General features: G+C 48.5%; 758 protein-coding genes, 8 tRNA genes, 17 pseudogenes and 8 riboswitches (1 of these 791 only partly in view). Of the genes and pseudogenes, 434 read left to right on the plus strand and 349 right to left on the minus strand.

Annotation, left to right across the window (positions count from 1 at the left end):
* On the minus strand, window positions 1-779 hold the 5' end (the start) of the coding sequence (locus FCL45_RS10165; RefSeq protein ID WP_136796321.1) for a cytochrome ubiquinol oxidase subunit I. 781 nt of this gene lie to the left of the window's left edge; only the first 779 of its 1,560 coding nucleotides appear in the window; it begins with the start codon at window positions 777-779; its stop codon lies beyond the left edge, outside the window.
* Window positions 780-1,879: 1,100 nt separating this feature from the next.
* Here FCL45_RS10165 and fusA point away from each other — a divergent pair.
* The 4 genes from fusA (at window position 1,880) to FCL45_RS10185 (ending at window position 5,875) form a co-directional block, all read left to right on the plus strand.
* Window positions 1,880-3,961: an elongation factor G gene (gene fusA, locus FCL45_RS10170; protein ID WP_136796322.1), complete on the plus strand. Its 2,082-nt coding sequence runs from the start codon at window positions 1,880-1,882 to the stop codon at window positions 3,959-3,961.
* Window positions 3,962-4,082: 121 nt separating this feature from the next.
* Window positions 4,083-4,778 (plus strand): P-loop NTPase family protein, encoded by a 696-nt coding sequence (locus tag FCL45_RS10175; RefSeq protein WP_136796323.1) that lies wholly within the window; start codon window positions 4,083-4,085, stop codon window positions 4,776-4,778.
* 98 nt (window positions 4,779-4,876) lie between these two features.
* A complete protein-coding gene (gene hisA / locus FCL45_RS10180; RefSeq protein ID WP_136796324.1) occupies window positions 4,877-5,653 on the plus strand; it encodes a phosphoribosylformimino-5-aminoimidazole carboxamide ribotide isomerase in 777 nt (258 codons plus the stop codon).
* A 48-nt stretch (window positions 5,654-5,701) separates the two neighbouring features.
* On the plus strand, window positions 5,702-5,875 hold the full coding sequence (locus FCL45_RS10185; protein WP_153305540.1) for a hypothetical protein: 174 nt from the start codon (window positions 5,702-5,704) through the stop codon (window positions 5,873-5,875).
* 87 nt (window positions 5,876-5,962) lie between these two features.
* On the opposite strand, the gene FCL45_RS10190 is transcribed toward FCL45_RS10185, so the two are convergent.
* Complete coding sequence (locus tag FCL45_RS10190) at window positions 5,963-6,793, minus strand: ribonuclease H-like domain-containing protein (protein ID WP_136796325.1); 831 nt, start codon at window positions 6,791-6,793, stop codon at window positions 5,963-5,965.
* Between the two features lie 88 nt (window positions 6,794-6,881).
* Window positions 6,882-8,702 (minus strand): DEAD/DEAH box helicase, encoded by a 1,821-nt coding sequence (locus tag FCL45_RS10195; protein WP_136796326.1) that lies wholly within the window; start codon window positions 8,700-8,702, stop codon window positions 6,882-6,884.
* A gap of 648 nt (window positions 8,703-9,350) precedes the next feature.
* Here FCL45_RS10195 and FCL45_RS10200 point away from each other — a divergent pair.
* The 11 genes from FCL45_RS10200 to FCL45_RS10250 all read left to right on the plus strand — a co-directional run bounded on the left by FCL45_RS10200 (window position 9,351) and on the right by FCL45_RS10250 (window position 18,860).
* Window positions 9,351-10,382 carry a DUF2157 domain-containing protein gene (locus tag FCL45_RS10200; RefSeq protein WP_136796327.1) on the plus strand — a complete coding sequence of 344 codons (1,032 nt, stop codon included), beginning with the start codon at window positions 9,351-9,353 and terminating at the stop codon, window positions 10,380-10,382.
* Window positions 10,383-10,459: 77 nt separating this feature from the next.
* Window positions 10,460-10,870 (plus strand): NUDIX hydrolase, encoded by a 411-nt coding sequence (locus tag FCL45_RS10205; protein WP_136796328.1) that lies wholly within the window; start codon window positions 10,460-10,462, stop codon window positions 10,868-10,870.
* A 129-nt stretch (window positions 10,871-10,999) separates the two neighbouring features.
* Window positions 11,000-11,434: a GNAT family N-acetyltransferase gene (locus FCL45_RS10210; protein ID WP_167495694.1), complete on the plus strand. Its 435-nt coding sequence runs from the start codon at window positions 11,000-11,002 to the stop codon at window positions 11,432-11,434.
* A gap of 2 nt (window positions 11,435-11,436) precedes the next feature.
* Entirely contained in the window at window positions 11,437-12,003 is a 567-nt protein-coding gene (locus tag FCL45_RS10215) for a GNAT family N-acetyltransferase (RefSeq protein WP_136796330.1), read from the plus strand.
* Window positions 12,003-12,662: a class I SAM-dependent methyltransferase gene (locus FCL45_RS10220; RefSeq protein ID WP_217907712.1), complete on the plus strand. Its 660-nt coding sequence runs from the start codon at window positions 12,003-12,005 to the stop codon at window positions 12,660-12,662. The genes FCL45_RS10215 and FCL45_RS10220 overlap by 1 nt, the downstream gene beginning before the upstream one ends.
* Before the next feature lie 657 nt (window positions 12,663-13,319).
* Window positions 13,320-14,048: an SDR family NAD(P)-dependent oxidoreductase gene (locus FCL45_RS10225; protein WP_136796331.1), complete on the plus strand. Its 729-nt coding sequence runs from the start codon at window positions 13,320-13,322 to the stop codon at window positions 14,046-14,048.
* A gap of 128 nt (window positions 14,049-14,176) precedes the next feature.
* Window positions 14,177-14,632 (plus strand): nuclear transport factor 2 family protein, encoded by a 456-nt coding sequence (locus FCL45_RS10230; RefSeq protein WP_136796332.1) that lies wholly within the window; start codon window positions 14,177-14,179, stop codon window positions 14,630-14,632.
* Window positions 14,633-15,085: 453 nt separating this feature from the next.
* A complete protein-coding gene (pfkB, locus tag FCL45_RS10235; RefSeq protein WP_136796333.1) occupies window positions 15,086-16,030 on the plus strand; it encodes a 1-phosphofructokinase in 945 nt (314 codons plus the stop codon).
* Window positions 16,031-16,446: 416 nt separating this feature from the next.
* The gene (locus FCL45_RS10240) at window positions 16,447-17,427 is read left to right on the plus strand and encodes a class II fructose-bisphosphate aldolase (RefSeq protein ID WP_136796334.1); all 981 of its coding nucleotides are present in this window, start codon (window positions 16,447-16,449) and stop codon (window positions 17,425-17,427) included.
* Between the two features lie 231 nt (window positions 17,428-17,658).
* Entirely contained in the window at window positions 17,659-18,003 is a 345-nt protein-coding gene (locus FCL45_RS10245; protein WP_136796335.1) for a hypothetical protein, read from the plus strand.
* 116 nt (window positions 18,004-18,119) lie between these two features.
* Complete coding sequence (locus tag FCL45_RS10250) at window positions 18,120-18,860, plus strand: metallophosphoesterase family protein (protein ID WP_167495695.1); 741 nt, start codon at window positions 18,120-18,122, stop codon at window positions 18,858-18,860.
* 13 nt (window positions 18,861-18,873) lie between these two features.
* Here the strand turns inward: FCL45_RS10250 and arfB are convergent, their stop codons facing one another.
* The gene (arfB, locus tag FCL45_RS10255; protein WP_136796337.1) at window positions 18,874-19,290 is read right to left on the minus strand and encodes an alternative ribosome rescue aminoacyl-tRNA hydrolase ArfB; all 417 of its coding nucleotides are present in this window, start codon (window positions 19,288-19,290) and stop codon (window positions 18,874-18,876) included.
* 190 nt (window positions 19,291-19,480) lie between these two features.
* Between arfB and FCL45_RS10260 the strand changes: the two genes are divergently transcribed.
* The gene (locus tag FCL45_RS10260; protein WP_136796338.1) at window positions 19,481-20,686 is read left to right on the plus strand and encodes a S1C family serine protease; all 1,206 of its coding nucleotides are present in this window, start codon (window positions 19,481-19,483) and stop codon (window positions 20,684-20,686) included.
* A gap of 230 nt (window positions 20,687-20,916) precedes the next feature.
* Here the strand turns inward: FCL45_RS10260 and pyk are convergent, their stop codons facing one another.
* A complete protein-coding gene (pyk, locus tag FCL45_RS10265; protein WP_136796339.1) occupies window positions 20,917-22,671 on the minus strand; it encodes a pyruvate kinase in 1,755 nt (584 codons plus the stop codon).
* A 312-nt stretch (window positions 22,672-22,983) separates the two neighbouring features.
* The gene (locus FCL45_RS10270; RefSeq protein WP_136796340.1) at window positions 22,984-23,493 is read right to left on the minus strand and encodes a GNAT family N-acetyltransferase; all 510 of its coding nucleotides are present in this window, start codon (window positions 23,491-23,493) and stop codon (window positions 22,984-22,986) included.
* Window positions 23,494-23,943: 450 nt separating this feature from the next.
* Between FCL45_RS10270 and FCL45_RS10275 the strand changes: the two genes are divergently transcribed.
* Window positions 23,944-24,372: an FKBP-type peptidyl-prolyl cis-trans isomerase gene (locus tag FCL45_RS10275; RefSeq protein WP_136796341.1), complete on the plus strand. Its 429-nt coding sequence runs from the start codon at window positions 23,944-23,946 to the stop codon at window positions 24,370-24,372.
* A gap of 51 nt (window positions 24,373-24,423) precedes the next feature.
* Here FCL45_RS10275 and FCL45_RS10280 read toward each other — a convergent pair whose 3' ends face one another.
* Entirely contained in the window at window positions 24,424-25,986 is a 1,563-nt protein-coding gene (locus FCL45_RS10280) for a B12-binding domain-containing radical SAM protein (RefSeq protein WP_217907713.1), read from the minus strand.
* A 342-nt stretch (window positions 25,987-26,328) separates the two neighbouring features.
* On the opposite strand from FCL45_RS10280, the gene FCL45_RS10285 reads away from it, so the two are divergent.
* The 9 genes from FCL45_RS10285 to FCL45_RS10325 all read left to right on the plus strand — a co-directional run bounded on the left by FCL45_RS10285 (window position 26,329) and on the right by FCL45_RS10325 (window position 35,338).
* Complete coding sequence (locus FCL45_RS10285) at window positions 26,329-26,769, plus strand: sensor histidine kinase (protein ID WP_136796342.1); 441 nt, start codon at window positions 26,329-26,331, stop codon at window positions 26,767-26,769.
* A gap of 646 nt (window positions 26,770-27,415) precedes the next feature.
* Entirely contained in the window at window positions 27,416-28,297 is an 882-nt protein-coding gene (locus FCL45_RS10290) for a Tim44 domain-containing protein (RefSeq protein WP_228721472.1), read from the plus strand.
* Window positions 28,298-28,350: 53 nt separating this feature from the next.
* Window positions 28,351-28,995 (plus strand): pyridoxamine 5'-phosphate oxidase, encoded by a 645-nt coding sequence (pdxH, locus tag FCL45_RS10295; protein ID WP_136796344.1) that lies wholly within the window; start codon window positions 28,351-28,353, stop codon window positions 28,993-28,995.
* A gap of 635 nt (window positions 28,996-29,630) precedes the next feature.
* Window positions 29,631-30,257, plus strand: coding sequence for a LysE family translocator (locus FCL45_RS10300; protein ID WP_136796345.1), 627 nt, complete (start codon window positions 29,631-29,633; stop codon window positions 30,255-30,257).
* A gap of 259 nt (window positions 30,258-30,516) precedes the next feature.
* Window positions 30,517-30,936 (plus strand): DUF6144 family protein, encoded by a 420-nt coding sequence (locus FCL45_RS10305; protein ID WP_136796346.1) that lies wholly within the window; start codon window positions 30,517-30,519, stop codon window positions 30,934-30,936.
* 338 nt (window positions 30,937-31,274) lie between these two features.
* Window positions 31,275-31,604, plus strand: a complete 330-nt coding sequence (locus tag FCL45_RS10310; RefSeq protein ID WP_136796347.1) for a DMT family transporter — start codon at window positions 31,275-31,277, stop codon at window positions 31,602-31,604.
* A 549-nt stretch (window positions 31,605-32,153) separates the two neighbouring features.
* Window positions 32,154-32,966 carry an epoxyqueuosine reductase gene (locus tag FCL45_RS10315; RefSeq protein WP_136796348.1) on the plus strand — a complete coding sequence of 271 codons (813 nt, stop codon included), beginning with the start codon at window positions 32,154-32,156 and terminating at the stop codon, window positions 32,964-32,966.
* A 247-nt stretch (window positions 32,967-33,213) separates the two neighbouring features.
* The gene (locus FCL45_RS10320) at window positions 33,214-33,396 is read left to right on the plus strand and encodes a hypothetical protein (RefSeq protein WP_176360028.1); all 183 of its coding nucleotides are present in this window, start codon (window positions 33,214-33,216) and stop codon (window positions 33,394-33,396) included.
* Window positions 33,397-33,853: 457 nt separating this feature from the next.
* Window positions 33,854-35,338 (plus strand): sigma-54 interaction domain-containing protein, encoded by a 1,485-nt coding sequence (locus FCL45_RS10325; RefSeq protein WP_136796349.1) that lies wholly within the window; start codon window positions 33,854-33,856, stop codon window positions 35,336-35,338.
* Between the two features lie 126 nt (window positions 35,339-35,464).
* Here the strand turns inward: FCL45_RS10325 and FCL45_RS10330 are convergent, their stop codons facing one another.
* The 16 genes from FCL45_RS10330 to FCL45_RS10405 all read right to left on the minus strand — a co-directional run bounded on the left by FCL45_RS10330 (window position 35,465) and on the right by FCL45_RS10405 (window position 55,213).
* The gene (locus tag FCL45_RS10330; RefSeq protein ID WP_136796350.1) at window positions 35,465-36,850 is read right to left on the minus strand and encodes a sodium/glutamate symporter; all 1,386 of its coding nucleotides are present in this window, start codon (window positions 36,848-36,850) and stop codon (window positions 35,465-35,467) included.
* Window positions 36,851-37,435: 585 nt separating this feature from the next.
* Complete coding sequence (locus FCL45_RS10335) at window positions 37,436-38,647, minus strand: L-serine ammonia-lyase (RefSeq protein ID WP_136796351.1); 1,212 nt, start codon at window positions 38,645-38,647, stop codon at window positions 37,436-37,438.
* A 139-nt stretch (window positions 38,648-38,786) separates the two neighbouring features.
* Entirely contained in the window at window positions 38,787-40,664 is a 1,878-nt protein-coding gene (locus tag FCL45_RS10340) for an aldehyde ferredoxin oxidoreductase family protein (protein ID WP_136796352.1), read from the minus strand.
* A gap of 1 nt (window position 40,665) precedes the next feature.
* On the minus strand, window positions 40,666-40,944 hold the full coding sequence (locus tag FCL45_RS10345) for a hypothetical protein (RefSeq protein WP_136796353.1): 279 nt from the start codon (window positions 40,942-40,944) through the stop codon (window positions 40,666-40,668).
* 2 nt (window positions 40,945-40,946) lie between these two features.
* Window positions 40,947-41,663 carry a HesA/MoeB/ThiF family protein gene (locus tag FCL45_RS10350; RefSeq protein ID WP_136796354.1) on the minus strand — a complete coding sequence of 239 codons (717 nt, stop codon included), beginning with the start codon at window positions 41,661-41,663 and terminating at the stop codon, window positions 40,947-40,949.
* A gap of 6 nt (window positions 41,664-41,669) precedes the next feature.
* Window positions 41,670-42,821 carry an epoxide hydrolase family protein gene (locus FCL45_RS10355; protein WP_136796355.1) on the minus strand — a complete coding sequence of 384 codons (1,152 nt, stop codon included), beginning with the start codon at window positions 42,819-42,821 and terminating at the stop codon, window positions 41,670-41,672.
* A gap of 133 nt (window positions 42,822-42,954) precedes the next feature.
* On the minus strand, window positions 42,955-44,340 hold the full coding sequence (locus FCL45_RS10360) for a sodium/glutamate symporter (RefSeq protein WP_136796356.1): 1,386 nt from the start codon (window positions 44,338-44,340) through the stop codon (window positions 42,955-42,957).
* A 446-nt stretch (window positions 44,341-44,786) separates the two neighbouring features.
* Window positions 44,787-45,962, minus strand: coding sequence for an RtcB family protein (locus tag FCL45_RS10365; protein WP_136796357.1), 1,176 nt, complete (start codon window positions 45,960-45,962; stop codon window positions 44,787-44,789).
* 12 nt (window positions 45,963-45,974) lie between these two features.
* A complete protein-coding gene (locus FCL45_RS10370; RefSeq protein WP_136796358.1) occupies window positions 45,975-47,450 on the minus strand; it encodes a GTPase/DUF3482 domain-containing protein in 1,476 nt (491 codons plus the stop codon).
* Window positions 47,450-49,066, minus strand: a complete 1,617-nt coding sequence (locus tag FCL45_RS10375) for a DUF2868 domain-containing protein (protein ID WP_136796359.1) — start codon at window positions 49,064-49,066, stop codon at window positions 47,450-47,452. The genes FCL45_RS10370 and FCL45_RS10375 overlap by 1 nt, the downstream gene beginning before the upstream one ends.
* Before the next feature lie 179 nt (window positions 49,067-49,245).
* Window positions 49,246-50,412, minus strand: coding sequence for an ABC transporter ATP-binding protein (locus FCL45_RS10380; protein ID WP_136796360.1), 1,167 nt, complete (start codon window positions 50,410-50,412; stop codon window positions 49,246-49,248).
* A 4-nt stretch (window positions 50,413-50,416) separates the two neighbouring features.
* The gene (locus tag FCL45_RS10385; protein ID WP_136796361.1) at window positions 50,417-51,259 is read right to left on the minus strand and encodes a carbohydrate ABC transporter permease; all 843 of its coding nucleotides are present in this window, start codon (window positions 51,257-51,259) and stop codon (window positions 50,417-50,419) included.
* Window positions 51,256-52,191 carry a carbohydrate ABC transporter permease gene (locus FCL45_RS10390; RefSeq protein ID WP_136796362.1) on the minus strand — a complete coding sequence of 312 codons (936 nt, stop codon included), beginning with the start codon at window positions 52,189-52,191 and terminating at the stop codon, window positions 51,256-51,258. The genes FCL45_RS10385 and FCL45_RS10390 overlap by 4 nt, the downstream gene beginning before the upstream one ends.
* A gap of 65 nt (window positions 52,192-52,256) precedes the next feature.
* Complete coding sequence (locus tag FCL45_RS10395) at window positions 52,257-53,552, minus strand: sugar ABC transporter substrate-binding protein (RefSeq protein WP_167495696.1); 1,296 nt, start codon at window positions 53,550-53,552, stop codon at window positions 52,257-52,259.
* A gap of 181 nt (window positions 53,553-53,733) precedes the next feature.
* The gene (locus FCL45_RS10400) at window positions 53,734-54,375 is read right to left on the minus strand and encodes an RluA family pseudouridine synthase (protein WP_136796364.1); all 642 of its coding nucleotides are present in this window, start codon (window positions 54,373-54,375) and stop codon (window positions 53,734-53,736) included.
* Window positions 54,362-55,213 (minus strand): hypothetical protein, encoded by an 852-nt coding sequence (locus FCL45_RS10405; protein WP_176360029.1) that lies wholly within the window; start codon window positions 55,211-55,213, stop codon window positions 54,362-54,364. The genes FCL45_RS10400 and FCL45_RS10405 overlap by 14 nt, the downstream gene beginning before the upstream one ends.
* A 147-nt stretch (window positions 55,214-55,360) precedes the next feature.
* Here FCL45_RS10405 and FCL45_RS10410 point away from each other — a divergent pair, with 147 nt between their 5' ends.
* Window positions 55,361-56,368, plus strand: a complete 1,008-nt coding sequence (locus FCL45_RS10410) for a serine/threonine protein kinase (RefSeq protein WP_136796366.1) — start codon at window positions 55,361-55,363, stop codon at window positions 56,366-56,368.
* A 50-nt stretch (window positions 56,369-56,418) separates the two neighbouring features.
* On the opposite strand, the gene FCL45_RS10415 is transcribed toward FCL45_RS10410, so the two are convergent.
* Entirely contained in the window at window positions 56,419-57,225 is an 807-nt protein-coding gene (locus FCL45_RS10415; RefSeq protein WP_136796367.1) for a spermidine synthase, read from the minus strand.
* 204 nt (window positions 57,226-57,429) lie between these two features.
* Here FCL45_RS10415 and FCL45_RS10420 point away from each other — a divergent pair, with 204 nt between their 5' ends.
* Window positions 57,430-57,831, plus strand: coding sequence for a response regulator (locus FCL45_RS10420; RefSeq protein ID WP_136796368.1), 402 nt, complete (start codon window positions 57,430-57,432; stop codon window positions 57,829-57,831).
* A gap of 74 nt (window positions 57,832-57,905) precedes the next feature.
* On the opposite strand, the gene FCL45_RS10425 is transcribed toward FCL45_RS10420, so the two are convergent.
* Window positions 57,906-59,315 (minus strand): MATE family efflux transporter, encoded by a 1,410-nt coding sequence (locus tag FCL45_RS10425; protein WP_136796369.1) that lies wholly within the window; start codon window positions 59,313-59,315, stop codon window positions 57,906-57,908.
* Window positions 59,316-59,545: 230 nt separating this feature from the next.
* Here FCL45_RS10425 and FCL45_RS10430 point away from each other — a divergent pair, with 230 nt between their 5' ends.
* Genes FCL45_RS10430 through FCL45_RS10440 form a run of 3 tightly spaced genes read left to right on the plus strand, consistent with a single transcriptional unit; the run spans window position 59,546 to window position 61,542 of the window.
* Complete coding sequence (locus tag FCL45_RS10430; protein WP_136796370.1) at window positions 59,546-60,487, plus strand: nitroreductase family protein; 942 nt, start codon at window positions 59,546-59,548, stop codon at window positions 60,485-60,487.
* A gap of 30 nt (window positions 60,488-60,517) precedes the next feature.
* Window positions 60,518-61,090: a pentapeptide repeat-containing protein gene (locus FCL45_RS10435; RefSeq protein WP_136796371.1), complete on the plus strand. Its 573-nt coding sequence runs from the start codon at window positions 60,518-60,520 to the stop codon at window positions 61,088-61,090.
* 47 nt (window positions 61,091-61,137) lie between these two features.
* Window positions 61,138-61,542, plus strand: coding sequence for a RapZ C-terminal domain-containing protein (locus tag FCL45_RS10440; RefSeq protein ID WP_136796372.1), 405 nt, complete (start codon window positions 61,138-61,140; stop codon window positions 61,540-61,542).
* A gap of 104 nt (window positions 61,543-61,646) precedes the next feature.
* On the opposite strand, the gene FCL45_RS10445 is transcribed toward FCL45_RS10440, so the two are convergent.
* Window positions 61,647-61,928 carry a hypothetical protein gene (locus tag FCL45_RS10445; protein WP_176360030.1) on the minus strand — a complete coding sequence of 94 codons (282 nt, stop codon included), beginning with the start codon at window positions 61,926-61,928 and terminating at the stop codon, window positions 61,647-61,649.
* 255 nt (window positions 61,929-62,183) lie between these two features.
* Window positions 62,184-63,053, minus strand: coding sequence for a GGDEF domain-containing protein (locus FCL45_RS10450; protein ID WP_136796374.1), 870 nt, complete (start codon window positions 63,051-63,053; stop codon window positions 62,184-62,186).
* Window positions 63,054-63,667: 614 nt separating this feature from the next.
* On the opposite strand from FCL45_RS10450, the gene FCL45_RS10455 reads away from it, so the two are divergent.
* Window positions 63,668-64,084 carry a Spy/CpxP family protein refolding chaperone gene (locus FCL45_RS10455; protein WP_136796375.1) on the plus strand — a complete coding sequence of 139 codons (417 nt, stop codon included), beginning with the start codon at window positions 63,668-63,670 and terminating at the stop codon, window positions 64,082-64,084.
* 116 nt (window positions 64,085-64,200) lie between these two features.
* Here FCL45_RS10455 and FCL45_RS10460 read toward each other — a convergent pair whose 3' ends face one another.
* A complete protein-coding gene (locus FCL45_RS10460; protein ID WP_136796376.1) occupies window positions 64,201-65,367 on the minus strand; it encodes an aldo/keto reductase in 1,167 nt (388 codons plus the stop codon).
* A 236-nt stretch (window positions 65,368-65,603) separates the two neighbouring features.
* Between FCL45_RS10460 and gloB the strand changes: the two genes are divergently transcribed.
* From gloB to FCL45_RS10485, 5 genes are all read left to right on the plus strand, one after another.
* Window positions 65,604-66,410 carry a hydroxyacylglutathione hydrolase gene (gene gloB, locus FCL45_RS10465; RefSeq protein ID WP_176360031.1) on the plus strand — a complete coding sequence of 269 codons (807 nt, stop codon included), beginning with the start codon at window positions 65,604-65,606 and terminating at the stop codon, window positions 66,408-66,410.
* Window positions 66,411-66,631: 221 nt separating this feature from the next.
* Window positions 66,632-67,603 carry an ABC transporter substrate-binding protein gene (locus tag FCL45_RS10470; RefSeq protein WP_136796378.1) on the plus strand — a complete coding sequence of 324 codons (972 nt, stop codon included), beginning with the start codon at window positions 66,632-66,634 and terminating at the stop codon, window positions 67,601-67,603.
* 16 nt (window positions 67,604-67,619) lie between these two features.
* Window positions 67,620-68,507: an ABC transporter permease gene (locus FCL45_RS10475; protein ID WP_136796379.1), complete on the plus strand. Its 888-nt coding sequence runs from the start codon at window positions 67,620-67,622 to the stop codon at window positions 68,505-68,507.
* Complete coding sequence (locus FCL45_RS10480) at window positions 68,504-69,298, plus strand: ABC transporter ATP-binding protein (protein WP_136796380.1); 795 nt, start codon at window positions 68,504-68,506, stop codon at window positions 69,296-69,298. The genes FCL45_RS10475 and FCL45_RS10480 overlap by 4 nt, the downstream gene beginning before the upstream one ends.
* Before the next feature lie 406 nt (window positions 69,299-69,704).
* Window positions 69,705-70,253, plus strand: coding sequence for a YehS family protein (locus FCL45_RS10485; protein ID WP_136796381.1), 549 nt, complete (start codon window positions 69,705-69,707; stop codon window positions 70,251-70,253).
* A gap of 142 nt (window positions 70,254-70,395) precedes the next feature.
* Here the strand turns inward: FCL45_RS10485 and FCL45_RS10490 are convergent.
* The 4 genes from FCL45_RS10490 to FCL45_RS10505 form a co-directional block, all read right to left on the minus strand.
* Window positions 70,396-70,470 (minus strand) — tRNA-Gly (locus FCL45_RS10490).
* A 195-nt stretch (window positions 70,471-70,665) separates the two neighbouring features.
* Window positions 70,666-70,740: transfer RNA gene (locus tag FCL45_RS10495), tRNA-Gly, on the minus strand.
* Window positions 70,741-71,030: 290 nt separating this feature from the next.
* Window positions 71,031-71,540: a DUF6653 family protein gene (locus FCL45_RS10500; protein ID WP_136796382.1), complete on the minus strand. Its 510-nt coding sequence runs from the start codon at window positions 71,538-71,540 to the stop codon at window positions 71,031-71,033.
* 62 nt (window positions 71,541-71,602) lie between these two features.
* Window positions 71,603-71,890 carry a DUF1330 domain-containing protein gene (locus FCL45_RS10505; RefSeq protein ID WP_136796383.1) on the minus strand — a complete coding sequence of 96 codons (288 nt, stop codon included), beginning with the start codon at window positions 71,888-71,890 and terminating at the stop codon, window positions 71,603-71,605.
* A gap of 158 nt (window positions 71,891-72,048) precedes the next feature.
* Here FCL45_RS10505 and FCL45_RS10510 point away from each other — a divergent pair, with 158 nt between their 5' ends.
* Entirely contained in the window at window positions 72,049-72,495 is a 447-nt protein-coding gene (locus FCL45_RS10510) for a hypothetical protein (RefSeq protein WP_176360032.1), read from the plus strand.
* A 132-nt stretch (window positions 72,496-72,627) separates the two neighbouring features.
* Here the strand turns inward: FCL45_RS10510 and FCL45_RS10515 are convergent, their stop codons facing one another.
* Window positions 72,628-73,851 carry an ATP-binding protein gene (locus tag FCL45_RS10515; RefSeq protein WP_136796385.1) on the minus strand — a complete coding sequence of 408 codons (1,224 nt, stop codon included), beginning with the start codon at window positions 73,849-73,851 and terminating at the stop codon, window positions 72,628-72,630.
* Window positions 73,852-73,877: 26 nt separating this feature from the next.
* Entirely contained in the window at window positions 73,878-74,246 is a 369-nt protein-coding gene (locus FCL45_RS10520; protein WP_167495698.1) for a response regulator, read from the minus strand.
* A gap of 1,366 nt (window positions 74,247-75,612) precedes the next feature.
* On the opposite strand from FCL45_RS10520, the gene FCL45_RS10525 reads away from it, so the two are divergent.
* Together FCL45_RS10525 and FCL45_RS10530 are read left to right on the plus strand one after the other, a co-directional pair.
* Complete coding sequence (locus tag FCL45_RS10525; RefSeq protein ID WP_136796387.1) at window positions 75,613-77,274, plus strand: ABC transporter substrate-binding protein; 1,662 nt, start codon at window positions 75,613-75,615, stop codon at window positions 77,272-77,274.
* A gap of 26 nt (window positions 77,275-77,300) precedes the next feature.
* A complete protein-coding gene (locus tag FCL45_RS10530) occupies window positions 77,301-79,226 on the plus strand; it encodes an ATP-binding protein (protein ID WP_228721473.1) in 1,926 nt (641 codons plus the stop codon).
* Between the two features lie 55 nt (window positions 79,227-79,281).
* Here FCL45_RS10530 and FCL45_RS10535 read toward each other — a convergent pair whose 3' ends face one another.
* Window positions 79,282-80,679, minus strand: coding sequence for a sigma-54-dependent transcriptional regulator (locus FCL45_RS10535; protein ID WP_136796388.1), 1,398 nt, complete (start codon window positions 80,677-80,679; stop codon window positions 79,282-79,284).
* 676 nt (window positions 80,680-81,355) lie between these two features.
* Here FCL45_RS10535 and FCL45_RS10540 point away from each other — a divergent pair.
* Genes FCL45_RS10540 through FCL45_RS10550 form a run of 3 tightly spaced genes read left to right on the plus strand, consistent with a single transcriptional unit; the run spans window position 81,356 to window position 83,491 of the window.
* The gene (locus FCL45_RS10540; RefSeq protein ID WP_136796389.1) at window positions 81,356-81,802 is read left to right on the plus strand and encodes a YqaA family protein; all 447 of its coding nucleotides are present in this window, start codon (window positions 81,356-81,358) and stop codon (window positions 81,800-81,802) included.
* 53 nt (window positions 81,803-81,855) lie between these two features.
* On the plus strand, window positions 81,856-82,974 hold the full coding sequence (locus FCL45_RS10545; protein ID WP_136796390.1) for an NADH:flavin oxidoreductase: 1,119 nt from the start codon (window positions 81,856-81,858) through the stop codon (window positions 82,972-82,974).
* Window positions 82,964-83,491, plus strand: coding sequence for a hypothetical protein (locus FCL45_RS10550; RefSeq protein ID WP_136796391.1), 528 nt, complete (start codon window positions 82,964-82,966; stop codon window positions 83,489-83,491). Before FCL45_RS10545 ends, FCL45_RS10550 begins: the two co-directional genes overlap by 11 nt.
* A 1-nt stretch (window position 83,492) precedes the next feature.
* Here FCL45_RS10550 and FCL45_RS10555 read toward each other — a convergent pair whose 3' ends face one another.
* The 3 genes and pseudogenes from FCL45_RS10555 to FCL45_RS25255 form a co-directional block, all read right to left on the minus strand.
* Window positions 83,493-84,905 carry an MFS transporter gene (locus FCL45_RS10555; RefSeq protein ID WP_136796392.1) on the minus strand — a complete coding sequence of 471 codons (1,413 nt, stop codon included), beginning with the start codon at window positions 84,903-84,905 and terminating at the stop codon, window positions 83,493-83,495.
* Window positions 84,898-85,350 (minus strand): MarR family winged helix-turn-helix transcriptional regulator, encoded by a 453-nt coding sequence (locus FCL45_RS10560; protein ID WP_136796393.1) that lies wholly within the window; start codon window positions 85,348-85,350, stop codon window positions 84,898-84,900. Before FCL45_RS10560 ends, FCL45_RS10555 begins: the two co-directional genes overlap by 8 nt.
* A 17-nt stretch (window positions 85,351-85,367) precedes the next feature.
* Window positions 85,368-85,598 (minus strand): annotated as a pseudogene (locus FCL45_RS25255) (L-lactate permease); the annotation flags it as partial.
* A 713-nt stretch (window positions 85,599-86,311) separates the two neighbouring features.
* On the opposite strand from FCL45_RS25255, the gene FCL45_RS10570 reads away from it, so the two are divergent.
* Window positions 86,312-87,730: a B-box zinc finger protein gene (locus FCL45_RS10570; RefSeq protein WP_167495699.1), complete on the plus strand. Its 1,419-nt coding sequence runs from the start codon at window positions 86,312-86,314 to the stop codon at window positions 87,728-87,730.
* Window positions 87,731-87,850: 120 nt separating this feature from the next.
* Here FCL45_RS10570 and FCL45_RS10575 read toward each other — a convergent pair whose 3' ends face one another.
* The 3 genes from FCL45_RS10575 to FCL45_RS10585 form a co-directional block, all read right to left on the minus strand.
* On the minus strand, window positions 87,851-89,329 hold the full coding sequence (locus FCL45_RS10575) for a rhomboid family intramembrane serine protease (protein WP_136796395.1): 1,479 nt from the start codon (window positions 89,327-89,329) through the stop codon (window positions 87,851-87,853).
* 164 nt (window positions 89,330-89,493) lie between these two features.
* On the minus strand, window positions 89,494-90,537 hold the full coding sequence (locus FCL45_RS10580; protein WP_136796396.1) for an aldose epimerase family protein: 1,044 nt from the start codon (window positions 90,535-90,537) through the stop codon (window positions 89,494-89,496).
* Between the two features lie 23 nt (window positions 90,538-90,560).
* Entirely contained in the window at window positions 90,561-90,992 is a 432-nt protein-coding gene (locus FCL45_RS10585; RefSeq protein WP_136796397.1) for an FGGY-family carbohydrate kinase, read from the minus strand.
* Window positions 90,993-91,406: 414 nt separating this feature from the next.
* Between FCL45_RS10585 and FCL45_RS10590 the strand changes: the two genes are divergently transcribed.
* Entirely contained in the window at window positions 91,407-93,989 is a 2,583-nt protein-coding gene (locus FCL45_RS10590) for a hybrid sensor histidine kinase/response regulator (RefSeq protein ID WP_167495700.1), read from the plus strand.
* A 32-nt stretch (window positions 93,990-94,021) separates the two neighbouring features.
* Here the strand turns inward: FCL45_RS10590 and FCL45_RS10595 are convergent, their stop codons facing one another.
* The 4 genes from FCL45_RS10595 to FCL45_RS10610 form a co-directional block, all read right to left on the minus strand.
* Entirely contained in the window at window positions 94,022-94,486 is a 465-nt protein-coding gene (locus FCL45_RS10595) for an alpha/beta fold hydrolase (RefSeq protein ID WP_136796399.1), read from the minus strand.
* 12 nt (window positions 94,487-94,498) lie between these two features.
* Complete coding sequence (locus FCL45_RS10600; RefSeq protein WP_228721474.1) at window positions 94,499-97,600, minus strand: efflux RND transporter permease subunit; 3,102 nt, start codon at window positions 97,598-97,600, stop codon at window positions 94,499-94,501.
* Between the two features lie 13 nt (window positions 97,601-97,613).
* Window positions 97,614-98,987 carry an efflux RND transporter periplasmic adaptor subunit gene (locus FCL45_RS10605; RefSeq protein ID WP_136796401.1) on the minus strand — a complete coding sequence of 458 codons (1,374 nt, stop codon included), beginning with the start codon at window positions 98,985-98,987 and terminating at the stop codon, window positions 97,614-97,616.
* Between the two features lie 101 nt (window positions 98,988-99,088).
* Window positions 99,089-99,697 carry a TetR/AcrR family transcriptional regulator gene (locus FCL45_RS10610; RefSeq protein WP_136796402.1) on the minus strand — a complete coding sequence of 203 codons (609 nt, stop codon included), beginning with the start codon at window positions 99,695-99,697 and terminating at the stop codon, window positions 99,089-99,091.
* Between the two features lie 169 nt (window positions 99,698-99,866).
* On the opposite strand from FCL45_RS10610, the gene FCL45_RS10615 reads away from it, so the two are divergent.
* Window positions 99,867-100,310, plus strand: a complete 444-nt coding sequence (locus FCL45_RS10615; protein WP_136796403.1) for a PPC domain-containing DNA-binding protein — start codon at window positions 99,867-99,869, stop codon at window positions 100,308-100,310.
* Between the two features lie 107 nt (window positions 100,311-100,417).
* Here the strand turns inward: FCL45_RS10615 and FCL45_RS10620 are convergent, their stop codons facing one another.
* Both FCL45_RS10620 and FCL45_RS10625 read right to left on the minus strand, forming a co-directional pair.
* Window positions 100,418-100,807, minus strand: a complete 390-nt coding sequence (locus FCL45_RS10620; protein ID WP_136796404.1) for a CTP synthase — start codon at window positions 100,805-100,807, stop codon at window positions 100,418-100,420.
* A gap of 33 nt (window positions 100,808-100,840) precedes the next feature.
* On the minus strand, window positions 100,841-101,125 hold the full coding sequence (locus FCL45_RS10625) for a CTP synthase (RefSeq protein WP_136796405.1): 285 nt from the start codon (window positions 101,123-101,125) through the stop codon (window positions 100,841-100,843).
* Between the two features lie 89 nt (window positions 101,126-101,214).
* Between FCL45_RS10625 and FCL45_RS10630 the strand changes: the two genes are divergently transcribed.
* The 5 genes from FCL45_RS10630 to FCL45_RS10650 all read left to right on the plus strand — a co-directional run bounded on the left by FCL45_RS10630 (window position 101,215) and on the right by FCL45_RS10650 (window position 105,493).
* Window positions 101,215-101,430 (plus strand): hypothetical protein, encoded by a 216-nt coding sequence (locus FCL45_RS10630; protein ID WP_136796406.1) that lies wholly within the window; start codon window positions 101,215-101,217, stop codon window positions 101,428-101,430.
* Between the two features lie 33 nt (window positions 101,431-101,463).
* Window positions 101,464-102,528, plus strand: a complete 1,065-nt coding sequence (ada, locus tag FCL45_RS10635) for a bifunctional DNA-binding transcriptional regulator/O6-methylguanine-DNA methyltransferase Ada (RefSeq protein ID WP_217907714.1) — start codon at window positions 101,464-101,466, stop codon at window positions 102,526-102,528.
* Between the two features lie 31 nt (window positions 102,529-102,559).
* On the plus strand, window positions 102,560-103,132 hold the full coding sequence (locus FCL45_RS10640; protein WP_136796408.1) for a TetR/AcrR family transcriptional regulator: 573 nt from the start codon (window positions 102,560-102,562) through the stop codon (window positions 103,130-103,132).
* Between the two features lie 101 nt (window positions 103,133-103,233).
* Window positions 103,234-104,355 carry an MBL fold metallo-hydrolase gene (locus tag FCL45_RS10645; protein WP_217907715.1) on the plus strand — a complete coding sequence of 374 codons (1,122 nt, stop codon included), beginning with the start codon at window positions 103,234-103,236 and terminating at the stop codon, window positions 104,353-104,355.
* Between the two features lie 334 nt (window positions 104,356-104,689).
* Window positions 104,690-105,493 (plus strand): aldo-keto reductase family protein, encoded by an 804-nt coding sequence (locus FCL45_RS10650; protein ID WP_136796409.1) that lies wholly within the window; start codon window positions 104,690-104,692, stop codon window positions 105,491-105,493.
* A gap of 17 nt (window positions 105,494-105,510) precedes the next feature.
* Here FCL45_RS10650 and FCL45_RS10655 read toward each other — a convergent pair whose 3' ends face one another.
* Complete coding sequence (locus FCL45_RS10655; protein ID WP_136796410.1) at window positions 105,511-107,160, minus strand: tetratricopeptide repeat protein; 1,650 nt, start codon at window positions 107,158-107,160, stop codon at window positions 105,511-105,513.
* A gap of 446 nt (window positions 107,161-107,606) precedes the next feature.
* Between FCL45_RS10655 and FCL45_RS10660 the strand changes: the two genes are divergently transcribed.
* Window positions 107,607-108,143: a hypothetical protein gene (locus FCL45_RS10660; protein ID WP_136796411.1), complete on the plus strand. Its 537-nt coding sequence runs from the start codon at window positions 107,607-107,609 to the stop codon at window positions 108,141-108,143.
* Here the strand turns inward: FCL45_RS10660 and FCL45_RS10665 are convergent.
* Window positions 108,127-110,103, minus strand: coding sequence for a PAS domain-containing hybrid sensor histidine kinase/response regulator (locus FCL45_RS10665; protein WP_167495701.1), 1,977 nt, complete (start codon window positions 110,101-110,103; stop codon window positions 108,127-108,129). The genes FCL45_RS10660 and FCL45_RS10665 overlap by 17 nt on opposite strands.
* Window positions 110,104-110,414: 311 nt before the next feature.
* Between FCL45_RS10665 and FCL45_RS10670 the strand changes: the two genes are divergently transcribed.
* From FCL45_RS10670 to FCL45_RS10685, 4 genes are all read left to right on the plus strand, one after another.
* A complete protein-coding gene (locus tag FCL45_RS10670) occupies window positions 110,415-110,906 on the plus strand; it encodes a hypothetical protein (protein ID WP_136796413.1) in 492 nt (163 codons plus the stop codon).
* Between the two features lie 330 nt (window positions 110,907-111,236).
* Window positions 111,237-111,806 carry an RNA polymerase sigma factor gene (locus FCL45_RS10675; RefSeq protein ID WP_228721498.1) on the plus strand — a complete coding sequence of 190 codons (570 nt, stop codon included), beginning with the start codon at window positions 111,237-111,239 and terminating at the stop codon, window positions 111,804-111,806.
* A gap of 4 nt (window positions 111,807-111,810) precedes the next feature.
* Entirely contained in the window at window positions 111,811-112,137 is a 327-nt protein-coding gene (locus FCL45_RS10680; RefSeq protein WP_136796415.1) for a hypothetical protein, read from the plus strand.
* 17 nt (window positions 112,138-112,154) lie between these two features.
* Window positions 112,155-112,529: a hypothetical protein gene (locus FCL45_RS10685; protein ID WP_136796416.1), complete on the plus strand. Its 375-nt coding sequence runs from the start codon at window positions 112,155-112,157 to the stop codon at window positions 112,527-112,529.
* Between the two features lie 23 nt (window positions 112,530-112,552).
* Here the strand turns inward: FCL45_RS10685 and FCL45_RS10690 are convergent, their stop codons facing one another.
* The 3 genes from FCL45_RS10690 to FCL45_RS10700 are packed head-to-tail and all read right to left on the minus strand — an operon-like array spanning window position 112,553 to window position 116,650.
* Window positions 112,553-113,335: a hypothetical protein gene (locus FCL45_RS10690; protein WP_136796417.1), complete on the minus strand. Its 783-nt coding sequence runs from the start codon at window positions 113,333-113,335 to the stop codon at window positions 112,553-112,555.
* Complete coding sequence (locus tag FCL45_RS10695; RefSeq protein WP_136796418.1) at window positions 113,313-115,028, minus strand: alkaline phosphatase family protein; 1,716 nt, start codon at window positions 115,026-115,028, stop codon at window positions 113,313-113,315. Before FCL45_RS10695 ends, FCL45_RS10690 begins: the two co-directional genes overlap by 23 nt.
* Window positions 115,029-115,084: 56 nt before the next feature.
* Complete coding sequence (locus FCL45_RS10700; RefSeq protein ID WP_136796419.1) at window positions 115,085-116,650, minus strand: arylsulfatase; 1,566 nt, start codon at window positions 116,648-116,650, stop codon at window positions 115,085-115,087.
* A gap of 249 nt (window positions 116,651-116,899) precedes the next feature.
* On the opposite strand from FCL45_RS10700, the gene FCL45_RS10705 reads away from it, so the two are divergent.
* From FCL45_RS10705 to FCL45_RS10750, 10 genes are all read left to right on the plus strand, one after another.
* Window positions 116,900-118,210 carry a cytochrome b N-terminal domain-containing protein gene (locus FCL45_RS10705; protein ID WP_167495702.1) on the plus strand — a complete coding sequence of 437 codons (1,311 nt, stop codon included), beginning with the start codon at window positions 116,900-116,902 and terminating at the stop codon, window positions 118,208-118,210.
* 12 nt (window positions 118,211-118,222) lie between these two features.
* Entirely contained in the window at window positions 118,223-118,747 is a 525-nt protein-coding gene (locus FCL45_RS10710) for a QcrA and Rieske domain-containing protein (protein WP_136796421.1), read from the plus strand.
* Between the two features lies 1 nt (window position 118,748).
* On the plus strand, window positions 118,749-121,046 hold the full coding sequence (locus tag FCL45_RS25260; protein ID WP_136796422.1) for a tetratricopeptide repeat protein: 2,298 nt from the start codon (window positions 118,749-118,751) through the stop codon (window positions 121,044-121,046).
* 298 nt (window positions 121,047-121,344) lie between these two features.
* Window positions 121,345-122,976: a cation:proton antiporter family protein gene (locus FCL45_RS10720; RefSeq protein ID WP_136796423.1), complete on the plus strand. Its 1,632-nt coding sequence runs from the start codon at window positions 121,345-121,347 to the stop codon at window positions 122,974-122,976.
* A gap of 663 nt (window positions 122,977-123,639) precedes the next feature.
* Complete coding sequence (locus tag FCL45_RS10725; protein WP_136796424.1) at window positions 123,640-124,272, plus strand: hypothetical protein; 633 nt, start codon at window positions 123,640-123,642, stop codon at window positions 124,270-124,272.
* 93 nt (window positions 124,273-124,365) lie between these two features.
* On the plus strand, window positions 124,366-124,881 hold the full coding sequence (locus FCL45_RS10730; protein WP_136796425.1) for a DUF6155 family protein: 516 nt from the start codon (window positions 124,366-124,368) through the stop codon (window positions 124,879-124,881).
* A gap of 101 nt (window positions 124,882-124,982) precedes the next feature.
* Window positions 124,983-125,438 (plus strand): NUDIX domain-containing protein, encoded by a 456-nt coding sequence (locus FCL45_RS10735; protein WP_136796426.1) that lies wholly within the window; start codon window positions 124,983-124,985, stop codon window positions 125,436-125,438.
* Between the two features lie 507 nt (window positions 125,439-125,945).
* Window positions 125,946-126,476 (plus strand): diheme cytochrome c, encoded by a 531-nt coding sequence (locus tag FCL45_RS10740; protein WP_228721475.1) that lies wholly within the window; start codon window positions 125,946-125,948, stop codon window positions 126,474-126,476.
* Window positions 126,477-126,567: 91 nt separating this feature from the next.
* A complete protein-coding gene (locus FCL45_RS10745; protein ID WP_136796427.1) occupies window positions 126,568-126,918 on the plus strand; it encodes a DHCW motif cupin fold protein in 351 nt (116 codons plus the stop codon).
* Window positions 126,919-127,002: 84 nt separating this feature from the next.
* The gene (locus tag FCL45_RS10750) at window positions 127,003-127,389 is read left to right on the plus strand and encodes a hypothetical protein (protein ID WP_136796428.1); all 387 of its coding nucleotides are present in this window, start codon (window positions 127,003-127,005) and stop codon (window positions 127,387-127,389) included.
* Window positions 127,390-127,642: 253 nt separating this feature from the next.
* Here the strand turns inward: FCL45_RS10750 and FCL45_RS10755 are convergent, their stop codons facing one another.
* Window positions 127,643-128,695: an IS91 family transposase gene (locus FCL45_RS10755; protein ID WP_176360015.1), complete on the minus strand. Its 1,053-nt coding sequence runs from the start codon at window positions 128,693-128,695 to the stop codon at window positions 127,643-127,645.
* Window positions 128,685-129,601, minus strand: a pseudogene (locus tag FCL45_RS25085) (tyrosine-type recombinase/integrase). Before FCL45_RS25085 ends, FCL45_RS10755 begins: the two are co-directional and overlap by 11 nt.
* A 601-nt stretch (window positions 129,602-130,202) precedes the next feature.
* Between FCL45_RS25085 and FCL45_RS10770 the strand changes: the two are divergent.
* The gene (locus FCL45_RS10770) at window positions 130,203-131,666 is read left to right on the plus strand and encodes an amidohydrolase family protein (RefSeq protein WP_176360033.1); all 1,464 of its coding nucleotides are present in this window, start codon (window positions 130,203-130,205) and stop codon (window positions 131,664-131,666) included.
* 573 nt (window positions 131,667-132,239) lie between these two features.
* Window positions 132,240-132,824 carry a class I SAM-dependent methyltransferase gene (locus tag FCL45_RS10775; RefSeq protein WP_136800019.1) on the plus strand — a complete coding sequence of 195 codons (585 nt, stop codon included), beginning with the start codon at window positions 132,240-132,242 and terminating at the stop codon, window positions 132,822-132,824.
* 261 nt (window positions 132,825-133,085) lie between these two features.
* On the opposite strand, the gene FCL45_RS10780 is transcribed toward FCL45_RS10775, so the two are convergent.
* Window positions 133,086-134,222, minus strand: coding sequence for an IS4 family transposase (locus FCL45_RS10780; RefSeq protein ID WP_176359988.1), 1,137 nt, complete (start codon window positions 134,220-134,222; stop codon window positions 133,086-133,088).
* Between the two features lie 113 nt (window positions 134,223-134,335).
* On the opposite strand from FCL45_RS10780, the gene FCL45_RS10785 reads away from it, so the two are divergent.
* The 8 genes from FCL45_RS10785 (at window position 134,336) to FCL45_RS10820 (ending at window position 142,202) form a co-directional block, all read left to right on the plus strand.
* Window positions 134,336-134,737: a GNAT family N-acetyltransferase gene (locus tag FCL45_RS10785; protein ID WP_136799387.1), complete on the plus strand. Its 402-nt coding sequence runs from the start codon at window positions 134,336-134,338 to the stop codon at window positions 134,735-134,737.
* Window positions 134,738-134,809: 72 nt separating this feature from the next.
* The gene (locus FCL45_RS10790) at window positions 134,810-135,355 is read left to right on the plus strand and encodes a hypothetical protein (RefSeq protein ID WP_136799386.1); all 546 of its coding nucleotides are present in this window, start codon (window positions 134,810-134,812) and stop codon (window positions 135,353-135,355) included.
* A gap of 98 nt (window positions 135,356-135,453) precedes the next feature.
* Window positions 135,454-136,083: a pentapeptide repeat-containing protein gene (locus FCL45_RS10795; RefSeq protein WP_136799385.1), complete on the plus strand. Its 630-nt coding sequence runs from the start codon at window positions 135,454-135,456 to the stop codon at window positions 136,081-136,083.
* Between the two features lie 93 nt (window positions 136,084-136,176).
* Complete coding sequence (locus FCL45_RS10800; protein WP_136799384.1) at window positions 136,177-137,193, plus strand: glycoside hydrolase family 3 N-terminal domain-containing protein; 1,017 nt, start codon at window positions 136,177-136,179, stop codon at window positions 137,191-137,193.
* Window positions 137,194-137,347: 154 nt separating this feature from the next.
* Window positions 137,348-137,803, plus strand: coding sequence for a DUF1499 domain-containing protein (locus tag FCL45_RS10805; protein ID WP_228721476.1), 456 nt, complete (start codon window positions 137,348-137,350; stop codon window positions 137,801-137,803).
* Between the two features lie 691 nt (window positions 137,804-138,494).
* Window positions 138,495-139,229 (plus strand): class I SAM-dependent methyltransferase, encoded by a 735-nt coding sequence (locus tag FCL45_RS10810; RefSeq protein ID WP_136799382.1) that lies wholly within the window; start codon window positions 138,495-138,497, stop codon window positions 139,227-139,229.
* Window positions 139,230-139,265: 36 nt separating this feature from the next.
* A complete protein-coding gene (locus FCL45_RS10815) occupies window positions 139,266-140,276 on the plus strand; it encodes a potassium channel family protein (RefSeq protein ID WP_136799381.1) in 1,011 nt (336 codons plus the stop codon).
* Between the two features lie 237 nt (window positions 140,277-140,513).
* Window positions 140,514-142,202 (plus strand): SpoIIE family protein phosphatase, encoded by a 1,689-nt coding sequence (locus tag FCL45_RS10820; RefSeq protein WP_136799380.1) that lies wholly within the window; start codon window positions 140,514-140,516, stop codon window positions 142,200-142,202.
* 129 nt (window positions 142,203-142,331) lie between these two features.
* Here the strand turns inward: FCL45_RS10820 and FCL45_RS10825 are convergent, their stop codons facing one another.
* Both FCL45_RS10825 and FCL45_RS10830 read right to left on the minus strand, forming a co-directional pair.
* Entirely contained in the window at window positions 142,332-142,949 is a 618-nt protein-coding gene (locus FCL45_RS10825; protein ID WP_136799379.1) for a flavodoxin family protein, read from the minus strand.
* Window positions 142,950-143,031: 82 nt separating this feature from the next.
* Window positions 143,032-144,006 (minus strand): GlxA family transcriptional regulator, encoded by a 975-nt coding sequence (locus tag FCL45_RS10830; protein ID WP_136799378.1) that lies wholly within the window; start codon window positions 144,004-144,006, stop codon window positions 143,032-143,034.
* 210 nt (window positions 144,007-144,216) lie between these two features.
* Here FCL45_RS10830 and FCL45_RS10835 point away from each other — a divergent pair, with 210 nt between their 5' ends.
* On the plus strand, window positions 144,217-144,768 hold the full coding sequence (locus tag FCL45_RS10835) for a cysteine hydrolase family protein (protein WP_136799377.1): 552 nt from the start codon (window positions 144,217-144,219) through the stop codon (window positions 144,766-144,768).
* Window positions 144,769-145,764: 996 nt separating this feature from the next.
* Window positions 145,765-147,507: an SLC13 family permease gene (locus tag FCL45_RS10840; protein WP_136799376.1), complete on the plus strand. Its 1,743-nt coding sequence runs from the start codon at window positions 145,765-145,767 to the stop codon at window positions 147,505-147,507.
* 118 nt (window positions 147,508-147,625) lie between these two features.
* On the opposite strand, the gene FCL45_RS10845 is transcribed toward FCL45_RS10840, so the two are convergent.
* Window positions 147,626-148,771, minus strand: a complete 1,146-nt coding sequence (locus tag FCL45_RS10845) for a hypothetical protein (protein ID WP_136799375.1) — start codon at window positions 148,769-148,771, stop codon at window positions 147,626-147,628.
* A gap of 9 nt (window positions 148,772-148,780) precedes the next feature.
* Window positions 148,781-150,190, minus strand: a complete 1,410-nt coding sequence (locus tag FCL45_RS10850) for a TIGR01777 family oxidoreductase (protein WP_228721477.1) — start codon at window positions 150,188-150,190, stop codon at window positions 148,781-148,783.
* Between the two features lie 338 nt (window positions 150,191-150,528).
* Here FCL45_RS10850 and FCL45_RS10855 point away from each other — a divergent pair, with 338 nt between their 5' ends.
* The 3 genes from FCL45_RS10855 to FCL45_RS10865 all read left to right on the plus strand — a co-directional run bounded on the left by FCL45_RS10855 (window position 150,529) and on the right by FCL45_RS10865 (window position 153,543).
* Window positions 150,529-152,226: an FAD-dependent oxidoreductase gene (locus FCL45_RS10855; RefSeq protein WP_136799374.1), complete on the plus strand. Its 1,698-nt coding sequence runs from the start codon at window positions 150,529-150,531 to the stop codon at window positions 152,224-152,226.
* A gap of 64 nt (window positions 152,227-152,290) precedes the next feature.
* Window positions 152,291-152,707 carry a PaaI family thioesterase gene (locus FCL45_RS10860; RefSeq protein ID WP_136799389.1) on the plus strand — a complete coding sequence of 139 codons (417 nt, stop codon included), beginning with the start codon at window positions 152,291-152,293 and terminating at the stop codon, window positions 152,705-152,707.
* Window positions 152,704-153,543 carry an MBL fold metallo-hydrolase gene (locus FCL45_RS10865; RefSeq protein ID WP_167495884.1) on the plus strand — a complete coding sequence of 280 codons (840 nt, stop codon included), beginning with the start codon at window positions 152,704-152,706 and terminating at the stop codon, window positions 153,541-153,543. The genes FCL45_RS10860 and FCL45_RS10865 overlap by 4 nt, the downstream gene beginning before the upstream one ends.
* 146 nt (window positions 153,544-153,689) lie before the next feature.
* Here the strand turns inward: FCL45_RS10865 and FCL45_RS10870 are convergent, their stop codons facing one another.
* Entirely contained in the window at window positions 153,690-153,926 is a 237-nt protein-coding gene (locus tag FCL45_RS10870) for a hypothetical protein (RefSeq protein ID WP_176360034.1), read from the minus strand.
* Window positions 153,927-154,838: 912 nt separating this feature from the next.
* Between FCL45_RS10870 and FCL45_RS10875 the strand changes: the two genes are divergently transcribed.
* Window positions 154,839-155,411 (plus strand): methyltransferase family protein, encoded by a 573-nt coding sequence (locus tag FCL45_RS10875; protein ID WP_217907717.1) that lies wholly within the window; start codon window positions 154,839-154,841, stop codon window positions 155,409-155,411.
* Window positions 155,412-155,542: 131 nt separating this feature from the next.
* On the opposite strand, the gene FCL45_RS10880 is transcribed toward FCL45_RS10875, so the two are convergent.
* Complete coding sequence (locus FCL45_RS10880) at window positions 155,543-155,698, minus strand: transposase (RefSeq protein WP_136799371.1); 156 nt, start codon at window positions 155,696-155,698, stop codon at window positions 155,543-155,545.
* Window positions 155,699-155,993: 295 nt separating this feature from the next.
* On the minus strand, window positions 155,994-156,482 hold the full coding sequence (locus tag FCL45_RS10885; protein ID WP_136799370.1) for an LEA/WHy family protein: 489 nt from the start codon (window positions 156,480-156,482) through the stop codon (window positions 155,994-155,996).
* Window positions 156,483-157,200: 718 nt separating this feature from the next.
* Here FCL45_RS10885 and FCL45_RS10890 point away from each other — a divergent pair.
* The 5 genes from FCL45_RS10890 to FCL45_RS10910 are packed head-to-tail and all read left to right on the plus strand — an operon-like array spanning window position 157,201 to window position 163,778.
* Complete coding sequence (locus tag FCL45_RS10890) at window positions 157,201-158,388, plus strand: isovaleryl-CoA dehydrogenase (RefSeq protein WP_136799369.1); 1,188 nt, start codon at window positions 157,201-157,203, stop codon at window positions 158,386-158,388.
* Window positions 158,389-158,429: 41 nt separating this feature from the next.
* A complete protein-coding gene (locus FCL45_RS10895) occupies window positions 158,430-160,013 on the plus strand; it encodes a carboxyl transferase domain-containing protein (protein ID WP_136799368.1) in 1,584 nt (527 codons plus the stop codon).
* Between the two features lie 55 nt (window positions 160,014-160,068).
* On the plus strand, window positions 160,069-160,851 hold the full coding sequence (locus tag FCL45_RS10900; protein ID WP_136799367.1) for an enoyl-CoA hydratase-related protein: 783 nt from the start codon (window positions 160,069-160,071) through the stop codon (window positions 160,849-160,851).
* A gap of 10 nt (window positions 160,852-160,861) precedes the next feature.
* Window positions 160,862-162,889 carry an acetyl/propionyl/methylcrotonyl-CoA carboxylase subunit alpha gene (locus FCL45_RS10905; protein ID WP_136799366.1) on the plus strand — a complete coding sequence of 676 codons (2,028 nt, stop codon included), beginning with the start codon at window positions 160,862-160,864 and terminating at the stop codon, window positions 162,887-162,889.
* Window positions 162,876-163,778: a hydroxymethylglutaryl-CoA lyase gene (locus FCL45_RS10910; protein WP_136799365.1), complete on the plus strand. Its 903-nt coding sequence runs from the start codon at window positions 162,876-162,878 to the stop codon at window positions 163,776-163,778. Before FCL45_RS10905 ends, FCL45_RS10910 begins: the two co-directional genes overlap by 14 nt.
* A 328-nt stretch (window positions 163,779-164,106) precedes the next feature.
* Here the strand turns inward: FCL45_RS10910 and FCL45_RS10915 are convergent, their stop codons facing one another.
* Window positions 164,107-165,027, minus strand: coding sequence for a carbohydrate kinase family protein (locus tag FCL45_RS10915; protein ID WP_136799364.1), 921 nt, complete (start codon window positions 165,025-165,027; stop codon window positions 164,107-164,109).
* Window positions 165,028-165,339: 312 nt separating this feature from the next.
* Between FCL45_RS10915 and FCL45_RS10920 the strand changes: the two genes are divergently transcribed.
* Together FCL45_RS10920 and FCL45_RS24875 are read left to right on the plus strand one after the other, a co-directional pair.
* Window positions 165,340-165,498 (plus strand): hypothetical protein, encoded by a 159-nt coding sequence (locus FCL45_RS10920; RefSeq protein WP_153305566.1) that lies wholly within the window; start codon window positions 165,340-165,342, stop codon window positions 165,496-165,498.
* Between the two features lie 68 nt (window positions 165,499-165,566).
* Window positions 165,567-165,698: a hypothetical protein gene (locus tag FCL45_RS24875; protein WP_267314016.1), complete on the plus strand. Its 132-nt coding sequence runs from the start codon at window positions 165,567-165,569 to the stop codon at window positions 165,696-165,698.
* A 64-nt stretch (window positions 165,699-165,762) separates the two neighbouring features.
* Here the strand turns inward: FCL45_RS24875 and FCL45_RS10925 are convergent, their stop codons facing one another.
* Window positions 165,763-165,936: a hypothetical protein gene (locus FCL45_RS10925; RefSeq protein WP_153305565.1), complete on the minus strand. Its 174-nt coding sequence runs from the start codon at window positions 165,934-165,936 to the stop codon at window positions 165,763-165,765.
* Between the two features lie 146 nt (window positions 165,937-166,082).
* Here FCL45_RS10925 and FCL45_RS10930 point away from each other — a divergent pair, with 146 nt between their 5' ends.
* Both FCL45_RS10930 and FCL45_RS10935 read left to right on the plus strand, forming a co-directional pair.
* Window positions 166,083-167,273 (plus strand): ABC transporter substrate-binding protein, encoded by a 1,191-nt coding sequence (locus FCL45_RS10930; protein ID WP_136799363.1) that lies wholly within the window; start codon window positions 166,083-166,085, stop codon window positions 167,271-167,273.
* Between the two features lie 41 nt (window positions 167,274-167,314).
* On the plus strand, window positions 167,315-170,557 hold the full coding sequence (locus FCL45_RS10935) for an ATP-binding protein (RefSeq protein ID WP_136799362.1): 3,243 nt from the start codon (window positions 167,315-167,317) through the stop codon (window positions 170,555-170,557).
* Window positions 170,558-170,823: 266 nt separating this feature from the next.
* Here the strand turns inward: FCL45_RS10935 and FCL45_RS10940 are convergent, their stop codons facing one another.
* Both FCL45_RS10940 and FCL45_RS25265 read right to left on the minus strand, forming a co-directional pair.
* Window positions 170,824-171,690, minus strand: coding sequence for an NAD(P)-dependent oxidoreductase (locus FCL45_RS10940; protein ID WP_136799361.1), 867 nt, complete (start codon window positions 171,688-171,690; stop codon window positions 170,824-170,826).
* A gap of 573 nt (window positions 171,691-172,263) precedes the next feature.
* Window positions 172,264-172,419 carry an NAD(P)-binding domain-containing protein gene (locus tag FCL45_RS25265; RefSeq protein ID WP_228721478.1) on the minus strand — a complete coding sequence of 52 codons (156 nt, stop codon included), beginning with the start codon at window positions 172,417-172,419 and terminating at the stop codon, window positions 172,264-172,266.
* A 417-nt stretch (window positions 172,420-172,836) separates the two neighbouring features.
* Here FCL45_RS25265 and FCL45_RS10950 point away from each other — a divergent pair, with 417 nt between their 5' ends.
* Together FCL45_RS10950 and FCL45_RS10955 are read left to right on the plus strand one after the other, a co-directional pair.
* Entirely contained in the window at window positions 172,837-177,696 is a 4,860-nt protein-coding gene (locus FCL45_RS10950) for an RHS repeat-associated core domain-containing protein (protein WP_136799360.1), read from the plus strand.
* Window positions 177,697-177,844: 148 nt separating this feature from the next.
* Window positions 177,845-178,189 (plus strand): hypothetical protein, encoded by a 345-nt coding sequence (locus FCL45_RS10955; RefSeq protein ID WP_136799359.1) that lies wholly within the window; start codon window positions 177,845-177,847, stop codon window positions 178,187-178,189.
* Between the two features lie 51 nt (window positions 178,190-178,240).
* Here the strand turns inward: FCL45_RS10955 and FCL45_RS10960 are convergent, their stop codons facing one another.
* Window positions 178,241-178,972 (minus strand): IS30 family transposase, encoded by a 732-nt coding sequence (locus tag FCL45_RS10960; RefSeq protein ID WP_167495883.1) that lies wholly within the window; start codon window positions 178,970-178,972, stop codon window positions 178,241-178,243.
* 44 nt (window positions 178,973-179,016) lie between these two features.
* Here FCL45_RS10960 and FCL45_RS10965 point away from each other — a divergent pair, with 44 nt between their 5' ends.
* The 3 genes from FCL45_RS10965 (at window position 179,017) to FCL45_RS10975 (ending at window position 181,813) form a co-directional block, all read left to right on the plus strand.
* Window positions 179,017-179,715 (plus strand): transposase, encoded by a 699-nt coding sequence (locus tag FCL45_RS10965; RefSeq protein WP_136799357.1) that lies wholly within the window; start codon window positions 179,017-179,019, stop codon window positions 179,713-179,715.
* Between the two features lie 89 nt (window positions 179,716-179,804).
* The gene (locus FCL45_RS10970) at window positions 179,805-181,289 is read left to right on the plus strand and encodes an IS4 family transposase (RefSeq protein ID WP_136799356.1); all 1,485 of its coding nucleotides are present in this window, start codon (window positions 179,805-179,807) and stop codon (window positions 181,287-181,289) included.
* A gap of 32 nt (window positions 181,290-181,321) precedes the next feature.
* Complete coding sequence (locus FCL45_RS10975; protein ID WP_136799355.1) at window positions 181,322-181,813, plus strand: CIA30 family protein; 492 nt, start codon at window positions 181,322-181,324, stop codon at window positions 181,811-181,813.
* Window positions 181,814-181,848: 35 nt separating this feature from the next.
* On the opposite strand, the gene FCL45_RS10980 is transcribed toward FCL45_RS10975, so the two are convergent.
* The 3 genes from FCL45_RS10980 to FCL45_RS10990 all read right to left on the minus strand — a co-directional run bounded on the left by FCL45_RS10980 (window position 181,849) and on the right by FCL45_RS10990 (window position 186,258).
* Window positions 181,849-183,363: a multiheme c-type cytochrome gene (locus FCL45_RS10980; protein WP_136799354.1), complete on the minus strand. Its 1,515-nt coding sequence runs from the start codon at window positions 183,361-183,363 to the stop codon at window positions 181,849-181,851.
* 215 nt (window positions 183,364-183,578) lie between these two features.
* On the minus strand, window positions 183,579-184,490 hold the full coding sequence (locus FCL45_RS10985) for an alpha/beta hydrolase (RefSeq protein ID WP_167495882.1): 912 nt from the start codon (window positions 184,488-184,490) through the stop codon (window positions 183,579-183,581).
* A gap of 307 nt (window positions 184,491-184,797) precedes the next feature.
* Window positions 184,798-186,258 carry a SpoIIE family protein phosphatase gene (locus tag FCL45_RS10990; RefSeq protein ID WP_136799352.1) on the minus strand — a complete coding sequence of 487 codons (1,461 nt, stop codon included), beginning with the start codon at window positions 186,256-186,258 and terminating at the stop codon, window positions 184,798-184,800.
* A 609-nt stretch (window positions 186,259-186,867) separates the two neighbouring features.
* On the opposite strand from FCL45_RS10990, the gene FCL45_RS10995 reads away from it, so the two are divergent.
* The 3 genes from FCL45_RS10995 (at window position 186,868) to FCL45_RS11005 (ending at window position 190,114) form a co-directional block, all read left to right on the plus strand.
* Window positions 186,868-187,242, plus strand: a complete 375-nt coding sequence (locus FCL45_RS10995) for a DUF2237 family protein (protein ID WP_136799351.1) — start codon at window positions 186,868-186,870, stop codon at window positions 187,240-187,242.
* 476 nt (window positions 187,243-187,718) lie between these two features.
* Window positions 187,719-189,173, plus strand: coding sequence for an IS4 family transposase (locus FCL45_RS11000; protein WP_217907577.1), 1,455 nt, complete (start codon window positions 187,719-187,721; stop codon window positions 189,171-189,173).
* 95 nt (window positions 189,174-189,268) lie between these two features.
* Window positions 189,269-190,114, plus strand: coding sequence for a hypothetical protein (locus tag FCL45_RS11005; protein ID WP_136796909.1), 846 nt, complete (start codon window positions 189,269-189,271; stop codon window positions 190,112-190,114).
* Between the two features lie 87 nt (window positions 190,115-190,201).
* On the opposite strand, the gene FCL45_RS11010 is transcribed toward FCL45_RS11005, so the two are convergent.
* The 8 genes from FCL45_RS11010 to FCL45_RS11045 all read right to left on the minus strand — a co-directional run bounded on the left by FCL45_RS11010 (window position 190,202) and on the right by FCL45_RS11045 (window position 201,150).
* Window positions 190,202-190,588: a diacylglycerol kinase gene (locus FCL45_RS11010; protein WP_136796908.1), complete on the minus strand. Its 387-nt coding sequence runs from the start codon at window positions 190,586-190,588 to the stop codon at window positions 190,202-190,204.
* Window positions 190,589-190,609: 21 nt separating this feature from the next.
* Window positions 190,610-191,086 carry a phosphatase PAP2 family protein gene (locus FCL45_RS11015; RefSeq protein WP_136796907.1) on the minus strand — a complete coding sequence of 159 codons (477 nt, stop codon included), beginning with the start codon at window positions 191,084-191,086 and terminating at the stop codon, window positions 190,610-190,612.
* Between the two features lie 334 nt (window positions 191,087-191,420).
* Entirely contained in the window at window positions 191,421-192,842 is a 1,422-nt protein-coding gene (locus tag FCL45_RS11020) for an FAD-dependent oxidoreductase (protein ID WP_136796906.1), read from the minus strand.
* A gap of 49 nt (window positions 192,843-192,891) precedes the next feature.
* Complete coding sequence (gene gltB, locus FCL45_RS11025) at window positions 192,892-197,343, minus strand: glutamate synthase large subunit (protein ID WP_136796905.1); 4,452 nt, start codon at window positions 197,341-197,343, stop codon at window positions 192,892-192,894.
* Window positions 197,344-197,970: 627 nt separating this feature from the next.
* Entirely contained in the window at window positions 197,971-198,498 is a 528-nt protein-coding gene (locus FCL45_RS11030) for a hypothetical protein (RefSeq protein ID WP_136796904.1), read from the minus strand.
* 577 nt (window positions 198,499-199,075) lie between these two features.
* Window positions 199,076-200,182, minus strand: a complete 1,107-nt coding sequence (locus tag FCL45_RS11035) for an NADH:flavin oxidoreductase (RefSeq protein WP_136796903.1) — start codon at window positions 200,180-200,182, stop codon at window positions 199,076-199,078.
* 81 nt (window positions 200,183-200,263) lie between these two features.
* A complete protein-coding gene (locus FCL45_RS11040; RefSeq protein ID WP_136796902.1) occupies window positions 200,264-200,773 on the minus strand; it encodes a nitroreductase family protein in 510 nt (169 codons plus the stop codon).
* 77 nt (window positions 200,774-200,850) lie between these two features.
* A complete protein-coding gene (locus FCL45_RS11045) occupies window positions 200,851-201,150 on the minus strand; it encodes a putative quinol monooxygenase (protein WP_136796901.1) in 300 nt (99 codons plus the stop codon).
* 390 nt (window positions 201,151-201,540) lie between these two features.
* On the opposite strand from FCL45_RS11045, the gene FCL45_RS11050 reads away from it, so the two are divergent.
* Entirely contained in the window at window positions 201,541-201,795 is a 255-nt protein-coding gene (locus tag FCL45_RS11050; protein WP_136796900.1) for a hypothetical protein, read from the plus strand.
* A gap of 98 nt (window positions 201,796-201,893) precedes the next feature.
* On the opposite strand, the gene FCL45_RS11055 is transcribed toward FCL45_RS11050, so the two are convergent.
* The 11 genes from FCL45_RS11055 to FCL45_RS11105 form a co-directional block, all read right to left on the minus strand.
* Complete coding sequence (locus tag FCL45_RS11055) at window positions 201,894-202,559, minus strand: amino acid ABC transporter permease (RefSeq protein WP_136796920.1); 666 nt, start codon at window positions 202,557-202,559, stop codon at window positions 201,894-201,896.
* Window positions 202,559-203,323, minus strand: a complete 765-nt coding sequence (locus FCL45_RS11060; protein WP_136796899.1) for an amino acid ABC transporter ATP-binding protein — start codon at window positions 203,321-203,323, stop codon at window positions 202,559-202,561. Before FCL45_RS11060 ends, FCL45_RS11055 begins: the two co-directional genes overlap by 1 nt.
* Window positions 203,324-203,325: 2 nt before the next feature.
* Window positions 203,326-204,003 carry an amino acid ABC transporter permease gene (locus FCL45_RS11065; RefSeq protein WP_136796919.1) on the minus strand — a complete coding sequence of 226 codons (678 nt, stop codon included), beginning with the start codon at window positions 204,001-204,003 and terminating at the stop codon, window positions 203,326-203,328.
* Between the two features lie 111 nt (window positions 204,004-204,114).
* A complete protein-coding gene (locus FCL45_RS11070) occupies window positions 204,115-204,867 on the minus strand; it encodes an ABC transporter substrate-binding protein (RefSeq protein WP_136796898.1) in 753 nt (250 codons plus the stop codon).
* 259 nt (window positions 204,868-205,126) lie between these two features.
* Window positions 205,127-205,480: a hypothetical protein gene (locus FCL45_RS11075; protein WP_176360036.1), complete on the minus strand. Its 354-nt coding sequence runs from the start codon at window positions 205,478-205,480 to the stop codon at window positions 205,127-205,129.
* Between the two features lie 216 nt (window positions 205,481-205,696).
* Window positions 205,697-206,098 (minus strand): putative zinc-binding protein, encoded by a 402-nt coding sequence (locus FCL45_RS11080; RefSeq protein WP_136796897.1) that lies wholly within the window; start codon window positions 206,096-206,098, stop codon window positions 205,697-205,699.
* Window positions 206,099-206,111: 13 nt separating this feature from the next.
* Window positions 206,112-206,342: a thioredoxin family protein gene (locus FCL45_RS11085; protein WP_136796896.1), complete on the minus strand. Its 231-nt coding sequence runs from the start codon at window positions 206,340-206,342 to the stop codon at window positions 206,112-206,114.
* A 21-nt stretch (window positions 206,343-206,363) separates the two neighbouring features.
* Window positions 206,364-207,665: a permease gene (locus FCL45_RS11090; RefSeq protein WP_136796895.1), complete on the minus strand. Its 1,302-nt coding sequence runs from the start codon at window positions 207,663-207,665 to the stop codon at window positions 206,364-206,366.
* 58 nt (window positions 207,666-207,723) lie between these two features.
* On the minus strand, window positions 207,724-208,044 hold the full coding sequence (locus tag FCL45_RS11095) for an ArsR/SmtB family transcription factor (protein ID WP_136796894.1): 321 nt from the start codon (window positions 208,042-208,044) through the stop codon (window positions 207,724-207,726).
* Window positions 208,045-208,267: 223 nt separating this feature from the next.
* Window positions 208,268-209,662, minus strand: coding sequence for an MFS transporter (locus FCL45_RS11100; protein WP_136796893.1), 1,395 nt, complete (start codon window positions 209,660-209,662; stop codon window positions 208,268-208,270).
* A 97-nt stretch (window positions 209,663-209,759) separates the two neighbouring features.
* A complete protein-coding gene (locus FCL45_RS11105; protein ID WP_136796892.1) occupies window positions 209,760-210,206 on the minus strand; it encodes a MarR family winged helix-turn-helix transcriptional regulator in 447 nt (148 codons plus the stop codon).
* A 269-nt stretch (window positions 210,207-210,475) separates the two neighbouring features.
* On the opposite strand from FCL45_RS11105, the gene FCL45_RS11110 reads away from it, so the two are divergent.
* The 3 genes from FCL45_RS11110 to FCL45_RS11120 all read left to right on the plus strand — a co-directional run bounded on the left by FCL45_RS11110 (window position 210,476) and on the right by FCL45_RS11120 (window position 213,764).
* On the plus strand, window positions 210,476-211,402 hold the full coding sequence (locus tag FCL45_RS11110) for an RluA family pseudouridine synthase (protein ID WP_217907719.1): 927 nt from the start codon (window positions 210,476-210,478) through the stop codon (window positions 211,400-211,402).
* A gap of 50 nt (window positions 211,403-211,452) precedes the next feature.
* Window positions 211,453-212,886 (plus strand): DEAD/DEAH box helicase, encoded by a 1,434-nt coding sequence (locus FCL45_RS11115; protein WP_136796891.1) that lies wholly within the window; start codon window positions 211,453-211,455, stop codon window positions 212,884-212,886.
* 200 nt (window positions 212,887-213,086) lie between these two features.
* Window positions 213,087-213,764 carry a polyamine aminopropyltransferase gene (locus FCL45_RS11120; protein WP_136796890.1) on the plus strand — a complete coding sequence of 226 codons (678 nt, stop codon included), beginning with the start codon at window positions 213,087-213,089 and terminating at the stop codon, window positions 213,762-213,764.
* 184 nt (window positions 213,765-213,948) lie between these two features.
* On the opposite strand, the gene FCL45_RS11125 is transcribed toward FCL45_RS11120, so the two are convergent.
* From FCL45_RS11125 to FCL45_RS11135, 3 genes are all read right to left on the minus strand, one after another.
* Window positions 213,949-214,455 carry an NUDIX hydrolase gene (locus FCL45_RS11125; RefSeq protein ID WP_136796889.1) on the minus strand — a complete coding sequence of 169 codons (507 nt, stop codon included), beginning with the start codon at window positions 214,453-214,455 and terminating at the stop codon, window positions 213,949-213,951.
* Between the two features lie 34 nt (window positions 214,456-214,489).
* Entirely contained in the window at window positions 214,490-215,368 is an 879-nt protein-coding gene (locus tag FCL45_RS11130; protein WP_136796888.1) for a DMT family transporter, read from the minus strand.
* Window positions 215,369-215,684: 316 nt separating this feature from the next.
* The gene (locus FCL45_RS11135; protein WP_136796887.1) at window positions 215,685-215,936 is read right to left on the minus strand and encodes a Trp family transcriptional regulator; all 252 of its coding nucleotides are present in this window, start codon (window positions 215,934-215,936) and stop codon (window positions 215,685-215,687) included.
* Between the two features lie 126 nt (window positions 215,937-216,062).
* Between FCL45_RS11135 and FCL45_RS11140 the strand changes: the two genes are divergently transcribed.
* The 7 genes from FCL45_RS11140 (at window position 216,063) to FCL45_RS11170 (ending at window position 224,507) form a co-directional block, all read left to right on the plus strand.
* Window positions 216,063-216,923: a branched-chain amino acid ABC transporter permease gene (locus FCL45_RS11140; RefSeq protein ID WP_136796886.1), complete on the plus strand. Its 861-nt coding sequence runs from the start codon at window positions 216,063-216,065 to the stop codon at window positions 216,921-216,923.
* 146 nt (window positions 216,924-217,069) lie between these two features.
* Window positions 217,070-218,890 (plus strand): thiamine pyrophosphate-dependent enzyme, encoded by a 1,821-nt coding sequence (locus FCL45_RS11145; protein WP_136796885.1) that lies wholly within the window; start codon window positions 217,070-217,072, stop codon window positions 218,888-218,890.
* On the plus strand, window positions 218,887-219,387 hold the full coding sequence (locus tag FCL45_RS11150) for a 2-oxoacid:acceptor oxidoreductase family protein (protein ID WP_136796884.1): 501 nt from the start codon (window positions 218,887-218,889) through the stop codon (window positions 219,385-219,387). Before FCL45_RS11145 ends, FCL45_RS11150 begins: the two co-directional genes overlap by 4 nt.
* A gap of 2 nt (window positions 219,388-219,389) precedes the next feature.
* Window positions 219,390-220,478, plus strand: a complete 1,089-nt coding sequence (locus FCL45_RS11155) for a branched-chain amino acid ABC transporter permease (protein ID WP_136796883.1) — start codon at window positions 219,390-219,392, stop codon at window positions 220,476-220,478.
* Window positions 220,465-221,229, plus strand: coding sequence for an ABC transporter ATP-binding protein (locus FCL45_RS11160; protein ID WP_136796882.1), 765 nt, complete (start codon window positions 220,465-220,467; stop codon window positions 221,227-221,229). Before FCL45_RS11155 ends, FCL45_RS11160 begins: the two co-directional genes overlap by 14 nt.
* Entirely contained in the window at window positions 221,229-223,325 is a 2,097-nt protein-coding gene (locus tag FCL45_RS25005; RefSeq protein ID WP_167495733.1) for an ATP-binding cassette domain-containing protein, read from the plus strand. The genes FCL45_RS11160 and FCL45_RS25005 overlap by 1 nt, the downstream gene beginning before the upstream one ends.
* 30 nt (window positions 223,326-223,355) lie before the next feature.
* Complete coding sequence (locus tag FCL45_RS11170) at window positions 223,356-224,507, plus strand: ABC transporter substrate-binding protein (RefSeq protein ID WP_136796881.1); 1,152 nt, start codon at window positions 223,356-223,358, stop codon at window positions 224,505-224,507.
* A 76-nt stretch (window positions 224,508-224,583) separates the two neighbouring features.
* On the opposite strand, the gene FCL45_RS11175 is transcribed toward FCL45_RS11170, so the two are convergent.
* Window positions 224,584-226,464 carry a sodium:solute symporter family protein gene (locus FCL45_RS11175; protein WP_136796880.1) on the minus strand — a complete coding sequence of 627 codons (1,881 nt, stop codon included), beginning with the start codon at window positions 226,462-226,464 and terminating at the stop codon, window positions 224,584-224,586.
* 137 nt (window positions 226,465-226,601) lie between these two features.
* Window positions 226,602-226,818, minus strand: a riboswitch (cobalamin riboswitch).
* A 500-nt stretch (window positions 226,819-227,318) separates the two neighbouring features.
* On the opposite strand from FCL45_RS11175, the gene FCL45_RS11180 reads away from it, so the two are divergent.
* Both FCL45_RS11180 and FCL45_RS11185 read left to right on the plus strand, forming a co-directional pair.
* The gene (locus FCL45_RS11180; RefSeq protein ID WP_167495732.1) at window positions 227,319-228,368 is read left to right on the plus strand and encodes an ABC transporter substrate-binding protein; all 1,050 of its coding nucleotides are present in this window, start codon (window positions 227,319-227,321) and stop codon (window positions 228,366-228,368) included.
* A complete protein-coding gene (locus tag FCL45_RS11185) occupies window positions 228,365-231,334 on the plus strand; it encodes an ATP-binding protein (protein ID WP_136796878.1) in 2,970 nt (989 codons plus the stop codon). The genes FCL45_RS11180 and FCL45_RS11185 overlap by 4 nt, the downstream gene beginning before the upstream one ends.
* 27 nt (window positions 231,335-231,361) lie before the next feature.
* On the opposite strand, the gene FCL45_RS11190 is transcribed toward FCL45_RS11185, so the two are convergent.
* Both FCL45_RS11190 and FCL45_RS11195 read right to left on the minus strand, forming a co-directional pair.
* Window positions 231,362-231,721 (minus strand): hypothetical protein, encoded by a 360-nt coding sequence (locus tag FCL45_RS11190; protein ID WP_136796877.1) that lies wholly within the window; start codon window positions 231,719-231,721, stop codon window positions 231,362-231,364.
* A 161-nt stretch (window positions 231,722-231,882) separates the two neighbouring features.
* On the minus strand, window positions 231,883-232,926 hold the full coding sequence (locus FCL45_RS11195; protein WP_136796876.1) for a YeiH family protein: 1,044 nt from the start codon (window positions 232,924-232,926) through the stop codon (window positions 231,883-231,885).
* A 130-nt stretch (window positions 232,927-233,056) separates the two neighbouring features.
* Between FCL45_RS11195 and FCL45_RS11200 the strand changes: the two genes are divergently transcribed.
* The 6 genes from FCL45_RS11200 (at window position 233,057) to pepT (ending at window position 241,090) form a co-directional block, all read left to right on the plus strand.
* Window positions 233,057-233,974 (plus strand): LysR family transcriptional regulator, encoded by a 918-nt coding sequence (locus tag FCL45_RS11200; protein ID WP_136796875.1) that lies wholly within the window; start codon window positions 233,057-233,059, stop codon window positions 233,972-233,974.
* Between the two features lie 140 nt (window positions 233,975-234,114).
* Window positions 234,115-235,548 (plus strand): alkaline phosphatase, encoded by a 1,434-nt coding sequence (locus FCL45_RS11205; RefSeq protein WP_136796874.1) that lies wholly within the window; start codon window positions 234,115-234,117, stop codon window positions 235,546-235,548.
* A 107-nt stretch (window positions 235,549-235,655) separates the two neighbouring features.
* On the plus strand, window positions 235,656-236,846 hold the full coding sequence (locus FCL45_RS11210; protein ID WP_167495731.1) for a YibE/F family protein: 1,191 nt from the start codon (window positions 235,656-235,658) through the stop codon (window positions 236,844-236,846).
* A gap of 185 nt (window positions 236,847-237,031) precedes the next feature.
* A riboswitch (molybdenum cofactor riboswitch) is annotated at window positions 237,032-237,165 on the plus strand.
* Window positions 237,155-238,174, plus strand: a complete 1,020-nt coding sequence (gene moaA, locus FCL45_RS11215; RefSeq protein ID WP_136796872.1) for a GTP 3',8-cyclase MoaA — start codon at window positions 237,155-237,157, stop codon at window positions 238,172-238,174. (Overlaps the previous riboswitch by 11 nt.)
* A gap of 67 nt (window positions 238,175-238,241) precedes the next feature.
* On the plus strand, window positions 238,242-239,450 hold the full coding sequence (locus tag FCL45_RS11220) for a molybdopterin molybdotransferase MoeA (RefSeq protein ID WP_136796871.1): 1,209 nt from the start codon (window positions 238,242-238,244) through the stop codon (window positions 239,448-239,450).
* Between the two features lie 377 nt (window positions 239,451-239,827).
* The gene (pepT, locus tag FCL45_RS11225) at window positions 239,828-241,090 is read left to right on the plus strand and encodes a peptidase T (protein ID WP_136796870.1); all 1,263 of its coding nucleotides are present in this window, start codon (window positions 239,828-239,830) and stop codon (window positions 241,088-241,090) included.
* Between the two features lie 483 nt (window positions 241,091-241,573).
* Here pepT and FCL45_RS11230 read toward each other — a convergent pair whose 3' ends face one another.
* From FCL45_RS11230 to FCL45_RS11240, 3 genes are all read right to left on the minus strand, one after another.
* Entirely contained in the window at window positions 241,574-243,190 is a 1,617-nt protein-coding gene (locus FCL45_RS11230; protein WP_136796869.1) for an ABC-F family ATP-binding cassette domain-containing protein, read from the minus strand.
* Between the two features lie 190 nt (window positions 243,191-243,380).
* Window positions 243,381-245,000: an ABC-F family ATP-binding cassette domain-containing protein gene (locus FCL45_RS11235; RefSeq protein ID WP_136796868.1), complete on the minus strand. Its 1,620-nt coding sequence runs from the start codon at window positions 244,998-245,000 to the stop codon at window positions 243,381-243,383.
* Window positions 245,001-245,766: 766 nt separating this feature from the next.
* Window positions 245,767-248,865, minus strand: a complete 3,099-nt coding sequence (locus tag FCL45_RS11240; RefSeq protein WP_136796867.1) for a methylmalonyl-CoA mutase family protein — start codon at window positions 248,863-248,865, stop codon at window positions 245,767-245,769.
* 92 nt (window positions 248,866-248,957) lie between these two features.
* Here FCL45_RS11240 and FCL45_RS11245 point away from each other — a divergent pair, with 92 nt between their 5' ends.
* Window positions 248,958-249,434, plus strand: a complete 477-nt coding sequence (locus tag FCL45_RS11245) for a PaaI family thioesterase (protein WP_136796866.1) — start codon at window positions 248,958-248,960, stop codon at window positions 249,432-249,434.
* A gap of 11 nt (window positions 249,435-249,445) precedes the next feature.
* On the opposite strand, the gene FCL45_RS11250 is transcribed toward FCL45_RS11245, so the two are convergent.
* The 5 genes from FCL45_RS11250 to pdhA all read right to left on the minus strand — a co-directional run bounded on the left by FCL45_RS11250 (window position 249,446) and on the right by pdhA (window position 255,552).
* Window positions 249,446-250,558, minus strand: coding sequence for a Glu/Leu/Phe/Val family dehydrogenase (locus FCL45_RS11250; RefSeq protein ID WP_136796865.1), 1,113 nt, complete (start codon window positions 250,556-250,558; stop codon window positions 249,446-249,448).
* Window positions 250,559-250,629: 71 nt separating this feature from the next.
* Window positions 250,630-252,051 (minus strand): dihydrolipoyl dehydrogenase, encoded by a 1,422-nt coding sequence (lpdA, locus tag FCL45_RS11255; RefSeq protein ID WP_136796864.1) that lies wholly within the window; start codon window positions 252,049-252,051, stop codon window positions 250,630-250,632.
* 9 nt (window positions 252,052-252,060) lie between these two features.
* Window positions 252,061-253,389, minus strand: a complete 1,329-nt coding sequence (locus FCL45_RS11260; RefSeq protein WP_136796863.1) for a dihydrolipoamide acetyltransferase family protein — start codon at window positions 253,387-253,389, stop codon at window positions 252,061-252,063.
* Between the two features lie 71 nt (window positions 253,390-253,460).
* Window positions 253,461-254,438, minus strand: a complete 978-nt coding sequence (locus FCL45_RS11265) for an alpha-ketoacid dehydrogenase subunit beta (RefSeq protein ID WP_136796862.1) — start codon at window positions 254,436-254,438, stop codon at window positions 253,461-253,463.
* Complete coding sequence (gene pdhA / locus FCL45_RS11270; protein WP_136796861.1) at window positions 254,431-255,552, minus strand: pyruvate dehydrogenase (acetyl-transferring) E1 component subunit alpha; 1,122 nt, start codon at window positions 255,550-255,552, stop codon at window positions 254,431-254,433. Before pdhA ends, FCL45_RS11265 begins: the two co-directional genes overlap by 8 nt.
* 774 nt (window positions 255,553-256,326) lie before the next feature.
* Between pdhA and FCL45_RS11275 the strand changes: the two genes are divergently transcribed.
* The 10 genes from FCL45_RS11275 to FCL45_RS11320 all read left to right on the plus strand — a co-directional run bounded on the left by FCL45_RS11275 (window position 256,327) and on the right by FCL45_RS11320 (window position 267,248).
* Complete coding sequence (locus tag FCL45_RS11275) at window positions 256,327-258,228, plus strand: hybrid sensor histidine kinase/response regulator (protein WP_136796860.1); 1,902 nt, start codon at window positions 256,327-256,329, stop codon at window positions 258,226-258,228.
* Window positions 258,229-258,669: 441 nt separating this feature from the next.
* Window positions 258,670-259,533 carry a carboxylate/amino acid/amine transporter gene (locus tag FCL45_RS11280; protein ID WP_136796859.1) on the plus strand — a complete coding sequence of 288 codons (864 nt, stop codon included), beginning with the start codon at window positions 258,670-258,672 and terminating at the stop codon, window positions 259,531-259,533.
* A 311-nt stretch (window positions 259,534-259,844) separates the two neighbouring features.
* Complete coding sequence (locus tag FCL45_RS11285; RefSeq protein WP_136796858.1) at window positions 259,845-261,272, plus strand: carbon starvation CstA family protein; 1,428 nt, start codon at window positions 259,845-259,847, stop codon at window positions 261,270-261,272.
* Between the two features lie 73 nt (window positions 261,273-261,345).
* Window positions 261,346-261,777: a hypothetical protein gene (locus tag FCL45_RS11290; RefSeq protein ID WP_136796857.1), complete on the plus strand. Its 432-nt coding sequence runs from the start codon at window positions 261,346-261,348 to the stop codon at window positions 261,775-261,777.
* A gap of 449 nt (window positions 261,778-262,226) precedes the next feature.
* Window positions 262,227-263,252 (plus strand): phosphate ABC transporter substrate-binding protein PstS, encoded by a 1,026-nt coding sequence (gene pstS, locus FCL45_RS11295; RefSeq protein ID WP_136796856.1) that lies wholly within the window; start codon window positions 262,227-262,229, stop codon window positions 263,250-263,252.
* Between the two features lie 69 nt (window positions 263,253-263,321).
* Window positions 263,322-264,293 carry a phosphate ABC transporter permease subunit PstC gene (pstC, locus tag FCL45_RS11300; RefSeq protein ID WP_136796855.1) on the plus strand — a complete coding sequence of 324 codons (972 nt, stop codon included), beginning with the start codon at window positions 263,322-263,324 and terminating at the stop codon, window positions 264,291-264,293.
* Entirely contained in the window at window positions 264,290-265,171 is an 882-nt protein-coding gene (pstA, locus tag FCL45_RS11305) for a phosphate ABC transporter permease PstA (protein WP_136796854.1), read from the plus strand. The genes pstC and pstA overlap by 4 nt, the downstream gene beginning before the upstream one ends.
* Window positions 265,172-265,206: 35 nt before the next feature.
* Window positions 265,207-266,028, plus strand: a complete 822-nt coding sequence (pstB, locus tag FCL45_RS11310) for a phosphate ABC transporter ATP-binding protein PstB (protein ID WP_136796853.1) — start codon at window positions 265,207-265,209, stop codon at window positions 266,026-266,028.
* Between the two features lie 117 nt (window positions 266,029-266,145).
* Window positions 266,146-266,820, plus strand: coding sequence for a hypothetical protein (locus tag FCL45_RS11315; protein ID WP_136796852.1), 675 nt, complete (start codon window positions 266,146-266,148; stop codon window positions 266,818-266,820).
* A gap of 161 nt (window positions 266,821-266,981) precedes the next feature.
* Window positions 266,982-267,248, plus strand: a complete 267-nt coding sequence (locus FCL45_RS11320; RefSeq protein ID WP_136796851.1) for a hypothetical protein — start codon at window positions 266,982-266,984, stop codon at window positions 267,246-267,248.
* 43 nt (window positions 267,249-267,291) lie between these two features.
* Here FCL45_RS11320 and FCL45_RS11325 read toward each other — a convergent pair whose 3' ends face one another.
* The 9 genes from FCL45_RS11325 to FCL45_RS11365 all read right to left on the minus strand — a co-directional run bounded on the left by FCL45_RS11325 (window position 267,292) and on the right by FCL45_RS11365 (window position 274,278).
* Complete coding sequence (locus FCL45_RS11325) at window positions 267,292-267,438, minus strand: hypothetical protein (RefSeq protein WP_153305543.1); 147 nt, start codon at window positions 267,436-267,438, stop codon at window positions 267,292-267,294.
* Window positions 267,439-267,456: 18 nt separating this feature from the next.
* Window positions 267,457-267,750: a hypothetical protein gene (locus FCL45_RS11330; protein WP_136796850.1), complete on the minus strand. Its 294-nt coding sequence runs from the start codon at window positions 267,748-267,750 to the stop codon at window positions 267,457-267,459.
* Window positions 267,751-268,566: 816 nt separating this feature from the next.
* Window positions 268,567-268,974 (minus strand): hypothetical protein, encoded by a 408-nt coding sequence (locus tag FCL45_RS11335; RefSeq protein ID WP_136796849.1) that lies wholly within the window; start codon window positions 268,972-268,974, stop codon window positions 268,567-268,569.
* Window positions 268,975-269,521: 547 nt separating this feature from the next.
* Window positions 269,522-269,929, minus strand: coding sequence for a putative zinc-binding protein (locus FCL45_RS11340; RefSeq protein WP_136796848.1), 408 nt, complete (start codon window positions 269,927-269,929; stop codon window positions 269,522-269,524).
* A 74-nt stretch (window positions 269,930-270,003) separates the two neighbouring features.
* Window positions 270,004-270,510 (minus strand): hypothetical protein, encoded by a 507-nt coding sequence (locus FCL45_RS11345; RefSeq protein WP_136796847.1) that lies wholly within the window; start codon window positions 270,508-270,510, stop codon window positions 270,004-270,006.
* On the minus strand, window positions 270,494-270,886 hold the full coding sequence (locus tag FCL45_RS11350; protein WP_136796846.1) for a hypothetical protein: 393 nt from the start codon (window positions 270,884-270,886) through the stop codon (window positions 270,494-270,496). The genes FCL45_RS11345 and FCL45_RS11350 overlap by 17 nt, the downstream gene beginning before the upstream one ends.
* A 269-nt stretch (window positions 270,887-271,155) precedes the next feature.
* Entirely contained in the window at window positions 271,156-271,782 is a 627-nt protein-coding gene (locus FCL45_RS11355) for a nucleotidyltransferase family protein (protein ID WP_136796845.1), read from the minus strand.
* A 25-nt stretch (window positions 271,783-271,807) separates the two neighbouring features.
* Window positions 271,808-273,955 (minus strand): xanthine dehydrogenase family protein molybdopterin-binding subunit, encoded by a 2,148-nt coding sequence (locus FCL45_RS11360; protein WP_136796844.1) that lies wholly within the window; start codon window positions 273,953-273,955, stop codon window positions 271,808-271,810.
* A gap of 2 nt (window positions 273,956-273,957) precedes the next feature.
* Window positions 273,958-274,278, minus strand: a complete 321-nt coding sequence (locus FCL45_RS11365; RefSeq protein WP_217907720.1) for a (2Fe-2S)-binding protein — start codon at window positions 274,276-274,278, stop codon at window positions 273,958-273,960.
* A gap of 864 nt (window positions 274,279-275,142) precedes the next feature.
* On the opposite strand from FCL45_RS11365, the gene FCL45_RS11370 reads away from it, so the two are divergent.
* The 7 genes and pseudogenes from FCL45_RS11370 (at window position 275,143) to FCL45_RS11400 (ending at window position 283,065) form a co-directional block, all read left to right on the plus strand.
* Window positions 275,143-275,352 (plus strand): twin-arginine translocation signal domain-containing protein, encoded by a 210-nt coding sequence (locus FCL45_RS11370; protein WP_136796843.1) that lies wholly within the window; start codon window positions 275,143-275,145, stop codon window positions 275,350-275,352.
* 57 nt (window positions 275,353-275,409) lie between these two features.
* Window positions 275,410-278,226 (plus strand): formate dehydrogenase subunit alpha, encoded by a 2,817-nt coding sequence (locus FCL45_RS24880; RefSeq protein ID WP_136796842.1) that lies wholly within the window; start codon window positions 275,410-275,412, stop codon window positions 278,224-278,226.
* Between the two features lie 36 nt (window positions 278,227-278,262).
* Window positions 278,263-278,850: pseudogene (gene fdh3B, locus FCL45_RS11380) on the plus strand (formate dehydrogenase FDH3 subunit beta).
* A gap of 107 nt (window positions 278,851-278,957) precedes the next feature.
* A complete protein-coding gene (locus FCL45_RS11385) occupies window positions 278,958-279,833 on the plus strand; it encodes a formate dehydrogenase subunit gamma (protein ID WP_136796841.1) in 876 nt (291 codons plus the stop codon).
* Between the two features lie 295 nt (window positions 279,834-280,128).
* Window positions 280,129-281,088 carry a hypothetical protein gene (locus FCL45_RS11390; protein WP_136796840.1) on the plus strand — a complete coding sequence of 320 codons (960 nt, stop codon included), beginning with the start codon at window positions 280,129-280,131 and terminating at the stop codon, window positions 281,086-281,088.
* A gap of 108 nt (window positions 281,089-281,196) precedes the next feature.
* Window positions 281,197-282,093: a DUF808 domain-containing protein gene (locus FCL45_RS11395; RefSeq protein WP_136796839.1), complete on the plus strand. Its 897-nt coding sequence runs from the start codon at window positions 281,197-281,199 to the stop codon at window positions 282,091-282,093.
* Between the two features lie 216 nt (window positions 282,094-282,309).
* Complete coding sequence (locus FCL45_RS11400) at window positions 282,310-283,065, plus strand: glycosyltransferase (RefSeq protein ID WP_136796838.1); 756 nt, start codon at window positions 282,310-282,312, stop codon at window positions 283,063-283,065.
* Between the two features lie 405 nt (window positions 283,066-283,470).
* Here the strand turns inward: FCL45_RS11400 and FCL45_RS11405 are convergent, their stop codons facing one another.
* Window positions 283,471-283,731, minus strand: a complete 261-nt coding sequence (locus tag FCL45_RS11405; RefSeq protein WP_136796837.1) for a hypothetical protein — start codon at window positions 283,729-283,731, stop codon at window positions 283,471-283,473.
* A gap of 513 nt (window positions 283,732-284,244) precedes the next feature.
* On the opposite strand from FCL45_RS11405, the gene FCL45_RS24560 reads away from it, so the two are divergent.
* Together FCL45_RS24560 and FCL45_RS11415 are read left to right on the plus strand one after the other, a co-directional pair.
* On the plus strand, window positions 284,245-284,793 hold the full coding sequence (locus FCL45_RS24560; RefSeq protein ID WP_228721501.1) for a coenzyme F420 hydrogenase/dehydrogenase beta subunit N-terminal domain-containing protein: 549 nt from the start codon (window positions 284,245-284,247) through the stop codon (window positions 284,791-284,793).
* Window positions 284,794-285,366: 573 nt separating this feature from the next.
* A complete protein-coding gene (locus FCL45_RS11415; protein ID WP_136796835.1) occupies window positions 285,367-286,362 on the plus strand; it encodes a hypothetical protein in 996 nt (331 codons plus the stop codon).
* Window positions 286,363-286,485: 123 nt separating this feature from the next.
* On the opposite strand, the gene FCL45_RS11420 is transcribed toward FCL45_RS11415, so the two are convergent.
* The 3 genes from FCL45_RS11420 to FCL45_RS11430 all read right to left on the minus strand — a co-directional run bounded on the left by FCL45_RS11420 (window position 286,486) and on the right by FCL45_RS11430 (window position 287,519).
* Window positions 286,486-286,560 (minus strand) — tRNA-Gly (locus tag FCL45_RS11420).
* Window positions 286,561-286,894: 334 nt separating this feature from the next.
* Window positions 286,895-287,098, minus strand: coding sequence for a cold-shock protein (locus FCL45_RS11425; protein WP_136796834.1), 204 nt, complete (start codon window positions 287,096-287,098; stop codon window positions 286,895-286,897).
* Window positions 287,099-287,255: 157 nt separating this feature from the next.
* A complete protein-coding gene (locus FCL45_RS11430) occupies window positions 287,256-287,519 on the minus strand; it encodes an RNA recognition motif domain-containing protein (RefSeq protein ID WP_136796833.1) in 264 nt (87 codons plus the stop codon).
* 475 nt (window positions 287,520-287,994) lie between these two features.
* Window positions 287,995-288,086: riboswitch (TPP riboswitch) on the plus strand.
* A gap of 172 nt (window positions 288,087-288,258) precedes the next feature.
* Between FCL45_RS11430 and thiM the strand changes: the two genes are divergently transcribed.
* From thiM to FCL45_RS11460, 6 genes are read left to right on the plus strand one after another with little or no spacing between them, the layout of a single operon-like run.
* Window positions 288,259-289,071 (plus strand): hydroxyethylthiazole kinase, encoded by an 813-nt coding sequence (gene thiM, locus FCL45_RS11435; protein WP_136796832.1) that lies wholly within the window; start codon window positions 288,259-288,261, stop codon window positions 289,069-289,071.
* A gap of 40 nt (window positions 289,072-289,111) precedes the next feature.
* On the plus strand, window positions 289,112-289,750 hold the full coding sequence (gene thiE / locus FCL45_RS11440; protein ID WP_136796831.1) for a thiamine phosphate synthase: 639 nt from the start codon (window positions 289,112-289,114) through the stop codon (window positions 289,748-289,750).
* Between the two features lie 2 nt (window positions 289,751-289,752).
* Window positions 289,753-290,508, plus strand: a complete 756-nt coding sequence (locus FCL45_RS11445; RefSeq protein ID WP_136796830.1) for an ABC transporter ATP-binding protein — start codon at window positions 289,753-289,755, stop codon at window positions 290,506-290,508.
* Window positions 290,505-291,254: an ABC transporter permease gene (locus FCL45_RS11450; RefSeq protein ID WP_136796829.1), complete on the plus strand. Its 750-nt coding sequence runs from the start codon at window positions 290,505-290,507 to the stop codon at window positions 291,252-291,254. Before FCL45_RS11445 ends, FCL45_RS11450 begins: the two co-directional genes overlap by 4 nt.
* Window positions 291,241-292,200, plus strand: a complete 960-nt coding sequence (locus FCL45_RS11455) for an ABC transporter substrate-binding protein (protein ID WP_176360037.1) — start codon at window positions 291,241-291,243, stop codon at window positions 292,198-292,200. The genes FCL45_RS11450 and FCL45_RS11455 overlap by 14 nt, the downstream gene beginning before the upstream one ends.
* Window positions 292,172-292,495: a hypothetical protein gene (locus FCL45_RS11460; protein ID WP_136796828.1), complete on the plus strand. Its 324-nt coding sequence runs from the start codon at window positions 292,172-292,174 to the stop codon at window positions 292,493-292,495. The genes FCL45_RS11455 and FCL45_RS11460 overlap by 29 nt, the downstream gene beginning before the upstream one ends.
* A gap of 128 nt (window positions 292,496-292,623) precedes the next feature.
* Here the strand turns inward: FCL45_RS11460 and FCL45_RS11465 are convergent, their stop codons facing one another.
* Window positions 292,624-293,082, minus strand: coding sequence for an Hsp20/alpha crystallin family protein (locus FCL45_RS11465; RefSeq protein WP_136796827.1), 459 nt, complete (start codon window positions 293,080-293,082; stop codon window positions 292,624-292,626).
* Between the two features lie 388 nt (window positions 293,083-293,470).
* On the opposite strand from FCL45_RS11465, the gene FCL45_RS11470 reads away from it, so the two are divergent.
* The 3 genes from FCL45_RS11470 (at window position 293,471) to FCL45_RS11480 (ending at window position 297,274) form a co-directional block, all read left to right on the plus strand.
* Entirely contained in the window at window positions 293,471-293,896 is a 426-nt protein-coding gene (locus FCL45_RS11470) for a hypothetical protein (RefSeq protein WP_136796826.1), read from the plus strand.
* A gap of 385 nt (window positions 293,897-294,281) precedes the next feature.
* Window positions 294,282-294,776, plus strand: coding sequence for a GNAT family N-acetyltransferase (locus FCL45_RS11475; RefSeq protein WP_136796825.1), 495 nt, complete (start codon window positions 294,282-294,284; stop codon window positions 294,774-294,776).
* Window positions 294,777-294,865: 89 nt separating this feature from the next.
* The gene (locus tag FCL45_RS11480) at window positions 294,866-297,274 is read left to right on the plus strand and encodes a fatty acid cis/trans isomerase (RefSeq protein ID WP_136796824.1); all 2,409 of its coding nucleotides are present in this window, start codon (window positions 294,866-294,868) and stop codon (window positions 297,272-297,274) included.
* Between the two features lie 37 nt (window positions 297,275-297,311).
* On the opposite strand, the gene FCL45_RS11485 is transcribed toward FCL45_RS11480, so the two are convergent.
* From FCL45_RS11485 to FCL45_RS11505, 5 genes are all read right to left on the minus strand, one after another.
* Window positions 297,312-297,590, minus strand: coding sequence for a GGDEF domain-containing protein (locus FCL45_RS11485; RefSeq protein WP_136796915.1), 279 nt, complete (start codon window positions 297,588-297,590; stop codon window positions 297,312-297,314).
* Window positions 297,590-299,056 carry a TolC family protein gene (locus FCL45_RS11490; RefSeq protein WP_136796823.1) on the minus strand — a complete coding sequence of 489 codons (1,467 nt, stop codon included), beginning with the start codon at window positions 299,054-299,056 and terminating at the stop codon, window positions 297,590-297,592. The genes FCL45_RS11485 and FCL45_RS11490 overlap by 1 nt, the downstream gene beginning before the upstream one ends.
* Complete coding sequence (locus FCL45_RS11495) at window positions 299,053-302,391, minus strand: efflux RND transporter permease subunit (RefSeq protein WP_136796822.1); 3,339 nt, start codon at window positions 302,389-302,391, stop codon at window positions 299,053-299,055. The genes FCL45_RS11490 and FCL45_RS11495 overlap by 4 nt, the downstream gene beginning before the upstream one ends.
* The gene (locus tag FCL45_RS11500) at window positions 302,388-303,539 is read right to left on the minus strand and encodes an efflux RND transporter periplasmic adaptor subunit (protein WP_136796821.1); all 1,152 of its coding nucleotides are present in this window, start codon (window positions 303,537-303,539) and stop codon (window positions 302,388-302,390) included. Before FCL45_RS11500 ends, FCL45_RS11495 begins: the two co-directional genes overlap by 4 nt.
* Window positions 303,540-303,629: 90 nt before the next feature.
* Window positions 303,630-304,250, minus strand: coding sequence for a TetR/AcrR family transcriptional regulator (locus FCL45_RS11505; protein ID WP_136796820.1), 621 nt, complete (start codon window positions 304,248-304,250; stop codon window positions 303,630-303,632).
* A gap of 315 nt (window positions 304,251-304,565) precedes the next feature.
* Here FCL45_RS11505 and FCL45_RS11510 point away from each other — a divergent pair, with 315 nt between their 5' ends.
* Together FCL45_RS11510 and rarD are read left to right on the plus strand one after the other, a co-directional pair.
* Window positions 304,566-305,321 (plus strand): cytochrome c biogenesis CcdA family protein, encoded by a 756-nt coding sequence (locus tag FCL45_RS11510; protein WP_136796819.1) that lies wholly within the window; start codon window positions 304,566-304,568, stop codon window positions 305,319-305,321.
* A gap of 93 nt (window positions 305,322-305,414) precedes the next feature.
* Window positions 305,415-306,314 carry an EamA family transporter RarD gene (rarD, locus tag FCL45_RS11515; RefSeq protein ID WP_136796818.1) on the plus strand — a complete coding sequence of 300 codons (900 nt, stop codon included), beginning with the start codon at window positions 305,415-305,417 and terminating at the stop codon, window positions 306,312-306,314.
* Window positions 306,315-306,339: 25 nt separating this feature from the next.
* Here the strand turns inward: rarD and FCL45_RS11520 are convergent, their stop codons facing one another.
* The gene (locus FCL45_RS11520) at window positions 306,340-306,708 is read right to left on the minus strand and encodes a response regulator (protein ID WP_167495730.1); all 369 of its coding nucleotides are present in this window, start codon (window positions 306,706-306,708) and stop codon (window positions 306,340-306,342) included.
* 167 nt (window positions 306,709-306,875) lie between these two features.
* Between FCL45_RS11520 and FCL45_RS11525 the strand changes: the two genes are divergently transcribed.
* The gene (locus tag FCL45_RS11525; protein WP_136796816.1) at window positions 306,876-308,303 is read left to right on the plus strand and encodes an aminotransferase-like domain-containing protein; all 1,428 of its coding nucleotides are present in this window, start codon (window positions 306,876-306,878) and stop codon (window positions 308,301-308,303) included.
* Between the two features lie 40 nt (window positions 308,304-308,343).
* On the opposite strand, the gene FCL45_RS11530 is transcribed toward FCL45_RS11525, so the two are convergent.
* Window positions 308,344-309,030, minus strand: a complete 687-nt coding sequence (locus tag FCL45_RS11530) for a D-lyxose/D-mannose family sugar isomerase (protein WP_136796815.1) — start codon at window positions 309,028-309,030, stop codon at window positions 308,344-308,346.
* A gap of 323 nt (window positions 309,031-309,353) precedes the next feature.
* Between FCL45_RS11530 and FCL45_RS11535 the strand changes: the two genes are divergently transcribed.
* The 8 genes from FCL45_RS11535 to FCL45_RS11570 all read left to right on the plus strand — a co-directional run bounded on the left by FCL45_RS11535 (window position 309,354) and on the right by FCL45_RS11570 (window position 318,441).
* The gene (locus tag FCL45_RS11535) at window positions 309,354-310,409 is read left to right on the plus strand and encodes a UDP-glucose--hexose-1-phosphate uridylyltransferase (RefSeq protein WP_136796814.1); all 1,056 of its coding nucleotides are present in this window, start codon (window positions 309,354-309,356) and stop codon (window positions 310,407-310,409) included.
* The gene (locus tag FCL45_RS11540; protein WP_217907721.1) at window positions 310,406-311,737 is read left to right on the plus strand and encodes a galactokinase; all 1,332 of its coding nucleotides are present in this window, start codon (window positions 310,406-310,408) and stop codon (window positions 311,735-311,737) included. The genes FCL45_RS11535 and FCL45_RS11540 overlap by 4 nt, the downstream gene beginning before the upstream one ends.
* A complete protein-coding gene (locus tag FCL45_RS11545) occupies window positions 311,730-312,740 on the plus strand; it encodes a LacI family DNA-binding transcriptional regulator (RefSeq protein ID WP_136796813.1) in 1,011 nt (336 codons plus the stop codon). The genes FCL45_RS11540 and FCL45_RS11545 overlap by 8 nt, the downstream gene beginning before the upstream one ends.
* Before the next feature lie 49 nt (window positions 312,741-312,789).
* On the plus strand, window positions 312,790-313,878 hold the full coding sequence (locus FCL45_RS11550) for an ABC transporter ATP-binding protein (protein ID WP_136796812.1): 1,089 nt from the start codon (window positions 312,790-312,792) through the stop codon (window positions 313,876-313,878).
* 128 nt (window positions 313,879-314,006) lie between these two features.
* Window positions 314,007-315,224 carry an ABC transporter substrate-binding protein gene (locus FCL45_RS11555; RefSeq protein ID WP_420811232.1) on the plus strand — a complete coding sequence of 406 codons (1,218 nt, stop codon included), beginning with the start codon at window positions 314,007-314,009 and terminating at the stop codon, window positions 315,222-315,224.
* A 200-nt stretch (window positions 315,225-315,424) separates the two neighbouring features.
* Window positions 315,425-316,534, plus strand: coding sequence for a carbohydrate ABC transporter permease (locus tag FCL45_RS11560; RefSeq protein ID WP_136796810.1), 1,110 nt, complete (start codon window positions 315,425-315,427; stop codon window positions 316,532-316,534).
* Window positions 316,534-317,358 (plus strand): carbohydrate ABC transporter permease, encoded by an 825-nt coding sequence (locus FCL45_RS11565; protein WP_136796809.1) that lies wholly within the window; start codon window positions 316,534-316,536, stop codon window positions 317,356-317,358. Before FCL45_RS11560 ends, FCL45_RS11565 begins: the two co-directional genes overlap by 1 nt.
* Window positions 317,359-317,946: 588 nt before the next feature.
* Window positions 317,947-318,441: an acyltransferase gene (locus FCL45_RS11570; protein WP_136796808.1), complete on the plus strand. Its 495-nt coding sequence runs from the start codon at window positions 317,947-317,949 to the stop codon at window positions 318,439-318,441.
* A gap of 86 nt (window positions 318,442-318,527) precedes the next feature.
* Here FCL45_RS11570 and FCL45_RS11575 read toward each other — a convergent pair whose 3' ends face one another.
* On the minus strand, window positions 318,528-320,663 hold the full coding sequence (locus FCL45_RS11575) for a Tex family protein (RefSeq protein WP_136796807.1): 2,136 nt from the start codon (window positions 320,661-320,663) through the stop codon (window positions 318,528-318,530).
* Window positions 320,664-320,878: 215 nt separating this feature from the next.
* On the opposite strand from FCL45_RS11575, the gene FCL45_RS11580 reads away from it, so the two are divergent.
* Window positions 320,879-321,346: an FHA domain-containing protein gene (locus FCL45_RS11580; RefSeq protein WP_136796806.1), complete on the plus strand. Its 468-nt coding sequence runs from the start codon at window positions 320,879-320,881 to the stop codon at window positions 321,344-321,346.
* Here the strand turns inward: FCL45_RS11580 and folP are convergent.
* From folP to carA, 4 genes are all read right to left on the minus strand, one after another.
* Window positions 321,327-322,133: a dihydropteroate synthase gene (folP, locus tag FCL45_RS11585; protein ID WP_136796805.1), complete on the minus strand. Its 807-nt coding sequence runs from the start codon at window positions 322,131-322,133 to the stop codon at window positions 321,327-321,329. The two genes, FCL45_RS11580 and folP, sit on opposite strands and share 20 nt — an antisense overlap.
* 46 nt (window positions 322,134-322,179) lie before the next feature.
* Entirely contained in the window at window positions 322,180-324,228 is a 2,049-nt protein-coding gene (ftsH, locus tag FCL45_RS11590; protein WP_136796804.1) for an ATP-dependent zinc metalloprotease FtsH, read from the minus strand.
* Window positions 324,229-324,387: 159 nt separating this feature from the next.
* On the minus strand, window positions 324,388-327,600 hold the full coding sequence (gene carB / locus FCL45_RS11595) for a carbamoyl-phosphate synthase large subunit (RefSeq protein WP_136796803.1): 3,213 nt from the start codon (window positions 327,598-327,600) through the stop codon (window positions 324,388-324,390).
* 61 nt (window positions 327,601-327,661) lie between these two features.
* Window positions 327,662-328,792 carry a glutamine-hydrolyzing carbamoyl-phosphate synthase small subunit gene (gene carA, locus FCL45_RS11600; protein ID WP_136796802.1) on the minus strand — a complete coding sequence of 377 codons (1,131 nt, stop codon included), beginning with the start codon at window positions 328,790-328,792 and terminating at the stop codon, window positions 327,662-327,664.
* 400 nt (window positions 328,793-329,192) lie between these two features.
* On the opposite strand from carA, the gene FCL45_RS11605 reads away from it, so the two are divergent.
* Window positions 329,193-329,936 (plus strand): SDR family oxidoreductase, encoded by a 744-nt coding sequence (locus FCL45_RS11605; RefSeq protein WP_136796801.1) that lies wholly within the window; start codon window positions 329,193-329,195, stop codon window positions 329,934-329,936.
* A gap of 417 nt (window positions 329,937-330,353) precedes the next feature.
* Here FCL45_RS11605 and FCL45_RS11610 read toward each other — a convergent pair whose 3' ends face one another.
* The 7 genes from FCL45_RS11610 to FCL45_RS11640 form a co-directional block, all read right to left on the minus strand.
* Entirely contained in the window at window positions 330,354-330,902 is a 549-nt protein-coding gene (locus FCL45_RS11610; protein ID WP_136796913.1) for a hypothetical protein, read from the minus strand.
* 103 nt (window positions 330,903-331,005) lie between these two features.
* Window positions 331,006-331,980: a tRNA 5-methoxyuridine(34)/uridine 5-oxyacetic acid(34) synthase CmoB gene (cmoB, locus tag FCL45_RS11615; protein ID WP_228721482.1), complete on the minus strand. Its 975-nt coding sequence runs from the start codon at window positions 331,978-331,980 to the stop codon at window positions 331,006-331,008.
* A 24-nt stretch (window positions 331,981-332,004) separates the two neighbouring features.
* Window positions 332,005-332,742, minus strand: coding sequence for a carboxy-S-adenosyl-L-methionine synthase CmoA (gene cmoA / locus FCL45_RS11620; protein WP_136796799.1), 738 nt, complete (start codon window positions 332,740-332,742; stop codon window positions 332,005-332,007).
* A gap of 70 nt (window positions 332,743-332,812) precedes the next feature.
* On the minus strand, window positions 332,813-333,184 hold the full coding sequence (locus FCL45_RS11625) for a YdbL family probable chaperone protein (RefSeq protein ID WP_136796798.1): 372 nt from the start codon (window positions 333,182-333,184) through the stop codon (window positions 332,813-332,815).
* 36 nt (window positions 333,185-333,220) lie between these two features.
* Window positions 333,221-333,418 (minus strand): YnbE family lipoprotein, encoded by a 198-nt coding sequence (locus FCL45_RS11630; RefSeq protein ID WP_136796797.1) that lies wholly within the window; start codon window positions 333,416-333,418, stop codon window positions 333,221-333,223.
* A complete protein-coding gene (locus FCL45_RS11635) occupies window positions 333,418-335,877 on the minus strand; it encodes an intermembrane phospholipid transport protein YdbH family protein (protein WP_136796796.1) in 2,460 nt (819 codons plus the stop codon). Before FCL45_RS11635 ends, FCL45_RS11630 begins: the two co-directional genes overlap by 1 nt.
* Before the next feature lie 258 nt (window positions 335,878-336,135).
* Window positions 336,136-336,396 (minus strand): hypothetical protein, encoded by a 261-nt coding sequence (locus tag FCL45_RS11640; RefSeq protein WP_136796795.1) that lies wholly within the window; start codon window positions 336,394-336,396, stop codon window positions 336,136-336,138.
* Between the two features lie 477 nt (window positions 336,397-336,873).
* On the opposite strand from FCL45_RS11640, the gene FCL45_RS11645 reads away from it, so the two are divergent.
* Together FCL45_RS11645 and FCL45_RS11650 are read left to right on the plus strand one after the other, a co-directional pair.
* Window positions 336,874-337,527, plus strand: a complete 654-nt coding sequence (locus tag FCL45_RS11645) for a hypothetical protein (protein WP_136796794.1) — start codon at window positions 336,874-336,876, stop codon at window positions 337,525-337,527.
* A gap of 288 nt (window positions 337,528-337,815) precedes the next feature.
* Window positions 337,816-338,736: a biotin--[acetyl-CoA-carboxylase] ligase gene (locus FCL45_RS11650; RefSeq protein WP_136796793.1), complete on the plus strand. Its 921-nt coding sequence runs from the start codon at window positions 337,816-337,818 to the stop codon at window positions 338,734-338,736.
* A gap of 100 nt (window positions 338,737-338,836) precedes the next feature.
* Here FCL45_RS11650 and recO read toward each other — a convergent pair whose 3' ends face one another.
* Genes recO through FCL45_RS11665 form a run of 3 tightly spaced genes read right to left on the minus strand, consistent with a single transcriptional unit; the run spans window position 338,837 to window position 341,367 of the window.
* On the minus strand, window positions 338,837-339,637 hold the full coding sequence (gene recO / locus FCL45_RS11655) for a DNA repair protein RecO (RefSeq protein ID WP_136796792.1): 801 nt from the start codon (window positions 339,635-339,637) through the stop codon (window positions 338,837-338,839).
* Window positions 339,638-339,664: 27 nt separating this feature from the next.
* Window positions 339,665-340,294 (minus strand): helix-turn-helix domain-containing protein, encoded by a 630-nt coding sequence (locus FCL45_RS11660; RefSeq protein WP_136796791.1) that lies wholly within the window; start codon window positions 340,292-340,294, stop codon window positions 339,665-339,667.
* Between the two features lie 41 nt (window positions 340,295-340,335).
* Complete coding sequence (locus FCL45_RS11665) at window positions 340,336-341,367, minus strand: peptidylprolyl isomerase (protein WP_136796790.1); 1,032 nt, start codon at window positions 341,365-341,367, stop codon at window positions 340,336-340,338.
* Window positions 341,368-341,713: 346 nt separating this feature from the next.
* Between FCL45_RS11665 and FCL45_RS11670 the strand changes: the two genes are divergently transcribed.
* From FCL45_RS11670 to FCL45_RS11705, 8 genes are all read left to right on the plus strand, one after another.
* Entirely contained in the window at window positions 341,714-342,217 is a 504-nt protein-coding gene (locus FCL45_RS11670; protein WP_136796789.1) for a TlpA disulfide reductase family protein, read from the plus strand.
* A 156-nt stretch (window positions 342,218-342,373) separates the two neighbouring features.
* Complete coding sequence (extJ, locus tag FCL45_RS11675; RefSeq protein WP_136796788.1) at window positions 342,374-342,580, plus strand: selenite/tellurite reduction operon protein ExtJ; 207 nt, start codon at window positions 342,374-342,376, stop codon at window positions 342,578-342,580.
* A gap of 126 nt (window positions 342,581-342,706) precedes the next feature.
* A complete protein-coding gene (locus FCL45_RS11680) occupies window positions 342,707-343,513 on the plus strand; it encodes an undecaprenyl-diphosphate phosphatase (RefSeq protein ID WP_167495729.1) in 807 nt (268 codons plus the stop codon).
* A 42-nt stretch (window positions 343,514-343,555) separates the two neighbouring features.
* The gene (locus FCL45_RS11685; protein WP_136796786.1) at window positions 343,556-344,248 is read left to right on the plus strand and encodes a class I SAM-dependent methyltransferase; all 693 of its coding nucleotides are present in this window, start codon (window positions 343,556-343,558) and stop codon (window positions 344,246-344,248) included.
* 190 nt (window positions 344,249-344,438) lie between these two features.
* Window positions 344,439-345,140 carry a precorrin-2 dehydrogenase/sirohydrochlorin ferrochelatase family protein gene (locus FCL45_RS11690; RefSeq protein ID WP_136796785.1) on the plus strand — a complete coding sequence of 234 codons (702 nt, stop codon included), beginning with the start codon at window positions 344,439-344,441 and terminating at the stop codon, window positions 345,138-345,140.
* A gap of 63 nt (window positions 345,141-345,203) precedes the next feature.
* The gene (ccsA, locus tag FCL45_RS11695) at window positions 345,204-346,016 is read left to right on the plus strand and encodes a cytochrome c biogenesis protein CcsA (RefSeq protein WP_136796784.1); all 813 of its coding nucleotides are present in this window, start codon (window positions 345,204-345,206) and stop codon (window positions 346,014-346,016) included.
* Window positions 346,017-346,020: 4 nt separating this feature from the next.
* Window positions 346,021-347,307, plus strand: coding sequence for a glutamyl-tRNA reductase (gene hemA / locus FCL45_RS11700; RefSeq protein WP_136796783.1), 1,287 nt, complete (start codon window positions 346,021-346,023; stop codon window positions 347,305-347,307).
* Complete coding sequence (locus FCL45_RS11705) at window positions 347,304-347,804, plus strand: hypothetical protein (RefSeq protein WP_136796782.1); 501 nt, start codon at window positions 347,304-347,306, stop codon at window positions 347,802-347,804. Before hemA ends, FCL45_RS11705 begins: the two co-directional genes overlap by 4 nt.
* Before the next feature lie 60 nt (window positions 347,805-347,864).
* On the opposite strand, the gene FCL45_RS11710 is transcribed toward FCL45_RS11705, so the two are convergent.
* Window positions 347,865-348,167, minus strand: coding sequence for a nucleotide pyrophosphohydrolase (locus FCL45_RS11710; RefSeq protein WP_136796781.1), 303 nt, complete (start codon window positions 348,165-348,167; stop codon window positions 347,865-347,867).
* 119 nt (window positions 348,168-348,286) lie between these two features.
* On the opposite strand from FCL45_RS11710, the gene FCL45_RS11715 reads away from it, so the two are divergent.
* The 8 genes from FCL45_RS11715 (at window position 348,287) to FCL45_RS11750 (ending at window position 357,127) form a co-directional block, all read left to right on the plus strand.
* Complete coding sequence (locus FCL45_RS11715) at window positions 348,287-350,395, plus strand: carboxy terminal-processing peptidase (RefSeq protein WP_228721483.1); 2,109 nt, start codon at window positions 348,287-348,289, stop codon at window positions 350,393-350,395.
* 224 nt (window positions 350,396-350,619) lie between these two features.
* Entirely contained in the window at window positions 350,620-351,153 is a 534-nt protein-coding gene (locus FCL45_RS11720) for an RsbRD N-terminal domain-containing protein (protein ID WP_136796780.1), read from the plus strand.
* Window positions 351,154-351,238: 85 nt separating this feature from the next.
* Window positions 351,239-352,261 (plus strand): sulfate reduction electron transfer complex DsrMKJOP subunit DsrM, encoded by a 1,023-nt coding sequence (gene dsrM, locus FCL45_RS11725; RefSeq protein WP_136796779.1) that lies wholly within the window; start codon window positions 351,239-351,241, stop codon window positions 352,259-352,261.
* 37 nt (window positions 352,262-352,298) lie between these two features.
* Entirely contained in the window at window positions 352,299-353,933 is a 1,635-nt protein-coding gene (gene dsrK, locus FCL45_RS11730; protein WP_136796778.1) for a sulfate reduction electron transfer complex DsrMKJOP subunit DsrK, read from the plus strand.
* Window positions 353,934-353,964: 31 nt separating this feature from the next.
* Window positions 353,965-354,366, plus strand: coding sequence for a sulfate reduction electron transfer complex DsrMKJOP subunit DsrJ (dsrJ, locus tag FCL45_RS11735; protein ID WP_136796777.1), 402 nt, complete (start codon window positions 353,965-353,967; stop codon window positions 354,364-354,366).
* Complete coding sequence (gene dsrO / locus FCL45_RS11740; RefSeq protein WP_136796776.1) at window positions 354,366-355,178, plus strand: sulfate reduction electron transfer complex DsrMKJOP subunit DsrO; 813 nt, start codon at window positions 354,366-354,368, stop codon at window positions 355,176-355,178. The genes dsrJ and dsrO overlap by 1 nt, the downstream gene beginning before the upstream one ends.
* A gap of 7 nt (window positions 355,179-355,185) precedes the next feature.
* Window positions 355,186-356,364: a sulfate reduction electron transfer complex DsrMKJOP subunit DsrP gene (gene dsrP, locus FCL45_RS11745; RefSeq protein ID WP_136796775.1), complete on the plus strand. Its 1,179-nt coding sequence runs from the start codon at window positions 355,186-355,188 to the stop codon at window positions 356,362-356,364.
* 121 nt (window positions 356,365-356,485) lie between these two features.
* The gene (locus FCL45_RS11750; RefSeq protein ID WP_136796774.1) at window positions 356,486-357,127 is read left to right on the plus strand and encodes a flavodoxin family protein; all 642 of its coding nucleotides are present in this window, start codon (window positions 356,486-356,488) and stop codon (window positions 357,125-357,127) included.
* Window positions 357,128-357,227: 100 nt separating this feature from the next.
* Here the strand turns inward: FCL45_RS11750 and FCL45_RS11755 are convergent, their stop codons facing one another.
* On the minus strand, window positions 357,228-358,022 hold the full coding sequence (locus tag FCL45_RS11755; protein ID WP_136796773.1) for a prepilin peptidase: 795 nt from the start codon (window positions 358,020-358,022) through the stop codon (window positions 357,228-357,230).
* A 64-nt stretch (window positions 358,023-358,086) separates the two neighbouring features.
* Here FCL45_RS11755 and FCL45_RS11760 point away from each other — a divergent pair, with 64 nt between their 5' ends.
* From FCL45_RS11760 to aroA, 5 genes are read left to right on the plus strand one after another with little or no spacing between them, the layout of a single operon-like run.
* A complete protein-coding gene (locus FCL45_RS11760) occupies window positions 358,087-358,878 on the plus strand; it encodes a dihydroorotate dehydrogenase electron transfer subunit (RefSeq protein WP_136796772.1) in 792 nt (263 codons plus the stop codon).
* Window positions 358,866-359,825, plus strand: a complete 960-nt coding sequence (locus FCL45_RS11765; RefSeq protein ID WP_136796771.1) for a dihydroorotate dehydrogenase — start codon at window positions 358,866-358,868, stop codon at window positions 359,823-359,825. Before FCL45_RS11760 ends, FCL45_RS11765 begins: the two co-directional genes overlap by 13 nt.
* 33 nt (window positions 359,826-359,858) lie before the next feature.
* Window positions 359,859-360,578, plus strand: a complete 720-nt coding sequence (gene aroD / locus FCL45_RS11770; protein WP_228721484.1) for a type I 3-dehydroquinate dehydratase — start codon at window positions 359,859-359,861, stop codon at window positions 360,576-360,578.
* Between the two features lie 45 nt (window positions 360,579-360,623).
* Window positions 360,624-361,469: a shikimate dehydrogenase gene (locus FCL45_RS11775; RefSeq protein WP_136796770.1), complete on the plus strand. Its 846-nt coding sequence runs from the start codon at window positions 360,624-360,626 to the stop codon at window positions 361,467-361,469.
* 58 nt (window positions 361,470-361,527) lie between these two features.
* Window positions 361,528-362,799, plus strand: coding sequence for a 3-phosphoshikimate 1-carboxyvinyltransferase (gene aroA / locus FCL45_RS11780; RefSeq protein WP_136796769.1), 1,272 nt, complete (start codon window positions 361,528-361,530; stop codon window positions 362,797-362,799).
* Window positions 362,800-362,879: 80 nt separating this feature from the next.
* Here aroA and FCL45_RS11785 read toward each other — a convergent pair whose 3' ends face one another.
* The 5 genes from FCL45_RS11785 to FCL45_RS11805 are packed head-to-tail and all read right to left on the minus strand — an operon-like array spanning window position 362,880 to window position 369,487.
* Entirely contained in the window at window positions 362,880-363,719 is an 840-nt protein-coding gene (locus tag FCL45_RS11785) for an SAM hydrolase/SAM-dependent halogenase family protein (RefSeq protein ID WP_136796768.1), read from the minus strand.
* A 27-nt stretch (window positions 363,720-363,746) separates the two neighbouring features.
* The gene (gene mltA, locus FCL45_RS11790; protein ID WP_136796767.1) at window positions 363,747-364,985 is read right to left on the minus strand and encodes a murein transglycosylase A; all 1,239 of its coding nucleotides are present in this window, start codon (window positions 364,983-364,985) and stop codon (window positions 363,747-363,749) included.
* A gap of 13 nt (window positions 364,986-364,998) precedes the next feature.
* The gene (locus tag FCL45_RS11795; RefSeq protein ID WP_136796766.1) at window positions 364,999-366,138 is read right to left on the minus strand and encodes a lytic murein transglycosylase; all 1,140 of its coding nucleotides are present in this window, start codon (window positions 366,136-366,138) and stop codon (window positions 364,999-365,001) included.
* A 13-nt stretch (window positions 366,139-366,151) separates the two neighbouring features.
* On the minus strand, window positions 366,152-367,114 hold the full coding sequence (locus FCL45_RS11800) for a DHH family phosphoesterase (protein ID WP_136796765.1): 963 nt from the start codon (window positions 367,112-367,114) through the stop codon (window positions 366,152-366,154).
* Between the two features lie 33 nt (window positions 367,115-367,147).
* Complete coding sequence (locus FCL45_RS11805; protein WP_167495727.1) at window positions 367,148-369,487, minus strand: LPS-assembly protein LptD; 2,340 nt, start codon at window positions 369,485-369,487, stop codon at window positions 367,148-367,150.
* Window positions 369,488-370,343: 856 nt separating this feature from the next.
* Between FCL45_RS11805 and FCL45_RS11810 the strand changes: the two genes are divergently transcribed.
* Together FCL45_RS11810 and FCL45_RS11815 are read left to right on the plus strand one after the other, a co-directional pair.
* The gene (locus FCL45_RS11810) at window positions 370,344-373,094 is read left to right on the plus strand and encodes an Rne/Rng family ribonuclease (protein WP_136796763.1); all 2,751 of its coding nucleotides are present in this window, start codon (window positions 370,344-370,346) and stop codon (window positions 373,092-373,094) included.
* Window positions 373,095-373,134: 40 nt separating this feature from the next.
* A tRNA-Arg gene (locus FCL45_RS11815) sits at window positions 373,135-373,211 on the plus strand.
* A gap of 151 nt (window positions 373,212-373,362) precedes the next feature.
* Here FCL45_RS11815 and FCL45_RS11820 read toward each other — a convergent pair.
* Window positions 373,363-374,538 (minus strand): ISL3 family transposase, encoded by a 1,176-nt coding sequence (locus tag FCL45_RS11820; protein ID WP_176360038.1) that lies wholly within the window; start codon window positions 374,536-374,538, stop codon window positions 373,363-373,365.
* 269 nt (window positions 374,539-374,807) lie between these two features.
* Here FCL45_RS11820 and FCL45_RS11825 point away from each other — a divergent pair, with 269 nt between their 5' ends.
* The 3 genes and pseudogenes from FCL45_RS11825 to FCL45_RS25270 form a co-directional block, all read left to right on the plus strand.
* Window positions 374,808-375,116, plus strand: coding sequence for a helix-turn-helix transcriptional regulator (locus FCL45_RS11825; protein ID WP_136796438.1), 309 nt, complete (start codon window positions 374,808-374,810; stop codon window positions 375,114-375,116).
* 65 nt (window positions 375,117-375,181) lie between these two features.
* Window positions 375,182-375,319, plus strand: coding sequence for a hypothetical protein (locus FCL45_RS11830; RefSeq protein ID WP_153305541.1), 138 nt, complete (start codon window positions 375,182-375,184; stop codon window positions 375,317-375,319).
* 15 nt (window positions 375,320-375,334) lie between these two features.
* Window positions 375,335-375,865 (plus strand): annotated as a pseudogene (locus FCL45_RS25270) (bifunctional DNA primase/polymerase); the annotation flags it as partial.
* Between the two features lie 648 nt (window positions 375,866-376,513).
* Window positions 376,514-376,589: riboswitch (cyclic di-GMP riboswitch) on the plus strand.
* 64 nt (window positions 376,590-376,653) lie between these two features.
* Here the strand turns inward: FCL45_RS25270 and FCL45_RS11840 are convergent.
* Entirely contained in the window at window positions 376,654-376,860 is a 207-nt protein-coding gene (locus tag FCL45_RS11840; RefSeq protein ID WP_136796439.1) for a hypothetical protein, read from the minus strand.
* 256 nt (window positions 376,861-377,116) lie between these two features.
* A pseudogene (gene tnpA / locus FCL45_RS25275) lies at window positions 377,117-377,355 on the minus strand (IS200/IS605 family transposase); the annotation flags it as partial.
* Between the two features lie 20 nt (window positions 377,356-377,375).
* Between tnpA and FCL45_RS24360 the strand changes: the two are divergent.
* The 25 genes and pseudogenes from FCL45_RS24360 to FCL45_RS11965 all read left to right on the plus strand — a co-directional run bounded on the left by FCL45_RS24360 (window position 377,376) and on the right by FCL45_RS11965 (window position 410,518).
* The gene (locus tag FCL45_RS24360) at window positions 377,376-380,069 is read left to right on the plus strand and encodes a PKD domain-containing protein (protein WP_136796440.1); all 2,694 of its coding nucleotides are present in this window, start codon (window positions 377,376-377,378) and stop codon (window positions 380,067-380,069) included.
* Window positions 380,070-380,404: 335 nt separating this feature from the next.
* A pseudogene (locus FCL45_RS11855) lies at window positions 380,405-381,570 on the plus strand (IS3 family transposase).
* Window positions 381,571-382,156: 586 nt separating this feature from the next.
* Window positions 382,157-383,863 carry a sigma-54 dependent transcriptional regulator gene (locus FCL45_RS11860; protein WP_136796441.1) on the plus strand — a complete coding sequence of 569 codons (1,707 nt, stop codon included), beginning with the start codon at window positions 382,157-382,159 and terminating at the stop codon, window positions 383,861-383,863.
* Between the two features lie 401 nt (window positions 383,864-384,264).
* Window positions 384,265-386,130 carry a hypothetical protein gene (locus FCL45_RS11865; protein WP_136796442.1) on the plus strand — a complete coding sequence of 622 codons (1,866 nt, stop codon included), beginning with the start codon at window positions 384,265-384,267 and terminating at the stop codon, window positions 386,128-386,130.
* A 212-nt stretch (window positions 386,131-386,342) separates the two neighbouring features.
* Complete coding sequence (locus FCL45_RS11870; RefSeq protein ID WP_167495704.1) at window positions 386,343-390,017, plus strand: carboxypeptidase regulatory-like domain-containing protein; 3,675 nt, start codon at window positions 386,343-386,345, stop codon at window positions 390,015-390,017.
* Between the two features lie 241 nt (window positions 390,018-390,258).
* Window positions 390,259-390,843, plus strand: a complete 585-nt coding sequence (locus FCL45_RS11875) for an ester cyclase (protein ID WP_167495705.1) — start codon at window positions 390,259-390,261, stop codon at window positions 390,841-390,843.
* 312 nt (window positions 390,844-391,155) lie between these two features.
* Window positions 391,156-392,622, plus strand: a complete 1,467-nt coding sequence (locus tag FCL45_RS11880) for an amidohydrolase family protein (protein WP_136796445.1) — start codon at window positions 391,156-391,158, stop codon at window positions 392,620-392,622.
* A 311-nt stretch (window positions 392,623-392,933) separates the two neighbouring features.
* Window positions 392,934-393,077 (plus strand): annotated as a pseudogene (locus tag FCL45_RS25280) (IS30 family transposase); the annotation flags it as partial.
* A 131-nt stretch (window positions 393,078-393,208) separates the two neighbouring features.
* Window positions 393,209-393,490, plus strand: a complete 282-nt coding sequence (locus FCL45_RS25285; RefSeq protein ID WP_167495706.1) for a phosphatase PAP2 family protein — start codon at window positions 393,209-393,211, stop codon at window positions 393,488-393,490.
* Window positions 393,491-393,824: 334 nt separating this feature from the next.
* Window positions 393,825-395,174, plus strand: a complete 1,350-nt coding sequence (locus FCL45_RS11890) for a sulfurtransferase (protein WP_228721485.1) — start codon at window positions 393,825-393,827, stop codon at window positions 395,172-395,174.
* Window positions 395,171-395,575 carry a hypothetical protein gene (locus FCL45_RS11895; protein ID WP_136796446.1) on the plus strand — a complete coding sequence of 135 codons (405 nt, stop codon included), beginning with the start codon at window positions 395,171-395,173 and terminating at the stop codon, window positions 395,573-395,575. The genes FCL45_RS11890 and FCL45_RS11895 overlap by 4 nt, the downstream gene beginning before the upstream one ends.
* 742 nt (window positions 395,576-396,317) lie before the next feature.
* Window positions 396,318-397,691 carry an AAA family ATPase gene (locus tag FCL45_RS11900; protein ID WP_136796447.1) on the plus strand — a complete coding sequence of 458 codons (1,374 nt, stop codon included), beginning with the start codon at window positions 396,318-396,320 and terminating at the stop codon, window positions 397,689-397,691.
* Between the two features lie 257 nt (window positions 397,692-397,948).
* On the plus strand, window positions 397,949-398,134 hold the full coding sequence (locus FCL45_RS11905; RefSeq protein ID WP_167495707.1) for a Flp family type IVb pilin: 186 nt from the start codon (window positions 397,949-397,951) through the stop codon (window positions 398,132-398,134).
* A gap of 76 nt (window positions 398,135-398,210) precedes the next feature.
* On the plus strand, window positions 398,211-398,801 hold the full coding sequence (locus FCL45_RS11910; protein ID WP_136796448.1) for an A24 family peptidase: 591 nt from the start codon (window positions 398,211-398,213) through the stop codon (window positions 398,799-398,801).
* Between the two features lie 51 nt (window positions 398,802-398,852).
* On the plus strand, window positions 398,853-399,722 hold the full coding sequence (gene cpaB / locus FCL45_RS11915) for a Flp pilus assembly protein CpaB (protein ID WP_136796449.1): 870 nt from the start codon (window positions 398,853-398,855) through the stop codon (window positions 399,720-399,722).
* Window positions 399,723-399,738: 16 nt separating this feature from the next.
* The gene (locus FCL45_RS11920; RefSeq protein ID WP_136796450.1) at window positions 399,739-401,199 is read left to right on the plus strand and encodes a type II and III secretion system protein family protein; all 1,461 of its coding nucleotides are present in this window, start codon (window positions 399,739-399,741) and stop codon (window positions 401,197-401,199) included.
* Between the two features lie 58 nt (window positions 401,200-401,257).
* Window positions 401,258-401,542, plus strand: coding sequence for a hypothetical protein (locus FCL45_RS11925; protein WP_136796451.1), 285 nt, complete (start codon window positions 401,258-401,260; stop codon window positions 401,540-401,542).
* 25 nt (window positions 401,543-401,567) lie between these two features.
* On the plus strand, window positions 401,568-402,041 hold the full coding sequence (locus FCL45_RS11930) for a TadE/TadG family type IV pilus assembly protein (RefSeq protein ID WP_217907723.1): 474 nt from the start codon (window positions 401,568-401,570) through the stop codon (window positions 402,039-402,041).
* A gap of 18 nt (window positions 402,042-402,059) precedes the next feature.
* Complete coding sequence (locus FCL45_RS11935; protein ID WP_136796453.1) at window positions 402,060-403,343, plus strand: pilus assembly protein TadG-related protein; 1,284 nt, start codon at window positions 402,060-402,062, stop codon at window positions 403,341-403,343.
* A gap of 63 nt (window positions 403,344-403,406) precedes the next feature.
* Window positions 403,407-404,570 carry a CpaE/TadZ family protein gene (locus FCL45_RS11940; protein ID WP_136796454.1) on the plus strand — a complete coding sequence of 388 codons (1,164 nt, stop codon included), beginning with the start codon at window positions 403,407-403,409 and terminating at the stop codon, window positions 404,568-404,570.
* A 27-nt stretch (window positions 404,571-404,597) separates the two neighbouring features.
* A complete protein-coding gene (locus FCL45_RS11945) occupies window positions 404,598-405,983 on the plus strand; it encodes a TadA family conjugal transfer-associated ATPase (protein WP_136796455.1) in 1,386 nt (461 codons plus the stop codon).
* Window positions 405,984-405,986: 3 nt separating this feature from the next.
* Window positions 405,987-406,946 carry a type II secretion system F family protein gene (locus FCL45_RS11950; protein ID WP_136796456.1) on the plus strand — a complete coding sequence of 320 codons (960 nt, stop codon included), beginning with the start codon at window positions 405,987-405,989 and terminating at the stop codon, window positions 406,944-406,946.
* Window positions 406,947-407,003: 57 nt separating this feature from the next.
* Window positions 407,004-407,966 carry a type II secretion system F family protein gene (locus FCL45_RS11955; protein ID WP_136796457.1) on the plus strand — a complete coding sequence of 321 codons (963 nt, stop codon included), beginning with the start codon at window positions 407,004-407,006 and terminating at the stop codon, window positions 407,964-407,966.
* A 4-nt stretch (window positions 407,967-407,970) separates the two neighbouring features.
* Window positions 407,971-409,503, plus strand: coding sequence for a LytR C-terminal domain-containing protein (locus FCL45_RS11960; RefSeq protein WP_136796458.1), 1,533 nt, complete (start codon window positions 407,971-407,973; stop codon window positions 409,501-409,503).
* A gap of 13 nt (window positions 409,504-409,516) precedes the next feature.
* A complete protein-coding gene (locus tag FCL45_RS11965) occupies window positions 409,517-410,518 on the plus strand; it encodes a tetratricopeptide repeat protein (RefSeq protein WP_136796459.1) in 1,002 nt (333 codons plus the stop codon).
* 210 nt (window positions 410,519-410,728) lie between these two features.
* Here FCL45_RS11965 and FCL45_RS11970 read toward each other — a convergent pair whose 3' ends face one another.
* Window positions 410,729-411,133, minus strand: a complete 405-nt coding sequence (locus FCL45_RS11970) for a hypothetical protein (protein WP_136796460.1) — start codon at window positions 411,131-411,133, stop codon at window positions 410,729-410,731.
* A gap of 218 nt (window positions 411,134-411,351) precedes the next feature.
* On the opposite strand from FCL45_RS11970, the gene FCL45_RS11975 reads away from it, so the two are divergent.
* Window positions 411,352-413,277, plus strand: a complete 1,926-nt coding sequence (locus FCL45_RS11975; RefSeq protein ID WP_136796461.1) for a lysylphosphatidylglycerol synthase transmembrane domain-containing protein — start codon at window positions 411,352-411,354, stop codon at window positions 413,275-413,277.
* An 86-nt stretch (window positions 413,278-413,363) separates the two neighbouring features.
* Here the strand turns inward: FCL45_RS11975 and FCL45_RS11980 are convergent, their stop codons facing one another.
* Complete coding sequence (locus FCL45_RS11980) at window positions 413,364-414,203, minus strand: general secretion pathway protein GspB (RefSeq protein WP_136796462.1); 840 nt, start codon at window positions 414,201-414,203, stop codon at window positions 413,364-413,366.
* Window positions 414,204-414,209: 6 nt separating this feature from the next.
* Entirely contained in the window at window positions 414,210-415,559 is a 1,350-nt protein-coding gene (locus FCL45_RS11985; protein WP_136796463.1) for an AAA family ATPase, read from the minus strand.
* Window positions 415,560-415,797: 238 nt separating this feature from the next.
* On the opposite strand from FCL45_RS11985, the gene gspF reads away from it, so the two are divergent.
* The 16 genes from gspF (at window position 415,798) to FCL45_RS12065 (ending at window position 434,813) form a co-directional block, all read left to right on the plus strand.
* Window positions 415,798-417,021: a type II secretion system inner membrane protein GspF gene (gene gspF, locus FCL45_RS11990; protein ID WP_136796464.1), complete on the plus strand. Its 1,224-nt coding sequence runs from the start codon at window positions 415,798-415,800 to the stop codon at window positions 417,019-417,021.
* A gap of 167 nt (window positions 417,022-417,188) precedes the next feature.
* Window positions 417,189-419,318 (plus strand): delta-60 repeat domain-containing protein, encoded by a 2,130-nt coding sequence (locus FCL45_RS11995; protein ID WP_136796465.1) that lies wholly within the window; start codon window positions 417,189-417,191, stop codon window positions 419,316-419,318.
* Window positions 419,319-419,323: 5 nt separating this feature from the next.
* On the plus strand, window positions 419,324-419,788 hold the full coding sequence (gspG, locus tag FCL45_RS12000) for a type II secretion system major pseudopilin GspG (RefSeq protein WP_275942954.1): 465 nt from the start codon (window positions 419,324-419,326) through the stop codon (window positions 419,786-419,788).
* A gap of 51 nt (window positions 419,789-419,839) precedes the next feature.
* On the plus strand, window positions 419,840-420,364 hold the full coding sequence (locus FCL45_RS12005) for a prepilin-type N-terminal cleavage/methylation domain-containing protein (RefSeq protein WP_167495708.1): 525 nt from the start codon (window positions 419,840-419,842) through the stop codon (window positions 420,362-420,364).
* Entirely contained in the window at window positions 420,351-420,797 is a 447-nt protein-coding gene (locus FCL45_RS12010; RefSeq protein WP_136796467.1) for a type IV pilus modification PilV family protein, read from the plus strand. The genes FCL45_RS12005 and FCL45_RS12010 overlap by 14 nt, the downstream gene beginning before the upstream one ends.
* A complete protein-coding gene (locus tag FCL45_RS12015; protein ID WP_136796468.1) occupies window positions 420,794-421,507 on the plus strand; it encodes a PulJ/GspJ family protein in 714 nt (237 codons plus the stop codon). Before FCL45_RS12010 ends, FCL45_RS12015 begins: the two co-directional genes overlap by 4 nt.
* A complete protein-coding gene (gspK, locus tag FCL45_RS12020) occupies window positions 421,507-422,514 on the plus strand; it encodes a type II secretion system minor pseudopilin GspK (protein WP_136796469.1) in 1,008 nt (335 codons plus the stop codon). Before FCL45_RS12015 ends, gspK begins: the two co-directional genes overlap by 1 nt.
* Window positions 422,515-422,566: 52 nt before the next feature.
* Window positions 422,567-424,045 (plus strand): type II secretion system protein GspL, encoded by a 1,479-nt coding sequence (locus FCL45_RS12025; RefSeq protein ID WP_136796470.1) that lies wholly within the window; start codon window positions 422,567-422,569, stop codon window positions 424,043-424,045.
* 34 nt (window positions 424,046-424,079) lie between these two features.
* Entirely contained in the window at window positions 424,080-424,634 is a 555-nt protein-coding gene (gspM, locus tag FCL45_RS12030) for a type II secretion system protein GspM (protein ID WP_167495709.1), read from the plus strand.
* Between the two features lie 2 nt (window positions 424,635-424,636).
* Window positions 424,637-425,539 carry a type II secretion system protein GspN gene (gspN, locus tag FCL45_RS12035; protein WP_136796472.1) on the plus strand — a complete coding sequence of 301 codons (903 nt, stop codon included), beginning with the start codon at window positions 424,637-424,639 and terminating at the stop codon, window positions 425,537-425,539.
* A gap of 6 nt (window positions 425,540-425,545) precedes the next feature.
* Window positions 425,546-426,388: a type II secretion system protein N gene (locus FCL45_RS12040; RefSeq protein WP_136796473.1), complete on the plus strand. Its 843-nt coding sequence runs from the start codon at window positions 425,546-425,548 to the stop codon at window positions 426,386-426,388.
* Window positions 426,389-426,508: 120 nt separating this feature from the next.
* A complete protein-coding gene (gspD, locus tag FCL45_RS12045) occupies window positions 426,509-428,809 on the plus strand; it encodes a type II secretion system secretin GspD (RefSeq protein ID WP_136796474.1) in 2,301 nt (766 codons plus the stop codon).
* Window positions 428,810-428,858: 49 nt separating this feature from the next.
* Window positions 428,859-430,544 carry a type II secretion system ATPase GspE gene (gspE, locus tag FCL45_RS12050; protein ID WP_136796475.1) on the plus strand — a complete coding sequence of 562 codons (1,686 nt, stop codon included), beginning with the start codon at window positions 428,859-428,861 and terminating at the stop codon, window positions 430,542-430,544.
* A 12-nt stretch (window positions 430,545-430,556) separates the two neighbouring features.
* Window positions 430,557-431,219 carry a C1orf50 family protein gene (locus tag FCL45_RS12055; protein ID WP_167495710.1) on the plus strand — a complete coding sequence of 221 codons (663 nt, stop codon included), beginning with the start codon at window positions 430,557-430,559 and terminating at the stop codon, window positions 431,217-431,219.
* Window positions 431,220-431,832: 613 nt separating this feature from the next.
* Complete coding sequence (gene gloA2, locus FCL45_RS12060) at window positions 431,833-432,234, plus strand: SMU1112c/YaeR family gloxylase I-like metalloprotein (RefSeq protein ID WP_136796477.1); 402 nt, start codon at window positions 431,833-431,835, stop codon at window positions 432,232-432,234.
* 197 nt (window positions 432,235-432,431) lie between these two features.
* Window positions 432,432-434,813: a sucrose synthase gene (locus tag FCL45_RS12065; RefSeq protein ID WP_136796478.1), complete on the plus strand. Its 2,382-nt coding sequence runs from the start codon at window positions 432,432-432,434 to the stop codon at window positions 434,811-434,813.
* A gap of 191 nt (window positions 434,814-435,004) precedes the next feature.
* Here FCL45_RS12065 and FCL45_RS12070 read toward each other — a convergent pair whose 3' ends face one another.
* The 8 genes from FCL45_RS12070 to FCL45_RS12105 all read right to left on the minus strand — a co-directional run bounded on the left by FCL45_RS12070 (window position 435,005) and on the right by FCL45_RS12105 (window position 444,571).
* Window positions 435,005-437,200: an HAD-IIB family hydrolase gene (locus FCL45_RS12070; RefSeq protein WP_136796479.1), complete on the minus strand. Its 2,196-nt coding sequence runs from the start codon at window positions 437,198-437,200 to the stop codon at window positions 435,005-435,007.
* Window positions 437,201-437,589: 389 nt separating this feature from the next.
* Complete coding sequence (locus FCL45_RS12075) at window positions 437,590-438,483, minus strand: selenium metabolism-associated LysR family transcriptional regulator (protein WP_228721502.1); 894 nt, start codon at window positions 438,481-438,483, stop codon at window positions 437,590-437,592.
* Between the two features lie 258 nt (window positions 438,484-438,741).
* Window positions 438,742-439,659, minus strand: a complete 918-nt coding sequence (cysK, locus tag FCL45_RS12080) for a cysteine synthase A (RefSeq protein WP_136796481.1) — start codon at window positions 439,657-439,659, stop codon at window positions 438,742-438,744.
* Window positions 439,660-439,686: 27 nt separating this feature from the next.
* Window positions 439,687-440,667, minus strand: a complete 981-nt coding sequence (locus FCL45_RS12085; protein WP_136796482.1) for a serine O-acetyltransferase — start codon at window positions 440,665-440,667, stop codon at window positions 439,687-439,689.
* Window positions 440,668-440,775: 108 nt separating this feature from the next.
* Window positions 440,776-441,402 (minus strand): methionine biosynthesis protein MetW, encoded by a 627-nt coding sequence (gene metW, locus FCL45_RS12090; protein WP_176360040.1) that lies wholly within the window; start codon window positions 441,400-441,402, stop codon window positions 440,776-440,778.
* Entirely contained in the window at window positions 441,389-442,462 is a 1,074-nt protein-coding gene (gene metX, locus FCL45_RS12095) for a homoserine O-acetyltransferase MetX (protein ID WP_267314023.1), read from the minus strand. The genes metW and metX overlap by 14 nt, the downstream gene beginning before the upstream one ends.
* A gap of 125 nt (window positions 442,463-442,587) precedes the next feature.
* Window positions 442,588-443,868 carry an O-acetylhomoserine aminocarboxypropyltransferase/cysteine synthase family protein gene (locus FCL45_RS12100; protein WP_136796483.1) on the minus strand — a complete coding sequence of 427 codons (1,281 nt, stop codon included), beginning with the start codon at window positions 443,866-443,868 and terminating at the stop codon, window positions 442,588-442,590.
* 115 nt (window positions 443,869-443,983) lie between these two features.
* Window positions 443,984-444,571 (minus strand): tetratricopeptide repeat protein, encoded by a 588-nt coding sequence (locus FCL45_RS12105; RefSeq protein WP_136796484.1) that lies wholly within the window; start codon window positions 444,569-444,571, stop codon window positions 443,984-443,986.
* Window positions 444,572-444,809: 238 nt separating this feature from the next.
* Here FCL45_RS12105 and FCL45_RS12110 point away from each other — a divergent pair, with 238 nt between their 5' ends.
* Entirely contained in the window at window positions 444,810-447,308 is a 2,499-nt protein-coding gene (locus FCL45_RS12110; protein WP_136796485.1) for a glycogen/starch/alpha-glucan phosphorylase, read from the plus strand.
* 186 nt (window positions 447,309-447,494) lie between these two features.
* On the opposite strand, the gene FCL45_RS12115 is transcribed toward FCL45_RS12110, so the two are convergent.
* The 4 genes from FCL45_RS12115 to FCL45_RS12130 form a co-directional block, all read right to left on the minus strand.
* The gene (locus FCL45_RS12115; RefSeq protein WP_136796486.1) at window positions 447,495-447,965 is read right to left on the minus strand and encodes a phosphate-starvation-inducible PsiE family protein; all 471 of its coding nucleotides are present in this window, start codon (window positions 447,963-447,965) and stop codon (window positions 447,495-447,497) included.
* A gap of 4 nt (window positions 447,966-447,969) precedes the next feature.
* The gene (locus tag FCL45_RS12120; RefSeq protein ID WP_136796487.1) at window positions 447,970-448,902 is read right to left on the minus strand and encodes a universal stress protein; all 933 of its coding nucleotides are present in this window, start codon (window positions 448,900-448,902) and stop codon (window positions 447,970-447,972) included.
* Between the two features lie 303 nt (window positions 448,903-449,205).
* Window positions 449,206-449,281 (minus strand) — tRNA-Cys (locus FCL45_RS12125).
* Between the two features lie 343 nt (window positions 449,282-449,624).
* A tRNA-Cys gene (locus FCL45_RS12130) sits at window positions 449,625-449,700 on the minus strand.
* 59 nt (window positions 449,701-449,759) lie between these two features.
* On the opposite strand from FCL45_RS12130, the gene rnc reads away from it, so the two are divergent.
* From rnc to FCL45_RS12170, 8 genes are all read left to right on the plus strand, one after another.
* Entirely contained in the window at window positions 449,760-450,488 is a 729-nt protein-coding gene (gene rnc / locus FCL45_RS12135) for a ribonuclease III (protein ID WP_136796488.1), read from the plus strand.
* A 6-nt stretch (window positions 450,489-450,494) separates the two neighbouring features.
* Entirely contained in the window at window positions 450,495-451,529 is a 1,035-nt protein-coding gene (locus FCL45_RS12140) for an elongator complex protein 3 (RefSeq protein ID WP_136796489.1), read from the plus strand.
* The gene (locus FCL45_RS12145) at window positions 451,516-453,495 is read left to right on the plus strand and encodes an ABC-F family ATP-binding cassette domain-containing protein (RefSeq protein ID WP_136796490.1); all 1,980 of its coding nucleotides are present in this window, start codon (window positions 451,516-451,518) and stop codon (window positions 453,493-453,495) included. The genes FCL45_RS12140 and FCL45_RS12145 overlap by 14 nt, the downstream gene beginning before the upstream one ends.
* Before the next feature lie 155 nt (window positions 453,496-453,650).
* A complete protein-coding gene (locus tag FCL45_RS12150; protein WP_136796491.1) occupies window positions 453,651-454,196 on the plus strand; it encodes a hypothetical protein in 546 nt (181 codons plus the stop codon).
* 143 nt (window positions 454,197-454,339) lie between these two features.
* A complete protein-coding gene (locus FCL45_RS12155) occupies window positions 454,340-454,801 on the plus strand; it encodes a DUF2318 domain-containing protein (protein WP_136796492.1) in 462 nt (153 codons plus the stop codon).
* A 9-nt stretch (window positions 454,802-454,810) separates the two neighbouring features.
* Window positions 454,811-456,001 carry an ABC transporter permease gene (locus FCL45_RS12160; protein WP_136796493.1) on the plus strand — a complete coding sequence of 397 codons (1,191 nt, stop codon included), beginning with the start codon at window positions 454,811-454,813 and terminating at the stop codon, window positions 455,999-456,001.
* A gap of 12 nt (window positions 456,002-456,013) precedes the next feature.
* On the plus strand, window positions 456,014-456,691 hold the full coding sequence (locus tag FCL45_RS12165; protein WP_136796589.1) for an ABC transporter ATP-binding protein: 678 nt from the start codon (window positions 456,014-456,016) through the stop codon (window positions 456,689-456,691).
* A 402-nt stretch (window positions 456,692-457,093) separates the two neighbouring features.
* Complete coding sequence (locus FCL45_RS12170) at window positions 457,094-457,843, plus strand: rubredoxin-like domain-containing protein (RefSeq protein ID WP_275942928.1); 750 nt, start codon at window positions 457,094-457,096, stop codon at window positions 457,841-457,843.
* A gap of 88 nt (window positions 457,844-457,931) precedes the next feature.
* On the opposite strand, the gene FCL45_RS12175 is transcribed toward FCL45_RS12170, so the two are convergent.
* The 5 genes from FCL45_RS12175 to FCL45_RS12195 all read right to left on the minus strand — a co-directional run bounded on the left by FCL45_RS12175 (window position 457,932) and on the right by FCL45_RS12195 (window position 463,395).
* The gene (locus tag FCL45_RS12175; protein ID WP_136796494.1) at window positions 457,932-459,197 is read right to left on the minus strand and encodes an NAD(P)/FAD-dependent oxidoreductase; all 1,266 of its coding nucleotides are present in this window, start codon (window positions 459,195-459,197) and stop codon (window positions 457,932-457,934) included.
* A 47-nt stretch (window positions 459,198-459,244) separates the two neighbouring features.
* The gene (locus FCL45_RS12180) at window positions 459,245-460,258 is read right to left on the minus strand and encodes an ADP-ribosylglycohydrolase family protein (protein WP_136796495.1); all 1,014 of its coding nucleotides are present in this window, start codon (window positions 460,256-460,258) and stop codon (window positions 459,245-459,247) included.
* A gap of 61 nt (window positions 460,259-460,319) precedes the next feature.
* On the minus strand, window positions 460,320-461,528 hold the full coding sequence (gene gltS / locus FCL45_RS12185) for a sodium/glutamate symporter (RefSeq protein ID WP_136796496.1): 1,209 nt from the start codon (window positions 461,526-461,528) through the stop codon (window positions 460,320-460,322).
* A 285-nt stretch (window positions 461,529-461,813) separates the two neighbouring features.
* Window positions 461,814-461,999 (minus strand): hypothetical protein, encoded by a 186-nt coding sequence (locus FCL45_RS12190; protein ID WP_136796497.1) that lies wholly within the window; start codon window positions 461,997-461,999, stop codon window positions 461,814-461,816.
* A 268-nt stretch (window positions 462,000-462,267) separates the two neighbouring features.
* Entirely contained in the window at window positions 462,268-463,395 is a 1,128-nt protein-coding gene (locus FCL45_RS12195) for a M20 family metallopeptidase (protein WP_167495711.1), read from the minus strand.
* A gap of 339 nt (window positions 463,396-463,734) precedes the next feature.
* On the opposite strand from FCL45_RS12195, the gene FCL45_RS12200 reads away from it, so the two are divergent.
* The 4 genes from FCL45_RS12200 to FCL45_RS12215 are packed head-to-tail and all read left to right on the plus strand — an operon-like array spanning window position 463,735 to window position 468,018.
* Window positions 463,735-464,889, plus strand: coding sequence for an efflux RND transporter periplasmic adaptor subunit (locus FCL45_RS12200; RefSeq protein WP_136796499.1), 1,155 nt, complete (start codon window positions 463,735-463,737; stop codon window positions 464,887-464,889).
* 16 nt (window positions 464,890-464,905) lie between these two features.
* Window positions 464,906-465,589: an ABC transporter ATP-binding protein gene (locus FCL45_RS12205; protein ID WP_136796500.1), complete on the plus strand. Its 684-nt coding sequence runs from the start codon at window positions 464,906-464,908 to the stop codon at window positions 465,587-465,589.
* A gap of 21 nt (window positions 465,590-465,610) precedes the next feature.
* The gene (locus FCL45_RS12210) at window positions 465,611-466,816 is read left to right on the plus strand and encodes an ABC transporter permease (protein WP_228721316.1); all 1,206 of its coding nucleotides are present in this window, start codon (window positions 465,611-465,613) and stop codon (window positions 466,814-466,816) included.
* 2 nt (window positions 466,817-466,818) lie between these two features.
* On the plus strand, window positions 466,819-468,018 hold the full coding sequence (locus tag FCL45_RS12215; RefSeq protein ID WP_136796501.1) for an ABC transporter permease: 1,200 nt from the start codon (window positions 466,819-466,821) through the stop codon (window positions 468,016-468,018).
* A 224-nt stretch (window positions 468,019-468,242) separates the two neighbouring features.
* Here the strand turns inward: FCL45_RS12215 and extKL are convergent, their stop codons facing one another.
* Together extKL and FCL45_RS25290 are read right to left on the minus strand one after the other, a co-directional pair.
* Window positions 468,243-469,481 (minus strand): multiheme c-type cytochrome (seleno)protein ExtKL, encoded by a 1,239-nt coding sequence (gene extKL / locus FCL45_RS12225; protein WP_248595812.1) that lies wholly within the window; start codon window positions 469,479-469,481, stop codon window positions 468,243-468,245.
* 547 nt (window positions 469,482-470,028) lie between these two features.
* Window positions 470,029-470,205, minus strand: a complete 177-nt coding sequence (locus FCL45_RS25290; protein WP_420811233.1) for a S8 family serine peptidase — start codon at window positions 470,203-470,205, stop codon at window positions 470,029-470,031.
* A gap of 558 nt (window positions 470,206-470,763) precedes the next feature.
* Here FCL45_RS25290 and FCL45_RS12235 point away from each other — a divergent pair.
* The 3 genes from FCL45_RS12235 to cls all read left to right on the plus strand — a co-directional run bounded on the left by FCL45_RS12235 (window position 470,764) and on the right by cls (window position 473,538).
* Window positions 470,764-471,243, plus strand: coding sequence for a DUF1566 domain-containing protein (locus tag FCL45_RS12235; RefSeq protein WP_136796504.1), 480 nt, complete (start codon window positions 470,764-470,766; stop codon window positions 471,241-471,243).
* 27 nt (window positions 471,244-471,270) lie between these two features.
* Window positions 471,271-471,777 (plus strand): rhodanese-like domain-containing protein, encoded by a 507-nt coding sequence (locus FCL45_RS12240; RefSeq protein WP_136796505.1) that lies wholly within the window; start codon window positions 471,271-471,273, stop codon window positions 471,775-471,777.
* A gap of 309 nt (window positions 471,778-472,086) precedes the next feature.
* Window positions 472,087-473,538, plus strand: a complete 1,452-nt coding sequence (gene cls / locus FCL45_RS12245; RefSeq protein ID WP_136796506.1) for a cardiolipin synthase — start codon at window positions 472,087-472,089, stop codon at window positions 473,536-473,538.
* A gap of 43 nt (window positions 473,539-473,581) precedes the next feature.
* Here the strand turns inward: cls and argA are convergent, their stop codons facing one another.
* Together argA and FCL45_RS12255 are read right to left on the minus strand one after the other, a co-directional pair.
* Window positions 473,582-474,901, minus strand: coding sequence for an amino-acid N-acetyltransferase (argA, locus tag FCL45_RS12250; RefSeq protein ID WP_136796507.1), 1,320 nt, complete (start codon window positions 474,899-474,901; stop codon window positions 473,582-473,584).
* 219 nt (window positions 474,902-475,120) lie between these two features.
* A complete protein-coding gene (locus FCL45_RS12255) occupies window positions 475,121-475,792 on the minus strand; it encodes a CBS and ACT domain-containing protein (RefSeq protein ID WP_136796508.1) in 672 nt (223 codons plus the stop codon).
* A 432-nt stretch (window positions 475,793-476,224) separates the two neighbouring features.
* Here FCL45_RS12255 and iorA point away from each other — a divergent pair, with 432 nt between their 5' ends.
* From iorA to FCL45_RS12280, 5 genes are all read left to right on the plus strand, one after another.
* Window positions 476,225-478,006 (plus strand): indolepyruvate ferredoxin oxidoreductase subunit alpha, encoded by a 1,782-nt coding sequence (gene iorA / locus FCL45_RS12260; protein WP_136796593.1) that lies wholly within the window; start codon window positions 476,225-476,227, stop codon window positions 478,004-478,006.
* Window positions 478,006-478,587, plus strand: coding sequence for an indolepyruvate oxidoreductase subunit beta (locus FCL45_RS12265; RefSeq protein WP_136796509.1), 582 nt, complete (start codon window positions 478,006-478,008; stop codon window positions 478,585-478,587). Before iorA ends, FCL45_RS12265 begins: the two co-directional genes overlap by 1 nt.
* A 21-nt stretch (window positions 478,588-478,608) precedes the next feature.
* A complete protein-coding gene (locus tag FCL45_RS12270) occupies window positions 478,609-479,919 on the plus strand; it encodes a phenylacetate--CoA ligase family protein (protein ID WP_136796510.1) in 1,311 nt (436 codons plus the stop codon).
* Window positions 479,920-479,933: 14 nt separating this feature from the next.
* Entirely contained in the window at window positions 479,934-480,365 is a 432-nt protein-coding gene (locus FCL45_RS12275; RefSeq protein ID WP_136796594.1) for an ACT domain-containing protein, read from the plus strand.
* 112 nt (window positions 480,366-480,477) lie between these two features.
* A complete protein-coding gene (locus tag FCL45_RS12280; RefSeq protein WP_136796511.1) occupies window positions 480,478-481,776 on the plus strand; it encodes a phenylacetate--CoA ligase family protein in 1,299 nt (432 codons plus the stop codon).
* A gap of 160 nt (window positions 481,777-481,936) precedes the next feature.
* On the opposite strand, the gene FCL45_RS12285 is transcribed toward FCL45_RS12280, so the two are convergent.
* Window positions 481,937-482,752 (minus strand): ZIP family metal transporter, encoded by an 816-nt coding sequence (locus FCL45_RS12285; protein WP_136796512.1) that lies wholly within the window; start codon window positions 482,750-482,752, stop codon window positions 481,937-481,939.
* A 364-nt stretch (window positions 482,753-483,116) separates the two neighbouring features.
* Here FCL45_RS12285 and FCL45_RS12290 point away from each other — a divergent pair, with 364 nt between their 5' ends.
* The 3 genes from FCL45_RS12290 to FCL45_RS12300 are packed head-to-tail and all read left to right on the plus strand — an operon-like array spanning window position 483,117 to window position 485,965.
* Window positions 483,117-483,578: an ATP-dependent zinc protease family protein gene (locus tag FCL45_RS12290; protein ID WP_136796513.1), complete on the plus strand. Its 462-nt coding sequence runs from the start codon at window positions 483,117-483,119 to the stop codon at window positions 483,576-483,578.
* Between the two features lie 46 nt (window positions 483,579-483,624).
* On the plus strand, window positions 483,625-484,893 hold the full coding sequence (locus FCL45_RS12295; RefSeq protein WP_136796514.1) for a RimK family alpha-L-glutamate ligase: 1,269 nt from the start codon (window positions 483,625-483,627) through the stop codon (window positions 484,891-484,893).
* Window positions 484,883-485,965 (plus strand): succinylglutamate desuccinylase/aspartoacylase family protein, encoded by a 1,083-nt coding sequence (locus tag FCL45_RS12300; protein ID WP_228721319.1) that lies wholly within the window; start codon window positions 484,883-484,885, stop codon window positions 485,963-485,965. The genes FCL45_RS12295 and FCL45_RS12300 overlap by 11 nt, the downstream gene beginning before the upstream one ends.
* A 73-nt stretch (window positions 485,966-486,038) precedes the next feature.
* Here FCL45_RS12300 and mgtE read toward each other — a convergent pair whose 3' ends face one another.
* A complete protein-coding gene (gene mgtE, locus FCL45_RS12305) occupies window positions 486,039-487,403 on the minus strand; it encodes a magnesium transporter (protein WP_136796515.1) in 1,365 nt (454 codons plus the stop codon).
* A gap of 795 nt (window positions 487,404-488,198) precedes the next feature.
* Between mgtE and FCL45_RS12310 the strand changes: the two genes are divergently transcribed.
* The 3 genes from FCL45_RS12310 to FCL45_RS12320 all read left to right on the plus strand — a co-directional run bounded on the left by FCL45_RS12310 (window position 488,199) and on the right by FCL45_RS12320 (window position 491,623).
* Window positions 488,199-489,173, plus strand: coding sequence for a DmsE family decaheme c-type cytochrome (locus FCL45_RS12310; protein WP_136796516.1), 975 nt, complete (start codon window positions 488,199-488,201; stop codon window positions 489,171-489,173).
* 13 nt (window positions 489,174-489,186) lie between these two features.
* Window positions 489,187-491,079, plus strand: a complete 1,893-nt coding sequence (locus FCL45_RS12315) for an MtrB/PioB family outer membrane beta-barrel protein (protein ID WP_167495713.1) — start codon at window positions 489,187-489,189, stop codon at window positions 491,077-491,079.
* Between the two features lie 187 nt (window positions 491,080-491,266).
* Window positions 491,267-491,623, plus strand: coding sequence for a GTPase (locus FCL45_RS12320; protein ID WP_136796518.1), 357 nt, complete (start codon window positions 491,267-491,269; stop codon window positions 491,621-491,623).
* A 54-nt stretch (window positions 491,624-491,677) separates the two neighbouring features.
* On the opposite strand, the gene FCL45_RS12325 is transcribed toward FCL45_RS12320, so the two are convergent.
* The 4 genes from FCL45_RS12325 to FCL45_RS12340 form a co-directional block, all read right to left on the minus strand.
* A complete protein-coding gene (locus FCL45_RS12325) occupies window positions 491,678-492,106 on the minus strand; it encodes a universal stress protein (RefSeq protein ID WP_136796519.1) in 429 nt (142 codons plus the stop codon).
* Window positions 492,107-492,188: 82 nt separating this feature from the next.
* Window positions 492,189-493,475, minus strand: coding sequence for a TRAP transporter large permease (locus FCL45_RS12330; RefSeq protein ID WP_136796520.1), 1,287 nt, complete (start codon window positions 493,473-493,475; stop codon window positions 492,189-492,191).
* A 2-nt stretch (window positions 493,476-493,477) separates the two neighbouring features.
* Window positions 493,478-493,987: a TRAP transporter small permease gene (locus FCL45_RS12335; protein ID WP_136796521.1), complete on the minus strand. Its 510-nt coding sequence runs from the start codon at window positions 493,985-493,987 to the stop codon at window positions 493,478-493,480.
* A 202-nt stretch (window positions 493,988-494,189) separates the two neighbouring features.
* Window positions 494,190-495,227, minus strand: coding sequence for a TRAP transporter substrate-binding protein (locus FCL45_RS12340; protein WP_136796522.1), 1,038 nt, complete (start codon window positions 495,225-495,227; stop codon window positions 494,190-494,192).
* A 363-nt stretch (window positions 495,228-495,590) separates the two neighbouring features.
* Between FCL45_RS12340 and FCL45_RS12345 the strand changes: the two genes are divergently transcribed.
* From FCL45_RS12345 to FCL45_RS12365, 5 genes are all read left to right on the plus strand, one after another.
* On the plus strand, window positions 495,591-496,634 hold the full coding sequence (locus FCL45_RS12345) for a TRAP transporter substrate-binding protein (RefSeq protein WP_136796523.1): 1,044 nt from the start codon (window positions 495,591-495,593) through the stop codon (window positions 496,632-496,634).
* A 213-nt stretch (window positions 496,635-496,847) separates the two neighbouring features.
* Window positions 496,848-497,546, plus strand: a complete 699-nt coding sequence (gene rph, locus FCL45_RS12350; protein WP_136796524.1) for a ribonuclease PH — start codon at window positions 496,848-496,850, stop codon at window positions 497,544-497,546.
* Between the two features lie 350 nt (window positions 497,547-497,896).
* A complete protein-coding gene (locus FCL45_RS12355; RefSeq protein ID WP_136796525.1) occupies window positions 497,897-498,481 on the plus strand; it encodes a pyridoxamine 5'-phosphate oxidase family protein in 585 nt (194 codons plus the stop codon).
* An 81-nt stretch (window positions 498,482-498,562) separates the two neighbouring features.
* Window positions 498,563-501,286 (plus strand): DUF2339 domain-containing protein, encoded by a 2,724-nt coding sequence (locus tag FCL45_RS12360; RefSeq protein ID WP_136796526.1) that lies wholly within the window; start codon window positions 498,563-498,565, stop codon window positions 501,284-501,286.
* Window positions 501,287-502,094: 808 nt separating this feature from the next.
* A complete protein-coding gene (locus FCL45_RS12365) occupies window positions 502,095-502,985 on the plus strand; it encodes a phospholipase A (RefSeq protein ID WP_167495714.1) in 891 nt (296 codons plus the stop codon).
* A 136-nt stretch (window positions 502,986-503,121) separates the two neighbouring features.
* On the opposite strand, the gene FCL45_RS12370 is transcribed toward FCL45_RS12365, so the two are convergent.
* The 8 genes from FCL45_RS12370 to FCL45_RS12405 all read right to left on the minus strand — a co-directional run bounded on the left by FCL45_RS12370 (window position 503,122) and on the right by FCL45_RS12405 (window position 512,046).
* Window positions 503,122-503,724 (minus strand): lipid-binding SYLF domain-containing protein, encoded by a 603-nt coding sequence (locus tag FCL45_RS12370; RefSeq protein WP_136796528.1) that lies wholly within the window; start codon window positions 503,722-503,724, stop codon window positions 503,122-503,124.
* Between the two features lie 369 nt (window positions 503,725-504,093).
* Window positions 504,094-504,780, minus strand: coding sequence for a hypothetical protein (locus FCL45_RS12375; protein ID WP_136796529.1), 687 nt, complete (start codon window positions 504,778-504,780; stop codon window positions 504,094-504,096).
* A 199-nt stretch (window positions 504,781-504,979) separates the two neighbouring features.
* On the minus strand, window positions 504,980-505,651 hold the full coding sequence (locus FCL45_RS12380) for a hypothetical protein (protein WP_136796530.1): 672 nt from the start codon (window positions 505,649-505,651) through the stop codon (window positions 504,980-504,982).
* Window positions 505,652-506,223: 572 nt separating this feature from the next.
* Window positions 506,224-507,570: a sodium-dependent transporter gene (locus FCL45_RS12385; protein WP_136796531.1), complete on the minus strand. Its 1,347-nt coding sequence runs from the start codon at window positions 507,568-507,570 to the stop codon at window positions 506,224-506,226.
* A 354-nt stretch (window positions 507,571-507,924) separates the two neighbouring features.
* On the minus strand, window positions 507,925-509,160 hold the full coding sequence (locus FCL45_RS12390; RefSeq protein ID WP_136796532.1) for a BaiN/RdsA family NAD(P)/FAD-dependent oxidoreductase: 1,236 nt from the start codon (window positions 509,158-509,160) through the stop codon (window positions 507,925-507,927).
* Window positions 509,161-509,186: 26 nt separating this feature from the next.
* Window positions 509,187-509,804: an HD domain-containing protein gene (locus FCL45_RS12395; protein ID WP_228721320.1), complete on the minus strand. Its 618-nt coding sequence runs from the start codon at window positions 509,802-509,804 to the stop codon at window positions 509,187-509,189.
* A gap of 69 nt (window positions 509,805-509,873) precedes the next feature.
* Complete coding sequence (gene hemE / locus FCL45_RS12400) at window positions 509,874-510,893, minus strand: uroporphyrinogen decarboxylase (protein WP_136796533.1); 1,020 nt, start codon at window positions 510,891-510,893, stop codon at window positions 509,874-509,876.
* Window positions 510,894-510,981: 88 nt separating this feature from the next.
* Window positions 510,982-512,046, minus strand: coding sequence for a radical SAM/SPASM domain-containing protein (locus FCL45_RS12405; protein WP_136796534.1), 1,065 nt, complete (start codon window positions 512,044-512,046; stop codon window positions 510,982-510,984).
* Window positions 512,047-512,472: 426 nt separating this feature from the next.
* Between FCL45_RS12405 and hisD the strand changes: the two genes are divergently transcribed.
* The 5 genes from hisD to FCL45_RS12430 all read left to right on the plus strand — a co-directional run bounded on the left by hisD (window position 512,473) and on the right by FCL45_RS12430 (window position 519,398).
* Window positions 512,473-513,777: a histidinol dehydrogenase gene (gene hisD / locus FCL45_RS12410; RefSeq protein WP_136796535.1), complete on the plus strand. Its 1,305-nt coding sequence runs from the start codon at window positions 512,473-512,475 to the stop codon at window positions 513,775-513,777.
* Between the two features lie 49 nt (window positions 513,778-513,826).
* Complete coding sequence (gene rsmG, locus FCL45_RS12415; protein ID WP_136796536.1) at window positions 513,827-514,507, plus strand: 16S rRNA (guanine(527)-N(7))-methyltransferase RsmG; 681 nt, start codon at window positions 513,827-513,829, stop codon at window positions 514,505-514,507.
* 120 nt (window positions 514,508-514,627) lie between these two features.
* Window positions 514,628-515,701, plus strand: a complete 1,074-nt coding sequence (gene leuB, locus FCL45_RS12420; protein ID WP_136796537.1) for a 3-isopropylmalate dehydrogenase — start codon at window positions 514,628-514,630, stop codon at window positions 515,699-515,701.
* A gap of 23 nt (window positions 515,702-515,724) precedes the next feature.
* Window positions 515,725-516,657: a ribose-phosphate diphosphokinase gene (locus FCL45_RS12425; RefSeq protein ID WP_136796538.1), complete on the plus strand. Its 933-nt coding sequence runs from the start codon at window positions 515,725-515,727 to the stop codon at window positions 516,655-516,657.
* 107 nt (window positions 516,658-516,764) lie between these two features.
* Window positions 516,765-519,398 (plus strand): sigma 54-interacting transcriptional regulator, encoded by a 2,634-nt coding sequence (locus FCL45_RS12430; protein WP_136796539.1) that lies wholly within the window; start codon window positions 516,765-516,767, stop codon window positions 519,396-519,398.
* Between the two features lie 7 nt (window positions 519,399-519,405).
* Here the strand turns inward: FCL45_RS12430 and FCL45_RS12435 are convergent, their stop codons facing one another.
* Complete coding sequence (locus tag FCL45_RS12435) at window positions 519,406-520,308, minus strand: ADP-ribosylglycohydrolase family protein (RefSeq protein ID WP_136796540.1); 903 nt, start codon at window positions 520,306-520,308, stop codon at window positions 519,406-519,408.
* 280 nt (window positions 520,309-520,588) lie between these two features.
* On the opposite strand from FCL45_RS12435, the gene FCL45_RS12440 reads away from it, so the two are divergent.
* Complete coding sequence (locus FCL45_RS12440; RefSeq protein ID WP_136796541.1) at window positions 520,589-522,631, plus strand: AsmA family protein; 2,043 nt, start codon at window positions 520,589-520,591, stop codon at window positions 522,629-522,631.
* A gap of 230 nt (window positions 522,632-522,861) precedes the next feature.
* On the opposite strand, the gene FCL45_RS12445 is transcribed toward FCL45_RS12440, so the two are convergent.
* The 5 genes from FCL45_RS12445 to FCL45_RS12465 all read right to left on the minus strand — a co-directional run bounded on the left by FCL45_RS12445 (window position 522,862) and on the right by FCL45_RS12465 (window position 529,758).
* Window positions 522,862-524,442, minus strand: a complete 1,581-nt coding sequence (locus FCL45_RS12445; protein ID WP_136796542.1) for a phospholipase D family protein — start codon at window positions 524,440-524,442, stop codon at window positions 522,862-522,864.
* 264 nt (window positions 524,443-524,706) lie between these two features.
* Window positions 524,707-525,381, minus strand: a complete 675-nt coding sequence (locus FCL45_RS12450) for an ABC transporter ATP-binding protein (RefSeq protein ID WP_136796543.1) — start codon at window positions 525,379-525,381, stop codon at window positions 524,707-524,709.
* Window positions 525,378-526,604: a lipoprotein-releasing ABC transporter permease subunit gene (locus tag FCL45_RS12455; RefSeq protein ID WP_136796544.1), complete on the minus strand. Its 1,227-nt coding sequence runs from the start codon at window positions 526,602-526,604 to the stop codon at window positions 525,378-525,380. Before FCL45_RS12455 ends, FCL45_RS12450 begins: the two co-directional genes overlap by 4 nt.
* Window position 526,605: 1 nt before the next feature.
* Window positions 526,606-528,141 carry a lysine--tRNA ligase gene (lysS, locus tag FCL45_RS12460; protein ID WP_136796545.1) on the minus strand — a complete coding sequence of 512 codons (1,536 nt, stop codon included), beginning with the start codon at window positions 528,139-528,141 and terminating at the stop codon, window positions 526,606-526,608.
* Between the two features lie 285 nt (window positions 528,142-528,426).
* Window positions 528,427-529,758: a class I SAM-dependent RNA methyltransferase gene (locus FCL45_RS12465; RefSeq protein ID WP_136796546.1), complete on the minus strand. Its 1,332-nt coding sequence runs from the start codon at window positions 529,756-529,758 to the stop codon at window positions 528,427-528,429.
* Between the two features lie 124 nt (window positions 529,759-529,882).
* On the opposite strand from FCL45_RS12465, the gene FCL45_RS12470 reads away from it, so the two are divergent.
* Together FCL45_RS12470 and FCL45_RS12475 are read left to right on the plus strand one after the other, a co-directional pair.
* On the plus strand, window positions 529,883-531,622 hold the full coding sequence (locus tag FCL45_RS12470) for an autotransporter assembly complex protein TamA (RefSeq protein WP_136796547.1): 1,740 nt from the start codon (window positions 529,883-529,885) through the stop codon (window positions 531,620-531,622).
* Complete coding sequence (locus FCL45_RS12475; protein WP_136796548.1) at window positions 531,619-535,443, plus strand: translocation/assembly module TamB domain-containing protein; 3,825 nt, start codon at window positions 531,619-531,621, stop codon at window positions 535,441-535,443. Before FCL45_RS12470 ends, FCL45_RS12475 begins: the two co-directional genes overlap by 4 nt.
* 103 nt (window positions 535,444-535,546) lie before the next feature.
* Here the strand turns inward: FCL45_RS12475 and FCL45_RS12480 are convergent, their stop codons facing one another.
* Complete coding sequence (locus tag FCL45_RS12480; protein WP_136796549.1) at window positions 535,547-536,044, minus strand: asparaginase; 498 nt, start codon at window positions 536,042-536,044, stop codon at window positions 535,547-535,549.
* 267 nt (window positions 536,045-536,311) lie between these two features.
* Between FCL45_RS12480 and FCL45_RS12485 the strand changes: the two genes are divergently transcribed.
* Window positions 536,312-537,655, plus strand: a complete 1,344-nt coding sequence (locus FCL45_RS12485; protein WP_136796597.1) for a sigma-54-dependent transcriptional regulator — start codon at window positions 536,312-536,314, stop codon at window positions 537,653-537,655.
* 44 nt (window positions 537,656-537,699) lie between these two features.
* Here FCL45_RS12485 and FCL45_RS12490 read toward each other — a convergent pair whose 3' ends face one another.
* Window positions 537,700-538,170 (minus strand): hypothetical protein, encoded by a 471-nt coding sequence (locus FCL45_RS12490; protein ID WP_136796550.1) that lies wholly within the window; start codon window positions 538,168-538,170, stop codon window positions 537,700-537,702.
* Window positions 538,171-538,553: 383 nt separating this feature from the next.
* On the opposite strand from FCL45_RS12490, the gene FCL45_RS12495 reads away from it, so the two are divergent.
* The 7 genes from FCL45_RS12495 to FCL45_RS12525 all read left to right on the plus strand — a co-directional run bounded on the left by FCL45_RS12495 (window position 538,554) and on the right by FCL45_RS12525 (window position 546,265).
* Window positions 538,554-539,153: a nucleotide exchange factor GrpE gene (locus FCL45_RS12495; RefSeq protein WP_136796551.1), complete on the plus strand. Its 600-nt coding sequence runs from the start codon at window positions 538,554-538,556 to the stop codon at window positions 539,151-539,153.
* A 174-nt stretch (window positions 539,154-539,327) separates the two neighbouring features.
* Entirely contained in the window at window positions 539,328-541,256 is a 1,929-nt protein-coding gene (gene dnaK, locus FCL45_RS12500; protein WP_136796552.1) for a molecular chaperone DnaK, read from the plus strand.
* Between the two features lie 157 nt (window positions 541,257-541,413).
* A complete protein-coding gene (trpS, locus tag FCL45_RS12505; RefSeq protein WP_136796553.1) occupies window positions 541,414-542,379 on the plus strand; it encodes a tryptophan--tRNA ligase in 966 nt (321 codons plus the stop codon).
* Between the two features lie 194 nt (window positions 542,380-542,573).
* A complete protein-coding gene (locus FCL45_RS12510) occupies window positions 542,574-543,152 on the plus strand; it encodes an HDIG domain-containing metalloprotein (protein WP_136796554.1) in 579 nt (192 codons plus the stop codon).
* A 222-nt stretch (window positions 543,153-543,374) separates the two neighbouring features.
* Window positions 543,375-543,572, plus strand: coding sequence for a helix-turn-helix domain-containing protein (locus tag FCL45_RS12515; protein WP_136796555.1), 198 nt, complete (start codon window positions 543,375-543,377; stop codon window positions 543,570-543,572).
* 51 nt (window positions 543,573-543,623) lie between these two features.
* Window positions 543,624-545,123, plus strand: a complete 1,500-nt coding sequence (locus FCL45_RS12520) for a carboxypeptidase M32 (RefSeq protein ID WP_136796556.1) — start codon at window positions 543,624-543,626, stop codon at window positions 545,121-545,123.
* Between the two features lie 158 nt (window positions 545,124-545,281).
* Entirely contained in the window at window positions 545,282-546,265 is a 984-nt protein-coding gene (locus FCL45_RS12525) for a phosphotransferase (protein WP_136796557.1), read from the plus strand.
* Window positions 546,266-546,510: 245 nt separating this feature from the next.
* On the opposite strand, the gene FCL45_RS12530 is transcribed toward FCL45_RS12525, so the two are convergent.
* Together FCL45_RS12530 and FCL45_RS12535 are read right to left on the minus strand one after the other, a co-directional pair.
* Complete coding sequence (locus tag FCL45_RS12530; RefSeq protein ID WP_136796558.1) at window positions 546,511-547,218, minus strand: cytochrome c biogenesis CcdA family protein; 708 nt, start codon at window positions 547,216-547,218, stop codon at window positions 546,511-546,513.
* Window positions 547,219-547,222: 4 nt separating this feature from the next.
* Window positions 547,223-547,621, minus strand: coding sequence for a thioredoxin family protein (locus tag FCL45_RS12535; RefSeq protein WP_228721321.1), 399 nt, complete (start codon window positions 547,619-547,621; stop codon window positions 547,223-547,225).
* Window positions 547,622-547,726: 105 nt separating this feature from the next.
* Between FCL45_RS12535 and FCL45_RS12540 the strand changes: the two are divergent.
* Window positions 547,727-547,836: pseudogene (locus FCL45_RS12540) on the plus strand (endonuclease); the annotation flags it as partial.
* Between the two features lie 458 nt (window positions 547,837-548,294).
* On the opposite strand, the gene FCL45_RS12545 reads toward FCL45_RS12540, so the two are convergent.
* From FCL45_RS12545 to FCL45_RS12570, 6 genes are all read right to left on the minus strand, one after another.
* The gene (locus FCL45_RS12545) at window positions 548,295-549,014 is read right to left on the minus strand and encodes a methyltransferase family protein (RefSeq protein ID WP_136796561.1); all 720 of its coding nucleotides are present in this window, start codon (window positions 549,012-549,014) and stop codon (window positions 548,295-548,297) included.
* 112 nt (window positions 549,015-549,126) lie between these two features.
* The gene (locus FCL45_RS12550) at window positions 549,127-549,522 is read right to left on the minus strand and encodes a PAS domain-containing protein (RefSeq protein ID WP_136796562.1); all 396 of its coding nucleotides are present in this window, start codon (window positions 549,520-549,522) and stop codon (window positions 549,127-549,129) included.
* 551 nt (window positions 549,523-550,073) lie between these two features.
* Entirely contained in the window at window positions 550,074-551,021 is a 948-nt protein-coding gene (locus FCL45_RS12555; RefSeq protein ID WP_176360041.1) for an IS1595 family transposase, read from the minus strand.
* Between the two features lie 243 nt (window positions 551,022-551,264).
* Window positions 551,265-552,725 (minus strand): Na+/H+ antiporter NhaC, encoded by a 1,461-nt coding sequence (gene nhaC, locus FCL45_RS12560; RefSeq protein ID WP_136796564.1) that lies wholly within the window; start codon window positions 552,723-552,725, stop codon window positions 551,265-551,267.
* Between the two features lie 26 nt (window positions 552,726-552,751).
* The gene (locus FCL45_RS12565) at window positions 552,752-553,462 is read right to left on the minus strand and encodes an aspartate/glutamate racemase family protein (RefSeq protein ID WP_136796565.1); all 711 of its coding nucleotides are present in this window, start codon (window positions 553,460-553,462) and stop codon (window positions 552,752-552,754) included.
* Between the two features lie 72 nt (window positions 553,463-553,534).
* Window positions 553,535-554,764: a saccharopine dehydrogenase family protein gene (locus FCL45_RS12570; RefSeq protein ID WP_136796566.1), complete on the minus strand. Its 1,230-nt coding sequence runs from the start codon at window positions 554,762-554,764 to the stop codon at window positions 553,535-553,537.
* A gap of 313 nt (window positions 554,765-555,077) precedes the next feature.
* On the opposite strand from FCL45_RS12570, the gene FCL45_RS12575 reads away from it, so the two are divergent.
* Window positions 555,078-555,743 carry a GntR family transcriptional regulator gene (locus FCL45_RS12575; protein WP_136796567.1) on the plus strand — a complete coding sequence of 222 codons (666 nt, stop codon included), beginning with the start codon at window positions 555,078-555,080 and terminating at the stop codon, window positions 555,741-555,743.
* Between the two features lie 224 nt (window positions 555,744-555,967).
* Here FCL45_RS12575 and FCL45_RS25295 read toward each other — a convergent pair whose 3' ends face one another.
* Window positions 555,968-556,399 (minus strand): tyrosine-type recombinase/integrase, encoded by a 432-nt coding sequence (locus tag FCL45_RS25295; protein ID WP_420811217.1) that lies wholly within the window; start codon window positions 556,397-556,399, stop codon window positions 555,968-555,970.
* Between the two features lie 856 nt (window positions 556,400-557,255).
* Window positions 557,256-558,233, minus strand: coding sequence for a hypothetical protein (locus FCL45_RS12585; protein ID WP_176360042.1), 978 nt, complete (start codon window positions 558,231-558,233; stop codon window positions 557,256-557,258).
* Between the two features lie 823 nt (window positions 558,234-559,056).
* Window positions 559,057-559,135: riboswitch (ZMP/ZTP riboswitch) on the plus strand.
* 53 nt (window positions 559,136-559,188) lie between these two features.
* On the opposite strand from FCL45_RS12585, the gene pflB reads away from it, so the two are divergent.
* Together pflB and pflA are read left to right on the plus strand one after the other, a co-directional pair.
* Window positions 559,189-561,411, plus strand: a complete 2,223-nt coding sequence (pflB, locus tag FCL45_RS12590) for a formate C-acetyltransferase (protein WP_136796570.1) — start codon at window positions 559,189-559,191, stop codon at window positions 561,409-561,411.
* A gap of 4 nt (window positions 561,412-561,415) precedes the next feature.
* Window positions 561,416-562,117, plus strand: a complete 702-nt coding sequence (gene pflA, locus FCL45_RS12595) for a pyruvate formate-lyase-activating protein (RefSeq protein WP_136796571.1) — start codon at window positions 561,416-561,418, stop codon at window positions 562,115-562,117.
* A 227-nt stretch (window positions 562,118-562,344) separates the two neighbouring features.
* Here pflA and pruA read toward each other — a convergent pair whose 3' ends face one another.
* The 4 genes and pseudogenes from pruA to purE form a co-directional block, all read right to left on the minus strand.
* On the minus strand, window positions 562,345-563,985 hold the full coding sequence (pruA, locus tag FCL45_RS12600) for an L-glutamate gamma-semialdehyde dehydrogenase (RefSeq protein ID WP_136796572.1): 1,641 nt from the start codon (window positions 563,983-563,985) through the stop codon (window positions 562,345-562,347).
* A 619-nt stretch (window positions 563,986-564,604) separates the two neighbouring features.
* Window positions 564,605-564,883 (minus strand): annotated as a pseudogene (locus FCL45_RS12605) (transposase); the annotation flags it as partial.
* Between the two features lie 414 nt (window positions 564,884-565,297).
* Window positions 565,298-565,894, minus strand: a complete 597-nt coding sequence (locus FCL45_RS12610; protein WP_136796574.1) for a carbonic anhydrase — start codon at window positions 565,892-565,894, stop codon at window positions 565,298-565,300.
* 113 nt (window positions 565,895-566,007) lie between these two features.
* Window positions 566,008-566,550 carry a 5-(carboxyamino)imidazole ribonucleotide mutase gene (purE, locus tag FCL45_RS12615; protein ID WP_136796575.1) on the minus strand — a complete coding sequence of 181 codons (543 nt, stop codon included), beginning with the start codon at window positions 566,548-566,550 and terminating at the stop codon, window positions 566,008-566,010.
* A 503-nt stretch (window positions 566,551-567,053) separates the two neighbouring features.
* On the opposite strand from purE, the gene nhaR reads away from it, so the two are divergent.
* The 3 genes from nhaR to FCL45_RS12630 all read left to right on the plus strand — a co-directional run bounded on the left by nhaR (window position 567,054) and on the right by FCL45_RS12630 (window position 570,482).
* A complete protein-coding gene (gene nhaR, locus FCL45_RS12620) occupies window positions 567,054-568,061 on the plus strand; it encodes a transcriptional activator NhaR (protein ID WP_228721322.1) in 1,008 nt (335 codons plus the stop codon).
* A 228-nt stretch (window positions 568,062-568,289) separates the two neighbouring features.
* Complete coding sequence (locus FCL45_RS12625; protein WP_420811234.1) at window positions 568,290-569,093, plus strand: transposase; 804 nt, start codon at window positions 568,290-568,292, stop codon at window positions 569,091-569,093.
* Between the two features lie 513 nt (window positions 569,094-569,606).
* Window positions 569,607-570,482, plus strand: coding sequence for a substrate-binding domain-containing protein (locus tag FCL45_RS12630; protein WP_136796577.1), 876 nt, complete (start codon window positions 569,607-569,609; stop codon window positions 570,480-570,482).
* Window positions 570,483-570,793: 311 nt separating this feature from the next.
* On the opposite strand, the pseudogene FCL45_RS25300 reads toward FCL45_RS12630, so the two are convergent.
* Window positions 570,794-570,931 (minus strand): annotated as a pseudogene (locus FCL45_RS25300) (IS91 family transposase); the annotation flags it as partial.
* A gap of 123 nt (window positions 570,932-571,054) precedes the next feature.
* Between FCL45_RS25300 and FCL45_RS12635 the strand changes: the two are divergent.
* From FCL45_RS12635 to FCL45_RS12645, 3 genes are all read left to right on the plus strand, one after another.
* Window positions 571,055-571,858, plus strand: a complete 804-nt coding sequence (locus FCL45_RS12635; protein ID WP_217907576.1) for a transposase — start codon at window positions 571,055-571,057, stop codon at window positions 571,856-571,858.
* Between the two features lies 1 nt (window position 571,859).
* On the plus strand, window positions 571,860-572,048 hold the full coding sequence (locus tag FCL45_RS12640) for a hypothetical protein (protein ID WP_136796578.1): 189 nt from the start codon (window positions 571,860-571,862) through the stop codon (window positions 572,046-572,048).
* Window positions 572,049-572,114: 66 nt separating this feature from the next.
* Window positions 572,115-573,020 (plus strand): cation diffusion facilitator family transporter, encoded by a 906-nt coding sequence (locus FCL45_RS12645; RefSeq protein ID WP_136796579.1) that lies wholly within the window; start codon window positions 572,115-572,117, stop codon window positions 573,018-573,020.
* A 151-nt stretch (window positions 573,021-573,171) separates the two neighbouring features.
* Here FCL45_RS12645 and FCL45_RS12650 read toward each other — a convergent pair whose 3' ends face one another.
* Window positions 573,172-574,545, minus strand: a complete 1,374-nt coding sequence (locus tag FCL45_RS12650) for an integron integrase (RefSeq protein ID WP_136796580.1) — start codon at window positions 574,543-574,545, stop codon at window positions 573,172-573,174.
* Window positions 574,546-574,766: 221 nt separating this feature from the next.
* Between FCL45_RS12650 and FCL45_RS12655 the strand changes: the two genes are divergently transcribed.
* Window positions 574,767-575,099, plus strand: coding sequence for a putative signal transducing protein (locus FCL45_RS12655; RefSeq protein WP_176360043.1), 333 nt, complete (start codon window positions 574,767-574,769; stop codon window positions 575,097-575,099).
* 244 nt (window positions 575,100-575,343) lie between these two features.
* Here FCL45_RS12655 and FCL45_RS12660 read toward each other — a convergent pair whose 3' ends face one another.
* Window positions 575,344-576,396: an IS91 family transposase gene (locus FCL45_RS12660; RefSeq protein ID WP_176360015.1), complete on the minus strand. Its 1,053-nt coding sequence runs from the start codon at window positions 576,394-576,396 to the stop codon at window positions 575,344-575,346.
* A pseudogene (locus FCL45_RS25095) lies at window positions 576,386-577,302 on the minus strand (tyrosine-type recombinase/integrase). Before FCL45_RS25095 ends, FCL45_RS12660 begins: the two are co-directional and overlap by 11 nt.
* A gap of 245 nt (window positions 577,303-577,547) precedes the next feature.
* On the opposite strand from FCL45_RS25095, the gene FCL45_RS12675 reads away from it, so the two are divergent.
* From FCL45_RS12675 to FCL45_RS12700, 6 genes are all read left to right on the plus strand, one after another.
* Window positions 577,548-579,098 carry a transposase gene (locus tag FCL45_RS12675; RefSeq protein WP_176360014.1) on the plus strand — a complete coding sequence of 517 codons (1,551 nt, stop codon included), beginning with the start codon at window positions 577,548-577,550 and terminating at the stop codon, window positions 579,096-579,098.
* A 263-nt stretch (window positions 579,099-579,361) separates the two neighbouring features.
* On the plus strand, window positions 579,362-584,476 hold the full coding sequence (locus FCL45_RS12680; protein WP_136799979.1) for a P-loop NTPase family protein: 5,115 nt from the start codon (window positions 579,362-579,364) through the stop codon (window positions 584,474-584,476).
* 121 nt (window positions 584,477-584,597) lie between these two features.
* Window positions 584,598-584,972, plus strand: a complete 375-nt coding sequence (locus tag FCL45_RS12685; RefSeq protein ID WP_136799978.1) for a hypothetical protein — start codon at window positions 584,598-584,600, stop codon at window positions 584,970-584,972.
* Between the two features lie 723 nt (window positions 584,973-585,695).
* Entirely contained in the window at window positions 585,696-587,246 is a 1,551-nt protein-coding gene (locus FCL45_RS12690) for a transposase (protein WP_176360014.1), read from the plus strand.
* 212 nt (window positions 587,247-587,458) lie between these two features.
* Window positions 587,459-588,400, plus strand: coding sequence for a hypothetical protein (locus FCL45_RS12695; protein ID WP_136800043.1), 942 nt, complete (start codon window positions 587,459-587,461; stop codon window positions 588,398-588,400).
* 330 nt (window positions 588,401-588,730) lie between these two features.
* Complete coding sequence (locus tag FCL45_RS12700) at window positions 588,731-590,185, plus strand: IS4 family transposase (protein WP_217907577.1); 1,455 nt, start codon at window positions 588,731-588,733, stop codon at window positions 590,183-590,185.
* Window positions 590,186-590,646: 461 nt separating this feature from the next.
* Here the strand turns inward: FCL45_RS12700 and FCL45_RS12705 are convergent, their stop codons facing one another.
* On the minus strand, window positions 590,647-591,075 hold the full coding sequence (locus tag FCL45_RS12705; RefSeq protein WP_136797909.1) for an FKBP-type peptidyl-prolyl cis-trans isomerase: 429 nt from the start codon (window positions 591,073-591,075) through the stop codon (window positions 590,647-590,649).
* A gap of 498 nt (window positions 591,076-591,573) precedes the next feature.
* Window positions 591,574-592,734: an MFS transporter gene (locus FCL45_RS12710; RefSeq protein ID WP_136797908.1), complete on the minus strand. Its 1,161-nt coding sequence runs from the start codon at window positions 592,732-592,734 to the stop codon at window positions 591,574-591,576.
* A gap of 569 nt (window positions 592,735-593,303) precedes the next feature.
* On the opposite strand from FCL45_RS12710, the gene FCL45_RS12715 reads away from it, so the two are divergent.
* From FCL45_RS12715 to FCL45_RS12745, 7 genes are all read left to right on the plus strand, one after another.
* Window positions 593,304-594,887, plus strand: a complete 1,584-nt coding sequence (locus FCL45_RS12715; RefSeq protein WP_136797907.1) for an ABC transporter substrate-binding protein — start codon at window positions 593,304-593,306, stop codon at window positions 594,885-594,887.
* Window positions 594,888-595,127: 240 nt separating this feature from the next.
* Window positions 595,128-596,105 carry an ABC transporter permease gene (locus FCL45_RS12720; RefSeq protein ID WP_136797912.1) on the plus strand — a complete coding sequence of 326 codons (978 nt, stop codon included), beginning with the start codon at window positions 595,128-595,130 and terminating at the stop codon, window positions 596,103-596,105.
* A 16-nt stretch (window positions 596,106-596,121) separates the two neighbouring features.
* Complete coding sequence (gene nikC / locus FCL45_RS12725; RefSeq protein ID WP_136797906.1) at window positions 596,122-597,042, plus strand: nickel transporter permease; 921 nt, start codon at window positions 596,122-596,124, stop codon at window positions 597,040-597,042.
* A 67-nt stretch (window positions 597,043-597,109) separates the two neighbouring features.
* Entirely contained in the window at window positions 597,110-597,985 is an 876-nt protein-coding gene (locus FCL45_RS12730) for an ABC transporter ATP-binding protein (protein ID WP_136797905.1), read from the plus strand.
* A complete protein-coding gene (locus tag FCL45_RS12735) occupies window positions 597,972-598,745 on the plus strand; it encodes an ABC transporter ATP-binding protein (RefSeq protein WP_136797904.1) in 774 nt (257 codons plus the stop codon). The genes FCL45_RS12730 and FCL45_RS12735 overlap by 14 nt, the downstream gene beginning before the upstream one ends.
* A 29-nt stretch (window positions 598,746-598,774) precedes the next feature.
* Window positions 598,775-599,566, plus strand: a complete 792-nt coding sequence (locus FCL45_RS12740; protein ID WP_136797903.1) for a C40 family peptidase — start codon at window positions 598,775-598,777, stop codon at window positions 599,564-599,566.
* 47 nt (window positions 599,567-599,613) lie between these two features.
* The gene (locus tag FCL45_RS12745; protein ID WP_136797902.1) at window positions 599,614-600,411 is read left to right on the plus strand and encodes a M55 family metallopeptidase; all 798 of its coding nucleotides are present in this window, start codon (window positions 599,614-599,616) and stop codon (window positions 600,409-600,411) included.
* A gap of 47 nt (window positions 600,412-600,458) precedes the next feature.
* Here the strand turns inward: FCL45_RS12745 and FCL45_RS12750 are convergent, their stop codons facing one another.
* From FCL45_RS12750 to FCL45_RS12760, 3 genes are all read right to left on the minus strand, one after another.
* Complete coding sequence (locus FCL45_RS12750) at window positions 600,459-601,022, minus strand: hypothetical protein (protein ID WP_136797901.1); 564 nt, start codon at window positions 601,020-601,022, stop codon at window positions 600,459-600,461.
* Window positions 601,023-601,231: 209 nt separating this feature from the next.
* Entirely contained in the window at window positions 601,232-601,780 is a 549-nt protein-coding gene (locus tag FCL45_RS12755; protein ID WP_136797900.1) for a DUF2878 domain-containing protein, read from the minus strand.
* A gap of 16 nt (window positions 601,781-601,796) precedes the next feature.
* Window positions 601,797-602,345, minus strand: a complete 549-nt coding sequence (locus FCL45_RS12760) for a chalcone isomerase family protein (RefSeq protein WP_136797899.1) — start codon at window positions 602,343-602,345, stop codon at window positions 601,797-601,799.
* 357 nt (window positions 602,346-602,702) lie between these two features.
* Between FCL45_RS12760 and FCL45_RS12765 the strand changes: the two genes are divergently transcribed.
* Window positions 602,703-603,470, plus strand: a complete 768-nt coding sequence (locus FCL45_RS12765; protein ID WP_136797898.1) for a DUF169 domain-containing protein — start codon at window positions 602,703-602,705, stop codon at window positions 603,468-603,470.
* 96 nt (window positions 603,471-603,566) lie between these two features.
* Here the strand turns inward: FCL45_RS12765 and FCL45_RS12770 are convergent, their stop codons facing one another.
* Window positions 603,567-604,532 (minus strand): peptidylprolyl isomerase, encoded by a 966-nt coding sequence (locus tag FCL45_RS12770; RefSeq protein ID WP_228721323.1) that lies wholly within the window; start codon window positions 604,530-604,532, stop codon window positions 603,567-603,569.
* A 390-nt stretch (window positions 604,533-604,922) separates the two neighbouring features.
* On the opposite strand from FCL45_RS12770, the gene FCL45_RS12775 reads away from it, so the two are divergent.
* Window positions 604,923-606,107 carry a 3-deoxy-D-manno-octulosonic acid transferase gene (locus FCL45_RS12775; RefSeq protein WP_167495789.1) on the plus strand — a complete coding sequence of 395 codons (1,185 nt, stop codon included), beginning with the start codon at window positions 604,923-604,925 and terminating at the stop codon, window positions 606,105-606,107.
* A 30-nt stretch (window positions 606,108-606,137) separates the two neighbouring features.
* Here FCL45_RS12775 and FCL45_RS12780 read toward each other — a convergent pair whose 3' ends face one another.
* Window positions 606,138-609,269 (minus strand): ChaN family lipoprotein, encoded by a 3,132-nt coding sequence (locus FCL45_RS12780; RefSeq protein ID WP_136797895.1) that lies wholly within the window; start codon window positions 609,267-609,269, stop codon window positions 606,138-606,140.
* 131 nt (window positions 609,270-609,400) lie between these two features.
* Between FCL45_RS12780 and FCL45_RS12785 the strand changes: the two genes are divergently transcribed.
* Together FCL45_RS12785 and FCL45_RS12790 are read left to right on the plus strand one after the other, a co-directional pair.
* Window positions 609,401-611,146 carry a B12-binding domain-containing radical SAM protein gene (locus tag FCL45_RS12785; RefSeq protein ID WP_136797894.1) on the plus strand — a complete coding sequence of 582 codons (1,746 nt, stop codon included), beginning with the start codon at window positions 609,401-609,403 and terminating at the stop codon, window positions 611,144-611,146.
* 140 nt (window positions 611,147-611,286) lie between these two features.
* Window positions 611,287-612,468, plus strand: coding sequence for a 3-phosphoglycerate dehydrogenase family protein (locus FCL45_RS12790; RefSeq protein WP_228721324.1), 1,182 nt, complete (start codon window positions 611,287-611,289; stop codon window positions 612,466-612,468).
* Between the two features lie 227 nt (window positions 612,469-612,695).
* Here the strand turns inward: FCL45_RS12790 and FCL45_RS12795 are convergent, their stop codons facing one another.
* Complete coding sequence (locus FCL45_RS12795; RefSeq protein ID WP_136797892.1) at window positions 612,696-612,962, minus strand: hypothetical protein; 267 nt, start codon at window positions 612,960-612,962, stop codon at window positions 612,696-612,698.
* Between FCL45_RS12795 and FCL45_RS12800 the strand changes: the two genes are divergently transcribed.
* From FCL45_RS12800 to FCL45_RS12825, 6 genes are all read left to right on the plus strand, one after another.
* The gene (locus tag FCL45_RS12800; protein ID WP_136797891.1) at window positions 612,961-613,902 is read left to right on the plus strand and encodes a DUF362 domain-containing protein; all 942 of its coding nucleotides are present in this window, start codon (window positions 612,961-612,963) and stop codon (window positions 613,900-613,902) included. The two genes, FCL45_RS12795 and FCL45_RS12800, sit on opposite strands and share 2 nt — an antisense overlap.
* Before the next feature lie 58 nt (window positions 613,903-613,960).
* On the plus strand, window positions 613,961-614,713 hold the full coding sequence (gene fabL, locus FCL45_RS12805) for an enoyl-[acyl-carrier-protein] reductase FabL (protein ID WP_136797890.1): 753 nt from the start codon (window positions 613,961-613,963) through the stop codon (window positions 614,711-614,713).
* A gap of 122 nt (window positions 614,714-614,835) precedes the next feature.
* Window positions 614,836-615,435, plus strand: coding sequence for a Maf family protein (locus FCL45_RS12810; RefSeq protein ID WP_136797889.1), 600 nt, complete (start codon window positions 614,836-614,838; stop codon window positions 615,433-615,435).
* Window positions 615,436-615,831: 396 nt separating this feature from the next.
* Window positions 615,832-619,224, plus strand: a complete 3,393-nt coding sequence (locus tag FCL45_RS12815) for a cyclic nucleotide-binding domain-containing protein (RefSeq protein WP_136797888.1) — start codon at window positions 615,832-615,834, stop codon at window positions 619,222-619,224.
* Between the two features lie 38 nt (window positions 619,225-619,262).
* Window positions 619,263-621,050 carry a DnaB-like helicase C-terminal domain-containing protein gene (locus FCL45_RS12820; protein ID WP_136797887.1) on the plus strand — a complete coding sequence of 596 codons (1,788 nt, stop codon included), beginning with the start codon at window positions 619,263-619,265 and terminating at the stop codon, window positions 621,048-621,050.
* A 282-nt stretch (window positions 621,051-621,332) separates the two neighbouring features.
* Window positions 621,333-621,671, plus strand: a complete 339-nt coding sequence (locus FCL45_RS12825) for an EAL domain-containing protein (protein ID WP_136797886.1) — start codon at window positions 621,333-621,335, stop codon at window positions 621,669-621,671.
* Window positions 621,672-621,700: 29 nt separating this feature from the next.
* Here FCL45_RS12825 and trmFO read toward each other — a convergent pair whose 3' ends face one another.
* The 3 genes from trmFO to mutL all read right to left on the minus strand — a co-directional run bounded on the left by trmFO (window position 621,701) and on the right by mutL (window position 625,649).
* Entirely contained in the window at window positions 621,701-623,017 is a 1,317-nt protein-coding gene (gene trmFO, locus FCL45_RS12830) for a methylenetetrahydrofolate--tRNA-(uracil(54)-C(5))-methyltransferase (FADH(2)-oxidizing) TrmFO (protein WP_136797885.1), read from the minus strand.
* Window positions 623,018-623,094: 77 nt separating this feature from the next.
* Entirely contained in the window at window positions 623,095-623,664 is a 570-nt protein-coding gene (locus FCL45_RS12835) for a 3D domain-containing protein (RefSeq protein WP_136797884.1), read from the minus strand.
* Complete coding sequence (mutL, locus tag FCL45_RS12840) at window positions 623,646-625,649, minus strand: DNA mismatch repair endonuclease MutL (RefSeq protein ID WP_136797883.1); 2,004 nt, start codon at window positions 625,647-625,649, stop codon at window positions 623,646-623,648. Before mutL ends, FCL45_RS12835 begins: the two co-directional genes overlap by 19 nt.
* 253 nt (window positions 625,650-625,902) lie before the next feature.
* On the opposite strand from mutL, the gene FCL45_RS12845 reads away from it, so the two are divergent.
* Window positions 625,903-627,639, plus strand: coding sequence for a penicillin-binding protein 1A (locus tag FCL45_RS12845; RefSeq protein WP_136797882.1), 1,737 nt, complete (start codon window positions 625,903-625,905; stop codon window positions 627,637-627,639).
* A 112-nt stretch (window positions 627,640-627,751) separates the two neighbouring features.
* Here FCL45_RS12845 and FCL45_RS12850 read toward each other — a convergent pair whose 3' ends face one another.
* The 3 genes from FCL45_RS12850 to FCL45_RS12860 all read right to left on the minus strand — a co-directional run bounded on the left by FCL45_RS12850 (window position 627,752) and on the right by FCL45_RS12860 (window position 632,214).
* Window positions 627,752-629,017 (minus strand): inorganic phosphate transporter, encoded by a 1,266-nt coding sequence (locus tag FCL45_RS12850; RefSeq protein ID WP_136797881.1) that lies wholly within the window; start codon window positions 629,015-629,017, stop codon window positions 627,752-627,754.
* Window positions 629,018-629,026: 9 nt separating this feature from the next.
* Window positions 629,027-629,713, minus strand: a complete 687-nt coding sequence (locus FCL45_RS12855; protein WP_136797880.1) for a TIGR00153 family protein — start codon at window positions 629,711-629,713, stop codon at window positions 629,027-629,029.
* Between the two features lie 425 nt (window positions 629,714-630,138).
* Window positions 630,139-632,214, minus strand: a complete 2,076-nt coding sequence (locus FCL45_RS12860; RefSeq protein WP_136797879.1) for a metallophosphoesterase — start codon at window positions 632,212-632,214, stop codon at window positions 630,139-630,141.
* 358 nt (window positions 632,215-632,572) lie between these two features.
* Between FCL45_RS12860 and FCL45_RS12865 the strand changes: the two genes are divergently transcribed.
* The gene (locus FCL45_RS12865) at window positions 632,573-633,079 is read left to right on the plus strand and encodes a methylated-DNA--[protein]-cysteine S-methyltransferase (protein ID WP_136797878.1); all 507 of its coding nucleotides are present in this window, start codon (window positions 632,573-632,575) and stop codon (window positions 633,077-633,079) included.
* Window positions 633,080-633,147: 68 nt separating this feature from the next.
* On the opposite strand, the gene FCL45_RS12870 is transcribed toward FCL45_RS12865, so the two are convergent.
* The 10 genes from FCL45_RS12870 to FCL45_RS12915 all read right to left on the minus strand — a co-directional run bounded on the left by FCL45_RS12870 (window position 633,148) and on the right by FCL45_RS12915 (window position 646,279).
* Window positions 633,148-635,505 (minus strand): FAD-dependent oxidoreductase, encoded by a 2,358-nt coding sequence (locus FCL45_RS12870; RefSeq protein WP_136797877.1) that lies wholly within the window; start codon window positions 635,503-635,505, stop codon window positions 633,148-633,150.
* A 67-nt stretch (window positions 635,506-635,572) separates the two neighbouring features.
* Window positions 635,573-637,213, minus strand: coding sequence for an FMN-binding glutamate synthase family protein (locus tag FCL45_RS12875; RefSeq protein ID WP_136797876.1), 1,641 nt, complete (start codon window positions 637,211-637,213; stop codon window positions 635,573-635,575).
* The gene (locus FCL45_RS12880) at window positions 637,171-638,313 is read right to left on the minus strand and encodes a class II glutamine amidotransferase (protein ID WP_136797875.1); all 1,143 of its coding nucleotides are present in this window, start codon (window positions 638,311-638,313) and stop codon (window positions 637,171-637,173) included. Before FCL45_RS12880 ends, FCL45_RS12875 begins: the two co-directional genes overlap by 43 nt.
* A gap of 667 nt (window positions 638,314-638,980) precedes the next feature.
* Window positions 638,981-639,226 (minus strand): twin-arginine translocase TatA/TatE family subunit, encoded by a 246-nt coding sequence (gene tatA / locus FCL45_RS12885; protein ID WP_136797874.1) that lies wholly within the window; start codon window positions 639,224-639,226, stop codon window positions 638,981-638,983.
* 60 nt (window positions 639,227-639,286) lie between these two features.
* Window positions 639,287-639,481 (minus strand): twin-arginine translocase TatA/TatE family subunit, encoded by a 195-nt coding sequence (locus FCL45_RS12890; RefSeq protein WP_136797873.1) that lies wholly within the window; start codon window positions 639,479-639,481, stop codon window positions 639,287-639,289.
* 154 nt (window positions 639,482-639,635) lie between these two features.
* Window positions 639,636-640,949 carry an amidohydrolase family protein gene (locus tag FCL45_RS12895; RefSeq protein ID WP_136797872.1) on the minus strand — a complete coding sequence of 438 codons (1,314 nt, stop codon included), beginning with the start codon at window positions 640,947-640,949 and terminating at the stop codon, window positions 639,636-639,638.
* Window positions 640,950-641,067: 118 nt separating this feature from the next.
* Entirely contained in the window at window positions 641,068-641,922 is an 855-nt protein-coding gene (locus FCL45_RS12900; RefSeq protein WP_136797871.1) for a purine-nucleoside phosphorylase, read from the minus strand.
* Window positions 641,915-643,312, minus strand: coding sequence for a threonine synthase (gene thrC / locus FCL45_RS12905; protein ID WP_136797870.1), 1,398 nt, complete (start codon window positions 643,310-643,312; stop codon window positions 641,915-641,917). The genes FCL45_RS12900 and thrC overlap by 8 nt, the downstream gene beginning before the upstream one ends.
* Window positions 643,313-643,410: 98 nt before the next feature.
* Complete coding sequence (gene rsfS, locus FCL45_RS12910) at window positions 643,411-643,788, minus strand: ribosome silencing factor (protein WP_136797869.1); 378 nt, start codon at window positions 643,786-643,788, stop codon at window positions 643,411-643,413.
* Between the two features lie 40 nt (window positions 643,789-643,828).
* On the minus strand, window positions 643,829-646,279 hold the full coding sequence (locus FCL45_RS12915) for a DNA topoisomerase III (protein WP_136797868.1): 2,451 nt from the start codon (window positions 646,277-646,279) through the stop codon (window positions 643,829-643,831).
* A 773-nt stretch (window positions 646,280-647,052) separates the two neighbouring features.
* On the opposite strand from FCL45_RS12915, the gene FCL45_RS12920 reads away from it, so the two are divergent.
* From FCL45_RS12920 to FCL45_RS12970, 11 genes are all read left to right on the plus strand, one after another.
* Window positions 647,053-647,508 carry a ribosome maturation factor RimP gene (locus FCL45_RS12920; protein WP_136797867.1) on the plus strand — a complete coding sequence of 152 codons (456 nt, stop codon included), beginning with the start codon at window positions 647,053-647,055 and terminating at the stop codon, window positions 647,506-647,508.
* 90 nt (window positions 647,509-647,598) lie between these two features.
* Entirely contained in the window at window positions 647,599-649,026 is a 1,428-nt protein-coding gene (gene nusA, locus FCL45_RS12925; RefSeq protein WP_136797866.1) for a transcription termination factor NusA, read from the plus strand.
* A complete protein-coding gene (locus FCL45_RS25305; protein WP_136797911.1) occupies window positions 648,938-649,246 on the plus strand; it encodes a YlxR family protein in 309 nt (102 codons plus the stop codon). Before nusA ends, FCL45_RS25305 begins: the two co-directional genes overlap by 89 nt.
* A 102-nt stretch (window positions 649,247-649,348) precedes the next feature.
* Window positions 649,349-652,294, plus strand: a complete 2,946-nt coding sequence (gene infB / locus FCL45_RS12935; RefSeq protein WP_136797865.1) for a translation initiation factor IF-2 — start codon at window positions 649,349-649,351, stop codon at window positions 652,292-652,294.
* Window positions 652,295-652,307: 13 nt separating this feature from the next.
* Complete coding sequence (gene rbfA, locus FCL45_RS12940) at window positions 652,308-652,727, plus strand: 30S ribosome-binding factor RbfA (protein ID WP_136797864.1); 420 nt, start codon at window positions 652,308-652,310, stop codon at window positions 652,725-652,727.
* Window positions 652,696-653,712 (plus strand): DHH family phosphoesterase, encoded by a 1,017-nt coding sequence (locus FCL45_RS12945; RefSeq protein ID WP_136797863.1) that lies wholly within the window; start codon window positions 652,696-652,698, stop codon window positions 653,710-653,712. Before rbfA ends, FCL45_RS12945 begins: the two co-directional genes overlap by 32 nt.
* A gap of 23 nt (window positions 653,713-653,735) precedes the next feature.
* Entirely contained in the window at window positions 653,736-654,473 is a 738-nt protein-coding gene (gene truB / locus FCL45_RS12950; protein ID WP_228721325.1) for a tRNA pseudouridine(55) synthase TruB, read from the plus strand.
* A gap of 211 nt (window positions 654,474-654,684) precedes the next feature.
* A complete protein-coding gene (gene rpsO / locus FCL45_RS12955) occupies window positions 654,685-654,954 on the plus strand; it encodes a 30S ribosomal protein S15 (RefSeq protein WP_136797861.1) in 270 nt (89 codons plus the stop codon).
* Window positions 654,955-655,151: 197 nt separating this feature from the next.
* A complete protein-coding gene (gene pnp, locus FCL45_RS12960; protein ID WP_136797860.1) occupies window positions 655,152-657,230 on the plus strand; it encodes a polyribonucleotide nucleotidyltransferase in 2,079 nt (692 codons plus the stop codon).
* Window positions 657,231-657,318: 88 nt separating this feature from the next.
* Window positions 657,319-657,801, plus strand: a complete 483-nt coding sequence (dut, locus tag FCL45_RS12965; protein ID WP_136797859.1) for a dUTP diphosphatase — start codon at window positions 657,319-657,321, stop codon at window positions 657,799-657,801.
* A 1-nt stretch (window position 657,802) separates the two neighbouring features.
* Window positions 657,803-658,570: an MBL fold metallo-hydrolase gene (locus FCL45_RS12970; protein WP_136797858.1), complete on the plus strand. Its 768-nt coding sequence runs from the start codon at window positions 657,803-657,805 to the stop codon at window positions 658,568-658,570.
* 396 nt (window positions 658,571-658,966) lie between these two features.
* Here FCL45_RS12970 and yhbY read toward each other — a convergent pair whose 3' ends face one another.
* From yhbY to FCL45_RS12985, 3 genes are all read right to left on the minus strand, one after another.
* Window positions 658,967-659,302, minus strand: coding sequence for a ribosome assembly RNA-binding protein YhbY (yhbY, locus tag FCL45_RS12975; protein ID WP_136797857.1), 336 nt, complete (start codon window positions 659,300-659,302; stop codon window positions 658,967-658,969).
* 57 nt (window positions 659,303-659,359) lie between these two features.
* Complete coding sequence (locus FCL45_RS12980) at window positions 659,360-660,556, minus strand: TraB/GumN family protein (RefSeq protein WP_136797856.1); 1,197 nt, start codon at window positions 660,554-660,556, stop codon at window positions 659,360-659,362.
* A gap of 188 nt (window positions 660,557-660,744) precedes the next feature.
* The gene (locus FCL45_RS12985) at window positions 660,745-662,430 is read right to left on the minus strand and encodes a LysM peptidoglycan-binding domain-containing protein (RefSeq protein ID WP_167495787.1); all 1,686 of its coding nucleotides are present in this window, start codon (window positions 662,428-662,430) and stop codon (window positions 660,745-660,747) included.
* A 294-nt stretch (window positions 662,431-662,724) separates the two neighbouring features.
* On the opposite strand from FCL45_RS12985, the gene FCL45_RS12990 reads away from it, so the two are divergent.
* The 3 genes from FCL45_RS12990 to FCL45_RS13000 all read left to right on the plus strand — a co-directional run bounded on the left by FCL45_RS12990 (window position 662,725) and on the right by FCL45_RS13000 (window position 670,744).
* Complete coding sequence (locus tag FCL45_RS12990) at window positions 662,725-666,096, plus strand: transglycosylase domain-containing protein (protein WP_136797854.1); 3,372 nt, start codon at window positions 662,725-662,727, stop codon at window positions 666,094-666,096.
* Between the two features lie 338 nt (window positions 666,097-666,434).
* Window positions 666,435-668,276 carry a tetratricopeptide repeat protein gene (locus FCL45_RS12995; protein ID WP_136797853.1) on the plus strand — a complete coding sequence of 614 codons (1,842 nt, stop codon included), beginning with the start codon at window positions 666,435-666,437 and terminating at the stop codon, window positions 668,274-668,276.
* A gap of 194 nt (window positions 668,277-668,470) precedes the next feature.
* Window positions 668,471-670,744: a GspE/PulE family protein gene (locus tag FCL45_RS13000; RefSeq protein WP_136797852.1), complete on the plus strand. Its 2,274-nt coding sequence runs from the start codon at window positions 668,471-668,473 to the stop codon at window positions 670,742-670,744.
* Window positions 670,745-670,870: 126 nt separating this feature from the next.
* Here the strand turns inward: FCL45_RS13000 and FCL45_RS13005 are convergent, their stop codons facing one another.
* The 8 genes from FCL45_RS13005 to FCL45_RS13040 form a co-directional block, all read right to left on the minus strand.
* On the minus strand, window positions 670,871-671,404 hold the full coding sequence (locus FCL45_RS13005) for a DUF309 domain-containing protein (protein ID WP_136797851.1): 534 nt from the start codon (window positions 671,402-671,404) through the stop codon (window positions 670,871-670,873).
* 104 nt (window positions 671,405-671,508) lie between these two features.
* Window positions 671,509-674,730 (minus strand): efflux RND transporter permease subunit, encoded by a 3,222-nt coding sequence (locus FCL45_RS13010; protein ID WP_136797850.1) that lies wholly within the window; start codon window positions 674,728-674,730, stop codon window positions 671,509-671,511.
* 52 nt (window positions 674,731-674,782) lie between these two features.
* Window positions 674,783-675,823 (minus strand): efflux RND transporter periplasmic adaptor subunit, encoded by a 1,041-nt coding sequence (locus FCL45_RS13015; protein ID WP_167495786.1) that lies wholly within the window; start codon window positions 675,821-675,823, stop codon window positions 674,783-674,785.
* A 10-nt stretch (window positions 675,824-675,833) separates the two neighbouring features.
* A complete protein-coding gene (locus FCL45_RS13020) occupies window positions 675,834-677,219 on the minus strand; it encodes a TolC family protein (protein WP_136797848.1) in 1,386 nt (461 codons plus the stop codon).
* A 386-nt stretch (window positions 677,220-677,605) separates the two neighbouring features.
* The gene (locus tag FCL45_RS13025; RefSeq protein WP_136797847.1) at window positions 677,606-678,037 is read right to left on the minus strand and encodes a response regulator; all 432 of its coding nucleotides are present in this window, start codon (window positions 678,035-678,037) and stop codon (window positions 677,606-677,608) included.
* Between the two features lie 59 nt (window positions 678,038-678,096).
* Window positions 678,097-679,308 carry an MFS transporter gene (locus FCL45_RS13030; protein ID WP_136797846.1) on the minus strand — a complete coding sequence of 404 codons (1,212 nt, stop codon included), beginning with the start codon at window positions 679,306-679,308 and terminating at the stop codon, window positions 678,097-678,099.
* 423 nt (window positions 679,309-679,731) lie between these two features.
* On the minus strand, window positions 679,732-680,982 hold the full coding sequence (locus FCL45_RS13035; RefSeq protein WP_136797845.1) for a serine hydroxymethyltransferase: 1,251 nt from the start codon (window positions 680,980-680,982) through the stop codon (window positions 679,732-679,734).
* 479 nt (window positions 680,983-681,461) lie between these two features.
* A complete protein-coding gene (locus tag FCL45_RS13040; RefSeq protein WP_136797844.1) occupies window positions 681,462-684,092 on the minus strand; it encodes a cation-translocating P-type ATPase in 2,631 nt (876 codons plus the stop codon).
* 374 nt (window positions 684,093-684,466) lie between these two features.
* Here FCL45_RS13040 and FCL45_RS13045 point away from each other — a divergent pair, with 374 nt between their 5' ends.
* On the plus strand, window positions 684,467-684,781 hold the full coding sequence (locus FCL45_RS13045; protein WP_136797843.1) for an MTH1187 family thiamine-binding protein: 315 nt from the start codon (window positions 684,467-684,469) through the stop codon (window positions 684,779-684,781).
* A gap of 5 nt (window positions 684,782-684,786) precedes the next feature.
* Here the strand turns inward: FCL45_RS13045 and FCL45_RS13050 are convergent, their stop codons facing one another.
* Complete coding sequence (locus FCL45_RS13050) at window positions 684,787-685,188, minus strand: YkgJ family cysteine cluster protein (protein WP_136797842.1); 402 nt, start codon at window positions 685,186-685,188, stop codon at window positions 684,787-684,789.
* A gap of 494 nt (window positions 685,189-685,682) precedes the next feature.
* On the opposite strand from FCL45_RS13050, the gene FCL45_RS13055 reads away from it, so the two are divergent.
* From FCL45_RS13055 to FCL45_RS13080, 6 genes are all read left to right on the plus strand, one after another.
* Window positions 685,683-686,687 (plus strand): extracellular solute-binding protein, encoded by a 1,005-nt coding sequence (locus tag FCL45_RS13055; protein ID WP_136797841.1) that lies wholly within the window; start codon window positions 685,683-685,685, stop codon window positions 686,685-686,687.
* Between the two features lie 209 nt (window positions 686,688-686,896).
* The gene (locus FCL45_RS13060; RefSeq protein WP_136797840.1) at window positions 686,897-687,676 is read left to right on the plus strand and encodes a TatD family hydrolase; all 780 of its coding nucleotides are present in this window, start codon (window positions 686,897-686,899) and stop codon (window positions 687,674-687,676) included.
* Between the two features lie 343 nt (window positions 687,677-688,019).
* On the plus strand, window positions 688,020-688,385 hold the full coding sequence (locus tag FCL45_RS13065; protein WP_136797839.1) for a hypothetical protein: 366 nt from the start codon (window positions 688,020-688,022) through the stop codon (window positions 688,383-688,385).
* Window positions 688,386-688,706: 321 nt separating this feature from the next.
* On the plus strand, window positions 688,707-689,942 hold the full coding sequence (locus FCL45_RS13070; RefSeq protein ID WP_136797838.1) for a HEAT repeat domain-containing protein: 1,236 nt from the start codon (window positions 688,707-688,709) through the stop codon (window positions 689,940-689,942).
* A gap of 391 nt (window positions 689,943-690,333) precedes the next feature.
* Window positions 690,334-691,719: a glycerate kinase type-2 family protein gene (locus tag FCL45_RS13075; RefSeq protein ID WP_136797837.1), complete on the plus strand. Its 1,386-nt coding sequence runs from the start codon at window positions 690,334-690,336 to the stop codon at window positions 691,717-691,719.
* Window positions 691,720-691,751: 32 nt separating this feature from the next.
* A complete protein-coding gene (locus tag FCL45_RS13080) occupies window positions 691,752-693,782 on the plus strand; it encodes a molybdopterin-containing oxidoreductase family protein (RefSeq protein WP_136797836.1) in 2,031 nt (676 codons plus the stop codon).
* Between the two features lie 293 nt (window positions 693,783-694,075).
* Here FCL45_RS13080 and FCL45_RS13085 read toward each other — a convergent pair whose 3' ends face one another.
* Entirely contained in the window at window positions 694,076-695,083 is a 1,008-nt protein-coding gene (locus tag FCL45_RS13085; protein WP_136797835.1) for a LysR family transcriptional regulator, read from the minus strand.
* A 126-nt stretch (window positions 695,084-695,209) separates the two neighbouring features.
* Between FCL45_RS13085 and FCL45_RS13090 the strand changes: the two genes are divergently transcribed.
* The 5 genes from FCL45_RS13090 to FCL45_RS13110 all read left to right on the plus strand — a co-directional run bounded on the left by FCL45_RS13090 (window position 695,210) and on the right by FCL45_RS13110 (window position 698,714).
* Complete coding sequence (locus tag FCL45_RS13090; RefSeq protein ID WP_136797834.1) at window positions 695,210-695,755, plus strand: GNAT family N-acetyltransferase; 546 nt, start codon at window positions 695,210-695,212, stop codon at window positions 695,753-695,755.
* A gap of 374 nt (window positions 695,756-696,129) precedes the next feature.
* The gene (locus FCL45_RS13095; protein ID WP_136797833.1) at window positions 696,130-696,726 is read left to right on the plus strand and encodes a MarC family protein; all 597 of its coding nucleotides are present in this window, start codon (window positions 696,130-696,132) and stop codon (window positions 696,724-696,726) included.
* Between the two features lie 113 nt (window positions 696,727-696,839).
* Window positions 696,840-697,406, plus strand: coding sequence for an NUDIX hydrolase (locus FCL45_RS13100; RefSeq protein WP_136797832.1), 567 nt, complete (start codon window positions 696,840-696,842; stop codon window positions 697,404-697,406).
* 330 nt (window positions 697,407-697,736) lie between these two features.
* The gene (locus FCL45_RS13105; RefSeq protein WP_167495785.1) at window positions 697,737-698,069 is read left to right on the plus strand and encodes a cupin domain-containing protein; all 333 of its coding nucleotides are present in this window, start codon (window positions 697,737-697,739) and stop codon (window positions 698,067-698,069) included.
* A gap of 168 nt (window positions 698,070-698,237) precedes the next feature.
* Window positions 698,238-698,714: a hypothetical protein gene (locus FCL45_RS13110; protein ID WP_136797830.1), complete on the plus strand. Its 477-nt coding sequence runs from the start codon at window positions 698,238-698,240 to the stop codon at window positions 698,712-698,714.
* A gap of 25 nt (window positions 698,715-698,739) precedes the next feature.
* Here FCL45_RS13110 and FCL45_RS13115 read toward each other — a convergent pair whose 3' ends face one another.
* Window positions 698,740-700,422, minus strand: a complete 1,683-nt coding sequence (locus FCL45_RS13115; RefSeq protein ID WP_136797829.1) for an AMP-binding protein — start codon at window positions 700,420-700,422, stop codon at window positions 698,740-698,742.
* A gap of 279 nt (window positions 700,423-700,701) precedes the next feature.
* Here FCL45_RS13115 and FCL45_RS13120 point away from each other — a divergent pair, with 279 nt between their 5' ends.
* The 3 genes from FCL45_RS13120 (at window position 700,702) to FCL45_RS13130 (ending at window position 702,647) form a co-directional block, all read left to right on the plus strand.
* Window positions 700,702-700,854, plus strand: coding sequence for a hypothetical protein (locus tag FCL45_RS13120; protein ID WP_176360044.1), 153 nt, complete (start codon window positions 700,702-700,704; stop codon window positions 700,852-700,854).
* Between the two features lie 310 nt (window positions 700,855-701,164).
* Window positions 701,165-701,953 carry a deoxyribonuclease V gene (gene nfi, locus FCL45_RS13125; protein WP_217907579.1) on the plus strand — a complete coding sequence of 263 codons (789 nt, stop codon included), beginning with the start codon at window positions 701,165-701,167 and terminating at the stop codon, window positions 701,951-701,953.
* Between the two features lie 157 nt (window positions 701,954-702,110).
* Window positions 702,111-702,647 (plus strand): DUF2062 domain-containing protein, encoded by a 537-nt coding sequence (locus FCL45_RS13130; RefSeq protein WP_167495784.1) that lies wholly within the window; start codon window positions 702,111-702,113, stop codon window positions 702,645-702,647.
* A gap of 47 nt (window positions 702,648-702,694) precedes the next feature.
* On the opposite strand, the gene FCL45_RS13135 is transcribed toward FCL45_RS13130, so the two are convergent.
* The 11 genes and pseudogenes from FCL45_RS13135 to FCL45_RS13185 form a co-directional block, all read right to left on the minus strand.
* On the minus strand, window positions 702,695-704,209 hold the full coding sequence (locus tag FCL45_RS13135) for a hybrid sensor histidine kinase/response regulator (RefSeq protein WP_136797827.1): 1,515 nt from the start codon (window positions 704,207-704,209) through the stop codon (window positions 702,695-702,697).
* Between the two features lie 216 nt (window positions 704,210-704,425).
* Complete coding sequence (locus FCL45_RS13140) at window positions 704,426-704,812, minus strand: response regulator (RefSeq protein WP_136797826.1); 387 nt, start codon at window positions 704,810-704,812, stop codon at window positions 704,426-704,428.
* Window positions 704,813-705,046: 234 nt separating this feature from the next.
* Window positions 705,047-705,973, minus strand: coding sequence for a methylenetetrahydrofolate reductase (locus FCL45_RS13145; RefSeq protein ID WP_136797825.1), 927 nt, complete (start codon window positions 705,971-705,973; stop codon window positions 705,047-705,049).
* The gene (locus FCL45_RS13150) at window positions 705,970-706,638 is read right to left on the minus strand and encodes a methylenetetrahydrofolate reductase C-terminal domain-containing protein (protein WP_136797824.1); all 669 of its coding nucleotides are present in this window, start codon (window positions 706,636-706,638) and stop codon (window positions 705,970-705,972) included. Before FCL45_RS13150 ends, FCL45_RS13145 begins: the two co-directional genes overlap by 4 nt.
* A 3-nt stretch (window positions 706,639-706,641) precedes the next feature.
* Window positions 706,642-707,154 carry a hydrogenase iron-sulfur subunit gene (locus FCL45_RS13155; protein ID WP_136797823.1) on the minus strand — a complete coding sequence of 171 codons (513 nt, stop codon included), beginning with the start codon at window positions 707,152-707,154 and terminating at the stop codon, window positions 706,642-706,644.
* The gene (locus FCL45_RS13160) at window positions 707,151-710,765 is read right to left on the minus strand and encodes a 4Fe-4S binding protein (RefSeq protein ID WP_476700517.1); all 3,615 of its coding nucleotides are present in this window, start codon (window positions 710,763-710,765) and stop codon (window positions 707,151-707,153) included. The genes FCL45_RS13155 and FCL45_RS13160 overlap by 4 nt, the downstream gene beginning before the upstream one ends.
* Before the next feature lie 113 nt (window positions 710,766-710,878).
* Window positions 710,879-711,781 (minus strand): CoB--CoM heterodisulfide reductase iron-sulfur subunit B family protein, encoded by a 903-nt coding sequence (locus FCL45_RS13165; RefSeq protein WP_136797821.1) that lies wholly within the window; start codon window positions 711,779-711,781, stop codon window positions 710,879-710,881.
* Entirely contained in the window at window positions 711,778-712,341 is a 564-nt protein-coding gene (locus FCL45_RS13170; RefSeq protein ID WP_136797820.1) for a 4Fe-4S dicluster domain-containing protein, read from the minus strand. The genes FCL45_RS13165 and FCL45_RS13170 overlap by 4 nt, the downstream gene beginning before the upstream one ends.
* Window positions 712,313-713,941 (minus strand): ATP-binding protein, encoded by a 1,629-nt coding sequence (locus tag FCL45_RS13175; protein ID WP_136797819.1) that lies wholly within the window; start codon window positions 713,939-713,941, stop codon window positions 712,313-712,315. Before FCL45_RS13175 ends, FCL45_RS13170 begins: the two co-directional genes overlap by 29 nt.
* A 17-nt stretch (window positions 713,942-713,958) precedes the next feature.
* Window positions 713,959-714,834, minus strand: a complete 876-nt coding sequence (locus FCL45_RS13180) for a methylenetetrahydrofolate reductase (RefSeq protein WP_136797818.1) — start codon at window positions 714,832-714,834, stop codon at window positions 713,959-713,961.
* A gap of 666 nt (window positions 714,835-715,500) precedes the next feature.
* Window positions 715,501-716,534 (minus strand): annotated as a pseudogene (locus FCL45_RS13185) (IS3 family transposase); the annotation flags it as partial.
* Between the two features lie 66 nt (window positions 716,535-716,600).
* Here FCL45_RS13185 and FCL45_RS13195 point away from each other — a divergent pair.
* The 3 genes and pseudogenes from FCL45_RS13195 to FCL45_RS13205 all read left to right on the plus strand — a co-directional run.
* Window positions 716,601-717,577 (plus strand): annotated as a pseudogene (locus tag FCL45_RS13195) (IS3 family transposase); the annotation flags it as partial.
* Between the two features lie 213 nt (window positions 717,578-717,790).
* Window positions 717,791-718,849 (plus strand): IS110 family RNA-guided transposase, encoded by a 1,059-nt coding sequence (locus FCL45_RS13200; RefSeq protein WP_136800040.1) that lies wholly within the window; start codon window positions 717,791-717,793, stop codon window positions 718,847-718,849.
* 12 nt (window positions 718,850-718,861) lie between these two features.
* Window positions 718,862-719,065, plus strand: a pseudogene (locus FCL45_RS13205) (IS3 family transposase); the annotation flags it as partial.
* A 27-nt stretch (window positions 719,066-719,092) separates the two neighbouring features.
* On the opposite strand, the gene FCL45_RS13210 reads toward FCL45_RS13205, so the two are convergent.
* Window positions 719,093-719,239 (minus strand): transposase, encoded by a 147-nt coding sequence (locus FCL45_RS13210; RefSeq protein WP_176360045.1) that lies wholly within the window; start codon window positions 719,237-719,239, stop codon window positions 719,093-719,095.
* Between the two features lie 611 nt (window positions 719,240-719,850).
* Between FCL45_RS13210 and FCL45_RS13215 the strand changes: the two genes are divergently transcribed.
* The 9 genes and pseudogenes from FCL45_RS13215 to gshAB all read left to right on the plus strand — a co-directional run bounded on the left by FCL45_RS13215 (window position 719,851) and on the right by gshAB (window position 729,648).
* Entirely contained in the window at window positions 719,851-720,120 is a 270-nt protein-coding gene (locus FCL45_RS13215; protein ID WP_136796007.1) for a hypothetical protein, read from the plus strand.
* 100 nt (window positions 720,121-720,220) lie between these two features.
* Window positions 720,221-720,613 carry a hypothetical protein gene (locus FCL45_RS13220; RefSeq protein WP_176360046.1) on the plus strand — a complete coding sequence of 131 codons (393 nt, stop codon included), beginning with the start codon at window positions 720,221-720,223 and terminating at the stop codon, window positions 720,611-720,613.
* Window positions 720,614-720,713: 100 nt separating this feature from the next.
* Window positions 720,714-721,349 carry a class I SAM-dependent methyltransferase gene (locus tag FCL45_RS13225; RefSeq protein ID WP_136796005.1) on the plus strand — a complete coding sequence of 212 codons (636 nt, stop codon included), beginning with the start codon at window positions 720,714-720,716 and terminating at the stop codon, window positions 721,347-721,349.
* Window positions 721,350-722,653: 1,304 nt separating this feature from the next.
* A complete protein-coding gene (locus FCL45_RS13235; RefSeq protein WP_136796004.1) occupies window positions 722,654-723,175 on the plus strand; it encodes a hypothetical protein in 522 nt (173 codons plus the stop codon).
* A 226-nt stretch (window positions 723,176-723,401) separates the two neighbouring features.
* Window positions 723,402-724,013, plus strand: a pseudogene (locus FCL45_RS25310) (transposase); the annotation flags it as partial.
* 250 nt (window positions 724,014-724,263) lie between these two features.
* Entirely contained in the window at window positions 724,264-724,386 is a 123-nt protein-coding gene (locus tag FCL45_RS13250; RefSeq protein ID WP_167495672.1) for an RNA repair domain-containing protein, read from the plus strand.
* 547 nt (window positions 724,387-724,933) lie between these two features.
* A riboswitch (cyclic di-GMP riboswitch) is annotated at window positions 724,934-725,031 on the plus strand.
* Between the two features lie 93 nt (window positions 725,032-725,124).
* Complete coding sequence (locus FCL45_RS13255; RefSeq protein WP_136796000.1) at window positions 725,125-725,466, plus strand: multicopper oxidase domain-containing protein; 342 nt, start codon at window positions 725,125-725,127, stop codon at window positions 725,464-725,466.
* 530 nt (window positions 725,467-725,996) lie between these two features.
* Window positions 725,997-727,349 (plus strand): MATE family efflux transporter, encoded by a 1,353-nt coding sequence (locus tag FCL45_RS13260; RefSeq protein WP_136795999.1) that lies wholly within the window; start codon window positions 725,997-725,999, stop codon window positions 727,347-727,349.
* Between the two features lie 31 nt (window positions 727,350-727,380).
* On the plus strand, window positions 727,381-729,648 hold the full coding sequence (gene gshAB, locus FCL45_RS13265; RefSeq protein ID WP_167495671.1) for a bifunctional glutamate--cysteine ligase GshA/glutathione synthetase GshB: 2,268 nt from the start codon (window positions 727,381-727,383) through the stop codon (window positions 729,646-729,648).
* 161 nt (window positions 729,649-729,809) lie between these two features.
* On the opposite strand, the gene fdhF is transcribed toward gshAB, so the two are convergent.
* From fdhF to FCL45_RS13320, 9 genes are all read right to left on the minus strand, one after another.
* A complete protein-coding gene (gene fdhF / locus FCL45_RS13270) occupies window positions 729,810-731,849 on the minus strand; it encodes a formate dehydrogenase subunit alpha (protein ID WP_136795997.1) in 2,040 nt (679 codons plus the stop codon).
* Window positions 731,850-731,930: 81 nt separating this feature from the next.
* Complete coding sequence (locus FCL45_RS13275; RefSeq protein WP_136795996.1) at window positions 731,931-732,722, minus strand: 4Fe-4S binding protein; 792 nt, start codon at window positions 732,720-732,722, stop codon at window positions 731,931-731,933.
* 4 nt (window positions 732,723-732,726) lie between these two features.
* Window positions 732,727-733,182 (minus strand): hydrogenase iron-sulfur subunit, encoded by a 456-nt coding sequence (locus tag FCL45_RS24585; protein WP_267313990.1) that lies wholly within the window; start codon window positions 733,180-733,182, stop codon window positions 732,727-732,729.
* 153 nt (window positions 733,183-733,335) lie between these two features.
* Window positions 733,336-735,009: a CoB--CoM heterodisulfide reductase iron-sulfur subunit A family protein gene (locus FCL45_RS13290; RefSeq protein ID WP_136795993.1), complete on the minus strand. Its 1,674-nt coding sequence runs from the start codon at window positions 735,007-735,009 to the stop codon at window positions 733,336-733,338.
* Window positions 735,010-735,026: 17 nt separating this feature from the next.
* Entirely contained in the window at window positions 735,027-736,559 is a 1,533-nt protein-coding gene (locus FCL45_RS13295; RefSeq protein ID WP_420811218.1) for a 4Fe-4S binding protein, read from the minus strand.
* 196 nt (window positions 736,560-736,755) lie between these two features.
* Window positions 736,756-737,175 (minus strand): hydrogenase iron-sulfur subunit, encoded by a 420-nt coding sequence (locus FCL45_RS13305; protein ID WP_176360047.1) that lies wholly within the window; start codon window positions 737,173-737,175, stop codon window positions 736,756-736,758.
* 21 nt (window positions 737,176-737,196) lie between these two features.
* On the minus strand, window positions 737,197-740,250 hold the full coding sequence (locus tag FCL45_RS13310; RefSeq protein ID WP_153305538.1) for an FAD-dependent oxidoreductase: 3,054 nt from the start codon (window positions 740,248-740,250) through the stop codon (window positions 737,197-737,199).
* A gap of 1 nt (window position 740,251) precedes the next feature.
* Window positions 740,252-741,376, minus strand: coding sequence for a (Fe-S)-binding protein (locus FCL45_RS13315; protein WP_136795987.1), 1,125 nt, complete (start codon window positions 741,374-741,376; stop codon window positions 740,252-740,254).
* Between the two features lie 116 nt (window positions 741,377-741,492).
* Complete coding sequence (locus FCL45_RS13320; RefSeq protein WP_136795986.1) at window positions 741,493-742,809, minus strand: (Fe-S)-binding protein; 1,317 nt, start codon at window positions 742,807-742,809, stop codon at window positions 741,493-741,495.
* 742 nt (window positions 742,810-743,551) lie between these two features.
* Here FCL45_RS13320 and FCL45_RS13325 point away from each other — a divergent pair.
* The 5 genes from FCL45_RS13325 (at window position 743,552) to FCL45_RS13345 (ending at window position 747,742) form a co-directional block, all read left to right on the plus strand.
* Complete coding sequence (locus FCL45_RS13325; RefSeq protein ID WP_136795985.1) at window positions 743,552-743,941, plus strand: hypothetical protein; 390 nt, start codon at window positions 743,552-743,554, stop codon at window positions 743,939-743,941.
* 11 nt (window positions 743,942-743,952) lie between these two features.
* Window positions 743,953-744,660, plus strand: a complete 708-nt coding sequence (dfsP, locus tag FCL45_RS13330) for a DUF166 family (seleno)protein DfsP (RefSeq protein ID WP_275942931.1) — start codon at window positions 743,953-743,955, stop codon at window positions 744,658-744,660.
* 218 nt (window positions 744,661-744,878) lie between these two features.
* Window positions 744,879-746,165, plus strand: a complete 1,287-nt coding sequence (locus tag FCL45_RS13335) for a citrate synthase (RefSeq protein WP_136795984.1) — start codon at window positions 744,879-744,881, stop codon at window positions 746,163-746,165.
* 317 nt (window positions 746,166-746,482) lie between these two features.
* Window positions 746,483-746,866, plus strand: coding sequence for a VOC family protein (locus FCL45_RS13340; protein ID WP_136795983.1), 384 nt, complete (start codon window positions 746,483-746,485; stop codon window positions 746,864-746,866).
* Window positions 746,867-746,944: 78 nt separating this feature from the next.
* Complete coding sequence (locus FCL45_RS13345; protein WP_136795982.1) at window positions 746,945-747,742, plus strand: DUF3786 domain-containing protein; 798 nt, start codon at window positions 746,945-746,947, stop codon at window positions 747,740-747,742.
* Window positions 747,743-747,748: 6 nt separating this feature from the next.
* Here FCL45_RS13345 and FCL45_RS13350 read toward each other — a convergent pair whose 3' ends face one another.
* The gene (locus tag FCL45_RS13350) at window positions 747,749-749,257 is read right to left on the minus strand and encodes a response regulator (protein WP_136795981.1); all 1,509 of its coding nucleotides are present in this window, start codon (window positions 749,255-749,257) and stop codon (window positions 747,749-747,751) included.
* A gap of 587 nt (window positions 749,258-749,844) precedes the next feature.
* Between FCL45_RS13350 and FCL45_RS13355 the strand changes: the two genes are divergently transcribed.
* The 4 genes from FCL45_RS13355 (at window position 749,845) to FCL45_RS13375 (ending at window position 755,136) form a co-directional block, all read left to right on the plus strand.
* Complete coding sequence (locus tag FCL45_RS13355) at window positions 749,845-752,880, plus strand: FAD-dependent oxidoreductase (protein ID WP_228721326.1); 3,036 nt, start codon at window positions 749,845-749,847, stop codon at window positions 752,878-752,880.
* 81 nt (window positions 752,881-752,961) lie between these two features.
* Window positions 752,962-753,435, plus strand: coding sequence for a hydrogenase iron-sulfur subunit (locus FCL45_RS24590; protein ID WP_228721506.1), 474 nt, complete (start codon window positions 752,962-752,964; stop codon window positions 753,433-753,435).
* 127 nt (window positions 753,436-753,562) lie between these two features.
* Entirely contained in the window at window positions 753,563-754,201 is a 639-nt protein-coding gene (locus FCL45_RS13370; protein WP_228721327.1) for a methylenetetrahydrofolate reductase C-terminal domain-containing protein, read from the plus strand.
* A gap of 2 nt (window positions 754,202-754,203) precedes the next feature.
* Window positions 754,204-755,136, plus strand: coding sequence for a methylenetetrahydrofolate reductase (locus FCL45_RS13375; RefSeq protein WP_136795978.1), 933 nt, complete (start codon window positions 754,204-754,206; stop codon window positions 755,134-755,136).
* Window positions 755,137-755,261: 125 nt separating this feature from the next.
* On the opposite strand, the gene FCL45_RS13380 is transcribed toward FCL45_RS13375, so the two are convergent.
* Window positions 755,262-755,516, minus strand: a complete 255-nt coding sequence (locus FCL45_RS13380; RefSeq protein WP_136795977.1) for a DUF8180 domain-containing protein — start codon at window positions 755,514-755,516, stop codon at window positions 755,262-755,264.
* A gap of 193 nt (window positions 755,517-755,709) precedes the next feature.
* Window positions 755,710-755,904 carry a CooT family nickel-binding protein gene (locus tag FCL45_RS13385; RefSeq protein ID WP_136795976.1) on the minus strand — a complete coding sequence of 65 codons (195 nt, stop codon included), beginning with the start codon at window positions 755,902-755,904 and terminating at the stop codon, window positions 755,710-755,712.
* A 605-nt stretch (window positions 755,905-756,509) separates the two neighbouring features.
* Between FCL45_RS13385 and FCL45_RS13390 the strand changes: the two genes are divergently transcribed.
* Window positions 756,510-758,285: a formate--tetrahydrofolate ligase gene (locus FCL45_RS13390; RefSeq protein ID WP_136795975.1), complete on the plus strand. Its 1,776-nt coding sequence runs from the start codon at window positions 756,510-756,512 to the stop codon at window positions 758,283-758,285.
* Window positions 758,286-758,402: 117 nt separating this feature from the next.
* On the plus strand, window positions 758,403-759,296 hold the full coding sequence (gene folD / locus FCL45_RS13395) for a bifunctional methylenetetrahydrofolate dehydrogenase/methenyltetrahydrofolate cyclohydrolase FolD (RefSeq protein WP_136795974.1): 894 nt from the start codon (window positions 758,403-758,405) through the stop codon (window positions 759,294-759,296).
* A gap of 209 nt (window positions 759,297-759,505) precedes the next feature.
* On the opposite strand, the gene FCL45_RS13400 is transcribed toward folD, so the two are convergent.
* The 13 genes and pseudogenes from FCL45_RS13400 to FCL45_RS13460 form a co-directional block, all read right to left on the minus strand.
* Complete coding sequence (locus FCL45_RS13400; RefSeq protein WP_136795973.1) at window positions 759,506-760,204, minus strand: rhodanese-like domain-containing protein; 699 nt, start codon at window positions 760,202-760,204, stop codon at window positions 759,506-759,508.
* 72 nt (window positions 760,205-760,276) lie between these two features.
* Window positions 760,277-760,867, minus strand: coding sequence for a rhodanese-like domain-containing protein (locus FCL45_RS13405; protein WP_136795972.1), 591 nt, complete (start codon window positions 760,865-760,867; stop codon window positions 760,277-760,279).
* 398 nt (window positions 760,868-761,265) lie between these two features.
* A complete protein-coding gene (locus FCL45_RS13410; RefSeq protein ID WP_136795971.1) occupies window positions 761,266-762,207 on the minus strand; it encodes a cation diffusion facilitator family transporter in 942 nt (313 codons plus the stop codon).
* A 323-nt stretch (window positions 762,208-762,530) separates the two neighbouring features.
* A complete protein-coding gene (locus FCL45_RS13415; protein ID WP_136795970.1) occupies window positions 762,531-763,280 on the minus strand; it encodes a LutC/YkgG family protein in 750 nt (249 codons plus the stop codon).
* A complete protein-coding gene (locus tag FCL45_RS13420) occupies window positions 763,277-764,722 on the minus strand; it encodes a LutB/LldF family L-lactate oxidation iron-sulfur protein (protein ID WP_136795969.1) in 1,446 nt (481 codons plus the stop codon). Before FCL45_RS13420 ends, FCL45_RS13415 begins: the two co-directional genes overlap by 4 nt.
* Complete coding sequence (locus FCL45_RS13425) at window positions 764,719-765,477, minus strand: (Fe-S)-binding protein (protein WP_136795968.1); 759 nt, start codon at window positions 765,475-765,477, stop codon at window positions 764,719-764,721. Before FCL45_RS13425 ends, FCL45_RS13420 begins: the two co-directional genes overlap by 4 nt.
* A gap of 298 nt (window positions 765,478-765,775) precedes the next feature.
* The gene (locus tag FCL45_RS13430; protein WP_136795967.1) at window positions 765,776-766,783 is read right to left on the minus strand and encodes an asparaginase; all 1,008 of its coding nucleotides are present in this window, start codon (window positions 766,781-766,783) and stop codon (window positions 765,776-765,778) included.
* Window positions 766,784-767,206: 423 nt separating this feature from the next.
* A complete protein-coding gene (gene ovoA, locus FCL45_RS13435; protein ID WP_136795966.1) occupies window positions 767,207-769,312 on the minus strand; it encodes a 5-histidylcysteine sulfoxide synthase in 2,106 nt (701 codons plus the stop codon).
* A 180-nt stretch (window positions 769,313-769,492) separates the two neighbouring features.
* Window positions 769,493-770,710, minus strand: a pseudogene (locus FCL45_RS24595) (PQQ-dependent sugar dehydrogenase).
* 22 nt (window positions 770,711-770,732) lie between these two features.
* The gene (locus FCL45_RS13445; RefSeq protein ID WP_136795965.1) at window positions 770,733-771,179 is read right to left on the minus strand and encodes a superoxide dismutase [Ni]; all 447 of its coding nucleotides are present in this window, start codon (window positions 771,177-771,179) and stop codon (window positions 770,733-770,735) included.
* 102 nt (window positions 771,180-771,281) lie between these two features.
* Entirely contained in the window at window positions 771,282-771,785 is a 504-nt protein-coding gene (locus tag FCL45_RS13450) for a signal peptidase II (RefSeq protein ID WP_136795964.1), read from the minus strand.
* 50 nt (window positions 771,786-771,835) lie between these two features.
* The gene (locus tag FCL45_RS13455; protein ID WP_153305537.1) at window positions 771,836-772,006 is read right to left on the minus strand and encodes a hypothetical protein; all 171 of its coding nucleotides are present in this window, start codon (window positions 772,004-772,006) and stop codon (window positions 771,836-771,838) included.
* A 78-nt stretch (window positions 772,007-772,084) separates the two neighbouring features.
* Complete coding sequence (locus FCL45_RS13460; RefSeq protein WP_136795963.1) at window positions 772,085-772,477, minus strand: YkgJ family cysteine cluster protein; 393 nt, start codon at window positions 772,475-772,477, stop codon at window positions 772,085-772,087.
* Between the two features lie 214 nt (window positions 772,478-772,691).
* Here FCL45_RS13460 and FCL45_RS13465 point away from each other — a divergent pair, with 214 nt between their 5' ends.
* Window positions 772,692-773,528, plus strand: coding sequence for an alpha/beta hydrolase (locus FCL45_RS13465; protein WP_167495668.1), 837 nt, complete (start codon window positions 772,692-772,694; stop codon window positions 773,526-773,528).
* 25 nt (window positions 773,529-773,553) lie between these two features.
* Here the strand turns inward: FCL45_RS13465 and hgcB are convergent, their stop codons facing one another.
* Both hgcB and hgcA read right to left on the minus strand, forming a co-directional pair.
* Window positions 773,554-773,847, minus strand: coding sequence for a mercury methylation ferredoxin HgcB (hgcB, locus tag FCL45_RS13470; protein WP_136795961.1), 294 nt, complete (start codon window positions 773,845-773,847; stop codon window positions 773,554-773,556).
* Window positions 773,848-773,875: 28 nt separating this feature from the next.
* Complete coding sequence (hgcA, locus tag FCL45_RS13475; RefSeq protein ID WP_250697407.1) at window positions 773,876-775,048, minus strand: mercury methylation corrinoid protein HgcA; 1,173 nt, start codon at window positions 775,046-775,048, stop codon at window positions 773,876-773,878.
* Between the two features lie 375 nt (window positions 775,049-775,423).
* On the opposite strand from hgcA, the gene FCL45_RS13480 reads away from it, so the two are divergent.
* Complete coding sequence (locus FCL45_RS13480; protein WP_228721329.1) at window positions 775,424-777,121, plus strand: bifunctional sulfate adenylyltransferase/adenylylsulfate kinase; 1,698 nt, start codon at window positions 775,424-775,426, stop codon at window positions 777,119-777,121.
* A 20-nt stretch (window positions 777,122-777,141) separates the two neighbouring features.
* On the opposite strand, the gene FCL45_RS13485 is transcribed toward FCL45_RS13480, so the two are convergent.
* Window positions 777,142-778,455 (minus strand): hypothetical protein, encoded by a 1,314-nt coding sequence (locus FCL45_RS13485; protein ID WP_136795958.1) that lies wholly within the window; start codon window positions 778,453-778,455, stop codon window positions 777,142-777,144.
* Between the two features lie 326 nt (window positions 778,456-778,781).
* On the opposite strand from FCL45_RS13485, the gene FCL45_RS13490 reads away from it, so the two are divergent.
* A complete protein-coding gene (locus tag FCL45_RS13490; protein ID WP_136795957.1) occupies window positions 778,782-779,849 on the plus strand; it encodes an iron-containing alcohol dehydrogenase family protein in 1,068 nt (355 codons plus the stop codon).
* 162 nt (window positions 779,850-780,011) lie between these two features.
* Here FCL45_RS13490 and FCL45_RS13495 read toward each other — a convergent pair whose 3' ends face one another.
* The 8 genes from FCL45_RS13495 to FCL45_RS13530 all read right to left on the minus strand — a co-directional run bounded on the left by FCL45_RS13495 (window position 780,012) and on the right by FCL45_RS13530 (window position 792,785).
* Window positions 780,012-780,377, minus strand: coding sequence for a response regulator (locus tag FCL45_RS13495; protein ID WP_136795956.1), 366 nt, complete (start codon window positions 780,375-780,377; stop codon window positions 780,012-780,014).
* A gap of 188 nt (window positions 780,378-780,565) precedes the next feature.
* Window positions 780,566-781,054 (minus strand): hypothetical protein, encoded by a 489-nt coding sequence (locus tag FCL45_RS13500; protein ID WP_136795955.1) that lies wholly within the window; start codon window positions 781,052-781,054, stop codon window positions 780,566-780,568.
* 32 nt (window positions 781,055-781,086) lie between these two features.
* Window positions 781,087-785,142, minus strand: coding sequence for a hybrid sensor histidine kinase/response regulator (locus tag FCL45_RS13505; protein WP_136795954.1), 4,056 nt, complete (start codon window positions 785,140-785,142; stop codon window positions 781,087-781,089).
* Between the two features lie 86 nt (window positions 785,143-785,228).
* Window positions 785,229-785,783 carry a chemotaxis protein CheW gene (locus FCL45_RS13510; RefSeq protein WP_136795953.1) on the minus strand — a complete coding sequence of 185 codons (555 nt, stop codon included), beginning with the start codon at window positions 785,781-785,783 and terminating at the stop codon, window positions 785,229-785,231.
* Between the two features lie 39 nt (window positions 785,784-785,822).
* Window positions 785,823-787,670 carry a response regulator gene (locus FCL45_RS13515; protein WP_136795952.1) on the minus strand — a complete coding sequence of 616 codons (1,848 nt, stop codon included), beginning with the start codon at window positions 787,668-787,670 and terminating at the stop codon, window positions 785,823-785,825.
* 192 nt (window positions 787,671-787,862) lie between these two features.
* Window positions 787,863-789,032, minus strand: a complete 1,170-nt coding sequence (locus tag FCL45_RS13520) for an ABC transporter substrate-binding protein (protein ID WP_136795951.1) — start codon at window positions 789,030-789,032, stop codon at window positions 787,863-787,865.
* A gap of 347 nt (window positions 789,033-789,379) precedes the next feature.
* Entirely contained in the window at window positions 789,380-790,549 is a 1,170-nt protein-coding gene (locus tag FCL45_RS13525) for an ABC transporter substrate-binding protein (protein WP_167495667.1), read from the minus strand.
* 73 nt (window positions 790,550-790,622) lie between these two features.
* Window positions 790,623-792,785: a methyl-accepting chemotaxis protein gene (locus tag FCL45_RS13530; RefSeq protein ID WP_136795949.1), complete on the minus strand. Its 2,163-nt coding sequence runs from the start codon at window positions 792,783-792,785 to the stop codon at window positions 790,623-790,625.
* A gap of 937 nt (window positions 792,786-793,722) precedes the next feature.
* Between FCL45_RS13530 and mutY the strand changes: the two genes are divergently transcribed.
* Window positions 793,723-794,835: an A/G-specific adenine glycosylase gene (mutY, locus tag FCL45_RS13535; RefSeq protein ID WP_136795948.1), complete on the plus strand. Its 1,113-nt coding sequence runs from the start codon at window positions 793,723-793,725 to the stop codon at window positions 794,833-794,835.
* Between the two features lie 173 nt (window positions 794,836-795,008).
* Here the strand turns inward: mutY and FCL45_RS13540 are convergent, their stop codons facing one another.
* The 6 genes from FCL45_RS13540 to FCL45_RS13565 form a co-directional block, all read right to left on the minus strand.
* Window positions 795,009-796,469, minus strand: a complete 1,461-nt coding sequence (locus FCL45_RS13540) for an exodeoxyribonuclease III (RefSeq protein ID WP_136795947.1) — start codon at window positions 796,467-796,469, stop codon at window positions 795,009-795,011.
* Window positions 796,470-796,507: 38 nt separating this feature from the next.
* On the minus strand, window positions 796,508-797,065 hold the full coding sequence (locus FCL45_RS13545; RefSeq protein WP_136795946.1) for a YcbK family protein: 558 nt from the start codon (window positions 797,063-797,065) through the stop codon (window positions 796,508-796,510).
* Between the two features lie 38 nt (window positions 797,066-797,103).
* On the minus strand, window positions 797,104-798,795 hold the full coding sequence (locus FCL45_RS13550; RefSeq protein ID WP_136795945.1) for a L,D-transpeptidase family protein: 1,692 nt from the start codon (window positions 798,793-798,795) through the stop codon (window positions 797,104-797,106).
* A gap of 268 nt (window positions 798,796-799,063) precedes the next feature.
* On the minus strand, window positions 799,064-800,323 hold the full coding sequence (locus FCL45_RS13555) for a diaminopimelate decarboxylase (protein ID WP_136795944.1): 1,260 nt from the start codon (window positions 800,321-800,323) through the stop codon (window positions 799,064-799,066).
* Window positions 800,324-800,366: 43 nt separating this feature from the next.
* Window positions 800,367-800,822, minus strand: coding sequence for an Lrp/AsnC family transcriptional regulator (locus tag FCL45_RS13560; protein ID WP_176360048.1), 456 nt, complete (start codon window positions 800,820-800,822; stop codon window positions 800,367-800,369).
* A gap of 189 nt (window positions 800,823-801,011) precedes the next feature.
* Window positions 801,012-802,346: a multiheme c-type cytochrome gene (locus tag FCL45_RS13565; protein WP_136795943.1), complete on the minus strand. Its 1,335-nt coding sequence runs from the start codon at window positions 802,344-802,346 to the stop codon at window positions 801,012-801,014.
* Between the two features lie 262 nt (window positions 802,347-802,608).
* Here FCL45_RS13565 and FCL45_RS13570 point away from each other — a divergent pair, with 262 nt between their 5' ends.
* From FCL45_RS13570 to FCL45_RS13580, 3 genes are all read left to right on the plus strand, one after another.
* A complete protein-coding gene (locus FCL45_RS13570) occupies window positions 802,609-803,472 on the plus strand; it encodes a PfkB family carbohydrate kinase (RefSeq protein WP_136795942.1) in 864 nt (287 codons plus the stop codon).
* Window positions 803,473-803,611: 139 nt separating this feature from the next.
* Window positions 803,612-804,319, plus strand: coding sequence for an N-acyl homoserine lactonase family protein (locus FCL45_RS13575; RefSeq protein ID WP_136795941.1), 708 nt, complete (start codon window positions 803,612-803,614; stop codon window positions 804,317-804,319).
* Between the two features lie 302 nt (window positions 804,320-804,621).
* Complete coding sequence (locus FCL45_RS13580) at window positions 804,622-806,916, plus strand: glycosyltransferase (RefSeq protein ID WP_136795940.1); 2,295 nt, start codon at window positions 804,622-804,624, stop codon at window positions 806,914-806,916.
* A 6-nt stretch (window positions 806,917-806,922) separates the two neighbouring features.
* Here the strand turns inward: FCL45_RS13580 and FCL45_RS13585 are convergent, their stop codons facing one another.
* Together FCL45_RS13585 and FCL45_RS13590 are read right to left on the minus strand one after the other, a co-directional pair.
* Window positions 806,923-808,305 carry a class II fumarate hydratase gene (locus FCL45_RS13585; RefSeq protein ID WP_136795939.1) on the minus strand — a complete coding sequence of 461 codons (1,383 nt, stop codon included), beginning with the start codon at window positions 808,303-808,305 and terminating at the stop codon, window positions 806,923-806,925.
* Window positions 808,306-808,548: 243 nt separating this feature from the next.
* Window positions 808,549-808,923 (minus strand): desulfoferrodoxin, encoded by a 375-nt coding sequence (locus FCL45_RS13590; RefSeq protein ID WP_136795938.1) that lies wholly within the window; start codon window positions 808,921-808,923, stop codon window positions 808,549-808,551.
* A gap of 310 nt (window positions 808,924-809,233) precedes the next feature.
* On the opposite strand from FCL45_RS13590, the gene FCL45_RS13595 reads away from it, so the two are divergent.
* The 10 genes and pseudogenes from FCL45_RS13595 to FCL45_RS13640 all read left to right on the plus strand — a co-directional run.
* On the plus strand, window positions 809,234-810,355 hold the full coding sequence (locus tag FCL45_RS13595; RefSeq protein ID WP_136795937.1) for an NAD(P)/FAD-dependent oxidoreductase: 1,122 nt from the start codon (window positions 809,234-809,236) through the stop codon (window positions 810,353-810,355).
* Window positions 810,356-810,672: 317 nt separating this feature from the next.
* Entirely contained in the window at window positions 810,673-811,212 is a 540-nt protein-coding gene (locus FCL45_RS13600; protein ID WP_136795936.1) for a DOMON domain-containing protein, read from the plus strand.
* 19 nt (window positions 811,213-811,231) lie between these two features.
* Complete coding sequence (locus FCL45_RS13605) at window positions 811,232-812,050, plus strand: SCO family protein (protein ID WP_136795935.1); 819 nt, start codon at window positions 811,232-811,234, stop codon at window positions 812,048-812,050.
* Window positions 812,051-812,086: 36 nt separating this feature from the next.
* A complete protein-coding gene (locus FCL45_RS13610; RefSeq protein ID WP_136795934.1) occupies window positions 812,087-813,736 on the plus strand; it encodes a cytochrome c oxidase subunit I in 1,650 nt (549 codons plus the stop codon).
* A gap of 17 nt (window positions 813,737-813,753) precedes the next feature.
* On the plus strand, window positions 813,754-814,350 hold the full coding sequence (locus FCL45_RS13615) for a cytochrome c oxidase subunit 3 family protein (RefSeq protein ID WP_136795933.1): 597 nt from the start codon (window positions 813,754-813,756) through the stop codon (window positions 814,348-814,350).
* Between the two features lie 27 nt (window positions 814,351-814,377).
* Window positions 814,378-814,668, plus strand: coding sequence for a cytochrome C oxidase subunit IV family protein (locus tag FCL45_RS13620; protein WP_136795932.1), 291 nt, complete (start codon window positions 814,378-814,380; stop codon window positions 814,666-814,668).
* A 12-nt stretch (window positions 814,669-814,680) separates the two neighbouring features.
* A complete protein-coding gene (gene coxB, locus FCL45_RS13625) occupies window positions 814,681-815,277 on the plus strand; it encodes a cytochrome c oxidase subunit II (RefSeq protein ID WP_136795931.1) in 597 nt (198 codons plus the stop codon).
* A complete protein-coding gene (locus tag FCL45_RS13630) occupies window positions 815,270-816,166 on the plus strand; it encodes a UbiA family prenyltransferase (protein ID WP_136795930.1) in 897 nt (298 codons plus the stop codon). Before coxB ends, FCL45_RS13630 begins: the two co-directional genes overlap by 8 nt.
* Window positions 816,167-816,778: 612 nt before the next feature.
* Complete coding sequence (locus FCL45_RS13635) at window positions 816,779-817,288, plus strand: ferritin (RefSeq protein WP_136795929.1); 510 nt, start codon at window positions 816,779-816,781, stop codon at window positions 817,286-817,288.
* Between the two features lie 167 nt (window positions 817,289-817,455).
* Window positions 817,456-817,746 (plus strand): annotated as a pseudogene (locus tag FCL45_RS13640) (hypothetical protein); the annotation flags it as partial.
* Between the two features lie 255 nt (window positions 817,747-818,001).
* Here FCL45_RS13640 and FCL45_RS13645 read toward each other — a convergent pair.
* From FCL45_RS13645 to mnmA, 6 genes are all read right to left on the minus strand, one after another.
* Complete coding sequence (locus FCL45_RS13645) at window positions 818,002-818,163, minus strand: rubredoxin (RefSeq protein ID WP_136795927.1); 162 nt, start codon at window positions 818,161-818,163, stop codon at window positions 818,002-818,004.
* 254 nt (window positions 818,164-818,417) lie between these two features.
* On the minus strand, window positions 818,418-819,815 hold the full coding sequence (locus tag FCL45_RS13650; protein WP_136795926.1) for an NAD(P)/FAD-dependent oxidoreductase: 1,398 nt from the start codon (window positions 819,813-819,815) through the stop codon (window positions 818,418-818,420).
* Between the two features lie 213 nt (window positions 819,816-820,028).
* The gene (gene recA, locus FCL45_RS13655; protein ID WP_136795925.1) at window positions 820,029-821,087 is read right to left on the minus strand and encodes a recombinase RecA; all 1,059 of its coding nucleotides are present in this window, start codon (window positions 821,085-821,087) and stop codon (window positions 820,029-820,031) included.
* A gap of 345 nt (window positions 821,088-821,432) precedes the next feature.
* Window positions 821,433-822,671 (minus strand): competence/damage-inducible protein A, encoded by a 1,239-nt coding sequence (locus FCL45_RS13660; RefSeq protein ID WP_136795924.1) that lies wholly within the window; start codon window positions 822,669-822,671, stop codon window positions 821,433-821,435.
* The gene (gene mtaB / locus FCL45_RS13665) at window positions 822,643-823,986 is read right to left on the minus strand and encodes a tRNA (N(6)-L-threonylcarbamoyladenosine(37)-C(2))-methylthiotransferase MtaB (RefSeq protein ID WP_136795923.1); all 1,344 of its coding nucleotides are present in this window, start codon (window positions 823,984-823,986) and stop codon (window positions 822,643-822,645) included. The genes FCL45_RS13660 and mtaB overlap by 29 nt, the downstream gene beginning before the upstream one ends.
* A 41-nt stretch (window positions 823,987-824,027) precedes the next feature.
* Window positions 824,028-825,056 (minus strand): tRNA 2-thiouridine(34) synthase MnmA, encoded by a 1,029-nt coding sequence (mnmA, locus tag FCL45_RS13670; RefSeq protein ID WP_167495666.1) that lies wholly within the window; start codon window positions 825,054-825,056, stop codon window positions 824,028-824,030.
* Between the two features lie 183 nt (window positions 825,057-825,239).
* On the opposite strand from mnmA, the gene FCL45_RS13675 reads away from it, so the two are divergent.
* From FCL45_RS13675 to FCL45_RS13690, 4 genes are all read left to right on the plus strand, one after another.
* Window positions 825,240-826,439: a peptidase U32 family protein gene (locus FCL45_RS13675; protein ID WP_228721330.1), complete on the plus strand. Its 1,200-nt coding sequence runs from the start codon at window positions 825,240-825,242 to the stop codon at window positions 826,437-826,439.
* A 336-nt stretch (window positions 826,440-826,775) separates the two neighbouring features.
* Window positions 826,776-828,392, plus strand: coding sequence for a fumarate hydratase (locus FCL45_RS13680; protein ID WP_136795920.1), 1,617 nt, complete (start codon window positions 826,776-826,778; stop codon window positions 828,390-828,392).
* Window positions 828,393-828,776: 384 nt separating this feature from the next.
* Window positions 828,777-830,663, plus strand: a complete 1,887-nt coding sequence (locus FCL45_RS13685) for a hypothetical protein (protein WP_136795919.1) — start codon at window positions 828,777-828,779, stop codon at window positions 830,661-830,663.
* Window positions 830,664-831,102: 439 nt separating this feature from the next.
* The gene (locus tag FCL45_RS13690; protein ID WP_136795918.1) at window positions 831,103-832,344 is read left to right on the plus strand and encodes an aminotransferase class I/II-fold pyridoxal phosphate-dependent enzyme; all 1,242 of its coding nucleotides are present in this window, start codon (window positions 831,103-831,105) and stop codon (window positions 832,342-832,344) included.
* Between the two features lie 65 nt (window positions 832,345-832,409).
* Here the strand turns inward: FCL45_RS13690 and FCL45_RS13695 are convergent, their stop codons facing one another.
* A complete protein-coding gene (locus FCL45_RS13695) occupies window positions 832,410-834,212 on the minus strand; it encodes an HD domain-containing phosphohydrolase (protein WP_136795917.1) in 1,803 nt (600 codons plus the stop codon).
* A gap of 334 nt (window positions 834,213-834,546) precedes the next feature.
* Here FCL45_RS13695 and FCL45_RS13700 point away from each other — a divergent pair, with 334 nt between their 5' ends.
* A complete protein-coding gene (locus FCL45_RS13700) occupies window positions 834,547-835,059 on the plus strand; it encodes a hypothetical protein (protein ID WP_136795916.1) in 513 nt (170 codons plus the stop codon).
* Window positions 835,060-835,150: 91 nt separating this feature from the next.
* On the opposite strand, the gene FCL45_RS13705 is transcribed toward FCL45_RS13700, so the two are convergent.
* The gene (locus FCL45_RS13705) at window positions 835,151-836,029 is read right to left on the minus strand and encodes a HesA/MoeB/ThiF family protein (RefSeq protein WP_167495665.1); all 879 of its coding nucleotides are present in this window, start codon (window positions 836,027-836,029) and stop codon (window positions 835,151-835,153) included.
* A 245-nt stretch (window positions 836,030-836,274) separates the two neighbouring features.
* Complete coding sequence (locus FCL45_RS13710) at window positions 836,275-836,841, minus strand: YajG family lipoprotein (protein WP_167495664.1); 567 nt, start codon at window positions 836,839-836,841, stop codon at window positions 836,275-836,277.
* A gap of 301 nt (window positions 836,842-837,142) precedes the next feature.
* Between FCL45_RS13710 and FCL45_RS13715 the strand changes: the two genes are divergently transcribed.
* Window positions 837,143-838,099 carry a DnaJ C-terminal domain-containing protein gene (locus FCL45_RS13715; protein ID WP_136795913.1) on the plus strand — a complete coding sequence of 319 codons (957 nt, stop codon included), beginning with the start codon at window positions 837,143-837,145 and terminating at the stop codon, window positions 838,097-838,099.
* A gap of 1 nt (window position 838,100) precedes the next feature.
* A complete protein-coding gene (locus FCL45_RS13720) occupies window positions 838,101-838,454 on the plus strand; it encodes a chaperone modulator CbpM (RefSeq protein WP_136795912.1) in 354 nt (117 codons plus the stop codon).
* Between the two features lie 289 nt (window positions 838,455-838,743).
* On the opposite strand, the gene FCL45_RS13725 is transcribed toward FCL45_RS13720, so the two are convergent.
* The 3 genes from FCL45_RS13725 to FCL45_RS24890 all read right to left on the minus strand — a co-directional run bounded on the left by FCL45_RS13725 (window position 838,744) and on the right by FCL45_RS24890 (window position 841,145).
* A complete protein-coding gene (locus FCL45_RS13725; protein ID WP_136795911.1) occupies window positions 838,744-839,334 on the minus strand; it encodes a 5-formyltetrahydrofolate cyclo-ligase in 591 nt (196 codons plus the stop codon).
* 53 nt (window positions 839,335-839,387) lie between these two features.
* On the minus strand, window positions 839,388-840,662 hold the full coding sequence (locus FCL45_RS13730; RefSeq protein ID WP_228721331.1) for a radical SAM protein: 1,275 nt from the start codon (window positions 840,660-840,662) through the stop codon (window positions 839,388-839,390).
* Between the two features lie 360 nt (window positions 840,663-841,022).
* The gene (locus tag FCL45_RS24890) at window positions 841,023-841,145 is read right to left on the minus strand and encodes a hypothetical protein (RefSeq protein WP_267313991.1); all 123 of its coding nucleotides are present in this window, start codon (window positions 841,143-841,145) and stop codon (window positions 841,023-841,025) included.
* A gap of 176 nt (window positions 841,146-841,321) precedes the next feature.
* Between FCL45_RS24890 and FCL45_RS13735 the strand changes: the two genes are divergently transcribed.
* The 4 genes from FCL45_RS13735 to FCL45_RS13750 all read left to right on the plus strand — a co-directional run bounded on the left by FCL45_RS13735 (window position 841,322) and on the right by FCL45_RS13750 (window position 847,065).
* Window positions 841,322-841,795, plus strand: a complete 474-nt coding sequence (locus FCL45_RS13735) for a cytochrome P460 family protein (protein ID WP_136795909.1) — start codon at window positions 841,322-841,324, stop codon at window positions 841,793-841,795.
* A 1,590-nt stretch (window positions 841,796-843,385) separates the two neighbouring features.
* Complete coding sequence (locus FCL45_RS13740; RefSeq protein WP_136795908.1) at window positions 843,386-845,965, plus strand: amino acid permease; 2,580 nt, start codon at window positions 843,386-843,388, stop codon at window positions 845,963-845,965.
* Window positions 845,966-846,185: 220 nt separating this feature from the next.
* Window positions 846,186-846,527 (plus strand): TraR/DksA family transcriptional regulator, encoded by a 342-nt coding sequence (locus FCL45_RS13745; protein WP_136795907.1) that lies wholly within the window; start codon window positions 846,186-846,188, stop codon window positions 846,525-846,527.
* Window positions 846,511-847,065, plus strand: a complete 555-nt coding sequence (locus FCL45_RS13750) for a molybdopterin-guanine dinucleotide biosynthesis protein B (protein WP_136795906.1) — start codon at window positions 846,511-846,513, stop codon at window positions 847,063-847,065. The genes FCL45_RS13745 and FCL45_RS13750 overlap by 17 nt, the downstream gene beginning before the upstream one ends.
* A 91-nt stretch (window positions 847,066-847,156) precedes the next feature.
* On the opposite strand, the gene FCL45_RS13755 is transcribed toward FCL45_RS13750, so the two are convergent.
* Window positions 847,157-847,411 (minus strand): hypothetical protein, encoded by a 255-nt coding sequence (locus FCL45_RS13755; RefSeq protein ID WP_136795905.1) that lies wholly within the window; start codon window positions 847,409-847,411, stop codon window positions 847,157-847,159.
* Between the two features lie 237 nt (window positions 847,412-847,648).
* Window positions 847,649-847,758: riboswitch (TPP riboswitch) on the plus strand.
* Between the two features lie 126 nt (window positions 847,759-847,884).
* On the opposite strand from FCL45_RS13755, the gene FCL45_RS13760 reads away from it, so the two are divergent.
* From FCL45_RS13760 to metC, 9 genes are all read left to right on the plus strand, one after another.
* A complete protein-coding gene (locus tag FCL45_RS13760) occupies window positions 847,885-848,934 on the plus strand; it encodes a thiamine ABC transporter substrate-binding protein (RefSeq protein WP_136795904.1) in 1,050 nt (349 codons plus the stop codon).
* 293 nt (window positions 848,935-849,227) lie between these two features.
* A complete protein-coding gene (locus FCL45_RS13765; RefSeq protein WP_228721332.1) occupies window positions 849,228-850,943 on the plus strand; it encodes an ABC transporter permease in 1,716 nt (571 codons plus the stop codon).
* 51 nt (window positions 850,944-850,994) lie between these two features.
* Entirely contained in the window at window positions 850,995-852,059 is a 1,065-nt protein-coding gene (locus FCL45_RS13770) for an ABC transporter ATP-binding protein (protein WP_136795903.1), read from the plus strand.
* Between the two features lie 41 nt (window positions 852,060-852,100).
* Window positions 852,101-852,760, plus strand: a complete 660-nt coding sequence (locus FCL45_RS13775; RefSeq protein WP_136795902.1) for a thiamine diphosphokinase — start codon at window positions 852,101-852,103, stop codon at window positions 852,758-852,760.
* A gap of 114 nt (window positions 852,761-852,874) precedes the next feature.
* Window positions 852,875-853,321, plus strand: a complete 447-nt coding sequence (locus FCL45_RS13780; protein ID WP_136795901.1) for a GNAT family N-acetyltransferase — start codon at window positions 852,875-852,877, stop codon at window positions 853,319-853,321.
* Window positions 853,322-853,421: 100 nt separating this feature from the next.
* Window positions 853,422-854,099, plus strand: coding sequence for a DUF1847 domain-containing protein (locus FCL45_RS13785; protein ID WP_136795900.1), 678 nt, complete (start codon window positions 853,422-853,424; stop codon window positions 854,097-854,099).
* 569 nt (window positions 854,100-854,668) lie between these two features.
* Window positions 854,669-854,872 (plus strand): DUF6485 family protein, encoded by a 204-nt coding sequence (locus FCL45_RS25315; RefSeq protein WP_136796016.1) that lies wholly within the window; start codon window positions 854,669-854,671, stop codon window positions 854,870-854,872.
* A gap of 211 nt (window positions 854,873-855,083) precedes the next feature.
* Window positions 855,084-855,545 (plus strand): YbhB/YbcL family Raf kinase inhibitor-like protein, encoded by a 462-nt coding sequence (locus FCL45_RS13790; protein WP_217907581.1) that lies wholly within the window; start codon window positions 855,084-855,086, stop codon window positions 855,543-855,545.
* A 42-nt stretch (window positions 855,546-855,587) separates the two neighbouring features.
* Entirely contained in the window at window positions 855,588-856,817 is a 1,230-nt protein-coding gene (metC, locus tag FCL45_RS13795) for a cystathionine beta-lyase (protein ID WP_217907582.1), read from the plus strand.
* A gap of 747 nt (window positions 856,818-857,564) precedes the next feature.
* Here metC and FCL45_RS13800 read toward each other — a convergent pair.
* From FCL45_RS13800 to FCL45_RS13810, 3 genes are all read right to left on the minus strand, one after another.
* Window positions 857,565-858,614 (minus strand): TRAP transporter substrate-binding protein, encoded by a 1,050-nt coding sequence (locus FCL45_RS13800; RefSeq protein WP_167495663.1) that lies wholly within the window; start codon window positions 858,612-858,614, stop codon window positions 857,565-857,567.
* Window positions 858,615-858,756: 142 nt separating this feature from the next.
* Complete coding sequence (locus FCL45_RS13805) at window positions 858,757-860,073, minus strand: TRAP transporter large permease (RefSeq protein ID WP_136795898.1); 1,317 nt, start codon at window positions 860,071-860,073, stop codon at window positions 858,757-858,759.
* A gap of 30 nt (window positions 860,074-860,103) precedes the next feature.
* Entirely contained in the window at window positions 860,104-860,571 is a 468-nt protein-coding gene (locus tag FCL45_RS13810; protein ID WP_167495662.1) for a TRAP transporter small permease subunit, read from the minus strand.
* A 385-nt stretch (window positions 860,572-860,956) separates the two neighbouring features.
* Here FCL45_RS13810 and FCL45_RS13815 point away from each other — a divergent pair, with 385 nt between their 5' ends.
* Together FCL45_RS13815 and FCL45_RS13820 are read left to right on the plus strand one after the other, a co-directional pair.
* Window positions 860,957-861,688, plus strand: coding sequence for a winged helix-turn-helix domain-containing protein (locus FCL45_RS13815; RefSeq protein ID WP_136795896.1), 732 nt, complete (start codon window positions 860,957-860,959; stop codon window positions 861,686-861,688).
* A gap of 72 nt (window positions 861,689-861,760) precedes the next feature.
* A complete protein-coding gene (locus FCL45_RS13820; protein WP_136795895.1) occupies window positions 861,761-863,278 on the plus strand; it encodes a sensor histidine kinase in 1,518 nt (505 codons plus the stop codon).
* Here the strand turns inward: FCL45_RS13820 and FCL45_RS13825 are convergent.
* Window positions 863,259-863,984, minus strand: coding sequence for a substrate-binding periplasmic protein (locus FCL45_RS13825; RefSeq protein WP_167495661.1), 726 nt, complete (start codon window positions 863,982-863,984; stop codon window positions 863,259-863,261). The genes FCL45_RS13820 and FCL45_RS13825 overlap by 20 nt on opposite strands.
* A gap of 939 nt (window positions 863,985-864,923) precedes the next feature.
* A tRNA-Glu gene (locus FCL45_RS13830) sits at window positions 864,924-864,999 on the minus strand.
* Window positions 865,000-865,366: 367 nt separating this feature from the next.
* Here FCL45_RS13830 and FCL45_RS24605 point away from each other — a divergent pair.
* The 3 genes from FCL45_RS24605 to FCL45_RS13840 are packed head-to-tail and all read left to right on the plus strand — an operon-like array spanning window position 865,367 to window position 866,847.
* On the plus strand, window positions 865,367-865,819 hold the full coding sequence (locus FCL45_RS24605; protein ID WP_228721333.1) for an MBL fold metallo-hydrolase: 453 nt from the start codon (window positions 865,367-865,369) through the stop codon (window positions 865,817-865,819).
* Window position 865,820: 1 nt separating this feature from the next.
* Entirely contained in the window at window positions 865,821-866,357 is a 537-nt protein-coding gene (locus FCL45_RS24610; RefSeq protein ID WP_228721334.1) for an MBL fold metallo-hydrolase, read from the plus strand.
* A complete protein-coding gene (locus FCL45_RS13840; protein WP_136795893.1) occupies window positions 866,338-866,847 on the plus strand; it encodes a hypothetical protein in 510 nt (169 codons plus the stop codon). The genes FCL45_RS24610 and FCL45_RS13840 overlap by 20 nt, the downstream gene beginning before the upstream one ends.
* 118 nt (window positions 866,848-866,965) lie before the next feature.
* On the opposite strand, the gene FCL45_RS13845 is transcribed toward FCL45_RS13840, so the two are convergent.
* A tRNA-Glu gene (locus FCL45_RS13845) sits at window positions 866,966-867,041 on the minus strand.
* Between the two features lie 81 nt (window positions 867,042-867,122).
* Window positions 867,123-868,697 carry a 4-alpha-glucanotransferase gene (malQ, locus tag FCL45_RS13850; RefSeq protein WP_136795892.1) on the minus strand — a complete coding sequence of 525 codons (1,575 nt, stop codon included), beginning with the start codon at window positions 868,695-868,697 and terminating at the stop codon, window positions 867,123-867,125.
* Window positions 868,698-869,147: 450 nt separating this feature from the next.
* Between malQ and FCL45_RS13855 the strand changes: the two genes are divergently transcribed.
* The 8 genes from FCL45_RS13855 (at window position 869,148) to FCL45_RS13890 (ending at window position 877,115) form a co-directional block, all read left to right on the plus strand.
* Window positions 869,148-870,482 (plus strand): sigma-70 family RNA polymerase sigma factor, encoded by a 1,335-nt coding sequence (locus FCL45_RS13855; protein WP_136795891.1) that lies wholly within the window; start codon window positions 869,148-869,150, stop codon window positions 870,480-870,482.
* Between the two features lie 59 nt (window positions 870,483-870,541).
* Window positions 870,542-871,639, plus strand: coding sequence for an aminofutalosine synthase MqnE (mqnE, locus tag FCL45_RS13860; protein ID WP_136795890.1), 1,098 nt, complete (start codon window positions 870,542-870,544; stop codon window positions 871,637-871,639).
* A 59-nt stretch (window positions 871,640-871,698) separates the two neighbouring features.
* Entirely contained in the window at window positions 871,699-872,766 is a 1,068-nt protein-coding gene (mqnC, locus tag FCL45_RS13865) for a cyclic dehypoxanthinyl futalosine synthase (protein ID WP_136795889.1), read from the plus strand.
* Window positions 872,767-872,904: 138 nt separating this feature from the next.
* Window positions 872,905-873,753 carry a menaquinone biosynthetic enzyme MqnA/MqnD family protein gene (locus FCL45_RS13870; protein ID WP_136795888.1) on the plus strand — a complete coding sequence of 283 codons (849 nt, stop codon included), beginning with the start codon at window positions 872,905-872,907 and terminating at the stop codon, window positions 873,751-873,753.
* 54 nt (window positions 873,754-873,807) lie between these two features.
* Entirely contained in the window at window positions 873,808-874,383 is a 576-nt protein-coding gene (locus FCL45_RS13875; protein WP_136795887.1) for a UbiX family flavin prenyltransferase, read from the plus strand.
* Window positions 874,383-875,243, plus strand: a complete 861-nt coding sequence (locus FCL45_RS13880) for a UbiA-like polyprenyltransferase (RefSeq protein WP_136795886.1) — start codon at window positions 874,383-874,385, stop codon at window positions 875,241-875,243. The genes FCL45_RS13875 and FCL45_RS13880 overlap by 1 nt, the downstream gene beginning before the upstream one ends.
* Window position 875,244: 1 nt before the next feature.
* Entirely contained in the window at window positions 875,245-876,102 is an 858-nt protein-coding gene (locus tag FCL45_RS13885; RefSeq protein ID WP_167495660.1) for a DUF3108 domain-containing protein, read from the plus strand.
* A gap of 119 nt (window positions 876,103-876,221) precedes the next feature.
* On the plus strand, window positions 876,222-877,115 hold the full coding sequence (locus FCL45_RS13890) for a phosphoribosylaminoimidazolesuccinocarboxamide synthase (protein ID WP_136795884.1): 894 nt from the start codon (window positions 876,222-876,224) through the stop codon (window positions 877,113-877,115).
* A gap of 86 nt (window positions 877,116-877,201) precedes the next feature.
* Here FCL45_RS13890 and FCL45_RS13895 read toward each other — a convergent pair whose 3' ends face one another.
* The 4 genes from FCL45_RS13895 to FCL45_RS13910 all read right to left on the minus strand — a co-directional run bounded on the left by FCL45_RS13895 (window position 877,202) and on the right by FCL45_RS13910 (window position 880,534).
* Window positions 877,202-878,107, minus strand: a complete 906-nt coding sequence (locus tag FCL45_RS13895; RefSeq protein WP_136795883.1) for a TIGR01777 family oxidoreductase — start codon at window positions 878,105-878,107, stop codon at window positions 877,202-877,204.
* A gap of 1 nt (window position 878,108) precedes the next feature.
* Window positions 878,109-878,522 (minus strand): nitrous oxide-stimulated promoter family protein, encoded by a 414-nt coding sequence (locus tag FCL45_RS13900; protein ID WP_136795882.1) that lies wholly within the window; start codon window positions 878,520-878,522, stop codon window positions 878,109-878,111.
* A gap of 199 nt (window positions 878,523-878,721) precedes the next feature.
* A complete protein-coding gene (locus FCL45_RS13905; protein ID WP_136795881.1) occupies window positions 878,722-879,237 on the minus strand; it encodes a shikimate kinase in 516 nt (171 codons plus the stop codon).
* A 139-nt stretch (window positions 879,238-879,376) separates the two neighbouring features.
* On the minus strand, window positions 879,377-880,534 hold the full coding sequence (locus FCL45_RS13910; RefSeq protein WP_136795880.1) for an MFS transporter: 1,158 nt from the start codon (window positions 880,532-880,534) through the stop codon (window positions 879,377-879,379).
* Between the two features lie 411 nt (window positions 880,535-880,945).
* On the opposite strand from FCL45_RS13910, the gene FCL45_RS13915 reads away from it, so the two are divergent.
* The 3 genes from FCL45_RS13915 to FCL45_RS13925 are packed head-to-tail and all read left to right on the plus strand — an operon-like array spanning window position 880,946 to window position 883,120.
* On the plus strand, window positions 880,946-881,278 hold the full coding sequence (locus FCL45_RS13915) for a hypothetical protein (protein ID WP_136795879.1): 333 nt from the start codon (window positions 880,946-880,948) through the stop codon (window positions 881,276-881,278).
* 11 nt (window positions 881,279-881,289) lie between these two features.
* On the plus strand, window positions 881,290-882,363 hold the full coding sequence (locus FCL45_RS13920) for a DUF4388 domain-containing protein (RefSeq protein ID WP_136795878.1): 1,074 nt from the start codon (window positions 881,290-881,292) through the stop codon (window positions 882,361-882,363).
* Window positions 882,364-882,418: 55 nt separating this feature from the next.
* A complete protein-coding gene (locus FCL45_RS13925) occupies window positions 882,419-883,120 on the plus strand; it encodes a DVU0298 family protein (RefSeq protein WP_136795877.1) in 702 nt (233 codons plus the stop codon).
* Window positions 883,121-883,153: 33 nt separating this feature from the next.
* On the opposite strand, the gene FCL45_RS13930 is transcribed toward FCL45_RS13925, so the two are convergent.
* Together FCL45_RS13930 and FCL45_RS13935 are read right to left on the minus strand one after the other, a co-directional pair.
* Window positions 883,154-883,537: a hypothetical protein gene (locus tag FCL45_RS13930; protein WP_136795876.1), complete on the minus strand. Its 384-nt coding sequence runs from the start codon at window positions 883,535-883,537 to the stop codon at window positions 883,154-883,156.
* 388 nt (window positions 883,538-883,925) lie between these two features.
* Entirely contained in the window at window positions 883,926-884,753 is an 828-nt protein-coding gene (locus tag FCL45_RS13935) for an SDR family NAD(P)-dependent oxidoreductase (protein ID WP_136795875.1), read from the minus strand.
* Between the two features lie 561 nt (window positions 884,754-885,314).
* Here FCL45_RS13935 and FCL45_RS13940 point away from each other — a divergent pair.
* Window positions 885,315-888,191: a M16 family metallopeptidase gene (locus FCL45_RS13940; protein ID WP_167495659.1), complete on the plus strand. Its 2,877-nt coding sequence runs from the start codon at window positions 885,315-885,317 to the stop codon at window positions 888,189-888,191.
* Window positions 888,192-888,297: 106 nt separating this feature from the next.
* Here FCL45_RS13940 and FCL45_RS13945 read toward each other — a convergent pair whose 3' ends face one another.
* From FCL45_RS13945 to dinB, 8 genes are all read right to left on the minus strand, one after another.
* Entirely contained in the window at window positions 888,298-889,218 is a 921-nt protein-coding gene (locus FCL45_RS13945) for a universal stress protein (protein WP_136795873.1), read from the minus strand.
* A gap of 141 nt (window positions 889,219-889,359) precedes the next feature.
* The gene (gene cobI, locus FCL45_RS13950; protein ID WP_136795872.1) at window positions 889,360-890,124 is read right to left on the minus strand and encodes a precorrin-2 C(20)-methyltransferase; all 765 of its coding nucleotides are present in this window, start codon (window positions 890,122-890,124) and stop codon (window positions 889,360-889,362) included.
* A gap of 11 nt (window positions 890,125-890,135) precedes the next feature.
* Window positions 890,136-891,131, minus strand: coding sequence for an ABC transporter substrate-binding protein (locus FCL45_RS13955; protein WP_228721335.1), 996 nt, complete (start codon window positions 891,129-891,131; stop codon window positions 890,136-890,138).
* Window positions 891,121-891,921, minus strand: coding sequence for an ABC transporter ATP-binding protein (locus tag FCL45_RS13960; RefSeq protein WP_136795871.1), 801 nt, complete (start codon window positions 891,919-891,921; stop codon window positions 891,121-891,123). The genes FCL45_RS13955 and FCL45_RS13960 overlap by 11 nt, the downstream gene beginning before the upstream one ends.
* Complete coding sequence (locus FCL45_RS13965; protein WP_136795870.1) at window positions 891,914-892,951, minus strand: FecCD family ABC transporter permease; 1,038 nt, start codon at window positions 892,949-892,951, stop codon at window positions 891,914-891,916. Before FCL45_RS13965 ends, FCL45_RS13960 begins: the two co-directional genes overlap by 8 nt.
* 228 nt (window positions 892,952-893,179) lie before the next feature.
* A riboswitch (cobalamin riboswitch) is annotated at window positions 893,180-893,384 on the minus strand.
* Between the two features lie 422 nt (window positions 893,385-893,806).
* The gene (locus FCL45_RS13970) at window positions 893,807-894,778 is read right to left on the minus strand and encodes a hypothetical protein (RefSeq protein WP_167495658.1); all 972 of its coding nucleotides are present in this window, start codon (window positions 894,776-894,778) and stop codon (window positions 893,807-893,809) included.
* 88 nt (window positions 894,779-894,866) lie between these two features.
* Window positions 894,867-896,708 (minus strand): signal peptide peptidase SppA, encoded by a 1,842-nt coding sequence (gene sppA / locus FCL45_RS13975; RefSeq protein ID WP_136795869.1) that lies wholly within the window; start codon window positions 896,706-896,708, stop codon window positions 894,867-894,869.
* Window positions 896,709-896,808: 100 nt separating this feature from the next.
* Complete coding sequence (gene dinB / locus FCL45_RS13980; RefSeq protein WP_136795868.1) at window positions 896,809-897,912, minus strand: DNA polymerase IV; 1,104 nt, start codon at window positions 897,910-897,912, stop codon at window positions 896,809-896,811.
* Between the two features lie 250 nt (window positions 897,913-898,162).
* Between dinB and FCL45_RS13985 the strand changes: the two genes are divergently transcribed.
* Both FCL45_RS13985 and FCL45_RS13990 read left to right on the plus strand, forming a co-directional pair.
* Window positions 898,163-898,825, plus strand: coding sequence for a Crp/Fnr family transcriptional regulator (locus tag FCL45_RS13985; RefSeq protein ID WP_136795867.1), 663 nt, complete (start codon window positions 898,163-898,165; stop codon window positions 898,823-898,825).
* Complete coding sequence (locus tag FCL45_RS13990; RefSeq protein ID WP_153305536.1) at window positions 898,822-899,118, plus strand: hypothetical protein; 297 nt, start codon at window positions 898,822-898,824, stop codon at window positions 899,116-899,118. Before FCL45_RS13985 ends, FCL45_RS13990 begins: the two co-directional genes overlap by 4 nt.
* On the opposite strand, the gene FCL45_RS13995 is transcribed toward FCL45_RS13990, so the two are convergent.
* Together FCL45_RS13995 and FCL45_RS25320 are read right to left on the minus strand one after the other, a co-directional pair.
* Window positions 899,115-899,423 carry a hypothetical protein gene (locus FCL45_RS13995; RefSeq protein ID WP_136795865.1) on the minus strand — a complete coding sequence of 103 codons (309 nt, stop codon included), beginning with the start codon at window positions 899,421-899,423 and terminating at the stop codon, window positions 899,115-899,117. The genes FCL45_RS13990 and FCL45_RS13995 overlap by 4 nt on opposite strands.
* 13 nt (window positions 899,424-899,436) lie before the next feature.
* On the minus strand, window positions 899,437-899,685 hold the full coding sequence (locus tag FCL45_RS25320; protein WP_420811235.1) for a hypothetical protein: 249 nt from the start codon (window positions 899,683-899,685) through the stop codon (window positions 899,437-899,439).
* Between FCL45_RS25320 and FCL45_RS24615 the strand changes: the two genes are divergently transcribed.
* Window positions 899,573-899,830: a hypothetical protein gene (locus FCL45_RS24615; RefSeq protein ID WP_136795864.1), complete on the plus strand. Its 258-nt coding sequence runs from the start codon at window positions 899,573-899,575 to the stop codon at window positions 899,828-899,830. The genes FCL45_RS25320 and FCL45_RS24615 overlap by 113 nt on opposite strands.
* A gap of 61 nt (window positions 899,831-899,891) precedes the next feature.
* Here the strand turns inward: FCL45_RS24615 and FCL45_RS14005 are convergent, their stop codons facing one another.
* Window positions 899,892-900,035, minus strand: coding sequence for a hypothetical protein (locus tag FCL45_RS14005; protein WP_153305535.1), 144 nt, complete (start codon window positions 900,033-900,035; stop codon window positions 899,892-899,894).
* 316 nt (window positions 900,036-900,351) lie between these two features.
* On the opposite strand from FCL45_RS14005, the gene FCL45_RS14010 reads away from it, so the two are divergent.
* Together FCL45_RS14010 and FCL45_RS14015 are read left to right on the plus strand one after the other, a co-directional pair.
* Window positions 900,352-901,221, plus strand: a complete 870-nt coding sequence (locus FCL45_RS14010) for a PHP domain-containing protein (protein ID WP_136795863.1) — start codon at window positions 900,352-900,354, stop codon at window positions 901,219-901,221.
* A gap of 25 nt (window positions 901,222-901,246) precedes the next feature.
* On the plus strand, window positions 901,247-902,635 hold the full coding sequence (locus tag FCL45_RS14015; RefSeq protein ID WP_136795862.1) for a sigma-54-dependent transcriptional regulator: 1,389 nt from the start codon (window positions 901,247-901,249) through the stop codon (window positions 902,633-902,635).
* Window positions 902,636-902,734: 99 nt separating this feature from the next.
* Here the strand turns inward: FCL45_RS14015 and FCL45_RS14020 are convergent, their stop codons facing one another.
* Window positions 902,735-903,604, minus strand: coding sequence for an NAD(+)/NADH kinase (locus FCL45_RS14020; RefSeq protein WP_136795861.1), 870 nt, complete (start codon window positions 903,602-903,604; stop codon window positions 902,735-902,737).
* Between the two features lie 258 nt (window positions 903,605-903,862).
* Between FCL45_RS14020 and FCL45_RS14025 the strand changes: the two genes are divergently transcribed.
* The gene (locus FCL45_RS14025) at window positions 903,863-904,048 is read left to right on the plus strand and encodes a Trm112 family protein (RefSeq protein ID WP_136795860.1); all 186 of its coding nucleotides are present in this window, start codon (window positions 903,863-903,865) and stop codon (window positions 904,046-904,048) included.
* Window positions 904,049-904,130: 82 nt separating this feature from the next.
* Here FCL45_RS14025 and ppsA read toward each other — a convergent pair whose 3' ends face one another.
* Entirely contained in the window at window positions 904,131-906,584 is a 2,454-nt protein-coding gene (gene ppsA, locus FCL45_RS14030) for a phosphoenolpyruvate synthase (protein ID WP_136795859.1), read from the minus strand.
* Between the two features lie 332 nt (window positions 906,585-906,916).
* Here ppsA and FCL45_RS14035 point away from each other — a divergent pair, with 332 nt between their 5' ends.
* The 7 genes from FCL45_RS14035 to FCL45_RS24620 all read left to right on the plus strand — a co-directional run bounded on the left by FCL45_RS14035 (window position 906,917) and on the right by FCL45_RS24620 (window position 918,510).
* Complete coding sequence (locus FCL45_RS14035; protein WP_136795858.1) at window positions 906,917-908,653, plus strand: phosphohexomutase domain-containing protein; 1,737 nt, start codon at window positions 906,917-906,919, stop codon at window positions 908,651-908,653.
* A gap of 140 nt (window positions 908,654-908,793) precedes the next feature.
* A complete protein-coding gene (gene nifU / locus FCL45_RS14040) occupies window positions 908,794-909,630 on the plus strand; it encodes a Fe-S cluster assembly protein NifU (RefSeq protein WP_136795857.1) in 837 nt (278 codons plus the stop codon).
* Entirely contained in the window at window positions 909,630-910,820 is a 1,191-nt protein-coding gene (nifS, locus tag FCL45_RS14045) for a cysteine desulfurase NifS (protein WP_136795856.1), read from the plus strand. Before nifU ends, nifS begins: the two co-directional genes overlap by 1 nt.
* Complete coding sequence (locus FCL45_RS14050; protein WP_136795855.1) at window positions 910,817-911,743, plus strand: FAD-dependent thymidylate synthase; 927 nt, start codon at window positions 910,817-910,819, stop codon at window positions 911,741-911,743. The genes nifS and FCL45_RS14050 overlap by 4 nt, the downstream gene beginning before the upstream one ends.
* A gap of 733 nt (window positions 911,744-912,476) precedes the next feature.
* Window positions 912,477-914,678: a type IV-A pilus assembly ATPase PilB gene (gene pilB / locus FCL45_RS14055; protein ID WP_228721336.1), complete on the plus strand. Its 2,202-nt coding sequence runs from the start codon at window positions 912,477-912,479 to the stop codon at window positions 914,676-914,678.
* A gap of 110 nt (window positions 914,679-914,788) precedes the next feature.
* On the plus strand, window positions 914,789-915,730 hold the full coding sequence (locus FCL45_RS14060; RefSeq protein ID WP_167495657.1) for a mitochondrial fission ELM1 family protein: 942 nt from the start codon (window positions 914,789-914,791) through the stop codon (window positions 915,728-915,730).
* Window positions 915,731-916,179: 449 nt separating this feature from the next.
* On the plus strand, window positions 916,180-918,510 hold the full coding sequence (locus FCL45_RS24620) for a glycosyltransferase family 4 protein (protein WP_228721337.1): 2,331 nt from the start codon (window positions 916,180-916,182) through the stop codon (window positions 918,508-918,510).
* Window positions 918,511-918,622: 112 nt separating this feature from the next.
* Here the strand turns inward: FCL45_RS24620 and FCL45_RS14075 are convergent, their stop codons facing one another.
* From FCL45_RS14075 to glgB, 3 genes are all read right to left on the minus strand, one after another.
* On the minus strand, window positions 918,623-919,282 hold the full coding sequence (locus FCL45_RS14075; RefSeq protein WP_136795852.1) for a DUF4126 domain-containing protein: 660 nt from the start codon (window positions 919,280-919,282) through the stop codon (window positions 918,623-918,625).
* A 70-nt stretch (window positions 919,283-919,352) separates the two neighbouring features.
* A complete protein-coding gene (locus tag FCL45_RS14080) occupies window positions 919,353-919,541 on the minus strand; it encodes a hypothetical protein (protein ID WP_136795851.1) in 189 nt (62 codons plus the stop codon).
* Window positions 919,519-921,774: a 1,4-alpha-glucan branching protein GlgB gene (gene glgB, locus FCL45_RS14085; protein WP_136795850.1), complete on the minus strand. Its 2,256-nt coding sequence runs from the start codon at window positions 921,772-921,774 to the stop codon at window positions 919,519-919,521. The genes FCL45_RS14080 and glgB overlap by 23 nt, the downstream gene beginning before the upstream one ends.
* Before the next feature lie 349 nt (window positions 921,775-922,123).
* On the opposite strand from glgB, the gene FCL45_RS14090 reads away from it, so the two are divergent.
* Complete coding sequence (locus FCL45_RS14090; RefSeq protein ID WP_136795849.1) at window positions 922,124-922,699, plus strand: YqgE/AlgH family protein; 576 nt, start codon at window positions 922,124-922,126, stop codon at window positions 922,697-922,699.
* The last annotated feature ends 47 nt before the right edge of the window (window positions 922,700-922,746 follow it).

Genomic DNA, 922,746 nt, shown 5'->3' on the forward strand with positions numbered 1-922,746 from the left:
TGACCATTTATTCCCAGACCCAATGAGGCGATAAATGCAAGGACCAAAGCGCCATTAAAGGATTGCTTGGCGAATTGCTGGTGGCGATTTTTCAGGAGGTAGTAAGCAGAGACCGAGAGCACGAAGAACGCGCCGACAGCAGCTGCCCCAAGTAAGGTGTGGCTGAGCCGTTGTACCGTGGTGGGGTTAAAGACCAGATCCCAGAAATTGACTATTTCAGCCCTGCGCTGAACGACTCCATCAACCACCCAGGGAGCGAGGCTGGTTGTACCGTCGGTCAGGGTCTGTTCGCGCATGATCTCCACGATATGATGTCCGGCGGGTGTCTGCTGCCAACTGTTGGCCACGATGATCCAGATGGCCGAGAAGGTAGAGCCGAGCGCGACCATGTACACACTGAAGAGATAAAAGCCCCGCTTCACTCTTTCCCTGCCGAAAGCGACAATGGCAAGAAAGCCGGACTCCAGAAAGAACGCAAAGATTCCCTCCGCGGCAAGGGCGCTGCCGAAGACATCCCCGACAAAACGTGAGTAGGTGGCCCAGTTGGTGCCGAACTGAAACTCCATGACAATGCCACTGGCGACGCCGATGGCAAAGTTCAGGATGAAGATCCTGGTCCAGAACTGGCAGGCCACCGCGAATGATTTGTCCTTGCTGAGGTAGTTTCTCGTTTCCAGGTAGGCCAGAATGATGCCCAGACCGATGGTCAGGGGGGGGAAGATGTAATGGAACATTATCGTGAAGGCAAACTGTAGTCGCGAAAGTAGAACAACATCCATAAATGAACCTCCCAAAGACTGAGCTGTCGGAGTTTGACTCTATTGACTGACGCATTACGACGAGAATTGCCATTGTGGATATAGCAATCCTATCGTAAAAAAAACATGAAAACAAATGGATCATGCAGGGAAAGAAGGACGTTGGGGGAGTTCATGGCTTACATGAGATAAACGCTGTCAGAAGCGGTGTAGTGAATACGGTGCAGGCAATTATCTTTTTAGCTGAAAAGAGGCATTGCCTCGCATCTCCATGAGGCGACGAGGGTAGTCTTTTCTTGATGGCCTCACCAGCTGTCTACGCATTGGCATCTACAGAAAAAACTCTGAATGCTTGCTAGATGTAATAGGGGAAAAAGGAATAACTCATATATCCAGTTATCTGATTCTTAGAGATATTTTACGATTATTATCCCTGTCTTGCTGGTTGTGCAAAGAATATGTGCACATTGAAGAACGAACCAATTGATAGCAGGGGAAGAATTTCGTGCGTATTTTTCTTGATGTCAACGAGTCCAGTGCTTACCTGATAACACAAACATCGTGCCCGGGGGGGTATGGAACTAATCGCTCTAAATCCGATGGTTATTTGCCATGCAAATCTCCGGGAGGATGAAAACGCAAGGCGATTTTAATTTTAACCTGATATTTGAAGAGTTTTGTTTGTGACGTTCTGGAGTTCCAATTTTTCTGGTGTATAGAACGTGAGTGAAAAACAGCGTCAAAGATCACAGGCGAACGTTTTTTTGTAGCAATTATGTCATGTCTTGTGTAATGTGCGCGGTTTTCTGAAGAGCTTTTCGGTTGTCAGGCGAACAGCATGCCTGTTGAAGTGAAGTTCCCAGAGTTTTGAATGTTTCTCAGAGTGTCAGGATTAACGACCTGGTTTTGCTTGGGAGACCGTAGTTTATAGGGAACCGCAAGCCTGACGGGAACATGCGGGGCGATGCTTACAGTGTTCAATTCCTGACCTTGATACGTAGCATATCAGTCGAATAGGGAGTTGCAGAGTGCTGTAGCTCCTTATTTTTTTTCATTACCCAAATGACAGACAGTGGGGCCGGAACCATTCCGGTGTGCAGAGTTGGTAGAGGATAGCAGCCATGAGAGATTTATCAAAAGTACGTAATATTGGTATCAGTGCCCATATCGATTCGGGTAAAACTACCCTGACCGAGCGTATTCTGTTTTACACAGACAGAATTCACGCAATTCACGAGGTTCGCGGCAAAGATGGTGTCGGCGCTAAGATGGACTCCATGGAACTGGAGAAAGAGCGTGGTATTACCATTCAGTCCGCAGCGACGTATTGTTCCTGGAAAGATCTCGATATCAATATTATCGATACCCCAGGCCACGTTGACTTTACCGTAGAGGTTGAGCGTGCACTGCGTGTTCTTGACGGTGCGATTCTGGTTCTCTGCTCCGTTGGTGGTGTACAGTCCCAGTCCATTACCGTTAACCGCCAGATGACCCGCTACAACGTTCCGCGCATCGCTTTCATTAATAAGTGTGACCGTACTGGTGCCAACCCTGCGAAAGTAACCCAGCAGCTCCAGGAGAAGCTTGAGCTGAACGCGCACATGCTGCAGATGCCGATTGGCCTCGAGAACGACCTTGAAGGTGTTATCGACCTGATCACCATGAAGGCAATCTACTTCGATGGCGACAATGGTGAGATAATCCGCGAGGAAGAGATCCCTGCCGATATGCTCGACGAAGCTCAGGAGAGACGTGAGTCTCTGCTCGAAGAGATCTCCATGTTCTCCGAAGAGCTGATGGAAGCACTGCTGGAAGAAGGTGAAGTAGATACGCAGCTCATCTGGGATGCCGTACGAAAAGGTACTCTTGCGCTTGAGTTCACCCCGGTTCTCATGGGTTCTGCTTACAAGAACAAAGGTGTTCAGAAGCTTCTGGATGCGGTAGAACTCTTCCTGCCAGGACCAAAAGACGTTGTCAATATGGCCCTCGACCTGAAAAATGAAGAGGAAGAATTTGCGGTAACCAACGATCCTGCAGACCCGCTGATCGCCCTGGCGTTCAAACTGGAAGACGGTCGCTACGGTCAGCTCACCTATATCCGTACCTATCAGGGTACGCTGAACAAAGGTGACACCGTAATCAACACCCGTACCGGTAAAAAAGTGAAGATCGGTCGTCTCTGCCGCATGCACTCCGACGAGATGGAAGAGATCGATTCATGTGGTTCCGGTGACATCGTGGCGCTGTTCGGTATTGACTGTGCTTCAGGCGACACCTTCTGTGCTGAAGCCGTTTCCGCATCCATGACCTCCATGCACATTCCTGAGCCGGTTATTTCTCTGGCGATTATCCCGGTTGATAACAAGGCCCAGGTTAACATGTCCAAGGCGCTCAACCGCTTCACCAAAGAAGATCCAACTTTCCGCTCTTTCGTGGACAAGGAGACCGGTGAGACCATTATCTCCGGTATGGGTGAGCTTCACCTTGAAGTGTACACCGAGCGCATGAAGCGTGAGTACAAGGCAGAGGTTGAGGTTGGTGCTCCGCAGGTTGCATATCGTGAGGCGATCTCCCAGCGTGCAGAGTTCAACTACACCCACAAGAAGCAGACTGGTGGTTCCGGTCAGTTTGGTCGTGTTGCTGGTTTCCTCGAGCCGCTTGAGGACGAAGAGTACGAATTTGTTGATTCCATCGTGGGTGGTGTTATTCCACGTGAGTTTATCAGTTCCTGTGATAAAGGTTTCAAGAAGGCGATCGCTAAAGGTTCTCTTATCGGTGCTCCTATCACCGGTGTCAAGGTTACTATCAACGATGGTGCCTTCCATGCGGTTGACTCCTCCGACGTTGCCTTCCAGCTCGCTTCCGTAGGTGCTTTCAAAGAAGGTTATATGAAGGCGAAGCCGCAGATCCTCGAGCCGATCATGAAGGTTGCTGTTGAAGGTCCTTCCGAGTTCCAGGGTGGTATCATGGGTTCCATCAACCAGCGCCGTGGTATGATTATCGGTTCTATGGAAGAAGGTCTCTATACCGTAATCGAGGCAGAGGTGCCGTTGTCGGAGATGTTTGGTTACTCAACCGTTCTTCGCTCCCTTACCCAGGGTAAAGCGGAGTTCACCATGGAATTTGCAAGCTTCAAGCCTGTGCCGAAGACTGTTAGTGAAGAACTGATCAAAGCTTTTCAGGAAGAGAAGAAGAACGGTTGATTCTAAATCAATAACCGTTTAGATATAAAAGATATCGGGAGCATCGAATGGACTCCCGGTATGTTTTAAGCTGCATGAGAAGACGTGCACACGCAACCACGAAATATGACGAGGTGATTTCATGGCGAGCAATGATTTGGTAGTGAACAACCCTCTCAAGGCTATCGGCCTTGAAGAGAAGGCGAAGAGCGGAAGCAAAAGTATGGGCCTGGTTATGTCCCGCGCTGGTTTGGGCAAAACCGCAGTGTTGGTCCAGTTTGCACTCGACTGCATGCTGCTTGGTAACAAAGTTCTGCACATATCCATTGGTGAGACAGTGGATAAAACCAGAGCCTGGTATGATGATATTCTCTCCCTCATTGCTGATGGTGAGAAGCTTGAAGATCTCCCGGCCGTAATGCAGAACAGAATGATCATGACCTTCAAGGAGAGCTCTTTCTCCAAAGCGGTACTGGAAGAGCGCCTGGACGATCTGGTAGAGCAGGATATTTACAAGCCGGAGTGTCTGATCATCGATGGGTTTGACTTTGCTTCAGCTGATCGTGCTACAGTGGAGGAAATGCGCAGCTTCATGGAACAGCGTGGACTGAAAATGATCTGGTTCTCAGCTATTCGTCATCGCGATGACGAGAGATTGAGTTCCGATGGTGTTCCTGCTCCGTGTCACGAGATCGACGATCTGTTCGACACTGTTCTGGTAATCAATCCAGCCGGTGAAGAAATGAATCTCGACATCGTGAAATGCGATGAGTGCACAGTTGATCCCGGTACTTCTTTGAAGCTCGACCCTTCTACCATGCTTATTCAGAAGGTATAAGAGCTGGAGTCGTCATCGACTTTGCAGTAGAACCATAGTAAATGGAAACGGGATGTCCGCTTGTCGGGTATCCCGTTTTTTTGTTTTTGAGGGACAGTATGAAATTCAGACCATGTATTGACCTGCATAACGGCACGGTGAAACAGATTGTCGGCTCCTCACTCAGTGATAGTCAGCCAGGTGAACTGAAAACCAACTTCACTGCGGAAAAGCCATCCTCGTATTATGCCGAGATGTATAAACGGGATAATCTCACTGGAGGGCATATAATCAAATTGGGCCCTGGTAACGATGAGGCAGCGCGTGAGGCCTTGGCAGCCTGGCCCGGGGGAATGCAGATCGGTGGGGGAATTACCGCCGACAATGCTGCCCAGTGGCTTGATTTTGGGGCAAGTCATGTGATCGTTACTTCATATGTCTTCTCAGCTGGTGAAATTGATCGGGAACGGTTGCAGAAGCTCTATGCAACTGTCGGACGTGAACGGCTGGTTCTCGATCTCAGTTGCCGGAGAAGAGGTGATGAGTATTTCATTGTTACTGATCGTTGGCAGAAGTTTACTGATGTGATCATAAGTAAAGAAGTTCTGGAAGATCTGGCTGGATACTGTGACGAGTTTCTGATTCACGCCGCAGATGTGGAAGGGAAATGCTCCGGAATAGAAAAGGTGCTGGTGGAAAAGCTGGGTGAGTGGTGTCCCATTCCAGTAACATACGCCGGTGGAGTCCGGGATTTGACCGATTTGCAGGCCATCCGTGATCTGAGCAGTGGTCGCCTTGACGTTACAGTGGGCAGTGCGCTTGATATTTTTGGCGGTACCACCCTCAGCTACAGTGATGCAGTGCAATTCTGCAGAAAGGGAGAATCTGCAGCGTAGCATTGGTGATCTACGCTGCTTCATTGGCGATTCAGACATTCTTACGGAATGATTACAAACGAGAGATGCCTGAATCTTGACCTACTGATTTTCTTTATCTACAATGCCCCGGATCGCACAGATGATGAGCTGGATGTGATGGGAAGAGAATATTGTGAGCCGGGGAAGTACGGTGAGACAGAAGTTATGATCGCCGTCGAAGGCAGGTTGCTGACCGTTTAGCGGGACGGGGCAGCGCAAAAAAACGATTGCGCGGTCTTATCAAAATATGCAGCTGATTCACCTGAAGCGCTATGGTGGTGTCTGCACTTACAGGGTGTATCGTCTTTTAATCCGCTCCACGCAGGTGAGATCCGCCTGAAATGGCAGGGGTGGTGCCAGGGCATGGGGCAGTTTCAGCTCTTTCGCGAAAGGAGTCTGGGAAATATTCCTGTTGTAGGCCTCTATCATCAACTGCTCAAGGTTTACCGTATCTTCTATATTATAGGCCAAGAGAGTCTCGAGAGCCGATTCGTCATTATAGCTTTTATATTCCCGCCAGAGCAGAACCGCAAAGTAGCCGTCTACTCCTTCCAGGCCACCTCGGTCTATCCCTAACATTTTTTCACAGCCTTTCAGGCCGCCCTTGAAGCCGAGCCGGGCAAGCACATATCGGAGATCTATCTGGGCGTGATCTAAGGTGATCTTGAAATATCTTTCCAGAAACGGGATATCGAATGATTTGCCGTTGTAGCTGACCAGTACCTTGTAATTCCAGATATCATTCAGGAAATCATCGAGGTTGCGGCCGTTGACATAGTATTTGACCTCCGCACCATCATAGAGGGCGATGGTGGTAAGGTCGGCATCTTCGGCAAGACCGGTGGTTTCTATATCGATATAGGCAGTCTGGTGCCGGTATTGCGGAAATATGCGCCAGACTTCATGGGAAGCCAGTCTTTCGGTAAAAAAAGACGGGTCGGTGTCGAGGGCCTCATCGGAGTTCTCGAGGAGGCTTATAATCTCATTTCTGCTGCTGTTTGGCAGGCGAACAGGTGCAGGTTCCTGCCACTGGTCCCAACTTGTCACTCCAGCTTCCCAGAGTTTTTTTTCCGTGGCCGGGCCGATACCCGGGATGTGACAAAATGTATTTTGCAGCATTTCTGAGAATGTGATTGAAACAGCGAGCAGAGTTATAATGCTCTGCTCGCCGTAGGATTATCTGTTTTCTCCTATACAGGAGAGAGGATCATGCCGCTTTTGAACGTGAGCTATTGCTCTTGGCAAGACTCTTCTGGCGAGGGCCCTTTTTGAAGTTGTTTCTGCGGGGCTTGTCACTGCGTGTCTTGCGGCCGTCGTTGCCAAAATTGTCACCATCCGGCTGGTCGTCAGCTATTCTGGTTCGCATCAGGCGGCCATTCACGCGGACATTCTGCAACATGCGCAGGACCGGTTTTGGCATGCCATTGGGCAGGTCAACGGTGCTGTAATCCTCAAAAATGGAAATGCGACCGATATATTCACTGCTGATATCCGCTTCGTTGGCTATGGCGCCAACAATATTGGCAGGGCGAACACCGTGGACTTCTCCAACTTCTATGCGGTACCTGTCGAAACCATCCTGGGAGTTGTGGTTCTCGTGTTTTTTGCCACGAACTTTCCTGTCGCTGCGTTTGCCACGCTCCTGCTCACCATATTGATCTCTGGAATTTTTGCGAGGCGCAGGCTTGGGAAGATCTTTCAACAGCAGTGGAGTTTTGCCCTGGGCGATTTTGGCCAGTGCTGCAGCAACATCTTCAGCAGAGGTTTCAGTCTCCTGGCAATATTCACTGATCAGCTGGGAGAAAAAATCGCAGTTACCTGAAAGGGTTTCTGTGATTCTGTTCTTATAGGCCGCAATACGTTTCTGGTTAATCTCCTTAACCGATGGCAGCTCTATCTGCTCAATACGTTTTCTGGATGCACGCTCAATGGATTTGAGCATGGATCGCTCACGTGGGGTCAGAAACAGGATGGCTTTACCTTCACGACCAGCTCTGCCGGTTCTGCCGATACGGTGGATATATGCCTCGGCATCGAAGGGGACATCGTAATTGACGACGTGACTTACCCGTTCTACATCCAGGCCACGTGCGGCAACATCGGTGGCTACCAGAATATCGAGCTTACCGGACTTCAGCTGCTCGACGGTACGTACTCGCTGGCTTTGCGCGATATCTCCGTTCAGGGCTGCGCATGAGTAGCCAAGATCACTGAGTTGTTCTGCAAGCTCAACAGTTTGCATTTTGGTACGAACAAAGATCAGCATCCCTTCAAATTCTTCAATTTCAAGGATTCGGTTCAGCGCTTCCTTTTTGAGCTGAAAATTTTTCACGATCAGGTACTGCTGGCTGATGGTGGAAGCGGTTGCCGTCTTATTCTGGATTGTAATTTCAATTGGCTCATTCAGATGAGTAACCGCAATGCGCCTGATGGAAGGCGGCATGGTAGCGGAGAAAAGAGCAATTTGCCGCTCTTTCGGTGCCTGGTCCAGGATCCACTCAACGTCTTCCAGAAAGCCCATCTTGAGCATTTCATCAGCTTCATCAAGTACAATGGATTCGATAGTGGAAAGGTCGAGGCTGCCCCGGCGAATATGGTCCATAACCCGGCCTGGTGTACCGACAACTACATGTACACCGCGGTCCAGCTGTTGAAGCTGGCCGACGTAGTCCTGGCCACCATAGATTGGCAGTACCCGCAACTGTTTCATGTTGGTGCCATACTGCTTAAAAGAATCACTGACCTGAATAGCCAGTTCGCGGGTGGGAGCTAAAACCAGCACCTTGGGCCTGGCCTTTTTGACGGGCTGAATCCGACTCAGCAGCGGCAGGGCGAATGCCGCAGTTTTACCGGTTCCGGTCTGGGCTTGGCCGACAACATCTTTTCCGGCCAGGACATGGGGAATCATCTTGGATTGAATTGGAGTCGGCTCGGTATAACCTGCGCTGTCAAGTGCGCGGAGAAGTGGTTCGGTGAGACCGAGTTCACGGAAATCTTGCGGCATTATGGTAAGAAAATCGTTAGACATGGTACATCCTATGCTGTTGTATTGATTCCTTCTGGAGAGGCGTTTGACGTCATCTACTCGGGAAATGATGGCGGTATCACTGAAGGCAAGGAAAACTATCTCTGCCTGTTATCGCTTAATCGGGGAACTCCCCACCGCCGCTCAGTGCCTCTCCAGATTTCTCAGCATGTCCATGGCTGATCTTGCTAAGCGCCGCTTAGTTATAGTTAGGTAATGTTCTTAATACCCGTTGTATAACGTTCGCGCTTTATACTGGTCCGACACTCACATAAAAACCCTTCTATCTAACAGCTATCCGTAGTATCTGCAATGCTTTTCTTTCAGGCAACGGATAGCCTCCGAAAATATTGTGCAAAAAAACAAGGATAACTGCTCAACACTTTTGACATTTATTGAAAAGATGCTGAATTCTGTTTAAATCAGTACCCATTTAAAATAGTTTCAATACCATATTCTGCAAAATAAAGTGTCCGGTAAAATGAAAAATGGCAGAAATCGATTATGAGTAACGCTGATGGAATAGATGATATCACACAATGAGCAATTATGGCGGGCCGTCGTGCACTCTTCTGAAGCTGAACTTTCTGCAAAGGCTTGAGTGATGTCGTCCATGAGTTCTCTGAATCCTAAGGAAAGTCTGGTGGGGCGATGAAATTGAACAGGAAAAAATTACAGGAGGCGGTGGGCGCTGAGATTCTCTCCAACGAGCAGGCGGACAGACTCTGGAGCTTTTTAGAAAAACATCCCACCGCCGGGCCCCGCTTTGACTTTACCCATGTCCTCTATTATATGGGAGGGCTGACCGCTATCGGCGCAATGACCGTTTTCATGACTCTCGGCTGGGAGAATTTCGGTGGTTGGGGAATATTCGGTATCTCCATGGCGTATGCTGTGTTCGGCGTGATCATGGCCAACATGTTCAGGTCAAGAGGATATCATGTGCCTGCAGCGATCTGTGCAACCTTTACCGTGGCGATGACTCCGCTGGCAATTTACGGTCTGCAACAGGCCATGGGATGGTGGCCTGATTCAACACAGTACCAGGATTACCATCGCTATATCCGTTATCACTGGTTGTATATGGAATTCGGTACATTGGTGGTCGGGGCCGTAATGGCCTATGTCTATCGCTACCCGTTTCTGCAGATGGTTATCGCTGCAACACTCTGGTATCTTTCAATGGATCTGGCTGCAATGATCGCCGGCGGCAGGCCGGACAGGGAGTTGCGTGCCAATGTCTCCATGTGGTTCGGCCTGGCCAATATTCTTTTTGCCTTCTATGTTGATTTTCGATCAAGGAAGTCTGCAGATTATTCATTCTGGCTGTACCTCGCCGGAGTACTGGCTTTTTGGGGTGGCATGACCTCTCTTGATTCCAGCAGTGAAGTTTCGCGTTTTTTCTATTTCGTCATTAACCTGTTAATGATCGGTTTCGGGGTATTGATCTCAAGGCGTGTTTTTGTGATATTTGGTGGAATTGGGTGTTCTTTTTATTTGGGACACCTCGCTTTCAGCGTATTCAAGGCGAGTTGGTTGTTTCCCATTGCATTGGCGGCGATCGGTTTTGTTATTATTTATCTCGGAGTGCTATGGCAGAAAAATGAGAAGAAAATGACCGCAACGATGCGATCGTATCTGCCTGATTCGTTGAAAGAGATGCTTGATAATCGATCGGCCTGAAAGTGAGTGTTTTCGAATCAAAAACGCTGTAAAGCTGAATGCAGCATAAGCTCTGATTGTGGTTGAGATTACAGGATATGCCGAAATTGCTTCATAAAGCTGCCGGGATAATTATTCAGGACAATTCGCTGCTGGTGCTTCGTTCCCTGGGGAAAACTCTTTTCTTTGCACCTGGCGGCAAGCTGGAGCGGCACGAGACTCCGCGACAAGCTCTGGTACGGGAGCTCTCTGAAGAAATCTCGATAGAGGTGGATGAGGCCAAATTGAGATTTTTTTCCACATTTACCGCTCCCGCAGCGGGTCTGGAAGAAATTACTCTCTGCATGGACGTGTTCGTTGTTCAGTGTTATGAAGGTCTGATATCGCCCCGAAATGAGATTGCCGAGTGCTGCTGGATTAACTCCGGGAATATAGATAGCATCGAGATCGGTTCAATTTTTCGTGATCAGGTTTTTCCGCGACTGCTCTCGGCCGGGCAGGTTCAATAATCGGCTTATGGACCAGCACGAAACGGTGTTGTCGCTTCGATATATGATTTTGAACCATTAGATGTAATGACAGATAAACCAGACATCTTTCTATTTGCAGATTTTGCGCAGGTCCCGCTGAGAAGTGGTATGAGCTTTTCAACACGGGTCGCGCGAGCAGATGATTTCGCTTTTCTGGACGCGCTCTATAGCGACAATATGAAGGGCTATGTGGAGCGGGTGGGCACCTGGGACCCGGATATGTTTCGGGGGAATTTCGAACCGTCCGCTATTGAATTGATAGAGGTGCAGGGGGATAGAGCGGGTTTTTTCAAGCTGGTACCTGAGCGGGATTCTATCTACCTCGCGGAATTGCAGGTGGGCAAAAAATACCAGGAGAACGGAATTGGAAGTTCGATCCTGGAAAAGCTTATTGACTATGCCGGTAAAAAGGAGAACCTCATCACCCTGAAGGTGATTCGTGGCAATCCTGCGGAATTTCTCTATTTGAGGTACGGCTTCAGAACCTATAAAAAGACGGGTCTCCATTTGCACCTGAGCCTCAACCCGTCAAGAAAACTCTAATAATGAACAGGGCGCCGGTGATTGGAGAAAAAATTGCGAAATGTTGTCTTGCAAATGATAAGCGCTGCCGGGAAGAGTCGATGAAAGTGAACATCCGAATACGACAGGCTACTCCCGAGGATCACCAACGTATTGTCGAAGTGATGCGGCAATGGTGGGATGGTCGTGACCTGAGTTCAGGCCTGCTGAAAATATTTTTCCATCATTTTCAGGAAACATGTTTTGTAGCTGAGAATAGTGATACCCTGGTAGGTTTTCTGGTCGGCTTTTTCTCCCAGTCAAAGCCCGAAGAAGCATATATACATTTTGCAGGGGTAGCGCCCGAATACCGCAGGCAGGGTGTTGGCCGGGCATTATATCGGAGATATTATACTGTCTGCCAGAGGCATGGCAAAACTGTCGTCACCTCCTGTACTTCTCCCGTCAACCTGCAGTCCATTGCGTACCACCAGCGTATGGGGTTTACTCTGGTTGAGGGGAATGGGGAAGTGGACGGGTTCCCTGTATTTACTGATTATCTTCGCCCGAACGACCCCAAGGTCCTGTTCAGGTTGGAGATTACCGACTAATGGATGATTACTTGATGGCTGATCGTTTGGTATGCCGCCTTTGCGGTGCTGATGAGGTAACGTTTTTCCATGCTGATGACACTCGGGAGTATTACAGGTGTCGAGAATGTAAACTGGTGTTTGTGCCTCAACAGTTCTGGCTGAGTGCAAAAAAAGAGAAGGCCGAATATGATCTTCATCAAAACAGTGAAGATGATAGCGGGTACAGAAAATTTCTTTCCCGTCTGAGTGGCCCTGTAATCAGCCGCCTCAACGCTGGAGCACACGGTCTGGATTTTGGCTGCGGACCGGGCTCGCCTCTCGCGAAACTATTTGCAGAGCAAGGGTTTTCTGTAGAGCTCTACGATCCTCTCTATCGCAATGAACCGTCACTGCTGGAAAAGCAGTATGATTTTATCTGTGCGACTGAGGTGGCAGAGCATTTCAAGGAGCCTGGTAAAGAATTTCAGTCACTGTTTGGTATGCTCAAGCATGGTGGTCTGCTCGGTATCATGACAAAGCGGGTACTGGGACTGCAAGCTTTCCGAAACTGGCATTATATTCGTGATTCAACCCATGTCAGCTTTTTCAGTGAAGAAACATTTGATTACCTGGCCAACCAGTATAACGCCGAGTTGAGTGTTGAAGGTAATGATGTTGTTCTGTTTAACAGGCAATGAGAGAGCACATGAGAGATTCCGGCCCGTTGCCTCTCAATCTATTGGTGTTGTTGCTGAAATGTTTTTGCCGCGAAGCGGATATTCATAATTTGGGGTAGAAAAAAAGAGAGTTGCTCCATCGGGTTTCATTAACACGTCGTATTCTAAGATCAGTAACCTTGGATGCTTTTAGCAGCGTGGTTGGTTTTCAAAACAGGCCAAAGAAGAGTGCAATTTAATGAAGGCCTTGTCTATAAAAGAATAAATGCTTGTTGTGGAGGGCGGATGTTGCGTAACATGTCGCTTTTACCACTAAAAAAAGATACGTGCAGTCGATTCTTGTTGCAAAGAAAAGCCTAACATGAGAAATTAAGCAATAATAGAAGAAACTGGCAGATTACCGTTTTCTGTGAATTCTATATAAAGACCAGCCTGTTGTGGTATGAGGCTGCCACGTACTGAAGGCCTTGGAACTCTTCGAAATCTAAAATCTAAAGCAGATTGATGACTGGCCGGGGTTTTGGTCTGAACTCCCTGCCTGCACTGTTTTATCATAATACGCTATAATAGAAGACGAAGTACATGCCGACACATTCTTATTGAGTGCTTCCATGCCATACGGATCATCGGGAAAAAGAGCGGTGCCCGATGTTGTGCAACATCTGAGGAGAGCTATATATGGAAAGGCGTGTGGTAATCTATGGTGGTTCGGGTGGTATAGGTTCAGCGACGGCGCGTCTGCTTAGCCAACAGGGCTGCGTGGTACATCTTGTTGGCCGCAATATTGCGCGATTATCGTCGATAGCTGAAGAGCTCGGTGCAGGTTATACGGTAGGCGATATAGAGCAAAGCGAAACATTCAGCCAGGTGCAGCAGGATTTCTCAGCCCCATGGGATGGCCTGGTGTACTCCATAGGAACGATTAATCTTATGAGTCTTCGCAGGCTGACCCGGGAGCATTTTATTAAGGATTTTCAGGTGAACTGTATAGGTGCAGCCATGGCTGTGCAGACCGGACTAGCTGCTTTGAAAAAAAGTGAACATGGTGCATCGGTGGTTCTCTACTCGAGTGTAGCTGCGAGGCAGGGCTTTGCCTTTCACGCTTCTGTGGGAATGGCGAAAGGTGCCATCAATGGTCTGACTCTGGCTCTGGCAGCAGAATTGGCACCTCGCGTCCGTGTTAACGCCATTGCCCCTTCAATTGTCAGGACCTCTTTGTCTGAACCTCTTCTCGTCAATGAAAAGATGGTGGAAACTATATCGCAGATGCATGCGATGAAGAGGCTTGGGTCAGCTGAGGATATTGCAGGATTGACGGGGTACTTGCTCTCTGCAGATTCCGGCTGGATAACCGGGCAGATTTTCGGTGTGGATGGTGGAAGATCCACGGTCAGACCGTCCGGTTGAGTATTGGAAAAATCATAATATTTTAACACTGCAGTAAACTTCAGGGTAGAGACTCGCAATAGAAGCTTTGTTGGGAGATTGTCAGGTGGTAACCCACTTTGTACTGAAATTCAACTCGGAGTGGTATTATGTCTTCTGTCGCACAACGACATCGACGTGGTGGCCCGGATACCAGAAATTATGGTGGGCGAAGGATAAAGGCCGGCGAAAAACAGGCCATGGTGGAGCGGTATGTCTATGCGTACAATGCCTTTGATATAGATACCATGCTTTCTTTGCTGCATCCGGCTGTTGAATTCCAGAATATCTCAAATGGTCAGGTGACCGTTCAGACCAAGGGGATTGACGAGTTCCATGCCCTCGCTTTGCAGGGCAAGACATTGTTTTCTTCAAGAAAACAGACAATTATGCACTATGCTGAAAAGAACAATAGTGCCACCATAGAGGTTGTATATGCCGGGGTTCTGGCAATAGACCTCCCGGAAGGCCTGAAAGCCGGTGAAACACTAAATCTTTCAGGCAAGTCGGAGTTCACGTTTCGTGATGGAAAAATTTATAGCCTGACTGACATTGTTCTTGATTAGCTGCCGACCGTCTTCTCCCTGCCAGATCACTCATTTTAGATTTTCTATCTTCCGAAATTCCAGTTTTTATCATTATCAGAGACAAGTTTAAGCAGAAGGTTCGGCTTGGTATTCAGCCATTCCGTCGGCCTCTTTTGCTTACAGGTGGCTCAAAGGCTCGCGATTCCGTTGACATGGTACATTAAGGAGTTAGCATATTTTTGTAGCCTTTGAGTATTTTCTGTGCAAATTGCAGGAAACTTTTGACCACAAAAGTTGGTGACTTGGCTCAACGGGCGCTGGAAGTCTGCCGGGTTAAGCCCTTTATCAATTTCCCGTTATGCTTTCTAAACTGCTCAACCCGGCATTATCGAGAGGACAGTTGTGAAAAAAAGTTAAATACTGCGACAGGCTTTCAGGGTATCGAAATGGTGCCGAAGGGCACCGTCTTTTTTTCTATTTGAGGGTGGGGTAATGAAAACACGATCAGTTCTCACGGTTACGCTCAATCCCGCAATTGATCAGACTATCTACATTGATGATTTTGCAATAAGTAAAGTGAATCGGGTACGTGATCAAAGGGAGGATGCCGGAGGTAAAGGAGTTAATGTTGCCGGATTTCTTGCCGATTACGGCATGCATGTGACCGCAACGGGTTTCCTTGGCACAGGTAATTCCCTTATTTTCAGTCAGTATTTTTCCGGCAAGGGTATACAGGATAAGTTCTTTCGTCTTAAGGGGCACACCCGAACAGGAATCAAGATAGCTGATCTGAAAAACAGAACTACCACCAATATTAATTTCCCGGGAATCGGTCCGGGGAGCGGAGATATGACCGATCTGTACGATTTGATTCGGGAGGTTGGTGCTGATTATGCATGGGCAGTGTTAGCCGGAAGTGTCCCCGAAGGTATTCCGCTTGATTGTTACGCAAACCTGATAAAGGATTTGAAGAATGTCGGTGTGAAAGTCGCCCTGGACGCAAGTGGTGAAAGTTATCGTCAAGGCCTGAAAGAAATCCCGAATCTTATTAAGCCAAATCTGGCGGAGTTGGAAGAATATTGCGGTACCACTTTAAAGTCGAAAGAGCAGGTAATTAGTGCCGGGCAGAAATTGTTGACCGAGGGAATTGAGACGGTGATCGTTTCCATGGGAGAGGAGGGTGCTCTATTTTTTGAAGGCGAGGACGTCATTCACACCATTGGAGAGAAAGTGACTGTTGAATCAACTGCCGGGGCCGGTGATGCAATGGTCAGCGGCATGATTGCGGGAAAGATTGACCAGAAATCCTTTGCTGATTGTGCACGGTTAGCAACAGCCTTTTCTGTGTTAGCGGTTACTACTGTTGGTGCAGGTATTGAGTCTATGAGTGATTTACATAAGATCGAAAAGACCATTAAGGTTATGGGAAGAAACTAAAGGTTACTGCATGTTACCCGGTTAAGACCGGTACCCGGCATGTGGTTGCGTCAGCTCAGGAACTTGATTGGCAGTTGGTAATTGTGTTTATCTTGAAAAAACTTACAGATAAAGTGAGGCAGTACATGGTTGCCCGACTTGAAGAGATGATTTGCGGTATTATTTTCTCTGATACCATGTAATCACTGCATGATAGAACAATGGTAGTTGTCACTATTGCAGATTTTTGCAATAAAATGGAAAAATGATAGCCTGGAGCTGCGTAAGGGGAGGGAGTGGCTCAAACCAAACATCCTGCTGTGTATTACATTGGACTTCTAATCGGTACTAGCCTGCAATTAAAAGGTATTCTGAATTTTCAGTAAAATGCTCATGAGGGCTCTGAGCTAATCCTCCACCTTTAGAGGGAAGATACTATGCCTAAGTTGATCGCTTATACAGAACTTGGTCTGGTGAACACCAGGAAAATGTTTCAGGATGCAATGAAAGGGCAATATGCAGTTCCTGCCTATAACTTTAACAATATGGAACAGCTACAGGCCATTATCACGGCCTGTGCCGAGTCCAACTCGCCGGTAATACTTCAGGTATCGGGAAGTGCAAGAAAATATGCCAACCCGGTTTTTCTACCCTGCATGGTGAAAGGAGCAGTCGAAATGGCCAGGGAAATGGGCAGCACTATCCCTGTAGCCCTGCATCTGGATCATGGCAGCAGCCTTGAGCTGGCAAAGGAGTGTATTGATAGCGGGTTCTCTTCGGTAATGATTGATGCTTCACATCACTCGTTTGAGGAAAACATTCGTCTCACTGCTGATGTCGTCAAATATGCCCATGAGCGTGATGTCACGGTAGAGGCTGAACTCGGTGTGCTGGCCGGTGTTGAGGATGAGGTTTCCCATGAAGTTTCCAGTTATACCCAGCCGGACGAGGTAGAGGAATTTGTCGAGAAGAGTGGGGCTGACAGTCTGGCCATCTCCATTGGCACCTCTCATGGCGCCTACAAATTCAAGTTGAAGCCGGGTGAACCTCCGCCAACTTTGCGATTCGATATTCTGGAGGAGATCGAACGTCGTCTCCCCGGCTATCCGATCGTGCTGCACGGCGCATCATCTGTTACTCCGGAGCATGTGAAGATGATAAATACCTACGGCGGCAAGATGGATAGCGCGGTGGGGATTCCAGCCGAGCAGTTGCGTCGTGCAGCCAAGTCAGCAGTTTGCAAAATTAATATCGACAGTGACGGCAGACTCGCGATGACAGCAATAATACGAAAAATTTTTGCTGAAAATCCAGGAGAATTCGATCCACGAAAATATCTGGGGCCTGCCCGCGATGAGTTAATATCACTCATTAAAGATAAAAACACCAATGTGCTGGGCAGTGCCGGTAACGGCTAACTCTTTTTCATGGCCATTATGGCGGAATTTCACCTGCTGCCCATCAGCATTGTAAAGTGAGGCGCAGCTGTGGTGAAGATTATTCATTCCTCGAATGAGTAATCCGGCTATCCTGCCTTGAAGAATTTGTGAAAAAATCTCAAGTTATGTACTATATGCAGCAGTGTGGCCGGGACGTTGGCTGAACAACGTCCCGGCTTTTTTTGTAATGTTATCATTATAGAGGTGTATATGAGAAAAATTATCGTAATCCTGGCATGTTTGCTGGCAGCAGGCCCGGCATTCGCGGGGAAAGATCACGGCAAGCACAATGGTAAAGCTCTGCCGCCAGGACTTCAGAAAAAGGTTGAGCGCGGTGATGACTTGCCTCCCGGTTGGCAGAAGAAGCTTACCAGGGGGTCGATTATGGGGGATGAGTACTATTCCCGGTCGGTGGTGATTCCTCGTACCTCACCAGAATATGTTCCTTATAAAACCCCGGGGACGGAGTTACTCAAAATTCAGGATAATATTTATAGAATCAAACGGGATACCAGAGAGATCGTTGATATTGTCACCGGCAAGGGAGGCCACTGATCGCCTGATCAGGCAATCAGTACAATTCCCTGCGGGCAAATTTGAAATTGAGCCCAAGCTTTTATAGCTGTGGATTCCTTAGGGGGGAAGCCCGCTGCCGGCTCAGGAGAATGGATGTGAGAATTGGAGTATTGTCGGATATTCATAGTAATGTTTTTGCGCTGGAGTCGGTGCTGGAAGATCTTCAACATAGAGATGTCGATGCCATAGTCGACCTCGGAGACATTGTCTACGGCCCCATCGCTCCCCGGGCAACCTGTGAGCTTTTGCAGGAGCAGTCGATAAAGCATGTGCAGGGTAATCAGGACCGTATGCTCCATGAAGTAAAAGATCCTGAAATAGCAAACAATCCTACCCTGCAGCTGATGCTTGACGAGCTGTCAACAGACCAGTTGACCTGGCTGAAGGCATTACCCTATGACCTGTATTTGGAAGATGATGTGTATCTCTGTCACGGTTCTCCGCGAAGTGATACGGATTATCTGTTAGAAGATATATCCGGTGGAACCCCGAGGGTAAAAGAAGATAGCGCAATTTTGAAGATGCTGGGCAATGTTACAGCACCGCTTATCCTCTGCGGGCATACCCACGTGCCCCGTATCGTCGAACTCTCCACCGGTCAGATCGTTGTAAATGCAGGCAGTGTTGGGCTTCCGGCCTACAGGGATGACCTCCCTGAAGTTTATCGGATGGAGAATTTTTCCCATCATGCAAACTATTCTATAGTTGATAAACGTTCCGTCGGCTGGTGTATTGAGCAGATTCGCGTGCCGTATGACTTCGGCAGAGCACTGGAGATGGTCCGCAGCAATCAGCGCGAGAATTGGGTGAGATTGCTGGAGGAGGGGAGAGCCTGATAGGTCTTCTCGTTTATTCTATCTTTTTCCGCAGTTTTTTTACCTGACTGTGTTTTGTCTTGCTTTCAAGCCGACGTTTATGGGCAGCCTTGCTTGGCTTGGTTGGTTTGCGTTTCTTGTGCACCACTGTTGCCTGGCGGATGAATTCTGCCAACCGGTTTAAGGCATCTTCTCTGTTTTTTTCCAGGCTTCTGAATTGCTGAGCTTTGATGATTAACGCGCCGTCTGAAGTGATGCGCTTGTCGGGCAGGGCTATCAGTCGTTCTTTGATATGTTGTGGTAATGATGAGCCGTAAATGTCAAATCGCAGATGTACGGCGCTCGATACCTTGTTGACATTCTGGCCCCCTGCACCTTGAGCCCTGATTGCGGTAAACTCCACCTCGTTTTCGGGCAGTGAGAGAGAGGGGGTAATTTGTAATCTTGCCATGATGTTATCCCTGACTAATAGTAATGTTAGACGCGATGTTGATATAATTCTTTGGATTTGCTATGTTTTTTTTGAAGGCCATTTTGGGGAAAAGTGGTTGCGAGGTCAAGAGAAGAAGGTATTCTACACGATCCTGACATAAAATCTTCTCTAAATCTTTATTAAATATAGTTCATTATCGGGGGAAATAATGGAGAATGGCAATATTCGGTGTCCCAAGTGCACGCATGAACAGGACGGCGGTACCGAATGTGAGGTGTGTGGAGTTATTTTTGCACGCTATCAACAGATTCTGGCCAGAAAAGCCAAAGCACTCGAAGAGCAGCGGGCCAGACAGGAAGAACTGGCGCAAAAAAGTAAAGGTGCTGGTAAGGGGCCGCTCATTGCGATAACCGTGCTGATGTTGGTCGTCCTGACTGCCGGTGCCACGTACTATCTTGTCCGACCCGATTCCCCGACCCCGTCAGGCGAGCAACTCGCCAATGTGGTTCCTGAGCAAAAGATAACAGAGGCTGAGCAGAAATTGCCGGTTCCGGCTGCGGCTGAATCGAGTCGAAATTCGGAAAATCAGTCAAACTCGGCTCCGGGACAGGATACCAGGCAATTGAGAGCAAGCGGTGGCACTATCGAGCAGGCAAGAAGAGCTACGGTATCCATTGAAACCCCCTGGGGGACAGGCTCTGGTTTTTTTATCAACGACAACTATATAGTTACCAACCGTCATGTTATTGAGCTCGATCAGAATCAGCTTGCCGAGTTTCGCAGAAAAGTGGAGGCAACCCGCGATCTGGTCGAACTGGAGAAGAAAAAACTTGGTGACTATCGGGCCGAGATGAAACGTCTACCCCAGGGAGCAACCCGCAGCCAGCTCGCGATTATCATTAAAGAGAGTGAACGGGAGCTGAATAAGGTGCTCCCCCGGTTGCAGGAAGCGGAAGAACGGCTCAGCAGAATGGAAGATAGCCTGCTGCCGTCTGATATCAAGATCATCCTTGCCGACGGCGCCAGTCATTCTGCCAATTACCTGATGGTAAGTGAAAAGCACGACCTGGCGATTATGTCTCTTTATGTCAAAGATACGCCATATCTTAAACGGGCACCCAAGAACGTTCCAATCCAGCAGGGGGACAAGGTTTTCACCATTGGCAGCCCGGTAGGGCTGAGGAATACCGTCACCTCCGGAGTTTTTTCCGGTTACAGGAAAGATGGTGCCAGCGGCAAGGTCTTTCTGCAGACCGACGCTCCGATCAACCCCGGCAACAGCGGCGGCCCTCTGATCGATGAGCGTGGCTATGTCCATGGGGTGAACACCATGATAATTAAGGATACCGAAGGCATAGGTTTTGCGATTCCGATTGCGACGGTTTTCGAGGAGTTCGGTTCATCGATCTATTGAACGCAGGGCTCTGTTGAACGTCTCTTCAGAACTCTCTTCTGCTCAGCTATCGTTTGCTTCAGCGAGCATTTTGCTGAGAAACAAGAGAAACCGAGACACATCAATGCATTGGGATGATTCTAGTTTATTTTAATAGGGCAAAGCAATCCTGAGGAATTGGGGCCAGGAGAAAGCGCGACAGGCTCGAAGCCATGTACTTCGTGCCTGTCGTTTCATTGGATGGGATGGGACTATTTACCGCGTAGACTGCCGTAGCATATCTGACCGGTTGAACCATCGATCGTCACGGTCTGGTCATTTTCAAACAGCTTGGTGGCATTGGTCACGTTGCAGATAACCGGTATCCCCAGTTCACGCCCAATAATGGCAGCATGAGAGGTAAGACCGGCTTGCTCGGCAATTATGCCGCGAACAGAGGTAAGTTTATCCAGCATCGAATGATCGGTCCCCTCTAAAACGACAATGGATTCCTTTGGCAGGTTGTTCCAGTCTTCTTCCGATTCGATGATGCGCACCGTACCATCGGTGATTGCAGAACCGATACCCTGACCAGTAAAGCAGACATCAGCGACAGTATGTACTTTCAGCATATTGGTCGTGCCTATGGTTTGAATGGGGAGGCCTGCGGTAATGACTACCAGGTCTCCGTTTTTAATCAGCTGCGCCTGGGTGGAAGCGTGAATGGACATATCCAGCTGTTCGTCCATATTCGATGCGGGAGCGCAGAGTAAAGGCACTACGCCGCGAATCAGCTGAAGCTGGCGAATTGCGTCTTTGCTGGGGCTTGCTGCAATAATAGGAGCTTTGGGGCGATATCTTGCCACCATCCTGGCGGTGGAACCTGAAGTGGTGGTAGCGATTATAGCTGCGGCTTCAAGATCGGCGGCGGTGGCGCAACTGGCGTAAGAAATGGCGTCGGTCACTACCGGTCGACGGTGTCTCAGCCCTGCGGCAAGAATCTCCTCGTAGTTCAGCGAAGATTCAGCTATCTGCGCACAGCGGGTAAGAAAATTTAAAGCATCGATGGGGTTCTTGCCCACAGCGGTTTCGGCGGAGAGCATTACCGCATCAGTGCCGTCAAAGATGGCGTTGGTCACATCGCTTGCTTCGGCCCTGGTGGGGGTGGGATTGGTGATCATCGACTCCAGCATCTGAGTGGCAGTGATAACCGGTTTGCCGGCGAAATTGGCAGCGCGAATAAGCATTTTCTGGATAACCGGAACTTCCTCGGCCGGCATCTCAACTCCGAGATCGCCACGGGCCACCATCAACCCATCGGCAGCGTTAATAATTTCGTCGATGTTTTCCACGCCCTGGCGGTTCTCGATTTTCGCGATAATCGCCTGGCGGCCACCATTGTCTTCGATGATTTTTCGTACCGCCCAGACATCGTCTGCCTGGCGCACAAAAGAGGCGGCTATAAAATCGACACCCTGCTTCACACCGAAGGCGATGTCCTCTTCGTCTTTTTGCGATAATGAAGGCAGGTTGACCTGCATGTCCGGCAGAGCCACACGTTTTCTGCTGGAGAGGGAGCCGCCCACCAGCACTCTGGTGTAGACGTCATCACCTTCTATGTGCATAACTTCAAGTGCCATCTTACCATCATCGAGCAGTACTTTGCAGCCGACTTCAACGTCACTGGCAAAACCGGTATAGTTTACACCTATACGCTCTTTGCTTGCGTCCTCCGGTTTTATCATGGTCCCGTTGAGGATCAGCTCCTGGCCCGGGATCAGGCCGATATTTCCATCAAGCTCCTGCACCCTCATCTCAGGGCCGCGCGTATCGAGCAGGATAGCTGTGTCGGCATCCGCCTCTCTACGAGCCTCCTTGACCACGGCGATCAGGCGCTCATGGCTTTCACGATCGCCATGGGAGAGGTTGATGCGGGCGACATTCATGCCGGCTTTGATAAAGTTCACCAGCTGATCGACAGACTGGCTCTGGGGCCCCAGGGTGGCAATAATCTTGGTCTTGTTCATGGTGATGTCACTTACACTTTATAAAACAGGTGAAAAAGCTGAGCTCTTTGAGAGTAGCGTGCACTTAATTGAATCGTCAAAACTCTTTTGCTATAAGAAACTTCATTTCAAACATGATTACTACAGTGGTTACAAAAGAAAAAGAAGAAAAATAACAAAGCAAAACAGATGAGTTCAGCTGATGAAGGGCTTCAGGATTACTGATGTGCGTGGCTCCGGTAAACGGCTGTCAGATAATGATCCGACTCAGGTTGTTTATCGATTCTCTACAACATGTTAGCAGAGAAAAAGGGCATGTATGTTCAGTGTACACTAGGCCCGGTGGGCAGTGACCTTTTTTTCGTAGCAGTAAAATCTGCCTTTTCGAAATTTCACCATACCGGCTCTATGATAGCCAAGCCTTTCATAGAGAATCAGTGCCCTTGGGTTGTTGGCAAACGCGTCGAGGCGGATTGTGTCATAGCCGTTTTTAGCAGCCATGGCCTCGGCGTGATGCATCAGCTTTGTGGCAAAGCCTCTGGACTGGCAGTTGGGGGAGACGGTGAGGCGATGGATGACAAGTACCCGGCCGCTATTGCGCCAGGCCACTTCACTGTACTCCGGTGCCTCTTGCCTGTTGATCGTGATAAAGCCGCAAATCGTGCCATGGCGGCTTGTGACGTACATCTCCTGTTGCCGGATGTCGGTTTCCAGGATCTCCCTGTCCGGGTAAATCTCGTCCCACTGATCGATGTTATGGGCTCTCATGTGCTGTATAGCGTCTTGCACAATTGCCTCTATCACAGGATAATCGAAAAGCTTGGCAGGTCGTATGGTGTTCACCCTGAAGTTTGTCCTTTGTTGCAGAGCCTGCAGGTTAGCCCCGGCATCTTGTTCAAATCGATGGAATTGTTGGCTAATGTAAACCTAGCGCAAAAATAGCTTTGGGCAACCATTTATCTCACCAACCCTGGACAAAGGCGGAAAATAATGAAAATCTGTCGGAATAGTCAGGATTCACACAGAACTTGAATGGATTTTGTGCTGTGCTATAGTGCCAGTTCATCGGTTACATGACCTGTGCAGCTCATTCTCGGGGATTGGGGGATATTCGCAATGCCTGTGAGAAATACGGGTGAAAGGTGATAATCGGTGCATCAGGTAAAGGGCGGAGATATTTTTCGAGTCAGATGGAGCAATCAGGAAATTAATGATTAATATCTGGCTTCAATCGTGAATGTAAAACCGTTTACTCAGTGCGATATTTATACATTATTAAAACAAGGAGCAGTGATGCAGCAGGTAAAAAATGGTGACACAGTAAAAGTACATTACACAGGTACTCTTGAAGATGGTTCAGTTTTTGATAGCTCAGAGGGACACGATCCACTTGAATTCACAGTAGGCAGCGGCCAGGTTATTGCTGGTTTTGATAACGCTGTGACCGGAATGGCTATCGGTGAGAAGAAGAGTGTATTTATTCCATGCGCAGAGGCTTACGGTGAAGCAAACTCTGACCTGGTGATGACTGTTCCCCAGGAGCAGGTACCACCCGATCTGAAGCCTGAAGTTGGTATGCTTCTCGAGGTTGGTGGTGCAAATGGTGAAGTGCTTAGAGTTACAGTGGTTGAAGTTTCTGAAGAGGTCATCATCCTCGATGCCAATCCACCGCTGGCAGGAAAAGATCTTACCTTTGCTCTGGAACTGGTCTCTATAGGCTAGAACGGTACCAAAGTTATCAAACCCGGTACGAACCATCGTCACCGGGTTTTTTTATGCCTTGTATCCCATCAATTGGTTATGAAACAGTGCGGCGTGGTTTGATGTGAAAAGGGTCGGATCATTCTGTAATATCCGTAGCAGCTTTGGGTCCCGCCTGAATTCATTGTCGAGGAACCTGCGTATCTCTTTACGGGCCCAACCTCTCGGGTGTTTGAAATCGCTGTAGATTGAAAGATCGCCCTCATAAAATTTCTGAATGTCCAGATCTTTAAGCTGGGGACTGCCAAGGGGAAGGTTAAATATTGCCAGATTGAGAAAGGTAATCTCTTTATGGAACTCGCTGGTAAATGCCATGGTCTGCCGCGCTTCGGCCAGCGACTCACCAGGAGTGCCGAACAATAGGTATACATAGGTCATGATTCCAGCCTGGTGCAGGGCGGGAAGCACTTTGCGCACCAGTTGCAGATCAATCCCCTTTTCCATTTCATTAAGTACATCCTGACTGCCCGATTCAAGACCAAGTTTCAACATTAAGCAGCCGGAGGCCCTTAATCTCCTGCAAAAGTCAACGTCTGCAAGTTGTTTTGTGAAGCGTACGAAACCGTACCACGGAACAGGCGTCCCGTTACGGTCTGTCGGCGGTGTATCTGCCAGACCCTTCAGGACCGCAGGGCTGACTGCGTTGTCCAGAAAATGAATCAGGCTCGGTGAGGTTTGCTCAGAGAGTTGTTGTACTTCCTGCAGCACGGTTGCACAGGTAACGGGGTGATACGGATTTTGCTCGCTGGTTTCAGGACAGAACAGACATTTCCTCCAGAAACAGCCGGTAGAAGTTGCATAGGGCAGTACAAATCCCGGAGATAGATAACGGTAATCTAAAAAATCACTGTAATCAGGGCAAAATCTTGCGTGTTGCGAGTTGAGGCCGAGCAATTCCGGTAGCAGATTTTCACCCGGTCCCGCTACCATATTATCTACTAAACCACTAAAAAGGTTCTGCCCATTTTGATTGTGTGGGCTTTGCAGCCAGGTGGTGACGAGTCCGCCGCCCAGAATAATCCGTATGCCCGGGTAGTGCTCCCGTAGATAACCGATGATGGCAAAACTACAGAGTGCCTGGCTGAGAAAGTTCAGTGAGATTCCGACACTCTCTATTGAATGTTGTTCAATGAGCGAGGCGAGCCTTTTAGAGAAAAACGGGTAGTAGAGGTTTTTGCGATAATCTGCTGCAGCCTGAATAAGCTCTTCACTCTTTAAAGGAGAAAGATTCTTTTCACCGTAATTGGCCAGACTGACATTTGCCCCGCATGCTTTGCCGGCGTTATCGATCAACTTGTTTATGTCGGTAACGGCTCTGGCATATTTGGAAAGATTGTCGTAGGTGGCCGGGTTGTTGAGCGCCTCAAGATTGCGTTGGCGGTTTTTTGCTGCCCGTTTGCTCCATGTGTCTGTGGCGGGATGGGCTTGTTCCAGAAGATAGTGCACTCCCTCTATGTTAAGGTCACATAGAGTGCAGTTGCACCCCCTCGCCCTGAGAGCGGATGCGAGCAGAGGTAATCCTGCAGGAGGTTCAGAAGGCTTGGCCTGGGGAGGGTGCAGAAGGAGTATGTTCATTGATAATGATCAGCTGATAAAAATTATCCTCATGCGAGGCGGTTGAGCGTGAGCCTGATAACGTAACCATTTTTCATGTTATGCAACAGTGATCCGACAGGAGTGGTGGATTGGTAGCGGTTGATATAGGTATCACGGCAGTTGCATATCGGCAAGAAAATAGCTCAATCCTGTTATTACAAAAAAACAAATGTTGTGAAATCATGCAGCAATTGACATTGGGAATCGATGAGCAGTATGTTTTTGCTAGGCTTTTGTGGGCGGGAATGTCAATGTTGAGACGGGGGAGAGCAGGAACAGGAGCAGGAGTGGTAAAAGCTGATAGAAGTCTTTGCTGCCAGAATGGCCCATGACCTGAATAATATAATTTCGGCAATTATCGACTATACGGATCTGAGCCTCACCTCGGAAAATCTGCCTCAAAATAACAAAAGCAATCTCCTGCAACTGCAGAAAGTATCCAGGTCCGCCTGCTATTTCATTAACAATATCGGCTTAATCAGTAGCAGAGGAATAGCAGCCCGCTGTATGTGTATGGATCCTCTTATCAGTGCGTCCCTCGAAACAATTCAAAAGAATTTCCCACCCAATATCGACATGGTAATCTCGGCACCGGAGAGGCTGGATAAGGTCAATATCGAGCCGACCCTCCTCGATCTGCTATTGGTGCAACTCTGTAAAAATGCGGTACAGGCGATTGAGAATAGTAATGGGGTTTTGCATGTAAAATATGAAAGAAAGACAGCAGGCAGTGGACCAGCCCTGAAAGTAATTGGTTCGTAGCAGACATATATGCAACTGAGTATTGCAGATACGAGGTAGGCATTCCGGCGGAGGTATTGCTCTATATTTATGCACCCTACATCACAACGAGGCGCCATGGAGAGGGCAAGGGGTTCGGTCTTTCCATCGTAAAAGGTAGTGTTATTGGCTGTGTGTGGGGAGGGATTTAGTGGACAGCCAGCCAGGCAAAGGGAGTTGTTTCAGTCTCTGCTTTCCCTGTTACCAGTTCAAGGTAAAGCTGTTATCGGTGTCGTTATGCTGGGCTGCCTGGAACTGGTATTGCGTTGTTCTGCAAAAGTAATGTGCCATCTCATCATATTCCCGACGCTCTTGCTCCCCGGTAATTTGTGCTTATACTACAACTGGTTCCAGCAGCTTATGTGTTTGGTTATACCAAGACCCGAAAAGCACTTTCGCAGGCAGTCTGCAACCCTTGTAAACTTCGATTTTGCATGACAAGTCGTCCACCTCCTGATAAGTTCCCCTGCAGGATGTGCCGCGGGTTTTACTGGATCTGGCGAAGCCCGCTGAAACGAATTTAAACATAAACTGAAAAAAACAAATTAAAAATATGGTTAATTTTCACAAGAGATTTGTTCCGGTTCTCCTGGTGCTTTTTGGATGTTTCATCCTGGGAGGAGGACTGATGGTCGACACGGCTGAGGCCAGGTCGAAAATTGGTGGTAAATCGTTCCGTTCTGCGCCGAAATCAGCCCCGGTTCAGCAGAGAACACCTGCACAGAATACCCAAGGTCAGCAGAGCGGTTCATTTGGCAAAGGTCTTGCCGGTGGTCTGCTTGGTGGTGCGCTTGGCGGTATGTTGTTTGGATCTATGTTCGGTATGGGTGGCAGTGGTATGGGTATCCTGCCGATGCTGCTTCTGGCGGGTGGCGGATATTTTCTCTACCGCAGGTTCAAGAGTTCGCAGCAGGCTGGAGGCGCTGGATATCAGCAACAGGGCGGAGGCGGTTTGGGAGGCTTCCCCGGCAGCGGTCAGCAGGGCGGAGCCTTTGGTCAGACCGGAGGCGCTGGGGGGATGACGGACATACCACCGCCACCGCCAGGATCACCGATGGCGGTGGAAGCGGGACTTGATGAGATTCGTCAGAGCGATCGCAATTTTGATGCTGCGCATTTTAAAGAAGTTGCCTCTGATGTGTTCTTTCAGGTTCAGGCTGGCTGGATGCGTCGGGATGTTGCCTCGTACCGTCATCTGCTTGGAGAGCAACTGGCGGGCGAGTATGAGCAGCATTTTGAGGAAATGAAGGGTAACGGAATTATTAACAAGCTCGAATCCATTGCTATTCGCAAGATTGAGATTGTTGACGCAGGTTGTACCGGTACCGAAGATTTTATTACCGTTCTGTTCACAGCAAACCTGCTTGATTATAAAGTTGATGAGAAGACAGGCGATGTGGTTGAAGGCAGCAATAGCCAACCTGTCAAATTTGCTGAAGAGTGGACTTGGGCCCGGCCAATCAATACCGAGGATTGGAAGCTTGAAGGCATAAAAATAGCGGATGAGTAGCATAAACCGGCACCACAAGCCGGTAGCTTTTCCCAGTATTTGAGGAATATTACGTGGATTTAAGTCAGTTTCGCAGGGAGTATTTGAAAGGTGGTTTGAGCCGCTCTGATCTGGAACGCGATCCCCAGAAGCAGTTCAGCCTCTGGTTTGAGCAGGCGCGTAAGACCAGTGTTGCAGATCCAACGGCAATGATTCTGGCCACTGTAGGACCAAACGGCCAGCCAAGTCAGCGTACGGTATTGCTGAAGTATTACGATGACCAGGGTTATGTGTTCTTCACTAATTTTGAGAGCCGTAAAGCCCGCGAGATTGCGCAGAATCAGAAAGTGAGTCTTCTTTTTGTCTGGCTCGAGCTTGAGCGTCAGGTGCAGATCAACGGTATAGCAGAGCGTATCTCTACCGCAGAATCGGCAAAGTATTTTATGACCAGGCCCAAAGAGAGCCAGATCGCTGCCTGGGTTTCCAGCCAGAGTCATAAGCTCTCTTCCAGACAGATCCTTTTGCAGAAGTTCCAGGAGATGAAACATAAGATAGGCGAAGGCAAGGTGCCCTTGCCATCATTCTGGGGAGGTTATAGGGTAAAGCCTGAAGAAATTGAGTTCTGGCAGGGTCGCAAGAGCCGCCTCCATGATCGATTTCTTTATACCCATTCCAGTGAGTCTGAGTCAGGCTGGAAGCTCGAAAGACTTCAGCCCTGATCCGCGCGTAAGTATATTTTCGCAAAAAGAGCCATCCTGATTTGGGGTGGCTCTTTTTTTGTATAGGCTTTTTGTCACGAGGGAAGGAATACGTTGAAAGTGAATGGGGGACAGGATACCTCACCCTTCGTCTTCCGCCTCGTAAACTGCCTTTTTCCGCCGTTTTTATTGCCGGGTAAGTATGATAAAAAATTATCAATATAAAATTCCATTTCAACTAGCTGAAAGTCTGGATATTATTTTAGACTGTGTGAAGGAAGTTCCACAGTGGAATCTCGTAATTTTAGAGGAGCAAGCCGGTGTTGTGGAATGGAAACAGAAGGTATGGCCAAGGCTGGGAGTAACTAAAATCAGGGCGTATCTCAGAGAGCCAAGACCCCGGGACACTTTGGTTACTCTATATATCAATCGGCCATTCATGTTGGCTGATCCATTTAAAACCTGCGATAGAACGTTTGAGACACTGGAAGCAAAGCTCAACGACAAAATCAATACGCTGAAAGAATGCCGATAACCGGCCCATTAGGCCATCTGTGAAATGATCAAGTCAACTCAAGGGTAGATTGGCAGTCTCCTTTTTAATAATAACTGAACGAGCCAAGCAAGGACCAAACTGATTTAACGGAGGAGATGTAATGGAACTGTGGATAACATTCGCCCTGGCCAGTACCTTGATCCTGGTAATTCCGGGACCAACCATAATCCTGGTGATTACTCAATCTGTATCCTGTGGCAGGAGATCGGTGGTGCCCTTGGTGATAGGAGTGTTGTTGGGCGACTTCACGGCAATGACCATGTCTCTGTTGGGCTTAGGGGCTATTATGACCACTTCAGCTGCAGTTTTCACCTTCTTTAAATGGGTTGGCGCTCTCTATCTCTTTTATCTCGGTTTCAAGATGTTGAAGTCAAAACCAGCGGAATATGATGATGAAAAAACTTATGGCGAGAACCTGGAGACATCACATTCGCTTTTTAGAAGTTCGTTTATCGTCACAGCCTTGAATCCTAAAAGTATTGCCTTTTTTGTTGCGTTCCTCCCTCAGTTTATCAGTCCTGATAAGCCCATCGTGGCGCAATCGTTTGTTTTGGGAAGCACCTTTCTCATACTGGCAACAATAAATGCGGCGATTTATGCAATATTTGCCAGTCAGCTCAAAGAAAAGATCAGAAGAGAGTCAGTGCAGAGATGGTTTAATCGTTGCGGCGGCAGTGCCCTGATTGGGGCTGGTGTTATTACAGCCAGTATGAAGCAGTCCACTTAGCCCTCATATTTCATGAAAATCAACCGTCAGACTCCAGTGAGTGTTATAACCCTCAAGTCTCCCGGTCGGCAGACTGTCTCAACATGATAAATATTTGGGGTAGAGCGCTCGATGTCTGTTATGTAGCTGTTCTGTGATTTCAATTTCAGAACGATGAAACCAGACCTGTTTACAAAATTGAGCTTTGTTGCGCCTGGATGGCGGAACTCAGGATTGGTGTTGACGTTCACTGCACGAACCCGCAATCAAGATAAATACAATGGAATGTATGCATACCTGGATTAAAGAATTACTCACCAGCCTGGATGACCTGGTTGATGAAAAAACAAAACAAAAGGTTCTGGAAAGGTGCGGGGAGAAATGCCCCTTCAGTCACATGCCTGATGAGCAACTCATGGACCTGCGAAAAAAGGCAGCTGATGAGCAGGAATTTCTGAACCAATTAAGTGATCAATGGCGTTTAACAAAAGAGGATGGGCAATACTACGTGGTGTTTGATCAATGTTACTGTCCTCTGGTAAATAAAGACATCAAGGAGGCTTCACAAACAATGTGCTACTGCACATTGGGCAATCTGAAGCGCAAATTTTCCATCAGTCTCGGCCGAACGATTGAAGTTGAAATGAGAAAAACGGTCCTGGCAGGAGACGATGAGTGTAGATTTAGAGTTTTGATATAAAGCCCATCAACGGCCATGGCCGAAAGTGTGCATTGAGCAAAATTTCTATTGGTGCAGTAGCAGTTGTACATTATGGCGCATAGCATTCTACCCGAATACATATATCCTGAATAACTTCAGGAAGATCTTGGCACCCTTCCGGATTGGTGTTGTTGCGGCGCCCACATCCAGCCAGGTTATGCTGCAGATAACCACCTCCCAAAACACTTGAAGATTGGATGCAGATCTGGCAGGATGCTGCTCCGAATTGGAACAGGTCTGGCATATTCATATCCGGAAGAGGTGACTGCCAGATCAGGAAAGATCAACGTCTAATAAATGAAATTTACACAAACACAATGACATATGTCTACCTTGCATTGGCGATAACCTTCGAGGTTATTGCCACAAGTGCCTTAAAAGCATCAGAAGAATTTACCAGAGTAATCCCCAGTATAATAGTCGTTGTCGGTTATGGATTGGCGTTCTATCTGTTGAGTTTGGTTTTGAGAACCATGCCTGTCGGAGTAGCTTATGCGCTGTGGTGTGGTCTTGGTGTGGTGTTGGTATCCCTGGTGAGTATGGTTGTTTATAAGCAATCACTCGATATGCCTGCGGTTATCGGTATGGCTGTAATTGTTCTCGGGGTAGTTATCATCAATGTTTTTTCTAAAACAGTGAGTCATTAAGTAAAATAGCTCAATATCTCAATATACCTCGCCCAAACAGCTGCCATCTTCCGCTTGATATCCTACCAGTTTTTGCTCGGCTTCAGGGGGAATCAGATCTGGATTGAGCTTTTCAACTCTTACCCGACTTCCTGACTGGTAACCGGCAGTGTTTGGAAAAATGCTCAGTCTGGAGCACGTGAAATTCATAGGCAGAATAATATTACCTGAAGAAGACCCTGGATTTTGACACATAGTGTCCGGTAACAGAATCGTGTCATGGCACACCCCACCATCTGGTCGCTTCGATGAAGTGAAGCACCTCCCTCTTGAATGAACCATCCGAATAAAATAGAAACACGGCCAATCTTCTCTTTCAGCCCGGCTGGCCACCACGTGGCACATTGTTTGCAACTGATATACCGAGGATCATGTTGGGTACGAGGATTGGAATGTAAAGGTTTTGATTTGATCGGTCAGCCTGATGCGAGCCTTGTCCGTTGGGGTGAGAACTGGTTGAGAGTTTTTTTTTCACATTTTCATTTTTAATGAAAAGAGAGGATGTGATTTGTGCGAAGTGGTACCCAAAGAGCAGTGGGCATAACGGAAAGGGCCAAGGTTTTTGGTGCTGATTTAGCGGGGATTGTAAGTCTCGAAGATTTGATCCATTCCCCTGCCTATCTGCTGGCCCCTAAGCTGGGATTTTTCGCTAACAGGAACAAAGATAAAGAAAGGGAAATACGGCGAGATTTGCCCTGCTGGCTGGTTGAAGCAAAGTCCGCAATTGTAATAGCTGTCCGGCACCCCGAGTATGAACCTCAGCTGGATTGGTGGAGTTCCCAAAACGGTTCAGTGGGAAATACCGAAGGAAACGTGATTCTGATGAGGATCATGGCAAAGTTGGCAGACTGGCTGGAAATCGAGCAGGGGATTCGATGCTTCAAAGTCCCATACAATGTCGAACGGGGTGGAGTTTTCATGAAAGATACCGCAGTACTTGGCGGGCTCGGCTGCATTGGCAAAAACAACCTTCTGCTAACACCTGAATTTGGTCCCAGAGTGCGACTGCGGGCAATGTTGTTGTCTGTAGACTTGCCCTCAACAGGTACGATGAACTTTGTCCCGTGCGAAAAGTGTGAAGAACTTTGCCGTAAAGCGTGTCCGCAAAAAGCATTTGCCAAACAGGTGTATTCTCCGGATGAGTTTGGTATTAAAACCCTGCCAGGTCAAAGCGGTATGTATAACCGGGTACGCTGCAATAACGAAATGGTGAGGAATGAGTCTGAAGCTGAAATCGTTACCAGTGAGGACGACACTGGAAGAAGGGAACTCGTGAAATATTGTCGGCTATGTGAATTGGTTTGTCCTGTAGGTACTCAATAGGGCAGCATCTTATGAGCGGATGGTTGCCTGTAGCACATCGTGCAGTTTTACGCGTAACCCGCGATGTGACCGGTTATGGGGAATGGTTCAATACTCATTGTGGTGATAATTGCGGCACAGGTTGGTAAAAGATCTGTCTATGCTGATATTGTCTCCATCGCGTTTTTTTTCTGGAATTTGAGCTGAAACTGTTTGTAGTTGATCTGCTACCCGGCATCTCGGCCAGTACAGTCGCTGCAATTCTCACGTGTATATCCTGCTCTCTGGTTTAAACCGCGGCAGCCATAACGGCCCATCGAATATTGGTGAGAGAGATCGATTCAGTGGCTGGCAAAGCGGTATAATTCTCTCCGATGAAGAGATGAAGGCGAAAAAGGCGAATGAGAGGGACGTTCCCTTAATTGCTGATGTGTTTTCGCTGCTCCTCTAATCAAGTATTGACGGACGGTGTTAATGCTCAGCCTGCTGTACCGGTATTGGCCAGTGCCGGTTCATCCCTGGTCCGGAAATGTCATGTGTTTGCCGTGCTCCCGGCTAAAAAATAGTTTTCTACTGTTAACTCCCTATGACACCGAACTTTTGAGGGAAATTGTTCTGCTGTCATCGGAAATTATCCCTACAACAAGGATCAGTTTTCTTCTGTCCTTTACGAAGTGGAGAAATTTGGTATTTTGCTTCCAAAACAAATATGAAACCTCTGTTTCATAATTGCATGAAACAAGCTTTTTGAGTTGGAGTGTATGATACTTGACGAACACAACCTGTCGCGCTTCTGATGCTTTTGTTCGTTCCTTCAAAATTTGCTGAACCTATTCTGTGTGTCAATGTTACAGGGCTGACCTGCGGGGAATAACTTTTTTAAACATAGAAGTTGTAATAGATACCTCATGATTGAAAAGAAATATGAAGTAGATGATTTCAAAGAAAAGTATGGTCATCTCTTCGGTCATTTAGATAGTATCTTCAACGTGTTGCATGAAGGTGTTTGTGTAAGTAACGCGGAAGGGGTAATTATCAAGATGAATCCCATGTATGAAAGGCTTTCCGGCCTTGCCCCCGAAGCGTTACTTGGCAAAAAGGTTAGTTATCTGAATAGCAAAGATGGGGTCTTTGATGAAGCGGAACCAAATGCTGAACAGGTAGAAAAACAGGAAGGCATTTTCATGGGGGCTGTCAGTCCTCTCATTCTCAAGTCAAAACGGCCTGCAAATTCCATTCAGACGACCACAGGGGGAAGGAAGAATCTTCTCCATGGTTATCCCCTACTGAGCAGTGAAGGGGAAATTGAACTTATTATCACCTTTATTCGTGATATCAGCCACCTCACACTGTTCAAAGAGCAGATGGCCACGCATAAGGATATTCTCTCTGCTTTTCAAAGTACTTCGTCGAATGTCTATACCGATCAACAGGCTGATCCATCTCTGATTATTGAAAGTCCAAAGATGAAAAAGGTCCTGGGGCAGGTGGATAAGATCGGAAAAACCGACGCAACAGTACTCATCCTGGGTGCGACAGGAGTAGGTAAAGGGGTCGTGGCCCGCCAGATTCACTCACGGAGCAAAAGGGCGGACAAGGTGTTCTTTTATGCCGATTGTACCACTATTCCCGATAGTCTTGTTGAGTCGGAACTTTTTGGCTATGCGCCTGGTGCCTTTTCAGGAGCAAATCGTGAAGGGAAAAAGGGCTATTTTGAAATGGCTAACAATGGCACAATCTTTCTCGATGAGATAGGTGAGCTATCGCCTCCGATGCAGGCGAAATTATTACGTGTCATTGAAGATCAGGAAATTATGCAGGTTGGCAGCAGCAGCCCTAAAAAAGTTAATGTTCGTATAATTGCAGCTACCAATGTTGATCTGGAAGATGCTGTCGCCAAGGGTAATTTCAGGCAGGATCTCTATTACCGCCTCCATGTGAGCGTTGTGAAAATTCCACAGTTGCGTGACCGGGTTGAGGATATTCTGCCGCTCGTGTCCCGATTTGTGCAAAGCTATAATAGCAAGTACAAAAAGAAAATAGCTTTTTCAGAGCAGGCCTTGATCTTGTTTCTGAACCACAGTTGGCCGGGGAATGTTCGTGAATTACAGAACCTTGTTCAAGGTATTATAATTGCACACGAAACTGATGTCGTGGAGCCTGAAGATCTGCCGACCTTGCTGGGTAGAGAGAACATTCGATCCAGTTGTCGTAAGTCGGTGTTGACCCAGGCGACCCATTCGGGCCAATCTTTGAAAGATATTGTCAACGCATTTGAGTACGAGATCCTTCAGCATGCGATGCTTGAGCATGGGTCAATGACTAAGGTTGCCAAACTGTTCAAATTGAATCGCTCTACTGTGTCGAGAAAGCTTCAGGGTGGCAAAAACTAGTCTGAATCTCTCATCCTTTTTGACTTTCCATACGTAAAATATCTTTCACGGCAAAGCCGGTGCTCTGCCATGAAAGATCCCGCTTGGCTTATCTGAAAAGTATCTTCAGCCACAAACTGTGGCAAGTTACCATACGCGTTTTTTGACGAAGCGGAGCGCAAAAAGAGCTATTGGCATTGCGATAAGATAGGCAATGAACACCGGAAGCATGAAAGATCCCTCTGTTGGCACAAAGGGAAGATTCAGGTAGATGATCTGCACAATTGGGAGAATGAACACGTTCATTATTGCAAGCTCAACTGCAGCCGGAGATTTGAAGTCGGGGTCGACGATGCGAAGTAACAGAATACCTGATGCCACTGTACCGGTGTAACAACCGAGGATTGCAAGCCCGCGTTCGAACCCATATTCAGGCATACGACGTGCAAAATACATAATTACAAGATAGGTTAAGAAACCTGCTGCCAAGACAGTAATGATGAATGGCACAAGGATTGTCTGAATATCACTCATGGAAATACCCATGAATACGGCGCAGATCATGTAATCAATAGTGCTGCTGGTGATGCGGCGAGTGCTAGCTGGGTCGAGAATGTGAATGCAATTGATCTTGTCGAGCACCTTGCGAGTGATAAGGCCTGTGATCATACCCCAGGTATAGAGAAGACCAAATCCAAGCCCGCTCACACCTTTTGGCAAAGTGAGCGACCAAGCGAGGGCAAACATGTAGCCGACTGCATAAAGAGCCGCCATAACAGCAATGTGAAAGGCGAAGTTATCAATATTTGCAGGGTGGGTAGTGCTGTTTGCGCAGTTCTCAGACTCACCTTTGGCCATCATGCCTTTACGTAATGATTCGGGCAGGGCGGCTACGGTCTTTTCAGAAACCCACCCATTTTTGATACCGCGATTGGCAAGTGGAATACCAAAACAGATGGCACAGAGAAAGCCCATAGCGCCAAAGGCCAGGCCAACACTGCTTGCCCCCTGGATACCGTATTCACTCTCCCAGATAGTACCAAAAGCGTGTGCGGCACCTGGTGATTGAGAAAAGCCGGAGCCAATGAGATAACCGAAACCTGTAAAGAAGTCTCCGCCAATAACAAGCTTGTAGAGTTCAAACACGGTCTTTCCGGTGATGCCCTGGATTGCATAAACCATGCAGTAAATAAGCGCCATCCACAGGGCACCGCTACGCAGCCAGTTGGTGCCTGCTTCACTGGTCTTTGATTTTGCCTGTTGCATCAGGCCGATTCCTACAAAGCCGAATGCAAAAAGATGATAGACAAGAACACCAAAAACCTTTGAAGGAATAATCACCCAGCCCTCAGCGGTAGGCATGCCGATAAGACCTGTGTTCATCAGGACAAAACCGATAAGACCACCGATCAGTGCCGAAGGGATAAGTCTTTTTTGCAGGAATGAAATTTTCGCACGCAGGTAGGATCCTAAGACCAGCAATATACTGATCCAGATGAACGCTCCTACATATGGGTAAAATGTAGCTGACATAAGGTTTTTCTCTCTTTTACAGGTAGGGGCTTAGGGGGCCTGCGCTCTCACTGCAGAATGCAATAATCAGTTGGTAAAATTGTGTCGTTTTACAAAAGCTGCTTTTAGACACGAGCGTGTAACTGACTGGAAGTAGCAATAAAAATGCCATGTTAGCTGGTAGATGTGAGCGACTCGTTGTTAAGGGGTTGAAAATGAGAGAAAAAACTTGGTTTATTGAGATCAGGTCAAGTGCAGTAGAAAGGTGACGTCTTAGACCTCTTGCAGAGTTGCACAAGGGTGCTTTGTTTATCGTGCTAATAGTACGTAAAAGATACCGACAGGTGCAAAAGGCACAGGGGTGCAGAAAAGCACTGTTGAGAGAAATTGTCAACAAGTAGCAGTGAGGAGAACTATTTTTTCAAGATATGAGCATCAACGGGCGGTACATGTCGGTGAATGCGTCAGCTGTAATTTGCTGAAAATCTGAAAGGGGACGGTGTGACTATGACTGATCAAGCCGGAGTGGAGGCGGTGAGAGGTGCCTGCATACTCGACACGACTCGAAATACCCTTTTACTGAGTCGTGTCGATAAAGCTGTGTGGTTATCCCTGGCTCTTTTTTACATAGGATGCGGCAAGTCCGCCAAGGGAAGTCTCACGATAGAGTGAAAGCATGTCATGGCCGGTCTTCTGCATGGTTTCAACGACCTTGTCAAATGAGATAAGGTGGTTGCCATCAGTGAGCAGGGCATAGTCTGCGCAAGCAATGGCTTTTACTGCAGCAAAAGCATTTCTTTCAATGCACGGGACCTGAACAAGCCCTAATACAGGGTCGCAGGTGAGACCAAGATGGTGTTCAAGGGCCATTTCCGCAGCATATTCAATTTGTCGTGGTGAGCCACCCATAAGTTGAGCAGCAGCAGCTGCCGCCATGGCACAGGCAACACCCACTTCACCCTGGCAGCCAACTTCTGCGCCGGAGATCGAAGCGTTCTCTTTAACCAGGTTGCCTATAATACCCGCGGTGGCAAGAGCATTGAGAATGGACCTGTTGCTGTGGCCCTTATCATAAGAGTAATAGTAGAGCACGCTAGGCATAATTCCGCATGAGCCACAGGTCGGTGCGGTAACCACATAGCCGCCATCCGCATTCTCTTCCGAAACAGCAAGAGCATATCCGGAGAGAAGGCCACTGCGGGCCTCAATGTCTTTCAGCCTTCTGGCCTGAACCATGAAATCTCTGGCTTTTCTGGGCAGATTCAGGCCACCGTGAAGTACGCCTTCCTTCTTTAAACCGTTATTGATGCTGGTCTGCATCTTTCGCCAGATATCGCCAAGATAATCGTTTATAAAACCATCTTCTTCCACTTCGTCAACCAGTTGCCATAATGGTCTTCCTGTGCTTGCCGCCCACTGAAGAACTTCTTCCATTGATTTTTGGCTGTAAATATGGGGTTGCTCACTGACCGAATCGTTTTCACTACGCAGTTCACCGCCGCCTATGCTGTAGGTAGTCCACTCTTCTATAAGCTGTCCCTGGCCATCAAGCGCTTCAAGCTTCATGCCGTTGGGGTGAAAAGGAAGTTCTTCTTCGTGCCAGACCAGCTCGCAGGGAGAGGGTGCGAGACCGTCTATGATGGCCTTATCTGTGAGGTGACCGACTCCGGTGAGACTGAGGCTGCCATAGAGATGGACTCTATAACTCATAGCTTCGGGAGTTCTGGCTTTGAATCGTTTCGCGGCGTTATTGGGGCCAATGGTATGACTGGAAGAAGGTCCCATACCATAGCGATAAAGATATTTGAGTGATTGCACTTGCACACCTCGTGTTTGCGTGTAACAGCTCGATAGATAGCCTGATTTGCCAGCGGTGAAACCCTTGCTGGCAAATCAGGCTGTATTACCGCTTATGACAAACAGGATAGTTCGTCAGTGAGCATACTGCTCAGTGTTATTAATAGATGTCCAGACCGAGTTCAGCAATTTTTTCAGGGCTTGGGGTGCCTGTTGCAACATCCCAGCCGCAGGCTGCGTAATAGCTGTCGAGCAGCTTGGAGTAATCACTGATAACGCATTTTTCTTCATCTTTGTATGTACCGAATTCCGGAACGGAAAGAACTCTTTTCGGCAGCATATCATCTTCACGGCCAAGGCCTTCACGCATATTGAACATGCGCTGAAGATTATGGACACGCTCACCAACCTGAAGAAGCTCTGCTGCATCCATGTCCCAACCAGTGGTCTCTGCAACCAGCAGCGCCCAGTCTTCAGGGTTGATACCTGCATAGCTCATGAATTTACAGGTGCAGAGAACGTCCGGCAGAATCATTGCCCGCTGCAGCAGTGCGCAGTCCTCGCCTTTGCCTTCTTCGTCCCAGCGATCGATGGTTTCAGGGTCACGGGCGCCATGCGCTTTCATGCCCCAGTCGAGCTTACCCCGATCAAAGGCCATGCCTTCGAGCGGATGCATGTGGCACATACCACGGTTACCTGTGCCGTAGGCGATACCGAGAAGCTTGCCGGAGCGTGGATCATGGGCCGGGCCTTCGAGACCTTTAACATGAATCGCGAACTCTCTGGTGGCTTCACCAAGGGTTTCTGATGCATTACGAACACCGTTTGCGAGAATGTCGCCAAAACCTTCTCTGAAGGTCATCATCTTCAAGAGAACAGGCAGGGCTGAAGCGTTACCCCAGGTCAGATCGAGACCATCGACATCATCTGAAGTGATGATGCCCTTCTCGTAACATTCCATGGCAAAAGCAATCATGGCACCGGCAGAGATGCTGTCAATACCCCACTTATTACAAAGATAATCACAATGTACGGCGGCATCCATGTTTTTGTTGAGAACAAATGATGTGAACACACTGATGCTTTCATATTCGCCACCCTCATGAACAGGGGTCTTGAACTCACCTTCTTTTACTTCACAGACACGGCCACAACCAATAGGGCAACCGGTGTAACAGCGTTTGGAGCTAACGAGATTCTGCTCTTGAAAGTGGTCGAAAAGGCGTGCGCCTTCGCCCCAACTGTTGGAGCGCCAGTTCTGAGATGGCCAGTCACCGTCTTCATCGTTGGCAGGCATGTCGCCAATGGTACCGAATTCGTTGAAGCCACCACAAATTTCATTGCTGCGAACAGTCTTCATGGTCGCCTTGCTGGCGTCACGAAAACCTGCCTTGTTGGCAGATTCAGGCTGACTACCACCTGCAACCGAGATAGCGAGAAGGTTTTTCGCGCCCATAACAGCGCCACCACCATTACGTCCGGCAGCCCTGTCCCGGGACATGATGGCAGCAAAGAGAACTTTCTCCTCACCGGCCTGACCAATGCACATAACGCTTGGTTTCTTGCCGTTAAAGCTTTCATTCTCTTCAAGAAAGTCGGTCTTCTCATACACATCTTTACCAACCAGTGCAGATGCGTCTTCAAGTCGCGGAGTGCCGTCAGCAATGGCAAGGTAAAGAGGTGAGTCTGATGCACCTTCAACGATGATATGGTCAAAGCCTGCGCGGCGCAGATCCGGTCCAAAGTTACCACCACATCGGGATTCACCCCAGGCACCGGTTGCCGGTGACTTGAAGCAGACCATGATGGAGCCTCCACCTGCAACGGTATTGCAGGTAACCGGGCTGGTTGCGAATACAATTTTATTGTCAGGGCCGAGGGGATCTACGCCGGCTTTTACTTCATTGTAGAGTACTTCCGCACCAAAACCGGCTCCACCGAGGAACTTACGTGCTTTTTCCACATTCAGCGGCTCTATGTCACATTGTCTGGTGCTGAGGTTGACCCGCAGTACCTGTCCAGAATATCCGTTGGCCATTTTAGCCTCCTATAAGAAATCTTTTTAATTCTACTACCTGCCCCTCATGCAAGAGGGTGGTATCCTTTTTCAATACTCCGTTTTCAGAGCGAAGAATAACCGGACCCCGGGGCCTGCTTTTTTCGTTGTTCCATACGGCAGGCGATATCTCAGCCCCGGCAACGCGGCCGATTTCCTCGTACAGATCGGAGAGTTGCGCTCCCTCCTTGAGTTTGACTTCAAACTCAAGGGCCGGGAAAAACCTCTCCATGTTGGAGTGTATGTGTATTGTGATTTTCATGGTTAACCCTCCTCACTACAGGCGATACAGTTGTTGACCTGCTCAAACTCAAAGTTCTCCATAGTGCAGTTCAGCCCGTCAAAGACAACGAACCGGTTTGTGCAGAGTTCACCGGATCTGGTGAGGTATTTAACCACTTCGGTAGCCTGTAATCCTGCCACGATAGCTACAGAACTCCCTAGCGAAGGCGGCGGAGTGTCGCCAGCTTTATCGCTTTCTGATACAGGACAGATCGGGCATGCAGTTTTACCGGGTATAAAGGTGGATATTTGTCCCATCAGCCCTTCAACTGCGCCATGGATGAGCGGGATGCCATGCCGGCTGGCAGCAGCGATCAGCTCAATTCTGCTGGCCAGATTGTCAAGACAATCAACGATGATATCGGGCTGGTATCGCGATATCATCTCGTCATTGTAGAGCTCGCACAACGCAACTATGTCAGTATCGGGGTTGATCTTCTGCAGTCGTTCTGAGGCGATATCGACTTTGTTGCAACCAATCTCATCTTCGCGATATAAGGTCTGACGATTGAGATTGGACATGGCAATAGTGTCATGATCGCAGAGAATGAGCCTGCCCACTCCAGCCATGGTCAGATTGGTGGCAACGTTTGTTCCCAATCCGCCGACCCCAGCGATGAGGGCGGTTGCGTCTTGCAGTGCAGTCTGATCAAAATTCGGTGTTAAACCGCGTTGACGGCTGTATCTCTCTTTTATCACGTCGTCTTAGCGTAAAGTCCGGGCGAATAAAACTATGTCGTTTAAAAGCAACTCTGGCTCTTCAAGGGAAGAGAAGTGCCCACCTCTAGGCATCTTGGTCCATCTGGTAATATTGTAAAGACGCTCGGCGTAGGAGCGTGGCGGCCATGGAAAGCTCTCAGCAGGAAACATCGCTGCAGCAGTTGGAACTTCAACACGAGGACGCTCTTTGGTGCCAAGAATACGGCCACCTTCCTCGCGTCGGCCATAGTAAATCCAGGTGGAGGTGTTAAAACTTCTGGTCGCCAGATACACCATGATATTGGTGAGCATACCGTCTTTGGAATGGGCACTTTCCACATCGTCGTTTTCAAGATCTGACCAGGCGTGAAATTTCTCAACAATCCAGGCGGCAACACCGACAGGACTATCCATCATGGCGTAGCTGAGGGTCTGTGGCTTGGTGGCCTGCTGGGTGCGGTAACCATCCTGTAAAACAACGCGCGGGCTGGTTTCACACTCGTGCGCCCACGCTTCTTCTTCCGGCGTCTGAGGGCCGTCAATGTGACGCATGGTCGGAAAACAGATATGGATACCATCGCAGTGTGCACCATGATCGTAACCGAGCCAGCTGGAGATCGCGGAACCCCAGTCAGCGCCGTGGGCAACATAGTTCTGGTAGCCAAGCACATCAACCATCAGGCTGTTGAGTACAGCAGCAATTTTGCGCGGCCCATAAGGCCGTGGTGGCCTTCCGGAGAAGCCGAAACCAGGCAGAGATGGAACGATGACATCAAAGGCGTCTGCGACATCGCCACCGAAACGCTCCGGGTGGGCAAGACGCTCGATAATCTCGACACTTTCAACAAACGATCCCGGCCAGCCATGGCTGATAAGCAGCGGGGTAGGGTTATCGCCACTACCTTTCTCGACGATGAAGTGCATATCGATGCCGTCAACAGGAGCTTTGAAATGGGAGAATTGGTTTATCGCTGCTTCCTGTTTTTTCCAGTCATACTCTTCAAGCCAATAAGAACACAGCTCTTTCATATAACCCAGATTGGTGCCATAATCCCAACCAGCCTCATCCGGCATTTCGTGCCAGGAGTAGTCGGCGACTTTTTTTCTGATATTGTCCAGGGTCTCTTGTGGAATATCTATGGTAAATGGCTTCATCATTATGTTCCTTTAAAAATCCTTTAGAGCGGTGTTTTCACAGCGCTCTAAAGGTAATTAGATAGTAATGTATTGAAATATTAGTATCTGTAGATCAGGGCTCGGTGCCCGCGGACCATGTATATGTTCAATCTTGTTACCAGATACGTTGTTTGACGAAGCGCAGGGTGTAGAGCGCAATCGGCATCAAAATCAGGTAGGCAACAAATATCGGCAGCATCATTGAACCCTCTGATGGAACAAAAGGAAGGTTCAGGTAGACTATCTGAATGATAGGCAGAATGAAAACATTCATAATCGCGAGTTCAACTGCAGCAGGGGATTTGAACTCAGGATCAACAATACGAAGAAGCAGCATACCCGAGGCGACGGTGCCGGTGTAGCAACCAAGTATCGCCAGGCCACGCTCAAAGCCATATTCCGGCATACGGCGGGCAAAGTACATGATGGCGAGGTAGGTCAGGGAACCGGCAACTATGACAGTGATGATGAATGGCACCAGGATCGCCTGAATATCACTCATCGAGATACCCAGAAATACGGCACAAATCATATAATCGATAGTGGAGCTGGTAATACGACGGGTGGTAGCCGGGTCGAGGATATGAATGTTGCCGATTTTATCCAGCGTCTTACGGGTGATGATACCAGCGATCATCGACCAGGTGTAGAGCAGCCCAAAGCCAAGGCCACTGACTCCCGGTGGAAAATTGACTGACCATGCAAGGGCAAACATGTAACCAACAGCATAGAGAGCTGCCATTACTGCAATATGAAAGGCGAAGTTATCAATATTCGCAGGGTGCGTGGTTGTGTTGGCACAATTTTCAGACTCGCCTTTGCCCATCATACCTTTACGCAGGGATTCAGGAAGGGTGGCAGCAGTTTTTTCAGAAATCCAGCCGTTTTTGATACCGCGGTTGGCAAGTGGAATACCAAAACAGATAGCGCAGAGAAAGCCCATGGCGCCGAAGGCGAGACCAACACTGCTGGCACCTACTATACCGTACTCACCTTCCCAGATGGTACCGAAGGCGTGAGCAGCGCCAGGGGACTGGGAAAATCCGGAGCCGATGAGGTAACCGAACCCTGTAAAGAAATCTCCACCAACAACCAGCCTGTACAGTTCGAATACAGTTTTACCGGTAAGGGACTGAATTGCGTATACCAGGCAGTAGATGAGTGCCATCCACAGAGCACCGCTACGTAGCCAACTCGTACCTTCATCACTGGTAGTGGATTTACTCTGCTGCATAAGGCCAATACCGACAAAACCAAAGGCAAAGAGATGGAAAACAAGAACGCCGAAGACGGAAGGAACGATAGTTATCCAGCCTTCTGCAGTAGGCATACCGATGAGTCCTGTGTTCATCAGGATGAAACCGATGATACCGCCAATCAGCGCTGATGGGATGAGCCCTTTTTGCAGGAAAGGGATTTTGGCACGTAAAAAGGCACCTAAAACTAGCAGAATACTGATCCAGATAAACGCACCCACATATGGGTAAAATGTAGCTGACATGAGACACTCCTCTTTTGTTCAGGTCGATTCAGCAACCCTAATTTAAAAAAAATGCAACTAACTATTCCTCGGCCTTTCCAGAAGACACTTATCTGGCGGAGGCGACGTATCTTGCCGCTAGATAGCAATTAAAGTGCCATTGAGGTGCATGAGTTGAGTCTTGGGGGTTAAATGTCTGTAAGTACGAGTTAAAAATTGAGTAGTTGCAAGGGGGGGATGCATTTGGGAATTATGGCAACAACACAACGTGCAAAAAAGCACAGGGTGGTTTGGCTAAGTGAGCGATTGTGCGAATAAAGGCAAAGGGTGAGAGAAATGCACAGGGGGTGCAAAAAAGCACGGGGTGCGGAACTGCACAGAGAGGTTTAGATTAATAGTAATAATTTCAAATCATTGCAGGGGCTATCCGGTTGGAAGTTTTGGCGCAAGGACCGTGAAATATTGAGTTAACCTTTAATTACAGCCAATGGTTGCAACCTGGTTTCTGTTTCGATGAGATCTTGCTGCTGGGAAATGACTTCCTCAATATCTTTATATGCTCCTGCGGCCTCGTCGAGATCGCGTTTACTGCGAATGGTGTGGAGGATATTCTGCCTGTCCAGTCGCTTGACCTCCTCCGCGAGGTCAAGGCTTTTCTGGGCCTGCTTTCTACCGAGCCTTCGACCGGCACCATGGGAGCAGGAAGAGAGGCTATCGGGGTTTCCTCTGCCGCTGACTATATAACTGGATGTCCCCTGTGACCCGGGGATGATGCCGGTTTCACCGGCTCCGGCCCGTGTCGCCCCCTTGCGGTGGACGATGACCTCCTGACCGAAATGTTGCTCGAAAGCAGCGTAATTATGAGCTACATTGATCATTCCAGAGAAATGCACCGGCGGACAAAACTGTTGCATTACGTCGATGACCCGTTCCATCATCAGTCGTCTGTTACATAATGCAAAATCCACACAGTATCTCATTTCAGCAAGATAGAGCCGGCCCTGGGGGGAGTCGATGGGCAGGAAAGAAAGTTGCCAGTTCGGGGGCACGATCATACCCTGCTGCTTGTTGTATTCGATAGCCAGTTTGTTGTAATGATTGGCCACCTGGTAGCCGATATTTCTGCTGCCCGAGTGGATCATTAACCAGATATAACCATCATCACCTTTCTGGATCTCTATAAAATGATTGCCTCCACCGAGAGTGCCGACCTGGCACCTGCCGCTACTATATTCCCTCGAAACGATTGGCAGATCGCGCAGGGTCATTCCCCCGGGAGGTTTGGGCATATAGTGAGGAGGCTGGGCCTTTTTATGGTGCTTGAAGCCGAGCGGCACCTGCTGCCTGATACCGGCCAGAATGTTTTTCAGTTCTTTCCTGCCGATGTTATGCAGTGAAGTTTGTACTGCACACATACCACAGCCGATATCGACTCCGACAGCGTTTGGAATAATGATATCCTTGGTGGCTGCGACACCCCCGATTGGCATGCCATAGCCAACATGGGCATCCGGCATGATGGCGACATGGCCCACCAGCCCGGGGTGATTGGCAAGGTTTTTGGCTTGTTGCAGAGTGTCGGTATCGATATCCGGAAGCCAGAGCTTGATCGGTTTTGCTTCGGTGGTGATTGTCTGTTCCATAATAAGATTCATCTACTTAATGGCGTGGTTATCACCGTCGCTGTTAGAGATGCGCATCATTTCACTTTTGAGAATTTGTGAGAGCTTCAGACCATGTTCGGCAATATTGTTTTTCTCGCCGGTCACGGCAGAAAACCATGCCTTGCAGACACGTACATTCTCAGCCGGCCAGGCAGTGGTGAAGCCTTCTGAACCGGCTGTTTCCGGTACGGCCAGATCACGCGATTGCTGCGGTGACTGATAGTCCCGACGCCCATGGGCCCAGTTGATGGTGTGTTGGTAAAAGAGCAGAGCCCTGTTGATGAGTATGAGCATCAGGCTGATATTGGTGGCAGGCCCGATTTTCAGCTGTTCACCACCCAGATTGAGGCCGAGAACATTTTTTATTTTACTCAATTTTTTGCCACCGGCAAGTGCACCGATGGCACCTGCCGCACTTCCCAGGCCGGTAAATACCCCGAAGGAGAGTCCGGCTGCCAGTATATCGAGTTTGGCTCCGACCACGGCTCCACCAACGGCACCGGCGATAGCGACCTGTTTCTTACTCATCCCCAGCAGGTGCCAGGTCTTCTCGCTGAAAAGATCTTCGTTTAAGATGGAGTGCGGTGGTAATTGGTAGTTGAAAATATTGTGTTTGAACAGGGCGCGAATCTGTTCGTGGGCTTTGCGTTCCTTGCTGGCGATGGAACTGCGGTACTTGTGCAGCAATTTTTGCTGGGCTAGATTCTGGTCTTCAGTTTTTTCACCAAGCCCGGCGGAGACAGAGTAATTGAGGCACTCGGTCAGCAAATCAAGCAGGATATCCACTGTCGCTTCAGTTCGTGCTTCCCAGTCTCTGCGAAAAGCACGGACCACTCCATCCAGGGTTGGCTGCCAGTCTTGATCAATAGATTTCAGTGCTTCAAACAGCAGGATGCGTTCTGCATACGTGGCGCGGTGGGCGTTGAAGACCCGGTTGGAGTTAAAGTTTTTGCGAAACTCGTTCTTCCAGTTGTCGAGCTGGCTGAAATCGTCGTTCTTGCAATTGATGATGGCCATGCGCGGCCTGCCGGTGAGGCGGAGGATCTCCATTTCTGCTCTGTCCACATTGCGCACCGGCCGGGAGCCATCAACCACATAAATAATGCCGGCTCCCCGCTCAACCGGTAGCAACAGCTCGATATCGTCTCGAAGTTCGGGGACATCTTTGAATTGCGCCCGGAAATCACGTACGGCGTCACTGCTGACAGCAGCGATCTTACGCATCTCTGCCACCACCCGCAAAGGGTTTTGAAAGCCTGGAGTGTCGGTAAAGCGAAGGAGTTCCCGCCCGTCGATCACCACAGGAAAGGTCCTGCACTGAGTGGTCTCGCCAGGAATTGCGCTGACCCGTACAGAATCATCTTCGGCAAGGGTGGAAAGCACCGAAGATTTGCCCTCGTTCGGGTGACCGAGCAGGGCGATTTCCGGTGCTGCAAGAGAATTTGAACTATTTGTTTTATCAGTCATTATTCCTCAATCAGCGGCCGGATTTCCATATACGGGTCGCCCAGGGTATCGAGTTTTTGCTGCCACACTTTGAGACTGAGTTCGTCGCTCACTGGCGTGAAAATCGAGGTGGTGTCCGGCTTGCCGGTTAATCGGATCGTTATGGGCAGGGAACCGACTGCGCCACGCATTTCTTTTAAATAGCTTAAAAAGCTCACCAGTGGTGGCATCCATGCTTCTTGTATAATAGTGATTCCGGCAGAATCGGCCCACTCTGATTGGTGGAATTTTTTCAACAGTTGCTGGTCTTTTTCGTAATCGGCCATAAAGCGATGGGTGTCAGCTATGGTGAGGCCTTCCTGCTCCAGAATGTGAGCCAGTTGCTGCCTATCACAAGAATCATGAATTTCATCTGGCAGCAGTAAAGTAGTTGGTTGCAGATCTTGAGGTTCCTGCCTGGGAACCTCAAGATCTGCAGGTTCGATTGCGTGTGTAGCTGTGAATGCATCAGACTCAGGTCCGGCCTGGGTGCGTACCACCGGGGTTTTCATGCGTCGCACTATCTGTCGAGCTGACGGGGTATCGAATTTGAGGCGTTTTGCAGCACGTTGGGCGGAGAATTTACCCCAGGCATAAAACAGCAGTCGGGTAAACAGCCCGTAGAAAAGAACCGAAAGCAGCAAAAATGGCCACCATGATACCAGATCTGGTGTCTGCAGGTTAACGATACCTTCCTTCAAAACTATGCGGCTGCCTTCTATTTCGCTGAGACCGGGATGCCCGATCGGGGCCGGGAGAAACCAGGACCAGGGGAGAGCCAGCCAACTTATGAAATTATAGAGAGACTGGGCAGAAAACTGCAAGGTGGACTGCCAGCCGAAAGCGATATCGCTGACTGCAATTTTCAGCATGGTTGCTGCCAGCAGCCCGAAATTGAAGCATATTCCGAAAAGCTGTACGACCAGAAACAGAGGCCAGTAGAATATACCCCTGTAGATGCTGTCTGTGGCTTGAATTCTGCCAAGTGCGGCCTGCATGGCAAGGCGTTTTTCAGCGTCCATTTCCTGTTCATTGCGGCGCAGCAGCCAACCACCCAGACGGGCAACGGCTGTAGCAACAAACTGAAAGGATAGGGTATTTGACAGCTTAGCGCTTCTCTTCCCCAGTTTGGCAAATAATCCCCGCGAAAGTAGAAGCAGGCTCATTACCAGCTGGCTGAATACGAAGACAACCAGAAAATTCAGTACATTTATTGGGGTAGAACCGGAATAGCCAAAAAAAGCAAAGCCTGCTGAGCTGCCGATAAAAAGCCCGAGAAGTATAAGCAGAATCCGCAGCAGTCCATGGGCCTCCGCAGCGTAATTCCCAGGTAGAATTGTATCTGCGGGCGACGTTTTTCGACGGGCATCCAGCCAAAACTTTAACAGAGCGGGGGGATCGGTTTGTTCGGTTAATCCGCCTGGCTCATCGTTGGTCTTGGCCTGCTGCAAATATATTTCACGGTCCCGTTTTTGCAGTTCTTCGGTACGGACTTTGACGTCACGCTGCAAAAAGTACTCAAGGTCGATGATATCCTGATAATTCCAATTGCTTTTCATGGCACAACTATACCAGAAGCGAAGGGCTATTCCATCCATCTTCTTCACCCATTGGCCTGTTGGATGATAGGTTCTTACTGGCGGGTGTGGCTGGCACCTATCATTTCACTCCTTCAGTTTTCTTGCAATATCGGCCGGTGGTGTGTCGTTTTATTTCGGCCCGGCAACGTTTTTACCCCGAATTGTAACCAGCATGCCAACGGTAACTCAATAGAATTTCAGGAGAGTGATGAATGCTCGGGATGTGATTCAAGTCGCACGCCCTGCAGGTTAAAGAGGTGCAGCTGTGTCAGATCCGGTGCCAGGAGGATCTTTTCCGGTAGCTGGTGGAGATTGCCTGGCAGTCGGGCGGCCATGACGTGTTGCTGAAGGGTCTCGGTTGGCTCGGCGACGGTGCTCTTCGGTGAAGAGAAGTAGAGAAGGGTTTCATGCCCGAGGAGTTCACGACCGGTTATGGTGATCTCAACCTGACCGGTTGCGGCCTCTGTCATTTTGGGCAACCGAAACGACTCCGGCCGCAGCCCGCAGATAAGAGCATCACCCGGCTGCATTCCTGCCGGGTCAAGTACCTTGTTTAATTGGCGTGGTAAGGGGAGCACGGTGCTGTTCCAGTAAATCCCAGGTAGGCCATCTGCCGTACGCCCAAGATGAGTCTGGAACAGGTTCATGCCGGGAGTGCCTATGAAATCTGCCACAAAAATATTGGCCGGGCGGTTATAGAGTGTCGCGGGGCTGGCGACCTGCTGGAGTTCCCCTCCGCTGAGTATGGCCACCCGATGGCCGAGTGTCATGGCTTCGACCTGATCATGGGTGACGTAGAGGGTGGTGGTGCCCATGTTCTGCTGCAGCGAAACAATATCACGCCGTATCTGTACCCTGAGTTTGGCGTCGAGGTTTGAGAGCGGCTCATCCATCAGAAAAACCGTGGGCTCACGAACAATAGCCCTGCCCATGGCAACCCTTTGACTCTGGCCGCCCGAAAGTTGAGCGGGTTTACGGTTCATCAACTCACCAAGCGATAATATTCTCTCGGCCTCTACAACTCTTTTCCGTATCTGGTCCCGGTCATACCCTCGTACCTTAAGCGGAAATTCAAGATTTTTCCGAACGTTCATATGCGGATAGAGCGAGTAGTTCTGAAAAACCATGGCGACGTTTCGCTCCTGGGGCGTCTGTTCGTTGACGCGCTGCCCATTTATACATACCTCTCCGCTGCTGCATTGCTCAAGGCCTGCCAAAAGGCGCAAGGCTGTGGATTTACCGCAGCCTGACGGCCCCACCAGCACCATAAACTCACCATCCCTGATGGTGAGTGAAAAATCATTCAAGGCACAGGTGTCGGGCTCGAATATCTTTGTTACCTCTTTGAATTCAACCCTGGACATGGGTTTACCCTTTAATTCCAGTGGCTGCCACGCCACGCACAAACCAGCCCTGGAACAGGAGAAAAACAACAAGTACCGGCAGTACCATCATTACGCTGAAGGCGAAGATATCTCCCCATTGCAGAGGGGGCAGGGTATAAAACATTGCAATGCCAAGCGGTAGCGGTCGTACTTTCTCACCGCTGGTCACCATTAAAGGCCAGAGGAAAACGGACCAGTGCGAGAGAAAGGTAAGAATGGCTACGGTGGCGAAAACCGGTTTGGAATTTGGCAGAATGATGGCGAAAAATGTCCTGAAAACTCCAGCCCCGTCAATATAGGCGGACTCTTCAAACTCACGGGGCAGTTCAAGGAAAAAGGTGTAGAAGAGGTAGATGGAAAAAGCGTTGGCCACGAAAGGGAGAATCTGCACCAGGTAGGTGTCGCGCCAGCCGAGCATGGTGACCTGGTAAAAGAGCGGCACGGCGATGGCTTCCAGCGGGATGATCATGATTGCGGTCACGGCAGCAAAGAGCAGCTTTCGGCCTCTGAAGCGGAGTCTGGCAAAGGCATAGCCTGCCATGGAGTTGATGGCAAGCCCCACCACTACCACTGTGGTTGTGATATAGAGTGAGTTCAGGCAATATCGCAGGAAGTCGGCACGCCTGAAGACATCACGATAGTTTTGCAGACTGGCCCCGGTGGGCCGGAAAGCGAGCAGGGACCCTGATTCAATCAATACCTTATCATCGGGTTTCAGGCTGCCGATCAGCATTACCAGCAGCGGGGAGATAAAGACGGTGGCGCTGATACCAAGTACAATTATCACGCTATAGCGAAGCAGTAGATGAGTTGTCTTTCTTTTCATGAATTATGCTCTCCCGATCCGGATTTATTAGCCAGGGTACTGCGCCGAACCAGATAGCGCTGCATGAGCGTGAGCAGCAACACGATGAGAAAAAGTATCACGGTCATTGCAGATCCTTTTGCTATTTGTAAACGCACAAAGGCGGTCTGCACTGCTTCATACATAACGGTGGTTGAACCGTCGTTGGGTCCACCTCTGGTCATCACCTGTACCTGATCGAAGAGCCGGAAGGAGAGAATGGTGGTGACCAGGATCACGAACAACAGGGTATTACGGAGCATGGGTAAGGTGATGCGGAAAAGCTGCTGCAGCCGATTGGCTCCATCGACTGCGGCTGCTTCGTAAAGGTTTTGGGGTATAGCCTGAAGTCCGGCCAGGATAATGATCATCTGGAAGCCGACGCCCTGCCAGATTGAGGTGAGCATTATTGAGGGCAGGGCGAGATATGGGTCTCGCAGAAAATTTTTTGGTTGCCAGTGACCGAAAGTGACATATTCCAGAAAGCTGTTCAGCATCCCGTCCGGACCCGGTGCCAGGATAAGCACCCAGATTACAGCCACCAGCGAGAGTGGGAAAATCACCGGCATGAAAAAGAGTGTCCTGAAGACTGCCATACCGCGAAGCGGGGTGTTCAGCATCAGGGCCAGCAACAGGGCGCAGATGGTCTGCAGGGGAACAACCACTGCGGCAAAGAGGCTATTGTTGATAATAGCCTGTCGGAAGGTGGGGTCGGAGAGGATTCGCTGATACTGACGCAGGCCAACAAATTCTGATGGTACTGGTGAGCCGAGCCGCACGTTGGTCAGTGACAGGATAATTGCCAGCACGAACGGCAGCAGCACGAAAATGGTAAGCCCGGTGAGTGCCGGAGCTGTAAAAAAAAATGTGCTGAATGTTACCGCCCGACCAGAGGGCGGAGGTGGTTTTTTCATGGTTGTTACGCAAAAAACGCTCCAGGAAGCATAGTGCGAAGTGAAGCACCTCCATTGCGGCGAGTCTACTTTATGACAGACTTGTATCCCGTATCCTCAATGTCTTCGTCTATCAGCTTCGCTGCCCGGTCCAGGGTATCCTGTATTGGTGCCTTGTTGATGATTTTCATAAAGCTGCTCTGAAAGGTTGAAGAGATTATCGGGTACGCGGGGGTACGTGGTCGCGGAACTGAGTAGCCTTCCAGTAGCTGCTCGGAAAAGAGGTGAAGTGGTCCGTCCGGGCCATAGAGATCTGATTTGGCGATGGCGTCTTTGGTGGCCGGGACAGCACCATTACCATTAGCCATGGCGAGAACCTGGTCCGTTTCCAGTAGAAAACTTAAAAAGTCAATCGCTGCATCCGGGTTACTGCAGGCTTTGGTGATGCCCCAATTCCACGAGCCCTGACCGGTTTTGCTGCCGCTGCCGAAATCGGGGAGGGGAACAATGGCGAGTTTTTCACCAAGCGCTTTGGAGTAGCGGTCGTATTCCCAGTGGCCAACCCAGGAGATTGCCACTCTGCCAGTGGTAAAGGCGGCATCGTCGGTGTTGTAGTCCACCAATTCCTGCGCTACCCAGTTTTGTATATACTTCAGGGCAGTCACTGCAGAGTCGCTGTTCAGTACGCCGGTGGCGAACATGGTCTCCCGGTTTATCAGGTCGGCTCCGGCAGACTGCAGAACAGGGGAGAAGGCATAGCTGTACCACTCTCCGCTATAGTTCAGCTTAAGATCAAGCACTGCACCGTCCGGGTCTTCATCAGAGAGTCTGGTCAGGATGGTGTTGAACTCATCAATGGTCCAGGCATCGCCGGCCGAGGTTGGGATCCTGGCATTAATGGCCTCGAGCATGTCTTTATTGACATAAAGTCCCAACCCCGAGTCAAAAGTCGCCACAGAATACAGGCTGCCCTGGTAGGTTCCCTGGGCGATGATGGAGGGGAGCAGGTCCTCTTTGATTTTTTGCGGGATATAGTCGTCGAGGGGGAGCAGGTGGTTCTGCCAGACATAGTTGTAAAGGTACGGGCCGTCAAACTCGAGTACATCCGGCAAATCGTCAGCCATTGCTGCGGCCTGGATCTGGGCATTGTAGTCGCGTTCGGGAATAAAGGTGAGGTTCACTTCCACCGTTTTCCGACTTTCGTTGAAACGGATAACCTGCTCCTGAATAATCTCGCGTTCGGCTTCCTGCCCGGCATGGAACCACACATCAAGGGTGGTTTTCCCGGCTGAGGTCGACTCCATTTCAGCAGGATTGCCGCTGAGCGCGCACATGATAACCACCAGTGCCTGAAGTTTCTGAGAGGGGAGCGCACTAAGCATGATCTCTTCTCCGTTACAGCATATATCCAAGAAAGATAATTTGTGATCTTTTTGCTTGTCAGGCTGATGCTCCATCGTAACATAATAATTTGATAAGGGTCAAATTGTACCTGCACATGATATGTGCGTCGACAGCCCTGAGAATGGGCGAATGAGGGAGAGAGGCTGCTCTCTTCTGATTTCAGAAGGGTGGTGTTGAGGTGTAGCTCAATCGTTCTCCGGAAACGGGGTGGATAAAGCTGAGCATACTGGCATGGAGCAGCATTCGGTCGCCATCAACGCCCCTGCCGTAAAGACTGTCACCAACTATTGGAAAACCAAGGCCAAGTTCATGGGCAGCATGGATTCTGAGCTGGTGAGTACGGCCGGTAAGGGGGATGAAATGCACCCGACTGCGGTTATTCTCATGGCCAATCAGGCTCCAGCGCGTGGTACCCATTTTACCATGAACAGGGTCATACATCTGCAGGGGGCGGTTGTCCAGGTCCACCCTGAAGGCAAGCTCGATTTCACCGGATTCATGTTGGATCTCTCCATCCAGCAGCGCTGTATATTCCTTGTCGACCAGTCGCTGTTCAAACTGCCGGTTGAGATGTCGGTGCGCTTCCCGGGTAATAGCGACAACCATCAGGCCGGAGGTGTACATGTCGAGCCTGTGTACCGATGGTTGCTCGATCATTTCCGGATAGATCTGCCGCAACCGGCTGGTGACGCAATCCTGCTTATCGGCGCCGCGGCCGGGCACGGACAGCAGCCCGCCGGGCTTGTTGATCACCACCAGTTGCTGGTCTTCATCGACTATTTCTATATCACCGTATATCATTGCCACCTGTATAGGCCTTGTTCGCTGCTCTTTCACCTTTATCACTTTCCTGCGCTCCGCAGAGCAGGTAGCCGAGTATCGGCTGGCACTTTTCCCTGCATGAAGGATAAAAGCGGCCATGATGGCGGGTATTGGATTTATTATCAAGTCCCCAGTAAAATTCCGCGATGGAAACCGGGGTCAGCCGCATTCGGGCCGCGTGGTTAAGTAATTTCGGCGCGCAGCAGTCACCAGTGCCGGTGGGGATACCGTTTTCACCTGCATAGGCTTTGCTGAGGCTGACAACCTGATCACGAAAATTGTGAAGTTGATACAGCCCATGAAGATCCTTCATCAACTGGCGGGACATGCTCCGTCTCATCTGGCGGAGTGTGCGCCACTCTTCTGAACCGTGTTCCAGCCCCTCCATCTGCGTTCCAAGTGCCTTTATCTGCCGCTCAACCGGGTTGTTGGTGTTTTTGAATTCAGTCAGATCAAACAGGGGAGGTGCCCAGCCGGCTACGCTCCACTTGCCATTGTACTGGCCTGAAAAGGCACGAATAATGACGGTTGTACCCTCGGTGTCAAGGCATTCGAGTACCCCGAACATCTTGCCCCGTGCTCTACCGAAAAGGTAGTCGGTGGAGAGCTGCCTCTCGGCTCTGCCCGTTACTGTTGATTCTTTGTCGAAGTCAAGATCGATGGTTTCATTCTGCTGAAAATGGTGTATCAATTCCTGGCAATGGTACTGTGCTCTGCCCATGGGAAGACCATGAATCACTTTACATTTCCGGCAATATCCGGATGTGGCGACAATCCCATTCTCCTGAAGAGGCAGCTGGTGCGCTGGTGGTGGCATGTATTTTTCAGGGACCTGGGGCATTACGATTTACCGGTGATAAAGGTAACGATGTGTTAATCTACTGTTTGGGAAATACCATATAACATAGATTAATCTTTCCGGTGATCAATAAAAAAACAACAGCCGGTGCAGGCTGGGAGCGATATGCAGATAACTCAATATGAAGACCACATTTTTCACGATCTGGGCCCTGACCTGGTGCTCGGCCTGGTTGAGAAACATCTCGGTGTTGAACTGACCAACCTGTTTCGTCCACTCAATAGCTATATTAACAGGGTCTACGAGCTTGAGCAGGATAATGGCAATGGTCTGGTGGTGAAGTTCTATCGTCCCGGTCGCTGGTCCACCGAAGCGCTCAAAGAGGAACATGAGTTCCTGGCTGAGCTTGCAACGGAGGAAATTCCGGTTATCGCTCCGCTGCCGCTGAAAAATGGCGAGACCCTTGGTAATCACGAAGGTGCGAATTTTGCAGTGTTTCCAAAGCGTGGCGGCCGCAGTGTCGATGAATTTGATGACGAGCAGTGGCTGCAGCTTGGCAGGCTGCTTGGTCGTGTTCACGCTATTGGAGAGAGAAAACAGTCACGTAGTCGGCCTATTATGTCTCCCACTGAATCCACCAGACAGCAGCTCAATTATCTACTTGCTTCCGGACAGGTGCCGCCCGAAACACAACCTGCTCTGAAGCGGGTTATTGAGGAAATTATCGTTGAGATAGAGCCGGTATTTGAAGGAGTCCAGCCTATCCGTATTCATGGTGACTGTCATTTTGCCAACTTTATCTACAGGCCGGGAGAGTCGTTTTACCTGATAGACTTCGATGACATGGTCATGGGCCCGCCGGTGCAGGATATCTGGATGCTGTTACCGGGAACCCTCGAAGATGCTTTCGTCGAGATGGATCTTCTTCTTGAAGGGTATGAAACCTTCCGACGTTTCGACCGTCGCTCTTTCAGGATGATCGAGCCGCTCAGAGCCATGCGATTTGTTCATTATATGGCCTGGTGCGCCCATCAGGTGGCAGCAGACGGTATGACCCGGGTGGTGGATGACTTTGGCACCCATGCCTACTGGTCGAAAGAGATCGCCGATCTCCATGATCAACTGGAACGCATAAGAGAAGGGGCAGCAGACAACATCGGGAATATGTTGTGATACCAATTGTAAGAAATGAAGAGAGGAGTTAGGGGAGAGGGGAGTGGATGTCAGAGGTATCGCAGAAACCAGCGTAAGCGTGCTGGCAGTTTCATGTTTTTTCTGATTGCCAGCTTGCCGATGGTGTTGAATTCTATCTGGTATTTCTCCTGGAGGTTTCTGGACTGTGCTTTTCCGGGCAATAACCGGTGCCAGGCAATTGGCTTGTGCAGCATATTGGCGATAACATTGCCCCTGTAAGGTATCGGCAGCAGGTAGTTGTGTGGGAAGCTACTCTGCAGCCCCCTGATTACGTTTGAAATGACAGTCTTTTTGTTGTGCCAGATATTGAAGCTGGCCACGCCATCCGGGTGTAATCTGTCACTGCAGAGCGTGAAAAATGAAGCTTCATAGATTCCTGTGGCCATGCCCTCTTCATCGAAAGCGTCAATGAGGATGAGATCATACGGTAAAGGTGAAGGGGGCGAGGCCAGAAACTCCCTGCCGTCGCAACAATGAATGGCCACCCGGTCACATTCCTTTACCTCAAAAAAATCCTCGGCGATCTCGATAATCCGTTTCGAGTGGTCAACGCAATCAATATGGCAATCAGGGAAATGATGGCGCAGGAAATGTATGAGTGAGCCAGCGCCAAGGCCTATGATCAGTACCCGGCGAAGTTCCGGGAGCAGCAATAGCGCCGAGACCATGTAGCGTGTATAGACCAGTGCAAGCCGCTCCGGTTCGTTGTGCAGCATCTGAGACTGCAGGTACTTCCCACCGAAATAGAGAAAGCGGCTTTCCCTGGTGTCAAAGATCTCCACCAGACGGGGCCCGAGAAGCTCCCTGTGGATTTTATGTTTGATGTTCAGGTCCATGAATTTTAGCAAACTCCTGCTTCTGGCAGCTTACCATATTTCATCTAACCTAGAAAAAACCGGCCTGCTGCAAAGGCTGGATAGATCGAATTTCTGCTCTGTTTCAAGCTAATTTTATTGACTGGAATCAAATACATCTGGCATAGTATCCCTGCTGCTTTTTCTCCGGGGGAGAAGAGTGGAAAATAGTGGGAGAATATTGAATTGTCGAATATAAGCACCAAAGGTAAAGTCCTCATTCTGGATGATGAGGAGATGGTTGGAGAGATAACCTGTCACATGTTGAGTTACCTTGGCTACCAGGCAACCCTGGTTGAGGAAGGTGAACTGGCAGTCACAGAATATCAGCAGAAGTTCCGCGACGGTGAACCATACGATCTGGTCATAATGGACCTGATGGTTCCGGCAGGGATGGGAGGCAAAGAAGCTACCCGGGAAATCCTGGCCATTAATCCCGCAGCACGGGTCATTGTTTCCAGCGGACTCGGCACAGATCCCGTGATGACCGATTATGCTGATTACGGTTTCGCCGGCACACTCAATAAACCGTTCAACCTGGATATCCTGCAGAGTTCATTGGAAATGTTCAGCACATTTTCAGCCTGATCGCCAATGAGTTACGATGTAAATTTCAAACTTCTGCAATTCATTATGGCGGATTGAGCCGGATGCATTCAGGCTCAATCCGTTTTTTTATGTCGTGCTTCTTTTTCAATGACCAGCATATGTTGCCATTTCCCGGTGAGATATCGCCCGGCAGAGAGTAGAAACAGGGCTACTACAAACAGCAGGACACAGGACCAGGCTCCGGTAATTCCCATACCGAACCTGGTGATGCCGAGATAGACGGGCAGCACCAGGCAGACCAGGGAAGAAATCCCCACACTCACCATAATAAAACGGGTATCGCCCGCACCTTTCAAAACTCCGCTAAACACCATATAGAGCGCGTCCAGCAGCAGGTAGATGGAGATAATCTTTAACAGGGCCGCTCCTGTCGTCATGATGGCAGCCACAGACTCCGTGTCCCGCTCACCATGGATGAAGGGGCTCAGCACCTGTTCAGGGAAGAAGATAAAGAGCAGATCAATGAACAGAATGTAGAGCATTAAAAGATGAATCGATGACCAGATTGCCCTCTTGGCGAGGATTGGTTTTCCCTTGCCCAGCGCCTGGCCCACCATGATGCTCACCCCATGACTGACGCCCATGGACGGCATAAAGGCCACAGCATTGATGGAAAGTACGATGTTGGTGGCGGCGAGTTCAAGAGTGCCTATGCGGCCCACCAGGAGAATAAAGAGAGTAAAGGCAAGGATGTCGAGGGTGAACTGCAACGAGCCTGGAATACCATAGTGCAAAAGCCTTTTAAACAGCTTTGTATTGAGTCTGTAGCCGCTGAAAATCCCGAATCTGCAATTGTCTTTTCTGAAGAAAATCAGTGCGGCCAGAATCAGCGCATTGACTCCCCAGGCAAGTACAGTGGCGATACCTGCGCCGGTGATACCCATCTCAGGCAATCCCCAACGGCCATAAATGAGTGCGTAATTGAGCGGAATATTGAGAAGGACGGCGGCAAAGGTTATCAACATCACCGGCCGGGTGATGCCCCGGCCGGTAAAAAATGTTCCCAGAGTGTTTGCGGCCACCTGCAGGACAGCGCCCTTGCAGAGTATGGAAAAATAGATCTCCTCAAGTTCGCGTACCGCCGGTTCATGTCCGGCCAGGGCGAATATCGGTTGGGTGGCGAAGAGCGCCAGCAGCCAGAAAACCAGGCCTGAAAAGAGGGTAAAGTAAATGCCTTGCCAGAGTACTTTGCCGATTCTGTCATTTGCACCGCTGCCGTAATACTGGGCGATGAACACGCCGGCGTAGCTGCCCACGCCCCCAAAGAAAGCGATGAACAGAAATGCAGTAATACCAGCGGGGACTGCGGCGGAAATTGCCTCTATACTGTAATTGCTTAAAAAGGCGCGGTCGGTGAACTCCATTACCGTGGTGGCAGACATACCCAGCACCAGCGGCAGGCACACTTTGATCACTTCGCTGTAATTATATCGGCGCTTCCAGTGCCGCAGGATGTTATGCATTATCTATCGCCTCAACGGTGTTCCGCTGTTTACGAAAAGTAGTGAAATGGCAGCCCTCTGTTTGAGCAAGTGGCGTAACCATGGAAACTTGTTAATAGTTCGCAGGGTGGGTATTGTGTACCATATAATTTTTATTGGCAAGCGCTTAACCCGAATACATCAATTTCCGGCAAAATACTCATGGGAAATCCGGGTTGACAGAATTTATTACGACTTTCCGACAGAGGATAATGAAAAATCCTGTAAACATAGACAGTGTAGTTATTAATGGCGAGGTATGCACGGGTTGTGCTCTCTGTGTAGATGTCTGCCCGCATCGGTTGCTGGCGTTGAAGAAGGGGAAGGCCGTATTTGACAACGGGCAGGACCAGGATTGTATGGAATGCGGCCATTGTGCGGCCATATGCCCGTTGGAGGCGGTAAGCGTTGAAGGTGTGTCGGCCATCCTTGATTTCCAGACATTTCCTGAGAAGCTGAAGGTTTTGAAGCCCGAGGAATGCGATTGCTCCTCTCTGGTGCAGTTGATGCGTTCGCGGAGATCGTGTCGAAAGTATACCAGCCAGCCTGTGGAAACGGCCCTGTTGGAAGATCTGGTGAAGATTGGTATCACCGCTCCATCCGGCACCAACAGTCAGTCGTGGGATTTTGTTATTTTACCGACGCGGGCAGATGTGGAAGCACTCGGTAACCTGACCGCAGACTTTTATCGCAAACTCAACTCCCAGGCGGCCAACCCGTTATACCGTCTGCTGGCAAAGTTTTTTGCCAATGATGCTCTTAACCGATATTACCAAAATTATTACCAGTCGGTTGCAGAAGCGCTTCGGGAGTGGGATGAAGATGGTGTGGATCGCCTCTTCCACGGGGCAACTGCGGCGATTGTGGTGACTGGTAGAAAAGATGCGAGTTGCCCTGCCGAAGATGCGCTGCTGGCCACCCAGAATATTCTTCTCGCTGCCCATACCATGGGGTTAGGGAGTTGCCTGATCGGTTTTGCAGTGGAGGCTGTCAAGAGGAGCACATCTGCCAGGGCTGCGCTTGCTATGGCAGGTAATGAAGAGATCTACAGCGTAATCGCTCTTGGCTATCCGGCGGTGACATTTCGTCAGGTAGCAGGTCGAAAAGAAGTTCAACCGCGGGTGCTTCATCTGGCGGGGGCGCTTGTCCGGTAGAGTCAAATCGCAGGGAGCGGTGAAAGAAGGATGGGTGAGTTGTACTTTGAAGAAGAGTTTTTTGAGAAACGGGACTTTACCAGCACCCGGCTGAAAAAGGGTACATATGAATATTGCACCTTTGTGGAATGTGATTTTTCAGCTACAGACCTGATGGGTATGAAGTTCATGGAGTGTGAATTTGAAAGGTGTAATCTGAGCATGGTGAAGCTGGCAGGTACCGTGCTGAGAGATGTCAAATTCAAAGGGAGCAAGCTCCTCGGGGTGCAGTTCGAGAGATGTAGCGATCTGTTACTCTCTGTTATGTTTGATAATTGTATACTCAGTCACGCTTCATTTTTTAACCTCAACCTGAGAAAAACAGTATTCAGTCACTCTAACCTTCAGGAGGTAGATTTTTCTCAGGCTGATTTAACAGAGGCGGTCTTTACCAGTTGTGATCTTGCCGATGCCATTTTTAACAGGACAAACCTTGAGAAAGCTGATCTTGCCACATCATGGAATTACCTGATAGATCCTGACGAGAATCGAATACGAAAAGCACGGCTCAGTATAGCCGGAGCACTGGGTATGTTGATGAAATATGATATTGAAATCAGCTGATATAAAAAAAATTGTAATCACACGTTTAAAATAGAAGAGGCGAGCGCATGGGTGGGGAGAGCACGACTGAAGAGTTTGAGCTGACCATTTTTTCATTTGGGTTCAAGTATGGTTCACCGGGGGACGATGCCACCATGGTCTGGGATGTGCGGTTTCTCCCTAACCCGTACTGGCAAAAAGCAATGCGAGACCGCAACGGTTTGGAAAAAGATGTCGCCAGCTTTGTGCTCGAGAGTGTATCCGGTAGTTCTTTTTTTGAAAAATTATTGCCGATGATTGAATTTCTGATTGAGCAGAACAGGCAGGCAGGCAAGGCCGAAATGAAAGTAGCAATTGGTTGCACCGGCGGCCATCACAGATCGGTTGCAGTGGTGGAGAGACTCGCGGAGGAATTGGCTGGCGAAAAACTTTTAAAATTGCACGTTTACCACCGGGATATCAAAAAAGAGTAACCAGCGTAATCGGCTGCTGTGAAAAGAGTACGCCTGGCCGAATGTTCCTTGGATATCCGGTTCGTTTCCGAGTAGCCCTTGTAATCCTGTCGATGTAGCTAGGGCTAAGGGAGACTGATTGCACCCAGCGTGATGATGCTCAAAATAGCACCGAGCACCAGACCAACAAGAAAGAGCGTCGCCAGAAGTATATAGACAATACATCTGAATGAAAGCCTGGTCATTGCCCGAATGGTTCCGAATAACAGGGAAAGGCTCAAACTCACTATTGTGACGACAAAGGCGATGAGCCAGGTGAAGAGTGATACAGTTGCCGTGCTCAGCAGTGCTGTGATGGATGGGCGGTGTGTAACGTGCTGCATTGCAATTGAATTAGCTTTGTTCATTCTGTAAGTTATAGGTAATCCGTTATATTTTAATAGAACAATTGTGTCGTACGTACATTTGCAACATGAAATGCAAAATGCGGTCCAGTTTCAGAGAGTTAGAGTGTTTGATGTGGGGTAGTTTTTTATGTGGCTGATAAGGCGTGGTAAAAACGCCTGTGGGGGGTGTGTTCGCTGGGCGAAATAGTAGGGCACTGCCTGATAATCCCCACAAATATGCACAATAGAGTGTAAAAAATTTCGATATTGTGTGTTTTACGCAACAGTTGTCCGGGAATCTTCGGACTCTACGTTTATCTGCAGTGAACTCCAGGCGATGGCGGTATTTCGCCCCACAGCCTTGGCGTGATAGAGCGCTTTGTCTGCTTTTTCCACCAGCTGTTCGACGCTGTCGCCGGGGCTATACTGTGCTACACCGATTGAGGTTGTAACTCGTAAGGGGATTGAGGTATTCAGTCCTTCAAGAAAGCTGTTCCTAATGCGCTCTGCAAAGCCCAGAGCCTTTTTCTCATCAGTATCAGGCAACAGGATGATGAACTCTTCACCTTCCCAGCGGGCCAGGTTGTCGTATGGTCGGCAGTTTTGTACCAGATGCTCCGCCGCTACACTGAGAATTTCGGCTCCAACCTGGTGTCCGAACCTGTCATTGATAGACTTGAAATGATCTAGATCGATAAAGACGAGTGAAAGCGGTGTTCTTTTACGCCTGTTACGGGCGAGTTCTTCTGAGAAATTCTCAAGAAAATAGCGTCTGTTACTAATACCGGTGAGCGGATCGAGGATTGCTTTCCTGTTTAGAATTTCAACCTTTTCCAGTACTTTTCTTGATTTCTCCTGGTATAAGGTGCCGATTATGCCGAACAGCCAGCCTGAGAGGAGTGGCGGGATAAGCTGCAGCCAATATTCCGGTTGCATGGCGAGCAAGGAAGATAGAGTTCCGCTTGGCGCTGCGGAATCAACAACCTGGTGAGTACTGTGAAAGAGAACAAGAGCAAGCGGTATAGGGAGCGCAACTGCTATTCCAAGCGGAATGAAATAGTTTTTTAACGGGTTGTAACTCTGGGCGCACAAGGCTGCGGCAAGAATTTTTTTGGTATACTTGCGCAGGTTGTCTTGCATCGTCATGTTTTTTTGAATGTATTTTCAGATTATCTGCCTGCTATCGCCTGGCATCCTGCTTTAAAATTTGCTTGCCTTCGCAACAAGGTGAAAAGCTGTTTCTTGTGCAAGGAAAAATACCGTTACCTGGTCAGTTAATCAAATTTAAAGAGTAATTACTTAATCTGATAGTTTCTTGGTCTTGCGAAATGTGCATATACCTTTCTTATAACGTATTGTATCTAATAAAGAAATACCATTGCAGAATGGCCTTACGTTGTTTTTGAGTAAATATATCATGTACATATCATTTTAATTCTTTCTGTGTGCGCGGCTTTGTCTGCCGTGGGAGGAAATAGGCTGGAAGTCTGTTTGTATTTCAACCATATGACCGGAAAAAAAGTATTCACCAGCCGGATGCGGGTGGGTAATAATTATACAGCAGCAAGGGGCTGGCAGACTGGCACGGATAGTGTTTTGAATTATAAACAACAATATATTAGTTAGTTAGTCTCTTTATGGTCGATGTGGCACATGACTTGCTTTATATTCTGCAAGAAGTGAAAAGGCAATGTCAAGCCAGTTGATCGCATTATGCATCAACTGAGAGAAAGACAAATTATGTTGCAAGGAGTCAGGTTATGAAAAAGAAAATAATTGCAGCGGTTCTGGTATCCGGGTTGGCAGTTTCTACAGTGGCAATGGCAGGTTGGGGTCGAGGTGGTGGAAATCCGGCTGGTTGTTACTGTGGTCAGCAGGGCGGTTACTATCAGCAGTTAGATCCAGCCACTCAAGAGAAGCTTGATGCTTTCTACAACGATACCGCAGATCTCCGCAAACAGATGGTCATGAAGCAGGCAGAGCATCGTGCGCTGCTTAACAGTGATAACCCCGATCCCGCGGCGGCGAGCAAACTGGCAGGCGAGCTTTTTGATCTGCGCACCAGTATAACAGAAAAAGCCGAGGCTGCCGGAGTTGACCAGTACGTAGGACCACGAGGCCCTAGAGGCGGCGGAATGGGCAGAGGCATGATGGGCGGTGGTGGCAACCGCTTCTAAATTCAGCAGATAAGCATTCTTTCTTCTCCTCCCTTAAAACCCCCAGGTGACCCTCCCTTCACCTGGGGGGTTTTGTTTTCAGCCATGATGTTCATATGGGGAGTTCAGGTAGGTTCTCACCCGTTTTTGAGAAGTGCATGAGCATTATGCAGCTGTTCAAGAAACAACTCGGTTATTGCGGGATATTTTTGCTGGATTTCCTCAAAATTAACAGCTTTGATAAATGAGGCATCATTACCCTGAACCCAGGCACTGCCATTGTTCAGCATCCCATAGCGTGTGCGGGAAAATTCCTCTAAATCCCAGCCGCGGCGCAGGTTGTAGAGCCAATGGATAAAGCGCAGATTGATTGTGCCCGGGCAGTTTTTCCAATGGGGCAGTTCATCCCAGTTCGCTTCAGGGCGTCTATGACCGGTTTTCTCTACCATTCTTTCTTCAAGTTTTCGGATGATATCGAGCACCAGTGGTGTCCGCTCAGTGGTGTCCGCTGCCTTGAGATGTTCGTCGAAATCGCTTGTTCTGCTCGCGCCTACACTGATACTGGTGACCCCTGGCTGGCTGAGGCAATAGCTGTCATTGAACAGAATAGGTGAGATTGGTTCACAGAGCGTTTTTAGCGTCTCAGGCGGGTTGTACAGCATACCACCCTTGTCGGTTGGGCTGATGATGTAGACTCCCAGGTCGCGTTTGGCCGCGCGCTCTATAGCTGGCTGATTAACGTTATAAATATAGTACCAGTGCAGGTTGACGAAATCGAAGCCGCCGTCTTGCTCATGGTTGATAGCCTCCAGGATAACGTCAAGCGGGCCATGGCCGGAAAAGCCAATATGCAGGGCTTTTCCCTGTTGCTGCAGCTTCCTGGCTGCAGCAAGGCAGCCGCCTGGCCGGCAGCTTTGCCAGAGTGACTGGTGGTCGTTTATGCCGTGGATGGCAAGCAACTCGACATGGTTCACCTGGAGTCTCGCTAGGGAGTCGTGGAAGTTGGCCGTAAATTCTTCCGGGTCATCTGTGGGGCCGATCTTGGTCTGCAGAATATATTTGTCACGTTGAAATTTCGGCAAAACCAGACCCAATTGTCTCTCCGACGAGCCATACCCGCGGGCTGTCTCGAAATGGTTTATGCCATGGGAGAGTGCAGTGCGGACAATAGATTCAAGTGTTGTAGTAGAGTCTTCTGGTATCTGGTTGCAATTTGTGTCTGTCCAGCTGTGCATTGAGCGCATGCAGCCAAAACTTATGACCGGCATTTGTAGCTCTGTCTTGCCAAAACGTCTGTAGCGCATTGTCTTTCCTTGCAGTATTTCAGGTGAATAACGGTACTGCCTGTTGTCCCTTGATCCTGTATAGTTGGTAATATCAGCCTCAGTAAATTATGCAGGGTACGTAGCTGAAGGTGTTTTTCCACAGGGGACGAATATTGATTATCAGATTTTCAGGCTATTGATAGCCCATGACTATAACCAAAAATCGTCAAAGGGCAAAAGAAACTGCTCCAGGCTCAAGGGGGACCAGCGTACCAATGACTTCAGACAATGTAATTGAAAGCGATGAAATGAAGGTCAGAACTATCTGCTGTGGTTATGATAATTTCAGTTATCTGGTGATCTGCAAGGCAACGGGTGAGGCGGCGGTAATTGACCCTACAGAGGCCTATCCAGTCTGGCGGGAGGTTGAGGCGAGTGGGGTACGGTTGGTCGCGGCACTCTGCACCCATCATCACAATGATCATATAGCAGGGCTGGAAGATTTGCTGGCTGAGCAACCCGGGCTTGCCGTTTACGGTTTTGAGAATGAGGCATTGCGTATTGCACATTTGACAAGGCAATTAAAAGACGGCGACAGCCTCACCATAGGCAAACTGAGTGGCAGGGCTCTGCATACGCCCGGGCATACTACCGGCAGTATCTGTTATCTGTTCGGTGACAGGCTCTTCACAGGTGACACTCTGTTCGGTGGCGGTTGTGGCCGCCTTTTTGAAGGTACAGCCGAACAGATGTACGTTTCGCTCAATAACGTAATCGGTGCATTGCCTGATGACACGCTGCTCTACTTCGGCCATGAATACACGGAGCAGAATCTGAGGTTCGCAGCCCAGGTTGAGCAATCTAACCGGGAGATAACCAGGCGCCTTGAAGGAGTGCAGCAGGCCAAAATCTCCGGCCGGCATTCGACTCCCTCATCACTTGGGACTGAAAAAGCGACCAATCCTTTTTTGCGTTGCAAAAGTGATGCGATTCGCAAACCGTTTTCGGAGGCTGGTTCAACTGCATCGGGAGCAGAAATTTTTTCCCTGCTCAGAACCATGCGGAATAGCTTTAAAGGCTGATGTATCAGCGCGTGAATACATGTTTTGTTGCGGTAAATTGGGCTTTTGTCAGCGATTGTGAAAAGATTTTGGGTAAATGGAACATTGCCAAAAAGACAATAATGGTATAGATCTTCGGCGTTAAAAACATCATCGTCAATGGCAGAGAAAGTTGTGATTGTCGAGGATGTTTTCCGGATATTTACGGCAGATTTTTATGATTACCTGACGGAGGAGAAGATATGAAGCGGATTATGTTCGCGGCCCTGGCCATGGTTGCCATATGCGGCCTTGCGGCGCAGAGTGTCAGCGCCCAGACCTACACAATTTCAGTTAACCAGTTTGTTGAGCATCCAGCTCTGGACGCGGTATTGAAGGGTTTTCAGGATTACCTGAAAGAAAATAATATTGATGTGGAATACAACGTTCATAATGCTCAGGCCAATATGGGAACTGCAACCCAGATCGCCCAGCAGATGATCGGCGAAAATCCTGATCTCCTTATGGCAATTGCTACCCCTTCTGCCCAGGCTGTTGCTCAGGCGAATGCCAAGGCTCCTGAGAACATGAAACGACCATATCTTTTCACCGCGGTTACCGATCCGGTTGCAGCTGGTCTGGTAAAAGATATTGAGCATCCGGGCGGATTGACCACCGGTGTTTCCGATCTGCTGCCGCTCGATAAGCATATCGAGATGGTTCTCACCTATATGCCGAACCTGAAAAAGCTCGGTATCCTCTACAACGCAGGTGAGGCAAACTCCAAGGCCAATGTGGCAGGCATCAAGGAACTTGGCGAGAAGATGGGTTTTGAGGTGGTTGAAGCAACTGCCGCCAAGACCGCAGATGTCTACCAGGCTGCAAAAAGTCTGATAGGCAAGGTTGACGCGATATTCATCCCGACTGACAATACTATTATCTCGGCACTTGAGTCTGTGTTGAAAATTGGTATTCAGAACAAGCTGCCCATCTTCTGTGCTGACACCGACTCTGTTGAGCGTGGTGCGATTGCGGCCATGGGCTTTGATTACTACAAGCATGGCTACCAGACAGGTGCTGTTGCCCAGCGTATCCTCGGCGGTGAGAAGCCGGCCGACATCCCGGTGGAGTTCCAGAAAGATCTCCAGCTGCACATCAATACGAAAGCTTCCGCACAGATGGGTGTAACCCCACCTGAGGCACTGCTGCAGAAAGCGACCAAGATTTACGAATAGTGAGCGGTACTGAAATATGACAATTTATGCAGCACTTGGTGCCGTAGAGCAGGGACTGGTCTACGGCATCATGGTTATCGGGGTATACCTGACTTTCAGGATTCTCGATTTCCCTGATTTGACTGTTGATGGCAGCCTGCCGCTGGGGGCCTCTATCTCAGCGGTGGCTATCACCAGTGGCCTGAACCCTTACCTGTCTCTGCTTCTGGCAGTGGCAGGCGGTTTTCTGGCCGGTATGATTACCGCAGTCTTGAATACCAAGTTCAAGATTTTGCATCTGCTGGCTTCTATCCTCACCATGATTGCCCTCTACTCGATCAATATCCGCATCATGAGCGGGCCGAATGTGGCCCTGCTTGGTGCCGATACCGTTTTTGATCCGGTAATTGCCATGGGGGTTCCTTCTCAATACGCAGGAATTCTGGTCTTCGGGCTGTTTGCCGTGTTGGTTGTGAGCTTTATCGTCTGGTTCCTCGGCACCGAGCTGGGGCAGGCTGTACTGGCAACGGGCGACAATCCCCAGATGATCACCAGTCTTGGTGTAAACACCCATACCATCATCATCCTCGGTGTCGGCATGTCAAATGCCCTGGTGGCGCTTTCCGGTGCCCTGGTGGCCCAGAATCAGGGTGCGGCTGATGTGGGGATGGGTATTGGTACCATTATCGCCGGCCTGGCCTCGGTTATCATTGGTGAGACGGTATTTGGTTGCAAAACCATCCTGCGTGCGTTTATTGCGGCCCTGCTTGGCTCTGTGCTGTATCGACTGGTGATTGCCATGGCACTCGGCGTCGAGTTTGGTTCATTTAAGTTCAATCCCAGTGATCTCAACCTTATTACCGCTCTGCTGGTAATTTGTGCGTTGATTACCCCCCAAATCAAGAAGAGACTTATCGAGCGGTGATTTCCTTACAAAACATTCAGAAATACTTCCATAAGGGGAGTGTCAACGAGGTATTTGCCCTCAACAACATCAATCTTGAGATTGAAGAGGGTGATTTTATCACGGTGATTGGTTCCAACGGTGCGGGAAAGTCGACGCTTTTAAACTGTATTGCCGGTTCTTTTTTTCCTGACTCAGGCTCCATCACCATTAACAACTCCGACGTGACCGCTTGGCCCGAATATAAGCGGGCAAAGTTTATTTCCCGTGTTTTTCAGGATCCACTGCTCGGTACCTGTCCTTCTGCCACCATTATGCAGAATATGGCGCTGGCAGTTCGCCGTGGCATGAAACGTGGCCTGGCACCGGGAGTGAAAAAGAAAGATAAGGTGATGTTTCGCGAACAACTCGCCCATCTTGGCCTCGGCCTTGAAGAGAGATTGTTGGATACAGTTGGCCTGCTCTCGGGTGGCCAGCGCCAGGCGCTGACCATGCTGATGGCCACCATGATCAGGCCGGACGTGCTGTTGCTCGATGAGCATATTGCCGCCCTCGACCCGAAAACCGCCAATCAGATCCTCAACCTGACCCGGGATATCGTGCGTGAGCAGAACCTCACCACCCTGATGATTACCCACAATATGAAACACGCCATCGGCTTCGGCAACAGGCTGATCATGCTGCATCAGGGCAGAATAATTCTCGACCTTAAAGGCAAGGAGAAGGAGAATCTTACCGTTAAGGATCTGCTTACCAAATTTTACCAGTCGCAGGGGGAGGAGCTGGCTAACGACTCTCTCCTCCTCGGGTAAATCTGCAGCGAGTCGATCAGGCCGCTCTTCTTCGTCGCTTTTGAGACCCACACACTAAAAGTGTAGTGGATCTCAAGTTTCTAGCTGGGAGGCGCTTTTTCAGGGCTGCTTTGCATATCGTGGTACAGCCCCTGTATTGATTTTATCCCCGTTCGGTGCGTATAACTAAAAGAGCACCTGACGGGGATTTTTTTATGCTTTGTGGGTGAAGATGATCTATTTTCATAAAATCGGTGCAAGTGATTATCGTTGCGGCTATAGTGTGCTGCCTGAAATTGGGATGAGAACTTTGAAATAACGCACACAGGCCGGCTTAACCATTTTGGGTTGGAACGGTGAGTGCTGATAAATAAAGAGTATTACGCACCAGGATTGGTGCGGCAGCTTGTGAAGACCGGAGGTAATTGTGGATAATAACGATGTATTACGGCGTGTACGCTATATACTTGATCTTGAAGATGACAAAATGATAGCGACCTTTGCGGCAGCTGATTGCAGGGTGTCGCGGACGCGTCTCAGCAACTGGCTCAAACGGGATGATGATCCTGCCTTCAAGCATATAGATGACAAGCATCTTGCAATTTTCCTCAATGGTCTGATCACCAGGATTCGCGGCAAGCGTGAGGGGGAGCAACCTGCTCCGGAGGACCGCCTCGACAACAATATTATCCTCAGAAAGCTGAAAATTGCCTTTGACTTGCGCGATGATGAAATTCTTGAGATTGTCGCACTGGCTGGTTTTGCCTTGGGTAAATCGGAATTGAGCGCTTTTTTCAGGAGCAGGGGACACAAGAATTACCGGGCCTGCAAGGATCAGATTCTCCGCTATTTCCTGCTCGGACTCCAGGCTAAGTATCGTGATAATGTACTCAAGCGGGTCAAAGAGGCGGAGAAACAGAAACGTCAGGGGGTCAAGTTGCCATCCGGAGTGATGGTGCGACGCAAGAACGGATAATCCCCGGTTTCTGACTGGATACCCAGGGATTTTGAACCGCTGATCGGCTTGGGCCGGTTGGCGGTTTTTTTTTTGAAGTGAGGAGTGATGAGGGCAAGGCAAAAAAAAACGGTCTTCAAAAAATGAAGACCGTTTTTATATATGGAGCGGGAAACGAGATTCGAACTCGCGACGTCAACCTTGGCAAGGTTGCACTCTACCACTGAGTTATTCCCGCAAATGCGCTACTGGAGAAGGACTATTTACCAAAACCCTTGTTTGAAGTCAAGCTTCTATTTTAAGAATTTCGGTACCTGATATACTCAGGTTACGTAGTCATTCTATTGGCCGGTTTGATCCGGCCTTGTGTTTGCAATCAGCATTTTGAGAGAAAAAAGCGACTTCCAAAAATTTGAAAGCCGCTTTTTATATATGGAGCGGGAAACGAGATTCGAACTCGCGACGTCAACCTTGGCAAGGTTGCACTCTACCACTGAGTTATTCCCGCAAATGCTGCGCTGCAGTGAGGCGATTATTTACCAAAAGCGGTGGAGAGGGTCAACACCTTTTTTGCTCTTTTTTAGATTTTTTCAGGGTGATTTTTCGATGTGACGGAAATTGCGTCGAAAAGTCAATTGTCGCATAAATCACCATGCAATAGCGGATGATACCTGACCTTTCTCCCTGTGATATAACCTCGTCCTTCTAATTTTGTTCCCCATCGCCTCTACAGCAGGTTACCTGCAAATTCGAGTTGTTAAAAATCGTATCTTTTCTTTTATTCGGCTGAAATCACGTTCAAGGTTTCAACCACTCCCTGAACTCCGGTTCTGTATCTTTCATATCTTCGTAAATCCAGACCATGCGGTCGACAAACCAGGCCTTGGGGTAGATGGTTACCATGTTGCCGAGGGCTATCAGCAGTAGTTGGTTGGTATACAGTCCGTATATGAGAGCAGGTAACCCCAGCCCGGCGAGCGCTGAAAGGATATAGGCCATCCGGATATGATGGCCGGGGATTGTCAGTTTTTTGCGTCTGAGAAAAATTCTCTCTCCAAATGTACCCTTTGAGGCCCAATTATTGGTTGAGCTTGGCGGTGGAAAGGCTCTGGGGTTGTACCATATCCAGAATAATGAGAGGGAAATTGGAATGAGCGACCAGAGTCCGAGATACTCACGCGACCAAATTGCCAGCGACAGCAGCGGCAGGCAACTGAAGCGGGTGTAGACACTCATCGGGTTCGAATGTCTTGCCCAGGCTTTCTCATCCATTGTCATCAGTTTCTCTGCCGACTTAAACATATTCATTCAGTTCCGGTTGATCTGTCGGGGTGGGGGCGCTGGTTGTCGTATTAAAGGATAGTCAATACTTACCCTTCAAGAATAAAAAGCGTACATTCAGCATTATCTAGACGCATTTGCTTTACCGGTGCATATTCCTCTGAATCAATAAAGGCACGGGCACTTTCCACATCAGGAAATTCGACGATTACAATACGGGTAGGGCTCCAGAGTTCGCTCTGGTGGATCTCCATGGCTCCGCCACGAGCCCGGTAAACACCGCCGAATTTCTCGACGATGGGCCTGGCAAGCTTCTTGTACTCTTCGTAGGCTTCAGGGTTGTTGATTTTGGTGTCAACCACTAAAAATGCGCTCATAGTTCCTCCGTAAGAAGTAAGATAATGCGATTATATGGTACTATTCTCCATCCGATAGCGTTTGAGTTATTGGAGTTTTGTATTACAAGGCAAGATCTTCGTTGACCACTATTACTTTTATTCTGCCTTTTGGATAAGATTTATCTTTTATCGTCAACATGTTGCAGATTCGATCCGGACTTTTGCAGTTATGGCAGCGGCCGATTTTAACACAGGGCGAAGAACAGCCACACATTATTTTGAATGGCCTCATTCCTCACCCCCTCGATGAGGCGTATATCCCTGACCAACTCACTTCAGAGGGCTGCAACGGCCTTCTGGTAGGCATCGCTGTTGTGGTGAGCCAATGCAGCTTCAAAGTTCACCAACTCGACAATTATCGTTCGTTCTTCAATAGCACATTCCAGAAGAGGGGCGGGGGAGTATCAGGTGATCAGGATAGATGGCCGAAAGAATGGAACAGAAAAAACAGAAAAGTAACTCGATTCGATCTGGATAACCTTAACCAGCCAGGTGCTAAAAGAGAAAAGAGATTTATAAAGCCATATGCAATCCAGATCTCTCTAAACGATCTGCTGGTTAAGATGTTTCCTGAGTATATGTAACAAAACCCATCAGAAAAATTTAGGATGCTATTTTCTTCGACAATTCAAGTTAAGTAACCGCTCCTGGAAAAAAGTAGAGGTCTCAGTCAAGTTGATATAGGAAGACATAGTATCGGATATCTTCTACACCACTCAGAGACTCACGCAATTGACAAGAGAATCCTCTATCAGAGGCAGGTATACAGTGAAGCTAGATCCTTTGCCAACCTCGCTTTGAACAGAAATGTTTCCCCCTTGATCCTGGATAATCTGGTTGATCAAAGCCAAGCCCAACCCGGTTCCGCCATTTTTGCGCTTGGTTGTAAAGTACGGATCAAAAATCCGCTCCATATCAGCCTCCTCAATACCATCACCGTTATCACTCACCGTTAGGCAGAAGTAGTCTCCTAATAGCGATTTCACCTGTTCAACGTGTTTTGTCCGTTCAATTCGCGCCCGGGTTAAGCTGATGTGAACGACGCCTTTTCGGCCCCTCATGGCGTCCGCCGCATTCAAGCATAAATTCATCAGTATCTGATAGAGCTTAGTGGGCTCCAGCTGAATCCTTTCATTGTCAATGTTAATTTCCTGACAAAGTTTGATGTTTGGTGGCAGAGCCGCCTGAATAAATTCCAACACCTCCCTCATGAGAGGTGTTAGCATGACAGGCTTATTATTGTTTTCGCCAGTACGACTGAAGGAGAGTATCTGTGCCACAAGGTCTTTTGCTCGACCTGAAGCCTTTAAAGCCTGGCTGAGATTTGCACGTATATTTGGTGTCATATGTTTGTCAACCATCGACATCTGCAGACAACCATTGATAACGAAGAGAACATTATTAAAATCGTGAGCAATACCGCTGGCCAGGTTACCCAAGGCTTCCATTTTATGAGCTTGCTGTAACCTTTCCATCAGGTACTGGTTCTTCTCTTCCAGGCTTCGATTCAACTCAATCAACTGATCGGCTTCGCTGGCTTGCCGGCTGATAACACCGCCGCCATTTCTCAAGGTATAATCGTCAACTGCTGTCTTGATAATCCGCTTCAACTCCATCTCATCCCAGGGTTTAAAGATAAGGTTGTAGATGTGCCCCTTGTTGACAGCATTCAGGATTATGTTCATCTCCTGGTAAGCGGTCATGAGGATGCGGATGGTAGCTGGCCACTGATGTTTTATCTTCTCCAGGAAATCGGTGCCGCACATTTCAGGCATGCGATGATCTGAGACAACTACGGCGAAATCAATTTCATCCATGAGTTTCAATGCTTCCTGTGGTGTTTTGCACGTCAAGCAGCCATAAGGTTCATCAGAAAAAGTCCACTCCAGAGCGTCGAGTATTGATGAGTCGTCGTCAACGAACAGTATATTGCTTTGCATGGTTATCTGTTTCTCTTACTTTCTCATTAGTGCAGTACAACAGCGGCAATATCTTCCACTTCGTCCACATCAAGGGGTTTTTGCAGGTATTTGTAAACACCGTATTCGTAGGCCAGCTCTTGGTATTGTTCCTGCGGTAATGCGGTAACGACGACGATGACAGTCGATAACTTCCTCGCTGCCAGAGTTTTCAACAGTTCCAAACCATTCATCCGCGGCATTTTTAAATCCAGGAACATCAGGCAAGGCTGGTGCCGATCCAGATATTCCAATGCATCGACACCGTTGTTCACCATATGCAGTGGATAGTCATCGCCCAGCATGGCATCGAAAGAATCCAAAATACCTTGGTCATCGTCTACGACAAAGATCGACTCGTTTTGTATTGTTTCCATCTCATACTCCAATTTTATAACTCTGATTGCGTCAAGGTACTCAGGCATGACGGCCCTGAAATCACTTTGTAAACAGCTGCACTGCTACGACTGGAATTTTGCAAATATGGTGCCAACACAATTGACAGCATAATCAGCAAAGCACGGATGGATCTTTAAAGAGACCTGGCTTGAAATGTTATTTCAGTATTCTAGTACCTTATATCTTGTTCGTTGCACTAACTCAGCCGATCAAATTCGTCCAAATCCAGCCTACCTCCAAAAAGAAACCGGTCCATCGGTCCTTATTCACTGCACATATTTATGTGCACAGCACAGCAATGTGTGCATATTGCGTTTATCGACGCTAATTCAGAATCTTAAGCACGCATCTCTTCGATGACTCACACTACTGTGTTCAATCTCCCAAATCTGTCGAAACTTTGGCATTACATAACAATAACACTCATATACAGGCACTTGTCTTGATGTTCGGGGGCGGGAGCAATTGGCATGGACATTGCTTTAATGAGATGCAAAGACGAGAAATTCCATTCTTGAGTTCGAATGGGGAATACCTGATAACAACAGTTGCATCAAGAAAACTCAGAAAGAGGAAATGAAAATGAAAAAAGTAATGATCCAGCTCTTTATCGTTAGTGTTGCAGTTACCAGCTATGCCTTACCTCTTTTAGCATGTGGAGGAGCAGGACCCTGATTTGAGATAGAATTATCTTAGAGATTTTTGTAACCACCGTGATTTTTGCTCGGAGCAGGCTGTGAATCATAATAAGCCTTCGACAACATGGTCCCTTGCCGCCTGGGTCAACATTATTGGCCTGGGCGGGGCAGGGAAGGGTGCAGAATTAGCAGCTGGACCTTGTGCCTGATGTTTTGATGTCGCGTCTTCGTTGTTGGAAAGGAATCTGCAGTGGTTTAGTGACGAGACCCCTTTGTTTAACCAATTAATGGTGTGACAAATGCGGTAGTAACCTTCAAGCTACCTCGCCCAGAATGGGCTCTTCATGAACTTGTCCCCTCTGTCCCATAGATTTGTTGTAGATGCTGTATATCCATCCATATCTTGAAGTCGTAGGCATATTCAAATCTACGCATATCACCCTCCAATTCCAATGGTCCCAGAAAAGAATGATTCTCCAAGGGGCAATGTTAGTGGATAGCTCGAGACTGTTTCTTCGAGTCTGAACCAAGGTGGCAATCCCAATCGACTATGACTGACGAATGAAACAGGGATTGAAGGATTCGTGTTTTTTATGCCAACCGAACCCGGGATACTACTTTTTACCATCAGTCACATAAAGCTATTACATAACTGACTATTATCTGATATCCTACTTCCCTATTTATTATTGAGGGAGGAGGTTAGATGGGTTCGTACCGATTAGTAAGGCTGATGTTGATCTGCATTGGCTTCTCTGTTCTTTTTTTTACCAGTTCATGTGAGCAGCCAATTGAAAAGGCAGGAACTATAAATACTTCCAGCCAAGGCGAAAAAAAGGCCACAAAAGGGGGGGGCTACCATGTCCCATTACCTAATAGTCCAACAACTCTTGACCCCGCTTATGTGCAGGATCAATATGGTACAGCGGTAGTCCAGCAACTTTTTGACGGCTTGGTTCGCTTCGACCCTTATCTCCTGGTACTTCCCGCACTAGCTGAGACCTGGCAGGTGGAAGAAAAAGGTAAGAGCTACAGATTCACACTTCAGAAAAATGCCCATTTCCATAATGGGGATAAAGTGACTGCAGAGGATGTTATCTTCTCTCTTAGCCGTCTCTTACGAGTTACTCCTTCCCCTGCGACGTTACCCCACCTACTCAAAATACGAGGCGCTAAAGCATATCACGACCACCAGACTGAGGTGGTAGCCGGTTTACAGGCAATTGATGATCACACCGTATTAATACAGCTGGAAGAGCCGCATGCACCATTTCTCACAGCTTTAGGCATGTACCAGGCCAAAATTGTACCCAAAACAGAAGTACTGAAATCAGAAGAGGATTTTGGTCGAAATCCGGTGGGTAGCGGACCATTTCGATTTGTGACATGGGAGCCGGACAATCGTATTCAGTTGGAACGCTTTCCAGACTATTTTGCAGGGGAGGCCCTGCTTGATGAAGTGGAGTATAAGATTTACCCTGGGGTGGGGATTAATCAGATTCTAGCTGATTTTCAAAAAGGTGAACTCGACGAAATGCTTGTTTTTGGCAATATACGTAACGAGTTGTCTTCGCTGAAAGATCTCCAGTGGTTTCATCGGCCAGCCCTGAGTTTGCTCTTCTATGGTCTGAATGTTGATCACCCCAATTTGGACAATCCTGAATTGCGCCGGAAACTTTCTGCGGCTATCGATCGTGAGAAATTACAGAATGAGGTCTATGGAGGCCAGTTCGAACCGGCTGAAAGAATCCTGCCACCCGGGATGCCTGGGGTAAGTCGGGAAGATAATCGGGTGGGCTCCGTTGCAAACGGGGCAGTTGGCTTGATGCTCAGTAACACAGCCTTGGAAGAGGGAAATAGTGATGTTCTCTCTGTTGAGATTGTTTCTGCTTCGAAATCCGCCTTTGCTCAGGCTGAGTTGAATTATGTCCGTCAAGTCTGGGCTGAGTTGGGAATCGACTTAACGATAAAATACATTACAGACTGGTCTCGGTTTGAGGCGTATATTAATTCTGATAAGGTGCAGATTTATCGTTATGCCTGGTTTGCCGATATGCCGGATCCAGACAGTTTTTTCTATCCGCTTTTCGCATCCAGTTCTCCTGCAAACTTCATGGGATTCAAGGATGAAAAGGTAAACCGCCTGCTTTTGTCTGCTCGAGGAGAGAGCGACCCCGCTGAACGAACAGTGATGTACCGTGAAATAGAGGAGTTGATAATGGAATCTACGCCTATTATTCCATTAATTTATCTGAGCGTTGACCGGGTTTATACTTCCCATGTTCAGGGCGCTCGACCCAGTGCTTTGGGAGCTCATTACATGCCTCTGCATCGAGTCTGGATAAAGAACGATACGCCAACTCAGTAGTTATATGTTCGGGCAGCTTTAATATCATGCATAACTGGCCACTCCAGCTACGACTGTTCCGCAAACCCCGCTTTATTCCGCTTAGGTATCGAGTTGTTCTGGCCAGTGCCGGCATGCTTATTCTGCTGCTTGGAGTTCTCCTTCTCACACTGGTGTGGTTTCAGAATCGCAATATCCGTCATCAGCTGGAGCAACGCGGAAAAGCTATTGCGCAAAGTCTTGTGGCCACCTCTACCAAGGCACTGCTCAATTACGACTATATAACCCTCGAACAATTCGCCAATCGGGCGGCTCAAGACCCAAATATCCTCTACGTTGTTGTACATGACAAAGAGCACCGTGTAGCTGGTTTTAGTAATCGGCCAGAACTTCAGGGGCAAAAGTTAACCGATGCGATCAGCCTCGATGCAGTTGCTACCACCTTCCCGCTGGTCCAAAGATTTGAGGAGGGGTTCGGCTCACAGCCTGGGCTGGATGTGGCCCTGCCTGTTTTTCTGCCGGATTCGACGAACCGATGGGGAACTATACGGGTCGGGTTATCCCTGACGTCCATGTATCGACAAATACGCCAGACGATCTGGATAATTGCAGGAATCGGCATGGTAGCATTGTTTACAGGAACCATAATATCCGTGCTGGGCGCCCAGCGGGTGACCCGGTCATTGGGTGAACTGGTATGGGCCACCAAGGATGTTGCCGAGGGGAATTTCACTTATAAGGTAGGTGTTAAAACCGGAGATGAAGTTGAAGTGCTGGCAGCCAATTTTGCTGTAATGACCAGGGAAATCCTGGAACACCAGGAAAGGCAGGGGGAGCAGCTTAAAGAGATACAGCGACTCCAGGACTACACTGAAAAATTGATGATTACCATGGCCGATGGTCTGTTGTCGGTGGATATGAAAGGGACTGTTGTAACCATTAATCCTGCGGCCAGGACGCTCCTGGGACTCTCGTCCATCAATGGGGTTGAGGGAAAAAACATTGCAGCCATCCTCGGTGAATCCTGCCGGCTTGTTTCGCTGGTGCAGAAGATCATTCATCAGTCGGCCGCAGTTGCTCACCGGGAGATTGAAATTACAAAAGAGCCAGAAAGTCAAACAATCCTGGTTGGTTCCAGTATTCTCCATGGTGACCAGGGACAACCCCTCGAGATTATTCTGAACCTGCACGACATCACCGAGCTCAAGAAACTTGAAGCCCGTATTCGCCAATCAGAGCGGTTGGCAGGATTAGGCACATTAGCTGCAGGTATGGCCCATGAGATCAGGAATCCGCTATCAGCCATCAAGACATTTGTTCAATTGCTTCCCCGTAAGGTCGACAAACCCGGATTTCTGGAGAAATTCAATCGAACGGTTCCCAGGGAGACAGAGCGGATAAACTTCCTGGTTGATGAACTCCTGGAACTCTCTCGATTGCCCAGGTATGAATTCGCTGCAACCAATATCAACGGATTATTGAGACAGGCAATTGATACAACGGAAGAAGAGTTACAGCGCTGCAATATTGAATACCAGCAGGACCTGCAAGATAACCTGCCCCCTGTACAGGCCGATTCGAACCAACTTATTAAAGCGTTTAACAATTTGATTCGAAATGCGATCCAGGCTATGCCCACCGGAGGTCAATTGACAGTCAGAACATTTATTGCCGAATCAACCGATTCGGGAAAAGGGGCAAGCGGAAACACAGACAGTAAGGTCGTGATCATTTTCCAGGATACTGGCCAGGGGATAGCCTCGAAGGAACTCAAGCAGATTTTCAATCCATTTTTTACCACCAAAGACGCCGGTACCGGCCTTGGACTGGCTATAACACATAAGGTGGTTACCGAACATGGGGGGCTGATCGAAGCGGAAAGTAAAAAGGAACAAGGCACCATGTTCACCATCCAGCTGCCCCTGGATGATACGATCTCTGTTCAGGCAGTATCCAGTCTGGAATTGATATAGGTATTTCCATGCTGCCGGATGATACAGTTTACGCCCGTATACCAGCACCATCTCTTTAGTTGCGGGGCCGGATATTCAGGGTTTTCATCTTTTGGATAAGGGTATTTCTATGGATTTTCAGCAGCCGCGCAGCCTCGGTCTGGTTCCAGTTACATTTTCGCAGCGCCTGCATTATATAACTCAGTTCGAAAGAGTGGCGGGCTTGTAATAACCCGATATTGCTTCCTTCAGGCCCTGGCAAATTATGCACGGTCTCTTCGTGAAAAAGGACGTCATAAGGTAGGTCTCCCTGGTCTATCCTGGTATCATCCGTCCCTAAGACCACCATACGCTCGATCAGATTTTCCAGTTCGCGGATATTTCCCGGCCAGGGATATGTTTCTAAAACCGCCATGGCCTCTGTTGTTATAGCTTTTATATTCTTATTCAATTTTCGGTTGAATTTTGCCAGGAAGTATTGTGCCAAGAGAGACACATCTCCTTCGCGATGACGCAATGGAGGCACATTAATGGGAATCACATTCAGCCGGAAAAAGAGATCTTCGCGGAATGTACCTTCACGGACCATGTCTTCCAGTTTGGTGTTGGTGGCTGCAAGGATTCGCACATCCACCTTTATTACCCTGTGTCCTCCAACACGTGTAAATTCACGCTCCTGTAAGACTCGTAACAACTGGGCCTGAAATTCACTTCTGAGCGAGGAAATCTCATCCAGCAACAAGGTTCCACCATTGGCAAATTCAAACTTGCCAGGGGCACGGTGATGCGCACCTGTGAATGCGCCTTTTTCATGACCGAACAATTCGCTCTCAATCAACTCCGAAGGAATTGAAGCACAATTCAAGGCCACGAAGGGTTTCTGAACTCGCTCGCTGGCGTTATGGATTGCCCTGGCAATCAATTCCTTTCCAGTGCCACTTTCACCTGTAATCAGTACATTACTCGAAGTTCCCGCCACCTTCTTGATAGTCTGGAAAACCTCCTGCATCTGTTTAGACTGACTTATGATTTGCGACTGTTCAGAGCGCTCCGCCATTTCGGAGCGCAGAAAGGATACCTCCTGTTCGAGATATCGCTTCTGCAAGGCACGATCAACCCTGGTGAGAATGGTTTCCGGGTCAAAAGGTTTGGTGAGATAGTCGTAAGCACCTTTTTGAATAGCGGAAGTCGCTTCCAACGCCCGATCGATGGCCGACACAATAATCACATCAAGAGACTTGTCGTGACTCTTAATCTTCTCGAGGGCTTCAATGCCACTCATTTTGGGCATCGACATGTCGAGCAGCACGAGGTCGAATTCCTCTTTTTGGATGACAGCCAGAGCTTTCTGCCCGTCTTCGACACAGACCACTTGATAGTCATCTTCAAGAATAGCTTCAAGAGACTCTCGTGCACCTGCTTCGTCATCGACGACAAGCAGCCTGGCTTTTTTAGGAAAATCTATAGAAGTCATGAAAATATCAAACCAGATAACAGGTAAAGCATAATGTTGAGCTCAGCAGCCCCAGGGCCATATAAAAAAATATAAGTAAATATTACGTAAATATACCTAGTAACTGTTGGTTATGCCAGCCCTTTGCTGCCAGCTATGTGATAACCCATTTTCTGACATGAAGCACTCTTTGGCTCAATCTGCACAAACCTTAGCTGAATTGCAAGTTGAACTTCTTCCTGAAGATCCTGAAAATCCTGAGACACCTCTTCGAGGAAAATGTCAGATAGGGTTGAACCCTGCTATCCAGATCCGTCAGGGATGATCACGATTTCTTGCCTTATAATTGTTTGGTTACGTTGCTGCCGTATCATCCCGGAGTCTGTAATGACTCCTTGTCCGGGCGTTAACAGGTTTGGGACGCGGCCTCTTGCATTGCACTTCTGAAATGAAGGCTATATATTAGCGGCCTTTTCCATGAGTGTGTCGGACGGAGCCATTTCCCCCATCGCTTCTTTATCAGATAAAAAAAATCATGATTTCAGGTGGGCGAGCACAATGTGGCTCTGCTTAAAGAGTGCAATTTCGGCAAGCCGGTGGGGTGTTGTCACCGGCGATACGATATTCTTTGGTCCTTCGTGCCGGGAAATTGTATATCAATATAGAAGTTATCCCCCTATCTACAGGTTTAAATATTATGGAGTTTTTAGCTCAATACGGTTATCTCGGTTTGTTTTCCTCTGCGTTTCTTGCTGCGACTCTTTTACCGTTAAGTTCAGAGGTTGTACTCTCAGTGCTGCTGTACAACGAACTGAGTCCGATGTTGCTGGTAATAGTCGCTACCCTGGGCAATGTCCTGGGTTCTGTGGTGAATTACGGCATGGGGCTGGGTGGTGGGAAACTCTATAAAAAGAAATTTTCCACCGCCTCGGAAAAGGAGGTAAATGCTGCACTTTCAAGGTTTGAGAAATACGGGACCTACTCGCTGCTCTTTGCCTGGGTGCCGGGAATAGGTGACCCGTTGACCGTCGCAGCAGGTGTTTTACGGGTGAATTTCATACTGTTTTTGCTGCTGGTCACCGCGGGTAAACTTGGGCGTTATATTGTTCTGTCGTATTTAGTACTGAAAAATATGCCATCATAATTCGGGTGTTATGATAAAATAACTCCTGAATTCAACACATAGGGATCTAAGCCATGAAAACACTCTTTGACAAAACGACTATTGGCACGATGACCTTGAAAAACAGGCTCTGGCGATCGGCTACCTGGGAGAATATGGCAGACGAGAAAGGGCATCTCACTGATCGGTTGCGTACTGTTTATCGAGGTCTTGCCCAGGGCGGTATTGGTACTATCATCACCGGTTACGCCTTTGTGCTGGAGGATGAACAACCAAATCCGGGCATGATGGGTATTTATGATGACAGCTTTATTTCTGAATATAAGGAATTAACAACAGAAGTTCAGGCCGAAGGGGCGAATATCGTCATGCAGATCGTCTATGGTGGTTCGAGCACCGGTTTCAACATTGGTGAGCGGGATATCATGGGGCCTTCTGCTGTGGCCAATCCATCGCGGGGCGTCGTACCCAGAGAGATGACCCGCGATGATATCGTCAGGGTGGTTGAAGCATTTGCCCAGGCAGCGCGCAGGTGCAAAGCGGCAGGTTTTGACGGAGTGCAGATTCACGGAGCCCACGGCTATCTGCTCAGTCAGTTTCTCTCACCCTATTTTAACCGCAGAAAGGACGAATACGGCGGTGAGATCCATAACAGGGCCAGGATAATATACGAAACCCTTGAGGCGGTTCGAGCTACTGTGGGGCTTGATTATCCGGTATTTATCAAGATGCACTGTACAGATCACTGGGACAGTAACGGTTTGAGTGTCGAGGACAGCCTGCAGGTGGCGCTTGAGCTACAGCGACGTGGAATCACCGGAATCGAGTTCAGCGGCGGCAACCCGGATGCTGATAACTATCCCGGTAAAGCACCGATCCGTAATAAGATTATCGCTGAAGAAAAACAGTCCTACTTTGCCATAGAGACGGCTCAGATTGCCGAAAAGCTGGTTGTCCCAGTGATTTCTGTCGGCGGGCATCGCAGCCCTACGAAGATGAAAGAGTTGTTGAACACCACCTCAATCAACTATTTTGCCATGTCCAGAACTTTGCTGAGTGAACCGGACCTGCCAAATCGCTGGCAGCGGGGGGATTTTAGCCGGCCACGGTGTGTTTCCTGCGGCAAGTGCTGGGATGCGGCTGGCAACATCTGTATTCTCGATAGGAAAAAAAACGACTCCGATGATGATTAAAGCGATGCGGGTAATGGTGCTGCTGGTGCTGTTGCTCTGTTCCGGTTGTATTGGTCAGCGGGAGCAGCAACTGGAGGGGGAATTTCTGTTCGAGAATACGGGGCTGGTGCTGCAGCTCCCCGAAAATTGGCAGGCTGTGGTTATTCCAGGCTCCGAATGGCCGCTGCTGGCTACAGAGATCGATTATGGTATACGTCCCAATATCCGCTTGCTTCGATACTCCAGCGATCCCTCCCTGACCAGTGACGTTGAGTCTTTTTTGGCTCAGGAGCAGAAGGCAGATTCCTCCTACCGAGTAGTGACAGAGGAAAATTTCCCGGTAGAAGGCTTTCTCTCGGGGCTGAAGGTTACGGCAAAAAGAAAGAATTCGGATAACATCCCGATAATACATTTCAGCTATATTCTGCGGGGGGAGCAGGGAAGTTATATCCTCTATGCGACCTGTGCCGAACCGGGCCTGGTTGGGCTCGAACCGTTGTTTGACGGTATTATCCGTTCGGCACAGATCAAAATGTAGCCTAGTGCTTTTCAGGACCGATAAGGTTTACCCGAAAAAGTGATAGCCCGATTCCCACCACACTCATAACTGCGAAGGTGGTCATGCAGACGTGCATGGACTTGAGGTATACGAGATAGTTGTCGCCGGTGATGGGCGCATCTCCCATGAAAAGTGCAATAACAGAGGTATTGATGACGGTGCCGGCCAATATACCTCCGGTGCGCATGGTGCCGGAGATGCTTGCTGCGGTTCCATAATGACGTGGTCCGACGCAACCCATCACCACTTTCAGGTTGGGTGAGGCAAAAATGCCGAAACCAACCCCCAACAGGCTCATGATGACCACGATAGTGGCAAAGTGTGTGGTCTCGTTCATGAGCAGTGTGCCAAAGAGTCCGACAGCGCAGATCGTCATACCAATAGTAGCGACTTTTCGGGGAGAGTAGATATCTGCCCAACGGCCGGCAATGGGAGAAAAGATAGCCAGCAGGCAGGGTGTTATCATGATGACCAACCCTGCCTGCTGGGCGCTGAGACCTTTTACATATTGCAGGTAAAGAATAATCAAAAACATCACCCCGAACGAAGCCCCGTAATTGATCAGGGTAGCGATATTGGTGAGTGTGAAGGTCTTGTTTTCCACCAGTAGCCGGACATCGAAGAGCGCATTGGTTTTGTTCGCCTCCCATTTCAGGAAGAGGCCGAGCCCGACAAGGCCGGCAATGGCTATCAGCCACGCAAAACTGATATCATTCATCTGGGTGGCACCGAAGATAACCAGGGACAATGAGGCGATATAGACCATACTGCCGCTCCAGCCAAATTTTTCTCCCCTGGCGTCTGCCCATTCCCCTTTGAATCGTACCAGCGTTAAAATCAGCACGATCATCTGCAGCGGCACCATAAGAAAGAACAACCATCGCCAACCGAGCTGAGTGGTTATGGTGCCGGCCATGGATGGCCCGGCCGCCAGGCCAAAATAGGCAAAGCCAGCGACAATTCCCAATGCCCGACCCCGGCGCTCGGGCGGAAAGACGGCGGTGAGAATGGCGAGGCTGGTGGCGTTGATCATTGCGGCTGACACGCCCTGCAAAAAACGGAAGAAAATAAATATTTCGGTATTTGGCACAAATCCTATGGCCAGAGTCGAGATGATGGCCATGACGATGCCAAGATTGAAGATCAGCTTTCTGCCGTGGATATCGGCAAACCGTCCCAGGGGGATCATCAGCACCGCCAGGGCGAAGATATAGCTCAGCTGGATCAGGCTGAGCTGGGTGGCGCTTGCCCCGAACTCCTTGCCGATTGCCGGTAAGGCGATGCCGACAGATGAGGCCATCATCGGTGTTATGAACTGCACGCATGAGACGACAAAAAGCACCAGGGAGGCTGATACAGCATCGGCTGCCGGTTTGCTCGCTGTATTATTCATGGAGAGCCTCCTTGGCGTTGGCGATCATGCGGTCCATCTGAGCCAGGATGGTGGTGCATTCCTCTTCGGAAAAACCTTTCATAAAAATTTTGAGCGATTTTTCAAATGAGAGCAGCAGTGTATTGGTAATTTCCGTTGCTTTAGGAGTGGCGCTGACGAGATTTTGCCGTCGGTTTTCAGGATTGGCTCTGCGAGTCAGGTAACCGTGCTGCTCGAGTTGGTTAATGGTTCTGGCCGTGGGGCCCTTGTCTATGGCAAGAGCCTTGGCAAGGTACTCCTGCGTTACGGGTTCGTTCTCAAAGGTCAGCTTGGCGAGAAAGGGAAACCAGCTCGGCTGGATGCCTGCGGCCAGGATATCTGCCCTGCACATGCTCATCTGCAGCCTGTGCAGCATGGCAAACCTGTGTCCAAAAAGGGTTATTGGCGGGAATGGATGTTGGTTCATATTTGTAGCCTGTAAAATTATAGTTGCCAAAGCAACAGTTGTTGCGGCAACAATAGTGTGTGGGTATCGAAAGTCAAGGACAGAATATCTGGCCGGTGCAGAATTACAGTGGGAATAATCTGACCTTCCTTACCGACGAGGTTGACCACAGAAGCGGCAGCCACCACGTTGACCACACAGATCATATTGCCGGCGTTTAAACTGATAATTTGCAAGGCGAGAATTAGCTGGTAGTCAGGCTGGAGGTGCTGGGCTGTTACTAGCTACAGGTTGGCAAACATCCTGTTGGAAAAGTCGCGCTGCCGGCAATAAAGGAACCCAGCGCACCGACGAAAGGGGCAAATTATGGGCCAGGAGTAGGCAAAAGTTTCCGCAGCGAGCTGTCCTAATTCATGAGGCACACTGTCAAGGCCGAAACTGTTGAGATTTGAGTTGAGAAATATGCAAACCATGGGAACCGAGGCCGCGAGCACTATGACTGTGGCCTTCAGGGATCAAAGCGGCGAGCTGTCCTAATCCGACGCCCCAGAAAAAATAGGCTGTAAGCGCGTGAGCAAAAGACCCATCGGCCGAGCCCTGGCCGCAGGTAAACGCAGCAGAACCAGTAACACGAGTACTGCTATTACCGGAGTAACGGTTCTGAGGAGTTGAAGAAGTGTCATGATGGCAAACCATTGTGAGAGGTGAAGTCAGCGTGATCCTGAATGAGAACAAGCAAAAGGCAAGTATCAATGGCAACGGGAAAAAGGGCAGCAGAAATTCCTTTGTGCCGAACACTACAGGGAGGGGGCTTGATGGAGCTGCGCGGCTAGCTGAAAACTTGAGCATGTCTTATAACTATACGAAATTAGTCTTAAAAATGTTGGAAGTGGAGCCCCGTTGCGGTAAGGTGGTTATGTAATAAATGTCCGGATGTATAGTAGCTGTACTCATCAAGTCTGCAGTCTTCGGGAGCCCGGTTATGTCCTTGGAATGTTCGTTGCACCGTGCGCGTCCAGCGCACTTTGTATGTTATGAATGTGGAACTTCCCTGTGTGATGAGTGTGTTTCCACTCGCGTCTCTCAGGGTTATGGCGGCAAGGAGAAAAACTATTTTTGTCCGGCATGCGATTCGCAAGTTCAGCTGGCTGGTCTTGGCAATGTCATGGTGCCATTCTGGCACCGGCTCAGTTCTGTATTCCTGTACCCCTTTCAGTTGGTGCCGCTTATTCTGACCGCAGTACTGTCACTGCTGGCAGCGGTTTTCCCAACAAATATTCTCGTAAGTCTCGGGGTATGGGTAATCATGATGAAGTATGCCTATGCCGTGCTGATCGAAACCGGGCGAGGTTCACTCAATGCTCCGGACGTAAGCGTGGAACTGATCAATCAGGATGTGATGCAGGTGCTGAAACAGTATCTGGTCTTTGCGCTGCTGGGGGGCAGCATTGGCTTCGTCGCAAGCCATTCGGTTATGGCGGCAATATTCCTGGGGGTGCTGGCGATAGCCTGTCTCCCAATGATACTGATGCTGCTGGTCTCGATCAACTCGGTGCTGCAGGCGTTGAACCCAATGCTTTTTGTGCCGATAATTTTTCGGATAGGTTGGCCATATCTCTTGATGTATCTCTTCCTGGCTTTTTTCATGGCAGCCCCAGCCGCTTTTTTTGCATATTTGCCGGTGGAGGTTATGCCCCCGCTACTCTATGCCTTTGTGATCAGCTTTGTTTCCCAGTGCTACACGATAATGAGCTATCACTTAATGGGGTATGTGTTGCTGCAGTATCATGATCGCATCGGCTATGTTGTAGATTATGAGTTTTTCATTGAGAATCAGGGTGGAAGGGCTAAACGAAAGCCTAAGAGCGCCGAGGAAGATCTGAAGACCGGCCTGTCAATTCTTGTTAAAAATGGCAAATACAGGGAGGCGCTGGATAAGCTGCTCCCATTTGTGAAACAGAAAGACCCGGACTGGGAACTTTCAGAAAAGTTCTATCAGCTATTGAATATGTCGGGAGAGCAGGATAAGGCGTTACGCTATTCTGTACGCCATTTCGAGGTGCTGGTTAAGAATAATCGTAAAAAACAGGCGACTGAGCTATTTCCAAAAATCACTGCAAGTCCTACCGCTCCGCCAGCTGCCGGAAGTGTCTTTGCCATGGCTGGCTGGTGCGAAGAGATGAACGATTTCAAATCCGCCTTGAATGGCTATGTCTATTTCACCAAACATTTCAAGAACGACCCGCTTCTGCCAGAGGTCTATTTCAAGCTGGCGATGCTCCTCCATGAAAAGGGGCGAAAGAGCGACAAGGCCAGGCAGATTCTCAGAGGAATCATTAAGGCATTCCCAGGCCATGACCTCACTCCAAAAGCTATGCAATATTTGAAAGCGGTTGGTTGACATTGCAAAATATATCAGACCCTTTCTGCGATTTTTTCCAGTTAAAGGCCTGCAACACCTGCCGTAATTATAGGTGAAGTGCGTAGCAGTCCAGCCCGTATTTTCCAGGAAATATCCGGGCTAGTTGGGCTGCTCTCCAAAGCCGGGACTGCGCAGCCGGGTCCTGGCCTGTAATGCTTCATCGCTGCCAGGATATTTGTGTATGAGTGCCTTGAGGCACTGGCTTGCCTCTATACTTCTGTTGTCGTGTAAAAGGCCTTCTGCCAGGGTGAGAAGGTAGTGAGGCAGGCCCGGGCAATCTGGATTTTTTCTAAAGAGGGTGGAAATAAGCGGGGCTGCCTTGCGGTATTCTCTGACTTTGAGGTAAAGACGGCTGGCGTGCTCTATTGTTTCGAGTTGCAGGCGTGGCTGGGAGGCAGTTTGGGTGTAGTCTTCTAATATTTCCAGAAAATCTTCTGGCGGTTTGGGGATAAGCGCTCGAAGTATGCATCGGGCGCTTTCATGAAACTGCTCGCTGTTTGGGCGGCTCTTGTCGACCGAGTAGAGCTGGCGGAGTACCATCAGATTGTCTGGAGCGAGCTCCAGGGCTTTGGCAAAGGCAGCTCTTGCCTTGGGCAGGTCAAGTTTTTCGAGGTAATCGAGTCCTTCATCCAGGTACTTGTCCAGGGCGTTTTGGGTTGTCTGGGGAGTGAAGAGTGCCTCGATCTGTTCTGTACGGAGCAGCTTATAGGCCGTGCCTATGAGCAAACCGGAGAGCAGGCCGCCGATATGGGCGACATAGGCGACGTTGCTTTCAGTATTGAGAGAGAGTTGAAAAAATTCTTTGAGCAGCCAGAAGGGGAAGAGCGCCAGCGCCGGAACCATGGCGTAGTTGAAATAAAAGCCCAGTGAATAGAAAATACGAATTTTACGCATGCCAAAAATGACCCCGTAACTTCCCATCAGGCCGGAGATGGCTCCAGATGCTCCGACCAGAGGGCCGCTTGCCGTGGGGTAAACAATTCCGAAAAGCACACTGGCGCATACGCCTGTGATCAGGTACAGACCAAGAAAAAGGGAAGGTCCCAGGGCAACCTCAAGGATAGCGCCTACCAGGTAGAGAAACACCATGTTGCCCAGGAGATGCATGAAGCCGCCGTGCAGAAATATGCAGCTGAACAGGCCGGTGACGTTGTTTTTTCGCGGTGAATATCCGTACTTGATGATAGCGGCTGATCCAAGGATTTCCTCGAAACGATTACGTTTGTCGCGCCACTGCTGATAACTCGGACTCTCCAGAGTGATGATCTGATCCTGTTCGAGGAGTATGGCAAACTGGTCATCCTGCAGCATTTGCCTGGCCAGCCTTTCTTTTCCTTCTTCTGTCTCGGGGAAGGCAATCTCTTCGGGTGTACCTTTTTTCTGTAAAAAATCGCCATAAGCCTGCACTTCGATATCAACGAGCCGGGACTGCTCGTAATATTGGTAGGCCCTGTTGTAGATGGAGCTATCACCAGCTTGAAGGGTGAAGAGAATCAGCGTGTTGATGACGATAAGCAGAATACAGATCCAGGGTACGTTTGTGCTATTACTTCTGGTGAAGACCGGTACAACAAGCATAGTGAGGCCTCGCTTATGGAGTTAACAACCGGATGAATGTAATCGCTACTCAGGGGGTGATGTGATGATATCAGATAATAGTCTGTTATAACAGTGTAAAATTGTGATTTTGTGGTGGCGACAGGTGGCCGGTGGCAGGTGGCGAAGGTGGTACGAGGGGGCTGTCAGTCGACAGAAAAGAGGTAGGAGGTTGTTGCCTTATACTGTTTTTCCGCGGGAAGAATAGCCTCTGGGAAATGGTCGTGATTGACCGCGTCAGGGAAGTTTTGTGTCTCCAGGCAGAGACCTGCGCCGGGGGTGTAAGACTGACCGCCTTTGCCATGTTGTGGTGCCAGCGAGGAACTGTCATACAGTTGCAGACCCGGTTGGTTGGTAATAATCTTCATGGTGCGGCCGGAGGCGGGATCGTGCAGGATAGCCGCTGGATTCTGCTCGCTCATTGGTGTGTTCAAGACGTAATTGCAATCAAAGCCGCCTGCGATACCCGCCTCCGACAGGGCTTTGTGCCGGTTTGCCATGGTATCGATATCACGGAAATCGTAAGGAGTGCCGGCAACGGGAACAATTTGGCCGGTGGGAATGAGTCTCTCATCAGTTTCAGTTCGACTATCACTGTTGATCTGAAGTCGATGGTTGCCGATTGAACCGGAGCCATGGCCTGCCAGATTGAAATAGCTGTGTTGAACGATGTTGACCGGTGTGGCCATATCGGTTGTTGCGTGTGCTTCGAAAGTAAGACTGTTCCGGTCGAGTCTATAGATTATGGTCACATCGAGGTTGCCGGGGTAGCCTCCTTCCAGATGCGGGGAGACTCGGTGAAGTCTGACGCAGAGGGTGTCGGCCTCTCGATACGCTTCGCTCTGGTAATGCTGGCGGTCGAATCCCGAGAAACCGCCATGCAGATGGTTCAGGCCGTCATTCTGGTCGAGTTGATAGCGGTTACCGTTAAGAATATAACGGCCATCAGCGATGCGATTGCCATATCTACCGACAACAGCGCCGATGTATCCGGTATTTTTCAGGTATCCCTTCAGGTTATCGAAACCCAGTACAACATCGGCCGAGCCCTGTCGTCCAGGCAGATGGAGCTGGGTGATGATACACCCGTAATCGAGAATGTGTACCTGTATCCCTTTGGCATTGTCGAGGGTATACTCATGGACGTCTGTTCCTTCACTGCTCCCGAAATTGCGGCACTCGATGGACATGGCTTTCTCTTGCGGTTTACTTGCTATCTGTTCAGCGGTTTGAGCTGCTCTTCAAGTTGCAGATACCGATGGTAAATTTTACGGTAGACCAATACCATATCCGGCTGGGGTTCGCACCTGCTTGATTTATCGAGTTTGACATGCTGGTTACATATTGCGATGAGTGAGGTTTTATCGGAATTGTTGGTGGTGGCATTAATATAACACCACATGGCCTGGAAGACAGCATTAAGAGCACCAGCCTCGGTTGTGACCGGAGAGACCACCGGCTGGTTAAAAATGTCCGCGACCACCTGCCGCCAGACTAAACTCTCCGCTTCACCACCAACCAGCCGAATTTCATCTGGCTTTAATCCATTTCTCTCCATCCCCTCAGCGCCATAGCGGAGGACCATGGTTGCCCCTTCTATGGCGGCGCGACAGATGTTTTCCACCTTTAAGTTGGTTGTGGTCATCCCATGCAGGGCGAATTGTGCCGTAGGGCTGATCCTGCTCGATGAGGGGAGGCAGGGTAGTGGTCAGTCTACAGCAAGGGTCGATTGCATCGAGCACTTATATTCCCTCCTCAGCCTGGCATGCCTGGCTGAAATTGCAGCTGATCCACGCCTGTGCTACACTGTAAACAGGCAGAGCAGCTGTTTCTTATCTTTACAGATTATCGTCCTTCGCCTCGACTTCGGCTGATATCGTATACGGCAGCTGCTCTATTTCCTTAACCTTCGTATTGTAAAAACTTTATGCCGGCTCGCTCTCACCTGCATTGGTGCAACATCACCAGTGTACGTCACGGCTGCTTCGCGCTGTTGATCATACTTTTGGGGATCTCCTTTGCCTTGTCGCAGCAATCAACGCCGGAGTCTTCGTCTGATGTGAACAAGGATGATGAAATTCGCAGGGTTTTATTTATCAGCTCGTATCATCCTGGCTTTCCTACTTTTTTCAGGCAGATTGACGGGTTGCGTTCTGTTTTCTCAAAAGTCGGGTACATACGGCTCGATGTGGAATTCATGGATAGCAAGCGATTTGGTGAGTCATTCGGTCGTCAGCATATTCTTGAGATCTTATCTAAAAAGCTCGAAACAATACCCCGTTATGATCTGATAATGGTAGCCGATGATAACGCCTTGAGTTTTGCGCTTGATTATCAGGTTCAGCTATTCAATGAGATCCCCATAGTGTTTTTTGGCATAAATAATTACAAGAAAGCCATACAGTTGAACAGCAATCTGCTGGTAACCGGCGTTGTTGAGGCAGTTTCCATGGATGAGACTATCAGGCTCATGTTGAAGCTGAGACCTAAGGCCAGGGAAATTGTGGCAATAGTCGATTCAACACCGAGTGGTTTAGCAGACCTTGAACATTTCAAGTCAATGAAAGACCTTTTCCCAGATCTCGATTTTCGTAAATTATCCCTTGCCGACCATACTTTTGCTGAGCTTGGAAATCTGCTTGAGGGAATTGATGAAACAAGCGCGGTCTTGTTGCTCTCGGCGTACATTGATAAAGAGGGGAATCGCCTGACATTTGCAAGAAGCCTGCAGGGGCTTCTTGAACATCTCCATCAGCCATTGTTTCACCTCTGGTATCACGGTATTGGTGATGGCATTATCGGCGGCAAGGTTATCAGTCATATGGAGCAGGGTCGGGTGGCTGCAGAAATTGTGGTGGAAATTTTCGAAGGCAGAGACATTGCCGGCATACCTGTCGTTGCCGAGAGTCCGAATAAGTTTGTTCTCGATCACAATGTGATGGAACGTTATGGAATCAGCGAGCAGTTATTGCCCGAGGGTACGGTTGTGGTAAATCTGCCGTTGTCCTTTTACCGTCAACACAAACAGTTGGTATGGGTTGCTGTGACATTATGCTTAGTACAGAGTGTAATTATCCTGCTGCTGATTTATTCAATACACCGTAGAAAAATTGCCGAGGAGAAACTTCGGGAGAGCGAAGAACGTTACTATGCACTTTTTGCTAAAAATCATTCCGTAATGGTTCTGACCGATCCTGAGACTGTGACTATTGTTGACGCCAATCCCGCGGCCTGTCTTTATTACGGCTATGACAAGGATGACTTGATCGGGAAGAAGGTCAGCGAGATTAATATATTGCCGGAAGATGAACTTAAGGAAGTTATGACAGGGCTGGCCACCCAGAAGAAAAAACAGCTGGTATTCAAGCATCGCCTTGCCAGTGGAGAAATCCGTGATGTGGAGGTGTTTACCGGTCCGATTCCTTTGAAAGGGCGGCAGGTTCTGTGTTCCATAATTCACGATATTACCGATCGGAAACAACTGGAGGAGAAGCTCCTGCAATCCCAGAAGTTGGAGGCGATCGGCACATTGGCAGGTGGCATCGCACATGATTTCAATAATATTCTGGCCTCGATCATGGGGTATGCAGAGTTGGCAAAGGTGGAGCAATTTCCAGGAAGTGAAGTGGATGAATATCTGCAGAATGTCCTGACCGCCAGTGAGAGGGCCAGGGAACTCATCGCTCAGATTCTCGCCTACGGCAGGCAGGATATTGGCAAAAAAACTCCAATCTCAATGAGGCTGGTTGTGGAGGAGTCATTGAGGTTGCTCAGGGTATCTTTGCCTGCCATGGTAAAGATTGAATCGGATATCTGTGCTGAGGAGTGTACGGTGGATGCCAACGTAAGTAAGCTCCACCAGATGGTGCTTAATCTTTGCACCAATGCGGCCCATGCTATGGAAAAGAGCGGGGGGACGTTGTCGGTGGTGCTGCAAAAAGTACATCTGCAGCGTGGTGATTTGAAAGATACTCCTGATCTGCAGCCAGGAGAATATGTGCGATTATCAGTGCGAGATACCGGGGTCGGGATTGATCCGGAAATTCGCTCCAGAATTTTCGATCCATATTTTACTACCAGGTCAGGTCGAAAAGGCTCTGGTTTGGGCTTAGCGGTGGTAACTGGAATTGTGCAGAGTATACAAGGGTATATCACGGTGGACAGCAAACAGGGGGAGGGGGCCCAATTTGATGTATATCTTCCTATTTGCGACAGGGCCATTGCTGTTTTCGAAGGGACGGAGCCGGAACAGATTACAGGTCATGAACGGGTGCTGGTTGTGGATGACGAACCGGCGCTTATCCATATCCTGAAGCAGAAGCTCTCACGGCTGGGCTATTCAGTGACTGGAGCCAACAGCGGTGATGAAGCCTGGCAACTATTCGAGGAAGACCCGCAGGCTTTCGACATCGTTTTGACGGACCATGCCATGCCCGGAATCAGCGGTGAAGTACTGGCCCGCAGAATGAAGGAACTGAGAGCTGATATTCCGGTTGTGATACTTTCAGGCTATAGTACAAAGTTGGAACTTGTCTGTGATGAGCCGTTTATAGACGCGATTCTGGATAAACAGGTGGATGACCAGGTACTTGGTTCAACCCTCAGGCAACTGCTTGATAAATACGCCTCTGCAGTTCGCTGACTTTTTCCGGTAGAAGTATGTGCATAATTGTCTCAGCCTATATATTTCTGCCAGTCGATTTTCTGGAATGTGCCGTGCAGCATATGGTCGTCATCAACCACTTCTATCTCCAGATTGCGAAAGGTACTTTCGGCAGCCGGGAGTACCAGCGCCGGAGGGCAGACATCATCTTTATCCCCGACCACCAATAGGGTTGGAACATCAATCTTGGTTTCCGGCGGAGTGAACTCAAAGTTCAGTGCCGGAGCCAGCAGCACCAGCTGTTTGACCCTGTGGGGAGATGAGCAGGCGTAGGCAGTGGCCATCAACCCCCCAAAGCTTGAGCCGATAAATGTCAGGTCGTTTTCAACCCCACACAATACCGCGAGCTGGTCCAGCCGTTCTCTAAGGCTGCCAGAGAAATCCGGGCATTGCACCTGGGGGAAACGGTTGGCGAAATACCTTCCTTTGGTGCCTTTGCCGGATGAATCGAGTCCGTGGAGAAAAAATGTGGTCATATCGTTTCAGTCTCAATGTTTGCGTAACAGGTTGAAATCGTCAAAAACAGAGTAGATCGCCGGGATTACCAGTAATACCAATACAGTGGTCATAAGTAACCCGAAGACCAGCGAGCAGGCAAGCGGAATGAGAATCTGGGCTTGCATGGAGCGCTCTGCCAGCAGTGGCAACAGTCCCATGATGGTGGTGGCAGAGGTGAGCAGCACAGCGCGGAAACGGTCACGACTGGCGAGCTTGGCCGCGTCAGTAGCAGATTCGCCACGATCCATGTGGTTACGGATAAAGGTCACCAGCAGTATTGAGTCGTTGACCACAATTCCTGCCAGTGAAATAAAACCCATAATGGATGGCATCACCAGATCGAGGCCAAGCAACAAGTGGCCCCAGATAACCCCGATCAGCGCAAATGGTATCAGTATCATGACGATGATTGGCTCAAGATAGCTTTTAAACTGCAGGCTCAAGACAATGAAGACACCGAACAGACCGATGATAAATGCTTTTTTAAAGCCTTGCATGGCCGCGCCGCGTTCTTTCTCCTGGCCTTCGGCTATCACCGTGATGTCGGGAAATTGCTGTTTGAGCCGGGGAAGGAAATTCTTGCTGGTATGGTCAATGATTTCCTTGGCGTTTGCCAGGTTTACATCAACATCGCCCGTTATGGTGACGGTCCGCATGGAGTTGATCAGGTTGATGCTGGCGTAACCGCGGTCCTGACTCACGGTGGCCACCGATTGCAGGGGAACCCGTTTGCCATCCGGGCTGATCAGGTGAAACTGAGAGAGATCGGTGATAAAGTCCCTGTCACCGCTGTCCAGTCGTACCATTACCTCATACGATTCTCCGCCATACTGGATTTCGTTGGCCACGCCTCCGTAAAAAGCGGCTCGTAACTGGCTGGCTGCCGTCCTGGCGGTGAAACCCATGGCCAATGCTCCTTTATTGAGTTCTATCCTGAACTCAGGCTTGCCGGGCCGCAGGTTATCGTCGAGATCGACAACACCATCGTAACCATTCAACCAGTCCATGAGCTGGACCGATGCAAGTTTCAGTCGGCCAAGATCCCGGCCCTGCAGCAGCAACTCGATGGCGAGACCACCCGGGCCTATGCTGGGCTCTTTATAGGCGATGTTGATGATGTCCGGTATCTCCCCGACATATTCACGCCAGAGGCTGGTGATCTCATCAATTGTGGTGTTGCGTTCTTCAGCGCTGAGCAGGTCAAGCGAGACGGTTGCCACATGGGGCCCATTTTCACCAGCGTCTTCATTGGTGTTAAATAGTACAGTGTAGTTTTTAACCAGTTCATTGTGCTCAGGTTGATCAGGAGTCAACTCCCTGTTAAGTCGCTGAACAGCGTTAACCACCGTGTCCACCACCTGTTCGGTGCGGTTCAGTGAGGTGCCCTGGGGCATGAGAATCCTGGCTTGCAGCACATCGCCCTCAGTTTCCGGGAATGCTTTGATTTTGAGGTGACCTCCTGCAATCATGGACAGGGAGAGAAGGAATATAAAGATCACGAAGCCAAGGGAGAGATAGCGCCACTCCACCACAAAATCGACAGCCCTGCCCAGAACGTTTTCGCGAACTCTCTCTATCTGGCCGTCAAACCTGGCCCTGAATTTTGATTTCGCTTTCGGGTTGTAATCTTTCAGTGAATGGGCGAGGTGGCTTGGCAGGATGCAGAACGCCTCGACAATACTGACCGTCAGGGTCACTATCAGCACCACCGGAATAGCGTAAAGGACCTTGCCGATATCCCCCTCCATCGCAAGTGCCAGCGCTCCAAAAACAAAAAGAGTAGTAAGAAAAGAAGAAAGAACACCTGCGGCAACTTCCGCCACACCGTCAATGGTGGCTTCCAGCGCATTTTTGCCCTTCTCCAGGTGGGCGGCCACATTTTCGGCGATGACGATAGCATCATCCATCAGGATGCCGATGGCGATCAATAAGCCGACCATGGAGAGCATATTGAAGGAGAAGCCGATCTGTTTCATGATGAAAAAGGTCATGCAGAAAGAGACCGGGAGCCCCATAGCTACCCAGAACGACATACGGATATTGAAAAACAGCCAGAGGGTAAGAAAAACGAGAAACAACCCCTGAAGGCCATTCACGGTCAGCATCTGCAATCTGTCCCGGACTATCTCAGAGATGTTCTGGGTGATGTTGAAGGTAACGTCAGGCGGGGCTATACTCCGTTCCACCTCCAGAAACTCTTCGATCTGGTCCATGATATCCAGTGCGTCTTCCGATTTGTTTTTGCTCACCTGCAAGAGCCCGGCCCGGTGCCCGTTGAAGCGGATGGTATTTTCCCTATCCTCAAAACGATCGGTAATTGCGGCGATTTCCCTGAGCAGAATTTCGCCGCCCAGAGGGTTCGAGGCGACGACCAGCTTTCCAAGTTGCTGGGGGGTGCGTCGTTCTTCCGTAAAACGGATCAGATAATCGGTCTGATTGGTCTCGATGGTCCCGGCTGGCAGATCTATGGACTGATTGCGGATAATGGATTCGATATCGCTGATGGATAAACCGAGACGCATCAGCTGGTAGGCTGGAACCTCAACCAGCAACTGGTGGTCGGAAAACCCAAGAAGCTCAACCTGGCTGACCAGAGGCAGCTGTTTGATTTTGGCTTTAAGCTGCTCACAGTACAGTTTCAGATGAGACTCGCTCATGGGGCCGGTGACAGCGATAGAGAGCACCAGATCGGTTCGATTCAGCCGTTTGACGATAACGTCTTCAACTTCGTCCGGAAAGTTTGAGATGGCGTCTACTTCTGTTTTGATATCGTTGAGAAACTCTGTTGTATCAGCACCGTCACGCATCTCGAGGATGACCGTCGCCATCCCTTCACTGGCTTTAGAGGTGACTTTTACCAGGTTCGATATACCCTCGACGGCCTCTTCAATACGCTGACACACAGCCGATTCGATATCTTCAGCGGTAGCCCCGGGATAGACTGCGGTGACCGATACCTCTGTTGAGGTATAGTCGGGAAAGGTCTCGCGGCGGATATCGCCCATGGATAGTAAGCCAAGCAGCAGAAAAAGAGCCATCAGCAGGTTGGCTGCAGTGGGGTGAGCTGCGAGAGGAGCCAGCCATGATTTCATGAAAGTCATCTGCTCAGCTCCTGTCCGCAGCGATATTCAGCGCCTGGATTTTGTCGTTCAGCTCGCTGTCGACCATTGGCTTGACCAGCATGCCTTCAATTACCGGAACCAGGTCGGTGGTGATAACCGTTACCGTGTCACTGAGGCCCTGGCTGATTATGGCCAGATCGCCCATGACCATCTCAACCTCAACTTTTTGTCGCTGCAGCCTGCCTTCACCATTGACGGTATTGATAAAGCCGTCATGAATTGCCTGAAACGGCACCACATATCTGTCGCTCCGCGAGCTGCCCTGCAGCTCAACTTCTGCGTAGAGATTCGGCACCAGCGGTGGACGCCTGGAGGGGATTATTTTTTCATACGGCTGCTGGACTGAAACAAAAATGGTAATAGCGCCGGTAGTAATATCCACAGAGTCGCTGGTACGCATGAACCGGGCAGGCCACTCCGCTTCCCGACTAAAGAGCGGGACACGTACAGTGGCAGATATGCCTATCATTTCACGGATGGCGTCCATGCCTGATTTGGCAGCTTCAAGCGGTGATTTTTCGCCAACTTCGGGAGAGAGCAGATTGGAAAAGGAGGTGGGGGAAAGCTGGACGGGGATTTCCACCTCAGAAACGTTGACTGCTTTCAACAGGATAGCCCCAGCAGGGGTGAACTGATTGAGCTCGATGTTCACCTCAGAGATCCTGCAGTCAAATGGGGCGCGAATCACTGTTTTTTCTATATCCAGCCGCCGTTCAGACAGACTCGAAACATCAGACTCCTTTCTGGCCAGCAAGGCGTTTTTCTGGGAGGGGATGAGTTGCAGGTTGTTCAGCAGATTGTCCACACTGGTCTGCTGGATCAGCAGGTTCTTCTCTTCCTGGTCCAGCTCCGAGGCGGAGATGAAGCCATCTGCAAAGAGCGTACGTTTTCTCTCAAGCTCCTGCTTGGTCAGCTGCAACTTCTGTCTCTCAATTTCGAGGAGCTTTTCAGTATTGATGCGCTGCTGCTCCAGTTCCTTGAGCTGTGCCTCCAGATTCATGATGGAAGCTACGCTCCTGCTTTCGGCAAGTCCGTAGCTCTGGGGGTCAATCCGGACCAGCAGCTCGCCCTTGGTGACAAAGGTCCCTTTGTTCAGCTCAGGGTGAATTTCCACGATCTTACCGCTCACCTCCGGAAGAGCTTCCCAGGTATCAGTTGGTTGTACATAGCCGTAACCTGTGACTTTCGGAACTATGGTCATCGGCATGGCGGTTACCACGCTGACGGCACGGCGCTGCTCAGCCCGCTCCGGCCTGGTTGGCCCCTGTTTGTTGATGACCATATTGGCAATAACGATTACCCCGGCAATGATGGGTATAAAGAACAGGAGTTTCTTGGAAAGCTTGGGCTTTTTCATCTGCTGGCCTCGTCAGGGACTGTCGTGTAAGATCTGGTGATTATAATTGCGACGTTAGATTCTGTTCGGAGTGTATGCTCCGCAATAAACGCTGGTTTCTATCATCTTCGTATTGCTTCCCAGCACGAGTAGGTAATAATTTCTATGCGGTCTTCGCTTAATTCCATAAAGCCCTGGGCGGCATTTTTCAACATGAACGACATCGGTCCCATTGAGAGGGCAACCAGATACTGTATCGGTAAATCTTTTAATATTTCAAGTTGCGTACCCTTCACCAGGATAGCGTTCAAGGGGAAAAAAATTGGTTGTATATCTGGGTTCACCATGACGGTTTCAAGAACTTTTTTCCGGTAGGCTATGCCCAGCGGGGAATTGAGATACTGTTCGAGAAACTGGTGGTGGATCTGTAAGTTTTTGCCTGCACTCAGGAAGTCAGTACAAAAGCGGATGAACTGGGCATGAACGGAGGATTCTGGGTTGTAGTTCCTGCGCGCAGATCCGAAGATCTTTCGGGCCGAGTAGAGTGCCGCGACCTGGATAAGATCATCCTTGTTCTTGAAATGACGATAGATAGATCCCTCACCTGCCTTGGCATTTCCGGCAATCCTGGCTGTTGTGGTACGGGCAAAACCTTCCTGTGCCAGAGTGGATATGGTGGCTTCAATAATGGCTTTTTTTTTGGGTGACCAGCTTTCCGGCTGTTTGTCCATGGTGATCGCTCTGGGTTGTTGTGAGTAAATACTCCGTAATACTAGGGCTGGTAATGCTTGATGTCAACTGGTATTTTTGCTGTAACAATTTGTAGTTGTTACAAGGGGCTTGCCCTGAATAAACGAACAGGAATCAGCAAATGGCAGCAACAAGTCAAGCGAGGAAGGTATGAAATACAGTGTAGCAACACAGGGCAGAGTTTTTGTGCTCCGCCTTGAAGATGGGGAAATAGTACATGAAGTGATCGAGAAGTTCGCGACAGACCAGAAAATCGAGGCCGCATCACTTATCATTTTAGGTGGCGCAGATGATGGCAGTAAACTGGTGGTTGGTCCGAAAGAAGATCGTGGTGTCCCTGTGGAGGCGATGAAAACAGAGCTTACCAATGTTCATGAGGTAACGGGCACCGGTACCCTGTTTCGAGACGAGAATGGCGTACCGCTGCTGCATATGCATCTCGCCTGCGGCCGGGAGAACAGGACCACCACAGGTTGCATCCGCGAAGGGGTAAAGGTGTGGCAGGTGATGGAGGTGGTAATTCATGAGCTGGTGGGGAGTAGCGCCAAGAGAGTTCTGGAAGAGCCGCTGGGTTTTAAGTTGTTGCAGCCGTAGTGTTCAGTTCTCTTCCAGCAATTCATCACTTTTTCTACAGTGAGTTATTAAAGCTCGCTGTAGAAAATTTCGAATCTGAAATTGCCTGGAATGGTAAAGATTATAAATTACTTACCCTGACAGGCTTTAAAAAAACGATAGATAACGGGGTGGGGATGCTCTGGTGCTGAATTCAACTGTGGCTGAAAAAGCATGGCCAGGAAAAAAGGGTGATCGGTAATTTCAATAATTCTTGTCTCGCCGTCGGGGTTGCGACCTGAGAGGAGCATGTCGCTTGCGGTGAGATGATTTTTATATTGGCTGTTGAGGCTATAGCTGCAATTGAATTTTTCGCTGATAGTGGCCGTGGTGTAGATATCCCGGGCAAGTGACTCAGGTGCCAGCAAAATTTCCTGACATTCAGCTGTCAGCGAGCAGGACATAGGAGTGATCATCTGGTTGAAGAACTGTTTCACCTCGTCCCTGTTTTTGGGTGCGGCAAGTTTCAGCACGTGCAAGGCATACTCTACCAGAGCATGCTGGAAGCCGCTTCAGGTACCAAGGTAGGGGATGTTCTGCTCTCTGGCAGCCCTGATGGCGTTGATCATGCCCAGCGAACTGTCATGGTCTCCGGGTGCACCCCATAAACCGGAATAGCTCTGCAAGGCCGTGCACGATTCGTCGGTCTCCAGTTTTCTGGTGGGCAGCCAACATATCTCAAAATCACCAGATGTCAGCTCTGCGGCATGAATAAGGGCATTGTTTGTCGCCAGGTGAGAAGGGCGTGTTGCATCGAAATCGCCAATTATCCCAATTTGTATCTTCAGCGCACTCATTTTTCACCTGCCGTTTTCTGACAATGAAGTATTCAAATGTAAAAAAAGGATAGTAAACAAATTGTTATGTTTTGTCAGCAAGGGGATAGTTGTCAGAAGCGATGTATGTTTTGGGCCTCATTGAAGCCGATCAGGCAGATATCGCGGGAAAAGTGTGGAACATTCCAGAATGCACGGTGGATTTTAGATTGCAAAGCAAGATTCAGAGTGTTTCTTCGGCTGGTCAATTTATAGTAAAGAAAAGTTCGAAAGATGGCTCGCGCAACATAACGATGGTGATAGTGTATGAGCATGAAAATGAATAGGGGTATGAATAGCGTTCGATCTGGAGAAGAGCTGTGAAGAAGCCTGAGATTCTGGATCAGTCTCTGTGTTGGCACGCTGTTCTCAGCCGTACAGATAATGGTGACGGCAGTTTTTATTATGGTGTGAAAACCACTGGTATATATTGCCGCCCAGGCTGTTCGTCGCGCTTGCCGAAGCGGGAAAATGTCGAATTTTTCCCAAGTTGTGAAGAAGCTGAGGCGAAGGGGTATCGTGCCTGTAAAAAATGCCGGCCGACCGAGCTCGGTAAAGAGCATTACCTGAAGGAAAAAATAGTGACTGCCTGCCGCATCATTGAGAGCAGCAGTGAACATATCAAACTCGCCGACCTGGCGGCAGAGGTGGGGCTCAGTCCGTATCATTTTCATCGGCTATTCAAGAAATATCTGGGAGTGACACCGAAACAGTATTCGATGTACAGACAGTCGGTACGGTTTGGTGACCATGTGAAAAGTTCCGGGTCTGTCACCGAGGCAATTTATGAGGCCGGTTTCGGCTCCAATAGCGTTGCCTATCAGAAAAGGAATAGAAAGCTTGGGATGAAGCCGAAGATCCTGAAGAAAGGGGGAGAGGGGCTGACTATTCGTTATGGAATCAGCTCATGCTATCTGGGCGCAATAATTGTAGCAACCACCGGGAGGGGTGTTTGTGCCATTGAATTTGCGGATGATCCGGAGGACTTACCCACTCTCGTTCAGGCGCGTTTTCCCAAGGCGAAACTTATGGAAGGCGGGGGCGATTTTGTTGAGCTCCTGGAGATGGTTGTACGCAGCATAGAGGTGCCGCAGCAAGCGCACAATATTCCGCTCGAGATTCAGGGGACGGCGTTCCAGCTCCAGGTCTGGGAAGTGGTAGGCAGCATAAATTGCGGCCAAACACTCACCTACACCGAAGTTGCCGAACGCATGGGCAAACCTCAGGCGGCCCGTGCCGTAGCCTCCGCCATTGCAGCAAATTCCTTGGCAGTGGTTATCCCATGTCACAGGGTGGTGGGAAAGGATGGCAGACTTGCCGGATATCGTTGGGGAATTGAACGAAAACAGCAATTACTTGCAAAAGAGCGCACGGAAGAAACTTGACATAAGTGAATGATCGTTTATTTTATCCGCCATGAGAACGCGAGATGATAAAAAACAGGAGGCGCTCTTCCTGGCTACTATCAAGGTAGTGAACGAGATCGGCTTTGCCGCAAGTTCTGTATCGAAGATTGCCAAAGAGGCCGGTGTATCTCCGGCAACCCTCTATATATACTTTAAAAACAAAGAAGATCTGCTTGTCTCGACCTATCTTGAGATCAAGCAAGGCATGGGGGTGGCAATGCTGGAGGGGTTTGATGAACGTGATCCTGTCCACGATATCTTTCACCGTATCTGGCGTAATACATTCGCTTACGTTGCTGAAAATGCCGAAGAGTTTCATTATGCCGAGCAGTTCTCCAATTCACCGTTCAGTGACCGCATAGACATGGCGCAGATTCAAAAATATTTTGAACCGCTGTTCCGGGTTGTTCGTCGTGGTGTCGAAGAGAAAATTCTTAAAGATGTAGATATGGATATGATTGCAGTGTTCCTTATCTATCCCATCATGGCATTGGCAAACCCCAGGCATTGCAAAGGGTTTGAAGTGACAGAAGACAATATTGAAACGGCTTTTCGAATGGCCTGGGATGCCTTGAGGTTGTAAGGTACCGGGTACAGGGGTTGTAGGGATGTGTGAGGAACCACCGCACGGTAGAGTTCTTTTAAACTGAAAATAAATGATTGTTCATTAATGAAAGAATGCAGATGAGCTATAAGACTATAATTGGCGCTCTAGTGGTGTTGGGCGCCATGTTTACAGGAGCATGTATCATGCAGGAACATAAAGCAAACGCATCAGACAAGATGACAAATGATAATGATACCGAGGTATCCACTTTAGCTTTAAAGGAGTATCCGAAAATGCTCTGGAAATTCTTTTTTGAAAGAGGGGAGAAATTTCCCGAAGGTGTACTGCCGCAAAAGCAGCTCAATTTTTCTGAAATGTTTCAGGAAGAAGGAAGTAAAGGAGTCTTGAAGGCTGCCTGGCTTGGTCACTCGACCATGTTAATCAATATAGACGGTTTTTCGGTGTTGACTGATCCGGTCTTTGAGGAAAAAGTCTCGCTGGTCGGCCCGAGCCGTTTTAACGGAGAGCTACCTCTCGATCCTGATTATATTCCGGCTGTTGATGTGGTCCTCATATCACATAACCACTATGATCACCTGAATAAATATTCAGTCAGGAAAGTGGCCGACAAGGCCGGTATGTTTGTTGTACCTCTTGGAGTTGGCAAGAAGTTGATTCAATGGGGAGTACCTGCTGAAAAGGTGTTCGAGCTGAATTGGTGGCAGGAGGTGCAAACCTTTCAGGGATTAGAAATTATAGCAACTCCCAGCCAGCATTTCTCTGGCAGGGGATTGTTTGACAGAAACAAAACCCTTTGGTCTTCCTTTGTGATCAGGACGGAAAACCATTCTGTATTCTTCAGTGGAGACAGCGGGTATTTCGAGGGATTTAAGCAGATTGGTGAGAAGTACGGGCCGTTTGATGTCACTTTTCTGGAGTGTGGGGCGTATGACGAACGCTGGAAAAATGTGCATATGATGCCAGAAGAGACCGTGCAGGCGTTTTTTGATCTCGGCGGTAAAGTGTTACAACCGGTTCATTGGGCGACATTCAACCTCTCCCTGCATCCATGGTATGAACCGATCGAACGGGTCACCAGTGAAGCCTGGAAGAAAAGTGTGCACGTTTCAGCGCCAATCATAGGCGGAATAGTTGATTATCAGCAACCGATAGTCACCAAATTCTGGTGGCACCAGGCCATGGAGGAGAGCAGGTTGAAAAACAGTGAGCCGCAACTTGCAGCAGAGTTTGAAAACTAGGAGTTTATAGCACCGAGCAGGTTTTGTGAGACTCGATGTAATCGAAAAAAGAACCATCTGATTACCCATAATTTACAGCTTGAAAAGGTGAGAAGGGAAAGAGAGGTGCAAGGCGTGCCAGATAGGGAAGTTACCCTCCTGAACTCGATTCATTATATCGAGTTGCCGGGGCCAGACGCGGCTCTCTCCTCTTCATGACCTTCTGCCTTTCATGGGAGCCTGGTTTGATCTGGCATGGGGCGCATTCCGGTGTCAGAATGTGCTACCATGAAATCGAATCATCCAGATTAGCCGCAACGATCAGTCAAAAAACTCTTCAAAACCAGAGGACAGTATGGATCTCAACGAAAAGAGAAGTCTGGGCAAAACCGGACTCCTGGTTGGCCGGTTAGGTGTCGCCAGCGGGTATGGTGCCAGTGCAGAGGCATATGAGATGGCTTTTGAGCGGGGGTGCAATTATTTTTACTGGAGTTCACCGCGCAAGCCGGGCATGGGCGAGGCGATTCGCAATATCTGCCGCCAGGGGAAGCGTGATGAGCTGGTGATCGTTTTGCAGAGCTATTCCCGCTCGGCCCGTCTTATGGAGTATTTTTTCACCAAGGGCTTGAAAGATATCGGGTTGGATTCTGTAGATGTACTGCTGCTCGGTTGGCACAACAGTGCCCCCTGGGAACGGATAATGGCGCGAGCCAGACAGATGCAGGCAAAAGGCATGTTTCGCCATTTGGCACTATCGGGCCATAATCGCGGACTGTTTCCGGAACTGGCCAGCCAAGGCAGTTTCGATCTCTTTCACCTGCGCTACAATGCAGCACACCGTGGAGCGGAAAGAGAAATATTTGCCAAACTCGACCCCCAGCAGCGGCCGGGGCTGGTGAGTTACACCGCGACCCGTTGGGGGCACCTGATCAACCCGAAGAAGGTGCCGCCAGGCGAAGCTCCGCTTACCTCCAGTGACTGTTACCGTTTTGTGCTGACCAACCCGGCGGTGGATGTCTGTATGTGCGGGCCAGCCGATGTGGGGGAGATGGCTGCGGCATTGCACACCCTGGATGCCGGCCCATTGGATGAAACCGAGATGGCCCGGGTGAAGAGTATCGGTGATTATGTCCATCAGCACTCGGGGAAATTCTGGTAAGCATCTCCATAATGAGATTATTTCAGGAAATTAGAGGCGTTACGGAACTCCTGCCTGTCGGAGGAGGAGGCATTTTGTAGCGCCATCACTTTACGGTAATACTCCCCGGCAGCTTCTTTATCTCCGGCCATTTCCGCTGAGCGGGCAGCGCCATGCAGACTCCTGAGCCTGTTGACGGAGATGTCCAGAGCGCTCTCATATGCATGTCTGGCCTCATCATAGCGTTGCAGGGTGAACAGCATGTCCCCCAATAACTCCCGGGCGGGAAGAACCGACCCGGGAGTAACCGGATGTTTGTCGACTGAATCCTCAAGATCAGCCGCCCTGGTCATCAATTCGAGAGCCTGCTCCTGGTCGCCATCAGCTAAGGTTATCCAGGCGGCCACACTGTTACGCTGGCTATCAACCAGCACCGCCCAGTAGTTCTCTTTGGCAGCTATGGTTTTCTGATGGCAGTTTTCCAGCTCAGCAAGACTTTCGTGAGCAGCATCCAGGTCACCGCTACGTGCGGCACCGACACCTCTGGAGAAATAGGTTATCGCTTCAAACCAGGGATAGTTTTCCCAGGGAAAAGTTGTGTGGTGCCGCAGTGGAAGGTCGGCTGCCTGCTGCCAGTTCTCCTGCTCCATGGGGATTCGGGCCTGGGCGGCAGCTATGGCGTAGGCAGAGGCAAAACTGTCTTGAATTGTTTCGACCTCAAGCAGGAGTTCAAGGGCCTCGGCAGCTTTTGCCTCATCGCCAAGCTGCATATAACCGTAGACCAAATAATCGATGGCGTGGGCGAAATGCAGTGAAGTTGCCTCTCCCACGGGCTGATTCCAAGCAACTTCGGCTGAGCGAATATTCCAGTTGATTACGTCCTCCCATGAACCGAGTCGCACAAAAATATGCGTTGGCATATGCAGGGCATGTGGAATATCAGGGGCGATGGCACCATATCCCCGCGCGACCAGAAGTGCTTTCTGAGCCAGCAACGGGTTATCGTAGGCATGTATCAGGTAATGATAGCCAGCAGGGTGTAAGGGCTTGTCGCGATTGATTTTCTCCAGGATAGCCCCTGCCTGCTGATGGTTGGTGAAGGTCTTGTCGGCCTTGGGGGCTGTTGCCAGGAGTGCAAGCGCATTAAACGCAGCAGCATCGATATCATCCGGGTAGTTTTCAGCCAGTTCCGCCTGGGCTGCAGCCCATTTTTCGAGTCGTTCGGGATGGGGCCTGTTATGCCAGTCGTCGTAGTAACTTTTTATTGCCTGGATGTAGTACTTTTCACGTTCATTTTCAGGTTTCAGACTTTCGGCAAGCAGCACAGCTCCCTCTCCCTTTCTCAACTCATCCTCTTTCGGTGGAGCCCAGAGAGGGTGCAGATGGGTCATGGCAATTCCCCATTGCAGCATGGCGCAGTCAGGGTGGTCGGCGGCAAGAGAGCTGAGCAGTTCCCGTGATTGAGCGTACATCATGTGATGCAGCATGGCCACCCCGCGGTTGAATGATGTTTGTACTACAGGTCCGCAGGATATAGGAAAATCAACCGTGCCAACAGATCGGTTTACAGATGACTCAACCGGGTTTGAACTACTTGTGTTTGCGGGGAGTTCCGACAAAGCAGTCGAAGCACCAGCCAGCAGGAAAGAGACAATCATAACAAAATGTATTACCTGAATGCGATTCATTACCCGTCCTCCCGGAGAAAAATGACCGTACTGCCTTGTTGTCTAATGAAAGCCTTTCAACAGGCAACTGGGAATATCTATGAATGTAAGACTGCGGAGGGAAAATTCCAGAATACTGTTTGGGCAATAGCCAGCGAAGAGACATTGCAGCAAGACTGGGAACAATTGACCTGATTTGGGAGATACGGTTGAGTAAAAAATACGCACCCGACAGGGCTACCTGATGAATGATTTTCGTTGCATATACCCCCCACAAGTGAGATGCGCGGAGCGCAGCGTACAGTATTGCAATGAGATAAAAAAAATATGATGTGTCTGCAATAAATTGGTGTGCCATTTGCTATGGAAGTGATGCGTAACGCCCATATCTGTTGATAGAATCTCCCGGTTACGCGGATCGGTCATTAATCACAGAAAAATACTATTATTTTGGAGTTATAAATTTTATGGAGAGAAAAACATTTTCATACAGTCAGTATCTGCGTTCTTTACACAGGGATATCGGTTATTTCGTTATTGGTCTGACGGTGATCTTTACCCTGAGCGGACTGCTGCTGGTGTTCCGCGATACAGCTTTCTTGAAGTATCCCTCAGTGGTAAAAAAGGATCTGCAGACAGAAATGGGCACAGGTGAAGTGCAGTCTGCTCTTAAGCTGAAGCGGGTAACGGTTGTGGATACTGAAGGCGAAACCTACCGGATTGTATCGGGGAATGAGCAAATAGGAATCTACGATCTGGTATCCGGAAAAGCCGAGTACACGACCTACACCTATCCGATTCTTGTCAATAAACTAAATATGTTGCACAAAGCAACTTTCGCCAGTGCACATTCCTTTCTGGCTATTATTTATGGAATACTCCTACTTTTTCTGGCGCTGTCACCACTGTGCTTCCATAGGCCCGGCAGCAGATTGTTTCGGCGCTCGCTCACGTATCTCGGCGGCGGTCTGGTTTTCGCGGTGGCGGCTATTGCACTGGTGTAGGTGAACTGTTGATTGCCCTGCTTAAAGCCCGTTTGAGGGTTTCAGGGTCGATGGGTTTGGCGAGATAGTCATTCATCCCCGAGGCAAGAAATAATTCCCTATCTCCATCCATGGCATATGCGGTCATGGCAAGAATCGGAATATTGGCAAATGGCTTGAAATCATTATGTTGACGAATAAGGTGGGTGACTTCAACACCATTTTTGCCGGGCATCTGGATATCGATGATAAGCAGGTCAAAATCCTTTTCAGCCTGTAAAACCTGCAGCATTTCGTTGCCGTTGCTTACGGAGCGGACCTGATGCCCCATTTTATTCAACATGGTCCGGACCAGAACTCTGCTGATGGGGTCATCCTCGGCAAGCAGTATCTGCAGGTTGTCTGGTGTGGCAGGGATCTGCCCCACTTGTTTGTCCTCAAACTGGATTTTTGTGGCGGATTCAAATGGAATACTGAGGGAAATTGTAGTACCTCTGCCTTTCTCGCTTGAGATAGCCATGTTGCCGCCAAGCAGGGAGGTGAGCTGTTTGCAGATTGACAAGCCCAGTCCGGCTCCCTGGTGTTGTCTGGTAAGGCTGTTGTCTGCCTGGACAAAAGGGGTGAACAGGGTGGTAAGAGCCTCATCGTCTATACCGATTCCCGTATCTTGAATACAGAAAAAAGCTCGAATGCAATCGGGGGTTGGGGTGGTGATGGCAGATACTTCAACCCGTACTATTCCTGTTCTGGTGAATTTCAGGCTGTTGCCAATCAGGTTGGTGAGTATCTGTTGCAGGCGTATGACGTCGCCTATGAGAAAGTGGGGAAGGTTATCATCAATGCTGACCTGGAGCACAACATCTTTTTCGTAAAACGCTGGGGCGAAGAGTTGCTCTATACCGTAAATGGCCTCTCTGCTGTCAAAGCCCACAGGCTGTATTTTCAGCATTCCCGCCTCAACCTTTGAGAGGTCGAGTATATCACCAAGAAGGCGGGTCAGTCGCTCTGAGGCTATGAGGGCATTGCTGATATATTGCTCATGGCTGCTGGAGAGAGATTCAGCTTGTATGAGTTTCAGCATGCCGATAATGCCATTTAAAGGAGTGCGGATTTCATGACTCATGTTGGCCAAAAACTCAGATTTATACCGGTTGGCTTTCTCTGCTTCCAGCTTGGCCTGAACAAGTTGCTGTTCAGCCTGTTTACGATCCGTAATATCTCTTAAGGCGGTGAAACGAAGCCGTCTGCCCTCATCGCAATTTTTTGCCATACGGGCCTGGATTTCACATGGAAAGACAGAACCGTCTTTTCGAAGTGCAGTCACCTCATACGGGCTCTCGTTACATTCGCGCATCATCACCGCGACCCTTTCTCTGTCATCAGGATGGATCCACTCAATGCCTTTGCGCCCACATGCCTCTTCATCAGAATAGCCAAACATTTTCCTGGCAGCATTATTCTGGCTGATGCATATGCCGTTTTCTGAAATGAAGATCGCTTCAAAGGTGGCATTGTTAAGTAGCCGGTAGTGCTCGTTTATTGTAACTAGTTGTGAAAGAGATTCATATTGTTCCGTTACATCGTCTAAAGCACAAAGAACAGCTTCCGGCTTGGTCTCTGGAGAGCTTTTAATAGGGAAGCAGGAGATATTTACCCAGAGCGTCTCTTTTTGAGAGTTTGAAATTTGGTATCGTTGTTTGAAGAGTGGCTCGCCCGTGGTGAGGCAGCTTCGATGGGGATAATCAGCGATATCCAGATGTGTTCCGTCAGCCGTCATTAATTTGAGGCTACTGACATGGTGAGCAGTTTCAGCTTCAGGATTGAGAATGAAGAGAGTTTTTGCAGCAGCATTCAGGTGCTGGATGAGGTTGTCTCTGGAGATAAGCAGCAACCCGGCCTCAACACTGTCCCAAAGCAAACTGCTGGTAGTGCTTATGCCCACTTTGCCGTCTTTAAAAGTATAATTAAGGAGGTTTTGCATATTATACGAGGGACTTCCTGTCTGGCTGGGAGACGTCTGCTCTGTATTTGCATCGGAATGTTTCATCAAAACTTTGCTGTAACCATGATTCATAAAGAGGATTGATACAATACTATTTACCCAGCATAACGATGTGGTGCAACGTAAATCAATGTGAAAACATAGTGTTAATGGTGCCGGTTGTACACCTTCCCCGATGGTGGGTGGTGTGGGTCTGTAAAATACAGCAATTTTTCTGTAACGACTTCAATTATTTCGGCGAATATAGAAGGTGAGAGATTGTATTTTATGACCCATTATGGAGAAGGGTGTTGACGAAAGAACAAAAAAGTACGAGCTCTGTAGATGAGGGGCAGCATTGCAGGCACGGCAGATTCAGGGTACAGGTGCAAGCCTGGGTGAGAGAATTTAGCCTCTGCCTGTTTCCTGCCTTACTGATAATCGTTTTATCTGCAGACAGTCTGCAAGAAGCGGACGCCAACGGCGCTTCAGTGTATGCTGATGGCTCTATTGGGACAGGACTATCTCTAGACGAAATTGTGAGGAGCTTAGGCAGGGAACTCAAGCTGACGGAAACCGAAATGGTGCACCTGGGCCGTGCTCTCGAAAACGCCAGGTTACAGTTGTCGCGCCTGAATCAGGCCAGCGTTGTTGACGTATATGGTGATCCGGCCGGATTTTTGACTCAGCAGCAGCGTATAATCGAAGAGAGTCTGGAAGGCACTGCGGAATTTCTCAGCAAAAAGCAGTATCATAAGCTCAGGGTGGAGATTGCCTTTTTGTTAAATAATTGGCAACGTTAACGGGTGCTTAAACTGTAGTTTGAAAAAAAATCTAAAAAAATTTAAAAAAGTGTAACCGGCAAGGCGTCTCGTGCGATTAAGAGAGTAAGTGAATAGATGCCGGATAGACGCGTTGGGCTCCCAGGCTTTCGTACCCCCTCCCCAACCCTCCTCTCTCCAAACGGAACCCGGGAGTCCAACATGTTTACCTCCAAAAATACCGGCAACCATGACTTGAGTTCTTGAGTTGTCTATGTTGCCTCAGGTCAGGAGCCTGGTCAAGCGGGGATAGGTATCAAAAGAATCGATAATATAACAGAACCGCCGGATGATATTGTCATAGAGAATATCCTGTCGGGTGATACAGAGCAGTTTCAGGCCCTCCTGGAGCGTTACCAGGCATATGTCTTCGCAATTGTGAGAAAATATGTGCCGCCGCAACTCGTGGAAGATGTGGCTCAAGAGGTGTTTCTTAAACTTTTCCGTTCGCTTGCCCTTTATCAGCCTCAGGGGGCCGGGCATGGAACAACCGGGAGTTTCAAGAGCTGGCTGGCGACTATAACAGTTAGAACAAGCTATGACGCGCTTCGAAAGACGTACAGGTCTTCAGAGGTGACGATAAGTGAGTTGGCAGACAATCACGCACAATGGCTCGATTCACTTCTTTCTACTTCTTCCCTCGAAGACTTTACCAGACACAGCCAGGCCAGAGAGGCAAAAGAAATTGTAGATCGGGTGATGACCAGGTTGAGTCCCGAGGACCAGATGGTTGTACGGCTGGTTCATTTTGAAGGGAACAGTACTGCTCAGGCAGCAGAAATCCTGGGTTGGTCCACCGCTAATGTTAAGATCAGGACGTTTCGGGCTCGTACTAAGCTGCAGAAACTGATTGGAAACCTGCTGCGCGAAAATGAAAGGTGACGTGATGAACAGTAGAGAGAAAGAAGATATTAAAAAGCTTGAAGAAGTATTTAAAACTGTTCACCTGCAGCAGAACGATGATGCGGTTCAGCCAACTTTGCGCTGGCAAAATAGTGTAATGCGAGAGGTTCGGCATATTGCCGCCCCTGGGCGAACCGATGTGCAGCGCTCTTCTCTCTTCTGGCCGTTGGCCCAGCTCGCCGCCGCAGTCGCAATTGTCCTGGGGGTAGCTTTTATCACCGATCAATCGCTGACCACCCTTGATATGGCCGTTTACGACTCGGAGATCTCAAGTAAAAATAATAGCTTGGTATCCTATTACTCTTTCTGACACACCGACGGTTAATTATGAAAAATGTTCGAATCGTTGCCACGCTTCTGGTTGTTTTCACTGTCGGTGCCGCCAGCGGTGCCCTGGGGACTCGCTCAATACTGCTTGAGCGTTTCAGGTTGATTCAGGCAGGTCCGACAGAAAAGCATGTGGAATTACTTATGAAGCGTTTTGATCAGAAACTTGCTTTGACGGAAACACAGGAGCAGCAATTGAGAGCGGTCCTGGTTTCAGCCATGGAACAAATCCATGTTGTCAGGCAGCAGGTTGATCCGCAGATTAAGGAGATAATCGCAGAGAGCAATAAGGAAGTCATGACTATCCTTGATGAAGAGCAGGATGAAATATTTCTGCGATTGCTCAAAAATAAATTTAAAGATGTCCAGATGTGAATCTGGAACCGGGTTCACTTGGGCTAAAAGGCAAACGTTACCCCGAGCAGGGGGCCTTCTGTCGATAAATCATAGACGTAGCCATCTTCTTCATAGTCGGCCTCGAAGTAACGGTAGGCCAGATCCAGAATGATGAGGTCGCTGACTCTGTAACGAATTGCCGCTGTCCCCTGCCAGGTGAAATCGGAACCGACACCAAATCCTCCCATGTCAGCACGAAGTATCATCCCCCACTTTTCGTTGAGAGGGTATTGAAAATTCACTCCAACGATCGGGTCTACCCAGGTATCACCAATATCTGTGCCGGCACTTCTTCCCATCGCTCCGATAATGTCAATCTCGGTATTCGCGTCAATGAGGCGGAAGCCTGCGAACACGTCGAAATACTTCCATCTCTCCGGCTTATAGAACAGTGCCGTGGTCCAGGCGGTTTCAGACACCTCAAGCTCGGCCCGGGCCGCATTGACTGTGGTGCCGGTGGAAACCGTCATATGTACGAAATCCATTCTGATTCCCCAGGGACCCTTTTGGGCCTGGCCGTTCACGAGTAATGCCATGTCCAGGTTTTCAAGGATATCACTGAAGCTCAGATCGACGTCGGCGATGAGATCGACCCCGGTACCGCGAACATTTTTGACTCCTGTCCGGCCATCTTTCCCGACGGCCCAGAGGTATGGGCTGACTTCGAACTGCCACTCATCGGGGCTCCCGGCATGGCAAAGAGTGGGCATTACCAAAATAACAACGCGATAGCTACGGGTATCCTGGTCATGTGCTCTCCTCTCAATCACTGATATTTTCTTCACATACCTCTTTTAAAACTGAGCCATCGGCAGAAGACGGTGGCTTGATATGAAGACAATTCGCAAGTGTTCTCGCTATATCCACCGGGTGGATTAACCGGGAGACGGTTTTTGCCTTTATGCCGTTGCCTGCAAAAACAACCGGTACAAAAAGGTCATAGTTGTATGGGGAACCGTGCATGGCTGCTAAAGGTGTTGTTTCTTCAGAGACCAGATGATGATAGGGTTGCTGAATAATATAGATGTCGCCCGATCTTCCCTGATAGAAATTGTTGCGCACCAGCTGGTCGAATCTGCTGTTGATGAATCGCTGCCGCTGCAGGGCAGAGGAGGAGAGGGCTGCAGCTATGCCGGGAATTTTTGTCATCTCTTCGGCTATGGTGAATTCGACTTCCTGCCGATCCAATCCTTTGTCAGCTATGACCTGGTGGTTGAGATAGATATAGGGATGGTAATAGAGTTCGATCAACTCCTTCCCCAGGCCAAATTTTTGCTGGAGTCCGGCCATGATTTCGTCGGTGCTGACACGTTCAGGAGACATGCGCCTGGTCTGCATTCCCAACTGAGCCATTACCTCCGGGGCTTCAGGGTTTCCATGGTCGGCACTCAGCACGATAAGGGTCTTATCAAGACCTATTACCTTGTCTACCTCTGTAATAAGCGTTGCGAGAGTACGGTCGAGCCGGTAGAGGTTATCTTCACTTTCCAGGCTTGCAGGGCCGAAAATATGACTCACATAATCGGTTGAAGAGAAGCTGACTGCAAGGTAGTCACAGACCTGATCACGGCCGATTTGTTCCTGTTCTATGAGGGTTTGGACAAAATCGAGAGTGAGCTCATCCCCCACCGGGCTGAGGGTGAGAAAGGTATAGAAATATTTTCGGTCATCACCATAATTATGGGGAAAGGTGCGGCCGAACCCCTTGATATCGATCTCAAAAGACCTGTCATCGGCATCGGCCTGCATATATCTGGCCTGGGGCTGACTCAACTCCCAGCTGGTGTTCAACAGCTTATCTGCCTTATACTCATTGTTCCAACTCTTCACCCAGCCCGGATAGGCGTCGTAATAGTAGGTAGAGCTGATGAATTCGCCTGACTTTTTATTGAACCAGAAAGCTTTTCCACCGTGGCCAGCCAGTGGCACGGCGCCGCGGTCTTTTACTGATACCGCGAAAACCTTTGCCTGGCCGGCGGTGGCGAGCAGTAATTCATCGCTGAACGTTGAGCAGGGAATCGCCCTGGCCGAACGTCCCTCACTGCGGGCGGCGCGTTGAGTGGGGTCGATTTCGGTCTTCTTGTCGATGAAGCTTTTATCGCCGACCACGGAATACTCCGCATCTTCGATGTTGTAATGAAGTTGGCCTGATTCGCGGTCCAGCCAGATATTACCAATCATGCCGTGTTCGGCAGGCTGGGCACCTGTGGCCAGGGTTGCGTGTCCGACAATGGTTTCCGTATTCGAGTGTTGATAATATGCGTTGGTGAACCAGATGCCGTTTTCATAAAAGTACCTGAATCCGCCTGGTGGAAGTGCATCCATAAAGCGGAGCGGCATATCTCCGCGAAGACCATCAATGGTTATCTGTAATACCAGTCGCGGCTGTTGCTGCACGGCCGGAGCGGTTCCGCAACAGAACGAACATGCCAAAAAAGAGCTAAGCAAGGTGATCAGCCGGATCTTTGGGGGAATCATTGTTCAGGCTCAATAGAAAATAAGGCCGGGATAATCCCGGCCTGTTGTGTGTGTGTTTATCTCGCTCCGGCAGGTTGAGTCAATGTTTCCATAACCTGATTCAGGCTGAAACTGGCGGCTTTCTGCCTGGGAGGATATTCCTTGAACGTCTGCAGAAAATCACCGACATAAACTTGGGCTGGCACCAGCAGGAATACGCGGTCAATAACCCAGTCATAGTAGGTGTTGGAGGTCTTCTGGGAACGTTCGTACGGATCGCGGCGCAGATTAAAGATCAATGGCACCCGTAAAGGCACAAATGGCTCAGCCCAGGCCTGGAGGGTCGCTTCAACCCGTTGCTCCATGAATATGATCTTCCAGTCATCATAGCGAAGAGCGGTGAGATCGCCGTCGTCCGAGAAATAGAAGATCTCACGGCGTGGAGCCTTCTCCTCCTGGCCGGTCAGGTAGGGGAGAAAATTGTAGCCATCAAGGTGAACCTTGAAATTCTTGTCGCCTGCGACGTGCCCTTTCAGTAGCTGATCTTTGACATCGGGATTGCCGGCGGCGGCCACGAAGGTGGGCAGCCAGTCCATATGGTGCATTATATCGTTGGAGATCGAACCAGGCTCGATTTTGCCAGGCCAGCGGATCATGGCTGGAACGCGCCAGCCACCTTCCCAGTTGGTGTTTTTCTCACCGCGAAATGGTGTTGCGGCCGCATCGGGCCAGGTGTTGTAATGGGGGCCGTTATCGGTGGAGTAGAAAACGATGGTATTGTCGGCAATGCCAAGTTCGTCGATCTTGTCCAGTAATTTACCAACGTGCATGTCGTGCTCCACCATGCCGTCGCTATATTCATCCTGCCCTGAGATCCCGCGTAATTCTTCTTTTACGTGGGTACGGAAATGCATGCGGGTGCCATTCCACCAGAGGAAAAACGGGGTATCCGAGCTGGCTTGGCGTTCCATGAAATCCAGGGCCGCCGCGACGGTCTCATCATCCACGGTCTCCATCCGCTTTTTGGTCAGGGGACCGGTGTCTTCGATTCTGCCGTCGGCGAAGGATTTTATTACACCGCGCGGGCCAAAACGTTTTCTAAACTCAGGATTCTTGGGATAGTCTTCGTTTTCCGGCTCTTCTTCCGCGTTGAGATGATAAAGATTGCCGAGGAACTCATCGAAACCATGGGCCGTCGGCAGATGCTCGTCGCGGTCACCCAGGTGGTTTTTACCAAACTGGCCTGTGGCATAGCCGAGAGGCTTGAGCAATTCGGCAATAGTCGGATCTTCTGCTGCCAATCCCTCTTTGGCACCGGGGAGCCCGACTTTGCTGAGACCTGTGCGAAATACTGACTGGCCGGTGATGAAAGAAGACCGGCCTGCAGTACAACTCTGCTCACCGTAGTAATCGGTGAAGAGCATGCCTTCATCGGCAATTCTGTCGATATTCGGCGTACGATACCCCATCATTCCCCTGGAGTAGGCTGAGACATTTGTCTGGCCAATATCATCCCCCCATATGACAATGATATTCGGTTTATCCGCACCTGCCGCGAGCGTTGAGAACGCTGTCAGAACGCCAAAGCAAACAGCCGCAGAAACAATTGTTTTCAAATGTGAAAAGTGTATACCACTACCCATAGCCTCCTCCTTGGAAAGAACACCTTGAGATATGGTGCGCTGGTTAGATAATATTCAGCTGTAATCTGATAGCTGGCCGAATGCCTTCAGGCCTTGATTGGTCGGGAGTTACAGGAAAGAAATAGACCAGTTTCAGGATAGTTCAGAGAATTCTGGAAATCAAGGAAGTGTTGACGGTTTAGAGGTGTTAGGTTACGCTGGTTTGACAGTTTATAAATGATTATCTCGCTCTAGCTAGGGAGGGGACTGTTGACGGCCGGAAGCAGGGAAAAGCAGGTGACTGATGGCGTGCTGAGCCAGTTCGTACTTCATCTGCATCCGAAGAGGGTGCCTGAAGAGACGCTGCGATTTACGCTGAGCTTCGGCCTGGGGGGAATCAGCCTGACCCTCCTGGTCCTGCTGGGTATATCAGGCGCAATGCAGCTGATGAGTTATGAACCGACCGTTCAGCATGCCCATGACACGGTGCGGGCCATGTATGGGGACAGCAACATTTCGGGCTGGTTTCGTAATATCCACTACTGGTCCTCCAATCTGCTGATAGTGAGTATGGGGTTGCATCTGTTGCGGGTGCTCTGTACCGATGCACTTACCGGGGGCAGGCGCCTTAACTGGGTGGTGGGTACATTCATGTTGCTGCTGGTATTGCTGATCTGCTTTACCGGTTACCTGTTGCCATGGAGCCAGCTCTCATATTGGGCTGTTACTATTTTCATCAATATGGCCGGTTATATCCCTGTGGTCGGCGAAGTACTTACCGCTCCCTTCCGGACAGGCGGTACGGCCGTTGAGGTCGGGCAAGGTACGCTCAGTACCTTTTTTGTGCTGCATACGGGCTGGTTGCCGCTGACGCTCAGTGCTCTGGTACTCCTCCATATCTGGCTTATCCGCAAGGCAGGCGGACTGGTAACCAAAGATGCAGAATCCCGGAATAGACGTGTTGCTGTCAAACCTGCTCTTATAGTGCGGGAGGCCGCTGTGGGGTTGGTGGCTACCGCCCTGATTTTTCTGCTGGCATCATTTTTCGATGCGCCCGCAGGCGAGCCGGCGATGGTTGGGGTGAGCCCGAATCCTGTGAAAGCGGCCTGGTATTTTATGGGCGTCCAGGAGATGCTGATTCATTTTCGTCCGGTATTTGCGGTATGTGTTTTTCCGGCCCTGACGTGTATCGCCTTCATCAGTCTGCCGTTCTGGCAACAAAGGCTTGAATCACCCGGAACCTGGTTTGGAGGACGACGTGGCCGAAAACTGGCCCTGGTCGCCGCCATAGGAGGTGCTTTTGCTGCCACGATTCTTGTTGCTTATGATGCAATCGGGGGGCTGGACGGCAACGGTACTGAAGTACCGGCAATGGCTCTGGTCAGCCGAGGCTGGTTCTCCTTGGTTTTACTCGGTGTTGGGCTTGGGGCCGGTTTCCTTCTGCTTACCCGGAAGAAGCACTACTTGAAAGGCGAAGTAATTCTCGCCGCCTGGATGGCTGTTTTCGCCTGGATGGTGACGTTGACGATAACCGGTATCTGGTTCAGGGGTCCCGGTATGCAATTACTCTTTCCCAGTTGATACGGTAACCATATGAGTAAACGCCAGGGTGCTGAGGCTGCGACAGGAGAAGTTACTGGGCGCAGGAAGTTTTTAAACCGGATCTGGACTTTTCTGGCGGCTCTTGCCTGCCTGGAGTTCGGTTGGCTGTCTGTGCGGCTGGTGCGTTCAGCCGGGCAAAAACGAATGGAAGAAGGTAAGGCGGATTTCATCCGGGTAGGGCGTGTGGAAGATTTCTCACCAAACACTGTTACGGCGATTCCGCAGGGACAGTTTTATCTGGTTTGTCTGGAAGGCGAAGACTTTCGCGCCCTTTCGAGGCTCTGTACACATCTTGGCTGTGCAACGCTCTGGGACCAGGAGACAGAGCGCTTTATCTGCCCTTGCCACGGTTCATCATTTGATATAACCGGCAAAGTACTCACCCCACCTGCCTTGAAAGGTTTGAGTTCCCACCCGTTACGAATTGCAAATGGAGAGATTCTGGTGAACCGGGCGATTTCGGTACCGGCCCCATCAGCGGAGCCAGCTACCAGCAACGGAACTGTGAGGGGTTAACATGGCTCACCGCAATTCAGCTGACAGAACACTGGGCTGGGAGATGACGGCTCTTGCGGCGTTCTGTTTACTATTGCTCACTCCTTTTATCTATCTCTGGCGGATGCAGGCGAATGTGCCGGTGCACTCTGCGTCGGAACCCGAATTTGTCGGCACCAGAACATGCGGGGAATGCCATCTGGAACAACACCGCAAATGGCAGGGATCGGATCACGACAAGGCAATGGCCCCAGCCACACCGGAGACCGTGCTTGGCGATTTCGCTGATACCGTTTTCACAGACCCCTATACCGGCAAGAAGAGTCGTTTTTTCAGGCGGGACAACAACTATTTCATAGAGACCGAAGATGTGGCGGACCAAAAGGGTGTGTACCAGGTGGCCTATACCTTCGGCCATTACCCTCTGCAGCAATACCTGATCCCCATGCCAGGAGGCAGAATGCAATGTTTCAATATCGCCTGGGATGTGGATCAAAAACGCTGGTATCGCCTGCCGCCCTACGAAGTAGATGGGGTTGATGACTGGTTGCACTGGACCGGAAGCGGTCAGAACTGGAATGGTATGTGTGCAGAATGTCACTCAACCAGGTTAAAGAAAAATTATGATCCGCAGAAAAACAGCTACTCCACCAGCTGGTTTGAGATAAACGTTGGCTGCGAAGCGTGTCACGGGCCAGGCTCAGAGCATGTGAAGTGGGCCAGGCAACCGGCTTTGGGGCGATCTCAGGAGGGTGCAGGTTTAGTGATTGAGGGAGATGAGGCCTTGCGGGAGCGGCAGATCTCTCTTTGTGCGCCTTGTCATGCCAGGCGATATCAACTTGGCGATAATCAGCACGATGGGGTCGATCCTCTGGATATGATGGTGCCCGCGTTGCTCACCGAAGAACTTTACTATCCTGATGGCCAGATCAAAGAGGAAGTTTATGTCTACGGGTCGTTCATCCAGTCAAAAATGTATTTGCGGGGAGTGCGTTGTAATGATTGCCATGACTCGCATTCGCTGCAGACACACCGGCAGGGAAATGAACTCTGCACCCAGTGTCATCGCCGTCAGGATTACGATACTCCCGGCCACCACTTCCACAACAAAACGCACGAGGGAAAACCGAGTAAAGGGTATCTCTGCGTCAGCTGCCATATGAGCGGTCGCGTCTATATGGGTATAGATTATCGGCCCGATCACAGCTTGAGAGTCCCGCGGCCTGATCTGAGCATATCAATCAAGACCCCCAACAGTTGCTCCACTTCAGCGTGCCATGGAGACAAGTCGCTTGACTGGGTGAACGAGAAGTACGGAATATGGTATGGGCAGCAGAACAGGCCCCACTACGGTGAAGCCATAGAAGCTGGCAGAGCCAGAAAACCAGAGGGGCTGGAGCAACTGAAAGATGTGGCTGAAGACACGCTGCTTCCACCTATAGTGCGAGCCACGGCAATATCTCTTCTGGCGAACTATCCGGGGCAGGGGATTGAGTCGACCATCGTCAAGGCTCTGGAGAGTAACGAAGGTCTGCTTCGGCACGCCGCTCTGCGAACTTTTGAGCGGTCCGACACAGACAGAATCAGGGCTCTGGTCGCCCCCAAGCTCTACGACCCGTCGCGGGCAGTGCGCCTTGAGGCGGCGGCGCGGCTGGCGGCTGTCCCTGGTGAAAGTCTTCGCCAAGAGGATCGCGCAGTATTTCAGGAGACGTTGTCTGAGTACAGGCAATCACTGGCATATAATGCAGATTTTGCCAGCCAACGGCATAACGAAGGGAACCTGGAGTGGGAGCTGGGCGACGAGGAAAAAGCGGCCCGCAGTTATCTGGCAGCGTTGAAGATAGATGATCGCTTTATCCCGGCCAAGGTGAATCTGGCAATGTTGTATAACCGGCAGGGCAATAACCGGGATGCTATTGAATTGCTGCAGGAGGTGTTAACGGATCGGCCGACAATGTATGAAGTTCACTATTCCCTCGGGCTGCTGTTATCGGAATTGAACCGGTATGACGAGGCAGTAGTTTATTTGCAGCAAGCGGCCGAGGGCATGCCTGGCTATTCGAGGGTGCGCTACAACTTTAGCCTGGCGCTGTTCAAGCTGCAGCGCTGGCAACAGGGCGCAAATGTGTTGCGTGAACTGGTATTACAAAACCCGGAGGTTAGTGAGTATTTCGTTACACTGGTCAATCTGTACCTCAACTTTGGTATGGGGCCTCAGGCTGAGCAGCTGGCCTATGACGTTCTGAAAATCATGCCTGATCATCCGGGGGCAAAAGATCTGCTCAAGGCAATGCGGCAGAACAGGAAGCCTCAGAGGTAACGCAACGAGCTACGGTTCAAAGAAAAGAGGAAGGTATCTGATGGGTGTGATCAGGTGCAGCGATGCCTGTGCATGTGATGAACCATCATAGAGAGATGATTTACGGTGGTGACTCCAGCCACTGGCCTGGTATCAATCTGTATGATGATGTCATAGCAGAGGAGCGGAAATGGTTGAAGTGGGATCAGAAATATGACATTGTGTCAGGGTTATTCCAGTTGCCGTCAGCCTGTTTCAGGGCGTTGTCCTGCGGCAATCAACACTCTTATCAGATAACTCTAGTCTTTCAGCATAAATTATGGACCCAATTATTCTTACCGTAGCCTTTACTTTAGGCTATCTCGCCCACAGGGCAAGCCTGCCGCCGATGATAGGCTTTCTGCTTGCCGGGCTTGGCCTCAATTTGCTGGGCTACACCACAGACCCTATTCTGGCACAAATTGCCGAGTTCGGTGTAACCCTGCTGCTTTTCACCATTGGTCTCAAACTCGATATCAAGAACCTGTTCAAGCCGGAAGTATGGGCTGGCGCATCGATCCATATGGTGCTCACCACGGCACTCTTCGGTCTTCTACTCTTTCTGCTAAGTCATAGCGGACTTCAGTTTTTCCTGGGCCTTGATATGACCACGGCAATGCTCGTGGCCTTTGGTCTCAGCTTTTCATCCACAGTTTTTGCCGTGAAAGTGCTTGAAGGAAATGGCCGGATGGATTCGCTGAACGGCCGTACCGCTATTGGTATACTCATTATTCAGGACCTGATAGCCGTTGTCTTTCTTACTATCTCGGCTGGCAAAATGCCGTCTCCGTATGCGATCCTGGTCCTGGCAGCACTTCCTTTGGCAAGGGCACTGATTTTTCGGATGATGGACAGGGTAGGCCATGGCGAACTGCAGCTAGCCCTGGGGATGTTCCTCACCTTTGTGGTGGGTGCCGCCTTGTTTGATCTGGTCGGCTTGAAGGCAGATCTGGGAGCACTGATAATGGGTGTGCTGGTGGCGCCTCATAAGCGGGCCAAGGAACTTGCTAATTCGCTTTTGAGTGTGAAAGAGCTGATGCTCATCGCATTCTTTATCGATATCGGCCTTGCCGGGTTGCCGGGCTGGTCTGGATTCATGGCATCGGTGGTGCTGGTGCTTATGCTTCCCTTGAAAATGGCACTCTACTTTTTCATTCTTAGTCGCTTCAAACTCAGCGCCCGCAGTTCGTTCAAATCGACCATGAATCTCTCAAACTATTCAGAATTTGGTCTGATAGTCTGCTACATGGCGGTTTCGACCGGAATGCTCGATAAACAGTGGCTGGTGGTTATGGCCATTGCCCTCTCTCTTTCTTTTGTTGCGGCATCTCCCCTCAACAAATTCGGTGATCGTATTTACGAGCGTTTTGGAGATCTCCTGAAAAAGTTTGAGAGTAAGGAGAGGCATCCTGAAGAGAAGCCTGTTCCTGTTGGCGATTGGCGGATAGCGATCGTTGGTATGGGGCGAATCGGTTCCGGCGCTTATGATGTGTTTCGTAAACAGTATGGTGATGTTGTGGTCGGCCTCGACTACGATCCTGCCAGTGTTGCACAGCAGAAGGAGGAGGGCAGACAGGTACTACTGGGTGATGTTACAGACCCGGATTACTGGCACAGGTTACCAAGGGGGAAATCGAAACTGAAAATGGTAATCCTGGCCATGCCCTGCATGGATGCAAAACTCTATGTCACCAGCGTACTGAAAAAAAATAACTTTCCCGGAACCATCGCTTCCGTTGCCATGTTTGATGACGAGATAAACACACTCCTGGAAGCGGGGGTTGATACGGCTTTTAATGTGTACACAGAGGCTGGTGCCGGATTAGCTAACCACATTAAAGAAAATATAACGCTTGAAGACGGAATGTTCAGTCCGGTTGTCTCTTCTGTTTCACCGAAAAGCGTAAAGTAGGATTATGCCCTTGCCTACCAACCGGTACTCAGAAAAGGCTGGTTAGCAACCAGGAGTGAGAGGGCAAGTGCATAGGCCGTGTACGTTACGTTAGTATGCTCAATATAGCTTATGTGTCTGCTGCAATTCATTAGAGAGAATTGTAATGATCACCGATTCTGGTGTCGACTCACTCCTTGCTTATCTCTCTCATCTCACCGATCTCAAGTCTCGGATTTGTGAAAATCAAATATGTTTTCTGAAGTTGTGGTTTCTCTTTCTGTAAAAGGAAAATCTGTTTAGAGAGAAACTATACTGGCAGAAATTTCGAAAAAAATATTCCCAAAACGTTACAGGGATTCTGAACCATTTGTAATGCTACTCCCGATTCAAACGGCATATACGATTTACCCGCATTTATAAGCTACCAACTCAAATAATAAAACGACAACGTGTCGATGCGGCGATGGGGCTGTATATGGTGTAGTTCAAGCGTAGTACTCTAGATGTAAGATTTGGCGGGCCTAACGTTTATTGGGGTTGCGTAATATACCCATACTCCTATATCACGGTTATTTGCGTATTATAGGAACTCGATAGTTTAACCTGATTATCGCTTGCAACTTGAATTTCAATGGCCTACTATGCGTAAAGCAGTGTTATTTTAGTGACATAGGATAGTTTTTGCGCAAGCTCCAAAATGCCATACCACGCTGTGGAGCTACCCGTTGTGGTACTCCATTTTTGAATGAATTGGATAATACTCCGCAAAAAGGGAGTACTCCTATATTACACGTTATGATTACAAAAAAAATCATTACGATATCTCCTAAGAATAAGTATGCTTTGTGGTCAATATTGGCGATAATATATACAGCTATATTACATTATGCAATTAGACCAAAAATATCCTTTGAATGGATACAAAGCCTGCCTCTTTACATATTGGTCCCTTCTGTAATTCTGGCTTTTATTGGTCTGATGGCAATATCAGCCTATGCTTCAATGTACAGGCCAATTGTACCTGGACCACCAAACTGGCGAGAACCAGACATTTCTGGCTCATTGACAGTAGAGTTATCTATAAACGGTTTCCTAGTGTTTGCCTTATGGTTATCGAAAATAATTATCTTTGCTACATTACTATATTTTTACTTTGATTTAACAGTTGATACCTATATCGAAAACTTTGATTGTCTGTTAGGTGGTGGTTGTCAGTTAGATCGTTATGATAGAAGTATAATATTGGTTCCAGTCATAATGTTAACGCTAATATTTATTTATCTAGGCCTAAGAGTATACGATAAGCTTAAATAATAAATGGAAAATATATCATAACCAAGCGTTCGTAGGGACGCGCAAAAGGCGCGCGCCCCACAACTTCACGTTGTGCTTAAAAAACAAACTTACATGAAAGTTTCCGATCTAAAGAAAAAGCTGGATGCTAAAACAAAAGAAGATCTTATAAAAGATGTTCTTGATTTATTCAAAAAAAATCAGTTTGTCAAAGATTACTATATTGAAAAAGAATCGGACAATCAAAAATCTCCGGTATTTTTGAAACACAAAGAAATAATTGAAAAGGAATTTTTCCCAGAAAGAGGTGACGGTAAAGCAAGGCTATCAGTTGCTAAAAAAGCTATATCAGAATTCAAAAATATTTCTACCAACAACGTGCTTATAGCCGATTTAATGATATTTTATGTTGAAACTGGTGTCAATTATACTAATGAATTTGGTGATATAAATGAAAATTTTTATCTAAGCATGGAAAACATGTATGAACAAGCACTGAAATTCATCGTTGCAAATAAATTATCAAGCAATTTCCAAGATCGTTGCTTGGAAATTGTAGAAGGCACAGTAAATATTGGTTGGGGTTTTCATGACCAAATATCGTTTCTATATGAAAGTTGTTTTGGCTAATTAGCAGAAACCATAATGATCTGATATAAAATAAAAAATAAATTGCACAACAAGAAGTAGAAAAGGACGCGAAAAAGGCGCGCCCCCCTCAACTCAACGCTATGCCTAAAAAGATGAAATTTCATTATTTAGTAAGGGGAATCACCTTCATAAATGGCAAAGTTCTGTTAGTTCGTCATTTAGGTGCCTCAAATACATTTTTACCTGGAGGGCACATCAGCATCGGCGAAAAAGCCGAGACCGCCCTGGCAAGAGAAATTGAAGAAGAAATTGGAAACAAAGCCATTGTTCAACGCTTTATTGGAGCAGTCGAGTGCACTTGGGAAGAAAACAACCAGAACAACCATGAAATAAATTTAGTTTTTGAAGTTGCAATTCCGGACATTGACTCAATTACTCCAGCACACTCAAATGAAAATCATTTAGAGTTCTACTGGGTGGAGCCTAAAGAATTGAAGACATACAACCTACAACCGTATCCTCTAGTGAAATGCATTATGGATTGGAAGGATAATTATAACGGCTTTTGGGGTACAACAATGAACCAAAGGTCATAACGAATCATTCCACATGGTTTCGCAAACACCACGAAACCAGTGAATTCAACGTCATGCGAAGAAATAAACTATTTTGAAGAATAAAGGGTACATAAGCCTAGTTTTTTCATTCGTTACTGGTATGATAATATGGTGGTTTTCACCAATAGCTAGCGGTAGTTTAGAACCTTGGGATTCAGATTCAATTTATTATATTATTTCTTTGCTAATCTCCGGCATACTATTAGGCTATTTCTTCCCGACAAAAACTCTAATTATTTATTCAGGTATCTTGCTAGGTCAAATCTTCTATATACTTGTGTTCTTGCCAAGTGGCCCATTACTATCAATTGGAATATTTTACCTTGTAAGTTATACATTATTGGCATTGCTAAGCGCTTTTGGTACTTCTAAAATTTTGAACTAATATTAAACGCATAACCAACCGTTCCCAGGAACGCGCAAAAGGTGCGCCCTTGAACTAAACGATATGTGAATTTTAAAAATATCTCATTTGTGGAGGGCAAAATGAATACCAAATTCAATCTTATGCAATTGCTCGCTAATCCCTTCATCATTGCTGCATTCTGTTTGTCGCCTGCATATGCAGACGACAAACAGAAAGAAAAATATGAACGTGAATCATTCTCCGCTATTACGAATGAAACCTATAAGCAAGAATGTGGTGCCTGTCATTTCAATTATCAACCAGGTTTGCTTGCTTCAGCATCTTGGGAAAAACTAATTAATACTTTACCGTTCCATTTTGATGAAGACGTTTCAATAGATGAAAAATCAGTAAATGAAATTGAAAAATACTTAATAGAAAATTCAGCAGAGAATTCTACATCAAAAAGAGCCAGAAAAATATTACATAGCCTTAAAGGCCAAGTTCCTCTTAGAATATCAGAAACTCCATATATTAAAGAAAAACATCATGAATTGAACTTATCCGTTTTTGACAGGCCTTCAATCGGCTCACGATCAAATTGTATAGCTTGTCATACAACGGCCGAACAAGGTGACTACGACGATGATAATGTAAAAATACCAAAATAAAACACATGTCAAATCGTTCCAAGTGACAGCAAATAGCCGCGGCTCCTCAATTCCACGTTATAGAAATCAAATCTCTTCTAGATTGATAAAAATGAATGATAAAAACATCCCATTTCAAACTATAGATTGGTCAAAAATTCCTAAGACTGAACATAAAGGTGAAACCGGTGTTGCATATTGGCAAACCCTCCAATTCGATGGTTTACGAATAAGAATTGTTGAATATTCTGCTGGCTACGTTGCCGACCATTGGTGCCAAAAAGGTCACATAGTTCATTGCCTTGAAGGTGAAGTTACAAATGAACAAGAAGAAGGTATTAGTTCAGTATTAACTTCAGGTATGTCGTATGTTGTATCAGATGATTTGAGCTCTCATCGTTCTGTAACAAAAAATGGTGTAAAACTAATGATAATCGACGGTGATTTTCTCCAGCTTAAATAAAAAAAATTATTATAACAGGGAGTTAGATGCGAAGTCGCTGAAGCTCGCCGGTTATGTCCACGTTAGCTTCCAAGGAAGTCCCCAATGCTACTCAAAACATTAATTGTCGGATTATTAATCGCTATAGGTGAAGTAGTAAACGGAAATTTTAGAGTAAGATATCTACATAAGAAGTATGGCGTAAAACGTGCTAAAAAAATAAGTTTTCTTTCTGGGATTATAATTATTTACTCTATTTGTTGGTTTACCCTGTCTTGGGTGGAGCCAACTAATTATGTTGATTGTCTTATAATTGGGTCTGTTTGGTTAGTTATTATGATCTCATTAGATATTCTTTTTGGGAAATATGTATTTAAAATTAAATGGCATAAAATAATTGATGATTTTAACATAATGAAAGGGAATTTGCTCGGAGTTGGGATGGTGTTCTTGTTTATTTGTCCAACTATTGTTTTTTTGTTTATTAAATGATCAAGCTAACGAATAAGGATAGATTGTGATCGCAAAGCGATCCACAATCTTATCCGTGGTTGAACAAGCCCGGCTTTTCTCCTAAGGAAATATCTTTTGAAAGTAATTACCCTGGAAGGGGGCCTTGAATTCTAGCTGTAATTATAGAGCATAGTTATCCCTTCACCTGACAAGGTGTGAAAGAAACAGATTGTTTTCATAGACTGCATTACCTCCTGCTGAATTTATGTGAGAGCAGCGTCCAGGCTAATCATTATCCTGATCTGCCGTAGTCGAATCGAAAGCGTATCACCAGCATAGCCGCCTTGCATTTTGGGCAGGAATACTTTGGCCTTTGCCGCTGTTTTGGCACTATTGGGGTAAAGACATGCAGTATAAGCTGAATGAGGGTTCTGATTTTTCTGGCATTGGCGTGCAGAAAACCGTAATCCCGCACGCGTCTGAAGCCTCTCGGCAGGACATGCTTGACCAGGATGTTCAGGAAATCCTCTGCTTTTACTGTGGAATATCTTAGCTCATCAGTCCTACTGTCACGGTACTTGAAAGTGACATTTCCGTTGTGACTTGCCACAATATTTTTCTCGCTGATGACGCCTCGATAGAGATATCTGGCCAGATATTTCAGGGCCGGGAAGCCATTGCCCACGCATTCACAATGGGCAACCCACTTTTCAGGCAGATTTTGAGGCAGGGACAGGCCTGTTGATTTCAGCATGTCGAGGAATTTGCCGCGGAAGGTTTTGGCCAGGGCAAATCCATTGAAGAGATAGTCATTTTTCACCTTTCTCCACTTGCCGAATCGTTTATCTATACCGCCGCCAGGGATGAGTACATGAATGTGGGGGTGAAACGAGAGGTCTCGCGCGTGGGTGTGCAGGATCATGGTCATGCCGATCTCCGCTCCAAGATGTTTTGGGTTCGCAGCAAAGGATCTAAGGACTTCAGCGACGCATTTGAACATCAGGGAATAGACAGTTTTCTGGTGCCCGTATGCCAGGTATCGCAGTTCATATGGTAAGGTAAAGGTGGCCAGGAAGTAGGGGACCGGCATGAGCTTCGCCTGCTGTTTATCAAGCCAGGAACTGGTCTGGTGATTGAGGCAGGTTGGGCAGTGGCGGTTGCCGCACGAGAGGGGGCGCCATTCTCCATGCTGGCAATCAGGGCATCGTGCATAGAGTTCGCCAGATTGAGGGGTTCGACACTGCTGTATGTCCCTCAAAGCCCTCAGTTGCTCTGGGATGGCATTGCCGCCATGACGAATCATGTACAGGTCGAAGTATTTGTTGATGAGTGATTTAATGTCCATGTTGCTTCCTCGTTGGGTTCAGCTCCATGGAATTGATCAGCTCGTTTATGGTGGCAATGCTATCCTTTTCCGCGGTGTAGGTGAGCTGGGCGTAACGGGCAGTGGTTGTGGGGCTTGAATGCCCGAGAAGTTCCTGGATGTGGCGAAGGCTTAAACCCGCTTCGAGGAGGTGGGTGGCAAAGCTGTGTCTGAGGGAGTGGATGGAGACTTTTTTTTAATGTTACAGGCTGCAACCACCGCTTTCATGGCCTGCTGGGTGGAACCGATGTTCATGTGAGAGGTTGCCCTGATGATGGTTTCAGCAGAGCCTCTATAGTTTGGGAAAAGCAGCTTGGGATGGCGATGATCCTGCCAGAGAATGCGTAATGCCTTCAGGGTTCGATCAGGCAGTGGAACCAGACGATCTTTATGTCCTTTGCCTCTGCGGATATGTACCCGTCTGCGATTGGCATCGATATCTCCGATCTGTAAAGAAAGTGCTTCCTGTAAACGCAACCCCATGGAGTAAGTAGTAAAGAGAAAGACCCGGTAACGGAGTTTGCGCGTGTTGTGAACAAGTAAGGCAACTTCTTCTCTAGTAAGGATATCCGGGATTGTTTTCACAGTTGGTGGCTTGACGATATTGAGCCATTGCCAGTCCTGCTCCAGGACGTGCTTCCAGAAGAACATCAGGCCGAGCCTGTCGAGCTTTACCGTACTCCAGGAATAGTTTTCTACCAGACGGGTAAAATAATCTTCGAGCTGCTCCACCGACAGTTGATCTGGGCAACAATCAAAATGTTCGGTAAGACGACGAACAGCCCGGGCATAGGCGCTGATAGTTGCCTGACTCTTGCCTTGAAGCGTAAGCTTTTTCAGGTGCCGATCGTAAAGGATTTCAAAACGTTTGGAATCTTTTGCCTTCATGGTATACTCCTTTTTCTGTAAGTGTCCGGAATTGGACTCTTTACTGAAGTATACTCAAGACCTCTGCCGCGTAGCGGCTTCGTTCAACCAGGCGGTCAACACGGCCTCGATGAAGCTCACCGGTTACCTTCACGCTAGCTACAATGGATTATCTGCACTGAACATAGAGAGTTTGTGGCAACAGGTAGCAAACTACATTCCACCAGCATCATAAATTCAAATACTGACCACATAATTAAATAGTTATAATAGCATTATTCGACGTTACTTTTAGATATAAAGCCCCTGTTGTGTGGTAAAATATATAGATTGTCTTATCAGACCGGGTGGTTCACCTAGCATGGCAGAGAGCGATAACTGCCAAAGGAGAATAAATTTTGATCCAACAACTTTATAGGTTTTTTCTCTCGTTGTTTTTTTTCTTTGCAGCGAGCTCTCTGTCTTTAGCCCAAAACTACGATCTTGTTATTTTGAACGGCCGTGTAATGGATCCAGAGAGCATGTATGATTCAGTCGCCAACGTGGGTATAAAAAACGGCCGGATAGAAGTCATCACAAAGGATAAAATAACTGGTGCCGAAAAGATCGACGCAAAGGGCCCGTGGTTGCTCCCGGTTTTATTGATACCCATGTCCATGGCTCAGATCCCTTCACCATTAAGATGGTTTTGCGGGATGGGGTGACCACGGCCATGGATCTTGAGGCCGGTGCGTGTCATGTGGGTGACTGGTATGAACAAAAGGCCAAAGGAGGATGGCAGGTCAATTATGGCACAACATCCAGCCATGCGTTGAACCGAATGATTGTACATGATCCGGAAACTGCCATTGACGAGCCCGTAGATATGGCCAACGCGGCCGATTGCATGCATGTCGCAGGTGAAGACGGCGTTGCGGGCTGGGCCATGACCAAGGACACTATCGAAACCATGAACAAGGTGTCACGCCTGCTTGATGAAGACATGCGGCAGGGGGCCCTTGGTCTTGCCGCGGTTCCTGCCTACATGGCCCGGGGATTGACAACCTATGCATTATTCGAGGGCCAGCGCGCGGCATCCCGCTATGGACGTCTTACGGCCGTGCATACCCGTTTTCACCTTTCGTCCGAGCCGCCCACGGAAGCCGCCCTCGGCTTTGACGAAGTATTTACCAATGCATTTCTTCTCGATGCGCCGCTGCTGGTGCAACATAACAATGATTACGGATGGTGGGAAATAGAAGAAAAACTTCAGCTCGTCCGCGCCAGGGGCCTTAACATGTGGTCCGAGCATTATCCATACGCTTCAGGAGGAACAGTTATTTCTGCAGATTTTCTCCGTCCTGAAGTATGGGAAGATATTCAGGGCAATCGTTACGAGGAAACCATCTTTGATCCCCAAACGGACAGCTTTTTCACTCGCGAGACTTTTAAGAAGACTGTTGCCAATGATCCCAGCCGGAACATCGTGATATTTATGCCATGGCGTGAGGAATGGATCCAGTATTGGCTCACCATGCCACACATGGCAGTGGCAAGTGATGGCCTGCCCGGACATGACGCAAACGGGAATCTTCTGCCAATGAACGCGGATTATTCGGAATATGCAGGCAATCCACGCACGGCCGGCACGCATGCCAAGACCTTGCGCCTGGGGCGGGAGCAGGGTGTGCCCCTGATGTTTCAACTTTCACAACTCAGCTACTGGCCGGCCCTCCATCTCGGCGACACTGGGCTCCAGGCCATGAAGGACAGGGGGCGCGTTCAGGTGGGCAAGATTGCCGACCTGACACTTTTCAACCCTGATAAGGTTACTGACAATGCCACTTTTACGGCAGGTGAAAACGGCCTTCCCTCCACAGGCATTCCCTATGTGATTGTAAACGGCGCTGTTGTCGTGAAAAAGTCCAAAGTGCTCGTGGACGTGAAGCCGGGCCTGCCTATACGGTTTCCCGTGGAAGAAAACAGTCGGTTCGAGCCGGTAACCGTGAAACGATGGATCAACGAGAAAACCATTGCACCTTTTGAAAATCACGTGGAGGATGCTTGTGGAATGAGTGAGATTATCAATGACAATGAACTCAAATAATATTTCATAGAAATTAAATATATATCCTCGATCCGTGATGGTTGATTAATAACCAGCTAGCCAAGCGTTAAACACCGCTCCACCACGTTCCGCTCGGACTCGCTCAAGCTCGCGTGTGCCACGAAACTTTAAAAGGGAAGGGGAGGTAGGCCTCCCCCCCCCCGATTTCGGGTTGCAGGACCTGGAATCAAACCGCCTGAAGTTGCTGTGGCAAAGAGCCATGGTAGTGAGCGTGTAGGAAAAGGCAGGAGGTAAACCTGTCAGGTGTGCTTCAGGAAGATGAACGAGAGTGAACCACCGTTGAGGTGTCGAAATCAGCGTTGACAGATGTCATCAAAACCAGTGTTTCGCGAGCTGAACTGTGATAAGTGTGGAAGTAACCTGCTCACTGACCAGGTGGTGACCGGCACAGAGGTGGCATGATCCTGTTGCAGGCTTTTTTAAGGAACGTGGGAACCTGTCGTTCTGATGTTAAGGGAAAAATCCAAGATGAACTGGGTCGTCTCAAGCGCAACTATGTGTAAACGATGTATTGACATAGTTGTAAACGATGAAGTGCACTAAAAAAAAATAATGACAACTCGATATAGAAATAGTTTTTCAGGTAAAGGTGTGTTTCCACCTAAGTATGCTTTTACTCTCTTAATTCCCTTCCGTAACTTATTTCTGTCTCCCAAAAAGTTGATCCAAAGATTAGATATAAGCGGAGACCAAAATATATTAGAGATAGGTCCAGGTCCTGGCTATTTCAGTTCTCATGTTGCAAAAAAACTGGAAAGCGGTAGGCTTGTCTTGATAGATATTCAACAAGAAATGTTGGATATGTCAAAAAAACGACTCGATAAAAAAGGAATTACTAATGTAGATTACAAGTTAACTGATGGCTACTGCCTTGATCTGGAAAGCAACCTTTTTGATAGAGTATTTATGGTAACAGTCTTAGGTGAGGTTGACAATAAAGACACATATTTAAAGGAGATTTATAGGGTTTTAAAAGAAGGGGGAATTTTGTCGATCTCAGAGTTAGTTGGAGATCCCGACAAGATTAGTGTTGAGGATCTTAAATCTTTAGTTGCAAAATATGGTTTTACAGTATTTCAAGTTTTTGGAAACAAGTATAACTACACTATCAATTTCAGGAAGATAACTGAAAAATAATTTAACAAGCCGTCCAGGGGACGCGCAAAAAGCGTGCGGCCCTGAACTCAACTATATGCCAGATAATAATAAAATACCTCCTATTGAGACAAATAGACTTATACTGAAGAGTATGAGCATTCCTTTACTTCGTATGATTAATGAAGGAAATTATGAGAAGGCCCAACAGCTTTCCGGATTTGTAATACCTCCTGGTTTACCAATGCCGAATAGAATATGGCTCAATAGAAGACTTGAGATGATTGCACTGCTGTCTCATAGTTAATTCCACAATGCAAGTTGTGGCGAAAATTGTGTTTTTCCTGGTTTGTCAGGCGGCTTTAACAAGTCAGCCAACGGTCTTCTTTCAAAAATGTTCAATTGCAATAGCCTGAGCAGTTGCGTGAGCGATCCTTTGAATTTGGCCATGAATTTAAAATACGACAGCATTAGATAGACACAGAGGGCAATCCATAGCTGTGTAAGTACTGCGTTTTCAGATGTTCCAAGAAACGTCTTCACTTTTAGTTGTTGCTTGATCCACTTAAAGAACAGTTCGATTTGCCAGCGTTCTTTATAAATTGCAGCAACCTCTGATGCTTTGAGTTTCCTCGAATTTGTCACAAACTGATACTCAATGCCCGTTTCTGGATCAACATAGATAATCCGTCGAAAAGTGAACTGATATCCTGGAATTTTTATCTTTTGGTCTTCAAGAACATCAGGAGAATCGGGTTTACGTCGGTTGCCGTAGCGATAGACTTTTGCATTACTTTTAAGCCGTGTTACGAACGTTATTTTGCGTTTGTCGAGGGTCTCGTACCAAGTGTAATCGGTGAACCCTCGGTCAAAAACTACACAAGAACCGGCAGGCAGGTTAAGAGATCGTGCCCATTCGATTTCATGTTTTTTGCCCTCCGTCATATCCATGAAGACTGGAAGATAGCCACTTGCATCAAGGCCAAAATGCAATTTCATGGCACCCTTGGTTTTGCGGTAGTTAGCCCACGGAAACACTGAGAGACAGAGATTGACCATCGTTGCATCGAGTAAATAAATTTTACCCTTGAACTTGAACCTATGCTTCGGAGCATTCGCCTGGCACTTATGCAAAAGCTGAAAGAACATGGCTTTGAAAGTCTCATAAGGCTGTTGCTCATTGACACGAGCCAAGGTGGCCCGACTAGTTGGCCTCATACCCAAATGATACAAACGAGACTTTTGAACGGCCAGGTTGCTGACTAAGTCACGAAGGCTCTTTCTGGAAGTGAGTTGGGCTATAGTCATGGCGAGAAACTGGCTCCATCTGTTGAAGGAGCGAAACTTTTGTCCATGATGATGCTTTCTTGCCAGTTTCTCAAAATCATGTCTTGGGAAAAATGAAGCAATCTGATTTAGGATTGTGCTAGAATGAGCCATGGCTCGGATCTCCTTGTTATTATATTGTTTTTCGCAAATTCACTATAACACAAGAAGCTCTCCGAGCCTTTATTTATCCGTAATCACGTTATTATTTGTGAGACAGCAGTGAGATGATTGAGCGAGATAGCAGTCAGCAAAAGTGGATGTACCGAGCAATTCTCCAAAAGAATGATAATAGAATGGTTGGGCACATAAGCTTTCATCACAAAGCACCAGACCCGGATCTTTTGGAAATTTCTGAATTAGCGGTCGAATTGGGATATACAATAGACCCAGAATACAGAAGAAGAGGGATTGCTAAGGAAAGTGCCATTGCGATGATGGAGTGGGCTAACTATGAATCGAATGTAAGAACTTTTATACTAACCATCAGTCCTGCAAACTACCCCTCTATTAAATTGGCTGAAGCAATGAACTTCAAAATAATTGGAGAGCATATCGACGAAATCGATGGGTTGGAATACACGATGAGGGGTGAAATAGAAGATGTTTTAAGAACAAAGCACGCATAATATGGCGTTTCACTCGGACTCGCTGAAACTCTTCGGTGAGTTAAACCTTAAAAGTTTGTAGTTGAATAAAAAATGTCTATAACCAATAGTTGGAATCCAAGTGAATATATATCGTTAGCTGCTTTAGTGGTTGCAACTATGTCTTTGCTGTATAGTTTTTCAGCCGGTAGAAAACAACATAAGTTTAATTCAAAATTAGCACACTATCAGAACATGCAAGAATTCTATGCTTTATTAAACAAGGTTGTAGGTACTAAAAATAAAGCTGATGTAAATATAAAACAAGCAATAGGTATTAACAAGAAAGCAATCGAATCGATTAAGCTATACAAAAAAATTGTAACGGATGAGCACTATATGGGGCAAGAGTTTTCTGATCTTGAGGAATTTGAAACAATTCTTGAAGAAAGGAGAGCTAAGGTGGATGAATGGGATGAAACAATAAGCTCTATGTGGAAATATCAAGAAGCGGATCAGCAAATATGGCAAGCATTAAATCAATTGAATTCGGTTTTAAATGCAGAGATTACTCAAATAGCACCACTGCTTCTAGAGCTAGAAAATAAAAAAAATACTCTATTAGATTCATATGATAAAATTGAGAAATTAATTAAATAAGCCACAAAAAAAACAATCGTTTAACCAATCGTTCGCAGGGACGTGTAAAGGCCCTGTGCACCACCACTCCATTTTAGAAAGTAAAGAAAGAAAATAGTGTGGTCTTAGTAAAATCATCTTTAACCATGTATATGAAAAAAGACAGTCCTGATATATTGGATTATGAAATGTTCGAAGACGAAATGTTTTTGGATATCAACTTGCCACAACACACTAAATTTGTTGAGGTAGAGTTTTGTGACTGTAAATTTGTAAACTGTAAATTGTCCAAAGTGAATTTCTTTAATTGCAGGTTTGAGCGTTGTAGCTTTACAAATTGCGATTTAAACTCAATTTCAGTAAAACATACTGTTTTTGATGATGTCCTCTTTGAGGAATCAAAACTAACAGGAATTCAGTGGGCTGAAACTGGCATACCTCTAGATGTAATATTTAGACAATGTTCATTGGATTACTGTAGTTTTATCAATGTGGATCTGAAAGGCACAGAAATTACCAATTGTAAAGTGAAAGAGGCTGATTTTTCTGAAGCAAATTTGTCCAGAGCGGATTGTCGCCACTCTGATTTTACCGGAACCAGATTTGTTAATACAAATTTGGAATATACTGATTTGTCTGATGCATTCAACTATTCGATTCATCCAGGCGCCAATAAACTTAAGAAAACGGTATTTTCTTCACCCGATGTTTTGTCGCTATTAGATGTGTATGATATTGTAATTAAATAATACTGCTAACCAGGCAACAAGTACTGGCCCGCAAGAGCATGCGGCCGAGTTCTCTCAATGTTAGCGATTGAAAATTAAATTTCAGTAGAAATTATGATATTTACAAATAAACAAAACGCACATGCTGTTATCTTCCCAGCATTTAGTTGCCTTTCGTTGAGCGATTCTGTTAAAGAGTTTTTATCAGAAGGAGGTTGCTCAATTTTAGTGGGTGAAACCCGTGAAGAGTATGTTTCCAGGCAGGTCTCAATTGAACGGAAATTATTAGAGACTCCAGAAACCGTACTTTGTTTTAATAACGAGGCCAAATCATTTTCAAAACAAATAATAATAGCTGTAGATCAAGAGATTTCTGGAATATGTAGACTACACGATTTAGTTGAACCATTCCCTTCTATAGAAGAACTTCAAACCATACATCTTTCTGATTTCGAGCATTTATCATCAAAAATCGCAACAGCAGCAAAAAAACTAGGTTTTAATTGTTTTCTGGGGCCAATATTAGACATAGTATCTGGCATCAACCCATGGTTACTAGGAAGGACATGGACAACTGATCCAATACGACTTTCCGATATCTCATCAGCTTTTATCAGAGGGATCCAATCTAGTCATGTTGCTGCTGCAGCAAAGCACTTTCCAGGATATTCGACTATCGAATTAGACCCTGCAATTGAGTCTGAAGCAATAATGGATGGCTCTTTAGAATCAATTCAAGCAGGTTACATCCCTTTTGAGGATGCTATCAAAAATAATGTTGAGATTATCATGACTGGTCCAGCTATAATTGAAACATTAGATCCTAACCTTCCGGCATCGCTATCGCCTAAAATTATACAAACCCTTAAATCAGGACTGGGATTCCAAGGTCTTATATTATCAGATGATTTAGATTCTAAGGCAACCTTGAGAAACAAAACCATTAGTAGTGTTGCTATAGATGCATTGAATGCAGGTTCTGATCTACTCCTTGTAGCTGATACAGGTAGCCAGATTCAAGATGTTGTAAATTCAATAATCCAGGCTGTAAACTCAGGTACCTTATCTGAACGCCGACTATACGAAGCAGCTGAGAAAGTTCGTACAGTGGCAGCTAAATACTCAACATAGATATTGACGCTAACCAACCGTACCATCACTCCACTGCGTTTCGCGGACTCGCTGAAATTGAATGGCGAAATTTAAGTTTAAAAAAAACAGGTGCATGCATTGAATCAATGTACTGTCATTCAATCCTATCCAGTAAATATGAGGAATAAGAATAGTGAAAAAAATAATCACTGTTGTTCTAGCCACCTTTTTGTTACTTGCAGGATGTACAGGGTCATCACCTGAATTAGGTCTTGAAAATGGTTACCTGAAGAAATGCCCTGACAAACCTAATTGTGTGAACAGTCAGGTAAATGATAAAGAACATTTTATTAAGCCAATTCTTGTTACGAGTACTCAGATTGACACAAAAAAGCATATCTTGCAAATACTCAGGGAGTCAAAGAGGACAGAGGTCAAGGATGTTGGAAACGACTACATTCGAGCAGAGGTATCCTCCGCGGTCTTTCGTTTCATAGATGATGTTGAATTTTATTTTCCTGAGACTCAATCAAAAGAAATGCTCATACACGTTAGGTCGGCTTCCAGGCTAGGCTATTATGATTTCGGTGTAAACCGAAAACGAGTAGAGGATATTCGTAATAAACTTTCGAGTTATACAAGTAATTGAAATAGTACCTTGTTACTCCTAAACTTCAATTTCAAGTAGTGATGGGAGCGGGGAAACTCGAAATATTATAGCAAGACGATCCTTTATCTGAAAATATATCAAAAGCATGTTTACCCATTATACTCAGCACTGCAATTGAATTTTTGATCAGGAGTTTGATCTAACTTTCTTGTCTATTGCAGAAGATAAGTTTATCTACACAGGGCTATGTAAAACTAACAGGCCTCACCGTATGGCCTGGAAAAAAAACTGTCTCCCCACTTGATTGCTAGGCTTGAGGGGGGCAGTTTGACAGGACCTGTCCCATGAAGACGCAATACTTCAAGTAAGAGTGAATTATTGCGCTTGCATTAGCCATTCAATTTAATCTATTCATCCAGCCTTCCTCAGCGTAATAGCCTCATCGGTTTCCTGCTGCGTTAGAGAAGCACAACCTGATGGTTGGCATTTATCACCTTCGCCGATGGAACGTTTGGTCATAGAGGGTGCTCAGAAATTGATCATAAGAGACTGGTTCAGTTGAAATTGATCAGCCCTGAGATCAGAAGATGAAAGTCGGGCTATCTCTCTGTTCTTTCCATTCATTGTCTGTTACAGTTGTGCCTCAATTACATACTTATATAAGTGGCGGACCAAGGTTGGTACGCTAACCTTGCCATATGTCACGTTATTATCAGATGGTTTAAAAAAGATGCAGAAATTGATTAGCGCAACCAATAATGATCCGCTGGGTGCGATGATGCTGGCGTATCTAGATGGTACAACCAGTGTTTCTCTTGAGGTTGAGTCAACTACTCTTGAGATGTCCACCATGACTGGTAAGGTGATGTTTCGTGACTATGAAGAGATGGACGAACTCGAAAAAAAAGCACTTTCTCTTTGCAAGGGCAAGGTGCTTGATGTTGGGGCAGGCAGTGGCAGTCACAGCCTTTTTTTGCAGCAGCATGGGATTGCGGTTGATGCTATAGATATCTCACCAGGTGCGGTGGAGGTGATACAGCGGCGTGGTGTGAAAAGCGTCGCGCACACTGATTTGTACTCGATAGAAAAAGGTGAATATCAGACGCTACTTTTTCTGATGAATGGGTTGGGGCTGTGCGGCACTCTTGAAGGGTTGCGTACTATGCTTTGTCATGCGGCAACCATTATTACAGAAGGTGGTCAGATCATTGCTGACTCGACAGATCTCAGCAGTCTCTATGCGGAGGTCGATGAGGAATTTCGTTTCGAAGATGATGTGTATTACGGAGAGACAGAATTTGTTATGCGCTTCGGCTCTATTGTCTCCGAACCATTTCCCTGGCTGTATGTCGATTTTGCAACTTTACTTGAGGTAGCAGAAGGGTGTGGTTTAGGCTGCGAAAAGCTGTTGTTTTTAGACGATAATCGTTATCTTGTCCGATTGTCTAGGAACTCAAGGGCATAAAATCTGGTTGGTTAGGGGATTGATCCGGGAAGGTCTATGAAAATCAAACTACTGCGGTTATACGAGTTCCTATATCGGGAAAATGTACTGAAACTATTAGCTGTAATTGGCATCATTGTGCTGGTGAGCGGTTACCTTATCTCCAGTTTTGAGCCTTCGATCTCTTTTGCAGGTGGAGTCTGGTGGAGCGTGGTCACCCTGACTACTGTGGGTTACGGTGATATCTCGCCTACTACTTTAGAGGGCAGGGTACTGGCAGTAATAATAATGTTTTTTGGCATCGGTCTGCTTGGTGTGCTGAGCGCCAGCCTTGCTTCGATGCTCATCAATATGCGAATACGGGAGAACAAGGGCATGCAGACCTCTAAAGTGAGCGGGCACATCATCATTTGCGAGTGGAACCACAGAGCGAAAACGGTCTTGCAGGAACTGCGCACGGATTCTGCGACATCGCAGCAGCCTATAGTGCTGATAGCCGATATCGAGGAGAAACCTGTTGATGATCCGAAACTTATCTTCATCCGAGGTGTGGTAAATGAAGAAAGCCTGGGCAAGGCGAATCTGGCCGAAGCTGATACCATCATCATTTTAGGTGATGACTCCATAGAACCTACGGCCCGCGATGCCAAGGTTGTTTTGACCACTTTAACAGTAGAGTCCATCAATCCTGAGGTCTACAGTGTGGTGGAACTGGCGGACAAAGCCAACAAACCCCATTGCCAGAGGGCCAACGCGGATGAAATTATTATCGGCAGCGAGCTGAACAGCCACCTGATAGCCAGTGCCGCAAGCGATCACGGTATAAGCCAGATTGTTTCGGAACTTTTGAGCAGTCGCTACGGTAATGAACTATTTTCGATGCAGTTGCCCCGGGAATTTATCAATAAAACTTTTCTGGATGTTTTCATCACCATGAAAAAGGAACACAACACTACGGTTTTCGGAGTTCAGAAGGGCAAAGGGGGAGAGGTGGTATCGAACCCTGCGGGTGACTGTGTGCTGGCTGAAGGTGATTATCTGCTGGTGATTTCAAAAGACAGAAAATAGCCAGGTTTACTGTTGCCTGGTCAACCAGTTCAAGACCCGTTCGCGGCTGCTTATCTATATTTTGACCCAAATAAGGTTCAATCCGCAAAAGGTGTTTGAGCCGATGCGCTCTGCCAGCTGTGACTATTGACACCATCATGCATTGTGCTCTGTCCTGTCACGACATATTATAATATCTGGAATTGAGGAGCCATTTGTCTCTGGTACAGTATTTTCAAACTCCAGCATTGATAAAATATGGGCGAGCACGAAGAGAAGTCGCGGGAAGAACTCATTCATGAGATACAGCAGCTGCAGGCAAAGGCCGACAGCGCAGAGTTGTTGCATCAGAGGCTGAAAAAAGCTGAGGCCGATCTGTTCTTTTTCAAGCAGAGTTGTGAAGAGCGGAACAGGGCTCTGGCGCTTGAGTGTGAAGAGCACGAAAAAGTTTCCGATGAGTTGAGGATGGCCAAGCTGATTGTGGAGCGGAGCCCTGTCATATTGTTTCGGCGAAGTGCAGGCGAAGATGCACAGCTGCAATATATTTCTGAGAACATTCAGCAGTTCGGGTATTCTCCCCAGGATTTTTTTGATAATACACTGACATTTGGCGATATCGTCCACCCGGATGACAGGGAGCGGGTGGAAAAAGAACTCATTGCCCTGGCGGAAGCGAACATTGAAGAGTACAGCCAGAGATATCGCTGTATAACCAGGAGCGGTGAGATTCGCTGGGTGGAGGATAAAACCTCTGTGGTGCGGGATGAAAATGGCAACAAAACCCACCATCAGGGAGTGCTCTATGATATCACGGCGCGGACTCTGGCAACCCGGGAGTTGAAGAAAAGTGAGGAGAAACATCGGCGGATTGTCGAAACCGCAGCAGAAGGTTTTGTGCTGGTCGATGATGAGCAGACAATCATTGATGTGAACCAGGCATATTGCAACCTTTTCGGCTATAGCCGCCAGGAGCTGATCGGAAAAAATACAGCTGATCTGGCAAGTAAAGATTTCAGGGATTTTCTCGAGCACAACCGTGGAACGTTAATGAAACAGGAGTTTCGCGTAATCGAGGGGGCAGGGGCCAGGAAGGACGGAAGCTCTGTGCCGATACTCATCCATGGCAATGTGCTGCGGGACGACCAGGGTAAAATGATCGGCAATATGGCGTTTGTCACCGACATGACCGAGCATAAAAAGGCGCTGATGCTCGCTGGTGAAGTGCAGAAAAGTCTGCTGCCCCAGGAGAAACCAGTGGTGAATGGCCTGGATGTGGCCGGTCGCAATGTTTCCTGTGATGAGATCGGTGGTGATTATTATGATTTTATCTGGCATCCGGGTTCAGGCCGTGATCCGTTCAGCGTTGTGGTTGGAGATATTTCCGGTCATGGCGTAGATTCGGCGTTGCTGATGACCACAGCCCGCGCGTTTTTACGAATGCGTGCCTCCCAACCGGGAACCATATCTGAGATCGTTTCTGCCATGAACAGTCACCTGGCGAAGGATGTGCTTGAATCCGGCAGGTTCATGACCCTGTTTTATCTTTGCATAGATCGGGGCAAAAGGCAGATAGATTGGGTCAGGGCCGGGCATGATCCAGCCATCCTGTATGATGCTCAGAAAGACAGGTTCGAGGAACTGAAGGGAAACGGCATCGCACTCGGGGTTATGGATGATATCAGCTACGAGGAACATCATCGGCTCGGCCTGGAAAATGGTCAGATCATCGCGGTTGGCACAGATGGTATCTGGGAGTCTTTCAACACTGAAGGTGAAATGTTCGGTAGGGAAAGGCTGAAAGCAATTCTCAAGGACAATGCACACCGGAGTGCTTCAGAGATTCTGAACACTGTCTACGACGAGGTGGCCAGATTCTCTCTCGGGGTTAAAACCGAAGACGATATTACCCTGGTAATTATCAAGGTGGAAGGGCTTGCCGACAGTTAATTCCTTTTCAACCCAAAACAGAGCATTCCCTCTAGCTCTTCATTGCCCGGACAATCTTCTTCTCAGGTAAAACTTGTTCGAGCGTCCAGAATCAGAGGGAAGCCCTGTGTATTACAGGTGAGCAATGGGTCAGGATTCAAAATCATCAGTAGCTTTCGGGTATTCTGACAGTTTTGGTTTGATGGCCCTGCCCAGCCAGTCTATCGCTTTACCAAGGTGGTGCATGTTGGCAACACCTTCAGCGTCATCTTTTGCTTCTCCCTTTTCCAGCCCGAAGCAGAAATTCCAATAAGTTGAGCCGGGGATGATCATCTGGGACATCTGGAACATGTGATTTATGCTGTCATAGACGTGGATTGCTCCTCCTCGCCGGACAGCCACCACCGCCGAACCTATTTTACCGGCGAAGGTGTGTCCATTTGCATAGGCGACATATCCGGCTCGGTCGGTCAGTGATTTCAGGTCTGAAGCAACAGCGGCGAAATAGGTGGGTGAACCTATTATTATGGCGTCCGCTTCCACCATTTTCAGATATATCTCGTTGAATTTGTCCTTTTTCTGGATGCAGCTGTTATCCTGGGTTTCAAAGCACTTGTTGCAGGCGATGCAGCCGCGGATAGCGGTGCCGCCTACCTTGACCATTTCGGTCTTCCAGCCAGCCTGGTCCAGCTGAGTGAGAACTTCCTGCAGCGCAAATTCGGTATTACCGCCTTTACGGGGACTTCCATTGACAGCTATGGCGTACATAGGTTTCTCCTTGAGTTGATAGGGGAAAAGGTGCTGAAGAGACTGCTTCAGCTTGGATTGTAGCTGTCTTCGAAATGGACTGTCAAACAGAGAGGGCAAAACGTTTACGGTAGGCTGTGGGGGTGAGGCCGGTATGGAGCTTGAACAGGCGACGAAATGAACTGGTGTCTTCGTAACCTACCTCACAGGTAATGATCTCAACGGGTTCTGTCGTTTTTTCCAGCAGGCGGCGGGCAGCTTCTATCCTGGTGGACTGCAGATATTCGGTGGGGGTGTCGCCGGTGGCTTTTTTAAACCGACGTAGAAAGGTCCGTTCACTCAGGGCAACCATGCTGGCCAGACGGGCGATTCTGACCGGCTCCCGAAAATTATTTTCCAGCCATCGCTGGGCAGTAAGGATCTCCCGGTCTTTGTGGTTTTTCGGCAGGCTGTAGCTGCAGTAGGGCAGTTGAACTTCCCTGGCTCCGTCGATCAGAAATGTGCTGGAGACAGCGCCGGCCAGCTCTACAGAGCCGAATCTGCGGACCAGATGCAGACAGAGATCAAGGTAGGCGGTAACCCCGCCGGCCGTAATGACATCACCTTCATCAACCAGCATTTTTTCCGCCTTGAGCTGAATATCGGGAAAGCGAGTTCTGAAATTGTCTGCCAGGGCCCAGTGGGTGGTGGCCTTACGACCGTCAAGAATGCCGGCTTCTGCTGCAAGGAATGCACCGGCGCAGACTGTGGCAATGCAGCATCCGCCGGCGTGCTGAATTTTCAGGAGCTCGCAGATCTCTCTTCTATGCTCGACCTGCCCCATATCACCATAAAGAGCAGGGACTATAAGAATGTCATATTGTTCTCCTGCTTCCATTGAGGCGGTGGCGGAAAGGCTCAGACCGCCAAAGGCTGTTACCGGTGCCCCATGTGGGCTAATGATACTGAGTTCAGCGAACGGCTTTGTATTACCATGGATTTCCTGCCATTTCAGTGAGCTGACCGCAAAAATATCGAAAGATCCGGTTACGCTGGAATGAACACAGTTTTCAAGGGCAAGAATTGCTATTTTAAGCATGTCGTGTCGGTCCTTAGTAGATGGGGGGAAGAGAGGTTGGGGTAAAGCTAGTCTATGTTGTGTCGTATTTCACTCTCTTTATGTCGAATCAGACACTTTCTGAATGTGACAAGTTGTTCTACATTTTCTGACAGATTGGCAGACAGGAGTCTGTCGCCAGGATAGCCATGCATCATTTAGAGAAGCAAAAAATCAGAGAAAGGGCAAATTATGAAGAATAGAGCATTACTTATCATCGATGTGCAAAACGACTATTTTACGGGTGGGAAAATGGTCTTACCGGGTGCAGAGCAAGCTGCGGAAAATATCAGCAGAATACTCGAAAGATTTCGTGCTAACGATCTTCAGGTGGTGCATGTTCGACACCACTCACAAGGGGAGGGCGCGAGTTTTTTCATACCGGAGACCCCGGGGGCAGGGTTTTTTAAGAGTGTACAACCCGTGACCGGGGAAGAAGTGATAACAAAGAATTTCCCCAACTCATTTAAGCAGACAGAACTGCAGGAGTATCTCAAGGGGCAGGGAATCACGGAACTGGTGATAACAGGAATGATGGCTTTCATGTGTGTTGATGCCACAGTCAGGGCCGCCAGGGATCTGGATTATAGTTGTACACTGGTGCATGACTGTACCGCGACCCCGCCGACAGAGTTTGGGGGAATCGCTTGCAGTTCAGAACAGGCAAAATCGGTGATTATGGCAGCCCTGTCATATTTGAGTGTTCGGGTGGTTGCCACCGAGCAAATTCTGGACGAGTTGTAAGATAGGGTTCTGACCTGGCAGGAGGAGTTGATTATGAAGTTTTCGAGCGGGCGTTGATCGGGTTTAAAGCCGATATTGCCGATATGGACTCGGGGTGGAGCATGTCTTGATATGGGTGGGCTTGTTCAGATACCTGGGGAGGATTTTCTTTGTTCAGAGCCTCCAGGTGGCTCTGAATCGTTGTTCGATTTCCCGGAAAGGGTTGTTCACCGAACTGGCGAAGATGTGCCTGACAGAAAAAGTGATCACTTTGAAGGATGGTGAAACTCTGAGCTTGCAAGGTTAAAGTTCTCTCTGGAAGCAGAGCGTTTCTAGTTTACGTTATATGTCGGGCTCATCGGTGAGGTGCGGGTTGAGATAAAATTATCTCAACCCGTTTTTTTGTCTCAGCTTTACAGGGAGTTCAAGTGATACGGCTGAAATGCCCAGCTGCTCAGGGTTGTAGCAGGGCAAGAGATAAAGCAAATGCTTGAATAGCTGACGGCAAATTGGCGCTAGGGTATGAATTTGTTCAAAAAACCAATTGACTCGTTGGAATGGTATGCTACTTTGTATCAAATATCCTGAATGTTTCTTTCAAGATTACTGTTCCTGGCGCAACATCTCTCTTAACGTAAACGGATGGAAAATCCATCATACCAATATTGGGACTGTTTTGTTGGGTTGGTAAGTGCATGTTAACATGAGTACATTCCTGATTATTACGACAATGTAGTGATGAAATATTTCAAAGAGTTGCTTAAATCATCTTGATTTGTTAACAACTCAGTAATGAATGATGAGTCATTCATAAAGTCGTGTAATTCTATTTGTATTGTCGGTTTGTTTAGTAGATTCCAGTGGGCACTGGGGTAATGATAATAGACCAAATTCATCTATTTGACAGGGGGGCATCAGTAGCAGCCAGGATATGTAGCATTATGTAGTGCATCCATGTTTTGCGTGAGGAGCAATGCATTGGGTGCTGAGTTGCCTAATTATGGAGGAGGACTGACTATGTCATTAGCAGTTTGGGATCGTTTATGGCAGATGCATTATGAAACAAAAGCTCTTGTGCTATTTAGGCCACGGGAAATCGTCAAGCACTTTTCGCGCGACCATGTCGTCGAAAACAGAGCTGTGCATGATGACGATCCATCGATAGAACGCCTTAACGAGGCACCTGCAGAACACAGCCGTCGTTTAAAAACAGGCCCTGACGGCGTAAAAGAAGAAGAACCGAAGGAATATACCAATCGGCAGAAATTCGGACTCGCCCTTGGACCGTTACTCTTTTTCCTGATGCTGATACTGCCTGCTCCCGGTGGAATGGAGCCTGTAGCCCAGAAAATGGCGGCGGTCGCCTGTCTGATGGCAACCTGGTGGATGACTGAGGCAATTCCCATTCCGGCAACCAGCCTTATACCGATTGCGTTTTTTCCATTCATGGGAATCATGGGAACCAAGGCTGCGGCTGCACCTTATGCAAGCCACCTGATCTTTCTTTTCATGGGTGGTTTTATCATCGCACTTTCCATGCAGCGCTGGAACCTGCATCGTCGCATAGCAATGAACATCGTACGGGTTGTGGGTTTTTCTCCCGGTAGGCTCATTTTCGGTTTCATGGCCGCGACCGCCGTGCTTTCGGCGTTTGTCTCCAATACCGCTACCACGGTTATGATGATGCCCATTGGTCTGGCCATTATCCACCATGTAATTGCTGAAGGCAAAAAAGAGGGGCTGGATTCTGAGATCGATTTCTCTCCCGAAAAGTTTGCCTTTGGTCTGAACCTGATGCTGGGCATCGCCTATGCGGCCTCCATCGGCGGTATCGCCACTTTGATTGGTACTCCGCCGAATACCGTTCTGGCTGGTTACCTCAATAAAACCTATGGTTATGAGATAACATTTGCCAGCTGGATGATGGTTGGTGTTCCTCTGGTAATAGTTTTACTGCCACTCTGCTGGCTTTGGCTTATTCGTGTCGCCAACCCGATGAAACTTAAGCGTGTGCCGGGTGGACGTGACCTGATCGACCGGGAACTTGAAGAGATGGGTTCCATGAACCCTGGCGAGCGCTGGACTGCAGTGGTGTTCCTGCTCACAGCTTTGGGCTGGATATTTAGAAAGCAGTTGGGATTTCTCTTTCCTGACCCGAAGATGGTGACTGACGCAGCCATCGCCATGATCGGTGCGCTGGTACTTTTTACCATTCCGCTCAATCTGAAACGTAACGAATTCGTCATGAACTGGACCTGGGCATCCAAACTGCCATGGGGTGTTCTGATTCTCTTTGGTGGCGGCCTGGCACTTGCTGCAGGTTTCAAAGTAACCGGTCTTGCTGCCTGGATCGGTGGTCAGGTAGGTTTGTTGGAAGCGGCACCGATCTTCGTTCTGGTGCTGGCAGTGGCGACGCTCATTATTTTTCTCACTGAGCTCACCTCAAACACCGCGACCTCTGCCATGGTTATGCCGATCCTCTCTGCAATCGCCATCGGTTTAGGGCAGAACCCATTGCTGCTGGTTGTTCCGGCTGCCATTGCCGCATCCTGTGCCTTTATGCTGCCGGTTGCTACTCCGCCGAACGCCATCGTCTTTGGTTCCGGTTATGTTTCGATTCCGCAGATGGTTAAATCCGGTTTCGGGCTGAATATTCTTGGTATTATTATCACCGTAGCCCTGACCTTTTTGCTTGTTATACCTCTGTTTGGCATAGATATCGGTGTCGTGCCCGAATGGGCGTTAAGCGCAGCTAAGTAATTCATTAGCGAAGATATCCCGCTGTATGAAAAAGGCAGCCTTTGCGAAACCGCAAAGGCTGCCTTTTGTATTTGTGCTTTAAGAGCCAGCTTGGGTGGCAGGGTTTGGGCAAGTCCGGTTACTTTTTCTCCGCTGCGGCAAGGACCTCATCTTCAATGGTCACCAGACGGGAATCTGCCGGGCCGCTGTTAAAGAGCAGGGTCTGCAGCAGAAAGGCATAGGCAATAACTGCCGCCAGCGCTGCCAGTGGCACAAAATAGCCAAGAGGGCAGAGGATAAGCACCGTCAGCCAATGGAGGATAATAACCTTCTGAGAGTGAAGACGAATCGGGAAGTCAGCGTGCCTGCTGATCACGGCCAGGCCGCTCAGGTTCCAGCCGTAGAGTGCGGTGAAGGCGTGCAGGCGAAGTAGGGGCTGGGTCTGTTGCGGATCGTAGTCTGCTGAAAAGGCCCAAAGGATGTAAGTGATGCCGGTGATTGAGGTTATCAGCAGAAAAAAGATTCCTGAGGTGAGAAAGGTTTTTTGCTGCAGGCGGATTCCCTGGTGGTAATAGAGATAGAGCACCAGGGTGACTGCCAGAAAGAGCGTCGTGGCAATCATCACCTGCGGTACAAACCACTTGGCCAGGATAAAGAGAAAAAAGACTATTACCCCGAGATTTATGGTCCAGAATAATGCCTCTTTGATGTGAATGGTAACCTCTACCTCATGCTTTTTCATCAAAGAGAAAATAACAGACATACTGATCAGGGATACCGGGAAGGAGAAGCCGAGGAAGAAGGTGTCGAGCTTGAGCTTTTCGAGGTAGAACCATTTCGCGTAGATCTCGTTGAAGATCACAAAACTGGAGATGAACAGGGCAAGCGACAGGCAGAGCAGTGCAGCCTGATGGAACTTGCGGGCAACATCCTCTCTCGAGGAGAAGAGGTCCTTGGGGAAAATCGACCCGAAATGGACAAGACGTACGCGCTCAACCAGTACCCCGAGAATAAGGGGGATAATCAGGGTTGGCAGATACCATTCAAGAAAACTGAACAGGGCAAAACAGATTGAGAGTACGAAAAAGGTGCGGGCTGTCCTGCTGAGATTTTTTTTGTCTTCGGTGTAGTAGAGAAGCAGGGTGCCGCCACTGCAGAGATTGAAAAGAAATATGTGCAGTCGCTCGAAATTGAGTTGTTCTTTCGGGATGAAGTGATGAAAAAAGCCGAAGGCAAGGGCTATCGTCATCAGGACCATAAAGGTGATTTTGAGTTGCCGGCTCAAGGTGTTACCTCAAAGTTGGTTGAAATGATCAGCAGGCGCTACGGTTTTGCCAAGCAGCACCCTCAGCGCCGTTTCAAGGTCGGGATGACGGAATTCAAAGCCTGTATCAATGAGTTTCTGTGCAGACGCCCGACAACCGGACAATACAATCTCATTGGCCATCTGTCCATGCAGAATCTGTAGCATTTTTGAGGGAATAGGCACCAGGAGCGGACGATGTACTACCCGGGCCAGTGTTGCCATGAGTTCCCGGTTGGTAACCGGATTCGGGGCAACAATGTTTACCGCTCCGGATACCTCTTCGGTTACCAGGCAATGGAGCATGGCGGCGACCATGTCATCCACACTCATCCAGCTCACATATTGCTCACCGCTGCCAAAGTAGCGAATAAAACCGATAGCACGGCTGACCAGCAGACGTTGCAGGGCGCCTCCCCTTGGTGTGAGACCCACTCCAAAACGCATGAACACGGTGCGAATACCGGCATCTCTCACCGGCCAGGTCGATTTCTCCCAAACCTCACAGACACTGGAAACAAAATCATCTCCCGCCGGTTGGCCTTCATCAATGATTGTATCATGACAGTTGCCATAATAGCCCACGGCTGAGGCAGAGAGGAATACTCTGGGGGGGACCGGGAGGGCGGCTACCGTTTGGGCCAGCAGTTCGGTACCGAGAATCCTGCTCTCCACCACTCTGCGTTGCTGCGCCTCACTCCAGCGGCCGACCCCGATGTATTCACCAGCAAGATGGATGACAGCATCTATTTCGGGAATGTCTGCCGGATTCAATGTTGAATTTTGCGGGTCCCAGAAAATTTCGTGCTTGCCGGGTGAGGGCTTGCGCCGGACCAGGGTCCAGACCTGATGGCCGCCGGTCGTCAGCAGGGGGATCAGGGCGGAACCCAAGACCCCGCTGGCCCCGGAGATGAGAATTCGCAAGGGCTTTCGACTGTATTTGCTGTGCAGCTTCAAGTCAGCGCGAAGTACATGCTCCCGGTGGGAAAAGATTCTCCCGAGCATTTTCTGAACTTGTTTCTCCGCGATGGCGGGCAGGTATTTCTGTGCCGGCAAGGCGAAAGTAATCGAGTCATCAAGCCGGGAACCATGTGCTGTACTGCTGAAACGATGGGTATGTGAGAATGTCGCAAAGGGGCCTTTATGTTGAATATCCCGAAACATGACTCCTGGGGTTTCGGCAATGTGACGGGCTTCCCAGGGAATGGTGAAGGGGCCGAATTTGAGGTGCATCAGTACCTTGCCGCCGGGAGCTATGGAGCCTTCTTTTCTGATGACCTCAGAGCCGTCCCAGGGGGGAAGCAGCCTTTCAAGTGCCCCGGGGCGACTATGGTAATCATAAAGTTCTTTTACGGTGCAGGGGAAGTCGGCACTGTAGTGAAATTCTTTCAGCGTACTCACTCTATCTCCTTTACTTGAGGTCGAAATTCATTTTTATCGTAACTATTCTGGATTACATGGATTTTTGATATATCAATAGTGGTAATCATTATTAAAAGTTTTGCCAGACAGGTTTTCACGAACCATTGAATATAAGTGCAGGTTACAGCAAGGTTTCGGATAGAGAAAGGTATGGGTAATTACCCATTGACAATCAGGTACATTAGAGCGATTATGCGACTGTTGTGTGTATATGAACATATCACTTTGTAGTAATGTCTTATTTTCGGCAATGCCCGAGATGGTGCTCATGTTGAGATTCGGGTAGGCCTGGAGAATATCAGCAGCAAGGAGATCCCATGCAAAACAGTAAGATAGTGGTAATCGGTGGTTCGGCGGCAGGTGCAAAAGCAGCGGCTAAGGCAAGACGTCTTGATCAACAGGCGGAGATAACAATTGTCCAGAAAGATCCGGATCTTTCCATGGCGAGTTGTGGCTATCCCTATTACATCGGCGGCACCTTTGATGAACGGAACCAGCTGCTGGCTACTCCGACAGGTGTGGTCCGTAATCCTGATTTTTTCTATAAGACCAAAAGAATAAATGCGCTGGTTAACACTGAATGTACCGCAATTGATCGTAATGAAAAAAAAGTGACGTGCCGCAATCTCGAGACGGGCGAAGAAACAACTCTTGCGTACGACAAGTTGGTTGTGGCAACAGGCGCCAGTGCGGCTGTTCTGCCGGTGCCGGGGCGTGAGCTTGACGGTGTCAGCACGCTGGTTTCCATGCAGGATACAGACAGAATCCATGATCTCTGTGCTTCGGGTACCGTAACAGAGGCGGTGGTGATTGGTGGTGGCCTGATTGGTGTTGAGGCATGCGAGGCTCTGGTTGCAAAGGGTGTGAAGGTGACCCTGGTAGAGATGGAAAAGCAGGTGCTGACATTTCTCGATGCACAGTTTGCCGGGTTGGTGGCCAACCACATGAAGGCGAAGTCGGTGAGCGTGCGTCTCGGCATGAGGCTGGAGCGCTGTCTGGGTGAAGATGGACGCCTGGCCGGTGTTGAACTGGCCAATGGCGAGGTTCTCCCCTGTCAGCTTGCCGTTGTCGCTGCAGGTGTACGGCCCAATATTGGCCTGGCGGAGGCAGCGGGGCTGGAGATCGGTGAGAGCCGGGCAATTGCGGTCAATGAATATATGCAGACTTCCGATGCTGATATTTATGCAGCCGGAGATTGTGTGGAGTGTGTGAACAGTGTTACCGGCAAAAAGGTGTACGCGCCCATGGGAGATCTGGCAAATCTGCAGGGCAGGGTGCTGGGCGAAAATCTGATTGAAGGCAATGTGGTAAAATTTGGCGGTACCCAGCAGACCGCTATCTGCAAAGTCTTCGATTTTGTGGCAGGTGCCACAGGTTTGAGTGAGAAAGCTGCGATCGCGGCTGGCCTCACAGATTTTGAAACGGTGGTCAATGCCAGCCCGGATAAGCCAGGTTTTATGGGGGCCAAATTGCTGGTGAGCAAAATACTGGTGGAAAAATCCTCCCAGAAAATTCTCGGCTATCAGTGTGTCGGTTCCGGTGATGTTTCCCGTCAGATAGCTACTGCCGCCATGGCCATTAAAGGCAGACTGACCTTGGATGACCTCAACTGTGCCGACCTGCCGTATGCACCACCATTTTCCCTGGCAATCGATCACTTTATCGCTTCGGCCCACATCATCTCGAACAAGTTGAAAGGTCGCATCAAAACTGTCACGGCCGAAGAGGTGTATAAACGAGTTCAGGAGGGGAATCCGCCATTTTTTATCGACGGAAGAGGGCCGGACGAGCATGAAGTGTTGCGCCTGGGGATAGGTGAGAAGTATATTCCCTTGGGCATGCTGCGTAATGTTCTTGGTGAGTTACCGCAAGAAAAGGATACGGAGATCGTCTGTTTCTGCAAAATATCCCTGCGGGGTTATGAAACTGCGCTTATCCTTGAGGCAAATGGCTATACCAATGTTAAAGTGATGGAAGGTGGCATCATGGCATGGCCATATTCCAGAGAAAAGTGACGGTCGCTGGTGAGTGAGTCGGATTGACCGTACAAGATAATCAGAAGGGGACTGTACAGTGACAATGATGGATGACGGAAAAGTTCTTGGCGGACATGATAACTGCATTATCTGCGGCAGGAACAATCCGTTTTCACTTGGTTTGAAGTTTCAGCAGGCAGGAGCCAATACCGTGGAGGCTACCTTCACGGGCGGACCCCATCTGCAGGGATATGAAGGGATTCTGCACGGAGGAGTAATCTCTGCCGTACTCGATTCCGCCATGGCGCATTGCCTGCTGGTACAGGATGTCAAGGCGGTTACGGGGGATCTGCGGGTGCGGTTTCTGCATGCCATTCCCTGTACCAGTCGAGTAAATATCCGTGCCTGGCTCACCTGTGCAGTCTCCAGCCTCTACGAACTGAAAGCGGAAGCCCGGGTTGATGGCAAACTTGTGGCCCGAGCCAAAGCCAAATTCATGAAAAAAGAAGGTGTCAAGTGAGTATCGCAAATGAGGTCAGTACCCTGACCGTTGTGGTCAATAATGTGGCAGCCGATGGTCTGACTGCCGAGCACGGTTATGCTTTGCACGTTGCAACCCCCCAGGGAAATATTTTGCTGGATACCGGCCAGAAGAGCCTGATGGATAATCTGCAGACTCTGCAAATTTCACCGGAGAAAATAGATAAACTTGTACTCAGTCACGGCCATTATGACCACAGCGGCGGCGTTGCCGATCTTTTAGCAGCCAACAGAGGTGCGGAAATCTACCTGCACTCCGCAGCATTTGAACCACGGTATGCGTGGGATGGCAAAAAGAGTGAATCTGTAAGGATGCCACTGCCGGATATGAACGCGGTAATGCATCACAAGGATGACAAAACCCACTGGTTAACCAGGCCAATGGAACTGCTGCCCGGCGTGGGAGTGACGGGGCCTATTCCCAGGAAGAATGAGTTTGAAGATACCGGTGGCGAGTTTTATCTCGACCCTGATGGCACTGATGTCGATTCAATAAAAGATGATATCGCTCTCTGGATCAGGACACCTGAAGGTCTGGTGGTCTGTATCGGCTGCTGCCATTCTGGATTGATCAATACCCTTGATCACATTGTTGCAGTCACGGGAGAGAAGCGTATACGCACCATCATCGGCGGTATGCACCTTCTGCACGCCACCAGCACGCGCCTTCGGAGGACTGTGGCCGAGTTGAAAAAATTTTCAATTGGCAGCATCATTGCCTGCCACTGCAGCGGTGAAACAGCAGTTGAATTTTTGCAGAACGAGCTTGAGGCGGAGGTTGTTACCGGTTATGCCGGTCTTACTTTTGCTGTTTAAGTGTGACAACTCCAGTCAGGTGAAAAATGGGGTTGGGCTTTTGGCCTAGCCCCATTTTTGCTTTGTGTGAGTGGATTTTCATGCCTCGCGAGTAGATTGCTCAATGTTGAGCCGTTTAATTCGAATTTCTCCCTAGCCCGAATTCCTTATTGAATACATTGCAGAAAGAGCTGAATTGCTTTTTCTGCCTGGCGTATCTGCAGAGCCTTTTGTTTTTTTGAAGTGAGCTTTTGCAGAAATGGCGGGATACTCAATCGTGATTTTGCTTTGTGGTTATATTTGTCACAATAATCAAGAAAGAAGCGCATCCATTTCTGTAATGCAAATTGTTCGTTTGGAGAAATACCACGCTGCTGTAAGAATCGCTTATAAGCATCACGCATTTCGTTTGATACATAAAGCACGATATCAACACTTTGAGTGGAGTGAAGGGAGAAGATCATGTTTTGAAGATTATACAGAATGACAACCCGGCACCTTGAAGGCGTGCTGTCAATAAAGTATATTTTTTAGAGTACTTAGGGGAACTGGTGTGGAGGCAAATAATGTGGTATTGGGGAATGTGAAGGGAGCCTTCACCCGGGCTAACTCCGAATTTTACGAGTTAACCAGTTCTACAGAATAACTTGTTATGAACTTAGAGCGAAGGTTAGGTGTTGCCTGAAACACCGTCGTCCGGGAACTCGATTCCCCCTGCCAGTCGTTTAGTGATAAACTGTCTTATTAGGCTTTTGGGAGCAGCACGTTGTATGTTGGTTACTCGTCTTTGAGTTGCGTAGCCTTCTGCTGTCGATTAACTCACCTGGTGGTTTCGCAGATTAAGGGCAATGGTTCTTTTGTCTGTCAGGTTCGGTGGGGGCAGCCAATGCAGTTGGTCGTTTGGAAAAGCGGCTACGACATCGAAAAAAGAACGGACGCAGACAGGCTAGCGCCCAAGTCAGGACCGTCGACCCAGATGCATTTCATATCAAACCGCACCAAGCGACCGGACTCCTCGGCATTTTGGGTATCAATCGGTTTTGGTGTTTACCGTAATCAATTTTGCACCGGCGCAAACGGGCGCATGTGCTTAGCGTTGGGCGATGAAAATTAATTCTTGATAATTATTGGATAATGAAAATCAACAAATTTAATCTGCATAGCAAAATAAGGTATCGATCATAGTTAACGAAAAGTCGGTAATTAAAATTGAACCATCCCAATGGTTCAGTATAATCATCATTCACCTTTCCATACCCATAATTCTATTGGTTTGCGGATGGGATTTCAGTTGGTGGCAAGCGTGGGTCTTTTTTGTGCTGATCGTTACGGCTGGCATAGGGGGACGCATATGGGCAGAATATAGACATCCGGGGATTCTGGCTGAACGGTCTCAGTGCTTTAAGGCTCAAGATGTAAAGTCCTGGGATAAAGTAATTGGCCCATTGATGGCGTGGAGCCTATCATTTCCGCTTGTCATAGTAGCAGGCCTCGATCACCATTTCGCATGGTCTCTTCTCTTCCCGATCTGGATGAATTTACTCGGCTTTGTTCTGGTAACATTTGGATATGCCTTCGCCGCATGGGCCTTGATTGAGAATCGCTTCTTTAGCAGTTTGGTGCGTATCCAGAAAGATCGAGAACATAAAGTGTGCAATAGCGGTCCTTATAGAATTGTACGGCATCCGGGCTACGCAGGGAATATTTTGGCACTTCCAGGTATTGTTCTCGCTCTCGGTTCAGTGTGGACATTGATTCCAGTGGTCATAGCCATAATAATTGCCGTGATAAGAACGGAATTAGAGGACAGAACACTGCAAGCAGAATTGAAAGGTTACAAAGAATATGTAAAACGGGTGCGATATAGATTGATTCCTGGAATATATTAAAATCTGATTACCACCAATCCTCAGCAAGCCTGAGTTGGCGCTCTGGAATCGGGACAGTTGGTGACGCATGATAAATAAGAGTTTGCAATAAACGTTGAAGATCAAAACGACGATTAAAGCGATAACAGAATTCAGTCAAGTATCGTTTTCCCTTCAGCATCTCGCCCACGCTTTCCACCAGAGTGCTTCGCCCCCCAATAGACATCATCGACTTGTACAAAATCTCCGAGGCGTTTTGAATCGTCAGAAAACTTCATAACCATCTGGATCTTAAGCTTAATACGCATGGCAGCTGTTTGCGAAATACCAAGAAAACAAACTGACACCTGATTGAAAGTGAATGTCGCTTCGTTTAGCCATATCAGAGCCCCTGTTGAGTTTCGTGGAGTATGACATGGCCGGGGGATCATATAGTGACCACCCATGAAAAAAATGTGTCAGGCTGAGCTTTAGTGGTAAGCAGATAATCTTTAATATTACAATAGTTGTGTTCGCGAGATCAATTATCTGTAAACGATAAAGTGACATTGTTAAAAACATGAAGTGAGCTCAATAAAAACACTCGATTGGGATGGAGATCCATCAATTCAAATCGATTTTGCCGCTCGACTCAAAAGGCAGCTTATGTGAGAAACCGCTCATTTTCACATTGACCGTGCCTGACAGCTTGTAATTCACATCTTCAAATTGGGCCTCTTTTTTAGAGGCCGATTTCACCATACTTATGGCTGAGCCCACCATGTCGATAACAGAGGCGTAAACTTCCACCGGCACCAGTGCCGTACCGTATGGGGGAATAGTCTGTTGGGCGCCTTGCAGGCCAGAGGCGAACTTGCGGCCGTCCAGTTCCATCTCGCAACTGAGCCCTTCTATATCCAGTGGCTTCTCGTTGGGGTTTTGTACCCTGAGTTGCACAAGAAAAACAGTTTCAAAGCTGCGAATTTCACTCACCTGAACGTCAGCGAGGGTAACCTCAGGCGACTCGAGTGAGGTGAGGGCGCAACCGGCTATAAAAAGAAAATAAGTGAACAGAAAAATGAAAGGTATGGCAGCCCGGGATATGTTTTTCATAATATTTTATCAGGTTGTATTTATGGAGAGTGATAGTGATTAACTGGTACTACCCTTCTTTTCTTATCTTATTCAGGTGTTATGATAAGATCGTTTACCCGTTTTGGGGCAATTCGCGTCAAAAAAAAAATTGATGGCTGGAAATCGTGCCAAGTATTGTGCTGAAATTTCAAGAATGACAAGGTCAGACTCTGCTATCGCCGTGACGGTTTATTTTCTCCTCCTGTCAAAGTAGGCCATTTCCTTTAAAATCTCACTCTCTTTCAGTATCGTCAGAAGGTTCATTTCTTTATCATCGGTCCCTGCATCAAGATGGTATGAACCGTCCAGGAGGTTCTATATCTATCGGACCATTTTCGGGTATATCGAGCAGGCTGAAGAGCTTATGGTGGTAACCACTGACAAAGTCTCTGGATTCGACAGGATGAATCAGGACCGTTTTTTGTGTAAAGATACGGTTTCGAACGTGAACTTTGAGGTACGTTTTGTCTAACAGAGCCGACTCGATAATGAAATTGTACGTGAGAGTATTAGTGTAGGCAAGCGGGATTGCAGGTAGCGTACCGGAATGTCGATTGAAGAGGGCCTGCCATTCGCGAAGTGAAGACGAAAGCAGCCCCGGTTTTTATCTCAAGTTTTTCCTGTGATATACTGATTTGGAGCCTGAAAAAACACGAAATTAACGTATTGGCAATTTCCTCCATTCAGGGAGTTGAGTATGACACCTGCCGCTACATCTGCTGCCAGCCTGATCGGGCTGGATTTTGGTCTCGGTGATACCGTAAATTTGCTTCGGGAATCGGTGCGGTCCTTTGTTGCCGAAGAAATTGCTCCCATTGCTGCGGAAATTGACCGGGAAGATCGTTTCCCAGATGAACTCTGGCAGAAGATGGGTGGTCTCGGGCTCTTGGGTATTACTGCTCCGGAGCAATTTGGCGGGGCGGCAATGGGGTACCTGGAACATGTGGTAGCCATGGAAGAGATCAGTCGCGGTTCCGGTTCGGTGGGGCTTGCCTATGGGGCTCACTCTAATCTGTGTGTTAACCAGCTTTGTTTAAACGGCAGTGCTGCCCAGAAAGATAAGTATCTGCCTCGCCTGGTCAGCGGCGAGCACATCGGGGCGCTGGCCATGAGTGAGGCCGGATCGGGTTCTGATGTGATCAGCATGCAGCTGCGGGCCGAGAAAAAGGGCGATCGTTTTATTTTGAACGGCACCAAGATGTGGATCACCAACGGGCCCATCGCCGATGTGCTGCTGGTCTATGCCAAAACGTCACCTGAGAAAATGCAACGAGGAATTTCCACTTTTATCATCGAAAAGGGCATGGTCGGCTTCTCCACCGGCCCAAAGCTGGATAAGCTGGGCATGCGCGGCTCGCCCACCTGTGAGTTAATCTTCAACGACTGTGAAGTGCCTGCCGGCAATCTGCTGGGGGAAGAGGATGGCGGCGTGAAAGTACTGATGAGCGGGCTCGATTCGGAAAGGTTGGTACTTGCAGCAGGTCCATTGGGGCTTATGGCCGCCTGTATGGATACCGTCATTCCATATATCCACGAACGAAAACAGTTTGGTCGGTCCATTGGCGAGTTTCAGCTGATGCAGGGCAAGATCGCCGACATGTACTCGACATGGAACGCCTGCCGGGCCTATGTGTATAGTGTCGCACGGGCAGCAGACCGGGGCGCGGGGATCAGAAAAGAAGGTGCCAGTGTTATCCTTTACTGCGCTGAGAGAGCGACCAGACTTGCCCTTGAGACCATCCAGGTGCTGGGGGGGAATGGGTATATCAATGAATATCCTGCAGGCCGTTTTTTACGGGATGCAAAGCTCTACGAGATAGGCGCCGGTACCAGTGAGATACGGCGAATGCTTATCGGCCGGGAGATTTTTAGGGAAACAGGCTGAGAAATCGGCTGATACCTTTACATATTTGACCACAGGTGCAGATGAAAACCTTGCGCTCTGCCATACGCACTGATTCAGATGAGTTTGGCGCTAACAAAACGGCGATGGATGCCCTTGTGGCTGATCTGCGTGAAAAGGTGACGCTGATTCGGCTTGGCGGTGGTGAGCAAGCGCGCAAAAAGCATCTCGATCGAAACAAGCTGTTGGTGCGGAAGCGAATTGAAATCATGCTCGATGCCGGTTCACCTTTTCTCGAACTCTCCCAGTTTGCCGCCTGGAACATGTATGGTGGCGACATTGCCGCCGCTGGTATCGTCACAGGCATTGGCAATGTCTCCGGCCAGCAGTGCATGATAGTGGCCAACGACGCAACGGTCAAAGGCGGCACCTATTTCCCGATGACTGTCAAAAAGCATCTCCGTGCCCAGCAAATAGCCGCACAGAATAATCTGCCCTGTATTTATCTGGTCGATTCCGGTGGAGCCTACCTGCCGGAGCAGGACCGGGTCTTTCCCGACCGCGATCATTTTGGCAGAATTTTTTATAACCAGGCCATTATGTCTTCGAAGGGAATTGCCCAGATTGCGGTGGTCATGGGTTCATGCACTGCCGGCGGAGCCTATATCCCGGCCATGGCTGACGAGTCTGTCATAGTGCGCAAGCAAGGCACAATCTTTCTCGGCGGCCCGCCACTGGTCAAGGCTGCCACCGGTGAGGTTATCAGTGCGGAAGACCTGGGTGGGGCAGACGTTCATTGCAGGGAGTCGGGGGTGACGGATCATTATGCGGAAAACGATCACCATGCGTTGCTGCTGGCGAAAAAGATAGTTGCCACGCTAAACCGGACCAAGGGGACGAGCCTTGCGATAAGAGAGCCGGTAGCGCCTTGCTACGATCCGGCTGAACTTTCCGGTGTTGTTCCTGAAAACCTGAGAACGCCATACGATGTGCGGGAAGTGCTCTGCAGGTTGGTGGATGGCTCGTTTTTTGACGAGTTCAAGGCCCTGTTCGGTACGACCCTGGTTTGTGGGTTCGCACATATCATGGGTTACCCGGTGGGCATTATCGCCAATAACGGGGTGTTGTTTTCTGAGTCGGCAGAGAAAGGCTGTCACTTTATCGAATTGTGTGCGAATCGGCAGATACCGATTGTTTTCCTGCAGAATATCAGCGGCTTCATGGTGGGTGGCAAGTATGAGCAGGGTGGCATTGCCAAGCATGGTGCGAAAATGGTTATGGCCACTTCCTGCGCGGCGGTTCCCAAATTTACGGTGATAATCGGTGGCAGTTTCGGGGCGGGAAATTACGCCATGTGTGGCCGTGCCTATGATCCTCGATTTGTCTGGAGCTGGCCAAACAGCAGGATCTCGGTGATGGGTGGTGAACAGGCTGCAAATGTGCTGGCGGAGGTTGGCATGTCACGATCAGAAGAAGACCTGAAAAGGTTTAAACAAGAGATACGGGATCAGTATGAGTCTCAGGGGCATCCCTACTATGCCAGCGGGCGACTCTGGGATGATGGCATAATTGAACCTGCGGATACCAGGATGGTTTTGGGATTGTCGATTTCAGCAAGTCTCAATGCACCGATCGAGCAGACCCGGTTCGGCGTCTTTCGCATGTAAAGGTGTTGCTGACAACATCCGCGTATCACGCTTACAGTGAAGAAGTTGGTGCTATATGACAGATATTATATCGAAAAGAGATGGTCGCGGAGTAGCGACCCTTACTTTGAACAGGCCCGGCAAGCATAACGCTTTCGATGACGAATTGCTTTCTGCCCTGCTCACGGAATTGAGTGCCTGCAGAGACGATGAGCAGGTTCGGGTGATAGTGCTCGCAGCAGCCGGAAAGAGCTTTTGCGCCGGTGCGGACTTGAACTGGATGAAGCGCATGGCGGGGTATAGTGCTGAAGAAAATTACCGTGATGCCAGAGCCATGGCCTGGTTTTATCAGGAGTTGTCAACTATTGCCAAGCCGACCATTGCCCGGGTTCAGGGGGCAACCTTTGGCGGTGGCCTGGGGTTGCTGGCAGCCTGTGACATCGTTGTGGCGGCGGAGGATGCGGTCTTCGGCCTTACCGAGGTGAAAATAGGTCTGATTCCGGCGGTGATCTCCCCTTATATACGTAAAGCCATCGGTCATCGTCAGGCGTTGCGTTATTCGATAACCGGTGAGCGTTTTGGTGCCGAAGAAGCGCTGCGACTCGGTCTGGTGCATAAAGTTGTTGCCGGCTCTGAGTTGGATCATGCGGTGGAGATGTTGTGCCGGGAGTTGCTTGAAAACGGGCCTGCCGCCATGGCTGCAGTCAAGAGCCTGCTCTATGGAGCCAATGAGGATGACCTGCAGAAAGAGGGACAATTCACCTCCGGCTGCATTGCGGAGGTACGGGTCTCGCCGGAAGGCAGGGAAGGGGTGGCCGCTTTTCTGGAGAAGAAAAAAGCATCCTGGAGAATGGACTGAAAAGGCAGATATGTTCAATAAAATTCTGGTAGCAAACCGAGGTGAAATCGCCTGCAGGATAATCCGCACCGCCAGTAAGCTGGGTATCGCCACGGTTGCGGTCTATTCCGAGGCCGATAGAAATTCCCTGCACACCAGACTGGCGGATGAAGCCTTTTGCCTCGGGCCCCCTCCGGCGGTACAGAGTTACCTGAACATAGGGGCTATTATCGAGGTGGCCATAAAGAGCGGTGCCGAGGCAATTCACCCCGGTTACGGTTTCCTCTCAGAGAATCCCGAGTTTGCCCGAAGGTGTGTTGATGCGGGGCTGATCTTTGTCGGCCCACCAGCTGATGTCATTGAAGCCATGGGCATCAAGAGCAGGGCCAAAGAGCTCATGGAGCAGGCAGGTATTCCGGTTATTCCCGGTGGATATATCAGCGCCATGAGTAAAAGCGAGAGAAGCCAACTGGCCGAATCCATAGGCTACCCGCTGCTGATCAAGGCCGATCTGGGAGGGGGCGGTAAAGGTATCCGGCTGGTGACAGGAACGCAGGATCTAGAAGAAGCCGTGGCTGCAGCTGGCAGGGAAGCGGCCAGCGCTTTCGGTGATGCCAGTCTGCTGCTTGAAAAAAATGTCACCAACGCCCGCCACATAGAGGTTCAGGTTTTTCGCGACAGCCATGGCAACTGTCTGCATCTGTTTGAACGGGATTGCTCCATGCAGCGCAGGCATCAGAAAATAGTCGAGGAAGCTCCCGCACCTGGGCTTGAGGTAAAGGTCAGGGATGGTCTGCACCAGGCGGCGGTAAAAGCTGCTGACTCAATAGGGTATTTGGGGGCGGGAACTGTCGAGTTTCTGGTGAGTAACGACGATCATTTCTTTTTTCTTGAGATCAATACCCGCCTGCAGGTTGAGCATCCTGTCACTGAGATGATTACCGGCCTGGATCTGGTGGAGTGGCAGTTACTGGTTGCTGCCGGTGAATCGTTGCCCCTGCTGCAGCAGGAGGTGCAGTGCAATGGTCACGCGGTCGAAGTGAGGATTTACGCCGAAGACCCGGAGCGGAACTTTATGCCTTCATCTGGGAGGATACGCTATCTTGATGAACCAAGCCCGACGGGTAGCCTTCGAATAGACAGTGGAATTACTATCGATAACCTGATAACTCCCAATTATGATCCAATCCTGGTCAAATTGATCAGCCACGGTCCGAATCGTGATGAAGCGTTGAAAACCCTGGTCGCCGGGATGCGCAGCTATAGACTTGCCGGTTTGACCACCAACCTGAATTTTTTGCAGAGACTGCTGGCAAGCGAAACCTTCAAGGCCGCACAGCACACCACCCGGACCATTGACAATGATCTGGAGCAATCTCTTGCCATCGATAGTGTCAATCTCGAGACCGCGGCCCTGGCAGGGCTGTACCGATTTCTGGACAACCGGGAGAGTCTCAGATCGGCAGTCAGCTCGACACCAGATCCTTTCTCTCCTTGGAGCGGCGGCAGCTGTTTCAGGCTGAACCACGAGAATATCTTTCATTGCAGGTTTGGCAGGGGGGAGGAAATTCTGGAAATTGAAGTGACTGAAGATCCACTGGGTATACAGGTCAAAATCGAGGATACAATTTTCTGTTTTAGCGACCTCATGTTGTCGGGGCAGATGCTTCAATGCAGGCAGGATGGCAGAAATAGAACATTGCAATGTCATCGGGACGGCCATCACCTGACCTTGTTTGTAGATGGCAGAACAGAAATATTCGCCACGCTTACTGAAAATGATTGGATTTCTGCACTGTCGGGTGCTGCAGATTCGTTGCGGGCACCGATTCCCGGTAATATTACCGAGATTTTTGTGGCAGATGAAACCGAGGTGAAAAAGGGTGAACCGATTCTTGTAATGGAGGCGATGAAGATGGAGTATGTCATTAGAGCCCCGGCTGATGGCAGAGTGGTTGCTGTGCTCTTTGCCAAAGGCGATTCCGTGCAGGAGCGCCAGCGATTGGCACAATTTGAAGCCTATGCAGAAACTGAGGAGGAATCCGATGAATCTTCCTGAACGGGTGAAGATCGTAGAGGTCTCGCCGAGAGACGGTTTACAGAACGAAGAACTCACGGTGCAGACTTCTGCAAAACTGGAATATATAGATCATCTTGTTGCGGCGGGTTTGCCGGTGGTGGAGGCAACCAGCTGGGTGCCTGCCGATCACATTCCCCAATTGGCAGATCACGCTGAGGTGATCGCAGGCCTGAAATCACAATCGCAACCATCGCAAATGGTGGTGTTGGTGCCAAACTTGTATGGTGCCAGAAAGGCGATTGCGGCCGGGGCCGCCTATCTCAGTATTATGGCCTCCGCCTCTGAGCGGTTTTCTGAAAAAAATAATAACTGCACCATTCGTGAGGGGCTGGAGCGGTGTGCCGAGATAGCGAAGTTTGCCAAGTCAGAGGGGGTGCCGGTACGCGGCTATGTATCATGCACCCTTGGTTGCCCGTATGAGGGGGAGGTGGCCCTCTCCAGAGTGGTTGAAGTTACAGGGGAATTATACTCACTGGGGTGTGAGGAAATAGCGCTTTCCGACACCATCGGTGTTGGCACGCCGGGTAAGGTGGAACAGATGATTCGGGCCGTGTGCCGAGAAGTCCCTGTGCATCATCTGGCCGTGCATTTTCATGATAGCTACGGCCAGGCGCTGGCCAATATTTACGCGGCACTGCAACTTGGGGTGCAGACTGTAGACAGCTCTGTGGCCGGGCTTGGCGGCTGCCCCTATGCGCACGGTGCGACCGGGAATGTGGCCACTGAAGATCTGATCTATATGCTGAACGGATTGGGTATTGAGACCGGGGTTGATCTCAGTCAATTGGTTGAGGCGGGGCGCTATATCTGCTGGGTGTTGCAGAAGACCACCAATTCGAAAGTGGCGAGGGTGTTGTTGCAGGAGTGAGTCGTCGCTGGTTTTTAATTGCTATAGCGCACCTGTCGTAAGACCGGTGCGCTATATGGTGACTTGGACAGAGCGGCCCCTGTTAGCCCGGATATTTCACGGGTCTGGCGGATTCATGTGCAAGGCATCAAGGGTGAAGCTGTAGCAATTTACCGCAAGCCCTTGATAACGCCGCACATGAGTCTGTCAGACACGCCCGAAGGGTGAAACGTCAGACTCTGATCACGGGTACAAACTGTACCCTGAAAATAGAGGTGCTGTTAGTTCCAAGTAGCCGATACAACTTAGTAAAATGCCATTGACTCAAACATTTCATGAAATATTCGGGTTAGAAGGTTTGCTCTCTTAAGGCAAACTCTTCTTCGGTAAAACTGTATACCTGGGTTCCGTGCTTTTCCACTGCAAAAGAAGCGCAAATGGAACCAAGTCTGGCACTTTCTGCAAGGTCAAGCCCTTTGGCAAGCCCGAACAGCAACGCACCGCGGAAAGCGTCGCCACAGCCGGTGGGGTCGACAACCTGTGCGGGAGTGGCTGCTGCGATCGCAGTTTCTGTTCCGTTTACAAGCAGTTGGGAGCCGTGCTCTCCGAAAGTGATGATGGTAGCCTGGGGGAGGGCCAGCAACTCCTCACGGGTTTTGTTGGTCTTATTCTTGATCATGTCAAATTCATAATCGTTGACGATGAGCAGAAAAGCATCGGTGATGGCTTCAATCAGGTCCTCGGCCTGGAGTACAGGCAATGCCTGGCCTGGGTCAAAGATGCAGCGAATACCGCGTTCCATACAGGCACGGGGGTAATTGATCATATCTTCCAGATTGCCGGGTGAAGCGATGACAATGGTGTTTTCACTATCGAGCGCGTCAAAGTCCAGATCTGAAGAATGTTTCATAGCGCCCGGGTTGAATCCGGTAATCTGATTATCCGCCTTGTCGGTGGTAATATACGCACCAGCGGTGAACTCCTCGTCGATCACCTTAATACCATCTGCAGGGATGCGGTTTTCTTCCAGCCATTTGAAATAACGATGGTAATCATGGCCAATGGTAGCGGAGACATGGGCCTGCGCGCCCATAAGTCTCAGGGCGTAGGCAATATTCCCGGCTGTGCCGCCGAAATGCTCTGTTACACCATCTACCTGGAAGCAGACATTGAGCATGTGGATTTTATCTGGAAGAATGTGGTCGGCAAAGTACTCCGGAAAGGCCATGATTCGGTCATAGGCCATGGAGCCGGAAATGATGATGTTCATGTGATCCTCTATATCTCTTGGGGATAATTATCTAAAGTGCTGTTTCATTCAAAACCATTACGGCGGGTAGTATAATTTGCAGCCTGCTTTGAGGCAAAGCATTTTTATTTTATCACCTGCGGCACTTCGGCTGGCCGGCCTGGATCTACCTGAAAAAATATAATCATCATTGCAGATGATCTCTCTATGTGACAGGCTTGTGGTGCACGGTAATGAAGTTCGGATGCCCGTGGGTCTGTTGCCTGGTATGCGCGGCGGTTGATCCGCTGCACTGTTGATCCGCACACTTATAATCAAGAACAGCTGATAATTATGGGAGCGGTTGTCGCTTGGGGATTGGCAGGTTTTTTTCTACTGGTTGCTGTTGTCCTTCTGATTCTGATGCAAAAGAGTCGGGGTGATTTGAAAAATAACCTTGAAGAAGTTACCACGCTTCGAGGGAGCTACGATGAGATGAGCAGTAAACTTTAAGTATACCTGCTCAACTTAAAGAAAAGACAACGGATCTGGAAGCGTTGCAAAATGAGTTTGATGAAAGGATGGATAAGGTTGTCCAGTCGTCGATTCAGAAAATCGAATATGCAGAGCAGGTGAAAGAAGAGGCCATTCAGGTCGCACAGGATAATCTGGAGGCTGCAACAGAGATCCATGCGCTGTTAAAGGAAAAATAGGGACTTATTACCAGTTTGCAGGAGCCGGTTGCCACCTGACCGTGCTACGTGTCATCAGGCAATCTCAGGTAAGAGATGGATTGCAGCGCTGCGGCGTTTTTTGTGCTCGTTTCGGGCGATCTCCCTCATGCACTAAAGTCAATTTCAGAACTTCCTGACCAAGGAAGGTTTCTGTCTTTTTGTCGTATTTCTGCAAAATATCATTGATATTTTCAGTTTCACATCCGATTTTTTTCATTTCTATTTTCACCGCTACCCTTTACAATCATCTGCAGTTCTTTCGTTACGTCATTCTTCCTGATCCCGGTGATTTGTATCCCGGTGAGACAGAAGGGGGATTTCGAAATAAACGTTACGACAGTCGAATGAGTCGGAGGAGGGTAGATGTTGCGCCGAAACGCATGGGTGTTGGTGTGTGTGTTGTTCTACACTGTTGCGCCGCAGTGGTCGCATTTTGCCGCAACGGCCAACATCGCAGAGACTCCAGCTCAGACTGATCAGACTATCCCTGTTGCCGCTATTTTTTCACGTACCGGTTTTGCCGCTGTTCATAATACCTTGCTTATAGAAGTTACCAAAATGACGGTCGATCAGATCAATCAGCGAGGTGGCGTGTTGGGAAAGCAGCTTGAGCTGCTGCTGCTTGATAACGCTTCGACACCTATAGGTTCGAAAAAGGCCGCACTGAAGGCTATCGAACTCGGGGCAGTTGCAGTGATCGGTGCCCATTGGAGTTCGCACTCTCTTGCCATGGCTCCGACCTTGCAGAAAGCCGGTATACCCATGATCAGCCCTGCCTCCACACATCCTGAAGTTACCCTTGGCCGGGATTATGTGTTTCGGGCCTGTTTTATGGATGTCATGCAGGGAGAAGCCATGGCGCGCTTTGCAACCAGCAATCTTGGTCTGGAATCAGTGGTGATTCTTAGAAATGTAGATGAGGTGTATTGCACTAAACTGGCCGATTTTTTTCTCTACGCATTTTTAAATCAAGGCGGCGAGGTCCTTTACGATGCTTCCTATCGTGGCTTAGCCACAGATTTTTCCGAGATCATCAGCGAAATATTAGAATTGCAACCTGACGCTGTGTATATACCCGGCTACACCAGGGATACTGCACTGTTTATGAAGCAGGCTCGAAAACAGGGGGTTAAAGCTATCTTTCTGGGTGGTGATGGTTGGGACATGCTCGAAAGGCTCATTGCTGATGCGGTGGAAGGCAGCTATCAGACCGTTCACTGGCACCCCGACGTACCGTATCGGGTCAATAGTGATTTTAAGGAGTTGTACAAAGAAAACACCGGCAATGAGTTGAACAGTTTTACCGCTCCTCTTGCTTATGACTCTGTAAATATGTTGGCTACGGCAATTGAGAAGGCGGGGGAGGCTGATCCTGTCAAAATACGTGACGCCCTGGCAACCATGCAGGATTTTGAAGGGGCCACCGGAACATGGTCTTTTGATGAACAGGGAAATCCCAAGGGGAAGAAGGTTATAATCGCCACCTATAGAAATGGCGAAATTCAGTTTTTGGATGTCGTAGAGCCTTATGTTGTGCCGGGAGAACTTGAATAAGTTGTTCCCGGGGACTGGATTCTTTTATTGCATGTGAGGATATGAGGAAACCGACAATTTCACTGAGGTTGCCACTTAAAATCAACCTGGCAATGATCTCGACTATGCTGGCTATTGCATTGGTCTTCCTGGCTTTTGTCTATCCGCTTGAGGGGAGAAGAACAAAAGATCAGATCGGGCGAGTTCAAGTATTGCTGGAGACTATATATCAACAGCGAAAAGACGATTTTGCCAATGCCTTCTTCTCAGATCAGCACCTGATAATGGTGCTGACTATTCAGGAGATCAGTAAAACGGTCGAGGAGATAGATAATGTCTGTATTTATCTCGGTGAAGGGGCGGTGCAATATTGCACAGGTAAAAATCAAGGTCCTCCGGATGAGTTGAGTCGTCTGGCGTCAGGCAGCACTACCGCCTTTATGGAATATGATGTAGATGATCAGCATATGGCAGGTTTTCTCGGTGCGATAGATGTGATTGGTGAACGGGCTGGTTACCTTGCTATCTACTACGATCTCACCGATATCAAGAGTGAAAATTTTCGCATGATGTTTATCTTCGGAGGGCTGTTTCTATTGGGGCTGGGCGGAGTTATCCTGCTTTTGAACCTGTTCTTGTTCAACTCAATTATCAGGCCATTAGAATATCTGGGCGAAGGTATTCGGCGGGTGGCAGACGGTGATCTTGGTAAAACTGTCCCCCTGCTGGGCAATGACGAAATCTGCAACATCGGAAAGTCGTTCAATAATATGTCGAGAAGACTGTTAAGCAGCCGTGTAGAGCTTGACCGGCACCAACTGCACCTGGCTGATCTGGTGCGGGATCGTACCGATGAACTGCAGTCGGCAAAGGATCAGGCTGAACAGGCCAGGGAAAAACTGCGTGAGCAATGGGATCTGCTGATGACGGTTATGGAGACCATTCCCAATCCGCTATTTTATAAAGATCTCAAGGGGAGATACGTCGGTTGCAACTTGGCCTTTGAAGAGTTTATGGGGAAGACCAGAGAGGCCATTATCGGCAAAACAGCGGCTGATATTAACACCACGGGTTATGAGGCGTACACAAGAGCTATGGACCGCGATCTGTATGCGAAAGGCGGAACCCAGAGCTATCAGCGCCATATCATGCGTGGGGACGGAGAGCTTCGGGATGTAACGTTTTCCAAAGCTGCTCTCACAGGGCCGACCGGTGAGGTCATGGGGATCGTCGGCATCATGTCTGATATCACCGAGCTTGTTCGCGCGCGCGAAGAGGCGGAACTTGCCAGCAGGGCCAAGAGTCAGTTTCTGGCTAACATGAGCCACGAAATACGTACGCCTATGAATGGCGTGATCGGTATGACCACTTTGCTGAAAGACACTCATCTCGATGCCAGGCAAAACGTATTTGTAGAAACCATTGAGGCGAGTGGCAACTCTTTGCTGCGGGTTATCAATGACATCCTTGACTATTCCAAGATCGAGGCAGGTAAACTTGATTTGCAAAAGAGAGAGTTTGCCCCCCGCGCGCTGGCTGATAGTTGCATAGATCTGTTGCGGATTGATGCGGAACAAAAAAATCTCGAATTGATCTTCGAGGTAAACCCCAATGTGCCTGTTACGGTCATCTCTGATAAAGACCGGCTCCAGCAGATTCTGCTCAACCTGGCCGGAAATGCCATCAAGTTTACCGAGCGGGGAGAAGTGGCGGTGGTAGTTGAGATGGTGAGCCGGATTGGTGATGATGCCGTCATCAGCTTTCTGGTCAGGGATACCGGTATCGGCATTGCCGAAGCACAGCAGGAGAAGCTTTTTGAGAGTTTTGCCCAACTGGATGGATCGTATACCCGCAAGTATGGTGGCACCGGGCTTGGTCTGGCAATTTCAAAGCAGCTGGTGGAGTTGCTCGGCGGAAATATCAGCGTTAAAAGTGAGGTTGGTAAAGGCAGTGAATTCAGTTTTATGCTGAAACTGAAGGCGCAGCAGTCAGAGGCACAAAAGACTGCGGTTTACAGCCTGAATGGACATCGTATTGTGGTCGGTGTGGCAAATGATTCACTGTATTCGATGCTGGCGGGATATTTTTCGGGCCATGGTGCCGAAATTGAGCGATATGTCCCCGGGTCTGGTTCATCATTGAAGGCGGCATCTGATCGGGAAACTCCTGTAGTTCTTTTTATAGAGGCGGAGTTCTATTTTGCTGAAAAGTTCTCGCTGGCGGAGGTTTTTGGGAAAAATGGTGCAAAGGAATTGAACTCTATATTTCTCATAGATTCCGTGAAATCGGTTGAGAGGGAGCTGGATGACCAAATTTCAGGAAAGATGTTCAATCCTGTTAAGCAGGCAGACCTGAAACGTGTTGTGAGGGTGCTGAATGGGAAGGAGCAGGGGCCGGTAGCGGATGCTCCAGAGGCGGTAAACATGGGTGGGAAAAAAGGTGGCGGCAAATTGGACCGAATCCTTCTGGTTGAAGATAACAATATCAATGTTCAGGTGACCGTTGGTATCCTGAATAAAATCGGCTATCGGCAGGTTGAAGTTGCAATGAACGGTAAGCAGGCCCTGGAGATGCAGGCGGCAAAAACATATGATCTGGTGCTGATGGATTTATCCATGCCGGAACTGGATGGTTTCGAAACCACCAGAATTATCCGCAACGGCACTCATGGTGTGCTCAACTGTGAAATACCCATAATTGCCTTGACCGCTCATGCGATGCAGGGAGACAGGGAACGATGTATCGCGGCAGGCATGAATGGCTATCTGGTTAAGCCGTTGGATGCAGGGGAACTCGAACACGAGCTTGAAACAGCCTTTCCGGAAATGGTATCGACCCCAGTTGAACAGCAGGCGCAAACCATCCATTCGACAGTTTCGAGGAAAGAACCATTGATTATAAATCATGAGGAACTGTTTACCCGATTGATGGATGACCAGGAACTCATTCAACTGGTATTGCGTGAATCTTTGCGGGAACTCCCAAAACAATTGGACGAATTTAAAGTAGTAATGGAAGAGGGTGATGCTGGCCAGATCAGCAAGCAGGCACACAAAATGAAAGGAGCAGCAATGAATTTGGGGGCTGAGCCTCTCTTTCAAATCATGCGAACTATGGAAAAAATGGGTGAAGATGGCGACCTTGCCAGCCTGAGAAGGCTCGCTTCCGTGGCGACAACCACCACCGGTGAAGCTGTGAATGAGATAGCACGTCTATTAGATCAGCTGCTAGAGCAGGAAGCAGCGGGAGCAGGTCCGGCTGCTGCTGATCTGCCTGACGAGGAGCAGGAAGAGCTGGTAGCCTAAAAGAGGGTGGATTATGTTCTTTTTTGCATAGTCCTGCTTCGCTCATGCACCGGTCTAGCTCTTTTTTATTGAAAGAGGGTAATGACCTCAGGTGTGTGAACGAAGTGAGACTACGATATCAGCCACATTGCTCCGCGTAATTTTCTGCTGATGCTTTGCCTATTTGCTTGGTGAAAAGGCAATACCCTGACATAACCGTGGTGGTAAAATTCCGGTTGTTACCGCCGAAGGCTTCTTCTTAGGTACAGTTCTGTTCCCAATTGTTGTCAATCTTTCTTGATTACCTTAAAAGATGCAGAGAAGTCTTCCTCAGCATACCCTTTCTGCCTGGCTTTTATATAGATGCTGTTAGCGGCACTGGCGGTAAACAGTGGTTGGTCATGCTCGTCACCAAGCAGCAGCGCCAAACGCATATCTTTTTGCATATGTTTCAGCGGAAAGGCCGGACTGAAGTTGCCATTGGCCATCTGGGGACCTTTCAACTGAAACATCGGGTTGTTGATGGCTCCCTGGGCCAGCACATCGATAATGTCGCTCATTTCAAGCCCAACCTTATCACCCAGAGCCAAACCTTCACCAAAGGCGGTCATCATCGAACCCATGATCATGTTGATCACCAGCTTCATCTGCGCGCCCTGGCCGATTTGATCGAAATAAAATGATTTTTTACCCATCACATCAAGCGCCGGCTGGGCATCGTCAAAAAGGGCTTTATCGCCGGAACATAAGAAAACCAGGGTGCCGTCTTCGGCTGGCTTCTTACTGCCGGAGACCGGTGCTTCTAAAAACCGGCCGCCTTTATCCTGTATTGCCTTGGCAATCTTGCCTGAAGTCTCCGGATCGACTGTAGATACATCCACATACGATTTACCGGCAGTGATACCTGCCAATACTCCTCCTGCGTCAAAACAGAGCGCTTCTGCCGCTGCCGGGTCCGACACCATGGCAAAGGTGATATCAGAGGCAGCAACGACTTCTGCGGGGGTCTGATACTGCACCGCACCCTGACCGACAAGCGGGGCGCATCTCGATCCTGTCCTGTTCCATACATTCACTGCAAAGCCGGCCTTGAGTAAATTCTCGACCATTGCTTTTCCCATAATGCCGATTCCTAGAAAGCCGTAGGTTGTCATGAGGTGTATCTCCAAAAGTGTTCATGAAATTATGTGGCGTTCGCGTGGATACTGTTGTGGAATTCCAGATGTATACTTAACAAAATATAGGGTAAGCCATGGTTAAAGATGTGCAATTAGTTTCTTTAACATTTGCTGTAAGTTGATGAACGGCCTTCTAAGCCAGAGGTAGCAGGTTCGAATCCTGTCGGGCGTACCAGATATGACAGGAGCTTAGCGATTGCGCTAATGGGCTGTTTTTGTTTGAGGTGTGTACAGGGTAACCTTTGGCCAACTTTTACATGCAATTACCTGTAATGCCGCAGGTAAGTTGAGAAAGTGTTGCAGGGGGGAGAATTTTCGAACTCTGGATGAGGTTATTATTGGCCGAAGGTGGTTGGGTCTTGTTCGAGGGCTTGGATGCTTTGGCAGGATTTGAGTTCGAGTTCTTTGGTTTCCTGCAGGTGAAGCAGGTGAAGCAGGTGATAAGGTGTTGTTCGCCTGCTGTCATGACGGCTTCGAAGAGGTTGGCGATTATGCCTGGCCAGGTTCCTTCTAAGGCTTTCCAGCGGACGGTGTAGTCTGGAGGTGAATTCAAATTGCAAGTGCACCCTGACTGACAAGAGGTGTTTGACTCGATTCCGTCCTGTTCCATTCACTCCCTGAAAAGCCGGCCTTGTGTAAATTCTCGACCATTGCCTTTCCCATAATGTCAATTCCTAGAAAGCCGTAGGATTTTATTTTATTCACCAATGAATTAAGGGGCGATTTTACATACGTTGGTTATGCGCGGTAGAGTTAATATTTGAAATAACTGATTAGAATATAAATAAAGTATTTAATAATGTATTTTCATGGTTGTTTGGTGTATATCGAAATGTTTTATATGATACTACATTGTGCCTTTTTAATCTTTTGTTGTTCTGGGGTAAAAATAATATTTTTTGCTAAAATAGGGAGTGAAATATCTGATGAAATATAAGGTAAAATTTGTATTTCAGGTCTGATATTCCAGTGTTTCCCCATTGTCGATTGATATTTCAGTCTATCATTATGTGTGTTAGGTATTTGATTTCACCTAACTTTTCACATAGTTAATATGTTGACAAATCAGTGTGTTAAGGTTTGATTCCTCCTTTGAGGAAGTGGCGGGATGTACAGTGCAATTTGAAATGGTTTTCATTGAATGATGCATATATTCATAGGCTGCTGAAAAATCTGGGGGGATTTTTGATGAAGCGTTGGCTTGTAATTATTCTTGTGTGCATTGGTGTTGCTCTATCTTTTGTTTCTCTTTCTTATGCAGAAGAAGGTTCCGATGACCCAGGTGGCGGAGGTGAATGCCAAGGTGGTTCTCATGGTTGTGATGGAGGTGATGATGGTCCTTCACCACAGGAAGAGGCAGATTCCGAGGCGGCAAGCCACAACGCTGCAGCTAACGCGGCCCAAGATGCAGCAGAGAGTGCTCGCGCAGAGATGGATAGTGCCCGAAACGAGTTAGAAAGTGCAGCTCGTGCAACTAGTAGAAGCTATTCAGATGCAGCTCAGGCACGGGATTCCGTAAGTAGAAACAACGATGATAGTGGAAATGCACTAGGAAACGCTAATAACAATGTTAACAGTGCCGAAGGATTAGAAGAACAACAAGCAGAGGCAGCGGCGGGAACCAACGCAGCAGCGGAGAAAGATAACACTGCTACTCAGGGTCCCCAAGTAAATTGCCCTGTGGTTGTTGCAAGTGGTATAGAATGTTTTAGAACAATAGATTTTTCTTATAAAGCTTTAAACGAGCAAATTCTTGTTCAAAGAACCTATCGTAGTAACCTCAACGAAAAAGAATCTTCGTTTGGCCTTGGGTGGGCTTTTAATTATGATACAAAGCTCGTGGTCGGCAGAAAACCATTTATCAAAGACAGAGAGATCCTTACTGCAAATCTGAATGAAGAGACGATAGAGCTGCAGGCCCTGGTTAACGAAAAACTCGAATCTAGTTCTCTTCTTCTTCAGTCCATAGAGGTGTCTGTTGCCGATGCTCATCTCCACGCATCAAAAGTAAAAGAGTTAGAAGCGAAGATTGCTGCTCTGGCACAAATAATTGAAGAGAAAAGTGCAATTGCTCAGGCTGCAGCTGATGCCGCAACAGCCGCCGCATCAAGAGGTACAAGTAAAGGCCGGGCCAGTGCGGCGAGTGCCAGAGCCATCGCAGCTGAGACTCAGCTTGAATCTGATTTGGCATTGGCTGATGCGGTGAGAGCTGCAGAGGCCGTTGAAACAGCAGAACAAGAAGTTGCAGCTACGGAGCAGGCATTTCAGGAGAGTTCTGATCTTGTTGAGCAGATAACTCAAAAAAAGATTCTTGTAGACCATGCGGCTGCAAGAATTGCAGCCCATGCGGTAGAGGCTGAAGCAGAGGCTCGCCTTGAAGAAAAACTCTTTCCCAATGACCCTTACCCGACAGACCCTTCGGTCTATTTCGGTAGAGGCTTTGTTAAGGTCATTGAGGCGGACAGTACTCCGGTCCTGTTTCAGGAGCAGGAAGAGGGCGTTTATCTACCTGTATCTGACAACAGCAGCTATACTTCGACTGTTTATCATAAGCCAAATGGTTATTCTCTTATTACCCAACATGGATACGAAACTTTTTACGCAAAGACCGGCACTGGGGTAACCGAGTTGGCATCAATGGTTGATACCAACGGTAACACCACCCATTTTGAACGTATAGGAGACAGCTTTACTATTACAGATCCTGTTGGTAGGAAAACTGTTGCTACATATAACCGCAATGACCATATTCAGCAGATTGTTGATCCGCAGGGTAACTTATACGCGTATGCCTATGAAAATGATCTGTTAACACGTTACATCGATCCTCTGGGCTATGTATGGAAGTATGGCTATGATGAGAACAATCGTTTGATCTCACGCGCAGATCCGCAAGGAAATGTCTATCAATACGCATATGATGAAAATGGCCGAGTAGTCCAGGAAATCGATAAGGCCGGGTATGTAATATCGTATGACTATGATCCGGACAATCAAGTAACCGTCGAAACAGACAGAAAAGGCAATCAGCGGTATTTTTATTATAACGATGCTCACCGACTTGAGCGACTTGTCCAGCCAGATGGCGCAACGATCTTTTTTACTTATGATGAAAGGAACAATGTTTCCTCAAAAACTGATGAAAACGGCATAACTACCTACCTGACCTATAACGAGTTCAATGATGTAATTTCAGTGACAGATGGTTTGGGCGGTGTCACCAACATTACTTATGAGCAGAAGTTTAATAAAGTAGCTTCCGTTACCGATCCGCTGGGTAGGACTCGTTATTTTGATTACGATATTCATGGTAATCTGACCACTATCACGCATCCAGACGGGGCCACTCGCTCAATTGTTTATGACGCTCAGGGGCTACCAGTCAGTGTCATTGATGAAAACGGTAATCCAACCGAATTATTTTATGATATGTATGGCCAGCTCAGTGATGTTAGAAATCCTGATGGAACGGCAAAATCATTGATGGCTGATATCTTGGGCCGCATTACATCGGCAACTGATGAAAACGGTAATACCACTCAGTATCAGTACAATCCCGTAGGAAAGGTAGTGAGGGCTGTTGATCCGCTTGGAGCTGAAACCCTCATTGAATATGATTCGCGCAGGAAAATAATCAAGAGAACCAATGCCAAAGGGCAAAGCTATCTCTATTCGTATACTGCCCGAGGTAATCTTGCTCAGATCACGGACCCGATGGGGTATAGCGAATACCGCGAGTATGATGAGAGTGAAAAATTAAGCATGCTGACATATCCCAACGGTACTGGTGTTGCCTACGCATATGACAGCAGGGAAAATTTAGTTGCAGAAACCACTCTTCCTAGCAACAGGGAAACCCTCTATTTCTACGATGACAAGAAACAGAAAATCGCTGTTAATGATGCTAATGGCAATACCACATCCTATGTCTATGATTCCCTAGGGCGTAAAGTCTCCACCAATGATGCGGAAGGCAATACAATAACCTCCGTCTACGATGCAGTCGGCAATCTGCTTGAACTGATAGATGCCAACGGTAACCCGATCAACTATGAATATGACAGTCGTGATAGGCTCGTTTATGAAACCGATGCCATCGGTAATGTTACCGCTTATCAGTATGATGGTGTTGGCAATGTTATCTCAAAGGTGAAACCTGACGGCAGCGCTATCAATAACAGTTACGATGCACGCAGTCGCCTTATGCAGGTGAGTTACCCGGATGGTACCACTAAAGAGTACGGTTACGATGGAGTTGGCAATATGACCTATATTGCCAACCAGGAGACCGAAGAAGTACGAGAGTATGATCCGCTTGGCCGTCTCCTGCTTACATCTGACGCATATAACGGCCAGATCGACTATGAGTACGACATTCTCGGTAATCGGGTTCGCATGGTAGACCCGGACAACGGTGTTATGCAGTATAGGTATGATGTAAATAATCGTCTCACCAGTTTTATTGATCCCGAAGGCAAGAAAACAACCTATCAGTATGACTCCATGGGGCGTGTTGTTTCCAAGACAATGCCGAATGGTGTCACTACCGAAAAGGTATATGACGATGAAAACCGTCTGGTGCGCATAGAATCATACAGCAGAAAAAATGGGGTAATATCGTCCTTTGCATACACGCATGATGCGGTAGGTAACAGAACATCAGTTCAGGAAGAGGATGCTGGTGTTACAACCTATGAGTATGACAATATTTACCAGTTGACCAAAGTCAATTATCCGCTGCGTGAAGGCATTGTAATTGCGGGTCCCAAAAATGCTGGTTCAGAAAAAGGTAAGGGCAAGAAAATCGGTCAAACTAGTGAAGAATATCTTACTTTCGAAAGCTTTCTGTACGATCCGGCCGGTAATCGCCTGAGTATGACTAATGATGTTGAAACGATCAGCTATCAACATAATGCCGCAAACCAGATGGTGCGGGCGGGTGAGACGCTGTTCAGTTATGACGCCAATGGAAATCGTATAAGTGAAACCACAGGAGAAGGAGCGACCTATTTCTCCTATACCTATGACGATATGCTGGCACAGGTGGATAATCCTGATGGTGAATCAACAGCATATGGATATGATGCCTTGAGTCGTCGGATATACAAAGTCGATCAAGAAGGTGATACCACGTCATACCTCTATGACGGGTTGGAGGTGTTGCAGGAGGTTTCCGGGCAAAACAGTCAGAAGATTACCGCATATTATCGAGCTAATGGCCAGATAATCACCAGGCAGGAGTATAATGTTTCGCAGGGCTACAATGGTGCTTACCAGAATCGCCCTGAAGGGTTGCAGATATTTTATACCTATGATGCGCTGGGGAGTCTGGCATCAATTTCCAAGCATAACGGGCAACTGGAGAGTAGATATCGTTACAGTGTGTATGGTAGTTTGTTGCAGGGTGATATGTCTGATAATGTTTATGGTTTTACAGGGAAACGGTTTGATGTTGAGAACGGGACATATCATTTTCACTTCAGGCAGTATGATCCGGTGAATGGGGTTTGGACCACGAAGGATCCCATTGGGGTGTTTGGTGGGGTGAATTTGTATGGGTATTTGGGGAATGATCCGGTTAATTGGATTGATTGGTTGGGGTTGCATAGTTTTGAGGACCAGCCGCAAGGAGCTACAGCTATAACATCTTGTCACGCTTCGGAGAGAGGGGAAACTCCAAGGGCGACATTCGGTGTTTCGGGTACCATAGCTACTGCAACAACAAGTATAGATCAAACTTCTGGGATGACTGATAGTCATTCAACTTCTCATGCTGGATGGTCAGTTGATGTAACTATTGGAGAAAAGGGTACTACAGAGGCAGGCGTTGGTGCCAGGCACATTGGTGTTGGTGCTAATTTTGATAAAGAAGGGAACTTGGTAGGTGTGTCAGGACATGCGGGTTACTCTTGGCCCCCATCATTAGTTTACGGTTCTGTTTCATCTGAAGAAGAACCCTCTGCGAAGGAAGGGTGTGAATAGATATTATTGAGAAATTCCGAGATTACCCGACATTGGCCTAAAGAATACATGTCCCAAATTAAGCCAGATAGCTATTCCAAAAGCCCTACAATGCCGGGTAGTCGGAATTTATCTTAAAAATTGATAAAACAATATATAGGTTATGAGTTTGCAACCGAATAAAAAAAATAGTGGCTCAGGTTCGCCCAAACAAACATTTTTAATTGAAACCACATGTATCTTATCGGTGGCTATATTGTATTTTGTCATTGATAAATTTTTTTTGAGTAATATTGAGGATATTGATTTAAGAAAATGGGTTGGTGCTAGTGTCTTTTTCGCGACTTTGGGGCTTTTACATATTCTTGGGAGCAATGTTCTGAGTTATTTGTACGGGTTGCAGGCAAAGATTGGTCCTGCGATAATAGCCGAACCCAAAAGTCTTAAACTTATTGGATGGATAGTTTTTGTTTTTAGTCTGCTCTTGTTGTTACTTTTATTATCTTATGAGTAAATCTGATTACCCCTAAAGCTCAGCACGTAAAAAATCATTGGTGAGGTGAATTCAAATTGCAAGTGCACCACGCACCTCTTTCCAGAACACTTCATATGGAGTCTGGTAATTGAGACATTTACGTGGCCGATGATTTATTCTCTTTACGGCTTTTGCTATTTCAACTTCAGTAATGCTTCGGAAGTCAGATCCTTTAGGAAAATACTGCCGCAATAGCCCATTGGTGTTTTCATTAGCACCACGTTGCCAAGGTGCATGTGGCTTGGCAAAATACACATCGAGACAAGCATTTTTCTCCAGCAGCTTATACTGGGCAAACTCTGTCCCGTTATCAACAGTTAACGTCTTACGTGCTTTGCGGGGAATATGGCTCAATGCATTTGTGGTTTGCTTCGCTAACCTAGCTGCCTGTTTATCTTGTAATTTCGTTGCCACTAAGTACCGACTTTTACGCTCAACTAGCGTGACGATAAGCCCACTGCTTTTTTGCCCTTCCATTGTATCACCTTCCCAGTCGCCTAGGCGCTGACGGCTTTCTACGATTGGTGGCCTTTGGGTAATGCATTTCCGGTCAGAAAAGCGTCGGCCGGATCCATACCGTTTTTGCCTACGCCGTTTTTTTCGTCCTCTTCTCAGGTTACGGTGGAGTTGTCCACCTGAGTTGGCCTCCAGGTAGATCCAGCGATAGATAGACTCGTGACTGATACGCATCTGCTGATCGTCATGGTAATCAATGCGAATTCGTTGAGAAATTGCCTCAGAAGCAAATAGGGGACAGACCACGTTTTTATCCGTGATTTATCCACGGAATGTGTTAAAAATAACTTATGCCAAGAAGACCACGAATCATACTTCCCGGAACGCCTCTTCATATCATACAGCGTGGCAATAATCGACAAGCCTGCTTCTTCGCTGATGAAGATTATGTTATTTATCTCGATTGGCTGTATGAGTACGCTCGCCAGTCGGGTTGTGCCATTCACGCTTATGTGCTGATGAGCAATCATGTCCACCTTTTGCTGACGCTAAAGCGAAAAGAGAGTGCTGGCAATCTCATGAAGTTACTGGGACAGCGTTATGTGCAGTATATTAATCGAACGTATAAACGCAGTGGTACGCTATGGGAAGGGCGCTTCAGATCAAGCGTTATTCAACAAAATAACTATTTTCTTGTTTGCCAGCGCTATATTGAGATGAACCCAGTGCGTGCAGGAATGGTCAAAAATCCTGTTGAATACAGGTGGTCCAGTTATGGAGTAAATGGGCAGGGTGATTCGTCCAAATTGATAAAGCAGCACCAGATTTATAAAGAACTGGGGCAGGATGCTCAGGAACGTCAATTGGCTTACAGAGAGTTATTCCGTCATGAGTTGGAGCCTGGCGACATCGATAAAATTCGCAAAGCGACCAACGGGAACTTTGTCCTTGGCTCAAGTTGTTTTCAGGAGGAAATCGAAACGATGCTTGGTCGTCGCGTTACCCCTGGCCGGCCAGGCCGTCCTAGAAAACGGATTAGCAAATCCTAAAACGTGGTCTGTCTCGAATGGCGCTAGTTTAAGCCCCTTTTTTAGCTCTATCTTGCTGATAATACACATGTGATTTGGTATAATAGCAGATGGAAAAATCACATCTTGCAAAACCAACACTACCAGGTTTTTACTTACCAAGGCGAGGTCGTAGACCTCACTCCCCCCAAAAAGTTCTAGCTGATAAAATCAACTCAATTAAGCAAAAATCGTTGAAGCAAATTGGGGAGATTTTTAATGGGTATTTTCCTGCCCATCTCTTAAAGCAGGACGTTTCTGGGCCAATGAGTCGGAAGCGATTCTTTACTAAAGAAAACACATTCTGGGCTTTTTTCGGGCAAGTATTAGATGCTGATGGAGGATGTAAAGAGGTTGTCAGAAAACTTCAATCGTATGCGTCTGTAAATTCACTCCAAATCCCTTCATCGTCCTCTGCTTCATACTGCACCGCCAGGAAAAAATTGAGTGAAAATATGTTGTTTGACATTTTTACTCATACAACAACATGGGCGGAACAAGAATCTACTGATATCGTTCTCAATCATCGCCGTATCATTGTTGTCGATGGAACAGGTGTCAGCATGCCAGACACCGTAGAAAATCAGCAGTGCTGGCCACAACCTGCGATGCAAAAATTAGGTTGTGGTTTCCCTGTAGCCCGTATTTGTGCATGCTTCTCACTCAATAGTGGAGCTTTACTCAGCTATGAAATCGGGAATAAAAAAAATCATGAATTACCGCTGTTACGTAAGCAATGGTCCACGTTCAAAAATGGAGACATTTTCTTAGCTGACAAAGGGTTTTACAGTTACTACGATCTCACAAAATTTCTTAATAAAGGGGTAGATAGCATTGTAGCTGTTGCTCGTAGAAAGCCTGCAACTAAATCCAATTGCATCAAAGAATTGGGTCCAGATGATTTGCTTATCGCCTGGAGTAGACCGACTTTTAACAAAAATCTCTCATATTCAAAAGAAACCTGGCAAGCGCTCCCACAAAAGATCTTTCTGCGACAAATACGAATTCGTGTAGATCAGCCTGGTTTCAGATCGAAAGAAATTTATATAGTTACCACTCTGTTGGATTCGGAAGTCTATTCAAAAGATGAACTCGCAGCAGCCTATCTCAAGCGGTGGGAGGTTGAACTCTTCTTCCGAGATATCAAAACAACAATGGGTTTTGACATACTTCGTTGCCGAACTCCTGAAATGGTAAGGAAAGAAGTTCTCATGCATTTTATAGCTTATAATTGCCTGAGAAGAATGATGCATGAATCCGCATCCAAGCAAAATAGTGAGTTGCGTGAAATTAGCTTTAAAGGAACTCTTCAGGCAGTCAGAAATTGGGAGCCAAGATTAACCAGTAAGAATCTCACCAACAAAGAACGATTTCGAATTATCAAAGATCTCATGACTGCAGTGGTAAGCAATAGAATCTCAATACGCCCTGGGCGAAGCGAACCGAGATGCAAAAAGCGAAGACCAAAACCATTCCAGCTAATGACTAAGCCCAGGGCCATTATGAGAGAGATTCCACACAGGAGTAAATATGTTGCTAAAAAGGGCTTAAACTAGCGCCATTCTGGTCTGTCTCCTATTTACTATTTATTTTCGACTTTGAAAATCCGGCTGACCTGCAGGATTGGCGGGTGGTGAATGACGGCGTGATGGGCGGATTATCGCGGGGTGAAAATATCAGAACCGACTCGGGCACCGCTGTGTTCCGGGGAACCCTCTCGCTGGAGAACAACGGTGGGTTCTCCTCGACCCGCACCCTGCCCCGTCCCCACAGACTGGATGGTTATGACGGCATCGTCCTGCGTGTCCGGGGCGACGGCAACACCTATCAGTTCAGGCTGCGGCTCGACTCCAGTTTCGACGGCGTAGCCTATCGCTACACGTTCCAGACTGAAGCCGACACGTGGGTGATGGTGGAGGTTCCTTTCAGCGAGTGCGTTCCTGTCTTCAGAGGACGCATGTTGAGCGGCGTGGACCCAGTCTCACCAGGGAAGATCCAGCAGATCGGCTTTCTCATTTCTGAAAAACAGGCTGGACCATTCAGGCTCGAGGTTGACCTGATCAGCGCCTACCGGCGCTGATCACCATATCGGCCCGCCTTCATGGGCTGGTCACTTCACTTTTCGACCTCTTCTTTCTCCTCCAGGGCGCGATACAGCTTCAGTTGATCCAGCAGCTTTCTGAGCTGTTCGGTGGTCTGGTAGCGTCCGTTGGCAAAGACGGCATAATCGCCGCCGCCGGCCATGGCTGAGGCGAACCGGCTGGAATTGGCATAGAAGAGCCAGATGGTCGTCCACATTCTCTCGGTTTGTTCATCGAAGATGTTCTCGCCCTGGGGCAACCCCTTCTCGAAACCGCCGGCCCAAATATCGCTCAGTATCTTGGTTGCCTGATAGGTCATGCGGTTGGTGGTATGTATCGTGTTGTCGAGCCGCTTAAAGTGGTTTTCCACCCACTGGGTGGAGTGGCAGGTGAGACATACCGCCTTCATCCTGTTGTTGTTTTCCAGCTGCTGCTCTTTGCTGAGCACGAATTCGGCAACCGGTTCACCGTTCAGTTCCACGGCCAGCGGCAGCCCTTGTGAATTCACAACCTTTTCCAGGTTCGCATCGATCGGGTGCGGGTGGGCATACGGCACACCGAAAAGACGCCAGCTGAGCCGATCGTTGTACTGATGGGTCCGTTCGGCGATGACCTCTCCCTCGGGCGAGACCAGCAGGCTGGCATGGCAGGCTGCACAGGTGGGCGCAGTGAAGTCGGTGCCCACCCGCCAGGGAACTTCGGTAAAATTGAAGTCGCTCATTTTCGCTTGGTAGATATTGCCGTGTTTACTGACCTCGTAGACTTTATATGCCGGCACGTCGGGCCCTTTGTGGCATTCCGAACAGGTTGACGGTTTTCGGGCGATTTCGATGGAAAACGAGTGCCTGGTGTGACAGGATGAACAGGCTCCCAGGCTGCCGTCGGGGTTTATGCGGCCGACGCCCTGATTGGGCCAGCCCTCGAGGTCGGGAAATTCGAGTTCACCATAGTCGGTATCCCGGGTAACGAGCCCCTTGACTTCCACTTTGGTCCCGTGACAATAGAGGCAGGACTCGTATTCGGTGAGCATGTCGCCCTCGCCTATGGTCAGTTGCCCCTTCTCGTAGGTGTAATGATTGTTCACCACCTTGGTGAAATCCTGGTAGAGCGTATTGTCGACCAGGTTGCCGTAGGCGTGTGCCATGATATTCCTGCCGTACTGCTCGGCCTCGACGCTGTGACAGGTGGCACAGTCGGCCGAGCTGACGATCACGTTGATTCTGTAGCCGTTGTGCTCGAAGGCGTCGCTGTGCTCCTCGGTCCGGAGGCTGTGACACTCGTAGCAGCCCACCACCACCCGCTGAAGCTCGTCAGGGGTGTCGGGGGAAGAGACGCGGCGCTCCAGATCCGGTTTGGTCAGCCCTTGGGCAGGAGACACCCTGCTGTGCCGGCTGGCCTGCCAGGACGAAACCAGCCCCGGATGGAGCTCGGAGTGGCAGCCCAGGCAATCTTCGGTTTCATCGCTGAGCTTGAGGTCCTCGCCATAGAGATTCAAACTGATCAGACAGATAAAAACAGCTGTGACGAACTGGATCATGCGTTTCATCATTTCCTCCTGATGTTGCAGCCACCAGACTCCGGTTCAGACCCTCATGACACCACTTTTCATCACGCAGAAACCTGGCATACCTATTTTATCACGCGTTGTTTACCTACCTTAGAGTAGCATCAAAGTAGCCTCAAAAAGTACAACAAAGATCCTGCCGGACAGAGATGTGCAGCAGGTCAGAGGTACACGCCGCGGTGCTGAATGGTTCAATCGGCTCAGGTCTGTTCCCGAATGAACCGCTCAAGACAGGGGAGGACTCCGGGGGCCAGATGGGTAAACGGCTCGGAAAGTCCCAGCACGATGTCGAAGTGATCAACACCCTCAAGCTCGAGGCGCGTCACCCTGCCGTTCTGATCATCCACCCGCTCCTGCAGGAGCTGGGAGTGAAGAGGCAGAACCACATTGTCATCGGTGCCGTGCAAAAGAAGCAGCGGCGGCGCATCGCCGCGGGCATAGGTTATCGGTCTGGAGATTTCCGGGGGGTGGGCCGTGGCAAATATCGCTCTGAAGCGCCGAAAATTTTCAGGTTCAAAGGCATAGGGCCCGGCCAGTCCGATCATGCCGCTGATGGTGCGCTCGGATATGCCCTCCTGTTCCAGGTAGCGGTTATCGAGAGCCAGCAGCGCTGCCAGATGCGCCCCGGCCGAATGGCCGATCAGCACGATGCCGTTTGCCGATTCGGCGATATTGTCCTTTACCCAGGCCACGGATGCTGCTCCGTCTTCGATGAAGACTGGGAACTGCACCTCCGGGTAGAGCCTGTAATCGGGTATGACGGTCACATACCCGCGTGAGCTCAGGGCCTGGCCGACAAACCGATATTTTTGCCGATCCCCGCGCAGCCAGCTGCCCCCGTAAAAGAAGACCAGTACCGGTTTCTGGGGGGTACGGACCTCGGGGTAGTAGACATCGAGTTTCTGGCGTTCCAGCGGACCATAGCCGATAGCCCCGTCGAGGACGAAGCCGTCATCGGGGGCGATGGTGTTCACCATACTAAGCGGCGAACAGCCCCCCAGAAAAAAAAGCAGCATCACCAGCAGGGCGAGACAGACAGAATGAACAACCCGGCGTGCAGGGGAAGGGCTGGGCCCCTCAAGAGCCCGCTGATGTCGAGATCCACAATTCATAAACTTCATTATAAGCAGTTTTGAGCCTTGATCGACCCGGCTTTCAATCAATTCTGAGCGGTGGTTCCAGGCCGATTACCGTTTGGCCATCGACTTCTCAAAGGTTCAGTTCGGGCTCTTTTCCCAAGGATCCGCTGCGGTATCTGTATCGTTTTCATGCGACTGATAGCATAGCCTGGACACTGTATGGCAAGGTAAAAAATGTTAATTCGTGCCAGCCACCTCCGTTGCAGAAAGCTCTGGGGAGTAAAAAGGGGACAATACTTATCATGGATGTCCCCGATTTATTCTCAGCAGGCCAGCCGGACTATCCTATCTTTATGACCACCAGAGTGATGTCATCCTCCTGGGGAAGCCCGTCACGAAACCGTTCCACCTCAAGAACCACCTCTTGCTGAATTTCCCTGGCTGATCTGCTCGAGTTATGCTCAATCAGCTCCCGCAGCCGTTTTTTACCGAACAGGAGGTTTTGCCTGTTCATGGTTTCATGAATGCCGTCAGTGCCGATGACTACTATATCGCCTTCACTGAGGTTCTGCTCGACCTGGTTCTCAAACCTGAAATCGGCATCCACTCCGAGTACCAGCCCCTTGCCCCCCAGCTCTGTGAACTGGCCGGTTTCTCTCCGGTAATATACAGCCGGTTCGTGCCCCGCCCGGACCCATCGTATAACTTTGCTTGCTTGATCGATCTCCAGGAAGAACATGGTGGTGAAAACACCACTGATAGCACAGTCCTTGGTAAGGTTTTTGTTAACGGTGGCAAGTAGATCAGCGGGATTGGTGTACGTCTGGATAGCCGAGACCATATAAGCCCGGACGCTGGTCATCAGCATCGCAGCCCCGACACCGTGGCCGCATACATCGGCCACCGCGACACCAAACTTCTCATCGGGGAGCAGGAAGTAATCGTAATAATCCCCCCCAGTCTGATCACAGTAAAGAGAGAATCCGCTGATATCATATCCCTTAAGATACGGGCTCTTCACTGGCAACAGGTTTTGCTGCACCTCCTCGGCGAGCCGCAGAGCGCTCATCAACTCGAAGCGGTGCCTGAGCCCGTCGATCATATGGTTGGTATGGCCGGCAATCACCCCGAACTCATCTCTGGTGGCCACCGCCACCTTGCGGCTGAGATCTCCTCTTTGCACCTGCTCCAGGACATTGGTCTGGTTTTTGAACAGCAGCTTGAGGTTTCTGGAGTAGGAGACGATCAGGTTAGTGACCAGAATCAGCAATGCTCCAATAATAAACAATATCTCATAGATAACTGACAGTTTCGCATCCATGATAGCATCAGGATCCTTGGATGTCTCTGTGAGCCACTCCACATCACGCACAAATACCAGCACGAGTACTATCCCAACCAGCACGGTGGTGATTACGGCCACCAGAGCGTATTTTCTGCTCAACGAAAAAAATCTGGTAGGTATCGGGATCTCCTGGTTTTCTTCCATGGCTTCCAGAATTCCCTTTCGTTCTGTAGCCAAGGAGGAATCAAGACCGATAAAAAAACCGGCGATGAAGCAACCGATAAAAAGGGAGAGCAGGCTGTAGATCGGTAAACCCAGCACCAGAAGAAAGTAGAGATTGGTAAGAAGTGCCGCCCCGAGGCAGATGCCGAAGTCGAGGATAAAGGCCCTGGCTGGTCGGTGAATATGGCTTGCACCAGCTAGGAAATGCTTTACCATTGGCCCCCTGATTAGGAGCAGGGGCAAAAAACCTAAACCGATCACCGTCCCCAGCCGCACGGGGGACAAGGTTGCCATGAACGGTCAGACCTGACCGCCATAATAGGTCAGGGCCAGAATTGCAAAGAAGTAGTTCACCGCAATTTTCATAGGCTGCTTCAAAAGCTGAATGCGTTTTGTGAAAATATCCGTCTATTTTTTGATTAGTTTCAATAAGTAATCATCAACAACCCTAACTCATCACTGGCTCAATTACAATACGAGTAGGAAGTTACCGAGTCATGAGACAAGAGGCCAGCACATTGGCGACCCTCTTTTACAAGAGTTCTCTGCCAAGAACATTATTCCACTGCAACCTGACGACACTTTGTGCTGCATTTCTGCAATTACAACCTCAGCAATACAGCGAAGGAGTCGTGCAGTTCAATAACAGAATTAAATTTATAGACTCTACCCGGCCATGAAAAGAGGCTATCTTCGACTAATGTGAGTAAAATTATTTTCACAGCCCAAAGAGGCAATAGCGACCAAACCTTCTGGGGAATTAAATTGTTTTCACTTGCCTTGAGCTCAAAACATACATAGCATCTATCTGAAATTGCGAATAACAATGAAGATGCAGCAGTTTTGCTCTGATGATACCTGCGACAAAATTCACCTGCCAACCTGTCCCGGAAAGGATTTGCCATGACAGCACATAAGAACGTATTAGGGGTACCGCTCGAAACCTGCAGCCTTGATCCTCTGACAGGCTTTAGCCGAGAGGGAGACTGCAAAGTAACAGAAGAGGATATTGGAGTTCATGCCGTGTGTGTGGTGGTATCAGAGGAGTTTCTCAGCTTTTCAAAGGATATGGGGAATGACCTCAGCACACCGATACCGATGTTCGGTTTTAAAGGATTGAAACCTGGGGATCGCTGGTGCCTTTGTGCCTCGAGGTGGAAAGAAGCCCTTGATCATGGAATCGCCCCATCTGTTGATCTCATGGCGACCCATGAGTCCGCACTTGAGTATGTAGGCCTTGAGGATCTCCTGCGTCACTCTTTAGGCAAAGATCATTAGATGAGGAGTTCAGCCATAATCTTGTGAGAGGATGTCCCCGATTTGTTCAATATTATCAATTGTGGTGTAGAAGAATGAATGAAAAAAACATTGGCATTTTCTTAGTCTTGTAAGTGTGTTGTGTGTTATGTCTTATGGTTATCGTGTGACCTATTATTGGTCAAATGATGATTTGACAAGAGCCTTGTTTAGTTTTGCTGTTATGTTTGGGTTCATTTATGTTTTTTTTCATTCACTTTCAAAATCAAAAAAATAACTTTGCAAAAATAAAAGGGATCAGAGTGAGGCTCTCTAATTAATCTGTCCGTTTTATTGAGGGAGCCTCAGGCCAGGCCGTCCTAGAAAAACGAATTAGTAAAGTCTAAAACATGGTTTGTCCCGAATGGCGCTAGTTTAAGCGTGTTTTATAGGTGAAAAGCAACTGAATATATTGGCAAAAATTGGTATAATTTGCTATGCGAAACCAACACCAAATCATGCCAATGTTGCCCGGTTTTCACCTTCCCAAACGAGGTAGAAAACCTCATAGCCAACAACAAAAATTTGCTCGAAAAATCACTTCCCTCAGACAGAACTCTTTTAAACAGATAGGAGAGATTTTTGGGCAATTCATTCCCACGAAATTGCTCAAACAGGATCCTTCGGGAAAGATGAGCAGACGACGTTTGTTTACCAAGGAAAACACTTTTTGGTCCTTCTTAGGCCAAGTCCTTGATGCAGACGGTGGATGTAGAGAAGCTGTAAAAAAGTTGCAATCATATGCATCTAACCACGGCCTTCGGCTTCCATCATCATCTACCGCTTCATATTGCTGTGCACGTAAGAAATTAGATGAAAATCTGCTTGTTGAGGTGTTTCAACATACTGCTAAATGGTCCGGAGCACGACGTGCATCTCATTCATTAAATGATCGCCAGGTAATTGTTGTTGATGGGACAGGTGTTACAATGGCGGATACAGCAGAAAATCAAGAGCTTTGGCCACAGTCATCGAACCAGAAACCAGGATGCGGCTTCCCCTCAGCACGAATATGCGCATACTTTTCATTGCAAACCGGAACAATGCTCAGCTATGCCATCGGTAATAAAAAGAGTAACGAACTTCCATTGTTCCGTAAGCAGTGGTCCACCTTTGAGGCTGGTGATATCTTTCTTGGTGATAAAGGTTTTTGTAGTTACTTCGATTTAGCCGAGCTGAAAAAACGCTGTGTTGATAGTGTGATAACACTTGCTCGTAGAAAACCAGTCGGTAGGAAAAACTGCATTAAAGAATTCGCTCCTGATGATCTACTGATTGAATGGAAAAAACCAGTATACAGGGAAATGGTGTCGTATTCGCGGAAAACCTGGGAGGACCTTCCCGACAAACTCGTTATGAGACAAATCAAAGTAAAGGTGACTCAATCAGGGTTTAGAACAAAAGAATTTCATATTGTTACCACGCTAATCGATCAAGATCAGTACCTGAAAGACGAAATTGCAGCGTTATACCTTAAGCGTTGGGATGTCGAACTTTTCTTTCGTGATATCAAGACAACGATGGGATTTGATATCCTCCGGTGCCAATCGCCTGAAATGATAAAGAAAGAAATTTTAATGTACTTCATAGCGTACAACTGCATCCGGCGCATAATGTTACAAGCGACACAGCTGGTAGACATTGATATCCGGTCTATCAGTTTCAAAGGAAGTCTACAGGCTATTAGAAGTTGGGAACCACGGTTGGGGTCCTCTAGGTTGAGCACAAATGAAAGACAAAACATGCTCTCAGATTTATCCTTTGTCGTGGCTCGTTGCAAAGTTTTCGACAGGCCTGGACGAAGCGATCCGCGGTGTCTTAAGCGAAGACCAAAACCTTATCAGTTACTCAACAAACCTAGAAGTGAAATGGTCGAAATACAGCATCGGAGCAGATATGAAAAAAAGGCTTAAACTAGCGCCATTCTGGTTTGTCCCCTATTTCTTCGCTTCGGAACAAGGAGCACGCAATCAGAAAAAATCACGCCTCAATTGTTTTGCTGGCGCTTGTGGCCTTAGTCGCCATCGCGGTGGAGTCGCAATCGAAAGACGCCGAACGAAGCGAAGATTGGGTGTACATCCAAAACGCTGAGTTGCGCGTTGGACTGTTACGCTCTCATGGCGGCGCTATAGGGTACCTTTCTGACCGAAACTCTAGATTCAACGCTCTCAACCACGACGATCACGGCAGGTTAATCCAACAGTCGTATTACGGTGACAAAGACGGCTCACGTTGGGGTGACAAGCCGTGGCGTTATAATCCTGTGCAAGGCGGCGACTCCAAAGGCAAGGCTGCAAAACTCGTGAATTTCAAAGCCACGGGTACAACCGCATATGCCAAAACCGTCCCGCGCCATTGGGCATCTGGCCAATTGCTGGAAGATTGCACGATGGAACAGTGGGTCGAGCTGGACGGGCCTATTGTTCGAGTGCGCTTCAAATTCACTTACAACGGTTTGAAATCGCATAAACCTTGGTATCAAGAGATGCCAGCAGTGTTCGTTTCACCAAAATTATCCACGCTCGTCACCTACACTGGACAAAAACCGTGGACCGGTTCAGCATTGACGCGAAAGAAACCTGGCTGGCCCAACGAGCATGTCGCTCTTTCTGAAAGCTGGGCCGCCTTTGTTGATGAGTATGGAAACGGGATCGGTGTCTATGTGCCCGGCACGACAGAAGCGACAGCGTATCGGTTCAAGGGTGGCTCTGGCACCGACTGTTCGTATATCGCGCCATTGCGAACGTTCGCGCTCACCCCAGAACTGTCGTTCTCGTATTCCGCATATTTCACACTCGGTAACGTAGACACGATTCGCGATCGTTTCGCGCGGTTGCAAGCGCAAACAAAATAAGGCATAACAAGAAGTTAGTAGGTATGGGCAGGTTGAAATTCCCCCGGTTGTTGGTATTTGCATAACTGTTTCTCAGGCCGCAGTGATTTAAAACAAAAAACGCAAGATTCGGTAACTTTCTATCACCAGTATCACCGCCCAGAAAAAAATACATATCCCGGCGGCGGCAGCTGAAATATCTTTTATCACTTTGACCTTATGACTTTCCTTTGTTGTGATGAAGTCGCAAAGAGCTTCTATGGCGCTGTTGAACAGCTCTGCCATCAGCATCATGGTGGTTGCTGCAGCAAGAAGGAGAAAATCTATCCACTGGCGGAAAAAGAAAAAGGTGGAGAGGACAATCGCCGAGAGTACCAGTTTGTAGGTAACACTAAAGTCATAACGAACAGCATATTTCAATCCAGAAAGCACGACTCGCACTTTTTGCAGCGGATGATAGCCACCATCATCACTCTTTGAAAATTTATTTTTCATTCTTCACCTCGTTTTTGAGCATTATGCCTCAAAGAAGATCAAGATCCGGTGCAAAATAAATAGCCAGCCGATGCCCAACAGGCCTCCAGCAATAACATCCGACACATAATGAACCTGGAGATAAATCCTCGAATACCCAACAATAACAGCAAGAGTGATTAGGGCCAGCCAAAGTGGCAACACCATATGGGCAGGCATCTGCTTACTGAAGGTGATCCCACAGGCAATGGTAAAGGCGAAAATCTGGGCAGTGTGGGCGCTTGGGAAAGAGAAATCCGAGGGCATATCGACCAGAAGCCCTTCCGCCGGGGGGCGTGGCCTGGCAAAAAAAAGTTTGAGCGAATGGGAGAGGAAAGAGCTGCCGCAAAGCCCCCCAATAATGAGGAATACATCAACAATACCGTTTCTTTGCACGACAAGCAGGCCGAGTACTGCAGCAACCGGCAGGAGAATGATCAGGGAACCACACCAGGTCACGGTTTTGAAAAAGATATCCATCTCACCTCCGGGATTACTCTTGAAAGCTAACGGGAACTCGCCGGATTAAAGTGGTTTTCACCATCCATAGTGATTGCCAGCTTTAATGCTGGCGATGTCAACTGTATGTTTTCTTGCAATTTCCACTACGGTCTTAAATGTCAGCAAAATTCGAAACACCCTTGCTGCCTCACGGCAGGAATATTACGCGAGGTGCCTGGAGTGGGGGGGACGTTTGTCAGGGAATCAAGCGAGCCAGTAACAAAAGCGGACATCCATGAACGTATTATTAGTCTCCTTTAGTTTCGGTCGTCCTGCTGAACATTCCTCTGACATAGCGTAAGAATGACAATAATCAGACTGGCAGTCCAAGCCAGGCCATTATCCCTTCAGCAGCACATCGTCCCTCGTAGATGGCTGTAACCGCCAAATCTGAGCCACGCACGGCATCACCACCTGCAAAAACCTTGGGATTGTTGGTTTGGAAAGGATAGTCACCGTGCTCCGGCGCAATAATGAGCCGATAATCGCTCAGCGACACACCCTGGTCTTCGAGCCATGGCGGTGGGGAAGGCCGGTAGCCAAAAGCCATAATGACCGCATCTGCCGGCAGCACCTGCTGGGTTCCGTTGACCGGTTCCGGTCTTCGTCTGCCCTGCTCATCCGCCTCGCCGAGCCTGGTGGTGATCACCTCAACTCCGCATACCCGGCCATTGCTCCCGGCCTGGATGCTAAGCGGCTGCAGATTCCACTTAAATTCCACCCCTTCATCCCGCGCATTTTGCACTTCCCGGGCCGAGCCGGGCATGTTGCGCTCGTCCCGCCTATAGGCGCATACCACCGAACTCGCCCCCTGCCTGACGGCAGTTCGCACGCAATCCATGGCTGTGTCACCGCCGCCAAGCACCACGACCCGCTGCCCGGCAAAATCCGTGTATGGGTGTTCAGGCCGCGAAATCCCCAGCAACCGGTCCGTGGAGGCGATAAGGTAGGGGAGGGCCGCATACACCCCATCGACATCCTCACCCGAAAAGCCACCTCGGATATCAGTATAGGTGCCGATCCCGACAAAGACTGCATCATAATCGCCCAGCAGCTGCTCAAACTCCACATCTTTACCGATCTCAACCGCGAGCCTGAATTCAATACCCATTTCGGTGAATATCTCGCGACGTAGCCGCATCACCTCCTTATCGAGCTTGAAGGGAGGGATACCAAAGGTGAGGAGTCCGCCGATTTCAGGATTACGGTCGAAGACCACTGGCGCGACACCGTTTCTGACCAGGACATCGGCGCAGGCCAAACCCGCAGGACCAGCCCCCACCACCGCGACCTTCAGGTCATGTTTTTTCACCTTGCTGAGATCCGGCCTCCAACCCGCGGCGAATGCTGTATCGACAATATGTTTCTCGATCGCGCCGATAGTCACCGCCCCGAAATCAGGATTCAGGGTACAGGCACCTTCGCACAACCGGTCCTGGGGGCAGACCCTGCCACAGACCTCAGGCAGGCTGTTGGTCTGATGGCAGAGCTCTGCTGCCTCCATAATGCGTCCCTCGTTGGCCAGCTTGAGCCACTCGGGGATAAAATTGTGCACAGGGCACTTCCATTGGCAGTAGGGATTACCGCACTCGATACAGCGATCAGCCTGCATTTTCAGCTGGGTATTACGAAACTTTTGATAGATCTCATCAAACGTCTCCCGGCACTTATCTATTCTGTGTTTGGGCGGGTCAACCCGGTCCACCTCAAGAAACTGATACAGATTCTGGTTCATAATTATCTCCGCTTTTGCAGAATCCCGGCTCCATCGCCTCTGATGCCTGTCAATGGGTATTGGCCAGCATCTCCACAGGCGAGGTGCCCCGATGCCCCAGCAGGGTCTCCAGGTTACTGGTCTTTGGCTTTACCAGCCGAAAAAGTGGCGCGAATTTATCGAAATCGCTTAAAATCTCTTCAGCCTTGAGACTAGCGGTCTCACGCTGGTGGTGGCTGATGATCCCGCGTAAATGCTCAAGCAGGATCTCGTGTTCAGTCAGCTCCAGCACTTCGACCAGCTCCAAATTGGTGCGGCCGGAAAACCTACCGTCCTGGTCGAGCACGTACGCGAAGCCTCCGGTCATGCCTGCCCCGAAATTTACCCCGGTAGAGCCGAGGATGGTCACCACCCCGCCGGTCATGTACTCGCAACCGTTATCGCCGATACCTTCAACAACCGCTCTTGCCCCGGAATTACGTACCGCGAACCGCTCACCGGCACGGCCGGCGGCATAGAGCCTGCCGCCGGTGGCGCCGTAGAGGCAGGTGTTGCCGATGATGGACGCCTCATTGGAAGCATATGCTACACCGACAGGTGGTCTGATGACCAGTTTGCCACCTGCCATGCCCTTGCCGACATAATCATTGGCGTCCCCGTTGAGCACCATATTGAGCCCCCCAGCGTTCCACGCCCCAAAGCTCTGGCCGGCGGTGCCGGTAAATGTGAGCTTCAGCGCCGCATGTTCCATGCCTATATTGCCGTGGTGCATGGCGATCAGCCCTGAGAGCCTCGCCCCAACCGATCGATCGGTATTGCGGATCTGATACCTGCCTCGTCCCCCCCGTTGCTCGAGCACAGCCTCCTCATGCTCTTCGGCCAGCCGCAGGTTGAGATTGCCCGGATCGTCCGGGATGTTGAGTTCACTGTTATAAAGCGCCACGCCTTTGCTGCCGCTTGGCGGGGTGATAATGTCGACGAGCGTTATCCGCCGCTGCTTCGGTGTTTGCCCATCCAACTCCCGGAGCAGGTCGGTCCTGCCAATGAGGTCCACCAGCCGACTGATCCCCAGCTCAGCCATGATCTCCCGGGTCTCACGTACCAGAAAGCGGAAATAATGCATCACCATCTCGGGGAGTCCTGAAAAATATTCCCGCCGCAGGGTCTCGTCTTGGGTAGCCACCCCGGTCGCGCAGTTATTGAGGTGACAGATACGCAGGTACTTGCAGCCAAGGGCAATCAGCGGTGCGGTACCAAAACCGAAGCTCTCTGCCCCGAGTACAGCGGCCTTGACGATATCCAGTCCCGACTTCAAACCTCCGTCCACCTGTAGCCGCACCTTGTGACGCAAACCATTTTCCACCAGTGCCTGCTGGGTCTCGGCCAGACCGATCTCCCAGGGGCTGCCGGCATATTTTACCGAGGTGAGCGGACTTGCGCCCGTGCCCCCGTCATAGCCGGAAATGGTGATGAGATCGGCATAGGCCTTGGCCACCCCGGTGGCGATGGTGCCCACCCCAGGCTCACTCACCAGTTTGACGCTGACCAGGGCATCCGGGTTGACCTGTTTGAGGTCAAAGATAAGCTGGGCCAGATCCTCAATGGAGTAGATATCATGATGAGGTGGTGGTGAAATAAGGGTTACTCCGGGAATGGAATACCGAAGCCCGGCAATCTGTTCGGTCACCTTGTGCCCCGGCAACTGACCGCCCTCACCGGGTTTTGCGCCCTGGGCCATCTTAATCTGAATAACATCGGCGTTTACCAGATAATGCGGAGTCACGCCGAACCTGCCGGATGCAACCTGCTTGATTCGCGACATCCGCTCTGTTCCGAACCGGCCTGGATCCTCACCGCCTTCACCGCTGTTGGAAAATCCACCGAGGCGGTTCATAGCAATGGCCAGGGCCTCGTGAGCTTCCCGGCTCAAGGCTCCGATGGACATCGCGGCAGAATCAAACCGCGGGAAAAAGTTCTCCTCCGGTTCGACTTCATCAAGCGCAATGGCGCCGGCGCCCCCCTCCACCTGCAACAGATCGCGCAAGCTTGATATCGGCCGGCTATTGACTAACTTACAATAGCTGCGATATTCTCCGTAATCACCCGAGCGCACCGCCCTTTGCAGGGTATGCACCACATCAGGATTGAAGGCATGGTACTCGCCCCCGTACACGTATTTCACCAACCCGCCAGGGGGCAGCGGCCGATGTGGAGCCAGCCAGCCGTAGCGGGAACGGGCTAGCTGTTCCTTATGAAAATCAATGAAATTGGCTCCTCCTATCCTGCTGGCAGTTCCGCGAAAGCAGAAGTCCACCACACTTTCGCCGAGGCCGACCGCCTCAAAAAGCTGGGAGCTGCGATAGGAGGCGATGGTGGATATCCCCATCTTGGAGATAATCTTCAACAGTCCGGTGTTGATCCCCCTCAAATAATTATCGATTACCTCGGAATGATCGAGTGCGATGACTCCCGTTGTCGATAGCGACTTCAGGGTGGCAAAGGCCAGCCAGGGATGGATCGCAGTGGCCCCATAGCCCAACAGAACAGCAAATTGATGCGGATCCCGTACACTGCCGGTATCAACAATTATATTGGTGTCACAACGCAGATGATTTTCAATCAGGGCCTGCTGTACAGCCCCCACCGCCATCGCCGCCGGAATGGGCAGGGTTCCTTCCCGGCATTCACGGTCGGACAGCACGATCAACACGATGCCATTTCTGGCACTGGCCAGAACCCGGTCACACAACTCGTGCAATGCCAGCTCAAGGCTTGTGTCTTCGCTGTAATTCAGGTCGATCACCTCATGGCGGTAATACTCCTCCTCCAGCCCCAGAAGCTGCCGATAACTGATGTCGGTCAGAATCGGTGAGTCGAACTGGACCCGGTGCGCATGCCCACGGGTCTCGTTAAACACATTCTGCTCACGGCCAACGCAGGTGGTCAGGGACATCACATGGCTCTCGCGCAACGGATCAATCGGCGGGTTGGTCACCTGGGCAAATTTCTGGCGAAAGTAGTCATAGAGACTTCTATCCCGGCTGGAGAGCACCGCCATGGGGGTGTCATCCCCCATGGAGGCCATCGCCTCCTTAGCCGTCTCCCCCAGCACCCGGATAACCTGCTCGATCTCTTCCCGGCTGTAACCAAAAATTTTCTGGAAAGCCAGCAACTCTTCAGGTTCCACCAAGTCTTCCAGCTGTTCTTCGATACCAGCCGTAAGTCTGGCGCAGCAGGCGGTCAGCCACTTCTTATACGGGTGCTGTGATTTTAGCTCCCGGTCGATATCCCAGCTGGTCCAGCGCCGGCCTGTGTGGGTATCGATGACAAAGAGCTCCCCGGGCCCGACTCTGCCCTTTTCAACCACCTCGTCAGGGTCATAGTCCCAGATCCCCACTTCCGAAGCCAGGGTAATGAGTTTATCCCTGGTCACCACATATCGCGCCGGCCTGAGGCCATTGCGGTCAAGCCCGCAGGCGGCAAAACGGCCATCACTCATGACTATCCCTGCAGGTCCGTCCCAGGGCTCCATATGCATGGAGTTGAAGTCGTAAAACGCCCGCAGGTCCTCATCCATATCGGGGTGATTCTGCCAGGCAGGCGGGATCAGCAGCCTGAAGGCCCGAAACAGGCCCATGCCACCTGCCAGGAACAGTTCCAGCATATTGTCCAGCGCCGAAGAGTCTGAACCATACTCATTGACAAAGGGGGCCGCCTCCTGCAGGTCGGGCAAAAGTGGTGAACGGAATTTGTAGCTGCGGGCCCTGGCCCATTGCCGGTTGCCGGTTATGGTATTGATCTCGCCATTATGGGCCAGGAAGCGAAAGGGCTGGGCCAACTCCCATCGGGGCAGGGTATTGGTGGAAAAGCGCTGGTGAAACAAACAGATGGATGACTGCATCCGGAGATCAGCCAGATCCGGGAAGAATTTCGCCAAATCCACCGGGCGGCAGAGCCCCTTGTAAACCACAACCAGGTTGGAGAGGCTGACCACGTAGAATGACGGGTCGTCAGCCAGTAGCTTCTCCACCCGGCGGCGAACCATGTAGAGCCGCCGTTCCAGGTCCGTAGCCCCCCAGGCAAAGGGCGCATTGATGATCACCTGCACAATTCTCGGCATTGTCTCAACCGCCAACCGCCCCAGTACCTCTGGGTCAACCGGCACCTCGCGCCACCCCACCACCGTGAGCGTCTCCCGGGCGAGCTCCACATCAAGTACCTGTTGTGCGTGTGAGGCTGCGGCCGGGTCCTGGCTCAGAAACAGCATGCCGACCCCATATCGGTTGCCCAGTTGCCAGTTGTTCTCTGCGGCCACCGCCTTGAAAAACGAATCCGGTTTCTGCAGCAACAGCCCGCAGCCGTCTCCGGTTCTGCCGTCAGCGGCGATCCCGCCGCGATGTGCCATTCTGGCAAGCGAATGAATCCCGGTTCTTATGATCCGGTGACTCGGCTCTCCTTCCATGTGGGCGATCAGTCCGAACCCGCAACTGTCTTTTGGCTGGTCACGGTCATAGATTGCCATTTTTCTCCTCCATGGTCATACTTGAGCGAAATTTTCCGGTTCCCACCTTGTGGCTGTTATAATGATCATTCTCCAACAGATTATCAGACTTGCCAGACCGAGAACAATCGTATTCTGCATATGCTCCGTTGCTCAGCGTGCAATGGCCACTTTCATAGTGCCTCAATAACCTGAGGCCTCTGCCCACAGCCGGCCTGTCAGAACGAAATATCGCCGTAGTAGATACAAAGAAGACTGCTGATTATTCTGAATTGAAACGGCAGGGGAATCGCGTCCGTGTTCAAGAGCGCTGGCGATACAACAAAGAGCTTAAGTAAATCGAGTTACTCTACCGGAGAAGAAGGTAAGGGTGTGGATGTGATTGCTCAAAAGGTGGCGCAATTGTTGGATATGGATGTCCATGAGATCTGGCAATCTGGTACGTATAAACGGTTGGTAACGGCCCGCTGCTTGCGCTCTTTTTGAGCCGTGCGGGAAAGGGGAGAGAGCATGGCTTCAATGGGTCGACGGCTGGGGATTTCAACTGTTGCAGTAAGTAAGTCTATTGCCAGAGGTGAGAAAATTTGAGAAGAGCCAATCCCTGAAACCTTCACTTTGAAAGATATGTATAAAACTTGAATGTACCAATTAGTCCTGGCTGGCTTCAGTCTTTCTGAATTCGTCCATTTTACTCTTGTACCCTTCAGCATCTCCGTATTTCAGAAATTTCTGGTATCTTGAGTGAGGGTCTTTGGTTTTTTTGGCATGCTTGATCGGACACCAGTATTCCTCAGTTTTTGAACCAATTTCCAATGCATAGGCAAGGAGTCCGTTGGCGTAGCCGCAGTACATGCAGTTCACTTTTTCGACAAGATTGAGGTAGGCAAGGTGTTGTCTGTCAATTATGACATATTCCTTTCTGGCAACTTTCGTTATCTGGTAAACAGGAAAACAGAAAACCTGGTAGAGGGTCAGGAATACGTCCAGCAAGATAAGCGGAACGAGAAGTGAATAGATGACCGGAGTGGTCAGGACAAACATCAAATGTGATTCGCGAAAATAACGGTAGAGATTCTTTTTAAAGGTTTTCTGAGTGGCTAGGGCACTTTTCTGAAAACGAACCTTACCCTGATCTATGGGTGTATCGAAATCGTTCCTGAATTTCGCGTAACTCATTATCCAGTTCAAATGATAACTCCCTTTCCAACTCTTTTATTCGCAAGATAAGATCGTCTATTCGTCTCTTCATAGCACCTCGATAAAAAAGTTGAAAACCATATTGGTGTCACAGTTAATCTGCTATTAGATAACCCGTCTTGGGTAATCGGCTGGAAACTGTATGGTATCGGAAACCAGCTGGAGCGTGAACCGGTGTAAAGGTCCACCATCTTCCTGAACCAGCTTTCATGCAAAGCTGGTTCAGTTTGTCATGTTTTTCCTGCCATGGTTGAAACTCCAACTTGGCCCGGATACCTTGAGAACCCGGTAATATTGAAACTATATCATGTATTGTGTACACGAGACACGTGAGGTGCATACATCGCAGTTAATTATGATGTCTTTGCTGGGTATTATACCTTGGGTTGGTAGTCTGTCTTTGGTGTTGGCTGGAATGCAGGATGTCGCCGGGAAAAGTTTTTCCCTCAAAGTGGATGCTCAGGTCAGTGTATGACTGTTGTGGTATATGTTGAGTTTGATCCCCGCAAGCCATTCCATGGGAATTACAGCGTGCGGAGATCAAAATGACTTCTATTTACTCCTCGTTCTTCCTGTCCAGGATGCACATATTTTTATCTTTTCCCCAGCATCGATTGCAGGATACGCACCGGGGACGGTCGTTGGACCCTTGCTGCCATTTATTGGGAAGATCCGGCTCAGAAAGCAACGTTCTTGAAAATGAGAAATACTTGATCGGTGTTGATCCAAGGATGTTTTCAAGAACCGCAACGCTGCGGTTTCCGCCCACCAGAATGACTGGGACCTCGACTGCCTCCGCTATCATAGCTGCCGGTTCACGGAAATAGGACTGATTGTTCTCATTGATGATTTTGGGTTTAATGGGCAGGGTCGATGGATCTTTGGATAGATGACCGCCTGAAAGTTCGAGAGCGGTGATGCCGCGGGCTTCCAGCTCCTTGGCAACAAGAACGCTTTCTTCAGGAGTTAGCCCCTGAGCTCCCCATTCATCCGTAGAGTGGATCTTGATGAGTACCGGATATTCAGGTCCCACTTCTTTTCTGATGGCATCGAGTACTTCATAGATAATCCGCGCCCGGTTTTCAATGGGGCCGCCATATTCGTCGGTGCGTCTGTTGAAATACGGGGTCAGGAATTGGCTGAGCAAATACCCATGTGCGCCATGGATTTGAAATCCGTCGAATCCGGCGGCCTTGGCCCTGCGGGCTGCCTGGGCATAAGAATCTATCAATGCCATGATATCCTCGTGGCTCATGGGCTCGGGAGTGACCTTGAATACAGGATGTTCTACGGCTGATGGCCCCCAGATGAGTCTGCCTTCGGGTTTGAAGTCGGTCTGGGATCCGCCGTAGCAGCCTTGCAGAACGATATTAGCGCCAAGTTCGTGTATCCTGTCTGTAAAGGTTTTGTATTCGGCAATGAAGGAATCATCGTAGATGCCCATCATACCCGCATTGGGCTGCTCCTCCTCACGGATGAACGCATAGCCGGTGATGATTGTTCCCACACCTCCTCTCGCGAGATCTTCATAGACCGCCTGAAGTTCAGGGGTCATGTGTCCTGTATCATCGGCCATTTTTTCCCATGTGGCTGAGCGCCATAGCCGGTTTTTGAGTGTCATGGGGCCGAGGGTGGTTGTTTCAAAAAGAGATGGTACTGCCATTGTGTACTCCGTGTTAATTATGCTGTGTAGATGCCCGTCAACTATTGGACGGTGTGGTCTAAAAAATGTCTTGCTGGATTTTTACCATGTCTCCTGATGCACACGGTCAACTTTGTACCGACTTACAGTCGTGGGGTGTTGGTCCGGTTGTCCGATAACAATATATCCCAGAGGAATAACATGCTCCGGAAGCTTGAAGAGTTGGTTGAATCCCTCTTCTCGATCTTTCAGAGGATGGATGCCGGTCCAGACTGCACCCAGGCCAAGATCATGCACAGTCAGCAGAATGTTCTGAATCGCGGCTGAGCAGTCTTGAACCCAGAAGCCAGCGTGTTTTTCAAGGCTCAGGTCGCCGCAGACGAGAATACCCACGGGAGCCTTATCTGACATAGCCGCATAGGGATTGATATCTTTGAGTTTGCCTTGAATTTCCTTGTTCCTGACAACGATAAATTGCCAAGGCTGCTGATTGCCGGCGCTGGGGGCCATCATGGCGGCCTCCAGAATGGTATTGATCTGTTCGTCCGTCACAGGCGCGTCGGTGTATTTGCGGATGCTTCGTCTTGTCAAAATTGCTTCAGGTACGTTCATTCGTTTTACCTTATTGATTGTAGGGGGAATGGTTGCTCGTCAAGAACTCAACAAAAAACACTTTTGGCCGCGAAACTTTACATTGGTGTGTCAATTCCGGACCAGGTTGTCACTTCGCCTGAGACCAGCATGTCCGCGATTTTTTCCTGTAGGGCAGTCAGTGTGGGGGCGCTGGCATGAATATCAAGAGCCTCTTTGCTTTCCCATATTTCATAAAACAAAAAGGTGGACGTGTGGTCAGTGCACTTATGCAGGTCGTAGCGGAGACAGCCTTTTTCACTGCGCACTCTGGAGACAACCGCGGCAAGTTCATGTTCCAGGGATTTTTCCATGCCAGGTTTGGCTTTCAATGTCGCGGTAACATAGACGGTATTCATCGTAGGTATCCTTTTGAAAAAAGTTTTTTTGGGAGACTTAGGCGCAGGTTCATCATCCACGATCTCTGTTGGTGCATGATCATCTACCAACCAAGTACCTGACTGTAAGAGCTCAATGGCTTTTTCTAGATCGGTTACAGATATTCCATTATGGGAAATGCTTTTGGGTTGGCCTTTTTATCTCTTAGTCTTAGGGGCGTTCTATTGGTGTTTGAAACGGTTACATAATAACTATCAGGAATAATGGTACAAGAAGGCACAATTGCGTAAGATACGAACCATTTGGTATGAATTGCCAGAAATAGGGGATTGCCGGAGGATTATTTTTTAATCTTTTTTCTGAATCCCCTTAATCTTCAGCTTGAAAGGGTAAAGAGAGAGGCGTGAGGTGTGTCTGGCAAGTACCGGGCCTTGGCCCGCACATTGATGGAATCCGTCGACCGCTTTGCCTTTGTGGGAGAAATCGCTCGTTACCTGCGAAAACTTAACGGTCCTGGGTGCCAGGGCAGAGTGTACGGCTTTGAAAATATAGCTGAGGCGTGCGATTTTCTGCGAAACGAGGTAATAGCGGATGAGCTGAGCTATGCAAAATCTGCCAAGAATGAGCACCTGGAGAGGGTGTGTACAGCCAGATCCATGACATGAGCTGTTTAAAAAACCTCTGTTTAAAAGAAGTCAGCTGCAACCTCTGCAAGAAAAATGGCTGTACCTCGCTTGGTTCAACGTAACAACACCGGCTCGCGTTACTTACCGAAGCCAGGCACATAGAGGCGTTGCTCCAGTTTTTTCAACAGGAACATGGCCGCGCTCACCAGCGCCAGGTAATACAGACCGATGATTGCGAACACTTCGGTGAACCGAAAATATTCAGTGGCAATGGTCTTGCCCTCGCCGGTCAGTTCCATGCAGGTGACGACATAGGCCAGCGATGAATATTTGATGAGGTAGATGATCTCGTTGCCGCAGCCGTGCAGGGAACGCCTGAACGCCTGGGGAATGATAATCCAGAAGATGGTCTGGAAGTTGGTAAAGCCAAGGGCCTGGGCACCGAAGTACTGACCGCGTTTAATTGACAGCAGAGCTCCGCGCACATATTCGGACTGGTACGCACCGGAGCAGAGCATAAAGCTGATTACTGCCGCAGCATAGGGGCTGAGGTAGATGCCGATGTTGGGCAGGCCGAAGTAGAGGATGAAGAGCTGTACTACCAGCGGTGTGCCGCGAAAGAGGGCGGCATAAAAGTCACCGAGTCGACGAACGGTTTTGCTGCCGAAAGAGCGTAAGGTGCCGGCGGCGATACCGATAGCTACCCCACTCAGGGCGGAGGGGATAATCAGCGCCACACTCATCACCAGGCCGCGGTTGAGGGCAGTGATCAGCTCCTGATAAAATGGTGAGAGTTCCACGATCAACTCTCCATTTGGGCGGTGTCGCTCAACATCTCGCAGAACGCACGGGTTCTCGACTCACGGCCCGGGGCAAGCAGTTCGGAAGGGGCACCATGTTCGATAATGCGGCCTGCCTCCATGAAAAGAATCTCGTTGGCCAGCGAGGAGATAAGTCCCATCTGGTGGGTGGCCAGAATCATGGTCATGCCTTTAGCGGCCAGATTCCTGATAACGGCCACAACCTCACCGATCAGCTCGGGATCGAGCGCGGAGGTAGGCTCGTCCAGGAGCAGGATCTTCGGGTCCATGGCCAGAGCCCTGGCAATGGCCACCCGCTGGCGCTGGCCGCCTGAGAGTTCTGCGGGGTAAAGATGCACTTTGTCCCCAAGGCCCACCTGGGTAAGCTCGCTCATGGCACGTTCATGTGCCTCTTTTTTGCTGACCTTTTTAACTTTCCTGAGCGACACGGTAATGTTGGCCAGCGAGGTGAGATGGTCAAACAGGTTGAAATCCTGAAAAATCATGCCGACCTGCTGGCGCAGCTCGCAGAGTGATTTTTTGTTGGCAAGATCTACCTCGTCGCCAAAGAGGCGGATGGTGCCGCTGTCCGGCTGCACCAGGCAGTTGATGCACTGCAGCAGGGTCGATTTGCCGCCGCCGGAAGGCCCAATCAGCACCTTTATTTCACCTGTGACCATCTGCAGACTGATATCGCGCAGGATGGTGGTGCCGTTAAAGCTCTTATTGAGGTTTTCGACCTCAAGGATAGGAGCGGAGAGTGTCATGATTACATTCCTTCTTGTGCATAACCGGGGATTCTGTACCGTTTCTCGAGTCGAGCGAGCAGCATGACTCCGGCCCAGGTCAGGATAAAGTAGATGATACCGGCGGTGATATAGAGTGGCAGATGTTGGTAGGTGCGAGAGGCGACGAACTGGGTTCGGGCCATAATTTCAGGGGCACCGATAACGAAGGCTAGGGCCGAATCTTTCAGTACGATGGAAAACTCGTTGGACCAGGCCGGGATCGAGACCCGCAGAACCTGGGGTAACACGATGCTGGTGATTGCCTGGCGCTCACTCATACCGAGGGCACAGGCCGCCTTGAACTGGCCTTTGGGCAAGGAGAGTATGGCGCCTTTGAAGATATTGGCCTGATAGGCTCCGGTGGTCATGCCGAGTACCAGGGCTACAGCCACCATGGCGCTGAAGTTGAAACCCAGCCAAGTGAAGAGACCGAAATAAAAGAGAAAGAGTAGTACCAGGAGCGGTACGCCGCGAAAGAACCAGATATAAAACCCGAAGATTGCGCGGGTGGCCTTGTTGCCAAAAACGATACCGACAGCCATGGTAAGCCCCAGGACAAGACCGATCAGCATGGCGGCGGTGACGATGGCCACCGTAATAAACGCTCCCTGCATCAGGTAGGGAAGCGATTCAGTAAGTATATTGATATATTCGAGCATGGTCATGCCATATGCAGGCTGTGACGGCGCGCATCAGAGGAATCCAGGGTCCCGGCCGCTTACTTGCAAGCGACCGGGACCGATTTTAAAACCGGTTCTAACAGTGCACCATTACTTGTTGAGGCCGTATTTCTGAATGAGCTCAGCCCACTCTGGTGAGTCCATCAGTTTTTCCAGGGCTGCGTTCACTTTCTCAAGCAGTTCGGTGTCGTCTTTACGGACAGCATAACCGAAGGATTCGCCGTGCATACCGAACTGGCCGACGATCTGAACGTCTTTCTTGGCGACAGCGTCTTTGGCTGGAGCGTCGTTCATGGCAGCTGCGGAGATGCGGCCGTTCAAGGTATCCTCAACCGCCAGGGGGGAGGAGTTATAGTAACGAAGTTCATAGTTCCAGCCGTTTTTCGCTTTTTCGTCCTTGAGCCACTTTGCCTCAGGGGTGCCCTGCTGTACACCGATAATCTTGTTACCGTTCAACAATTCGTCGATGGTGAGGGCGGAGCCCTTCTTGGTGACCATGACGTTTTCGATTTTCCAGTAAGGGATGGTGAAATTTACCATCTTCTCACGCTTTTCGGTAATGGACATGCCGGAGGCGATGATATCTATTTTCTTGGTGAGCAGGCTGGTGATAATGCCGTCCCACTCGGTGGGTTGGTGGGTTACCTCCATGCCGAGCTCGGCGGCGATCCACTCCATCGCCTCTACATCAAAACCGCTCGGGGTACCGGTCTTGTCGACATAGGCAAAGGGAGGGAAGTTGGCATCGATGCCGTTAGTGATTTTGGTAGCGCTGAAAACATTGCCGCCTGTGAGCGTAAGTGCCACAAGAATGGCCAGAACTGCAAGGTTTTTCCGAAACATTGTATTTCCTCTGATTATATGGGGCTGGCGAAAGACCGCTTCAGCCGTTGTCGCGGACTGCCGGAGTTTTGGTGAATCTCAGGCGGTCCAGAGTCTGCAGGAGAGGTGTATAAAGAAAATAGTTCGTAATGTCAATCTGGAAAGGGATGAGTGGAGGAATGAAGCACTATTTTTTTCCGGCAGATTATCCAGTGGTTAGCGAGGATCTCTGAAGGTGTTGTTGCAGAGAGGCTCTCAGAACGCCATCGGGGAGGTTGATTCAGATACGAATAACTGACAAGGGGTGTGAAAAAGGCCTGTGCAGATGTTCTTTCGAGAAATTGCCCCCAACACTGAGAACGACAAGTATAAAGAGCATCGCCGGGAAAAGGATTTGAAAAAAGTGCACCGGTGCTATGAGCCCGCCCTCGGTCACTGTTGCAGCAGCGCCCGCCACCAAAAGCACGTTGAGTATATCAGCACCGATGACATTACGTACCGCAGTCTCCTGGACGGCCGGAATCATAGCCCGGGAAGCGACGAGGATCAGACCAAGGGCAAGAATAAACCGTGAGGTGCCGATAAGCCCTGGTGTACAGTCCGGTTCCTCAAAACTCTCTTTACCAAAGTCCACATCCCCCTAAACCAGAGAACCGAAAGCCCCAGGTAGGCCAGGAGAAGGAACAGGAACACAACACCCAGGCCCTGTAGCATTCACGTTTGTGAGTGCTACAGGCTTTTTTGCCTTCCTGGGGCGAGTGGTTTACTCAAGGGGTTGGTAGAGCGAAATCAGGCTGCTACGAAGTTGATGAGCACCTAAAATCTTAATCTGGCTCCCTCTGTTACAACCCTATTTACTGCTGAGCATTGATGCGGCATGTTGGGCAACCTGGTGGATGGCCGATTCGGTTATCTCAGTTGCTCCCTTGGTGTACCCGAGATCATCAAGGCAAAGGTGTGTAACTTGTGAAAAGCCCGCTTCCTGCATGGATTTCAGGCCACAATGGAGTTTGCAGCCATCGATTGCCAGGATACCGCTGGCTGCTTCTGCCGATTTGAGCAGACCAGTGACCCTGCCGCCTATGCCGGCGAGGCACGACATCTTACCGTGCCCCTCACGGCTCAGCTTTCTCGCGACCCTGTCACTGAGTTCTCCCACATCTGCAGAACCGGAACATGCATAAACCAATTTTGGTGCGATACCGTTACTGGTGCTGCAACTGCATTTACAATCAGTCTGCGGGGTACTCATTGGCTTTCCTCCTTTAGCTGAGCATAGTTTTAATTTCATCAACCGTAGGAACCTTTCCAACCACCTTCACTTCTCCTTCAATGGCGATGGCCGGAGTCATCATTACCCCAAAGCCCATCATTACATTGAAATCGGAAATTTTTTCTATCTCGTACTCAATCCCCAGCGCTTCAGCGGCCGCTTTGGCATTATCAGCGACCTGCTGGCATTTTGTGCATCCTGGACCAAAAACCTGAATTTTCATAATGTTACCTCATTGTTGTATTTATGCGAAAAATGACCCGAAGATCAGGCCGCTCAATGTTGCCATGGTGATGACAAGTGCAACAAAAACCGCTGTCTTTTTAGTGCCCATTACACTGCGGATGACCAGCATATTGGGCAGGCTGAGTGCCGGGCCCGCAAGCAGCAGCGCCAGCGCCGGGCCTTTGCCCATGCCGCTGCCAATCAACCCCTGGAGAATAGGTACCTCTGTCAGGGTGGCAAAGTACATGAACGCCCCGGCAAACGAGGCGAAAAAGTTTGCCCTGAGGGAATTGCCGCCAACTGCGGCAGCTACCCATTCGGAAGGGATCAGTCCTTCATTGCCGACACGGCCAAGCAGGGCACCGGCAATGAGCACACCGATCAGCAGGAGTGGCAGTATCTGTTTGGCAAAATCCCATGAAGAAGAGAACCATTTCCCTAATTCGCCGTTATCCATACTGGTGATGAGTGACAAGCCGATAAACCCTGCTGTGAAGGCGAGTGCCGGATGGTCGGGGGCAGCAAATGCCAAGAGAGCAACTACGGAGGTTACCAGTGCTATTTTCCAGGTACGTACCCCGAACCAGCGCACAAGGATTGCGGCAAAGAGCAGGCCGAAGCCTGAGGTAATGAGCCATTTGATGTTATACAAGAATGCCCACAATCCATCTGCTGCCTGCGGTTTACCCCAATTAGCGAAAACCAGTATGCCGACCATGGAAAAAAAGTAGAGTGCGTTTTGCCATAACGGCCGGACATTTTCGTCTGCCATCATTGCAATAGGAACTGCGGGTTTGTTTTCTTCTTCATTGCGGAAGAAAAATGCCATGAGCAATCCGATAATGATGCTGAAGACCACCGCACCCACACCTCGTGCAATCCCCATGGTCGGGCCGAGAACGGTGGCGGTCAGAACAATGGCAAGTACATTGATGGCAGGCCCGGAATAGAGAAACGCGGTGGCAGGGCCAAGACCGGCTCCCATCTTGTAAATACCTGCAAAGAGCGGCAGGATGGTGCAGGAACAAACGGCCAGGATGGTCCCGGAAACAGATGCGACCCCGTAAGCAAGCACCTTGTTGGCCTCAGCGCCCAGATATTTCATAACGGAGGACTGACTGACAAAGACACCGATCGCACCCGCTATGAAGAAAGCGGGAACAAGGCAGAGAAGAACATGCTCCTGCGCATACCATTTGACCAGGTGGAATGCCTCGAGCATAGCGTTGTCAAAGCGGGGGTACCCCACTGGCAGGAAATAACATCCAAGAAAAACGGCTATGATCCAGACCAGATACTTCCATTCAACTTTCCAGTTCATTGTTCATCCTTACGAATTGTCACTTGGCAAAATAACCAAATGATTGCGAAAAAAAATTTCAGCCCAGGAGTCCATTCCTCTCTTCGATGCCTGCCTGGATAACCGCTTCCACGCAGGGCATAAAGTTCAGGATGCATGGAACCTTGAGTCTGTAGTAGACCATCTTGCCCCGTTTTTCATCTGCAACCACACCGGCCTGCTTGAGTACGGAGAGATGTTTGGAAATGGTAGAAAAATCTGCATCGATGGTTTCTGCGAGTTCGCAAACGCATTTTTCTCCATCGGCGAGCTGCTCGGCCATCCAGAGCCTGGTCGGATGCCCCAGGGCTTTTAATACATTGGCTTTCGCCTCAATCAATGCTCGTTGTTTACCTTTCATAGTATTACCTCACTGGGTCATATGGTAAAATGGCCAAGTGAGGTTGTCAACAAAAAAATGTATGTTACCTGCTTCTTATCAGCACTCATGCTCAGTTTCACTACACGAGGCGTGAGGCCCCAAAGGGGGAGGGCAACAGCTTACAGCTCAGGAGTAGCGTCATTGTGGTCTTGATTAATGTCATACCCTGTGAGTTCGTTAAAGTGAGCCTGCTGTAACATGCTCACATTTTACCAGCAGGTTTTTTGAATCTCCCGACAGAGCACAGCACACCAAGGCAGCTTATACCTGCGAAACATGCCATTCCCCATTGCATACTGTTCATGAATGGTTCATGGGTATCGGCTCGCAGCAGCGAGTGTCCCATAAAGTGCTCCACCAGAAAAGTTGAAATTGCCATGCTGACCAGCATGCCGAGGTTACGCATGATGGCGGTGAGACTCGATGCCATACCGTATCTCTCTTTCGGCACCGAATTCATGATCAAGGTGGTGTTTGGTGATGAAAACAGAGCAAAGCCCAGGCCCATAATGATAAAAACGATAATTATAAAGCTGAGTGAGCTGTTCGCCTCTATCCGCGTTGCCATAAAAAGTGATAGAGCGCAAAGCCCCATGCCAACGGTGGCGAGCTTTCCCGGGTAAATACGGTCGGCAAGCTTACCGGCACTGGGGGAGAGGATGCACTGAATAAGGGTCTGTATCATCAGCAGCAAACCTGCATTTTGCGGTGACAGTCCTTTTATACTCTGCAGGTAAAGGCTGAAGAAAAAGATAATGCCGAAACTTGCGGCGTAGTTGAGTAATGCTGCCAAGGCGCTCAAGCTCAGAGACCTGTTTGAGAGCAGGAAGTTGACGGGGAGGACAGGGGAGGAGACCCGGCGCTCAATTATGATGAATAGGCCAGCTCCGATGACACCGCTTATCATCAGTAGAGTTGCCCAGTCCCCAACCCATTCTTTTCCTGTAATGCTCACTGTCAGGCATGAGATGACCAGAGCAAAGAGCAGGCTCCCTGTGAAATCAAATCTCTGGGTTCTATCTCCCCACCATTCACCGCGTAATACTGCTATACTCAGGCAGAGTCCAACGATACCGAAAGCTGCAGTAAACCAGAATAGGAATTGCCAGTTGAAATAATCGACCAGAAAGCCACCTAAAGCAGGCCCGGCTGACAATCCGGCATAAACGAAGGCTATAATTATTCCCATGCTTCTTCCCCTCTTTTCGGGAGGAATAACCGAGGAAAGAATGGCAAAAGAAGCTGTGGTAATTAGAGCGGTAGCCATTCCCTGGATAAATCTCAGGATGAGAAAGATTGTTATATCAGGGCTGAAGGTAATGATTATGGAGGTACAGCAAAAACCAATAATGCCGCTCAAAAATATTTTTTTCCGGCCATAAAGGTCGGAGAGTTGACCGGATGGCAGCAACAGACAGCCAAGGCCGAGAATATAGAGCATGGCTGCCAGGCTGAGTTGAAAAGTGGATGCCTGGTAATATTCACCGATAGCGGGCAGGGCGACGTTTACTCCAGCGGCCATGAAAGGGGTGATAAACTGGACGATACAAATAATAAGAAGAATCAGGTTATGATTTTTTTGCCGGGTGTCATTCATTACTGCGATCTCGGAAGGCTTTAAAAGGTAACTGTGTTATGGCAGGGTTGGGTAGAGTAGCGTGACAGATCTGCCGAAAGCGTTTAATGCATTGTGTCTATTGCGTTTTTTGGTAATAGTGAATTTGATTATGGAGTGCTTTGGCAAGAAGTTTGGTGAACTGCTGACATTCCTGTTGGCTCAAACCATCAAGGGAGCGCTGGTTACTCTCGCTCAGCATCTGCCAGAACTCAGCCTCTTTTGAAAGAGCGTGTTCAGTGGGGAAGACCTGTTTTTTTCTGCGATTAGCAGGATCTGTCTTTCGCACAATGAAGTCAGATTCTTCCAGCTTACTGAGTTGACGCGCTGTTGCCGCTTTATCAATATAGTGGATAGCTGAAATTTCGTCCTGGTTTATGCCCGGGCTCTTGAAAATGGAGGCCATAAAGGGGATTTGGCTCCCGGTTAAGCCCAAAGTCCGGGCCAGGGGTTCAATGTTGGTTCGGCTCAGTCGAAAGAGCATTGCGATGTAAAAGCCGAATGGTTGTTTGTCGATGTATTTCATAACCTTCCCAGGATTGTCTGGTCAACAGTTGACCTGTCAACGATAGTGCTATGGCCGTCAAAAAACAAGATTCTTTTTAAGAAAAGTACAGGTATCATCGATTCTGTGCGATCAGACAATGGGTTACCGGTTATAGTTGTTTTTCAGGCTCTCTGTAATCAGATGTGGAAATAGTTAGGACTTTGGCCGCAAAAAAGGTAGATTGCCGACGCCCTGCACATGCATGATAGTATGAGCGACACGTTGACCAGACCCTATCTTTCGAGAGTATGATGAAAAAGACCAGAACACGAACCCGGCCAGAGAAAAAGACAAAAAAATCCGACACTTTTACTGTTACCAGCCAAGGTCCGCTGCTTGAAAGCCTTGTTACCGCCTTTCCCGGTAAAAGTCGTAAACTCCTCAAAGCGGTTTTGCGTGATAGTCAGATAAAGGTAAATAACAGAACAGTTACCCAGTTCGACCATCCCTTAAAGCCAGGCCAGGTGGTAGAGGTGAGCTGGGACAAATCGTCTCCGCAGAAGCGTCCTCACGGACTCAACATAATCTTTGAGGATGATGATATTATCGTCGTCAACAAACCTGCGGGTTTGCTCACCGTCGCAACAGACAAGGAAAAGCGTAAAACCGCTTATTCTCTGCTCAGTGAATATGTGAAAACTGAAGATCCTGATAATAAAATTTTCATAGTCCACCGGATTGACAGGGAAACATCAGGCCTGCTGCTTTTTGCCAAGAACGAAAAAATAAAGCTCAAGATTCAGGAAACATGGATCTCGACTATCAAGGAGCGTACCTATATAGCCGCTGTAGAAGGTGAAGTTAAACGTGAAAGCGGAACAATCACCTCCTACCTGAATGAAAGTAAAGCCTTTATCGTCTACTCTTCACAAAATCCGCGAGTAGGCAAGAAAGCTGTCACCCATTATAAGACGCTCAAAAGTAACAAAGATTTCTCTCTGCTGCAGGTGAATCTCGAAACCGGCAGAAAACATCAGATTCGTGTGCACATGCAGGATATCGGACACCCGGTTGTTGGCGATATAAAGTATGGTTCTAGAATAAAACCTATCGGACGTCTCGGCCTGCACGCCCAGGGACTTGTTTTCACCCATCCGAAAACCAATGAACTGTGCAGTTTTGAGACAGGGATCCCGGAAAAATTCAATCAACTCTTCAAGCAGAATCAGAAATAGCCTGTTCATATCCCCGACCAGCTGTCTCTAATGCGATTTGTATAAATTTTATGTCATTTTCTTCACTAGAGCTCTCTGAGCCTCTTCTTCGTGCTATTGATGAACAGGGTTACACGACACCGACCCCAGTTCAGAATAAGGCCATTCCAGCTGTTCTTTCAGGCAGGGATGTTATGGCCGCTGCCCAGACCGGTACCGGTAAAACTGCAGGTTTTACGCTGCCGATCATGCAACTGTTAGCCACCGGGCCAGGTGTGCGATCGAACCACATTCGCGCATTGATACTGGTTCCCACCCGCGAACTTGCCATGCAGGTTGGTGAAGCTCTTGCCGACTACGGCAGATATCTGCCGCTGAGCAGCGCTGTTGTGTACGGCGGCGCAAAAATTAATCCGCAGATGATGAGACTGCGCCGCGGTATTGACATTCTTGTCGCCACACCCGGCCGCCTGCTCGATCTTTATCGCCAGAATGCGGTGAAGTTTGATCAGCTTCAGGTACTGGTTCTGGATGAAGCGGATAAGATGCTCAACCTCGGCTTTAAAGATGAGATTGATGAAATCCTCGCGCTGTTACCACGAAGACGACAGAATCTTTTGTTCTCAGCGACCTTTTCAGCAGAAATCCGGGCGCTCTCCACAACACTTCTCCACCGCCCGGTTCAGATAGAAGTCAACCAGCGTAATTCAGCGGCCAAGAGTGTCAAACAGTGGTTGATCGAGGTCGACAAGAGCAAAAAGCCCGATCTGCTCTGCCATCTCCTGCAAAACAATGACTGGGATCAGGTACTGGCATTCAGCCGGACTAAAAAAGGCGCTGATCAATTGGTCAGAAAACTCACGGGGAAAGGTGTTTCCGCCCTGGCGATTCATGGTGATAAAAGCCAGGGAGCGCGTAACCGGGCTCTTGCTGATTTTAAAGATGGGTCAATCCGTGTTCTGGTAGCCACGGATATTGCCTCGCGAGGTATTGATATCACGGAACTCAGTTGTGTTATCAATGTCGATCTGCCGAAGGTGGCCGAAGACTATGTTCATCGCGTCGGTCGTACCGGTCGTGCTGGTAAAGAAGGTGTTGCGATATCTCTGGTCAGTGCCGATGAAGTCCAGCTTCTTACCGCAATCGAGACCCTTATTCGCCAACTCCTGACCCGTGAGGTTACAACCGGCTTTGTTCCCCACCACGGTGTCCCTCTGACCCATTTGCAGCAACCGAAGCCTAAAAAGCCCAAAAAACCGAAAAAGCAGGGTGTAAAGAGTCAGGCCCAGAATCAAAAGGGCAGTTCCGCAAAAAGCGGAGGGAGCCGGGAAAACAGTTCCGAAAAAGAAAACCCGCGGCAACGAGGCAGGGCAGCACGGGGGGCGGGGAGCCCGCAGGGCAAATCAGGGGGGAGACGAAACAGTAAATCCCAGGATGAGGTCACAATAGCCAAATCCTGCAAGCCCGGTTCAGGTAGGCGTAACACGCGAAGGAAAAAACGGTGATAAATGAGTGGCAGTCAGTTTGACTGCTCCAGACCCCGATTTCTCAGGAACATTTTTTCAAAAGGCTAATCAACCTCAGCAATTGCTAGTCCGGAACAGATACGTCGCCAGAATGTTACACGTGCGTTGTGGAAATCTGATTATCACGCACTCATCTGCTCAACTGTCCGTACAGCAAGGTGGGCAGTATAAAGGATATTATGAAACCCTGGGTAACACTTGATCGAGCCCGAATTCCCGATGAAGAGGGCGAGCTCATCTTAAGAAAGCGTGACACGGAATACTCAATCCGTACTGAAACCACTGAATTGATGAACAGCCGCCTCCACGGCTCTGAAGAGGCTCTGGCCAGGCTTGCCTGTGAGCGCCTTTCGTATCAAAGGGATGTGAACATCCTTATCGGCGGTCTTGGCATGGGATACACGCTTGGAGCAGCACTTGAAAATTCCGGCCCGGATGCCCACCTGACCGTTGCAGAATTTGTACCGGCAGTGATCAGCTGGAACCGTGAATTTCTCGGCCACCTTGCAGGGTTTCCGCTTAATGATCCCAGGGTGGCTGTTTGGCAGGGAGATGTCGTTCAGGCAATCAAGAGTAAGAAATCCGCCTGGAACGCGATACTACTCGATGTGGACAACGGCCCCGATGGACTTACCCGTGAGGCGAATGATCAACTCTATGGTCTGCCGGGTCTACATGCCGCCTTTGCAGCGCTCAGGCCCGGTGGTATTCTCGCTGTCTGGTCCTATGCGCCAGACGATGGTTTTACCCGACGTCTGAAAAAATGCCGATTTCGCACAGAAGTTGTCACAGCTCACGCCAACAGCTCCGGCAAGGGTCGCAAACATACTATCTGGCTTGCTGTAAAACCGGGCTAAGAGGATGTCCGGCAATGGCTTTCCCCCAAATTCTGCGGAATTTTCAAAAAATAATGCTCGCAATATCAAGCATATGAATTTGCTTGATATTTCTTCGATATCTCGAATTGTGAAAAAAATGCATATCTGACAGGATTCCGGCTCACTATTCTGATGAATCTTCCTGTAATGAAGAAGGCGGGATTCAAATGAAATCGATTTCTTCATCCCGTAACCGATGAATTATCTCGATTCCATCCGGGGTAACAGGTTCCTTTTTACTGATTTCGAGGATCTGGCTGAGAGAATGAAACTCCCCGTATTCAATTTCCTCTGCCTGAAGGGTGAACGGTCCTTCATGGCGACACCAATATATTCGCCCCCAGACACGGTTGTCCTCCCGGTCATAGAAGTGGTCGAATAGAACGTTGAGGGGAGCGGTGATGCCAAGTTCCTCAAAAAGTTCCCTTCTGGCAGAATCTTCATACGATTCTCCTGCCTGCACCACGCCTCCTGCCGCAACACTCCAGTAACCGGGGTAGATATCCTTGGTCAAGGTACGTTTCTGGAGAAAAAGTTCGTCCGCTCTGTTGAGCACCAGGATGTAGCATGCCCGATGAATAAGCTTCTGTGCCCGCATAATTGAGCGTGGTACCGCATCAATGGGAATGTTGTTTGAATCAACGATCTGTACTATTTCTTCTTGTGTCATCTCGGTGTGTTGTCGAAAGTATTTTTGAAAATGGCTATATTCTCGTCTTGAGCCTGCTCATAAGTCGGTCAACATTTACCGAAACCAGCAGAATACCAAGCAGGGTTATCGTACCCCCGACAATAAGCTTCCAGCCGATCTCATCCCCAAACCACCAGATACCGAATATTGAAGCAAGAACCGGAGCCAGAAGTAACAGCGGTGTCACTATCGAAACAGGGTAACGGCCAAGGAGATAGTAGACGATGCCGTGCCCGAGAACAGATGCGCCGATGGCTGAATAGAGCGGAGACCATAACTGAATAATTTCGAGATCTGCCAAGGTCTGCAGTTGGCCGGATTCAAATATCAAACTGAGCAGCAACAAAGAAGGCGCAGCGATTGCGGCGATCCACGCCTGCAATTTAAAAACACCCATATTGGGAAACTGGCGCATCATGATGGTGGCCACGGCCATTGCAAAGGCAGCTCCCATTACCCAGAGAACCGCATCCAGATGACTGAAAACTATGGGGTCAAAACCGATTACCAGTATTCCGATGAAAGCTATAAAAATAGCCACAACTCGTATCGCGGAGAAGCTCTCTTTTAAAAAAATGGCGGCGAGGATAGCGGAAAACGGCACATAGAGCTGGGTGGTAATGGCTACTGAGGCGATGTTGCCGCCTGCGTTCAGGCCGATAAACATCATGCTGAAATGAATAACACCCAGCAGAAAAGCGACCTTTAGAAGGGGTTTCATGTGGCCGGGTGCGGGCCGTAGCCAGGGCAGCATGATCAAAAGCAGGAAAAAAAAGCGGATACTGGTGAAAAAGAGGGGCTGAAAGGTGAGCGTCCCTATTTTGCCGGCAATAAAATTAAAGCCCCAGGCACAGTTGGCTACCAGGGCGAGTGCTAAGTGAATGACGCTCATATCTTTTGATTACAATTCAGTATGTGGTTAACGGACGGGATACTCTAAGCAGGTTTTCTGTTCTACATCAACCCGTAACCGTATAGCCACACTAAACTGCATGACAGGGAAAAAGAATTGGGTAGCGCATCATGTCAACTGACGCACTCTCAGGCTTGCATGCATTTTTATTTTGATTCCAGAATGTTCCGGAGGCGCTGGCGTGTGGTTCTCCGGTAACTTCTGACCTGCCACTTGCTGACAGGGCAAAGAGGGGAAGCTGCGATGTGTCAGCTGCTCCCCTTCATCGTATTCACCAGTCAGGAACAGTTTTTCCTTATTTTTCCCGACTCTTCTTTAAAGCATTCGAACCACGTGTCACCGTGGCGATGCCCACGCCAAGCTCTTCGGCGATCTTGCGTTGCGGGATTCCTTTTTTCAACATTTTTATTATTTGCAGCCGGTTAACTATTTCGTCCAACTCGCTTGCAGTTAGCAGTTCGTTGAGGGACTGCTCCATCTCTTCGGGATTCTTCTTGGCCAGCAAATAATTGACTAAACTTGAAATGTTCTTTATTTTTGTATCCATGTACTAGTACGATAGTGCAAATTTGGTTTGGGTAAAGCTATTTTTTGTCGTGTTTGCCCTAAAGCCCTGTGGTACAGAGGCTGAACACACGGCGATAGTGTTGTTATGTAGGAGCCTGTTTGCTGTATGTTTGCCGATCTACTGCAATATACCTTTTCAGGGCTGACAAGTGGCGCAATTTATGCGCTGATAGCTCTGGGTTTCTGTGTGGTCAATAATACCATGAAGATCGTCAATTTCGTACAGGTGGATTTTGTGACCCTGGGTGGAATGTTGATGTTCTCATGTCTCTTTGGTGCCGGATTGCCTATGATTCCAGGCATTTTTCTTGCTGTGGCCGGAGTGGCATTAGTGGCGATGATTGTGGAACGCTTCGGGCTTCGGCCTGCGAGATCGAACCATCATCTGGTACTGATCTTTCTCACCGTGGGGCTTTCCATAATATTGCGGGGAATCATCAAGTTGATCTGGGGCACGAACCGGATGGCTCTGCCGCCTTTGACACCTGATGTGCCTATCGCTTTTATGGGGGCGAGCCTTTTGCCCCAGGCGCTCTGGGTGATGGTGCTAACCATTGGCGCGATCAGTCTGCTCACCTGGTTTTTCTATCGAACATCGCTCGGATTGTCAATGCGGGCTGTTGCTTCCAACCCCACAGCGGCCGCTGTAGTTGGTATCCCGGCCGGTCGAATCCGTCTGACCAGTTACGCCATTGCCGGTGCTTTGGGTGGTCTGGCGGGTGTACTTGTCACACCGATTACCACCCTCAATTACGATGTTGGGGTGCTGCTGGGGTTAAAAGGTTTTGCTGCGGCCATCCTGGGCGGTTTCGGCTCATTTCCCGGGGCAATTGTGGGAGGTCTCTGTCTTGGTCTGCTAGAGTCCCTTTCAGCCGGCTATCTTTCCAGCGCCTATAAGGATGTGGTGGCTTTTGTGGTGTTGTTGCTGGTGCTTTTTGTGCGGCCTAAGGGATTGTTTGGAGAGTGACTGTAAGGGGAACTGCAGGTTGGATGTTGGACGTGGGACGTTGGACGTGGGATGTGGGAACTGAGAGTTGGGTTATAGAGATAAATACAGCGTTTCAGGCTAGTCGCTGAAGATGTGGCGTGTGGCATTAGACAATAGAGGAGAGTATGACAACTGAATTATTGATGGGTAATGATGCCATTGGCCGCGGGCTGATAGAGGCTGGTTGCCAGGTTGCGGCGGCGTACCCCGGAACACCTTCTACTGAGATTTTACAGTCGGTGATCAATAGGCGGGATGAAGCTGTCGATCCACTGCATGTGGAGTGGTCGGTAAATGAGAAGATCGCTTTTGAAGTGGCGCTGGCGGCAAGTTACACCGGCAAGCGTTCTGCAGCGGTAATGAAGCAGGTTGGCCTCAATGTTGCGGCCGACCCCTTTATGCGCACCGCCTATCTCGGTGTGAAAGGCGGCATGCTCACCATTGTGGCTGATGACCCTGGCCCCCATAGCTCCCAGAACGAGCAGGATACCAGATTATTCTGTCTGCAGGGCAGGGTGCCGGTGCTTGACCCGTCGAGCCCGGCCGAGGCCAAGGCGATGGTTGAACCAGCTTTTGCCTTATCTGAAAAATATGAGATGAATGTGGTTCTCAGGCCAACGACGAGGGTCTGCCATTCTCGCCAAAGTGTTGCGCTTACAACTCCTTTGGGGCCTGATCGAAAATCGGAATTCGTACCGGATACCGGCCGGTTTTGTGCCACACCAGCGTTTTTGCCGGGGCTTCATAAAGCACTGAATGCAAAACTGGAGCAGATAGCCAAAGAGCCTGACTGGCAGCCGAAAATGGTAGAGGGGGACGGCAGTAATAAAGGTTTGGCCCTGGTAGCTTCCGGTATCGCCTATGCGAACCTGGTCGATCTGCTGGCAGAACTCGAACTGACTGGTACTGTCGATCTGTATCAGGTGTTGATGCCATACCCGCTGAACCCGGATTTCATTGATACGCTGCAAAACTCGTATACAAAAGTCCTGGTACTGGAAGAGACCTACCCGGTGATTGAGATGCAACTTGCTCACCCGGGGGCTGCAGGCAAACTGAGTGGTGCGGTCCCGAAGGAAGGGGAGTTGACTCCTGATGTCCTGTACACCGCACTGGCAGATTTTCTCGGCTTGGAGAGGCAGCAAAACGAAGCTGTACAGGCACGTGGTCAGCGTCCGTCACTCTGCCCGGGGTGCCCGCATCGAGCCGCGTTTTACTCTATCAAGAAAACCTTCCCCGATGGCATCTTTCCCTCCGATATCGGCTGTTACACCCTCGGCATGAATCTCGAGGCGGTACATACCGTCCATTGCATGGGGGCCTGTATCAGCCAGGGGGCCGGGTTTTATCAGGCGTACCGGCAGGATGGTGGAGCAACACCGACTGTGGTGGTGACCATTGGCGACTCAACCTTCTTCCATGCAGGAATCCCGGCGCTTATCAATGCTGTAGTACAGGATGCGCGCATTATCGTGGTGATTCTCGATAATGCCACCACAGCCATGACCGGTGGTCAGCCGGTACCGCATATGGGGATTGCTGCAGGTGGCAGGAAGACCAAGGCAATTGCCATCATGCCGTTAGTGAAGGCCGCCGGGGTTGAATTCATTGAAAGTTGCGACCCATATCACCAGGCACGTTTCGAAGAACTGCTGCGTAAGGCGGATGAACATACTCGTCATGAAAATGGTGGAGTGGCGGTGCTGATTGCAAAGCATGGCTGCCTGATGGACCCGGCGGTACGAAAAGCGCAGGAGGCTGCACCGGTGCAAATCACCGAAGATTGCCTGGGGTGTGGTCAGTGCGTTGAGATCTTTGAGTGTCCAGCACTTTCCATGGACAAGGAAAATGAGACAGCCCGGGTGGATGGGGATCGCTGTCATGGTTGCGGCACCTGTATCGCAGTTTGCCCGGCCCAGGCCATTGTAGAGGGGGGAATGATATGAAGCAGCAGATAGTGGTAAGCGGAATCGGTGGCCAGGGCGTGCTCTTTCTTACCCGGGTGATTGCCCAGGTTGCCGTGGACCAGGGAATACCTGTATTGACCTCAGAGAGCCACGGTATGGCCCAGCGTGGCGGTACCGTGCTCTCGACCCTGAAGATCGGTAATTTCGCAGCTCCCTTGATCCGCACAGGGCAGGCCGATGTGGCGCTGTTTCTCTGGGATGCCAATTTACCGGTGCATCAGCCGTTGATGAAAGAGGGAGGTGCACTTTTCATAAATTCCAATACTGAAGGGGTTGGCGAGCGTATCGACGCTTCGGCTATAGCCAGGGAAATGGGTAAGGCGGTACTCTCAAACCTGGTGCTGCTGGGCAGGGCAGTCAACAGTAACGCCCTGTTCTGTACGGAGGGGCAGTGTCTTGAGGCTATCGAAAAACTTGCCCCACCAAAGTTTGTAGAGCAGAACCTGCAGGCATTTCAGGCCGGGCTGAGAAACTGAGTATGTCGGCTAGAGAAAAACTATTTTACTCTGTCTATCAGCACCGAACCGGGCTGACTGTCTTGCTGGTATCTGCGGTATTACTGGTTTACCCGCTTTTTGAGGACAATCCCTATACACTGGGTATTTCCAACCTGATCGCCATTAACGTCATCGTGGTGTTGGGGCTCAACCTGTTTATTGGCTATGCGGGCCAGATTTCGCTGGGGCATGCCGCGTTTTTCGGGCTTGGTGCCTACGGATCTGCCATCGCCACCACCACTTTTGGCATATCACCCTGGCCTGCCATGTTGCTGGTGGCAACGGTTGTTGGCCTGATGGCACTGGTGCTGGGTATTCCTATATTGCGGCTCTCAGGTCATTATCTGGCCATGGCCACGCTCGGCTTTAATTTTACGGTGCACGCGGTTTTTCTGGAGTGGGATGAGCTCACCGGCGGGCCCAGCGGTTTCTACGGCATCCCTTATCTTGGTTTTGGTGATTTTCGTTTTGATGATGAGGTGCGGCTTCATTATTTGCTCTGGGGCTGCGCCATACTCTGTCTGCTGCTCTGCCTGAATCTGGTTCGAAGCGGTGTTGGCCGTGGCTTTGCAGCATTGGCTGAGGATGAGACCGCCGCCGCGGCGCTTGGAGTCGATACCCGTAGCGCCAAGGTGAAAGTGTTTGTGCTGTCAGCGGTGATGGCCTCGTTTGCAGGTTCACTCTTTGCCCACTGTTACTCGTTTATCAGCCCGGACTCGTTTGGCATTTTCACCTCTACAGATATGGTCATCATGGTGGTTGTCGGCGGTATGGGCTCTATATGGGGGTCTCTCTTGGGAGCCGGGTTGATCACCATCCTTCCGGAGTTCATGGACATATTCGAAACCTATAAGGATTTCGTGCACGGTGCGATTCTGGTGCTGGTGCTGATGTTTCTGCCCCAGGGGCTGGTAAGCGGTATCGCTCATGAGTTCAGGGTGAGAATGACTTTGCGAAAACATGCAAAAGACCAGGCAGCCGGGAAGAAGGTGGAACACAACACTCAATTGAAAAACAGTGATATGTCCCGGAGCATTTATAAGGAGGGGCAGAAAAATGTTGCAGCTTGATGGTCTCTCAAAAAACTTTGGCGGCCTGCCTGCCCTGTCTCAAGTCTCGTTTACGGTGCCTGAGGCAAAATTAACAGCGCTGATCGGTCCCAACGGAGCAGGGAAATCGACCCTGATACATTGCATAACAGGGGTGTTGCCCTCATCCGGTGGCTCTATTTTTTTCAAAGACCAGGAGATTACAGGATTATCGGCTCACCAGATCAGTCAACTGGGGATAAGCCGCACCTTCCAGAATCTGAGGCTCTTTCCCAGGCTGGATGTACTGAACAATGTGCTGACGGGTCTGACCAACCAGGGCGGAACCTCAATGCTGATGGCCATGCTGCGACTGCCGTATCTCAGGCATCGTGAGCGACAGTTGAAACTCAAGGCGCTGGAAGCGCTGGATCGCTTCGAGCTCGGCGAAAAGGCGAGCTGGCCTGCTGAGGTGTTGGCCTATGGAGATAAAAAGCGGGTGGAATTGGCCCGGGCAATAGTCGGTAAACCCGATTTGTTACTTCTCGATGAACCGGTGGCTGGGCTGAACAGCCAGGAAACGGCCGCAGTGGGTGAACAGCTGAAAATGCTTCGACGCAAAGGCCACACCATCCTGCTGGTGGAGCACGATATGGAACTGGTGATGGATATCGCCGATCAGGTGGTGGTGCTGGACAGCGGTCGCTGCATTGCAATCGGTACCCCTGAAGAGGTGCGGAAAAATCCACTGGTGCTGGAAGCGTACCTGGGGAAAATGGAGGCCACTGCATAATGACGCCGATGTTGAAAATAGAAAATCTCACAGCTCACTATGGTGCAGCCCAGGCACTTTTCGGGGTTGATCTCGATGTTGCAGCGGGCGAGACCGTCTCGCTGGTTGGTGCCAATGGTGCCGGTAAGTCAACGCTGCTTAAATGTCTGCTCGGCCTGGAGAAGCCCACCGGTGGCCGGATACTGCTGGATGGTGAGGATATCACCAGAACCGGCCCTGCCAGGATGGTACGACTCGGTGTCAGCCTTTCTCCTGAAGGTCGCGAGGTCTTTGCCGAGCTTTCAGTGCTCGAGAACCTTCGGCTCGGAGCGGTTCCTCTAAAGCTCTCCCGCAGGGAAGAAGAGCGACGGCTGGCAGGGGTGTTTGATCGGTTTGCCAAGCTTTACGAGCGAAGGGAACAGAGCGCAGGCACACTGTCCGGCGGTGAGCAGCAGATGCTCGCCATGGGCCGAGCGTTGATGGCGAAACCGCGGTTGTTGTTGCTGGATGAGCCAAGCCTGGGATTGGCACCGCTTATCGTCGATGACATTTTCGCCATAATCCGCCAACTCGCACGTGCAGGTACCACCATTCTGCTGGTGGAGCAGAATGCAGCACGGGCACTGTCGTCTTCTGACAAGGCCTACCTGCTGGCCAACGGAAAAGTAGTTGAGCAGGGAGAAAGCGCCGCGCTGCTCAATGATCCCGCTCTACGCTCTGCATTCTTAGGAGCGGCAAGTGATGAAAAGCCTGCAGCCAGCCGTCTTGGGGCTGCGGGTCTGACTAATATACGTTTGGAGAAACCCGCAATGCATACCAGAAATTTTATGCCTGACTTTGCCGGCAGGGAGGAACTCGAGGCCCATCAGCTGAAAGGGTTGAAGTGGACCGTTTCCCACGCCTACGAGGGTTCGGCCCATTATCGAAAAGCATTTGAAGAGGCCGGGGTGACGCCGGCCGATATTGAAAGCCTTGCCGACCTGCAGAAACTCCCCTTTACCACGGCCGACGATCTGCGTGATGGCTACCCGTTTCCGCTCCGTTCGGTGCCGTTCGAGCAGCTGGTACGGGTTCATGCCAGTTCCGGCACCACCGGTAAACGCAAGGTGCTTTGTTATACGCAAAAAGATCTCGATGACTGGATCTACTTTTTTGCCCGCTGCTATCAGATGGCGGGCGTGACGCCTCTGGACAGGGTGCAGATTGCTGTTGGTTATGGTGTCTGGACCGCTGGTATGGGTTTTCAGTTGGGGGCAGAAAAAATAGGTGCTTTGGCAGTTCCAATCGGGCCTGGCAATATCGATATGCAGATTCAGTTTCTGCTCGATTTCCAGTCGACTGTATTTTGTTCGACGGCATCCATGGCTCTGCTCATGGCCGAAGAGATCCATAAACGGGGTATTGCCGACAAGATCGCGGTGAATAGGATTATTTACGGTTCAGAGCGCTCCAGCCGCTCCATGCGACAGAAGATCTCTGACCTTTTTGGGGGTGCAGAGCTGTTTGATATTACGGGGTTAACCGAGTTGTATGGGCCTGGTACCGGGATAGAGTGCTCCGATCACGACTGCATTCACTACTGGGGTGACTATTATCTGCTGGAAATTCTTGATCCGCAGACACTGCAACCAGTGGTTGACGGTGAATGGGGTGAGATGGTCATTACCACCCTCTGCAAGGAGGGATCACCTCTCATTCGCTATCGAACCAGAGATATCACCAGAAAGATACCGGGGGCATGTACCTGCGGTTCTGTCCTGCCACGTCATTCACGTATCAGGGGGCGGTCCGACGATACCATCAAGTTTCGAGGGGTGAATATTTACCCCTCCGGCATCGACACTATCCTGTCGGCGGTGCCCGGATTGGGTTCGGAGTACCAGATCCATCTGCGACGGGACGACTCGGGCCGTGATCACATGAATCTGGTGGTAGAGCGGGCTGAAGGGGTAGGGAATATACGTGTTCATGACCTCATTCAGGAAGTGGTCCATCAGGTTAAAAAGCAGTTGCTGGTTTCGGTAAAGGTAGAGGTAACGGAATATGGTGGTTTGCCGCGCTCGGAGCGGAAGAGTCAGCGCGTGTTCGACAATAGAATACAGGATGAAATCGTCTGATAAACACAATTGAGAAAGAGGGGAACGAGTATGAAACGATTACTGGCAGCATTGACCATGATACCGTTGCTGGCCCCCGCGGCTTTTGCCACGGAGACCATCAAGCTCGGTGCGTTTTTCGATCTTTCCGGCCGGGCGGCTTTTATCGGAACGCCGACGAAGCTGGTCGCCGAGATGGTGGTGGAGAAAATAAACGGAGAAGGCGGTATTAACGGCAAAAAGCTGGAGCTGATCATTGCCGATACCGAGGCTAACCCGGCTAAAACTGCCTCCATTGCCAAGAAATTCATCCACAAAGAGAATGTGGTTGCCATTATCGGTCCAACCCTGACCGATACAGGTATGAATGTAAAAAAGGTTGTGGATAAGGGCCAGACCCCGATCTTTATGACCGTTGGCGGTGATCCGGTGATTATGGGTGGTAAGTTCGGCCCATATAAGTACGTTTTTAAGTCACCACAGCGTTCAAGTATCGCCGTAGGACGACTCTTTAATTATTTGCAGGAAAAAGGGCTGAGCAAAATCGCGCTACTTTCAGCCGCAGATGGTTTTGGTAAAGATGGTGCCCGCTGGATGGATAAACTGGCTGCAGAATATGGAATCGAGATCGTTGCCCGCGAATCGTTCGGTACCCGGGACACTGACATGACCGCCCAGTTGACCAAGGTGAAGAATGCTCAACCACAAGCCATTGTTGCCTGGACAATCGGCCCGGCAGGCTCCATTATTGCCAAAAACAAGGCACAGTTAGGTATTGAACTTCCACTTTTTCAGTGTCATGGTCTGCCTGATCCCAAGTATATCGAGCTTGCCGGCAGCGCCAGTGAAGGAGACCGGATGCCTGCCACCAAGCTGATGGTGGTGGACGAACTGCCGGATAGTGACCCGCAGAAAGCCATTATTCAGGAATTTGTAACTCTTTATAAAGAAAAAGGGTACGATACACAGTTCCCGATCAACACGCACTCCGGTTACGCCTGGGACGCTATTATGATGGTGGCAAACGCGATTGAAAAGGTGGGTACCGATCGAGAGGCGATTCGGGCTGAGATTGAAGGGACGAAAAACTATATTGGTATCTCAGGTATCTATAATATTACCGAAGAAGACCATAACGGACTGGGAGTGGACTCCATGGTCATGGTGCAGGTGAAAAATGGTCAGTTTGTAATGGCCAGATAACCTGCGATTCTCTTCGAGTTAAAAAAATGCCCCGGTCGCATATGCGGCTCGGGGCATTTTTTTTGTATGGCCCTGTTTAATGAGGTGCTTCTGCACTTTGCATGATTTCATCGTACGCACGTGCCAGCTCACGTTTCAGCTCATGGACCGGCCTACCGTAGCCTTCAATCTCAAGGTAACCTTTCTGCACAGTTTCCCCGCAGGTGAAAGAGACGCAGGATTGGATCTCGGCTTCCGTACATCTCCGTATCGAATCCTGACCAGAGAAAACGATCCAGTGGGCAAAGCCCTGTGGAATGAGATTTACAATGCTCTGCCAGGTAAGATCCCGGGGCAGAATGACCTGGGCGCGAAGGTAAATCTGGTCCTCCTCGACGCGTTCAGTAATAGTCATTTCACGGGGGAAGACCGGCTCAGGGAAATTGTTTTGAGGGGCTGCTGCTGCCAATACTTTACCCTCATCGGCAAAAAATGGTGCCAGCCTGAATGTCGGCGATGGAGCGGTAACGAGAGATACACCAACATAAACGAGTCCACTGACAGCCATGGCGACTATAACGCCATGTCCCATCAGGATTGGATGCACAGCCTCAAGTGCGGGTGGCGCTCCGGGCAGGGTGTTGAACAGATCATAGGCTACAAAAGCGCACTGACTTAAAAAGCCGGTGCACATGGAAGCCCCTGCTCCTGCTGCGGTTCCTCCTTTCCAGTACATACCTCCCATCAACGCGAAAAAATATGAGGCACTGGCTATGAAGGTGGCGATATGGATGGCGTCGATAATCGAGTCAATCAGAAAAGAGCCAATGGTGGCGCAGGCGATGATAAGGAGCACACTCAGCCTGTTGACCAGCATCATTTCACTCATCGATGCTGCGGGATGGAAGAGTCGTTGATATATATCACGGGCCACGCATGAGGCACCAGACGCAGCAAAAGTGTCGGCGCAGGACATGGCAGCAGCAGCAAGCGCTACAGCGCAGAGGGCCACGATAATATCTGAATAGTTCTGACTGACGATGAAATGCAAAAGAGCAGGCTCTGCCTGGGCCATTCCCATGGGAAAGCCGGCCGCGGCAATATCAGGATAGATGTTTCTCAGGCCCAGAGCTATGAAGGCACAGCCTCCGAAAACAAGAGTGACCAATAAAGAGCCGAAGAGCATGCCGTTGCGTGCTGACCGGGAGTCTCTTGCTGCCCATACTTTCTGCCAGGGGTCTTGTTCAGTTATCCAGCCGGGGATGATGGCAACGCTAAAGATGAGTACCATAGGCAACCCGATTGAGAGTGGGTTCCACCAGTCCGCACCTGTGGTTGTAACCATGGTTGATATCGCCTGGCTGCTGGTTTCAGCGCCATTGCCCATGACCAGGACCGAGAAAATCAGCACGAAGAATGACAGGCAGAGAAACTGCACAGTATCGGAGGCAATGACCGCAGACAGGCCACCCAGAGTAACATAGACCGCGACGGATAATCCTACTATCAATGCAGCCTGCAGGTTGGATATGCCATAAAAGATTTGCAGCACCATGGCAAAGCCCTTGATGTCGGCCACGGCAAAGAGGATCATTACCACGATGATGATCATAGCCACAGGAGTGCGGATAAATGAACCATAGCGGATTTCCAGCAGTTCGGGCTGGGTCATGGCTGGGATTGATCTGATCTTTTTGACCAGAAGAGCGATAATCAGGAGTGCGATAATATTTGGGGCCACAAATCCCCAGACAGAGCCCATGCCAAGAAGGATAAAAAAGCCGATAACCGCCAGCATGGCTCCGGCGGTCAGCCAGGATGCGGCTGCGGAAAAACCAATGGAGAACGTTCCGGCGCTCTTGCCGGCCAATAGAAAATCCCTCACGGTTTTTTGCCTCCGGTTAAAGTAGTAACCCGTGGCGATGAGGAAAAAAATGTAGGCTCCAAAAAGAACCAGAAATATCGAATAGCTGCTCATACTCCCTCCCGGCAACCGAGGGCGACGCTCAATACTGTTATCAGACGCCGCGATGCTGTTGCCAATCTGGTGCCGGAGGGAGATAGAAAAATCCCCGAACCGACAAGTGTCAGCCCGGGGATTTACCATCTCTCCGAGAACAATAGGCTTGGCTGGCAGATATTCTGACTCGTGGATCACCCTACTTACCGCACCTTCCCGTACCGTTTACCCGATTTCAACCTGAAATTACAGCACAGTGGTATATGCGGTGTTCGTCCTCACTCACAGCGGCGGGTCCGTTCCGGAATTACACCGGATTCCCTGCGGGAACTGACCAATGGTTGATCAGCTACCCGGATCATTTAAAGATCACCAGTAAGCATTTGTAGTGTTTGTTGCTAAGCCCTTGATTCTGATTATTATGTTTCCGGAACCCGGCCTATTTATCCTGCAGAAATAGTGTATAAAAAAAAAATAGTCAAGCCGGTTTGTTGCCTGATATGTTAAAGGATTAATTGAACTCTTCGGGGATTATAGTCATCTTTATTACGGGCGCTGCCGGGTTATGGGAAAATGGTATCGTCGATTTTTGGAAAAAAATAGTGTTTTCAGGGTTTTGATAGATTTTTTTCAGGAGATGCTGATAAGGAGAAAGGGACCATGTTTCTGTTGTTGACTGCTGGGGAGTAGTTTACATTCAACTCCAGTTTGTCGATAAAAGCTGCGATGACAGTCTGATGTGGCAATGGTTTCGTGTAGGTAGGCTTCTCTTTTATTTAAATGAGTAGAGCGTTATGATCTCTGTATATGGGCATAAGGTTTTGTCAGGATTGAGAAAAAAAGCAAATGTAAGTTTGGTGTGTTCCCTTTGGGTGCTGGTACTTTTTTTGCCGCATGAGGGGGCCGCTCAACTCTCAGCATCTTCTCTGGCGATAAAGAAACTCTTTATCGTCCACAGTTATGAAGCGGGGCACCTCTGCGGTCAGCCCCAGCATGACGGTGCAATAGCGGGCCTGGCCAGATCAGGCTGGATTGTGGATGAAAATCTGGTTGTGCGCACCTATTATATGGATACCAAGCGTACCAATAATAGGCCAGCTCTTATTCAGCAGCAGGCAATGCTGGCCATGCAGGAAATAGAGCAATATCAGCCTGATGTTGTTCTCACCCTTGACGACAACGCGTTTAAGACTATTGCTCTTTCACCTAGGATGAAAAACCGGATCTTTGTCTTCAGCGGGATGAACGCTCAGCCGGAAGAATATAACCTCCGACTTAACTTTATGGTTAGCCGCGAAAAGCCAGGTGGCAGGATTACCGGTGTGTATGAAAAGCTTTATTTCTTTGAAGCGGTGCGAGTGATGTCGATCATGCATGGATATAACAAAATTCTGGTGCTGGAGGACCTTTCGCCGACAGGTAAGGCTATTTCCCGGCAGGTTGATCTTGAGTTGTCCTTGCCTGGAGATCAGTCGGAGCGAAACGTTGTCGGCGAGGTGGCCAGGAAAAAAGTTCATTCCTGGGAAGAGTTTCAGGAAATTATTGCCGAGGTAAACGATGATCCGGAGATTGGTGCAATATATCTGGGCACGCTGTTACTCCACGATAGTGCCGGGGAGACCTATGCTGCAGAGGAAATTATCGATTATTATATATCCCATTCTAAAAAACCTGCCATAGCCTTGAATTATGCCTTCATCAAGCAGGGATTGTATGGTGGTGCGACTGTCGACTTTTTTGCCATGGGCAAGCTTGCGGGGGAGAAAGTTGCGAGAATCTTGAGCGGAGTGGAAGCCGGTGTGCTGCCCATCGAAGATGCACCAAGAGTGGCGCTGGTCTTCAACCTTCAACGGGCTGAATCGCTTGGTTTGGAGATTCCTTCAGATATCCTGATGGCGGCGGACGAGGTATTCAGAAAGTGATACGAGAATTGCAATCCTCTGGATTGGGCTCCAGAAAAGCGTCAACCCTGGTCACATGGACAATTATCGGTCTGGTAATCGTCTCTATTGTCGCTGTCTACGGGATTCTGTATTTCAGTTTTGCAAAAAGTCTCACCAGTGAGTTCGAAGACCGGGTTGCTGCAGAGGCAGGCAAGGCCGGGCTTGCTATCGATAATCGTCTCAACAGGGTCAAGACCCGTTTAAAAGCTCTGTCGCTTGATAATACCGTGCGCGTAACCCTGATGCTTGGAGCCACCAGACAGCTGGATGAGTATCTGCGGGAAGTCTACTCATATGATAATGAACTGCATTTTGTTGTTCAGGACAATGACGGCAATACCTACAGGGCCTTTGAGGAAAACTACTGTGCTGTACCCTTTAAAAAAGTTTTTACCAAACCTGCCGGCAGCTTCGGTATTGTAGATATTCTGGAAAAGGGCGAGGTGCTCATAAGCTATCATCTTCCGGTGATGCGACAGAGGAAAAAAATTGGTGCGGCGGCAGCGGTGTATCATCTGCAACGTGATATTTTTCTCAAAAATATCATCCAGAATCTGAAGGACCAGCAGTTGGTCATGGTGAGAGACGGTGTGGTCTGGGATGCCCTGAATGGCAAGGTCACTGACTTTACAGTTCAGTCGATGCAGGGGGCAGAGAACTTCATCGGGGCACATTATCTCGATGATGGTGACCATGTTGCGATGTCGATCAGCCATTTGCCGGGGCTGTTTTTCGTCTCCAGTCTTGATCAGCTGGAACAGGCCAAAGCAAAGGTCATCCTGAGTTTTTTGCTGACCGGGATAGCCCTGACGATAATTGCCCTCGTCGTCTCACGTTTACTGAGTTACATCCTGGTTCAGCCCATGCAGAAGCTCTCCTCGCTGGCGTTGAAGATCTCTGAAGGGAAGGGCGGGTTCTCAGAAGAGATCGGCCATACGGGTATCGTGGAAGTCGAGCAGTTGAAAGACTCTCTGAATCGGATGGTCAACTATCTCCAGCAGGCCAGGGAAAGTGAGCGTTATCAGACCCTTTTTGAGGGTGTAGCGGACATGGTTTTTATCCACAACCTTCATGGGGAACTGGTTGAGTTAAACGGGGTGACGTTGAAAATGCTGGGTTACTCCCGCGAGACCCTGCTCAAGAAAAATTTCCGGGAACTGGTCCCCGAATCTGAGCGTGACGCCATTGATGAAACGTTCGGACAGATCCTTCCTCTTCAAAGTGAGTTGTTTTTTACCACCAGGCTGTTGGATCAAAATAATTTGGCAATAGACGTGGAGTGTCATGCCAGGCGCATACAATATAACGGTCAGGATGTGGTGCTCAATGTGGTCAGGGATATTTCTGCCCGGGTCAGAGCGGTTAAGGCGCTGAACGAGTCGCAGCAGAGACTGCTGACTGTTATGGATAGTATTCATGCCACGATTTATGTCGCCGATCTCGATACCCATGAAATTCTGTTCATGAACAGACAAATGAAGCAATCCTATGGTGAGAATTTAGAGGGCCGCAAATGCTACCAGGTCACCCGCCGCTTATCGGAGCCCTGTAAGCACTGTACCAGCAGTGCCCTGAGAAAAATGCACGATGATGGTAAACGGGAAATTATCTGGGAGGGGCAGAACCCGATAAGCAACATCTGGTATGTCAATTATGACCGCATCGTCAACTGGATTGATGGACGTGAAGTGAAGATGCAGATTTCATTTAACATTACGCAAATGAAAGAGCTTGAAATCAAGCGTGCACAGGCTGAACAGCAACTGCGTCGCAGCCAGAAGATGGAGGCAATCGGTGCTGTTGCCGGTGGTGTGGCCCATGACCTGAATAATATTCTCACAGGCGTGGTGAGTTATCCTGATTTGCTACTGATGGATATGCCCGAAGACAGCCCCATGCGCAGCGTGGTAATGACTATTCGGGAGACAGGGCTGAAGGCTGCGGCAATTGTTCAGGACCTGCTGACACTCTCCAGGCGAAGTGTGGTACGAAATAAGGTTGTCAACATCAATGACATCATCAGGAATTATCTGAATAGCCCTGAACATCAAAATCTGCTTCAGGAGTTTTCAGAGGTCAGGATTGAACTTGATCTGAAGCCGGATTTGCTGAACATTCTGGGTTCTACAGTTCATCTTGCCAAAACGGTAATGAACCTCATCTTTAACGCCGCGGAGGCGATTGAAGGGCCAGGGACAATCAGCATTTCCACTCACATGGAGACAATCAACGGTAGGAGCCTTTCGTCAACAGTTGAGCCCGGCGAATATGTAGTGCTTGTTGTCTCGGATGATGGCTGCGGTATTGATAAGGATGACAAAGAACGAATATTTGAACCGTTTTTCAGCAAAAAAACGATGGGCAGAAGCGGAACCGGGCTCGGTATGGCAGTGGTGTGGGGGACTGTAGAGGATCATGAGGGCCATATCGACCTGACTTCCACTCCGGGCGACGGTTCGACCTTTACCCTCTACTTTCCTGTGACCAGAAAAGAACTGTTACAGGAGCAGCTCCTTGTAGCGCGGGAAGAGTTTACCGGTAAAGGTGAAACCATCCTGGTGGTGGACGACCTGCTGGAGCAGAGGGAGATCGTTTCCATGATGTTTTCCCAACTTGGCTATACTGTGAAAACCGCCGGCAGCGGAGAAGAGGCGATAGAATATCTGCAGACCAGCAAGGTTGATCTGGTAATGCTGGATATGATAATGGAAAATGGTTTGAATGGCTTGGAAACCTATCGTGAGATCCTTAAACTCCACCCGTTCCAGAAAGCGATAGTCGCCAGCGGTTACACAGAAACCGATCAGGTGAAAGAGGTCATTCGCCTGGGTGCTGGCTGTTATATCAGGAAACCGTATCTTTTTGAGGAGATTGCCTCGGCGGTAAAAGCGGAACTGGCCAAGGAGTCGTCGGAACTGTTGTTGAGTTCAGGTGAGGTGAATTAGCCCCGAATATCTCATGAGAAACCCAGGTTAGCATTCACGGGTCTGGTAAAGAACCCAGATCGAATATGCTCCGAAGGCTGTGCCGAACGGGATATTGGTAAGGTTCAGGAGCGAAAATATCCACAACAGACTTCTTGCCCAACGCGTATTTATGGTAAAACCGCGCGCGACAAGGATATGCAGTACCCCGAAGAGTACCAGCGGGATAAGCACCACCGCACCGGTGGGCGAAGCCGCAGTTGCAGATGCAAAACCAGAATTGCCTTGATTGAAGAAGGCGGTTGTTCCCATCACCAGAAAAGCGACAGCACCGATCAGGTAAAGAACACCAAGAACTTTCAGGATAAAACAGACTATGCGTACATGCTTTCCGGCATTGGCCGCCATCTGATCTCCATTGGCCGAAAATATTGGCGGGCCGATTCTGTTACGGCCTCCCTTAATTTGTACCTACTGCAATTCTATGTAAAAAAGTTTCTTTCTTGCAAACAATTCCTTCCGTATTGCGGTTCTCAGGGTTGTAACTCAATTTTTGTGGGATATTCTGCCTAAAGCCAGTTGGTGAAGAACATCGTTGCCAGGTAACCGAAGCCGAATAACCAGACAAAAAGGATAGCAGCCAGATAAATAGGGGCAGGACCGACTTTTTTGAGTTTGCTGAAGCTGGTCTCCATGCCCAGGGCACACATGGTCATGGTGAGCAGGAATATATCCAGATTATTGATGAAATCAACCATTCTTACCGACAGCAGGTTGAGTGAGTTAAAGCCCACAACGGCGAGAAATATCACGGCGAACCAGGGAATTGCAAAACCTGTACTGCCATCTTGAGCGTTGGCGTTTTTTCTGGTGAAAATCAGGCCAACGATAATCAACACCGGTGCCAACATGAGCACCCGGATCATCTTGGTAATGATAGCGTTACTGCCTGCCGTGGTCGAGATATCACTTCCAGCCGCTACTGCATGGGCTACCTCATGGATTGTGCCACCGACAAACATTCCGTAGGTCTTTTCGTCCATCCCCAGCAGCCCGCTTTTGTAGAGAAATGGCATCAGAAACATGGCTATGGTGCCGAAAACAACAACTGTAGCCACTGCAATACCACTCTTATGGGATTTGGATTTCAATACCGGCTCAGCCGCAAGGATCGCTGCAGCCCCACAGATCGAACTGCCGATGGTGGTGAGAAAAGCGGTGTCCCTATCCATCTTGAGCAGGCGAGTACCGGTGAAATAACCGAGCAGCAGCGTGGAAACAATCATGGTGCCTGAAAGGGCTATGCCTGGAAGACCTACGGCAAGGATGTCCTGAAAAGTAAGGCGGAACCCATACAACACAATGGCAAAACGAAGGAGAGGTCTGGTGGAAAAGGTGATTCCTGGCAGCCAGGTGGTTGGCATATGTGAGCGCAGGGTATTCCCGTAGGCGGTCCCGAGCAGAATGCCGATGATCAGGGGACTGAGACCAAGGGTGATTATCAGTGAATGTTGTGAAATAAGGGTTGCTGACATGGCGAAAAGGGCCACAAACCACAACCCGTTCAACGTCTGTGCCGAAGGGAGTTGTGATGATCGTAGTGATAACTGCATGATAGTACTCCATGGTTATTGAAATGTTGACCGCAATATAGAGGAGGAGTATGGTTCAGTCAAATTGATAGTTTTTTGCTATTGGCTAAAATGAATTTAATCAAGCCGATTCTCTTATAAGGTGGCATATATGGATATCACTCTCAGGCAGGCGGAATTGTTTCTGGCTCTGGTACGCACCGGTAAAATCCAGAGTGTGGCGCATGAATTCTATCTGACACAATCGGCTGTTTCCACAGCCATCAAGCGATTTGAAGAGGCGGTAGGGGTTCCGCTTTTCGATAGGGCTCATAAGAAGATAACCGTGAACAGCAATGGTCAGGTACTGGCAGAAGAGTTGACACCGGTGTTGAAGCGATTCCAAGATGTCACCTTGATGTTTAAAACCGATTGCATCTCGGGCAGACTCGAAATCGGTGCCAGCCAGACAATGGCAGATTATCTCTTCCCCCAGATGCTGTATGATTTTCAGCTTCGTCACCCTAAGGCACTGATCTCAATTAAAACCGGTAACTCCAGTGAGGTGGTTCACGAGGTGGAAGCTGGAATGGTGCCAGTCGGTTTTATTGAAGGAGAGGTGTTGAGCAGGACTTTAGATATCACCCGTATTGGTTCTGAAGAATTGGTGGTGGTTACTTCAGACAAAGAATTCGCAGGGGCAAAACAGTATACTATCGACGAACTGCTTGATTACCGCTGGGTTTTGCGTGAGAGCGGCTCAGGAACGAGAGAGGCCTTTTTACATCAGCTCAAGGAAAAGGGACAGCAGCTGAATCTCTTTATGGAACTGGATCAGATAGAATCGATCAAGAACGTCTTACGCAACCCCGGCACCCTGAGTTGTCTCTCCCAGCATGCGGTAATGCGGGAAATGGCGCGTGGGGCGCTGTATCCTGTACAGGTCTCAGGGCAACGTTTTATGCGGAATTTATACCGGGTGATGCATCCTCGACAGTCGGTAACGCTTTTGATGCAAGCAGTTTTCGAAGAGGTGGAGGCGGCAATTACAGGAACCGGGCACATGTCGGTTGATAGTGAAAAATCATAACACAATGTCACTAAGTGGTATTGTGTTGATATTAAACGAAATATAATAGTTCGCTAACAGAAATACGGTTCATTGCTGATGGTTGATAGAGGTTTTTGTTGAGACAAGTAAAACCACAAATCCATTCAGGAGAATAAACAATGCAAGGAATCAAGAAAACCGTTGGCCTGTGTATGGTGGCTCTGTTCATTTCCGCACCGGCCATTGGCGCAGAGCAGCCCAAGTATGTCTTTTATATGATTGGTGATGGCCTCGGTGCTTCCCAACGGCAGTTCAGCGAGTTTTTTGTTCGCGAGAAAGAGCAGGACAACAGTAAAGAGTTACTGATGAATACCTTTGAGGTGGCGGGTCTGAACAGTACCTATGCTGCCGATACCCTGATTACCGATTCTGCAGCTGCAGGCACCGCGCTCGCTTCCGGTGTCAAGACCAATAAAGGGGTTATCGGTAAGGATGCCAAAGGCAATGATGTGAAAACCCTGGTTGAAGCTGCCGAGCTTGAGGGTATGGCAACCGGTATCATCACCACCACCCGCCTCACCCACGCTACTCCGGCTGCGTTCGCCGCACATAATATCTCCAGAAACAATGAGAACGAGATCGCCGAAGACTACCTGAAGAGTGGTGTGGACTTCCTGGCGGGAGGAGGTATCCGCCATTTCATTCCGAAAAGTATGAAGATCGAAAACGGTGATGCCATTGGCAAGACTATCAAGTCCAAGCGTAAAGATGAGAAAAATCTGGTAGCAGCCTTTCACCAGTCCGGCTATAGCACCTTCATCGGCATGGAAGGGGCCAAAGCATTCGGTGCGACTGATTTTACCAAGGAAGAAAAGGTGGTGGCGCTTTTCACGTACACCCACATGCCGTATGAGATTGAGCGAATAAACACGTACAGCGCGGTTCCATCACTGGCTGAGATGACTCAGGCCGGTATCGAGGTTCTGCAAAAGGATAACGATGGCTTTTTCATGATGGTTGAGGGCGGTCGTATTGACCACGCTGCCCATGCCAATGATCCCACCGGTGTTATCTACGATACCATTGCATTTGATGAAGCTATAAAGGTTGCCTATGATTTTTACCAGCAGCATCCGAAAGAGACCCTGATCGTCGTTGTTGGCGATCATGAGACCGGCGGCATGGGGCTTGGTATGGATTCAAAAGGATATAAGCTGGACATGAGCCAGTTGCTCGCCACCAGGATCAGCGTGGAGGATACTCTGGCCTATGGTAAAGGACAGTATAAAGGTGACAAGGCTGCATACCTCGCTTTTTTGAAAAATGAGTTTGGCCTCGACAACCTGAACGAGAGTGAGGCGGCCAGGCTTGAGCGGGCCATGACTGATGCCGATGCAGGGCAAACCTCAGGCTATTACAAAGTGAATCCGGCGGCCCTTACTGCGGCGCACATCCTCTCCGAGCGCGCCAACATCAACTGGACCACCACTATCCATACCGCAACCATGATTCCGATGTCTGCCACCGGTGTAGAGGCCCAGCGCTTTGCAGGCTTTAAGGATAACACTGAGATCGCCGATACCATGGCCGATTTGTTGAATTTCACTCTGTAATGAGCCGTAGGCTGTTTTGATCACCCGGTTGTTCTGTTTGTATGCACTGGAAAAGGCCTGCTTCCAATCGGAGCGGGCTTTTTTCGTTTTTCCTCTCTGGATGCAATATGTATAAAAAGCTTGGTTCACATCTGCTTCTGCTGGTTGTAATAGTATCTGTAATTGTTGCTTATTATTCATGGTCTGGTGTCTCTGTTCCAATGAATGCTGAGGTGGAGGAGGTGCGGGCAGAAGTTCTTCTTGTAGACAATTCGGAGGTTCGTTCTTCAGGTCTGTCCCACATCGGTTATCAGGAACTTGAGGTCACGCTGCTTGAAGGGAATTTCGCAGGAGAAAGTGTTTCAGCAACCAATAGTCTGGTAGGGCAGAGCGATATCGAGAACATATTTAAACCAGGTGATGAGATTATCGTTGCTGTGATTTTGGAGGAGGGTGGCATTGCCCATGTCAAGGCAGTTGATCTCTACAGGCAGGATGCTCTTTTGCTGTTGTTTGGTATTTTTGTGTTGGCCCTCCTGTTGTATGCCGGAGTGGTCGGCATAAAGGCGCTGCTCTCCTTTATGTTCACTGTTCTCATCATCTGGGAAGTGCTGGTGCAGCGGATTCTGGCTGGTCACGACCCGCTTATGACGACAACTCTCACCCTGGTGCTTTTATCGGCGGTTATTATTTTTCTGGTAGCCGGGTTGAACAGAAGAGGGGCCACTGCCTTTATCGGTACTATCTGCGGGCTCTGTGTCACCTTGTTGGTGACCTGGCTTTTCTGCAACAGGGTGGGGCTGTTTGGTATGACCCAACCCTATGTGAACGCATTAGTTTTCAGCGGCTACTACCAGCTCGATATCAGAGAAATTTTCTATTCGGCGATTATTTTAGGAGCTTCCGGGGCGTGTATGGACATCGCTATGGATATTGCGGCTTCCATGGATGAGGTAAAGCTGAAAAAGCCTGAGATAACTGCCTGGGAACTGGTTCAATCAGGCTTCAATGTTGGTCGCCATGTAATCGGTACCATGGCAACCACCTTGTTGCTGGCGTACTCGGGTGGGTACCTGACTTTGCTGATGATTTTCCAGGTGAAAGAGCCAAGCATCATGCGCATGCTGAATTTGAAGATCGTCGCAGCTGAGATTATGCGCACGCTGGTTGGTTCTATCGGTCTGGTGTTGGTCGCGCCAATCACGGCGTTGGTTGGGGGCCTGATTATTTCCGGATATTTTACCAAGAGGGTACGGCTTCTCTCTTCGGGTCGACAGGAGCATATTGCGTCGGAGTCCAGGGTGAACCACAAGATCTAGTCTTATAGGCAGCATGTTATATTTACAATTTGCTAACTGACTTGCGTTGATAACCTGGCTGTCAGATTAGGGGAGTATAACCTTTTCGTGAAATTGTTCTGTACTGGCCTTGCAATGTCTTATCTTTTTATGTAAATGTACTGCAGGTAAAGGCTATAGAGCGAGAGGCTCTGTAGAGCGCCTGAAATTACATATAACTCCGAGCTGAAAGGCCTAAATTTCCGTGCTTAAATGCGGAAGAACGGCCTGATGCCGATAGGGTTGCGTTGGAAACGATGTTGCCTTCCGAAATTTGAAAAGGAGTCTGCATGAATGCACGAACCTGCCAAAGCTGTTCCACCGATATTTCGCCATTAATTGATTCATTCGGGCGTAAAGTTACCTATCTCCGTCTCTCAATCACCGATCGATGTAACCTGCGTTGCCGCTATTGCATGCCGGAAGACGGGGTTAATGTGCTTGACCATAAATCGATACTTTCCTACGAGGAGATGGAGCGTCTCTCGAGGATTTTCGTAAGTCTGGGGGTCAATAAAATCCGGATTACCGGCGGTGAACCTTTTGTTCGCAAAGGGTGTCTGGAGTTTATGGAGCGTCTCAAAGAGCAGAGCCCCGGCTTGAGTCTTCACCTGACCACCAACGGTGTTGCAGTCGGGCCGTATTTGCAGGGCTTGAAAGAGTTAGGCATAAAAGGCATTAACCTGAGCCTTGATACACTTGATGCCGAGCGCTTCAAAGAGATTACCCGCCGCGACAAGCTGGAAAAAGTGCTGGCTGTGTTTCACGAAATCCTCAGGCTTGAACTGCCCCTGAAAGTGAATGCCGTTGTTCAGGAAGATACCGGTGATGATGAGTTGCTCCGCATGGCGCAGTTGGTTAAGGATTATCCGGTGGCGATGCGTTTCATCGAGCTGATGCCTTTTTCCGGCGCTGAAGAACATCACGTTATCGAGATGTCCCAGACTCTTGAGTCGCGACTGTTCAAACTCTTCCCAGGGCTCACCGAGCTTTCCTCAAAACATGTTGAGACCGCCCGAAAATTCTCACTGCCCGGTTATGCCGGAACCCTGGGAATCATCGAGGGTGAATCCCGAAAATTCTGTGCCACCTGTAATAAACTTAGAGTGACCTCGAGCGGCATGATGAAAAACTGCCTCTACGACCAGGGAGCATTGAACCTGCGCGATCTGTTGCGGGCCACTCCCGATGACTCAGAAGTTGCCGGTGAAATTCGTAAAGCGGTGAGCAAAAAACTGAAGAACGGCATGGAGGCTGCCAAGCTCAACGGGAATAGCAGCGAAGATTCCATGGCCTCCATTGGTGGTTGAGAATTTAACGCCATTCACCAAAAGCACGTAGTTACCGCGGACAAGCTTAACCTTTTGAGGATGATCTATGATATCGGTACCTGAGGCTCTTTCACTGCTCCGTGAAAACCTTCCAGAACCCAAAGTGGTATATGTGCCAGTAGAGGAAGCACTGGGACGCAGGTTGGCAGAAGACATAACTTCCCCCGAACCATCTCCAAGGTATACCAGTTCTGCCATGGACGGCTATGCTGCGCGTTGGCAGGATGTTCAGAATGTAAGCGAGTTGAATCCCGCACGTCTTACGCTTGCTGGTGAAAGCCGGGCTGGTGTGCCCTATGAGGGTGTGGTAGCCATTGGCGAGGCTGTGCGAATCAGCACCGGTGCGATGCTGCCCGATGGCGCGGATACTGTTATCAGGGTCGAGGATACCAATGAACAGGGCGATGTCGTTCAGATTATGGCATGCAGAAAACAGGGGCAGGACGTCCGCTATGCCGGTGAAGAGTTCGTTGCCGGGACAGTGATTATGGCCCATGGTCTGGTTGTTACCGCCAGGCAGGTTGCCCTGTTGTCGGCGGTTGGTGCTCATCAGGTGCCAGTATATGATACGCCCCGTGTCTCACTCTTTATCACCGGTACCGAACTTGCTCACCATGGGGATGGTGATATCAAACCCTATCAGGTTCGTGACTCGAACGCGCCGATGCTGAAATGCGCCGTGCGTGAAGCTGGTGGCACCCTGGTGAATTGCATGCACGTAGAAGATGACCTGGAAACCACTGTCGATTCGATGGCAGAAGCCCTGGAACATAAAAGTGATATTATTCTTTGTTCCGGTGGTGTTTCGGTGGGCAGGCATGATCATGTTAAAGAGGCGGCAGAACGTGTGGGCTTTCAACAACTGTTCTGGAAAATACGGCAAAAGCCGGGAAAGCCTCTTTTTGTCGCTAAAAAAGGGCGGACCCTGTTGTTTGGCCTGCCGGGTAATCCGGTGTCGGCCTTTATGTGCTTCCAGAATTACGTGATTCCCAGTCTGGCCGCTTTGCAGGGTGTCGATTATCTGAAGAAATCTCTTTCAGCACGTGCCGAGGTGGCCATAGAAAACAGCGGCAGCCGTACCGATTTCATCCGGGTAACAATCCGGGATGAGCCCAATACTGTCCCCACCGTAAAACCTATCCCGCAGCAGGGCTCCCATATGCTGACCTCCATTGTCAAAGCCGATGGCTATATTGTGGTAGAGCCAAAAACAACCTTGCAACCGGATGACTTAATTGAAGTGTTCAGGTTCTGATATCTGATTGCTTGCCGCAAGGGTTGGCGCATTCAGCCAGCTCTTGCAATGAGTAATTCCCTCCGTATTTTTCTTGCCCGCTGTATTAACCTGTGCTCCTCGTCACAGCCGCGAAAATGCAACTCGGACGTGAGATCTTCAATAAGCTCCGTGATCTCTGCCAGGAATTCTGTATTTACGTTTTTCCCGTTGTTTACCGTTTCAGTCATAGCGTAGTTTTTGTAGTCTTGAAGATAGGGTCAGAATTGAAACAGGGGCGTCAGTGATTCCTGATCGTTTCCGCTTTTTTATCTGAATACGTTATACTGTCAATTTATTGAATATACCTTCTTTTCTTAAAACATAGTTTTTGAACCCTATGGTTCAAGGAGAAAAATATGCCAGAGGTTACTCTTGATATTCCAGTCGCAGAGCTGGTTGACCGTTTTTGCCGCTATGTTGCCGTCGACACCCAGGCGGCGGTAGAGTCTGAGACCTATCCATCAACCTTCAAGCAGCTGGACCTCTGTCGCATACTGGTGGCGGAGTTGTATGAAATGGGGATAACAGACGCCAGAATGACTAAACCTGGCTACGTGATAGCTACCGTACCAGCCAACAGTGTTAAGAAGGTGCCGACCATAGGCCTTATCGCCCATGTTGACACTTCACCCGATGTGAGTGGGAAGAACGTGAAGCCGGTTATCCATGAAAATTATTCCGGCGGGGACATTGTGTTGCCGGGTGATGCGACTCAGGTGATTAGGGCGGATGAAACACCGGAACTGGGAGCATGCATCGGAGATGACATAATCACTTCAGACGGTACTACCTTATTGGGGGCAGATGATAAGGCGGGGGTGGCAGAGATCATGACAGCGATTCGTTACCTGGTCGATCATCCGGAGCTTGCTCATGGCCCGATCCGCATCGCCTTTACCGTGGATGAAGAGGTGGGCACCGGCACCAAGCATTTTGATGTGAAAAAGTTCGCTGCCGACTACGCCTACACCATTGACGGTTCAACCGCGGGGGAGGTGGAGGATGAAACTTTTTCAGCAGATTCGGTGACGGTGACTTTTCAGGGTGTCAATATTCATCCCGGTTATGCCAAGGGCAAGATGCTCAACTCCACAACCGTTGCCGCGGAGTTTATCAGTTTCCTCCCAAGGGAGATGACTCCGGAGACAACTGAAGACCGTGAAGGCTTTATGCATCTGCATAGTATGGAGGGAACGGTCAATACGACTGTGCTGAAATATCTGATTCGTGATTTTACCCTGGAAGGATTGTTGCGAAAAGAGACGCTGATGCAGGAGACACTGCGGGCTCTGAAAGCAAAGTACCCTGCTCTTGACTATACGTTTGAGGTTGAGGAGAGTTACAGGAACATGAAATACGTGCTTGATCAGTACCCCAGGGTGACCGAATATTGCTGCGAAGCGATTCGCCGTTGCGGGCTCACTCCCAGGCAGGGGCTGATTCGTGGCGGCACGGATGGTGCGAGGCTTTCTGAAATGGGCTTGCCGACCCCGAATATTTTCACAGGCGGCCACAACTTTCACTCAAAGACCGAGTGGATTTCGGTACAGGATATGACCAGGGCGGTGGAGACTATTGTCCATCTGGCCATGATCTGGGAAGAAAAGTCGAATTCATGAGTTGATACGGCCAGCTATTCGGCGTCGTATCGACTCATGAATTTCCCGGGCAGTGTCAACTGTACCTTACAACTGAAGAAGATGGCGCTATATGGACTGTACCCCAAGGGCATTTCTTTCAGGGCACCTTCGGTGAGTATATTGTCGAAAAAAATGGGAGGATTGGGCTTATGGCAATGCCTGAGCATCAACTCATTTTTTTTTTATTACGACAATATACTGATGAGGAATTCGGGTCGCTTGGATTTCTCATCAGTTCAGGCAGTGTCAGGTTCGAAGTTTTTGGTAGTAAGCTATAGTCGTTTATGCTTACTGCCACAAACTGAAGAAGATGGCACTGTATGGACTGTACCCCAAGGGCATTTCTTTCAGGGTACCCTCGGTGAGTATATTGTCGAAAAAATGGGAGAATTAGACTTAGGCAATGCCTGAGCATCAACTCCTTTTTCTTTATTACGACAATATACTCATGAGGAATTCAAGCTAGTTGCGAAACTGCTCCTGTTGCTCCTGCACTCCAGCGTCCTTCAGGTATTCGTCATAGGGCAGCATCTTATCGATGACGCCGCCTGGCAGAATCTCAATGATGCGGTCTGCAACAGTGGCCATCAGCGCATGGTCATGGGAGGAGAAGAGGATAATCTCCGGGAAGGCCTTCAGGCCGTTGTTGAGCGCTGTGATTGATTCAAGATCGAGATGGTTTGTGGGCTCATCCAGAATCAGGGCGTTGGCGTCGGAGAGCATCATCCTCGACAGCATGCAGCGTACTTTCTCGCCACCGGAGAGCACGCTGGTCTTTTTCATAGCCTCATCGCCGGAGAAGAGCATCTTGCCGAGAAAACCACGGGCAAAGCTCTCACCTTCCGTGACAGGGGTGTACTCGCTCAACCAGTCGACCAGAGTTTTATCGGACTGAAAAAAACTTCTGTTTTCCTTAGGGAAATAGGAAGTACTCATAGTGAGACCCCAGCGGAAACTGCCGCTGTCCGGTTCGAGTTCTCCTGCCAGTATCTGAAAGAGGGTAGTGATCGCGACGTTGTTGGTACCGACAAAGCCGATCTTCTGGCCCTTATTGACCTCCATGGAAAAGTTGTCCAGCACCTTTACACCGTCGATGGTCTTGCTCAGGTCTTTTACTTCCAGAATAACATCGCCACAGGTTCTGCCCGCTTTAAACAAAATATACGGGTATTTGCGGGATGAAGCCGGCAGGTCTTCCATTTCAAGCTTGTCGAGCAGCTTCTTTCTGGAAGTCGCTTGCCTGGCTTTTGAGGCGTTGGAGGAGAAGCGGGCGATGAACTCTTTCAAATCCTTGGCTTTGGCATCTGCTTTACGGCTTGCGTCCTGGCGCTGCTGCTGGAGCAGTTCACTGGCCTGGTACCAGAAATCGTAGTTACCAACGTAAACTCTGATCTGGCCGTAATCGATATCCGCCATATGGGTACAGACCTGATTGAGGAAATGACGATCATGGGAAACGATAATGACTGTGTTCTGAAATCTTTCCAGAAAACCTTCCAGCCAGACAATGGATTTGCGGTCGAGGTTGTTGGTAGGTTCGTCGAGCAGCAGGATGTCGGGGTTACCGAATAGAGCCTGGGCCAGCAGCACCCGTACCTTTTCACCAGCTTCCAGTTCTTTCATCTTTTTGTCGCGCAGATCTTCGTTGATACCAAGACCACTCAGCAGGGTTGCCGCCTCGGATTCAACTTCGTAGCCGTTCATCTCAGCGAACTCTGCTTCCAGTTCTCCGCTGCGGATACCGTCTGCCTCAGTAAATTCGGTCTTTGCGTAAAGAGCCTCTCGCTCAGCCATAACTTCGTGCAGGCGGGCGTGAGCCATAAGCACGGTTTCAGCCACTGTGGATTCGTCGTAAGCGAACTGATCCTGGGCGAGCATGGCAATACGCTGTTTGGCACCTACGAACACTTCACCGTGGTCCGGGTCCATCTGGCCGGCCAGGATCTTTAAGAACGTTGATTTTCCGGCACCATTGGCACCGATGAGGCCGTAGCAGTTACCAGGGGTGAACTTGATATTGACGTCTTTGAAAATGACGCGTTTACCATAAGACAGGGCAATATTTGAAGCATGTATCATTAGGTTTTCTCGCAAAAAAAGAGCAGTCGTGGCGGAGCACGATTGCTCAGGATAATGGTTTGTCGCAGGAAGAAAGAAATTTTTCTTTAACCTGGATTTCTCATGGGCATTTATTAGAAAGTTTTGCTGGTGTCATTTCTTTCAATGAATGTCTGTTACTGACTGAAGAAGTGCTCATAAGAGATTCGGGTTATTCGTTGGTCTGGCGCAGATAATAATCATAGTCACCTTCATAAGCCCGCATTTCTCCGTGGTCAATCTCGAAAACGCGGTTCACCAGTGAGCGCAGGAAATGGCGGTCATGGCTGACCAGGATGACGGTACCTGCAAATTTCTGCAGTGCCTCCAGCAGAACTTCGCGGGAGAGAATGTCAAGGTGGTTGGTGGGCTCATCAAGTACCAGGAAGTTGAGTGGTCTTGCCAGCAGGCGGGCCAGGACAACCCTGCTTTTCTCACCGCCGGAGAGATTAGCGATACGTTTGTCCACATCGTCTCCCTGAAAAAGAAACGCTGCCAGCAGGTTACGGATAACTCCGATATTTTCCAGTGGCAGTACTTCCTGCACAGATTCAAATACGGTGTGGGTCGGATGGAGAACGTCCATGGAGTGCTGGCTGAAGTAGCCAGTGGTAACCCCGGCGCCCATAACCACCTCGCCGGAAGTCGGTTCGGTCTGGCCGGTGATGACTTTCAACAGGGTTGACTTACCGGCACCGTTTACACCGACGAGAGCTATTTTCTCCAACCGGCGGACGGTACCCGAAAGCCCGCTGAAAACCGGTTTGATCTCATTGTTGACCGTGGTCCACTCTTTGGCGAGATCTCTGAGGTGCATCACATCGTCCCCGCTGCGGGGGGGGATGGGAAAGTCGAACTTCATCACCTTCTGTTCGGGAGGCAGTTCTATGCGTTCAATTTTTTCCAGCTTCTTGATGCGTGATTGCACCTGGGCAGCGTGTGAGACACGGGCGGCAAATCTGGCGATGAAATCTTCTTCTTTGGCCAGCATTTCCTGTTGGCGACGATAACTTGCCAGCAACTGTTCGCGGCGGATTTCCCGCTCACGCAGATAGAAATCATAGTCACCGCTATAGGTGGTGGCCTGGCCGTTGGCAATTTCGATGATACGGTTGACCACGCGGTTCATGAAATCACGGTCATGGCAGGTCATCAGCAGGGCGCCTTTGTAATCAGTTGCCAGCCACTCTTCCAGCCAGAGGATCGATTCGATATCCAGATGGTTGGTAGGCTCATCAAGCAGCAGTACGTCCGGATTGATGGTAAGAATTTTCGCCAGGGCGATACGCATCTTCCAGCCACCACTGTAAGTCTCAACAGGCAGACTGAAATCCTGTTCTCCAAAACCGAGCCCGGAGAGGACTGCTTTGGCACGGGAATCGAGATCGTAGCCGCCGCGGTGCTCAAACATCTCCGTGATTACCCCGTAGCGTTCCAGCAGATCCGCGAGTGCGTCGTCGTCCATGGGTTCGGCCATCTGCGCTTCCATTTCCCGCATCTGGCGGCCCATAGCAACCACTTCACCGGCACCGCTCATGACCTCTTCCAGTACGGTGCAGCCACTCATTTCGCCGACACTCTGCGAGAAGTAACCGATAACCGTTTTCTTTGAACAGGAAATATCGCCCTTATCCGGTTCTTCTTCACCGGTAATGAGTCGAAATACTGAAGTCTTTCCTGCACCGTTCGGGCCGACGAGGCCGGTGCGGGTCTGGGGTAGAATCTGCAGGCTGGCATCTCGAAAGAGGATCTGCGAACCGAACTGTTTATAGATATTATTCAGGTGTACCATTGAGTGCTATCAAGCTGGGGTTAGTCGGCACATTTCATAAAAAATGGCAGCGAATCTCCTGGATTATCTCTTAACCAAAGGACCTGGCTGTCTCAGCTTATGGAATATGCGGATGGGCAAAAAATGCGACGGAAACTACCACAGGAGGGCCATGGGTGCAAGGCTTATCTTGGAGGTTTATCTCTCGAATGCTCCGTTGAAATCGTGGCGGCAGGATGGGCCAGGAAAAGGTGTCGGACTGCAACAGGGAGAATACCCGTTAGCCCATTGGCAAGGCATGGGGCTCCCTGTTGGCAGGAGAGACCTTTTTAAGATTTGAATCTATTGGCTCTTTTGGACTATCCGAACAGTATGGAGGCACAGACAGAGTGTGCCAGGCATGCAATGCTCAGAAACAAAAAGGTGAGATGAATAAAATGTTTCGGTTTCATGACAACCCTCCCCAAGGCGGCGACTCCGACCTCCTTTTCAGGTGGGTACCATGAAAGCCTGAAAACGACTTTTTATGCTACGCCAGGTCGGAATCTATGACGAACTGCTTTTCCACTTTTCTCATTTACTCTCTTAATTCCAGATGTTCCGGATATTGTGATTGTACCGCTATAGTTTGTTCTGTCAATACGTGATTTACAGCACATTATTTATTCAGACTCTATGGTTATACACCATCAATCGCCATCCGGAAGCGGAGTTGAAACGGTAGCTGGTGGTGATACAAAATATGGTAGTATCACTGATCTGAAAAATTAGTTTCAATTACCGATGGTTATACCATTTTTCGATAGCTGCCACCGGCTTTCCTGAGGCATCGGGTGATTTCACCGAGTGTGGCGTGGCGCACGGTGTGCAGTAATTCACTAAAAATATTGCCGCCGGACAGGGCTACGTGTTCCAGTCGCTGCAAATATTCACCGCTTTGGTCTTTATGCTCTTGTCTGAAGGCGCGGGTCCGACGAATCTGGCGTTCCCAATCGGCCTTGGTGGGGCGGATCAGTTCCGCCTGTTCCGGAACCGCCGCTTCATTTTTCACCGGCTGAATATAGGTGTTGAAACCGATAATTTTCCGTGGTGGCGGCTCGTCTTCATTTGGTGGGTATTTCTCCCACTCATAACGGGCAGAGCTCTCGGCGATGGAATTGCGCTGGTAGCCCATCTCTGTGGCTGGGCCGACACCGCCGAGCTGGTCGATGCGCTCCAGTTCCTGCAGTACTTTTTCCTGTAATTGACTGGTTACAGCACGTAGGCTGTATGAGCCTGAGAGCAGGTTCTGGATCAAAAAGGCTTCTGCCTCTTCACTCAGATAGTTCGGGATAAGTGTTGCCTGCCGAACAAATTTTTCACTGGGTGTGGTCATCGGCTCGTCGGCGGAATCGACATGCAGGGAGTTGGTGTTGTTCAACAGGCCCATGTAGGCATGGTAGGTTTGACGGATGGGGTTGAGGGTATCCCACTCCGCCGCCTGCAGGGCGCGGCCCGAGGTTTGCGTATGAAACTTGAATCTCTGGCTGCGGTCATCTGCCTGGTAACGGTCACGCATGGCGATAGCCCATATGCGCCTGCATACAGGGCCGTATGCCAGCCATTCGGCCTCATGGGAGACACGGAAGAAGAAACTGAGACTGGGGGCAAAGGCATCAACTGCCATACCGCGCTTGAGAAAGTATTCAACGTAAGTGAAACCATTTGCCAGGGTGAAGGCCAGTTCCTGGGCCGGTGTTGCCCCGGCTTCGCCGATATGATATCCGGAGATCGACATCGAATAATACGAGTTGATCTTCTTTTCTATGAAGTGGCTCTGGATATCGCCAAGCATTTTCAGGGAGAAGTCTGTCTGAAAGATACACTCGTTCTGAGCCTGAACCTCTTTTAAGATGTCAGCCTGAACGGTGCCCCGCAGATTCCGGCACGTTTGATTAAAGAAGGTGTCGCGTTCTTTTTCCGACATTGGAGCGCCTCGCTTTACCTCCTCACGTTCCTGTTCGAGTTCTCCCGCGGCAACAAAATACATGGCAAGAATTACAGGGGCTGGGCCGTTGATTGTGAGCGAGGTGGATATCTTTCTGATATCGAAGCCTTTTAAGATTAGTTTCATATCCTCATAGCTGTCGACGGAGACTCCACCTTCTCCTATTTTGCCCATTGAACTGGGGTCGCTGTCACTGTCATCTCCATAGAGGGTGATACCGTCGAAAGCAATTGACAAACGGGGGGTGGCGACGCCCCGGTTAAGCAGGTGGAGCCTCTGGTTGGTCTCTTCTGGGCCGCGTAGACCTGCAAACTGGCGGGTTGTTTCGCCTGCTGTGGGCAGACGATAGGGATAGATGCCAGTACCGTAAGGGAAGGAACCGGGCAAACCTTCTTCGAGCAGAAAGCGAAGGCTTTCCACCAGGTCCTGCGGGTCCGGCAGGGCGACCATTGGCAAATTGAAATCATTAGCTGAACTGGAAGCGCTGGTCATACCGAATTTATGCATTGCCGCAGCTGAGGTCTCTTGCCATTGTCCGGGCCAGTTTTCGAGTAGCTCCCGGCAAAAGGGGTCGAGATTGTCAGGATTGTGCGGGTCTTGACGCAGCAATGACAGCTGGTCCCGGGCCCATTGGTCATAGTCACGTACGGTCTTTACAACCTCGGCAAGGTAATTTCGGCGTCCGTAGGGGACCAGCTCCATCTTTTTGGCATGCTCAAAGATGTTGACCGGGGCGAATTCCGGGGCCTGCCATCCCAGCCGCTCGCAGAGTGCAGCGAAAAAATGGTCCATCCCCTTATCCCGGTGCATTTTGGCCAACACCCCAAAGAGCTTTTTGCTACGATCAGCCGGGGGGAACATCATGCCGATTTCCTGGTAGGCAGCTTCTGAGCCCGCCAGGTCAATCTTGTTGAGTACAACCATATCCGCTTCCTGGAGCATCTGGTCCTTAGCAAGCTGCAGGGCGCTGCCATACTCTCTGGTTTTGACACAGATCGTGAGATCAGGAGCCAGAAGCTTAAGATCCAACCCCGCCTGGCCAACTCCCGGAGTCTCGATGATCACCAGGTCGTAGCCCTCCCGAATGCAGAGTTGCGCCATTTGAGGCAAGGCGCAATTCTGCGAAATATAACCATTGCCGGTGGAAAGAGAGCGCATGAATATATTGGGATCATAGATGTAATTCATACGCACCCGATCGGCTAAAAATGCCGATGTTCCCTCTGCACTTACGGTGGTCGGGTCATTGGCAAGAATCGCAACCCGTTTTCCCGGCAGTTGATCTCTGAAGCGAAAAATCAGCTCGTCGATAAGAGTTGATTTCCCGGCTCCACCATCACCGGTAATGACTATTACTTTGGCGTTTGTGGGGGTGCTGATCTGGCGTCCGCCAGTATGTGCAGCACTCCTGCCGGAAAGATCGGCCAGGGAGATCGCAACCGGTAAAGGCGGGTTTGAAGGTGCATAGAATTCTTCGAGATTTCGGTCAATTGTCTGTACAATATCATCACTGACCTCAGTCAGTGATATTCCTTGTCTGTATATATTCGAGATACCCTCAGTTTTCAGGATGTGTGCTTCTTCTTCAGTGATTGTGGCGCCTCCCCCACCAAAGATACAGACCGGTCGGCAGCATCGCTTTTGGACTTCTATCGCGAGATGTTGGAAAAATTGCATATGACCGCCGTTATAAGAAGCAATTGCAATGCCGTGTACATCTTCCTGGACTGCCGCTGTGCAGATATCTTCGGCGGCCATGTTGAAACCAGTATAGATAATCTCGACTTCCCGCGGGTGTTGTAAAAGGGCGCGGTTAATGGCAAGGATCGAGGCGTCGTGACCATCGTAATGGGCAACAGCGGTGAGAATTCTGATCGGTGATTTAGGTTTTGGACACATGGCAATTCTCAATTATTTTCATTGCTTTTCTAATAGTTAGGGGAGTATTCTCTCTTGGTGTCGCTTTCTTTAAACTCGTTTCAGGAGGCGTTATGGCCGATAAATCATTTCAGGATTATTATCCGGAATCCCTGCAGCATTGTTACGGTTGCGGTCCCAAAAACCCCAACGGGTTGCAGATACGAAGCTTTTGGGAAGGGGAGGAATCAGTGGCACGATTTTCCCCCCGTGAGTACCATCTCGCTTTTCCAGGTTATGTCTATGGCGGTCTCATTGCCTCACTGGTTGACTGTCACTGTATAGGTACCGCAGCAGCCGCTGCATACCGGCAAGAGGGAAGGGAACCTGGCACCCTGCCTGCCTTTAGGTATGTGACCGGTTCACTGCAGGTAGACTACCTGGCCCCGACGCCTCTGGGAGGAGAGTTGATTATCAGGGCCAGGGTGGAAGAAATTCAAGGGAGAAAGACAATCGTCAGTGCCAAAGTTATAGCCGAAGGTCAGGTTACCGCCAAAGGCCGGGTCGTTGCAGTGCGTATGCCCGAACATCTTCAGCCTGATGATATGTAATATTTGTATTATCAGATAATAGACCAGCGTCTGGTGGCCATGATTTTCAAGAGCCTTTCCCTGGCGAACTCATCGGCTGCCATCCTCAGAGGAATAGAGCGCTCTTTTGAGCGCATCAGGATCTCTCTGGTATTTGACCTGAGGGTATGCTTGATCCTTTCCATGGCCTGTAACTCACCTGCACCCCGATATTCGGTGGCGGCGCAGATCACCCCGCCTGCGTTGACGATGAAATCAGGCAGGCAGAAGACACCTTTCTGGTGAAGATAGCGTTCGGCCTTTTCTGTACAGGGAATATTTGCCCCTTGCGCAACGATCCTGGTCTGCATGAGGCTGACGTTGTTGTCGTTGATCACATCCGGGCGTGCGGCGGGTATCCAGATATCGCAGGTTATTGCCAGCAACTCTTCGGGGTGTATAGATTCTGCCTGGGAATACTGCAGTACTCCTTTTCCCCTGTCTTTCAATGCACCAAGGGTTTTAATATCGATACCTTTAGGATTGGTTATCGCCCCTCCCGAATCGGAGACACCGACCATCACAGCACCTTTTTCTGCCAGAAACTGGGCAGCATGCCGCCCTACAGCGCCATATCCCTGAACCACAAATGTGGCGCCGTCAAGTTCCAGTCCGCAATGTTCGGCGGTGACATCAATCGCATGGAAAAGACCCCAGCCAGTGGCTCCAATCTGATCGAGCGGGATACCGCCCAACTCAGCCGGTTTACCGACAACACGGGGTTCTTCATCGTGGATCCAGGCCATGCACTCTTCGTTTGTACCCATGTCCGGTGCCAGCACGTATTCTTTGATATCACGGAGACTGTTTGCCAGAGCACGCATTATCACTTCTTTCTTTGTTTTGTCCATCTTGGGGTCGCCATAGATCACAACCTTGCCACCACCGTGAGGTAGACCTGCCGAAATGTTTTTCAGGGTCATGGCTCTTGCCAGTCGGAAGCATTCTTCGACGCTCACATCCTCAGCCATGCGGATACCACCGATGGATGGGCCCGCTGCCACATTGTCTACCACCAAAATCGCTTTCAACCCTGACTTGGGCTCATAGACATGGAGAATCTTGGCAGGTCCCAATTCATCTGCAAATCGAATAAGTTCATCCATATAATCACCTCCGACAGACTCCTGGCCAGGGATAAGGATTATGATCCCTGATTGCTCATGAAAAATATTGGTTACGTGCGCTTCTTGGGCAACATGTGGGTCGGGCTGCCCTGGAAGATCTCCGCTGCTTCGCCCTCTGTTTCGCTTAGTGTAGGGTGTGGGTGCAGGCTCAAGGCCAAATCTTCGGCCAGTGCGCCCATTTCGATGGCCAGCACTCCCTCTGAGATGAGCCCCTCGGTGTCACGCCCGGTGATGCCGACACCTAAAATTCTGCCATCCTCAGGGTTGGCCAGAATTTTGGTTACGCCGTCGGTGGTGCCCATGGTGTGGGCCCGACCCGAGTATTTCCAGGGGAATTTTTCCACTGAAACGGTTATGTTTTCAGCTTTGGCCTGTTCTTCGGTGAGACCGCACCAGGCTATCTGCGGGTCGGTGTAGACCACGGCCGGGATGGCGCGGACATCGAAAGAAGAGTTGATGCCGGCGATGACTTCTGCCGCGATACGACCCTCCCGCGTTGCGGTATGGGCCAGCATCATGCCGCCGGCTACATCGCCGACCGCGAAGATATTTTTCTCGGCAGTGCGTTGCTGATCATCAACCTGGATATAGCCACGATCATCCACCACTACCGCAGTGTGCTCCAGACCCAGGTCCTGTGAGACAGGTTTTCTGCCAATGGCAACCAGCACCCGGTCAAATTGCCGTGCCTCTTCACCTTCGGGAGTGACGAAGCGAACCGCTACATGGTCGTCATGTTCTGTAAGCTCTGTTATTCTGGTTTTGAGGTGAATTTCGCCGAACAGCCTGGTGAGTTGCTTGTGGAGAGGGGCCACCAGGTCAGCATCCACCCCGGGAAGCAGGCGATCCTGCAATTCGGCCAGGCTGACCTGACTGCCCAGAGCCGCGTAGACGGTACCCAGCTCCAGACCGACATAGCCGCCGCCAATGATGAACAACTCCTCCGGAATATCGTTGAGGGCAAGAGCTCCTGCTGAGCTCATTATCCTGCTGCCTGGGGTTGTGCCTGGAAAGTCGATGGGAACTGAGCCGGTGGCGATTATGCAGTGGTTAAAACTGATCCGGCTAACCTCAGCACCCTCTAATTTAATGGAATTGGCATTTTCAAAACGGGCGGTGCCGGTGACAAGCTGCACTCCGCGTTTGTCGCTGAGACCGATCAGACCGCTGACCATGTTTTCGATAACCTGATTCTTCCAGCCCCGCATGGCCGTAAGATCTATCTCCGGTTCAGCGAATCTGACTCCCATGGAGGCTGCGCGTCTGGCATCAAGAATGAGCTCTGCCAGAAATAAGAAGGTCTTGGAGGGAATGCAACCATGGTGCAGACACACTCCACCAGGTTCGGGCCTGGGATCGATCATCGCCACATCGAGGCCGAGGTCTGCTGCGCGAAAGGCTGCACCGTAGCCGCCAGGGCCATTGCCGATGATCGCCACATCTACCTTCATCTCCATATCGCCCATTACCATATGCGGCTCCTATATCATCGAAATGAGAAGTTCGTCGGGATCTTCCAGAGCTTTTATGATTACCTGCATAAAGCGTATGGCGTCGGCTCCGTCTGCCACACGATGGTCAAAGCAGAGCACAATGGGCATTTGCAGGCGCGGTACGATCTGCATTTTACCGCCCTCGGTGATTACCGCTGGTTGCATCCTGCTCTGGCCAAGGCCGAGAATTGCAATTTCCGGATAGTTGATGATTGCCGAGAAATGGCTGCCGCCTATGGCCCCTGCGTTGGTAATGGTGAAGGAGCCGCCGATTAACTCCTCCCGGCCCGACTTTCGTTCACGTGCCCTGTTGATCGCTTCGTGCAGCTCAACAGATAACTCCTTGATGCTCTTTCGGTCGACATCGCGTATCACCGGTACCATCAGACCATGCTCCGTATCCACCGCCACACCGATATGAAAATATTTTTTGATGATGATCTCCTGTTTAGGCAGATCAAGGCTGGCGTTGAAGTGGGGATAGGCTTTCAGGGCTGTTGCAACGGCTTTTAAAGCGAAAACGGTCATGGTCAATCTGCCGCCGTTGGCCCGGATTATATCTTTATGACGCTGTCGGAATTCTTCCAGGCGGGTAATGTCCACGATGTCCTGGCAATTGACATGGGGGATCTGTGACCAGGATGCGGACATGCGGATGGCGGTTGCGCGACGAATGGACCGGAACGGTTGGCGTTCAACCTCCCCGAATTGGCTGAAGTCCGGCAGTGGTTCAACGGGCAGAAATGAGGCGCAGTGCTCGGATGCTGTCTGGAGAACCATTTTATTCTGGTCCAAATTGACCGATCCACCGGATTGAGCAAAATTACGGACATCTTCTGCAGTGACAATACCATTGGGCCCGGTGGGGGATACCTGATGCAGATCGACCCCAAGCTCTCGGGCCAGCCTCCTGGTGGATGGGGCGGCCGGAACCGGTCGGTCGGGAGGGTGCTGCACTGTTGCCTGACGTTCCCGGGCTTCAGCCCTGGTGTCAGCGGCAGGTTCGCGAGCCGGCTCAGCCCCCTGCACAGCTTCCTGTTCAACGCTTATCTTTGCTGGCTCTGCCTCGTCGGTTGCTGCTGATCCGTCAAAGGTGATGAGAATATCCCCGACTTTGGCGATTTCCCCCTGTGTGACATGAATTTCCGTTACCGTACCGGTGGTGGGAGAGGGGATTTCAACCGCGGCTTTATCTGTTTCAACTTCAAGGATGAGATCTCCTTCCGCAACCTTCTGACCCTCTGTTACGGCCACGGCAAGAATCTCCGCTTCATGAACTCCTTCGCCCAGATCAGGCAACCGAAATGATGAGGTCATATGTGCTCCAGACTTTGCCCGCATTTCCCATGGGCAGCTTTGGTAGAATTCGGCCCAAAGGGAACTGCAGGTTAGTTGTTCAATGTGGCCCGAGCAGCCGCAAGGATTCGCTGTACATCGGGCATATATGCTTTTTCGCGACTGAAGTAGGGGATGATGATGTCGTAACCGGTAACACGTACAAGCGGTGCTTCGAGGTAATAAAATGCTCCTTCCATCAAACGGCTGATGATCTCGGCGCCAGCCCCGAAACTTTGGGGGGCTTCATGCACGATTACCCCATGGCCGGTCTTTTTGATCGACTCGATCATAACAGAGTCATCAAGCGGCGAAATTGTCAGCAGATCGATAACCTCCGCGCTGATGCCAAGTTTCTCTAGTTCCTTGGCGGCCTCCATTGCAGGCGGAATCATTGCCCCGTAGGCGATCATGGTCAGGTCATCGCCTTCCCTGATACACTGCGAACGCCCGATTTCCATGGATTCTTCTTGCTCGGGAACTTCCTCGCGAAAAGCACGGTAAAGGGCTTTGGGCTCATAAAAAATGACAGGGTCCGGATCACGGATTGCCGCAACCAGCAAGGCCCTGGCATTGCGGGGACCGGATGGGATCACCATCTTCAGGCCCGGGGTATGCGCCCAGTAGGCTTCGCGGCTTTCTGAGTGGTGCTCCAGGGCCCGTACGCCGCCGCCATACGGTGCACGCATGACCATTGGTACGTTGAGTCTGCCCTGGCTGCGCCAGCGCATTCTGGCGGCATGATTTTCGATCTGATGAAAGTTCTGGTAGGCAAAGCCGGAAAACTGTATTTCACAGACGGGTTTCAGGCCGTAGACTGCCATACCGATCGCCATTCCGGCTATGGCTGCTTCGGCCAGCGGGGTGTCTATCACTCTTTCGGGACCAAAATCATCAATGAGCGTGTCCGTCACCCGGAAGACACCGCCATCGGGGCCGACATCCTGGCCCAGGATGAGTACGCTGTCGTCTTTGGCCATTTCCTGCCTCAGCGCCAGGTTGAGGGCCTGTACCATCGTCATTTTAGCCATTATGTTCACCTTCTCGCCTGTTCCCGGTTTTAAGAGAGTTCAGGTATCGTAACACTTCCTCTTTTTGTCTGGTTATGTGTGGAGGCAGTTTTTCGAAGAGGTGGTCGAACATGTCGAGTGGGTCGGGGGGGGCAGCCATCTGTTGTTCAGCTTTATGGATCGCCGTCTGTATCCGGTCCAGCACCAGCGATTCGATTTCCTCGCAGTTGGTGTCGTTGAGTATGTTTTTCTGTTGCAGATATTTTTCAAAGCGGCTTAGCGGGCATTTCAATTTCCATTTCTCCACTTCCTCGTCCGAACGGTAGCGGCTGGGATCATCTGCGGTAGTGTGCATCATCACTCGGTAGGTGACGCATTCGATCAGGGTGGGCCCCCCGCCATTGCGCGCCCGTTGAACCGCTTCCTGCGTTGCGACATAGACGGCGAGAATATCGTTGCCATCAACCTGTATACCTGGCATTCCGTAGGCCAGTGCCTTCTGGGCAATGGTTTCGGAGCGGGTCTGTTGCTTGAGTGGAATAGAGATGGCCCACTGGTTGTTCTGGCAGATAAACACCACCGGTACCTGATACACGGCAGCACAGTTCAGGCCTTCGTGGAAGTCACCCTCAGAGGTGGCGCCATCCCCGAAATAGGTCATGACGATCTCACCATTCTTTCTGTACTTTGCCCCGTAGCCAATGCCCGTCGCATGGAGAATTTGTGAACCGACCGGCACAGACATGGGCATATCCTTCTGCTGTTCCGGGATAATGGTGCCTTCGTTAAAGCCGTTATAATAAAGCAAAACGCTCTCCAGTGACCTGCCGCGCCAGATTTCCGCCGCAGTTTCCCGGAAGGCAGGAACCAGCCAATCGCTCTCCTTGAGATGTATGATCGAACCCATCTGGGCAGCTTCCTGTCCCTTAATGGGGGGGAATGTGCCAATTCTTCCCTGTCGTTGCAGATCGAGCATCCTCTCATCAAAACGTCGACCAAGCAGCATGGCCCTGTAAAGTTCCAGCAGGGTGTCTTGTGAAATTTCAGGCTCAAGATCGGTATCGACTTCTCCATGCTCATTGAGTACTGAAAGATGTTCTATTGTTTCGGTAAGGGTTATTGCTGTGCGTGGCATGGCAGCTCCGGAATCAGGAGGTTGTTTTTTATATAATCGGACGGGTAAACAGATGGTCCGGGGAGTCTGAAAAATCACCCTAAGTGTCTGTATATTAAACGATCCTAACTGAAGTATACCTAAGGTTAGAAGAATAGCAAATTGGCCTGCAGAAAAGGCCGGATATGGTGTGGCCGGCTCTCAGAAGTGCGCTTGTAACTTTTTTAGATTGGGAATTTATAAATGTTTTATGGCTAATTGGGAATAATTACTGTGATTTTAGGTGCTACCATAAAAAGCCATGTAAAAATTCATTGAAAAATCCTCAGATGATGGTATCACATCTCTGGGGGGGAAATTGAGCGGATTTGCTTAACGTATTAGATTTATTGGAAAAATGCTTTAGATCAGGGGCGCATTTGCTCCGGTGTCGGAGCTGTCGCGTTATAGGGAACACTTAGGGGAAATCAGGCTTGGAACTGGTGGATGCAACCTGGGCGAATGGAACAGGGTGTTTCCGCGCGTTTTCAGCTTTCAGGTATGATTTCTACTATAAACCCAAGTGTACGATTCTTACCTGGCAGCAGGCAGGAATGTGAGTAGGCAGGATAAGATCAACCATTTTAAAACTACACTGAAACACATGCAAATTACCCCCCACCCAGTCAGCACTGTTTCTTTTGGCATTGCGATGTACTCCAGCAGGTTCCTGCCGGAAAAGGCTTCTGTGCTTTGCAGAAATATTGCAGGATTTATTGTAGCTTCCGATGAAAATGGATCCTCGGGAGATGTTGCATGACTGCAGTTCAAATTTTACTGGTGGATGCTGAAGCCCGTTTTATTGAGATGCTGCAGCCTATCCTGGAGCACCATGGCTACGCCTGTGAAAAGGCAGTTACCGGTGCAGAGGCAATTCACCTGCTAAAATCCAGATCATTCGACCTGGCGTTGCTCGATATAGATCTGCCGGATATTTCAGGCTGTGAGGTGGCTAAATATATTGCTGACACCTGCCCACAGACAATTGCGATCATGCTCACCGGCGGTGGCACTGTTCAGGAAGCGGTACAGGCCATGAAGCTTGGCGCTTATGACTTCCTGCATAAACCATTGAACCATGAACTTCTCTTGCAGACCCTGGAAAAGGCGGTTGAGCATAATCGCCTGAAGACCGAACTCCAAAACAGTGAATACCGTTTCAGGGTACTGGCCGAAGGTGCCTGGGAAGGGATCGTCATCCATAAAGAAGGGAAAATCGTTGAGGCAAACAGACCGTTTCACCAGATGTTCGGTTTTGATACCGAAGAGTCGCTCAAGGGGGTTGACGTTGCACGCTTGCTGCAGCCTGAGTTTGGAGGAAAGCTCCCCACCTGCCCGGACGAAAGGGCAGAAGGAGTGTGTGCGGTCACGATGTGCAGACCTGATGGCAGGGAACTGCCGGTGGAGGCGAAAGCACTGGAAATCGTTTACCAGGAGCAGCCAATGCAGGTCTGGGTGCTGCGGGACATGACCCGGCGGTTGCAGGTCGAGCAGGAAAAACTTGAGTTGCAGAGTAAACTTGCAGCGGCTGAAAAACTTAACGCCCTTGGTCTCATGGCCGGTTCCGTCGCCCATGATCTGAACAATATCCTGACAGGAGTGGTGAGTTATCCTGATTTGCTGCTGCGGCAGATGGATAACAGCAATCCGTTTTATTCTCAGATAGAGAAGATCCGCGAAGCGGGGAAGAGAGCAGCCGCAGTGGTATCCGATCTTATGACCATAACCCGTGGCCGCAATCAGCCGAAAAGCATCCAGAATCCCAATGCACTCATAAAGAACTACCTCGAGTCACTGGAACACACGGAGCGACTCACCCATTTTCCAGGTGCGGAGGTGAAGACCAGCTTGCATCCGGAGGTGGCGAATCTGTGCTGCTCTCCACAACACCTCCATAAGCTGTTGCTTAACCTGATCGGCAATGCTCTTGAGGCTATTGGCCCGGAAGGTACTGTAAAAGTGAGTACCGATAATTGCTCAGTCAAACATCCCCTGCACAATTCGCCGGGGTCTGTGGGAAGCTCATTTGTTAAATTGACGGTTGCCGATGATGGACCTGGAATAAGTGACGAAGACCTCGTACAGATATTTGATCCTTTCTACTCGACCAAGTTCATGGGCAAAAGCGGTACAGGTCTCGGTTTGTCTGTGGTGTGGAATATCGTACAGGATCATGGTGGCTGGATCGAGGTGCATAACACACATCCCGGCGCGAGGTTTGATGTTTACCTGCCGGCTTCGGCAGAGAGTGTACGCGAGGTCTCGGTTATTGGCGGCTCGGTGAAATCGAGAAGAGGAGAGCGGATTCTGGTCGTTGATGATCAAGTCGAGCAGAACGAGATCTTTGAAGCTGCCCTGGGGAAACTTGGTTATACCACTCACTCGCTTACCAGTGGTGAAGCCGCTATAAAGTTTTTGCGGGAGAACAGGGTTGACCTGTTGATGATCGATATACTTATGGGGAAGGGCCTCAATGGGCGCGAGACCCTGGAGGTTATCCTCAAGGAGTGGCCGGAACAGAAAGTCATTGTAGTGAGTGGTTATGCCCGACAGGAGGAGTTTCTGAAATGCAGGGAACTTGGGGTTAACGTCTTTCTCGAAAAACCAGTAACCCTGGCGGATATGGACAGTGCAGTGAGCACCGTGTTGAACTCATAGCCTCCGGAGTACGCTCACAAGGTTTCTTGCTGCAACTTCTTTTTCCGACTCCCCATAATCTTCAGCCTGAAAAGGTGAGCAGAGAGGAGAAAGGCGTGGGAGGCAACTGACGCCATCCTTGATTTATTGAGCATATCGGGTTGTTGGTACGAGCTTTTTAGCTCTCAACTGAGTTTTAGTGGGAGGCAGATTCTTTCTTCTTAAGTTTCCTTGAACATGAATGAAAATGGAAACGTCTTGACCTGGATGGTGGTAGCCTCGTATAAATGAGAACTGCCCTGCACGAGACAGAGTGGGATACGGCGTTTGGGCTATTGGGCTATGGGAGAGATGGAACAATAAAAGATCTTTTGAAACTTTTAGCTGCAGCAGCCTGATCTTAAGTAAGGGAGAAGTATGCTGCCATAAAGAGAGTTTCAGCCATGTAATCGGGAGAATGTTATGGTTTATCTGGTTGGCATCACCTGTCTGTGGGCGTTTTCATTCAGTCTTATCGGTGTTTACCTGGCAGGCCAGGTTGACTCATACTTTGCGGTGTTGACCCGTGTATTTCTGGCTGCCCTGGTTTTCCTGCCTATGCTGCGCAGAATCCCCGTACATCTTGCAACGAAATTTATGGCCCTTGGTGCAGTGCAGCTCGGGCTCATGTACATATTTTACTACAAGTCCTTCTTGCTGTTATCTGTTCCTGAAGTACTTGTTTTCACCATTCTCACACCGGTGTATGTCACCCTTATCTACGATCTCATGCAAGGGCGGTTCAGCTACCGCTATCTGGTCAGCGCTGTGATGGCCGTGATCGGCGCTGCGATTATTCGCTACAACGCGGTTGGTTCCGAGGTCTTGCTGGGTTTTCTGGTTGTACAGGGGGCAAATCTCTGTTTTGCGCTAGGCCAGGTCGGCTATAAGGTGGTTTTGGAGAGAAACAAGCTTGATCTGCCCCAGCGAGCCGTGTTCGGATATTTCTATCTCGGGGCTTTGATTGTGGCAGGTTGTTCCTGGATGATTTTCGGCAACCCGGGAAAATTGCCTGTCACAACAACGCAGTGGGGAATACTGGTTTACCTCGGAATCGTTGCCTCTGGACTCGGCTATTTTCTCTGGAACAAGGGCGCCACCATGGTGGATGCAGGAGTACTGGCGATAATGAACAATGCGCTGGTACCGGCAGGCCTCATGGTTAATCTGCTGATCTGGAACCGGGAGGCGGATCTGTTGCGGTTGAGTCTTGGTGGTGGAGTGCTGCTACTTTCCCTGTTTTTCCACAAGTATTGGGCAAACCGAAATATCTCACGTGCTTTTTAATATTGCAGGTAAAGCTGGTACGTTCTCATGAACTATTCGAGTGAAAGGAAGACAGCCAGAAATTGCCCGACCTGCTGAAATGCCCCTGTCAACCGGCACCTTTGACCGGTTCACCGTCTTAAAACAGCCCGTCCTGGAATATTCTCACCGGGACGGGCTGTTACGCCATTAAAAATAAAAAATCAATAGACGCCACATAAGGTCATCCTTATGATAGGATTTAGGTGGGGAACTGTTACACTGCCCTCTGCAGATCTGATACGTATTGCCTCCTTAATCCTCTTGCTAAACGCCTTACCTGAGTTGAGGTTATGATAATATTTTTTGCGAGCGTTGCCGCGCTTATAATTGGCTATCTGGTTTACGGGGCGGTTATTGACAGGATTTTTGGTGCGGATCCAAACAGAAAAACCCCGGCAGAAACGATGCAGGATGGGGTCGATTATCTCGAGCTTCCGCCCTGGAAGATCTTTCTTATTCAACTCTTGAACATAGCTGGTTTAGGCCCGATTTTCGGCCCAATTCTGGGGGCGTTGTATGGGCCTGTGGCGTTGGTCTGGATTGTGCTGGGAGCAATCTTCGCCGGTGCTGTACACGATTACTTTTCCGGCATGCTCTCGGTTCGTTATAACGGACAAAGTGTGCCGGATGTAGTGGGGCAAAATCTCGGAATGCTTTTCAAGCAGTTCATGCGTGGTTTCTCTGTGATTCTCCTGATTTTGGTTGGGGTGGTATTTTTTCTCGCGCCTGCGGAATTGTTACAGAATCTGACCGGCATTGACGTGAAGATTTTGGTCGGTATCATCCTGGCATATTATTTTATGGCGACAATTCTTCCCATCGACAAGATAATTGGCAGAGTGTACCCCATTTTCGGCGCCATACTGATCTTTATGGCGGTTGGTCTTATGACTATGCTGATAGCCAAAGGATATGATTTTTATCCGCAGAGAACGCTGGTAAACGTCAATCCGCAAAATCTGCCACTCTGGCCGCTGATGTTCATAACGATTGCCTGTGGGGCGGTGAGTGGATTTCATGCCACCCAGTCACCTCTCATGGCCCGTTGCCTGCCGAATGAAAAATATGGCCGTAGCGTCTTCTACGGTTCGATGATTGCCGAGGGAGTTATCGCTCTGATCTGGTGTACACTGGCCATTTCATTTTTTCATACCCCGGAAATGTTGAACAAGGTTCTCGGAGAAGGTGGTCCGGGGCTGGTGGTCAATCAGGTTTCCACAACTCTGCTTGGTCCATTTGGCGGGGTATTGGCCATTATCGGTGTTGTGCTGTTGCCTATCACCTCAGGAGATACTGCTTTTCGCAGTGCCCGGCTGATATTAGCCGATACGTTCAAACTCTCCCAGGTTGAACCGGTCAAACGCCTGTTGATAGCGGTACCGCTTTTTGCTGTGGGTTTTCTTATTTCGTTGTCAGAGTATGGACTTATCTGGCGCTATTTCGGCTGGGCCAACCAGACTTTGGCAACAGTGGTTCTCTGGGCGGCCGCCATGTATCTCCTGAAGCACGGTAAACTGCATTGGGTGGCAAGTCTTCCGGCAACGTTCATGACGGTTGTTGTCGTCACTTTTCTTGCAAACTCCGGGATAGGATTTGGCTTGCCCATGAACGTCTCTACTTCAATAGGTCTGGGAGTGGCGTTCGTGATTGTTGTGGCCTTTTTCAATAAAGCGAGGACGCTTCGTATCCAGGGAAAGGAGTTTGGCGAACCGCAATAAAATTCAGTTTTGATCACGACAGGCGCCTGCTCCTTGCTCCGTGTGTATCTACAGACCGTAAAGGGTGGCTGGGATGAAGAAAGGTCGTACATTTTTTCTTTTGCTGTGGCTTACATTTTGTCTGCCTATGTCTGGATTCGCTAATGATTACGCCGGGCAGTGGCTGGGAACTATTAGAGAGTCGATCAACATGTGCGAAGGTTTGGGGAAGGCGGAACCAGGCGATTATAAGCTGACAATAATCCAGCAAGGGCCCGATATAACCATCATGGATAATGTTCAACAGAAGCCCTATACCGGGGTGATCCGGCCGGAGCAGCCGCTTGAAGCGTTTGTTCAGGGAACGTATGTGGAACACGGGGGCTATATAAGCGAGCTTGTTACTATCCAGTTTACCGATGAGGGCAGGGGGGAAGGTGAGTCTGTCTGGCGGTGGTCGGATGGGTACCATGGTTGCGGTGGACGATTTTCATTTGTTCTGACCAGGATAAGACCATATAAGTAAATGATTTTCTGTGAAAAAAGTGATTGTGAAGGGGGCTCCGGGCGTTGAATGGTGCACCAGTTGTAACTGGGGCAAGGAAAAATAATTTGTCCCGATATTTTATTTGATGAGTGAAGAACTTGTTCTGGCGGCAAATTTAACGAAAAACTCATAATTGGAGACTGGCTACGATGCACGTGTTGGTAACTATCCCTTCTGGTGAGGAAAAGTGTCTTAATGAAATTGTAACAAATGTAACGATATGACGCTTGTAGTGGAGTGGTATGTGGGTTAGTTAATGCCTTGAGATAGTTATAAAAAATATGATTTCAAGCTGTCGTGATCGGGTGCGTCAGCGCTGTTGTTTGCGGAAGCCGGGGTTACTTGTTTTTTTACTAACGAACGTATATTCATCTCGTCGACAGAGTGATCTATCTCGAACACATTCGTAAACAAGGAGAACAGCTATAATGAAGAAAATATTGTTGTGCGCAATTGCAACTTTTTGCCTGCTTAGCGTGTCCACAGTTCAATCAGCACTTGCCAATACCCGCCTCGTAGGTTCAGGGGCCAGTTTCCCCGCGCCTTTGTACTCAATCTGGTTTCAGCAGTTCAGCAGAGCGAATTCCGATATTCAGGTGAACTATCAGTCCAAAGGCTCTGGTGCAGGTATCCGTGATTTCCAGAACGGTGTTGTCGATTTTGCGGCAAGTGACGCCGCTATGTCAGAAGAAGAGATTGCTGCGGTTGAAGGCGGTGTACAGCTTCTGCCCATGACTGCAGGTGAGGTTGTGCTTGCTTACAACCTGCAGGGTGTTGCGGAACTCAAGCTTCCCCGTGAAGTGTATCCTGCGATTTTCCTTGGCCAGATAAAAAAGTGGAACGACCCTAAGATCGCTGAAGCAAACCCGGGAGTTACTCTGCCGGATCTTGACATCACCGTGGTAACACGCGCTGACAGCTCTGGTACTACGTACGTTTTTACCAAGCATCTGAGCACCATTAACGAAGAATTCAGCAATGGGCCGGGTACTGGTAAAGCAATAAATTGGCCAAATGATGTTAAATTGGTCCGTTCACCGAAAAATGACGGTGTTACTGCGACCATTAAGCAGACCCCGGGTGCCATCGGGTACATTGAGATGGGGTTTGCACGTATGGCCCGGCTCGCCATGGCGGTGCTTCAGAACAAAGAGGGTGAGTATGTGAAGGCTGGTAAAGAGGGTGGTATGAAAGCCCTGGCCAGTGTTGAAATCCCGGAAGACATGATCGTATGGGCTTCCGATCCTGCCGGCAAGGACTCGTATCCAATAGTTACCTACACCTGGATGGTTTTCCACAAGAAATACGATGATCCGAAAAAAGCAGATGCTCTTCGCAGGATGGTAGAATACTGCCTCGACGAAGGCCAGAAAGTATCTGACAGAGCAGGCTATATCGAGTTGCCGGCAAACGTAGTTGAGCGTGTCCGCGAAGCTTCTAAAAATATCCAGTAAATATTTTCCTGGATACTTGTCAGTGTACCACCTGAGGCGGGCAAACCCGCCTCGTGGAGTTTAAGAGAAATGCCCCACCACACAGACCCGAATACCGCTGAAGCGGGCTCTTTGTCGCGACCACCGTCAAAGGGAGACATATTATTTGATACATCATTTCGATGGATGACCCTGGCATTTACCTGGGCAACCATTTTTTTGCTTGGATACATCGTCTTTAAAATCGGTGGACAGGCATTGCCGGCGATCAGCCAATATGGCTTTAAATTTCTCACCACTACCACCTGGGATGTGAATGCCGGCCAATTCGGCATTCTGCCGGAAATATGGGGAACTCTCTACAGTTCGTTTCTTGCCCTTATTTTCGGTGGATTCTTCGGGGTGAGCATTGCAATTTTTGTCACCCAGGATTTTTTGCCGAAAAGCGTGGAACTGGTCCTGAAAAACCTGATTGAGTTACTTGCAGCGATTCCGAGTGTTGTTTACGGCCTATGGGGCATTTATGTCCTGATTCCAATTGCCAGGCCTGTGGCAGAAGTTCTGCACAGCACATTCGGCTGGGTTCCGTTTTTCTCAACCAGCTTGAGTGGACCGGGCATGTTCCCGGCGGCGATAGTACTTTCCATCATGATTTTACCGACTGTTGCCGCCATATCGCAGGATGCGCTCAGGTCGGTCCCGCTCAAGACCAAAGAAGCAGCTTTCGGTATGGGGACCACGCGCTGGGAGGCAATACTGCGCGTGATGTTGCCCACCGCCTCCGGCGGTATCTTCGGTGCCCTGGTGCTTGGCTTCGGTCGCGCACTTGGGGAGACCATGGCGCTGGCTATGCTGGTTGGTAACTCAAACCAGATCAGCCTCTCTGTATTTGCACCTGCCAACACTCTAGCTGCATTGCTGGCCTTGAACTTTCCCGAAGCCGGACCGCACGAGGCCGCGGTTCTCATGTATGCCGCCTGCGTGCTGCTGCTGATTACCCTGCTGGTGAATATTGCCGGTGCGGCCCTGATCTCTTTCATGGGGCCGGGAGGTAGGAAATGAGTGACATGAAAAAGCAGGACATCTTACCCAACCTTGAACGTCAGCCCTTTGAACCGCGTGCTCTGAAGTCCATCGTGCTCAGTACCATTACCGTAATTTGTGCGCTGATAGCGATTGTGCCGCTGTTCTCGGTACTGGTGATGCTGCTTTACAAGGGCGGCAAGAGGCTGAATTTAGAGGTGTTCTACTCGTTGCCACCAACGGCTTTTGATCTGGGCGGCGGTTTTGGCAATGCCATCCTGGGCACCCTGTTTATGGTTGGTGTCGGTGCTCTGATCAGCATGCCGTTCGGTGTTCTGGCGGCAATATTCCTGGCTGAACTGGGTTCGCACAGCACGGTCGCCAAGGTGGCGAGATTCTGCGCCAAGACCATGACCGGTCTGCCATCGATCCTGGCCGGTGTTTTTGCCTATGCGGCCGTTGTTCTCGTCATGGGTTCATACTCTGCCTGGGCTGGTGGTATTGCGCTGTCACTGCTGATGATTCCAGTCGTGATGCTGACTACTGAAGAGGCGATCAAGATGGTGCCGAATCCGATGAGAGAGGCAGCATTCGGCATGGGATGTACCCAGGCTCAATCGATGACCAAGGTTATTTTGCCGGTGGCCCTGCCAAGTATTATTACTGGTGTGGTACTTGCCGTGGCACGAGCTGCAGGTGAAACCGCACCGCTGCTTTTCACAGCGCTTTTCAGTGATTACTGGCTACGGGCCAATGAGCCGACAGCGTCCCTCGCGGTACTCATTTACAATTACTCGGGTATGCCGTTCGAAAATCAGATCGAGCTTGCCTGGGCAGCATCGCTGGTGTTGGTGCTGCTTGTTTTTGTATTGAATATGATCAGCCGTGCCATTGGCCGGCGTACAAGAATTAAATAGAGAATTCAATCCGCAGAAAAAGAAATCGTTGAATTATGAATCAAAAACAGACCACAAATACTGGTGATGCTCCAGAGCTTTCAGGCAACATAGTGCTCGATTGCCAGGCTGAAAAAATATTTTACGGTGATTTTCTTGCTGTGCGCAACAGCCACGTACCGATTCGCAAAAATCAGGTGACGGGTTTTATCGGCCCGTCAGGTTGTGGCAAGAGCACGGTGCTCAAGAGTATCAACCGCATGAACGACCTTATTCCGGGCTTCCAGTTCCACGGCAAGGTGCAGTTTCACGGCGTGAATATCTACGACAAAAAGGTTGATCCGGTTTCTGTTCGCAGGAATATCGGTATGGTATTCCAGCAGCCGAACCCGTTTGCCATGTCCATTTATGAAAATGTAGCTTTTGGTCTGCGTCTTAGCAGATTCAAAGGAGATATGGATGAGCAGGTGGCAAAAGCTCTCAAGGGTGCTGCGTTGTGGGATGAGGTGAAAAATAAACTCAAAAGCAATGGCCTTGCCTTATCCGGTGGCCAGCAGCAGCGTCTCTGCATTGCCCGGGCAATTGCCACCGAACCGCAGGTTCTGCTCATGGATGAGCCATGCTCCGCACTTGATCCGATTGCCACCAGACAGATCGAGGAGTTGATGCATGATTTGAAAAAGCGTTTTACGGTTGCTATCGTGACCCACAACATGCAGCAGGCCCAGCGTGTTGCCGATCAAACAGCCTTTTTCGCGGTGGATATTTCCCATGGAGGCCGAACCGGTTACCTGGTGGAGATGCGGCCCACCATGGAGCTGTTTGAAGATCCGAAAGAAGAGTTAACCAAAGAGTACCTCCACGGTGAATTCTCCTAATGGTAGGGAGGACGATGATATGAGATTGCAATTGCAATTGTTTTGTGCAAATTTCACCACCATTCTATTGGTCGTGTTTCATATCGAAAAAAGTGGTGCGGAACTCAGTGAATAACGATGCCAAAAGATAAGTTTCGACTTAATCTCGAAGAGATAGAATGGTCTCTGCGAAACGTTCAGGAAAATTTTGCCAAAATTAATGATACTCTTCTGATGCGCCGTGAGGTGCTGGAGGATGTTATCCTTGAGAACATGCTGGCCGGGTACATATATCTGGATAAGCACCTGACAAAAGGTTCGAGTTTGCTGAACAAACACGAATTGAATCATCTGCTGGAACTCAATCACATTGTTCTCTGTGGTCCGGATCCCAAACAGAGAAAGGATTTCGGACATCATATCAAAGTAACCACCGAGCGTTTTTATAATCAGGATAAATGCAGTATCGGGCTTATCAAAAAATGGGCAAAAAAGCATAAGGATGACTCCCCCTGGATTCAGGCGGCGGGAGTCTATGTAATGCTTATCAGTCAGCCACAGCTCTTCCTTGAAGGGAATCATAGGACGGGGGCATTACTTATGAGTCACATCCTGGTTCGAAACGGTCTTCCACCTTTTGTGCTGACGGTTGACAATGCAAAACCCTATTTCGACCCATCGACACTGGCCAAGCAGACGAACAAAGATTTTCTGGGCGTCTACTATAAGCTGCCTAAAGTTAAACGAAACTTTTGCACTTTTCTGGAAGCTCAGGCGAATTTCGATTTTTTAAACACTAAAATAAAGAAATAAAAACGTTAAGTGCCGCTCATGGGCCGGTAAGAATACTGTTTCAGTTTTTTTTGTATTTCCTGGCGTGACCTGGTTCTCTTCATCTTAGGATATGCGTCGTGGTATAATTGAGTGATAGGCATGACTGCTATCATGGTTTGAACTCAAACGGGAGGTGGATTATGGCTGTATCATCTGATTTTGAAAAACTATTTGAGCGTCTAAAAACAGAAAGAGACAACTTGAAACTCAAACTTCACCTCGGCTCTATGGAGGTGCGTGAGGAGTTTGATGAGGCAGAAAAGAAGTGGCAGCAGCTGAAAAGCAAGGCAGCAAATGTCACAGACGAGGCAGCGGAGACCTCGGAAGAATATCTCGATAAGGCCAAAGTTGTCGGTAATGAATTAAAAGAGGCTTATAAGAGGATCAGCGAGCGCCTGTCAAAATAAATGTTCGATGTATAAAATAGCCCAACGCTCAAAGCGGGTTGTGTCAGGGCTGCAACGAGAGCAGGGTGCAGGAGATATCGGTTGCCTCATTTCGGGTTTTCCTATCCTGAAGTGGGGCATAATTTTTCAGGGTAAGAAATGGTTGTGGTGCGTTGTGCGTTCTGCGCTGTAGCACCTTTTCGCGCGGCATGCCCTCCAACACATAGGTTTACCTGTAATAATCCACCCAGCTAAAGAATATGCTATCCGCGTCGCTGAATGCTTTTCTTGCCAGGCAGACATCAAAATACTTCCCGTTCTGGTCAATGCCGCTCCTGATTTCCAACTCGTCTATCTGAAAAATCCTGTCTGCAGCCGTAAATGTGAAGTCTTCGAGGTTGTTGAGGCGGAGGTGGATGATTGTTTTGGCGGGCCAGCTCCCGTAAGCTTTAGTGATTGAAGCTCTGCCGATTCCGGATTTGGAGAAAACTTCAAAAATAACATCGGAGGCGGTACTTTTCATTTCAATCTGCGCTGGCAGAGAATGAAGAGAACGTGTCTCAAACTGAATGTCCTGTACTTGAGAAGTGCAAGCACCAATTGTAAATAGTAGTGCAAGTGCGCAACCGATGAAGGTGCGTTGAAGAAAGCGAAGCGGGCCAGTATCTGGATTGGTCATGAGTATCTTTCAGCTATCAGCGTATCAAAGTGACGAAAAGTTGAGTTTGAGCCTTGCCTGATCATCAGTTCAGGTGGGGAATGAACTCTTTGAATATAAAGAACCGGTGAGGGTTGGGCAATTGTAATCAGCATTGAAACTCAGACGGGAGAAATCAGGGAGGCTGCATGAAAAGATATTATCATAACCTCCCTGAATTAATTTCAACTAAAGGCGATCACACAGAACGGGATTCTCCCTGTAAAAGCCATCTACCGAAGCCTTGCTCCAGTTGCCGCCGCCGGTGTGGATAGGGGAGACGGTGATTTTCAGTACGTGGCAAACACCTTCAGCATTTTGTACTCCTGCTGTGAAAATTGCTTCCTGCTTCTGGGGTTCACCGGTAAGTGAATGGTTCTCCTGATTCCACGATCTACTTGTCTGGTATGGTGCGGGCTTGATGTTATTCAGGTATTCATGTTTTTCCGCTAAATGCTGCTTTTCGGCAGTTGTTTCCAGCTTGTCATATGCCAGCAGGATAGCGTCCAGGGCTTACAGTACACCGGGCGCGTCATGAAATTCCTGCCTCCATTCATCTGAAATCGGCTTCATTTCGCTGGAGTTGCGAAGCTCATGCCATTATGCCATTGAGCGAGGTGAGCCTCAGAGAGATAGAACTGCCTACGAAACCGTTCCAGATCTCGCCACTTTCATGGTTTCCTGGCGTGCTGTTTCGCTCTTTTCAAGGTTATTCACCGCCTCTCCCATGAGCGTGTCAAGTATCACTAGATAGTGACTCAGATCGTAATAGGCAATGTTTTGTTCGAGGTTGATGACAGCATTGTTCAATCTCTTGGCAGCCCGGTTTACGTTGACGTCATAGCTGTATTTCTTGATCTCGGTGTAGAGATCGACCAGGATTTTTTGCACGTTGTTCAGGCGGTAACCGTGCCTTTTCTCAATGGGTGTCACATCTTCAAAAACCAACACCGGGATGAGTTCTCCCTCCATTTTTTCGCTGAGTGTCTGGGGCATTGAGGTGAGTTGGGAAGTGTGAGGGATAATGTCAATTGCCAGTTGTCTGTTCATCGCGTTTTGCAATTTTCTGGCGCAGCGGTTGATCTGGCCTCATGGCTGCGTGTACCTTGATTGACCAAGCTGTTTGTCGAATTGCTGGTAAAAGCGGGTGAGAGATTCCTTAGTTTTGTTCTCATGTTTGCCCGCGACGGTAAACGATGCTGAACTTAGCAGTATAGCACTTGAAAAAGCCAAAAATCTTCAAAGAGATGTGGTTTTCATTAGGGATGATTTCTGAACTGGTACTATTGAGAGAGGGGGGGCATATGAGTTACCATCGTATCTCCATCTGCCTGGGATGATGTACTGTAGAAGTTATAATATAGCTAAATTAATCAAATTTTTTATGTGATTTTATGGCACGCTTGAAATAGCAGGGGAATGGGAACTTGTAAATATAAAGCAGGCTGTGCAGGTCAAATATCTTAATATTTCGTTGTGAATTCGTTTTGTTAGGTCTGATATGGCTACTTTGGCCAGGGACTGTCAGGATGGTCGGTAGGAGTGACGCAGCGAAAGATGAAGAGAGTTTAATTGAGCAGGGACAGCATAAAAAGCACTAACAGCAACAACCAGGAATCATGGGAATTGTCATGGTGACTAAAGTGGCCTCTGCCACGATACCATCCTTTGCCAGGATAAGCGCTTCGGCAAAGTTTTCCTGTAGATCGTTATCATCGATTCCCAGATCTGAGAGGACCAGATGGAAATCAGTCTGGAGACCGGTCTGTTCAGCGTACCTTGCTCCACATCTACGTTCGCAGCCATCTACAATTATGGTTGGTGGCATTTCAGGACCGTTTGCCTCTGTCTTTTGGCAGAGCGCAATGTGCTCAGTGTTGAGCCAGCGTCCCTCTTTTTCGAGAACCAATTCCTGGGTTGCAGCAACGGTAAGCCTGCCTGCGTTCGATGGACCACGGCAAGGTAAGATGTAGAGTATTTCTTTCTTCGGGTACGTTTTATCCATGGTAAAAATGGTTTTTCGATTTCACATCAGGCTTTTGGCATCGTTGGTGCTGGTAGTAGAGAATTCCGGGCATTTTATTTTTCCAGACCATGCGTTCTTCGGACTCTCTCTATTCGGCGACATATGGTGTTGCTGTTGTCAAATTGATACTGTTCTACTTCAACCTCAAGACCATCTCCGGGGTTGAACACATTCTGCAGGGCATAGAGGCGGCCGTTTCCCTCAAATGCAATGTGACAGCCCGTAGAAATCCGGACGGTCTTAATACCGGAAACTGATGGGATGTAGCGGTTGAGAATATCCCTGGGAAGCAATTTGATTTCTGTTAATTCATCCCGGTGCTGTGTAAGGATATCAATTCTGGCCTGGGTTGCAATCAGGGCATTTTCCCTGTTGATTGGATGGATCGGCAATAGGGAAAAGAGTGGTACCATGACGAAATCGGATTGGGTACGCTTTCTGTGTATATCGAGCACTACTTTGGCGAGGAGCGCGTCCCGTGCATCCATATCCTGGAGTTCTCCCTTCTTCCCCCAGAGGTAACCTATGATTTTTTTGCACTGCTCAACTAATCCGCTCATCTTTTCTGTAAGTTGAAGGTGGTTGAGAAGCGGTGACCATCTGATAGATTTCCAGTAGAAGGATTATGATATATAACGCAGAAAGTACGAGAACCAGAAGGCCGAAAATAATAGGGTAGAGATGAGGTTCAAATAATAACTGACATAGATAACTGATGAAAATAGTCAATCCCGCTAGCTCAATAAGAGTGAAAAAATAATAACCGGACGGTGTGGATACAGATTGTTCTTTTGCGTATACCAGAATGAATGGAATAGCAAAAAACAGTAGAGGTATTGTGGTGGCACTGTCCGTATCGTTGCTGCTTTTGCCCAACGGTACAAGAATAAAGGCGATAAATAATGCTGCCACAACAACCTTGATTGATTTCAGCATAGTATCTCTAACCCCCCCAGGTCATAGGCTGAACCATCTGAAATTGCAACGGTGCAACACGCTATGCAAGCTGCATAGAGTAATAATTGGTTGTGTAAAAAACCAATGAAGTCAATTGATTAACATTATTTTAGTTGTTGGTGCAAGTGTTGCTTGCCACGATTTAAAATTACGACTCGACCATTTTCACAGATCTGCGTACTCGTTTGCCGGAACAATCATTTTTTACTATAATCGGGTAAATCCAGGAGGAAGGTAATGGTGAAGAATTACATTGAAGTCATTTTTTTTAAAAAAGTCTGCAGAAACGGTTTACGCAGATGCAATACGTCTTCTCTGGTGTCTGCATCAATTGTTATAAACTGATCTTCCACAGGCACCGCAAGGGCTTTATCTGTATATCTTCGCAGCAGGCCACGCATGCCATCTTGACCATCATAGTTGAGAATCTCGGGTATGAGCTTCGCTGAGATAAGTGGAGGATGTCCTCTCCTGCCGAGGAACTGTGGGTAGTAGATGAGACGGGAGGCATCATTATCTCTGGCATGTAGCAGCTTTTTAAGAGTTGCTGGATGAACCAGAGGAATATCGACCGGCAACAAAAAAAATGCGCCACAATCTTTAGGCTCTTTGACTCCGCACTGGATTGAAGAGAACATGCCATCCTGAAAATTATCATTATAAACAGGGCGAGAGGAGGTTTGGGCAATAATAGGCGTAAGCTCCTGGCTCCGATTACCGACCACGGTAACGCTGGGGATATCCAGATTTTCAAATAGAGTGATGGCATGTTCGATCAACCGTTTGTCTCCCACCCGTAGAAGGGGTTTGAATCCCTTCATTCGGGTAGAAAGACCTGCGGCAAGAATAAGTGCTCCGGATTTATGGTTTGTCATAGGTCCTATTGCCTTGGAAATACTGTTACGTTTTTTTGAGTAAGTCGGTTTTAAATGTTAGATCCCGGAGCATTACGCCTGTAGCTTTGAAGACTGCATTGGCAACGGCCGGAGCCAGGGGAGGTACGGGCAGTTCACCGGTGCCGCCGACGGGGTGAACACGTTGGACAATATGCACCTCAATCTCCGGTACCTCAGCCATGGTCAGGATCGGATAGTCATCATAGTTGGAGGTAATTACGCCTCCACCTGAAAATTCGACCTCTTCATGGAAAGCTGCGCTGAGGGCCATGATTGCTCCGCCTTTCATCTGAGCTTTGATAGCATTGGGAAATACTGCAAGCCCACAGTCGATAACCGCAACCAGCTTGTGTACCGTGATCCCGCCACTGTCCTCATCAACAGAGACCTCCGCCATACAGCCTGAAGATGAGCCAAAACATTCTGCGATGGCGACACCCCGACTCCTGCCGACTGGCACAGTGTCAGCCCAGCCGGATTTGTCAGCAAGAAGCTGTAGCACGCGGTAAGGTCTTGAATCTTTTTCCATCAGGCTGAGACGAAACTCCACCGGATCTTTGTTTGCCTTGGCGGCAAGTTCATCCATCATTGTCTCGACACTGAAGGTGGTGTAGGAGTAGCCAACCGAGCGCCAGAAACCGACCGGGATGAGCAGGTCAGTCATGACATATTCCACATGCCGGTTTGGCAATTTGTAGACCATGTCTGGAATCCCCTGTACAGCGGTTGAGTCAACGCCGTTTTTTACAGACTGGGGTGCGAAGCGGCTCATTAATGACGGTGCGACAACTTTCTGGATCCAGGCGATGGACATTCCCTCTTTATCCAGACCGGCTTTGATCGTGGTGGCTGCGCCTGGGCGAAAATAGTCATTGGTGAAATCATCTTCTCTTGTCCACATCACTTTGACAGGGTGACCGACTATTTTGGAGAGGGTAACACTATCTTCAACCGGATCTGGTTCGCTGCGTAGTCCGAAACCGTCACCTGCTGGAGTTGTCATAATTTCAACTTTGTTATCCGGGAGCCCGGTGATTTTTGCTGCCATCATCTGGGCCATAGTCTGCCCCTGGGTGGGAACCCATACCCGGCAGCGGTCCTTTTCCACATGGGCGGTACAGTTGATAGGCTCAAGAGCTGCGTGGGCAAGGTATGGAAAAGTGTAATCTCCGTCGACAGTGACGTCGGCCTCAGTCATTGCTTTGGCGGCATCCCCTGTTTCTTCGGCCACTGCGCCTTGTTTGGTAAGGCCCTCTTGAAGGCTCCTTTTGATGGTCCCGGAATCAAGATCGGGCATTGTGCCTGGTGTCCATTGAATATTCAACTTTTCACGGCTCAGCATGGCAGCCCAGGTATTTTCGGCGCAGACTCCGACTCTGTTTGCGAATCGCACCACCTTGATTACTCCGGTCACCGAGTTGGCCACCTCCTCGTCATAAGATTCCGGTTCTGCGCCAAATCGTGGGGGGCGAGAAACACAGGCGATACACATATCCGGTTGAAACTGGTAGATCCCGAATTTCGTTTTGCCAGCGACTTTATCAGGGATATCAAATCGCTCTTTATCGGAGCCGATGAGACGGTAGTCTTCAGGGGCCTTCAGGGCAGGTTTTTCAGGGAAGGGAAGTGTTTGAGCAGCATCAATCAGCTGCCCATAGCTGATGGTGTGCCCGTCAGGGTGAATAACTGTACTTTCCCTGGTGGAAAGTTTTGCCGGAGCTATATCCCACTTCTTTGCGGCAGCTTCAAGCAACATCTGTCTGGCACCAGCCCCTGCCTTTCTAAACATATCCCAGCGATGACGAATACCGGTGCTGCCACCGGTTACCTGCATGCCCCAGTACGGATCTTTGAAGTCTTCTCCGGCAAGTGCCATTTTGGGCTGGACCTTTTGCCAGTCAGCATCAAGCTCTTCTGCTATTATCAAGGATATACCGGTATGAGTGCCTTGGCCGAGGTTGGTCTGGCCTATCCAGACCGTGACTGTATCGTCGGTGGCGATTTCAACGAAGGCGTGGGGTGTGAAATGCGATATTTCCCTGGCCATGGCTGGGCTGACCCGGAGCAGCAGACAGTCTCCGGGAAGAGCCGAGGCTGCAATTACCAGACTGCTTTTCTTTAAAAATGCACGTCGAGTGAGTTTGCTGGTCATAATCAGCCTCCTTGTTTTTTGCTCAAGTCAGCTGCCATATGAATGGCTTCTTTTATCCTCGGATGAGACCCACACCGGCAGTAGACATCATCCATCTGTTCATTGATCTGCTGGTCAGTGGGGCTGGGCTGCCGGGAGAGAAAATCGACAGTCTGCAGCATGATACCAGGCTGACAGTAACCGCATTGCGGCACCTGCTTTTCCAGCCAGGCGAGTTTGACAGGGTGCTCATCCGCGAGTCCCTCGATTGTGATAATCTCACTGTCTTTTGCGTCTTCCAGGGTGATTGAGCAGGACCGTATGGCTTCACCATCTAAAAGCACGGTACAAACTCCACAGAGAGCTATCCCACAGGTATATTTCACGCTGGTGATACCAAGAGTGTCGCGGAACACCTATAGAAGCGGGGTTTTCGGGTCTGCTTCTACTTGCTGGAGCGTACCATTGACCTGTAACGAAATCATGATTTCTCCAAATTGTGTGAGCTTGAGTAGCTTAAAAGAGAATAGTGGCAGGTTGAAATGAAAGAGTAAGAGAGCGTAGTTCTCTAATCGTTATCGTATACCCGGCATCTCCATGTCAAATGAGTTTTGCAAGAAGTGGTTCCGCCTTTAGGACCACCACGTGCTGCTTTTAAGTTTGCAGCCCTTCGTTCCGGTGCTCTTCCCCCTCTCCTCACCGGGAGCGGATTCAGCCGGTTTCCCTTTGTCGAAAGTAGTATGGGCTCATCAGGTGTTGCATCTGATAAGCTTTTATGTGGCTTCACGCCGTTGAGCCTCTTTTCGCTGATAATGTAGCATTGAAGGTGGTTTTGAGCAGTTCACATAGGCCAAGGATGCTCAATAGGCGATTTCAATCTGTGTCACGTTAAAGACAGGTCAAGGCAGATTATGAAATTTTCCAGATGATATCGAATACTCTGCGATGTCTGGAAAGGGGTTTTGGATTCCTGGTGCGGAATTATCGGTGCCGCAAAGAGGATGCATGGCTGGAGAGCCTATAAACACAAAGGTAACACTGCATTTGAAAGTCTGTTGTTTCTTGTTGATCTTATACTTGTCTGCTACCATTGAGCTAAGCTCACCGCAAATGTACTCCTATAACTTTCAACTGATTTCCTGCACTGCCTGATCGCAGATATTGGCAGTGTTTCATACCGTTTCAGACCAGTCTTGCAGGAGGAAATAATGAACGAAGTCAAAAAGGAACGGCGGTCATTTCTGAAACATGCTCTGGCGGGAACCGTTGCTGCTACTGCTCTGGCCGCAACGGGTGGAAAGTCTAAAGCACAAAACTATCCGGGTGAAGGAGGTGCAGAAGGCCCCGGCAAGCATCCGGAAATACTTTACAGGGAGACTGAAGAGTTCAGGGAATATTACAAAAAACTCTATTCCTGATTGTTTACTTTAAAGTCCATTTGTTGACAGAAATTATCAGCCAGGGAGACATTGACAATGGTTAGAAAATTGACCAGGAAAGTCGCTCGGGCAGACAGCTCTTCCGTCAGCCCAGGCAGCCCAGGAAAACGTGTAACGCTGAACCCGAAACTGGCCAGACGCTCGTTTCTGAAATTGTCAGCTGCAACTGCGGCACTGAGTGGTGCCGCTCTCACCAGCAAGTTGATCCGGCCGGCCTCTGCCGAATCTGCCGCTAACTCCCCATACGAGGGCTCGAAGAAAGTACGGACAATCTGCAGTTATTGTGCTGTAGGCTGTGGTGTTACCGCCGAAGTACATAACGGTGTATGGGTCCGTCAGGAGATTGCCCGGGATCACCCCATTTCCAGGGGGGCTCACTGTTGTAAGGGGGCAGGGGCTATCGAGATGGTCAACGGCGACAAGAGGCTGAAGAATCCTATGAAAAGGGTGAACGGTAAGTGGAAAACCCTTTCATGGGATGAAGCTCTTGATGAGATCAGCAGCAAGCTCCTCGATATTCGTGAGAAAGACGGTCCTGATGCCTTACATTTTAACGGATCGGCCAAGGTTTCCAACGAGATGGCGTATCTGCAGAGAAAATTTGCCGCTTTCTGGGGTTCTAATAACATTGACCACCAGGCTCGAATATGACACTCCACAACGGTGGCAGGTGTCGCCAATACCTGGGGTTATGGAGCAATGACCAACAGCCTGAACGACATGCGGCATGCGAAATGTCTCTTGTTTGTTGGTTCAAATGCCGCTGAAGCTCATCCCATTGCAATGCAGCATATTCTGTATGCCAAAGAAAGAAATAATGCCCCTGTTATCGTGGTTGATCCACGCCGCACCAAGCTGGCAGCCAAGGCTACCGACTATCTCCGCATTCGTCCGGGTACCGATACAGCCCTGATAATGGGGTTGGTCAATGTTATTATCGCTAATGGCTGGGAGGACAAGGAATTTATACGCACCAGAGTCGCAGGCTACGAGGAGATGAAGGAGGTCGCAGCGCATTATACTCCGGAGGTGGTGGAGGATATTACAGGTGTTCCGGCAGAAGAAGTAACACGGGTGGCGCGGCTCCTTGCCCGCAACAGGCCGGGTAGTCTGACCTGGTGTCTGGGTGGGACTCAGCACTCGATCGGATCATCCATGACCCGTTCATTTTCTATACTGCAGTTGATACTGGGTAACATGGGTAAATCTGGCGGTGGTACGAACATTTTCCGTGGCCATGACAATGTGCAGGGCGCAACGGATATGTGTGTGCTCCCGGATAATCTGCCGGCGTATTACGGTCTCAGTGATACTTCATGGCAGCACTGGTGCAGGGTGTGGGATGTCGATTATGATTACATCGTTTCTAAATTCCCCGCCAAAGAGTGGATGAACAAAAGGGGGTTCACACTCTCAAGGTGGTATGACGGTGTTTTAGCCGATGGGGACAAGATTCATCAGGACACTCCCATAAAGGCACTTTTGCAGTGGGGGTGCGGCTCAAACTCAAACTCACAATATGCCAGGGTCAAGAAGGCATATGATACCCTGGAACTCCTGGTCATCGTTGACCTCTTTCCCACCATGGGGGCGGTGCTTGGTGAAAAGGATAACGTCTATCTGCTGCCGGCTGCCTCCCAGTATGAGACCAGCGGCAGTGTAACCTCGACCTCCCGGCAGCTCCAGTGGCGCAATAAAGTGGTCGATCCTGTCCATAACTGTCGCGATGATTATACGATCATGGCTGGTCTGGTGGAGCGCCTCGGTTTTGCAGATGAATTTTACAAAAACATCAAAGAGATTCCGGAAGATGTCACCAGAGAGCTGAACAAGGGGGCCCTGACCATTGGTTATAACGGCCAGACTCCGGAACGGCTGAAAAAACACTCTGAGAATTGGCATAGCTTCGATATCGATACCCTGGAGGCCATTGGCGGTCCCTGTGACGGGGAATACTATGGCCTGCCGTGGCCCTGCTGGACCGAGGAGCATCCCGGTACACCTATTCTCTATGATATCAGTAAACCCGTAGCACGAGGCGGGTTACCATTTAGAAATCGTTTCGGCCTGGAGAAGACGTATGATTCAAGCGGCCGAACCGAAAATCAGCTTGCCGCGGCCGGCGTCTTTAACCCGGGTTGTGAAGTGAGAGGCGGCTATCCTGAGTTCTCAGAAGTGGTAGCGGGCACCAACTGGAAGACTGATATTTCCCAGAAGACCATCAAGGAAGCGATCAGGAGGGGCATGGCGCCATTCGGCAATGCCCGCGCCCGCTGTGTGGTCTGGGATTTCCCGGATCAGGTACCTATCCATCGTGAGCCGCTGCATTCGCCACGACCTGACCTGATCAAAAAGTATCCAACCTATGAGGATAAGCCAAATCATTTCAGGATAGATACCCGCTATGCCAGTGAGCAGAAACCTGAGATTGTCGAGAAATTTCCATATGTGTTGACCACGGGGCGTGTGGTTGAGCATATGGGGGCAGGTGCAGAGAGCCGCTCGAACAAATATCTCTCGGAACTGCAGCCGGAAATGTATGCTGAAATCCATCCACGGCTGGCCGGTAATCTCGGCATACGCGATGGCAAGATGATGTGGATCGAGTCATATGAAGGCAGCAGGATCAAGGTAAAAGCCCTGTATACCGAGCGGGTCGACGAAAATACCATCTTTATGCCGTTTCACTTTGGTGGCCTCTTTATGGGTGAGTCGCTGCTGGATAAATATCCGGAAGGGAATGAACCAATTATCATTGGTGAACCGGCGAATCTGGTTGTTGGCTATGGGTACGACATCATAACCCAGATTCAGTCCACAAAGGATGGGCTTTGTAATGTTACCAAAGCATAGGTGCAGCTGGCCTGGGTAAACATTGGAGGAAGAACAATGGCAACAATGAAGTTCTTATGTGACGTCGATCGCTGTATAGATTGCGGCGGCTGTGTTGTGGCCTGCAAGGAAGGGCACCATATTCCGGTTGGCATCAACAGGCGCCGGGTAATTACCCTGGATTCGGGGAAACCTGGTGAGAAATCAATTTCGGTCTCCTGCATGCATTGAGCTGATGCGCCTTGCATCGCTGTGTGTCCGGTGGACGCCATCTACGAACGTGAAGACGGAATTGTACTGGTAAGCAAACCAACGTGCATTGGTTGCGGATACTGCTTCATGGCCTGTCCTTTTGGTGCCCCGCAGTTTCCTGAAGGTGCAGTGTTCGGTGCCCGGGGAGCTATGGACAAGTGCACCTTTTGTGCCGGCGGGCCTGAAGAGACCTTCAGCAAGAAAGAAGAAAAACTCTACGGGCAGAACCGCATTGCCGAAGGTAAGCCGCCACTCTGCTCTGCCATGTGCGCGACCATGGCCCTGTTGGCAGGAGACGCTGATATCGTTGCGGATGTGTATCGGGAACGTGTCTTCAAACGCGGTTCCGGTGCAAATGCCTGGGGCTGGGACAGGGCCTATAAAAGAAAATAATTGAGAACAGCAGAACGTAATACTTTGTAACCTGGCGTGGAAAGATATTTGGTGCCGGGCTCTGGATGTGAGATGGAACCCGGCTGAATGAATGGAGGGAGTCTCTTATGCGACGCGCCATTTCAATATCGACCCTGGTCGTGGGTGTTCTAATGATCAGTTTTGTCCTGGGAACGAAAATTTCCGGCGCTAATCCCCTGGCGGTTCTGTTTCCAGGCTCATCAGCAGATTATTTCAGGGAACTGATGAAATATATTGCCGGGGACTGGCAGCAGTACGGGGCCTTGTTTACCAATGTCATACTCGATATTCTGCGCTATGTGTTTTTTGCGGTAATCACCTTGGTTCCCCTGGCGTTTCTGGGGCACTACCTGCTGGTTGGGCCGATGGAATTTCCCCATGAGCCGAAAGTGCTGATCTTTCCTCCCCTGTGCCGTAAGATTCATATGGTGGCTGCGGTTACTTTCAGTATTCTGACTATTACCGGTTTGCTCATAATTTTCGGAAGCTTTCTGGGAGGAGGCTTCTTTATTCGCATTTGCCGTTATTTTCATATTGGGGCGGCGATTATTTTCACAGTTACTGCCCCAATGATGTTTGCTGTCTGGATAAAGGATATGATGCCGGCACTGCATGACCTGAAATGGGTAATTATCATGGGTGGGTACCTGAGCAAGGACAAGAAACCGGTCCCGGCAGGGAAGTTCAATGCAGGCCAGAAGATGTGGTTCTGGGGTTCCACTGTCGGTGGCGTGGTAATGGCGTATACCGGGTATATAATCTGGTCATTCGGGGCAAGCCTTGATACGGTTCGCATCTACACGCTTATTCACAACGTTCTCGGCGCGTTCTTGATATCTGTTTTTCTAACTCATCTTTACATGACGATTTTTGCCATCAAGGGGGCTGTGCATTCAATTACTACAGGTTACAGATCCAAGGCCGAGCTCGATTTATTGCATAGCTTGTATAAGTATGAATAGTACGGTTACGATTGCAATCCTCCTCTGATTCACTGCCTGTCCAGTTTACAGGCAGTGTGCTCATTTAAGCTTCCCATAGCGCGAATTTCGCATGAGTATTTTGTCGAAATGGAGAAAAAGCATCTGATTTTAGGACATTATTGTAATGTTGACCTTGGACTTTTTCGAGCAGAATGCTCATCGAAGATTACGCCGCCTGAACTGCTGAGAAAGCCGGGTTGGCATAAAGGCGATCTTTCGTAGTTAGTGTAGAGGTAATGCTGTTTTCTGTAGGCGCTGGCTGGGAGGTGACGAAATGAACCCACTGAACAGGTTGCTACAAGGTTTCCAGAAAAAACGAGAAGAACGGGAGAGTCTCGAAACAACCATTGAAGAGATCGTCGACATTGCTGATCCATCTATACGGAGGGCTGGCCATTATCAACGGCTGTTACGGCAACCGGTGCAGGAAGCGTCCTCATACTGTGCAGAGATAATAGGGAAAATACCGGGCCCTGTCAGATTGAGTAAGCAAAGCTATAGCAGTGAACCCGAGATTCGTGCTCTTTTTGCCAAGGCTGAAGATGTGGAGGTGCTGCTTAAAAACAGCCCCGATGTAGAGGTTCTCAGAAGAAGCGGTTTCCGGGGGGATGCAATAGGACTGCTCACCATGGATAAAGAGGAAAAAACGGTGTTTGGCCATGAAAAGCATGGTGAGCTAATTCAGCGGGACGTGGTTCAGCATACTGTAAATTTTTCAGGTCATAGAATCGTTTCACCATCACCGGACCTCGACCAGGCTCGGGCGGGAATGGTGCATCGCGGTCTTGAAGTGCTGGCAACTGTCGCCATGGAAAACATAACCAACCTTCGCGCAGAAATATCTGACCTCAGACAGAAACGGGACTATCTGGCTGGCTTCATCCAGATCCTGAATGGGAGAAGCAACCTGCACTCCCGATTCGCAACTCCCGACCCTGAAATGTTGGAGGAGCTTGAAAAGGCAAAAACATCCAAGGCAAAAGTTGAGGCTGAGTTAGAAAAACGACTTGAGGATTTAAGTTACCCGAAAGATGCATTAAGGCATCTGAGTGATGTGATGCTGAAACCTTCTTCCTCACTTACTATGGGGAGTATCACGTTACGTTTAAATTGGATGAATGTCCGGGTTGATGAAAAAAGCGAGGAAGGGAGCAATGCAATCACATTGGCAGAAATCAGCTTGGCAGAGAGACTGCACCGTTATGGGATTTTTGTTGTTTTACACGTGGAATAGTGGCAAGCTGAGTATGAAAATGATATAAAATCAATACCTTGTGATGCAGTTTGGGCATAGTCTGAAAACTGTTGAGCAGTTGGCTTAAAATTACGCAATGAGACTGGAATGACAGGTGGAATTTTTGCAATACTGGATGATATAGCGCTGCTGCTCGATGATGCGGCGGTGATGAGCAAAGTAGCTGCCAAAAAAACGGCAGGGATACTTGGCGATGATCTCGCGGTAAATGCTGAAAAAGCAACGGGGTTTAAAGCGTCACGGGAGTTGCCGGTGATCTGGGCCATTACCCGTGGCTCAATTATTAACAAACTGGTGATCTTGCCGCTGGCGTTTTTACTCAGTGCATATGCCTCCTGGCTTATTGTTCCTATCCTGCTTTTAGGTGGCATTTATCTGAGCTACGAAGGTATGGAAAAGGTTTATCATTACATTTTTCATAGGCAAGATGAAAGTCACAAGCCAGCCGCGGAACAGGTTGAAGACAAGGCGAAATTACTGGAAATTGAAAAAGCAAAAATCAGTTCGGCGGTTCGAACTGACTTCATTCTCTCCATCGAGATCATCATGATCGCTCTGGGGACGGTGATGGACCAGTCGATTGTACTTCAGATATTCGTGGTGAGTTTTATCGCCTTACTGGCAACAGTTGGCGTGTATGGGATTGTTGCTTTGCTGGTTCGGATGGATGATGTTGGTTTTTACCTCATCAAACGTGCCGCTGCCATGAAGGGAATGTTGAAAAAAATGATATCCTCAACAGGGTCACTGCTCGTTGTTTCACTGCCACGCATTATTCGTGCACTCGCTGTGATAGGCACAGTGGCGATGCTGTTGGTGGGGGGCGGCATGTTCACCCACAATGTAGAGTTGATACATCATTACCTGCAGGCTGTGCCGGGATTTTTCGCAAATCTGGTCATTGGTGTCCTGGTTGGCAGTGTGGCACTTGTGATACAGCTGGGAGTAGGGAAAATCCGTAAAAGGGTTAGGAAAACCAACTGATATGCGCTCAATGGCACTCTCTTTTCTCATCAATAATCCCCAATATTATAAGCTGATATTCAGCTTTGTGAAAGGTGGCCGCGATGACCAATAATTGGTTGAAATGGATCTGTTAATTGGGTAGCTTTGGTGGATGGTCCTTCATCGTTGATGAAGAGAACGATTTCGTCAAATTCATCTCAAATTAAAAGGCATTGCAACCTTTATGGAGGTTTCGTGGAACCGGTTAATGTCATTTGTATGAAATGGGGGGACAAGTTCGGAGTAGAGTATGTCAATAACCTCTACAATATGGTGAAACGAAATATTACCCTGCCTTTCCGTTTTATCTGCTTTACAGAGATGTCGGATGGAATAGTCGATGGCGTGGAAGTACTGCCGCTGCCGGACTTCAAAGAACCACCAGCCGAATATCAGAAAAAATGTCAGTGTTGGCGAAAGCTGGCTCTGTTTGGTAAGGAATATCAGGATATCAAAGGCAAGATCTTGATGCTTGACCTTGATGTGGTCATAATTGACAACATTGACAGCTTTTTCAGCTACTCAGATAGACTTGCCATGCCGGAGAACTGGTCCCAGCCGGGGCGAAATATAGGGCAGGGTTCGGTAATCTGCTATGAAATGGGACAATACCCGGAGTTGCTTGCACAGTGGGTCAGCAATCAGGCGGACGTTTATCAAAACTATGAAACTGAGCAGGTTTATCTCACTCAAGCCTTAGGCGCAGGGAATTTTGACTGGTTCCCGGAAGAATGGTGTCGAAGTTTTAAAGATCACTGTATGCCCGGAGGCATCCTGAACAGTTTTGTTACGCCCACACACATTCCAGACGGCGCCAAGATCATTGTTTTTCACGGTAATCCCAATCCGCCTGAGGCCATAGCCGGTGAATGGGGAATACCCGTTCCCTGGTACAAGAAATGGTATAAGACCGTCAAGCCCACTGCCTGGCTATCAGACTATTGGTGTTGAAGAAGCTTTTATTCGAGTTCATAATATCCCCCTTTGGGAGGATTCTTTTCTAACAGACGGGTGCGCTTCTTGCCGTCCTGCATGTGTCCTGTGAAGCTTAATTATATAAAGCCGCCCTGAAGGAATGACTGCTCAGGGGCGGCTTAGCCCGATTTTTCACGAACATTTTGTCAAAAAACTATTCAAACTAAGCAATTGAAAGGCCGAAAAAAATATTTCGTCGGTAGTTTTTTTGGCAAAATGTTCGCCGGAGGTAAGTCCATGCGGTACCAGCTTCTTCATTGTTTTGGCAATAATTAGAGTTAACTGGAGTTTCCTGCCAAAACTACGAACCTGACACCGCCTGTACTGATGAGAAATCCGGGTTCGTTGTCCCCTGGTAATGCCGAGAAAGTAATTGTCGCCTTACTGGGCTGTATTGTCTTCTGCAGCGGGTGCAGGGACATCCTCGACCATTTCACATTGCCATCCCCAACTCTCCTGCTTTTGGGCAAACTCTGCTGCCTTGCCTTCACAGTAGCCCTCGGTATTCTGTGCCCGCCACAAACCCTGGAGAGATTCATCCTCTTTCTGGTACGTCACTTCGCAGGGAACATTGCTTCCCTGAATATCATATACCACCGTGATGAGGCGTTCTTTACCATCTTTGGTGCAGACATATGTCATTGCACTTGCTGTGGTAACAAAAAAAATCATACAAACTGAGCCCAAGAGCAAAACGAGTGTTTTTTTCATAACGTGTCCCTTCCATAAATTGTTGTTGAGTGTTGTCCTCGAACTTGCGGTGAAATAAAAAAAGTTCAGATTTGCCATAGTGTAGCCGAGAAAAGGGTAAAAATACTAGTAAAATTAATGTATTTGTCCGTTTTTATTCAATTTTGTCACAGTGTTGAATCGTCATCTTGAGGCAATGACTTAACTTGATAGGTCTGTTGCGAAAAGTGGAGCAAGGAAAACGTATCGTCACTCAGTGGGTGACACGTTTCCTGAACTAAGCAGCTCATGGAAGAGTATAACAAATTGTAAGAGTAACATTGAGACTGCTCTATATGTGTGGTAGGATGTCAAATTGTCAGTGAATAAAGTGAAAATCAACGAAGGCCGCCACCCAAACTCTACAGGTTGCAGATCACTTAATGAACAATAACTGCCAGGTTTCCACCGAATCACCCTCTCTATATAGCTTTTACAGAAAAGGATCTTTGTACCCGTTGTGGAACCTGTGTTGGTGTATGTCCCAATGGTGCTTTGAGCCTCGATAAGGACAACTATCCTGAAATCGATCTCGACAATTGCGTACAATGTGGACTTTGTGCCAAGGTTTGTGCGGGCGGCAGTGTAAATTTTGCAGAACTGTCTGAGATAACCTTTGGCCATAAAGAAGCAACTATAGATTTTGACAGCCATTTTCTGCAGTCGACTATTGGTTATGCGACCGATGAAAAACTCAGGACCGGTGGAGCCAGTGGCGGCGTAGTATCCGCCCTCTTGTGGAACATGCAGAAAGAGGGAACGATTGATGGTTGTATCGTTACCAGGATGAGTCGCGAAAATCCATGCCGCGGGGAATTATATATCGCGAAAGGTTACGATGAGATACGGCAGAGCCAGCAGTCAAAATATGTTGTAACCCCGGTTAATTCATTGTTGGCAAAATTACGCAATTTAACGGGTCGCTATGCTATTGTCGCCTTGCCCTGTCAGGTGCATGGCCTCCGGCTGCTTTAGCGTGAAGTTCCGGCCTTGTTTAAAAAAAATAATGTAATTATTGGGCTACATTGCGCTACCACCCTGGAACCCAGTTGCGACAGAAAGGCTCCTCAAACTGTCTCTGCGGAAAAAATAAAGGAAAGGATAGATTCCTTGCTTATGAAGCTGGGGAAAAAGAAAGTAGTTCGTTTACCTTTATGGAAATTCCTGTCTTCTGATTTTAGGGTGCCCTTGATCCGTATCAGACAGTCTTTAAAACGGCGACGCTTCAAGCTTTTGTAAGCCGGGTGTGAAGGGAAGCTGCCGGGTGCTATCGGGTATGAAGGATTGGTGACTTTTCTGATTCTGTTGATAGTGGTGCATAAGAGACGTACTTGTCTAATATTCGGTAATAGCATGGAAATGGATCAGTTTTCGCTACGCCAAATGCAGGGAGGCAGGGAGACTGGGATACGGTTGTAGTTTTTATGGCTCACGATTCTTTTTGAGCCCGGGTATATCACGCTCTCAAATCAGTTCGATCGCTTGTCATATCATTTTAAATACTGCTGGAGAGTTATTGTAAAACATCTCAAGAACCGGGGGGATTAAATGATTAAAGAATGGTCAGAAAGACGTGTGCTGCTCGCAATCTACATGCTGGTGCCAGTAATCACTGTAATGGCCCTGGAGCGGGTGGTATTCGCGAATGATAATGATGAAAACAGTGCACCTGTTTTTTTGCCTGAAGTCAGCATTGGTTTGGGGTATCGAAACGACCAACTTTCTTTTACCATAGCTGGTTTTGAGGGCACTCCAAACGTTCTGTCAGAGCTGGAGTGGGATTCTGTGGAGAGCATGGTTCTGACCGGTGATGTGCGTTGGTGTACTGAAACCCAAATATATTTCCGTGCACATGCTTCAATTGGCACAATTTATTCCGGTGACAGTCGCGATTCGGATTACGAGGGCGATAACAGGACAATGGAATATTCACGTTCCTATGCAGATACAGACGACGGTTCAGTTTTTGATGGGAGTTTCGGGTTGGGCTATAGCTTTGATGTAGCTCTTCAGGAACCAGGGACGTATTGGCGCTTCATCCCGGTGATTGGCTACGCATTCCACACCCAGGAGTTTGAAATGACCAATGGCTATCAGGAGCTATACATTGATGAGGATGGAATCAGTTGGCCCCCAGGACCGTTTGACGGGCTGGACAGCAGTTACGACAGTGACTGGAGCGGGCCCTGGATCGGAATAGAGCTGGAATGGAGACCAGCTGTAAAGCACAGTCTTATAGTCGGGTTTGAATATAGCTGGCTTGATTATGAGGCTGACGCGACCTGGAACCTGAGAGAAGATTTGATGCAGCCGACAAGCTTCGAGCATGATGCGGATGGCAGCGGTGTCAGTCTCAATGCTGAATATCGATATGACGTTACCATGAACTGGTATCTGGGACTTCAATTCTATTACTACAACATGAGTACTGATTCGGGGACAAAAACAACCTATGCGGCCGATGGCACAATTTACAAAAGCAAATTCAACGGGGCGGATTGGGAGTCTTACTCTGCTTTAGTTAAGATGGGATACTATTTTTAGTTCCGGGTGAATAAGATTGTAGATTGCAGGGTAGAGAAACATCTATCGTTTCCGTTGCATCGGCTGCTGAATTTATTTTAAACAAAAAAGGCTTACGAATAGATCGTAAGCCTTTGGCAATTCTGGAGCGGGAAACGGGGGTCGAACCCGCGGCCTTCAGCTTGGGAAGCTGACACTCTACCACTGAGTTATTCCCGCAAGAAAGTTGAAGAAGTATAAAGTTCTTGTTTGGGGTTGTCAACTAAGACGTTGTGGTAGTTTTTGTATGAAATTCGGCAGGGTCGGCAATTACCAGGTAAAGTGGATCAGAACGACGTATTTCGTTTGCTAATGCTGAGGCTGATCTTGTATTTGAACTGCAGGAAATATCAAAACCGGGTGAATCTTAGGTCTCTAAGCTAAGAACTGGTTTCTTCTGGAATAACAGGAAGGCTGCTCTGAAAGACGGGAAACAGTAAGTTACTTCGAGGTATATCAAATCACTACAGTGTCAAAGGAGTTGGCTGTTCTGCAGCCAACCCCCTCTGGCAGTTTATTTGATCTTAACTACATTCTGGGCTGAAGGGCCTTTAGGGCCTTCAGTGACCTCAAAACTCACGCGCTCGCCTTCTGCGAGTGATTTGAAGCCGGTAGTCTGAATTGCGGAGTGATGAACAAAGACATCCTTTCCACCATCCTGCTCGATAAATCCAAATCCCTTGGCATCATTAAACCACTTAACTGTTCCTTCAACCATTGTGACAACTCCTGTGTTAGTGTGGGGCGAAACTGCCCCGTTTTCCAAACTCGATATTCTCTTTTCCAGGATATCGAGTCATAACCCGCTTCACGGGTTAATTCTGCACTGATATTTCTGCTATTTATTCAAAAAGCAGTACCGTATGATAACGGCTTTATCTGCGTTTCTTTCCTTTTTTCTGAGGTTTGGCTTCACGGCAAACGAGTTGACGGTGCTTATACTCGTGTCTGTTGAGATCTTCCATGGCTTTATGTCCCTCGCTTCGAGACCCCATTTCAATAAAGGCAAAGCCTTTTGATCGTCCGCTGAAGTGGTCAGTCACAAGGTTTGCGTTGACGACTTCTCCGTATTGGGTAAATAGAGCTAATACCTCGCTCTCGCTGATATCATAGGGCAGGTTGCCTATAAAGAGCTTCACTCAGGATCTCCTGTTTGCTGTGACCAGCGGCGAAATGTTGTCGGCAACAAAATGCGATAGGGCCGCAAGTAAGGTGTCGAGAACCACGAAGCGTGATCTTGATTTATAGAATGAGGGTGTCAGAATCCAGGCCATACCGGTAAGCTGATAGTCCCCATGAGAAAGCTATTGCTGCTGCCACTGGTGAAATTTTCAGGTGTCCATGAATGTGTCGGGCAGTATCGGGTGGGAGGGATTAAACCCGCGATTTTCGGCCTGGAAGAAACACGATTTCGACGCTGTATAATTTCAGCAGAATACATTAAGAAATATAGATGTCTCCTTAGATATTGTCAACGGATAAGTCATGTTAGGTGTTTGGGGTTGCTGCATGAGTGCCACAGGTTGCAGGGAGTAATAACGCAAATGTTGTGAGTAGTTTCGCTGTCAACCAACCATTTGACATTCCATTTATGATATTCTATAAATGTTCAATATAATTTGCAAGGGGTGGCTGATAAGCCTGAGATGATACCCTTTGAACCTGATCTGGTTAACGCCAGCGTAGGGATGCACGGATGATTGTTGTATTCATATCAGATTCTTCATCGGTTTTCGGCTGAGCAATCCCGCTCAGACATCTCTTTTTCTGTTGCCTCCTGTTTTCATTTTACGTGCCTGTAAACACCAGATTGTCATGGGCGTTTGCTGTGCAGATATTGCCAGCTCCAACGGCAATAATTTACCGAGGAGGGAACCAATGTCCCGGACCAGCACTCCAGCTGAACGTGCAGCAGAAAACTTGCAGAAAGTTCGAGCTAATAATCCGCTTATTCATAATATCACCAATTTTGTGGTGATGAATTCAACAGCCAATGTGCTTCTGGCGGCAGGGGCGTCGCCTGTCATGGCCCATGCCGAAAATGAGGTTGAGGAGATGGCCGGCTTTGCCGGAGCGTTAGTACTCAATATTGGCACCCTGACTGATGCCTGGGTCGATTCAATGGTGAAGGCCGGCAGGAAAGCGTCCGAATTGGGCACTCCAATAGTGCTTGATCCGGTTGGCTCGGGTGCAACTGCACTTCGTACTGCTGCCGCCAAACGAATTATTGCTGATACGCAGGTAACCGTGATCCGCGGTAACGCTTCAGAGGTACTGTCATTGCGTGATGCAGATTCTAAAACACGAGGTGTCGATGCGCTTCATTCCGTGGAAGATGCGGCAGGCGTTGCAGGGATTCTTGCCGGGGAGCTTGGAGTTACCCTGGCAGTTACCGGACCGGTGGATCTTGTTACCGATGGCATGCGGGTGCTTCGCGTTGAAAACGGGCATAAGCTGATGCCTTATGTAACGGGCACCGGCTGTGCGGCAACAACCATAGTTGGTGCTTTCAATGCGGTAGACGATGATCCGGTCATGGCTACCGCCACAGCTTTGGCCTATTTCGGTCTGGCTGGAGAAATGGCAGGTGAAATATCCAAAGGACCGGGAAGCTTCATGGTCAACCTTCTTGACAGTCTCTACACAATTACGCCGGAAGATCTCCGCACAGGCTGTCGTATTTGTCCATGAACAAATTCGAGTCTTGCAGCATTGGGAAAGGAAGCACTTTATGAAGCTGAACTATTCAGTCTACCTGGTTACAGACCGGGAGATGGCCGGAGAGTGTAATCTGGCAGATATCGTGGTTGCTGCAGTCAGCGGTGGAGTAAGTTGCGTGCAGATAAGGGAGAAGAATCTGCCCACACGCCGATTTGTGGAGGAGGCAAGGGGGCTGGTCGAACATCTCAGGCCGCTTGGAATCCCGCTCATTGTCAACGACCGCGTGGATGTCGCACTTGCATGCGATGCAGACGGTGTGCATCTCGGCCAGAATGACATGCATATAAAGGATGCCCGTTCTTTGCTGGGAGGCCAGAAGATAATAGGTATATCGGCGGAATCCCTGGCTGACGCCAGGCGGGCAGAGCTGGAAGGTGCTGATTATATCGGCATCAGCCCGGTCTTTGCCACAGCCACTAAAGCAGATATTGCCAAGCCTCTTGGTCTGGGAGGGGTTCGAATAATCCGTGACAACGTACAACTGCCTCTGGTGGGCATTGGTGGGATCTCTGCTGCCAATGCAGCCGATGTCATTCAGCACGGCGCAGATGGTGTGGCGGTGGTTTCGGCGATCATTGCTGCTGAAAGTCCGGAGGCTTCGGCCCGTGAGCTATTACAGCAGGTGACTTCAGCAAAAAGGATCGTTTAAGTATGCAAGAGTTTCATTTGCAAAGTTGTACCACTCCGCCTGCTATTCATTTTGACTCGATTTCCCTGTCGTTTGATGGAGAGTTATTGTTCAGCGATTTCAGTGCCACAATTGGGGCCGGTAGTTGTACCTGCCTGCTCGGTCCTAGCGGTTGCGGCAAGTCGACATTGTTGAAAATTGTATCAGGTAATCCAGACCTCAGTTACAGCGGGCGGGTTCACTTTAATGGCGTCGAAAATCCGGGGATCAGTTGGATGGCGCAGAGTGATTTGTTGCTCCCATGGCTGTCGGTGCAGGATAATGTGCTTCTTGGAGCCAGGTTGCGCTCTGAAATAACCCCGGAGTTGCATGAAATGGCGGGACACCTTCTGGATGAAGCGGGTCTTGCCGATCAGGGTGAGAAACTACCCGCCGAACTGTCTGGTGGTATGCGACAACGTGTGGCGTTGCTCAGAACCCTGTTGGAAGACAGGCCGGTAATCTTGATGGACGAGCCATTTTCGGCTCTTGATGCCCAGACCCGTTTGAAGCTACAGAATCTTGCTGCCAGACTCACCAGGGGGAAAACCGTATTGATGGTCACCCATGATCCAATGGAGGCTATGCGTCTTGGTGACAAAGTGATGGTTTTGCGCGGACGGCCTGCAGGGCTTGTCGCCTCTATTGAAATGGATGGAGCAACACCGAGAAATCCTGAGGACGGTCAGGTTCAGCAGGGGTATGTGAAGTTGTTGAAGTTGCTTATGGAGGAGATATGAGAATCCTGCGCCCGGTTATTCTTGCTGCAGGACTTTTGCTCCTCTGGCAATTGGTGGTGGTGCTCAGCGGAGTGCCGAAGTTCATCCTGCCCGGGCCGATTCCTGTTGCCAGGGCGGTCGTAACGCACTGGTCAAGTCTGCAGGGCCATTTGCTCACAACTTTCAGCGAAATAGTGCTGGGGCTGATTATCGGAACCGTCCTTGGCAGCATATGTGCACTCACCATGTTTCTGCAGCCCCTGGTAAAACGCTGGCTTTTACCTGTACTCGTGGTGAGCCAGGCTATTCCGGTCTTTGCCCTGGCACCTCTTCTGGTGCTCTGGCTTGGTTATGGTATGGCGTCTAAAGTCGCCATGGCTGTTCTGATTATTTTCTTTCCGGTCACATCGTCGTTGTATTATGGGATGCAGCGTACGAACCGGGAGCTTCTTGAATTGGCGCGTATTATGGGAGCCCGGCCGCTCGCTGTACTGCGCTGGATTGTGATTCCTTCAGCTTTACCGGCCTTTGGTTCAGGCTTAAGGGTTGCGACCGCTGTTGCCCCGATAGGTGCGGTGGTTGGTGAGTGGGTCGGTTCAAGTTCAGGGCTGGGGTACTATATGTTGCATGCCAATGCCAGAATGCAGGTCGATGTGATGTTTGCCGCACTGCTGATTCTCGCTTTGGTGTCACTCGGTCTCTATTTCATTGTGGACAAGTTTGTTGTGTATATTCTTTTTTGGGAGAAAACAGATGGAAGTGTTTAAAAAAATACGTAATACCCTGGCGGCATTGACTGTTGCCGCAATCATTTTCCCGGCTCAGGCTATGGCCGCCGAGAAGGTGACGGTGCTGTTGGACTGGTTTGTTAACCCTGATCACGCCCCGCTCTATGTGGCACTTGAGAAGGGGTACTTTGCGGAAAAAGGTCTTGAAGTCGAGCTTATCGCGCCAGCGAACCCTAACGACCCTGCCAAGCTGGTTGCAGCCGGTAAAGCAGATATTGCCGTATCATACCAGCATCAACACCATATGCAGGTCGAACAGGGATTGCCGCTGGTCCGTATTGCAACTTTAGTGGCGACTCCGCTGAACTCACTGGTCGTCCTGGAGGATGGGCCGATCAAAACCATCGCGGATTTAAAGGGCAAGACCATCGGCTATTCCGTTGGCGGGTTCGAAACCGTGCTGCTGAAAGTAATGCTGGAAAAAGAGGGATTGACGCTTGATGACGTAAAGCTGATCAACGTCAATTTTTCCCTTTCTCCTTCCTTGTTCACCGGTCAGGCCGATGCGGTTATCGGTGCTTTTCGAAACTTTGAATTGAACCAGATGGATATTGAAAAGCGTCCTGGCAGACCATTTTTCGTTGAGGAGAACGGTATTCCGGCCTACGACGAGTTGATTCTTGTGGCGAATAAAAACAGTCTTGCCGAGCCAAAGTTGAGAAAATTTGTCGATGCAGTGGAGATGGGGGTACAGTACCTGGTCAATCATCCTGATGAGAGCTGGCAGCTTTTCATCAAAGGGGACCGCAAAGATCTCAATGATGAACTAAACCGCCGGGCCTGGGTAGATACTCTTCCTCGTTTTGCTCTCCGTCCCGGAGCACTTGATAGTAAGCGTTACCGGGTGTTTGGTGAATTTTTAAAGGAGCAGGGAGTAGTCTCTTCGGTCCCTGAGCTTGAAAAAATTGCTGTTGAATTGCAGTAGCACTTTTAAACCGGGCTTGCCGCCTCGTGGTGAAGCCCGGTTTTTGTCTGATTTTCCCACCCGAATTTTTCCTGTCAGCTTCCCCAAAGGTCATCTTGAAATGAGTGCATATTTCGGCGCGCCGCTAATCTTTGCCGGTACGTTGCATGGGGGGATCTGTCTTACTAAAAAAGGTAAGGGCGCTGCCTTTACCGTTTGGAAATCGTTCAGGATAATGAAAGAGTGGCGCGGTATACATTTTGACCCGCGGGTGTTAGATGCTTTTTTCCAGGTACAGGCGGAATTTTGCATATAAAAGATTTGTATGTCGATCATGAGTTTGAGCAGTAAAAAAGGCGAAGCTGCCTGAGGGCAGCCCCGCCTTGAGGAGGAGGGAGTAAAATGAAGCAGAGTCTTTTTTACAACCTGTGGTATTGATCTCTATCAGTTAATAGTGATCTGCTTAGGCTGTTGTTCTTCCGGTTTCGGAATTTCAAGTTTCAAAATTCCATTTTCATATTTTGCCACTACCTTGTCGGCGTCGATATCGAAAGGCAGGCTGAAGCTGCGCTCGAATTTGCCGTATGAGCGTTCTCTTCTGTAGCGGTTTTCTTCTGTGACGTTCTCGTTGACCTTACGCTCATAGCCGAGAGTGAGGTGTTTACCTTTCACATCGAGTTTTATGTCTTCTTTCGGGACTCCCGCCATTTCGGCCTCCACATGAATCACGCCTTCCTGTTCGTAAACATCAACATGCAGCTGGTTGTGCTGACGGGCGGTATTGCCGGTGATATTGAAAGTCGGGCCGAAAAAGTCACCGAAGAATCCGTCGAAAAAACGATCAATGTCAGTGTTTGGACGAACCACACGATTTCTTCCATGATTGTAACGTACGATGTTCATAATGTTCTCCTTTAGTATTGCCCTTGTCTCTTCATGTTCAACGTTCTTTTACGAGACAAGCAGTTTTGCTGGTTGCCATTGAGACACCATGTTTGGTTATTATTGGCTTTACCTCTGTACGTGAAATGGTAATAATAAAAATGTAGCTGTCAATAAGCTAATGTTACTTTTTATACACTGTCATAAAAGTAACATTCAAATATGAGAGGATTGCTGTCGGGGTAGAGTTGTGAGAAGAAAGAATACATCAATAATATTAGAGATAACAGACGAATCAGCCTTGGGGATGAGAGGGCGGCAATCAGTCCGGACAACCTTCAAACTGTCTGAGAGAGCGATTACCGCTTTATCCATTTTGGCTGGACAGATGGGAATTAAGCAGAAATCATTGTTTGATCATCTTATGGATGACATCCATGCGCTCAAAACCATTGCCCGCGAGTTTGAAAATTTTCCGGAAAAAGACCGAAGAGTCACCAAAACATTTGTGATCTCAAGGAAAACTCTTGAGATACTTGAGGCAATTTCAGTCCAGTACAATACTCCACGTGACGCCCTTGTTGAATTTTCGATACAGCGGATTCTTCCATTGGTTGAGCGTGAAAAAGCAAGACACAGAAAACGGGTGGAAATTGAAACACATCTTGCTGAACATGTGCGGCAGAGTGCACGTCTGCTTCGGGATGCTGTTGAAGCACTTGGAGAAGAAGACCCGATTGTGCAGGAGATGTACTCGATGCTGCGCAGTAACGACCTGATATATAAACGCATCCGGGCCTATGTGGAAAAAGGCAAAAAAATAGAGGAATTTTAGCTCCTTTACCATTGAGGGGATATGAGTCAGGGGGGAGATGTATAGTTCGGTTTTAGTGGTAATCAGCGTCTCACCCGGCTCGCCAGGTTAAATTTGGAGCCGAGCAGAATTGTAATGAGAAGAGCCCAATACAATTTTGATAGTTGGAAAAATTTATTTTTTTTTGCTGTGCATACCCATCTGAAATGCGTGACCTGAAAGCACTGTTGGCTGGGAGTGTTGTTATCACAGGTATTTATTGAATAATTCGCTTGGTGAAAATCGAAGATCATGTAATGTGAGGGGGATTGAAGTCGTTAGAAATGAACGAAAGGTGTTGAAATTACATAATTATTTCGTAATATATGCCGGTGTCGCATTACGAAGTTTCACTGGGGGGAAGAACGTGATACGGAAGGCTCGGCAGGGTGAACACACCACACTCACATCAATATCTTTTCATTCCAAGTCTCATTGGGAATATCCTGAAAGTTATATGCAGGTCTGGCAGGATGAATTAACTATCACGCCGGAATACCTGGAAAGTCATCTGGTCTACGTGTTTGAGGAGGATGGGCGAGTGGTCGCCTACTATTCTCTGGTTGAACTGCTCTATGATCAGGAGTTTTCCTGTGTGACCCTGCAGCAGGGAGTATGGCTCGATCACATGTTTGTGCTGCCCTGTAAAATGGGGCAGGGGATCGGTCGGGAGCTGTTTGAGCATTGCCTCGCTGTTTTAAAACATAACGGTTCGGAATCTCTCTTGGTCCTTGCTGATCCCAACGCTGCCGGTTTTTACGAGAAAATGGGTTGCACTTATGTCGAAGATTATCCTTCGACCATTGAGGGGCGTACCACCCCGCATCTTGAGTACCGGCTTACTGCGGTTGAACCAGCATAACTCTCTCTACTGATAAAAAATCATATTTATAACAGGGCAACGCGAACAGCCAGCCTGAATACATCCATATCAAGCTTAAGAGGTCGGTAATGAGAGTAGTTGTGCTCGCGGTACTGTGTCTTGTCGTGCTCACCGGGTGTGTGGTGGAGCAATCCGGGGAGGCTGTGGTGGTTCGAACCCCGGAGAGAAGTGTTGACTATCTTAACAAGATTAAGCCTATCCTCGATAATCGCTGTGTGGTGTGCCACAGCTGCTACAACTCTCCCTGCCAGCTCAAACTGAGTTCCTGGGACGGACTGGATCGCGGTGCCAGCAAGGAGGCGGTATACAATTCCAAACGTCTCTGGTCCATGGAGCCTACGCGTCTCTTCACAGATGCGCAGACCACCGCCGAATGGCGGGAGAAGGGTTTTCACAGCGTCACCGAGAGCAGCGCGGAAAGTGGGGAAAATAACTTCCCTCTGCTGAAGATTCTGGCTCATAAGCGTGATAACCCTGATAGCGCCTGTACAACAGATTATGAAGATCCCAGAAATTCCTATAAGCCCGAGGAAGATGAGCTCAGCTGCGCCGCCACTTCCATCGAGATGGATGAGTATCTAAAGAAACACCCGAATCGTGGCATGCCCTATGGCTTTCCGCCTCTAGAGAAAGACGAATTCCAGTTAATCAGTGACTGGCTCACCGCTGGCGGCCAGGGGCCAACAGAAAATGAGCATGCTCGTCGGGCAGCGATTGCGGAAGCGGATCTGGAGAATGTCGATAAATGGGAGGTGTTTTTCAACGAGCAGGACCCAAAGCATCGGATGACTGCCCGCTACCTCTACGAACATCTGTTTCTGGCCCATATCTATTTCAATGATAATGGAAATTTCTATGAATTAGTTCGCTCATACACTCCACCGGGTACGCCTGTCAGCGTGATACCCACCGTTCGACCGTATGATGACCCTGAAGTGGATCAGTTTTATTATCGGTTCAGGAAAATCTACTCCACCATTGTCCACAAGACGCATATGGTTTTCGAGCTGGGTGACGAGCAGTATGAGCAGTACCACAAATTGTTCATCAAGCCCCGTTGGCTGCGTGAACCGCACTGGGTTGGCTTTAATAAAAAACAAAGCGCAAACCCGTTCGAAGTCTTTGAGCAGATTCCGCCCGAGTCGCGTTACAGGTTTCTGCTGGATAACAGTCACTACATAATCATGACCTTCATCCGCGGCCCGGTCTGCAAAGGGCAGGTGGCGCTGAATGTGGTGCGGGATCATTTCTGGTTGTTGTTCATGGATCCGGAATATGATCTTTCGGTGCAGCAACCGGGTTTTCTGCATGATCACCTCAAGCTCACCAGAATTCCTACAGAGCAGGGGAGTTTTTTCAGTATTTTCAAGTGGTACATGATTCCGCGTTATGAACGTTACGCAGCCAGGTATGTAAGCGCAAGGCAGGATTATTATAATAAGAATTATGGAAATCGCGGTATTGGCTATGAGGCGATCTGGCCGGGGGATGACCAGGACGACAGCCCCGTGCTTACCGTATTCAGGCATTTTAACAGTGCCTCGGTCAGTAAGGGAGCGCTGGGTGATTTGCCCCGTACCATCTGGGTGTTTGACTACCCGCTACTGGAACGGGTTTATTATGCACTGGTGGCCGGATTTGATGTATATGGTTCCGTTGGACATCAGTTGGCTGTCCGGCTCTATATGGATAAGCTTCGTCAGGAGGGGGAGACTTACTTTCTCGATTTTCTGCCTGAAGAACAGCGGCCGAAGCTGATGGCAGACTGGTATGGCGGAATGAGTTTAAAAAAGCTGAAGTATACGCCATCGCTCATGCCGGCCGTTATCGATTTTGAATCTGAGAATCCAAAACGTGAGTTTGTTGAGCATGTTGTTCAAGATCGTATAAATCCGGCAACGGGAATAGCCTTTGACGAAAATTATCGGCAAGAGGGCGAAGATTACCCACCGCTGCCAACAACGTACACTTCGGAAGACGATTATATCCAGGGATTCAAAGCGGTATCTGCCTCGGGAACTTCATTTTTTAAATATGTGAAGGATCATAACGCTAATCTGGCGATGGTACGGATTCGGGTTTCGGAGAACCGTGATGAGGTTGTCAGCATGGTAATTAACCGCTGGCACGATGATGTCCGCACCCTGAGCCACGAAGCTGATAAGCTCAATCCTTCGAAAGATACGGCTGATTTTATTCGCGGTTATATCGGTTCCTACCCAAATTATTTCTTTGATGTGACGCTGGCTGATCTACCTGATTTCTTAAAGACTCTGGAAGATTATGACCACAGTGAAGCAGCAATCAGAAAATTGTTGAAGTATGGTGTGAACCGGGCAGATGCGGATTTCTGGAAAGAGTATGATTGGTTTCAGGAAGATTTTTTGCAGAGTGATCCGTTGCGGGCCGGGCTTTTTGACCTGAACCGTTATTACCACCTGGCGGTAAAACGACCTGATGATCTGAAAGGCCGCTGATTTGTAAAAAGCTCAAAACAGCTCTGATAACGTACTGTTAGGGCTGTTGTGTCCCGGTCGGTTCAACACGATTGCGACCATTCTGTTTGGCACTGTAGAGTGCTTTGTCGGCCGCTTTTATCAATTGGTCCTGATTATTGAAATCACTTGTCCAGGTTGCCACGCCTGCACTGATGGTAACATCGCTAGTAGTGCCATCGCTTAACTTGATTTCATGTTCTTCAACCGTCGCTTCTGTTGCAGTCCGAGATGGGCATCCAGTCGGTGATGACCATCTCGGGCTTCTCCTCGCGGGCCATTCAGTGCACCTATCTATTAGTTTGTCCGACCTTCTTCATGGTCAAAGGAGATGAGCCCCTGGATTCGATCCAGCTCTGCAAGTGCCTGGGCATAAATCACATGGGTCTGGTTCTCCTGGCTGAGAGCGTTTGAGTAGGCTTCCTGGGCGATGAGCACATCAAGGGTCGTTGAACGCCCGGCATCAAATTTAGCCTGCTCGGCCTCAAGGCGCTTTCTGGTGGCCAGACTGGTTTTGCGTGTCGCCTCAATGGCCTTGATTGCCAGGCGGACATCACGCACTGTGGTTCGTACTTCACGTATTACCTGAAGTTTCAGCAGTTCCAGGGAGGTTCTGGCCTGGGAATGAAAGGCTCTGGCCTGTTGCATGGCTCCTTCTGCGGCTGAGTTATCGAGCGGAAAGGTGAGGTTGAGGCCAACCAGCCACTGGGCATCACCATCGTCAAAACTGTTGTCAACAGCGCTACCATAACTATCATCCGTACCACCATATCCGAGACTTCCCACCAGATCGAGCTCGGGACGAAGGTCATCTTGGGCGACTTTTTCCCGCAGTCGGGCAGCATCCACATCAATCTGAGCTGCTTTTATATCCGGCCTGTTGTTCAAGGCATTATCGAGGATAATTTCCGCCGTCAGGGAGACCGGTTCAGTGTTAGGCGTGTCGACAGGGGTATATGAACTGTACCAGTCATCACTGTTTAAAAGCAGTTTTAGCTCATCATCGGCCACACCGATTGCCCTTTCGGCAGCGATGAGCTGCTCTTCTCTCAAGGCAACTTCCGATTGAGGCTGAAAAAGTTCCACCGGAGCGAGCTTGCCTGCGGCAATTTTGGCTTTTGTCTCCTCAAGCAGTTTTTCAGCCAGGGTGAGGGAGAACTGTTTAACTTCGATATCCTGTCTTGCGAAGACCAGAGTCCAGTAGCCGCTTTTTACCTGGGCCGCTAGATCAGCCGCCAGGCTGTTAACCTGAAAGGTCTCTGCCTCCAGGTCTCTTTCTGCGGCTTGAACAGGTGCCAGCTGGATTTCCTGACCCCAGCCCCGCAGTAAGGGTTGAGTGAGGCCGAGGGAGAGGCCTGAACTGAACATCGGGCTGAGGGTCTGTTCATCTAAATCTGTGTCGAAGCGGTTATTGTTCCAGCCAAGCTGCACTTCGGTACCCGTGGTGAACCGTTTGATAAGAGAGATATCCAGGTTCGCATCTTCTTCAACTTCGGCGCTTCCTGGGAAAATAGGGGTACGCTCACTCCTGGCCACATCTGCTTCACCAGTGATGAACTTGTCGAACCTGCTGCCGGCAATGCCGACGGCACCCGCGGCAGCCTTGACGTTCTCTTTTTGCAGCATCAGGTTCAGGTTATTTGCCAGGGCCTGCTCCACAGCATCACGGACAGTGAGAGGAGTAGTACCATTGTCCATGGCCGAAGCGGTGACAGGAGCCAGCAGCAGGAGGCCGAAGAAGAAATGAAATATAGGTCGGATCATAACGATTTATCCTTCTGTTGAGCTGGTTCGCCAGCAAAATAATAATAGGGCTTCCAGTAGAGGTAGCGAAGTCGTGCCATCACTTGTTGAGAGATAGTGCCAAATCGACTGATGAGATAATATAGGGTTGGTACCACGACCAGAGTCAGGAAGGTTGAGACAATGAGACCGAAAATGACCACCACAGCCATCGAACGCCACCATTGACTGGACTCACTTACCCAGGAGATAGACCAGCTATGGAAATCGTATGAGATGCCTGTCACCATCGGGATCAGCCCCAGTATGGTGGTGATTGCCGTGAGCAGAACCGGACGAAGACGGGTGGCACCTGCAGATATTACGGCATCTCGCAGGGCATAACCGCGCTCACGCAGTTTGTTGGTGTAGTCGATCAGCACAATAGCGTTGTTGACCACTACACCGGCCAGAGAGATAACTCCCACGCCGGTCATAATTATGCCGAAAGGCGATTTGAACAGTGTCAACCCGAGAAAAGCACCGCCAAGTGAAAGAATCACCGAGGTCATGATAATAAATGGCTGGCTGACCGAGTTGAACATGGAGACCAGGATCAAAAAGATAAGCAGCAGTGCCACAGCGAAGGCTTTTGTCAGAAAGTCCTCTGATTCCTGCTGGAATTCGAACTCACCTGTGAATTTGATCTTGTAGCCCGGCGGCAGATGGAACTGCTTGAGCAGCTCTTCCGCCTCTTCGCGTGCTACGGGACCTGGTTTGTGGATTTCGTTGACGTTGGCCTTTACGGTTACCACCCGTTCATTGTCGATACGGTTAATGTTGCCGATGGTTCCCGCGAAGGTAACCTCGGCAATGGTTGACAGCGGAACCAGCTGGCCGGAAGGCGTCGGCAGCATGAGCTCGTGGAGGATGTCCACCATTTTACGATCAGACTCCTGCAGTTGCAGGGTGATGTCATAATCTTCATCTCCTTCTCTATACGATGAGATTTCCAGACCATTGTAGGCGCTCTTCAAGGCGAAGCCGACCCCATCGGTGGTGAGGCCGAACAGGGCAGCCTTCTGGCGATCCACGATAACCTGTACGGAGGGTATACCTTCGACAAAATCATCGCGCACGTCTTCAACGTGGGGGATGCGGACCAGATACTCCTTTATGCGTTTGGCTATCTCACCGAGCACTGCGAAGTCGTCGCCGGAAATTTCTATATTGATGGGTGAACCGGTGGGTGGACCCTCTTCTTCCATGGCGATGGTGATCTCACCGCCGGCAATGTCTCTTACCCGTGCGCGGATATCGTCCACGGTGTCATGGGAGCTGCGCCAGCGTTCATCCAGCTCTAAAAATCGTACGCCGATATGGTTCGGGGTGTTGGCGGAAAAGGCGGAGGAACCGCCACTTGAAACCACCCCACGGGTGTAGACGTTTTTGATGTTTTTCAAGTCGCTCGGGCCGTAATACTCATCACCGTCTGGTTTTTCATACAGTTTTGGGGAGAGTGCCTGCAGGGAAGAAACAGGGGCGCCGCGTTCATCGAGTGTGCCGGGGGCGACGCCGGCAATTCCGAATTCGACGCGTTCGATAATCTTGTCGATATAGTCAAGATCAGCCCCTTCCGGTACGTCAATATTGACGTACATGCCTTTAGGTTCGATTTCCGGGAAAAATTCAACGGGCTTTTCCAAACCTATCACCAGTTGCCAGCTCTTGAACATGACGATCAGGATGCAGAAGGCAACACCGATTATGGCGAATGGCCGGTCAAGCGCGTTTCTGAGGATTCTGCTGTAATTCTTGAGCAGAAACCCCTCTATTTCAGCTGGCTGTTCTATGGCTTTGGCAACCTCTTCGGCGTTTTTTGGGGGTTCACTGCCCGTGGCAGGGCTCTTTACTTTCATAAAGATCGAAGCCATTGCCGGGTTAATTACCATGGCCACGAAGAGGCTGGCCGAGAGGGTGACGATCAGGGTAAGAGGCAGATAGCTCATGAATTCACCCATGATACCCGGCCAGAAGAGGAGTGGCGAAAATGCTGCCAAGGTAGTTAGGGTGGAACCAATTACCGGATAGGCAACTTCCGATGTGGCGCGCATGGCTGCCTCCACCCGGCCTACACCTTGCTCCATGAAGCGGTAGATGTTTTCGACGATAACAATGGCGTTATCGACAAGCATACCCAGAGCCAGGGTCAGACTGAAGAGTACCACCATGTTGAGAGTAATGCCCATAAGGTACAGCGCGGTGAACGAGAGCAGCATGGAGAAGGGAATGGCAAGACCTACCAGCAGGGCGTTGCGGATACCCATAGCGAAGAAGATAACAATCATCACCAGTACCAGACCTGAAAGAATATTATTTTCGAGATCGGCGACCATCAGCTCAATATCCCTGGACTTGTCCATGACTTTGGTGATTTTGGTGCTGGAGGGCCAGCTGGCCTGGTCTTCGCTGATTATTTCATCAATCTTCTTGCTGATACTGATGATGTTCTCACCAGAGCGTTTTTTCACCGTTATATTGACGGCAGAGCGACCATCGAGCCGTGAGCGGCTGGCTTCTTCCTTGAAGCCGTCAACGACCTGGGCAACGTCTTTGAGGTAGACAGGTTGTCCCTGGTGCGTGCCGATGATCAGGCCGTAAATTTCTTCGGGTGTCTCGAATTCACCAGGGACCCGTAGCTGAAATCGACCGCTTCCCAGGCGAATGTTACCACCCGAGGTGTTCTGGTTCTCGCTCTCCACCGCCTGTTGCAGGGAACCGATGTTCAGCCCGTAATAGGCGAGTTTTTCAGGGTGAACCTCAACCCTGATTTCCCGCTCCAGGCCGCCGGTGACCTCAACTTCCAGCACGCCGGTGACGCCTTCAATATCGTCCTTGAGATCGTCGGCAATATCTTTAAGGCATGGCAGACCGCAGGTTCCACTGAGTGAGTAGACCACAATGGGCATTTCGGAGAAATTGACTTCAAAGACTGAGGGGTCATCTTCCAGGTCACTGGGCAATTCGCCTAATGCCTCATCAACCTTGTCCTTTACATCCTGGATCGCCTGGTCTATATCGGTGCCGGTCACGAACTCAACGTTGATGGACGAGAGCCCTTCGGAACTGACCGACTGAAGTTTTTTAAGTCCTTCCAGTCCTTTGAGTTTTTTCTCGATCTCGATGGTGATGCTGGTCTCGATATCCGAAGGCGATACTCCTCTGTAACTGGTGGAGACGAAGACATTGGGAATGGTGATGTCCGGGTCACTCTCCCTCGGCAGCACCTTATAGGAATAGGCGCCGAAGATGATGAGCATTACCGCCAATACGGCAACGGTCGTACTCTTTTTGACCGCAGTATCAGAGATTATCATAGCTTCAGATCCTCCAGGCTGGTAGCCGCCTTAACAACCCGTACCTGTTGCTGGTCTTCCACATCCCTGTGACCTTCGACGACCAGATGGTCACCGAAATCAAGCCCTTCAGTTATCTGCACCAGCCATTTTTCCATGATGCCCAGTCGGACATTTCTCTTCTCGACGATACCGTCTTGTTCGACGAAGACGAATTGCTCATCATTTCTGGAGATGACACTGTAAAACGGAATGGTGACAGCATTGTCAATTCTGCTTTTAACGATGTCTGCCCGCACGAACATTCCGGGTAGAATCCGACCGTCATTATTCTCGATCTCCAGCTCCATCATGTAGAGTCTCGCCACTGAGTCAGGGGATGGTGAGATGAAATGGGTCGTACCGTAGATTGTCTCGTTGCCAAGCGCCTGTATTGTCAGTGCGATCCGGTCAAGCTTACGTATTTTATTGACATCAGACTCGGGGATGCCGATGACAGCCTTGAGCCGATCGATTTCGAGGATATCCGCTATAGGGTCCCCAACAGAGAGCAGCAGGCCAACTTTGGCATCGAGCTTTTTGATAACACCGTCCATGGGGGCAGTGATGGAGCAGCGCGACAACTGTAGTTCTGCGTCGGCCAGATCTGCCTTGGCGGTTTGCATGTTGGTCTTACGGGTTTCAATCTCAGCCGTAGGGATCATACCCTTGGTGTAAATAGACTGATCCCGTTCAAAATCAGCTTTGGCCTGGTTGTAGGCAGCCCGGGCACGATCGAGGGCGATGCGGTAATCCGCTTCTTCTATCAGGGCGAGTACATCACCTTTTTGCACCCGGGCACCTTCATGGACCAGGACTTCAGTGATCGAACCGTTGATCTTGGCCAGAAGTTGCAGTTCGGTCCAGGGTTCGATCGAGCCCGGCAGGTTAATGCGGTCGGATATGGTGCTGGGAGAGAGTTCGAGGGTGATGGTGTTGACCGGTGGTTTTTCCTGACTGATAGCGGCAGCCTTGCCGGCGGCTATGGATTCATCCTTACTCTTTACTGCGAATGCAAGATACACTATCAGCACGATCATAAAGAGGAGCATGAAGCGAGGCATATTGCTCCAGATGAAGTAGACGACTTTGCCTCTCGTGGAGTGAGGTGGGTGCGGCGTAGTTTCCATGACTGCTTCCTTTGCTGAAATTGTGTTAAGGTACGACTGTCTGCTGCCCTCGTCTTTGTTGAGTGCTAAGGGGCAATTTGGATTGTGATATTATCGTTCAATGGATGTCCCAGGTGGTTGTAACCCATTCAAAGCGTTGCTGAACAGTGTGGTTAAAGCTTCTTCCGCGGTTTGGTCGCCGAGCAGATCTGAGTACCAGGCGTGAACCAGCAGGATGAAGAGGCTGAAAAAATGTCCGCAGAGATGGAGGAGTTCCATGTCTGCTCGAAGTTCACCCCTCTGCTGGGCGCGGCTGATTATGGGAAAGATCATATCGAGGAACTTGTTCTCCAGCTCTTTGTGGTTCAGCACCATCTCTTTTTTGGGAAAGAGCATCTCCTGCATATAGAGTCGGCCAAATTCAGGCGTTCGAGTCACATATTCGAACTCAGCTAAAAATATTGTGACCAGTTGTTCGAGCACCGGGGCATCCGGGTTGGTTTTAGTGTTCAGCTGTTCATGAACATACTCCAGTTCACCCTCGCAGAAGGCATTGAGAATATCCTGCTTGGTACTGAAGTAGCTGTAAACCGTTCCCTTGCCCACACCCGCTTTTTGAGCGAGTTGAGAAATGCTGGTTGCTTCGAAACCATTCTTGCCAAACAACTCAATCGCTGCATTGAGTATGGCTTCTCTGGTTTTCCGCTTCTTTTTTTCTCGTAACGACACCATAAATCCTATACAATTTCATAATATTATAAAAATGACCATGGTCGACTTTTATCGTTGTTGTCAGGTAATGTCAAATAAAAAATGACCGCGGTCAACTTTTTGTGGACTTTGAATATTTCCTTGATATAGCGTTTTATTTGTAAAGTCGTTGCCGGTCATGGCTGGTGTTGCAGTCGTGTAATATCTTCCGGGCAGGAAAAGAGTGTGTAGTTATTTAAGTAAATTGTTATATTCGGTGCCTGTTGCAGCACAATCAGAACCCTATGTGGTATTAATAACTTCCATTTCCTCTTTCAGATAACGTAAATTTTTGCCATGGAAATTCAGTCTCTGGTCAGTCAATGGATAGGGCAACTCGCTGATCTTTTGCCATTTGGTTACGCTTTTGGTGCCGGAATGGTTTCGGCCGTGAATCCCTGTGGATTTTTCATGTTGCCGGTCTATATGACCTTATATCTGGGATCAGAGGAGGCAGGTTATCTCGAACAGACATTTTTGGCCAGGGCCCTGAAGGCTACCTGGGTTGCGGTCATGGTCACTTTGGGGTTTGGTCTGCTCTTCGGTGCGGTGGGTGTGGTGATTTCCATCGGAGGCTATTATTTGATGGGCATTATGCCATGGTTCGCGGTTGCCATGGGCGTTTTGCTCGTCGCGCTTGGTTTATGGCTGTTGATGGGTAAGGTGATTTCTTTCCCCCTGGCGTTGAAGTTGGTTGATAAGGTTGGTGATCTCAGACAGATGAACAGCAAAGGCTTTTTTGTTTTTGGTTTGGCCTTTGGCGCGACATCATTGGGTTGTACTTTACCTATATTTCTCGCTGTGGTCGGCAACTCCATGACGGCCGGCAATGTCAGCGCAGGCCTGTTGCAGTTTCTCAGCTATGTGTTGGGGATGGGATTGGTGATGCACACACTCACCCTGGGGATAGCCCTCGTAAAAAAGCGGATGGTTCTGGGGACCATGAGGCGGGTTGTGCCATATATTCACAAAATTTCAGCTATATTTTTGTTGACTGCAGGTGGATATATCATTTATTACTGGGCTTCCAGCGGTCTTCTCATTTCATCTTGATAATTGTTCCCTATCACCAGCTTTGCTCGGTAGTATAGATCTGATTACAGGTCGATACTGGTGGGCGTGGTACTGCCTCGAGGTAAATTTTCAATGAACACTCAACTGGGTGTCTTTTCTGCAATAGCTGCCTACGTACTTTGGGGAGTTTTGCCGGTATACTGGAAGCTTTTGCAACAGGTTCCTGCCCATGAAATTCTCTGCCACAGAATGTCGTGGTCGTTGCTTTTCACTATCGGCCTGATCTTTCTGCTGAAACGCTCGCGTTCCCTTCTTGAGAATTTACGTGATAAAGAGAGTGTGAAAATATCGATTATGGCTGCTGTTCTGCTTGGTGGTAACTGGTTGCTTTATATTTGGGCGGTTAATGCCGGCCACGTTATCGAGGCCAGTCTCGGCTATTTCACCAATCCTCTTATCTCTGTGCTGTTCGGGGTGATTTTTCTGAAGGAGAATATGCGCAGAGCCCAGGCTGGAGCATTGCTGATAGCTGCGGTTGGCGTACTCTATCTCACAATTTATTATGGCAAATTTCCCTGGATTGCCCTGAGTCTTGCCTGTAGTTTTGCGCTTTACGGGTTGTTGCACAAAAAATCCTCAACTCCGGCGCTTGAAGGTCTCTGTATGGAGACCATGGTACTTTTTGTCCCTGCTACAATGTTGTTGCTGTTCTGGGAAAGTAATTCCACAGGTTCCTTCGGCCACATCGGGCTTTCCGGCTCGTTGCTGCTATTCGGCACCGGTGTGATTACTTCTCTGCCATTGTTGTTATTTGGTTATGCCGCCCAGAATATCTCTTTGACCCATCTTGGATTACTGCAATATATCGCACCGAGTATTAGTCTGGTGCTTGGGATTTTTGTGTATCACGAGCCCTTTCCAATAAGCAGAATGATCGGCTTCGTCCTGATCTGGAGTGCGTTGGCGTTGTATATGATGGAGAGTATTATGCTGAGCCGTCGCCAGAAGCGGGCCATGACTATCCAGTCGTAATAATGAAGTGGTCGTTTAAGTGCAGTTACGCTACTTTGTCAAGCAGGGCGTCTATGGTATCGTAGAACATTTGGATGTCGACGGGCTTTTCAAGATAGGCCTGGAATTCAGGGAAACGCAATCGGGTCTCTTCTATGCCGTCGCCGGAGATGGCGATAACAGGAATCTTCGAGGTTTGAGAATTGTCCCTGAGTTGTTTCAACACCTGGTCTCCCTGTATATCCGGCAAGCTGATATCAAGCAGGATGATATCTGGAAGATATGTCTGGGCAAGGCACAATCCTTCCCTCCCTGTTTCAGCGCTGATAAGCTCGAGGTCGCTTCGTCGGGCGATAAGGAGTTGAACCAGTTTTCTGTTTGCCAGATTATCTTCAATATAGAGAACAGTTGCCATGTGTCTCTCGTACTTTTCACTGTTCATGGAATATAGCAGTTAATGCTTCCCTATAGTTATCCGTATCAAGATCAGCAGACCGAGTCAAGTAGGGTTGAAAAAGCATGTTAATCCTGCCTGGATGATGTGTTTTAGTCAGTTCACAGATACAATTATTACCGTAAAAAATGGAATATCAATATCTTCAGATAGCAGACGATCTTGAGCGTAAGATACGCGCAGGTAATTTCAGGGCGGGTGAAAAACTACCTTCCTTGAGGAGTCTCAGAGCCCAGACAGGCCGGTCAATTTCCACAGTGTACCAGGCGTATAACGAGCTTGAAGACCGTGGGGTGGTGGAGGTTCGGGAAAAATCCGGATTTTATGTAAAGCCGTTGCTGGAAAAGGTGTTGCCGCGTCCGGTGCAGGAAAAACGGATAATCCGGCCGCATCAGGTCACCATTAATACCCACTCGACCATGCTGCAACAGTATATCAGTAACCCGGATATGCTGCCCATGGGGACAGCAATTCCTGCTCCTGAGTTGCTGCCGTTGAAACAACTGGGCCGGGAGGTCCGGGCCGTTGCCGCCGGCTATATGACAGGCGACATGATAGGCTATGGCCACCCGATAGGTGTGCCGGCCCTGAGAAAGGAGCTGGCTAAACGATCTGTGGGGTATTTCAGTCGCGAGCGGGGAGAAGAGATCATCGTATCAGGAGGCTGTATGGATGCCATAGCTCTCTGTCTGCGGGCGGTGGCTCGTGAGGGAGACGTGATACTCATCGAGTCTCCCACGTTTCTCTGCTATCTGCAGCTCATTGAAGATCTCAACATGCGGGCGCTGGAGGTGCCGGTGGATTCTGAGCATGGTTTTGATCTCGATGAGCTGGAGCAGGTGCTGGGAGAACATGATGTGAAGGCCGCGCTGGTGAATGTCAGTGCCCATAATCCGCTTGGCTACGTGGTGTCTAACGAGGGTAAAAAGAGGATGGTGGAGATTATCACCGGCCGTGGTATCCCGCTCATAGAAGATGACATTTATGGTGATCTCTACTTTACCGAGACGCGGCCAAGGCCTTTAAAAAGCTTTGATCGTGAGGGGCTGGTTCTTTACTGCTCATCTTTTACCAAATCGCTGGCACCCGATCTGCGAGTCGGCTGGACTATTCCCGGTCGTTTCAAGGAGAAGGTAAAACGCATCAAATTTAACTCTACAGTCAGCAGCTCACAACTCAACCAGGAAGTCGCAGCACGCTTTCTGGCAACCGGAGCCTATGAGCGGCACCTGCGTAAAATGCGCGCAACGCTCAAAAAGCAGGCCGCGAATATGATGCTGGCGGTGGCCAGATATTTCCCCGACGGCACAAGGGTTTCCGCACCGAAGGGTGGGCTTTGTCTCTGGGTGGAGCTGGACAAACGGGTGGACAGTCAGCAGCTCTTTAAACTCGCTGCCAGGGAAAATATCGCCATAGTGCCGGGGGATCTTTGCTCGGTCACCGATCGTTTCAACCACTGCATCCGGCTCAACTACGGCTTTCCATGGAACGAGCGGCTTGAAAGCGGTGTGAAGCGGTTGGGCGAACTGGTGCGGGATGTGATTGAGCAGGGGTAGCTGTGCTTCCCCTGCAGGCAGAGCATTATCCGACCTCTAGTTATTTCTTCAGTTCTGGATATTCGGTACAAAGGTAATGTGTGGGTGGCTCATCTTCCTCGATTGTGGGAAAGCGTCCAATCTCATCATAGAAGCGGTTGTCGTTGGCATCGTCGTTGACATCTGAAACTTCACCTACCATCACGGTACCACCACCTTCTCGTCCGTAAAAGGTATGGTACACGTACGGCTCAAGGCAGATCGACTCGCCGGGGGTGAGCACCACAGTACCGCCGGGGGCAACTTTCCTGCGTATGCCATCGATTGTTACTTCAAACTCCTTATCTGAGAATTTGTCATTCTCATCAGCCAGATAAAGTTCAACGACCAGATCTCCACCACCACGGTTGATAATATCTTCCCGCTTATTCCAGTGGAAGTGCCAGGGGGTCATCTGATTTTCCTGCACCACCATGATTTTTTCGGCATATCCTTTAGGGTAGGTCTCACGGTTGCCATAATTGCCATTACGGATGGTAAAGAGCAGTAAACCGGTGTTTGAGAAGTCTCCCTTGCCGTAATCAGTCACGTCCCAGCCGAGGCCGTTATCTAAAATCTCACGGGCTTCTTCGCCTACCTGCTGCCATTGTTCTGGTGACCAGAGGGCGAATGGCGGCAATTTAAACTGCATGCTTTCAAAAAGAGCAATGGCGTCCAGTATACTGCGATTTATTTCAGAACGTTTCATCCTAATAGAACCCTAAAAAGAGATTGACAGTTTTCCTTATCGTTCACTATAGTGACATTTATGCAAACGATTGCGGCAACGTTTGCGAAAGTTATTATAGCCGAGTTTTCATGAGCTGCCGAGGGTTTTTGCAGAGAACCGGCTTTGCCGTTCTCTGGTGTTATGCATTTCCTGTTGGAAAGGGAAACCGGTTTTCAGATAGTGGTCTTGTGTTTGGGTAATTCGAGTGCGCGAGTCTGGCGATACGCAAAAAGCACGTAGGTTTGCCATGGCGATGTTTCGTGCTTTGTGCGTTAAGGCAGCGGCGAGAGGTAAAACAACGTATGGAAAACGCTGAATTTCTGGAACGTCCCCACCGCCGTTTCAACAGGCTTACCGGAGAATGGGTTCTGGTCTCTCCGCATAGGGCGAAACGACCCTGGAGTGGCTTGAATGAAGAACCGGAAAAGGGTAAAGCCCCTCGATACGATCCTGATTGCTATCTGTGCCCTGGCAACGTGCGTGCCGAAGGGGCCGATAATCCACAATATACTTCCACCTTTGTTTTCACTAACGATTTTGCGGCGCTGTTGCCTGAAGATGGCACCGGATCCGCTTCAGATCCGGATGACCTTTTGCGGGCCGAGCCTGAAAGCGGTATCTGCCGTGTGATCTGCTATTCTCCCCGCCATGACCTGACCGTTGCCCGGATGCCGCAGGAGATGGTGCTGGCCATTGTTGATACCTGGCAGAGGGAGTACGCGGAACTGGGGGCAAGGTCTGATATCAATCACGTCCAGATTTTCGAGAATCGAGGGTTGATAATGGGCTGCTCAAACCCTCACCCCCACGGACAAATCTGGGCAAACCAGACTATCCCCACTTTGCCTGCAGCCGAGGACTGTCAACAGCGCAACTACCTCCGGGAAAAAGGCAAATGCCTGCTCTGTTCTTACCTGGAGCGTGAATTGACGGAGGGGGAACGTATCCTCTTTGCCAACGATTCTTTTGTGGCACTTGTCCCGTACTGGGCGGTCTGGCCATTTGAGACTATGATTCTGCCAAGACACCACCGCTCGTCTATAAATAATCTGACCCTGACAGAAAAGAATGATCTCGCTGAGATGATGATTCGCCTTGGCATCTGCTACGACAACCTTTTTCTCTCCTCTTTCCCATATTCCATGGGGCTGCATCAGCAACCGACAGATGGTGGAGACCACCCGCATTGGCACTGGCATATGCATTACCTGCCGCCACTGTTGAGATCGCAGACCGTGCGCAAGCACATGGTGGGGTATGAGTTGCTGGCAATGCCGCAACGGGATATTACCCCGGAGTCTGCAGCAGAACGTTTGAGAGGGCTTTCGGCACGTCATTATACGGAGAAGATATCATGATTGGTCGCCTGGATAAGTTAAAGTCAAAGGTTGTTTCCGGCGATCTTGATTGTGATTTTATCAGTCTTTATGGCAGGGAAGCCCTTGGTGAGCAGAAGCAACGATATCTCCGGCTTCTTGAAACTATGCTCAGCCAGCGACCGGAAGCACAGGGACTCATGGTCAGTGCCCCGGGCAGAACGGAGCTTGGCGGCAATCACACAGATCATAATCATGGCAATGTCTTGGCTGCTGCGGTCGATCTCGACTGCGTGGCTGCGGTTACTCCGATAAAAGACTCTGCAATTATCATCGATTCAGAAGGGTTTACAGAAGAGATCAGGGTGGATCTCGGTGAGCTGCAGCCGGTTGTTGGTGAGGAGGGCAGCGCACGATCGCTGGTTCGTGGCATGGCTGGCATGTTTCGGGCAGAGGGTGGAAAGGTCGGTGGCTTTCATGCTTGTCTGCATGCCACGTGCAGGCCCGGCACCGGTCTCTCAAGTTCCGCCGCTTTTTCGGTATTGGTGGGGGGGATTCTCAACCTGCTGTACAATGATGGCAGCTTCAGTGCTGAAAAAATTGCCATCATGGCCCAAAGCGCTGAAAATCGCTATTTCGGTAAGCCCTGCGGTTTGATGGACCAGATGAGCAGTGGTGTAGGGCGGATCACCGCCATCGATTTTGCTATGCCGCAGGCTCCGAAGATCAGGCGAATCAGGGTGCCGGATGATCTTTTTGGCTATTCTCTGGTGGTGGTCGATACAGGTGGCAGCCATGTAGAACTTACTCCGGAATACGCAGCTATTCCGGAAGAAATGCAGGCGGCGGCGCGGGTGTTGAACCAGCCGGTGGCCCGTGGTCTGAGCGTACTGCAGGTATTGGCTGCTATGCCGGAAATCCGCCAAAAGGCCGGGGACAGGGCTGCACTCAGGTTGTTGCATTGTGTGGAGGAGAATGAACGCGCTGTAGCCATGGCCCATGCGCTGGAACGTTCTGATTTTGATAAATTTCTGCAGCTCGCGGCAGATTCAGGTGAATCTTCGGCAATGTTACTGCAGAATTGCGCTTCACAGAAGTCAACAACTGAGCAGGGAGTGCTGCTGGGACTTGCGCTGAGTAAAAGATTTTGTCCGAATGGCATCTGCCGGGTGCATGGTGGCGGTTTTGCCGGAACCATACAGGCCTATATTCCTGCCAGGGAACTTGCCGACTACAGACGTCGAATGGAGCATGTCTTTGGCTTAAACAGTGTTATTTCAGTGCACATAGGCCGACCGGGAATCTGTGGTATCGGTATGGACGGGCTTGAGCAGGTCTGGTGTGAGTGCGAAGAGAAGAACGATGCATAGGCGCCATGTGACCATAAATGATCTGGCAAAAAAGCTGGGCTTGTCACCGTCGACGGTGTCGCGGGCTTTACGCAATCATCCGGACATAAGCAAAGAGACCAAGCAGCGGGTACTGGCCATGGCGACCAAAACCGACTATCAACCAAATCTGATCGCCCAGAGTTTGCAGAATCGCCGCTCCAATAATATCGGTGTGGTGGTTCCGGAAATTCGCAACACATTTTTCTCCACGGTCATCAGTGGCATAGAAGAGGTGGCCTATGAGGCTGGTTACACCATTATGGTCTGTCAGTCTGCAGATACTGTTGCCCGCGAGGTACTGAATATCAGGGCACTGGCTGCAAACCGGGTTGCTGGCATGCTGGTTTCCATCTCTCAGGAGACCACCAGTTACGACCATCTGGAGCTGGTGGTGCGGCAGGGAATCCCTCTGGTACTCTTTGACCGGGTGGCTGAAGATCTCAAGGTGAGCAGGGTCATCGTCGATGACTACAAGGGTGCCTATGAGGCCGTGCAGCATTTGGTGGAACGTGGTAGAAAACGAATTGCGCATATAGGTGGTACCAGGTCCATGTATGTTTCCCGAGCCAGACGGGAGGGTTATGAAGCCGCGCTTCGGGACAATGGACTGCAGGTGTCGGACGACTATATACTTTATGCAGGCTATCATGAAGAGGATGGCCGCAGAGCCGCCGAGAGGCTGATGAGTTTACCGGAACCACCGGATGCGATCTTCACAATCAATGACCCGGTGGCGATCGGGGCTTTTGTATACCTCGATGAGGTCGGGGTGAAGATCCCTGATGATGTTGCTTTGGTGGGATTTTCCAATAATCCGAATACCGCTCTGGTACGACCGAAGCTGACCACCGTCAATCAGCCGGCGTTTGAAATTGGCAGAAGAGCTGCGGAATTGCTGTTGAAGAATCTCACTTCCGAATCCGCTCCTGCAACAGAAACCATAGTCTTACCAACCACTCTGGTGGTGAGAGAATCTACATGAACGGGGATATCCCCTTAAAGAGCAAATATACGTACTCCGGAGTTACCAAATGGCCCAGGTGGAGTTGAAAGAGGTTATAAAGCGGTTTGGCAGTACCCAGGTTGTTCATGGGGTGAATCTTGCCATTGAAGATAATGAATTCATCGTTCTTGTCGGTCCGTCCGGTTGCGGTAAGTCAACAATTTTACGTATGATTGCCGGGCTTGAGTCTATTAGCGATGGGGAGATCTGTATCGACAACAAGCCGATCAGCAAAATGGCTCCCAAGGATAGAAACGTGGCCATGGTCTTCCAGAACTACGCTCTGTATCCACACATGAACGTCTTTGACAATATCGCCTTTAGCCTGAAGATGGCCAAAGAGACCAAAGACGAGATAAAGAGAAAGGTACAGGAGGCTGCCGAAATTTTGGAGCTGACCCCGTATCTGCATAGAAAACCTGCCGAGCTTTCCGGTGGTCAGCGCCAGCGTGTTGCCATGGGCCGCGCCATTGTACGTCGGCCGAGTGTCTTTCTTTTCGACGAGCCACTGTCAAATCTCGATGCCCAGTTGCGCACCCAGATGCGTATGGAGCTGAAAAAGCTCCACCTGAAGATGCAGACCACCACCATCTATGTCACCCACGATCAGGTGGAGGCGATGACGCTGGCCGATAAGATTGTCATTTTAAAAGACGGCTATATCCAGCAGGTTGGTTCGCCGGTGGACGTTTTTGAACGTCCGGCAAACAAGTTTGTTGCCGGATTTATCGGTAATCCGCCCATAAATATTCTGGATGGTGAGTTAAGCGGCTCAGGTGGTGAGACCCGGGTAAAAATGGGTGAACTGACCTTACCGGTACCTGTTGTACCGGATTGTGCTACCCCCCGGAGTGTTCTGGTTGGTATTCGCCCCGACGCGATCAAGAGAGGGGATGCGATTCATAGATTCCCGGAAGAGTGGCGAATAGAGGTCGAAGTGATTGTATCAGAGATTCTTGGTGGTCAGTCCCTGCTGGAGTTCAGTGTGGGGGGCATTAACATGATCGCCGAGTTAGAAGGTAGAGTTGTTGCTCGTCCAGGTGAAAAGATGGAGTTGGGATTTGATTTGAATCGACTGCTCTTTTTCGACCCGGAAACTGAAGAGGTATTGAAGTAGAGATGTGACAATCATATGTCGCCATTGGCGGTATGGGTGATCCTGCCGTCAAAACCATCATTATCATTCATGAGGAGGATGTTATGAAAAGGCTTGTTGTGCGTACTTGCGTTGCGGCATGTACAGCCATGCTGCTCGCTGTTTCCCCCGTAGTACAGGCCAAGGAACTTAGCGGTGATCTGGAGATTTTTTCCTGGTGGGCTGGCGATGAGGGTCCTGCTCTGCAGGCGTTGATCGATAAGTACAACGAGGAAAACCCAGGTGTAAAAGTCATCAACGCGACTGTGACCGGTGGCTCTGGTGTGAACGCCAAGGCGGTATTGAAAACCCGCATGCTTGGTGGCGAGCCGCCAGACAGCTTTCAGGTACACGCAGGTCAGGAGCTTATCGGCACCTGGGTTGAGGCTGATCGCATGGAGGACCTTACCCCTCTGTTTAAAGAGCAGGGTTGGATGGATGTTTTTCCTGAAGGCCTGATCAAAAATATCGGAACCAAAGATGGTATCTGGTCGGTTCCGGTAAATATCCATCGTTCCAACGTTATCTGGTATTCCCCAGAGAAGCTGCAGGAGTGGGGCGTTCAGCCACCTGCTACCTGGGATGAGTTCTTTGCTGTAGCTCCTGAACTTCAGGAGAAAGGTATCGTTCCTCTGGCATTGGCCCAGAACTGGACCGCCAACCATCTCTGGGAGTCTGTTGCGCTTGCTTCCATGGGACCGGAAAAATGGGATGCTCTCTGGGCTGGTGAGCTTGCATTTGACAGCGCCGAGGGTGTAGCTGCCTGGGAACTGTTCGGTAAAGTTCTTGAGTATACCAACAAGGATGCCTCTTCTCTCAGCTGGCAGCAGGCCACCGATATGGTTGTGGACGGCCGTGCGGCCTTTAACGTCATGGGCGACTGGGCTGCCGGTTACATGAGTACCACCAAAAAACTTGTTCCTGGCAGCGGTTTCGGTTGGGCTGCTTCTCCTGGTACCACCGGTGAGTTCATGTTCCTCGCTGACTCTTTCGGTCTGCCGAAAGGTGTGAAGAATCGTGATAACGCTATGGCCTGGCTGGCAATCCTCGGCAGCCGTGAGGGCAGTGATGCCTTTAACCCGCTGAAGGGCTCCATCTCTGCCCGTAAAGACAGTGAGCTCGGTCTCTACAACAACTACGGCAAGTCCGCAGCTGTTGATTTCAGCAAAAACATAATTGTTGGTTCCCTGGCCCACGGCGTTACCGCTAATGAGGGCTTCATGAACGATTTTGCTTCAGTTATGGAGATGTTTCTTAAGAGCCGCAATGCAGAAACAGCAGCAAAAGCAGCGCAGCAGATTGCGGTGAAGAACGGCATCAGCAAATAAGACAATTTTCGTAGAACTATTAGACCGAAGCTCAATTCAAGCAACGTCATCTCATTCAATATTTCGGTAGTAAACATAGACAACTATGGCTTACTACCGAAAATTGTATCCATGACGCTGCCTGAACTGATGAGAAATTCGGGTTCGTTGTGTTTTATCGTCCGGCCCGGCATGCCCGGGTCGGATTATCTGGAGTGGACATGCGTAACCAAGACAGGGTCAAGGCTTTCCTGACACTTCTGCCGTCGATCGTTTTGATAGCGATCTTTGTTTATGGCTTTATCGGCAACACCTTCTGGCTGTCGATGACAGACTGGGGCGGGGTGGGAGCACTGGCCGAGAATCCGGTGAAAAATATTATCGGATTCGGTAATTATGTGGAGCTCTTTACTGGTTTCTTAGGCGGCGGTTTCCGTCAGGATCTGGTTAATGCGGTATTTTATTCGGTGATGCTGCTGGCGGGAGCCATAGGTATAGGGCTGATACTTGCCATGCTTCTCGATAACAAGCCGAAAGGGGAGGCGTTTTTCCGTACCGTCTTCCTCTACCCGATGTCTCTCTCCTTCATCGTAACCGGTACCATCTGGCGCTGGATGCTGGCACCCCAGGGTGGTGTCAATATTTTGCCTACCTATGCCGGGTTTGAGCCATTGCAATATTCCTGGCTTTCGAGTTCAACCACGGTTCTTACCTTTGATTGGCAGAACCTGTTACAGGTGGCCATTTACCTTGTCGCAGCTGTTCTGATAATCTGGGGATTTTTAACGATTCGTTCCAGCCAGCGTCGGGCTCTGTGGCTTTTGGTACCGGGTGTTGTGGCCGGGGCTGGAGCCTGGATCTGGGGTGATTTGTTGCCAAAAACGCTCTTTATGGAGGAGATGCACGGTTTCAATACCGCCACCATCGGTATCATCATGGCCACTATCTGGCAGTATTCCGGTTATACCATGGCCCTCTATTTGGCCGGATTCACCGGCATCTCGCAGGATTTGCGCGATGCGGCAATGCTCGATGGAGCGACTACGGCCGGATACTATCGTCATATCGCCTTACCTCTGGTAAAACCCATCACTATCAGCGCGGTAATTATCCTGTCTCATATCTCACTGAAGATGTTTGATCTGATATTTGCCATGACCGGTCCGGACAACGCAGAGACCGGCCACCCGGCGCTCAACATGTATTTGACAACCTTCCGTGCCAACGATTTTGCCAAGGGTGCTGCCATCGCAATTATTCTGTTTCTTATCGCGGCAACTTTTATTATTCCTTACATGGTCAGCAGTTATAAGCAGAGGAGAACGAGATAATGATGCGAAAAATTTCTCTCTCCACTATTGCTCTTTATGGTGTGCTGATTCTACTGGCCATCGGTTATCTGCTTCCCGCGTATCTTGCGGTGGTGACAGCTCTGAAATTTCCGGCTGACATCAGCCTGCCAACGTCCTGGGAGTTGCCGCCGGAGGTAAACTACGCCAGTTTTCCGGAAGCATTGGCACTGCTGAAAAATAACATTATCAACTCAGTCATTCTGGTAATCTCTGCCACAGCGCTCTCGACCCTGCTCGGCTCCCTGAATGGTTATGTGTTCTCGAAGTGGAAATTTCCGGGCAGTGAGGTGGTTTTTACCCTTTTCCTGTTCGGGATGTTTATTCCCTATCAGGTTATCCTGATTCCTCTTTTTCAGACGCTACGCGCCATGAATCTGTATGGCGGATTGCCGGGGTTGATTCTGGCCCATGTGGTCTATGGTCTTCCCATTACCACCCTTATCTTCAGGAACTTTTACGCCCAGATTCCAAACTCACTGATGGAGTCCGCTTCCCTTGACGGGGCCGGATTTTTCTCGATTTACACCAAGATTATTCTGCCGCTGTCAATACCGGGCTTTGTGGTCACCTCTCTCTGGCAGTTCACCCAGGTCTGGAACGAATTTCTCTGGGGGATCACTCTTACCAGGCATGCTGACAACCCGATTACTGTCGGTCTAGCACAACTTGCCGGTGGCCAGGCAGTGAGCTGGAACCTGCCCATGGCCGGTTCTATTCTGGCAGCGTTGCCGGTTTTGCTTATCTACATTGTTTTGGGCAGGTATTTTATTCGTGGTTTACTTGCTGGGTCGGTAAAGGAATAATGCCTTTCTGCAAGCGATTCTAATTTCTATTAGAACCAACTGTTGCGATATATCAAGTTATTACTCAGTTGGTTCCATAGAAGAGATCCTGCGCATGGGTAGCTATTCCCAGATGTGACAATTTTCCTGAATACGCCATCTGTTGGGTAGAAAAAGGTTGTCTCTGCCTGACAAAAAAGATACGCTGTCGTGAAGTAGTTGGAAGAGCCACACGGCAATTCACCTGGAACAAATTCGCCACCTCATAGACAAAAAGGCTACATTTGCAGGACTCTGTTCAAACATTAACTTGGGAGCCTGTCATTGAACAACTCGGACAATGTTGTTGACCTAAAAAAGATTAGATCGGACGATTCCCAATCACCACTTCGCTGGTACTCGCTGGTAGTGACCGGGAGTGCCTCGTTTTGGCACTTACTGCGATATGAACTGATTATGTTTTTCTGCTCGGGAATGTTTGGTGCGGTGGGTATAGCTCTCAGACGATTCCTTTACAGGTTTTTACTGAGAGACATGGGGAAAAACGTTACCATTGGCCGGAATGTATGTATAAGAGGAGGAAATCGCATATCAGTTGGTAATAATGTAATGATTGATGACGAATGTGTTATCGATGCCCGTGGGAATGAGGCGGAAATTGTTATTGATGATGACGTATTGATTTCCGGGGCGACAGTTATTCGGGCAAGGAATGGTGTTATTAGAATTGGGAGAGGTTGCTCACTTGGCAGAAACTGTATTTTTGGTTCAGAAAAAAAACTGATTGTCGGCGACGAGGTGCTCTTTGGGGCTTTCAGTTATGTGGTTGCTGCAGGTTTTCATAGGTTTGATAATCCAGCGCTCAGCATAATAGCCCAAGGACACAGGGCGAACCAAGGGGTGGAAATTGGCAAAGGCTCCTGGCTGGGAACCAGAACGACAGTCTTTGATGGCTGTAATGTTGGTTCTGGCGCAGTGGTGGGGGCACATGCCTTGGTTACCAAGGATATACCTGCAATGGCTATCGCCTATGGTTGCCCTGCCAAGGTGACAGGTGCGCGACCAGGGAAAACAGAAGATGATTCGGGGGAAGCTGGAAAATAGCCTCCGGTGCTTCGAAACATTCACTGGAGAAGTAGTTGCAATTGAATTTCTCCAGTGTGCATTGTGCTGATGTTGTAGTCAGGTGGTTATTGGACAACGTTTTTCAATGAGAGTGATATACGCTTTCTTTCCTTGTCCACCTCCAACACTTTTACTTTTACATGTTGCCTGGTTTTTACCACATCAGCCGGATCTTTTACGAAGCGATCTGCAAGTTGGCTGATGTGGATCAGACCATCCTGATGAACGCCTATATCGGCAAAGGCCCCGAATTTGGTAACATTGGTAATAATTGCGGGCAGCACCATTCCAGGTTCCAGATCGTCGACAGTATTGATGCCTTCCGCGAAACTGAAGCTGATGAAGGCCTGACGCGGATCGCGCCCCGGTCGCGCCAATTCGGCGATGATGTCCTTTAAGGTCGGCAGGCCGATCGTTTCGGTGAGATAATTTTCAAGTTTGATGTTCTTTCGAAGATTCTCCGAGCGCATCAACTGGGCAACATCCGCTCCCGCATCTTTTGCCATTTGAGTGACAATAGGATATCGTTCAGGATGGACAGCGCTTCTATCAAGAGGGTTCTTACTTGCTGCAACTCTTACAAAACCGGCACATTGTTCAAAGGCCTTGGGGCCGAGCCGGGGAACTTTAAGGAGCTGTTTACGAGTGGTAAAGGGGCCGTTTTGCGTACGGTACTCAACGATGTTGGTTGCAATCATTGGCCCTACGCCCGATACGTATGTTAAAAGCTCTGCACTGGCACTGTTTACCTCTACGCCAACGCTGTTTACGCAATATTCAACAACGTCATCAAGGCCTTGCTTCAGCGCTTTCTGGTCGACATCGTGCTGGTACTGGCCAACACCAATTGCTTTAGGGTCTATTTTAACCAGTTCAGCCAGAGGATCTTGCAGACGCCGGCCTATGGATATGGCACCACGGACAGTGAGATCCAGATCAGGAAATTCTTTACGCGCAGTCTCTGAAGCCGAATAGACTGAAGCACCATCTTCATTGACCATGGTAATAATGATATCACCAGGAAGACTGAGCCCTCTGATAAACTCTTCCGTTTCACGACCAGCGGTGCCACTGCCAACTCCGATGGCCTCGATCTGATGTTTCTTTACCAGTCGAAGAACGGTTTCAGCTGCAGCTGCTTGCTGTTTTGCGGACTGAGTCGGGAAAATGGTGGTTGATTCAAGTAAAGATCCCTGGCCATCAAGGCAGACCAGTTTCGCTCCGGTACGAAAGCCCGGGTCCAATGCCAGTACCCGTTTTTGCCCAAGAGGAGAAGCAAGGAGCAATTCTTTTATGTTACCGGCAAAAACTTCAATTGCCTCAAGGTCGGCCTGCTCCTTGAGGGTCTTGCGTAATTCGTTTTCGAGCGATGGTGCAAGAAGTCTGTTGTATCCATCTTCGATTGCCAGGCGGACCTGCTCGGCTCGGCCTGTTTTCTTGGTAATATGGAAAGGGTAGAGTGCTGCAATACCATCTTCTGGCGGTGGTCGTAGTGAGAGTGTGAGCAATTTTTCATTTTCACCGCGCAACATTGCCAAAAGCCTGTGGCCTGCAATTTTTTTCACCGGTTCCTGCCAATCCAGATAGTCGCGGTACTTTTCTGCTTTTTCCCGGTTTTTTTCAACCACCTTCGAGATAATGACTGCTTTTTCGGCAAACAATCTCCGCAGTGCCTGCCGTGATTGCTGGTGCTCACTGATTCGTTCTGCGATGATGTCACGGGCACCGGCAAGAGCGCTTTCCTCGCTCATCTCCTGCTCAAGAGAGCGTAAAAATCTTTCTAGCGAAAAGGGGACCTGTGGTTTGCTGTACAAGCTCTCAGCGAGAGGCTCGAGCCCGGCTTCTCTGGCAATGGTTGCCCGTGTTCTTCTCTTTGGCCGGTACGGCAGATAGAGATCTTCCAGAACGGATAACGATTGAGCTTTGGTAATGGCATCCTTGAGCTCTGATGTAAGTGCTCCCTGGCTTTTAATCGTCGCGAGAATAGTTTCTCTGCGCTTGGTTATTTCCTGAAAAAGATGTAATTCGTCCCTGATCCGGGTTATCTCGACTTCATCCAGGGAGCCTGTGGCTTCTTTTCTGTACCGGGCTATAAAGGGGACCGTACAACCATCTTCGAGCAGGGATATGACGCCCTGCACGTTTTGCGGAATTAATTGAAGGCTGGTGCTGATCGTTTTAACGCAGGTGGTTGGTTCCATAATCTTATTGAATATAACGTATGGTAGTTGAAGAGTTTATTGTAAAAATAGCGACTTCCCGAAACTCATTGAATAATTACAGGACAGCTGATAACTATTATTATAGTTATCAGCTGTTATATCAGAATGTTATATCTTAGAGTAAGGTAAATAAGTTCCAAGCTAAAGCATCACAATAGTAGTGTTGAGGTAATTTTGTAATACAGGAATATTCCATGGATGAAAAGCGAAAGATAGTTGAGATTGTCAAAGTACGAGCTGTGCTGAAAGCTCTGACGCCGGAAGCGATCGAAGCCATGCCTCAGCCCCAGCGGGTTAATGATATGGTGATTATTAGAAAATTCCCATTTCGCATAGGCCGGGAGTCCAGAGTACGAATGGTCGATGGACGAATTGTGCGGGTCGAACGACCAAAACTTGGAGGACGGGAACCCAATAACGATCTTTACCTGTTAGACGGAGGGGAATTACTCAACATCTCCAGGGAGCATCTGCAACTGGAAAAACATCCTGATGGCTATAAGCTCATTGACCGCGGCAGTGCCTGTGGCGTTCGCATCGGCGAGAGGGCAGTTGGCGGCTGTGATGATGGGGGAGAGATGGAGCTGGTGGACGGTGACGTTTTTGTGATGGGAACCACTCAGTCACCGTACCGCTATCAATTTATTGTTCTGGATGAATAGCTTCCGCTATCTGCAAAGCCTGCCTGGTGGCCTCGACATTATGTACTCTGATAATGTCGATTCTGCTTTGAACAGCGAGGGCTGATACCACTGCGGTACTGAGATCCCGCTGTTCTGCTTCCATGCCGGTGAGCAGGCCGAGAAAACTCTTTCTGGAGTGGCCAAGAAGTACCTGCTGGCCGAGGGTGCGGAACCTGTCCAGATGTCTGATTATTGCCAGATTATGAGATAGAGTCTTGCCGAAACCGATGCCCGGGTCAACAATAATTCGTTTCCTGTCAACGTTATTTGCGACCATCCACTCAATACGTTTTTCAAAAAACGTTAGGATATCTGAAATGATATCCTGATATTCAGGTCTATCCTGCATGTCGGCGGGGGTACCCTGCATATGCATGATGACAACTGGTGCATCTGTCTCCTGAACAACTTCGATCATTTCAGGATCATGATTCAGCGCACTGATATCGTTGATGATGTTGGCTCCGGCAGCGAGTGCCTGTCTGGCTACCTCTGCTTTGGTGGTGTCAATGGAGATAGGGGTGGAGTGCAGTTCACGAACTGCCTTGATTACAGGAATGGTGCGGGCAAGTTCATCCTGCAGGGATACAGGTTCTGCATATGGGCGGGTTGATTCCCCGCCCACATCCAGAATGTCTGCTCCTGCTTCAATTAACTCTGTGGCGTGGTGTACTGCCTTGTCAATCGAATCAAAACTGCCGCCGTCGGAAAAGGAATCAGGGGTTACGTTCAGTATCCCCATGATTCTGGTTCGTATGGTTCGCATTCAGGAAATCCTTGATAACCGTAGAGAGCTTACTGCGATAGCAAAGTTATGCAGCGTCGTTACGGGAGAACGGATTCTTTGGGTCTTCCGTATCGGTACCGGTTTCGGCAGAAGATTCAGAGCCAGGTGCTTCTGATGCTTCTTCGGCGGAGGACTCGGTAGCACTCTCAGTAGCTGCGGTTTCCGCTTGAGCAGGTTGCTCAGGGGTTGCCTGGGCTGCGGCTTGGGCAGCAGCTGCAGCTGCGGATTTCTTGGTGGCGTTTTCAGCCATGCGCTTTTCGACCTCAGGGAACTGGCCAGGACGAAGCTCGTTGATCATCCTGTCGATATCTTCGAGCACGATAGTCTCTTTTTCCAGTAACAATTCAGTCATCTTGTTGAGAATATCACGGTTATCCGTCAGTAACTGGGTGACTTTATCGACAGCAGTACTGATGATACCTTTGACAGCTGTATCAATCTGGCGAGCAGTATCATCACTGAAGTCACGGTGTTGTGCAATCTCACGGCCAAGGAAAATCTGCTCCTCTTTTTTACCGTAGGTAAGCGGACCGAGTTCATCGCTCATGCCCCATTCACAAACCATTTTACGGGCCAGGGCGCTTGCTCGCTCAAGGTCGTTGCCGGCACCGGTGGTTATCTCGTCAAAAACGATCTTTTCGGCTATACGGCCACCAAAGAGGATGCAAATTGAATTCTCGAGAAACGACTTGGAATGGGTATATTTCTCATCTATCGGCAGCTGCATGGTGAGACCAAGCGCACGGCCGCGTGGGATGATAGTAACCTTGTGAACCGGGTCGGTTCCGGGCAGCAGCCAGGCAACAAGTGCATGACCCGCCTCGTGGTAGGCTGTAACCTCTTTTTCCTTGTCGGTAATGATCATGGATCGACGCTCTGCACCCATCAGGATCTTATCCTTGGCCTTCTCAAGCAAGGTCAGATCGATCTGAGCAGCACCACTGCGCGCTGCCATCAGGGCTGCTTCGTTGATGAGGTTCTCGAGATCGGCACCAGAAAAACCTGGGGTACCTCGTGCGACAATTTCCAGATCGATTCCCGGGGCCATCTTGGTCTTGGCGGCGTAAATTTCAAGAATTTTCTTACGGCCTCCAACATCAGGCACCGGTACCACTACCTGGCGGTCAAAACGACCGGGGCGAAGCAGGGCAGGATCAAGAACGTCAGGACGGTTGGTTGCGGCAACGATGATAACACCTTCGTTGGACTCGAAACCATCCATTTCGACCAGCAACTGGTTCAGTGTCTGCTCACGTTCGTCATGACCACCACCAAGACCTGCACCACGGTGACGACCTACTGCATCGATCTCGTCTATGAAGATGATACATGGTGCGTTTTTCTTGCCCTGGGTGAACAGATCACGAACACGGGAGGCACCTACACCAACGAACATCTCAACAAAGTCGGAACCGGAAATGGTGAAAAATGGTACGTCTGCTTCACCCGCAATTGCTTTGGCAAGCAGTGTCTTACCGGTACCTGGAGGGCCGGCAAGCAACACACCTTTAGGAATACGACCACCAAGATTGGTAAATTTCTGCGGATCTTTAAGAAAATCAACGATCTCTTCAAGTTCTTCCTTGGCTTCGTCAATACCAGCTACATCGTCGAAGGTTACCTTGTTCTGGCCCTGCTCCATAAGTTTGGCACGGGTCTTACCAAAGGAGAGCGCGCCTCCCTTGCCACCGCCCTGCATCTGACGCATGAAGAAAATCCAGACACCAATCAGCAGCAGCATCGGAAACCAGGAGACAAAGATGGTCATAAACCATGAGTCCTTCTGAACTTCCTTGACGCTTATGTCAACACCCGCCTGTCGAAGCATCGGGATGAGATCCCGGTCAGCAACGGGGTAAATGGTCTGAAAGGCCTTGCCGTCCTGGGTAGTACCGCTGATCACATCGCCATTGATGACAACGCGGGTAATAGCTTTTTTATCTACGCTATTGATAAACTCACTATAAGTAATGGACGGTGAGGTTGTTTGCGGACTGTTGAAAAGGTTGAAGAGCAGGATCATGGTGAGACCAATCACCAACCACATGCTTAAATTTTTATAAAAAGTATTCAAAGAGTCCTCCGGTGGCTCCTTTTATTATGGGGTTTTATCGGTAACTTTCCAGAATGATATGTTATTCAAACTGGTCAGCCCCTCTCATATCGCACTGGTAACAGTAAAGCATTATCAGGGTATGTCGAGGGGCCGTAATCATTTTTTTTCAGTATACCACTAGGTAAAGTATTGTACAGGCTGAACTCCTATTTCATGTGTACGTACTTCACGTATTGCTCGAACCACTGCCCGGGCACCGGTAATAGTAGTGGAGTATGGCACGTGGTAATTAAGGGCGGAACGCCTGATTGTATAGGCATCTTCGGTCGTCCGCCTGCCAAGGGAAGTGTTGATGATCAGCACGATTTCCTTGTCGCGTACCTTATCGAGAATGTGGGGTCTTCCCTGGGAAATTTTATTGACCAGCTCGCAGGACACACCGTTATCCTGAAGATAATTGCCGGTACCGTCTGTGGCTACAATGGAGAAACCAAGCGCTTCAAGGTTTTTTGCAACCGGCAGGATCGCAGCTTTGTCACCATCCCGCACACTGATGAATACAGCGCCGGAGAGCGGTAAGGTGGAACCGGCTGCCAGATGTGCTTTGGCAATGGCAAGACCGAGTTTCTCATCGATTCCCATCACTTCGCCAGTAGACTTCATCTCAGGCCCAAGCAGGGTATCTACATTTTCAAAACGGTCGAATGGGAAAACGGCTTCCTTCACCGCCCAGTGGTCGATCTCAACTTCTTTTGTGATACCGAGATCATCGAGACTCATTCCCATCATTACCTTGGTAGCCAGCTTTGCCAGTGGTAAGCCGGTTGCCTTGGAGACAAAGGGTACGGTTCTGGAGGCACGCGGATTTACCTCAAGAATGAAGAGAGTTTCATCCTTTACGGCAAACTGCACGTTCATCAGGCCCACCACACCAAGCTCCTGGGCCATAGCCCGGCTGGCATCCTTGATCTGGTCTACGATGTCTTTGCCGAGGGTGTATGGAGGCAATACGCAGGATGAGTCACCGGAGTGAATACCTGCTTCTTCGACGTGCTCCATAATGCCGCCGATGATGGTCCTGGTACCGTCGCAGAGGGCGTCCACATCTACTTCGATGGCGTCTTTTAAGAATTTATCAATCAGGACCGGGTGCTCGAGCTTGGAGCCGCCAACCGCTTTCATGAATTTTCTGATACCATCATCATTGTAGACGATGCGCATGTCTCGACCACCGAGAACATAAGACGGGCGAACCACGACCGGATAGCCGATACGTCTTGCGGCCTCAAGTGCCTCTTCGAGTGTATGAACTGTATCGTTTTCGGGTTGACGCAGGTTGAGTTTCTGCAGAAACTGCTGGAACCGCTTTCGGTCTTCGGCGCGGTCGATGGCGTCCGGCTGAGTGCCAATGATTGGTACTCCTGCCTTGGCAAGGGGTACAGCCAGGTTCAATGGAGTCTGGCCACCAAACTGGACGATGATGCCGTCCGGCTTCTCCTGCTCAATGATGTTAAGTACATCCTCGTGGGTCAGCGGCTCAAAATAGAGCTTGTCGGAGGTGTCGTAGTCGGTGGAAACGGTCTCGGGGTTGGAGTTGATCATGATCGACTCTACCCCAATCTCTTTCAGGGCAAAGGCGGCGTGCACGCAGCAGTAATCAAATTCGATACCCTGGCCGATCCTGTTGGGACCGCCGCCGAGAATGACAATCTTCTTGCCTTTGGTCTCGACTGCTTCGTTCTCCATCTCGTAGGTGGAGTAGTAGTATGGGGTGTACGACTCAAACTCGGCAGCGCAGGTGTCGACGAGCTTGAATACCGGGGTCACCTCATGTGACTTACGCAGCTTGCGGATATCGTCATCGGAAGTGCCGGTAAGATGTGCCAGCTGAATATCGGAGAATCCCTGCTCTTTACAGGTTCTAAGGAATTTTTTATCGAGGCCCTGAAAACCGCGTTTGACGATTTCGCGCTCTGTGTCGACGATCTGCTTGAGGTTATGCAGAAACCATGGGTCGATGGCACTCAACTTGTAGATTGCCTCAATCGGCATCTCACGACGTAGCGCCTCATACAGATGCGGCATTCTCTTGGAGTTCGGCACCCGCAAGTTGGTTTCCAGATCTTCGATCTCGAGCTCGGAAAGATCGATTTTACCATCGGCGGAGAAGCCGAAACGACCTATCTCCAGGGAGCGCATACCTTTCTGGAAAGCTTCCTTGAAGGTACGGCCAATAGCCATAGTCTCACCAACAGACTTCATGGCGGTGGTGAGTACGTCCTCCGCTTCCGGGAATTTCTCGAAGGTCCAGCGGGGAATTTTGACTACGCAGTAATCAATGGTTGGCTCAAATGCGGCGTAGGTTTCACGGGTGATGTCGTTTTGGATCTCATCCAGGGTGTAGCCTACGGCAAGCTTAGCGGCGATCTTGGCGATCGGGAAACCGGTAGCCTTGGAGGCGAGCGCGGAGCTTCTTGAAACCCTTGGATTCATCTCAATAATGACCAATTCTCCATCTTCCGGGTTTACGGCAAACTGCACGTTGGAGCCACCTGTTTCAACACCGATCTCGCGGATAATGGCGATAGCCGCATCGCGCATCTCCTGATATTCACGGTCGCTCAGGGTCTGGGCCGGGGCGACAGTGATGGAGTCACCGGTGTGTACACCCATGGCGTCCATGTTCTCGATGGAACAGATGATCACAACGTTGTCCTTTCTGTCTCGCATTACTTCGAGTTCGTACTCTTTCCAGCCAAGAAGGCTTTTTTCGAGCATGATCTCGGTGGTCATGGAGAGGTCGAGGCCGGAGGTGCAGAGTTCTTCAAGCTCCTGGCGGTTGTAGGCAACACCACCGCCTGTGCCGCCAAGGGTGAAGCTTGGACGAACGATGACCGGAAAACCGATATCATCGGCTGCAGCCATTGCATCTTCCAGGGTACGGACGATAGCGGACTGCGGAACGTTGAGGCCGATAGCGTGCATGGCAGCCCTGAATTCCTCCCGACCTTCAGCTTTTTTGATAACGTCTATGTTAGCGGCCAGCAACTCGACGTTGTACTTCTCGAGGATGCCGGTCTCAGCAATTTTTATCGCGGTATTGAGCGCGGTCTGGCCACCGAGGGTCGGTAGAAGTGCGTCTGGACGTTCTTTCTCAATAACCTTAATGACGAACTCCGGGGTGATAGGCTCAATGTACGTGGCGTCGGCCAGTTCCGGGTCGGTCATGATGGTTGCCGGGTTGGAGTTGATCAGGACAACTTCGTAACCTTCCTCTTTCAGGGCTTTGACTGCCTGGGCACCGGAGTAATCAAACTCACAGGCCTGGCTGATGATAATTGGGCCGGAGCCGATGATGAGGATTTTCTTGATATCTGTTCTTTTCGGCATGATCTCGTTCTCTATATGCTAAAATAATTGCGTGTGCTTCGCGTACCGGTTTTCGAGGGTCCTATTTGTTGTCCCGCATCATGTCGACGAAACGGTCAAAGAGATAAAGAGAATCGTGTGGACCTGGGGCATGTTCCGGATGGTACTGAACTGAAAACGCAGGGTGCTTTTTGTGGCGCATACCCTCGCAGCTGTTGTCGTTGAGATTGATATGGGTAAGTTCAACCTCATCTGAATTGAGGCTGTCCATATCAACACAGAAGCCATGATTCTGGGCAGTAATTTCAACATGGCCGGTGGTCAGGTCTTTTACGGGCTGGTTACCGCCACGATGTCCGAATTTGAGCTTGAAGGTTGAACCTCCGTAGGCCAGGCTGAGCATCTGGTGGCCGAGGCAGATGCCAAAGATCGGTTTCTTGCCGAGCAGTGTTCTCAGGGTATCCACAACTCCTTCAACGCCTTCCGGGTCACCGGGGCCGTTGGAAAGGAAGATGCCGTCAGGAGCCATGTCGAGCACGGTCTGGGCGTCTGTGGTAGCCGGCACAACCTGAAGCTTGCAGCCACGCTCCGTCAGTTCTCTGAGCTGGTTGTATTTGAGGCCGAAATCGAAAGCCACAACTTTGAAAGGCTCATTGCTGGTGGTGCAGTCAGCGGTTTCAAAATTAGTGCCGGGTACAGGTTTGTTATCAGCCCAGCCATATGGCTCGGTACAACTCACACGCTTAACCATGTCCTGGCCAACGAGGCCGGACCATTCACCGGCTCGACGAATCAGTGATTCCGGGTCTAGATCTTCAGTGGATACGATGCACTTCATGGCACCGACAGTACGGATGTGCTTCACCAGGGCGCGGGTATCAAATCCATGTACGCCAAGTACATCGTGCTCTTTAAGGAAATCTGCGAGTGTTGCGGTGGATCGGAAGTTAGATGGAACCGGATTATACTCTTTCATCAGAAAGGCTTTAGGGTGAACCTTAGATGATTCCATATCTTCAGGGTTAACACCGTAATTGCCGATGAGGGGGTAGGTCATGGTGACCAGCTGGCCGGTATAGGAGGGATCAGTAAGAACTTCCTGATAGCCGCTCATAGAGGTGTTGAAGACAATCTCACCGATGGCTTCGCCAGCGCCGGTGAAGGATTGTCCCTCAAAGATTGTCCCGTCTTCCAGGGCGATGAGTACTTTCATTCTATAGTATCCTTTTTTTTCTGTACCTGTGCCGATGTGATAGTACCTTAAGGCATCTGCAGGATGAGTGAAGATGTGCTTGACCAATTAGCGCATTTGCTGCGGATCTGACACATTACCTGCGGTGCAGGCGTGGTTGTGCGGGTGGCTGGCAGCATGGGTGCATACTCACAGTACCCGATGCAGGTCTCAGGGCGCGCAGAAAAACTGTAATGTATAACCCGTTATGACAGATTTAGTCAAGAGTAAAGGCCGGTGCGTGTCATCGCCCAGCGATGCAATTACCATGGTCTATGCGGAAAATGGTAGCTAAACGCATATCTCGTCGGGTGCTTCACATTATTCATGCAAAGAGTTCAACAAACCAAATTAAGTTTAAGTTCAATTTGGGAGAAGGGAAATGGAAAAAACGCTTGCAGGAAAAGTGGCAATTGTAACGGGCGGTTCACGTGGCATAGGCAGGCAGATAGCATTGAAACTGGGCCGGATGGGCACCAACGTCAGTGTTAATTATGCACAGAGCAAAGGACAGGCTGAAGAGGTTGTGCAGGAACTCGCCCAGGAGGGTGTACAGGGTGTGGCCATACAGGCGGATATGAAGAAAGTGTCGCAGATCAGAGAACTCTTTCAATCTTCTGTCAAAGAATTCGGCAGGTTGGATATACTGATTAATAACGCCGGGATGTTGCTGAATACACCAGTTATCGAAATGGATGAGGAAAGCTATGAAGAATTGATGGATCTGAACCTGAAGAGTGTCTTTTTCGCCTGTCAGGAAGCTGCAAAAACCATGGCGGATGGTGGTCGTATAATAAACATCACATCCACCGTGACAAAAATGCTGCTTCCGACCTACGGTGCATATGCAGCAAGCAAGGGCGCAGTTGATCAGCTGACCCGGGTGCTGGCAAAGGAACTGGGGAACAGGCAGATCACAGTCAATTCTCTCTCCCCCGGGCCGGTCGATACCGAGCTGTTTCGGAAAGGCAAGAGCGAAGAGCAGATTGTGCAGATGGCAGCAATGTCAGCCCTTGGCAGAATCGGGACCCCAGGTGACATCGCGGACGCGGTGTCTCTCTTGGTCAGGGAGGAGGCTGGCTGGATATCAGGACAGCAGATATGCGCCAACGGCGGCATGGCCTAAAATTTTGCGGGCTGAAATGTCCGTGTGCCGCGTTATAGAAGGCTCGCGGTATGAAAGATACAGCTTCGCCCTCTATGCCTTGCCCACGAACATTTCAGCCCGCAAAATTCCCACAGCAGAAATGAGCTGAGCGGCGTAGAACTGTAGTTTAGAAGTTGGAAGTTGGAAGTTGGACGTTGGACGTAACTGCGGGTAGGTGGAAGGCCGGTTGTAAAATGATCGGCCTTTCGCTATTGAGTTAAATGTTTGACAAGGTGAAAGAAATAGTTCCAAGGGCGTTATTTTCTTGACACTAAACCCGCATTACCTCACTCTTATACGTCCCACGTCCCACGTCCCACACAATAAAAACAAAAAAAGCCGCAATCGAAAAATTCCGATTGCGGCTGAACAGACTATCTAGCTTTTTTTTAAAAACTATTCGCCAAACGAATCGGTGAAGAGTTTTTGAATTGCATCGCGTCCTGCATCGTTGAGGTAACGGGTACCTGAGCCGACAAAGGTATCATATTCGATCTTCGGGGTATCTTCTGCCCAGCCGTTGTCTTTCCAGCTGAACCACTGTTTCTTGGGTTGATCAAATACATGGAGCGGACGGTTGAACATCTTGGCAAGCTCAACAGCCCAGCCGGTACCGCCTTTAACTGAGCCATCGTCCTGAATTGATCCGATTACGAATACCTGATGACCGCTGTTGACCATATGGAATATGGTTTGCAGAACTTTGCGGATTTTTTCAGTTTCGTAGTAGGTGCGATTCAGCATTCTGGAGGCGAGTTCCATGCTGATATCGCCGCGCTCAAGTTCTTCCTGGCTGAGAATGGTAACGTTTCTGTCGCGGGCAAGTTTATGTCCTTCAAACGAGTAAATGACCTCGTTGACGCCATACTGCTCTGCTGTTTCACCAAAGGTCTCCTCAGCACCTTTCAGCCCACTGCTGTACAGTGTGCACTTGTCTTTAATCATCATAAGACTCCTTGTGTGACTCTGGGTTAATTATTGACGAGTGGGTCAATTTAAATACATGCTACCGGACAAAGGCAATATCGACGATAGTTTTCTTACTAAATTATACTTTTTTCATACCCTTGAGGAACACTCGCCAGGGGGCGGGATAGCCCTCGATCGTCAGATTCCGGTTAGCCGGATCAATGAAATCGGAGTAGGATTCGAATTCCATCCAATCGGTTTGCCGTTGTTCTTCACTGCTCATAGGGTGCGAGCACAATAGCTCAATGTCGACAAAACCGGCCTTTTGCATCCAGTTATAGATGCAACTACCGGTGGGGACAAAATATGTACCTGGGACCTTGGCGTAGGTCTTTTCTGGGAAAAGAGCGTAGGGTTCATCCCCGGGTATGGCCTGGGACTCGAGAAGCAGGCTGCCACCTGGCTTGAGCGAGGTGAGGATGTCGCGCAGGGTATCGATGGGGGATGGCCTGTGGTAGATAATTCCCATCAGGAATACCGCATCAAAACTGCCAGGGAATAAGTTCAGGTGCTCGACTCCCAGCAGGTCAATTGCCAGGTTGTCGGTCCCGGCCATGTTTTTCAGGGAATTAAAACAGTAGTAGTGTTGTACGGATGGTTCAAGACCGAGCACAAAGGCGGGTTGCAAATGGGCCATACGGAACATGTAATAGCCGTTATTGCAGCCTATATCCGCGATGACCTTGCCTTTCAGATCCGGCAATTTTTCTTCCAGCCTTTGCCACTTGCGTTCACTGCGCCACTCCGCATCCACGTCTATGCCAAAGATGGAAAAGGGGCCTTTGCGCCAGGGCATGAATTGCTTGAGTTGGTCCCGGATATGCTGCTGCTCCTCACCGGAGACTTCGTCGGCGGTGCCTATGGTGACAGTTCCCGAGCCAAAATCCGTGTGGGAGGCACTGTATTCGGAAAGGGCCAGATAAGGATTTCTGTACCTCAAAAAGCCTTTCTTCTGCTGATTGACCCAGCTTTGCCGCTCATTGTGGCAGGCAAGTATTTCCTTGTGCCGGACATCAGCCGGCAGCATTTCAAGAAGTTGTTCTATGTTCAGCATGAAATTCTATACGTTTGAGGCAGATCAGGAGGGCTTGACAGCTACAAAGGAGGCAAAATTAAACCACTGGAAATAGGTCTCCACCGTACTGAAACCCACGTGCTTCAGCATGTCTTTATTCTCCTCAGGAGAGAAGGGGATCAGTACATTTTCCAGGGCTTCCCGCTTCCTTGATATCTCTAACTCCGAGTACCCTTTTGATTTTTTGTAATTATGGTAAATATCGATGTATTCGCGATTCAACCTTCTGTCATGGGAGATGATCTTTTCACTCAGTAAAAGTACTCCACCGGGGCGTAGCGACTCAAAAAGGGTACGCAGGAAGGCTTCCCGTTTCAAGGGGCGAATAAATTGCAACGTGTAGTTCAGTATAAATGCCCCGGCATCCTGATGCTGCATTTTGGTGATGTCTTCCTTGAAAAAGCTGAGCTGGTCCTGCTTGGAGTACAGCTCAGCTTTGAGTCGTGCTTTTTCAAGCATGGCCTCGGAGCTGTCAATACCGACGAAATTCAATCCCTTTTCTTCAAGCTGGCGGCTGAATTCCAGCAAGGTGGTGCCGGTGGAGCAACCAAGGTCGTAGACCGTATCGCCGCTGTGCAAAAAGACATCGAGTAAGCGGGCTGATGAGTGTATGACCTCCTGGTAGAACGGTATTGAACGATCGAGCATATCGTCAAAGACTTCGACGACCCTTTCATTAAAGACAAAATCTTCCTGAACGGTATCGACCTTAAATAACTTGTCGCGGGATGGTTTACTCATTGTCTGCCAACCTGTGCTGCCTGTAACAATATATTGAAATACAAATCAATTCGTTCGTATCTTTCGACTGCTATTTTTTATACCACTTACCGCTGCCATCCTGGAACCAGTGACCGGCCTGGCCGATTTCAGCGATACGTTTTGCCCGGCGTTCGCCAACAAGTGTGGCGGACACGCCTTCTTTTTTGGATATTGCTGCGTAAACTTTGCTGCGATCCTGATTTTCAGCGTTGACGGTGGCCTGCTCTGGCTTGTTACCGCTACGATACTCGAGCAGTCCCTTATTATTTTCGCCTATGGTGCCCTGATCTTTCAAGGCGGTTATAGTCGGAAGGCGGGAGGCCATTCGATCTTTGATCGAAGCTGCAAGCACAGTAGTACTGCCGATAGCGAGAGCGAAAAGTATAAGCAGAATAGGGAGAAATGTGAATTTTTTGCGCATGATAATCCTCAACGTGTGTCTGATTGGTGTTATCTGTTACTCCGCCTGCAAGTCGTCGAGATCGGAGAAGAAGTCATCCAGTGCCCGGTCAACTTTGACGTTGACATCAATGGTGATATGAATGGGTTTAATTTCTACGGGTTTCACTTCCACTTCATGCCTGGTGCAGGATACTGCTAAAAGCAGTGTTGCCGCTAGACAACCTTTGAGGAGAGTGGTAGAGATGCTGTTCATTACATGTTCTCCATGATTTTTTGAAGATTCTGGCCGTACTTGAGCATCTGGGCAAAAGGCAGATGAAAATTTACGTCCAGCCGTATTGGATGCTGTATCCCGGCCCCTTCCATTTTCACCAGTTGCCCTTTTTTATACCCGTATGGGAGAGGATTGGCAGGCTTGCCGTCGATTTGCATGGCTATCAGCAGGTCTTCGCCTTTGGTGTTAAAAGTTAGCTTGGTCCAGTTGTAGGAAAAATTTTCCATGGACTGGAGAGAATAATCAAGATAGGCGGATTGCCCCATGTCTCCCATTCCCTGACGCAGCATTGACGTGTTGCTGAGCCTCACTATACCACTATCGCCTGGCGTGGAAAACAGAAAACCATCGTCGAAAATAATCTCTTTTTCTGAGTAATATATGGGGAGTCGGCCGTTGAGGGAACCATTGCCGCCTGCCTCGGATATACCCAGTTGCCCGAGCAGTTCCGAGAATTGCAGTCGGTCGCAGTAGAGTACCGTCGAAATTTCAGGATCGTTGATGGAAAAACGGAGGCTGCCGCTTTCCACCTTGCCGCTGCACCAGGTAAAGCGGCTCTTCTCGATAAAGATGGTCTGGGAATCCTCGAGATGAAAGGTTATCAGGCCATTGGTGAGTTTGATATTGCCGGCCTCCAGGTTATTTATGCGGAGCTGCTGGCTGGGGCTGCTGGCGAAATTGGCAAAGCCTGGAAAGGTCAGTTCACTGTTTATGCCGCTGAGTTTGAGTTTGTCGTCCCCCGTGGTGACTTCGCCATCTTTGATCTGTAGCTGCAGATTCCAATTTGTTTGTCTCGGCACGACCTCAATCTTGGCCTGTGCAGCAAGTTTACCTTCAAATTCGAGCCCTTCAGGGAGAGGGATAAAAGAGGGGAGGCTGTCAGTATTGACTGATTGTTCCTCGAGCTTGAGACTGGCCTGAATGTCAAAGGTCGGAGAGATGGTTGCCTCAAAATTGAGATTGAGAGGGTTGGCTAAAAGGGATGTTACAGAGCCACTGAGCCGAATGGATTGCCCTCTCTGTGCCACATTGGCATGAAGCCTGGCCATGCGCTCATCTCTGTACAACAGGGAACCGATACTGATAGTACCGGGCGTCAGCGCCCTCTCGGCAATGCCATTTACCCCGGTGAGCGAATACGATATCGCTGCCTGGACGTCGCTGCCTTTTAGCTCCAGCTCCGGGATCGTGAAAGAACTGAGTTTAAAACTGTTTTCCAGATGAATTTTTCCCCTATCAAGAACTATCTCGGAAATGAGTCGGTACTTCCCCAGTTCGAGGTGCTTTTTCGCCTGTTGTCCAGCAAAAGCAATTCGCTGATAATCTCCGGATAAGGTTATGCCACCAGAATAATTTTTGCCGTCAGGGCCGAGTGTCATGCTGAGCGAGATCGGCTGCTCAAACATGTCTGAAGTGATCTCGCCCTGGCCTGTGAGTTGAACTTCGGCCGGAACCATTATCCCCGAGAGTGCAAGATTGGCCGGCAGGGGTGAGAGTGCCGAAAGGTTGGTAATTGTATAGTGTAGCTGTTCGGAGTTACCTGCAAGATCAAACTGGAGGGGCTTTGCATCAGAGAGGAGGGTGATATCGCCATCTGCGAGTAAAAAATCTGAAACCTGCAGCTGTGCTTCTATATTTTCAAGTGAGCTTGAGCTGGTGTGAAATTCTGCCGAACCATTCAGATAGCCGGAGCCGCGCAACCTTAAACTCTCTTCCCTTGCCCCAAAATCAGCCGCCATGGAAGCGAGCTGCCCAAGGTCCTTCAGCTCAATGGAAAAGTCCAGGGAATGGATATCCTGATTGATATCTATCGAGGCAGATGCCGAACCGGTTACGTTGCCTTGTGATTGCAAATTGATAGTGATCTTGTCGAGAACAGTTTTCTGTTCCGTCGCAATGAAAGATGGTTTGATGTGACCATCAATAACCACAAGCTGTCCGGGGCGGTCCTGTTGGTCAAAGAATATCTGGCAATTACGAACGTCAATTGTGGAGATGGTGAATGGAAGAATGGTTGATAAATCAAAGGCAGCATTTTCAGCAGGAACCTTGTCGTGAGCGGTATCGATCGAAAAACCTTGTAAGCTGAGTTTACCATTCTCGGTACCCAGGTGGAGCAGGGCGCCATCGATGAGGATGGATTCGATCGTACCCTTAACAGCCTTAAGAGGATTGAAAGTAATTTCGAAGCGCGATACCGAAAGGGATTGCCTGCTCTTATCGCCTAAAGCGAGGTTGCCGGTAAGCGATGTGGGGGATAACGATTGGATATGAACGCTGAGCTGGTTAAAACCATGTTTTTGGAGTACTGACGGAATAATATAGGTGTTCAGCAAGAAAGGCAGCGAGCAAAAGAGCAACCAACTGATAAGCAGTAGCCCAATTGGCACGGTTGCTAAGGCTTTATAAAACTTCCGGGAAGAATAGAATCGGCTCATGGCGATTGTAAGTGAGTAAAGAGTAAATTATACGGGATAAAAGAAGATGCTCCGAAACGTCATCGCTCTATCATGTTCGGCGGTGAGAACGAGGTTCAGTCCGCAATCAGCATCATGGTACTTAAAGAAACTGAAAACACAAGCACGGTCTTACCACATGCCTTCTGAATTATGAAAAAATGGAGCGATGGTTCGAGCAGGCGGGCAGCACTCTTTCAGCTAAACCACGGAAAAAAGCTGGAAACCTGAAAGGGTAATTTAAATCATGATATCAATTATTAAGTCTATAACAGAGTGCAACGTACCCAGGCCAAAGTTGTCGGGTAAACCGAGGTCGTGTATTGTGAAATCGAAAGTTTCATTTGCAGGCAGTTGCAGAGCTTCGCTCAGATGAGATGCATTGATGATGGTAAAGTGTGGAATTTTTTTGCTCTCGAAGGTAAATCGCAATAATTCTGCATCACATGAAGAATTCCAGTTAACGTTCAGCTGCCCGCCCCTTTTTTCAAGTTCAGCCAATATATGATCAAAATATCATTTTTTTCCTCTGTTGAGAGGTTGGGCTGAATCCGGTGCAATAAATTTTCAAGACCATGGCAAATCCTTTTTTCCTGACCGGCAATACGCTGATTTCTTAATGTATTTGCAGTTGTTTGACCCCCTGTGGCACACGTGGCTTGTGCATGGAAAACAGTGCAGTTTCGGGATGAAAGAGGAGATTTTTATTCTTGCCATGGTGGCATGAACTCTGTATAAACTCTATGCTTTATACGTGTTAATAAAAATCCGGTTCGGAAAGTAATCCCCTATATCACCAGTGTTATCTTTATATTGGGTGCCTGTAAGGGGGGGAGCCAAATGGAGCATTGAAATACCAGCAGTGTAGGGCTGCTTAGGGCTAAGGATTGTCTGCAGACGTTGCCAATCAGGCGACAGTGTGTATATTCCTTCAAACATTCATTGTTCTACAAACGAGAGAGAAAACAGGTTGTTACTATGTCAAACGAAATAGATTTTGACCATATTATAGGTAAATACAAGTCAGATCCATATGATTACGTCGACGTGCATGCCGTTCATACCGGACGAGTGCAGTTCAAGGTGGTTGAAGAGGATGAGGTGAATGCCGCAACAGGCGAGTGGCAGCAGATTCCCGGTTCTTCACTTTATGAGATTAACCGCGAGCGTAACCCTAAAATCGTCACTGCCCAGACCAATGGTACCGTGATGAATATCCGCACAGAGCTGGATGGTCAGTTTGTTGAAGCAGGTGAGAAGTTGATGACTATCAGGCACCCGCTCAAGAAAAAAGAGATCATTGAGTCAATCTTGAAAGATGTTCTCTACCTCTTCCCGGCTCCTGAGACTGCCAAGTATTTCTTTGCTATGGATATTCAATCGCGCATTGAGAAGAAGGGTGCGAGATCAGTCACCATTGAAAATGGCGACGAGATTATTACCATGTCTCTTATGAAGCGTGACACACCGGTTTATTATAAAGGAGAGCGGGGAGTTATCCATTCTGTATATTTTAAGCAAGGCGTCTCTGTTCCCCAGGGTGAGCCGTTGATTGGTGTTTGTGCTCCCGATAAGTTACCGCTCATCCAGAAGATCATCACCAGGGTCAAAGCTGACTGGGATTCTGAATAAACACTCCTGCGCGGGAGTGTTTTCCCGTGCGTTCTGTTACCTCCAACTCCCATTATTTTGGGGGGGTGAGGTGCTGTTGTTTAATATTTCATCAGCGGATTGCTTGTCATCCAACGCAGAGTTAAACATTTCGTATCTGACTCTGTGTTGGCTGGACCTTATATGAACATTGCAGAAATTTGCCTGTCCCATGCAATAGTCTGAAAAGGCACTATCCCCAACACAATTGCTAAAACGACCTGGAATCCATGAAAAATCGGATTCGTCGATTTTGGCGAGACATTCATCATGGCCCATAACCAACCCACCCCAGAACTGCTTGCCGAAGCTTTTGCGAAAGAACTTTCCTTAAGGGAAAAACGCTGTCCAGACATCGATTCTGCTGCAGTGTTGCGCTATGGACAATTTGTCGGCTCCACCATTGACTGCCATGAGAGCTTGCCCCGGGCCATGGACCATGCCCGCGCCCACGTACATGAGGTAGAATCTCAGGGCGGTTCAGTCGCCAACGGCAGAGTGATTCTTGCGGATACCATGAGCCGGTCGAAGGGGAGATTTACCCGAGCCTGGCATGCCCCGGCAGGAGGAGTTTGGGGTTGCATGCTCCATGCGAGCACTCTGCTGGATATTTCAAAACGCTTTGTGCCGCTTGCCGTGGGAGTCGCCTGCTGTGAGGCAATTCGTGAATTTGGCGGTGGCGGGGCAAATCTTCGCTGGGTCAACGATGTGTTGTTCGGCCAAAGAAAAGTAGCTGGGTTTCTGGTTGAAGGGCATACAGGCGCCTGCTATGGCGAAGAGTATCATCTGGTGGGTTTTGGGATAAACATCAATAACAATTCGTTCCCGGAAGAGCTTTCCCCCATTGCAACCAGTCTGGCAAAAGAGCTTGGGCGAGAGTTTGATCTAACCGATTTTACTACTACCTTTCTTGCTAAGCTGGCCTGGAATTTCGGTCTTATCTATTACGAAGAGGCGCAGGAGATGGCCGGCGAGACATACTCAGGCGTTGAAGGTACTCATCGTTTGTTGGAGAGCTGGCTGTCGCTTTCAAGCACAATAGGTAAGCGGGTTGTGTTTGGTTTTGATGTAATGACCAGCCCGCAGTATGAGGCGACCGTCATTGGTGTTGACGACGGTGGTGGTCTGCAGTTGCAGTTTGATGATGGTGCCATGAAGACCGAATATAGCGGCGAGATTCGTTACATCTGACCACCAGGGTTTACAGGGTATAGCCCTTACCTGAATGACTCATCTGCCATGCCGGGCCCCCGGCACATTTGCGCAACATAATGCTTTTTAAAAATTTGGCCTAAGTCCAGTTCGGGCGTTGAGGCTTGATAGTCTGGCGCAGCATCTTCCATGAGATTATATCCCGTTGCAGGATGTGTTTCCCGAAACGGTGCAGGACGTTGAGGGCCTCGTAAAGGCTTTTGTCCTGTACTTTTAAACGGTGCAGTTTGTCCAGGGAAGTATCCTGGCAGAGTTGCAGTGTTTTTATGGTGCCGGTGGACAGGGGAATGGCGGAGCTGAAACCACTGCCCTTACAGGATGTGCATATCAGGCCGCCATGGGCGGTGTTGAAACCAAATGAGGATGAGCTGTCTGCCTGTCCATCGTTTCCACAATGAAAACATTGGGAAAAATCTGGTCTGTAACCGATGTAATCATAAAATCTCAAGAGAAAGAGCATCACGATCTGCAGGTGTGAAAGCCTGGGCCGGGGAAGGCTCAAGTGGTGCAGTGACCAGACGAGCAGTGTGAAGATTCGTTCATCTTCTTCACCTTCCCTGGTGGCGAGGAGGCAAAACTCACGAAGCACTGAAGCTGCAGTATAAGGAATGATATGAGATCGGAGCGGCAGGAAGGCGGAATGAAGTTCGGCCTCTTCCAGAATGGCAAGCGAACGCGTGTTACGCTGTTTCAGTCGCACATGAATAAATGTGAACAGCTCGAGCTTGTTGACGAATCTGCGCTTACTTTTTTTTGCACCTTTGGCGATTGCGGAACTTCTTCCCCCATGTCGGCAGTAGAGGGTGACAATCAAGTCAGACTCTCCATGATCAAGGGTATCAAGTATGATGCCTTCAGATTCCCGATTGATGGGGGACATTGATCAGAAGAGTCGTTTCAGGAGTTATTAACAAAGGCGGGAGTTGCTGTTGATAGAGAAATATTCTCCTCCCACCTGAAAATAGCCGGTCGAGTTGTCGTTTTTCTGCTGAGTGACATCGTTATTCCGGTCACCGTCATTATTACCCTCTTCAGACTCGGGAAAAGCTTCTGTTGTTTCGGTGGACTGCATGCCACGAAGTTTTTCGCTGATAAAAGTAGCCGGATTTATATTGAAATGCCAACATATGCCTGCACCGATCACGATCAGCAAGAGCAGGGCAAGCCCGATGGTTGAAAGCGGCGAAACCCCTGAAGGTTCAGCCATATTACCAAGCTGTTTCTGGGCTTTCCTGGCCGGAGGGTTGTGGATATCCTGATTTTTGCCAGGTGAGGCGGAGCCTCGTTCGGCAATGAACCTGGCGATAGTTTCATTCGGGTCCAGCCCCAGTACTTTCGCATAAATATTGTAAAAACCTTTCGCGAAAGCATCGGCCGGCAGAGCTGCATAATCGTCTGACTCCATTGCTCTAAGGTTTGAACGCGAGATTTTGGTTTCAGTACAGATCCTGTCAAAATCATACCCTTGATTTTTGCGGGTATTGCGGAGAAACTGGCCTAAAGATTCGTCTACAGTATTAAGTGATTCGTTGGTCATTTAAGCTATTCCTGTTGTACTTTCGAATAGAGCTGACACTATTACAGCTTCTGGATGTATGCCTTGTCCTTGAGCTCTTTAACCCACTTTTCGTAAGTTCTTTCTGCCTCAACCTCAAAGAGAGCGCTTCTGATTTCTTCCCGGACAGACTCGTAAGATGCTTTTTCGACCAATGCGTCTTCTCCGGCTGATAATACTTTGAAGAATTGATAGCCGGAATGTGTCTCGATTATTTCACTCACTTCACCATTATTGAGATCAGCAACCGCACTTCTCATGTCTGATGCCATGTCATCAAGCAGGAAGGTACCAAGATCGCCGCCATCTTCGGCTGATGGCAGATCAGAGTATTTTTGCGCAAGCGCGCCAAAATCCTGACCTGCGACAACAAGTTTATGGATTCGTTCGGCACGTTTCAGGGCATCTGCCTTGTTGGCGTAGAGCGTGGCACTGCTCTGGTCGCCTCCATCAGGTGTTTCCCAGCTGAAACCCATTTGTAGAAGATAATATGCACCATTGGCGATTTTGGAGGTGTATTGCTCACGGTAGTGCTCTTGAATCATGTCTTCGGTGATGACGATTTTTGAGTGAACCTCTGCGCCAACCAGTTTGGACTGTAAAATCTGGCTTCTGAGTGTGGAACGATATGTGGCCTCGTCGAGGCCGGCTTCTGCAAGTTTTACCAGCAGCATCTCTTTGGTAATTCCGTTACGTCTGATGGTGGAGTCGAGAGCTGCATCCACTTCACTGTCAGCGACGCGGATATGGTTTTCCGCGGCTTTCTGGGCGATGAGGCGTTTATCAATCAGGCTGTCCAGGATATCTTCCCGCGCATGCATGAGGGTGTCTTCCAGTTGATTGGCAGGTGTTGTGGCGGCAATACGTTTGAAAACTGTTTTACCTTCCTCATTGAGTTCCGAGAGGGTGATGATTTCGTTATTGACAACTGCAACAACCTTATCAACAAGTTGCGCTGCCTGGAGCGGTAGCGGAGTCGTAAATAGTGTAACGAAAGTAAAACATATCAAAGCGGCAACACCGCGTGCTGCAGAAAATACGGAAATTCTTCTCATAACAGTTTCCTATTGCATGGGGGAGATCACTGGACGGATGTGTCTCTGTCGGGATGGAGCCGTCCGGTATAATGGCTGCTTGCACTGAACAGTCATTGGACAGCGGTCCGGGGTTGAGATGTTGCTCGAAGGGACCGCTTTATCACCCATTTTAAAAAAAAAGACATAATAATTTGTATTGCAGTGAATAGAAATTAATCGTTTAATAAAATAGATGCAGCCATATCGAGCGCGTTATGGCTGATGTGGCTGACCGTTACGGTTGACATTCCATCTCAATCGAATAATCTGACGGCAGAGTATAGCACATGCGATTTGAATTTGAAATCTTCGTGGGAGAGCATTTATGAAAAAAATTTCCAGGTCTATTCTTGTTGGGGCCATCACCATGATGATGACATTGGGTATGGCTGTACACAGCAATGCCGGTTCATCAGCTCAAATGCCTCAGTTCACGCTGAAACGAGCGGTTGATGGTATTGAGGTAGACAGCAAGAAGTATGAAGGCAAGGTGTTGCTGATTTCCTTTTTCGCAACCTGGTGCCCTCCATGTATCGAAGAAATTCCGACTTTTATGGATCTGCAGAAGACCTATGGGGAGGATAAGTTCTCGATCATTGCCCTCTCTGTAGATCAGGGGGGTCCAGCAACCGTGGCAAAGCTGGTGAAAAAGAAGAAGATTAACTATCCGGTACTGATGGCAGACAACGAGACCATGCAAAACTTCGGTGGCGTCTATGGAGTACCAGTCTCATTTCTAGTTAATGCGAAGGGGAACGTCGTAAAAAAATATCCTGGCTATGTTCCAAAATCGACACTGACCAAGGATATAAAGAGTATAATGGACTGATACCCTATCGATTTAGCTACGAGAAGAGCGATTGACAACTTTCAGGTAAAATAGTATCTTAGAGGTTAACTAAATAGTATACTACGCTGTGGTTATACTTAGTTTTCAAACCGGATGGGTGTCCGGCAATTACATGAGACCTCAAGGAGATTTGTCATGAAAAAAACTATCGTATTGGCGATGGCTATGATGTTCGCACTGAGTACCGCTGGTTCTGTTTTTGCAGCTAAACTGAAGTGCACCGTTGATGCAGTTGATGGCGACAAGGTAACAATGACCTGTGAGAATGCAGATAAATTGGCACCTGGCGACAAAGTCAAAATAACCCCTCCTAAGAAGGGAGCTGCTATCGAGGGTTGCTAATTGACATAGTCCTTCGTTTTCGTTATTCTGTCGGGTCGGTTGATAGCTTTATCAACCGACCTTTTTTTTTGTTGTCTCCTGACAAATATCAGGTAACAAAAACAATTTACCCTTCAGGACTATATTGTGGAACTTTTTAAAGCCATAACTTTGGGAATTATTCAAGGGTTGACCGAATTTCTTCCAATCTCAAGCTCTGGCCATCTGGTGATTTTTTCTGAATTGCTGGATTTTGAGCACCAGGGGGTAGTCTTTGACGTTTTTCTTCATCTGGGGACGTTGTTTTCAGTGGTTGTGGTCTTTCGTAAAGATATCTGGGCGATGATTGTGGCTCCATTCAAGGTTTGGAGCGGTAACGGTGATGAAGAGAGTCGCATGTATCTGAAGTGGGATTTCTATGTGATCCTCGCCACTTTGCCAGCGGTATTCGTAGGCCTGTTTCTGAAGGGAAGTGTCGAAAGTTTATTTCGTAACCTGAATATTGTCTATTCAATGTTGCTGATTACAGGAACAATCATGTTGCTGTCAAAATATGTTCAGGATCGTGGTAAAGAGCTTAATCTTCCACGGAGCATTCTCATAGGTTGTGCCCAGGCGTGTGCTATAATGCCGGGGTTGTCGCGTTCCGGCTCGACTATCTTTGTTGGCATGTTGCTTGGAATAAACCGTGAGGTTGTTGCTAAGTTCAGCTTTATCATGTCTATCCCTGCTATTGTCGGGGCTAGCGTATTGCAGTCCCGTGAACTGTTTGCAGAGCCTCCCCCCAGGGAAATGCTTTTCAGTCTCGGTATTGGTACAGTGGTTTCTGCAGCAGCCGGATATTTTGCTATCGTTTTGCTGCTTGATCTGGTACGTCGAAACCGTCTGCAATATTTTGGCTACTATTGTCTGGCCGTCGCTGTGCTGGGTTTTGCTCATCAGCTGTTTGGGTAAAACCAGCGAATTTTTTTAATCGTTGCTGAATACAAGGTAATTATGGATATTCGAACTCTTCCCGAACTAGAACGGGACATTTACAATAGACTGCGCAAGAAATACTCACTCACTTTCGACCGTTTGAAATTCGGTGAAGATGCTGTCCGCCTCTTAACCGTTGCCGATCTCGAAGAAGTTCTTGATGGCAAAGATCCCTTTGCGAACGTTTCTGAATTCCCATTCTGGGTAAAGTTGTGGGAGTCTGCAATAATCCTTGCCTATACCCTGCACGGATTACCGAACAGTGGCGGAAAGCGTCTGCTCGAAGTGGGGGCGGGGTTGGGTGCTCCCGGCCTGGCTGCGGCAGTGAACGGATTTGACGTCACCATCACAGACTATGAAGATGTTATTCTCGATTTTCAGCGTGTCAGTGCCGCCGCGTCAGGCCTGGACAATGTCAAATGTTCCATGCTTGACTGGTTGGATCCGCCGGAGATGGAGCCGTTTGACGTGCTTGCCGGAGCAGAAGTTCTCTTCAGGGAAGAGTTTTTTCAGCCATTACTTGATGTCTTTAATACGTACCTCAAAAAAGACGGTCTGATTTTCCTGGCGCACGATGCCAGGAGGCAGAGCCTGCCGAAGTTTCTTGAACTTGCCGGCAAGGATTACGAGATTGCGGGTAAGGCACAGCAGTTCAGAAAAGATGGCAAGGATGTCACAATAATTGTCAATCGTCTCAGAAAAAAGGCATAATAATTTCCAGTTAATGCATCTGATTTATCGATAAACCTGCAGCGAGCTGGGTTGCTTTTGGTAGCGTTTAACCCAACTCAAGCAGAGTTTGATAGATGGTTTCCGATTTTATTGTTGTATATTTGCTGATAATCAGAGCGTTTTTTTTTGTATCTACATTGTAGCCTGTAGCAGTCCCCAAGGAGATACTATGCAGTTTTTTCCTATAAATCTTGATATAACAGGACGACTCTGCGTGGTCATCGGGGGCGGGCAGGTTGCACTCCGCAAGGTGAAGGCGTTGGTGGGTTGTAATGCAAAAGTGAAAGTTATCAGCCCTGTGGTGCTTGAAGCATTTACACCACTGGAGGCTGGCGGGGCGATAACTGTAGATCGACGGGGGTATGAGCCCGGTGACTTGCAGGATGCCTTTCTGGTTTTTGCGGCTACAGATAGCGGGCAGGTGCAGGAGGATGTAGCAAAAGAGGCTTACGAGCGAAAAATACTGTTTAACAGTGCTGATGACCCTGCACGTTGTGATTTTCAGATCCCGGCGAAGGTACGTCACGGTGATCTGTTGCTGACAATATCCACAGGGGGCGCCAGCCCGGCTTTGTCAAAATGTATTCGTGAACAGCTTGAACAACAGTTTGGGCCCGAGTATGGTGGAATCGTCGAGTTGTTTGCGAGGGTTCGGGCAATTGTGGTGACTGACGCCAACAATTCAGAGGAAAACAGGAAGATTTTTCACCTAATGCTGAGAGCAGGTATTGTGCAATACGCCGAGGCAGGTGAATGGCAAAAGGTTCGGACTATTCTGCAGGAATCGCTTCCGGCCCAAGCTGATATAGATTCGATCATGGAAGGAATTTCCAATCTGAATGATGGCCTCTTCTGGCCGCACGGAAGGTAGGGGAGAGTTGTAATGAAGTGGGGTAGCTGTTCGGAATGTTCCGCATGAGAATCCAGGTGTGAAATGAAAGAATTGAGCTTTGTATTTTTTCAGGCAGTACTGGGGACAACATTTCTGGCCTGTGTATTATACCTGGTCTTTTTTGTAAGCCAGAATGGCAAGGTGCGTAAAGTCGCCAGGATGATTCTTATCCTGTCGGGAGTGTTACAGACTCTATATATCGGCTCGAGGCTTTTACTCGCCGGTTACACACCCATAACCAGTGCCCATGAAGCGGTGATGTTTTTTGCCTGGGCGACCACTCTGGCGTATCTATCCTTTCGTTGGCGATACACAGTCAAAAATTTTGGGACCTTCGTTTCCTGGCTGATCATGTTCCTGCTGATTGCGGCAGCGATGGCATCCCGTGAAATCCTGCCCTTAAAACCGGTATTGCAGAGCTGGTATTTGCCGATTCACGCGAGTTTATCCCTCTTTGCCTATGCCTTCTTCTCGCTCGCTTTTTGCGGTGCGCTCATGTACCTGCTGCAGGAAAGGGAACTCAAGAGAAAAACCTTTGGTTATTTCTTTGCAAGGTTACCGTCGCTCGACGCACTTGATCAGTTGAACAGCCATTGTGTTGCCGCGGGTTTCGTCTTTATGACGCTGGGAATCGTAACGGGTTCGCTCTGGACGAAACAGGCCTCGGGCACATATTGGCAGTGGCACCCCAAAGAGATCTGGTCCATGGTGACCTGGATTTTATATCTGGTAATGATTCACCAGCGTTTTACCGCAGGATGGCGTGGCAAGAGAACCGCGATTATGGCAGTAGCTGGTTTTGCGACATTGTTGTTCACCCTCCTGGGTGTAATGTATCCGCTTGGAGGCGCGTAGACGGATGCCGAAAGAAAGTTTTATCCTGGTTGGTGTGAATCACAAAAACACACCGGTGGAAATTCGCGAGAAAATTGCTCTTTCCAGTGGCTATGAGGAACCGCTCAGACAACTGGTGCAGATACCAGGCTGTAAAGAGTGTTATCTGCTCTCTACCTGCAACAGGGTTGAAGTCCTGGTGGTGGGTATTGCCGGTGAAGAGCTGGAAGAGCAGCTCATTACGTTCCTGTTTGGCAACGAATCGCCCGCCAGTGCCTGGAGAGACTACGTTTATGTGTACAACGGCAATGAGGCGGTGAAGCACCTTTTTACGGTTGCGGCCAGCCTTGACTCATTGGTTGTCGGCGAGGCGCAGATTCTCGGTCAGCTGAAGGAAGCCTATCGATACGCGACAGAGCTAGGTACAGCCGGTCCTCTTTTGAACAGGCTGTTGCATAAGTCTTTTTCTGTCGCCAAGCGTATCAGGACAGAAACAGGGATAGGCTCTTCGGCTGTTTCAATAAGCTCTGCCGCGGTTGAACTTGCCAGAAAAATATTTGGTGACCTTCAGGATAAGCATGTCATGCTTGTTGGTGCCGGGGAGATGGCTGAACTGGCAGCTCAACACCTGGTTGGCCAGGGTGTTGTCTCTGTTACCGTGGTCAACCGGACTTTTTCCAGGGCGGTGGATCTTGCTCAGCGTTTCAACGGTCATGCCGTATCTTTTGACGAACTGCTCACCCAGCTTGAAAAGGTCGATATCATAATCAGCTCTACCGGTGCGCCGAATATGATACTGCATAAGGAGCAGCTGAAGCCTGTGATGCGTTCCAGGCGTAATAAACCACTGTTTTTTATTGATATCGCAGTTCCCCGAGATCTTGATCCCAACTTGAATGACCTGGAGAATCTTTATCTGTATGATATTGACGATTTGAGCCAGGTCGTTGAGATGAATCGTTCAGAGCGTGATCGGGAAGCGTTGAAGGCGGGTCGCATTGTTGAAGAAGAGACGATGAAGTTTGGTCGCTGGCTTGATGGTATGGAGCTCACCCCGACTATTCAGGATCTGCGTAGAAAAGCTGATGATATTTGTAGTATTGAGCTTGAAAAGACACTTTCAAAAATCTCTTCACTCAGTGCGAAAGAACGCAAATCAGTCGAAAAGATGGCTGCAGCGATCTCCTCGAGAATACTCTATGACCCTCTTCAATACCTGAAATCAGGAAGTTGCGGAGAGCATGATAAGACACAGGTGAAAATCGAGACCCTTCGAAATGTTTTTGGACTCGGTCGTAATGGTTCGGAATGAAAGAAGTAAACGATTTTCTGGAAGATGAGTGGTTTGTTGTGCGTCACTCCGGTGAAATGCCGGAAGTGGCATATCATTCAGCAATTTTTTTTCTCACCAGAGATGAAGAAGGTCCAAGGCTTGCCCTACAGGAAAATGAGCATATGTTTCTTAAAGAGGCAGCAGCCGAAAGGTACAGGGAAATAGTACTGAGAGACCTTCAGGCAGAAAACAGGGGAACCCCGGCATATCGTGGAATACAACGTTCAATCCACAATTATAGAAGATTCAAACAATTTTGTGCACGTGAAGAATTTGACATGGGGCGGTTTGCGGAGAAAGTTTCCTTGTCTTTGCAGTCGATTTTAAAGGTTGAGGCCCAGGAGAGGGCAGAAGGGCTGCAATCATCTGCGCTGAACTGTACCTTCGATGAATTAAGTGGGTTTGCCGACGAGCTGGGCCTCGATCAGGGGATACTTTCTGAGGAGTTAGCGAATCTATGCAGCGAAAGTAGCTGACCTTCTTGCTTCCCCCCTGATTGGTGGTATGCTGTAAGGCAAGTGATTGAGTCAAACCTGTTACTCAGCCGGGTATTTGAGAGCATTCTTTTTCAGTTTTTTACGGGCCGCGCTGATCGGATCAAGGCCATGAGCCGAGGCGAGAGTAGTGAGGTAGATCATTACATCTCCTATCTCTTCTTCAATATGGCGAAGGGTTTCACCGGAAACGTTTTCACTTTCTGACTGACTGGACCACTGGTATATTTCCAGCAGTTCGGCTGTTTCAACGCTCAATGCCATGGCCAGATTTTTTGGAGAATGGTATTTCTGCCAGTCCCGCTGCTGAATAAACTCCTTGATTTCGGTCTGTAATTGTTTCATGTATAGTGACTGTAGCCGTTAAATTGTGGAAATAACTTTATCTAAGAATCTAAGCGCTTACGGATTGTAGTCCGAATCGTAAGTACCTACCACGACACTCATAGCCTGATTACACTCAAATGAAAATGTTTTTTCGAAGTGCGCTTATTACGATAACATTCCTGCTGTTCCTGCAACCAGGGTTGCATTCTATCCATGCTGGGGAAAATGGTCAGTCAGAGCCAGACCCAAAGCGGAATAAACTGATCGGCTATATGATCAGCAGGCAGTTACCGGTAATGCATTTCAGTGACAAACAGATGGATGACCAGTTGTCTGAAGCCGCTTTCACACTATATATCAAACAATTGGACTACCAGAAGCGGTTTCTGCTGCAAAAGGATATCGATCAATTGACCGCTTTTTCCACCTATATCGACGATAATCTCAAGCGCGGAACTATTTCTCTGCCCGATGCGGGGTATGCAATTCTAAACGAGCGGATCGGCCAGGTTGAAAAGATGGTCGAGGAGATTATCGCAGCAAAAGTTGATCCCCATGCCAAAGGGACCATTGAAAGTGATCCGGAAAAGATTGGTTACGCAACAAATATGGATGAGTTGCGGGCGAGATGGCATAAAATCGTTCAGGTACAGTTGAATAATCGTTATCTGGATCTGGAAGAAGATAACAAGAAGGCCAAGTCTCCTAAAACTGAGAAGGAACTTTGGGATGACACCTATGAGCGCGTAGCAAAGCGAAACCAGAATTTCTTCCACCGCCTGCATCAGGAAACACTTCAGGATCATTACGACAGATATTTCAATGCGGTGACCCGGGCATTTGATCCGCACACTAACTATATTCCTCCGGCAGGCAAGGAGCAGTTTGATATCAATATGCGTGGCTCCCTTGAGGGGATCGGCGCACTGCTGCGTGAGGACGATGGTCTTATCAAGGTGGTTCGCATTATTCCAGGCAGTGCTTCGGCCCGCCAGGGGCAGCTTGAGGTTGAGGATATCATCCTGCAGGTAGCGGAAGGTGCAGATGAACCGGTGGATGTAACGGATATGCGCTTGCGCGATGCAGTACGCCTCATCAGGGGGCCGAAAGGCACCGAGGTACGCCTTACTGTCCGCAAGCCCGATGGAGTAAAGGATATTGTCCCGATTACCCGGGATGTTGTGCAGATTGAAGAAACCTTTGTCAAAAGTGCCGTGATCGACGGATTAGATGACGACAAGATCGGCTATCTGCATATTCCAAGCTTCTATCGTGATTTCGAAAAGAATGGCAGCCAGGGAGGACGTAACTCCAGCGATGATACCCGCAGGGCGCTGGCTGAGCTGGTTGAACAGAACGTTGACGGTGTAATATTGGATCTGCGCAACAATGGCGGCGGCGCTTTAGTTGATGCTGTAGAGATAGCAGGGTTTTTCGTTGACCACGGGCCAATGGTCATGGTGAAGAACTCCAACGGTGCCCAGAGGATTCTGGAAGATACCAGCTATGGAGTGGAATACGAAGGGCCACTGGTTGTTCTGGTCAATAAATTCTCCGCCTCAGCATCTGAGATTGTGGCAGCAGCACTGCAGGATTACGGCCGGGCCATAATCATGGGTGATCCCTACACCCACGGCAAGGGTACCGTTCAGACAATCATTGATCTCAACGACAATATCCCGCTTCTGCACCTGCGAAAGTATGATGATCTCGGTGCGTTGAAAGTGATGATACAAAAATTTTACAGGGTGAATGGTGGTTCGACCCAATGGAAGGGAGTTGAGCCTGATATCGTTCTACCCAGTTTGCTCAAACATATTGAGTCGGGGGAACGCTACCTCGAGTATGCACTGCCCTGGGATTCAATCGATCCGGTTGAGTATAAACCTGTAAGCGCTAAGCTCGACATTGATGAGCTGAGGGAGCGGAGTATGGCGCGCGTTGCTGCTGATAAGGGGTTTCAGACCATTCGGGAGGAAGCCAGAAATGCAGAAGAGCGGGCCGAAGACACTCTGGTTTCAACCGATCTCGATGATATTCGCGCCAAACTTGCTGAGGCAAAACAGGCCAGGGATAAAATAGGCAAGTATTACAAGAAGTTTAGTGAGGATGAGGATGTCGACGACGATTTCACCGCCGATAACTCCACCGAAGCAGAGAGAGAGAAGGAGTGGTTAGAAGAAGTGATGCAAGATCCCTACATCATGGAAGGAGCCAATGTGATCTCTGATATTAGAGGTCTCTAACAATCTCTTCCAACCTATCAATAGAATCGTTTTAATCCTTAAGTTTAATTAATTCATTAAATAACATGCAGTTTTTCCACTCTTTTTCAATACCAATTTAATCTTGAAAAAGAGTGGGAAAAGTGATAATAGTGGGCTTTTGTGAATGGTCATTCAGTTGGATAATTGCGTCCGCTCAAGGGTGGCCGTCCGCTAGAGCGTAAATTACCAGAGGTACTGAGTGAATGGATCTCGCAGAAGTAATCCGGAATAACCGGGACAAAATTGTAGCCCAGTGGGTTGACTACACCCTCTCCACATACCCTTCTTCAGATTTTTTCAAAAAGGAGAAGGATAAGTTTTCTAACCCCACCGGTGTATCTATTCGGGACGGACTTGAACAGTTGTTTGATATGTTGGCAGCTGGGAACGACCCTGAAGACTTCAGGGGGCCTGTTGAGCAAATCGTCAGGATCAGGGCGGTTCAGAATTTCTCCCCAGCGGAGGCAGTTGCTCCTCTAAATGCTGTGAAACATATCACCAGAAACATGCTTGAAAGAGAAAAGGAGTGCTCTTCTCTCTTTAAAGATCTTTATGATTTTGAGTTTGCGGTAGATTTGGCTGTGTTGGCTGCATTCGACATTTATATGGAATACCGGGAAAAGCTCTACTCCATCAGGGTGCGAGAGATTAAGTCCGGCTCCAGTATATTGACTGACAGCAAATGCCCCTCCAAATTGTCGCTTGAAAATACACAGGATTTTATAAAGAAGGTATAAAGCTAATCAACTGGTCTCTGTGCTGAAGGTGTGTCGGTCTTCACTGCGGTTTCCAAAAACAAGTTCTATTGAAGCGAGGTAAGAAATGAAGTACGCCTTATCATTTCTGGCAGTCGTTGTTTTAGCAGCGGTTGCCTGGCTAGGGTCGCAGGTACCTGGAATGTCGTACATCTTTGGTGTCGCCTTCCCGTATCTGGCCATTTTGGTCTTCCTTGGCGGGTTTGTCTATCGGATCGTGCAGTGGGCCAAGACCCCTGTGCCATTTTCGATTCAGACCACCTGCGGACAGGGAAAATCGCTTGATTTTATCAAGCACAACAAGCTTGAGGCTCCGCATACCAACGCCCAGGTTATTGCCCGGATGGCACTGGAGATTTTCACATTCAGGTCACTCTTCAGAAATACCCATGCGCAGGTGCATGATGGACCGAAAATCACCTATGAGTCTTCGAAATGGCTTTGGCTGTTCGCCCTGATTTTCCATTACTCTTTCCTGCTGATCATAATCAGGCACATGAGGTTTTTCCTCGACCCTTTCCCTGGCCTGCTTGCTCTGATTGAGGCGCTTGATGGATTCTTCTCTATCGGCAACCCGACCTGGTACCTTACCAGTGCTGGTATCGTTGTCGGTGTACTCTTCCTTTTTGCGAGAAGAATTGCCAGTACCAAGGTTCGTTACATTTCGCTGATCAACGATTATTTTCCGCTGTTCCTTATTCTCGGTATTGCTACCACCGGTATTCTGATGCGTCACTTTCTGCGTACCGATGTTGATATTACCGCGATCAAGACACTTGGTGTAGGTCTGGTAACTCTTCAGCCTACCATTCAGGTTAGCCTGAGCCCGCTCTTTTATACTCACCTGTTCCTTGTGTGTGTTCTGCTGGCTTACTTTCCGTTCAGCAAGCTGATGCACATGGGTGGTGTTTTCATGAGCCCGACCAGGAACATGAAGAATGACACCCGTGAGAATCGCCACGTCAACCCATGGAACCCACGTATCCTTCCGCATTCTTATGCAGGGTATGAGGACGAGTTCCGTGAGTACATGGTTGAAGCCGGTCTTCCTGTTGAGAAAGAGTTGCCTCCTCAGAAGGATGAGGAATAACAGATCTCCCAAACTTGCTTATAAGGAATAAATAGCGATGTCAGTTCCAAAATTAGAACAATTATCAAAAAGCGTGGTGAAGGGGCCATCCTTGGCAACTGGAGCGGTGCCGACCAAGGACTGGATGGAAATCCCGGTCGAGTTTAAGCCTGGAAATTACGCCTACCCCGCCAAAAAGGAAAAAGTTGAGTACCTCAACAGCCAGAAAGGTCTCCATTTCCCGAATGCCCGTGAGTGGTCTCCTGAGGATGACGACTGGAAGCTGCCGGAAGACTGGAAGGATATTATCCTCCAGGGCCTGAAAGAGCGACTGGACAAGTTCCGTTCCCTGAAGATCTTCATGGATTGTTGTGTACGTTGTGGTGCATGTGCCGACAAATGTCACTTCTTCCTCGGAACCGGTGACCCTAAAAACATGCCGGTACTTCGTGCAGAGCTGCTCCGCTCCGTCTACCGTAACGATTTCACCCTCGGTGGTAAGATCCTCGGTAAGATGGTTGGTGGTCGAGAGATGACCGTAGGCGTCCTGAAAGAGTGGTTCATGTACTCGTATCAGTGTACTGAGTGTCGTCGCTGTTCCGTATTCTGCCCGTACGGCATTGATACCGCAGAGATCACCATGATGCTCCGCGAGCTTCTGCACCTGGTAGGTGTCGGTATCAACTGGATTCTGGAGCCAGCCTCCAACTCCAACCGTACCGGTAACCATATGGGTCTGCAGCCGCATACCTTCAAGGACAACGTTGACTTCCTCGTAGATGACGTTGAGAACCTGACCGGCGTACGTCCGAACGTTACCTTCAACCGTAAAGGTGCAGAGGTTCTGTTCATTACTCCTTCCGCCGACGTATTTGCCGAGCCTGGTCTCTATACCGCCATGGGTTACATGATCCTCTTTGAAGCGATTGGCCTGGATTACACCTGGTCAACCTACGCTTCCGAGGGTGGTAACTTTGGTCTCTTTACCAATAACGAGACCATGAAGAAGCTCAACGCCAAGATGTATGCAGAGGCAGAGCGCCTCGGCGTCAAGTACATTATCGGTGGTGAGTGTGGTCATATGTGGCGTGTACTCCATCAGTATATGGACACCATGAACGGTCCGGCCGACTTCCTGGAAACCCCTGTATCTGCTATTACAGGTACCAAATTCCAGAACGCAGCCTCAACCAAGATGGTACATATCACTGAGTTTACCGCCGACCTTATCAAGCATGGTAAGCTGAAGTTCGATAAGAGCCGCAACAGCCATGTCAAGGCGACTTTCCATGACTCCTGTAACACTTCTCGTGCAATGGGTCTTTTGGATGAGCCTCGCTACGTTCTTGATCATGTTGTCGACTGGGTAGAAATGCCGGAAGGAACCATTCGCGAGCAGACTTTCTGCTGTGGCTCCGGTACAGGTTTGAACACCGACGAGATCATGGAACTGAGGATGCGCTCAGGTTTTCCACGTGCTAACGCGGTTCAGTATGTACGCGACAAGTTCGACGTCAACATGCTCTCCTGTGTATGCGCAATCGACCGTGCAACCCTGACTTCCCTGAATAACTACTGGACCCCTGAAGTAGGTGTCTGTGGTGTTTCCGAGCTTGTCGGTAACGCGATTGTTCAGGAGAACGAAGGCGAGAACCGCGCTAACCTCGATGAAGGTCTTCGCACGCTTGTGTGATAAATCCTGACCAGAACATAGGAGTATGACCATGTTTAACAAACGTATAGTAATACCAGGACTGCTGATTTTCGTCCTTTTTGTCACGTTTCCCTTCTGGTACAACGGATTGTCCGCAGGTCCGATGCCAAAGCCTGAATTACCACCAGGAGGTGAAAAAGAGTGTGTTGCCCCAGCCAGTGAGATGCGTGCCAAGCATATGAAACTTCTCAATGAATGGCGCGATGCTGCGCTTCGCGAAGGCAAGCGTGATATGATCAACGTCAACGGCGTTGACTACCGTAGAAGCCTGCAGTTGGCATGTATGGAGTGTCACTCCAACAAAGAAAAATTTTGTGATGAATGCCACGTGTATGTTGACGTAACTCCAAAATGCTGGAACTGCCATATTACGCCCGCTGATATAGAAGCGAAGAATAAGGAGACGCACTGATGGATAATAACAGAAGAAAATTTCTGAAAATGGCTGGTGCCACTGCACTTGCTGGCATTGGCGCCCCGGCGGTCGTTAAGTTGACCTCGACCTCTGCGCATGCTTCTTCAGCAGCGCATGGAGCACCAGCAGTGGCAGCACATGCAGAAGGTGGAAGCGATGGTATCCGACTTGGCCTTCTCATCGATATGCGTAAACTCTACGGCAAGCCGGAGTTGATCGAAAAAGCCGTTAATGCATGTAACTCGCATCATAATATTCCAAAGATTGAGAGCAAAAAAAGCGAAATCAAATGGATCTGGCCTATGCCTTTTCCAAATGCTTTCCCTGAGCACTCGCACTATCACTACCCAAAGCAGGCCCAGGAAAATAAATTTCCTGTGCTCTGTAACCACTGTGATAATCCACCATGTGTCCGTGTTTGCCCGACCCAGGCTACTTTTGTAGAGAAGGAAACCGGCATTGTAGCTATGGATTATCATCGTTGTATCGGCTGTCGTTTTTGTATGGTCGGTTGTCCATACGGTGCACGTAGCTTTAACTGGTTTGACCCGCGTGAACACATTGAGAAGTACAATCCAGAATTCCCAACCCGTATGCGCGGTGTTGTAGAGAAATGTACTTTCTGTGATGAGCGTCTTGCACGTGGTCTTGAGCCTGCGTGTGTTGAAGCTGTCAAGGAAAGCGGCGCTTTTGTATTCGGTGACTTGAATGACCCGAATTCAGAGATCCGCCAGATCCTAGACAAGGAGCCTACGATCCAGAGAAAGCCTGCTCTGGGAACCAAACCGTCAGTCTTTTACATAGTGTGAGGTCGTCATGATAGAAAAAGCGTTGAAAGGCAATAGTGCCTACTGGATGTGGCTCGCTTTCCTGAGCGCATTCATTGCAGTTGGAGCTTTCTGCTACTACCGGCAGTTCACAATTGGTATGGGACTGACCGGTATGGGACGTGACCTCTCCTGGGGTCTCTATATTTCTCAGTTTACCTTTCTGGTTGGTGTGGCTGCTGGTGGATTGATGCTGGTTCTCCCATACTATATCCACAACTACAAAGTTTTCGGACGTATCACTATTCTTGGTGAGTTTCTCGCCATTGGTGCGCTGATTATCTGTCTGATGTTCATCCTTGCCGATGTTGGTCAGGTAGATCGTGGTTTGAACATGATTTTCTACCCAACCCCTAATTCCATGTTGTTCTGGGATATGTTGGTACTGTGGGGTTATCTTATTCTCAACGTGATCTGTGGTTGGGTTATTCTTACCGCTGAGCGCAAGCAGGTTGCTCCACCGAAATGGGTTTATATCTTCGTATATATTTCCATTCCGTTTGCTGTTTCCATCCACACCGTAACCGCGATGCTGTATATGGGTCTGCCAGGTAAACATCTCTGGTTGACTGCGATTACCGCACCACGATTCCTCGCTTCCGCGTTTGCGGCCGGACCTGCCATCATCGTTATTGCATGTCTTGTCATGAAGCGTGTTGCTAATTTTGATGCTGGTAAAGAGGCGATCAGTAAGCTGACCACCATCATTATGTACGCAGCGATTATTAACGCGTTCTTCATGCTGCTGGAATTCTTTGTGGGCTGGTATTCGAACATTCCGGGTCATAAGCACTCCCTTGAGTACCTCTTCTTCGGTCTTGAGCATCACGGGCATGTGTATAATAACCTTGTTCCTTTCATGTGGACCGCGACATTCCTCTGCTTTGGTTCACTTGCAGTCTTCGGTTACATGAAGATTACCAAGGTGTACAACGAGGCACTGATTGGGCTTGCCTGTGCGGGTACCTTTGTCGCTCTTTACCTTGATAAGGGACTTGGCTTCCTCTTTGGTGGATTGGTTGTTAGCCCACTCGAAGAGATCAACGAGTACTACCCGACTGCTAACGAAATTGGTATTACGCTCGGTATCTGGGCTGCAGGTATCCTGATCGTAACCATCCTCTACAAAATTGCAGTGGGTGTAGAGCACGAGGTAGAAGGACACTAATCGTCTTCTTTTACATATAAAAAGCCCCCGAGAAATCGGGGGCTTTTTTTTTGCCTGAAATTTGGTATATTGTGCAAAATGTGCGTAATGGCGAGTAATTATTCTGCAGAGAGAGGTGGCGGTGAACACAAAACGGGTACTGATCGTTTACTACTCATTTTCGGGACAAACCCAGTTGCTGATACAAAAACTGGTTAATGGCCTTGAAAAGGAAGGCGTTGAGGTGGTATTGGAGCGACTGGAGCCTGTCGTTCATATCACTTTTCCTTTTCTGACATGGAAGAAAATGGCGGATGTGATGATTTCATCGTTTTTTCGACGACATGTGCAAATATTTCCAGTGGACCATTTGGTAGACCGGAAATGGGATTCAGTGATACTTGCCGGGCCTACCTGGTCATATAATCCAAGTGGTCCCATGCTTGATTTTCTCGACAGGTATGGCAGGAAACTACTTGCCGACACAACTGTAATACCGTTTATCTCATGTCGGTCATACTGGAGGGTTCACTACTGGGGGCTGAAAGCAATTCTGAAAAACTTCGGGGCCAGGGTCAAATCCCCAATAGTGTATCTTCATTCGAGCTCGGAACCATGGCGTACCATCGGGCTTTTCCTGCAGTTGGTCGGTCGCCTGCCCCGTTTAGAATCTTCCTGGTTCAGGAAACGTTATCCTCGATATGGTCACAGTAAAGAACAGTACGAGGATGCCATAGAACGGGGGCGTGAACTGGCAATTGAACTGGCTGAGAGATCCGAATGATGAGCCTGTGAGTTTTTGCTGTCAAAGACTCATTAAAAAAGTTTCAGAACTGATGATCTTTTTCGCGCAAACGCATCAAGGCCGGCGCTGAGGTTCGATACTACGGCCACTCACCTTTGAGGTAGAGATCGAAATAAAAATGTATGGTTGGTGCGTAGAACAGATACACCAGACCTGCCAGCGAGAGAAAAGGCCCGAAAGGGATTTTGGTCTTACCGCCTTTCTTCTGAATGAGCATTGCGGCAATACCGACTATTGAGCCGGAAAGCGAGCTTGCGAAGAAAATAAAGGGCAATGACTGCCAGCCCAGAAATGCACCGAGCATGGCCAGTAACTTGATATCGCCACCACCCATGCCATCTTGTTTTCGCCAGATGAAATAGAGCAGGGCAATAGCATAGAGAACGCCGCCGCCTGCAAGTATGCCTATCAGTGAGTCAGACCAGCTGACATAGGGATTGACCAGAGAAAATAGAAAGCCGAGCACAATACCTGGCAGGCTGATTACATCAGGTATGATCTGCAGGTGAATGTCTATATAAATAATAGCCAGCAAGGCTGCGCAGAAGATAAAATAACCGGCCGCGGCAACGGAAAGGCCGAATTTGGCGAAAACCGCCATTGAGAGCACTGCCATCAGAATTTCCACCACCGGATATTGCAGCGAAATTTTTACATCGCAGTGACGGCACTTTCCGAGTTGGACAATATAGCTCAGAACAGGTATATTCTCATACCATGCGAGTGAATGTTTACATACAGGACAATGTGAAGCGGGAAATACGATTGACGCATCTTCTTCTGGCAGGCGCAGAATAACAACGTTCAGAAAGCTTCCTACAATAGCACCCAAAAGTGCCGAAAACACCAGTATCATCGGGTCGGTTACAACCATTCACAGCCTCATTTCATAAACAGTAATCTGAAGTATCTCAAACCAAAAAAGAGCAGACGTAACTATGCCACAATATCAGGAAAAAACAATAGTTACCCGTGTAGAGCACTTGTCGGATGAAAACGTCCGGCTAACACTCAAAGCACCGCAGATAGCCAGTGCTTGCAAACCGGGTCAATTTGTCATGATTCGTGCCGCTTTAGGCAAAGATCCGCTATTGCGGAGACCGTTTTCAATCCATCAGGCTGATTCCAGCGGTCATATCCAAGTGTATTTCAAGATTGTCGGCCGTGGAACAGATCTTCTTGCTCACCTGAAAGTGGGAGAAGAGGTTTCAGTACTGGGGCCACTCGGCAAGGCTTTCACCATCGATAAAGACCGACCGGTTTGTCTTGTCGGTGGCGGCCTGGGCATTGCACCAATGCTCTATCTCGCCAAAGAGATCAGTCGCAGTAAGACAGGTTCTACCAATGGAGATCTGGTGATACTTGGCGGCCGTACAAAAGGTGAGGTTGAACCTGTAATGGCTGACTTTGATGAAATCGGCATTCGTACTCTTGCAACCACGGATGACGGTTCCTACGGCACTAAAGGTTTTGTGACCGAACTTCTCAAAAGTTCTGACTTGCCTGCAAACACGCAGGTGTATGCCTGCGGGCCTGAGCCTATGATGGGTGCTGTAAGCCTCTGGTGCGAAGAACAGAAACTCGCCTGCCAGGTATCAGTCGAAAGTGTCATGGCTTGCGGTATGGGTGCCTGCCTGGGCTGTTCCAGACCTGTCGGCGATGGTAAATATGTTCATGTCTGTCTGGATGGTCCGGTTTTTGATGCAAGGGAGCTGAAATGGAATTCGTAAATACCAGAGGCCCCGAATCCGGTGAGCCGGATCTGCGTGTAAAAATTGGCAGCCTGGAGCTTGCCAACCCGGTTATGACAGCTTCGGGAACATTCGGCTATGCCAGTGAGTTCGAAGAACTGATGAATCTGCAAAAGCTGGGAGCGGTGATAGTCAAGGGGATCTCTCTTGAGCCGCGACCGGGAAATCCGCCGCCACGAATTGTGGAGACTGCCTGCGGTATGCTGAATGCGATTGGTTTGCAGAACGTCGGTGTCGATCGCTTTATTACAGAGAAAATGCCGTATCTCCATGGCCTTAATGTTCCTGTGATCGTCAACATCCTCGGTGGCTCGATTGAAGAATACCGGGAGATCACCAAACGGCTCGAAGGCGTACCAGGGGTGGCGGGTATAGAGGTCAACATCTCCTGCCCAAACGTCAAAGAAGGCGGAGTTGCCTTCGGTGGCGATCCTAAGATGGCCGCAGCAGTAACTACTGCGGTCAAAGAGGTGTGCTCTGTTCCGGTGATCGTCAAGCTCTCTCCCAATGTAACAGATATCAAGGAGATGGCTTACGCTGTGCAGGAGGGCGGTGCCGACTCAATTTCCCTGATCAACACCTTGATCGGTATGGCCATTGATCTGAAAAAGAAGCGGCCTGAGCTGGCAAATGTCATTGGCGGTCTTTCCGGGCCGGCCATCAAGCCTGTTGCCTTGCGAATGGTCTTTGATGCGTCACAGGTTGTTTCCATCCCGCTTATTGGTATTGGCGGGATCGAATCGGCAGAAGATGCCTTGGAATTCATGCTCGCCGGTGCCAGTGCGGTGCAGGTCGGGACAGCGAACTTTGTTAATCCCAGAGCGAGTGAAGATGTGGTTGACGGTATCCGCGAGTATGTTCTGGAAGAAAAACTCGACTCAGTCCGGGAGATGATTGGCGGATTGAGACTTGATTGGATCAGATAGGGCCAACGGGCACCTGCCTTGGATTTAGAGCAAATGGGTGATAAAGGGATGGGAGAGGAAATGCAGTCCGGTGGTCTGATTTGTGTAGCGATCGGTAAAGGTTCGGTGGCAGAGGCCATTGCCGCAGCTGAGATTGCCTCAGTTGAGGCCGATGTGGTGGAGATCCGGGTCGATGCTCTAGCTGATCCGGTAATTGAACCATTCCTTACCCGGATAGATCGCCCTCTGCTCTTTACCTGCAGGCCGGATTGGGAAGGCGGCTTTTTTGCCGGGCCTGAAGAGAGCCGTTTGGCACTCCTGGAGGAGGCGGTGAGTAGAGGGGCTGCTTTTATTGATCTTGAGTTGAAGGCTCCGCAAAGCTCTTTTGATCGTTTGCTGACCGGCCTGCAGGCATCGTTTACCAAGCTCATCGTCTCTAATCACAACTTCGAGTCGACCGGTTCCAGAGAGGAGCTGCTGGATATTCTCACCGCTATGAAAGATAAAGGTGCGGATATCGGTAAGATCATCACCACTGCCACGAACTTCAGCGATGTGCTGCGTGTATTGCAGTTGCAGGAGGATGCCCGCAAAATCGGTTTGCCGCTGATTGCTTTTTGCATGGGCCGCGCCGGAGTCATCAGCCGTTTAGCCACACTGGAGCTTGGTGGCTTTATGACCTACTGTGCACCGGACGATGGTGCAGGCACGGCGCCGGGGCAGATCTCAGTGACGGATATGCGTCGCGCCCTGAAGTCCCTCTCGATCGATTGAACCCCTGATAACCATTCAGCAAATTGTAATAACCCGGAGTCGTAAATGAATATATCCGGCAAAACCAGAGTATTCGGCATAATCGGTAACCCTGTCAGTCACTCCCTGAGTCCGCTGATGCATAACGCGGCCTTTGCGGAACTTAGTGAGGATTGTGTTTATGTACCTTTCCCGGTGGAAGATCTGCCCGCTGCAATTCGAGGTATGAAAGGTCTCTCCATTTGTGGCGCAAGTGTCACCATTCCCCATAAGGAGAATGTGATTCAGCATTTGGATGAAGTTGATCCGGTAGCGGCAAGAATAGGGGCGGTCAATACGCTTCGCCTTGTTCAGGTCGAAGGCCGGAAAGTTCTTTGCGGGTCTAATACGGACTGGATTGGTGCCAACAGGGCATTGCAGGAAAAAATTGATTTAAAAGGTAAGCGCATCATCATCCTCGGGGCCGGTGGTTCCGTTCGGGCTCTGGGCTTCGGTTTCAAGGAAGCGGGCGCAGAGATTGTGCTGTGCAGCAGAACAGAGTCCCGTGGCAGGGCTCTGGCTGATGTTCTCGGTTGTGGTTGGTGCTCTCTTACCGAAGTGACGGAGTTGCAGGGAGATATACTGGTCAATGCGACCTCTGTGGGCATGGCTCCGAATACTGACGCGAGTCTGGTGCCGGTGCAGGCCCTGGCTGGTTATGCGGTGGTGATGGATATCGTTTATTCTCCTTTGACGACCAGATTACTCAGGGAGGCGGCCGAGGCAGGCTGTATCACGGTAAATGGTCTTGAGATGTTGTTGTATCAAGGTGTAGCCCAGTTTGAACTCTGGACCGGCAAGACCGCACCCGTTGCAACCATGCGCCGGATACTTCTTGAAGCAACAGGAAACAGTGAGACCAAAAACATTTAGAATATGAGCCCGAAAGGGTTCGGCTGAAGTTACTGTACGGATAAATAAAGGAATTATCATGATTGAAATAACACCTGTTCAAAAGATAGATAAGACTGTGACCTTGCCGGGCTCCAAAAGCCTCACCCAGCGAGCGCTTATTGCGGCCGCTCTGGGTAACGGCACCAGCACGCTTATTGGGCCACTGGTCAGCGAAGACACCGACTACTCATCAAAAGCACTTGGCCAGATGGGAATGACCATCACCAAGGGCGACGGTGTCTGGACAGTCGAAGGTGGCGGTGGAAAAATTCAGCCCAGTGATGAGCCGATTTACCTTGGCAATAATGGTACAGCAACACGCTTTCTCACCTCTGTAACCGGCCTGGGCCACTCAACTTTCATTATTGATGGTGACGAACGTATGCATGAACGCCCCATTGATCCGCTGATGAAAGCTCTGCAGGGGTGGGGCGTTGACATTGCTTCTATCAATAACACGGGCTGCCCGCCACTGCGTATTCAGGGCAGCGGTTTGAGCGGTGGTGAAACTGTTCTCCCAGAGGGCAAGTCAAGCCAGTACCTCTCCTCACTCCTGCTGGTGGCACCTTATGCTGCTCAACCAGCTACTTTGAAAGTTGAGGGTGAGGTTCTTTCCAAGCCTTATGTGGCGATGACTCTGGCGGTTATGGCGGATTTCGGTATCATGGTTGAGGCGGCACCTGACTTCTCATCCTTTACCATTCCCCAGGGCTGTTATAAAGCGCAGGATTATAAAGTTGAGGGTGATGCTTCCAATGCTTCCTATTTCTGGGCTGCAGCAGCCGTGACAGGCGGTAAGGTGACCGTGAGCAATGTGCCGGTCCCTTCCCTGCAGGGTGATGCAATGCTGGTACCTCTGCTCGGCCGCATGGGCTGTGAGGTCGCAAAGGCAGGTGATGGTATAACAGTTTCCGCTTCCCGCCCGCTGGAAGGGATTACGGTCAATATGGGGGATATGCCCGACGTGGTGCCGACTCTGGCAGTGGTTGCGGCTTTCGCTCAGGGAAAAACCGAAATCACCAACATTGCCCATCTCCGCATCAAAGAGTGCGACAGACTTACAGCCACGGTGACCGAGTTGACCAAGATGGGTGCCACGGTTGAAGAGTTTGAAGACCGGATGATTATCCATGGTGACGGCGGTAAAAACCTGCATGGCGCCGATATCGAAACCTATAAAGATCATCGGATGGCGATGTGCTTTGCCGTGGCCGGACTCCGGGTACCTGGCGTAAAGATCCACGGTGAGAACTGCGTGGCAAAATCATTCCCTGATTTCTGGGAACGCTTCGCCTTGCTGCAGAAATAATTGCCAGTGTTCTGCTGAGTTGTCTCAGCAACAGGGGAAATTAAAAAGGGGTTGTCTCAGGTTTTGAGACAGCTCCTTTTTTATTTCAGATCAGAGAGTGAAACATAAATTGTATCACCTGTGTTTGCACTGAGCAGCTTGCAGGCCGATCCTCCATTCACAGCGATCTCAAGGTGAAAGTGGCTATCGAAGTGCGCCAGTACATCACCCTCCGGGGCTGCTGAATAGCTGCCGCTTAAACCGTTGATCGTGGTGTTGCCGAGATGTATTTTGAGACTGCCCTTATCCAGTAGTGGCTGTACATCATCAGCCGTCAGATTGGTACAGAGATTACCAAATCTGTCGATATGTACTATTTCGCCGACAGCGGAGTCTGCTCGAAGTTCTTTTTGGGGTAACGGCAGGATAGTGCAGGAACTCAGTTCAATCTCGCTGCCGACCATGGATAGAGGTGTACCGGATGCCAGAGCGGCTGCTACCGGTGCCATGATGTCACGACCGTGAAAGGTGGTGCTGATTTGAGGTAAAAAGAGCTTTTTATTGGTCACCTGGTAGACCCGTACGGGATCAGTGCGGGGTGATGCGCTTTGCAGTATCCGGGTAAACACGCCATTATCGGGACCTATGAAAATATGTTGTTGGTTCGTGATGGCTATAACCCGGCGATCAGAACCAACGCCGGGATCAATCACCGCAACATGAACAGTTCCTGAGGGAAAATACCGGCAGGCTCTAGCCAGCAACCAGGAAGCGCAATGAATATCCTGGGCGGGAATGGTGTGGCAGATATCAATGAGCTGAACTGTTGCGGGCGGGGAGAGTCTGGAGAGAATTACTCCCTTCATTACCGCAACATATTCATCGTCTGTACCGAAATCAGTGGTTAGGGTTATGGCCCGGCAGCTAGTTGTGATTGCCATAGAATAATCAAGTTTCGGGTAGTTGATCTAATGAGATGTTGGAATATCAGATACTGCCGGGAAACCCTTCTTAATAAAAAGGTAGAGTTTGCCGGGCTGTCTCATTACACCGGCTGCGTGTTTGGCATAGTGCCCGGAACCCATAAAGAGGTCTACGCGACCAGGGCCCTCTATTGCGGCACCGCTGTCCTGTGGCAGTACAAATCGCTTATCCGGAACCCAGGCAACCACCTCGCCGCCATCGTTTAAAATCGGTACGGTGCTACTCAGCCAATAGAATACTCCGGTCGATAGCAGGGACTGGTCTAAAGCGATAGATCGGCCGGCAGTGAGCGGCAATCCCAGGCTTCCGTTTGGCGGGCCATCATCACCCCAGTTAAAAAAGATGATTCTGGGGTTGTAGTGCAGCACCCGCCTTTGTTCCTCCGGGTGATGAGCAAGATACTGTTTGATGTTGGGAGTGGAGGAGTTGTGGAGTTCAAGCTTACCCTCATCAACCAGCAGCTTACCGATGCTTTTGTAACCATGACCATTATGCCCGGCAAAGCGAACAGACCTGATACTCCCATCTGGCAGTGAAATCCTCCCAGACCCTTGTATCTGCAGAAAAAAGGCAGAGACCGGATCGGCAAGATAAACCAGCTCAGAGCTGGCCAGCACGTTGGAACCTTCAATTTCAGCCCGGGTCCAGAAGGGGAGGAAAGCATTATTCTTTCCGATTCTACCTACTTCAGTTTGCCCTGTGTTGCTTTTCCTGGATACCAGGGATGGTGGTGGGGAATAGATGGGGAACCTGAATTTGGGTGTTTTTTGTAGGCTGCCCTGGATTACCGGTTCGAAGTAGCCGGTAACGAGCATAGTGTTTCCAGGGCCAGACCTCCGCCCGGTGGATTGATAAATCTCAAATCTTTCAATCAGCTTCCGGTTGAGTTGTTCGGCGCCACTGGCATTTTCTATGAGCGTGATGAACTCATCCAACGATGAGATCAGCCAGTTGCGGGAATAGCTCAATCCATAAATCTTTGCAGTATGGTCGACTGGCAGTTGGGCAAGATATGAACGATGAATCCGTGCGGCGGTAAGGAGAGATTCCTGTGAATCGTCGTCGGTGAAGACCGGCACATCCCCTGGGGCAACAGGCTGTATTGCTGCAAAAACCTGAGCAGCGTGCCAGGGCACACAGAGCGAAAGAAAGAGTAACAATAAATAACAGCGCACAATTAAAATAATATCTCTCCGATTGTCAGGGAAAGTTTGAAATATCATCAGGTGAGTTATGTTACCTGGTCATAGCCTGAGCGAAATGAGTAACTATCATGGCATATCTGTTTGAATGATTCCAGGCGGTAATGGCCTGAAAATTCGGGTAGCCGGCATAGTACTGAGGGGTTTTACCAAAAAAAGGATTAGGTTGAAACTCAACAACAACCAAAGGTCTGTTGTCAGGGGATGGAGGGAGCTCGACTCCCTGGGCGTCCTGTATTTCCTGTCGTGGTAGTCGGCCTCTGCGACCTGCTTCAAGAGCCTCTTTAAGATTGTCTGTGTTGAGTTCGTTGCCTATGTTCACTATAACGGGTGCATCCAGCACCCAGTGATGGCGGTGCAGATAATTGGCAATGGAGGCAAGAATATCGGGGATCGAGTCGAAGATATCAGGCTTGTCGTCATCATCAAAACTGACAGCATATTCCCTGAAACTGGAAGGAATGAACTGTGGCTGACCAAAGGCACCAGCATACGATCCCATTACGGACCGGGGGCTAAGCCCGTACTCCCTGCATAACAGCAGAAAATTGACAAGTTCATCCCTGAAGAATCCGGACCTTCTCGGATAGTTGCTGAACAGGGTGTTTAAAACACGAAAAACTTCATGTTTTCCCTGTCGCTGACCAAACCTGGTTTCAATACCCCAGATGGCAATCAGGTATTCCCTGTCGACACCGTAACGTGCTTCAATTGCATCGAGCAACTCACGATGCTCTTCCAGCTTTTCTTTTCCCGCCTGTATTATCGCAGGGGTGGCCAATAATGCCAGATACTTGAGGTAGGGGCGTGATTCCACCTGGTCACTGATCAGGTTCAGGGCCGCCTGGTCTATAGTGAGGCCGGAGAAGAGACTGGCCAGTTCAATTCTGTCAAAGCCGTGATCGTTGGCTAATTCGTCAAAAAGCTTCCGGTAATCAGCTGTGTCAATGTTGATGATAACATCGTCGGTACCCGGTGCCGACTCAGGTGGGTTTTCTGTTGCCTGGGATACCCCGGCAGATAAATGCCCGGCCAGCGGCTTGAAAAAATATCCGCCGATAAGGCAAAGGCAGGCAACGGCCACAGCAACAAGCAGACGTAGTCTGTGAGGTGGCCTGGTACTCTTCGATAATGCGCTTTTTTCCAGCATGGGCTGTTTGGTTTGACGGGTCACACCATCACCGGAATCAAGGATACGTGCTGTTAAATTTCTCTATAAATTGGTCAAGCATCTCAGCGGGAAGACTGTTGATTCCTGCAGCGGCCTCACGGCCTCCGCCTGTCGGGAACTGCTTACAGAGTTGAACAGCATCGCGTTTGTCATTCAGTGGCGCGCGGACGCTGATGCGTAGACTGTTGTCGCTGTTCTCTGTTATCAGGGCATGGGCGGCATCCATCTTCTCCCGAGCCTTGAGGTTGGCAAAAACACCTGAAACGCGCCTTGCCCAGGCCTCATCGGGGAAGAAGTAGAGTCTGTTTTGGCCCGTGTTGGGATATTCCCTGACGGCCATTGCACGCTCCATATCGTTCCGGAAACCGTCCCGAAGTCGGCCAAGCTCTGGAGATTCGCTGTGGAATGCCAGAGGATCGGTGTATTTCGATACTGCCCTGTATAACTCGGCGGGCTCGAAATGCAGATCAGCTATGTCTGCACCATAACCGTTGTAGTTCAGAAGCTCGCCAATTTCACGAAGCGAATTGATTTGCAGCTCCTTCAATCCAAGACTCGCCGAAAGCTTTTCTGCCTGGACGTGCAGGTTATCTCCATAGGCGCCGCAAACAGCCCAGGCGGCGAAACGGTCGCTGAGCAGTTTATTGACTATGAGCGAAGTGCAGGTATCTGCAGAGAGGTCGATGTGTGCTGTCAGCAGCGGATTGTCGGGGATCGGTTCGGCGGCGTGATGGTCTATATATTGGATGGTGTTGTTGCGCGCCAGGAGTTCAAGCAGACCGTCCCTGTTGCTGTCCAGGGAAACATCGAGCACCGTAATCATGGCGTCTTCGGTCTCGGCAAGCTCGGGCTTGGCCAGAAGCTTGATGTCTCGTTTCACACCGGTAATACAGACAGCCTCAGGCTGAGGTTCGGCAAGACGGAGTTGGTGCAGGGCACAAATCCCGTCACCGTCTCCGTTAAAAATATCAAAATACATTGCGTCCTCTAATCCAACGTTATCGTTGGGCGATTACATGTCAACCCTGAACGGGTTGCCGAGATTAGCCAGGCTGAAGGTGACCATGAAACGGGTGTCTTCAGGTGTATACTTGGTCTGGAACTCGATACCCCAGCATTTTGCCAGATAAAGGAGCGATACATTTGCCTCATTCGTCTCGTCTTCAGCGAGCGATTGTTCGACCTCGATTTCGGCGTACCAGTTATAGAACAGTTTGGCATTTATTGTGCCGTTCAGCTGTTCAACATCTTCTCCTTCAAGGTAACTGTAATCAAGGCTGAAAAAATCTCCTCTGCGATTGATGTAGCTACTCTCCACACTGTGTCGAACGAATCCGTCACCGTAGACATTATAGTCGGTTTCGTATTTCAGATAGGTTCTGGTGGTCGGCCTGAAGGCCAGGCGCAGGGTAACATCCGAGAAGGGTTCGTCCACCACCTCGTTGGCGAAGTTGCCGTCGTTGGTGTCGGTGAAGTCGTAGCTTTGAAAAATTTTCAGGTAGCCGAGTTCACGTTCTTTAGCGCCGCTGTAAATGTGGAAGAAGTTGTCGACACCATAGGTGATCTTGTTCTCTTCAAGAACCCGGTCGACATCGTCGAAGTCAGGGAGGTCATCCTGGTTGACATCTGTGACATAGTTATATTTGATATACGGGTACACCTGGTGATCAAAGGCTGAGTACGTTTCACCGGAGAGTGGGAATTCCCTCAGGAGGGTGGAGCCAATTTCCATTTCAAAATCAGCCAGTAACCTGTTTTCGGTACTGCCGTAATCGTTGTCGGGATCGCCATCACCATATTCTTCAATCACATAAAAGGTATTGCGAACACCAAGTTCTGCCCGCGACTCCAGGTATTGAGACAGTGGTATCGGGGTGCTGATCGCCGGGCGAATGTCGAAGCGATGCGCTCCCACACCATCTTCCCGGTAATAATTTACATAGTCCGCATCCCATTTAAAGCTGGTAATGGTGTTGGTGATGGGCACCAGCCCTGCGAATTTAATTTCGGGAAGCTTCCACAATGGAGTGGGGTCATCTTTTTCTTCCCGAACATCGTTGATGACCAGAAAGTTGCCCTGCAGAGACATGCCGTCCCAGCTCTTCTGGAATTTGAGGGTGTTCTCCCGGGTGTCATCGGTGCGGTTTTCAAACCCTCGCCCGTAGGTGTCGAGAAAACGTTTGTCGCTATCGTCAAAGCCGGTATAACCGCTCTTGAACTCGGTGAGATAATCACGATCGGAGACTATATCGATATCAAGGCGGGAATTCCAGCCGTCGCCAAAACCATGGTCTGCCTTACCGCGAATCCAATAGCGATCGCTGTTGTCGTGGGTATAACCTGTGTCGGTATAATAATCGGAGGTGAAGTCGCTGTCAGAGAGGTCATCGTTGAGGTAGTTGCCGATGATCTCACCTTTACTGTCCTGGGCCAGGGTATAGCGAAACTCAACTCCCGACATCAGACCGCGATCTTCGAAAAACTCGGGTATGAATGTCATATCCGTGTATTCGTTAATAGCCCAGAAAAAGGGGATGCCGATGCTGAAACCACCGGCGTTTGAACTGGAGATCTCGGGCAGCAACAAGCCGGACTGACGTGTTTCCTTTACCGGTACCACCAGATATGGCGAGTACATGACGGGAACGCCTTTGATATTAAACTTGGCATGTTTCAATATCGCATAGCCGTCCTGCTTTACCGTGGTATCAGCAGCAGAAAAGCTCCATGGCGGATTTTCATCATCTTCGATATCACAGGTAATAACCCATCCGTCGGCAATGTGGTATGTGTTGAGGCCGGTCTTTTCGACAGCTTTACCCTCAAGATGCAGGTCATCTTCTTTTCTTTTGATGACCGCTTCTGTGAACGTTCCCGTTTCCGTCTCGAGCCGGATAACACCTTCATCGGCCAACAGGGTATCATCCTTGCCGATGACTTTGACGTTTCCCTTGGCCTTAATGGTTTTTGCATCAACGTCGTACGTGAGCCAATCCGCCTCTATCCGGAGAGCAGTTTCATATTGCTCACCCCCCTTGACCTGTTCATCGATCTCACCGGCTGTGACTGCTTTCGGGGCAGGTTCACCAAGAAGTGTGGACCAGTCGGTCACCTTCTCTTTTGGTTTTAAAGTCTTAGGTGGAAGTTTGACACGCTTTTCCAGAACGATATTGCCCTCAGCGACTATGCTGCTTGGATCCTCATACCTGATTATCCTGTCAGCAGAAATATCCCACTCTGCGGTAGATACTCCTTCGGCAAGGAGTATGGCAGGTGCAAGCAACAGGGATGGGATGGCCAGCGCTGTAAACACAGCTCTTCGAACAGAGCCTTTTACAGAAGAGGATGTCACAATATGCTCCTTATGAAGGTTTGACGGTTGAGTACTGCTCTTTTTTTTGTAAGCAGTGCCTGGTGGCAAACATGTCATGTATTATATACGGGTAAAAAAAGACGTACTGCTCTGATTTCATCATAAAACACAGGCAGAAGTAAATACTGGAGTGTACGTTTCTCGCATTTTTGTGTCAAGTTTAAAGTCGGAGATTTGGGCTTGATAATGGAGGGGAATTGTTTTACTTTTATATTTGCTAGGGTTCAAAAGCGAACCAAGCCCCCGTCTTTTGCGTTTTTCGCCCTGTCCTTGTAACTTCTCCGGTGGTTGTAACTTCGTTATTGCGACAAAGTGGACCTAGGGAGTATTATCAGGGTACTCATATGAATAAGAGTGCGGCCACGCAAAAGGAAAAGGCCTTGTAAAGATTTCTTCCGGATACAGCCTCGCAGAAAGATTTAGTTGAAAATCTCTGGGGTTGTCGCCGAAAGCATAAATGAACGACCGGGAAAATGTAACGATATCTGATGGGAATAAAGCTCAGATGGCAGCCCGGGAAGAGATTTAAGGATTTCTTCGAAGAAGGTAATTAGATTGGAGGCAGGCCAAGCCTGTTACGTCGATAACTATCCAGATACTCAATTCGCCGGGTTGCTCCCCAGGCGATGGGCATGAAGTAGTGCTCACAAGACGTGACAGAATGCCAGCCGGAAGCACGACCGGATTATCACCCGTTTTACCGTGATAATGTCGTGATAATATGAGATTCTCTGATGCGTGACAGTTCAGCTTTGAAACTGCATGATGGCGTAGCAGGGGAGGAACTCCGCAAATATTGGCTCATGGTCGATAGTTTTGTGGATAAAGGATACAGATGACAGATCAAAAAAAGAATGACGGGAAAAAATCAACACGTAAAATTAAAGCAACTACAGGTGCATGGTGGAAGACAATCGTTGAGGATGAGCCGGAACAATCGGCTCCCGCGGTAACCAGTAAAACTGAAGTTGCGCCAGATGTGGGTCAGGCAATTGCACCTGATAACAAAGCTGAAGATGTACCCGTCAGAAAAAAGACACCGGCAAAATCTATTTCGGGAGCAGCAGAAGACAAAGCTGGTTCCACTCCAGTGCAGGCAGAAGTAGAGCAGGTAAAAAAGCCGCGTCCACGTAGAGCTCCGCGCAGGAAAAAAACAGAAGAACCAGCCCAACAACCCCTCGCTGAACAACCGGAATCAACAACTCCGGCCCCGACAGCCGTGCCAGTCGAAGCGAAATCGGCAGATGCTGATACTGCTGCGCCTGCTGCCAGAAAACCCGCTAGAAAAAGATCCCCCCGCAAAAAGAAAACTGTTGCCGAAGACATACCTGAATCCACGGCAGGATTGCCTGTCTCTGCTGCAAGCAGAGAGATGGTGGCAGTCACTGATGCTGTAACGGTGGAGACTGTGCCGGTTGATGCAAAAGATGCGGGAAAAGAGGCCGAAGGTGCAGATTCACAGGCTGCCAAGCCTGAGGCTGCGAGTTCCGGCCGCAGAAGGGCGCCGCGCAGGAAAAGAGGCCCTGCTGCCAAAGACACCGGCGAAGCAGGAACGGCTGGGGAGGGCGGTGATTTGGCTGCAGCCGATGCAGCTGCCGGCTCGCCGACTGAAGCAAAACCTGCAGCGGAAGCAGAAACAGTCAAACCTGCCAGACCACCGCGTAAACGCGCGCCGAGAAGGAAAAAACCGGTTGTAGCAGAAGAGCGCAATCAGGAGCAGGAGCAGGAGCAGGAGCAGGCTGAGCCGGTCTCGGTTGAAGATGTCTCGACTGAAGAGTCCGCCGAGGCAGTTGCCGCTGAAAGTGATCAGGAGCCGAAAAGGAAAAGCGGACAGCGCCGATCCCGTGGCAGAAGAGGACGGGGCCGACAGGCCAAAGAGGCCGGAGCTGAAGCAAAAGAACAGGATGTCGAAGGAGAAACAGGCGAGATCGAGCTTGAAACAAGATCAGCAGACAGGCAGGACTTTGCTGAAGACGAGGATAGCGACGAAAGAGACTTTGAGCTTGATTCAGAGGATGGCGAGCTGGCCGAGGGTGACGATAAGAGCGATCTGGTTCTCAAGCTTTTGATAAATGCCGAGGAACCTGAAGAGTGCCGTTTGGCGCTGCTTGAAAATGGACGTCTCGAATCCATCCATGTCTCGACAATCAACCGGGCTCAGACCAAAAATAATATCTATAAAGCCAGAATTGTCGCAATCGAGCCGAATCTGCAGGCAGCCTTTGTTGATTATGGCACAGAGAAAAACGGCTTTCTGCCATTCAGTGAAATTCACCCTGAATATTATAGACAGGAGTTGCCGGATCATATACAGAAACTGGTTGATACCCACCACTGGAAAAAGCTGAGCATCACTGATGTTGTTGAAAAAGGCCAGGAAGTAATGGTCCAGGTGGTTAAGGAAGAAGTTGGCAAAAAAGGTGCCAACATGACAACCTACCTGTCGCTTCCCGGCCGCAGTGTGGTACTCATGCCGGGATCAGATTCTTCCGGTATCAGTCGTAAGATCTCCGGTGAGGAACGTCGCAGCAAGTTGAGAAAGGCTATGACCGCTCTGGAAATTCCAGAGGGTATAGGCTGGATTGTACGTACTGCCGGTGTCGACATCACCAAGACAGCCCTGAGCCGTGACGTGGGGTACCTGCTCCGTCTCTGGGAAGAAATAAAGAAGAAGGCACAAACTCTCGAAGGTGTGGGGCAGGTTTATGAGGATCACCAGTCCGTACTCCGTTTCCTGCGTGAGCACTTCGATCCGGCCATTGATGAGATCCTGGTTGATGCCAAGGATGCCATGGACCAGGTGAAGGAATTCGTCTCCTTGCTGCCTTCTGCCCAGCGTAACGTCAAAGTTCGTATGCACAAAGGGTCTCGTCCGATCTTCAACCAGTACAGTGTCGAAGATCAGATCGAGTCGATCTACCAGCCGAGGGTAAACTTGCCTTCAGGTGGCTCCATTGTCATCGAGCCCACGGAAGCGTTGGTGTCCATTGATGTTAACTCCGGCTCCACCAGTAAAGGTAGGAACTTCGACCAGTCTATTTATCAGGCGAACATGGAAGCCGCCGGTGAGTTGGGCAGGCAGCTGCGTCTACGAGATCTTGGCGGACTTATCGTGGTCGATTTTATCGATATGCGGAACAAAAAGCATATTCGGGACGTTGAACGCAGGGTTAAGCTTGCCATGCGCTCTGACAAGGCTAAAGTTGATTTCAGCCGTATCTCGAAGTTTGGCCTGATGCAGATCTCCCGCCAGAAACTCGGCTCCCCGATAGAGGCTGGTAATTATCGGGTTTGCAGTCACTGTAGAGGTCGGGGAACTGTGCGGTCGGTTGAGACTCTTGCGCTTTTTTATCTGCGCCGAATCCAGACCGGTGCGAGCCGCAGGCATGTCGCAAAGGTGGAATGCCACTTCCCGCTCGATGTTGCCCAGTATCTGCTTAACAACAAGCGCCATGAGATCCACGAGCATGAAACACGCTATAATACCGAGATTGCAATTCTGCCTGATCCGTCTATGACTCCTGTCGAAAATGAAATAATCCTGCACAAGGCAGAAAAAGAGGAGGACGGCAAAAAACAGGCTTGAAGTATGAATTAAACTGGGGTATATATCCTCCACTTCTGTCGCACCAGTAGCTCAGCTGGATAGAGCAACGGACTACGAATCCGTAGGTCGGGCGTTCGAATCGCTCCTGGTGTACCAGTTATTAAAGGCGGTTAGGTCATTTTGGCTTAACCGCCTTTTTTTGTTGGTTACATGCCGTTTACATGGGACGGCACAAAAGGGGTCTACACCAAAGAAGGGGGATGGTCCTTCCATTCTCAGATCAGATTGATCGAATTTCCAAAGTAGTCTAACCGCACAAAAGTCGTACTCTTAACCGATAATTACCAAAATTCCTAAACCCATATGCTCTTCTTTGAATAAGTTTCATCTTTCGATGAAAACCCTCGAGAATACCATTGCTTCTATAATATCTGAACATTCTTGCGATTGGCTCCAGCCAACTTGTAATCGTTTTTCCAAGAGTTCGCATAGGTTTTAAAGGACTCGCCTTCAGCATTTCAACTCGTTCCAGCAGTTCGGGGATAAGTTTTTTACAAGTGGTATGGTTTTTACCCTTATTTCTGCATAATTCAGTCAAATCCTGAGTAAATTTCCAGAGACTTTCGATCGCCGGTTGCTGTTTAAAGTATTGTTCGAGTTTCTCGCGTTTCAGAGGTGTAAGATTCTGCTTCCTAGTGCACAACATACGAATCAAGCCACCTCGTCCCCAGGCGAGATTCTCCTCATCTATGAGTTTGCAAGCTTTGGCGAAGTGGTGATTTATTAGTTTGATAACGTGAAATCTATCTGTAACTATTTTTGCGTTAGGGAACCACTTTCTGACCATCTTTCGGTAGGGGGCGTGCATATCCATGCAAACAACCCGTACTCGTTCACGTCCACGAAGAGTCTTGAGAAATGACTCCAATTCAGCTTCACTACGCCCTGGCGCTACGTCAAAGACACTGTGTTTTTCAAGATTACAAAATGTAGTAACGAACCCCATGCGCTTGGTGAAACGATGTTCGTCCAGACCAAGATATCTGGGACAAAGCCGTTCGGATCGGTGACTGATGTTCTGCAGGACCATCTGGTGATAAAACCGCTCTACAGTGGCGACGCTGATTCCACTCTCATAGGCCGCGTCCTTATTGGAATAGCCGCGATTGCATTTATAATACACGCTGCTTTTGAGTGGTTCTGTGGATCTATTCCATTTTTTGATACCGTCCATACGGCTATTAAAGTATCTACCGCACTGTTTACAGTGGAATTTGTGGCAGCGAATGTGGAGGGTGACAGGGTGTCCCTGTTGTGGAACACTTTTGATCTCTCGCCAGAAGCTTGCCTTGATCCTTTTGTTTGAGCTGTTGCACTTGGGGCATAGCGTGTCTTTCTTATAAACAACCTCAAGGCGGGCTGGACGGTAACTGAGCACCTTTTTGATTGAAAATCCTGCCAGCCCGATTAATAATTTCTCCATAAATTGATCTCCTTTCTTTGGTCGGAAATTTGATCAATTTATGAGGCATACCATAATAGTTTGGTATGCCTTTTTTATCTCTGAGGATTTTTTATCCCCCTTCTTTGAGGGAGAGCCGTACTTTTTCTGTTTTTTCTACCTTCCTGATCGGATATTGCCTGACAGGTCAGCCCTCTTGCCTTTACCCACGAAAATAAGATTCGGCTTATTTTCTACGTTTCCATAAAGAAGAAATCTTTTTCCACAATTTTAAATTATGAAGGCAAGTTATGGGCAAAACTACCAACAATCAGCACGTGGACATCGAAAAAGAACAGGATGAGACGCTGAAAAAAATTATCTACGAAGCAGTTCTGGTTGCATTCAAGCATGATCGATCATTGGCCCTAGATCGCAATTACGAACCGTACAAGGAGAAAGAGGCGGCCAAACATTTAGGAGTCCAACCACAAACCATGGCAGCATGGCGGCATCAAGGCATTCGCCCCAAATATATCAAGGTGGGCTCAAATGTCAGGTATGAGCGCATAGATCTAGACGCCTGCAAAGAAAAGAAGAGGGTAAAGACGATCTATTAAAATAGAGACGAAACGACAGGGGGTCACTCGGCGTGGGCACCTTGTTGGTCAATAAGGAGATAGATATGACGAAACCTCAAAAAGAACCGCAGCTCAGGCAAGCTGTGACTACCCTAATGAATCTGGATTTCTCTGTTTTGCCGGTCAATGGCTATGACCACCCTGAAAAGCCGAAAGCGCAGATATTGTCTTCCTGGCGGTAATATCAGAAGGAGAGGCTTGATCCTGGCAAGGTTGCCTCAGTTTTTCAGGAGGGATGCAGCCTGGCAATAATATGCGGTGCGGTATCGGGGAACCTTGAGTGTCTGGATTTTGACTCCCCTGAGTTGTTTCCACATTTTCTCAATATGCTTGAAGAGGTAACTCCTGCACTTGCTGACAGTTTGATACAGGTTCGAACTCCCTCTGGAGGTTTCCATTTACTTTATCGTTGCGAAGTGAAGGTGGATGGCAATCAGAAGCTTGCCATGTCTGAGGATGGCAAAAAGACCATCATCGAAACAAGGGGGGAAGGCGGCTATTTCCTTACTGCCCCTTCTCCAGGTTATAAAGGGCTCAAAATGATTTTTCGGGAATGCCGACTATCTCTGTCGATGATCGGGAGTTGCTGCATACATTGGCGAAGTCGCTCTCGGAAGAGATGGGTCGGGAAACCGAAGGGAGACGGGCGACTCAACCTAAGAATTGCAGGCCCGGTGATATCTTCAATCAGATCCACTCTCAAGATATTCCTGATATGCTCAAAATAAGGGCTGGAAAGATGCTGGTCGGGTGGCCAAGGGTGGCAGCTATTGGGCAAGGCCGGGTAAGGACAAGGGGACCCATTCTGGAATTACGATGTTCCGAGAGTGGAGGTAGGGGGGAGAGAGCTATAGATGTACTGTGTGGGTTGGGCAGTGTATGAAGGTCCCTGAAAAAAATCTGAGGAAGCAAAGAAAACGGCATCTAGGAGTATTTATGAGGATTTGGGGGCCACTGCACCCCACAAGGTATGGACCTGAGGAGACATCCCGCAAAAGAACTTGTATACGATTGTTTTGATATGATGAATGACAGAATGGAGTACTCTGCCTGAACCGCTCACCACTGGCGACAGCGATTGGCTATAGAGATCACAGGAATACCCTAGGGTTTTCTGCCTTGGGGGGGGCCGATAGTGTCGTGGTATCAATCATGGTGCCTGACAATATCGTGCCACTAGGATGGAAAGCTGAGCCCAGAAATCTGGTTAGCCTCAGGTTTGGAGAGACATTCGTAGTGTCAGGTAGAGGTTGGCACTCACTCGTTTAAGAGATATACAGAATAAGGTCAAATTGACCTTGGCATTTTATGTGCCGCAATGTTCCCTTGACTCGAAGTAATCTAATTACGTATAAGTATATAAGTATGCTATACAAAAAAGATAAACTCAAACCTGCCGTGAGGCAGGGACGGCAAAGCTATGGACTTGCAACCGACAGCCGAGCTGCCTAATTTTACAAGGTAGTCCAGTCTATTAATTTAGGATGCGTACAGATCATTTACTTTAAGTGAATACTCAACCGCCTAGAAGGCGGCTTTGTGAACTTATGGTAAAAGTGTCATCGCGGGATCGCTGCTGTAAATTTTGTGTCGCAATGTATTGCATGATCACATCATCAATTATTAACCCATAAGCTGATAAGCGGACATGCAATTCAGCATCTACAAAAGCTATATTTCCGATATTGCTTTCTTTATGAAGACGCCACTGTACGGCAATCAATGACCATCTTAATACATTGCCGGAGCGGGCTATGAAATATCCGCAAGCCCACAATTAACGACCCCCAAATTGTTTTGATAAGCGCCTGTTTACTGAAAGTAATTTTCGTGAGGCTTTGCCTTTATTAAGACGAAACCTGATTAGACGACATCAACCAAGACTCTCCAAAACGCTTTGTGACCGTATTTACGCAGATTAGTTATCTGGTAGTGTCTGGTAATCAGTTTTGTTCTTAAGAAGACGCGTTCTTCTTAATAATCCTTCTCACAAGCTTACTGACAGATAAATGTGACGGAATCGATAAAAATAAATGCACATGATCTTTGGAGACGTGACCTTTCAATAATTCAATATCGCAAGAGATTTACAAATTTCTCTCATCAAGTCACGAGTTCGGACGGACACTTCTCCAAAGAGAACCGGTTTACGATATTTTGTAATACCGAATAAAGTACTCGCCTCGGAGCGAGGGATTTTCGCCCATTCCCTGATCAGGACATTAAAGGAGAGCAGCCATGAAATTTCCATTATCAAGTCTTTTATCTGTACGCTGTATCAATGTCTTTTTCCTAGCAACAACAATGCTCATATCCCAAATCGCGTACAGTGTCGAAGTACAAATGGCCCCTTCACATCCTGGGGAAATAGGGTTGCAGAAAGCTGGCGCCATGGCCAAGGCCGGCCCGGCTCTCAACAAGGTTTTTGCGGAACACCAAGCCCATCTCAAGGCTCAGCCAAAGCAGCACTTTACTCCCGGCAATCCCTTCCTGCAGTACGCTCCCGGTAAAATTGTCATCGATGCAGTTGCGTCAGGAGATGGCAATATTCTTCTCCATGACTTGAAAGGGTTGGGACTTAAGCAGGGTGCCAGGGCAGGTCGCATTGTTTCGGGTTGGCTTCCTCTCGGGATCATTAAAAAGGCATTAGACCTGGAAAGCCTTCGTTTCATCTCAGCCTCCTATCGTCCAGTAACCAATGCGGGCGACGTCACAAGTCAGGGCGATGTTGCCATGTATGCTGACGAGGCCCGCCGTATCTACGAGCTCGATGGTGCCGGAATCACTGTGGGCGTATTGTCAGACAGCTATGACCAACAAAATGGTGCTGCGGCTGATGTGACAAGTGGAGATCTTCCTGGCGGTATAATTAATCTCGACGATTCGGCAAGTTGCGGAAGCTTGCTTCCGGAACCCTGTACGGACGAAGGCAGGGCAATGATGCAGATCGTCCATGACGTGGCCCCTGGTGCCGGGCTTGCCTTCCACACAGCTTTTACAGGAATGGCCAATTTTTCCCAGGGTATTCGCGATCTGGCGGAAACGGCTCCCGAAGGTGGTAACGCGAAGGTCATCGTTGATGACGTGATGTATTATGCTGAGCCGATGTTCCAAGACGGAATCATTGCCAAGGCTGTGGACGATGTCGTCGCTGGCGGCGCGGCGTATTTCTCCGCCGCAGGAAACCAGGCACGGAAAAGTTATGAGCAGGACTATGTATCCAGCGGTGAACCTCTGAATATCGACAGCCTACTGTCAACCAGATTTGTCGGTATTTTGCACGATTTTGACCCTGGCGAATCGGTGGACTGGCTGCAGAGTATTAGTGTACTCAACGGCACATGCATTGTCGTCAGCCTGCAGTGGGATCAACCGTTTGGTTCTCTTGCCGGTGGAAACGGTTCGCAAAGTGACCTCGATATCTATTTGATTGATGGCGATGAGAGCAGCATGACAATCCTTGAGAAAAGTGACTCCGACAACGTCCTAAGTGGCGACCCTGTTGAGTTACTCCAGTTCTGCAATACTGCAAATTATTCCAACTTGAATCTCCTGATTTCATACTTTTTTGAACCTGATCCAGGAAGCAGTTACGATACCTGGGAACCGCCGATCCCAACATTTATGAAATACGTATATTTTGGCAGTATGACGGTCAACGAGTATGCAACCGACAGCAGTACATTGTACGGCCACGCAAATGCGGCCGGGGCTGAGGCGACAGGGGCAGCGTATTACATTGAGACCCCAATGTTTTATAATGATCCACCACTTCTTGACTACTTTTCATCGGCTGGCGGTACGCCTATTTCGTTTTCATCCACTGGAAGCCGTCTGCCAACACCAGAGGTGCGGGAAAAACCCGAAATTGTGGCCCCCAATGGTGTTGATACCACCTTCTTCTATCCGACAAGTGACAGGAACAGCAATGGAATACCAGACTTTTCCGGCACCTCGGCAGCTGCCCCCCACGCTGCAGCTGTCGCTGCGCTGATGCTTGAGGCAAACATGATGGCCACACCCGACAGTATATACACAGCTCTAGAGCAAACTGCCGTCGATATGGAATCTACTGACTTTGACTTTGACAGTGGCTGGGGACTGGTAAAGGCTGATGATGCCGTTGACGCTATCCTGGTCAGCAACATTCCTCCCACAGCTAATTTTACTTATACAACCAACTATCTGAATGTCGATTTTACTGACCAAAGCACCGATGACGGCTCAATTGTGTCTTGGAACTGGAACTTTGGGGACTACGACACCTCAACCACTCAAAACCCGACTCACACCTACGAATCTGCCGGCAGCTACAACGTCACCCTTACAGTGACTGACGACGGTAGTGCTGCAGACAGTAACACCCAGGTTGTGCTGGTAACGACACCATCTGATTGCAACTTTGATGGAATCTGTGATGCCGGTGAAGATTGCAACAATTGTCCTGACGACTGCATCAGTGGTGACGGAGTTGCCGAATGCGGTAATGGTATCTGTGAGGCCAGCGCAGGCGAAGATTGTACTAGCTGTCCGGCGGACTGTAATGGCAAGCAGGTAGGGGCGGATAAGCGTCAGTTCTGCTGCGGTGACATCTACTCCACCCCTGGCACCAACCCCGTAAGCTGTGATGATGCCCGCTGTACGGAAGCCGGTTGGTTGTGCAGTGATGCACCACCTGTAAGTTACTGCTGTGGCACTGATGGCTGCACTGGCGCTGAAAATGGATTCAACTGTGCAGTTGATTGTGGTCTGACTGAGACAATTTGTAACGATGAAATTGATAACGATGAAGACGGTTACTTTGACTGTGACGACCCCGACTGTGATGGAGATGCGTCCTGCACAAGCTGTCGGCTCAGGGGCGAATCTTGCGCGGATGACAATGAGTGCTGCTCGACTGATTGCCACCCCATAAAAGGTACCTGCAAGTAAGGGATGTTTCTTTTACAATGATCCAGAGCTGATAATGAACTGAACTCAGCGCAAATGTATTGCCTGGTGCTTATAAGGCCGGGCAATATGTTGTTTCATTGCATCGTGTCGCCAAGTAAAAGATGTATGAGGTAAAAGGTTAACCAGCAGCGGGCAGACTGCCGGTTAACCTTCTCTTACGGAATAGCCTCCAGAGCCCGTCCATCGTCACTTCAGGAAAAAAAGCTACTGAAAAGTTGCGCCATTTCAGGCGAACCGGATGCACAATTGATGTGGTAGCAATTTAATGGACACTTCGTTAAGAGTGAAATGTCAATTCTTAAGGGATGTTATCCATGAACAAACGAACCAGAAGAAAATTTACAGATGAATTCAAAGATGAGGCAGTTAACCTTATCACTGAACAAGGATATTCTATAGCTGAAGCTGCCAGAAACCTTGGAGTAAATGCAAATCTGCTAGGTAGATGGAAGAAGGAAAGAGAAAATCCAGCTGAAGAACCGGCAGAGGCAGGAGGAATGACAGCATTGCAAGCAGAACTCAAACGACTCCGCAAAGAGAATAAGCAGCTGAAGATGGAGCGGGAAATACTAAAAAAGGCAGCGGCCTTCTTCGCTAAGGAACAGGAGTGAGGTATCAGTTTATTGATACCGAGAAGGAGGTTTATCCCATCTCCTTGTTGTGCAATGTAATGCAGGTCAGCCGAAGCGGATTTTATTCATGGTCTTGTCGAGATAAGTCAAACAGGGAAAAGGATCGTGAGCGTTTGGTTCCCAAAGTCAAAGCGATTCACCGTGAGGTAAAAGGTTCTTATGGGGCTCGAAGGATCTCTGAAGAACTGACAATTGCTGGTGAGCCATGTGGCCGTGTCAAAGCCGCTACTCTCATGAAATTGGCTCAGGTGACGGCAAAACAGAAAAAGCGATTCAAAGCTACAACAGATAGTAAACACAATCTGCCGGTCGCCCCGAATTTTCTGAATCGCAATTTTACTACATCTAGGCCAGAAAGCGTATATTATTCTGATATTACGTATATCTGGACTACAGAGGGTTGGTTGTATCTGGCTGTTATCATTGACTTGTTTTCCCGCAAAGTTGTTGGATGGTCACTTAACAAGAGAATGACTAAAAAGCTTGTTATCAATGCTTTGCAGATGGCCATTTGGCGTCGTCGTCCTTCGCCAGGCTTAATCTTTCATTCTGATCGTGGCAGTCAGTATTGCAGTAAAGATTTTCAGCTCTTACTCAGAAAAAATCAGATGAAATGCAGCATGAGTCGCAAGGGTGAGTGTTGGGATAATTCAGTTGCTGAAAGCTTTTTTGGTAGTCTGAAAACTGAGCGGATATTTGGTTCATACTATCTCACTAGGAAGCAGGCCAAGTAGGATGTAATTGATTACATCGAGATGTTTTACAACAGCAAAAGACGTCACTCTTATTTGGGGTATCTCAGTCCAAATGATTTCGAAAAAGAGACGGAGTTGAAGAAAGCAGCCTAAGAAAAGTGTCCATTTTTACTTGACCACCTCATACATTTTTGGAGCAAATTTGTTACATGCCGGTTACATGAAAAACACCAAAAAAGATCAAATTAGCTCTAATTCTAGCCCTGGTCTTACCTCTCTAAGCTCACCTATGTCAATGTTAAATCATAATAAATTAATTTTTAAGTACTTTTGTAAAAATACCCACACACGGACTACGAATCCGTAGGTCGGGCGTTCGAATCGCTCCTGGTGTACCAGTTATTAAAGGGGTTGCAACCAATTGGTTGTAACCCCTTTTTCTTTTTATTCTATGCCGGTTCTTGCCTGTCGTCGATTCTTGCCTGAAGAGACATAGAAGCCTCTCATAAGGCATTCAGCTTACACCAAATGCTATTTTCTCAGCGACCCCGGATAAGGTTATGATTTCTCATTTGCGACCTGAAGCCGAGGAGAACGCACGGCACTTGGGTTACGCATCTGCTATGGAGTATTTAAGAACCATGGTGTAGCCTTAATTATAAAGGTGAAAATAGAGGTATTTCCGCGTCGACAGTAATTATCTTTCCCATCAGGATGGAGGACAACTCAAGTTAGCCTCATGAGAAAAAAAATCTTAGTGGTTGACGATGAAGAAAGCATTCGCCTTTCCTTCAGTGTGTTTCTCTCAGAAGAAGGTTATGAGGTCGGCACCGCCAGCAGCATTGAAGACGCAGTAGAGTTATTGAATAGCTGTATCTATGATCTGCTAATTGCCGATACAGGCACAGGTGTTGAGACAGGTGGAAACCTGCTGAAGACTGCAAAATTTTTACAACCTGCCACCCCGGTGGTGATGATCACCGATGATTCAGAAATTGAAGCTGCTGCAGAAGCATTTCGCAATGGTGCGTTTGATTATATAATCAAGCCAATTAACCTCGACACTTTGCTGCGGGTCGCTAAAAAAGCCCTGAAGCATAGAGCCATTGAACACGAAAAGGAACGCCGCAGGCTAAATTACGAAGCTGTTTTCAAAAGCGTAAAGGCCGGAATTATTACCGTAGACAGATCAATGATGATTACTGACATTAATGATGCGGCCGGCCGCCTTCTTGTTATTCGGCGTGATAATGCTGTTGGCAGGCATGTATCACGCTTGGCCAGTCACTGTGGCGGGAGATTTGTTCATATTGTCAAAGAGATCCTGGAGCAGAAACAAGAGCTGAACGACAGATTCATCGAATGTCATTGCATGCGGAATCCCCGCCAGGTGATCAGTCTGGCTGCCTCACCATTGTTTGGTGCGAATGAGGAACTCTCAGGTTCGGTGTTGCTGGTTCGAGATGAAAGCAGCCATCATGAACTGAAGAGCAGCCGTAAGGATTGTCATGACCTGGAGCGAATTGTCGGAAAGAGTGAAGCAATACGTCAAGTGAAGGCCCTGGTCCGGGAATTGGCAGATGTCCAGAGCACGGTACTGATAACTGGTGAGAGTGGTACCGGCAAGGGACTGGTGGCTGAGGCCCTCTACCGGCTCAGTAGCCAGTTTGATCGCCCACTGGTAAAAGTTAATTGTGCAGCACTCTCGGAAACACTGCTGGAAAGCGAGTTGTTTGGTCACGTCCGGGGCGCTTTCACCGGTGCTGTCGCCGATAGAATTGGAAGATTTGAGTTGGCTGATGGCGGTACTATCTTTTTGGACGAGATAGGTGAAATCTCACCGTGTATGCAGCTACGCCTTCTGCGGGTGATAGAATCAGGTGAGTTTGAGCGCGTTGGTGACTCAAAGACCGTCCAGATGAACATGCGAGTAGTGGCGGCTACCAATCAGGAACTGACCCAAAAAGTTGAAGCAGGAGCTTTCAGGAAAGACCTGTATTATCGTCTCAAAGTTGTAGAAATCAAACTTCCTTCCCTCAGAGAGCGACTTAACGACCTCCCCCTTTTGATCGATCATTTCCTGTATAAGTTCAACCGACTCTTTTCCAGTAAAATAACTGGATTGTCGACAAGCGTTTTGGATGTGCTCAGGTTGCATTCTTGGCCTGGCAACATACGTGAACTGGAAAATACTCTTGAGCATGCCTTCGTGCTCTGCCGGAAGGGTATCATCACAATGGACCACTTACCGCCGGGCTTTCGCCATATTGCCCGCAAAATAAATTCCACACTGGAAATAGGCGACGAAAAGATGGAGGCCGCATGTATTCGTCGGGCCCTTGTCCATGCGGATTGGAATAAAACAAAAGCCGCAGCTATTCTTGGCGTAAGCCGTCGAACTATCTACCGCAAAATTGAACAGCACAAAATCTTTCCCCTGAACTGACAATGTCGTAGTGTGACTGTGTCACAATAAAATGTGCCATGGCACGGACTGTGCCATGGCGGGAGTGTGACATGGCACAGTCTAGGGGCAATGTCGTACCGGTAATTTCTCCAGGTTCTAACTCATAACTAAATCCTAACATTTTGTTGCATCACGCCTTCTTCGATATCAGCTTACCATAAACGAAATTAAATCCCACCTGGTACACCTTTTGAATGGCTCTTAAGCAGTTACAAAGGAATCCCTGCAGAACTTGTATGTGCCTCATATCTCAGAGGCACATGTCGCTCTAATGCTCTGTGCAGACGTTTCTCAAAGATACACGGAGACTTACAGCAGACCTGGAGATGACTTGGCGAGGTGTTCACAAAAAAGTTGAACAAATTAAAAAGAGGGGGGATATGAGAAAAATCCGATCGATTTCACTGATGCTGTTTGTACTCTGCTTCATAGTTCCAGCAATGGCAATAGCTGGCAAAGGCTTCATGGGAGGCAAGGGGACGGTTGTGGCTGATGAGCCACCTGAGGACACAGGGGGGGCGGGAGGATCCGAAGGTCCAGTCAACGATAAAAAATCCGATGCGGGCAAATTGTATGGAGATCTGTACAAGGTTTTGCGCCAGGCAGGGGGGGCGGGAGATACCAAACTGGTGCCGGACGGGGATGGGAATCTTGAAGTGGGATACAACACCATCGGTGGCGAGCCTGTTCTGACAGTTATTGATCCAGAAGACCTGGATGGGAGGGCCTCCATCCGTGAGGATTATGGTTGGTACGCAAAGCTCAATGCGGATGGGACGTATGAACTCGCCCAGTCTTCCTCCCCGGCCCTTTGTGTGCAGCCTGTGGCCAGCTATGAGCGGTGGGGGGATATCTCTTCAAAGACAGGGCTGACCAAAAACCGGCTGCCGCTGATCATCACCTACGACCCAACCTGGGGAAGGTCAGAGTGTGAGGTAGGGAAACTCACTGCTGATCCTACTGTCAATCTGGCGACAGGTGAACTCACCCTCACGGTCGAACAGTACTTTATCAAGCCGGGTGGAACCTGGACGGATGCGGTTAATGGGACAGTCACATATGCCAATGGCGTGCTCTGGACTGATCTCATTGAGGAGGTGCACTTTGGTCGTCTGAACCTGAGCAGGGCCCCTGAGGCAGTGCTGCAGTCCGCCTTTGACGAGGCGATCAACACTATCAACAGCCCGGACACAGTGGGTATTGAGCTTGATGCCGCAGGGCGGATTCTGCTGGAGAAAAATGTTTATGACGACATTCGTGTTGAGTCAAACGGTGAGCCTATGTTGCTCGGCACGATAAAAAAAGCGATCGACTCGCCTCTGGAGAATGTGGCTCTGTACCTGAAGCTCATGAAAGATGGCCACCTGGTGACCCCGTCAGTTGAGCGGATGCCCATAGACCGCTCACTTCATGGGGGAATTCCGCTGTGGAAACTGCTGGAACTGGAAGACGGCCCGGCTGATGCCTCACTCAGGCCGACTATCGATATCGAAAAAATGGAAGCTTGGGGATTGAGCAACCTGGTGGATGTGTCTGCAGTAGACTACTACTCCTATTACCAGTGTACGGGCGTTGATGATGAGCCAACAGCATGCTTGTGTCCGAGTTCTGACTCGGTAGAGACTGAACATGATGGTGAGGTAATGTGCGCTGATGTGGTTGACCGCCAGCTGGCTACCGCTGCCGTCTGCCCGGCGGATGAAACATGTTTTGGTCCATTTTACGGGATAACGGCTCCCGATGGTGGCGCACCTGATGCTGCAGATCTCAGCTTCGCGGCAAGCTTTTTGGCCGCCGGTGCTGACAAAACCGGTGATATCAGTGTCGACATGATTGTGTACCTCAACTCCATCCTTGGAATCAACAAGGTGGTTGGCTACAGCAGTTATGATGATAATGGGGAACCGACAGGCGATGCAGTCAGCTATGAGGATAACCCCGTGTATTTCGATTTCAACGTGGTCAGTAACTATTCTCGTGAAAATACCTTCGCGGCTCGTGGTGCCGGGGGCTTTGTCACAGTGCTGCAAGGGGAATCTCCGGATTGGAAGGAGACTGGGGTCGAGATCACTGGGGCACAGTACGGGGAAGGAATTCCAATTTTCAATAACCTCGGCAAGGGGAGCGGTGGCTTCCCCAATGGGCAGCCGGCTGCTGACAATATCCAGGGCTTTACCCAGGAGGCGGACGATGACCTGAGCGTCATTGAATTTGTCCACACCTATCAGATTCCAGGATTGAGGTGATCGCTGGAATACGTCTCGCCATATCGGTCGACCCGTGCGCTGCCGCCCTCTTGGCGGTGGTGCACGGGTTGCCATCAAATCTTTTCTGTTCGGCATAGAATTGTTGACACCGCTCTATCGGTAGCAGGACTCTGATTGTATTGCGAACATGGAAGATGATCTATGCGGTACCGGTGATTGCTCTATTCATTCTTGCAAAAGGAGAAGATGCAATGAGAAAACATCACATTATCTATGTATTGTTCGCAATATGCTTGCTCTTGTCGGCTCTTGTCAGCTTTGCGGCAAAGCCGGTTCCGGTACCTGACGGAACCGGCTTTTTGACCGGAAAAGTTTCGATTGCCGGTTCGAAAGTTGCGATTGAGGGGGCGGAAGTGACCGCGGTCGGTACGGATGAACCGAAGGTCGCTGTCACTGGGAGTGAAGGTACATACTCTATGTATCCCATTGCCGGTGACTACAACGTCACCGCCACGGCGGCAGGCTATAACAGCCAGACCTTCTCTGTGACGGTCAGAGACGGGAGGAAATCCAAGGTCAACTTTGCACTATCTGAAGCAGTTGCTGTTACTGGCACCATCACCGGAAAAGTGACTGACGGAGATGGAACTCCGATGGATGGAGTAGAGATTGCGACCAGTTCCGGTGGCTATGGCGACATAACAGAAAATGGTGGGGAGTTTTCCATGGTTGTGGCGGCCGGCGTCTACGACCTCAACGCATCTCTTGCCGGTTATCAACCGGCAACACAGAGTGGTGTTACGGTGGAGGTAAACCAGACCGTGACGGTTGATTTTTCACTCAATGCGCTTCCTGCAGGGTTGAGCATCACCTCACTTACTGCATCTCCCGACTCATTCCAGGAGGCCTCCATTGCAGAAATCACGCTGACAGCTACTCTAACTGGCCAGGCCACCGAATATTCCTGGACACAACTTTCCGGCCCAAAAGTTCCCCTGGCTTCCGCTCAAACGACTGCAACCGCTGATGTCAGCGGCCTTGAGGTGGCCGCAGAGTGTGAACTGGTGTTCGAGCTGAAAGTAAGCGACGGGGCTGCTTGGACAGCTGAAACTGTTACGGTGCTGGTTCAACCAGTCGATATGCTGCAATACCCAGCACCGAATGTACAGCTCGGCGGATCAACCACCGCTGTTGCCCGCTTTCAATATGGAGGTGAAGAGTGGTGCCTGTTTAATATCGGTACAGCGCTCAAGGCAACTCCGGTCGGTATGAGCAAAGGAGAGGTTTACCAGATCATCCTGCCAGGCTTTGTTTATGACATTGAGATTATTGAGTACGAAGGTCTGACGTACGCTCTGATCGCCAATGGTAATGCCGGTGTGACCGTGGTCGATATTTCTGATCCTGCGACGATGGCGGTAAGGAGTGTTACGCCTGTCAACTTCTACTTTGATGATGTCATCTTCGCGGAGGGCGGCGGCGCCATTCTCTATGACAACATTTTTCAAAGCGATGCCGGGCCGGTCGTGGCCCTGGCCACGGATGGCCAGAACCTCTACATCGGCGATCACGATTTTGGCATCCACAAGACATCACTGTTGAATGTCTTCAATAATGCAACAGAGACTGCTGATGGCACATTACTTATCGACCAGGAGGTGTTGACCGTTCAATACGCCGGCGAGCATGCTTGGGGCGGTCCGATCTCGCTGAAAATGTACGGCGGCAAACTGTTTGCGGGCCTGGGTGCTCTCGGCATGGGTATTTTCGACCCCGAGACTTTGGAGCAAACCGGTCGCTACAATCTGTACATCGATGAAGCACGGATTGAGGATTATTTTGGGGGAATGGCCCTGAGCCAGACAGTGCAGGGCGATCCGGATACCGGTGATCTCTATCTCGACGCCTTCACCGGCATGCCCGATTATCGACAGGTCAACTACGAGATTGAATCAATAATGCATGCCAATGCTGAGGGTGATACCCCCTGGGCCGACTTTGAGCGGGAGGGCAAATGGTACTACGAGGCGGTCGATGTCGATGTGGCCCAGCAAGATAATCGCACAATCGCCTATATCGCATATTCTCTCGGCGGCGTTATCGCAGTCGATGTTACAGGCTTCGAAAACTTCACGGCAGAAGGGTTTCAGAGCGTTCCCTACCTCGGTTATTTCGTAGCGGTACCGGCCAATGGTCCATATGATACCGGTTCCCAGCCATCCAGCCTGTTGCCCTATGAGGGGGCCGGGATGTTGAAAGAATCCGGAGTATTGAGCGTCAACGTTCGAGACGACCGACTGTTTCTGACCGATCACTTCGCTGGCATGGTTATCCTCGAAGGTGCAGGTAGCCCGGAAAACTGGGTTGCAGATGGTGCTCCATTCAACAACGACACCGACAACATCCCAGGCAACAATGTGCCGGAATTTGAAGATGTCACCAGTTACGATATGTCGCCATGGGATTTGACCGATAACGAATCCTTGCCCTGGGCGTATTATCAAGCGCCATGTGAACTGGCGACCCGGGAACTGGAAGGGCATGGCTATGCTCTTGCCTTGATGGACAATATCGATCTCTACACTTCCGGGCAGATTGACGTGCTCGAATGCTCGACCGCCGGCGGCTTTGTTTTTGTTGATGTCACCAATATCGAGGCAGAAGTGATGACCGATCGTTTCGAAATCGCGGTCTATTTCCCTTCAACCGACGAAGTTGGTGCGGCTCCCGATGGTACTGCCACCGACACCATAGCTATCGGACATACTGACGGCATTACAGCAACCGATAATTACATCTATGTCTCAGACGGTCCTCACGGTATAACGGCTTGGAAAATCACGAATGAATCAGGTTATCCAACTGATTCTGTTCATGTTGTCGGCAACACGATCCAGGATGAATATCCTGTTGAAGTCGATGGCGAGCTGATCTATCCAGCGTCACATACGGTGCGCAATGTTATCGACCCGAGCGGAGATTACACCTGGGCGCTCTGCGTGGGAAACGGTATCCGCCGGGTGCCGATCGCTGACATCGAAGCGGGTTTGGGTGAGGTTGGCTCGCCCATGTTGATGAAATTGCATATCGACGACAGTTTCGAGCACAATGGCGATTGGGGAGTGGTGAAAAAACTCAACTTCCAGGATCAGGCCTATGACCTGGAATTTCTTGGCAACTACGCCTACGTTGCGGATGGCACCAATGGCTTGACCGTCTATGACACTTCCAAGAATCCGACTGATGCTCATAGTGGTTTTTTTGTCGGTAATATCGGCTACAACAAGGGAAGCCCACTTCTTGGCACCGCCTCGGGCATCGAACTCTGGACCGATCCTGCAACTAACAGACTCTATGCTGTTCTTGCCTGCGGTCCCTATGGGGTTGGTGTTGTTGACGTTACTGATGTCAATAACATGCAGATTGTAAAAGTCTTCGAGCCAAAAAAATATGAAGGCGATGATCTCGGCTCAGCTGACGGTCAGGCCATAGACCTTGAAGTCGTGGGTGATATAGCATACTACGGGTACGACAGCTTCGGTCTCGTTGCCTACAGCATGAATGACCTGATCAGCCCGTTACCGGCGGGGGTCGATCCAACCGAGCTTTTCAAAAAAGAAGCTGATGGGTCAGTCATTTACGACTACCGTCCGGAGTTCCTCGGTAAGTTTAAACTCCAGGAGGTTGTGGGTTATGAAGATGTTGATGGTGGCAGCGTTAAAATGACCTATACCCAGCAATCTGGAAAACTCTATTTTTATACGGCATTCGGTCATTACGGAGTAGTCAAAATCGATTTCACCAACCCGGCCGAACCGGTGTTGCTGGATGCTATTTCGACGGCGGCAGAGTGTGTGGATGTTGAAATTTCCAATGGCCGCCTTTATGTGGGCGATCACGGTGGTGGACTCGTTTTGTTTAAATAGTCGTATCCGACTCAGTCCCCCCCCAGAAACGCTCCCTGCTCAATTTCCAGGGGGCGTTTCGCCTTTAATGTAATGGAGGATGAGCTGAGTGAATGGCTGTTGCGAGACTTCGCTTCTCACTCTGTCCAGTTTGCTCAATCAAGGCCCATCCGCTATCATTGAACTAAATCACGATGTGTTGAATCGTAGAATTTGCACATTCAAACTCAGGCTTCACACCAATGAGCATATGGGAGTTCTTATGACCCACAGTGAGCAGAAAAATATAGAGGTGGTAGAGCGAGCCTTTGAAGAAGTTTGGAATGAGAAAAAAGCTGAAGCAATACCGTTGTATTATGACCCAGACTACATTGCTCACTACGATAATGATGTTATCTCAGGACGAGATCTTTGGGAGGACAGGATTTACAGCAAGATTGTTGCCGCAATACCCGATTTCCACGTCGTTCTTGAGGACATCAAGGCCAGCGAAGACACTGTTGTAAGCCGCTGGAGAGCGACCGGTAAACAACAGACAGAATTGTTCGGAATAGAATCCCCGGGCCATAAGCTCAAGCTTTCAGGCATAGCCTGGACTAAGTTGAGGGATCAGCTGATGATCGAAACCTGGAACAGCTGGAGCTTGAGGGATTTGATTCAGCGGTTGCTAACCCAGGTGCAGGAATTGAGTGAGCTGGTTCCAATTTGTTGCTATTGTAAGAAAATACGAAATGACGAAGGGTTCTGGAAGCAGGTGGAGCTCTATCTGGAAAAGCATCTCGATATATCATTAACACACGGTATCTGTCCCGAGTGTTTTGCAAAGCTGGAGTTGCCGGAGGAATAGCAAGGTTTTTTGGGCTCTTCTCTGACCAACCTCGCTGTCTTTAAAGTACACTCTCCCCAATTCACCCCTGACCGCATGGGGAGAGACGCTAACTGTTGCAACCTGTACTATCCCACGCGCAAATCAGCTGTGAAGGCATCTTTTTTCAATCAGTTTCTGCTACCAATAATTACCTGGCATTACACTGTTTGCCAGTCAGCCGGTTAACCTGAACACTGCTGAAGGCTGTTGCGTGGCTTACTTTCTCGGAGGTATCGGTACACCAGCCTCCTTACACCAGCTTCCTCTATCATCGATGTTGGGATAAAGAAAATGCGTCTGTCCCGCCCTTGGTTGCTCATACTTTCAATGCTCTTCTTCATCTTGGCCGGCCACTGCGCTGGTATTGTCGACGACACAGCTTGTGAGCCACTGGGGAACGAAAGAACAATCATCATGAATGTGAACGTTATCCCCATGGACCGGGAAATTGTGCTGGCCAGCATGGACGTCGTGATCTGTGGTGACAGAATTGTCAGCCTATCTCAAGCTGGAAAAACCACCATTCATGAAGGCGCAAGAGTTATTGACGGCACAGGGCTGTGGTTGATGCCAGGGTTTGCCGACATGCATATTCACCTGGGCCCTGCATGGTTCTCATCCGATTGGCCGGTGAACCCTCTCAAACTGTATCTGGCCCATGGAGTGACTACAGTTCGATGCCTGGGTCCCGAGCTGGATGAGAATGGCTCTGTTGACTATATTCTTTCCTGGCGCAGGAAAATCCACCAAGGGCAGCTGGCTGGTCCCACGATATATTCCTGTGGGCCAATACTGTTTGGTCCCGTTACCAACCCCGAAGCTGCAGTTAACCGGCAGGTGGAGGTCGGATATGATTTGGTAAAACTCTACAGCTACCTGACCCCAGGGGAGTTTGAGCGGGCTGTAGCAGCCGCAAGGAACCAGGGCATCTATACTGCGGGGCATGTGCCGATGATGGTTGGGCTGGACAATGCACTGCAAGCTGGGATGAATGAGATCGCGCACATTGAAGAGTTGGCCTGGGAGTTCGGCCAAATTGATCGGAGTAGAAGGGATCTCAAGGGCGGTGAATGGATTAGGTATGCAGGCAGAATGCTATACGCCTTTTTCAGAAACGATCTCAACTTTTCTATGGAGCAGATCATCAATAAATACCAGGAGCCGCTGCTGACCATTGCTGGTAAGGTCAAGGCCGCAGATGTATCTGTTAGTTCTACGCTTTTTCTAGACCAGATAATCATTGACAAATTGGCTGATCCTGAGGGGTTCCTGAACAGGCAGGAAGTGCGGCTGTTGCCCCTTTCGTACCAACAAAGAGTGGCACAGGGCAAGGATAAGCACCAGCTGATGTTCAAGGATTTCGAAGAATTCGCCAAATTCAAAAGAAATCTCGATTTGGCCTTGCTCTGGGGGCTCAGAAAAAAGGGTGCCAGAATTGTTGCCGGTACTGACTCGGGGACCGGTGGCATGGGAGTAATCCCGGGGCTATCTCTTCATCAGGAACTGCGAATAGTGGTGGATGCAGGGCACAGCCCGTATGAAGCCATCGCTATGAGCACAGTGGTCGCGTCACAAGTGACGGCGTCGATGACCGGGAAAGATGATTTCGGCATTATCACCCCAGGAAAGCGTGCTGACCTGTTGCTGCTCGGTGCCAATCCGCTCGAAGATATTGGGGCAATACAGGACATCCACGGGGTAATGGCTGCTGGTCGCTGGTATGATAAAGAGATGCTCAGCAACTGGAGAATGCAGTAAAGCGCCTTTCATCAGAAATCTTTAGATTTTATAATCTCCGCAATTATTAACTCTTCGAATTACCTCACATATGCTAACAATGGGAATTTGTGACAACTATAAAAAACTATAGTTAAGTTGAGGCGTTTAGGGTGTTAGGTTCGGGCCGTTCAAGGCCAGCTTTTGTTTCGATGATGCTATGTAGTTCATTGCAAGATAGGGGGCTTTGTTCGCACAAACGTAAAATTTTGCAGTGTGTACCGTCCATTAGTGTTATTCGGTTAATCCATGTTATCTAGTCGCAAATAGGTGTAGTAGGTCAAACTCAAAGCCCCAAGGGATTTGATATCTCAACTCTGTCTGAGCAGGAAATAGAGGATAGGATTTTATTGTTAAACCTAACGCCGAGAAAGGTACTTGGAGGGCTAACTCCCCTGGAAGCCTTTTTAGGTAAGAGTGTTGCACCTATTACTTGAACCCAGCTTTACACCGTTAATAGATAGACTTCAGTCACACAACCAGGTCCTTTTGGCAAGCACCTCTTGGCTTGGGATTTGGGCGCTGAATACCCAAGAACTCCTTTTGGCAATGGTACGTATCCCATCAGGTGGGAACTGGTTCGGGCATATCTGCCATGCCAAGTATGCATGTATCGATAGCAGTGCTGATTGCCTTATCTCTTGACCATTTAAATAGGTTCATGGGGCTTCCCGGATGGTTTTACGTGTTTGTGATGCAGCTTGGTTCCGTTCACCTCGCCTGGCACTCGGCGATTGATGGCTGCGTCAGTATCTTATCAACTGCATTGATTGGGGGGGCCGTTGGTTGCTGGCAGAGCACGGGCTATAAGCGAGAAGGGGGGAAAGGAGACAATCCATGGCAGATGTAACATAGCTTTGTGGCATAGACCAAATTTGGTGAAGTAATTATAGATAATATTCTCACGGTAATCATTTCCTGAAAAATTCTTTTCTTTAGAAAATCAAGGCAACTAATTGGCATTTATCTGCATTTTGCCTGTTTTTCTCCTGTAGTGTATGCTTTCAGCGTTAACATAAAATCTGTTCATCATTCAAATGGATACTACTCATTCCAGAAAGAAATACATGGGTGGTTTTCTATCGGAAATAACTATTTTATTAATTGGGTAAAACCGAGTACATCTGTGGCGGTTCGCATTTACACATACTGAATAACCGATCAGATTTCCACGGAGGCAAGGCGTGTCAAAGGTACCAATGAAAATACTCTTCTATTCTACAATTGTTGCTCTAGCAATGATCATTCCGCTTCATGTGTCAGCAGCAATGCAGCATATAGATACCAAAAAGCTTCTTTCAATTCAGGAGAATCAAGACTGGCAAATAGTTGATTGCCGCTTAAACGATGCTTTTAACGGCTGGAAGCTCGATGGTGTTCAACAGGGAGGCCATATCCCGGGAGCAACTGATTTTTCTGCCAATTGGTTGAAAGTTGATGGCAAGGGCAAGAAGAAAGGGCTTCAAGACGCTCTCACGGCCAAAGGTATCAGCAAGGATAAGAACATCATACTCTATGATGCCAATGGCAAAGATGCAACCATGGTTGCGGAGTTTCTGGGGGCAAATGGCTATAACAACCTCCATTACTATAATATCAATAACTGGCCGGCAGACCAACAGCTTACCAGATATGCCAACTATCACCTGATTGTCCCTGCGGTTGTAGTACATGACATAGTCGAAGGTAAAATCCCGGAGACTTTTCCAGCTGATAAAAAGGTCAAGATCGTTGAGGCGAGCTGGGGCGAGGAGAAAACCTCATACGCCAAGGGACACATTCCTACTTCCTTTCATATCAACACTGATCATATCGAGCCGCCGACCGCCACTGATCCGGTAATGTGGATGCTGGCAGATGATGATACCCTTACCGATTTTGCCCTGAATTTTGGCTTCACCAAAGATGATGTGGTGATAGTTACCGGTGAAGAGCAGATGGCAGCCTATCGCGTCGCCCTTGTGCTTCGCTATATTGGTGTGGAAGATGTGCGTGTGTTGAATGGTGGTAACCAGGCCTGGACCATGGCAGGCTATGAGTTGGAGAAAGTGAGCCATAAGCCGGTACCGGTTGCAGATTTTGGCGGCCCAATTCCCGGCGACCCTTCGGTGATCGACACCATCGAGGAGGCAAAGGCGGGGCTTCAGACCCCGGAGGCCTACACCCTGGTGGATAACCGAACCTGGGATGAACATGTTGGAAATATATCCGGTTACAGTTACCACAAGAGAAAAGGGCGTATTCCTGGCTCGGTTTTTGGTTATGCGGGTAAGAGCGATGCCTACTCCCTTGACTATTTTCGCAATCCTGATAAAACCATGCGCAACGCTGGCGAAATTCTGGCACTTTGGCAGGAGCAGGGCATAGATCCCGGTAAACGCCTGGCCTTTATGTGTGGAAGTGGTTGGCGTGCGGCTGAGATATTCTACTATGCCGATGTATTCGGCCTAAAAGATATCGGCGTTTACAGCGACGGCTGGATAGGCTGGAGTAACGCCGGAAACCCCTTCGAAACAGGCGAACCTACGAAGTGAAAGAAGACAAATTACTACATTATGGGGTCACCGCTTTGCAGGTGGCCCTTTTGCTTGTCCTCGTCGTGCTGGAGATTATGTCTGGTTATAAAGCAGGCCTGGCCCAGCACCTCTATTACAAAAAAATCTATTATGTTTCCCAATATTACCAGGGAGCACCACTCTTTCTGCACGGGCTGATGCTGCTTGCTCTGACCGTTTTCGCGTTGAAAGGATGCAAGCGGTATGCTGGGAAAATTTTCCCGAGCTTTTACAGATACCTCATTTTGCTGGTGGCATTTGTAATTTTCTTTATGTTGCCGGTCACCCGTGAGTTGAATATCTACACCCACGGATTGATGGTCCTGCAGCTCAGTATGGTGCTGGAAGTTGCCCGACTGATGTTGAGTAAAGTGAAATAGATAAGTAATTCTGCATAATGGTTGTTTTTGGAGTGGGTGGAGTGGCTAAGCAGTAATTGCCATTGCACCCAACTCTGGATTCTGACCGGCTAAATCCCCTCCATATTTCTTTGTCATTGGCAGAAAATGAATACCAGTAGATAGACAAACGACACGAAATATCTAATGATTCCAGAATTTTTTACCATCAAAGTCCAATGTTTCACCTCTTCCGTCCGTCTCCTTTTACCTGATAATGTGCAGAAATTATAATTTACTGGCACAAGAAAAATAATCGCAAAAAAAATAAGCTTATTCTACATAACGCTTAGTAGCTAAATTTACAGATTGTTTTAGTGGAATATCACATTTTGATCAATAGGACTGTGCGTATCCGTAAATTTGAGAAACCCTATTAAATATTACGGTCGTCGGCCAATTTCCCCTCCTATCTTACAAAAACCTAACACTTTTCTAGCCTGCATGTGGAGTATGATTTTTAATTGACTCTAATTGTTTGTGCTGTTATATCTCAGTTTATACATGAAAAAGTGTCTTTCGTGAGATGTGCTTCCCAAAATCCCGATAACGTATTTTAAGCTCCATTGGTATGGGGTTTTGCATCGTTGTTTCTTTAATAGATTGGTTTTCACAATTTCATGTGAAACCAGTGCATTATGAGAGAACCCAGTTGCTTCTACCGTAATGACCAATAGAACTGTTGCTATTTGCATTGCAGAATATGTAATACAGTGGTGAGGAAATGAGCCGTAAACTCAGCGATATCCTGAAGTCGCAGCAGACGAAAGCAGCTCAAGATACGCCGGCAGCGTTCTTCCCCCGGGCTCCCAGGAGCCTTGAGGAAACAGGTTTGAACCGTATCCTTGTTGAGGACCTCATCTGCAAACTCCTGCTGGCCCATGGCTCGCTGAGCGGCCGGGAGATCTCCAGCCATATAGCATTGCCCCTGCAGATCATCAGCGATCTGCTTTACGAGTTGAAACAGCGGCTCATTCTCGCCTATCAGGATGTTGCAGGAGTAAGCGATTTCGACTACGTGCTGACCGAAACAGGCAGGGAAAAGGCGCTCCTCGCCCGGCAGCAGTCCGCCTATATGGGAGCCGCCCCTGTTCACTTTGCCGAATATCTCAAGTCAGTTGAAAACCAGCTCATCCAGAATGAGCAGCCGAATGAAGCTCAGTTGCGGCAGGCCCTAGACGGGCTGATTTTGCCGGAGAATTTCTACGGCCTGCTCGGCCCGGCAATCAACTCCGCCAAGGGGCTGTTTCTCTTCGGTGACCCGGGCAACGGCAAGACCGAGGTAGCCACACGTATTGCAGATTGCTATGCGGAGACGATCTATATCCCTAAAACCCTGCTGGTGGAAGGGCACTTGATCCAGCTTTACGATCCTCGTTGCCATATTCAGGTTGAGCCTGAGGTGGGCAGCGAGGAGAGTGAAAGAAAGCAGGACCAGCGCTGGCTGCATATTAAGCGCCCGGCGGTGGTGGTGGGCGGCGAGATGGATCTCGAATCTTTGGAGATCGGCTTTAATGCTCAAACCGGTATCTGCGAAGCCTCTTTGCAGCTGAAGGGCAACTCCGGGGTCTTCGTGGTGGATGATTTCGGCCGCCAGCGCATCGGGCCCGATAAAATTCTCAACCGCTGGATACTACCTCTTGAAAAAAGTATCGACTATCTCACCCTGCCAGACGGCAGCAAAGTGCAGGTGCCGTTCAACGCCTTCCTGGTCTTCTGCTCAAACTATGACCCGAGCAAGTTGCTGGAAGAGGCTTTCTTAAGAAAGATCCCCTACAAAATCCATATGGGTGATCCCGGCGAGAAAGAGTTTATCACCATCTTCCGCCAGAGCGCAGAGAAAATGGGCATAGAATACGACCCCAGTCTGGCTGAATACCTGATGAAGAATTATTTCCGTGACATCAGAAACATGCGTGGCTGTCATCCCAGGGATATCCTCCGGCAATTGACCCACATCGCCCGCTATGAAAACAGGGACCCTGAGATGACACTGGCCGACCTTGATAAGGCCGTGCAGCTTTACTTCTCGGTGATGGATGGGAGTTTAAGTGCCGATGAGATGCAGGATTTTACCGGTGAGATAAAGCTGGAGTGAGAAGTAGGACATGAAGTGTTAGGTGTGAGGGAAGAGAGATTCTAAAAGGCGAGAATGGATCTCTTAAAACGCCTTATCTTCTCTGACATCTCACAACGAAGATAAGGACTTATTTAATGTGTGCGTACAGGGTCTATCCACATTTCAATATTACTAAGTTCTTGAAAGACAGTCCGTCTTTCAAAAATGATGGCCAAGCAGAATAATGGAGCCATTGCTTGGCATTAAACATTCAACCCAAAATTAAGGGGAAGATTATGAAATGGTTAATGACAAAGGCAATTGATTTTATGAAGGAAGAGGACGGTGCAACCGCTATAGAGTACGGGCTGATCGCTGCGTTGATATCTGTTGTTATCATAGCTGCTTTGGTTATTGTCGGGACTCAATTGGATATAACTTTTGATACAATAGGCGCTGCCCTGACGACCGCGAACCCGTAAGCAATAGAAGAAATGGTGTGGGTGCTAAAGGAAGCAGCACCTGCGCCATTTCAAGTACCGCGGTAAGACTTTAAACATGATGGGTGAGGACGTTTTTCAAATGCCCCTTAATATGCCGATATCTCTATATATTTTACTGGTGTTGTTGTTGTTTTTTTCTGTGGTAACCGATTTGAAATTGCGACGTATTCTGAATGTGGTGACCTTGCCAACACTTGCAATAGCGTTACTGCTGCATACGATGGATGGTGGGGTAGAAGGGCTCATATTTGGCGTAAAAGGCATGGGCCTCGGTTTTATCTGCTTTATCATCCCATATTTCATAGGGGCGATAGGCGCCGGAGACGTGAAGCTGATGTCTGCTGTTGGCACTGTTGTTGGTATTGATCATACTCTCTCGGCTATGCTCTTCATCGTATTAGCTGGGGGGGGGGTGGCCGTGGTCTTGTTGGTGCGTCGGAGAGCGCTAAGACAATCGCTCAGTCGCACCTGGATGTTTTTTATGAACTTCGTGACCATGCGAGATTCATCAATTTTAAAATACGGTAAAGACGAACTCAGCCAGGAAGGCATGCCATTTGCTGTGGCGATCGCGGCGGGTGTCTTCCTGTATAGCATATATGTTTGGAGAACGACGGGAATGTTGCCGGTTCTGGGCCCGGTTTAAGGAGGAGCGGCATTTGGCAGTTGAAATAGGGTTTACGTGGAGGGGGGAGGTATGAATAAGTCTGTTCGTCTGTTGTCCCTTTTAGTGGCATTGGCAGGTGCCGCCGTCATCAGTTTCGTGGTTTATCAGCGTATGGCCGGCAAGCCGGCGGTCCTGGCAATAAAGGAGAAGCAGGAGACGGTAAAAATAGCAGTAGTGGAGCATGACCTGAAACGCGGTGCTAAGATCACCACCCAGGACCTGCGAATGGCCAATTACCTGGCCGAGTCTTTGCCCACTGGCCATTTTACCGATCTTACCGACGCGGTTGGCCGTATTGTAGTCAAGCCTATCCACACGACCGAGCCTGTGCTGGAGTCGGCCCTGGCGCCGACCAGCCTTACCAAGGGCGGCATGGCCGCGGTGATAACTCCGCTCAAGCGCGCCATGGCGGTCAAGGTGGACGAGGTGGTCGGGGTTGCTGGCTTTCTCCATCCCGGCCACATGGTCGATGTGTTGGTCTCAATTGACAAGCCGGGGCAAAGACGCGATCAGATCACCAAGACCGTGCTTGAGAATATCCCGGTTCTCTCCATCGGTACCCAGGCCCAGGAGCAGGAAGATAAATCTTCCAAGCGGGTTACGGTGGTTACCCTCGAGGTCACCCTGGAAGAGGGCGAGAAGTTGGCTCTGGCTGTCAACGAGGGGAGAATCCAGCTGGCCCTCCGAGGTTATACCGATGAAGAGAATATTCTCACTAAAGGCATCACCGTTGAATCTCTATTGAAATCCTACGCTACAGCCAGCAGCGCACCTGTAAAGGTGAGCAACGCGCCGGTCAAGGTAGCGGCTGCGCCTCGGCAGGCACGGCGAAGCGGGCAGCCTTTTGTGGTTGAGGTGATGAACGGCAATAGTGTCAGCAGAATTCAGATGAAGCGTTAATGAAAGGAGAGTTATCGTGAAAAGCACGACTGGAGTACCCGGAATGGTGGGTGTTTGTGCTGTTGCTCTTGTAATGCTCTGTTCGATATGGACAGGCATCTTGCCACCCGCCTCGATTGCAACTGCAGCTGAGATTGAGATTGATACCAAGAGTGGCAAGCCTATTAATCTGCAGATTAACAAACTCGGCAAGATCAAATCCCCCTGGCCGGTGGCCCGCGCCCATGTGGTCGACCCGGAGATCGCCGAGCTGGTCTACTCTAAAACCCAGTCGCCCTATTGGGTATTTGTCAGTGGCAAGTCGGCCGGCACTACTCAGCTCACCCTTTGGGGTGAGAAAAACAGGATGCTCGGCACGTATGAGGTGATCGTCAGCGCCGATACCACAGGTTTGAAAAAGACCCTTTATGAAATATTCCCCAATGATGATATCTCGGTCCGCTCATCAGGCGGCTACCTCACCTTGACCGGCACCGTTTCTGATTCAATGAAGCTCTCCAAAGTGCTTACTCTGGCAGAAGCTTATGCCCCTGAAAAAGTAATTAATCTGCTCCAGGTTGGTGGGCTCCAGCAGGTGATGCTGGAAGTGCGAATTGCTGAAATCTCCAAAACCACCGGTAAGGAATTGGGGGTGAACTTCGCGTGGGAGGGGGACGATAACTTTGCCTTGAGCCTTCTTGATAATTTGACCGCCATTCCTGAAGACGGTTGGCCGGGCAACCCTATAGAGGTGTCGAGTTCTGTGAACTCAGTACTTGGTTTTGTTACAGGCGACACTTTGATCGTGGCAATAGACGCCCTGCAGGAGGACGGTCTGATGCAGATACTGGCGAAACCGACTTTGATTGCCCAGAGTGGGCAGAACGCCAGTTTCCTGGCTGGTGGTGAGTTCCCCTATCCGGTGGCGGACGGTATCGACAGTATAACCTTCGAATGGAAACCCTTTGGCATTGGCCTCAATTTTACCCCCACGGTTTTAGGAAATGATACTATCTCCATGGTTGTCTCACCCGAGGTCTCCGACCTTGATTTCAGTACCACTGTCTCTTATGCAGGCTATGTGGTCCCGGCCATCGAGACCAGGCGCATGTCTACTGTGGTTGAACTGAAAGATGGACAAAGCTTTGCTGTAGCCGGTCTTTTGAAAGATTATGTCAGTGAATCGATTGCTAAGTTTCCGATCCTGGGTGATATTCCAATTTTGGGAGCTCTGTTTCGTTCCACCAAATACCAGAAAGATGAGACCGAACTGGTGGTTATCGTCACCCCACATCTGGTGAAACCTGTGGATGGTGATGAGCTGCCCCTGCCCACAGACTCATTTGTAGAACCCAATACCTTTGAGCTTTTGATGTTGGGTATGATGGAGAAACCGCAGTGGTCATCCAGCCAAAGTACTGCGTCTGCCTCGACAGATTTAGATGTCGAAGGGGCGGGCGTTTCAGCGAATGATTTTGGCTATATCCTGCCGGAATAGCAATCCTAGGTCTCTTTTAAGTAGTATGGACTGACTGAGGATACATAGGGAGTGAACGATGAAAATATCTTTGGGAGTATCAGCTGTGGCAGTGGTCGGTTTCCTGACGTTAACCGGCTGCACAATCCATCCGACTCCGGTGGAACAGTTTTATGGAACTTCTTTCGAACTGGCAAAATTAAGCCAGATCGCCAACCCGGAAGCGGGAGTGGAGAGCGGTCCCCCGGTCGGGCTTGAAGGCGAGATCGGTGCCAGGGTGATAGACCGCTATAAAGAAGGGTTCGAAAGTGCAGCACTTGAAACTACCACTTACACCCTGAGTGTTGATGGGATTGGAATGTAACCGCTTCCTACGGGGAGGGACTATCATGCTTAAATCGGAATCCGGCGCCTCTGCTGTTGAATTTGCTTTAGTTTCACCATTACTCTTTGTACTCACTTTTGGCATCATCGAGTTCGGCCTGCTGCTATATGATTACGCCGTGATAACTAACGCCTCTCGGGAAGGAGCTAGGGCGGCTGTTGTATACCGGGAACCTATTGTCAGTACTAAGGATATAACAGATATAGTAATCGCTTATGCTAATGAACATGGTCGCCTCATCAATTTGGGAGTAGCTGGGCCCAGTTCCTTGACGGAGGAGGATGTCGATGTGATTCCATTAGAAGAAGACCGCCAGGCAGCCAGGGACGCAGGAGGTAATACTTCTGTGGATGTCGAGGTACAAGTGAATTACACATATAATTTTTTAGTATTACCTGATCTTACAAAGCTTATTGGTGGCAATTTTGAAACAGCGTCTATTCCGCTTAAAGCATACACCAAGATGCGGATGGAGTGAAGAAACAGGTCGAATATTATGAATTCTAAAATAACCAAAAAAATCGGTAATGAATCTGGAGCAGTAGCAATTTATGTTGCCATTTTATTGCCTGTTCTGCTGATGGTCGCTGCATTTGGCATAGACATAAACCATGTTTTTGGCGTTCGCAATGAACTGCAAAACGCTGCAGACGCAGCGGCCTTGGCTGGCGCTATGGAACTCAATGACATCAATGGAGTACTTACAGTTGAGGATGCAAAACTTGAGGGCGAGCGAGTTGCAAAATTGCATTCTGCTGGCGGCCAAGCCGTATCAGAGATGGTTATCCAGACAGGTCATTGGTCCAACACTACAGGGATATTCACGCCAAGTGAAAATGATACTCAGTTGGAAAATTGGCAGGACATACCAGGTGATCTTTTAGATTTAGATACAAATTTTATAAATGCTGTCAGGGCGCAGACGACTAGAAGTGACAGCCCGGCATTTTTCGCGAAAATATTCGGTATTGACAGCCTTGCAGTGACTAACGATGCAGTGGCATGGGTCGGGTTTAATGAACTCACAGTTAATTACCCTTATGCGATATGTGCCGATACAATTGGATGGGACGATAACAATGATGATGTTCCTGATCCTGAATGTAATGTGGGCTCAGCTTCTAATGATCGAAATAATAAAGACGATGATTACGATCCAACATCAGAGACATCCATGTGGACTAATTTGGTACAGGATGAGATGTGTAGTGAAATTTCTACAAATGCGAACGAAATGAAGGAGCTGACAGCGACCTGTGGAGATGGGGCATGGTCGTTAAATAAACTAGAGCCAACTGGAGCAACAAATGGTGAAGTAGTACCGGCGTTTAACAATATGTATCAATGCTGGGAAAACTTTAGAGATAACAATGGCGATATTCCATGGCAATTGGTGTTACCGGTGGTCGATTGCGATGATAGTAATACCTGCCCAAAGCTTTTGGGTGCAATTCAAGTCAGCATAGTATGGATGATTGATCAAGAGGGGCCAAACATGGATTATGTCCCCACAGAAATGGAGCACCCTTCTGATCCAGATGCGGGGACTCAAGCATGGACATGGAGATGTGACCCCTTGAGTGAAGGTCAATCACCGGAAACATGCTGGGCCGAATTTGTGGATAAATTTGGACTTAAAGATGTTTCAGGAGATCCGGCTGCCTATATGAAGCGAAGCGTTTACTTCATGACCACCTGTATGGAAGCTGAGCCTGAAGGAAATAGTAGTTTTAACCCTGCCTCAAAAATATTAGCAAAATATCCCAAACTTGTTGAATAAAACTGGAAGACCTCGGGGTGACGGTTTCCATAATCGCATGATAATTGAACATTGGTAAAGATTATGAGCAGACAAGAAATCACACTGTCAATCCAGTTGGCGGTAAAAGCACCGGATGTCCATCGCGAACTGGTGCGAATTGTCGGGGAACTAGACCAGTTCAGTATTCAGGAGAGAGAGGATGCCGCCTGGGTTGATGTCCTGGTGCTGGAGATAGGTCATGATCCGGCCGCGGAGTTCGAGACCATTCGCCTGTTGTTGAAGGAAAACGTGGTGGGAGCACTCTTTCTCACCGCCTCCGAGGCGACCACCGATCTGCTGTTGCCGGCCATGCGTGCCGGGGCACGGGAATTCTTTCAGCAGCCGATAGATGCTGCCGAGGTCAAGCAAGCGCTGGAAGCTGTTTTGCAAAAGCGTTTACGCGAGCTGAATCCAGGCAGCACCGTTTCAGAGAAAGGAAAGATATACAGCGTGGTCGGTGCAAAGGGTGGTGTCGGCACCACCACCTTCGCGGTGAACTTCGCCACCTCCATCCAGGCGCTCAATAAAGATCGTCTGGTGGCACTGATTGATATGAACCCCTTTACGGGTGAGATCCCTTTTTTTCTCGATCTCAAGACGGATACCGATTGGGAGGAGATCGGCCGTAACCTGAGCAGGCTGGATGCCCCCTATCTGCAGAGCGCTATGGCTCGCCATTCCTCTGGTGTTTTTGTGCTGCCCGCTCCCCCGAAGCTGGATAGAGAGTTGAAGATGGCCACTGGATTCCTCTTCAAGCTGGTCAGTGCCATGCGGGAATTCTTTGACGATATCGTCATTGATTGCGGCATGTCCATCTCCGGTGATGCGATGAAGATTTGTGAATATTCGGAATCAATTTATCTCATCTCCACCATGAGCATGCCCTGCATCATCAACGTGCGCAAGCTCCAGCAATCATTCGCATCTGCGGCGGGAGTCACCAACGGTAGACTGCAGGTTGTGGCCAACCGCTTCGAGAAAAAAGGCCAGCTGAGCCTGGCCGAGGCGAGCAAGCTGCTCGGTAGTGATATCGTCAACATTATTCCCAACGACTACCCCCTCACCATGTCTGCGGTGAGCAGCGGAAAGACGGTGGCCGAGGTTGCCAAGAGATCACAAGTTGCCAAGGCCTATAGAAAATTGGCACAATCAGTAACTGGTCCGCAGGTCGGCAAGGCGGGAGGGCTATTCGGGCTGTTCAGATAATATTGAATCAACCAGAAAGGAAAGACAATGGCGGAACTGAGGGAAATTCTCAAGAGTCTTGAAGAGCAGAATGCACCTGCAGCAAACCAAGTGGAAGGAGTAGCGCCATTAGAGGATGTTGATCTCTCTGATGAATATTTTGAGTTGAAGGCTACAATTCACGATCGGCTCGCAAAAGTTATCGACCTCTCGCTGCTCGATGATATCGAGGAGTATCGCCTGCGACGGGAGATCAGTCGGGCAACGGAGACCATCCTTGATGACAATAGCATCGAGACCATCCCCCTCAACGCCAGGGAGCGCGGTCGGCTGCTGAAGGAGATCGAAAACGAGGTTATTGGACTTGGCCCGCTGGAAGATTTGATGAGCGATAGCTCCATATCGGACATCCTGGTAAATTCCTATAACTCGGTCTATGTTGAGCGATTCGGTAAACTGGAAAAGAGCAGGGTCCGCTTCAAGGACGATGCCCACCTGATGCGTATCATCGAGAAGATTGTCTCCGCCGTTGGCCGAAGAATCGATGAGATCTCGCCCATGGTGGATGCCAGGCTGGCGGACGGTTCCCGCGTCAACGCCATTATCCCCCCACTGGCACTGGATGGCCCGTCCCTCTCTATCAGGCGTTTCTCTGTAGACCCTCTGACCCTAAAAGATCTGATTCTTTTAAAAACAATGACCTCCACTCTTGGGGAACTGCTGAAATCCATTGTCGGGGCCAGGCTGAATGTGCTGATCTCCGGCGGTACCGGTTCGGGCAAGACCACTATGCTCAACGTTATGTCCCAGTTCGTTTCTCCGGCTGAGCGCATAGTTACCATTGAGGACTCCGCGGAATTGCAGCTTAAGCAGGACCATGTCGTCCGTCTCGAGACCAGGCCGCCAAATATAGAGGGCAAGGGCCAGATCACCCAGCGCAACCTGGTACGAAACTGCCTGCGTATGCGGCCGGATCGCATAATCGTCGGTGAGGTGCGCGGGGCCGAGGCGGTGGATATGCTGCAGGCCATGAACACCGGACACGACGGTTCGCTCACCACTGTTCATGCCAATACCCCGGTGGATGCCCTGATGCGTATCGAGACCATGGTCAATATGGCCGGCTTCAACCTGCCCAGTGAATATATCAAGAAATATATTGCCTCGGCGGTGGATGTGGTCATTCAGGTCGAGCGCTTGATGGACGGCTCGAGGAAGGTGGTGAGCCTGCAGGAGATCACCGGTATGGAAGGAAATGTGATAACCATGCAGGAGATTATCTCCTTTGATCAGCAGGGGGTGGATAGTGAAGGCAAAGTAATAGGCCATTTCACCACCCATGGTATCAGGCCGAAATTTTTCGATCGTTTCCTGAGAATGGGTTTGCCGATGCCAGACCTAGTGATGGAGGAATCGGAGGAGAGAACGAGGTAACTTATGGAATACGCCTTTGCAGCCGCACTTTTTTTTCTGCTCCTTATCATCTTCGAGTTGCTCTACTCGTTTTTCAACAAGGGTGAAAGCCGCCCTATCGACAGGGTGATGGAGCGCTATAGCCGGGGAGAATTGCCGGACGAGCAGGAACTCGATATCCTTTATTATAGAAAATTCAGTGAAATTAAATTGTTGAATGCTATTCTCAGCGCAAGCCCAATAGTCCGCCGCCTTGATAGCCTGATGCAGCAGGGTGGGGTAAACATGCTTGTAGGTGTCTATCTGCTGCTGACTATGACAATCGGTGCGGTGACCTTTCTGCTCTGCTCAATGGTTTCCTTTCCGTCTGTGCTGAGTGCGCTTATCACTGGCCTTGCTATGCTGGTGCCTTTTCTTTATCTCAAATTTCGGCGTGCCAGAAGACGGAGCAAGTTTGAGGCCCTTTTTCCGGATGCCCTAGATCTTATGGGCTATTCCCTCAAGGCTGGGCATTCCATCGTCGCCAGTTTCAAGATGGTGGAAGAAGAGATGGCCTCACCGGTAGGTGAGGAGTTTGGCCGGGTGGTGGAGGAGTTGAATTTCGGTATGGGCCTCGATGCATCACTCAGAACCTTTTCCAAGAGAATCGACTCTACCGAGCTGCGCTTTTTCGCCACTTCGGTGATTATCCAGCGAGAGACCGGCGGAAACCTAGTCGAGATGATTGAAAAAATTTCTGAGGTGATTCGAAAGAAATTTCGTTTTCGCGAGAAGGTGAAGGCCTTGAGCGCCGAAGGCAAGCTCTCTGCAGGAATCCTGCTTGCATTACCTTTCCTGACTGGAGCGGCAATATTGGTGACCAGCCCTAAATACCTGACCGTTTTGGCCAGTGACCCGATTGGCCCCTATCTCATCGGTATAGCTGTGACCATGATGTCCATCGGCACCTTTATCATGTATCGACTCGTGCAGCTAGATATGTAGAGGAGTATGAAACGGTACCATGTTATGAAATAAAGAGTTCGGTAAGGAGAGGTTGTTATGCTTGCCCAGAATCTGCCGTTGATATTGTCTGTCGCTACTTTCGTTACACTGATTGTGTTGTATGGCGCTGTGGTTTCGTTAGTTGGTGTTCGAAAAAAACGGAACCAGCTAATAAGTAGAACCCGTAAATGGAGCGGAGGAGCTAACTTACCCTGTGCTGATGAGTACCAGACATCTGGGCAGAGAACAGAGAAATCGCGGCTGCCCTTTGGTCTGTCCCGCTTGTCGCGCCGATCAGGTCAGATTGGCGAGGGTGGTATTTATGCTAATACCCCGCTCTTTTATCAACGGGCCGGACTCTACAATCCCGGCGTCATTCGCCTGTATCAGACACTTCGTTACCTGCTGCTGCTGGCACCTCTCTGCTATCCGCTCTTTGCACGTGTCGTTCTGCAGCGGCCTGTGGGCACCCAAATTGTCCTGGGCGCCGTGCTGGCTGGAGCTTTGGGCTACTATCTGCCAGTGTTTTGGCTTAGGGTGGTTGCCAATTACCGTAAAAAAGACCTGAACCGGAGTTTTCCCGACGCCCTTGACCTGCTGATGGTCTGCATGGAAGCTGGGCTGGGCATCGACTCCGCTATTCGCAGGGTCTCCCGGGAGATCCATATTGCCAGCGCTGAACTTGCCAAGGAATTGAAAATACTCTCCCTGGAATTGAAAACCGGTATGTCGAGGAATATTTGTCTGAGAAACCTGGCGCGCCGGACTGACCTGCCTGATATCGATAACCTGGTAAGTCTTCTTATTCAGGCGGAGAAGTATGGCACGGGTGTAGCCAACGCGCTGAGAATTCATGCGGAGGAGATGCGGCAGAGGCGGTACAGCCGGCTTGAAGAATTGGCCGCAAAGCTGCCGGTAAAGCTGGTTATTCCATTAATGATTTTCATATTTCCGGCCCTTTTCGTGGTTATTGCCGGTCCCGCAGCCATACAGGTGTTGCGGGTAATAATTCAGGGGTGAAATCATGAAACAGACAATATCCGGCCTGAAACGAAGATATCTGCTCGCACTTTTTTCCTTCATACTGTTGACGTTGCTGTTACTTGGCAGTTGCAGTGCCTATAACAGTGGGCTCGGTTATTTCGATATGCTTGATGATGAAAAGCATAGCCTGCGTAATAAACGGGCGGCCGAAAAGTTTTGGTCCTCCGTGCGACCCATGTCAACCCTTTCCGAGTCCCACTACAAATTAGGCCGTCACTACCAGAAGCAGGGCAGATACAAGCAGGCCATTGAGGAATTTTCCAAGGCCTTGAATGTAGACGCCCGCCTTTGCAAAGCGTATAACGGTATTGCCATGTCTTATGACGCCTTAAAAGAGTGTGATCTGGCACATAAAGCCTACGAACTGGCCCTGGGCTGCGACCCTGGGAAAGCATATATTTACAACAATTACGGGTACTCCAGCATTCTCTGCAATAAGCTGGAAAAGGGGACGGCCTTGCTGCTTAAGGCCGAAGAACTTTCCACCGGCAGTGAACAGATAAAGAATAATCTGGAGCTTGCCCAGCTTGCAACGACCCGGCAGCCAAATGCAGATTGCAATATTTTACCGGCGGATGTCTCAGATGTGGATTTGGCTCAAGCCACTCCCAGAGAGCTGGCAACCTATCTTGCCACTGCAGCAGAGCAGAAAATTGAGCAGGAAAAAGTTGTAGCACAGAAAGCCGAGGCAGCCAAAAAAGCGGCTGAAGCTGATGAGGTGTCTCAGGATGCACCAGCACTGCTTGAACAACCTTCTGTTGTATTTGTGCCCTCAGCAGGAGCAAACTTTCAACCACATTTACTGGTAGATGATTTTGAACCTCAAAAGACCGAAGAATTGACACTACCTGCTGACACAAGTGTTGCAGCGGTGAATACCGGTCATGCGATTAAGCCTGTTTTGAAAACAACAAGCAAATCTGCTGTTCCTCAGCCGGCAAAAGCGATGGTAAAAGTCGAAACCGAAAAAGACAAGGGTGTGGACATACCTGCTTTCGAGCCAAAGCCGGAAATGCTCATGCTGCCTGTTGATCCTCTGGCACCGGCTAAAGCTCCCGAGGTGCAGGCTAAATCACCAACATTGCCTGAAGAGACTGAAGTTGAAGATAAGTCACAGGCTTTTTTCAAAAAGACCGAAACCGGTGTGGAAGTCTCCAATGGCAACGGGGTAACCGGTATGGCCAGGAGAAGTTCAGAGTTGCTGGGTGACTACGGTTTTAAGGTACGTCGCATTACCAATGCCAGAAGTTTTCAGTTTGATAACAGCATAATCTATTACCGTGATGGCTATTTGGCAGTAGCGGAAGAATTATCACATTTTATACCAGGTGACCAGCAACTGGAACAGGTCGATTCACTTGGTAGATCTGCAATCGGTGTTCGAGTACTGTTGGGTAATGATATGGTGATGCTTGATTTTCCGGCCCATTTCACCCAGCTCAGTTATGTGCAACTGGAGGAAGGAAAACCGGGAGTCTGGAAAGATCTGGTAACACTTACCATGGACGAGTAAGAGAGCAATTGCAATGAGAAAGACAACTGTTTTGGGTAGTGAATGTGTATTATCCGGCATGGGACAACTGGTAAGAAGATACAATATCGCCCTCTGTGTTTCCCTGTTGCTGGTATTGTTGTTGACTGGTGGTTGTTCTGCGTTGCAGGATAAGAGTGCAGCGTTAAATCTGGAGCGGCAGATTGCCCGGCAGCAGGTGGCAAGGGAGATGGTCCATGACGTTTCTGTATCGGAAAAGCGCAGTGCCGCAGAGTATGAAGAGCTTGGTGACAGATATTTGCTGCGTCGCGATATAAGCCGTGCCTATCTCTATTATATGCGAGGGCTTGAGATTGAACCGGAGCGGGTTTCCTTATTGGAAAAACAGGCAGCATTATTGTTGGCAAAGCATAAGTTTTTTGAAGCGGAAATCGTCTATCGAAAGCTGCTATCCATAAACAGTGCCAGCGCAGTGGCACTTGAGGGGCTCGGCAAGGCACTTTTTGGCCAGAACAAATATGATACAGCCGCAGAAAACCTGCAGGCAGCTCTGGCAATTACTGATGCATCCTGGGCCATTTATGAATATCTTGGCCTGATTGCCAGTCATCGGCAGGATTTCGATCTGGCTCGAAGCTGGTTCGCAAAGGCGATGGAACTGCAGCCTGATGACGAAACTTTGCTGAATAATCTTGCTGTCAGCCATTATCTGAATGGTGATTATAAAGAGGCATTACGCGTATTCAGCACGTTGGCAAAAGCAACAGACGAGCGTAAAGTGCATAATAATCTGGCACTTACATATTTTAAACTCGGTTACTATGACCAGGCGATGACGGCCTTTAAAAGGGGCTCGAAGAGTGAGGCAGAAGCGTACAACAGTCTGGGCTATCAATATCTGGTAAACAGTCAGTTTTTGAAGGCAATAAAAGCGTTTGAAAAGGCGATCGACCTGAACCCCAAATATTATGTTGCGGCTGAAAAGAATCTCACCACTGCCCAAAACGCATATGCCGCTGTTGGCGGGAATCTATAGAAAAAAGAAATCTTTACGAAAGCTAATTATTCAAAAGACGGCCTTGCATGGAAGTGTTGCAAGGCCGTCTTTTTGATTTCTGATTGCCCCTGATTTTTACTTTGTAAAGGTTCTGGTGGAGAGGTGGGTGTAAGGAAGCGCTTTTTTAGCTTTAAGCTGTTACCCCTATCCTCTTGTTCCTCTCACCTCACGTTGTAAATAGGAGCATTATTACTTCCCGCCTTTCCCGCCACCGCCACCACCAGAACCACCACCAGAACCAGAACCAGAACCGCCGCCGCTGCCACCGCTTCCGCCGCCGGAACTACCGGAACCACCACCTGCAGAAGAACTACCACCCTGGTTGGGAGATTCCCCCATCTGGGTCTGATGCTCGTGCTGTTGACGATTACGGTTCTGGTTCATGGCAGGATCTGGATTGGCATTCGGGTCATCCGAAAGTTGGTATTGCGGACAGTCCGGGCTGTCGCAATCCTGCACGTGAAGCTTCTCCTTATCCTGTACATGGAGCTTATCCTTATCCTGTATCTGCTGCTTGTCTGCGGCAAACAGTGCGGTGGGGAGTGCCAGGCTGAGAACAGCCAGAACTGTAACTGTAATTTTTGCGTGTTTCATCTTGTCCTCCTTGGGAGTGGAAATGAATTTACCGGATTATCTTTAACCGGATGAACGCGTAAACTGCATAGGATCGAATATCTGAAATTTTAGCCAATTTTTACTTTCCACTGATATCTATAGCACAAATAGCAAAGCAACTGCTATAGTTTGTTATGTTTTGATCCTGATTACAACTAATACATTCTATCCGCGTTTGTTCGAAATGGGGAAGAGGAATGAATATACGCCGGTTTCAGTTTATCGTATTCTCCTGTGTGGTTTCTACAGGGATCTTTTTTTATTTGTTTACCAGGGTTTCCCTGGATGAGGTGCTGAGCGCCGTTGGTAACCTCGATCCCGCCTGGTTTGTCTACTTCCTGTTGTTTTCTCTCCTGATGAGCATCTTCAGGACGTGGCGATACCATCTTCTGCTTGCAACTTCAGGTTTTCAGGTAAAGAAAATCCCACTGTTTCTGGTGACGCTGGTCCGAAATTTTTTCTCAGATCTGTTGCCGGCGAGATTCGGCACCCTGATCTACGTCTACCTGATCCGAACCAGGTTAAATGTTCCTCTTGCGCCAGCCGTATCGAGTTTTGCCTATGCCTTTATTTTTGATATCCTGGCATTGGCGGTGATGCTGGCACCTGCCGTACTGCTGATCGGAGGTATAACTCAGTCGGGAAAAATCGTCCTCGTCGCAGGCGGAATCCTCGGTATAATCTGTATTGTCATTGTCTACTGTATGCCTGGTTTGACCCTCTGGAGTGCGTATGCTATTGAGCGTCTAACTTTTATACCGCCAAGCTGGCGGAGTTGGCTGACATCGGAGCTGCGTTCTCTGCGAGACCATTTGCTCAAGGTGCGGGAACAGGGCCTGTATTGGCACATTCTTGCACTGTCCCTTTGTGTGCGCCTCTGCAAGTATCTTGGGCTTTATGTACTGCTTTTAGGGTTGGTGCTGCCTCTTGGTTATACTGTGGGCAATTTTCCCTTCCCCAATGTTTTTCTGGGGCTCTGTAGTGCCGAACTGGCTGCGAGTCTGCCAATTTCAGGAATTGCCGGCTTCGGTGCCTATGAAGGGGCCTGGGCCATGGTCTTTCAGATGCTTGGTTACAGTGAAAAGCTGGCGGTGTTGACGAGCATTTCCCATCATCTGATTACCCAGATCTACGGCTATAGCCTTGGCGGACTTGCTTTACTGGTGTTGGTGTTACCGTTTTTCAGGGAAGATGGAGATATGACAATTGTTCCAGGTAAGAGCAGCGCAGCAGTTGCCGGCCAATTGTTCTGGTTTAAATTTGTTGCCAGTGTTGCGGCTGCCGTGTTGATCTGTCTGTTTCTTTTGCCGGGTGGCGCCAAGACAGGGAGGCAGGCCAGAGCGGAACCAGTGCTGGGCGAGGCGGCAACCAGCAGTCTCTTGATAGCGGGTAAGGTGGTGTATCAGCGTGCAGATGGTATCTACATGACTGAGATCGATTCGGGGATAACCGAGAAGCTGGTTTCGGGAGGCACCTATCCGCGCTGGTCTCCTGATGGGGAGCAGGTTGCCTATGTGAGCGGCAACGACATTATGCTCTTTGATCAGAATGACAAAAAATCAAGGAAACTGGTGACCGCTGGCGAGGCGCGGGCAGTATGTTTTCGGGAAGATGGCAAGGCCGTACTTTTTACCGATGGTAAATCTGTAAGGGAAGTGGAAATCGCCACGGGCACAAACCGTACCCTCATCAAAGGCAATCGCTTCTTCGAGCTTGATATCGCCGCGGGCGGCAGCCAACTCACAGTGACAGAAAAATCCCTCACAGGCTATCGGGTTCGTATTTACGATCTCAAGTCGTTTGAGGCAACAAGCGTTGCCAAGGGGTGTTCCGCTTCATTCTCGCCCAATGGTAAGCTGGTCACAGTAAACGGCGGTGACCATACCTTTGTGCAGCTTTACGGTGCTGAGGATCTGCAGGAACGTGGACGGATTCCGTCACCCCAGGGCCAGCGCTTTGATAACCAGTTCTGGTCGAACCACCGTGACTGGCTGGTCTCCACAGTGGAGGGAAAAGCAACCAATATATACATTCATCACGTTCCAACGGGCAACTCCCGAAAAGTTACTGATTTCGGAGACTGCGATCGTGCCGATCTGTTTGTAGTGTCAACTTCCTTGTAGTATGAGGCTCCCCCCAATCCCTAATACACAAATAGGAAAAACGTGCTTACCGCGTGCTCAGTCAGCAAGGTGTTGCGCTGACCTCTCTACTGGGTGGTGATGACCTGAAACCGGAGACCGTTAAAACTCAGCACTACGCCTTCCCAGGTGATCTCCTCAAGTAACAATCCCTTGTCAATCCACTGGCCCTGGCGCTTGATCTGGTTATTGACAATAATCATCCGTTTTTCGGGCTGTTCTGAATAGGTATGGGCTGCAAAACGAAGATTGGGGATATCTGTGCGGACATCAGCCGGGAGTTCGCTTAAATAAGGCAGGCTGTCTCTGGGGATAATTTTTTCATCCGTGTTTTCAGAAGAAGTCTCTTTGGCCGGGGTAATGGGTGCAGGTTGCAGGGTTACATCCGGCTGTTGTATTGGCTGCTCCTTTGGCTCATCGGCAATGGAGGGCGAATTGCCAGTGGCTTGCCGGGCAATGGGTTGTTCGGTGATTTGGGTCTTTGGTGTGGGTTGTTCGATAATCTGGGTCTTCGGTGTGGGTTGTTCAGTAACCTGGGGCTTCGGTTCGGGTTGTTCAGTAACCTGGGGCTTCGGTACGAGTTGCTCAGTAACCTGAGTCTTCGGTGTCGATTGTACTATTTTTTGAGCCGTATTTTTTTGAACTGCCGGGATTTTCTCGGCGGCCGTCGCAGAATCTTTTGAGGTTATCTGCAGGGAGAAAGGCAGATAGGGAACGACATACCAAAAGATAGCGCCTGAGGATACGACGAAGACTGTGGTCAGCAGCACAACCCACAACGTTTTGGGCTTTTTTTTCCGCCTTTTGCTGAACTCCGGATAGACCGAGTGTCGGCTCTGCAAGTCTGGGATGGTGCCCTGCTGCCGCTCGTTGTCAGATTTTTTCAGTGCATCAAGGATATAAGACATATTTTCTCACTGGTTGTCTGGCTGTCGTGAATTCTGAATTATGCTTGAGTGCTCCAGGGTGGGAAAGTGTTTCGGAGGAGATACCTGTACGCTGTTGGGGAGTCCTGGTTGGTATACATCGGTGTCAACAGGTGCATATATTTCGGCTCTGGCTATCAGCACTCCCTGCTGTGCTTCCTGTTCTGCCGGTTGAACTGGTTTTGCAGCTTGTTGCCTGTCAGGAGTGACCTGCGCGTCAATTTGTTCGTTGGGTTGCTCATCTGGAGGACTGTTGGACAGTGGCGCAGTCTGTATTACCGCGGGGTTCACTGCCTGATTAGCAGGCTCTGTATCTGCTGCTTGTGCCGGTTTTTCCTCTGTTTCAGCTGCGCTTGCTGTTGCCTTGGCAGGCTCTTCAATCTCCTCGACATTTGCGGGCTGCGGTTCAACCGCGATCAGCTCCTTAAAAAACGGTGAGAAGTAGAGCATTGTGAGCAGCAGGCAAAAGACAACCATGAGACCGGCAATAGTCGCTGGTTCCCGAAAAACACTTCGCTGTCCGGTCTGCTGGGAAAAGACCTCTGAACCCGCCTTCCTGATAATATCGTAACTCACATGATCTTCGTTTTCCGCATACGCTCCGAGCAATGCACGGTCGCAGAGCACATTTATCCGGCGGGGGATTCCCCCTGTAATTCTGGCTATGTACTTGATTGCTTTAGGTGAAAAGAGCCGTTTGTTTTTGCCGTCGGCTACAGAGAGCCTGTGCAGAATATACGAGTGGACTTCTTCCGGGCTGAGCGGAGTGAGGTGATAGCGGCTGGTGACCCGTTGATTAAGCTGCGAGAGCTCCGGGCGTTCCAGGATATCACGTAACTCGGGCTGACCGATGAGTACTATCTGCAGAAGTTTCTGGGTGTTTGTCTCAAGATTTGTGAGCAGACGCAGCTGTTCGAGCACATCCATGTCGAGGTTTTGCGCCTCGTCAATGATAATGGCGGTGGTGCGCCCTTTGGCGTAAGCCGTTAGCAGATGGCGGTTGAGCACATCCACGTAGGTTTTCATCGAGCCAGCATCGCCTTCCAGGAGAATTCCCAGTTCCTCGCAGATAGTTCGAAGCAGCTCGCTTGCGGTGAGTTTGGGGTTGAGGATAATAGCTACATCGGTGTGTTCAGGCAGTTGAGTGAGCAGACATCGGCAGACGGTGGTTTTGCCGGTACCCACATCACCTGTGAGCAGGATGAAGCAGCCGTCGCTGTTGATACCGTAGAGGAGATGGGCCAGAGCTTCCCGGTGCAGCTCACTCATGAAGAGGTAGCGGGGATTTGGAGATATTGCAAAAGGCTTCTCTTCCAGACCAAAGTAGCGGGTATACATGTCTATGTTATGTAAAGGAAAATGTGAAATCCGCAGTCGCTATAATCGTGTACCGGTCGGCGGTGATCCAGACCAGAGTGCGGATTAAAACCAAGTAGATGGTTGCCAGTATATTGTAAAAACATCAAATTTTCCATCTCTCTTTCTTTTTTATTGTAACTCTCGTCATAACCCCATAACATGACCTTGAGGCCCATAGGATAAATTGAAATAGATCAGGAAAACAAAGAGCTAGTAAATGCCGGTTTATGAGTATAAGGCACTCGACAGTGCCGGGAAGGATGTCAAGGGTATCATAGACGCCGAAAGTGAAGCCCAGGCCCGCACAAAGCTGCGATCAGCCGGTACCTATCCCGTCTCGATTAAGCGAAGTAAGGGCCGCACCAGAGGGGCTGGCAGGAAAGGTTCCGGCATCGGCTTCTTCGAGCGGGTCCGTCCCGAAGAAGTGCTGGTGTTTACCAGGCAACTGGCGACTCTGGTAGGTGCCGGGATTCCCCTGGTTCCGGCACTGTCTTCCCTGATAGAGCAGACCAGCAATGCGGCGTTACAGAGGGTCATCGCGGAGATCCGCGAAAACGTCAACGAGGGTTCGACCCTGACCAAGGCTCTCAGCAACCATCCAAAACTGTTCTCATCGATTTATGTCAATATGATCCGTGCCGGTGAAGCTTCAGGCTCTCTTGATGTGGTTTTGGAGAGGCTCGCCGAATTTGGTGAAAAGCAACAGGTCTTGCAGGCCAGATTGCAGGCGGCGCTGATATATCCGATTATCATGGCGGTAATTGGCGCGGGTATTCTCTTTATTCTGGTAACCTATGTTGTTCCCAATGTGACCCAGGTGTTCAGTGAGATGGGCAAGGTGCTGCCATGGCCGACCCGGTTCCTCATCGACCTGAGTGGTTTTTTAAAGCTCTACTGGTGGCTGGTCCTTGGCGGCCTGGCCCTGCTTATTTACGGTTTTCGCTATCTGATAAGTTTGCCTTTCGGTCGTTCGGCCTGGGATTTGTTCAAACTGAAATTTCCGGTAATCGGGACTGTTGTGCGCAAGGTGCTGCTGGCCCGCTTTGCCTCTACCCTGGGCAGTCTGCTCAACAGCAGTGTAGAGTTGATGGCTTCAATGAACATCGTCAAGACGCTTATCGACAACGTCCATGTGGCGGCGGTTATTGAAGAGGCAATGGATAACGTCGAGAAGGGCAACAGCATGACCGTTGCTCTATCGCAATCACAGTGGTTTCCCCCAATGTATGTCCAGATGATTGCGGTGGGGGAACAGAGCGGAAACCTGGAAGGGATGCTGGAAAAGGTGGCCGCATCGTATGAGCGTGAGGTTGAGACGGCGATACTCGGGATGACCTCGCTGATAGAGCCGATTATGATTGTCGGCATGGGGGTTGCGGTTGGATTTGTGGTGCTGTCAATTCTCCTGCCAATCTTTGAAATGAACCAGATGGTCGGTTGAGCGTGGTGACTGGGGTCTCTGTTGTTCAATTCTGGTTTATTCCTGCCTGTATTACGTGATAAGCTTTTAGAAGAAATATTATTTGGAAAAATTTATTTTGACTGGCCGGTCGTTCGGCCAGTCGGAAGAGCATACATTTCAATGATACGTTACCTGGAGAGTTTCCTATGAAGGATCTTGGCAGAGTGCGAGTTTCAGTGATTTGTTTTTCAGTGTTGGTATTGTTTGCCATCCATCTTTTTCCTGGGAATGCGTTTTCCGTAGATGCGCAGGACCTGCTTGGAGGAGGTGGCCTTATCCTTACGGATTTCAACAATGATAATGATGCCGCATATGATATTGTGCAGCAGCCGGACGGTAAGCTGGTTGCGGTTGGTTTTGGCAACAACGGTGCCGTTCGAAATGTCGCTGTGGCCAGGTACCTGGAGAGCGGTGAACTCGATAGTAGTTTCAGTAACGACGGTCGAGCCACTTTCAGCGTTGGTAGTGGAGAGTCCGTTGGCCGGGCGGTTGCCTTGCAGGAAGATGGCGCAATTGTGGTGGCTGGCACCAGCACAAATGGCGACCAGGATCTCTTTGTCCTGCGCCTCACTCCGGATGGCGAACTTGATAATACTTTCGGTGCTTACGGAATAGAGACCCTGCCTGCACCCGGGAGCGATGAGTATGTCTATACCGTTACGGTGGCCGAAGATGGGTCGATTATTCTGGGAGGGGGCAGCATGCTGCCGAGCGAGCCGTTGGCCAGCCTGGTCATCAAGCTTGCCGGAGACGGTGACCTGCTGAGTGATTTTGGTGAAGACGGTAAAGCCCTTCTTGACCGTGAGTATAACAATGTCATCTATTCCATCATTTTGCTTGGAGACGGCAGCATCCTTGCCACCGGTGCCAATACTGCCAACAACCGGTATGAGGCGAGCCTGGTTCAGTTCCAGGCAGACGGTTCACTGGACGATGGCTATGCCGAATCCGGGGAGTTGAGCTTTGTTTATGAGGACAACAACACCCGGATGTTTGATCTACTGAGCCTCAGTGACGGCTCAGTTATCACCTTGGGCTTCACCTACACTAACAGTTTTCGGGAGCCGCTTATTGCCCGGGTATCGGCCGTGGGAGAGCTGGTGGAAAGTTTTGGTGATAATGGTTTTGTCCTGTCACCGCTCAGTGCAGACGGGCTCACAGGGATGGTAATACAACAGGATGACCTGCTGATTACCACCAGTCTTACCACCGCACCGAATGGTGATGATCTCATCATTATCAAGGTTGAAGAAACACTCGAAGATGGCGTCGCGATCACGACCTCCTATCTTACCTTGAGTTCCACTGAATATGAGAGCGATACCCTTTCGACGGTACTCAGTGAGGAGGGCAATGTAATAGTTGCCGGGTTTGCCTCCAATGGTGAGAATGATGATCTGGCCCTGCAGGATTATGGTGCGGATCTCACAAACGATAATATCAGCGTTGGCGTAGGCGTCTCGGGTGAAGATTACACTATTACGACCTTTGCGGTTACGGATGTTCAGCGAAACAGTGCCACCAGCGGAGGCTCCGTTGTCGCCTCAAGCAGTGAGGATGACTGTATCGAGACTACCTGCAGCAGTGAGTGTACGACCCTGGGGTCAAGTATCTGTAATAGCTGTTTAGAAGTGTGTGAGCCCCCGGCGGTTATTTTGCGGGGTGTCGCGTACGGTATCGCGCCGAACCCTTCCTACCGGGAATCTGGTGAAAGCGATGACGTGACAACGGATGATGAAGAAGAGGGTTCCGGTGTATTTCCAGCAAGCGATTCCAGCTGGAACTATGATACAGTTCGCACGGGACAGACGGAAGATGGCGCTGGTGTTGGAGAGTTTGGCAGTGATATGTATCCGATTACTCCGGGGCAGCGCTATTATGCACGAGCGTATGCGGTACTGGAAGATGACACTGTTATCCATGGCAACCAGGTGTCTTTCAAAACAGATGACAGCTGTTTCATAGCAACTGCCGCGTATGGCTCGATAGATGAAGAACATGTTAAGGTCTTGAGAAGATTCAGGGATGAAGTGTTAAATTCTTATAAACCAGGTAGAAAGTTTATAGAAATCTATTATAATCTCTCGCCATCGATAGCAGACAGGATTGAACAGAATAATTTTTTGAAATCAGTAGTTCGTGTTGCGCTGATGCCGGTAATAGGTTTTTGTTATCTGGTATTGCAAGGCAGGTTGTGGCTGATTGGCTTGCTGCTTTGTGTGATAACAATAACTTTTATGGCGCTGGCTCGAAAGAGGGAAAGAAGGAGGATCTGACCTTTATGGATATGCAGGGTGAAAGACAGGAAAGGGGTTGCCGGACACAGGGAGGTTTTACCCTGATTGAGCTGTTGGTGGTTTTGGTTATTATTGGTATTCTGGCAGGTTATATTGGTCCCAAGATCATGGGACGCCCGGAAGAGGCCAAAAGAACCAAGGCCGGTTTGCAGATTCAGGCTATCGATACAGCGTTGAAACTGTATAGGCTTGATAATGGCGTCTACCCCTCTACTGAGCAGGGTCTGCAGGCTCTCGTCGAAGCTCCTCAAACGGGTAAACTGGCGCCGAAATGGCGTGAGGGTGGTTATATGGAGAAAAACAAGGTGCCACTCGATCCCTGGGGTAACGAATTTGTTTACCTGAGTCCCGGCATCCATGGTGATTACGATCTGAGTGCATATGGCCCTGACGGTGAGGCAGGTGGAGAGGGCGAGAACGCTGATGTGAACAGCTGGGAGCTGGAGTAGTTTCTGCGCTCTATGTTTTACGTGTCGAGGGAGCGACAGCAACCCACTGGAATGCGAGATAAGGTTACCGGTAAAACTTCAGGCATCTGCGGTTTTACCCTGCTTGAGCTGATAATTGTAATTTTCCTCATTGGCTTGTTGCTTGTGGTGAGTGTGCCTGCGCTCCGCGACAACCTCTTGAATGACCCCTTGCGTTCAGCTGGGCGCAAGCTGATTGGCTATGTCGGCGGTGTTCGAGAGCTGGTGGTTCGCCAGCAGAAACCATATCATATTTATATCGACCTGGATGAGAATCGTCTCTGGTATCTGCCGGAAGATCAGGCGGGTACGGACCAAGATGATCCGCCTGAGAAGGTGCAGCTGAATTTGCCCGGTGATGTTGAGCTACGCGATATCTGGGTACGTTCTTCCGGAAACATATCGAGGGGCGTCCATGAACTCTGGCTGAGCCGGCAGGGGTATGTGGACAAAACGGTTATCCGACTCGAAGATGGTGATGGCGAGACCCTGAGTTTTGTACTGCATCCGTTTCTGTCTGAAATTGAGATCCGGGAGGGATATTATGAGCCGCAGTAACAGCCGAGCCCGTCTGAGTTTCACCCCGTTCAGTGCATCATCGCATAATAGGGCTGGATTTACCCTGCTTGAAGTGATGATCGCCCTGGCAATCATTGCCATCTCCCTGACCTCCCTTTTTGGTTCACAATCACGTTCCCTGTCACTGGCGGCAGAGGCAAAGTTTAATACCGCGGCCGCTTTTTTGGCCCAGGAAAAGCTTGCCGAGTATGAGGCTGGTCTTGCACCCTGGGTAAGCGATGAGGGCGACTTTGGCGATGCATTTCCCGGTTTTGCCTGGAGGAGTGAAGTACAGGATGCGGACCTGGGCAATGTAGGCGATTTCGGTAACCTCGAACCGCCGTTGCAACGGGTCGATCTCACCATCTCCTGGCAGGAGGGGCAGTTCTCCAGCACCGTGAGCTATTTCGGCAGGGAGAAGGAGCAACAATGACCGCACCTACTCTCCGGTCTTCTTGCCGGGCAGGTTTCACCCTGCTTGAACTGCTGGTGTCCATTGCTATTTTTGCGGTGGTTATCTCTTCTGTCTACGGGGCATACAGGGCAACATTCCATACAATTAGCGGCACAGATAAACAGGTGCTGCGGGCAGCGGCCGCAAGGGTAATTCTCGAACGTGTTACCGAGGACCTGGAAGCACTCTATACAGGGGAAGACGGATTTTTTGAGGCAGAAAACAAAGAGCTGGGAGACGGTCGGGCCGATACCCTGAAGTTCATGTCGTCTGCTCACCTGGTTTTCACCAATGAGCAGATCCCTGCCGGTAAGACCAGCATTGAATACAAAGTCCGTGAAGCAGCGACGGGCGGGTTTGAGCTCATCAGAATTGATACTCCTCAACTTCCAGGCCAGGAGGATTCAGTTGAAGACGATGCTGCTGGTGATGTTCTCGGCAAAGGTCTTCAGTCGTTTTCTTTGAGTTATTTTTCACAAACCGGTGAGCAGTCAGACGATTGGCAGAGCGGAGGGGAATCTGCAGCAGAAGCAGATGGTGGCGAATCCGCAGCCCTTGAGTTGCCGGTGCTTGTGCGGGTGGAGATCACCTTTCTGCCTGAGAGTGGGGATGGCCGAGCTGCATTTTTTCGAACATCCATAGCGCTGCCTCAAGTGCACAAAGAGCAAGAGTCGCAGGAGGAGAGCTGATGAGACAAACTCTCTTTCGACTCAACGACAGGGGGATGGCACTGTTGATCACTATCATGGTGATCAGTCTGTTGATTGGGGTGACAGTTCAGTTTAATAAAACAGTACGCCAGGACTACTTTGCCTCCCGCACTCAGCTTGATGGTGAATACCTCAAAGGGGTTGCCCGTTCAGGCCTGTCAATCGGCATGGCTCTTTTAGAGGCGGACGGCCTTGAAAACAATTTCGATAGTGAGCTCGATTCCTGGGCGTCACTTGATGACGAAACCTTGAGTACCCTTTTTTCAGGAGGGACTCTGGCGCTGAATATAACGGATCACTCGGGGAGGCTGCAGATCAACAGTTTAGTGGCCCGGCCGGAAGGCGGTGGTGAAGAAAGTTCTGAAGAAACCAGAGAAATATTGAAGAGATTGCTCCTATCCGGTACATTTAGCAATATTGAGGAGCAACAGGTCGTTGAACTTATTGACGCCCTGGTAGACTGGCTCGATACCGATGAGAGGGAATCTGATTTCGGTGCTGAGGACAGTTACTACCAGTCCCTTAGTCCTCCCTATGAGGCGGCCAACGGACCGATTTCCAGCATCGAGGAGTTGTTGCTGGTGAAGGGAGTAGACAGGGAGCTGCTTTTCGGGAATGATATAAGCCCCGGGCTTGCAGATTTTATCACTGTTTATGGGGACGACGGCAAGATCAATATCAATACTGCTCCCAGGCAATTGTTGCAGGCACTGCATCCCCAGATGTCTGAGGAGTTGGCCTTAACTCTGGAAGACTATCGTAGTCAGGAGCTGAACCGCGACAATCTGGAAAATGCAGACTGGTACAGGCAGGTTCCTGCCTGGCCCGGGGATATCGAATTGCCTGATGGGCTGCTGTCTACGAAAAGTGTTTGGTTCGAGCTGGAATCTCAAGGTGTTTTTCACGATCAGAGAAAGCGCATGAGCGCAGTGGTTGTCCGCGATCAAGACAGTAAAACAGTTCTTGTCAGCAAAAAGTCGCAGTAATGTCGAATGAATTAAGCAATAAATACGAAGATATTAACAGGTATGGTGAAAAGTGGATAATCTGCTTGCCATAGATTTTCAAAGCGACTGGGCCACAGCCGTGCTGCTGGAGGTTGGGCAGAGGGCACGCGTAGTCAGGAGTTATGGGGTCTGTTCGACAGTTGACCGGCCGCTTGAAGAGGTGGTTGCAGACCTGGTGCGCCAGACAGGTTATTCAACCGGAGACTGCAGGGTTGGAATCGGGGCTGAGTTGTGTTCGTACCGTAACCTCAGTCTTCCTTTCACCGATAGACGTAAAGTCGCTAAAGTATTGCCGTTCGAGTTGGAAGAGATTTCGATTCAGGGCATAGCGGATCAACATTATGATGTGCTCTTAAACCCGGTCGGCAATGAGAAAACAGAGATCCTGGCTGCCATGGTTGAGTCCCGGATCATGGATGAATATCTGGCCGCACTGGCTTCCGCTGGTCTCGACCCCGAGTTGTTCGGAATTGGTGGTGTTGAAGTCGCTCTTCATCTTATCTCTACCGGCGTTGAACGGGCGTTGCTGCTCGATATCGGGTTGCGTTGCGCCACCATGATCGCCATAGACGACTCACAGATAATCCTCATTCGGCCCATAGATTGTGATGCAGAGGCAATTGCTGGTCTCACCATGTCTGAACCCGGAGGTGTGGTTGTAAGTCAGCCTGAAAAGGTGGCTAAAATTGCCGACCATCTGTCTCCTGTATTGATGCAGACCCTCTATTCCATCGGTCGCTCATACTTTCTTGAAGGCGATGTAGCCTGTCGTGTAAATGGTGTGATTGGGCTTCTTCCTGATCTTTTCCAAAAGCTTGCCGACATCCTGCCTTTTGAGGTCACCGCCTATGACGCAGGCGATCAGCCTCTCTTGAAAATCGAGCCGCAAGCTACTCTTGCCTGGAATCCCCCATTGATGAACCGTGTTCTGGCCTTGGCCACGATCAAGGGCAAAGGATCGGAAGGGATCAATTTTCGTACGGGGACTTTCAGGAGAAAATATGCTTTCAAGGATGTCCGCAAAAAGTTGTTGGCAGTGGCCATCCCGCTTTCAGTTGTGCTGGTGGGGTTTATCGGGTTTGCAATCTGGGAGATTTCTGAGCTGAAAGGCAGAAGAGAAGGTCTGCAGACTGAAATCACCCGTGTTTTTAATGAAACACTGCCTGAGGTCACCCGGGTGGTAAATCCTGTGCAGCAGCTTCAGGTGAAAATAGACGAAACCAGAAAGCTGTATAGTACAGGCCCTGATGGTACGCAGCGTCTGTCCACGCTTACCTTGCTTGCCGAATTGTCCCGGCTGATACCAGCCAACATGCAGATTCGTATAACCCGGCTTGTGGCTGATCTCGACGATGTGCGCATCAAGGCGGAAACCACGGACTTCAACACGGTTGATAATGTGAAGAAAGAGTTGGAAAAATCAGCCTATTTCAAATCTGTGACCATCAGTTCGGCAAACCTTGCTCCCCGGGGCGGAGAGGTGCGTTTCGAACTTAAACTGGAGTTGTGATAGAGTCATGCCAGCAGCCAGATTCGGAAAACTGATGAACGCTATCAAGGACAAAGCCGGTATTGACCAGCTGTCCAGCCGGGAGAAACTTGCCTTGGCTTTGGGGGTCGTAGTCATTGTCAGCCTGGCCGTTTACCAGTTGGCAATATCGCCGTATCTGGAGTCTCGCGCCCGCCTTATTAATTCTATTGAGCGCAAGAAGCAGGAACTGGTGCAGATGCAGATGATGCAGCAGGAGTATTTGGAATTGCGAAAGGAGGAAGGTGGTATCAAGGCCAACCTGTCGAAGCGCCCGGCGAACTTTACTCTTTTTACCTTTATTGACCAGCAGGCAGAGCTATCCCAGGTGAAGGAGAAAATTAATTACATGAAGCCGTCGGTTATTGCCGGTGACGGCGAGCTTGACGAGTCCGTAGTTGAACTCAAGTTGCAGAGTGTGACACTTGAGCGACTGGTGGAATTTATTAAACAGACGGAGTCGGAGCAAAACGTCGTCTCCATCAGGCGCATTTCGATCCAGACAAGCGCCAGGGAAGAAGGTTATCTCGACGTTATACTGCAGATCGCGACGTTCGTGGAGGCGAGTTGATAATGGTACTCGGCAAAAGTTCCGGTTCCCGTCTGCTGTTTTATCTGATCTATGCGTTGTTGATTACCAGTGCGCTGCTGGTGGTGCGCTTTCCAACGGAGAAGTTTTTAAGGTATGCGGAGAAAAAGGTGGAGGCCGCTTTGCCTGGGAGCAAGGTGAAATTATCGACCATGTCGTATGCCTTCCCTTTAAGTGTCCACCTCGGACGGGCGCAAATGTCGGGTCTTGACAACGATGAAGATATCCTGCTTCTTCAACAGGTTCAGATAACACCGAAATTGGACGGATTGGGTTTTTTCTACAATGTCTCCGGCTCCGTTTTAGGCGGCAGTTTTGCTACTGAGTTGAAAATCGCTCCCGCAGATAAACGTTACAGCTTGAAGAAGCTTGAGCTGACGGGCCTTGATTTAAGCCGTTCAGCCCCCCTCGCCAGAATTTTCAGGCGGGACATTCAGGGCGTATTGAAATTCAGTGGAGAATACTCCAATTCTTTCGACGCCTCGGTTGGTAGTGGAACGGGCATGGCAGGTGAGGGGGTGCTGAGGATTACTAATGGAAGTTTTGCCCTGCGCCAATCTGTTTTAACCCTGAAAACCCTGGATTTTGACTCGCTGGATACTGTCGTGATGATGCAGGATGGGGTTTTGACCCTGAATGAAGGTGTTTTGGAGGGCAAAGAACTGCAAGCAAATTTTACAGGTAACCTGGTTGTGGCAAACACTCCCCAAAGCTGGAAACTCGATCTTGCGGGAGGCATGGTGCCCAATAAGGACTTTCTTCAGGAGAAGCCGCAAATGGTCAGTGTCGTGAATCGGTTGCGGAAGCAATACAAAAAAAATGACCTGCCTTACACCGTCAGCGGTACGTTAGCCAACCCGAGTTTTCGTTTTGGAGGGACAAACTGATCAGCTATGGCCTCCAGAATTTCGAATATATTGCCGTTTCTTATTATCACGCTGGTCTGTATGCTTGGCGTTGAGGGTGGGTATCTTGCTTTGGAGCGTTTTGTAATCGATCCGGTAATTATGCCAAAACCCGGGGGCAAAGAAGAGAGTGCTCAGCAGGTGCAGCCGTCCCGGCAACGATCCCGGGTCACCACCAAGGTCGACTATGGTGTGATAACCAGACGAAATCTCTTTGGGCCACCTCCACAGGCTGCTGGTTCTTCAGAGTTGGAAAATCCACCTGAGGAACTTGAAGCCACCAGCCTTGACGTAGTGCTTATGGGAACTGTTGGCGGCGATGAGGAGAGCAGGGCTATTATCTTGAATAAACGGGATCGCAAGCAGGAAATTTACAGCGTTGGCGACAATGTGCAGGGGGCGCTCATAAAAGAGATTTTAAGGGGCAAGGTTATCCTCAACCTTGACGGCAGGGATGAGATGCTCGATATGAGTGAAGCAGCCCAGTATGGACCCAAAGCCGGAAGCAGGCCGGTTTCCGTTAGCCCTGCAATTCGTACCAGGCGGGTAATTGAGACCCCGAGCCTGAACGGTGCCGATCAATCGGGAGAGGTTGTGCCACGAACTCGGGTGGTCCGGCCAACCCGCAGGATAATCCGTCCCCAGCCGACAGATGAGCAGACCGGGGAGCCTGATGAAGAGGGTGAGGAAGTCGAAGGTATTGAAGATGTCGGTGAAGAGTTTGTTGAGGATCGTGTTGAAGAGGACGTTGAAGAGGACGTTGAAGAGGATGTTGTAGAGGATGCTGTAGAGGAAAACGGAGTGGATGACACTACTCAGGATCAGTACTGATAGCCTGAAGACGTGGTGAACTGTATATTTGTAGTGTGTTGTCATGTGTATAATTGCCCGCGAGATATATCGAAGAGGGGCGGCAAAGGATAGAGCAAAATATATCAGAGGAAGAATTCCATGGGTGGTAAAAGGGTACCTCTATCAATCAGGCATTGTATAGGCAAAGTGATAAGCTTTTCTGCAATCTTATCTTTGACGGTTGGCCTTTGCGGCCTGCCGGCCCTGGCAGAAAATGGGCAAACCGGTGAGCGGCTTTCGCAAGCCTCCGCCGGCACAATAGGTGACACCGACAGCAAGCGCTTTATTACTATTGATTTCGATAACGTCGATATTCGACTGTTTATCAAGTATATAAGTGAGCTTACCGGTAAGAATTTCGTTGTTGATAAGGCTGTGCAGGGCAATGTGACAATCCTTTCACCAACCAAGATTTCTGAGGAAGAAGCCTACCGGGTATTTGAATCTGTTCTGGAAGTGCATGGTTTTACAACTGTTCAGTCAGGTTCCGTGATCAAGATTCTGCCGGCAGCGGCGGCGCGCTCTAAAAATGTTGAGACCATTCGCATGGGAATGAGCAGCCACCCCGAGGATAAGGTGGTGACCCAGCTGGTGCCCTTGAAAAACAGCTCGCCGGACGACATGAAAAAGGTGCTTACACCTTTACTCTCCAAGACTTCGGTGATGGTGTCCCATCCCCAGTCCGGCATGCTGATTATTACCGAGACCCTCTCCAACATACAGCGGCTCCTGGCAATTATCGAAACGCTTGATGTGGAGTTTACAGAAGAAGAGGTGGTTGTGATTCAACTGGAGAATGCGGCAGCGACTTCCGTCGCTCAAATTCTCAGTTCAATCTATCAGCGCAGCAGGACGGTCAAGGGCCGTACTGCTACAACCCAGGATGTGAAGGTGGTACCGTATGAGCGGGTGAATTCGCTGGTCATTTTCGCAGACAGGCAGGAGCTGCGCAGGCTTCGGAATATAGTTGCATTGCTCGATACCCCCGCTGAGCGCGGTGAGGGGAATATAAATGTCTATTACCTGCAGAATGCGTACGCCACCGAGCTGGCGAAGGTTCTCACCGCACTTCCCACCGGCCAGACAGCTGAGACCGAAAAGGGTAAGGCGCCGACAATTTCCAAAGATGTGAAGATAACCGCGGATGAGGAAACCAACTCCCTTATCATCACCGCCAGCCGCGAAGAGTTCAATGTTCTGGAAGGGGTTATCAAAAAGCTCGATATACCGCGTCAGATGGTCTATCTGGAAGCGTTGATTCTGGAGGTGAACGCCGCAAAGGATTTCGAGGTTGGGGTTGAATGGGCCCTTGGAGGTAAATTCGCGGATGACACCGGTGTTCTGGCGTCGGGTTTTTCCAGTAACTCTGAGAATCCATTTGGTACTCTTGGTGGGATAAATGGCGATGATCCAAGTCTAGGTGATGGCTTTACTCTCGGTGTGATCAAGCAGGGAATTAAAATTGGTGGTGTAACTTTTCCCAATATCGGCGCAGTGTTAAATGCTTACAAGAGCGATGCCGATATCAATATCATCTCCACCCCGCAGATACTGACCACAGACAATAAACAGGCTGCGATCAGTGTTGGTGAGAATGTACCGTACATCACCAGTCAGAATACCACAGATGCCCAGCAGGATTATACCCAGTACGAGTATCGTGATGTCGCCACCAAGATGACAATCACGCCCCGAATCAATCTTGCCGATACCATGCGTTTGGAGATTGAGACGGAGATCACCAGACTCAAGGGTAGCAGTCTTGACCTGACTCCGACGACGTTTACCAGAACCGCCAGTACCACTGTGGTTGTGAACGACAGTGATACGGTGGTTATCGGCGGTATTATAGGTGAGGATTCAAACCTCACAGAAATAAAGGTGCCCCTGCTTGGTGATATTCCCGGATTGGGCTGGTTATTCAAGTCCCAGGCCACAAGCACCATCAGGACAAATATGTTTATCTTCATTACACCGAAGATTATTCGTAACCCTGCAGATATCGCCAGTGTAACATTGAAAAAGGAAGACAAAATGGAAGAGGTCATGCCCGGAGCCAAGGAAACCATTTACCGGGTGCCGAACAAAAATCACGCGATGATTCTTACCGAGCGTGGTTTTGAATACCTTGTTCAGGAGCGCAACGTCGAGGCCCGCGAATATTTTGAAGAAGCGCTGGAATTAGACCCAGAGAATCCTTACACACTTCTGAATATAGGTGTAATTGAAGAGCGTGAGGGCAACTATCCAGCGGCGGCTCAATATTACCAGAAGGTGATTACCACCGGTACCACTGCCACTGCGCTTGAAGCCAGTGACTCGAGCAAGGAAGGGTTGTCGTTGGTGCAGATAGCCAGGGAAAACATAGAGCGTCTGCGCCAGACACAGAACCGCAGGTAGGCCAGCGTACTGTGACTGTTTTTAAGGTATTGATGAGCTACGGTACAACATGAAAAAACTTGGCGAAATTTTAAAAGAGACCTGTAACCTGACGGATAAGGCCATTGATGAGGCCATAGACGGGCGTACCGGTAACGAAAAGATTGGTGAGCTGCTGATCAGGAACAAGGAAGTTGACGAGCTTGACGTGCTGAAGGCGCTGGGCGATCAGTTGCAAATTGAGGTGAAACTGGCCCTGCCGCCGGAGATTCAGACAGAGTTCACCGAAAAAATCGGGATCAGTTTCCTTAAAAAATATAAAATTGTACCGATCGTTGTCGCCGACGATACCTTTATCGCTATAAACGATCCGACCAATTTTCAGCCGGTAGATGACTTGCGCCGGGTCTTAGGGTTAGGAAATGCACGAACCGTCATCTGTCCGTATCAGGCTATTGTCAGTGCCATTAATTATGCCTATGACATGACCCAGGATACGGCAGAAGAGGTTATGCAGGATATGGATGAGGAAGATCCGGAGCAGTTGTTCAGTGAGATTGAGGAGGTCGGCGATCTGCTGGATGATACCAGTGATTCTCCGGTAATTCGCCTGGTCAATTTCATGTTCGCCCAGGCCGTGCGGGACGGAGCCTCGGATATACACATCGAGCCGTACCAGAACAGCCTGAAGATACGACAACGGCTGGATGGTATTCTCTACGACATGTTCAGCCCGCCCAAGCATGTCCAGTCGACTCTGGTTTCCCGTGTGAAGATCATGGCTAAGCTTGATATTGCTGAAAAACGACTTCCCCAGGATGGTCGAATCGAGCTGAAAGTGGGCAACAAAGAGATCGATGTTCGTGTTTCGACCCTGCCCACTGCTTTTGGTGAACGGGTGGTGCTTCGTCTGCTTGATAAGTCCTCGGTGCTGATTTCAATGTCGGATCTCGGCATGCCGCAGGATCGACTGAAAAGCTTCCTTGAGCAGATTAAGGCGGCGAACGGCATAGTGTTAGTTACCGGTCCCACCGGTTCTGGTAAAACAACTACTTTGTATGCTGCACTCACCTCCATCAATAACACGGATATTAATATAATTACCGTTGAAGATCCCATTGAATACCGGATCAGTGGTATCGGTCAGGTGCAGGTGAACCCTAAAATCAATCTCACTTTCGCTTCAGGTCTGCGGTCAATAGTCCGCCAGGATCCGGACGTTATTCTGGTGGGGGAGATCCGTGATACAGAGACTGCCGAAATTGCAATCCAGTCGGCTCTTACCGGTCACCTGGTCTTTTCCACCCTGCATACCAATGATGCCCCGAGTGCTGTTACCCGTTTACGGGATATGGGGATCGAACCTTTTCTGATCGCTTCATCAATCAATGCCATCCTGGCTCAACGTCTGGTTCGTGTGCTTTGTCAAAACTGTAAGGAGCCGTATACTCCCGATCAGGAGGAGTTAATGAAGATAGGTTTGGATATCGACAAATATCGGGATACGAAGATTTTTCGCAGCAAGGGGTGTGGCAAGTGTCACCATACCGGTTATAAGGGACGGCAGGGGATTTTTGAGTTATTGCTTATGAACAAGGACATGAAGAGCTGTGTTCTCACTACTTCAGACGCAAACGAAATCAGGCGACGGGCGATCGAAGAGAATGGCCTGGTTACGCTACGGCATGATGGTGCCCGAAAGGTATTGGAAGGCACGACGACCATTGAAGAAGTATACCGTGTCTGCCAGGAGTAGATGTGTTGTTTGATGCAAAAGAAGTATGGCAGAGTTTTTCATGATATTGACAAGCCCCCTGATTTACCTCTGGAAACTGGCCGGAGTTCCGGCAATCCGCAGGGGAAGGGGCTAAGCAAAACGCTTGATCTGCTGCTGGAAGTTCAGTCCACCAGTTCATTGCCTGATGCCAGCGACGATGGGCTGGCGAGAATTGTGGAGGATTATATCGCCACTCTGCTGATTGTATCCTGCGAGTTTAAATTCAAGCCTGTGGCCGGCGTCGAATATTCTTTGTACTTTACCAATAACAGGCTGCTCCTTTCCCTGATAACTCCCGAAGAAGGCGGCAGCCGGCTTTTTGATGAGTTTGTGGGACGCTGCAGTCTGAAACGTGACCTGTCCTGGTCGGTCCACGGTGTGAATCCGGAACGTCTTTCCTTGATTTTCGATCCTGAGCTGTTGGTTGAACTTGAAAAGTCCCAGCATAAACAAAACCTGGATATTGGTCGTTTACGATCCCTGCTTCAGGAAATAAGCAACTCTGAGAATTGGCGTTTTGACAGCCGATTGGGATATTATCAGAATGTTCTGTTGTTTCTTGTTCAGAAAACTCTGCGCCAAAGGTTGAACAGGTTGCGGGAGAGCGGCAGCCAGCTGGGGACGGAAGAACGTAATATGCTGCTTTCCCTGTAGTTGCTCATGGCTCCTCATAAATCTTAATTTGAGGAGGTAGACCTGAGGTGTGAGGGGGAAAGGTGACAGGCGTAAGACTTAAAGCTGAAAATCGTCTCTTTACAGCCCGATTGCCTGGTTATTCTAGGGAGTGATTGGTCGACAATAGGTCACGTTTAACACTTCAATTCTTGAAGCCGGGTTTTGTTATTTAGAAGATATGTGTGGATAGGGTATTGGTATGATAAGAAGTTTAGCATGGATTGAATTGTCGATATCAATAATCTTATTGGTTCTGACTATATGGCAAATATCTGGGTTATGTTCAGGTAGGCCTCTTGGCTATGATTGTGAAAGTTGGTTTATATTCGGAGTAAATATCTTTGGCCCCTTGGGGGTGCTTGCTTTTGTCTGCTCCATCTGGTCCTTACAAAAGAATTCATTGATTCCACAATATTTTTTAATAGCCGGTTTTGCAGTGTTCATGATTTACTGGTTTTCACACATATAGTGAACAAACACATACCAAAGCGTTAGAGAGGAGCGCGCAAAAGATAGGGGACCTTCAACTCCACGATATAACTTTGAGAGTTGGAAGGTAGAGCTTGAGTGAAAGATTCAGGCAAGGAGGAGCATGAAACTGCATACTATCCATCACGTTGCGATAATCTGCTCTGATTATCAGAAAACTAAACATTTTTACACCACTATCCTGGGGCTCGAAGCGGTTTCAGAGAATTACCGGGCCCAGCGAAAATCATTCAAGCTTGATCTGGCTTTACCGAGCGGCGTTTTGCTGGAGATATTTTCTTTTCCCGAAGCACCAAGGCGACCGAGTTATCCGGAAGCATGCGGTCTCAGACATCTTGCCTTCGGGGTATCCGATCTCAATGCCGCAATGAGCCATCTTGAAGAGCATGGTGTCAAGGTAGAGCCTGTCAGAATAGATGAGCATACAGGCAAACGCTTTACCTTTTTTCCAGATCCGGACGGGCTGCCGCTGGAGCTGTATGAAGATGTCGATAGCGAGATCTGACCTTTCCATCTATTTCATCGTAATCTCCTTTAAAACATTGACGTTGCAGGAGAAGATCCGCCAAAATACTCCTTTTTGATCTCTTTTGATTCTGATACTCTTATGGGGAGACGATGAACACGCTATTGAGACAATTTTCATCAGAATACCTGACTGAAAATGAGTCTCATTCAAGGAACAGTTCACAGGGGATCTACATGTTCGATCAATTGCGTTTATTCTGTACTGATAATCGTGAGCAGATAACCGGCTTGTTTGAGAGATTCATGCGGCTGGATAAGATGTTTTTGCTCAAGAGTGAAATATGGGATGAGTTCACCCTTTACTGCCAGGAGCACAAGCAGCAGCGTTTGCTGAAGTCTCCTATGGCAATAGCCCTCTCTAAGACTCAAGAGATTTCGGTTGACGGCGAGTGGCTTTATATGGCTATTCGGCCCAGGGTGGCCCGCTGGCATTACCTGCGATATTGCTATCAGGATGGAGCGATTACTGAAGTGGATGTGGCTGAGTTTATGGCTTTTAAGGAAAAACTCATACAAGGGAAATATGTCGAGCAAATCCTGGAGTTTGATCTGGCACCATTTGAGCGTGACTTTCCCAAAATGACCCAGAGTCGCTCGATCGGGCATGGGGTGGAATTCCTGAACAGAATTTTTTCCAGTCGGTTAAGTAGTGCATTAACCGGGGGCGACGAGCTGATTCTCTCCTTTCTCAGAGTTCATGGCTATAACGGTCAGCCTTTTATGATCAATGATCGCATCAAGACCGTTCGTGCATTACGTAACGCCTTGCTTGAGGGTGTTGAATATCTGCAAAGTCAGAAAACAGAAACAGAGTGGCCCGAGATGTCGGAAGCGTTGCGAAATATTGGGTTTGAACCTGGCTGGGGTCGTACCAGGGGGCAGGTTGAAGTGGGTTTCTCAAGGCTTGCCGATCTTTTGGAAGCACCGGATCATCAGAACCTGGAGCGTTTTATTACCGCTGTTCCTATGATATTCAATATCGTGGTACTCTCGCCCCATGGCTTTTTCGGTCAGGAAAATGTTCTGGGGCTACCCGATACCGGGGGGCAGGTAGTCTATATTCTTGATCAGGTACGGGCGCTGGAAAAGGAGATGAAAGAGCGGATTTACAACCACGGCCTTGATATAAAACCGCAGATCATCATCCTAACCCGTCTGATACCAGAGGCTGGGGAGACCACGTGCAATGTGGTCGAGGAGCATGTTTACGGCACAGATAATGTGCAGATAGTCAGGGTGCCGTTTAGAAATGAACAGGGCGAGATATTGCCCAATTGGATTTCACGTTTTGAGGTGTGGCCTTATCTGGAGAGATTTGCCGAGGAGGCGCGCCATGAGGTGCTATCGCGGCTGGGACGTAGACCGGATCTGATAATCGGCAATTATTCAGATGGCAATCTGGTCTCCTATCTCATGGCAAAATCATTGGGTGTTACCAACTGTACCATCGCCCATGCCCTTGAGAAGACCAAATACCTGTTCTCCTCTTTGTATTGGAAGGAAATGGAAAAGCAGTATCACTTCTCGTGTCAATTCACGGCTGACATGATCGCCATGAACGCTGCCGATTTTATTATCACCTCAACATATCAGGAGATCGCGGGATCGAGTGATGTGGTAGGGCAGTATGAGAGTTATTCATCCTTTACCATGCCGGAATTACAGCGTGTGCTGCAGGGAATAGACGTGTTTGATCCCAAGTTCAATATCGTCTCACCGGGTGCAGACGAATATGTTTACTTCAGCTATGGTGATAAGGATCGACGATTTAGCGAGTATAGCAGCCAAATTCGGGAAATGATTTATGGACCGCCACATCCCGAGGGGCGTGGCTCGCTGGCGGAGCAGGAAAAACCTTTGATATTCTCCATGGCGAGACTGGATCGTATTAAAAACCTCACAGGACTTGTTGAGTGGTATGGTCAGGACGAGGAACTGCGTAACAGGACCAACCTGATGATAATCGGTGGGGTGGTGAATCCCGATGAATCAGGTGATGAGGAAGAACGGGCACAGATCCAGCTCATGCATGAGCTGTTTGACCGATATGAGCTGGACAGTGAAGTGCGTTGGCTGGGGGTGAGGCTTGATAAAAGGGTCACTGGCGAGTTGTACCGCATGATTGCCGACGCAGGTGGTGTTTTTGTGCAGCCAGCCTATTTCGAGGCATTTGGTCTGACGGTGGTAGAGGCGATGGCTTCAGGCCTGCCCACGTTTGCAACCCAGTACGGTGGTCCGCTGGAAATAATCGAAAATGGAAACTCCGGTTTTCACATCGACCCCAACCATGGTGCGGTAACAAGAAAAATTCTGGTAGATTTTTTCAGGCGTTGCGAGGAAGATCCGGCCTACTGGCAGAAAATATCAGCTGGGGCCATAGAGAGGGTGAATGCCAGATATACCTGGACGTTGTATGCCAGACGCCTGCTTTCTCTCACCTGTATATACGGCTTTTGGAAATTTGCCACGAACCTGGAAAGGCAGGAGACCAATCGCTATCTGGAGATGTTGTACCACCTGCAGTTTAAGCGACTTGCTGAAGGGATAAAGCATTGATTCTGCATTAGACGACAGTTTCCAGGGGAGAATGTTGTTTAGTGTGCCAATTGGCAGGCAATCGTTGAATAAAGTGAGGTGTGGCTTTTACACCTATCACCTCACTCCTCAATAATTTGCTGGCTAGACTGATTGAGAATTCATGCAAAATTCCAAAGCTATTTAGTAAAGGTCCTGTAATACGCCCGCTATCATCCAATCAACCCATAATGCCACAACCCCTCGATCACTCCGGCAGCATATTCTCCCTCGCTGAAATAGACCCGGGGGGAACGCTTCAGGAATTCCAGCTCTTCACTGTGGTTGCCGACAATAAGCCCACGGGTTTTACCCATCAGCATATCCGCGTCATTGCCCGAATCACCGGCAACCATCACGTATCGTGGTAAAAATTCATACTTATACTGCAGGTAGTTGACAGCTTTACCCTTGGATGCCCGGTGTGGGAGAATGTCGAGAAACTGGTTGTGTGAGAAGATCACTTTGCATCGTAATTTCTGCTTTTTCAGTTCCGCATTCAAAATATCCAGTCTATTTTCCTCGTTGTTGAGGTAATAGCTGATCTTGTGGCTTCGCTGGCCCTCAGATTCCTGAAATATCAGCCATTCGAATTGTGCCAGGGTTTCCTTGATCTCCTCGGGTTTCCAGAGGTGAGATATATGCTGCTGCCAACCTTTATCCATTCTCAGGTCGGGTCCATAGTAAATCTCGGTGCCAACAGAGCAGATCAGCACATCGGGCATGGGGATGTTGTATTCGGTCATTGCCTCCAGGGTTAACTCAAGACTGCGGCCGGTTGCCACGCCCCAGGCGAGTTTTCGATTGTTCTCTTGGAGGATATCGAGCAACTGGTACAGACTGTCGTTGTCTCCGACCAAAGTGTTATCTATGTCGGTGATCATTAGTTTTTTCAGCCCTAACAAGCGCTTACCAAAAGAAGGCCTCTTGCTGGCAAGTGGTCTGGCCTGACTATTGATTTTGCTCGCCTCCTGGCCATACTGATCTGGCAGAAATTTTAGATATTGCTCCATGGTGCTGTGGCAGTGTGCGATCCAGCTGTAATGTTTGCGAACACCATTGATGCCATTGTTGGAATATTTCTCCCAGCTTTCGGGATCGATCAAAATAGCTTTAAGGCTTTTTACAATCTCCTCCGTTTTACTTACATCAACCAGGATGCCGCTCCTGCAGTTGGCAACAATATCCACGGGCCCGCCGTCATTGGTAGCGACAATGGGGAGTCCGCAGGCTGATGCTTCTATGATCGTTAGGCCGAAAGGTTCGACCAGGGCCGGATTGACGAATACCCCTTTGCTCTGGGCACACATGCGATAAAGAGCAGGCACTTCTGTAGCAAAATCGTGTTTCTTGGGGATTGCCAGTTTGCCGTACAGATCATACCTGTCCATCTGCAACAGCATATCGGTCAGGACCGCTTTCTCATTTTCCTCCATGGAATTGATATCCTGACGAATACCTGCAAAGATCGCGATGTTCGCCAGAGCCTGCAGTTCTTGGTCGCTTCCGTAGGCATCTATCAGGCCGGTAATGTTTTTACGTTGATCTGGTCGGCACAGGGCAAGGATAAATGGCTTGTCCGGGTGGAGCCAGAATCTATGCAGCTCATTGCGTAACGTTACCTTGGTTTGTTTAGCTTCCTCACTCAAGAGGTCGATATCGAGTTGCGAGTCGTAATACGGGTGGAAGGTATCAAGATCAATTCCCGGCGGGATTACAGTGTAAGAAGCAGTGGGGCCATTATCGTACAGGCCGTACTGTTTCTCAATTTCCTGCTGGGTAGAGGTGATGATCATGTCTGCCCGTTGTATAACCTGTTCTTCAGTCTCTATCCTTCTCGTTATTTTATATTGTCGCTCAATCTCAGTCTTGCTGGTACCGCTGGAGAGCAGTTTGGCCAGCTTGTTGCGGCCCATGGAGTGACCGGTGAAAAAAAATGGTGTATCGAAAGCTGCTGAGAGTTGCATGGCGACATAACCTGCGTCGGCGTAATGTCCATGAAAGATGTCTGGCTGGCGATCCTGATTGTTAATGAATTTTATGGTCTTGTCGATGAACTCCTCAAGATGAGGCCAGAGCAGTTCCTTGCGCCTGTAACGTCTGCCACCGCATTGAATCCGCACAATACGTGCATTTTCGGAGAGGTGTTCTATCGGGGTGCAATAGTCTTCGGCAGTTGCTTTGTCACATACCAGCCGGGTAACCAGATCTACTCTGGCAACTTGCTCGTGTCGTGCCAAGGCTTTTGTAAGTTCAACAACATATTTGGTTTGTCCACCAGTGTCTGCATCCCTGCCGAGCTCCAGTGAGTGGCCGCGGATGAGTCCGTGAACGCTTATCAGTTGCAGATAGAGTCCGTTAGTATTCATAATCTCAGGGGGAATGTTGGTGAAGAACCGCGTATGGCATGAATGAGGTCTCCCGAGGTTAGACGGCGAATGCTATTTTCGTTCAAATCAAAGCATCGAGGGGCAAGTATGTATGTGCGAAATTAAAAATTAATTCACACTCTACTTGGCTACCTGTGTGCAATGTTTTCCTATCGATAAAGAAGAGTTAGAATAAAACCGCGTGCTCCGATAGGTTCCTGGCCGTTGAACAGGTCAAGTTAGTATTGCATGAATGAGTCAGGAATGCAACGTTCGCAGGGTTTTTTATGGCAAGTATTCGGATTGAATTGAAAAAAGGTTAGAACACGGTGGAATACTTAGCCGTAATTACTCAGCGGATGGGGAAGTTTCAGCAATGAAATCAGGGTCTATTCTTTACTCACCATAGTGAGTAAAGAATCGAGAAAGGCCTGGTAATGGTGGGGGAGGGTTCGTTTGCTGGCAGTTGCGATATAAAAGCTGCGGAGCATGGTAAGGCCGTGTATTTCTATTTCGCGGACAGTGCCTGCTTTCAGCTCATCCTGTAGGGCATGCCTGGAGATGATTGAAACTCCCAGGTCTGCCTTTACCGCCTCTTTTACTGCTGTGCTGGAACCGAGCATTGCCACGATATCGAGCTGATCGGTGTTTATCTTCTGTTCTGCCAGAAAATTTTCGATATTTTTTCTGGTACCGGAGCCATGTTCACGGAAAATGAAGGGCAGCTCCAACAGATATTCCGGTGCTATCTTGTCGGGGATGTCTCTCTTAGCTGAGCAGACCAGGATGAGTTCATCCTGGGTAAATGGCAGGTAGGTAATTTTTCTGGCAGGAATCCTGGCTCCGACAATGCCGAGAAACAGGTCGTTAGCGAGTATAGCCTGAACAATTTTAGCAGAATCGTCAATACGAACCTCAAAAGAGATTCCAGGATATGTTTCCTTGAATGTGGAAGCTATCGAGGGCAATACGTACGCGCCGGGAATGGTGCTGGCGCCAATAATCAACTCGCCCGAGACTGTCTGGCCGGCCATGGCGATTTCTTCTTCAAGCTTTTGCATATCCTGGAGAATGGCCAGAGCCCTTGGATAAAGAATTTCGGCTTCCCGGGTGGGCATGATTGAGCGACCCAGCCGGTCAAACAGCCTGCAATCCAAGTGCATTTCAAGATTGCGTATGTGTTCACTTACTGTCGGTTGGCTGGTGTGAAGCATTTCGGCCGCTTTGGTGAAGCTGCGAGTCTGATAAACCGAGGTAAATATGCGTAAGTGTCGTGTTTCGATTGTTCTACCCTCGCGAAGAAAATGAAATTCTTAAGCTAAACTGGACAAAAAGCATAATACGATCATCGGGTTATTGCTACATAGTTTTCACCCTCATCTGCTGCTTTTATCCCAGGACGGGAAGACAAGAAAACTTCTGATCGACAGGCAAAGCTAAAGTGGCAGAGTGGTAGAGTAGATTTATGTGGCTAAGACTATTAAAAAATAAAACCCGTTCCTGCTGGTTTAACCGGAACGGGTCTGGTGGTCAGCCGAAGCCTAATCCTGAAGCAGAGGCGTGCTCAGATATCGTTCGCCGGTGTCGGGCAAAATAACAACGATTGTCTTACCCTCATTTCCCGATTCTCTCGCGATCTCCCTGGCCACATGGGCAGCAGCACCGCAGGAGATGCCACAAAGGATGCCTTCTTTTCGAGCCAGTTCCCTGGCCGTCTCAAAGGCTGCATCATTGCTTACTGTTCGGACTTCATCAATAATATCGGTATTTAGAATGTCGGGCACAAAGCCTGCACCGATGCCCTGTATTTTGTGGGGACCCGGCTTGCCGCCGGAGAGAACCGGCGAATCCTCCGGCTCGACCGCTATCGATTTCAGGGCAGGGTTAAGTTCTTTAAGAACCTCTGAGCAACCGGTAATGGTTCCGCCTGTACCGACACCAGCCACGAAAATATCGATTTTACCATCGGTATCACGCCAGATTTCTTTGGCGGTGGTCCGGCGATGGATGGCTGGGTTTGCCGGGTTGGCGAACTGGTTTGGCATCCAGGAGTTTGGTGTCTTGGCCAGCAATTCCTCAGCTGTGGAGATGGCTCCTTTCATACCACCGGCAGCGGGGGTTAGTACCAGCTCTGCGCCCAGATGCTTCAGCAGTTTTCGTCGCTCGATGCTCATCGACTCGGGCATGGTAAGAATCAGTTTGATGTTCTTGGAAGCACAGACAAAGGCCAGCCCCAGGCCGGTATTACCGCTGGTAGGCTCGATGACCGTGGTGCCTTTGTCAATCAGGCCATCTTGCTCAGCAGCTTCAATCATTGACACTGCAATTCTGCATTTCACGCTGCCCAGGGGGTTGCGTGATTCCTGTTTACCATAGATAACAGCATTGCAGCCGGCAGAGAAATTATCCATTCTCAGCAGCGGGGTGTTGCCGATTGTATCTGATATTGTGCTAACCATATGTAGTCACCTCGTTCCGGGGTTGGGTTATTTTTTGCCGTTTGAGTAGATAAGTTCCGGGCGTTTCAACAGAACCCTAGTGCCCGATTCAACGCTTTCGGTCAGCCAGATGTTACCGCCGATAACTGAACCTTTACCGATGATCGTATCTCCGCCCAGAATAGTCGTATTTGCATAAATTATAACGTCATCTTCAATTGTAGGGTGGCGTTTTTTGTGGCGCAGCTTCTCTCCCGCATTACGCGGCAGGGAGAGCGCACCAAGAGTTACACCCTGATAGATTCTGACATTGTTACCGATAACAGTGGTTTCACCGATGACCACGCCTGTACCGTGATCGATGAACAGACCTGGGCCGATGGTTGCTCCGGGATGAATATCGATGCCGGTGAGACTATGGGCATATTCCGTCATAATACGAGGAATAATTGGTACACCCAGCCTGAATAGTTCATGTGAAATTCGAAAAATGGAAATAGCCAGCAAGCCGGGATAGCTGAAAATCACCTCGTCGGGATTGTCGGTTGCAGGATCACCGGCCAGGGTTGAACGGATGTCCTGGGCGAGAAGAGAGGCGACATCTGGCAGGGTTTCGATGAAATCAAGAGTCGTTTGGTGGCCCTGCTGCTCGCAGGCAGTGCAGGGCTGGCCGTGCCGGCGGCAGTCGTGCCGGATGGCCATGGTAATCTGCTCAGAGAGGTTCTCGTAGAGATCAGTGGTTTCCTTACCGATATAGTATTCTATATTGGAGGCGTAGAGCTTGGCTTTGGTAAAGTAGCCGGGAAACAGGATTCTACGGGCCTGGTTGACAATATCGATAACCTGTTGGTGAGACGGGATGGAGACAGGGCTGATATGGTCATAACAATCTTTGGCCTGCCAGGAGCTGAGCAAACGTTTGACGACTGCAGGAACCTTGTTGTGCTTGCAGTTGCTTGAAACCTGAACATGATCGCAGGGAGCGGCCAGCGAGTCGCTCACTGAGCTGATTTTGGTTTGAATAGGCATAATGTATTGAGCTGAATAAAAATGAACTATTGAACTGCTTGGTTAATATTTTTCCGGCGAAGCCCACGCTTACAGTGTTTTTTCAGCTGTTGTGATGGGAACTCCGGGTTAATTGCTCTTTTCAATAATAAACACCCCGTAGGTGGCACGCAGGTTTGGCAGATATTTGACAATTTGCCCACTGCTGCTGGCACTGTTGGTGTTGATCGCAATTTCGTCGACGATAGTATAACCGACATCTCGGGCGAAATTTCTGAAATCCCTCAAAGTTATCACGCGGATGTTTGGCGTATCGTACCAGTGATAGGGGAGCTGGTCGTTCTTGGGTGCGACGCCTCCTGTCAGCAGCTGCCAGCGAATCGAGTAGTGGCTGAAGTTCGGAAAAGAGACGATTACCCTGCGCCCGATGCGTGAGAGTGAACAGAGCAGTCGGGCGGGTTCGAAAATCTGCTGCAGTGTCTGGCTGAGGATGACATAGTCGAAACTGTTATCGGGGTAATCCTCCACCTCTTCATTGAGGTCGCCCTGCAAAACACTCAACCCCCGGGAAATGCAGTGGGCTGCGTTGTCCTTGTCCAACTCTATTCCGGTGCCTGTGATCTGTTTGTTGGCGGCAAGCCAGGCCAGCAGATCGCCCCTGCCGCAGCCGAGATCGAGCACCCGGCTGCCAGGTTCGATCCAGTTGGCAATAATCTGCAGGTCAAAACGAATTGATGAATTATCAGCTAATACCATTGAGAAAGCCTCGAATCAGATTGGTGAGCCGCTCATCAGGAATAAGAAACGCGTCATGGCCGCAATCGGCTTCGATTTCGCAAAAACTCACATCCTGGCCGTTTCGTTTTAATGCCTGGACCAGTTCCTTGGCCTGATAGGTCGGATACAGCCAGTCTGAACTATATGATATGACAAGAAACTTCGATTCATAGCCATGCATTTTCCCCAGGCAGCCGTTCTCCGTCAACCTGTCCTTTAAGTCGAAATAATCGGCCGCTTTGGTGATATAGAGCATGGAGTTGGCATCAAAGCGGCGTACAAACTTACTGCCCTGGTACCGAAGATAGCTCTCTACCTGGAAATCGACCCCGAAGTCATATGAGAAGTCGTTTTTGTCCTGCAGTCTGCGGCCGAACTTGCGGCGCATGGCCTCGTCGGAGAGGTAGGTGACATGACCCACCATCCGGGCCACGGCCAGGCCGAGATCGGGCTTTTCTCCCTCGTAGTATTCTCCCTGCTGCCAGTTCGGGTCGGCCATGATCGCCTGTCTGGCAATTTCGTTAAAGGCTATGGCCAGTGCAGAGTGTCGCATGGTGGTGGCGATGGGCACGGCTGACCGGACCATCTCTGGGTAGCGTGCGCACCATTCCAGCACCTGCATGCCTCCAACGGAGCCACCGATAACAGAGAGCAGTTTGGGGATTTGAAGATGATCGATCAGTGCTTTCTGGGCTTCGACCATATCACCGATGGTGACCATGGGGAAGTCCATACCGTATGGCTTACCGGTCTCGGGGTTAATGGAGCTCGGGCCGGTAGTACCCATGCAGCTGCCCAGAATGTTGGTGCAGATAACGAAGTACCTGTTGGTGTCGATACCTTTGCCGGGGCCAACCATAAAATCCCACCAGCCGGCTTTTTCCTGCTCGGTATCGTCGCTGTGATAACCAGCCACGTGGGCATCACCGGTGAAGGCGTGGGTGATAAGGATGGCATTATCCTTATCCTCCGAGAGGGTCCCGTAGGTTTCGTAGGTAATGGTTATCGGTCCAAAGCTGGCACCACTCTCAAGCGTCATTCCTCCGGGCGGCTGGGCAAAGGTGAAGTGCTTTTTTTTCACCACCCCCACCGAACCGGCCGGGAATGGTGAGTTGTTATCCAATCCAGCCACCTGCGGACTATCTGTTATCCTGGTATTCACCACTAGCTCCTTGCGGTGGCGATTGCCTGGTCGAGATCGGCGGTGATATCTTCGATATGCTCGATGCCGATGGAAAGCCTGATCATACCGTCTGAGATACCGCCAGCCTCAAGTTGTTCGCTGGACAATTGCGAGTGGGTGGTTGAAGCAGGATGAACCGCCAGGGATTTGGCATCGCCAACGTTGGCAAGGTGCGAGAAAAGCTTGAGGCTGTCGATGAACTTCTGGCCAGCTTCCCGACCACCACGGATGGAAAAAGATACCATGCCGCCAAAGCCGTTTTTGAGATATTTTGCAGCGGTTGCATGGCCGGGTGAGCCTGGGAGGCCAGGGTAGTTTACCGATTCAACCTCTGGATGGTCCTGCAGGTGTCTGGCTACTGCCAGGGCATTTTCGGAATGCCGTTCCATGCGCAGGTGCAGGGTCTCGATTCCCTGCAAAAACAGCCAGCAGTTATCCGGGCTGATGCAGGCACCGAGATTTCTGAGCGGCACCAGGCGCATTCTCAAAGCAAAAGCGATGGGGTTCATCTCGCCCAGGTCATGGGCATAACGCAGTCCATGGTAGGAGTGGTCAGGCTCGTTGTACAAGGTGAATTTCGGGTTGGTCCAGTCGAAGGTTCCAGCATCGATGACAATGCCGCCAAGGCCGGTGCCATGCCCTCCCAGCCACTTGGTCAGGGAGTGAATGACGATGTCGGCACCATGCTTGATCGGCTGGAACATGGTGGGCGGGGTAAAGGTAGAATCGACGATGAGCGGCAGACCGGCATCGTGGGCAACTTTGGCTACCGCTTCGATATCGGTCATGTTCAGGCCGGGGTTACCGATGGTTTCACAATAGACTGCCCGGGTTTTATCGTTGATTGCCGCTTTAAAATTCTCCGGGTTGTTGGGGTTTACCATACGAACCGTAATGCCGAACTGGGGCAGTATCGAATCGAACTGAGAGAAGGTACCTCCATAGAGGTTATTGGCGGCAACAATCTCATCACCCTGTTCGCAGATATTGATAATAGCGTAAAAGATCGCCGAAGTGCCGGAGGCCAGGGCTAATGCTGCAGCACCACCCTCCAGTTGGGTCATGCGCTGCTCCAGGATGTCCTGGGTCGGGTTGCCCAGTCGGGTGTAGATATTGCCAAGCTCTTTTAAGGCAAAAAGATTTGCAGCATGTTCAGTGGATTTGAACATATAGGCGCTGGTACGGTAAATAGGCACCGCCCTGGAGAGGGTATCCTGATCCACCTTGTGTCCTGCGTGTACGGCTAGTGTTTCCGGCTTCATATATTTTCCTCTATAAGAGATTGGAGCGTGTTCAGGTGTTCAGTATTGCCCCCTGATCTTTAAAAAAGGGGGCAAGTGTTGCAAACGAGGTTGCGCGAAAATTGAAGCCATCTGGCTAGTTTTGTGTGCTTCTCATTTGGTCTACCGTGTCCTTCAGTTTCTGTCCGTTTCGACTTGCGAAATCAGGATTAATTTTAAGCAGTTCTTCCCAGCTGGCAAGGCCTCCTTCGATGTCTTCCAGATCATAGATGCGGACGATTCCCTCATTGAATCTCGAAGGCTGATGTTGCGGGTTCATCACCTGGGCTTTATCAAACCACTCCACAGCTTTTTCGGGCTGTCCGGTACGGCGGTACATAACTCCCAGATCTGTAAGCAGGTCAGCGTCACCTTCATGATATTTCAGGGAGGTGAGATATGCGTCGATGGCTTTTTCGTTTTGCTCGGTATCAAAGTAAAGGTGACCGAGGGTTACCCAGCCCTGATAGTTTTCCGGATCGGCTTGTAATTCCTGCTCAAGCTTGTCGATGGCCTGACCCAGTTCCTGGTTCTGTTCGTGGACATGTGGATCTTTGGTAGTCGCGGTTTCATTGGAAACCGGGCCTGTTTTATACACAGTGAAGAGTACACCGCAGATGAAACCGACGATGAAGATAACCAGAAAAGTAATGATGGGTTGCTGCTGTTTTTTTGCGTCTGTCATATTGCCTCAGCTAAAGGAAGAAAGGGTTTATGTAAAGTTGGTTATGATACGACAGGATTGGTGATCTGTACATACCACAAAGTGACACCGGTATCAACAATTAGTGCCTAACACACTTGAGGGCTGGACAGGTCTTGCCTAAAAATGGCAGAGTGGAGAAGAAAGATATGGGTAACGTAAAGGGGCATTACAACATGAAGCGCCGTCATAAAACGTGCAACCAGTTGAGGAGTCAACCATGAAAGTGCATCAGAAGGTTGTATCAAAATCCAAAGGAAGCGATTCTCGCAGTTCTGTACCCCATTTTGACACCAATGCCAGCGCCATTAAAGAAAATATAATACATCATCTGCTTAGTTTTCAGGGACGCGACCCGGAACGGTCGGGTGCTCCTGACATTTGCAGGGCGCTCTCGTATACTATGCGGGATATCCTGGTAGAAAAATGGATAGAAACCCAGAAGACATTCTATGCCAAGAGAAAAAAACGGGTCTATTACCTTTCGCTGGAGTTTCTGATTGGACGTTCCCTGATGAATTCCGTTATTAACCTCGGTATTGTCGAAGATGTGAAACAGGCCGTGGCCGATCTTGGTTATGATCTTACTGAGATTTGTGAAAACGAAGAGGATGCAGCTCTCGGCAACGGTGGCCTGGGGAGGTTGGCAGCCTGTTTTATGGACTCAATCGCTACCCTGAAAATTCCAGCCTATGGTTATGGCATCCGGTATGAGTATGGGCTCTTCAACCAGCAGCTTGTAAATGGCAACCAGGTCGAGATGCCTGACAGTTGGCTGCGCTACGGCAGCTCATGGACCTTTGATAGGCCGATGCCGATTTTCCCGGTAAAGTTTTATGGTCATGTCACCAGCGAGGCGGATAAGCAGGGAAATTATCGGGCCAAATGGGTGGATACCACTGATGTGATGGCGTTGCCGTGCGACATGCTCATCCCCGGTTACAAGAATGACCATGTAATAAATATGCGGCTGTGGACTGCCCGCGCCTCCCGGGAGCTTGACCTGAGCTATTTCGGAAGGGGCGATTACATCGGGGCGGTGGAGTCGAAGGTGAGCTCCGAGACAATCTCAAAAGTGCTCTACCCACCCGATCACAACCTGGCGGGGCAGGAGCTGCGTCTGAAGCAGCAGTACTTTTTTGTTGCCGCAACTTTCCAGGACATCATGCGACGCTTCAAGAAGAAGCCGAAAAGTTTTGATATGTTTCCTGACAGGGTTGCTGTTCAGCTGAATGACACCCATCCTGCCATTGCGATCCCGGAGCTGATGCGGCTGCTGCTTGATGAAGAAGGGCTTGGCTGGGAGAAGGCCTGGGACATCAGCACCAAGACATTTGCCTACACCAATCATACCCTGATGCCGGAAGCACTCGAAAAATGGACGGTGGAATTGCTAGGTAAGGTGCTGCCGCGACATCTGGAGATTATCTACGAGATTAACCTACGCTTCCTGGAGCAGGTGGCCCAGAAATTCCCCAAAAATGTTGAGATGCAGCGTCATTTTTCAATAATTGACGAGGGCCCGCCCAAACAGATTCGCATGGCTCATCTGGCCATAGTAGGCTCCCATTCGGTCAACGGAGTGGCGGAGTTACACACTAATCTCTTAAAGACCAGGATATTTAAAGAGTTTCATGAGCTTTATCCCGGTAAGTTTAACTCAAAGACAAATGGAATTACCCCGAGGCGCTGGCTGCTTCAGTCGAATCCGGAGCTGGCGGATCTTATCTCAACCAATATCGGCTTTGGCTGGATAACTGATCTCGACCAGCTTCGGAACCTCGAACCTCTTGCCGATAACGCCGGCTTTAGGCAGACCTGGCGTGAGATCAAGACAGCGAACAAGCGAAGGCTGGCAAAGTATATCAACGAACATACCGGTATTTCTGTGTCACCTGACTCGATGTTTGATGTGCAGGTCAAACGAATCCATGAATATAAACGCCAGTTGTTGAACGGCCTGCATCTGATACACCTCTATCACCACATATTGAAACAAGGTGACGAGGGGATAGCGCCAAGAACGGTGGTTTTTGCCGGCAAGGCAGCGCCTACCTATTGGCGGGCCAAGTTGATCATCAAGTTGATTTGTGAGATCGGTGAGGTTGTCAATAATGACCCACGGGTGAATGGTCGACTGAAAGTCGTGTTCCTGCCCAATTATAACGTTTCCCAGGCAGAGATAATCATGCCGGCTGCTGATCTCTCTGAGCAGATATCCACGGCTGGAACCGAGGCCTCAGGGACAGGAAATATGAAATTCTCACTGAACGGGGCGCTCACCATCGGCACCCTGGATGGGGCCAATATCGAGATTCGTGAAGAAGTAGGTGAAGAAAACTTTTTCCTTTTTGGCATGACCGCTGAACAGGCTGAGTTTGAACGACTGGCTCCAAGTCGCACCCCCAAGCAGGTTTGTGAGAATAGCCCTGAAATAACTGAGGTGATCGACAGCATCGCTAAAGGAGCTTTCAGTAAAGGTGATAAGCAATTATTCAAACCGCTGGTCGATAGCCTGCTTGATCCCAATGACCAGTATCTTTTGATGCTTGATCTCGAATCGTATCTGGAATGCCAGCGGAAGGTTGGTGCAGCATTTATAGATGCCGATAACTGGACCCGGATGGCCATCCTCAATGTGGCCGGCATGGGGAAATTCTCTACGGATCGCACGATTCGACAGTATTCGGAAGAGATTTGGGGGATTCCGGTTGAGTGAGATTTTGTTGATGAGTCAGGGGAGAGGTGATAGGGGGGGAATCAGGAGCTTGAATAGTGGGTCCGGTTGGCTGGTAACTCTCCCGGACGCCGAGGCGGATTCTGATTTGAGTGTTTAGGGGAGCGGAGCTCTTCCCATTCAGGTTTGCAGGACCTGCGTGATGGTTCCCCTGGTGTCAGAGAATATCTATTGATCCACTCTTTCTTCCCCGGGTTCCTCCTGCGTCTCGCCGGGGAGTTTGTGGACAAAGAAATAGGTGAGACCGGTAGCAACCAGGACCAGTCCGGTGGCGAAAATATACATCGGTTCCAACTCATCATAATCAAGGATGATTACTTTTCTGGCAATGGCCATCAGCGCGGTTGCCAGAACGATTTTGACGTGAATTACATCATCACGCAGATAGAGAATTATGTTCTGAAATATTTCGATGGCAATCAACACCACCATGAATGCCCCAAAGGTGATCAGGATATCACCCATCGTCAGGATAAACCTGGGTTCGGCGGTGAATCGCTCGTATATGGTCCAGGCCACATCTATGACCCCGAAAATGATGACTATGATCATCAGGGCACTCAGCATTTTCAAGGACAGGTGAATGATCTGTTTGAGTCCCCAGAGGAAGCGGTCTTCCCGCTTTTTCACGAGTTTCATCGCTTCAGTCGAGCGTCACAGGTGAGACAAAGCCGTCAGGTTTGACAGTCAGAGCACTGCAAGTGATAGAGTTGAGCAATTTTTCCGCTCTGTTGCCGATCAGAAAACCTGGTATGCCGGAGCGGCCCACCGAGCCCATCACGACAAGGTCTATCCTGAGGTTGGAAATGGCATTTTTGATAACATCGAGAAAAAGCCCTTCCAGTATATGAATCTGATCTTCCTTGCAATGTATTGTGTTCTTTTGGAGGAGTTGCAGAAGTTGCTCCCGACGTTCGGTGGAGATGTCACTTTTCATGGAGATAATTTCTTCAGGGGAAAGCTTGAAACGGGGACTACTCAACCACGATTCAAATTCGAGTCGCCAGCAATTCACGTAGTGAGCTTCCCCCTGTTCCCGCTGGGCAAGAGAGTGAGTGAGTTCTATGATTTTCTGATTCAAAGCCTCGGTTTCAGGGTAGTTGGCTTCCAGGTCCACGGCTGCTAAAATTCGTTTGAAATCCCCGGCAGACTGTTTGATTACCCATACGGGGCAAGGGCATTTTCGCACCAGTCGCATGGTGAATTGGTCGATCCCTTTTTTTCGCGAGTCCTCTTTGATCACCAGATCGTGTTTATCACGTAGAACTTTTTGAATGACAGGTATGAATCCACTGGTGGGTGAAAGATCGAGTTCAACGTTGATATTGTCCCATAGTTCGCTGCTAAAATACTGGTTAAGATTTTTAGCATGATCCTCTTTAATCATTTCTTGAACTTTCTCATATTTGCCGGTCAGTTTTTTACTGAGTATATCGTAGTGGCCGACATCATCCAGCAGCAACGCGGTAACCCGTGCGTCGTTCAGGCGGGCAAGCGCAGCGACTTTTCCGGCACTGGCACCTTTAGCCAGGCTCTTTTGATCAAGTACATAAAGGATGTTCTTGAATCGTTTCATAGTTTCGATCCTTTCGGTGGAGTTCTTCTGGTCAGATTTTCCCGGGTACCTGCCACATGGTTGTAACCATCATTATTTAATAATAGTTTTTGTTCTTCAAACATACAACAGGGAACCCGTATCAAAAAAAATAGTAATGAATAGTGTGGTGGGGCTGGTCTATGGGATAGGAGAGCGAGGGGCAGGAAAAGATAAGGCGCTGGGCCTCTTGGGGCTCCGCTGAATGGCCAGGCCGGCAGTGAGGGCTGATGGAGAATAAAAAAAGGGATTACAGACCATTGTCTGTAATCCCTTTTCAAATTCTGGAGGCGGCGAGCGGAGTCGAACCGCTGAATAATGGTTTTGCAGACCACTGCCTTAGCCACTTGGCTACGCCGCCCAAATTGTGAGGCATCTTTATACCACGGTAATTTATTTTGACAAGATTTTTTTGAAGGTGCTTTTCAGAAAGGGTATGTATGCCGTAACTTACCGCATGATTTGAAAACGACGGGTTCCCGGTCGCGCAGTCTTGGCTGATGATTGCCGGAATGGAGCAGCTAATTACAAAGCATACCAGATTCCTATTCACCTTGACCGGATAGGTATTATCATGTATCAAGTAGTCCACGCCCGTTTTCGCTCTTGAAAATGAGCTTGGGAAAGGTCTGTAAGCAGATTGTCCCAATTGCCGGAAACGAAAAAGGGGTTACAGATTGTATCTGTAACCCCTTTAGAAATTCTGGAGGCGGCGAGCGGAGTCGAACCGCTGAATAATGGTTTTGCAGACCACTGCCTTAGCCACTTGGCTACGCCGCCTGAATTGTGAGGCACTTTATACCACAGTTTTTGATTTTGACAAGAGGTATTTTATCAGCATGGAAATGAAAATTGACTCACTGGTCAAAGAAAATAAGGAATCGCTCAGTGAGTTCGAAAAAATAATGGAATATCGGTTTACCGATCTGCGTTTGCTGCAGAAAGCGCTGGTTCATTCTTCGTATGCTTTTGAGCATGCGCAGGCCGGTAACAACAACGAGACCCTTGAGTTTCTGGGTGATGCGGTGCTGGATCTGGTTGTCGGCCATATCCTCTTTAAACTCTATCCTAGCATGAGAGAGGGGGAGCTGACCAGACTTCGGGCAGCATTAGTGAACGAAAGTCATCTGGCCACCATGGCGCGGCAGATCGATCTGGGGCGGTTCCTGCTGCTTGGCAAGGGGGAGGATGCCTCCAATGGACGCAATAAATCATCAATTCTTTCATGTGCTTTCGAGGCGGTGATGGGGGCTGTTTTTGAAGATGCAGGCTATGAAACTGTAGACGAGATAGTCACCCGATTGTTTGTACCCACCATCGAGAGCAAAAAAGAAGAAATGCTTATCGCCGACTCCAAGAGCCGTCTTCAGGAGGTCCTCCAGGAGAAACATAATGAAGGTCCCACCTATAGGCTTGATAAGGAAGTCGGTCCTTCCCACCAGAAACTTTTCACCATCTCAGTGCTTTTTCGTGATCAGGTTCTCGGTTGCGGTGAAGCCCGCTCCAAAAAAGAAGCGGAGCAGCGTGCAGCTGCTACGGCTCTGGAAAAGCTCCAGGATGAGGAGTAGCAAACCATGGGGCTGGTAATCCCACTGTTCATCTCCCATCAAGGCTGCCCGCATCAATGCCTGTTTTGTAATCAGTTTGCAATAACCGGCAACGGGGCGGGCAACAGGGAGGACGGAACCCCGGGGAACCAGCCCGAAGATGGGGATGATCCCATCACGGTGATAGAGACCTGGCTTGGACGCAGCCCCGGCTATGATGAGGTGCAGGTAGCGTACTATGGAGGATCTTTCACCTGCCTGGACCATGAAGAACAGCACCGGCTGCTCACAGCAGTACAGCCATATCTGCAGGCAGGGCGGGTACACTCTATCCGGCTTTCTACCCGGCCCGATTGTATTTCACCGGATATTGCAACCTGGCTCGCCCATAGTGGCGTAAAAACCGTCGAACTGGGTGTACAGTCGCTCGACGATATGGTACTGAAGAGTGCGCGCCGGGGGCATAGCGCCCAGGATAGTATTACAGCTATGCAAATCCTGCGGGATGCAGGGCTGGAAGTGGGTGTACAGTTGTTGCCGGGCTTGCCCGGTGAGACAACCCGCTCTTTTTTGCGTGGTGTGCGTGAAGTTATTTCTTTCGCACCCGAGCTGGTGAGGCTCTATCCGACGGTGGTGGTCGAAAACTCAGGCCTGGCACAAATGTTTGGGCGGGGAGAATATCAGCCGCTCAGTTTGAATAAGGCGGTGGCGCTTACCAGAAGGGCCAAAGAGCTGTTTGATTCAGCGGGAATAACCGTTGCAAGAATTGGCTTGCAGCCTTCCGAGTCGCTAGGCCGGCAGGTGGTTGCGGGGCCGTATCATCCATCTTTCGGTGAGTTGGTGGCATCCCGCAATTGGTTGAAAAAAGTGCGACACAGGCTGGCTTTTCTGGCTGACGGCAAGCATTTATATATACACATCTCTCACAGGGATATGTCTGCCCTGGTGGGAATGAAGAAAAGTAATGTACGGCGGCTGAAAGCTTTGGGATTCGGCGGCCGGTATACAATTATCCCGGAGAAATCGAGAGAGCGGGGAAGCATAGAATATGTTGTCAGTTAATCATCTGGATATCCGTTATGGAGAAAAACATCTTTTTAAGGATATATCCGTCCAGGTCCATGAGGGAAACCGCATAGGCCTGGTTGGCGTAAACGGTGCCGGTAAGTCTACCCTGCTGAAAGTCATGGGAGGCGTTTCGGCCACCGATGATGGTGTGGTGAACTGTTCGAAGAATTTTACCGTGGGCTATCTCCCCCAGGAATCCGATGCGTTGCTGAGTGGCAAGAGCCTTTATGAGGAGGCGCAGTCCGCTTTTGATTCGTTGCTGGAGTTGCAGAGCGAGCTTGAAATTCTCAACGAAAAGCTGGGCCATGCAGAACCCTCTTCAGAAGAGTTTGAGCAGATCCTGACGCGGCAGGGCGATATTCAGCACCAGCTTGATGGTAGCGACATCTATACCATGAAGGCTAAAATCGAAAAGGTGCTGCTCGGGCTTGGTTTCAGGCAGGAAGATATGGACAAACCGGCCTCTTCCTTTTCCGGTGGCTGGTTGATGCGTTTAAAGCTTGCCAAAATGCTGCTTGAGGCTCCGTCGCTATTGCTTTTAGATGAGCCGACTAACCATCTCGATCTCGAGTCGCTTACCTGGGTAGAGGATTTTCTGCGTAACTATAAAGGGGCAATGGTCGTGGTTTCCCATGATCGCACCTTTCTCGATAAAGCTACCACTGCCACCTGGGAGATCAGCTTTGGCCGGATTACCAACTATAAAGGCAATTACAGTTTTTATGTAACTGAAAAAGAAGAGCGATACAGGATAGAAAAGGCTGCCTACGATAACCAGCAGGCCAAGATCAAGCAGACCATGCGTTTCGTCGAGCGGTTTCGTGCCAAATCGAGCAAGGCCAGGCAGGCCCAGAGTAAGCTCAAGCAGTTGGAGAAGATGGACCTGATCGAGCTGGGCGATGATGAGTTGCAGATCAACTTTTCATTTCCTCCTGCGCCACCATCCGGCAGAGATGTGCTGCAGGTTGAGAATCTCTCTAAAAGCTACCAGGATAAACAGGTTTTTACCGACGCAAATATACAGTTGCATCGGGGTGATAAGGTTGCCGTAGTCGGCGTAAACGGTGCGGGTAAGTCTACCCTGCTGAGGATTCTGGCAGATCAGCTTGAGCGAGATGCGGGAGAGGTGCGGCTGGGTGCCAATGTGAAGTTGAGCTATTTTGGCCAGCATCAGGCGCAGGAACTTTCTCCGCAACTCTCGGCGCTCGACACCATGGCGCTCTCCGGGGAGGAGATGACGATAACCCGTATGCGCTCTTTGCTCGGTGCTTTTCTCTTTCGCGGGGAAGAGGTTGAAAAGAAGGTGGCGGTGCTCTCAGGTGGTGAAAAGAGCCGGCTGGCGCTGGCCAAGATGATTGCCACCCCGGCCAACCTGATGTTGCTTGATGAGCCTACCAACCATCTGGATATGAGTTCCCAGGAGATTCTGCAGGAGGCGATGGCCCAGTATGACGGCACCATTGTCGTGGTTTCCCATAACCGCTATTTTGTCGACAGCTTTGCCAATAAGGTACTGGAGGTCAAAGATGGCCAGGTGAACCTCCACGAGGGCAATGTGGCCGAATATCTGCGTAAGATGGAGGAGCTTGCAGAACAGGAAAAGAGCAGGGAGTTGCCAAAAGCCGAACAGCAGAAAAAAGCGGACGATGAGGCTGATTCAGGGATAAGCCGCAAAGAGCGCAAAAAGCTTGAGGCGGAAAAACGCCAGAAGCGTAGCAAACTGGCAGGTAGTTACCTGAAAGAGGTTGCCGAGGCGGAAGAAAAAGTCGAACAGCTCGAAGAGGAAAAAGATGAGCTTGAAGCGCTGATGGCTGACCCCGACCTCTATTCCGACGAGAAGGCCTGGTCTGAGACCAGTGAAAAATATGAAGAATGCAAGCGTAGGCTTGAACGCTGGTACAGCCGTTGGGAGACCGCCCAGGAAGAAATCGACAAGATCGATGAGCAACTTGGGGGGTAACCAGGTTGCATGTCATAAAGTTTGATAAAACAGCTGGTAACCAGATGACTGTTTGAGATCTGTCCGGGGTTTTCGGCAGTGAGATTGTCTCCGGTAATCCTTGACTACAGATATCACGATGTAGTATTTTCGGGTGACATTTGACCGGAAAAAACATGAATAAATTTTTATCTCACTGCATAATACAGATCCTTATTATCGTCCTCGGTTTCATGGGTATTTCCCAGGCGTTACCGGGGCTTTGCGCAACAGATTGCTTGTGTTGCCAGGTTAAGGAGAATGTTACCATTCAGCCTGCCTGTTGTAGTGGTGAGGCTGGATTGCATGCAGCCCCTCAGCATGTCGCAAGCCATGGAGATCATGGTCATTCGTCCAGCCACCTGTCTGATAATGATGGACAGGTTCGGCACGCTGCCAATCAGGATGTGGCCCTCCACGGTCATGCCGGCACCATAGCAGTTGCAGATTGCGACTATGCAGAGATTTGCGCCAAACAAAAGGAGCCAGGTGTCTCTACGGTGCACCTGGCGACAACAGGTGGGCAGACAGGTTCCGACATCGACTTTGCTCAAGTTGATTTTGTCGAAATGGCCTACAGCGTTGCCGATCTCTCTCCAGTACCCATTGAGTTGCCATCTTATCCGGCCCGGACTCATTCCCCCCCTCGTATCTACACCAAAAACTGCGTCTTTCTGATTTGATGCATTTTCTCTTTTTTCGGCTGATAATACGCTGAATTTTCGTGAAATATTGTAGCGCCATTATGCTTGCAGGTGGCGGCTGATATACGACATCTCTGCCCTGATGGTAATTTTTACGGGGCAGATGAAAAAGAGAGGAAATAATGCAGAAAACACGTTCTATAATTTTTACCGGAGCTATCGTGATTGCCTGTCTGTTACTGGCCTTCAGCAGTCACGCATTTTTTAACGTCTTTGGCGGCAGTGGTAAGGTGACCGCAGTGGGTGGGGAAGTAATCCTGTCACTTGCCGAAGTCAGCGACGGCAAAGCCCACCATTTTTCATACGAACATGACAAAACTGAGATTAAGTTTTTCGTAATGAAAAGCCCTGACGGGGTGATGCACGCGGCTTTCGATGCCTGCGATGTTTGCTACCCGGCGAAGAAGGGGTACAGCCAGGACGGCGATTTCATGGTTTGCAATAATTGTGGAATGCGCTTTCACAGCAGCCGTATAAACCATGAGCAGGGGGGCTGTAATCCTGCTCCCCTGAATCACGCGGTGAAGGGTAAAGATCTGGTAATCAAGGTTGCCGATCTGTTACCTGGCGCACGATTCTTTTAAGGGGGAACCATGAATATCCTGACTATTCCCTTTCGCAATCTTCGCAGAAGGCCATCGAAGGCCCTGTTGCTATTTCTGGTATTCACCCTTGGAGTTATGTCCATCGTTGCGCTGTATCAGGTATCCCGTGTGGTTGGTGTGAGCCTTGAAAAGAAGCTGATCGCCTATGGTGCAAACGTTATTGTTTCGCCGGCTACGGAGAAGCTCAGCGTCAGCTACGGCGGGTTTCACATGGGCGATATGCTCTTTGATATCCAGAATCTGCCGGAGGAGGAGACTGTAGCGGCTATTCGCGGTATCCACATGAATGACCGCATCAGTGTGGTGGCGCCCAAGCTGGTGACTATGGCCAAAGTTCAAGATGTCGCGGTTGCCCTTGTTGGGGTGCAGTGGCAACAGGAGCGTGCTTTGAAAAGTTACTGGGCCACCTCCGGCAGCTTTCCTGAGATTGCCGGCGATTCCCTCGAACAAGCAGTTTCCAATGAAATCCTGTTGGGGAGCCGGGTAGCTGCAATGCTCAACCTGAACAACGGTGACTCGGTAAACATATTGGGGAGTGATTTCAAGGTAAGCGGGGTGCTCTACGAGACCGGAACAGATGATGATACCGTTCTTTTTATGGAGCTTGGTGCTTTGCAGGCTTTGCTTGAGACTCCAAACGCAACAAGCTTTATTGAGGTGGCGGCTCTTTGTGCCGGCTGCCCGATCGAAGAGATTGTCGATGAGTTGCGGGTAGCTTTGCCAGATACAGAAATCAAGGCGCTGCAGCATGTGGTCGATCAGCGCATGGCCTCTGTCCATTTTGTCCAGAATCTGGCCCTTTCCATCAGTCTTGTGATCCTGATTACAGCTACAGCCATGGTCGGTCTGTCCATGATGTCTGCTGTCAATGAGCGCAAAAAAGATATCGGCATACTGCGCTCGCTCGGTTACGGCAAATCGCAGATCTTTACCATCTTCTGCCTGGAGGCAGGCCTGATCGGGGCCATGGCCGGAGCCGTAGGCTATCTGGGGGGATTTGCGGCAAGCTTCAAGGTACTCCAGTTACTGGCGATAGCCGAGGGAGGCACACCGGTATTCTCGGTAAGTCATTTGCTGCTGGCGATCACAGCCTTTGCAATGATTACAGTCATCGCCGCAATTTACCCGGCAGCCAAAGGGGCTTCTGTGGAGCCTTCAACCGCGCTTGTTGCCCTGTAGGAGGTTATGGAAATGTTATACGCAAAGAATGTTTCAAAAAGTTTCGTGTCAGACGGCAATGCGGTACCGGTGCTGAAGAACGTCTCGGTGGCCATTGAAGAGGGTGAATTCGTCTCCATCGTCGGTCGTTCCGGTTCGGGTAAGACCACACTGCTCAATGTGCTCTCCACCCTGGTTCGATCCGATGAGGGTGAGTTGCGTTACCGGGCAGATAACCTCTCCGAGGTTTCGGAAGCTCAGTTAAATAGTCTGCGTCAGTCTGATTTCTCAGTCATTTTTCAGTTTCATCATCTGCTGCCGTATTTGACCGTACTTGAAAATGTTCTACTACCCTTCATGCAGTCGATGAAGCCGGTGGATAAGAAGACGGTCGCCAAGGCCAGGGAGTGTCTGGCGCGGGTGGGGCTACTTGATAAAGCAGAGCGACTCCCCGGTAACCTCTCAGGTGGTGAGCAGCAGCGGGTTGCAATAGCCAGGGCACTGGTCAAGGATTCCCGGGTTCTTTTTGCCGATGAACCGACCGGTAGCCTGGATAAGACCACAGGTGAACAGATTATGACGTTGCTTAAAGAGCTGAATAGAGAGGGGTTGACCGTGGTCATGGTTACTCACGATCCTGCCTATGCACAGCTTGCCCAGCGCACTATCCGCATTGAGGATGGCGTAATCACCGGGGAGGATGAGGTCTAAAATGATAAGTCGCAAATGATTCTGGAGATACCTTTGACTCTTATATCGGCAGTAACGGTTTCGGTAGCGAATGGGTAGAGACACGTCTGATGGAGTTTTTCGGTATTCAACCTGGTGTGGTCCTGATCGAAAATAATGAGCTGGGCCACACCGGGCGGCCATTGGTGCTGAAGGCTGATTTTTCAACGATCATTGGCAGATAGTGATTGAATCCCAAGGTGTTGTATTTCTGCGTTCTTGGCTTCATCAGGTCTGCAGTTGTCCTGCAGGGTGGTCGTTCGTGGTTTGAAATAAGGCTCGGAATTCCTTACAACTGAATGTAGACTAGGCAAAGAAGGTCCCAGGTCCGAAATAATCATAATTGCTATTCTGGAACGTGTTAAAGGATATAGGAGAAGGGTGATGAAGAAGTGGAAATGTACGGTGTGCGGCTATATTCACGAAGGAGATACCCCACCGGAAGAATGCCCCCTGTGTAAAGCCAAGGCTGATAAATTCGAAGAAGTGGTGGAAGAGGGTACTGCGACACGACGCTGGAAGTGTCTCGTCTGTAACTATATCCACGAAGGTGACGCACCGCCTGATGAGTGCCCTATCTGCAAGGCAGGCCCGGACAAGTTTGTGGAAGTCGATGCGGAAGGCAATGAGATTGAAGGCGGAGAAAAGCCAAAGGTGGCGCCGCCGGCGGCTCAACCTGCTAAAGCGCAAAAACCTTCGTTTTTGGTGCGGGTTGCGTTGAAACTCCACCTCCACCCCATTTCGGTACACATGCCGAACGGTATCCTGCCTGTGGCGGTGATATTTCTGGCCATTGCCATGTTTCTCGGCTTGCAGGTCTTTGAGGTGGCGGCATTCTACAATATGGTCTTCGTGCTGCTAACCATGCCGCTGGTGCTCACAACAGGCTACCTGGAGTGGAAGAACCGCTATAACGGTGCCAAGACTATCATTTTTCTGATCAAGATATTTGCCTCAACCACAGTGACATTGTCGTTGACAGGGCTTGTGCTCTGGCGCTTTTTGATGCCGGATGTGGCTTCCGCAGATTCACCATACAGGCTGATATATTTTGGCATCGCAGCGATCATGCTTGGTGCCACCGGTATTGCCGGTCACATTGGCGGCAAGCTGGTTTTTGGTACCAGGAAGTAGAGAACTGATTCAGACTGACTGACACGAATCGGCCCTGCTCCTCTCGACAAGAGGGGCAGGGCCGTTTGTATTTATGGCTGGCAATGAACTATAATTCGTCGCAAATTATCTCACCTGTCTTTCTGCCGGAAAGTAATGCCCACTGGATAGAGGGCAGACTCCTATATTCGCCGCAGATGCGTATTCTGGTATCGTAGCTGAGTGGCAGCTGGTACGGGTTGGCAGTTGGTGGTTCCTGGTTTGGCAGACCATAGGGAATATGCATTGTCCGCAGAAGTTGCCAGTGGTTAACCTCTGTGCCAAACCAACTTGCGAGTTGCTCTCTGATCTGGTTTTCGAGTTCTGGTGAAGTTTCATTTCTCAGGCTGACCACTGCAACCAGAGTTTCGTTGTTGGGGGCATAGTCCGGTGCAATGAGACTGGGGAAGGCGAGGTTGTTGACCGGGCCCTGGCCCTCACCGTTCAGTATGAGAAAAGGGATTTTGGAAGGCGGGCGCCATTCTCCTGCGTTAAAGTACAGGCAGGTTTCGCCAAGGGGCGAACGAGCCTGAGGCGCTGGTTCTGCTGGTTCAGAAACGGTTTTGAGTAACTCTTTGACCATTGGCAAAGGAGTCGCCAGTACGATCATTCTTGCGTGCAGGGTTGTGCCGTATTGCAAGGTGACCGATCCATTCGTGATACTTGTCACCCGACTGACGTAGCGGATGTTTTCCTGGGGCAGCTCAGCTGCCAACTGGGCGGCTATCTGGCCCATTCCTTTGGCGGGAACCGCCACATCGCCTGCTGCGAACATACGCATGATATATTTCAACACCCGGCTGGAGGCCCGGATTTCCGGATCGAGGCATGCGCCTGCAAAAAAAGGTTGGAAAAACTGTTGGATGAATTGGTGTGAGAACCCCCATTGCTCAAGAAAATCGATGGTGGGTTGCTCCTCTTCCTGAAAAATATCCGGCAGTGTGACCCCGCGAACAGCAATGGCCAGTTTAAGTACCAGATATCTGTCTCTGACGCTGCCGATTGGGGAAGTTGCTGTGGCCAGCAACTGGCTCGGATGACGGCGTGGATCGGCGATGGTATGAAACCTGTCGTTGGCCCTGATTACTATCCCGGACGGATAGGAGCGGAGATCGAGTCGCTGGTAGTCAAGGGTCTTTTGCGCTTCCGGGTAAGCGGTTTGCAACACCTGGAAACCGCGGTCCAGTAGAAACCCCTGCTCCCTGTCAGTGCGAACCCTGCCGCCGGGTTGTTCTTCAGCTTCAAGTAAAATAAATGATTTTTTCCTCCGGTGTACGGCCCTGGCACAGGCGAGTCCTGCCAGGCCTGCGCCTACGATGATAACGTCGTACTCCATCTATGCGATCCTCTCTGCTGGTTCTGTATTCTCCGAACAATTCGATTTCAGTGATGTGATAGTGTTGGTTTGGTCTTCAGGCCGGAGATCCAGCGCTCTGGAAATCCCTCCATACCTTTTGCTGCTCCAAGGAATGCTCCGAGTACCGTTCCTCTCCCCACATTATCTCCACCAGCCATGGTGTTGGCAATAAGTCCCTGTTCTGGATCTTCACTATATTTTAGCGCCAGATAAATCGTTGCCGGCAGGGACTGATCCATATAGCAGGCGGAGGAGAAGTGACGTCTGATTACGGTATCATCAGGAAAATCGAGTAAATGTTTGTAATTATGACGGGCGATACCTGAAGCCGATTTACTGCAGGAGCGATGAATCGCCTCGGGCAACGGCTCGCCCTTCAGGGTACTGATGAGAATGTTTGCAGTAATTTCGGCACCGGTCTCCATAATCGAGCCACGATGGGTAAGTTTGAGATGATCGAGGGCGGCAGGGCAGGCTCTTTCAGGTTCGTCGGCATAGTGGAGTAGAACAGGCAGCATCTGCGACAGGCCGCCAATATGGTGTTCGTCGGTTCTGCCGCAGGCAAGAGGGTGGACACCATGCCCATAGTTGATAAAGAAGTGACGGAGGTACTCCTCAACATAGGTATCATTATGCGTGCCTGGAGTGATAAGGAAATCAATCAGCCGATTCAGCCATTTTTCAGCGGAATATTCAGGTTCCTGCTGTAGAAAATCAAACAACTCGTGTGCTAATTTCAGGTTCAGGGTGTTTTCTCCAGCATCTAAAAACTGGTGGTAATGAATGCCGCGCCGACCCCAATATTGTGCCTGGTCATGGAGAATATCCGCTTTGGAATTCGGGGGAGTGTATGAAGATCTCCAGAGGATAGAATCCGGATGCGGATTTTTAGGTGCGAGATAGTCATGAACCTGACCATAATCCCTACAGAGGGCCTCGGTGTCATAATACCAGTGCACCGGCATGGCCAGGGCATCACCAATGAACATGCCATAGATGGCACCATCTAGCCTGTCATGAAAAGAGAGCTGTCTCTTCATAATAAAGTTCCTTTTGTACGCTCTGTCTTTCCCCGTCCAGTGCTCCGCATTGAGGCGCTGACTAAAAGAAAACGGGTAGTCGCAGAAAGGCCTGAATAGTGAAAGCGTTGACAATATCGATGAAAAACGCTCCGACGAGTGGAACTATGAGTAAAGCCCGCACCGACGGCCCGTGTTTTTTTGCGACTGCATCCATGTTCGCTATGGCAACAGGAGTTGCCCCGAGGCCCATGCCAAAAAAACCACCGACAATCATTGCCGCATCGTAATCGCTGCCCATCATCCTGAAGACAATGAAAAAGCCAAATAACATGGCGAACATCGCCTGAAAAATCATAGTGGTGAAGAGGAGGATGAATGAATCCGCCAGAGAAAGCAGATCCATACTCATCAGGCTCATGGCAAGAAAGAGTTGTAGGCATACTCCGCCGATGAGGTCGATTCCCTCATGGTTCAGGTCGATTTTAGTGGTATCGGCGAGGTTGGTCAGGAGCACTCCCACCATCATCGCAGTGAGAAAACCCGGCAGGCGGATATTGTATTCGAAGAGATAGCGGTTTACGGCATCACCGACACCCAGGCAGAGGGCCAGGCAGAAAATGGTGAAGATAATGTCGTCGATGGTTACCCTGTGGTGCGGTTTGCCGGTTTCGTCGGTTTGAATGGCAGCAGCCTCTTCAAGATCGGCCTGGCTCGGTTGAAGGTTATGTCTCAGGATGAGCAGACCGGCAAGTGGGCCGCCGAACAGTCCTCCTAGAATCAACCCAAAGGTGGCGCAGGCGATGCCGAATTCGGAGACTCCCCGTACACCGGTGCTCGCCATGATGTCGCCCCAGGCTACAGCTGTCCCGTGGCCACCGGCAAGAGCTATTGAGCCCCCGAAAAGGCCGAACACCGGATTATATCCCAGGCTTTTTGCCACCACCACCCCGATTCCATTCTGGAAAACAAGGAATATGCCGCAGGAGATGGTAAGGATCAGTAAAGCGAGACCGCCCCGCAGCAGGAATTTCAGTTTGGCGTTGAGGCCGATGGTAGAAAAGAAGATGAGCAGCAGCAGGTTTCGCAGATCGAGATTGAAATCAAGCTCTACCACTTCATAAAGGGCTAAGATGGTGATAATGACACTGCAGATAATGCCGCCAGTGACAGATTCGGGGATGTTGTTTCGACGAAGAAATGGGAAGTGTTTGGTGAGAAATGTGCCAACATAGAGCACCAGAATCGCAAGAATCAGGATTTGTCGACCAGCAATCTCGTAGGTTGGCATGGCTCTTATCTGAGGTACATGTTAGCTGTAACGGTGATTGTTCAGGTATTGCATTCGCACATCCTCTACCCTAATGCAGAATTTCCGGAGGTGCAGGGGGGGATTAACTCTTGCGCGGTGTTTGGGTTATCAGGATTGTATCACAACCTGAAACTGATCAGAACGAAATCTGGGCAAGATGACCGGCTACTGGTGGGGATATTTGTCAGGCATGGTGGGCTGGCAACAAAAAACCCCGGATACCTCTTGGCATCCGGGGATTTGTTTATGTAAACTGGCCAGTGACTACCAACTGTCACCAAGGACCAGGCTGGTATCCATGCATTGATTTTTTTGTTCTTCACTCAAACCGGCTTTGGGGTCAAATTTTTCCAGATCCTTGTGGTAGCAGGCATACTCCTTACCATCAACGTCCTGGATCCACTTCATGCTCTGGTACTCTCTTGAAATTATTTCGCCTCTCATGCTCATAACGTCCTCCTTAAGTCAGACGGGGTGGTTTAGATTATCGTCGATCATTTCTTACCGACTTACTTAAACTCATTATCTTCGATTGCGGATAGGGTAGGTTTCAACAGGAACTTAATGTTGCCGATGTTGTCTACCTCGTTCCATGCTTGACAAATTAATTATGGCAAACAGGAAAACAATGGGTACAAGAAGGCAGGACAATGATAGCTAAACCTATCATTGTCCTGCCTTCTTAACTGAGGGAATGGGCGATGGCAAGATTTGAGAATTACTTTACTTCTTTATCAAATTCATGAAAGAAAGTATCAAGGCGGTCATAGAGTTGGTAGAGACTCGACAGGACGATGTGTTCATTTTCCGTGTGCTGTGAGGTATTCCCTTCCGCGCCCACTATCACGCCGGGGATGCCGCGTTGTGATAGATAGCGCGCATCTGAGGCACCATGTTCGAAGCCGACAATGGCGTTGTCGAAGTTGCGTACCAGGAGATCTATATTGGAAGAAGGACCTGTGGCAAACACTGGTTCTTTGGCGAGTATTTCAACCTTGGATTTGATAGATCTTTCTATGCTGGCAAGAATGGCATCCGGGTCATCATGTTCTGTGTAACGTATGTCGAGAAGCGCTTCGGCCCGGTCCGGCACCACATTGATGGAGCCGTTACCCACAGTGAGATTGGACAACACCATGGTTTTATACCAGTGATCGCTGGGCTCGTCCTTGGCCTGTTCGAAAAAGATAGTTTGTAATTCCCTGTAATCCTGTACCAGATTGTCAAAGGCGTTCTCTCCAAGCCATGGCCGTGCTCCGTGTGAGGCTTTACCCGTTGCGGTTATTTTGAGCTGGAGTATACCCTTTTCTTTGTCGACGATAAGTTCCGGGCCACCGCCGTCGATAGCAATGCAGAAATCTGTGCTGATACTGTCTATGAGTGCGCCAACGCCATTGGCGCCGCCGGTTTCCTCATCACCAGAGAGCAAAAGACCAAATTGCATATCCTGTTGGTTGCCGCCCCCGCTTTTGATCACATTCAAATGTTCTCTGAAGAGTATCAGGGAGAGGGCTACGGCATATTTGTCATCAATTGAGCCCCTGCCAAAAAGGCAGCCATTTTCTATCCATGGTTCAAACAGTTCTGTGTTTTTCACCTCCACAACATCAAAGTGGCTCATCACCAACAGCGGCGCATTCCCTGGTTGAGGCAAAACAGATATGGAAGGCACATCATTGATGCTGTGTCGATCAAAGTCGATATTGTTGGCCTTCAACCACTGGGAGATGAAATCTGCACACTGATGAATGTCATCTCTTCGTGAGGAGGTGGAAGGAATCCTGATAAGCTTTTTGGTAAGTTCAATCAATTCAAGATGGATCTGGTTTTCCGGCAGGGTTTTCACGCTATCTAACCTTTGCTGTTTCATGCAGCTGAAAATATGGGAAATCACATAAAGCAGAGGTGTCACCATCTGCCTGGTAGATGATATCATTAAAAGGTGAAGAGCGAAGTAGTAATCAAAATCGTATGGGAATTCAAAGATAATTGGCCGGTAACAGTATTTTCCAATACCTGAATATCACAGGAATGGCCATGAAAGCAGGGAGGTAGTAGAGTAGTCATTTTCTTGATATCATATTCCTTATACGCTAAAACAGATAGTTAACTGTTGGTTGCAGGGCAGGGTTGAGGGAAGGGTATAGCAGAGAACATCAAGCTTTTCAGAGGTCGTCTGAATATTATGCGCACCAGAATAAAATGGCTGATACTTCTTGTTTTGCTTACGCTTGTGGCTGGTGGAATCTGGTACAAGACACGGCCCAAGCCTATTGAGATACTGGTCGCGCCGGTTGAGCGCGGATTGGTCGCAAAGACTGTGGCTAACACAAGGGCCGGTACGGTCAAGGCGTGCCGCAGGGCGAAACTATCGCCTTCCATTGGGGGGCAGATCGCTTTGCTACCCATCAGGGAAGGAGATCAGGTCAAGGCCGGTGAACTCCTGCTGGAGATTTGGAATGAAGATCTCAAGGCACAACTGGCCCTCGCCGGCCGCGAGGTGGAGGTTGCTCAGGCCAATGCCAATGCTACCTGTTTCTCAGCAGGCGAAGCGAGAAGACAGGCCAACAGGGAAGAGCAGCTCTTCAGCAGAAAGGTTGGTTCTGAAGAAGAAGCCGACCGGGCGGTAACACTCGCCAAATCACTTGAGGCCCAGTGTAACGCAGCCAAAGCAACTGTGCTTCGCAGCAAGGCCAGTGTTGAAGTCGCCAGGGTCAACCTTTCCCGTACCCGCCTCATAGCCCCATTTGGCGGGGTTGTTGCCCAGATCGAGGGTGAGCTGAATGAATACGTCACGCCATCTCCGGTGGGGGTGCAGACGCCACCGGCCGTGGACCTGATAGAAAACGACTGTTATTTTGTTTCGGCTCCTATTGATGAGGTTGATGCGGCTGGCGTGCGGGTTGGTATGGAGGTGCGTATCGGCCTGGATGCTTTTCGGGGCAGGAGTTTTGCCGGTAAAGTGCGGCGCATATCTCCTTATGTGCTTGACCTGGAAAAACAGGCGAGAACCGTGGAGATAGAAGCAGCTTTTCTGAAGGAAAGTGATTTTGACGATTTGCTGGCCGGTTATAGTGCCGATGTGGAGATTATTCTTGCCATCAGTGACAATACCCTGAAAATCCCCACCGAGGCCGTGATTGAGACCAATGGCGACAGGAAAGTTTTTGTATACCAGCCTGCCGGGGACATTGTGAATGAGAGGGTGGTCACCACAGGGCTTGCCAACTGGGCCCAGACAGAAGTGACTTCCGGCCTTGGCGAGGATGAGTTCATCGTCGTCAATATAGACAAACCAGGGTTGCAGGATGGTGTGTCGGTTACGGTGGTGAAAAAGTGATGGGGGTGACCGGGCCATGATTCAGCTTGAAAACATCAGCAAGGTGTTCACCGTGGGGGATGAAAAGGTGCACGCTCTGCGTAATGTGGACCTGACCATCGAAACTGGCGAGTATGTGGCGATAATGGGGCCGTCCGGTTCTGGTAAATCAACCATGCTCAATATGATCGGCCTGCTGGACCGGCCCGACAGTGGTGTATACAGCCTGGAAGGCCAGGATATGACGGCCCTGGATGACAGCCGGCAGGCGGAATTGCGACGGCATAAGATCGGTTTTATTTTCCAGTTTTTCCATCTGGTGCCGAGGATGACGGCAGCTGAAAATATCGAGTTGCCCATGATGCTGGCCGGCCTGGATACACGGGAGCGAAAGAAGCGTATGGAGAGATCGGTGGAAGCTTTCGGGCTTGCCGATAGAGCCGGCCATAGGCCGGATCAGCTCTCCGGTGGCCAGCGACAGCGAGTGGCCATTGCCCGTGCCACTATCATGCAGCCGCATATCCTGCTGGCGGATGAGCCCACCGGTAATCTCGATCGAGTCTCCGGAGGGGAGGTGATCAATATCCTCGAAGAGCTGAACAGTCAGAATATCACACTCCTGATGGTCACCCATGATCCGGAACTGGGCCGACGGGCCAGAAGGCAAATTCATATGGTGGATGGTCAGATAGAGACCGACAACTCTTCTCCCACGGGTTAACCGAACGAGGTACGGTAAAGGGTGCACCTCTACGATATCATACGTTTTGCATTCCGGGCTGCTTCCGGGTATCCGACCAGAACCCTGCTTATGCTGCTGGCCATGGCTATTGGCGTCAGTTCGGTGGTAGTGCTCTCAACCCTGGGAGACGGGGCAAAGCAGTATGTGCTCGACCAGTTTTCTTCTCTGGGGACAAACCTGGTCATCGTACTGCCCGGCCGCTCCGAGACCGTTGGCGGGCCGCCTCCGCTGCTTGGGGTCACGCCACGCGATCTCACGGTGGATGATGCCATGGCGCTGACCCGTTCTGCCAATATCCGTTATGTGGCGCCGGTGGTTTTCGGTTCCGCGCCTGTCTCCTACAGCGGGCTTCAGCGTGATACCCCCATACTCGGCTCTACCTCTCAGCTCTTTTTTATCCGCCAGCTCGAGATGGGCCGTGGCCGTTTTTTGCCGGAGGCTGAGGCTAATCGTGCAGCACCTGTCTGTGTTCTCGGTGACAGCACCAAAAAAGAATTGTTCGGCAACAAACCTGCAGTGGGTGAACGTATTCGCATTGGTGATAATCGTTTCAGGGTTATCGGGGTATTGGCAGAACAGGGGGAATCGTTAGGTATTGATCTTGGCAATGTGGTGATGATCCCGGTTGCCTCGGCCCAGGCTCTCTTTGATACCACCTCTCTGTTTCGCATTATGGTGGAGGCAAATGACCGGGAAGCGATCGGCCGGGCCAGGGACACCATTGTCAGAATCATGAAAGAGCGTCACGATGGGGAGGATGATGTCACGGTCATCACCCAGGATGCGGTGCTGGCGACTTTTGATCGAATTTTTACGGCTCTTACCCTGACCGTCACCGGCATCGGGGCTATCTCAATTGCGGTGGCTGGTATTTTGATTATGAATGTGATGCTTATTGCCGTCAGCCAGCGGCGCTCCGAAGTTGGGCTCTTGAAAGCAATTGGCGCTCCGAACAGTGAGATCGTCATCCTCTTTCTGGCTGAGGCGGCAATACTCTCGTTTATCGGCGCTGTGGCCGGTTTGATTGTGGCCGCCGGTGCTGTCTGGCTGATTGAGTACATTCTGCCCCAGTTTCCTCTCTCCATCCCACCATGGTCTATCGCTGTAGCGGTTGCTGTGGCCTTTACCACCGGCCTTATATTCGGCGTGCTGCCGGCGTTGCGGGCGGCGCATCTCGACCCGGTGCTGGCGCTCTCAAGGAGGTGAGCATGCAACCGAGAGATATCCTCAAACTTTCTCTTACCTCATTGCTCGATCAGCGCCTGCGCAGCTTTCTCACTATTTTGGGCATAGCGGTGGGTATAGCCTCGGTAGTGCTGCTCACCTCCATCGGTGAAGGCATACATCGTTTCACTCTTGCCGAATTCACCCAATTCGGCACCAACCTGATCGGTATCAACCCCGGTAAGGCAACAACTCTCGGTACTTCCGGTGCTGTTATAAACAATGTTCGGCCGCTCAGCATGGAGGATGAAGAGGCGTTGGCAAGGATACCGGGAGTGGTTGATACAGTCTCTGTCGTCCAGGGGAACGGCGCGGTGAAATTTGGTAAACGCAGCCGTCGCACCACTATTTACGGGGTAGGCCCGGCAGCGACCAGGGTCTGGCAGTTACCAGTGGCACAGGGGCGATTTTTACCAGCCGATGATAATCGGGCTCCCCGCTCTTTTGTGGTGCTTGGGGCTAAAGTAAAACGAGAGATTTTTAAAGATACGAATCCATTGGGGCAGCTGATCAGAATAGCAGGCGAACGCTATCGGGTAATCGGGGTAATGGAGACCAAAGGCCAGATGCTTGGCTTCGATCTTGATGATGCGGTGTATATCCCAACCCAGCGGGCCATGTCGATGTTCAATCTGGAAAGCCTGGTCGAGATAGATCTGCTGTATAAGGCTGGTTTGCAATCGAGTACCATCGCTGAAAAGGCCAAAAAGGTTTTGATCAACCGCCACGGTACGGAAGATTTCACGATCACCACCCAGGAGCAGATGCTTGAAGTGCTTGGCTCTGTACTCGATATTCTCACTCTTGCTGTGGGCGGCCTCGGTGCAATCTCGCTCCTGGTGGGCGGGGTAGGGATAGTCACCATTATGACCATCGCAGTAAATGAACGTACCCCGGAAATAGGTTTGTTACGTGCCATCGGTGCCGAGCGTAAACAGATCCTGTTAATCTTTCTGGGAGAGGCGGTGGTATTGGCGGGGCTGGGGGGGCTGGCTGGCTTGATAATGGGAACCGGGATAGCCTGGCTTCTTGAGTTTTTCATACCGGCACTACCCACTCATACACCTTGGATTTATGCCGTTTATGCCGAACTCCTGGCAGCGGTAATTGGCTTGTTGGCAGGAATATTGCCTGCACGCAATGCTGCAGGGTTGAATCCCATTGAGGCCTTGAGGGCTGAGTGAAAAAAAAGCAAAAGAGCACGTTAGCCGATGAATTCAACCGGAAGCAGGATAACTCAGGATAATCCGGTAAAGCTCGCCACTCATGTATCACAGGCCGATTGATGTTTGTTGACGACAATATTCAATAGACACCATTCGGCCTGTTACCACGTTTTAACCAGTGCAGATATTTAAGCTGCTGCATAGAGCGTTTTTCCGTTCGTGTTACAGGGAACTTATCCGCGTCAGTATAGTTCGAATTTGATGAGTTCTTTGTGCTCATGAACTATTTCGCTGCTCTTGCCGCTGATGAAATAGGTAACGGTGGTGGTAATTTCGACCTGTTCCACATCAGTGTCAAAGTTCATAAGAAATTGCTCTCTGGCTTTTTGCATAGGCTGTAAGGTCAGATCGATTATATCTTTTATCTGCCACGCCCCGTAACGCATACGACTTTGCATATCGCGACCAATTTCAAAATAGGTTTTGCTGGCGGTGAAGAGTATTTCCTGGTCTGAAGATTGAGCTTGTGGGTTACGTGCGGTCACTTCCAGGACCACTTGGCCGGACCAGAGTCAGCCGTCCGGAACTCTGTGTCCTGTTTTGTTGTCTATAAAAACAGTGACCACGGCTGACGGGACCCAGAGCTTTTCGTCTTTAACACCTTCAAGTTTGCCAGGGAGATGCTGATATGGGGTTATCTCAACCTCCAGACCAATGCCCTGGCGAACTGTGTCAATATCGTGGCCTCCCGGAAAAAGATGGCCTTTCTCCAGGTGGCAGTCCTGACAGGTTTTACTGCCGCCGTTGGCGATATAACTGTTCTGGTAACTTCCAGAGAGTGTATTGCAGTTAATTGTTTCCCCATCTGATGCTTTATAGATCCCATGGCACTGCATACAGAATGCTGATTGCACCAGATCGTCAGATTTTAAGGTCTCGTGTGCACCGTCGGTTTCATCGCCTCTCGGACCATAGATCATGCCTTGCTCTGCCGGGCCGTTATACCCGCGTGCCACTTCAGTTGCTTTGATATTATGGCAGGCCAGGCAACCGACATTGAGTCGGGCGAGTTGCTCTTTGGCGGCTTTGCTGGCGGCGCTGTCTTTTTCCTTGAAGGCGGTGACAATCATCTCACCTATCTCAATTGCCAGCTTCTCGCTGGCAAAGTTGATGACTGGGGCGTGGCAGTCCAGACATTTGAGTAACTGTCCTTTGGTGAGTGGGGTCTCCCACTCTTTCTTGAGGCCGATCTCAATAAAATTGTGGATTCCCCCCAGTGAGGAAACAACAGATTTGGCATGCCACGAATCACTCCATTGGGCATGGACTTCCTCGTGACATTCCATGCAGCTACTTTCATCAAACATTTCCAGCAACTCGTCAATTGTATCTGCCTCTTTGGGGCTGGCCTGAGCTCCTGCTCCAATTAGGAGCAGGAGGATAAATATAGTCAGACTCGTCAGTTTGTGTGCGGTTCCCATGACTCCTCCTTATTGGTTAGAGTGGCAAATAAAAATATCGCAGGGGAAATCGTTCAATCTCCCGATTTATAAGGGGAGAAAATAACAGAAAGAGAGCAGTAGCCTTACTTGGTTGTAGCAGTTAACGAGTCTGTGTATTCGAAAGTATGTGTTATATCAAGTTGTTGCCAGGGTAATTCCAAAAAGGGGGAATGCGTCTGCTGTTTCGGTTTTTCTTACATCTACTTAAATTATACTACGCTCTTAGAGCGAGAATTAGAAGGGAGAGCTGGGAAGGGCAGGCATATGTGCTTGTCTATGGGACTCTCGGCTCCGAGTTGCCATGTTGCTGTCTGCTCATATTCAGAAGTGAAAAAAGCGGAAGTTCCACTTTGTTGTCACTCCATTCCAGAACTGTCCCTGGGTTATGGAATGTTTACCACTGAACTGGAAGGTAATAGAAGAAACATTTTGGGTAAAGTTGAAGCAAAAACGTTCTTATGGGAAGTTGTCATTCGCTCCTCCATAAAGAAAGTTTTGATCAGTTCATTATTGAAACACCGTTGATTTAAATAGTTCCGGCGCAGTGATTTTCGTGGCCGTTCTGATCATCATCGCCTTTTGTGGTGAAATTTCTTTTCGTCAGCTGCACCCCGGAGAAGGGAGGGTGGGCCGGGTCAATACCACTGTCCAGCACTGCCACCCCGATACCTTTGCCGGTGCAGGGTGTCTCAAAAGCTCCCACGGCACCGAGTCCCAAGGGGATGCTGCTGCTTTCAGTTTCTCAAGAAGACCTGATCCTGACCAAGGCGATCATTTTTATTGGCATGGGCATAGTCAACGCACGGGTTCTGGGATCTCACCGTATGTCATTACGCTCTTTCAGGGAGGGTTCTGGCTGAAGATGTTCGATGTCATCGGCGGTTCGGCAGATACCCCAATTGTTGCTGCCCAACGGCCCAGATGTTCCAGAGTCGGTCCAATGATCTTGCTTGTACGAAGAATGACTGAGATGGTCAGATTTTTTCATATGTACTGCCAATGTGTTGTGCGGTATCAGGGCTGCGGGTCCATTCCTGGTGAGGCGTGCTTTGAGAGCACGTTGATGTTTGAAGATGATAAATTGCTGTAGTGTCAGTGTTATGGTGGCAAATCAAGGAGGAGGGATTCGGTAATTGCTACTTCTTCCTCGGCTCACGAAAAGTACTACAGATGGGAAAAAGCTTTTGCATTACATTAAATAATTTTTTAATGTAATGCTTCACTGTAGTTATAACTTACAAATTGTGGGGAATTGTTTGTCATGACAACCTATCCTGGGAAAAAATTCTCATGCTGTCGGTTACGGGTTTGCCTTACTGCAGCAATCCTTCTGGTTGCCTTATTTACCTCAGGCTGTGCTTTGAATGCAGGTCGGGAGCAGGATCTACTTGTACCGATTGACCAGAGCACATTTCTCGACCCCAGAAGCGGTAAGCACTGGATGTTGGAACGTTCAGGCAGGCTTAATAATCCTCATGAAGTACAGCAATATATTCAGGAATTCAGGTCTGGTGCAGGCGAAAGCTGGCGGCTGCCAACTCAACAGGAGTTGTATGATCTCTTCGCCCGGTTCGATTTGAAGGAAAATGGAACTGTCCAGATCAAACTTGAAGGTAATTACTGGCTTACAGACGAAACAGGTAATGTCCATGCTGGAACCTGGGAAATTGGTGATCAATGCGGTCCATCCCGTTCTTTCTTTACTCGAAAAGCGGGTTATGTCAGGGCGGTTCGCCCTTGAATATAAGTAATAATATTGGTGAGTATTATGATGAAGAAGATGTTGTGTGCATGTACCCTTGGTTTGATGATTGCCACTTCTGCCACTGCGGTTTTTGCGTCTGAACAACCAACCCCTGCAGAATTGATCAAGAGTCGGATAGCCGAGGCAAAATCACAGATTAAATCTGTAGACAGTGCAACGCTGAAGACCTGGATCGATACAGGTGAAAAAGAATTTGTTCTTCTTGATGTGCGTGAGCCAGGCGAGGTGACCGCCGGTCAGATTGAGGCGGATGAAACTCTAGCTATTCCCAGAGGTATGGTGGAATTCCAGTTTGCGCGAAAAGTTGCAGACCTTGAGAAAGATGTCGTCGTTTATTGCCTCAAGGGAAGCAGGGGGGCGCTGGCTACTGAGGCGCTTCAGAATCTTGGTTACAAGAATGTGCACAATCTCGAAGGCGGTTTGCTCGCATGGATTAATGCCGGTCACTCCGTCAGCAACTTCTTTGGTGAGTTTCAGATGAGCAATTTCGATTCAAATTTTGCCAAGTAGTCAAAAGAAATAGCACCATTAAAGGTGGTGGTTCATCGTGCAACGCGGTGAACCGGATAAGCCGTACAGCATGGGAATGAATCATATGCTGTGCGGCTTTTTTTATATTAATTCCATCCATAACAGATCGGTTCAAGTACCATCAGCGGGTAAAGGAAATTGGTGGAAACTTCCCTTACTTGTTTCAGTTACCATATTTTTCAGCAATAAAGGACTTGGAAATCCGGACAGGATTCTGTTTACTGGCGTTTGTATCCCGCAATCAAGGTGGTAAATCCTGATATTTCTCCAAGTCGCTCTCAGCTGATAATGATAAAAAGAACACGAGATTTTCTTCGAAAAAGTACATACCTGTCACTCTTCTTTCTTTGCCTGCACATTGCAGGTCTGGTGTCATCTATTGATGCGGTGATGAGTGTGCGAACTTCCCAGGGAGCTATTGCCTGGGTTATTTCGCTGAACACCTTTCCATCCATCTCCTTGCCCGCTTACTGGGTATTCGGGCGTAGTGAATTTAAGGGATATGTGATCTCCCGGCAGGCGGATGAGACAGCACTGTCAGCGGTTGCTGCAAAGGCGGCGGAAAACAAGTCCTATTTTGTATCCGGACTGGCAGACAGAAACCAGGCTTCCCGGGTGGCTGAGTCGCTTGCTGATCTTCCTCACCTTAAAGAAAACAGTACCGAGCTGTTGATAGATGGTGAGGCGACTTTTGAGTCTATTTTTGGAGGCATTGAAAAAGCGAGAGATTATGTGCTGGTCCAATTCTTTATTGTAAAAGATGACGAACTCGGCCGCCGCTTGCAGGATCTGCTGATAAAAAAGGCTCAGGAGGGAGTGCGGGTCTTTTTCCTGTATGACGAGGTCGGCAGTTATAAATTGCCGGAAGCCTATATTCAGGAATTACGTGACAATGGTGTTGCCGCGCACAACTTTCATTCCCGCAAAGGCCCGAAGAACCGTTTTCAGATCAACTTCAGAAATCACCGCAAAATTGTTGTCGCTGACGGCAAAACATGTTGGATCGGGGGACACAATGTGGGTGACGAGTACCTTGGAAATGGTGAAAAATTCAGCCATTGGCGCGATACCCATGTAAAGATTGAGGGGCCCGCCACTCTTGCGGCACAGCTCTCATTTATTGAAGACTGGCATTGGGCCACAGATGAAGTTCTTGAACTGAACTGGAAGGCTGTACCAAGCACCGATGCGGATCAGAGGATTCTCATCATTCCCTCCGGACCTGCCGATAGATTCGAGACTGCCGGTCTGATGTTCACCCATGCCATCAATTCAGCCAGGGAAAGAATCTGGATTGCCAGTCCCTACTTTGTGCCGGACGAATCAATTATTGCAGCCCTGCAACTCGCTGGTATGCGTGGCGTCGATGTGCGCATCCTGATCCCGGACGAGCCCGACCATAAATTGGTTTATCTGGCCGCTTTTTCCTATTTTGAGCAGGCGGGAATGAGTGGGGTAAAGTTTTACCGTTACACCAAGGGTTTTATGCATCAGAAGACCATGCTGGTGGATAACGATCTCTCTACAGTAGGGACCGCCAACTTTGATAACCGCTCATTTCGCCTCAACTTTGAGATCACAGCCATGATTACCGATCAGGATTTCAACAAGGAAGTCGAACAGATGTTTCTGGAGGATTTTGCCAACTCCAGACTGATGGAGCCAGATGAGGCGGCAGAGAAACCATTCTGGTTCAAGTTGTTGGTGCGGGTGGCACGCCTGACTTCGCCGATGCTGTAATCGGGAAGAGAGATCAATATGGCTCAGCTGGCAGAGCTTCCAATTACAGTCGCTTTACCAATACTTTCGAGTTTCGCCTGTAGTTGTAGAGTGCTTTGCGGCTGGCAGGCAGGGTCTCGACATCGGATTCGGTGAAGCCTTGCTCAATAAACCAGTGGGCAGTCTGGGTGGTGAGGGTGTATATCTCAGAGAGGTTGAGTCTTTGGGCCTGCTTTTCAATATGGTCGAGCAGGGTCTTGGCTCGACCTCCCTGCTGGTATTCTTTTAACACGGCAACGCAGGCCAATTCTCCTGCATCGGCATCGGGGAAAGGGTAGAGCGCTGCACAACCGATAATGAGGTTATCCTTTTTCAGGATAGTGAAATAGTCGATCTCATTTTCCAGTAATTCTCTGGAACGTTTTACCAGGACACCTTTTTTCTCGAGTGGGCTGATCAGGTTCAGAATGCCTGCCACATCTTCCAGTTTTGCCTGACGAAGCACTTCATAGGTGTCGCTGTGCACCATGGTGCCGGAGCCGTCCCTGGTAAAGAGTTCACGCAGCAGCGTGCCGTCTTCGCTGGAGGAGATGATATGGGCTCTGGCGACACCTCTGCGACAGGCCTTATAGCCGGCCCGCAGAGAAAAATATGTGTTGCTTGGAGCGTGCCGAGCCTCTTCTTCCAAAAATGTTTCACATTGGCTGAGTGTCAACTGTCTGTAGAGGGTGCCGTGGTTGTCGTAGATCGGCCCATCGTCGTTGAAGATGAGAATCTTATCGGCATCAATAGCGCTGGCAACGTTGACCCCAACTTCGGCGAAGGAGAGATTGAAAACCTCTCCTGTAATTGAAAAACCAAGGGGAGGCAGCAAGGCAATGCATTTATTGTCTAGAATTTCCAGGATGGCATGTTTATCAACGCTTCGTACCTTACCTGTCATCTGGTGGTCGACCCCGTCAAGCACCCCCTGCGGCTTGGCATTGATGAAGTTGCCGCTACGCAGTTTTATTTTGGCTCCAAACATTGGTGAATTGGGTAAACCGCTGGAAAAGAGGGCTTCCAGCTGGCAGCGGGTTGAACCGATGGCCTTCAGGATGTGCGGCAGATGATTTCGTTCGGTGATTCTGGCGCCATGATGCAATTCTGAAGAGAGGCCGGCAGCGTTTAATTCTTCCTCAATCTGCAGGCGGGCTCCATGAACCACAACCAAACGGATTCCGAGTGAATGCAATATGGCAATATCGCTGATTATGTTGGCGATATTTGCCTGAGCCAGGCATTCGCCCGGGATCATCACGACAAATGTTTTACCCCTGTGGGAGTGAATATACGGGGAGACATGTCGAAACCACTGGAGAAAATGTGCGTTGCTGCTGTTCACGTTATAACTGTAATTGTTGAAATATAAGTGGATCTATTCCGCTGGTTACGGCGGGCAGAAAATGACCTGGAGAGACCAGGCGGGTATTGACGATTGGTTGATCCTATCCCTTTTCTTTCTCTATTTCAATTATTTCAGGAAATAGAGACCAAAGATGACGTTTCGGGAGGCGAAACGGCCCGATGTCATCGAACCGTTTCTGAGGTGTAGCCTGGGGGATTACTCAGGAAGATACTGAGTAATATCTTTGGCATATCCGCTCTTTACTTTGAATCCTTTCTCCTGCAGCGCGATGATGGCTTTATTGCCATCTTTGGCGGCGACACGCATTACCAGCTGGGTTACGCCTGGATATTTCTTTTCAGGCCAACTCAAAAGGCTTTGAATATTAACCTTCTCGTCTCTCAGAATTGCAGATACCTCGGCGAGAACTCCCATATTGTCTTTGACAAAGACACCAATGCGGGTGGAATCGTCACTCATGCCGACGGCATCGAGCAGCACCTCGATTACGTCGGTGCTGGTGATAATTCCGGCAAGTTCATCGTTTTCCATTACCGGCAACGCACTGATATTGTGCTGCTGCATGATGTAGGCAGCTCGCTCGATGGTGGTATCAACCGGGATGGTCACCACGGTCTTCACCATGATCATCTTCACCAGCACCTTCTGCAGCAAGTATGTTAACTCATGTGTAGAGAGGGATGTGGCCGGAGAAGCCCAGTTTTGTTTCAAATCCCGGTCAGACAAGATGCCGACCAGCTTACCGCTTTCATTGACAACCAGCAGATGCTCAATTTTCTTATTCTCCAGTATGTCTTTAGCTTCAACCAGGGTGGTATCAGGTGAGACGGTGACCAGATCGGTGTGCATTATTCTGCCAATGTACATAGAGGTACTCCTCCAAAATATGTTTGAACTTCTTGATGTTACGAGACATTGTCATTCAGAGGTGGATATTTGACAGCCCCCTGTAATCAAGGAGTTTTCCCAGCCTCTTTAATTTATTGAATTATATGATAAACATTAGCCTTGTCAAAACAAACATTTAATCACTATGTCCGATGATGAATTTTCCGCCATATTTTGTTTATCAAAGTCGCGAGGGGGGTTGGCCTAATATTGTTCGGAAAAAAGGGTGATAAAGTTTACGAAAGTCTGAAAAATGCTTGCCTGCTGGCGGCCATTCGGAGTAGTTTGCAGGATTGCTTTATGGTACCAACCGGTTGAGGGAAAGGCGATGGCAGCTCATCGTCGGCACATTTCAACCTATTTCTATAATCAGGAGAGACTGTGACAAAGATCAGCGAGAATTCACTCTGGATGTCCGGAAACGAAGCGATTGCTCTTGGCGCTGTAGAGGCAGGAGTAAAGGTTGCTTCAGGTTATCCCGGTACACCTTCCACGGAAATTATGGAAAACCTGTCGACCTACGACGGGGTATATACGGAATGGGCCCCGAACGAAAAAGTAGGTCTGGAGGTCGCCATAGGCGCGTCCTATGCGGGCGGCAGGGCGCTGGCCACCATGAAACACGTTGGCGTCAACGTGGCTGCTGATCCGCTTTTTACCGCTGCCTACACCGGTGTATGCGGTGGGTTGGTGCTGGTTACAGCCGATGACCCGGAAATGCACTCCTCCCAGAATGAGCAGGACAACCGTAACTACGCTTTTGCCGCGAAGTTGCCTATGCTGGAGCCATCCGACCCGGCAGAGGCCAAAGAGATGCTGAAAGTGGCCTACGATCTGAGCGAAGAGCTGGATACCCCGGTAATGCTTCGCATCACCACCCGTATCGCCCATGTAAAGGGAGTGGTACAAAAGGGTGAAATGGTCACTGGTAATCCGGCTTGCGGCATCAATAAGGTACCGCAGAAGATGGTCATGCTGCCTGCCATCGCCCGTGGCCGCAGGGTGTATGTTGAAGAGCGCATGAATAAATGTACGGAGCTTGCCGAAACCACAGAGCTGAACCGGATAGAAGAGGGCGATACCAGACGTGGTTTTATTACTTCAGGTGTATCCTATCTCTATGTGAAAGAGGCATTTCCGGAAGCGGCTGTATTAAAACTCGGTATGTGCTGGCCGTTGCCGGAACAGAAAATCCGTGAATTTGCCGACATGGTCGACGAACTGTATGTGGTGGAAGAGCTTGATCCGTTTCTCGAAAACCATATTAAGGCGATGGGTATTGATTGCATTGGTAAAGAGCGTATCCCGAATCAGGGTGAGCTGAATACCGCTATTGTGCGTGAGTCCATCGAGCAGAATAAACGGGATGATCTATTTGCCCCGGTTCAGTTGCCGATGCGACCGCCTAATATGTGCGCCGGTTGTCCGCACCGCGGCATATTCTTTAATCTCTCAAAACTCAATGTGTTTGTTTCCGGTGATATCGGCTGCTACACTCTCGGTTTTCTGCCGCCGTTATCTGCGATGGATTCCTGTGTCTGCATGGGTGCTTCCGTCACCGTGGCGCACGGCATGGTTAAGGCGCTTGGTGAAGGCAGTCACGACAAGGTTGTCTCGGTTATCGGCGACTCCACCTTTATGCACTCAGGTGTCACCGGTCTGATCAACTCCGTTTATAACGAGAGCGCTGCCACCACTATCATTCTCGATAACCGCATCACCGCCATGACCGGTCAGCAGAACAACCCGGCCAGTGGTCACTCCATCAAGGGCGAGGCTGCCCATGAGATCGATATTGAAGGACTGTGTCGATCCATCGGGGTGAAACACATCTTTGTGGTCAATCCCCACGATGTACCGGAGAGTAAGAAGGTGCTGAAAGAGGCCATCGCCCTGGATGAGCCTTCGGTGGTGATCTCCAAAGCGCCTTGTGTACTCTTGCCGGAGATGAAGGAGAGAAAGCCGGTCTCCTATTTCACTCACCAGGAGAACTGTGTGGGCTGTATGGCCTGTATTCGCCTTGGTTGCCCGGCGATCAGCTGGACCGCCTTTGCTGAAGGTGAGGCAGAAGCCAAAGGGTTCAGGCCAAAGCAGAAAGGTGTCTCCCAAATCGATGAAATTCTCTGCAATGACTGTGGACAGTGTGCGTCTCTCTGCAAGTTTGAGGCTATCACCAGAAAGGAGGAAAGATAATGGAAGCAACAGGAAACATCCTCTTTTCAGGGGTAGGTGGGCAGGGCATTCTGCTGGCCAGTGAGATTACCGCACTCGGTCTGCTTGGTGCCGGATTTGATGTGAAAAAAAGTGAAGTACACGGCATGGCACAGCGGGGCGGCTCTGTTACCGCTCAACTGCGGTATGGCCAAAAGGTCTACTCGCCGCTGATCGAGCCGGGCTGTGCTGACATCCAGGTTGCCTTTGAGATGATGGAGGCGGTGCGTTACCTGCCATATCTGCACAAGGGCAGCAAGGTCGTAGTGAATACCCAGCAGATACTGCCTCCGGCGGTTGCCACCGGCCAGGCGAAATACCCTGAGAATGTGCTTGAAGAGCTGGTAGCACGGGACATTGAAGTGGTCAAGGTCAATGCCTTTGATATCGCTCGCGAAGTGGGAGAGGCCCGTACCGCCAATATCGTCATGGTTGGGGCTATGGCCGCTTTTATGCCGGTTGATGGAGCTATTTTCGAAGAGGCCATCCAGACCCGCGTACCGGAGCGCTTCCGTGAAGTCAATATTCGCGCTTATCGTGCAGGCAGGGATTTACGAAACTAGAACGAAAAAAAAGGAAGAACGATGACCACCGTTTACTGGGAAGAAGAGATAGAGACCCTGCCCCGGGTCGGGCTTGAGTCCATACAGTTGAAGCGGCTGCAGCGGTTGGTAGCCAGAGTCTATGACAAGGTTGAGCCGTACCGCAAGAAGATGGATGAGGCGGGGGTGAAACCGTCTGATATCCAGAGCCTTGCAGATCTCAGCAAGCTGCCTTTCACCTATAAGGATGACCTGCGCGACAACTATCCGTTTGGTCTGTTCACCGTGCCTCTTGATCAGGTAGTGCGTGTTCATGCCTCATCAGGAACCACAGGTAAGCCCACCGTCGTTGGCTACACTGAGGATGATATCAAACTCTGGTCAGGTGTGATGGCCCGCGCTTTCTGCTGTGCCGGTGCCAATAGCGGCGACATGGTGCATAACGCCTATGGTTATGGTCTGTTCACCGGTGGTCTCGGTGCTCATTACGGTGCTGAACGACTTGGTGCCACCGTTATCCCGGTATCCGGTGGCAACACCAAGCGCCAGATCAATATCATGCGCGACTTCGGTTCCACTGTACTGATGGCGACCCCCTCCTATGCCCTTAATCTCGCCGATGCCATGTGTGACGCGGGTGTTGATCCCTCATCGCTCTCCCTCAAGGTTGGTATCTTCGGAGCCGAGCCGTGGAGTGAGAATATGCGTGAGGAAGTTGAGCGTAAGCTGAACCTGAAGGCGGTTGATATTTATGGTCTTTCAGAGATTATCGGGCCAGGTGTCGCCATGGAATGTCTCAAAAGCTCAGGTGGTATGCACGTCTTTGAGGATCATTTCCTGCCGGAGATTATCGACCCGGATACCGGCGAGGTACTGCCACCGGGAGAAAAGGGTGAACTGGTTTTCACCACCCTTACCAAAGAAGCATTTCCGCTTATCCGTTACCGTACCAAGGATATCTCCCGCTTAATGTATGAGACCTGTTCCTGCGGCAGAACCCTGGTTCGCATGGAGAAGATAACCGGCCGTACCGATGACATGCTGATCATCCGTGGCGTTAATGTTTTTCCTTCCCAAGTAGAACACGTACTTATGGGTATTGACGGGGTTGAACCGCATTACCAGATCGTGGTAGAACGAGAAGGGAACCTGGATACTATGCAGGTTCAGGTTGAGGTGAGCGAGAACGTGTTCTCAGATGAGATCAGAATGCTCGAAAACCTCTCCAAAAAGATCAAGGCGGATATCAAGGATTACCTTGGAGTAACCTGTACAGTGAAGCTGGTTGAGCCTAAAACCATTCAGCGGAGCGAAGGTAAAGCTCAGCGGGTATTTGACAACAGGAAATTATAATGGAGGAACGAGGAATGCGTGTAGAACAGATTGCAGTGTTTTTGGAGAACAAATCTGGAAGACTGGCTGAAATCACCTCTATCATCGCCGAAGAAGGGGTAAACATTCGGGCCCTGTCTGTTGCGGATACCGCTGATTTTGGCATACTGCGCCTGATTGTCGATGATGTGGAAAAGGCTAAGGCCGCCCTGAAAGGCAAAGGCTTCACCGTGGGTATAACAAACGTGCTGGCGGTAGAGGTTTCTGACCAGGTAGGCGGTTTGGCCAAGGTGCTGAGGTCCATTGAGACTGCAGGATTAAACGTTGAGTACATGTACGCTTTCGTCAATAAGAGCGGCGAAAATGCAGTGCTCATTTTCCGTTTCGAGGACATGAACAAGGCCATCGACTCCCTGCTTGGTGATGGCTACACCCTTTTGACCGGTGAGCAGATTTGCGCTCTGTAAGCACCCACTGTTAAAAAAGGCACCGGCTTTGCGCACCGCAGCCGGTGTCTGAAATCGATTGATGAATTGCCCGAATCTGTGGCTTTAGAGAACTGCAAAAGGAAACATTGAGATGATTTGGCAGCAGAAAGAAGAGTGTATGCCGAGGGAGGATCTCGAAGCACTTCAACTTGAGCGACTGCAGAATACCTTGCAGCGGGTCGCGACGCGGGTTCCGTTTTACCGCAATACATTTAAGGAAAAAGGGCTCGATGTATCGAAGGTGACTTCCCTTGAGCACATTCGTGATTTCCCTTTCACCATGAAACAGGATCTGAGGGATAACTACCCATACGGGCTTTTCGCGGTGCCGCTCAGAGATGTGGTGCGGGTTCACTCTTCTTCCGGTACTACCGGCATGGCCACGGTGGTAGGTTACAGCCGCCAGGACATTGATACCTGGTCCGATCTTGTCGGACGCATTCTCTGCGGTGCCGGCGTAACCCCTGATGACGTGATCCAGATCGCCTTTGGTTACGGTCTTTTCACTGGCGGTTTTGGTCTGCACTATGGCGCGGAACGGGTTGGTGCCTCGGTAATCCCGATTTCGGCGGGCAACACCAAACGACAGATCCAGATTATGAGGGATTTCAAAACCACTGCGCTGGTTTGTACACCTTCATATGCGCTGAAAATGGCTGATGTGATGATGGATATGGGGCTCAACCCCAGTGGGCTGTCATTGCGCTACGGCCTCTTTGGCGGAGAGCCCTGGTCTGAAGGAATGCGTGCTGAGATAAATGACCGGCTCGGCATAATCGCCACCGATAACTACGGCCTTTCCGAGATTATGGGCCCCGGTGTTGCCGGTGAGTGTCAGGAGTGCAATGGTCTGCATATCAACGAGGACCATTTCCTGGTAGAGGTGTTGAATCCGGAAACTCTGGAACCGGTTGCCCCTGGCGAGGTTGGAGAACTGGTCATCACCACCCTGACCAAGGAGGCTTTCCCTGTCATCCGTTATCGTACCCGTGATCTGACCCGGCTTATGCCTGAGCCATGCCCATGTGGTAGAACCCTGAATCGCATGCACCGGGTGATGGGCCGAACGGACGATATGCTTATTATCAAAGGCGTAAACGTCTTCCCTACCCAGATCGAATCAGTTCTCTGTGACATTGAAGGAACCCAGCCCCACTATCGCCTGATAGTTGATCGTGACAACAATGAAGATAAACTCACGGTGATGGTTGAGGTGGTCGAAGGGATTTTCTTTGATGCCATGAAGAAGCAGCGTACGCTGGTTGATACCATCAAACGGCGCTTGATTTCCGAGCTTGGAGTTGGTGTTGATGTAAAACTGGTGGAAGAGCGTACCCTCGAACGTTTCGAAGGCAAAGGAAACCGCGTTATTGATAATCGCACATTCTAATACCTTTAAGTAGAGAGGCAGCTTACGAGCCCTCGATTGACGTGATTGTCATGCATAAAAGGCCAGAGCAAGTAATTGTGCTCTGGCCTTTTTCTATTAAAAGCATCCCGAATGGCTTGGTGCCCTTATCAGCATACTGATAGCGTATGTTCTAGGGGGGTTAGCCCAAAGCCACATCAAGAATCATCATCACGGAGAAACCGACCATTGTCATCATGGTTACCAGATCAATATTTTCAATTTTCCTCTGAGATTCCGGGATTAATTCTTCAACAACGACAAAAATCATTGCACCTGCCGCAAAGCAGAGGGCGTATGGCAGAATGTTTTGCATTTTCAGGACAAAATATGCGCCGATAACTCCCGCGATAGGTTCTACCATTCCAGAAGCCTGGCCCATGAGAAAACTTTTTCTTTTGCTCATTCCTTCGCGACGAAGTGGCATTGATACAGCTGTTCCCTCTGGAAAATTTTGAATTCCGATTCCGATTGCCAGCGCAATTGCTCCTCCGATTGTGGCCGACGGAAGGTCAGCCGCGACAGCACCGAATGCCACTCCGACTGCAAGACCCTCAGGAATATTGTGAAGAGTTATGGCCAGCACCAACAGGGTACTCCGTTGCCATGAAGTTTTGATACCTTCGCTTTTATCAATCTTGAGCCCTGGATGTAAATGTGGGAGAAATTTATCAATTACTCTCATGAAAATGCCTCCCCCCATAAAGCCAATAGCGGCAGTCAACCATGGAATCTGATTGAGCTGTTCAGCCATTTCAATGCCAGGGGCGAGCAAAGACCAAAAACTTGCGGCAATCATTACACCTGCCGCAAAGCCCAGCAATGAATCCATAAGTTTCTGATTTATATCTCTTGTCAAAAACACAAGACTTGCACCAGCTGCAGTTACCGCCCAGGTGAACAAGGTGGCGAATAATGCCTGTGTAACAGGGCTGAATTGCATCAAAAAAGCAACCATGTAACTGTCCTCGGTTTATTTGTGAAATATAGGAAGTGATCATGATTAGTAAAATTGATTTCTCTGTTTAAAATCAATAAGAAAATCAATAAGAAAATCAATAAATGAGCTTTCCCAGGCAGCGAATTCGCTGAAGTGTTCAACAGGATAAAAATCATGCCGGTGAAGAAACAAAAAGTAGGCCTGGTCTTAAAATCTATTGACCTGAATGAGAATATAAAGTTCTCGTAACTGGTGAATTATGATTATTATTCAGGGGCGATCGCAGAGGCAAGGCCACTTTAATATTGGTCAAAAAAAGTTTAAATGCTATATGGCAGCAGTGAACCACTATTTGCATGTATAACAACGACCTAGGCTATAAATGGTAAAGAAAGCAGGAAAGCGTCTACCAGTCATTGGCTGGAGAGAGTGGGTGGGACTTCCAGGTCTTGGGATTGACACCATCAAAGTGAAAGTCGATTCAGGTGCACGATCGTCATCATTGCATGCTTTTGACATAAAAACTTTTGACCGGGATGGTGAACGGTGGGTCCGTTTTAAAGTACACCCTATTCAGCGCTCAAAAGAAAAGTCTGTTGCAGTGGAGGCCAAAATACTGGAATTCAGGTCGGTCAAAAGCTCCAGCGGTATCGCAAAAATCAGACCGGTAATTGTGACTGAAGTTGAGCTGCTTGGCGAAAGATGGCCTGTTGAACTGACTCTGGCGAGTCGTGACAATATGGGCTTTAGAATGCTGCTGGGACGTGAAGCCTTCAGAACAAGATTTCTGGTGGATGGCGGAAGGTCATATTACGGTGGAAAACCTTACAGGAAGAAGGCTTAAAGATGTTGAAGCTTGTAGTCAATAACTTAACTCACAGGAATGACGTATGAAGCTTGCTATTCTCTCATGTAGTCCCCAGTGTTATAGCACGCGACGTCTTTGTGAAGCTGCAGAGCAACGAGGACATAAGGTTAAAGTATTAAATACCTTGAAGTTTGCAATTGACCTTGAGCAGGGTTTGCCGGATCTTTACTATCGGCAAAAACGGTTATCTGAATATAATGCGGTCTTGCCAAGAATAGGAGCCTCCATCACCTACTTTGGTACTGCAGTCGTCAGACAATTTGAACAAATGGACGTATTCTGCGCAAATTCGTCTGCGAGTATTGCCAACTCCAGAGACAAATTGCGAAGTCTGCAAATCCTCAGTCGGCATCACATCGGTATTCCGCAAACAACCTTTGTGAGGGACAAAAAAGACGTGCTCCCTGCAATCGAGCGGGTTGGAGGCGCTCCTGTTGTTCTGAAGCTGATTGAAGGGACTCAGGGGATTGGTGTTATTCTGGCAAACTCCATCAATACCGCAGCTGGAATAGTAGAATTGTTACAGAGCCAAAAACAGAGTGTTCTCATCCAAAAATTTGTTAAAGAAAGCAAAGGCAGAGATATCAGAGCCTTTGTTGTCGGTGACAGGGTTGTTGGTGCAATGCGGCGCGTTGCTCAGGGGCAGGAATTTCGCAGCAATGTTCACAGAGGCGGCACGACTGAACCGGTAATACTTGATGAACTGTATACTCAGACAGCTGTCCGCGCGGCCCAGATCCTCGGCCTGCGAGTAGCGGGTGTGGACCTGTTGGAAGGAAATGATGGCCCGCAAATCATGGAAGTGAATTCCTCGCCGGGGCTGGAGGGCATTGAGGGTTGTACGCAGCTTGATATTGCAGGCGCAATAATTGACTACATAGCAGCACAAGTAAACTTTCCGGTAATTGATATTCGTCAACGACTGACGGTGAGCAGTGGGTATGGTGTAGCTGAAATTCATATTCCTGAAGGCTCAGAGTATGTAGGCAAAACAATTAAAGATTCTGGGTTGCGGGAAAAAGATGTAGTGGTGCTTACACTTTATCGAAAGAATAAAGTAATTCCGAATCCCCGTGCTGAGCGTGAATTGATCGCGGGTGATCGCCTGCTTTGTTTTGGTAAACTTGAACTTATGCGCGATATGACCCCTACCAAGATACGTCGTAAACGGAGGCCAAAAGTTCAAGATTTACCTGAGCTTCCTGTTGCTGAGGAAGTGTACAAAGAGTCCGGAAGCCTTGATCCAATTTCCATATCTGTAGAAAAAGGTGGTTCAGACGGTGACTCATAGAACTTTGAAGCACTCTCATTTAGACTGGTTCGGGGAAAAAATAGGGCCGGGTGAATCACGTAATGTTCAGCTTGCCGTAGGTGAGAGTTACAGCAGCATGGCTGTAAAACTCCAGATCCATATTCGACGGGGAGTTGAGGATGGGCCTGTGGTATTTGTGACTGCAGCCTTACACGGTGACGAAATAAATGGATGTGGTGCCATTCGCAATCTGATCCAGGATGATGAATTCAGGCTCAGCAGAGGCTCTGTAATTCTCATTCCGGTGCTCAATCTTCCCGCTTTCGAACGACATTCACGCTACCTGCCTGATCGTCGCGATCTCAATCGTTCCTTCCCCGGAACTCCTGATGGTAGCCTGGCCAGCCGTATGGCTTATACCATTTTCAATGAACTTGTATCCCGCTGTGATTACGGCATAGATCTACATACGGCATCAGTACGTCGAACGAATTACCCGACCGTGAGAGCCGACTTGGCCAATCCGGAAGTCCGCAGGCTAGCAGAAGCTTTTGGGTCTGAAATCATTATTAACAGTAAGGGACCGAAAAGTTCTTTTCGACATGAAGCATGTAAAGCAGGATGTCCCACAATTGTGATGGAAGGCGGAGAAGTCTGGAAAGTTGAGCCGGGAATTGTCGAAACAGCAATTCGAGGGATCAAAAATGTACTCTGTGAACTCAAGATGTTAGACTTGCAGATAGAACGCCCGTCCCACCAGGTCATTATCGAAAAATCGAAATGGGTCCGTGCAGAACGGGGTGGTTTCCTCGATTTTCACATTAAACCGGGCGATATTGTAAAAAAGGATGATCCGCTTATAACCAACACAACAATCCTGGGCGAAGAGCAAAGCACCATTTATGCCCCTTTTGATGGCGTGGTAATGGGGATGACAAGTCTGCCGTCAATAAGCCCTGGCGAACCTATCTGTAATCTTGGTAAACTCCCGAAAAAATACAGCCCGGTCAAACTCAGTAAGCTTCGTGCTGATGAAGATGGGCTTGAACAGCAGGTTCTCGAAGAACTCGGGACAAATGTGCTGGTGGTCGAACCGCCGGAGGAGTTTTAGAAAGAAATTTGGTTTACCGAAACAGACGAAGCCCCCTTACAAATAGAACAACTTTTGTAAAGGGGGCTATCAATTACATGCCGCCAAGCTTTGGTAAAACGGCGCTTGCAAAGCTGAGCACAAAGAAAAAACCACACATATCTGTAACCGTAGTCAGCAATGGACTTGAGACAAGGGCCGGATCAATCTTTACCTGTTTCAGAATCAGGGGTAAAACCCCGCCAATGGTGACTGATACGAGAGTATTTGCAGCCAGCGCCCCACCAATGACAATTCCCAGCCACATGTTTCCCTGCCACAAAAAGGCAGCCATGCCGAGCAGGCCCCCCAACACTATGCCGTTTATTATGCCAACTCGGGTTTCTTTGAGTATTACCCATAAAATCTCGCGGGGTTTAACCAGTCCAAGAGATAATTCACGCATGGAGACCGCCACTGCCTGATTTCCTGAACAACCGCTCATATCGCTCACCATCGGCAGAAAAACAGCTAAAGTGATAACCGCTGCCAGCGTATCCTGATACATTGCAATGACACTGGCCGCTATAATGTTGAGAACTATATTCATACTCAACCAGGTAAGGCGTCTGCCGGAACGTATAGTGAGCGGCATGGTTCTGAATTCTTCGCCGCCTATGATACCGCTCAGACGTAAATAGGCTTTAGTTCTCTGCCTGTTTACCCCCTCTTCAACAGCACTGGGGAGTACAACCCCCAAAAGGTGTTGGTCACTGTCGACAACGGGTACTCCAAACAATTTGTGCTCATCAAAAAAATCTTTTAACTCAAGAAGAGTAGCTTGACCAGATACACTGAGAGGGGGATGTATCATTATTTCTTCAAGTCTGGTTTTTCTCGCAGGAAACAACAGGTTGTGCATCCGCAGGACACCAACCAGCTTTTCCTCGGAATCCAGCACATAAAAATACTGTACATTGTAATCTTTGTATTTTTCCTGATTATCCTGCAGATCTGCAAGAACATCCCCGATTGTATCATCGGCCCTGTAGGCCAGGTACTCTGAAATCATGAGTCCCCCTGCTACATCCGGGGCATAATTGAGCAAAGTCCTGGCCTCTTCAGCATCCTCCTGTGCCATTTCTGAGAGAATTGATTCACTCTTATCAGTTCCCATTTCAGCGAGTACATCAACGAGATGGTCGCTATTCAATTCCTCCATTATTGCTGCGGCCTGTCCAGTTGAGATATTTCCGACAATTTCAGCTGCCTGACTTTCAGGAATTTCTTTTATAATTTCAGCTGCATCTTCAGGGTTGAGCAGTGAAATCAGATTCTCTCGTTCAACTTCTTTAAGCCGTGAGATAGCTCTTGCTGTCTCAGAAACGCTGAGCGACTCGATAAATTGAACTATTTCCGAGTCACGTCTATCTTGGATTAACTGGCTGAGGGTTTCCCAGGGTTCAGTGCGCTGGCTCATTTTGAAGTCCTTAATGTTTTGTAAGCTAAGAAAGTATTTCAAATCGTAAAAGAGTTCCCATTTCAGGTTCTTTGTAATAATTGAGTTTGAAGACAGGTTGATACCAATTGATTTGACCTGTTTCGGCGGTATCGCGAACCCTTGTACCTTTCACCATACGTTATGTGAAGGGCAGCAGGAAAGATTACGCCCTGATTGTATCAGCAGATGTCTGCATCTCCCCGTCTTCATAAAAACAGGTTTTGTAATTCAGAGAGTAAGAAACGTTCTCTCGATTAATCGCTAACAGTCTGTTTCGGTACAGCCTCTGATTGTACCGCCAATGAGTTCTGAAGAATAACGTTGCTATGTAGAGAATATACACAGCGAGTTGAAGTTTCGTGCTTTTTGTATCCTGACAATTAAAAAAAATGGTACACGTACATTTTTTTGTTTTGCCCAAAATCAGTGACCTTAATGCCTGTGAACGGTCTGTAACAAATATATTGAATGTAGCATTGCATGTACATTGTGGCATTTCTTAATGCAACGTTATTAATCGCTAAAATGAAATAATTTATAGCAATAACGCTTTTACTGCACTCCTGATTTCTCTTCTGAATCGATCGGGGATATCTGCAAAAATCTGACCACTGACGCTCTGCAAAACAGCTGAAAACAGACTCCGGGGTACAAAAAATTTGACCAGACCATTGACCTGACAAATTAATTCATCCTAAATTTGAATGTGGCCTATGATAACAGAGGGTTTTTTGGAAATTCCAGAGGGTGAAACTATATCAAAGGAGGGGGAACGTGAAGCAGACAATGGAGAGAGTGAGATTGTATGCGACACTGTTTTGTGCGCTCGTTTTGCTGGGTGTAAACGGTGTCGCTTACGCAAATGGAGATGGGGGGGAGCCACTGGCCGGCCAGGTTGAGGAGACGGTGCTGATAGTCACGGAAATGACGACCACGGGCTATGTTGGAGATAGTACCTGTCTTGAGTGCCATGACGAGATGGAAGGCCACTATTACAAATCACTCCATTTCCGGGCCTGGGAGTCCACGGGGAATACTGCAGCTGGCTGCGAATCATGCCATGGCCCTGGAGAAGTGCATGCAGATGACCCAGAGCCGGATAACATTATCAGCTTTTCAGACCGGGATGGAGCAGAGGTTAAGGTGTATAACGAGACCTGCCTGAACTGTCATGTGAAGAGTGAAAAGATTTCCATGTGGGATATGAGCCAGCATGAGAAATATGATGTTGCATGTGCTACCTGTCATCCGATGCATGAGGGGTATTCGCCGATAGCAGAGACCCCGGATGTTTGTTACCAGTGCCATACACGAGTAAAAGTCCATGCGAATCTTCAGGCCAGACATCCTATCCGTGAAGGTAAGGTAACCTGTAAAGATTGTCATAATCCGCACGGTACCCACACAGACGGCATGATCGAGGCTGAGACCCTGAATGAGCTCTGCTACAACTGTCATGGCGACAAACGTGGGCCTAATTTCTGGGAGCACCCGCCAGTGGAAGAAGATTGTTCCACATGTCACGCACCACACGGCAGCAGGCATAAAGGAATGCTTGTCCAGAAGGTGCCGACCATCTGTAACAGTTGCCACCAGGTCGTTCATACTCCGCCATATGGTGAAGAATCTGGCTTCACCGGCTCAGAAACGCCTAATAGCCGATATTACGCGAGAGCATGTCTGAATTGTCATCAGACGGTGCATGGAAGCATGTCAGCTGACAGAGACGGTAGCCGTTACAGAAAGTAAAAGGAGAGCAAAAATGAAGAAACGAATATGTGTTCTGGCCATGCTTTCCCTTTGCTGGGGTGTAACTGATGCTGCGGCAGCAGGGCCGGACTTGGATGGATATGTAGAATTTGGCGGACGTCTTTTTGATGTGGACGGGGACGAGGCTAAATTTAATGAATATCGGGATATTGATAATGGTGTATACGGCAATGTGGATATCCTCTCGTACTGGGAAGGCGGATATTATATCGACTTTCTGGCCGAGAACATAGCCTATGACGATCAGGCCTACTGGTTGAACGGAGGCCGTTTCGGGTCATTGAAGTACTCGCTGTACTACGATGAGATTATCCATAACATCACTGAAGATGCCCTGACACCTTATGATGGTATCGGTAGTGATACGCTGGTGGGTACCGGGGAGACTGAACCGGCTCTCTGGAATAGTTTCGACTATAAGAAGGAGCGGGAAAAGTATGGTGGTGATGTAGAGTACGCGTTTGAAAATGGCTACTTTGTACAGTTTGGTGCGAGCAATATGGAATCCTCGGGAGTCATGCCTTATGGCGGTACATCCTCTGCAGAGTTTCCGGCCCCCATCGATTGGGAAGAGAACCAGTTTAACATTACCGGTGGTTACCGGGCCAAGAAGCTAACCGCTAGTCTGACGGGTCAATTCATTAATTTTGATAATGAGGATGATTCGCTGACCAGAGATGACACTATCGGCTCATTGCCACCTGATAACGATGTGGCGAAAGTACTCGGAAAAATGGTCTGGCGACCGGAGTATTATGGTTCTGTGGTAGCGTTGAATGCTGGATACTCTAAAACGGAGAGCGATGAGCAACTGGGCATTGTTGTGCCGGGAGAGACCAGAAATTTTGATGGTGAGATAACCAAGTGGCATGTGAACGGCTCCTGGAAGTTTGAACCGATTGAAGATCTGGACCTGAAACTGCTGGCCAGATATGACGATCGGGACAATGATTCCACTGAGTTGACAACCCTGGATGGCAATGAGAATGAGAACTACAGCAGCGAAATCTTTAAGACTGGTATCGAAGCCGACTACAAGCTTTCGCGTAATAACAGAATTGATGGTGGATACCACTACCTCAATAAAGATTACGAGGGGAGAAGCGATTCCGACGGGGCTGATGATAACCTGTTTTTTATCCAGGCCAGAAACTATTCGCTTGAAGATGTGGAATTACGAGCCAAGTACAGTTTCCTCACCCGCAGTGGCGACTACACTGTTGAACCTGGCGAAACGGACGAAGGTTACAGGAGTTATGATGTAGCTGATCAGGACAGGAATCAGGTTGAGTTGGAAGGTGGTTATTACGGTGTTGAAGACCTTGGTCTTGATCTCGAGTTCACCTGGTTTAATGCCGACTATGATGACACCGAAGTGGGGCTGGTTGAACTCGATCATTATGACCTCTATTTTTCTGGTACATGGGCAATTCAATCGAATGTCAACACAGGCTTTTATGTCGGTTTTGAGAGGGATTACAGTGAAGATTTAGGTGATGCCGCAGAAACAACCTATTACACCTATGCGGCAGGGCTCAATATTGAGGCTTATTTTATGGCCGAAAAACTGAGGCTCTATGCAGGGTGGGATTGGGCAGAGAGTGATGGTAAATCTGAGTTTGATAGCGCAGACATCATTGACACTGACGAGGTTGAGGATTTCACCCAGCATATTCTCTCACTTAAAGGAACCTACTTCATAGACGAGGCCTGGTCGGTTACTTTGGGCTATGTGTATGAGGAATGGGATTATTCGGATGACCAGTGGAATAACTATGTAATTGTTGTGCCAGGATCGAGAGGGGATACTTTTCTGTCCGGAGCGTATGATGACCAGGATTACGAAGGTCATACAGGCTATCTCAGTGTGAAGTACAAGTTTTAGTCTGGGCAGATTACGCTGAGCGGACTCACTGAAGTTGTATTATAATTTACACATCAACTCCTGTCGGGCAAATGCTGTCTGCCAGGAGTTGTTTTTTCAGGTGGTGTCATTGGTTGAGGGTATAATACAGTTATGAGTTTAATTTCTAAGTTGATGGGGTGTTCCTAACACGCTTGAGAGAAACGATATGCAATTGATTTTCGTATACAATGCCGACAGCGGTCTGGTGAGTACAGTGAAGGATATCGGTCACAAACTCTTCAGCCCGGCCAGCTATGACTGCTTTTTATGTAGCCTTACCCACGGAACATTTAAAGAAAATCCGGAGTGGCGGGCGTTTCGTGAAAATGCAAAAATCGAAATGCTGTTTTTGCACAGGGATGAATTTGAGCAGCAGTTCAAAACCCGACATGATTACCCGGTGGTTTTGAAAGTGAAGGGCGATTCCAGCCAACTTGAGGTTCTGCTTTCCCGTGAACAGTTGGCTGGTTTTACTTCCCTGAAAGAGTTGATCAAGGCAATAGAAGCGGTGGAGGCAGGGTAATTGCCGAAGCTGTGTTCCAATGAACGAAAGCAGCAACGGCAGATTTTTTATATTTTAGAACAGTAAAACCGGGCATCGCACGTTGTGCAGTACGTGGTTGGCGACTGAGCCAAATATCACATTGCGTATCTCTCCGCCCCCTTCATGACGCCCGACAACGACCAGATGGTAGCCATCATTATTGGCGATTTTAGAAATTGTCTGTCGCGGATCGCCGGTCTTCAGTATCAGCTCGCACGAATACCCCGCTTCCCCAAGTTGAGCCTCATAACGTTCAAGTAATTGCATACCGGCTTTACGGGCATTCTCCCGCACCATATCCAGCTGAAAATCCGGAATCATCCTGTAGGCGAGTTGCTCCTGATTAATGACGTAAAGCAGATGCAGTGTCTGCGGAAAGCGATTGCGTTGTTCAATTACCGCTTCAACTGTCTTTCTGGCTGTTGGGGAATCATCCAGGGGAATCAGAATCTTTGGTTCCATAGTTTTCCTCAGGGTCAGAAGTCGGTTGGTCCAACGGGTGTATTGCGTTCGATGCAATATGATTTCATACTGTTCTCGTATATTATCCGTATATCAGATTAGGCAGCAGTAATACAAGCCCGGGCCAGAAGGTGAGCAGCAGCAGGATCGCCATCTGAATCAGCAGAAACGGCATAACCGCTCTTGAGACAAAAAGCAGGTTGCGATCGACCGTGGCACCAGAGATATAGAGGCTGACGCCAAGTGGCGGGGTGCAGTAGCCAATACCCAGGTTGATGGTCATGATCAGCCCGAAATGCATGGTGTCGATGCCGAATTTACTGAGCAGAGGCAGAAAGATCGGGGTCAGGATCAAGGTTGCCGAGATGATGTCCATGAACATACCGATGATCAGAAGCAGAATGTTCACCGAAATCAGGAAAACCCAGGGGGAGCTGATATTTTCCACAACTACTGTGGCGATCTTGCCTGGAATCTGCTCAAAAGTGAGGTACTCGCCAAAAACGGAAGCACCTGCCACAATGATCAAAAGGGTTGCAGAGGTGACGGCGGATGAGACCACAACCCGTTTCACATCCTTGATCTTCATGTCCCCGTGAATAAATATCTCGACGAAAAAGGCGTAAAAGCACGCCACAACTGCCGCCTCGTTGGCGGTAAACATACCTGAATAGATGCCGCCGAAGATGAGCACAGGCAAAAAGAGTGCCCAGCCGCTCTCTTTCAAAACAGAGATAACTTCTTTTGAAGTTGGCCTTTTCTGGCGCTCCATGCCTGCACGCTTGCAGACGAAATAGGAGTAGACGCTCATGGCTACCATGATCAAAACGCCAGGCAGAAAACCTGTGAGGAAAAGCGCTTCCAGCTGGTCGTTACTCACCATGGCATAGAGAATCATGGCAATGGAGGGCGGTATGATCACTCCAAGAATCGGAGCAGTGGTCATAAGTCCTACAGAGAATCGTTCGTCATATTTATTCTCGATAAGGGCGGGAATCATAAAACCGCCGATTGCGACCACAGTGGCGACGGTAGAACCGGAGATGGCACCGAAAAAGCCGCAAGCCAGCACGCCGGCCATCGCCAGCCCGCCAGGCAGAAAACCGACCATTACGTTGGCTGTCTTGATAAGCTTCTGGACGATGGAACCGGTGGTCATGATATTTCCGCAGAGTACGAAGAACATCACCACCACCAGGGCAAATTTATCCATGCTGCGGTAGAGCACTTCAATGACAATCTGCGGGTCGATACCCACCCCCCAGACCAGGCCGACTGTTCCGGTGAAAAACAGCGCCATGAAAACCGGCATGGTGGAAGCCAGGCAGCCAAGCAGGAGGGCAAAAATCATCAGGTATGAATTTTCCATGATCAGTTGCCCCCAGTGATGTCGCTTACGCCAGTCCAGTCTTCACGCATGGTGATGAGTGTCCTGACAAACATCATCACTCCCATCAGTGGCAATACAGCGTAAAAGTACCATTCGGGAATCTGCAGGGTCGCAGTAAGGGCGTATTCATCTTCATACATCATCATGGTCATTTGCCAGCCAAGATAGATCATGCAGCTTGAGAAAATCAGTACTGCCAGGTGGGAGAGCAGGCTAAGCGGTTTTTTCAGGATGGGCAACATCTGCGGCAAGGCATCAATGCGAATCAGGGATCTGCTGCGAATGGCAGCGACACAACCTATATAAGTTGAGAAATAGATCACTTTCCGTACCACCTCATCCGACCAGTAGAGTGAGTAATCGCTGGTGGCTTTTCGCAGAATAACATTGGCCATAGCGGTTAGCAAGGCGATGCAGACCGCTGCAAACAATGACCATTCCTCAATGAAGAGGAAGAGCCGGTCAATCGGTTTAAAGACTTTTTTAAACATGCCTGATCTGTTAGTTGGAGAGGTAGAGATTGTCTATTACCTGAGAAAAGAAAAAAGGGTCGATGGGGGGAATGCCCCCATCAACCCGTAAAAATACATCCGATCATTCAACGACTAACCTGGATTTCGCATCAACTCAGGCTGTGAGGCCTTCAGTTCATGAGAAATGCGGGTTTGTGATCAGCTCAATCAACTTGCGTCGTTAGTTACCAAGAGTCTCGCGAACCTTGGCAAGGTAGTCAGGTCCAATCTTCTGTCCCCATTTGTTCAGAACCGGTTCTGCCTGATTTTTAAGGGCAACGATTTCCGCATCTGACAATTTGATGAATTCGACACCGGCTTCTTTGGCCTTAGCTACCTGTGCATCATGCTGCTGACGGGTAAGAGCACGTGTTTTCTCGCTTTCCTCCTTGATAACACTGAGGAAAGTTTCCTGCAAGTCTTTTGGCAGCTTGTTCAGCCAGCGCTTGTTCACCAGGTGAATAAAAAGGCCCTGGGCATAATTCAACTCAGTGAAGTTTTTAGCAATTGTAAACTTCTTGGTGATGTTGCAGACAATGGCGGTGTGATCGAGACCGGTTATAACTCCGGTCTGGAGTGCCTGGGGGACATCAGGCCAAGGCATAACGGTGAACTTCAGGCCCCAGGCCTTATATGCATCGGTGTTGACCGGGGCTTCGGCGATACGGAAGTTTACGTCCTTGGCATCGGAGTTGGTGCGAACGGGACTGGTTGTCGCCCAGCCGTAAGGACCATAACCGGTAATGTCGGCGACAATGAGACCCTGGCGTTGTGCACCATTGGCGAAAGGCTCCCAGAGCTCGGGGGTATTTCTAAAGGTATCGAGCTTATCGAAGGTATCTATCACATAGGGAAGATTGACGATGCCGAGGCGATCAGAGACGTTTGCTGCAGCAACAGAGGAGGAGAGCATTCCCTGTACTGCACCGATTTTCAGCTTGCTGATAACATCCTTTTCACCGCCGAGCTGGGCAAGAGGTCGATAATCAACGTAGATTTTTCCATTTGTTTTCTCCCATACCGCATCGCGGATGCGGTAGCCCACGGCAACACCTTCGATTACCGGGTGGCTGATGTTGGAGAGTATGTACGTATACTCAGCCGTGCTTGGGTCAAAATTAGGTTTCCAGGCCGCAAGCGGATCTTTTTTCCCTTCTGCCATGACAGTTGCTGGCAGAACCAAGCAGGACATCAGGATCGCAACAAAAAGCTTTTTCATCGTTTTCTTCTCCTCACGTAGGGGATTATCCTTAATGGAAAAAATCTTTAACCACGAAAGATATGAATTTTGTTCATTATGTAGCGAAACTGCTTAACACGAATTGTTCAGTATTTCAAATTAAAAATTAATGAAATAAGGTTTGTCGAGCATAAAAGCGAACAAAGTTAATCCACGAGGGTGCCGTTGCTTAATTAGCTGTTTTTGAAACCAGGAGTCTTGTGGCGTCGATTATTAATATAGTTACAGCTGATGAAGTTTTTTTGTTGTATCCATTTGCATTTTCAAGGAAAATGCATGGCGTTGGTGTTTTGGTTCCGGTAGCTTTCTCTTCTCAAAGACTGACCTTTTCAAGGAGAAAAAATGAATACAATCAAGCCGGTTATACTGCGTGTGTGCGTGGCTGTTTGGGTGCTTTTGGCATCAGTCCAGTTTTCTTTTGCCAGTGATCCTTTGGAGCAATGGAAACCCTCTTTTGACCCAGCAGGTGCCAAGTATACCTATCTGCTCTCATGTGTTGGGCATCCGGCTATTGAGGGTGTTGCCGTAGGTTTTAAAATTCGTGACAGGGTCTGGCAGGAAACCGGAGGCCAGCTTTATGTGGACTTTCGGCCATTGAGTCAATTGGGTGGTGAGAAAGATGTTATAAACAAACTGAAATTCGGGGCAATACAGGGCATGATGACTTCGTCGGTTGCTGCGGCAAACATCGCACCTGAACTCGGTATTGTCAATCTCCCCTATGTCGTCGACACTTTTGATAAGCTCAATTCTTTTCGTAGTACCCCTGCAACCTGGGAGCCGTTTCGGGACGCGGCGCTTTCTAAAAATATTCAGGTAGTAGATTTCACCGGCTATGGAAGTTATGGCTGGGCCACAACCAGGCCTGTGAAGACGCTTGCAGATGCCAAAGGGGTGAATTTTCGTATCGCCCAAGCACCTGTAAATATAGACTCCTATAAAGCCTGGGGCCTGAAGTTTGCAGTTCTGCCATGGCCTGATGTGCCACAGGCGTTGCAGACCGGCGTAATTGACGGTCTTGATCACACTCCGATCGTTTGCAATATTTCAAAAAAATTTACTGTTGCCCGCTATTATACCGAGCTTGATTATGCGCAGGGACTTTATGTACATATGGTAAACAGTCGATGGCTCAAGAAGCTCCCCCAGGATATTCGTGAAATCCTGCTGCGGGTAATCGCCGAGGAGAGCGCCGCTGCCCGTGAAAAAACCCGTCTCCAGCAGAACAATGAAATTGCTGCAGCAAAAGCTGATGGAGTAACCTTTTTCACCTTAAGCGAGGAGGATCGTCAGATAATGCTGAAGAACACCGAAAAAGTATATTCAGCCTGGGAGAAAAAGATCGGTAGTGATTATCTTGCCACTGTACGTGAAGCACTCAGGTAGCAGGGGCAGGGATAATAAAAATACCTGAACAGCTTAAGAATAAAGATAAAAATACGTTTTAATTCTGAACGGTTCAGGGGTATGCTTAAGGGGCTTGGTGCATTCGCCAAGCCCTTTAATTTTTTTAAGATAACAGAAGAAGGGAATCCGAAATGCTACGAGAGGTGTTGGGTTACCAATCAAGAGTTCATATCAGAAGTAAGGAAGTACCTTATGAAAAGATCGTTTAACAGGGCTGCTGATGGATTGCGCCCGGTATCAATAGAGCGTGGGATTCAACTTAATGCGGACGCTTCCATCCTAATCAAAATGGGCAACACCCATGTTATCTGCGGGTTGACCATCGAAGAAAAGGTTCCTCCCTTCCTTGAAGGAAAAGGGCAGGGGTGGATCACGGCCGAGTACGGCATGCTGCCCTGTGCGACCAGTGGCCGTTATCGGCGGGAAACAAACGGCAGGTCCGGCAGAACCTCAGAAATTCAACGCTTGATCGGCAGAAGCCTCCGGATGATGGTGGACCTTAAGTCTATCGGCGAGCGGACTCTGAGAGTGGATTGTGATGTGCTGAATGCTGATGGCGGAACCAGGACCGCATCCATTACAGGTGGTGCTTTGGTGGTGCGTGATGGACTCAGGAAACTGGTTGCCGCAGGCAAGTTGGAGACAATGCCGGAAATTCAGCCGGTGGCAGCGATTTCAGCCGGTATTGTTGATGGAGTTCCGGTGCTGGATCTCGATTATGTAGAAGATTCCTCAGCTGAGACCGACGCCAATTTCGTAATGGCCGGTGATGGATGCTGGATTGAAATTCAGGGAACCGCAGAAGGAGTGCCTTTTGCCGAAGAAGAGTTTTTGAAAGTAATGGGCATTGCCAGAAAGGGTATCAACGAACTCTTTACGTATTGGGATTGATGATATTCAGCAGAAGGTGGCAGTATGGGCGCGAATGAAAGAAAAGATAAGAAGAGGGCAACCACAACCTATTCGTGGCACCAGAGAGTGGGTTGTAGCCAATATCGATTGCTGTACCGGTTGCTCCCATGACTGACTGCCGTTACTGCTATGCTCACAGGTCAGACGGATGAGAGAGTTTTTGAGATTTATGCGGAATTGAAAAATGAACCATTAGTGAGATGGAGAGAGCAGATGAAAGCGGTGTTGGGGCTTGCACTACTCGGCCTGCCAGGTCTGGATCAATAAATATTTGCTCTTCACATAAAAAAACGTAATGATATCAGAGCAATTTAATGAATGAGGCTTAGATGAGAAAAAAGTACTGTGCGGTGACGGACAGTGAAGATATTAGCAGAATTCTGGAACGTTGCCGCATCGGTCGACTCGCCACCAATGGTGTAGACGGGTTCCCGTACATCGTGCCGCTGAACTTTGTCTACTGGCGGGGTTCTGTCTATTTTCATTGTGCCCGAAAAGGGGAGAAAATGGATAATATCAAGCGGGACCCGAAAGTCTGTTTCGAAGTGGATATTCCGCTCTCCTATGTTGGGCGGGAATGCAACTCACAGCTTCCACCTTGCCAGGTGCACCAACTGTATCATTCGGTAATTCTCCGCGGACTTGCCGAAATTGTTGAGGATATAGATGAAAAGGTCGCGGCATTGAATGCGCTGATGGCACGTCATGAAGAGCGACCGGATTTCGATGAAATTAAGGCTGATATGACAGGTGTGAAAATCTGTAACGTTGTTGCCGTTCGGGTAGAATCGATTACGGCTAAATCAGATTTGCTGCAAAAGAAGACAGATGATGAGAAGAACCATGTCGCTGAGTATCTGGCACGGCGTGATTTGCCTGGCGACTCAGAAGCTGCGAGTCTGCTTAGGCGGTAAGTTTCGGTACTGCAGTATTTACAGTTCATAAAATGTGTGGTGACGGGTTGTTGTGATAGTCAAAAATTACTGAGCGTATTTATGCATCTTGTTCTAATTGTTGTTTCTGCAATAGTTACGGCTGTATTTCTTGGCTGGGGTGGTCTTGTTGTGGGTGGCCTGCTCGGTTATTGCCTGGCGGAAGTGGTTGGCTTGAAAAAGCGATTGCTCGAGCTTGAAGAAAGGTTGAGTGATTCAACTCAGGCTGTCCGGGCAGAGACGACTCCAGTTGCAACCGAAAGCAGGTCTGTTGCGGCAAAGATACCTACCAAAGACAGAAATAGTGTTGAGAAAGTAGCATCACAACCAGATTTTCCTGAAGAAGAGGTCGTTTTTGCTGTAGCCTCTGGGGATGAAAGGGCGGGCATGTCTGCATCTCATGAGGACAATTCTGATGAACAACCTGTGACGTCATCCCTGCCGGATAAGCTGACTGCAGCCATTAAGCGTTTTTTCACAGAGGGAAATCCCGTAGTGAAAATCGGGCTTGTCGTCCTCTTTTTCGGGGTGGCATTTTTGTTGAAATATGCCGCAGACAGGAGCCTGCTCTCCATTGGGGCCAGACTTATTTTGACGGCATCAGGTGGAGTATCTCTCGTCTTACTCGGCTGGCGACTGCGGAATCGCCCCCTCGGGTATGGGCTTGGCTTGCAGGGAGGCGGTATTGGTATTCTCTATATAACCGCTTTTGCGGCGGCCAAGCTCTATGCGCTCATCCCATTGTCGGCAGCTCTCTTCATTCTGGTCGGAATGGTGATTTTTTCAGGTGTTCTGGCTTTGGCCCAAAGTGCGAGGGTGCTTGCCGCGATGGGCGTCATCGGTGGCTTTCTCGCCCCGGTGCTGATGTCGACAGGAGCTGGTGATCATGTTTTGCTGTTCTCATATTATGCTGTTTTGAATATAGGAATATTCGCTATTGCCCTGTTCAAGACTTGGCGGGAACTGAACCTGATAGGTTTCTTTTTCACTTTCGGTATCGGCTCATACTGGATATTGGATCGATACTCAGCCGCTCATTTCAATACCACCGAGCCTTTTCTTATTCTCTTTTTCGTGCTCTATGTTGCTATTGCAGTACTTTTTGCTCTCAGGCAGCCGGTTAGATTGAAGGGTGTAATTGACGGACCCATAGTTTTTGGCACGCCGATCGTGGCCTCGATGCAACAGTACCAGCTGGTCTCTGAGAGTGAATACGGTATGGCTGTGAGTTTTCTGGCAGCCGGCGTAATGTATCTGCTTCTAGCCCTGTTTCTTCGGCGAAGTGACAGGAGAGAGGGGGCAGGGTCCCGTGTGCTGTCAGAAGCCTTTCTGGCTTTGGGTGTAGTTGGAGTAAGCATGTCGATTCCTCTCGCTTTCGACAGTAAGGTAACTGTCGCTGCCTGGGCGCTTGAAGGTGCGGCTCTGGTTTGGGTGGGGGTTCGACAATCCCGTCTGCTTGCCAGGATTTTTGGATTACTACTCCAGTTCGGCGCGGGGTTTATCTTTCTTGCGAGCGTGTTTTATCCGTTTGGTTCCACGCCGTACATCAATCATTATTTTCTGGGGTGTGCCTGGATAGGAACCGGTGCACTCTTTTCCAGTTATTGGCTCTATCGTAGAAAGGACATCTCGTTGAGCTGGGAACAGTACCTGTGCTGGCCATTGCTTATCTGGGGAACTGTCTGGTGGTACTACGGTGGTTTCCGGGAATCGACAAGACATTTCGAATATCTGCGCGATCACAACGCCTTGCTGTTATTTGCATCGGCACTGACCATGCTGCTTTCCATTGCCGCGAGAAAATGTAACTGGAAGCAGCTTGCAGTGGCTCAATGCCAGTTCCTGCCGGTCCTCCTCTTCTGCGGGGTGGTTGGTTTGCTGGCAGACGATGGCCTGGAGCATCTCTTTGCCGGTTGGGGGGCGATGGTCTGGGCTGTAGCAATTTTCACCCAGCACCGGATGCTGCAACAGTTCGATCTATTGTGGCCGAAGAGGTTGGCTGGTTCCTGGCATGGTGCAGGTTTCTTGTTGATGTTGCTGCTATTGTGTTATGAGTTGAGTTGGTATGTTGCCAATACAGGCTTTTCAGAGGTGTGGCAGGTTGTCGTCTGGGGCGTATTCCCCGCGCTGGTCCTGCAATTACTTATTCGTTTTGGGGCACGCCTGGCCTGGCCGGTTCAGCGTTGGTCTGAATATTATCTTGGTATCGTTCCCACGGTAATAGCTACTGCACTCATTGGCTGGCTGATGTGGAGCATGACCAGCAGTGGCGAGGCGATGGTCTGGGGATGGTTGCCTTTGCTGAATGTATTGGAATTGTCGCAGATATGTGTTTTTCTTTCCCTCCTGGGCTGGTTCATTGCCTGCAAAAGAGAGCACTGTCATCTGCCGCTGCCAATGCGACCGGCAGCTATCGGCTGGATCTTTTCTTTTTGTGTTTTCCTCTGGGCGAATAGTATAGTCGCCCACGCCGTGCATCATTGGACCGGTATCGCCTATCACCTGGAACCGCTCTATCAGTCTGTCGTGTTTCAGGCAGCGGTCGCCGGGCTATGGAGTATGATTGCCCTCGGGGTTACTCTCTGGTCTTCCAGATCCGGCAGCAGAGTTCTCTGGATAAGCGGTGCAGTTCTTATTGGCTGCGTGGTTGTAAAGTTGTTTGTGATTGATCTTTCTGGAACAGAAACCATAGCTCGTATCGTTTCTTTTCTGGTAGTTGGAGCGTTGATGCTGGTGATTGGCTATATCTCACCGATGCCGCCTGCTGAAGAGCGGGATACGGTCTAACCTGGCTGGAGACGTATTTGGGAAGGGGTGATGGCTGATTGATCCGGGTCTGTCTTTGCCTCATCACGTGAGCTTGGGTTGCCGGCAATTGTCCCCTTGATTGGTTGTAGATCAGATCTTGCAGCTGCACCCCTCTTCGTCTCCGGGCCTCAATAACCTGCTGATAACCAGCGAGTCCTTCCTGGTATTGGCAGGCTGTACAGTTCTGTTCTCAAGTGCCCGGGGTGATTCGGGCGAGTACTGTACCTCTGGTAACCTCGTCGCCTTTTGCGTCTCAAAGTTCGATAAGTCTGCTGTTAACCTGACCTGAGGAATGGGTGGGGTTTGCGGTTGTAGCTTTATTCCTGAGCAATTGAGAAGAAAAAAATAAAAAATATGGGTATATAGCGAAGTTTAAGGATATGACCTGTATTTTAGGGCAATACAGGGTGTTGAGCAGAGTGATCAGGTAGCTGAATTCGTCCTGCATTGGTACCATGCAACGAAATATCGGTTGTCGAAAGTTTTGTAAAAAGCCTATCATGTCAATGATGTTGTATTGGGAAAGCCTTTTTCTGGTTTTTCGGAAACGCAACTATTTTTCGACAACCATATATACACCGGATGCAATTTCCCCAAACCATCTGAGTTGAAGAAGGAGAGAAAACATTTTATGCCATATTCGATATCAAGAAGAGGTAGGAGGCATGCTCAACTGTCGATTCTGATAGTTGTCTTAATCCACTTGATGGTTCCAGACTGCACATTCGCAAAATATTCGGACCTGAATGACTGTTTGCTCCATCACTTTAAGACAGCACCGGATGAGATGACATTGGGGCAGATTCGTGAGGAGTGTATCAACATAATTGCGATAAAAGACACCGCTGAAATGGCAGAGGTGGAAGCTGAAGGGCCTGTGGAAACACGTCTCAGAGTAGATCAGAAAAATGTATTGAAGCCATTTACCATTATGGCGCACAGGCAGAATTATCTGCTGTTTGGTGTATACAATTTTCATGGTTACAGCTCTGAAGAATTCAGGGAGGCATTTGAAAATGAGGAAATTGATATTGAAGATACTGAAGCACAGTTTCAGCTCAGTATAAAAACGCCGCTGGCACTGGATCTCTTTGACAAGGGTATAGGGATCTGGGGTGCGTATACAGTTCGCTCTTTCTGGCAGGTGTATAATACTGAAATTTCATCACCGTTTCGTGAGACGAATCATGAGCCGGAAGTCTGGGTGCAGATGCAGCCTGAGTGGGAATTTTGGGGTTTGAAGGCCTCTGCCATTGGAGCTGGTATTAACCATCAGTCAAACGGCCAGGCGAGCACGCTGTCAAGAAGTTGGAACAGGCTTGTTGCGAGCATTGTTTTGGAGAAGGGGAATTTTGTTCTGGCTGTTAAGCCCTGGTACAGGATTCCTGAAAGTTCAAGTGATGATGACAATCCGGACATAACAGATTTTCTGGGGCATGGCGAATTACGCATAGCCTATAAACATGATAAGCATGTTTTCAGTTTGATGAGCAGAAACAACCTTGAATCAGGGTTTTCGAAAGGAGCGATTGAGCTCGGCTGGAGTTTCCCACTTTTCGATTATCCGTATCTCAAGGGGTATTTGCAGTACTTTTCGGGTTATGGCGAGAGCATGATCGATTACAATCGATATGTAAACAGGCTGGGGGTAGGGATCCTGCTTACAGATTTGCTGTAAACTTTACGGCAAATCGGGCTGTAAGAAAGTATTTGATTCGCCCTGATCGCAACCTTTTTAAGCTGAAGATCAGGGCGAATCAGAAAGAAGTACTCCTCCTCTTCAGCCCGATGTTATAACAGACCCAATTTCAGGATCAGGGATTTGGCGTGTAGGGGCTGATTTTACTTCCCTGTATACCCAGACCGGCCATAAGTCCCTTCTGGTTGAAGAAGAAGACGTAGATATCTTCCTGGGTGCTGGTTGTGGTAAGCGTTTTTGCCATTCCTTCATCCACAACAGCGACAGATGGTCCAACGCCAACTTCCCATCCCTGGGAGTCTTTGAGGTAGTTCAGGCCGTTGCCTGTCATGATGAACATCGCATAACCGAATGTTTGGGCTCCAATCTGCAAACCGTACGATGCTGCAACTGTCTGGTAATATCCATACGTTGCACCATTGATTTTCAAAGAACCGATTCCGTATTGTCCGCCAATAATCAGCCCACCTTTAATGATGTTGGGAAATACCATGATGCCTTTGGCGCTGGTGGAGAGTTTTCGTGCGGTCGGATTGATATCGTAAAGCTTTTGCAGTGCGATATTTACATCGCGATCAATTTCGGCGGCAGTGTCGGCAGAGCCGGGTTTCGGTTGGAGAATCAGCAGCAATACACTGATACAAAATAGAATGAGAGGGAGTTGAACTCCTGATTTCGAGCTCGATTCTGTCTGACTTTCGGATAATGTGATTTTCATAATCGACTCCTGTAATGGATCCGAATGGTTGTTGAAAATGGTGCTGGCAGGGATGAGAACCGTTACCGCAAAGTGTCGCCTGTTTTTGCACCTTCCGACTGTAGGAATTCTCTCACAAGAGGTGAATGAAGACAATGGGGAAAGAGTACGACCGAAAGAGTGTTATGCCGCATTGAAGTGGAGGGACAGTAAATTGAGACAATGTTATGGCTCAAGAAAAAATCAATGGGGCAAAACCCGGTCCTGATAGTTTTGAGCATGGCGCCGGGGTTGTCAGTTTCGCTGGCTGAGAGTGGGTTAGGCGAGAGAAGCGGGGGAGGGTGAGACTAGGTGATTCTCATTGGTGTCAGGACGAGAGGGGGCGCGTGTTCATGGGCGCTGGGAAGAGCTCGATCTATTTTGATACCCATGTCGGTTTTCCATAATCGCCAGCAGAATAAAGAAAGGAATCGCAAGTTCAGAAGTCTCTTCGAGAATTCGTATGAATGTTGTCGGGTCAATAAACAAAAGAGAAGAGATTAGCGCATTAAGTTGGTCAGACATTCTGTCGAGTGTCTTGGAGAATATTGCAATACCCATAGCCAGGGCAATGCAGATAGAGGCCATCTGCCCATTGCGCAGGTTGATCATGAAGCGTTTGTAGTAGGCTTTGGTGTACCAGATAAGCCCGAAAAACATTAGCAGGACAATTACGGACCCAATGATTTTTTCGTTCACCGGAACCTTTTCGCTGAGAAAAAAGCGGCTCTTGAAAATTCCCATTGTAGTGAAACGGCAATGGAAATCAAGTTCACGTAGGCCGAGGCAAAGTACTACAATACCTGAGGTAAAATGGAACTGCTGACGTTTCATGTAGCCACTCCAGAGAAGCAACACCGCAGCGACAAAAAGCCCGACGGCAGTCATCATTTCTATAGGGCCGTTTTCCTCAATAAGCAGGTCGAGCAAGTCCTCGGGCACATAGAGAAGAGTAATCCCAAGAATTGTGAGTAATAGAAAAATTGAAAAGAACTCTATGGTATTTTTGTGTGCGCGCACTGTAGCCCGGATCATCATGAGACATCAGCAAATTACCTGTACCGAGAGCGTAGTAGAATTACTGCTTACTATGGATATGTTACAGTACTGAATGTGATGCATCAATGTGTAAGGAGTGGGTGCGGGGAAATTATATAGGATGGAGCGGCAGGGAGAATGACCTCCCTGCTGTCAGCATAAATATAATGCAGGCAAAAGAACAACGGGCTTGTGTTGATCAATGTTCAATTGCGGGCGCAAACTCAGGCTCTGTTTCATTCAATTGAGAATAGGAGATCGCAAGGAGAATAAAGAGTGGAATAGCCAACTCCGATGTCTCTTCGGCGACGCGAAGCAATTGGGTGATATCGATTGAACTGATCAGGGCTACGCAATCCATTATCAGGTTAGAATTTCTATCGAGTGTTTTAGAGAAAACAGCCAGACCAATAGCACAGGCGATTGAGATAGCGGTCCGGCCCTTACTTTTGAGACCGGCAATGAATTGCGGCAAATGTTTCCTGGCATACAGAAACAAGCCGAGAAGCATTGCAATAACAATAAGGGAGACAATGGCTTTCTCCATTGGAGGGACCGTGTCGCTTATGAAGAATCGGGTTTTAAAAATGCCCATAGTGGTAAATCGTGTATGAAAATCAAGTTCGCGAAGCCCGAGAAAGAGTACAATAGTCCCTGATGAAAAGCCGTGGCTCAGGCGTTTTTGAAAGCCTCCATTAAACAACCAGCCAGCCGCAATGAGGTAGCCTATTGCCGAAAGCATCTCAATAGGTCCATCTTCATTTATCATTAAGTCTGATGTCTGGGGCGGCAAAAGGAGAACAACGGCGCCTATAAACAGGGTTATTGCAAATATTACATGAATACCTCTATAACGTTCCAGATGCTCCATTCTCTTGCTCCATTTCACCTTTTAAATGCCAAAACACGATACCGTTCACTGACGAGAAATAATTCGATAGGAATTCAAGCTGATTTGTATCTGTAATTCCTCTGCGTTGGATGATTTGCTCACAGTGTTGAAACGATTTCCTCATAAAGCCTTAACAAATACCAGGAAATGGGGGCAAGTGCCATAGTAATGTCACAGAACACCTTAATATTTGGAGGGAAAATGGGTTTAAAGGACGATAATTCGAGCATATGGCTCAAGGTCCGTCAGATTGCTACGAATCCTCAGTAGAAGCTTTGTGAGGGGGGGAGGTGAGAGACGTAAGGTGAGAGGGGGGAGATATGAAACCGCATCATAGACATTTTTAGGACAAGGTCTTTGGGCGGGAATCACAGTTCAATAAGTAATTGAGTACATATTATTTACATCCCCTCCTATCCGCCTGCCACCTCATGGGCAACGTCCGACCAGTTCCCGCTGAGCTTGAGTTGAAATCTAAAATGACAAAGGGGTTGGCACTGAAGCGCCAACCCCTTTGTTCAATGAGAGCAGTTACGCACGAGGCGTACCCATCACATCTTGATAATCCCAATCTTGGTGAGGAATACGACTAGAACGAGAATCGGGGCAATGTAACGAATTACAAAGTACCAGATATTGAAGATGGCAAGATATGCCTGACCATCCTCTGTAATCTCAGCCTGGGCAATACGTTTGTCCATGATGAAACCAGCGTAAATTGCAATCAGCAGGCCACCGATTGGCAGCATGAAGTTACTTGCCACATAGTCAAGGAAGTCGAAGATCTCCATGCCGAAGAATTTGACATCAGCAAGCACCGAGTAGGAGAGCGCTGACGGAATACCGGCGATGTAGACAACGATTGCCATGCAGATGGTTGCTTTTTTACGGTCGAACTTTTTTTCGTCGATCATAAACGCAGTGAGTACTTCCAGCAGTGAGATAGCGGAAGAAAGCGCGGCGAAAGCGAGCAGTACAAAGAACATTACTGCCAGAGCGCTACCAAACGGAATGGTTGCAAAAATGGTTGGCAGAGTCTTGAAAATCAGACCTGGGCCTGCACCAGGCTCGAGGCCGACAGAGAACACGATCGGAAAGATAGCAAGACCGGCGAGAATTGCCACCAGTGTGTCAAGGAACGCGATCCGGATGGAGACAGGGTAAATAGCCTCTTTTTTATCCATGTAGCTTGCGTAGGTGATCATGGCACCCATTGCCAGACTCAGGGTAAAGAAAGAGTGGCCGATAGCTTCAAGGACACCGTTGATGGTGAGCTTGGAGAAATCAGGGTAGAGCATGAACTTCAGACCCTCTTTCGCGCCACTTGTGGTCATGGCGTAAACGGCCATAATGATGATGAGTCCAAACAGGGTTGGCATAAGAACTTTGTTCCAGCCTTCTAGTCCCTTTTTTACACCACTGATAACAGCGAGGATACAGAGGCCAACAAACAAGGTGAGCCAGAATATCTGTCGTACCGGATCGGTAACGAGAGCGCCGAACATTCCTGCGATCACTTCAGGGTCCTCTCCGGAGAATGAACCGGTGAGTGACTTGAACAGATAATCGAGGGTCCAGCCAGCGACCACTCCATAATACGAGAGAATAATGAAAGCCGCTGAGAGAAAGAGCCAACCTACGCTTTTCCAGAATGGAGAATTGGGTGTCAGTTCCCGAAAAGAGCCGACAACGTCTTTTTGTGAATGACGTCCGATGATGAACTCTGCCATGAGTATAGGCAGACCGCAGAACAGGATGGCTATCAAGTAAACGAGAACGAAAGCACCACCGCCATTCATTCCTGTGATATACGGGAATTTCCAAATATTACCCAGACCGACCGCTGAACCGACAGCCGCCAGAATGAATCCAAACCTGCTACTCCAATGATTACGCATATTCTAACTCCTTAACGTAAGTTGATTTGAAAGCGAACTAATGTAGAGCAAATAATGTCGATGTCAATAATTTATTTAGGCGATATCGCGGAATACACCGAAAAAAATAGGCAATATCGATGAATTCGTGAAGAATTACAAATTTGTAGATTGGAGTTTGGTGGCCAGAAAGGGATGTAATATCAGAAGACTACAGTCTGGTACCTTGTTAGGCTTGAGTCGCCTGCTGAAAAATATTATTCGGCAGAAAAAAAGAGGTGTCCGTTGTTTCAGAGGCTTCGGCGAAATTCTCCCGGGTCGAGATACCTCTGAAACACAACTTTATAAAGAGTCGGGGCAAGGGGGGGCAGCGACTCAGGATGAGGTGGCAGCTGAGCGCCCTGCAAGCCAGCCTGTTGAGAACGCGGCTTGCAGGTTATAGCCACCGGTGTCAGCATCGATATCGAGGAGTTCACCGGTTACATAGAGACCTTGAACTATAAGGGACTCCATGGTGTTGGGGTTTACCTCTTTAACCTTTATGCCACCGGCTGTAGCAATTGCTTCACGCACGGGGCGATAACCGCTTATCTCGAAACTGACATTTTTCAGCCAATCTTTTAGGATAGTACGTTCTTTGGCAGAAATGGTTCCGGCCAGCATGGTAGAGGAAAGACCTGTTTGCTCCAGGCAGAGAGGAATAATCTGCTTGGGCAGCAGGCCGCGCAGGACAGATTGCAGTTCCTCTGTGTGTCTGGTGCTGAAATCACGCTGTAGCCTGGCGTCGAGCTTGTGGTCATCAAGAGCGGGTTTAAGGTCAAGTGCTACTGATACCTGTCTATTTTTATCGAGTTGCTCAATGACGAATTTGCTCAGAGTCAAAATCACGGGTCCACCGATTCCGGAACGGGTGAAGCTTAGATCACCAAACTCGACCTTCTTGCGTTTACCATTCACGAACACTCGCACTCCGGTGTTTCGAAGATCAAGGCCGGCCAGGCTCTGGAGATGATTTTTCACCACCAGAGGTACCAGCGCAGGACGAACCGGCACAATGGTATGACCAGCGTTTCGAGCCATGTTGTAACCGTCTCCACTAGAACCGGTGGCAGGGTAGGATGCACCGCCTGTTGCAAGAATAACTGCGTCAGCAGCGATCTGCTGGTTGCCGCAAAAGACGCCAATGACTCTGTCGTCTTCGATGTGTAAACCCGTCACAGCTTTCGAACACTCTACCTTTGCTCCTGTTTGCTGAAGCCATCGCAGGAGAGTGTGTAATACATCCTGCGCTTTGCCGTTGGCAGGGAAAACCCTGTTGCCTCTTTCGGTCTTCAGTTGCAGCCCGTTTTCGGTGAAAAACTCCATAAGATGGGGTACAAAAAAACGGGCAAAAGCCTGGTGTAGAAAACGTCCGCTGCGATTGAAATGACTAAGATGGTTGTGCACATCGGAATCATTGGTGATGTTGCACCTTCCCTTGCCACTGATGAGAATTTTGTTACCAGGCTTTTTCATTTTCTCAAGAAGCAGAACATCGGCACCTGATAAGGCAGCCTGACCTGCGGCCAGGAGTCCTGAGGCTCCTCCGCCTACGACAACGATTTTTTTCATTTGTTATCCGGTAAAGAATCCGACGCTCAGTTACAGAGGGGCGGATAATGGTGAAGATTGATGTCGGTCCAGTTTCTTTGCTGTACCATCTTTTCGGTATCATCTGCGGAAAAAGGAAGGTGTGAGAACAACTGTATTTCGAGTTTCTGGCAATGGAGAAAATTTTCTTTGATGACTGATTCCCTGAGCAGGTTGCCAGCCCCATACTTCTCAAGAATGTATTCGAGCCGTTCGTCCAGTGAAACTATGCGATCATGAAGGACTCTTTTGTCGGCGTAATAGACAATCTCCGTGGCGTTAAATTCACCACGGCTGTAACGCTTCTGGTCAAAATGAGACAAGAGAACGTGGTTGGCGACGATTTCGGCAATTTCGGGATAACCAAGGTCCTTACAGATTGCCGCTCCGGTCTCTGCATGGGCGCATCCTTCTTCAAGACATCGCGTTTTGGCGATATCGTGTAACAGCGCTCCCGCAAGTATAATTTCCTGCGAAGGGACGGCGGTGCTGACCTCTGTAAGTCCCTGGTGCAGTGTGGCGGCAACCCGGGCCACCATGAGCGAATGGCGCCGAATATTTTCCAGCATGGAAAAATCGTCAATCAGGGCGAGACAGCGCGATGTATTGGGGATGGTAGGGGACATTACTGAAAAAGGTGGAGGCTGTGACCTCCACCTGGGTTAAAAGTGAAATCAGTAGAGCGCAGCAGTTTTTTATTTGCTGCTCAGTTCATGGACCAGATCGACGGCAAGCTTTGCCTGTGCAGGCGGAGTGAACTGATGAATGCCGTGACCAAGATTGAAAATATGGCCTCTGGCATCTTTGGCATCATCGAGTAACCTCTGGATGCGGTTTTTCAGCTTGTCTTCCGGCAGCAGCAAGGCAAAAGGATCAATATTCCCCTGAACAGCTTTATTGCCAACCCTGGCGATGGCGTCTTTGATATTTATGCGCCAGTCAAGGCCAACCACGTCTGCACCCGATTCTGCCGAGTACTCCAGCAGCGTAGCACCGTTATTGGCGAAATAAATCAGCGGGACATCATATTGCTTCAGGCTGGCCAGAATTTTACGAACATATGGATAGGCGAACTCTTCATAGTCGCATGGGGCGAGGATGCCAGCCCAGCTGTCGAAAAGCTGCAGTGCCTGGGCACCAGCCCGGGCCTGGGCCTGCAGGTAGAGAATGGTCGCCTCGGTGATTTTTTCCATCAGGCCGTGGAACAGCTCAGGCTGGGTAAACATGAGCTTTTTGGTTTCCCAGAACACTTTCGAGCTGCCGCCTTCAATCAGGTAGGTGGCACAGGTGAATGGGGCACCGGCAAAACCAATCAGCGGTACTTTCAGCTCTTTTTTCAGGAGCTTGATGGTCTCCATGACAAAGCCTGTGGCCTCATCCGGGTCCGGAATAATCAGTTTGTCCAGGCTGGCCTGGTCCCGGACGGTGGTGGCGAATACGGGGCCTTTACCTTCGTGGAAATCCAATGGAGCGCCCATGGCCTCCATGAGGATGAGGATGTCTGAGAAGAGAATCGCTGCATCCATATTAAGAAGGTCGATGGGCTGCAGGGTAACTTCCACACAGAGTTCGGGTGATTTGCAGAGCTCCAGAAAGGTAACGTTACCACGAACCTTTTGATATTCGGGCAGGTAGCGGCCTGCCTGGCGCATCATCCAGATTGGAGTATAGTCTGTTTTCTCACCGCGACAAGCCCTCAGAAATGTATCGTTCATACTGTCCTTTATCGATTTTTGTTGAAAAGGCGTTTGAAACGGAAACTGTTACCAGATAGGGGTATGGGCATTTCCGTTCAGCTACGCTTTACTTTTTTTGTATTCTCAGTGGAGTATAGCTGCAGAAAGGTTCAGGAGCAAGGAAATCACCTGTCATGGCGTATGACCTGGCTCGGCACCCGCCGCATACGCCGACATATTCGCATTCTCCGCATTTGCCTTTGTAACTCTTGAAATCGCGCAACTGCAGAAACAGATCGGACTCTTCCCAGATCTTTTTGAATTCGGTGGTCTTGATGTTACCGGCAGATTTTGGGAAATAGCTGCAAGGCAGGACTTCGCCATCAACGTCGATCAAGCAGATAAGCTGGCCGGCGAGGCAGCCCTTTGAACCGCCTGTGGAAAACTTCAGGTTGCGCCGCTTGAAGTTCTCTCCCTCTTCCTTGGCCTTTTGGCGAACAATGCGATAATAATGCGGGGCACAGGTGGGGCGCATCAGCAGTTCGTTTTCTTCCTTTTCCACCTGGTAATGCCATTCCAGAATTTCGTCGTAAAGTTTTTCCGGAATGAGCTCAGCCATGATATCCTCGCCACGACCGGTGGGCACGATCATGAACATGTACCAGGCAGTGGCGCCAAGTCCTTTGACCAGCTTATAAATTTCAGGAATCTCTTTCTGGTTACGAACCGTGAATGACGAGTTGACCAGGAAAGGAATACCGTGGGCATTAAAAAGCTCGATGGCCTTCATCGTGCCTTCAAACGCACCTTTTTGATTGCGGAAGTCGTCATGGGTTTCGGCACAGGCACCATCGAGGCTCAGGGAAACCATTCGGATATCCGAATCTTTCATTTTCCTGCAGATTTCTTCTGTGACCAGGGTGCCGTTGGTGGCCATGCACATCCTGAAACCGAGGTCTGACCCGTATCTGGCAATATCGAAGATGTCTTCCCGCAACAGCGGCTCGCCGCCCGACAAAACAACAACAGGACTGGCGTAAGAGGCGATGTCATCAAGTATCTTTTTTGCTTCTTCTAAAGAAAAATCGGGGTGTTCATTGGCCTCAAGTTCGGAAGACGACCGGCAATGCACGCATTTTAAATTGCAGCGACGGGTTGTTTCCCAGGCTATCCACTTTGGCTCAAATTCCATATATAGTATCTCCAGATGAGAAATTTCTAAAAACAATATTCAGTTGCCCACTATATTGCCTTTTTAGGGCAGGGCAAAGGCGAAAAGTCGTCTGATCGGCTAACTCTAAGCATTCACGATAAAAAATAAAGTATTTTCAATTCGCCGGACGAGATTGACCCGCTTGTTGAGCCTCAAACCTTGAAATTGGGCAGCCTGGACGCATTTTATTTGTAATTTGCTAATGGTCGGCTATTATCTGTTGGTCTATATTTACGCCTGCCGAAAAGTTGGATTGGTAGCATGTGCACTGATCAACCCCGATATGAGTCATCAGCAGAGGCGCTTCATTAAAACCAGAGCCAAATTTTCTTGGCATTTTATTTCAAGGGAATGGTTTTCCCGCACAAAGCCAGATAATCATCAGAGAACTTCAAGAGAATAACCATGATTATAACACCTGTATCTACAACCAGCCCGGAAGGAAATGACATTATTTCCGATTTATTGCAACGTTTTCAGGACGCAGACAATTCCTGTCAGCACGTGGTTGAAGAGATTCTGCATAATGTGCGCACCAGAGGCGATGACGCAGTTGTCGAGTATGGACGAAAATTTGATGCTCCGAACCTGTCTGTGGAGCAGCTGCAGGCATCTGCGGAAGAAATGCAGGCTGCTTATACTGCAGTCGGTGAAGAATTTTTGGAGACATTGTCCCTGGCAATAGAGCGTGTTCAGTCATTTCACGAGCGTGAGATGGAAGATTCCTGGATGCAGACACGGGAGGACGGGACCATCGTAGGCAGGCTGGTGCGGCCGGTTGACTCGGCAGGGCTCTATGTACCTGGCGGCCAGGGTGGTTCGACCCCACTGGTTTCTTCAGTTTTGATGAACGGTATACCGGCTGCAATAGCTGGTGTTCCTGAGCGGGTGATGATGACACCGCCGGATGCTGATGGTAAGATCAGCCCGCATCTGCTGGTGGCGGCCCAGGAAATCGGCATCACCCAGATTTTTAAGGCAGGTTCAGCCTGGGCGGTTGGCGCTCTCGCCTATGGTACCCGCACTATTCCGAAAGTTGATGTGATTGTCGGTCCGGGCAATCAGTTTGTTACCGAGGCCAAAAGGCTTGTCTCTGGCATGGTCCGTATCGATATGATCGCAGGGCCGTCGGAAGTGTTGATTGTGGCGGACGAGACTGCCAAAGTGGAAAATATAGCTGCCGACATGCTTGCCCAGGCAGAACACGACACCCTGGCTTTAGCTGTGGTTGTAACCACCGACCGGGAATTGGCAGAGGCTATACCGGCGGAGCTTGAGCGTCAGCTCGGGGAGCTTTCCCGTGAAGAGATTGCCAGGAAATCTCTCGCCGATCGTGGTGTGATCCTGATTGCGGAAAACCTGGAGGAGGCGGTCAGCCTTGCCAACGATATCGCCATTGAGCATCTGGAAATGATGATTGCAGACCCTTGGTCGCAGGTTCCGTTTATTCGCCATGCAGGTGCGATCTTTCTTGGCAGCCACACTCCGGAAGCAGCGGGCGATTATCTCGCAGGCCCGAACCATGTGCTGCCCACCATGGGCACGGCGCGCTTTGCTTCAGCGCTTGGTGTTGAGACCTTTCTAAAGAAGAGTTCAATCATCAGTTATTCAGAGAGAGCCCTCAAGGCAGATAGTGAGCATATTCAGAGGCTGGCCAGATTGGAAGGTCTCACCGCCCATGCCAACTCTGTTGCGGTGCGGGTAAAATAGGCAACAGTGTTACACTGGGGTTGATCAAATATAAATTACGAGTAGTAGTGTGAGCGAGAGTAAAACCATCTTTACCCAAAAGCTTGAAAAGGGTCTGGCTATCCTGGAAATTTCCCTTTCCGGGGAGGCCGTGGAGCGCCTTTTTGTGTACTTCACAGAGTTAAGGAAATGGAGTCGCAAGGTGAACCTGATAGCCAAAGGGGCAACGTATGAAGAGATCGTCGAAAATCATTTTATCGACTCCCTGACCCTGTTGCCACTACTTGAAGGTGGGGATGTTCATCTGTTGGATGTGGGTTCAGGTGCTGGTTTTCCCGGGCTTGTGTTGAAAGCCGCCAGGCCTGAAATGCGGCTTACACTGGTGGAGCCACGTCTGAAGCGCATATCTTTTCTCAAGCATGTGGCCCGTACCTTGAAACTTGAAGGTGTTGAGGCACTGGCCTGCAGGGTGGAAGATGAGCGGTTGCTGCCCTCTGATCAGGATTTCACCCATGTAACGAGCAGGGCAGTGAGTGAGGTAGGACCGTTTCTGGAGATGGTTTCGCGGTTTTCAAATCCCGGATTGCAAGTGATCTGTATGAAGGGACCGAAGTGGCAGCAGGAGTTGGAGAGAGCGGAAACGATTGTGCGTGAAAATGGTTATGTGCAATCGAAGACCCTTTCCTGCCGACTGCCTTTTTCCGGTGCAGAGCGAAATATGCTGGTTTTCCTGACGAATACCCGCTTGTAGCACTGGCAAGTTAAATTCAAATTTGGTAATAAACGACCTTGGCAACTGCTTGAATAACTGGGCTTTCGGAGATTGTGCAATACATTCAAGTTGTGCAGGTTGAACAAGTAAGGAGAAGAGATGAAAAAGATAGCGGTTCTGCCGGGTGACGGTATTGGCCCTGAGGTGATGGCTGAGGCGATCAAGGTTCTTGATGCTGCCCAGAAAAAGTTTTCTTTTGAGCTGTCCTACGAGTTTGCTGATGTTGGCGGTATAGCCATTGATAATCACGGGCAGGCGCTGCCTCCATCCACCCTGGAGCTTTGTGAAAACAGTGACGCAATCCTTTTTGGTTCTGTCGGTGGCCCCAAGTGGGAAAGCCTTCCACCGCAGGAGCAGCCGGAACGTGCCGCACTGCTGCCGCTGAGAAAACACTTCGATCTTTTCTGTAATCTGCGTCCGGCACGCGTCTTTAAGTCTCTTACTGCAGCCTGCCCCCTCCGGCCTGATATCGTACAGGATGGTTTTGATATCCTCTGTATGCGCGAGCTGACATCCGATATCTATTTCGGTCAGCCCAAGGGCCGTGAAGGTGAAGGAGCCGATGAGAAGGCGTATGACACCATGCTCTACACCCGTGCAGAGATCGAGCGTATTGCCCGTATGGCTTTTGAGGCCGCAAGGGTGCGCAGCAATAAAGTAACCTCCGTTGACAAAGCCAACGTACTGACTACCATGGTGCTCTGGCGCGAAGTGGTAATGGAAGTACACAAGGAATATCAGGATGTGGAGCTGAATCATATTTACGTGGACAATGCCACCATGCAGTTGGTGAGGGATCCGCATCAGTTTGACGTGCTGCTCTGTGGTAATATGTTCGGTGATATTATCTCCGATGAAGCAGCAATGTTGACTGGCTCTATGGGTCTTTTAGCTTCTGCTTCCCTTAACGCTGATAAATTCGGACTTTACGAGCCGGCCGGTGGTTCTGCCCCGGATATCGCTGGCCAGGGAATTGCCAATCCTATTGCCGAGATCCTCTCAGCGGGTATGATGTTGCGTTACAGCTTTGGTCTTGATGAGGCCGCAGACGCTATAGATGCCGCTGTAGAGGCGACCCTGGAAAAGGGTATTTACACCGGTGATATCGCGGTTGATAAGAGCAAAGCGGTTGGAACCGCAGCAATGGGAGACGCTATCGTCGCCGCACTGTAAGCTTTGGAGGGAGGTGTGAACATATGGCTCTGAAATCAAGTCTGGTAGTTGTCGCCAACGAGGCGTCAACAGTCCTGGGCCGAAAAGTCGCCGATATTCTCGGGGTGGAGTTTTCTGAGATGGTTCGGAAGACCTTCGCCGATGGAGAGTGCTATCACGCCTTCCCCAGTTCAATTGCGGGCAAGAACCTCATTATAGTGGGTGCGACCCACAGTGAAGCCGCGTATCAGGAACTGCTTGACCTCATCCAGGGGGGCAGATACTGGAATGCGGCTTCCATTAATGTGGTCATTCCCTATCTGGGCTATTCCACCATGGAGCGGGCCAGACCATTTTCCTTTGAAATCCCCAAAGGCATTACCCGTGCCCGCCAGATCTTTCAGGCAAGACCTGACTTTGTCGCTTTTGTCGACCTCCACTCTGAGGCGGTTCTCCATGCACATGCAGGGGCGATTCGCACCCATCATATCTGGACCGACAGCCTGGTTGTTGAAAAGATCAGGCAATCCGATCTTACAGATTATGTACTTGTCTCACCTGATTACGGTTTTTCAAAGCGGGTCGCCAGATTGGCAAGCCTGCTCGATTGCCCACATACAGCCGCAGACAAAGATCGCTACGATACCGACAAAACCATAGTCAGCCAGGTATCGAGTGTTGTAAAAAACAGGACAGCCATCGTCTGCGATGATATGATTCGCACCGGTGGATCGATTGTACAGACAGCCTTAAGGTGTCTTGACGCCGGGGCGCGAGACGTTGTTGTCATGGCAACTCACCTGGTGCTTGCTGGCCAGGCAGAAGAGAAACTTGCAGCGAGCCCCATCCAGCGAATTATCGGTTCGGACAGTTACCCCGGCCGTACCAGCAACACCTTGCTGGATGTGTATTCAGTTGCCCCTTTGCTTGCAGATGTTATGCGAAAATATTTGCATTTAGATAACGATTTGAAGTAGCCATACCAGTGTTCGCGCAGCACAGTGCGTTTGTGACCGCCTGCTTTTTTAAAGAAATGGTGATTACAACGAAGTGGAAGGTAAAGCAGTAGGCGGGTCTGACGAAAATGAAGAAGCAACTTATAGCAGAACATCTCCATCATTCTCTTATCTTTTCAGAGGTAGGTCGCTCCGATCTCGAAGCTTATGCGGATTGCTGCAGGGTTCAGATCGTGCAGGAGGGCGAGTATGTCTATCGCCAGGGGGATAGCAGTGAGTTGTTTTACGTGGTTGCCCAGGGCGAAGTTGAGCTGGTATTAGAACGTGAGGACGGAGACAGTCGGGTTGTAGGCCGTGTTGCACAGGGCGGCCATTTCGGTGAGACCAGTATGATTACCGGAAAGCCCCGATCCCTGAGCGTCAAAGCGCTTTTTGATCTGGTATTGATCTGTTTTGAGCGGAGGATTTTTCGTTCCGTGCTGCTGGTGAACCCGCTGGTGCACAAGAAATTTGATGAAGCCCTTGCCGAGAGACTGCGTGTGGCCTATCTGGATCAGGCCGATACAGCCAGCCACAATGATCCCCATGCAAAATCCAGCGCCGATGATGTAATCCTGTTCAGGGAAAGAAATCTTTCGCAGATCAAGTTGCGCAGACTTGAAAAGAAAAAACAGTCGATTATCTACCACTCGAAGAGCGCCCGTCAGGCTCAGACTGTTATCAGTGCTTTTGCGGCCAATAACGAGCCGTACATCCTTACTGGAGAGTCCGGTACCGGAAAGAAAATCATTGCCCGCCAGATTCATGCCGAGAGCAGTCGTTTTGAAGGCCCATATGTAGAGATAGACCTGCGGGAGCATGACCCGGTTTTGCTGGAGAAGAAGCTGTTCGGTACGAAGCAGGTAAACTCGCCGTTTGGCATGGCTCAGCAGTCTGGAATATTTGAACGTGGTTATGGTGGCACCATCGCCTTTCACGAAATTCGCCTGATGCCGCAGGATATCCAGGAGAAGGTGGTGGAGGCCATGGAGAGAAACACCTTCTCCCATGTTGATTCCGACGAGCCTATCGCCATGCAGTCGAGAGTTGTGTTCACTTCGACCCAGGATCTTGATCATCTTGAAAATACCGGCAAGATCATCCCGGAGTTGCTGCAGATATTCCAGCGTCAGCACTTCAGTGTGCCTGCATTACGGGAGCATAAACGTGATCTGCCGCGACTGATTGAGCATTATCTCGGTCGGTACAGCAAAGAGTATGGGAAAAGTATCCTGAAGGTGTCCCCGGAAACTCTGGGTAATCTGATGAACTATGACTGGCCTGGCAATCTCACCGAACTTTCCAGTGTGATAAGAAGGGCTGTGATGTTGGCCAAGGAAGAGGAACTGCTCTCGGATAATATCCTCCTGGGATTACCCAAGACTGAGGGGAAGTGGGAATTCAACCTGCTGCGGATTCCGTTTTTCAGGGCGTTTCTGACCTCCAAAAAATTCCCTACCTTGCCGCAGGGAGTGGTTGGTGTGGTAATTGCTGCCACCGTGCTGGCGCTTTTTCTCGGTTCCACTGAACCTGAAAAGAATGTCGGCCTCATCATGAGTTGGGCGATCGGCTGGCCTCTGCTTTTCTTCTCTTTCTTTTTCCTGGCCAGAACATGGTGCAGTGTCTGTACTCTTGCTATGCCGGGTAAGCAACTGCAAAGCCTGATAAAACCCAAAAAGAATACGCCCTATTTCATCAAAAATTATTCGGGCTGGATCATGGCGGTGCTCTGCATTCTGGTGCTTTGGGTTGAGATTGTCTGGAACGCGTATCGCAACCCTGTCCTGACCGGTTGGATTATTCTGGCTGTAACCATTGGTTCCTGCGTCTGCAGTGTGCTCTTTTCACGCAGAACCTGGTGTCGTTATCTCTGCCCGCTGGGAGCGATTAACGCCATCTTTGCCATGCCGTCTATTCTGGAGCTTCGCTCCAACAGGCATGTCTGCCTTAACCGCTGTACAGAGCACAATTGCTTTGGTGGCGGGGAGGTTCAAGGTGGTTGCCCTATGTTCAGGCATCCATACCTTGTTGATAATAACAGGGACTGTATATTCTGTGGCGACTGTGTGAAAAACTGCCGTAACAGTTCCATTCATCTGAATCTCCGACTGGCACCGCAGGAGCTTTGGTCACTGCAGACTCCGAGAAGGGCTGATTCGTTTCTGATCGTTGCGCTCGGGGCAATTTTTTTCCCTTTCGCTCTGCATAGCGAGTTCTCAACGCTGGTCCTGTGGTTGAACGGAATGCTGGCAAACTATAACATCTGGCTGCCCAATGCACTAACCGGTTCCGTTATATTCTTCCTGGGAATTCTGATATTTCAGATTGGCTATTACCTGATGGTACAGGTCCAGTCATGGAAGGGCGGAATGGATAGGGAGTTTCTCCTGCCAATGCTTGGTTATGGCTTTATTCCGCTCATTCTGGGTGGATATATGGCGGTGCATTTCGAGGTTTTTGTCAGTGAGGCAGGAAGTATATTACCGGCGATAAAGCATGCATTTGGTCAGGAGGCGGTATTTGACCACTCCAGACTGCTCAGCCCTGACAGTACCTTTGTATTGCAGATATTTACTGTGGTTGGCGGATTGCTGGCATCGATGTATGCCACTTACCGTATAATCGCCAGAGGAGTGAACGATGTAATTGTGGATTCAGCTGTTCTGGCGATTCCCTTTAGCTTCCTGATTACTCTGGCCGTTTTGTTTGTGGTGATGATCTGATAATGGATCAGGCTTTATCCAGATAATTGTTGATTGCCTCGGTGGCCCGCATTTCTTTGAGCCAGTTTTGTTCAAGCCCGTCAAGTCCCTGGTATGCTCCAAGAATCATACCGACTATCATGCCCCGGGCTGCTGAGTCTCCCCCCGCCATGACGTTTTGTACCAGAGCTTCCTGCAAGTTGTCCTGGTAGGCGCAGATGAGGTGAACAGCTCCGGGCAGGGCTGCGCTGGTACTGCACATCTGGCCGAAACGGGTAATAACTTCGCGACTGTCATCGGCTACGGTTTCCAGACTGCTCCGTACCCGCATATCGAGATCGATATCTGCAAGACCATCATCAACCAGGGTCTCAATTGCCTGTTGCGGAGCAATTCCACCGAGCACTTTCAGTGAAGCGTGGACTATAAAATCAGTCGTTGCCGCAATTCCGGCTCCCTTGTGGGTGAGACGGGTCTGTTGTCGGGCGAATTTCATAAGCAGTTCCGGATCATGTTTGTACCAATGAATCAGGGGAGCTATGCGTGCCGGTCCGCCGAGATCGCTTGAGTTTGAGCCGCAATCTTCGGCTGAAGCACCACACTCCAACGCTTCAAGCGTTTTCCTGGTTGCACTGTCCCGATAACCTGAATAGCTGTTGCTGAATTGCTGCCACGCATTGGCAAAAGTATGGAGGTCAAAGCCACCGTTTTCGGCGAGATGACGAAGAAGTAGCAGGGCTTGGTCACCATAGTGAGTGAAGTCACCTTTTTCTTTGGAGGAATGGAACGAATTCGGGACTGGTGGTCGGAGTTGATCGACTATACCGAGCTCGGTCTCTATTTTGCTGGTGTCATAAATCCAGTGAGCGCCGAGAGCGAGTGAATCGGCGGCAAAGGAAGCGAGAACCATGGCCTTACTATTCGTTTTCATTTATGATCTCCGCAAGGGTATAATTTTCTACAATAAATATTAATGCTGCCATCTAGTCAAACAGGATAGTTCCCAACCTGTTTGGTGTCAAAAAAAGCGGGTCTATTTCAGAAAAAGAAAGTTGTAAATGTTTTTGAATATTGGATAAATATACTTATATTCAATGTTGTCGTTACAATAAAAACTCGTATGCGATAGCTTTCGAATACAAAACAACCTTCATGGATGGTTGCTGCTATCCCTGATAATCTGTCAATAACGGAGTGGAGTGGAGCAAGATATGGGAAAAATAGTCAAGTACTTTGCATTTATATCGGGTGGCTTGGCCCTGGTGCTGGTGGCGGCGATATTAATCGTACCAAGCCTGGTTGATGTGCAGAAATACAAACCGGTCATCGAAGAAAAATTAGCTGATGCAACTGGCAGAAAGGTGAGCCTTGGCGGTGATATCAAGCTCTCACTTTTTCCATGGGTAGGCGTTTCGCTGGCGGATTTTCAGATAGCGAACCCTGAAGGTTTTGCTGAAGCTACTTTTTTGCAGGTAAATGCCTTTCAAGCCCACGTAAAGGTGATGCCACTTCTTTCCAGGGAAATCTACGTAGATAAAATTGTGCTTGATGGACCGCAGGTCTATCTTGAAAAACGTAAAGATGGCAAAGTAAACTGGCAAGGATTCGGTTCACCTGAGACTGCAGCTTCAAAACCTTCTGCAGCTGTAAAAGACCCAAAGGAGAGTCCTGCGGAAGAGTCTTCCGGTTTTGCAGTAAAGTCTATAGAAGTTGGTGAGTTTGCCCTCAAGGACGGTAAAATCGTTTATGCGGATGCGCAGCAGGGAACCAGCACTACTGTTTCTGATATTTCCCTGTTGTTAAAAGATGTGAGTCTGACCAGACCGCTTGGAGTCGATTTCAGTGCAACTTTTGAAGGCAAGCCAATAGGGTTGCAGGGTCAGATCGGGCCGCTTGCTTCAGCCGGCGGTGCAGTTGGTAAAGGGATCATCCCGGTGGATCTTTCTGTAAACATCGCTGATCAATTGCAGGCTACCCTTATTGGCCAACTTGAGGATGTCGTTGGCGATATGCGATATAGCTTCGGTCTGAACACCGAATCTTTTTCATTGCGGGATCTGGCCAAGGCGCTCGGGGTTGAAAATTTTCCGGTGCAGACCACAGATCCCAAGGTGCTCAATACGCTGGAGCTTGCTTTAAAGGCAACTGGTACAGCAAGCAGTGCAGCTATCCAGGGCGGGAGTTTCACTCTTGATGACTCGAAACTCACTTTTGAGGCGAATGTTGCCTCGTTCTCCCCACTGAACCTTTCAGCTTCTGCGGCTCTTGATACGATAGATCTGGACAGGTATTTACCGCCACCTGCCGAAACGGAGACCGCTTCCGCAAATGGTGGAGGTTCTGCAGCGCCAGCCACTGCCCAAAAGAAAACTGATTATTCTGGTCTTCGCGCTATTACGCTGGACACCAAATTCTCTGCAGGAACAGTGAAGATCAAAGGTGGTACAGTTGAGAATGTTGTTGTCCAGTTGAAAGGGAAGAGGGGGGTATTCACCGTTGAACCTATGAGCGTAGACCTGTATAACGGTGCGTTGTCGGGTTCAACCGAGGTTGATGTAAGAAAGGATGCACCGCTAACGAAGGTAGCTGTCAATACCACTGGTGTGCAGGTCGGGCCTCTCTTACATGATTTCGCAGGTAAAGATGTACTGGAGGGGGCGCTTGCATCGCAGCTTACTCTTTCCTTCAGGGGAGACACACCGGAGGCAATCAAGAAGAGTCTGGATGGCAAAGGTCTCCTGACTTTCACCGATGGTGCCATCGTCGGTGTAGATCTTGCCGGAATGGTACGAAACGTTCAGGCGAGTTTTGGCCTTGCTGAGAAACCTACAGAAAAGCCGAAGACCGATTTTGCTGAATTGCAGGCTCCCTTCACCATTACAGATGGTCTGGTCGATACTCCCGGCACTACTCTCACCTCCCCACTTATCAGGGTTGCCGCGGCAGGGTCTGCTCACCTGGTGAGTGAAAAGCTCAACATGAAAGTGCATCCGAAATTCGTTGCCAGCCTCAAAGGTCAGGGAGACACTTCAGAGCGGAGCGGTGTTATGGTGCCGATTTTAATTGGCGGAACATTTAATCAACCCACTTTCGCCCCGGATCTCGCTGGATTGTTGCAAGGTGGCCTGCCTGATGTCAACGCATTGCAGGAAGCACTGCAGCAGGAACTGAAACCCAAAAAAGAAAATTCGGGTGAAGAGACAGACGCAATAGAGCAGGGGATCAAGAACCTGATTCCCCAGTTCAAATTCTAAGATGCCAGAATAGTGACGAATCAGGGTGCGTTGCATGAGCACCCTGATTCGAATTCTGCCAGGGGAACGCTGGTTTTTCATCAATCGACAGGCATTGTTTATTCCTGAAAACAACGGGTTGATCAACTAAGCGAGCAAAGTGAAACTCCGCCGATTGATAAATTCGGACCGGCGGATGGTTTGGGGTTCGTCTGGTATATGCTTGGACGACGGGGATTGTGGTTTCATCTTTATAGCTGGCCTTCCACCGGCAGAAAGCGACCAAAGAAATCACTTAGTGTCTGGAAGAAGCTTCGGGATGGTTGAGTGGTACGTGTGCTTTGTTCAGATCGCCATTCAATGGAGTTGTTGTCGTTGACAACTACGTACCAGCTATTTTTTTCTTCCATTATTTCGTTTAGGAAGTCGGTCAGTTCTCCGGTGAGTGATGGAGAATCTATCAACAGGCCATTTTCCGAATTGATGACCAAAGCCCTGGGGTCGAAGTTGAGGGAGCCGATAAAGCATTTACGCCGGTCAGAAATCATAACCTTGGCATGAAGCGAAATAAAGCGTGGAGTAACCGACTGCGCACTGGCCAGCTCGATGACTTCATTAGATGGCTGATGGTTGAACTCAAAAAGTTCCGCACCCGTCAGGAGGATGTTTCGCCTGTATTTTTTGTAATGGCTATTTACCAGCGTATGGTTTGTTGACGCGAGTGAGTTGGTAAAAACTTTAATTTGTATGCCATCGCTTTCCAGCCTTTCCATAACTGCCAGGGAGTCACCCACCGGTATGAAATACGGAGAGGATATAATAAGTTCTTTTTCAGTCGGGTCGGAAAAATAGCTTATCATATCGATAAGGCGGTAGTCCCGACCATCTATTTTCACAGGGTCGTCTTGTAAGAAATATGCCTCACCCACATGGAGACGTTCTCCGATATCTGAGAACCAGTTATCCCAGTTCTGCGGCTGAAGTGGATATGACTGTAACAACTTCTTGTGTTTCCATAGCGATTTTTCCACATCTTCTTTCATGTTGGCAAAGTCGACCTTCCCCATCTTCTGATGCCAGCCGCTGACAGGAAAAACGGTGTCGGTGTTCCAGTAGTCGTCAAAAGCGAATGATGCCTCTTTAACGACATCGCCAATGGCCATGACATCTATATCCAGGAAATTGAACTTGTTGGAAAGGCCGAAATACTCATTGCCTATGTTACGTCCGCCCGCAATTATCGCCTGGTTGTCAACGATCATCAGTTTATTATGCATTCTCCGGTTAAGCGAATGATAACTGGCGATAAAATGGAGTTCTCTGCTGATGAACGTATCACGGGCAGGGTTCGGATTAAATATCCGTATCTTGAGATTGGGGTGGGAATTCAATCTGGTGAGAGTTCTGGTGCTGGAAGCCAGCCAGACATCATCGACAATGACCCTGACTTTGACACCCCTGTCTGCGGCTTTCATAATCCGGTCGAGAAGGAGGATGCCCACAGCATCATCTTTCCAGATGAAATACTGTAAATCTAATGAGTTTTTTGCCGAGTCGATGAGGGCCAGACGGGCAGTCAGGGATTCTTCTGCATCAATCAGCAGGTGAAAACCGGAGGCTTCATTGCCATGACTTGCCCTGAAACCCTGAGCTAAATCGGGGAGGATGCCAGTGTTTGCAGCAGGAAGTGCACTTTCATATTCGAGATTTGGGCGCGGTGGTAATGAGGCGCAACCATAGAGGAAAAGGATTAATAAAAGCAGGATGACCAGTTTGTACCTGCTGGCAGTCATGGAGAGTGTGTGAAGTTGAATAGCATGAACAAGGTGCATTACCCTTGGGTTAGTGCTCCATTAGCGTGTTATTTAGTGGAGCCTTTAGTGGTTGAGTACAATTGTCGTAAAGTAATAATATCGTACAATTGAATCGGATTGTAAAAGAAAATGGTGGAGCTGGCAACGGGTATTGTTCGGGCTGGTGTCCGGATAGTGGCCGTATTATCGGATGAGCTGGGAACATAAAAAAATCCCCTGTAGACAGGTGCTCAGCACATTTACAGGGGATCAATATTGAGTCAGGGCTTTGGTGTTTCGGTATTACTCTTCGATCTTTCCGTCTTTCAAGGTGTAGGTTATGTCCATCCGGGCCGCAAGATCCATGTTGTGAGTGACCATAATTACCGCCAGAGAGCGCTCCCGACAAAGCTCTTCAAGCAGGCGGAAGACTATATCGCCGGCACGGCTGTCGAGATTACCTGTTGGTTCATCGGCAAGCAATATGGCCGGATTCATAATCAGCGCCCTGGCAAGAGCGGTACGCTGCTGTTCACCGCCGGAAAGTTCGGCAACCCGGTGATCGAGTCTGTGGTCCAGTTCTACCCGTTTCAACAGGCTGGTCGCGGGCCCAATCAGATCTTTACGTTTCTGGCCATTGATCAGGCCAGGCATCATCACATTCTCAAGAGCACTGAACTCGGGCAAAAGATGATGAAACTGAAAGATGAAACCAAGTGAGTTATTACGAAATGCGGCCATCTTGGTGTCATTTTTGCCGTTGAGCTTGTCGTTCTTGAAATAGAGCTCACCTGAGCTGGGGCTGGCAAGAGTACCGAGTATCTGCAAAAGAGTTGTCTTGCCGGACCCTGAAGCACCGACTATCGCGGCCATTTCACCGGCGGAGATAGAGATGTTCACCTGGTCGAGAACATGAATCTCCTCACTGCCGGAGTGATATGTTTTGGAGAGGTTTCTGGCTTCAAAAAGCGCGCTCATGACAGCACCTCCGCCGGTTGCACTTTAGAAGCCTTCCACGAAGGGTAAAGCGTTGCCAGCAGGGTGATCACTATGGAGCTGACAGCTACTATGGTGATATCAAGCGGCAAGACTTTGATCGGTAAAGTTGTCATTGGGTAGACATTTGAAGGCAGTTCAATGAACTGGTAGCGCGAAAGCAACTCGCAGAGACCGAGCCCGCCGAGCACTCCAAGAGTTGTGCCTGTGAGAGCGATAACTGCACCCTGCAGGAAGAAGATCTTCATGATGGAACCTGATGTGGCTCCCATGGATTTCAGGATAGCGATATCCTGGCTTTTTTCCATGACCACCATTATCAGGGCGCTGATGATATTGAGTGCAGCCACCAGTATGATCAGGGTGAGGCAGATGAACATACCTATCTTTTCCAGTTTAAAAGCTGCAAAAAGATTTCTGTTCATGCTCATCCAATCCTTGGCGATGAAACCTGTGCCGAGCTTGCTGACAATATCCCGCCCTACCTGGTCCGCCTTATTCAACATTTTGTGACGAACGGTAACCTCGATGCCGTGGGCAATGTCTCCCTCGCCCAGAAAATTCTGGACATTGGCAAGGGACATATAGGCGAGAGATGAGTCATACTCAAACATGCCGGTCTCAAAAATCCCGCTCACCCGGGTGGTTTTCACCTTGGGAATGACCCCCATGGGAGTCAGCGGACCGGAAGGGGAAATCAAGCGTACTTTGTCACCCAATCCCACGCGCAGATCGGCAGCAAGGGCTTTACCGAGAATTATTGTCGGTACCCTGTCTTCTACAACTTCGTCAAGGTCGTGGATAGAACCAGCAATCATCTGTCCCGAGAGGCCAACCACATTTTCGGCGGTGACAGGATCAATACCACGCAAGACGACACCGCTACCGCCGTAGGAACTGCTGACAAGCGTCTGGGCGTAGAGGTATGGTGTTGCCCCGGTCACGTCTTTTACCGTCAGCACCTGTTCACGGGTGTTCTGGTAGTCCCTGATGGCACCACCATACTGCTGGACAATGATATGGGAGTTAACGCCGAGGATCTGATCTCTTAATCCATTGGTAAAACCTGCATATACAGCCAGTACCACGATGAGTGCAATGACACCAACCGTGATACCGATTACAGAGATAAGAGATATAAGGGAGATAAACCCGTGTTTGTGTTTAGCGCGTAGATATCTCTGGCTGATAAACCATTCGTACATATTAGTTTTCCGCGTTGTCGTCTGAAGAGGCTTCAGTTTCGGCTCCCTCTTCAAGTTTCACCTCGGGCTTGAGGTGTGGGAAGAGGATAACGTCGCGGATAGAAGGAGAATCGGTAAGCAGCATTACCAGACGATCAATGCCGATGCCCTCGCCAGCTGCGGATGGCATGCCATATTCCAGGGCGCGGATATAATCGTTGTCCATTTCCGGGTGGATCTCGTCGTCATCACCACGCTCGTCGATCTGCTTCTGGAAGCGTTCACGCTGGTCGACCGGGTCGTTCAGCTCACTGAAGGCGTTGGCTATTTCACGACCGGTAACGAACAGCTCAAAGCGGTCGGTAACAGTAGCGTCATCTTCATTCCTCCGGGCCAGAGGTGATACCTCGGTGGGATATGAGGTGATGAAGGTAGGGTCAATCAATTTTTCTTCAACCAGCTCTTCAAACAGCTCGGTTTTAGCTTTGCCGGCTCCTGCCTGTTTTTCGAGCTTGATACCTTTCTCCTTAGCCAGGGCGAGTACCGCTTCCTCGTCTTTGAGGAGTTCTGCGTCAATGCCGGCAACTTCGATCAGAGCTTCGTCCATGGTCATACGTTTCCAGGGCGGAGCGAGGTTCACCGGTACTCCCTGGTATTCGATCTGCATGGAGCCGTTAACTTTTTCGCAGATAGAAGAGATCATCTCTTCGGTGAGATCCATCAGTTCGTCATAGGTGGCGTATGCCTGGTAGAATTCAAGCATAGTGAACTCAGGGTTATGCCTGGTGGAAAGACCCTCGTTACGAAAATTTCTGTTGATCTCAAAGACGCGCTCGAAACCACCCACCAGCAGTCGTTTCAGGTAGAGTTCAGGGGCGACGCGCAGAAAAAGATCCATTCCCAGAGCGTTATGATGTGTCTGGAAAGGTTTTGCGGTAGCACCACCGGGAACTGCCTGCATCATCGGAGTTTCCACTTCCATGAACTGTTTGGCGTTCAGGAATTCACGTACCAGCCTGATGATTTCTACACGTTTCCTGAATGTATCTCGGGATTCAGGGGTAACGATAAGGTCAACATAGCGCTGGCGATACCGGGTTTCCACGTCGGTCAGACCATGCCATTTTTCGGGCAGAGGGCGCATGGATTTGGAAACCATGTTGACACAGCCGGCCTGCAGGGAGAGTTCGCCGACTTTGGTCTTGAACAGGGTACCCGTAACTCCTACGATATCACCGATATCCCACTTTTTGAATCTGGCAAACTCATCTTCTCCGAGAATGTCCTTTTTCAAGTAGATTTGTAACTGGCCACTGCGATCGGCGAGGTGGATAAAAGCCGCTTTACCAAACTTGCGCATGGACATGATACGACCGGCGAGGGAAAAAGTTTCACCGCTTTCGTCATGCTGCTGAGCTTCGAGGTTTTCTCCTTTTGGGAGCAGGTCGGATACGATGTTGGCAGGTTTGAAGCTGTTGGTGTAAAGCTTTACGCCAAGCTCTTCGAGAGCTTCAGCTTTTTCGCGACGTTGCTGCAAAATTTGGTTGTCTTTGCTCATGATAATTACGTGTGTGTTGAAAAAATGGTGATTCGTTGCTGGAGCATCGAGACCACGCTTGTAGCGCGGCGAATGAGGAATCGGGCGAACCTGTTTGTTGTGGTAGGCCGCTCTAAACACACAGTGAGGTCTGTTTCCTGGGTGTTATCTAGTCCGCACGAACGTTCTCCGGAGTATTTTCGGGTATTTCTAATGCCAGTTGTTCTATAAAAAAAGCGGCAGACTGGCTGCCGCTGGTTTAAACACAAATGCGCTACTAGGAATTAACGGGAAAGTCCCATTCTGTCAATTCTTTTCAAGCAAAACCACAGTCTCGATATGATGGGTCTGGGGAAACATATCGACAGGTTGAATACATTTGACGGTGAAGCCTGACCTGACAAGTTCGCCCATATCCCTGCACAGGGTTGCAGGGTCACATGAAATATAAACAATACGGCTTCGGCAAAGCTGAGTCAATTCCCGGTTGAGGCCTGGTATCCCCTGGCGTGGAGGGTCTATGACCAGACAATCAAAAGAGGCGCCATCCGCGACCAGCTTTTTGCAGGCCTGGTGAATGGGGCTTTTGGTAAACTCTGTGTTGTTCAAGCCTGCCAGGCCAGAGTAGTGTCTGGCAGAGCGGATAGCTGCCCCTTGACCTTCAATTCCCAACACATGCCGGGCTCTTGTTGCGATGGGGATGGAGAAATTTCCAGAGCCGCAGAAGAGATCGAGAACTGTTTCGTCTGCCTCAACAGCCAACTGGTTCAGAACGCATTCAATCAGATTTCTATTCTGCTCCAGGTTGACCTGGCAAAACCCACCTATCTCCCAGCCGAGTCTCAAAGTCGCAGAATCATGATTAAAATCGGGATAGGTTACTGCCAGACTGGCCGCTTCAGCTCTTTTGCTCAGGCCATCTGTGAGAGGGAATGCTTCCCCTTTAAAAAAGATACTCTCGATCAGCTCAAGTTCTTTGACTATAGCTGCAGCCGCCTGAAAATCTGCCGGGCGTGGCTTGCGTCTATAATGAAAAATAGTCGCAATTTTCGAGGATTCCGGATTCCAGAGTAATTCTACTTCGCTTGTCAGGTCGGTAAGGTGGTTAAAGCTGCTGTGCTCCCGCAGTTGCCTGAGGGCCTGGTTCAGTTCCGGTTTTGCCAGCATGCAGCTTTCAATTGCCACAACTTCGTGACTTCGATGCCGGTGAAAACCGCAATCTCCATATTCGTCAACCCAGAGTCGTATTCGCTGGCGATAGTGAAACTGGTCTGGTGAAGCGAGGGCTTTGGCGACTGAACAGCCTACCTGCACCTCTGTCCCATGAAACTCTTTATCGACAAGATCCTGAATAACATCAGTCTTAATCTGAAGCTGGAGATCATACGCGGCATGTTGCAGGTCGCAGCCACCGCAACTGCCGTAATATGGGCAGGGCGGAGCTATACGTCCTCTATTGGCCTTGATGATGTTCAGTAATTTGCCATGGACATAGTTCTTTTTAATCCGGTCGATAGCGATATTTACCTGTTCTTCCGGGAGAGTGAAGCGTGTCATGGCCCACTTGCCGTCAGCAAGTTGACCCAGGCCGAGGCCACCGTGAATTATTTTTGAAATAGTTATAGAGTGCGTATTCATGTTTCAATCGGGCGCAAGTCGTGTACAATATGGGGCAATGGCAGAAGGACGCCTGGCGGCCTAGCCGTACGAAGCTATCTCTATACCCAATACAACAAAAAAAGCTCTACCTAATATACCAACTTTGTATCGTCGAATTCTAATTTTTTCACTGTTGATGGTCGTCGGGCTGGTGCTGATACCGCTCCATGCTCTGGCTGCGACCGTAAAAGTTTCGGTAACAGGACTGGACGCTGAGCTGAAAGACAATGTCCTGACCAGGCTTGAACTCTATCAACACCGCGACAGTCCCAGATTGACAGTTTATGAGATTCGTCGTCTCCACCGAAAAGCAGAAGGTGATATTCGCTCGGCGATTGCTCCGTTTGGCTTTTACGATCCTGAGATATCAGCAGAACTCAAGGAAGTAGACGGACAATTCATTGCCTCATATGATGTAAAACCGGGTGAACCGGTGCTGGTAAATGATGTTGATTTATCAATTACCGGGCCTGGCAGTCAAAAGCTCATGGGCGGTCTGCAACAGTTTCCGCTCGGGGTTGGCGATGTTCTGGATCAGGCCAAATATGAAAAAGCGAAGAAACAGCTCGTTCGCGCTGCCATCCGCCAGGGATATATGAAGGCGGAGTTCATTGTTCGGGAGATTCGTATAAACCGCAAAGAACGGCGAGCTGATATAAGTCTTACCCTTGATACAGGGCCGCAATACGTTTTCGGTGAAACAATTTTTTATGACGAGAATGTCGATCAGTCGCTGTTGGCAAAGTACCTGCCGTATACAGACGGCGAGCCATACAAACCGATCAAACTCATAAACCTGCAAAGATCTCTGTACAGATCTGATTATTTCAGTCGTGTGGTGGTCGACGGCAAAGTCGATCAGGCTGTGGATAATGTCGTGCCGGTAGAGGTTCGGCTCACTGAGCCTGAGCACTTGAACAGGTATTCCATTGGTCTCGGGTATGCGACTGATACCGGGGTTCGAGGTCGTTTTGAGTGGCGGAACAGGTTGCTCAACCATAAAGGTCACAAATTTCGTTTCGGTGCTCAGTTAAGTGAACTGGATAATAACATAGGTCTGAACTACGAAGTACCCTGGCGTAACCCTATAACCGACAAGATGCTCTATAACGCCTCATACCATGACCAGATATGGGATGATACCGACACCCGTCTTTTCACTCTCGGGGTACAGCTGGAACATCGTGGGGAAATTGTCAGGCACAGTGGCTTGTTCGAAGTTCGTGACGAGCGTTACACCGTTGGGGCGACCTCAGGTGATAGCCTGCTGTTCGTGCCCACCTATACCGGTACGCTGGTCTGGGCCGATGACCTTTTTGATACCCGCTATGGTCTGGAACTTTCCTTGAGCGTGAGTGGTGCCAGTAAAGCCCTGGGATCGGATGCCTCTTTTGTGAAAAGCGTTATCGGCGGAAAATTCATATATCCCTTTGTACCTGGCTGGCGTTTGATCACTCGGGGAAGCCTGGGGGCAACTCTGGTCGATTCTATTGATGACCTGCCGCCCTCACTCCGCTTTTATGCCGGTGGTGACAACTCCATTCGAGGCTATGGCTATAAAGAGATCGGTACCAAAGATTCATCCGGGACAGTGGTTGGCGGCAGGTATCTGGTGATTGGCAGCATTGAGGTTGAAAAGGAAGTTACCCCCACCTGGGGAGTGGCGGCATTCTGGGATGTGGGAACCGCCACCGATGACCTCAGCTTGAGGTTTGAGCAGGGTGTGGGAGTTGGCCTTCGATACCGGCTGCCATTCGGGCAGGTTCGTGTAGATCTGGCGAGTGCCATCCTGGAGGATGGTGCACCTCTGAGGTTGCATCTGACAGTAGGGGCGGATTTATGAAGTCTGTCCTCCGTTTTACAGGAGCACTCCTGCTGCTGATAGCAGCTCTGGTCTTTATCCTTGGTTGGAGTCAGCCCGGTTTGAGATTACTTGCCAGAACAGCCGCGGGGCTGACCGATGGCAACGTTTCGTATCATGCCGTTTATGGAACTCTGGCCTCCTCCTGGGAGGTCGATAATCTGAAAATCCATACCCCGGCCGCGGAAATTGCCATTGGCTCGGTGAAGGCCGACTGGCGACCGTTAGAGATATTCAAGAACAAGCTGCATGTTCTCTCTTTTCGAGTCCAGAGTGTGGATGTTTTCCTGCTGGAACAAGAGCATGTTGCCGAAAAGGAAGAACAGAGCCGGGAACCTGTTATTCTCCCTCACTTGAAGTTGCCGATTGAGGTCTTGCTCGACAGCATCAAAATAGAACATGCCAGAATCTCTTCCGTTTCCTTCCCCGAAATTGCCTATGTTGAGCATCTTTACCTGTCGCTTTCAGGCCAAGAGGACACTGTCCGGCTGAGCCTTCTGGATCTGCAGGCAAAGGGCTATAGCGCCAATTTGACAGGTATGCTCAATACCGCCGATGGCTGGCAGGTTGAGCTGGGCGGCGATGCCACCTTTTCGGGATATGGGGTTGGCCCCCTGGCTGGTACATTGCACCTCGCCGGGCCAATTGAGCAGTTGGCAGCCCATGTGGAGCTGAATGAGCCCACCAGGGCAACAGTGGATGGTGAAATAACAGGCCTGCCGAACAATTTCTTGTGGCGAGCGGACCTGGATATCGAAAGATTTCAGCTGGAGAATGGCCACCGGATTTTGCCGGAAATGATGATCGGGGTGAAAGGACCGGCCCACGGTGATCTGAAAAATTATTCAGGAAAGCTCAAAGGGAATCTGGATTATCTTTTTTTCGATGATGTCGATTTCGAAATTGAGCTTTCCGGCAACTATGATCAGATTGAGTTTCCATACATACACGCTTCGAACAGGAAGGGAGAGGCCGAGCTTGTCGAAGGGCTGCTTTCCTGGGATGAGGAATTGCTCTGGCGAGGAAAGCTGACACTCTCTGATTTTGACCCGTCACAGCTCCACCAGCAGTTTCCCGGCAGGATTGGCCTTGGGCTGATCAGCTCCGGCAGCTATACGGGAGAAGATGGTCTGCAACTGCTTGGTGACTTCAGTGACATCAAGGGGGAACTGCGTGGATTTGATCTGGAAGGTGAAGGACAGATTAAGGTTGCACAATCGACTATTACGCTTGAGGGGGTCAATTTTACCAGTGACGATGCTGAATTGCAGCTCGAGGCGATGGCTCGTATGGCGAATGGCCTCGACAAGCCCGGAGAATCTTTTGAGTGGCAGACCGATCTCTCCGTTAAAGAGCTGAATCCTTCCCTTTTTTTTGCAGACTATCCCGGCAGCTTGAGCGGCAGTTTCACCAGTAACGGTATTCGGGAACAGGAAAGCCTCAGAGGCGTGGTTCAGGTTGAACAGCTTGAGGGAGTGGTACGCGACTACCCGGTAGAGGGACATGGTGAACTTCTGTTAACGCCCGATCGACTCGATATCGACAATGTGATTCTCAAAAGTGGTACATCTGAACTGAGTCTGACAGGGACTGCCGGCGAAGAACTGGATCTTTCGGTGAATCTTGAATCTCCGGATCTCAGTGAATTCCTGGTTGATCTGGGGGGCAGGGTGAACCTGTCCGGAAGCGTGGTAGGTAATCGGCAGCAGCCCGATTTCTCGGCAAAACTGCTAGGCAGTGAAATCCGTTATCAGGAACTGGGGGTAGCCAGTGTCAATGCAGAGATACGGGGCGGAGTAGATCCGGAAAGTGTTGTTTCAGCCACAGTTGAGGCTTATGGCCTGCAGACAGGTTCTCCGGATAGTCTGGTAGTTGAAAAAATCAAACTCAACCTTGAGGGCCTGGTTAAACAACACGAATTAACAGGGTTGTTGCAGGTCAATGAGGGGCTGGCGGATTTTATTCTCAGTGGCGGTTTGTCAGAAGAATATGAGTGGGCTGGTGACTTGCAGCGTTTCCGGGTTACAGGACAGAATATAGGTACCTGGGGACAGAGGGGGGAAGCACCCCTTGCACTGTCGATGGATCAGGCCCTTCTCGACTCTCTATGCGTGTTCGCCGGGAAGGAACGAATCTGTCTGTCGGGCATGTGGGAAAAGGAAAATCAGTCATTCTCCGTGGATTTTGGCTGGCAGGATATGGAATTGTCTCGACTCCAACCCTTTTTGCCGGTGACTGATCCCGTGTGGGGCAAAAGCTCGGCCGATTTCAGCTTTCGAGGGAACCATGGCCGGTTTGAGCTGGGGAGTGGCCTTATGGCGATTGCAAAAGCGGGTATAGGGCACCGAGATGAACAGACTGAAGACGATTGGGAGCGTACAGATCTTGATAATGCTGTTTTGCGAGTGAATCTCGCTGGCGATAATCTGACAGCTCAGATTGATGCTTTTTTTGCCGACCAGTCAAAATTTAGACTGGATTCGGAAATTTCCAATTTGGGCTCTTTGGGCAAAGGGTTGGATGAGCTTCCTCTTCGCGGCGTCGTCGAAGCTGATATTCGTTCCCTTGATTTTGTTGCTCCCTTAACCGATTACCGTGTTCGTCCTTCAGGCTCTTTGTCCGGAACGATGGATTTAAGCGGAACAGTGGCTCAACCGGCCATCACCGGCAAGCTCGATCTGACGGATGGTGTTGTTGACGTACCTAGCCTTGGAATTTCACTCAAAGACCTGAAGTTCACCCTGAGCGGTGCCCAGAACGGGGTCAGTTTGTTAGCCGAGGCGGTCTCTGGCGCCGGTTGGCTTAAGGCCCAGGGGGACCTCGGGGTAGGTGACGGCGGTGTGTTTGGTGATTTTGCATTCACCGGGGACAGTTTCGATGCGGTTATGCTGCCGGAGTACGCTATTCAGGCCTCGCCTGATCTGCGTTTGCAGTTCAACGAGGAGGGAGGGCACCTCAGTGGCAAGCTTCATATTCCGAGTGCTCAGGTCATGCCGAAAAATCTCAAGGCTGCGGTCAGCGAGTCCGGTGACGTGGTATTTATCAATGGCGAGGAGGAACAAAAAGCTGCCAGCTGGCAATTCGGTATATCCATGCTGCTTACCCTTGGGGATGAAGTAAAGCTGAGTGGATACGGCCTGAGCGGCGACCTCGGGGGGAATCTGCAGATTGACATGGTGCCGGGCTCGGTTATGACTGGCAAAGGAGAGTTGTCTCTTGAAGAAGGAGTCTTCTCCATTTATGGTCGTTCCCTGGATCTGGTTCGAAGCAAGCTGCTCTTCAGTGGTGGTCCGATCGACAACCCCGGAATCGATGCACGGGCGGAAAAAGTCGTATCGGAGGGTGATGCAACCAGTGAAGCAGTTAAAGTGGGAGTGGATGTCAGCGGCACGGTTGATAATCTGGAGTTTGTGCTCTATTCAGACCCTCCGATGGATGACACTGATATTCTTGCCTATATGGTGGTAGGACGATCCATGTCAAACACCGGCCAGCAGGATGAAAACCTGCTCAGTTCTGCTGCTCTGGCTTTAGGGCTTGAGACAAGTGTCGGCCTGGTGGACAGGTTGACCAGTCTGCTGCCAATAGATGATATGTATATCGAGGGGACCACCAGTGAAGAAATGTCACTGGTGGTTGGCAAAAAGCTGACTGACGAACTGTATATCGGCTATGACCATAACTTCTTTGACCAGCTTGGTGAATGGCTGTTGCGTTATGACCTTGGTAAAGGTTTTTCGGTGGAGACCAGGTCTTCAACCGAGGCGACTGGCGCCGATATCCTCTATTCCTTTGAGCGTTAGCCGGAACTCCTCAGACGTTCAGGCAGATTGAAGTTGGTCCCGGAGCTGAGAATGTTACCGGAAAGGATGGTAGCAGATGGGGACAAGTCAGCGGGGGCGCATTTCACCCGGTGGGGTTGATCTCCTCGAACATGTTACGTTCGAGATTTTTACGCACATTGTCTGCATTGAATATTGCCCCGTTCATGGCAATATAAATTCCGGGTTCAAGAGATTGTACAGCGCCCAGCGCACAGCCGACATTGAAAATGGCATCGCTGGTCTTGAAGAGGGCTGGTTCCAGGGCTCCAGTCAGTACTATGGTCTTATTCTCAATACCAATGAGTGCCCTGGCTGTTTCGGCCATGGTGTCTGTGCCATGAGTTATGACAATTTTCTGTGATTTTGTTTCCTGTACCGCTTTGCGTATGGTTTGGCGATCCTCGTCAGTGACATCAAGACTGTCTTTGCGAAACAGGGAAACAATTTTATAACTGAGATTCAGATTCAACTCCCCCAGCAAACGCTCAACATTGGGCGGTCCGACCTCATATTCACTCTTGGCATCGAAGTAGATCTTATCGATTGTACCGCCGGTGGTGAGAATTGTAATATCCTTCATTTGATGTTCCTATGGGTTTAGTGGTGATTATTAAGCGGAGTATTGAGTGGTGCCGCCTCGAAATGACCGCTTAGGTATTTCATTATACAACGGATTGGCTCGCCACTGTTTGTACAAGATTTTTTCTTGCATTTCACATGGGATGAGCACATATTTCAAGCCTGAAATATAACTTTTTATATTATACACTAAAACAGCAGCACCCCTTTCCCGGTCAACTGCTCTTTTATAAATGAACTCAAGGGACATCAAGTGGCAAATAGACAGATGACAGTTCTGGTTGTGGATGACGAACAGGTTCACCGTTACATGTTGAGCTCCATGCTGAAAGAGTGGGGGTGGAGGTGTGTTGAGGCGGATGACGGGACCACTGCCGTGGCGGCAGTTGAGCAGAACAGTTATGACGCGGTGCTGATGGATATCCGGATGTTGAAAATGGATGGGCGCGAGGCTTTTCGGCGTATTCGCGAGATTCAGCCAGCCTTGCCGGTTGTCTTGATGACCGCCTATTCTTCTGTAGATGATGCGGTCTTGATGATTCAGGAGGGGGCCCACGATTACCTGACAAAGCCCCTTGATTTCGACCGGCTCAGGCTGGCGCTGGAACGGGCTGTGGATCATCGCCAGGTTACAGAAAAAAGGCAGCAGGCACCCAAGGAGAGGCGGGAGGTTGAAACAGCTATTATAGGTGAGTCACCGAAGATGCTTGAACTTCTCGAGATGATCTCTTATGTGGCGCCAACGGAAGCTACGGTGCTCATTTACGGAGAATCAGGGACAGGTAAGGAACTGGTGGCCGAGGCGCTGCATATCAATAGTGAACGTCGTGATGGACCGTTTATTAAAGTGAACTGTGCCGCGCTCGCCGAAAGTCTCTTGGAATCGGAGCTGTTTGGCCATGAAAAGGGCGCATTTACCGGTGCTGACCGGCAGCGGGACGGTAAGTTTGTCCAGGCGGATGGTGGAACCCTTTTTCTGGATGAGATCGGGGAAACTTCCCAGGCCATGCAGGTAAAGCTGCTGCGTGTGTTGCAGGAGCAGGAGCTGCAGCGGGTGGGCGGTGAGGTGACGGTCAAGGTTGATGTGCGAATTATTGCTGCCACTAACCGCGATCTGGAAGAAGAGGTCAGAAAAGGAAATTTCAGGGAAGATCTCTACTATCGGCTCAACGTGGTGATGCTGACTTCACCGGCACTCCGTGAACGCGACGGGGATATCCCGCTTTTAGTGAATCATTTTGTAGAGAAATTTGCTGCCAAAAACAGAAGAACAGTCTCCCGCGTTATTCCGGCATGTATGGATCTGCTCTGCGGCTATCCCTGGCCCGGCAATGTCCGGGAGCTGGAAAATGCAATAGAACGCGGGGTAATCCTGATGCGGGGCGAAGAGCTGACTGAAAAGAGTCTGCCTTTGTCTGTCCAGAGATTTCACCAGCAGCAAAAGGAAACCACTGTAGCCAAGCAGCCTGCGTCACTCTTTGAGGCAGAGAAAAAACTTATTCTTGAAACGCTCGAAAAGACAGAAGGAAACAAAAGTGAAGCGGCGCGCAGACTGGGGATTACCCGGAAGACTCTGCAGAATAAGTTGAACAAGTATGAAAGTGAGGGGTGAGGTAACAAACGCTGGGCTAAGGGATGTTGGATGAATGACTGAGATCAGTAGGTTGTGTCCCAGGTGTAGCCCTTTTCACTGATAAATTCTCCACCGAGCTTCCAGATGTGAACCTTCTGTCGGTCACTGACTGTGTAGTAAGCGCCTCCGGGAACCCAGTTTAAGATCGATTTGGTATAGAACAGGCCGCCTGCATAGTGATGGATGCTGCTTGTGGTACCATCGGTGCTAAAGGTTCTATATTCCAATTTTTCTGGTGCTGCAAAGTAGTAATAATGCGTATTTTCCGCTTCCAGTGTATACGTACCGCCAGGAAACCTGATGCCCTCGGATTTGAAAATTGAGTCATAAAAGACCATTGATTCGTTTAGAATTATCTGTTTCTGCGGGTCGACGATCGCCTCGACCTCTCGATCTGCATAGGTAACGGGATTCATGGGTGGCAACACCAGGCCACACCCGCCAAGCAACGGGTAGAGAAATAAAACCGGCAACATTGCTTTACAATTGTTCATATGAACTCCGGCTGATCGGAAAAAGTAACTGAACGGGCGAATACTGCGCCTAACAATACAATGGCTTATTCCTGGTGTCGACGGGAAATTTTTCGCCTTTTTATGATGTTGGCATGGATTGAACGAGTAATTTAACTCTATTCAGCCATTTTCTTGTACTACTCATCTCTTTGTTTCTTCGCTACTCTTTTGAGGTGATGCCGTGCCCTCGCCGGATCTGTTCTTTCTCCGGAAAATAATTGACATAATCTGAATATATCTGTCTTGACATTGGCCGAGGCTTACTTATTGTTCGCACAGGTTTTTGAAGTGATTCGAGGGGGTGGCACAATGTAGCACTTTCTCGGTATATAAGTTTATTTCTTGGCAAGAAATTGGAGGAAATGGTGAGCAAAGTTACGAAAGACAATGATCTTCAGGAAGAGAACGAAAAGCTCGAGCAGGAAGATATTGTGTCGTCTGAAGAAGCTGCAGCAGGTAGCACTGAAGAAGAGGCACCGGATTTAGAGAAAGAGCTTGTTGCTGCCAGGGAAGAGATTGCAGAACTTCGTGACAAGATGCTGCGGACGGCCGCTGAGTCAGAAAATTTCAAAAAGCGCATGGAACGTGAGCGAGCTGCAGCCTTAAAATACTCTGGTGAGCAGATCTTCAGAGAAATTCTGCCGGCAGTGGATAACCTGGAACGTGCTATTGGCCACTGCAACGATATGGACGACGCAGAGGCAAATTTCAAAGCATTTCTGGAGGGAGTTCAGCTTACACTGAAGAGTCTGGTCACTGCCCTTGAGAAGTTTGAGGTAAAGGCCGTTGATTCGATTGGGAAACCGTTTGACCCCAATCATCAGGAGGCTCTGACCATGGAGGCCAGCGATTCCGTTCCGGCTAATCATGTAGTCAATGAATTTGAGAAGGGCTATTACTATAAAGACAGGCTGCTCAGGGCTGCGAAAGTTATAGTATCGTCCGGCAAGGTTAATGATTAAGGCGATATAACAGGTCGCTGTCAGCTTATTAAATCTGTAGACATCTCTTGACAATATCCGGAACATGACCACTTTAACAGTCAATGATGAAAGCAGATTTCGACTTAACAGGATTGTCTTCTCTGTAACGGAGTAAACAGTCCGACATAGATTGATATAAGGAGAAAAGAAAACATGGGTAAGATTATCGGAATTGACTTGGGAACCACTAACTCCTGTGTAGCTATTATGGAAGGTGGCGACCCGAAGGTTATCGCAAATGTCGAGGGCAACAGAACAACTCCATCAGTTGTTGCTTTTACAGACAACAAGGAACGCCTGGTTGGCCAGGTAGCAAAACGTCAGGCGGTAACCAACCCCGAGCGTACCCTTCATGCGATCAAGCGCCTTATCGGACGTAAATTTGCTGATGCCGAGGTTAAGCGCTCCATAGAAATCAGCCCTTTCAAGATTGTTGAAGGAACGAACGGCAGCGTATCCGTTGAGGTAGAGGGCAAGGTATACCGCCCGGCAGAGATCTCTGCGATGGTTCTGGCCAAGATGAAGCAGACCGCAGAGGAGTATCTCGGGGAAGAGGTTACCGAGGCAGTGGTAACAGTGCCTGCATACTTCAACGATTCTCAGCGACAGGCAACCAAGGACGCTGGTAAAATCGCAGGTCTTAACGTTCAGCGCATCATTAACGAGCCTACTGCAGCTTCCCTTGCATACGGACTTGATAAGAAAGGTGAGGAGAAGATCGCGGTATTCGACCTTGGTGGTGGTACCTTCGACGTTTCCATCCTTGAGATCGGTGACGGTGTATTTGAGGTTAAGTCCACCAACGGTGACACTTTCCTCGGTGGCGAAGACTTCGATATGCGTATCGTAAACTGGCTCGCAGACGAGTTCAAGCGCGAGCAGGGCATTGACCTGCGTGGCGACAAAATGGCTCTGCAGCGCCTGAAAGAAGAGGCTGAGAAGGCCAAGATGGAACTCTCTACTACCAAAGAGACCGACATCAATCTGCCGTTTATTACCGCAGACGCTTCAGGCCCAAAACATCTCAACCTCAAGTTGAGCCGTGCCAAATTCGAGAACCTGGTTGGTGATCTGGTTGAGCGTACTGTTCAACCGTGTGTCACAGCGATCAAAGATGCCGGTCTCTCCGCATCCGAAATCGATGAGGTTATCCTCGTTGGTGGTATGACCCGTATGCCGATGGTTCAGGCAAAAGTTAAAGAGATCTTCGGTAAAGAGCCGAACAAAGGTGTTAACCCGGATGAGGTCGTTGCCATCGGTGCAGCAATTCAGGGTGGTGTACTCCAGGGCGATGTGAAAGACGTTCTGCTGCTTGACGTTACTCCTCTCTCTCTCGGTATTGAGACCCTCGGCGGCATTACCACCAAGCTGATCGAGAAAAACACTACTGTTCCAACCAAGAAGAGCCAGGTATTCTCCACTGCGGCAGATAATCAGCCTGCGGTATCCATCCACGTACTCCAGGGTGAGCGTGAGATGGCTCAGGACAATAAAACCATCGGGCGCTTTGAGCTTTCAGATATTCCGCCGGCACCTCGCGGTGTACCGCAGATTGAAGTAACTTTCGATCTTGATGCCAACGGTATCCTGCATGTTGGCGCTAAAGATCTCGGCACCAATAAAGAGCAGTCCATCCGCATTACCGCTTCTTCCGGGCTTACCGAGGAAGAAATTGAGAAGATGACCAAGGATGCAGAGCTGCACGCCGAGGAAGATAAGAAGCGCAAAGAACTGATCGAGACCCGTAACCAGGCAGATGCCATGGTTCACGCCACCGAGAAGAGCCTCACCGATCTTGGTGACAAGGTGGATGCTGAAACCAAGGCCAACGTGGAAAAAGAAATTGAGAACGTCAAGAGCGTCATGGAAAGTGACGATGTTGACACCATTAAGGCAGCTGTTGAGGCACTTACTGCCGCTTCCCATAAACTCGCTGAGCTGATGTATGCGCAGGCTTCCAAGGACAACCCTGAGGGTGGTGCCGGCGGTCCAGGTGCAGCAGGCGGCGCAGGCGCAGCTGGTGGTTCTAAGAAAAAGGATGATGATGACATCGTCGATGCCGACTTCGAAGAAGTGAAGTAATGGCTTTGTGCTGTCACCGAACCGAGTGGCGGCATAGATAGATTGAGGGAGTGGGGATGAATTTTCCCTACTCCCTTTTTTTATTTTTTTAGGGTATGTTACTGCCTTTGTCCAAATCATTCCTATTTCTAATAAATTATAAAAGCAACGTGTTATCATGAAAGTCTTATCAGGTATTCAACCTTCGGGTCAGCTGCACATTGGCAATTACTTTGGCATGATGCAGGAAATGATCTCCAGAATGGACAGCTCCGAGCTGTATGTATTTATTGTTGATCTCCATGCACTCACTTCCGTCCGTGAAGGGAAAAAACTTGCCACCGGTACCCTTGAGGCAGCTGCTGATTTTCTGGCCCTCGGTCTTGATCCGGAAAAGTGCATTTTCTGGGTACAGTCAGATGTACCTGAAGTTTGTGAGCTAACCTGGATACTTTCAACTCTGGCGCCGATGGGGTTGATCGAACGATGTCATTCCTATAAGGACAAAGTTGCTAAAGGTATTGTGCCAAGCCATGGTTTGTTCTCATATCCTGTGCTGATGGCTGCCGACATTCTGCTCTACCAGGCGAATCAGGTACCGGTGGGCAAGGATCAGAAACAGCATCTTGAGGTTGCCCGTGATCTCGCCCAGAAGTTCAATAACGAATACGGCGAAACATTTGTCATCCCTGAGCCTACTATCAGCTCGACCACAGCAATTGTTCCGGGGCTTGACGGCCAGAAAATGTCCAAGTCCTATGGCAATACCATTCCGATCTTTATGGAGGGCAAGCAGCTCAAAAAACGAGTCATGGCCATTGAGACTGATGCCACCCCGGTTGAAGACCCCAAAGATCCCGACAGCTGTAATCTTTACGCATTGATGAAACTGTTTGCGACTCCTGAGCGTATGGTTGAGATTCGTGATCTCTATGTCAATGGCGGTGCTGCCTACGGTTACCTGAAACTTGAACTGCTCGATCTGTTGAATGACAAGTTTGGTGAGGCTCGCGCCAAAAAGGCAGAGTATCTGGCTGATCCTGCAGAATTGAGAAAAATTCTTGCCCGTGGAGCCGACAGGGCCAGGGAAAAAGCTACCGTAACTCTGGACCTGGTGCGGGAGAAGGTTGGTCTGAAATACTAATTCGTTTCCGTCCTGATACGGTCTATTCGCCTGATATCTTCGTTATGTGTAAAAGTTTATCCCCGGAATATCTATATATGCCTGCGGTAAATTTTTTCACATGCCTTGACCTTAAACGAATACCCTAGTGTTAGGATGAAAACTCATTCACCTCGGTGTAGTTACAGGTGAGGTGAGACTTGTGGGAGAAAACGATGTCCGAAATAAATGGATACGGGATAGAGCGCGACGAGGCCCTTGCCCTGGTGCAGGAGCACGTAAAAAGTCAGAACCTCATCAACCACTCCCTTGCAGCCGAAGTTGTTCTGCGGGCTATGGCCGAGCGCCTTGGTGAAGACGTGGAGAAATGGGGGCTGGCCGGTTTATTACACGACCTCGATGTGGAACTTGAGCCTGAACTTGCCACACACACCACCAGAACTGTAGCTATTTTGCAGGAAAAAGGTGTGAGTGATGAGATTGTTGAGGCTATTAAGCTGCATAATCTCGAAGCACATCCTGGCGAAGTCCGTTCAACGCATTTGCAGCATGCCCTTGCTGCCGGTGAGACCATTACCGGTCTGGTTATTGCCTCAGCGCTGGTGCGACCCGATAAGTCGTTGGCTTCGGTAAAAGTTAAATCGATCCGGAAACGATATAAAGAGAAGGCTTTTGCCCGGGGTGCCAACCGGGAAATAATCGCCGAATGTGAGCAGTGCGGTATTCCTCTGGCGGATTTTTGCGAATTGAGCCTTACCGCCATGCAGCAGATTTCCGACCAGCTCGGCTTGTAATTTTTCAGGCTGCCAGCTGATGATCTTATAAAGCGGGATTGTTTCGCCTTTATCGGCACGCATCCCGCTTTTTCTTTTATTCCCCTCCTCTTTGCCTCCTCCCGTTCGTGCCTATATTTTTCTTTAAGGAGGAGTATGGCAGAATCCGACAGGCTCCTGGTACCCGCTTGACCGCTTCGCTATACATCTGATCTTTTCCGCATGGCGTATGGAGTTGAATAGATGAAGAATTCATTTCAGAGTGATATACTTCCCGCAGAAGTATCTGTGGCGGATGCCGCACGATATCTTGGAGTTGGCCGCAAGATAATCTATCAATTGCTTGAGTTTGGTGAACTCAGAGCGGTGCGCGAAGGTGGCAGGATCATAATAGATCCGTGCTCGTTACGTGAGTTCAGGCAGAGTGGCAAGCATATATAAAAACATCGTGAGTGATATCAAAGACAACACTCAAAAAATACTGGAGTCTCTATGCCTTCAAATGCCTATCCTAAACTTTTGATTCAATTCCAGAAAATTGCCCAGCTTGATCATGCGATAACGTTCCTGCAATGGGACCAGCTTGTGATGATGCCACCTGGAGGAAATAACTCCAGGGCGCAGGCAATTGCTGAACTCGCCTCAATGCGCCACGAAATGCTCATCAGTTCTGAAATCGGTGAGCTGATTGAAATGGCTGATTACCAGGCGACGGATGAGCAGCAAAAGCGGTCGGTTCTCGAAATGAATCGGGCCTATCAGCAGGCAAGTTGTCTGCCGGCCAGTCTGGTGAAGGCACAGTCCTATGCCGGCTCAAAATGCGAACATGGTTGGCGAACCCAGAGGAAGGACAATGATTGGCAAGGTTTTCTGACCAACTTCGAAGAAGTGGTCAAACTGGCCCGCGAGGAGGCACAGCTCAGGCAGGCTGCAGATCCCAAACGATTTACCACACCCTACGACGCCATGCTGGATTTGCATTGCACCGGGGACAGCAGTGAATTTATAGCCGATGTTTTTACAGGTTTAAAAAAGGAGCTTCCCGAGCTTATGCAGCAGGTGCTGCAGAAACAGCAGCAAGCAATCTCTCCGGTGGGTTCATACCCTGTTGAGCAGCAGAAGATTATAAGTCACAAGCTTATGGAATATTTGGGCTTTGATTTTGAAGCAGGTCGGCTCGACGTGAGTTTGCACCCTTTTTCCACAGGTGGAAGAGGGGATCAACGAATCACAACCCGGTTCAAGGATGACGATTTTATCGATGCGCTTATGGGGACGGCCCATGAGACAGGTCACGCCAGTTATGAGGCTGGTCTGCCGGAAAAATGGGACAATCTACCGGTGGGCGAGGCGCGAAACATGTGTTTGCATGAGAGTCAGAGCCTCTTTTTTGAAAAGCAGATCTTTTTGAGTAAACCATTTCTTACCTTTTTCACCGATGAGATTCATAATGGGCTGGTTGATAGTCGCAAATATTCAGCTGAAGAGATCTGGCGCTCGGCGATTCGGGTTCAGCCGAGCTATATAAGAGTCGACGCAGATGAAGTCAGTTATCCGCTCCATGTTATCCTCCGCTTTGAGATTGAGAGTCAACTGATCAACGGTACGATTGTACCTGGGGATATTCCGGAGCTGTGGGATTTGAAAATGCAGGAGTATCTTGGTCTATCGACCAGGGAGAACTATCGGGATGGCTGCCTGCAGGATATCCACTGGACGGATGGTTCTTTCGGCTATTTTCCTTCTTACACGCTTGGTGCACTCAACGCAGCCCAGCTCAGCAAAACCATGCGCCAGGTCTATCCTGACTGGCAGGACAGGTTTGCAAGAGGGGACGTCGGATTTATCCGTGAATGGCTTCGTGAGAATATCTGGGAAAAAGGAAGTACCATGGATTCGCAAGATCTTATCCGTGAGGCAACGGGTGAGATGACCAACCCGAAGTACTTTCTCGAACATATCAAAGCGCGTTATCTGGATAACAGCTATTAATCGTGGAAATCAAGAGCCGATTAAACACTCTCTAAAATCTTGTTTCAACATGCGCTATTGTGCACGTAGGTGTCAATTAATCGGTTCTGGCACGGTCTGGGAGTCTGTCGGACTCCTGGGGTAACACTAAGTATTCCCAAAGTACTTTTTTAATATTTATGCAAAGCGATTTTTTCAATTGTGTTTTAGAGGCAACTGGCGCCACTGACATGGAGCTGATAGAAGGAATTCAGGAGCTGTGGAGCGGTTACGGTGCGATCCTGCGCTATGGCTTAACAGGGAGCTCCATTTCCACTGTGGTCGTGAAACATGTGAGCCTGATGGATGGTGGTGACCACCCAAGGGGATGGAATACTGACCTTGGCCATCAGCGTAAGCTCAGGTCGTATCAAGTCGAAACAGAATGGTACACCAACTGGGCTCATCACTGTTCAGATGAATGCCGTGTTCCACATTGCCTGGCTGTAGAAAAACATGACTCCGAGACCGTGATGGTTCTGGAAGACTTGGATTCTGCAGGTTTTCCTGGTCGTTGTGAGGCAGTCGGAGAACAGGAGATTACCGCCTGCCTCAACTGGCTTGCCTGGTTTCACGCGACCTGGATGGGAGTCGAGCCTAACGATCCTGAAGGATTGTGGCCTCAAGGCACCTACTGGCATCTGGAAACCCGACCAGATGAATTGGAGGCGCTGGATGATCCTGCACTTAAACAGGCTGCCAGCAGGATTGATGAATTATTGCGGGAATGTCGGTATCGAACCCTTGTACATGGAGACGCCAAGCTTGCAAATTTTTGTTTTTCTCCTGATGGCGACAAGGTGGCTGCTGTGGATTTTCAATACGTTGGCGGTGGATGTGGCATGAAGGATGTAGCCTATTTTATCGGCAGCTGTCTTGGGGAAGATGATTGCGAGCGTCTGGAAAGCTGGTTGCTGAATACCTACTTCACCGCTCTTCAGAGCGCACTGACCGTGTGCAAGCCAGAAATCGACTTTCAGGCAGTAGAGGCGGAGTGGCGCCAGCTTTACCCTTATGCCTGGACTGATTTTCACCGCTTCCTCAAAGGCTGGAGTCCCGGCCACTGGAAATTGAACACCTACAGCGAAAGAATTGCGCGGGATGTCGTTCGATCGTTGGGCTGAAAAGGCAACTGTCGCTTGTAGCTTCTAAGAAGAGTTCCTGGACGTTAAAAGTATTTGATGTTCAGGAAACATCTTCTGTTTTAAAAATAATTTTAGATAGTACCTTGCCAAGACAAGTCTTCACATAACGTTTCAGCTAAATAAGGAGATGATGGTTATCATTAATGAGGATGGACGAAAAAAAGTTTTGAGGGAGATCTGAATGTCAGGTTCCTATTTTTGTCCTCTCCCCCCCCCCTGCATCGCTAAACAAATCTCATCAATGGTTGACCTATGAAATAGATTCCCAGCAATCCGATTGAAATTCCTGCTAGCTTGCGGAACAATATGCTTCCGCGTTGCCATGCATTATTATCCAAAAATTGTTTAACCAGAGCGGTGGAGCTACCGGCTAGCGCGATGGGGATACAGTGACCAAAGCCGAACAGGAGGATAAAAAAAATCCCGGTAAGAATTTTCTGCTGAACAGTAATAATGGCGAGAATAGGAGCAATAAACCCAAAGGTACAGGAACCGGAAAGGATACCGTATGCCAAGCCAAGGACGAATGCTCCTGCCATTCCCCTCACTTGAATTTTAGCAAGTAAGCCATTTGACATTGAACACTTTGCAAGCCCGAGAGTGTTAAGGGAAACCCAAAGCAGAATCACACCCACTACAATACTCATATAGGGGCCTACATCACCGAGCATACGGCCAAGTAGAGCACAAATAAAACCGATGGTGGCGATGGTGATAAACAGGCCGACAGTAAACAGCACCGCATATAGTACCGCCTTACGGCCAGCAATGATTTGATTCTGCCCTGCTACATAACCAACAATAAGCGGTATTGATGCCAGATGACAGGGACTGAAAAGGACACTAACCATTCCCCATAAAAAGCAGCTAAGGCCCCCAAGTAGAAGACCTTGGTTCATCCATGTATTGATGGTAAGAAAAATATGATCCATATAATTATTTGACACCAAGTTTCGTCAGCTCGGCGATTATTGAGGCCTTATCAAAGAAACCCTCATGTCGCAGTACTTCGTTACCCTTGGTATCGTAGAAAATTTGGGTTGGTATGAGGCCTATGCCGTATTTTTTTCCTGCACCTGGGTTTTCCCAGACATCGATAAAGACAATGGCAGCCCGGTCCTTGTACTCTTTTTCAAGTTCCTCCATAATTGGTGCCATCATCTTACATGGGATACACTTTTTTGCTCCAAGGTCCACCATGGTCACCATTCCTGGAATAGGAATCTGCACCTGTTGCTCTGCGGCTACAACTGTCGCTATTGTTGCCGCTAGCAGGCTAATAGTGATTGATAAAATGAAAACTTTGAGCAGTCCCCCAATTTTTTTTTCTCTCACATCCAGCTCCTTCATTCAAAAGTAGTTTTTTTTGCGTGTTTGATTATTTTTCTGATAATACCTGCTAAGTCCTCAACTAATCCACTCAGAAATGGTGCCTCAACGGTAAATCTTGAGTATCGCTATACATGCGGGTTGATATTTACAACCTCTACCCTGGCATAGGAGCAGTTAATGCTTCTCGCAGCAACTATAATTTCACCATGTTGCCAACCGCGAATTGCCTCTAATTCAACCTCGGGCTTTGGCCGAGCGACCCCACAAGGTTTGAGGTAGGTCGAAAGAAGTGGACACCAAAATCATTGATACTGCCATTTATAAGCTTTAACAATCTGAAAGCAGGGGTAACTTTTATATGTTTCCTGTGGAGCTACAGGAATACACGTTCTCGCAATGATAGGCCTCGCACTGGCAAGGTTAACCACTTCTGAAATTCTGCAACTTAGGACTATTCCTGATGTTTTAGGACCGAGGCGGAAAAACAGGATTGCAGACTCGATGCTGCCAGATCGGCGATTAATCATACCAACCACAGTGCCCGATAAAAAAATGCTATCGAGCAATGTGGGTAGTGCTTGATGGAGTAAATACCAATCTGTGTGGCGCAAACGAAGCGTATCGTAGTTTGTGTCAGAGCACGTGCCTTGTTAGGCGCTGCTATCTGGCAACCTCCTCAGTAAATCCCGGGAATCAACCGATAGCGTACGCGTCGCGCATAGTCACGATAGCCAGGCAACTGATCCTGTAGAGTCTGGTCTTCTAGCACCGTTCTAATCACCGAAATGATTAGCGCAACAGCCGCCGGAATAAGTGTCCACGTAGAGCTTAAAGCCAGCACCATACCTGGGAGTGCCAACATATTTCCTGCATATCCCGGATGTCGCACAATCCGATAGGGGCCACTGTCACACACCACATGCCCTCGCTCCACCTGAATACGCACCACGCTGGAAAAAAAGCGATTCTCTATAAAAGCCCACGCAGCGAAAGCGTATCCGAGCGAGATCAAGAAGAAGCCGAGCACGATGAGCCACAATGGAAATGGGAGTGACCAACCAAAACGATGATCCAGCCCGGCCACAATGATCGGTGGGAAACTCACACTCAGCGCCATCAGTGGAGCAAGCACTTTGTCCCAGGCTTTCGCACTTTGAACCTTCTCCATATTTTGTCTTTCGGCTGTTAATCCGGGATGCCGACGTTCCGCCCATATGCGCCCACCAATACCAGCGGCCAAAATAAGCATGGAATATAGCCAGGCCTGCCACCAGCGGAGATCGCCACCGCAAATAAATAAAACCAGCGGGATTAGGAGATACACTACAACTAATCTGAACCACTGACGAGGTGATGCTGTTTGATCTGCCTTTGGATCATCTTTATTCGATGCCATGCCACTCCCTCAAATTACATGACTTCTATTGAACGACTAACGTCCGGGTTCAGCGACGGCGCAGAGCGCCGGCCGCTGCAACAGGTTGTTGGCTGGCCTTTCCGTCCATGAACTAGCGGCCGGTGATATCGCGACTAATACCCAATAAGCCGCAAAGATTTCCATGCTCATCGAATAACGGCGTCTTCAAAGTATCCAATAAGACATGACGCCCGTCCGGGTAGTCTACCCATTCATCATTACGCTTCGTGTGCCGACTATCGAGCATCTCATGGTCCTTCTCGCGGAAAAACCTGGCGACATTCTCCGGGAACAGATCGAAATCTGTCTTCCCCACAACCTCCTCGATGGACTGTCCGATGAGTTCGGCAAAGGCTTTATTACCGCCGAGGTATACCCCTTCGAGGTCTTTGTAGAAAATCAGGTCCGGAATGGAATTGATGACCGACGTCATAAAGGACAATTGCTTTCTGACGGCTTCTTCGCTAAGTAGCTTGTCGTTTGGCATAAATCACCTCTTGTTACAGGTTTGTCTCTGATGCGAATTCTGTTATCGGGCCAGGATCATGCGGGTTGTCTGGCTAACAAGTGATTATAAGGAAACTGCGTAATTCCAGTTCGGTAATGTTATACAGAGAGAATAGTTGTTAGGCAGCATGGAAGATAACACGCCACTTTCGATCAGCTCTTAGCCTATATCGCTACCATATATTTTTGCTCATTACCGCAGCAGAATCGAGTAAAAAAAAATTTAAATTTGCTCTGCCAACCTTAAGGGGTCAATGGAATGGTCAGGTTATGGTGTTTCCTGAGAAGATGGGTTTGCGCCTGTCTGGTGAGTGGTGCTTGCTTAGGATGAGGCGACTCTGAAAGGATTCAGGAAAAATGTGAAATTGAAATCCCTGATCCTCTCTTATGATTGACAATGCAAATCTAAGATTGAATGATATTGGACACTCTCTTCTAATGAAACGTCCATTGCCAAAGAGTATTGTTTATTTCCTTCAACGTGGTTATTTCTGCGAGAAGTGAATATATGAGTCTTTTACATTTTTCTGATTACCCCTCATCCTCAGCAAACTTTAAAATACGCTGAGGCATTGGCTTAGTAACTGCGGAATAACGAATAAGTGAGCCAACCATGGCTCCCATATAAAAACGGTTGTTGAAACGAAAACAGAATTCAGCCAAATACCTTGGCAAATGCTTTGGACTCACAGCATGATATGTACCATGTATGGCCCTTTTGACATTGCCGATCATGGTGTTGATCCAATGGAAAATCTTGTTGTCGGGATTGTGATAAATCTCACTTGTATTGACAGCGCCGTGGAAAGCAACGCTGTCAGCAACTCCTCGCAACGGGCCAAACTCATCTGAAATTACAACGCATTGGTGGTGGATATGCTTCAACGACCACTTGCGAACTTCCTGGGAGGAAAAGGAATTCACTTTACTCATTCTCATATGAATAGGATGGCCTTTTTCGTTGCGGGCTATGGCAGCAAGAAATGGGGTTTTGCCGGGGGCTCCCCGGCCACGCTTACCACCGGACCTTTTACCACCCCAATATGCGTCATCAAGTTCAACTAGGCCATTGAGGGCAAAACTGTCATCGGCGACTTTCATAACGTGCTGGAGCTTGTGCTTCATTTTCATAGCAGCATTGATTGAAATACCCAGTAATCGTCGCAGATTGAGCGCTGACATACCCTCTTTCGATTGGGTAACAAAGAAAATCCCGAGGAACCAAGTAGTAAGAGGCAGTTTTGAGGAGGCAAATATAGTGTCGCTTGTAAGTGAGCATTGGAAACGACAGTTGCGACACTGATAGAGATTCCGGGTTGAGACCAGGTAGTGTTTGGTATGACCGCATCTCGGACATTTGTATCCAGTAGGCCAACGAGCATTGAATAGCCTTTCTCGGCACTGCTCTTCAGCGCCATATGTATCGAGAAATCTCTTCAAGCTGAGGCCTTTTTGAAATTGAACTGTATTCTTTGGCATGTCGTTTCTCCCTGTGAAGGTTATCCTAGGGATTATGACATGCCAGGGGTATCACAGAGTGACCACCCTCAAGGGTTTTTTAAATGCTGAGCTTTAGGGGTAATCAGATACATTTTTGGGCGTTTATCCAAGATCTTCAAACTTTCCTGATCAACTGAATCTCTTGCAACTCTCAACTGAGATCTTGTATCATCTAGCGACATAACCTATTGATTGTGTCGCTATTGTGGGCAGTGATATTAATTACTCAGTGGTCCTGACGGTCGCAGTGACCAACTCTTGACCGGTGACATCAAATGGAGTATCAGCCGCTTCTTCATTTTCCCTTTTCCAGACAAATTTACCGGTAGCTGCATATAAAACAGCCAGGATGGGGCAAATGAGGGAGAAAAATGCATAGGGGGCATAATCCAAAGTTGCAACACCTAAGGTTGCAGCCGTGAAAATCGCATCGTTGCCCCACGGTACGAGAAAAGCGAAAAGGGTCCCGCTGTCTTCCAGGGTACGGGAAAGAACGTTCCCTTTTATATTCATCCGCCTGTAAGCGGGCTCAAAAGTTTCACCTGGCAGGACAATTGAAACATATTGGCTGGCGGAAAAGAGGTTTGTTGCCAGACATGCGCCGATTGTAGCAACAATGAGCCTGAAACTGCTGTTGATAGAGTTGCTGATGGCTGTAAGCAGAGCCTTGAGGATACCTGATCGCTGAATTATTTCGCCAAATGCCAGAACAATAAGGGCAACAGTTACAATCCAGGCCATACTGCCAAGTCCGCCTCTATTGAGTAATTTGGCAGCATCAGCATTGCCGTAGTCGTAACTGACACCTTTAAACAAAGCAAGAACAGCTTCCTTGGCTGTAAATGCGTCCTGAAAAATCATTCCTGCAACTACACCGAGAATCGAGCCGATCATGATACTCAGAATAGGTGGAACTTTTTTTATGATTAAGAGAATAGTTGCAGCTGGGATCAGAAGCAGAAAAGGGCTGATCATGAATACAGAATCTATGGCAGCCATCAGTTCCTGAGTCTTGGCTGGACTGGCTCCCTGGCTATCTCCGAAATTCATGCCGATTACGGCAAAGATAATTAAAGATATTACGATTGCCGGACCACCAGTGAATAACATAGAGTAGATGTGACTGAATAGAGTGGTTTTAGCGGTGGCTGCCGCCAGATTAGTCGTATCCGAAAATGGTGACATTTTATCCCCGAAAAGCGCACCGGATACGACCATTCCAGCAGCTATGGGCAAAGGTACTCCGAGTCCTTCCGCCACACCGATGAGGGCAACGCCCATTGTTGCGATGCAGCCATAGGATGTTCCGGTAAAGTATGAGGTGAGACAGCAGAGGATAAGACCCGTTGTGAGATATAATGATGGGGTGAGGAGGTCCAACCCGTAATAAATGATCGATGGTATGACGCCACCAATTATCCAGCCGCCGATAACACAACCCACCGCCATTAAAACACCAACAGTGAATGCGGCTTTTTTGAATCCGTCAAGGAGGTAGCCTTCAATTTCCTTGAGGGTGTTGCCAAGAAAATATGTTACTACAGATAGATAGACAATACACAATACCAAGGTTCCCCGGGTAGGTAATTTCAAAACCTGGAGGCATGTTGCGAGGATGATGACGAGACCTATCATTGCGAGAAACGCAGAGACAGGTTTTACTGACTTTTCATATGATGACATAGCTCTACTCCTTTCTTTTTTTGAAATTAAGTGGAAAATGAATCATGAATCAATGAAACCATCGTCGATAGGTCATACACCTGCAGACCGACAGCTTTTCGAACTGCATTCGCAAAAGGTGGGAGATCCGTACATTCCAATAAGATTGCTCCCGCGTCCGGATGGTCCTCTTTTGCAGTAACAGCAAGTGAAACGATTTCCTTTTCCACTTTTTCTATTGAAAGAGGCTGGTCAGGAGAACGACTGATCTTGCTCCATTCCGGCATCTCGTCCATACCATAGATTTCAATTCCACGCATATCTGCGACTCCGATTGCCTGGAAATGTTCCTGTTTTAGGTCCTTCTTTGAGGCGGTGATAACCAGTATTTTTCTTCCGCCGAGCGAAATGCGGATAAACGGTATCTGCATCAGGGCTGAAGTGAAGACAGGAACTTTGAGAACAGCAGCCAGTTCTTGCTGAAAAATTGCGTTAAATCCGCAACTTGTAATAATTGATTTCACTCCTTGCTCTATCATGGTTTCTGCAGCTTCCACCATGGGACCGATGAGAGCCGTATCGGGGGAAACCAGGACCGACTGGTAGTTTGCTCCCTTTACTCTCTTAAAAAGAACTGGGAAGGAGTAGGTCAACGGATTGGTGCTGTTGCCAGGAAGGCTTTCCAGCTGCTCCAGTCCTTTCGGATTACTTCCCCCTTCCCAGCAAAGAACTCCGAGAAAAGGTTTTTGGGAGTTCATTTATCTATATCCTCCAAAATGTATAGGTTGAATGGCTATCATACGTCATGAGATAACGTACCCATAAGCCAATCAGGGGTTGAGTTGTCCGTCCCAATCGTTCACAGTTTTTGTAAATTTAATTCCCCGTTTGTCCAACTCGCTAAAGTAGTGGTCGAGGGGAACCTCCATCGGCATCGTTCTTCCAGACTTCTCTAATTTTCCATCCAGAATCATCATGGAACCGATGGCCATTGGGAACCCGACGGTTTGTTGCATTGCGGAGAATCCGGATTCATGATCATGTAAAACGATGGATTGCATCAGAACCTGTTTAGGGGAGCCATCAATCAACCCTCTGCCGTCGACACGCAGGAGAGCAACATCGCTTTCATCATTTTGATAGTAAAACTGTTGTTGGTTACCTAAGAGAGCGGCGCAAAATTCGTCTGGCTTAACTTGCTGGTCGCCAACCTGGATTGATTCGCTGCTCAGAAAGCCGCAACGAGCCATTCTTTCCCAGAATGCACCGTGCCCAGGCCAGCGGCAAATGTAGCGCCCCATACTCTTAACAGTTTTTCCTATCCCAAAATGGTCTACGTACTGTGTGGAGTTGCCGTTATAGAAACACTCAAGTGTGTCGCCTAAACCCGGGAGATCAAGGTTGTGGGTATTCTTTGGCGAGAACATGGCATCGGCTTCAATTTCGCAAATTTGATTGTTATCGAGGTACCGTGCAGGACGAAGGTGGGAACGAATCACTCCAATAACAGACCAGGTAAATTTGTACCGTAACGGGTTGTTTGCCGATTGCAATTCCGGAAAGCCTGCCCCGTAGGAATGGAGGGCATGAACTTCATCGAACGAGTTTACTATCATTTGGCCCATAGCAAGGTCTACTCCAGGGTCCATACCGAATTCTTCCAGGATTATAAGGCCTTCTTGCCGGGCTTTTTGGTCAAGACTGTCCAGTCGTTCTGCAAATCCTGGCTGATTTGCGTAAGCCGGATTATTGATATAGCTTGAAGTTATGGCATGACAACCGCATTCAATGGCAAGCTCAACCATCGGAAGTGTCAAGTGGGGAGGGAAAAATTCTATAACCAGTGAGGCGGGGGAGAGGAGTTCACGGATTTTTCCCAGATCTTTACCGTCGATCTGGTACCCTCGAACCCTGCTGTCATCAATTGCGCTGAGATCATCAAGAAATCCCTCGTAACAGTCGACAACACTCAGTTCGTTGAAATCACCGTATTTGATAAGATCATATACGCAGGCTTTTCCCTGCATTCCATAGCCTAGAAGAACAATTTTTCGTTCCATTGTTTAAGACTCCTTCAGGTTGAAACCATATACGAAAAACATATTTACACGGAAATTCAGTTGCGTTTAGTAGCGTCTGGACTTATGTATGAATAAATAAATACATAAATGAATGCAAGAGAAAAAACATTTTTGAATGGATGATTTTTGAAATTGCTCGTATAGAGGGTGTAAGTATATGAGATTACGAGCGTGATTTATTAGTGACGAACTCTTCTGGAAAGATTTGATTTGATATCAGGAGAGGAAATCTGTAAGTATCTGTTTTACATTCAGCTTTCTTCCTAAAATCAAAGAAGCACACACAGGTAATATGGTTAGCACGAACAGCAAGACAAGCAGTGAGGATCTGGCGTATGCTGAAATCCTCAGACTCATCTATGAACGCAAGTTTGTTCCAGGAGATTTTCTCCAGGAAGAATATCTCTCCCGTACCCTTGGCATGAGCAGGACTCCAATCAATCGGGCCCTGTCACGAATGAATGTTGAGGGAATCCTTGAACGGAAAAAGAAGAAAGGCTGTTATATCCCGGTGGTTCCCTTAAATGAGGGACGGAAGCTGTTTAGTCTCAGGGCGATGATCGAGGGGCAGGTGGCCTGGGAGGCTGCTCATGTCTGTCCTGCGGAGAATCTGGAAAAATTGTATGCAATTAACCAGAAAGACAGACAGGCACTGGATGAGAAAGATGATGCCACATACTACTTGGCAAATCGTGATTTCCATTTCTTGCTTGCAGAGTCTGCTAATAACCGATATCTGGAGCGTGTCTGCAAGCAGCTGTTTCATCAGGCTTCAATATACATTTTTTTCTATGACTCGTTTTATACATCTCCAAAGGAGAGTATTTTCCACACGCCGGAACAACATGAAGCCATTCTTTGTTGTATTAGAGAGAGGGATGCTGAAGGGGCTAAGGTTGCAATGCAAGAGCATATCATCCACACGATGAAAATGTTTGATATTCAAAACAGCCGCTAGTGTTTTGTCGATTTTTGAGGCTGGATTAAGCAGGCAGGTAAAGATGCTGAATTTATTTACATCGTTACCCAAAATTGCTGCGGCCCCAAAAAGGAGCATAATCAAGGAAGCATGAACCAGTGATTGGCAGAGGCAAGGCTATGGAACTTCACCAATCTCTAATATTGATGTATCTACTGTTGCTCCAAACGGGCGAGGACCGCTACTCGCCCGTTGAGGCATACCTATCCATAAAGTGTTTCGATCCACCTGATCGCTTCCGTGTCATTCACCTTCCCGAGATACCGCTGAGTAGTTGAAAGATCAGTATGCCGCAGGATTACCTTGCTGACAATTTCTATAGGAGTTCCCGATCTTGAGGCATACGTTGCTGCATGGCGTCGAAGATCATGTGGTCGCAGTTCTATGTTGACCATCTTGCCAGCCTTTTTAACCATCGACCAGGCGGTGACATAGGAAATGGGAAATATACGGTCATTGCTCTCTATATCCATGGCATTTGCATAAGCTGTTAACCTTACCAAGATTTTCCGTGGAACATAAACCGTCTCGCCAACTCGACCACTTTTGGGATTTTGGATAGTCAGATTTCTCTCTTGGATGTCCGCTGGTGTGAGATTCAAAACCTCGCCTACTCTCATCCCACCCCTGGCCATCAATTCAAGTATGAGTCTATTCCGAACGCTTGTAGTCCTGAAGATGATCTCATCAACCGTCTCCTTGTCTATGATATTCCATTGTACCGCCTGCGGTCGTCTAAAGATCTTCCTGATGACTGAACTATTGCAGGGGTTAGTGAGGGCAGGAAATCCGGTATTAATACTGAAGTTATAAAAGGATGCTAAAACGGAGTACCGGTTTCGCTTGGTTGCTTGGCGATTGTTCTTGGTAAGTGAAAGGAGAAAATCAAGAACCTCTTCCTGGGAGATGCTGGCGAGATCACGTTGACCAAATTGCGAAGAAAATCTGTGGAGAACGAATTCACATGTCTTTATGGTATTTTTTTTTCGAGTTGGCTCTGTGGTACTGCAGATGGAAATCTACCGCTTGGGAAACTTTCATGGTGCGCCTCCTGTGGTTGGGGTTGCATGAGCGATCTGCTCACACTGTAGTATACAACACCATGATGGGGATAGGTCCTCGGGAGACGCTACAGACTCAGGAAACATCTTTAGCGAGAAAGGCCGGAAACTGACGACGGCTGCCAGTGGTAAGGTCCTGCTTCGGGCTGCACGATACTGTCGTGTAACCTTGCATAGCACCTGACAACATACCAAGAACAGCCCATTGCATAGGTAACTAATATCACATTTAAATCTATCTGCTTGAACGGCACGTCTGTTTGCTGTCAATTCGGCAGCAGAGCCTGATGGATGCTTCCGAACCAGAAAGCGTATCACCCGTTATTAAGACGAAACCTGATTACCCGACATTGATAGGCTTTTTGAATGCCTATATGACTGATTCTACATCACCAGATCTCAGGGCCATGTCGGGTAACCACCGTACTCTTTAATAAAGGGCAATAGTAAACTGTAAACCACCGGCAAAACCGTAGAGATCAGCTTCTTCAAGATCCAGAACACCATCTTCAGGATACATCCAAGGGTAACCACCATAGTTGACATCTGGCACAGAAGAGAGATATTGGGCAACTGCGTAGAAACCAAGCGTAACTCCAGGCGAGACTTTATAATCTACGGTTAACTTCAGATCCGCGCCATAGGCGCTCTCATCCGCTTCGAGTTGTCTGTAACTTTCCCCCCAAGAACTATCTTCATAATAGGCCTTATAATCTGTCGAAGAGCTATAAGCTGAGACGGAAAAAATAAGCGAACCACTCCAATTTTCCTTGTAACTGCCGGTAATGGAAACCCCAGCAACACCGCCCCAATATGAAGTGGTGACATCCTCTTCTAAAGAGCAATTGTGCGAGAAATCTGGCATAGATCCTGAGATAGATCCTGAGAATGAGTTGCGCAGATCGAGATAGCGCCAGGAAGGGCCTATAAAAACTGTCGCATTCCAATCTTTTTTCAGGTCATAAGTAGCACCGATGGTAGCCTCCAGGCGAGACATGGTGGCTTTGCGATCAATGGATGCCACAAGTGTATTCTCATTGTAGGGAACTCCATAACCAGCTTGGTTAGAAATACTTACCCATCCGTACCTGTAAGGTGAATCGGGGGTCCTTTCCCGTACTCCACCGTCATTGGTTGAAACACTCGTAATCTCTCCGCGGAGATTGAAGTCCAACTGTTTGGCACCCATGAGCTTTGTATCTCTACGGTAACCAAATGCCCCGGTAAACTGAATACCACCCAGGTCGTCATCTCCATAATCGACAGGACGGATTTGTCTCCAATCATCAGACTGTATTTTAAAGAATTGTGTTTCAGGTAAATTCAGCAACGATGCACCGACTGAAATATCTGTGTAATATTCCTGAGCCGCTGCAGAACCTGTCATACCCAGCACAAAAAATGCCACAGTCAAAGCAGATCTGCTTTGGAGCAGAAGTCGCCCCTTTTCCATCACGAACCCCCTAAAAAATGATGATACTCAATTACTCTTTTGGTCAGCTTTCCCCAAACTGACATTCCCAAAAAGAACCACTGTATACAAACAGTCAATATCTAACAATTATTAATCGTTATTACAATGACTTAAATGGTCAACGTGTAGAGGGTATATATTGAAAGTGTAGAGATATAGGTATCTTCATCGTCTCTCAATATTTTTCCCTGCCCCTCGTTGTTTCCCGCGCTATTTTGAGCTTCGCTGACGATCGATTCTACTTTCAAATCAGTCATGAGATGTGGGTTGAGATTGCCAACATAAAACACGTCATCGGTCAATCATGTCCATGTATGAGATGTCTACTGTTAATCTTTTAAAAGATCGGCAGCCAAGTTTGATTGACATCTGAGGCTAGGAGTCTGTCGGACTGACCACTTTAAGGCTCTGAGAATCGCATAATTCGATATCAGAGTCCAATAGGAGTCCACGGATTAAAGTAGAAAAAGGCTAAAGTCCGACAGCCTCCTAGGAAGAGTCTGCTCGAATCCAGCTTTGTATCTTATTTCTGATGAAATGCATAATCCTTGGGCGTTAAAAAGGGTCAGAGTTAAATGAAACAAGATGACCGCTTGATATCACTCTGATACTTTTAGTGCATAGCATTAACTGTGTCTGCTATGTTCCCGTTGTTGTGTCAAAAAAAATGCTAATTCATTTCCGGGCGAACAAATGACTTCCTGCTTGACAATGAAATTGAGCTTGTTTACACTAGCCCACCTACAACAAATGAATAAAACAATCACATGACTGGCGGAAGTGGATAACCACATGGGAGTGTGATTGAAGATATGCCGACCGCCTGGGCAACAGTCCAGGCGGTTTTGTGTTTTTTTGCCGGACTGTAAACCATTGGAATTGAAGAATTATGAACAATTCATGGAATGGTTTTGTGCCGGGAATTTGGCAGGAAACCGTAGACGTCCGCTCATTTATCCAGCTCAATTATTCCCCATATTCGGGGGATAGTTCCTTTCTCGATTCAGCCACCGAGCAATCTGAGAAACTTTGGGGCCAGTGCCAGGCTCTTCTCAAAAAAGAACTGCAGCAGGGTGTTCTTGATATCGATACAACACGCATTTCGGGAATAGACAATTTTGAACCGGGGTACATCGATGCAGAGAATGAACTCATTGTCGGTCTGCAGACCGATGCACCGCTCAAGCGAATACTCAACCCCTTTGGTGGGATGCGTATGGCAGCAGGGGCCTGTGAGGCTTATGGCTATACTCCTTCCAAAGAAATTTCCTCAATTTTTCAGTATAGAAAGACCCATAATGAGGCCGTTTTTGCGGCCTATACCCCAGCTATGCGACGGGCCAGAAGTGCCGGTCTGCTGACGGGTTTGCCTGATGCCTACGGGCGAGGCAGGATTATTGGGGATTATCGCCGGGTACCGCTCTATGGCACGGATTTTCTGATTGCCGAGAAAAAGCGTGATCTGGATAATCACGAAGGCCCAATGGATGGCTCCAGGGTGGTAGAACGCGAAGAACTCTCCACGCAGATTAGTGCCTTAAAGGAACTGGCACAGATGGCCGCTCGATATGATTGCGATATCACCAGGCCGGCGTCTACTGCGAAAGAGGCGGTGCAGTGGCTCTATTTGGCCTATCTTGCAGCCGTGAAGGAGAATAACGGCGCGGCAATGTCCCTGGGGCGTGTGAGTACTTTTCTGGATATCTATATTGAAAGGGACCTCAAAGCCGGTCTGATTACCGAAACCTTTGCCCAGGAACTCATCGATCAGCTTGTCATGAAGCTGCGGTTGGTTCGCCATTTACGAACACCGGAGTATAACCAGCTTTTCGCAGGAGATCCAAACTGGATAACCGAGGCAATCGGCGGCATGGGAAATGATGGCCGCACTCTGGTAACCAAAACATCCTACCGGTTTCTGCACACTCTGGATACTTTGGGCCCCAGCCCGGAACCGAATATGACCGTCTTGTGGTCAAAACATCTGCCTGCGGAGTTCAAGCAATATTGTTCGGAACTCTCTATCCGCACGGACGCACTGCAGTATGAAAGCGATGAACTGATGCGGCCACTTTATGGTGATGATTACGCTATCGCATGTTGTGTCTCAGGGATGACGATCGGTAAAAACATGCAATTTTTCGGTGCTCGCTGCAACCTGGTAAAGGTGCTGCTTTACGCCATAAATGGTGGTGTTGATGAGGTGAGCGGCAAAAAGGTGGTCGAGGGGCTGGAACCCATCGAAGGTGACTCTCTCGATTTTGAGACGGTATGGGGCAAGCTTTGCCTCTCCATTGAAAAGATTGCAGAGCTCTATGTTGATACCATGAACATCATCCACACCATGCATGACCGGTATGCCTATGAAGCAAGTCAGATGGCACTGCATGACACCAAAGTCGACAGGCTGATGGCATTTGGCGTTGCCGGATTGTCCATTGTCGCAGATTCCCTGAGTGCCATGAAGTATGGCAAGGTGAAGGTTATACGGGAGGGCTCGCTTGCCAAAGGGTATGAGGTAAGCGGTGAGTTCCCGTTTTTTGGCAACGACGACGATCGGGTTGACGATCTGGCTGTCAAGCTGGTGGAAAAAATGTCGGCAGCGTTAAAGAAGCGGCCTGCCTATCGCGGCGCAAAACATACCCTTTCCGTTCTCACCATTACTTCAAATCTGGTCTATGGCAAGATAACAGGTGCTACGCCGGACGGCAGAAAGGCAGGAGAGCCTTTTGCCCCGGGTGCCAACTCCATGCATGGCAGGGAACTGAACGGTTCGCTGGCCTCTCTCAATTCTGTGGCAAAACTTCCCTATACCGACGTGTGTGAGGATGGCATCTCCAACACCTTTACCATTGTACCGCAGACACTGGGCAAAGATTTGCAGGCCAGAAAAGCGCATCTTACCGCCATTCTTGACGGCTATTTCGAGCAGGGTGGACATCATATCAATGTCAATGTGCTGGACAGGGATACGCTGAAAAAGGCCATGGACAACCCCGATGAGTACCCGAATCTGACAATACGGGTTTCAGGGTATGCGGTGCATTTTAACCGGTTGACCCGGGAACAGCAGCTTGAAGTGCTGCAGAGAACCTTTCATACAGCAATGTGACCCCATGCACGGCTACATTCATTCCATAGAGACCATGGCGCTCCATGACGGGCCGGGAATTCGCTTTGCGGTGTTTTTCCAGGGGTGCGGCTTGCGTTGCATCTATTGCCATAATCCGGATACCTGGCAGTTCAGCAAAGAGAACACGGTCTCGGCCGAGGATCTGTATGCGAAAACCCTTCGCTACAGATCCTACATGGAAAATTCCTCTGGCGGGGTGACCTGCACTGGCGGGGAGCCATTGATGCAGCCTGAATTTTTATTGAAGTATCTTCGTCTTTGCCGGGATGGAGGGTTGCATACTGCCATAGATACTTCAGGCGTGGGGCTTGGCGCTTATGAAGAGATTTTGGAAGTGACGGATCTGGTGCTGCTTGATGTGAAGGCAGTCTCAGCCGACGGCTTTCAGCAGCTCACAGGAGTTCCAATGGCCAAGGCCGAACCTTTTTACAGGGCTCTTGCCAATAGCGGGACCTCAGTAAGAATACGGCATGTGCTCGTACCGGGTGTAAATGACAGTGATGAGAATATTGAAAAGCTGCAAAAGTTTATCCAAAGGTTCCCAGCTGTGGAGCAGGTGGAGCTTCTTGCATATCACACCTTGGGTGTTTCCAAGTACGAGCATATGAAACGTCCCTATCCTTTTGAGGGTGTCGAGCCGTTATCGAAAGAAAGACTGAAGTACTTCCAGTCCTTTTTTGATTAAATAATGAGGATTCGGGTGGGGCTGTATGGTGGCTCATAAGACATTTAAGCAAAATCTCAAAAGCACTGTGAAGTTGGCAGAAAAAGAAGATTGAGCAAGTTTTTGTCGTGGTATTTTGGGTTTGATCAAAAATGCAAACATGTGTAAGGGATGAGCTGACCGAGGGCACCTCATCCCTTAACTGCTTTTTAGTTCGGAATCATAAAAAGTATCACAAGAGTCAACGGCTACTCCTCTCCCATAAATGGATAGGCGAAACTTTCTGGCGGAACGAAGGTTTCCTTCACGGTCCGTGCTGACACCCAGCGAAGCAGGTTGGCCATGGAGCCAGCCTTGTCGTTGGTGCCTGAAGCCCTGCCACCGCCAAAAGGCTGTTGGCCAACCACTGCGCCGGTAGGCTTGTCGTTAATGTAGAAATTGCCTGCTGTGTGTTCGAGTTGGTGCATGGCGGTACTGACAGCTGCACGGTCTTGCGAGAAGATCGCCCCGGTCAAAGCATACGGTGAGGAACTGTCACAGAGCTTGAGGGTTTCTATGAAAGCGTCGTCTTCATAAACATAGATGGTCAGTACGGGGCCAAAAATCTCTTCGACCATAGTTTTGAAATGCGGGTCTGTAGCGAGAATGACCGTTGGTTCGATGAAATAGCCCACGGATTTATCGCATTTCCCACCGATGATGATTTCGCCTCCCTGACTGTCACGGGCAAAATCGATGTATGAGGAAATGGTATCAAAGGCTTTCTCGTCGATGACCGCCCCTGTGAAATTGCGGAAATCTGTAGGTGGCCCCATCTTGATTTGTGACATCTCTTCACGAAGACCTGCCTCGACAGCAGGCCAGAGTGAGCTAGGAATATAGGCACGGCTGGCTGCAGAGCACTTCTGTCCCTGATATTCAAAAGCACCACGCACAAGGGCGGTAACAAGCGATTTAACCTCGGCGCTTTTATGGGCGAATACGAAATCTTTACCACCGGTTTCGCCTACCAGGCGGGGATAGGACTTGTAGCTGGCGATATTTTCACCGATGGTTCGCCACATTCCCTGGAAGACCTTGGTGGAACCGGTGAAATGCACCCCGGCAAGGTTGGGGTCGGCAAGCACAGGGTCGCCGACGGTTGCCCCGGAGCCTGGGACGAAATTGATAACTCCCGGTGGTAAACCAGCCTCTTCAAGAATTTCCATGATCAGGTAAGGGGTATAAACAAGAGACGATGCTGGTTTCCAGACTACGGTGTTGCCCATTATTGCCGGGGCGGTCGGTAGGTTACCGGCGATGGCGGTGAAGTTGAAGGGGGTGACTGCGAAGACAAAACCCTCCAGTGGGCGGTATTGGCAGTAGTTCCAAACTCCTGTTGAAGATTCCGGCTGCTTTTCATATATCTCCTGAGCAAAAGCAACGTTAAAGCGGAGGAAATCGATGAACTCGCAGGCGGCATCAATTTCAGCCTGAAAGGCATTCTTGCCACCGGCGAGCATGGCACCTGCGTTAAGTTTTGCTCTGTACTTACCGGCAATAAGTTCAGCCGCTTTCAAAAAGATGGCGCATCGTTCTTCCCAGCGGAAGGCCTGCCATTGTTTTTGGGCTGCGAGAGCGGCATCAATAGCCATCTTCACTTCTTTTGCTCCGGCCTTATGGTAGGTCGCGAGCAGATGATTATGGTCATGGGGCATTACTGCTTTCCCTGTATTGCCGGTGGTGATGCGTTTTCCGTCGATGATCAATGGGATCTCAAGTTGCTGTGAGCTGGCCTCTGCGAGGGCTTCTTTAAGTCTCTGCCTCTCCGGACTGCCAGGAGCGTAGTCTAGAATAGGTTCGTTTATCGCTGTTGGAATATTGATCACTGCATTATTTAGTAGGGTCATTACTGCTTGCCTCCGTGGAAAGGTGTGCTCGCCGTTCGATGACGACAGGGAAGGTGGATTTAATGATTGTATGCATATGATGGATGCAACATTTTGATACAACTTGCATCTTTGGTTAGAGATAGTCAAACTCTGGATGAAAACTTCCTAGGAATAACCATAAATACCTAACATTTTTGGTGGAAAGATGGGGGCTATGCCGGGGTGAGAATAGGGGACGTGCCACGGTTTCCGCTCTGATCGCCTGCAAGTCAGAAATCGACTTTCCGGCAGTAGAGGCGGTGTGACGCAAGCTTTACCCCTATGCCTAGATTGATTTTCACCGTTTCCTTAAAAGCTGGAGTCCCGGCTACTGGAAATTGAACACATACAGTGAACGAATTGCCCGGGATGTCGTTCGATTGTTGAATTGAAAAGGCGACGGGTCGTGTGCTTCTGTTTTATAAGAACAATTACCCTGAGTATCGAAAATATAATATGTTCAGGAATAAGCTGAACATAGCAATTCTATTTTTGGCTCGGACTTGCCAGTGAACATCTTGGCCCTGCCAACAGGTTCAGACAAGGTCCAAGATAGTTGGGAAGTGTCCTGTTTGTAGAATCAATCGTGGTCTACCCCGAATGGCGCTAACTTCATGTTCTCCTGGTTCTGCAGCACAGTTTCTTCATCACTCAGGGTCAACTTGTGCTTGATGATCATGGCACCTATCACCAGTCGCGCATCCTTGCCTGGTCGACCACTCTTGGGATCCATCGTTTGGTAGTAGCATCTGGCCAGGTCATCCCAAGGGATGATCCGGCTCCATTTCACCCATCGATTCTCCGGATTCAACTTGCCGCCAAAGGGCAGAATGAAACCATCCAGACCGAGTTGTTTGCTGCTCGTATATCGGATCATGTGCAAACCTTATATGGAATATGTGGTTGTATTCCTGCACATTATATCCAGAAAATTATTTTTTTTACTATCAATTACAGTTGGTTATCTTTTTCTGAGGAGAATCTAAATATTTCCAGCCCTGTAAGAAGAGGTATCTTGCAGCATACAGGGCCGGGTAGGATTAAAGGTTGGTCTTCTATATGTAAAGTTATCGATCAGCAACATGCTGCTCTGTCACCGATGACAACGAAATTATGAAAGTGAGCCCAGTGCCTGAATGCGTTTCCCAAGGGGCGGATGGCTGCGGCACAGCGTTTTCAGTCTGCCTTCACCGGAGCCATTCTGCTATCGGCGCTATAAAGCAGTCGTGTCACCTCGCGGATATCCATCTCGGCTGGCATCTGAATGACAGCTTATGTCCGACCTCAATGATTAAAGAAATTCTACTTTTCCGGACATAAGATCGTAGTAGGCGGGTACGATTTTCACTGCTCCGTTTTGCACCAATTCTGCAACAATTGGTTCTGACTGGGCTATTTTTACTGAAATCTGTCTGGCCAGTTCTTTGGATGCGTTGTTCACCAAGTCTCCTTCGGCCTCTTTTATATTCTTGATGGCAGTCTGGATAGCAGGGCCGAGTGTGGCAATGTGACCCTCAAGGGCTACGCCGCTGGCAACTGCCGAAATTGCCCCACAGCTCGAATGCCCCATGACGACAACAACAGGGGTGTGCAGGTGCTTGACCGCATACTCTATAGATCCCAGGGAATGATCTCCGATCACATTGCCTGCAACCCGTACGACGAAAAGATCACCCAAGCCCTGGTCAAAGATATCCACAGGGGGGACACGGGAGTCGGCACAGGTGAGGACGGTTGCTATCGGCTCCTGGCCTGCAGCCAGACTCTTACGGCTTTCTTCACAGTGGTTTGGATGTTCAAGTTTACCGGATATAAAACGTTTGTTACCATCTTTGAGGATCTGGAGAACCTCTTCAGCGGTGGGGCGTCCTGATTGTTCTTTTGTCATTTTCTTCATCGGTTTGAATATGGTTAATAAACGGTCTAAGCTGGAGACTTGTTTCTATCCGCTCCCATACGCTACCATGTTGCCTGAGCAGCATGGTAAGGCAGCTAAGTACCCTATGATTTTGAAGGATCTTCCTGTGTTGCTATTAGGTTGGAGGCCAGCAACTCCTGAGTCAGCTGTTCGGATTGCTTTTTGAGGGATCTCCGCGTGTTTTCCCTGAAATCCTCTAACCTTCCTTTTAATTCCGGATACTTAATCGAGAGGATGGAACATGCAAGATAGGCGCTGTTTTTGGCGCCGTCAACAGCTACTGTCGCCACAGGGATGCCTGGCGGCATCTGTACCGTTGAGTAGAGCGCGTCCTCACCATCCAAAGCTCCGGATGCCAGTGGCACACCGATTACGGGCAGGGTTGTATGGGCAGCGATGACACCGGCGAGATGGGCAGCCATGCCGGCACCGGCGATGATTACCTCGATACCGCGTCCTCTGGCGCTCCTCGCATATTCCGCTGTTTTATCGGGAAGGCGGTGAGCGGAGCTGATATCCATTTCAAACGGAACCCCCATCTCCTTTAAGACTTCAGCGGCTTTTTTCATGACGGGCACGTCCGATCCGCTGCCCAAAACGATTCCAACAATTGGTTCTTCTTTCATGGTTTATGGTCACTTATGATAATTTCGATGAATCGGTTGTAGTTGCGTACAACCTGTTAAGAGTGAGTCGTAGCAGATTACCCTCTACTTGATACAGGTTACCATTTCTCTCTACTGACATGAAACCTGGCAGGGAAAAAGCTTCGCCGGGGGGACCGGTTCCATTGAGGTTGCTCTTTCCTGCCAGGAGGGAGCTTGGAGTACGCATGCCAGAAAAAATCCATTATGCTTGCTGCATATGTTTGCCATGTATCAGAAAATGGGCTTTGATACTCATGGCATAGCCAACAGTTATGGCAGCCTGAATGCTCCGAATGCATTGACCGTAACAGATCCGAGATCGAGATACGCGAACTTGGAAACCATCGCCAGATACCCCTCAAGTAAAAGTCGAGAGCTCCGACACAGGGAATAATGCCGCAGGAGAAGCCCAGCGTATCCCATTCGGCCCGCGCCACCTTGGTGAAGATATCGAACGACACAAGCTGGCCGATGCATTCTATGTGAAAAATAAATCCCAAACCGATTTCGGTCAAATAGATAAATGTGTTATCATAATTCGTAAAAACCGAACTGTTGAGGTCTACATGGAATGGCTAAATTATCATCATCTGTTTTACTACTGGACTGTTATGCGTGAGGGAAGCATAACTGCAGCCAGTGAAAAACTCCGTCTGGCGCAGTCCACAATTAGCGCGCAGTTGGCAAAACTGGAAGAAAGCCTTGATGTCAAATTGACACAAAAAGTGGGGCGGAACCTGGAGCCTACAGATGCAGGACTGCTCGTTTTGAGATATGCAGATGAGATATTTCCACTGGGCCGGGAAATGATGGATTCGTTGAAAGGAGTCCCAGTCACTGGGCCATGGTCCTTAAGAGTTGGGGTCGTTGATGTGGTGCCAAAGCTTGTTGCCCAAAAGTTACTGGCGCCAATAAACAACTTGCCGGAAAAAGTCCGGTTGATCTGCCATGAAGGGAAAGACGAAAATCTTCTGGCCGAGCTGGCAATGCACAACCTTGATGTGGTCCTGACAGACACCCCCTTACGAACGGGGCTGAGCATTAAGGCCTACAATCACCTCTTGGGGGAGTGCGGTGTTTCTTTTTTGGGAACGCAAGAACTGGTAGAGCAACTACATGAGAAATTTCCATATTGCCTCAACAATGCCCCGATGCTGTTTCCCATGGCCATGAGCACCTTGCGGGGGATTCTTGACCAATGGCTAGACAAAATGGAGATCCAGCCTCTCATAGTTGGGGAGTTTGACGACAGTGCCCTCCTGAAGGTTTTTGGTCAAGCAGGTGATGGGATTTTTGTTGCCCCGACAGTTATCGAGAAGGAGGTGGTTCAACAGTACCAAGTTAAGCTCATTGGTCGGACGCGTGATATCAAAGAAAGATTTTATGCGATTTCAGTAGAACGAATTATCAAACATCCAGCAGTTGCAGCTATTTCGGAGGCTGCACAGCAAAAACTATTTTTTGATATCAAGCGAAAAAGAACAAAATGATATTGGCAGGTCGACCCTCTCAAGAGAATCCGTTACGGATATAGGCTGCTCATCTCAGGTCTCCGCGTATCGACACAATTGTCAGATGAGATCCGAGAGTGGGGTCGGGCCACGATAACACCCCGATATAGCGTCTTTGTCTCTTGAAAGAACATCGTGATTCAGGTTAATGTCTTGTTTTTCCGGGGAGAAAATCAAGATATTGAACTTCTTAGGACGAGACAAATTATGGCAAGAGCCAAAAGGCACTATCTACCTGGGCAGGTGTGGCACATCACTCATAGATGCCATAAGAAGGACTTTCTGCTCAAACTGAAAATGGATCGGCAGAGATGGCTCCACTGGCTTTACGAAGCCAGAAAGCGGTATGGTTTGACTATTCTAGATTATACAGTTACCTCAAACCATATACACCTGCTCGTATTTGATGATCAAGGGCGAGACGTCATCCCGCAATCGATTAAGTTGGTCGCTGGTAGAACAGGCCAGGAATACAATTCCAGAAAAAATAGGAAAGGAGCATTCTGGGAAGACAGTTATCACGCCACAGCCATCCAGACCAAACAGCATCTGCTACGTTGTATTGTGTATATTGATCTGAATATGGTGCGTGCTGGTGTTGTTTCCCATCCTTCGGAATGGCAATTTGGTGGATATAATGAGATTCAGAAGCCACGCAGAAAATGTGTTCTTATCGCGTATGAGAAGCTTGCTGAGCTTTCAGGGTTTTCGAGCTGTCATGCTTTTCAGAAGTCACATAAAGAATACGTTGATGAAGCTCTTTGCAATGTAGATCGAAGGCAAGCGTGGTGGAGTGAAAGCATAGCAGTTGGTGATGAATCTTTTGTGGAAATCATAAAACATCGATTAGGAATACGATCCAAAGGCCGCAAGGTCAAAGAAGCGGGAGAAAGTTACCAGCTTAGAGAGGATGCTGGAATATATATTGCCAATTCTGACCCGAAAAATTGTAATATAGACCGTTATATGACCTTATTGGCTGGGGACAATTACGTAAATACAGAGCAATAGCGTGGCCCGACCCTGGAAAGTGGAATATTGAATCTTCCAATTTATTTTTGATTTTATCCCTCAATACAATTCGATGAATATCCTGGGACTCAGGAATGCGCAATTTTCTGCTATAGGTTTGTAACTGATAAAAAGATATAAAAGCACGTTCTACTGTTACTATTCCGGACCTCTTTTATTTTTTAGGTACCCCAAGATATTGTGGTTTGAAGTATTTATCCAAAAGTTGCGATTTCTCCAACATATCGGTAGTTTTGAAGTCCTGAAAAACCTGCGATATTCAATTTTAATCACAACTTTTAAGGGTGAATTATAGCCTATAGATTTGACCTTTTTATTGCCTCAAAGCCGCATTTTTAGGGCCTTTGGTTTGACACCAGATTTAAATTTGCGATACGGTTCAGATATCCATATTATACCTGAAATTTTGCTGATTTTTGGATTATCTCAATATACATGACATTTTTGTGAAGTTGTGCCACTGGCAAGAAATCAACAAAGGAGACGCGAAAAATGGCAAGAGAGCTTCGATTCATCATTATCCCGAAAGTCGCACATCCCTGGTTCGACGAGGTACACAAAGGTGCGCGAGCTCAGGCCGAAGTCCTAAGTCGTGAGCTTGGTGTCGAGATTGTGGTCGACTATATGCCACCATCAATTGCCGACGTAGTCGAGCAGAACGCGATGCTGGAAAAAGCTGCCAGGAGTCGCCCGAGTGGCATTGCTGTAGATCCGGTTGACGCAGTAGGCCATATGACGGCGATCAACCGCATCAGGGATCAGGGCATTCCGATGGTTCTTTTCGACTCACCATCGCCAGACGCCAGCATGACCAGCATTGGCAACGATTTTGCCCAGCAGGGGATCATTGCGGCCGAGCGCCTCGTCAAGCTACTTGGGGGAGCTGGCAAAGTGGCGTTGATGCAGGGATATCCCACGGCACCAAACCACAAAGAACGATACGAAGCCCAGATGGCTGTTTTAAGGAAGCATCCCCGTATAACTGTTTTAGACGGTGGCACTGACAATGACGACATTGAGACCGCTCGCCAACAGGCTTCGACTGTTCTCGAAGCGCATCCCGACCTGAGCGGTTACTTGTGCTGCGATGCTTCCGGTTCGATAGGCATAGCAACCGCCATTAAGAAGGCTGGAAGGGCCGGCAAAGTAAAAGTAGTCAGCATGGATGGAATTAAGCTCATACTCGATGCCATTAAAGAAGGCGTGATCGAGTCCTCCTCAGCAACCATCCCGAAAATGCAGGGTTCGATGTCCGTCCTGATGCTGTGGCAAGCATCGCTGGGCGTTCAGATGCCTCAGGCTGTTGATACAGGCATTGACTTGATTACGCAGGACGACGTGGATATATATCTGGCTGGTGCAGTCTAAAGACCCGATACCGCATGGCTGCCCCTCCACGCAACTTAGCCATTGAGTGTAAAAAGCTCATGCCTAACGAATAAGGATAGATTGTGATCGCAAAGCGATCCACAATCTTATCCGTGGTTGAACAAGCCCGGCTTTTCTCCTAAGGAAATATCTTTTGAAAGTAATTACCCTGGAAGGGGGCCTTGAATTCTAGCTGTAATTATAGAGCATAGTTATCCCTTCACCTGACAAGGTGTGAAAGAAACAGATTGTTTTCATAGACTGCATTACCTCCTGCTGAATTTATGTGAGAGCAGCGTCCAGGCAAATCATTATCCTGATCTGCCGTAGTCGAATCGAAAGCGTATCACCAGCATAGCCGCCTTGCATTTTGGGCAGGAATACTTTGGCCTTTGCCGCTGTTTTGGCACTATTGGGGTAAAGACATGCAGTATAGGTGAGAGTGGGGTCGGGCCACGATAACACCCCGATATAGCGTCTTTGTCTCTTGAAAGAACATCGTGATTCAGGTTAATGTCTTGTTTTTCTGGGGAGAAAACCAAGATATTGAACTTCTTAGGACGAGACAAATTATGGCAAGAGCCAAAAGGCACTATCTACCTGGGCAGGTGTGGCACATCACTCATAGATGCCATAAGAAGGACTTTCTGCTCAAACTGAAAATGGATCGGCAGAGATGGCTCCACTGGCTTTACGAAGCCCGAAAGCGGTATGGTTTGACTATTCTAGATTATACAGTTACCTCAAACCATATACACCTGCTCGTATTTGATGATCAAGGGCGAGACGTCATCCCGCAATCGGTTAAGTTGGTCGCTGGTAGAACTGGCCAGGAATACAATTCCAGAAAAAATAGGAAAGGAGCATTCTGGGAAGACCGTTATCACGCCACAGCCATCCAGACCAAACAGCATCTACTACGTTGTATTGTGTATATTGATCTGAATATGGTGCGTGCTGGTGTTGTTTCTCATCCTTCGGAATGGCAATTTGGTGGATATAATGAGATTCAGAAGCCACGCAGAAAATGTGTTCTTATCGCGTATGAGAAGCTTGCTGAGCTTTCAGGGTTTTCGAGCTGTCATGCTTTTCAGAAGTCACATAAAGAATACGTTGATGAAGCTCTTTGCAATGTAGATCGAAGGCAAGCGTGGTGGAGTGAAAGCATAGCAGTTGGTGATGAATCTTTTGTGGAAATCATAAAACATCGATTAGGATTACGATCCAAAGGCCGCAAGGTCAAAGAAGCGGGAGAAAGTTACCAGCTTAGAGAGGATGCTGGAATATATATTGCCAATTCTGACCCGAAAAATTGTAATATAGACCGTTATATGACCTTATTGGCCTGGGATAATTGCGTAAATACAGAGTTATAGCGTGGCCCGACCCTGGAAAGCGACATCGGCGATGGATACCAAAGCGCTCCGCTATTATTACCGAACACAGTACAACAGCCGCCTACGCGTGATTGACTTGAAGGCTGTTGATTTTGGCAAAGACAATATCACTTACGTGCCGATGGATCTCGAAAAGGGGCAGGATTTCCAAAAAGTGGTTATCCCGTAATATTATATAGCATGAGGGTGATTCCGGCCGCTCAATCGGTTTGGCTAGCTCTGCAGGAAAGAACGAATGGCGCACGATCACGACCATAAGCAAATCAACTATAACCGCACTTTTGCGGTTGGGATATTGTTGAATATAGTCTTCGTTGTCATAGAAGCAGGCTACGGTGTTGCTGCGGGATCATTGGCGCTGATAGCAGATGCTGGGCACAATTTAAGTGATGTATTCAGTTTGTTGCTTGCTTGGGGGGCAAGTTGGCTCGCCAGAAAACCGGCAACGGAAAAAAGGACCTATGGTTTTCGTAAGGCAACAATCATAGCGTCTTTAACTAATGGCATAGTGCTGCTTTTCGCACTTGGAGGAATTACCTGGGAGGCTATTGGCAGAATATTCGATCCAAAACCAATTGAAGCAATAACGGTAGTTGTGGTTGCGGCAATTGGTGTCGTCATTAATGCGATTACTGCTTTGCTTTTTGTTTCCGGTCAGAAAACAGACTTAAACATCAAGGGAGCATATTTGCATATGGTTGCCGATACTGGCGTTTCACTTGGAGTCGTGGTTGCTGGCATCATTGTGATGTTCACAGGTTGGCAAGTAATTGATCCGTTAGTCAGTATTTTTATCGTATCCGTCATCCTCGTTGGAACCTTGTCTTTGCTGCGTGACTCTCTGAACCTTGCCATCGATTCGGTTCCTGAACAGATCGATATAGCAGGAGTAATGGCCTACCTCTCAGGTCTGGAAAATGTATCTCAGATTCATGACTTACACGTTTGGGCCATGAGCACTACAGAAGTAGCCTTATCGGTGCATCTTGTTACAACAGATAATGATTTAGGCAATAATAATTTGTCGATAATTCAGCAGCAATTACATGACCGTTTTGGTATTGGGCATTCGACAATACAGGTTGAAAAGCATGGAGATGAGTCTTGCATGTTAGACCAGGACGTATGTAAAAAAGGCTAGCAAATCATGAACCGGCCGGCAAATCCCTTAGCTGAGGCAAATATTGGGGACATCCATGACACTCACAAGATAGTTGGGAAGTGTCCTGTTTGTAGAATCAATCGTGGTCTACCCCCTAATACTCCCTTACTCCTTATTGCTGGTGAAAATATTAAAAATCAAGTGGGCTCTTTGCTTCTTTCTTCGTCGTACTTTTCACTGTGTGAGTGTAAATCATGGTTGTCCTTACATCGCTATGTCCGAGTAACTCCTGAATGGTTCGAATATCGTAATTTGCTTGAAGAAGATGACTCGCAAAGCTGTGCCTGAAGGTGTGCGCCGTGACCCTTTTAGTGAGACAGGCCTTTTCCACCGCCCGCCGGATCGCCCTCTGCACATGGGTTTCATGGAGATGGAATCGTTTCACTTCTCCAGTCTCCTTTACCTTTGTGAGTTTGTGGGCGGGGAACAGCCATTGCCAGATAAATTGACGGGCAGCATTCTTTGATTTCCTTTCATAGGCGTCAAAAAGAAAAACTCCATCATATCGATTGCCTACATCCTTTTTATATTGATCATAAACCATGTCCAACTGCCCATGCAGGTCTCCTAGCAGATTTTTGGGTAAGGGGACGGTACGATCTTTTTTCCCTTTTCCGTCATGGACGGTGAGAATACCTCCTTCAAGGTTCAGGCAATGAACACGCAACGATAAACACTCAAACAGGCGTAATCCGCAACCGTACAACAGTTTGACAATGAGAAGATACGGTTCATCGATAGCCTTGAATATCTTGTCGATTTCCGCCCGTGATAACACCACCGGGATATACGGTCTTTTCTTGGCGCGTACAACGCCATCGATGGTGCCGAATTCCCTGTTCAGTACGTTTCTGAAAAAAAAGAGGAGGGAATTGAAGGCCAGGTTCTGGGTTGAGGCGGACACCTTCTTCTTGACGGCAAGGTGGGTGAGATACTCTTTCACATGTTCCGCCGACAATCGATCAGGATGCAGGGATTTTGTATAGGTTTGAAAATCCCTGATATATTTTCTGTACGACTTGAGAGTATTGTCGGAGTAATGCCGCATCCGAATGGTATTCTCAAGATCGGCGAATTGAGCTTCCCATGAGCTTTCATGCTCGTTGGCAGTTATATGTTGTGGAATGGTTGCGATCTTAACGGGCTTTGTACTTCTATCGTTAGTCTTCTTGATGGTTTTCTTCCCAACGACGGCTACTCTATCGATTTTTTCTGGTCTCTTTGGGCGGCTGCCAGCACTTCTCTTGAGAACCAAAAAATCCAGGTAAAGCTGAATTGCCCTTTGAGCCTCTTGCCTGGTCGCGACATTTTGATTTTTCTCTGTCAATTTTACAAGAAAGGCATCCAGGCCCCGAGTGGTTGCCGTCTCATGCTGATATTTCTCACAAAAATCCAGGTAGTAACGGAGCCATTTCTGACATTTATTAACGTATATCTGAGCTACACCTCTTTGAGCGAGAAACTCAGCATACCTGACTCTGACCTCTGTAGGTACAACCAGCATGACTGCCTCCGAACCTATGGGAGTGAATTGGGTATAATATGTTTTCTTGTGGTGTTACCCAGAAGTAGAACACTAACAGCTTGCTTTGATCAGTATAATCTATTTATCTAGATTTACTAATTATTTACCATCTGGATGGAGCTGATTGAAGGATGAGAGGTCCGTTGTGGACCATTTCAGTCGGTCTTCCGGATAATTACTTGTTATCGAAATAAAAACTGATGATAAAGATCTACAATCCAGAAAATGAATTCGATTTAATCTTTATCAAAAGTATTTTAATGAGTGAAAATGTAAATTTTTATGTTCATAACGACTTTTTTGGTTCATTGAGGCTAGGGCCACCAATTGAACTATTCAACCAGAAAACTATTTACGTTATAAATGAAGATGTAGAGAAAGCAAATGAACTAATAGAAATTTACTTAGAAAATTCATACAATAATGATGGATACTATGATGAAGAAGAAAAACTAAAAGTGAAGCTCAGTGTCATTATAGAGTTTTTAATTTTTAGGTGGTTTGTCCCAAGAAGAATATTAAAAAAGCGATAACGAATAAGGATAGATTGTGATCGCAAAGCGATCCACAATCTTATCCGTGGTTGAACAAGCCCGGCTTTTCTCCTAAGGAAATATCTTTTGAAAGTAATTACCCTGGAAGGGGGCCTTGAATTCTAGCTGTAATTATAGAGCATAGTTATCCCTTCACCTGACAAGGTGTGAAAGAAACAGATTGTTTTCATAGACTGCATTACCTCCTGCTGAATTTATGTGAGAGCAGCGTCCAGGCTAATCATTATCCTGATCTGCCGTAGTCGAATCGAAAGCGTATCACCAGCATAGCCGCCTTGCATTTTGGGCAGGAATACTTTGGCCTTTGCCGCTGTTTTGGCACTATTGGGGTAAAGACATGCAGTATAAGCTGAATGAGGGTTCTGATTTTTCTGGCATTGGCGTGCAGAAAACCGTAATCCCGCACGCGTCTGAAGCCTCTCGGCAGGACATGCTTGACCAGGATGTTCAGGAAATCCTCTGCTTTTACTGTGGAATATCTTAGCTCATCAGTCCTACTGTCACGGTACTTGAAAGTGACATTTCCGTTGTGACTTGCCACAATATTTTTCTCGCTGATGACGCCTCGATAGAGATATCTGGCCAGATATTTCAGGGCCGGGAAGCCATTGCCCACGCATTCACAATGGGCAACCCACTTTTCAGGCAGATTTTGAGGCAGGGACAGGCCTGTTGATTTCAGCATGTCGAGGAATTTGCCGCGGAAGGTTTTGGCCAGGGCAAATCCATTGAAGAGATAGTCATTTTTCACCTTTCTCCACTTGCCGAATCGTTTATCTATACCGCCGCCAGGGATGAGTACATGAATGTGGGGGTGAAACGAGAGGTCTCGCGCGTGGGTGTGCAGGATCATGGTCATGCCGATCTCCGCTCCAAGATGTTTTGGGTTCGCAGCAAAGGATCTAAGGACTTCAGCGACGCATTTGAACATCAGGGAATAGACAGTTTTCTGGTGCCCGTATGCCAGGTATCGCAGTTCATATGGTAAGGTAAAGGTGGCCAGGAAGTAGGGGACCGGCATGAGCTTCGCCTGCTGTTTATCAAGCCAGGAACTGGTCTGGTGATTGAGGCAGGTTGGGCAGTGGCGGTTGCCGCACGAGAGGGGGCGCCATTCTCCATGCTGGCAATCAGGGCATCGTGCATAGAGTTCGCCAGATTGAGGGGTTCGACACTGCTGTATGTCCCTCAAAGCCCTCAGTTGCTCTGGGATGGCATTGCCGCCATGACGAATCATGTACAGGTCGAAGTATTTGTTGATGAGTGATTTAATGTCCATGTTGCTTCCTCGTTGGGTTCAGCTCCATGGAATTGATCAGCTCGTTTATGGTGGCAATGCTATCCTTTTCCGCGGTGTAGGTGAGCTGGGCGTAACGGGCAGTGGTTGTGGGGCTTGAATGCCCGAGAAGTTCCTGGATGTGGCGAAGGCTTAAACCCGCTTCGAGGAGGTGGGTGGCAAAGCTGTGTCTGAGGGAGTGGATGGAGACTTTTTTTTAATGTTACAGGCTGCAACCACCGCTTTCATGGCCTGCTGGGTGGAACCGATGTTCATGTGAGAGGTTGCCCTGATGATGGTTTCAGCAGAGCCTCTATAGTTTGGGAAAAGCAGCTTGGGATGGCGATGATCCTGCCAGAGAATGCGTAATGCCTTCAGGGTTCGATCAGGCAGTGGAACCAGACGATCTTTATGTCCTTTGCCTCTGCGGATATGTACCCGTCTGCGATTGGCATCGATATCTCCGATCTGTAAAGAAAGTGCTTCCTGTAAACGCAACCCCATGGAGTAAGTAGTAAAGAGAAAGACCCGGTAACGGAGTTTGCGCGTGTTGTGAACAAGTAAGGCAACTTCTTCTCTAGTAAGGATATCCGGGATTGTTTTCACAGTTGGTGGCTTGACGATATTGAGCCATTGCCAGTCCTGCTCCAGGACGTGCTTCCAGAAGAACATCAGGCCGAGCCTGTCGAGCTTTACCGTACTCCAGGAATAGTTTTCTACCAGACGGGTAAAATAATCTTCGAGCTGCTCCACCGACAGTTGATCTGGGCAACAATCAAAATGTTCGGTAAGACGACGAACAGCCCGGGCATAGGCGCTGATAGTTGCCTGACTCTTGCCTTGAAGCGTAAGCTTTTTCAGGTGCCGATCGTAAAGGATTTCAAAACGTTTGGAATCTTTTGCCTTCATGGTATACTCCTTTTTCTGTAAGTGTCCGGAATTGGACTCTTTACTGAAGTATACTCAAGACCTCTGCCGCGTAGCGGCTTCGTTCAACAAACCGTTTCAAGGGACGCGCAAAAGGCGCGCGCCCCTGAACTCCACGTTGAACCTGTAGAAAAAGGTATTGGTCATAGCAATATCAGGCATTTAGGGTTATATTTAGCTTCATTCGATGGTAATCAACCCCTTAACCCTGCCGAAAGTCGGAAGCCATGGCCAAATACAAGCCGTATTCATACGCTCAGGGGATGTTCATACCAGTATTCTTCAGTGAGCAGATACAAAAAGGGACTTTCGAGTACACCCTGAACTATCTGGTCGATCACGAACTCGACCTTTCCATCTTTGATGCCAGGTTCACCAACGACGAAACTGGTGCCCCAGCCTATGACCCACGGATCTTGCTGAAGATTATCCTGTTTGCCTATTCACGAGGTATTACTTCTAGTCGTGCAATTTCCGAGTGCTGTGAAAAAAACATCCTTTTCATGGCCCTTTCAGCCAATACCAGACCCCACTTCACAACAATTGCCAGTTTCGTTTCCAGTATGGACAAAGAGGTTGTCTCTCTCTTTCTTCAAGTACTGCTGATCTGTGACCAGCAGAACCTTATTGGCCGAGAGATGTTTGCTATTGATGGCTGCAAACTCCCAAGCAATGCCTCTAAGGAATGGAGTGGCACCAAAGCCGATTTGACCAAAAAGGTTGAAAAGATAGAGCGAGCTCTGCACAGAATGATCATCCGTCACAAGTCCATGGATCTTGAGAAGATAGAGCCGGAAGTTCGGGATCATGAAGAGAAATATAAGAAGAAACTACAAAAAAGTGCTGCCAAGATAAGGGATTGGCTGAAAGACCATGATGACCGACGTGGCAGTGGCGGCAAACCGGTTAAATCAAACATTACCGATAATGACTCTGCCAAGATGGCCACATCGAAAGGGGTAATACAGGGGTATGTCGGTGTTGCCTCAGTGGACAAGAAGCACCAAGTCATTGTTGGAGCAGAAGCCTATGGGCAGGGCAGTGAGTCCAATCTCCTTGTACCTTCGCTGAAGTCGATACAGTCTAACTTGGAACAGATAGGCGACCAAGATGTATTTGGTAAGGCCAAAGTTGTAGCGGATAGCGGTTATCATTCCGAGAAGAATCTCGAGTACCTCTATACAGAGAATATAGATGGGTATGTTGCGGATACTCGTTTCCGCAAACGAGATCCTCGCTTTGCCACAGCGGAGCGCTATAAAGATCTCCCCGCTTATCACTTTGCGACCAGGGCCGGTGGAAAGCGACTCTTTCGGCCTGAACATTTTACTTTCGCTGATGATTTGAGCCACGCTATTTGTCCGGCCGGCAAGAAACTCTACCGCAATGGCTGCAACGCCAAGGTGAAAGACTATCAGGCCTACAAGTTTAAAGGAGCTAAGCGAGACTGCCTCCCATGTCAATTGCGACGTGAGTGTTTACGAAAGCCAGAGAAAACCGAGGCCCGTCAGCTAGCTTACTTTCCGGGGAAAAAGCGTAACGGTAATGAGCGATTCACAGAGAAGATGAAACGAAAGATTGATTCAACCATTGGTCGAGCAATCTATGGCATGCGACTCGCTGTTGGTGAGCCACCCTTTGGCCATATACGGTCAACCATGAAACTTGATCGATTCAGTCTTCGAGGAAAACGAAAAGTGAATGCGCAGTGGAACCTGTTCTGCATGGTCCATAACCTGAAAAAGATCCACTCGTATGGAGCGGTAGTAGGCAGCTGACAGGTAGATCGTAGAGGAGAATAGTTCCAAGAATGTTCACAAATGGACTTGAGGGCAAATAGAGCAAGGTAAAGAACAAGTGGAATCGAAATAGGCGGCTAGGAAAGTAGATTTTTGGAACCCTCCTGAAATCGGTTGAGGGAATCTTCGGGATTTTGAACTGCCTTTTTCTACAGGCTCGTTACATGCCAATTCGTTCACCACAGTTTTCTCAAAGTACATTCAATTTCTGTTTGGAATTGTTTTGAAATTATGGAAATAAAATGAGCAAAGATGTAAAACAACAAAGCAATCCATTTTCTACTGGAGGTGGTGGTGTTAACTTTGAAACTAGAGTTCAAGCTGCTTTTGCATTGTCATTACTAACAAAGTCTTGTGTTCCTTGTTTATCACAGGATATGAGGGCAAAAGAGTTAAAGTTTCAGAATAAATATGCTGGCGCAAATACGGATGACTTTGTTTTAGTTGCGACTGATAAAGCAAGTAACCAAAGTCAGCTTTTTGCTCAGGTTAAGCATGAAATCACTATAAGCGGGGCTGCTGATTCAATGTTTGCTGAAGTTATTAATAGTGCATGGAAAGATTTTAAAAGTACTGACTTTAATATTGAAAATGATTCAATTGTATTAATAACAGGTCCGTTACCCAAGCTCGAAGTTAATAATACTCTTCCAATATTGGAATGGGCTAAGTATTCATCAAACTCAGAAGACTTTATTAAGAAATCAAAAACGAAAGGCTTCACTAGTGAAGCAAAAGTTAACAAACTTAATATATTCAGGACACAATTAACCGGTGCTAACGATGGGAATGCGATTACTGATGATGAATTATGGCTTTTCTTAAAAGTTTTTCAGTTAGTTTCTTTCGACTTAGATGCAAAATACTCAGTCGTTGCAAATCTTTTGTGCTCTTTGATTGAATGTTACTCGGATGAATCACCATCTCTTGTTTTGTCTAAATTAGTAACTTGTGCCCAAGAATTTAACCAGAATGCAGGAACTCTAACTCAAGATAATGCACCTAAAGAAGTTAAATTATTATTTGAGTCGACAAGTAAAGTAAATTTTGAAAATGATTTTTTAAAGCTTAAAGAGCGTGGCGACCATATATTTGATGGAATATCGAACACTATTAATGGTTTTCATATAGATAGGGCTGATCAGATAGCAGAAATATCTGAACTGTACGAGGTAAATGACTTTCTTTTTGTTACTGGTGCTAGAGGTGTTGGAAAATCTGGAGTTGTTAAAGACTTTATCTCAACGAAAGGTAAAGATGTTCCTGTTTTCTATTTAAGAGCTGAAGACTTAGATAAAAGCCACCTTAACGATGTGTTTACATCTATCGGAATGAATTCAACGTTAGGGCAGATTGAAGGGTACTTCTCGTTACTTAAAGAAAAAATACTTGTTATTGAGTCTCTAGAAAAAGTTTTAGAGCTAAATTATCAAGATGCATTTATTGATTTACTTCAATACATAAAAAAACAAGCGGGTTGGACCATTATTGCAACGGGCCGTGATTATGCATATCAACAACTTACTTTTAATTATCTTCAACCTAGTGCTATCCAGTTCGACAGTGTGAATGTGGAAGGGCTTACTACGGATCAAGTTGCCCAAGTCAGTGAGCATATTCCTGAGCTAACAGGGCTAATATCTAATGATTCGTTAACTGAATTGCTTAAAGTGCCATTCTTTATCGAGATTGCAGTAAGAGCCATTGGTAATGGAGCACAATTTAAATCTGGTGATACTGAAGTCGATTTTAGAAATACTGTCTGGGCAACAGTGATTTCAAAAGAGGCAGATAGAAAATCAGGAATGCCAGATAAACGAAGAACAACTTTTATTAATATTGCAAAACAACGAGCGAAAAAAATGTTGTTTGGCATTAGAGCTAGTGAGTTTGACCCTGAAGTCATTGCTAAATTGGAAGAAGATCATTTAATTCACCGTGATCAGAAGTCTGCCACTATAAGTCCAATGCACGATGTATTAGAGGACTGGGCATTAGAAGAATACATTGAGAGCGAGTACGTTGAAAATTCGCATGACTTAGTTCAATTTTTATTAACTATTGGTAATGAACCTGCAATTAGTAGAGCATTTCGGTTATGGCTATACAGGAAATTGAAGTTTGATGATGCAACTAATGAATTTGTTGAAGAAGTCTTGACCACTGATGGTATAGAAAGTTACTGGAAGGATGAGGCTATTGCAGCGATTATGCAACATGACTCGCCAGAAGATTTTCTATATTTTCTTAAGTCTCAGCTTCTAAAGGATGATTGCGCACTTTTGGTCCGCTTTTGCTTTATTCTAAGAATAGCCTGTCAAAGACCAAGCTCATTATATAATTATTTATTGGTTAAAGATGAAAAATCAGGGATTTTGAAATCTTTGTTCTTACAACCCTATGGTAACGGTTGGGAGGCATTATTTAATTTTATCTATGAGGTTAAGCACGATTTGAGTAACTCTATGCTTACTCAAGTTGTTGAGGTGATAAATGAATGGTGTGGACTCGTTAATATATATGAGGAACTGCCAAGTGCCTCACAAAAGGTTGGCTTGTTAAGTATATGGCTGCTTGAACAGGTTAAAGATTCTTATCGTGATGAGGGGCGAAGAAAGAAAATACTTAATGCCCTATTAAAGGTTTCAACAGCAATCAAAGAAAAATTTGATGAATTAATGGAGCGGGATGTTTTCATCTCCAAGGTAAAGCCTAGAAGGTTAAGTTATGTTGATGAGCTGACTAGTTTAGCCCTTGTAGGCACTAATGTGCCTATGTTATGCAAGCGTAATCCTGACTTTGTAGTTAAGCTTTCTTTGCATGAGTGGCTACTGCAAAAAACAGAAGAAGATGAGTTTGGCTATAGTTCTTATGGCCGAATTGATGTTGAAGAATCCTTTGGTTTAGATAGAGAACGTGATTTTTTCCCCGCAAGTGGTTCTAAAGGACCTTTTAAGTACCTCCTTGAGTCAAAACCTAGATTAGCGTTAGATTTTATTATTAAATTATGCAATTTAACTGCACAGAAGTATGCTGAATCTGAGTTTGGCGCTCCTTCTGCGGATGAACAAGAAAAGTACTTTTCTAATGAAGTAGCTGCAAAGCAAGTGGATGTAATTCTCAATGACGGAACATTAATAAAGCAGTATGCCTCACCTCATCTTTGGAAAGGTTATCGAGGTCAGTCAACATTACCATATCTTCTTCAGTGTGCTCTTATGGCGTTAGAAAACTGGTTGGTTGAGTATATAGATACGTGTGGTGAAGATAATGAAATAGAATGGATATACGATTACTTGCTGAGAAAAAGTAACTCTGTAATGCCTACATCTGTTTTATCTTCTGTGGCGACAGGTTTCCCTAATAAAGTAGGAAAAGCAGCATTTCCTTTACTGAAAACTGCTGACTTATACCATTTAGATTTGATTCGAATGACGCAAGAAATGGGGGGGAATGAATTACACTTCTTTAACCATCAAAGAGATGTAATGACGAAAATTTACATCGAGGAAAGAAGAAAAGCCGCACTTAGACCTTGGAGAAAAGAGTCTTTAGAAACCTTATTAACAAGGCTTCAGTTCGTAAATGAGTTAAGGGATGGCGCTTTAAAAATTGTTGATGAATTGACAAGTGAAGCGACTGCTCGTAATGAAAAAAAACTTCGGTATATGATACACCGAGTTGATACAAGGACTTGGGAGGCTGTTGAAGACAAGGGTAATGATCGAATATTGCTTCAAAGTTCGTCTGACCTTCCGGAAGATTTAAAGCAAGATCAACAAGAGTTTAATGAAAAACGTGTAATTGATAACACTGTAATTAGTTTAAATTTATGGGGACGAAAATTATTAGAGGAGAAATTACTCGAAGAAAAATATTTCTCTTCATATCAAGATGCAATAATAGCAGCAAAAGAATTACTCATTTCCTTCCAAAAAGGAGAAATTCATAACTTTGCCGATATGGCAGTTGGTACAATCACAACTGTTGCTGCTGTTTGTGTTAGAGATGATCTTTTGAACTTAAGTGATGGAGATAAAGAGTGGTGCATAGGAGTTATCCTAGAGTCAATATTTATGCACGCAGATAATATGGATGGAACAACAGCTCATGATAAGACTGATTATTATGGCTCTGGGGCGTGTGCATTTGTTTTGCCTAAATTATTTGATTTAGAGCTAGATTCAGAACAAGAAGAGCATTTGAAGTTTGCTTTGGCTACAGCGTTAACACATGAAAACCTTAATGTTAGTGCTAATGCTGCTAAGGGGGTAAGGGAATTTCTTTGGTCAAGAGACGCTGAATTAGCATCCCGTTGTATAGGTGGAATAGTTGAGTATGCTAGATTACGAAGAGAAGATAGTGTGGTACGTAGGTTTTATCATCTGCAAGGTGATGAGTTGCAAGCAGCTATCGATAACTGGAATGATCTTATAACAACATTTCGTAATGAATTAGTTGAAGGAAAGTTTAAGCTCACGGTTAACGACATTTCTTTGGAAAGTCACAGCTCATGGTTTCTTCATTTACCTATGCTAATGGTTCCACTTAATACTAAAGATGATAGCCAGGTTAAGTTAGTTCAAAAATTAGTGAACTTTGTATTTGAAAGTGAATATCAAGATCATCGGTCAGGAGATGATGAAACAATAAATCATGATATAAAAAAGCAGATACAAGACTGTCTTTCTGAACATGTTATTTACTCAAGAAATAACAACTATATGCCTTTTAAAGATCTTTTAATCGCTGGCTGTTCAAAAGCGCCGAGTTTTATTTATTCATTGACATTATCATTTCATGTCGCTGTGGAAAAAGAAGGTGATTATGACGCAATATGGTCATTGTGGTCTTTATTGGCACCAGAAGCGCATAAGATTGCTTTGAATGATGTTAATGATCGTTATATAGGCTTGCAGAATGATTTAAATCAGCTGCTGCGTGGAATGATGTATGCGGACTGCCCTTGGCAAGGACATGAAAACGAAGAAAATGATATGAAGCGTGGTGCGCAATATTTATTGGATTTTGCAAGTGAGTCGGCAAACAATAGTCATGTATTTGAAGCATTAGCATCTTTAATGCATCAATTTCATGTAGTGTTCTTCGATAAGGGAATTCACTTGTTAGCCTCTAAATACGCAGAGAACTCAAGTCTTATCGCCAAGCAAATCAATACTGCTTATTATTTGGAAATGTCGATAGGTCGATATTTACAAATTGAGAACAGGGGAGCATTAAGCCGAAAAATGTATAACTCATGCCTTGAGCTGCTTAACGGAATTGTAGAAACTGGTTCAGCAAGGGCCTATTACCTTCGTGAGCATATGGTTAGATCACGAAAAATACATGTTTAAAGTACATTCTTGCAAACTATGTCGAGCATGTAACAAGCCACTGCACTCGGAAATTTTACTCGCTCCGCTCCCAAAATTCCGGTGAGTGGGGCGTTATGCAATAAAATAAATGGAGATAGAAATGTCAAAATATTGGGTTGTTGGTGCTTCATGGGGTGGAGTTGAACATCAGGATAAGAAATTCATAGAGCAAGGTATTTGGATGCTTGGCTGGGAAGAAGGCGATCAACCTGCTCAATACAAAAAAGCCTCGGGAATGAAAGCTGGAGACAGAATTGCAATCAAGCGTATGAAAGGCGGTGGCCAGACTGGTATTAGAATTTTTCATCTGGGCATCATCAAGGGTGTGATTTTGGAAGCTAATAAGGTTATTTGCACAGTTGATTGGGTAGCCACAGACTTAAACAGAAACATTGAAGAAAGTCGTGGTTGTTTTAAATCAATACATGGGCCATTTGAACATGATGAATGGGTGGAAAAAGCGTTCTGTCTGTAAAATTCAATTTGCATAACAAGGCAAATTCACTCGGACAGCCCAAAGCTGCGCCGCTCGTGCCTCGCTATGCATCTTTAGGCTGCCGGTGATTTGCGACGTTATCTCATGAAATGTATTAGATCTTGGCTCTATGAAAAAAGAATAGTTGATAAAAAGTTGGGATTAAAGATTGCTAGTCTTTCTTTCATTTTAGTTGGTATATCAGCTAGTTGTGTTTTTTGCCGGATATGGTAATATTGCTATACCATTTGTTGTCATTGGTTTTACTGGAGCCATATTAGGTGTAATAGTGCATTTTTTGATAATGCTAAAGTCATACTGAGATTGACTAATAAAATTTGAAAATCATAGTCATCATATAGTTCAGTAAATGCCTTGGAAATTAAAAGTAAAAATAATTGTTAAAATATTACTATTCTGCATGTTTTTAATATTTGTAGTTCCAGTAATAGCAGAGAAAGCAAATCGATTTTTGATATATGTAATTGGTCCGTTGCTCGGGATGTTGTTTGTTGAAAACCTAAAAAAAGACTTAAATAACAAAGCAACAAAAAGAAGAGATAACAAAACAATATAGAGGGACGCGTAAAAGGCACGCGCCCCTCAATTCCACGTTGAACCTGTAGAAAAAGGTATTGGTCATAGCAATATCAGGCATTTAGGGTTATATTTAGCTTCATTCGATGGTAATCAACCCCTTAACCCTGCCGAAAGTCGGAAGCCATGGCCAAATACAAGCCGTATTCATACGCTCAGGGGATGTTCATACCAGTATTCTTCAGTGAGCAGATACAAAAAGGGACTTTCGAGTACACCCTGAACTATCTGGTCGATCACGAACTCGACCTTTCCATCTTTGATGCCAGGTTCACCAACGACGAAACTGGTGCCCCAGCCTATGACCCACGGATCTTGCTGAAGATTATCCTGTTTGCCTATTCACGAGGTATTACTTCTAGTCGTGCAATTTCCGAGTGCTGTGAAAAAAACATCCTTTTCATGGCCCTTTCAGCCAATACCAGACCCCACTTCACAACAATTGCCAGTTTCGTTTCCAGTATGGACAAAGAGGTTGTCTCTCTCTTTCTTCAAGTACTGCTGATCTGTGACCAGCAGAACCTTATTGGCCGAGAGATGTTTGCTATTGATGGCTGCAAACTCCCAAGCAATGCCTCTAAGGAATGGAGTGGCACCAAAGCCGATTTGACCAAAAAGGTTGAAAAGATAGAGCGAGCTCTGCACAGAATGATCATCCGTCACAAGTCCATGGATCTTGAGAAGATAGAGCCGGAAGTTCGGGATCATGAAGAGAAATATAAGAAGAAACTACAAAAAAGTGCTGCCAAGATAAGGGATTGGCTGAAAGACCATGATGACCGACGTGGCAGTGGCGGCAAACCGGTTAAATCAAACATTACCGATAATGACTCTGCCAAGATGGCCACATCGAAAGGGGTAATACAGGGGTATGTCGGTGTTGCCTCAGTGGACAAGAAGCACCAAGTCATTGTTGGAGCAGAAGCCTATGGGCAGGGCAGTGAGTCCAATCTCCTTGTACCTTCGCTGAAGTCGATACAGTCTAACTTGGAACAGATAGGCGACCAAGATGTATTTGGTAAGGCCAAAGTTGTAGCGGATAGCGGTTATCATTCCGAGAAGAATCTCGAGTACCTCTATACAGAGAATATAGATGGGTATGTTGCGGATACTCGTTTCCGCAAACGAGATCCTCGCTTTGCCACAGCGGAGCGCTATAAAGATCTCCCCGCTTATCACTTTGCGACCAGGGCCGGTGGAAAGCGACTCTTTCGGCCTGAACATTTTACTTTCGCTGATGATTTGAGCCACGCTATTTGTCCGGCCGGCAAGAAACTCTACCGCAATGGCTGCAACGCCAAGGTGAAAGACTATCAGGCCTACAAGTTTAAAGGAGCTAAGCGAGACTGCCTCCCATGTCAATTGCGACGTGAGTGTTTACGAAAGCCAGAGAAAACCGAGGCCCGTCAGCTAGCTTACTTTCCGGGGAAAAAGCGTAACGGTAATGAGCGATTCACAGAGAAGATGAAACGAAAGATTGATTCAACCATTGGTCGAGCAATCTATGGCATGCGACTCGCTGTTGGTGAGCCACCCTTTGGCCATATACGGTCAACCATGAAACTTGATCGATTCAGTCTTCGAGGAAAACGAAAAGTGAATGCGCAGTGGAACCTGTTCTGCATGGTCCATAACCTGAAAAAGATCCACTCGTATGGAGCGGTAGTAGGCAGCTGACAGGTAGATCGTAGAGGAGAATAGTTCCAAGAATGTTCACAAATGGACTTGAGGGCAAATAGAGCAAGGTAAAGAACAAGTGGAATCGAAATAGGCGGCTAGGAAAGTAGATTTTTGGAACCCTCCTGAAATCGGTTGAGGGAATCTTCGGGATTTTGAACTGCCTTTTTCTACAGGCTCGTTAGCTTCAGAAATAAATTAAGGCTACCTTTATGCGCACTTTTGCAATAGCACTGGCTCTACCCTTATCCCTCTTCGGAATGCCGTTGCTCTTTTCAGTATTATTGGCCCCCTTATTTTTTGCGGCATTAAAATATACAGCCAACTCTTACCCACTAGCCATACCAAGCACCATCAAGCGCATTATGCTACTAGCCTCAAGCGTTATTATTCTTTGGCTCGCAGCACGCTTTTTGGCAACAACAGTTCCAGGTGGTGGAACCGGGTACATGGTGACCTATTACGGTAAATACACCATTCTCCCAGCAGCAATCTTGTTACTTCTTCTCGATATCGTCGTCATATTTAGGTCGTACGGAAAAAAAATCGGAAATATTTCGGTAATAGTCGTGGTTATAGCTGCCTTAACCAGAGCTGCAGTGCCTCACATAAATGAAATCGCGCGCGATTCACAATGGGAAGAACACTGCAAAACTGCGGTAGACAAGTTCAACATTTCTGAAGAAAACATCGAACAGCTTGAATTTTTCAATTTTGTAGTGAGTAGCAAGTATGTAAAAACAGAAGATGGTCAAGTCAGAAAAAGCGTAATGGAATCCCCCGGGCAAGAGCTTCTCAGGCGAAGAATTTTTAAGGAATACGAAAGAGCATTTAAAAAAAAGTCACAGCGCTACCGCCTAACACTTGAAGGTGAAAAAGAAATAGAGACATCAATCAATCATTCATCCGCAACACACAGGGTTTCAGGAGAAACGAAAAATTACGCCAATGGTCCAGGTAGCAAACGGTGGTTCGAAAAAGAAACTGTAACAATCACAAATTTAAAAACTGGGGACATCATAGCTCAGAGAGTTTTGTTTAGAGATCCTTTTAAAAAAAACAGGAGTTGCGCCGAAACATATAGCGCTACAGACTTTATTGAAAAAGTCATTTTAAAATCGAACACAAAGAAAGCTAACCCGGCACTCCACTAGGACCGCCTAAGGTCGCGGGCGTTGACAATGAACCGGCATTTAGTAAAATCAATCATAAACCATGCTCCATTGGCTCCGACTTTAGGCGGCCTGTGAGTTTAACGTTGTGGGGAGAATGGGGTCGGGCCATGATAACATCTTGATATAGCGTCCTTGTCTCTTGAAAGAATATCGTGATTCAGGTTAATATCATGCTTTCCCGGGGAGAAAATCAAGAATATCGGGGCCAGACCAGAATGGCGCTAGTTTAAGCGTGTTTTATAGGTGAAAAGCAACTGAATATATTGGCAAAAATTGGTATAATTTGCTATGCGAAACCAACACCAAATCATGCCAATGTTGCCCGGTTTTCACCTTCCCAAACGAGGTAGAAAACCTCATAGCCAACAACAAAAATTTGCTCGAAAAATCACTTCCCTCAGACAGAACTCTTTTAAACAGATAGGAGAGATTTTTGGGCAATTCATTCCCACGAAATTGCTCAAACAGGATCCTTCGGGAAAGATGAGCAGACGACGTTTGTTTACCAAGGAAAACACTTTTTGGTCCTTCTTAGGCCAAGTCCTTGATGCAGACGGTGGATGTAGAGAAGCTGTAAAAAAGTTGCAATCATATGCATCTAACCACGGCCTTCGGCTTCCATCATCATCTACCGCTTCATATTGCTGTGCACGTAAGAAATTAGATGAAAATCTGCTTGTTGAGGTGTTTCAACATACTGCTAAATGGTCCGGAGCACGACGTGCATCTCATTCATTAAATGATCGCCAGGTAATTGTTGTTGATGGGACAGGTGTTACAATGGCGGATACAGCAGAAAATCAAGAGCTTTGGCCACAGTCATCGAACCAGAAACCAGGATGCGGCTTCCCCTCAGCACGAATATGCGCATACTTTTCATTGCAAACCGGAACAATGCTCAGCTATGCCATCGGTAATAAAAAGAGTAACGAACTTCCATTGTTCCGTAAGCAGTGGTCCACCTTTGAGGCTGGTGATATCTTTCTTGGTGATAAAGGTTTTTGTAGTTACTTCGATTTAGCCGAGCTGAAAAAACGCTGTGTTGATAGTGTGATAACACTTGCTCGTAGAAAACCAGTCGGTAGGAAAAACTGCATTAAAGAATTCGCTCCTGATGATCTACTGATTGAATGGAAAAAACCAGTATACAGGGAAATGGTGTCGTATTCGCGGAAAACCTGGGAGGACCTTCCCGACAAACTCGTTATGAGACAAATCAAAGTAAAGGTGACTCAATCAGGGTTTAGAACAAAAGAATTTCATATTGTTACCACGCTAATCGATCAAGATCAGTACCTGAAAGACGAAATTGCAGCGTTATACCTTAAGCGTTGGGATGTCGAACTTTTCTTTCGTGATATCAAGACAACGATGGGATTTGATATCCTCCGGTGCCAATCGCCTGAAATGATAAAGAAAGAAATTTTAATGTACTTCATAGCGTACAACTGCATCCGGCGCATAATGTTACAAGCGACACAGCTGGTAGACATTGATATCCGGTCTATCAGTTTCAAAGGAAGTCTACAGGCTATTAGAAGTTGGGAACCACGGTTGGGGTCCTCTAGGTTGAGCACAAATGAAAGACAAAACATGCTCTCAGATTTATCCTTTGTCGTGGCTCGTTGCAAAGTTTTCGACAGGCCTGGACGAAGCGATCCGCGGTGTCTTAAGCGAAGACCAAAACCTTATCAGTTACTCAACAAACCTAGAAGTGAAATGGTCGAAATACAGCATCGGAGCAGATATGAAAAAAAGGCTTAAACTAGCGCCATTCGGGCCAGACCACAGTTTTAAGCGCAAATGAAGTGAATTCAAATTGCTACACCAAATCTCACAGGAGTTTGTATTGGCTTAGTTGTAGTTGAAGATTTCTACCGAGTGTCAAATGGGTTCAGGCTACAGTCTGGTAAGTATAGTTCGTATAGTTTCTATGTGTTTCATGAAGTACTCCATCAAATCATCACGTCAAATACTCAAGCAGGTAAAAGGTAGTAACCGCAGATGCTCCGTGCAGCTGTAGCGAAACGTACTCCTTCTTATGACATGAAAACTATTACGGTGAGGTGGTGTTCAAAAGGGAGGTAGGTGCGAGGGAGCCCTCACCCTGCGTTTCCGGAGGATTACCGCAGGCCTTGGAATTGGGTGGTAAGCGGAAAAGAGTGTATGCACATGCTCTTTCCCGCTTGTTGGCTGTAAACGCCGTTGAGTTATTACACTATGCGTTAGCCGATGGTGACCAGCTCAAGATCAAAGGTAAGGGTCTGGCCAGCCAGTGGGGCGTTACCGTCCACTACCACAGAGTCTTCTTTGAGCTCGGTCACAACGACCAGAATGGCGTGATCATCTTCATCGGTCAGCTCGAGTTCATCACCGACAGTCAGTTCAAGATCTTCAGGCATCTCGGTGATAGGAAACTCAATCACCAGTTCGTCGGTGCGATCTCCGTATGCTTTTTCCGGTGGGAGAATGACAGTTTTTTTGTCACCTACCTGCATATCTAAAACACCTTCCTCGAATCCTTCTATAAGATCATTGTCCCCAATTGTAAAAACAATGGGATCTCCATCGTAGGATGAATCGAAGATGGTTCCATCATCAAATTTGCCTGTATAATGAACGGTTACTGTATCGCCAGATTTGGGTTGAGACATATCCTGATCCTCAAATTTTCAAAGATGTTGTTTATAAAGCAGAATCATCGTAAACGAAACTGCACATTTTCCGCTAACCACTTGTGAACCAAGAAAAAAGAGCAAAAACAGCTTGGTAATTTCTTGGTGTTATTGAGAAATGGAGAGTATCTCAATACCTCTTGATATGATAAAGCCAGAGGAGGGCGACCGCCATTATAGGGGAATCAATCGAGGATATCCATGATAAGTATTAAATATTGTAAATATCGTGTAAAGGCAAGAGATTGGAAGCAACTAGTGGCTGGATGAAATAGCCACTCCAAACCTCATAAGATTTTGATATCAACACAGCTGGGATATCTACTGTAAATCGCAATGTACTTCGTGTTAGGTGAAAAATTCAGGTTAAATAGGCCCTTACATTTTGTATAGGTCAGCTCAAATCCAGGTTTCTCATACCAGTAATCTGTAATAACGTGCAGCTTGGCAGCCTGGTGATCTAATGGGGTGAAACCGTTATGTTCTGTTTTTAAGACCGGTGATCAATGGTACCGCCAAAAAGCACATCACGAAAAAGATTACGCCTGTCCAACCTTTGTATTCAAAAGCGAATCCGGCTCCGGTTATGCCGAGCCATCCTCCTCCATAATAAAAGAGCACGTACAGGGCATTGGCCTTGCCGTGTCCGTCACTTAACCTGCTGTTTAACAGCCCGACCGCCACTGCATGGATTGTGAAAAATCCGGCACATATCCCGAGCAATCCCAATATCACAGAATATATCGAAGAGATGAGCAACAGGGCCTGGGAGATGCCCAGGATGACCGTTCCAGCTATGAGTGTGGTGCCGCCTCCGTAGGTATTGCTCAGGCGACCGGCAATTGGCCCGAGAAAGATGCCCAGTACATACACCAGGTAGATCAGGGTAATCAGTTCAGTGGAAAAGTGAAATGGAGCACCTGCCAGCCTGTACGGTAAATAATTGAAGATGGGTGAGAACATCAGAAAGGCTCCGGCTCCACAGCAGTAATAGAGAAAGAGGTCCTTATTGAAAAGCAGTGAGCGATAGGAGGTGGTTGAACTGCCAGTTGAATTGACGTGTTGAGATGTTCGGGGCAGTGCGATCAGGGCCAGAATAGTTGTCACCAGAATCAGGGCGGCAGCGGAGAAAAAGGCGTAACGCCAGTGTAGGGGTGGGTGAATCCAGCCCCCCAGCAGTCTTCCTCCCAGTCCACCCAGTACAGTGGCGCTGACATATGAACCCATTACCACGCTCAGTCGTTCCATGGGGAGAGTCCGGGCGAGCCAGGCGGCCAGACTTGTGGTGAGTGCTGGAATAAAAAGCCCCTGGACCAGGCGGGCAGTGACAAGGAGACGAAAATCGTGGGTCAGGGCTGCGCATAATCCTGCCAGTGCAACACAGATTCCACCAATCAGGAGTATGGGGTGGATCGGCATTTTATCGGAAAGGTAGCCGAAAAAGAGGTTGGAGAGAACTATACCAAAAATGACGATCGAAACGGTAAACGAGACCTGAATAGTGCTGACACCGAATTCCTGTTGCAGCACAGGAAGAATTGGCTGAGTGAGATAAATGTTGGTAAAGGAGGCTGAAACCAGAGCAAAGACGGCAAGCTGTAGTTTTATGGTCCCTATGTTTGAACTCGTATCAGTCATGCATTCCCCGTCTGTAGTTATACATTGCCTTATGGTCTGATATTACACCTGTTATTTTAGTATTTCCCACTATAGGCAGAAAACATCAAGCGTAATTTACGTAAGCGTGACGCGCATGTTATATGAAGATTCCGTCATATAACATGCTGTGCTGATGGATTAAGGTACATAATTATATAGATTTAGTAGTCTGGATTTGTTAATAATTTTGTCGGAAGGTTAGACCAGGTAGACAGATTCTGCATGGTACAGCCCTTCTTGCAGCTAGAGAGGTTGAACCGCTGCCCCCTGCCTGGGCAAGACAAAAATGTAACTTTTCTGCACACCTCGAACAAAGATGTAACAACATACAGGCAGTACTGGCCTGGAGCACACAGAAAGAAAAACGGATTTTCGAATAAATAATATTCTTGGAGGGTTATTGATTATTCAGGAATGGATATTGCTGTACAGCCAGTACGTTCAAGGTTCTACCTGTTTTGAATGCATGAGTGGAAGGTTTACTGGTTGACCGTTTCAGGTTGACGTTTTGGTAAGCCTTGCTAACAAACAAATAAGAGGAGAGAAACATGAAAAGACTGCTGATTCTGGCGTGTCTGGTAGTAATTGGGGTTGCTCAGGTGGCCTATGCCAAGACCCCGAAAGACTATCTGGTGATGGGGTTTGCAATTGACGATATTATTACTCTTGACCCTGCAGAGATTTTTGAGTTTTCCGGTGCTGAATATGCCGCCAATACCTATGACAGACTGATTAATTACGATGTGGACAATGTCAGCGATATTTATGGCGGCATTGCGGAGAGCTGGGATATCTCCGAAGATGGTTTGAGCTACACTTTCAACATCCGCAAGGGGATGACTTTTGCCTCCGGTAACCCGATCAGTGCGGATGACGTTGTTTTTTCTCTGCAACGGGTGGTGGCGTTGAATAAAGGGCCAGCGTTCATTTTGACCCAGTTTGGCTTTACCCCTGAAAATATGGCGGACACTATCAAGAAGCTTGATGATTACACCGTACAGGTAGTCATTGATCAGCCGTATGCTCCGACCTTCTTCCTGTACTGCCTCACTTCTACAGCCGGTTCTATCATAGATAAGAAGCTCGCTCTTTCCCACGAAAAGGATGGTGATTACGGGCATGCGTGGCTTAGAACAGGTTATGCCGGTTCTGGTCCTTACATCTTGAAAAAATGGAAGCCAGCTGAATCCCTGACCCTCGATCGCAATGATGGGTACTGGGGGGAGAAGGCCAATCTCAAGCGAGTCATGATTCGACATATCTCCGAGCCGGCTACCCAGCGGTTGCTTCTCGAAAAGGGAGATATTGATATTGCCAGAAACCTTGAGCGAAATGATATTGAGGGACTGGAAACAAATCCCGATGTGAAAATCGTTTCCAGACCCAAGGGTGGTATCTACTATCTCGGTTTAAATCAGAAAAACGAATACCTGCAAATCCCTGAGGTACGCCAGGCGCTGAAGTATCTGATCGATTATAAGGGTATGGCAGATACCTTCCTCAAAGGCAGAATGACGGTTCACCAGGCTTTTCTGCCAAACGGCTTTCTTGGTGCCCTGACCGAAACTCCATTCTCTCTCGACGTTGAAAAGGCGAAAGAGCTGTTGAAAAAGGCTGGTCTTGAAAATGGTTTCACCATTACCATGGACACCAGAAATACCGAACCGGTTCCTTCCATGGCGCTTGCCATCCAGGCCAATTTTGCCCAGGCCGGTATCAAGCTTGAAATTATTCCTGGTGATGGCAAGCAGACCCTCACCAAGTACCGTGCCCGAAACCACGATATCTATATCGGCAAATGGGGACCGGACTATATGGACCCGCACACCAATGCCGACACCTTTGCCCGCAACCCGGATAATTCCGATGAGGCGAATTTTAAGCCTCTTGCCTGGCGTAATGCCTGGGATATCCCGGAGATGACCAAAGTGGCGGATGCTGCCGTACTGGAGAAGGACACCAAGAAGCGTGCCGAGATGTATCTTGATTTGCAGCGTGAGCACCAGCAGGTTTCTCCGTTCGTCATCATGTTCCAGGATATTGAGGTCATTGCTGAGAGAAACAATATTGATGGCTTTATCCTCGGACCAAGCTTCGACAGTAATTTTTATCAGCATACGGTTAAAAAGTAGTATTATACCGTGAGCCAGGAGTCTGTCGGACTAAGCCCTTTTCAGCCAACTCATTATTACTGAGGCGAAAAGGGCAATTCTTCGACACTCTTGACGCTGATTGAAAAGTACCTCCCTCCCCGGTTGATTTATACGCCGGGGAGAACCGTTTCCTTTATTATAAAAGTAGTAGATATGGCGCGCGAGTTATCGGAACACCGCCTCCTGGCAGCAGCAAATCAAAGCTTTCGCTTGCTGTTGATGGTGGCAATTACCTTCTTTGGGCTGTTACTCATTACATTCCTGATCGGTCGAATCGTACCCATCGACCCTGTGCTTTCTATGGTGGGCGACAAGGCCAGCGCCGAGACCTATGAAGCTGCCAAAATTGCCATGGGGCTGCATCTGCCGATCTGGCAGCAGTTCTTCATTTATCTGGGCAAGGTGCTGCAGGGTGATCTCGGTGTATCTATCCTTACTTCCAGACCGGTTTTAGAAGACATCATCAGGGTTTTTCCCGCGACCTTTGAGCTGGCAATTATCGCCACGATTCTCGGGGTGGTACTGGGGATTCCTCTGGGTGTTTTTTCAGCAGTGCACCGGGGCAGCTTTATTGATCATGCGGGCAGGGTGGTTGGCCTGCTTGGTTATTCTTTGCCAATCTTCTGGCTCGGCCTTATTGGTCTGATGGTCTTTTATGCTCATCTCGATTGGTTGCCGGGGCCTGGAAGAATAGATGTCTTTTACGAAGATATCGTAGATCCTGTAACCGGCATGATGTTGATCGATTCGATAATCGCCCGTGAATGGGAAATCTTTCGGAATGCAGTTTCACACATAATTCTGCCTGCCGCTCTTCTCGGCTATTTCAGCCTGGCCTATATCTCACGAATGACACGCTCCTTTATGCTGGAGCAGCTGAGACAGGAATATATTCTGACTGCTAGGGTGAAGGGTGTGCCGGAGTGGAAGGTGATATGGGGGCACGCTCTCGGTAATTGCGCAATCCCCCTGATTACTGTAGTTGCTCTCAGTTTCGGAACACTGCTTGAAGGTTCTGTTCTTACAGAGACGGTCTTTGCCTGGCCGGGGCTTGGCCTCTATCTTACCAACTCCCTGCTGAATGCAGACATGAATTCGGTACTTGGTTCCACCATTGTTGTGGGAACGATATTTCTGGGGGTGAATCTGTTTTCAGATTTTCTCTATAAGGTCATGGACCCAAGAGCAAGGAACTAGGGAGTGGACAGACGTTATGACAGGTAAAACTCTACGCTTGGATACAGTTCGGAGCTGGCTGTTGACAGATACGCCGACTTCGCCGTTTCATGCTGCGGCAGGCAGAACATATCTGATATCCAGAGAATTTTTAAAAAATCACCTGGCAGTCCTAGGTCTGCTGATAATTTTGACACTGATCACAGTGGCGCTGTTTGCCCCTTTGCTGGCGCCTTTTGACCCGGTACAGACCAATCTGACAAACCGGCTTATGGAACCTTCTGCGGTGCACTGGATGGGGACCGATGAGGTAGGCAGGGATATTCTCTCCCGCATTATCTGGGGCTCGAGGCTGACCCTCTACATCGTCGGGCTGGTAGCTATAATTGCCGCACCGGTGGGCATTCTCATAGGTACGGTTTCCGGCTATTTCGGCGGTATTATCGATACCGTGCTGATGCGTATTACCGACATTTTCCTGGCATTTCCCAAGCTTATTTTAGCTCTGGCGTTTGTGGCAGCACTGGGGCCGGGAATCGAGAATGCGGTCATAGCCATTGCCATCACTTCCTGGCCACCCTATGCCCGTATTGCCAGGGGTGAGACCATAACTCTCAGAAATTCAGATTTCATCAAGGCTGTCAGACTACAGGGCGCGGGACCGGTCAGGATAATCACCAAACACATTGTACCGCTCTGCATGTCTTCGCTCATTGTCAGGGTTACGCTTGATATGGCGGGCATAATTATGACTGCTGCGGGCCTCGGATTTCTAGGCCTTGGCGCCCAGCCGCCGTCTCCTGAGTGGGGAGCCATGACCGCCAGCGGCCGAGCCTATATTCTTGACCATTGGTGGCTGATCACCATGCCGGGTATGGCAATTTTCATGGTAAGCCTTGCTTTCAACTTGCTTGGGGATGGCCTGCGGGAAGTGCTTGACCCACGCAGTGAAAAATAGGCGTACACAGTGAAATACACGTTAAAGAATAAACATCTCAACCTTGAGAGCGTAGAAGTGTAATTGTATGAAACAGCAACCATTGCTTACTGTAAAAAATTTGAATGTCGTTTTTCCCTCTCCCAGAGGGGATGTGCAGGCGGTCCGCGATATCTCCTTTTCCATGGGAAAGGAGAAGATCGGTATAGTCGGTGAATCCGGTTCGGGAAAATCCGTAACAGGCCGGGCCATTTTGCGTCTCTTGCCTCCCCATGCACGGGTTGAGGCTGCCCAAATCGTCTTCGATGACCAGAATCTGCCCGATTTAAGTGAAAAAGAGATGCGTAAAATCCGTGGTAACGAAATTTCCATGGTCATGCAGGATCCGAAATATTCACTCAATCCTGTCCGCACTGTCGGGGAACAGATCATGGAAGCGTATCTTACCCATCACAAGGTGGGCAGGAAGGAGGCGAAAGAGCGAACGCTGTCGATGCTTGAAGCTGTGCGTATTCGTGATCCGAAGCGGGTTTTCGCTTTATATCCCAATGAAGTCTCAGGTGGCATGGGCCAGCGTATAATGATAGCCATGATGCTGATACCTGAACCACGCTTGTTGATAGCTGATGAGCCAACTTCAGCACTTGATGTGACAGTTCAGCTGCAGATTATGGCGATTTTAGATGACCTGGTAACCCAGCGGGGGATGGGCCTTATTTTTGTCTCCCACGACCTGGAGCTGGTCGCCTCCTTTTGCGACCAGATTATCATTATGTACCATGGACGGATTATGGAAATTGTTGACGCAGATAAACTTCACCAGTCGACCCACCCATATACCCGTGGCTTGCTCAATTGTCTGCCGAAAATAGAAGGTGAGCGGCAACGGCTGCCAATTTTGCAGCGGGATGACGCCTGGCTTGAGTCAGGTTGGACTGGAGGCATTGACAATGTTGCAGGTTAAGGATTTACATGTCTACTTCGGCCGTGGTCTGCAGAAAAATCATGCAGTCCGTGGTGTGGATTTTTCTGTATCAAAGGGACAGAGCTTTGGCCTGGTTGGTGAGTCCGGTTCCGGCAAATCAACAGTGTTGAACTGTGTCTCCGGCCTTGTCAAAAGCTGGACCGGGACAATTGAAATTGATGGTGCCAGGCTCGGGCCAAAGCGCGATCTGCAATTCTGCCGCAACGTGCAGATGGTATTTCAGGATCCATACGGATCGCTGCATCCAAGGCATACCATAGACCGCACTCTCAAAGAGCCTGTGTCCATTCATAAACTCGGCAACGAAAATGAAAGAGTGGAAAAAGTGCTCGAAGAGGTGGGGCTGGGGCCGGAGTTTCGCTTTCGTTTTCCTCACCAGCTTTCAGGCGGGCAGCGTCAACGAGTGGCAATAGCCAGGGCCTTGATTCTTGAGCCGGAAGTGATTCTGCTCGATGAGCCAACCTCTGCACTCGATGTTTCTATCCAGGCAGAAGTACTTAACCTATTAGAGGATATTCGCCAGCAGCGAAACCTTACCTATGTGCTGGTGAGCCATGACCTGGCTGTGGTTTCTCATATGTGTGATGATATTCTGGTGATGAACCACGGTCAGATGGTTGAGACAATCAGCAGGAAGCAGTTGCAGGCAACGGACTTTACCCAGAACTATACGCGTCAGCTCCTGGTTGCCAGCAAAGGCTACGACCGGGAGGTTATTGATCAGTTTCAGGACTTTTAAACAAAGTGAAGAGCGCGGAGGAGAAAGTGATGACTCAGGCGGTAATACAGGTAAGCGTCAGCAACCATTATCAGCAGCCTGATTATTGCAGTGAGATCGTGAGTCAGGGACTGCTCTGGGAGCAGGTGGAGCTGTTGGAGGAAGAAGCGGAGTTTTGCCGAATCAGGCAGCGGGATGGTTACCAGAGCTGGGTGAGCAGCAGGCAGTTGGCGCAATCCGGAATGGAAAAAGCTCAGGGACTTGAATGGCGATTGGTTCGGAGTCATAACGAACGGATCTTTTCAGCGCCTGATCGCGCATCAACAGCTCTACGGGATGTGGTAATTGGTTCCAGGCTTCCTGTCCTGGCTGAAGAAAGGCGATGGGCTCAGGTTGTATTGCCTGGTGGTGAAACAGGTTGGCTGGAAAGCTGTCATTTCGGTGAAATAGGCCCGGCTGGCACCGCGAGTATCGTGGACCTCGCCAGGGAGTTCCTTGGTTATCAGTATAGCTGGGGCGGAAGAACACCTAAAGGTTTTGATTGTTCCGGCTTTGTGCAGACAGTGTTTGGGCTCCACGGGATAGAGTTACCCAGGGATGCCAATATGCAGCAGAAGCTGAATCTGGTCTCGAAAGATCACCACAAGGCAAGCGCGGGTGATCTACTTTTCTTTGGTGAGAGTCCAGACAGGGTGACTCACGTAGCCATTTCCCTCGGTGACAACCGATTTATCCACGCCTATGGCATGGTGAGAGAAAATAGCTTTTCAGCGGAAGACTCAGATTTCTCCCCGAAACATCTGGAGAGTTTTGTGTCAGTCAACCGTTATCCGTTGGGCTGAGCTATATAGGTAGAGATATATAATTACTATCAATAAGGAAGTTTGGTGTGAAAATATTTATCAGTGCTGATATTGAAGGTGTGTGCGGGGTAACCGCCTGGGATGAAACTGAATCAGACAAAGCAAATTACGCCCAGTTTCAGAAGCAGATGACCCGTGAAGTGTGTGCCGCCTGCGAAGGCGCAATTGCCGGTGGCGCAACGGAAATATATGTGCGGGATGCCCATAATTCGGCCCGTAACCTGATCGCAGAAGAGTTACCGAAGCAGGTCAGATTGGTTCGGGGCTGGTCCCGGCACCCCTATATGATGATGCAGGAGTTGGACTCTTCGTTTGATGGTGTCATGATGATCGGTTACCACTCCCAGGCAGGCGGCGACGGGAATCCACTTGCCCACACCATGACTTCCAGAGTGAGTGAAATCACTATCAATGGCATGCTGGTCTCTGAATTTCTCATGAACACCCATACTGCCTGGTTGGAAGATGTGCCGGTTATCTTTCTCTCGGGGGATAAACAAATCTGCACCCTGGCTCAAGAACTGATACCAGAGTTGGAAACGGTTGCAGTGAAATCGGGCTCCGGTGGGTCAACGGTAAACCTTCACCCACTGGTTGTTCTTGACAAGATAGAGGAGGGGGCCAGGAAAGCGATGCAGGCTGATAGTGCGGCCTGTCGTAAGCAAATGCCAGAAAAGTTCGAGACAAGCATCACCTACGTTAACCATCAGGATGCCTATAAGGCGTCGTTCTTTCCCGGGGCAAGACGTATTTCATCACACGCCATAGCCTATGAAGCAGATAATTATTTTGACGTATTGAGACTTTTTCTCTTCAACCTCTAACTGTTTCCATATCTCTTCATAACTCCGAAAACCAACTGCTGCTCAGGTTAGCGACGGGAACCACCGCGATAATTTGAATAACCATGTTTGCGCGGTACTTGTATTCGGTATTTTGGATATCGCTGGTTGTTTCTGGATTTGTAACCTGGGTGTCTCGGGACAACATAGGCAGGGGGATGGTGTTTTTTATAGTGAGGCTTGCCGTAATTCGGTTTGCTATGTTTGTAATAATTCCTTTTGTATTTCGGGTGGCCCGGCTTGTAATAATTGGGTCGATAGCCGTCATGATAGATAAAGGAGGAGTTGCCGTTTCTGTGTACGATCCCATGACTGGATTTATACCGCGATTTCTCGACAACTATGGTGGTGACTCCACCATAGCCGGGGCGATGGCTGTAACCTGTCGAACTTCCACCCGAGTAGCTTGATGTCGGTTCTGAACTTCTGCCGTAGTACCTGTCGAGATATGCCTGGTTATCAATATGACCTGTCCAGTTCTGCTGTTCGCCGGCCCGTGCCAGAGGAACAGAAGTAGTCAGCGCCATAACAAGTGCGACGAGAGCCAGAGTGAGTGGTGCGGTGATATTGGATTTAGGAAAATAATGTCTCATAGCTAACACATCGAAACAAAGGTTGAAAACAGACCTGCCCTGCCGGGGCAATGAGCAGTCATCACGATTGGTGACGTTGATGCAGCTGGAACCTGGGGTGCCAACAAGGAAGTACTCCAATCACTCCCTCCCATTAATACAGACAATAGGTTGCCGGTACCAACAAGTAAAGTTGGCAGCACCTGTTTCGGGAAGGGACTTCGCCACAGTTACTTCGCCACAGTTACTTCAGTCTTGGGGGACACTTTTGAGGCACAGAACATCATCAATGGCCAGAATAAGGCCCAGAGAAGAGCCAGCAGCAAAAGAGAACTGGGAGTGGACCAGTTGAAGCTTGCAACTCCAAGCCGGACACCAGCCCAGTAGGCGACAGGGCCACCAATCGCACCGAGCAGCGCTGACAGCAGCCATCGACCCTTCAACCAGTTCAGGCTGTGGTTTGGCAGCAGGCCCAATGTCATCCAGACAGTTATGAGCCAGAGCGGGATGGGCCAGAAATCACTGGAAAATGAGAAAAACCCGATAGCCTTGAGCAGCCCATCTAAAGTGATACCGCAGATGGTAATAATCGCCATCAGCACCATGTCCTTGCCTGGGGATGGTGATACAAGCATGTGGCATGCAATAAGCAGCAGGGCGAGCCAGAGAAAAGAATTCTGGCCGAATATGCAAATGAGCCAGTTCAGTTGGTAAACGGCGAAATTTGTAACGATCATCCACAGTTTGGGAAGGGGCCTGATGTTTGCGAGTGTCTGCATTTTATTTACCAGCCGCTCAGCTCTTTTTTCCTCGAAGACCTGAAAGGAGATTAGCTCTTAGGTTGTCACTAAGCGGTTCTTTTTCTCCCAGCCAGATACCGAAATATACAGCAGCGAAATCAGCGGAGGGGATGACAACCTGTTCGATTCCATTCCGAAACAGTCGCGTGGTCTGAGCTTCTCCATTATAGCAGAGGACATAACTGTCACCGTCATCTACTTCTGTGTAATTTTGGTGAAGCAGATCGAGCTGCGGACGCACTTTGCTGATAGTTAGCGGATCATGCTGCCGATTGAGGATTTTTTCTGCGGCTTCAATGAAATTTTCCCTGGTCAGGCTGACTGCATAATTTAATTTCAGGCATCGTGACGATTCTGGGGAGAGCACCTCTCCGGGCAGGGTTGTAGGGTCGGTGTAGAGATGGGCGTCATAGACCTTGATAAAACCCATGTAACGGACGCTGCCGGAGCCCTGGAGCTGCATGTTATGAATTTCCATCCCTTGCAGGGAAAGAGGTAAAGTGCTCATCACTATTGTCAGTATAAATAAGTATATCTTTTTCATGACTCTCTCCAGTTGGGTACGTGGAACATTGTAGTTACTGTTTCATACATAAACAAAGTAGCAACCTGCAGAGAATTAACAATGTGGAAACATTGGCTATGAAATGGTAGTGAAACCTATCATTACAATGTCGGTCCCTAAACTGGAAAAAGGGCAAAAAAGCTTGATATTTAAAGGGAATGATTGTTTTTACTTGCTTAGGGCAAGTGAAACGTGATGGAATAGAGGGTATGCCTTTACAGATGGACTTTAAACCGGAACCAACGGTGTTCTGTCTGACCATTTCGTCTGTCTTTGTGAAACAGAGCTCGCTGGGTACGTTATTTGAGTGAAATTTTCAGCTGGGAAGAGTGATACATGACTGAACTGCGACAAAGAGCAACCGCTATACTGGAGCTGGCTGGGATAGAAACACCCGTTGTTGGAGTCTATGATGCTCCTCATACCCTGCCGTTCGCACCTTTGGTGCTTGCCAGGCGTTGTATATTTTCCAGTTATGAAAACTGGCAGAAAGGCCATTGCGTGTTGGTTAACCGGGAGAGTGAAGGGTGTCGTGGGGCGGTATACTGGTTGTGTGGAATAGAGGCAACGTCGAAGGAGAAGATGAGGCACTTCTACAGCCAACGAAAGGGGCTCAAGGCGACGGCCGAACTCATGGAAAATTGGCTGGAAGACCATCCCCCCCACGAGCCGCAGGAGAGCCATCTTATCGTCGGCCCGCTGAAAGAGGGGCAGGACAGGTATTTGAAAACAATCACCTTGTATGTCAATCCTGACCAGCTGAGCCTGCTGCTTACAGGTTGTGAATACGAAAATGGCCCAGCCGATGCTCAACCGATTATCTCTTCATTTGGTTCGGGCTGTGGCCAGCTTGCGGCACTTTTCAAAGATCTGAATGTTCCCCAGGCGATAATCGGTTCTACGGATATCCTGATGCGGGAGCATCTGCCACCGGAGGTGATGGCGTTGACAGTGACCAAGCCGATGTTTGAGCAGCTATGCAGTTTTGGTGAGAACAGTTCTTTGTTCAGGCCATTCTGGTCAACTCTCCGTAACAAGAGAAGCGAACAGGCGGTGAACGGCTTTGGCGAAAATCCCGAGCAGAAATACACCGAGAAGATATAAAAAAAAACGGGGCCTGTCGAATTCGACAGGCCCCGCTCAGGCAGTACTGGTATCTCGCCCGGTCATGAAAAAATCGGGCTACCTGGAGAGTTGCTGTTAGAAGTCAACAAGCTCCACGTCAAAGATCATGTACGCGTTTGGTGGAATAGGACCACGTCCCTGAGGACCGTAACCGAGGGAAGGCGGGATAATCAGCACTCGCTTCTCACCTTTTTTCATGCCGAGAAATGCTTCATCCCAGCCTTTGATAACCCGTCCCTGGCCAACAGGGAAATCGATTGGGGTACCACGATCGTAGGAAGAATCAAACTTGGTGCCGTCCAGCAACTTTCCGGTGTAGTGAGCTTTGATCATTGCGCCGGATGAAGGGGTGGCATCGCCTTTACCTTCTTCGACCAGAACATACTTGAGACCGGAAGGAGTGCTTACTGCATCAGGCCAGTTCTGCTTGATGAGGTTCACCTCAGCTTCCATGGCGGCAAGCTCTTTGTCGCGCTGGTTCTTTTCGAAGTTAGCGAGCAGTGCATCAAAAGCGGCCTGGTCAGCTTTGAACGCTTCCGCTTTGGCGCCAACGCGAATAATCTCCACGCTGTTGATGGTGTCGCCCTGGGCGATAGCGTTAACAATGTCCTGGCCTTCAACTACCTTGCCGAAAACAGTGTGCTTGCCGTCCAGCCATGGGGTTGGTACGTGGGTAATGAAGAACTGGCTGCCATTGGTGCCGGGTCCTGCATTTGCCATAGAGAGAATGCCGGGGCCTTCATGTTTCAGACTTGGATCAATCTCATCAGGGAAGGTGTAGCCGGGTCCGCCGGTTCCTGAACCGAGCGGACAACCACCCTGAACCATGAAGTCAGGGATGACTCTGTGGAAGGTGAGGCCGTCATAATATTTGTCGCCCTTCATTTTGGCGCCGCCGCCAAGTTCTTTGGTGCCCTCAGCCAGGCCAACGAAGTTGGTTACTGTAAGGGGAGTTTTTTCAAACTCGAGGGAGCAAATGATTTCACCTTTAGAGGTGTTGAACTTGGCGTACATGCCGTCCTGAAGATTTTCTCTTGCCATTATTGGTTCTCCGATAAAAATTAACGTAATCAGAATGAGTACAAACGAAATTGATACGTTACGCATGGTTTCTCCATTTGAAAAGGGTGGTTCCTTAAAAAAAGAGCATTTTTCGAGTAATTACCTGATATAAATAGGACATGCAAATGGACATGTCGAATTTTACAACGCTTTGGTTGTTGACGATGGTTCGCATTAGGGGTTTATTGACCTGATTTATAGACCGGTGGTAAACACATCCGGCTTATTCAGGCAACCCGTTAACACTTAGGTCCCCCGGAGAGGAACCGTTTGTATACTCTGTACCAGCTAATACTGACACTACTTTTTTATCTCTTACTGCCTTTTACTCTCGCCTATGTTCTCATTACGGGAAAACACAGGGAGGGAGTGCATCAGCGTCTGGGATTATATGGCAGGCTTGCCCGGAAAAAAGGTAAAGCCCGCATCTGGCTGCACGCCGCCTCTGTCGGTGAAGTACATGCTGCCGATATCCTGATAGCTGAATTGCGCAAAGAGATTCCCGAGGCGGAATACGTTGTCACCACCATGACAATACACGGAAGAAAGCTTGCTGTCGAGTTGCTTTCCGACGATGTAATCTGCAAGCTGGCCCCGCTGGATGTGCCGGGTATAGCGGGACGCGTGATCTCAAAAATCGATCCTGATGTGTATGTGTGTCTGGAGACTGAGTTATGGCCGGTGCTGCTGCGCAGACTGAATAATCGCTCTATACCGACGCTGCTCGCCAATGGCAGGATGTCTGATAAATCTGTAACCAGCTATCAGAAGCATGCCTGGCTTTTTCAAAAAGTGGTGGAAAACTTCACCGTCCTCACCATGATCAGCGAGTCGGACAAGGAACGCTATGTCTCTTTAGGTATAGGTCCTAAAGAAGTTATTGTCACCGGCAACCTGAAGTATGATCGGGAACTGCCTGAAAGCCCGACCGACGTGCGGGACCGTTGCCGAAAAACGCTGTCGATAGTCGAGGGGACAGAGGTCTTCGTCTGCGGCTCCACCCATACCGGCGAGGAGAATATTCTGCTTCCGGTATACAAGGCCTTGAAACTGAGCGGAGAGCTCGTCTGGATCATCGCCCCGCGTCATTTGCACAGGCTGGAACAGGTGGAGACGATGCTCATGGAGCATGGAGTACGCTTTGATCGCTATAGCGCGCTGAAAGAAGGGCACGTGCGACAGCACGATGTCGTTATCGTCGACCTCTTTGGAGAGCTTTTTGAGATATATTCAATTGCTGATTATATCTTTTGCGGTGGAAGCCTGGTTGAACGTAACGGCCATAATATACTGGAACCAGCGATGTGGGGACGTACTGTTATGTATGGACCGAGTATGGGGGATTTTCGCGATGCGGTGGAGATGATGGATCTGCAAGAGGCCGGCCTGCCAGTGACTGGCGGCAGGGCCATCTTCGATAAAATCTCCTATTTTCGCAATCACCGTGAGGAGTATCAACTGCTTTGTCAGCGTGCCGGTCAGGTTGCCGTCTCTCAACAGGGAGCGGCTAAAAGGCAGGCAGGGCTGGTGGCATCGCTTCTCCATTCGAGTTAACTATACCGACCTTTCCCTGGTACTCATCAGTTACGGGTGAGCTTGTTCTCTGACCGGTTTAATCAGTTCCACTTCAAACATAATTTCCTTGTCAAAACCGTTTTCTGTACGGCGTATTTTCAGTTGCACCACATCGCCGGGCAATGAGGCGAAGAGTGCAATCCGTACATCCTCCATGGAATGTATTGGGAAATCATCGATAGCAACGATGCTGTCAGTGATGCGCAGTCCTGCCTCATCTGCCTTGCTTGCCTGGTTAAACGCTGAGATTGTCAGCAGATTTGCATCAGCTGCAGTGGGCTCGTTGATGCTTATACCGATCTTGCCCGGTTCCGGCAGCTCGAGTGATTCTACCAGAAAGAAATAGTCGGCAATATCGGCAAGGTTATCCGGTGTCGTGCCGTTGAAGATATTCAGTATTGAAGCCTGTTCTACATTGGTTCGTCGCGCAACCCGCGGTGGGATGCCAAAATCTTTTCTGGTGTGCTGGGAGCCGGCAAGCACGATGAGTTTGCGGCCGGGATTTTTGTTGAGGTGATCTGTGATTTCTTCAGCCATGGTCTCGTCCCACAGCGATTGTGCCTGGATAAAGCCCGACGCATAACCCGAGCCGTGACCACCCTGCTGGTGTAGCGATTGCATCTGACGAAGCTGTCTGGCGTAGCCTGGTAGTGAGAGATCTCTTTGTTGGGGCAGGCTATCGCGAATTTCTTTTGATAGCGCATCTGTTCCACCGCTTGAGTAGACGGTGGAAACTGTTTCCCTCGGCAGATTGAGCCCGATGACAGGGATGGAATTTTTGCGGGCGAAGCTGAAAATATCCTGAAAATAGCGATAATCGTAACTCCAGACCGAAAAGTAGCCGGAAGCTTTTAAAAATTCTTTCTCGGTCATGGCAGAGTTGTATGCCGTATACTGATCCAGCGCCTCCTGACTGGTGTACGGAAACATCTCCATACCAATGGCCATATCGGGATGTCTGGCGTGGATTGCCTCGATAATCCGTAGTTGCAGGCGGTGATCGCTCATTGAGGTGTGCTGCTCACCCAGGTAAATGACATCATTGTTGCTGAGCTGATCGGCGATCGTGCCAAAACTCTGAAGATTGCTGGTGGCACCGCCCCGGGGAAGGTGCTCGATGGCAATCTGAATGCCATTGAAGCTGTCGTTTATTCTTTTGGCCTTGATGCGACCATTTTCAAAATGCAGAAAAGAATATTTGCCATAGTGACTGAGCTTTGACGCGGCCGAGGCTGCTTGTGCCGGTCCGCTGCTGGTGACGAGTACTGTGACATGATCTGGATTCAGGGGATTGGGACGTACCTCCAGGGTAAATCCGTTGCCGGGATGACTGGGGCTGCCGAAAAGACTCTGGACGTGTTTTCCAGCCAGGCCCAGAAAGAGCAGGTTGCTTTCAGCTAACTCGCTATTGCCCGTATAATCGTCATTTTGAATTTTTAAACTATCATTTTGTAATTGTTCAACAAGAGGTTGGTACTCGTGTGGTGTGTCGGCGCCGGAGAACAGGGCGATTTTCTCAGTCGCACCCATAAATTGTGACCAGACAGCCGGACGTTCGTCTTCTGACAGCATCCTGAAAAAATCATATTGCGGGTCAAGGGTGAAGCCCAGTGGAGGGCTGTCCAGTTCGAGAGTGATTTCCTGTTCGATATTTTCAGTTTTCACTGTAAACCAAACTTCTCCCTGGGTGGTGGCCACACGTACGGGGATGTGCAGTTGGTATGGTTCCCGGGTCTTTTGCCTCAATTTAAAGTTGAGTGCATGGGTGTCAGCAAAAGAACGAAGTGTAACCTGTTCTATCGCAAGATTCGGTATATCTTCACGGCTCAATCGTTCATCAAAAAAACGGCTGAGATCCTGCTGGGACGTTTGAGTAAAGATACCCTCGATATCGTGCCACGAAGCGCTGCTGTTACGATAATCCTGGTAAAATGTCCTGATGCCTTTGAGGAAAAGTTCACTGCCGAGGCGGCTGTGCAATTCATGAAACAGCATCATCGCCCTCGAGTAGCCGATTGCCCGGCGCGCTTGAGCAAGTGGTTGGTTATGGCTGGCGTTGGTAAAAGATGCGAGAGGTATCTGATTGCTCTGATTGACGTAGCTGAGATAGTTGAGCACAGCCTCTTTCCTGTATGCCACCCCTTCATCACGGTCGGCTCGGTAGGCGTGATCGGCGAGATAGGAGGTGAGACCTTCACACCAGTTTCCGTGTTGATAATCAACCTCGATACTGTTTCCGAACCAGGAGTGGAGAATTTCGTGGCCGAGTGAGGTATCCTTGATGAAGGGCAGACGCAGCACAGCCTGACCAAGCAGGGTGAAGGTGGGCATTCCCAGCCCCGTGGGCTGGCGGTTGGCCACAATCGCGTAGTGGTTATATGGAAAGGGACCTATTTCTCTCTCGTATCTCAAAATATAGTCACGCGCTTTGTTGAGATAGCCCCGGGCAAGTGAGGCATCCTCCGGGAAAAAGAGGGCGTAGACCTGCAGCCCCTGGCGGACTTTTAGCGAAGAAACAGAATAGGGCGCTGCGGCGAAATGCAAACCGTATAAGGCATTGCTGAAAGTGGCCGAGAACTGGTTGCCATCCCGGACGAGCGGGAAATCGTCTGATTCGGTAATGGCTGTGAAATTTTCAGGTAAACGGGCCGAAAGAGTAAAGCGCATCTTCTTATCCGGAACCGGATGCCAATCACTCAGCAGGGTTATTCCTTTTTCACTTATCAGGTTTTCATCATCCAGCGAAAAGGTATTGGTATAGGAAAGGAAAAGTTCTCTGGCCTGGTTCGCAGCCGGAATTGAAAAAGAGGTTGACTGTGGCAGGGTAATTGACTGATTGCTGCCGTCTTGCCTTTTCAGCATTTTCCCTGTTATCTTCAGCGAGCCAAGATTCAGCGATAATTCTTCACCCGCCGGAATTGATATTTGCGCCGTTCCCGTGATTTCTCCGCGCACCAGATCAAAGCTGATGGCAAGATGATAATCTGCTGATTCGCTCTCACTTTCAGCTGCCGCGAGACAAGAAAGAGCTGTGGTAAAGACAAGTGACAGCAGCGTAAACAGCAGAATCAAAATCGAAGATTGCGGCCGGTGCGGGGGCGCCATCACTCGCTGTGTATGCTGGATGTGGCTGGAATTCATGATAGGCCTTAAATTTTTGTCTCAGATTATGAAGAAGAGGTTTTGCCGTCAGACTTGACCGTCACTCCCACTTCACTATATTGTTTTCATAGCAGAAAAAACGTCAAATTATTTCATCCGAGTAGAAACTAATGATAATCAAGGCGCAACGCCAAGAAAAAAACAACGATCTTCAATCGGGCCGTAAAATCAAGTTGGTAGCCCTCAATGCCAAATTCATACATTCATGTCTGGCACTTTTTTATGTGCGCAATGAATTGCGCAGGAATTATCCCGAGGCAGAAATTGAAATTCTGCAGTTGACCATCAACGACAATATGTACGAAAGCCTTCTGCGAATCACAGAGGATCAGCCTTTTGGGGTCTTTTTCTCGGCAGCTATCTGGAACAGCGATAAAACAGAGCAGCTGGTGCGGGACGTGCGGAACTGTCTGCCGGATTGTCGGATCGTAGTCGGAGGCCCACAGGCAGGGGTGCTTTCGGAGAGCCTTGAACAAGGGCTGTGCAGTATGGTTGTGGGTGAGTTTGAGGGAATTGATCCCGCATTTTATGCTGATCTCGATAGCGGTGAACTCAAGCCGAAGTACCAGGGATCTTTTTTTAAGCTGCCAAAGAGGACACTTGATTATCCCTTTTGCGAAGATGATTTTGAGGATCACCTGAAAAACCGGCATATTTATTATGAGACATCAAGAGGTTGCCCCTATGCATGCACCTACTGCCTGTCAGCGGCTGAAAGAGGGCTTTTTCATAAGGATCTTGAGCAGGTAAAAGCTGAACTACTGGATATTCTCAAGTATAAACCGAAAGTTGTACGCTTTGTTGACAGAACCTTCAACGACATACCGGAGCGGGCCTACGCCATCTGGGAATTTCTTATCGAGCAGGATTGCGACACCCTGTTTCATTTCGAGATCGCACCGGATAGGTTTAGTGAAGAGATGCATGAACTGCTGAAAAAGGTGGAGCATGGGCGATTTCAGTTCGAGATCGGTATTCAGTCAACCAATGATGAGACGCTGACAGCTATCCGCAGACGTATTGATAAGGTGGCTGTGCACCCAATCATCAAGCGCCTGGCGGAGTTGAACACCATTCATCTTCATGTGGATCTCATCCTCGGCCTGCCATACGAGACCGAAGAAAGTTTTGCCAGGTCGTTTGCAGATGTTTTTGCCATGGGAGCCCACTATATTCAGATGGGGTTGTTGAAAATTTTACCAGACACGCCTATCTGCCATGGGGCTGATGAATATGGTTACCGACACAGCAGTCATCCACCATATTCGATATTTGCCAATAAATGGCTCAATCATGAGCAGGTCAGCGAACTGTACTGGTTGTGTGAGTGTGTGGAAAAATTTTATAATAATCGTTATTTTGTCTCGTTCTGGGCATATTTGCGCCTGCAGGATGAAGATATTTACAATTTTTTTAGCAGGTTACTTGAAGTGGGGGAGCGAAGCGGTTTTTTGCATCGAGCCTTGACCCAGGAGACCCTCTGTTCGATTCTGTATCAGCTCTGTCAGGATCGTTCAGATCGGGAACTGATTGTTGAGCTATTGCGATACGATTGGCTGCGTTGCGGCTTTCGAAAGCTTCCTGATTTTCTGGATATTCCTGAAAATCAGGAGGATATGGTCACAACCAGGGACCTGTTATTCAAAGAGTTACCAGACAATTTTACCGGAGTGTTTGCATATAAAAACCGAAATCAGTTTTTTAAGCGGTCGGTGTTTTTGAAAATTTCCAATCAGGCTGCGAGATTTCTGCAACTTGACGAAAGTGGTGCTCAGGCGTTGCGAATTGCATTTTTGCAGGAGCGCGAAAAGACTCTTTATGGGCACAATTCAGTTCTGAGTTTTCCGGCAAGCTGAAAATCGGGAGGAATACAATCCGGCAAATGAGACAGACACAGCAACTCCGGGCAATCGACGGGGAAGTATATCAAAGAGCGGTAACGACTAAAACCTTTTGAATTTGCCATGGCAAAGGGGGGGGAGGAGCAATGGTCAGCATGAGGATAAAGAAACTGAATGTCATCGCTCCTGAGGGACTGCGTTTGCTCGGGGAGGAATTTACCGTAACCGCCGACGAGGCAGATCCCCATGCCATTCTGGTGCGGAGTGCGCAGGTTGATGTTGGCCTGTATCCTTCGCTCTATGCCGTGGCGAGGGCTGGTGCGGGGGTAAATAACATCAACGTTGCGGAGGCTACCAGCAGAGGTATTTGTGTATTCAATACTCCGGGTGCCAATGCCAATGCTGTGGTGGATCTGGTATTTCCGATGATAGGCGTCTGGAAGCGCAATATTTATCGGGGTATTCGCTTTTGTGAGTCTCTTGCCGATTTGAAACCAGGCCAGGTGGGTGAAGTGGTTGAGCAGCGTAAAGCCGCCTTCAAGGGAGAAGAGATCGGTGGCAAGAATCTGGCGGTTGTCGGCCTGGGGCAGATAGGTACCAGGCTGGCCAACGGCGGAATCCAGCGACACATGAACGTGAAAGGGTACGATCCATCGCCTGCAGTAGAAAATATCCATCAGCTTTTCCCTGCAGTGAGACTCTGCGGTACTTTAAGGGATGCCATTGGCGACGCAGATATCGTTTCGATTCACCTGCCCTTGAATGACAGGACCAGGTATCTTATAAATGCTGAATTTATAAGCAAAATGAAAAAAGGTTCTATCCTGGTCAACTATTCCAGGGAGCAGATCGTGGATGAAGAGGCGGTTATAGAGGCGCTTGATCAGAATCGGCTTGAAGCCTACCTCACAGACTTCCCTACCTCACGGAATGTGGGGCATGAGAAAGTGCTGACAACACCTCATCTCGGCGCCTCCACTTCAGAATCGGAAGAAAATTGTGCCAAAATGGCTGCTAAAGAGCTGAGAGCTTACTTGAAATACGGTAACGTGGTGCACAGTGTAAATTTTCCTAATATAGAATCCATACCCACCGATGATATCCACACCCGCCTGATAGTGATCAATCGCGATGTGCCGGGGATGATCGCCTTCGTTTCAAATGTCTTTGGCAATCACCAGATAAACATTACCAGTTATCTGAACCGGTCCAATGGGACTGTTGGCTATAATATTATTGATGTGGAAGGGGATATTCCAGCACAGCTTGTCATAGAAGTCGAGAAAAATGAAGATGTTATAAGAACCAGGTTGATTCACTTCAAAACAGCTGACTGAGGCCGTTTGCCGTCGTAGTAAAAAAAACATGACGCGTAGGTTGCTGTTATTTTGTGACAGGTGTGAAAAATTGGCGGTGATGACTGCTAATGTACAAAAAATTGTATGATTTGGCCTGTTTTAAGCTACCACGGGAAGAGTGCTCAATAGTGTAAGTGGCCGATATATAAGTCTAAGTCATGTTTGTTGCGCGAGGTGGCACGGATGGTGCAAGGGTTATTATGCTTTTATCTCTTCTCTCCTTTCTCCTGAGAAAGACCGACCTTGCTCCCCGCTCGGTCGGTTTTTCTTTTTTTATCCTTCCGATGTTGTACTATCCAGCCGAAAGATTTCGTCTCAAGGCTGTGAACAGTCGCATTACCTCCAGCTATTTTCCCACTGATATGCTCCGCCTGTGAGACTTGTTCATCACGGGTCGCGTTCTTATCTCTATTGAACAATGGGCTTGATCGTCCTGTATATAATTCGATTTCACCGTTGATACCTTCCGCCATGACTTCATACCAGAAAAAACACCAGGTTATTCTCAGCCGGTGCCCCGATTACGAACGGGCAAGACTCGGCGATACGTTGAATAGCGTTATGTCATCACTGGTATTACCGCAAAATACCAGCGGGTTGCGGGTGCTGCTTAAGCCCAATTTCGTCAGTAGCAGGGGGCAGGAAATTGCCTGCACCAACGTTGAGTTTTTACGGGCTGCTGCTATTTGGTTTAGAGACCATGGGGCGAAGGTCACAATTGGTGATTCTCCAGCCTTTGGTTCCACCAGATCAGTGATGGATAATTATGGTATGACTGATCTACTGGCGGATATCGGATGTGAACCCGTAAATTTCAGTCGTCCTGTCGTTCGTGTCGTCGGGGACGGCATTTCCCTGGGTATTGCCAGAGAGGCATTTGAATGTGATCTGCTGGTGAATCTGCCAAAGCTGAAAGCACACAACCAGATGTTTGTCACAGGTGCGGTGAAAAACCTGTTTGGAACAGTAGTGGGCATCCAAAAAGCCGGGTTGCATATGCGTCATGGTAGCTCACATGACGAGTTCGCCAATATTCTTCTGGAACTGTCGGAGATTTTGCCCGACAATATTTCATTGGTCGATGGCATCAGGGTTATGCATCGATCCGGCCCGATGGATGGAGATCCCTTGAGTCTCGGGTGTGTGGGCGGTGCTCATAGCGCGGTGGCTCTGGATACTGCCCTGTTGAGCGTTCTTGAACTGCCGTTCGATGAAAGCCCCCTTTGGCGGGTGGCAGCTGCGGCCAAACACTCTGGTGCAGATCCGAAAAGCATTGATTATGTCATGGAGCATCCCGAAAGCTTCCACGGTTCAGGGTTTCGGGCTCCGGAAGGATTGAATCCCATCCGATTCAATCCTTTTCGCCTTATGATGAGCACCATAAGAAAAGTGAAAATCGCTCTCCGCGGCTGACATATTTCTATAAAAAAGAGTTTCAACAGTACATTTGAACCGGCGAAGGATGTTTCCAATGATAAATGTACAAGGAAAGGTGGCCCTGATTACCGGTGGTTCCCGTGGTATTGGTCGGGCTGTTGCTCTGCGTCTGGCCGAGAACGGGGCCGATGTAGTTGTCAATTACGTGCGTCATAAAGGCGATGCCGAACAGACTGCGAAACTGGTAGAGAAGGCTGGGGCCAGGTGCCATGTGGTGAAGGCGAATGTGGCTAAAGAAGAGGATCTTGCCAGAATGTTCGCTGAGATTGAACATATCTTCGGGCGTCTTGATATTCTGGTAAGTAATGCTGCCTCCGGTGTCCTGAAGCCGGCATTGGAGTTGACTGCACGGCACTGGGACTGGGCAATGGACATTAATGCCCGTGCTCTTTTGTTTCTGGTGCAGCATGGCATGCACCTGATGAGGCCAGGAAGCAGGGTAATGGCTATTTCAAGCCTGGGCGCGGTCAGGGGTATCGAAAATTATACCACTGTGGGAGCTTCAAAGGCAGCTCTGGAGGCACTGGTGAGGCATCTTGCCGTGGAGCTGGGACCTAAAGGTATTCTAGTGAATACCATCAGTGCGGGCGCTGTTGACACCGATGCCTTGAAACATTTTCCCAACCGGGAAGAAATTCTCAGGAAATCTGTTGAAGCTACTCCTCTTGGCCGACTGACAACCCCCGGTGACGTAGCTGATATCGCCTTGTTCCTATCCAGCGATCTTGCCTCCATGGTGCATGGGCAGGTAATAATTGTCGATGGAGGCTATGCTGTTCATGGCTGACAGTGTACATTAACCTTTCAGGATATCAGAAAAGTTGTCCTTATAAGGATATTGACGAAGCGACCGGAGTTAAAAAATCTCGTCGTTTTGGTATATAGAAAAAATTCAAGCACGTACGATTTATGATTTACAGAACTCTCAAACCATTTGTTCTCGCTTCAAATTCACCACGAAGAAAAGATTTTCTCACCGACCTGGGCCTGGATTTCAGGATTGAAGCTCGGGAGATAGATGAGTCGCCCCTGACAGCCGAAGACCCGACACTCTATGTGGAGCGAATGGCGAAGCGTAAGGCCTCTGTGGTGGCGGATCTCTTTCCGGGGGAATATGTGGTGGCGGCTGATACAGCGGTCTGTCTTGGTGAGACAATACTCGGCAAGCCAGCTGATGAGCAGGATGCGGTTGAAATGCTGTTGGCGCTTTCCGGTCGCAGCCATGTGGTTCGCTCCGGAATCTGTCTCCTGAACAGGCAGTTGAACAGGGAAGTAGTTCTGTCTGTGGCAACAGATGTACACTTTGTTGAGTTTGATGCAGCTGTTGCCAGAAGCTATGTGAAAACAGGTGAGTCTTTAGATAAGGCAGGCGCATACGGTATTCAGGGTAGTGGGGCTTTCCTTGTCGGGCGAGTTTCCGGTTCCTATACCAATGTGGTTGGGCTCCCCTTGGCTGAAACCATTAATGTCTTAAAAAATGAAAAGATTATAGACTCTTCAATCAATTAGGTTGAACCTGTAACTGTAGAAATGGTACAAAGAGCATAAGCAGAGAATAGAGATGTATTCTCTTTTGCAAAAAAGAGTTGTCCATATTTGCAACAGCCCGTTATGAGTGAATTTTTGCTGGTAAATGTTTGTTTCTTAGCCTTTATTCAGTTTTACTGAAGCGGAAAACAGTTTGCAGGCATTCTGTGGTACGCTGATGGCTGATGTGAAGTGGATCGGTACACAAAGAAGAATAGTATGAATGTTATTGATATCCCTTGGAATTCAGAGCAAATTTCAGTACGATATTCACAACTGTTCTTTACGAACTGTATTGCGCCAGATTCTTTAATTATTTTTATCCTTAATTCAAGGCACAAGCCGGTTTGACAGCCCTGTTACAGGAGCCAGAGCTATATGACTGAGGCAGCCACTCAGCAAGAGTATGTTTCCACGCTGAAAACACTCAATAACACCATCGTAACAATTCGCACTTTTCCTGCGAATGCGCCCCAGGTTACCAATGCTGTAGAGCGCGGTTATAAAACGCTAAAGCACCATTTGCGAAATAGGGGAGACTTTTCACTGGCTCTGGTCGGTGATGATTTGCTGCTCTGTGGTGAATTGCTTTCTGAGGGAACGATCCGTTCCATATCCAATCTCCTTGTCTATAGACAACTCGAGCTTTTGGGCAGCCGGAAATGCACCATACAGCCGGGGCTGGATCGAAACAACTTTAATAAGCTACTTGAAGTTTTCAGTGGCAAGGTCGACCAGATTAAGCAGGAGGGTGGTGGTCTCGGTTTTGTCAGAAAGCTTGGAGTTGAGGAATATTTCTTCAAAGATGAGAAGGATGTCGAGGCAGACCAGTCTGTTTCGCCGGAGGCTGAAGTTGTTGAAGGGGGTGTCGCGGTTATGCGTCAGGTCCCAAAAGAGCTGGTCGATGTTCTTCTCGGGCGTGAATCCCGCAAAATTATAGTCGATGAATTGATCTCGATGCTGACTGTGCCGGAAAAGGGAGGGCAGGTTTTTATAGCCTCTCTTAGTGGCATACTGGAGGGGTTGAGACAAAATAAGGTCTTTGCCAATTCCGCGGCTCTCAACCAGATTCTTGGCAACTACGAAAAGCTTGCTGGTGCCGAACAGCGGCAGGATTTCATGCGGACGGCTGCAAATATGGCACTTCAGGAGTTTGAATTGCCGGTGCTTGCGCTGCTGATGAGCCAGGAATTTCAGGTGGAAAGTGGTCGAATTTTCAGTGAGTTCCTGCTGCAGCACATTTCATATGAACAGTTTGCAGGTGTTATTCGTGAATTGAGGAAAAAAAGCTCCCGTTTGCGACTCACAGAAAAGGGTGATTCGCGGCAGCTTCAGTTTTTGAACGGCGCAGTGAAAATGCTGCTGGCTACCCCCAAAGGCAAACAGAACCTGGGCAAAGAGAAAGCTCAGAGTATTCTTGATGCCGGTGAAAAGGCACGAAAAGCCCAGCGGGTCCAGGCAGGACTGCGGGCACTGGTGCAGGGTAATATCGACGTCCTGGACAGCGAAGAGTTTATTGACCACTTGCCGTTTGTGCTACAGAAGATGATAGCTGACGGCATGGAGACCGAGGTCAGGGATGTACTGAACAAGCTGTCGAGCTATTTTGCCGGTGTCGGTGTTGAAGATCAGATCAGCCTTATCAGGAGCCTGGTGCAGATCGGTGAAAACCTTATTGCTGAAGGACACTGGGAGCAGTTCGAATTGATTGCCGAACCTCTTCTGATCTGGTTGAGGGATTCAGACACAGCGGATGGTATTTATGAGAGAGCGTGTGTCTGTCTGCAGGCATTTATGGGTCGGTCCTGGCAGGATGGGAAGAACCGTAATGGTGACAGAGTGTTGTCCATGCTCTATCGTATTCGTTCGGGCAAGCTCAATAAACATGACAAGATTCGTGAAATGGTCGGCAGGGTTCAGGGCCGGAAAATCGACAGGGAGCTACTCGCTCACCTATTGACCGAATGTCTTGAGAATCCCAAAGATGAGGTTGTATCACGTCGGCTTATATTGCAGGGCCCTGTTGCATCACGCTTTCTGGTTGAGCGCATGATGCAGGCCGAAAGCGCTCAAAACAGATTTAAAATCATAGATCTGCTTACCTATGGTGAACAATTTCTGCCCGATATAATTATTGAATACCTGGCAGAACCAATGCCCTGGTATGGCAAGCGCAACTTGCTGAAGTTGTTGGGGGAGACAGGAAGAAAAGAGCACCTTGACGCAGCCTATCCATATCTGCAGCACGAGGATATGCGTGTTCAGCGAGAGGCATTCAACTGCCTGTACAAGATTAGCGATGATGAACGCAAAAATGTCCTGCTGAAGGGTCTGGGCGACGCCGGTGAGGCAATGAAGCTTCAGATCATGAAGGCGCTTGCTCCCATGAGTGATCATGAGGTGGTAAAAGGATTGGAGCAGGTTCTCGCGGATTATCAATACTTCAGTGAAGAATTCCGCGATACCCTGCTTATAAGTGCGTGTCGCGTGCTCGCCCGCTGCCCTAAGGCTGAATCGGAGAGAGTGTTGCAGGAGTTTATCGAACAGCGCGGCAATCGTCAGGCCAAAAAAATAGGCAGTGCGGTATGGGACGCTGCCAGGGAGGCGGTAAACCACCTGGAAGATTCCCAGCGAGCCGCAGCGGTACGCATGAAGGTAAAACCCGGTCAGTTCCGGGCGGGAGGCAGACGACAACCTGAAGGCGCTAAGGGTGAAGAGCCACGGTTGGTAACAGGGCTTGATGAAGAACGGCAGCTTTACGAGCTACTGGATAAAGGTAAAAAAGCTCCAGCCAGAGAGTTGTTGATACGCCTGATTGGTAATATGGCCAGGCAGAGACGATTCCCTCAGGCAGAAAAGCTGCGTGAATTGCTCATTCAGGCTGATCCGCTTGCCTTGAAGGATATCATGAGGGCAGCGGAACTTATTGAGGATGAGAAACAAACTTCGGTTGGCGGGCTGCAACAGGATGCCTGGCTGGAGTTAACTGATTCCCTCAGTACTGAAGAGTACAGCACTCTGTATCATGCTCTTGAGAGAAAACGTTATGGCAATGAAGAAGTCATTATCCAGCAGGGAGATGAGCAGGGTGCGCTCTATTTTATCAACTCCGGTGGTGCGAAGCTCCATTACCGTCAAAAGAATAGAGAGGTGCTGCTCAAGCTGATGCGACCGGGTGAAATTCTTGGAGCCCATGTCTTTTTCGACGCGTCTGCGTGGACCTTCTCCGCATCAGCACTTGGCCAGACTGACGTTGCTGTGCTGCAGCTTGAACAGCTCAAGCACTTGAGAGAAAATTTTCCGGCACTTGAAAGAAAACTCAAGCATTTTTGTGAACAGTTTGAGAGTACAGGGGAATTTTTTGAACTCAGCGATAGAGAAAGGCGGGAGCATTTACGGAAACCACTGGAGCCGACAGGGGTAACGATGGCCCTGCTCAACGAGGATGAGCGCAGCATTGGTGTCGAGTTAAGGGGAGAACTCATTGATCTTTCCCGTGGTGGTCTTTCTCTGTTGATGCGTATTACCAGAAAAGATAATGCCCGGCTTATGCTGGGTCGTTCCATACAGCTGTTTCTCCCTTATGGGGAAGGCGGCGAGAAGACTATTACCTTCCACGGTCAGATTGTGGCGGTGCGTGAGAAAAACGTGATGCAGATGGAGTACTCCATTCATACCCATTTTTTCAAAGGTCTCACTGAAGCGCAGATCGAGCAAATTACACGATTGGCTGCGCTCAGGAAAATTCCTGACACAATATCAGGGAGCTGATCTGCCCTGATGGTAAAATTCCCAGTCAAGAGAAGTCCATGAGCAACCCTGACGATCCTGTCTCCAGGTTTTACTTTGACCAGTTACGGCAACATGATGGCCATTGGCAGGATCGTGGCATTTATCTCGCCGACTGCCCATTTTGTGGAACCGGCAACGGTTCTCCACCGGCAAAGCTTGTGGTCACGCTGAACCCTTCCAGTTTCTTTCACGGTTATTTCAGATGTTTAGCGCGATGTATTCCTGGTGGCTTCAGCCAATACTTTGGTACATTGACCGGGCTTTCGCCCGAGACTGTTCCCGGTTACGATCCAGACGCGGAGAGCGCGAAAAAATTGCTTGAATTCCCCATGGGGAACTCCAATGAGGAGATGATCTCCTGCCGGGACCGGTTGCGGGAAGAGCCACTGGATTTTTTCCAGCAACTTGGGGTCAGCCGCGAGGTGCTGGCCGAAAATCAAGTGGGGTTTAACGGTCGTTACATTACCTATCCATACATTCAGGCAGATGGGAATTGCTACTCTATTCGCTGTGTTCACCCGGAAAGGGATGATGATTTTTTCTGGCAGGGGGAAGAACATTTCAGCAGCGATCCGTATCGAATCTTTAATTTCACCGATATTGCCCGCTGTACGGATGGAGCCTTGTTTCTGGTGGAAGGTGAGCAGGAGTTGTTGGTGTTGAAACAGATGGGCTACCCCGGTATCGCTGTGCCACATCATCAGGCCTTTGACGCAATCACCCCTGAGTTACTGCACCAGGTGAAAACGGTTTTCGTGCTGATCAGAAACAGTGCAGAAGGAATGAGCGCAGCCCGTGAGATGGCCTCGCGTATAGGTTTCAAGGTGCGTATTCTGCGCTGGCCGTCGAAGTCGGCCAGGAACTTTGGCATATGCGATTTGGCTCGCCAGGAGGGTAAAGGGGTGCGGCAGGTTTTCGGTCAAATGATCCGCAACTCCACTGCTTTTTCTCCGTTTGCCTCACCTGAACGGGAATATTTGCAATTTATTCAGAGGCTGAAAGACAAGGGTGGCGCAGCTTATGAAGGGCTGCGAACAGGTTTCCCGCTATTTGATTCTGCACTGGATGGTGTTCATGGCATCAATATTATTGGTGGCGCTCCCAAGGTAGGTAAGTCGGCTTTCGCTATTCAGCTTGCAAGCCAGATGGCCCAGGCAGGTGTGCCTGTGCTCTATTACGATTTTGAGAATGGTCGCCAGCAGGTATATCAACGTATCCTGAGCCGCCTGAGCAGGCTGGAAGTGAAGCGTCTTACCAGTACCAACCTTGACCCGGATGAGCATGAAGCATATCAGTCAGCTCTGGCCAGGCTCAGACGTATGCTCGATAATTTCAGGGTTATCAATGACCGGAAAGTTAAGCCGGAACTGATGCGCAGACATGTCGACTTTTTGCGGCACGAGACCCGTAAAGATTATGTGGTCGTAGTGATAGACAGTTTGCATAAGCTGCCATTCAAGGATTTGAGTGAGCGCAGAACAGGTATTGACGCCTGGTTGCGTGAGCTTGAGTCGATCCGCGATGAAATGCAGGTGTCTTTCCTGGTGATCTCAGAGCTGTCCCGGGGTGCGGAGAAAGCCTATTCGGAGATGCCACATCTCGGGGTATTCAAGGGTTCCGGCGATATCGAATACAGCGCAGATAATGCCATGGTCCTTTTTAATGAGACCTCTGGTGGCAGCAACCGGTCCTGTGTGTTGCATATCGTTGCCTCAAGAGAATATAGCCCTGGGGCTGTTGCCCGGTACAGGCTTGATTACCCTTATTGGGGTTTTGTTGAAGAGCCCCTGCCGGAAAGCATTTAATTCGTTCACCCTTCGTATAACTGTATTCTTCAGTTATTATCTTAATTGCCACCAATTGCCTTTTCTCCGTCTTTCCTGAGCTGGACCTTTGTTGGAGATCCTGAAAAGGAACTTGATAAAGTTAATCTATCAGTAGACTCCGGAATCATTGCCCGACGGGAAAATGAACAGTGGGTTGACATTTACAAGTAATTCAGCAAGTTGTACTGGAGCGGTTGCCAAAAATGCAATTGCCGGATACAGCAGGTGTGCTCACCAGTGTAGTTACTTACTGTCATCGCAATGGGGCACACCCTTGGCGTCAAGATGCTGGCAGAAGGTGTGGAGATACTGGAGCAGTTGAACCTCGTTCACGATATGGGCGTGGACGAGGCTCAAGGGTACGTCTTTGCCAAGCCGGTTTCGGCCAGGAAGTTTTTGGAAATGCTCAAGACCTGGGGAAATGAGTCATCGGTATTAAAGATGTGTGGCGCCAGGACCCAACCAATTATAGCGTTCTGTGGGAAGTCTCGTTATGTTCACTTTCCAGCGTACTTTTATTGTATTCTGCAGAAAATGAACCCGCCCGATATGATCATGTGGCATTGCTTGATACTCTACCCATGCCTTGAACTGAGATAAGCTGACGAGACGCCGACAGACTGCAGGGCTTAAATGATCTGGTCACTTTCAAGCCAGTTTTTAAGTGCATCCAGGCCCGCCTCTGCTCGCTTTTCGCCGCGAAACCGTTTCGGTACTTTCTTTTTCCAGGCTGGAAACAGGCCAAAGTTGACATTTGAGGGCTGAAAATGTTTGGGATCGCTTTCCGTCAGATGCCTCACCAGGGCTCCCAGTGCGGTTTCGGGCGGTGGCACGGAAGGTGATTGACCGTTTGCTTTTCTGGCTCCGTTGATTCCAGCCAGCATACCCATCGCTGCGGATTCGACGTACCCTTCCACACCGGATAACTGACCGGCGAGCAGCATATCGGGGCGGGATTTGAATTCGAGGGTTGGCTCCAGCAGTTCGGGGGCGCAGATGAAGGTGTTGCGGTGGATGGAACCGAAACGTACGAATTCAACATTTTCCATCCCGGGGATGAGCCGGAATACCCTGTTTTGCTCGCTGTAAGTCAATTTAGTTTGAAAGCCGACCATATTGTACGTGGTACCTTCAGTGTTCTCCATGCGCAACTGAACTACAGCGTATGGATCTTCACCGGTCCTTGGATCTGCGAGACCAACAGGTTTCATTGGGCCGAAACGCAAGGTTTCATCGCCTCGGGAGCGAATTACTTCAACTGGCAGGCAACCTTCGAAATATTTTGGTTTTTCAAACTCCTTCAAAGGTACACACTGGGCGTTTGCCAGTTCGGTGATGAAATGAAGGTACTGTTCCTGATTCATGGGGCAATTCAGATAGTCGCCCGGGCCGTCATCGTATCGTGATTTTTGGTAGACGATTTCTTTATCGAGCGATTCTGCGCTGACGATTGGGGCTATGGCATCATAAAAGGCGAGGCGGTCTCTGCCGGTCAGCCTGATAAGAGATTCAGCAAGGTTCTCGGAAGTAAGTGGACCAGTGGCAAGAATAACGGTGTTTTCGGTTGGCGAAGGCAGCTCGGTTATTTCCTTGTGAACAATCTCAATATCCGGGTGATTTTTCAGGACCTCGGTGACATAGGCTGAAAATTGCTCGCGATCGACAGCCAGTGCCTTGCCGGCAGGAACCTTACATTCATTTGCGGCCCTCATGATGAGCGAATCGCAGCGGCGCATCTCTTCTTTTAGAAGACCGACTGCAGACCCGATATCGTCAGAACGAAAGGAGTTGCTGCAGACCAGTTCGGCCAGATCAGGGGAACTGTGAGCCGGGCTGAAGCTGTGGGGTTTCATGTCGTACAGGGTAACGGTACAACCTCGTTTGACTGCCTGCCAGGCGGCTTCGCTGCCGGCAAGACCTCCGCCGATAATTTCAATATGCTTCATAATATTTTCAGAGAATACGTGCAGCCCGGTCAGGTAAGCGATAGTGCTTTGTAAACCTGGTCTGCAGGTTGTTTATGTTATGGGTAGTAAATTTCTACTCTAAGTCGTTTTCGGCCCCACTCAAGGGCCTCCTGGTGCGACTTGAAATAGAGGTCGATCCTGTTGCTGCCCTTGATTGCTCCGCCGCGGTCCTCGACCCGGCCCCAGCCATAGCCTGGAACATACATCCTGGTGCCGAAAGGGTAATAGCGGGTATCGGCTGCTATGGTTCCCTCATCGGCCATGATAGCCCAGGGCATCATCCTGTAAGGGATGGTCCATGGTTTTGCGGCAGAATCCATGGAAAAGAGCCCGGGCTGTGGTTCGCTGGGTTTGGTGCCGCTGGCAGTTCGTCCACTATACGGTTGTCCGGCCTGATGCCCCTGGCTTACGTATCTGTTCCACACATCGAGCTTCAGCTTCGACCAGCTGCCGCGCTCCCAGCCACAGCATTGGCCACAGCCGCAATAGGCAGTAGTTTCAATCATTTTGCCGACCGGTTTTTTTGCACAGCCACCAAGCATTGTCAGAAAAATTGCAATAATGATGACACATGCTGTGGGTAGAGGCGTGGAGCAGACAGGGCTTTTTATGTTCTGTAAAACCATTTTTTCAAGTCTTCAGGGCTGAATTGTTTTACGACAGGTCGGCCGTGCGGGCAATGGGAAAAGAGATTCGCCCTGGCCATTCGCATTAGAAGCGCATCAATTTCTTCTACACTGAGCGTGGTGCCGGCTTTTACTGCAGCTTTACATGCCATGGTGGCGAGGATAGTATCAACAATATCACCAGATTCCCGACGTGAACTTTCACTGCCGAACTGTTCGAGCACGTCAATGAATAGATCTGCCGGTCCGACTTTTCCGGTTATGGCAGGAACGGCAGAAATTATCCACGAATTACCACCAAATTCACGGATGGAAAACCCCATGTGTGCCAGTTCCTCCTGATGCTTTTCCACCAGTTGAGACTGGAAAAGTGTCAACTCAATCGTTTCAGGGAAGAGCAGGTTCTGGCTGGCGGTATTTCTGCTGAGATATTGCTGGCGAAGTTCCTCGTATATCAAGCGTTCATGGGCGGCGTGCTGATCAATGACCAGTAACCCTTCACTGCTTTTACAAAAAATATAAAGGTCAGCAAATTGGCCGATTACCTGCAAGCCATGGCCGTTATTCTGTTCCGGCAGCAATGATGTTTGCTGGAATGAGACTGTATTCGCCTTTTCCTGCAATGGTTCAGCGGGAATAGGAGGGACAGGTGGAAGCTTTTCGGTCTGTGGCTCCCGGGTGCTGAATCGGGATGTTTCCGGCTCAAAGGCAGCAGGTTGAAAATCATTCGCGTCCGGCTGAGGTTTCATGCCGCTTGAGGTTGGTTTGAAAAAATCAGCTTCAGGCTTTGCGGGCGACTGTTGTTCCGGTTGGTCGGATGTCGCACTCGTTGGAAAAGAGAGGGGGCTTGCCTGTACTTTTTCTATCAGATCTTCCTGGGTGGGTTCGGATTCAAGAGGCACGAACGGGTTGCCTGCCGGCTGCTCTCGTTCCAGCGGAATAGTTGTCGTCTCGGATCGGGAAGAGCCGAACATTGCAGTCTGCAGCCTTCTCTGCTCCCCCAGCATGGCTTTGGCCACTGTTTCGGTTATGAGAGCGTGGATACTGCGGCTGTCGCGAAACCGCACCTCATGCTTGGCAGGGTGTACATTGACGTCCACTTCATCTGCGGGCAAGAGCAGATGCAGCAAACCCGCGGGGTTCTTGCCCTTCATCAGAAAGCCTCTTAAGCCTTCCGCGGCAGCGTGAACCATCATCCTGTCCTTGATTGCCCGACCGTTGACAAAAAGGCGAAGCCGCGCGGGACCCGTATGCAGACGTTCCGGCGGGATCAGGTAACCATAGACCCTCCGTTCGGGGGAGCGGACCTGATCGTCGCCAACCTGTATGAACCTGCCGGTGTAGTTGATCAGCTGAGCAAGCCTCTGCTGGAGAGTCAGGGAGTTATCCAGATAGAGGTTACGCTTTGAGTTAACTGTCAGGGAGAAGGTGACATCAGGGTTTGCCAGGGCGTAATTGCGGATGACTTCATCAATGTGATTGAGTTCGGTACGCATGGTACGCAGGAATTTTTTCCTGGCAGGTGTGTTGCCGAACAGGTTTTTGATCTCAAATATAGTCCCAACGCTGCAGCCAGCTTCGTGGACCCTGGTCAGCTTGCCGAATTGAATTTCAGCGCGAGTGCCGAGGTCGGCATCGTGTCGGCGTGAGGTGATGGTCATTTTGGAAACGGAACCGATAGAGGGAATAGCCTCCCCTCTGAACCCGAGGGTATTGATGGCGTTCAGGTCCTTATCGGTTTGTATTTTAGAAGTACCATGTCGCTCAAGGCTGAGTAGCACATCGTCCTCATCCATTCCCTCACCGTTGTCAATGATGCGGATGAGCCGGGTGCCGCCGCCCTCGATCTCAACTTCAATGCGGTCTGCACTTGCGTCAAGACTGTTTTCAACCAGTTCTTTGACGACGGAGGCCGGGCGCTCTACTACTTCGCCTGCAGCTATCTGGTTTGCCAACTGCTCAGGCAGGATACGGATTTTAGCCATGAATGAAACGAATTAGAGTTGCTTGTTGAAAGGTAAATGGTACATTTGGGTCTGGTCATTAAAGATACAGAAAGAGCCAATTTTTACCAACACTATTCTCCTTGTGTCAGACGAAAAGAAAAGCAAGTCATCCAAGGCTTCCAGTAAGCCAACCCAGCCTCGCAGGAAACCGCGTAATGAGAAACATATAATCGGGTTTCTGTTTTCAATCTGCCTGCTGCTCACTATATTTCTGGGCAGTTCTCTCTTTATAATGAAGAGCTTGCAGATCCCGGATATTCGCACAGTAGCCAATTACCAACCGGCTGAGGCCTCTATAATCTATGACCGGCACGGCAGAGTTATCGAGCGGGTCTTTGCGGAAAACAGAACCGTTGTGGAGCTTGAGGCCATGCATGAACTGCTCCCGGATGCTTTTGTAGCTGCCGAAGATGGCCGTTTTTATGAGCATAAGGGGCTTGATTTTATCTCGGTAATGCGTGCCCTGGTGGTAAATTTGAAAAGTGGTCGCAAGAGCCAGGGAGGTTCCACTATAACCCAGCAGGTGGCTCGCGGCTTGCTGCTTAGCCCTGAAAAAACATATATCCGAAAGTTCAAGGAGGCGATACTTGCCTGGAGAATAGATACTCTTCTGACCAAAAAGGAGATCCTCTATATCTACCTCAATCAGATATACCTGGGTGAGGGTGCTTTTGGGGTGGAGGCCGCTTCTCAGGTGTATTTTGGTAAATCGGCCTCGCAGCTGACTCTTGGAGAGGTGGCGCTGCTTGCCGGTCTGCCGCAGGCACCCACCAGATATTCTCCTTTGAAGCATCTGGATAGAGCTCGGGCGAGGCAACGATATGTACTCAACCGGATGGCGGATGACGGTTATATTACTCCGGACAAGGCCAGGGTCGCCTATATTTCCAAGCTGAATTTGAGAGCTGGCAAGCGGGGATTTGACCCGGTCAACGGGTATTACCTCGATGTGGTCAAAAAACAGGCAACTGAGATCTTAGGTCGTCCACTGCAGGAAGCGGGCGCGAGAATCTACACTCACCTCGATCCGAAATTACAGAAAAGTGCTACTCAAGCGGTGGTCAGTGGACTGCGCTCTGCAGGTGTCCGTCAGGCGCTGAGGGATGTGAATTCGCGCCGGATACCGCAGGGAGCACTGGTGTGTATCGAGCGCAGCAACGGCAGGGTGCGGGCATTGGTCGGGGGGGCTGATTATTTTGCATCACCGTTTAACCGGGCGGTCCAGGCAAAACGGCCTGCAGGTTCAATTTTCAAGCCTTTCGTTTTTGCCGCCGCTCTTCAGGATGGATGGAAACCGCTCAGCATCATCAGTGATGCACCCCTTTCTATTTCCGGCGGTAAACATGGCGTCTGGCAGCCGAAGAATTACTCCGGAAAATATCATGGGGATACCACCTTAAAGAATGCACTGGCAAACTCCTATAACGTTGCGGCTGTCCGGTTGATGCAAAATGTCGGGGTCAAACGAGTTCATGCCATGGCTGACGCCTCTGGCATTACCGCGAAGATGCCACCAGATCTGTCCCTGGCTCTTGGTACGGTGGATGTTTCTTTGCTCGAGATCACTGCTGCTTATGGACCATTTGTCAACAGTGGTATTTACACCGAACCGTCATTTATTCGTCGCATTGTGGTGGAGGACAAAGAGCTCTGGCGGGAGTCGCCCATGAGGGTTCAGGCGATGACACCAAGGACCGCACTCAACATGGAAGCCATGCTGGAAGAGGTGGTGACCAATGGTACCGGAAAGCGTGCCAGTGGCTTGCCCGGCGCAACAGGGGGTAAGACCGGTACCACCGATAAAAACAGAGACGCCTGGTTTGTTGGCTTTAACGGTAACTATATCAGTGGAGTATGGGTCGGCCATGATCTGAATCAGACCCTTGGCGACAAGGAAAACGGTGGAAGAACGGCTGTACCCATCTGGAGGGATTTTATGGCAGAGGCCCGGGGGGATTCTGCCCGCTGAAAAATCAGGAGACCTGGAAATCGCATCTCGGATTGTTGTATAGGTAACAAAAAAGCCCGACTGGTAAAAATACCGGTCGGGCTTGAATCTTTTCCTGCTCTATACTTCCAGGTTAACCAAAGATACCTTTCAGGGTGAAGAATATCAGCATGGCCATAACAGCGCCTGCCGGCAAGGTGACCACCCAGGAAATAATAATGTTTCCGACGACTCGGAGATCAAGCGCGCCGATTCCTCTGGCTAAACCTACACCCAGTACGGAACCTACCAGGATGTGTGTGGTGGAAACCGGCAGCCCTGTCCTGGAGGCGAGGACTACTGTGGTTGCCGCTGCAAGTTCAGCACAGAAGCCGCGGGATGGTGTGAGTTCTGTGATCTTTTTACCGACAGTAAGCATAACCCTGTAGCCGAGGGTGATAAGACCGAGCACGATACCACCGCCACCCAGCAGCAGAATCCAGACAGGCAGATCGGATTCCTGCATAACTTCACCACCGGAACCGACAATACTTACTACAGCAGCGAGCGGTCCGATTCCGTTTGCCACATCGTTTGAGCCGTGGGCAAAGGCCATGGCGCAGGCCGTAAAGAGCATCATCGGGCTGAAAACTTTCTCCACACTGGCGAAGTGGGTTTCCCGGTTGGTGCCGATATCTTCTTTAATATTTCTGATGAAGTACCAGCCCAGCGCAGCTGCCATTGCGCCAATAATGCTCGCGACGGCAAAACTCTGGAGGACGGTGAGATCAACGTTCAGATGTTTGAGTCCCTTGAAGAGGGTGACAAGGGAGATCATGAAGCCCACCATGAAAATGTAAGCCGGCGCGTACTTCTTGGCGTTCCTTAGTGGCTGATCCGTGTCGAAAATAAGCTTTCTGGTGCTCATCACCAATAAAAAGGCAATCGTGCCACCAATAGCAGGGGATATTACCCAGCTGGCAACAACGCTGCCCACTTTGCTCCATTTAACGGCTTCGGGTCCGATTCCAACGAGAGCAAATCCGATAAGCGCGCCGATAATGGAGTGTGTGGTTGACACAGGCCAACCTCTGGTAGAGGCAATCATCAGCCATAGTGCAGCAGCCAGAAGCGATGCCAGCATACCATAAACAAGGATTTCGGGATTGGCAGCGATACCGGAGGGATCGATGATGCCTTTACGAATTGTTGAGGTAACATGGCCTCCAGCCAGTACAGCCCCCATAAATTCAAAGATAATGGCGATGCATATAGCCTGTTTTACGGTGATGGCACCTGCACCAACAGAGGTTCCCATGGCATTGGCAAGGTCATTGGCGCCAATACCCCAGGTCATGTAGAGTCCGAAGATAACCGCCAGGATGACCATGGCGGTTCCATAAGTAGCAATAATTTCCATTTTCCCCTCTTATTTGGACAGGAACAAAAGTACGCGGTCAGCCATATTCTCAGACTGGTCTGAAATGTTGCCAAGAAGTTCGAGTATCTTGTACCAATACATCACAGAAACTGGATCTAATTCAGCCTCAATTTCAAAAAGCGCCCTGCGTGCGCGATGGAGGATGGCGTCGATATTGTGTTCGCTGCGGCGAACACCGGCAATCATTTCGGTGACTCGTGCCATTTCACGTCCTCCAAAGCCAACTTCCAGCAACTCGTCGAGTTGTTCAATCATTTCCTTGGCTTCGGAAGTTACCTCCATGGTTCCCTCAAGCAGCTCGTCAAGATGGGATTTGAGTTTGTCGGGGACAATCATATCCCTGAAGGTGACTATCTGACTGATAGCTTCTGCCGTGTCGGCAATGGAGTCCTGATCGCTGATAAGACCGAGTAAATCTTTTCTGTCTACCGGCATCAATAACGAGGTAGGCATGTTAAGTCTGAAGGTGGATTTGATTTTATCCGCTTCAGTTTCCAGTTCACTGATTTGTCGGGATAAATTTCTGGTCTGTCCTTTATCCTTGGCATAGATTGCGTCGAATAGGGGTGGTACCAGACAGATACAGGAGAACACTGCACGCATGTGTTCCTGAATCGGCTTAAACGGTGAACGTCGGAACAGGCCCGACAGGGGCGTAGTTGATCGCATGATCATTGACCTCTTCACTTTTGTTTTTTTGCCATCAGGCATTTTGGTTCAATTCAAGCTAGAATTGTCTCTCTCCTAACACTAATATTAGGCGAATATTAAAAACAGGTTAAACTAAACCGAACTATCAAGAATTGCCAATCAAATATTGGGCTGCAATTAAGGGTAGATAAATTGAATAAGTACGTTGGACCAGTTAGTTATGGAATCTTTGAAAAAATACTGAATATTAAGATTGTGTTAAGAAAACTATATTACACAAAGAAATTGGCAGGAATTGATCAGGAGGTAATGTGCGGGATCCGGCAGACGAACAACCGGGATTGACGGCGGAACAACCGCCGGGTGTGACCAGGGGCAGGTGGCGATGATTCCAGTTGGAGTCCAATATGACAACCATTGTGCGGCCTGTATGAACATGGCAATGAAAGTCAGATATTATTTATCAGTTTGGTCAGAGGCTCTGCAGGGTAGGTCAGAGGGATAAGGCCACCTTTCAGCTGTTGTAAAATGGCGGGACCCTCTTGATGGGCGCTGTAGATAATATGGTGGTTCTTGATTGAGCCAACGTTTTTCCAGATTGAGCCGAATGGGTCAAGTGGTGTATGACCGACTATGAAAGGTGTTCCTTTTTTAACCTTCAATGCCTTCCTGAATTTTTTAACATCGCTTTTGGTGTATCCTGCCAGATAATGAGGCCGCTGGAGCCTGTTTTTGGTCACTTCTCTGATGAGTACGGGATTGTCGGCGATATGTACTATGTCATCGTACGTGACCTGAGTACGTGGTGGGGCCGCGTGGCAACCATAAAAGTGTTTGGATTTGACGACATAGGCGAGTTTGTCATACAACTTTTCCATCTCCTGCGCATATTCTTCGCCACGGAGTTCAACCAGGCGGTTACGCATCAGCACTCCCTGAAGAATACCGTTTTTACTGATATTCGTGGCAAAAGTGTCGTGGTTTCCGCGTATGTAGAAGAAGTTTTCAGGAAAGCGAAGTTTGAGTGTTATGATCAGATCCATCAACAGGATTGAGCTATCCATTGACTCCATCTCGTCGAGGAGTTCTGAATGAACTGCATCGCCAAGAATTATGATTGTCGTTGATTTAGATTGCAGGCAATTGAGCAGGCAGTTCTCGGCGATAATTTTTAGCAGGTTATCAACCATTCCATGCAGATCACCGATAATCAGGGGCAACGCGCGCTGATCGAGTTCAATGATTCCTCCTGGCATGCCGTCTCGCCTGGGTGGACGCATTGGTTCATTATCCATCAGGGTGTTGAGTTCCTGAATCCGTTTTAGCGCCACATCAGGCTCAAGCAAAGCGATCGGGCCTCCATAAAGATGCCGTATGGTGATAAAGGCTTTCTGTCGATTTGCCTCGACCTGCTCCCGGTAGTCCAGATCATCAAAACGAACAAGTTTGACACCGTATTTCTCGTCAAGCGGGGTTATGGTCAGATCTCCCCTGTTATTTGTGATAGTGGCGTGGCGATTTGCTACTTGTTCCGAGAACTGAAGAATAGTGTCGTATTCGCTGTTGGCTTTACCGAGGATCACCGTTTCACCAGGAGCGATGCGGACAAAACCGGTGGGGTCTGTGCTTGAGCATGCCTGGGGGGTGTTGATGATCCAGCTCTTTCGTATATCTTTGCGTTTGACTCCCAGTGGAATTTCAGGGTGGAAGCAGAGGCGCTGGTCACCAAGAAGCATTTCGAATGTTCGGCCATCATGGGCGATTCTATTGATCCCCCTGATACGACGTATGTCATTGGTGATGGTAAACCAATTGCCTTGTTTCATACCAATGACCTGCTTCCAGCCTGCCCAGGTCTTAAGGCTCGGGCGTGGTGGGCTATAACTGATCGCCCATTTAGGTATGGTGGCAACGCCCTTTTCGGCTATACGCATCGGCTTGCCCTCAAGCCCTATGCGAATATAAACATTTAAACCAGCCCGATGCAGATAGAGGGCAATTTCCTGGTATGCCTGGATCTGTTTCTGAACAATTTCCTCGGTTAATTCTGTATCAACTGGAAAATAACCGCGGCTCTGACGTTCTTTCCGGCGTCTGTAAATTGTCTCATAGTCGGGAAGAAGGAATTCGAAAATATACCGTTGCCGCCAGTTGGTCTGGAAAAAATATTGCTTTTTAGGCGGAATCTTGAGGCGTTCAAATTCGATTGGTGGCGGAGGATCCTGCTCCAGCCATTCCTTTTCAAAGACAGTAAGAGCTTCTTTGTGCCCGGCAAAAGGCATGCCGAGGTGGACCTCCCGCGGCCTGTAGATCAGCGTCTGGTCTTTCCACCACCCTTTTCGGGTAAGGTCGATATACCCTTCGTTAGGCCACCCTTTGATCTGGTTGATATAATACGATTTTCCAGCTCCCGGTGGCCCGGTTACCACCAGTTGCAGGTATTCCAGACCAATGGGCATCGCCACGCCGCGAATATTCTGGATATCCTTGATCGGTACCAGTATTTTATGTAGAGGGTCTTGCATTTTCACGAGGGGTATTAAAGCGTTAATAGAAATGGAACATAACTTCCTGCCAAGAATACACTTTGTTTGTCTTTGCTGTCAACGCAATGGGATATAAAGTGTCGTATATCTCAGCTTAATTAATGATCTGATTCCCCTTAAAGCCCAGCTTCACGAATCGAGGCGTGAGGAGCAAGTAGTTAGGGGGGGAGGAGTAACAGCCCAAAGCTAAAGAAGTGTTCCCGGCAACTCAATATAATGAATCGATTTCCGGAGGGCCACATGCCAATCTGCCGCATCTCTCTTCCCACCTCTTTAAGCTGAAGATTGGGGGGAATCAGAGTTTATTATTATAAATTAATTTTCCACATATATAACCATGAATTGTATACAAACCTTCTGTTCGCTTGATCAGGGACCGTTGTCAGGGATATTTTTGACGAGTGATGGTGAAAGCCTGCAATCTTTACAATTTATTATCGGGTCTATCGAAAAGGAGCGACTGTTATCACAACGTAATCCCCGTCACAGCGAGTGTGAACTCCACCGTAGGGCACATGACCAACTTGAGGAATATATAAATGGCAGATTACGTTCGTTTGACCTGCCCATACAGCTGAATGGCACCGAATTTCAAAGAAAAGTCTGGCACATCATAGAGGATATTCCTCATGGCCAAGTGTTAACATATGGGCAAATAGCAGCAAAACTAGGGAGTCCGGGATTGAGCCGAGCAGTAGGGCAGGCAGCAAACAAAAACCCGATTCCGCTCATTATACCCTGCCATCGGGTAGTGGGAGCGGGAGGGAAACTTACAGGCTTTGCAAGCGGTGTGGAGCTGAAGTCGTATCTGCTGAGCCATGAGCGGCGTGATCGACTTTGGTAAGGGAAAAAAGCCGATCCACCGCTGAACAAACGGTAGATCGGCTGAATATATCTGAAGCAGATTGACTGCTACAGCGGGTTCATGGTCCAGATACCGCAAGGGCAGGTATCTGCACAGAATCCACAGGCGATACATTTTTTATCGTCGGAGACATATTCAAAGTCGAAATCTGACTTGAATTCATATCCGTTCTGCGAACCGATAATTATCTCGCGGCGGGTAATGGCCCCGGTGGGACAGATGGTCTCACAGAGATGACAGTCACGACACGAAGCGCAGGAGAGGCATCGTTCCGCCTGATCCGTTTCGGTCGATCCCTTGGAACAAGGAGAGTAGTGATTAATGGTGAGTGCTCGTTTGCTGATAACCGATTTGTTAAACGGTTTGAACTCTTCACCTTTGCACTGGGCGATAATGAATTCGGCAGCTTCCTTACCGGCACCGAGTGCGTTGGTGGCAAGTCCTGGTTTTTCCACGTCACCGACGGCGAGTACATTGCCACTGGAAGTGACATGAGCCTTGTTGGTGGTGATCCAGGCGGCACCGCCCACTGTGATTGTCTCTACGGTATCAGGCAGGAACGAGAGAGCCGGTACATCACCGATAGAGATAAAGACCGATTGAGCCGGAATCAGGTCACCTTCGGCGGTTATCAGCCCCTCTTTGGTGATTTCCTTAGTGGAAACAGGCCAGCGAAATTGGGCGCCAAGTTCCTGGGCTGCCTCTTTTTCCTTGCCGAAAGCAAGCGGTTTCTGGATATCCACCAGGGTGACTTTCTCTGCACCAAGCCTATACGCTTCACAGGCAACATCACAGCCCACATTACCGGCACCGATCACAACCACCTCACGGCCCACTTCCATCGGTGAGCTGCTCTTGGCTGATTTGAGGAAGTCCAGCGCGGCGGTTACATTCTCGTGACCAGGGAACTGCAGACGACGGGGCTCGTGAGTACCAATTGCAATAACTACGTAGTCGTAGTCCTTCTGTAATGCGGTGAACTTCTCCTTGCTCATCTCGGTATTCAGACTTACCTTGATGTTTTCCATGGAGTTAAAACGCTCAATCTCAATGTCCCAGATAGCCCGGGGGAGTCTCTCCCAGGGGATAACCTGGGCAAGCTTACCGCCAAGCTGGTCACCTGATTCGAAGATATGTGCGTGGACGCCGGCCAGAGCCAGCTGCCAGGCAACACTCATTCCTGCAGGGCCGCCACCGATGATGGCCACTTTTTTGCCGGTAGATGCTTGAGCTTCAGGGGCATGAAAGTTACCGACAGCCCGACCGAGAATATGCATGTCGATGGAGTCGTCAACACCTGTTCTGGAACAGTTCTCCATACAGAGGTTCGGGCATACGGCGCCGCAAACGGAGGCTGGCAGCGGGGTGTAGCGGAGCAGCATTTCGTAAGCTTCATCCGCTCTACCTTCGCGAATGAGTCTCAGACGGTCAATGGTCGGTATATGTACCGGACAATAGTAGGTACAAGGCGCGGCTGATTCCTGATTGGCCCAGAAAGGTTTTTTGCGGCGCAGGTCATCGGTGACGATTGCTGCAATCGGGCTACGATCAAGGCCCGGGGCCAGATCGCGCAGCGGGTCGCCGCCGAAAGCTTTGTTCCAGTGCTCGTTGCGGAACTCAGCCATAGGCATAGGTCCCGACCACATCAGGGCGCGCTCCTGTGGAGTAATGGCGATCAGGATCTGCCATTCATCACGCTTGGTGAGGGTCTCAAGCAACTCTTCGCGGCCAATTTTCTGCAGGTAGCCGGCCATATTTTCAGAAAGCCACTGCCATTGCTCGTCGTTAGGTACATCAAGCCGGGCATTGTTACGGGAAAATGAACTGTCGGTTTCACCGCGGAAGTAAATTGTACCACCAACCATACCGACACAGGGACGGTAGCCGAGGACATTCTCCGGGGTTTTGGCATCGATACCGCAAACTACAGCGATACCGCCACAGTTGAACTCGGCAAAAGAGTCACCGGTCGAACCGAGAACCCAAAGCTCGGGTTTTTCATAGGCCGGGTTCCACTTGGTCATGGTGAGACCGCGGGCACCTATTGAACCGGCAACGTATACTTTACCAGCGGCCATGGCGTTACAGGCACCATTGGTGGCATCACCGATAACGGTAATTTCCGCGCCGATGTTCAGGTAACCGAGGTCGTCTGAGGTTGCACCTTCACATTTGATGGAGGTGCCGGGTAAACCCATACAGCCGAGACGCTGCCCGGATGGGCCTTTAACTTTGATGTCGAGTCCGTCCTCGTGTTGAAGCCGGATACCGATGTTATGCTGGCCGTATGTTTCTAATAGCAGGGATGAGGCCTCAGACGCAGCAGAGCGAACCATCTTCTCAAACTTCATTGAGCTGATGCGTATTCCGTTGTTGTCGAGACCTTTTATAACAGTCGTAGTCACTGATAACTCCTCATGTCAAGTAACGGAGTATATTGAACTCCGTTACGTGTTTGTTCATTATGTCGGTCTAGCAGACGTATTTGATTTGCAGCCTTTCTGCGGCAGCTTTATCTGCGATACCCAGGGCGTCGGACATACCGACCGGCAGACACTGGGAGCGTCCGAGCGGAGCCATGATCTTCTTGACCTCAGTGTTGATAGACATATATACGTCTGCAACGCGTTCGGCGACCTTGTCCGGGTCAAGACGTCTGTAAAGTTTCGGGCTCTGGCTGGTAATACCCTTCGGGCAGATACCGGTGTTGCAGACGTTGCAGCGGTTCTTCTCGTTGCCGAGGCAGCCGCCGACGGCCTGCATGATATATTTACCGATATGGACACCTGATGCACCGAGCATAACGAGAGCCATGCCGTTCTGGGCAACGTTGCCGTTTTTGCCGATACCGCCGGCTGCAAAGATCGGGATCTCGTTCTGTTTACCCTGTGCTGCGAGATCAAGATAACACTCGCGAACACAGGAAGCGACCGGATGACCGGTGGCATCCATGGAGACGTTATAAGCCGCACCGGTTCCGCCGTCGATACCGTCTATCATCAAGCCGGCTGCGTATGGGTTACGAACCAGGTTGTTCAATACGGATTTGGCAGAAGTTGATGCGGAAATTTTAGGATATACCGGCACCTTGTGCTCAAACGCTGTGGAGAGGGTTTGAACCATTTTCATGACACTCTCTTCAATGGAGTAGAGAGTCTGATGAACAGGCGGTGAAGGCAGGTCAACAGCTTCCGGAACACCACGCAGGCGTGCAATCAGTTTGGAAACTTTATACCACATGAGCAGTCCGCCATCTCCAGGCTTGGCACCCTGGCCATACTTGATCTCGATGGCTGCAGGCATGCACTGCATCTCCGGAATGGCACGGATGATCTCATCCCAGCCGAAGTAGCCGGAAGCGATCTGCAAAATAATGTATTTAAGGTAAGGGCTTCTCAATACCCAAGGTGGGCAGCCGCCCTCACCGGTACACATGACGACCGGGATACCGAGTACTTCATTACAGTAGGCGACACCCTGCAGCATTCCGAGCCACATGTTTGGCGACAGTGCACCAAAGGACATGGAGCCGATCACGAACGGAAATATTTCGCGGGTTGGTGGTATCCAGCCGCCGTTGATGGTTCTGTCGAGAAAATCCTCAGGGGAAAGTACGCGCCCGAGAGTGGTGGTGACATTGAACTCGTGACGACCCGCATCGAGCGCAGGGTCAGTCAGCATCGAAATACGGTCGAACATGATGCGATCGAGCAGGGTCGGACCTTCGACATTTCTACGGCCGCCGCGCTTGTTCGGTTCACCTTTCTGGTTGTTGAAGAATACTGAACGATTTTCGTTGGAATTCGGCACCGGCGTGATTGCCTCATTGGGGCAGACCATGGAACACATGGAGCAGCCAATGCAGGCATTAGCCATCTTGGTTCTCTGACGAATTCCGACGAAGGTTTTATAATCGCTGCCACGTTTTTTGCTCAGCACATCTACACGAGGGACTCTTTGTCTCCGGTAGGTGAGGTGAATTGCCCCTTTTGGGCATATGGCAGTACATTTTCCACACAGGGTACAGCGATCCTCCCGATGCTGGATGATCCACTGTAAATCAGTGTAGCTTAGGCTGCTTGGGGTAACGGTAACTGATTGTGTTGAGACCATATGGTTAATTCCTTTCTATGGGGAGGGATGATAACTGTATGTTCGCGCATTGGCTGGAAGTCGAGGGATGGGTCCCGGTCGGGAACCAGTGCGTCTACGCCACAAATCTCTGAGGCAATGGCCCAGGCGCCATCACGGCCGCCAACGGTTGCCGGGCGCAGTTTCTTCTGGTCCATTACCAGCATGCAGGTTTCGTCCGGCAGAGTACCGATGACAGCGTTGGGACCATCGATTACCAGGCGACGACAAACATTGCGCAGACCTTTTAAGAACTCTCCCTGGGGATGCTTTTCAAGCTCTTTGGAACTGAGTGGAGTGATGATATGTTTGTACGCCTCAAGCGGCAGCTTGAGCTGTTTGAGTGTGTAGTGCAGAATATGGGCAAATACTTCAGAGTCACTCTGGTAGCCAATGTACCCTGGGATGTTTTTGCCAAGCAGCCAATCTTTAATCGGTACGAAGGCGGTGTTCTCACCATTGGTCATGGTGGCAATACCTTCTATAAAGAATGGGTGGCAGGCGTACAGGTTAATGCCGTAGTTGGTGTTCTGCCGACCCTGGGCCATGCAGACACGCGACTTGATCTGGCCGTCCCATAAAGAGAGTGCGTTGCCGATCTCAAGCGGCCAACCGACTTCCTTGATCATCGCAACATCAGGATAGAAGGAGAATACTGTCAGGTCGTTGTTGTTGTCCTCACCCAGCTTTCTTAAGGCGAGACGAGTGAGTAGCAATTCCCTTTCGCGCTCTTCCTGCGGTTTGTCTTTAAATTCAACAGGCATGCGGTAGGCACGAAGAAAGTATCTGTAGCGGTCTTTGGCTTCGATGAGTTCCGGACGCATGGTGAAACGATGGTCATATTTGAGCTCGTATCCGCGTTCATCCATGAACTCATCCATGCGCTGTTCCGCTTTTTTAGAATGTGCGATTCCGGAAAGAATCGGGAAGCGCGGATTGTATTTGAAATCTTCAAACTCCATCCCGCGAAGTAGCAGTCCAAGCCCGGAGCCATCATAACCTTCCTGCATGGCTTCCATTGCCTGTATCACTTCGTACGGGGAGAATGGTTCATTCGCTGTTTTTAGAGCTAAGCGACACATGGTTTCTCCTGCTGAAAATAAAGAAAGTAGCCCGGATGGGCTATGTTAAACGCGTCTATGAGGTACAAGCCGGGACGGGGATTCCTGCCGGATGAACAAAGACTAGAAAATTACGATACTGCGAAGTTGGATTTGTAGATTTAAATAAAATTCCAGAGAAAGTCAAGAAAAATACTATATTGTCAGATTTCTGGCAAAAATTCAGAATAATATTCAAAAATGTAAAAAAAGAGGTGCTCAATTGTCGGTATGGGCAATTACGGAGTAAGAGGAGCAGGGAGGTCATTCAATGAAAAATTGTATGGATTGGTTTAAATCAGGATTTTTTATCTGTAAAGATGGGGCAGGCGCCCTGTTTATCTCGTGAAATGTGAAGATTAGGCTGTTGGTGCCAGGAACTGTATATTGAGTTTCATCGTAAAGGTGGCACTATGATCTGAACTAAGCCTGATCTGGTGGAATACCAGTTGGAGGGCTCACCTTGCAGGACCCGGGTGGAGTGAATGATTCTCTGCCGACGGAAGTATTGCAGTTGAGCAGAAATGCAGGCCCAACACAGCTGCTTGAGATGCCGGTGCCTGGGGAGTGGTAGGAAATAAAAAACGCCAGTTACCTTAGCGATGGAGTCGCAGAGTATGCTGGCGTTTAAAAATCAGGGTGAAAGGGGCTATTTCAAAATGCGGCCGATGTCTTTGACCTGATCAACTTTTTCTTTGATCTCTGCGGCTTCTTTGACGCCTGGGATATCATCGACGATCTTCTTGGTTTCTCCTTCAACGTCACTGACGCCTTTTTTGAAAGAGGAGATGGCCTTGCCAAGTCCGTGTCCGATCTCTGGAAGCTTTTTGCCACCGAAAACGAGCACTCCTATGGCAAGAATTACAATTAGCTCAGGTGTGCCGAGTCCAAACATGATTTGCTCCTAAGGGGCTGTTGCTTCTAATGCGATGTAGCGAGAGGTTTGATCAAAAAACTAAGCGGTCTTGTCGCTGTTGTCTTTCTTGTCCTCATCAATTTTCTTGGGATCCTCTTCCTGACGGGTAGCCTCTTTGAAATTTTTAATACCTTTACCAATTCCGGAGCCGATCTCTGGAAGTTTACCTGCTCCAAAAATAATTACAATAATAACCAGAATAACGATGAGTTCCGGCATTCCAAGTCCGAACATATATTTACCTCGGCGAAAGAAATTACAATAAACTGACCATCTTTAGCCTAGACGGATGGTCTTAAAAAAGTGCCACTAGAATGTAGAGTAGAATCGACAGAAAGTCAAGGATGTTGGATTCCCGGCCGATTGCCCTGACAATTATCAAATTATGTCATGTGCTTTTTATGACTTGAGCGATTGCTGCAGCTTTTGCGAGAATTTTTTCCTCGTCAAGAGTGGTGAGTTTCCTGTCTCGCATGACGACCTTCCCGTTAATGACCGAGTGAAGCACATCCCCGCCCCGTGCAGCATAGACCATGTGTGATGGTATATTATAACAGGGCGTCAGGTGAGGCTGATCGAGGTCGATGACGATGCAGTCAGCTTTTTTGCCAACCTCCAGCGTGCCGATATTCTGGTCGGCATTCAAGGCTATCGCACCACCTATGGTGGCGGCAGTGAGAGTGGTTTCCGCGTCCATCACGGTGGGATCACTATGTATTGCTTTATGAATTTTTGCCACACTGTTCATCTCGCCGAACATGTCCACATCATTATTAGAAGCGCTGCCGTCAGTGCCGAGAGAGAGGTGGGCTCCGGAATTGAGGAGTTCGACCACCGGGGCTGTACCTGAGGCGAGTTTCATGTTGGATTCAAGGCAGTGGCTTATTTTTACTTCGTTGCTGGCAAGGATTTCAATTTCCTCATCATCCAGCTTAACACAGTGTGCTGCCAGCACATTGGGGCCAAGTAGATTAAGTGACTGCAGATGCCGAACCGGTGATTTGCCGTATCGTTCTGTACAGGTATCAACTTCTGACTGATTTTCCGAGAGATGGATATGATAGATGCTGTTTTCCTTCGCTGCAACTTCTCCCAGTCTTTCCAGTAGTTGCGGTGAGCAGGTGTAGACACTGTGCGGATCGGCAGTAACAGTGATTAGCTGGTCGTCCCGGTAGTGATCGAACATTTCCTGAATATAGCTGAAACCATTCTCCAGTGGACCGTAGCAGGGTGATGGGAAATCATAGAGAACTTCACCAACCCAGCAACGCATACCGGCTGTTTGTGCTGCTTTAGCGACCTCTTTCGTGAAGAGATACATGTCACAAAAGCTGGTTGTGCCGGATTTAATCATCTCTGCGATAGAGAGCAGCGTTGAATGGTAGACGATTTCCGGTGTAAGTTTGGCTTCCGCCGGAAAGATATGGTCCTGCAGCCAGGTCATCAGCGGCAGGTCATCGGCGATACCCCTGAAGCATGCCATTGCAGCGTGGGTGTGGGTGTTTACCAGCCCTGGCATCACCAGACCGTGGGGGGTGTGAAGATGTTCGGCTTGCGGGTATTTACCGGTGAGTAAGCCGGTGGGCGCTATTTCTGTTATGGCGTTACCTGTTACAGCTACTCCGTGGTTATGGAGCACAGAGGACTGGCTGGCGGCAGGGAGCAGGTACTCACCGCTTATTATGAGATCCGGTTGTTCCATGGGATACTCCAGAAAGAAAATAAGATTTGTGAATACAGCCTATTGAGATCTTGATTGGCTGTGAACATACCACGACAGCAACCTGGTCGCATCTCGATTTCGCCATCGACAGGGTGACCTAAATGGAGAGTGATGGCAATCTGCGGGTTACCTCTGTAACCAGCTGCTGGAGTTGCGGAGTTACTTTGGCAGCAGTAGCTATAATGTCTTCAAGAAGGATCGGCTGAAAATTGTCAGGATCGTTAACATTGGAAACAACCGAGAGACCGAGTACTTCCATGCCAGCGTGGCGCGCTACGATCACCTCCGGCACAGAAGACATTCCCACAGCATCCGCTCCGGAATCACGCAGCCACCTGGTTTCCGCAGGCGTCTCCAGACTTGGGCCTGGTATACAGGCATAGGTGCCGCTTATCACGTTTTTCAGGCCGCAGGTTGTGGCACAATCCATGGCTGTTTTAATAAGGCCGGGGTGGTAGGGCACTGAAAGATCTGGAAAGCGCGGTCCCCACTCATCAATATTTGGACCACGAAGGGGATTTTCGCCGAGGAAATTCAGATGATCTCTGATCGCCATAATAGAGCCGGGAGCGATGATCGGGTTGAGGCCGCCGGCAGCATTGGTGAGAATGAGTAGTCTGGCCCCAAGGAGTGACAGTACCCTGATGGGAAAGGTCACTTCTTTGGTTGAGTAGCCTTCGTAAAAGTGAAATCGGCCTTGTAGTACAGCCACCTGCTCACCTTCAAGAGTACCTATAATCAGGTTACCCTGATGGCTTTCAACGGTGGAGGCAGGAAAATGAGGTATTTCAGAATAGGGAATTACCAGCGCATTTTCGACTTTGTCGGCAAAACCGGAGAGCCCGGTACCAAGCTGGATCACAGTGCGGGGCATAAACGGGAGTGTGTCACGAAAATGGGCGACACACTCCGTTACTTTCCTGACATGAGCTGCAAAGCTTGAATCAGCCATGGCGAGCGTGGTTTTTCAGGTATTCCGCAATACCTGCTTTGTCTGCATCCATCAATTCGCAACGGGCTTCCCGATCGGCGAGCCCTGCAATTGATTCGGGGATATCAGGGTCACGGCCGATGGCGGTGTGAACAACATCACCAAACTTTGCCGGATGGGCAGTGGCCAGGCAAACAATCGGGATTCCAGTACTCCGGTGTTCCTGGGCGGCTTTAACTCCAATTGCGGTATGCGGGTCGAGGACGTAATTGAATTCCTGGTAAAAAGATCTAATGGTTTCTACCACCTGATCTTCATTGACAGCATACGTGCCGAAGTCACGACGAATCTGGTCCTGATAGGCATTCAGGTCAATTTTCCCGCTTGTCGCAAATTCTTCCATGAGTTCCCTGGTACGTTCGGGTTCGCTATCCATAAGGTAATAGAGGTAACGCTCGAAGTTGGATGCAGACTGAATGTCCATGGAAGGGCTGGAGGTCTGCACAACATCACTGAGTGAGTAATCTCCCGCACTTACGAAACGGCTGAGAATATCATTGGAGTTGGTTGCAAGGATAAGGCGTCGTATAGTTCCTTCCGGAAGCATGCGTTTGGCAATATATCCTGCGAAAATGTCACCGAAGTTGCCAGTTGGCACGGAAAAATCAACGGAAGCCAGCTTTTCGTGCGAGTTGACGTGCAGGCAGCTCCAGACATAATAAACAACCTGGGCGAGCACCCTGGCCCAGTTGATGGAGTTAATGGCCCCCAGGTGATATCTGTTCTTGAATTCTACATCTCCGAAAATGGACTTAACGATGGCCTGGCCATCATCAAAAGAACCCTTGATCGCGATGTTGAAGACATTGTCATCGAGCACGGTGGTCATCTGCTTTTCCTGCACTTCGCTTACGCGCCGGTGCGGATGCAGAATGAAAATGTTAATCCGTTCCTTGCCTCGCACACCATAGATGGCAGCGCTGCCAGTATCTCCTGAAGTGGCTCCGAGAATGTTCAGGAAAGAGTCATCTTTTTCAAGTAGATATTCGAATAGATTGCCAAGAAACTGCAGCGCCACATCCTTGAAGGCCAGGGTCGGACCATGAAAGAGCTCAAGGATATGCAAATCGCCGCAATGAACGAGTGGAGTTACCTCGTCGTGGCTGAAGCTTTCATAGGAGGCATTGATGAGGTTACGCAGGTCGCTCGCAGGAATGTCATCAATGAAGCGCGACATCACCTCATAAGCGAGCTCACTGTAGCTTAGCTCCTGCCAGGCCGTAAGTGTCTCACTGCCGATTCTCGGGATCGTTCTCGGCAGCAGCAGTCCGCCATCTTCTGCAAGTCCCATGAGGACTGCTTGAGTAAAGGGAATATTACTTACTTTGCCACGTGTACTGATGTATTGCATAATCTATCTGTCCAAGGTGTTGAATTTGGCAGCTCATGGGAATTCAGGATGCAGTGGAGACTGCCAAAGTGAAATAGTCTGGCCAGTACAGGTGTCAGTTACTGGTCTTCGACGTTGATTCGGGGGGCGTCATGCCACAACCCTTCCAGATCATAGAACTCACGCTGATCATAATAAAAAATGTGAACAACGACATCCCCAAAATCAAGAAGAACCCACATTCCGTCCTGAAGGCCTTCTGCCCTTGAGGTTTTAACACGTTTTGAGCGCATCTCACCTTCAATAGCCTCGGCGAGTCCCTGGACATGACGGGTCGAACGGCCGTTCATGATTACAAAAAAGTCAGTAAAAGACGCTTTACCTTGTACGTCCAGAATTACAACATCTTCAGCCTTGGTATCCAGGGCAACCTGGGCACATGTTTTGGCCAGTTCCAACCCGCTTTTATCGCGGTATTCTTTTTTTAGTTTTCTCATAGTATTCTTGCCCCGAAATCTGTAGGGGCGGTGAAATTTTTTATGCTGTTTTACGCTGCTTGCGCGGTGGAAACTCAAAACTGATCTTGCCGTTTTTCCCGAGCAGCAGATACGCGTCAAAAGGTTTTCTCTTTTTAGATATAAAGCCTTTTATCAACTCTGTTTTGCCATCAGTCAAGAGTTGCTTGATATTTGCGGACGATATTTCTTTTGAAAGAATGATTTTTCCGATTTTCAGTCCCTTGTCTTTGTCACCATCTAAAGCGGAAGCTGACATATAGCCCGCAGGTGTTTCGTAAACGGGGCTTCCGTCAATTGGCGATTGTCCAAGCGGTGTTGATTTTTTGATTTCCTCAATATCTATATCATCAGTGGAATCAGCAAAGATGAATTCAATTTTTTTGTTGTAACGAACCGAAGCGGTGAAAGGTTTGCCGCGTTTTGAACGGAAATCGCTGTATGGTCCGAGTGTCTCGCCTTTGATGAGGCGAACTATCTCATCGTCACTCATTACCCGCCCACCGAGGATCTTGCGGATGGTGATCTTTTCGTCTTCTGAGATCCAGGCTGTAGGAGAACCGAAAAACTTGACTCCGTCAACCGGGCTGAAGGGTGCTTCCTGACGAACCTCTGTGGCTTCAAAGTTTTTTATCTGGTCAATGATATGCCTGGTGAGATCCCGGATCTCCTTCATGAACTTTTCGCGGGTAAGCTGCCCTTTCAGGATCTGGTTAAGCTTATATTCCCATTCACCAGTCATTTCCGGAGAGGCGAGCACCTCAATTTTCATGGCTTCCAGCAGGGATAACAGCTCAAAGGCTTTGCCGGTGGGAGTGAGGTCCTTGCCCTCACGAACAATATACTTTTCCTTGATGAGTTTCTCTATGATCGCCGCACGGGTGGCAGGTGTGCCAAGCCCACGCTCTTTCATGGCATCGGCGAGTTCTTCGTCATCAATGAATTTATCGGATTTTTCCATCGCCGACAGGAGTGTGGCTTCTGTATATCGCGGTGGCGGGGTCGTCTCCTTGTCTTCTTTTTCGATGGAGTCACAATTGACCTTGGCGTCTGGAGCCAAGGGGGCCAGCAGCTTTTCGTTCTCACCAGACTGACCTCCGCCGTAAATGGCTTTCCAGCCTGCGTTCAGAAGAATCTTGCCCTCGGTGATGAAGGTCTCCTTTTCAACGATGGAGGTCCGCCTGGTGTTCATATATACAGCTGCCGGGAAAAAAACTGCCAGAAAGCGCTGAACAACCATCTGGTAAATTTTCAGCTCTGGTTCAGAAAGTTCCTTGGGCAACAGGCTGGTGGGCATAATCGCATGGTGATCGGTAATTTTCTTATTGTCGAATATGCGTTTGTCTTTTTTGATGTAGCCCTTTTCAAGCGCCTCATCTGCAAATTTACCATATTGCCAGCCTTTTTGCTTTTTAACAGTTTCGGTGGCGGTTTTTACATAGTCTTCAGGCAGGTTCCGGCTGTCAGTTCTCGGATAAGTGAGCACCTTGTGACGCTCATACAAGGCCTGGGCCAGGCCAAGAGTATTTTTGGCAGAAAAACCGAAACGGGAGTTCGCCTCACGCTGGAGTGAGGTGAGGTCGTAAAGTTGTGGTGAACGCTGGGTTGACTCCTTGCTGGTTTCGGTAACCTCGGCGGGCTTGCCTGTACATTTGTCTACGATTGCCAGCGCTTTCTCAGGTTCCCAGATCCGGTCGGCTTTAGCGTAGGAGTTGGCCGGGTCTTTTCTAAAACCAGTATCTATCCATTTCCCGAGATACTCCTGCCCATCAGCTGCAAAGGTTGCAGTCAGGGTAGAGTAGGGAACCGGCTCAAACCCCAGGCGGACTTGCTCACGTTTTACTATGAGTGAAAGGGTCGGGGTCTGCACTCGCCCGCAGGGAGTAAGGAAAAAACCACCTTTCCTTGAATTGAAGCCGGTAAGGGCTCTGGTTGCATTGATGCCTATCAGCCAGTCAGATTCTGAGCGACAGAGAGCGGTGTCCTCAAGCGGTACCATCTCTTCATTCTGCCGCAGATTGTCAAAACCTTTCTTTATTGCATCTGTGGTCATCGATTGCAGCCATAGACGCTTGAAAGATTTTCTGGCTACGGAGTTGTTCCAGACGTAATTGATTATGTATTTAAAAATCAATTCACCTTCGCGACCGGCATCACAGGCGTTGATTATCTCAACAACGTCTTTTCTGCGGATCAGCTTCTGCAAGGCATTTAATTGGGATTTTGTTCCGTCCAGGCCCTTGAGGGGAAATGATTCGGGGAGAATTGGCAGGTTTTCCATTCCCCATTTCTGGTAATCCGGGTTGATTTCTTCCGGGTAGCAGATGGATACCAGGTGGCCTATGGCATACGAAACTATATAATCATCGCTTTCAAAGTGAGTTTTCGTCTTTTTGAATTTGCCTGGCAGTACCTTGACGAGATCTCCGGCGACACTTGGTTTCTCGGCAATTATGAGAGTTTTTGCTGTCATGTATTTTATTATAGGGGGCAGTGAAGCAAGGCGAAATATCTGGGCCAGCCGTTTACCCTGGAAGATTATTGATCAGGTGACAGAATGTTATGTGTCTTGGCGTGTTAACGCAACTCTTGAAGCAGGTTTTTTTGCCTGTGAATGAAAGTACATCATAATGAATAGGAAAAACCAACCATCCCGGAATTGAAAGATGTTGTATATATCTGCGTCAGGTTTGTCAAATGGATTTTAAAATATTTTTACCATTCATCCGGTTTCACCACTTTATGAATTTCCTAATAAAGGCAAGTAAATATAGAGGTATAGTTGGTGGAAAATGGTTACCTGCAACCCATAGGTAAATGACCGCTGTTTAAATCTTGCTTCTTGCGTAACAGACAAAAGCAGTTAAATTTTCAGGAGTGGAATAATCTGATAAGCTCTGATCTTTCTATGTTTTGCCGATTCTCATTTTTGTTGGCCCTCTTGACAGGGAAAACGAAGTATGTTTTATTTGCCACATTGAAAGATTGGACTTTCGATCTGTTGAGGCAGATTACAGGGTAGTTGCGTGAAAACTCCTTTCTTCAATTCGGGTTGGAGTCATTTACGTAAAATGCTCCGCTCGACAACGCCGGTATACCTCCAGCAGGTGTCTCTGCAGGAAGGCTTTGGAAAGTGGGCTTTGCCCGCTTTTTTTTATGCCTGAATGATGATGCCGGTATATCAGGTGCCGCCGTGAGGCATGGGCCTAAAGGAAAATTCATCGCTTTCGTAGCGGGTATTGGCTGATGAGCGACTTTATAATTGAAAAAATTGAAGATTTTGCAGCAACTTTGCTGCCCTCCATGGGGCTTGAACTGGTTGATGTTCAGTTCCGAAGAGAAGGGCACGGCTGGGTTTTGCGGATTCTTATTGATAGTGAAGAGGGAATAACTGTTGATCATTGCGCTGATGTCAGTCGTGAAATGAGTGATTTCCTCGACGTGGAAGATCTGATTGATTATCCATATAATTTAGAGGTCTCCTCTCCAGGTATTGAGAGGCCTTTGAAGTCTCTTGCCGATTACCAGCGGTTTGCCGGCAAAAAAGCGCGCATCAAGCTGCGGGAAGCTGTTGGCGATCAGAAAGTGTTTGTGGGAGTTATTCAGCAGTCAAATGATGAGCACGTAGAATTGCAGCTGGAAGACGAAAGTACCGTGCAGCTGCCTTTTGAACTTATCAGGAAAGCCCGTCTGTCACTGTAGTGTTCGAAGGGTGAAAGACAATTGCGTTACAACTGAGTGCGAATGTCCTCCCGTAAAGAGGCAGGAAGCAATAAGCATGGAGCAAAAAAAATGGTATCGGAGCTTAAACGCATAATCGATCAGATCAGCAGAGATCGCGGATTCGACAAGCAGTTGCTGGTTGAGGCCATTGAGGAGGCGGTACAGTCAGCTGCGCGTAAAAAGCTTGGCAGCCGGCGGGATATTGAGGTTCGCTACAACGACGAATACGGCGAGGTAGAGGTCTTTCAGTTCCGAAGTGTCGTCGAAGTGGCTGAAGATGAACAGACTGAAATTTCATATGAAGAAGCTATAAGCCTGGACCCTGATGTACAGATGGGTGATGAGCTTGGCGAAAAGATGCAAAATATTACCGATCTCGGTCGTATTGCTGCACAGTCAGCCAAGCAGGTAATCATCCATAAGATGAAAGATGCTGAGCGTGAAGTGATTTACGACATGTTCAAGGATCGGCAGGGTGAGGTTGTAAGCGGTATTGTGCAGCGCTTTGAGCGTGGCAATATGATCATCAATCTGGGTCGTACCGATGCTATTTTGCCGAAGGATCAGCAGATTCCCAAGCGTTCCTTCAAGCAAGGTGACCGTATCCGCGCCTATCTTACTGAGGTGCGTCAGACCGCACGTGATTCACAGCTGGTTCTCTCCAGGACAAATGATGAGTTCCTGGCTAAGTTGTTCCAGATGGAAGTGCCGGAGATCTCTGAGGGCATCGTACGTATCATGGGCGTAAGTCGTGAACCAGGCTTTCGTGCCAAGATTGCAGTGAGTTCCTCAGAGAGTGACGTTGATCCGGTAGGTGCTTGTGTCGGAATGAAGGGTTCAAGGGTGCAGAACGTTGTCCAGGAACTTCAGGGTGAGCGGATTGATATTGTTACCTGGTCCCCGGATCCGGCTAAATATGTTTACAATGCGCTTGCTCCAGCTCATGTAAGCATGGTTCGGGTTGATGAGGACAATAACTCTATGCTGGTGGTTGTACCAAACGATCAGCTCTCTCTGGCAATTGGCAGGCAAGGACAGAATGTACGACTTGCGTCCCGGCTATTGGGCTGGAGAATTGATGTGAAGAGCGAGCAGCGCTGGAATAATCTCCAGGATGCCGGTTATCAGACAATTCTGGCTCTTGACGGAGTTGATGAGTCGCTTGCTGATCAACTTTTCGGCAAAGGTGTCCGCTCTGTTGCTGATCTTGCCCAAAAGAGTGTCGAAGATCTTCTGGTGATTCGTTCTCTCGGCAATGAGTCTGCAGCTGCATTGATTGATGCCGCTAAGGTTGCAGCGGCGGCCATGCCTGAGCTCTCTGAGAGTGATCAGGAGGCTGAGGAAGAGACATCGGTAGAGGAAGAGGTTGCCAGCGAAGTGGTAGGAACCCTTGATGAAGACGTTACCGATGAGGAACGTGAGGAAGCTCGGGAAGCTGAAGAATCTGGCGACGCAGAGGGTGGGGACGAAGTCTCCGAGGAGAAGCCTGAAGCGTAAGAATAGGTGTTGTGTGGCGGAACCGGTACGAACTTGTGTGGCTTGTGGCCGCAAAGATATAAAAAGCAACCTTCAGCGTTTTGTCTGGCGAGGTGACTCGCCGATAATTGATGAAACTGGTCGGGAAACCGGTCGGGGTGCATACTGTTGCAAGGTTGAACGTTGTCTGCAGAGGTTCGTAAAGCAGAATAAAAAATGGAAAAGAGTATTTCGCCTTTGAGGAAATAGTATCTATAATAGCTCTACAGTGATGATCCATCTTATGATGATGAATCGGTAAGAGCTCTGAGTGCTAGGAGAGAAGGAAATACGGGAGTAAAGAATGAGCAAGGTTAGGGTTTACGAACTGGCCAAGGAAGCCGGTATGAGTGGTAAGGCTTTGGCAGATAAACTCATAGAAGCTGGCTACGACATTAAGAGCCACAGTTCATCAGTCGATGAGGAAACAGCTGCCAAAATCCGTACTACGGTATTGAAAGACTCAGATACCAAAATGGTTGAAAAGCGGATCAGCGGTGATCAGGGGTCGACTGTTATTCGCCGCCGATCAACCGTAATCCGTCGTAAGGCGAAGCCACAGGACGAGTCTGTAGAAACAGCGTCGATGGATGATGTGGCGCCAGAATCGACTGCTGAAAGTGTTGATGCGGAAGCTACGGTAGCGGATGCGGTTGCAGAGTCTTCTGTGCCAGAAAAAGAAATTGAGGCAAAAGAGCCGGAGCAAGGTGCTAGTGAGGCGGAGATTGATGCTGAACCTGCGAAGAAACAGCCCGTCACTCCCCGGGCCGAGAACGTCGCCAAGGTTATCAGTCGTCCTGTACCTCCCAAGCCTGCTAAAGTTGAAAAGAGTCGTTCTCCGGAGCCAAAACCGGAGCCTAAGTCTGAACCGGCAATTTCCAAACCGGAAAAAAGTGTCGTCAGTGAAGAATTAAAGCAAGAAAAAGAAGCTGTTGACCAGCCGGAAAAATTGGTGAGAAAAGAAAATACTGAAAAAGTTGTGGTGCAGGAACCTGTTGTAGAAGAAAAGCAGCCTGCCGCGCCCTCAAAACAGGACCAGCCTTTAAAGAAGGTAGAAGCAGATAAGCCTGCCAGGCAGGAAAAGCCAAAGGCAAAACCTGCTGCCCAGCCGCAGCGCCGTGGAATGGCCAAAATTGTTGGTACTATTGAGTTGCCAAAAGAGCCGGAGAGTAGTCATCCATCACGACCTCGTAAGAGGCCAACAAAACCTGCACCGAGTCGCAGACCAGCGCGTCCGGATCAGCCAGCTGCTCCAAGTACCCCTGCTCAACCAGTTGCAGATGATGCACGTGGTAAAAAACGTGGTAAGAAAGGCGCCGTTGTCAAAGAAGATGATCGTAATCGCAGACCGGCTAAAGGCGGAAAAAAAGGTGGCAAGAACGTAAAATTTACCCACTTTGGCAATGACTATAGCCGCAGCCAAGGTAAACGTGGGAAAAAAGGCAGAGGGCAGAAAGAGCGTGTAGTTCAGCCTGTAGCCGAGATGAAGGCCAGTAAACGCCGTATCGTAGTTTACGATACCATCACAGTAAGCGAGCTTGCTGCCCGCATGCGCATCAAGGCCAGTGAGGTAATTGCCAAACTGATGGGCCTCGGTGTCATGGCGACTATCAACCAGGCTGTTGATGTGGATACCGCTATGCTGATTGCCGCTGACTTCGGTTATGAAGTCGAGCAGGGAATTACCGAAGAGATCGGTATCCAGATGCTTGATGAGTCCCAGGAGGGCGGAGAACTTGTGTCACGCTCACCTGTCGTTACAGTTATGGGGCACGTTGACCACGGTAAAACATCTATTCTCGATGCCATTCGAAAAACTGATGTGGCTGAGGGTGAGGCTGGTGGTATTACCCAGCATATTGGTGCATACCATGTTCGCTCAAGCGCTGGTGACGTTACTTTTGTAGATACCCCAGGCCATGCCGCCTTTACCGAGATGCGTTCCCGTGGTGCCCAGGTAACTGACCTCGTTATTCTGGTTGTTGCCGCTGATGATGGTGTGATGGATCAGACCCGTGAGGCAATCAATCATGCCCAGGCTGCTGATGTTCCCATTCTTGTTGCGGTCAATAAGATCGATAAAGACAATGCCGATCCGGATCGTGTTAAGCGTGAACTTGCTGATTATGACCTGATTCCTGAAGAGTGGGGTGGTCAGACAATCTTCTGTGAGACTTCTGCCAAAAACAATATCGGCATCGATGAGCTTATGGAGTCCATCCAGCTCATGGCTGAAATACTTGAGCTCAAGGCTGACAAACAGAGAAAAGCCAAAGGTCGCGTAATTGAGGCTAAGCTTGACAAAGGTCGTGGTGCGGTGGCAACCGTACTCGTCCAGGAAGGTACCTTAAACAATGGCGACAACTTTGTCGTGGGCATGCATGCCGGTAAAGTTCGGGCAATGTTCGACGACCGCGGACGTACCATCAAGACAGCTGGTCCTTCTATTCCTGTAGAGGTTCAAGGTCTTTCAGGTGTACCGCAGGCAGGTGACGAATTCGTCGTTGTTACCGATGAGAAGATGGCTAAGAACGTCAGCCAGGTTCGTGCGATGAAGGCACGTGAAGCTGAGCTTGGAGCCAACAGCAAGATTTCCCTCGACAAGCTCTTTGAGAAGATGAGCGAAGGAGAGGTGCAGGAACTGCGGGTTATTCTCCGTTCTGATGTGCAGGGTACTCTTGAGGCCTTCGCCAAGGCAGCAGAAGAACTTTCCACCAAGGATATTAAAGTTCGCGTGCTGCACGAAGGTACCGGTACCATCACCGAATCCGATATCCTGCTGGCATCTGCTTCTGAAGCAATTATCATCGGCTTTAACGTTCGTCCGACCGTTAAAGTAAAGGAACTTGCCACCAAGGAAAATGTCGATATCCGGTCTTACGACGTAATCTATCATGCGCTGGACGATATCCGTAAAGCGATGGTGGGTATGCTGGAGCCGACTTACAAGGAAGACGTTATTGGTCTTGCTGAGGTTCGTGAAACATTCAGTGTACCGAAAATCGGAGTTATCGCAGGTTGTAGTGTCTCCGATGGCAAGATTCAGAGGAATGCCGGTGTTCGCGTCCTCAGGGAAGGTGTGGTTGTTTACACTGGCAAAATCGGTTCTCTCAGGCGCTTCAAAGACGATGTTAAAGAGGTCGCTACCGGTTATGAATGTGGTATCGGCGTAGAGAACTTTAATGATATCAAGGTAGGTGATCATCTCGAAGCGTTTGTAATGCTCGAGGTGGAAGCGACCCTGGACTAGTAGTTGGTGAAGTGTGAATATCTGGGATCCGAAAGAAACGCTTGACTCCATCGGCCTTGGCCGACAGGAGAAGAAGCGGCCCGCCCGTGTGGCCGATGTAATTCGTAACGAACTGGCAGTGCTTATGCTCAGCAAGGTCCGTGACCCGAAACTTGGAGAGGTTAATATCTCCAGAGTGGAGGTTACGGACGACCTGAAAATAGCCCGCGTCTTTTTTACCCTGTTAAGTGGTAAAAAACGGGCTAAAGGGGCAGAGAAGTCGTTGCAGAACGCAAGAGGTTTTATGCGCAGTCATCTGGCTAAAACCCTGAACCTGAAACATACACCTGATCTGCAATTCAGGTATGACGACAATGCCGACAAGGTGGCTCATGTTGAATCACTTTTTCAGGAAATAGAGAATGAGCGAAAAGACCGCAGCGAAGATTCCTGAAAAAATAACTGAAGCAATCAGGCAGGCTGAGAGTATTACCCTGTTAACCCATATCCATCCTGATGGTGATGCGCTTGGCTCTATTTTGTCATTCGCCGACATTCTGGAGGCGATGGGTAAACGGGTAATGGTATTTCTCGAAGAGCCTGTTTCCGAACTGTTCAGTTTCCTGCCCGGCACAGAGCGTGCCAATAACGATATAGATACGGTCATCACCGAGGCAAGAGCCGCAGGTGATGGCCACATCACCGTTGCACTTGATTCAGGTGATGACCGACGGCTTGGCGTTCACATGGAAGACCTGTTGAAACTCAGGCCGTTTCTCGTTATCGATCATCATAAATCACATAAGGATTATGGCGAGTTTCGCTGGGTTGAACCGGGTGCGTCTTCAACCGGCGAGATGATTTATGAACTCGCTTTGGCTCTCGATGCCGAAATATCTTATGAGGCTGCTGTAAATCTCTACGTGGCGATTTGTACCGATACCGGCTCTTTTCGTTATGAGTCGACAAAACCTCGCACATTCCGCGTCGTTGCCGAACTTTTGGAAAGAGGCGTCAAGCCGCATGAGATTTCCCAGAATCTCTACGACAATGTCAGTCTGCCGAGAATTAAGTTGCTCCAACAGGTGTTAAGTACCCTTGCGGTTTATGATGGCGGTCAGTTGGCCTTTGTCCACGTTACTCAGGAGATGCTGGAGAAAAGTGGCGCAACCTCTCACGATGTAGAGGGTTTTATTAATTACCCTCGCTCCCTTGGCACAGCTAAAGTTGCGGTATTTGTGAAAGAAGGAACCGAGGGTACAGTTTCTGTCAGCCTCAGAGCAAAAGGCGAGTGTGATGTGGCAGATGTTGCAGCAGACTTCGGTGGGGGCGGCCATAGAAATGCCGCAGGGTTCCGTTTTCAGGACAAAACCGTGGATGAAGTTCACTCGCTGGTGCTGCAGAAATTACGCTTGCGTTTAAAAGATCAAGCGGAATAGCCTTTCCGTAATTACATATATCAATGTCAGATTTTTATGCCGGAGTATTTTTGATCGACAAACCGGTCGGTCCTTCGTCTTTTACCATGGTTCGCCACGTTCGAAAGTTGCTTGGCATTAAAAAGGTCGGTCATGCAGGAACGCTCGATCCATTTGCCTCAGGGCTGCTGATTATTTGTGGCGGCAGACCTGCGACTCGCCTGATCTCATCTTTCATGGATGGAGAGAAGGAATACGTGGCTACACTCTGTCTTGGAAGGCAGACAAGCACACTTGACCCTGAGGGTGAAGTTGTTGGTGAAGGAGCGGTTGGCTACCTGAGCGAACGTCGTATTGAGGAATGCCTCGCCTCTTTCAGGGGTGAGCAGATGCAGGAACCACCCGCATATTCTGCTCTTAAATATAAAGGTAAACCACTCTATTATTACGCTCGTAAAGGTATAGAGGTGAAAAAGGAGCCACGCAGAGTTAACATCCTGGAACTTGAGCGCATAGATACCAAAGGTGATTTATGTGGGTATCATCCTGAATTTCAGATTCGCGTGGTGTGCAGCAAGGGAACGTATATACGAACCCTGGCAGCTGATATAGGTACAGCCTTGGGTTGCGGTGCGTACCTAACAGGATTGCGGAGAACCAGAAGCGGTCCATTCACTATAGAAAATGCAGTCAATGGCCAGACACTTTCCGACCCTGCTGAACGTGAGAACATCATGAAAAGCATGTTATCGGTAGAGGATGTCGGGAATCTGTTGCAATAAATGACAGAGTTGGCTACTTTAATATGTTTTGTAGTTGTATTATAGATTATAGGTGACTTTTTGGGACACGCCACCTGCTCCCAAGCCACCTGCCGGTTCACATTGGGGACCGTATTTTTATCAGAGAGCCTATCTAACTCTGTGATAAAAATGAAGCCGAAATTAATGATATCGATTGATTAGATTGAGTATACAGTACAGGAGGAATGTTGTGGCACAAACAACAATTAAGAAAAACGAAATTATCGAAAAACATAAAATCCATTCTTCAGATACCGGTTCTTCAGAGGTGCAGATTGCTCTTTTGACCGACCGTATCCAGTACCTGACCGAGCACTTCAAGACACACAAGAAGGATCATCACTCTCGTCAGGGCCTTCTGAAGTTGGTTGGACAGCGCAGAAGCCTGCTTGACTACCTCAAGAAAAAAGACGTAAACAAATACAGAGCTCTTATTCAGGATCTCGGTATTAGGAAGTAGTCAATGCCAGTATTGTTGGTATTCCCCTACGTACGTTAGAGCCATTGTATGCCTCAGGCTGTGCCATAACCCGGCTACGGTCTGAGGTTTTGTCTTTATAGGAATTCCGGAAAATAGAAAAGCATACGGGGCTGGTGGATAATCCAGTCAGTACAATGGCAATTGCATTGCCCTGATGCTGAATAATTGGAGAAAATATGTTTACACAAGTCGAAACCGAAATCAGTGGAAAGAAAATTTCCATCGAAACCGGTAAAATTGCCAAACAGGCATCAGGATCAATTGTCATCAAATGTGGTGGCACCGTAGTTCTGGTAACCGTAGTTGGAGCGAAAAAGGCGCGTCCTGACGCTCCGTTCTTTCCTCTTACCATTGAATACCAGGAAAAACTCGCCTCTGTCGGCCGTATTCCAGGTAACTACTTCCGTCGTGAGATTGGTCGTCCGAGTGAGCACGAAATTCTCACCTGCCGCATTATCGACCGTCCGCTTCGTCCGCTCTTCCCTGAAGGGTATATGGCGGAGACCCAGGTCATCGCTACTGTACTATCTGCAGATCAGCAGAATAACCCGGATGTACTGGCTCTGACCGGTGCATCTTGCGCGATCACCCTGTCTGACATCCCGTTTGCCGGTCCTGTGGCTGGCGGCCGTGTTGCCTGTATCGATGGTCAGTTCCTGCTCAACCCAACCGCTAAAGAGCTTGAAAAGTCTACAATGGATATCGTCGTTGCCTGTACCAGAAACGCGGTAGTCATGGTTGAAGGTAAGGCTGACGAGCTGACAGAAGACGAGGTCCTCTCTGGTATCTTCTATGCCTATGAGAATCTCCAGCCGCTCATCGACATTCAGGAAGAGCTGCAGAAAACCAACGGCAAGACTAAGCGTACAGTTGATGCTCCGGCGGTTAATGAAGAGTTGATGGCCAAGGTACGCGAGATCGCTGCTGAGGGCATGAATGAGGTTGTAACCTGCAGCGACAAAATGAAGCGCTACGACCTCTACGATGAACTCAAAGAGAAAGTCGTTGCCGAACTCGAGGAAGAAGGTCAAAGTGGTTCTGAGATTTCAGACTATCTTTCTGACTACAAGAAAGATCTGATGCGTTCCAGAATCGTCGAAGAGGAAGTTCGTATCGACGGAAGAACCTTCGACCAGGTTCGTCCAATCAATTGCGAAGTTGCCTGTCTGCCAATGACCCACGGTTCGTCGCTCTTTACCCGTGGTGAGACCCAGGCAATGGTTACCGCGACACTTGGCTCTGAGCGTGATCAGCAGCGTATTGAGACCTTGCTCGGTGAGGTCAACAATCGTTTCATGCTTCACTATAACTTCCCACCATACTGCGTGGGTGAGGCTCGCATGTTGCGTGGACCTTCCCGTCGTGATATTGGTCATGGCACCCTGGCATTGCGTGGTCTTTCCGCTGTAATGCCAAGCGCAGAGGACTTTCCGTATTCCGTTCGTGTGGTTTCCGAGGTTCTCGAATCTAACGGTTCATCCTCCATGGCAACTGTCTGCGGTGGTTCCATGGCATTGATGGATGCCGGTGTACCGCTTAAGAACCCAGTTTCCGGTATTGCGATGGGGCTGATCAAGGAAGGAGAGAAGATTGTAATACTTTCCGATATCCTTGGTGATGAGGATCATCTTGGCGACATGGACTTCAAGGTTGTTGGTACCCGCGACGGTTTGACTTCCCTGCAGATGGATATCAAGATTGATGGTGTTGATCGCGATATTATGGGTCGTGCTCTCGAGCAGGCCAAGGCAGGACGTATTCACATCCTGGAGGAGATGGGCCAAGGTATTTCCGAGTCCCGCGAAGAGGTTGCAGACCATGCACCGAAATACTTCGTCCACAAGATCAACCCGGATAAGATTCGTGACATCATCGGCCCTGGTGGCAAAATCATCAAAGGACTTTCAGAAGAGTTCGATGCCAAGATTGAGGTTGATGACAGCGGTCTGGTGAAAATGTTCACTGTCAACGGCACCCTTGGTGACGCCCTGATCGCCAAAGTCAAGGAACTCACTGCAGAGGTAGAGATTGGTGCAGTTTACAAGGGTACCGTGAAAACCATTAAGGATTTCGGTGCTTTTGTAGAAATTCTGCCGGGAACCGATGGTCTTGTTCACATCTCTGAGCTTGACACCAAGCGTGTTGCTAAGGTATCAGATGTGGTGAGCGAGGGTGACGAGATTGAGGTAACTGTCCTTGATGTCGACAACCGCGGCCGTATTCGTCTCAGCCGTAAGGCATTGCTGAGTGACTGATCACTGAAAAGGGATCAGATTTGATATTAAGCCGGCTCTTTATGGGCCGGCTTTTTTTTTCTTTTTTTTCATTTTGAACCAGGCCATTATGACATCTTTTCGAACTCCCACAGTACGAAGCTTGCCAGTTAAATTCTGTTGGTTACTGCCTGAAGAACAACATGATCTCCAGTTGCCATCATATGAAACAGCCGGGTCTGCCGGTATGGATGTAGGGGCGGCGGTGGAGGATGATCTTGAGCTCGCACCAGGTGAAATTGTGTTGGTGCCGACCGGCTTTGCCGTTGCTATTCCCGAAGGTTTCGAAATACAGGTTCGACCACGTAGTGGCCTGGCTGTAAAGCATGGCATTACTATTATAAATAGTCCTGGCACAATCGATTCAGACTATCGCGGTGAGGTGAAAGTCGGCCTCATCAACCTGGGAAAAAACAGCTTTACCATCAGGCGGGGGGATCGTATAGCTCAACTGGTTCTTGCTCCGGTAACGCTGGCCTGCTGGGATGTCTGTACCGAACTTGATGATACCGATCGCGGCGCTGGAGGCTTCGGCCATACCGGAGTTCGCTGACATGAGATTCAGTGTGCTTGGCAGCGGCAGCCGGGGAAATTCTGTCTATATAGAAAGCGGTGCTACCGGGATACTTATTGATAATGGTTTCTCAGGTAAAGAGCTTGAGAAACGGTTACTTTCTATTGGTCGAAGTCTGGACAATATTACAGCGATCTGTCTGACCCACGAACATAATGACCATGTTGCCGGAGCAGGAGTTATTTCGCGGCGCTGCAAGGTACCTGTTCATGCAAATCCAGGTACCTTTGAGGGGGCGGAGAAGAGGCTGGGTAAGCTATATCAGAGGGCTGATTTTGCCACGGGAGACGAGTTGAGCATCGACGATCTTCAGGTGAGATCGTTTCGCATCTCCCATGATACACTCGATCCGGTTGGCTATGTGGTGAGTGATGGTACGAAACATTTTGGCTACTGTACCGATACAGGTAAAGTTTCTAAGTTGATGGAGTTACGGCTTGCCCGGTGCCATGGCCTCGTCCTTGAGTTTAACCATGACCCGGAAATGTTGAAGAATGGACCGTATCCACTGATGCTCAAGCAAAGGGTGCGATCCAGTCATGGCCATCTGGCAAACGAGGAAGCTGGAGAGTTCTTAGGTAGCCTGGTACACAACTCTTTGCAGGTTGCGGTATTGGCTCACCTGAGCGAAACCAATAATACCCCTAATTTTGCCATGGCTGCTGCGCTGCCCCACATGCCGGCTGACCATCCTGCCAGACTGCTTGCCGCTGAGCAGGACAAGGCGACAGATCTTTTTCAACTCTGATCTTTTTGAAGTGTGCTGGAGATGAATCCATCTACTCAGTGACATTTTCAACTTCCCGTCTGTCTCGAGCAATTATCGACGCCTGCACTTTGTTGGCCTGGTGATAACGATAAAATCGTCACCGCCTGATTGACCTGAAAAACCGATAGTGCTCTTGTCGATTTTTTGACAGCTTCTATCAGAATGTCTCCGGTCTTTGTGATCACACGCTCGACCTCTTCAATACCGTGATCAGTGTTGAATGGTTTTAAGCCACAGGGTTGAAGATCTCGCTAACAGAAACAGTTCCTGTATAAAAGAAAAAGGCCCGGTGCTAAAAATATAGCCCGGGCCTTGCAGTATGCAGGCCCTTACAATAAAAAAAGAGCCTGACCCCGTAAGGGGCCAAAACGCGTTTTAGGCTTTGGGAAGCTTGATGCGCTCGTCTTTTTTACGTTTGGGATTTGCGCGATAAAGAATCAGGGTTTTACCAATGATTTGAACAAGGTAACTGTCTGTTGCCTTGGCGAGCTGTTCTCCGCCCAGATCCTTTTCCACACCACTGTTTTTGCCAAGTTTTACCTTGATAAGCTCGCGTCGTTCGAGTTCGACATCGGCGGCTTCGATAAGCGATTCGCTCAAACCTTCCTTACCAACCTGAACCAGCGCCGGCAGGTCATGAGCGAGGCTTTTAAGATATTTCTTCTGCCTGCTGGTAAGAGCAGGTTTTTCGTCATTTTTAATTTCAGTCATAGTGGTGAACAACCTGTTGTTCTGCTGCCTATAGAATTACAACTCTACGATAAGCAGTTAACTTATTAAATTTTTAAAGATTTCATAGCCGCCTACCCAGGTGCCGATAGCTGAGCCGAGACCGGTGAAGAAAAATACCAGGAAGACCCTGAGAAGTTTATTTTTCCACCAGCCGGTGAAGGACGAGATGTCATCACCAACTGATTCAAATTCACGAACTACAGGAGGTCGTGTCATAACCTGAATAAAAGCGGTTACATAACCTGCACCGATAACCGGTGTCAGGCTTGTGATAGGGGCTGCGGTAAAAGCCCCTATAGTGGTGAACGGGTGGGCAAGTGCCAAAAGGGCACCACAAGCCGCAGGAATACCGTTGGCGACAATCCAAAACATCAAATTGGCACCTGCAACACTGGCGCCTTTCATCACCCCGATGGCCACGAGTGAAGCGAGAATCAGCATGGGGACAGACCACCCTGCGACTTTCCATCCCTTGGAAATCGGCGGAATAGTGCTAATTTCCGCTATCTTGTTTTGCTGATCCTGCGGTAAAGACTTTTTTATACCTGCTACATGTCCTGCACCGACTACTGCAACCAGTTTCTGACCAGCAGAAGCTTTAATTTTCTCGGCAAGATATATGTCACGCTCGTCAATCAGCACTCGCTTCAGATCAGGAAATGATTCTCCCATTTCAGACATGAGGGTGGAAAGCACATCTTTCTTCTTCATGTCTTCAAGCTGTTCTTTGCTGATCTCTTCTGAATCGAAAACACTGGCCAGAAGAGAAGTCAATAAATGGCCTTTACGAAACAATGAGGTTGATTTCCATGCTCTCCGTAAAGTGATTCGAACATCTCGATCGCAGAGACTAATAGGAATGTCATTTGCTTTGGCGCTGTCAGCACCTGCCAGAAGTTCGGCACCAGGTTTAACCCCTAATTGGTTCCCGAGTTTTTTCTGGTAGGACCCCATCAGCAGGCTGACCAGGAGAGTGGACAGCTGCTTGTTGCGAATGACCTGTTTAAGATCCAGAGCCTGCCAGTTCTCCTTGCGGGACATGGCATGGTAGCGCTGGTCATCAAGTTCCAGGCAGACACAGTCGGGCTGCTCCGAATTGATTACCTGTTCTACGAGATCTACAGATTCCTGTGAGATGTGGGCAGTGCCGATGAGGAGGATTTCCTTATCGGCAATCGTGATTCTATGAACATCTGGTCCATAGTCATAAGCGTCGGTTTCTGTTGTTGTCATGGAATAAATTTTCTCTTATACAGCCAATTAATCAGCATTCCTGCAGAAGTATCGAGATGGGGGAAACAACGGAACGTATTCCATGAAAACCTGAAACGTAGCTCCATCGACTCTGTCAAAAGATACATCCTGTCAGCGTAAATTCAAGCCAGCCTTTGCTTTCTTTCTCTCTCTTTGACAGGAATATTCTATCCCTTTCGGATAATAAGCCTACTACCAGGGTGGATGAGATTGGACTTGAGGTTGTTCAACTCCCGGATGCTATCCGCAGAGATGTTAAATCTGCGGGAGATGGTCCATAACGAATCACCATCCTGAACCTTGTACCAATTATAGTCGCTCGGGATGGAAACTTCATCCGGCAAGCCCTTTTTCTGTGCAGTAAGTGTGGGGATAGCACCTGATGATGATACGAGCGCAGATGTAGCCGGTTGATCGATAATCAACTTACTGGTTGAAGCGAGTATTCGCCTGGTTCCTGAGGTGCTTTTATTCGCATCCTCTATAAAGAGTGCGAGTTGCTGCCCGGCGCGGATTGAGTGGACACTTTTCAAGCCGTTCCAGGAGACAATCATGTTTTGCGGAACCTTGTACTTTTTAGCAATTTTGGAGATAGTCTCGCCACTTTGGATTTTATGCAGGATCAGATTATCATTATATGCAGCGAGATTGCTCAAATCACCGTCCGGCAGCAACTGGTATTTTACCATCGGATACGGAACGCGGAGATTGGTCCCCGGTTTGAGATTGGAGGACCTGAGATTATTCACTTTCAACAGCGCAGTGGTGTTCAGGTTATACTTTCTACAGATTGAGGCGATAGTTTCTCCCCGCTTGATAGTGTGCGTCTTGTAACCGGTGCTGACATAGGAGTGCAGATTGTCAAGATTCGACATGGCAAGCGATCTGCTTCCTGCCGGTATTTTTACACTGTAACCGACCTTGTTGGGAGGGGTCTTGCCGCGACGGAGTTCCTGATTGAGAGCCTTGATTTCCCTGACGTTGGTGCCGGAGATAATAGCTACAGCATCAAGGGGCATGCCTGGTTCGACCTGGATTTTATCGTATGTAAGAGGCTCTTCGTAGGCGATATTGGTAAAACCATATCTCTCGGGCTGTCTTGAGATCATGATTGCTGCTATCAGCTTGGGTACATAGCGCTTGGTTTCGAGGTGTAGATATTTATGCTGGGCAAGATCCCAGAAATTATCTACCTGATAGCGCTTCAGACCATTACGAATTTTTCCTGGCCCGGCATTATAGGCGGCAACAGCAAGATGCCAGTCACCGAACTCTTTGTAGAGATCGCCAAGATATGCGATTGCAGAGGCTGTGGATTCTTCCGGGTCTATGCGCTGGTCTATATATGAGTCAATTTTCAGGTTGTATTGTTTGCCGGTGGCCGCCATAAACTGCCAGAGACCAACCGCCCGGGAGCGGGAATAGGCGCGTTGGCTGTAGCCGCTCTCAATCATTGAGAGATATACAAGGTCTTTGGGTAGTCCGGCCTTTTCCAGCTCATGCTCAATGAAAGGGACATATTTACCAGAGCGAGCAAGCCAACTCTCAAAACTGCGGCGCTGGCTGGTCTGAAACAGGTTCAGGTACATCTCTACCTGTTTATTAGTTACCACGGGGAAATCGAAGAGTTGTTCTACTCCGGTGATGGTGGTATCTTCTCCCCATTCACCTGTTTCACTTAAAGCCCGTAATTCTTCATCAAGGTCCGCATCTGATTCGCTTGAAAGGTATTTGAGGTCGGGATCATTGATGTCGTTGTCAGCGGCTCCTTCGATATTTCCGTCTTTTGTTGCAAGATAATCGGATTTTTCATTGATCGCGCAGCCTGAGAGAAAAAGTGCTGACGAAATCATTGTAAGTAGGGGGGCAGTCGTAATATATTTTAGAAACATATGAGTTATCAGTGGCCTATATATTAAGTAAACGGGGCGTTGAACCATATAGGTTACCCGGAAAAGTTTATTGAGTTCTGCAATATAACTTTGTACATTCAGGTCTGTTTTGACGCAGAGCTATTGATATTTGGAGAGTATTTAAAACCTAAGTGGTAAAGAATTGCAAGGATAATGCTGTCCGCCGACACCCGGCTTTAAGCAGTTGCCTGTCACATACCGCATATCACCCTGTCACGGCAGAAAAAAACAACTATGTTAAAGAAGCTATTCTATTTTTTCCTGTTTGTCTGTTTTGCAGCTGTAGCAACGGCTTCAGGTGGACTGTACTATTATATCGTGCTGGAACCTGGTACCGAGATTGATGAGAATAATATCGGGTCAATTCTTGGTAAGGAAAGTCCTGTATTTTATAATGATAATCAGACAAAGCTCGGAGTGTTTTTTGACGAGGCTCACCGTCAATATGTTCGATATGGCGAGATTCCTGAAGATTTTGTCAATGCTTTGGTGGCGGCTGAGGATAACCGGTTCTTTGAGCATTTCGGCTTTGACGTTTTCGGAATTACCAGGGCGGTTATCAGAAATGTTCAGGCGGGTAGAATTGTCCAGGGCGGTAGTACCCTGACCCAGCAGACAGCAAAAAATCTATTTAAAAGAACCGAGAGATCATATAAGGCGAAATTAAAAGAGTTGCTCTTTGCGTTGCGGCTTGAATATCGCTATCCGAAGGAAAAAATATTCGAATTTTATGCCAACCAGTTCTATGTGAGTGGGAACGGTCATGGATTGGGGGTTGCCGCAAGATATTACTTTGACAAGAAGCCGAGTGAGCTGACTTTGGTTGAGTGTGCCTTTATTGCCGGCAGTGTCAAAAGACCCAATTATTATAATCCATTCATCAAGAAAACCAGAGAAAGTGCTGAGCTGGCAGAGCAGCGGGCCAGGGGACGTTTGAAATATGTGCTCGATAAAATGCTCGAGCTGGAAATGATCGGCCTAGGGAAATACCGGGAAGCACTTGCTTCCAATATTGGTTTTAATCAGGGGCAGGTGGGGTACTCTCTCGATTATGTGATGGAGATGGTTAAGGATGCTGTCACGACCCAGGAGATAACCGAGAGTCTGGAAAAACACGATATAGACAATGTGGCTACTTCCGGTATCCGGATTATCACCACCGTTGATAAGGATATCCAGGCAAAAACCCTCTACGCTCTTCGTCACGACCTCTCCCGTCTCGACACCTTACTGCGCGGTTATGAGCGTGATGAAGTGCAGCAGGAATACAGTGAGATGACGTATACCGGTGACAATCGGCTGGATGTCGGCTCATTTCTTTTCGGCACGGTAAGCAGTGTCACAGTGACCGGCGGCCAGATCCTCGCTGTTGTCGATTTTGGTAGAAAACTCGGGGCAGGTACGCTTGATACCAAGGGTTTTGAGCATCTGGTCGATCCCCGGGTAAAGTGGCAGAAGAATATCTGGGCCAAGCCAGCCAAGGCTGATACGGAAAAGCTTGCCGGGCAGATTCAGCCTGGAGATAAAATATGGGTAAGCGTCCGCGACGTGAACGAGGTTGGCGATGTGCTGCTCGACCTGGAAAAATACCCCAAGGTCCAGGGCGCAACTATGGTTATGAAGGATGGTATGATCCGGGCCATGGCGGGCGGTACGGAAAATCGCTTTTATAACCGTGCCGTCTACGCGAAACGGACAATGGGCTCTTCCCTCAAACCATTTGTCTTCGCAGCTGCTTTGCAACTGGGCTGGAACAGTTCGGATCTGCTCCAGAATTCCAGGGATGTATTCGTCTATCATAATCAGCCGTATTTCCCTCGTCCCGACCACCAGAGTCCCCATGAATGGGTCTCGATGAGCTGGGCAGGTGTAAAATCTGAAAATCTCGCGTCTGTCTGGTTGCTGGCAAATCTCTGTGAGCAATTGAACCCTATCCAGTTTAAAACGGTTGCCGATCATCTCGGCCTCACGCCAAAGGTCGTGAACGGAGAGCAGGAGCCGTATCGTACATACCGAAACCGCATTCGTGATCGTTACGGCATAGTGGTGAATCAGGATGTACTTCGCGAGGCCGCATACAATGCAGCTCTACGAAATAGTGAAGCTGATTTTATGTTTGAGAACATGATTGAGGAGTACAAGTACTTCAACTCGCTGCATTACGGCTTGAATTTTGACAACTTTACGGAACAGCTCAACGCGAGTCTCAAAGACCGATCCAAACTAAAGAATTACGAGATCGAGGAGTTGCAGCTCAGAAAGAAAATTCTTTCAAAGACCTTTCTCAAGTTCGAAGAGTTACGAAGTCAACTCCACAATTACACCGACAGGTTGGAAGATCCGCTTGGTCTAATGCGACCGGACCTGCTTGGCGATGATTTAAATTCCGGTGAATTATTTTTCGATTTTAATCTTGGTCGATATGTTTTCATGCCAAGAAAATTGGTGCATGGCGACCTCAGAGTCATAAACCGCAGAAATCTTCAGCAACAGCTATTTGTCTCGACAGAGGTGGAGCGCAAACAGTTCTGGGGTAATATCCTTCTCTACGGAGAGGTGTCAGTAGAGTCGTTTGACATGCTTTCAAGACAGATGGATTTTGAGTACCGCCGCCTGCAACGGGAGCTGCCTTACAGCTTTGAGGTGCTTTCCGAGGTGAAGGATTTCAGGATCAATGTCGGGTTGAGGTATCTGATCGATCTAGCCCGGCAGATGGGAGTAAAAAGCGATCTGCAACCAGTGCTCTCTTTTGCCCTTGGCTCAAATGTAATGAGTTTGCTTGAGACGACCAGGATGTACGAAACCATGGTCACCGGTAAGCTGACAACCTATGGGGAGCATCCACAGGGGAGTGATAACGACAGTCTGCTGATTATTGATCGGATAGAATCCAGCGATGGCAGACTCCTCTATCAGCCGGAGCGTCACGTTACTCCAGTGCTTGGAGAAAAGAGCCGGATTGCTGTAAATAACATACTGGAAAATGTGATGAAGTTCGGTACCGGTCGTCGAGCCGACAAAGCGGTGAAGATTGCCGCGGCTGACGGCTCCGGGGCTGGCAACCTGACGGTTCCTGTGCCATTGATGGGCAAGACCGGAACCGCGAACCGTTACACCAATGCATCATTCTTTGGGTATCTGCCGGGGTTGGGTCAGAGCGGTACCTATATGGTCCCGGAAAAAGGCTATGCCGTAGGCGCCTATGTTGGTTTTGACGATAATTCAGATATGCGCAAATCAACAATTCGAATCACTGGGGCCGCCGGTGCGTTGCCGTCCTGGGTTGATATCGTAAATACCATTATCCAGGAGCGGAGCTATATAGAGTCATTTGATCCGGTTGATCTCTCTTTTAATGGCCTGCAGTTAAAATATAATAATCTTGGCCAACTGAACATGGCAGTGAAGGGTGATGGTGGGGGAGTGATTGGTCAGCCTGCCAGCACTGTGAGCGAATTGAGTCGCTATAAGCCTTCAATTCTTACCTTTGGTCAAGTAAGTGAAAGTGGTTTCATCCCGGAGAGAACTTTCGAACCCTTCTGGCAGGTTGGAGAAGGATTGCTTTTTTCTGTCTCTGATGAGCTGGTAAATGCTTTCGAGCCTTGATCTTCTGTTTCTCAAAAACTTTTGGTAGAAACGTCACAGGGGCATTGAAGTTGGTGTGCTGAATCCAAACTTCAATGCCCCTGTTCTTTGTAGCAGGCAGTAATAACCTGGTTAGTGAGTGCGCTAACTGGTTATAATGATTTGGTTGTGCTTTGAGCTGATTCGCAGATATGGTACGATTAGCTGGTTGCAAGAAATGCGGGCTAAAGACTTGTAATCGCCTGCAGATATGGTAATAAGATGAAAATACTAATAATATTGACATAAATTGAGGCGGCGGTCGCAGGCCCTGAGGTCTGTACGACTGCTCCCCCGGAATTTAAGACCCTCTCCTGATCATGAAGAAGACATTTTACATCAGTACTATCGCATGCTGTATGTTGGCGCTGACCGGTTGTGTTCAGTCCCAGAAACGAGTTGCCACCCCATCATCCGGCATGCAGGGCCCGAATATGAGTGCCCCTGTATATACTGGTGACGGCACCACCGATACCCCCGGGGCAAAGACTGTTCAGCAGCCTGGATATCTCGATATTGCTGATGAGTCAGGTTTGACATTGGAGGATGTAACCCGGGAGCAGGTCTTGCCTTCAATGCAATATGTAAATGATCGAATTTACCAGTACAGTAGTAAGCTTGAGAAATGGAAAGAGTTGGACAGTAAATCCATGCAGGTGGATTTGAGCCAGGATGATACCGAACAAATGGTCCGCTGTTTCAGAAAGCTGCAGGGAGTACTGAACGGATATACTGCGCTCAGGGAAGATTTGTTACAGAATCACAATTATACCGGTAACGGTGGAGTGAGTGGTACGGTCATTCAGGATCTGCAGATACAGGATATTGAGTTTCTTGAGAGTCCCTGTGGCAAGTTGTTAGGTGATAGCACTCAAAACAGCATCGGCTGGGGACAGTCTCAGGATAACACCGGACTTGAGCAGCTGGAAGCACTCGTGAAGCGTTATGCCGACAATCATGAATATGAAGAAGTTGTTCAGGTATGGCTGCAGATTCCCGAGAACCAGAAAGATCGTCTGAACCAGCAGACAAAGCTTCGATACGGTAATGCCCTGATGTATCTGCACCAGGAAGGGCAGGCGGCGAAGATCTATCGTCAGGTTATTGACGAGATGTCCGCCGCAGGCAGCAATGGTTCCGATCTTGTGTCGTATCGAAAGACGCTTGCTGATTTGTACACCGCCAGCGGTAACTATAAGGCTGCCGAAGAGCAGTATAATAAGATTTCTGAAGCGTATATCAGCCTTGGCAAAATCGATGACTGGTCCAAGTTGCAGATCTCCATTCTCGAAGGGAGTGTCAAAGGTGGGCCCGAGTTAAAGGCATACTCCGGTCTGCTTAGGAATTACCTTGGTTTTATTCCAGAAAAAGATGGTTACAAGGTTGTTTGGCAGGCCGATGAGTTTCTGCTTAATTACCCGTATTCCGCTGTTTCCTCTAATGTGGATATCATTAAAGCGGATAGCCAGAAAAGAGCCGATGGCTGGGTGAATCGGTTAATTGCCAATGTGGATCAGCTTGTGGCTGAGAAGAAATATGATCAAGCGATTCGTACTATTGACTCGGTTCCCCTCGATCTGATCGATAACCAGAAACGCGATCAGCTCAGGCTCAAAAAAGATGATCTTGTTCTGGCAGATGCAGTCAACAGAGAAACCCTGAAACTCACCCAGGTTCAGGATCTGCAGCGTAAATGGAATAATGGCATGCTGCTGGTAAAAGGTGAGCGCTACGAAGAGGCGATAACACTCTTTACCGAGATGCTTGACACGGAATATGGTGCCAAGGCCGAGAGCAAGATATCTGAAGTTGCCTTGCTGGCCGCTAATTCTGAGCGAAGAAAGGCTGCTGACCTCTTCATCCGCTTTACCAAAACTTCAGATCGGGAAAGCCAGAAAAAGCTGCTGCTCGAATGTCACCGTAAGCTCAAAGACATACTCGTCAAATATCCGGATGTTGAGATTGCGGATAAGGTTCGCAGCAATATCAAACGCGTGGAACAGGAAATGAATCGTCTTGATCCGAACCTGCTTCGCATGACAGAAAATGATTTTCAGTTTCAGTCCCGGCAGACAATTGATCCATTCAATTCAGGTCTCGGTGTTGGAACCCTGCAGCCTTCCGCACAATCTCCCATTACTGAGCGGCCTCTCGTTCAGTAACTGCAAACTGTTACCGCCCCCCCGGTTATCTTTAACCGGGGGGGGCGTTTTTTGAGCCGTAGGCTTGATCATATCTGTATCAATTGGTATTGGATGATCATCATTTCTCGATCGTCAGTAAAGTAGTTTGGCGAAACGAGGTTTCGTTTTCGCTGTGCTGCTGTCCACCGTAATTTGTGTTGACGGAGTTTTCCATGTCTGCAATTGCCCCCCCAAGTGCCAAGGTTCGTTCCAGCAGTCCCTTTGATGTTCTTTTCAAACGACTTATGAATGAGATTCACGCTGCGTCCAGCCCCAATGCTATCATGGTTGGGCTACGCAATAAGATTCTCAAGGTGTACGATGTCGAGATGGCGACCATATTTCTGGTGGATGCCAAAAAGCATCAGCTGGTCTCCTGGGTGTTGCTGCCGGGGGAGGCACTTAGGAAAATCAGGACGGACATAAACCGGGAATCCATAATCGGTTTTGTCGCCGATACCCAGAAAACTCTGAATATCCCTAATGTATACGATACCGAGGGGCTGAAAAGAATACATCCTACACTCACTTTTGACAGGCGCTGGGATGAAAAAGGTGGCTGCGTTACCCGGCAGGTACTGTCCACACCAATTGTTTACCAGAAGAATTTGTTGGGGGTGATTCAGCTCATAAATCGTTGTGACGGACTGGAATTTGATACTGACGATGAACGACGCATAGCGGAACTCGCAGAAACGCTGGGTATTGCCCTTTACAACCATTATAAGACCGGCAAAAAGGTACCTCTCAGATATGAGGAACTTATAAAAAGGGAAATCATCTCCGGGCAGGAAATGGAACGTGCCATGGTGATTGCGACCCAACAGGAAAGGGATGTCGAGTCGGTGTTGATGGAGAACTTCATGGTGGAGCGTGAAGAACTTGGCGATACTCTGGCCATGGTCTATCAGACCAAATTTATGGACCTTACCCAATCCACTCACTCTGTTGCCTCGCTTGTCCCCAAGGGTAATTTCGACAATTTTGAGAGAGATCTCATTATTCCAGTCGAGCAGCAGGACGACACGCTTTTTCTGGCAGCCAAGGACCCGGTGAATCAGCCGGATCTCACCCAGATCAAGAAAACATATGGCGTGCTTCATGCCAAAATCTTCCTGTCCTTCGGTGATGACATCAGGGCGGTGCTTGAGAAATACCGGCCGGGCAACGAAGAGGAAGGGGAGTATGAGCAGAAACCGGGCTTAAATGGTCATGATTACCAGGAAGTCGACGAGCGTGTTGAGATCGATAACAGCCCTGCCATAAAGCTTGTAAATAAAATTCTGGAAGACGCATATTATGCTGGAGCTTCAGATATTCACATTGAACCTTATGGCATGACTCAGGACTCTGAGGTTCGGTTCAGAATTGACGGCCATTGCAAAAATATACTTCGAGTTCCAAAACATAATGTCACTTCGGTAATTGCCAGGGTAAAGGTAATGGCTGATCTGGATATCTCCATTAAAAGAAAACCCCAGGATGGGAAGATAAAGTTCACCACAACCCGAGCGGACAACGTGGAGCTGAGGGTTGCGACCATCCCAACCGCAGGCGGTAACGAAGATGTGGTGTTGCGAATCCTTGCAGACTCAAAGCCATTGCCGCTTGAGCAGATTACTCCTGCCAGGATTTATAATCGGATAACCCAGGCCCTGGTTAAACCCCACGGTCTATTTCTGGTGGTTGGCCCCACCGGTTCCGGTAAAACCACTACTCTGCATTCAGCCCTCAATTACATCAACACACCGGAAAAAAAGATCTGGACCGCGGAAGACCCGGTTGAGATTACCCAGTATCGACTCAGGCAGGTTCAGGTTAAGCCAAGTATCGGTTATACCTTTGCCGCTGCAATGCGCGCTTTTCTTCGTGCCGACCCCGATGTCATCATGATCGGTGAGATGCGAGATGAAGAGACCGCCGGCATGGCCATCGAGGCATCTCTTACCGGTCATCTGGTTTTCAGTACCCTGCACACCAACTCGGCGGCGGAAACCGTTGTCCGTCTGATCGATATGGGGCTGGACCCTTTCAATTTCTCAGATTCACTGATTGGTATTCTCGCCCAGCGTCTGGTTCGTACTCTCTGCCCTGATTGTAAAGAGGGATACACTCCCAGCAAGAAAGAGTTTGATCATCTGGTGCAGTCATATGGCATCCTTTTTTATGATCATATCCAGACCAGCTATTCGGATTCGTTGGTGCTGTACAAGGCCAAGGGCTGCGATAAATGCAATAACAGTGGTTATAAAGGAAGGGCTGGTCTCTTTGAACTGCTTATTGCCAGCCAGAAAATTAAAGAAATGATCATCGACAAAGCGACCTCCGAAGAGATCAAGCAGGAGGCGATTAATAACGGCATGACTGTGCTGCTGCAGGAAGGTATCCAGCTGATATTTGATGGCAAAACCGATTACAATCAGGTTATGGCTACCTGCTCCATCTAGCTGCCAATGGGATTATAGGAAAATGGCCGGTATTTCAATGTATGCCAGCACGGCAATATGAAAACCGGCCATGAGCAGATGGCAGCTTGAACGATACGGGATGCGAAAAAGTAAAAGACAAATTATCTATCCTACTAATTCCGGTGGTTGAGGATCGAGTTCCCGCAGGGCCTTCAGTAGTGGTTCGGGCTGAAAATAGTCGCTGAGAAATTCCTGGTGTATTGTCAGAACATCTATTGCCTTATCTGCCATTTTTCTGGCTTGCGGTTTGTAGCCGCAGCCCAGTTTCACATAGACTCCCGCCGCCCTGATCAGGGCCTGCATGATGAGCTTAGTGTCACCTTGGGCACTGTACCAGGCATGCTCGAGCACCTCGTGCATTTCAAAGAATAGCCCGAGGTTCCAGAGAATCGTACTCCTCCATATAGGATCTTCTGAACCGCCGTGGATTGTCTTTACTGCCTCTTTGTAGAGTTGCAGTCGTTGTTGGATATACTCGGAATATAGTGGGGCAGGGTGTTCGGCGAGATATCGTTTTGCGACCTCTTCCGCACTGGAGATGTTACCGGCTTCCAGACATTCAACCAGTGAGCTTGAAAGGGTATTCCGAATATCACGACTTAACCGGTCGGTAAACGGATTGAATATTTTTTCAGTCATAGGGGATGGTGGCCGCTGCTGGGTGAAATGAAGCCGGGTGTAACCCGGCTTCACGAGATATTAGCCTGTTTGGTTTATTCTATCATATAGACGCGCAGATGAGGCTAGAGTTTGCCGCTCTTTAACATATAGTACAGCACCGGTACAGCCATTCTGCTGATAAGGAGTGAGGCAATCTCACCGAACATCAAGGCAATGGCCAGCCCCTGGAATATCGGGTCGGCCAGAATTACCGATGCTCCGACAACAACTGCCAGTGCGGTGAGCAGCATTGGGCGAAAACGTATTGCTCCTGCATCAACCACCGCCTTGGCCAGATCGTGACCCTCTTGTATCCGTAATTCAATAAAATCGACCAGAATAATCGAATTCCGAACTACAATGCCTGCACCTGCCATGAAACCAATCATGGAAGTAGCCGTGAAAAAGGCACCAAATCCCCAGTGTGCCGGCAGGATGCCAATCAGGGAAAACGGGATGGCAGCCATAACCACAAACGGGGTGAGGTAGTTTTTAAACCAACCAACCATCAGCATGTAAATCAGGATCATCACCACGCAGAAAGCGAGGCCCAGATCACGAAAGACCTCCAGAGTGATGTGCCACTCGCCATCCCACTTCATGGCTGGTTCAGATTCATCGAAAGGCTGGTTCAGGTTATATATTTTGATTGATTCTGTACTACCGCCCACGAGCCGTCCATCGAGCTGGGCAAGTTTGGCGTTCATATCGAAAATCGCATAGACCGGGCTCTCCACCGTACCGGCAACATCGCCGGTCACATAAATTACGGGCTTGAGGTTTTTTCTGTAGATAGGTTGTTCCACTGCACGTTCTTTTATGTTTACTAGTTCGCGCAGTGGAACCAGCTTTGCGTCCGGAGAGGTTTCGGGTCTGAGTGAAATGTTGAGTATGGAGTCAATACGTGCTTTTTCGGCAGGCGGTAGCTTGAGCACCATATTGATTGGCTCTTTGTCGTTGGGTTGGTGAAAGAGGTCGATAACCATTCCACCAATTGCAGCCTCGATGGTCTCTGTGATCTGCTTTTCACTGATGCCGTTGATGGCGGCTTTTTCCTTATCGACCGTGATCACCTGCCTGGTACGGTCCTCTTCCCTGAACCAGTCCACATCGACCACCCCTTCAGTGTTGATGAAGATACCGTGGACAGCGTTGGCGAGGTTGAGCCTGGCTTCATCTGTTGGGCCATAAATTTCCGCCACCAGGGTTTGCAGGACAGGTGGACCTGGCGGTACTTCGGCAACAGCGACTGTTGCACCATGCCGTGCTGCTATCTTACTCACCCCCGGACGTATACGTTGTGCTATGTCGTGGCTCTGCAGGCTGCGTTCATTCTTTGGTTGCAGGTTCACCTGAATATCGGCAACGGTCGGGCCGGAGCGCATGAAATAATGGCGGACTAATCCGTTAAAATTATATGGTGAAGCTGTGCCGGTATAAATCTGGTAGTTGACCACTGCAGGATCCTTTCTGACGACTTCGGCCATTTCCATGGCGACCCGGCTGGTGTGTTCAAGAGTTGAGCCTTCCGGCATATTCAGAATAATCTGAAACTCACTCTTGTTGTCAAAAGGGAGCATCTTCACCTTCACCAGGCCGAGGTAGACCATGCTGAAGGAACCGAGCAGCAGAGTGATAATTGAAGTGAAAAAGAGCAGTCTCCAGCTCCGTCTGGCAAGTAGCGGCTCCATTACCAGATGATAAATGCGAGTGAACCAGTCATCCGGTACCTGATCATGGTTGGCGGATTTTCCAGTTTTACCATCGACTGCAGCTCTCAGCAGCCTTGCTGCCGCCCAGGGGGTGACAGTGAAAGCGATCAGCAGCGAGAACACCATGGCAGCGGATGAACCGACAGGGATAGGGCGCATATAGGGGCCCATCAACCCACCAACAAACGCCATGGGCAAAATTGCCGCGATTACAGCCCAGGTGGCGAGAATCGTCGGATTGCCGACTTCGATTACGGCTTCAATAGCAATCTGGACACGCGACTTGCGAGAGTTCCCCGGCAGATGAAGATGCCGAACGATATTTTCAACAACTACAATGGCGTCATCAACCAGAATACCGATGGAAAATATCAACGCAAAGAGGGTGATGCGGTTCAAGGTGTAGCCGTATAGATAAAAGACCAGCAAAGTCAGCGCCAGGGTTGATGGGATAGCGAGCATTACTACCATAGACTCGCGCCAACCGAGGAATAGAAGGATCAGAATTGCAACGCCGAACACAGCAATGCCCATATGTAGCAGCAACTCATTGGACTTCTCGGCAGCAGTTTCGCCATAATCGCGGGTTACGGTTACCTCAAGATCACCTGGGATGATGACGCCTTTGAGATTATCGACTTTCTCCAATACTTCATGGACCACCTGCACCGCATTGGCACCTGGCCGTTTAGCAATTGAAAGGGTTACGGCTGCCTGGGGCTCACCCTCGCCAGGTGTGCCGAAGAGCACGTAATTAGATGGTTCTTCAGGGCCATCGGTGACAGTTGCCACATCTTCGAGATAGACCGGTAAATTACCGTAGACACCTACTACAATGCGTTTTATCTCTTCGCTTGAGTTAAGAAAGGTACCTGTCTGAACCAGCACTTCCTGATTACGGGAGAGCAGACTGCCAGAATAGGACTGTAGATTGACCTGTTGGATTTTAGGTGCCAGTTCAGCTACTGTCAGGTTTCGCGAGGCAAGCAGGAGTGGGTCGAAATGAATTGTCAGCTGACGCCTGGTGCCACCAATCAGTTTGGTTTCAGCAACATTATGGATAGATTTGATACTGTCATCAACCTGAGCCGCAAGTCTTCGCAAAGTGGCGTGATCGTAATTTGTCCCGTGGAAGGTGAGCGCAAGTATCGGCACATCATCGATGGTGTGCGGTTTGATCAGGGGTGGGGTTACCGAGTAGGGGATACGATCGAAATTGGTAGCGAGCTTCTGGTTCAGCCGCACGATTGAGGTCTCTAAATTTTCGCCTACATAGAACCGTACCACCAGCATGCTCTGGCCGGCCATGGACGTGGAGTAGATATATTCGACGCCTGGAAGTTCATAGAGCAGTTTCTCCATGGGAATTGTGAGCTGCTGTTCAACTTCCTTGGGCGTTGCTCCCGGCATGGAGACCATAACGTCGATCATCGGCACCTTTATCTGTGGTTCCTCCTCTCTGGGCAACATCATGATTGCCAGAAAGCCAAGCAGAATCGAAGCAAAGATAAAGAGCGGGGTCAGTCTCGAGGAAACAAAGGCGGCGGCAAGGCGTCCGGCAAAGCCGGGTGCATGTGTCTTTTTATCTGTCATGACAGGTATTGAATAATATGACTTGGTCTCTGTTTAAAATGAGAAGTTCGAGTTAATCGAATATCACCGGTTGCAGGTCGTGCAGCTTTTGATGGCCGGCTACAACGACTTTTTCATCAACTGCAAGTCCTGATAAAATTTCGACAACATCACCATAAGTCGCACCGCAACGGACCAATCTGAGCCTGGCTATGCCATCCTGCACGACAAAAACTCTTTGCATCTGTCCATGGGTACTGATGGCGCCGATAGGTACAGCAAGCATCGAAGCGTTGTCGAGGGCTATTGCAACCCTGGCGAATTGTCCGGGCTGGAGAGCCGGATTGGCTTGGAGGTCGAGCTTAACCTCACCGCTTCTGGTGGTGGGGTTGGCGGTTGGGGAGAGTTCTGAAACCCTGCCGGTAATTGTCAGATCTGGTGCTGGTACACGTATATCGAGCTGATCCCCTATTGTAATTTTGGAGATTATTGATTCGGGAATGTGGGTGAGCACTTGCAGTTTAATCTCATCTTCGACTCGTACCAAAGGCTTACCTGGTCTTGCCATGTCACCGACATGGCTGTCTTTACGAGTGATTCTCCCGTCAAATGGAGCAAGCACTCTGGTATAGCTTTGCATGATGTTCGCTTCTCTATAAGCCGCCTGGGCTATAGCAAGCGATTCTTCCAATGATTTTACTGTTTCGGGAGTTGCGGCGTTTTTCTTCAGCAGTGTCCTTTCCCGGGCCAGGTTTCGTCTGGCCTGTTCGAGTTGAGCGTGTGATTGCTGTAATTTGGCATCGATCTCCCCGGCGCTTATCTCCACCAGCAAATCGCCTTTTTGGACCCGGGAGCCGAGTACAATGGGCATGGCAGTGATGGTGCCACTGACTTTCGCGGCAATTTCAGCCTTGTTGACCGATTCAACAGTACCGATAAGCTCGATCTGGTTCATCACAGGCATCATGGAAGCTATACCGAGAGTGACTTTGGCCGGCTCCATATGGCGTGGGTCAGGCTGGCGTTGTTCAGCGTTGTCACATCCTGCCAGAAATATACTGGATAGGAGAGCAACGCCTACCAGGATAGTGTTGAGCGCGTCGAAATGTTTCATGAGCATATCCTTACAGAGAGTTTGTTACTGGAAATTGATCGATGCCGACGGCCCGGCGCAGGTTGGCGATGGCTATCTGGTTGTCTGCACGGGCGGAGGCTCTGCGTGCCTTGGCGTCGGTGAGGCGCATTTCAAAATCTATCAGATCGCTGACGAGAATGAGTCCCTCCTGGAAACGGGCCCGGCTTAATTCAGAGCTCTTTTCAGCTACCTGTACCATCTTTTCAGTGACCTGAAGTCGCTCGAGTGATTGCTGGTATTGAATTTCCGCCTGTTGGATATCAAGGCTTATGGCAAGCCGTAATCGTTCATGTTCCCGCTTTAAGCCAGCGAGTTCAGCTTTTGCTGCGGCAACCATAGCTTCTGTACGATTGCCGTTGTACAGGCTGTATTCCAATCGCACACCGGCAAGCCAGGAATCACCAGATTCGCCAAGTATTGTACCGTGCTCAAACTGGTATTGACCAAAACTGTCTATGGTTGGCAGGCTATCTCCCTTGGCATGTTGCAGTACTGCTTCACCTTGGCGGATTTTCGCCTCCATCAACTTCAATTCCCGCCGGTTTTCAGGGGTGATCGACTTGGGAATGCTTTGAACAGTGACATGCTCGGGCATAATGTCTGGGGGAGTGCTTTCAAAGCCAAGCAGGTTCCAGAATCGTGTTTTTGCCAACCGTTGGTTATGGATGCTCCGGATATGGTTTTCCGTTGCACGTTCCTTCTGCAGTTCCAGGTTGAGCAGATCTTCCCGCAATAAAGCGCCCGCCTCGAATCGCGCCTGGCCCACCTGGAGTGAAGCGGTTATGGCGTTGATCTCAGCTTTTCGCACCGTAACCATCTCTCCGGCCTGCACTATTCGGTGAAAACTCTGTATCACCTCAAATGCCAGGTTTTGCTCTACATCCTCTTGATGGTGAAGGGCTGCTACTTCTGCAGCCTGTGCCTGATCGACACGTGCACGCCTCTTGCCGCCGTCATAGATGGGGTAGTCGATTCGTGCTTCAAGTACCAGGGCATCAGTTCTGCCTGGATTATTGAAATCAATGGAGTCGTCAAAGGCACCCTGGTTGAGAATGTTGCCAAAAGAGTACATTGGTCTATCAGTCTGGCTATACTCTGAAGCCAGGGTAAGTGACGGGAAAAAAGCAGAATTTGCGGCATCGACCTCGGAAGCACGCGCTGTTGTGCTGTCTTTAGCTATTTTTGGGGCAGGGTTGTTTGCCAGGGCAAAGTCAACTGCATCGGCCAGAGTCCATTTCCCGGTGATCTGGAGAGCCCGTTCTCTTGCGCTCTCTTCCCCCTGCCCGTATGTGGCAACGGCAGAAATACTATTTGTCGTTGTGACACTGAGGCTCAATAAGGATATGGCCAGGACTGTAAGATGTGTACGTGTCATATTAGCTCAAAGAGTAATAATTTTATACAGCAATAGTATTTAATTTAATGCTTAATCAAAGTAATACGTTATATTACTTGTGTCAAAATATTTGGTGAAAAAAATGGGATGATTCACCTTGGCTGAAAGACAATCGCTATGGATCATACGCGCGGAGACGGTTGCAAATAAGGTGTTCAAAAATATGAGGTAATTTTCAAACCTTAACCGGCAATATTGTATTTTATGTAGCAGGTGAATGGTAGTTATTTTTTGCTGAAAAGCAAAAGAAGCGCAAAGTGTTGGCTGATAGCGTGCTGGTTAGGCATTCTGATGACATCAGAAGTCAGGAAAGGAACCGCTTTCTAAAAAAGAGAAGTTATAGGTGCACACCAGGACAAACCGAATTATTTTTTGAGGTGCACTTCGAGAATGTGCTGGAGAGAATCAAGGGTAACTGGTTTTGCCAGGTGGTCATTCATTCCGGCATCAAGCCATCTTGAATTATCACCAGCTATGGCATAGGCACTGAGGGCAACAATCGGGGTAACGGCATTTTTGGCGTACGCCCTGTTGGTACGTAATTGCCGGGTGGCTTCAATTCCATCCATCACCGGCATCTGGATGTCCATAAAGATGAGATCGAAATTTTCCGATGAAGCAGCGGCCAGAGCAAGCTGCCCATTGGCTGCATTTTTAACAGTGCAGCCAAATCGATTCAGCATAGCCCCCATGATCTGCTGATTAATAGGTTCATCATCAACAACCAGAATGTGACATTTAGTGGTGCATGCCAATGCGGTTTTTGTAGGGCTGTCTATGGGATGTTCTGTTGCCATTGTTGTCAATGCAAAGAAGAATTATTTTTTCTGATTCAATAAATATACCATATAATCTGTTACGTGTGTGCTTTTTCCGGATCTCCTCCCGGTATCTGGTGAAAGAAAAAGAAGCAGGCGCCAATGGACAATATGAGGAGTAACAGGCCCGTCATAACAAGGGTAGTGGAAAGGCTTGAGTGGCGTGCCCCATAGCCGATTAATGGACCGAGTATGCTGAAACCGGTGCGTATGATCAGGCTGCGTATGGAAAGCACCGTCGCACGTATATCCGATGCACAGTAATAGTTGGTGAGATCTTTCAACAGCGGCGTTGCATACCCGCGTACTGCATAAAATAGAAGTAATGAAAACAATCCAGCTGCGAGAGGTAAGGCTCCAAGCAGGATATAGCCAACAGGGATGTAAATGACTATGGAGATCACGACCAGTTTTGGGCCAAAAGTATCCCGAACTTTGTAGGCGAAGGCGGAAACCAGGGCGACCATAAGGTTGAGAACTACCCAGATTGGGGTAATGCTCACTTCATTGAGACCCCTTTCGACGAAATAGACCTGGGCAGTCCAGGCCATGCACAGGGTGCAGGTGCCGATAATTGAAGAGAGCAGAATAGTTGAACAAAGTTTCAGGTTTACAAACAGTGACTGGTGGCAGATTGTGAGAATCTGCTTTAAGCCGGGGCGATCTGTTAAAATCGCTCGCTTCGGCTCAACCAGCATCAGCGAGGCCGGAATGGCTATGGCTGCAATGATTGCCTGCGCGCCATATACTGCACGGTAGCTGAGAAAAGCGGCAATCAAACCACCGCAGATGGCGGCCAGTGTCTCTGCTAAATTGCCTAGCGCGGTGATCCTGCCTTCGTACCTCAGGTAGAGATGTTCTTCTTCGGAGTCTTTTAACGAATCATATAGCAGGGCTGAGTCTGAGCCGGAGATAAAGCTGCCGCCAAGGCCCAGAATGATCTCAGCCACCAGGAACTGGCTGAATGTTCCTGAGACGGCATAGAGCATAAACCCCAATGTGCCGAGGATGGCTCCAAGGATGAGGGATTTCTTACGGCCTATGACATCGCCCATATACCCTGAGGGTATCTCCATTATTGCGACGCTGATGGAGTAGATCGCCTGCAGCAGGTAGATGTCGAATTCGTCCAGACCGTTGTCGGAGTAGTAGAGAGCGACAATAGGCATGATCAGCATAAACCATTTAGAAAGTTTGATCAGATAAAGATAATAGATGTTGGCTCTAAGTGATGGACGCAAGCTGATCATGGGGTTTGGGTTGCAATATGAGGTTGATCTTCTCCATCTGCCGGGAGAAGGGGGGAGTGCAATTTGGCAGCCATGCTAAGGCCGAATTTTGAGAGTGTAAAACACATCACAGGGGCAGAAGAATATAAACGATTTTTTGAAAATGGCTCGGTTTTTTGAGTTGTCCTGACCATCTGATGGGAGCGCGCGATATTCAGCATTGCGGAAAAAAATCAATGTCCCCTGATACGCTGAATAGGTTACGTAAATGATATTATATTAAAATTGAGATACGGCTTTTAGGGGTTCTGATTGAGTGCAGAGCAGGTGTAATGAAATCGGAGTTTGACCGTCTGAAATCATTAGAGGAGAAGAAAAACAAAAAAAGGGGATGTTTCCGAAGAAACATCCCCCTGGCTTATTACTTTTTCCGGCTGGGCGGGATTACGCGAGGTGCTCCAGGCCAGGTGCCGGGAAGTTGCCGCAAAGCTCCTTGACCTCTGAGGCAATTTTTTTCTGCAATTCTACGTTTTCCACATCATTTATGACGGAATTGATTTTCTCACCGATGAAAACCATTTCTTTCTCACTAAAACCGCGGGATGTGACAGCGCAAGCACCGATGCGGATTCCGGAGGGGTCGAACGGTTTACGAGGATCGAAAGGTACCGCGTTGTAGTTCAATACGATTCCTGCCGCATCCAAAGCTTTAGCGGCCTTCTTTCCAGGAACGCCTTTGTTGGTCAGGTCCACGAGCATCAGGTGGTTATCGGTTCCGCCGGTCACGAGCTGGAAACCGTTGGATATGAGATTGTCTGCCAGGACCCGGGCATTTTTTACAACCTGGGCTGCGTAACTCTTGAACGCATCGCTTGAGGCTTCTTTCATGGCAACGGCGATTGCCGCAGTAGTACTGTCGTGCGGTCCACCCTGAATTCCAGGGAAAACGGCTTTGTCGATCGCTGCAGCATGCTTTTCTTTGCAGAGAATCATGGCGCCGCGCGGACCACGCAGCGATTTGTGGGTTGTGGTGGTTACAACGTCTGCATAGGGCACTGGCGAAGGATGAGCGCCACCGGCAACCAGGCCAGCAAAATGGGCCATATCGACCAGCAGGATCGCACCAACTTCGTCTGCGATTTCGCGGAAGATCTTGAAATCAGGGATACGCGGGTAGGCAGAGTGCCCGGCAATCAGCAACTTCGGTTTGCAGGCCAAGGCTGTCTCACGGATAGTATCGTAGTTCAACAGTCCGGTTTCCTTGTCGAGGCTGTAATGGTGTGCGTCGAAGTACTTTCCAGAGATGCTGACGTGGGAGCCATGAGTAAGGTGGCCGCCGTGTGGAAGAGCCATGCCGAGAATGGTGTCTCCCGCATTTAGAAATGCAAGGTAAACAGCGAGGTTGGCAGGGGAACCGGAGTATGGCTGAACGTTGACATGCTCTGCCCCGAAAAGTTCTTTGACACGCTCGATGGCAAGCAGTTCTATCTGGTCGATAAGCTGCTGCCCTTCATAATAGCGCTTTCCTGCATACCCCTCGGAATATTTATTGGTAAGAACAGAACCGGTAGCCTGCATCACTGGAAGAGACACATAGTTCTCTGAGGCGATAAGACGAATTTTCGCTGCCTGGCGCAGTTCTTCCTGCTTTATCAGGGAGTGTATTTCCTGGTCCGAGTTGTAAAGTTCTTTCATCGTTGCTCCTTCAAGGCCGCACGGCTGGATGTAATATGAATGCTGTGTTCAAAAGCTTTAATGATAAGCAGCGGGCATAAGATTGTGTAATCAGGCCGTCTGCGCAGACACAATAATGCAGTGTTAAAACCGGGGATACTGAAATTATCCTGTTTAATATATAAGGACGCTCCAATAAGTAAGCTGGAAACTATAACGAATATGGTTGTAATTGAACAGCAGAATTTCAATGGTGGTGCGAGAAACGTAGAATTTTCTGCCCGCTGGCCCAACTAAAAGGTGGGTTATTCCTTCAAGGCCAATATTTGAACGGTGCCGGTGTCGGCCTGTGATTTTAAGGATTTCGTAAAAATAGGGGTTGGCTGCTAAAGAATGTGGGAATTACAGGGTCTATTTCGACACGAAAATCAGAGTTGCAGGGTACTCCAGCAACTGGCACAGCTGATTTGCATATGAAAAAAAATAAGGGAGGTATTTATTCAGTTTGGTTTGGCCCTGGTAATGATAAGAGCGGGGATCATGAAAACGAATGTGGCCAGCAGCAGGTAGCAGATTTCTTGTATCTCAAGGGCAGTAACATGAAAAACGAAACGGGCCGGGGTGTAGAGAATGAAGATCTGGGTTGCAAGAGAAAACACAACCGCGATCCAGAGCCAGTGGTTACTCAATAGGGGCACCTGATAACTTCTTCGAAGGATGAAAACCAGTATCATTTCAAAGAGCACTATATAGCTGAAGACAACAGTCTGGCCGCGTTGAATATCGGCCACTTCATTGCCACCTCCACCGGTAAGCTGAAAAAGAACAAGACTGATCAAGGCTCCTATGCTACCCAGGCATACAAGAAGGCGTAGCTTTGTCCTGGGAAGAATCCCTTCACCAGGTGGAATAGGAGGTCTCTGCATTATAGCGGTACCGTAGGGGTCTACACTGTAGGCGAGGGCAGGGGCGCCATCGGTAATGAGATTGATCCACAGCAGAAGCAGGGCGGTGAGCGGCAGATTAAAACCAAGCAGCACGGCGAGAAAGATAACCAGCACCTCCATCAGGTTGCCTGAAAGTAACAGCATGATAGACTTCTGGATATTTTCATAAATACCTCTGCCTTCTTCTATGCCAGCTACTATGCTGGTAAAAGAATCGTCGAGCAGCACAAAGTCGGCAGCTTCGTGGGCAACATCGGTGCCGCTGCCGATAGCGATACCAATATCTGCTTTTTTCAGGGCAGGGGCATCATTCACCCCGTCACCAGTCATGGCGACGATATGGCCTTTATCCTGGAGACCACTGACAATCCGCTGTTTATGCTCGGGTACGACCCTGGCAAAAATATTTGTTGTATCGAGTGTTACCGCCAGATCTATGTCGTTCATCGCATCTATCTCAGGACCAGTTACGCATTCTCCCTCGATTCCGGTCTGCCTGGCGATCGCGTTCGCCGTTTCCCTGTGGTCCCCGGTGATCATGATTACCCGAATATGAGCGAGCTTGGCTTTTTCGATGGCGCTGACAACTCCTTCCCTGGGAGGGTCGATCATAGCCTGCAGGCCTATGAAGGTAAGCCCCTCTTCGGCTAAATCATCAAAATCCTCGTTGTCTGAAATCTCGCGATAAGCAAAGGCGATCACCCGCATTGCCTGCGCTCCGAACCGGTGATATGTATCGCTGATATCATTTCTCTCAGTCTCAGAGAGCGGAATTCGTTTCATCGCTGGGGATGAGTCCTGAATGACTGCATGGGTACAACGATTCAACATTTGCTCTGGGGCACCTTTGGAGTAGAGCAGGCTGCGGTTTTCGGACTCAACAGCCACACTCATACATTTTCTTCGTGAATTGAAAGGGCGCTCGGCCAGGCGCTTTCCTTCGAACGTTATGCCCGCTTTATCCGCAGCCCTCAGCAGGGCGAGTTCAGTGGGATTACCACCGGAGTCTGAGCGTAAATTGGCCAGACTGTTGTTACAGGCGACTCCTGCCGTAAAAAGCAAATTGAGCTGTTCGCTTTTTGCGATGGCATGAATACCATCATCCTGATCAAAATCGACGGATGTACCGAGGCACCAACCCTCTCTGACAGTCATTTGATTTCGGGTCAGTGTCCCTGTTTTGTCCGAGCAGATTACGTCACAGCTGCCAAGGGTTTCAACGGAGGTAAGTCTTCGAACCAGCATATTTTTTTTGAGCAGCCGGCGGGTTCCTATAGAGAGTGCAATGGTAACAACGGCTGGCAATGCTGTGGGCACAGCAGCTACAGCAAGGCTGATGGAGATGAAAGCAAATTGCAGAAAGATGGTGTTGGTGAGCGGTTCACCGTCGATCCGCAGGCGCGACATGAGCAGCAGGAAGACCAGCAGGCAAATGCCGATAATGACCATGCCTATGTTCCTTCCGAAGCGATCGAGGCGACGCTGTAGTGGTGTCTTTTCCTCTTTTGCTTCAGAAATCATAGTCGAAATCTTGCCGATTTCTGTTTCTTGCCCGCAGGCGGTAACCACAGCAAGACCACGTCCTTCGACAACAGAGGTCGAGGAAAAAACCATATTGGTCTGGTCGGCAGGGCCCGGTTGACCGGAGATAGGGGCGGTCTGTTTCCTTACCGGCATGCTTTCGCCGGTAAGGGGAGATTCATCAAGCTGGAGTTCAACCACATTGAGCAATCTTGCATCGGCTGGAATTTTATCGCCGTGCTCAAGATGCAGTATATCGCCACAGACCAGTTGCTCGGCTGTGACATGTTTGAGTTTGCCGTCGCGCAGAACCGCGGCCTGAATGGTTGCCATCCGTTTCAACGCTTCCAGAGAGCGGTTGGCGTTGTATTCTTGAAAAAACCCTATTATGCCGTTCAAAACAAGAATGGCGAGTATCACCAGGGAGTCACCGTATTCACCAATAATAATTGAAAAAAGTACGGCAAATAGGAGCAGGTAGATAATAAAGTTGGAGAATTGATTGAATAGTATTTTCCAGGCGGAAATGGGTGGAGGCGGTTTAAGGCTGTTTGGGCCAAAGAGGTTCAACCGGTCTTCAGCCTCAGCCTGGCTTAAACCGCCTGAGTCGGTCTTGAGGAGTTTTAGGACTTCTTTGCAGGATGCACTGTAATAGGCTGGCATATATACTTTTTAGGCTGATGAGTGCTTTTAAGAGTATTTGTTTATGAGAGCTTCTGGTTCTATGTTAGCTGAAGTGGTTGGAGCAGTACACGCCATATGGTATTTTTCAATTATATTGTCAGCCTGAAAATTTTATGAAATCGTTCCGGTTAAATCATTAACACACCGGAATGTTAAGATTGTCATTCTGGTCGGCTTTTCACTGTTCGGGGAGTTCACCCGGCTCATATTTTTTGCGGTGCAGGGCTCTGGGTTGAGTACTGAACCTTTACGCTTAATGTGTAGACTCGAAACCAGACAACTTTCTGTAATTTTTAGGATTTAAGTAATCACCCATATGAGGGGTCAATGATAGAAGAAGACGGGAGTGGAAAATGAAGGTAATTCTTGATCTGTGCGTAGTTCCCCTTGGAGTCGGCGTTTCTGTATCACAATATGTCGTTGCCTGCGAAGAGATAATCCAGAAGGCAGGACTAAAATCAAGTCTGCATGCCTATGGTACCAATATCGAGGGGGAGTGGGATGATGTCATGGCTGTTGTGAAAAAATGCCATGAGAAGATCCACGAGATGGGCGCACCCAGAATCACCACCACCATAAAACTCGGGACCAGGGTCGACAGGCCCCAGACGATGGAAGATAAAGTAAAGAGTGTGGTGGAGAAAATGGGTGGAGGGACCAGATCTTAACATTGTCAGGAATTGTTCTTGCCGGCTGACAGTGCTTGTTCCACCCTTGGTTGGATTTGCTGCAGCAGATCTTCACGCTCAAGGTAGGGGCATGGGGAGTGATATGGGAACTCCCTGCATTGCCTTGGTCTGGCCTGGTGGATGGTGCATCGGGAGCACATCTTGTCGTTGCTCAAGAAAATACACGAGCCATCAGGTCTGGTTTTAAAGGTATTATTCTCCTTTATATAGAGATTGCGTGTTTGACCGTCGCTGATCCTGAAATGTCTGGCCAGACGGTTGATATCGTCCGAGTCCAGTAATAGTGTCGAACCTTCCAGGCTATAACAGCAGTAACCGGGGCAGTAGTTGCAATATGTCTTATTGCCGGAAAGGATGTAATTTTCAGTGACTGCTGTGCTGTTCATGGTTGTCCTTGATGGGGTATGCCCAGGTTGATTCCACTTGCATTAAGAAACGAAGATCTATCAGCCTAACATTTTGTGAGTAAAGAGGTAAGCTTCAAGAGTTACCGTTCGGGAATAAAATTGAAAAGGCGTTCTGACTACCACGAACGCTCAGCTTCAAGAAGTGAGGTGTGGGGAGTAAGGTGTTAGGGGTAATCTGAAAAAACAGTTGTTTGACTATTCATGTAATGACCGGATTACTCATGAGTCAGGCCTGTGTATTTTTGAACTTTTCATGTAACTCAGAATTTGACAGCCACCAAGAAGCCAACTACCATTGAATTATGCCGAATGGCATGAATTATCTATGGATTATGCTAGTCCGGATTCTCCATAAACATTTTATCGAATTTGAGAAAGAGCAACTCTTTTGAAATTCTCAGCTGTGTTCGTAATTTTCGCTGTATTACGTAAACTGCTCACAGTTTGGACCACGTATACCAGCAGGTGCGAAAATGTCCTCAAGGCTTCTGGTGGCCCTTCTCATTTCTATCTTCATGATGCCGGCTCCGGTTTTCACTGCAGAAAAAAAGCTGGTTGTCTATTCTTCGCGAAAGTGGCGACAGATGGAGCCGTTGTTTGAGGAATATTCTGCCAAGACCGGAGTCCGATTGATTTTTATTGCCGGCAAAGCTGGAAATATGCTTGAGCGGCTGAAAGAAGAAGGGAAAAATTCGCCGGCAGATATCTATTACACGGTAGATGCTGGATATCTCTGGCTGGCGGATGAGGCTGGTTTGCTGCAACCGTTGGATTCCGTGATCCTGGAAAAGAATATCCCGGACCAATACCAGGGTCAGGATAATACCTGGTTCGGGCTATCGCTTCGAGCAAGTGTCATTGTGTACAACACCTCAACCGATGCAGCTCAAAAGCTTCGAAGTTATGAAGGATTGGCTGATGATTACTGGCAGGGAAGGCTGGTGCTCTGTTCATCAAAAGCAATATACAGTCAATCCCTGGTGGCTTCCCTTATAGCTCAGCATGGTAGCCGTAAGACCGGGGAAATTGTTTCCGGGTGGGTGGAAAATCAAGTGGTAACCCCCTTCAGCACGGACACGACGGCCCTGGAGGCGATTGCTGCCGGTATTGGTGATGTTACCATGGCGAATTCCTGTTGTTTTGCCAAAATGATACATAAATGGCCCGAGTTGCCACTGGCTATTTTCTGGCCGAATCAGGAATCCAGTGGCGTACACGTGAATATCAGCGGTGCGGGTTTGACGCGCTGGACAAAACACAGAGAAGAAGCGATAAAGCTGCTTGAATGGCTCTCCGGCAAGGAAGCGCAGGAGCTTCTGATGCATGTGGCAATGGAGTATCCTGTAAATTCTCAAGTGGCTCTCATTCCGACGCTGGAAAGCTTGGGACCATTCCATGCTGATCCTGTTAAGGCCAGCCTCTGTGGAGAATTGCATGATGAAGCTCTGGAGATCATGAAAGCAGCCAGGTACCGGTAGGTGTGCCGTGGGTGGCAGGTTGTTACATATCGAAGACCGTCTGTGGCCTTATAACACATTTCTTCTTTCCTCAACGCCTCACTTTTCTTATCTTTTCCTTGTCCATCCTGGCTGCGGGTTGGTAGTCTGTGCAGCCAGGGCTATAATTTGCACTACCGAATCATAGAGAGTCATTACAGCAAGCACCTGCTGGCTGGAGGGAGAACTGCGTGAAACTTGTCGATACCCATTGCCACCTTGATATTGAACGACATTTTCCAGACTATGAGACTGTAATCAGGGGTGCCGAAGATGTTGGGGTAACAGATTTCGTTTTGGCCGGGGTTGTACGCAGTGGTTGGTCGCGGATGTTCATGCTGGGCAAGTCCCATAGCCAACTCCATGTCGCACCGGGTCTGCATCCTATGTATCTGCATCAGCACCAGAGAGCTGATCTGGTAAAATTGAAAGCTCTGGCAGGAAATGGGCATTGTGTTGCAATCGGCGAGGTAGGTCTGGATTACTTTGTGAAAAATCTCGATCACAAAATGCAGCAGGAGCTTTTTGAAGCCCAGGTTGATATAGCCAAAACCTACAACCTGCCCTTGCTGTTGCACATACGAAAAGCCCATGATCAGGTACTGGCTACGCTCAGGCGCAAACGTTTCGACAATGGTGGAATTGTCCATGCGTTCAGTGGCAGTTATCAGCAGGCCTGTCATTTTATCAAGCTTGGCTTTACTCTTGGTATATGCGGTACAGTCACCTATGACCGGGCACTGAAGATTCGCAGGTTGGCCACCGAGTTGCCCTTGAAAGCACTGGTACTCGAAACCGACGCACCGGATATCCCCCCCATGAGCCACCGTGGTGAAAACAACTTACCTGAATATCTACCTGAGATATTGGATTGCCTAGCTGAATTGCGAAGCGAGGGTAAAGATGAAATCGCCAGGCAGACTTCCCTTAACGCAGGTCGAGTACTTCCCCGGCTGCTAACGAATAGTTGAAAAATCACGTTGAAGTCATTACCCAATGTGAGCTGAATGCTTCATTGTACAAAGTCCAGTATATCCTTCATATCGTTTAAAAACATGTTGTTATTCATTTCGTTATGAAGTAATACGTGTGTTAGGTATGTTTCGGCTCATTTCTCGAACTTCAGAGGTTTAAATAGCTTTCTGAAAATATTAAGAAAATATTCTTTTTTCATCTCGTTCTGTTACCTAATTGTGAGATAAGAAAGGTATATTGTCTGCTAGCAATTCGGATAGCCCGAGGAAGGAAAGGGCGTGTATTTAGTTGAAATATATTTGGAAGTAAATTTCACCCATTTCGCTAGGGAAAACGATTATGGGGTTACTTGATCATTTGGCTGTGGTGGAAGATGAACGAGAGCGTTGCAGGTTAAGCTGTAATGCCGAGGTCCAGGTGGAAACGCTTGATCACCGTATTGTGCAGGGGCAGATGCGCGATATAGGGTTACAGAGTCTTTATCTTTACACCGATGAGAACAGCGACGATTTTCTGATTTATGGCGAGCAGGTGCGGGTCAGAGTAACCATGCACAGGGATGGTAGTGATCTGTCCGTTGAACTGGAAGGCAATGTGGGGCGTATGGATGAGCAAGGCTTTGTGGTACGTTTTGATCATTCTCTCAAGTGGTGGCCCGTTTTTACTATGTTTCCTGAATCCAAACGCAACGCTTACCGTAACTAGCCCGGAATTCTGATGAGCGCTCCGTCGAATTGAGAGGCTATATTCGAAATTCAATATTGGGAAGCATTCCCTCGATCTTCTCTTTTGAGTACAATGCTTGCCGAGGGTGGCCTGAAAGAAAAAACTATTACGCTTTATTATCAGGACTCCGAACCTGGGCCCACTGGTAACGCGGTGAAAGATCATAGCCCGACAGGCTCCTTAACCCAACTTCAAGCTGGTTGTTTATTTTGGTATCGATACATATTGAGAGGTAGGTTCTCTTGGTAGTTTTTATTACGAAAAAGCTTTTCAGCATTACAGTTACCTGTGAAATACGGAATGCAAAACACCAGTAATACAGTTGAACTACAGTTTCCGGGACGCCCTGAAGACCTGCTCAGGTTTCAGGTCAACTTGCTCGCACTTGCCGAAAAGCATTATGATACGCTGCATGATGAGGAGTGGATAGAAAACCTTCCTCAATACCAGTTGCAGCTTTATCGGGCCGGCTATAATGAATTCAGCCATTATCTCCTGCAAACACTCGGGGATGTTTGTGTTTGCCCTACCGCGGAGTATCGTGAGAAAGCCCTTTTCGTCCTGACTGTTTTTCTTGGCAACGCTATTGAGGAAGCAGATGACGAGCTGTTGCAGGCTCTCTCATGGATTTTTCTGCGCTGGTTGCATCTGGAGCGTGAGCTGCTCTGCTGTTCAGAGCACGTTTGTTCGCTGTTGCCGATAATTCCGGAGAAACTCCTGGCCAGGGGAATGTTTGCCCAGTTCACAGTCTGGCTTGAGTTGCTGCAGAAGATAAGCAACGGACAGCTTGAACGGCCTCCTGCGGTACAGGCGCTTATTGGTCGGCTGAACAATGCTCTTCTTGGTAGATTCCTCGACCACAAAATCAATTTAAAAGTGATAAATGAGGGGCAGCCTGATTCTGAATCCGTCTTTCTGGTAAAGTACTTTGCGGATGGCGGGGCTTCAATGCTTATCAATGAGCTGTATCAATCCCCAGATAAAAAACGGCGGTTGGCCTTAATTGAAATCCTGTCGCAACTGGGGGAGGGGCTAGCAGTCAAATTGCTTGAACAACTGGGGGAGGGCGCATCATGGTATATGGTGCGCAACGCTCTTAAGGTAATTTCCCATTTTGATTGCAGTAAACATCTGGAACTGGTGTTGCCTTTTTTGAAATATCCAGACCTTCGAGTGCAGCAGCAGGTCATTGATATTATCTGCGGTTTGGAGGAGCAGAGAGTCGACTTGTTGATTGATGCGCTCACGACCTGCCATGATCGTCTAAAGACCCGTTTGGTCGAAATTCTATCTCAACTCAATACTCCACAGATTGAGCACACGCTTATCCGCTTATTGGAAACACGTGATACCATAGAGCAATGGAGCAGAGATCACCTGCTGATCGCAATTTGTGAAGCTTTGAGAGGGTACCCAACTATCAGAGTTTCTGAAACGCTTAAACACCTCATCAGCGAGCGGGAACAGGAAAAGAGGCTGGGCGACCCTGTTGTATCCGCTGCCAGAAAAACTGTTGAACAGCTTTCAGCTCTCTAGCCTGGGTTTCTCATCAAGAAAGTTTCTCGGAGATCGAAACACAGGCCGGGTGGCTGTAAAAATCTACCGCCCATGGCTTGTGGCGAAGATTCTGCGGAAAAATCTCTTAATCCGAAGGGTGACCTTTTTCGACCTGAAACGAAAAGCATTCTGACTTTCAACCGATTCAATCAATTCCGTGCTGGCAATAATCTGAGATTTAGGTCAATCATCCGGGATTCAACCCGTAATCGACCAAGCGCGCTTTCTCTTCTATACATTTTCCGGGTCAGAGTGTACAGTTTTCAGACGCTGAATTACTCTAGACCCGACACGCCGGACTGTCGTCAAGCTGATGGTAAAGCACGGTTGCGGGAAAAATTGAAACCTGAATTATTGTCTGAGTTTGTCTATGGTTGATACGAAGTTACGCCGGACGCAGAAAGAACAGCTGGACCAGATTTTCAAGGCGGCACTTGACCGTGTCTCGCCCTACAAGATGATGCGGGATCATGTCACTATGGACGGCTCGTTACTCCGCTATAATCTGGATGGCAAAGAGGCCGTGCTGGATCTCGATCAGTTCTCCGAAGTGCTTGTTCTCGGGGCGGGTAAAGCTACCGCCCCCATGGCTTTAGCTCTGGAGGAGATTCTTGGGCCGAGAATCAGTGACGGTCTGGTGGTGGTAAAGTATGGACATACAGAGCAGTTGAGCCGGGTGAGAATGATCGAAGCAGCTCATCCGGTGCCTGATGAGCAAGGGGTAAAAGCGGCGGCCGAGCTACTCCGGTTGGCTGAACGGGCGAAAGAGAGCAGCCTGGTTATCACTCTCATCTCAGGCGGAGGTTCGGCTCTTCTTCCATTGCCCGGTTTTTATCAGGGAGAAGATGCAATTCAACTGACCCTCTCTGATAAACAGCAGACCACCCAGACGCTACTTTCCTGCGGTGCCGATATTACCGAAATCAACTGTGTCCGAAAGCATCTATCCGCTATCAAGGGTGGCAGGCTGTTGGCGGCAATTGCCCCGGCGCGCTCCATCAACTTTATCCTCTCCGATGTAGTGGGAGATGATTTAAGCAGCATTGCCTCAGGGCTTACCGCGGCCGATGTCACGACATTTAGCGATGCTTTAGCAATCATCGAAAAGTATGATTTGCATAAGCGAATTCCGGTTAACGTTTGTCGTTATCTTGAGCTTGGAGCCGCCGGTAAAGTAGAGGAGTCGCTTAAGCCGGAAGCACCGGCGCTTGATCTCACCAGCAATGTGTTGATGGGTACCAATCGAACGGCTCTTGAGGCGGCAGCCATAGAGGCTGAAAAGCTCGGCTACCGGGTAGTGCGCCTCACTTCCAGAATTACCGGCGACACGGGTGAGGTGGCGAAAATGCTTACAGCAATCGTTGCCGATACGAACCAATACGCAATGCTCGGAGAACCACCGCTTTGTATTATCTCAGGCGGGGAGCCGGTGGTTGTCCTTACTGGCAAAGGGAAAGGCGGTAGAAACCAGCAATTGGCGCTTCATGTTCTTAAGCTTATGCAGCAGGAGCCAGCCTTGTATGAGGGAGTTTCGTTCCTTTCAGCTGCAACCGATGGCAACGATGGGCCGACAGACGCCGCCGGTGGTTATGCCAACCTTGGGCTGGTTCAAAAATGTCAGGAGTTGCAACTCGATATTGCGGCATATTTACGTGATAACGACGCCTATAATTTCTATTCCGCAATTAACGGATTATACATTACCGGGCCAACCAACACCAATGTCTGTGATCTGCAGATATTTCTGGTCAATTAATTCCGAATATAACCCGAGCAGACGAGAGTTCCATGCAGTCAGAAAATGTGAATATGGTTGAGCTGAAAAAAACAGTCTGTCCTCTTGATTGTCCGGACAGTTGCGGCATGGTAGCGAAAGTTGAAAACGGAGTGATCACCTCACTGAACGGAGATCCTGATCACCCGTACACAAATGGTTTTCTCTGCCGTAAAATGCGCTCATATCATCAGCGTGTCTACTCTGAAGATCGAATACTGCATCCCCAGGTTCGAGTGGGTAAAAAGGGCCAGGGGCAATTTGCCCGAATCAGTTGGGATGAAGCGCTGACATTACTTGCCGACAAACTGAGTCATGTGCGTGACACGTATGGCGGGGAGGCTATTCTGCCATATCAGTATGCAGGCAATATGGGGCACTTGAACTGCAACGCCGGTCATGCCTTGTACCATAAGCTCGGCACCAGCAGAATTATAGAAACAATTTGCTCTGCGGCCGCCGGTGCCGGGTGGAGTATGCATCTCGACAAAGTGCCCGGCAGCCCGCCAGAGGTGGCTGAAGACTCAAAGCTGATAGTGGCCTGGGGCATCAACGTAAAAGTCACTAATGTTCACTTCTGGCAATACATCAGTAAAGCTCGGGCGAATGGGTCTAAACTGCTGGTGATCGACCCGTACCGTAACGAAACCGCCCAGTCTGCAGATGAGTATCTGCAGGTATTGCCTGGTGGTGACGGTGCACTGGCGCTTGGCGCCATAAAGTCTCTTCTGGAAAGAGATTTGCTCGACCAGCAGATGATTGATGAGCAGACCACGGATTTTGAGCAACTTGCTGCGTATCTGCAGGCGACACCATGGCAGGAGTTTTGTGAGCAAAGTGGTCTGCCGCAGCAGGAAATTGAACGAATCGCCACGCTGCTTCAAGATAATCCGGCTACATTTATCAGAATTGGTATAGGTCTGAGCCGCAATAGCCGCGGCGGCATGAGCGTTCGTGCTATCACGGCTCTTGCAGCGGCGCTGGGGTTGTTGTCTGGTCAACCTGGGCAGGGGCTGTTGTACTCGAGTAAAGCATTTTCAGGTGATAGTGCCAGGGTCCGTTTTCCTGAGCTACTCGAGAAACCGACTCGTTTTATCAATATGGCCCACCTTGGCCATGCACTCACCACTTTGAAAGACCCCATTCGCCTGTTTATGGTCTATAGCTGCAACCCCTTAAGTGTGGCGCCGGATGGCTCGATGGTCAGGCAGGGGTTACTGCGTGAAGATCTCTTCACGGTGGTGCACGAGCAGGTAATGACGCCCACTGCACGATATGCCGACCTGCTGCTGCCAGCCACGACTTTTCTGGAAAATCGAGATCTCTACACAGGCTATGGCCATTTCCAGCTTGGTGTAGTGAACCCTGTTGTTCCCGCCCTGGGTGAGGCGAAGAGTAATTTTCAGTTGTTCCAGGAGTTGGCTCAAAAACTTAGGTTTACCGATGAGGCGTTTTTGCAGAGCGAGGAAGATCGCCTCGCCTCGTACATCGCGACCATAGAAGGACTGCCGGCAGATTTCAGCTACCAGAGAGAAAAATTTAGCGGCTGGATAACCTCTACTCGCAGGCGTTTAGGCGAGTCGGTGAAAGAGTGCTGGAATTACAGCTACAGATTCGCGGCAGCAGGCGAACCTGGTATCCCGTCAATCCCCTGTGTTTTGAAAGCGGCTGAGTTTGCCGATAAAGATCTCTGCAGCAGATTCCCGTTTGCCCTGATCACCCCACCGCACATGGATCTACTGAACTCCACTTTTGGCGAGCGCTATCCAGGGAAAAATGGTGAGGTCCTGATTCATCCTGAAGATGCTGCTGAATACGATATCAAGGAAGGCGATTGCGTCAGGTTGAGCAACTTTCGCGGTAAGGCAGAGCGTGTTGCCGTGGTAACGGATGCCACCCAGCGTGGGTTATTGGTAGCGCCAGGTATTTTCTGGCAAACCGATTCCAGCGGTACAGGGATCAACGATCTCACCTCACAGAAAGTGACCGATATTGGCGAGGGACCGACGTTTCATGAGAGCCGGGTGCAAATAGAGATAATGTAGGAGTTCGTATCAGGCCGAGTTTACGATCCGTTCAGGCGGCGTCAGGTCCGAAGCTTTATGCGGCAGGCATTGGTAGTCTTCCGAATCAGAGATTATTCCGTTGAAGGTCTTGCCTGTTTGCAGCCAGGATGCTGAAGAAAGTGACCCTGGCTGGATTGTGCCCCGGCGGTAATGCATTCGGGGCACAATCGGTGCTTATTTTGTCCTCAAAGTAGAGATTCTGAATTATGGCAATAGTTTAAAGTTCAGGATGATTTCTCTGTTGTGACAAAATATTTCATTGGAAGTTCAGGTTAAGGTAGATCCGGGAAAGAATCAGCACTGTCGAAACTGTCTGCAACGGTAGGATCGGCATTAATCCGGAACCTCTTTATCATTGAATCTTCCAGCATGGTTTGCTTGATATGGGTAAGGAATGTTTTTTCAGTGATGGTGGGTATCCGGTCCTGCAATTCGACCAGGGAGATGGTGTTGATGGCGTTGGGAGTAGGGCTGTTAATCTGCACTATTTTGCCCCCAGTAATCTCGCGCCAGACAAGATGCGATGAGGTTGCCGCCATCCCCATCCCCAGCTTGACGCATCTGAGATTCGCCTGATGACTCTCAACCATCAGCACCACGTTGGGATGAATATTGGATTTGCCGAAGTGGTGTAGAAACCAATGCTTTAAAAAGAGATCATCGTGTTCGTCAGAGATAAAATCCTGTTCAATCAGGTGCTGATATGAATGATTTCCCTCAATCTTCCTGTCGTAATAGTGTTTGGAGCAGATCAAGGTGAGCTCTTCATCGATTAACGGAATGATATTATAAAAATCGGGTCCTCCGGTCATCTGCATGGTGGTCAGGGCCAGATCGATCACCGCAAAATCTATCTCCCCCTCCTGCAGCAGATTTAATAGAGGTACCGGTTCTCCAAGGCGGATGGAAAAGCGTACGTCTGGGTACTTCTGTCTAAACGAAAAACAGATCTCAGGCATGTATGCGCGGCCAAATTCATATGGCACACCGATTCGCAGCAATCCATAGGGTGTATCGGCAGGGTGACGCAGGCCCTGGAGAATGTCGGGCAGGTCGGATAAAAATGGCTGGATTGTGGTGAAGAGTTTGTGGCCTGCAGCGGTGGGGACCAGTTTTTTGTGTATGCGCGTAAATAGCTGCACCTTCAATTCTCTTTCCAGTTTTTGAAGATGTTGACTGACTGCAGGCTGGGAGAGGTTCATCTCTCTTGCTGCCTCGCTGACGCTGTTATGTGTGTAAATATAGTAGAAAATTCGAAGGCGATTCAGGTCGTGTTGCATAACTCAAACTTATTAGGTGGATTGTTTATATATATTTTACTTATTAACTGCTCTCCTGTAACGTGGCAAGGATTAAATGAGGAACCACAAAATCCTGAAAACATTTAGGCGATAACAGGTACGGATATGAGTGAAATACGAATACGAAGAGTTGAGCGAAGAGATTTACAGGCATGTGTAGCTCTTGAAGAGCGTTGCTATCAGCCTATGGAAGTGGCACCGCCAGACTTTATCGAAAGGCGTATAGAAGTATATCCGGACGGGTTTTATGTTGCAGAAGTCGGCAGCGAAATCGTTGGTATGATCAACTGCGGAGCAACACATAAAGATGACATCACCGACGAAGAGTTGAAATACCTCATTGGTCATGTGCGCAATGGCAAAAACGGTATCGTGTTCTCCCTGGCGGTCGATCCAAGATATCGTGGTAACGGTATTGCCAGAAAGCTCATGGAAAAAATGATTGAAGTATCTGGAAGAAAAGAAAAACAAAAGATCATCCTGCTCTGTAAAGACGATCTGGTTGATTTCTATACTGCACTTGGTTTTAGCTATGGTGGGCCGTCTTCGTCTGATTTTGGCGGCTATGTCTGGCACCAGATGCAATACGAGCTGCCGGCTCCCGCGTGGGCAGTAACAAGCCACCACAACTCTGTGTCACTCTCACTTTAGCACACAGAGACCGATTACCACACCGGCTGTTTGAGTTCTCATTGAAATCGCTTTTGCGTGCTCATCTCCTTCCTCATCAGCTGGGTGGTGGTTGGTGACGTACCTCATCTTCTCACACAATAAATAGCAATCAGAGTAGTCTCTGGTTGATGGCAATAGGCCACAGACATAACTGCGCTGTCGTAACGGTTCACCCGGTACTGACAAGAGATGTTGATGCGGCTATGCAGAGTTGTATCCTGCCTTTGGGATCCTGGTATGGAGATTCTGGCCTGATTGACGAGCGACTGGTGCACTCGCTCCAACAGTGTCCGGATTTTTGCCGCTGCAGATGTATTGCCAATAGTAATCACACTTAACTGTTCAGGAATACAATGGAAGTGAGCTTTTCAATTCTCTCAACTGCAACCCTGCTTTTTTTTGTTATAGATCCGTTCGGCAATGTACCGGTAATGCTCTCTGTGTTGAAATCTGTACCAAAGCAGAGAGTTCGCAGAGTGATTGCTCGTGAGATGCTTTATGGGCTTGTCATCCTGCTGGGTTTTCTCTTCTCAGGGAATCAGTTTCTCAAGATATTTCATCTGCAGACTGAGGCGGTGACCATTGCAGGTGGCGTAATTTTTCTTATTATTGGCATTAAAATGATTTTTCCACCGGCTTCGGGTACCAATATTTACGGCACCAATGGAGACCCGTTTGTGGTACCGATCGCGATTCCGATGATTGCAGGGCCGTCAGCTCTGGCCACACTTCTGGTGTTGACCAAGTCCAGCAATGCTCATATTCTTGAAATTTTCCTGGCGCTCCTGCTTGCCTGGGGCGTATCCGCTGTGGTGTTGCTCTTTGCACCTTTGTTGCTCAGGGTTCTAAAAGAGAAAGGTTTGGAGGCGTTGGAGAGGCTTATGGGAATGTTGCTGCTCATGCTTTCTGTTCAGATGTTTATTGATGGAATTAGCGGACTGCAGCTGTAAGGTATCTATGCTACTGTTGTATTGCAGCTCTGAGATGTTGACGCGAGCGAAAGTGAGGTATAGGGTCTTTTACTGGAAGTGCGTCGGCAAAATAAAGAGGGCAAAGGAGAGCAATGAAGAAGTCTGAGCAGGAGCTGGAAATTGAAAACGGCTGGGAAATCCATCCGGATCGTACAGTGTTGGAAACACCGGTTGTAACGGTAAAGGCGGGGCCGGTTGTTTGTAAAAGAAGCGGCAAAAAGAAAGATCTCTACCTGTTTGATTTTCCCGATTGGGTAAATGTAGTTGCGCTTACACCTGAAAAAGAAATCCTTCTGATTCGCCAATACCGTTACGGCTCCAAGCGTATGGAGCTTGAAATCCCGGGCGGAATGATGGAACCGGATGAGCATCCAATAGAAGCTGGATGCCGGGAGTTGCTTGAAGAAACAGGCTTTGCAGGCAGAAATCCCCAACTCATAGGCCGGGTCTGTCCTAACCCGGCTATTCAGCGCAATTACTGTCACACCATACTGGTTGAGGATGCCGTGCGTGTATCGGAGCCAAGTTTTGATGATATGGAAGATATTGAATGTATGTTGGAATCGGAGCAGCAGATTCTGGAGCGCATCAAAAGCGGGTCCATAGACCACGGGCTGGTGCTGAATGCTCTGATGTTTTATTTATCCAGAAGTAGCTGAATCTTACAGCTGAAGTCCCAAGGGTAGTTAGATAGATGAATGCTGTTTGTAAACATTAAGCAGAGTATGGATAGGATACTTTTGCACCAACCCATTTCCTGATCTGGTTGGTATGTGGTTCCAGCCCCCTCCCTTTGTTCCTCACGCCTTACCTTGTGAAGCTAAGCTTTAGTGATAATGAGATATTTATTTTATGACTCTTGTCGTGCTATATGGTAACCTCTTTAACTGTATAGAATTGTTATGGTAAGATGCTGGAGTTTGTAATACCGTAGTCTAATTGTATTACTGCATATAACCGAATCAATGAGCATGCAGGAAAGGGAGAATATGAACGAGTGGGTAGAAAAAAATGGTTATGCCACTTGTTTGCAGGCGGCTGACAAAACCTTGAGGCAAGAAGGGACAGAGGTGTCTCTTATCCGATTCCGTAGCGGTAAGTTAGAGCATTATCATAAGTACACCACAGAGTTTTTTCATTTTACTTCCGGAGAGGGCAGGGCGCTGCTTGATGGTCGGGAGATCAGTATTTTCCCTGGCACGTCCGTTGTCGTCAAACCATACCAGAATCATACCTTTATGAATAATTCCACCAGTGAATTTCTGGAAGCAGTGATGGTGAAAACCAATATACGTCCTGATGATAGCTACTTTACCGAATGACCTACTGGATGCAACACGAGTGGATCCAGCCGATCCCAGTCCCATCACCTCGAAGTAACACTTTCCTCTTTGGGCCCAGGCATAGAAAAAATGTGAATTACCAGAAATGTGTGGTAATGTGCCAGATGTATTGAAAATTAAGGGCAAATTTAATTTTGAGGAAAGGCTATGATCAAGTTGTACAGGCTCACTGAAGAGCTGCGAGAGTACTGGGAGACATGGCAGCACGATGATGGCAGTCAGATAGTTCATTGGGGAGAACTTGGCACAAAAGGGATGACCAGGTTTGTGAAGGACTCATTCTTTTCGAAAGCCGAAAAAAAGGTGAAAAAAGAAATCGCATCACTGCAACGGCAAGGGTTCAGGGAGCTTGAGCCAGAATGGCTGGTGATGATCGAATATGGTCTGAACGGCCTTGATGGTGAAAAAGCACTCGAGAAACGCTATCTCATTCAGGACAGGATGAATCAGGTACTTGGGTGGACCGCCCTTGGACATTGTGATGGTGGAAGCATAGACACCAACAGTATCGAGATAACCAATCTTGTTATTGATGCTGAATTAGCCAAAACTGTAATCGCCGCAGAACTTGCCGACACTGACTTTAAAGATTACCTGAAAATATATCACACGAAAACAGGGTGATTCGGGCAAAAGGGAAACGGCTGTTTCAGGTTGTGGTGTTTTGCAGTTCGGCAACCATTTCTTTGCGCATGATGAATTTTTGAATCTTGCCTGTCACGGTCATGGGGTATTCATCAACAAAACGGATATAGCGTGGGATTTTGAAATGTGAGATCTTGTCCTTGCAGAATTCATGTATCTCCTCTTCATCGGCAGTTTCATCTTCATGCAGGATAATCCAGGCACACAGTTCTTCTCCGAATTTGCTGTCCGGTACTCCAAACACTTGAACGTCTTTGATTTTATGGTAACTGTACAGGAGTTCTTCTATTTCTCTGGGATAGATGTTTTCACCTCCTCGAATGACCATATCCGTTAACCTGCCGACAATCGAGCAATATCCTTCTTCATCGAGTATGGCCAAATCCCCGGTGTGCATCCAGCCTGCGTTGTCTATAGCTTTTCTGGTTCGCTCTTCATCGTTCCAGTATCCCTGCATCACAATATAGCCGCGTGTCAGTAACTCACCTTTGGTACCTGGAGGCACAGTTCTTCCTGACTGGTCTATAATCTTTGCCTCCACATGGGGGTGAACACGCCCCACTGTTTTCACTCTTTTCTCTAGAGGTTCGTTGGTGCCGCTCTGAAAGCTTACCGGGCTTGTCTCTGTCATACCGTAGGCAATTGTTATTTCAGACATGTGCATCTTTGAGATCACCCGTTTCATTATTTCAGTCGGGCAGGGAGCACCTGCCATGATGCCGGTGCGGAGACTGTCGAGTTTGAACTCGTGAAAACGTGGATGATCAAGTTCGGCGATGAACATCGTAGGCACGCCATGAAGAGCAGTGCATCGCTCTTCGGAGATCGTCTCTAGCACCGCCAGTGGCTCAAAACCTTCTGCAGGAAATACCATTGTTGAACCGTGCGTTATGCAGGCGAGATTGCCGAGAACCATGCCGAAACAGTGATAGAGCGGCACGGGGATGCAGAGGCGGTCTTTCTCGGTGAGTTTCATAGCCTCACCAATGAAGTAGGCGTTGTTTAGGATGTTGAAATGTGAGAGGGTTGCCCCTTTGGGCGAGCCGGTGGTGCCGCTGGTAAACTGGATGTTGATTGGTGAATCAAACTGCAGGCTTTGTTGTACCTGTTTGACTTTGGCAGCTGAATTGTTGTCGGCCAGCCAGGGGATTTCTAAAAAATCAAAAACTCCTCTCTGGGGCTGCCCCCCGATCTGGATCAGGATTTTCAGGTGCGGTAACCGGTGCGTCATCAAGGCTCCGGGCCTGCAATCATCAATTTCCGGTGCTATTTCGTGGAGCATTGCGCAGTAATTGCTGGTGCGAAATGAATTGGCATAGATAAGCGCCCTGGCCTCCACCGCATTCAAGGCGTATTCTAGCTCTGCCAGTCGATAAGCCGGATTTATATTCACCAGAATCAGACCGATTTTAGCAGTGGCAAGCTGACTTATCACCCACTCGCTATTGTTCGGTGACCATATACCAATCCTGTCGCCCGGCTTAAGTCCAAGAGCCAGCAATCCGGCCGTAAATTTGTTCACTTTTTCCTGGAGCTCACTATAGGTCCAGCGTATTTGCTGATGACGCACTACCAGTGCTTCATTATCGGGGAACTTCCTGACTGTGTTATCAAAATTTTCTCCCAAGGTTTCACCAAGAAGAGGCGTATGGCTGGCACCGTGAACATAGGACTGGTGGATTTTCATGGGATTGCGCTCCCTTAAAATGTTGGCAGAATATGATTTGTTAACGGAATATATGTAAATTTTAGGTGCTTTAAGGGAAATGCTCAAGCTGGGAGGGGATTGGTAACAACTAAAAGCTGAGTTTCAGGGGGAATCAGATTGTAAAATTGACACAACGCTCAAGGGGAATTCGGGTATGACCCTTTGGTGGACAACCACAGTACAGTCATCTATTATTGAATGGAACATAGTAAATTATTGGCATATCCGGATGGTTCATCTCCATGGGAAAGGTGAGTAGTGAAAATGGGAATCATGAACAACGTATATGTTCTGTTGATAATCGTATTTCTGGCAGTTGTTCCGTGGGGGAGTGGAGCTTTTGCAGAAGAGGGGATGACGTTCGAAGCAAATCAGGGTGGCACCTGCATACATATCGCGACCCTGGATTGATATGCAGGCGGAGTTTCAGGTAACGTCCATGGTCGGTATGAACACGGGTGATCCGGATGGCATTACCCACCAGGTAATGGCCACCTTTTAAAAAGCTGAAAAGCAACTCACCACTCTGGCTGGGAAGATGCTGCTTACAGCTCCATCAGGTAAAGAGCTGATATGCGAACTCAATGATTCAGGTGGTGGCAATTTTACTGCCAATATTGTGATTGACGAGGATGGCAAATTGGCGATAAGTTCCCATTTTCAAATTGATAATGAACAGTACAATGTACAACTCTGGTACCCTCACACTGAGTGAGAGGTGATGAAATATTCAAATATCTGGTGCGGTCGGGTAGAAATGCTGACTGCACTTTTTTTTGAGCAATTGATCATGAAAAAGACGCCATGGCATTTTGATTCAACCGCTATTTCCCCTAAAGAAGCAGTACGTCTCCAGCGTGAACTGCAACAGCAGGTCATTGTTCAGGATCAGTTTGATACAATCGAGTTGGTGGCCGGTGTAGATGTAGGATTTGATAAGGCCAGCAATCGTGGGCGGGCTGCTGTTGCGGTGTTGCGCTACGATGATCTGACCTTGGTGGAGAGTGCTGTGGCTGAAAGCGAGCTTACCTTTCCCTATGTCCCTGGTCTGCTCTCGTTTCGTGAATTACCTGTTGTTTTGAAAGCGCTTGAACATCTTTCCGTGTGGCCCGATATCTTCTTATGTGACGGCCAGGGGATAGCGCACCCACGGCGATTTGGTATAGCCTGTCACCTGGGCTGTATCACGGGTATTCCTGCATTGGGGGTTGGTAAAAGCCGTCTTTGCGGCAGTCATGAAGAGGTTGGTGAAGAGAAGGGGAGTCTGGTCGAGCTTAGAGACGGCGATGAAGTCATTGGTGCGGTGGTCCGAACCAGGAGGGGAGTGAAACCGATTTACGTCAGCCCTGGACATAAAATTTCTCTTGAAACAGCAATAAAGGTCGTGTTGAAATGCGTAACCAAGTATAAGTTGCCTGAGACCACACGATCTGCTCATGCTCTTTCTCTATTTAATACGAGAAGCCGGACTCAGGGCCAGCATCAACAGGGTGATGGTTTCTACTTGTAATACGTGTTGTGAAATCAGATGATTCTGATAGCTGCAAGGTTGTTCGCATAGACATGGCTGTTTCTGGTATTGGTACTTCGCCAAACTATGATTAGTGTACAGGCGGTGTAGTCAGTACGAGTTGAATCTATAGATATCTTTACAGGTTGAGGGAAGTTTGGAGCAAAAGGATAAGAAGCGGATTATTATTCCTTTCAGACCGGTTTTCCGCTGGCTGGTCAGGCTGAGACGCTCTCCAAAGGCTATTGCCGGAGGTTTCGCATTAGGGACATTCGTTGCGTTTACCCCTACAGTAGGCATTCAGATGGTAATTGTGATTTTTCTTGCCACCTTGCTGAACTGCAATCGGCCAGCCTCTATATTGGCAATCTGGATTTCCAATCCGGCGACCATGGCCCCCTTGTACACCTTCAATTACATGGTGGGAAAACTTTTTTTCGCCGGGCCTCCAGTGAAGGAAGTGTACCGCTCTTTTACCGGCATTGCTGCGCAGTTACTCGATATCGGCTCCCTTGATATCGTGGAGCAGTGGCGGCTGATTCGCCAACTTTCGGGGGATATAATTGTACCATTGATGGTAGGCAGCGTGATTGCGGGGCTTGTAGCGGCGTTTTTTGCCTATGTGCTCTCGTTGGCTATTTGTCGCTGGCTGGTGATGAAAAGAGCCAATCGAATGGTGTTGAGGAATAAGTGAATTAATTCACATATTTCTCGATTAGACACGGCTTGCTGATTTTTGGGCTAACCTGGTTGTGCCTCGGCAGCAACATGCTCCGGCGTGGCCTTGACTGGCTCCGTTATCGGAAAACTCAGGGTAAAGCAGGTTCCTTCACCAAGTTCTGAGTGGACATCAATATAACCCTGGTGTGCTTCGACAACCTCTTTTACCAGGGATAACCCCAGACCAGAGCCGGTGATGTGCCTGGTGGCTTTGCCTTTCACTCTGAAAAACCTGTCAAATATATGGGGCAGGTCTTCGTCGCTGATCCCGATTCCCGAATCCTGAACAGATAAGTTGGCAAAACCGCCAATCACCGTGGTGGCGATCTCTACCCGGCCACCTTGGGGTGTGTATTTCAGGGCGTTGGAGATGATATTCATAAAAGCGGTGCGGATATGGTCATAATCGACATTGAACCACCAGTCTTCATCGCTGGGCATGTAGGCGATGGTTATTTCCTTGTTTTCCGCCTGCTCCCGAACCACATCGAGAATGTGGTCGAGCACTTCATGGCCGCGGACAGGTTCAAGGTTGAACTCTACGGTGCCGTTTTCCATTTTTGACAAATTCAGCAGGTTGTCGATCATCCGCAGCAGATCCCGGGTGCGCACGGTTATTCGTTTATGCATGGTCGAACAGGCCTGGCCTGATTCATATTTGCAGCCGACCTGCAATGCGTAAATCATCTGCTCCACCGAGGCGAGAGGCGATTTCAGCTCGTGGGCAACCATGGCCACGAAGTCGGACTTCATGCGGTCTATTTCCTTATGAGTGGAAATATCCTCAAAAGCGGTGACTGAGCCGATGACTCTGCCGCTCTCAGAGGTTACGGGAGCGCAATGGGCCCTGAGGTATTTTCGGGAAATTGTGCCGGGCTGAAACTCCCTGGTCACTACCACCTGTTTGGCCATTGCCTGGTGAACCATTTCCACGGCATTTGTATCGAGGATGGACTGGGCGATATCCTTACCGATTACCGGGTCGGTCTGGATTTCGAGAATCTTTATGGCGGCGGGGTTGTGATGGACAACCACACCAGTGTTATCGGTAATGACCACAGCCTCGGCCATGCAGCCAAAGACTGTCTTCAATCTGCTCTGTTCGTTCTGAATGGTCGCGATGTTCAGTGTATGTTCTTCACGAAGGCGATGGGTTTCCCGTTCGAGTTTGATTTTATCTGCGGCACGACTCACCACTATGCGAATATAGTCTGGTGTGAAGGGCTTACCGACAAAATCAAAGGCCCCCTGTTTCATGGCTGACACCGCCTTGGAGACGGTGGCAAAGCCGGTGATGACGATAACTTCTATCTGCGGCTGATGTTCTTTCACCCATTCAAGCACACCAAAACCGTCGATACCGGGCATCATCAGATCGAGCAGCACGATATCAAAACCCTGATCACGGATCATCTCAATACCAGCCTCGCCATTCTCAGCCTTGGCGATTACATACCCCCGGTTCGAGAGTGCCCGCTGCACACCTTCACGGATCACTTCTTCATCATCAATTATCAGAACACGCATCTCTGCCATGACTCTCCGCAATTGGTAATAGTGCTTATAAACGACATGCCTGGTGTAGATGCTGAAACATTATCTGCCCAGGACAAAGATTTTATATGTTTACCTATAATGAGTTGATTGGTAATCAGTTCAGGTGGCGTCAAATTCGAAGTTTTCGGTGTTAAGCTATAGTGTGTACTATGCTTAACACCGAAACACTGAAGAAGATGATGCTAGATGGACTGATTATACTAACCAGCGGCGAATCAAACTGAGCAGCTCCGGCGGATCAACCGGCTTCGGCATATAATCCTCAGCCTCACTCTCCAGCATATCGCGGTGCGAATACTTGGAAGTGGTGACCCGATCTGCAACCGCAGTCAACAAAATTATGGGAATATCCTGGGTTTCCGGGTTGCTTTTAAGAGCTGCACAGGCTGCATGGCCGTCCATAACCGGCATCATCACATCCAGCACGATGATGTCAGGCCTTGCGGTCTTGACCGCCTCTATTCCCTCCTTACCGTCGTAGGCTACCTGCACGTTGTAGCCGCCGCTTTCCACGATCACTTTCACAGCTTCTACGAAATCAGGATCGTCATCAACCAGCAGTACAGTTTTTTTCTCAGCCATAATGTTCTCCCTGAAGAGTGGAACTGTTTTTTTTTTGCTTATTGCTGTGTGAACCGACTGTCCCCGGGTCTGTTCAACCAGCTTTTGCTTAAAGAGTTGGCCGGAAAATTGGCATTTTGCTGCAGGTCAAGGCATTGATTGGGAATTAAGCGGAGCCACATACTGAATATTGCGAGCATTGATTTCCAATCAATAACGCAGAACTGGAGCAAAAAGGCTTTCTCCGGTACACTCTCAGGCGACTATGGGGCGGGGCAACAGCCCCGCATCTCCAATGATTTTTTCCAGTTTTTCCTCCCATTCGATGGCCATCACATGAACGCCTGCGATTCCCTCAATTTCTTTTAACTCCTGAATCTGCTCGACACACATCTCGATACCCTTTTCCGCTTGTTTCTCCTTGGGCTCGTCGCCGATGCGTTTGATGACCTCATCGGGGATGTCCATGCCGGCCACAAATTTTTTCATGAATTTGGCCATGCCTGCCGACTTGAGTGGAGTGACACCGGCCAGTATCTTGCAACTCTCATGCAGGCCCTCTTTTTTCGCATCTTCCATGTACTGTTTGAACTTATCCATATTATAGATGCACTGGGTCTGCACAAAATCGGCTCCGGCCTGAACTTTCAGCTTAAATCTGGGCACCCTGATTTCATAGGGGTCGGCAAAGGGATTAACCGCACAGCCGATAAAGAATTCCGGTTTGCCCTCAAGCTTCTTGCCGGAGGGAAAGATTCCATCGTCACGCATTCGCCTGACCATGTCGATCAGCTGGATCGAGTCAATATCGAAGACGTTCTTAGCCTGGGGATCGTCGCCGAATTTCTGATGATCGCCGGAGAGGCAAAGCAAATTGCGAACACCCATGGCGGCGGCCCCCAGGAGGTCGGATTGCAGGGCGATGCGGTTTCTGTCGCGCACCACCATCTGAATCAGCGGTTCTGTGCCGGATTCTTTCACCAGCAGACACCCGGCAAGAGAGCTCATTCGAACCACAGAGGTCTGGTTATCGGTGACGTTACAGGCATCGACATTGCCTTTAACAAAAGCGGCTTTTTTGCGAACGATATCGGCATCTGCACCGCGGGGAGGCCCGCACTCCGCAGTGACGGCGAAATGGCCCGCATTCATTACTTTTTCCAGGTTGCTTCCCGATTTCATAATGTCATATCCTCCCGTATAATGCGGCGTGGGCCACCGTCACGCGAAGTGCTCCAGCCTTTGTAGGGGATGAGTTTGCCATAATTGTCCATCTGGTTGAGCGCTTTAAGCCGGTCAATGATCAATTGCCAGCCGCAGGCAACATCCGGGGAAACCTCACAGATGCCCTTGGCAGAGCCTCCGCATGGGCCATGAAACAGTGATTTGGCGCAGCGGCTTACCGGGCAGATACCGCCGGTGAGGTGGAGTACACAGTCTCCGCAGCCCTGGCAACGCTCGGCCCACTCTCCCTGCCTCTCCGCCACTCCGAGAAACCCGGTGTTGATCCCAGGCAGGACAGGAGTTGTAGGATATTTCTCTGCAACAAACTGGATGCCGGCACCGCAGGCGATAGAGAGTACTGCATCGTAATCGGCTACATAGGGACGAAGTTGATCGAGGTATTCGGGGTCGCATTGCCGCTCGAGGCACACTTCTTTTATCTCCAGCTTGTTGCCCTTTGCCTCTCTTGCGAGTCGTAGCGAGGAGGAGAGAACCTGTACTTCCTTCTCTCCGCCTACCCGACAGACAGTGACGCAACCAAAGCAGCCAGCCACAACCACACGGCTGTAAGGCTCAAGCATCTCCAGCACTTCTTGGATTGGTTTTGGTGTTCCGGTGATCATTGGCTATGCCTCCTCAGAGACCGGTTCCGGCTCTTTTGCCGATTGGCCCTCTTCTGCTTCTGTTTTTTGAGACTCAGGTGTTGATTCAAGGTCCGGGTTTCGTGCGATATTTACCCGGCTGAAGCCAAGTTGTTCGATATGTTCTGCGAATTCATTCGCATAGGCAGCAAATTTCGCACCTTCACCGGCGCTTAAGTTGTACATTCGTATACGCTCTTCACCGATGCCGATATCCTGTAATATCGTAGCTACCCGGTTCACCCTCGCTTTTGCTCTCAGGTTACCGGAGATGTAATGGCAGTCGCCCTCGAGACAGCCGACTACCATTACACCATCCGCCCCTCCCTCGAACGCCTGCAGCATCAGCGCCTCCTCTATTCTGCCGGTGCAGGGCAACATGACGATGGAGACAGATGGCGGGTATTGCCTTCTTTCCGAACCTGCCAGGTCCGCGGCTGAGTACGCTCAATGGCGGCAGGCAAAGGCGATGATCTTCACAGATTGATCGCTCGTCATGCTGGTACCTCCTCGACAGTTTGTGAACTTTCGGTTGATATATTTTGTGATTCGTCTGGTTGAACGGCTTGTGTACTGCCCGAGTTAACCTTTGCAAAGATATTCTGATCGTTATAGCGACCAAGGTAGATGGTCTTGGCCGGGCATTCGGCAACGCAAATTCCACAACCCTGGCACAGCGCCGGGTTGATCTCGGCGGTATGTTCTTCATTGATGACCGGCACACCATACGGGCAGGCCCGCACACAGGTAAGGCATACCGCACAGTTGACAGGATCTACCTTGGAGACAACCGCAGAGAGAGTGAGCTTGTCCCTCGAGAGTATTGTCAGGGCCCTGGCCACAGCAGCCTGGGCCTGGGAGATAGTTTCCGGAATGTTTTTCGGGCCATGGGCGGTGCCGGCCATGAAGAGCCCTTCGCTGGGCAGATCCACCGGTCTGAGTTTTGCATGTGCCTCGATGAAGAAACCGTTACTGTTTCGGGTGCAACGAAGCATTGAAGAGAGTTCTTCCGTATTGCCTGGCGTAATGCCTGTGGAAAGCACCAGCAGATCAGCTGAAAGAATAACGTCGGCCCGGATGGATGGATCATGGATAGTGATGTTGACTGCCTTTTCTGTTGGCAATACTTCCGGCATATTCTGCTCAGGCTGGTAACGGATGAAATTGACCCCGAGTTCACGCGCCTTGAGGTAATTCAGCTCTCCAAGGCCGTAGGTCCTCATGTCACGATAGAGGATATCCACCCGGCAGTCCTGATTGAGTTCTTTTAAACTCAGGCTGTTCTTGACCGCCTGATTGCAGCAGACCCGCGAGCAGTAGTCCTGATGCTCCGCATCTCTGGAGCCTGCACACTGGATCATCACCACGCTTTTGCAGCCTGCAACGCCCTTTGGGTTTTCTTCGATGAGTTGTTCGAATTCACTCTGGGTGATAACCCGTTTGGCCTCACCGAGACCATAGAGTTTCGGCCGGTTCTCGTGGCCACCTGTGGCGAGGAGGATAGCCCCATGCTTGAGCACTCTGGGGGTACCGGATGGGGTGATGATTTCAGTTTCAAACGAGCCGACAAAGCCGGAATGCTCCACCACCTCGGAGCTGGTGTAGACCTTGATGCGCTCATCCTGCTCCACCTGATGGACGAGAGTGTTCAGGTAATTCTGCACATCAAGACCGTCGGTGGTGCGGCGCAGCCTGTTAAGGTTGCCGCCCAATACAGCCTCTTTTTCCAGCAGATAGACCGAACATCCCTGGTTGGCCGCTTCCAGGGCGGCGTTCATACCGGCCAGTCCGCCGCCGATGATAAGCAGGCGGGTGTCCACCGGGAATTCAATCTCCTGCAATGCTTCGGCGGCAGAAGCGTTGGCCACGGCCATCCTGGTGAGCTGTTTGGCTTTTTCCGTGGCTTTTTCAGGCTCCAGCGGGTGAACCCAACTGCATTGGTCGCGGATATTTGCCATGTCGAAATAATATTTGTTCAGGCCTGCCGCCCGGATGGTGGACATGAATAAAGGCTCATGGGTGGTAGGCGAGCAGGCCGAAACAACTATGCGATTGAGGTTATGTTCTTCTATGATTTCACGCATGCGCTCCTGGGTATCCTGGGAGCAGGTGTAGAGCGGTTTATCGACGTAGACGACGCCGGGCAGGGTAGAGGCATAGTTCATCACCTCTTCCACGTTGACAACAGAGGCGATATTGGCTCCACAGTGACAGATAAATACGCCAATTCGAAGCGCATCGTCTGCGATAGTTTTTTCTTCTGGCAGCGTTTCCCTGCTAATAAGGCTGTTTCTGGCGCTAGATAACGGTGCGGAGGCAGCCTGGGCCGCGCCGGATGCTTCGATAACAGTCTCTGGTATATCTTTAGGGCCGTTGAAAGCTCCGCTTGCAAAAATACCGGGGCGGGAAGTGGTGAGTGGTGCGAATGAACTGGTACTCGCGAAACCATATTTATCCATTTCGATCTGCAGTTTTTCGGCCAGTTTCCAGCTCTCCTTTTTGACCTGGATACCCACCGAGAGCACCACCATGTCAAAGGTCTCACGCTGACGTAGGCCGTTCTCATCGGTATAACGCAACTCCAGATCACCGGTCTGCGGATCTTCGTAGGCGCGACTCACCATGGCCCGCACATATCGCACCTTATTGTTCTTGGCACGTTCGATGTAGTTGTCGAAATTCTTGCCGAACGAACGCATATCGATATAGAAAATAGTTGGTTCGATGGCCTTGTCATGCTCGCGTGCGATGTACGCCTCTTTGGTGGCATACATACAGCAGACTGATGAGCAGTATTCCCGGTTGCAGCTTTGATCGCGTGACCCGACGCATTGAATCCAGGCTATCTTCTTCGGGTGGCTGTTGTCGCCCGGCCGTACAACCTCGCCGGAGGTGGGGCCGGAGGCGGAGAGCAGCCGTTCAAACTCGATTGAGGTGAGAACGTTTTTATAGATACCGTAACCGAATTCCGCACGTAGCTTGGGATCACTCACCTCAAACCCCGGCGAGAAAATCACTGAGCCGACTTCGATCTCGGTCTCTGTGACCACATCTTCATACCTTATGGCTCCAACTCCGCAGACGGATTGGCAGATGCCGCAATTGCCGGTATTGAGCTGTACACAGCTGGTTTCATCTATCACCGGCACCCTTGGAACAGCTTGCGGATAGAAAATGTTGACGGGTTTTCTGCTATTGAGCCGTTCATTGAACTCATCGAGCAAGGGCTCGGCGGTGCGGTTACTGAGTTTGTCCATCGCCAGAAAATCTACAGGGCATACCGAGATACAGGCCCCGCACATCTGGCAGATATCCGTGCCAGCCTCGATACCGTTCTTATCAAGCTTCAGGGCGCCTATACCCATAACCTCCTTGCACATCAGGCTGCAGAGACCGCAACGGATGCACTGCTCCGGTGCCATTTCTGAAAACTCTTTCTTGATTTCGGCAGAACGGGTAACCAGAGCGGCACCAAGACTTTGTTCGAGATCCAGAGCGTTGGTGATCTCAATTGCATCAAACTTGGCGGGGCAGGCTGAATAACAGGCACCGCAGGCTGTACACAACGCCTGATCTATCACAGCTTGTTCACCTTTCTGCCAGTTGATAGCAGCTTGCAGGCAGGCTTTCTTGCACAGGCCGCATTTGCCGCATTTGTCTGTATCGACAGTAAAGGTCCAGGGCTGAATCTTCGTGGGACGTGGCGGCAGGGAGCCGGTAATGATCTTCTTTTCTTTGGCTCTGAGAGGTTTGCGTTTTCCGTCTTTTTCTTCAAACTCCGGAAAATCGGAGCGGTGAGTTACCGGACAGGTATATTCACAGAGCCCGCAGCCTGTGCAGCTGTTGGTGTCAACATAGCGGGCGCGGCTGGTGACGATAGCTTTGAAGTTGCCCTGTTCGCCATCCAGCGAGCTGAGTTCGCTATGGGTAAACAGCTCTATATTTCGATGTTTGCCCACTTCAACCAGTTTGGGTGAAACGATGCACATCGAGCAGTCATTGGTTGGGAAGGTCTTATCGAGCTGGGCCATTTTACCGCCAATGGCCGGGGATTTTTCGATCATGTAGACCTTGTAGCCGCTGTTGGCCAGGTCGAGGGCCGACTGCATGCCGCTGATACCACCGCCGATAACAAGTACGGCACCGGTGGGGAGCGTTGTGGTCTCTGTGCCGGATTCTGTGCTTGATCCTGTTTTTAAACCGGGATTGAAGAGATCAGGAGTCATGCTGATTCCTCCTTTTGAGATGTAGTCTCTGTCGTACTCCCTGAGGCTGTCCCTACATTGTGAGCAGAACGTTCCATATGGGCTTGCAGGGCGTGGGCAGGTACCAGATGCACCTTCTGCTGTTTTTCAGGGTACGAGCCGGTCAGGGCTGCGGCGATCAGTTCAGTTGCATAATAGACAACCATTGATGCTCCCGGTGGGAGTTCCTGCCTGCTTTCCACATTGGCCTGACACATGGGGCAGTCCGTTACCATGGCTGTCGCTCCTCCACGGCGGGCGGCTTCAACAATCTCACCAACCAGCTTGCCTGCGATATCGGGTCTGGTCATGGTAAGACTGCCGGAGCAGCACTCTGTTTTATGTGACCATGAGACAGGATCTGCGCCGATTGCCGTAACTATGTTCTCAAGCGTGGTGGGCATTTCATGATTGGGCGCATCGGTTATATGAGGTGGCCTGAGTGACAGACAGCCGTAATAACAGGCAACTTTCATTTTGCCGACCGGTTGAATTACTTTATCGGCGATGAGTTCAAGTATTTCAGGCTCAGCCAGAAAAGTAGAGATATGGACCAGTTTGAAGTCCGGGTTATAGTCGGTTACATCCCAGTATTCCGGATCTTCGCGTAAGGCTTTATCGGCTGCCTTTAGTCTCTGGTAGCAGGCAGAGCAGGGGATCAGAACGTTATCCGAAGATTTTGCAGCGAGCAGGAGGTTGCGGATAGAAAGACGCATGGCGACTTCATGATTGGTCATATGGGCGGAGGAGGCACCGCAACAGTTCCAGTCTTCTATCTCGTTCAACTCAACGCCGATTGTCTGACAAACTTCCAAGATGGTGTCGTTGTAGTCACGGGCTGTGCCCTGTAGCGAGCAGCCCGGGTAGTATGTCATTTTCATCGCTCATACTCCTTTCCTTTGCCCGCAAAGATTTCGCGAATTTCAGGTTTACCTTCGATGGAATGGGGGAGCAGGCTCAGTTTTCCTTTGGCCAGCATGGAAATGCCAAGCTTCATATCCCCTGCATAATCCCCTGAACGTAATTTGTAGGCACCAATCATACCGATTTCATAGGTGCGGCCCCAGCGCCTGACCGACTCAAGAAAAGAGGCATGGAAGGCGGGAACCTGAGGGACGGCTGGCGGGATGTCTTTTCTGAGAGCAAGTTCCCGCAGCACATCCATCAGGGCTGTAATATCAATGTCATTCGGGCAACGGGTTGCGCAGGTATCACAGGAGGCGCAAAGCCAGATGGTGCTGCTGGCAAGAAGCTGGTCTTCCATGCCGTATGAGGCAAGTCGCACGATCTCCATTGGCTGCAGGTCAAAGTAATCCGCCACCGGGCACCCGGCAGAGCAACGGTTACATTGATAACAGGTCTGTACGTCGATATCGCGGGAGCTCAGTTTTTTCAGGAGCTTTCTGCTTCCCTTAGCTGGTGAAATGGGGCTGTTTTGCATGGCTTTCTCCAGTCGAGGTTTGCTCTGTTTTGTGTTCAGTATCAGGCTTCTGGCCGGAAATGCTTTTCCCTGTGTCCTGTACTGCCGGAAATCGTAAAGAAAACGTGGTGCCTGAAGGAGAAGATTCTATAACACGTATGGTGCCCTGGTGTTCTTTGACAATGGCGTAAGAAACCGAAAGGCCGAGGCCCGTACCTTCTCCAGGTTTTTTGGTGGTAAAGAAGGGGTCGAAAATTTTCTTCTGCTGATCGGGCGTGATGCCGTGACCACTGTCCTTGATCAGTAGTTCGGCCAACTCACGCCCGGCTCTGTTGCGGGTGGTGATAGTCAGGGTGCCGCCGTACTCCATGGCCTGGGCACTGTTTACCATGATATTCATCACAACCTGGTTAAGGCGGATAGCGTTGCCGAATATCGGACAGAGATCCTGTGCCAGGTTGAGGACGATTTCGATGTTATGAAAGGATGGCTGGTTTTTAAGTACCCCTAGTGTCTTGGTAACCACCTCGTTGAGGTTGAGGCGGTCCATCTCGTAACTGGTCTGGTGACTGAATTCCAATAGATCAGCTACAATGACCTTGCAGCGTTCTGCTTCGCGGATAATGGTCTCCAGGTCTTGCTGCAGGGGGTGATCCTGGCCCAGATCCTCAAGCACCATGTTGGCATAGAGCATAATACCGGACATGGGATTATTGATTTCGTGGGCGACCCCGGCGGCAAGGCGGCCAAGCCCTGCCATTTTTTCAGACTGCATCAGCATCTGATGGGTGTTTTCGAGGTCTTCCTCGATCTTCTGCATGGCACGCAGGTCCGTGAAGATACCGCAGGTGGCGATTTCCTGGTCATTGTCATAGATTATGCCGCCGGAAAAATTTACGGGAATGCTTTCGCCATTTTTGTGTCGGACGGTCAACTCCTGGTTGCGGAGCTTGCCTTTGCCGCCATATTCTTCGCTTCGCATACGGGCAATGACTTCATAGGCCACACCTTCATTGTAGATCTGGGTGACATGGAAACCGTTGCGGGTTTCTTCTTCACTGTAACCAAGCAGTGATTGCGCACCTTCGTTGAAAAGGATGATCTTGCCCCTCATATCGGCTGCGATGATGCCATCCACCGAGGAGTCGATCAGGTTATGAAAGAAGACATTTCTGCGGCGTAACTCACGCTCAAGACTTTTAAGATGGGAAATGTCGATCAGGTAGAGAATGTAATAATCAGGAGCAGAGGCAGGATAGACAAATACGATATCAAGTACCCGCCGCTCATCCTCAGTTTCATTGTCATGGCTGCCAATAGATATTTCTTTTCTAAACCGCGACTTACGGCTTGTAGGGCGTGAGGTGAAAAAGCTTTGGAAAAGATCAATCAGTGTCCTGTTCTCACCGGTAAAGATGTCTCTGAGATGGCGTCCAGCCAGCTCGGTATAAGGGGTCTCAAGAAATCTGCTGGCTGCCGGATTGGTATAGATGATTTTATGGTCGGTACTCACAACCATCACCCCGTTGGGGGTCTCTTCCAGGATCTGGTGTGCGTACGGTTCGGTATCGAAGTAGTCACCGGCACTGATACTGAACTGAAGAGGTAGATGATTGGCCATCGCTTCTATCTCCAGGTTTATCGTCCGATCATAGTGAGGAACTCGGGTAGTCGTTCGCCAAGGCCAATGGCAACCAGAACAGTTCCATCGCTCATGGTTTCAAGCTCACGATACAACTCTGCGGCTATGTGCATGCCGGCATCCCTTTTGACCGGTGCATCCATCATCTTCTTTAAGTACTCCTGGGGAACCGACGGGACACCCGGGAGATTGTTGAGGTAGCGAATCATTACCACCGACTTGAGAAACATTATGGAGGTATAGAGGCGAATATTGTTCTGTTCCGCTGCGGGCACGAACAACTCGAGGATGTTCAGATCGTAGGTGGGGCCTAATGTTACCGAGCGAACACCCTGGTCGGCCATAGCCGGGAACGATTCGGCAAGTTTCCGATTGACTGCAGCATCGTCAGATAATTCTAGGGAAACCCCTACCTCATAGGCAGTTGGTCCGTCCAGTTCTTCGCCGGCAAGGTCGCGCCCTCTGGTGAGCGAAGTTGCACATTTTATCATGGCAGGCATGTCGAGATCGCCGCTGGACTTGGCCATGGGCTGGTCACCCTCTGAGGTATCGTGGCCAACCTGTAACACTACTTCTTTTACACCCAAAGCAGCTGCCGCGAGTAGATCGGCCTGGAAGGAGATACGGTTTCGGTCACGACCGTTGATGACCATCTGAGGTGTAAAACCGATGTCGGAAAGAGTAAGGCACGGAGCAATGGGCGACATGCGCATGATGGCATTTTCACAGTCGGTAATTCGAATTGAATCGACACGCCCGCGTATTTGCAGGGCAAAATCGAGAAATGATTCGAGGTTAGCTCCTTTGGGGGGATCGAGTTCGGCAATGACGCGAAATGGAGATTCCTGGGAACGTCCTTGAAAATCGTGCATGGTGCCTCCTGTATGCAGAATTGCAATGTGCGAATTCTTTTTAAATTACACACACGATGGCGCAGCAAGTGGCGCGTCGTGCATCAATTTGCATGATTATAGGAAGCAGGCACGGGCAAGATGAATTGTGCAGAAAGCTGGCAGTGGACAGCGGTAGAGTAGAGCAGTACTCGTGGGCAGTGTAGGGGACAGGTAGGGTGAGATCGAATAACTGCTCCTCCATATCGTCTGGCGATACGAAGAGACCTGTCTACACTCGCCTCTGGTGAACAAGAGGCGAGGCACTTTCCTCTACCTTTATTCACCACCGCTGTGTGTATTTCAGATATACATGGGGATTTTATGAATGTCAAATGGGCAGTAGGTGTGCTGCTAAAAGTGATTTATATCCGGAATGATAAGGGATGAGCCGATAAGTCTGTTGAAGAAGTATTGTAATTTAAGGGGATCTGGGAATATCTACTGGTAGTGGAAAGGCTGGCTGAATTGAGAAGATGTTTATTGGAGGGAAGTGCTATTGGTCCGGTAGTGAATTGAAATCTTTGAATAATAAATATTTATACAAAACATATGCGAAATTTATAAAAAACAGCATCACCATTACTTCTTGTCTACTAATCGGGCAACGCTGGTTGAGGCCGGTCGGCAATAGCGGACACCAAAATATTACGCTGTATTTTGCTCTTTGAAAAATTGTTGTTCATAAGCGGCAGGTGAAAGGTAATCCAATCTCTTCTGACGCCTTTGGCGGTTATAGAAAATTTCGATGTACTCCGTGATTTCCTTTATCGCTTCATTTCTGGTGACGTAGCGACGATGGTGGACCAACTCATTTTTCAATACTCCCCAGAAGCTTTCGATGGGTGCGTTATCATAACAGTTACCGCGACGACTCATAGAAGCGCGCATACCGAATTGGTCGAGCAATCTTCGATACTCCAGAGCACAATACTGACTGCCTCGGTCCGAATGATGGATCAAGCCTTCGGGTGGGCGCTTGGAAGCAACAGCACGAAAAAGTGACTGGCTGACCAAGTTCTTTGTCATTCGCTCACCCATTGCATAGCCGACGATCTCCCCTGTGAACAGATCTTTATGACCAGCGAGATACAACCAGCCTTCGGCAGTGGAAATGTACGTAAGATCAGTAACCCAGACCTGGTTGGGGGCCTTGGCTTCAAACTTCTGTTCAAGAACATTCTCGGCAATCGGCAAGCGATGATTTGAGTTTGTAGTTGCCTTGAACTTTTTCACCTGCTTGCAGCGAATACCGTGTTCCTTGCGGATGCGTTTGATCCTATGCACTCCTACATGAACACCATGCTCGGCCAGGTCACTCTGCAAGCGTTCAGGGCCATACGTTTCTCTATTTCTTTTGTGAGCCGCTTTGATCTCGATGACAAGCCGTGTCTCTTCTTGCCGTCGTGGTGATTCCGGGCGTTTCAGCCAAGCATAATAGCCGCTTGAAGAAACAGCTAGAACCTGGCAGAGCAAAGGCACTGCATACTCAGGTCGAAGCTCTGTAATTATCGCGTACTGTGCAGCGACTCCTTGGCAAAGTACGCGGCTGCTTTTTTTAGGATGTCGCGCTCCTGCTTGACCTGAGCCAGCTCTCGTTTAACACGATTGAGTTCTAACTCGATTTCGGTTAATGGCTGTTGGTGGCCACCTATATTGCCTAGTTTACCGGCCCTGAATGCTGATCCTGCTATAAAAGAGTGGACACTCAGATAAGCCAATATTAAAGAGATTGGCAGGAGGAAGATATGAGTGTTCAAAGAAGAAGATACGATCCAGATTTCAAGCGCAATGCAGTTCAGCTGACCGATGATCCCGGCAGGTCAGTGCAAGATGTAGCCGACAGTCTCGGTATCTCTAAAGACCTTCTCTACAAGTGGAGGCGTGAGTTTCGAGCCAAAGAAGAACTAGCTTTCCCTGGGAACGGTCGTGAGGCTCTGACTGAGCAGGAAAAGAAAATCAGGGACCTTGAGAAAAAGCTCAAGGATGCCGAGATGGAACGAGATATCCTAAAAAAAGCTGTGGCCATCTTCAGCAGAGCACCGAAATGAAATATAGATTCATTGAAAAGAACCGCTCAGCATTTCCGGTGAAGAAGATGTGCCAGGCTTTAGAAGTTACCCCGAGTGGTTTCTATCGTTGGGAGAAAGCCCCTATCTCCACGCGAAAACGAGAAAATATACGGATTAAAGAGCGCGTGAAGGAAATCTTTAGCGCTCATAAAGGCATGGTCGGCAGCCCGCTTGTTACCGCTGACTTGCGAGATGAGCGTGAATTTTCCAGCGTTAGTCGGCCTCGCGTTGCGCGATTAATGAAAGAAATGGGGTTGAGGTGCAAAACAACAAAGAAATTCGTAGTAACAACCGATTCAAAACATAAGCAACCTGTAGCGTCGAATCTGCTCGATCGTAAATTCTCAGTTTCAGCTCCAAACACCGCCTGGGTGAGCGATATCACCTACATCAAGGTCGGTGCAAAATGGCATTATCTCACAGTGTTTATTGATCTATTCTCTCGCGCGATTGTTGGCTGGGATCTGAGCGATTCCCTGGAGAGTAAATCTGCAATATATGCACTTAAAAAAGCAATAATGAGGCGCAGGCCTGCACCAGGTTTGATGATCCATAGTGATCGTGGCATTCAGTATGCAAGTTCCAGTTTCAGGGCTGTACTAACACAGAATGGATATATTCAAAGCATGAGTCGCAAGGGAAATTGTTGGGATACTCAGTTATAGTGGTATTGAATGTCAGGCTAGCCTGACCCGTGCTGGGATTGGCTCTATTGCCTTTGCGTTGACCTGTCGGCTGGCCCTGGCGTTCCCCATGCATCACTGGGCCGATTGCTTGTGACCTAATAGGAGCTTTGTCCTGCATCTTGAGTGTCCTGTCCTGTAATCCGGGCTGGTGATACCTACTAAACTTTTAGGAGGTAGTCGATGAGCAGCCAACTGACACGTGAGGTAATCCTTGGTGTTGATACCCACTTGGACCAGCACATTGGAGTCGTCATTGATAGCGTAGGCAAACTTTTAGGTCATTTATCAGTTACAGCTAATTCAAAAGGATATAAACAATTAGCTAAATGGGCTCGATCTTTTGGAGACCTGCAAAGAGCGGGGATTGAAGGTACTGGAACTTATGGTGCGGGCCTGGCCAGGTATCTTGCTGCGGAGGATGTTTTAGTTCTGGAAATTAATCGACCAGATCGTTCAATGCGCCGATTTCGTGGAAAATCTGATCCAACAGATGCTGAGAGTGCAGCCCGCACCGTTTTATCAGGTACCGACTGTGCAGTTCCAAAATCACAGTCAGGTGCAGCAGAAGCAATGCGTATTATTTCAGTTGCTCGACGTAGCACGGTTAAATCCAGGACACAGACAATCAACCAGCTAAGAGGCTTGTTAATTTCTGCGCCAGATGAAATAAGATCAAGATTATGGAAATCAAATGCTGCCGAGTGTGCGAAATGCTGTGCACGCCTTCGTTCTTTGGGTGAAACAAACTGGTCGAAAACCTTGGCAACAACACTTCGCCTCCTTGCTAAGCGCTGGTTATACTTGACAGAAGAACTGAAGTTATTAGACAAAGATCTGGAACAATTGACTGCAAAAGCAGCTACGCGGGTGCGTAAGCAGTTTGGTGTCGGGCCTCAAACAGCTGCCATATTGCTATCTGTAGCCGGCGATAATCCTGAACGTTTACGAAGTGAATCAGCACTTGCATCGTTGTGCGGTGTTAACCCTTTGGAAGCATCTTCTGGGAAAACAGTCCGTCACCGCCTGAATAGAGGTGGTAACCGAGCTGCAAACAATGCTCTCTGGACGATCGCCATGGTACGCATGAGGAGTGATCCACGCACCCAGGTTTATGTCGCTCGTAGAACTGCAGAAGGAAAATCCGTGAAAGAGATACATCGTTGTTTGAAACGTTATATTGTCAGAGAATTGTACCCATTAATTTTGGCTGATTTGGAAGATGCCGCCTTGACCTCTTGACATAGGAGCGTCAATGCAGTCGCTGAATCCTTCTTTGCCTCTTTGAAGACACAGCTGACTCATCACGTGAAATTTCGCGACAAATTGGAAGCCGAGCATTCACTGTTCAACTATATAGAGGTCTATTTTAATCGTCAGAGGAAGCACTCGACGAACGGTTACAAAGCACCAGCTCTTTTTGAGCAGGAGTGGTGGGATAGGGACAAAACGGCTTAACTAGGGTTCCACTTTATTGTTGCAAGATCATGCTCTTACCCAATTCTCCAGGGTAGATTTTGGCAATTTGAGCTGACGTGATGCCTCGTAGGCAGAAAGACCGCCTTCAACCACTAATTTTGCGGCTTCATCACGAAATTCTTTTGAGTAGCGGCCGTTAGTTCGTTTGCTCATTAGGACACCTCCATGTCGTGGGCTTTATTAACATTGGTGTCCGATTTATTCAACTTACCCCAGGTCGCGGAGAATACTATCATGCAAAATAAGCCTATTGGGAACCTTTATGAACTGATTTTGACCATTTTCATCTCACAATAAACTCGTAACGGCCTGCTCATCTAGACTCAGATCAAAGACTTCTCCACCCCTCTCCAGATTGCTGGATGGAGAATTGGGAAAAATGTAAGAATTGCGGGTTAATTTACAAAGGGTTCGGAGGTATTCGCTATACAGAATTGTGGGTAAGCGTTTTCAATAATTTATCAGAATTACGTATTATACCCGTATGGGTATATCTAGGTTATTTGCGCATAATAGGAGTTTGTACACAACCTGTTACCAGGCAACAAAAGAGTAGAGTTTCCACCCTTGTTGTGGTAATTTCCGACGAAATATCTATAAGATACAGGAAAACTGCTCATCAAAAAATCAAACAAGTACCACAACGGGTAGCTACCCGTTGTGGTACTTGTTGTGAGGCTAAAATGGGAAAACTCCGCAAAAAGGGAGTACTCCTATATTACACGTTAGCGCATACAATTGGAGTAGCATGATTATAAAATGAGGTGGCCAATATTGACATTCCTGTAGAATTTTTTATTAACGCAACAATAATAATAGGTGGAATGAGCATTGCCAGTTATTTGGTGTGGCGAAAGAAATTTAAACAAAAGAATGTGTCATTGCTGTTCTATCAATATGTTTTTCATCCTATCACTTTTTTAAAAGAGCTTTATGTAAATGGGCCAGGTTTTTTAATAATCGCACTATTGCTATTGTTAATGCTATTAGTTAATAAAATAATTATTCCGATAGTCATTGAGCAATTGCAATAATAAATAGTCGCTAACAACTCGTTAGAGAGGGACGCGCAAAAGGCGCGCGCCCCTCAACTCCACTTTATGTTTTAAAACAGATTTAGGGCAAAATATTTCAATGAGAAAATATATAATTTTTATAGTATTAATACTGCTTATGAGCTCAAAATCTAACGCAAGTGAAATGACTAGATTTTCATTCATTTGTAAGGATTTGTCATTTACGATCAATCCTTCAGTACAAACTATTGAATTCTCAAATATTCATTTGTTTTCGGTAGCGGAAATGATAGCCGGCATTCCAATGGGCTATACAACACAAAACCTAAAAGCAGTTAACACTCAATACAATTGGCACAACACCACAATAATTACAATCGATTTTGATAAAGAAATCAGAAGATACTTTGATGGAGAAATGGCCGAAATCGAATTTTCATTTGATGACAATGATGGTATCTATTTAGAAGCTAAAAAACTTGCATGTAAAACTGGTGTTAATAATATATAAATCAACATAACCAGACAATAAACACGGACGCGGTGACCCGCGCCGGTTATCTCCACGTTATGTTTATGTGAATCGGAATTCGAATATAGGAGATACAAGAATGGATATACGTCAAGCATCAAATAAAAACAAATATAATGTTGTTTCTTCTATTTATGATATCGTTGCATTCATTTTGAGCCTTGGACAAGCTAAAAGGCTTTATAGAGAAGTAGCGGCACGACTCAGAGTTCCAACTGGAGCAACAGTGGTAGAACTTGGATGTGGCCCTGGATCTGTGGTACCAAGTTTGCTACACAAATTAGACCCTTCATCACAAATAATTGGTATAGACTTTTCAGACCAGATGATAGAGCTGGCAAACACTCATAAATCCAAGAATGGGTGGAATAATGTCAATTTCGAGTGCATGGACATGTATCAGTATTCACCTGTCAATAAAGCCGATTGTGTAATTTTCTGTCTGTCTCTTACAGCAATACCAAACTACCAAAAAGCAATAGATAAAGCTTTGTCTATTCTAAAGCCTGATGGACAGTTGCTCATTCTTGACTCTATTCCGCTAAAAGGAAAATGGTACTATCCTCTTGCAAATTTATACACACACTTTAAGGCTCTAATCGTTGGAGCCAAACCGGCAGCTGGTATAACAGAATACATCGACAAGAAGACCAAGATACAAGAAAAACACATCATGGTCGGAGGTGTTTACACCTTGCTAGATACTAATATATAAAATCAACATAACAAAAAGTTTTACCTTCGCTCCACTGCTTTCCGCTGGAATCGCTGAAGCTAGCCGGTGAACTCCACGTTATCAATAGAAAGGTACAATGTCATAACATCGTTTACACTTTCTGGTAAGTTTTTCTCCACTACAAAAAGGAGGAAAACATGCCCTGGAAGGAAACAACGATGATGGATGAGAAGCTAGAATCTATCATAGAGTGGATGTCAGGCAATTTCAACTTCTCCGAACTCTGCTGAGAGTTTAATGTTTCAATACCGACAGGCTATTACTACATAGAACCTTTTCAAAAAAAGGTCTTGTCTGGGTACTCTAGAAATTCCGCAAACCATCTAATCATCCTAGACAAACTCCCACAGAAATAGAACAATAAATAAGTTGTTTTTTGCCTTAAGAAACTCGATGGGGTTGAGATACTATTTGGACAAATACTGCGAAAGACTCCTGTAAAAATAAATTCCGTACAATCGACCTTTAACAGGAGATTAAAGGTAAGAATCAGATAGTAAACAAAAAAAGAGGACGAAAATTAAAACCGTTTGCCTGATTTTTGACCCTAAAAACTGCAATGACGTGTGGTGTGCTGATTTTTAGGGGATGTTCAAAATGGGCAATGATGATCCCTGTCATCCTCTCACCATAGCAGACTCATATAGTCGTTTTGTGTTTAGTGCGAAAGGTATGTATGGGGAGCGGCTTGAGCCGACCCAGCAAGAATTTTATAATGGTATTCCGGGAATTTGGTCTGCCTAAACCAAATCATAATGGAACTCCCTTTGTCGCGTTTCAGGCCATACAATGAATCACAGTTTATCGGTCTGGCTCTTAGAGTTTTGTTTAGATATAATTTATTAAGACTTAGGCCAAATTTGAACAGAATGGGCGTTATGAAAGGATTCACAGGGACTTAAAAGGCGGAGCGACCAGACCAGCCGGCTTTAATTTACGAGCACAGCATAGAAAGCTGAATGCGTTCATCTATGAGTATAATTGCGAAAGACCATATGCCGCATATAGATGGAGATCAGCTAAATGGGTAATGGTTTCATCCAGCTTCGCCGAGAAAAAAAATCCCCAGAAGAGATTGGTGAGGGAATCTGAGGGGATACTACAGGCATAAGATGCTTGGATATTCCCATGAGGAGGAACTGAGAATCTATGATGAACTCGGTCGTCTCAAGCGCAACTATGTATAAACGAGGAAGTATACGGAACTATTAACTAATAGTATGCGCCTGATATTTCTTTTGTTTACTTTTAGTCAAAAAAGTCAGCAATAGGAGGGACTGTAAATGCCAATTCATTTCGAAGATACGGATTTCATTTCTGAAGTTAAAGGATTACGTTCTGCCCTAATCGTTCCTTGTAGAATGTGTCCTGCAGCAACCATTGCTGTACGAGAGAAGAAGCCTTTTATGGAATTATTCAAGAGTTTGTTCAAGTCTCAACCTTTCGAACAATATCTTAACACGATCCAGGCCCTGCTAACAGAAAATGGTGTGAAATCGAAGGTATTTGGCTGCACTTTTTATCACCAGTGGTTTATGTGTATGTGGTCTTTGGGAACACGCAAGAAATTATTAAAAGAAGCAAAACAGTATGATGCTGTTTTAGTACTGGGCTGCAGTTCGGCAACTGTAACGGTACGTGACACAGTTAAATCAATCGATTGTAAAGTTATTGAGGGGATGGAAGCAAAAAGCATTATGAACGCCAAATTGAGTTTCCAGTTACCATGTAATGTGTTCTTTAAAGATTGTAAGGAAACTCCGCTAGTCCAGCAGAATACGGAAAAACAGGAAATCCTAGACTGACTGTATCCGATCAATGCAATAATCATCAATTATTACCTGAAAATCTAAATTCTTACCCCTTAATCAAGCAACTTGCTGAAGCCGCTCCTGAAACTGAGATGGACTTCCATTATGGCCAGAAAGTAACAGGAAACCAGAAAAACGGTAAAAGAAGAAAGAACATAAAATCGTTGAATTGCAGCTTTGATCTGAACATTCCCAGAGACCGGGATGTAGTCTCTCCCCCCAGATGGTGAAGAAAAATCAAACCACCATCTGCGATGAAGTGCAGCAGAAAATTCTCGCGTTGTATGGCCTCGGCATGAGCTACAAGGACATCTCATCCCATATTAAGAAAATGTACGGCATTGGCGTTGTAACCGGAATGTTCAGCGCAGGATCCATAGCTACAGTAAAACCTTGGCAAGGCAGACCACTTGAGACTGTTTACACTATCCTGGGTGTTACCCTCGAAGGTTAAAAGGATGTACCTGGTTTGTACATCTCTGAGAATGAGGGAACTAATTTCTGGCTGTAGGTGCTCACGGATCTCTCAAACCTGGGGGAATCAATGATATTTTATCGCTTGCATAGATGGTTGAGAGGCTTTCCTGAGGCAATAGAGGAGATCTTCCCAGAAACGGAAGTGCAGCTCAGGATCGTCCATCAAATCCGCAACTCACTCAAACATGCTCCCTCCAGGAATCATAAAGAGTTCATGGCTGATCTGAAGTGGGCCTACCAGACCAGGCAGGAACCAAGGATGTCGCTGAGGTGGGGCTTGATAACCTGGAGGAGAAGTGGGACGGCAATTATCCTACTGTTATCAGATCGTAGCGTAACATTTGGCAAAGACTGAGCCAATACTTCAAATACCTGGAAGAGACACGACGGAGCATCTATACCACAAATACCATGGAAGTGGTGCATAGTCAGCTTCCCAAGCTGACTATGCCCAAGGGCGCGTTTACGAATCAGGACAACCTTCTCAAACTCCGTTAAAACTGGGAAGTTCAGTCTGTCCCTTGTTGATTCCAGCTATGCTAAGTGTTCTTTGATGTTAACCCAGAAACATTGCCTTTCCTGAAACAGGAACAGGAGAAGCGAAAATGATACCGATCCACAAACTGTTGGCTCGTATACGCTGGGATACTCAATACGCCAAACATGACTTTAAGATTGGTTATTACGACCGAATAGAAGCAAAGATAGTAATTGTTCCTATAAAATAGGTCTGCTTTGAGTCGAGCAACCACTTCTTTCTCTAAGTGTTAGATGATTCAACCGAATTGCACATGATACTTCTCCACCGAATCAGGCAAGTTTATAAGGATGACGAACTTATTTGGGAGCGGCCCATTGTTTAAGGATAAAGAATGGTTACCCCTTGATAATTGATTGATACTTCTTGAGAGGTTCCGTTTAAAAGGGGGCAGTCAGCCCACGATTGATTGCCTGATTGATTGAAACTAGCACCACTCGGGACAGACTCTTATTAAAATAGCTCACGGGGGTTGATACCTGGCTGAAAGAACCTGGGTGCCCAATGGCAGCTTCTGGGGGCAAAGATAGAACTTGGGATCGCCTGGTGAAAAAATGAACTACAAAAAGAGATGCAAAAGTTGAATTTTGTTCAGTAGCTGTATCAAAACAATCTCGTTATGTGCCTATTTATGTGTTGTAAATGAATGACGACCCCTTGACTCAAAGTACCACTTTGTCATAATAGTCTTATCCATGCTGGTTTTGTGATACAGCGTGTTTTCGATGTTAGTTTGCTCCAGAAAAAGCCGAACCAGCCGTGAGGCCGGGGGGAAAGCGACGGGTCCTTTTGTCCGAAGTTTTTCCCGGGAAAAGAGGATGGCCGAGCTGCCCAATGGCAATTTTACCCCTGGAAGGTTTCCCTTAAATGGACCGACAGCTCTGCTGGTGTTGAGAAGGTTGTCCCGCTTGAAAGCGGTGATGAGGCGATGGTTTATGTCACCGAAAATCGGGATCCCTATGATACAGAGGTATGGGAGATCTACAACTTTACAGCTGACGCTCATCCGATCCATCTGCATCTGGTGCGATTTGAGGTGGTTGGCAGGACCCTTTTTAATGGAGATCCAAGTCCTAACGGTAGCGTGCAGCCATGGGAGAGCGGTTTCAAGGACACGGTTATCGCCTATCCAGGGGAAATTACCAGGATCAAGGCCCTGTTTGATATCGAAGGCCTGTATGTCTGGCATTGTCACATCGTCGAACATGAAGATAATGAAATGATGCGCCCCTTTGCCGTAGGCCTTGAGGATGCCGAGGAAGCTCCATAACTCATCAGGAAATAACCCACTCTTGCCGGGGCTCCGATAGCTGGAGCTCCGGCCCTCATTTCACCACTGACAATTCCCTTGCGTCGTCGACTATATCAGTTTTCATCAGCTGACACAAAATTTTGAAAACCCTCGTTTTCCTCGTTTTAGGTGAGTGATGATTAATACTCGTCAGCCATAATCGATTCATAGAAAAATTATATAGACTGAAAAGAAATTCTGTCAAAAGGTTTTGCAGAAATATTGAATGATTATAGTTGAAATCACGTTGTAGTCAGAGAACCCAGCTGGTAGAAAGCGAATATGCATACCAGGTATGGTTATCGGTGCTGGAGGAGATGTTAACCTATCTATTTGATGGGCGCTGATTGTGTTGATGGTATGATTGATTAACCAAAAATAATGGCGGTCTGTTTAGGGTTTAGTTGGCAAAATTAAAACCCTTTCCCCAGTCTTTGAGCTGCTGTTGGTTACGTATTTGTCTAGATACAGCAGATCAGCACTCAAAACGAGTTTAGTCAGACACCATTATGAATAGAGATTTAACGACAGGACCGATTGCAAGAAACATCATCACCCTGGCTTTACCGATTATCGGCGCTGCATTTTTACAGTTTGCCTACAATTTTACCGACATGCTCTGGGTGGGAAGGCTTGGTAGCGAGGCGGTTGCCGCTCTTGGAACATCTGGTTTTCTTCTCCATCTAGCATGGGCAATTATCTCCATCCTGCTGGTGGGTACGACCATCAGGGTTTCCCATGCCATTGGTCAAAAAAATGAGCAACGGGCGGAATCCATTGCATTCAATGCACTTACGGGAACCTTAGTTGCCACCGTGTTGCTGACCATCATCGTATTGTTGTTTCACAAGCAGTTTATCGGATTTTTCCGCCTTAATGATTTGGTTACGGAATCACTGGCGCATGACTACCTGCAAGTTGTCTCAATAGGGTTGGTTTTTCATTTTTCCTCCCAGCTCTTTAACAGCATAAGCCACGGGCGCGGCAATTCGAAAATACCTTTTCTTATCACATTGACCGGTGTGGTGTTGAATATCATCCTTGATCCCATCCTCATTTTTGGATTCGGGCTGGGAGTAAAAGGGGCGGCTTTAGCGACGGTAATAGCACAGGTGGTAAGCGCCTCGTTATTCTGGGTTAAATGTGGGGTCCCTTTCATCGGTCCGATACATTTTGGGAAAATCAACCTTCGTGAAATCGGTGCAATTTGCCGGATAGGATTTCCGCCATCCACACAGCGCATTTTATTTACCCTGGTCGGTATCGTCATTGCCAGAATTGTTGCCAATTGGGGAAGTGATGCCATCGCGGCCCAGAAAATCGGCCTGCAGCTTGAGGCCATGACCTTTATGACCATGGGTGGTATGACCGGTGCTATTGTATCGTTTACCGGTCAGAATTTTGGTAGCAGTGCAATGGACCGGGTTCGCGAAGGATATCGTATCGGCATTGGTATTGCCCTGATCATCGGCGGGACAATGACCACGCTCTTTCTTATATTTGCAGAATCGATGGTGCGGTGGTTTGTTGATGACCCTGACGTTTTAATAATGGGCGCGAGTTATCTAAAAATTATAGGTCTGTCACAGTGTTTTATGTGTGTCGAAATGGTGACATCCGGTGTGATGAACGGGATAGGTAAAACTAAAATTCCGTCACTCATCAATGTCATCTTTACTACAATTCGCGTCCCTTTGGCTTTATGGCTTTCCAGCATCGACTCACTGGGGCTTGACGGCATCTGGTATACCATCCTTATCAGCACCCTATTACGTTGTGCCTTTATCACCCTGGCTTATCATAAGATAAAGGATGAATATATTCCTTTGGAAGAGCTTCTCCTCCGTAGACCAGACCACTGATAAATAAAACATCATGACACCAAAACACTACATGTTAGATCAAGCCTTGAAACAAGCCGCTTCTGAAAGATTGTTTGATGCTGATTTCGGATTTGAAAAGGAAAATGTCAGGGTAAAGCCCAACGGCCACTTGGCGTTGACTCCTCATCCTTCGGTGTTTGGAGATAAATTGAATCATCCTTACATCACCACCGACTTCAGCGAAAGCCAGGTTGAGATGATCACACCGCCGCTGCCCTGTCTGTCTGATGCATTAGGTTTTCTCGAAACTCTTCATGATATTGTCGCGACGAATTTAGAAGATGAACTGCTCTGGCCCCAGAGTGCGCCTCCTATATTGCCGGAAGATGAGGATATTCCAATAGCAGAGTTCGGGGATAAGGCTCAGGATCATAATGTATACCGCAAATATCTTGCCGAACAGTATGGGAAGAAAAAGCAGCTCATTTCAGGAATTCATTACAATTTCTCATTTGCCGAAAAAACATTAAAGCTGATCTATCAGAAAATGAGTCCTGATGAAATCTCTTATAGTGAGTTCAAGGATGCAATTTACCTGCGAACACTACGGAATTTTAAAAGACATCGCTGGTTTCTGGTGGCTATGCTTGGCACGAGCCCCGATCTTCATGAAAGCTTCGGAGAGCAGAACCGGGATTGCCTCGGGAAGGCAACGTCTATTCGGAATTCAATCATTGGTTATCGCAATACCAGGCTGCTTAACTTGAATTACGATAGCTATGAAGCGTATAAGCGATCCCTGCAGGAGCACATAGAAGCGGGTGACATCATTTCGGAGAGGGAAAACTATGCTACCATCCGCTTGAAGAGTTTTCCAGGCAGCAGCCATGTGGATTATCTGGAAGTACGATTGCTTGATATAAATCCCTTTGAAAAGACGGGGCTGAGTCACGCCCACGCTCAGTTGGTCCATATATATATGGTTTACGCTTTGCTCTTACCAGAGAAAGAACTCTTTGACTACGAAAAGCAGCTCAGGTCGCAGACCAATCAGGATGTTGTGGCCTGCTATGGCTATTCAGACAGTGCAACTATCATTGATGATGAGCAAAACGAGATCCCGCTGGAACAGGCAATCCGAAAGGTATATGAACAGATTGTACAGTATGTGAGGAGCATTTTGCCGGAACCCTATCTCCCGGGCCTGGAGCAATTGGAAGAGAACGTGTTTAATCCAGAAACACGAATTCCACACAGGCTGAAAGAGGCATTAAAAGGGGCGGATTTTGTTGAGTGGCATATCAACAGGGCAAGGCAGGATCTGCAGGACAGTAAGAGAAAAAATTATAATTTTCATGGATTTGAAGATTTGGAGTTGTCCACCCAGTTGATTATGCGGGAAGCAATTCTTCGGGGTATTGAGATCGAGGTGATGGATCGGCAGGAGAATTTCATAAAGCTCGCTCAAGGCGACCACATCGAGTACGTGATGCAGGCGACACGGACCTCCCTGGATAATTATGTCTCTATCCTTCTTATGGAAAATAAGGTGATGACGAAAAAGGTGCTTGATCGGGCAGGCATCCGAACTCCGGAAGGGGAGGAGTACCAGAGGGGAAATGATGCTCAATCAGATTTTGAACTTTTTAAAGATAAAGCAATCGTCATTAAGCCGAAATCCACCAATTTTGGCCTGGGAATTAGCATTATAAAAGAAAATAACGACGAAAAAATATTTCGGAGAGCGATCGAGTTTGCCTTCGCTGAAGACCGTACCATACTCATTGAAGAGTTTATCAAAGGAAAGGAGTATAGGTTCTTTATCATCAACGATCAGGTGGTAGGGATTCTCCACCGTGTCCCAGCCAATGTTACAGGTGACGGCAAATCAACTATCAGAGGATTGGTGGAACGTAAAAATCAGGATCCACTCAGAGGGAAAGGCTACACAACACCACTTGAAAAAATAGCGACCGGTGAGGCGGAAGAAATCTTTCTTCAAGCACAGGGATTGAATTTTGAATCCATACCTGACGCGGGAAAAAAAGTATTTTTGAGGGAAAACTCCAACATCAGCACCGGCGGAGATAGTCTCGATTTCACAGAAGATATTCATGAAACATATAAGGAAATCGCTATCAAGGCCGCACAGGCTCTGAAGGTAAGAATCACCGGGCTGGATATGATGATTCTGGATATTACTCAGGAAGCAAGGCAAGAGAACTACGCCATTATAGAGATGAATTTTAATCCAGCTATCCACATTCACTGTCACCCTTACCAAGGCAAGAACCGTCGACTCGATGCTAAAATTTTAGATGCCTTAGGCTATGAGTGAAGAGTGTCCGAAATGGCCTCCAAGGTTAGCGGGGGCAACCACCAACTATCTGGGTAGCAGATGGCTGATTAATCGGCAGCATGGCATAAAAAATGGGATTAGAACAGGACATAATCGCCTGTTCTAATCCCTTGGAAAGATACGTTTTATTGTTGTCTGGGTTACGCTGCCTTCTCAACGTTCACGGCACAAACCTTCAATTCAGGAATCTTACAAATCGGATCATGTGCAGGGTTGGTCAGGATATTGGCGCAACTTTCAATAAAGTGGAAAGGCATAAAAACTGAGCCGTCTTCCACTCGTTTGGTGATCTCAGCCCTGATATCGACACTGCCGCGCCTTGAAGAAACAGTGACGGTATCACCATCCTTAACATTGAGTTTCAACGCATCATTCTGACTTATCTCGAGAAAACCCTCCTTAATCTCAGCATCAAGAGTCGGCGAGTTTCTGGTCATGGTGCCAGTGTGATAATGTGCAAAGACACGGCCTGTTGAGAACCAGAATGGGTATTCATCGTCAACGATTTCGGCAGGTGGCTTGAAGTCAATACCGTGGAACAAGCCTTTGCCGCGGGCGATCTTGCCTTTATGCAGGTATCTGGTGCCTGGGTGATCTGGAGTAGGGCATGGCCACTGCAGTCCTTCACCTTCAAGCCTCTCATAACTAATGCCGCCATAAGATGGAGTGAGGGTGGTCATCTCACTGAAGATCTCTTCCGGGTTGGCGTAATCCATTGTGTAGCCGAACCTGGTTGAGAGGTCCTGGATGATCTGCCAATCCTGACGAGCCTCGCCTCGTGGTTCAACAGCCTGGCGAACGCGGGTTACGCGACGTTCGGTGTTGGAGAAGGTGCCGTCTTTTTCGGCAAAGGAGACACCTGGCAGAACCACATCTGCCATTTCAGCGGTGGCAGTCAGGAAAATGTCCTGGACTATCATCAGCTCACATTTATCAAAGGCCTTTTTGACATGATTGACATCCGGATCACTGACCACAGGGTTTTCGCCCATGATATAGAGTGACTTGACCGAACCATCTTCCAAACCTTCCAGCATCGCCGGAATTGTGAGACCAATCTTGTCCGGCATCTGGTCAACATTCCAGGCCTTGGCAAATTTTTCTCTGGCTTCAGGGCTGGTTACTGGTTGGTATGCCGTAAAGACGTTGGGCAGGCCGCCCATATCACAGGCACCCTGAACGTTGTTCTGGCCACGGAGTGGATTGACACCGCAGGATTCTTTGCCGAGATTACCGGTGAGCATGGCAAGGTTGGCCAAAGACTTGACGTTGTCCACGCCGGTAGTGTGCTGGGTGATACCCATGCAGTACACTATTGAAGCTGTTTTCGCTGTTCCGTAATACTCTGCAATCTGCCGGATGGTCTCGGCATCGATGCCGCAAATTTCAGCGGCCATCTCTTCGGTGAAGGATTCGATTACCTTTTTGCAGGCCTCAAATTCTTCGGTCTGGTCGTCGATATAGCTTTGATCATGCCAGTTGTTTTTGAGAATGACGTGCATGATACCATTGAGCAAGGCCACATCGGTTCCCATCTTCTGACTGGCGTAAACATCTGCAATTTCAGAAATGTGTACCTTGCGCGGGTCTAAGACAATGACTTTGGCGCCATTTTTCTTGGCCCTGAAAATCCGGGTAGCGACCAGTGGATGTGCTACAGAGGTGTTGGAGCCGATAATGAAAATACAATCGGAGTGCTCCAGTTCTTCCATTGAGTTAGTCATCGCTCCACTACCGAAAGATGCGGCAAGACCTGCCACGGTGGAGGAGTGTCAGAGTCGTGCGCAGTGATCGACGCTATTGGTGCCGATGGCAGCTCTGGCGAATTTCTGCAACAGATAGTTCTCTTCGTTGGTGACCTTGGCGGAGGTGAGGAAGCCTATACTGTCCGGGCCGTTGGCTTCTTTAATCTCTTTCAGCCTGGTAGCCGCGAAATCAAGAGCTTCATCCCAGCTTACTTCTTCAAGTTTGCCGTTTTTTCGAACCAGAGGTGCGGTAAGCCGTTTATCGTTTCGGACAAACTCATGTACATTCCATCCCTTGATGCAGAGTTTACCCTGATTGACGGGGCTCGTTTTACAAGGGATAGTGCCAATTGGATCACCATCAAGCACTTCCAGGAAAAAGTTACAGCCACAGCCACAGTATGTGCACGTTGTCAGCACTGTCCTGTAATCCATAATCGCTCCTTACTCTTCGTGTCTCTTCTCGTGCCCTGATACCGCACGTTGAATTCAGCAATATTTAGTAACTTTCAGCTACTACTTGTCGATCATGTTGAGCGGTGATCTCTGTCCGCGCCGCGTACCTGTTTGAAAATCGAACTGCTGATCCAGGATACTGTTCACCTTCTTGTACAGCGTCCTCAGCGGTATATTAGACGGACAGGCCTCTTCGCAGAGACCGCAATCTATACACCTGCCGACCATGTGCATGGCTCTGGTGTGGTGAAAGACCGGAATTTCAGGTGGCAATTGGCCACTTTTTACCAGTTCATCACACTTGAGACTGCAGTCATTGCAGAAACACATCGGGCAGACGTTCGAGCAGCCGTAACACTTGATGCATTTAACAAATTCATCCATCCAGAAAGAGAACCGATCTGTGAGCACCAGATTCTCGACCTCATTCACCGATGTGGACTCGCGACCTTCTGCAGCTTCTCCTGCAACAATTTCGGCAGGAAAAGGCGTTGCGCATTCACATGCATCGGCCAACTCCTGGGGGCAGGGGATACCGACGGTGACAACCTTGTCGGGACGCAGTTGATTCCAGGTGTAAAGTGTGGTCAGTGCCCTGTCGTCACAACCCCTGACGAGGATACCAAAAGTATCTTCGGGGTAGGCCTTGTGAATGTTCGTCAGATATTTAGTTAAAGGATATCTGGCATCTCCGGCTCCATTTCTGTTTCCCAGGTCGAGCATTTCAAGCTCGTCGATATTCTGGTAGAGATGCGGCGCGATATGGCCGTTTTTTCGGGCGAGCCCGAGAAAGCCCTTGATCTCGCCGGAGTCCAGCAACTCTTTAACTTTATCCTTAATAGCTTCAATCATATCCTCACCCTTCCGCAATGGCTTCAACCACATCACCTCGATAATCTTTTTTCAGAGGTGAAGGGCCAAGTTCGCGCAATTCTTCAATGAAGGTGTTGAATTCATGGACAAGTTCAGGTGCTTCTGCAGAGGAAATCCAGCTCGCTTTCAGTCGGCGCTGATCGATGCCGCTGAAATTCATGACTTCCTGCAGGACTGATACTCGTTTCTTGGTGGAATAATTACCATACAGGTAATTGCATTCGCCGAGGTGTCATCCGCCGACAAAGACACCGTCTACTCCCTTTTGAAAAGCAAGAAGTATATGGTGCGGAGACACGCTTCCACTGCACATAACCCGGACGGTACGAACATTTGCCGGGTACTGCAATCGACTGACCCCAGCCAGGTCAGCAGCGGCGTATGCTCACCAAGTACATAAAAAGCAAACAATTTTCGGTTCGAAAATATCGTTACTCATTTGTTGGTTCCTTTTTTCGTGAGTGGTTATCTCGCATTTCTTATTGAGATTGTGTTCGTACTAATTACCACAATGGTCATCAGAAATCCGGGTTAGTGCATTAACAAAGGTGTATCCAATCCGTTGAATGCAAACACATTTCCGGGATCTACATTAAATTGCTCGTATCTGTGCCAGTAACTGTTCAGGCCGATATCCCCGTAACACAGCGCTGTGAGAAGGGCAGGTTGAGGCGCAGTTGCCACAACCTTTACAGAGAATCTCTGTCACTTCACAGATGGCTGTTTTGCTGTTAAAGGTAATCGCATCATAAGGGCAGACACTTATACAGCCCATACAACCGACACAGGTTTCTTCTGAGATCTCAGCCACAATTGCGCTTTTTACCAATTTATCCTTAAAGAGGATAGCTCCCACCCTGGAAGCAACACCGAGTCCCTGGGTCCTCGCCTCCACAGAGGTTGCGGGATAACGGGCGCTGCCGCAGACAAAGATGCCGTCAGCGGCAAAGTCTAAGGGGCGAAGTTTTGCATGGGCTTCTAAAAAGAAGCCGTTTTTATCGGTCGGCACGCGCATCAGGCTGGCGACATCGGTAGAATCTTCTCTGGCAATAAGCGGGGTTGAAAGGACAACCAGATCAGATTTAATCTCTTTCGGGGTACCGAGAACGGCCTGATCGAAGGTAACCTTGTCTCCTGAAACCTCTGGAATGGACTGACCGTCAAACACGTGGAAATGTATTCCCATACCCCTGGCATCCCAGAGCATCTGTTCTTTCACGTCGCCGTACATCTGCATATCGCGGTAGAGTACATGAACATTGGCAAGGGGGTATTGCCGTTTGATGTGCATGGCGTTTTTAACCGCGGTGAGGCAGCAGATGCGGGAGCAATATTCACGCTCTTCATTTCTGCTGCCTGCACACTGGATCATGACAATAGAGGTCGCGTTGAAGCTGTCCTTTTTGAGTCTTTGTTCCAGTTCATACTGGGTAATCACATTATCGCCGTTATGGCCCAGAAGACCATTCTCGATAAGCGGTACGGCCCCAGTGGCCACAACAATACAACCAACAGTGGCTTCTACCGGGCCATTACCACTGTTTATGGCAACAGAGTAATTTCCGATGTAACCTTCGATTTTCTCGATGGTCGCGCTGGTGTATGAGGTGACTGCAGGAATTGCTGTTACTTTTTCAGCAAGGGCACCGATGGTGGCCTCAGATGATTCTCCATCGTCAAGCAGGTGAAGGTCGTTCATCAACCCTCCAAATCTCTCCTGCTTTTCCACCAGCACGACCTCAAGACCCATTCCTGCCAATGCCTCTGAGGCAGATAATCCAGCAATACCTCCGCCGATTATGAGTACTTTACGGTTCAGATCAGACTCGATATCGTCTTGAGGTTCGAGGGTGGTACTTTTCGCCACACCCATTCTCACCAGATCCTTGGCTTTGCTGGTGGCGATATCACGTTGGCCCATATGTACCCAGGAGCATTGATCACGAATGTTGACCATCTCGAAGAGATATGGATTCATACCGGCTTCCTCACAAGAGGAGGAAAACAACGGGTGGTGTGTTCGGGGTGAGCAGGAAGCAACCACGACCCGGTTCAGTTCATGGTCCTTAATTGCCTTTTGAATTTCGACAATGCCGGACTCTGAGCAAGTGTAGAGGTTTTCCTTGGTATAAACCACACCGGGAAGAGTCGCTGCATATTCGGTTACCGATGTGCAGTCGAGATGTCCGGCGATGTTGGATCCGCAATCGCAGATAAATACCCCGACCCGCAAACTCTCTTTTTTGTTTGTACTCTTCTTATCCATGTCGATGTATACCTTTATCAAGATACCTTGAGGAGTTTTTCCGTAGTTACAGCCTGCACGGCGCGAGAGGCAGCGCTTGATGCCTGAGCTACCGATTCAGGGATATCCATTGGCGAATGGGCACAGCCGCAGACAAAAATACCTTCTTTGGTGGTATCAAGCGGGCTGTTACGGCTGGTTTTGAAAAAGCCGAACTTGTTGAGTTTGATATCGAGTATACCGGCCAGATCTTTCATGCCACTGGTAGGCGCACAGGCAGTGGCCAGGACAACCATGTCGAATTCCTCACGCTTGACTTTCTGTTCCTGGGTGTCTTCGTAGACAAGTACCGGATTGTCGTTGGCACCTCTGACAATTTCTGCTACACGGCTGCGCTTATAGGTGATGTTCGAGTTATTGCTGCCGCGTACTTTGTACTCTTCAAATCCCTTACCGACCGCCCGTATATCCATGCCGAAGATCACAGAGGTGGTATCATTGTCGTGCTCATGGGCGATAATTGCCTCTTTAATAGAGTGCATGCAGCAATAGCCGGAGCAGAAGGGATAGAAGCGAAGGTCGCGTGAGCCTACGCACTGGATGAAGGCGAGTTTCTTGGCTGTGGTAAAGTTTGCAGCACGTTCTTGCAAGTCTTTCAGTTCGGCTGTCAGGGCCTGATGCTCAATATATTTAGCTGCCCACTGGTCAAGATTGTCATCTCCGCCTGAACCGTTTTGCTGATATTCAGCGTAAAAATCGGCAGAGCTTTTGCCGTGCTTGTCTTCGAAACGAGTCAAGCCCCTGGCACCGCGGCCTTCGAGTTTTTCAAGTTCAGCGATTTTGTTGGTTACAGCGATATCTGACGGGCGATCCAAATGTCCGTGGGTCGGTCCGCTGGCGCTCAAGAAACGCTCGAACTCCATGGCTGTTATCACGTTGGGCAGATCGCGATACCTGTATTCCGGGATTTGCGAAGGGTCGAAAATGTCGTATCCGACTGAGCTGATAATTGCGCCGATATCGAGTGTTACAACCTCATCTTTCTGCTCAAAATCAATCGCGTTTGCTTCACATTTTTTCTGGCAGATTCCGCACTTTTTGCCATTGAAGACACGACAGTGGTCGGTATCTATGGCGTGGGTGGAGGGAATACCCTGGGCAAACCAGCTGTAGATGGCCTTTCTGGTGGAGTGCTTCTCATTATAAAGATCAGGCACATCTGTCGGGCATTTCTCGGTGCAGGCTCCGCAGCCGGTACACTTGTCGGCGTCGACGTAGCGGGCTTTCTTACGCACCTTGACCTTGAAGCAGCCAGCGCTGCCGGAAACTTCTTCAACGTCACTGTATGCCATCAACTCTACATTGGGATGTCGACCGACATCCAGCATCTTAGGCGAGAGGATTCAGATGGCGCAGTCATTGGTAGGGAAGGTCTTGTCGAGCTGGGCCATTTTCCCGCCGATACTTGGCAGGGTTTCGACAAGGTAAACCTTGAAGCCCATTTCGGCCAGATCCAATGATGACTGTATGCCTGCGATACCGCCACCAATAACAAGCATGTCCTTGTTCACTATCGACCTCCTGTATTATGGGTAGGAGCCTGTTGTATTAAGCTCTTTTTCCCAACTCTTCATTATCGAGCAAAATAACTGCTCGCAATATATTGTGTATGGCTCCGCTAATTCTGCTAAACGGCTTGGAGTCTCGAAAAATCTCCTGCCTGAATGGTGAAAGACATCAATTCCCCACCCGTGGACTCCTGCGGCTCTATGCTGCTTCTTCTATTGCCAGAGGCCCAAGGGACTCGATTTCTTGCGAGAACTTTGTAGCGACCTCGGCGAACTTGGTTCCTTCGGCTGAAGAGATCCATTCGAGTCGTACCCGCCTTGGGTCGATACCGAGTATTTCGGCAAGCTGTTTTGCTGATCCGAACATTTTCTCCGCTTTTACATTACCGTCCAGGTAATGGCAGTCACCGATGTGTCAGCCAGCCACAAGGACGCCGTCGGCACCATTTTTAAAGCCTTCGAGGATGAAGTTCGGATTAATCCTTCCTGAACACATCACGCGTACGATCCTGAGGGTGGGGGGATACTGAAACCGGCTGACACCGGCCAGATCCGCCGCCGAATAGGCGCACCAGTTACAGGCAAAGACCAGTATATTCGGTGTAAATTCCACGGACATTTTTTCTTCCTTACAATGTGGTTATCTGTCAAACGCCGTTTCAACCATAGTCAGAACTTCTTCATCGCCAAAGTGGCGTACAGAGGCGGCTCCGGTGGGGCAGGCAACGGCGCACATGCCGCAACCTTTACAGAGGGCTTCCTGAACATTTGCGACTTTAACTCCATCTGCGTTTTCAATGACGCTGATCGCATTGAACGGGCAGGCTGTCTCGCATTCGCCACAACCGCGGCACATGAATTCCTGTACATAGGAGACCACGCCTTCAACGGTTAAACTGTCTTTAGAGAGAGTCACCGCTGCACGAGATGCGGCTGCGGCCGCCTGGGCGATGGATTCCTCTATTGGCTTCGGATAGTGGGCCATGCCTGCTAAAAAGATACCAGCGGTGGCGAACTCTACCGGGCGCAGCTTGGCATGGGCCTCATTAAAGAAGTTATCACTGTTGCAGGAGAGCTTGAACATCTGGGCCAGTGGTTCGTTGTTACGAGGTTCAATGGCAGCAGCGAGAACCAGCAGGTCGACTCCAAGTTCAATATCAAGCCCTATCACGTGATCTTTAACGGTGATGGCAAGTCCGTCATCGGTGGCAGCCACCCTGGGTTTACCGTCCAGATCGTAGCGGATAAAAATGACGCCTTTTTCCCTCGCTTCTTTGTACAATGTCTCTCGTCGGCCGTAGGTACGTATATCCCGGTACATGACAAAGACATCACGGTCCGGGTTGGTATCTTTGAAATTGATCGCAGACTTTATGGAATGGGTGCAGCACACCTTTGAACAGTAGGGGTGCCCGGGTTCGCGAGAACCTACGCACTGTATAAAGGCGATAGAGCCAGCTTTGGCGATTGTATCATTGCCACCTTCACCCAGAGCACGATCAAGATCCAGATGGGTCATGACGCGGTCGTCCTGACCATAGAGATATTCGGTCGGTACGCTCTCGACGGCACCTGTGGCTATGATGACCGCGCCGTGGTTGAGTTGTTGCTCTGTACCGTTCTGGTTTATAGTGGTTTCAAAGTTGCCGATAAAGCCGGAAGCGGATTTAATCGTGGTTTCAGGATGGACAGTTACGCCAGGATGATCTTCAATCCCTTTGACCATATCGGCCAGCTTTTCCTGAATCGATTCGCCTTGCCAGGTTTTACCGAGGACCCTGGCGTTACCGCCAAGCTCTTTTTGCTCTTCGACCAGATGTACCTGAAAGCCCTGGTCGGCAAGGCCCAAGGCAGAAGTCATACCGGCAATGCCGCCGCCGATAACAAGAGCGCTTCGATCAACACCGATTGTGGGTTGGCTCAAGGAAGTGATGAGTCTGGTTCGGGCTACAGACATGCGAACCAGGTCTTTGGCTTTCTGCGTTGCGGCTTCTTTGTCGTCGCTGTGAACCCAGGAGCATTGGTTGCGGATGTTGGCCATCTCAAACAGGTACTTGTTCAGGCCGGCATCACGCATGGTTTCCTGAAAGAGTTCTTCATGGGTTCTGGGAGTACAGGCGGCGACGACGACCCGGTTGAGCCCTTCTTTTTCTATTACCTCTTTGATCTTCATCTGGCTGTCCTGACTGCAGGTGAAGAGATTTTCTTCGACGTAGCTGACTCCAGGCAGGCTCCTGGCCATCTCGGCCACTGCAGGCACATCGACTATACCGCCGATGTTGGTTCCGCAATTACAGACAAATACACCGATTTTCGCTTCCTCGGTGGTGATATCCTTTTCTGCCGGGTACTCCTTGGTTTTGGTGAGAGCACCACGCGCTTTGGCCAGATCAGCCTCGGCCCAGCAGGCGGCTGCGCTCGCCTCCATAACGGAGTAGGGAATATCCTTGGGCTCCTGAAAGGCGCCGCAGACGTACACTCCCTGGCGTGACGTTTTGACCGGGGAAAAACAATCGGTTGCGGCAAAGTTGTCGGAGTTCAGTTTGATATCAAGTGTGCCGGCCAGGTCGATGACCTCTTTTGGGGTCTCCATGCCGACGGAGAGCACTACCATGTCGAATACTTCTTCATGGGTGGTACCGGCGTCATCGACGTAGCGAAGCTGCAGGCTTTTAGTCTCTCGGTCCTCGACGATGGAGTGGACTCTGGTTCTGACGAAGCGCACCCCCTGTTCTTCACGGGCACGATCGTAATAGGCTTCGAAATCTTTGCCGTAGGTCCGCATATCCATGTAGAATATGGCGGTGTCCAGGTCGTTCGGCGCATGTTCTTTGGCGATAACAGCTTCTTTTACAGCGTACATGCAGCAGACTGAAGAACAGTAGCCATGATCACAGCGATTGATGTCCCGTGAGCCTATACACTGCAGCCAGGCGATTTTCTTGGGTTCCTCACCATCTGAAGGGCGAACCAGATGCCCCTGGTATGGGCCGGTGGCACTGAGGATACGCTCCATCTCCATGGATGTGATGACGTTGGCGTAGTTGCTGTACTGATAGTTGTCAAGATCGGAGGGGTCGAACGCGGCAAAGCCTGGTGCCAGGATTACAGAGCCGACGTTGAGAACTGTAGTGATCTCTTTCTGATCGAAATCTACGGCTCCGGTTGGGCAGACCTTGGCGCAAAATCCGCACTTGCCTTTCTTGAAATAAATACAGGTGTCAGCGTCGATGGCATATTTAAGTGGTACAGCCTGTGGGTTATCGACGTAAATCGCCTTTCTCTTGGCTAAATCTGCGTTAAAGGGGTCGCTGACTTTCTTGGGACATTTTACCGCGCACTCTCCACAGGCGATGCACTTGTCCATATCCACGTAACGGGGGTGTTCGACAAGTTCCACCTCAAAGTTCCCTGCTTCGCCTTTGAGAGAGGTGATTTCAGATAAGGTTTTAAGCTCTATGTTCAGGTGCCGGCCGACCTCGACCAGTTTCGGTGAGATTACTCACATCGCACAGTCATTGGTGGGGAAGGTCTTGTCCAGCTGAGCCATTACCCCGCCAATGGAGGCGGATTTTTCTACCAGATATACATAAAAACCTGAATCCGCGAGGTCGAGAGCTGTCTGCATTCCGGCGATACCGCTGCCGACAACGACTACAGAGCCTTGAACATTCTGAGGATTTGTTGAGCTCATCTCATTTCTCCAATTCTATGTTCTCTGAAAGGTAGGAGTAAAGATCCTTTACCTCTACATCGATATCCGTATTCGATTTCGCGCAGGAGAGATGTATCTGGCACTTTGGACAGGCGGTGATAATGGTGCCGGCACCTGCTCTCTCGGCCTCCTGCAGTCGTTTTATCTGCATGGTTTTGGAGCATGAAGAACACTCCATCCAGGCTGTGGTTCCGCAGCAGACGGCATTCTCCCTGTTGTTTTCCATCTCTCTGAGATCGGAGTCAGGGATGAGGCCGAGCAGGCTGCGTGGTTCTTCATATATGCCTGCTCTGCGTCCGAGGCGGCATGGATCGTGGTACGTTACGGAGCCATTACCGGAAGGGTTGAAGGAGACATCGGCTTTGGGCAGTTCCCTGGCTAAAAATTCAGAGATGTGAATGATCTCGAAGGGGAGTTCGCCGACAATGGCCGGGTAGCTTTCCATGAAGATTGAATATCCTTCAGGGCAGGAGAAGATAACCGTTTTCGCGCCGGAGGCCTTGATAGTCTCCACATTCTTTTTAGCGAGTTTGGCAAAGAGTTGCTCGTTACCACTCCAGAAGGCGTCGTGGCCACAGCAACGTTCATTATTGCTGACAACCGGCTCAATTCCCATTTTGTTCAGAACTTTCAGGATGGATTTGGCGCTATCGATCATCTGCAGATCGAGGTATTTGAAAACAACATCCTGATAGGGCAGGCAACCAACGAAGAAAAAGTAATCGCCTTTCTCCTGAATTTTGCCGCTCTCTTCGGCCCAGCTTATGCGATTTTGCTTGAGGTCGCCGGACTGCAGAGTAGTGAGGGTCTGGAACACGCCGTGGTGGCTTTCGCGGGGAAGGTTGCCGGCTGCTATGGCTTTTTCGCGGTAGGTTCTGATAAATTCAGGGAAGTCGATCCCCACCGGACAGCGGTCGCTACAACGCGAACAACTCAGACATGCCCAGATATCTTTCGACTTCAGTATATCTCCGTCTGGCTCCACCAGGGTTCTTTTTATCATTTGCCTTGGCGAGAAACCGGGGAGGTCGTAGCTGACAGGACAGCTACCTGTACATACCCCGCACTCCATGCAATAGTCGATCTGCTGTTTCGTGAGTTGCATACTAAAACCTAGTTATGTTGTGATAAGTTCTACGGTTAGCTGCAAAACTTCAGGATGGCCTGGTAGCGCCTGAAGACAACCTCCTGAAGGTTCTATTCTGCTCTTTGGGTCCCACCCTAAAATGCGGTTTCAGGGTGGAACACGTTGACATCCCTCAAATCGTCTTCAAGATAGGCACGCTCATTAGGACCAAGAATGCCCAGTGAGAGAGCTAGCAATGTCCAGAAGTGTACGACTCCGTAATTCCCGCCGAAATGGTGGGAGAGTTCATGGATCTGGGCATGGCAGTTATGGCAGCCGGCGATGCAGTATTGTGCGCCTGTAGCCTTAATCTGCTCGTCTTTGATGCGGCCATATTCGAGTCTCTGGTCCTTGAACCCGGACTGGAGGAAACCACCACCGCCGCCGCAGCAATAGTTATTCGACTTGTTGGGATACATTTCGACAACGTTTTCTTCACCAACGACCGCCTTGATGGCATAGCGGAATTCGTCGGCTATAGCGTCACCAAAACTTTTACGAACGATCTGGCAGGGGTCCTGAATAGTGAACTTGATACCGAGTTCCTTGTTCCAGTCTGAGTTGGGCTTGAGCTTGCCTTCCCTGATCCACTTGCCGTAATATTCGTAGATGTTTTTTACGTCGAAGTTATGGTCGATGTTGAATTTTTTCAGTCCGGCCCGGACTGCGAAGGTCACGTGACCTCACTCTGTATTGAGATACGTCTTGCACCTTAAGGCGTCCGCCCTCTCGGCCTTGGCCCTGACGATATGTTCCCAGTTTTCATTGTCGGCAAGGAACAGACAGTAGTTTTCGCCGCCCCAGGCAGTGGAGCTGTAGGTCCAGTTCGCTCCGGCCAGATGAAGAATTTTCCAGAGCGGGACCATTTCGTCCGGCTCGGTCATAGGCTCTCTGGAGTTCTGGTTCAGGAAAAATTCGGCACCCTCCTTATCTATAGGGGCTTCCATGTCGGCAAATTCAGGCTGGGACTCACGGTACTCTTCAAGTACATCGTTGACCACGAAGATGAAATCTTCAGTGGGTGTTCCCATTGCGGTTTTGGATTCGCTTTTAACCGCAACGTCGCATGAACCCCGGATACCTTTGGGACGCTCGTCGCGAGGGCGTAATGCCCGAATGTTGAAAATCATCTGGGGAATGTCAATCTGCATAGGGCATACATAAACGCAGCGTTGACACATGGTACACATCCACGGCCAGTCGGACTTTAACACTTCTTCGTCCATGCCGAGTACCAGCATTCGTAAGAACTTTCTGGGGTCCATGCCCTCGAGACCGGAGGCAGGACAACCCGAGGAGCAGAGTCCACAGGTGAGACATAGGCTGAGGTTGCCGTCGGGCAACAGCTTTTTGATGTCGTCCAAAAAAGAACTTTCGGCTTTTCCTTTAATCTTTATTGCCGTGTCAGCCATAATCTGAATTCCTTCTAAATGGATATTTATAAGGGTGATAAGCCGGGCTTTGGTAATAATTCAGGTGCCATATATAGGTGCGGTTCCGGTTGGGGGACCGCCTCAAATACTCAATTGGAACAATCCGCAGACTAGCTCATTTGACCCTTGTTAGCAACTTTTTTCAAAGCATTTTAGATAAATGATCGAGGAGGGAAGCTTTGAGCTGTGTATGGTCCTTAACCCCCCGGTTTGAAATGGTTAATGAAGGCACAGGTGGTGACGGGAAATCCTGCTGCACGATTGTGCGAATTGTTCGCTATTGTGCAGCGCGAGGGGTGGTGTGGCTGCATGAAATGGTCATGGATAGTGCTGCAACCTATTTGGATTGAAACACTATTTTTCAATTCTGTTTATGGGTGGCACACGTCAAAAAAATGATGAGATTCGTTCCGGCCATTTCGAGATGGTATTTTGCAATCGATCGGGAAGGGGGGATGCGTTGTGGGTGAATTCTCACATGTTGGAAGATATTGTCTCGGGAGTTGGCTCGTAAATCTAACAACGCAGCGATATTATGATCATCAGCTGAAAGAGAATTGCAAGATATGCTGGTGATTGAGTAACTTCTATGTCCCATGATCGTTCGGTTTTGCAAAGAAAATGATGAAAACACAATGAAAGGACGTATAATAAACTTTTGAATCTTTTGATGCGTAAAAGCTTGTTATGGAGGCCTGCAATAAAAGTATGGTGAGGATAAATGGGTAAAGATTTTATTCAAGTAACATTCGATTCAAACGATGTTCGCGAATGCAGCAGTGTTATCCTGGTTCCGGAGAAAGCTATGGCGGAACCCGGATATATCAAAACCATGTCGGTTGGTGAAGTAGCCAATATCAAACATGAGTTTCATGCCATGGCACAAATGGCGTATTACCAGTATCAGGATGATGAACTTGATATTGTGTCAGTAGAGGGTGTAATCTCGGTATCACAAGGCGACATGTTGGAAATACTTGATTCGGGCATGGTGATTTGTCGTGATCCCGATGGTGAGTTTCAGGTAGTTATCCATGCACAGTTGAATCGCAAAAAAATGCTAGAGACCACCAATCGGTATTGTACCCGTTGGGTCCGTCTTGACATCTGATTGATAACGATATGGAGGACAATGTGGGCGAGGTTGACAGGGTAGGGGCTGGAATAGATGGCCGGAAACAACAAAAGATAACAGTTTTTCAGCAACACGGCAGTGGAGAAAGAAAAATTGCCGGCATCAGGAAATATGCCAAAGAGGTCATAGAGCTGGAAGTCATCTCGATCGACGAATCGTTGCCGCCGGTGATAGATGATGGGCGTGACTACCTGCCAGAGGTGATCGCTGCCGACCTTGTGCTCGATTTTCTTAAGCACGAAGACCTGTCCCATGACCTTGTGGCGATCTGTCACCGGCAAAATATCCCGGTTATCTCTTCAGGAAAGAAGTTGGTATCAAAATGGGTGCTTACCCCTCCCACCTGATGTGGCCTTCCCAGCCAGGATGGTCTGGGCGAATATGGCGATCGTTTCGGTGCACCTGAATACGAAGTGGAAGTTGAGGATGACAAAATAGCGGAGGTTCATGTGGTACGTGGCGCGTCCTGCGCTGCGACCTGGGAAGCGGCCCTGCGATTGATTGGCACACCAATAGATGATGCTGCCCGTAAGATGGGCATTGAGTCCCAGTTCTTCTGTTCGGCTAATCCTGCCGGCTGGGATCCGATTTATGGTAAGAGTCCGGTGCATTTTGCCGGTAAAGTACACGCCAAAGCTATTGGCGACGCGCTAGAAAGGGCTTTAACAAAACTTTCATCAGGAACCGATGGCTGATATCGTACAATGATAGAGTACAGATTGTTGCAAGTAGTCTCATTCCCGTCTGTGATCATTGGCCGAAAAGAGTATTACCGGAAACGATGCTACCTGGGCGAGAAGATTCTGTTACGAATATAGGTGTTGATTTTTGACTGGAAATCATTATCAAATAAAAGAGATACTTATAAACACGAGACATTTTCATTACCCTACTTTAAAGCATGGGGGACGTTATGAGCGATAAGGCCATCCTGAGTTTAGATGGGAAGAAGTTTGAATTTGATCTGTTCACTGGTTCCGAGAACGAGCGCTGTATTGACATAACCCACCTGAGAAAGGAAACGGGTTATATCACAATGGACCAGGGGTTCGGAAATACCGGGTCCTGCTTTTCAGATATTACTTTCGTGGATGGCGCCAAGGGGATACTTCGTTATCGTGGCTATCCGATAGAGGAACTTGCCGAGAAGGCCACCTTTGTGGAAACCGCGTATCTGATCTTGTATGGTGAATTGCCCTCGGCAGATAAATTGCGCAATTTTTCAAATTCGCTGAGAGAGCATGCGCCGCTGCATACGAATCTGAAGCACCATTTCGAGGGCTTGCCTTCGGATGCTCCGCCGATGGCTATTCTGTCGGCAATGCTGAACATGGTCTCCTGCTTTCATCCCGAAGTGCTTGATGTTCACACCAAAGGTGCCGGCTTTGACCGCACTGCCGCGCTGCTGCTTTCGAAAGTGCGAACCATAGCCGCCTGGGCGTACAGGATGGCGGTCGGCAAGCCATTCAATCATCCGAACCCGAATTTCAGCTACTGTTCCAATTTCCTGCACATGATGTTTTCGGAACCGTATCAGGAATATATACCATCGCCGGTAGTGGAGAAGGCTTTAAATCTGTTTCTGGTGCTTCATGCCGACCACGAGCAGAACTGTTCCACCTCAACGGTTCGGGTGGTCGGCAGTTCACGCGCCAATCTGTTCAGTTCCGTATCCGCCGGTGTCTGTGCCCTTTGGGGGCCGCTGCACGGTGGCGCAAATTCAGCTGTCATCCAGATGCTTGAGGAAATCAAGGAATCTGGGCGGCCGCTTACCGATTATATCAAAATGGCGAAAGCCAAAAACAACACCTTCAGACTGATGGGTTTTGGTCACAGGGTGTATAAGAATTTTGATCCCCGCTCGCTGATCCTGAAAAAGGCTGTGGATGAGGTGTTGCATGAACTCAATATGGAAGATCCGCTCCTTGATATCGCCCGTGAGCTCGAGGAGAAAACTCTGCAGGATGATTATTTCAAGGAGCGAAATCTCTACCCCAATGTCGATTTCTATTCAGGTATCCTGTTGAGAGCAATTGGAATTCCGCTGAACATGTACCCGGTAATGTTTGCCATTGGCCGTATGCCGGGCTGGATTGCCAACTGGCATGAACTCCATGCACATAAGCAAAGGATTTCACGGCCAAGACAAATCTACACGGGATCCAATACCCGCAGCTACAAGCCGATTGAAGAAAGGTGAGGTGATAACTGACGGAATTCTTCTCATTTTTTCTGGAAAATTATTATAGTCAAGGGGAGAGCATTGCACGATGCTCTCCCCTTGTTTGCATGGAGAGGAGTGTTCAACTCAGCAGCCTGGTAACCAAGCGATGGTACAACACTTAAATCTAGGTATGGAAAGCTTTTAGAAGTGGATTTTTCAGGAAGCCTGATGAAACATGTCAGGATCGACAACAAAAAAATGGGATAGAATGTACCTCAGGTGTCAGTTGAATTCTGGACGAACCGCTCCATGTTTTCTTTGTGGAATGGGGTCACAAGTCAAAAGGAGAGAGAATGGCTGAAAATAACAAGATCAGTTATGTTGAATTTCCGGCAATAAACCTGAAAGCAACCAAAAAATTCTTTAATCAAGCCTTTGGCTGGACCTTTACCGATTACGGTGAAGAGTACACCTGTTTCTTTGACCAAGGGGTAAATGGGGGCTTTTACCGGGCTGACATTGCAGCGATGGTGCAAACCGGCTCTGCCTTGATAATATTGTATAGTGAAGATCTTGAAGCAACCAGGGAGAAGGTTGTCGGAGCAGGTGGCAGGGTGGTGCGGCCGATTTTTTCATTTCCCGGGGGGCGGCGTTTTCATTTTACTGAGCCAAGCGGCAATGAGCTGGCTGTCTGGTCTGATTTTAGCCCGGAAGGTTTGAAAATATCAGAGGAATAGCTGAAATGGCGGCTGGTGGAAATTACCGCCCCGGTAATTGAAGTAAAGTTTTTTTAGAGCGTTTCAAGGAGAGATTTGATGCCTGGCCAAAATGCAATGCAGATTTTCACGCTTCTCGATAAATCCAACTGCGGCAAATGTGGGGACAAGACCTGCCTTGCTTTTGCCGGTGCGGTCTTCACCGGCAGAAAATCAATTGATGCCTGCCCCACTCTGGAAACGGATATCAAGGAGCGTTTCAGATCCCCGGGAAATGATGGGGCCGAAGCAGCAGAAAATTATTTAGAGGAGATGACATCCCAACTGGCCACACTGGATTTTTCCTCAGCGGCGGAGCGTTCCGGGGCAACCCTGAAAAATGGCTGGATTTCCGCCAGGGTGATGGGTAAAGAATTCAGGGTCAACAGGGAGGGGCGGTTCTCATCAGATATCCACATCACCAACTGGGTTACCGGGCCGTTTCTCAGTTATATCCTGCATGGAAAAGGGCTTGAGCCCACCGGGAACTGGATTACCTACCGTGAAGTAGACGGTGGCAGGGAGCGTTACGGCCTCTTTCAGCAGCGCGCAGAGGCAGATCTGCGAAAAGTTGCTGATGCCTATCCTGATCTTTTCAGGGATATGGTGGAGGTATTCCAGGGGAGTGAGGTTGAGAACCAGTTTGAGGCTGATATTTCAGTGGTGTTGATGCCGCTGCCCAAGGTGCCGGTGATGATAAGTTACTGGTTGCCCGAGGATGGCCTTGAGTCAAGCCTCAATATCTTTTTTGATGAAACGGTGAATGACAATCTGGGTAATGATGGCATTTATTCGATTTGTACGGGCCTGACTACAATGTTTGAAAAGCTGGCTGAACGACATGGGTTCAAGATGTAGGGATCATCATTTACTGTATGTATCGTTGCAGGGAAGCATTATTGAGAATGCAGTTCCTCTCCCGTAAGTACTCTCAACAGATATCTTTCCATTCAGGGAATCGACGATTGATTTTACAATGGCCAGACCAAGGCCCGTTCCATGTATGGTGCGGGTCTGCTGGTCTTTTACCCTGTAGAACCTATCGAATATATGGTCGATATCTTCTGCCGGAATACCATAACCTGAATCCTTGATCTGAATATATACCTGGCTGTCGTCAGCCTTTGCCTGCACTGTTATTGTTGTATTTTCAGGTGAGTATTTGATGGCATTGGTCAGGAGATTGGTGAAGATTTCTTCCATGTGGCGTGGCACCGCAGTTATTACCGGGAGTGTGCTTTCCAGTTGCAGTTCAATGGCAATTTTTTTGGCGTCGGCTCGAGGGCTATGGAAAGAAACCTGGTCCTGCAGGAGAGCGGTAAGGTCAACATCCTCATATTCATAGCTGATCAGGCCTGATTCGATTCTGGAAAGATCGAGCAGATCGGTGACGAGTTTGTCGAGATTTTTAATCTTTCCAGAAGCTCGTTCTAGAATTTCCTGTTGTTTATCAGTAACCTCTCCGGCCAGGCCGTCCATAATGACGCTTAATTGCATCAACACCGAGTTGATCGGGCTGCGGATTTCATGGGAAACCATGGAGACAAAATCGGATTTCATCTGTTCGATCTGTTTGGCAGCGGTGATGTCGTGGAGCAGGGTGATAGTGCCCAGATTCTGCTCTGAACGACCACGATACGGCGAGCAGTGCAGGCTCAATATCTTATCAGGCTCCCCGTTGCCGGAATTGACAATGAGTTCAGTATTGATCTCATGTTCACCGCTTTCACTTGCAGGGGTGGAGAGGGCAGATTCGATGGTCTCAAGGAGCAGTTTGCTTGGGAATTTGTCACCGATTTTATTACCAATCAGTGAGCCGTCCCGGGCACCGATCATTTTTTTGAAAGAGGGGTTGGCGAGCACGACCCGTTTTTCCATGTCTGTGATCAGCACACCGTCATGCAACTTATTAACCATGACCCGCATGCGTGACTTGTTGGTGGCGATATCCTGCAGGGCGTGGGTGTAGCGAAGAGACTTGGTAACGACCGCTTTGAGCTGATCGGGCGTAAATGGTTTGGGGATAAAGTCAAAAGCCCCTTTTTTCATTGCCTCAATGGAATGTTCCAGCGTTGCATAACCGGTTATGACAATGACAACCGTGTCGGGATCGATATCACGGACTCGTGAAAGGAGTTCAAACCCGGACATATTTGGCATGACCAGATCCAGCAGCAGGATATCAAAGTGATGATCTTCAATTAGCTTAAGCCCCTCTGCTCCATCAGCAGCGGCTTGAACCTCGAACCCCATGGTTTGCAGAATAAGTGAACATGCTTCACGTATTCGTGGTTCGTCATCTACAACAAGAATATTGGGACAGAGAAGAGTCTCGGCAGAATCTTGTAGAACTGTGGGCGGTGTCTGGGCCATGCGAACCCCCGTGGTTAACCATCAGGTACCTGAAAAAGTTTCACCTGGAATTGTGCTGTTAATACAAATATTAGGCAGCAGTAAGTCGGAGCGGCTGCACCAGGCATGGTAATACAGCATTTACTCTTTTGGAATAGATTTTTCCCGTACATGGTTGGCAAGTGGTAATGAGGTGAAAATAGCGCAACCGTGCCTGACCGGTAAATGGTTCGGAGGGGCGTGTCCACGACTGCGAACCAGTCATTCTTTCAGGCACCTGAAAAAAGGCGAGTTCAAAAAACTCATATGCAATTTTCGGCCATTCCGGTCATGGGGTAGCAGTCCTTTCAGTACTCGAGGGTGTAACAACGAACTGCAATATTGAAGTTGAATAAAACCAATCCGGCACAAATTGTAAGTAAATGAGTTCCTCAATAAAAAATATTTATCATAACCAATTATATGGGTTATATTGCTTTTGGCTGGTGAGGTTTAGAGTTTCCAGGTCTCACCGTTGTATTCTGATAAATACCCGCAGCAGATGCTGGTAGAAACAGAATAACCAGCATCTGCGAACTGCCGGGATCGCGCGTAAGGAGGGCCTTGCCTTGATAAGGATTACCCCCGGGCAGGATCGGAAGCAAAAAGTAGGTTCAGTTCTCGTAGTAGGTTCCGGCATAGGAGGGATGCAGGCATCTCTCGATCTTGCCAATAGCGGCCTCTTGGTTCACATGATCAATGATGAACCTTCTATTGGCGGCACCATGTCCAGACTGGATAAGACCTTCCCCACCGGGGACTGTGCTATGTGCATGATCTCGCCTCGCATGGTTGAGAGCAGTCGTCACCCGAATATCAAGATGCACACCCTTGCCAAGGTAGCAGGGGTTACTGGTGAGGAGGGGAATTTTACAGTCACCATCCACGAAAAAGCTCGTTATGTCGATGCGGAAAAATGTACCGGCTGTGGAGCTTGTGAGGCAAAATGCCCAAGCCGTGTGCCTGACTATTTCAATCAGGGACTGGATAACAGGCGGGCGATCTATGCGCTCTTCCCCCAGGCTGTTCCAAATACGCGGGCAATAGACAGCGCCCACTGCCTCTACCTGAATAAAGGGGTCTGCAAAAAATGTGAAAAGGCCTGCGATGCAGACGCCATCAATTTCGAAGATACAGACAAAGAATATGAGATCAATGTCGGCTCCATAATTCTTACTCCCGGATTGAAAACGTATAACCCTGCTATACGCCAGGAGTTTGGTTTTGGTAAGCATGAAAATGTGGTTACCGCCATCCAGTTTGAGCGATTGCTTTCGGCCTCGGGCCCATGTGGAGGGCACGTTGAGCGACCAAGCGACAATGTGGCACCCCAAAAGATTGCCTGGATTCAGTGTGTGGGCTCGCGCAATGAAAATAACTCGAATCCATGGTGTTCATCAGTCTGTTGTATGTATGCGGCCAAGCAGTGTGTGATTGCCAAGGAACATGATCCTGAAGTCGAGCAGACTGTCTTTTATATGGAGCTTCGGGCATTCGGCAAGGACTTCGATAAGTTTATCGATAAGGCCAAAAAGGACTCCGGCGTGCATTACAAGCGGGCGATGGTATCCGAGGTGATTGAAGATCCTGAGACAAAAAATCTGTATATCCACCATGTCGATGATGAAGGTAACCTGGTCAATGAACAGTTTGATATGGTGGTACTTTCAATGGGCTTTGAGCCCCACGACGAGGCTGCCGAGTTTGCTGATATTTTCGGCATAAAGACTGATAAATATGGTTTTGCGGAGACTTCGAAACTCCATCCGGTTGAGACCTGCAGGAAGGGTATCTTCGTGGCCGGAACCTATCAGGGGCCAAAGGATATACCAGAGACGGTGGTCCAGGGCAGCGGTTCAGCGGCCAACGCCATGGCACTTCTGGGTGAGAGTCGAGGTACCCAGGTTGAAGAGGTCGTTCTGCCGGACGAAATTGATGTTACAGGAGATGAACCGAGGGTGGGAGTGTTCGTCTGTCACTGTGGTGTCAATATTGCCGGAACGGTGGATGTGCAGCATGTGGCAGAGGAGTCTGCTAAAGAGCAGAATGTGGTGCATAGCGAAACGATCATTTATGCCTGTGCTCCGGACGGTCAGGCCAAAGTAAAGGATATTATCAGGGAGAAAAATCTCAACAGGGTACTTATCGCCTCCTGCACACCGCGTACGCACTCGCCACTTTTCATGGATACTATTCGTGAAGTAGGGCTCAATAAATTCCTTTTTGAGCTGGCCGATATCCGTGAACAATGCTCCTGGTGCCATATGGATGACAAGGAGCATGCAACCGAAAAGGCACTCGATATCGTGAAAATGAATATCGCCAAAGCCCGTCTGCTGGAACCTGTCCAGCAGAATTCGGTGGGGGTAACCCATTATGGTTTGGTCCTCGGTGGCGGTGTGGCTGGAATGACCGCGGCAGTGTCGTTATCGCGTCAGGGCTATGGGGTGCATCTGGTTGAGCGTGAAGAAGAACTTGGCGGGCTTGCCGTCAATGTGCGCAGAACCCTTGAGGGCGACGATGTGCAGGCTTTTGTAAGCGATTTGATATCGCAGGTTCAGGCGGAGGAGCGAATTACCCTGCATATGGGCACAACGGTCGATAATACTGATGGTTTCGTGGGTAATTTCGTTACCAGGCTGACCAATGGCACGACAATTGACCATGGGGCGATCCTGATCACCACTGGTGGTCAGGAATATATTCCAGACCAGTACGAATATGCAAATTCCGAACGGGTTATAACCCAGCGAGAGTTGGAAGATCTGCTGGACGAGCGGCAACCCGGTAATGATCAGACGTATGTGATGATTCAGTGCGTCGGGTCCCGTGAAGAACCTGATAACTACTGTTCAAGAATTTGTTGCCAGGATGCGCTGAAGAACGCCATCGCCATTAAAGAAAAGGCTTCTGGTGCCCAGGTGGTGGTGCTGTACCGGGATATGCGTGCTTATGGCTTAAAAGAGGATTATTACAAAAAAGCCCGTGATCTCGGTGTACTTTTTTTCCTCTATCTGCCGGAAGATAAGCCGCAGGTTGAGATTGATGGCGAAAAGTGCAAAGTGCGCTTTGAGAGCAAGGTGCTGCATAGGGAAATGATGGTGGAAGCCGATTACCTGGTGCTTTCCACGGGTCTCAGGCCGCAACCCGATATTGAGGATCTTTCAAAGAAATTCAAACTTACCTGTAATCTCGACAGATTTTTTCTCGAAGCCCACGTCAAGCTTCGCCCGGTGGATTTTCCGAGTGAGGGCTATTTTCTGGCGGGGCTCGCCCATGCGCCTAAAAATCTCGAAGAAACTATCTCCCAGGCTCTGGCAGGGGCTGGCAAAGCAGGGGCTTTGCTCTCCCATGAGCAGTTGTCGGTGTCAGGTATCGTTTCCAAACATAACAGGGATATCTGCATGTCCTGCCTGGCCTGTTTCCGGGCCTGCCCGTTTGGTTCACCCTATATTGATGAAGAGGGTAGGATTAGTCATAACGAAGTCAAATGTACCGGTTGCGGCATATGCGCCGGCATTTGTCCTGCTAAAGCCTTTCAGGTCAACTTTTTCAGAGATGATCAGATAATGGCCATGATCGATGCGGCAACGGAAATTGTTTGAGGACAACCCAAAGGAGAAGGTATGGCAAATGACGAGGGGAAAGAAGAGGTCCGGGGTGGCCCGGAGCCGAAAGTGCAGGACGTGCCTGCAGACTGGCAACCCAATATAATAGCGTTTGCATGTCATTATTGCGCATTTGCGGCTGCGGACCTGGCTGGTGTTATGCGTCTTTCTTATCCGTATAATGTCAAGATCGTGCGGCTGCCCTGTACGGGAAAACTTGATCATTCTTATGTATTACGGGCGTTTGAAAGAGGAGTGGATGGTGTTTTCGTGGCTGGCTGACTTGAGGGCCAATGCCATTTCCTGGAAGGAAACATTAACGCGAAAAAACGAGTTCATAGATTACATGGTCTGCTGGAATCGGTCGGTATAGACCCGGAGCGGCTGGAATTTTATAATCTTTCGGCTGCGATGGGGCCGAGATGGGCAGAGATATGTGCTGAATTTACTGAAAAGATAAAGGAATTAGGTCCATCACCGATCTGGAGGGCCATTGTAAAAAAGAAAAAGGCTGCCCGGCAGATGAAGCAACCTAAAGAGCGGTCAGCCTGACGCGTGCGTTTATCCGGCTGCCTGGCTTGTTGTACGAGTCTTAAAGCACGTGGGCAGATTACGAGGACATGGAACGCTGTATTGACCAGGGAGCGGAATAGTTATGATAGTTGGTGAGCAGAAACCTTTGGAAGAAATCTGGGAGATGGTTCGGCAACATAAAAATGTCACAGTCTTTGGCTGCAATACCTGTGTGGCCGTATGCCATCAGGGTGGGAATAAAGAAGCCGAAATCCTTGCCTCTTTATTGAGGATGAAAGCAACAAGGGAAGAGCTGGAGATACAGTTTGTCGATAGTGGTATAGAGCGACAATGCGAACATGAATTTTTTGAAAAAGCTGAGGGTCTGCTGCAAAACTCAGAGGCTGTGCTGAGTCTGGCATGTGGTATCGGGGTGCAGTTTGTGGCTACCAAGTACCCGAAGACTCCTGTGTATCCGGCGTTGAATACTACCTTCCTGGGAGATGTAATCGCGCCAGGAGTCTTCACTGAAAAGTGCCAGGGGTGCGGTGATTGTGTTTTGGGGGCAACCGGCGGCGTCTGTCCGATAAGTCGTTGCGCCAAGCGGGTTCTGAATGGGCCTTGTGGTGGATCTGCAAATGGCAAATGTGAGATTTCCAGAGAGGTTGATTGTGCCTGGCAACTGATAATAGATCGCCTGGACGCAATGGGGAAGATGGAAAACTACGAAAAGCTCAGTAGCCTCAAGGATTGGTCCAGGGATAGGGCGGGGGGGCCGAGATCATTTAAACTGGAGGACTTCTAATTGTGGAATTAAAAACAGAAAGCAAACTCGAGAAGATCTTCAAAAGTGGTCATCTTGCGGTCACCAGTGAGTGTGGTCCTCCGAGATCAAGTGATCCAACCCATATTATTGAGAAAGGACGGCTCATCAAGAATCATGTAGACGCGGTAAATATCACTGATAACCAGACCTCGGTAACCAGAATTTGCAGCCTGGCAGCTTGTATTCATCTGAAAAATGAAGGGATTGAACCCGTTTTGCAGATGGTAACCAGGGACAGAAACAGGATTGCCCTGCAGAGTGATCTTCTGGGTGCTGCCTCGTTTGGTATAAATAATGTGCTCTGCCTTTCCGGTGACCATCAAAGCTTTGGTGACCACCGCCAGGCACAGAATGTTTTTGATCTGGACTCTATGCAATTGCTGCAAACCGTGCGGCACATGCGGGAGGAGGGGAAATTCCTGAGTGGTGATGAAATAAAGGTGCCCCCGAGGTTTTATGCGGGTGCCGCCGCCAACCCTTTTGGTGATCCGTTTATGATACGGGTGCCAAGGCTCGCTAAAAAAATTGCGGCAGGTGCTGAATTTATTCAGACTCAATGTATTTACAATATGGATCGCTTCGAGAAGTGGATGGAGGAGGTGCGGGATCGAGGTCTGGATGGAAAAGTCAATATAATGGCTGGAATTACACCGATGCGCTCAGTGGGGATGGCAAAGTACATGAAGCGTGCCGTGCCGGGAATGGATGTGCCCGATGAACTCATCGACAGGTTGGCGGGGGTTGAAAAAAAGCAGCAGGCCCAGGAGGGAATAAATATAGCAATTGAGCAGATCCAGAGGTTGAAAGAAGTAAAAGGGGTAGCTGGCTTTCACGTTATGGCTATCGAATGGGAAGAGAAAGTGCCGGAAATAATTGAGAGTGCAGGTCTTTATCCAAGACCGGAGGTTGATTGACTCTTGTGATTTACAGTGGGATGGTATCAGAAGAATGAGAACAGCCTGAGGGGATTACCACTCTCCCGGCTGTTCTCATGAAGTTTGATTTGTCCGTTACCGGATGATCAGAAAAGGCAGAGGTATCAGTGATGGTGGTGATGATGATGGTGATGGTGGTGACCACCTTCCTCGGCTGGGCCGCCGGCCTCTTCCAGCGCCTTGTTGAGCGAGATATTGGCCTCGTTCATACATTTGATGGCGTCAGCAATGTTGTCAGCGATGGAGGACATGCCTTCTTCACCTGCAGTTTTACGCCATTTCTCAAATTCTTCGGCATGGCCTTTGTTATGATCAATCCAGTGTTGCAGGAGTACTCGCAATTTGTCTTTACTTTCCATAAATGTCTCCAGTATTTGGAACGTTAATACCGCATTTTTCCTGTAGTTGGCAAATGTTGGCCTGTAACTGTAGCCTGCAGGTTATCCCATTGTTTTTGTGCACGTTGTTCGTAATGTTGAGGCGCCCGGTCATCCCGGATTTCTCGTTAGCCCGGCCGAATCGTAAGTGAAGATTTGGCTGAAAGCACGCCTGTCAGGTAGGTTTTTGCACGTACACCTTGCCGGCCAGAAAGTCGATGCTGCGAACGGATGCACCGGGAATCTCTTTGGTCCCCTCAAAGAGTGAGGTGATGACCAGTGCGTCTTCGAGAACATCGAGCTTGGTGACATTTTCCATCATCAGCTCCTCTGCACCGTCATGGTCCATTACTACTCGTATTTCACACATATTTGCCTCTTCCTGCGAAAGTGTTTGTTATGAAATAACTGTCATTGTTGAACCTTACATCTATAACGAAGTAATAACGTACTGGCTGGTGCTCCGTCAATGACCATTTCCGTTGAGCGGCTGATTTCGCAAATCAAAATTAAGAGGCAGCGGAGGTGGACTGGATGAACTATATTCTCGGTAGTGGCAATGATTGTCAGTTTAGCTGATATAATGTTTTTTCTTGTTTCAATTTGTGCTTGTTTATCAAATGACTGCATAACAATCAGAAGGATCATGTGTGCGAGTTGTGCGTAGCGTTGTGCGTAAACACGGCGATGGAGTCGAATTGTCGGTCGGAGGGGATGATTGAAATCGATTTAATTTGTGAAATATTAGTTGATTAGGAGTGCATGGCTAACCCCGTGTGTGGAATTGAGTAATGGTGACTCATTTGTGTCAAAACAACTTGCAAGAGAGCAATATTTTAGAGTAGGTTATCGACAATATTGAGGGAATAAATTTTGTAACCGGTATGCAGTTCTAGTATGTAGTCTTAACCGGGGGGCGGTTTCATCCTGATACCGTGTCACCTACCACCTTCACCTGAATCAAAAGGAATCGTTATGACATTAGATCCAACCAAACACCAGGACTGGGAAATCGCCGAAGAGGCGGAAACACGGATGCTGACGATCTATCAGATTGGTGAAAAACTGGGGCTTACCAAAGAAGAGCTGTTGCCTCAGGGTCACTACATCGGCAAAATTGACTTTCAGAGAGTGCTTGCACGTCTGAAAGACAAGCCTAACGGAAAGTACATCGATGTTACCGCTATCACACCCACTCCGCTTGGAGAAGGTAAATCAACCTCTTCCATGGGCCTTGTTCAGGGGCTTGGTAAGAGAGGGAAGAACGTCTGCGCTGCGATTCGTCAGCCTTCCGGCGGCCCAACCATGAATATCAAGGGTTCTGCAGCTGGTGGTGGTCTCGCCCAGTGCATTCCCCTGACCCCGTTCTCGCTGGGATTTACTGGTGACATCAACGCAATCATGAATGCCCATAACCTGGCGATGGTTGCTCTCACCTCCCGTTTGCAGCATGAAAGAAACTACACCGACGAGCAACTCGAGCGTCTCTCCGGCATGAAGCGTCTCGATATCGACCCGACCAAAGTAGAGATGGGTTGGGTAATGGACTATTGCTGCCAGGCACTGAGAAATATCATTATCGGTATCGATGGCGTTAACGGCAAGTCCGACGGCTTCATGATGAAATCCAAGTTCGGTATTGCCGTTTCTTCAGAAGTTATGGCTATTCTTTCAGTATCCAAGGATCTGAAAGACATGCGCGAGCGCATGGGTAAGATCGTTGTTGCCTACACCAAGAAAGGCAAGCCGGTTACCACCGGTGATCTGGAAGTTGCAGGTGCCATGACAGCCTGGATGGTTGATGCTCTCAATCCTTCCCTCATGCAGACCCTGGAAGGTCAACCTGTTATTGTTCACGCCGGTCCTTTTGCCAATATCGCCATCGGCCAGAGTTCCATCATCGCTGACCGTGTTGGTCTGAAGCTTGCTGATTATCATGTAACCGAGTCTGGTTTCGGTGCTGATATCGGTTTTGAAAAATTCTGGAACCTCAAGTGCCGTTTCAGTCAGTTGGTACCTGATTGCGCTGTTGTTGTTGCCACTATCCGTGCTCTGAAGTGTCATGGTGGCGCTCCTGTACCTGTTCCGGGTAAAGCAATGCCGGAAGAGTACCTGACCGAGAACGTTGACTGGGTTGCCAAAGGATGTACCAACCTGATACACCACATTAATACCGTGCGTAAAGCTGGTATCAGCCCGGTTGTCTGTATTAACGCCTTCTATACCGATACCGACGCGGAGATCGCCAAGGTTCGTGAGCTGGCCGAGGCTGCAGGTGCCAAGGTTGCCCTGTCCCGTCATTGGGAGCATGGTGGTGAAGGTGCTCTCGAATTTGCCGATGCGGTTATTGAGGCGTGTGAAGAGCAGACAGAGTTCAAGTTCCTCTATGAGCTTGATGAGCCGATCAAGGATCGTATCGAGAAGGTCGCGAAAGAAGTTTACGGTGCTGACGGTGTTGACTACTCTGCAGCTGCCGATGCAGCTATTGACAGAATCCAGGCAGATCCTGAGCTGGCCAATCTTGGTCTGTGTATGGTTAAGACTCACCTGTCACTCTCTGACAATCCAGCCCTTAAAGGCTGTCCTAAAGGATGGCGTCTCTCCATCCGTGAGGTGCTCACCTATGGTGGTGCCGGATTCATCGTCCCGGTTGCCGGCGCTATCAGCCTGATGCCGGGAACAGGCTCGAACCCGGCATTCAGACGGGTTGACGTAGACGTCGAGACTGGTAAAGTAAAAGGCGTATTCTAAAGGTTACTGACCATGGCCCGTCCTGCTTCCCAGGACGGGCTTTTGTGTTTGCAGAGAGGCACTTGCAGGCACCTAGCCGTAGAGTGTTTCCAGATGCATTCAAAAGGAGATATTTCCATGACAGCAGAAATTATCAGCGGTACCGATATACGTAAGGCAATACTGGCAGAACTTAAGGATGAGGTTGCAGAACTGAAAGAGAAGTATGGCAAAGTTCCAGGGCTGGTTACTATTCTTGTTGGTGAGAATCCGGCTTCTATCAGCTACGTTACCCTGAAAGTACGAACCGCAGAAAGCCTTGGGTTTCATGAAGTACAGGATAATCAGCCCGAGGATATTTCCGAGGCAGACCTGTTAGCTCTGATCGATAAGTATAACAATGATTCCGACATTCACGGCATCCTGGTGCAGTTGCCGCTGCCAAAGCATATTGATGACAAGAAGGTGCTGAATGCCATCAATCCTGACAAGGACGTTGATGGTTTCCATCCAGTAAACGTTGGTCGCCTGATGATTGGTGGCGACGAGGTACTGTTCCCCCCGTGTACCCCGGCCGGTATTCAGGAGATGATTGTACGTTCAGGAACCGAGACTTCCGGCGCTGAGGTTGTCGTCGTGGGTCGTTCCAATATCGTAGGTAAGCCGATTGCCATGATGATGGCGCAGAAAGGTGTGGGTGCAAACTCCACAGTGACCATCGTTCATACCCGCACTCAGGATCTGGCTGCTCATTGTAAGCGTGCTGATATCCTGATCGTTGCAGCCGGAGTTCCGAACCTGGTCAAGCCGGAGTGGATTAAGCCCGGCGCCACCGTCATTGACGTTGGTGTCAACCGTGTCGGTATGAACGAAGAGACCGGAAAAGCTATTCTGCGTGGTGACGTTGATTACGATAAAGCTCGTGAGATCGCCGGAAAGATCACCCCGGTACCTGGTGGAGTAGGGCCGATGACTATCGCTATGCTGATGAAGAACACTGTACGTTCTGCAAAGGCATGGATGTCCAGGTAAGTAACTTGCCCGCCTGATTGTTGCTTGAGCTTCAACTGAGCAGCTTTCGTTTACAGTAAAAGAAAAGGCCATGACCGATTTACGGTCATGGCCTTTTCTTTTTGATGGTGGCCCGCGAAATGAATAGTGCTGCTTCGCGAACAAGGGGAGAGCCGGTCACGTAGCCTGGGGGCTGACCGGCTCTTTTATGATCTAGGAACAGGGGGAAATTAGTTCTCAGTTATCTTGAAAGTGCCATCATCGTTGAATGCAGTGTCAGCTTTCAGGAAGTTGACTTTGTAGCCATTATCCTTCAAGGTCAGGTATGCCATCTCTGCGCGGATACCGGTAGAGCAGTACGTAACGATTTTCTTGCCTTTGGGGATATCAGCAAGATTGTCACTGATCTCATCGGTCGGAATATTAATCGCGCCGGTGATCATACCGCTCTCTGCTTCATCTTCGGTGCGAACGTCGATGATCATGGTGTCAGCAGCATTTTGAGCAAGGAGTTCATTGAATTTTGCTGCACTCATGGCACCAGGAATTGGCTTGGGAACATAAGCAATCTCTGTGGCGGTAGCGCCCTTAGCGATTGCAAGCCCCGCTTTTTCAGCTGCAGCGATGCCACCTTTGAGTACCGAGGTGTTTTTGTAACCCCAGCCACGAATGATATCGAAACTTGCAAGCCCTGCCTGGTAATCCGGTGCTACGATAACGATGGGTGCATCCTTTTTAGCAGGGAAAGCATCTTTCATGGAAGCAAGCTTATCTGCGGTGATTGCGACAGCACCTTCGATATGACCTTTTTCAACAGCACTCTGCTCACGGGTATCAACGACAACCACAGAGTTTTTGAATTTAGCCATTACATCGAGGTATTTGGTGGAAGCAACAAGCGGATTTTTCGCTTTCTTCCATGCAGGCATACCATCGATAAATACTTTTACGTTAGTGTAACCGAGTTTTTCTGCCCGCCGGGCAGAAGAAGGACTGAGGCGTCAGGTGGGCCCTCCACAATAGAATACAAGCAGGTTTTCCTTATTCTTGGGGAGCTTGGCGATATTCTTCTCAAACTGAGCATCGTAGATGGAGAGAGCGCCTGGTATATGACCGGTAACAAAGAGTTTACCAGGGCGGGCATCTACAATAGTGAAATTACCTACTTCCGGTCCTTTGGCAACCAGAGGCGCCAGAGCTTCAAGCCGTATAATGTCTTTCTCAGCGAGCTTGGCAGGCTGCTTAACACTTACGGAAGTAGCGTAGAGAACACCAGCATCTTCTTCGAATTTTACTTTTACCTCTTTGTCTTTGCCGATCTTGTTGATCGCCTCTGCGCCCTTGAGTGCGGTATCTTCATCAAAAGACACCAGCCAGGTAGATTTACCTGTACTTACTTTCAAGGTCTCAGCTTTCATGGAGACACTTCCGAGCTTACCGCGAATGGTATCAGCGCTGTCGCCTTTGTGACATTGCATACACGGTTTGAGAACTTTAGGTTTCGCGTCCTGTGCAAAACCTGCAGTAGGCAGCAGCAGGCAGGTTGCCGCTAGGGAACCTAGAGCTGCCTGAAAAAAACCTCTGTAAACCATCTTTTCCTCCTCATTGGTAATATATCCCTGCAATCCTACCCATTAGACCTGCAGGTAATACAAATGGTTCCGGGGATAAGCCTGAACCCCGGGAGCCATTCCTAGACAAAAGCAAAGAGCATTAAATAGTCATATTCTGCATATGAACGTATGACTCCCGACTATACTACACCTTACTTAGCTTAAGCAATTAAATGTTTAGTTAAATCACAAAACAGTTGAATAAAAGTAAGCAATATAACTACGTTGTGGTATGGGTTGGTTCTTTTGTCGGGATGGGTTTGTCAGGGAAGGTGACAGGTTCAGATTAAGAACTTGATGAAATAACCCAGATAACTGAAATCACTCACCAGATTTGCTTATAGAAGGAGAGAATCACTACCGTTTGTTGGCACGTATTAATGGTGAACGTCGGTTGCTGAGTGAATGACGCCTGCCTTGCAGATGTGAGGGGTTTCGGGGCAAACTTCGTTCCTGCAAGGTTCAACATGTATGGTGATATCAGAATTCTTCAGTTCCTGCTCGATTTCCAGTTCAAGCATTTCAGTGATATTGTGAGATTCTTCAACGCTGAGTTGTCTACAGACCGTGAGATGGAAATCGATCATTTTTTTTGAACCGGATTTTCGTGTTCGCAGGTTATGGCAGTCGTACATGTGGCCACCATGTTCCTCTATAACTTTATAGATTTTATTCCTGGTCTCTTCGGGTAGTTGGGCGTCGAGGACATCATCTAAGGCACGTCGCGCCAACTTGATTGCTTCAAAAAGAATGTAGGCGCCAACAAGTAATGAGAGCAGGGAGTCGAGCCAGTTTATATGGAAAAAGTAGATGAGTACCAGGCCTGCGGTGAGTGCCAGATTGGTATAAACATCCATGGAGAAATGCAGGGAGTCGGCTTTAAGTGCGGCTGAGTCTGTTTCTTCACCGACTTTTACCAGGTATCTGCTGATAAAAAATGACACAATAACGGATATAATCAGCACCACCATGCCGTTACCGACCTTGGATGGCTCTGCTCCGACAATCAGTCGGCGCAAAGATTCAATAATGATCCACACTCCGGACCCGCCGATTATAAGGGACTGGACAAGTGCAGCCATGGTTTCGAACTTACCATGTCCATAGGCGTGGGATGTATCGGCAGGTTGTTCAGCCTGGCGAATAGCCAGAAAATTCACCCCGGACATGAGAATGTCGAGCATGGAGTCGATAGCGGATGAGAGAACCGCCATCGATCCGGTAACCAGACCAACGACAAATTTCATCAGTGCCAGACTGATTGCGGTGGTTATCGAGAGTTTTGCTGCGAAGATTTTTTTTTGTGAGTTGTTTTTCATTATAAAAAGTTAATCCCTGGGACGGTAAGCCCCAGATGATCTTTTGTTCGGGCGGTATCAGGTATATAACTTTTTGCTGCAAGCCAATATTGGGCTATTGGGGAGTCAAAATAGTTGAAAATAGAGTATCACATGGGCTGCGGCCGGGGACATTGGAGGTCTACGCGTATCTCCTTCAATGGCCCCAGGGAGAGCATTGTCTGAAAACCGGGAAATCAATTTTCGTACTCTAATCCGACAACAACCCCTGCGTTATCTGTCTTGTCCCAATGCTCATGAGAAATTCAGATGAGTGACTTCTTTTTTCTGCAGCACGGCGGAATTCACGTCTTGGTATCTTCCAAAATACAAATATGCATTTCTTTTGGACCGTGTGCGCCATAAACCATATGTGCCTCGATATCGGCAGTTTTTGAAGGCCCTGAAATAAAGCACCATGAATTGAGCGCGGAATCACGACGCATCATGGCGTATGCCTCGCTGAGGTTTGCTAGTATACGGCTTCTTCGGACAAAACCGATATGGATGGATGGTACCAGAGATGTAGACTGGGGCATTCCGGGTCTGGTGCATTGCACCAGGGTGGCGCTGTCGGCAATTCCCCAGTCGGCAACGGTAATACCGATAAAGGAGGCTATGGTTTTGTCTCGCAGCTCAGAATCTTCACGGTAGGTGGTATGTACAGTGATAGGGTCTTCAGAGAACCTCTCCCACAACTTGAGGCCACTGATATCCTTATGCGCATGTTGAATAATATGGCGGTTATTACTGAATTCCGGCACACGGTTTCTGGCGATATTAACGATAATGTCAGCAGCTTCATCAAGACTTTTAATGCAATAGACGCTGAGACTCTGAGGGTCTGCGTTATCCATGAAAGCACTGGCAAGGCCCTGTTGGTCGAGATCGGTACGGTTCTCGACTGTGTCCACAAGCTGCCTGTCATCGGTGTAGGCGAATATTTCGGGATAGGCCCGTTTGTCACGGGGCATGTCAGAGTCGGGAGCCACGGCTTGTCTGACGGTTGACAGAAAGCGTAGTTCGTTATCCGATTGACTGTGATAATTGCTCATGTCTGACTCCCGCTTCGTGATTTCTTATGTGTTTTTTTCCAGCGCTCTGAAAATGTCTCTGCTGCAATAGGGGGCAGATCTCTGCCTCTGGTCCACTTGCCGCCAAGAAACGGCATTGAGGAAACCATGCCATTACTGCCTGTCTTCCGCTTGGTGTACCATCTGGCAATTTTCAGTGAGATATTATAAAGCGTTCTGTTTTTTATGGTTGTTTTCCAAAGCCGGAAGCCAATCCTCTCCATGCGGCTTTTCGGGGTTACCTGCCACTTTTCATCTCCGTAGGCTAGTTTGTATCGCAAGGTGCTGAGCATTTTGGGCAGATCATTTTCCACCGGGCAAACGTCTTTGCAGGCCCCACAGAGGGTCTCACCTTTGCAGAGGTCTGCATGCTTGTTTATTCCATGCAAAAGAGGGGTAACCACCGCACCGATCGGTCCACAATAGGCAGAGCTGTAAGCGTGGCCACCTATTTTGCCATACACCGGGCAAATGTTCAGGCAGGCACCACAGCGGATACAGGCAAGCACTTCGCGAAACTCAGGGTCGGCAAGTATCTTTGAGCGGCCATTGTCAATGATTACCAGATGAAAGTGTTCAGGACCGTCCGGATTATCGTCATCTGAAACACCGCCGGTGAAACTGACATAGGTTGAAATTTTCTGAAGCGCCGCCCCTCTGGTAAGAAGCTGCAGGAGATCCTGATGTTCCTGAAGGTTCGCAGCAACCCTCTCCATTCCCATGAAGGCCACATGTACCCGGGGCATGGTGGTGGCCATACGAATATTGCCCTCATTTGATACCAGAGAGACATGGCCTGTTTCAGCACAAGCTATATTGCAGCCGGTAAGGCCCATATCGGCGGTGAGCAACTTTTCCCGCAGGGCGGTGCGCGCTGCCTGGGTAAGCTCCGGTGGATTTTCTGTATAATCAATACCGAGTTTGTCGGTAAACAGTTCTCCTATCTGTTTGCGGTCCATGTGAATACAGGGCGCAATGATGTGAGAAGGGGTATCTTCAGCGAGTTGGACAATGTATTCACCAAGATCAGTTTCGACTACCTCGATACCTGCCTTTTCAAGGGCCGGATCAATGCCCACTTCAACAGTGGTCATGGATTTACCTTTTACGATCCTTTTCACCTTGTTTTCTCTGGCTACTTCCAGAGTGTATCGAACGGCATCTTCTGCCGTGGCGGCGAAGTAAACGTTGCCCCCTCGTTTTCTGATATTTTCGGAGAGTTCGGCAAGGACGATATCAAGGTGTTCCAGGGTCTGCATGCGTCTTGATTTGGCGCGCTTGCGCTGATCTGCATCGACCATGTTGTCCCAGTATTCCATAGCACCTTTACCGAATCTGCCCTGAATCATCTTGAGACCGCTTTGCAGGGTTTCATTGGCAATACCAGCTTCGGCTTTGCGGGAGTATGATTGAGACTTTTTCATTTGTCTTCTCCCAGGTGATGGCCTTGACCCTGTGCTAAAATTTCCGCGATATGCATAACCTTGATGTCTTCTCCACGCCTGCTCAATCTACCTTGAATATTCATCAGGCAACTGATATCGCAGCCTGTAACGATATCGGCACCGCTGGCAAGAATGTTATCGATTTTCTCATCTACAATGGCCGTGGAAATTTCGGGGTAATTGACGGAGAAAGTGCCGCCAAATCCGCAGCAACTATCACTGTCCTTCATTTCGACGAACTCAAGGCCAACGACACTGTTGAGCAATTTTCTGGGTTGCTGGTTTATTTTGAGACCGCGACTCAGGTGGCAGGAGTCGTGGTAGGTAACTTTGTGGGGGAAATAGGCACCAAGGGTGGAAACTGCAAGTTCATCGATGAGGTATTGGCTGAACTCAAATGTCTTAGCACCAACAGCTTTTGCTTTTGCAAGCATTACAGGATTGTCTTTAAACAACTCGGAGTAATGGTGCCTGACCATATGTACACAAGACCCTGAAGGGCAGACAATAACTTCAGCAGATTCGAATAGTTCTATAAAACGCTCTGCCGCTGCGGCCGCTTCTTTGCGATACCCTGCGTTAAAAGCTGGCTGGCCACAGCAAGTCTGCTTTTCAGGGAAATCAACAGGAATCCTGAGTGTGTCAAATATGGAAACCATGGCATCACCAACATCGGGATACATCGAGTCCACAAGGCATTGGACAAATAACGAGACTACGGGCTTATCAGACATTTTAAGGGGTGCGGAAAAGGTGAATCTTAACCGGAGTGCTTTGGGCATTCCGGATCGGATTAGTGTCCCGATTTTCACATGAGATATTCGGGTTGAGACCCTGACGGGTAATTGCATTATTCTTTGGCAGGATCTTTGACTCTATTCCTTACGTTATCAGGGCAGGGTTTAGAATGTATCTCCTTTCAGATTCCATAATAGGAGGAAAACGTCAACACATTCCGTCGATTGGCTCATCTTGAATACGGAAGATGGTTTATGCAGATATACATCATCAGTTTCATATCCTCGGAGAGAATCAACTCAGATTGAGAGAAAAGACCGGAGAAATGTGACCAACAATGGTTTTAATATCATTAAGGTTATCTACTCTGCGGTATGATCCCAGACGGAGCAGTTCTTCACCTGAAAGAAGATCAAGCTGTTCGAGAACGGCAACCGCAATGGGGGGCAACATCGCCATATTGCCGCTCTCAACCTTTATGGCGATACCTAGGTTTTTATCTTTGACACCGACACAGTACACTCCTTCCGCGCCGATTTTCCCGACCAGTTTGCCATTGGTTTTACGGATGAGTTCGGTACAGAAACCGCCTGTTCCTGCGACCATTTCAGGTTGTTCATTCATGGCGCTGAAGATGCTGTCTGCCGCATTTTTGTATGGCAAAGGTAGCGAACTGCTGTTGGCAAGCCGGGCAAACCCGGTTGCCATATTGCTCAGTGGCAGGGCGTGGACCGGAGCACTGCAGCCATCAATACCTATCGCTATATCAGATGGATCTGTGTCGCACATCTCAGCTATGACCTGAAGGATTTCTTTCTGGACGGGATGATCGGCTGAAAGGTAGTTCTCCAGAGGATAATTCTGCAGCACACAGGTGGCGAGCATGCCGGCATGCTTACCTGAACAGTCACTGAATAGCGAGGTGAGTCTGACATTTTCTCTTGCAAGTTGTAACGCATATTGTGGATTGAGGGAGGTGACAACGCCGCCCAGAACATGTTGTTCGGTAAGACCGGCTTTGGCAAGAATTGATGTCACAGCCTTTAGATGGAATGGTTCGGCATAGTGTGAGGAGCAGATTACAGCAACTTCTGCAGGGCTGAGCTTATATTTCTCATGGGCACCCGAGAGAAAAACATTCATGGCCTGCAGAGGTTTGGCGGCTGAACGAAAATAGGTGCTTTTCTGAGGATTACCGACCGAGGCCAGCAGTGTACCGGAACTATCGGTAACCGCTATATCACCACGATGAATACACTCTACGATATCGCCGCGTTGTACTTCAACAAGCTGCTCTGACATTGGTCTCTCCTGAGAAATTAAGGTGGATGATGTTAATGAAGAACCGGAATCTGATTACCATAAAAGCTCAGCTTGAGGGAGTGAGGCGTTGCGAGCAGGGTGATAGTGGTAAACAGTATAAAGCCCCAAAAAACTTCTCTACAAATTGATGCATAATGATTCCAGGGTAAAGTCACGTGCTGATCGGACACACCTCGCGTCTATCTTCTCTTCTTTTCAGATTGAAGATCAGGGAGAGTCAAAAAACGGAATGAGGATGTTCCATCGCTGAGACGGCTGGGAGGATGTTAGCGGAAAGTCTGAACAAGGTAAAGAAGATATGAATACATTTCAGACGGAAAAAAGCCGGAGGCAATAACCCCTCCGGCTTAAATTATATGAACTCACAGATCGAGCAGTTGCTTACCTGTAAAGCTGCTCCCTTCAGTTTTTCTCCCAAACAGTCAGCTGACAAATGGTATGCTGGAATTTTCGTCTCGTTTCTCTGATCACCATCTCCACATCCCGTGCTGAGTCGATCATCTTGAAATGAGGAGCAAGTATATCGCCAAGGGCCTCAACGGTTGAGTATGGCTCTCCGTCCTTGCGATAACCGCCAACCCACTGATCCTTTTTGGTGAACTGTTTAAGCCAGGTGTATGGCGAGGTAATAATAAGCAGTCCCCCTGTTTCGAGTCGTTGATGGATGGTGGTGAGAAAACGTTTCGGGTTTACCATCCGGTCGATGAGGTTGCCGGCAAAGATAAGGTTGTAACCTGTAAATTCCGGCTTGAGATTGGCGGCATCCGCCTGGTGAAACTCGACCTTATGACGTGTTTCGTCCAGATTGAATTCGCTGAGATGGTGCTCGTGAAAAGAGACGATTTCACCTTCTTCGCAGAGTTCGTATCGGGCATATCCTTTCTCCTGCAGTTGAGAGGCAATACGAATAAAGCGGGCAGAAAAGTCGAGGCCATGTACCTCATCAAATGATCTGGCAAGTTCAAAGGTCGCTCTTCCGACGGAGCATCCGAGTTCAAGCGCTTTTTTCATCGAGCGCCCCTGCATATATTCAAGACAGATCCTGGCGCACTGTATCGGAAAAGGTTCTACACCAAAGTAGGAGGAACCGAAATGAAGTTCGCAGTACTGGGATACAGCCTGGTCGCTCTCATACGTTGCCTCTGGTTCAGGCAGGGGCTGATCGGTTTCCACATAACGGAGGCCTGCATGCTGGAAGAAATGACGTCGAAAGGCATATCGGCTGTCGCGGGTGGCTGAATTACCGGTGGAGATCCAGGAACCGCCCTTGATCAGGTTATGCTGGGTATCGAAGGTCGGGGTTGAAAAATCATCGTAATATGGGTGAACTTCGAAACCTTCGAAGCCGGATATCGGTGTTTCAGTCCACTGCCAGACGTTGCCAATAATGTCATAAAAGTCACCAAACCTGAAATGGTCGACCGGGCAAGACGAGGCGAAGTGTTCCAGATTGATGTTGCCGGGGGCCTCTTTCCAGTAAGGTTGATCTGCAATTGCATGAATATCGCGCAGGCGATACCATTCATCCTCTGATGGCAGCCTGATGGTGGTGCCGGTCTGCCTGCTCTTCCAGTTACAGAAGGCTTTGGCCTCCAGGTAATTTACCTCAACCGGCCAGCTCCATGGCATTTCTATGATCTGAGTCATGGTACGAAAAAGAAACTCTTCACCCCGCGGAACCCAGAACAGCGGATGGCTGGCCTGGGAAAAATGCAACCAGCGTCTGCCTTCCTCGGTCCAGTATTCATCTTTGGTGTAGCCTTCCTGATCGACAAAATCCTTGTATTCAAGGTTTGAGACGAGAAAACGCGATGCCATAAAATCACGAACTTCTGCCTCGTGGCGGCCAAACTCGTTGTCCCAGCCATACAAAGGGTGATTCTTGTCTTTTCCAAGGCGCACCTTGCCTCCCGGAACATGAAGCAACCTATTATCCGGAGCAGGACCAGACTGATGACAGATCTCCCAGAGCGGAAGTTGCTGAACCTCCTCAATCGGCATGCGGCGAATGATGACTGATGAGGTCTCAAGGTGAATTCGTTGATGTTCAATTCCCATCATCACAGCCCAGAATGGGGTATCCCAGGTGATCGGCAGGGAAAGCGGCAGTTCCTGAATCAGCAGGTCGACTTCATCTCTCACCTTTTCCCGGTACGCCTTCACTTCATCGACTGTAGGCCAGTCGTAGTGAGAATCGTCCAGGTCATCCCAACTCATTTCATCAACGCCGATAGCGAACATTGACTCAAAGCGAGGGTTGATACGATGGTCTATGAGTTTGGCTATAAGCAGTTTATTGATGTAAAAAACGGCAGTATGTCCAAGGTAAAAGATCAGTGGGTGCCGTAACGGCTCCGCCCTGAGGTAAAATGCTTCGTCTCTGGCAAGACTGTCATAGAGCTTTTCATCGATAGTGTAGGTCGCGTGAAAGTAGTCACGAATCTCCTCTCGTTTGACTTCTGTTGTACCCTCATTAAGTATTGTGGTTCTGGTGTTGCGAATATCCATGACGCCTCCCTGGAGATTAAGATGCTTCGGATAGCGTTGAGATCTCTACAGTGCTTTTGCCCTGTTCTTTCATAATAAATGCGTGTTAGCGTAAAATTATACGATAATCTTACGCCCAATTGTAGAGGGCGGGGCGGGGCAATGTCAAACCAGAGAAGAAAATGAAGAGTAACGAGATAATTATGGGCTATTCCGAAAGATTTTACCACTATCCGTTGAGAAATAGATGAGTCCGGCTGGAGATTCTGCAACGTCACGAATCCTTTCGTGTAGTGATTCAAATAATCGCTCTTCCAAGACTGCCTCGCCTTGCGCATTCATTGTAACCCGATTGAGGTGACGAAGTTTTAAAGCACCAGCAAAGAGATTGCCTCGCTATTTTGGGAAGGCCTTGCCGGAGTAGATAATCAGACTGCCTGGAGCAATGGAGAGGATGTATACCTTGACAGGAGGCTCCATTCCCTGCTTTTCCCTGGCCTCACCTACAGGGATTGGCGCGTAATACTCCTGCCCATGAGAAACTATGGGCCAGCCATAGTTTTTTCCAGCTTCAATCAGGTTGATCTCATCTCCTCCCCTGGGGCCATGTTCGATGAGCCAGAGACGACTGGTTTCAGCATCGAAAGCGATGCCCTGCGGGTTTCGATGACCATAACTGTATATTTCGGGAAGAGCCTCTGGAGTATCAATAAACGGGTTACTGTCCGGTATACTGCCGTCTAATTTAAGGCGGAGTACAGAGCCGGCATGATTAGAGAGATTCTGGGCATTGGGTCTTTCGCCCCGGTCACCCACAGTGAAGAAAAGATGACCGGACTGATCAAAAGCAATTCTGCTGCCGTAGTGGCGACTGGTACTGGTACCTGAATTGGTGACGAGTATGTCCTGCCACAGGATAAGAGAATTGTCTTTAAAACGGGCTTTGGCAAGGACGGTTACCCCGTTACGTTCTACGCGCTTGCTGTACGTAAAAAAAATCTCTTATGTGTCCTGAAAGTCAGGTGAAACTGCTAAATCCAGCAATCCCCCCTGGCCTGATGCAAAAACATCCGGTGCTTGCGAAATTTTTGTAATCTCCCGGGACTGTAAGTCAAGCAGTGAAACCGAGCCTGATTTTTCTGTGAGAATCAACAGATTTTCCGAAATGAAATCAATCCCCCAGATAATATCGAGTCTGTCAGCAACCTGCTCGAGCCGGAACCTTTCTTCAGCAAAACCCGGCTGTGTTGTAAACAGGATCGCGATGATGATAATTGCCGTGGTTCCTGCAAAGGCAATTGCCATTTCACGTAATCGTGATCTGAGATACATCGCCCTGGTTGCAATATATTGTCGTGACAGAAGACAATACGCGTGTTGATGCTGCAGTTCGCTGTCCCGGGGGGTGTGCTTCAACATCACATCACTTGTGGATGAGGTTTTAATGAGGTTTGAAATAGAGTGTATCAAACCGTGAAAGAAGCTCTCTCAGTTCAGTAGTGTACTTAGTATCAGTGGTTTGTTTGCTTTTCATGGCTGCAATCAGCATTTGGTGAAGAATACTTAATTGCTCGGCATAATTTTCTGTGCCGACTTTAAGCCTTTGGGTCATAAAGTACTGAGTTACGATATGTTGAAGCTGATTAGCGTGTTCTTCTTTATTCATCACCCAGCGAACTAGCTGGTTGTGATCCTGTTTCTCCGCCATTTTGATTTCTTCGATTTTGGCCATAGACTTTTCGATGGTGGTTATATGTTCACCTATCAGGGTAATGCGTACTTCATCATCATAGATGCCGCATGGTATTTCACAGTGAGAGAAAGAGGTTGAAGCGGTAGCGAATAGGAAGAGAGAAATGACAGCCAACTGAAGAAATAGTCTTTTCATGACGAACTCCTTTGAAATTGGGTATCTGTGAGATTCTGATGCTTACAAAATATGTCAGGAACCGATCTGGGCAAGAGCAAAAAGGGTGGGCCCGGAAAAATCTTATGGGTGAGCGGGTGGCAGGAGGCGAGCGAGTGAATATCCGAGATAGAAACCACCGCCGAGAATATAGACATCAGCCAGATTGAAAATACCGGTGCTGAACGGACCGAGCGTTATGGCAATGAAGTCAATTACACCACCATTGTTGATCAGGCGGTCGATCAGATTGCTTGTGCCACCCGCGAGTATGAGTGATGCTACGGTGATTTGGGCGATTGAGAGCCTCTGCTGGTAGCGGAGGACAATGACGGTGAAGGCAAGTAGCAGCAGTCCTACACCAACCGTGAGAACAATCCCCCGCAATGGCTCGGGAACCGCCAGAAGAAAACCCAGAAAACCTGCAGAATTCTCTACATATTCAAAACGGATTACTCCACCTGGAGCGGTAAATGGCGGAAGTCCCTGGAGGGTGTTCCGGGCGTATCCTTTACTGACCTGATCTACTACTACTACCGCCAGAACAAAAGGTAAAATTCCGCCACTCAGCAAAACAGCCTTGCGCATTGGTATTTGAGTCACCTCTGGAGGTGGAAGCCTGGATCTTCTGAAAGTGTTTATTTGTCGCTTTTCTCTATTTCCCGGACAGTGACATTGTTGCCGGTGCGGGGAGTAATACAACGACTCCTGTAGAGCGTATCAATTTGCGCGAGCTTAGCATCAAGCTGGTCTAATTCCTCTGCGGATACTTCCAGGTCTTCTTGGGGTTCTGTTGTTTGCTTGGTCATCGTATACCTCAACGTTATTGCATTGCAAAATTGCGTTCAGTTTTTTGTGAACGAACAGGGTACGCAGTTCCGGTAAAGTTAGCAATCAGTTTTTCTGGCGAAGGCACAGAATCCGGAGCGGGGGCCTATCTGGGGGTGGTTTCTGCATGTGTCCGGCCGCTGTTCGTAAATGCTGCAGCGTCGGGTCTTTTTATCGAGGTAGAGGCAATCACCGTTTGCCATTCGACTGAGCGTGTATAACTCCTTTTTGGGATAGAAATGCTCGACGATACCTTGTTTTTTAAGACGCTTGGCTATATTTTTTGGGTTTTCTCCAAGCTCAAATTCGTCCATGACTTCCATGCGAATGAGGTCTTTGGCCTTGACCTCAACGGGCAGCTTGCAACAACTCGCGTTACAGTCATAACAAAGTTTGGGTGTATACTTTATCCAGGTTTTTGGTTCGTCGAGTAATGTGGGCTGTGTTGCCATTCTTTTCCTCCTCTTAAGGCAGATATTGGTCTGGGGAAAAAAGATAGCGAACGTAGCACAGTCTCGATGAAATTGCCAGCTACTGTTGGCGATTATGGAGTTTCATGGGGGCGGCAATACGCCTGTCACCTGATACCTCACTCCTGTCCGTTTTTTTAAGTTTCACGGGAAATCAGAATCATTCATCCTTTTGTGCCGATCAGCTATGTTCAAAATGGATCAGTCTCATTTGTGGGTACGTTCGTTATCGTCAGTCCGGCAGGTCGATTCCGGGTACTGGTTTAGTGTAGAAAAAGATCAGTGTCGGGGAGGGGTGCTGCTGGCTCATGGTCTTAATATGAATCCCAAAAGCTGGCGGGAGATGATCGTTTTTCTCAACAGATTGGGATTAGCAGTTTACCGGCTTGAGCTGAAGGGCCATCGAGGGTTAAACTTTGAGGACATGATGGATGTGAGTGCCCGGGAGTGGCTCGAACAGTTCAATTCTGCAGTTGAATTCATGGCGGAACAAATTCCTGGGCTACCCGCCTATCTGGTTGGCTATTCTCTGGGGGGACTTCTGGGGATGGTGGCGCAACTTCAGAAAAGCGAACCCTGTTTTGAGCGACAGGTGTTGCTGGCTCCGGCATTGGCCTTGAAATTATATACCCGCCTGGCACTTCCAATGACCAGGGTGGTGTCTTTTTTGGCTTCACGTTCTCCGAAGGAATATGTGGCAAATACAAGAGGGACCACCGGTGCTGCATACCAGGCACTTTTTGACTTGGAGAGGGAGTTTCGCTCTGCAGAGGAGAGACAGTTCTCGGTGGTGAATTATCCAACCCTGATTATCATGCGGCCCAATGATGAACTGATCAGCTATCGGTGCACGAAGAAACTGATAGAACGAAGGGAGCTGAATAGGTGGAAATTGGCTGAACTCCCAAAGAAAAAAACGACTCACCGGGATCTTTACTTTCGTCATCTGATAATTGACGAAAAGTCAGTCGGTGAGCGATCATGGCAGAAACTGACCAAGCTGTTGGAGGAGTTTCTGATCAGGGGAGAGTAAAAAGAAGATATTTCTGTTTTAACACCTAGCAGCATCCCCCTCCAAGGGTTTTCCCTGTATATTTTGCAATCCAGCTCTTGATGATAAGGGTTGCGCAGCCGCATTTGTCATCGGGATTGACATGGATGGCATTCACTGGGCAATTCAGGGCACAGGCACCACATTCCATGCAGGCCCCGAAATCAACAATTTCTGCTTTTTTACCTTTCAGGGTAAATATCCGATGGGGACATGTTGTGACACACATGCCGCAACCAATACATGTATCAACATCGAGTGTGAGTTCAGCTACATTTTCGAGGTAACGGAATTCTTTCATGATTGTAAATCCTGTTGTCGAGGTTCAACTAACCCCTGATAAACGGGGAGATCAGCCAGAGAACCAAGGCAATTGTTGCCAAAGCTATCTGCAGCGGTAACCCCCGACGCATTTCAAATTCTACACCGGAAAGAGACGTGTAGGGGGTTGACCCGGTAAAGTTCATGGCGAGAAAAGAGCCAGTGGCAAGCATCCAGGATGCGAGGGCTAAGGTATCATGACTTCCTGCAATTGGAATAGACCACATTGAGAACAGCAATGCAGAAATGAGTGACGTGAAAGCACCTTTTAACCAGAATTGCCTGAAAGGAAGGGCCCTGAGTAAGAGAGGCGTTACGACAGCCCCCGCAAAAATTCCCATAAGAGTAGCCAAAAGAAAAGGAATGATACGACTAATAGCTTGGTTTGTTGAAAAAAATTCCGGGCCAATACCGGATATCGGCAACATCACTAGCAGCAGCAATACCAGAGGTTTAATACTCAGGAAAACTTCAACTGGAACAAGTTCTGCCCGTTCTTTCAGGGTGAAAGTCACAGATCGCATCCTGTCATCTGCCTGCAGTTGATTTGCTATGAACTCTGGAAGATCAGATAAGCGAACAGGACCAAACACGCCGCGAAACCCGCATTCACTTTTCAGTCTCAGGCAGTCTACACCGGTTGCAGAGAGTTGGGGAAGTATGAGAGTGCGATGGTTGACAACTTTGGCAAGGTCGGAATGCTTTACCTGATATGCTATTTCGGCAGTACTGAAGGTACCCTTGCCGGCAGCACACCAGACATTTATGCCCCGTGTATCGATAACCAACAACCAGACGTCGATAACCTTCAGATTTCTGCGGGCAATATCAAAGGTCAGCTTATAGTTGGCGGTAACAACCACCGGTGAATCAGCGGAAGGTGAGCCTACCGCATACAACCCCGGTGTCACCTTGTAATTGTTTCTGAGAATGCCTGTTCGCACTCCTATGGTGCCGAGATGATCCCGGCCCGAGAGTTCACTTTTTAACTGCGGGACACTGCCTCTAGCTGTCTGGATAAACCCATGTACGAAAGGGTCGATGGTATACCCGGCTTTTTCATGTTCCCCTGCCCGGGGATAAGTTTCCGGGCCTCAGCAGGGACCCGAGTCGATTTCGGGAGGTGGCTGGATAGGAATGTCCTGAATGGGGGTTATGAACTGCTGTGGTTCGCTTCGCACTGGTCTATTCTCCGGTTGCGGCTAAAAAAGTGATCTTTGTTATTTCTGAAAATATAGTTCCTGAAAGTAAAAAGCATCAATCTTTCTGTCAAGTTTGTTGAAATCAGGTGCTCCTTATATAATCAAAAGGCAAATTTTATGATAGTGACTGTTGGTCCGTAATTCAGATTGTAGATATTGGGCGCCAACAGATAATCGACAATAATTGCAATTAATTCCATTGCTGGTATAAAGATACTCAACCACTCAAACAGCACCGTGTGTAAGCTGCCTAAGTGAGTAAAGGCGGTGTGTCCTGTATCTAAATTATAAATCCGGCGTAGGAAATGCCATCCGTGTTACGCCTTTTCAATACAACCATATAAAGGAATTGTCGTGAGAGAATTCTACTCTGAAAGTCTGATCGTTCATTTCAGGCGAGTTGAAACGTTGCGTCATGAGGCGCTGAGTTGCACAGCCATAGATCTAAACGGCAGACAGCTTTGTGATCTCGAATTATTACTCAACAGGGGATTTTATCCTCTGACCGGCTATATGGATAAGGACGTATATGAGTCTGTTGTGGATACCATGCGCCTGCCGGATGGGACGGTATGGCCCATGCCTATCTGCCTTGACGTAAATGAGCAGACAGCAGAGAGGTTGACAATCGGAGACAGGGTGGCACTGAATGATCAGGAAGGTTTCCTGCTGGCGATTCTGACTGTTACCGATCTCTGGAAAGCAGATAAGAAGAAAGAAGCAAAGACGGTGTACGGGACCGATAACCCTGCCATTCACCCCGGTGTCATGCAGCTGTACGATAGGGTCGGTGAATATTATGTCGGGGGGGATCTGGAGGGCGTGAGTTTACCGATTCACTATGACTTTCAACAGTTGCGGTTGGCTCCGTCAGAGACTGTGCGTCGCTTTACCATGAATGGCTGGCGCCGGGTGCTTGGCTTTCACGCTGATGAATATCTGCATTGCGCTCACCGGGAAATGGTGATGGAGGCCGCCCGTGAGGCAGGTACTGCTATTTTTCTTCAGCCAGTAGCAGATCTGAGTCATCCCGGTAACCTTGATTATTACACCCAGATCCGTTGTTACGAGGCCTTCACTAAACAGTTCCCGTCTCACATGATCCAGCTCGGCCTGACTCCTTTTGCGACCAGAAAGGCGGGGCCCAGGGAGGCGCTCTGGCAGGCGATCATGAGAAAGAATTTTGGCTGCAGTCACTTCATGGTGGCGGAAGATCATGCAGATCCATTCAAAGGTCTGGGCAGGGGTGAGCGTTTCTACAGTTCTGGTGAGGCCCAGAAACTGGTTGCCGAATTTGCGGCCGAGACCGGAATTGAAATGGTCCCCAAAAGGGAGATGGGCTATCATCAGGAGGAGAAAAAGTATGTTCTCCTCGATGAGGTTGATGAGGAAGAGGTCGCAACTATAACCTCCAGGGAGTTACGACTCCGCCTGGAGCAGGGGGAAAGTATCCCTGAGTGGTTTTCCTATCCGGAGATCGTCGATGAGTTGCGTCGATCTTTTCCACCAAAATCGAAGCAGGGCTTCACCATATTCATGAGTGGATTTTCCGGTTCGGGTAAATCGACCATCGCCAAGGTCTTGCTGGTGAAGTTTATGGAGATGTGTGACCGGCCGGTGACTTTGCTTGATGGCGACATCGTGAGGACAAATCTTTCATCAGAGCTGAATTTTTCCAAGGAACATAGAAACCTCAACATCACCAGAATCGGTTTCGTAGCCAGTGAGATTACCAAGAATGGAGGGGTTGCTCTCTGTGCCCCCATCGCCCCCTATGAGGAGTCACGACAGGCTAACCGCGAGTTGATTTCGCAGTACGGCGGCTACATTGAGGTGTATGTCTCCACTCCGCTCGAGGTTTGTGAGAGCAGGGACCGTAAAGGGCTGTACGCCAAGGCACGTGCAGGCAAGGTCAAGGGCGTGACGGGTATTACCGATCCGTATATACCGCCTTCAAATCCGGAGTTGACCATCGACACCTCCACTGTCACGCCGATGGAGGCAGTGCAGGAGATATTGCTCTATCTGCAGAAGCAGGGCTATATAGCGTAATAGATCCGTTTTAAAGGCTTTCAGATCTGTTCGATCTGCTTGCGAAACAGCTTCAGCATATCGTTACGTATTGCCTGGTGGTTCAGATAGAATATGTCGTCCGGAAAAAGCAGTTCGGCAACACCAGAGTCGAAAATGCGCCGGACTTCATACTCGTCGTGAGCCACATCCCGCTGATACATGTAGTTCAGCCAGGTACGATTGGTATGGATGATGAATTCCACGCGCATACCACCCAGTTTGGCAAAAAATTTGAGCATCGGGGTTTTGCTTGACGAACCGGTGTTGGTGGCGGCATATTTTTCCGCGCCACTCAAGGTATCTGAAATATCTTCGAGTACCATGAAGGAATCAGCCCGTGAAGCGCTTCGGGTGAGATGGTTTTGAAATATTTTAACATCAGCCATTGAGTTCAGTACGGCCATGAGACCCAACTCATCGTCCACTGCAGCAGCTGGGTTTTTCTCATTTTTCCGTAACAGCTTCAGTACTTTTGCTTCAGGAGGTTTTTTTCGGATTGAGACATAAATGGGGTATTCCCTGCCATCAACTTCAAAGCTTCTTCTCTTCAAGAGTGTCAGTTTCATCCCATCTTCGAATTGTACGTCGGCAGCTTCTTTACGTTCAATGACTTCAACTTCTGTGCAGCGGAAATCTTTCTTATCGTGATGGGAGAGGAGATAAACCGGATCGTGTTCACCGATTTTGAGTTTTGGACTCCAGACGTAATCGTTCAAAAAAGAGAGAAATGAAGAGAATTTATCCTCTATCCCTGTTTCGTTTTCGCGCTGATGAATGGATGCTGCCAGGTTCATCAGTTGCAACTTACGCCGGGCTTCGAATCGCGCTTTTTTGTGATATCGATCATTAAAAATAATTAACAGCAATTCGATTGGGTCATTAATAACCTCTATCTCGTTGGTTGTTTCGATATGGGAGGCGTACGGCTTGAAGACTTTGTTTCTCAGGCTGTTTATCACAGCGTCCGCTGTACGTGAATATTCGTTAACACGGGACTCTATCTCGTTATTGGTTCCCTGCATGCCGAACATATTTCCTAATCGTCCGTATGCCCTTTGACTGAGTTCGGCTCGAAGTTCTTTATTGTTAAATATCCCTTCAATTTCCTTGAAGCTGGAAATTTCGAGAAACTCAAATATCTGACTACGCAAGGCACGGTATTTGGTCACGTTATTACGGTTTGAGGAAAGTTGTTTTACCCAGGCCCGAGTGCGTTTTGAAAATGGTTTCATGAGGTTGACGGTTTCTTCCACTGCAAGTGGGCCGTGCTGGCGCAGGGAAGTGAATACACTGTGTTCGTTGATAACTGACATATGAGCGTTCTGGTGTTATTATAGAAGGAAATTCCTGGTATGTGATGTATTTGTCACACCGGTTGGTAGGTTTTGCTTTTTGGTTAACTGCTCGTCCTACCTGCATTAAGATGAATTCTTTGTTGAATTTTGCCAATATATTTGTTACCTGAGCACTGGTCAGGGTTTCTTCATGACCCGGATAATAGATCAGGCTGCCTGGCAATTATTAGAGATTGCGGGGTGTTTTGGCAATGACTGTCTATAAGAATAGATCGCCTTAAACGAGGCCGGCACAGCTATTGTAGCAGCCTGGTTTTACAATTCATAGATGAAATGGGAAAAAAATGTACAGAAACTTCAGTATAGTACCTAAAATAATGTTTGGTCGAGGATCATTCAACCAGCTTGGTGATGTTCTCAAGGAAAAGCGTGTAAACCCTGATTCCTATGTGGTGTTTGTTATTGACGATGTGTTCAAGGATGCACCTCTTGAAGCTCGCTTGCCCATGGAGGGGAATGACCTGTTGCTGCGAGTGAACGTAGACGACGAACCAAAGACCAGCTACATTGATGCACTTGTTGCAAAAGTCAAAGAGTACAGTGAAGTGAAGCCTGATGGCATAATAGGTATTGGCGGCGGCAGCGCTATGGATATCGCCAAAGCGGTCTCTCTTATGCTCAACAACCCAGGTTCAGCCGCTGACTATCAGGGCTGGGATCTGATTCAGAATCCTGCTGTATATCACGTGGCAATTCCCACCCTAGCAGGAACCGGTGCGGAAATATCCAGAACCACAATTTTGACCGGCCCGGATAAAAAGCTGGGAATCAATTCTGATTACACACTGTTTGACCAGATAATTCTCGATCCCGAATTGCTCGCAGGTGTACCTAAAGATCAGTGGTTCTACACAGGCATGGATTGTTATATCCATGATGTTGAATCCCTGGAGGGAACTTTTTTAAATGAGTTCAGCAAATCATATGGCGAGAAATCAATTGATCTCTGTCGGCAGGTATTTCTGGAAGACCATGCCGATAAAGACGACAAATTGATGATGGCCTCCTACTTCGGGGGAATGAGTATCGCGTACTCCCAGGTAGGTGCCTGTCACGCCTTGTCATATGGTCTTTCTTACGTGCTCGGCATCCATCACGGCATCGGCTGTTGTATCACCTTTGATTACCTGGATGAAATTTATCCAAAGGGGGTAGAGGAGTTCCGCAGGATGATGGCGAAACATTCCATCACTTTGCCAAGAAATCTTACCGCCAACATGGATGATGCATCGCTGGACAAAATGGTAAGAACCGCCCTGGGCCTTGTACCCCTGTGGGAGAATTGTCTCGGGCCAGATTGGCAGAATATCATGACACCTGAGCGAACTCTGGAACTCTATAAAAAGATGTAATCACCTCCCGGCATTGCTGAGGCTGATTCATATCTCAATAAAAAAGCCCTGTGAATTTCTCACAGGGCTTTTTTATTCAAACATTCCATCAGCTTTTTCAAAGAGCGTTGATTGCAGAGAAAAAGCTGATGCGTTTTTGCATTGAAAATTGGTAGCTTAAACTTAGATGTGCTGCTCAATAGCGGTTAGCAGTGATACTTCTTCGTAGGGCTTGAAGACATATTCATCTGCACCTTGTTTCATTCCCCAGAATTTATCACTTGGCTGTGACTTGCTGGTTACCATTATGACTTTGATGTCCTTGGTAGCCTCATTGTTTTTGAGCTGCCTGCAGATTTCAAAACCGTTCTGTTTCGGGAGAATAACGTCCAGAAGGATAAGATCTGGTTTGTTTTCACTCGCGATTTCTATAGCTTTTTCGCCTTCATCGGTGCTGAGAACCTTGTAGCCGTTTGCGGTACAGAGGTTTTCTGCGATATGAAGGTCGGTAGGGCTGTCTTCAACAATCAGGATAACTTTGTCGCTCATTATTCGTGTTCCACTCTAAATCTAGGTGAATGGGAAATATTCCCACATTTCCGGTCTTTTCAAGACACGCTTTATTTACTCTATAACAGAAGCTGTGCTACAATGTGCAAGCTAATTTATGTATATTTATCAAATCTTTCCACTACAATCTACATTCTTTGGCAATCTTCATCATGCTCATTGGTGTATCAGTCCTGACTGACCAGCAGGCGATCATGAATTTTGGCAATATCCGGAATCAGAACCAGTTGGTTATCCGGCAGGGCGAATGCGCCGAGCAGATCCTGGCTGTTTTTGGGTAAGCCGGTGTCTGTTGCTTGTGACGCGTTGAAGTTCAACTTTCGGACTCGCAGTGGATTGGCGGTGCGAAGAATGACTCGCCGAGCTTTTCCATCAATACCTGGTGCTCGCGTCACCACGAATTTATATGGTTGTGATGAAGCTAACATCCCAAGGTGGAAATACTTTTCAAGACTTATAACCAGTAGGGCATCGTCCTGATATTGCGCTCTTTGCAAATGCGGATATTTGTCGTCAGCCGGGAGTAGAGCTATATCGTGGAGTATATATTCGATCTGACCCCGGCTGATTAACCAGTTGATGTCCCAACCTTCGATGGAGGGGACATTTGCCTTAATCAAGCCAATCTCTGGTTCTTTCTGCTGTGCTGTTATCATGGGTGCTCAACTGATTCAATTGTTAAACGTTTTCAGGCCCGGCTTGAGTCCATACTGCTGACGAGCTGGATGAAGTCTTCTTCCTGGAATGGTTTCACCATATAATGGTTTACTCCGAGTTCCTTTGCTTTGTTCTGATGTTTTTCCGAGGCCCTTGAGGTCAACATAACAACAGGGATGGCCTTATATCGCTCATCATTGCGGATAATTGCCATAAACTCAAAGCCATTCATTCGTGGCATTTCAATATCAAGAACGATTACGTCGGGAATAAGATTCTCCAGGGTTTCCAGGGCGTCAATACCGTCAACGGCCTGGAATGAGGACCACGATTGGCCTTTCACAAGGCGGGTAATGGTATAGCGGACACTGATCGAGTCATCGACAACAAGTACCTTGAGCGGTTCTCTGTTATCGATAATATCGTTTTTCTCAGGGCTTGACTGTGGCTGAAAATCCACCTTAACGGCAAGCTCGTGGAGATTAAGGATTGGGATGATAGTACCTTCACCTGTAAGTGTCACGCCATTGATGCCGGGGACATAACGTAAATGGGAACCAAGATCCTTAATGACGATCTCGCGTTGCTCTTCTATAGCCTCGATCTGTACCGCACTGAATTGGTATTGCGACGTTTCAACGATCAAGGTCAGAATATTCTCATTAACAATTTGCGTGGATGGAAGCTGAAGGCTATTGCTGAGATTAATAATAGGAATTACCTGATCGTTCCACTGAACTTTATCGCCTTCGATAATTTCAGCTGCGGCAAATTTTCGTACTTCGACGATATCATGAATAGGAACGGCGAACTTTCGCTGGCTCAGTTCGAATATAATAGCCCTGTTAACAGAAAGGGTTATGGGAATTCTGAGTTCGAAAGTAACTCCTTTACCGGGCGAGTTGTGTATCTGCACTGAACCGCGCAGGTCCTGAAGATTCTTCAGGACGACATCAAGACCAACACCGCGGCCGGAGGTTTCGCTGACATCATCACGGGTGGTGACACTGGGCTTGAACAGGTATGGCAGCAGTTCTGTTTCGCTAAGCCTGTCGTCGGCGCTGATTAACTGTTCTTCAATGAGCTTATCACGAAGACGTCCAGTGTTTATACCCTGGCCGTCATCACTGATTTTAAGTACGACGAAGCGACCACGCTGGCTGGCATGAAAGGTAATCTGACCGGAAGGTGACTTACCCTGTCGTGTCCTGATGTCAGAACTTTCTATGCCGTGGTCAATGCAGTTACGGAGAATATGAGAGAATGGATCGATAGTACGTGACCAGATAAAGCGATCCATGTAGACATCGTCACCGGTGATAGCGAGTCGGACATTTTTGCCAAGTCTGGTAGCAGTTTGCCGGACAGTTCTATGCAGCATTCTGGAAATCGATGACAGGGGAGTCATCCTGATTCGCATCAGTTTTTCCTGCATTACACTCATGGCCAGCTGTTGCTTTGCTACCTGACCCTGCAGGTTGGCGCCAAGCGCAGTCATTTCGGTGTAGATAGCATTAATATCAATGGAAATCTCATTCAAAGAACGGATGATGAGGTTCAGTTGTGAATAACGATCGAGTTCAATAGGATCAAATTCGGAGAGCTCTGTACTGCCTCCGGAAAAGTCTGTTTCCTGCGGGGTGGCGCCGGAACCGAAACCATAAAGGGATTGAGCTTCGAATCCCACTTCAAGTTCCTGGGATTTTCTGCGAAGGGTATCTTTTACTGTGTTAAGTTCGCTGAGCGATTGAGAGTATTTATCCAGAAGTTTCTCAACAGTTCCTCGTGTTACAACCAACTCGCCTTCTACATTGACCAACTCGTCAAGATCGGCAAGCTTAACCCGTATGTTACCACTGTCGCCTGGTATGGCTGTAGTCCCTGTTTGTTCAACGACAGCATCTTGAATGATTGCAGATTGGACGACAGGTTCCGGTTGTACTTCTTCTTTGCTCTCAGCTTCGACCGCAACTTCTGTCATTGATCTTTTGTGGAGGTGGCCGCGTACGCCATTGATCAGTTCATCGATATCTGTGGTGGTAGAGGCTTTTTCAAACAAAGAGATTGACTCTATAACATCAATTGCTTCTGAGACAATGACGAGATCCAGCGGGTCAATATGCGGCGCACTGTCATGGAGCCAGTCGAGAAGGTCCTCAAGACAATGGGAGCATGAAGCGAGTTGGTCGAAACCGGTCATTGCCGCAGCACCTTTCAAGGTGTGAACTGCCCGTCGAACCGAACCTAAAGACTCACGAATGGTAGCTGTAACAGGAGTCGTTTCAATAATCGAAGCAGCGAGCGAGTTCAATGCGGCAGCAATGGTTTGCAGATGTTCGTCGCACTCGCTTTGAAATATTGCCAGTAACTCGGGGTCAAGTTGCTGAGTAAAAGATGATGTGTCATCTGTTTCATTCTTGTTTGCGAAAAACCCGTCCTGGTCTATCGCTGCAGCGGGGGGTTCATCTTCAGCTGATGAGATATCAAGCAGTATGTCACTTTCATTGATCTCCAATAGAAATTCTGCGTCCGCTGGTTGTTCAAGTGTCCAGCTACCCTGTGAAACGACCGGCACATCAGTACGGGCCATAATCGCTTCGATCTTCGCATTTATAGCAGAAAGGTCAGGAATGTTCGTAGTGCCATCTGTTTTGGTCAAAATCGTGATAGCATCAGAGCCTTCAACTATGAGTGTTATATCGGCTGGTGAAATTGTTCCTGAGTCATCACGCAACCACTCAAGATAACATTCGAGGCTGGCAGCACATTTTGAGATGGAGTCAAAACCTGTCATTGCTGCGGCACCCTTCAGGGTATGCGCAGCTCTACTCAACAGGGCGAGTTGTTCGCGTATTGGCTCTGAAACAGGTAGCACATCATCAATGATTGTGTTGAGTTGATTCAGTATCTCCTCAAACACCTGGAGATGCTCATCACATTCAGACTTGAAAATCTCGAGCAGTTCATCCTCGATGGAAGAGGGCGAGGTTGTTTCTTCAGTGATCGTCGATTCAGGTATCTCGTTCGACACCTGCGGGATAGCGCCAGAATTGAAATCTGCAGAGGTAGGGTTCTGGGCTAAAGTATCACCGGGAGCTTCAAGTGGTACAGACCTGTCATGGTTTTCGCCGATAACATCCGTAACATCCTCCGGTAACTGAAAATCCGCAGATGGTTCAGCTGCAACAGAGCGCTGAACAAGCAGATTGCAAAGGGACTCGAGATGTGCCTGAACCTTTCTAGCAGCCTCTTCACCATCTCCCGGGGGCATGGAGAATACGAGATCAAGATATGAAAGGAACTCCTGAAGTAACTCCGGAGTTGAGTTGCTGTTGAGTTCCGGCGATTTTTCAAGCTTTATCAAGATCATCAGGAATTGTGACAACAATGAATGATGACCTTTCAAGCCGGCAGATGCGGTAAGACCTGTGAGGGTTTTTACAGCCCTGATCATTGGTGGAAGGGAAACAGTATGAAATGGTGTGCTTTCAGGTGAATATTCGGCAAGTTCTTTCAGAAGAGGGACAACAGAGCGAAGTGAGAGCAGGCAATCAAGATGACCTTTGGATTCGGTTGTAAGAAAATGAGGGGCACTCATGTCCGGGGCAAATGCTGGTGCCGATGCTGTTCGGGAATCAAGGTCCTGCATCAGATTCAGCATATTGGTTGAAAGGGAAATAGGATTCTCCGGCCCGATTTTGTGCATAAGCGTCTTGAAAAAGGAAAGTGTATTTGAAAAAAGGGATTCCTCGGCCGCTTCGGATTTTTCAGGGAGCTCACAAAATTCACCAATATTCTGGTTTACCAGTGAAAGAAAATCCAACTGGTGGCCGATTGGAGTACGATTGTCGGCGATGAGTTCTCCGAGCAACATCTCACAGATGCCGGCAGAACTGCTCAAACCTTTGTGGGAGACCTGAGATGCAGCCCCTTTAATATTGTGAAAATAACGATAGACTTCACCAAGTGCCATTTTATCATCGGCCGTGAGGCGTAAGGTCGAAATAGCAAGGTCGATCTTGGGTATATAGCCGCCGACTTCCCTAAAGAATATGTTCGCCAGTTTTGGTTGTGATAGGTGTCGCATCTACATCTCCTTAACGACATGAAAATCCGGGAAGCAGGGTATACTCTGCAAACCGCCTGGGTACTGCTGTTGTTGAAATTTCATCATCAGGACAATTGGTAATCGTGCAGATTTTCAAGTGCCAGAAATGAATCCGGGGACAAAATCTGATATGTACTGTTTTCCACCTGGAGTCCCTTGTTGAAAACCTCAGGATAGGTCTGGGTTATTTGTGACTCACTGCTGATTACACAATCTGATTCAGGTCGGGAAATGGTTGCTATGACTTGATCGATACTGATCCCGACTTTATGCTTTTCATTAAAAAGAACACCAAGCTTGGCACCAAGCGGGGCAGGTTCTCTTTCCGGAATGAGCAGCTTATTCAGATCTATTACCGAAACGATTTCACCGCGACGATTGGCGATGCCATAGATCCAGTTTTGAAGGCTCGGGAGCGGTAATACCACGGGCATATGACTTATTTCAGAAAGTCCATCGATGGGGATAGCGAGTTTTTCAATACCGATTTGTACCAGGACGTATCTGCGCATCTTTTCCTGCTCTCCAAACATGAGATTGGAAGCGGGGCTGGCATCAAAATCCTGCACCTGGGCAAGTTGCTCGTCGATTGAACTGATGATTTGATTAAGTGATTTCATATCAGGCTAATAGTATTGGCTCTGGGTAGCTCGGTTCATTTACAGATATCCCCTGATTACAGATAAAAGCTTCTGGGGGTTGAAAGGCTTGGTCAGATATTCGTTGGAGCCTGCGAGCATCCCTTTCATGCGATCAGACGGGGCCGTTTTACCGGTCAACATAACGACTGGCAGGTCCTTGATATGGGGCATTTCTTTAAGTTGCGGTAAAATATTATAGCCAGTCGTATCGGGCAGCATGACATCCAGGAGGATAAGATCCGGTTGAATATTCGGAGCAAGCTCAAGTGCCTCCTGGCCGGTTGTCGCCTCGTGGATGTGGTAACCATTTCTGCCGAGTATCATCGAGATAACCTTACGTGAGGTTTGACTGTCCTCGATAACAAAAATGGATTTCTGGCTATTTTTTACGGATGCCGGCGAAATGACAGGGGTTCCCCTTTTCTGGCTTTCACCCGTTTGCTGTTTTGAAATTCCAGTAGCCGGTGCCGTGGGCTGATCTGCTTTCAAAGTGTTGGTAGTGAGTGAGGGGAGTGGGGCCTTGTTCGGGTCCCTCGTCTTTTTGATATATTGCTGAACAAGCTCCGTAAGCTTTTTGGGGTCAAACGGTTTAGTGACATACTCACTTGCTCCGGATTGAATACCGAGCAGGCGGTCAGTGGAATCCTGCCTGCCCGTGAGCATGATAACCGGAATATTTTTCATGCCTTTGAGTTGTCTGAGCTTTGGTAATAACTCGTGACCGTTGATATCTGGCAGCATGAGGTCCAGAAGTATAAGGTCAATAGAGGCAGACTGTGCCTTAGCCATGGCCTCTGCACCATTTTCGGCCTCAACTATCCTATAGCCAAGACGTTCAAAGAGCATTGATAGAACTTTGCGCGAAGTCTTGCTATCTTCGACCATCATCACTGTGACCTGGCTGCTCTGATGACGGGGCTCCTTCCTGGCTTCGGGTTCGGGGTTTCTGTCGTTGGCTTTAGCCAGAGTCAGGAGGAGAGAAAGGCTCTTACGGTAGAGTGTGGATTGGGGTGAGAGCCTGACTGCGTCCCTCATCAATGGGAGTGCTTTTTCGTACTGCTTGAGGTTGAAAGAGCCAAGTGAGAGCGTATAAGCGATACGCGCATTTTCAGGATCTTTCTCCAGGGCACGGTGGTAATAGACAAGAGACTGCTGTATTTCTTCCTGCTTGATATCGGATGCCAGCGGTTGTCCTGTAACTATAAGAGATGCTTTACAGTGACCACAGGTCGTGCCCTCATCCAGAAGCGACCAGCAGAATACGCAACGTTTAACACTTTCCGGAATATCTTCCAGCTGAGGCCTCATCTTCCGCGATTCCCGCCAGATATCTCTATCGTCGTTCCCCCATCGGTAGGCCTCATCAAGTGCTTTTATGATGTAATCATCCCTGGTGAGAAGGCGTGATTGCCAGAGCCATGCGGGGTAGTAAAACCTATTTTGGCGCAGAATACGTAACAGAAGCTCCGCAGCTTGTTTGTTTTTGAACTGGAAGAAAAGGAGCAGAGCATCTTCGAGGTATTTCTCCTCGTCGACGGGTATCTGCTTTTCCGATTGAGTTTGCAAACTGGACGTGTAATGGAGAATCTGCTCCAGCGAAAGAGAGATGTTCTTTGGTGCTGGTGCTGATTGCTCGTCGATAGCAATAGTGGTGTTTTCGAGACTTACCAGGGTAAGCACAGCACCGTTTCCGTTGAGTTTTCCCGTTGTGGCAGAAAGGAGTTGACCGCTACGTATCTGAACAATTCCCTGCCTGTTCCCGCTTTTGATGTGCAGATCAAGGCTGCTTCCTTTTCTGCGGGCAGACTGGATGTGATCGAGAATAGTATTGTTCAGATCTGTTGAACTGTGAACTATTTTTGACATATGAATCGTAGCACCTTGAATCTAAATTATTTTCATATGCTATTTAACCGTTGCCTGTACAATTGTTCAGTGTTTAACAGGTGAGCGGTAGTCACAAGCTGTCTGTTACTGTTACAGCTGCAAGTTGGATAAACAGGAACCATGGCGCTGCTTCAGCTCAGAATCGTAGCAACGGCAGTTCCGCATACCTGTCTACGGACACACTGAATCATGGGTTGTAAATTTTTCATCTACAATTTTGCCGACAACGATACACTTATCAGGGTTACCGCTGGCGTTGAAACTCATCATGCCGGTGGCCCCTTCAAAGTTGCGGAGCTTGGCCAATTGACGTTGAACCGCAACACGGTCATCAATAAGATTGCCGGTTAAGCCACCGGTATCTTTAATTGCTTTGAATAATGCACGCATGGCATCCCAGGTGAGCGCTGCAGGTTCATCAGGAACCAGGTCATATGCTTTGCTGTATTGCTCAACGAATGTTTTGTTAATTCCTTGAGCATTGCCGGGTAGATAATTGCTGGTAAAGACAACGCCGTTACAGTTTGCCCCGCAACGTTCCAGGAGTTCATCGGTTGCATATCCTTCTGTGCCAAGGATCGGGATATCAAGGCCGAGTTCGATCATCTGTTCAACAACCGTGGGAACTTCATAGTATTGCTGTGGAAGGAACAGTACTTCGGCACCTGAAAGAAGAATGTTTTTGATCTGTGCACGGAAATCAGTGTCTCCATTCCTGAATTGCTCATTTGCCACCACGGCTCCTGGACCATGGTACTCTTCAAAATCTTTTATAAACGCTTTTGCCATGCCGCTGGAGTAGATATTGGTGGCATTAAAAAGCACGGCACCCTTCTTCGCCCCGTATTCCTGATCGGCAAATTTGGTGAGAATAGGTGTCTGGTCAGTGTAGACAAAGCAGCTTCTGAAAGAGAAAGGCATTTTCTCAGTGGTTTTGGGAACAGTGGACCAGGGGCTGATGACGACAGTGGAGAAAGCATTTGCCATTTGCCCTACAGGGACTGCCTGTTTACTGCTTAAAGGCCCGATCATGGCAAGAACGCGGTGCTTTGAGACCTGTTCAATGACGAGATTGGCTGCCTTGGTTGGGTCAGCATCGTTGTTGCCGTAAATATATTCGACATCATAGACTTTATCACCAACCCTAAGCCCACCTGCTGCCTTGATATCTTCCAGAAGAAGTTCAGCTGCATTCTGTCCATGTCTTGCAGCTAATTCAAGTCCACCGGTCAAAGGAAAGTTAAAACCAATACGTATCGTACCGTCAGCGGCTATTGCCTGCGGGCAGAGCATAAGAAACGCAACGCTATAGAAGAGGAGGAAGGTCCTAATTTGGGTCATTGAATACTCCGTTAAGCTATCAACCGAGATACTCGTGGTATCAGGTAGATTATCTTTCAACAAGCTGATTTTCTAAAAATATCCGAACATTAGATATCTGTTTTGAAAATCGACAAGTGCCGAAATCAACTAAGACAACTTAGTGCCTTATGGACATATGCAGGTTTTGCAGATGTCTCAAGTGAACAGCATGCAATGACTTGAGACATCTGTAAAAAAGATTGTGCAATGTGCTATTGGTAAAAAAAACAATATTATAAATTGATTACCCACTAAGTTTGAATTGAGCTATAAAAGCCCCAAGTGTTTTCACACAGTTGAATCGATTGCGGTAAAGCCTGGTTGAATTATGGGCAGACAGAATCGTTGAAAGTGAAAAGACCATCAACGATCTTGACAATAATTGTGCACTTCTTGGGGGTCCCGCTGGCATTGAAGCTCATCATGCCGGAAGCACCGTCAAAGTTTTTTAACTGAGCGAGTGAAGTATTAACAGCCTTGCGGTCTTGGAGCAGGTTGCCGGTTAATTCACCTGTATTCTGAATTGCTTTCAACAGAGCCCTGATTGCGTCCCAGGTAAGGGCTGCCGGCTCATCTGGGTTCTTGCCATACGCTTTTGAATATGATTCCACGAATGTCTTGTTGATGCCGGTTGCTCCGCCAGGTGCATAGTTTCCTGTGAAAATGAGGCCGTCGCATTCACTGCCGCACTCTCCGACAAGATCTCCGCCGGCCCATGAATTACTGCCTACAATGGGGATATCCAGGCCTACTTCCTTGGCTTGACGCACTATGAGTGGGACTTCATTGTAATGCTGCGGAGTGAAAAGAACCTGGGCACCGGACAACCTGATTCGCTCAAGTTGGGGGCGGAAATCTTTGTCCTCAGTCCTGAACTCCTCAAAGGCGACGACTGAGCCTGTTCCGTTCACCTTCTCAAATGCAGCTTTAAAGGATGAAGCCATACCTCTCGGGTAGGCACTGAGTATATCGTATAGAACCGCAGCACGTGTCGCACCATATTCTTTGGCAGTATACTGTGTGAGAACAGGCCCTTGTTCTGTGTAAATGAAGCAGCTTCTAAAAGAGAACGGTTTGTCCTTGGTAGTTACAGGTGAAGTTGACCAGGGGCTGATGACAGTGGTTGAAAACGAATTGGCCATTTCTGCAACGGGGATCGCCTGCCTGGAACTCAAGGGACCGATCATGGCCAGTACGCTGTCTTTAGTGATGTGTTCTACTGTGAGAGCAGATGCTTTTACGGGGTTTGAATTGTTATTGCCGTAGAGAAATTCTACATCGTAAATTTTATCACCTACCCTAAGCCCACCTTGGGCAATGAGATCTTTACGAACGAGTTCGGCTGCATCCTTTGCATGATTGCCAACCATGCTGAACATGCCGATAAGTGGAATATTGAAACCAATGCGAATGGTACCGTCGGCACCATTGACGTTTTGGCATAAAACAACCAGAACGAGTGAGCCGAGCAAGAAAATGCGGAATAATCGAGTCATCTGGAACACCATAGTTTGGTGCCCGGCAACAGAGGTAGCCGGGCATTTATCATTGCAGACAGTCAGGTGGGAACTAGGCAGCCTTTACTGTGTCGGTAACCTTGAACATTTCAACAGAGGCACGCAGATCGTGAGCGGTGCGGCTCAAAATGTCCATTGAGGTTGCAGTTTCCTGGGAAGATCTGGAAGATTCAGTACTTACTTCACCAACCTCCTGCATTGTTACAGTAATTTCCTCAGAAACCTGTACCTGTTTTGTGGCTGCTACGGTAATGGACTCAATCAGATCGGCAAGCTGGTTGGATACCTGCTCAATTTCCTGAAGCTTGGCATGGGCCCCGTCAGCAAGCTGGGAACCCTGAACAACTTTACTGATACTCTCATCCATGCGGGTACTAACGTTTTTAATTTCCGCCTGAATGTTCTTAACAAGTGCCTCGATCTGCTTGGTAGAGTTACCGGAACTTTCTGCAAGTCGCTGGACCTCGTCCGCAACTACGGCAAAGCCGTGACCCGCGTCACCCGCCATTGCAGCCTGGATTGAAGCATTCAGGGCAAGGATGGATGTACGGTCGGCAATGTCGTTGATGATCTGAATAACGTTACCGATTTCCATGGAACTTTCGCCGAGACGTTTAATGGAGCGTGCAGTCTCGTTAATTTCCTCACGAATTTCGTTCATCGCGTCATTGGTTCTCTGTACTGCTTCCGCACCTTCACGGGCGTTGAGTCTTGAAGCCTCTGATACGTTTGCTGACTGCTGTGCGTTTTCAGATACGTCTTTAATGGAGTTTGCCATTTGCTCAATAGCTTCAATCGCTTGATTCACCTTTTGGGTCTGCTCGATATTTCTATTAGCAAGGGTCATGGTCTGCTTGGAAACCTCTTCAGAGGTATCATCTACGGACTCAGTGGCTTCTTTAACCTTTCGAATAATGTCGGAGAGCTGATCGGTCATAGCGTTAAAGGAGTCGGCAATAGCGCCGGTCATATCCTCGGTAACCTCAGCACGTGCGGTAAGGTCACCCTCGGTAAGGGAACTGATCTCCTCAAGCAGCTTCATGATCGAGTTCTGGATTGCATCGCGCTCAGTCTGACTCTGGATAAGAACCGTAACATTATCGAGCATGGCATTCAGCGTTGTGGCCATGGAACCAAGTTCGTCGTTACTTACAACCTCGGTACGTGCATCGTAGTTTCCTTTACCGATCTGCTCGAAGAGGGCAACGATATGGCTGATCTGACTGGTGAGACCACGGGAGAGTCGAATCGCGATAAAAATACCGATCATAATCGCGATTCCACCCACGGCAATTACGAGTTGCTGGGTGAGCTTGGTAGACTCTTCCATCTGCGTACGAGCAGAAGCCTCATTGCGAACTGCGTTCTTGAGAAAGGATGCAATAATCGGTTCAGCATTCTGAGCTGCTTTTTCATAGGTCTCGATCCTGGCAGTAATTACCTCATCGGTATTTGCTACCTCTGTAAACCATTTGGTGAATTCTTCGGTTTTTTGGATGAGGCGACCCTGCTCATGATCAGAAAAAGGCAGGCTTGAAATTGTTTCCAAAAAATTATCGCGCTCGAAAATGACTCCAACTGCGACATCGCGGGTAGGGGTCATCAGGTAATCTTTGAGAGTGTTCTGGAGCTGGAAATAGGCGTTGGAGAGCGCCATTGAGTCGAGAGTTTCAACTGTCGCGTGTAAGGCAGCTGCACTTTCCTCGAGTTTGATAAGCTCACCAAACTCCGGATCCGCACGCAGTTCAAGAATGTTCACTGTACCGATAAAGGCACTGAGATATTCGTTGATCGACTGCATCGCGGTCTGGGCGGTATCGATATCGGCCTGGCTGGTCGCCAGCTGTTGGATCTGATAGATGGTCTGGTAGGACTGACCACCGTGGTCGGTAAATGGGCTGAGGTATGTATCCTTGGCTTCCTGGATACCGATAGATTTGTATTTGATGAGGAAGTCTTTTTCGTAGCTTTGCATCATTCGCAGATGCTTCTCTGTTTCAAGACTCAGTCGCGCGATTGTACCGTGAATATTAACAAGGTCATCAATGGTCTTGTTGGCGATGGTCTGGGAAACCAGGGTAATCGCACTTACTGAAAGAGTAAGTAAAATCATTACGAAAAATGCAAGCATAAGCTTACTGCGAATGCTAAAGCTGCTTGCCAGTCGTGAAAAAAGAGTACTTTTTGCTTCAGCCCCTTTACTTTTGCTTTCCATCACTCCTCCATAAATCCAGATTCAGCCCTTTTCGGACTACCTTTTCAGACAACTTTTTCAGAAAAAACGAACTGGGACATACTTTTTACTACCTGTGTCGTTCGGATAACAGAAGCCTGGAATCTTTAAAGATTTCAATAACCCGTCTCCCCCCCAGCAACACCGTGTAATTTTAACCTCCTTGACCGACCAATTTGCGCAAATTAAAAAATCTCATGTATTGAATATGTTACATGAAATAATGGCTATTAAAGATAGTCAGGAGAGGCCGGCTTTATGCTGTATGTCCCTTGTTTAACAACGTAAAATTGAAAATCATAGTAAATGAATTGATATTGTTTGTCTAGCCTTGTTTATGGCCGTACTCCTTATTTATAAAAGAGATTTTCGACATATGTCGGTGTGGCGATGGATCACTCAGTAGATACTGATCGATTATCTCATATTGAAAATGAAATTTGGCAAATCAGGAAAGATCTGTACCCCTAAGGTGAAAAACAGGGGCGAGCTGAGTCTTTCTTTTTCAATCTGCGGATCAGTCAAGTTCAGCTTCACAAAGTGAAGAGTTGGGGACAGGGGGGCAGGGTAAGAGCGTAACGCCAAAGAGATCTTCTCCAATAAAATAAAATAATTCAGCATATTAGACAAAACAGTTACCAATAAGCCAGGCCTGCACCTCACGTTTTTTTCCTCACATTTTCACGCCAAAAAATTAACGGGGGAATCAGATTTTTTCTTTGAATGTATGAGCTCTGGTCCCTGATAAGGAAACCCCACGCTTCTGTCTTGACGATGGCTGGAAAAGATGGGAAAACATCACATTTTCATGAAGTGATGAAAGAAATACTGGTTATATTTTTACTTTGTAATTAACCGCTCCGGCAAAGCTGGAGACGAAATTTGAATATTCACTGACGGTTGCCGTATATAGAATCTCATGAAACATATTGCTGAAAATCTCCTGGATTGGTTCAAGAACTGCTCCAGACCCCTTCCCTGGAGGAAAAGTTACAATCCGTATCATGTCTGGATTTCAGAGATAATGCTGCAGCAGACCCAAATGGAGCGTGGCGTGGGCTATTTCACCAGATGGATCGCTCGATTTCCCGATGTTGCCGCTGTGGCCAGGGCAGAAGAGCAGGAAATCATGAAACTCTGGGAAGGGCTCGGTTACTATGCCAGAGCCAGAAACCTGCATGCTACGGCAAAGATTGTTCATGCTGAATTTGGTGGGGATATTCCTTGTGACACGGAGACACTCCTCACGCTGCCAGGGATAGGACCATACACCGCAGCTGCAATAAGCAGTATCGCCGGGAACGTAGATATTCCGGTGGTGGATGCTAATGTACTGAGAGTTTTTGCCCGCCTTTTTGATATAGAAGGAAATATTAAAAGTGGAGCAGTAAAAAAGGATATTGAGCAAAAGGCCTGGGAACTTTTACCGAAAGGTAAGGCAAGACTATATAACCAGGCGCTGATGGATTTGGGCGGTTTGATTTGTCTGCCTCGTAACCCTCGATGCAACATCTGCCCGGTAGCTGAGTTGTGTCGTGCAAGGAGGCAGGGTACAGTTGATGAGCGTCCGGTCAAGGTGGCAGCTGAAAAAAAGATTCTCATAGAGATGGCAACAGGTGTTCTGAATAAAGACGGCAGATTATTTATTCAGCAACGTCTGGCTGATGATATTTGGGGAGGGCTCTGGGAGTTTCCCGGAGGCGGTGTAGAGCCTGGTGAGTCTCCGGATGAAGCGGTGGTGCGGGAGTACCGGGAAGAGACAGGCTTTAAGGTTACGGTTTGCTCAAAAATCACCACTTTGACCCACTTTTACACCAAGTACAAGGTTGTGCTGCACTGTTACGGCTGCCGAATGATTTCAGATACCCTGCAACCTTTACAGCTGACCGCAGCGCAACAGTATCGGTGGGTTTTTCCGGAAGAACTCAGTGATTTTGGTTTCCCGGCGGGGCATCGCAAGCTGCTGGAATATCTGAATGGTTCCTGTCCCGAGATTCTTGTTGATCCCTGCTCTGAAATCGTGAAAAACTAGCCTGAAGTTGTGATCTGCATGTGCTGGTTTTACCCTGAGAGAGGGCGTGGTATCCGGTCGGCTAAAAGGGAGTGATTGCCAAATCGCCCTGGTCGGGGTGGCAGATGAATCCGGGCCAGGCTCATTCGGCGATAGAACAGCAATACAACAAGCTAGGATTGTGAGACCAGATGTTACGAAGCCCAGTGAAGGACCACCGGGCAGTGGTCTGAGCCCAAAATCTCCGGCAGTATCTCAGCGTTTTGCACGCGTGTGGCACCAGCTGAATCGACACAGAAGTAGTCGATGCGCCAGCCTATGTTCTTTGCCCTGGCGTTAAAGCGGTAACTCCACCAGGTGTATTGCTCCGGATCCTGATTGAACATCCTGAAGGTGTCCAGGTAACCAGCTTCAATAAAGCTGTCCATCCAATCACGTTCGTCCTGGGTGAAGCCGGCGTTTTGGGTGTTGGAGGCAGGGTTCTTCAGGTCAATGGGCTTGTGTGCCACATTGAAGTCCCCGCAGAGTACGACATGCTTTTGCTTTTTCAGGTTGTCGGTAAAAGCGAGCAGGGCATGGTTAAAGGCTATCTTGAACTCCAGGCGCTTTAATCCTTCTCCAGCATTGGGGAAATAGATATTGGTGAGATAGTAGCTGTCAAACTCAAGGGTAAGAACCCGGCCTTCACGGTCGAACTCTTCAATCCCCAAGCCTTCAATAACCTTGAGAGGCTCTTGTCTGGTGTAGACTGCCACTCCGGAATACCCTTTTTTTTCAGCGCTGTGCCAATAAGAAGTATACCCATCAATATCTTTGAGTTTATCTGAGAGTTGGTCGGGGTGCGCCTTGGTTTCCTGGAGAGCGAGAATATCTGCATCGAGATCTGCCACTATTTCGGCAAAACCCTTCTTTTCCACCGCCCGTATTCCATTAACATTCCAGGAGATCAGTTTAAGCGGCTGGCCATTGTGTTTTTCTGTGCGCTTGGAACTGGCTTTTACTGACCTTGGCGTAACACCATTTTGCGGACAAGCGCCTTGCAGGGGGCATATGTCGCAATGTGGCCGAACCGGCTTACACAGTGACTGCCCGAAGGCAACCAGGATAGAATTTACCGAGATCCAATGTTTTTCCGGCAGCTTTGCCCGTAATGCCATCTCGGTCTTTAATGGTGTGTCGGTATCTACATAACACCAGATATTCATGATTCTGTGAACATGGGTGTCAACGCAGATTGCGGGCTTTGCAAATGCAACACTTCTGACCAGGTTGGCTGTCTTTCTGCCAACCCCCGGCAACTGAATCAGGTCTTCAATGGTATCCGGTACTTTATCGCCAAATTGTTTGAGGCTTTGCGGCAATTGAGCCAGGTATTTGGCTTTGTTTCTGAAAAAGCCCACAGGGCGAATGAGCTTTTCAAGTTCTTCTACAGAAAGTTTTGCGAGTGCTTCGGGCGTTTCGGCTTTTTTGAAGAGACGGCTTGCGGCCTTGGCAGTGGTCTCATCCTTGGTTCGGGCTGAGAGGATCGTCGCCACCAGCACCTTGAATGGATCGCGGGTTTGAACTGCTATCAGATCGACGACGGGGACCTGTTTATCGCGGACATAGTCAGCCACGATGTGAAGAAAAGATGTGATGTCGATTTCTGATTTCATGAATTGCGATCAAGCGCTCTGGTTATACTTTTATAGATTTACCAATACCTGATTCTGCCGGTATCAATATGGACAAAATTTGAATCAGGGTAATAACCGACCCCACCTGCCCGTAGCGAAATAGCCACATCTCTCAAATCTCTGGTTGGAAGATCGGTAAGTCGTAAATCGATTGCCTGACCAACCAGGTGCAAACTTTTTAAGGCAACTCCGTTGCTGTTGGCTCGAAGTTGTTCATTGGTTGCTCCTGAGCGATATCCACCGATTACTTCGTAGGTTCCGTTACTCCCGGTTTTTTCCTGGATATTGGCAAGAACTTTCATGAGTCGGAAATCTATCGGATGCACTTCACCGGTGCGAAAATCACGCAGGAAGCTGTCGAGATCCTGTTTACGATCTTCCTGGGCGTCGAGAAAAGGGTCTGAGAGCTCGAATTTTTCTCTGGTATGTATATGATAAAATTTAAGTTTATGAGAAGGGACCGGCACTGCATGCAGATTGAGAGGCCTCGCAAGTCCGGCACATAGGGTAAGTTTCGCAGCTGTGGCAATGAACCTGCGCCTGCACAGCTGCGCATCGGGTTGTGGTGGTATCATCTGGTGTTGAATATGGTAAAAAACGTGATAATGTAGAACTAAAACAGCGCTTTAGCGAGTTTTTTGTCGCGAGAATAAACGTCTACATTAAAATGGATTGTCCCATCTTTGTCAACCCAGCTTGTTTGATACGTGATGTGTACGGGGATAGGTCTGGATAGCTGAATAACCTTACGGGAATTGCTGTCATAGGCGGTATCGATTCTCTCGGTATTCCAGTCACCATGTTGATCTTCCAGGAGAAAATAGGCAAGGGCCCGGGGGTCGCTCACGCGGATACAACCATGGCTGAAATCTCTGTTCGTGTAGTTAAACAGTTGCGGAGATGAGGTGTCGTGCAGGTAGACATCATACCGGTTTGGAAAGAGAAACTTGATTCTTCCCAGAGGATTTTTGGGACCGGGGTCCTGGCGTAGCCTGTAACCTGCCATCTGGCCGGGGCTTACCGAATTCCAGTCAATCGAAGTTGAGTCCAGTTCCCTGGCGTTACCATTCCAACTGGAGTAGAGGCGAATATTTCGCTGTTTGAGAGAACCAGGGTCTTTCCTCAGCTTTGGCAGTTCCTCATTCTTGGCAATACTGGTTGGAATGGTCCAGTAGGGGTTAATATCAATCTGTCGGATAATATTACTGAAAACCGGGGTCTGGTGTCGCTCTTTTCCAACGACCACCCGAATATCCAGAGCCTGTTCCTGGCCCATGTCACGATATGCTTTTAAATTATAACCGGCAATATTCACCAATACATATTTTGAGCCGAGATCGTGCGATTGCCAGCGCCAGCGAGCGAGGTTGATTCGTATGGTTTTGATACGTTCATCAACGGTGACATTAAGCGCGCCTCTGGTATTGATGCCGATAACCCCGTCTGGTTTAAGACCGTTCCGGAGTTGAAATTTAATCACAGCGTCTCTCAGCTCCAGATCATAACGGTACGGGTCGGGTGGGTTGGATTCTTGAGAAAGTTCACCTGTCATTTTAAGGCGTTCACGCACAATCGCAACACGTGTGTCTCTATTACCCGGAAAAATTTTTAATCCTTCAGGCAGGTATGGCCACCCACCCTGAAGGGCAATGATACGATACTTCTCAAGGGCGTTCTTCAGGCTGGTGTAATGAACATGCTGCGGAGGAAGTTGTTCGAGATAGTCTTTGATATTATTAGCAAATCGTACCTGTTGAATGGCGAAAACCGGATTGAAATCACGATACCCAGCTTCAGGAAAGAGTTGAGGATTGGTGACACTGGGGCTGAGCTGACCGTAACTTATGTCGTGTATATAATGAACAAGATTGTAGGTGAGGAGAGTGTCGAGCTTTGCCAGGTCAGTGGCATTTTTTGAATTCCATAACTGCCTGATTTCACCTACCTGGTAAATCAGGGGGTTGAGGCCGTGTTTTTCGGAGTCCTGAAGATATTCAAAAATTATCCTGGCTTTGTACGATGGTCCTTTTGAGCTGACCCAAAGGGGGGTGGAGTCATACTTTGTATAAATTATGGCCAGACAAATGTCTTTAGAGGCCAGTAATGGCGTGTTATTTTCGAGCTGTACCAGGTCTATAGGCTGGCATCCGAGATGTTTTTGCAGTTCTAAAGCTATCTGTTGTTCAGACGCAGCGGAGTGGCTGACTGCCGGCGAGACTAGAAGACATAACAGAGAGATACTGAGGAGGGTTTGCGTGAACCAGCAAAGAGTTGTGAATTTGCTTTTGAGTCCTGAAATACTCATAGGATCCTGCTTGCTTTAAATTGCATTTGGTAAGAACTGCTGACTGGAGCAATCCTGACTGGGAAGAAGACTTTTCTCGTACGAATATATTAATTATGCAATTTCACTGTGGGCATTACAAATACAGATTAAACATAAACTCTGCTAAATGTAATAGTTGCAGGTTGAAAAAAAATATCTGATTGTTCTATGGAGATAATTTGTACTACGGATGAGGAGAATTGCGCCCTGATGCGGGGCAGGGCGCTGTAACTATAAGCCGAGTGGCTTATAGGGAAAGGCTGTCGGTGGTGAAGTCGAGGGTCGCAAAGTAGTCTTCAGGCCGTTCTTCGCGACGGATAAGTTCGGCAGTCCCTTTGACTGTCAACATGAGCTCTTTCGGGCGGAGTTTACCATTATAATTGAAGCCCATGGCATGGCCGTGTGCACCAGTGTCGTGGATGATCAGAATATCGCCGTCCTGGATAGCAGGGAGTTTTCTCTGAATTGCGAACTTGTCGTTGTTTTCACATAAGGAGCCGACCACATCCACGGTTTCCATCTCACAACTCTCATCCTTGCCAAGAACATCAATATGGTGATATGCGCCATAGAGTGCAGGTCGCATCAGGGCGCTCATGCAGGTATCAACTCCGATATAGGTGTGATAGATATCTTTGCGGTTGATTGCCCGAACCACCAGTACCCCGTGGGGGCCGGTCATAAAACGACCGCTTTCCATACATAGCGCCGGCATATAGCCATTCTTGTTTTTGAAATCCTGGAATACCGTCGTAATCTCACGACCCATGCCATCCAGATCAAATTTGTCCTGGTCTGGGCGGTAGGGGATTCCCAAGCCACCACCAATATTGATGAACTCAAAAGTGATGCCAAGTTCGGCAGAAATGTCTTCAACCAACTCCAGAAGCATTTCAGCAGTTTGAACCATATAGGAATAGTTCAACTCATTGGAAGCGAGCATGGTGTGAAGACCAAAGCGTGTTGCACCCCGGGCCATGGCCTGCCTGTAGGCATCGATAATCTGGTCGTGGCTGACACCATATTTTGCTTCGGTCGGATTGCCTATTATATCGTTGCCGGTTCTGCGAGTGCCTGGATTATACCTGAAGCAGATCAACTCAGGCATGCTCGGCACCTTATCGACCAGAGAAATATCATCGAGGTTGAGAATACAGCCGCCTTCCTGCTCTGCGAGCAGAAACTCTTCCTGGCTGGTATTATTTGAGGTAAACATGATATCCGCCCCCTTGGCACCAAGTTGACGGCTCAGCATTAATTCAGTGGTTGAGGAACAATCAAAACCAAAGCCCTCATCCTGCATAATTTTGAGAATGGAGGGGTTGGGCAGGGCTTTTACTGCGTAATATTGACGAAACTCATCGATTCCTGCGAAGGCCCGTTTCAGGTCGGCGCAGGTTTCACGAATTCCCTGTTCATCGTAGATATGAAACGGTGTGCCGAAATGGTCGCAGATGTTTTCCAATACCGGAAACAGCCTGCTCTTAAAAGATGTGGATATTGGCATGGTGCAGACTCCTGTTGAATAAACTGTGTATTGCCGAACTATGTTAACATATAGGGATTTTTGAAGTTTCTTTAACCGTGTGCATCACTGTGATTGTCCGTGTCGCTGCAACACCCGAAAGAGTGGTGATCCTGGTGCGGAGCAACTCACCCAATTCACGGCTATCCTTGACCCGTACCTTTACAAAGTAACCATCGTCACCGGTGGTGTAGTGCACTTCCTGAATCTCAGGCAGCTGAGAAAGGTGTTCACCAATCAGGTCAAATTCTTCCCCGCCGCAGTTGGTTTGAATTTGAATGAAGGCGATCTGGCCCTTATCGAACTGTTCAGGATTGAGCCGGACTTCGTAGCCATCAATTATTCCGTTCTTTTCTAATTTGCGTATTCGTTCAAGTACAGCTGATGGCGCCAGACCGACCTGTCGGGATACTTCCACATTCGGAATACGTGCCTTCTCCTGCAGGATTTTCAGAATCTCAAGGCTCTTGTCGTCAATCATATGAATCAACCTCCATTTTGGAGAAAAATATTCTCTAATGGCGTGTCGGTCAAGAATAAAATTCTCTATTGTGGCATGAGGTGAGAATTATTGTGGAGATGGATGGGGGTTAACATGAAAAAGGAGGCATCGAACCTGAATTCGCTGCCTCCTGACGTAGAGTATGGGTGGAGTAAATGCTTGAATGGCTTATTTGTCTTTTTCTATAAAATATGGTGCATAGATTTTTTGCAATTCACCACTCTTGATTTTCCCTTTCAGGGTTTTGGTATCTTCGATCAACCAGGTGTGCATGGGGTCGTTTTCCAGCATGTTTTGGATATAAGCCGTGATCTCAGGGTCATTATAACGGAGTGCCTCTGGTATGAATTTAAAGTAAAAGTTGTGCGCCACGTCATAAATACCATGCCACCAGGCATAGTCGGGACCCATCATTGCTGTACCCATTCGTGCCCGGCGCCCCTCATGATGCCACAGTTCCCAATATTCCCACTCAATATCATTGGCAAATGAGGCAGTTCTTTTCAGGACGTTTTTCTCCTGTATCATTTTCATGATTGCCCCGGCGGGCTTGGCGAATTTTTCGTTGTAGAGCATCACCAGCGCATCGTACTGATAGTAATGGCCGTCAATAAAGGTTTGCTGGTGGCAATTAAGGCAGACGTTTTCCATCGCTGTCCGACGTTCCTGCCAGTTATCGAGTTTTGTAGAGACAGGTGGTCTCAGGGTCCATGAAATTCTGTCGCCGACATCATGGGTTGCAGGTTGGCTGAAGGTTGCAGACATGTGGCAGGTTGAGCAGCTTGGTGCCTGGTAATAATCCTGACCAACAATCCAGGTATCATTATCCAGGTTCATGGTATCTTTGAATGAATAGTAGGCGATACCATGTTTTGATTCTTCAAAAATTTCTTTTTGCGGGTGATCCGGTCCCAGATGGCATTTACCGCAGTTTTCCGGTTGGCGCGCCTGGGCAGCGGAAAAGGAGTGGCGTGAATGACAGGCGTTGCAACTTCCCTTAGAACCGTCAGGGTTGATTCTGCCAATCCCTGAATTGGGCCAGGTTAAAGGGGAGAGTTTATTGGAAAGTGATTCATCTACAATTACCTTGGCGCCATGACATGATTCACAGCCGACAATGGCGATGGGATGACCGCCTGCAACATGCGCCAGATATGCGTCGGAAGACTCCAGTATTTCACCGGCTTTGGCGTGGTGGGATTTGGTTGCCTGCTCCATTTGCTCTTCATGACACCGGCCACAGTCATGGGGAGTGACCATCGTGGCAACAACAGCCCCGTTGTGCTCAAAACCGTCCTGGTCATCCTTTGCAGCACCATGGCAATCAAGACAACCTATGTCATTCTTGCCATGTTTTGAATTGAGCCATTGTTGGTAAAGACCGGGGTTGTCTTTTGCATGGCAGCTTACACAGTCTGTCTCCTCCTGCGCAAAGCCCAGTGAAACAAAACCAAAACACAGTGCAGCGGCTGTAACGAAACAGGTGTTAATCAGCTTTCTCATCTATACCTCCATCAAATTTATGGATTAAAGTAAAATGGAGCGGGCATGGTCGAAAGAGAACCTGGAATGCGTTGCAGGCATTGCTGAAATTTCTGGATAAATTGAGGTATGTATCCTGACTCTATTGACTGCATTGTGTAAATTGTAAATGAATTGATGAGGTGATACCAGCATAAAGCAGTATCGCGAACCACGGCTGTAACATGAGTATGGTGTGGGTTCAGTACAACAGAAGAACCGGGAAAAGGGGGGCAACGACATAATGAAATGTGTATTTTTGGGACTGACTACCCTTGATATAATTCATTACCTGAAAAGATATCCATCCAGTAACGAAAAGGTACGGGCGGATACCCAACTCTTTTTTGCCGGCGGGCCTGCTGCAAACGCAGCGGTGACCTGCTCATCTTTAGGTGCTGAGGCAATACTCGTTACCGGACTGGGACAACAGCCGCTAGCAGGTCTGGCCCGTCAGGACTTAGAGGACCATGGGGTTGAAGTTATCGACCACACCGCGAGGCCGGAAGATTTGCCGATAGTCTCCTCGATTATAGTTGATGAATCGAACGGTGATCGCTGTGTTGTCTATACCCGCCCCGACTCGAGCCGGTTGCTCGCTAACCAGGACTATTCGCAACTGCTGGCGGGTGCGGATCTGTTGATGCTCGACGGGCATTATCATGAAGCTGCTCTGGCCTGTGTTCGACGAGCGAAATCCCTTGGTCTGAAAACGGTCCTGGATGGTGGTAGCTGGAAAGAAGGACTGCGTGATATCCTGCCGTATATCGATTATGCCATCTGCTCGGGTGATTTTTATCCTCCAGGCTGTGGCGACACTGAGTCAGTGGTTGCCTATCTGAAATGTATTGGTATACCCAATATTGCTGTCTCAGGCGGAGATGCTGCCATTAAGGTATGGCAGGAGAAGTATATGGAGATAGCGATTATTGAAACAGAGGTCGTTGATACTCTAGGCGCAGGAGATATACTTCACGGGGCATTTTGCCATTACCTTGGTGATGGTGATTTCTACCAGGCTCTGGCCAGTGCATCCAGGGTAGCGACGCTCTCCTGCAGGTACCGTGGAACACGCCAATGGATTCATGAAAAGGGGAAACTCGATTGATTACCGGTCAAAAAAATTTCTTGAGGGAAAATTGAGTGGCTGTATGATGATAGCGTGTCGTGCTCCACATCGGGCTTTGTCTGCGACCAGACAATGACTGAGAGAGCTGTCAGTAATTACGAATGAACGAGGATGAGAGATGACCTATTCGATAACCCCTCTGTTGACAGGTGTGCGTAATCCTGATCAGGGAATCATGACCTACCAGCAAGGGTATGGAAAGCGTATATGGTTGCCCATATGGGCATTTCTGGTGCAGGGCAATGGACATAATATTCTGGTGGATACAGGTCTGGATGAAAACGAACTCTTCCCTCCGGCAGGTTTTACTGAAGAAACCGGCCTGACACCTGAAACGCTCGCCGACTGTCTTAAAGCCGAGGGATTGTCTGTTGATGATATTGACATAGTCATCAATACTCATCTTCACGATGACCACTGCGGCAATAATGCACTCTTTACCAAAGCGACGTTCTACGCTCATCCGGACGAGGTTGCGTTTTGTAAATCTCCCCATCCACTCGACCATCGTTACGATGAATACTTTATTGAAAATACAGAATTTCAGGATGCGGTGGATGGGCAGGAGATCGTCCCGGGAATTACTGTGATATTCTCACCGGGTCACACTGTCGGCTGTCTTTCAGTCCGCATCTCTACTGCGGTTGGTGATGCTGTGATAACGGGATTTTGCTGTAATAACCAAAACTTTCCTGATAATGGTCCGGCAGTATGCCCTGGTGTACACCTCAATGCGGTGGAAGCCTGGGATTCTATTCAGAGAATTAAGGCGATAGCGGCAACCATTCTACCGATGCATGAGCTAAGCCTGAAAAAGATATCCTGAATATGTAGTAATAGCAAGTTGTTCAACTACCATGTCGGGCATCGTGGCTTTTTGGCGACAACGCCGATGCCTATTTCGGTGCCTGACATTCAATAATTGTTGCCCACTCTCTGAATTTGTTGTCAAACATCCAGATAAGCGTGATAGGATATCAGGTACGGGGGAGGTGTTGGTGAATCTCCCCAATTTCCCTCTGTGCAGATTCGCGATGTTCGCGTTTTTTACTATTGAAAACAGATAGTTCATTTGATGTAATCCAAGTATTTCCATCTTTAAACCGAATACTTTACGTTGGTGCTTCTATGGAAGGTGTTTCCATAATTATCCCGACGCTTAATGAAGCCGAGAATATAGATCCCCTATTGGAGCGGATTCATACCGCACTTGCGCCATATGATTTTGCTTTTGAGATTGTTTTCTCCGATGGGGCCTCTGCAGACATGACCAGAGAGGTCATTGAGCTCTGGCAGAATAAGGCTGAAGTGAGGTTGGTTGAAAATGAGCAGGGGAAAGGATTGGCTGCCGCGGTCATCTCCGGGGCCAGGGCAGCAAAGCATGATTTCCTGGTTGTGATGGATGCAGATTTGAGTCACCCTCCCGAAGTTATACCTGGTCTACTTGAGCCGTTAATGAGTGGCAGGGCGGATATGGTTGTCGGCAGCAGGTATGTGCGGGGCGGGTCAACTCCTGACTGGCCGGTCAAAAGAAAAATTATATCCAGACTTGCGACCTTACCGGCAAGGATGTTTACCCATATTAAAGATCCGCTGTCTGGTTTTATCGCCGTGCGGCGGGAGCGCCTTGCAAAAATTGAGGACGAGGTATGTGGCTTTAAGATTGGTTTGGAGTTACTGGCGACGGCGGAGGATGACGTGAGAGTACATGAAGTTCCCATAGCATTCAGTGACAGGCGTTGGGGACAATCCAAACTGAGCACAGGGGTGGTGACGGACTATATCAAGCAGTTGGCAATGCTGGTCGGCATCAGCCTGTTACCGGGTGGGTTTAAATGGCTTTTTCCTGTATTTCTTACTGTAGTAGTAACCGATAGCGCACTCTTTACGGCTTTTTTGCATTATGGCATAGCGGCGGGGTGGGCCCATTGTCTCAGTTTTCTCCCGGCCGCCGCCCTGGGAGGTGTGCTCGGTGTAAAAACTCTTGCCCGAAATGATATTCGCGAGGTCTCCGGACTGCTTAACTGGTATTTTATCGGCACGGCTTGTGTCTGTTTGCTGACACTCTTTTTGCGGAGCGGGGTTGTTGCGACTTCGTTGAGAATAAATGGAGAACTTACCACCGCATTTGTATTCTATTTTGGCCTGCTGAGTTTCTTGGGTGCTTATTCAGGAATAATTTTCTGGGTACATTCCCTAAACAAGCGAAGAATTAGTGGGAGACAACTCAGGACCTATTACGGACTGGGCGTTGTATTCTACCTTATGCTGTTGCGACTGGCGTATATCGGTGGTATGGAGTTATTACCCGAAGAGCAATACTATTACCAACTGATTACACAGGATCAAGTCGATACACCTGCAGCACTTCTTCCTGCGCCAGCGTTGTTAGGTGCTCTTGGAATGCCGAATTTCCCTGAATTGCTTCTTGGATTTCGGTTGGGCGTTTGGTTGTTGTGGCTCATGACCCTCGGTTTTATCTTCAGTCTGGCCAGGGATATGTATGATCGGCAGGTTGCGTTTGCTCTTGTTTTGCTGTTTTCCATAGTACCGTTCTTTTTTGCAGCCGGTTTCTTTGTAACCAATGAAGCAATTCTAACACTTATCTGGTGTGCGGCTCTCTATCTGATTTATCGGGCGATTGTAACCGGGGCCAGGAGCGCCTGGATTTTGGCGGGCATTATTATTGGCGCGGGATTGCAGCTTGATGTGCGGCTGAGTGTGATGATCGCTGGAGTGTTGGTTTATCTGTGCTACTCAATTACAAGAGGGAAGTTGCTGCTATCCCTAACTGAGCCGTATTTGGGCCTGGCGGCGATGCTGCTGACATTTCTGCCAGCTATTATCATTAAGGGGGGGAGGTTGGCTGTAGATGTTTCGACCAGAGAGGTGTACAGCGGACCCGTGTGGATGGAATCGTTATTGGGGGGCGTGCTCAGCAGTGCGTGGTTGCTGCCGGTCATCTTGCTTACGCCGACAGTACTTGCGGCGGGCGTTGTCTGGGCTTGGTTGTTTTTGAAAGCTGGTATTCGAGAGCAGCGGCTGGAGGGAGAGCGTGCAGACCGTCACAGGTTATTTCTGATAGCATTTTTTGGAGTGCCGTTTTTGTTGTTTCTTGTCCCTGGTCTGTTTGAAAAAAACATTCTCTGTGCCTGGGGTTTAATCTGGGGGGGATTGATGCCGACAATCGCTGCCCTGATGGCCTTCAGGGGGAATTATGGTAATTCGGAACTTTCACAACACCCAGGATCTGTAGGCCTGTCTGGTGGTGACAGCGAGCCGGTGAGTCGTGGTAGAGAGCAGCTTGACTCAACTTCGGTTGAAAAAGAACGCGTAACTGCAATTCTTCGGCGCTGCTGGTGGCCTACAGTCTGCATGATGCTGCTTATTTATGGTGCGGGGTTGCATTTGATGGTGTTGTAGCAGTTTCTATTTTTTTCCTCCGTCCGCCATATTTTCCGGATTCAATAATTCCTGCAGGAGTTCTTCCGGCAGATCAGTATGATCCCTGGCGACTTCCAGTATGGTTCGTCCCTCTTTCACCGCAAGCTTGGCGAGCTCGGCGGCACGAAGATAACCTATCTCCGGGTTGAGCGCTGTGACCAAAATCGGGTTTTTTTCTAAAGCTGCACTGGCTCGCTCTGTATCAATTGTCATGTCTCTGATCGCTTTATCAGCCAGGCAAAGACAGCTTCCCGATATCAGCTCTATCGCACCAAGAAGGTTTGCTCCTATAAGGGGCATCATAGTATTGAGTTGAAAATTACCCGATTGTGAGCAGATAGTTATAGCGGTGTCATAACCAATAACCTGAGCAGCCGCCATGCATACCGCTTCAGGTATGACCGGGTTGACCTTGGCGGGCATGATGGATGAACCTGGTTGCAATGCGGGGAGCTGGATTTCGCCCATTCCGGAGAGAGGTCCGGAATTCATCAATCTTAAATCGTTGGCGATCTTGAACAGACAGGTTGCCGTGGTTTTGCAATGGCCTGAAATTTCAACTGCGCTGTCCATGCTGCTTAATCCCTTGTAGGCTGATGCAGCGGAGCTGAATTCCACTCCGGTCTCCTGGGACAGTTTTGAGATTGCAATTGCCTTGAAATCCGGATGACAGTTTACACCGCTGCCGATGGCTGTGCCGCCAAGCGGGAGTCTGGTAATTCTGGCAAGTCCATCGTTGAAACGCTCACAGCACTCTTCCAGTTGGATGGCCCAGGCCTCGAATTCGGCTTGCAGGCGAATCGGCAGGGCGTCCATCAGGTGGGTTCTGCCGGTTTTCACCACGTCATGGTGTTCTCTGCCACGTACTCTGATGGTTTCGATCAATGTATCCAGTGCGGGTATCAATTGTGAAGTAATACCGACGGCTGTGGAGACATGGATGGCGGTTGGAATGACATCGTTGCTCGATTGCCCGAGGTTGACATGGTCGTTGGCATCTATTTCGGCCCCTTCAAGAGTGGCCAGGCGGGCGATGACTTCATTCACATTCATGTTGGTACTGGTGCCGGACCCGGTCTGATAGATTGGAACGGGAAAGTGATCGCGTAAACCACCTTTGAGGAGCTTGAGACAACTATTGACGATTGCGTGCCCCTGATCCTGATCAAGCAGGCCAAGTTCCATGTTGGTAATGGCTGCGATTTTTTTAACAAGGATTACGGTTGACAGGAACTGCCAGGGCATGACCAGAGAGGAAATTGTGAAATTATTTATGGCCCGCTGGGTCTGGGGCCCGTAGAGAGCATCTTCGGCTATTTCTACAGGACCCATACTGTCACGCTCTGTACGTTTTCCGCTGTCGTTCATATGATGCCCTCCTGTTGTAGCGCATTCACGTGTTGATACGTTGGTGATCTGCGTCGCATATGCATCACCAGAATTTTGTAGCCTGATACATGATATCAAACTATTGAGGAGGAGTAGTAGTGTCAATAGATGGTAGATTTCATTACTATGAAATCACAAAAAAAGGTGGCACGCCGGTGGTTATGGCTTTCGGCATGCCACCTTTAATCGGTGGTGACTGATTGGCCTGTGGGATGGTGGTGACTACGCTTTCCAGAGCCCATGGAGATTGCAGTAGGCGCGTACGGTAACCTCATCTGCCTGAACAGGGAAGAATGCTGCAGGTTTGTCGCCAGGTGAGAGGAATTCCCGGTAAACAGTGCCATTGTCAATCAGTTCAATCCACTCGATGAAATGGGCATCAGTCATTGGATGATCGACAGAACCGACGTTTACTTGCCAGCCATCAGCTTTTTTCTCAAGAGCTGGAACATGCTTCTCAACAGCTGCATCGGTGGTGTTTTCGGTCATCAGGTCCATGTCCTGACCACAACAAACCAGATTGGAACCGCCGCCATTAAGCATTTCCACAATATTTCCACATAAATCACATTTGTACACTTCGAGTCTTTCAGGCATGATATAGTCCTCCAATTAAGAGAGAAATCTTTGATAACTACGCAACACCATAAAGTATACAGAAAGTGGCTGAGGTGTCCAATTGTATTCTTGTCAAATCGGGCGAGCGCTTCAAAAGTCCCTGAATATCAGTGACGTTGAGGTATTATAAAAAACAGGCGCTTGTATCAAATATTCAGTGTAACCTACTCTGAAAGCATACTTTTCGCCTCTGAAGGATTGTGCTATTCTGGCATTAGTCCTGCCTTAAATGATGCTGTATTTCTGGAACTGCATCTCGAATGAAAGAGATAACTGTTGTACGGAGTGCATGATGAATGAAAATGGGAAGCACTTAGTACTTGCAGGGGCGGGCCATGCTCATATGGTTACCCTTAAAAACATTCGGACAATCACTGAACGCGGTCACAGGGTAACCGTAATCGGACCGTCACCAATTCATTATTACTCTGGGATGGGGCCGGGAATGCTGGGTGGTAGCTATCATCCGGAGCAGATTTCCTTCAAGAGTCAGCAGACGGTCGAAGAGCGGGGAGGCCTTTTTCTCTCAGACAGTGTTGTTCGAATTGACCCTGACCACAAAATAGTGCATTTACAATCGGGCCAAACTGTTTCCTATGATGTTTTGTCATGCAACCTTGGCAGCACGGTTATTCGGGAGTTCGAGTCTGAATCAGATAGGATAGAGGGTATATTTAGTTCGAAACCCATCGAGAGTTTGCTGGCAGCACGAGACTATTTCGGCAGAAACGGTAAAGATAAAGCCCTGAAAATAGTCGTGATAGGAGGTGGTCCATCGGCTGCAGAAATTTCCGGAAACCTGATGCAGGCAGCAGAACGATACAGTTTGCAAAAGCCGGAAGTGACTGTCTTTTGTCGTGGCGGGTTTATGACGAAGTTTTCAGACAAGGTTCAGAAAGTTTGTCGTGAGTATCTTCAAAATCAGGGCGTTACAATACGTTTACGTGAGCCTGTGGTACGTATCAAGCCCGGAGCGGTGGTGAGTTGTCTTGGTAACGAATTTGAACAGGATATGGTTCTGTATGCACAGGGAGTGAAACCTTCCGCAGTTTTCGATGAATCTGGCTTGAAAACAGGGCCTGCAGGTGGCCTGTTGGTCAATTCATATCTGCAATCGCCGGAACATCCGGAAATATTTGGTGGTGGCGATTGTATCTATTTTGAACCTTCACCCCTTGATAAGGTTGGAGTTTATGCTGTTCGCCAAAATCCAATATTGTACCATAACCTGCTGGCGAGCCTGGAGGATAAACCATTGAAGGAATTCTCTCCTGGTGGCGATTATATGCTGATCTTCAATCTTGGTAAGGGGTATGGGGTCCTGCAGAAACGGGCACTATTCATAAAAGGCAGCCTGGCATTTCGAATTAAGGACTATATCGATCGTAAGTTTATCCGTCGATTCAGCTGATGAGTATCGGGTTCAGCGCGCGAAGGAGCTGACAATTATGCCGCAGTGTCTTGTGTGCTCTTATTTGTTTTTTGCAGTGTTATATAGGTGATCAGGTATTTCTTTGACCTAAAGCGAATAACTGGTGTTGCCGGAACGTTCAAAAGCTTCGGCTGATCTATTTTTCAGGCAGTACAATTGAGTATGTTCCTTGAAGAGCCCGAGACTGTTGTTTAACCTCATTAATACATTATTATGTTTGACTTTTCTGCCAGTTTGACCGAATGTTAAAGATAAAATAATTAAACATCCCTGATAGTAAAAAAGGAGGAATTTTGATGCGCAATCGCTTATGGAACATCTTAATAGCAGGAATATCTTTCGCTGTCATTTTTGCCTCGCAAGCTGTAGCTGCAGAATACGATCACACTGTTGAGGCAAAAAACATATCCTTTTCATGGAAAATTGATGGTGACAATCTTGCCGGGCAGGTCAGTGCCAAGACTGAAGGCTGGGTCGGGGTAGGGTTCAATCCTTCAGCTAAAATGAAAGATGCCAATTACGTTATTGGTTACGTCAAAGCTGGTAAGGTAAAAATTGTCGATGAGTTCGGAGTTACCGCCACAGGCCACAAGGCAGATGACAAGGTGGGTGGCACCGAAAACGTAACGGTAGTCGGCGGTACTGAGGAAGGAGGCATCACCACCATCGAGTTCGTCATCCCCCTGAACTCAGGTGACGAGAAAGATGGGGTTATAGATCCTAATGCAGATACCGTGCTACTTCTGGCTTACGGCGGAGGACGCGATAGCTTCAGGGCCAAGCATAAGTATCGCGAAGTTATGACCGTTAACCTCGGTAGCGGTGAGATGAAGTAGTCTTTCGATACTTCATGCCATGGTCCGTTCAGGCGTAGTATACCTTGCTGTTATCCTGCAGCTGCTGTCGCTGCCGTTTGTAGCGGGAGCGACAGCAGAGCAGGATGAAGTCGGCGAACTTCCCCGTGACATCAATCGTGAATGGGTTACGGAAAAGCGTGGAGAATACATTCCGCTCGATGCAAGATTTTTAGATGAACACGGCAGGGAAATAACTCTGGGAGAAATTATAGATCGGCCAACACTCATTCTGCCGATTTACTTTTACTGCCCGAGTTCCTGCAGCGTAAACCTAGCCAATATGGCTGTGGCCATGAATCGCCTGAGTTTTGATCCCGGTGATGACTATAAAGCTATAGCACTCAGCTTCAGCCATACTGAAACACCAGAGATAGCGTCGCAGGCGAAGCGGAATTACCTCAAGCTGACTTTTGATGGTTTTCCGGAAAATGAGTGGTTGTTTCTTACCAGCTCAGCAGAAGAGATCAAACGTGTTACAGATTCGCTGGGATTCAGGTTCAAGCGCATAGATGATGAAACCTTTGTGCATCCATCGGCAATGATTGCTGTGGCAGCGGACGGTAAAATTATCCGTTATGTATATGGTTCATTTATTTCGGGCGACATAGATATGGCAATATCAAGTGCCCGGGAGGGTATTCCCATCCTCTCTGTACGTCGGTTTCTGGAATTTTGTTTTAATTATGACACCAGCGGCAAGAGAGCGATTTATCAGAACGTGAAAGTGGCGGTATTGATATTTTTTACGGTAGTTCTCGTAGGCGTTTCCATATATTACCGCAAAAAACGAAGGCGCGGCGGAGGACGGACGAGGTAAACGGTATTCCCTGAACTGCAACCTGGGTGTGTAACCATGACTCAAGCAGCATCATTTTTCGAAACCCCCTCACCATCTCATCTTACCGGCATCAAAGCCTGGCTTCTGACCCACGACCATAAAAGGTTAGGGCTGATGTATATGTGGGCGGTGCTGTTCTGGTTCTCATTGGCCATGATTGTCGGGCTGTTGATACGGACAGAATTGATGTCTCAGGGGAAAACCCTGATGGATGCGGATATGTATAATGCCATGTTTACCCTGCATGGTGTCATTATGATTTTTCTCTTTATCATTCCGGCAATTCCTGCGATCTTTGGTAATTTCTTTCTGCCAATCCAGATCGGAACAGACGATGTGTTTTTTCCCAGGCTCAACCTCTTCTCCTGGTATCTGTATATGTTTGGCGGAGTGCTGGCGGTATTGTCGCTCTTTACCGGGCAGGGGTTTGCCGATACCGGCTGGACCTTCTACGTACCATTCAGCGTATCTACTGAGCGAAACGTCACACTTACGGTGAGCGCTGCCTTTATTCTCGGCATGTCTTCCATGCTCACCGGTCTGAACTTCGTAACAACCGTGCACCGAATGCGGGATAAGGCCATGGGCTGGATGCAGATTCCGCTCTTTACCTGGTCGCTGTATGCCACAGCCTGGGTTCAGATCCTGGCTACGCCGGTGATCTCAATTACCCTGGTGCTGGTAGTAATAGAGCGACTCCTCGGTGTAGGATTATTTGAGCCGGATAAGGGTGGAGACCCTATCCTATATCAGCATCTGTTCTGGATGTATTCCCACCCTGCGGTCTATATCATGATTCTGCCGGGTATGGGAGTGATCTCGGAGATAATCCCGGTTTTTTCACGAAAGGCGATATTTGGTTATAAGGCGATTGCCGGTTCTTCTATGGCGATTGCCATTGCGGGTTCATTGGTTTGGGCCCACCATATGTATACCAGCGGCATGAGTGATGTCTCAGTCTTTGTCTTTTCCCTACTCACGTTCCTGGTGGCAGTTCCCTCGGCGGTTAAAGTGTTTTCCTGGGTATCCACCATGTATAAGGGGGCGATTGAGATGAGTCCGCCGCTGTTGATGTCGCTGATGTTTATTTATCTCTTCAGTGTGGGCGGACTGACCGGGTTGGTGCTTGGTGCCGCCGGCCCGGACATCCATGTCCATGATACCTATTTCGTGGTGGCTCATTTTCATTTTGTGATGTTTGGCGGAACCGGATTCGCCTTTTTTGCAGCACTGCATTACTGGTGGCCAAAGATGTTCGGCATTATGTATGACTTTAGAAAAGCGTATATCGGCATGACCTTTGCTTGTGTAGGTTTCATGTTCCACTATATGCCCATGTTGGTTCTTGGGTTGCAGGGAATGCCGCGCCGCTACTATGACTATCTGCCTCAATATGAGGGTGGAAATTTTGTGGCGGGTATCGGTGGCTATGTGATGGTATTCGGTTTTGCCCTCATGCTCTATAACCTGATAATCAGTTTTAGAAAGCGGGTTCCTGCGCCGGCAGACCCGTGGGGTGGCCCAACCCTCGAATGGTCGGTACCATCACCACCACCATTGTTAAATTTTGTCGATAAACCGAGGGTCAAGTCCTACCCGTACGATTTTAGTGAGATCCTTAAGCGGGAAGAGAACGCACCTGAACCTGAAAGCGCAGCAGATTAAAAAAACAAGGAGAGTTCATGTCAACCAGATACGATACTACTGGAATCAAGGTGGGCATGTGGATCTTTCTCTACTCTGAGATCATCCTTTTCGGTGGTTTGTTTGTGCTCTACGCAGTCTACTTTTACCGTTATCCGGAATTTTTCGTGGAAGGTGGGAAGGAATTGAATCGTTTCTTTGGTTCTGCCAATACTATCGTCCTGCTGATTTCAAGTTTTACGGTGGCGTCATCCATAACCGCTCTGCAGCTTGGTAGAAAAAAACTCACCATTGGCCTGCTTTCCTTTTCTCTTATTTGCGGGTTCATCTTTCTTGTGAACAAGTATTTTGAATGGGGCGCCAAATTCCACCATGGAATTTACCCGAATTCAGAAAAGTTGGTGGAAGGGGAGCCGGGAATAAATATTTTCTTCGGACTCTATTACGTAATAACCGGCCTGCATGGACTGCATGTGATAATCGGTATGGTGCTGCTTGCCATTAGTCTGGTAATGGTTGCAAAAGATATCATTACCCCCCAGCGAATAGCCATGCTCGATAACTCTGGTCTGTACTGGCATCTTGTCGATCTGATCTGGATTTTCGTTTTCCCGCTGTTTTATCTGGTGCTATGACGGGAGGCAACGATATGGAGGAGTGTAATGGGTGAGCATGGAACACACCATATTCTGAGTTATGGCAAGCTGGCCGCTGTTCTAGGTTGCCTGTTGATGCTCACTGTGGTGACCATTGGGGTTTCGTACGTTGATCTCGGTTTTTTTAACGTGCCTGTGGCAATTGGCATTGCCTCCACCAAGGCAACTCTGGTGCTGCTCTTTTTCATGCACCTCAAATATGAAGGGCCGCTCATAGTCTGGTCTTTCATCAGCGCGGTCATTTTTTTAGCCATAATGATAACGTTCACTTTTTGGGATGTGGCGTTCAGATATTAAGTGGAGACCATTATGATTCCGGGAAAAGGTGTTGACCAGGCACTCTGGTACATCCTTGGTATTTCAGCAGTCCTGCTGGTGGGTATAACCGCGACGATGATCTACTTCGTTATCCGTTATCGGCGGAGTAAGCATCCGGTTCCGCATGATATACGAGACAACGTACCTTTGGAAATTGCATGGACTGTGATCCCAACCTTTATTGCCCTCTCAATGTTCTACATAGGCTGGCAATCCTACATTGGGTTGCGCACTGTTCCAGAGAACGCAATAGAAATAGAAGTGCTAGGGCAACAATATTCCTGGATTTTTATATATGATAATGACAAAGAAACGGAAAACACCCTGGTGGTCCCCCTGGGGCAACCCATTAAGTTGAATATAACTTCAATAGATGTTCTCCATAGTTTTTATATCCCGGCATTTCGTGTCAAGGTGGATGCCGTAAAGGGCATGGAGAACTATGTCTGGTTTAATGCGGATGTGCTTGGAGAGTATGATATCCTTTGTACTGAATATTGTGGCACGGAACATTCGGCCATGGTGGCAAAGTTGAGGATAGTTCCCGAAGAAGAGTATCTGGTTTGGCTGGAAAGTGAGGATGAATGAGATCAGAAATGATTCCAACTGCTCTACATTTCACGTAGATCTTCTGCATACAGTTTCTGCAGTCAGGCGACTTGCTAAAGTACCGCTTTGTTTATTGATCGCTTGTTCGACAGCATTTGGTGCCAGCCTGGCACCAGGTTCCAGTCTCTCAAGTGGATGGGCAGTGTCGGTAGGTGTGTTTCTGTTGGCAATGGGGGCTGCGACGCTGAATTCGCTGCAGGAGGTGGCTTCAGACAGTCTGATGCAGCGAACCAGGAACAGGCCACTGGTGCGGGGGGAGTTGTCTGTTAAATTTGCCGCTCTGCAAACAGCACTCCTTATTTGCAGCGGAATGGCAATTCTGCAACTGGCAAGTATCTCCGGAGTATCACCTGGCCTCGGTTTTGTGGCATTATTCCTCTATAACGGCTTTTATACTCCGCTCAAAAAGGTAACCCTTTATGCTCTGGTTCCGGGCGCAATCTGTGGAGCGATACCTCCCCTGATCGGTCTCGCGGCCATGGGGGGAGAGCTGCTGTCACATCAGGCATTATTACTTTTCGCTTTACTCATCTTGTGGCAGATTCCACATTTTTTTCTGGTGCAGCTGCAACACAAGCACGATTATCTGACCTCGGTACAGCCCAGTTTTCTGCAAAAATTTTCAGAGACTGGATTACGAAAACTGGCAGTCGTCTGGATCAGTTCGCTCGGCTTTGTCATGCTGTTATTCACCATTTCTCCAATGGTAGAAAGTTTCAGGCAATGTGGCCTGATTGGCCTAAATGCAGCGATTTTTACTTTCATGATTTCTCGCCAATTACTTTTGCAAAAGAGCAGGAACTATAAAATGCTCTTCATCTCCATGAACACCATGTTGGTTTTTCACATGTTGATTCTTTCGTTTTGACCACTATTCTTTTGTTATTATATCTGGATCTCAGCTGCACGGAGTGAGGTATAACGACCAAGGTTGTAGAGGTAACAGCGTGTGGATTAAAGGCTTTTCTTCACCAGCAGATAAGCATACTGATCCCAGGGTGGGGCACCAGCCAATCAGTTACATCTCACCTCTCTTGTCTATCTCCTCATTTTTCCATGTCGCAGGTTAATGGTGCTCTGATTCCTTTTTATCCCCGGGTTGCTGTTCGATAAGAATATGCAGGCTAAGGACAGAAAAGCTTTGCAATAATGATTACTAATATTATCATGATTGGAAGTCAACAGGGGGGATCAGGCACGGAGTGATAAAATCGCCCCTAACTCAGAATTATAGAAATTTATGGATTGATGCATGCCGAAATCTAAATGCTGCTTGAAATACAGGAAAAAAGGGAAGAAGTGTAAGGGGTGTCCAATAATCGCACTTGAGGATATATTTGGCAAAAAAGGCAAGAAATCCTTGAAAAAGAAGGACAAAAAAAAGAAAGATAATTAGTGATACACCTGACATTACACTTCGTGTGTATCAAATGAACTGAAATATTAAAAAACCCGTAACCCCGAGCAGGAGGATTATTGCATGATTTCCCAGAATATGGCCGACGCCCTGAACGAACAGATTAACGCAGAACTTTTTTCCTCATATCTTTATCTTTCCATGGCCGCATGGTTTGCCAAAACCGGATTACCTGGCTTTGCCAACTGGATGCGGGGCCAGGCAAAGGAGGAAAACTTCCACGCTGAGAAGATGTTTGATTATCTACTGGAGCGGGGAGGTGAGATTGAGTTGAAGGTGATCGATAAGCCACAGACAAATTGGGAGTCTCCCCTCGATGCTTTTCAGGCGGTTGCCGACCATGAGGCCAAAGTCACTGGTCTGATAAACGATCTGATAAATACAGCTCTTGATGAGCGTGATCATGCATCCAATATCTTCCTGCAATGGTTTGTCTCTGAGCAGGTGGAAGAAGAGGCGAGTGTTGGTGAGGTCCTTGATCGTCTGAAACTGGTTGGTACTGATACCGCAGGTATGTTTGCCATGGATATGGAAATGGCTAAGAGAGTTTTTACCGAACCTGCAGGTATCTAGTGTAGATATCCGATTTCAATTAAACTCCTGTACAATCGAGTCGCCTTCTGTTGCCATGAAGTTGTGCCGGCACGAAGGCGGCTCTTTGGATACCCCACAGAACAAGGGCAGAAAATATGAAAATTGATTGGGCATACTTACGAAAAGGCTGAGTATCCTGCAAAAAAGCCGGGACGGTTTTTTCAGAAAGTGGTTTGGAGATTAACGAAGAAGTCAATGCCGCCAAAAGTACCATATCCGGTGACGATGTCTGGGGCCTGGTTGAAGGGGCTGAGAAAGTTGTGGTTACAAGTGGCAAGAAAATTCTGGAATATAACCCGAAAACTGATGACAAGGAGGAGATTGTTGCAAAGATATCAGGTAGAACAGGCAATTTGCGAGCACCTGCACTGAGAATCGGCAACTCTTATTATATCGGTTTCAATGAAGATCTCTATGATCAGATCGGCAAGATGTGACAGTAACGCTCTAAGGACCTTACCTAACATGCCAAAGCCCCTTCAGAATTTTTCCTGAAGGGGCTTTGGTGTTTCATAAAAAATTACGGTGAAAATCCAGTAATTCTATTCATCAGACATTGTCTGAGAGGAATTACAGGCGAAGTGTTGTGGTTACAGGATAAGATGAGGGTGGCCTGATTTGGAGGAGCCTAAAACCGCTGCAAGGAAGTGTAAGGGTGGAGCTACCCTGCAGCGACTGATAATAGTCTCAGGTTAACCGTCGTATTTCCAGAAAGAGTCTTTCTCTGCACCGCAAACCGGGCAGACCCAGTCTTCAGGGAGATCTTCCCATGCGGTATCTGGCTCTACGCCATTTTCGTAATCACCTTCTGCCGGATCGTACACATAACCACAAGGACATTCCCATTTTTGCATTGTGAGCCTCCATAGTATTTAACAATGATAATCGTTATCGTTTGATACTGATTATATCCTATTAATTTTCACTGTCAATAACAATCGACGTACAAAAATACATTTATTTTAAAGCAAATATCAAAAGACATAAGCAGGCTATAAACGACTTTCTTATTTCTTATATTTAAAAGAAATTCATGAGTACAGTGTCCGCAACTGAAAGGCTGTCCTTGAGACTCCGCCGGATGAGAGACGGGATAATGGCTGGAGAATCAGGAGTAGCGTCGAATGATTTCCTTGGAAGGAATAAGGGCAGTTGCGGTCGCGGAAACAATATTGCCGGCAACACCTGGACCATCCCCAGCGACGAACAATCCCTTGATGGAGGTCTCAAGGTTGTTGTCAGACTCTACCTGGGTAGCAAAAAATTTAATCTCCGGGGCATAGAGCAGGGTCTCATCATTGGCAACGCCGGGGATAACGTTGTTGAGTTGCTGCAGGCCATCCATCAGGTTGGTCAGGATTCGCTCGGGAAGAGCCATGGCGATATCGCCACAGGTTACGTTGGTTAAAGTCGGCTCAATATAGCTGTTACGCACTCTGTTCCAGGTTGACCGTCTGCCACGTTTGAGATCTCCATAACGTTGCAGTATTGGTTTGCCACCACCAATGAGAGTAGCCAGTTTACCTATCGATTCACCATAGGCCTGATTGTCCTCAACCGGGTCGGTCAGAACCACTTTCGACAGAAAAGCAAAATTAGCGTTTTCTGATTTCCTGTCCATATAGGCATGGCCGTTGACGCAGACAAAATTCTGATAATTTTCGAGAGCGACGAAACCGCCAAGGTTGGTACAGAAGGTTCGTGTCTGGTCGTCATATTTGTTGGTGCGCACAAAAAAAGTCGGATCATAGATGATGTCGCAAAGATCCTGCATAATCTCGTTATGGACTTCCACACGAACTCCCACCTCTATGCCGCGCTGGGAGACGGAAAGATTATTTTCACGAGCTATTTTACCCATCCACTCAGCACCGACCCTGCCTGGCGCCAATATGACACTGGCCGCTTCATAAGTGCTGCAGTTGGTTCGTACTCCAGCCACATGGTCTCCAGCGACAATTATTGACTCCACCTCTTCAGAATGATGGAACGTCACCCCCTGGGCCTGCACATAATCGGCCATGGCGGCAATATGGCCTGGCAGGTTGTCACTGCCAAGGTGCTTCTGTTTGATTATGAGGAGATCTATCCCCTGTTTTCTAGCATATTTGCGGATGTCCTTCGCGGCTTCCATATCGGTGGGATACACTGCTCCATCCATGTTGAAACGGTTGTATATCCCTTCAGTTTCATCTATAAGCTGCATTGCCTCAGAGGTTGGCATGAATTGGGTCAGGTCGGTTTTGCCAAGCTTATGGATGAAGTTGAGTTTGCCGTCGGAAAAAAGCCCGGCACCGCCAATTCCGCAGAGGATATTGCACGGCTTGCACTTCACACAGCCGTGATCCTTAATGGGACATTGCCGTTTTAAGGGAGCTTTGCCCTTTTCTATGAGAAGTACGCTGAGGCTGGAGTGTTCTGCAAGATAGTAGGCAGCAAAAAGACCGGCGGGACCTCCCCCTACAATAATGACATCGAATCTTTTAGCTGAGCCTGGTACCGGCATAATATGATCCTGTAGAAAAAGAAGTCAGTACATTGAGGTCCGAAGCGCAGAACCACTCCGGACGATGTACGCAGTCAAGTACATTCTACCTGAAATGGCAGGAAATCATTATCAGAATCGGTTGAATTCGGGTAAAAAAAAGCCCCTGTGGGCTGACCACAGGGGCTGATTTGTCGCATGGCGCACAGTTTTAGAAAAGGAGCTGAGTATGATTTACTTTTCTGCGGCTTCAGCAACCTTGGTATCTGCAGTTTCGGGTGGCAGGCTGACTGGCTGCATGCCAAAACCCATTCTCACCTTGTTTTCGATATCAAGGGTCATTTCCGGGTGATCTTTTAAAAACCGCTTGGCATTTTCACGGCCTTGACCAATTCGTTCATCCTGATATGAGTACCAGGCACCGCTCTTATCAACGATGTTGTTCTCAACAGCCAGATCGAGCAGATCACCGGTCTTAGAGATACCTTCGCCATAAATGATATCGAATTCGGCAATTTTGAATGGCGGTGCGACCTTGTTCTTGACAATTTTGGCTTTGGTCCTGTTGCCGATAGCTTCCTGGCCGTCTTTAATCTGACTGATCCTTCGGATATCGATACGCAGGGAAGAGTAAAACTTCAATGCGTTACCACCGGTAGTTGTCTCCGGGTTTCCGAACATAACACCAATCTTCATACGAATCTGGTTGATGAAGATCAGTACAGTATTGCTGCGGTTCAAGACGCCGGTGAATTTACGCATGGCCTGAGACATAAGGCGCGCCTGAAGGCCGACATGGGAGTCACCGACATTACCGTCGATCTCGGCACGTGGTACCAGGGCGGCAACAGAGTCGATGACGATGACATCAACACCGCCGGAGCGAATGAGAATTTCGGCAATCTCAAGAGCCTGTTCACCGAAGTCCGGCTGCGAAACGAGCAGGTCGTCAACATTTACTCCCAATCGTTCTGCGTAGCTGGTATCGAGGGCGTGTTCCGCATCGATGAAGGCTGCGGTGCCGCCGTCTTTCTGGGCTTGTGCGACAACGTGCAGTGCCAGGGTGGTTTTACCGGATGATTCCGGGCCATAGATCTCGGTTACCCTGCCTTTTGGCAGACCACCGACACCCAGCGCCAGGTCAAGACTGAGGGCACCTGTGGGGATCACAGGGATGTTCTCAGACTCCCGGGTACCGAGGCGCATGATAGAGCCTTTACCAAACTGGCGGTGAATTTGGCTGATAGCGTTTTCGACGCTGTTTCCTTTATTTTTATTTGCACCTGCTGCCATATCATTTCTCCTGAATGAGCAAAGGTTAATTCGGTTTGAGTATTCAAACCAGCATATGTACCATAGATATACGACTTTGGATATTGTAGAGATAGGGTATTACCAAAAACCAACAATATCGGAATTATCACCGTTAAAATAAGGAGCTATCCCGAATTTCTCATCAGTTCAGACAGTGCTGGCCTTAGTGACAGTCACTTAGAACCATGCTTTCTGAGAACGTCGGGCTCTTTCTAATCTTCGTCATGAGTATGACATAGGTGGGGTATCATATAGTGACCCACCCGGCAGATTATTTTTCAGTGGCGGAATTTTTTTTATAATTGTGGCTGAATATATCAGGAGTTATGGGTGGAGAAGATATTTTCGGACCAGATCGAGACCTGTCTGGGCGGTAAGCTCGCGAACCTGATGGCGGTTTCCTTCAAAAAGGAACTTGGAAACCCAGTTACTGTTTGGGGTGGCAATGCCAATATAAACTGTGCCTACAGGCTTATCCTCAGTGCCACCGTCTGGCCCGGCGATACCGGTTACAGCTAAACCTATATCAGATTCGCTTCTGGTACGCACTCCAACGGCCATCTGCTCAGCCACCTCACGGCTGACCGCACCACATTTTTCAAGTGAGTCCTGGCGAACACCGAGGTAGATGGATTTCAGGCTATTGGCATACGAGATAACGCCTCCAAGAAAATAGGCAGAGCTCCCGGGTATTGCGGTGAGTTTCTGGGATATCAGGCCGCCGGTACACGATTCGGCAACGGCGAGGGTCAACCCTTTTTCCCGCAACATGTTGCCTACAACCCGCTCCATGCTGTCACGATTGTGTCCATAAATGGCGTCACCAAGCACCGTGTCGATGGCCTGGCAACTGGATTGATATAGTCGTTTGGCATTTTCCGGTTCTTTATCCCGTATGGTGAGGCTGAGGTGAACTTCGGGGAAAACCGGGTAATAACCGATATGGGCTGAGCCATTCAGGTCCAGGGTGTCGATACGACGATTTACTTCAGACTCAGGAAGATTGAATATCCTGAAAATTCGTTGATAGGTCGAGAGGGCGTGTTCTGTGTTCCAGGTTGCCAGGCCCGGCAGTACATGCTCAACCAGCAACTGTTTCATCTGGCTCGGCACACCCGGCAAAAAATAGACCGGAGTGTTGTCCTGAACAAGCATATAGCCGGCCATGCGAGAATCCGGGTTGAGTACCTCGGCACCTTCCGGCAACCATGCGAGTTTCTCCAACTGGCCGACGGGGCCAGTTGTAATAGAATCAAGGTGTTGACGCACATTAGCCAATACGTCAAGATTGGGCAAAGTAGGGCGGTTCAGCGCTTTGGAGACCGCTTCGTTGGTGAGATCGTCATCCGTCATTCCGAGTCCGCCGGTGACCAGTACCGCGTCTACCCGGTCGATGGCACGCTTGAGTGCTTCCCCGATGAGTGCAGGGGTGTCGCCGATGGTGTGCATGGCATATATTTCATAGCCTGCCTCGAAAAGATGTCTGGCTGCAAAGCTGCTGGTTGTGTTGAGTATGCGGCCTGACGTAAGTTCATCACCTATGGCAATTATTTCCACTCTCATGATTTCTGCAAATCTCCCCTTTCACCTGTGCTCCGTCAATCTCAGTGAGTTGTACCTGGACGATGCATTTTTTCAGCGTATCTTCACCTTTAAAGCGGACAGGTACGTAATTATCTGAAAAACCCTTTAAAAAACCGTCACTATCTCGTTTACCTTCTACCAGAACCGGGACGATTCTGCCAACCTGGCGTTTATGGAAGATGTCTTTTTTTTGCGTCCCGAGTTTTCGAAGTTCAGCTACTCGGCGATCTTTTACGCTTTTAGGGACATCATCGTTGTAGGAGGCTGCGACGGTGCCAGGTCTTCTGGAGTAGGGGAATACGTGCAGGTAGGTGCAGCCTATGGATGCCAGGAAGTCACGGGTGTTGGTGAAGTGCTGCTCGGTTTCTCCCGGAAAACCTGCGAGTATATCAATACCGATCGCTGCCTCTGGTAATTTGGCCAGGCATTTCTCCACGACCGCGCGGAATTCCGCTGTTGTGTATTTGCGGTTCATCCTGCTGAGGATCTCATCATCACCGCTTTGCAAAGGGATGTGGAAATGCGGCATGATGTTGTTGCGAGTTTCCATCAGGTCAAGTAGATGATCGGTGATTTCAGTGGGCTCAAGAGAGCTGATACGATAGCGGACATGCGGCGTCTCAAGAGAGAGTCGGTCGATGAGTCTGGTAATGTCCATTCCCTCATCGAGGTCCCGCCCATAATAACCGAGGTGAATGCCGGTAAGTACCAGTTCCTGGTATCCTTCTTCGGCAAAAGTCTTCGCCTGGGATATCACCTCACCGATAGGCAGGCTTCGACTTGGTCCCCTGGTGTACGGCACTATGCAATAGGTGCAAAAACTCTCGCAGCCGTCCTGAATGCGTAGATAGGCTCTGGTGCGGTCTCCAAACTGGCGTACCGGCAACCTGCAGATTTCACTGGCTTCGTTAATTGCACCAAGGAGCATCTGCTGCATCTCTACATCATATTCCACGGCAGTGGGTACCAGGATGTCTTTTTTGCTGTTACCGATAATCGAGAAATCCCTGCCTGCCAACTCTTCAAGTTGAGAGAGTTGTTCCGCGGCAATTTCCGCATAACAGCCGGTGATCATAAGCCGTGCATCAGGATTATTGCGAACGGCCTGGCGAACGGCGTTGCGTGATTGGGCGCCCGCATTGGCAGTTACAGCACAGGTGTTGATCACGACAATATCAGCTTCCTCTCCCTGGCGAACGACCATGTGACCGGCTTCGGTAAAGCTGGTCCGGAAGGCGGCGGATTCATATTGATTGACCTTGCAGCCAAGGGTGGTAAGGAGTACGCGTTTCATGACTTAATTAAATAGAATGAGTATAAAAATGGACTAGGTGTTTAGCAGGCGATAATCCCGGAGCCAAGTACTTCTTCTCCGTCATAGATCACTGCGAACTGGCCGGGGGTGACAGCTCTCTGTTCATCTTCAAACAGGATACGGCCTCTGCTTTCTTCTTGCTGCTCTATTTTTGCCGGAGAGCCTTTATGTGAGTAGCGGATTCGTACATTATAGTGTTTATCCAGATCTGGAACTTTGCCAGTGAGCCAGTGCAAATCGATTAGCTTGATTTCAGTGCTGAAGAGATCTTCGGCCTTGCCGACGATCAAGGTATTATTGGCTGCATCTATGCCGGTAACGTACCAGGGAGTGGCATCGGGGATGCCAAGACCACGACGCTGACCTATTGTATAACGAAAGAGCCCGTCATGCTCACCGACCATCTTGCCCTCGGTGGAGATGATTGGGCCTTTGACGATTTTTTCCGGATAGCGTGATTCCAGGAAGTTGCCAACCGATTCATTGCCGAGAAAGCAGATATCCTGGCTTTCCTGTCCCTCAAAATGGGTGAATCCGTGGCTTTTGACAAACTCGTAGGTTTCGGATTTATGTTTTGCTCCAAGCGGGAACAGAACCTTTGACAGCTGTTGCTGGGTGAGTCTTGAGAGAAAGTATGACTGATTTTTCAGAGGGTCGATACCGTCCAGCAGGTGGTAGCCGTTATCGTCCCGGACGATTCTGGCATAATGGCCAGTGGCCATGGAGTCCATACCTGCAGCGAGGATAGCTTCCTGAAAAAGCCCGAATTTAATCTCCCGGTTACAGACAACGCACGGGTTCGGGGTTATGCCTCCAAAGTAGGCGCCGGAAAAATAATCGAGCACCTGCTTGGAGAATTGCTCACGAAGATCTATTATGTGCAACTTGATTGAGAGACGTTCAGCCAGTTTTTCGACACGTTCTTTTTGAAATTCGAAATTGGGCTGAGCAAGGCGCATGAAAAAGCCTTCTATATTGTGTTGTTCACGAAGGATCAGGGCAGTGGCTGTGGAATCCACACCACCGCTCATTGCGATGCCTATGTTCATTCTATTCACTGATGTCCTTGCAATCCTTGGGATGTTCATCTATTAAGAGTGTGACAAAGGTGCCAACCGGCCGAAAAAAATAACGCTACACACTACTCGACTATGAAAGAAATTAAAAGCGACAATGGGGCTGTCCCAAAGATGCCTGAGTTACTGGCCCCGGCCGGAAATTATGAGAAATTGATGACAGCCGTTCACTATGGTGCAGACGCTGTATACCTCGGTGGTAAACACTATAGTCTTCGTGCTAAAGCTGGCAACTTCAATCCTGAAAAAATGCGTGAGGGTATCAACTATGCCCACCAGCATAATGTGAAGGTGTATGTAACGGTAAACATCCTCGCCCATAACGATGACCTTTCGGGTCTGCCGGATTATCTGCGCGAGTTACACGATATGGGGGCGGATGGCGTTATTATTTCTGATCCCGGGGTGTTGATGACAGCCAGAGAAGCGGTTCCTGATTTGCCCATTCACCTTTCCACCCAGGCCAATGTGACCAATGCTGCTTCGGCAGCGTTCTGGCTGAGCCAGGGGGCCCTCAGGCTCAATCTGGCAAGAGAGTTGTCGATGCAGGAAATAGCTGATATCTCAAAAGGCGTCAGCGGCGAACTTGAGGTGTTTGTGCATGGAGCTCTGTGTATCTCCTATTCGGGTCGCTGTATGCTCTCAAATTATATGACAGGCAGGGATGCCAATCAGGGCAATTGTGCCCACCCGTGCCGCTACAGCTATGCCCTGGTTGAAGAAAAGCGTCCCGGTCAGTATTTCCCTGTGGATGAGGATGAACGCGGTACCTATATTTTTAATTCGAAAGATCTCTGTCTGCTTGAAAGCCTGCCGCAACTGATAGCCGCCGGTGCCGATTCCCTGAAAATCGAAGGTCGCATGAAATCGATCTTTTATGTCGGAGGTGTGGTTCGCGTCTATCGGGCCGCGCTCGATTATCTGGCTGGTCTGCCCAAAGAGGCATGGGAAAAGCCTGAGGAAATCACCTTGCCGCAAGAATTTATGGAAGAGTTGCTCAGAACAGGTACCCGCGGTATCACCGAAAATTTCATAAAAGAGCGGCCGGGTTCCAGTGAGATGAATTACATGACCTCACGGGTTATTCAGACATATGAGCCGATTGCGGTTGTACGTGATCTCGACAATGGCCTGCTGGTGGAAATACGCAACACTCTCTTTCCCGGTACCGAGGTGGAATATATGAAGCAGGGTGTAGGGGCTACTAAAGTTCGAATTACCACTTTTCGCGACGAAGAGGGCAAGACTTTGGAAAAGGCGAATCCGGGTAACAGGGTTTTTCTCACAACCGAGCCTGCGCTTGAGGAGGTTGAGGTATTGGGGATTTTACGCAGAAAAATTGCGGACGATAAGTAATTATTTCAGACTATCCTGAAATCCTATCTCTTTTTTGAATCAAACGAAAAGGCTGGATGCCAATGGCATTCAGCCTTTTTGGGTTGAATCGGCGGTTGCCAAAAAGGTCTGGCCAAAATATCGGCGGCGAGGTAAAACATTGTTCTGGTGAGAATAGTATTAAAATCCAGTCATTGTGTGCAGCTGTATCAGCGAATTATCATGTTGGCACCGGGCTGAATGTTTCGTTAATGCCGGTGAGACAGAGTTGTGATTGCAATTATTGGCATTATGCAGCTCTGATCACAGGGTAAAACAGAACGATATTCTAGAGAACGAGAGAAAGGAGCGCGAGAAATGGCAGAATTCTATTATCAGGACCCGTATCCTCTGGGCAAGGATGAAACACAGTACCGCAAGATTGCAGACTCTGAGAAATATGTAAGCATAGAGACTTTCAACGGTGAAGAGATCGTTTCAGTTGATCCTGAAGCGTTGACAGTGCTCGCCAATGAGGCGATGCGCGATGTTTCTTTCCTGCTTCGCTCAGCTCACAATCAGCAGGTAGCTAAAATTCTGGATGATCCGGAAGCTTCCACCAACGAGAAAGGTGTTGCCCTCGCTTTTCTGCGTAACGCAGAAGTAGCATCCAGATTTGAGCTGCCAATCTGCCAGGATACAGGAACAGCGACCATCGTCGGTAAAAAGGGCCAGAATGTCTGGACAGGAGCAAATGACGCGGAAATGCTCTCGAAAGGGGTCTTTAAGACCTACACTGAAGAGAATCTGCGCTACTCCCAGACGGTCGCCCTGGATATGTATACCGAAAAGAATACAGGCACCAACCTGCCTGCGCAGATTGACCTCTATGCCACCCAGGGACACCAGTATTCGTTCCTCTTTGTCTGCAAAGGTGGTGGTAGTGCCAATAAGACATATCTCTTTCAGGAAACAAAGGCGCTCCTGAACCCGGAAACGTTGAAATCGTTTCTGGTGGAGAAGATGAAAACTCTTGGTACAGCTGCCTGTCCGCCATATCACCTGGCATTCGTTGTTGGCGGTACAAGCGCAGAGACCAACCTGAAGACTGTAAAGCTTGCTTCAACCAAGTATTACGATGCGCTGCCCACCACCGGCAATGAGTATGGCAGGGCATTTAGAGATATTGAGCTTGAAGACCAACTCCAGAAAGCAGCAGAACAACTCGGCATCGGGGCCCAGTTCGGCGGCAAGTATTTCACCCATGATGTACGCGTCGTTCGTCTGCCACGGCATGGCGCCTCCTGCCCTGTGGGAATGGGCGTTTCCTGTTCCGCAGATCGTAATGTCAAAGCCAAGATTACCAGTGAAGGCCTTTTTGTCGAACAGCTCGATAGTAATCCAGGCAGATTGATCCCGGAGAAATACCGCGGTAAGCATGAGCATGGTGTGAAAATTGACCTGAACAGGCCGATGAAGGAGGTCCTTTCTGAGTTGACGCAACACCCTGTCGGTACTTCATTGCTTCTTACCGGCACTATTGTGGTAGGGCGTGATATCGCCCATGCGAAATTCAAAGAGTTGCTCGATGGCGATAAGCCCCTGCCTGAATACCTGCAACAGCACCCCATTTATTATGCAGGGCCGGCCAAGACGCCTCCCGGTAAACCTTCAGGTTCCTTCGGTCCGACCACAGCAGGCAGAATGGACAGCTATGTGGACCTGCTACAGACCAATGACGGTTCCATGATCATGATCGCCAAAGGTAACCGTTCTCAACAGGTTACTGACGCCTGTAAGAAACACGGTGGATTTTATCTTGGCTCGATCGGTGGTCCGGCAGCGATCCTTGCTGAAGAGAATATAAAGAAAGTTGAATGTATCGATTATCCGGAGCTTGGTATGGAGGCGGTCTGGAAAATCGATGTGGTTGACTTCCCGGCATTCATCCTGGTTGATGACAAGGGGAACGACTTTTTCTCTGAGTTGATGTAAATGCCCTGACACTGTTATTGATCATCACGTCACAAAGGCGGCATCGGATTTTCCGGTGCCGCCTTTTTTTATGCAGATTCACCTGTGAGGCCGGCGTGGATTTCTCATCAGCTATGAGAGTGTTGAGTTCTTACGTTTCTGGTTCAGGATTGGTGAAAAACTCAGAACAAGCGAGGTCAATATAGGATAAATTGGAAATAAGTTGTAAATGATGCATTAGATAGATAGGATTATGGTGTCGACTTGCAAATTAATATAAATATTATTGGACTGTTGAGTGAGTCTGCAGGTTGGAGCTCGAGGTGATGCGAGGGTTTTGTCATTTTGCGGAGAATGAGAATCCTCTGGTATATAGACACGCTAAAACATTTGGGGACATAGATTATGCAGAAATGGCTGAGCGAGGGCTTTAGCTGGAAGTTTGCTCTGGTGTTATGTGTTCTTGTTGGTTTAGCGTATCATTTTCTGGTCCTGGAACGGGCAAGGGTCGATCTGAAGATAGTTACCAAGACTGAATGCAATTTCAAAATTTACTGGGCTGAAGCAGGGCAGGACTTCGCGGAGAAAAGAATGGCCAGGATACGTATCAGTCCAGGCCGGGAACAGTACAATTTGTCCATGCGCAGCCTGAAAAATATCGAAAGACTGAGAATTGATACCCATGATTTTACGGGAACAGTGGCACTGAAACATTTAGTAATTACTCAGCCAGGCCACAAACAAATACGGATGGTTTCAGAGAGCGCTTTAAAGCGAATGAAGCCGAAGAATGATGTGAAGAACCTCACCCTGGTGAAAGGCGGGGTGAAAATTGAATCTTCAGGTAATGACCCTACTTTCGAAGTGACCTTGTATCCGGCTGAGGTTCAGGCAACAAGTCGCATTGATGAATTTTACCGGGTGGCGATACTCTGCTGTATAATTCTTGCTATATATGCAACGGTAACGAGTTTTGGTGGCAATTACTCCTATGTGATCCTTTGCCTGGTGGTGGCGCTGGTGCTGGTAACAATTATGGCTATAACCAGCAAAAGTAATGTGCATCCCGATGAATACGTGCACGTTGCTGCGCTGAACTACTATAAGAGCCATTGGCTCCCACCGGAAATACTCGACGAAAAGGTACAAAGTACCTACAGCCCGTACGGGGTGTCGAGATTGAATACCGATGAAATCTATTATTTTGTCGCCGGTAAGTTTGCTTTTGCTTTTGAAAAAATGTTCGAGAACCCATATACCGCAGGCAGGATGGGCAATGTGATGCTGCTGCTGGCGATCATTTTGTATCTGGTCAAGGTTCAGCCAGCGAGGATAATGGCATTACCTCTCCTGATATCACCACAGATCTGGTATTTGTACAGTTACTGCAACTCTGAAGCATTTGCCTTGACGATAATGTTCTTTACCTCATGCCAGGTCGTCCTGCCGGACAGCACACTCCGGAAATATTTTGAGCAGAAAAGTCTGCCGCGTTGGCTGGTACATGGTGTCACCGTCGGATTACTCCTCGGCTGCCTACTGCTGTTAAAGAAAAATTTCTATTTTTATACGATATTTTTCGGGATAGTGGCCCTGGTCTCCTTTTACAATCTCATCAATGAGGCTGAGCCGGAAGAGAGAAAGATCCTCTACAAAAAGCTTGTTATCCTTACCCTCATGAGCGTTTCTCTGTTTGGCAGCAAAAAGCTCGTCGATTATCAGGTCAACGGACTGCACAAGAGCCTGCTGATCAATGAAGCGATTGCAGCGTATGCCAAACCCTTTTTACGGCCGGATGCAGAGGCGGGCGTGCAGATGCAGAATATGATGCTGAAGAGCAAAGGGGTAACATTTACAGAAATAATAAGAGATTACAGGTGGGGGGAGAGGTCATTCAGGTCATCTTTTGGTGTCTATGGATATCTTAATACTCCGGCCTCGGAATTTATATATGGTGTGTTCAGGGTTTCCGCACTCTTGCTTGCTTGTTATTTCTTCATAACAATTTTTGTCAGGGGTTCAACGATAAACAAGCGCTATGCATTAACTGCCCTGGTGATATCTGGCCTGCTGGTTTGTGTCTCGGCCTACCATTCTTGGACTGCGGATTTTCAACCACAGGGAAGGTACCTGTTTCCCATTGCTGGTATGCTGTTCATTCTCTGTGGGCAGAATATGAAAGTATTGAGTGAACGCTGGTTGAGTTTGCTGGTGGTATGGATGTTTTGTTTATCTACCTATTCATTTATAGCCGTGGCATTGCTGAAACTGCCACGTAATTATCTTTTGTAATAGTTTTACTCAGTGATACAAAAGAGTTGGCGGAGGAATAACTTCCCGGTCAACGAGCATTCGGGCTAACCTATCGCCATACGCACAGTGCCTCTCTTTAATAATCTTGCAGTCTTCATTCATTTTAAGGGTTGAGACTATATGATATTCCTTATATCATAGCATTTTCAATGGCTCTAGGTTGTTGAAAAATCACGATTCTTGCAGTGTCTGTTTTTTTATTTCAGGCTCAAAATAATCGTCTTTTTTTTCAGGAAACATCATTTCCCAATGGAAGTGTTTTCTGTTTCCTCAAATTTCGAAATTTTCACTTCTGGGATTGTACACCAGGACGCAAGGTGGTCAGCTCGCCTGTGGAGACGACAAAATCGTTTATTGTCTGCTTTCCTGAAATACGATCACCCAAAAAAAGATAAAAAAAGAGGAGTAAAAGAGATATATGGACCCTCAGTTTTCTGTTCGTTTTGCGGAACGCATGAACCAGCTCCCTCCATACCTTTTTGGTTTGATAAACAAAATGAAGATGGAGAAGCGTTGGAGAGGTGACGACGTTATTGATCTCGGCATGGGCAACCCGCTTGATCCCGCTCCGACGCCGGTTACCGAAAAACTGTGCGAGGTTGCAATCGACCCCAAGAGCCATCGTTATCCGGTGGCAGGCGGAATGAAGAATCTTAAACGGGAGATCGCCCTCTATTATAAGAGAAATTACGACGTTAACTTAAATGGCGAAAACGATGTGATTTGCACCATCGGCTCAAAGGAGGGTATCTCGCATCTCAGTCTGGCGCTGCTTGGCCCGGGAGATACCGTGCTTGTTCCTGCACCTGCATTCCCGATTCACGTCTATGCTGCTGTAATTGCTGGTGCCAACGTGCTGCGTATTCCGCTGAGTTCTGAAGACACCTTTCTTGCCCAGATAGATGAGATGGCAAGATCGCTCTATCCCGGACCCAAGTTGTTAATGCTCAACTTTCCGCATAACCCGACCGGCAAGTTGGTAACTAAGGAGTTTTTCGCAGAGGTAGTCAAACTTGCGAAAAAATATAACTTCATGGTTATTAACGATTTTGCCTATGCCAAGGTAACATATGATGGCTGTGTGGCACCGAGTTTTCTTGAAGTACCCGGCGGGATTGACGTAGGCGTGGAGTTCAGCTCTTTTTCTAAATCGTACAATATGGCCGGCTGGCGTCTTGGCTACTGTGTAGGTAATCAAAATATTATCGAAGGACTGGCCAAGATCAAGGGCTATTACGACTATGGAATTTTTTCAGCGATTCAGGTGGCGGGTATTGTAGCCATGCGCGATTGTGATGATTCCATCACCGAGCAGGTCGAGGTATACCAAAAGCGTCGTGACGTTCTCTGTGACGGTCTTGTGCGTATGGGCTGGGAGGTAGACGTGCCAAAGTCCGGCATGTTTGTCTGGGTGAAGATCCCTGCACCGTATGATCGCATGGGCTCTGTTCGTTTCTCTGTGGAAATAATGGACCGTGCCAATGTTGCGGTATCCCCGGGCGCTGGCTTTGGTGAAGAGGGCGATGGATATATTCGTCTTGCACTGGTGGAGAATGAACATCGCACTACCCAGGCGCTCAAACAGATCCGCAGAGCCTTGAAAGACATCGACCAGGAAGTTGAAGCGGGCACCTTTGATCTTGACCAGAGAGAGGTGTAATTCTCTTTAGGTAAGTGGATATCAATAGTGCAGGCAATTCCAAGGAAGCCGGGTAATAGTTGCTGTTACCCGGCTTCCTGTATTTCATCATAGGTATCGCCCATAAACTTTAGGCGAATCTCCCTGACTTCATCAATATTCTCAATAAATACCCTTACCAGTTCGGGGTCGAAATATTCCCCGCTTTCTTTCTGCAGATATTCGAGCACCCGCTTTTCCGGCCAGGCTTCTTTGTAGCTACGCTTATTCGACAGGGCATCATAGACATCGGCCAGCGTGGTGATACGGGCGAAAATATGAATTTCCTCACCTGATTTACCCTGTGGGTAGCCGGTGCCATTCCATCGTTCGTGGTGCTGATGAGCAATGTAACGTGCAGCTGCCAGTAGCTTTCTATTTGAAAACTGCAATATACTTTTACCGATGCTGGTATGTTGCTTCATCGTTGCAAAATCAGTGTCCGAAAGCTTATCAGGGCTGTTGAGGATGGCGTCCGGAATAGCGATTTTGCCAACGTCATGGAGGGGGGAAGCCATCTCAAGCAGATCAAGATCTTCCTTAGGCAGGCCAATTTTTTCACCAAGCAAGCGTGAGATTTGGGCCACCCGCTTGACGTGATTGCTGGTCTCGTTGGACCGGCTTTCAATGACTTCGCCAAGCGTTGTTACCAACTCGCGTTGGGTGTCGATGATTTCCTCTTTCAGACGTAGGACCTGTTGGCTGGTCTTATTGATTATATGCTCCTTATTAAGCATTTTAGCAATCAGCGCCAGGATTGTGGTCAGGATGAGTATTATAATAGCCCCGGGTAGCAAGACCTCAATATGTTTATCGATAAAGCTCGGAGGCTTGTTAATGAATTTGACGCCTTTGGGGAATGTGGATAATTTGATGCCGTACCTGCCCGCAACCTCGTAATCGATTATGAACTCAGCCACGTTACTTTTTTCGGACAGGTCTGTTAAAGGTTTGCCGTTGATTAAATCAAGCAGGGCTGTCGCTCCAGCTACCCCAAAATTGTAGCCTGAGAGCACAGCGCCTCCCAGTGTGCCTCTATTAAGTTGGAAATTCCAGGAAACGAAGATTGGCGCGGGAGAGACCTGTGCCAGAGAGCGGGCTACTCTCCCTTCAGAAAAGCTGTTACCTGCAGCATCCTTGAAGAATGGGAGGAGGTAATATATATCGTCAGGGCTACCCAGTGCCACCTGGGCAATCAGCTCTTCAAATGAAAGAGTGTTCAGGTAATGAAAGGTGATTTTGGTGGATAGCTGCTGCTCGATTTGTTGAATTTCAGAGATAAAGATGTTACCGGTAGTTGTGGTATCCACGATTATATAGCAATTTTTTGCTTTGCTCTGCAGCCGTATTGCTTCCTGCAGGGTTGCCAGGTGAGATGCATTTTCTTTAATGGCATAGGTTATCCCTTGAGGCCATCTCCTGTCACGATAGCCATTGATGCCAGTAGCCAGTATTGGTATATCACCAAACAAATCATGACCGTATTTCGACAAAAAAAGCATAGCGTCGTTGTCTGTAGCTAATACGCCGTCAAATTGAACTCCGCCGAATTTTTCTTGTAAAATCTTCAAGTAATATTTGTAGTATTTGTCGGTATCCAGACTCTTGCTGTCCATATAGGCGAAGCGGACAGTATTGCTCATATCCAGCTTCTGGAAGACTGACATAGCCCCTTTTTGCTGAGAATTAGTCCAGCTGAAATCAGCCCCATAAGAGTTGAGAATAAGAAAGTTTTTACCCATGATCTGCATGTTGTCCGATCGTGCCCAGAGGGAAAACGGAACCGTCAGCAAAATGAGCAGTAGTATTGTTGTCTTAAAGAAGAATAGAGTTCGAGATCTGTCTGACATCAGCAGTCCCCGTGTCTGATTGTATATCTATTCCGGCAAGGCCAGGTTGAATAAGGTGTGATTGTAACGCTAGTAGTCAAAAATGCTGTAAGGATAACAGTAAGCAGCATAGCATATTTTGGCATCTTGAGAAGTAAAGAGCTATGCCGTCTTATAAAACCGGAAGTGGATTTGTCAGATAGTTGAACAATTAAGTATCGGAAATATCGATTTGACAAATACAATAAACAGATATAAAAAACATGAAAAAGTATTGACTGAGGCCAGCCGGTTTATTCTGTATTGTATAAAAACCTGGGTGTATCGAGGTTTGCACATTCTGGAGAAAAGTGTCTTGATACGATATCTGTTGTGTTCCCGAACATTTGACAAGCAACTGAAGGCGATGCGGCGCTCAGGGCGAAAGGGTGAGTGGGCGGCCATGCAATGCGAAGTGCTGCTCGACAATATACGAGGAAGAGGGATTCTCGCCGACGAGGTGTACTGCAAGAGAACCAAGAACGGCGAATACCGAATCAGTAATTGCGTAAAATATGATCTCGGCAATGGATATCGGCTGGTGACTGTACGCAACGGATCATATCTCTTCATACCCTTCGCAGGTACACACGATGAGACTGATCAGTGGTTGGATCGTCGAAAACATTATGAATTCAGGTCGGGTAATCCCGCATACAGAAAAGAAACTATTTCTGCAAAAGGATACCATGGTAACAGTTGTCGACCGAAAAATGAGGATAAAAATGAAGAACTTGATGATCCATATGAAGAACAGATAATGACGAGGGTCGATGAAGATATGCTCCGTCAGATCTTCATGGGCTTGTACGGCGCTAATAAGCAATAATTGGATATTCCGCAAAGATCGAAAAGGCCCCACTTGCAGCAATGGGAGTGGGGCCTTTTTTGTGTTATGAGCGTATTCCGCCCTGGTGGGACTACTCAGCGAGAATCAGGGTCTCGGTTGAGTGATAATGGAAATCTGCCAGTAGCAGTTTCTTGCGAAGCTGGGAGGGACGTCTGACAGCGAGCCCCACTACTTCAGCGCACTCATAAGCGGCCATGGCAATGGCTGCATACGGCAGGGTGCCGAGAGTGGCCTCACCACCTTTTTTCGGAGCAGTATTGGGGTCACCGTACACTAGTTTCAAGCCGGGGTCTTCCGGGAAGATCACCGTAGCCTGGCCGCTGGCACCACCTATGGCGGCAGAAACCATGGGGATGTGCTTTTTGCGGCAGATGTCTTCAAGCACGAACCTGGCGCTTATAGTGTCGAGACAGTCGACAGCTATTTCACCATCACCGATAATCTCCTCACCGTTTTCTGCGGTGAGAAACTGTGTGATGCATCTGGTTTCAACTGCAGGGTTAATACTTTTGACTCGCTTTTCACCCACCTCGGCTTTCATCTGGCCCAGCACATCCGTACTGCTCAGTAACTGTCGGTTGAGGTTACTGTCTTCAAAATAATCACCATCGACAAGGGTAAGCCTCCCGATACCGATTCGTGCAAGGATTTCAGTGACAGTTCCCCCCAGTCCACCTTGACCGATCACCACAGCATGGGAGTTGAGCAACCGAATCTGGTCATCACAGGAGAGAATTTTTTGATTACGAGCATACCGTTCAGGAACAATTTCCATTGCCAGTGCTGCCAGCTGTATTTCCCTATGAGAATGACCGGTTTGCATGGCCAGATCACGTTCCTGGGCAAACAGAAGCGCCTGGTATGGAGTTTGATCCGGGCGGAGCCGATTTTCCGCGGCAGCTTCAATTTTACAGCGCAGCTCATCTGAAACGATAGTTTTGGTATTCACCTGCATTTCTGAATGTATCCGGTAGTGGAGATTGAATCCCTTGAAATATATCAGTTTCTTCTAGTGTAGAGTTACCTGGAGGCTCTTGAGAACATTTAGCCACGCTCTCAAGAGCCCTGCAGGTAATGCGCATAAAGCGCAGTACCTGCCTAGAGTCTTCTTCGGTCTTTCAGGGATAAAAACTGCCATGATTTATTGTAACAAACTTCGAAGCTGACACTGCCTGAATTGATAATAACGCCTGATTAGATGGCGGAAACCGTTTTGCGAATATCTTCGTCTTTCAGTATCTGTTGGGCTATGTCACTCAACTGGTCATTGAGAATCTTTTCGAGTTGGGCAATTTTGGGTTTAGTGACAGTCTCCTTAGTTTCTTCCCTGTTGTATTTTTTAGTGAGAGTTCTGGTACCGTTCACAACTTTAAGGGTGATCACGCTTTTTGCATGGATGTCATGGAGAATTTGTGGTTGGTCTACCTTTACCAGCAACTCGTTGATTTCCACGGTCATATGTACACGTGCAGCGGGGTTTATGGCTAGCCCCTGGCCTTCGAAGCCTCTCGAGAGGGATTCCTTGAGAATAATTTGCGGAGGTGTAAGAGTCGGTAGCTCTGAGGTTATTTCGTCTTTGACCGTATAACGAATAACTTTTTTGTCGTTTCGTAGATCTGTGCCCTGGATATTTGCTGCAGCATTCTGGTAAAGGGTGGCAGGCTGAGCACCAATTCTCAGGTCGAGGTTGGCTGTTACCGGTTGCTTGGTAGCGCATCCGGCCAAGAGTAGAGCAAGGGCTATTGCTGCAAGTCTTTTCATCTGTCTCTCCATATCTCGATAGTATTGTGCGGTGTTGCATCCATCGTCATTAACCATGGCCTCGAATATACCATAGATCTCTTTGAATTCGAAAAAGAATTGGCAGATTCCGTCCTTGGAACCCGGAACGGTGTATTTGCTGTAGTGGCTATATATACAGATGATTCGGCAACGAAACACCCAGGAGCTGCCACTGTATGTTCATACCATTGTGGGAAACGTGTAGATATCATATAAATAAAGAGAACGTAGCGGAGTGGTTGTAAATCAGGGTCGTCATACATGCCTGAAGGGTAACTGTATGGAATATAAAGATTACTATAAAATTCTTGGTGTATCGAGGGATGCCAGTCAGGATGAAATCAAGCGGGCTTACCGAAAGCTCGCCCGCAAATATCATCCGGACGTGAATAAAAGTGAAGATGCCGAGGTTCGATTTAAGGAAGTGGGGGAAGCCTATGAGGTGTTGAAGGATAAAGAAAAAAGGGCAGCGTATGATCAATTTGGCAGTAAATGGAAAGCTGGTCAGGATTTCAAACCACCTCCAGGGTGGGATTTTCGGGAATTTACCGGCGGTCATCGCTATACCAGTTCTTCAACGAATGGTTTCAGTGATTTCTTCGAGGCGCTTTTCGGAAGGGGCCATAGAACAGGGGAGAGTGACTTTTCATTTTTTCAAACGGGTGGCCTTAACCGGGGACGCGATATTCATGCGAAGCTGGCTATCAGGCTCGAGGAGAGTTTTAGTGGTAGCAGAAAAACAATTTCCCTGAACAGATCGTCACCACATGGATTTGGGTACGGGGGTGAGACTACCTCGCTACAGGTATCCATCCCGAAGGGTATAATTGAAGGGCAGCAAATACGGCTCGAAGGGCAGGGGGAGTTGTTGATGGAGCACGGTCCTCGGGGGGATCTCTTTCTAGAGGTTGTTTTTGAAAAACACCCATTTTTTACGGTGGTAAAACGTGATGTTTCGATGGTGTTACCAGTGACACCCTGGGAGGCCGCTCTTGGTGCGAAGTTGAAGGTCCCCACCCTTGGTGGGCCAGTGGATTTAAATCTGCCGGCTGGTTCACAATCCGGCAGAAAATTACGATTAAAAGGAAAAGGGCTCTGCAGTCGAAGTCAGAGCGGAGACCAATACCTCATTATTGAGATTCATACGCCCAGGGTTGAGAATAATCGGCAAAAAGAATTGTATGAGGAGATGGCACGAATAATGCCCTTTAATCCACGTATTACATTTAAGGTGTGATATGGCTGGCGAAGAAAAATCAGACAGGAAAGTTTTGAAGAACAGGCAGGACGTAGGCAAAAAAGAGCCTACTTTGCTCGATGAAAGCGTAACATATACCTTTACCGAGCTTTGCAATGTCTGCAAAGTAGGCGATGAATTTGTCTTTGAAATGATTAACGAGGGAATTATTGCCCCCATCCGTGCGGCTGGAGCCTCGCCCAGGAGCTGGATGTTTTCGGCAACAAACATCAAAAAAGTGCAGATGACCGTGCGATTGCAGGAAGATCTGCGAGTGAATTTGCCAGGGGCGGCATTGGCCATAGAGTTGCTGGAAGAATTAGAGCAGTTGCGGAACCGGGTTGGGGAAGAATAGCCGTATATTCCGATCTTATTGGTTCGAATGAGCGCAAATTGGAAACATCGTAGGTGGATATGGAGTAAGGGAAAGTGATTTCAACAGCATTGAGCATGGCCTCTGAGGTTGACCATGCTCAATGCGGGTTTGGAAAAGCATCTTAAAAGGAATTACGAGGCCAGAATGAGTGTACCCGTAATAAGAAGATGCCTGAAAATATATATGAATTATCATTATCGGCAACCTAATCTGCGATAATTGCCAAACAATAACAATAAATAACACAGGATGGGTGGATGCGTACTATCTATACTGCCTGACGTGAACCCCGAATTATCCGTTTCTCAGTGATGACAAGATCCAGCAGCTCATCATGATCCTGTAGCGGAGCCCGCTCGATAATCTGTGTTTCAAAAGCCAGTCCGACGCGTAGGGCATTGGGGTTGGCTGAGACGAATCTGTCGTAAAATCCCCCGCCATACCCAAAGCGCCCGCAACGTTCATCAAAAACAGATCCCGGCAGCACGATCATATCGATATCCATGGGGTTAACATAGTTGCTTGTAAGGATTTCTTTTTTGGGCTCAGGTATATCGCAATAGCCTGGAGTCAATTCCTCAGTGGGATTCGTAATTGATATGGCATCGAGCCTGCGTTCCTCTACATATGTTATTGGCACCGAGACTTTTTTTCCCAAACGTATAAGTGCATGCAGGAGTGGTAAGGTTTCTACTTCGCTTCGAAAACTTACGTAAAGAAAGATATTATTCCTTTCAGAAAGCTCCGGGAGTGAGAGGAACGATTGCTCTATGGCAGAACTTTTTGAGACAATCTCAGCCCTGGTGAGTGAGTCACGTTTGCCAAGAATATCTTTTCGCAACTGTTTTGAGTCATTCATGTTATTTCCTGTTTTGAAGTCATTAACCAGTGCAACTGCGTGGGAGTAGAACCTTATAGCCTTTGAATAATGTAAAGATAGGTTGGAACCCGACTGAGTACTTTCAGACGATTGAAACCAAATGTTTTAGATCGTGAAGGTTGACCAAATTTCAGCGGTGACAGGTAGACACACCCCTTCGGTTTAACCCGAGGCAGGGATTCGCGGACCAGTTCGAGAAAGGCAGGGAGATGTGTTTGAGGCAGATCTTCATCGAGAACAAAATTGGCTGTAATCTCAGTTTTGCTGAAATTGTCATTGATATCCTGGATGCGGGCAAAGGCATCTGCTACCTGAGCTGAAGTGATTGGTTTGCCAAGCAGGTCGAGTGTGGCCTGGTCATGGGACTCAAGCCCGATATTGATGTAAACCTGAAAGGGTAATTGCTCAATTTCCCGAAAAAAGTCGTCGGGGGTATTCAGCAACGATGAAACAGAACCAAAGAGATATGCGCTACAGCCATGTAAGAATGAGGCGGAGAGATTCAGTTTCTCTTCAGCGGATTTGAGGGTGTACAATATCAGCTTGGGTCCGGCATTCAAGGCGTCATGCTCGCCCAGGAAAAGGCCGTTGTAATTGATGAGGTCATCCCTGTATATACGCATCAACCCATCTAGTTGATGATCAATTTCTGCTGGAGATTTGGGGGCAAATAGTCGTTTGTTTTTGACTTCACAAAACCTGCACTTGTATAGGCAGCCAGTTGCAACAGTAATAGGGATAACGTTGTAATCAACGTGGCGTGCATCAGGTGGTAATACGGTTGAGCGTCCACCGCAAAGGGTAAACAGGTTATCAGCCGTCTGTTGCAGTCTGTCAGCATTGTTCGCTAACGCTTTTTCAAGAAAGGAAACGATGTCTTCTGGGAGATTGCTTTCTCTGGTCAGGATCTCTTCAAGGCACCTCGGCCATGAATTGATCAGCTCTTGCAGGCAACCGTTCTGGAAAGGAGCGCCTCCAAGCATTCCATTGGTTTTGTACGGCAGGTTCGGGAGGTAATATTCACCCGTAGCCTCGTAAACACCGGTATAGCCACCAGTGGAGTAATAGATCCAGTCGTTGCCCATGTTGCGTTTAAGCCATTCATGGGGATGGGGCCAGTCTGCCCCTTTACCCCGGGCACGAATTATCTCGTTGTTAAGGTTGAAGTGCAGCACAAGGTCCCGGGTTTCAACTTCAGCATAGATACCGCTGAAAACGGGATAGCTCATTTTGACATACTTTGCAGACCCCATTTTCCGGAGGCTGATCTGTACGGTATCAGAAGTGAATGTTGTTGTTGGCTTCATCTGGAACCTGTGAAAAAAACTATCCGATTTCCTCGGTTTTATTGAACCCTGTAATGTGCTATAACTGGTCTGCAATATAGCAAATTTATCTTTACCATGCAGGAGTATTCTTTATGGATCATTGTAGTACTCACCATGACCGTCCGGCACAATATTATTGTTCGAAACACAAAGTTGGCTTGTGCGAGGAGTGCCTGCATTGTCTCGATCCTGAGATTTATTGCACATTCCGCACATCTTGTCCGATCTGGTTTTTGCACAAGGAGCACAGACGCGAAGCGCGTCGAATTGAAGAACAGCGGAGAGGGGACAAATAAAAGGTAAAAGCTTGAATTTTCAAGGTTCCGCCAGCGTGCCGGACTATTTATAGTGATAGCGTACATATAACTCTGCCAGCTTAGCATACATCATCATGCCGGCAGTACGGCGTATCAACCAGCTGATGCCGTAAATGAGATCATGAATCAGAATTGAATCCTTCAAACTGCTGCCTGCCCAATAGAAGTAACTCTTTTTCCACGCCCTAATTTCCATATAATGAAAAGGTCAATAAGCCTTAGCTACGTATTTTATCATAAAAGCAGCACTTTAATCAGCAGCAGGTTCACAGGTCGGCTGTACAAGTGAAGTGCAAAATTGAATGATTTCGAAGGGCAATAATGAAAAAGAGAATTCAGTATACAATGGCCTCAGTACTGTGTTTGTTGGTTGCGTCATTGGCCTGGGCTGAAATGCCTGAGCCAGGTCTGGATGCGCTGTGGATCTATATCTCCAGGACATCAACTTACAGTTCCTGGGGATTCTGGCCGGATCACCAGGGAATGCGGGAAGGCAGTGCGCCGCATCGTCCGTTACATAAAGTGTATGTCAACGAGGCGGGACTCACCTCTGCGAAGCCTCTGGTGAATGTTGGTACGATTGTGGTAAAGGAAAATCATAATGAGGCCGAAGAACGTCAGGCCCTTACCGTTATGTATAAAATTAAAGGATATAACCCGGAAGCTGGAGACTGGTTTTGGGCAAAATATGATACAAACGGTAAAGCTGATAGGTTCGGAAAGCCCGCAGGTGGTATAAGTTGCCATGGTGGCGCTGCCGCTGGTGATTATATTCTCATCCACAGCTTTGATTAGCATTGAACTGTTTCTTTTCGGCAGCAGCCGATGTATTCAACATTGACTGTTGTCGTTATTATCCAGACATGCCCCTCCCGGAATTGCTCTCTTTTAAGCCAGTATCTCTCATCATCACTGATCGCCCCCTTGAGGGGATTTTTCGTGACAGTGAATTACAATATCACACCAGACTAAAACAGACACTTATAATAAACCAGAAGTGGTTGTTTGTCAGGGTGTGTTGTTCGCAATATAGCGAAAGTACACATTTTTTTGTTTGTGCTTGCACAAGATATTGCTATCGGTTAATTATCTCTATGTTGGTGATACTTAACATAAAAAAGTTGCTGGTATTATGGGGCGTTTGTCCTGCCTGGAGATGTGTACCTGTCGTACCTGCCGACTATAAATTATGTGATAGACAATGTATCCCCCATATTTTTGTGAGAGCTTTTCCATGTAATATTCTTTTATCGGGAAAAAAATGCACAGACGACCTCACATATCCCCTTCATTATCTTCGAAGCTGAACTTTAAAGCTCAGTATGTCGTTTGTCTATATATTCTGTTTTGTCATATTGTTACTATTTTGTCTGATGTATTTTGCTTTCATTCAGATTTTTTTACTTGATGCGGTTACCTGTTGATAGAATGATTTGAGTTCGCAACTTGATACTATATATTTATATTCCATATTAACTGGATTTTAATGTGAGCAATATATATTGATGTTAAATATTAATACGATATACAGAACATCTTTTGGCTGAGGCAGATTAAGCGAGGATATCCAACGTGGTGCGGAAACCCCGCAGGTATAAGAACCAATCAGTAACCAGTGTGAGTTTGTTATGGATAATAGGTTTTCCGATGAAGAAAGGGCATTTTTCAGGAAGTTGAAAGATGAGCGATCCAACGGCTGGATAACTATTCTTCTCCCGCTCCTGATATTTTTTATTATCGTTATAGATATCTATTCCGGTAACAGTACACCAAGCGAGTTGTTATTCTCTCCTTATATCATTATCGGAATAGTCGGTTTTTGTCTGCTGTATCTAGCATCACAGGTTATTTCAGAATTGCGCTTTCGTAAACATTATCTGTCACATAGATCACCAAAATCAATTACCTTTATGTTCTTACGTATCGGGTTTTATCTGGTTGTTGGCATAGGATTTTACTGGGTGATCAGGTATGCACTAATATAAGTAATTCCGATTATGCCCGGATATTCATTCCTGGTAGTATCTCCCATCCTTCTGTCTTCTGACCTACTCCCCGCAACACACACAAAAAAGACTGACCCGCAGTCTCGGTTTTGGGCTTTCCTGCGTCTTTCCCCGGATGTGCGCTAATGTCAGCTGAACTGGCAATACAAATTGTCTCAGCGATAAAAAAGTCTGGCGTACGAGTCGGTCATTTTCTGATTTTGCTTCGAACTGATACAATATTTCATGGAGCATTCTGTGAGTTAGTTCACCAGTCATAGACTGGTCTTCGACCAGCTAAAAGATTGCTGATTCCGAATGGTTTGTTGTAAATATTAAATTATGCCAGAGGTTGTAGTGGCACTATCTGGTATGAAGATAATATGAATAGGGAAAATCTATGCAGCCAAAGAATGCTTTGCCAGAGCAAGTTGGCGTATTAGGGACTTTTGCCGGCGTTTTTACTCCTTCCATCCTTACCATTCTCGGCATAATCCTTTTTCTGCGTCTTGGCTATGTGGTAGGTAGCACAGGCTTGATGTATGGTTTGCTCATCATTGGGTTGGCTAATAGTATATCGGTGCTGACTGCCTTTTCCCTTGCGGCGATTGCCACAAATTTCAAAGTGAAAGGTGGAGGCGATTACTACCTCATCTCACGCACCCTTGGCCTCGAGTTTGGAGGGGCGCTGGGATTCGTGCTCTTTCTTGCCCAGTCGGTCTCAATTGCCTTTTATTGTATTGGGTTTGGTGAAGTTGTCGCTGGCTATTTCCCGGGTGGTCCGTCAAGTCTCCCTCAAATGATCTCCGCGCTTGCAGTGGCTCTTCTGTTCCTTTTAGCCTGGGTTGGTGCCGACCTGGCCACGAAGTTTCAGTATCTGGTTATGGCATTTTTGGTGCTGGCTCTGACTTCATTTTATATCGGGGGAGTAGCGAACTGGGATAGTGGGTTGTTGGCCAAAAACCTCGCACGTCCACAAAATGCCGCACCATTCTGGGTACTATTCGCTATTTTCTTTCCAGCGGTTACCGGTTTTACCCAAGGGGTAAGCATGTCGGGAGATCTGAAATATCCTGAAAAAAGTTTACCGCTTGGAACATTTGTGGCTGTAGGACTGTCCATTGTAGTTTACGTAACCATAGCGATTCTTTTTGCAGCCAGCAGACCGCTTACTATACTGCAGAACGATTATGGTGCGATGGCTGATATTGCGTACATGGGTATCTTTATCGATGCCGGTGTCATTGCAGCCACTCTTTCATCTGCCATGGCCTCATTTTTAGGTGCGCCGCGCATACTGCAATCCCTCGCCAAAGATAAAATATTCCTTTTTCTGAATCCTTTTGCCAAAGGCAGTGCTGAAACGGACAACCCTCAAAGAGGAGTGGCTTTGTCGGCTGCTATTGCTTTTGCAACTATCGCTTTAGGTGAACTCGACCTGATAGCCCGGTTGGTTTCGATGTTTTTTCTGATTTCTTACGGGTTGCTGAATTACGCAACCTATTATGAAGCAGGAGCCTCCAGCCCTTCCTTCAGGCCGCGATTCAAATGGTACCATAAAAACATCAGTCTGGCCGGGGCCGCAGCGTGTCTGGGGGTGATGTTGGCCATAGATTGGGAATATGGTATTGCGGCTATCGCTATTCTTTTTGCCATATATCAATATTTGCGGAGAACCACCCGTCCGGCTCGTTGGGCCGACAGTCAACGTTCCCATAATTTACAAAAAGTACGGTCTCTTCTTCTCGAGGCAGGTTCGGACCCTGATCATCCAAGGGACTGGAGACCATATATTCTGGCCTTCTCTGCCACCAGGGAAAGAAGGGGAAGGTTGCTTGAGTTTGCAAGCTGGCTTGAGGGAAAAAGTGGTTTAACCACTGTGGTGCAATTTATTGAGGGAGAAGGGGCGCAAAGTCGTAAAAGGAGGCTTGAGGCGGCTGCTGAATTGAAAAGGGAAGTGGAAAGTCACCGGCTTGACATCTTCTCACGAGTAATTGCCAGTCCTGATGCTCTACTATCCCTGGACGTGCTTATTCAGTCGTTTGGTTTAGGTCCCATAAAAGCGAACACAATACTCCTCAACTGGCTTGAAGATAAAGATGATACTTCCGTTGCCCGCACAAGGAATTATGTGAAATATCTTAGGAGTGGTTATCGAGCGGGATGCCATCTTGTAATTTTCAAAGGCGATCAGCGTAGCTGGGATGAGGTTGAACTTGTCGAGCCTGAAAAACGGAGAATAGATGTCTGGTGGCGAGGTGATGCAACGAGCCGGCTGATGTTGCTACTGGCATATCTCACTACCAGAGATAAGCGGTGGGATGGTGCTACCATTCGGGTACTGGCTACCAATTATTCTGACCTGTCGGAAAAGAGTCTTGCTGATCTGCAGCAAACCATAGGTGAAACACGCATCAATGCGGAAATGATCCTGGTGGAAAATGCAAATCATCACTCTATCTCAAAATATTCTGCTGATGCTGAACTCACCTTTATGGGGGTTACCATAAGAAGCGAAGGTGTATTTGATATATTTGGCGATAATGTCCAGATTATCGAACACACCAATGGTTTGCTGGCACTGGTGCAGGCCGGACAGGAAGTCGATCTGGGTGCAGAACCGGAAGAAGGGGAGGCGGGTGATCTTGCTGAAGCGCAGGATAATCTCGACCGCCTGAAGCAAAGATTGAAAAAGGCTGAAAAGGCTGCTGCTGATGCGGCAGCTAAAGCCAGGACGGAGATGGATAAGATAGAGCTCGGTGGCTCAACGCTCGACCAGGATCTTGTCGATCAGTTGCGACTCGCCCTGCAGGCACGTGAAAAATCGGAACTTGCTGATAAGAGAATGGCTCGTGAACAGGCTAAAGTCGATCTGGCAATCAAAGAAGCTGAAGGAGGAACTTCAGAGCTTAAAGACGATGAAGCAGAGAATACAGAACACGATAATCCGGAAGATGGGGGCGGAGTAGATCGCCAATGAATTAGGATACCAAGAACCTGCATCCGGTGGTCTTACGCTTTGGTGTTTCCAAGAAGTGTTCAATCAGCTATGATGCCGATTGACGTTGACTCTGAAACCTCTTGTTCGCACCTGAACTGTCCTAGGTCGGCAGACAGGTGCGAACCTTTTTTTATGATCTGATAGTTTTCAGTGAGTGGAATTTTTCATCGGGGTATTGCTACCAGAAAGGCAGCTGGTTATGAGTGGAATAGATATAGACAAACTGACGGAACTACTTTTGCAGCAGCGGAAAGAGTTGATCGGGCAGAAAAAGGCCGGTCAGGCCTCCACCCGCACTGTCGAATTGGATCAATCAACTGTAGGACGCCTCTCAAGGATGGATGCCATGCAATCTCAAGCTATGGCACTTGAAGGCAAGCGACGACGAGAGATACAACTTACCCGCATTGAGGCAGCTCTTGAACGAATTGAAGAGGGGGAGTTTGGCTACTGTGCCATGTACGATGAAGAGATTGCAGGTCGCCGTCTCGAGATTGACCCGGCCAACCCTTTCTGTGTGCACTGTGCTGAAAAAATCTAGAGAAAAAAATCTGGTAATCATTGGTGGCGCCGGCAGAAATGTTGGTAAAACCGAATTCGTCTGCCGCCTGATACAATCGTTTTCAGCTGAATATGACATCTATGCGTTGAAGGTCTCTGCTATTTTCCCGGACGAGCATCTTTATCATGGGGATCACAGCCGTGATTTTCTTGAAGGAAAACTGTTTGAAGAAAATCGCCTTAATGGTCCAAAGGATACCTCCCGTATGCTACGGGCAGGTGCGAAAAAAGTGTTCTATCTTAGAAGTGATGACGCAGGGATAGAGGCAGGGTATCGGGAATTCTCGAAAAGAATTCCCGATAATGCGCTTGTTGTATGTGAATCAAACAGTTTAAGGTCGGTGGTTGATCCTGCTATTCATATTGTTGTGCGTTCTGTATCAGGCGAGATAAAACCGAGGGCGTTGGCGCAGCTTGCCAGGGCGAATCTGGTGGTGGTTTCAGATGGCACTTCCGGTTTTTCTGAACTCAATTCTATAGAAATCGTAGATGGCAATTGCTGGCAACTGATCCCTTGAGGTAATTTCAAATAATAAGGCGGCTTGGTGTCTGGTGGTACGTATCACCCTGGAGCTCTCTTTAGCCTGAAGTGCGCATGAGGGATTCGGGCTAATTAGCTTCTAACTGTTGTTCTCTCTCTGTAGTAATTGCTCGTTTCTGGTCCGAACCATAATCTGCCGACATTGTCAGTAAGGCAAAATAGTATCCGGCGGCTGCAATTATCAGAACCAGTATAGTGATACGCAAAAATTCCCACGGCTTTTGCCAGAGGAATACCAAAAGGACCACTCCTACAATGGCGGCAATGATGGGGTAACTGACGATAAATTGATAAATGGTCGCGTAGATATCAGATAAAATCATAGTGTTTCAAGTAGTATAGTTGATTTTGGGAGTATCTCATAGCTGTCGCAATTCATTGCGTAGCTGATGTGAAGATAATATGTAGTCACAAGTTATGCAAATTCCAGACCGATTTATTGGCTGCAGGTAACTGCTTCAGTCAGTTTACTCTCTGAATACGTTGAGGTATTCAATTTTATGTTGCCGGCTTAATCTGCATGACATACCATTAATCGTACGGTCAATCATTGTAAGTACAAGTTGATACGCGGGAGCTTGGAATAACCAGGCTGAGAGGGGTCTGAAAGGGCCCGACCGCTTAACCTGATCCGGATAATGCCGGCGGAGGGAAAAGTGTGGCTTTCAGCCATCTCCGCTCTGGGGGTGGCTTTTTTTATTGCACACGCTCCTCTGCCCGAAAGTAGTATCTGATTGTAAAAACTGCAGATCAGAACTGCTTCTCCGGGCAAAATTTCACTTTAAAGGAAATAAGTATGAATGGAGCGATTTGCAAGTTGAAGAGAGTATTGTTAATTTTTGCTCTCGTGTTCATTTTGCCTGCCTGGTGCCATGCAGGACAGACGTTAACTTTGATGACCCATGACAGTTTTAATGTCAGTAAAGAAGTTATTGCCGAATTTGAAAGAGAAAATGACGTTGTTGTTCGGTTTTTAAAGTCAGGTGATGCCGGGGCTGCTCTTGTTCAGGCTATCCTTTCTAAGAATAACCCAATGGCGGATCTCTTCTTCGGGGTAGATAACACTTTTCTATCCAGAGCTATCGGTGCAGATATCTTTGAACCGTACCAGTCTCCCATGCTGGAAATGATCCCCGATCGATTAAAGCTGGATAATGAAAACAGGTTGTTGCCTGTGAGTTATGGTGATGTTTGCCTCAACTACGATAAAGCCTGGTTTAAGGAAAAGGGGATAGCCCCACCAACTGACCTGACAGATCTGACCAGGGCGGAGTATAAAGGCCTCATTGCAGTGCAGAATCCGGCTACGTCCTCTCCGGGTATGGCGTTTCTGCTTGCAACCATAGGCAAGTTTGGCGAGGGCGATTATCTTAATTACTGGAAGAAGTTGCGTGAGAATAAGGTGCTGATTGCCCAGGGGTGGTCTGATGCCTACTTCGGACACTTCACAGCTGCTTCAGAGGGGGATCGCCCTATAGTGGTGAGTTATGCTACCAGCCCACCGGCAACTGTATATTATGCTGAGACTGAGCCTGAAGAGGCTCCAACCGTGGCATTAGTGACCGATGACAACGCTTTCAGGCAGATCGAATTTGTGGGAATCCTGAAAGGGAGCAAAAATGTCACGGTTGCCCGAAAATTTGTCGATTTCATGCTCAGCAAAACGTTTCAGGAGGACATTCCCCTGCAAATGTTTGTCTATCCGGCCAACAGCGAAGCTAATCTTCCTGAAATATTTATAAAGTATTCAAAAGTCGCAGAGAAACCGTTAAAGGTCGATCCCGCAGCCATCGAGACCAATAGGGAAAAATGGCTGGAGGATTGGACAAACGTGATGTTGCGATAATTACGGATGTTGGGTCTCGAGTAGTCTTTAAAACAACCAGTCATTAAAGCATAACCCCGATATCTCATCGGCACAGGTATAGGAAAGCGCGGAGTTCGTTGCACCAGATTCAGGCAGCCTGTTTGATTGGAAAATGTGAATAAAATTAGATTAATGAGCAGTGCAAGGGGATTGGCTCCAGGGCATTGGCGACATCTTGACTACGCAGGTTGTATAACCTGCATGTTGGTGAAATTTACATAGTGGTCATGGGGAATGCTGGTTAAAGGTATATTGTTACTGGGGTTGTACTGGTGAATGAACAATCTCGAAATTCGCTGCGGTGGCTGGTTTTTTCCCTGCCTCTGGTTTTCTTGGCACTGTTCTATTTTTATCCGTTAACCAAGATCGTGCTGTTCTCTTTTTTACCGGAGGGCAGCTGGCAACCTGAAAGGCTTGCCAAACTGGTCGCCAGTCCTGTTTATTTCCGTATTCTCTGGTTCACCATCTGGCAGGCGGCACTTTCCACCTTGCTGACTTTGCTGATTGCCCTTCCTGCAGCCTATATCTTTGCCAGATACCAATTTCGCGGCAAGAGTCTTCTGCAGGCAGTCATGACGGTTCCTTTCGTGCTGCCAACCGTTGTTGTTGCCGCAGCCTTTCGGGCACTTTTGGGGCAGAATGGGCTGGCGAATGACTTGCTGATAAATGTGTTTAATTTCAGCGTGCCTCCAATCAGGCTCGACCAGACTGTCTATTTTTTTCTACTCGCTCACGTTTTTTATAATTATTCACTGATTGTCCGCATTGTATCAAGTTACTGGGCCGGTCTCGATCCTAATCTCCGTTTGGCGGCGCGGATGCTTGGGGCATCACCCTGGCAGACTTTTTTACGGGTTACCGTGCCATTGCTCCTGCCCGCTATTGGGTCCGCCGGGCTTTTGGTTTTTATTTTCTGTTTCACCAGCTTTGGGGTGGTTCTCATTCTTGGTGGCCCAGGTTATGCCACTATCGAAGTCGAGATATATCGTCAGGCTGTGCAGATGTTTAACCTGCCTATGGCTGCCGCTTTATCGCTCATCCAGATAACTATCAATTTTATCCTGATGTGGATATACGCCAGGCTTGACACAAAATCGAAGAGTTCTTTCTACTCTGCCTCTGTGGCAGGGGGCGCTGTGCGCCCCGTAACTTCTTTTGCCAGGCTTATGATCATCGGTAATGTCTGCATTATGTTGCTGCTATTGGTAACCCCCCTGATGGCATTGGTGTTGCGCTCGTTTACGGGGCAAGAGGGATTGACCTTGGTCTATTATTCAGCGCTGTTTTCCACCGAGGCCCACTCAGTCTTTTTCGTTGAGCCGATCAAGGCTGTAGCCAACAGTGTTGGGTTTGGTATTGGAGCAATGTTGATTGCAGTTGTGCTTGGGCTCATGGCCTCGGTTTTTCTGGCATCTGATCAAGGTAGAAGAAAAGAGATTGTAACTTCAATCAGGCGTTACAAATCTTCCACAACATTGTGGGACGCTCTGATAATGTTGCCCCTTGCAACTTCTGCCGTAACGCTGGGCTTTGGCTATATCATTACTTTAAATGCGCCACCCCTCAATTTGCGTGATTCGCTGGCGTTGGTGCCAATTGCTCACGCCCTGGTGGCATTTCCCTTTGTGGTTCGCTGCATTTTGCCTCAACTCAGGCAGATACCACAATCGCTTCGGGAAGCAGCAACAATGCTTGGTGCATCACCGGCTCAAGTATTTTTTCAGGTTGATCTGCCGATAATCAGGCGGGCAATTCTGGTTGGGGCTATTTTTGCATTTTCTATCTCGATGGGAGAATTTGGCGCTTCAGCTTTTGTTACCAGACCGCACACTCCGACAATGCCTGTGGCAATTTTCAGATTTCTGGGCCAGCCTGGTGAGATGAATTACGGGCAGGCAATGGCTATGAGCACGATTTTGATGCTGGTGACTTGCTCGGGATTCTGGTTGATTGCAAGACTCGATCGATTGCGGAATGCTTTACGGTGATCCGGTTGCCCGGAGAGGGTTGTAGTGAAAAGTAACAAGGTAAGGACTAGAATGAAAACCTCTAAATTACTTGAAGTGACTAGCTTAAATAGCCGGTATGGCGATGAAAACGTACTCCAAGGTGTAAGTTTTACTTTGGAAAAGGGAGAAGTCCTTTGTCTTCTCGGGCCTTCCGGTTCAGGTAAAACCACTTTGCTCAGGATTCTCGCGGGCCTTGAACGGGAGGAGTCAGGGACCATTCTCTATAATGGAAAAGACCTGCAGCCAATTGCTTCACATAAACGTCAAATTGGCATGATGTTTCAGGAATATGCGCTTTTCCCGCATAAGACAGTTTGGCAGAATATTGCGTTCGGGTTGGAGATGCAAAAACTCGAACACGAAAGGGTGCAAGAAAAAGTAAAAGCTATGCTGGTGCTCGTTGGTTTATCCGGCTTTGAAAATAGACGGATAGATCAACTCTCAGGCGGCGAGCGCCAGAGAGTGGCGTTGGCCCGTTGCCTTGCGCCGGAACCGGAGTTGCTGCTTCTTGATGAACCGCTGGGTTCACTGGACAGGACCTTAAGAGATCGTTTGACGGCAGAGATACGTGCGATCTTGAAATCCATTGGTGTTACAGCTGTTTTCGTCACCCATGATCAGGCAGAAGCATTCAGTGTGGCTGATAAAGTTGCAATATTAAAAGATGGAATCCTGCAACAATATGACAGTCCCGAAAACGTGTATAAAACCCCGGCAAACAAGGTTGTGGCTGAGTTTTTGGGTTTTAAGAACCTTATCAGATTGTCAGGAAGGGATAGAAGTGTACCCGAAGGTCCATTTTGGCAGCTCGTGGATCATAGCATATTCGAACCGGACTCCAGCTATCTTGTTCTTATCCGGCCGGATGGTGCAAAGGTATTAGAGAATCAGGAACAGGTCCCACGTGGCTGGCCGTGTATTTCCGGACTAGTAACTCTTTCTCGTTTTCAGGGAGCAAGTTACCGGCTTGAAGTGAGAATAGGGGAGGAGCTTTTACGATTCGAGCTACCTTTAGATCCTGCACCACCTCCGGAAGGTGCACTTATAAAGCTGGCAATAAATCCTTCAGCCGTCAAGTTGCTGCCATCTGAGTGATACGCAGAAAAAATGGTTCATCAAAATTCAGGAATATCGTCATGCAAGTCGTGATTGTTGCAAATGGTTCGGGAAATTTATCTGAGAAATTCTGTCATATCGCTCAAATGGCAGACACAATTATCGCAGCAGATGGAGGAGCAAACCTTTGTGCTGAGGCCGGTTGTATGCCTCATATTCTCATTGGTGATCTGGATTCAATAGATTCTGATTTGCTTGTGGAGTATCAGCAGCAAGCAATAGAAATTCTCCGCTATCCCACCAGGAAAGATGCAACAGATCTCGAACTTGCCTTGGACCTTGCCATGTCCAGGGGAGCTGTCAAGATAGATCTCTTTGGAGCGATAGGAGGTCGCTTGGATATGAGCTTGAGCAACCTTATGCTGGCCAGTCAGGAAAAATATTCTAATATCAAGGTATCAATTCATGATCACTCGAACAGGATTCAGATACTGCATCCCGGGAATCATGATGTAGATGCGGAATCGGGGGAGAGAGTATCTCTGCTCCCAATTGTTGGCGATGTCCATTCAATAACATTGGAAGGGGTTGAATATCCACTGGCCGATGAACCATTGAATTTTGGTTCAAGTCGAGGGCTGAGTAATGTGGTAATTGGAGAAGGTGCAAAGCTCTTTTTTACCAAAGGGGTTCTTGCAGTAATATGTTCTGATCAAAATGAAATATCAAAAGAACTGTAATCTTACGATTTGGCTAACAATGGAGTTTCATTTTCAGTAAAGCTTTAGACGGTTGTTGCAATACAGGGGTGCAGAAGCCCAAAACTTATTGAATGAATGCTGAGGGGAGGAGGGATGGAGTTTGTTGAGGCGAGCAGTTCCCATACGGATTTTAAGCTTCTCACCATGTTGCTCGATATTGAATTGGTAAAGAGATATGGGCCAGAGCAAAAAACGTATGCAATGCATAACCAGATTGAAATCGATGAACCGGCCATAATTGGTTACCTGGATGGTAGGCCCATGGCCTGTGGCTGTTTCAGAAAGTTTTCTGAAAGCGCGGTGGAAATTAAGCGAATGTTTGTGGCTGAAGAATGCCGGAGGAGAGGCTACTCAACCATCATTCTCGACCAGCTTGAAGCACTTGCCCGAAGATGCGGGTTTAGCTGCACGGTGTTGGAAACAGGCAAAGGTCAACCTGAGGCAATCGGACTTTATCGAAAGGCGGGTTACCAGGTAATCGACAATTATCCACCATATGAAACTATGAATAATTCGGTCTGTATGCAAAAAAAGTTATAAAAACAATCAGCTGTTTATACGATGCTTATCGAAGCAAATAGTATTTTTGTGCTACGCATGGCATTTTTTTTACAAGATCAGGGGCAGGAGAGGGGAGAGGATGCAAACAGATACACCGAATTGTGCTCAATGTCCATTTAAGGCATCTGACAGGCTGTGTCGGATAGAGGAGGGGAGGTTTCCCGAATCATGTCCTACCATGAACATGACTGACCTCATTAAAAAAAGTCTTGAGGAATACAACGATACCAATGGTAATTGCAATTTTGCCAGGCAGGCTGCAATTCAGGAAGCTACAGGGTATCAAGGACGTGACCTCGGGTATGAGCGGGTTCGGGCTGCCAAGACTCGAATTGAGGAGATCATTGAGTTTGCCCGGCGAATGAATTACCAGAAGCTTGGAATGGCTTTTTGTCTGGGATTGAGAAAAGAGGCAAAAGCCGTTGAGCAGATATTTTCGTCACATGGCTTCGAGGTTGTATCCGCTATTTGTAAGATTGGCAGGGTGCCGAAACAAACCATAGGGGTGTCACTTGATGAGCAGATTGATACACGTAGGCCTGAAACCATGTGTAACCCGATTCTACAGGCTATGATCCTGAATCAGGGAGAGGCTGACTTCAACATTCTTCTGGGATTGTGTGTAGGGCATGATTCATTGTTTTTTAAGTATGCTGAAGCACCAACCACAGTTTTGGCTGTAAAAGACAGGTTGTTGGGACATAATCCGCTTGCGGCGATTTATACCCTGGACAGTTACTACCGTACCTTGAAATAGGTTGCTTAAACATAAAGTTATGAGTTGAGAACGCTCGTTAATCAGGGCGGTGTACGAGATGGACCTGAGTTTTCTAACCCAGCATTCCCTATTATTTAATCCGACCAGGCTGATTTCTGTTATTATCTTTCTGGTCGGATTTGTTCTTTCAATATTTATCTGGTTTGCCAGAGATACTGGAAATATGAGTATTCGTTTTTTCCTGGTTTATCTGCATCATAACAGACGTGGATTGTTGCGCAGGCTCTTTGATGAGGGGCCAGGTTTCCTGATATTGCCGTTATGGCTCATTTTAGCGTCGATAGGCGAGAAATACCTTGGGCCTTTGTTTAGCGGCTGGTTGAACTGAAAGCATTTGTTGTATTGTGTGGTACACCCATCCTTGATGCGAACGGTTTATAGTCAAGAGCCGTGTGGCTGGAAATATGAATCAATTGCCGCCATAAGCAGTCAGGCACGATCTCATCTTTTGGAGAGTAAACACGTTACACATATGGTAGTTGACAGCGCATGCGGTAAACAAGTATCAGAAAAGGTATAAGTAGATTATCGCAGTAATGGAGAAAGAAATGGATTGTCATTTAGAAGATAATAAGAGAAATTGTAATTGTACCAATAATTCCTGTCCAAGAAAAGGAGCATGTTGTCAGTGCTTAGCCCACCATTTGGGAAAGAGGGAACTGCCTGCTTGCTGCTTTACGGCTGAAGCTGAGAGAACATATGATCGTTCTTTTAGTCATTTTGCAGATTTGGTTGAGAAAGGAAGAGTATAGAATTATAGCTGCATACATACGGAAATTACTTGTGCGGCAATTGCCGTTCATATAGATTTTCCTTTGCATGCAGGTAACTTACGTGGGTTGATTTATGCTGCTGAAGCTCTGTTGAACCAGCCGGTTCGCGGTTCTGAAATGATGTTTTCGACAATACAAAGGTTGTTTAGTCTCACGCCGAAGGTATTTGAACATCTGATTGAGAGGTGGCATGGCTATCAAATTTTCCAGTCCGGAAGTTACACCGATGCAGGAGATTCCTGTTGATTTTACCTGTGATGGCGCCGAAATTTCCCCACCGCTTATCTGGAGCGAGGTACCAGAAGGGTCAGAGACCCTTGTTGTTATATGCCATGATCCAGATATGGTACATGGTGAGTGGGTGCATTGGATATGTTATGATATCCCGGCAGAATGTGATGGTTTACCTGAAGGAATCCCAAAGACAGATAGTATCCCGCTTGGCGGCAAGCAGGGCCTGAATGATTTTCTTAAAGTCGGTTATGGAGGACCATGCCCACCTTCCGGGAAACATACGTACATCTTCAGGTTGTATGCAATTGATTGCCACCTTGGCCTGGGGCCGGGTAAATCCAGGGAAGAAGTGCAGGGGGCGATGCAGCATCATATCCTGGCATCTGCTGAATTTGCTGCCTGTTATACTCGTCGCTGAAAGTCTGGTGCGTACAGGAGTATGTTTTGGATCGCAGAATGAATGCATTATAAATACGGGTATCGGTTTTCCGGTACCCGTATATTTTTTTACGGAGGTAGAGAATTGAACGAGATAACCAGGGTGATTGCTGCAGATCTTAAGGATGACGAGGCTGACTACCCGTCACCCCGCATGATCAACCCGCAGTTACATACGGGCTCAACAGTACTGTTTGAAAGCTGCCAGGACCTGCTGGCTGCAGGCAGGGGTGGGTATAGCGGTATCACGTACGGGACGGAGCGCCTTCCTGTTCAGCGGAAATTTGAAAATGCACTGGCCGACATGGAAGGTGGGGCGCTGTGTCGAGCCTTTCAATCCGGAATAAGCGCGATTACCAATACTCTGCTGGCTTTTACCAGGAGCGGGGATCATATTCTGGTTTGTGAAAATGTTTATGGGCCAACATCTGCTTTCTGCCGGGAAGTCCTCTCGCGTTACGGAGTTACAACTACATTTGTGCCGGCGGCAGTTGGCCAGGATATTGATCAATGGCTGACAGCTGAAACACGATTGATATTCTTGGAATCACCCGGCTCAAATACTTTTGAAATTCAGGATATTCAGGCTGTTGTGGAAATCGCCCGTGAGAAAGGAATCGTGACCATTATCGATAATACCTGGGCGACGCCGCTTTTTCTCAAACCGCTTGAACTTGGGGTCGATGTGTCAATACACTCGGTGACCAAATATATCTCAGGTCACTCCGACGTCTTATTGGGGGCAGTGACTGTCAATGGGCGCTATGCAGATGTGCTGGATAGGTTTTATAGGGTGATGGAGTTGTTTGCGTCACCGCAGGATTGCTATCTTGCATTACGTGGGTTGAAGACCCTTGGGGTGCGAATGCGGCAGCATCAGGAATCTGGTCTGGCTGTGGGTGTATGGCTTGAACAAAACGACTTGGTCGAAAAAGTTATTCACCCGGCTCTTGAGTCTCATCCGCAGCATAAATTATGGAAAAAGGACTTTACCGGAGCTGCCGGTCTGTTTTCTTTCGTGTTTAAAGAAAACTACAGCGAAGAGCAGGTCTGTGATTTTGTAAATGCACTGAAACTATTTGGCATTGGGTTTAGCTGGGGTGGATATAAGAGTCTCGTGACTGTTGGCAGGTACCGGCGTGAGTCCGGTGAAGCCTGTGAGGGCAAGGTGCTGGTGCGGTTGAATGTCGGTCTTGAAGAGGTTGACGACCTGATAGCGGATCTTCAACAGGCTTTCCTTATGTTGGCGTAAATCAAGAGATTTAAGATAGTGGCAGGCAAAAAAAAAAGCCGCTCAGGAATACCTGAGCGGCTTGAATTGTAGAGTGGTGACCCCAAGGAAACTCCTGATTTACTCAAAATGTTTTATTGTCATTCGTCTAGGTGAGAAGGATTATATTTTTCATGCTGACCAAGAAGAAGGGGAGGGTAAGAAGTAGATCCGCTGCTCTGTTCGAACTGTGGTGAGGAGATGAAGATTATAAGATTCATCTACGATCGGGCAGTGATCAAGAAGATACTCGTGCACCTGAAACTGTACACGAAACCTGCCAAACAGAGGGCGCCTCCGGCGCCGTCCCTAGATTTTCCGAGATCGTGAAGTATTTGTCGTATGATGATGGCTGGCCGGGTTACGCAGTACCTGCGGTTGATATCAAATCACTGTAAAACCGGTTAATGGGGGAGTTTGTACGAAATTTGGGTTTAAATTCGAAACCGCGTGCTTCAGCACGGAGTCTTACAGGTAATCACTCATAATAAATGGAAAAAATTTGTCTTTGTGGCGCTGATCGGCTAGGGTAGGCGTTACCGTGGGGTAATAATGTACGCTTACGCCTATGATCCCTGGAAGATATGAAAGGGCGATGGGGTGAGTCGTAACGTTTGCAATTGGAGCAGTTATCACAAAATAGCTTCTGATTGAATCTGGTTGAGTGAAATACAAAGGCCGCCCCTGAGGACGGCCCGTCTTTATTAACAGTAAATAGTGGTAAACTCTTTACTCGGTGTAACCTAACTCCTTGGCATCTTCTTTATAGCCAAGTTCCCAGAGAGCGGAGCTGTAGATCTTGAGGAACTCCTGACCCTCAGGTGATTTTTCAGCGGCTTCGCGAACAACCTTGTGTCCTACTGCACGAGCTTTAGCCTGATCTTCATCAGACCACTTTACAACAGTAACATTTGGCAGAGATTTCCACTTTTCACGGGCAATAATTTCTTTATTGTAAACCATTGCTGAGAGATAACGCATACGATCTCTTGCTGCCAGTACGATCTCTTTATTCTCTTGAGAGAGCTTTTCCCAGCTGGCAGTATTAACAACGAGTGGGAAGTATTCACAGGTACCGTTCTGAAGTGCTGGATCTAATACGTAGGACGCTACCTCATGAAAGCCCATACGCATGTTCTCATCCCAGAAGGTCCATTCTGCAGCTTCAATACTGCTGGTTTGAAGAGCGGTGTAGATATCAGGTGCTGAAAGGGAAACAGTGGTTGCACCTAATGCTTTATAGTATTGACCACCAATACCAGAGGTACGGATACGTAAGCCTTTTATTTTATCAACAGAATCAATTGGAACTACAGACATGAGCTGCTCGTAGAGCGGGCTTACCATGGCATGGCCAAGATAGGTCATACCGTGCTTTGCATACAGCTTGGTGAACCAAGGATCGAGTTTTTCAACAAGATAGGCGCCTTCTGCATAGGTGCTGAGTGGTGAGCCCGGCTGGGTGGTAAAGCTGAACAGCGGATCCTTCCCTGGCCAGTATGCACTGTATACCATGCCGGCATTAACCATACCGTTGCGAAGGCTGTCAAAGGTTTCAAAAACAGGGAACAGTACGCCTGCAGGGAAAACCTTGATCTTGAAGCTGCCCTGTGAAAGGGTTTCAACTGTTTCCGCAAAATTTTCGGCAATCCTCTGTTGCTCAGTACCAGGCATAGAGTGAGTTACCAGTCTCCAGTTAACCTTTTTTGCAGCGAAAGCTGCCTGTGACCCCATCATTACAAAAAATACTGACAGGATAACTGCAATCGTTCTTTTCATAGTTCTCCCTTGCTCCATGTTTGAGTTTTGAATTTGGCACCTACTCCAGCTCAACAGTGGCACCTGAATTCTGTTGTTAGTTGTACTCTTAATTATGAGTCTTCTCTTTTTTGTATAGTGGTTCTACTCTGATTCTTGGTTTCTAAAGGCTCAGAAGTTTCTGCGGTAGCCAGAGGATTATCTCAGGGAAGATAAAAATCATTATTACACAGACTGCTTGGAGAATGAGAAGCGGAATACTTGACTTATAAATCTCCACCATATCGACGCCTTCAGGTGCACATCCCTTCAGGTAGAACAGGCTGAAACCAAATGGAGGAGATATATAGGCACTTTGCAGTATCACGTTGACCACAAGGCCAACCCAGAGAGGATCAAAGCCCATCTGGGAAAGGATTGGCGCAATAATTGGTACGGCTAAAAAGATGACTGCCCCTGGCTCAAGGAACATGCCGAGAAGGAAAATAAACAGGGCAGCGACAACAAAGACCATTGTTGCTCCACCTGGCATATTCATGGCAAAGTCAGCGACCATGGCATTACCTCCTAGCCCAGAGAAAACAGAGCCGAATGCAGAGGCACCGATCATCATCCAGCCGACCATAGCAGTTACACTCAGGGTCTCATAGCAAGATGAGTATACGATCTCCCAGGTGAGTCGTCTGTTGGCTACACCAATGGCAAGTGCACTTGCTGCACCAAAGGCTGCAGCTTCTGTAGGACTTGCAACACCGAGAAGGATGGAGCCGAGTACAACGATGATAAGTAGTCCGGGAAAAAATACGGTTTTCAGGGCGTATAGTTTTTCCAGCCAGGTGGCACGTTCTTCAACCGGTAGAGCCGGAGCAAATGATGGCTCGATGAGACCACGGATGAATATATAAATGATATAGAGCGAGGCGAGAAAGACACCAGCAGAGATACCTCCAGCGAATAGACCGCCAATGGAAACACCGGTTACAGCACCGTAAAGAATCATGTTGGTGCTAGGCGGAATAAGCTGCCCAAGGGTTCCACCACCGAGTACTGAACCCATGGCAAGTTTTCGGTTATAACCGTGTTTAAACATCTGCGGAAGACCAATAAGTCCCAGACCAATGACACCTGCTGCAACTACACCGGATACCGCACCGAGGATTGCTCCAACAAGGATTGTCGCGATAGCAAGACCACCCTTTAGTGGGCCGGACCATTTATAAAAGGCGTCATAAAGATCCTCGACCACGTTTATTTTTTGCAGGATATACGCCATAAAGATAAACAGGGGGACTGCAATGATGACAAAGTTATTCATGGTTCCCCATGAAGCGGAGACCAGAACATTAAGTGCACCCTCACCCCAGAGGAAATAGGAAAAAACAATGGCCACCGCAGCCAGAGCAAAAGCAATGGGTACTCCAGCTATCAGCAGGGGAAACAGGGCAAAAAACATGAAAAGAGGGGCAAGTTCACCAAACATCTTATATCTCCAGCGTAGTAGCGATTAGTTTTAGGAATTTTTAGACCGGTCAGTTAGCAGTGAGTAAATATTAGCTACCGCCTGCCAGGCAAGGAGGCTACAAGATATTGGAATGACCCACCTGAACCACCAGACATAAGGGTTAAAAGGGGTCTGGAGGATCGAGCGCTCGCCCATCAGAGTTGCTCGGTATGCATTGGGGATACTGACGTAAATTATCACCAGTGCTACAAAGAGAATGACACTCTCAGAGAAGAGACCCTGGATTTTCTTGAACTTTTCGGGGAGGTAATTGTTGATAATATCGACTGCGACATGTCCTTTGAGCATGTGACAGTAAGCGGCGCCAAGCATGAAAAAGGACCCAAAAATGAAAATTGACATTTCAAACGTCCAGCTTGGAGGTGTCTTGAAGAAATATGACTTCAATGCACTGTAGACGATAATTCCAATGAGGGGAAGAAGGAGAAGTGATACAAATCTACCGATTTTATTCATATTATATCCTTTCATGATTGATCTCAGAGGCCTGCACATGGGCCATTGTGAGATCTGCTTTACTGATACGTCTTTTAGCAGTTTTAGGAAGATAGAAGGAAATGTTCTTCTTAATATCGGGATTTAGTAAATTTTGTGTAAATTATATGTAGATAAGTTTCTGTTTGTTGTTGAGAGGAGAGGCAAGTATTGTATTGTCGGTATAGTATGGCTGGGTGGGGTGGTAATGGCTGCTGCCTCTGGAACTATGACTATGTAACTGTTAACTGCCTAATATTAAATGGATAGCACTGTTTTCAGTTAAGCATTGTATGTTGATCATATTTTGATATGTTTGCCTGTAATCTGGTGCAGACAACATGTTTTTGGTAAGGGAGAGGGGGAAATGTATAATTCTTCAGATGAAATAAGTTTACTGTTGATCGATGATGATAAAAAATTTTGTCGCTTACTAAAAGACTATCTAACTCCCCACGGCTATACTCTCACCATCTCACATACTGGTCAGGATGGGCTTGATTTAGCCTTAACCGAGAACTTCCATCTAGTGATTTTAGATGTAATGCTGCCTGGTATCGATGGTTTTGAGGTGTTGAAACGGCTTCGTCATAATCTCACCATCCCTGTTTTAATGTTCACCTCCAGAGGGGATGAAGTTGATCGTATTGTCGGTCTCGAGATGGGGGCTGATGACTATTTACCCAAGACATTTTCCTCTCGCGAGCTACTGGCAAGACTGAGGGCGGTAATTCGACGGGTACATATCACAGAACCCAAGCAGAATGTAGAGAGGGAAGAGGTGCTACAATATGGCCAGCTAACGATCAACACCTTGTCCCAGGTTGTTATGTTAAATAGTGAAGATACCCTTCTTACTCCGGCTGAGTATCGATTATTGAATTATTTAGCACAAAATAGTGGTCGGGTATTATCCAGAGATCAGTTAATGGAATTTCTCGATAATCGCAACCATGAAACCTTTGATCGTATAATTGATAATCATATATCATCGATTAGAAGAAAAATTAAGGATGATCCGAAAAGTCCAAAATATATAAAAACAGTGCGAAGCACAGGCTATATGTTTATTGATTCAAGCCTTCAAAAAGCAGTTTAACAGGCCCATGGGGTATAATTGTTTCTCCCTGTACTTTCCAATACTCAATGCCGCTAAACCTTACCAGAAGCCATGAATGTATTTACCATTAGACTGAGTCTTGTCATTAAATTGTCGCTGTCTTTTGGTGTTTGTATCTTTCTGAGTCTGCTGGTGGCTGGCTATGCGTTCATTAATACTGAAAATAAACTGGTTAATGATCTGATTACCAACTTAAAGATTGAAACTCAGCAATTACAGCAAGTTGAAGAGGATCAACAGGTCATAAAACTGGATGAAAATATTCAGTTCAACGCAGACATGCTGGGGGCCATTTCAGCGGTAAAAATTTATAGTATTGATGATGTCGGCCCAACGATTATCCCCTTTTTTAGGATTCCTGAAATCCAGGCAATTATTGTTTTAGATGACCAAAAAACTATTTACGCCGCCTACTGGAGGCAGAATGAAAGTACCTTTTCCGGTACTAGATTGCCGCCATCCTTTTCACTGGAATCATTTAAAGTTGCACAGGGCATCGCCTCTTATAGGGAGCGGGAGGTTGGTGTGATAAATATCTATTACACCGATAGGCTTTTAAAACAGCATTTCCAGAGATCCAATGTTGAAGCCTTGAAGAACTTTGAAAAGAGTTCATCAAAGATCAAGGAGATAAATCAGAAAAATAAAGTCCATCTCTGGGTGGTGTTGGGGGTAATCATAACGCTCTGCTCGGTTCTTGTCCTCATTACCATGAAGGTTATGATGAGTCCTATTATCACCTATCCGCTTGCTCAGATGACCGAGGCCACAGAGCGGATTGCTCGGGGAGACTTTGATGTTAAGTTAGAAGAAAAGAGGGTGGATGAGGTTGGGCGACTGGGTAAGGCCATTAATCATATGGCGTCACGTTTGTCCAGCTTTGTTACAGGTCAGAAACGATTCCTCGGTGATGTAGCCCATGAACTTGCCTCACCTATTGCCCGTACCCAGCTGGCGTTGAGCATCCTGGAAACTAAAACCCTTGAGCATAATCGCCAGTATGTAGACGATGCCATTGAAGAGATGGATCACATGTCCGATATTGTTAATAGTCTGCTCTCCTTTTCACGGGCTGAAATCGTCCCCGGCAGTATTAATTTTACCAAGATTAATTTACTGTCTCTGGTTAAAAAGGTGGTGGCAAGGGAGAAGGCACATTATGCGGATATTCGGGTTGAGGTACATCCGGACATTACAGCCAATGGTGATGAGGAGCTGCTTTTTAGGGCATTTTCTAATATTTTGCGCAATGCCCTGCGCTATGCCAAGGGGTATGGTGCAATTGCAATTACAGCCAAATCTGTAGAACGGAAGGTATGCATTGAGTTTTCTGACTCCGGTACAGGGGTTCCTGAGGAGATGATAGATCAGCTCTTTGACCCATTTTACCGTGTGGAAAAATCGAGGGAGCGTGATACGGGTGGAGTTGGACTCGGTTTATCAATCGTTAAATCCTGTATAGAGGCCTGCAAAGGAAATGTCGCCGTAAGAAACGTAGAACCAAAGGGTTTCTGTGTTAGTGTAGAATTAGACGGCTTAAAAACACCGGTTATTGCCACCGCTGACTGATTAATTCGAGCAGGCCGTTGTCGGTTATTATCTGTTTGCCTTGCTTGAAGTCAGCCAGTTTTTCTTTGACAGATTCATTACCTTTACACCCTATAGGGTACTCGAGGCTTCCGCCAAAATATGCCAGCTTTTTGTACTTGTTCTTCCATTTAACCTGCTGCAGATTATAGTCGAAGATTTCTTCGTAGCCGGCAAAGGCATCTAAACGCTTTTTGTCCAGCATTTTAAAACCCTGAATGACCCCATCCACATTAAATTTTATAAAGTGGTCAGCGTTATTCCATTTATCCCCATAGGTCCAGCCTTTTTTCACCCCAATTAACAAGCCTTTAAGGGGGGCAAGCCCGTCCCATTGGAGGGGGGAATCGGGTCGTACGTAAATCACATAATTTATCGTGTTAATCGGTTCTGTGGAGTACTGGTATATTTGTTGCCTGGCCGTGTTTTTCCCGGCAGGAAAGAGGATGTCGATTTCACATTTTTCAGTTAATAGCAGAGCTCTTTTCCATGGCATAATCTGCAACTGGATGGTGTATCCCATGGCATGAAAACTCTCACGGACAATGTCCCAGGAGGAGCCAATGAGCCGGTTAGAATTCTGGCCGGGGGGGATAATTTCAGCATCAAAATCATAGCTTTCAATGACAAAGCTAAAAGGAGGAAAGTCTGGCAGAGTTGCAAGTTTTACCACTTTTTCAGTTCCCATGGCAGGTCTGCTGATAAATGCGGTTGTAAAAAGAAACAGGAGTAAGACTGTTGTTTTTATGAAATTGCTGTGAGGCATCATAGGTGCTCGGAGAACTATTAGGAATTCATAACAAGGTTAAAATTGATTTTTTTTTATAAAAACAGATAACTATTTTATCAATAAATAATGGTAGATGCTGTAAGATTATTTCCCTACATGCTCCAGTGGTGGAGGTGGGAGAAATGTTATCTTGCTGTATGTCGATGAAACTTATCAACTTGACTGCTATTGTCCTAACGGGTCAAGATTAAGTCCTCTAGGGTCAATCAGAAGTGGGTGCGATCCTGTCCAACGCACCGGGGCCACTTCTGACTGTGGGTACAGTTATATTGGTGATATTGGTGATAGAGTAACGTGCCGCTGTAATGCTCAAACTAAAGCTGGCAGTGGTTGTATTAACAACGGGATTTCAATCAAAAGGGTTGAAGATGCGATCTTTAGCTACCTGCAGCAGCAGATATTGTCTTCCGACAGTGTGGGGGGGGAATAGATAATGCCTACGCTAGGATGGAAAAGGGCAATCCCGAGATAGAGCAGGGTACCGTTCGGCTTGAGGATATCACTGGTCGTATAGATAAATGGTTAGATTTGTACCAAGTTGGGCTCATTGACAAAGATACATTTTCTGCCTAGGTCGCTCCTTTGAATGAGCACAAAAGACAAGTAGGGGAGACTCTGGAACAATTTACAAGTGCCAAGGATGTGGTAAATGTGTCGGAAAAAATATTCATTACAGCATTACACATTTGGCTGAGGAGATTAATCACGCAGCCCTCTAATTATCAAGTCAGCTGTACATGCAATGATTTATGAGATTGTTAGTGAATCAGAAAAAAGAAGGTGGAGGGAGATTGCTTAGTGCAAAAGGGAGCCTTCTCCCTCTTACACGAGCAAACATGGTGACCCCAAGGGGACTCGAACCCCTGTTCTCGGCGTGAGAGGCCGATGTCCTAGGCCACTAGACGATGGGGCCAGCAATGCGAGTGTATATAACTGACCTGGAAATCCTTGTCAACAATTAGTCGACAGGTTGTTTGATTTTCTTCGATCAAAACATATGCGATGAGCATTTTGAAATCACAGATACAATATGTACTGGCCAGGGTCGCGCAATTGAGTTTTGAGAGCAAAATATTCTCTTTAAACGATGTCCGTGCGTTGCCAGTTGTTTTTTTGCTGAGTGGTCTAACTTGAAAAGAGCAGTTTTTAGCCGCTGCTTTTTGCGTGTGTAGGTCAATATATCAGTGAGATATATGCTGTGCTGCGGTATGGTTACCGGGTTGCCATTACACGGAAAATCTGTAATGTAATGAAATTGCAACCAATGTGGGAGGAGTGAAATGTCACTGCCTGTAATCCCTGTATGGTGGCCTTTTCTTGTCGCAGCTTCACCTGTTATTCTGCCCCTGCTCTATCGTAGAAATCTACAATTTTCTCAGGACCGGGAATCGGCACAGAAATGCAACCGTGCGCGAATAGAGCAGGCAGGGGAACTCAACCTGCCTGAACTCGAGAAACTTTCATTGTCAGCGGTGGTTGAGCAAAAAGCGGCTTCAGGGTTTGTCGGTTCACCTGCTGTCTGTTATTTGCTGGAATCAGATCTTGGAACGCTGCTTTTTGATGTGGGTTACGGGCCGGAAGACGATGCTATGGCAGTAAACAGTAAAAAGATGGGCCTTGCGGATCGAGTTCTGGATGGGGTTGCTATTTCACATTTGCACCCTGATCATATGGGCGGTTTCGCTGCAGCAAAAAAATATGGTCGTTTGTGCTCAATGCAATTAGGGAAATAAATTGTCATTTTTTCTTCCGGTAGAGGCAATCGTAGAAGGGGTTGCGGAATTCGTATCTGAACCTCAACAACTTCCGGCCGGGTTTGGTGCTACAGGACCGCTTGCCAGGAGCCTGTTTCTAATGGGCTGGATTGAGGAGCAGACTCTTATCGCCAGATTAAAAGGTAAAGGCGTCGCAATTATCACCGGTTGCGGGCATCCAACCATAGAGCTAATAGTGAAAATGGTTAAATCGCTCTGTCACGAACCAATATACGCAATAGTGGGCGGGCTGCACTTTCCGGTGACAGGCAGTCCGTTAAAAAAAAGCGGGATTCAAAGCACAGATGATCTGGGGCACGGGGAAGCGGCCCTGGCAGCGGATAACCGATGCGGATTTGACCGTACTGTAAGTTTTTTGCGGAAGGTAGTACCCCAAAAGCTTTTATTATCCGCGCATGATAGCTGCGACCATGCGTTGAGTAGAATTTCTGATGAATTGCAATGTGATACCAGAATATTAAAGGCGGGCGAGACGTATGATCTTCAAGGGGGATAGTATAGCAGTGCGACACCCTTCAGGGTGGTGGGGAAATATTTCGTTACGCTCCTGTCTGTTGGCGGCTGGTATCGTGCTTTCTTTTAGCGTAACCGGCTCCGCATATTCAGCCGCTTCCGGGGGCAGTGACTTTTCTTATGGTGATGTACCGCCGGCAGGCATAATAGATTACTTGAAACGCCAGAGGGTGATGCCATGCCCTACAGTTGCTGTCCCCAATGCTTCTCCCTCATGGCTGCGGGATATGAATATTGCAGAACTCATCCCCTTGCTGGCGTCAGAGGAAGCGTGCGCCAATGTGCACAGTGTTTACTCCTCGTATAGGGATTGCAGGATGTCAACAGTAGGAAGGGAGGCGGCTTTTCTAATCGAAGGTTTCAGGCTGGGAAGATATCCACCGGAGATGAATTCCGGTAATGCCAGGTTGGGCGTACAGGTGATTGAGCAATGGTGGGGGGAATATCAAAAGGAGTTGCTTAATGTTCGTTGAAAATCTGGCTCACCGGTTTTCTGGGGGGAATAAAAAAAGGCAACAGCAGAAAATCTGCCATTGCCTTTATAAACCGTGTGGTCTTGTATGTCAACAAGTGGTAACCACTTGAAATGCGTGGTGACCCCAAGGGGACTCGAACCCCTGTTCTCGGCGTGAGAGGCCGATGTCCTAGGCCACTAGACGATGGGGCCAAACGGTTCGGTGTATATACCTAAGTGCAGTGGCGTTGTCAACAGTAATTGCCAAAAAAAATCATTCCTGATGATCTGATTTTACTTTTTGGCCATCTCAGCCTGAATTTCACTTTTGGGCTTGCTTTCACTATACCTGCCAAAAAGTTTTGTGCGGGCACGGAGGCTTATGCTGAGTTCCTCGCTCAGGTATTCATCAATGCAGCGCCAGCCCCAGTTGCCTTCTGGTACGCCGGGGCTGTTCATTCGGCAATCGTTGCCAAAACCCAGTGCGTCCTGTAGTGGAAATATAGTCAGACAGCCGATTGAAGACAGTGCGAGGTACATCAGGTCATTGTGGATTCCTGAATCGTCGTGCAGGGTTCTGTTTGCCAATTCTTTAATTGTCTTTCGCAGGTCGTCATTGAGCTGGTGGTTCAGAAACCAGCCCACAGTTGTCTCGTTGTCATGTGTGCCAGTATATACTACGCAGTTTGAGGTGTTATAGTTGTAGGGCAGAAAACTGTTGTCCGGGTTGCCGTCAAAGGCGAACTGCAGCACCTTCATGCCTGGGAGTTCCAGTTTGTCTCTCAGGTCGATTACTTCCTGGGTGATGATTCCCAGATCTTCGGCGATAATGTTTAATTCTCCAAGTCGACGCTGGATCTTTTTGAAAAAACCCGCACCAGGACCTTTTACCCAGTCACCATCTACAGCAGTATCATTTTCCGCCGGGATGGCCCAATATGACTCGAAGGCACGGAAATGGTCAATGCGGGCGATATCTACAAATTCAAAGACATTAGAGAATCGGTCAACCCACCAGTCTTCGAGTTGTTTGCGGACTTCAACTGATTCACTGCTCCAGTTGTACAGGGGATTACCCCAGCGCTGACCGGTTTCACTGAAATAATCCGGCGGGACCCCGGACACTTTATTTGGCAGGAAGGTATCCGGGTCGAGGTCGTAAATGTCTTGGTTGGCCCAGACATCCACCGAGTCCAGCCCGACATAAATGGGGATATCTCCAAAAAGTAATATGTCTAAGTCAGTAGCAAGCGATCTCAGTTGTTTCCACTGTTCGGTAAAGATGAATTGCTCGAATTTGTAATAAAGAATTCGTTCTTTGTGTTTAAGGTAGTGCTTTTTGAGTGTGCTTTCGTCTCTTGCGGCAAGCATTCTTGGCCATTGGAACCAACCTCTGTTAGTGTGTTGCTCTTTTAAAACCATGAACAGGGCATAATCTTCAAGCCATCTGTGTCGGTCGCAAAATAGTTGGAATGCCATGTTGCTTTCAACTTCAAAGTTGGTAAATGCCTCTGCCAGTAGATCTTTTTTGAAATTCCATGAAGCAGTATAGTCCGCCTGGAAGGGAGAGAAATCATAATTGTGGTCAAGGCTTTTAGCGCTGACAAGTCCGGATTGCTTAAGGAGATCCGGACTTATCAATAATGGCGACCCAGCGAAGGCGGCAACGCTCATGTATGGTGAGTTGTCGAAGAGTGGATTGGTTGGGTTGAATGGCAAAAACTGCCAGCAACTCTGTCCGCTTTTGGCAAGAAATTCAAGGAATCGATGGCTGGAATGGCCTATATCGCCTATTCCGTAGGGGGAGGGAAGGGAACTGATATGAGCGAGTATTCCGCTACGTCTGCGCTGTGAGAGTAGGTTAGGCATTGTGGGGTCTGAGTATCGTCTGAAGTTGAGTTAAATCCACATCCTGTAGAATAGCTTGCATGCAACTGATTGTATGAGGAAAAATAACCAATGGCCATACCTTGTTTCCCCAGTGATGAATGCTATAGTATGTAACGACATATAGACACCTTTGCGGTGATGGGTTGATTATGCGTTAGGCGGATCAGCTTTTTTTATCGATATTGCAGATAATTGCGTAGACCTGTTGACAGCCCGAATAATAACGATTGCAAAAAAACTAAAAATGATTTATTTTTGCGATCTTGAAGTTTTTTTGTCTGCGAAATTCTTTTCGCTGGTTTTTATACGTAATATCAGGTAGTTCCAGCAATAGGTGCCAAATCATCGTATTGTGATGAAACCTATCCTAACGTACTTAAGTGTACAGGAATCTGTCTTTCAAATTCAAGTTAATGGAGTGGTAGCCCTGTGCTGTCTGAAATCAAAGAAAATTTACTGAAAGCCGGTAAAGATGAAGGTTGTATCAGCTTTAGCGACCTTAATGAGATTCTGCCAGATGAGATCAAGGATCCGAACGCTATAGAGAAGATTTTTAATTTTCTCGGAGCGCACGATATCGAGATCGTAACGGTTGAGAAATCCGGCGAAAAGAGGACTCTCTCAGGAGAAGTTTGGGAGAAAAAGGACGAGTCTGACGCTGATGAGGGGTTTGACGGGTTCGAGTTGAGCTCCGGCTCCGAAACTGAATCCCACGAGGCTGAGGAGACCACGACCACGTATCTCCGAGAGATGGGTCGTTTCGACCTTCTTACCCCGGAAGAAGAAGCAAAGTACAGCAAGACTATTAGGCAGGGCTTCGAGAGCATCATTCAGGCAATCCGGGAAGAACAGTCTGGTGTGAAAGAGATGGCGCTGATGCGTGAGCGAATCGATCTCTGGGAAAAGCGTGATCCGACCCTTAAGCCAAAGAAGCAGCAGCTGAATCTGATGCACTACAGCGTCACCAGTGCTTCCAGAAAATATTCCGATATCCGGGAGCTTTTCGAACTGCAGGCTAAAATCGAGGCGTACAGTCGTTCCATTGAGGTGGCGAAAGACACCATGATCAGGGCCAACCTGAGGTTGGTTGTATCCATCGCCAAGAGGTATATGCATCAGGGGCTAACTCTTGCCGACCTCATTCAGGAAGGTAACCTTGGTTTGATGCGTGCAGTTTTCCGTTTTGATTACACCAAAGGTAACAAATTCTCCACCTATGCGAGTTGGTGGATCAGGCAGGCAATTACCAGAGCTATTCTGGACAAAACCCGAACGATCCGTTTGCCTGTTCATTTCCTTGAACTGAGAAGCCAATTTTTCAAAGCGTTTTATGCCCTTTATAAAGAGCTTGGCCGTGAGCCAACACCGCTTGAAATTTCAAAGGCAACCAGCCTTCCGATGGATAAGATTCTTTCCATCCTCGAAGCATCCCGTGAACCTATCTCCCTGGAAACCCCGGTTGGTGACGATGATTCAACCCTGGGCGATTTTCTGGAGAACCAGGAATCTCAATCTCCTTACGATGCAGTTCAGAACCGCGAGCTTGCGGGCAGGGTGAAGGAAATCCTTTCAACTCTCAGCGAACGTGAAGAGAAGATTATCCGACTGCGTTTCGGAATCGGCGAAAAGGCTGAATATACCCTTGAGGAAATTGGTAAAAGATTTAATGTTTCCCGCGAGCGTATTCGCCAGATTGAGAAAAAGGCGTTGAATCGGTTGCGACACTCCAGCCGTAGGGACAAACTCAAGTTCTTCATCGACTGAGAAATTTCAAAACAATTCCTTTAAGAGCCGGGAAGATAACCCCGGCTTTTTTTATTGCCATGAAAAGTTATATCGAAAAGGCTGGATTAGGGAAAATCCTGGAAAAAGTTGAATCTTCCGAAAGATTGTCAGTTGAGGAAGGGCTTCAGCTTTATAAGAGCAATGATATACTTGCGCTTGGATATCTCGCCAATATTGTACGTAACAGGCTGAACGGAGATAATACGTATTTTATCTACAATCAGCATATAAATTACTCAAATATCTGCACTAATCTTTGTAAATTCTGTGCTTTCGGTAAAGAAAAAGATGCCGATAAAGCATATGAGATGAGTGTTAAAGATGTACAGACCAAGGTTCGTGAACGGCTTGATGAGCCGATCAGCGAAATACATATGGTCGGTGGTATCCACCCGGATCTGCCTTTTGAGTACTACTTAGAAGTTCTCCGCGGCATTAAAGAGGTCCGGCCCGAGGTGCATATTCAGGCGTTTACCTGTGTTGAGATTGCGCATCTTGCGCAGATTTCAGGTAAGTCTGTGGGTGATACCTACGAAGTTCTTAAAGAGGCTGGGCTGGGCTCGATTCCTGGCGGTGGAGCAGAGGTCTTCGCCACTCGAATCCGCGAGTTGACTTGTGCCGACAAACTACCGGGCAAAGATTGGATAGAGATTGCCAAAACAGCGCACAGACACGGTTTGAATACAAATGCAACCATGCTCTACGGGCACATAGAGACTTTGGAAGAGCGGGTCGAGCATCTGGCTGCTTTACGCGAAGCTCAGGACGAGACCAACGGCTTTCTCGCTTTCATTCCACTGGCTTTCCATCCTCAAAATACCGAGATGGCAAACCTGTCACGAACCACAGGCATGGATGACCTTAAAAACATAGCGGTCTCCAGACTCTTTCTCGACAATTTCCCGCATATCAAAGCCTATTGGGTAATGATAGGGCCTAAACTTGCCCAGGTTGCGCTCTCGTTTGGCGCAGACGATATGGATGGCACCGTCAAGGAGGAGCGTATTACTCATATGGCGGGTGCCGATACTGACCAGGCCATTGGCAGCAATACCCTGGTCAAACTGATTAAAGAAGCTGGGCGTATACCTGTGGAGCGTGACACTCTTTATAAGGTGATGCAGGTTCATCAGTAAGGTCCGGGGAATTTAACCTGAATTTTTAAGCTATCGCATAACTGGTGTATTAAAGAAATATGACAGCTGTCAGAGTGCAGGAGACTGCCAAAAAAATTGAAGCTGGGGAACGCATAAGTGACGAAGAGTTTTTACTGCTTGAGCGTGAGGCTGATTTTTACCAATTAGGATTTCTTGCCAATTCGGTACGTCAAAGACTCCATCCGGACAGGACTGTAACATACGTCATAGATCGTAATATCAACTATACGGATATCTGCGTCTCTGCCTGTAAATTTTGTGCGTTTTTTAAGGGGCCCGAAGAGCCGGGTGGCTATTTGCTGACCAAAGAACAGCTTGGTGAGAAAATCAAAGAAACCCAGGAACTCGGCGGTACACAGATTTTACTGCAAGGCGGCCTGCACCCGGATCTTCCTCTGGAATACTACGAGGATATGCTTCGTTTTATGAAGAGTACAGGGATTCATGTTCATGGCTTCTCTCCACCCGAAGTATGCCATTTTGCTGAAATTTCCAAGCTCTCTATCAAGGAAGTGCTCAAAAGGTTGATAGCCGCAGGGTTGGATTCTATTCCGGGTGGCGGAGCGGAAATACTTAATGACCGTGTCCGTCAGGCAACAGCACCGCAGAAGTGTTCAGCAGATGAGTGGATTGCGGTAATGGAGGAAGCTCATAATCTGGGTTTAAGAACCACCGCCACCATGATGTTCGGTCATATCGAAACAGCCGAAGAGCGCCTTGAGCATCTGCGCAGGTTGAGGGAGTTGCAAGATCGCACCGGTGGTTTCACCGCGTTTATCCCCTGGCCGTTTCAGCCGAATAATACAGTGTTGGCAGATGTAGAGAAAGCGACCGCCATGACCTATTTGCGAATGCTTGCTCTGTCACGAATATATCTCGACAATATCAGCAGCGTGCAGGCGTCCTGGGTAACTCAGGGACCAAAGATAGCGCAGCTTTCCTTGTCATTTGGTGCCAATGATTTTGGCAGCACCATGATTGAGGAAAATGTTGTGGCCGCTGCCGGAGTGGCATTCAGGTTGTCTGAGAGAGAGATCTGCAGGTTAGTTGTAGATGCTGGTTATACACCGAAGCAGAGGCGTATGGATTACACCCTGGTAGAGTAACTGGGGAGGGTTGCATACTGCAACAATCTGCAGTTTTTTTGGTCATGATGGTGCGTAAAAGATCTCTTACCGTCACGACTTGTATCAAAGATCAGAGTTTGGATAATTGTGCGTGCTGCAGCAAGGCACGCGGTATTTATGAATAAGCAAGTCACAAGCGATATAGTGCGAATTGGTATGGTCAACTATATCAACGTTGCACCTATATACGAACCATGGAAGCGACGTGAGGCCGAAGTTGGCTGGAATGTCGTTGAGGCTATTCCTTCAAAACTTAACAGGATGCTGGCGGAAGGAGAACTGGATCTCGGTTTCGTCTCCTGCTACGAATATGGAGCACACCCGGAACTGTATCGAATCTTGCCGGATCTCTCAATCAGCGCCAATGGCCCTGTCGGATCAGTGTTTTTATTTTCAAGAGTGCCGGTAAAGAAACTGGACGGTCAGCGGGTATTGTTGACCAGCCAGTCTGAAACCTCAGTATCACTTACCAAAGTGGCGCTTGAAGAGTTTTTCAATGTGCAGCCGGAGTATGTCACCGGTGAAGTGATGTCTGAACTACGAGATGAGTGTGCTGCGGTGCTGGCCATAGGCGATGACGCCTTGAGGTTGACCCAAGAGGGGAATTTCAGCCATCAACTTGACCTGGGCGAGGTCTGGAAAAAAAATACAGGATTACCATTTGTCTTTGCGGTTTGCGCAGTGCGGGAAGAATTTTGTCAGCAAAATCCGCTTCTGCTGTCTATGGTTCATAAGAGACTGCTTGAGTGCCGTAGCGAGGGCAATTCCCGTCTGGATGACATTTGTAAAATAGCCGCCCCGAAAATACCGATGGAGGTAGATCGTTGCAAGGCATACCTGAAAGGTATTCAGTACGATCTCGATGAGAAGAAGCGGGAGGCGTTGGAGCAATTTTTTTCCTACCTGATAAAAAGAGGAGACGCCAGTCCCGGTGCGCTACCACTTAAAGTGCATTCTTTTACATAATGACGTTGCCGGAGTCAGCACCTCTGTAAAAGTGACTACACTGAAAGGCCTGTGATGAGCGATTCGAAGAGAAAAAAAATATTAGTTGGAATTACCGGTGCCACAGGTATGCTCTTCGTGCGATCTTTTCTTGAAGAACTCGAAAAGCTCGACATCATTATTCACGGCATCTGCTCGGCATCCGGCAGACAGGTGCTGCAGATGGAGCAGGACATTACTCCAGATGAGTTGCCTGCTGTAAGTCGTTGGTTTGATGAGAAGGATTTTGCCGCTCCCCCTGCATCCGGTTCCAGCCATTACGACGGTATGGTCGTGTTGCCGTGTACCATGGGGACACTTGGCTCTATTGCAAACGGTCTCTCCATCAATCTCATTCATCGCTCAGCTGACGTTATGCTCAAGGAGCGCAGAACGCTTGTGCTTGCTGTGCGGGAAACACCACTGAACAGAACTCACCTGCAAAACATGTTGCATGTTCATGAGGCTGGTGCCATTATATGCCCTCCCATGCCAGGTTACTATCACCGGCCGAAGAATTTGGAAGAGGCGGCCCAGACATTTTCCTGGCGGCTTGCAGATCAGTTGGGAATTGATATCCCAAAACGAAAACGATGGGGAGAGCCTGAGTAATGTTTACCAAGATTGGAATCCTGTTGGAGATGATCAAGTTCAAGTTGACTGTCTTCGCTTTACCTTTTGCATTTACCGGAGCATTCCTGGCAGCCAGGGGCATACCTGAATGGCGGGTGATCCTCTTGGTTATTCTGGCCATGGTCGGGGCAAGAACCTGTGCCATGGGATTCAACCGCATCGTTGATCGCAAATTTGATGGGGCGAATCCGAGGACCGAGGAAAGAGCCATGCCAGCTGGGGAAGTAAGTATGTCGGAGGCGACAGCCATGGTTGTTATCGCCGGTTTACTTTTCTTTTTTGCCTGTTACAGCCTAAATTCATTGACTCTGGCGCTATCGCCAGTTGCTCTTTTTCTTACCTTATTCTATTCTTATACGAAACGTTTTACCGCCCTTTGCCACATTGTATTAGGTGTGGCCCTGGCATTTTCTCCGCTCGGGGGGTGGGTTGCAGTAAGTGGTTCCCTTGAAGGATTTCCCTGGGTACTGGCCTTAGGGGTACTTTTCTGGGTTGCCGGATTCGATACCATTTATGCATGTCTCGATGCAGAGTTTGATAAAAAGGCAGGGCTTTTCTCCTTACCTTCCAGACTTGGCCAGGTAAAGGCCTTTAGACTTGCCGGTATCTTTCACGTTATTGCATTCTTTTTCTTTGTTATGACGGGTATTCAGGCTAATCTGAATATATTCTATTTTATGGGAGTGCTGCTCACCGCCTGTGCTTTATGGTACCAGCATAAGCTCGTTAAACCGGAGGATTTGTCGCGGATACACGTTTCGTTCTTTTCCATGAACGGTTTTATCAGTGTGGCTTTGTTTTTTGCTACCTGGCTTGCCCTTATGACCAATGGAGGCTGAAATGAAATTGCGTACCGCCGCTATCACCTGTGCGACAACAGTGTCCATCTTTTCCTGGGCACTGCTTGGAAGCGCTGGAGAAACGGCACATACTCCAAAAGAAATCATTCCCTATGGCAAGATAGATCCCTCCCTCCTGCCGATTGCCTATTCAGGTTCTGAAAAATTCCGATATAAAATTGCCTATACAGGTGGTGTCAAGCTCGGTGAACTTGAACTGGAGATTCGCAGAGTGCCGGGGGCGGATGAAGAATTTGAACTTTATGCTCTGGTAACAACCAAAGATAGTGTTTTCAACTCAATTTACCCAGTGCGCGATGTCCATCTTACCAGGGTGAGAGGGGAGGACCGCCTGCCCTATTTTTACGAGGTATGGCAGAAAGAGGGTTACAATTACGAGGCGTACAAGAAGACCGTTTACGATCAACAGGATGGGGTTGTCAGCTATCAGAGGAATGAGGAAGACCCAAGAGAATTCAAGGTGGCGATACCCACCCATAACGAATTCAGCTCGTTTTTCAGCAGCCGGTTGATGTCTTTTGAGGAGGGTGAATCGTTTATTGTACCCACATTTGCTGATAAAAAGCGAATGGAGGTTGAAGTGAAGACCATTTCAAAAGACAGGCTCAGGAATACAGCGCTGGGTGCAGTTGATACCATTCGGGTAACACCGATCCTTAAATTCAGGGGTCTCTATGACAAACGTGGTGATACCGTGATCTGGTATACCGATGATGAGTGTCGTGTACCGGTTAAGATAACATCAAAACTGGCACTCGGTTCCATCACCTCCACCTTGATGTCATACGATAACCCCGCTTGCAGCAGGTATACTCAGATTGCACAGTTGAAAAAGTAGTCGGGTCTACATCATCCCAGGTGTCATGGGAGCGGCTTCCAGATATCAACTCGTTGCCCCATGTCACATGACGCTAATAAATTACTATTATCTTAATACGTTTTAAAGGAGTGAAACGCATGACCGAACCGATTATTCGTACAGATTTTCCAGATCTTAACCTTGTACATCGTGGCAAGGTTCGTGATATGTACTCCATTCCAGGTCACGATGATAAGCTGCTCATGGTCGCATCCGATAGAATTTCAGCATACGATGTTGTGATGGAAGATGCTATTCCTGGTAAGGGGGCGGTGCTGACCGAGCTTTCACTGTTCTGGTTTGATCTTCTTGGCGATATCGTCGAAAACCATTTGATTACTGCTGATGTTGATGAGTATCCGGAGGCGTGCAAACCATATGCAGACCAGCTCCGGGGCCGTTCCATGCTGGTGAAAAAGACTAAGCCATTATCAGTGGAATGTATTGTGCGAGGCTACATCTCCGGTTCTTTCTGGAAAGCATACCAGAAGAGTAATATTGTTTGTGGCTTTGAACTTCCTGAGAACCTTAAAGAGTCTGATAAGCTGCCCGAGCCTATTTTCACTCCCTCCACCAAGGCGGAGTTAGGTGATCATGATGAGAATATCTCTATTGAGCAGATGGAGAAAATTGTCGGCAAAGAACTCGCCGCCCAAATTGCGGAGATAAGCGTAAAGCTTTATCAGCGTGCGGCTGATTATGCCCGCCAGCGTGGGATCATCATTGCTGATACCAAATTTGAACTTGGCATGTATGAGGGGCGTCTGATCCTCATTGATGAGGTGTTAACTCCTGATTCTTCCCGTTTCTGGCCAGAAGACAAGTATGAGCCTGGTAAGAGCCAGCCAAGCTATGACAAGCAGTTCCTGCGCGATTACCTTTCAACCCTCGATTGGGGAAAAGTCGCACCTGCGCCTAAACTGCCAAAAGAGATAACAGAGAAAACCAAAGAACGTTATGAGGAAGCGGTGACTCTCATAACCGGCAAATAACTTCTCTGGAAAATTCTTATGAAAAAGGGGCTGACCAGTTATGGTGCAGCCCCTTTTTTGTGTCTTGCTGAGATGGATGGTCCTTCTCAGCTTTGTTCTCCATGAATACACCAATTCAGAGTTTCCTTGAGGTTGGTGTCCCGATAATTATAGCCTGATGCCATAAGCCTCTCAGGACGCACCCTGGTTGAAGATAGCAGCATTTCGCCAGCCATTTCACCAAAAAGTAGCTTCAACCCGAAAGGCGGCACAGGGAATCTTGCTGGTTTATCCAGGACATCAGCCAGCTGGGTGGTAAAATCCTTATTGGTGACTGCCTTTGGCGTGACAGCGTTGACCGGCCCGCTGAGCGACTCGTTGTTGATGGAGAAATCTATCACCTCGATAAGGTCGCGGATGCTGATCCAACTCATATACTGTTTACCGTTACCAATGGTGCCACCAAATCCGGCTTTGAAGGGGGGCAACATCTTGGCCAGTGCTCCACCATTCGGGCTGAGCACCATGCCGAATCTCAACAGAACCACCCGGGCACCAAAAAATGCAGCTTTTGACGCCTCTGCCTCCCATTCCTTGCAGACAGAGGCTAGAAAACCATCTCCAGCAGGACTTTTTTCGGATACAACCTGGTCTCCTCGATTTCCGTAATAGCCAATGGCAGAGGCGCAAATAAAGGTTTTGGGCTTGTGTGGCAGGCCAGAGAGATAATCGACAAGTTCCTTCGTGCCTTCAACCCGGCTGTTTTTGATTCTTCGCTTTTTTGCTGCTGTCCAGCGACCATCGGCGATGTTCTCCCCGGCGAGATGGATGACGGTATCGAACGGTTCATTGCTGCCGCTGTTACTGTCGAACAGATTTTCCGTCAGCCAGATAGATTCTGCGCCAGGTTTTTTATTTCTCTGCAGACACCGAATTGAATGGCCTTTGGTGTGGAGTGATTCAACCAGGGCGCTGCCAACCATGCCGGTAGCACCTGAAATAAGTGTTCGCATCTTATTGGCCTCCTTTAGAAACGGTGTTCGTCTTTATCTGCTTTTGGGGATGGGTGCGGTTTTTTTTTTCTGGAAGAGCAGGAGTTTTTCTCCATTTCTCCAGGAGGTGTCTCATCGCCATAGCAGGATGCCGGTACACCATTCTCGGGCCGGCATAACGCATGACTTCACGAATTTTTTCCTGCATTTCCTTTTTGTAGCAATGCACTGTACAGTTGCCGCAGACAGGTTTAGCTTCCTGGAAGATGCAGTGTCGCAACCGTTTTCTGGAATACAACAATAAATCGAGACATTGCTGACACAGATCATTGCCTTGGTGATGTGCCCGGCAATAGATGCGGATCATCACTTCAATGGTCTTGGCTTCCTGCTTCAGGCGAGGGGGTGAGAGTATCTCTTTATCAGTATACTTCATTGATTATAATCGCTGCTCGATCAGGTGTAACGCATTACCTGTGCTGAGTTCGGTCTAGGAGTCTGTAGGACTAAGCCCTTTTCAGTCAACTCATCGTTATCGAAGGAAAATAAATGTTGGCAATATCATACATATGGCTCCGCTTAATTTTCCTTCGATGCCTCGATTTGAGTGAAAATCGCAATAGTCCGACAGGCTCCTAGCGGGAAATTTCATTCAAGATCTTTTCGCAAACCTGCTCCTGGGTAAGTTGGGAGCAATCTACCGTAATGTTGGCGTATCTGCTGTAAAGTGCAAAGCGTTCTGCAAAAAGATCATCAAAACTCTGTTCAGGCCTTTTGGCCAGTCCCCTTGTTTCGTAATTAGTGATTCTTGAGCGTAGGCAGGGAAGGTCTGCATTCAGGAAAACAATAATACCATTTTCACTGAGATGGGCCATCGCAGCATCACTGTATGCAGCGCTGCCTCCAGTTGCTATTATGTGATTTTGATGATTGACATTCAAAAGCACTCGCTCTTCAATTTTGCGTAATTGCATGTGGCCTTCGGTATCTACGATCTCCTGAAGTGTTTTGTCTTCTTCAAGTTGGATCAGTACATCGGTATCAACAAAGTCTTTAGCCATCATTTTGGCAAGGATTACGCCAACAGTGCTCTTTCCGGAACCAGGCATACCAATTAAAACAATGTTACTTTTCTGTGCTTTTGGGGACATTATACTCGTGTTTGAATCTATTGGGATTAGAGGTGAAGAGTGCAGTTCAGCATAATTTCAATAATGGTTGAATCAGCTGCATGCTATAAAAATACAACAAAAACATAGGATATGATACAGGTTGCGCAGAGTAATAAAATCAAGGAATCTTTGCTGCATGTTTTTTAAGTTGTCCACTTATGAGCTGCACAAGGAGCAGAGAGACCAGGCTGAAAATTGCGGCCGACAGGAAAACAACTCTATAATCAACAAGCCACAAAAGACCTCCGATCACGGGCAAGATGACGGCAGCGATATGGTTGATTGTAAAGCCGACAGCCATGCTTGGGGCAATATCCTCAGGTTCTGCAATCTTCTGGAAAAATGTCCGGATAGCGATGGAAAAGTTAAAAAAGATATGGTCCGCAATATAGAGAAACGCTGCAATGAGTTTACTTTCTACCATGGCATAACCAATGAAAACCAGAATCAGAGCACCATACTCCAAAGACAGCACGCTGCGTTCACCAAATCGATTGATTCCCTTGCCGATAAGTGGGCTGAGAAAGTAGTTGACGACATTGTTCAGTAAAAATAACAGGGCGATTTCCTGCACATTGTAATCGAATTTTTTAACCATGAGAAACACGGCAAAGGCTACGAAAATCTGGCGCCTGGCACCAGACATGAACGTAAGGCAGTAGTAGAGCCAATACCGTTTTTTTACAACCATGTGTTTATGTTGAGGCACGGTAGCCCTGTCAATAGGGTTTTGTCCCAGAGCCCAGAGAGATACGAGAACTATGATCCCGCCGAACAACATATAGAGCTGGTTGAAATTCAGGAAGTTTGATAGCAGGAATATGAGTACACTGGCTGCGACACAACTCCCGGCAGCGACACTGCGCAAACTGCCAAACACCAATGGCGCATGATGCTTGTCAAAATGTTGAAGAGTCAAGGATTGATTCGTAGTCTCGAAATAATGAAAACCGAAACTCATAATCAAGGTAGTGAAGATAATACCTGTGAAGGATGGGAACAGCCCAGTACAGGAAATTCCTATCCCGCAAATGAGGACTGAAACTGCAGATAATCTATGCTCCTTAATTATAAGGAGCGCGTATACTACCAGCAGGCTGAGAAAACCAGGGATTTCCCGCACGGATTGAATAATTCCGATATGCTGGCCATCAAGGGCAAGAATATGTACTGAAAAATTGTCGAAGAGAGCCCGCCATACATACAACCCTGATGTTGCGCAGATTGTGAGGATCATCAGGTAGAAATACATGGGATTACTTTTGATTGCTTTCATTCTATTTGCTCAGTGCAATTACCTGGAAAAGGTAGGGATGGATAAGGTGAGTGAGTGGAACTCCACAGAACCATGACAATACTTTAAGACACCAAAGCTGACAAGTTACAACCATGAGTATGATAAGATTATGATTTGCGTATATAACTTGAATAATCAGATGATTTCTGAGTTACAGTGAAAATTCGGAAATTTTCGGGTATTCTGTTTTGTTCGAAATTCAGAAAAAATTCTGTAAGTGTTCATAGATTGTCAAAAAAATTAGTGGTATGGTATATATGCAGTACGAGTGAAACATCAGGTTCTGGCCGAACTTTACGCTGAGAACAGCATGATCGGGAAAGCCCTTGCGCGGCGCCTGGAGCCTGGAAAACTAAAGTTAACGTAACGGATAGAGTGTAATCATTACCAATGGCGGACATAATACAAAAAGTTACAGACTGGTTTGATTCAACCAATCTGCACGAGCAGATTGCCGATGTCGATGTTGCAGGGTTATTTAGCAATCCATGGTTTTTAGTGCCATTCATAGCCCTGATTTGCTATCTCCTGTACAAAAAGAATTTTAAAGACATTTTACTTATCGGCATTCTCGTTGGCATGTGGTGGGTTTCAGGCACCGACTATATGGCGACCCTCGTAGTCGATAACGAATTACAGATGAGCAAAATTCTACCTGTAGTATTCGGTGGTGCAGTAACACTGGGACTGGTTATTTATATATTTTTCGGTAGATCTGACTGAGCAGGAAATTTATGCGCTTTCGAAATGGTATTTTCATTGTTACAGAGGAAAATCATTGTCCTCTTTATAATGTGAGCGAAGAATTCAAGATAAGTGAGGGAGTTCTCACTCTGCCGGTTGCAAAACCCACCTGTATGACTCTTACCAACGAACTTGTTCGCATTGCTTCTGAGGATGAGTCATATGAGCGCCTCCAGGGCGGCAGTAGAAAGAAGTCAAAATTCGATTGTGGTGGCTGCACCGGTTTAATTCGTTTTGAGTTCAAAAAAGAGAAGGGGTACGAGACGCTGCAGATGAAGTTGCTTGCAGCTTCAGAGAGAAAAGAAAAGATAAAGAATGTTGCCCGATTTGCCGGATTGCTGAGAACAATTGATATTTTCGAGCCACTACAGGATGATGATCTGCTCGATCTTGCCACGATGCTCAAACTGCAGGATTATCCATGGGGCTTTCCAATTGTCCAGAAGGGTGATCCCGGTATCAATCTATACATTGTTGCATCCGGCAAGGTTGAGGTTATGGATGAAGAAGGAGTGACCCTCGCTGAACTTACGCGTGGCGAAGTCTTCGGCGAGATGAGTCTGCTTTCCGGTGATCCCGTGACCACAACCATTGTTGCCGCCGAACCAACAAAGTTGGCGGTAATGAATCAGAAAGATTTCCGTCATATCCTTACTCGATTTCCCGCACTCCAGGTATTCTTCTATAAGCTGTTGGTCAACAGGATAACCGCTATCAACATGCAACGCGCCGAAGAACTTGCTTCGGGTATGGTTGGCCAGATTGCGGATATTCCCCTTGTGGAACTCTGCCAGATGATCAACTCCAACCAGAAAACCGGTGTTCTCAAGCTTGACACAGATAAACTGCGAGCGACCTTGAAGTTTAATGAGGGCGAACTGATACATGCCGATTATGCAAATCTGCAGGGGAGTGAGGCATTTTTTAAGATCCTGACTTTCAATGTGGGACGTTTCACATTTTCGCAGGGCCTGACCTTCAAAGAAAAAAAACAGGAGGTAATCGGTGGTTTCATGGGGCTTATCATGGAAGGAATGAAGCAGATCGATGACACCATGGGGTGATGAAATCGGGTTCGAAGCAGTTTGTTTTCAGGTCGTCGATTGGGAGCCTTGAAATATGAGCAGGCGTGATGTCAAAAGGCAGGTTCTAGCTATTCTCGCCCTGGAGAATGTCGAAGAGGTAAAACGAAAAATTTCCGATTTTTCCCCATCAGCGGTTATTAGTCCACTTTTTTCGGGTTTATGTTCTGTATCAGAGACAACCCGGCACAATGCTATCGTTGCCTTCGGGGTGGTTGTACCAACTCTGGCTGATGAGAATATGGAAGCAGCCAGAGTAGTGATGCGTCGTTTTTTGTGGACCCTTAATGATGAATCAGGCGGTATCGGCTGGGGGGCACCAGAGGCGATGGCTGAGATAATGGCATCTGATACAAGAATTGCAAAAGAGTATCTGCATATGCTGCTATCTTATATGCATGGGGATGGTGAAGAGCTTCACCAGGATGGTAACTACCTTGAATTGCCAATGCTGCAGCGCGGTCTTCTGTGGGGAATAGCGAGGCTTTGTGAGGCGCAAAAAGAGCTGATGCTTGCCAACGATGTAGTCAGCGATCTGAAAGGATATCTCACATCAGAAGATGGAGTGGTTCGTGGTCTGGCGCTCTGGTGTTTATGTCTGCTGGGGGATGCGACTCTGCGACGGGAGGTGAGTCACTTGCAGGGAGATACAACGAGATTTACGGTCATGAAAGATGGAGAGGCAACACATCTCAGCACAGGAAAACTCATTGAGCGTTACCTCTCCGGGGCCATCTAGGATATCGGCAAAAAGAGTGTTTCTAAAGAAAAATCATCTTGTGTCCTGAAGCCAGTTTACTGGATCTGAAGCAATTGTTGTGAGAGCCTGGTTTACTGCAGAATGTAATGATATCATCTGAGCCAGAGCGTTCTCGTCGAACTGGTCGAGACATTTTTGTTTCGCATCCTCTTCAATTTTCCGAAACATCAATGAAAGCTCGTGAGCGCCAACCTGTATTGAGGTAGCACGCAAGGTACGGGCGAGCAATTCCACTGAAACATAGTCGGAAGTATAGATCTTCTCCTGCAGTCTCTCAATGGCGGCACACGAAAATTCAAGATATTTGCCGAAGTGGAGCCTGACAATGTTATGATTTCTGTCCTTGGCAAATTCGGTGAAAGCCAGCACTGTACCCGGATCAATAAGCCTGGTCATATTATGACCACCACACCTTTTCTTAAGACTTGATATGTGCGGTTGGGATGAGGCCATATGTTCCATTGAATTCGATCTGTTAAAGGGATCATGTTCTCTACATATCATGTCGGTCAGGTGAGAAGGCTGGCTTGCAAAACAGAACGTCATTTTGCTTTCTCCTGACAAGTGTCTCTGTTTTTAGCTGGTGAGTCAAGCACAATACTGTATTAAATTAAGTCGATATGAGTTAGCTGATAATATTTTGTAACAGCGAAAATATTTTTTTAAAAGGGACTCTTTTAAGCCTCACCTAACTGGGCAGGTATTGCGGTTGGTCCAGGGTGATCCAACTTTGACCATGAGTGCTAAGTTTGATTTTGGTGGAATTGCATTTTTCTAAAAAAAATCAGCCAAGTACTCCGGCAGGCAATGAAGGCACGTGCTCCCCGCCAAGTACGTATCCTCCGTCCATTCGAATAACACTACCTGTTAAATAACTTGCTTCAATAGCAAGGAAATATACCATTTGTGCGACTTCCTGCGGTGTACCGGTACGTTCCAGAAGTGTATGGTTCAACAACAGCCTCTTTTCTGAATCGGTAAGGATCGTCCAGCCCCTGGTGTGATCTCCATGCCGGCCATCGATTAAACCGATCATCAATTCGTTGACCCGAATCCGGGGGGCACATTCTCTTGCCCAGGTCTCAGTAAGGTTACGAATAGCACTATTCGCTGCGCTATAGCCATCATTAAAAAAGCAGGCAGCTGGACCGGAACGACCAACCAGTCCGGCAATTGAGGAAATATTGACGATTGCACAGTGAGGACCGGTCATCAGTGGTTTGGTGCATTGATACAAATTCCATTTGGCTTTTATGGTGGTCTCAACTTCAAGTTGCCACTGGTCCTTATTGTGATCATGGAAATATGAGCCGTGAACGACGGGCATTCCACCTCGTTCGATATTGTTGACCAGGTAATCTATCGTGGAAAATTTATCCCTGGCTCGCTCCAGAAGCTCATTCACCAGGTCAAGATTACGCAGATCGCATTTCATTGATAACGTACTGGTTCCTGACCGGATAAACTCCTCGTCCATTTCCTTTACAGATTCCGGCCAGTCGTACCACGGGAGAACCAGGTTTGCCCCGGCCTGAGCAAAACGCCTGGCAATGGCTCTGCCAATTAATCTTGAAGCACCTGGAATGAGGACAGTTTTTCCTGATAAATTCATAGTTACGTTTGTTTGGTAAGGTTATCGGAGTAATTGCAATTTAAAATAATATTTTTATCTAATTCCCTATAAAGCTCAGCTTCGCGAATCTAGGCGTGAGGCGCAAGCAGTAAATATATGAATTAACAGCATAAAATTAAAAAAAGTGTTCCCCGCGATTCGATAGCATAAATCGATTCCAGGAGAGCCAATCCGCAACGACTCACACCTCTCTCCTCAACTTTTCAGGCTGAAGATGAGGGGTGATCTGCTTCTTCGCTTAACCAAATTCTTTCTCTCAGGGAACGGGAATACTGATTTTGAAGTATAGCAGTAAATAGAAAACTGGCAATCAGGTTGAGGTCGTTTATACGGAACAGGTATCACGCATGGAGCAGAGTTACTGATTATCAGATGCCCTTATCAAGTCTATTTTTCCTGTTATAAGAGTTGGATTACAGAAATGTCACGGAAGGCAAACCTTGTTTTTCCCATGATAGGAACTATGGTTAGCGCTGAATGATTATCTTTTCAAAGTCTATAGGATTCTTAAAAAAAAATACGAGTTTCAGAGAGTTGATCATGAAACATGTTCTATCTATTGGAGTTGCGTTCTTTTTTCTAGTTATAACCAGTTCACTGCATGCAGAGATGACGAATCAGGTGTGTATGGCTACGCCAGGGTGGCCGTCGGATCGCAGTGATCTGGAGGCTGATCCATCTCTTGTCCGCGGTACCCTGAATAATGGCATGCGCTATGTCATCAAGGAGAATTCTGAGCCGAAAAGCAGAGTGGCTATGTATCTGCTCATCAACGCAGGCTCGCTGAATGAGCTTGAATCACAAAGGGGAGTGGCTCATTTTCTTGAACATATGCTGTTTAACGGCAGCACCCACTTTAAACCTGGTGAATTGGTGAAGTTCTTTCAGGATATCGGTATGAATTTTGGCGGCGACACCAATGCATTCACCAGTTTTGATCAGACGGCATACAACATCATTCTGCCTGATGGGACCAGTGAAAATCTCGAAAAGGGATTCCTGGTACTCTCTGATTACGCAAGAAGAGCGCTGCTGCTGGAATCAGAAATAGATAGAGAGCGAGGAGTTATACTTTCAGAAAAGAGATCGAGGGATTCTGTCGGCTACCGGGCACGAGTCAAAGCGAGCGAGTTCAAATATGATGGGACCCTCCTGGCAACACGTCAACCGATAGGGCTCGAATCGGTGATAAAGGATGCAGACAGAGAACTGTTGAAATCATTTTATGACACATGGTATCGAACAGACAACATGGTGGTTGTGGTTGTCGGTGATGTGTCAAGTGAACAGGTGAAGCCCCTTCTTGAAGACGCGTTTTCGCCGCTTGAATCTCCAGAAGATGCCCCTGTGTGCCTTGATTTCGGAGCTGTAATCCATGCTGAAGACAAAGCCTATTATCATTATGATCCAGATCTGGGGAGTACAAATGTCTCTATAGACTCAATCTGGAACCTGACTCGTCGAAATGACAGTAAGGCTATGCAACGAGAAGAGGTGATACGGGTTGCGAACATCATGATGATGCAGAGACGTCTCAATAAACTGCAGGAAAGTGAAGGGGAACTCTTCTCGGGTATTGGTTACTATTCCGGAGATATGGTTCGAAAGCTCGGGTACTCGACCCTGAGTGCGAGTGTTGTTAATGGAAAATGGCAGGAAGGCCTCGAATATTTGGAAAATTATCTGAGGCAGGTGCTGGAATATGGATTTCAGGAGCAGGAATTTGAACTTGTGAAGAAAGAGCTCATTTCGATGTTGGAGCGTGCAGTGTTGACAGCCGACACCAAGCCGTCTCAAAAGATTGCCAGGTCGATAATGCGCGCGTTTGTCAGTGACAGGGTTATCATGTCCCCCCAGCAGGAGCTTGATCTGTATTCAGCCATGCTCGATGATTTAACTATGACAGAGATTAATGCTGGCATCAGAAAAGACTGGTCACAGGGGAACAGATTGGTCTCCGTTGAAGGCAGTACTGAAATCGCAGGTAATAAAGCTGAAGCGAAAATCCTCGACCAGTATCTTTTGGCAAAAACAAAAGCCGTTACACCTTATAAGGAGGATATCGTAGGGGAATTTCCGTATCTTACGATACCGGATGTTGATGACTCGATAGTCAAAGAACAGCATAGGATAGAATCGATAGATGCAGAGCGTATAATCTATGCGAATAATGTTTCGCTCATATTAAAACCCACTGAATTCAACGCAAATACCATCCAGCTGGTTCTTGATTTTGGTAGTGGTAAGCTTAGCGAGCCTAAACCGGGAATGGGGATGTTGGCCAATGATATAGTCAATGATTCCGGAACGGCTAATCTGACCAGTACTGCACTTGACGAATTACTCGCTGGAACCACCGTCCAGTTAAACTTTGAGGTGCGTGAGGACAGTTTCAGACTTTCAGGGAGCAGTCTTACCAAAGATTCTGAGCTCCTGTTCCAATTGCTCTATACCCTGCTCAATGACCCTGGTTTTCGTGAAAGATCCTACACGATTGCACGTAATCAGCTAAAAGAAATGTATGACAGTATTGCAAATGAGGCGGAAGGCGCAAAGGCCTCGGGTGTGGAGCGGTTTTTTGCCGGCGGAGACGAGAGGGTGGGATTGCCGCCCTGGGAGGATGTTGAGGCGATCAGCCTGAAAGAGATAGAGGCGTGGCTCGTTCCTCAATTTGCCGCTGGCGGTGTCGAGGTGGCCGTTGTAGGTGATTTTGATCCTGAAAGAATAAAAGAACTCGCACGGACGTATCTGGGGGGACTTGAAAAGAGAGAACCCATCTCCGGCACCAGCTCAACATTAACTTTTCCGAGAGGGCAGCAGCATGTAGAACTGGTCAACTCTCAGATCGATAAATCAATTGTAGTCGTGGCGTGGCCTACTGATGATTTTTGGGATATTAACAGGACAAGGCGACTCAATGTGCTTGCCGGAATCTTTCGTGAGAGGCTGCGACAGGTTGTTCGGGAGAAGCTCGGCGCAACCTATTCACCAGTGGTGTTCAGCGCTCCAAGCAGAGTGTATACTGATTACGGTCGATTGCAGGCAGAAGTGGTTGTGGCGCCGGGCAAGGAAAATGAGATCATCAAGGAGATAACGACCATTGCCAGGGAGTTGAGCACGAAGCCAGTTCCCAAAGAAGAACTCGATAGAGTTATTGAACCTTACCTTACCTCTCTAAGGGACGCAGTGAACAGCAATCCATATTGGCTCAGGTCTGTCCTGGCAAATTCAACACGGCATCCGGAGCAGCTCGAATGGCCTGCGTCCATTCTTACAGATTTTCAGGGGATCACAACCGGGGATGTTGAATCGCTGGCAAAACAGTATTTGTTACCCGATGCTGCAGCTACTGCCGTGATTAAACAGGCAGAGTCGAAAAATAACGCTCAAGCGGATACCGGAAAACCAGCTGACTAATCCCGCTATTGCCTGCTTGTATAGTAGCAACACTAAAAAACCGTAACTTCCTTTACTATCGGAGTTACGGTTTTTTTTGCTGAATATCTGCCAAGAGGACAATGTCTCAGCCGACAACCCATAGAGCCAGATCTTCCGTCTGCATTATTGTCCGCCTGGCAACACCTCCAAGAAATCCTTTGCTCTCTCTTGCCGGGCGCCTGCCGATAACTATTGTGCCACAGTCATTTTTTCTGGCACTGCTTATAATCGCTGAGCTTTCTTCAAGGGCTTTGGGTTGTGGCAGGGTTATAATGCATTTTGGAGGAATCCCAGCTTCTGTTAACAGGTCAGTGGGGCCTGTGAACATGCAGCCGTTTCCTGACAGGTTGGCATCACACCAGTCTTTACCCCACTTGTCATAGAAATCCTCGGGGCGACATGCTGGCGGTGGAGAGAGGTAACCCCTTGCGTGGAAAAGATAAAAGCAGAGATCATCTCTGCCTGCAAAAATATGGGAGAGATGATCGATGGCCATCAGTGATGATGGTGTGCCGTCTACGGGCACAAGAAATTTCTTTGATTTGATTTCACCATCGATGATCCAGAGCGGAATAGAGTGACAGCTATCGAAGAGTGTGGAGGAGACAGAACCCATCAGCAACTCGCCCACAAACCCGACTCCGCGCCGTGCTATGACGAGGCTGTCTACGAGATTTTGTTCCGCCACCTGTTGGATGGAAGTAGCTATTGTTGCAGCCCTGTGATGAATCCGCGAAATCCGTTCGGCCGGGAGTTTAAGATCAATAAGCTTCTGGTGCGCTTTTTCAAGCAGCCTGCTGCCCTTAAGAGCTTGTTTGCTGAGCGGGCGATCAGGTATGAGTGAATGTTGCGGATTTTCCGGTTCGGCGAAACATCTGGAGCTGCTGTCACAATGGAGAATACATATCTCTATGTCATGCTGATCAGCGAAAAGATGGGCTGTGTAATCAAGTGAAAGAAAGCTGTTTATAGAGTCATCAAGCGCGACCAGTATTTTTTTCTTCATTGCAACCCTCCTCAGCGTAAGCTCCTTTTTATACAGAGTAAGACTGATACCGGGAGTGAGTCAAATGTTTATTCTCAGGGTTGTGGGACAACATAAATGCATCAGGCCCGCCGGGGGGGATGCCGGCGGGCGGGAGTTCAGTCAGGCGGCCGTGGCGATTTGTCGGAGTTGAACTGCTGCCCCTTCGCGCTTGCGCACAATGATAGTAGAGAAATAATGTGGATTTTCAGGTACTTTTGATAAATCTTCTATGATACGCTGATCGGTCATACCTGCTTTCTCTACGTAGACTGCATTGCTGGTGAGTCCGGTCTCCCGCAGCAGTCTGCAGACACGATCCATCACCCTGTGAACTTTCATGAGTACAATGGCGTCATACTCAAGCAGGGCGTTTCTGAGCTTTTCTTCAGAAAAGGTGGCGGGAACAACGGCGAGCAGATCATCACCCAGACATATCGGGGTTGCAGTGGAAGCAGAGCAACTGGACATAGCTGAGATGCCGGAAACAAACTCAACATGTACATCTTCCCTTAAGGAACAGATTGTCTCGTAGAGATAATAGCCGGTTGAGTAGATCGCAGGGTCACCGAGGGTAGGAAAGACCACATTTTTGCCAGCATCAAGCAATGAAAGAATTGTTTCCGCTGCTTTTTGCCAGGCGACCTCAATTTCCGGATGCAGTTTTTCACCCAGGCGAACCTTCTTCATGGGGAAATAGAGTTCAAAAACTTCCTTTTCACTGACATCTACTGCTTGCTGAACAATGGAAAGGGCTGTGGAACTACCGTTTTTGGAGCCCTTGGGAGCAGCCACAGCCGGACAACTCTTGATTGTGTTTACAGCTTTAATCGTTAGTAACTCAGGGTCACCTGGGCCTGTGCCGACGATAAATAGAGTAGATCGCATTTTTTTTACCTTCATTGCCATTTTTGCAATTGGGTCTGAGGAGTGAAAAGAGGTTCATGGCTGGCTACATCAGGCTGTTCCCGTCTCAGTACAGGGTACAGCGCTGATTGGATTTTACTAATGCCTGTGAGTAGCCGCATGGTGGGACGTGAAACAAGTTCTTCATCAACTAAAAAGACAGAATTCGTCTGTAATGCTTTTATGAGCTGAAAGCCGGGTTCGTTGTATATATCTGTAAGACTTACCCTGTTCATCCTGCCTGTCTGACTGAGGTAAATATCTATTTCATTGGCCTTGGCGAGAATACGCTCCTTTCCGTAAGGGGCTATATTGCTGTTGTTTCTGGCAACAGCGTCATTGGCAATATTCAGGCCTCCCCCAGTCTCAAGAGCGAACATCGATATAGCGTCCGGGGCGAAGGTTTTCATTTTGGAGTGAATAGCCTCGAAATAAACGCGTGGTCGCTCTTCCCTTGGAACCGGGATACTATCTTCCAGCTGATCAAGGGCGAGGGTAAACTGCTGTACCATTTTGTCCGCTTCGGTGGTTTTGCCAGTCAGAAGTCCAAGCAGTCGCCAGTAGTCAAACATCTGATCGATATTAGTAGGCTGCAGGGATACAACAGTAATTCCGGCCGAGCGGAGCTTGGAGATAAGCTCTGGCACTGAGCGTGATATCATGGGGCGGATAAGAATCAGGTCCGGCCTGGCGGCAAGAAATTTTTCCGTATTGTCACGATAACTGAAACGATTCTTATCAGAAATTGAGGCTGGGTAGTTATCTGAACGGCCAATACCGATAAACTCCTCGTCACAACCTAAAAAAGCGAGGTTTTCAGTGTGAGCGGGATAAAGGGAAATGATCCTGCTGAATGGCTTGTCAAATCGGATGGTGCTTCCCTCATCGTCCGTAATTTCGGTCATCTGGGCGAAGGCTGACTGGCCATATAGAGCGAAGCTCAATAGACAAATCAACACCCCGAGTTTACTCATCCTCTTAATGTTCATTGTTGTACCTGTACTGTATATGCGGATTTCCCAGGGCCTGATGTACGATATCGGCATGAACCCTGAAAACAGTTTGCAGTAATTCAGAAGTGAGAATGTCTTCAACAGAGCCGGATGCTGCTATTTGCCCATTTTCCATAACAATAAGCTCATCACAGTAGGCAGCAGCGAGATCGAGGTCATGGATAGCTCCAACTACAGTTATCGAGTCATGGTCTACTCTTTCCCGAAGTGCCTGCATAATATCTATGGAATGCCGGACATCGAGGCTTGCTGTGGGTTCATCAAGTACAAGGACTTCGGTGTTCTGGGCAAGCGCCCGTGCCACCAGTACTCTTTGCCTTTCGCCACCTGAAAGCCTGGTTACCATTCGGTTACGGAGTTGGTAAATGTCAAGTGTCTTAATGGCTTCCATAACCAGGTCGATATCTTTTTGCGAAGGTGTGCCGAACCTGTCAATAAACGGGTGTCGGCCCATCATTACCACTTCAAAGACGGAGTATTCGAAATGAAGTGCCACGTTCTGGGGTACAAATGAAAGCACTTTAGCAAGATCAAGTTTTGGCAGGCGGTGGACTACAGTTCCACGCAGCTGCACCTTGCCTCGGGTTGGCTGTCGGCTGCCGTTTAACAGGTTGATGAGTGTAGTTTTTCCGCTGCCGTTGGGGCCGATAAGCCCATACATTTTCCCCTTTTTTAACTGAAAATTAAGCCCTGAAAGGCAGGGGTGATTGCGGTATTGGTAATAGCAATCGGATACCTGGTAGACGATGGAACTGTTTTCAGGCATATCCCCTCCCAAGCTGGCGTTTTCTGAAGATGTAACAGAAGAAGGGGCCACCGATAAGCGCAGTCAATACTCCGATTGGTATTTCGTGGGGAAGAATTGCGCGGGTAACGGTGTCCGCGACCAGCAGCAGGATAGAACCGGCAAGAAATGACGCAGGTAAAAGAATCCTGTTATCAGGCCCTGTTATCATTCGAAGCATATGGGGAACAATGAGGCCGACAAAGCCGATGACACCAGATACAGCGACACAGATCGCTGTAATAAGAGAAGCACTTATCAGGAGTTGCCTGCGGATTTTGGCACTATCCACTCCGAGAGTGTCAGCGGTGGTGGTGCCTAGCGCCATAATATTGAGATCCCTGGCATAGTAGCAACAAAAGAGCAGACATGGAGCTAGAATCAGTAAAAGAAGCCCTGCATCGTGCCACGATTTACCGATAAATGAGCCCATCAACCAGAAAATGATAACACCCACCTCTTCGTCAGCCATGTATTTTATAAAGCCGATTCCCGCTGAGAGTATTGCTGCTACAATAACGCCCGAAAGGATAAGGGTATTTGAGGAAAGTTGCGGATCGTCCGAAGAAAGATAAAACACCGCTCCAAGTGTTGTAACAGCTCCAATAAATGCAAAAAAGGGAACTAAATATGAGACAGGCAGGGATATGCCGATAATCGATAGTATAAAGGCTGTAGAAGCACCAAATGCCGCACCGGATGAAATGCCGAGAGTATACGGGTCGGCCAGAGGGTTAAGCAGTATTGCCTGAAATATACCTCCGGCAAGGGCGAGGCCTCCTCCGACAAGGGCCGCAACGAGTATGCGCGGCAACCGTACATCCATGATGATGACAGAGTTGGTGGTATTTACAGCTGCACTGAGCCCTGGTTGATCGAAAAGCGTCTGCCAGAGTGTTGCGATAACATCGGCTGCAGATATGCTGATATAGCCCATACCGGTTGCAGTGATAATTACAGCAACGAGTACAGTTATCAGTGAGCCAAAAAGTAGTTTTGCCTTGCCGCGCATTACTCTCCTTAAAATAAAAAGCAAAATCCGGACAGCAAACAAAATACCAGGGAACCGGGGCAATGTTCATTTAAGCAATTAACACACCAGCATATACTGAAGAAAGTGCAGGCAGTAGTATTCAGCAAGTGCGAAAAAACAAAAAAAAATCCCGAATCACTCTAACAGTGATCCGGGATAGCCCTGGTTATCCGAAATCGATGTGCTGGAAAAATCTGTCCGCGATTTACTCCAGCATATTTTCAGGCAGGTCTTCTGACTCCCGGATCATCCTCTCCCCAGGCCTTCCCATCCTGTAATGGACAGTGGCATAGTTCCGGGGGTTGTCACCGGTTACAGCGGCGGGCCCGTCTTCGATTTTCACGAAGTTCCCTTTTCAGCTCAAAGGCGTATGCATTTCCTTATTATGAGCACCTGAATGTATAGTTATTCGTTACCCAGATAGAAAGGGGATGTCAAGTGTCAAAAAGGGAGGATTGATTATAAATTCTGAGTATATTGAAGTTTTTCGGCTATACATGATTTTTTGTTTGACGTTTTGTCCGATGATTGAACACCATCAGTGGTGGGGATAATTCGCAATTGTATAGTGCCAGGGAGGTATATCATGGATAAGACCGATCTGTCACACGACGTAGACGGCAAAGCTGGGGTTGGTGGAAGTAACGTCAAAATTTGCAGGCTTGGAAGACACTATGAGAGATAGTCAGTGTCGAACTTCAGCTGGGAGTGGCACGAGATGATACTTCTTGCAGAGTAAGGTCAGGCCCAGTAGTACGCCTAACGTCAATTCAACCTGGTCGGAAGAATTGAAAAAGCCGGGGCAGCGTGTTGAGCTGCCCTGGCTTTTTCTTTTTATAAGGTCAGGTAGTAGTAGATGAGGCCTACCATGATAAGACTGATCACCCGAAAAGACTGGCTGCATACGATAAGTTGTGCGGCTACCCTGGGTTTAAAGATACCGGCATAATACGGGAATTGATGGCGAAATGCCCTCAGGGGTGACGACAGGATATTGCCTACCAGTAAGGCGAGTATGATTTCTCTTTGAGATAATGCTCCTTGCTGCAGCAACGCTCCGGCAGCGGCCAGACCGGCGGTCAGTTCAGCTGCAAGGTGCAGGGTGATGATCCCCATAGCCTGCGGGGAAAGCCACGGAATCCAAGCAAGGTACCCGGCTGCAAGCTCTTCGAGTTCACGAAAATATCCGATGCGATGTACTATAAATATAATGATATAGATCGGTACCGTGAACTTGATGATTTTGCGGATACGTCGCTTAAAGCGTTTCCAGCTTTTTTCCCACGCCCCCTGCCAGTCAATTCCCTTATTCTCAGTTGTTTCGTGTGGAGAGGCCGATATGTCAGGCTTCGGCAGAATGAACCGGCTGATGACCACAATTAAACCTGTGCGAAGTACCGCTGCGCCTAATGTGATGCTTATATAAATGAAAGCGGCACCGTGGATAAGTGGAACGGTGATGAAAAATATGGTCGGCAAATGAACAAAGTAGGTCGGCAGACTGTTGAACAGGTTGGCGAGAATCAGTTCTTTTCTGGAAAGCTGTTTTTTGTCATATGCTTCGGCAAGCAGGGTGTTTGCTGCAACACCTGAAAATATTGCCATTGAAAATGAAGCTCCGGCAGTATTCGACATGTTGCCAAGCTGGACAAGAGGTCTGGCGAGTGAGGCTATCCATCGGGTCCAATTAAGGGCTTCGATCAAATTGGCGACAATGAGACCGATGGAAATGAAAATAAGAAGTCGAATCAGGGGCCAGCAGAGCTGACCCCACAGCATGACAAAGAATTCCGGTGTTATCTCCATATGGATGATCCGTAACTAAAAAAAAAATAAATAGCCGAGTTACCGAAGAACAGTCTGGTTATTCAGTACCTTGACAACACAGTGTGTTCTATTCGGGTAGTTGTAACATTGAGTCGGCATAAATGCCATTGGGATCATTCATGATCAGGAGATCTCTGACCTGATGCTGCATCTTTCGATAGATGTTTACCAGAAAAGACGACGCAAAAAAGTCAGGAAAAACAGAAATAGTCGCATTGGTCAGCTGTTTGATGAGTTTGTCACGAACAGATATCTCTCTTTTAATGTAAACTGTCGAATAATCGTCCAAACCGGCAAGCTCTGCCGCAGCGACGACAGCGTCTGAGAGGCCGCCAAGCTCGTCGACCAGATCGATTTCCTTTGCCTTCATGCCTGAAAAAACACGCCCTTCGGCAATGAGTTCCATTCGATCCTGCTCAATTCCACGGCCATTCTCCACAATAGAGAGAAACCTTTCATAGCCGTTTTCAACAGTAAGCTGGATTGATCGCCTGAGGCTCTCCGGCAGCGGCTGGGTTACGTTCAGACCAGCTGAGAGGCTGGTGGTGCCGACGCCGTCACTGTATACGCCAATTTCGGCAAGAGTATCTTCGAAGGTCGGTATGGCGCCGAAAATACCGATTGAGCCGGTGAGAGTTGTGGGAGAAGCCCAGATCTGATCAGCATCAGCCGAAATCCAGTATGCGCCGGAAGCGGCGAGTGCACCCATAGAGACCACAATCGGTTTACCTGCCTCTTTTAGTTCAAGAACCTCCTGTCGGATGATCTCGGAGGCGAAGGCTGAACCACCACCGGAATTTATTCTCAATACCACCGCTTTTACAGATTGATTTTCCCGGGCATCCCGCAGGAGTTTGCCAAGTGATTCACTGCCGATCACCCCTGCAGGCTGGTTACCTCCGACGATTTTTCCCTCAGCAACAACGATGCCGATTACATCTCCGTTATTATTGTAGGAATTGTAAGACTGATCAACAAAACTGAGATAGTTATTGAGCGTAATCAGATTTTCACTGGCGTTATCTGTGGCTTTTTTGAGGAATCGCTTGAAATCGTTGTGAGTCAGAACTTTGTCCACCAGACCATTATCGAGGGCCAGTTGCGCAGTGTCTCCACCTGCGGCAGCAAGGTTGGTGGCAATATTTTCAATATAATTGGGTATAACTTCAGGCGAAAAACCACGCTGGAGGGCTATGCTGCCTGAAAAGCTCTCCCAAAGATCATTGAGCCATTGGCTATTCTGACTTCTGGCGTACTCGGACATCGAGTTTCGGGTGAAGGGTTCAAGAGCTGATTTATAGTCGCCAACCTTGAATACATGATAATTTACTTTAAGTTTGTCGATGGCCTCTTTGAAATAGAGTGGGTAGGTGCCGAAACCGTGCAGATCAACACCGCCCATGGGGTTGACTATAATGGTATCTGCATAGGAGGCGAGGTAGTACTGTTTCTGGGTATAAAAGTCTTCTGAAGCATAGACCTTTTTCCCTTTTTGGCGAAAAGCGTTCAGCGCTTCACCTATGGTGTTCATCTGGTTGAGGCCTGCAGCACCCAGATTTTTCAAATCGAGAAGAATAGCTGTGATAGCGTTATCGTCTGCAGCGGTCTCGATTGCATCAATTACGTCCTGGAGAAGCACATAGCGTTGTTTCTGCTCAGAGCCTGCCAGGGAGTCCACGGCGCTGGTTAAAGCATCTGTTGTGGGAGGCTCTTCGACTATGTCACCGCTCAGGTTGAGGTGAAGGAGTGAGTTGTCATTGAGTTGTGGTGCATCAGAACTGAAGATCCCGACAACGAGAACAAAAAGGATAAAGAGAAACACCAGGTTGATCAGGGTATTACGTATAACGCTTATGGTCCGGCCGGTATATTTGAAAATATTGGCAATAGCTTTGATGAGGTCTTTCATTCAGTCACTGTATATGGGGAATAATTTTAAGATTTTAAATATATAATTTGATAGAGATTAATCATTTTTGTCAGACTATACAAGCAGTGCATCGTTAGAACTAAGGTAATGTCTGCCGATCTACCTTGTCCGGAAAAGGCAGACGTAATTGGATCGGGCTGGAGTTGAGTTGAAACAGCCCTGACACAGTCACACCGAGAAGTCGTATCTTTTGTCTGCCGGCTTCAGTGTTTTCAAGTAATTTTGGTATGTAAAAACCTATATCCCTGGTGTTGATCAGTGGTGTTCTGGAAGTGATGGAACGGGTGATCGTAGTAAAATCATGGTAGCGGATTTTGATGGAAATCGTATGGGCACCCATGCATTTTTTCTGCATGGTGTCGATCACAGAATGAGCCTGCTCTTTCAGGATATGCTGAATCAGCTCCATGTCAAGAATGTCTTCCGACAGGGTTGTTTCGCTACCTATTGACTTGCGTTCCCTGGAGCTTTTAACAGGGCGGGGATCGAGTCCGCGACAAATACTGTGGAAATATCCACCCTGCTTACCGAAATGAAAAGTAAGTTCTTCGAGGGTAAATCTTCGCAGGTCGCCTCCTGTTTTGACGCCGATTCGTTCCATTTTCTTTTCTGTCGCTGCCCCGACTCCATAAAATTTGCCGATAGGAAGCGTGGCAAGAAAATCGAGAACTTCTGCCGGTGGTATCACTTTGATACCGTTTGGTTTATTTATGTCGGAGGCGACTTTGGCGATAAACTTGTTACAGCTGACTCCTGCGGAAGCGGTTAAACCTGTCTTTTCAAATATATCTTTCCGTATCAATTCAGCCAAAAGAGAGGCTGAAGGTTCATCGAGGTGATTCTCGGTAAGATCAAGAAATGCTTCATCCACCGAAAGCTGTTCTACTAAGTCGGTGTACTTGAAAAAAATCTCCATTATCCAGGCAGAAATCTCCCGGTAGCGATCCATACGTGGTCTGGTAAAGATTGCCTGGGGGCAGAGGCGGACAGCTTTCGCACAGGACATTGCGGAGCGAACACCAAATTTGCGGGCTTCATAGGAGCAGGCGGCAACTACGCCACGACTATGGGGATTGCCACCCACTATGACTGCTTTTCCCATGAGTTCAGGGTTGTCAAGCTGTTCAACGGAGGCGAAAAAAGCGTCCATGTCTATATGAACTATTTTTCTGTTACTGTTCATCTATAAAGCTGGCTGTCTTGATGAAATATTTAATAAACGTGCAGGGGATCAATTGTGGTCAAAATGACTCAAGCGGCTTTATAAAGCTTATGACAAAACAATGAGGTATAAAAATATGTTGATGGCTTGAGCGTACCAGAATACGTTGTCTGGATAAAGCAGGTTGCCACTTATAACGCTCATAGTACTCTGTAGCAACCGTTCGATGGAAGGATTTCTTTGTAGTTAAACAGTAAGCGGATATGGAAGTATGGACAAATTTACAGCCATAGCATCGAGTAAACTTTTTCAGGGATTGCCACGGCAGCAGTTGGAAGAGGTTGAAAAAATTGCTATCGAGAGAACTTTCGGCAGGGGCGAGACGGTTTTCTTCGAAGGCGATGAAGGCAACGGTTTCTATATTGTAAAGAGCGGGAAGATTAAAATATCTAAAGTCTCTCTGCAGGGTAAAGAGCAGATCCTCGGTATTTTCAATGCAGGCGAGCCTTTTGGTGAGGTTCCGGTCTTTCATGGTCAGCCATTTCCTGCCAATGCAGAGAGCCTGGCCAAAACCACGTTGCTCTTTTTTCCGAGAAAAGAGTTTGTGGCAATCCTTAACCGGACGCCTTCAATTGCCCTGAATATGCTGGCGACACTCTCCATGCGGTTAAGGCAGTTTACCAGTCAGATAGAGGCGTTATCTCTCAAGGAAGTTCCTGCCAGGCTTGCTTCATACTTGCTCTATCTTTCAAGTGAACAAGGGGGGAGTGATACTGTTGAACTCCAGATCTCCAAGGGGCAATTGGCGAGTTTGCTTGGCACCATTCCTGAAACGCTATCCAGGATATTTGCCAGGATGAGCGAGGAAGGATTGATCGAAGTACAAGGCAAGACAATTCGTTTGCTCGATAAGGAAGCGCTTGCAGAGCGATGACCGGGACAGGGTGCGTTTCCTTTTCACCACTCTTTTATCTATTTTTTGTTTCTTTTGGTGCCTGTGTGGGTGAAGGCGTTGGCAATCATTCTGTAGTGTGTGTCTTTATCGATACCTATTTCCTTGCCGCAACGGCAGTGAATTTTGTGGCCGATAGTTTCTGTTTCAAACCACTTCTTAATTCGGTCTTTATGACAGCGAACGACATGGCCATGGCCGATTTTGTCATACTTCCAGAGTTTTCTCCTGCAGGCGGCACAATGTATGGTCAGCATCTTTACGGTGGGTTTTAGATTTTTTGACGGATTCGGTTGAGTTCATCGGGTGAGGAAAATTTGAAAAAGCGGACTTTGCGACTTCTGGGGAACTCACGTTTGAGGATTGGCTTGAGAAATTTAGCCAGGTCGGAAATGGTGACACGTGTCTCTTCTTCACGGTAGCCTCGTTCCTTTACAGAGATGGTCTTTTCATCGATTCGTAAAAGTGCAACGGTGCGGTTGCGTTTGTAGGAGAGTATCTCCACTCCTCCGTCAACCGGGCTTTTCTGGATGAAACGAATTGCGTCGTGCAGTGCGGTATCTATATTAACCAGGGCCATGAAATACGTGATGTCAGTTAGAAATCCGGTTCAGTTTTGAGCGGGACGGTTCCGGGATCTCATTGATCCCGCATCCCCTTGTCAGTGCGCACATGGCGAGCTGCGGCTCGTCCATATAAACCCTGTAATCATGCGAGGAGATAATCGATTTGTCAACAGGATTGATCATCCTGGCGGAGAAGGAAGTGGTCCCTTCTCCGGAGGTGATGATTGAGGGAAGGGTGCCGACCAGGATGGCCGAAGTTGTTGTCGAAGAAGAAATCTTTTCGTTATCTCGGGAGAGTATGGTCTCACCGGAACCTTCTGTGATAGGCAGATCACGAAATGCTTCATCAGAGGCGCCGGATTGTTCAGCCTGGCATGGAGTATCTTCATCACCACAGGTTGCCCTTAGGAAGACCGGGTGATCAGATCACGATGGCTGTTCAGGATGAGCACGTTATTGACGCGATCGGCAACATCTTTTGCTCAAATTTGCCAATGATGGACCGCCTGTATCTTCATTTGCTGGCTATACGGGTATGCAGTAGCTTCAGGAATTCTGGCCGTACAGCCGGTGATGAGTTGAATCGCCATGATAACTGTTGTTGCTTTGCTAAAAAATCCTGCCATCTGCTTTGCTCCAGCCCAGTGATTGAGAACGGTGGTTGAATCATTTACTGTTTAAAGTGATCAACGTTCCCAAACGTGATTTCAGAAAGGTTGCATTCTAAACCCGTACATCATGCTATTTTCTCTATCGGATAGAAATTTGAGAAATATAGATAAAGATCAAATTATTGCAAACTTAACTCTGTAGATACGGAAAGTGGGAGAAATTGTGTGCAGGATCTGCATTATCCATTAGATTGTTGTCCTTGACCTACCCAGTGTATAGTTTCGTACTCGATATCAACCTGTTAAGCAGCTTATTGCACTTTTATATATTATGGCCTTGGATTTACACATACATTCCACCTTTTCAGATGGAACAATGACACCAACCCAGCTGGTTGAGTTAGCAAAGAAAAAGGGGCTCAAGGCGATTGCCCTGACCGATCATGACACTGCCGAGGGAGTGGCTGAGGCTGTCGCAGCGGGTGAGCGCCTGGAGGTTGAGGTGGTGAGTGGCATTGAGTTTGGCGTCATTCATAAAGAGACCCATTTCCATATGCTCGGCTATGGTTTCGATTACGATGACAGTCATTTGCTTGGAGTATTGAGCACGATTCAGGCAAACCGTGATGACCGCAATAAGCAGATAATTACCAGGCTTCAAGGGTTTGGAATAGATATCTCTTCTGAAGAGGTAGCGGCAAAATCTCAGTTCGGCCAGACTGGGCGACCCCATATCGCACAGGTGCTTGTGGAGAAAAAGCAGGCTCGTTCGATCGACGATGCCTTCAGCAGATTTCTAAAACGCGGTGCCATTGCCTATGTGCCAAGAAGGGTATTGAGTGCGAAAGAAGCAATCGATACTTTACACGGTGCCGGCGGGGTCGCGGTAATGGCGCATCCGGTAACTATCGATACATCTCTACAGAACATTGTGCCACTTTTGAATATTCTGGTACATAAAGGGCTTGATGGAATTGAAGCCTACTATCCCACCCACAGTACAAAACAGAGAAAACATATTTGCAGCCTGGCAGACAGGTATAGTCTTGTGGTAACCGGCGGGAGCGACTATCATGGTGATATTCGTCCAGGAACAACGCTCGCTGGAGGCAAAAATGTCCATGTGCCGGCGAAGGTGCTGGAGCCTCTCAAAAGACAGATAAGCAAGATACGACAAACGAATAATAACACCGGCGTTTGAAGTCGGAAGAACTACGGAAAAACTTATGTACTCCATTCTTATAGTCGATGACGAACCGAACTACCTCATTGTTCTTTCTGAACTCTTGAAAGATGAAGGCTATGAGGTCTTTACCGCGCCTGGTGGTGCGGAAGGGTTTGAGATGGTCAAACGTCTTGATTTAAACCTCGTCATTACCGATATGCAGATGCCGGAGGTTGATGGACTGCAACTTCTCTCGAAGGTTAAGGAATATAATGCGGATCTTCCGGTCATCATGATCACCGCTTTCGCCGAGGTGGATAAAGCGGTGGCGGCGATGCAATCTGGTGCTTACAGCTATCTGGCAAAACCATTCTCCAATGACGAACTGCTGGTTAACATTCAGAAGGCAATTGAGTTGTACGTGCTTGTTCAGGAGAACACCAGACTGCGGAGCGAGATTAAAGGGAAGAGCAGTTTCTCGGGGATGGTTGGTAAAAACCCGAAGATGAAGCAGGTCTACGAGATGATCGAGAAGGTTGCCCCAACCCCTGCTTCGGTACTTATCTCGGGTGAAAGTGGCACAGGTAAAGAGCTTGTGGCAAAGGCAATCCATATGAATTCTCCCCGTGAGAAAGGGCCGTTTATTACCGTGAATTGTGCGGCCCTTTCTGACAACCTGCTTGAGAGTGAACTTTTCGGGCATGAAAAAGGAGCCTTCACCGGCGCAGTTGCAATGCGCAAAGGGCGGTTTGAACTGGCACACAAGGGCACGATATTTCTGGATGAGATTGGCGAGATTCCTCTGCCGCTGCAATCCAAACTGCTGCGGGTTCTACAGGAGCGCACATTTGAAAGAGTTGGCGGGACCAAAACCTTTGAGGTTGATGTTCGTATTATCAGTGCTTCGAACCGGGAGCTGAAAGAAGAGGTTGCAAAAGGTCGTTTTCGCGAAGATCTTTTTTACCGTTTGAATGTTATTCATGTATCTCTGCCCGCGCTGCGGGAGAGAATGGATGATATGCCTCTTTTGGTGGAATATTTTATTACGAAATTCAAGGACCAGTTGAATAAGCCAGATCTTAGTATTTCGGCTGAAGCTCTGAGGTTGCTGATGAAATTACCGTGGGAGGGCAATATCCGTGAGCTTGAGAATACTGTTGAGCGCGCCGCCATCCTCTGTAATGATAATGTGATTGAAGCGGATGATGTTCAGCCTGATTCTATACGCCCAATGGAACAGAGTAGTTGGAGTCAGAACCTTGACCTGCAGCAACTGCTGCCTGATTCAGTCGGGCTGAATGACGTATTGTATACAGTAGAAGAGAAAATGCTGCACCAGGCCCTAGAGGATACCGGCTATGTACAGGCTCGTGCTGCTGAAAAACTGGGCATCACTAAGAGCCTTCTGCAATATAAGATGAAGAAATACGGAATTAAAAAGAAGAAATAACAGTTATCAATAACAAAAAAAGACATGAAAAATACCCATACCGCTTGAGCAAGCGGTATGGGTGTTTTTGCGTTCAGTCATCGGGGGGAGCGAAGTATTTCAGGATTGCTGATCCTGGCTTCCCCAGCGCAATTTGTTCCTGAGGATAGTGAAGTAGTCTCTTTTGGGGGAGACGATGAGTTGGAGCGGATGTTCCGCTGTGCTTATCTGCAGGCTGTCTCCATCCTGCATTTCCCAGCATGGCTGACCATCAATGATAACCTGAGCGCACTCTGCGTTGCCATTGCTTTCGAATCCTGTAGTAATGGGGGTTGTCGCCGGCAAAATTATAGGTCTGCTGCTTAGCATGAAAGGGCATATCGGGGTTACCAGAATCGTGGCAAGCCCGGGATGAACGAGTGGTCCGCCGGCAGAGAGATTATAGGCCGTGGAGCCGGTAGGAGAGGAAAAGATCAGTCCGTCTGCTTTATATGTTGTGATGTAATCGTCTCCGGCCCTGGTTGCAAGGTGGAGCAGACGGTCCAGGGTGTTCTTATTGATGACGATGTCATTTAAAGCGTAGCGGTACGGCTCAGGCCCCTCCTGTTTGAGTAACCGGGTCTTGAGCATCAGTCTGTTTTCAATCATTACCTTGCCGCTGAGCAGGTGAGACAGTGCGTTTTCAGTCTCTTCTGCGGCAAATTCTGTAAGAAATCCCAGGTTGCCAAGGTTGATTCCTGCTACTGGGATAGAGTGACGTGCCGCATCTTCTGCGATGTGCAGTAATGTTCCATCACCCCCCAGGGCAATAGCCGCGTCAAGATCCTCCGAAATAGTATTCAGCACAACGGAAATGCCTTGGGCCCGGAGTACGGAAGAAATCTTTTCGGCATGCTGCTGGGCGTGTGCGTCGTCCTTTTTGGTTATAAGGCCAACTTTGCGAATTTTAATACTTCGCTCTGCTTTGAACGGTTTGCTGATAGTATTCATTCTAATAACCCGGCATGCGTTTTATGAGGTAGTGGAATTTGAGAGAAGCACTCTGTTTCTTGTATCAAGCCAGCACGTTGTCTGCCAAGTTCTAATCAAGTCGATGATGAATTTCAATTGATAATTCAAGAATACCATGTATCCTTTCCGGCAGAGTGTCCACGGTTCTTGTGGCCCACTCTTGAAGAAGGCAAGGTGTGATTGTACCTGGAAAATTCGAATTTACCGTGATAATACGCCTCTTAGTGGGAGGAGAATATGATTGATAAGGATTTGCTGGCCATACTGGCCTGCCCGAAATGCAAGGGGCACTTGAAATATCTTGAAGCAAAGGAAGGGCTTGCCTGTGAAACATGCCTGCTGCTCTATGAAGTCAGGGAGAATATCCCTGTCATGGTCATAGAGGAAGCAAAGACCTTAAAGGCTGAGGATCTGGAGGGTTGAACGCCTTCAACATAAAACTTTCAGCAACATACCATCGCCGGCAGCAGACTATACAACTCCGGCGATGGTTTCTACAGGTTACCTATTTAATCAGGCCCATCTCTTTTTCTTTTTCGCAAACCAGGAGTTTGGTTTTAACTGCTGTGTCTGGAATAAGGCTCATTGAGTCTATACCGCACTCAACCAGGAACAGGGCAAACTCGGGATAATCCGACGGTGCCTGCCCGCAGATGCCGATCTTTTTGCCCCTGCGCTTGGCGGTTTCAATAACCATCTTCACCATCGTTTTAACTGCTTCGTTACGCTCATCGAAAATGTGAGCAACAAGGTCAGAGTCGCGGTCAAGGCCAAGGGTCAGCTGGGTCAGGTCGTTGGAGCCGATGGAAAAGCCGTCGAAAATATCGGCAAATGCATCTGCTGAGATAACATTTGAAGGAATCTCGCACATCACGTAGATTTCAAGGCCGTTTTCTCCCTGAACGAGACCGAATTTCTTCATGGTCTCTATAACCTTTCTGCCTTCTTCGGGAGTGCGGCAAAAGGGTACCATCAACTTGATGTTGGTGAGTCCCATCTCATTTCTGGCTTTCAGGAGTCCTTCGCATTCCATCTCAAACGCATCTATGTACTTATCGTCGTAATAGCGAGAGGCACCACGCCAGCCTATCATTGGGTTTGATTCGACCGGTTCGTAGAGTTTTCCGCCAATGAGGTTGGCATATTCGTTGGATTTGAAATCGGACAGTCGAACAATAACGTCGCGTGGGTAAAAGCCTGCACCGATCCGTCCTACGCCTTCTGCAATCTTGTCGATGAAGAACTGACGTTTATTGTGAGGGTAGGCAGTGGTTTTCTCCTCAATTTTTTCAACGATTTGCTGAACTTCTTCGTCACCCGCAGCAGCTTTTTCTATGAGGTTGTCGAAATTGTGGAGCGCCATCGGGTGAATACCGATATGGGCGTTGATGATAAATTCCTGTCGTGCCAGACCTACACCGTCGTTTGGTACCTGGCATTCGACGAATGCCTTTTCCGGAATACCAACGTTGAGCATGATTTTGGTGCGGGTGTCAGGGATGGTGTCGAGGTTGGTCGTGTTGATGGAGAAGTCCAGCAGTCCGTCATAGACATTACCGGTCTCACCATCGGCACAGCTGACGGTGATGTCCTGACCGGTGGTGATTTTTTTGGTGCCGTCTTCTGTACCGATAACACAGGGAATACCAAGCTCTCGGGAGATGATGGCTGCATGGCAGGTGCGGCCGCCCCTGTTGGTCACGATACCGCCTGCTTTTTTCATTACCGGTTCCCAGTCGGGATCAGTCATATCAGTGACAAGTACTTCACCCGGTTGGAAATCATGGATGCCGGCAACGGTCTCAATCACCCGGGATTTACCCTGGCCGATTTTGGTACCTACTGCCTGGCCCGAGGTGAGAATGTTGCCATGCTCTTTGAGGATGTATGTCTCAGTGATGTTTTTGGAGTTTTGTGAATGAACGGTCTCCGGCCGAGCCTGGACAACGAACAGTTCACCGGTACCGACGGTTTCGCCGTCACCGTCTTTGGCCCATTCGATATCCATGTTGCTGCCGTAATGATCTTCAATGTGAAGGGCCCATTCTGAGAGCTTAAGGAGGTCATCATCGTTTAAGATATAGCTACCTCGTTCTGCCGGAGTGGTAGCAATGTTGACCACAGTCTCTTCGGCGTCTTCAGCCTCGTTGTAGATCATCTTTATTTCTTTACTGCCGACCTTTCTGGAGACTACAGGGCGTTTTCCTTCCCTGAGAGTCGGCTTGAAGACATAAAATTCGTCAGGAATGACTGCACCTTGAACGACGTTTTCACCGAGTCCCCATGAACCTGTAAGGTAGACGACATTCTCGTACCCGGATTCGGTATCAAGGGTAAACATAACACCGGAACAGGCCGCATCTGAGCGAACCATCTTCTGAACCACGATAGAAAGGTACACATCAAACTGGCTGAACCCTTTGTCGTGTCGGTAGGAGATGGCCCTGTCGGTAAAAAGGCTGGCAAAGCACTGGCTGCAGTAGTCAAGAACCGCATCATCGCCGCGAACGTTCAGGTAGGTGTCCTGTTGGCCGGCAAATGAAGCATCCGGCAGATCTTCGGCGGTGGCGGAAGAGCGAACAGCTACATCAACGTTTTTGCCATATTCTGCTTCCATTTTGTGATACGCTTCAAGAATCGCATCGCGAAGATCGTCTGGAAATTTGATGTTTCGTATGAGTTCACGAACCTTTCGGCCACGCTCCTGGAGATTGCGGAGATCGTGGGTATCGAGATCAGAAAGAATCTCAGATACAGCCTTGTCCATGCCTGTGGATTCGATCAGGTGTCGATAAGCATATGCAGTGATCGCAAAGCCGTGTGGGATATTGACTCCTTTTGAGGTAAGATGTCGGTACATCTCACCGAGTGAGGCGTTCTTGCCACCAACCAGTGGCACGTCATCAATAGAGATATCATCGAACCAGAGAATGAACTCTGTGGCGTGTTGATCACTCATTACGGCATTTCTCCTGAACTGTTTTGGGGTGTGATACACGAAAACGTGCTATTGGATTGAAAAGGGCTATACCCTGTATTGTACCGGGTGACACTCGAAAGTTGTTCCGAGTCTGTGCGCGAGCATATTAGATTATCAGTAATTTTGCACGATAGTACAAGTGTTACTTATGCATGTCAAGAAGGTAGAGCGGGGCAAATAGAAAAAAATCTGTACATGGACAGGCTTGTCGCTTAAGAAAGATGCGGTAGAATTACATATGGATTCAGAATGTTTATCTGTGTCAATGGTTGCCGGGATCGGTTTTTGACAACAAAATACGGGGGCTGCATATGTCACATAGTAAGGATGTGGAGCAATTTAAAGCCAAGTATATAATCGAAGACGATCATGCTGCAAGTGATTATTTCAGCATGATTAAAGAACTTGTAAAAATAAGAAATGAGACCAGTGACTTTTCATGGCAGACAGAGATAGATACAGTCTATGCCATGGTTCGTAAAGAACTGGTTGAAAACCATGGTAAGCCATTGAGCCCATTGAAATTTGGTACTTCAGGCTGGCGTGGAATACTTGGGAAAGATGTTTTTGCCCGATCGATTGGTTGTGTAACAGCTGCCATAGTCGAGATGTACCGGCTGGTGGAATCAGACCCTGTCATGACCAGCAGTCTTGGAGTTCAAGATTTTGATGAAGCGAAAAAGCGTGGTTGTGTGCTTGGCTATGACAACCGCTTCGGCGGGGAGTTGCTTGCCAGGGCGGTGGTAAAAGTGCTGACAGATAATGGTTTTACAGTCTATTACTCAGGTGAATCAACGACCGGTGCGCTGTCTGCTGCGGTACTCGAACTTCATGCGGCATTTTCCATAAACCTGACCCCCTCCCATAATCCTCTCGAGTATGGTGGGTATAAATTCAATGCGGCCGATGCGGGACCGGCAGCAGCAGAAGTCACCGAGACTATAACCCGACTGGCCAGGGAAATTATCGATAGTGATTTTGATATCGAAAGTTCGGCCATTACGGGCCTTGAGATACTTTCCTTGTCTGGAGTAACTGAAATCAGAGCACTGGATTACTGGAAGACTCTGGTGAGGAAAAATGTTGATGTGCATGGGATTGACTACGATCAGATAGTAAAAGATTACGCCGATGCGACAGATTTGATTGTGGCCATAGACTCTGTTCACGGTGCGTCTCGAAATGATATTTGCGAACTTCTTGAGGTAGAAAAAGGAACCGGCTACTTTGGCTTACGGGATACACCGGATGTGACTTTCGGTGGCATAGCCCCGGAACCGTCATCGGCAAATATCAAAGCCATACATGAATTGCTTGCCGGCCGTTCTGAAAAATACCGGGTGGGTGCGATCATTGACCCGGATGGAGATCGAATTCGGTTCACAGACGGCAGGGAAGAGATCAGTATGAACCAGTTTGGTGCTATGGCCTACCATTTCCTTGTTGTTCACAAAAAGAAAAAGGGGATGGTGGCGAAAACTGTTGCCACTTCCAACATGGCGAACCAGCTGGCTGAATCTTTTGGTGAAAAGGTTTTTGAACCGAGGGTCGGTTTTAAGGAATTTAAACCGGTTATGGGGAAGGCCCTGGTCTTTTTCGAAGAATCAGACGGAATATCGATTATTGGACACACTCCGGAAAAAGATGCTTACATTGGACTGCTGCTTGCCCTTGATATGGTACTCACAACCGGCAAAAACCTGAGTGAATACAAAGATGAAATTGAGGCGGAGTTCGGTGCATTTTATGCCGATCGGGACGGAATTGAAGTGAGCTACCGAGGTGAAGAGCTTCTGGAAAGGCTGAAAGAACTTGAAAAGTATGGTAGAGGAAGCTCTCTTATTGTGGGTGGCGAGCCAAAAGAGATTGTTGAGGTCATCACTATTGATGGCCGAAAGATGATTCTTGACGATGGCTCGTGGCTTATGATACGACCCTCAGGAACTGAACCCAAGGTCCGGTTTTATGTCGAGTCGCGCACTCCGGACGGGACGCAGGATCTGGTCGAAACTGCGCAGAGGTTGCTCAGGGAGATTCAGCTCGTTTAAAGCTGCGGAAAATAGAAGTACCACAGTAAGTCAATGGTATAGAAATTGTTAAAAAAATCGAAGTTGCATTTTAGGCTTTCCGTATTATTGTCAGCATATAACAGATAATCATAGTGAATTGTTATTTTTAGGAGCCATCAATGTGGGAATATACTGATAAGGTTCAGGAGCATTTCCTGAATCCGAGAAACGTTGGAGAAGTAGATGATGCAAATGGTACCGGTGATGTCGGTTCTCTTGCCTGTGGGGATGCCTTGAAGCTGACCATAAAGGTGGATGAGAACGATGTGATTACCGATGCCAAATTCAAGACCTTCGGTTGCGCAAGTGCAATCGCCTCATCTTCTGCTTTGACTGAAATGATCAAGGGTATGCCGGTCTCTGAAGCCGAGAAGATCACTAATGAAGATATTGCTGATTTCCTGGGCGGATTGCCAAAAGAGAAAATGCACTGCTCAGTGATGGGAAGAGAGGCACTTGAAGCTGCCATCGCTGATTTTCGTGGCATGGTGCTGCCGATGGCTGAAGGTGAAATCGTCTGTGAGTGCTTCGGAGTGACTGATATCGAGGTTCGCCGTGCCATTCAGGAGTCAAACCTTCGCTCAGTCGAAGAAATCACCAATTTTACCAAAGCTGGTGGTGGCTGCGGAAAATGTGAAGATAAACTTCGGGCGATTCTGGAAGAAACTGTTGTCGGTGCCAAGCAGGTGAAGCTTGAAGATGCAGCTCCAAAACGCATGACCACCTTGCAGAAAATTAAAAAAATTGAAGAAGTCCTCGAGAGAGAGGTTCGACCCGGCCTGCGTAAAGATGGCGGTGACATCGAATTGATCGACGTAGATGGCGATTTTGTTATAGTTTCGCTGCGTGGGGCGTGCAAGAGTTGTCATAAGTCTCAGACCACGATTAAAGAATATGTTGAGGTGAAACTCCGTGAACTGGTTCTGGATACTCTTATTGTGGAGGAAGCAAACTGATGAGCCAGAAAAACGAAGAAGTAGTCTATCTTGACAACAACGCCACAACGTGTGTTGCCCCTGAGGTTGTCGAGGCAATGATGCCGTACCTCACTCAGTTTTATGGCAATCCATCCAGCATGTACAATTTTGGCGGCCAGGTCGGTGAATCCCTGAAGATAGCCCGTAAGCAGGTGGCTGATCTGATTGGTGCAGATCCGGAGGAGATAACCTTCACCAGTTGTGGTACCGAAAGTGATTCAACAGCGATTCTCTCAGCTTTGCAGTCGTTTCCGGAGAAGCGTCATATTGTCACTACCAGGGTCGAGCATCCTGCAGTTAAGAATCTCTGCGATACAGTCGATACTCTCACCGGGCATAAACACCGTATCACCCGCCTCAAGGTAGATGCCGAAGGTATGCTGGATCTCGATGAGTACAAAGCTGCCTTAGGTGATGACACCGCAATCGTCAGTGTAATGTGGGCCAACAACGAGACCGGTGTTATTTTTCCAATTGAAGAGATGGCCCGTATTGCGAAGGAACGTGGTATTCTCTTTCACACCGATGCTGTTCAGGCGGTAGGCAAGGTGCCGATCAACCTGAAAGAGTTAGAGGTGGATTTTCTCTCCATTTCAGGACATAAGTTGCATGCACCCAAAGGTGTGGGCGTACTGTATGTAAAACGAGGTACACCATATACTCCATTTCTTGCTGGTGGACACCAGGAGCATGGACGACGTGGCGGTACCGAGAACGTGGCTTCCATCGTCGGTCTGGGTAAAGCATGTGAGCTTGCTGCTGCCAAGATGGAAGAAGAAAACACCAGGGTCAAGGCACTGCGTGACAAACTTGAGCAGGGACTTCTCGCATCTATTCCCAACTCAATGCTGAACGGGCATAAAACAGAAAGACTTCCCAATACCGCAAACGTAAGTTTTGAATATGTTGAGGGAGAGGCTATATTGCTGCATATGAACCGGTATAAAATCTGTGCCTCATCCGGGTCTGCATGTACCTCCGGGTCACTGGAACCATCCCATGTCCTCAGGGCGATGGGTGTTCCATTCACGGCGGCACATGGTTCTATCCGGTTTTCACTCAGCGTGTACAATACAGAGGCAGAAGTTGATTTCGTTCTGGAGAAGATGCCGGAGATCATTGAGTCTCTGCGCAAAATGTCCCCATTCTGGAAAGGTGATCAAACATGATAATCGTTGAGCCGTCATTTGAAATTCAATATGATCTGGACAGACAGCCTATCGCTGTACGATTGGAAACATGTGGGCGTATCTGCTACAAGAGTGAAGATAAAATCACCGAAGAGTCAGCTGTACCATTTGTAAAGAAGATCGCAGCGCATGGACATAATTCCGTGCTTGAGATGGCTGTAGCCACTTATAACGTGGTTTGTCATCCAGACCATGTGCTTGAATTTCATGCCTGCCAGCCAAAATTCTTTGTGACTGACAGGACGGATTCCGGATTTATTGTGACCGGATCGATTCGTGCTTTCCGTGAAATGTACGGCAACTATGCTGATAACAGTGTAGTGAGCGAACTGGTACGTGACCTTGCCGGACGCTACCAGTATCTGTTTGAGGGTGTTTATCTGCCGGCGGAGTCGTTGCCCCCACATGAGGAAATCAGCATTACCAAGCTGAGCCTTGATGAGGTGGAGGACCTGCCTGTAAATCTGCTTGCCCGTCATCGCTTTGTGGGGGTCAAAATGATCACTAACAGGGCAGTGACCCACGAACTTGTACGACATAGACCGTGTTCCTACTTGCAGGAGAGCCAGAGATATTGTCGCTATAATCAGGACAAATTCGGTAACCAGGTAACCTTCATTAAGCCTATGTTTTATGAGGATGGTTCCCCCGAATATCAGCTTTGGAAAGAGGCAATGGAGGAGACCGAAAAGCTCTATTTAAAGCTTCTCGAAAATTCGACTCCACAGGCAGCGCGAACTGTGCTCCCTAATTCCTGTAAGACAGAGATTATCACCTACTGTAATCTTGAAGAGTGGAAGCATATATTTTCATTGCGCACTTCTCCTGCGGCAGAGCCTTCAATGAGGGAGATAATGATCCCGCTCGAAGAAGAGATGCGAAAAAGGTTCCCTGTCCTGTAATACAAACGTACCGAACTCAAATAAAAATCCCGAACATTTCATGTTCGGGATTTTTATCTCTTCTCATGATTCCCCCTAAAGCTTTTCTTTACAAGCCGATATGCATAATGGTTCAGGATTGGGTCACTTGCCAATCTGTCGCGCCTCGCACGTCACGTTACTCTCTTAACTCTTTCAAGCTAAAGTAGGGGAGTCCTAATTGATTTTTTCCCTCAGAGACTTCTGAGGCGAGATTTTCACCTTTTTTAAAAAAACTTTATGATGATTCACTGAAAAACTATTATTTCTAGACGAAACTTATATGAAAATAATGTATTATCGGCTGATTATTAATCAAAAAATAGATCAGACCTGAAATATCTGGACTGGTTAAGTGTTAAAAAAAATACTGAAGTTGCCTTTTGGGAGTTATTTTAATCTGGCAAATCCCTGTGTTATGTGTATCTTAGACGTTATGCAACAAGCTATTTAGAGTAATCCTCAATTCTCACAATATGTTGCAGTATATAACATTTATGTGCAGTGGATTTTGTTTTAAGATTCCGAGGGCAGGAGTTTTAGATTTTTGCTTTATTACGTTCAGATCTATATCAAATACTGATACTACATATTACTATTCCGGCAGTAGTGAATTGGGCAGCCATCGGATCATTAGTGGCGGGATAGTGCATTTCCTCATTTAGGTCGTAGGTATATGGCACCCAAATCAAGTTCTTTAAAGCATAGATCTTCAATGCGGAAAACGGTTAAAGATCAGTCTGGTGCAGGAAAAATAAAAATTGGTGAATTGTTGAGTAAGGCTGGCTACATCACGCCGACTCAGCTGGAATTTGCCAAAAAAGAGCTGCAGAAAAGCGGTGGCCGGCTGAGTACCATTCTGCGTCGCCTGGACTATATTGATGAAGATACCGTCTTCAATTTCTTAAGCCGTCAGCATAATTACCCCCCTGTAGTCATCAAGAACGAGCCTCCATCAAAGGATGTGCTCGGCATTATGGAATATGAAAAGGCCAAGGAATATATGGCCTTTCCTCTACGGATGGCTGGAAACACCCTCCAGGTCACGATGGCCGAGCCTTCCGACTCAATGGCGGTTGAGGAGCTTCAGGATTTTCTCGGAAAAGAACTTTCTGTGTGCGTATCAACTGAGTCGGATATTGTTGAGGCATATAAAAAGTACTACAAAATTTCCGATGAAGAGTATAACTCGTTCTTTGACAAGAGCGAGGAATTTGAAGAGGAAATTGAAGTAACTCAGGTTGATGACTTCGGTTCGATCCTGGCTGAAGCCGCTGATGATTTTGAGATAGAGAAGGATGAGGACGATGGTCTTGGCGATCAGTTTGCCGCTTCAGATGCACCAATTATCAAGCTGGTGAACGGAATTCTCATTAAGGCTGTTCAGGAAGGGGTTTCCGATATTCACGTGGAACCTTACGAAAAAACGATGCAGGTTCGATATCGTAAGGACGGCTCACTGTTTAAGTCCATGAACCTGCCGTTAAGTATCAAGAACGCCCTGGTTGCCCGCATGAAAATTCTAGCCGGGCTCGATATCACAGAAAGAAGAGTACCGCAGGACGGTCGAATCAAAATGCGGATGGGGCGAAACAGATCCGTCGATTTCCGTGTATCATCCCTGCCCACCCTGTTCGGTGAGTCTGTAGTTCTTCGTATTCTTGATAAAGGATCGCTGAATGTCGATCTGACCATGCTTGGTTTTGAACAGTCAACGTTTGATATGTTGAGGCGCTGTCTAAGCAGTCCTCAGGGCCTGCTTCTGGTTACCGGGCCAACGGGTTCAGGTAAGACAGTTACCCTCTATTCGGCATTGAATTCACTTAACAGTGAGGATATCAAGATCCTGACCGCAGAAGATCCGGTGGAATTCAACTTTAAGGGAATTAATCAGGTAAACGTCAATACCGAAGTCGGTATGACCTTTGCCGCTGCCTTGAAAGCTTTTCTCCGTCAGGATCCGGATATCATCATGGTTGGTGAGATTCGTGATATGGATACTGCAGAGATCGCCATTAAGGCTGCGATGACGGGCCATCTCGTTTTTTCCACCCTGCATACAAATGATAGTGCCGCGACAATAGGCCGTATGATCGATATCGGGATCCCCCCGTATATGCTGGCGTCATCTGTGACTATGGTGCTCGCTCAGCGATTGGGAAGACGGCTCTGTAATGCCTGCAAAAAAGTCGTAAGTTACGATAGGGACACACTCATTTCAGCAGGATTCAATGAAGATGATTTAGATGACCTTACAATTTATGGCCCCACAGGCTGCAAGGAATGCAGTGGTCGAGGTTATAAAGGTCGAGTTGGTTTCTTTGAGCTGATGGAGGTAACCGATGAGGTGGCCACGGCAATCAGTTCAGAAGTGCCTGAAGATCAGCTCAGAAAAATTGCTGTGCAGGAGGGCATGACACCATTACGGGTAGCTGCCTTGCATAAAGTTCGCGATGGAATTACCAGCCTTGATGAAGCTTTGAAGAGAACAGTAGCGCACAAGGAGAGTCTGCCAGCCTACCTGCTCAACCCGGATGTGGAAGAGTACGAGGATGGTGATGTCATAATCAGAGAGGGCAATACCGATATTGATTTTTTTAAATTAATACGAGGAGCGCTGACCGTAATAAAGGGTGGTAAAAAAATCGCTGAACTAACAGAGCCTGGCGAGTATTTCGGTGAGATGGCTGCAATATCAGGAGAAAAGAGAACTGCCACCATTGTTTCGCAGGGGCGTTCAACTATTAAGCGTTACCCTGGTGATAAATTGGATGAGGTGGTGGATAAATATCCTGAAGTCACAAACCATTTGTTCAAGTCCATGGCTGCTCGTCTGCAGAAATCCAATCAGATTATTGTCAAACTTGCCGGTGGCGGCTCCAGGAGACCACCATCCGCGTCCCCCATGAGAAAATAAGTCACTGAGAAAGTTCGAGAGCAAAAGAGAGATTGGCGATCAGGCGATTGTATGCAGTCTGGTAGCTGAAGTTGCGTTGCGAAGATGCCATAATGAGCAAAGAGAAAAATATGAAAGTCGCATTGTTCCTGGAGGGAAGTCCCGGACATGAGAAACAGAGTCTGGCAATAATCCAAGGGCTTAAGCGATTGGTTAGCGTGGAAGTTACTGAGTTCAGGCTCCCGGAACGTACAAAATGGCAGAGGTTTTTTGATATCGGCAGGCTTTTTCTCGGTAGTAATAGGGGGAAGGTACAAGGTCTCGATGATTTTGATCTGGCAATCGGGACCGGAAGCCGGACCCATGTCCCCCTGATCGCTTGCAAGAATTCCTACGGTATACCAATAGTTACCTGTATGGCTCCTGATAGGCTGTTGCGAGGGAAATTTGATCTATGCTGCGTGCCAAGGCATGATCAACTTGAGGAAAAGGAAAACATCCTGCTCACAGACGGACCTCCTGTTTTGTCGGCGGAAAAGAATATCCGGAGAGAACCCGATAAAGGATTGATCCTGCTGGGTGGGATAGATGAATCGAGTCATTTCTGGCGTGGAGTCGAATTAGCTGAATTTATCCGCAACATAGTTCATGAGGGGAAAGATATCCAATGGTCAATAAGCTCTTCCCCCAGAACTCCCGATGATACGGTTGAAATCCTGAAAGGTTATTCGGAATCACAGCCGAATGCGACCTTTTTTGACTTTAAAGATACCCCAAGGGGATGGGTTGAAGATCAATATGCAAAATCAGGAGTAGCCTGGGTAACAGCAGATTCAGTGTCCATGATCTATGAGGCTCTGACTGCAGGTTGCCGAGTGGGTATTCTGCCTGTTCCTTGGAAAAATGCCAGGAACAAATTCCAGAGGAGTATAGATTTTCTTCTTTTGAAGGGTTTGGTGAAGGTGTATTCACCTGCTGAGTCTACCTCCTTGTTATCTATGGCTGAACAGGATTTTAATGAAGCCGATCGATGTGCAGAAGAGATTTTAAGAAAAATTCAGCCGACAGGCTAGCTTAGGCTATTAAGGCAGTGTTGAAGACTGTCCTGTTTGCCATTCCCTCGTATTCATATAAATGCGAATTTTCTTTCATGGAAATTCGCATTTTTTATTTGTAGCTGATATAGTTTGCAAGGATGTATGTCTCGAAAATGTTTGAAATAGTTCCTATTAGTAAATAAAATCGGGACTCGGGCAGCAATTAATATTTTTTTTGGAAGTCTGGTATGTCCTAGGCTTGGGCTGGCAATAGACGAAACAGTTACGACCGGCAATCCATATGGTCTGTGTTTGGGTAATCCAGGTAGTTGTAGATAGATAAAAGTATTTTGCAGTAGGTTAAGACATAAAGTACCGCCAGTACCGTGAATGAGTTGTTAAAGAGTAGATGGTCAGCCGCTGCGGAAATGTAACACCCTGCACCGGTTATTCTATTTTTTCAGGACAAGGGGGACAGGCGCATTATGCTATATGATAAGCTGACCGTTGTGCAGGTGCTTCCCGAGATGGATGAAGGTGGTGTTGAGATTGAAACTCTTGATCAAGCAGTCTACCTGGCTGAAAAGGGCCATAGATCCATCGTTATTTCAGGAGGAGGGCGGCTCGTAGAGAAATTGGAGAGAGCGGGCTGTCATCACCTGACATGGCCTGGTATCGGCAAGAAAAATTTATCCTGTTTGAAATATATTCGTCAATTCCGTCAATTCCTTCTCAACGAAGACGTCGATATTGTCCATTTACGTTCACGTCTTCCTGCCTGGGTCTGCTATTACGGTTGGAAATCTCTTCCGCCAAGTGAACGCCCTCCATTAATTACCACCTTTCATGGTTTTCATTCGGTAAATCGATATTCAGAGATAATGACCAGGGGAGAGCGGGTAGTTGCTGTCTCCAAAACAATAAAGGACCATATTGTTGATAATTATCAGACAGCCATAGAAAAAATCACCATAATTTACGGTGGCTTTGATAGAGAACAATTCGCACCTGACGCCGTGAGTAGTGAACGTCTAGATAATCTTCGTAAAACATGGGGCTTGCAGGAAAATGACGAACCTGTAATTATACTGCCCGGCAGATTGACCAAGTTGAAAGGTCAAGATGATTTCATAGACAGTCTTGAGCTTATAAAGCACAGGAACTTTAAGGCTTTTTGTATAGGTGAAATCAACGAGACCAAGGCCTTTGTCAAAGAGATACGGGCGAAAATTCATCAATACGGTCTCGACGAACGAGTGAAGCTGGTTGGACATTGTGACGACATGCCCGCTGCAATGTTGCTTGGAGATATTATAGTATCAGCAACTTCCACTCGACCGGAAGCTTTTGGCAAGGTAGCAGTAGAGGCGATGGCGATGGGGCGACCGGTTATTGCTACTGCCCACGGAGGAAGTTTGGAAACCATAGTGGACGGAGAGACTGGCTGGCTGGTTGAGCCGCAGAACCCAAACGCTATGGCCCAGGCAATTGATACAGCATTGCGAGATGGAGCCCGTCGGAACAGGCTTGGCGAAGCCGGTAGGCGCAGAGTGCTGAAGTATTTTACGGCAGAAAGGATGTGTGAGGGAAATCTCACACTGTATAGGCAAATGCTTGCAGAAAGGGATTCACGTTTTAAAGATAAGAAATTGACAGTGCTTCAAATGTTGCCCGAGTTGGAAAGCGGTGGCGTTGAGCGGGGCACTTTGGAAACGGGCAAGCATTTGGTCGCAAATGGCCACCGTTCTCTGGTCGTATCCGGTGGTGGGCGATTGGTTGATCAGCTTGAACAGGAAGGTAGTCAACATTTTCAAATGAGTGTCGGGAAAAAGTCCTTAAGCGGTCTGAAGTATATCCCCGCTCTCAGAAAGTTGATGCGTGAGGAAGGTGTCGATATTCTCCATCTTCGCTCCAGGCTTCCTGCCTGGTTAGGTTATCTGGCCTGGAAGAGTCTGCCTGCAGCCGAGAGACCAGTTCTGGTTACTACCTTTCATGGTTTTTACTCGGTTAACGCCTATAGCGCTATAATGACCAAGGGTGAGATTGTAATAGCTGTCTCAGAGTCTGTGAAAGAACACATACGCGAGTTTTATGGCGATCATATTCACGTAAAACCGATTTTCAGAGGCGTGGCCGAAGAGGTCTTTAACCCTGAAGTGATACCTGCTTCCCGTGTTGAAGCATTGCGCAAAGATTGGGGACTTGATGAGAGCAAACCCGTCGTAATGTTGCCGGGTCGATTTTCCCGCTGGAAGGGGCAGGATGTATTTCTCAGGAGCCTTTCGCGGTTGAGTGCTCTTGATTTTCAGGCAGTCTTAGTGGGAGATCCGAATGAGACACCCAACTATACTGAAGAACTGAACACCATAATTGCCAAGCATAAATTGCATGATCGTGTGAAAATGGTCGGGCATTGCAGCGATATGGCTGCAGCGTATTTGCTTTCAGACATTGTAGTATCTGCGTCCTCAAGCGAGCCGGAAGCATTTGGTCGAGTCTCCATTGAGGCTATGGCCATGGGGAAGCCGGTTATCGCCACAGCCCATGGTGGCAGTCTTGAGACTGTTGTGGATGGTGTGACTGGCTGGCTTATTGAGCCGGCTGATTTTCAGGCTTTGGCAAGAGCCCTGGAAAAAGCACTCACCCTGGAAAAACCGGAATTGGAACAATTCGGTGGTAACGGCAGAAAGCGTGTGTTGCAAAAATTCACGACACGGTCGATGTGTGAACAGACTGTGGATGTTTATTACCGATGCCTGCAAAATAGATTGGAGGCAAAAGGTATTGCAGCAGGGCGCTTGGGACTCTCAAGCTAAGCTGGTGAAGGTAAAATATGTGGTGAAACTGCTTTGACATAGTCAGAATTGCGGTACTGTTTTAAAAAGCCTGTTGTGGTTTATTCCATAACAGGCTTTTTTTATACAGATACTACTGTCTGCCGATCTCTTTGATTTCAGGCTGGATGTTCGAATCAGGAGAACGGTCCTGGGAAAAGAAGCGTTTCAACTTGCCGATGAGCAGACAGATACCTCTCCAGATTTTTGGAAGTAACCATATTCCGGCAAAGATGAATACGACAAACAGTACAAGAAACGTGACCGGATAATGTAAGGCGGCCCAAAGCCCTCCAACTACTGCGACATCCTCTGTAACTGATGCTGTCCAGTTTGAAAATGGTTCTGGAGAAGTGTTTATCAGGACGCGGGACCCAGCTTTCAGCATATGACTGGTGGCAGAAACAGTTCCCCCCAGTATACCCGCTGCGATAGAGAAGGCAGGGCTTACATCTCCCACAGCACCGGCAGCCAGGATGACTCCTGCAGGTATGCGGATAAATGAGTGGATGGTATCCCAGCCGGTATCTATTCCCGGAGTTTTGTCAGCAAAAAACTCTACAGCATACATGGTACAGGCAGCCATTATAACAAGAGGATCCTGTAGTACGACGAGTCCTTCTGGAAGTGCGATATTGCCTGTAGAGCCAAGTATTCCAAGCATGGCAAGGGTAGCATACAGGTTAATTCCACTGGCCCATGCTGTTCCCATGGTCAGTGCGATGGTTGCGATAATAGTCTGGTATTCGTCCATAACTGATTTACCTGCCTAATTTCTCTCTTTATCAGTAGCAATTGTATACTTCTAAATTACCCCGTGCTGTTTAACTGTTTTCAAGTAATTGCCTGCGCAAAAATTCGCATTCTATAGGAGAAAGATCAAATTTCTGGGCGACTTTATTGATGGTCGCGTTTGCAGAAAGCTCAGGAGTTGTTGTGCGTAACTGGCTGTACTCGTCTATTGCTTTTCTGAGTTTATCTCCAGGAAGTTCAGTCGGGCGCTTTGTTGTCATCGTTTACTCCTTCAGCCTGTGCGTTGGCAACAGGCTGTAAAATAATTCCTGCAAGGGGGGGAAGGGTAATAGCAGTTTTAAAAGGTGCTGAGCCGTGGGGGCCAGGTTCAGGCTGAATCTCCATTTCTTTAGTATACGAACCGCTTCCTCCATATGCAGTATCGTCAGAACAAAAAAGGAATCGATATTTCTGTCCGCTTGGCAAGCCCACCTGGTATTCATAATAGGTCTGGGGCGTAAAGTTCAGTATGCAGACGAGGTGATCATTGTTCTCCTTTGCATATCGGGTAAAAGAGATTACCGAGTTGTTACGGTCTTCAAAGTCAATCCATTTGAATCCTTCGTGCTGAAAATCCTGTTGCCAAAGGCTGGGATTGTTCCGATATATGGTATTTAAATCTGAAACAAAATCAAGCATTTTTGCATGACGAACATTTTCTTCAAGCAGGTGCCAATCAAGGCTGGTTTTACAGTACCATTCATTAATTTGCCCGAATTCCCCACCCATGAACAGTAACTTTTTGCCAGGATGAGTCCACATTGAAAAAAGCAGGAGCCGGAGGTTGGCAAATTTTTGCCATTCATCACCCGGCATTTTACTTAACAGAGAGCGCTTACCATGAACAACTTCGTCGTGTGACAAGGGCAAGAGAAAATTTTCGGAAAAGGCATACATTAATGAAAATGTGAGGGTGTTATGGTGAAATTTCCGAAAGAGAGGATCCTTGGCGAAATAGTTGAGCATATCGTTCATCCAGCCCATATTCCATTTAAAACCGAAGCCAAGCCCACCCAAGTTGGTCGGTCTGGAAACACCAAAGAAGCTTGTAGATTCCTCAGCGATCATCAGGGTGTTTGGGTAGAGATCATACACCACAGAATTTACGTGGCGGATGAAATCAATAGCTTCGAGATTTTCCCTGCCTCCATAACAGTTTGGCAACCACTCTCCGTCTTTTCGTGCATAATCAAGGTAGAGCATGGAGGCAACCGCATCGACCCGCAGCCCGTCAATGTGGAACTTATCCAGCCAGAACAGAGCGTTGGAAATGAGGTAATTACTGACCTCTCTTCTGCCATAATTGTAAATATAGGTGCCCCATTCAGGGTGGGCGCCTTTTAAAGGGTCTTCATGCTCATAGAGTGCGGTACCGTCAAAGCGGGCCAGACTGTGCTCGTCACGGGGAAAATGGGCTGGTACCCAATCGAGAATTACACCTACGTTGTGCTGGTGGCACTGGTCGACAAAATACATGAATTCTTCAGGGGTGCCGTAACGGCTGGTAACACTGAAGGGGCCGGTGACCTGATATCCCCAGGATTCATCAAGAGGATGCTCCATGATTGGCATGACTTCAATGTGGGTAAAGCCGAGTTTTTTCACATAAGGGATGAGTTGGGCGGCAAGCTCTTTATACGTGAGGAATCGCCAGTGATCTTCTGGATCACGTTTCCAGGAACCAAGATGTACCTCATAAACAGCCAGTGGCTTGTCGTAGGGCTCTGAATGATGCTGCTGTCGCACCCATTTTTCGTCTTGCCATTGGTGATGGTTCAGATAATTGACAATGGATGCGCTGTTGGGACGGAGTTCACCCTGAAATTGAAATGGATCAGCTTTCTCCAGTAATTTATCTTGTTGGCTGCGAATCAGATATTTGTAAAGAGTTCCCTCCCCGATCCCAGGCAAAAACAGTTCCCAAATGCCGGAAGCGCCGAGCGTTCGCATGGGGTGTACTCTGCCGTCCCAACGATTGAAGTCTCCTATGACGGAAACACTTCTGGCGTTTGGTGCCCAAACTCTGAAAGAGGTTCCGCTGATATTTGAAAGAATCGCCTTATGGCTGCCGAGATGTTCATAAATACGGTAATTGGTACCAAAATTATACAGATACCTGTCTGTTTCTTCGAGCTGGGGGAGAAATCTGTAGGGGTCGTTTATCCTTTTGCTTGAACCATCCGAAAAAAGTAGTTCAAATTGGTAGGTATATGGGTCCAGATGGGGATCTGAAAACCAATCTCGTTTCAGCTGAATTTCGAATAACCCTTCCTTGTGTATTCTGGGCAGCACCTTACGCCTGTTCCCGCTCAAAAGGGCGACGCCATCGGCGTGGGGCTGAAAGGTACGGATTACAACAAGCTCACTATCACTTTTAGAAAAGTGTACCCCGAGATATTTAAAAGGATCGTGGTGACCTGTGTAAAGGATACGTTCGAGATGTTCATTTATCATGGAGTTGCATTACATTATATTTTAAGGATCTGGTAAGTCCTTGCTTTAGGTTACAGAGATTGTAACACATTTAAATGTAAATCAATATATTAGCTAAAAGCTTGAATCAATATCCTCAAAATGCCGACCAGCCAGGATATTCCATGTTAGGTAATCTCAAAAGTTTTGTCATGTCAATGAGGGAGATAATTGGAAAAATAAATCTGACGCCGTGCCCCGGCATTACCGTACTAGCTCGAACTTGACTGGGTCAAGACACCTTTGATAAACTGTAGACAGTACAATTCAAGACCAAAATAAGGCAAGAATTGTAACTGGCCTGATACGCCATTGTTCACGGAGACGGAAAATGAAAGAAGATAAAGCCCCGATAATAAAGGACCTGACAGGTTCGTTTCTGGTGTCTACACCGCAAATGCCGGATCCGCGCTTTGAAGAGCAGGTAATATACATATGCGCACACAGTCAGGAGGGGGCAATGGGGTTAGCCATAAATAAGCCTAACCCTGCATTTTCCATGGCCGAAGTGTTGCAGGGCGCTGATTTGCCCATCCCAGTAAATGAACTCCCGCCGGTATACATCGGTGGTCCGGTCGAACTGGAGTCAGCGTTCATTCTTTATACCTCGACATATAAAACCGAGTATCAGCTGGAAGTGACCTCTACGGTATCACTTTCCAGGGAGACCAAGGTGTTGCAGGATATAGCAGAGGAGTGCGGCCCGGAGAAGTTTCTGTTCCTACTTGGTTATACCGGATGGGGGCCAGGGCAGCTGGAAAGGGAACTCGTTGATGATGGTTGGTTAATGGTGCCCGCTGATGATACGATAATTTTCGATCTCCCCAACGAAATGAAATGGAAAGCGGCTGCACTTCAGTACGGTATTGATATAAGTACATTCTTAGATGTTGTAGGATACGCGTAATAGAATAACGAATTTTACAGTAGTGCATCAGGGCGCTCCCTTTTTTC

Origin of the sequence: Desulfosediminicola ganghwensis, assembly GCF_005116675.2 — a bacterium.
GTDB lineage: Bacteria > Desulfobacterota > Desulfobulbia > Desulfobulbales > Desulfocapsaceae > Desulfopila > Desulfopila ganghwensis.

Coding starts and splice junctions, on each gene's coding strand:
- FCL45_RS12140 (WP_136796489.1), top strand. CDS start 450,495: ATGGGGCTGGTAATCCCACTGTTCATCTCCCATCAAGGCTGCCCGCAT.
- FCL45_RS12445 (WP_136796542.1), bottom strand. CDS start 524,442: ATGCACCTTGTTCATGCTATTCAACTTCACACACTCTCCATGACTGCC.
- FCL45_RS12315 (WP_167495713.1), top strand. CDS start 489,187: ATGAAGAAACGAATATGTGTTCTGGCCATGCTTTCCCTTTGCTGGGGT.
- FCL45_RS13780 (WP_136795901.1), top strand. CDS start 852,875: ATGGAGTTTGTTGAGGCGAGCAGTTCCCATACGGATTTTAAGCTTCTC.
- FCL45_RS10380 (WP_136796360.1), bottom strand. CDS start 50,412: ATGTCCAGGGTTGAATTCAAAGAGGTAACAAAGATATTCGAGCCCGAC.
- FCL45_RS11260 (WP_136796863.1), bottom strand. CDS start 253,389: ATGACCTCATCATTTCGGTTGCCTGATCTGGGCGAAGGAGTTCATGAA.
- FCL45_RS11355 (WP_136796845.1), bottom strand. CDS start 271,782: ATGACAAACCATAAATCCGGAGCACTTATTCTTGCCGCAGGTCTTTCT.
- FCL45_RS11250 (WP_136796865.1), bottom strand. CDS start 250,558: ATGGATGAACTTATTCGATTTGCAGATGAATTGGGACCTGCCAAGATT.
- FCL45_RS13045 (WP_136797843.1), top strand. CDS start 684,467: ATGAAGGTAATTCTTGATCTGTGCGTAGTTCCCCTTGGAGTCGGCGTT.
- FCL45_RS12980 (WP_136797856.1), bottom strand. CDS start 660,556: ATGACAACAACAGAAACCGACGCTTATGACTATGGACCAGATGTTCAT.
- FCL45_RS10655 (WP_136796410.1), bottom strand. CDS start 107,160: ATGAATCGCATTCAGGTAATACATTTTGTTATGATTGTCTCTTTCCTG.
- FCL45_RS10340 (WP_136796352.1), bottom strand. CDS start 40,664: ATGGCCAACGGATATTCTGGACAGGTACTGCGGGTCAACCTCAGCACC.
- FCL45_RS10710 (WP_136796421.1), top strand. CDS start 118,223: ATGAGTAAACGCCAGGGTGCTGAGGCTGCGACAGGAGAAGTTACTGGG.
- FCL45_RS12915 (WP_136797868.1), bottom strand. CDS start 646,279: ATGACAGCAAAAACTCTCATAATTGCCGAGAAACCAAGTGTCGCCGGA.
- FCL45_RS13520 (WP_136795951.1), bottom strand. CDS start 789,032: ATGACCCAAATTAGGACCTTCCTCCTCTTCTATAGCGTTGCGTTTCTT.
- FCL45_RS11900 (WP_136796447.1), top strand. CDS start 396,318: ATGAGCCGTAAACTCAGCGATATCCTGAAGTCGCAGCAGACGAAAGCA.
- FCL45_RS11985 (WP_136796463.1), bottom strand. CDS start 415,559: ATGTATACCCGCTACTTTGGTCTGGAAGAGAAGCCTTTTGCAATATCT.
- FCL45_RS12890 (WP_136797873.1), bottom strand. CDS start 639,481: ATGTTCGGACTTGGAATGCCGGAACTCATCGTTATTCTGGTTATTATT.
- FCL45_RS10440 (WP_136796372.1), top strand. CDS start 61,138: ATGGGTGGGGAGAGCACGACTGAAGAGTTTGAGCTGACCATTTTTTCA.
- FCL45_RS12850 (WP_136797881.1), bottom strand. CDS start 629,017: ATGGAAATTATTGCTACTTATGGAACCGCCATGGTCATCCTGGCGGTT.
- FCL45_RS10995 (WP_136799351.1), top strand. CDS start 186,868: ATGACAGCACATAAGAACGTATTAGGGGTACCGCTCGAAACCTGCAGC.
- FCL45_RS11395 (WP_136796839.1), top strand. CDS start 281,197: ATGACAGGTGGAATTTTTGCAATACTGGATGATATAGCGCTGCTGCTC.
- FCL45_RS13965 (WP_136795870.1), bottom strand. CDS start 892,951: ATGCGCGGCAAGGCAAAACTACTTTTTGGCTCACTGATAACTGTACTC.
- FCL45_RS10240 (WP_136796334.1), top strand. CDS start 16,447: ATGCCTAAGTTGATCGCTTATACAGAACTTGGTCTGGTGAACACCAGG.
- pstS (WP_136796856.1), top strand. CDS start 262,227: ATGAAGAAAATATTGTTGTGCGCAATTGCAACTTTTTGCCTGCTTAGC.
- FCL45_RS12875 (WP_136797876.1), bottom strand. CDS start 637,213: ATGGTCTCAACACAATCAGTTACCGTTACCCCAAGCAGCCTAAGCTAC.
- FCL45_RS12825 (WP_136797886.1), top strand. CDS start 621,333: ATGGGGCACACCCTTGGCGTCAAGATGCTGGCAGAAGGTGTGGAGATA.
- FCL45_RS13925 (WP_136795877.1), top strand. CDS start 882,419: ATGAGCAGGCGTGATGTCAAAAGGCAGGTTCTAGCTATTCTCGCCCTG.
- FCL45_RS13870 (WP_136795888.1), top strand. CDS start 872,905: ATGAATAAGCAAGTCACAAGCGATATAGTGCGAATTGGTATGGTCAAC.
- FCL45_RS12070 (WP_136796479.1), bottom strand. CDS start 437,200: ATGAATACTAACGGACTCTATCTGCAACTGATAAGCGTTCACGGACTC.
- FCL45_RS13630 (WP_136795930.1), top strand. CDS start 815,270: ATGAATGAGATCAGAAATGATTCCAACTGCTCTACATTTCACGTAGAT.
- FCL45_RS13800 (WP_167495663.1), bottom strand. CDS start 858,614: ATGAAAAGAACGATTGCAGTTATCCTGTCAGTATTTTTTGTAATGATG.
- FCL45_RS11285 (WP_136796858.1), top strand. CDS start 259,845: ATGATAATATTTTTTGCGAGCGTTGCCGCGCTTATAATTGGCTATCTG.
- dsrM (WP_136796779.1), top strand. CDS start 351,239: ATGAAGTACGCCTTATCATTTCTGGCAGTCGTTGTTTTAGCAGCGGTT.
- FCL45_RS13735 (WP_136795909.1), top strand. CDS start 841,322: ATGAAAAAGAGAATTCAGTATACAATGGCCTCAGTACTGTGTTTGTTG.
- FCL45_RS12120 (WP_136796487.1), bottom strand. CDS start 448,902: ATGAAACGATTCAAGAACATCCTTTATGTACTTGATCAAAAGAGCCTG.
- FCL45_RS11755 (WP_136796773.1), bottom strand. CDS start 358,022: ATGGTTGTAACCGACCCGATGATACTGGTGTTTTCGGCACTTTTGGGT.
- FCL45_RS10980 (WP_136799354.1), bottom strand. CDS start 183,363: ATGATGAAACGCATGATCCAGTTCGTCACAGCTGTTTTTATCTGTCTG.
- FCL45_RS12105 (WP_136796484.1), bottom strand. CDS start 444,571: ATGACAGACGCAAAAAAACAGCAGCAACCCATCATTACTTTTCTGGTT.
- hisD (WP_136796535.1), top strand. CDS start 512,473: ATGATTATAACACCTGTATCTACAACCAGCCCGGAAGGAAATGACATT.
- FCL45_RS10825 (WP_136799379.1), bottom strand. CDS start 142,949: ATGTACGCCATAGCTGTCAATGGAAGTCCCCGTAAAGGCGGTAATACC.
- FCL45_RS13005 (WP_136797851.1), bottom strand. CDS start 671,404: ATGACTGAAAAAATATTCAATCCGTTTACCGACCGGTTAAGTCGTGAT.
- cmoA (WP_136796799.1), bottom strand. CDS start 332,742: ATGAGTAAACCATCCCGCGACAAGTTATTTAAGGTCGATACCGTTCAG.
- metC (WP_217907582.1), top strand. CDS start 855,588: ATGCATTATAAATACGGGTATCGGTTTTCCGGTACCCGTATATTTTTT.
- FCL45_RS14010 (WP_136795863.1), top strand. CDS start 900,352: ATGGCCTTGGATTTACACATACATTCCACCTTTTCAGATGGAACAATG.
- pstC (WP_136796855.1), top strand. CDS start 263,322: ATGCCCCACCACACAGACCCGAATACCGCTGAAGCGGGCTCTTTGTCG.
- FCL45_RS13680 (WP_136795920.1), top strand. CDS start 826,776: ATGGCAGAATTCTATTATCAGGACCCGTATCCTCTGGGCAAGGATGAA.
- FCL45_RS12695 (WP_136800043.1), top strand. CDS start 587,459: ATGCGCACTTTTGCAATAGCACTGGCTCTACCCTTATCCCTCTTCGGA.
- aroA (WP_136796769.1), top strand. CDS start 361,528: ATGATTGAAATAACACCTGTTCAAAAGATAGATAAGACTGTGACCTTG.
- mnmA (WP_167495666.1), bottom strand. CDS start 825,056: ATGAACATAGGCATCGCAATGAGCGGTGGTGTGGATTCCACAGCCACT.
- iorA (WP_136796593.1), top strand. CDS start 476,225: ATGTCCGGAAACGAAGCGATTGCTCTTGGCGCTGTAGAGGCAGGAGTA.
- thiE (WP_136796831.1), top strand. CDS start 289,112: ATGAAGCTGAACTATTCAGTCTACCTGGTTACAGACCGGGAGATGGCC.
- FCL45_RS13545 (WP_136795946.1), bottom strand. CDS start 797,065: ATGATACCACCACAACCCGATGCGCAGCTGTGCAGGCGCAGGTTCATT.
- FCL45_RS11545 (WP_136796813.1), top strand. CDS start 311,730: ATGCATAGGCGCCATGTGACCATAAATGATCTGGCAAAAAAGCTGGGC.
- FCL45_RS11535 (WP_136796814.1), top strand. CDS start 309,354: ATGGAAAACGCTGAATTTCTGGAACGTCCCCACCGCCGTTTCAACAGG.
- FCL45_RS10245 (WP_136796335.1), top strand. CDS start 17,659: ATGAGAAAAATTATCGTAATCCTGGCATGTTTGCTGGCAGCAGGCCCG.
- FCL45_RS12990 (WP_136797854.1), top strand. CDS start 662,725: ATGTTAAAGAAGCTATTCTATTTTTTCCTGTTTGTCTGTTTTGCAGCT.
- FCL45_RS12085 (WP_136796482.1), bottom strand. CDS start 440,667: ATGCCTATTCAAACCAAAATCAGCTCAGTGAGCGACTCGCTGGCCGCT.
- FCL45_RS13605 (WP_136795935.1), top strand. CDS start 811,232: ATGGTCCGTTCAGGCGTAGTATACCTTGCTGTTATCCTGCAGCTGCTG.
- FCL45_RS13015 (WP_167495786.1), bottom strand. CDS start 675,823: ATGAAACATTTCGACGCGCTCAACACTATCCTGGTAGGCGTTGCTCTC.
- FCL45_RS24605 (WP_228721333.1), top strand. CDS start 865,367: ATGTCACTGCCTGTAATCCCTGTATGGTGGCCTTTTCTTGTCGCAGCT.
- FCL45_RS14075 (WP_136795852.1), bottom strand. CDS start 919,282: ATGGACGAATACCAGACTATTATCGCAACCATCGCACTGACCATGGGA.
- FCL45_RS11360 (WP_136796844.1), bottom strand. CDS start 273,955: ATGACCAGCAAACTCACTCGACGTGCATTTTTAAAGAAAAGCAGTCTG.
- FCL45_RS13960 (WP_136795871.1), bottom strand. CDS start 891,921: ATGCCTGAAAACAGTTCCATCGTCTACCAGGTATCCGATTGCTATTAC.
- FCL45_RS10445 (WP_176360030.1), bottom strand. CDS start 61,928: ATGAACAAAGCTAATTCAATTGCAATGCAGCACGTTACACACCGCCCA.
- FCL45_RS13030 (WP_136797846.1), bottom strand. CDS start 679,308: ATGATCAGCTTGCGTCCATCACTTAGAGCCAACATCTATTATCTTTAT.
- FCL45_RS13115 (WP_136797829.1), bottom strand. CDS start 700,422: ATGAAAATCCACCAGTCCTATGTTCACGGTGCCAGCCATACGCCTCTT.
- FCL45_RS11610 (WP_136796913.1), bottom strand. CDS start 330,902: ATGATTAAAGACAAGTGCACACTGTACAGCAGTGGGCTGAAAGGTGCT.
- FCL45_RS13390 (WP_136795975.1), top strand. CDS start 756,510: ATGACATTAGATCCAACCAAACACCAGGACTGGGAAATCGCCGAAGAG.
- FCL45_RS13465 (WP_167495668.1), top strand. CDS start 772,692: ATGGATCAGTCTCATTTGTGGGTACGTTCGTTATCGTCAGTCCGGCAG.
- FCL45_RS12440 (WP_136796541.1), top strand. CDS start 520,589: ATGGGAAAAATAGTCAAGTACTTTGCATTTATATCGGGTGGCTTGGCC.
- pdhA (WP_136796861.1), bottom strand. CDS start 255,552: ATGCCACGCACAGCAATAACCCTTACCGAAACAATAGAACATCTTTCA.
- nifS (WP_136795856.1), top strand. CDS start 909,630: ATGAGCCAGAAAAACGAAGAAGTAGTCTATCTTGACAACAACGCCACA.
- mgtE (WP_136796515.1), bottom strand. CDS start 487,403: ATGAGCCAGCGCACTGAACCCTGGGAAACCCTCAGCCAGTTAATCCAA.
- FCL45_RS13575 (WP_136795941.1), top strand. CDS start 803,612: ATGACCTATTCGATAACCCCTCTGTTGACAGGTGTGCGTAATCCTGAT.
- FCL45_RS10680 (WP_136796415.1), top strand. CDS start 111,811: ATGAACAGTAGAGAGAAAGAAGATATTAAAAAGCTTGAAGAAGTATTT.
- FCL45_RS11575 (WP_136796807.1), bottom strand. CDS start 320,663: ATGGAACCAACCACCTGCGTTAAAACGATCAGCACCAGCCTTCAATTA.
- FCL45_RS11870 (WP_167495704.1), top strand. CDS start 386,343: ATGAGAAAACATCACATTATCTATGTATTGTTCGCAATATGCTTGCTC.
- FCL45_RS12900 (WP_136797871.1), bottom strand. CDS start 641,922: ATGGCTGATTCAAGCTTTGCAGCTCATGTCAGGAAAGTAACGGAGTGT.
- FCL45_RS10720 (WP_136796423.1), top strand. CDS start 121,345: ATGGACCCAATTATTCTTACCGTAGCCTTTACTTTAGGCTATCTCGCC.
- FCL45_RS12040 (WP_136796473.1), top strand. CDS start 425,546: ATGGCCTCCAGAATTTCGAATATATTGCCGTTTCTTATTATCACGCTG.
- FCL45_RS11945 (WP_136796455.1), top strand. CDS start 404,598: ATGGCGGAACTGAGGGAAATTCTCAAGAGTCTTGAAGAGCAGAATGCA.
- FCL45_RS11235 (WP_136796868.1), bottom strand. CDS start 245,000: ATGGTACACCTGAATAATATCTATAAACAGTTCGGTTCGCAGATCCTC.
- FCL45_RS12015 (WP_136796468.1), top strand. CDS start 420,794: ATGACCGCACCTACTCTCCGGTCTTCTTGCCGGGCAGGTTTCACCCTG.
- FCL45_RS11635 (WP_136796796.1), bottom strand. CDS start 335,877: ATGAGCCGATTCTATTCTTCCCGGAAGTTTTATAAAGCCTTAGCAACC.
- FCL45_RS13175 (WP_136797819.1), bottom strand. CDS start 713,941: ATGGCCAATCATCTACCTCTTCAGTTCAGTATCAGTGCCGGTGACTAC.
- metW (WP_176360040.1), bottom strand. CDS start 441,402: ATGGTATTAGCTGATAATTCATCAATTCGTTTTGACCTGCAGATTATT.
- FCL45_RS12425 (WP_136796538.1), top strand. CDS start 515,725: ATGGCTCTGAAATCAAGTCTGGTAGTTGTCGCCAACGAGGCGTCAACA.
- FCL45_RS10410 (WP_136796366.1), top strand. CDS start 55,361: ATGCAGATAACTCAATATGAAGACCACATTTTTCACGATCTGGGCCCT.
- FCL45_RS11320 (WP_136796851.1), top strand. CDS start 266,982: ATGGCTGTATCATCTGATTTTGAAAAACTATTTGAGCGTCTAAAAACA.
- FCL45_RS10555 (WP_136796392.1), bottom strand. CDS start 84,905: ATGAATAATACAGCGAGCAAACCGGCAGCCGATGCTGTATCAGCCTCC.
- FCL45_RS12490 (WP_136796550.1), bottom strand. CDS start 538,170: ATGAACAATTGTAAAGCAATGTTGCCGGTTTTATTTCTCTACCCGTTG.
- FCL45_RS24360 (WP_136796440.1), top strand. CDS start 377,376: ATGAAATTTCCATTATCAAGTCTTTTATCTGTACGCTGTATCAATGTC.
- FCL45_RS12570 (WP_136796566.1), bottom strand. CDS start 554,764: ATGGAACGAAAAATTGTTCTTCTAGGCTATGGAATGCAGGGAAAAGCC.
- FCL45_RS11570 (WP_136796808.1), top strand. CDS start 317,947: ATGATTGATGACGAATGTGTTATCGATGCCCGTGGGAATGAGGCGGAA.
- folP (WP_136796805.1), bottom strand. CDS start 322,133: ATGCGAACCATACGAACCAGAATCATGGGGATACTGAACGTAACCCCT.
- glgB (WP_136795850.1), bottom strand. CDS start 921,774: ATGATAAATGAACATCTCGAACGTATCCTTTACACAGGTCACCACGAT.
- FCL45_RS11045 (WP_136796901.1), bottom strand. CDS start 201,150: ATGAATACCGTCTATGTTACCGCGACATTGAAAGCCAAACCTGGCATG.
- FCL45_RS11710 (WP_136796781.1), bottom strand. CDS start 348,167: ATGAAACAATTACAGACCGAAATCAAGGAGTTTATTCAGCAGCGGGAC.
- pepT (WP_136796870.1), top strand. CDS start 239,828: ATGCCAGAGGTTACTCTTGATATTCCAGTCGCAGAGCTGGTTGACCGT.
- FCL45_RS13900 (WP_136795882.1), bottom strand. CDS start 878,522: ATGAAGTATACTGATAAAGAGATACTCTCACCCCCTCGCCTGAAGCAG.
- FCL45_RS13690 (WP_136795918.1), top strand. CDS start 831,103: ATGGACCCTCAGTTTTCTGTTCGTTTTGCGGAACGCATGAACCAGCTC.
- FCL45_RS12055 (WP_167495710.1), top strand. CDS start 430,557: ATGCAAAAGAAGTATGGCAGAGTTTTTCATGATATTGACAAGCCCCCT.
- FCL45_RS13500 (WP_136795955.1), bottom strand. CDS start 781,054: ATGATAACAGCACAGCAGAAAGAACCAGAGATTGGCTTGATTAAGGCA.
- FCL45_RS11930 (WP_217907723.1), top strand. CDS start 401,568: ATGCTTAAATCGGAATCCGGCGCCTCTGCTGTTGAATTTGCTTTAGTT.
- FCL45_RS12860 (WP_136797879.1), bottom strand. CDS start 632,214: ATGCAAGACCCTCTACATAAAATACTGGTACCGATCAAGGATATCCAG.
- FCL45_RS12820 (WP_136797887.1), top strand. CDS start 619,263: ATGAGCAACCCTGACGATCCTGTCTCCAGGTTTTACTTTGACCAGTTA.
- FCL45_RS11950 (WP_136796456.1), top strand. CDS start 405,987: ATGGAATACGCCTTTGCAGCCGCACTTTTTTTTCTGCTCCTTATCATC.
- FCL45_RS13430 (WP_136795967.1), bottom strand. CDS start 766,783: ATGTCAGAGCAGCTTGTTGAAGTACAACGCGGCGATATCGTAGAGTGT.
- FCL45_RS13600 (WP_136795936.1), top strand. CDS start 810,673: ATGCGCAATCGCTTATGGAACATCTTAATAGCAGGAATATCTTTCGCT.
- FCL45_RS11940 (WP_136796454.1), top strand. CDS start 403,407: ATGAGCAGACAAGAAATCACACTGTCAATCCAGTTGGCGGTAAAAGCA.
- FCL45_RS11500 (WP_136796821.1), bottom strand. CDS start 303,539: ATGGAAACTACGCCGCACCCACCTCACTCCACGAGAGGCAAAGTCGTC.
- FCL45_RS13275 (WP_136795996.1), bottom strand. CDS start 732,722: ATGATTGAAGCTATTAAGGATAAAGTTAAAGAGTTGCTGGACTCCGGC.
- FCL45_RS11830 (WP_153305541.1), top strand. CDS start 375,182: ATGACGAAACCTCAAAAAGAACCGCAGCTCAGGCAAGCTGTGACTACC.
- tatA (WP_136797874.1), bottom strand. CDS start 639,226: ATGTTTGGACTCGGCACACCTGAGCTAATTGTAATTCTTGCCATAGGA.
- infB (WP_136797865.1), top strand. CDS start 649,349: ATGAGCAAGGTTAGGGTTTACGAACTGGCCAAGGAAGCCGGTATGAGT.
- FCL45_RS12755 (WP_136797900.1), bottom strand. CDS start 601,780: ATGCAGACACTCGCAAACATCAGGCCCCTTCCCAAACTGTGGATGATC.
- FCL45_RS10910 (WP_136799365.1), top strand. CDS start 162,876: ATGAATCTTCCTGAACGGGTGAAGATCGTAGAGGTCTCGCCGAGAGAC.
- FCL45_RS12780 (WP_136797895.1), bottom strand. CDS start 609,269: ATGAATTCCAGCCACATCCAGCATACACAGCGAGTGATGGCGCCCCCG.
- FCL45_RS12625 (WP_420811234.1), top strand. CDS start 568,290: ATGGCAAGAGCCAAAAGGCACTATCTACCTGGGCAGGTGTGGCACATC.
- FCL45_RS12750 (WP_136797901.1), bottom strand. CDS start 601,022: ATGAGACATTATTTTCCTAAATCCAATATCACCGCACCACTCACTCTG.
- FCL45_RS11660 (WP_136796791.1), bottom strand. CDS start 340,294: ATGACCAACGAATCACTTAATACTGTAGACGAATCTTTAGGCCAGTTT.
- FCL45_RS13110 (WP_136797830.1), top strand. CDS start 698,238: ATGATCAAGTTGTACAGGCTCACTGAAGAGCTGCGAGAGTACTGGGAG.
- FCL45_RS13455 (WP_153305537.1), bottom strand. CDS start 772,006: ATGACCAAGCAAACAACAGAACCCCAAGAAGACCTGGAAGTATCCGCA.
- FCL45_RS13070 (WP_136797838.1), top strand. CDS start 688,707: ATGCAAAACACCAGTAATACAGTTGAACTACAGTTTCCGGGACGCCCT.
- FCL45_RS12345 (WP_136796523.1), top strand. CDS start 495,591: ATGAATACAATCAAGCCGGTTATACTGCGTGTGTGCGTGGCTGTTTGG.
- FCL45_RS14020 (WP_136795861.1), bottom strand. CDS start 903,604: ATGAATACTATCAGCAAACCGTTCAAAGCAGAGCGAAGTATTAAAATT.
- rph (WP_136796524.1), top strand. CDS start 496,848: ATGAAAAGATCGTTTAACAGGGCTGCTGATGGATTGCGCCCGGTATCA.
- purE (WP_136796575.1), bottom strand. CDS start 566,550: ATGAAAGAAGAACCAATTGTTGGAATCGTTTTGGGCAGCGGATCGGAC.
- FCL45_RS13085 (WP_136797835.1), bottom strand. CDS start 695,083: ATGCAACACGACCTGAATCGCCTTCGAATTTTCTACTATATTTACACA.
- FCL45_RS12330 (WP_136796520.1), bottom strand. CDS start 493,475: ATGGAAAATTCATACCTGATGATTTTTGCCCTCCTGCTTGGCTGCCTG.
- FCL45_RS11135 (WP_136796887.1), bottom strand. CDS start 215,936: ATGGATACAAAAATAAAGAACATTTCAAGTTTAGTCAATTATTTGCTG.
- FCL45_RS12920 (WP_136797867.1), top strand. CDS start 647,053: ATGAGCGACTTTATAATTGAAAAAATTGAAGATTTTGCAGCAACTTTG.
- FCL45_RS10505 (WP_136796383.1), bottom strand. CDS start 71,890: ATGAGCGCATTTTTAGTGGTTGACACCAAAATCAACAACCCTGAAGCC.
- FCL45_RS11040 (WP_136796902.1), bottom strand. CDS start 200,773: ATGAACGTACCTGAAGCAATTTTGACAAGACGAAGCATCCGCAAATAC.
- FCL45_RS10870 (WP_176360034.1), bottom strand. CDS start 153,926: ATGCGTGATGCTTATAAGCGATTCTTACAGCAGCGTGGTATTTCTCCA.
- FCL45_RS13805 (WP_136795898.1), bottom strand. CDS start 860,073: ATGTTTGGTGAACTTGCCCCTCTTTTCATGTTTTTTGCCCTGTTTCCC.
- FCL45_RS13635 (WP_136795929.1), top strand. CDS start 816,779: ATGATTTCCCAGAATATGGCCGACGCCCTGAACGAACAGATTAACGCA.
- FCL45_RS13415 (WP_136795970.1), bottom strand. CDS start 763,280: ATGAGCAATTATCACAGTCAATCGGATAACGAACTACGCTTTCTGTCA.
- FCL45_RS10530 (WP_228721473.1), top strand. CDS start 77,301: ATGCATAACTGGCCACTCCAGCTACGACTGTTCCGCAAACCCCGCTTT.
- FCL45_RS12770 (WP_228721323.1), bottom strand. CDS start 604,532: ATGGCAAGAGAAAATCTTCAGGACGGCATGTACGCCAAGTTCAACACC.
- FCL45_RS12985 (WP_167495787.1), bottom strand. CDS start 662,430: ATGATTTCGTCAGCACTTTTTCTCTCAGGCTGCGCGATCAATGAAAAA.
- FCL45_RS11800 (WP_136796765.1), bottom strand. CDS start 367,114: ATGTATTTTGATATTTTTAACGGAGACGGTGACGGGATTTGTGCCCTG.
- FCL45_RS11120 (WP_136796890.1), top strand. CDS start 213,087: ATGAAACCCTGGGTAACACTTGATCGAGCCCGAATTCCCGATGAAGAG.
- FCL45_RS11630 (WP_136796797.1), bottom strand. CDS start 333,418: ATGAACAGCATCTCTACCACTCTCCTCAAAGGTTGTCTAGCGGCAACA.
- FCL45_RS13385 (WP_136795976.1), bottom strand. CDS start 755,904: ATGTGTGAAATACGAGTAGTAATGGACCATGACGGTGCAGAGGAGCTG.
- FCL45_RS11580 (WP_136796806.1), top strand. CDS start 320,879: ATGGATGAAAAGCGAAAGATAGTTGAGATTGTCAAAGTACGAGCTGTG.
- FCL45_RS13400 (WP_136795973.1), bottom strand. CDS start 760,204: ATGCCTGCATGGAAGAAAGCGAAAAATCCGCTTGTTGCTTCCACCAAA.
- FCL45_RS12565 (WP_136796565.1), bottom strand. CDS start 553,462: ATGAACTCCCAAAAACCTTTTCTCGGAGTTCTTTGCTGGGAAGGGGGA.
- FCL45_RS10990 (WP_136799352.1), bottom strand. CDS start 186,258: ATGGCAACCTTGTCCCCCGTGCGGCTGGGGACGGTGATCGGTTTAGGT.
- FCL45_RS10330 (WP_136796350.1), bottom strand. CDS start 36,850: ATGTCAGCTACATTTTACCCATATGTAGGAGCGTTCATCTGGATCAGT.
- FCL45_RS12455 (WP_136796544.1), bottom strand. CDS start 526,604: ATGTACGAATGGTTTATCAGCCAGAGATATCTACGCGCTAAACACAAA.
- FCL45_RS13920 (WP_136795878.1), top strand. CDS start 881,290: ATGCGCTTTCGAAATGGTATTTTCATTGTTACAGAGGAAAATCATTGT.
- FCL45_RS13025 (WP_136797847.1), bottom strand. CDS start 678,037: ATGGCAACAGAACATCCCATAGACAGCCCTACAAAAACCGCATTGGCA.
- mutY (WP_136795948.1), top strand. CDS start 793,723: ATGAAACATATTGCTGAAAATCTCCTGGATTGGTTCAAGAACTGCTCC.
- FCL45_RS12200 (WP_136796499.1), top strand. CDS start 463,735: ATGCGCACCAGAATAAAATGGCTGATACTTCTTGTTTTGCTTACGCTT.
- FCL45_RS11370 (WP_136796843.1), top strand. CDS start 275,143: ATGAACGAAGTCAAAAAGGAACGGCGGTCATTTCTGAAACATGCTCTG.
- FCL45_RS12555 (WP_176360041.1), bottom strand. CDS start 551,021: ATGCCAAAGAATACAGTTCAATTTCAAAAAGGCCTCAGCTTGAAGAGA.
- FCL45_RS11425 (WP_136796834.1), bottom strand. CDS start 287,098: ATGGTTGAAGGAACAGTTAAGTGGTTTAATGATGCCAAGGGATTTGGA.
- FCL45_RS12295 (WP_136796514.1), top strand. CDS start 483,625: ATGAAGCTTGCTATTCTCTCATGTAGTCCCCAGTGTTATAGCACGCGA.
- FCL45_RS12150 (WP_136796491.1), top strand. CDS start 453,651: ATGAATAAATTTTTATCTCACTGCATAATACAGATCCTTATTATCGTC.
- FCL45_RS13040 (WP_136797844.1), bottom strand. CDS start 684,092: ATGCCAGCCTATTACAGTGCATCCTGCAAAGAAGTCCTAAAACTCCTC.
- FCL45_RS12895 (WP_136797872.1), bottom strand. CDS start 640,949: ATGGAACAACCGGATCTCATAATAAGCGGTGAGTACCTGCTCCCTGCC.
- FCL45_RS12835 (WP_136797884.1), bottom strand. CDS start 623,664: ATGGTTTTACAGAACATAAAAAGCCCTGTCTGCTCCACGCCTCTACCC.
- FCL45_RS10370 (WP_136796358.1), bottom strand. CDS start 47,450: ATGACTGATAAAACAAATAGTTCAAATTCTCTTGCAGCACCGGAAATC.
- FCL45_RS11325 (WP_153305543.1), bottom strand. CDS start 267,438: ATGCCGCGCGAAAAGGTGCTACAGCGCAGAACGCACAACGCACCACAA.
- arfB (WP_136796337.1), bottom strand. CDS start 19,290: ATGGCAAGATTACAAATTACCCCCTCTCTCTCACTGCCCGAAAACGAG.
- FCL45_RS12735 (WP_136797904.1), top strand. CDS start 597,972: ATGTTGCAGGTTAAGGATTTACATGTCTACTTCGGCCGTGGTCTGCAG.
- FCL45_RS10970 (WP_136799356.1), top strand. CDS start 179,805: ATGGAAAAATCACATCTTGCAAAACCAACACTACCAGGTTTTTACTTA.
- FCL45_RS11905 (WP_167495707.1), top strand. CDS start 397,949: ATGAAATGGTTAATGACAAAGGCAATTGATTTTATGAAGGAAGAGGAC.
- FCL45_RS13225 (WP_136796005.1), top strand. CDS start 720,714: ATGGATATACGTCAAGCATCAAATAAAAACAAATATAATGTTGTTTCT.
- FCL45_RS11200 (WP_136796875.1), top strand. CDS start 233,057: ATGGATATCACTCTCAGGCAGGCGGAATTGTTTCTGGCTCTGGTACGC.
- FCL45_RS11240 (WP_136796867.1), bottom strand. CDS start 248,865: ATGTGTCCAAAACCTAAATCACCGATCAGAATTCTCACCGCTGTTGCC.
- FCL45_RS12270 (WP_136796510.1), top strand. CDS start 478,609: ATGACCACCGTTTACTGGGAAGAAGAGATAGAGACCCTGCCCCGGGTC.
- FCL45_RS11825 (WP_136796438.1), top strand. CDS start 374,808: ATGGGCAAAACTACCAACAATCAGCACGTGGACATCGAAAAAGAACAG.
- FCL45_RS12100 (WP_136796483.1), bottom strand. CDS start 443,868: ATGAAGCCGGAAACACTAGCCGTACACGCAGGACACAAGGTGGATCAG.
- FCL45_RS12515 (WP_136796555.1), top strand. CDS start 543,375: ATGAAGAATTCATTTCAGAGTGATATACTTCCCGCAGAAGTATCTGTG.
- gspN (WP_136796472.1), top strand. CDS start 424,637: ATGGTACTCGGCAAAAGTTCCGGTTCCCGTCTGCTGTTTTATCTGATC.
- FCL45_RS10745 (WP_136796427.1), top strand. CDS start 126,568: ATGAATGATAAAAACATCCCATTTCAAACTATAGATTGGTCAAAAATT.
- FCL45_RS10965 (WP_136799357.1), top strand. CDS start 179,017: ATGCCAAGAAGACCACGAATCATACTTCCCGGAACGCCTCTTCATATC.
- FCL45_RS12175 (WP_136796494.1), bottom strand. CDS start 459,197: ATGGAGTACGACGTTATCATCGTAGGCGCAGGCCTGGCAGGACTCGCC.
- rnc (WP_136796488.1), top strand. CDS start 449,760: ATGGAAATGAAAATTGACTCACTGGTCAAAGAAAATAAGGAATCGCTC.
- FCL45_RS11030 (WP_136796904.1), bottom strand. CDS start 198,498: ATGAGTTACGCGAAATTCAGGAACGATTTCGATACACCCATAGATCAG.
- FCL45_RS10895 (WP_136799368.1), top strand. CDS start 158,430: ATGAAAACCTTGCGCTCTGCCATACGCACTGATTCAGATGAGTTTGGC.
- FCL45_RS11765 (WP_136796771.1), top strand. CDS start 358,866: ATGGAATTCGTAAATACCAGAGGCCCCGAATCCGGTGAGCCGGATCTG.
- FCL45_RS13505 (WP_136795954.1), bottom strand. CDS start 785,142: ATGCGACACCTATCACAACCAAAACTGGCGAACATATTCTTTAGGGAA.
- FCL45_RS12520 (WP_136796556.1), top strand. CDS start 543,624: ATGCCTTCAAATGCCTATCCTAAACTTTTGATTCAATTCCAGAAAATT.
- FCL45_RS10230 (WP_136796332.1), top strand. CDS start 14,177: ATGTCTTCTGTCGCACAACGACATCGACGTGGTGGCCCGGATACCAGA.
- FCL45_RS13935 (WP_136795875.1), bottom strand. CDS start 884,753: ATGAATTTATCAGGAAAAACTGTCCTCATTCCAGGTGCTTCAAGATTA.
- FCL45_RS11245 (WP_136796866.1), top strand. CDS start 248,958: ATGGCCGATAAATCATTTCAGGATTATTATCCGGAATCCCTGCAGCAT.
- FCL45_RS13055 (WP_136797841.1), top strand. CDS start 685,683: ATGTCCTCAAGGCTTCTGGTGGCCCTTCTCATTTCTATCTTCATGATG.
- FCL45_RS10785 (WP_136799387.1), top strand. CDS start 134,336: ATGATTGAGCGAGATAGCAGTCAGCAAAAGTGGATGTACCGAGCAATT.
- FCL45_RS10640 (WP_136796408.1), top strand. CDS start 102,560: ATGAGAACGCGAGATGATAAAAAACAGGAGGCGCTCTTCCTGGCTACT.
- FCL45_RS12800 (WP_136797891.1), top strand. CDS start 612,961: ATGACTTCATACCAGAAAAAACACCAGGTTATTCTCAGCCGGTGCCCC.
- FCL45_RS13000 (WP_136797852.1), top strand. CDS start 668,471: ATGTCTGCAATTGCCCCCCCAAGTGCCAAGGTTCGTTCCAGCAGTCCC.
- FCL45_RS11450 (WP_136796829.1), top strand. CDS start 290,505: ATGAGAATCCTGCGCCCGGTTATTCTTGCTGCAGGACTTTTGCTCCTC.
- FCL45_RS12810 (WP_136797889.1), top strand. CDS start 614,836: ATGATTTACAGAACTCTCAAACCATTTGTTCTCGCTTCAAATTCACCA.
- FCL45_RS10650 (WP_136796409.1), top strand. CDS start 104,690: ATGGATCTCAACGAAAAGAGAAGTCTGGGCAAAACCGGACTCCTGGTT.
- gspM (WP_167495709.1), top strand. CDS start 424,080: ATGAACGCTATCAAGGACAAAGCCGGTATTGACCAGCTGTCCAGCCGG.
- FCL45_RS12155 (WP_136796492.1), top strand. CDS start 454,340: ATGCAGAAAACACGTTCTATAATTTTTACCGGAGCTATCGTGATTGCC.
- FCL45_RS11910 (WP_136796448.1), top strand. CDS start 398,211: ATGATGGGTGAGGACGTTTTTCAAATGCCCCTTAATATGCCGATATCT.
- FCL45_RS10515 (WP_136796385.1), bottom strand. CDS start 73,851: ATGCAAAGCAATATACTGTTCGTTGACGACGACTCATCAATACTCGAC.
- FCL45_RS13450 (WP_136795964.1), bottom strand. CDS start 771,785: ATGCGCAAGGCTGTTTTGCTGAGTGGCGGAATTTTACCTTTTGTTCTG.
- FCL45_RS13645 (WP_136795927.1), bottom strand. CDS start 818,163: ATGCAAAAATGGGAATGTCCTTGTGGTTATGTGTACGATCCGGCAGAA.
- FCL45_RS10645 (WP_217907715.1), top strand. CDS start 103,234: ATGAGCTATAAGACTATAATTGGCGCTCTAGTGGTGTTGGGCGCCATG.
- FCL45_RS12205 (WP_136796500.1), top strand. CDS start 464,906: ATGATTCAGCTTGAAAACATCAGCAAGGTGTTCACCGTGGGGGATGAA.
- FCL45_RS10600 (WP_228721474.1), bottom strand. CDS start 97,600: ATGAAATCATGGCTGGCTCCTCTCGCAGCTCACCCCACTGCAGCCAAC.
- FCL45_RS12370 (WP_136796528.1), bottom strand. CDS start 503,724: ATGAAAATCACATTATCCGAAAGTCAGACAGAATCGAGCTCGAAATCA.
- FCL45_RS13380 (WP_136795977.1), bottom strand. CDS start 755,516: ATGGAAAGTAAAGACAAATTGCGAGTACTCCTGCAACACTGGATTGAT.
- FCL45_RS11015 (WP_136796907.1), bottom strand. CDS start 191,086: ATGGATATCTTTTTCAAAACCGTGACCTGGTGTGGTTCCCTGATCATT.
- FCL45_RS10880 (WP_136799371.1), bottom strand. CDS start 155,698: ATGCGTATTAAGCTTAAGATCCAGATGGTTATGAAGTTTTCTGACGAT.
- trpS (WP_136796553.1), top strand. CDS start 541,414: ATGAAAGTCTTATCAGGTATTCAACCTTCGGGTCAGCTGCACATTGGC.
- FCL45_RS12575 (WP_136796567.1), top strand. CDS start 555,078: ATGGTTAGCACGAACAGCAAGACAAGCAGTGAGGATCTGGCGTATGCT.
- FCL45_RS11540 (WP_217907721.1), top strand. CDS start 310,406: ATGATTGGTCGCCTGGATAAGTTAAAGTCAAAGGTTGTTTCCGGCGAT.
- FCL45_RS10610 (WP_136796402.1), bottom strand. CDS start 99,697: ATGGACAAACAGCCGGAAAGCTGGTCACCCAAAAAAAAAGCCATTATT.
- FCL45_RS11140 (WP_136796886.1), top strand. CDS start 216,063: ATGTTTGCCGATCTACTGCAATATACCTTTTCAGGGCTGACAAGTGGC.
- FCL45_RS11510 (WP_136796819.1), top strand. CDS start 304,566: ATGGAAATTCAGTCTCTGGTCAGTCAATGGATAGGGCAACTCGCTGAT.
- FCL45_RS12700 (WP_217907577.1), top strand. CDS start 588,731: ATGCCAATGTTGCCCGGTTTTCACCTTCCCAAACGAGGTAGAAAACCT.
- FCL45_RS12785 (WP_136797894.1), top strand. CDS start 609,401: ATGATAATCAAGGCGCAACGCCAAGAAAAAAACAACGATCTTCAATCG.
- FCL45_RS10730 (WP_136796425.1), top strand. CDS start 124,366: ATGAAAGTTTCCGATCTAAAGAAAAAGCTGGATGCTAAAACAAAAGAA.
- FCL45_RS13495 (WP_136795956.1), bottom strand. CDS start 780,377: ATGAGCGACAAAGTTATCCTGATTGTTGAAGACAGCCCTACCGACCTT.
- dsrO (WP_136796776.1), top strand. CDS start 354,366: ATGGATAATAACAGAAGAAAATTTCTGAAAATGGCTGGTGCCACTGCA.
- FCL45_RS10520 (WP_167495698.1), bottom strand. CDS start 74,246: ATGGAAACAATACAAAACGAGTCGATCTTTGTCGTAGACGATGACCAA.
- FCL45_RS13340 (WP_136795983.1), top strand. CDS start 746,483: ATGGCTGAAAATAACAAGATCAGTTATGTTGAATTTCCGGCAATAAAC.
- FCL45_RS12480 (WP_136796549.1), bottom strand. CDS start 536,044: ATGAAGGATATTACAATTCTCACCACCGGCGGTACAATCGATAAGATC.
- FCL45_RS11070 (WP_136796898.1), bottom strand. CDS start 204,867: ATGTTTCGGAAAAACCTTGCAGTTCTGGCCATTCTTGTGGCACTTACG.
- FCL45_RS10840 (WP_136799376.1), top strand. CDS start 145,765: ATGTCATTAGCAGTTTGGGATCGTTTATGGCAGATGCATTATGAAACA.
- FCL45_RS13685 (WP_136795919.1), top strand. CDS start 828,777: ATGCAGAAATGGCTGAGCGAGGGCTTTAGCTGGAAGTTTGCTCTGGTG.
- FCL45_RS25305 (WP_136797911.1), top strand. CDS start 648,938: ATGAGGAACGTGAGGAAGCTCGGGAAGCTGAAGAATCTGGCGACGCAG.
- FCL45_RS11520 (WP_167495730.1), bottom strand. CDS start 306,708: ATGGCAACTGTTCTCTATATTGAAGATAATCTGGCAAACAGAAAACTG.
- FCL45_RS13260 (WP_136795999.1), top strand. CDS start 725,997: ATGAATAGAGATTTAACGACAGGACCGATTGCAAGAAACATCATCACC.
- FCL45_RS12530 (WP_136796558.1), bottom strand. CDS start 547,218: ATGGATCATATTTTTCTTACCATCAATACATGGATGAACCAAGGTCTT.
- FCL45_RS12005 (WP_167495708.1), top strand. CDS start 419,840: ATGCGAGATAAGGTTACCGGTAAAACTTCAGGCATCTGCGGTTTTACC.
- FCL45_RS10400 (WP_136796364.1), bottom strand. CDS start 54,375: ATGATATACGGTGATATAGAAATAGTCGATGAAGACCAGCAACTGGTG.
- FCL45_RS11190 (WP_136796877.1), bottom strand. CDS start 231,721: ATGGCGGCCAATGCCGGAAAGCATGTACGCATAGTCTGTTTTATCCTG.
- gloA2 (WP_136796477.1), top strand. CDS start 431,833: ATGAAACTGCATACTATCCATCACGTTGCGATAATCTGCTCTGATTAT.
- aroD (WP_228721484.1), top strand. CDS start 359,859: ATGGGTGATAAAGGGATGGGAGAGGAAATGCAGTCCGGTGGTCTGATT.
- FCL45_RS12255 (WP_136796508.1), bottom strand. CDS start 475,792: ATGTACATTGGCAGAATAATGCACACCGATCTGGTCACCGTCTCACCT.
- FCL45_RS13350 (WP_136795981.1), bottom strand. CDS start 749,257: ATGGCCCAGACACCGCCCACAGTTCTACAAGATTCTGCCGAGACTCTT.
- FCL45_RS13170 (WP_136797820.1), bottom strand. CDS start 712,341: ATGCAAAACAGCCCCATTTCACCAGCTAAGGGAAGCAGAAAGCTCCTG.
- FCL45_RS13095 (WP_136797833.1), top strand. CDS start 696,130: ATGGAAGTGAGCTTTTCAATTCTCTCAACTGCAACCCTGCTTTTTTTT.
- cmoB (WP_228721482.1), bottom strand. CDS start 331,980: ATGCTGAACATAGAACAACTTCTTGAAATGCTGCCGGCTGATGTCCGG.
- FCL45_RS10835 (WP_136799377.1), top strand. CDS start 144,217: ATGAAGAATAGAGCATTACTTATCATCGATGTGCAAAACGACTATTTT.
- FCL45_RS13510 (WP_136795953.1), bottom strand. CDS start 785,783: ATGAAATCACTTAATCAAATCATCAGTTCAATCGACGAGCAACTTGCC.
- FCL45_RS10175 (WP_136796323.1), top strand. CDS start 4,083: ATGGCGAGCAATGATTTGGTAGTGAACAACCCTCTCAAGGCTATCGGC.
- FCL45_RS25295 (WP_420811217.1), bottom strand. CDS start 556,399: ATGGCCAGGGGTGGGATGAGAGTAGGCGAGGTTTTGAATCTCACACCA.
- FCL45_RS13105 (WP_167495785.1), top strand. CDS start 697,737: ATGAACGAGTGGGTAGAAAAAAATGGTTATGCCACTTGTTTGCAGGCG.
- FCL45_RS10830 (WP_136799378.1), bottom strand. CDS start 144,006: ATGCTTAAAATAGCAATTCTTGCCCTTGAAAACTGTGTTCATTCCAGC.
- FCL45_RS11130 (WP_136796888.1), bottom strand. CDS start 215,368: ATGAGCGTCATTCACTTAGCACTCGCCCTGGTAGCCAACTGTGCCTGG.
- FCL45_RS11145 (WP_136796885.1), top strand. CDS start 217,070: ATGACAACTGAATTATTGATGGGTAATGATGCCATTGGCCGCGGGCTG.
- FCL45_RS13785 (WP_136795900.1), top strand. CDS start 853,422: ATGCAAACAGATACACCGAATTGTGCTCAATGTCCATTTAAGGCATCT.
- FCL45_RS10385 (WP_136796361.1), bottom strand. CDS start 51,259: ATGAAAAGAAAGACAACTCATCTACTGCTTCGCTATAGCGTGATAATT.
- FCL45_RS11720 (WP_136796780.1), top strand. CDS start 350,620: ATGGATCTCGCAGAAGTAATCCGGAATAACCGGGACAAAATTGTAGCC.
- FCL45_RS10780 (WP_176359988.1), bottom strand. CDS start 134,222: ATGGCTCATTCTAGCACAATCCTAAATCAGATTGCTTCATTTTTCCCA.
- mtaB (WP_136795923.1), bottom strand. CDS start 823,986: ATGAAACGCGTACTCCTTACCACCCTTGGCTGCAAGGTCAATCAATAT.
- FCL45_RS11880 (WP_136796445.1), top strand. CDS start 391,156: ATGCGTCTGTCCCGCCCTTGGTTGCTCATACTTTCAATGCTCTTCTTC.
- FCL45_RS11275 (WP_136796860.1), top strand. CDS start 256,327: ATGACTGCAGTTCAAATTTTACTGGTGGATGCTGAAGCCCGTTTTATT.
- FCL45_RS11645 (WP_136796794.1), top strand. CDS start 336,874: ATGTCAAACGAAATAGATTTTGACCATATTATAGGTAAATACAAGTCA.
- FCL45_RS13150 (WP_136797824.1), bottom strand. CDS start 706,638: ATGATCACCGGAACACCAAAACCAATCCAAGAAGTGCTGGAGATGCTT.
- FCL45_RS11350 (WP_136796846.1), bottom strand. CDS start 270,886: ATGCTGAAATCAATCAAGGTTGTTGTGGCAGCATTATTTATCGCCTTT.
- FCL45_RS11330 (WP_136796850.1), bottom strand. CDS start 267,750: ATGAAAAGTACCGCCTCCGATGTTATTTTTGAAGTTTTCTCCAAATCC.
- FCL45_RS10940 (WP_136799361.1), bottom strand. CDS start 171,690: ATGACAACCTACGGCTTTCTAGGAATCGGCATTATGGGAAAAGCAATG.
- FCL45_RS13080 (WP_136797836.1), top strand. CDS start 691,752: ATGCAGTCAGAAAATGTGAATATGGTTGAGCTGAAAAAAACAGTCTGT.
- FCL45_RS12110 (WP_136796485.1), top strand. CDS start 444,810: ATGAAAGTGCATCAGAAGGTTGTATCAAAATCCAAAGGAAGCGATTCT.
- FCL45_RS11175 (WP_136796880.1), bottom strand. CDS start 226,464: ATGAGCAGCTATTCGATATTTCTGGTTCTTTTTGGAGCCTACATTTTT.
- FCL45_RS11525 (WP_136796816.1), top strand. CDS start 306,876: ATGGAATATCAATATCTTCAGATAGCAGACGATCTTGAGCGTAAGATA.
- pnp (WP_136797860.1), top strand. CDS start 655,152: ATGTTTACACAAGTCGAAACCGAAATCAGTGGAAAGAAAATTTCCATC.
- hemE (WP_136796533.1), bottom strand. CDS start 510,893: ATGAACGATACATTTCTGAGGGCTTGTCGCGGTGAGAAAACAGACTAT.
- FCL45_RS13650 (WP_136795926.1), bottom strand. CDS start 819,815: ATGCCGGTACCAGGCTCAGCTAAAAGATTCGATGTCATTATTGTAGGG.
- FCL45_RS13220 (WP_176360046.1), top strand. CDS start 720,221: ATGAGAAAATATATAATTTTTATAGTATTAATACTGCTTATGAGCTCA.
- FCL45_RS12790 (WP_228721324.1), top strand. CDS start 611,287: ATGAGGATAAAGAAACTGAATGTCATCGCTCCTGAGGGACTGCGTTTG.
- FCL45_RS12160 (WP_136796493.1), top strand. CDS start 454,811: ATGAATATCCTGACTATTCCCTTTCGCAATCTTCGCAGAAGGCCATCG.
- FCL45_RS11020 (WP_136796906.1), bottom strand. CDS start 192,842: ATGAACCAGAATCTGTATCAGTTTCTTGAGGTGGACCGGGTTGACCCG.
- FCL45_RS13560 (WP_176360048.1), bottom strand. CDS start 800,822: ATGATTGACGACAAGAGCCTTGAGATTCTGAAAATCCTGCAGGAGAAG.
- FCL45_RS10885 (WP_136799370.1), bottom strand. CDS start 156,482: ATGAAAAACATATCCCGGGCTGCCATACCTTTCATTTTTCTGTTCACT.
- FCL45_RS10430 (WP_136796370.1), top strand. CDS start 59,546: ATGAAAAATCCTGTAAACATAGACAGTGTAGTTATTAATGGCGAGGTA.
- FCL45_RS12760 (WP_136797899.1), bottom strand. CDS start 602,345: ATGAAAAAGATATACTTATTTATACTGACAATAGTGATGAGCACTTTA.
- FCL45_RS13620 (WP_136795932.1), top strand. CDS start 814,378: ATGGGTGAGCATGGAACACACCATATTCTGAGTTATGGCAAGCTGGCC.
- FCL45_RS12240 (WP_136796505.1), top strand. CDS start 471,271: ATGATGAAGAAGATGTTGTGTGCATGTACCCTTGGTTTGATGATTGCC.
- FCL45_RS13540 (WP_136795947.1), bottom strand. CDS start 796,469: ATGAAATCAGAAATCGACATCACATCTTTTCTTCACATCGTGGCTGAC.
- FCL45_RS10190 (WP_136796325.1), bottom strand. CDS start 6,793: ATGCTGCAAAATACATTTTGTCACATCCCGGGTATCGGCCCGGCCACG.
- FCL45_RS13915 (WP_136795879.1), top strand. CDS start 880,946: ATGGCGGACATAATACAAAAAGTTACAGACTGGTTTGATTCAACCAAT.
- FCL45_RS11975 (WP_136796461.1), top strand. CDS start 411,352: ATGAATATACGCCGGTTTCAGTTTATCGTATTCTCCTGTGTGGTTTCT.
- FCL45_RS14080 (WP_136795851.1), bottom strand. CDS start 919,541: ATGACAACAAAGCGCCCGACTGAACTTCCTGGAGATAAACTCAGAAAA.
- FCL45_RS13815 (WP_136795896.1), top strand. CDS start 860,957: ATGTATAATTCTTCAGATGAAATAAGTTTACTGTTGATCGATGATGAT.
- FCL45_RS10260 (WP_136796338.1), top strand. CDS start 19,481: ATGGAGAATGGCAATATTCGGTGTCCCAAGTGCACGCATGAACAGGAC.
- FCL45_RS10860 (WP_136799389.1), top strand. CDS start 152,291: ATGATGGATGACGGAAAAGTTCTTGGCGGACATGATAACTGCATTATC.
- FCL45_RS12465 (WP_136796546.1), bottom strand. CDS start 529,758: ATGAATACGCACTCTATAACTATTTCAAAAATAATTCACGGTGGCCTC.
- FCL45_RS12510 (WP_136796554.1), top strand. CDS start 542,574: ATGTCCGAAATAAATGGATACGGGATAGAGCGCGACGAGGCCCTTGCC.
- FCL45_RS12945 (WP_136797863.1), top strand. CDS start 652,696: ATGAGCGAAAAGACCGCAGCGAAGATTCCTGAAAAAATAACTGAAGCA.
- nifU (WP_136795857.1), top strand. CDS start 908,794: ATGTGGGAATATACTGATAAGGTTCAGGAGCATTTCCTGAATCCGAGA.
- FCL45_RS10800 (WP_136799384.1), top strand. CDS start 136,177: ATGATATTTACAAATAAACAAAACGCACATGCTGTTATCTTCCCAGCA.
- FCL45_RS10905 (WP_136799366.1), top strand. CDS start 160,862: ATGTTCAATAAAATTCTGGTAGCAAACCGAGGTGAAATCGCCTGCAGG.
- FCL45_RS13840 (WP_136795893.1), top strand. CDS start 866,338: ATGATCTTCAAGGGGGATAGTATAGCAGTGCGACACCCTTCAGGGTGG.
- FCL45_RS13315 (WP_136795987.1), bottom strand. CDS start 741,376: ATGCAACTCACGAAACAGCAGATCGACTATTGCATGGAGTGCGGGGTA.
- FCL45_RS12385 (WP_136796531.1), bottom strand. CDS start 507,570: ATGCGTAATCATTGGAGTAGCAGGTTTGGATTCATTCTGGCGGCTGTC.
- metX (WP_267314023.1), bottom strand. CDS start 442,462: ATGACGCTTGAGAGTGGTGCCAGCTTTGGACCGATAACCATTACCTAC.
- dut (WP_136797859.1), top strand. CDS start 657,319: ATGACATCTTTTCGAACTCCCACAGTACGAAGCTTGCCAGTTAAATTC.
- FCL45_RS11455 (WP_176360037.1), top strand. CDS start 291,241: ATGGAAGTGTTTAAAAAAATACGTAATACCCTGGCGGCATTGACTGTT.
- FCL45_RS13660 (WP_136795924.1), bottom strand. CDS start 822,671: ATGAGAGTGGAAATAATTGCCATAGGTGATGAACTTACGTCAGGCCGC.
- FCL45_RS12795 (WP_136797892.1), bottom strand. CDS start 612,962: ATGGCGGAAGGTATCAACGGTGAAATCGAATTATATACAGGACGATCA.
- FCL45_RS10595 (WP_136796399.1), bottom strand. CDS start 94,486: ATGACCACATTTTTTCTCCACGGACTCGATTCATCCGGCAAAGGCACC.
- FCL45_RS10810 (WP_136799382.1), top strand. CDS start 138,495: ATGCAGAAATTGATTAGCGCAACCAATAATGATCCGCTGGGTGCGATG.
- FCL45_RS12275 (WP_136796594.1), top strand. CDS start 479,934: ATGCGTGTAGAACAGATTGCAGTGTTTTTGGAGAACAAATCTGGAAGA.
- FCL45_RS13165 (WP_136797821.1), bottom strand. CDS start 711,781: ATGAAAATGACATACTACCCGGGCTGCTCGCTACAGGGCACAGCCCGT.
- FCL45_RS12970 (WP_136797858.1), top strand. CDS start 657,803: ATGAGATTCAGTGTGCTTGGCAGCGGCAGCCGGGGAAATTCTGTCTAT.
- FCL45_RS10355 (WP_136796355.1), bottom strand. CDS start 42,821: ATGATGAAGCCATTTACCATAGATATTCCACAAGAGACCCTGGACAAT.
- FCL45_RS11705 (WP_136796782.1), top strand. CDS start 347,304: ATGAAAGAAGTAAACGATTTTCTGGAAGATGAGTGGTTTGTTGTGCGT.
- thrC (WP_136797870.1), bottom strand. CDS start 643,312: ATGCAATACATCAGTACACGTGGCAAAGTAAGTAATATTCCCTTTACT.
- FCL45_RS12765 (WP_136797898.1), top strand. CDS start 602,703: ATGACTGAACTGCGACAAAGAGCAACCGCTATACTGGAGCTGGCTGGG.
- FCL45_RS10215 (WP_136796330.1), top strand. CDS start 11,437: ATGAACAGGGCGCCGGTGATTGGAGAAAAAATTGCGAAATGTTGTCTT.
- FCL45_RS13905 (WP_136795881.1), bottom strand. CDS start 879,237: ATGTCCCCAAAAGCACAGAAAAGTAACATTGTTTTAATTGGTATGCCT.
- FCL45_RS12715 (WP_136797907.1), top strand. CDS start 593,304: ATGAAAAGACTGCTGATTCTGGCGTGTCTGGTAGTAATTGGGGTTGCT.
- FCL45_RS11000 (WP_217907577.1), top strand. CDS start 187,719: ATGCCAATGTTGCCCGGTTTTCACCTTCCCAAACGAGGTAGAAAACCT.
- FCL45_RS11290 (WP_136796857.1), top strand. CDS start 261,346: ATGAAGAAAGGTCGTACATTTTTTCTTTTGCTGTGGCTTACATTTTGT.
- FCL45_RS11160 (WP_136796882.1), top strand. CDS start 220,465: ATGTTGCAGCTTGATGGTCTCTCAAAAAACTTTGGCGGCCTGCCTGCC.
- ppsA (WP_136795859.1), bottom strand. CDS start 906,584: ATGAGTGATCAACACGCCACAGAGTTCATTCTCTGGTTCGATGATATC.
- FCL45_RS10915 (WP_136799364.1), bottom strand. CDS start 165,027: ATGAACATCATCATTTCCGGCTCCATGGCCTATGACCGAATCATGGCC.
- hisA (WP_136796324.1), top strand. CDS start 4,877: ATGAAATTCAGACCATGTATTGACCTGCATAACGGCACGGTGAAACAG.
- FCL45_RS14090 (WP_136795849.1), top strand. CDS start 922,124: ATGAAAGAAGATAAAGCCCCGATAATAAAGGACCTGACAGGTTCGTTT.
- FCL45_RS13945 (WP_136795873.1), bottom strand. CDS start 889,218: ATGAAGAAAAAAATACTGGTCGCGCTTGATGACTCTATAAACAGCTTT.
- FCL45_RS11065 (WP_136796919.1), bottom strand. CDS start 204,003: ATGCTCGAATATATCAATATACTTACTGAATCGCTTCCCTACCTGATG.
- FCL45_RS13940 (WP_167495659.1), top strand. CDS start 885,315: ATGAAACATGTTCTATCTATTGGAGTTGCGTTCTTTTTTCTAGTTATA.
- truB (WP_228721325.1), top strand. CDS start 653,736: ATGTCAGATTTTTATGCCGGAGTATTTTTGATCGACAAACCGGTCGGT.
- FCL45_RS11860 (WP_136796441.1), top strand. CDS start 382,157: ATGAGAAAAAAAATCTTAGTGGTTGACGATGAAGAAAGCATTCGCCTT.
- hemA (WP_136796783.1), top strand. CDS start 346,021: ATGCCGAAAGAAAGTTTTATCCTGGTTGGTGTGAATCACAAAAACACA.
- mltA (WP_136796767.1), bottom strand. CDS start 364,985: ATGATATTTCAAACTTTCCCTGACAATCGGAGAGATATTATTTTAATT.
- trmFO (WP_136797885.1), bottom strand. CDS start 623,017: ATGAAGCATATTGAAATTATCGGCGGAGGTCTTGCCGGCAGCGAAGCC.
- FCL45_RS11265 (WP_136796862.1), bottom strand. CDS start 254,438: ATGGCTAAAATGACGATGGTACAGGCCCTCAACCTGGCGCTGAGGCAG.
- FCL45_RS12065 (WP_136796478.1), top strand. CDS start 432,432: ATGTTCGATCAATTGCGTTTATTCTGTACTGATAATCGTGAGCAGATA.
- FCL45_RS11530 (WP_136796815.1), bottom strand. CDS start 309,030: ATGAAACGTTCTGAAATAAATCGCAGTATACTGGACGCCATTGCTCTT.
- FCL45_RS25260 (WP_136796422.1), top strand. CDS start 118,749: ATGGCTCACCGCAATTCAGCTGACAGAACACTGGGCTGGGAGATGACG.
- FCL45_RS12340 (WP_136796522.1), bottom strand. CDS start 495,227: ATGAAAAAGCTTTTTGTTGCGATCCTGATGTCCTGCTTGGTTCTGCCA.
- FCL45_RS13740 (WP_136795908.1), top strand. CDS start 843,386: ATGCAGCCAAAGAATGCTTTGCCAGAGCAAGTTGGCGTATTAGGGACT.
- FCL45_RS10360 (WP_136796356.1), bottom strand. CDS start 44,340: ATGTCAGCTACATTTTACCCATATGTGGGTGCGTTTATCTGGATCAGT.
- FCL45_RS11965 (WP_136796459.1), top strand. CDS start 409,517: ATGAGAAAGACAACTGTTTTGGGTAGTGAATGTGTATTATCCGGCATG.
- FCL45_RS10625 (WP_136796405.1), bottom strand. CDS start 101,125: ATGAGTGCGCTGAAGATACAAATTGGGATAATTGGCGATTTCGATGCA.
- cobI (WP_136795872.1), bottom strand. CDS start 890,124: ATGCGATCTACTCTATTTATCGTCGGCACAGGCCCAGGTGACCCTGAG.
- FCL45_RS13325 (WP_136795985.1), top strand. CDS start 743,552: ATGGGTAAAGATTTTATTCAAGTAACATTCGATTCAAACGATGTTCGC.
- FCL45_RS11465 (WP_136796827.1), bottom strand. CDS start 293,082: ATGAACATCGTACGTTACAATCATGGAAGAAATCGTGTGGTTCGTCCA.
- FCL45_RS13745 (WP_136795907.1), top strand. CDS start 846,186: ATGAGTGGAATAGATATAGACAAACTGACGGAACTACTTTTGCAGCAG.
- FCL45_RS10185 (WP_153305540.1), top strand. CDS start 5,702: ATGATTACAAACGAGAGATGCCTGAATCTTGACCTACTGATTTTCTTT.
- FCL45_RS10300 (WP_136796345.1), top strand. CDS start 29,631: ATGGAACTGTGGATAACATTCGCCCTGGCCAGTACCTTGATCCTGGTA.
- FCL45_RS10695 (WP_136796418.1), bottom strand. CDS start 115,028: ATGATTCCCCCAAAGATCCGGCTGATCACCTTGCTTAGCTCTTTTTTG.
- FCL45_RS12485 (WP_136796597.1), top strand. CDS start 536,312: ATGACAGTTCTGGTTGTGGATGACGAACAGGTTCACCGTTACATGTTG.
- FCL45_RS10985 (WP_167495882.1), bottom strand. CDS start 184,490: ATGAATTGTGGATCTCGACATCAGCGGGCTCTTGAGGGGCCCAGCCCT.
- rarD (WP_136796818.1), top strand. CDS start 305,415: ATGAACACTCAACTGGGTGTCTTTTCTGCAATAGCTGCCTACGTACTT.
- FCL45_RS10935 (WP_136799362.1), top strand. CDS start 167,315: ATGAGGAAACCGACAATTTCACTGAGGTTGCCACTTAAAATCAACCTG.
- FCL45_RS11110 (WP_217907719.1), top strand. CDS start 210,476: ATGATGAAAAAGACCAGAACACGAACCCGGCCAGAGAAAAAGACAAAA.
- FCL45_RS12645 (WP_136796579.1), top strand. CDS start 572,115: ATGGCGCACGATCACGACCATAAGCAAATCAACTATAACCGCACTTTT.
- FCL45_RS13875 (WP_136795887.1), top strand. CDS start 873,808: ATGAGCGATTCGAAGAGAAAAAAAATATTAGTTGGAATTACCGGTGCC.
- FCL45_RS10345 (WP_136796353.1), bottom strand. CDS start 40,944: ATGAAAATCACAATACACATACACTCCAACATGGAGAGGTTTTTCCCG.
- FCL45_RS12360 (WP_136796526.1), top strand. CDS start 498,563: ATGCATCTTGTTCTAATTGTTGTTTCTGCAATAGTTACGGCTGTATTT.
- FCL45_RS13580 (WP_136795940.1), top strand. CDS start 804,622: ATGGAAGGTGTTTCCATAATTATCCCGACGCTTAATGAAGCCGAGAAT.
- FCL45_RS12180 (WP_136796495.1), bottom strand. CDS start 460,258: ATGAAGAGACAGCTCTCTTTTCATGACAGGCTAGATGGTGCCATCTAT.
- FCL45_RS10425 (WP_136796369.1), bottom strand. CDS start 59,315: ATGCATAACATCCTGCGGCACTGGAAGCGCCGATATAATTACAGCGAA.
- FCL45_RS12865 (WP_136797878.1), top strand. CDS start 632,573: ATGAATTGTATACAAACCTTCTGTTCGCTTGATCAGGGACCGTTGTCA.
- FCL45_RS13610 (WP_136795934.1), top strand. CDS start 812,087: ATGACTCAAGCAGCATCATTTTTCGAAACCCCCTCACCATCTCATCTT.
- FCL45_RS13100 (WP_136797832.1), top strand. CDS start 696,840: ATGAAGAAGTCTGAGCAGGAGCTGGAAATTGAAAACGGCTGGGAAATC.
- FCL45_RS11665 (WP_136796790.1), bottom strand. CDS start 341,367: ATGAGAAGAATTTCCGTATTTTCTGCAGCACGCGGTGTTGCCGCTTTG.
- carA (WP_136796802.1), bottom strand. CDS start 328,792: ATGAAAGTACTCATCGCCCTGGAAGACGGGACAATCTTTGAGGGACAA.
- carB (WP_136796803.1), bottom strand. CDS start 327,600: ATGCCGAAAAGAACAGATATCAAGAAAATCCTCATCATCGGCTCCGGC.
- malQ (WP_136795892.1), bottom strand. CDS start 868,697: ATGCCTAACCTACTCTCACAGCGCAGACGTAGCGGAATACTCGCTCAT.
- FCL45_RS12010 (WP_136796467.1), top strand. CDS start 420,351: ATGAGCCGCAGTAACAGCCGAGCCCGTCTGAGTTTCACCCCGTTCAGT.
- FCL45_RS13050 (WP_136797842.1), bottom strand. CDS start 685,188: ATGAACAGCACAGCAGTCACTGAAAATTACATCCTTTCCGGCAATAAG.
- FCL45_RS13885 (WP_167495660.1), top strand. CDS start 875,245: ATGAAATTGCGTACCGCCGCTATCACCTGTGCGACAACAGTGTCCATC.
- hgcB (WP_136795961.1), bottom strand. CDS start 773,847: ATGAAAGAATTCCGTTACCTCGAAAATGTAGCTGAACTCACACTCGAT.
- FCL45_RS12390 (WP_136796532.1), bottom strand. CDS start 509,160: ATGAAAAAAATCGTTGTCGTAGGCGGAGGAGCCTCAGGACTCCTGGCC.
- FCL45_RS13555 (WP_136795944.1), bottom strand. CDS start 800,323: ATGCCAATATCCACATCTTTTAAGAGCAGGCTGTTTCCGGTATTGGAA.
- FCL45_RS13590 (WP_136795938.1), bottom strand. CDS start 808,923: ATGCCTGAAAGACTCGAAGTGTACAAATGTGATTTATGTGGAAATATT.
- FCL45_RS12635 (WP_217907576.1), top strand. CDS start 571,055: ATGGCAAGAGCCAAAAGGCACTATCTACCTGGGCAGGTGTGGCACATC.
- FCL45_RS12815 (WP_136797888.1), top strand. CDS start 615,832: ATGACTGAGGCAGCCACTCAGCAAGAGTATGTTTCCACGCTGAAAACA.
- FCL45_RS11060 (WP_136796899.1), bottom strand. CDS start 203,323: ATGACACTCTCCGCTCCTATCCTTGAGGTCGAAAACCTCAATAAGAGC.
- FCL45_RS10435 (WP_136796371.1), top strand. CDS start 60,518: ATGGGTGAGTTGTACTTTGAAGAAGAGTTTTTTGAGAAACGGGACTTT.
- FCL45_RS11035 (WP_136796903.1), bottom strand. CDS start 200,182: ATGGCAGTACCATCTCTTTTTGAAACAACCACCCTCGGCCCCATGACA.
- FCL45_RS13715 (WP_136795913.1), top strand. CDS start 837,143: ATGGAATATAAAGATTACTATAAAATTCTTGGTGTATCGAGGGATGCC.
- FCL45_RS10890 (WP_136799369.1), top strand. CDS start 157,201: ATGACACCTGCCGCTACATCTGCTGCCAGCCTGATCGGGCTGGATTTT.
- FCL45_RS13985 (WP_136795867.1), top strand. CDS start 898,163: ATGGACAAATTTACAGCCATAGCATCGAGTAAACTTTTTCAGGGATTG.
- FCL45_RS11970 (WP_136796460.1), bottom strand. CDS start 411,133: ATGAAACACGCAAAAATTACAGTTACAGTTCTGGCTGTTCTCAGCCTG.
- FCL45_RS13720 (WP_136795912.1), top strand. CDS start 838,101: ATGGCTGGCGAAGAAAAATCAGACAGGAAAGTTTTGAAGAACAGGCAG.
- lpdA (WP_136796864.1), bottom strand. CDS start 252,051: ATGGTAATGGGCGATATGGAGATGAAGGTAGATGTGGCGATCATCGGC.
- FCL45_RS11150 (WP_136796884.1), top strand. CDS start 218,887: ATGAAGCAGCAGATAGTGGTAAGCGGAATCGGTGGCCAGGGCGTGCTC.
- FCL45_RS11715 (WP_228721483.1), top strand. CDS start 348,287: ATGAAAATGTTTTTTCGAAGTGCGCTTATTACGATAACATTCCTGCTG.
- FCL45_RS13140 (WP_136797826.1), bottom strand. CDS start 704,812: ATGGCTGAGAAAAAAACTGTACTGCTGGTTGATGACGATCCTGATTTC.
- FCL45_RS11690 (WP_136796785.1), top strand. CDS start 344,439: ATGCAGTTTTTTCCTATAAATCTTGATATAACAGGACGACTCTGCGTG.
- FCL45_RS12285 (WP_136796512.1), bottom strand. CDS start 482,752: ATGGTTGCTTTTTTGATGCAATTCAGCCCTGTTACACAGGCATTATTC.
- pyk (WP_136796339.1), bottom strand. CDS start 22,671: ATGAACAAGACCAAGATTATTGCCACCCTGGGGCCCCAGAGCCAGTCT.
- FCL45_RS13955 (WP_228721335.1), bottom strand. CDS start 891,131: ATGAACATTAAGAGGATGAGTAAACTCGGGGTGTTGATTTGTCTATTG.
- FCL45_RS14005 (WP_153305535.1), bottom strand. CDS start 900,035: ATGGCAGGATTTTTTAGCAAAGCAACAACAGTTATCATGGCGATTCAA.
- FCL45_RS13290 (WP_136795993.1), bottom strand. CDS start 735,009: ATGGATAAGAAGAGTACAAACAAAAAAGAGAGTTTGCGGGTCGGGGTA.
- FCL45_RS11775 (WP_136796770.1), top strand. CDS start 360,624: ATGAATATATCCGGCAAAACCAGAGTATTCGGCATAATCGGTAACCCT.
- FCL45_RS10815 (WP_136799381.1), top strand. CDS start 139,266: ATGAAAATCAAACTACTGCGGTTATACGAGTTCCTATATCGGGAAAAT.
- FCL45_RS10275 (WP_136796341.1), top strand. CDS start 23,944: ATGCAGCAGGTAAAAAATGGTGACACAGTAAAAGTACATTACACAGGT.
- FCL45_RS12720 (WP_136797912.1), top strand. CDS start 595,128: ATGGTGGCAATTACCTTCTTTGGGCTGTTACTCATTACATTCCTGATC.
- FCL45_RS12845 (WP_136797882.1), top strand. CDS start 625,903: ATGAAGAGCTTGCAGATCCCGGATATTCGCACAGTAGCCAATTACCAA.
- FCL45_RS12475 (WP_136796548.1), top strand. CDS start 531,619: ATGAAGTCTGTCCTCCGTTTTACAGGAGCACTCCTGCTGCTGATAGCA.
- mqnC (WP_136795889.1), top strand. CDS start 871,699: ATGACAGCTGTCAGAGTGCAGGAGACTGCCAAAAAAATTGAAGCTGGG.
- FCL45_RS13485 (WP_136795958.1), bottom strand. CDS start 778,455: ATGTCAGTTATCAACGAACACAGTGTATTCACTTCCCTGCGCCAGCAC.
- FCL45_RS13235 (WP_136796004.1), top strand. CDS start 722,654: ATGCCAATTCATTTCGAAGATACGGATTTCATTTCTGAAGTTAAAGGA.
- FCL45_RS12710 (WP_136797908.1), bottom strand. CDS start 592,734: ATGACTGATACGAGTTCAAACATAGGGACCATAAAACTACAGCTTGCC.
- FCL45_RS13930 (WP_136795876.1), bottom strand. CDS start 883,537: ATGACCAGGCTTATTGATCCGGGTACAGTGCTGGCTTTCACCGAATTT.
- yhbY (WP_136797857.1), bottom strand. CDS start 659,302: ATGACTGAAATTAAAAATGACGAAAAACCTGCTCTTACCAGCAGGCAG.
- FCL45_RS10325 (WP_136796349.1), top strand. CDS start 33,854: ATGATTGAAAAGAAATATGAAGTAGATGATTTCAAAGAAAAGTATGGT.
- FCL45_RS10580 (WP_136796396.1), bottom strand. CDS start 90,537: ATGTCCATCGAGTGCCGCAATTTCGGGAGCAGTGAAGGAACAGACGTC.
- FCL45_RS13255 (WP_136796000.1), top strand. CDS start 725,125: ATGGTTTATGTCACCGAAAATCGGGATCCCTATGATACAGAGGTATGG.
- FCL45_RS13585 (WP_136795939.1), bottom strand. CDS start 808,305: ATGAACGACAGCGGAAAACGTACAGAGCGTGACAGTATGGGTCCTGTA.
- FCL45_RS13445 (WP_136795965.1), bottom strand. CDS start 771,179: ATGAAAAGACTATTTCTTCAGTTGGCTGTCATTTCTCTCTTCCTATTC.
- FCL45_RS13595 (WP_136795937.1), top strand. CDS start 809,234: ATGATGAATGAAAATGGGAAGCACTTAGTACTTGCAGGGGCGGGCCAT.
- gltB (WP_136796905.1), bottom strand. CDS start 197,343: ATGGCAATCTATGACCGTGACCAGCCAAAAGACAGTTGCGGGTTCGGA.
- dnaK (WP_136796552.1), top strand. CDS start 539,328: ATGGGTAAGATTATCGGAATTGACTTGGGAACCACTAACTCCTGTGTA.
- FCL45_RS13825 (WP_167495661.1), bottom strand. CDS start 863,984: ATGGGAACTGAAAAAGTGGTAAAACTTGCAACTCTGCCAGACTTTCCT.
- fusA (WP_136796322.1), top strand. CDS start 1,880: ATGAGAGATTTATCAAAAGTACGTAATATTGGTATCAGTGCCCATATC.
- FCL45_RS12855 (WP_136797880.1), bottom strand. CDS start 629,713: ATGATCATGCGATCAACTACGCCCCTGTCGGGCCTGTTCCGACGTTCA.
- FCL45_RS12995 (WP_136797853.1), top strand. CDS start 666,435: ATGAAGAAGACATTTTACATCAGTACTATCGCATGCTGTATGTTGGCG.
- FCL45_RS11760 (WP_136796772.1), top strand. CDS start 358,087: ATGCCACAATATCAGGAAAAAACAATAGTTACCCGTGTAGAGCACTTG.
- FCL45_RS13020 (WP_136797848.1), bottom strand. CDS start 677,219: ATGACACGTACACATCTTACAGTCCTGGCCATATCCTTATTGAGCCTC.
- FCL45_RS11230 (WP_136796869.1), bottom strand. CDS start 243,190: ATGATACATGCTTCAAATATTGCCCTGTCTTATGGTAAACGCGTCATT.
- FCL45_RS10470 (WP_136796378.1), top strand. CDS start 66,632: ATGAAGCGGATTATGTTCGCGGCCCTGGCCATGGTTGCCATATGCGGC.
- FCL45_RS11505 (WP_136796820.1), bottom strand. CDS start 304,250: ATGGTGTCGTTACGAGAAAAAAAGAAGCGGAAAACCAGAGAAGCCATA.
- pflA (WP_136796571.1), top strand. CDS start 561,416: ATGCACGGCTACATTCATTCCATAGAGACCATGGCGCTCCATGACGGG.
- FCL45_RS13880 (WP_136795886.1), top strand. CDS start 874,383: ATGTTTACCAAGATTGGAATCCTGTTGGAGATGATCAAGTTCAAGTTG.
- FCL45_RS13335 (WP_136795984.1), top strand. CDS start 744,879: ATGAGCGATAAGGCCATCCTGAGTTTAGATGGGAAGAAGTTTGAATTT.
- FCL45_RS13035 (WP_136797845.1), bottom strand. CDS start 680,982: ATGAAAGAACTTTACAACTCGGACCAGGAAATACACTCCCTGATAAAG.
- FCL45_RS10310 (WP_136796347.1), top strand. CDS start 31,275: ATGACATATGTCTACCTTGCATTGGCGATAACCTTCGAGGTTATTGCC.
- FCL45_RS11865 (WP_136796442.1), top strand. CDS start 384,265: ATGAGAAAAATCCGATCGATTTCACTGATGCTGTTTGTACTCTGCTTC.
- FCL45_RS13250 (WP_167495672.1), top strand. CDS start 724,264: ATGATACCGATCCACAAACTGTTGGCTCGTATACGCTGGGATACTCAA.
- FCL45_RS13530 (WP_136795949.1), bottom strand. CDS start 792,785: ATGGAAAGCAAAAGTAAAGGGGCTGAAGCAAAAAGTACTCTTTTTTCA.
- FCL45_RS12650 (WP_136796580.1), bottom strand. CDS start 574,545: ATGCTGGTTGTACCTACAGAGGTCAGAGTCAGGTATGCTGAGTTTCTC.
- sppA (WP_136795869.1), bottom strand. CDS start 896,708: ATGAAAGACCTCATCAAAGCTATTGCCAATATTTTCAAATATACCGGC.
- FCL45_RS12435 (WP_136796540.1), bottom strand. CDS start 520,308: ATGAAAACGAATAGTAAGGCCATGGTTCTCGCTTCCTTTGCCGCCGAT.
- FCL45_RS10605 (WP_136796401.1), bottom strand. CDS start 98,987: ATGAAAAAGCCCAAGCTTTCCAAGAAACTCCTGTTCTTTATACCCATC.
- cysK (WP_136796481.1), bottom strand. CDS start 439,659: ATGGTTAGCACAATATCAGATACAATCGGCAACACCCCGCTGCTGAGA.
- FCL45_RS10700 (WP_136796419.1), bottom strand. CDS start 116,650: ATGGGTAGTGGTATACACTTTTCACATTTGAAAACAATTGTTTCTGCG.
- FCL45_RS12215 (WP_136796501.1), top strand. CDS start 466,819: ATGCAACCGAGAGATATCCTCAAACTTTCTCTTACCTCATTGCTCGAT.
- FCL45_RS10775 (WP_136800019.1), top strand. CDS start 132,240: ATGACAACTCGATATAGAAATAGTTTTTCAGGTAAAGGTGTGTTTCCA.
- pflB (WP_136796570.1), top strand. CDS start 559,189: ATGAACAATTCATGGAATGGTTTTGTGCCGGGAATTTGGCAGGAAACC.
- FCL45_RS10460 (WP_136796376.1), bottom strand. CDS start 65,367: ATGCGCTACAGACGTTTTGGCAAGACAGAGCTACAAATGCCGGTCATA.
- FCL45_RS11810 (WP_136796763.1), top strand. CDS start 370,344: ATGACAGATCAAAAAAAGAATGACGGGAAAAAATCAACACGTAAAATT.
- FCL45_RS10455 (WP_136796375.1), top strand. CDS start 63,668: ATGAAAAAGAAAATAATTGCAGCGGTTCTGGTATCCGGGTTGGCAGTT.
- FCL45_RS14035 (WP_136795858.1), top strand. CDS start 906,917: ATGTCACATAGTAAGGATGTGGAGCAATTTAAAGCCAAGTATATAATC.
- FCL45_RS11980 (WP_136796462.1), bottom strand. CDS start 414,203: ATGTCTTATATCCTTGATGCACTGAAAAAATCTGACAACGAGCGGCAG.
- folD (WP_136795974.1), top strand. CDS start 758,403: ATGACAGCAGAAATTATCAGCGGTACCGATATACGTAAGGCAATACTG.
- FCL45_RS10195 (WP_136796326.1), bottom strand. CDS start 8,702: ATGTCTAACGATTTTCTTACCATAATGCCGCAAGATTTCCGTGAACTC.
- FCL45_RS11415 (WP_136796835.1), top strand. CDS start 285,367: ATGATTAAAGAATGGTCAGAAAGACGTGTGCTGCTCGCAATCTACATG.
- FCL45_RS11495 (WP_136796822.1), bottom strand. CDS start 302,391: ATGATAATCTCTGATACTGCGGTCAAAAAGAGTACGACCGTTGCCGTA.
- FCL45_RS12705 (WP_136797909.1), bottom strand. CDS start 591,075: ATGTCTCAACCCAAATCTGGCGATACAGTAACCGTTCATTATACAGGC.
- FCL45_RS13820 (WP_136795895.1), top strand. CDS start 861,761: ATGAATGTATTTACCATTAGACTGAGTCTTGTCATTAAATTGTCGCTG.
- FCL45_RS12235 (WP_136796504.1), top strand. CDS start 470,764: ATGACAACCTATCCTGGGAAAAAATTCTCATGCTGTCGGTTACGGGTT.
- FCL45_RS11125 (WP_136796889.1), bottom strand. CDS start 214,455: ATGACACAAGAAGAAATAGTACAGATCGTTGATTCAAACAACATTCCC.
- FCL45_RS11105 (WP_136796892.1), bottom strand. CDS start 210,206: ATGAAATACATCGACAAACAACCATTCGGCTTTTACATCGCAATGCTC.
- FCL45_RS13775 (WP_136795902.1), top strand. CDS start 852,101: ATGCAAGTCGTGATTGTTGCAAATGGTTCGGGAAATTTATCTGAGAAA.
- dsrJ (WP_136796777.1), top strand. CDS start 353,965: ATGTTTAACAAACGTATAGTAATACCAGGACTGCTGATTTTCGTCCTT.
- FCL45_RS13550 (WP_136795945.1), bottom strand. CDS start 798,795: ATGAGTATTTCAGGACTCAAAAGCAAATTCACAACTCTTTGCTGGTTC.
- FCL45_RS10305 (WP_136796346.1), top strand. CDS start 30,517: ATGGAATGTATGCATACCTGGATTAAAGAATTACTCACCAGCCTGGAT.
- FCL45_RS12495 (WP_136796551.1), top strand. CDS start 538,554: ATGGTGAGCAAAGTTACGAAAGACAATGATCTTCAGGAAGAGAACGAA.
- gspF (WP_136796464.1), top strand. CDS start 415,798: ATGCCGGTTTATGAGTATAAGGCACTCGACAGTGCCGGGAAGGATGTC.
- FCL45_RS13990 (WP_153305536.1), top strand. CDS start 898,822: ATGACCGGGACAGGGTGCGTTTCCTTTTCACCACTCTTTTATCTATTT.
- FCL45_RS10920 (WP_153305566.1), top strand. CDS start 165,340: ATGGGAGCGGTTGTCGCTTGGGGATTGGCAGGTTTTTTTCTACTGGTT.
- mutL (WP_136797883.1), bottom strand. CDS start 625,649: ATGGCTAAAATCCGTATCCTGCCTGAGCAGTTGGCAAACCAGATAGCT.
- FCL45_RS12405 (WP_136796534.1), bottom strand. CDS start 512,046: ATGGAATTTGAGCCAAAGTGGATAGCCTGGGAAACAACCCGTCGCTGC.
- FCL45_RS10550 (WP_136796391.1), top strand. CDS start 82,964: ATGATGATTAAAGCGATGCGGGTAATGGTGCTGCTGGTGCTGTTGCTC.
- dsrP (WP_136796775.1), top strand. CDS start 355,186: ATGATAGAAAAAGCGTTGAAAGGCAATAGTGCCTACTGGATGTGGCTC.
- FCL45_RS24875 (WP_267314016.1), top strand. CDS start 165,567: ATGGATAAGGTTGTCCAGTCGTCGATTCAGAAAATCGAATATGCAGAG.
- FCL45_RS11670 (WP_136796789.1), top strand. CDS start 341,714: ATGAAAAAAATTTCCAGGTCTATTCTTGTTGGGGCCATCACCATGATG.
- FCL45_RS11480 (WP_136796824.1), top strand. CDS start 294,866: ATGAGAGTAGTTGTGCTCGCGGTACTGTGTCTTGTCGTGCTCACCGGG.
- FCL45_RS11220 (WP_136796871.1), top strand. CDS start 238,242: ATGATATCGGTACCTGAGGCTCTTTCACTGCTCCGTGAAAACCTTCCA.
- FCL45_RS12660 (WP_176360015.1), bottom strand. CDS start 576,396: ATGGACATTAAATCACTCATCAACAAATACTTCGACCTGTACATGATT.
- FCL45_RS13770 (WP_136795903.1), top strand. CDS start 850,995: ATGAAAACCTCTAAATTACTTGAAGTGACTAGCTTAAATAGCCGGTAT.
- FCL45_RS12165 (WP_136796589.1), top strand. CDS start 456,014: ATGTTATACGCAAAGAATGTTTCAAAAAGTTTCGTGTCAGACGGCAAT.
- FCL45_RS10570 (WP_167495699.1), top strand. CDS start 86,312: ATGTCCTTGGAATGTTCGTTGCACCGTGCGCGTCCAGCGCACTTTGTA.
- FCL45_RS13065 (WP_136797839.1), top strand. CDS start 688,020: ATGGGGTTACTTGATCATTTGGCTGTGGTGGAAGATGAACGAGAGCGT.
- FCL45_RS13345 (WP_136795982.1), top strand. CDS start 746,945: ATGCCTGGCCAAAATGCAATGCAGATTTTCACGCTTCTCGATAAATCC.
- FCL45_RS11560 (WP_136796810.1), top strand. CDS start 315,425: ATGCGTAACCAAGACAGGGTCAAGGCTTTCCTGACACTTCTGCCGTCG.
- FCL45_RS12145 (WP_136796490.1), top strand. CDS start 451,516: ATGTTGTCAGTTAATCATCTGGATATCCGTTATGGAGAAAAACATCTT.
- FCL45_RS13810 (WP_167495662.1), bottom strand. CDS start 860,571: ATGAATAAAATCGGTAGATTTGTATCACTTCTCCTTCTTCCCCTCATT.
- FCL45_RS13570 (WP_136795942.1), top strand. CDS start 802,609: ATGAAATGTGTATTTTTGGGACTGACTACCCTTGATATAATTCATTAC.
- FCL45_RS10200 (WP_136796327.1), top strand. CDS start 9,351: ATGAAATTGAACAGGAAAAAATTACAGGAGGCGGTGGGCGCTGAGATT.
- FCL45_RS14060 (WP_167495657.1), top strand. CDS start 914,789: ATGAAAGTCGCATTGTTCCTGGAGGGAAGTCCCGGACATGAGAAACAG.
- leuB (WP_136796537.1), top strand. CDS start 514,628: ATGAAAAAGATAGCGGTTCTGCCGGGTGACGGTATTGGCCCTGAGGTG.
- FCL45_RS10210 (WP_167495694.1), top strand. CDS start 11,000: ATGAGCTTTTCAACACGGGTCGCGCGAGCAGATGATTTCGCTTTTCTG.
- FCL45_RS10665 (WP_167495701.1), bottom strand. CDS start 110,103: ATGCAAAACCTCCTTAATTATACTTTTAAAGACGGCAAAGTGGGCATA.
- FCL45_RS11340 (WP_136796848.1), bottom strand. CDS start 269,929: ATGGATAAAACGTACCCGAAGAAAGAAATACTCTACATCTTACCTTGC.
- FCL45_RS10755 (WP_176360015.1), bottom strand. CDS start 128,695: ATGGACATTAAATCACTCATCAACAAATACTTCGACCTGTACATGATT.
- FCL45_RS12880 (WP_136797875.1), bottom strand. CDS start 638,313: ATGTGTCGCTTAGCTCTAAAAACAGCGAATGAACCATTCTCCCCGTAC.
- FCL45_RS14050 (WP_136795855.1), top strand. CDS start 910,817: ATGATAATCGTTGAGCCGTCATTTGAAATTCAATATGATCTGGACAGA.
- FCL45_RS12675 (WP_176360014.1), top strand. CDS start 577,548: ATGGCCAAATACAAGCCGTATTCATACGCTCAGGGGATGTTCATACCA.
- FCL45_RS10900 (WP_136799367.1), top strand. CDS start 160,069: ATGACAGATATTATATCGAAAAGAGATGGTCGCGGAGTAGCGACCCTT.
- cls (WP_136796506.1), top strand. CDS start 472,087: ATGATAAAAAGAACACGAGATTTTCTTCGAAAAAGTACATACCTGTCA.
- FCL45_RS13760 (WP_136795904.1), top strand. CDS start 847,885: ATGAATGGAGCGATTTGCAAGTTGAAGAGAGTATTGTTAATTTTTGCT.
- FCL45_RS13010 (WP_136797850.1), bottom strand. CDS start 674,730: ATGACAGATAAAAAGACACATGCACCCGGCTTTGCCGGACGCCTTGCC.
- FCL45_RS13210 (WP_176360045.1), bottom strand. CDS start 719,239: ATGAGCAAACGAACTAACGGCCGCTACTCAAAAGAATTTCGTGATGAA.
- FCL45_RS13995 (WP_136795865.1), bottom strand. CDS start 899,423: ATGGCCCTGGTTAATATAGATACCGCACTGCACGACGCAATTCGTTTC.
- cpaB (WP_136796449.1), top strand. CDS start 398,853: ATGAATAAGTCTGTTCGTCTGTTGTCCCTTTTAGTGGCATTGGCAGGT.
- FCL45_RS13145 (WP_136797825.1), bottom strand. CDS start 705,973: ATGAAATCGGGAAGCAACCTGGAAAAAGTAATGAATGCGGGCCATTTC.
- FCL45_RS11115 (WP_136796891.1), top strand. CDS start 211,453: ATGTCATTTTCTTCACTAGAGCTCTCTGAGCCTCTTCTTCGTGCTATT.
- FCL45_RS11210 (WP_167495731.1), top strand. CDS start 235,656: ATGTATAAAAAGCTTGGTTCACATCTGCTTCTGCTGGTTGTAATAGTA.
- FCL45_RS13710 (WP_167495664.1), bottom strand. CDS start 836,841: ATGAAAAGACTTGCAGCAATAGCCCTTGCTCTACTCTTGGCCGGATGC.
- FCL45_RS10395 (WP_167495696.1), bottom strand. CDS start 53,552: ATGCTTAGTGCGCTCCCCTCTCAGAAACTTCAGGCACTGGTGGTTATC.
- FCL45_RS10405 (WP_176360029.1), bottom strand. CDS start 55,213: ATGCCACCACCAGCGCACCAGCTGCCTCTTCAGGAGAATGGGATTGTC.
- FCL45_RS11080 (WP_136796897.1), bottom strand. CDS start 206,098: ATGAGTACCCCGCAGACTGATTGTAAATGCAGTTGCAGCACCAGTAAC.
- FCL45_RS10575 (WP_136796395.1), bottom strand. CDS start 89,329: ATGCTTGTTGTACCGGTCTTCACCAGAAGTAATAGCACAAACGTACCC.
- nikC (WP_136797906.1), top strand. CDS start 596,122: ATGACAGGTAAAACTCTACGCTTGGATACAGTTCGGAGCTGGCTGTTG.
- FCL45_RS10220 (WP_217907712.1), top strand. CDS start 12,003: ATGGATGATTACTTGATGGCTGATCGTTTGGTATGCCGCCTTTGCGGT.
- FCL45_RS11205 (WP_136796874.1), top strand. CDS start 234,115: ATGCAAGGAATCAAGAAAACCGTTGGCCTGTGTATGGTGGCTCTGTTC.
- gspK (WP_136796469.1), top strand. CDS start 421,507: ATGAGACAAACTCTCTTTCGACTCAACGACAGGGGGATGGCACTGTTG.
- recA (WP_136795925.1), bottom strand. CDS start 821,087: ATGGCAGCAGGTGCAAATAAAAATAAAGGAAACAGCGTCGAAAACGCT.
- FCL45_RS11555 (WP_420811232.1), top strand. CDS start 314,007: ATGCTGCTCGCTGTTTCCCCCGTAGTACAGGCCAAGGAACTTAGCGGT.
- FCL45_RS10415 (WP_136796367.1), bottom strand. CDS start 57,225: ATGGACCTGAACATCAAACATAAAATCCACAGGGAGCTTCTCGGGCCC.
- FCL45_RS12365 (WP_167495714.1), top strand. CDS start 502,095: ATGACATTGGGGCAGATTCGTGAGGAGTGTATCAACATAATTGCGATA.
- fabL (WP_136797890.1), top strand. CDS start 613,961: ATGATAAATGTACAAGGAAAGGTGGCCCTGATTACCGGTGGTTCCCGT.
- FCL45_RS12290 (WP_136796513.1), top strand. CDS start 483,117: ATGGTAAAGAAAGCAGGAAAGCGTCTACCAGTCATTGGCTGGAGAGAG.
- FCL45_RS12335 (WP_136796521.1), bottom strand. CDS start 493,987: ATGTTTAAAAAAGTCTTTAAACCGATTGACCGGCTCTTCCTCTTCATT.
- lysS (WP_136796545.1), bottom strand. CDS start 528,141: ATGAGCAAAGACAACCAAATTTTGCAGCAACGTCGCGAAAAAGCTGAA.
- FCL45_RS10540 (WP_136796389.1), top strand. CDS start 81,356: ATGGAGTTTTTAGCTCAATACGGTTATCTCGGTTTGTTTTCCTCTGCG.
- FCL45_RS13890 (WP_136795884.1), top strand. CDS start 876,222: ATGACCGAACCGATTATTCGTACAGATTTTCCAGATCTTAACCTTGTA.
- FCL45_RS13790 (WP_217907581.1), top strand. CDS start 855,084: ATGGCTATCAAATTTTCCAGTCCGGAAGTTACACCGATGCAGGAGATT.
- FCL45_RS10375 (WP_136796359.1), bottom strand. CDS start 49,066: ATGGATGGAATAGCCCTTCGCTTCTGGTATAGTTGTGCCATGAAAAGC.
- FCL45_RS13695 (WP_136795917.1), bottom strand. CDS start 834,212: ATGTCAGACAGATCTCGAACTCTATTCTTCTTTAAGACAACAATACTA.
- FCL45_RS12190 (WP_136796497.1), bottom strand. CDS start 461,999: ATGAGCATGAGAGGCGAAATAATTTCAAGAGAGTACCAGAGCATGAAG.
- FCL45_RS11315 (WP_136796852.1), top strand. CDS start 266,146: ATGCCAAAAGATAAGTTTCGACTTAATCTCGAAGAGATAGAATGGTCT.
- FCL45_RS10585 (WP_136796397.1), bottom strand. CDS start 90,992: ATGACCACAACCAACTTAAAGGTGGAAAACATCTGTCGCGCCGCCATA.
- FCL45_RS12375 (WP_136796529.1), bottom strand. CDS start 504,780: ATGATGATCCGGGCTACAGTGCGCGCACACAAAAATACCATAGAGTTC.
- dinB (WP_136795868.1), bottom strand. CDS start 897,912: ATGAACAGTAACAGAAAAATAGTTCATATAGACATGGACGCTTTTTTC.
- FCL45_RS13565 (WP_136795943.1), bottom strand. CDS start 802,346: ATGAGAAAGCTGATTAACACCTGTTTCGTTACAGCCGCTGCACTGTGT.
- pfkB (WP_136796333.1), top strand. CDS start 15,086: ATGAAAACACGATCAGTTCTCACGGTTACGCTCAATCCCGCAATTGAT.
- FCL45_RS13525 (WP_167495667.1), bottom strand. CDS start 790,549: ATGACTCGATTATTCCGCATTTTCTTGCTCGGCTCACTCGTTCTGGTT.
- FCL45_RS11390 (WP_136796840.1), top strand. CDS start 280,129: ATGAACCCACTGAACAGGTTGCTACAAGGTTTCCAGAAAAAACGAGAA.
- FCL45_RS11490 (WP_136796823.1), bottom strand. CDS start 299,056: ATGATCCGACCTATATTTCATTTCTTCTTCGGCCTCCTGCTGCTGGCT.
- FCL45_RS10615 (WP_136796403.1), top strand. CDS start 99,867: ATGAAATACAGTGTAGCAACACAGGGCAGAGTTTTTGTGCTCCGCCTT.
- FCL45_RS10735 (WP_136796426.1), top strand. CDS start 124,983: ATGCCTAAAAAGATGAAATTTCATTATTTAGTAAGGGGAATCACCTTC.
- FCL45_RS11625 (WP_136796798.1), bottom strand. CDS start 333,184: ATGCGCAAAAAATTCACATTTCTCCCTATTCTGCTTATACTTTTCGCT.
- FCL45_RS11650 (WP_136796793.1), top strand. CDS start 337,816: ATGGCCCATAACCAACCCACCCCAGAACTGCTTGCCGAAGCTTTTGCG.
- gspE (WP_136796475.1), top strand. CDS start 428,859: ATGAAAAAACTTGGCGAAATTTTAAAAGAGACCTGTAACCTGACGGAT.
- FCL45_RS11925 (WP_136796451.1), top strand. CDS start 401,258: ATGAAAATATCTTTGGGAGTATCAGCTGTGGCAGTGGTCGGTTTCCTG.
- FCL45_RS10740 (WP_228721475.1), top strand. CDS start 125,946: ATGAATACCAAATTCAATCTTATGCAATTGCTCGCTAATCCCTTCATC.
- mqnE (WP_136795890.1), top strand. CDS start 870,542: ATGAAAAGTTATATCGAAAAGGCTGGATTAGGGAAAATCCTGGAAAAA.
- FCL45_RS13490 (WP_136795957.1), top strand. CDS start 778,782: ATGTACAGAAACTTCAGTATAGTACCTAAAATAATGTTTGGTCGAGGA.
- FCL45_RS13725 (WP_136795911.1), bottom strand. CDS start 839,334: ATGAATGACTCAAAACAGTTGCGAAAAGATATTCTTGGCAAACGTGAC.
- FCL45_RS13405 (WP_136795972.1), bottom strand. CDS start 760,867: ATGGTTTACAGAGGTTTTTTTCAGGCAGCTCTAGGTTCCCTAGCGGCA.
- FCL45_RS11960 (WP_136796458.1), top strand. CDS start 407,971: ATGAAACAGACAATATCCGGCCTGAAACGAAGATATCTGCTCGCACTT.
- FCL45_RS10820 (WP_136799380.1), top strand. CDS start 140,514: ATGGGCGAGCACGAAGAGAAGTCGCGGGAAGAACTCATTCATGAGATA.
- FCL45_RS10855 (WP_136799374.1), top strand. CDS start 150,529: ATGCAAAACAGTAAGATAGTGGTAATCGGTGGTTCGGCGGCAGGTGCA.
- FCL45_RS11935 (WP_136796453.1), top strand. CDS start 402,060: ATGAATTCTAAAATAACCAAAAAAATCGGTAATGAATCTGGAGCAGTA.
- FCL45_RS11550 (WP_136796812.1), top strand. CDS start 312,790: ATGGCCCAGGTGGAGTTGAAAGAGGTTATAAAGCGGTTTGGCAGTACC.
- FCL45_RS12280 (WP_136796511.1), top strand. CDS start 480,478: ATGATTTGGCAGCAGAAAGAAGAGTGTATGCCGAGGGAGGATCTCGAA.
- gshAB (WP_167495671.1), top strand. CDS start 727,381: ATGTTAGATCAAGCCTTGAAACAAGCCGCTTCTGAAAGATTGTTTGAT.
- FCL45_RS13420 (WP_136795969.1), bottom strand. CDS start 764,722: ATGAAAAAGTCTCAATCATACTCCCGCAAAGCCGAAGCTGGTATTGCC.
- FCL45_RS11820 (WP_176360038.1), bottom strand. CDS start 374,538: ATGGAGAAATTATTAATCGGGCTGGCAGGATTTTCAATCAAAAAGGTG.
- dsrK (WP_136796778.1), top strand. CDS start 352,299: ATGTCAGTTCCAAAATTAGAACAATTATCAAAAAGCGTGGTGAAGGGG.
- FCL45_RS12355 (WP_136796525.1), top strand. CDS start 497,897: ATGAGAAAAAAGTACTGTGCGGTGACGGACAGTGAAGATATTAGCAGA.
- FCL45_RS11995 (WP_136796465.1), top strand. CDS start 417,189: ATGAAGGATCTTGGCAGAGTGCGAGTTTCAGTGATTTGTTTTTCAGTG.
- FCL45_RS12115 (WP_136796486.1), bottom strand. CDS start 447,965: ATGAAACTCGTGAAAAAGCGGGAAGACCGCTTCCTCTGGGGACTCAAA.
- FCL45_RS13970 (WP_167495658.1), bottom strand. CDS start 894,778: ATGGAGATAACACCGGAATTCTTTGTCATGCTGTGGGGTCAGCTCTGC.
- FCL45_RS13895 (WP_136795883.1), bottom strand. CDS start 878,107: ATGCGAACACTTATTTCAGGTGCTACCGGCATGGTTGGCAGCGCCCTG.
- FCL45_RS13410 (WP_136795971.1), bottom strand. CDS start 762,207: ATGAAAAACAACTCACAAAAAAAAATCTTCGCAGCAAAACTCTCGATA.
- FCL45_RS11090 (WP_136796895.1), bottom strand. CDS start 207,665: ATGAACTGGAAAGTTGAATGGAAGTATCTGGTCTGGATCATAGCCGTT.
- FCL45_RS10660 (WP_136796411.1), top strand. CDS start 107,607: ATGGAGAGAAAAACATTTTCATACAGTCAGTATCTGCGTTCTTTACAC.
- FCL45_RS12320 (WP_136796518.1), top strand. CDS start 491,267: ATGCAATTGATTTTCGTATACAATGCCGACAGCGGTCTGGTGAGTACA.
- FCL45_RS11385 (WP_136796841.1), top strand. CDS start 278,958: ATGCGACGCGCCATTTCAATATCGACCCTGGTCGTGGGTGTTCTAATG.
- FCL45_RS11155 (WP_136796883.1), top strand. CDS start 219,390: ATGTCGGCTAGAGAAAAACTATTTTACTCTGTCTATCAGCACCGAACC.
- FCL45_RS11280 (WP_136796859.1), top strand. CDS start 258,670: ATGGTTTATCTGGTTGGCATCACCTGTCTGTGGGCGTTTTCATTCAGT.
- FCL45_RS10390 (WP_136796362.1), bottom strand. CDS start 52,191: ATGAAAAAACCACCTCCGCCCTCTGGTCGGGCGGTAACATTCAGCACA.
- gspD (WP_136796474.1), top strand. CDS start 426,509: ATGGGTGGTAAAAGGGTACCTCTATCAATCAGGCATTGTATAGGCAAA.
- FCL45_RS10545 (WP_136796390.1), top strand. CDS start 81,856: ATGAAAACACTCTTTGACAAAACGACTATTGGCACGATGACCTTGAAA.
- FCL45_RS10285 (WP_136796342.1), top strand. CDS start 26,329: ATGGCCCATGACCTGAATAATATAATTTCGGCAATTATCGACTATACG.
- FCL45_RS10535 (WP_136796388.1), bottom strand. CDS start 80,679: ATGACTTCTATAGATTTTCCTAAAAAAGCCAGGCTGCTTGTCGTCGAT.
- FCL45_RS11085 (WP_136796896.1), bottom strand. CDS start 206,342: ATGAAAATTCAGGTTTTTGGTCCAGGATGCACAAAATGCCAGCAGGTC.
- FCL45_RS10750 (WP_136796428.1), top strand. CDS start 127,003: ATGCTACTCAAAACATTAATTGTCGGATTATTAATCGCTATAGGTGAA.
- FCL45_RS12740 (WP_136797903.1), top strand. CDS start 598,775: ATGACTCAGGCGGTAATACAGGTAAGCGTCAGCAACCATTATCAGCAG.
- pilB (WP_228721336.1), top strand. CDS start 912,477: ATGCGGAAAACGGTTAAAGATCAGTCTGGTGCAGGAAAAATAAAAATT.
- FCL45_RS13180 (WP_136797818.1), bottom strand. CDS start 714,834: ATGCACGATTTTCAAGGACGTTCCCAGGAATCTCCATTTCGCGTCATT.
- FCL45_RS11100 (WP_136796893.1), bottom strand. CDS start 209,662: ATGAATGACACCCGGCAAAAAAATCATAACCTGATTCTTCTTATTATT.
- FCL45_RS12610 (WP_136796574.1), bottom strand. CDS start 565,894: ATGACAAAAGAACAATCAGGACGCCCCACCGCTGAAGAGGTTCTCCAG.
- nhaC (WP_136796564.1), bottom strand. CDS start 552,725: ATGTCATCATATGAAAAGTCAGTAAAACCTGTCTCTGCGTTTCTCGCA.
- FCL45_RS12450 (WP_136796543.1), bottom strand. CDS start 525,381: ATGAGCGCGCTTTTTGAAGCCAGAAACCTCTCCAAAACATATCACTCC.
- FCL45_RS13910 (WP_136795880.1), bottom strand. CDS start 880,534: ATGAAAGCAATCAAAAGTAATCCCATGTATTTCTACCTGATGATCCTC.
- FCL45_RS13615 (WP_136795933.1), top strand. CDS start 813,754: ATGTCAACCAGATACGATACTACTGGAATCAAGGTGGGCATGTGGATC.
- FCL45_RS13675 (WP_228721330.1), top strand. CDS start 825,240: ATGACAGCCGTTCACTATGGTGCAGACGCTGTATACCTCGGTGGTAAA.
- nfi (WP_217907579.1), top strand. CDS start 701,165: ATGAAATATTCAAATATCTGGTGCGGTCGGGTAGAAATGCTGACTGCA.
- pstA (WP_136796854.1), top strand. CDS start 264,290: ATGAGTGACATGAAAAAGCAGGACATCTTACCCAACCTTGAACGTCAG.
- FCL45_RS11095 (WP_136796894.1), bottom strand. CDS start 208,044: ATGAAAGGTAAACAACGAGCATTGATTGAGGCGAAAGCCAATGTATTA.
- FCL45_RS11955 (WP_136796457.1), top strand. CDS start 407,004: ATGCTTGCCCAGAATCTGCCGTTGATATTGTCTGTCGCTACTTTCGTT.
- extJ (WP_136796788.1), top strand. CDS start 342,374: ATGAAAAAAACTATCGTATTGGCGATGGCTATGATGTTCGCACTGAGT.
- ccsA (WP_136796784.1), top strand. CDS start 345,204: ATGAAAGAATTGAGCTTTGTATTTTTTCAGGCAGTACTGGGGACAACA.
- FCL45_RS12630 (WP_136796577.1), top strand. CDS start 569,607: ATGGCAAGAGAGCTTCGATTCATCATTATCCCGAAAGTCGCACATCCC.
- FCL45_RS13515 (WP_136795952.1), bottom strand. CDS start 787,670: ATGTCAAAAATAGTTCACAGTTCAACAGATCTGAACAATACTATTCTC.
- FCL45_RS25315 (WP_136796016.1), top strand. CDS start 854,669: ATGGATTGTCATTTAGAAGATAATAAGAGAAATTGTAATTGTACCAAT.
- FCL45_RS11785 (WP_136796768.1), bottom strand. CDS start 363,719: ATGGCAATCACAACTAGCTGCCGGGCCATAACCCTAACCACTGATTTC.
- FCL45_RS11405 (WP_136796837.1), bottom strand. CDS start 283,731: ATGACATATGTCTGCACCAAAGATGGTAAAGAACGCCTCATCACGGTG.
- FCL45_RS12545 (WP_136796561.1), bottom strand. CDS start 549,014: ATGGCATCGAATAAAGATGATCCAAAGGCAGATCAAACAGCATCACCT.
- FCL45_RS13075 (WP_136797837.1), top strand. CDS start 690,334: ATGGTTGATACGAAGTTACGCCGGACGCAGAAAGAACAGCTGGACCAG.
- FCL45_RS12380 (WP_136796530.1), bottom strand. CDS start 505,651: ATGGAGCATCTGGAACGTTATAGAGGTATTCATGTAATATTTGCAATA.
- FCL45_RS12170 (WP_275942928.1), top strand. CDS start 457,094: ATGAAGAAGTGGAAATGTACGGTGTGCGGCTATATTCACGAAGGAGAT.
- FCL45_RS10510 (WP_176360032.1), top strand. CDS start 72,049: ATGTTGCAGATTCGATCCGGACTTTTGCAGTTATGGCAGCGGCCGATT.
- pruA (WP_136796572.1), bottom strand. CDS start 563,985: ATGACCCTACTAAATAATGCAGTGATCAATATTCCAACAGCGATAAAC.
- nusA (WP_136797866.1), top strand. CDS start 647,599: ATGGTATCGGAGCTTAAACGCATAATCGATCAGATCAGCAGAGATCGC.
- FCL45_RS11445 (WP_136796830.1), top strand. CDS start 289,753: ATGCAAGAGTTTCATTTGCAAAGTTGTACCACTCCGCCTGCTATTCAT.
- thiM (WP_136796832.1), top strand. CDS start 288,259: ATGTCCCGGACCAGCACTCCAGCTGAACGTGCAGCAGAAAACTTGCAG.
- moaA (WP_136796872.1), top strand. CDS start 237,155: ATGAATGCACGAACCTGCCAAAGCTGTTCCACCGATATTTCGCCATTA.
- FCL45_RS13160 (WP_476700517.1), bottom strand. CDS start 710,765: ATGCAGTCGGCCCTCGACCTGGCCAACAGCGGCTACAAGGTCTACATG.
- FCL45_RS10205 (WP_136796328.1), top strand. CDS start 10,460: ATGCCGAAATTGCTTCATAAAGCTGCCGGGATAATTATTCAGGACAAT.
- FCL45_RS11170 (WP_136796881.1), top strand. CDS start 223,356: ATGAAACGATTACTGGCAGCATTGACCATGATACCGTTGCTGGCCCCC.
- coxB (WP_136795931.1), top strand. CDS start 814,681: ATGATTCCGGGAAAAGGTGTTGACCAGGCACTCTGGTACATCCTTGGT.
- FCL45_RS12730 (WP_136797905.1), top strand. CDS start 597,110: ATGAAACAGCAACCATTGCTTACTGTAAAAAATTTGAATGTCGTTTTT.
- FCL45_RS12655 (WP_176360043.1), top strand. CDS start 574,767: ATGATAAAGATCTACAATCCAGAAAATGAATTCGATTTAATCTTTATC.
- recO (WP_136796792.1), bottom strand. CDS start 339,637: ATGTCCCCCATCAATCGGGAATCTGAAGGCATCATACTTGATACCCTT.
- FCL45_RS24620 (WP_228721337.1), top strand. CDS start 916,180: ATGCTATATGATAAGCTGACCGTTGTGCAGGTGCTTCCCGAGATGGAT.
- gloB (WP_176360031.1), top strand. CDS start 65,604: ATGACTTCAGACAATGTAATTGAAAGCGATGAAATGAAGGTCAGAACT.
- FCL45_RS13460 (WP_136795963.1), bottom strand. CDS start 772,477: ATGGCAACACAGCCCACATTACTCGACGAACCAAAAACCTGGATAAAG.
- rsfS (WP_136797869.1), bottom strand. CDS start 643,788: ATGAGAAAACTAAAAAAAGAATACCGCGATAAAAGCGGGTTGGAACTG.
- FCL45_RS12395 (WP_228721320.1), bottom strand. CDS start 509,804: ATGTCCCCTACCATCCCCAATACATCGCGCTGTCTCGCCCTGATTGAC.
- FCL45_RS11685 (WP_136796786.1), top strand. CDS start 343,556: ATGGATATTCGAACTCTTCCCGAACTAGAACGGGACATTTACAATAGA.
- FCL45_RS12430 (WP_136796539.1), top strand. CDS start 516,765: ATGAAGAAGCAACTTATAGCAGAACATCTCCATCATTCTCTTATCTTT.
- ovoA (WP_136795966.1), bottom strand. CDS start 769,312: ATGGATATTCGCAACACCAGAACCACAATACTTAATGAGGGTACAACA.
- FCL45_RS12265 (WP_136796509.1), top strand. CDS start 478,006: ATGGAAGCAACAGGAAACATCCTCTTTTCAGGGGTAGGTGGGCAGGGC.
- FCL45_RS11565 (WP_136796809.1), top strand. CDS start 316,534: ATGATGCGAAAAATTTCTCTCTCCACTATTGCTCTTTATGGTGTGCTG.
- FCL45_RS11335 (WP_136796849.1), bottom strand. CDS start 268,974: ATGAACAGACAACTGGCAATTGACATTATCCCTCACACTTCCCAACTC.
- FCL45_RS11875 (WP_167495705.1), top strand. CDS start 390,259: ATGACCCACAGTGAGCAGAAAAATATAGAGGTGGTAGAGCGAGCCTTT.
- FCL45_RS10925 (WP_153305565.1), bottom strand. CDS start 165,936: ATGAAAAAAATCGGATGTGAAACTGAAAATATCAATGATATTTTGCAG.
- FCL45_RS13090 (WP_136797834.1), top strand. CDS start 695,210: ATGAGTGAAATACGAATACGAAGAGTTGAGCGAAGAGATTTACAGGCA.
- FCL45_RS13425 (WP_136795968.1), bottom strand. CDS start 765,477: ATGTCTGATAAGCCCGTAGTCTCGTTATTTGTCCAATGCCTTGTGGAC.
- pstB (WP_136796853.1), top strand. CDS start 265,207: ATGAATCAAAAACAGACCACAAATACTGGTGATGCTCCAGAGCTTTCA.
- FCL45_RS10560 (WP_136796393.1), bottom strand. CDS start 85,350: ATGAACCAACATCCATTCCCGCCAATAACCCTTTTTGGACACAGGTTT.
- gltS (WP_136796496.1), bottom strand. CDS start 461,528: ATGCCAACCTACGAGATTGCTGGTCGACAAATCCTGATTCTTGCGATT.
- FCL45_RS12680 (WP_136799979.1), top strand. CDS start 579,362: ATGAGCAAAGATGTAAAACAACAAAGCAATCCATTTTCTACTGGAGGT.
- FCL45_RS10500 (WP_136796382.1), bottom strand. CDS start 71,540: ATGAATATGTTTAAGTCGGCAGAGAAACTGATGACAATGGATGAGAAA.
- FCL45_RS10450 (WP_136796374.1), bottom strand. CDS start 63,053: ATGACGATGCAAGACAACCTGCGCAAGTATACCAAAAAAATTCTTGCC.
- FCL45_RS10525 (WP_136796387.1), top strand. CDS start 75,613: ATGGGTTCGTACCGATTAGTAAGGCTGATGTTGATCTGCATTGGCTTC.
- FCL45_RS11195 (WP_136796876.1), bottom strand. CDS start 232,926: ATGCAGTTATCACTACGATCATCACAACTCCCTTCGGCACAGACGTTG.
- FCL45_RS10290 (WP_228721472.1), top strand. CDS start 27,416: ATGGTCGACACGGCTGAGGCCAGGTCGAAAATTGGTGGTAAATCGTTC.
- FCL45_RS13755 (WP_136795905.1), bottom strand. CDS start 847,411: ATGATTTTATCTGATATCTACGCGACCATTTATCAATTTATCGTCAGT.
- FCL45_RS11010 (WP_136796908.1), bottom strand. CDS start 190,588: ATGAAAAATAAATTTTCAAAGAGTGATGATGGTGGCTATCATCCGCTG.
- FCL45_RS10475 (WP_136796379.1), top strand. CDS start 67,620: ATGACAATTTATGCAGCACTTGGTGCCGTAGAGCAGGGACTGGTCTAC.
- FCL45_RS10790 (WP_136799386.1), top strand. CDS start 134,810: ATGTCTATAACCAATAGTTGGAATCCAAGTGAATATATATCGTTAGCT.
- FCL45_RS13135 (WP_136797827.1), bottom strand. CDS start 704,209: ATGGCAGAGATGCGTGTTCTGATAATTGATGATGAAGAAGTGATCCGT.
- FCL45_RS11345 (WP_136796847.1), bottom strand. CDS start 270,510: ATGAGCGGATTAGTTGAGCAGTGCAAAAAAATCATAGGTTACCTCTGG.
- FCL45_RS12685 (WP_136799978.1), top strand. CDS start 584,598: ATGTCAAAATATTGGGTTGTTGGTGCTTCATGGGGTGGAGTTGAACAT.
- gspG (WP_275942954.1), top strand. CDS start 419,324: ATGGATATGCAGGGTGAAAGACAGGAAAGGGGTTGCCGGACACAGGGA.
- FCL45_RS10225 (WP_136796331.1), top strand. CDS start 13,320: ATGGAAAGGCGTGTGGTAATCTATGGTGGTTCGGGTGGTATAGGTTCA.
- FCL45_RS10280 (WP_217907713.1), bottom strand. CDS start 25,986: ATGAACATACTCCTTCTGCACCCTCCCCAGGCCAAGCCTTCTGAACCT.
- FCL45_RS10685 (WP_136796416.1), top strand. CDS start 112,155: ATGAAAAATGTTCGAATCGTTGCCACGCTTCTGGTTGTTTTCACTGTC.
- FCL45_RS14015 (WP_136795862.1), top strand. CDS start 901,247: ATGTACTCCATTCTTATAGTCGATGACGAACCGAACTACCTCATTGTT.
- FCL45_RS12550 (WP_136796562.1), bottom strand. CDS start 549,522: ATGCCAAACGACAAGCTACTTAGCGAAGAAGCCGTCAGAAAGCAATTG.
- FCL45_RS13200 (WP_136800040.1), top strand. CDS start 717,791: ATGAGCAGCCAACTGACACGTGAGGTAATCCTTGGTGTTGATACCCAC.
- FCL45_RS13730 (WP_228721331.1), bottom strand. CDS start 840,662: ATGAAGCCAACAACAACATTCACTTCTGATACCGTACAGATCAGCCTC.
- FCL45_RS12690 (WP_176360014.1), top strand. CDS start 585,696: ATGGCCAAATACAAGCCGTATTCATACGCTCAGGGGATGTTCATACCA.
- FCL45_RS25005 (WP_167495733.1), top strand. CDS start 221,229: ATGACGCCGATGTTGAAAATAGAAAATCTCACAGCTCACTATGGTGCA.
- FCL45_RS11605 (WP_136796801.1), top strand. CDS start 329,193: ATGGAAAAAACGCTTGCAGGAAAAGTGGCAATTGTAACGGGCGGTTCA.
- FCL45_RS12525 (WP_136796557.1), top strand. CDS start 545,282: ATGCAAAGCGATTTTTTCAATTGTGTTTTAGAGGCAACTGGCGCCACT.
- FCL45_RS12325 (WP_136796519.1), bottom strand. CDS start 492,106: ATGGAACCAAAGATTCTGATTCCCCTGGATGATTCCCCAACAGCCAGA.
- FCL45_RS10930 (WP_136799363.1), top strand. CDS start 166,083: ATGTTGCGCCGAAACGCATGGGTGTTGGTGTGTGTGTTGTTCTACACT.
- FCL45_RS10365 (WP_136796357.1), bottom strand. CDS start 45,962: ATGGAACAGACAATCACCACCGAAGCAAAACCGATCAAGCTCTGGCTT.
- FCL45_RS14025 (WP_136795860.1), top strand. CDS start 903,863: ATGATTGATAAGGATTTGCTGGCCATACTGGCCTGCCCGAAATGCAAG.